The organism is Thermotoga caldifontis AZM44c09, from assembly GCF_000828655.1.
Taxonomy (GTDB): domain Bacteria; phylum Thermotogota; class Thermotogae; order Thermotogales; family DSM-5069; genus Pseudothermotoga_A; species Pseudothermotoga_A caldifontis.
The window spans coordinates 230,687-1,153,432 of the sequence record NZ_AP014509.1; the positions used below are offsets into that span (position 1 = coordinate 230,687).

A 922,746-nucleotide genomic window follows, 5' to 3' on the forward strand; every position below is an offset into this window, starting at 1 on the left:
TTGCCAGTAACTGGCAAGCACACATCTCTTTCCCCAAAAGAACGGCTAAAATCTTCAGCCTGGTTTCGTTTGAAAGAATGCGAAACAGCTCGTGAAGCTTCATATAAACACCTTCTTATATAACCAATCACTTATATACTACCAAAACACATAAACTGCATCCTTTGAATCGAGCAACGGGAAGAAGGCCTGCAGGTTAAATTTGGGACGAATGCCGCACTGTTCGGCTCGATCGGAAACTGTTCGATGTGCTGTCACATCGGGAAGATACCGAACGGTGTGACCAGATTCGGCAACATCGAAGCCAGGTACGTATCTACCAACTTCATCGACTGCAACACGTGCAAAACAGCGATGCTCACTTTCTTGCGCCCAGTTTGAAGTCCACTACCTCTGTGAAGCCGGCTCTCAACGCACAGGTTCTGAATCTCCAACACGAAACCAAGCAGACTCCGTGTTCAAAAATCGAGAACGGCGCGACGGCAGAAAGGCTTGCTTCAGCCTCCGGTTCGACGTCAACGATGGTATGCGCCCGGTTCGAACACTCTCACAGAGACGTCGCTTATAATACTTTAGTTCTGAACGTTGCAGCGCACGGGGGTGGTTCTGGTGTTCGACTTCGGAAGGCTTTACGGGCTTGAGGATGCGGAAACGTTTTCCATCTCGGCCGAGAATCCTACCGGGGAAAGAGACAGGGGAGCGCTCGAAATACCCGGCCCGGACAATCCTGCCAGGAGGCTCGGCAAAGGCTGGAAGGTTCGACCGTGCATCGATTTGAAGGCCAGACAGGAAACGCTACTCGCAGACATCGAAGGCCCAGGAATCATCACTTACATCTGGATCACCGTCACCGAGAAGGCCTACAGAACCTGCGTTTTGAGGATGTACTGGGACGATGAAACCAATCCCTCCGTGGAAGTTCCCCTGGGGGATTTTTTTGTCAACCCGTTCGGAATGAGGTTCGAGGTGAACTCTCTGCCGGTTTGTGTCAACCCAACGGGTGGGTTCAACTGCTACTGGCCCATGCCGTTCAGAAAGAGGGCGAGGATAACGATCGAGAACCAAACCGATCAGGACGTACCGCACTTCTTTTACCAGATCAGTTTCGTGAGAAAAAAGCTCGAAGAAGACGTGGCGTACTTCCATTCTCAGTGGCGAAGGAGCATGACGAGCAGAGAAAATCCCCAGCACGTGATACTCGATTCAGTCGAAGGAAAAGGTAAATACGTCGGAACCGTCGTGGCCTGGGAACAGCTCTCCAACGGCTGGTGGGGAGAAGGCGAAGTTAGATTCTTCATAGATGGCGAGCAAAACCCGAGCATATGCTACACGGGAACGGAGGATTACTTCGGGGGCGCATGGTGTTTCGGAAAGACCTATTCGACAGCTTTCACTGGATATCCACTGTGGCTGAAGAGTGAGGGACAGATACCGAAGCACGTGATGTACAGATGGCACATCGCCGATCCGATATTCTTCAAAAAGAGCTTGAAGGTCATCGTACAGGCGCTCGGCTGGTGGCCGGACGGGACCTATCAACCCTTGACGGACGACATCACGACGGTGGCTTACTGGTACCAGACGGAACCCCACGTGCTTTTTCCAAAGCTTCTGAACCTCGAAAAGAGATGGCCAAGGTGATGGGATCTTAGTCACCGAACAGTTGGAAAAGCTGTTAAAAGGTACGTAGATAAGTATCATGCCAGAAAATTACCACGAGAACCAAGCAGGTCCCAAAGATATGATGAGAGCATCGAAGGATTTTCTTTAAGGACATTCGACCCATTAGCTTTGAGAATTTTCACTCAAAATGGAAAAAATCTCTGCGGAGGTGTTCACTCTGAAAGTGTTCACATATCTTGGAGATCTCTACCATAAAAAAGAGATATTTCACGATGCCTTGAATGAAGTTCTGCTGAAAAACCTTGCTTTGCTTGATCTGGTGAAGGATCAAAACATCGATCTGGTTCTCCATGAAGAACCAGACCTCGTCGTCATCGGTAGATCGAACCTGAACGAGGACAACAGTCGCTGGCTGAATGAATTACAGGTGCAGGTGCTCACCGGGTACGTGAAGGACGGTGGGAAACTGTTCGTCTGGCACGCCGGCCTTGCGGGCTATCCACCCGATTACACGGAACTCGTCGGCGGCAGGTTCATATTCCACCCCCAAAGAGCGCTGGTCAAATACTTCAGTGCGGACGGTTCTTCGTTCGAGATCGTGGACGAACATTACTTTGTGGAGTTGAGGGGCAACGTTGAAATCTTCCTCTGGTCAGAATCGAACTGCGGTCGATCCACCGCAGGATGGAAGAAGCGCTTAGAAAGGGGCAAAATACTCGCGCTGACGCCCGCCCACGATGAAGAGGGTCTCAACGATGAGAGGTTCAGATCTTTGCTCGTGAAGAGTCTAAGATGGTTCGTCGAAGGATAGGAAAGCGCCGGGGGTGGACCTGGAACGATGAGAATTTCTCTCTCTATGAGACCCCCCACGGGTTCATGAGGAGCAGAGCTCAGGAATCGTCCTCGTCCTTCTTAGATTTCGATTTCTCTTCCTCGATGAACTTTTTGAACTGTTCGCCAGTGATGGGGACGATGGTGGCACCACAGCAGTCGCAGATGAGCTGGTCTCCACTGAGCGTCGCTGCCGAGTAGTAGATCTGTCCGCACTTTGGACAGCGGTAGTAAATAACCTTCACCCCCCGACGCGCTCGTACAAGAATTATACTAACATCTCTTTTGTTTGGATCAAAATGACATTTGAGCACTCGAATTCGTTATGAACAGCTGAAATTCGAAATTTTTCTGCGTGAACAAAGCCGCAACGTGGTTCGCAGATTCGAGTGGAAAATCTTTCAAAAACTTCCCGGGTTGAGATCCCACGCCGGACAGTTTTCAGAGCTTGACTTGTTCGAGACGCTTTTTTCGTTCGATCCTCAGGGGCACACCCGCCAGTTCGAACGCGACCTTCACGAGCAGCACGACGATCTCGGTCGCCGTCCTTGGAAAGAACCACACAGGTTTCACGTCGTTCAAAAGGCCCAGCGCGAAGTCTTCAAGGTTTTCAACGGGCTCGACGGCGCTCACACGTTTGACACGCGGGATGAACCTGGCGATACGGTACGCATCGAGCGTGTCTTTGGCGCACACGTGTCTCGCCACCGTCATGGACTTGCCACAGCCCAGATGGCCAACCTCGACGTTCACTCTGAAGTAAGCCATCGTGCCACCTCCGAAGCTGGGTTCTGCGTCGCTTGTTCGATCCAGCGGGCTGGGCAGTCGTCGAATCCTTCCTCAAAACGGATGTTTTGATCTTCTTTCTTTTCTTCTTGACTTTGCGGAGCTTTGTCCGTTCCAACTCCGTCCAGGACGAGCCCGCAGAGCTTCGCCGTCGATTCTTCACAGATTTTCTGTTCTTTCAGCAGCTTTCTCAGCTCTTTTTTGAACTTTGAAGGATCGATCCCGAACTCGTAGAGCTTCGCCGCGGCACAGAGGAGCAGAGCCACGCTGAGTTCTCTGTGGTTTTCACTCTTTTTCAGTCTCGATCTGATCTCATCGATGTTCACGCGGTACCACCTCCTCAACCGTTGCGATCGTAAAGGAGTCTGACCATCGTCACGTACAGCTCCATGGCAGTGACCGCGAGCCTGCTCGCCTGATCGAACGCCGCCCTGGCCTGGGTTACGATGCCGTAGAGCCTTTCTTCCAGCTGCTGCCTCTCCGGTTCGCGAACGCTGTTGACCATGGCGTCCAGCTCCTGCATGGACTCGTCGAACGTTTTGAAGGCCTTGTTCAGCGCTTCGTGGTAACTGCTGATGGATTTGAAGAAAGAGCCGGATCCTTCTTCTTTCCGCACGAGTTGCTTGTTGAGCAACTCTTTCAGAATGTTACCACCTCCCTGAAAAGCGTTGTTCTCCGTTTGAGCACGGTCCGGCGTGGGACCTCCCAAAGTTTCATGTACACTTTCCTGCAGACAGCGAGAAGGAGGAACTTTCGCACGGTGAAGAAAAAAGAGGGGTGAGAAGTTGAGAGGCTGTGGTGGATAACCACTCCCCCAGAGTGAATGTACACTTTCTTAAGCGGTCACAGTGGATCGTTCGCTCAGAACTGGATGTCCCTTTCGAGGATGATGTCTCTCTTCCTCGAGCTCGCCTCGTGGACGGCCTTTTCGATTATCTGCATCAATTCTCTGAAGTTTCCAGGATAATGGTAGCTTTCGAGCTTTTCCAGAGCCCTCAGGCTTATCTTCTCGACGCCTCTCTCTCTGGCTTCCGAGATCGAAAGACAGAAACTGATCAGCAGTCTCAGATCTTTCTTCCTCTCCCTCAGCGGTGGCAAATGTATCTTGTACCTGAAACGATGGTAGAGATCGGCACGGAACTTACCTTCTTCGATCATTCTTCTCAGATCCCTGTTCGTGGCAGCCACGATGATGGTCGGAGCGTAGAAGACCTCGTCGCTCCCGGCGGGCTGAACCAGCCATCTGTCGAGGTAGAGGAGCAGCTTCGCCTGAAGGTGAGCATCGATCTCTCCGATCTCGTCCAGAAACACCACTCCGCCGGCGAACGCCAAGATCTTTCCGAGCCTGTCTGTGGCGTCCGTGTAGGCACCTGCCCTCGTTCCGAAGAGTTCTGAATCCACTATGTCGCTCGCCATGTTGACCATGGAAAATCTGCAGAAGAAGTCTTCAAACCGTACTCCTCCATTCTGAACAGCTTCGTAGGCTGCTTTGGCGATCAACTCGGCGACTAAGGTTTTTCCAGTACCGGTCTCTCCTTCTATCAGCACGGAAGGGATCAATCCTTTCCCAGCAAAAGGTGCACCGAATTTGTTCCTTATCATCTCGTCCATGCTGTTCTTTCGTTTTTCTGACTCGCCCTCAGATCTTTCGGATGACTTCAACTTTTTGATCAGTTCGAGCCTGTCGTTGAGCTTTTTTGAAAGGTTCAGCTTCCCGTACGATTCCTTCACCTGGTTGCAGACGTACCTGATCTGGGATGCGACCTGCCTCATGGAAGGGTCGAGGAAGAGACTGATGAAGTTGTTCTCCTCGACGCTGGATTTCTTTGTGGAAGGTTTGAAGCCGTACTTCCAATCGACTCTTTTGTAGAAAAGCGATTCGTCGTGGATGGATTCCATCGCTATAGCCCTGATCGCTTCCTTGAGCGAAGCTTCGAACTTGCCTTTCTCTTCGTACTCGCTGAGGAAATTCTTTTTCACGAATATTCCCCAAACTTCGTGTTTGACGATGTTTCTCATTATATCGTCGTCGAGTTTGTCGTCTATGAAGAGAAACACCACGTCGAACTCGTCCAGAGACAGGTGCCCCACGTTGTCCGTGATCAGTATCCTTTTTCCTCCACCTTCTCCGAGGCTGGCGTAGCAGAGCTCCTCCTTCTCCAGTTTCTTCGGTATCACTTCGAGCAGGTTCTTCACTATCTGTTCGATACTTTCTTTCAGCACTTTGTCCCTGTCAACCTTCAAGATCACCCGAACCAACGGTGATTTTTGCGAGCAGTTCTCGCTCAAATCCACCCACCTCTCTCTGATGAACAGCGTATTTTCTGCAGATTTCTTTGAACAGAGAGGTTTCTCTGAGCGGTTTTTTGCTGGCGTACTCTTTCTTCCAGAGAATCAGTTCGTCTCTGAACTCCTGCCAGGCTCGTTCGGCCTTCTCTTGCAAGCTCTCTTTCTTCGATCTTCCAGCAGGAGTGAAGTGAGAGAGGGAAACGACGGTACCGTCTTCGAGTTCAAGGCCGAGCCACTTCAGGTCGGTCCTGGAGACCCTCTCCGAAACGACGATCTTGCCGAACAGTTCCCTGCTGTTCTGAACGGATTTGAGGCGCTCTGAGATCTCCTCCAGCACGTGGACCGCCGCGTGGTCACCCTTTTTCACAGTGGTTGTGAACAACTGCAAGCCCGCCTGTGTCTTCAAGATGTAACCGACCTTCCGGAGGTTTGATCTGAAACCCAACGTGTGCAGAGACACTTCGGATTTCTCGACCTGGTTCGCTCTGTAGTCTTCCTCGTCGTGTTCGCTGGTTTCGGAAACTTCCAGGAACGGATCTTCCATCGGCTCTGGGGCTGGTGTTATGCTCCTTCGTTTCTGCTTCTGGGCGAGTTTCTGTTTTTGCCTCTGCTCAGGTTTCTGTCTCTGCGCCATCGAGCTTACCCCCTTTCAGAGAACGAACGCGTCGAAGAAGAACGCCCTGGGATGTTTTTCAGAAAATCTCAACGAACCAGATTTCGAGAGCTGCGACTTGATCTTTTCCACCACTTCGTGACCGCGTTCGTAACTCATGCACGTGAGTGGTCCTCTGTCGAGCGAGATGGTTTCTCTGAAACTTTTCAACGGCCCGTAGAGCACCTCGAGCAGGGAGAACTGAACCGAGAGGTACTCGAAGATGCCTTTACTCTTACCTTTGAGGTTCAACATCTCGATGATCGTTTTCGCATCTTCGTCGTTCTCGTCAGGTTCCATCAACCTTTCGAGGAACTCGAGGAAATCTTTCGATTCGTTCGCCGATTTCACTATGTAGCTCCTGACTTTGGACATCCTGAACGGTTCACCGCTGCCGCCCGTGTGGAAGGTCTGCATGGAAAGTTGCGTTCCTCTCTCACCCGTGGAATGTGCGCAGGCCACTCCGATGTACTTGATCTTCAGCTCTTTGCCTGTGCTCGGGTCCAGACCGAACGATCTCTTCGTCACAGGTCCATTCACGGGAGAGTAGATCCTCACCCTCCTCGGTCTGTTCTTGATGTCCTCCAGATCCTCCTCGGTGAGGTATCTTCCGAGATCCACATCGTACCTCCACAGCAGAGCGTTCTTCAGAAGGTTGCGCTGAACGAGCTTGCTGACGAACTCTTCGCTGTATTCCAGCACGTTCTCTTCTCCTTCTTCCAAGACCACGTGGCCCGCCGCCTCCACCAGGAACCTCGTGAAGTCTCCCGCTTCGGCGACGTGGAGCTTCTTGTCCATGAGCGATTTTCTCGCCCTCTCGGAGATGTGTTTCAGGTAATCTTCGAGATCGACACCCTCGAGGAAGTTACCTTTCAATCTGAAAGAGCCGCACTCTATGTTTCTGTTGAGCTGTTCGTACTGCTCCTTGCTGCCCCTGCACTCAGTTTGCTTTATCTTCGCGAAACTTTCCGAATCTCGCTCTATTTCGAATATGCTCAGCGTGAGGTTGTTCTTCGTCGCAAGTTCGAGCGCCTTTCTGTAAACATCCAAAGCCCTGTCCCATTCACCGGCGAGTATCAACTCCTTGAAATGCTTCTGCGCTTCCTTCTTGTTCTTGAAGCCCATGAAGCTCATACCGTAAACTATGTCTTGATCGATGCTGAGTGCCAGATCTGCACTTCCGAAGATGAACGGGTTTTCTTTGAGGGTCATCCTCTTCAGCTCGTCTTCGTACTGGATCGTGGGATAGTACACCGCGACCGTGTCGCCGTCGAAGTCGGCGTTGTAACCTTTGCATGCGAGTATGGGGAAACCTATGGCCCATTCTTCCCAGAACTCGAATCTGAAGGCCTGTATGTTGTGCTTGTGCAGAGATGGCTGTCTGTTCACGAGGACGAACTTGAACTTCGCGAGCGCGTTGAGTTCCTCCACCGTCGCGTAGGGCTTTCTGAAGAAGACCCTTCCGAAATCTGCGGGCAGGAGTATTTTGTCCGGTTCGAGTTCTGGACACGGAACGATGACGGACCTTGCCGAGTTGAACAGCCTCCTTCCGACCATGACGCTCCTCACGTATCCTTCTTTCTTGAAGACGATCTTCTTTATTCTCATCATTTTTCCTTCCGCTTTTCTCCCGCGGAACAGTCCTTCGACGAACATCCTCTGTTCTTCGGTGAGTCCATCCCTGATTGTGGATCTTCCTTTTTCGAAAACGACCTGATCGTTGTTCACGCTGTATCGGACACCGTAAACTCTGCTCAGAATGTGGCTCAAAAATTCGTTCAGCTTCCCGGTGATTCGATCTTCAGCCGAACCTCTGTTGCACTCTTTGAAAAGTTCGAGCGTCCTGAACGCGTTGTGGTCCAGGAGGGTCCAGAACTCCATCTCACCCAACCTCTGCCCACCGTTCCTGCTCCTTCCCTTGAAAGGTTGGAAGGTGATCGGACTGGTTGATGCGTGCAGGCCTATCGCGTGGATCTTGTCCCCGACGCAGTGGTCGAGTCTGACCATGTACTGATAGCCCGCGACCGCACGGATCTGGCTGTCATCGAATTTGACCAGGAACCTACCCAGATCGTCGGCACCGAGCGATTTCAACTTTTCGAGGATCTCTCTGCGCTGTGGTTCGTCTATGGTTTCGGTGACATCGAAGCAGTCTCTGTACAGACCTTTCTTGATCAACAAACTTATCTGGGTTTCGAACAGCTGGCCGAGGTTCATCCTCGAAACGACGCTCAGCGGACTGAGCAAAACATCCGCAGTCGTCCATTCTCCGTCGATCAGAACCTTTGGCATCTCCTCGTCTGGCAATATCTTGCTGATCACGCCCTTGTTGCCGTGCCTTCCACTGATCTTGTCTCCAACCTTCAGCGGTTTTTCGACCTCGAGTTCGAACACCACGTTGAACTCGGTTTCGAAGTGTTTGAGATACTCGGAAAGGTAAGATTCTCTCTCGGATTCGTTCGAGTTGAGCATCTTCTCTTTGAACTCGGTTATCGATTCGAACTTCTGCGGGAACAAAACGTCCCTCGAAGGTTTTATCGAGAGGATCCTGGCTGTGTAGTAACCTTCGTATCTGTACTCTCTCTTTCTGAGTGTGAACTCTCCCACGTCCTTCACCTTGACTCTCGTCTCGAGGACCGCGAGCACGTCGGATCTGACGATCCTTTCACCTTCAGACTTTTTGATCGTCAGCATGGACTCTATCTCTTCCAGACTGCCCGTTTCCGCCTTGCTCGCCTTCCAAATGAAGGAGATCTGATCGCCCTGCACCGACAGATCTTCAGGCAGAACGCCCCTGACGTTTATTTCGTAAGGCTCCTTTACCTTCGCGAACATCCTCTTCGCGAAGCTCTCGCTGACGACTATCCCATCCTCGAAGTTGAGTCCTCTGTAGAGCATGTACACGACCAACGCGTTGATACCCATCTTCAAACTGTACGGAGTCTTCAGCACGGGCTCTTCCATGTTCTGAAGGGGGACGTACTGTTTCAAGTTCTTCGAACCCATGAGGATCCTGGCACCGTCGCTGTGTCTCAAGAAGGGTATCTGGAGCGTGGAGAGGCTGAACGTCGAGCCTCTCTTGATGGTCAGCTCGTGCAGATCGTAGGTCGCACCTTCGCACATGCACAAAAGGATGCCGATCTTTTCAGACTCGGGCGTTTCGAACAGATCCACCCTGCCGCGATGACTCTCGTGCGGCAGCCTGATGGTCTCGGCCACTTCCTCGTGCGGGTAGATGACCTTCTTTCTGAGGAAGTTGGCCTCCAGCTCGTTCAGAGGTTCGTACGGCTCGAAGACTTTGAACATGAAACCGGTCTTTTCTTCCTCGTCCTCGTCGGATCGATCGTCGGAGTGGTTTTTCGGAAACATAACTGCATACGATCGCTGGCAGCGGAAAAGGTAGTTCAGACGGGACAGTTCGTATTCGGTTTTCTCACCTTTTTTCTTCCTTTCAGCGTACCTTCTGAGCTCGTTCGCGACCGCCAGCTGGTAGGCTGGTACGATCTTCAGCACGTCGAGGTCCAGCTCTCTCGGTTTTCCTTCAAGGGTCATCGGCACTATCACGTATGGGGTGACGTACTTTTCGTTTCTGTAGATGTAGAGATTGTCTTCGTTGGGGAACATCAGGGGGAAAAGCTTTCCATCGAGTTCCACGAGCTGAGCGGTGCTTTCCAGGACGGAGATTCCGGTCGGCTTCAGATTCGGAAACTCGAGTTCTTCTTTGGCAATTTTACAGAGAAGGTCGAAGGCGTTTCTGACTATCGTCAAAGACAGTTCGAACCCGTCCACGACCACACCTCCCCACGGGCTTTACAGCTTCACCGGGATCGATTCGTGGAGCTTTGCACTTCTATTCTATACTTTACTTTACTTCGATCCAGACGGGTGCGGTCCTGCATCCTTTCAGCGTGAAGTTCTTCGCCTCACCCACACGCACCTGAGGCCGTTTTCGAACAGGAACTCATCAACGATCTCGTAACCCAGACTGGAGAGCTCTTTCTTGATCTGAGCGAAGGAGCGCAGGAGCCTGAAGGCCGGATAGAACCACACCGGATCGTTCTCGTCGGAAAGGTTCGGAAAGCGGTGGAAGATCAAAGCTTCCTCCGCGTCGGAAACGAGGCGTTTCAGTTCGAGCTGAGTTTCGACCCCATCGAGCACGATCCTTCTCTTCGCGTTCTGTGAAAGTTCTATCCCGAGGTCCTCGAAGACGCGCGCGAAATCTTCCAGTTCCTGCGTCTTTTCGACGTTGCTCCAGTTGGTTTCGAGCAGGACCTTTCTGAGGTGCGAATCTGTCACCCTGAAGGAGGGTTTGATGCCGAACTCTTTCTCGAGGTCCTTGTAAGCCTTTATCGACTCGTCGGCGGGGTAGGGCACGGCGTAGATGAGGCCGTTCTTCGCCTTCTTCCAGGCCCTGACTGGATGGATCACGCCGAGCGTGGAGAACTTCTCGGACACGTTGCCCACCCAGAGGATGGGATCGTTTTTGTCGAAGAAGTTCATCGTGAGGTTCGGATAGAGGCCGCTGTAGAAGAACCTTCCGAAGACGATGTCGGCGAGCCGTTCGTTCTCCTCGACAGCCTTCACGTGGTGCACGAAGGCCTTCTCTTTATCGAACTCGTTGTAGAACTTCGCGAGCCTGTAATTGTACATGGGGAACTTCGATGGATCTTTGATCTTGCTGAGGAGTTCGACGGCCTTCTTGGCATCGTCCGTGTGGACTGCAGACACGTAGAGTGCCACGTCGCTGTCAGAGATCAGATAGAGCTTCGAGACCTCGTTTCCGGCGTACTTTTTGAAATCTATCATGAACTCCTTCTGCGTGGCGTAGAATCTGTACAGTTCTTCGTAGACGCTCTCGATCGTGGGATCCAGTCTGGTCTTGAGATCTTCCACGATGGGCTTGACGAAGCGAGAAAGCTCGGCCACCAGCTGGATCGAATCTCTGTAGGATCTTATCGCCTCGAGGAATTTGGATTCTTTCAGCAGATGGTCCGCATGGAGCGCCTTCGCGATCCCCCTGATCAGGGTATCTTCGTCTTCCAGAAATCTCTCCACGAAGGCTTTCTTTTCACTTTCGGGAAGCACCGTGTAGACGAAGAGGAAACCTCCCACGCCGTTCTCACGGACCAGCTTCTCGAGCTGTCGCGCGCAGAGAAAATCGAGCAACATGTCCTCGCCCGTCTCGAGCCGTCTGAGCAGATAGTACGAGAACGGGGTGATCTGTTTCAGTACGATTTCCTCCACCTTCACGGGCAGACGCCTTTCAACGATCTTTTCATACAGCGGTTGTGCGTTCAGATGCAAATTCTTCTTCCTCGCGAATTCCAAAAACTTCTTCAAACCCGGCAGGGCTTTCTCGACATCCTTGCCGCTCGATCTGTTGAGAAGATATTGAAGCATGTCTTCACGTACGTCTTCGTCCTTTTCGAACCTTTCGAGCGCGATTCGGTTGAACCTTTCGTAGTCTTCGATTTCGATGGCGGCGATCATGGCCAGAACGTCGGCCAGCGGGATGTCCTTGAAGCTCATGATCGTCCAGCCGAACTTCTCCACGTTCGCCGAGGCGTGTTCCACAGCCTTTCTGAAGTCTTCGTAGTGCTTCAAGAGGGCCTGCCAGTCCTTCCTCTTGAAACTCGCGTGGATGAGGGAAAGGTAAGGGTCTGGATATTCAGGAACGGCCTGGAGCGCGCTCTTGGCGAGTTGCTCCGCAAGCTCGTTCAGGCCGGCGTTGAGAAGGTCTATTGAGAAGAGATAGAGAAATTCCAGACCTATCGCGGGGATGGAGGTGAGCTTCCTTATGAGCTGCAAAGCTTCCCAGCCGACCGAGGCGGCCTCGTGCGGCTTTCCACCGGTCTTCTCGGTCTTGTACAGCTGAACCAAGTAATAAAGCCTCTCCTGATCGTTCTTGCACTGTTGAAGGTGTTTTCTGATCAAACTGCCCGTTCTTTCGTACTTCTGCTTTTTGAGCTTTCTGGTCCAGATGTAGCCGTAGTGGTAGATCAGAAAGTTCGCGTTCACGACCTTGGGCTTGTAGATGGCCTGGTTGTGCACGATGTTCTGGTAGTACACCGTGCCGTTGCGGAAGATGCGGGGCGTGGAAGCGATCTCGGAGCGTTTGAAGTCCCAGTCGAGATAGCTCAGCGTGGGGAGATAGATCGTGTTCACGTCGGGTGGTAGGCTCTCCAAGAAACTTCTTATGTTCTTTCTAAAATCTTCGGACGCCTCTTCGTCGGCATCGAGTATCAGCACCCACTCGCAGGTGGGATACTTGAGAGAGTTGTTCCTCGCCTCTGAAAAGTCGTTCTTCCACGGGTGGAAGTAGAGCTTGTCGGTGTACTCTCTGACGATCTGGGGGGTTCTATCGGTCGAGCCCGTGTCGACGACCACGATCTCATCGACCACATCCTTGATGCTGTCCAGCGCACGTCTTATGTTGTGCTCCTCGTCCTTCACGATCATCGCCACAGAAAGGAGACATTTCCTCTGCAACGTCCACACCCCCAATCAATTCTTCTCAGTTTTCGTACTGTATTCCTTCAACACACCGTTCCTCATCATGTATAGTTTCTCACACACGCTGGCCAGCCAGTCGATGTCGTGCGAGACGATCACGAAGCTGGTCCGATCGGAGAACTCTTCCATCGCTTCGTTCAGCATCTTTCTGCCGTCTTCGTCGAGGTCCGCCGTGGGTTCGTCCAGCAGGACCAGCTTCGGCTCGAACACCAGGGCCCTCGCGAGGCACACGCGCCTGGCCTGCCCACCGGACAGCTGCCAGGGTCTGGCGTCGAGAAGCTTTTCAAGTTCGAACAGTTCGGCGATCTCAAGAACGCGTCGTCGAACTTCGTGTTTGGGGAACTTTCTCAACATCAGTGGATAGGCGATGTTTTCAAAAACGCTCCTTTTCAAAAGCACTGGATGCTGCGACACGTAGCTCACCGAGCGTCTGAACCTCTCCAGGCTGGCGTCGTTCACGTCTTCTCCCATAAAACGGAAGCTCTTCCATTCACCTTTCAGAAGGAAGGCAAGGTTCAGAAGGAAGGTGGTCTTGCCGCTTCCAGACGGACCGAAGATACCGACACGTTTTTCGTCCATCTCGAACCTTTCGATGTGCAGCAAGAACTTTCCATCGTAGCTGAACCTGAGCTCTTCAAGACTGTAGATCTTCATCGCTACACCTTCTTCGAGAGCAGATTCGCCGTAAAGTTCACAGTGAAAGCGATGGAGAGCAAGATCAAGCCCGCAAAGATCGCCTTTTCGAACTGGCCCGTGTTCGTGTACAGCACGATCGACGTGGTGAGCACGCGCGTCCTTCCAAGGATGTTGCCACCAACGATCATGACGGCCCCCACCTCGCCCGCGACCCTGCCGAACGCGGTGAGGATCGCAGAAAAAACACCCGAAAGAGATTCCCTCAGCACCGCGGCCATGAACTGGAATTTGTTCGCTCCGAGCGTTAAGAGCAGTAGCCTGATCTTTTCATCCACCCTTGCAAAGTGCGAATGACTGATCGTGACGATGATGGGCAGGGCTATGACGATCTGCGCGAGGATCATCGCAGTCGTGGTGAAGAGCAGATTCAAACCTCCCAGCGGCCCGCTCCTCGAAAGCAAGAGCCAGAGGAGCAAACCCACCAGGACCGGTGGGATACCCACGAGCGTTTGAAAAACGAGGATCAGGATGTTTTTGAAGCGAAACTTCGAAACGTCCAAAATCAGTGCGACAGGCACACCGATGAGCGCGGCGATGAACGTTGCGAAACAGTTCACGTAGACGGATCTGAGAGAAACTTCCACGAGCTCGCTCATTTTTTGAACACCCTGAAGGGTTTGATGCCACCAACGGTGTAGTTCTCTATGAACCTCAACGTTTCGTCTTCCAGCAGAAAGTTGAAGAATTTTTCTGCATCTTCGTGGTTCACTCTTTTTCCATTCTTCGGATTGACGAGTACGACGCTGTAGACGTTCTTCAAGATCTCATCATTCTCGTGGCAGATCTTCAGATCGAGTCTGTCTTTGAGCATTTCGAAGCTGGCCCTGTCTGTGAGACAGAACGCTTCAAGTTCGCTGGCGATCAAGAGCGTCTGCGACATGCCCACACCGGCGGCGTGGTACCATTTGCCTGAAGGAACGATGCCCAGACTGTGCCAGAGCTGTTGCTCTTTTTTGTGCGTGCCGGAACCGTCGGCTCTGGAGACGAAGGGCAGTTGGTTTTCGTAGATGTACTTCATGAAGGACAGGACGTTTTCGAAACTTCTCTGCTGCCACTTCTTCGGACCGACGATGACGAATTCACTGTACATGAAACTGACCCTCTTCAGACCGAAGCCTTCTTTCATGAACTGCTCTTCATCTTCTGGAGAATGCACTAAAAGCAGATCTGCCTCTCCTCTTTTTCCCATTTCCAGAGCCATGCCGCTGCCGACGGCTGCGAACACGACCTGAACGTTGTGTCTTTCTTCGAAGAGCCTTTTTAAAGCATCGAGCAGGCCCGTCTCGTAGAGGCTCGTGGTCGTGGCGACGATGAGCTGTCTTGAAAAGAGAAGGCTTCCGAGAAGGAGTAGAAGGATCGAAAGCTTCTTCATTCTGGGAGAACGAACACCACCCTGTCGTTCGGCTTCACCGTTCCGCCCTTCAGCACTCTCAGAAAGATGCCCTCCACGGGCATAACGCATTTTCCTACCATCTTGGCGATCGCACAGCGATCGTGGCATTCTTTCCCGATCTGTGTCACCTCGAGGATGGCATCGTTTATGTAAACCTTCGTTCCGAGTGGCAGTTTCCACACGTCCACACCGTCCACGGTGATGTTTTCGGCAAAATCACCGAAAGAAACGTCTAAGCCCCAGCTTCTCGCTTTGTCGATGCTGCTTTTCGAGAGCATCGAAACCTGTCTGTGCCAGTTACCCGCGTGCGCATCGTTCAGAACACCGTGGTCCTCAACCAAGATTATCTGCTTTTGAGGAACCTTCTTCACACCTTTCACTTTTGAAATGTTCACCGAGAGAACGACACCGACGAGCTCATTTCTTCCACTCACCGGACGCACCACCCGCTTTGTACAGAAGGCAGACCTCCTCGATGACCATGCCACGATCGACGGCCTTGCACATATCGTAAACTGTCAGGGCGGCGATGGACGCCGCGACGAGCGCCTCCATCTCGACACCCGTTTTTCCAACGCATTTGGCGATGGTTCTTATGGTCAGAATTCCCTTTTCGATGTCCGGTTCGAACTCCGCATCCACGTGAGAGAGGTTGATGTTGTGACACAGCGGGATGAGATCGGACGTTCTTTTCGCGGCCATGATCGCGGCGATCTTCGCAACCGTGAGCACGTCACCCTTTTTGACGTGGCCCGAAAGTATCGCTCCGAGCGTTTCGGGCTTCATTCGAACCTTCGCCTGAGCGATCGCAACCCTTTCTGTATCCTGCTTGTGGGAAACATCCACCATTCTCGCGTTACCGTGTTCGTCGAGATGAGAGAACTTCTCCATCCTTCAACCTCCAAGCTGTCTCATGGCGTTCAAGACCATCCCTTCGTTCATCACATGCTTCAAGGGCTTGCGCTCGATACCAACTTTCACTGCCTCTACGAGTTTTTCCTTGGAGCCTTCCATCAAAATCCGTCTGAGGTCTATGTGAAAGCTCGAACCGAGGCACGGATAGAGCTTCCCATCGCTGCTCAATCTTATCTTGTTGCACGTTTCACAAAAGTTCTTGCTCAGCGCGGCGATGATGCCAACGTAGTTGCCATCCTTCGTGACGTAGTAACTCGCTGGGCCGAAACCGAGTCTCACATCGATGGGTCTGAGGTCGAAGATCTGTAACCGTTCGAAGATCTCCTTCAACGGAACGGCCCTGTTGTCCTTTCCGATGGGCATCAGCTCTATGAACCTTATGGGCAGCCTCAACTTCGTCGCGAAACGGACCAGCTCGGGGATCTCATCGACGTTGTGCTCGCTCACGACGCAGTTCAACTTGACGTTCAGTTTTTCCTTCAAGGCGCTGTTCAAACCTTCCAGAACGTGGCTCAGGCTTGCCTTCGTGATCCTGTAAAAAGTTTCTTCGTCAAGGCTGTGCAGCGAGAGGTTGATGGACTGGACCCCGTGCATTTTGAACAACTTCGCGTAATCTTTCAACCTCGAACCGTTCGTGGTGATGAAGATATTGAACCGTTTTGAGAGCATTTCCACTATCTGGGGAAGGTCGGCTCTCAGCAACGGTTCTCCACCGGTGAGCCTGACGTTTCGAATGCCAAGTTCGGAGAAAATCTCAGAAAAGGTTCGAAGCTCGTCCAGCGTCAGAGTACTGACAGATGAGCTGTTCGAAGAACAGAAGAAACAATCGAAGTTGCATTCGGTTGTGATGGAGAGACGAAGATAGTCCACGTTCCTTCCGTGCAGATCCTTCATGCCAGAAAGATTATACAGCGAGGTTCGAAACACTCTTGAGAGTCGACATCAACGGCTTCAGGGAGTCCGATATTTCAGCTTTCAGCTTGGTAAAAAAGCAGGTTCGACCGTAGTGGAGATTTGTCAACATGTTTTGCACCTGGACTGTGAAGATGATAGACCGTGTACTAGCTTCGCCCTCTGCCGATAGCTTCATGCAGGCGTGGCTGAACGTTCCCAAGCCCCTGCAGGTTTGTTCCACGCCCAGCTTGACTATCAAAACAGAGTTGATGTCATGATGAACAGAAAATCCGCCGCATTCAGCGCAAGGTTGCCTCGTAGCGTTCACATAGATCACTTCCCTACCGGCACTCCAAGCCTTGCGGGGAAGAATTTGATAAAGAAACACCGACCAGCCGGCATCCAGCACAGACTTGCTCAGCTTGCCTTGTGCCAGACCGTTCACATTCAAGTTTTCCGCACACATCAAATCGTGCTCTCTGACCAATCTTGCTGCGAGTTTGAAATAAAATCTCTGCGCTGTCTCGCTACTTTGCGGACAAAGGCTGGCGGAGAAACTCGTCAGGAACTTCAGCAGCAAAGGTGACGACCATCCGTCTGCTTTACGGCTGATGCGAACTTGCTTGATGACAGATTGTTCGGGCAAGGGACGGTGCCAGACAACTTTGATCCTGCCAACGCTTTGAATGTAGAGTCGCAAGCGTTGTTTATTGTCAGGTTTGACCTATGCTCCGTCTGTGTAGGTGCATTTCAATGTTCTGTTTGGCCTGAGACGGTACTGGTAAACCAACCCACTTTTCTTCAACCTCTTTGCACTTTTCAGTTCGGCGACCTTTGAATCTTGGTTGAGCCTCCGTGTGGGAACGTTGAGTTGAGGCGGGGTCTGTGAGATAATGAGTCAGTAGCGGTAAAATAGCAGTTAGCGAGGGGGTGAAGCATGAACCAGTATTTCCTGAAAGTAAATGAAGGAACGCACTTCGTGAGTGAACCACCCGAAAACGGGATGAAGTATCTGGGATTCGAAAGGATCGTTCTTCTCACCGGGAACTACCACGTTTCGAACAGCGGGGATTTCGAAATCTTCCTCGTCGTGCTCGGTGGAAAGTGCACAGTGAAGGTGAGAGACAAAATCTTCGAGAACATCGGCGAAAGAAGGAACGTTTTTGCTGGCAAACCCTATGCAATCTACATACCGCCAAGAATGGATTTCTCAATCGAAGCACTCGGTTTCGGCTGTGAAGTGGCACTCGCCAAAGCGTTGGTTGGTGAAACTGCAAAGATCGAACCTTATCTGATAACTCCTTCCCAGGTGAACAGCGGCAAATGGGGCATTTCAAACTATTCGAGGACGTTCCACCAGATAGCCGTCGATGAAAAGCACCCCGCGGTGAAGCTCATGGTTGGAGAGACGTTCACACCTTCCGGAAACTGGTCCACCTATCCACCTCACAGGCACGAACGGCACAATCCACCGGAAGAAGTCTTCCTCGAAGAGGTCTACTATTACAGGGTGGACCATCCGAAAGGCTGGGGACTGGCAAGACATTACAGCGACGATGGAACGATAGATTTTGCCGGTGTCATCAAGGACAACACGCTGCACCTCATTCCGAAAGGCTATCACACCGCCGTCGCTGCCCCAGGTTTCACGGTGTACTATCTGTGGTTCCTGGCGGGAGAAGAGAGAATGCAGCTTCCTTACGTCGATCCAGACATGAGGTTCATCGACCAAGCGACGAAGATGATAAAGAACATCGAGGATAACCTCTCCCCGTGAGGTGAAGAAGATGAACGTGCTTGAGAGCTTTTCACTGAAGGGTAAAGTCGCCATCGTGACGGGGTCTTCGAGGGGTCTGGGCCAGGCGATGGCGATCGCGCTGGCAGAAGCGGGTGCGGACATCGTCGGGGTGAGTAGATCGAAAGAGCAGCAAGAAGAAACGAAGAAGGCCGTTGAATCTCTGAACAGGAAATATTTGGCCATCGAGCTGGATCTGAACCAGACTGAAAGGGTCACAGAGATCGTCGATATGGCTGTCGCTGAGTTCGGCACGGTCGACATACTGGTCAACAACGCCGGGATAATAAGACGCGCCCCAATCCTCGAGTACAGCGAGAAAGACTGGGACGAAGTGATGAACGTGAATCTGAAATCTGTCTTTCTTCTGTCACAGAGGTTCGCAAGGTATCTGATCGAGCACGAAAAGAGAGGAAAGATCATCAACGTGGCGTCTTTGCTCTCGTTTCAGGGTGGTATCTACACCGCAGCGTACACAGCTTCAAAACACGGTGTGCTCGGATTGACGAGAGTTTTTGCGAACGAACTGGCAAGGTACGGTATCAACGTGAACGCGATCGCGCCAGGCTACATGGTCACCGACAACACCGAAGCACTCAGAAAAGACGAAAAGAGGTACAACGAGATACTCTCCAGAATCCCCATGGGCAGGTGGGGATTGCCGGAAGATCTCAAGGGCGCGGTGGTGTTCTTGGCAAGCTCCGCTTCTGATTACGTAACGGGGTCTGTAATCTTCGTGGATGGAGGGTGGATGAGCAGATGAACGTGTTCGCACATCTCGATCAGGTAACTCCGAAGAAGGTCAAGGAAGGCATCGAGATGAGGGTGCTCGTGTGGGCTGGGAAGATGATGATGACGCACGTCACCTTCAAAAAGGGTAGCGTTGGAGACCTTCACAGTCATCCTCACGAGCAGATCAGCTACGTTGTGGAGGGAGAACTCATCTACAGAGTCGGAGAAGAGAAGTACCACATGAAGGCAGGTTCGGCCATCTACGTTCCGAGCAACGTGAAACACCAAGTCGAGGCCCTTACGGACGCGGTCCTTCTGGACATCTTCACGCCCATAAGGGAGGATTATCTACCCCAATCTGTGTGAGGAGGTGTTTGTATGAAGAGGTTGCTCGTGGTCTTACTGGTTTCGGCGATGTTCGCTGTGGGTCTGGCCGCACCGATCGTGCTCAAATCGGCGGACGTGCACCCTGATGGTTATCCAACGGTAGAGGCTGTCAAGATGATGGGCAGAATCATCGAGATCATGACCAACGGAAAGTACAGGATCGAAGTCTACACCGGCGGACAGCTCGGAGATGAGAAAGAAACGATCGAGCAGACGATCATGAACGCGATCCAGATGACACGCGTCTCCGTTGCCCCATTGCAGACGTTCTACGATCCCATTGGAGTCTTCGCGATGCCTTATCTGTTCAGAGACGAGGAACACTACTGGAAGGTTCTCGAAGGACCGATCGGTGAGGAACTGTTGAAAGGCGTTGAAAAGATCGGTCTCGTAGGCCTGTGCTACTACGATGCCGGTGCGAGGAGCTTTTACACAAGAAAGCCCGTGCAGAAACCAGAGGATCTGAAGGGAATGAAGATCAGGGTCCAGATGAACGAAGTCATGGTCGCGTTGATGCAAGCACTCGGTGCGACGGGTGTGCCCATGGCGTACGCCGAAGTCTACACGGCGCTGCAGACGGGTGTCGTGGACGGAGCTGAGAACAACCCGCCATCTTACTACACCGCTCGACACTTTGAAGTCGCACCCTATTACTGTCTCGATGAGCACACAAGAATTCCCGAAATCCTGCTGATCTCTAAAGCCTTCTGGGACAAGCTTACTCCAGAAGAAAAACTCATCTTCAAGACGGCTGCGATAGCTTCGGTGCAGTACGAAAAGTATTTGTGGAAGAAGATGGAAGAAGAGGCACTCGAAGCTGTACAGAAAGGTGGAGCCAAGATCTTCAAACCGGACATCAGCGCCTTCCAGAAACTCGCTCAGGCCGTTTACGACAAATTCCCACAGTACAAAGACCTGATCAAGAGGATTCAGGAAGTCAAATGAGAAGACCGGGCGCAGCTGCGCCCGGTTTTTCGAGGTGGACAGGATGAAGAGAGCGCTGGAGAAAGTTCTGAACTGGATCGAGAACGCCGTGGTGGGCTTTTCCATCGTGGGACTCATGTTCATGGTAACAATCGTTTTCTACCAGGTCGTGGCGAGGTATTTCTTCAACAGACCTCCGAAGTGGACTGAAGAGATCGCGCTGGTCACGATGATCTGGATCGCCATGCTTGGCGCGGGGATCGGCTTGAAGAACGATATACACATGCGCGTTGAGGTGTTTCTATCTGTGTTTCCGATCAAACTCCAGAGGATCGTTGAAATTGCGATCATGCTGCTCATAGGTTATTTCGGAATTCAGATGACGCGCTACACCACAATCATGGTACAGCGCCTTCCGAACAAACTGGCCGCGACGGGCATATCGGTGGCGTGGATGTATTTGCCGATAGCCGTGTGCGGTGTTCTCGTGGTTGCGTGCGCCGCCCTGAAAGTCATAAACCAGCTCATGATGTTGAAAGGTGAGGGAAAGCGATGAAAAAGCTTCTCGCCTACATCTTCGGTGCGTTCATGATCTTTCTTCTGGGTGTACTCCTCGCGTTCATGCTCAGACTCCCCATCACGCAGAACTTCTCACGGGAAGAAGCAGGAAGGATCGTACTCTTCAGTTCCTTCGTACTGCTGATGATGCTCAGAGTTCCCATAGCGTTCTGTCTGAGCATTCCTGCTTTCCTGACTGCGATCTATTTGAAACTTCCTGTCATGGTGATCTTCCAGAGGATGGGTGCAGGGATAAACGCCTTCTCTTTGATAGCCATTCCTTTCTTCATACTGGCTGGACAGATCATGGCGGAAGGCGGGATCGCGCAGAAGATAGTTGAATTTTCGAACATCCTCATAGGTAGGGTTCGCGGTGGGCTCGCGATGGTGAACATACTCGCGAGTATGTTCTTCGGCGGTGTGAGTGGTTCCTCCGTGGCCGATACATCCTCCATCGGAGCTTTCCTGATACCCATGATGGTCCAGCAAGGTTACGACAGGGACTTCTCCATCGCGGTTACCATCACTTCCTCCACACTGGGTATCGTCATTCCGCCCAGCCACAACATGATCATCTACTCGCTCGCGGCGGGCGGTGTCTCGATCGGTGCACTGTTCATGGCGGGTTACATCCCGGGCATCATGGTGGGCGTGGCACAGATGATCGTTGCGTACATCATCTCCAGGAAGAGGAACTATCCGGTGGCGGGCAAGGTGGGATTGAGAGAGGCACTCATCATAACCAGAGATTCCATACTGGGACTGCTGGTCGGTGTCATCATCATCGCAGGAATCATATTCGGTGTGTTCACCGCTACCGAAGCTTCGGTTGTGGCGGCTGTGTACGCTCTGATCATCACGATCTTCGTGTACAGAACCATGGACTTCAAGAAACTGTTGAGGACCTTACAGAACACAGCGGTGGTCATCGCGATGGTTATGTTCATCATAGCGAGCTCTTCTGCCTTCGGATACCTCCTGGCCTATCTGAAGGTGCCGGCGATAGTCGCGAGCACCCTGACGAGTATCACAACGAACAAATACGTGTTGCTGTTGCTCATCAACCTGATGCTCCTGTTCCTCGGCATGATCATGGACATGGCACCACTCATACTCATAACCACTCCCATCCTTCTTCCACTGGTCCGTTCGCTTGGAATGTCACCGATCCAGTTCGGAATCGTCATGATGATAAACCTCGGTATAGGCCTGTGCACGCCACCCGTCGGAACAACGCTGTTCGTCGGATGTGCGATCGGAAAGAGCACCATGGAGAGAGTAGCAAAGGCTTCGATACCGTTCTACATAGCGATGATCGCGATCCTTTTGTTGGTCACCTACGTGCCCTGGTTCACGATGTTCCTGGGAGGAAGGTTCGTCCGTTGAACCGCTCTTGAACTTCGGAATGCTTTGAAGGCTTTTACCCTTTGTGATAAAATTTTTTGTGAAAAGGCCAAATTTCAGAATTTTGGAAAGGTAATTTTGCTTGAGGGGGGGTGTTCTCATGAGGAAACTTCTCGCTGTGGGGTTACTCGTGCTGGTGAGTCTGGCTTTCGGTTTGATCAAAGCGGATCTGTGCGACAGGCCGATCGGATTCGCCGCGGTCAGTGCGCTCGGCCAGGATGGAACAACTGGCGGTTGTGGTGGAGAGATCGTTCTGGTGAAGAGTGCGGAAGAACTCGAAATGTGGGCGAACAAGGAAGGCAAGTACATCATAGTGGTCGATGGAATCATCGTGTTCGAGCCGAAGAGAGAGATCAACGTGACCTCTGACAAAACCATCGTGGGTATCAACAACGCGAAGATCATCGGTGGCGGTTTCGTGATCAAGAATGCGAAGAACGTCATCGTGAGGAACATTCACTTCGAAGGGTTCTACATGGAGGACGACCCGCAGGGAAAGATGTACGACTACGACTACATAAGCATCGAATCTTCACACCATGTGTGGATCGATCACTGCACGTTCGTGAACGGCAACGATGGGGCCGTCGACATAACGAGATACTCCAGCTATGTCACAGTATCCTGGTGCGTGTTCGTCGACCACGACAAGGTCTCGCTCGTTGGAAGCAGCGACAAGGAAGATCCAGTCAAAGCGAAGGAAGCCTACAAAGTGACTTACCACCACAACTACTTCAAGAACTGCATACAGAGAATGCCGAGGGTCAGGTTCGGTATGGTGCACGTGTTCAACAACTTCTACAGTGCCGGTTTCAGGTGCGGTGTGTCTGGCAACGTTGTGCCACAGTACGGCGTCGCTTCCACCTGTGAAGCGAGGGTGCACGTTGAAGCGAACAACTTCATGGGTTTTGGTGCCACGTTGATGGAAGGTGCGAACATCGCGTTCGTGCCCACCACAGTCAAGGCGGGTACGTCCCCGGAAGGGTACATATCGCTCGGCAAGGACAACGCGAAGAACGTCTTCACTTACTGCCACCCTGCTGAGGAGAAGCTCATTGAAGAAGGTAAACCCGTCTTCAACCCGGCAGACTTCTACGAATACACGCTGGATCTCGCCGAAAAGGTTCCAACGATCGTGGTGGAAGGTGCCGGTGCGGGCAAGCTGATCTTCGACATACCGATGAGCTGTCCGGCTTCCTGAGAAAGAATGGAAGAATTGATCAGAGAGATTCTGGACAACATTGCCAAACCTGAGATACCAGACAGAGAGTTCAATATCCTCGATTTCGGTGCGGTCGCCGACGGAAAAGGCGACTGCACCGATGCTTTCAAGAGAGCGATAGAGACAGCCGCGAGCGCTGGAGGCGGAAGGATCCTCGTTCCAGAAGGTACCTATCTGACAGGTCCCATACACCTCGAAAGCAACATCGAACTTCACCTCGAACACGCCACGCTCAAGTTCCACATCGATCCGAAGAGGTACCTTCCCGTGGTCCTGACCAGGTTCGAAGGCATGGAGTTGTACAACTACTCGCCCCTGATCTACGCGCACGGTAAGAAGAACGTAGCGATCACGGGTCGTGGCGTTCTCGACGGGCAGGCGAACGAGACGAACTGGTGGATCTGGAAAGGTAAAGAGGAATTCGGTTGGAAGGCGGGAATGCCCCACCAGGGACCAGACGTGGCGAAACTGACACAGATGGTGAAAAACAACATGGCTGTGGAAGAGAGGATCTTCGGTGAGGGTCATTTCCTCAGACCCAGCTTCGTTCAGTTCTATCGGTGCAAAAACGTGCTACTTGAAGGCTTCGAGCTGATCAATTCTCCCATGTGGTGCATCCACCCCGTGCTGTGCGAGAACGTGATCGTGAGGAACGTGAAGATCTCCAGCAGAGGCCCGAACAACGACGGAATAGACCCCGAGTCGTGCAGGTACGTGCTCATAGAGAACTGCTTCTTCGACACGGGTGACGACTCGATCGTCATAAAGTCCGGAAGGAACGAGGATGGAAGGCGCATCAACGTGCCGTGCGAGTACGTCCTGGCGAGGAACAACACGGTGTTCGGAGAGAAAAGCCACGGAGGTTTCGTGATAGGGAGCGAGATGTCGGGTGGGGCGAGAAAGCTCGTCGCGGCGAACAACCTCTTCGTGAACCTCGAGAGAGTTTTGAGGATAAAGTCGAACCCGAGGAGGGGCGGTTTCGTCGAGGACGTTTACTTCGTTAACAACGTCGCTGTGAACGTGTCCGAAGAGTTCATCGTGATCCACACAGATTACGACAACGAAACTGGCGATCATCCACCGCTGGTGAGAAACATCTTCGTGAAAAACCTCAAGGGAATCCGTGGAAAATACGGAGTCAGGATCAAAGGTCTGGAGAATTCGAAAATAACCGATATTCATCTGGAAGACTGCGTACTGGAAGACGTGGAATTCGCCGTTCAGGTTGAACATTGCGAAGTGAAGATCAGAAACAGCAGGATCGGAAAATACATTTTCTCAGACGCCACTTTAGATGGAAGAATGGAGGCACGTTGAAGGATCATTCCCACCTTCCACGATCTTCTCCCTGTGCGTCGAACTGGCAAGCACCTGTGTAAAATAACTTTCGGGAGGTGAAAGTGTGAAGAAGCTGGCCATTGTTTTGCTCGCTCTTTTGTTCTGCGTGGTTGGGCTCTCCGAGCAGGTTACGCTCCGAATGATTCAGGTGTTCACCAGCCCGCTCAGAACCAAAGTGCTTGAAGACATCATTTCGAAATTCGAGGCCCAGAATCCGGGCGTGAAGATCGAGCTCATTTCCCCACCTTACGAAACGGCCTATCAGAAGATCTATCTCATGGTGAGCGCGGAAGAACCGCTCGACATAGTTGAGGTTGGAGACTGGTCTTTGAGTGCGCTCGCGAGCATGGGAAAGTTGCTTTCGCTGGAACCTTACCTCGCAAAGTCCGAGCTGACGAAGTACCTCGTTCCCGGCGTTCTGGAAGCCGCGAGGACATACAAAGGGACTGCGTACCTCTTACCGAACGCGATCTACGTGAAGACGCTCTTCTACAGACCCGACGTGATCTCGAAGTACGGTATCACGCCACCCGCCAGGACGATGGATGAACTGCTCGAACACTGCCGACAGCTCACAAAACCAGAGATCGGTCAGTTTGGATTTGACTTCAGAGGCAAAGGCTATCCCACAGCGTTCATCGACATCGTGATGACCTCGTTCTTCGACGACATAGATCCCAACTGCATGTACCTCAAGAAGGATGGCAAACTCATCTTTGAAGATCCCAGGGCGCTCGAAGGCTTGAAGTTCTACATCGAGCTGTTCAAGACCGCACCGAAAGATTCCATCAACTGGGGTTTCGATGAACAGGTGAACGCGTTCGCTTCCGGTGTCACGCCTTACCTGTTCCAGGATCCAGACACGGTCGGCCTGCTCAACGAGATCATGAAGGAAGGAACTTACAAGACCGCACCGCTACCGATCGGAAGGGGTGGAAAGGCCTACCCGACGATAGGTTTCGCGGGCTGGGGCATAACGAGCTATTCGAAACATAAGGACCTGGCGTGGAGGTTCTTAGAGTTCTTCAACTCACCTGAGATCAACGCCTACTGGTGCAAAGATTACGGTGCTCTGCCCGTGGACATGAGAGTCTACGAGATCGATCCTTACTTCAAGAGCGAGACCTTCTACGGCTGGACGGCGATGTTCGAAGACGAAGCGCACTATCAGTTCACGAAGTATCCGCTGGACAACGAAGCCTGGAGCGAGTGGAACGAACTGCACGAAACCACCATGCAGCAGGTGCTTTTGGGCAAGATGAAACCGGAAGAAGCCCTGAAGATCTGGGCTGACTTCTGGAAGAAGGCAGGGCTCGGAAAGAAGTGAGAAAAAGGCTCTGGGTTTTGATGCTGGTTCCGACCTTCGCCCTCATCTTCTTCGTGAACCTTTACCCCCTCGTCCGCGGGGGGGTAATTTCATTTCAGCGGCTCACGGTGTTCAATTTGAACAATCCGAGGTTCGTCGGCTGGAGCAATTACAGAGCGATCATCACCGATCCTGGTTTTCCACGTTTGCTCTGGAACACGTTCGTCTGGATCGCCTGTTCCGTGGCGTTTCAGTTCCTGTTCGGTCTGATCCTGGCACTGCTCTTAGCGAAACCCTTCCCCGGTAGGGGACTGTACATGGGGTTGGTGTTCTATCCGTGGGCGCTCTCGGGTTTCGCCATAGGTCTGCTCTGGTCGTGGCTCTTGAACGGTCAGTTCGGCATCGTGAACGACATCCTCATGAGGCTCGGTTTGATAAAAGTGCCGATAGGCTTTCTCTCTGACGAAAGGTTCGCGATGTTTTCGGTGATCCTGGTGAACGTCTGGTACGGGATACCTTTCTTCGCCATCATGCTCCTTGCGGCGATCCAGTCGATCCCGAGCGAACTCTACGAAGCGGCGCAGATCGACGGCGCAGGTGTGTTCAGAAAGCTCTTTTACGTCACTCTGCCGTACATTCGCCCCACGATCTACAGTACGATCCTGCTGAGGATCATCTGGGTGATGAACTTTCCAGACATCATCTACGGCATGACGCGCGGTGGTCCGGCGGGAGCGACCAACATCCTTTCTGTGCACATGATAAACATCGTTTATTACAGGAACAACTTCGGCTTGGCATCGGCGCTCGGCATGATCATGACTGCCATCCTGATGGTCTTCGCGATCATTTATCTGGTGCTCCTCGAGCGGGGTGAGTTCGAGCTGTGAAGGAGAGAAGGCTGCAGGTCGTCCTCAGGATCGTCGGTCTTTCCATATTCCTCATCGTGGCCATCTTTCCACTGGTCTGGATATTCCTCACGTCGATAAAACCGGCCACGGAAGTCTACACCTTTCCGGTGAAGTATCTGCCTTCTAAGCCGACGTTCGAAGCGTACAGATACCTCTTCAGCTTCGCCAGGTTCAACGTGTACTTCAAGAACTCGTTCATCGTCGCGACAACTTCCGCAGGACTATCGACGCTCTTTTCCCTCGTGGCGGGTTACATTCTCACGCGCGAGCAATTCAGATTGAGGACGTTCTTGATCCTCCTTCTCTTCTTCGTGCAGATGCTGCCGACCTATCTGATCATGATACCCCAGTTCACGATGTTTTCGAAGCTCAAACTCACCAACACGCTCACCTCGGTGATCATCATCTACACAGGCTTTGGATCCGCGTTCGGCACGATCATGGCGCGAGCGTTCTTGAAGAACCTTCCGAGAACGATCGAGGAAGCCGCGATGATAGATGGCTGCAACAGGCTGCAGGTGCTCTTCAAGATCGTGGTTCCACTGCTTTTGCCAGGCGTTGGATCGATATTCAGCTTCTGCTTCGTCAACAGCTGGAACGAGGTCTTCACCGCGGTGCTGTTTCTGCACACGGACAGAAAGATGACCGTACCCGTCGCGCTGTATTCGTTCGTTTCCAAAGCGGGCATTCAATGGAACGTGATGGCCGCAGGCATCGTCGTGGCGCTTTTACCGACGATCGTGGTGTTCATGCTGGCACAGAAGTACATCGTCGAAGGTCTAACCCAGGGTGCGATCAAGGCGTGAACGTGTTATCATAAAGTGAGTGAAGCGAACAATCGGGGGTGGACGGATGAAACTGCTGTTCAAGAACGCGACGGTTTTTCCCATCACCTCTAAACCCTTCGTGGGCGACGTGCTCGTGGAGGATGGAAAGATCAGCAAAGTTGGTCAGATCAAGCCGACGCGATCCGTCGAAGTGATCGATCTTGAAGGCAAATTCCTGCTTCCCGGTTTCATCGACGCACACGCACACATCGGACTGTACCCTGAAGGTCTGGGATCAACGGAGAGTGAAGGCAACGAAACGACCGACCCTGTTACGCCGCACCTGCAGGCGATCGATGCGTTCTACCCGGAGGACGAATCCATCAAAAAGGCGCTCGCAGGAGGCGTCACGACAGCCTTCGTCGTCATGGGCAGTGGAAATCCCGTGGGAGGTATGGGGTTCATCGCGAAGTTCAAAGGAAAGACGGTCATGGACATGTGCCTCGTCAATCCCGCGGGGGTGAAGATGGCGCTCGGGGAGAATCCGAAGAGGGTCTATTCTGAAAAGAAAATGATGCCGACGACGAGAATGGGAACGGCGGCCGTGATAAGAACTTTCCTTCTCAAATCCCAAGATTACATGAAGAAGAAAGAACAGGCACTGAAGGAAGGAAAAGAGTTTTTGGAGAGAGATCCGAAGTACGAGGTTGGGGAAAAGCTCCTTAAACGCGAGCTTCCCGCGAGGATCCACGCTCACCGCATGGACGACATCGTCACCGCGATCAGACTGGCGGAGGAGTTCAACCTGAGGATCGTCCTGGAACACTGCACCGAGGGTTACAAGGTGGCAGACCTGCTGGCGAACAAGAAGATCCCCGTGGTTGCCGGTCCACTCATGACCTTCGCCACGAAGCTCGAGCTCAGGCACATGACGATGGAAGCTTTGAAAATTCTCACCGAAAAGAAGGTTTTGGTGGCGCTCATGTGCGACCATCCCGTGATACCACTGGAATTCGCTTCGGTGCAGGCAGCGGCCGCGATGCGCTACGGCATGAAAGAAGAAGAGCTTTTGAAGATGCTCACGATCAACCCCGCAAAGATACTGGGATTGGAAGAGAGGATCGGCTCGATAGAGGTCGGTAAGGACGCAGACTTGGTGGTCTGGTCCGGCCACCCATTCGACATGAAATCGATCGTGGAAAGGGTGTACATCGACGGTCAGCTTGTGTACAGCAAATGAAGAGGCGGCTCAGCCGCCTCTTTTCAACGCCTTCATTATCACGTCCAGTACCTTCAAACTCACTTCGTGATCTGGCAACGAGACTATGAGCGTTCTGTTCCTGATGCCCACCGTCGGTGAGGTGAGCATGCACTCTGGACTGTTCTCGGCGATGTACTCACAGATGTACGTTTCGAGTGCGTAGATCCTTCCGTCGATGATCCTCTTCACCGCTATGCTGGAAAATGCCTTGTTTTCGACGTCGACTCCTCCAAGAACGAGCACGAGCTTTGTGTCGTTTCGAGCAAATTCGAAGAGCAACTCTGTCAATCTGTCCACGTTCGCATCGCTCTTGACGTACTGTGCCTGGATCGATCTTTCCGAAAACCATGCTTTGATCTTCTCTTCGAACTGTTCAGAAGTGTCCACGAAGATGCATACAATCATACTGCTCCCTCATTTCCAAGGATCGTATTCGCCAGAAAGGAACTTGTCGATCCACTCGGCCGATTTCTTTCCGGCACCCATGGCTTCGATGACAGTTGCCGCACCAGTGACGATGTCCCCTCCGGCGAAGACCTTCCTCAGACTTGTCGCACCGGTGTTCTCGTCGGCGATGATGTAGCCGTACTTGTTCAATTTGAGACCGTCGAACTGACTGAGTAAGAACCTGTTGGCCTCGGTACCGATGGCCTCTATGACGGTATCGGCTTCGAGGATGAATCTACTGTCCTCTATGGGGATCGGGCGGCGCCGACCGGACTCGTCCGGCTCACCGAGCATCATCGAGATGCACTCGACTCCCACGAGTTCTCCCTTCTCGTTTCCGACGTATCTGATGGGTTGCGTGAGCCAGTAAAATTTTATACCTTCCTCCACGGCGTGGATGTATTCTTCTCGACGGGCGGGCATCTCCTCCTCCGTTCTTCGATACACCACGGTCACGCTCTCGGCACCGAGCCTGAGTGCGCTCCTCGCCGCGTCCATCGCGACGTTGCCTCCACCCACGACGATGACCTTTTTACCCCTGCGCACAGGCGTGTCGTACTCCGGGAACAGATAAGCCTTCATGAGATTGACACGCGTCAAGAACTCGTTGGCCGAATAGACGCCGTTGAGGTTCGTGCCCTCGATGCCCATGAACTTGGGTGTTCCAGCCCCAACACCTATGAAGATGGCGTCGTATTCTGCGAGCAGATCCTTCACCGGTATCGCTCGGCCGACAGGCATGTTCAGAAAGATCTGAACTGAAAGGGATTTGACGTAATTCACTTCCCTCTCGACGATGGACTTTGGAAGCCTGAACTCGGGTATTCCGTAAACCAGAACCCCACCAGCTTTGTGCAGAGTTTCGAAGATGTGCACCTCGTAGCCCCTTCTGGCAAGATCGGCCGCGACCGTCAAACCCGCCGGGCCCGAGCCCACGACGGCCACCTTTTTGTGCTTGGCGGGTGCGATTTCGATCTTAGTTTGAACTGCATGTTCGGCTTCCCAGTCCGCCACGAACCTTTCAAGCCTGCCTATGGCCACAGGTTCTGAATTTGGGATCTTGCCAACCACACACTTGGCCTCGCACTGAGTCTCCTGCGGGCACACCCTTCCACATATCGCGGGCAGGTTGTTGTACTGCTTCAGGATCTTCGCCGCCTCTTCGAAGTTCCTCTCTCTGACCTTCCTTATGAACGCGGGAATGTCTATTTCGACGGGACAGCCACTCACGCACGGTTTTGCGGGACACTGGAGGCACCTGTTCGCTTCCGCGACCGCTTCCTCCTCGCTATAACCGTAAGGCACCTCGAAGAAATTCCTGATCCTTTCCTTCGGGTCCTGTTCTCTCATGGGGGTTTTCTTCGGCGATGGTTTCACAGCCACGACAGATCACCCACTTCTTGAATGAAGAGCTTCAGGCTCTCTTCCTCTTCCTTTCTGTACTGAGCTAACCTCTTCAAAAGCTCATCCCAATCGACTCGATCTCCCTCGAACTCCGGCCCATCCACGCAGGCGAATCTGATCTTTCCGTCCACGCTCACCCTGCACGCACCACACATCCCAGTTCCATCCACCATGATGGGGTTCAGAGACACCCAGATCTTCACACCGTGTTCCTTCGCCTTCATGCTGCAGAACTTCATCATGATCGTTGGACCCACGGCCCAGACGATGTCTATCTTCTCTCTTTCGAACAGAAGCTGCATGCCGTCCGTGACGACACCCTTGATGCCGAAAGAACCATCGTCCGTCGTGATTATCAACTCATCAGCGAGCTTCGAAAACTCTTCGAGCATGATCACGTACTCTTTGCTCCTCCCACCGAGCACAACGTAGAGCTTGTTACCCTTAGCCTTGAGCGCTTCGGCGATGGGCAGCAGCGTGGCGATACCTACCCCGCCACCGACGAGCATGACGTTCCCGTAGAAATCTATCTCACTGGGCCTTCCCAACGGACCTGCCACATCCATGATCGAACTTCCCTCTTCGGCAAGGCAGAGCTCGTAGGTGCTCTTGCCCACGGCCCTGACCACGGCGCGGAAGCAATCTTCTTCTTTCCCTGCGATGGTTATGGGGATGCGCTCGGCCTTCTCGTGCAGTCTGATCACGACGAACTGTCCAGGCTGTGCGTATTTAACTATATGTTTATTTTCGATCAGAAAGTCGTACACGCCGGGCGCCAGACGACGCTTCCTTCGGATCACGTTCACGTTTCATCCCTCCATTAAATTTTCCGTACAATTCGTTTCATCACCCTGTAACGAGTTTGGATTAATATGTTCCTTTGGATAGCCCCCCTATCCCCCCTTGGATGGAACCAAAAAGGACAGAGGGTCTGCGCCAGCAGGCCCTCTGTCTGTTTTTATGTCCGTGTGGTGCTCACCAGATGGTCCCGCCGAGCCGTTCACCGCTTTTTGAATATCCGCTCTTAACGAATCTTGCGTGCTTTTGACCATGCTCGCGTCCGTGGAAAAGTTTCGCAGATTCACTTTCAAAGTACCGTGGCAATCCTCGATGCACGTGCCACAACGTTCACGGATCTTTCCCAACCGCACGGTGTTCGTCGGCAAAAGCATCTTCACGCCTCACAGATTCTCTCCAAACGTAATTATACGACCTTTGATGAGTTTTATCACTCCCGCTCATCCTGCGCGGTTTTCAAGACCGTTTTGCAGGAAAGTGTACACACCAACTTGAGCCACACCCCGTAACGCTACGACCGACCGCCATCGTTATTCTTCTAAACCGTTTGGGAAGGAGGTGAATCATGAAGCCGTACTGGACCTTGACAGCCGAGGAGAGAGAAGTTCTGAAACAGTTGAGCCCGAGACTTTCGAGGGGAACTTACTTTGAAGATCCTGCAAAGTTTGAGATCGAATCTGCCAAGAGTGCGACGGTGACCGTGCACACGATCCACGTCGATATTGAGAAAAAATTCTGCGCTTTCAACGGCATGATGCAGTTCGAAGCAGAAGATGATAAATCCATCGTGGTAGCCATCAGGGGCATGTGTGCGAACGGAAAGATGATGTACGTGATACCGTCGATACTCATAGAATTTGACGAGCTCTTCGAGAAACTTGATCCTGAGATGACGATGATCATCTATCCGAACGAACTTGAAGGTGAAATCTTCGTATCGAAAGGGGTGGGCTTTGTGGGTGGGTTCTTCAAGTCGCTCAGCATGTACGAAGAATCTCTCGGCAATGCGGCCAGGATGTTCCAGGCGATGTTGAAAGAGCTCGAGAATGTATCGAACCAGCTTCCGGAAGAAGAGAAAACCAGGTTCGAAGAAGAAATCCTGAACGTCGCAAACAACGCCCAGAACGCGTTTCATCAGATTTCAAAAGTCACGCTCAAGATGGCCCAGCTCTACACAAAGATCGTGGACGCACAGTGAGGCGGGAGCTGAAGTTCCCGCCTTTTTTGCTTTCGAAACGAACCTCGATCGAACCCCCTGACCATCTTTCCCAAGAAACTGCAACTTTCACAGACATTTGGGTCCATCACAGTTCTCCACGGAAGGCTCTGTCCAAGATCGCCTGTTCCAGGTGTTTGAGATCGATCTCGGTGACAGCCTACGTTTTTTTCACCGTGCGGATGTGATCGTACACGGTTTGCAAATGTCCCGTGCTATTCTTTAAAGGAAAGGTCAAAACTCTTCAAGCTTGATGGGGCGAGAGGGCAACGGACGAAATGATAAGGAATTCGTTACACTTTTCGAACCTTCGGCCGGAGTCATTTCGGTATGTAGAGTGAAAAATCCCTCTCGAGATTGTCCACCCTGGTATCCTTCCATATGACGACCTTCGTGGGATGCCTCGTGGTTCCCACACCGTAGACGAGGAAGTAAACCATTCCAGGCTTCCCTATAACGATGGAACAGTCCCGCGGGATCTTGATGGAGTACTGGGTCTGAACGCTCGGCTCTTTGAAGTAGTAGAACTTGTACGGAGCGAGGCCGGGTTTCAATTCCTTCGAGAAGTAAGTCTCGTTGCCCTTCCTGAAGGTCACCCAGACGTTCTCCTGTCCTATGACGAACAATCTTATGTAGCCCGTGGTGGGATCGTCCACGAGCTCTTCTATGATCCGCTCCAAATCGGTAGAGAAATTGGCAAGATAGTTCGCCGAAGTTATCAGTTTTTCGATGCTGGTCGATTTCAACAGATCTTCGAGTTTGGAAACGCGCGTCGACAAAGTATCTATCTTTCGCTGCAGATCCGCGATGGTTCTTTCGCTCTGCTTCTTCTGATTCAGATAGTAGAAGAAAGACACGATGGAGAGTGCAAAGCCACAGATGAAAATGCTGATCAACAAGAAAACGAAGAAGTCTGTGAGAAACTCCCTCTTTCTCCTTCCTCCACTTCCCGTTGTGACAGGCATCATCCACGCCCCCTCAAGTTTGAAGCTCCGTTCCGCTCTTCGCGATCGCAATAGCCTTCATGACCAGACCAACGTGGATCGATAAAAACAGCGTCGCTGAACCACCGTAGCTCACGAACGGCAGCGGCAGGCCCGTTACCGGTGCCAGTCCCATGCACATGCCCATGTTTATGAACACCTGGAGCGAAAAGGTCGCGAGTACTCCGGAACACAGGATTCTCCAGAACTCGTCCTTCGCGAATTTGATCGCCTTCACTATCCTCCAGCACAGAAGAAAGTAGAGAATGATCAAGAGGGATGTTCCCAGAAAACCGAACTCCTCCCCCACCACCGAGAATATGAAATCGGTGTGGTTCTTCGGGACGAACTTGAGTCTGGTCGCGGGTCCTTTGAGGAAACCTCTTCCCAGAATTCCACCAGAACCAACCGTGTGGATCGACTGGAGCATGTTGTACGCGCTCCCCTGAGCGTACCTTCCAGGGTTGAAGAACGACACGATCCTGTCCCTCTGATAATCCTTCAAGCCGAAGAAGAAGAGCAAAAGCACCATCAAGGATGTCACAAGCACGATCCTCATCAAGCTCTTGGTCTTCACCTGACTGACGAGCGCCATGGAGAACCAGATCCCACCCATCAGGAGCGCCGTTCCGAGATCTGGCTCTATCGCCACAAGACCGACACAGATCGTGGTCAAAAGGAAAGAGGTGTACAAATTCTTCTTGTTCGGCTGGGAGAGCAACGACGCGTTGAGTATCAGGAGGGCGAGTCTTGCGAACTCTGAAGGTTGAAAGTAACCGAATTTCAGATCGAACCAGCGTCGCGCCCCACCAGAGATCGTACCATAGAAGAGGACCAGAACGAGCGAAAACATCGAAGCAACGTAGAGCACCGTACCGGCGATCTTCAAATAGCGTTCCCTCACCAGAAGCATTGCAAACATCGCAGCGATGCCAAGAATATCCCAAACGATCTGCTTGCGGACGAAGTACAGACCGCTATCCCTCGTCGCACTGTACAGAGCCAGGAGGCCAAAGATCATCAAACAAACCACTATGATGGGAATGAACAGTTCAAAGCGCCTGTTCTCCCAGGGCATTCTTCAACCTCTCTTTCATTCTACAAAAGCTGCAGACTTTCTCCGTTGTCGGATAGCCACACACCGCACACTCACGCAGTTCTACGGGCTCTTTCTCTTCTTTGAAGAACTTCTGTGAGCCGGTGTAGAACCTCAGCTTGGTGCCCGGTTGCACCAGCTCTATCTCGTTCAGGACTTTCTTATAAAGCAGCGAGCTTGCCCCCTTCGAGAACGGGCATTTTTCCTCGGAGAAAGGAAGGTTGTTCAAAAGTGCATAAGCATAAGTTTCTTTCTCTGTGAGTAAAACCAAGGGTTTGATCTTCTTGGCGAATTTTGCATGAGTTTTCGGCAGCGTTGGGGATTGTCTGGTCAAATAGCCCTCCTGCCAGTTCAGAATGTTTCCGAGCAAAAAGGAAACCTCGTCGTCCAGGTTGTGCCCCGTCGCCACCACGTCGTAGCCGTTCTCAACGGCGAACTTGTTCATCAAATACCTTCTGACGTTACCACAGACCGAACAGGTCGGTCTCTTCAAAAGCTTCGCGATCCTGGGTATGTCCAGACCCAGCAGGTCTTCGTGCGCATCGTAAACGATGAACCTGCTGTTGATGCTCTCTGCCAGCTGCTGGAGCTCTTCGAGCCTCGGCCTACCCATGCCTGTATCGAGAAACAGGGCGTCGCATCTGTAGTTCAGCTTCACCAGTGCGTGCCACAGAGCGACGCTGTCCTTCCCACCCGAGACGGCGACGAGCACCCGTTCGTTCTTCTCTATCATCGAATACGTCTTTATCGCCTTCTGGACCCTTCCTAAGAAATACTCGTTGAAGTGTCCTTCGCAGTAAGCGGTGTTGTGCTGGGGTAAGTGTATGACGGCCGTCTGCGAGCATTTTCTGCACTTCACTCGGATATCCCTCCTTCCCGCACAGAAAGATTTTACAATAAGTGCGTTGTGAAAACCTCTGCACACTTGCGAATTATTTCACATAGCTGTCGTCGAAACTTTTCCCTGAAGTCACCTTCGGTTGCAGGAAGTGGCTTAGAATTAATCGTGAAAAAAATAACGATAAAGATTTCACGATATGGAGTGGTGCGATGCGGGTGAGGGTGTGCATGGGAAGTTCTTGTCATCTAAAGGGTTCGTACCGGATCGTCGAGAAACTCCTTCAACTGAAGGAGCAGGGGCTCAACCTGGACATTTCTGGTTCGCTGTGTTTTGGAAAGTGCTCCGAAGGGGTTTGCGTTGAGATAGACGGTCAGATCCACACGAACGTCACGGTGGAGAAGCTCGAACAGATTCTGGGAGTGAAAACATGCCACTGATCGTTTCGAACGAGGCGGACTGTCTTTACTGCTACAAGTGTTTGAGAAACTGTCCCGTAAAGGCGATCTCGTTCTGTGCGGGTAAGACCAACGTGCAGGAAGAAGAGTGTATCCACTGTGCCACGTGCGTTTCAATCTGTCCCCAGAAAGCGAAGGGTTACACGAAGAACATCGAGGAATTCAGAAAGCTTTGCGGTAAACCTTTCCTCGCTTCGATCGCACCTTCTTTCTTCGCCCACTACGACGAGCCTTACAGAATCGTATCGGTGTTGAAGTCTCTGGGTGCAGAGATCGTTCAGGAAACCGCACTCGGTGCAGAGATCGTCTCGAAGGAATATTCGAGGATCTTCCAGGAACGTGGAACCGTCATCACCACGGCGTGTCCCGTGGTGGTCGAGCTCGCGGAGAAGCACTATCCTTCTGTGCTACCTCACCTTGCAAACGTGGATTCTCCGATGGTCGCGCACGCGAAGCTTCTGAAGAAACTTCACGGTGAATTGCCTGTGCTGTTCCTCGGTCCGTGCGTCGCGAAAAAGGCTGAAGGAACCGTTGACGTCGTCCTGACCTTCGAAGAGCTCGACGCCTTCATCGAGGAAGAGAGAATAGATCCATCCCGTTTCGACGAGCAGTTCCCGGAAGGTCCGTATCCATCCAGGGCCAGGATGTATCCGGTTTCGAGCGGTATCAGCTACACGGTTCAGACGCAGTTCGATGCGCACATCGTCGTTGAGGGTGTGGAGAATCTCATCGAACTCTTCAAGAACTTCACGCCTTCTGAACGGAAAATCTTCATCGAAGCTTCGGCGTGCCACGGGGGATGCATCAATGGGCCCGCGATCAGAAAAGATCTCAGCCTCGTAGAAAAACGGTCTCGCATCGTTGAACACGCGAGGAGGATGTCTCAGCTCCAGCAATCTTCCTTCCAGGTTCAGTTGAACCTCGAGAGGGCTTTTGCTGCGAAGAAGGAAGAACACGAAATCGATGAGGCGAGGATCGAAGAAGTTTTGATCGAGATGGGAAAAGCGGATGAAAACAAGAGGTTGAACTGTGGAGCGTGTGGATACAACAGTTGCAGAGAGAAAGCGATCGCGGTGATCCTGGGCAAAGCAGAAAAAGAGATGTGCATCACCTACCTCGTCGACAAACTGAAGGCTGCGACGCACAAGGTTGTTGAAGAATCACCCAACGCGATCATCATGGTGAAAGACGGCAGAATAATTTACCGCAACAAGACCGCCCTGAACCTTCTGAGGAGCAATCACGAAGATTTGATCCTGAGGCTGAGAGAATCCTTCTTCAAAGGCCAGCCCGTTCAGATAGATTCACGCGTTTACTACGTTAAGTTCTTCATCCTTCCGGAAGAAAAGGCGGATGTGTACCTCCTTGTGGACATCACGAAAGAAAGAGAGCAGGAAGAGACACTCAGGCGGATCAAGAAAGAAACGCTCAGGAAAATGGAAGAGATGTTGGTCAAGCAGATGAGGGTGGTTCAGGAAGTGGCAGGACTGCTCGGTGAAACGGTCGCAGAGATAAAGGTCAGTTTCACCGAACTGAGGAAGACCCTGGAGGAATGAGGCATGCTCACGTGCCAGATAGATCATGCGAAGAAGAACAAATCTGGTGAAGAAATCTGCGGAGATTCTATATGTGTGAAGAAGAGTTCCGAAAGGGTCGTCGCCGCCGTCTCGGACGGTCTTGGCAGTGGCATCAAAGCGAGCATACTCTCGACGCTCACGGCAAAGATGGCTGCCACGATGCTCTTCCACGGTGTTCCGCTCGACGAGGTGGTCACGTCGATACTGAAAACGTTGCCCATCTGCAAAGTCAGGGGTATAAGTTACGCGAACTTCTGCTGCATGGTGTACGATGCGAAGGCCAACAAATGCACCGTGGTGGAGTACGAATTCCCCGTGGTCCTCTATCTGAGAGATGGACAGCCGATCGAACTCGAAAAAGAGGAACGAACCATAGAGGGAAGAAGGATCCTGCTGAGCAGGATCACACCGAAAGAGAACGACCTGCTCTTCGTGATGACCGACGGAGTTTCTCAGGCAGGAATGGGCACCACCGAGTTCCCACTCGGTTTCGGCGTGAAGAACATCTTGAGAGAGATCCAGTCGCTTCTGAAATACAAACTTTTGCCCACCGATATCGTGAACCACCTCGTGAAACTCGCGCAACATCTGGACAGAGAAACGAGGGGCGACGATGCTCTCGCAATGGTCGCATACTTCAGGCCCTTGCACGTGCTCAACATCTTCGTGGGGCCTCCAGAGGACAAGAGCAAGGACGAATCGATGGTCAAACGCTTTCTGAGCATGCCTGGAAAGAAGGTCATCTGCGGTGGCACCACGGCACAGATCTTCGAGCGCGTTCTCGGCAAGAAGGTGCAGATCGAGCTCGACACGATCTCTTTCGATTCTCCGCCTGTGGGAAAGCTCGAAGGTTTTGAGCTCGTCACCGAAGGCATCGTCACGCTCACCCACATATTCAGATACCTCGAAGGCCAGCAGAACACGCTCAGCCTCGCTCCGCAGATGCTTTTGAATCTCTTGCTCGAAGCCGACGAGATCAACTTCGTCGTGGGTAGAGCCATCAACCCGGCGCATCAGAATCCCCTGTTCAGCCACGATGTTTCGCTCAAGTTCAGGCTCGTTCATGACATCGCACGCATTCTGAGAGAGCGCGGAAAGATCGTGAACGTGGAGTACTGCTGAGGAGGTGAAGGCTTTGGAAAGAACATACGAAGCGGTTGAACAGATCTTGAGGAAGTACAACTACAGAAGAGAGAACCTTGTCAAGATCCTACTGGAAGTTCAGAAGCTTCACCGTTACCTTTCGAAAGACGTGATCCATTACGTCGCCGTCGCGTTGCAACTACCACCAGCCAAAGTGTACGGTGTGGCCACCTTCTACGCCCAGTTCTCGCTGAAGCCCAAGGGAGAATACACGATCCTGATCTGCGATGGAACAGCCTGCCATATGGAAGGTTCTACGAGTCTGATCAAGGCGATCGAGGAAGAGATAGGCATCAAACCGGGTGAGGTCACGAAAGATCTCAAGTTCAGTCTGGACTGTGTTGGATGTCTCGGAGCGTGTGCGCTCGCACCCGCGATGGTGATAAACGATGAGGTCTACGGCAACCTCACGCCGGAAAAGGTGAAAGAAATCCTTCGAAGCCTAAGGGGTGATGGCGATGCTCAGAAATCTAACTGAAGCTTACGAGTTCATAGAGAAGCAGAGAGAGATAAGAAACGCAAAGCTTCGCAATCTTTCAGTCTACATCTGCGTTGGTACTGGCTGTAGCGCGAAAGGGGCACAGAAGGTCTACAGGAAATTTCAGGAAGTGCTCGAGCGCGAAAAGCTCAACGTGAACGTCTTCAAAGTGGACGATGAGCACGACGGAATTCTGAGAAAAACTGGATGTTGTGGCCGGTGTTCTTCAGGTCCCCTCGTGGTCGTTCAACCTTACGGCTATTTCTACGCACACGTCGGTGTTGACGACGTCGAAAAGATCGTGGAACGCACCCTGAAGAGGGGAGAAATCGTCGAAGAATTGCTTCTGATCGATTTCGAAACGAACCAGCGTGTCAAATCGCTCCAGGATACCAAGCTTTACAAAAGGCAGAACTTCTACATCATGGAAGACATAGGCAAGAGCGAGTGCGACAGCATAGAGGACTACATGGGCAGGGGAGGGTACTCTTCTTTACTGAAGGTCCTTTCGAGCATGAAACCAGAAGAAGTGATCGAGACGATCAAAGCGTCCGGGCTGAGAGGCAGAGGCGGTGGGGGCTTCCCAACGGGGCTCAAGTGGGAGGCAACGAGAAAGAGTAAATCTGACGTGAAGTTCGTCGTGTGCAACGGTGACGAGGGCGATCCGGGCGCTTTCATGAACAGAACACTGCTCGAAAGAGATCCACACCTGGTCTTGGAAGGCATGATCATCGCGGCCTACGCTGTGGGGGCACAGAAAGGGTACGCGTACGTGCGCGCGGAATACCCCATAGCCATTCAGATGTTCCAGAAGGCCATCGAAGATGCAAGAAAGCTCGGCCTGCTGGGCGAGAACATCCTCGGGACGGGCTTCTCTTTCGATCTCGAGATAAAGGAAGGTGCGGGGGCTTTCGTCTGCGGTGAAGAAACCGCCCTGCTCGCATCGATCGAAGGAAAGCGCGGTATGCCGAGACCAAGACCACCGTACCCCGCGCAGGCAGGTCTGTGGGGATATCCCACGCTGATCAACAACGTGGAGACTTACGCGAACGTTCCGAGAATCATCAGGGACGGCGTTGAAAAGTACAGAAGGCTTGGAACGCCAGGCTCTCCCGGTACGAAGATGTTCTCCGTCACAGGTCCCGTGAAGATGACCGGCATCGTTGAGGTGCAGTTCGGAACGACGCTGAGACAGATCATATTCGACATCTGTGGTGGCCTTTCGAACAACGAAAAGATCAAGGCGGTTCAGATAGGAGGTCCTTCCGGGGCATGTCTGTCCGTGGAACATCTGGACATGCCGCTCGACTACGACACGCTCAAGTCCGTCGACGCGATGGTCGGTTCCGGTGGCATCGTGGTGATAAGTGAGAAAACCTGCATGGTTGAAGTCGCGAGGTTCTTTTTGGACTTCACCAAGAGAGAATCCTGCGGCAAGTGTGTGCCGTGCCGTGAAGGCACCGCCCAGGCTTACAGAATCCTCGAAAAGTTCGTCAACGCGAAGGCGAGCGAGGAAGATCTGAAGAATCTGGAGTTCCTCGCAAAACTCATCAAGACAGCCTCACTGTGTGGATTGGGCAAAACCGCACCCAACCCCATACTGAGCACCCTCAGATGGTTCAGGTCCGAATACGAAGCACACCTGCGCGGGATCTGTCCGAGCGGCTCGTGCACCGCTTTCAAGAAATACGTGATCGATGAAAAACTGTGCAAAGGTTGCGGCCTGTGCGCGCGCTCCTGTCCGAACGGCGCCATAAGTGGCGAGAGGGGAAAACCTTACGCGATAGACCCTGAAAAGTGCGTGAAGTGCGGACTGTGCGTTGAGAAGTGCAGATTCAAAGCCATCAAGGTCGCGTGACGGAGGTGATCAGAATGACGGTTTACGTGGACAACAGGCCGGTTGAGATAGATTCGAACGCGGAAAACCTGCTCGAGGCGCTCAGGAACGTCGGAATCGAGATACCGAATCTGTGCTACCTGTCAGAAACTTCCAGCTACGGCGCGTGCAGGATGTGCCTTGTGGAGGTCGATGGTCAGCTCGTCACCTCCTGCACGACGAAGCCGAGAGAGGGCATGCATATCAAAACGAACACACCAGAGATCCAGCAGTTGAGAAAAGGTATTCTCGAGCTCATACTCGCCAGCCACAACAGAGATTGCACCGTGTGTGAACGAAACGGCAGCTGCAAGCTGCAAAAGTACGCGGAAGACTTCGGGATCAGAAAGGTGCGTTTTGAAGAACTGCGAAAATTCCAGCACGTTGACGCCTCCGGTCCCATCGTGAGGGACTCGAGCAGGTGCATTCTGTGTGGAGACTGCGTGAGGATGTGCGAGGAAGTGCAGTCCGTCGGTGCGATAGATTTCGCGTACCGCGGCATAGAATCGCGCGTCACAACGGCCTTCGAAGCGAACCTCTCTGACACCGAGTGCGTCTACTGCGGTCAGTGCGTTTCCGTCTGTCCCACGGGCGCACTGTACGTGAGGAACGATACGGAAAAACTTTACGAAGCGCTGTCGAGCGGAAAGACCGTCATCGGCATGATCGCGCCCGCCGTGAGGGTGGCCATAGCGGAAGAATTCAAAATCGATAAAGATCCGTTCATCGCGGAGCGTTTGGTGAGCTTTCTCAAGCTGGTGGGATTCACGAAGGTCTTCGATGTGGCCTTCGGTGCCGACCTCGTGGCCTTCGAAGAGGCACACGAGCTCCTGGAACGCATCGAACGGAACGAGAAACTCCCGCTCTTCACCTCGTGCTGTCCCGCGTGGGTCAAGTACGTGGAACAGTTCTACCCAACGCTCACGAACAACCTGTCCAGCGTGAAATCTCCACAGCAAGCTCTTGGAACCATCGTGAAGAAGATCTACGCAAAGAAGATGAACCTCGATCCAGACAGGATCTATCTGGTGTCGTTCATGCCGTGCACAGCGAAGAAGTTCGAAGCCGAGCGAGAAGAACACAAGGGCATCGTCGATCTGGTGTTGACGAGTAGAGAACTGGCACAGCTCATCAAAGCGAGCCGAATCGATCTGAGCAAGCTCGAACCGCAGCCGTTCGATCGTCCCTACGGTGTCTCCTCACAGGGTGGACTCGATTTTGGAAAGAGCGGAGGGGTCCTTTCGAGCGTGATCAGTGTCATCAACGACGAAACAGGTGTCGAAAGGCAGGAGATTCTCGAGCTCGAAAAGGGAATAAGGCTCGCCGAAGTGAAGACGAAGGATGGAAGGACCATCAAAGGCTTGATAGTCTTCGGCCTATCGAGGGCGAGGAGGATCGTCAACGACATTCTCGAAGGTAGGCTCGACGTGGACGCAGTCGAGGTCATGGCGTGCAACTTCGGCTGTGTCGGTGGGGGAGGTCAGCCCTATCCGAACGACACGCAGGCGAGACAGAGCAGGGCGAAACAGTTGAAAGAGCTCGTCTCAGTGAAGAGTCTGATCTCGCCGTCCGAGAACTACCACATGAGAAAACTGTACGAAGAGGTCGAATCACTGCACGAACTGATCCACACGAGTTACAGGCCCAGGAAGCGCATCGTACATGAAGATGTCGAGGTGCTCCCTGCCGAGAACGGCGAGAAAGTCACAGTCAAAGTCTGCCTCGGAACTTCCTGCTACCTCAAAGGCTCGTACAGGCTACTCTCACAACTGATCGAGCTCGCGAAACGCAAAGACTATTCCAGCGTCGAGATAATGGGTACGTTCTGCCTGGAACATTGCGATCGTTCACCCAACGTGCTCGTGAATGATAAACTCGTGAGTGAGGCAGACCTCGAAAAGGTGGAAAGAGAAATTGAAAGACAGCTCAAGGAAAGAATTCGTGATGCTTCCCAGACCAACGTTTGAAAGATTGAAGCTGTACCACAGACTGCTCCTCGACGTGAAGGAGGAGTACATCTCCTCTGAAACGATGGCCAGAATGCTGAAACTCCAGCCTGAGCAAGTCAGGAAGGATCTGAGCTATCTCAGGACGACGGGAAAACCGAAGCTCGGTTACAGAGTCGAGGAGCTGAAGAAAGAACTGGACGAACTGTTCGCGGTCAAAAGAGAGACCGCGGTTGTGATAGTGGGGGCGGGCCGGCTCGGCTCCGCCCTCGCCAACTATCGAGGCTTCGCGAGGTATGGCATCGAGATCGTTGCGATCTTCGACAACGATCCGCAGAAGGTAGGCCAGTTCGTGTCTGACCTGGTCGTTCTGCCACTGAAGGATCTGAAACGCGTCGTGAAGAGGTTCAACGTTGAGATCGGTGTGATCTGCGTTCCCGAAGAATCCGCACAGGAGGTCGCGAACCTGCTCGTCGCGTGCGGTATCAAAGGCATCTGGAACTTCGCCCCGGTCCAGCTCGAGGTACCCGAGGACGTGGTCGTGGTGAACGAAGACATCACCCAGAGCCTGCTCACGCTGAAACATCTGCTCAATCTGAGACGTAGCAAAAGTTGATTGCGCGTGTTAAAACTTAACTGGGTGGACGTGTGTGGAACTGAACGTTCTGGGTACGAGCAAGGTGGCACTCGCCATCTGTCGAAGGCTCATCGAAAGATCCCACAGAGTCCGCTTCGTCGTATCGCGCTTTAGAGAGAAAGCCCAGCGCTTCGTCGAAGAACTGGGCACGGGTATCCCGACCGTTTATGAAGAAGTCGAAAGGCTCCTCGATGTGGTCTTCTTCGCCGTGCCGGATTCGGCCATCCTTCAAGTTTACGAGACGATCAAGAAAAAGATCCAACCTGGAGCTTGTCTGATACACTTCAGTGGCTTTCATTCCTCAAAGATCTTCAAAGATGCCGAAATTCTTGACTTCCACAGGGCGTCGATGCATCCGAACCTTTCTTTCGCTGATCCATCGGTCGCTTACAGCAAACTTCCAGACTGCATCTTCGGCGTTGAGGGAGACGAAGAGGGATTGAAAAAGGCGATAAAATTGGTTGAGGATATACCAAGCAGGTACGTTCTTCTGTCTGAGGATGGAAAGGCCATGTACCATCTCGCGGCGGTTCTTTGTTCGAACTTCGCGGTGGGACTCGCGGCACTCGCCGAGAAGATGTACGCAAAGAGTGGTATCAAAGATTCACGCGAGCTGATCAGCGTTCTCATGAACAGTGTGGCAGAGAACATCAGAATGAAAGGTGTGGCCGGTTCTTTGACAGGACCCGTTGCGAGGAAAGATTGGGAAGTGGTTCAGGAAGAAGGAAGACTGTTCAAGGAGACGTTCCCAGAGTTCGCCCAGCTCTACGATCAGATGGTCGAGCTCCTCGTGAGGATAAGGGAGGGAAACCTGTGAGCATGAACGTTCAGAAATTCATGTCTTTGAAAGGCAAGCAACCCATAGTGGTGATCACCGCCTACGATGCCCCGTTCGCCCGCATCGCGCACGAAGCCGGTGTCGACGCAATACTGGTTGGAGATTCTCTCGCGAACAACGTTCTTGGTTTTTCCGATACACTGCCCGCCACCATGGACGACATGATCAGGCACACGCAGGCCGTCAGGAGGGGTGCCCCGGACGCGTTCATAATCGGTGATATGCCTTTTCTCTCTTATCAATGCTCTTCAGACGAGGCGATCAGGAACGCGGGAAGGTTTTTGAAAGAAGGCGGTGCGAACGCGGTGAAGCTCGAAGGAGGTGCTGTTTTCGCACCCCTCATAAAGAGGATGGTCGAAAGTGGTATCCCCGTGATGGGGCATCTGGGCCTCACACCGCAATCTGTGAACGTTTTTGGCGGTTACAGGGTGCAGGGTAAAGACGAAAAAACCGCGAAGAAATTGCTCGAAGATGCGAAGGCACTCGAGGCGGCCGGGGTGTTCGCCATCGTTCTCGAGATGGTCGTGGAGGAGGTGGCGAAACAGATCACCGAGAGCGTGAGCGTACCAACGATCGGTATCGGTTCGGGCAGATACTGCGATGGACAGGTGCTCGTGCTGCACGACGTGCTCGGGTTGAACCCGGCCTTCCAGCCGAGGTTCGCAAAACGCTACGCGAATCTGCATGAGATCTCGCTGAAAGCGATCTCTCAGTACGCCGAAGAAGTGAGAAATAGAACGTTCCCCGCGGAAGGGAACGTGTTCAAACTGGGGGGAAGCTGAATGAAGATCCTCCACACGTCAGACTGGCACCTTGGACTGCAATCCTGGATCGGTTCCAAAGCCATCGACAGGCTCGAAGAGACCGAACGGGCGATTCACTTTCTCGTCGACCTTGCGGAAAAAGAGAAGGTCGACCTCGTGATCGTCGCAGGGGATGCGCTGCACAACAGGGTCAATCTGAGGATCGAAGCTCTGAACGTTCTGAGCGAAACCGTAGCGAAGTTCGCCTCGATCGCGCCCACCTTCGTGGTCTTCGGCAACCACGACTGGCAGGGGCTGAACCACTGGAAGACTTTCAATTTGAAGAACTTGTACATCGTGGAAAGGCCGGACACGGTTGAGCTTCAAGAAGCCGTTCTGTTCTTTTTACCGTACGTGGACTATCAGAGGCTTCTGGGGACAACGAGAGATCCCATCGCCGCGATGAGGGATTTTCTGGATTCCTATCTTGCCGATTTCAAAAGGTACGTCAAACCAGACAAGGCCAACGTTCTCGTTGCGCACGCCATGCTGGAAGGTTGCTTCGAATCCGAGAGGGAGAACAACATTCAGTACCAGCTCAAATCGAACAGCTTTCCCACGGATTTCGATTACGTGGCGCTCGGGCACGTGCACAATCAGATGCAGATCTCGCAGCAACCTGTCGGATGGTACTGTGGTTCGCCCATCGCTCTCGATTTCGGTGAGGAGAAAGATATAAAAGGCGCGTTGCTCGTTGAAATATCTCAAAGAACCATCGTTAAAGCGGTGAGGACGCCGCACGCAACCCTGAAGACCTTCGAGTACGAAGACTACAGCCTTTCGAACCTGAACAGGATAGAGTCCGATCTGGAAAACTTCTCTGGCTATGCACGCATACTGTTCAAATGTTCCCCTTCGAACGAGGTCAGGAAGCATCTGCTGGAACGGTACGAATCCGTCGTGAAGGTCGAATTCGAAACGGTGTGGGGGCAACAGGAATCGATCAGCGCACCGTCTGAGAGAAAGACTTTGATAGAGATGTACAGGGACTACGTCAAACAGAAGTATCCAGATTTCGAAGATGAAATGGTGAAGATCGTGGAAGAAATATTGAAGGAGGTCGAGCAAGCTGAGGCCACTCAGGATTGAGATCGAGAACTTTCTTGGTATAGAAAGCTGTGAGCTCGACTTCAAAGATGGCGTGTTCCTGATCGTCGGACAGAACGGGGCGGGGAAGTCTTCCCTGCTCGAGGCGATCGTTTTCTCACTCTACGGAGTCGGTGTTCGTTACGGAAAGAGGAGCCCCTTCGATTACGTTCGATCCGGAGCCGATCAGTGTACGGTGAAGTTTTCTTTCCTGAGGAAAGGGAAAAAGTACGAGGTGATCAGACGCATCAGGATGAGAGACAGGGTGAGCGAAGCGCTCCTCACCGTCAACGACAAGATCGTGGCCTCACAGCGTAGCCTGGTGGACGAAAAACTCAAAGAAGCCATGGAAACGAGTTACGAGAGCTTCATAAGCACCTTCCTGTTACCGCAGGGTATGGTCGCGAGCCTGCTCACCGCCACGCGTTCGAGGATCAACGAGGTGGTCTTCGACGTTCTGTTCGAAAAGAAGAAACTCACAAAGATCGTCGAAAAAGTCAGCGACGCGTTCAAGGATGCCCAGCACGAAAGGGACGAACTCCTGCGGAGGATCAACGATCTGAACAACGAGATAGAAAAGATCGAGTCTCACATCAGAGAGACTCCCCTCGAGACGCTGGAGAGAGAGATCAAAGTTCTGGAGAAAGAGCTGACACTGAAGGAAGAAAGGCTGAGGGAGATAGAGCAGGAGCTTCAGATACACCGGCAGATGGAAAGCTTCGAAAGGATGCTTCAGGCCAAGCTCGAAGAAAGACAGAACCTGCTCAGATCGATCGAAGAGGAAAAGAAGATATCCACCGCCAGATCGCTGGAATTGCCCTATCGGGAACTGCTCCACGCCTGTGAATCTCTCAACAGAGTCGAGAATGCCCTTGAAAGGCTCAGGGCGAGCCGAACGAAGATCCAGCAGGAAACACAGAGGTTGGAACAGGAGATCGAAAAGACCAGACTCGAACTGTACGAATGTGAGGGTACGGTTCAGAAAGTTCAAACACACATCGAGAAACTTTCGAAGATAGACGAGCAGAGCGAACCACTGGTGCAGAGCGTGTCCAGCTTGAAAGATCGCAAAATGATGTTCGAACAGCAACTGTCGAGCAAGAAACAGGAACTCGAGAAGGTGAGGAAAAGAATCGAAGAGAAAAAGAAAGAACACACCGAGCTCGAACGAAAGCTGGATTCGCTGATCGAACAGTTCGAAAAGATGAAGCCTTCGGCGATCGTCTGGATGGCGGACCAGATAGCACAGCAGCTGAACGATGGAGACAGATGCCCCGTCTGTGGGGGCATCTACAGCAAGAGGAAGGTGGAGGAACTCGAATACGACCTTGAAGGCTACAAGAAGCTGAAAGATTCGATCGACGAGACCAAAGAAAAAAAGGCTCAGCTTTTCGCTGAGCTACAGAACCTCTCGGAGGTCGCAGAAAAACTCGAAGGAGAGGTCAAATCACTTGAAAAAGAACTCGAAGCGATCTCGACAGAAGAAGGACGGATCGTCCAGGAACTCTTGCAGATGGGTTACTCACCGCAACTCAAAAAGAAACTCAGAGAATTCTCCGCTGAACTTCAGAAATTGCTGGAGAGAAAGTCCGTCTTGGCCTCACAACTTTCGAAGCTCGACGGCACGAAGCAGCAACTCCACAGCAGGTTGAAGGAACTCGACGAGGAACTCGAGAACCAGATGAAAGAGAGAGACGTGGCACTGGAGAAAAAACAGAGAATCGAAAAAGCATTCTTCCGGGCGCTCGAAGACATCAACATGGACTTTGAGACCTTCAAAAAGTACGTCGCGAAGGAACTGCCAAAATTCAGCGCTCAGGAGAGATTTTCGAAGATCGAAGCCGAGATAGAACAGCTGAAGGTTCAGATAGAACAGTTCAAAAGATCTCTGAAGACGAGCAAGGAAGAGTGCCAGAAGATGGCAGAATCGCTGCGGCAGGAATTGCAAAGGTTGAAGGGTGAAAGGGACGAGAAGATCAAGAAGAAAGCCATCGTCGAACAGTCCATAGAAAGGAGGAAACTCCTGCAGGCTCAGCTGAAAGAGCTGGAAGAGAAGTTCGAGCAGGCCCGTAAACTGTCCACCGTGTTGTCCTTAGTGAAGGACACGCTCGCCGCACGGGAATTTCAATCCTACGTTGCGGACCTCGTGCTGAGAAACATCGTGGAACGCACGAACCAGTTGCTGGATTTTCTGACCGACGGAAGGTTCTCACTCTCGATCGATGAGGACGGTTTCGTGGTGAGGGACGAGGGAGTGAAGAGGGATGCGAGCGGGCTTTCGGGGGGAGAGAAAACTCTCGTTTCGATCGCACTCGCGATGAGCATCGCTGAAGAGGCAACGGGTGAGATGGAAGCGTTCTTCATAGATGAAGGTTTTTCGAGTCTTGACAGTGACAACAAGACCAAGGTTGCAGACGCCCTGAAGAGGCTCGAGAAACTCAACAAAGTGATAGGTTTCGTCACGCATGAACCGCAGTTCGCCGAGTACTTCGAGCGGAAACTCCTGGTCGAGAAGGGTGGTAAGCTGCGATGGATATGAACGACGATGTCGAAAAACTGGTTGAGAGGATAATGACGGAAAAGGGTGTCGAAGCCATTCCCAACCTGATAAACCTGCTCACGGACGAGGACGAGAAGGTTAGAGAGATCGTTCTGCAGATCATTTACAGATTCGGTGATTCGGCGCGACCGATTCTGTTGCAGAAGTACAGAGAACATTTGAAGGCAGGTCAGCAGAACGACGTGGTACTGCTCTATCTTGTGGACATTCTCTCAGACCTGGGTGAAGCGAGTATAAAGAAGGATTTGATGAACCTGTTGTGCAGGTACGACGATGAAACTGCTCAGCTCGTCATATACGAAGCGATGTGCAAACTCGGAGACGGTGAGAGGATACTCGACGTGCTCTCTTACTATCTGCTCGAAGACGAGTACAGAGAGGAACTCGCAACCCAGGTGATCATGGCGCTGTCTCACGTTCCAACGTTCCGAACGGTGGAAGTGCTCGCGAAGGCGTACGAAGATGAACGGTTCACGGAAGACATAAGGAAAGACATCGTCCAGGCCATCGCCATGGTGACCATGAAAGATCCCGGGCTCTGGGAACACTTCGAGAAAGTGGCGAGTGAGGATCTGGTTTCGCAGGTGAAGAACTTCACGCGGTGACACAACAATCCTTAAAAAATATTGATTGAGCCGAGCTCGCGAGGACCGACGGGGTAGACCTATGGCCCGTTACGGTCTCACCTTCCAGGTTCGAACCCTCAGGCCGGCCTTGAGAGCGCTCTCCACTATGTAGATACGGAGAGGTATTTTGCAACAGAGTAACGATCGTGCGACGATGATGTTCAACTCGCGGAGACGAAATCACTCAATCCATCCGATCAGGATCGTGTGAAATTCACAAGCTTTTCGACTGCGTGGGCGACCTGGACCAGCAAGTCCTCCCTCCACCACTTCGTGACGAACTGCACTCCAGCTGGTAAACCATCAACACGACCGAACGGCAAATTCAGCGCGGGCAGGCCGGAGATGTTGAACTCGGCGGTGAAACGTGTGAGCCTTCTGGCCATTTCGACCGCACCCTCTCCTTGAATCGGAGGAGCGACGATGGGCACCGTCGGAAGGATCAAAAGGTCGTATTCTTTGAACAATTCTCTGAAGCTGTGCTTCACGATCGTTTGAACTCTCCTCGCCAGCGCGTAATCCGTTCCACTCACGGAGGCCCCCTCCATCAATCTCTGTCTGACGTCTTCTCCGAACAGCTCTGGATGCTCCCTCAACCTTTCTCTGTGGAATGCCGCCGCCTCCGCCTGCGTGATCAAACCGTTGGCCGCCGCGGCATCTTTCAACCATTCGAGGGGTCTCTCTTCCACGACGGCTCCGAGCTTTTCCAGCACGCGGGCCGCCTCGTCGACGATTTTCAGAATTCTCTCATCGGCTTTGGAAATGAATTCACCCACAGGCTTCAGAACCTTTATTCCCTCAGGAAACCTTTCAAAATCTGGTTCTCTGATGGGTGCTCTCAGCGAGAAGGGATCTCTCTCATCGTACCTGCAGATCACCTTCAGCACGGTCCAGGCATCCTCGACGCAGCTGGCTAAAGGTCCCACGTGGTCCAGGTGCCACGACAGCGGCAGAACACCCCTCACGCTCACCCTTCCGTAGGTGGGTTTCAACCCAACAACTCCGCACAGCGCCGCGGGAATGCGTATCGAACCGCCGGTGTCCGTTCCGAGGGCCGCCACGACCATGTCCGTGGCGACGGCAACCGCAGATCCACCGGAAGAACCACCGGAGATCCTGCTCGGATCGTGCGGGTTTCTGCACGGACCGAAGTGCGGGTTGTTGTTCGTCACACCGAGCGCGATCTCGTGGAGGTTCGTCTTTCCAACGATTATGGCACCGGCCTTCTTGAGCTGCTGCACCACGAACGCGTCTTCTTTCGCAACGTTGTCTTTGAAGAACAAGCTTCCCGCCGTGGTCTTCAGACTGGCAACGTCGATCAGGTCCTTAACGGCGATGGGTACTCCGTAGAGTGGGGGAAGGTCTTCTCTGTTCTTGAACGAGTTTTCCAGAAATTTTGCCGTTTTCATGGCACCTTCGTAGTCGAGACTTATGAAAGCTCCCAGGTGTTTCTGCGCCTCTATCTTTTTGAAACACTCCTCGACGAACTCTTTCGGTCTGAACTTTCTCTGAGCGTAGAGTCCGACCAGATCCTTTATTTTCATCTCGATCACCCCCGACTCAACTTCATCTTTGGACCTTCCTGAACGAACTTTCCCCTGAACGAAGGTTCGTTGAGCAACAGGTGGCTGTCCAGATCGTGAAAGTCGAACGCACCCGTACCGAGCGCGAACTGGACGCTCTGGTTGATCCCGAGGCTCGATTCAGCCATGCAACCGATCATCAGCTTCAAATTGGAAGCTTTCGCGAGTTCCACTATAGCCATGGCATCGCTCAGTCCACTCTTCATGAGCTTTATGTTGATGTAATCCACCGCCTCTTCCTTCATCAGTCTCAGCACGTCGTACTTTCGTTTTGCAGATTCGTCCGCCGCCACCGGGAACGGAGAGTGGAACCTGACGAACCTGAGACCCTCAACGTCGTACCAGACCACGGGCTGCTCGTAGACGGCTATGTCCACACCGCTGCGGTACACGACGTTCGCGAACTCGATCGCCTGCTTCGGTGTGTAACCCATGTTCGCATCGACTATGAACTTCGCCCCCTTAGCCACCTTTGCGATCTCGAGCATCGCTTCGATGTCTTCTTTGAGGTTTTCACCCACCTTGATCTTGATCGTTCTGAAACCTTCTTTGAAAATCTTTTCGGCGTCTTTCACCCTGTTTTCCAGGGTGTCTATGCCCACAGTCTTGTCGGTCTCGATCTCCTCCTTCGCCCCTCCAAGAAACTCCGCCACGGATACGTTCAGTTCCTCGCAGAGGGCATCGAGCGCGGCGAACTGTACGGCGGCTTTCAGACTCGGAGTTGCCAGAAGTCTGTCGGTGATTTCGAAGATCTTCGCGTAGTTGCGCACATCGAGACCCACCAGACTCTCTTTCAAAAAGTTCTCCATCGCCAAAAGCATTTCGACCCTTTCACCGTTGACCCTGAAGGATGGGGACGCCTCACCCTTTCCCACAGCACCGCTGTCCAGAAACAGTTCAACTTCGACGTTGCTCGCCTCAGAAGATACGCTTCCTGTGATGTGGAAGGGTTTGTGATAAACGTACTTTTTCAACGTCAGCCGAACATCCTTTATCTTTCCCATCGTTCAGACCTCCCAGCCTTCGAACCGCACCACGCTGATGTGAGTTTCCAGACCGATCTTCTTGCTGTGCGTTTCGGCTTCGCCGAGCTGGTTGTCCGTGGGGTCTTCCCTGTAGAACTTCGGTTCCGGTGTGAACTGTTTCATGAAATCATCGTTCGCGACCATCCTGAAGCCGTCCAGATTTCCAAAATAGAAGCTGCGCAGCTTCTCATCGTACCTCCTCGCGCCACCGAAGGAAGGATCGGCCGGAAGCCAGCCGTAAGGTTTGACGTAGAACAGCGCCCAATCGTGCGGTGAGACGAAGTACGGCGTGACGTACCAGCCAGATTGCCACCTCGCAGGAACATTCACGATCCTGCACATCGTTATGAACAGCAGAGCTTGAAAACCGCAATCACCCTTGAGGTTTTCAGCCACGTACTGTGATATGTTCTCGTAAGTTGCGTAGGGTTTGACGTAGCAGTATCTCACCCTGCTCGTGATCCAGTCGTAAATGCGCTTGGCCTTCAAATAAGGGTTCTTTTCGCCACCGACGATCTTGAGAGCCAGGTATCTGATGTAAGGTGTGAAGACTATGTGGGGAGGTTCTTCCCCAAGAAAATCGTCCACGTCGCACTCCTGAACCGCTGAAGGATCGACCCTGTTGATCCATTCGCGGACAGTGTATTCGAACTCGACGATGTACTCTCTGCTCGTGCCTTCGAAGAAGATGGTCCTTTGAGGAACATCGTTGTCGGCCAGAAAGTAGTTCTCTTCGCTCATGTACAGGAGCTTCACATCTTCGATCTGAAAGCCTTCCTTTGGAAAGGGCAGCCAGACTCTGAAATAGTCCTCTGGCGAATCCAGCGTCGCCTTCAACTTTATTCGTACCCTGTAAGTCTTCGGGGCCGAACCGTGGGCGAGCGCCTTTATCCTCTCCTCGATCAACTGTCTGTTCTTTTCCTCTTCGGGATCGGTCAGCATCCTGGACTTGTACTCCGGCCGGGCGAAGGCGATGTTCTGAACGAACCTTTCGAAGAATCTCCTTTTCTTGTTGACGAGGATGAAATCGACGCAACCTTCGTCTATGAGCCTGTAAAACTCATCGTAATCGAAATCCCGAATCATTTCCCGCGCCTTTTCCAGTGCCTCCGCTTCATCGTACGGATGCGCCGCGAGCAACCTCCTGATCCTGAACCTTTCGTATTCGAGACGTTGCCTCTGCACCTCGCTGATGCGCGTGTCCCTCAGCCACCTGTCGATCAGACTTATGGCGTTTTCCCAATCACCCATCTGCTCTGCACGCCGAACGTTCTCAGGCAAACCGCACATGAGGAACTCAAGCATGTCGAACACCCCCAGCGGCCGACAGGTTTCTCAGCTTTTCCAGGCTCTCAGGAATATCCTTTTCGAACCGGTTCAGGTCGTTTATTTCGAGCACGACGATGCCATCGAATTTCTCGCGGACCAGCTCGAAGAGTTCTTCGAAAGGTATTCTTCCACAACCTATGGGCAGATGCAGGTCCCCCACTCCGTAGAGGTAAGCGAACGGTGATGAAGCGACCGAGGGTTCGTAGTCTTCCTCAGGTCTGCCGAAGTTGTCGTGCACGTGGAGCTCGAAGGCGTGAGGAAGTCCAAGGGAGATCTGTCTCAGAAATTCCTTCTCGTTCCCTCTCAGCTTCAAGAACAGATGTCCCACGTCGATCAAGAGTCTCACGTTCGGATGGTTCACGGCCTGAACGATCTCGAGTGTCTGCTCGATCGTTTGCTTCGTGTTCTCCACAACGAGAGACACACACACTTTCTCGAGCTTGTCACAGAGTTTTTTGAGATTTTCTATCTCTCTCTTCTTTCTCTCGCCATCTTCATCGAACCAGCCACAGTGGTAAACCACGCTTTCTGCACCGACGGAGGAAGCAAAATCTATTGTGGCCGACAGGATCGAAAAATCTTCTTCTCTGCCCGACGAGAGATTCACCGGATCGGGACCGTGGACTGTGAACTTCAGATCGAAGCTTTTGAGGATCTGCTGGATGGGGTTTAGTCGCTTTGAAATTATCTTGCCATCGAGGATCACATCGAGACCCGCAGGGGGTATCTCTGCGTAATCGAACCCAAAACGCTGAAATTTCTCAAGTTCCGCTCTGAGAACCTCGTAAGAACCGGATAAACGTCTTGTGTCGATGTTTATGCCAAAACCTTTGACCAAAGTTGCCACCCACAGTTTTTCGCAATTTTTCGAAACTCTTCGTAACACATTGACACCTTTTGTAACTTTTGCTATAGTTATTATAGCCCTTTTCTGGACACAGAGAGCACTCCGATGGTGCTGGTGGCTGAATCTTTGCTCAGATCAAGAAATTCTTAAGGTTCTCAAATCTGGTTTCATCTTTCATACCCATTCTACTCCTGAAGGGGGGTTGCGTGTGAGAAGGTGGCTTCTGGTCGCACTGTTCTGCGTGACGGTTTTACTCTTCGCAGGCATCGAGGACAGCATCGTTCAGGTGGGTCGTGCGCTCGAGAAGAACGGCATCAACGAGGTACGTTACGCGGTCTGGGGTTCTGGAGATCCGAACAGCGTGCTGAGGGTTCTGGGTATCGTCGAGGCTGCGAGGCGCATCAACGAAATCTGGGCCAAAAACGGTATCAACGTGAAGGTCATGATCAGAGAGACCCGCTACGAGTTGGACTTCACACAGATGTATCAGGAATTCCTGAGCAAGCAGCCGCTCGGAACCGCGGGAGACTTCCTGGTGAACTCGTACGTCTACATAGCTCCGCTCGCCGAGGAAGGGTACCTGCTCGATTTGACACCTTATCTTGAAAAACACACAGAAATTCTGAACAATTTCTTCGCATCGCACATCGAGGTGGCCAAGTACAAGGGAAAAATCTATGGTTTGCCGCAGGACACAGAAGCCAGGCCGTTCTACATCAGAAAGGACATCGCGGCGAAGGTTGGACTCGATCTGCAGGGTCTCGACGAGAAGGTCTTGAAAGGTGAGTTCACCTGGTTCGATGTCTACGAATGGGCGAAGAAAGCTGTTCAAACTGGAGCTTCCGAATGGGGTTTGATACACAGAAGGGGTACTGCGCATCCTGATCTGATGCAGTTCATCCTCGCCTTCGGTAGCAAACTCTACGATCCGGTCGACGGAAAACTCGTGTTCGACAAAGAAGCCATATACAAGTGGTTGACGATCGAATGGACCTTCGCACGCGAAAAATTGTTGCCTTCCGACATGATGGCCTGGGACTGGGCCAAACAGGTGCATCCCGCGATCGTCGATGGAAAGACGCTCTTCGACATCGGCGGCACCTGGTACTGGACCGAGTGGCAAACCAAGGACTATTACACCGATCCAAAGACTGGGCAGATGAGGGGCCTGAAACCTGAAGAAGTCGAACAGTGGTTCTACTACACGTTGTTCCCGGCTGGAGAACCTGGAAAGAAACCTGTGACGTTGAGCCAGCCCTTCATGTGGATGGTCAGTTCGAAGGCTGGAGCACAGAACCCGAAGTACAGCGCCCTGAAATCCGTCTACGATGAGCTCGCGTTCCTGATCGTTGCGAAGGCTTCGGATCCAGATATAAACGCCATACACAGTATCATAAGTGCACATCTGCCGGTTGGAAAGCCTTCGGCCGAGCTTCTCGCCAGCAAAGAATGGCTCGATAAACTCTACAACCTCGAGGTCGATCTGGATCCGGGCGTGAAGGAAAAAATCGCAGGCATCGTCAAGGCGACAGTCAATCCGATCAACGCCGCGTTCCTCTCGAAGGTTTCGTACATGCTCGAGCACACCAACTTCCCGCCCGTACACCCGATGTACGCGAAGCTCGCCGCGATCTTCGCCGAAGTGGTTGACTACGTGCTCAGAGGTCAGATGGATCCTGCTAAAGCGATCGATTACGCGATCGGAAAAATCAACGCCGATCTCGATCTCAAAGCCGGTGTGAAGATCATCAACGATATTCCAAAGGATTGGAGATTCGGCGGAAAATGAAGGGAAAGTTTTCGAGAAAGTGGGAGCTGTGGGCCTTCCTGGCCCCAGCTCTCATCGTTGTCCTGCTGTTCTACGTTGTCCCGCTGATCCTGACGGTCTACACCAGCTTCACACCGCTGAGAAACTGGAACATACAGCGTTACGCGACGAGATTAGTGGGTCTTTACAATTACCAGAAACTGTTCCACGCGATCACGAACGATCCTTCGGTGAGGGCCGTCTTCCTCACTACGGCGGTTTTCGTTCTCTGCACGCTGACTGTGAACGTGCTTGGAGGTCTGATACTCGCCTTGCTCACCTTCTTCGTGGATAAGAAAACGAATTTTGTAGCGAGTACCGTATGGCTTCTGCCGAGAATGTCACCCATCGCTGTGTACGGACTGGTTTGGTACTACTTCTTCCACGGCAGCCGTGTTGGAACGTTGAATTCGATCTTTCTGAAGCTCGGTCTGATCGATCGGCCCATCGCCTGGGGTCAGGAATTCGTTCCGTACGGTCCCTGGAGCGTGATCGTGTTCGTCAACGGTCTGGTGGGTGTGAGCTTCGGGATGATCGTGCTCTCGTCGGCGATCAAAAGCATCCCAGGTGAGTTCGTCATCGCCGCGAGGGTGGATGGGGCTACAGACTGGCAGATCTGCAGGAAAGTTCTGATACCTCAGATAAAATGGCACATCATGTACGTCACGACCTGGCAACTTTTGAGCCTGCTCACCTCCTACGCACACACCTACCTTCTGGTGAGCTGGAGGCTGGTGAACAAATCTTACGGAACACCCTGGGCACTCTACGTGTACGATCTCGCTTTCACGGGTGTGTTCGACCAGGGACTGGCAGCTGCGGCGGGTACTCTGCTCGTGCTGGTCGGGGGACTGCTCGGTTTGATGACGCTGAGGATCCTTGGGTTTGGAAAACTCATGGTGGAACCGCGTGGTGATATCTGATGAGTCTGACCGACGTGGAAGTCAGAAGCAAGGGCAGGCAGATCCTTTACTCGACCGTTCTGATAGCCCTGTCTGTACCCGTTCTGATGGCCTTCTTCATGCTCATCCTTTCGAGCTTTGCGAACCAAATGGTGACGAACTTCGATTTCTCGAAGGTCACTTTCACGATGAGGAACTGGAAATTACTCTTCCAGGGCAGGATCGCTATCACGGGCGGATTGAGGGAAAACGTGTTCCTTTATTTGCTGAACACGGCCATCGTGGCGCTCGGTGTGGCGTCCGTCACAACCACAGTAGGGACACTTTCTGGTTACGCCATCTCCAGAATGAAGTTCGCAGGTAGAAGATTCATTCTGCTGACCATGCTCATGTTGCACGCGCTGCCTGGTTCCATCCTCATCGTGGGTGTTTACTTTCTTTACAGGCTCTGGATGCCGACGAATCTCAACGCGTTGAGATACTTTTCCTTCTTCTACGTGATAGTGGCACGCGCCGCGCTCGAAGTTCCGTTGTCGGTATGGCTCATGAAGGGCTTCTTCGATCTGCTACCCTGGGAGATCGAATGGTCCGCCCTCGTCGATGGAGCATCGAGGTTCAAGACCTGGGCGAAGATCATGATGCCTCTCATAAAACCCGGCGTGGTGGCCATACTGATCTTCGGATTCCTCGCCGGCTGGCAGGACATCATCTACGTGAGAACCTTTCTCATAGACAAGACGCTCGCGACTTTCATCGAATCCAACCTGGAAGCCGAGATGGCGTACATGCCGCTGCTGGCCGCCGCGGCAACGCTCTACCTCTTACCGACGATCTTTTTCTACATAAGTTCTCAACGGCTGCTGTTCAAGGTCTACGCTGGCGGTATCAGGAGGTGAAGGGCTTTGGCACGCATCGTGCTCGAAAACATCACCAAGAAGTTCGGTAAGGTGACCGCGCTCGATGGGGTGAACCTTCAAATAGAGGAAGGAGAGTTCGTCGTGCTGCTCGGTCCTTCGGGCAGCGGTAAAACCACGTTGATGTATCTGATCGCGGGTATCTACAAGCCCACCTCGGGTCGCATTCTGTTCAACGATGAGGACGTCACAAACCTGCCACCGAAGGAAAGAAACGTGGGACTGGTGTTTCAAAACTGGGCGCTCTATCCACACATGAAGGTTTTTGAGAACATAGCCTTTCCTTTGACCCTGAAAAAGCTCGACAGAAAAACGATCCAGGAAAGGGTCCTTCAAGTCGCCAGCATGCTGAGGATCGATTCGCTGCTCGACAGATACCCCTGGCAACTGAGTGGGGGTCAGCAACAGCGTGTGGCGATAGCGAGGGCACTGGTGAAGCAACCTCGAATTTTGCTCTTCGACGAGCCTTTGAGTAACCTCGACGCTCTGTTGAGGATCAGTGTGAGAACGGAATTGAAAAGGCTACAAAAGGATCTGAACATCACGTCTGTTTACGTGACGCACGATCAGGCGGAAGCTCTGGCCATTGCAGACAGGATCGCGGTGATAAACAACGGCAAGCTCGTCCAGGTTGGCACCCCCGACGAGATCTATTACAGTCCGAAGCACACCTTCGTCGCAAGTTTCGTTGGAAATCCACCCGCGAACCTTTTGAAGGTTGGGCACGATGGCAAGACGTTCCTGATGGAAGGCAGACCGATCGAAGCGCCGGCAATTTTGCTGGAGAAATTTTCAGGCAAGAAACTCATCGTCGGTTTCAGACCGGAAAAGGCGCTTCTGCTCGAGCGTGCGATACCGAACACCCTCTGCGTTGAGGTTCAGATTTACGAAGTGGAATCCATGGGTAGGGAACAGATCGTGACGGTCTCGATCGGGCAGACGATGGTGAAGGTTCTCAGACCTTCCGAAGAAAAGTTCCACATCGGTCAAAAACTTCATCTGTGCGTCGAGTTGAAAGATTTGATGCTCTTCGATTTCGATACCCACGAAGCGCTCAATTTGAGTTAATATAGAACCGTGCGGCCGATCGTAGGTATCACCTGCTCTATGGATGAGGAATCGATCAGGTTGAATACGAGCTATTTTCGGGCGATCGAGGAAGCCGGTGGTTTGCCCATCCTCGTACCAACTCTGCAAACGCCCGAAAGCCTTTCTCAGCTGAGCGAACTGCTGGACGGCATTCTTTTCTCCGGTGGTGTCGATATCGATCCGAAACACTACAACGAGGAGCCTCTGCCGAGCCTCGGACAGATAACGCCAGACAGGGACGAGCTGGAGATATCTCTCTGCAGGATCTTCTACGAGAAGAACAAACCGATCTTCGGTATCTGCAGGGGCGTTCAGCTGATCAACGTCGCGCTCGGCGGCACGCTCTATCAGGACATAAAGACGCAGCTGGGCAACGTGCTGAAACACCAGCAGGATGCCCCAGCTCACGCCCCAACACACAGAGTCTTCATCGAGAAAGACAGCATTCTGTTCTCCATCGTGAGAACGGAAATTCTGCCGGTGAACAGCTTCCACCACCAGGCCGTGAAGGATGTCGCACCGGTGCTGAGGATCACCGCACGCGCCAGCGATGGCGTCATCGAGGCGGTGGAGTCGAACGACGACAGGTTCGTCCTCGGGGTTCAGTGGCACCCTGAAAGGATGTTCAACCGTTACAGGGAACATTTCGAACTGTTCAGGCGCTTCGTGGAAGAGTGCGCGAAAAGGGGGAAAAGAGGATGAAGATTTACATCTCTGCCGATATGGAAGGCATCTCAGGGGTCGTGGGGTTGGGACACGTGTCGCCTGAAAACAGAGAGTACGAGAGGTTCAGAAAGCTCATGACGCGCGAGATCAACGCGGTCGTGGAAGCCGCCATCCAGTGTGGTGCGAAAGAAGTGGTTGTGAACGATTCACACAACACGATGGACAACATCCTGATCGAGGAACTTCACCCGAAAGCGGTCCTGATCAGCGGTAGTCCGAAACCCATGAGCATGATGGAGGGCATAGACGCAAGTTTCGATGCCGTGTTTTTCATCGGTTACCATGCGAGGGCGGGTAGTGCGCCAGCGATCATGGATCACACGTACACCGGAAGGGTATTCTCGGTGGAGGTCAACGGAAAGAAGATGAGCGAAGCCGGTTTGAACGCCAGGATCGCGGGTTGCTTCAACGTTCCTGTGGTTCTGGTGAGTGGGGACCAGCTCACCGTAGAGTGCGCGAAGCAAGAGCTGAACGATTTCGTTGGTGTAGTTGTCAAAGAAGCTGTGGGAAGGTATGCAGCGAAGATCTATCCGTTCGAAGTTGTGAAAGAAAAGCTCAGAGCAGGTGTCGAAGAGGCACTGAGCAAACTGGACAGGTTCAAACCTACGGTTGAAAAGGAACCCGTTGAGATCAAGCTCACCTTCTACAATTCGGCCTTCGCAGAGGCCGCGTCTCTGCTTCCAAACGTGGAACGGCTCGACGCCAGGACGGTGCGTTTCACAGCGCAGAGCTACCTCGAAGCGTACAGATTGCTCAGGGTTTGTCTTTCACTGTCTTCGCTGGTCAAATAGTTCCGTATACCTTTTGAAAAACTCTTCCAGAAACTTTTTTTGAAACTCCAACCTTTCGGCCAGAAGCGAAAGCCATCGTTTTCCAGCTTCCGTGATCGTGTATCTTCTCCTGGCGGGACCCGCTTCGGAGAAGTCCCACTCGGATTGAACCAGCCCCTCGGCCTCGAGCCGCATCAGCAATCTGTAGAGGTTTCCCATGGGGCCAACACCATCGAACTCGATACCGAGCTCGCTCAATTTCTTGGCGATCTCGTAACCATGGGATGGTTGATCCGCGATGAACAACAGCACGAGGGCCTCCAGAAGATGGCCCCCGTGACCTCTCCCACAACCGCGTCTCATCTCGATTCTTCCTTGGACGTTTCGCTCTCTTTCAGCGCTTCATCTACATATTTTATCTCTTCCTCGAGCCACTTTCTGTACTCGCGCAAAGATTCTTTGCGATGTCTGTGCCACGGACAGAACATCCAGCCAAAGCCATGTCCATGCCAACGCCAGCCATGCCTGTGCCTCAATCCCAACCCGTATGGGCCGTACATTCTTGTCACCTCCCACGGATATTATATATCACAAGCATATATATGTCAACACTCAAGATCGAACCGTCCGGAGGGGGTGTGCTAAAATATTGACGTCAAATTGTTTGGCGTCTAAGGAAAGGGCGATCGGATGAACGAAAGCATTTTGAAAAAGTTCTTCATGATCCAGAGGCTCCAGTTCAAGATCCTCCACAAAGAATTGGAAAAGCACGGTATCCACCCGGGTCAACCTCCCATGCTCATGATCGTTGCGAAGCATGAAGGCGTAACGCAGAAAAGAATCGCCGAGGAACTGAACGTGAAACCTGCGACGGTCGCGATCATGCTGAGAAGAATGGAAAGGGCAGGTTTGATACGCAGAGAACAGGATGAAAATGACAAAAGGCTCCAGAGGGTTTATTTGACAGAGAAAGGCAAACTGTACTGCGATTTTCTGAAGGAACATCTAAAGAGCGTGGAAACTGTAATCGTGAAGGGGTTCACCGATGCAGAAAAAAACCAGCTGGAAAGTTTCCTCCGCAGGATCATCGCCAACCTTGAGAACCGTTTGAGAGGTGAAGCGAATGATTGAGATCATGAAATATTTGAAACCGTACCTCTGGCTGGTGATCGTCACAATCTCGCTGGTGATAGTCGATTCTTACGTGACGCTGTATCTGCCAGACCTCATGTCTCAGATCGTGGACAGAGGCATTGCCAGAGGCAACGTCGATTACATATGGAAGGTTGGAGCAAAAATGCTCCTCGTCTCTTTAGTTCAGGTCGTCGCTATCGTTTTGATGAGCTTCGCATCGTCCAAATCGGCCACGTGTGCCAGCCGGGACATTCGAAACGATCTTTTCAAAAAGATTCAGAGCTTCTCCCTCGCTGAAATCGACAAGTTCAGTCCCGCGTCCTTGATCACACGAACCACGAACGATATAACCCAGGTGCAGCAGGCACTCATCATGATCCAGAGGATGGTCATAAGGGCCCCGATCATCGCCGTCGGGAGCATCGTCATGGCCATTTCGAAGGACGCAAAGCTCACGATGATACTCTTGATCTCCGTTCCCATAGCCTCACTCGCAATGTACCTCATATTCGCAAAAGTCATGCCTCTGTTCAAGAGCATGCAGAAAAAGATAGACCGTCTGAATCTCGTTTTGAGGGAGAGGATCACGGGCATCAGGGTGATAAGGGCGTTCAACAAAGAAGAATACGAAAAAGAAAGGTTCGAACAAGCGAACGTGGACCTCACCGAAACGGCGTTGAAGGTCAACAGGATCGGTGCCATCGTTTTTCCGATCATGACGATCATCATGAACTTCACGATCGTCGCCCTTATATGGTTCGGTGCCAAGCAGATAGACATGGGACAGCTCCAAGTCGGCACGATGATGGCTGTCATGCAGTACGTCATGCAGGTGCTCTTTTCTTTCATCATGATTTCGCTCATCTTCGTGTTTCTACCCCGTGCTTCGGTGTCTGCACAGAGGATCTTGGAAGTGCTGCGCACCGAGCCGTCCATAAGAGAACCGGAACAGGTGGAGGAACCTTCTGGAAACGGTGTGGTCCAGTTCGAGAACGTGACCTTCTACTACCCCGGCGCGAAAGAACCGGCACTCTCGAACGTATCGTTCACCGCGAAGAACGGTCAGATAACTGCCATCATTGGGAACACGGGCTCTGGAAAGACGACCATCCTCAATCTGATCATGAGGTTCTACGATGTGACCGAAGGTTCCGTGAAGATCGATGGGGTCGATGTGAGAAAGATTCCATTGGAGAAGCTCAGAAGGTTGATAGGTTACGCCCCACAGAAACCGATCATCTTTTCAGGCACGATCGCCGAGAACATAAGGTTCGGCAGAAATGAGCTAACAGACGAAGACATTCTCAGGGCCGCCGAGATCGCCCAGGTGACTGAGTTCACCCAAAAGTTGCCCGAAGGCCTCAACGCCCCCGTGGCGCAGGGTGGAACCAACCTGTCCGGAGGACAGAAACAGAGGATCTCGATCGCCCGCGCCATCGCAGGAAAACACAGAATCTATCTATTCGACGACACCTTTTCGGCGCTCGATTTCAGAACGGATGCCAAGATTCGCTCGAGGTTGATGAGAGAGCTGAAAGACGCAACGGTGATCATCGTCGCGCAGAGAGTCGCGACGATCATGCATGCAGATCAGATCATCGTTCTGAAGGATGGCAGGGTGGAAGGTGTAGGTAGACACGAACAGCTCATGAGAACGTGTCCCGTGTACAGTGACATCGTGCTGTCGCAGATCTCCGAAGAAGAAGCCGTGGTTGGAGGTGAGCACAATGGCAAGTGAAAGAAACGTCCAGACACATAACCTGCCGGTGAGAGGTCCCAGACCTGGGGGACCACCTTTGGCTGGACCTGTGGAAAAGGCGAAGGATTTCAGGGGTACGCTGAAAAGACTGCTCGCCTATCTGAGGCCGTACCTACCTGCCATCATCATCGTTCTGGCTCTGACGATCACCGCCACGGTTCTCACCATAATGGCTCCAAAGATTCTGGGCAGGGCAACCACCGAAATCTTTCGTGGAATCATGGCGAAGATGCTCAGACTTCCAAACGCGAAGATAGATTTCTCTTACGTGGCGAAGATCCTGATCCAGGTGAGCGTTCTTTACTCTGTGAGCGGTCTGCTGAGCTATCTACAGCAGTTCATCATGGCGGGCGTCTCCCAGAAGATCGTGAGGAAGATGAGGAAAGACGTTTCTGAGAAACTCTCGAGACTTCCCTTGAAATTCTACGATTCCCGAACCCACGGCGAGATCCTGAGCCGTGTCACAAACGATGTCGATCTGATCAGCAACACGCTCCAGCAGAGCCTTGTCCAGTTCGTTTCAGGCATCGTCTCCATCGTGGGTGTCACGGTCATGATGCTCACGATAAGCCCCATACTCACCGGTGTCACGGTCCTCACCTTGCCGCTCAGCATAATCGTGACCGTCATCATCGCGAAGCACTCTCAGAGGTTCTTCTCAAAGCAGCAGAAAGAACTCGGAGAACTGAGCGGGCACGCTGAAGAGGTCTATTCGGGCCACATCGTGGTCAAGGCTTACAACAGGGAACGTGATGTGATAGAAAGATTTGAAAACATCAACGAGAGACTCTGTGATGCGAGCCACAAGGCGCAGTTTCTGTCTGGCATGATCATGCCATTGATGCGCTTCATCGGTAATCTGGGCTACGTGATCGTCTCGGTGGTGGGCGGTATCCTCGTCACGAAGAGGGCTATAACGATTGGAGACGTTCAGGCTTTCATACAGTATTCTCAGCAGTTCACACAACCCATTGTGCAGATCTCCAACATAGCGAATTTGATCCAATCGACGATCGCCGCGGCGGAGAGGGTCTTCGAGATACTCGATGAGGAAGAAGAGAAGCCTGAAAAACCGAACGCGTTGAAAATCGAAAAAGTGAAAGGCGATGTCAAGTTCGAAAACGTTTACTTCAGTTACGTACCGGAGAAACCGCTCATCGAGGATCTGAACGTGGATGTCAAGAGCGGTCAGAGGATCGCCATAGTCGGTCCAACGGGAGCCGGGAAAACTACGCTCGTGAATTTGTTGATGAGATTCTACGAGGTACAGAAAGGTAGCATCAAGATCGACGGCATAGACATAAGAGACATCCACAAGAACAATCTGAGAAGATGCTTCGGCATGGTGCTTCAGGACACGTGGCTCTTCAACGGTACCATAAGGGAAAACATCGCGTACGGTAAGGAAAATGCGACCGAGGAAGAAATCGTAAGGGCCGCCAAAATGGCGCAGGCGCACCATTTCATCATGGCACTACCGGATGGGTACGATACTGTGATCAACGAAGAGGCGACGAACATATCCTACGGTGAAAAGCAACTCATAACCATCGCGAGGGCGTTCTTAGCCAACCCGGACATCCTCATCCTCGACGAAGCCACGAGCAACGTGGACACGCTGACCGAAACCTACATTCAGAAGGCCATGGACGATTTGATGAAAGGAAGGACCTGCTTCATCATCGCGCACAGGCTCTCGACGATAAAGAACGCCGATCTGATACTCGTCATGAACGAAGGAAAGATCATAGAGAAAGGTACTCACAAAGAGTTGCTCGCCAAGGGAGGCTTCTACGCAGAACTTTACAGAAGTCAGTTCCTGGGTGCGCTGGTCGAGGTTCAGTGATGCACCATCTCAACGGTTGTATCGGAGCGCCTGGTCGTCACGGGCGCTCCTTCGAATGTGTTATCGTCTCCACCCAAATCGCTACAAACCTTTGGAAATAACTCAATTACACCCATTCCGTGACAGCACGTTCCATTTTCTAAATTTATCTTCAACATGCTTGCTTTTTCTCTTCTTTGGATCATGAATCATCGATTGATTTGTATGAACGTTAATGTTATCGTTGAAACAGAAACTGTAGCCTCAATCTTCTCAAAGGAGGGGTGTCGAGTGAGAAAATGGCTTTCTGTGATCCTGTTCCTGGCATCGATCGTCACGGCGTTCTCGCAGGTTCAGTTACCCAGGAACGAAACGCTCTACACGGTGGGTTCCTTCGCGGTGGCAACGGCGTGGAACCTCTATTCACCTCAGCCCACCTGGGGAACGAACCAGTTTCTGTACGTGCCTCTGTACCTTTACGAACCCGGTAGAGACATCTGGTTTCCGATCCTGGCCGAAGGTTACCAGTTTCTGAGTGACAGGATCGTGCGCATCAAGATCAGAGATCAGGCATTCTGGAGCGACGGTGTTCCCATCACGGCCTGGGACGTGGAGTACACGTTCAACCTCACGAAGAAACTGGGAATAGGACCCGGCGCGGGTTGGGAAGATTACGTAGAATACGTGAAGGCTGTGGATGCGAAAACTGTTGAGTTCAAAGCCAGAGAAGACAACTTGAACTACTTCCAGTTCCTCTCCTACGCGTTCATGATCAGACCGGTTCCGAAACATGTGTATTCGAAACTCGAGGAGAAAGGGATCAACATCAGGGACTGGGTGAACGACGATCCAAAGTCTCAGGTTGTCTCTGGGCCGTACAGGCTGTTCCACTACGATCCCAGCATCATCGTCTACGAAAGGATCGAGAACTGGTGGGGTAAGGATGTGTTCGGCCTACCGAGACCAAAATATCTGGCGAACCCGATCTTCAAAGACAATCCAGCGGCGAGTCTGGCACTGGAACAGGGCAACATCGACTGGGCAGGACTGTTCATACCGAGCGTCTGGGAACTGTGGGAAAAGAAGAAACTGCCCATCGGAACCTGGTTCAAACAGAAGCCCTACTTCCTGCCTGCCGCTCTGATCCTTTTGTACGTGAACCAGACGAAGTACCCCTTGAACGATCCGAACGTCAAGCTGGCTATGGCCTACGCCATTCCGTACCAGGAAATGTTGGAGAAAGCCTTCTTCGGTTACTCCATCCAGGCTCATCCGTCCATGGTCATAGATCTGATCGAATCCAACAAGCAGTACATCAACTACGATTTGTGGAAGAAGGCCTTTGGAACGGCAGATGGAAGAATACCGACAGACCTCGCGAAAGCTAACAAGATACTCGACGAGGCTGGATTCAAGAAAGGCCGCGATGGTATCAGGATCGCACCTGATGGAACCAGACTCGGCCCCTACACCATCTCTGTCCCTTACGGTTGGACAGACTGGATGATGATGTGCGAAATGATCGCAAAGAACCTCAGAGAAATTGGTATCGATGTTGCTACGGAATTTCCTGACTTCTCTGTGTGGTGGGACAGGATGATCAAGGGAACCTTCGATATGCTGATCTGCTGGAGCGCCTGGTCTGGTTTCGATCACCCGTTCAACGTCTACAGATGGGTCATGGATTACAGGCTCACCGGACCTGTCGGAGAACCGTACCCTGCTGGCAACTGGCAGAGATACAAGAACGAGGAAGTCATAAAACTGCTCGATAAAGCCGTCTCCACGCTGAACATCGAGAAGATGAAGGAAGTTTACTTCAAGATTCAGGAAATCATCCATAAAGACTTCCCGAGCATTCCAATGTTCTACGGAACGGTCTGGTACGAATACTCAGAGAAATACTGGACCAACTGGCCGTCGGAGAAAAATCCGTACTGGTACAGGTGCTCACCGGGCGACGGCGAAGGCCCCCTGCCCGTTCTGTTCGGTATCTGTCTGAAAGCCGATCCAAAACCCGTTCCATCCTGGTTCGAGACTGTCGACAAAGGAGGTTACATGGTACCGACTTCGAAGATCATGGAAACACTCCAAAAGGTCACCAAGTGACCTTCAACCCCCCGCAGAGTCCGGGGGGTTTTCTTGCAACCTAAGGCCTTCTATGACGAAGGCCTATCTACTCTCGTTTTGACATGTAACGTGGAGATATCACAAGAAAACGTGAGATTAAGTTTGATTCGAGCCAGTGTTGCACAGTTAATCGTTTTTGAAGAGTAATATTTCGCTCTTTTGACGCAAGGTATGTCTTGTTGCGTGCGTCAAATATGTGGTAATTTTTCATAGCAGGAAAGATTCTTGCGCAAACTCTGAATGCGTCTTCGTGAAAAGTTAACGCAAGGTTAGAAATGACTCTCAGAAGGGGGTGAAGGTTCTATGAAGAAGTATCTTGTCCTCATCCTGTTGAGCTTGGTCCTCGCAAGCGCTCTGGCTCAGATATCGTTACCGAGAGAGGAAACAGTCTACGTGGCTGGCGCGATCTGGGGACCGGCAACGACGTGGAACTTGTACGCGGCTCAGTCGACGTGGGGTACGGACCAGTTTTTGTTCATACCAGCGTTCATCTACGATCTTGGAAAAGATGCGTGGCTACCCATGATCGCGGAGAGTTACCAGTTCGTTAACGACAAGACGCTGCGCATCAAGATCAGAGAGGAAGCAAAATGGAGCGATGGTACTCCCATCACGGCAGACGACTACGTCTACACGTTTGAACTCACCAAGAAGCTCGGCATAGGTCCCGGGACTGGATGGAACGACTACATCGAATATGTGAAGGCGATCGACAAGAAAGTGGTCGAGTTCAAAGCGAGGGAAGACAATCTGAACTACTTCCAGTTCCTGAGTTACGCACTCGGTACAGACCCGATGCCGAAACATGTCTACGAAAACCTCGAAAAGAAGGGTATCAACATCAGAGACTGGGTGAACGACAATCCGAAAGAACAGGTGGTCTCTGGTCCGTACAAACTCTTCTACTACGATCCGAACATCCTGGTGTACGAACGGATCGACAACTGGTGGGGCAAGGACATATTCGGATTGCCCAGGCCCAAGTACATCGCACACGTGATCTTCAAGGATAACCCGGCGGCGAGCCTCGCAGTTGAACAGGGTGAAGTTGACTGGGCAGGACTGTTCATACCCAGCGTCTGGGAACTGTGGGAAAAGAAGAAACTGCCCGTCGGAACTTGGTTCAAAGAAAAGCCTTACTATTTGCCAGACGGTGTTGGATTCCTCTACATCAACAACACGAAACCTGGTCTGAAAGATCCTGCCGTCAGGAAAGCGATGGCGTACGCCATACCGTACAGTGAAATGTTGAGGAAGGCTTACTTCGGTTACGGTAGCCAGGCACACCCATCGATGGTGATAGACCTGTTCGAACCGAACAAGCAGTACATCAACTACGATCTGTGGAAGAAGGCCTTTGGAACGGCAGATGGAAGAATACCGACAGACCTCGCGAAAGCCAACAAGATACTCGACGAGGCTGGATTCAAGAAAGGCCGCGATGGTATCAGGGTCGCACCCGACGGAACCAGACTCGGCCCCTACACCATCTCTGTCCCTTACGGCTGGACAGACTGGATGATGATGTGCGAAATGATCGCAAAGAACCTCAGAGAAATCGGTATCGACGTCGTTACGGAATTTCCAGATTATTCGGTCTGGGCTGACAGAATGACGAAAGGAACGTTCGACCTCATCATTTCCTGGAGCGTTGGACCTGGGTTCGATCATCCGTTCAACATCTACAGGTTCGTTCTCGACAAGAGATTGTCTGCACCCGTCGGCGAAGTGACATGGGCGGGAGACTGGGAAAGGTACGAGAACGACGAGATAATAAAGCTGCTCGACTCTGCGGTCTCCACGCTCGATCCTGAAGTGAGAAAGAACGCCTATTACAGGATCCAGGAGATCATTCTCAGAGACATGCCGAGCGTTCCAGCGTTCTACACCGCTCACTGGTACGAATACTCGGAGAAGTACTGGATCAACTGGCCTTCCGAGAACAATCCGTACTGGTTCAGACCTTCGCCGTGGCATGCCAACACCCTGCCAACGCTGTTCGGAATCTCTGCAAAGAACAACCCACAGCCCATTCCGAAATGGTTCGAAACCACAGACAAGGGAGGCTTCCTGATTCCGACCGCGAAGATCTTCGGTGACCTTCAGGCTTCAGCGAAGTGAGCCATCCCCCGGCCCTCACACGGGGCCGGGGTTGTTTTTAAAATCCGAAACCTGAAGAAGGAGAAGAGAACGCATGGCTTCCAGATCGATAGTGAAATACCTTGCAAGACGCTTCCTTTTCCTCCTGGTCACCTACATCGTTGCCACGACGATCGTTTTCATACTTCCAAGGGCGATTCCGGGTAATCCTCTGGCACAGATACTGTCGAACCTTTCGCGCGTCGCGCAGGCGAAGCCCGAGCTCATAAGGGCCGCCGAAAGGGCTCTGATGGAAGAGTTCGGACTGGGAAAACCCTGGTACGTACAGTACTTTGAATTCGTGAGCAAGGCGTTTCGAGGAAACCTTGGAACGTCCATAACCTTCTATCCGAGGAAGGTCGTGGACCTGGTCATACCCGTCATTCCCTGGACGCTGATGCTGCTGCTACCTGCAACGATCGTCGCGTGGATCCTGGGCAACAGCCTCGGTGCGCTGGCCGCGTACAGGAGAAACACCTGGGTGGACAAGCTGGTGCTCAACGGTTCACTCGTGGTGTCTCAGATTCCTTATTACTGGCTTGGAATGCTGTTCATATTCTTCTTCGGTGTGAGGCTGGGAATACTTCCAACCCAGGGTGCGTATCCACAGGGAATGATCCCGAACTGGAGCTGGACGTTCGTTCTGAGCGTTCTGAAGCATTACGTACTGCCGTTCTCCTCGATCGTGGTTTCGGCACTCGGAGGATGGGCCATCGGAATGCGGTTGATGGTCATCTACGAACTCGGAAGCGATTACGCCATGTTTGCAGAATACATTGGCATGAAGGACAAGAGGGTGTTCAACTACGTCTTCAGAAATTCTCTTTTGCCACAGATAACAGGACTCGCCTTGCAGCTGGGAGGCATACTCGGTGGTTCTCTGATCACGGAGATCGTGTTCAACTACCCCGGTACGGGGTATCTGTTGTTCAGAGCACTGACCACGCTGGATTATCCACTCATACAAGGCATCTTCGTGATACTGATCGCGTCCATCTATCTTGCCAACTTCCTGGTCGATTTCGTGTACGCCGTGATAGATCCACGCGTGAGAATCGGACAGGAGGAGTAAACATGCTCGCGACGATGATCAAACCGCTTCTCAAAAATAAAAGGTTCATCGCAGGGGCTTGCATCTTTCTCTTTTTCCTCTTGTTAGGATTGCTTGGACCAGTGATCTACAGAGTCGATCCAATGGAGATGACCTGGGACTACGAAAAACCACCTTCGGCCGCGCATCCACTCGGTACGGACACCTACGGCAGAGATATCCTGGCACAACTTCTCAACGGGATACGCTCTTCGCTCTACATAGGTTTTCTGGCGGCACTCATCTCCTTGGTGATCGGAACGATAGTGGGATCCCTCTCGGCGGTCAAGAGGGGCGTGATGGACGATCTTCTGATGGCCATAACGAACATAGTCCTGACGACGCCATCGATCTTGGTGGCGATCTTGATAGCGAGCTACTTCAGGGTCAGAAGCGTTGAGATGATCGCCCTGATACTCGGATTCTTCCAGTGGCCGTGGTTCGCAAGGGCCATAAGGGCACAGCTCATGAGCGTGATGTCGAGAGAATACGTTCAGCTCTCGGTGCTTGCGGGTTACTCAGATCTGAGATTGATAGTCGAAGATCTCATCCCAACCATAGCGACTTACGCGTTCATGGCCTTCGTTCTGTTCATAAACGGTGGAATACTGGGTGAAGCAGCGCTGAGCCTGATCGGCCTTGGACCGACCAAGGGGATCTCTCTGGGGATCATGCTCCAGTGGGCGGTGCTGATGGAAGCGGTCAGAAGAAGCCTGTGGTGGTGGTTCGTACCGCCCGGGGTGGCGATCGTCGCGATCACAGCTTCTTTGCTGATCATCAGCACGGCGATGGACGAAGTTTTCAATCCGAGGCTCAGGGAGGAATGAGCGTGAACACGTTGCTGCAGGCGCAGGATGTCAGAGCCTACTACAAGCTTGGAAAGATATTCGTCAAGGCGGTGGACGGAGTCTCCTTCGAGATCTTCGAAGACGAAGTCGTCGGAGTTGTCGGTGAATCTGGTTGCGGCAAATCAACGCTTTCGAACGTTCTGTTCATGAACATCAATCGTCCACTCACGCTGATCGGTGGCAAGATCTTTTTCAAATCCAACGGCCAAACCTGGGAGATGTCGGCCTTATCGAGAGAAGAGGTGAAGAAGAAACTGTGGGGCAAGGAGATCTCGATCATTCCACAGTCCGCCATGAACGCGCTCATGCCGACGATAAGGATAGAAACTTACATACAGCACCTCGCAGAATCGCATGGAATCTCTGAAAAGGAGTTGCTTGCGAAGGCGAAAGAGAGGTTCCAGGAAGTCGGACTCGACCTGAAGTGGCTGAAGAGATACCCTTTCGAGCTCAGCGGTGGCATGAAGCAGAGGGCCGTCATAGCCATCGCAACGCTTTTGAACCCGAAGTTACTCATCGCGGATGAACCAACCTCCGCGCTCGATGTCGTGAACCAGAAGGTGTTTCTCAAGGTGCTCATGAAGATGAAGCGACAGGGAATCATAAGGAGTATCTTCTTCATCACGCACGATATAGCCACCGTGAGACAGATCGCAGACAGGATGATGATCATGTACGCTGGAAAGATCGTCGAGATCTCTCCCATGAACAAAATCCTCGAAAAGCCTTTACACCCTTACAGTCAGGGCCTACTGAACTCGGTCCTCACACCGGAACCGGAAGTGAAAAAGAGAGGCATCGTGGTGATCCCGGGGGCACCACCGAACCTGGTGGATCCACCAACTGGATGCAGGTTTCATCCCAGATGTCCCTACGCGATGGATATCTGCGTGAAACAGGAACCTGCGCTCGTTGAAATCGAGCCGAACGTCAGAGTGGCCTGTTTTTTGTACACGGGGGAGAAAGCATGAGCAGACTGATCGTGAAGAATCTGACCAAGGTGTTCAACGTTGGGTTTTTCTCCAGAAAGCGGATCGAGGCAGTGAAGAACGTTTCTTTCGAGATAAAAGAAGGCGAGATCGTTTCGCTCGTGGGAGAGAGCGGTTCGGGTAAAACGACCACAGCGAAGATGATCTTGAGACTCGTTCCTCCAACTTCCGGTGAGATCCTCTTCGAAGGCAAAGATATCTGGAAGGGTCTGAACGGTAGAGAAGAACTTTTGGACTTTCGTCGCAAGGTGCACGCGGTCTTTCAGGATCCCTTCTCCAGCTACAATCCTTTCTATCCGATCGAGCGAACACTGTGGCAGGCCATAGAACTGATCGAGAAGAAACCGAGCAAGAAGGAAGGAATGAAGATCATCGAAGAGTCGCTCTTCAAGGTCGGCATCGATCCGAAAGACGTTCTGGGAAAATACCCGCACCAGGTGTCCGGTGGGCAGAAACAGCGCGTCATGATCGCCAGATGCTGGATATTGAAGCCTCTACTCATAGTTGCGGATGAGCCGACTTCCATGATCGACGCATCGTGCAGGGGAGGAATCATAAAACTCTTGCTGGAACTCAGAGAGGAGTACGGAACCTCTATCATCTTCATAACGCACGATCTGGGCCTGGCCTATTACGTCTCGGACAGGATCTTCGTCATGAAAGACGGCCGCATCGTGGAACAGGGGCACACCGAAAAGGTCGTGCTCGAGCCAGAACACGAGTACACGAAGACGCTCGTCGCCAGCATTCCAAAGCTCTACAGGAAACTGGAGGACATCTGAATGTCTCTCCGCGCACTGTTGACCGTACTGTGCTGGGCACTCGTTCTGGAGTTGTTCGTACTGGCTTACTATCTCTGGCGCGGAATCAGACCGTTCGAGTTCTATCTGAACTTCGTTCTTCTGATCGTGACGGCTTCATTGCTGGTGCTCTTAGTATCGAAAGAGAGAAGAAGGAGGCGAAAGGATGGATCCGAATGAAATCCTCTCCCAGCTCACACTCGAAGAGAAGGTGAAACTCGTCGTTGGGGTTGGTCTGCCGGGTCTTTTCGGAAACCCACACTCCAAGGTGGTCGGGGTCGCCGGTGAGACACACACAATCTCCAGACTCAACATTCCTTCCATCCGTCTGGCCGATGGACCTGCGGGCCTGAGGATCAATCCGGTGAGAGAGAACGATCCGCACACCTACCACGCCACGGCTTTCCCCATCGCCTCCATGCTGGCTTCCACCTGGAACAGGGAGATCGTGGAAGAAGTGGGAAGGGCGATGGGTGAGGAAGTCAGAGAGTACGGCGTGGACATACTCCTGGCACCCGCGATGAACATACACAGGAATCCGCTGTGTGGAAGGAACTTCGAGTACTATTCTGAAGATCCCGTCCTCTCGGGCGAGATGGCGGCCGCGTTCGTCAGAGGGGTTCAGTCTCAGGGTGTTGGAGCGTGTCTGAAACATTTCGCAGCCAACAACCAGGAGACCAACAGATTCACCGTGGACACCATCGTTTCCGAAAGGGCGTTGAGGGAGATATATCTGAAGGGTTTCGAGATCGCGGTGAAGAAATCCAGACCCTGGACCGTGATGAGCGCCTACAACAAACTCAACGGAAAGTACTGTTCCCAGAACGAATGGCTGCTGAAAAAAGTTTTGAAAAAGGAGTGGAAGTTCGAAGGCTTCGTCATGACGGACTGGTACGCGGGTGACGATCCCGTGGCCCAGCTCAAATCCGGCAACGACATGATAATGCCGGGGAAGGTTTACCAAGTGAACCCGCAGAGGAAAGACGAGATGGAAGAGATCCTGCAGGGCATAAGGGAAGGAAAATTGAGCGAAGAAGAGCTGGACGAATGTGTCAGGAACATTCTGAACGTTCTCGTGAAGTGTCCTTCCTTCAAAAACTACAGCTACTCCAACAGGCCGAACCTGGAAGCGCACGCCAAGATCGCTTACGAAGCGGGCGCGGAGGGTCTGGTGCTGCTGAAGAACGTTCGAGCTTTACCGCTGAACGAAAACGATAGGATCGCGATCTTCGGAACGGGGCAGATCGAGACCGTGAAGGGTGGAACGGGAAGTGGAGACACGCATCCGAGGTACACCGTTTCGATCCTCGAAGGTTTCAGAGAGAGAACGCTTCGAATCGACGAAGAGCTCGCAAAGACGTACGAAGACTACGTCAACACGATGCGTCAAAAGGAGGAATACAAACCGAGATTGGATCAGTGGGGAACGCAGATCAAGCCGAAACTGCCCGAGGATTTTCTGTCCGAAGAGGAGATCGAGAAACTGGCCGAAAGGAACGATGTCGCGATCGTCGTGATCAGCAGAATCTCGGGTGAAGGCTACGACAGAAAGCCCGTCAAAGGTGATTACTATCTTTCCGATGACGAACTGCGGCTCGTACGGCTCGTCTCCAAGATTTTCCACCGGCGTGGAAAGCGAGTGATCGCACTTCTGAACGTGGGAGGACCCATAGAAGTGGCGAGTTGGCGAGACGAAGTGGACGCGATGATGCTCGTCTGGCAGGCAGGTCAGGAAACCGGTCGCATCGTGGCCGACGCGATCGCTGGAAGGATCAATCCTTCAGGAAAGCTTCCAACGACCTTCCCCATGGACTACAGCGATGTACCTTCGTGGAGCTTCCCGGGCGAACCGAGACAAGATCCGAAGAGGGTGATCTACGAAGAGGACATCTACGTCGGTTACAGATACTACGACACCTTCGGAGTGGAACCTGCCTACGAGTTCGGCTTCGGACTTTCCTACACGAGATTCGATTATTCCGATCTGAGCGTTTCGGTCGAGAACGACACGCTGAAGGTGTCCTTCACGGTGAAGAACATCGGCGATCGGGCCGGAAAGGAGATCGCACAGATCTACGTGAAGGCGCCAAAAGGAAAGATCGACAAACCCTTCCAGGAGCTCAAGGCGTTCCACAAGACGAAGAACCTCTCACCGAATGAAGAGGAGAGAATAGTGCTCGAAATACCCGTCAGGGACCTGGCAAGCTTCGATGGTGAGAGATGGATCGTCGAAAATGGAGAGTACGAACTGCGTGTGGGTGCCTCTTCGAGAGACATTCGCCTGAAGGGTCAACTGTTTCTGAAGGAGAGAATTTACGAACTGTGACCAAACGGTGCGATCGTGTCCAGGATTCCCCCCTTGTGGGGGATTTTTCTTTGAGCTGTTCCTGAAAGGACAGGTCAAATTCAGTTAACTGAACCGTGATGAAACCACGTGTCTTCGAACCTGTAAAGACGATAGAATACATTTGAAAGCCTTCACGAGACGGAGGTGTGACTCGTGAGATTTTCGCAACTTTACGCACCGACGGTCAAGGAAGCCCCTGCGGACGCAGAGGTGGTGAGCCATGCGCTCCTTCACCGTGCGGGGTTCATCAGGAAGGCGGCCGCAGGGGTCTACACGTACTTACCGCTGGCGAAGAGGACTCTTTCCAAGATAGAGAAGATCATCAGAGAAGAGATGGACAGAATAGGGGCTCAGGAGATCACGATGCCGATCATTCATCCTGCCGAACTGTGGCAGATGACCGGACGCTGGGACGATTACGGTGAAGAGATGATGAAGTTGAAGGACAGGCACGGTAGAAGTTTCGCGCTCGGTCCCACGCACGAGGAGATGGTGACGTTCCTCGTCAAGGACGAGGTGCGTTCTTACAAACAGCTCCCTCTGTTCCTCTACCAGATAGGTCCCAAATACCGCGACGAGATCAGACCGAGGTTTGGATTGCTGCGCGCGAGAGAATTCATCATGAAGGACGGTTACAGCTTTCACGACAGCGAAGAATCTCTCGACGAAGCGTACAGAGCCTGCAGCAACGCGTACGGCAGGATCGCGGAGAGGATCGGTCTGAAATACATGGTCATAGAGGCTGCGAGTGGTGCGATCGGGGGCAGCCAATCGCACGAGTTCGTCAGTTTCGCGCAGGTTGGGGAAACGAACCTGCTCAAATGCGATGGCTGTGGCTACGCCTCGAGCGACGAGCAGGCACCGTACAGGGGAGAGTACGAAAAGATGGAAGAGGAAGAGAAACCGTTGCAGCTGGTCCACACACCGAACGTGCGTACGGTCCAGCAGGTGGCGGACTTTCTGTCCGTCGAACCGAAGAGGATCGTCAAATCGTTGCTGTTCGTCGGCAGGAACGGCTTCGTGATGGCGCTCGTACAGGGAGACAGGGAACTGAACGTGGAGAAGCTGAAGGTCTTCATGAAAGACCAATCTCTGAGGCTCGCCACTCCGGACGAGGTTCTGGAGAAGTTCAAAGTACCCATAGGCTTCATCGGGCCCATCGGTGTCGATGTACCCATCGTTGCAGACCACGGGGTGAAGTATCTGAAGAACGTGGTCGTTGGAGGCATGAAGGAAGATCACCATTACGTGAACGCGAACGTTGGAAGGGATTTCGTCCCGAATTACTACACCGATCTGGTACTCACCACCGAGAACGATCCATGCCCAGTCTGCGGTAAGCCGCTTCGAGCGATGAAGGGCATCGAGCTCGGGCACGTGTTCAAGCTCGGCACGAAGTATTCACAGTCCATGCAGGCTTACTACATGGACAGAGAGGGCAATTTGAAACCTTTCATCATGGGATGCTACGGCTGGGGCGTCTCGAGGACCATGGCCGCCGTCGTGGAACAGTTGAACGACGAAGACGGCATCATCTGGCCCAGATCCATCGCACCGTACGAGGTCATCGTGACGGTGGTCTCCACGAACGATGAGAGCCAGAGAAGGTTCGCCGAACAACTCTACAGGGAGATGAACGGCAAGGGCATCGAAGTGTTGCTGGACGACCGCGAAATTTCACCGGGTATGAAGTTCAAAGATGCTGACCTGATAGGCTTCCCCCTGAGGATCACGGTTGGAAAATCGTTGCAGGAAGGCTTCGTGGAACTGAAGCTGAGGAACGAAAAGACCCAGAACAAGGTTGAAGCGGAGGTTTCTAAAATCGTGCAGGTCGCGATGAAAATGCTGGATTCGTACGATCCACAGAGAGGTAGATGAGCGTGGGTCTGTTCGAGAGGTTGAAACAGGGGCTCGAAAAAACGAAGAAGGCTTTCTTCGAGGGAATAAAACAGCTTCTCAGGAGCGGAAGAATAGACGAAGAAACACTGGAAGAACTCGAAGAGATACTCATCGCTGCCGACGTTGGCCACGAAACGACGAGCTGGATCATCGAAAAACTCAAAGAACAGAGAGTGGAAGATCCTGTAAGCGCTTTGAAGGAGATACTGATCGAACTGCTCGAAGGCGACACATCGCTGAACCTGACAGGTTCACCGAGCGTGATAAGCGTCGTGGGTGTGAACGGTTCTGGAAAGACCACGACGGTTGCGAAACTCGCCGCACAGTTTCAGTCGATGGGCAAGAGCGTGGTGATGGCCGCTGCAGACACGTTCAGGGCCGCCGCGATCGAGCAACTCAGAGTGTGGGGAGAAAGGATCAACTGCACGGTGATCGCGCACACAGAAGGTTCAGATCCCGCGGCTGTGGCGTACGATGCGGTGAACCACGCGAAGTCGAAGGGCAAAGACATCGTGATCATCGACACGGCAGGAAGGCTCCACACAAAGAAGAACCTCATGGAAGAGCTCAGAAAGATCCACAGGGTCGTTGGAAAGCTCGTAGAAGGTGCACCACACGAAGTTCTACTCGTGATAGACGCGACGACGGGACAGAACGGCCTGATGCAGGCGCGCGTCTTCAAAGAAATGGTGAACGTGACCGGTCTTGTCATCACCAAGCTCGACGGAACCGCCAAGGGTGGTATCGCCCTGGCGATAAAACACCAGCTTTCTTTACCGATCAAATTCATCGGTGTTGGAGAAAGCGCTGAAGATCTGAGACCTTTCGATGCGCGACAGTTCGTCGAGGCGTTGTTCTCTTGAAAGCCACGGAGTATAATCCTTGCGGGCGTGTGGAGGATGGATTTTGCGGACGTTCTGGCGTAAGCGTTACGTCTGTCCGGTGTGCAAAGGAGAATTTGAAAGCGTAAGATTGTTCAGCGAGGCGATCAGGATCAGGAGTCGTGAGTCAGATTTGAAACCCGTCTACGAAGGTGTCAACGCGCTGATGTTTCAGCTGGTGAGCTGTCCAAACTGTTTGTACACATCGTTCGAAGACGATTTCGAGAAGTTAACAGCTTCTGAAGTCGAAGCGGTTGAGAAAGTGTCTGAACGTGTGAAACAGATCAAAATCGATCTGACTGAGAATAAGAGCGTTCGAGATGCGGCACTGCAGTACAACATCGCTGCGGGTATGTACGTGGCAAGGAGAAAGCTGTTTCGCGCCGCCGAATGCTTTCTGAAACTGGCCTGGCTGTACAGGGACGCTGATGCTTCGGATGAGGAAAGAAAAGCACTGGAACATGCGAAAGAACTCTTTTTGAAGAGTTACAGTGAGGAAGATTTGACGGAGGAACGCCAGATCGCTGCGCTCTTCTACCTCGGTGAGACTAGCAAGCGCCTGGGAGAAAAGAAGGAAGCGGTGCGCTGGTTCTCCGAACTGTTCAAAAGGTTCGGCAAGAGCGACTCGATCTATCTGAAACAGGCCAGACAGGAATGGCAGGAGGTCTCATTTGCGGGATGAAAATTATCAGGCTTACCGCGATATTTCTGTTGGTGATTCTGCTCTTTGCCTGCACACAGTACGACAGAGACATCCTCGAACAGATCAACAGAAAGCTCGACGACTTCGAGTACAGGCTCGCAGCACTCGAAAGGAGCGTTTACACGAACCAGAAGGCCGTTGAAAATCTTCAAAGCGACGTGAAGAAGATCTCCGACGAGCTTTCGACCGCGAAAAAACTCATCAGCGAGCAGAGGAGTATTCCAGCCGTTTCTCAGGAAGACGTGAACCAGATCCTGGCGCGCATCAACTCGCTCGAGATGCGTTTCAATCAACTGTCTGTGGCCCTGAACGTTTCCGACATAAGACAGTTGATATACAAAATCTCTGACCTGGAAACGGCACAGAAACAACAACAGATCGCTTACGAGCGTTTTGTCAGGAACACCGAGGAACTGCTGTCCCAGGTGAACGCGGAAGAAACGGCAAAGAGACTGAGCAAGCTCGAAAACAGCGTCACGTCGATATCGAACCAGATAGGCGAACTGCTCGAACTCTCCTCGAGACTGAGAGCACTTGAAAACGCGTTCGATGCACTTTCAATGAGCCCGCAGGCTACCATCGTCGATGTGACGGGTTTGGAAAGAGAGATCTTCCAGGTGAAGTCGAAGATGCAGGAGCTCGAAGTCGGTTTGAGACGTGAGATGGAAAGAAAGTTCGAAGAAATCTCTTCAAGACAGGCCCTGACCAGTCCAGCAGACCTGCAGCAGTACGTCGCGAACACCACGGCGCTCGTTCAACAACTCAACTTAGAGCTCGAGATGCTGCGCGGTGTGGTGAGGGAGTACGACAGAGAAAGGTTTCTCAGACTCGATCAGGATTACATCACTTACGTGGTGAAACCCAACGACACACTTTCGAGCATAATGAAAGCCTACGGGCTTGGTCAGGACAAACTCAGACTCATCGTGGAGCTCAACAACATCCAGGACCCAAACAAACTCCTCGTGGGCCAGAGAATAAAGATCCCCATAGAGGACAGGAGCAGGTTGTTCGCCTATCCTCTGGAAAAACCTCTCAGTTTAGAGGACGTGGTATCGACCTTCGGACGGCCCACAGGCACAGGTGTGACAACGGGCATAACGATCAGCCTGGAAAGAGGTTCTCGCGTGTTTTCAATCCTGCCTGGCAGGATCGTGAGCATAATGCAAACTGAAAGTGGTTATTACGTGCGCATCGATCACGGGAACGGAATACTCGCGGTTTATGGAAACCTTTCGACAATCAACGTCACCGCCAACAGCTGGGTGAGCAGAGGGCAGACTCTGGGAACTGTGGACGGTTTGTTCCATTTCGAGATATGGATAGATGGAGAGCCGAGGGATCCTCTGCGCATCCTGCTGAAGTATGTGGGAAAATTCGAAGCCACTTTCTATTCTGAATGGGACGATGGAAAGCTACCCGAACATCCAACCTTCCGTGTCACGACGCTCGGAACGATCCCCAGGGAGTGGAGAACTCTCGCCGCGGATCCATCGGTGATCCCCCTGGGAAGCGTGGTGTACATACCACAGTTCGCCGATAAACCGAACTTTGGGCTTTTCGTCGTTGAGGACACTGGACTGCTCATAAAGAACAACATCATCGACATCTACGTCAACAGTCCGCAACTGGCCCTACAGAACATGCGCAGCGAGGTGGACGTGTACCTCGTTGCGCCGAACACGAGGTGATTCTTCTGGCATTCACCATCAAGAGTGAGTACGCGTTCAGAATAATTCTCTCAATCGCAGGGTGTGAAAAACTGACCTCGCTCACGAACGTTTGCAAGGGTACAAAGGTGCCGAAGGAGTTCGCAGAAAAGATCGTGCTCCAGTTGAGGAAGGCGGGTATTCTGAAAGCCAAGAGAGGTAGAAGTGGAGGATACGAGCTCGCGAAGGATCCCTCCCAGATCACGGCCTACGACATCGTGGCCGCGGTTGACGATCTGGAAAAGATCACAAAATGCAGCCGGGAGCTGTGCAACCGCGCGGGTACGGAAATCTGCACGATCAAAACCCTGGTGTGGGACAGGGTGATGGATTGCATCAGGGAAACTCTCACGAGAGTAACGCTTCAAGAATTGCTTGGAACCTGTGGGAGGGAAAAGGTGTGAGAAAGGTTGTTCAAAACGTAGCGGACGACTTCTTCGAAATGCTCCAGTACGACAAGAACCAGTGGCCGAACTACTGGAAGATCCTCAGAGCCAGACACGAGCCACTGATAGACGAGTACGAAAAGGCGTTGAACCTGTCACAAGAATGGACAGTCACTCTCTTGAAGAACATGGAGAGACGCAACCTCGACAGATTGATGCAGCACTGGCACTCGATCTCTCACGAACAGAAGTATCACTGTTCGAAACTGATCACGGCCAAGCACGAGCTTTTCGAACTCAACCGCGAAGAGTTCACGATCGTGCTCACCGGCTTGCTCGGCGTAAAGGACTGGGTCGCGGTCAGAGGTAAGCGCGAGTGGGTGATAATGATCGATCTTCTCAGTCTCTGGAACAAGAATCTGCTGAATGAGCTTCCGTACGTGGCGTACCAGGCAGCTTTGAGTTTCAAGAGGAACGAAAGATACGGTGATTATCTCTCGAAAAAGGAACTGTTCCAGAAGCTTTCGAACGACATCGAAGAAGCCTTCAAGAAGGAAAGGATCGAAGAGGTCATGGAAAGCGTCTGCCGGATCCTTTATGAAAACGTTCCACACTACAACTGGGTTGGATTCTATCTGACCGACACGTCGAAACCCGACGAGCTCGTCCTGGGACCGTTCGTTGGTGAACCGACCGAGCACGTGAGGATTCCCTTCGGAAGGGGCATATGCGGACAGGCCGCTCAGCGAAAGACGACCTTCATAGTTGAAGATGTGTCCAAGGAGACGAACTATCTCTCCTGCAGCCCGAAGGTCCAGTCGGAGATCGTGGTACCCATACTCGTGAACGGACAGGTCTTCGGAGAGCTGGACATCGACAGTCACGTACTCAACAGCTTCGATGAAACCGATAAAGATTTTCTTGAAGATATCTGTAAAAAGATCTCACAGAGGGTGATGGTGAAAGGATGACAGTGAACGAACTTGTCAGAAAGGCTGCGAAGAAGCTCGAAACTCCCTTTCTGCTCATCGACCTCGACATCGTTGAAGACAACTACAGAAAGCTGGCAAACGCCATTCCAGGCTGCAAAATTTTCTACGCAGTGAAAGCCAACAGCCATCCGAGGATCATCGAAAGGCTCAGAGATCTTGGAAGCAACTTCGACGTAGCCTCCGTGGGTGAGATCAACAAACTGCTGAGCCTTCAGATCACGCCAGACAGGATGATCTTCGCCAATCCCATAAAGAGGGAAAGGGACATCGCTTACGCGTACGACATAGGATTGAACCTGTTCGTCGCAGATTCACCCATGGAGCTGGAAAAGATCGCCGAAAACGCTCCGGGCTCTCAGGTGGTCATCAGGGTTGCGGTTGAGAACAGGCACAGCGACTGGCCACTCTCGAGGAAGTTCGGTACCGACCCGCTGAGCGCGGTGCAGCTCATAGAACAGGCTGCCAGGCTCAGACTCCATCCTGTGGGTGTGAGCTTCCACGTCGGGTCGCAGAATTACGATCCCAAAAGCTGGTGGAACGCCATCGAGAGTGTGGCAAGAGTCTTCTACTGGGCTGAAAAGCTGTACGGGATCAACCTGCACGTGCTCGACATCGGTGGAGGCATGCCTGTGAAACATGTCAAGCCGATCCCGGACGTCGATGATATCGGTCGTACCGTCATGCAGGCTGTCAACGAGTTCCTGTACGGAGTGAACGATCTTCAGATCTTCGCCGAACCCGGTCGTTCCATGGTCGGCGACTCGGCCATACTGGTCACCAGGGTCCTGCTTAGGTGTCGGCGCGGGAGTGAAGAATGGGTCTACATAGACGCCGGAGTCTTCCACGGTCTGATGGAAACCATCGAGAACTTCCGCTACGAGATCGTCGTTGAAGGAAAAGAGAACGAACAGAAGATGCCCTTCGTTCTGGCAGGTCCCACGTGCGACAGCGTCGACAAGATCTACGACGATGCGATGCTCCCGTACAACGTTACGCTCGATGACATTCTGTACTTCATAAACGCGGGGGCATACACGGTTGAGTACGCCACGAACTTCAACGGGATCCCTGGCCCGCGCGTGTACTTCGTTCAGGATTTAGCTTCAACGATCTGAACGAACACCTCTCTCGCCCTCGGACCGTCGAATTCACAGAAGAATATGCGTTGCCAGGTACCGAGGGCGAGCTTTGCGTTCTCGATGGGGACAGTCACAGAAGAACCTATCAAGCTCGCCTTTATGTGAGCGTCGGAATTACCTTCCAGATGATGGTAGTTCGCGTTGGCGGGCACGATGTGTGACAGCCTCTCCACGATGTCCATCCGAACGGACCTGTCGGCACCCTCGTTGATGGTGATCCCCGCCGTGGTGTGTGGTACGAAAACGAAACAGACACCGGATTTCACACCTGACTCCGCCACGATCTGCTGGACCTGGTCCGTGATATCAACCATTTCGACTCTCTGCTTCGTTCTGAGAGAAAAGCCCTTCATGACAGCTTCACTCGAACATGACGTTCGTTATGATGACTATATAACCGTTGTGCTCCTCGAACTCGACCTTGACCCTCTCAGGGGAAACCTTGAACGTGTCGCTCACCCAGGTGACGATCTTTTCCTTTATCTTTTCAGAGTTCTCTTCGAACTCGCTCTTGGGAACTATTTCGGTCACAGAAACTGGTCTTCTCCTTTCGAGAATCGCTTCGAGTCTCTTGTAAGCTGTGTCTCTGCTCTTCTCACGCTTTTTCTTCCTGCTGAAGAGGCCGAAGAACCACATCACCATCAGCTCCTCTTTCGGCCGAAGAGATTTCTGAAGAAGGCAAGCAAACCTTTTTCCTGCACCTGCATCAGATCCTGATCCAGCGGTATGGTTTCCCCTTTGAGGCGTCTCGCGATGTTCTCGAAGACGCGCGTTATGCTCAGATCTCCGTTGAGTACAACGGGAATCCCTTTGTTCGTGGCGATTATGACGTCCTCGCAGTCAGGGATGACCCCGATGATCTCGAGCGCGAGCGTTGAGGCAACGTCCTGCTCGGTGAGCATCTCACCGGCCTTGACCATCTTCGGTTTGAACCTGTTCAACACGACCTTCATCGTTTTTTCATCGAATCCAAGGTTCTCCAACAGACCAACGACCCTGTCGGCATCCGAGAGCGCTGGAAGTTCCGGGGTGGTGACTATCAGAGCCATCTCGGCCGGTGCGACCGCGTTCCTGAAACCTCTCTCTATACCCGCTGGAGAATCGATGAGTATGTAATCGAACAGGGGGTGGAGGGCCTTCACGACCGCCTTCATATCCTCTGGTGAGACCATCTCTTTGGTTGCAACCTGGGACGTCGCCAGGAGGTACAAGTTGCGCTGCTGCTTGTGTTTCACCAGAGCCTCCTGGGCACTCACCTTACCGTTGACCACGTCGAGCAAGGTGTGAACGACCCTGTTCTCCAGTCCGAGCACCACATCCAGATTCTTCAGGCCGATGTCCGCATCTATCACGCACACCTTTTCACCGAGTTTTGCCAGAGTGCAACCGAGGTTGGCAGTCACGGTTGTTTTGCCGACTCCACCTTTTCCAGACGTAACGACGATGACTTTGGCCACGAACGTTCACCACCCTGAGGAACTTTTTCGCATACATTTTACCACAACGACAGACGAACTGTTGATACCTACTACATGTTGTGTGGTAGATTACGCACCACAACATATGTAAAGGTGGTAGATTTCGTCGAAATTTGGCCCTACAAGCCATTTTTCTGGTGGTAGATTTCTCCAAACTGTCATGGATAAAGGAATATCTCGACTTCATTGAAAAGTGGATAAACACAGTCAGAAATCGATCCTTCAGTTCTACCAAGCATTCAAAGAATTTACCACGCAAAGAATCTTGAGCTGAAGCCTATCTCGGTACTAATTTACCATTTTCTCCGAGAAATCTACCACGCAATTTACCACGCAACTTACCACCCTGTCACGCTTCAAATTCTCTCTTCTGTAGCGCATTTTCGTTTACGCAACGAGTTGCGTTACGGAATTTACCACCCCCTATTATTTACTACTACTACTAACTTAGAATTAGGATGGTAGAATCTTCTTAGGATAGAAGCGGTAAGATTTTCCAAAATCTGGGGGCGATCGAATGTTCGTGAGGAACTGGTTGAACGATGATTTTCCCTCCATCGGCGTGAAGGCGACGGTGCAGGAAGCTCTCAACCAGATGAGGAAATACAAAACCGACTATTGTGTGACCGTCGACGAAGAAGGAAGGTTCACCGGCTTCGTTTACAAAAACAGTATCGCGAACGCTGACCTTGGATCGTCCGTGGAAGATTACGTCGTGTTTCCCGACTTCTTCACCCACGAAGACAGTTACATAGAAGAAGCCGCGCTCACTTTCAGAGAATCCCAGGAACGCTGTTTGGCGGTCGTCGACTCGGACATGAAGGTGAAGGGTGTGATCACGCTCACCGAAGTGCTCGAAGCTTTCGTCGCCATAACTGCAATGGACGAACCGGGTGTTCGTATACTGCTCACGCTGCAGGATAAGCCTGGAGAATTGAAGAAGGTCCTTGACGTGTTCGCGCTGAACAACATCAACGTACTCGCGGTGAACACGGTCAAACGTGACGGTTTTCGAAGCGTTTCCATAAAGGTGGATGCTTCGGAGCCTAAACAGATAGAAAGACTTCTCAAGGAACTTGGAATCGAATTTCTGAAAGTTGTGAAGGAGGAAGGCTTCTGAAAGAATTGCTCCTGGCGGCGGTGCAGGGTGCGACAGAATTTCTGCCCGTTTCGAGCTCGGGCCACGTTCTTCTGTTCTCAAGATTCTTCCAAGTCGATGCGAACCTGCGGACAGTTGTGCTCCTGCACGCAGGAAGTTTGCTCGCGGTGGTCCTGTTCGTTCGCGGAGATATTTTGAGAGTTTTAAAAACATGGAGGATCCTTGTGAACCTCGCTGTTTCCACCGTCCCGGCGGCAGTTGTGGGCTTTCTCTTCGAAGAACACGTTGAGAGGGTGTTTGAAAATTCGACGTTTCTACCGCTGTTTTTCTCCATCACCGCGATGTTCTTGCTTCTGGCGTCGTTGAAAGAGGGAGACAGAAGCTTGGAATCGATGAACATCAAGCACGCGTTCCTGATAGGGCTCTTCCAAGCTGTTGCCGTTTTGCCGGGAGTTTCGAGAAGCGGAATGGTCTTATCCGCCGTCACACTGCTCGGCTACAGGAAGGAAGAAGCCGTGAGCTACACGTTCCTGATGGCGATACCTGTGCTCCTCGGTGCGAGTTTGCTGAAATTGAGGCAAGCGGACGTGGTGATGAGTCCGATTTTCGTGGTTTCTTTCGTCAGCAGTTTGATCGCGCTCGCTGTGTTGAAAAAGATAGTCACGATACGAAAATTGCGACTGTTCGCCGACTATTGTCTGGCGATCGCATTTTTGAGTTTTCTTCTGGGGTGATCCTCGGTGAAGTTCGAGGTTCTCGTACCTGGTGGAAGCATCAGATTTCCACCTTACGTGATGGCACCGTACTGTACCGTGGCGTTGCTGAGCGATGGGAAGAGACTCGTGCTCGTTGAACCTGGGGGATTTCCCAGCTGGGAGGCTCTGGAACGCGCGTTGAAAGAAAGGGGCATCAAACCACAGGACGTGACGGACCTCGTCGTGTCGCACGTGCACATGGACCACATTTTCTGCTCGATCTTTTTCACGAACGCTACGGTCCACGTCCACGAAAGATACAAGGACAAGAACTACGCGGCGTTCGGACCGATGAGTGGGCCTTTCTACAGCATGGTTCTGGAAAGGTGGAAGGAAGTTCATACACTGAAGGATGGGGACGTGCTCTTCGATTGTGTGCGAGTGTTTCACACGCCGTACCATTCTTCAGAACACATCTCTTTGCTGATAGAGACCGAGAACATGGGAAAGATCCTGATGCCCGGGGACATATGTTACAGCAGGATCGAGTACTTCGAATACATGAAAGGTTACAAGAAGGACGCAGCGGGAGAATTCATCACGAAGATGTCTAAGGAGTGCGATTGGATCGTTTTCAGTCACGATGTTCCCATGAAGGTTGGAGGTGCGTGAATGATAGAGGAGTTCATCGATTACAGGGCGAGGTTGAACAAACTGATACAGGAGAAGGGAAATCTCCACACGAAGCGGTTCATGAACCTCGACTCGCAGGTGTACGAAAAAGGCGCTCTGGATACGAAGACGAAGGAAATGCTCGGGCTCGTGGCTTCGATGGTGCTCAGGTGCAACGATTGCATCGCGTACCACATGATAAGGTTGTTCCAGCTTGGAACGAGCGATGAGGAATTCTTCGAGATCTTCAACGTGGCGCTGGTCGTCGGAGGTTCGATCGTGATTCCGCACCTCAGGAAGGCGGTCGAAATCCTGGAAGAGCTGAGGGAGCTCGAGAGGAATGGCAAGACTGTTTCTCTTTGATGGCACCGGTTTGGCCTTCAGGGCTTACTACGCGATCGATCAGTCACTGAGTACGAGCAGTGGCGTTCCGACGAATGCCACTTACGGCTTGATGCGCATGATGATCAAGTTCCTGAGGGAACACGTCAGGGAAGGGGACTATACAGGTTTCGCGATGGACAAAAAGACTAAGACCTACCGTCACGAGTTGCTGGCGGAGTACAAAGCTCAGAGACCATCCGCACCTGACGCGATGGTGCAGCAGTTGCCTTACATAAAGCGCGGGGTTGAAGCGCTCGGCGTGAAGGTGCTCGAATACGAAGGCTGTGAAGCGGACGATGTGATCGCAACGCTCGCAAAGAAGGGAGAAAGTCGTTTCGAAGAGATCTACATCGTGAGTGGAGACAAAGACGTGTTGCAGTTAGTGAGTGAAAAGATAAAGGTTTTCAGACCGATCAAGGGTATCTCGGAGCTCGAACTCTACGACGAACGAAAGGTCGTGGAAAAGTTTCAGGTGCCACCGAGGCGTATCGTCGATCTGCTGGCACTCGCGGGGGATGCCGTCGACAACGTTCCGGGAGTGTACGGCATAGGTGCAAAAACAGCCGTGGAGCTGATAAACAAGTACGGTAGTCTGGAAGAGATATACGACAAGATCGACAAGAACAGCAAGATAGGAAAATTACTCCTGCAGTACAGAGACGATGCGTTCAAGAGCAAGAAGCTCGTCACGCTCATGGTAGATCTGGAACTCGGTCTGGACTGGGAAGAACTCAGATACAGAGGGTTCAAGCAGGACGTGCTCGTTGAGTTTCTGAAGGAGCTCGAGTTTTCAAGCTTGATGAAAGAGCTCGGTCTGTACAGTCAGCAACCGGAGCAAACGCCCTACAAAACTGTCACGACAGAACAGGAGTTCGAACAGCTCCTGCAACGCATGCACAGCAGCCAGTACATCGTGATAGATACCGAAACAGATTCTTTGGTCCCACTCGACGCACATCTGGTGGGTGTATCGATCGCCCTGCCCGACAAGACCAGTTACTACATCCCTGTGGGACACAGGCGGGGACCCAACCTTTCCCTGGAAAAGGTTTTGAACGGTCTCAAACCCATTCTGGAGAACAGAGCCACCAGGATCGTCGGGCAGAATTTGAAGTACGATTACTCCGTCTTCATGGTGCACGGCATCAGACCGAACGTACCGGCGTTCGATACGATGATCGCGGCGTACCTGCTCAATCCCGACGAGAAGAGGTTCGGACTGGATGAACTGGCTTTGAAATTTCTCAACTACAAGATGATGAGCTTCGAAGAACTGGTGAAGAGTTCTTCTCCTCTGTTCAGTGCGGTGACTTTCGCGGATGTCGACGTGAAGGATGCAACGAGGTATTCCGCAGAAGATGCGGATGTGACGCGCAGGCTGTACGAACTTCTGAACATGAGGTTGCACGAACAGGGCTTGATGGAGGTTTTTGAAAAGATCGAACTGCCCCTGATCCCCATCCTCGCGGAGATGGAGCTCACAGGAGTGTACATGGACGTTTCTTATCTGAAAGATCTGTCTATGAAATACAGCGCCAAGATGGACGAAATATCGAAACAGATATTCGAACTGGCTGGCGAAGTGTTCAATCTGAACTCTCCAAAGCAGACTGCGTACGTGCTGTTCGAAAAGCTCAAGATCAAACCTAAGGGCAAAACACCCGGTGGCGAGCTTTCCACGAGGGCGGACGTTCTTGAAGACCTCGTCGATGAACATCCCATCGTGCCGTTGATACTCTCCTACAGGAAATATCAAAAATTGAAATCCACCTATCTGGACGTGCTTCCCAAACTCGTTCATCCGAAGACAGGCAGGATCCACACCAGTTTCCACCAAACCGGTACGGCAACTGGAAGACTGAGCAGTAGCGATCCAAACCTGCAGAATCTTCCGAGCAAACAGGAAGAAGGCAAAGAAATACGCAAAGCCATCGTGCCACAGGAGAAAGGATGGAAGATCCTGAGCGCCGATTATTCACAGATCGAGCTCAGAGTGCTCGCGCACATGAGCAACGACGAGAACCTCATCGAGGCGTTCATCAAGGACAAAGACGTTCACACGTTCACGGCTGCCCGCATCTTCGGGATCAAAGAAGAGGACGTCGGTCCACGTGAAAGGTCCATAGGTAAAATGGTGAACTTCTCCATCATATACGGTGTGACCGCCTACGGTCTCTCACAGCGCACGGGGCTCTCCTACAAGCAGGCCGAAGCTTTCATAAAGGAATACTTCGAACTGTACCCACAAGTCAGGGAATACCTCACGAAGACGATCTCCTTCGCCAAGACCCAGGGACACGTCAGAACGCTCTTCGGAAGGAAGCGCGAGGTACCCCAGCTCAGATCCTCCGATCCTTCGGTCCGGCAGGAAGGTGAAAGGATCGCCGTGAACACGCCCATACAGGGTACGGCGGCCGATATAATGAAGCTCGCGATGATCGCGGTCCACGATTTCATAAAACGGAACGATCTCAAGACGAAGATGATATTGCAGGTGCACGACGAACTCGTTTTCGAGGTGCCGAGCGAAGAGGCGGAGTTCGTTGCAGAGAAGGTAAAAGAGATCATGGAGGGAGTGGTAAAATTATCAGTACCGCTCAAAGTCGATGTGAAGCTCTCTGATCACTGGGAATGAGGAGGTATTTTGAATGGACGCACGCATCGTGAACGCGTTGATAGCTGCGGTTGTTGGTACGTTGAAGACTCTGTTGAACATCACACCGTCTGTGGGAAAGCCTGGAGTGTTGAAGGAGATCAAACCGAAGTATGACATGGTGACGGTCATAGGTTTCAGTGGTGGCACGGAAGGCAACCTGATATACTCTTTCAGTCCAGACACGGCTTTGAAGATCGTTTCGAAGATGATGAACCTGCAGTACGATAACCTTGACGAACTGGCCATGAGTGCGATCGGGGAACTGGGAAACATGATCGCCGGTGCGCTCGCCATGAACCTCGAAAAAGTTGGTTGCAGGATCATCATAAGCCCTCCGACGGTCGTGACCGGAAAGAATCTCAAACTCGCCGTGGAAGGGATCGCGATAAATCTCACGGCGGGCATCTTTGACACCGACGATGCGGAGATCATACTCGCCACGAAGGGTTCCATCAAGTACCAGCAATGATGCTGATCATTGTTCTTTCGTGCATCTTGGTGATTTTGCTCATATTCGCTCTACGTTCCTTTGGAAAGGTGTCGGTTGAGTTGAAGAAGAACTCGCTCTGGCTGATAGTCCTGTGTCTGGTTTTGCTCGCCATCTCTATACTGTTTCAGTTCCTGGGGGGATGAGGCGTGAAACAGTTGAAAGAGCTTTTTGATTTCAGGTCGAAACCACAGGAGCATCTGATGGCATATTGTGCCGCATTCTTCGTCGTTGCAAATTTCCTTGCGCTCATAGCTTCAGTACTGGTTGTCGCGACGTGGTCTGCTTTGGTCAACAGGTTCTTTGGAGTCACACAGGGTTTGGTGTTTCTGAGTGGTTTTGGATTGCTCCTGAGTTTTCTCAAGTGGCGTGGTCTGATACGTGAACTTCAGAAGCAACTGTCCGAGAGATTTCCGAATTACGCTTCATTGATTCTCGGCGGCGAGGAACTCTGGACGGTGCTCGCGCTCGCCATTTCTGTTGCCGGTCTGTTCCTAACGCTCGTGGTTCCGTTTGGATTTTTGGTCTTGCTCGTTGGTCTGTGTCTGTTCGAGCACCAGACGTTCTCGATGTTGGTTTCGCTCGAGGAAAAGGAACAGAAATTCTTTTCCGAAAAACATCTGGAAGTCTCGAAGTGTTTTTCGGGAACTTACGATACCACGTATCTGATCTACTCTCTCGTCACTTTGTATGGTCACAGTTTCGTGAAGATGCAAGAAAACTTCGAAGCGCTCGAATGTTATATCGAAGCCAGGGAGAAACTGCTCGGGAGGTGATCGCATGAACTACAGGTTCACTACACGGGGCTTCGAGGCAACGGCCGCGATGCAACAGTACCTTGAAAAGAGGCTGGAAAAGGTCGACAGGGTGATCAAAGACGAGGAACTCGTATCGGCGGAGATCAAGGCCGAGAAAGACGCCGTGAACTACGTGGTGAAGGCGAACATCAACCTCAGGGGGAACGTGATCGTCGTGCAGGAGAAGGATCCAGATTTTTATGCGGCGATAGACGCCCTGTGCGATGCACTCGAAAAGAAGGTCAAGAAGCTCAAATCGACCATCAGAGACAAACACAGAGAACCCAAGCATCTGGAAATACCGGCCATCGTTGAGGAAACGGAGGAGGATGTGGCCGAAACGAAAAGATTGCCACTGAACGTGATGCCTCTGGAAGAAGCGATCCTTCAGTTCAAGACGATGGACAGACAATTCTTCCTGTTCCGGAACAGTGAAACCAATGAGATCAATCTCTTACTCCTCAGGAAGGACGGCAAAATCAGCCTTTACGAATTCTTTGAGTGAGGTTTCACAGCGTGCCGGGTGTTCTGATCATAAACGTTCAAGAAGATCTCATCAGCGGTGCCATGCTCGAAGATGGAGAACTTCAGGAGGTCTTCAGCGAGGAGAACGAGACCATAGCTGGCAACATCTACGTTGGCGTTGTACAGAAAATCGTGCCCGGCCTGAACGCAGCCTTCGTTGACATAGGCGAGAGCAGGAATGGATTTTTAAGAGTCTCGGACGTCGGCAAAGTCTACGTTCAACAGGTGCTGGCAGGAAAACAGCTTCAGGAAGGTTCAAAGATTCTCGTTCAGGTCAAACATGACGCGGTGGGACAGAAAGGCCCGCAGCTTACGTGCAAGCTTTCACTCGTGGGACGGTACGTGGTTTATTTTCCACTGTCACGTGCGAGGGGTGTCTCCAAGAAGATAGCCGACCAACGGGAGAGGGAAAGGCTGAAATCGCTGTTTTCGAAGGTTCAGAAGAACGAAGGGATCGTCATAAGAACGGCCGCGGAAGGGATGCCCGTGGAGACTATAGAAGAAGAGTTGCAATCGCTGAGGCAGGAATGGCAGCAGTTGCTACTCAGCTTCAAAAAATCGAGAAAGGTGAAACTGCTCAGATGTGAACCGACAGCGATAGACTACATCCTCAGAGAACGTCTGAACAAGAACGTGGACGAAATTTATGTGAACGAAGAGAAGGTGTACGAGCGGGTCAAGCAGGAAGTCAAAAAGATCAGCAAGTCCATAGCGGTGCACTTCGTTGATGGAGACCTCTTCGAGCGGTTCAACATATATCAGCAGCTGAACCTTTTGCAGAGGCGCACGATAGATCTTCCCAGTGGAGGATATCTGGCGCTCGATACGACGGAAGCGATGACCGTGTTCGATGTCAACTCGGCGAGCTTCACCTCTGGTAAGAACCAGGCAGAATTGGCGTTCAACACGAACGTGGAAGCGGCCAAGGAGATAGCCAGACAGCTCAAGTTACGCAACATCGGTGGAATCGTCGTGATAGATTTCATCGGCATGCCTGTCAAAGAGTATTACGACAGGTTGTTCAAAAAGATCCGGGAGGCGTTCGAAAAGGATCCGGCACACGTCGAACTTCTTGGATTCACACGCCTTGGCCTGTTCGAGCTGACACGCAAAAGAAGAACCCCTTCGAGCGAACAGTTGCTCTTTTCACCGTGCCCCGTCTGTAAAGGTTCCGGTAGGGTTCTGTCTCCCACAGTCGTGCTCAAGAGACTGTCGAACGAACTGAGGAAGATGGATCTTTCCCAGTACGATGTGGTGAAGGTGAACCTGCACCAGCGATTCTCAGGCTACGCGGAGAAGATCAGGTCCATGATAGTTACGCACAAAGAAAAGATCAAGCTGACCTTCAACAATCCCGATCCGAACGAGTTCGAGATAACGCTGTCGAAGAAATCTTAACGGCTGTTACTCCTCAAGCTCGAGAACTGTGCGAGCCATGCACCCTGTGCCTGCATCCTCGATACGACTTCTTCCATCGCTGAGAACTTGCTCCAGAGGTAGGCTTCCCGTTTCTGTAAGCGTTCGAGCATGTTTTCAAGTTGTTTCGCCAGATTCCTCATCTGTTTTGTGATGGTTCCGCTGATGCCCGCGATACTGTCTATTCTTCCTCCGAACTTCGTCAGTTCTCTCAAATAAGACTGCACCTGCTGTGCAAAGCCGTTCGTGTCACCGAAGAAGGCCCAGACCTTCTCAGGACTCTCCGTGAGGACCGTTCTCAATCTGTCTTCGTCGAGCTCGAGTTTCCCCATCTTCATGTTTTGATAGCCGAAACTGCTCGTCCTTATGCCGATTTGCCACAGATAAGAAATGTCACCCTCTATACGCGTCGTTATGAAGCCTCTCAGTTTGAAAAAGATCTCGTTCAAAAGTGGATCTCTTTGAAGCACTCCCTGAAGCTTTTCTTCTTCAGAAAGCTCCTCTTCGTTCTTGCCCGTCACGGGCTTCTCATTGTACTTGTTGTAGATGTACTCCATGAGCTGGTTCCATCTGTCGACGAACTCTTTTATCTTCGAAACCACAGAGTCCGTATCGTTTTCGACGCTGAAGCTCACAGGAGTTTGAATCAACTCCTTCACCTTTATGGACAGGCCCATGTAAGTGAGTTCGCTCGTGGAGGAATAAAGATCGATCCAGTTCACACCGTCGCTGCTCAACTGAACGTGTGTCGTGCCACCGATGTTGAACTGACCAATGTCCAGGCCGAGCAACTGAAGAAGGTTGGTTCCGTTGTCTTCCAGCAGTATCGTGTTCGGACCGGTTTTGTTCGAAGTGATGATCAACCTGTCCGAGTTCGCATCGTATTCGGCCCTCACACCAGCTTCACTCGTGTTGATCGCATCTATCAGCTGTTTCAAAGTCATGTTCACGTTGAAGCTTATTTCTGTTCCGTTGATCTTCAACGTACCGCTCTCGATAGAAACGCCCCTGTAAGTCGAGATCTGTGAGAGGGTTTTATAAATCGAGACGGCACCGACGGGCGCCGTACTGCGAAGAACGTATTTTCCGTTTTCCTGAACGACGGGTGCATCGTTGAGGTTGAAGACGAAACCGAACGTACCGCTCTCTGTCCTGATCGCGAAAGCCTGTGCACTTTCCAAAACCAATCTTCCATCCTCGAATCTGACGTTACCAGACCCAAAGATGTCGTCGAGCTTATCGATGATGTCTGAGATCGTGTCACCCGTGGAGATGTTGACGGTGTGGACCGTCGCTCCGAGCTGGATCTTCAAAACCGAATCGGTTGGGTTGTACCTGTACGTCAGATCGCCGAACCTGGTGGAAAGGTCCACGTCGGGTCCTATGGTTCTTCCACTCACCATGGAGCTTCTGCTCGCGACGGACAGAACCTTGATTTGATAACTTCCAACGACGGCAGTGGCGGAAGCGTTTATGGAAATCTCCTCCGACTCGATAGAAACCTTCTTGGCCAGAAGCGTCGCCTGAAGTTTGAAGTTCGACAGGAAGGTCTCGAAACTTTCGAGTTTTTCTTCCAGTTGCTGGTATGCTTTCTGCTTCAAACCCAGGCTCTCGTATTTCTGGTACAGTCTTTCAGCGGGCCTGGCTTCGATCTGCATCAACGCATCGACTATGTCGGCCGTGTTCAACCCCGATGCCAAACCCCCGAACTGTATGTTCGACGATCTGTAGCGAAAGTTTATGCTCGAAGCGATCTTCGATATTGCATCCATCGTTCACACCTTCTCGTCGAAGAGAATGCCCATCAATTCTTGAAGGTTCTTTGCAATCTTCACGGCCACCTCTGGTGGGATCTGCCTGACGATCTCGCCAGTTTCTCTGTCCTTTATCTTGATGATTATCATGTTGAGCTCACGTTCTATCGTGAACTGGGCCTCAGTTTTGAAGAATCTGCTCAATTTTTCGAACGTTTTCCTGAGAGATTCCATCGTTTTTGAGAGATCAACGTTATCTTCTTCCTGCTTCCTGGAAGATTCTTCTACAGTCCTCTGAACGTTCAGTTGCAATTGCTTTAGGCTCCCGCTCTGAACTCTCTCCAGATCCATGTTGCGCCGGGGATCCATCCTCACAGGGTCGATGTTCATTGTTCAACACCCCTTCTCTACCTATATTATTGATCGACCGAGGTGTAAACTCCTTTAGCGTGGTGTAGAATTTGAGCGGTGAACATGAGAAGGCCTCTGGTGATCCTCTTACTCACGTTTGTGGTGAGCTGTTTTGCATACGTTGGTCTGAAGATCGCTCTGGCCTCAGACGAACAGAGCAAGAAGGTTCTGGACGATGTGGCCAGATCGATCCTTTTACTCGTTCCTGAGAACGTGCGTGTCGTTCTCGAAGCAGACCAGGTTAAGTTGACTGCGAACGAGCACATCGCAGTTGAAGAGGAATTCACGCTCAGTTTTTCCGTTACTTACGATGCGACGAAGAACAGCTATTACGCGAGCTGGGTGGAGTCTGGCAACGTGGTTTACAGCTGCAGCTACTCGCCGAAGGAAGAGAGGCCTTACCGGGACTTCGTAAGAGAGTGTGTGCACTATCCCTTAGAGAAGGCCGCACTCAGATTGTTGGTGAAGAACGCCTTTGGAAAATACCTGCGCATCACTTACCATCCTTCTGTGGACGAGTACAGCAGTTTCAGTCCAGACGGTAAATATTTTGCCTTCATAACCGACAGACTCGGTGGTAACAGGAACATAGCCCTGCTGGACTTGCAACAGGGAAGTCTCAGGATTTTGCCCGTTTATGGCAGCAGCGAGTACTTTCCGAGGTTCTCCCCAGACGGTACCAGACTCGCCTTTCAGGGATCGCTCCACGGTTTCTGGAACATCTACGTCATGCCCATCGAGGACCACGCGAAAAACATCGTCCTCATTTCTGCGGGCAACGCGCCGGCCTATTCGCCAGCCTGGTTCGACGCGAACACCCTTCTGTACGTGCAGGACACTGAGACCGGTAACGCCATGTATCGCGCCACACTCGCTCGGCGTCGCACCAAACTGAACATAGAAGGCTTCGACATGGTGTTCTCTCCCACCGTGTACGGTCAGACGATCTACTTCGTGGGACTGAAAGAAGCGAACTTTGGAATCTACGCACTCACGCCCGAAGGAAGTGTCGTCTGCATAGAGGATGGTTTCTACAACGAACACGATCCTGCGATCTCACCAGACGGAAGGTACTTGGCTTATTCCTGCAACTGTCTCGGGTACTACGCGATATGGGTCAAGGATCTGCAGACGGGCGAAAAATGGTGCCTCACAGAAGGATTGAAGCAAGACACATTCTATCCATCCTTCTCACCAGATGGACGACTCGTTGGTTTCAGCGCCAGCGAAGGTTTCTTCGAACCAGACATCTGGTTCGTGAGATTCTTCAAACCTTCAGATGCTCAAGAGAAATCTTCTCTTCCTTAGAGAGTATCTCTTCCGCGTTGAGTATGATCAAAAGTTCTTCTCCCAGTTTGGCTATTCCCAGTATGAAGTTCGCGCGTGTGCCCCCAACACCGGTTGGAGGTTGCTCTATCTGTTTGTCGCTCAGTGTGAGCACCTCGTGCACCTGATCGACCAGCAGGCCGACCTTTTTGTCCTTCATGTTGACGACAATGATCTTCGCGGAGCTCGATCTGCCCGTGCCTGGCATGGAAAACTTTTTCTTCAGGTTGATGATCGGGATCACGTTACCGCGCAGGTTCATGATGCCTTCGACGTAGTCGGCAGATTCTGGCAGTTTTACGATTTTTCCTACCTCCACTATGCTGTCTATGTTCATGATGTCGAGCGCGAACTTCTCCTCGCCGAGGGCGAAGCTGACGACCTTGAGTTCCATATTTTCACCTCTCTTCAACCTATGATGAGCAAAGTTTGCTGGGTCTCGACGTTGTCTCCTTCCTTCACGAGAACCTTGAGCACAGTGCCTTCGTGCTCGCTGATGATGTCGTTCTCCATCTTCATAGCCTCGAGGACCAGAAGTTTCTGACCGCGCTTCACTTGCTGACCTTCGCTCACGTGCACCTTGACGATGAGCCCGGACATGGGCGCTTTGACTTCAACGCCACCAGTTTTCGGTGCAACTTGCTCCCTACGTTGTTCCACCTTGACAGGCTCTGGTTTCGCAGCTTGTACTGGTAACTGTTGTGGTTTTTCGACTTGTTGTGGTTTTTCAACCGTTTGTTGAACGGATTGAACGATCGGAGAACCTCCGATCTCCTCAACCTCGACGATGTATTCTTTGTTGTTTATCACCACCCTGAACTTGCGCGCCATCCTCTCGCTCCTTTCCATCCGCTCTTTCTCCAACTCATCGTTCTCTCCTCAAGGGTGAAGACTCTTCCTTTTGGCTGTACTGTTGCCTTCTGCTCCGAGCTCATGTAGGCCATCAGCGCCCCGATTATGGCCGCCTCGATGGGTTCACTGGACTCTGGCTCCACCTTCTCTTCGGCCTTCACACTCGTTTCTGTTGCGGTGGTCGTGGTGTCGGAAACTTTGCGCTGTCTCGCCGTGAAGATCTTTCCCATTATCACGAAGATGGTGTACAGAATGACGAAAGTGAGAAAAACAGACCCCATGCCAACGACAAGAATTGTGGTGTTAGACACCGTCCTCACCTCACAGGGGGATATTACCGTGCTTCTTCTTGGGCAGAGATTGGACCTTCGTTCGGCAGATCTCCAGAGCCCTCGCGATCCACTCCCTCGTCTTGGCTGGTTCTATGATCGCATCTATGTATCCACGAGATGCCGCCACGTAGGGGTTTGCAAACGTGTCTCGATAGAGTTTTACCAGTTCCTTCCTCTTTTCCTCGGGGTTCGGTGCGCTCTCTATTTCCTTTCTGAAGATGATGTTTGCGGCCCCATCAGGCCCCATAACCGCGATTTCAGCCGTTGGCCATGCGGCGACCAGGTCTGCTCCGAGGTGCTTGCTGCCCATCGCGATGTACGCGCCCCCGTAAGCTTTTCTCAGTATAACGGTGATCTTCGGCACAGTTGCTTCGCTGTAAGCGAACAGAAGTTTTGCGCCGTGCCTTATGATACCGCCGTGTTCCTGCTGTACACCGGGTAGATAACCTGGGGTATCCACGAACGTTACGATGGGTATGTTGAAGCAATCGAGGAAGCGTATGAACCTGGCAGCTTTGTCGGAAGAATCTATGTCGAGCGAGCCTGCGAGCACCGAAGGCTGGTTCGCAACGATTCCCACGCTCATACCCGCGATCCTCGCAAAGCCCACGACGATGTTTCGAGCGAAATGCTTGTGCACTTCGAAGAAGCTACCCTCGTCTACGACCATCTCGATGACTTTCCGAACGTCGTAACTCTTCGTGGGCTCCACGGGTACAACGTCGTTGATCTCTTCGCTCATGGAAAGCGAATAGTCCCCGGGGATGTACTCGGGTTCCTCCAGATTGTTCTGCGGAATGTAAGAAAGGAGCTTTTTGATGATCTCGATGGCTTCCTGTTCGTTGGCCGCCAAAAAGTGGGCGTTTCCACTCTTGGAGTTGTGGACGTACGCACCGCCGAGATCTTCCTGGCTAATCTCTTCACCGGTGACGGCCTTGATAACGTTGGGACCGGTTATGAACATCTTGGCGGTCTTGTCGATCATCACAACGAAGTCCGTTATCGCGGGTGAGTACACCGCTCCTCCCGCGCACGGTCCGGCGATGAGCGTGATCTGGGGTATCACACCGGACGCGAGCGTGTTCCTGTAGAAGATTCCCCCATAACCGAACAGTGAATCGACACCTTCCTGAATCCTCGCTCCTCCCGAATCGTTGATACCGATCAGGGGAATGCCCAGCTCCATCGCCAAATCCATGAGTTTCATGATCTTCTTCGCGTGCATTTCGCCCAGAGATCCGCCCATCACGGTGAAGTCCTGCGAGAAGACCGCGACCATCCTTCCATTGATCTTTCCGATCCCCGTCACAACGCCGTCACACGGAAGCTCTTCCTTGTCCAGGCCGAACGCCGTGGCCCTGTGCTTGACGAATTTGTCTATCTCCACGAAGGATCCTTCGTCCAGCAGGAGTGAGAGCCTCTCCCTGGCCGTCAGTTTACCCTGTGCGTGTTGCTTTTCTATTCTTTCAGTTCCTCCACCGAGCTCAACTTTGTGTTCGAGTTCTCTGAGATTTCTGATCAATTCTTCCATGCCTATTCCCCCTCAATGGTGGCCTTCCACCAGTTCGACGAGGACTCCGCCGACCGACTTTGGATGCAGAAACAGCACGCGCGTTCCGCCTGCACCGGGTCTTGGAGCATCAGAAAGGGGCTGAAAACCCAACTTCTTGGCGAGCTCAACCGCTTCGTCTATCCCCGTCACGTTGAAGGCGATGTGGTGGATGCCCTCTCCCCTGCTCTCCAGAAACTTGTTGATCTCCGATTGTTCGTTGATGGGCTCCAAAAGCTCGATCTTGCTTTCTCCCACCTTCATCATGTAGACGCGTAGACCCCTTTCGGGAAGCTCTTCCGTGTGGACGTCCTTTAAACCGAGGAAATCGGTGTAGAACTTCAATCTTTCCGAAGCGTTTCTCACCGCGATTCCCACATGGTCTATCCTTTTAACCTGCATACACTCCGCCTCCCTCAAAATTTTGATGGGGCGAATGCCCCATCACGCAGCTTCTTCGCTTTTCTCCTCTTTCTTGCTTTCGTTCTTTCTGTTGTCGGTGACGTAGAAGCCGCTACCTTTGAACACCACGGCAACCCTGCCTACGGATCTTTTCATCCGCGTGCCACAGTCGCAAACGACGGAAGGATTTTCGTTCATGCCGTGGAAGACTCGTCTTTCTGAACCGCATTTCTCACACACGTACCTGTAGAACGGCATCTGCACCACCTCCTGATCGATTCGTTCGTGTATCTCTCGTATATTATGCTACCCAAACAATTTTGCCGAATGGTTAATACGTCTTAAATGAGGATCAAACCACGCTCGGCGTAAGCCTTCGCCAGGCAGAGCATCTGTCCCCAGCCGTAAGCACAGCCAAGAGCGATCGGTAGTTCCCTCTCACCGTCGATGAGAACAGAGTCCTCGACCTTCAACCAGGTTCCTTCGTTTCCGTCCGGCGTGAACGTCATCTTCACTCTCGATCTGAATCCGTCTTCGTACTCGTACCACCAGAACTCGAAAACTTTCAGTGGTTGTATGAACACCACAACGCCCCTGTCTTCGACCACCTCGTCTGCCGTGATCCTCTTCCATCGAAAGCGGATCTGCCCGCCTTCGAAGAGCTCCATGCTCATACCGTCCGTGAACCACGGGTCCCAACCGTTTGGACAGACAAAGATGTTCCACAACCTCTCCACCGGCACTCTGAAATGCTCCACGAAGTGCATCTTCACAGTTTGAAGCATATGCAGCACCAGAACAATTCTACTACGACGTTCTGATAAAATAAAAGTGTGCGAGGGGGATGAGTGAGTGAATTCAGAATTTCTCAAGCCTCACGTGGTTCTCGAACTCTGGTACCTCGTCGTACCCATAAGTGTCTTCGTCGTCCTGGCCGCGAAATATTTGGAGAACATCCTCATGCCGATGCTCGGTTTCCTGCTCGGTGGATTCTTCCTCAGCCCGTTGCTCATCGAATGGATGGGTAAGGTGGAATTTCTTAAAGGTTTGCAGGAAAAATTGATCGAGAACTCCACGCTGAACCTCATCTTCGTGGTTGTCCTCGGTGTTCTGTGCGGAGCCGTGCTGTACGGTCTGTACAAAATCTTCGTCTTTCTGGTGGGATTTCTCGCGGGCGGTGCGCTCGGTTACTTCATAACTCTGATCGTTGTTCGGGGAAGAGAACTCGGCACCGTGGGTCAGTTCGACCTCAACGTGCTCGTCCCGGTAGGGGTGGGGATCGTACTGGGACTGATCTGCGGGCTGATAGCGGTTAGAAAAAGTGCTCAGGTGCTGGCTGTCATATCTCTACTCGTTGCGAGTTATCTGCTGGCCTTCTCTGCCGTCGGCTGGCTGTACGTGTGGATCACGAAGAGTCCCAAACAGGAAGTGTCGAAACTGTTCGAGAGTCAACCGATCGTCTTTGCGCTGATCTTCGTCTGGCTGATCCTTCTCGTTCTCGGACTGTTTCTGAATTTTCGAAAGAGGGCCAGACAGGCCCCCGCAGAAAAGGAAACCGGCAAGCTCAATCACTGATCAAGAGTACCCGGAAGACGCCGAGCTCAACGAGTCTGTTCGCGATGTCTTCTTTTCTCGTGATGTGAACTTTGAAGACATCGGGTTTGTCGATGGGCGAATCGACGAACACGGCGTTCGGATCGTTCTTCAGAACGAAGTCGGCTTCCTCTGACGTTACCTTCAAGAGCTTTTTCTCACCCATGAAATCGTCCTTCTTCTTCGCGTACTGCGAGAAATCTTCCTTGATCTCCTGATAAACGTACCTCAGTACCTGGGTGAACACGTTGGCCGGAGCGTAACCTGGTAGGTACACCAGTGGCGTGGCCTCGCTGGTCAAAAACCATGTGGTCGGAACGCCACTGACATTGAAATAGTCGAACAACTGCGCGTAACTCATCGGCTGGCCGAAGATGTTCGTGATTTTCCTGGTGTCGTACATGGCCTCGACGAAGATGAAGTTCGCCATGATCAGCTGTTTCACAGTTCTGTCGGTGAGCGTTTCATTCTTGAGCTTCGCGCAGTACGGACAGGTTTGGGTCGTGAAAACGATCGCCAGCTTTTTCTGTTCGATCTTCGCCAGCTTCGCCGCAACGTCCACGTCGTTCAGAAGAACGTTCTGTGCGAGATTGAAAACGGCGACGAGTGTGAAAAGAATCACCGAGAACCTTTTCATGCGATCACTCCTCTCATACGAACGCCTTTCCCGTGAGAATGAGCAACCCGAGGACTAAAAGCAGAGCGCTCGTTGCGTACTTCAATACCCTTTCCCACAGAGGGGTTTTGAAGCTCACCTTGCTCAGGAGCTTCGATACAACCCCTCCGATCGTCAAGAAAGGTACAGAGATTCCGAGCGAGTAGATGAAGAGTAACAGCGCCCCTCTCAGGGCCGTTCCCCTGGTGGCAGCGATGGCGAGGATGGATGCGAGCACCGGGCTCGCACAGGGAATCCACACCAGCCCCACACCGAGCCCCAGACCGATACCCGAGAAGATTCCACCCGCTTTGAACCTGTTGAGCTTGATGGCTTTCGGCCTGAAGAGCTGTATTTGAAGCAGGAACAGAACCGACATGATGATGACAAGCGTGCCTGCGGCGTAACGGAGCAGGTTCTTATCGAAGAAACCACCGAGCGTTCCCGATAGGGCGCCCAAGCTCGCGAACGTGGCGGAAAGGCCCAAGAAAAAGCCGATGATCCTCAAAAATGCGGCCTTCTTATCGTAGAACAGCAGCGCGAGAAAAGATGGAAGCAGTGGTAAAGCACACGGGCTCAGAAAGGATATGAAACCGTGAGCTAAAGCCGTCCAGACATCCACTTGAGTGAGCGTGATCGCCATCACTATCTACCCTCCATTTTTAGACTTGTTTTGTCGGAAATATTTTACCACAGTTCTTTGTCCGCGCGTTGTACAATCTAGTTTGGAAAGCCATGAACGTACGGTAAACGGGGGATGATCGATGAAAAGGGTTTTTGCACTGCTGTATCTTCTCTTTACCACGCTTTTTTTCTGCGAGCAAGTGAGGTTCGTCAGCGGTGATTTCTACCCTCCGTTCATTTACAAAAACGAGCGGCAGCAAGTGGTGGGTATTTCGGTGGAGATACTGAAAGCGATAGAGAAGGTTTCGGATCTGAGGTTCGACATCGAATTGATGCCTTTCTCTGAAGCTTTGAAACTCGTGGAGACGGGGCACGCAGACATGATCAATCTGATCTTCAAAACGCCAGAAAGAGAGAAGATGTTTTTGTTCTCGAAACCCATCCTGAGGGTTCAGAGCTTAGTGTGGGTCAGGAAAGAGCTGAAAGTGAATGATTTCAAAGAGCTGAGCGCCTTCGTTGTGGGCGTCGTCGAAGGCGATGCGAACGAAGCCCTTTTGAGGCAAAAGAATCCTTCGGTCTTGGTCAAACGCTTCGAAAGTTTCCAGCAGCTGATCGAAGCTGTTGAAAACAGGGAAATAGATGCTTTCCTCATGGAAGATCTTACAGCGAGTTACTATCTCATAAAGCACGATCTTTACCATCTGTTCGAAAGTCTGCCACCGCTCTCTGTTGAATGGACGTACTTTGCCTTCGCCCGAACGAAACCGCAGCTCGTGGAAAAGTTCAACGCGGCCCTGGACCGCTTGCCGAAGCGAGAGATAGAGAGGATCATCAACCTCTTCGTCAAACCCAGATTTTTCGTTCCGGCCTGGTTGTGGTGGTTCATACTGACTGGCTCGGTGGGCACTTTCTCAATTGTCATGATTCTACTCCTCATCAACAAGCGTTTGGAGCGTCTGGTCGCTTTGCGCACAGACGAATTGAGGAAGAAGAACGAAGAACTTCAAGCTTCTTACGAAGAGATCGAGGCGATGAATCAAGAACTGCAGGCGACCAACCAGGAACTCGACGCCATGAACCAGGAACTCAGGGCGACCAACGAGGAACTCGAAGCGATGAACCAGGAATTGATGAACCTCAACAAGCAATTGGAGGAAAAGACAAAGCAGGCGGAACGTTTCCAGAAAGGTTTCCAGGACGTTCTCGATCTGGCGAGCAAATTGACCTTCGAAACGATTCAGGAAAAAGAGTTCCTGCTGTCGGTTTTGAGAACGTTCAAGGATTATTTGCCAGCTTCCAGGGTTGCTGGGGTCGTGCTCAGATCTGTCAGTGAACCTGGCAAGACGCTGGTGTGCCTCACGAACGAAAAAGATCCAGTGATTCAGAGGATCGACGAAAGCTTCGATTTCGCATCGGAATCTGCGCGTGTCGAAATTCTGAAAACTGTCGCACGGTTTTGTGATGAAAAAGCCCCATCTGGTGTTGAACTCGTACCGATCGCCTCTCAAGATAGTGTACACGGTGTTTTGCTCTATTTTTCTGGGGGTGTCAGCGCCGTTGAGAAACAGTACGTTGAGAAGTTCGCACTATTCGTCGCCACGCTGCTCTCTCTGAGAAGCTACATGAGAGAGCAGGGAATCTTCCAGAGAAGGCTTCTGAGCGTCGTCGTCAAGGCGCTTGAGTACTACGATTACTACACGAGGGGGCATTCTGAAAACGTCGCACGCTATGCGAGTTCGTTCGCAGAAAACCTTGGGCTCGACAAGAGCGTCATAAGACGTCTGTTCTGGGCGGGAATGGTACACGATGTGGGCAAGATCTTCGTGCCACAACAGGTTCTGAACAAGAACGGTTTCCTCTCGCCTGAAGAGTATGAGCTTGTGAAGATACATCCAGTCAAGAGCTTTGAGCTACTGAACGAGGCGGGATTGCAAGAGATCGCGAAGATCGCGAAATACCACCACGAGCGTTACGATGGCAAGGGTTATCCGGATGGTCTTGTGGGTGACGCGATACCGTTCGAATCGAGAATTCTGGCTGTGGTCGATGCCTTCGACGCCATGACGACCAACAGACCTTACAAGGAAGCCATGACGATCGAAGAGGCGATCGTGGAGATCGAACGTTGTAGTGGTTCTCAGTTCGATCCCCACCTTGCTGAAGTGTTCGTAAAGCTGTTGAAAGAAAAGCCGGAACTCTTCCTCAAGAAAGGGTAGGTGAGTTTCGTGAAGGCGATGCTGAGGGTACGCATGAGCGAGCACGACGCACATTACGCGGGAGGGTTGGTCGACGGCGCGAGGATACTGCAGCTCATGGGAGACGTTGCGACGGAGCTTTTGATCAGGCACGACGGCGACGAGGGTCTGTTGAGAGCTTACGAGAGTGTGGAGTTTCTCAAGCCCGTGTTCGCGGGAGATTTTCTCGAAGTGTACGGTGAAATCGTCGAAGTCGGTAACACCTCGCGAAAGATGAAGTTTGAAGTTTACAAGGTGATCACCAACGCGCAGATTCCAGAACACCCCTCAGCCTGCGACGTGCTCGATCCACCCTTGCTCGTCGCGAAAGCCATTGCCGTGTGTGTGGTTCCAAAAGATAGACAGAGGAGGTCGAAGTGATGGATAAGCTGATCATAACGGTTGCCGTCTGTGGGGCTGAAGTCACGAGGAAGGACACTCCTTACATCCCCATCACGCCCGAAGAGATCGCCCAGCAAACGTACGAAGCCTACTTAGCGGGTGCTTCCATAGTCCATCTGCACGTGAGGGACGAGAACGGCAATCCAACCCAGGATCCCGAGATTTTCAAGAGGACCGTTCGGTTGATAAGAAAGAAGTGTCCCGACATCATAGTCCAGGTTTCCACCGGCGGTGCCGTCTGGATGACTCCTGAGGAGAGGTTGCAATCTCTCGAAGCCGATCCGGATATGGCCACACTCACCACGGGGACCGTGAACTTCGGAAACGACGTGTTCTACAACAGCATGCCAATGATAGAGAAGTTCGCCTCCGTCATGAAGGGGAAAGGTATCATGCCTGAGTTCGAGTGCTTCGATCTCGGGCACATAAACAACGCCATGGTGCTCGTCAAGAAGGGGCTGGTTCAGGGGCATCTCCACTTCGATTTCGTGATGGGAGTTCCGGGAGGGATCGCCGCAAACGCGAGGAACCTCGTGACGATGGTGGACAGTCTTCCACCGGGCGCCACCTGGTCTGTGGCCGGTATAGGCAGACACGAGTTTCCCATGGCGGCGATGGCGATAGTCATGGGTGGCCACGTGAGGGTCGGTCTGGAAGACAACATTTACATAGAGAAAGGAGTGCTCGCCAAATCCAACGCCGAGCTCGTGGAGAAGGTCGTGAGGCTGGCTAAGGAACTCGGAAGACCCATCGCGACGGCTAAGGAAGCCAGAGAAATTCTGCAGCTCGGGGAGAGAAAGAGATGAGAGTTCTCATACTGGACTACGGATCACAGTACACACAGCTGATCGCGCGTGTTGTCAGGGAACTCGGTTACTACAGCCAGGTGGTTCAGCTGGACGAGGATGTGGACCCGTCCGACGTGGGGGCCCTCGTTCTCTCTGGAGGACCGGCCAGCGTGTACGAACCCGATGCGCCGAAACTTCCAGCCTGGTTCGGTGAGTACCGCGGTAAGGTGCTCGGTATCTGTTATGGAATGCAGCTGCTCGCGCACGAGCTCGGTGGAAAGGTGGAACGCGGTGAACTTGCGGAGTACGGAAGAACGGAGATAAAAATAGTTGAGGAAGATCCGATCTTCGAATCCGTTCCGAGAGAAACCACGGTCTGGATGAGCCACTCGGACGTGGTGAAAGTTCTGCCCGATGGTTTCAGAGCGACGGCTTATTCGAAAAACGGCATGATCGTTGCAGCCAGCGATTTTGAAAGGTTCTGGCTGTTGCAGTTTCATCCCGAGGTGCGTCACACTCAGCTTGGAAGGCAGATGCTGCAGAACTTTCTCAGCAAGATATGTGGGCTGAAGCCGAACTGGAATCTGGAGGATTTCATCACCCGGAAGGTGGAAGAGCTGAGAAGAGAGTTGAAGGACAAGAGGGTGATCGCGGCGCTCTCGGGTGGTGTCGACTCCTCCGTGGCGTGTGTTCTGGTACACAGAGCGGTTGGATCTAACTTGCGGTGCGTGTTCGTGGACCACGGTCTGCTGAGAAAGAACGAAGCGGAGGAAGTGATGAGGGTCTTCAAGAACATGCTCGGGCTCAACGTTGTGAAGATAGACGCAAAAGAGAGATTTTTGAGCAAACTCAAGGGTGTGGACGATCCGGAAAAGAAGAGGAAGATCATAGGCGAAGAGTTCATAAGGGTCTTCGAGCAGGAAGCGAAAAGTTACGGTGCGACCCACCTGGTTCAGGGCACGATCTATTCCGACGTGATCGAGAGCGCCAGGTCCGGTAAGAAAACTGCGGCGATAAAGAGCCATCACAACGTTGGAGGACTACCGGAAAGGATGGATCTGAAGATCGTCGAGCCTCTGCGAAACCTCTTCAAAGACGAGGTCAGGATCGTCGGAGAGATGCTCGGTATCCCTCGCGACGTGATCCACAGACAACCTTTTCCAGGCCCAGGGCTCGCGGTGCGCGTTGTGGGGCCCATCGATGAGGAAAAGCTGGACATACTCAGGGAGGCCGACAGCATACTCATAGAGACATTGAAAGAAACGGGCTGGTACGAGAAGGTCTGGCAGGCCTTCGCGGTGTTGCTGCCAGTAAGATCGGTCGGTGTCAGGGGTGACAGGAGGGCGTACGACTACGTGCTCGCGATAAGGTGTGTTGACAGCGTTGAGGGTATGACCGCTGACTGGTCGAAAATTCCACACGACGTGTTAGACTTGATATCGCGCAGGATCTTGAACAGCGTCAAAGGAGTAGGGAGGGTAGTGTACGACATCAGCTCCAAGCCACCAGCGACGATCGAGTGGGAATAGACTGAGTCTTTACCTTGCCTCTTTGATAAGGAATTTCAGCATTCTGAACTACGACATGTTGCTCCAGCTCAGGATGAGGGAGTTATCCATAGACCTGTTCTCCATAAGCCTGCTGTCGAGCATCAACAGCGCCGTTGGAAGCCTTGCAACACCTTTCTGGGGAGCGCTCAGCGACGAATCCAGAAGCAGAAAGAAAGTTCTCTCAGTGGCGATACTGATCGCTTTGATCGTTCTACCGGGTTACACCCTCGCGAGACGGGCCGTGCATTTTTTCCTGGTGGCGACGATCTTCACCTTTTTCTCGAGTGCGTTCGATCCCATCTCGATGGCAATATTCGTTGAATCTTCAAAGCTCGACAGCAGTGTCATCGTCAGCCTGGTGAACGCGGTGAACTCCTTCGGACTGGGTTTTGGAAGGATCGTGGTCTCACCCTTGTTGAGGTTCTTTTCCGTCACCCAGGTGATGCTGATACTGTTCTTCATCGCGTTGACGATGCTGTACTTCATCGAGAAATCCGTGGTAGTTCCACACCAGCGATACGAAGTTCAGCGGACGAACCTTCAGAGAATCTTCTCCGCGATAAGTTCGAAACACATTTTGAAGAAGAACAATCTCTGGGCGATGTATCTGGGCTCCTTCCTGAGACAGCTCGGCATAGGTGGCACCTTCGCGTTGATCGCCGTTTATTTGGTCGAAGAGATGAACTTGAGCAAATCCGTAACGATCCTTCTTTCTTCTGCGAATCCTTTCATGCAAATACCTTCGCACTTCCTTGCAGCCCTCTTGATGCGCAGAATCGCGAGCAAGTACGTCGCGGCCTTGGGTATGTTCGCCTCTGGTATCGGGGCGCTGCTGTTCGTTCCAGCAGATTCCAAACTGACCGTCCTCGTGGCCTACGCAGTCTCTGGCCTCGGATTCGGCACGTTCATCAACGGTGCGACGAAATTCGTTATAGAGAACGTGCCCGTGAACAGGAGAGCGGAGTTTCTCGGCCTGCTGACATCGGTCAGATCCTTCGGGAGCCTCTTCGGTCCCTTACTCGCCGGCTGGCTCGCGACTTTTTCGTTCAGGCTCGTGTTCATCACCATGGGTGCAGCGATGATCGCTGGATCGATCATAACTTTGAATTGCAAATGACTCGCGTTGCGATGAAATTGGAAATCGCCGATCGTACCGCACGAAAACAGAGGAGTGGCTGAGCCTGGATCAGCGCTGCTCTGGTTTTTCCTGCAATCTGAACAGATCGGTCCTCTCGGTGTTGGAGAGGAGAGCCTTCCTTCTGTGCGCGGCGTTGAGAGCCATCCTCTTGAGGATCGCCGGAAGGTCGCTTTTGGTTAGAATTTCCTCACCGATGATCTGTTCCAATTCTTTCGACAGTTTGTAACCGTTCTCCGTCTCGGGCTCGAAGCGAACGTGGTCCCAGTGGTTCCTCGTGATCGATGGGTTCACTCTGTTCAAAAGCTTCAGCGCGAATTCAACGAAAACATCGCCCGTTTCTTCCGGTCTCTTCACGGCGGACAATCTCTCACGATAAGCACTCTCGAGCTCTTTCTCGAACTTCACGAAGGAAAGGACCTTTTCACCCTTCTTCATGATCATCCCTCCTCAAGAGGATCGTTGAGAAAATACATCAAACCCATCACGAGCAGGGCCGCGGTCTCAAATCGGAAGATGGTTTCTCCCAGATTGAACAGCCTGTACTTGGAGCGCAGCGATTCCAGTTCCGATTCGGTGAAATCACCTTCCGGGCCCACGACGATGTTTCTGTACTGGGCCGCCTGTGTCAACGTCAGAGGCTCGCCGGACTGGTGGAGCACGAACGTCTTCGATGGTTCTACGGGTAGATCCAGATTGTCCAGGACCTGAAGCTCTGGAAATCTACACCTTGCGCACTGTTTCGCGGCGTTTCTGATCACGAGTTTTATCTTCTCCACCTTGTCGCTGTAGGATCTACCCCTGCTCGGTTTGTAGACCACGATCCTCGCTATTCCAACCTCGACCGCTTTTTCAACGAGCCACCTGAGCCTTTCCCAGTGCTGCGATGCCACGCACAGGGTCACTGGCAGTATTTTTTCTCTTCTCTCTTTAGACTCCATTATTCGCGCGATGGATTCGTTCTTCCCTATCTTCAGAATCTGGCAACGGTACAGCTTACCCTCTCCATCTGTGATGAATACCTCTCGCTCCTCCCGGATCCTGACGACCTTCAAATGTTGTGTTTCGTGCGCGTCCAGGACGATGAATTCACCGTTCGGTTTTCCGTAGAAGAGGTGGGGCAATCAGGGGATCACCTCGCAACCTAAGTACGGCTGCAACGCCTTCGGAACGTCTATCCTTCCGTCGGGCCTCTGGTAGTTTTCCACGATCGCCACCAGCGCCCTCCCGATCGCCACGCCCGAACCGTTCAGTGTGTGGACGTAATCGAGCTTTCCGTCTTTTCTTCTGTATCGGATGTTTCCCCTGCGTGCCTGAAAGTCGGTATCGTTGCTGCACGAGGAGATCTCTTTGTACGCGTTGTACGAGGGCAACCAGACTTCTATATCGTAGGTCTTCGCCGCGCCGAAACCCATGTCGCCGGTGCACAGCAGTACCACCCTGTAGGGTAACTCGAGCCTCCTGAGCACTTCCTCCGCATGCCTGACGAGCGTCTCCAGATCTTCGAAGGAACGCTCAGGTGTCGTCAGCCAGACGAGCTCGACCTTGTCGAACTGGTGCTGTCTTATCATGCCTCGCACGTCCTTACCGTAACTGCCCGCTTCCCTCCTGTAACAGGGTGTGTACGCTGTGTACAGCAAAGGAAGCTGCTTCTCTTCTAAAATCTCATCGGCCCTGAGGGCGACCAGGGGTACCTCCGCCGTTGGTATCAGGAACAGGTCGTCCGAATCTATCCTGTACGCCTCTTCTTCGAACTTCGGTAGCTGGCCCGTGATCGTCATCGTGCTCCGCTTGACGAGGTGTGGCACCCAGACTTCGGTGTAGCCGTGTTCTTTGGTGTGGAGATCGAGCATGAAGTTTATGAGTGCGCGCTCGAGCCTTGCGAATGCGGAGTACATCACGGTGAACCTCGAACCGGAGAGTTTGGCAGCCCTGTCGAAGTCCATCAGGCCCAGCTGGGGTCCCAGGTCCCAGTGTGCTTTGGGTTCGAAGTCGAACTTCCTCGGTTCTCCCCACCTTCTGACCTCGATGTTGTGCGTCTCGTCCGGCCCGATCGGTACGGATTCGTGCGGGATGTTCGGCACGTAGAGCATCAGTCTGTTCAGCTTCTCTTTCACTTCGTCGAGTTCTTTCTCGATCGCGTCGATGCGTTCACCTATCTTTTTTCCTTCTTCCATAAGCTGGTTCGCTTCCTGCTCATCGCCGCGGGCTTTGGCCTGGGCGACGCGTTTTGAGATGCTGTTCCTCTGAGCCCTCAGCTGGTTCACCTCGTTCGTGAGCGACCTCACCCTCGTATCCAGCGAGACGATCTCATCAACGATGGAAGGATCGTAGTTTCTGTTCTTCAGGGCGGTCCTCACCTTTTCAGCGTTTTCCCTAAACATGCGTATGTCCAGCAAGTTTCATCACTCCTCCACAACGAGTTCAACCCTGGCGTTCGTCGCGCTCATCTCATCGCCAGCGGTTTTGATCTCGACAGCGTCGGCCCACATTTTCAGATTCTTCTCGTGGTCCACAAGGACCACCGAACCCGTCAGCCTGATCAATCCGGAGTTTCTATCGTAAAACAGGGCGTTCGCGGATGCTTCGATCTTCCCTTTCACGACGCGAACTGGTGTGTCCGTCTGAAAAACGTTTTTGTCCAGATCGATCGACAATCTCTCGGTGTTGAGAAGGACGACGTCGGAGCTTCCTTTGTCGATTATCTTCGCCTGAACGTTGCCCACCAGCATACCCGTTTTGGTCTTCAGATCGTACTTCAAGTTCGTCGCCGTTGCCTCGCCGTTCTCGAATTCCACGAACGTTGAGGTCGCGTCGATCAACCTCCATTCGTTCAGCAGCTTCGTCACGAGCATGGATTGACAAAGAAGCTTCAGCTTGTCTTCCTCGACCTCAACCCTCACGTTTCCTTCGTAATAGGCTCTCTCCTTTTCGGGTTTGACGTAATTAGAAACGATGTGTACGGTTTTGGCGAACGTCGGGACCAGAAGGGTTAGCAACAAAACGATCGAGAGCGTTTTTCTCACGAAGCTTCACCTTCCCATAGAGAATATGAGTGCTATCAGTCCGATCGCGACACCCGCCGCCCCAACGATGTAGGCCGTGTTCAGGTTGGACTGGAGGGTTTTGTTCTTCAGCTCGAGTTCGTCGATCCTGCTCTTCAGCCTCGAAAGGTCCAGAGACGCGAGGTTTTCTTCGAGGACTTTCAAATCCTGCTCGAGCTTCGAAGCCCTCTCGACCAGACCCTGGATCTGGTTTCTGAGTTCCTCCACCTGCTGTTTCGAGGCGAAGTTCTCCAGCGCGATCAGTCTGTTCTGGAGATCTTGGATCTGCTGTCTCAATCTGTTGACCTCCTCGGCTCTGTCCGTGAGCTCCTTTTTCTGCAGGGCGAGTTCGTTCTGCAGGCTCTTCAACGTTACGCTGAGCTTGCTCTCGGAGGCGGATATCTTCTGATCGACGAGGCTCGAAAAGGCGTTGAATTCGTTCCTCGTGGAATCTTTGAAACTCGTCAACTCTGCGAACGTCTGATCCAGCCTTTTCGAAAGCGCATCGACGGAGGACTTCAGCGTGGAAAGCTGCTGGGATAGGCTCGAAATCTGGTCATTGATCTTAGTTTGCTCGCTCGAAAGTTTTTCCAGATCGTTCTGCTGCGCCTGAACCTGTTTGAACAGGTCTGAACTGAGTTTCTCTACGGAGTTCACCCTTTCAACCAGTGCGTCTATCCTGGCGAGTTGAGCTTCCTGGGCTTTGATGTAATCCACGATTTGCTTCTGCACCTGTGCGAAGAGTTCCTGAGAGAGCCTGTCGAGCTGGCTTTGAATGTTCACCGTGGCCGTTTCGAGCTCTCTCAATCTCTGGTCGTAGGTCTTGTAGGCTGATTCGATACCCAGCATCTTCGCGGAGACCTCTTTCTGAGACTCTGCGAGCGCTGAAAGTCTTTTGGAAAGCTCGTCCAGCTGGAAGTTCTTGATCGTTCTGTATATGTACTGTGCGATGTCGAACCTGGTGGTCAACAGGCCTCCTCTGAAGTTTCCGTTCTCGTCCAGTTCCATGATTCTGTTTTCGATCACGAACGACACGGGAACGTAGATGTCCAGAACGGGAGAAACATCCTTGATGTTCAGCTGGGCGAACAGAGAGCAACCGATCAATGCGAACAGAACGACCATCTTCCTCACTTCAATCACCTCCCACCGTGACGTTGATCGTTTTCCCTGGCTCAACGATCACTTCCTTTTCCCAGCCGACGGTGCTCACTTTCACAACAGAAGGTTTCACTGGATAGAATAACACAGGTGAAAGACCTGCAAATTCTGAATTCACATAGCATTCGACGACGCTGTCGCTGAAGATGCAGAGATAACCGAGATCTTCCGGGGAGAACGTGTACAGTTTGCCGGCGGAGAATTCGACCGTTCTCTCTCTTGCTTCGACCTTCACCGTGTGGAAACCTTCAGGCAGGTAGATCAAAGATGGCGGTCTGTAAGTTATGCCCTCGACAGTGTAGACGGTGCTTCTGTCGCCCAGAAGGAGGACGGTCGCCACATCGAACCTCACTTCGATTCGTTCGTCCCTTGAAAGGTCTACCAGACCCATCCACCTTTTCTCACCGAGCCTCGCCTCGATCAGATGGATCGACTGCGGCAGTTTCACGCTGGTCGGTCCGCGTCCAGCGCTCTTTCCGTCCACGAAGATCAAAGCCTCTTCTGGCGCAACGACATCGAGCCGAAAGAGTTTCGGTTCGAGTGGTACGTAAAGGTAGTTCTGTCCCTGCTTGAGTTCGACCGTGATCGATCTCTCTTCGTAACCTACAGCCTTGACGAGGATCGTCCTCTCACCGAGCGGAAGATCGGTGAAAACCGTGTTCTGAGGCTGCACTCGATCGTCTATCTGAACGATCGCGTGCGAGACGCTGGATTGAACGAGCAATCTGGCGCTCGGTGTGAGAGTGAATTCGAACTGTTGAGTTTCGTCGTCGGAAACTCTGATGTTCTGCACCAGGGAAAAGTGGTCCGGCGCCTGTAGTTTTATCTGGTAATCTCCGGCGGGCAGTTTCAAACTCTTCGGAGTTTCACCGACGAACTGGTTCTGGATCCACAGCTTCGCGGCGGGCTTCGAAACGATCTGGACCGTTGGGGTGTTCGACAGTTCAACCCGCAATTTTTTCTTCTCGTGGGCTTGAAGCGATACGGACCTTTTCGTTCTGCAGAAACCTTCTTTCTGGAGCGTTATCTCGTAGTTTCCAGGTTCGAGTTCCATTTCGAGAGGCGTTCGACCCACCAGAACTTTGTTGATCCAGACGGACGCGCCGTCCGGCACACTCTCGATCAGCAAGTTCGCAGAAGCCTGCAGCTGGACGAAGTAAGTCTTTTCTGGATCGCTCAAAAAGATAGACTTGGTCAGATAACCTGGTTTCACGAGCGTCAGCGTCGCTGGCAGGCTCACCTCGAACTGCGCGACGCCGTTTCTGTCCGTCACGGCGAGCAGGACAGAGCCCAGCCTCACTTCGACGTTCGGGACGTTCGTCACCAGCGTGACGGCGATGCAGAGTTGAGAAACCAGCAACAGCACCATCAAGAGCTTCTGCATTTTTCCATCTCTTTCCTCAAGACTTCGAGCAATCTCAGGAGTTCTTTCGAGCGTTCTTCCCCGATCCTTTCCAGAACCCTACCTATGAATTCCACCCGTCTTTCTATCACGTTCTCGATGATCCTTCGTCCTTCGTCCGTGACGGACAGCATGTACACTCTTTTGTCCGCTCCACGCCTTCTTTCGACATATCCAGCGTTCTCGAGCCTTTTTACGATTCCACTCAGCGTGCTCTTGGCTATGCCAAGGGACTGGCTCAGATCGACCATCTTCACAGGTCCTCTGAAGTAAAGTCTCTGCAACAGGTCGAACTGGGCGCTCGTGATGGAATATTCCTTCAGCACGAGCCTTCCCTCGACCTTCACGATGAAACAGATCTCCCTGAGGAGCTTTTCGATTTCCTTCTTCAAGCTTCCTCCCTCCCCTTGAGGTTCAGAGCCACGGTGATCTCGCCTTTCACATCTTTAAAAATCTCCAGTGCCTCGCTGACCTTTCCCCTGTACAGTTGCTGAAACATCTTCGTCATCTCCCGGGCGATGAAGATCTCGCAGTCTCCAAAGATTTCCAGTATGTCCTTCAGCGTTGCCTGCATCCTGATCGCCGCCTCGAAGAAGATGAGAACGAGTTTTTTTCCCTTCAATTCTCTCAAGAGTTTTCTCCTCTTCTTGCCGCGCGGCAGGAAACCCACGAACATGACGCGTGAGGTGTCGAAACCGCACAGCGCCATCGCACTCGTCAGGGCGCTGGGACCCGGCATGACGTCGAGCTCGATACCCTTCCTCCAGCACGCATCGACCAGGTAACCTCCAGGATCGGCGACACCCGGCATCCCTGAATCGGTGACCAGGCACACTTTCTTCCCCTCGCTGAGGAGCTTCAGGATCATCGGTATGCTCTTGGTCTGGTTGTGAACGCCGTAGGAAAGAAGCTGTTTGTTCTCGATCCTGTAGAACTTGAGCAACTTCAACGTCCTTCTGGTGTCCTCGGCGAGGATGACGTCCGCTTCTCGCAGCGCCTTGATGGCCCTTATCGTCATGTCGAGCATGTTGCCGATGGGAGTACCGACGATCGTCAATTTACCGGGCAACCGAACTGAACCTCCTTCTCGTAAATTCGATTCAGGAGCTCGAAGCTGAGTGTGAAACTTTCGGCTGGTCCGAACGACTCACAGAACGAATCGATCAAGCTCTTCTCGAGCTCTTCCAAGGTAACATCTTTCACTTCCTGAAGGCCGACGAACTTCTCTTTCAAACTGTCCGGATCCAGGTTCAGGCATCGTGCGTATTCTTCGACGTGGCTTTTCAGCAGTATCGAGCCGTGTTCGAGCACGAAGTCTCTGGTCCTCATCTGCGCGCTGCCAACGAGCTTTTTCCCATCGAGTGTTATTTCGTACATGCCTGGCGAATCGAAGCATGCGGGACTCTTCGCCGTCGTTCTCTTTCGAACTTCCATCTTCACATCGAATCCGAGCCTTCTCACCGCCAGAAAGATCCTCTCGCTCACGGTTCGATGGAACTCCTCAAGGTTCTTCGTAGCGAGTTCGTGCGAGGCTGGCACGACGAACGCGTACGTGAGTTCATCCTGGTGCAGCACGGCCCTGCCGCCCGTGGGTCTGACGACGCATTCTATGCCTTTCTGTCTCATGTAATCCACGTTCAGTTCGATCCGTTTCTGGTGTCTCCCGAGAGACAACGTCGGTCTTGCCCAGGTGTAAAGCCTGAGCAAAGGTTCTTTGACCGTCTCTGCGAGAACCACGTCCATCGCCATGTTCGTCTTTCCGGGAAAGTTCCACGTTCTCAGCAACAGCATACCTTCACCCTCACAGGGGACGTTTCAAAATCTTCTTCGTGTCCCTCGGATAGATTGGCTCGGTCGGTGCGAGCTTTCTGAATTTCAGAAGCGTTCTCTTCTCACCGCTCAGAAGTTCGTAATCAACGTTTTGTTCCAGGTGGACTCTCAACAGTTCCATCGCCCTTTTCGCTTGCTCTACCTCTTCCAACCAGTTTGGACCCTTGTAAAAGAGCAACGATCCTTCCACTTTGCAGAACGGCACGCAGAGTTCGAGCAAAATCCGTAAGGTTGCCACCGCGCGTGCGGTAACGTAGTCGAAGCTCTCTCTGTATCGATCGGCGAGGTTTTCCACCCTCGCACAGACCACTTCCACGTTCCTCAAGCCGAGTGCTTCTACAGTCCTCGAGAGCCAGGCAGTCTTCTTCTTCGACGAGTCGACCAGGACGGTCCTCGTCGGAAAAACTACCGATAGGATCACACCCGGTACCCCTCCACCGGTTCCGACGTCGAGCAGATCGCCCTCAATGCCCTCGATGGGCAAAAGAACGTCGGCAACGTGTTTGTGCACAGCCTCTTCAAAATCGTCGATCCCAGATAGGTTCATCGGTGCTTCGATCAGCGCGAGCAAGTAGCGTGCGATCAGCTCGATCTTGCGTTCGTTCAGTTCCAACCCGTAGGCCCTCAGGATCGCTGCGACCTTCTCGCAGTACTGCGAGATTTCCCGTTGCATCACGCACCGAGTTCACCCGGCGATGAAAGGGGGTGAACTACCTCCTTAAGACTATTGTACAGATTTTTCAGAACAGGCTGATCTGTTCCTTCTCCGGCAGGCCTTCGAGTTCGACGTACTTTCTGAAGATATCGAGGTGTGCTTTGTTCAGCTTCGTCCTCTTCAAGATGTCTTCGAGGGAGCTGAAGGGTTTATCGTTCCTCGCTTTGACTATGGATTCGGCGACGTTGTCCCCAAGGTTAGGAAGTTTGTTGAATGGGATCCTGAGCTTCTTTCCTTCTATGAGGAAGAGTTTCGCGTGCGATTTGTTTATGTTCGGAGGCAGGAAAGAAAAGCCACGCGCGAACATTTCCAGCATGACTTCGAGAGTTGTTTCTGCCGCCTTGTCGCGCACGTCTTTTTCGCTCAAGGTGGAGAGTTCTGCCAGTTTCTTCCTGACCAGCTCTGGCCCATACAACGCCGCGTCTATGTCGAACTCTTCTCCCTTCAGAGTGAAGAAGGCTGCGTAGAAGGCGAGAGGATGGTGAACCTTGAAGTACGCGATTCTGAACGCCATGCTCACGTAGGCGGCGGCGTGCGCCTTCGGGAAGAGGTACTTTATGCGTTTGCACGATTCTATGTACCACTCGGGCACACCCAGCTCGCGCATGAGTCTTTCGTCTTCCTCGCTCAAACCCTTACCCTTTCTCACGTTCTCCATGATCTTGAAAGCTTTGGATGCGTTCATACCCATTTTGATGAGGTAGTTCATGATGTCGTCCCTGCAGGCGATGACCTCGGACAGCGTGGCTTTGCCCTGTTCTATCCAGTCGCGTGCGTTGTTGAGCCAGACGTCCGTACCGTGGGAGAGCCCGGAGATCCTGACGAGGTCGGCGAAGCTCTTCGGTCTCGTTTCTGTGAGCATACCCCTGACGAACTGCGTTCCGAATTCGGGAATTCCCAGAGTCCCAACGTCGGTCCTGTTGTCCAGATCCTGGGGTTTGATGCCCAGCGGTTCGAGGCTCGAGAAGATCCTGAGCGTTTTCTCATCGTCCATGGGTACGTTCATCGGGTCTATACCTGTCAAGTCCTTCAGGATCTTGATGAAGGTGGGATCATCGTGACCGAGCGCGTCTATCTTGACGAGATCGTCGTGGATGGATTCGTAATCGAAGTGCGTCGTGAACACCTTGGCTTCCTTCGTGTTCGCAGGATACTGCACCGGTGTGAAATCGTACACCTCGAACTCTTTGGGTATGATCATGAGACCTCCGGGATGTTGTCCCGTGGTCCTCTTCACACCCGTGATCGCCGTTGCGAGTCGTTCCATCTCGGCCTTTCTCACTTTCCTTCCGAGCTTCTCTTCGAAGGCTTTCACGAAACCGTAGGCCGTCCGCGACGCTATGGTGTTTATCGTACCCGCCCTGTAGACGTAGTTCTTCCCGAACAGTTCTTCAACGAACCTGTGGGCCTCATCCTGGTACTCCCCCGAGAAGTTCAGATCTATGTCCGGGACCTTGTCTCCTTCGAAACCCATGAAGGTTTCGAAGGGTATGTCCTGACCGTTGCGCTCGAGTGGCTTACCGCACTTCGGACAGTTCTTCCTCGGCAGGTCGAAACCGGAGCCGTAGCGTCCGGATTCATCGAACTCTATGTAGTGACACTCTTTGCAGTAATAATGCGGTGGCAGCGGGTTGACTTCCGTTATGCCGAGCAGGTGCGCAACGAGCGAGGAGCCGACCGAACCGCGGGAACCCACCACGTAACCGTCCGAGAGGGACTTGTCGACCATCTTCTTCGCGATCAGATAGAGCACCGCGTAACCGTGGTTTATGATCGCGTTGAGCTCCTTGTCGATCCGCTTCTGAACAGGTTCTGGCAGTGGATCACCGTAGATTTCGATGGCTCTGCGCATCGTCAGATCCTTGATCTGCTCCTCCGCCCCTTCGATCTTCGGTGTGTGAAGCTTCTTCTCGAGCGGTACGATGAATTCGATGCTGTCCGCGATCTGGTTTGGGTACCTGACGACCACATCGTACGCCTTCGCTTCGTCCTCCAGTATCTCCAGAGCGGCCTGCATCATTTCTTCGGTGGTCCTCAGGTACGCGTTCGGTTGTTCCTGGATCGTTTCACTCTGGGGAGCCATGAGGACTTTTCTGACCTTTTCATCCTCCGGGTCTAAGAAGTGCACATCACCCGTCATCACGATGGGTATCTTGAGTTTTTCTCCTATCTCGTAGAGTTTTCTGTAGACCTGCTTGAGTTTTTCGCGTGACAGGCCGAGATCGTTGATCGTCGGCAGCAGGTCCAGCGGCATGATCTCTATGAAATCGTAGAAAGACGCGACCTCTTCGATCTCTTCTTCGTTCGCCCCGGACAGGATCTCCTGCACCAGTTCACCCGCCACGCACGCGCTTCCGATCAGAAGGCCTGCTCTCATCGTCTGGAGCTCGCTCTTCGGAATACGGGGCACGCTGTGGAAGTACTTCACGTGCGCGTCGGAGACGAGTCTGTAGAGGTTCTTCAAACCTTCCCTGTTCTGGACAAGGATGGTGGCGTGGAAGGGTTTGGACTGGGTGACGAGCGCTTCCTTGTGAGAAGATTCGATCTTTCTGAAGCTCACCATGCCTTTTTCTCTCAGGATCTTCAAAAGCTCCAGAAACACCTTCGCGGTGACCTTCGCATCTTCGAGCGCCCTGTGATGCTTGAAGGTACCTATTTTGAAATGAGAGACGAGTTTTTCCAAATTGTAACTCGACAGTCGGACCAGCCTCTTCGCCAACGCGAGTGTATCCACGACCGGCAAGGTCCACTGAACGCCACAGACTTTCTCAACGTAGTGCCTGAGGAATCTGTAATCGAAGTTCGCGTTGTGGGCGACGAGCACGCTGTTTTCACAGAATTTCAAAAACTCCTTGAGTACCTCCTCGATCGGCGGTTGATCCTGAAGCATCTCGTCGGTGATACCGGTGAACTGAACGGTGAAACTGTCGAGTTTCTCCTTCGGTCTGATCAATCTGTGAAATTCCTGAACGATCTCTCCGTCTTCGATGGCGACGGCACCGATCTCTATGATCTCGTTGAACATGGGGTGGAGTCCCGTAGTTTCCAGATCCACGACCACGTATCGCCTCGACTGGACATCGACGTCCTCACCGTTCAGTATGATGGGTTCCGCGTCGTTCACGATGTACGCTTCGATGCCGAAGATGGGCTTTATTCCATAATTTTTGCACGTTTCGAAGAACTGCGGTATGCCCTGCACCACGCCGTGGTCCGTGAGCGCGATCGCTTTCCAGCCCCATCTGGCAGCGGTCTTCACGTAGGCTTCTATGTCGAGAACGCTATCCAGATCGCTGAACTTGCTGTGCGCATGCAGTTCAACCCGTTTCTGTGGAGCTTCGTCCGTCCTGTCATGATTTTCAAGCCTTTCGAATTCATCGACGTAGAGTGTGGGTTCTCCACTCTCATCGAACTTGAGCGTTCCATCGAAGAGCACGCGGTCCTGTTCCTGCACCGTGGCGAGAAACTTGTCTATGTTGCTGTTCGTCAACACGCACATGAGCGAATCGAGTTTGTCTGTTATGTACACAAAGAGGATGCGTTTCTTGCCCTCTCTCAGCTCCGTTTTGAAGACGGTTCCTTCGACCTTGACCTTGCCAGGTTCCGCCGGTAAGTTCGATGGGGTGTGAAATTTCGATGTCTTTCGCTTTTTCTTCGGCTTTTCTTCAACCACAACGACGGGTTGTTCGACGATCTCCATGGGAGGCTGCACCACTTCTATCTCGATGGGCCTTTTCACACCCGTGAGCGCTTCTATCTTCTTGCTGACATCGCCCAGTTTTCCGTTGATCCTCTCTCTACCGAAGTCTCCGGTCACCTTCAGTACCACTCTATCTTGGAAAACGACGACATCGTGAACGTACGGAAAGCTACCGTTCAGCTCTTTTCTGAGTTTTTCAAGCTCTATGGTGGTCTCCGCGAACTGAAAAACAACGTGGGCACCGAATTCCTGAGAGAGTCTCTCACAGAGTGCCTGGTGGCGGGAGAACTGCTTGTCTACCCTGATGAGCAGGGTGTTGGTGATCGCGTCGAAAGTGACGTCGTGAACCGTACACGATTCTTCCAAACTCACTCCCAGCGATTCGGCTATCTGTTTCAGATCAGTTTTCGGGCTTTCAACGAACACTCTTTTCATGGCGAGAACCTCCGCTCGAACTCTCTCAGATGCGCGTGGCATATCGCTATCGCGAGCGCGTCGGCTGCGTCGTCCGGCCTCGGTTTTTCTTCGAGTCCCAGCAACAGCATGACCCACTTCTGAACGTCGGCCTTCGTCGCCTTCCCACTGCCGGTGACGGCCTTTTTGACCATCTGCGGTGTGTATTCAAAGATCGGAACGTCACACTCGACCACCGCGAGAAGCGATACGCCCCGCGCTTCTCCGACGGCGATCGCTGTGGTCACGTTTCTGTAGAAAAACAGCTGTTCCACGGCCACCTCATCCGGTGAATACTGTTCGACGATCTTTTTGATCTGATGGTAAAGGTTTTTCAACCTCAACTGGATAGGTTCATCTTTCTCTGTGATGATGACCCCGTGAGCAACGTGCTGCAACCTGTTCTTCGAAGCCTCGATGACGCCGTATCCGAACGTGCCAAAACCGGGGTCGAGTCCAAGTATTTTCAAAGGCAACACCCCAATCGGTGGGCAGTCATGATTATATTCACCGGTGTGGGGCCGTGGTTTGCCCGAAGATTAAAAGTTGAGGTATGATTCCAACAGATTTCTCACTTTTCTTCCTCGCCTATTTTCAGTATCGCGAGGAACGCTTCCTGGGGGATGCTCACCTGACCGATCTCTCTGAGCTTCTTCTTTCCTTCTTTCTGTTTCTCTAAAAGCTTCATCTTCCTGGTCACATCGCCGCCGTAACACTTGGCGAGCACGTCCTTCCTGAGCGCTTTGATGTCCGCCCTCGCGATGATGCGTCCCCCCGCTTTGGCCTGGATCGGTATCTCGAACTGATGCCTCGGAATGAGTTCCGCGAGTTTCTCCACGAGTTTCTTCGCGACCGCGTAGGCCTTGCTCTTGTGGACCAGTGTCGAGAGGGCGTCGACGGGTTCTCTGTTCACCAGGACCGTGATCTTAACGATTTCGGATTCTTCAAAACCGAGCATCTCGTAGTCCATGGATGCGTAACCTCTGCTCATCGCCTTGAGTTTGTCGAAGAAGTCCGTGATGATCTCTGAAAGCGGTGCTTTGAAATACATGATGATCCTGTTCTTTCCCGCATTCTCGGTGTGCTGGAGCGTGGCCCTCCGCTCGTTCTGCAGGTGCGTCATTATGTTACCCATGTAATCGGTGGGCGTGATGATGGAGAGTCGAACGTAGGGTTCGTAGACCTTCTCTATGAGTTCTTCGTCGGGAAACTTCGCCGGATCGTTGACGATCAGCGTCTGACCGTTTCTGAGCAGAACCTTGTACTCCACGTTGGGAGCCGTCATGATCACGCTCATTTCGAACTCGCGCTCGAGTCTTTCTCTCACCACGTCCATGTGCAGCAGTCCGAGAAAGCCACACCTGAATCCAAAACCGAGTGCGGGCGATGTGGTCGGTTCGAAGGTCAAAGCCCAATCGTTCAGTTTGAGCTTTTCGAGTGATTTTTTCAGCTCCTCGTAGTACTCGGGCAGACCCGGGAAGACGCTCGCGTAGACCATGGGTTTCACGTCGCGATAGCCGGGTAACGGTTCGGCTGCGGGCATCAGCGCGTTCGTTATCGTGTCACCGACCCTGGCTTCGGAAACCTCTTTTATACCCGCAATGACGTAACCGACCTCGCCGGGTCCCAGGCTGTCTGTCGGAACCATCGTTGGGGTGAAGACACCCACTTCCTCGACTTCGTAACGCCGGTTCGTCGACATGATCAGTATCTGGTCTTTCTTTTTCAGAACCCCATCGAAGATCCTCACGTACACGATGACTCCCCTGTACTTGTCGTACTTCGCGTCGAAGATCAGCGCCTTCAAAGGTTTGCTTGGATCTCCCTCCGGTGGCCTGACCCTCTCGATGATCGCTCTGAGGACCTGCTCGACACCTTCACCGGTCTTCGCACTCATTTTGAGCACTTCTTCCCTGGAGACTCCGAGCAGGTCCACCACCTGCTGCAGGCTTTCTTCAACGTTCGCGTTCGGAAGGTCTATCTTGTTGAGCACCGGCACTATATCCAGATCGTTCTCGATGGCCAGATAGCTGTGTGCCACGGTCTGCGCCTCTATTCCCTGCGAGGCATCCACTATGAGTACGGCTCCTTCGCACGCGGCCATACTCCTGCTCACTTCGTAGGAGAAGTCGACGTGGCCCGGCGTGTCTATGATGTTGATCTCGTAATCTTGACCGTCGTAGTTGTAGATCACCTTGACGGGTTGAGCCTTTATCGTGATCCCACGTTCCCTCTCGATGTCCATCTGGTCGAGGAACTGATCGTGCATCTTCCTTGGATCGACAGTCTTGGTTATTTCCAGGATCCTGTCGACGAAAGTGGTCTTTCCGTGGTCTATGTGGGCGATCGTGCAGATGTTCCTTATGAACTTCGTGTCCTTCAACCGGATCTACCCCCATCCAGGAGCCATTCGATCGGCATCGCTTCCGCCCTGGCCAGAAAACCTTCGACGGTTTCCGCGCAGAACAGAGCGTCGCACACGGCCTCGTAGACGCTTTCCACCGCAGCCCTGAAGAGTTCGTCGAACAGCTCTCTATCATCACTCACGTACCCTTTCTGCGTCGAGAACGCTATGCACACGTCCCCGCTGCCGTGATGACCCGGAGAACCCAGCATACCGAGAGCCAGGAAAGAATGCCTCGCAACCCTTTTCAGCTGTCTCGAATCGAGTGGAACGTCCGTTGCCAGAACGATCACGATCGAACCTTCGTTCTTTCTCACCACGCCCATTTTGACGTGCTCACACGCTCTCTTGTTGAGGATCGTGAGATCTTCGAAGTTACCAAAGTTCGCAAGAACCAGTGCCCCAAGCACGTGTCCATCCTTCAGTTTCCTCGAGGCGCTGCCGATCCCACCCTTGAACCCGAAGCAAACCATGCCGGTACCGGCACCGACGGATCCGAGTTCGAAGGCTTCGTTAGCTTTTTCGTAAGCTTCCACAACGTGAGACGGTTTCACCGCGGGATAGAGTATGTCGTTCAGCAAACCATCGTTGCACTCGCCGATGATCGGATTGAGCGTTCTGAACCTCTTCTTTTTAGCGGCGAGTTCGACCACACCCTGAAACGCATAACCGACGCTGAGCGTGTTCGTGAGCACGATGGGGGTTTCTATCTGTCCGAGCTCTTCTATCTGCATCAAGCCTGCCGATTTTCCAAAGCCGTTCAGAACGGCGCACGCCGCAGTAACAGGTTTTTCGAAGATCTTCTCACTCGGCACGATCACGGTCACACCGGTGCGAACGATGGTCGGTTCGTCCATGACGATACTGACGTGCCCTACGCGCACACCAGCCACATCGCTCAGAAGGTTCTTCTCTCCAGGCTCCAGTCTCCCGAAAGAGAGTCCATACTCTCTGAAGCGTGGACGCAAGGCCCTTCCTCCTTTGTGATATTATAAATTGGATTTTGGGAGGAAACCTTCGTGGAGAGTTTCTGCTACGAATCTGTCTTCGGTCCCATCTGTGTGAAGCTGGAAGAAGGGCGCGTGTGCGGCATAGAGCTCGGTGAAAGATGCGAAGGGACTGTGAAACCGGACCAAGTCGTCGTGAAACAGCTCGACGAATATTTCAAAGGTGTCAGGACCCGGCTGGATTTTCCCGTGAAGGTTAGTGGAACGGAATTCCAGCTCAGAGTCTGGCAGGCTTTGAGGGATGTTCCCTACGGTTCCACGATCAGTTACGGCGAACTTGCGAAGAGGCTCAATACCTCTCCGAGGGCCGTCGGCCAGGCACTCAAACGCAATCCGTTACCTCTGTATTTTCCCTGTCACAGGGTGGTTGGTAAGAGCTCTCTCGGGGGTTTCAGCGGCGGACTCGAATGGAAGAAGAATCTGCTCGCACTCGAGCGTGGTGAAAGATGCGCTGGAGACTCATAGGTTTTCTGTGTGGGTTTTTCCTCACGATCGTGGTACTTTCCTACTTCTACGTTCAGTTCACGAAGGATCTGCCATCGCCGGAGTCGCGCATACCGACGGGTCTATTGCTCATGTATTCGGACGGCACACCGATGTCTTTACCGCGGTCTTTCTGGGTCAGACTCGAGGACGTTCCTCCGTACTTTTTGAACGCCCTGCTGGTTTCTGAAGACAAACGCTTCTATTTCCATGTGGGCATCGATCCTCTCGGCATCGCGAGGGCCGTGGTGAGGAACATCAGCAGCATGTCGATCAGCGAGGGAGGCAGTACCATCACGCAGCAACTCGCACGGACCCTGTACCTTTCACCGAAAGTGAGCTGGCAGAGGAAGATCAGAGAGATGTTCATCGCACTCTGGCTCGAAAGGCACAGGACGAAGGAAGAAATCCTGCAGATGTACATAAACTCTGTGTACATGGGCAACGGGCTTTATGGATTCGCCAGCGCGTCGAGGTACTACTTTGGAAAAGATCTGAGCGAGATCAACCTGAACGAGGCGGCACTCTTGGTGGGCGTGCTTCGCTCACCCGAGAACTTCAACCCGCTCAGGGACTGGCAGATCGCGAAGCGCAAGGCGAAAACGGTGCTGGACGCCCTGCTCGAGGAACGTTACATAAGCGAGAGTGTTCATCGTCAGTCGCTGGAAGAGCTCGAGAGCATGAATTATTCAGGCAAGCCTGTGTTCAACATGGATGAAGAAGTGTTCTGGAGGGTGGTCAGAGAGCTCAAAGACATCGGTTACGGCCTGGACGAGCTGAGGCAGGGTTACAGGATATACACGACTCTGGACAGAAAGCTTTCGCAGGCCGCGCTGGGTCTGGCTCCAAACATCGTCGTCGAGGCGATAGACCCGATGTCCGGTGCGGTGCTGGTTTACAAAGGTGTCGGTCTGACCTATCCTGAAGGCAGGAGACTGCTCGGATCGGCGATCAAACCTCTGTATTACTATCTCGCCGTTCTGGAAGGCTGGTCAGTGGACAGCGAGCTGATCGATCTGCCGCTGAAGATCGGTGACTGGACTCCTGAGAACTTCGACAAGCGTTACCGAGGCGTCGTCACGATGAGGCAGGCGCTCATCGATTCTCTGAACGTACCTTCGGTGAATCTGTTCATGCAGCTCGGAAGAGAAAAGGTGATCGATTTTCTCAAGAACGAGTTGAAGATCGAAGGTTATTATCCGAACGATATGACGATCGCCCTCGGCACGCTCGAAACCGCACCGGAGGAAGTTTTGAAAGCATACGCGGCCATCTTCAACGGCGGTGCCGTTCTGAAACCGTACATCGTGCAGCACATCGAGGATCCCAACGGAAGAACAGTTTACGAAGCTTCTGTGAGGGTTATCAACGTTGTCATGGCCAGGAAACTCAGTCCCATGGAATCTTCGGCCGTCTTGCTCGATGTGATGCGTGAGGTCGTCGAGAGGGGAACCGGCGTGCGCGCACGGCAGAAGGTTCCCGTTGCTGGCAAGACGGGCACTTCTTCCAAAACGGCCTGGTTCGTCGGGGGTGATCAAACCTTCATCATGGCGGTGGCCGTGGACGGTGAAAACCTCACGGGGGGTGCCAACGCTGCCCCGATCTGGTCCCAACTCGTGTCCAACTACAACTACCGTGGCAGAATGCCGAATTGGATCGTGCAGTCTCGTCTGACAGTGAAAACCACCCTGCCATCGCTGACGCTCGACGTGGACAGGATCATGCGGTGGCTCGAGGAAGGTTATTTGAGTCTTGAAACGCTCGCTGAACTCGTTTCCAAACTGGATAGTTCAGCCATGCTCGATTTTCTGAGCAGTGTGAACGAACGATCTCCACAGCTCGCCAAACAGCTCTGGGAACTGATCAGAACGAAACGCACCTGGTGAACATTTTTGTCGAGAGAGAAACGTCGATGAAAACTGTCATGAGTAGAATGAGATCCGTGTGGCTACGAAGGTACGCGTTCACAGTTTTGTTTTTGATCGTCTGTGTGGTTTCAGGTGTGATCATCTACTTCAAGGCGCGCATAAACGCCAGTTATTTTGTCTTTCTGCCAGGATACAGTTCCAGGGCCGGTATAGAGCAGATAGACAACGAAGAGCTGAAGGCCTTTTTCAAGATCGTAAAGAAATTCAACGATGGATCTCAATTCGTGGTGCTCGCACACCATCCTGAAGGTTTTTTAGCAGCCCAGGCGCTGCTCAGACTCAACGAACTTCAGAACCAACTTTCCAACCTTCCCTGCGTGAAAAACGTGCTCAGCGTCCTCAACTACAGCTTCAGGAAACCTTACTTCGATGGTTCGAAACTCGACGAAGAGATCCTCACCGATCCCGAAGCGAGCTCCTTCATCTCGAAGGATGCAAGGTACGTGCTCTTGCACTGCACGCTGAGTCCAGGCTACAACGAGGACAAGGCTTTGAGTGAGATAGAGAAGGTTTTGAACGATTTTCAAGATCTGAACGCCCTCGCCTTCGGCCAGCTTGTGATAAACAAACACCTTTTCCGCGAGATCATCCATCAGATCTCCATCTATCCGGCCATCACTTTTCTGGTGATACTGCTCATCTTCTATCTGCAGACGAGATCTTTGAAGGCGAGCCTGGTTTCACTTTTGATACCAGTCGAAGCGAATCTGATCGTGTACGCTGTGGTCAGTTCGGCCGGTATCGAGCTCAACACGATGAGCGTCATGTGTGTGAGCTTCCTGCTCATCATCGGTTCGGCTTACGGGCTACACTTTTACAACGGCGTGGTGAGGTTCAAAGATCGGGTGAGACAAGAGATGTTCAGACCGATCTTCTTTTCCATGTTGACCACCTGCGTCGGCTTTCTCTCTTTCCTGTTCGTTGAGATAACAGCTTTCAAGCATCTTGGACTCATGGTCTCTTCGGGTCTCGCACTCGTGTTTCTCATCCTGTTCACCTCTGGCTACGAACTTCTGCGCGAAGAGAGAGCCGTCCAGCACCGAACGGTCCTGCTCGGGTTCGGAAATGAAAGGCTTGGACGCGTCCTGCTGATGGTTTCGTTGATCCTGGTTGTGGTGACGTTTTTATCTCTGTCACGGATAGAAGTCGGCATGGACCAGGCTTCTTATTTCTCCAAGGGCAGCGATGTCGGAAGAGCTCTGGACATCCTCACGAAGCAGTTTTCTTACAGAGAGCCTGTGTACATCATGGTCGAGAAAGAGAGCCTCTTCACGGCGAAAGATTCTCAGCTCATCTCAGAACTTCTGAACGAGCTGCGCCAGATTGAAGGTGTATCGTCGGTTCAGTTCCCCGTGAGCTATCCCGTACCGAGTCTGGTGCTGCTGTCACGTTTTCAGCCTGCGATACGTTACTTCGTGGCCGACGGCAAGACGGTCAGGATCGTCGTGAACATGACGGAGCAAGCTTACAGGAAGGCCGGAGAACTGAAGAACAGGATCACACAGGTGTTGAAGAATTATCCAGATTACCACTTCACCGTTGCGAGTGCGGCGTTCATCGTGGATCAGATCAATGCGAGCATCGTCACCAGTCAGGCTCAGAGCCTGTCTGTCTCTTTGCTGCTGATCTTTGGCTCGGTCCTGTTCGCGTTCAGAAACGTCCTTCTCTCCTTGCTGATCGTCGTTCCCGTTCTGCTCACCGCGATTCTGAACTTCTTTTTCATCGCGCTGCTGGGGCTGAGACTCGACGTGGCCACATCCATCGTTGCCAGCATCCTCGTGGGATTGGTGGTCGATTACTCGATCCACCTCGCACACGATATGAGAAGGACGAGGGACGTTTCTGCCTCCGTGAAGAACATCTCCATGCCGGTACTCGCCAACGGGCTGGGATTGATCGGAGGTTTCTGCGTCCTCAGCTTTTCGAAGCTTGCCCTGTTCAGAAACGTTTCGCTTTTGCTCATCCTCGGCATCGGTTTTGGACTCTCTTTCACGCTCCTCTCTCAGCCGATTCTGATAGAATGGTTCTTCAAGCGTACCACGAAGACTGAAAGAACTTCATGTGGTCACTGAGTAGATCCTGTGGACGAAGGATCCTTCGTAATTGTAGCTTTCAACTTTCTCCACGCGCCAGTTTTTCGGAAGGATCAGATCCAAGTTCACCTGTCTGTCCTCCAGGTTGACCACGTGGATTTTCAGTGTTCCGTCGCGCTCGAAACTGCTGACGATGAGAAAACCGTCGGATTCGATCGACCATGCCTGGTACGGTTTCACCAGTTCGATCAGTTCTTCCGCTTCGAACGGATGCGAGAAGGTATAGCAGTAGTTCAAATAGTTGAAGAACAGAAAGTTGGCCTTCTCCATCCTCTTTCTCCAGTTCGGATCGTTGAAGTACGCAGAGAAGTTAAGCAGGGAAAGTATCTGCTCGAGCATGAGCTGCTCTTCTGTTTTGACGCTCTGAACGAGCCTATCGTAGGTTTCTTTCCAGACGATCTTCTCGTTCCCGAAAGGTGAATAACCCAAGAAGATCTTCTTCCCACCAAAGTTTTTGATCTTCTCGAGCTCGGTTTCTTCGAATATGGGTGGTACCAGTAAGATTTCCACACCGTCGAAGTTGTCCCACACGACCCTGTAATCTATTCCGTGCCTGATCAGTTCGTGCTGCGCCGCGAAGAAGGGCAAATACGTTCTCTCCCAGTGGAACGTGAGCGAATCGTAAGGATGGAAGATCGCGATCTTGCCGGTCTTCTTTCCATAGCAGTCTTTCCAGACACCGTTTTCGCCTTTGAACCAGCTGTGGTAATCTGCGATCTGCTTCCGAACGTTTTCGAACTCGTCGGCCGTGAGGAGCGTCCATCGACCGTTGTGGAAATATTCGGTGCCTTTCAAAACCATGATCGAATCGTTGGCGTAGGCTTCTGCCATTCCCTGCAGATAGTTTCTGATGGGATAGACTGCGTCTGCACCTATGCCGAGCATGTAGGGTACCGAAGTGACTGGTTTCCCACTGGAGTGCGCGTGTGCGATCCTGTAGGTCATCGTGTTGAAAATCTGCAAGTTTTGAAACTTTCTCGGAAGCTGGTGGTTCTCTATCATGACCAGATCCTGCACCCTGAAGGCATCCCTCAAGTCCACACCCGCCATGACTGCGAGTTTGCTCAGACACGCTTCGAACGAATTCGAAGAGATGATCACGTTCGGATTGATCGATCTCGCAAGCTTTGAAAGTTGGCTCAAGGTGTCCCAAAGCACTCTTCTTCGCCAGATCAGATAAGCCCTCGACTCAACGTTCTCAGATAGGTACTCAGGGATGCCTTTGACTTTGAAGCCCAAACCTTCCGCGAACTCTCTGAACTGTCTCTGGCATCTGTCGCAGTAGCACGGTCTGAAACCGAACCACGAACCGAACACGTTGTCGAAGAAGACTCCGTCGGCCCCGGCTTCGACTATGCCCTTCACGATCTCAGCCAGATGTTGCCTCCACTCTCCGTCCGTGGGACAGGTCAGATACCGTCCCGAGTAGTAGTTGATCTTGTTTCCGTACTGATCCATCGCGTACCATCTCTTCGTCACGTGAGAACCATCGAAGACGACGTTCGAAAATTGCACGTATCCGAAGACTTTCAATCCTTCTTCGTGGTACTCTGAGACCGTGCGTTTGAAGTACTCGTGGTCTTCCTTCTCGATCTCGGGTGGAAAGCCCCAGTTGTACGTGCAGTAGGCCCAGTTGTAGCCCATCTGGTTCAACCGCCTCGCCCCGATCTTCAGGCCTCCTTCGATGTGCACCTTTTCATCGATCGCCGTGCCAGGAAACTTCACCCTGTTTATCCTGATCGTTCCAGGGCCCGCCCACATGTAAACTGGAAAGTGGTTCCACTTCTCTACCATTTCGACACCTCCGTTTCTCCTCGTTCGATCTGTGAGATCACGGCCGCAGCGTAACCGCTCCAGGCCTGATGCAGCGACCCTCTATGAAAGCACGGTGAGTAGTACTCGACCAGGTTCACCCAGCCCCTTTCGAGCGAGTATCTCCACCAGCTGAGCAGAGGATAGGTGTAATCCAGACCGAATCGGGCCTTCGCCAGCGCGTACGCACAGCTCAGATACGGCCAGCAACCCCCGTTGTGGTACCTGTAAGGAAACGCGCTCTTTCCAAACAGATGCGATCTCTTTCTGTAGTGGGGCCAGACAGTCATCACACCCCAGTCTCCGTAAGGCTGCTGGTGGTTGTTCCTCGTTTCCAGAAACTGCTCCATCTTCAAAAGAGAAGAGATGGCTCTTCGCTCGTCGGCAACATCGAAGACGATCGAAACCACCGTGTCCAGGCTGATGTGATCTTCAACGTAACTACCGATGAAATCGACGAAGTAACCCTTTCCATCGTCGAAGAGGACCCCGTTGAACCGCCTTCTTGCCCTCAGATAGTCCTCCTCGAAACGCTTCGCGGTCTCGTGCATGCCAGAAAGCGAGAGCAGTTTCGAAGCTTCCCTGAGTGCCGCGACGTGGAGCGCGGCATCGTAACTGACGTATCCGTTCCTGAACACGTTGTCGGCCCAGTCTTTGCAATCGAAGGGTTTCATGAAAAGGTCATCTCGAACGAACTTTTCAGCGTGTCTTAGGACCTTGACCACTTTGTCCAAGAGGGTATCAGAATCGACACGCTCTTTAAGGATCGAAACATCTTCAGTGACGTTCACGTACTTTGACAGCAACAGCACGAAGAGAAAGCCAGAATCGTGATGGTCACTCCACCAGTCGTTGTTGTACCTGACGTTCTCCATTATCGTACGGTTTTCTCTCCTTAGTTCCCTCAGCAAGGTCTTCTCTTCTTCCGTCAGGAACATGACGCCGCTGGGACAACCATCGTCGTGGACGGCGCTGGCCAGTGTCAGAATCTGATTCCTCACCAGATCGGTCCTCACACCGAGAACGCTCAGACAGGTCCAGAAAGAGTCTCTGAAGTAGGTTCTCGGCGGGAAAGAGTAGTTCACACCCGCGACGAAGGCGAAATTTTCCCCGAGATCTTTCCAGTTGCTGAGCGCCGTGTGGAGTGCGAAGAGGGCGAGACTCCTCACCGGCTCGTTCACATTTTCAGGAACGTGCCTTTTCAAAAACTCGTTGTAAGCGAGGTTCTCTTTCTGCTCATCGTGGCTTGATTTCTCGGTGGTGAAGCGAATCTTCAAATTTTTACCTTCTTCAGCTGTCAGTTCGAATTTGAACGATCTGTCGTTTTTTCTTTGAAAATTTTCGATCCTGCAGTTGAGTGTTTCGATCGTCACGAGCCCTGAGATGTTCATTTCAGAGCCGTTCACCGCGACGCTGAGCGGACTTCTGAAGCTGTAGGTTGCACCGAACGGAACTTTGAACTCCTTCTCTAAGGGGGCTTTGAATTCGATCGACAGTTTCTTCGTCCCCGCGATCTCCCACAGGATCGATCGACTGAAGGCTGAAGTGAAGATCTTCCAGCTCGCCCTTCCACTCTCGAACTCACATCCGTTCGGCCAGAGGGAGCATTTGGCTGGTCGTTGAAGTTCGATGTTGAGGAATTCGATCAAAAGGCCACTCTTTGAGGAGAACAACCGATGTGGCATTCCATCTTTCAGAATCATGGTCAGTTCCAGGTTTGACAGAACGTACTCTTTTGGAATTTCGTGCTCATAAACGATGGAATTGTTCAGGAAAGTGTACTTCAATCTTCATCCCTCACTTGATCGCACCCGTCGTGATGCCCTTGACGAAATATTTCTGCAGGGCGATGAAGACGATCAGAACCGGTACCATGGACAGAACCGTCATGGCCAGCAAGGGACCCCACTGCACGATGTGCTCGCCCGCGTACGTACCGAGCGCGAGCTGTATCGTGTAGAGCTTCGGTGAACCCACGACGATCAGTGGCCACAGAAAATCGTTCCATCGCCAGGTGAAAGACAGCACGGCAAGCGCGGCGACGAGTGGTTGCGATAGGGGCAGAACGATCCTGAAGAAGATTTGAAACTCGTTGGCACCGTCTATCCTCGCACTCTCTATAACGGAATCAGGTATCGCGGAGATCATGTACTTCTGCGCGAGAAAGATCCCCGTCGGTGTTGCCGCTGGTGGTATGATGAGTCCCCACAGTGTGTTTATCATGCCGAGCTTGGACAGTACCAGATAGATCGGCACCATGATGACCTGAAGTGGAATCATGAGCGTGGAGAGGATGAACGTAGAAACGTAGTTTTTGAATCTGAACTGGTACTTAGCCAGTGCGTACCCTCCCATCACGCTTATCAACACAGTCACGAGGGTGGCCGACAGAGAAACCACGAAAGAATTTCTGAAGAACAGGCCGAACTGAGTCCTGTGCAGCACTTGAACGAAGTTGGTGAGTGTGGGTTGGCTGATCAGCTTCGGAGGCCATGAGAACAGATCTTTTTCCTCTTTGAAGCTCGAAAAGATCGTCCAGACGATGGGTGAGATGTACAAAAAAGCGAAGAGATAAACTGAAACGTTCAGAACGATCAGCAGCGCCTTTTTCATACTTCTTCCTCCAGGATCTTGAACTGAAGTAACGATAGTGTCACCAGGATCGCGAACAGGATCACAGACATGGCTGAAGCCATGCCAAGCTTGCGTTCGAGGAACGCCGTGTAATAAATCTTCTGCGCAAGCACGGTGGTGGCCGTTCCAGGACCTCCCGCGGTGAACACGTAGATGATCTCGAAGCTTCTCATCGACATGATCGTGCTCAGAACGAGTACCAGTACAGCTGTGGGTCTGAGCAACGGGAAGATGATCTTCCAGAACCTCACCCATCGGCCTGCACCGTCTAAGGCGGCCGCTTCGTAAACTTCCGTCGGAATGGCTGTCAATGCCGAATTGAACATGACCATGAAATAACCTGCGACGTTCCAGACCGTGACCAGCACGACGCTCAGAAAGGCGAGCCTTCGATCCAGAAGCCAGGGAATCGGTGAAAGATTGTTCTTCAGAAGGAGTATATTGATCAAACCGGCATCGTAGTCGAGAAACCATTTCCAGGAAACGCCTATTATCGATGGAGATAGCAACCAGGGCCAGTAGAACAGCGCCCTCAGAAAAGCCCTGCCTTTGATGAGGTCAGAACTCGTTATCACCGCAAGGAACAGAGAGGTGAAGAACGCGAGTGGAACCACCATGGCAGAGTAAATGAAGGTCCTCAACAAGATCTTTGGAAAACCGCTTTCGGCGCCGAACAGGTAACGGAAATTCGAAAGGCCCACGAATTTTCCCGAGAACCTGAGCATGTCGTAGTCCGTGAAGGAGAAGTAGAAGCTGCTCAGGGCCGGTGTAACGACGAAGATCGTGAATATGACAAGGTTCGGTAACAGGAAAAACCAGGCGTAGTACTGTCTCTTCAAGTCCCATCTACTCCTTTGAAAGCCCGGGCGTGCTGCCCGGGCCCTTCTGAATCACTTTCCAGCGGCTTTTCTCAGTATCGCGGCCAGTTCTTTGAAGGCCTGCTCCGGTGTCTTCTCTTTCGCTATCGCGGCTTTGATGTGGTCGTTTATCACCGTTCTGTTGGCCTGAACGATCGCCGCGGTGTCGGGATCGTACCAGTCGGGCACCATACTACCGCGTGTCGATTCGGCCAGATCCTTCATAACGACGGCGTACACTTCACTGATCAACGGATCTTCGATCTTGACTTTGTCGGCCAGATCCTTGCGATCCGGTATGAGGTAGAGCTTGCCCGCGAACTCGGCCAGATTCTCCTCGTTCGTCAGGAAGAACGCCAGAGCGGCACCCTTCTCGGTGAACGGCACGATGTACTTTCCTCCGGTCATCACGGCGCGCTCACGTTTGTACGGCCACATGATCACGCCCCAGTCGAACTTCAACTGTTCTCTGAACTGTGCGAGCATCCAGGTTCCAGACACGTACATCGCTGCGAGTCCGTTCTGGAAGTATTTTGCAGGGGCATCACCCGTCAACCAGACGGCTTTGGGTATCAGATCTTCGTCGTGCAGTTTCACGAAGAACTCGAGCGCCTCGATGGATTCCTTCGAATCGATTATGATGTTCTTTCCTTCCCTGTCCCATATGCCTCCACCGAACACGTACAGCAAGTTCGAGAACCTGTAAGGACTGAAGTCGTAAACCAGCGCGTACCTCGCCGCACCGCTCTGCTTGATCTTCTTCATGGCTGCGTACCACTCGTCGATGGTCCACGGCCTGTCCTTGGGCGGTTCGATGCCAGCCTTTCTGAAGATCTCTTTGTTGTAGAAGATTGCGTGCGCGTCAGACGTGTAGGGGATACCAACGACCTTGTTGTACTTCTCGTAGAGCTTCTTGAAACCTGCTTTGTAGAAGGACACGTTTTCGAGCCATTCTTCGAACTTCATCCCTGTGTATTTCTCCACCAGCGGTTTCAGATCGATCGCGTAATCCACCCACGGGAGCAGATCCGTTTCTCTCGCCACGTCCGGTGGAGAGCCAGCCTTCGCCATCGCGGCAAGTTTGGGCTTGTACTCCAGATAGTAGGGCAGGTTCAGTATCACCACCTTTTCACCCGTTTGCTTCGTGAACCTTTCAGTCTGAGCCGTGATGAGGTCGAAATCAGGCCCATCGGTGAACCACATGAGCACGGTGTCTGCAAAGATCGATATCGCAGCGACTGCCAGAAGAACGACCAGCAACCTCTTCATACAAACACCTCCTCCCTGAAGATTCGAATCACAGTCCCATGAACCTCTGCTGAACGGCAAAAACGGCTCCAAGCGCAACGTCGAAATCTTCGATCAAGCCTTTGTGCAGATTCAGATTCTCGTGGAACTGGGATGGAAGGATTTGCTTCAAAGTTGGTATCATTATTTCGACGATGCGTTCGTAATGTTTGTGCCCGATCCTGCCCTTGATGACGATTTGTTGTGGATCGAAAAGCAGTATCGCGTTCGCAAGGGCCGCGGCGACGTGCCTCAGACCACTGATCAACAGGCACTCGAATTTCCCGTCGATTTGCACATCGAAGATGTCTTCGACGTTCACCTTCGCATCTTTCAGTCTGATCGTGATCGCGTGTCCAGAAAAACGTCTTGCCAGATGCCCGAAATCTTCGATTTCACAAAGCTCAGGCTCTGAACGATCCAGGTCTGTGACCATCCAGCCGAACTCCCCCGCCTTGCCGTAAAAGCCCTCATATATCTTCCCGTTCAGTAGAACTGCGGAGCCAAGACCGCTGTCTATGAAAACGAAGAGAACGTTCTGAGCGCCTTTTGCAGCACCCACGCGGTGTTCGGCCAGTGCGGCAGCCTTCACCCTGTTCACAACGATCACGTTCAGGTTCAACCTCTCTGTCAGAACGGATGCAAGATCGAAGTTCGTCAGACCGAGCGCTGGTGCGGTCCTCACCACACGACTCGTCGGATCCACCATCCCTGCTATGCCTATGCCCACACCGAGGATCTTCTCCTTCGGCAAACTGTTTTTTTCGAGCGAGCGTTCCACTCTCTCCTGGCACAGATCAATGAGTTGATCTTTCTGCAAACTGTCGATCTTCTCCTGCTCCGAGTGGACGATGCGACCTGACAGGTCTGTGACGATCAGTTCGAAGTAACGTTCTTCCAGTTCGATACCGACGCAGTACCAGGCATCGGGCACGAACTTCAGCGACACCTTTGGCCTACCGGCCGGCATCTTCCTCGTTCCAGATTCGACCACCAGGCCCATTTTGATCAACCTTGCCACGACGTTCGTCACCAGTGGTTTGCTGATGGAAAGCTTCCTGGCTATGTCGAGCCTGGAAATGCCGGGATTGTCTCTTATCAGTCTCAGTATCGTCGCTTCCAGTTCTGTGAGCAAAACGGCCCCTCCATTAGTTATCCCCCATTAACCAATATGATGATAAAACCACAGTAACGTTTTTGTCAAACGACGAACCAGGTCATCATCCCGTGAGAACTTTAAATAGCAGACAAAACCCGAGCTGTATTGACCACAAGCATCTAAATAGCCGTACGATTTAAGTTATCCACTGAAATCGATCTTTTGCTGGTTCGATGTTCAAACTGTTTAATCTTCCCAGTAGGTGAAACTGGTGTTCAACGTTCAAAAGTTTCTTCAACTGATGCAGCCGAAACGGTGGGTGAACTGAGATCTTATGCAGGAGTAAAGAGACATTCCGGCAATCCCATACTGACGAGAAAGGATGTGCCGTACCCTTCAGCGCTGGTCTTCAACCCCGGCGTGTGCAAATACGGTGGAAGATATGTCATGGTGTTTCGCAACGACTATGGATCTTTTGAGGAACAGAGAATCGAAGGTACCAACTTGGGACTTGCGTTCAGTGAAGATGGAATCGAATGGGAAGTCTCGTCCGAACCTTTGCCCATGTTCGTTGATGAACCGGACGCGATCAGGATCTACGATCCCAGGCTGGTGGTCTTGGAAGGAAAACTTCTCATGACCTTCGCACTCGACACGTTTCACGGTATCAGGGCGGGCATCGCGAGCACGGAAGATTTCAAGAACTTCGAATTGATACATCTTTCTACACCGGACAGCAGAAACATCGTACTCTTTCCAAGGAAAGTAAACGGTTACCACGTGAGACTCGAAAAACCGTTCCCCATGTACGGAAGGCTGGGAATGGAGAGGTTCGACATCTGGATCAGCTTTTCGCCGGATCTTCGGTTCTGGGGAGAGAGCAAACTGCTTTTGGCTGTGGAAGATGTGTCTTTTGCTAACTGCAAGGTGGGGCCTGGGGCGCCACCTATCGAAACGGACAAAGGCTGGCTGGTGATATTCCACGCGGTCGATGTCGATCCGTCAAGGGGCAAGAACGGCTGGGAAGACAAATGGACCAAGCGCTACAGCGCAGGTGTCATGCTTCTGGATCTGGAAGATCCGACGAAGGTGCTGGGCGTACACGAACAGTCCATCCTGGCACCTGAAACAGAATACGAAATCAGTGGAGGTTTCAGGAACAACGTCGTTTTTCCAATAAGAGCCGTCCTGGAAAATGAAGAAGTGAAGATCTATCACGACGCGGTGGACACGGCGATCTGCCTCGCGACGGCGAATGTGAACGAGCTGGTCGGGCTTTGTCTCAAAAATTCCTGAAGAACGTCCCTGACCCGGTGGTTCTTCAATCGAGATCTTCGGTGCGTTGATCCCCGGGTCCAGCAGGATCGATCGTGAACCGAAACGAACGCCGTTGTACAACCTTATCGTTCCCCGAGCAGGAGCTTTTTCAGATGTTCTTCTTCCTTCGCCATCTCCTGTGGTAATTCCTCTCCTTTTCTCTTCATCTCCAGGATCGTCTTCAACTTCTCGTGCACGGATTTCGTCAAAGGATACTTGAGCGCTGCGAACAGACTCAGCAACAACAATCCCACCGGGAGCAACGCGAAGAAGAATCTCAAAGCCATAATGAACGATTCACTCTGCGGTTGCTGAACGAGTTTTTTCACTCCATCGACGATCTCTTCCTTCGGTGGTATGTAACCCGCCAGGGCGATGATGTTAGATATCAAGAACAGTCCCACCGCGGAGCTGAGTTTCCTCATGAAGGTGAACAATCCTGAGTAGATTCCTTCTCGGCGCTGACTACTCCTGAGCTCGTCCGTATCCGGTATGTCCGCGAACATCGAGTAGATCATGACCACCACGGAGCTGGTTCCAACACCCACCACCGCTGCAAACAGATAGATGACGAACGTTGGGCTCGTCGGTAGTATCGCGAAGCTGAAGAGCATCGCAACGATCCATACCGTCAGGCCGAGTATGAAGGCGGTCTTCTTTCCAAATTTTTTCCCCAGCGCCGACCAGAATGGAATGAAGAGAATCTCAGAGATGAGCAGTGTCCCGAGGGTGAGGTTCGTGATCTGCCCCCTGTTCAGATAGTAGGTCATGTAGTACACTAAGATGCTCATGATGACGTCCATACTCAAAAAAGAGAACAGATACATCAAAAGGACTTGGACAAAGCTGCGGTTTTTGAACGGTTCGATGAAGTTTTCCCTGAAACTGAACTTCGTTTCCTTCCAGAATTCTGGCCTTTCTCTCGTGGCGGTGAAGACCAGTATGAAAGGCAGTGCGAAAAAGACTCCAAAGAAGGTGCCCATCACCGTGAAGCCTGTTCTGGGGGATGGGAAGCGTTTGACGATCTCCAGCGGCAGTATGGCGCACAGGACTGAAGAAAGCATCGAAAAGAACATCCTGAAAGAATTCAAAGAGATTCTCTCGCTGTAATCCATGGTCAGCTCGGGTGCGAGCGCGTTGTATGGAATCATGACCATCGTGATGATCGTGGCGAAGAAGATGTAACTGAAAAGTGCGTAATAAAAGCGCGATAACTCGCTGTGAAAATTGGGAACGTACCACATCAGGAAGAAGGAGAGGAAGATGAGAGGGATGCCTATCAAGAAATAAGGTCTGCGCCTGCCGAATCTGGTTCTGGTCTTGTCAGAGATGATGCCCATGATGGGGTCCGTGATGGCGTCCCAGATCTTGCTCACCATGATCACGGTTCCAGCCAGTGCCGGATTGATGCGCATCACATCCGTGAGGAAGTAGAGATAGTAGGTACCGATGATTATGAAGGCTCCTCCTCCGTAGAGATCCCCAATACCGTAACCGATCTTGGTTTTCAGACTCAGCCTTTCTTTCTCCACAAAACACACCCCCCACGAAGGAACGATTGTATCCGCGCGGTTTCACCTCACGTTGTCTGGATCGTACACCAGCACCGCAGAGCGGTGGGTGACGTAGAGCCCTTCGAAATTGCCAAAGTTGTAAGGTTGACCCACCAGCTTTCCTTCGACGACCAGCCGAACCGCCTCGATCAGGTCTTTGAGGTGCTGAACATCGAAAATTTTCGACTCGGTGAGATGACCGTGGTATATCTTCTCGAAGCCATCGGTCTGCAAAAGCTTCTCGAGACTCTCAAGATAAACCGCGAGGGATAGACAACCTGGAAGATGCATCCACGTGTGCCCCGCGCCGATCGCATCCCCGCTGAACAAAAGCTTGTTCTGTCTGTCTATCAGCACTACGGAGCCGGGTGTGTGACCGGGCACTTCGAAGACCTCCAGGCACCTCCCACCGAGATCGAAGACGTGCCCTTCCCTCACGTCCATGAACCTTTGCACTGGCACGTTCAGTTTGAACAGTTCTATTATGGAAAGGTCTCTGTGGTTGAGGTAAACCTTCTCGAACTGGTCTGCCTGCATGATGTGGTCCCAGTGTGCGTGGGTGATCACCACGGACAAAGGTTTCTTCGTGATCGATCTGACGAGAGCCTTCAGGTCCCCTTCACCCATGCCGGTATCGATGAGGAGCGCTTCACGTTCCCCTTCGACCAGGTACATACTGTCTTTCCTGTAATCAATGATGTGCCAAACACCTGGTTCAACCTGTGTGAAGGAATATTCGTCTTTCTTCATACTCTACCCCCCGATGATTGAGAGTCAGATTCGAACATCAACCGATGCGCTTCACGCTGTTGCGCACGACCAGCTCGACATCAACGATCGTTTCTTCCCGGTCCAGCCTGCCGAGAACACCCTGGAACGCGGTTCTACCGAGCTGGAACCTGTCTATCCTCACGGTGGTCAGAGGGGGTGAAACTATCGATGAAAAGACCAGATCGTCCACCCCAACGACGCTCATATCTTCCGGAACTCGAAGCCCTTGATCGTTCAGACACTTTATGGCCGCGTAGGCGAAGATGTCGTTGTAGCAGAACACCGCCGTTTCTCCACTCCACAGGTTCTTCAGGAAATCTTCGAACGTTCGGTAGGCATTTTCGAAACCCTCCGCAGAATTTATCACGCGGACCTGTGCCTCATCACCCGCGCCGTTCAGGAAGCCTTTCAACCTCATCTGAGATGTGAACTTGTGCGGCAGGGAGTTCAGCATCACGATCTTTCTGTGACCCATCTGCACCAGATGTTTTGCAGCCAGATAGCCTGCCTTGATGTCGTCCGGCCTGACGGAGAGCAAGCCCTCATGGTGTGAACCAACCAGGACCACGTTTATTCCAGTGTTTCGAACCCAGAGCAGAAAGTCCCAGTTCTGCTGCGTCGAGGTGATTATCAGACCATCGACACGCCGTTCGATCAACCTTATGAGTGCAACCTTCTCCCTCTCTGGATCGCGGTAGCTGTTGACCAGGATCGTTTCGTAACCTTCCGCGTACGCGACTTCCTCTATACCCCTCAACACGTCTGCGTAGAACGGGTTCGAATTGTCGACTATCACGACGCCTATGATCCTGGTCTGACGGTTCCTCAAAGAGAGCGCCGTCTTGTCCTTGTAATAACCTATCTTCTCGGCGATCTGCAGGATCTTCTGCTTCGCCTCCGCACTCACGTAGCCTCTTCCTCGCAGCGCCCTCGACACGGTGTTTATGGAATATCCACTGAGCGATGCGATGTCCTTGATCGTGGGTCTCTTCGCTTTCCTCATTTTTTCACCCGCTCAACACACGCTGTTTTCCGAATATGGAACCGTCTCAAGTAATTCTACACCGAGCCACCGGAACATCTCCACCAGGTGCTTCGCCCAGTGGCCTCGCACGACCGCGAAGTGGTGTTCCAGCCTGTGACACATCAGCGTGTTCACGAGGTCCAGAACTTGAAGTTTCCTGCCCGTATGGTCCTTCAGGTTGGAGAACCAGCCCCTGCTGCCGTCGAAGGAAGGTTTCACATCGCCGAGGAATTCGCCTTCGAAGACGAACGCTTTTGTTCCGTTCTCAGTCAATCTCAGAACGGTCGCGGGCATCGGATCAACCACCATCTCCGAAACCGGCGCCACCTCCAGCCAGCCTTTCTCAGGATCGTAAGGACCCGGATTGAAATGTTTCTTCATGAACAGGCGGTTCGAATAAGACTTCATACCAACACCGCAGTGCCAGAACAGCAGGCTCTCGTCTTTCAGATCCAGGCTCACAACGTCGAAGAGCATCGCTGGATGATTGCTGATGAGTTTCAAAACGAGCATGCTCAGGGCTCCAAGCACATCCCCTTCGCACGCCACGACGAAGCCTTCATCGTTGAGGTAACCCATCGAAGCGCACGGCACCATGGAAAGTTCGCTCCTGAACCTGGGCCAGCACAACAGTGCGATCGCTCCACACTTTTCAGTTTCACAGATTTCTCTGAGCGTTCTTATCAGAGATGCGGCTGGACCGAGCGTTCTTTCGGAGAGCGAATCGATGCTTTCATGCCTCCGTTTCAGGTCCGCAACGACATCTTCAACGTCTTTCTGTTTTTGCATGAGATCTTTCAGCGTCTCGAACGGTACTTCTTTGATGTGCACACCGAAGATCTCTCTGATCCTTTCCGCATCGTACGCCAGACTGTCGAATCCTGGCGCGTGACCTCCGATCTGAACGATCCTTTTATCTTTCAGATTCTTCAGGGCGCTCAGGGCCCTGATGGTCATGGAAAATCTCTCACGAAAAAGTTTTTCCTCCGCGTAACCGTAGAACCATTTGAATTTTTTGTGCGGGGCCGCGAGCTTCATCAAACTCGCGTTGAGATTCATTGCGCAGAAAGAGTTCTGCGGCAAGGGGCCTGAATCCGATTGCTCTGGGACGGACCACAGGCCTATGAATGCATCCGTCTGAGCCAGAGTTTGTACCAGATAACCAGATGCGAACGAAACGTTCAGAATCAGAAGAAAGTCCACAGCCTGGCTTTCGATCTCTTCTTTAGCTTTCTTCGCCTCGTTCACATCGCTCAGCAGTTTCGAATAAGAAAACAGTTCGAAGCCGAGCTCTTCTGAAAGCTCTTTCAAACCTTCCACGCACCTTCTGTAGACACTTTCCTTGTCGCCTCGAAAGTTCGGTTGCATCAGGCCAACAAGTCCGACCTTTACTTTCACCACTTCATCTCACTCCCCGCCCTGATGAAGAACGGTGGTCGACCGATCGGCGCTTCGACTTCGTGCACGCCACCGCGCAGCAGTTTACCGCTCCAGTAATGTATCCATTCGTCCTGCGGGAGATAGACCTGCCATCTATCCACGTTCGGTTTGAGCACGGGCGCCACAAGGATGTCCCTGCCGAGCAAAAATTCGTACTGTTCCGTCCAGCACCTCTCTTCGTGTGGATAGTGGAGAAACAGGGGCCTGAAGAGTGGCAATCCTTTTTGCTGGTATTCCTTCAGGCACGCGAGGAAATAATTCTTCAATTTCACATGAAGATCCGTCATCTCGACGAAGTGCCTTATCGTTTCTTCGTCAGAATCGAACTGCCAGTTCTCGTCCGGCCAGTTACCTTCGTGCGTCCTCATGACTGGTTCGAACACGCTCAGCTCGGTCCACCTCATGAACAGCTCTTTCGTTCTGACCGTCCTGATCATTTCTGGAACGTTTTTCGCGAGCGTGGTGTAACCGCCTATGTCGGAATGTATCTGAGAAACTCCGCACATGGAAAGCGACAGCTTTGCAGGTATCACGGAAGCTATACCATCGTCCACGGACCAGTTGACCAGCTGGTCTCCGTGCCAGTAGAGCGGGGTGAACCTGGAACTGTTCAGATAACCCGAGCGCATGAAGAAGACCAGATCGGATCTTCCGCTCTCTTTCACAGCTTCATAATTCAACCTCGCCCATTCCACGGGGAACCTGTTGTGGAACGTCTCCGCCGGCTCACCGCTGGACAGGACGGCGTCGGTGGGGAGGTATTCTCCGTAGTCTGCCATCCAGCCGGACAGACCTATTCCGATCATGTTCGATTTGATGATGCCTTTGAGCCACTCGAACGCTTCAGGGTTCGTCACATCGACGATCGCCGCCGGGAAGGTCGTCACAACGATGTGGTATTCCTGTCCGTTCGATCTTTTCACCAGATAGTTCTTCGCTGAAGCTTCCCTGTAAAGTGATCCTTCGAGTGCAAGAAAGGGATTGATGTAGCCCAGCGCCCTGATTCTTTGTGAGTGCAGATCCTCTATGGTTTTCGGCAGATTCGGATACAACTCTTCAGAGTAAACCCAGTTCCACATCAACTGTTTTCCAAAGCTCGTCACGCGTTTTCCTTCCCAGTCCTGGATCCACACGCCCGCCATCTTCAAACCGTTCTTTGACATCTTCTCGATCTTTTCGAGCATCGTTTTCGTTCCGCCCTGAATGCCGAGGATCGCACCATCCAGGACCCATTCTGGAAGGACGGGCTGTGTTCCCAGAAGCTCGCTCAACTTTCCAAAGAGGTCCGACCAGTCATCGCTTCTGTAAAGGATGATCTCGATCGGCATCTGCCAGACGCATATTTCAAAAACGTCCGGTTTTCTGAAATCGAACTCCATGTACGAAGAACCGTTCACGATGCAGAAATAGCCTTTCGAACTGACGAACACTGGCTGTGGATAGTAGGTCGTGTACCAATCTCCCCCGGCATCGTAAGCCCAGTCCGCGAACAGTGTGATCAGGTCCTTCCTGTTGCGTCCCACTCCCTGTTCCGAAACCCAGATGGGTAGTTTCCTGCCCCTGAGGTTGAAGTGAGAGTACTGCTCCCCACAGCCGTAGACGAACTCGTTCTCCGACGCGGGCAATCTGAACCAGAGCCTGTTGAAACCATCCTGGAGTGGTTCGAATCTCACGTGTAATTTTCCGTCTTTCTCTGTGAGACTCATTTTTATCGTTTCATCAAACAAAACAACGTTTTCGTTCACACTGAAACGTTTTGCAGGGTACTTGCAGAACAGTTCGTCTTCCATTCTGAAGTTCCCGTGCGACATCTGGTAAGTCGCCGTCCCGCGTCCGTAATGGATCAGGGGCCTTTCGAGAGTGTGTTCGAGGATCAAGTCTTTGTGCTTCACGCGAAAGCCGGCGCTCGAAGTCTCGATGTTCATCGCGTCACCTCCCGGTTTCGAACACGACCGTCTTCAGTTCTGTGAGCTCTTCTATTGCGAACCTCATGCCTTCCCTTCCTATGCCGCTGTCTTTGTAACCACCATAGGGCATGAAGTCCGCCCTATACCTGGTGCCCTCGTTGATCAGCACGCCTCCGAACTGCAACTTTCTGATGGCCTCGAACGCTTCGAACAGATCGGAGGTGAATATCGAAGCCTGAAGACCGTAACGGGTCGAGTTCGCTTCGTCTATGGCCTCCTGCAACGTTTCGAAGCTGTTCACGGCGACACCAGGTCCGAAGAGTTCCTCTCTCATGATCTTTGTCTTCCCGGGAACTTCGAGCAGGACCGTTGGCTCAACGAGCGTGTAGTTTCTTCGACCACCCGTTGCGAGTTTCGCGCCGGCCTGGATCGCTTCGTCGAACCACTCCACGATCCTCTGTGCGTTCTGCTCGTCTATCACGGGACCCATGTCCGTCGTTTCGAGTTTCGGATCACCGACCTTCAATTCTTTCACAGCCTTCAACAGAAGCTCCACGAACTCTGAAAAGACTTCCCTCTGAACGTAAACCCTCTGGACGGATATACATACCTGACCTGCGATGGAGTAACCTCCGGAAACCACGGCCTTAACAGCCTTTTGAAGGTCTGCACTCTTCGTGATTATGACGGGAGAGTTAGAACCAAGTTCCATCAGAATCTTCTTCAGTCCAGCGTTCTTCGCTATTTCCTCTCCAACGCCGACGCTCCCCGTGAAGCTCACAACACGGACCCTTCTGTCTCTGACCAGTTTCATTCCCACTCCACCACCCGGTCCGGTGAGAACACTAAGCGCCTGCGGCGGTAGCCCAGCTTCGAGCAACGTCTCACCCAAAAGGAGTGTGCTCAAAGGGGTTTTGGAAGCCGGCTTGACGATCACGGCGTTGCCTGCAGCGATGGCCGGACCGATCTTGTGAGCACACAGTGCCAGCGGTACGTTGAACGGTGTTATCGCCACGACGACGCCGGCCGGTTCTCTCACGAAGTAACCAGTTTTGTGTTCTGAACCCTTTAGCGAGTCGAAGGGGATGGTTTCTCCGTGTATCCTCTTCGCCTCTTCACTGCACAGTTCGAACAGTTCGGCCGTCCTCACCACTTCGGCTCGTGCTTCCTTAACTGTCTTTCCAACCTCCATAACGATCGTGTCAGTGAACTTTGCCTCGTTCTGACGGATCAAATCCGCCGTGCGCTTCAGAATCGTGGATCTTTCATAGGCGGAGAGATTGCGCATCAACTGTGCACCTTCTACGGCACTTTCCAGGGCTCGCTCGACGTCTTCCTCTTCGGCCACGGGTACCGTATCGACCACACTACCGTCGTAGGGGAAAAGGACCTCTATCTTTCTGTCCCTGTCGATCCACTTTCCTGCTACAAGCATCTTCATGCGCTTCACCCCGCTACGCACTCGGATAGAGCTTGGTCGGCACGAACTCTCTGTGGTTCAGGATTTCAGCCTTCACGAATCTGCCACACGCAGTTTCAACGACCCTGCTGAACAATCTTTCCGTAGCTTCGTCCAAGGAGATCTTGAGCCGAAGCAGATCGGAGACGTCCACATCGATGTGCTCGGACATGGACTGCGCCGTCTTCGGATTGGCGGTGATCTTTATGACGGGCACGATCGGATTGCCTATGGGATTGCCCTGGCCGGTCGGGAACAGATGGATCGCGGCCCCTGCGGCTGCGAAGAGCGTCACCGCCTCGGCTGCAGCCGAAGAAGTGTTCATGAAGTAAAGGCCTTTTGCTGGTGGTCTTTCTGCCGGCTCGAGCACGCCGTCCACCATCGCGTTCCCTATCTTCTGCAAGTTACCGAGAGCTTTTTCTTCTATTGTGCTCAACCCTCCAGCTATGTTTCCCTGCGTCGGCTGTGAACCGAGCAGGTCCACGCCCTGAGATTTCACAAGCTGCTGGTACTCGTCGAACATCCGGATGAATTTCTGTCTCTCCTGTTCGGACTTTATCCTCTGGATCAAGATGTGCTCCGCACCGGTAAGTTCCGTCGTTTCACCGAACAGCACCGTGCCACCCATCTCCAGAAACCTTTCCGTGAACCTGCCCACAACCCTGTTGGCACCCAGACCGGACGTCGTGTCGGACTCTCCACACTTCAAACTCACGATCAACTCTGACAGATCCACCGTTTCCCTCTTCAGGTTCGTTGCATCTTCCACGAACTTCACTGCCGTGCGCGCGGCTCTTTCGATCGTTCTGAGCTGTCCGAAACCTTCCACCCAAAAGGCTTCAACCCATTTTCCACTCTTCGCGATTTCTTCCGCCACCTTGCAAGTCCATTTCGGTTCTACCCCTATAACGACCACGGCTGCCACGTTCGGATTCAGGCCCGTCCCGATCAGAGTTTTGAAGAACAGTTCCAGATCCTTTCCGAACTGCAATCTACCGTAAGGATGTGGGATCGCGAGAGTGCCGTTCACAACTTTTTCAACCGCCTCGGCCACCGCGTTTGATATGTCATCTATGGGAAGTATCAGAACGTAGTTTCTCACACCGACTGAACCATCGGGTCGTCTGTAGGCCAGTATTTCTCTCTTCATTCCGATCACCCCCATCTCAAACTTCGAATGTTGTGTACGTGAACGTGCGCGCCCTTAGCGATGTTGTCAGTCGCCACGCCGATGATCTCGCCGTACTCGATGATTTTCTCACCCTTCTGGATGTCCCTCAGCGCAATCTTGTGGCCCAGGGGGATGTCCTGAACCGCGTCGAGCTCGTAACTGAACTGCCCATCGACGGTCTTTCCGGAAACGTGTTCATTCTTCTTGATGTCTCTGACCGCCACGCCCACATGATCGCCGTCTCTGTGTACCAAGAAATCCACCATTCAGGACCCTCCCTTCCTGTAAAGCTCGTTCCAGGCGTTACAGAAGATGTCCAGACCCATCTGCGTGTATGGATTTTCGAAACATCTCTTGTAGACTTCCCAGGATGCCGTGACGATGTCCGCACCGGCGAGGGCGGCGTCAACGATGTGCTTCGCAGATCTGATCGCAGCGACCAGGACTTTGGACGAGAAGTTGTAGTTTTTGATTATCTTCACGATCTTCGACACCAGCTCAGCGTCGAAATCGCCCCTCTCCTCTTTCCAGCCCACAAAAACGCTTATGTAATGGGCTCCGAGTCTCGCCGCCTGAAGTGCCTGGAACGGAGTGAAGATCAGCGTCATGTTCACTTTCACACCCTGTTTCGCCAAACGCGCGAGCGCCTCGAAGCCGGCCTCGGTGGCCGGCACCTTGATGACGAAGTTTGGACTGAGATATGCCAGGCGTCTGGCTTCTTCGACTATCTCGTCGGCGGTTTTGAGGTGGGGGTTCACCTCAAGGCTGACGCTTATATCGGTACCCTCAACGATCCTCTTGATTTCCTCTGCAAACCGTTCCACGGTCATGTTCGCGGCGAACAGATGTCTCGGATTCGTGGTGATCCCATCGATGTGCCATTTTTCGATGGCGTACTTTATCTCTTCCAGCTTCGCACTGTCCAGGAACAGTTTCATCCGCTCACCTCCATCAACCTTTCAGCCCTCCGCTCGATAGACCCCTTATGATGTATTTCTGAAATCCCAGCGTGATGGCGAACACGGGAATGAGCATGATCGTCGCACCTACAGAAAGCTGTCCCCACAATGGCGCGTATTGGCCCAGAAAGGCGTTCACAACGATAGGAGCGGTTTTTGATCTTGGCCCGCTCAAAACCAGAGCGTAGAGGAACTCGTTCCAGGACATCAGGAACGCGAAAACTGCTGCCACCACGATGCCGGGTGCTGCGAGCGGGAAGAATATCCTCCAGTAGATCGAAAAAGGTTTGCAACCGTCCACCCTTGCGGCTTCTTCGTACTCTTTTGGTATGCTCGCGAAGAAGGGTAAGAGGAGCGCTATCACGTAGGGTAGATTGAAGCTTGTGTGTGCCACTGCAAGTCCCATCACCGTGTCTTTCAGCCCAAGGTTTCTGAAAAGGATGTAGAAAGGAAGGGCAAGGGTGATCTGAGGAATCATTCTCAGCATCAGGATAAGAAATATCAAGAACGTGTTTATTCTGAAACGGAACCTTACCAGTCCAAAGGAAGCCATCGAACCGAAGAACACCGACACGGCCATGGAACTGGTCGCGACGATCAGCGAGTTCTTCAGCGCGAGACGAAAGTCTGAATTCTCAAACACTGCTCTGTAACTTTTCAACGTCGGTTTGAAGTAAAAAGGCCCCCTGGCCCAGATGTCTATGTCCCTTTTGAAGCTGTTCGTTATCACGACTCCTATCGGCACCAATTCGATGGCCACCAGGATCAGGCACAAAATCAGCCTCAGGGACTTTGCTTTTTTCACGACACTTCACCCCTGAAACTCACTCTGACCAGGTAGAACGAGAGTGCGAGAGAAACTGCCAGGAGGAAGACCGAAGCAGCCGAGGCGTAGGCCACCTTTCCGAATTCGAAGGCCTGCTTGTGGATGTACAGAGGAAGCAGGAGCGTCGCGTTCGCAGGTCCCCCATAGGTCATCACATACACTTCGGAGAAGATCCTCAGAGCGTCGATCATCCTCAAGAGCACCGCCATCGTCATCACCGGTCTCAAGAGCGGAAAGATGATGTGAAAGACCCGTTGCCAGAATTTCGCGCCGTCGATCTGTGCTGCTTCCAGATACTCGCTCGGAAGTGAAGACAGGCCGGCGTAGATGATCATGAACATGAACGGCCACATGCGCCAGATATCCTGCAGCACGACAGTCACGAAGGCGTATTTCGTGTCTGCGAGCCAGGCTTTCGGACCGAGAGAAATGGAGTTGAAAAAGCTCGCCAGAAGACCGTATCCAGGCTGCAGCATCAACCTCCAGGTCAATCCAGACACGACAGGCAGAATGAAGACAGGAAGCATGAGCAACGATCTGAGCAACCTACACAGGGGAAAATCTTTCAAGAAGAGAAGGGCCACCAGAAAACCAACAAACAGTTCGAGAGGGATCGCGAACGCCATGAAGCTCAGCTGAAGCTTCAGAGAATGCCAGAAAAGCTTGTCCGATACGACGTTAGAGTAGTTCGAGAAACCGACGAATTTCGGTGCGCGCAGATAGAGGAGTGTCCTGTCTGTGAAAGAGAGATACAGCGAGAAGATGACAGGATAGATCGAGACGGCGAAGATGACGATTAGGGCCGGAAAAACAAACAAGAAGAGAGGGCCGAGCCCCCTCTTCTTAATAGCCGTACTTCTTGAGAAGCTCATTGATCTCTCTCGCCATCCTGTCCACAGCTTCCTCGGGAGTCATCCGGTTGGAGATGGCGTTCAGCCAGTGCGTCCTTATGATGCTCGAAACCTCAGGATAGTGTTCGAATCTGGGCCTTTCCACCGCGTACTGCAACGATCTGTAAATGCCGGCGAACCACGGTCTGTCTTTGAGAAATTCTGGATCCTTGAGCAAGGATTCGCGTGCGGGTGTGAGACCCTTCGGTATGAGCTTCTTTCCCGTCTCGATGGACATCCACCAGTAGGCGAACTCCGCAGCTGCCTGCTTCTCCTTTGCGGCCTTCGGTATTGCGACGATCCAGGCACCCCTGATCGCGGCCTTCCCCGCGGGACCGGCCGGTGGCTCTGTGTACTCTATCTTGCCGTACACCAGAGACTTTTCAGGGTTTTCGAGATCCGGTATGAGTGCAGGCCAGTTGAACATGGAAAAGACCTTTCCGCTGGAGAAGGCAGCCATCCTCTCCGCGTGTCCCATATCAAGGGCGCCTTCCGGGGCATACTTGAGCAACTCTTTGTAGAAGTTGATCGCCTGTATGGCCTTGTCTTTGTCGAGGGCGACTTTGTAACCGGTCTCGTCAACCTGCAGGACCTTGGTGCCGAAACTTTCGAACATCCAAATGGCTTCGCAGGTCGCACCCTCGGTCGGTTTTGTGAACGGTGCCCAGCCGTATATGCCTTTCTTCGCCAGGAACTTCGACATGTCCAGCAGTTCGTTCAGCGTCTGAGGAACACGCATCTCGTAACCGTACTCTGCTTTGAACTCATCTTTGTACTTTTCGATGATGTCTTTCCTCGTCAGCCAGACGTAGATGTTCGCGTTCACCGGTAAGCCGAGGAACACACCTTTCCACTGACCTGCAGCGAAAGCCAGAGGCATGATGTCGTTCATGTCTGGCCTGGGGTAGACCCTCGTCTCGGGCCATTGATCGAACGGCAACAGTAGCGGTCCGACCATCGGGATGTTGGGTTCATCCACGGCCACCAGATCGTAATCTGCGCTCTGTGCCGTGATGCTCATCAGGGTTTTTTGAAGCAACGTTCCGCTCGGAACCAGTTCGAGGTTCACTTTGATGCCAGTTTGCTTTTCAAAATCGGGAAGTCCAGCCTTCAGAGCTTGGGTCAGAGCATCGTCCCACAGAAGCACGTTGATCGTGGTCTTGTACACTGCTGAGAGTGAGAGAACACTTACTAGCGCGAGGCAGAATACCAGCAACCTCTTCATACAACTCCCCCATGATGTGGTAACGTTACCACACATATTAGAACGCAGTTTCCATTTTTTGTCAAGATGAAACACCAAAAACAAAGGGCCCCATCACGGGGCCCTTCATCCTGTGTGGAACACCTTATTTATTTTTTACTTCAGAACCTTCCCGCACCACGTTCGCCAGCTCGATACAACCGTTCTACGATCTTTAAAGATTGGTACAGTGCCAACGTTTGTTTTCTCTCTTCACCAACAAGATAAACGTTTCTTGAGCTCATCACGTGTCCATCGATTTCCATGACGATGGGACATTCTATGACTTTCAACTCTTGATCCACTCACACTTCAGCTGTGACAGCATCGTAGAGCGTTTCCAATGGTTCAAGCCAAGCAAAGTACGAGCCAAACCACCACTTACCTCTGTGGCTTTCTGGGAACGTTCCCCACTTGTTAGATACGAAGGATTTCTTTGAGAGCGTGTAACGGTACACTGAATCGACTGTGTCAATAAGCATCATGCTTTCTCCGAGCGGTGGATCACCAGCGCGCCCACCATGTCGCCCGTGACGTTCACACAGGTTCTTCCCATGTCCAGGATCCTGTCGATACCAGCGATCAAGGCGATACCTTCCATGGGAAGACCCACAGACGTGAGCACCATCGTGAGCATGATCAAACCTGCGCCTGGTACACCGGCTGTACCTATGGACGCCAAGGTGGCCGTGAGCACGATCAAAAGCTGTTGCGAAAAGTTCAGCGATATTCCAAAAATCTGCGCGACGAACAGGGCACATATACCTTGATACAGCGCCGTGCCATCCATGTTTATCGTTGCACCGAGGGGCAAGACGAAACTGCTTATCGATTTTGGAACGTTCAGTTCTTTCTCGGTCACTTCCATCGTCACCGGTAGCGTTGCGGAACTGCTGCAGGTTGTGAAGGCGACCAGCATCGCCGGTGCAACCTTTCTGAAGAATTCACCCGGGCTCATCTTACCCAAACCCTTCACCAACAGTGAATAGACCAAGCCGGCGTGGATCGCGAGTCCTATGTAGAGTGCGATTATGAGTTTCAGCATCGGAAGGAGCGCCTTTGCACCGTGCGTTGCCACGACCGGAACGATCAGCGCGAACACGCCGATCGGCGCGTACCACATGATGATGCGAACGATCTTGTAGCTCACTTCAGCCAAGCCATCGAAGAAGTTGAGCAAAACCTTCGCTCTTTCTCCCACCAACGTGATGCCGATACCCACGAAGATCGCGAACACGATTATCTGGAGCATGTTCGCATCGACCATCGCCTTGATGGGGTTGGTGGGCACCAGGTTCAAAAGAACATCCACCAGTGAGGGCGGTTTGGCAGCAGTCACTTTCGCGTCGGACGGAAGCGTCAGACCTGAGCCGGGTTGCATCAGATTTCCCATGATCAATCCTATGGTGACAGCCAACGCTGTGGTCAGAAGATAGTACGCGATGGTTTTAGCTCCCAATCTGCCAAGCTTTCTGACGTTCTCAACGCTCGCCGTACCGACCACAAGAGAGGCGAGCACCAAGGGCACAATGATCATTCTGATGAGGTTTAAAAACAGATCTCCAAACGGTTTGATGTAGCTCTGTGCGAATTTTGGAAAAGGTTGAAGGATCAAGCCAACAACCACTCCGACCAGTAAACCCACCAAGATCCTTGAGGTTATACCTAACTTCATGCCGTCTATCCCTCCTTAAGTGAATTATAAAAAAATGGAGGGGGTGATCCCCTCCATCAGAAGACCAGTTATGCAAGATTAGAATTCGAAGATTTCGATGAAATTGTTGTCTCCATTGTAAACTGTTATCTTTCTGTGTTTGGTTTTCTGCATGGACACAGGCATTTCCAAATAAGCTGCATCTCCAAAGGCCATATACACATCGTAGGTGCCAGGCTCGATCCCAACGAAGGGTAGGAAGCCGGCATCGTCTGATTTTCCGTAATACACAGGCACAGTTTCGTTTTCTGGGTACATCGTTACGTAGACCTGCGGAGCTCCGAGCAATTCTCCTTCGATGTTCACATAGAACTTGAAATAAACATTTGCGCCTTTGTCAGACGGTAAGGGCTGTGTCAACGCCTTAAGCGCATTCACCCTGCCCCATCCGCTGTCATGGTCAAAACCGGGCGCCATGATGTCGTCCGCCGTCGCAGCAACATGTTTCCTGATCTGATAGACTGTGTAATCCACTCCTTCTTCGTCCAGTTTCTCAAGCAGCAAAGCCACCAAGCCAGAAACATGCGGGGTTGCCATGCTCGTTCCACCGTAGAAGGCGTACGGATTTTCACCGTCGAAGAATTCGTCAGTGTCCCATAATGGCACAGTGGAAAGGATCGTGTAATCACCAGGTGCAGCAACCGTGACCCACCTACCGCGTGTGGAGAAATGGGTGATACCATCGACCGCGGTGCTCGCAGCAACGTTTATAACTCCAGGATGACATGATGGGTAATGAATTTCATCTACATGGCCGTTACCAGCAGAAGCAACGACAACACCTCCAGACCAGATGACGTACGCGATTGTATGGGCCAACGTTATTGAATAGCCTTTTCCGCCCCAGCTGTTTGAAAACACCCTTGCACCGTTTTCTAACGCCCACAAAAACCCTTCTGCAACATAATCGTCGCCTATGTATCCATCTTCATCAAATATCACTATCGGCATGATCTTGGCGTTTGGAGCCACACCGACAACACCAATTCCATCCTTCTTTGCAGCTATTGTTCCAGCAACGTGAGTTCCATGAGCGCCACCGAAAGAACTGTCTGAATCTGGTGGCAAAGTTTCACCTGTCGAAGGTCTGTAGCCCTCGACAAGCTGGCCCTGTAAATCCGGATGAGTACCATCCACACCCGTATCTATCACCGCAACTATGATTCCTTCACCTGTGTAACCGAGTTCCCACGCTTCGGGCGCTTTCACTTTTCTTATACCCCAGAGCCATTTCCAGAACTCTTCTTCCTCTTCGACAGTGATCGCTTTTGTCTTCAATGTAGATTCGAGCAGGTCCTTGGCATTGTCGTTCTTGACAGGTTCTATCAGGTATCTTTTGTAGCTCGGTTCGACGTAACTTATCTTTTCTCTCAGATCAGCGTTCTTTTTGAGCTCCTCCATGATCTCTGTTCTGATCTGTGAGTAAGGCAAAGACGTTTTGAAACTTATCGCGTTGATCTCTTCAAGATCTGCCCTAACCGTTGCCGTGGGGTCTATCTTGCTGACAAGGTCTATGGCATCCTGTTTATTGGCTTTGTATCCAACTATGACGATGCCTTCCATGATCTCTGCGTCTTCATCGATGGGAACCACGATGTTTTCAATGTTCGAATTCGGCGACGTGTTCTGATTGATCATACAGCTTGAGAGTGCAAGAAGAAGGACAGCTAACACAAACATCAATATCTTTTTCATCTTCTTCCCCCCTTTCACTCACCAGTAGTGAACCTGTTGAAATGATCGGCGTCATTTACCCACCGGTCGAATTCACGATAATAGTCTATGGTTGCCGAGAACCATATTCCATCGTCTGTTTCATAATAAGCAACTGCTATGTCCAAGCCCCATTCGTAGGTTTTGAACTTTTCAAGTGGATCGAGCTGATAATCGTAACTGTAGTCTGGGTAGATTCTGATCCATGAACCAGAGGTTGGATCGAACGGCAGGCTCACCAGTTGTGGTCCCTCGGTGTAAGTGAAAGCATCGTAGAAGATATGTTGATCACTCACGGCCGTATCGTAAATCCAAGGACCGTAATAGACGAAGGTTATTTCTTCATCCGGTATTTCGTTTCCACCAATATGCGGTGTTGATGTCCAGTCTCTCCAGTCGACCGGTTTCCAGACGAACGTTGGTGTGCGGGACACGTTGGTCTCGTTGTCTGCAGGCGAAATCAATTTGACCTTGAACAGATCAAGCGGTACAACTTCAACAACGTTGCTGTTTTCTGATTCAGTTCCATCTACATAAACTGTTCTTACAGTGTAATAATACTTTTTGCCCGGTTCAAGATCAAAGCCTTTGTCAAATCTGAAGTAAGATGTGGTAAACGCTACCTTTTCCCAATTTTCACCATCGGTTGATCTGTAAATGTTGTACCCGGCTCTGTTAGTGCTTGGTGCATGCTCCCAGGCAAGTTGAACAAAGATGTTTGTTTCAGGTATGTTGTGTTCTGGCTTATAACCCTTAAGTTCTTCGATCATTTCTTTTGGCAGTTTTTCTTCAAGTATTTGTTTTATTGGACTTGGCAGGCTGTAGTATTCCACATCGGCATCACTTGTCCAACCAGCATACCAAAGTCCTGTAGGAGCATACCTTGCAGTAACTTCTGGTGGTGTTCTGTCGATTGTAAGATAAACAATTTTGTCAACTCTTGTATCGTTCGGTGTGTAAACAACCACATGCATCGGCACCGTGACATTGTCGAACCTCGTAAGAGACAACGTGGTTGTGAACTCATACGTGTCTAAAGCAATAGCATCTCTTGCAACAGCACTTGGTACGTAATCCAAACCAATGTACATCACATACATCACTTCAGAGCTTGTCACCTTAACTTTTACAGAGTCAAATGTCAATGTTGTGGCCTCTGGATCAGGTATAGGAGCACCTTGTGGGGTGAACAGTTCTACTGTAACATGTGGAACAACATCATAATCTGTCATGGCCCTTCTGGAAAGCGTTTCAATGGTCCTTAGAATGCTTGGATCGTAGTTTTGAACAACACTCGTGGCCCTTCCCTCACCGGTGATCTTGACATCGTATCTACCATCTGGCAGGTAAAATTTTGCATGCCCATTTTCGTCTGTTGTGGTTGAAATAACTACATCTGAATTTTGGAGAATATCAACGGTTGCCCCAACGGTTGCTTTTCCAGTTGTGAAATCAAGTACTTTCACTATTGAGAGGTTTTCACCCACCGTGAAGCTCCAGACAGGACTTTCCACAGAGTTTGTTCCATCAGAAACGACGACCTTCCAGTAATAAGTCTGTCCAGGTGTCAGATCATTGACGGTGTACTCCGGCCGGTGGGTTTCTCCAACTTTGTTCAGATTCGTAGGACTCGTTCCAAGGTAAAGCGCAAAAGTCAGAGCTTGATCATCAAGATCCTCGGCACTGGCTTTGAAAGTGACAGCTTTGGTGGAAGCAAGAACGGCAACGTGAGAACCGTCTTCAGGCTGGATCAGGGAGACTTCCGGCGGACGGTCGATCCGAGCAACGCATCCATAGAGTACTATGAGCAGGAGAACTGCAAAACTGAGGAACTGCTGGACGCCCTTCCACCTCATGGATACACCCCCTTAATAAGGTTGAGTTCAGCTCTCATTATAACACAACAGAATATATAATTGCAAGAGTTCGATTCTGTCCAATTCACCTAGATCGTGAAGCGTTGCACCAAGCGAAGTATTCCTGTGCCAGCACGCCCATCACGATGACGTCGTGGTACTCGCCCTTCAAATACCTCGCCTTTCTCAAGACGCCTTCTTTCACAAAACCACACTTTTCGTAAACGTGGATCGCGCGGGGATTGTAATCGTACACCCTCAGCTGAACGCGGTTCAGGTTGAGATATTCAAAGGCGTATTTGAGTGTGAGGCGTGTCGCTTCCGTCCCGAGACCCTGGTTCCAGAAATTTTTGTCGGTTATCGCGATACCGAACTCGGCGCACCTGTTCACCCAGTCGATGCTGTGCAAACCCGTCGTTCCAACCAGCTGGTTCGTCTCCAGCGGTACGACGGCGAAGACGATGTCTCTCTGGTTCGAATAGAGATTCCTGATCCACTCCTCTTCCCTGATCCTGTTCAAAGGAAAAACGCTCAAAAGATACTGTCTCACTTCTTCATCGTTGATGTTCAAAAGTCTGTCGAGGTCAGAGAGCTCGACTGGTCTCAGCATGATTTTTTCACCTTTCAGTATCACCATTCGCACCTCCTCGGCGTAGTTTTATGTACATTTTACCTTGGTTCTTGAAAACTTTAAAGGTATCTGGTAATATTGTCTCGGCTGGAAGGGAAAGGGGTATGCGACATGGCGAAGAGGTGTGAGATCTGCGGAAAGGGCCCTGTGGCTGGCAAGAACGTGAGCCATTCGAACAGGCACACACCGAGGATGTTCAGGCCGAACATCCAGAGGGTGAAGGTGGTACTCGAGGACGGCACGATCAGGACGATGAGGGTGTGTGCCAAGTGCCTGAAGGCAGGAAAAGTCAAGAAAGCAGCAACAGTCTGATCGCGCGGAGGAACCGCGCGATCTTGTTTTTTGCTAAAATGTAGTTGTGAGACTTGTAAAAGGACGGTGGGCGCTGTGGATCTGAAGGATTTCATCAGGGATATTCCCGACTTTCCCACGAAAGGGATCATCTTCAGGGACGTCACCCCGCTGCTGAGAAACCCTGCGGCCTTTCAAAAAGCGATCGACGAGATGACCAGGACCATCCAGGATATGAACTTCGATCTCATCGTTTCGCCAGAAGCGCGTGGTTTCATCTTCGGTGCGGCTCTCGCTTACAGGCTTGCTAAAGGTTTCGTACCGGTGAGGAAGCCGGGAAAGCTTCCGTACCAGACTGTTTCTGTCGAGTACAGCCTGGAGTACGGAACAGCACAGCTTCACATGCATTCGGACGCCGTACAGAAGAACCAGCGCGTGGTCATCGTCGACGATGTTCTGGCGACCGGAGGTACGGCCGCGGCGATAGTGGATCTGGTGAAAAGCGTCGGCGGCGAAGTGGCGGGAATGTGTTTTCTCATAGAGCTGAGTTATCTCAGTCCGCGTGAAAGGCTCAAAGGTTATGATGTGCGTTCAGTCCTGGTCTACTGAGGAGTGGTGTTCGTGCTCAAATTCGATTTCAGTTTCATGTTCGAGCCCAACGTGAAGGGTGGTATAAGCGAGGAAGAATTCTCGAAGCTCGAGCCGACGATGAGTCAGCTCGTTGAAGAAGTTGCGAGAGAAAGACCCGCGTTCGTGAAGGTTCTCTTCGACAGGAACCTGCTGGACAGCGTAGAGGATCTCAGGGAGTGGATATTGAACTTCGACAACTTCGTCGTGATAGGCATAGGTGGTTCCAGTCTCGGTGCGGCCGCTCTGGCTAATGCTTTGAAACCTTTCGACTGGAACTATCTTTCGAAGTCCGAAAGGGGAGGTTATCTGAGGATCTTCTTCCTTGAGAACGTCGATCCGGACTACACGGCGAGCGTTCTCGATAGAATAGATCTGAAAGCGACAATCTTCAACGTCGTTTCCAAGTCCGGTTCGACCGCAGAATGTCTGGCACACTACCAGATCGTTCGTGGCCTGCTCGAGGTCCGTGGATTGAAAGTCTCGGAACACGTGGTGTTCACCACGGATCCGAAGAAGGGCTTGCTCAGAAGGATAGCCGAAAGGGAAAAGATCGTCGTGCTGGACATACCACCAGAGCTCGGAGGCAGGTTCAGCGTTCTCTCACCCGTGGGGCTTCTTCCCGCGATGGCCATAGGCGTGGACATAAAAGCTTTAGTGGACGGGGCGAAGGATGCGTACACCAAGTGTGTCGTGCTCGATGTGTGGAAGAATCCTGCGGCGATGATGGCGGCGTGCCACTATCTGCACAAGATCAAGGGCAGGCGCATCAGCGTCATGATGCCTTATTCGAACAGGCTCTACACGCTCGCGGACTGGTTCAGACAGCTGTGGGCGGAAAGCCTCGGCAAGAAGTACTCGTTGAGCGGTGAGGTCGTTCACGAGGGACTCACACCGATAAAGGCACTCGGTGTGGTGGATCAACACTCTCAGCTGCAGCTCTACAACGAAGGACCAGACGATAAGACCATAACGTTTTTGGAAGTTGAGAAGTTCGACAGGAACGTTCTGATACCTTCCATCCACGACGATGAGGAGATCTCTTACCTCGGTGGAAAGAGACTCTCCGATCTGCTGAGGAGCGAACTTTTCGGAACGGAAAGATCGCTCGCCTTCAACGGCAGGCCGAGCATGCGCGTGATCTTTCCAGCGATCGATGCGTACAATCTCGGCCAGTTCTTCATGTACTACGAGTTCACAACGACGTTGATGGGAAAGCTTTTGAAGATCAACCCGTTCGATCAGCCTGGAGTCGAGCTCGGTAAGCAGATCACTTACTCTCTGATGGGCAGAAAAGGTTTCGAGAAGATGGAATTTCCAGAACCGGTGAGGAAGGTTGTGATCGAATGACGCAGAAGATCGTTGAAATATTCAAGCCAAAGAGTCTGTACCACGTGGACGAAGGTCCCCTGGGTGAGAACGTCTACGTTGTGGTCGTGAGCGACGGGATCGATCTGGAAAAGAAGTTCGTCGAGTTCTACGAACAGGTCGGAACGGAGCCTGCGCTGATCGTCGTGACCGAAGAAGAGTTCGAGCAGATCAGCTCGCTCCTCGGTAAGGGGGAGAAGATCCTCTGAGACTGGTCGTTGGTCTGACTGGAAAGATGGGCTGTGGAAAGAGCACCGTGGCGGGCATGTTCGAAGAGCTCGGAGCCAGGGTGATAGACGTTGACAGAATCGGTCACGAAGTTTTGAAAGACCGCTCAGTCAAAGAAGAATTGAAAAAGCTGTTCGGTGAGATCATCTTCAACGAAGATGAGATCGACAGGAAAAAACTCGCGAAGATCGTTTTTGAAGATGCCGAAAAGCTGAGTGCGTTAGAGAGGATAGTTCATCCCATCATCAGAGAGAAGGTTCGAAGGTTGGTCGAGGATTCAACCGGCGTGGTGGTTCTGGACGCGGCACTCTTGAGAAGAATAGGGCTGGACAAATTGTGCGATGTGATCGTAACGGTGAAATGCGACGAAGAAAAGATCGTTGAGAGGTTGAAGAAGAAAGGTTTCACAGAGGAAGAGATCAAAAGAAGGCTCGCCGCGCAGAGAGACGTCGTCGAAGAAGGTGTAGTGATCGAAAACAACTGTGATCTTGTCTCTCTGAGAAGAAAGGTGAGGGATATCTACAACCGTTTGCTTGGAGGAGGTGTTGGTGGATGAGGAAGTTTCTCGTGTTGCTGGCGGTGCTGCTGGCCGTCCTCACGATGGCAAAGGTCAAGGTCACGTTCTGGCACGCGATGGGTGGAGGACACGGTCAAACTTTGCAGGAGATAGTGAACTTCTTCAATCAACAGCATCCAGACATCGAAGTGGAAGCGATTTACATCGGAAACTACTCCGCACTGCAGCAGAAACTGCTCGCCGCGGCACAGGCTGGACAACTGCCCACGATATCGCAGGCTTACTCCAACTGGACCGCGAAGCTCATCTATTCTGGTATCGTGGAACCTCTGAACGCCTACATCAACGATCCAAAGATAGGCCTTTCCAAAGCGGAGTGGGAAGACGTCTGGGAACCGATGAGACTGAACTGCATGTGGGGCGACAAGATCTACGCCGTGCCGTTCAACAAAAGTATCTACGTCCTGTACGTGAACACCGACGCACTCGCACTGGCCGGATTGAAGATACCGGAAACGATCGGTGAACTGAAGAAAGCTGCGATACTTTTGACCGAAGATTTCAACAACGATGGTACCATCGATCAGTACGGTTTTGGTTTCAGATCCACCGTCGACCATTTCCAGGTGTTCTTGGCGCTCAACGGTGGTTCGATACTCAAGAAGGGCCCGGACGGCAAATGGATGGTGACCATCAACAGTCCAGAAGCGAAGGAAGTGCTGGAATTTCTGCTCAGCCTCAAGGACAAGTACGCGCTCGTGCAGGGTGGTTATCTGGACGGACCGTTCGGTGAGGGCAAAATAGCGATGTTCATCGAGACTGTGGCGAGCAAACCTTACGTGGATTCTGCTTCGAAGGGTAAACATGGCTGGACCTGGGCACCGGTACCGGTATGGAAGACGAGAAACGTTCAGTTCGCTGGAACGGACGTGATCATGTTCAGCACCGCGAAACCTGAAGAGAAGAGAGCTGCGTGGGAGTTCATGAAGTTCCTGATCTCTCCAGAGATCACCGCGTACTGGGCGGTGAAGACCGGATATCTGCCCGTGAGAAAGAGCGCGACCGAGACGGCGATCTGGAAGAAGTTCGTCGCGGAAGATCCTGCCGCAGGAGTGCCATTGGTCCAGCTCCCGCACGGTGTTTTCGATCCTCAGATCGGTGTCTGGGCTGAGATAAGAAACATCGTTGGGACGATGGTGAGCGACGTTCTCTACGGTAAGAAGACCGTGGAAGAAGGTCTGGCCTGGGCTGAGGCGGAGATCAAGAGGCAACTCGAAAAAGAGGGCATGTGAGAAGAAAGTTCAGGCGGGGGGCTTCAACCCCCGCTTTTGTCTCGGAGGGATGAGCGTGAGAGGAGATCCGTTCGGCAGACACAGGGTGATCGAACCGGCGGGGAAACTTCCACAACCTGCCTGGAGATTGGACAACGACACGGGCAAGCTTTACGACAACGAGATGCTGATCGACGTGATCAAGCTCAACGTGGATGCGGCGTCTTTCGCGCAAATAAAGAGCGAAGTGGGAGCGGACGAGCAGAAAGTCGCCGAAAAGATCATGCAGATCGTTCAGCAACGTGGCAAACTGCACAACCCGGTTACCGGTTCTGGAGGTATGCTCGTCGGCAGGGTGAAAGCGATCGGTAAAGATCTGAACGTTGATGTGAAGGTTGGAGACAAGATCGCCACCCTCGTTTCGTTGAGCCTCACACCTCTGAATTTGAAAAAGATAAAGAAGGTGCATTTGGATAAAGACCAGGTGGACGTCGAGGCCGAAGCCATACTGTTTGAAACCGGTGTTTTTGCACGCTTGCCGGAAGATATGCCCGAGTCTGTGGCGCTCGCGGTGCTCGACGTTGCCGGTGCTCCAATTCAAACTGCGAGGCTCGTCTCGCCTTCCGACCTCGTGCTCATCGTAGGTGCTGGTGGTAAATCTGGGGTGCTGTGCAGCTATGTGGCGAAGAAATACGCAGGTCCCACGGGTAGAGTCGTCGCACTGGTTCATTCTGAAAGGTCTGTCGAACAACTCAAGAAGCTCGGTTTCGTTGACGACGTCTTCGTATCGGACGCGCAGGATGCGGTTGCATCCTACGAAAAGTTCATCCAGATCACGAACGGAAGGCTCGCGGACGTCGTCATCAACGTGGTGAACGTGCCGGACACCGAGATGACCTCGATACTCTGCGCAAGAGAAAGGGGAAAGATCTACTTCTTCTCGATGGCGACGAGCTTCACCAAAGCCGCCCTCGGTGCCGAAGGTATTGGGAAGGATGTGGACATGATCATAGGCAACGGCTATGCGAAGCACCACGCCGAGTTCGCCCTTCAGATTTTGAGGGAGAACGAGAGGCTGTATCAGCACTTCCTTGAAAGGTACGGTGAAAAATGACACTGTTGGACAACTTCACGGTGCGTTACGTGAACAAGCGTGTCGAGAACGAAACGGTGAAACAGTTGATGTCCCTTCAGGGACCTTCTTTCAACTCTCCACACCTAGGCACCTTCAACGTGTGTCTCTACACCTATCAAGGTTCATCGCCGAGGATCTTGGTTTCTCTGGTGATGTTCGGCGAGGAGAGTTTGGAGAGTTTCACGAACGAAGGGATAGAATTTGGAAAGATCAAGCGAATGACCCAGTTCAGACTTTTCGATGGAAACAGCGAAGCTGCAGTGATCGATGCAACCTTAGTCGATGATGAATTCGTGATCCTTCAGATCGGGCCGCGCGATCTGATCTGTCTTGCGCCGTACGAGAAAATAAAATCTTTCAGCAGGGAGCAGCTGGCGAAGTTGCTGGTCGAAGAATACTTCAGAAGGTTCTACGATTACGAGGCGGAGTACAGCGTGCAGATTCAAGACAACTCAATCCTTGAACCGTAGTGTAAGCTCGTATATAATTTGTCTTGAGTCGCGGGGTGACCCATATGGAAAACTTCGTTTTTCACAACGAAACGAAGCTGATCTTCGGTAAGGGTACGATAGGCAAGATTGGTGAGGAGATCAAATCCGCGGGGTTCAAAAAGGTACTGATGCTCTGCGGTGGTGGATCTATAAAGAAGAACGGTGTGTACGACCAGGTCGTCGCTTCGCTGAAAAAGAACGGTGTCGAATGGGTCGAGGTTTGGGGCGTGAAACCGAACCCGGTGCTTTCAAAAGTTCACGAGGCCATCGAGGTCGCAAGGAAAGAGAAGGTCGAGGCGATCTTAGGTGTCGGCGGTGGGAGCGTCATAGATTCTTCCAAGGCTGTCGCGGCTGGTGTCCTGTACGAAGGTGACATCTGGGACGCTTTCATCGGCAAATACAAAGTTCAAAAGGCGCTTTCTGTCTTCGCCGTGCTGACGATATCGGCCACCGGCACGGAGATGAACGGAAACGCGGTGGTGACGAACGAGAAGACCTTAGAGAAATTCGCGGTCAGTTCCAAGGCCCTCTATCCCAAGGTTTCGATAATCGATCCTTCGGTCCAGGCGAGCCTCCCGATGGAACAGACAGTGTACGGAGCAGTGGACGCGATCGCGCACATCCTCGAATACTATTTCGACGGGTCCGATTCTCTCGCACAAAACGAACTGAGTGAAGGGCTCATCAGAACGATCATGACCTGCACGGAAGGGTTGTTGGAAGATCCGAACGATTATGAATCGCGTGCGAACTTCGCCTGGAGCGCCACGCTCGCGCTCAACGGTCTGACGGCCGCGGGAAGGCGCGGCGGAGACTGGGCGTGTCACAGGATCGAACATTCTCTCAGTGCCATCTACGACATAGCCCACGGTGCCGGACTCGCGATCGTTTTCCCAGCCTGGATGAGATACGTCTGGAGGGAAAAGCCCGAACAGTTCGTCAGGTTTTCGAAAAAGATCTTCTCGATCGAAGGTGATGGTGAGCAAGCCGTTTTGAAAGGTATCGAAGCGTTCAAGGGTTGGCTCAAAAAGGTCGGCGCTCCCGTATCGCTGAAGGATGTGAACATTCCGGCGCAAGATCTGGACAAAATAGTGGACAACGTTTTCAGAAGGGACATACCGTTCGGGACTCTGAAAAAACTTGGCAGGTCTGATGTGAGAAAAATCCTTGAAATTGCGTTAGAATGAAATGCGGAGGCGTGTCCGAACTGGCTAAGGAGCCGGTCTCGAAAACCGGTGGGCCGCGAGGCCCTTGTGGGTTCGAGTCCCACCGCCTCCGCCAGAAGAAGGTGGTTCTGTGATCGTTGTCGAGACGGTTTCCAGAATGAAGCAGATCTCCGAGTCGGAACGAGCCGCGGGCAAGAAGATCGGTTTCGTTCCAACGATGGGCTATCTCCACGAAGGCCACCTTTCGCTGGTTCGACGTTGCCGCCAGGAGAACGATGTGGTCGTCGTGAGTATATTCGTGAACCCGACGCAGTTCGGCCCGAACGAAGATTACGCGAGCTACCCGAGAGATCTCAATAGAGATCTTTCCATGCTCCAGGCCGAAAACGTCCATTACGTGTTCGTGCCGAGCGTGGAGGAGATGTACCCGCCAAACTATTCAACCTACGTGGTGGAGGAGAGTTTGTCGAAGTATCTGTGTGGTAAGTCCCGCCCGACACATTTCAGGGGCGTTTGTACCGTTGTGACGAAACTGTTCAACATCGTCAAGCCACACCGGGCTTACTTCGGTCAGAAGGATGCGCAGCAGTTCAGAATCATACGCAGAATGGTCAGAGATCTGAACATGGACGTGGAAGTCATAGAGTGCCCCATCGTCAGGGAACCAGATGGACTTGCGATGAGTTCAAGAAACGTCTATCTTGTTGGTGAAGAGAGAAAACAAGCGTTGGCCTTGTACCAATCTTTAAAGATCGCAGAACAGTTGTATCGAGCTGGCGAACGCAGTGCGGAAAGGATCAAAGAGAAGATGCTGGAACACTTCGCGAAGTTCAACCTCGTCAGAGTGGATTACGTCGAGATCGTGGACGAAGAGACGCTGCAACCTGTGGAACGTCTGGAAGGAAAAGTGCTCGTCGCCGTGGCGGCCTGGGTCGGAAAGGCCAGGCTGATTGACAACACGATACTCGGATGATCCTGGACGTTTTTGCCGTCTCGTTGGTTCTTTCTTTGATCTTCAAAAGGAGGATCTTCCATCTGCACCAGACGGACATCAGATTCGTCTATCTTTTCCCGCTACCTTTCGTTCTGCAGTTCCTGCCCATCGAAAATAGAGTTTTGATGATGGTCATCTCTTATTCTCTGTTACTGTTTCTCCTCGCATTCAACTGGAACATCCCCGGTTTCAAGTTCATCGTGATAGGCTCGATCCTGAACTTCGTCGCCATCTTGCTGAATGGAGGGAGGATGCCCGTCTACGGACCACTCGCAGCCGCGATGGGACTGAGAGCCAGCATCAAGCACGCGTTGCTGGAAAATTTCGAACCGATCCTGTTGATCGGCGACATCATACCTGCCTACACACCCTGGGGCAGGAAGTTCTTGATCAGCGTCGGTGACGTGCTGGTCTACATCGGCCTCATGGTCTTCATGCTCACCAGACCGAAAGGTTCATCTCTCGAACGTGCCCTCTGACCTGAGTTCCATTTTGAACCTGTATTTGTCCCCGCGATAGATCGAGCGGACGAACTCCACACATTTCCCGTTCGATGTGTACGTGTAGCGTTTTCTCAGAAGCGCACACGCGCCGGGCTGCAAACCGAGATGTTTCGCGTCCGAAGATGAAACGTGTGTCAGTTCCAGTTCTTCAAGCGCTCTGATAAGGGGTATCTTCAACTCGCTTCTGAGAAACTCGTACAGCGATTCTTTCGACATGTCCTTTTTCAAGATGCTCAGAATCCTGACGTCCACAGCGGGATTGAGGTATGCGGCTTCGATGGCTACAGGCTCGTCGTTGAGGAAGCGCACGCGCCTGAGCAACACGACCATCGCACCCTGTTCAAGGCCGAAGACCTGGCAGAGTTCGGGAGGTATTTCGACGAGCCTGTTTTCAAGAACGTGCGATCTGACGTTCAGGCCTTCTTCCTTCGCTTTGTCTGTGAAACCTTTGAGCACGTTCATGGATTCCTCTTCTTTCTTGCCGACGATGAACGTTCCTTTACCTTTGTGACGCGAGATGAGCCCTTCGGATTTCAACTCTTCCAGCGCGCGCCTTATGGTGAGCCTGCTCACCCCAAACGCCTTCACCAGCTCGATCTCCGGTGGGATCCTGTCGCCCGGCTTGTATTCACCCTCAGAAATCCTGCGCTTCAATTCCCTATAGACGCGATAATAGAGAGGAACAGGATATTCTTCCACGTTCATCCCCCCAGCATCGTGAGTGCCTTTCTCAAACTCGGCTCCACACTCAGTATTCTCTGGCACTCCTTCAGATCTTTCTTCGAAACTAAGTGCAACACCGCGAGCTTCACGTTGTAGTTGGTCTTCTCAAGGACGATTTTAGCAGTTTCTTCATCCACACCGGTCAGTTCTGTCACGATGTTTATGGCCCTCTTTCTGAGTTTCTCGTTGAGTACCAGGACATCGACCATGAGATTGTCGTACACTTTGCCGAGTTTTATCATCACTGCCGTGCTGAGCATGTTCAAAACCATCTTTTGTGCCGTACCGGCTTTCATACGTGTGCTGCCCGCGATCACTTCTGGCCCTGTGATGACACTCACAACGATGTCTACGAACTGTGCAAGTGGAGGGTTGTCCACGTTACAGATCAGCGCTGTTTTACAGCCTAGTTGTTTTGCATACACCAGTGCCCCCCTCACGTACGGTGTGCTGCCACTTGCGGTTATGCCTATGACGAGATCTTTCGCCTGCAACTTGTGGCTCATGAGATCTTTTTGCGCTTCGTCCACGAGATCTTCAACACCTTCGATGGATCTGCGCAGCGCCTCAAAACCACCCGCGATGATGGGCACGAAGATGCCTTCTTCAAGACCGTAAGTCGGTACGAGCTCCACGGCGTCCATGAACGCTATGCGACCGCTGGTGCCCGCGCCAACGTAAAAAATCCTTCCGCCAGAGTTCAGCGTCTCAACGCACACCTCAACGAGCTTCTCTATCTGTGGCAGCGCTTCGCGGACCGCCAGGGCGACTAAGGCATCTTCCTCGTTTATGATCCTCAAAATCTCAGCCACGCTCTTTTCGTCTATTCTCTGAGATTTTGGGTTCCTCATCTCCGTGATCGTTCTGTTCTCGTTCATCTGAACACCTCCACGGGCAGTTTGCCCACGGGCTTCAACTCACCGAGCATGACCTTCAGTAACGCTTCCTGTGAAACCATTTCGTAGCCGTAGGTGCACAGGCTCGAAGACTCTATCAAGCTGCAATCGTACGGATTTCTGAGCGCGACGAGCAGAACTCTTTTGAAGTTTTTGCGCACCTGGATCAAGAACTCCTTCTGCCAATTGGAAAGATGCGCGTTTTCGGTGAACACGACGCACTTCTCAGCCTTCGGAATTTCTAGCCCTTCTTCGAGAATGAAAAGTTTGCAAGCGAACCTCTTCGAGATCTCTTTCGCCACCCAGGGAACACCGATATCGGTTTCCTGAACCTGCACCGATCTGCTCAGTCTCACGGTGAAGACGTAATCGTCCTTATCCAGTTTGAGCGGTAACATGCCATCGCTGTCGCGTACGAGCGTGATCGAGCGCTCTGCGATCTGTCGCATGGTCTGTTCATGCTCTAGATCGAAACGGATCACTTCGGGCGGTTGCTTCACCGCGAACCTTTCCTTGAACTGTTTGATTCTTCTGAGCGATTCTTCAAGCCTCCTCTGCAAGAATGAATCCTGTTCGATCTTTTTGACAAGCACCTTCTTCGCCGCCATCTGCGCGTCGGGTTCGTGACAGACGGTCAGAACATCCATGCCCGCCATGAAGGATCTCACGACGGCTTCTTCCACCATCATGTTCTTGACGATGCCCCCCATCAAAAGATCGTCCGCGACCAGAACACCGTCGTAACCGAGCTTTTTTCTCAAAATCTCGCTCAATACTTCGTACGAAACGGTGGCAGGTTCTCTTCTGGTTTGAACCTTTGGAAGGTACACATGTGAAGGCATGATGCTGTCTATACCTTTTTTGATCAACGTCTTGAAGGGTACAAATTCCCAATTTTCGAGTTCTTCGAGACTTTTTTCAAGCGTCGGCATTTCGAGATGTGCGTCCAACGACACACTCCCTTTTCCAGGAAAATGCTTCGCACACGCCGCAACGCCTTCTTCTTTCAAACCCTCGTAGAAGCGCGTTGTGAACTTCGAGACGACTTCAGCTTTGTCGGAAAAGCTCCGCACACCTATGCCAGGATTGTTGGGATTGTCGTTGATGTCCACAACCGGTGCGAGGTTCCAGGTCACACCGACTGCTTTCATCTCTCGCGCCAACACCTTCGCGGCACGGTAGGCGTTCTCTGGATCGTTAGTGGCCGCTATCGCCATCGCGCCGGGTGACACAGCGAAACCATCTCTGAAGCGTGTCACGATGCCACCTTCCTGATCCACCGCGAAGATCACGTCCTCACCAACGATCGATCTGATCTGATTGACAAGGTCAAGCACCTGCGCTGGTCTCTCCACGTTCCGCGCGAAGAGGATCACGAAACCCGGTTTGACAAACCTCAGCGTGTTGAGCGTTTCCTGGTCGATCTCCTTGCCCCTGATACCTATCAAAAACAATTGGCCGACCAAACGATCAAGGTTCATTGGTTCCACCTCACTTTTTCATTATACACCCGGCGAACCTTTTGTTCTTACATTGACCTTTTAAATGGTATAAAATAAAGACAAGAAAGGGGGAGCCATGCGTGAACTTCCTCGTGCTCGTCAAGCAAGTCCCCGACACGGAAAAGGTGAAGATAGATCCAAATACAGGCACACTGGTTCGCGAAGGACTGGACATCACGATGAACCCCCTCGACGCACACGCGTTGGAACTCGCCGTCTCGCTGAAAGAAAAGTTCGGCGGGAGTGTGACGGTCCTGAGCATGGGACCAATGAACACCGTGGACGTTTTGAGGAACGCGATCGCTTTGGGTGCGGACCGCGCGATTCTGCTGAGCGATGTGGCTTTGGCTGGTTCGGACACGTGGGCCACGAGTCTTGCACTCGCCAGAACGATACAGAAACTGTCCATCCAATACGATCTACTGATCTGCGGTGAAAAATCGATTGACGGGGAAACGGGACAGGTGGGTATAGAACTCGCCACGCTTTTGAACCTGCCCGCGATCAGCTACGTGTCTGAACTGATCGAAATTGGGAGAGATTTCGTCCTCGTGCGACGTTCGGTCGAAGATGCCCACGAGATCTGGAAGGCACCGCTTCCTGTATGTCTGTGTGTGCTCAAGAGTGTCGCCGAACCGAGACTGCCCACGTTGAGCGGAAAGAAAAAGGCGATGGATGCGAAGATAGAAATCTACAACGTGAAAGACATCAAAATAGATCCTGAAGAGGTCGGCTTGAAAGGTTCTCCCACGCGCGTTGTGAAGGTGTTCAACACGAAAGTTTCTCGAAACTGCACCATCTATGAAGATAAAGATGTTCCTGAAGGGATCAACAGGCTCGCTGAACTGATCAGGCGCACTTTGGCAGGTGAGCCGGTATGATAGTCGTTCTGAACAACAGAGTAGATCGAAACAGCTTCGAGTTGCTTTCGAAGGCGAGAAAACTCGCGGATAAAGCTTTCATGAAGCTCGTGTTCCTGCTGATATCGAACTCGAAGAAGAACATCGAAGAACTCGTTCGTTTCGGGCCCGATGTGGTCATTCTGGCACTGCATGAAAGGTTCGAAAGGTTCTCGCTCGATCCCTTCCTCTCAACTTCGAAGAAGATCCTTGAAAAGTATTCTCCGTCCATAGTTTTGGCACCCGCCACGACCTTTGGAAGGACCCTGATGCCCGCCCTCGCGGCGAGTTTTCGCACGGGACTCACGGCGGACTGCACCGAACTGGACGTGGACGAAAAGGGAAACCTTCTTCAAACCAGACCCGCCATCGGGGGGAACGTGATGGCCACCATCGTCACTCCCTTCCATCGACCCCAGATGGCGACGGTCAGACCGGGCGTGTTCGAGATCGAAGAGCAGAAAAAGAGGAACACGATCTTCGTCGAAGAGCCGGTTGAAAATCCTGAGGATAGATGCCAGCTCGTCCGTGTCGAACCGAAGCAGGCCGGTGCGAAACTTGAGGAAGCGAAGATCATCGTTTCCGTGGGTAAGGGACTGCGTAAGAAGGAGAACGTGGAGCTGGCGTTCAGACTGGCAAGTTTAGTGAAAGGTGCCGTTGGTGCTTCGCGCGCCGTTGTGGATGCCAGGTGGCTCTCGCACGATCATCAGGTGGGTTTGAGCGGAAAGACGGTGAAACCGAAGATCTACATAGCGGCGGGCATATCCGGTGCTGTTCAGCACCTGGCAGGCATGCAGACTTCAGAGATCGTAGTCGCCATAAACAAAGACAGGCACGCCCCCATATTCAGAGTTGCCGACATCGGAATAGTTGCCGACGCGAGCTGGGCGCTGAGTGAGCTCATAAGAAGGCTGGAGCGTGATGATGATGGATCTCGTCGATGAACTAATGCGGCTTTTTGGAAGCGAGAACGTGAAGTTCGATCACGAAGAGATCGAAAAATACTCCCGCGACGAGACGAGTGGTGTTGAAGGCGAAATTCCCCTGGCGGTGGTGTTCCCCACCAGCACCGAGCAGGTGTCACAGCTGATGAGATGGGCAAACGAAAGAAGAGTGGCCGTCGTACCGCGCGGGGCAGGAACGGGCCTTTCCGGCGGTGCGATACCGACGAAGAATTCCGTAGTGGTTTCCTTAGAAAGGATGAACAGGATCATCGAGCTCGACGAAAGGAACATGACGATCGTTGTCGAACCGGGAGTCATCACGGGGGAAATCCAGAAGATCGCCGAGGAGCATGGCCTGTACTACGCAGGCGATCCTGCGAGCAGTGAGAGCTCTTCCATAGGTGGAAACGTCGCCGAAAACGCCGGAGGGGTGAAGGTCATAAAGTACGGCCCGACAGCTTTCCACGTGCTGGGCCTTGAGGTCGTTCTTCCTACGGGTGAAGTCGTTCACTTCGGTGGAAAGACGCTCAAGAACGTTACGGGCTACGACATGGTCAGACTGTTCGTTGGCAGTGAAGGCACGCTCGGTATCGTGACGAAGATCGTTCTCAGACTCGTACCCAGGCCGAAGTATGCCGCGGTTCTTTTGGTCCCGTTCGGCGGCATCGAGGATGCTCTACTGTGTGTTCCGAAGCTGCTTTCTCAGTCCGGTTTGCTCCCGGCCTCGATCGAGTTCATGGATAGGTATTCCAGCGAGATGGCTTCAAGGTTCCTGAATGAAAGCATACCCAATCCTGAAGCCGAATGCCACCTCATCTTCGAACTCGAATCGAGCGACAAACAGAATCTGGTGAAGGAATACATCGAGCTTGGAGAAACACTGATGCAGATGAACGCCACAGAAGTCTACATCGCAGATGACAGGACACAGAGAATGAAGATCTGGCGTTTCAGGAAAGCCATAGCTGAGGGTATCATCGCCTTCAGACCTGTACACTGCATGGAAGACGTTGTGGTTCCCACCGCGAACATGCCGAAGCTCATCGTATCAACTTACCAGATAGCGCAAAAACGTGGTCTTGAAGTTCTCAACTTCGGACACGTTGGAGATGGGAACGTCCACGTGACGTTCCTGAAACCGGAAAGAATGCAGAACGCCGTGTGGGAGCAAGCCCTGGAGGAAGCGCTCGAAGAGCTTTACAGGACCACCGTGCAGCTCGAAGGAAGCCTCACGGGCGAACACGGGGTGGGGTTGAAGCGGAAGAAGTATTTGAGGATGTTCCTCGGTGAGAAAGAGATAGAACTGATGAAACGTCTCAAGAGCCTCTTCGATCCGAACAACATCCTCAACCCTGGGAAGATTTTCCCGGATTGAAAAAAGAAAAAACGCAGAGTCTGCGTGAGAAAGATGAAGAATAAAAAACTTCAGCGCAGATTCCGACCAGATTTCACTGAAAACGCTGGCCAGATGGGTTTGACCAGCTCCGGGCTTTGCTGGTAGTCTCATTCTTGGTACTGAATCTGGTATTAGAAAGGTATACCAAAAGAAGGGGATACCGTGCGGAGAGATCTGGGTGATCTGAAAGAAAAGATCTATCTCGATCTCCGCGAGAAGATCCTCAGCGAAGAGATCAAACCTGGCGAATGGATCGTCGAGAGAAAGCTCACCGAGGTCTACGGTGTGAGCAGGACTCCCATAAGGGAAGTTCTGCGCATGCTCATGGAAGACGGCCTGATAGAGCTGAACGGCAAGAAGGGCTACACCGTTCGAAAGCTCACACTCGAAGACTTCGTGGAGATATACACGGCGAGGGAGGCGATCGAGGGCGCCGCGGCACGGCTGGCCTGCAGAAACCGGAACGAAGAACTGATCCAGAAGCTCCAGAAGCTCAAACAGGAGCTCGAGCTCGTCGATATCGACAGCGATCCAGCTAAGGGTGTTGCGCTCGGAAGACAGCTTCACGATCTGCTCATAGAGTACAGCGGGAACAGGATCTTGAAGAAGTTTTACGAAAAACTCAGATTGCTCACCAACATGACGCGGAACATCACCAAAAGGTCTGTAGACATAGAGAAGAAATCCAGAGACGAACACATCCAGATCATCGAAGCTGTTCTCAAAGGCGACGAGACTGAGGCAGAAGATTTGTTGAGAAAACATCTGCGTCGCACACTCTCGTCCGTGATCGAGACGTACTATTCCTCGATCATGAAACACGCTCGCGCATGAGGGGGTCAAAACATGGAAGTTCTGGTTCAAACCGTGACGGTGGGTTTTTCACAGATCTTTCAGCCGATCAATCTGCTCTTGTTGTTCGTCGGTGTTCTGTGGGGCATGATCTTCGGTGCGATCCCCGGGCTCACCGCAACCATGGGTGTGGCGCTGGCGATTCCGTTCACGTTCAGCATGAAACCCATCTCTGGTCTGGTCCTGCTCACCGGCATTTACATAGGTGGAGTGTCTGGGGGTTTCATTTCTGCCACGCTTTTGAACATGCCTGGTACGCCGTCCTCGATCACGACCTGTTTCGATGCTTATCCGATGAGCAAGCAAGGAAAATCGGGTCTAGCCCTCGCACTCGGACTGTTTTCTTCCTTTTTTGGTGGCATGCTCGGCGTGTTTTTTCTCGTATCTCTGGCTTCTATGATCGCTCGGGCGGCTCTGAAATTTGGTCCATTCGAGTACTTTTCACTCGCCGTAATGGCTTTCGTTGCGGTGAGCAGCATGCTCGGTGGAAACATTCTGAAGAATCTCATAGGCATCGCTTTGGGTTTGATTCTGAGCTGTATTGGTGCCGATCCGATCACGAGCATTCCAAGACTGACCTTCAGATTCACAGAACTTCAAAGTGGCATAGCCCTGCTACCGCTCCTGGTTGGATTGTTCTGCATTCCAGAGATCATCGCCGATATCGAATCTGAAGCAGAGCGTATCGTTCCGGAAGAATCACGGGGCATGAAATTGTTTGAAGTCTTTGAAGCGGCGAAGATACTCTTCAAACAGATCGGAAACGCGTTGAGATCTTTCGCGATAGGTTTCATCATCGGTGTTTTTCCAGGCATCGGTGGTGCTACGGCGAACATCATCTCCTACGGTGTCGCGAGATCGAGTTCTAAATATCCAGAAAAGTTCGGCACCGGTATACCGGATGGAATCATCGCGAGTGAGGTTTCGAACAACGCCTCGGTCGGTGGAGCGATGGTGCCACTGCTCGCACTGGGCATACCTGGAGATGCGGTCACGGCTATCCTGCTTGGAGGCTTCATGATTCACGGAATAAACCCAGGGCCACTGATGTTCAAATACAACCCCGATCTGGTCTTCGGTGTCTATGCGGCCCAATTCTGGGGTAACGTAGTGATGCTCTTGCTTGGAGTTTTACTCATGAAGTTCTATATCTACTCGTTGAGTTTCCCAAAGCATTACCTACTGCCGTTGATCACGGTGTGCGCGGCTGTGGGAGCCTTCGGACTGAACAACAGGATTTTCGACATCTGGGTGATGCTGATCTTCGGCGTGGTGGGTTATGTGCTCAAAAAGCTCGATTTTCCGGTACTTCCAATCATAATTGCCTTCGTACTCGGTCCCATAGCCGAATCCAACCTGAGACAGGGCTTAACGGCGAGTGCCGGATCCTTCGCACCCATTTTCACAAGGCCCTTGTCGCTCACACTCTTAATCCTCGCAGCCTTCCTGTTCGTTTTGGGGAGGGTACTTGTCAAGAAGGGTGAATCTTCAAAATGTTGAGGAGGTGTTTGCATGGGTAAGAGGTTCTTCGTGATGCTGTTAACACTCTTTGTGATCGTCAGTTTCGCGGCTTATCCGACTGGTCCCATCAAAGTGGTTGTTCCCTACGCCGCGGGCGGAGCGAGCGACGTGCAGGTGAGGATCATCGCAAAGTACGTCAAGCAGTTGTTCGGTTGGGACTTCGCCGTGGTGAACATCACCGGTGGTGGAGGTAGTACAGGTGCGAGAGAAGTTCTCAAAGCCAAACCAGATGGCTACACGGTTTTGTGGTACCATCAATCCATCTTCTCTAACTTCCACGTTGGAACGGCCGAGTTCAACTACTACGACTTCACGCCGGTATGCATCGCCACCAGGGGGAACCGTGTGGTGGTCACAAGACCCGATACACCCTGGAAGGATTTGAAAGATGCGATCGAGGATGCCAAGAAGAATCCAGGCAAGATCAGACTCGGGGCTGAAATCGGTGCGACCAGCCACTTCCAGGTGATACCGATGCAGATGGCCGCAAACAATGGGTTCATTCTGGCTGCGAGTTCCGGTGGTGACATGGACAGGATCACGAAGATCCTGGGTGGCCACATGGATCTCAGTCCAATCGCACTCTCTGCGGCCGTACCGTTCCTCAAATCCGGTGAACTGAAAGCGCTCGCAGTTCTCTCACCCGAGAGAGATCCGTTCTTGCCGGATGTACCGACCGCGAAGGAGCTCGGCTTGGAAGAACTCGTCTTCACCCAGGACCAGATGTTCTTCATGCCAAAAGGAACACCAGAGGAGATAGTGAAAACTTTTGCCAACGCGATCAAGCAAGTTATCCAGCTCAAAGAGTGCGTGGATGAACTGGCGGAGAAGGCCTTCGCTATTCCGATGTACATGGACGGCGAGGAGATGTTGAACTTCTTGAAGTGGGAAGATGAAAGGTTCGATCGGTTTGCGAAGGCTGCTGGCCTGAAGAAATGAGATCGTCTGCTGGGGGCTCGGCCCCCAGCTTTGTGGGGGTAATCGAGATGCGCTTTGGCAAGGATTTCTACTCTGGTCTGGTCTTTGCCGTGATCGCTGGGTGGATGATCTCGGAGAGTCAAAAGATAAGAAGGCTGAGGTTCGATGTTCTGGACAACGCTTTCTTCCCAACGATGGCTGCGGTCCTGTTATTGATCTTTTCAGCTGGGCTGATCGTGCAGGCGTTGCTCAGCAAAGAGAAATCTTCTCCTTTCAGAGTCAAGAAACCGGTCAGGATCGTTCTGTTCCTTGCCAGCTGCATAGCTTACGTCCTTTTGATGGAACCTGCAGGTTTTTTGCTATCGAGTATTCTGTTCGCCTTGGCCACTTGTTTGATCATATCCTGGCCGTTCAAAGCTAAAACGATCGTTTATTCTGCGATCTTTTCTGTTGCGACGAGCTACGTGATCTGGTACGTTTTCGAGAAACTGCTTCGATTGGTGCTTCCCTGAGGTGAGAAAATGACGATAAAGCTCGCTTACGACAAGGATAAACACCTCGAGATCGAAATACCAAATCGAAACCTTTTGTCCATCGCTCAGGCACGTTTCCCCCGTGCGGCTGTCGATCCTACAGCCGAGTTGAAGAGATCTCTTCTTAATCCGATCGGTTCGGCAAGGCTGAGCGAGATCGTCGATAGTCGAAGCAGGGTCGCCATCGTTGTGACGGACATGACGCGGTACGCCATGGATGAAATCGTGAGCGAACTTTTACTGGAAGAGCTCCACAGATCCGGTGTGAAAAAAGAGAACGTTTTCTTTTTGATCGCCCTCGGTACGCACAGACCTATGAGTCGTGAAGAGATCGAAGAAAAGCTCGGGAAAAGGATCGTCAGTGAGTACGCCGTGTACAACCACGATTGTCGAAACGATCTGGTCTATCTTGGAGAAAGTTCTGCAGGCTTTCCGATGAAAATCAACAAAAGGTTGATGGAAGCGGATGTGAAGATCACCGTTGGTGTGATCGAACCACATTTGTTCGCCGGCTACAGTGGTGGTGTGAAGACCATCTGCGTTGGTCTAGCCGGGATGGAGACCATAGGTGCCACGCACAGTTTGAGGGTGCTTTCAGATGCGAGGACCAGGCTCGGTGTCATAGAAAACAACATCTTCAGAGAGTTTTTGAACGAGATGGCTGAGAAGGTGAGGATCGATTTCACGGTCAACCTTGTGTTGAACGAGGAAAAACAGCTCGTTGCAGCGTTCTCGGGCCATCCCATAAAATCCTTCGAGACCGCTGTGAAATTCACAAGATCGTGCGTGGAGGTAAAGGTACCGGCGGTTGCGGACGTCGTGATCTCCTGCCCAGGTTATCCGAAGAGTGTGAATCTTTATCAGGCCACGCGCGCCGCGAACTCCGTGGTCCTTGGTCCCAAGCCAGTTGTGAAAAAGGGTGGGATCATTCTCATACCCGCACGGTGTGAAGACGGTCTTGGGGACGACAGTTACTACAGGTTCATGTCCAGTTTCGACAGCTTCGCCAGTTTCAGAGAGCACGTATTCACACACGGCTTTGGCGTCGGGGAGCACAAATCTTACGTTCTCGCGAGGATTTTGTCTCACGCTTCGATCGTTATGAGCGATTGTGAGATAGAAGACGATGTTTTGAGAAGGATCTTCCTTTCGAAGGTTTCCACGCTTCAACGAGCTGTGGATCGGATTTTGAGTGAGAATCCCAACGCGGAGTTCCTCGTGATACCGAACGGTGTGCACACGATACCCATACTGGAGGGATAAGAGATGAAGGTGATGATCGTTCAGCCAATCCATGAGAACGGTGTGAAAATGCTTCTGAACGCGGGTTTTGAGGTGATTCACGCGTCCAGTCCCGAACCGTCCGTCGTGGCGAGGGAGATCGTCGATTGTGACGGGGTCATCGTTAGAACAGCCCCTTTCACGGCCGAGATCATAAGAAGCGCTCCGAAACTCAAAGTCATCGCGAGGCACGGCGTGGGAGTGGACAACATCGACGTTGAAGAAGCTTCGAAACACGGAATTTACGTCGTCAACACCCCGAACGCGAACGCACTCTCCGTGGCCGAGGCAACGGTCGCTTTCATACTCGCTCTGGCGAAGAAGCTCAAGGAGATGGACGTGGCCACTCGAAAAGGAGAATTCAAAATAAGGGACCTGTTCTCGACTATGGACATCGACGGCAAGGTCCTCGGAATAATCGGGCTCGGCAGGATAGGTTCGCTCGTTGCGAAGAAATGCCAGGCGGCTTTCTCCATGAAGGTTCTCGCTTTCGATCCTTACATCGACCCAGCCAGGGCGTTTGAGCTCGGCGTCGAGCTCGTTTCACTCGAACGATTGCTGAAGGAATCTGATTTCGTCACGATTCATGTTCCCCTGACTCCAGAAACGAAAGGTATGATAGGTGAGGCACAGCTGCGTTTGATGAAACCGACGGCCTACATCATCAACATGTCGCGGGGCCCGATATGGGACGAGCTCGCCGTGTTGAAGGCCGTTGAGGAAGGATGGATCGCTGGGGCGGCCACGGACGTGTTCGTCGAAGAGCCTCCAAAGCCCGATCATCCTTTCTTCAAATGCGAGAAGATCCTGCTCACTCCGCACAACGCCGCACTGACGAAAGAGTGTGTCGTCCGCATGGCCGAAGGTGCCGCCCAGGGTGTGATAGAGGTTCTGACGGGTAAAAGGCCGAGCTTTCCGGTGAATATGGACCTGCTCAAGAAGTACGGAAAGATATGAGGGAGGGACATGAAGATGTCGTTCGTTCCGAAGGGAGTCATTCCGGCAGTCGTCACTCCGATGAACAAAGATGAGAGCATCAACGAATCGGCGTTCAGAAAGCTCTTAAACTACCTCGTTGACAACGGCGTTCACGGGGTTTTCATCATAGGAAGCCAAGGAGAATTCTATGCACTGACGAGAGAAGAAAAGATTAGGCTCATGGAAATAGCCGTGGAAGAAGTGAACGGTCGAGTCCCCGTCTATGCGGGTACAGGTGGCATAACCACGCGTGAGGTCATCGAACTCAACGATGCTGCAGAGAAGATCGGAGTCGATGCGGTTTCGATCATCACACCATACTACATCAGCCCCTCTCAGGAAGAACTGTACGAACATTACGTGAAGATCGCTAAGGCCACGAAGCTTCCTGTGCTGCTTTACAACAATCCCGGAAGGACAGGCGGTGTGAAGCTCGAACCAAGGACAGTGGAAAGGCTCGCGGAGATAGACAACATCGTCGGTATAAAGGACAGCAGCGGCGATTTGACCAACACCAGCGATTACATAAGGAGGACCAAAGGTAAGAACTTCCACGTGCTCGCGGGCAGAGACACGCTCATACTCGCGACGCTTCTGTACGGCGGAACCGGTTCGATCGCAGCCACGGCGAACGTCGCGCCGAAACTGGTTGCGAGCATATACGACTACTTCGTGAAGGGTGATCTCGAGAACGCAAAACGTGCCCAGGAAGAACTCACACCGCTGAGGCTCGCCTTCGAACTTGGAACGTTCCCGGTGGTCATCAAGGAAGCGTTGAACATGATCGGTATCGAGGCGGGTCCAGCGCGTGGACCAATAAGATCACTGAGCGAGGAGAAGAAGGCGGAACTGAGGAAAGTTCTTCAGAACATGAAACTTCTGTGAGGTGAAAAGGATGCTTCGGGAGAACAGAACGAAAAAGCTTTTGAAGGAAGGAAAACACGCGATAGGCATCATGGTGAGTGAGATAAGGACTCCCGGCATAGCCCAGATGCTGGCGACGGCGGGATTCGATTTCTTCGTGATCGACATGGAACATTCCCCATTCAGTCTCGAAACCGTTCAGGACATGGTGTGGGCCGCGAGGGCTGGGGGCATAACTCCCATCGTGAGGGTGCCCACCAGGTACGGCCATCACAACCTCTCGAGGCCTCTCGACAGTGGTGCGGAGGGTTTGCTCGTACCGCAGGTTCAGACGCGCGAAGAAGTCGAAGAGATAATCAGGGCGACCAAGTATTATCCTCTCGGCGAAAGGGGCATGGCGCTCAGGAGGACCCCCACAGGATTCGCCTCCTACAAGGGTGAGGAAGTGACTCGGTGGGCCAACGAGAACACGCTGATCATACTGCAGATAGAAAGCAAAAAAGCCATAGATCATCTTGAAGAGCTCATCATGCCCGGTGTCGACGCGTGCCTCATAGGACCCAACGATCTCTCTCAGAGTCTTGGCGTGCCTGGCGATACGAAACATCCTCTCGTACAGGAGTACGTAGAAAAGTTCGTGGAAAAGTGCTTGAAACTGAACGTTCCTTGTGGTATACATCTTCCTAGCCCGGAAGCTCTGCAGCCCTGGATCGAAAAGGGCATGAAGCTTCTGATGTGTTCGAGTGATATCAACTTGATCGTCGATAACGGCAAAAAGATCGTCGACACGTTGAAACAGATGACCCAAGGGAGGTGAACGAATGTATCCCTGGCACGACACGTTCCACATGGGACTGATACACTTCATGGCTTACCCCGGCGCGAAGAGCGAAGAAGAGATACTTTCAACGGTGAAAAGAGTGCTCGCCGATGAGTTCTTTCAGGCCATAGAGGTGAGTGCCCTCGTTGAGGAAGACACTTTGAAAAAGATCGGAAAGATGTGTGAGGTCGCCAGAGTCGAACTGCTCGTCGCGGCACAACCGCTGGTCCTCTCTAAGAAATTGAATCTGAACTCTCTCAACGAAGAAGAAAGAAAAGCCGCCGTACAGGAAATCAAAAAGGCGATCGACAAAGCCTACACGGCGAACGCGAAAGCGATAGCCTTTCTGAGTGGTAGGATGCCTGAAAGGGACAGGCTCGAGACGGCCAAAGAAAGGTTGATCGATTCTCTTTGTGAAATATGTTTCTACGCGAAAGAAAGATCGGCGCAGTACGGTTACACGCTGGCTGTGAACCTTGAGGTGTTCGATTACTCGATCGAGAAGAACGCGCTCGTAGGTCCCGCACCGATCGCCTTCGAGGTAGCATCGAGGGTCAGAGCTTTCCACGACAACTTCGGTTTAACGATCGATCTTTCGCACCAGCCACTCGTGTTCGAAGATTCGTTCTACACGCTCGGCTTGCTTTCACCCTTCGTGACGCACATCCACGTGGGCAACGCCGTGCTCGAACCGGGCCATCCAGCCTACGGAGACCAGCATCCAAGGTTTGGAATAAAGGGTGGAAAGAACGATGTGGATGAACTCGCCTATTTCTTGAAGGCGCTCTACAAGATCGGTTACTTCGATAAAAAAGTTGCCACAGAGAAACCAATCGTATCCTTCGAGGTCAAACCCTTGGCAGATGAAGATCCCGATCTTGTGGTTGCGAACGCGAAGAGAACTTTCTTGGCGGCCTATGCAAAATTTCTGAAGGAGGTTTGAGGAATGAAGAGGTTCAAAGTTTTCGTGACTCGCCAGATCCTTCCAGAGGGTTTGAACATGCTCAAAGAAAAGTTCGACGTCGAGGTCAGCGACTACGACGGGGTCATTCCGAGGGACGTGCTGTTGAAGAAGGTTAGAGGTGTCGATGCGTTGCTCTGTTTGCTCACCGACAACATAGACGCAGAGGTCATGGACGCAGCCGGGCCGAATCTGAAGATCATAGCGAATTACGCCGTCGGTTACAACAACATCGATGTTGAAGCGGCGACCAAGAGAGGCATCATGGTGACGAACACACCGGGAGTTTTGACCGAAACCACGGCGGATTTCGCCTGGGCACTCTTGATGGCCATAGCGCGCAGGGTCGTCGAGGCGGACAAGTTCGTGAGGGCTGGAAAGTTCCGCGGCTGGGAACCCATGCTCCTTCTCGGTAACGATGTCTACGGTGCGACGCTCGGTGTCGTTGGTTTCGGGCGTATAGGTCAGGCCGTGGCGCGCAGGGCACTCGGCTTCAACATGAGGGTGCTCTACTACGACAGCAAGAGGGTGCCGGAAGAGATCGAGAAAGAATTGAAAGCAACCTTCGTCGATCTTCCAACGCTCCTGAAAGAATCAGATTTCGTCACACTCCACGTTCCACTCACCAAGGAAACCTATCATTTGATAGGCGAAAAAGAACTCAAGATGATGAAAAAGGAAGCCTATCTCATCAACACCGCGAGAGGACCCGTCGTGGACGAAAAGGCGCTCGTGAAGGCTCTGAAGGAAGGCTGGATCAAAGGAGCTGCCTTGGACGTCTTCGAGAACGAACCTGAAATCGAGCCCGAACTGCTCACCTTGGACAACGTTGTGCTCGCACCACACATCGCGTCTGGTTCTTACGCGACCAGATCGAAGATGTCGATCATGGTTGCCGAAAACATCATCAAAGCCTTGAACGGAGAAGTACCACCCAACCTGGTCAATCCGGAAGTGCTTCAGAAGAGAAAGTGAGGGCTTTCGCCCTCACTTTTTTTACGAAGTGAGCTTTTTCATGGAGTTCACATGGAGCATTCTTGCCAGAACTATGAGGACAGCTATTCCGATGGGCAGCAGAACGAACGGGCTGATCTTGAAGATACCATACAGCAGATACATCACCAGCGCCACCACCGCGCAGACTATGGCGTATGGAAGCTGTGTGTTCACGTGGTCCATGTGGTCACAACCTGCGAAGATCGAAGACAGAACAGTCGTGTCGGAGATCGGAGAGCAGTGGTCACCGAAGATGGCACCTGCGAACACCGCTCCCGCCATCACCGTCGTTGATAGCCAGGGATCTTTTGTGATGTTGTACGCCACAGGTATCGCGATGGGTGTGAGGATCGCCATCGTGCCCCAGGAAGTTCCCGTCGAGAAAGAGATTAACATGCCTATCGAGAAGACGATCGCGGGCACCAGAGCGAACGAAACGTTCTCACCAACCAGAGAGACGACGTAGTCTGCAAGCTTCATATCCTTCGTCACAGTCCCGATCGACCATGCCATCACCAGTATTGCACACGCCAGGAGCATGAGTTTGAAGCCTTCGAGAAGCGTTCTCATCGCTTCCGCAACGTTCATCAACCTGAATCCGAGTGCTATCACGATTCCGACCAGAGACATCGCGAAAGCGCCCCAGAGCAACGCAGTCGCCGCATCGGCATTCCCAAGTTTTTCGATGAGCGTTTCACCGCCCGCCGATGCGCCCGTGTAGTAGAAACCGAATATGGTAACCCCCACGAGCGCCACTATGGGAAGAACGAAGGTCATTATCATGGGTTTCTTCTCGATGGGTTTTCCGAGCTCGAAGTCTATGTTCAACATGGGCATGGCACCGTCTCTGGAAGTTTTCCCCTCTCTTTCTGCCCTGATTTCCGCCTTCAGCATGGGACCGAAGTCCCAGCCGCTCAGAGCGATTATCCCGACGAAGAGGACGGTGAAGATGCAGTAGAAGTTGAACGGAATGCTCGCTATGAAAGCGGCCATGGGAGCGACGGTCGTTATTCCCGCCGCTGTCAGACCGTTCTGGATCATCGCGAGCTGGTACGCTATCCAGTCGGAGATGAAGAACGTGGCGACCGGCGCGGATGTGGAGTCGAGGATGTAAGAAAGCTTCTCCTTGGAGATCTTGCGCTGTTCGAAGATGTCCCTCATCACGTTTCCAACGATCGCCGAGTTGATGTAGTCGTTGAAGAACACGATCACACCCAGGAGCCACGCCCACACGTTGGCCGACCTTCTGGACTTTATCTTCACGCGCGCCCAGTCCGCCAGCGCCTTGCTACCACCCAGTCGCCAGATGAAGGCGATACCCGAACCCATGAGCAGGTTGAACAACAGAAGCTTCGCGTTCCATTCGTCCGCCATGGAGCCGATGATCTTCTCGAGTGAGTAAACCACGCCTGCGATGGGGTTGAAATTGTTCAAAAGTAATCCACCAGTGAAGATACCGAGAAACAGAGAGAGTACGACGTTCTTTGTTATGAAGCACAGGACGATGGCCACGAGCGGAGGAAGGATGGACCACGCAGTACCTTCCACGTTCATACCCCCCAACAAAGTTTGTGGTTGCTATTATTATAGCGTTGTGCTTCCGGACTCGTGAGTTGCAATATTCGAAAAGGAAAAGAACAATTTTTTGACCCTCCCGACCAGAGGGTATGAAATTTCTGCGTGGTACGCACAGTTGCTTCAAAAGCAAGTGCGTTCCTGCTTCGCGCACGAGACATCGCTGTGATGACTTTCTGTACTTGTGGACTGAGCTTGAAGGAAAATGAAAACGTTCAGCTCTTTCCGTACAGATGGCACGCCACGGTGTGACCGGGCGCCACTTCCATCAACACCGGTTCCACTTCGCTGCAGACAGGCATCGCGTAGGGACATCTGGTGACGAACCTGCATCCCTGTGGGGGATTCAGCGGACTCGGCACGTCTCCCTTGAGGATTATCTTCTTTCGTTTGAGCTTCGGATCAGGAACAGGAACGGCAGAGATGAGGGCTTTCGTGTAAGGATGGAGGGGATTCAGATAGAGTTCTTCACTGTCGGCAACTTCCACGAGCTTTCCAAGGTACATCACACCGATCCTGTGCGAGATGTATTTGACGACGTTCAAAGCGTGAGAGATGAAGAGGTAAGCCACGCCGAGTTTGGCCTGGAGGTTCTCCAGGAGTTTGAGTATCTGACTCTGTATGGAAACGTCCAGCGCAGAAACGGCTTCATCACAAACGATCAAATCGGGCTGCGTTGCGAGCGCTCGGGCGATGCAGATCCTCTGCCTCTGACCGCCGGAAAACTCGTGTGGATATCTGTTCATGTGTTCCGCGGAGAGTCCCACCATCTCGAGGAGTTCTTTCAATCTCAGTTCCACTTCTTTTCCCTTCGCGAGTTTGTGGTAAGCGATGGCTTCACCCACGATCTCTTTCACAGGAAGCCTGGGATTGAGAGAACTGAACGGGTCCTGAAAGACTATCTGCATCTTCGGTCGGAGCGATCTGAGCTGTTTCTGAGTCAGTTTCGTTATGTCCACACCATTGAACAGGATCTCACCGCTCGTCGGTGTTTCGAGCATGAGGACACATCTTCCGGTGGTCGTTTTTCCACAACCGCTCTCGCCGACCAGACCGAAGGTTTCTCCGCGCTTTATGTGAAAGCTTACCCCATCGACTGCCTTCACCACGGCAACCGTTCTTTGAAGTATGCCTGCTCTGACTGGAAAGTGCTTCACCAAGTTCCTCACTTCCAGCAGTACTTCGTTCATGCTTTCACTTCCTCCGGTTCGGACCCTCTCAGAAAGCACCTGACTCTCCTGTGTTCGTTCACATTTATCAACGCTGGAACCTTCTCTCTGCACAGGTCGAACGCGTAAGCGCAGCGTGGATGGAACCTGCAACCGGCCGGTAGGTCCATGGAGTTGGGAACGTTCCCTTCTATGGTGTAGAGTGGCTTTTTGCCGGGTTCGAGTTTGGGTATGGACCTCAAGAGTCCTTCGGTGTACGGATGGAGCGGTGATTCAAACAGATCGACGCAGGGAGCTTCTTCCACTATCTGGCCCGCGTACATCACGATGACCCTATCGCACATCTCGGCGATGACACCAAGATCGTGCGTTATCAACAACACGCTCATGCCGAAAGTTTTCTTCAGCTGAGCGATGAGATCGAGTATCTGAGCTTGAACCGTCACATCCAGCGCCGTGGTCGGTTCATCCGCGATCAAAAGTCTTGGATTGCACGCAAGCGCCATGGCTATCATGGCGCGCTGTCTCATACCGCCGGACATTTGGTGTGGATAATCGTTGTAGCGTTTCTCGGGATTGGGAATGCCCACGAGCCTGAGCAGCTCGATCGCTTTCTTTTTAGCCTCCTCTGAGCTCACGTTCTGGTGTGCTGTGATGGCTTCCGCGATCTGTTTTCCCACGGTGATGACGGGATTGAGCGATGTCATGGGTTCTTGAAAGATCATCGAGATCGCGTTCCCCCTGATCCTTCTCATTTCAGCCTCGGGAAGCTCGAGCAGGTTTTTCCCGTCGAAGAACACTTTGCCAGAAACGATTCTGGCCGGAGGAACCGGCAGGAGCCTCATTATCGCCAAGGAAGTCACAGACTTCCCACAGCCCGATTCCCCCACCATCCCCAGCACCTCTTCCGTTCCGACGGAAAAACTCACCCCATCCACGGCATGAACGATCCCGTCACTGGTGAAGAACTTGACGGTGAGATCTTCCACACGGAGCAGTTCTGCCATAGACATCACCTTTGAGGTATTATCCTTCTGGCTCCTATGTACTTTCTATCCAGATCCGCCGAATAGTCCGGATCGCTGGGATCGAAGCTGTTTATCGCAACACCCTTGCTACCCGAGTGTATGTACTTCATGTTTCCCATGTAGATACCGACGTGCGACGGCCCAGCCTTGTAGGTTTGGAAGAACACAAGATCGCCTGGTTTCAGTTCCTTCCTATCCTGCACGGGTTCACCCTGCTGGAACTGCATGTCCGCATCGCGTCTCAGGAAATAACCCGCCATTTTGAAGCAAAACTGTGTGAAGCCAGAGCAATCGAACCCGTAAGACGTGGTGCCCGCCCAGAGGTAGGGCAAGCCAAGATGTTGCTTCGCCAGTTCGATGATGTACTGGGCATCCTTCTTCGTGGCGAACACCTTGTCACGGCTTTCGAACAGTTCCGCATCCTTCGAAGCCACGAAGAATTCTCTACCATCGGGCAACTTCAAGATCAACCATTCGTCCTCCGCTTTGATGCACGGTAGAGTCGTTCCCTGCACGAGGTTCTCCCGCGTTCTTGCCTGTGGTTCCGGCGCCGTGTAAAGCTGTGCGAACCTGGCAACGATAAGTGCGAAAGGACCCGAAAGGTAATTTTTGAGTTCCTCATCGTTCATCGTCACGATCTTCGACCCATCGATCCATCCCAAGTACGAATCTTCCATCTGCACAAGGTACCAGTCTCCATCCTTCTTCAGAAGTTTCAGTATCTCTCCCATCCGCGCCTGTGTCACGGCGTTCTTCTGAAGGGTTCTTCCTGGTGCGTCCATCAGGTTCGCAACGACCACGTTCACCACCGCGTGTTTCTTCTCTCCAACAGACTCGTCCGGAAGGAGCTTTATTTTGTCCTCGAACGTGACGTTGAGCTCTTTCAGTCTTTCGACCAGAAGGGTTTTCAACTCTGCGTTCGAGACTTCTCCGAACAGGCTCAGCCTTCCACCTTCTGCCGCAACTTTGACATCGAACACCGTCTCCCTCGGCTCGACGTTGAATTCTCTTTTAAACAACTCGATCTGTTGCTTCACCGTCTCCAGCCCTTCCACGCTAACACCACTCCCAAAGAGCGATATGACGATCAGGATAGAGCAGATCAAAATCATCCTCTTCACCTTCATCGCTTCCCTTCATTGTTTCAGTCTCGGATCGAAGGCATCCCTGAGTCCGTCTCCGAGAAGGTTGAAGGCAAAAGTGGCCAGCATGAGCACCACACCGGGCCAGACCGCGTACCAGGGTTGGATTCGCAAATACGCGCTCGCAGACCTTATCATGTTGCCCCAGCTCGGTGTTGGTGGAAGGATGCCCAGTCCGAGGAACGAAAGACCGGCCTCCGCAAGGATCGCACCGGGTATGCCGAGCGACACCGAGACGATGATCGGACCCATGCAGTTCGGAAGAATGTGCTTAACGATGATGCGAAAGTCTGAAAGTCCCTGCGCTCTCGCGGCTTCGACGAATTCGGTTTCCTTCAGATATATGACCTGGCTCCTGACCAGTCGTGCCTTGCCCGCCCATCCGATCACCGAGAGCGCTATGAACATGTTCGTCAAACCCGGACCGAGTGCGAACATCATGCCTATGTAAAAGAGGAGCTCCGGAAACGCGAAGAGCATGTCCGCAACTCTCATCGTCACCATGTCGATAACCCCGCCGTAGTACCCTGCCAGAGAGCCGACGATGATCCCTATGGCCGTGGTGATGAGCTGGGTCATGACACCAACAGTCAACGAAATCCTCGCACCGTAGATCAACCTTGAAAGGATGTCCCTGCCGTACTCGTCGGAGCCGAGCAGGTACACACCGTTCTTGCAGATCCGCGAAGGTGAGCCCATGGGTTTCAAACGGTTTTGAAGATCGATCTTGTTCGGATCTGCGGGGGCAAGCAAAGGTGCGAATATGGCAACGAACGTGACGAAGATGACGAAGATCAGTCCGAACATCGCAGCCTTGTTCTTTCTCAACCTTCTGAAGGCGTCTGAGTACAATGAAGCGGCCTTCCTCTCAGCCACGAAAGATTACCTCCTACTTCAACCTGACCCTCGGGTTCAAAAAGGCGTAGGATATGTCCACGATCAAGTTTCCCAGAATGTAAACGATCGCCGTGAAAACCACCGTTCCCTGCACGAGTGGGAAATCGCGTTGAGACAGCGCCCAGACAGACAACCTTCCGAGTCCCGGTATTGCGAAAACAGTTTCGGTCAGGATCGAACCTGTCAGGAGCCCGCTCAGCTGCATTCCGAGGATCGTGACGACTGGTATCATCGCGTTCTTGAGTGCGTGTACGAAGATCACCCTCCTCTCCGCCAGACCTTTGGCCCGGGCGGTTCTTATGTAATCCTGTCTTATCACGTCCAGCAGGGCGCTTCTGGTGTAACGCGCGATCGAAGCGGCGAACCTCGTACCCAGAACGATCGCCGGCAAGATCATGTGTTTGAAACTGTAGTAACCAGATATCGGAAACCAGCCGAGCTTCAAACCGAAGATCAGTTGGGCCACGACTGCAACCCAGAACACCGGTGCGCTTATTCCGGCGAGCGCCAGGATCATCATGAACCGATCCAGGAAAGAGTACTGCTTCACGGCGGAGATGATGCCGGTAGTCACCCCGAGCGCTATCGCCACCAGGTACGAACTGAGGGCCAGCTTGAGCGTGGTCGGGAACGTGTCGGCGATCATCTTCGAAACGGGCAGATTGGTTTTGAACGATCTGCCAAGATCTCCCCTCAGGAGGTTGAACAGGAATCTGAGATACTGCACCACGAGAGGATCGTTCAACCCGAGCTGTTCTCTGATCTGCTGGATCGTTTCTGGATCCGCATACTTTCCAACCATTTCCAGAACCGGGTCCCCGGGCACAACGTTGAGCAGGATGAAGGTTATCAATGTTACACCCACAATGACCGGTATGGAATAGAGCAATCGGCGGACGATGTATTGAACCACTATCGTTTTCCCCCTGAAAGGGCGGGCGAGGGCCCGCCCGAAGGTTCACTCTTTGTAGGCGTAGAGGTATACCGTTATTCCCGTTGGGTGCGCGATTATACCGTGCACGTTCTTCTGAGTTGCGAGCAGGTATTTCAGGTGGAACAGCGGTATGACTGCCACGTCTTCTCTGATGATTTTGTATTCTATCTCTCTGTACATCTGCGCTCTCTTCTCAGGATCTACTTCAACCCTTGCCTTCTTGATCATTTCCTGAACCTCTTTGTTGTTGTAGCCTGAGGACATCTGGTTGTTCTCACCGAAGAACACGCCGATGTAGTTGTCTGGATCTGGAATGTCGGCCCACCAGTTACCGTAGTTCGCAGGTATTTTGCCCTCGCGCCTTGCCTGCCGGAACGCCGCACTTTCAACGGGTATGATCTCCAGGTCTATACCGACTTCCTTCGCCATCGCCTGGATTATGATGTTCGGTTGCGACAATGTATCTCCACCCCATTGCCAGGCCGTGACCTTTCCGATGTTTCCAAGCTGTGCAACCAGCTTTTTCGCTTCCTCGGGGTTGTAATCGTACGCGGGTCCCTGACCGAGCGGGTAGGAACCTGGAATACCGGGTGTGACGAAACTGGTGGCGACCGTCGCCCTGGGACCGAAGACTGCCTCTGCGAGTTCTTTCTTGTTGATCGCCATCGCCATGGCCTTTCTCAGGATCGGGTTGGACCATTTCGGATCGCTCATGTTCATGAGGAAGTAGTAGGTGTTCAGCGCTTCTTTTTCAATGATGTTGTACTTGCCGGAGGCTTTCAACCTCTCGTACTCGAGCACGGGTATCGTCACCAGATCGAGCGTTCCCGCTTCGAACTCCATCAACGCCGTGGTGGAGTCTGGGACTATTCTGAAGACTATCCCGTCTAAGTACGGAAGGCCCTGCTCGAAATAGTAGGGGTTCCTTTCGAAAACGATCTCGGTGTTGGGAACGTGTCTCTTCAGCCTGAACGGACCCGTACCAACCGGGTTGAGCCTCCAGTTGTCACCTGCGGCCTTGACGAGTTTTTCCGAATAGATGGACGCACCGGGCACCGCCAGGTGGTACAGGAACGGCGCGTAGGGTTCTTTCAGGATGATCTGGAATCTGTAGTCGTCGATCTTCTTGAAGCCTTCCAGGCTCGTCGATTGACCTTTCATGAATGCTTCCGCGCCGAGTATCGGCTCGAACAGCCACTTGCTCGCCCCGCGACCCTTGGGATTGAGCATCCTCTCGATCGTGAATTTCACATCGTCGCTGGTGAGTTCCGTCTTTCCATCGTGGAACTTGATACCCTTCTTCAGCTCGAACGTGTACACTCTGCCGTCTTCGGATATCTCCGGCATTTTCGCGAGCAATTCTGGTTCGAGTTCGAGCGTCTCACCCTTGTACCTCACCAAGGTGCTGAACAAAAGCCTCGCCATCGCGTAGGTCTGCAGCGTGGTGTCTTCCTGCGGGTCGAACGTCATTCTGTCGGTCGTGAAGTAATCGTGCAGCACGCCGCCTCTCTTCGGAGCCTGTGCGAAGAACGTTGCCACTGCGAAGATCAGCACCGCTACCAGAAGGACCTTTCTCATACGAACACCCCCTAAACTGAGTTGTGGGAAAACATCACAGCAGTTTGCAAATCAAATCCTCTTTCTCTCCGAACAGCAGATCGATCAAGGGTATCTCGAGCAACGTATAGCAACCAGGCTTCTGTTTGACACTCGCCCTGGCTGCGGCCACCATGACCTGTGCCGTCGCAGCCGGGTTGTTCACAGACATGTGGTACTCCATCTTCTGGTTACAGGCACCTGCGGATGTCCCCTTCCTTTCAATTTTCACACAGTGGCCCATGTCGATCAAGTCCTTCACGCTGTTCACCTGGTTTATGTAGACCTCATCGTGACAGAAGTAGGGATCTTCGGCGATCTTCTTCGCCACGTCTGCGAAATCGTAGCCTTCCTCCAGCTCGACGTAAACGAGCCTCGCGTGCACACCCATACCCTTCGGGCAGGTGATCGAAACGGCGTCCCTCACCCCTTCGATCCTCTTCACCGCTACCGTGTGACCCATGCTCATACCGGGTCCAAAGTTCGTCCAGGTGATTCCCCTTGGTGCGATGATCTGCATGATCGCCCTCACGAGCGAATCGGTCCCGGGGTCCCACCCCGCAGACACGATCGCCACGCAGTTGTTTTCTTTGGCTATCTCATCTAACTGTTTCTTCAACCTCAGGGCGCCTTCAGAACCGTGTATGTCGTACGCATCCACCGTGTTGATGCCTTTGAAAAGGAATTTCGACGCAACGTTCGGCACCGCCCGACTGTCGATCGCCAGAATCGCGACGTCTGGTTTCTCAAGCTGGTCGATGTCGCTCGTCACAGGCAGCTCGCTGAACTGACCAGCGATCTGAGCCACCCGTTCTGGCAACTCCACGATCCCCACAGGCTGCATATCTTCTGACTCTCTCACCGCTTGAAGAACGTACCTTCCGACGTTCCCCATGCCGACGATGGCCACCTTGATCTTTTGCATTTTCCCCCTCGCTTTCTACGAAACACATCGATGAACTCTACGAAACACAGGTTACCACATTTTAATACATAAAGTCAAGAAACAGACTTAACATACAAATCTTATAAGCTTTGAAGTAACCCTTTGCGTTTCTTTTCCAGATGGAGAGAATTCTTAACACGATCGTTACCTGCAAAAGCAAAGCATAACTTTGAGTGATGTTATAAAACAAGTAGAAACATATTTGAGCCCTTTGCACAGTCGCTCTGAGCGTAATTTTGCCAAATTTTTGTAACTGAGTTTCATACCAGGTAACTAGGAACGGTGGAGATTGCGGCTAAAGCGGCTAAAGATGAAACGTAGAGCCAAGAATCTGATATCTGATAAAGAGGAGGCGGAAACATGGCGGTTTGGATGGTTGTTTTGTTGTTCCTGGCGATTGTTTTTATCATTTATTCCACCGTTCGCTGGAAACTACATCCATTTCTCGCGTTGATTTTTGCTGCATTTTTATATGGGTTACTGTCTGGGATGAAGTTGGGCGACATAGTAAAATCCATCACGGATGGTTTTGGTGCAACTGTGAGTTCCATAGGTATAGTGATTACTGCGGGAACGATCATTGGTTTTTTTCTTGAAAGATCCGGTGGAGCATTTACAATGGCAGAGTCTGTGTTAAAACTGACAGGTAAGAGAAATGTACCGTTAGCTATGAGTATTATAGGATACATAGTTTCTATTCCTGTTTTCTGCGATTCTGGTTTCGTTATTCTAACCCCCCTCAACAAAGCTTTGACAAAACGTGCGAACCTTTCACTTGCAACAACTGGAATAGCACTGAGCCTGGGGCTTTACGCAACGCACACTATGGTTCCACCAACCCCGGGCCCAGTTGCCGCTGCAGGTGCCTTGGGTGCGGATTTGGGTCTCACAATATTGATGGGTTTGATAGTATCTGTTCCAGCGATAATCGTAGGGTGGTTGTTCTCAATAAAACTCGCTTCAAAAATATACATAGACCCCGAGCCGGAATTGACGGAGGAAGAGATCCATAAGAAGATGAAGGAAGCACCATCGGCGGCGAGTGCGTTTCTTCCAATTGTTCTTCCGATAATTCTTATTGTTTTAAAATCTATTTCCGACTTTCCGACGAAACCGTTTGGTCAGAGTCTGTTCCGCGATTTTGTTGGCTTCCTTGGTCATCCAGTAACGGCACTGATGATAGGGGTACTCGTTGCGTTTTTGCTGCCGAGGAAGCTCGACAGTGAGATATTCTCGATGACAGGCTGGGTTGGTCAAGCTGTACAACAGGCTGGCTTTATAATTCTTATTACTGCGGCTGGTGGCTCATTTGGCAGAGTTCTACAGAATTCTGGTATAGCGAACGTCATAGGTCAGTATCTTTCGACTGCGAACCTTGGAATGTGGCTACCTTTCATAATAGCTGCGGCAATCAAAACGGCTCAGGGTTCATCCACAGTGGCTATAATAACCACTTCATCCCTGTTGGCTCCTCTTATGGATTCTTTAGGGTTCACCTCTGCGATGGCAAAAGCTCTCGTCGTCGTAGCGATAGGAGCAGGCTCTATGGTCGTATCACACGCTAATGATAGCTATTTTTGGGTAGTCTCACAGCTTTCAAAGATGGATGTTAAAACAGGTTACAGGCTCCAAACTTTCGGCACACTAATCGAAGGTATTACAGCTGCGGTTGTAGTCTGGGTTTTGAGTCTTCTCCTGATATGATCAATCATATCATTTGGTAAACAGACCCCGAGGCGCTGACCTCGGGGTCTTTGCAAAATTTAAGGATATTGTTTTCCAGCGCAGGAGCGGCTCTACAGAGTGTATTCGGCTCGCAAGGAAAAAAGCCATGGGCGAATTACCTTGGTACCATACCATCTGTGGGCGAACAGAGAGGCAGGGCCCATGGTGGTCTGGCTGAACGTTGTTTGTTGAACCGTGCTCACAGGCGAAGATGTCACTCAGTGATAGTGGTCGGGCAAGAGAAATTAAAACTAATTGGCACTCGTTGACAAAAATTCGACTGTACAAGAACTATCCTTTGTGCAAGTTTAGGCGGGGTCTGTGCCCTCGCCTTCTCTCTCAGCAGAAAGCTCTGCTTCTTGGCTGTCTGCATACGGATGAGTGCTCTGTGAAACCATTTTGAGTAATTCATCGTAGACTGGTTTTGTTTCGAGAAATCCCGATGCTATGTAAGCGACGATTGATACAAGCAGTAGAGTCATGAAATGCCCGAATGACCCTACAAGCTCGGCGGTGAGCACAACACTGGTCAATGGAGCCCTCACAACGGCGGTGAGAAAACCTGCTATGCCTAAGATTGCGAAATTCGGCAGATAGAAAACATCAACAATCCCCACAGAAGTAATCGCCTGGTGATACAGCGAACCTATCATGGCACCGATCGCAACCATCGGTAAAAAGATCCCACCGGGTGCCCTTGAGCCGTAACTGATCAACGTAAAGAAAAACTTGCAGATGAGTAGAATCAAAATAGTCCTCAGAGAAAATAAACCGGCCGAAACACCATCTACCAGTTCGTGACCACCACCCAATACCTGTGGCAGACTCAACATGAAAAACCACGCCAGGGCTGTTGGAATCAAGATATGGAACCTCTTGATTTTCTTAAAGATGTCAACAAACCACAAAAGTGATCTCTCAAAAAGCCATCCTGATACCCCGAGAAGAGTTCCCAATAGCACAACCAATCCATAATACTTAACAGGCAAAACGCCTTCCAAATGAATGGAAAATACTGGACCTGTACCAAAAAACAATTTGGAAACGAGATCAGCACTGACCACCGCAACCGCACAATTCAAAGCATTTTGTAGAGAAAAACTTCTTTGAAGTTCTTCCACTGAAAAGGCAATCGCTGCCAAGGGTGCGTTGAAAGCTGCGGCAAGCCCGGCACAAGCACTAACTGTTATGAATTGCTCTCTTTGAGAATCGAGACCACCAAACTTGTTGTAGAACCAGTGTCCAACCGTCGAGCCGATATGTATGGACGGTCCCTCTCTCCCAAGCGAAAGACCATTGAAGATTGCCAGTATACCCCCGACGAATTTGCCAGTCAATACCTTCAGTGGATCGTAATCCATCTTCTTTGCGATCAAAGCCCTGACCTGTGGTATACCACTACCACTGATGAAAGGAAGCCTTCGAACAACAACCTCTAAGATGAGAGCAATGAATATTGACAGTATTACCCACAGGAGGAAGCTGTGATTCAGCGCCAGTAGCGTTCTAACGTTATCTACCTTGACTATGCAAAGTCTGTACAAAGCGACAATGACACCGGCGACAGATCCCATCAGAGCGCTTCGCAATAAGGCGTACAAAAAATTCGAACGCTGATCCACCTTTTCTCCCACCTGCAAATTCGTCTGGTTTCAATCAGCAGAGTAACATCCATTTTTTTCAGTGAATTGACAGTTTGGTAGAGCCAAAACAAAATCACTTGTCACAAAGGAGTACCTTGGAAGGTGCCACTTGGTTTTAAAAGAGAACTCGAGAGAGACTGGGCAGCAACGCAAATGGGTGAATCCGCCATGCAGTACTTTTTGAAGATCATACTTCCACTTTCAAGACCCATAATTGCCGGTGCTGCGATCATAAACTTCACCTACGCGTGGAACATGTACCTCTGGCCCATGATCGTGGCCATGGATGATAGGATGAAGACCGTGCAGGTGGCCATCAACATGATCATAAACGCGGAATCTTCGAACAACTGGGGAATCATAATGGCAGGAACAATGATCGCGCTCGCACCGACACTGCTCTTGTTCTTCTTCCTGCAGGATCTCTTCGTCAAATCGCTCACGAGCAGTGGAATAAAAGGTTGAAGCTTTCGAAGGTTGTCACCCGGCTGGTAAGATCCTGAGCGATCTATTCTTAAAACGAACGTTCCACGTTTCGATCGTTTTCATTCTTTCCAATTTGGACAAAAAGGCGTTCAAATGATAGAATAACCAGAAAGAAAGGATGAGTCAGGGGGCGATTTCTTGCAAAAGTCTGCCTTCTCAATCAATAGAAATGTTTTCATTTCTTCTTTCTTAATACTGTTCGTTCTGCTCATCGTTGCTGGTTTTCTGACACGCGTGCTTCCGACAGGAACCTTCGAGAGGCATACCATAGATGGGAAAACATTTGTCGACTTCAATTCCTATAGACCTCTTGAGACAAAGAGGTTGCCCATCTACAGGTGGTTCACGGCACCGATCGAGGTCCTGCTGAGCCCGGATGGACCGAGGATCGTGGCCCTCCTGTTGCTCTTACTCGTGGTCGGCGGTTCTTTCTCCATCCTTCACGAAACGTCCGTTCTGAACTACGCCGTTTTCTCTCTGATCGTTCGCTTCAAAAACAGGAAGAATCTTCTCATCGCGATGGTCACCTTGGTTTTCATGTTGTTCGGTTCCATGCTGGGTCTATTCGAGGAAGTTGTTCCATTCGTACCCATCGTGGTTCAGCTTTCTTTGCAGATGGGCTGGGGCGAATTTCTGGGCCTTGGAATGAGCATTCTGGCGGCAGGCTTTGGATTTTCTGCTGCCACGTTCAATCCCTTCACGGTATTGCTGGCGCAGAGCCTCGCAGGACTTCCCGCATTTTCGGGTTTGCTGTTCAGAATCTTGATTTTCGTAGCGATCTATTCGCTCTTGATTTTCTTCCTTCTGAGATATTCGAAGAAGTTCGGTAGGAACGCGAGTGTGAACGAACAGAACATCGAAACTGTCGACAGTACTACCAGGAGGGCTTTCAGAACGTTCGTGTTTTTCGTGATTTTGATGGTCGCAGTCATCCTTATAGCATTTTTCTTCACAGCGTTGCAGACTTATCTGGTCCCTGTGATCGCTCTGATCTATCTCTTGATGGGTTTCTTCTGTGGGCTTTCTGCGAAGGCTGGTTTTTTGAACGTTCTCAAAATCTTCTCCAGAGGCCTTTTGACCATCTTACCATCGACGCTGTTGATACTGCTCGCGGCGAGCATCAAGCATGTCGTTGAGCGAGGTATGGTCATGGACACGATCCTCCATCGAGCTGTCGGTCTGCTTGGAAGTGGACATATAAGAGTTGCACTGATGGTCTATCTCATCGTGCTGGTTTTGAATTTCTTCATCCCTTCCGCTTCGGCGAAGGCGTTTTTGTTGATGCCCCTGCTGGTTCCTATCGCCCAGCTCACGGGACTTTCCAGGCAAGTTCTGGTGCTGTCCTTCATCTTCGGAGATGGTTTCTCCAATATGATCTTTCCAACGAATCCCGTGCTCTTGATATCTCTATCGCTGGCGAGTTTCAGCTACTTTAAGTGGTTCAAAAAGACGATATCGCTGCAGATTCTCGTTTTTCTTGTGACTGTTATCTTTCTCATCGTGGCAGTTCTGATCGAGTACGGTCCTTTCTGAGGTGATGGGCATGGACAAAATTGAAAGGCTTTCGGAATCGATACGTTTTCGAACCGTTGCGGGGAAATGGGAGGAATTTCTGAAGTTCCACGAATTTCTTGAAAGGTCGTTCCCGCTGATCCATTCGAAACTGAAGGTTCACAGGATCAACCAGTACGCGCTACTCTACGAGTGGGACGTGGGTGCCGAGGAGTCACTGCTGTTTTTGGCTCACATGGATGTGGTACCTGCGGAGGAAGAAGGCTGGATCCATCCTCCTTTTTCTGGGAAAATTTCAGACGGTTATGTCTGGGGTCGTGGTGCTCTGGACGACAAGTCCAGTTTGATGGCACTCATGGAAGCTGTGGAGGGCTTGCTGGAAAGGAATTTCACGCCGAAGCACAATCTTCTGCTCGCGTTCGGCTTCGACGAAGAAACGAAAGGCTATATGGGTGCGCAGAAATTGGCGGAACATCTTGAAAACAGAAAGATCAGAATCAAGGCCATCCTCGACGAAGGTTCCGCCATCGTTGAGAGCGTTTTTCCCGGCGTGGACAAACCCCTGGCGCTGATTGGCATCGCGGAGAAAGGGTTTGCGAGTTTCGATTTAGTGGCGAAAGGCCCTGGTGGTCATTCTTCCGCTCCCTACAGAAACGCTCCCATTGAACGGATGGCTAAAGCGATAACGCGTATCTCGAAATACAGATCGAAACCGATCCTGATCGGTGCCGTGGAGGATTTTCTGAAAACGCTGGGCCATTTCACAACCTTTCCGTTGAGCGTTGTTCTGAAACATCCGCGATTTTTCCTACCTCTGATCGACCTTTTCTTTTCGAAGTTGCCGACAGCCAGCGCGATGCTCAGAACAACCATGTGTGTGACGATGCTGAACGCGGGTGTCGCCGACAACGTCATACCCGAACAGGTCACGGCAACGGTGAACTGCAGGATCGTTCCGGGTGAAACTGCGAAGGAAGTTTTCGAAAGGATAAGAAAGATCGTTGAGGATCTCGATGTAGAGGTTGTGAGAAGCGAAAAGTGGGAAGTTTCAGATCCTGTGGAACAATCAAACACCGAAACGGACTTTTACCAGAAACTCGTCGAAACGATGGAGAACGTCTTTCCCGATGCCGTGATTTCAACTTTTCTGACCATAGGTGGAACCGATTCGAGACATTACAAACATCTGTGCAAAGACATATACAGATTTTCTCCAATAAGGATGACGAAGCGGGACCTCGAGACCGTACACGGAAGGAACGAGAGGATATCCATTCAGGCTTACCAACACATGTGTGACTTCTACTCGGAGTTGATGCGAAAACTTTGATTCAGGCGGACTCCCTCACGATCAGTTCGACGTCCATGATCGTACGCTTCGGCTTTTTTCGTCTTCCGGTCATTCTCTGAAAAAGCATTTTGAACGCTTCAAAGCCAAGGCCGAACTTGTTTATCCTGATCGTCGTGAGAGAAGGTCTGTAGTACGAAGAGAGGGTCACATCGTCGTAACCCACCACGGCAACGTCCTGTGGCACTCTTTTGCCGAGTTCTTCGAGCGCCCTGATGGCTCCGAACGCGAACATGTCGTTATAGCAGAAGATGCCATCGAAAGGAAGTTTCTTCTCCACAGCTTTGAAAACGGCACGATAACCTGCTTCCATGTTGGGATCGGCAGTCACGATGATGTAATCTTCCGGAAGGAAAACCTTGGCCTCACGCAATGCTTTTCGGTATCCTTCCTCTCGCATCCTCGCGGCGGAATTTTCCGGTACGGAGTTTATAAACAGTATGTTCTTTCTGCCCTTTGAAAGCAGATGTTTCGTTGCCAAATATCCTCCCTTCACCTCATCGCTGTGTATCTCATCGAGCTGCAAGCCTTCAAAATGCCTTCCAACGATGACGACGGGCACGTTGATCGAGGCCAGTTTTTCCAGATCGCTCAAACCGTTTTCTGAGGGGGTTATCACGATGCCTTCGACCCTTCTTTCCAGAAGCGTCTGTATGGCCTCTCTCTGCTTTTTCGGATCGGTCCCAGTGTTCATGAGCAGCAACTGATAGTTTTGCTTCCTCGCCGCTGCTTCTATACCTTTCATCACTTCGGCGAAGAACAGATTCGTGATGTCTTCGAGTATGACACCGACGATCCTCGTCTGGCGGCTGCGCAATGCCGAAGCGGTCACGTTCTTTATGTAACCCAGTTCCTTTGCGATCTTCAATATCTTTTCGCGTGTCTCCTTGCTGATGTCCGGTTTGTTGTTCAGCACCCTCGAGACCGTGTTCACAGAAACGCCGGCTCTCTCGGCGATGTCTCTCATGGTGACGTATTTTCTCACGTGCATCACCTAAGCAATAATATAGCAAAATTGGATCATCGTGCCGATCGAGGAGTTTTCCGTATTCATGGTGGATGGACATCTTTCGAAACCAACAATTCGTCCGTCGTTAACTCTCCAAGTCTCACAGCAACGTTGCGAGAAGAGCGCGCCGTCGAGCGTCTCGCTTACAAACATGACAACGAATCTGAACGCGAACGTGTTACAGAAGCCCTACTCCCGCTGAAGAGTCTCAAACTGGAAAAAGATCATCGTCTGTGTGATTCATGAGCAACAGTTTGGAAAGAAAAGAGTAATATTCGAGTACTATTATGAAACGCTTAGAAACACTCAGTAAGTGGGGAGGTGTGTTTATGAATCTCAGAAGGGGGATTTTGCTTCTCGTCATCTTGGGAATTTTCTCAACACTCTTCGCAGAGGAGGGCATGTCCGTGCGTAGCGTAACTCTTGTTACAAAGGTTTTTCCAGACGTCGAGAGGGTCTTCGCCGTTGTCATCGAATATCCTGTCGAAATCGACGGTCAAAAGCTTTCACCGAATCAGTTCGTCGTGAGAGCGAAAAGTGGTGATACCTATTCTCCAAGAACGATCACAAAAGTCTACGCGAACAACACCGGTGAAGTTTCTTTCAGCGTCTTCAGAAACCGCGGAAAGTACGTGATCTTGGAACTCGACCCTTGGGATCCAAACGCAGGTACCTTTATTTATGGATCGCCTAATGTGCGTGCAAAACTGGACTACATCGTCTCGCAGCTCGTTCCGATCTTGGATGTGGACGGGAAAGAGGTTGAACCTTTTGTGTCGAAACAGACGGGTGAAAGGCATCTCATCATCGATGATTTTCTTGCCTTCACTTTCAAAGATGCAGAAAAGAATATTGAAATAGCTTACAGACTCTTCGTACCAAAAGATGTGGATGCTAACAAGAAATATCCACTGGTTGTCTTCCTGCACGGAGGAGGAGAGAGGGGAACGGACAACTACATACAGCTTGCATCGAACCGTGGGGCAGTTGTCTGGGCGGAGCCAAGACACCAGCAGGTTCATCCGTGCTTCGTCCTTGCACCGCAGTGCCCTCCGAACAGCTTCTGGTCCCTGGATACGATTCGTGTGGTGGTGAATCTCATAAAGAAACTCAAGAAGGAATACAACATAGACGAAAAGCGAATTTACGTCACCGGACTGTTCATGGGAGGAGCCGGAACCTGGACTGCCATCATGGAATTTCCTGAACTCTTCGCGGCGGCGATACCGATATGTGGAGGAGGAGACGTCAACAAAGTTGAAAGGATAAAGGACATACCTATCTGGGTCTTCCACGCGGAAGATGATCCCGTTGTTCCGGTGGCAAGCTCTCGAATTCTTGTCAAGAAGCTCGCAGAGATCGGTGGAAAGGTCAGATACACCGAATACGAGAAAGGATTCGTGCTGAGATACTTGAAACAACTTGGGTGGAGAACTGACAACCCTGGACTCGAAGACTGGGTACCTCATTCGTCTTGGCAACCCACCTACGATAATCAAGAAGTGATAGAATGGCTGTTCTCACAGAGTAAATAACTGTGAAAGTCATACTTTCAAGAGAGCCCCTCGCGGGCTCTCTTTTCGATTCTCAGAGGGTGAGAAGGATGTAACAAACAAACTCATGGGCTTTAAAAGCCGCAAAAAGTTTGGTGGAGAGCCGCGAACTGACGCAGACCACAGCGATCGTGGCGGATCGTTCGAGAGTTCAGATGAGATGACGATTGTTACTCGAGCAATGAGCGTGAATCAGAGTATTTCTCGGATCAAGCTCTCTGAAAGTTCGCAACGTTTCAACGTCGTGAGGATCTGTTTTTTGTGGTCATTTTCCCGAACGTACAGGAGCGATGCACAGGCGTAACCCCAGCCGATTATCTTACTGATCAAGGAGTTTTCCGTATTCATGGTGGATGGATCCTTCGAAAACAGCAATTTGTCTGTCGCCAGCTCTCCAAGTCCCCAGAGCAACGCAGCGAGGTTGACGTGCCTTTTTGTGTTGAATATCGTTATGGCGCTCAGCCAGTCTCCAGAAAAGTCGAGCACCCCGTAGATCTTATCGTTTTCGTTGATGCAGAAAAGTTCATCATCGTTGAAGTTTTCTGCATCCACCCAGACTATGTCTATGTCGTTTCCCTTCTTTTTTCCAAGCACCATCACCGGATAGAAGTTTCGACTCAGAAGTTCTTCACCTTCGAAGAGCTCCAGAAAAACGTACTGCGCATTCGGCTCGATCTGAGCCTGTACGTTTGCAACTTTCTGTGCCGACCAAGGTTCCAGTTTCACACAAACCTTCTTCAGAATGTTCCTTTCTGTTCGAACCAAGAGTTCGGCTTCCAGTTGCTTTAAGGTGTTGTTCACAGCGTAAATCTGAGCCCGGTACTCCTCAGCTTCGAGCAGTATCGATCTGTGATCGGGCACAACGCACACCACAGGTTGATTGATCGTCTTCATCAGATGGTGGAAGAACTTCGGAGATCTGTTGTAATCCAGCAGGCCGTTCGCCTCCCAGGCGATGTCGGAGAACTCGGTGATCACGTAACCACTTATCGTGGATTGTAAGCGTATCGCTTCAGCCTGATATTTCAATCCGAAGAACTGATGTAGCTGTGCTTGGTAGATCAGATCGTCCAGGTTGTGAAACTGTGCCATCTTCTCCATCGCCTTGGCAGGTTCAGAACCTTCAAAGCTTTTACCCATCACGGTGATGGGAAATTTCGACCAATCTTTTGTCCAGCCCTTCGGGTCCGAAAGTCCCCAGACGCCGAATTCCGAAACGAGCTTTGGAAGCTTGCGGGTGGGCCTTTCAAGGAAAGTTTCGTAGCTACCAATGGCGAAATCTTCGATTCTCTTTTTCCACTGCTCGTTGTGGTACGGAAAGGCGTTGTAGAAGTGGTAGTCATCGATGTCGGACACAACGTGGTAGTTCCATGGACAGGCGGAGTTGTCCACGTAGAGACGCGTTGGGTCTATGGATTTCGCTCTTTCGTAGAGACTCCTTATCCAGTTCTTCGTTTCTTCGGAGGCGTTCTTCGAAAGGTCTATCCCCCAGCTTTCGTTGATCAGGCTCAGAATCACGAAAGATGGATGGTTCACGTGGCGTTTCAGCACGTTTTCCAGAAGGTTCTCCAGATACTTTCTGCCATCTTCATCCAGTTCTCTCGCGTACGGAAGATCGATCCATACTAAGATCCCAAGCTCATCCGCGACTTCAAGGTAGTCCTGGTCGGGTACCTTCACGTGATACCTGAGCAGGTTGAGCCCCATCTCTTTGGCTTTGAGCATCTCGTGGAGGAGCTTTTCCCGCTCTGGAAGAATATAGTGCGTGTCGGGGTAGAAGTTCTGATCGAGCGCTCCGAAGATGTAGACAGGTTCCCCGTTGAGGAGTATTTTCCCATCTTCTGCTTCGACGTATCTGAGGCCGAACCTCACCTCCAGCTTTTCATTTGCAAATTCCACGATCAGTCTGTAGAGTCTCGGATTGGACAGATCCCAGAGCATGGGATTTTCGACTTCGAACGTGAATCTGTCGTGGTTGTAATTCCTTTGCCAGACTTCGCGTCCCAGAGGATCTATGAGAACGGCTTTGAATTCGTGTGGCTTTCCGTCTGAAAAATGAACTTCGCAGTCGACGGTCCTCAGATCTTTCCTCGGAAGCACCCTGATCGAATCTACATACGTTTCTTCAACGATCCAGAGCTCAACTTTCTGGACCATTCCACACGCGTTACCGTACCAGTCCTGCTTGCCCGCAACGATGTTGGATTGCTCTGAAAGATCGACGTCCGAAACGAATATCTTCAGACTGTCTTTCCCGTTGAACCTCAATTGGTCGGTGATGTCCACCTTGAACGCATCGTAGCCGCCCACGTGGTGTAACAGCTCAGAATCGTTCACGAAGATCACAGAATCGTAGTCGATCCCATGGAAATAGAGGAGTATTCTCTTCTTTTCGAATCCTCTCAGATCGAGCGTTTTTTTGTAGATGACATGATTGCATCGATCTTTCACCTTCTCCCAGGGCACCTCGTGTGGCAGGTTCACTTCACTGTAATGAATTCCATCCAGAGAGAAGCTCCAGCCCTCGTTCAGGTTCAACCTCAACTTCACCACCCCTCACCTGAGACTCAGCACCACTCCACGTGTCAAATACCTTTGCATGAAGACGTAAACCACGATCACAGGTAAGGAAGCTATGACGTTTGCCGCCATTATAGGTCCATAGCGTATGTTCACATCCGAGCCAGCGAGTGCCACCAAACCTACCGGTAACGTGTACATCTTGTCAGAAGTCATCACTATGAGTGGCCAGAAGAAGTCGTTCCAGATCCATGTGAAGTGTAGGACCGCCACGGTCACCACCGCGGGAAGCGACATGGGCAGGATCACCTTCAGCATGATGTCGAGTTCGCTCGCTCCATCCAGACGTGCGGCTTCTTCGTAATCCAAGGGTATCGCCTTCATGAATTGCGAGAGTATGAACACGGCCATCGAAGAAGGCAGGGCGGGGATGATTATGCCGAGCAGGTTGTTCACCAAACCGAACTTTCTGACCACCAGATACAGCGGTATCACGATCGCTGGGGTAGGTATCATGAAACCTGTCAGCGAGAGCAGATACAAAATCCTTCTTCCGGGGAATTCCATTCGACTCACCGCATAAGCCGCAGGAATGCAGATCACAAGGATGCCCACCGTTGCCCCCACGGACGAGATCAAGCTGTTCGTGAACCAGGCCCTCATTTTGGCTCTCTGAAGAACTATCTTGTAATTCTCCACGAACCATTGGCTCGGTATCCACTTGCCGGCGAGTATGTCCTTCTCGGTTTGAAAGTAAGCCAAGCTCATCCATATGAGTGGTACAAGATACAGCAAAGCGAGTGCGACCGCAAAGATCGTGAGTAGATACTTTTTGAGTCTCATTCATATCAGCTCCTCTTTGGCAGAGGTCATCATGAGACGGAGCTGTAAGTATGCGAACACGAGCATGACCAGGAAAAGCACGAAAGCCATGGCCTGCGCGTAGCCCATACGGAAGTATCGAAAGCCTTGTTCATACACGTACTGCATCAAGGTTCTGGTCCTACCGGCAGGCCCTCCACCGGTCATTATGTACACCTGACCGAAGATCTGTAACGATGCGATGATCTGTGTAACGAGTACCAGCACATGAACTCGCTTGAGGAGGGGAATCGTTATGTAGAACATTCTTTGGAAACCGTTCGCCCCATCCAACTCGGCTGCTTCGTAGTAAGAAGCAGGAATCTGCTGGAGACCCGCAAGGTAAAGTACAATACAAAAACCAATTGTCCACCAAACTGTGGTGATGACGATCGCCGGCATCGCCCACACTGGGTCTGCTAACCAGTTGATGGGTTGAAGCCCAACGGCTTTCATCATCCTTCCGATCAATCCAAAGTACGGGTTGTACAGCATTTGCCAGGTCAGACAAACCACGGATATGGTGAGTGTGTAAGGCAGATAAAAAGCGCTCCTGAGAAAACCTTTGAAACTGATCCTTGAATTTATCAACAAGGCTATGAGGAAGGAGAGTACCACGATTGGTGGCACCGTCAATATGACGAAATAGACTGTGTGCCACAGGCTCGACCAGAAAACTTTATCAGACATCATTCTTGTGAAATTTCCGAGGCCAATGTATTTCGGAGTTCCCAGAATGTCCCATTTGTAGAAGATCATCCTTATGGAGTTCACGAAAGGGATCAATCTGAAAACGAAGAGTAAGACACAGAAAGGTGCAAAAAGCAGGTATGCGAGCAGTGCATGTCTCCTTTTTCGATAAACCGCCATACTGTTTCACCTCACCCCAGGTCAGTAGAGAAAAGTAGAGAAAAAGGAGGGAGGAGATCCTCCCTCCCGTGAGCAGAAATGAGGCTTCAATCTTCCACGACCTGCTTGACGAAATCGATCAATTCCTTCGTTGCTGCCTCGGGTGTCATGTTCCCTAGAATCACTGCTTCTCCAATCTCCCACATCTTTTGTCTGACTTCAACCCATCCCTTCATGCTCGGTGCTGGAACCACCAAATTAGCGACATGTGCGTAGTCTTTTCTCATCGGTAATCCAAGGAACGCTTCCGAGTTCAGAACGTTCTTCAAAACTGGCAAATGACCGGCTTTCGCCCACTCTGCGGCATTTCTTGCGAACCACTCGATGAATTTCACCGCGGCTGCAATCTTCGCGGGATCGTCCTTCGGTTTCTTCGGAATCACCCAGGTGTGGCTGTCTGCCCAAGTGTAGGACTTGCTGCCAGGCAGAGCAGGTATGCTGGTCACACCGAACTCGAAATCTTTCAGAGTAGGATATACCGCCATCACCCAGACGCCGTTGAGATGGAACGGTGATTGGTTGTTCTGGAAGAGGGATTCGGCCGTATCATAGCTCATCGTTTTCATTATTCCGCTGGTGTAAAGGTTGCTGATGAATTCATAAGTCTTTTTCACCTTGTCGAACTCAAGCTTCAGGGTCTTCGTTTTTTCATCGTAAATCTGCCCACCGAGCTGTGTGTAATAAGCTATGAAGAGCCTCTCTCCCATCATGGCACCGATTTCGCTGCTGATTCCAACCTCAAGACCAAGTTTTTCTTTCGCCTGCTTCGCGTAACTCAGGAGTTCATCCCATGTCTTTGGCACCAGCACCTCGCCCTTTTCGCCCACCAAACCAGCTTGCCTCAGGAGCTTTTTATTGTAGTAAAGAACCAGTGGATGAGTATCGAAGGGTACTGCGTACAGTTTCCCTTCGTAGTGAGCCTTCGCTGCGATTTCGGGTACGTAATCTTGGAGTATCTCCTTCGACACGTACTTGTCGAGCGCGGTGAGCGCGCCTCTCGACGCAAAATCTGGTAGAACCGCGAGGTGCATGACAGACACATCCGGTGGATCTCCAGCCGAAATCGCTGTGATCAACTTGTTGTAGAGTTGACCCCATTCGACGATTTGCTCGACCACTTCGATGTCCGGATTTTCAGCGTTGAATTTCTTGATGAGTTCAGTGACCAGAAACCCTTCTCCGCCGCCAAAGAACGTCCATACCGTGATCGTAGTTTTTGCCGAGGCAAGGAGTACAAAGCTCAGCAAGAGAACGGCTACCAACAACCTTTTCATGCAATCACCCCCACTGATTGACTCATTGCTGTAATAACGATACCATGAACGTTCACATAAGTCAAAAGGCAAAAATCAATGAAAAAAGTAGCTATAACAAGCATACCGAAGATTCAAGTAAAAAAGTAACGCTAATGTGTCACGGTACTGAATTTTCTCCAGCAGGGCCCGTTCCTTAGATTTTTTGATCATTCAACCGTGAAGCCCTCCAGCCACACTTTCAATAGGCGCCCGATCAGCGTGTGACAAAGAACTCATTGTGGGAAAATTCGATATGTGCCACTCTTTAAGGATTCGGAGTGAGAAATCTTTCAACCTCGATTCTCTGATTGCAGACACCATGGCTCTGAAGGCTTCTATCGTCGTGATGCAAGGTATTCTGTTCTTGTGCACAGCGTTTCTGATTTTGTATCCGACGCTTCTTCGACTCTCAAACTTCAACGGTGCTTTGGCTTCCAGATCGAGCTGGGTATCTTCCTTACGTTCAGGCGATTGAGTGATGACCACCAGATCAACTTTATGTTGTTCTATCAAATCCACGACGTTTGGTCTCACCAAACTTTGGTACAACCGTGGCGGGAACGCCCACAGCGTTCAGGATTCTTGCTGTACCGTTGGTGGCGTAGATTTCGAATCCCAAATCGTAGAGACAAGAAACGAGTGGAACGATCTCTCGTTTGTCCTTGTCCCTGACGGTGCGAGGATTGCTTTTTTTGGAAACGAACTGCTGGCAGCTATCTGAGCCTTAGCAAACGCCTCGGCGAAAGTCCGACCGATTCCCATCACTTCGCCGGTAGATTTCATCTCCGGTCCGAGCAGAGCGTCCACGTTTGAAAACTTGTGGAACGGTATGACAACCTCTTTCACGGAATGGTACGCAGGCCACGGTGTTGGCAGCAGTTTGCCGGGAAAATCTTCCAGTTTCTCCAAACTTTCTTCCTCGTTCTGTATGGAAAGTAAGGTTTTAGGAGCTCGACGAGTTTCTTTCCCACGAGCACCTTCGCGGCGATCTTGGCCACCAATATTCCGATCGCCTTGCTCACGAATGGAAACGTTCTCGAGACTCTGGGATTCAGTTCGATCACGTGGATCTCTTCATTCTTGATGGCGAGCTGAAGTTTCTGTGTGTGAGGTGCATCTGGAATTCTTTCATCGTAGCGTTTCTGACAACCGTTGGAACTGTTTTTCTATGCTCGCTCACTGGTTTCGGCCTCGCCAAATACAGCTTCAAGGGCAGAACGCTCATTCTCCTCACGATACTGGCCACGATGATGATACCGTTCGAAGCCATAATGATTCCGCTGTATTTGATCGTCACAAGCTTGAAGATGCAGGACACCTATGCGGGATTGATCGTTCCGCTGTTGATGAACGCCTTCGGTGTGTTCATGATGAGGCAGTTCCTCGTCACGTTCCTCGATGAGCTCATAGACGCAGCGAGGATCGATGGCGTGAGTGAGCTTGGAATCTACTTCAGGATAATTCTTCCGAACAGCACACCAGCGCTCGCCACGCTCGGTGTTTTGACGTTCAGATCCCAGTGGGACAACCTCATATGGCCTCTCTTGATCGTCCAGAGTCCTGAAAAGTGTGCCATCCCTCTGTACATAATCCAGTTCGCCATGGAAAAGTACACCAACGAAGGAGCGATGATGGCAGCTGCCGTGATCGCCAGCATTCCCATGTTCGTTCTATTCCTCACCCTCACAAAGTACTTCGTCCCCGGCGCCGAGCTGTTCACAGCGAAGAAGGATTGAGCCGTCCCTTGGCGAATGGAGGGATCTCGAGTAGATCCGCATTTGTAGTGTGATAGGCTTTTTGTTCAACTTTTCAGCCAAATTTTTCTTTTTCATCGAGCAAAAATGCTATAATTTGCCCAACACGAACCTTTCAGGTTCGTGAAACCACTTCATGATCGCTTTCTCAGAGGAGGGTTGCGGATGACTGAGGTGAAAGGGCACAGCGTTTGGAGGTCGTACAGATTCCCCGTGGTCCTGTTGCTCTCCATCGTTATCGGTAGCGTTCTCGGCTTGATCCTGGGTAAAAGGGCCACCGTTCTACAACCACTCGGCGATGTTTTTCTGAACTTGATGTTCACCATCGTCGTACCCTTGGTCCTGGTCACCGTCACGAGCGCCGTTGCCAGCATGGCGAACTTGAGAAGGTTGGGTAAGATCCTCGGTACGATGCTCGCGGTGTTCATCATCACAGGATTGATAGCTGCTGTCATCACAACGATCGTCGTTGTGATCTATCCACCAGCCAAGGGGGTAAAGCTGGAACTTTCACAGGCTGAAGAGATTCAACTGTTGAAGACGGCTGACCAGATCGTGAGAGCGTTCACAGTGAACGATTTTCAGTCGCTACTTTCCAGAAGGAACATGATGCCCCTGATCGTCTTCTCGATCCTCCTCGGCTTGAGCATAAGCCTTTTGAAGGAGAAGGCTGAGCCGCTGGTTAAACTCTTGAATATCCTCTCAGAGGCGATGATCAAGATGATCTCCATCATCATGTACTACGCGCCGATCGGGTTGGGTGCGTACTTTGCCGCACTCGTTGGAGATTTCGGCCCACAGCTTCTGGGTGCTTACGGTAGGGCGATGCTGGTTTATTATCCACTTTCCATCGTATACTTTTTCATAGCGTTCGCTGCTTATTCCTACTTCGCCGCTGGTAAAGAGGGAACGAAGAAGTTCTTCAAGGCGATCTTCGAACCAGCCATCACTGCCCTCGCCACGCAGAGCAGTCTGGCCACGTTACCGGTGAACTTGAAAGCGGCGAAAAGACTCGGTGTACCGAAAGACATAAGGGAAATCGTTCTTCCCGTCGGTGCCACGATGCACATGGATGGTTCCTGCATCAGTGCCATACTCAAGATTTCTTTTCTCTTTGGCATATTCGGAATGCCTTTCAGTGGTATAGGAACGTTCGTGACGGCCTTCTTCGTTGCGGTGCTCAGTGGTGTTGTGATGTCAGGTGTTCCTGGTGGTGGACTCATTGGAGAGATGTTGATCGTTAGTCTGTACGGTTTTCCACCCGAAGCCTTCCCGATCATCGCGATGATAGGTTACTTGGTCGATCCTCCGGCAACCATGGTGAACGCCACGGGGGACACAGTTGCCGCGATGATGGTCACAAGGTTGCTCGAAGGAAAGGACTGGATGAAGAAGAAACTCACCGAAGCAGAAGCAGAGTGAACTGATCTGGGCGGACGACTGGCTGCATTTTTCATTCCTTGAGTTGTATAATCTTACCAACCAAGGGGGGATTAATATGAGGACCTCGGTCCTTTGCCTCATGTGCCTGGCTGGTCTGGTTTTTGCTCGGCAAATTTTTCTGTGCGAACATGAAATCTGGTGGCCGAGCGGACTCTGGAACGCGTTGTGGTGTTCCGTGACTGTGAAGGACGATGCAGGAGATTTCGTGAATGGATTGAAGGCTGAAGATTTTCAGATCGTTGAGAGAGCTTACGATGAAGCTGGAAGGTTCATCGCACAGAAGACGATCTCTCCACCTTTTGAAAGTTCTTCCTACACGTTCGGAGGCCCCGGCTTTTGGGAAAAATCGATCAACTCGGACAGACTCGACATAGCCTTCTTCATCGATGGCACCGGCTCTATGGAACCACACATCGAAAACATCAAAGAGCAGTTGCACGCCTTCCTCGATAGGCTGATCGAAGCGAACACGGACTTTCGAATGTTCGTGAGTTTGTACGAAACGGAGGGCGAACCGGAATGGCCCATTCCAAACTACCGGACGCGTTTCTTCGGGCCCATGATGGTCGATGAAATAAGAAGGGCCATCGACGAGATCGGCACCTGGGGTGAGTGGTGGAACCTCACCTGGGGTTATGACACGTTGCTCTGGTGTTTGAATCTAAATTGGAGAGACGATGCACGCAAGATCGTCGTGATCATAACCGACGTGTACACCGATTCGGTATACGGGCCAAACTGGTATTTCCGTTCGGGATGTGTGAGCAGTATGAGCGCTGCGGACATCGCGCTGAGGGAAAAGAACATTCAACTCTATTACTGTCAACCACTGGAAGATCGGATGGCGAAGGTTGAACTTGCAGAGTGCTACTCACCGAAGGTGAACGCCAAGGTGAAGGAAAACAACTTCGACGCGCTCGAAAGGATCAATCCCAGCGTGAAAAGGCTCGATTGGCCGTTCGATCAAAACCAGATAGAGTTGAAAGCCTTGCCTCTGGTGGATTCGAAATACTACCTCGCTTGGGTCAGCGACTGGACCGCTTATAGGTCCGTCAGCAAGATCGAGGTCGATGTTCTTTTGAAGGGTTCAAACGTCTCAACGCGCTTCGCATTCCAGCCTCAAGATGAAAACCTGCAGGCGTGGGTGAGAAACGTCAAGTTCTTCGTCCACGATGAAGCGGGCTGTCCTCTCGAAAAGGAAAACAACGTTTCGATGAAGCTCTACAAGACGATGGGTGAACTGGACCGCATCAGTGAAAGAATGCATGGCATGAACGACAGAAGCGGTGTGATAGATTTTGGAAGCGTCAGGGCTGGAAGGTATTACTACGTCATCGAAACGAACGCAGGGCTGGAATATCAGTACTACCAGCTACTCCAGAGGAGTTCTGGATTCGTCGAAATCACCAAGCACGGTGCAACCCCAACCCAGCTCGTTGCTGAGACGTACGCCCGAGACACGGAACTGTACAGAGCCAGAGGGCTCCTGGTGGAATTGAAAAAGCTGAAGATCAGTAATGAAAACATGTCGGAATTCTCGCTTCGAGCTGAAGCGTGGATCCAGCACGTCCAAGAAAAAGGTATCACGCTCCAAGAAATGGAAGCCTTGAAGAGGTTCAACGTTACATTGGGAGCGATGATAAACTGCGCAGGCTATGCGGACGCAGTTCAAGAGAACGCGACAGAGGATGTCGGCTTTGTCCTTCAGAAGGCCACGGCGATGGTGAGAAAGGCAGGAGAAATCATCGAGCTTCTGCAGTCAGGGAAGCACATCTTCGCGATTGCCTTCAACACTCTGATAGACATCATAACAATGAACTGGAGCGGCATCGCGGTGCGTGTGACAATAGAAGGATTGATAGATCGACTCGCAGATTATGTGAAAAATGAGCTCGTCAACGACATCATGAACCATGTCAAAGCCAAACTGCTCGAAGTCTTGAACGATCCGAGCATGATCGTGGATTATTTCGAAGAGCACGTTAGAAACTGGGTGAGACAGCGACTCGATCCGTCCCAGGTGTTCGACGTTGCTCACGATTTCATCAAGAATTCGGTCGTCACAAAAAGGTTCACCGTTTTTCTCGAGAAGCAACTGGAAGATCTTCTGTCGAATGCGATTAACTTTGTCGACACGCATGCCGGTGAATACTGGAACTATTACGAACGATCCATGAAGATGGAGGAAGATTTCGAGGAGATGAGAAAAGAACTGATGAGCGACCTCTACGACGTCTCTCACGACGCGCTGATCGATCAGTCGAACCTGGACGATTGGGAGAGTGTGCTGATCGTTTTTGGTGAAACGATACCTTTGATCGTCGAGTTCATAGATATTGTCGAACTGCGTTATCCAGAGCTCGCGGAAGTGAAAAAGGCTCTCAAAGGCCTCTACGACGTGTTTAATGCCATAGGAACGCTCACCAAGACCTACGAGATGGCCTTGAAAGTGAACCATCTGGACGAGCTGAAGGATCGGGTCGAAAGGATGCTGAGCTACACGTTCTGAGCTTTTCAATTCTCAAAGGTTCTCACGCTCGTTCAAACGAGTCGAAAAGAATTTCTTCCAATCCTTCCAGTGCTTGAAGGTCAAAACGATGAAATTACCAACGTAAAAGATGAGGATGTGACTCTCCTGGTTCAGTGCTCTGTACACCGCGTAAGGTAACAGTGCAACCAGGCCGAGAAACACTCTGAAGGCGTCTTCCTCGACCGTGGTTTTTCGCTTCAGAAGGCTGAAAAAAGTGAACACGGCACCCAGAATGGTCGGTGCTTCCCACTTGGTCAGCACGGACCAAGCACCGAACGTCGTTGCCACGGCCTTACCGCCTCTGAATCTGAGCATGGGTGAGAACGCGTGCCCCACCACACCCGCTAAGGCTGCCAGCGAGATCACGTACCTGTTGGTCAACGAGCCTGTGGCGATGAACAGAAAGAGTGGGAAAGTGCCCTTGAAGTAATCCAGTCCGAGGGCGATGGCTCCCCACTTCCATCCCTTGGCGCGCCAGAGGTTTGAAGAACCTGGATTTCCGTCTCTAACCTTTCTCAAATCCACGTTGTTCATCTTCGCAAGGATGTGAGAGTACATGACAGAACCAGAGAGGAACTGAAGCACTATGACGAGCGCTTCAAACACGGATCTTCCTTCCTTTCCACTCCACTTTCTTCACGAAGATCACCTTGTACAGCGACACAAAAAAGACGATCAGGAAGAACAAAAAATGTACAGGATAGAAGAGCGCGTCCCAGAAGGTGTAATCACCCGTTTTTCGGGATACGAGATAGATCTGCACCACGAACAGAGGATAATAAAAGATGTAATTCAGTGAGAAAACGTTGCCCATCGCCGAATAGAGTCCCACCATCCAGAGAAAGACCAGTAAAAACATAGGTCCAAGCGAACCAGCACCGAGCGCCATGTTCTTGGTGAAGCCTTCGAAGAGCTGTTTCAAACCTTCCGGATACATTCGGAACTTGATCGTCTGTCCTCCGAGGTAATTCTCGACAGCGTAGCCGTTCTGCAGGAACAGTTTACCAAGCTTTATGTCTTCCAGCACACCGTCTTTGAAAGCGGCGTGTCCGTTGACCGATTCGTACTTCTTTCTCTCAACCGCGATGACGGGTCCATATGCGCCCATGGGTTTGATCTTGAAGATGGAAAAGCTACCCATAGAGCCTATCACGATCATGTTGAAGGCCAGCGTGAGGTGTTCGTAGAACTTTTCAAACCTCTGATAAGGCCAGACGGAGACCAACCCATCGTGTTCGAGCACTGTAGCAACCAAGCTCTCGACGGTTTCCGGGGCTGGCTCCACGTCGGCATCCATGAAGATCAGAATCTCGCCGGAGCTGTTCAGATAACCATTCCAGCACGCCCAGCTTTTGCCCACCCAGCCTTCCGGCGGTTCGTTCGAAAGATCGACAAGCTTGACTTTCTCGAACTTCTGAACGATCTCTCTCGTGTTGTCCGTCGAATTGTCGTTCACGACGATGATCTCCAAATTCTCGTAAGTCTGCTTCTTCAAAGCCTTCACGATCTTTCCTATGTTCTCTTCTTCGTTTCTGGCAGGAACGATCAATGAAACAAGAGGGCTTCTTGCGGGAACCTTTCTTCGCAGAAACCTCATCTTTGAAAACAACATCCACCCAACGGTCCAGGATAGAATCAAAAATGCGTGCCTCAAAAAATTCGTAAGCAAGATTTTGAAACCCTCCCAAAGTGAAATGATGATCAAAAAGATTTTACCATAACAACGAGCTATAAACTTTCTTCGGTCAAGTTAATGAAAAATGGCTGAGATTGACGTGTGATGAATTGAGTTTTAAAATAAAAAGACAAGAGAGCGTGTTCTATGAAAAGAGCGTATTTGTTCGCAACCTTGATTTTTCTGTTTGTTCTCGCCACTCTGCTCGGGTTCAGACACTTCGAGGCAGAACGCAGAATCAAACTCGCAAAGCATTTGTACACCCGGGCGGTGGAAAATCTTGCCAGAAGTATCAGTTTGTCACATTTTCAGCGTGACAGATTGTTTCGTGCAGTGCTTGAGGAAGATTTCGAAACTGTGCAGGCTGAACTTGAAAGTCTGAAAAGAAATTATCCCATCGTCGAAGATGTGAAGATCGTGGATTCAGAGCCGGCAGATTTTGAGTTCTTCGATGTGTCTGCCTCGGGTACGAAGCTGTTGCTTCGCTTCAAAATCCACAACGACCAAGCCACAGATCACGTTCCAGGCAAGGTTGTCCTCGCGACTGTCGATGGCCCAGGGCTTGCCGAATCCTTGGCCATCGAATGCGTCGAGATAGTTCCCTCCGGTAAGGATTTCGTGTACGGATTGAAGTACAGATTCAGCAAATTTGTGCTGTTTTTTGAATTGCTCCCTGTCGCTTTCGCACTACCTGCTGTGGGAATGTTTGTAGCACTGTTCGCGTTCATGAGGAAACAGTTCGATGTGCAAAAGCGTCTCCTGGAAAGAGAGAGGACTTACAGGAATGTTCTGAGTGCGATCGTCGAGCTGAGCAAGATGATCCTGAGTGAAGAGAATCTCGAAGGCATGTATCAGACCATACTCGAGAAGGCGCTCGAAGTCATACCCAACGCGCAGGCAGGCAGTATCTTGGTGAAAAGGCAGAACAGCTACGTGTACGTTGCGGCGGTTGGCTACGATCTGAAAGAGCTTTCCAAAGTTGTTTTTCCTGCCGAGGCCGTTTTTCGCTGGGTGAAGGGTGCTTCTTCGATAAAGAGAAAGAGCGATGTGGTCTCTTATGAAAGGCGCATCGACGATGAAATGTTCAAAATTCTTCAGAAAGCTGGCAGGTTGGAAGAGATCATGTGCAGTCTGAACTTCGCCATAGAGGTGGAAGGTGAGATACTGGCACAGTTGAACCTGGACAACTTCGAAAGGGAAGATGCGTTCAACGAAGAGACGGTAGAGTTAGCCAACCTCTTTGCGAACCATCTCGGACTGCTGATTTCGAGGCTCAGATCCCAGGAAAAGATACTGCAACAGGAGCGAATGATGGAGTATCTTTCGAACCACGACGCTTTGACCGGACTCGCCAACAGAAGGCTGTTCCAGGATTACGGTGAAAAGATGATATCTCTCGCCAGGAGAGAACAAAAACCGGTCGCGGTGCTCTTCATAGACCTCAGCAAGTTCAAGATTGTGAACGATTCGTACGGTCACACTGTCGGTGATGAGGTTTTGAAGATCGTGGGTTCAAGGCTTGAAAGAGTCCTTCGCGAGAGTGATATAGTGGCGAGATTTGGAGGAGACGAGTTCGTCGCCCTGGTGTACGATTGTACTCCGTCCGACTTGAAGAAAATTGCGGAGAGGATCATCAGAGGCATCGAGGAACCGATCGAAATCGATGGAAAGACCTTCAAGATCTCGGCGGAGATCGGGGTGTCCGTCTATCCCACAGATGGCGAGAGTTTGGACGAACTGATCCGCCTCGCCGACGTTTCCATGTATGAAGCGAAGAGGAGAGGTGTCAAGGTCGTGTTCTACGAGGAACTGAAGAGGGAGACCAGCTGATGCGAGAATACAGATTGCATTTTTCGCGAGCCGAACCTCACGAAGCACAGGAATTCGCCGAACTGACGCTCATGAGCGGGGAAAGCTTCCTCGAAGCACTGTTTGGCCCGAAGGTGAAAGACGTCCTCAAAACGCTGTACGTGGAAACTTCGAATCTCTTCAGCCATGAGTGCTGTGTTTTTGCCAGATTGGAACGAAAGGTCGTCGGAATGATGCTCGGTTACGATCGTTCGTACGCGGTGAAGAACAGATTGAGAACTGGCAGATTGCTCCTCGAACAGCTCGGATTGTTGAAGTTGTTTCGCCTCATCAAGCTTGACAGGGCGCTTGGAAGACACGAAGAGGGAGAATTCTACCTCAGCAACTTCGCAGTCTACCCGCAGTACAGAGGCAAAGGTTTCGGGAAAGAGATGCTCGAGTATTGTTTCGATTGGGCCAAAAAATTGGGCTGTTCGACTGTGCGTCTTGACGTTGAAAAGAACAACGAGATCGCGATGAGACTGTATTCGAAGATGGGTTTCGAAGTCGAAAGAGAGTCGAAGATCAGGCTCGCGAATCGAACGTTCGAATTCGTCAGGATGTGCAGAACGATTTGAAAAGGTGGATGCTCTGAACCGTTAACCTGGTGAGCCACGATCTGTATTTTCACGTGAAACGAACCCGACACACCATCGTCTTCATGCCGTGCAGAATGAACGAGTAAGATCAAACGGTTTTTCAACGCGTGAAATGGAAGTGTATTTCGATGCCGTCATATCGACGAATCAGTGATGTTCAAACCTTTTCCCACGGTTCGATGGGACCTTCGACGATGTAAAAAACAGGATTCACGCGTATCTCGTCTGGAATCTCTGCACACACGTTTTTGTATCGCTCAGGGTCTCTGAGACTCAATTTCCTACACAGATGGTGAAATTCGTATTCAACCTGGCCGGTGGTGACGGGAATCATCCTCGTCAGGACGATGCTCGCATCGATCCTGGAAGTATCGAAGCTGTAGCCTCTCTTTCTGGCCTCTTCGAACACGAAATAGAGAAAGGAATTTATCGCTATTAGCGGTTCGCTGCAGTTTTTGAACCTGACAAGCTGTGGATGGTTCCTGTAACCCTTCGTTTTTCCCTCAAGCACCTTCTTCGCGAGCAATCCTTCCCGCCACACTGCGAGCAAACCTTTCACATCCAGATATTCAGGAGATATCGACCACAGCCTCACGAAAACCACCATCGATATTATAGAGTGAAGCGTTTAGATCTTAAACGTGACTAAGTTCTGGGACGCGCTCTGAAACTGGAAAAATTTCACTCTAAAATCAGGAAACCCTTTCTGATCTCACTTTTCGAAATTTTCCCCTCCCCCTCGGTCCGTATCTTACTTATGGGAGACGTCTTCCGAAGTTTTCACAGAGAGAAAGGTCCGTCGTAAGCGGGATAGGTCTAATCCTTCAGGATCCTGCCACGCTCTTCTGGTTCACTTTCAACGCTTCTGTGAATCACAGGTTCATCTATTAAGGAAGAATAATTCAGTTCGAACCTCTGAGCGATTGAGAAACTCTGCTGAAAAATAATCTGTTGCCCGTTCGAAGCTGGCCAACACAAGAATCCTTTCTCGAAGAATTTCATTAGGTCCATGCAACGTTTCGAAGTTCACAAGATCGATGAGACGGTACGAGCGAACAGTGAAAATCGAATCTGTGAAATGAATAGAATGAACATGGCAGAGAACATAGCAGAAGAACGGAGCCACAGAGCGGTTCGAACGAAGTGAACACAAAAAATCGAGAACGAATAAAGGAAAAAGCACGGAGATCAAAAAGAAAAAATCTGCCCGCACACGCGGGCTTTTTGTTTTTGTTCTTCACGCAGCACAGTAATCGTTCTTTAAAGGTTGGTTACTGACACTTGACTGAGATAGTCTCCAAGTTATATAATCAAAATGGAGAATATCTCCGGGAGGCATCGTCTTGAGACAGCTAAAGAGAGGAATAATCATAAGCTGTCAGCTGGAACCAGGTGATCCTATAGAAGATGTCTCATTCATTGTCAACATGGCCAAAGCGGCAGAATGGGCTGGGGCTGTTGCCATACGCACCAATGGGCCAGAGCACGTTAAAGCCGTGAAGGATTCCGTTTCTCTTCCGGTTATAGGTCTCGTCAAGGATAGAAACTACGTGACCTTCATTACTCCAACTTTTGAGCACGCAAAAAGTGTGATTGATGCTGGTGCCGATTTTGTAGCCATAGATTGCACAAGAAGGGAAAGGCCTGTGAGTCTGGCGAAATTTTTTGACCTCATGCGAAATCAATTTCCAGATGTTGCTATCATTGCGGATATAGCGGACGAGAAAGACGCGGAGCAGGTGTTTCCACTCAAACCAGATTATTTCGCTACGACACTCTGTGGCTACACAGACTACACATCCGATGTACTTCTACCGAACATCGCACTGGTTGGAAGGTTGGCGGCAAGGTTCGATATTCCAGTGATAGCTGAGGGAGGTTATTCCACACTCGAGCAGATAGATCTGGCGTTCCAGCTCGGTGCGCACGCTGTGGTCATAGGAACAGCCATCACCAGGCCTTGGCTTGTAATCAAGATGTTTGTGGATAAGGCGAAAACCATCATAAAGGGGAGGGATGAGGAATGAAGAGGTTTCTGGTGGCACTGGCATTGTTCTCAGCGCTCTTAGTTTTCGCAGCTACGAAAGTTTCCATGGTTTACTGGCCTGGTCCTGAAAGCGAAGCGATGCAGAAGGTTGTAGATTACTGGAACTCAACCACTGGAAAAAAACTAGGGATCGAGGTTGAGATTATCAATTTCAGTAGGGAGGGTTTCTGGGAGAAACAAGAAACCCTTCTGAATGCCCGATCATCTGCTGTAGACATCGTTTTCGTGGCGACCTACATAATCGGAAGACTCGCGCCCCATCTGGTCCCATTGGAAGGATTCAGCTTGGACCCGCAAGTTTTCATAGCTTCAGCCCTTGAAAGTATGTCTTTCGAAGGATTTCTGTACGGTCTACCTTTGGATGTCAGTAATCATTTCCTGTACTATCGAAAAGATCTTCTCGACAAACTCCTGACGGATACCTCCTGGAAGGCGAAGTACGAAGAGCTGAGTGAAAAATATCTTGGTGTAAGAATGTCGCCGAAGAAACCGGAAGAATGGAATTGGGATGATTACAAAGCAATGGCAATATTCTTCACAAAGAAATACAACCCGGAGTCACCTACAGAGTACGGGAATGTATTGCAGATGAAGAATCTCGTCTACAACATAATGATCTGGAACGATACGCTTTGGTCTATGGGTGGAACATGGTTCGATGAAAATGGAAACTTCAAAATCAACACTGAGCCGGCTAAGAAAGCGGCGGCACTTTACAAGGAATTGTTAGATCTTGGTACAGTTCCTCCAGGCGTCATGACATATGAATTTGGAGAAGCCAACGAAGCTTTTAAAACGGGGAAGGCTTTCATGATGATCCAATGGTCGGCGGCATACCATATCCTCACAGATAAGAAGGAATCACCTCTGGTGTTCGACAAAGTTGCGATTGGACCTATACCGGGCCCAAAACCTTCAACACATGTGCATTGCCTCGGTGTTGCACTCAGCAAATACAGTAAGAAAAAGGACGCAGCCTTAAAATTCCTATCGTTCTTGGCAAGTGAGGAAGCAATGAAGATGTACGCTGAGAATGGTGGAATACCTCCTGTTGAGCCTGTGCTACGGTCCCTCGGTGACAAGAGACCTGAATTTCCAGCAATCGCTGAGCACGTGAAAAAATACGGGTATGTGGAGAGTACTTCTGGTGAAACCATGGCGATTCTCGAAATCTTGTCCAACAAGTTAACTGCTTATTGGGCTGGACAACTCGAGCTTGAAAAGGCTCTTGAGGAGGCACAACGTGAGTGTGAAACTCTTTTGAGGAAGTGACGCCAGCTTTTCGGGCGAAACCCCGCGTGCGCCGCGGGGTTTCTTTGTATAAAACCGGGTGAGGTGGTGACGTATAGTTACGATGACTCGAAGGTTAGTGGGCTATTTATTCTTGCTCCCCCTCCTGGTGAGTGTCGTTGGCTTGACAGTTTATCTGGTTGTCTCCGCGATAAACATAAGTTTGAAGGAGGTCTACTTCGGTTTTTTAGAGAGCTCACCTTTCGTGGGATTCAAAAACTATGTTCAGGTGTTTCGATCTCCAGCTTTCTGGAATGCAATGCGATTCAGCTTGTTTTTTGGTTCGATCACAACTGTTCTTGAGCTATTTTTAGGCTTTTTGCTAGCCTATTTCTATTACAGCAAATTTCGTGGACTAAGATTGCCATTCACTCTCTTAATAACACCGATCCTTATGGCGCCTTCACTATTTGGTTTGATGAACAGGATACTATTGAACAATTTCATAGGGCTTATTCCTGGCTATATAAAGTTTTTCTTTGGTTTAGACCTAGACTTATTCGCTCCCAAGAATGTGTTCTGGACTCTTGTATTCGTTGATGCCCTTCAGTGGACTCCTTTCACTTTTCTCGTCATATACGCAGCCCTGATATCAATACCACCTCAATTAATCGAAGCAGCTAATATAGATGGTGCGAAACGTTTACACATAATCAACTACATTGTTATTCCATACGTAACTCCCGCACTCATTGTAAGTGGATTTCTGAGGTTCCTTGAGTCTTTCAGAGTATTCGACACAGTTTATGTTCTAACTGGCGGTGGTCCAGGTTCCTTGACAACCAGCATAAGTATCTACATCTACAGAGTTGGTTTCACGATGGGAAATCAGGGTCTTGCTAGCGCCGTTGGAATGACTTTGTTCGCATTCATGATGATACCAGCTTTCATTTTCAGCAAGCTAATGAAAAGAAGGTGGTAAAAATGACACACAGAAGAGTCGTGGACTGGGTAATTCTGATTATCATCCTGCTAATCTTCAATCTTCCTTTTGTAAATGTCGTTATGACATCACTCAAATCTAACGCGGTGATTTCTAAATCGCCACCTCCTATCCTTTTTAAGCCCACTATCGTTCATTACCGAGACATATTCACGAGTCCGACATTCTTGTTCTCAAAGTTCCTACTGAACAGTTTGATCATTGCTTTAGTTTCTGCAACATTAACAATCCTCATATGTCTGCCAGCAGCGTACTCGATCGTAAAAATCGGCATAGGTTCGAAAGTTCTGTTTTCATTCGTGACCAACCTTCGAGCCATCCCCTTGATAGTATTCGCATCCTCTGTCTACGTTCTTTTTAAACGGTTGAACCTTGTAGACACTAGAACGGGGATCATTATAATCCACATGCTGGTCAACGTTCCAATAGCACTAAGCCTTCTCAGCAGTTTCATGCAGGATGTACCAAAGGAAATAGAGGAATCAGCACGCTTAGATGGGGCGAGTGAACTACAGGTATTGTTTAGAATAGTCACACCTATGATATCTTCATCTGTTGCGGCCGTTTTTATACTGAGCTTCATATATTCTTGGAACGAATTTCTCTTCGCGTTGATCCTGAGTATAAAGAAGGCTACTACCCTCACCGTGGGAGCGAGTTTGTTCGTAACAGCTTGGGGTGTGCAGTGGGGAAGGATAGCTGCAGCAACAACATTGGCAGTAATACCACCCTTCGTTTTTGCTTTTTATGTCCAAAAATACTTGGTGGAAGCGTTCAGTGGGGGTCTGAAAGAATGATCATTGCGGCTGTGGATATGGGTGGGACATCAATCAAGGGTGCTCTGATTCGGGATGATAGAATGGGCGAAATGATCGTTAAACTAGTCTGCAGAAAAAATCCTTTAAAGTCCCTGATCGAATTCATCGATGAGTTAGTTTTTCAGGTCCATGATAATAGTTGTATTATTGACGCTATAGCTATAGCCAGCGCAGGAAGGATAGATTCAGAACGTGGAGTTGTACTGTACGCTTCGCCAAACATTCCAAACTGGACAGGCACTCCCTTAGCTAAGATTTTATCGGAGCGCTACAAGACGCCATGTTTTGTGCTCAACGACGCGAGAGCAGCTGCGCTCGGTGAGGCCAGGATCCGGAACGTCGACAACTTAGTGATGCTGACCATTGGTACAGGGTTAGGTGGAGGGATTATAGTAAACGGGAAATTGATTCATGGCGTGCACTATGAGGCTGGTGAAATAGGACACACGATTCTTAAACCGAACGGCAGAAGCTGTAACTGTGGCAAGAGAGGTTGTGCGGAACAGTATATATCCATGAGAGTACTACACAGGTACAGTGGTATAAAGGATAGAAGGCAGCTGCTGGAGATGTTCCAGAAGCAGGAAGAGAGAGTCATCAGGGCCGTCGAACGTATGTGTGAAGATCTGGCTGTGCTGGTTGATAAGCTCTTCTTGACGCTTGATCCAAGCCTCGTAGTCATTGGAGGGGGATTCTCTGAGCTTGGGCCGTATGCACTTGAGATACTCAGAAAAAAGGCGGAACCGTACGCGAGTAGATCCCTGTACAACACGTCACAAATAGAACTTTCAATGCTCAAGAACGAAGCGGGTATGATCGGTGCGGCAATTTATGCACAGGAGAAACTCTCCGGGGTGGTGAATTGTGATTGAAAATGTTGAAGCGCTCATAAGAGCCAATCATCACCGCTTCACCAAGAAAGAAACGGCACTTGCCAGGTACATTTTAGAGAACCCCGAAAAGGTTGTCTACATGACGATCACCGAGCTGACAGATGAGTTGAAATTGGGTCAGGGTACAATCATTAGGTTCTGCCAGAAGATAGGTTTTCCCGGTTTTCATGCGTTCAAGATTGCTTTGGCCAAGACCTTGGGCCAACAGGCTCATGAAGAAGTGAAGATGGAGAGCCTGATTCTCGAAGTAAAGCAGAGTCACATTCAAGCGATAGAGGAAACCTCGAAGCTCTTGGCTGCGAATGAAAACGTCGTGCGTTCCTGCGCGGAGAAAATAGCCACGTGCAGGAGATTGTATCTGCTCGGTGTTGGAGCATCGGGTGTGACGGCTCTGGACGCACTCTACAAGTTCATGCGAATTGGTGTTGATGTGAGATATACAAACGATCCTCACATGCTGGCAATGCTCTTGGCTGATTGCAACGAAAAAGACTGTGTACTCGCTTTCTCTCAAAGTGGTTCAACTGCCCTGGTTGTGGACCTGGCGGCTCTGGCGAAAAAAAACGGCGCCTGCGTTGTAGCGGTGACTGGTTACAGTAAGTCACCCTTGACGAAGTTTTCTGATTTCGTTTTACTGACCTCCATAAGAGAAAGTCCCTTCCAGAGTGGAGCGATACGGTCCAAAATAGCTCAGCTACACGTGCTTGAGGTGCTCTTTGAATACACGAAATCACTGCTCGGTTTAAAGGCGAACGAGGCAATAAAGAAAACCGCAAGCGCGGTGGAGAAATGGATATATTGATCCCCATTCATCAACAAGTTGGAACGTGAGAACCTAAAAACATCGAGTCCACTCAGATCAATCCTTCCTGCGCCCTCTTTAGAAGTACAGTCATGACATTCTTGATGTGTTCTTCCACGGCTTTTTCCGCCTTGGGGATGTCTCTCGCCTTTATGGCTTCGAAGATGGTTCTGTGTTCGGTACGTGACTGCCCCATCCTGCCCGGGTACGAAAGCGAAAGAATTCTCACTCTGTGAAGCTTCGCACTCAAAGATTCCATGATCTTGAGGAGTTCCTGGTTCCCTGAACCCTGCAGGATTTTTCTGTGAAACTGCGAATTGAGCGCTGTCAAACTTTCCAGATCGGAAGCTTCCACGGATCTGTCCATCCGCTCGATGATCGCTGCAAGATCGTTTATATCCCGCTCTGAGGCCTTTTCGATGAACAGCTTCACGGCCAGTTTTTCAAGGTACATCCTCAGATACAGTAGATCTTCTATTTCCTTAGCTTCCCATTTCTTCACCGTGAACCCTTTCCTCGGCTCGATTGAGACCAATCCTTCGGCTGCGAGGTGGTGCAGTGCTTCCCTGACTGGTGTGACACTGACACCGAGTTCTTTCGCCAGTGCATCGATCACGATCCTTTGACCGGGTGCGAATCGTCCCTTCATTATGAATTCTTTGATTTTACTGAGAACTTCTTCCTTCAAAGAAGCACGTTTTATGGCTTCCACCAAGAATCCCCCGCTCTGTCGTCAATTATATCGCGTGGCGTTTCTTCCTCATCGCTGCCGAGATGACAGGATAAACGAGCGACAAAACTGCCAGAATCAGCAGAGTCACCGATATGCCGGATTTGAAGAAGATGGAAAAATCTCCTCCAGAGATCATCAAAGATTGTCTGAAGGATTGCTCAAACTTTCTGCCCACGACACTGGCGAGTATCATGGGAGCAGTTGGAATTTCAAGCTTTCTCATTGCATAACCGAGAACACCGAACAGAATCAGCAGATAGAAATCCACGACGCTCAGGTTGATGGCGTAAACTCCTATGAAACACAGAGCCGTTATCAGAGGATAGAGTATCTTCGGCGGAACTGCCAGGATTCTCACAAGCAAACCAGCGAGTGGAAGGTTCATAATGGCGGCCACGAAGTTACCAACGAACAAACTCGCGACCACACCCCAACCGATCTCTGGATGGAACTCGAACAGGAGCGGCCCAGGTTGAAGACCGTAGATCATCAAAGCTCCAAGCATGATCGCAGCGGTTCCAGAACCTGGAATACCCAGCGTGAGTGTGGGAAGTATCGCACCGATGGAACAAGCGTTGTTCGCTGCTTCCGGTGCGGCCAGACCTTCTATTGCTCCTTTACCGAACCTTTCAGGTTCTTTCGAAAGCCTTTTTTCAACGTTGTACGACATGAGGGCCGCTATGGTACCACCAGCACCTGGCAGGATACCTATCAAGAAACCTATGGGTGTTGCCCTGAGCATCGGTACCAAGCTGCGTTTCCACTGCTCTTTGGTGATCCAGATTTTGCCGAACTTTTTCTTTATCGGCTGCAACATCTCTCCGCGGCCAATTTTTTCCAGATTTTTGAAAACTTCACCCAGACCGTAGATACCTATGATCACCACGACAAAATCTATCCCACCCTGCAGTTCAAGGTTGCCAAAGGTGAACCTGGAAACCCCAGATTGGGGGTCGAGTCCAACCATCGAGATCATCAAGCCGAGGGCCATGGAAAGAAGGCCTTTCAGAACCTTTCCTTCGGACATGGAAGCCGTTGCCGTGAGAGCGAGGACCATCAAGGCGAAGTACTCCGGTGGTCCGAACATGAGTGCGATCTTTGCGAGTGGCAGAGCCAATAAGACGAAAGCGATTGAAGATATCAAACCGCCTATGAAAGACGCTATCGCTGATATCGCCAGTGCTGCTTCTGCCTCTCCCTTCAGAGTCATCGGGTAACCATCGAAGCACGACGCCACAGCCGAACCATCACCTGGGATGTTCAGCAAAATCGAACTCCTTGAGCCCCCGAACATCGCACCATAGAAGATCGCACACATTGTTATCAAAGCAGTCTCTGGTTTCATGACGAATGTTAACGGCAAAAGTAAGGCTATGCCCGTGGCCGGTCCGAGACCCGGGAGCATACCGATGATGGTGCCCAAGAAGCATCCAAGTGTCAGCCAGAAAAAGTTGGATGGCAGGAAAACAACTTTGAATCCGTACATCAAATACTCCAACGTAGCCATGTGCAATCACCCCTACGGGAGGTTTATCAGGAAGACTTTCTCGAACAGATACCAGACCCCAACGGTGTAGATTATGGAAATGCTAAGGCTCATCAACCATTTTCTGGGTCCGTTCAGTAGAATCAAAAGGGCACTCAAGAAAATAAAAGAGGAAAGTAAAAATCCAAGCCTGTTGAACATCAACGCATAGGCCACACAAAGCGCGAGGGTCGCTAAAATTTGGTATGCACTTTTTCCGAGTTTTAAGGGTGCGTGTTCTTCATGACGCACTTTCAGACTCTGTAAAAGCATCAAGAAACCTATTATCGTCACGAGTAATCCAAGTCCGAGTGGAAAATAAACAGGTCCGAGAGGATTTCCAACAGGAGCTCTGGGCAAATTCCAGGCGGCGATCGTGTAAATAACTCCAAAAGCAAGCACCACGGCAGACAGGTATTTATCTTTCATGGAAAATCCCTCCAGAAACCCGCGGGGCAGTTACCCCGCGGGAATACTCATTCACCCTTGTACAGAGCGAGCTCTTTTAGCACCGCTTTGTATTCTTCGTTGACCTTCTCCAGATAGTTCAGGAACTCTTTGCCGGGCATGAACGCCTTGGTCCAGTTGTACTTTGCCACGTACCTTTCCCATTCCATCGTTTGTACCATCTTTGACAGTGTGTTTATCCAGTACTCCACTGCGTAGTCTGGCATCTCCGGTGGCCCGAACAAACCGCGCCAGTTCACAAATTCTGCGTCGATGCCTTCTTCCTTCAAGGTCGGTACGTTCGCGAGGATTCCAGAAACTCTTTGAGGGGCCGTGATGGCGAGAACCTTTATGGTACCCGTCTGGAATGCCGTTGTAACCTCGGCGAGACCGGTTGAAAGCACGTCGATGTGTCCTCCGAGCAGGGCGGCAAGGTGCTCACCCTCCTGGAACGACACGTAGGTTATGTCCTTGAGGTTCTGAACCCCGGCAGCCTTTGCGGCGATCAGGAACTGAATGTGATCCATAGAACCGAAGGCAGATATGCCACCCACCTTGACACTCTTTGGGTCCTTCTTCAGAGCTTCCATCACTTCGGTGATGCTGTTGAACTTGGACTTCTTCGAGACCGCGAAGGCACCGTAGTCGTGTATGAGCATCACCAGTGGAGTTAGATCTCTGAAAGAGTACTGCGTCTGGCCGGTCAAGTTGATCAGCAACAACGGAGGCGAGAAGACAATAATTGTGTAAGGATCACCTTTCTTGGTCTGCATGTGCGCCAGGCCCACTCCTCCGCCACCACCGGGCATGTTTGTGACAACGATCGGTTGAGTGACAAGACCTGTTTCCTTCAGAACCTGTGCTACGACCCTTATCGTCGTGTCCCATCCGCCTCCAGGTCCACCGGGCGCTATGAAGTTGAGAGGTCTGTCTGGATAAGCTGCGAAGAGTGACACGGCCAGGGCAGATAGAACGACCATCGTGAGAAGTTTCGCCTTCATTGGCCCACCTCCTTGAAGGTTTCTATCAGGTATGATATCATATAGGATGTCATATATTACATCATGTATTATACAGATTAAAGAACGCGGAGGTCAAGTTACAAGATTCATCTCGATTTTAAGGAGGGGAAGTCGAATGGCCGAGTGGAGAGCACGGGAAAGAGCACGTAAGTTGCGAGAATATCTCAACCGTGAGGGAAAGCTGACTCTGAGGGTTTGCGCTTACGACGCACTTTCAGCGCGTTTGATAGAGCTTTCGGGTTTCGAAGTGGTTGGAACGACAGGCTATGGTATATCCGCTTCGCTGATTGGCCAACCAGACATAGGGCTGGTGGGATACGCTGAAATGCTTGAAAGGGTCAGAACGATCGTCAACGCGACAGATCTTCCAGTCGATGCCGACATAGACACTGGCTACGGTAACGCGCTCAACGTTTACTGGACTGTGAAAAATTTCGCCAGGATAGGCGTTGCGGGTGTCAGGCTCGAGGATCAGGTCTGGCCGAAAAGATGTGGGCATATGGAAGGTAAAAGCATAGTATCTCTGGAGGAAATGGTCAGCAAAATAAAAGCGGCTGTGGATGCAAGAAACGAAGAAAATCCAGACCTCGTCATAGGAGCGAGAACCGACGCGAGGTCTGTCGCAGGTTTTGAAGAAGTTCTGCGTCGTGCGAAAGCTTATGCAGAGGCAGGTGCAGATTACATCTACGTGGAAGCACCACAATCCATCGAAGAAGTCAGAACACTGGTTCGCGAAGTTCCTAAACCCATATCTTTCAACATCATACCCGGTGGTAAGACCCCCCTATTTGACTTCGGCGAACTCGTCAAGGTCGGTGTGAGATACCTGTCCATACCGATGGTGTGTCTGTATCCAGCCACCAAAGCCATGATTGAAGCTCTGAAAGCGTTGAAAGAGGGAAACTTTCAGAAAGTCGTTGATCTGGGTGTCAGCTGGTCGGAATTCAACGAGATCGTTGGGTACAAAAGATGGAGAGAGCTGGAATCGAAGTACTCACATTGAAAAAGTCCGAACCATGCAGGGAGCTACGCTCCCTGTTTTTTACTTGTAGCCGACGTGGTGCCGATTTCCTGGACCATGTCAGATCGATTCGTACCCGTTTCACCGAGTAGGTGAGGATCAAAGAACGTTTGCACGTTCAAAATCCACTGAATGGTGAATCTGGCAAGGATACAGTACAAATTTGGCGGATGAATGGTTTCTCTCGACCACATAAAGAAGCCATTTCTTGAGACATGTGAAAGATCTCGGAACGAGCTTCCAGTATGGGGAAATGAAAACCTGGTGGAGAAGAATTCCGGCGCGATTTCGAGATACAGACAAAGACAACGAACATCATTTACACTCGGCATCTTCCACCTGTATCTTTCTGTGACTGTCTTTAGAGTCTTCCGTTGCGTGTCTGATCCCTTCCGGCGTAGTAAAAAAAGCTTCCTGGCAGTGGTTCACAGCGAAATCAATGAGTTTAACAAGTTACAACAACCGTGCGTGCATTCGTCTCCGATCGCCGTTTTTATAAACAAGGCCTGCGGGGCTCTTCTATCAGGAAACGGAATGTACTAAAACCTTCATTGCTCTCAAACCGATGAAGGGGTAAGAGTCACGAAAAGATTTGACTTGTTGACACTTTCAGGCCTGCTCATCTATAATCTTCACAAATACAGCCATGGGGGTGATGTGATGCGGAAGTTCCTGGTTGCCGTCCTGATTCTGGCCCTCGCAACGCTGTTCCTCGCTCAGATCAGTCTTCAGGAAGCAGCACCCGTGATCCAGAAGCTCGGCATTCTCAAAATTATCGACGATGCCCCGCTCACGTGGGACGAGTTCCACGACGCAGTGGCGAAGGCTTTCCCGGGTAAGGAAAACCTGGTCAAGTCAGGGTCTGAGCCTGTGCTCAGAAAAGATTTCATCGTGACGCTGGTCAAGGTGCTGGGCCTCGAAGGGGAAGCGGCGAAGTTCAAGGAAATCTGTACGCTCGCCAACGATGAGGACAAAGTTCCACCCGAAGCCGTCGGTGCATTCACGCTTGCCTTCAGGAGCGACAGGCAACTTTTGGATTATCGTTATGGGCATCTCCTTGAACCTTTCTCACCCATCACCAGGGCTGAGGCGGCAAGATCGTTCTATCAGGCGCTGTATCCTCCAAAACGTGGTGGAACGATCGTTACGGCAACCATTGCGAATCCGAAAGGGTTCAACACTCTGTTCACTTCCTCAGGATTGACGTGGACGCTCTGCAACATCATGGGAGATGGGTACACAGGAACAGACGACAACGGTTTCTACCATCCGAGGATGATAAAGAGATTGCCCAGCCTGGAAAACGGTTTGATCAAGATCCTGCCGGATGGATCGGTGGCGATCACCTTCGAGTTGAGGAAGGGCATGAAGTGGCACGACGGTCATCCCGTGACGGCGAGAGATGCGAAGTTCCAGTGGGAAGTGATGATCTCCGACGCGCCCGTCACTACGAACTATTTCGAGAAGCTGGTTCAGAAGGTGGAAATCATAGACGACTACACCTTCACCATCTATCTGCCCCACCCGGTGCCCGGTATGGAACTTGGTTCTTCGGTCTACGCTTACTACTACGGATGGTTCCAGTTGCCGGAACATCTGTTCAGGGAAGATTTTGAAAAGGCCAAGGCGACCGGGAACTGGGACGCGTTCGTGCAGAAGGTCATGTTCAACCCGGTCATGACTGGACCATACAAGTTCAAAGAATACGTCGAAGGTCAGTACATAGCACTCGAAGCGTTCGATGATTACTACATGGGCAGACCGAACATCGACCAGATCATCTTCAAGATCATCCCGGACAGCGACGTCATATTCGCTTCCACTCTCAAAGGCGAGATAGACTTTGGAAGGTACACGCTGGACCTGAAGCAGAGCTTGCAGTTACAGAAAGAAAGGGGCGACATCTTCAACGTTTACTTCACTCCGAACGTCGCGCTGTGGACTTTGGATCTGAACTTCAGAGATCCGAACGACGTCAGCAAACCGCACCCACTCTTCTCCGATATCAGAGTCAGGCAGGCCATTCTGTACGCGATAGATCGCCAGCAGTTGAACCAGGTGGTCTTCTTCGGTCTTGGCCAGATAATGGACACCTGGATCACGGAGATCCACATCATGAGGGACGCTTTGAAGGGAGACCACATAAAGAAATATCCATACGATCCGAAGAAGGCGGAACAGTTGCTGGCCGAAGCTGGATGGAAGAAGAACAAACAGGGCTGGCTCGAAAAGGACGGCAAGATCTTCGAGTTCACCCTCATATACGGTGCTGGAAGCAGCCAGGCGGAACTCATGGCACAGCTGATTCAGGGCATGCTCAAGAAAGTGGGTATCAACGTGAAGCTGGAAGCCAAACCGGCTCTGGTGATCTGGGAAGAGGCGCCCATGGGCAAGTTCGACGCCTGGTTGACAGGCTGGGGCTACGGCGTGAGCGACGAAGCTCTGAACTACTGGGGTTCGGACATGATACCGTCCGAGGAGAACAACTGGGGCGGAACCAACTACACGGGCTGGTCGAATCCCGAGAACGACGAGATACTCGCGCAGATGGCGAAGGAAGTATCTTACGAAAAGAGAGTGGAGCTTTACAAGAAACACTTCGCACTGTGGACGAACGATCTGCCGGTTCTGCCACTCATCTCCGATCCAACACCGCACTTCGCAAAGAAGTACATAAAGAGCTTCAACTCAACGTACGACAGCGGACTCGGCTGGATCATCTACAACTGGTACATAGACACCGAGGTCAGATGAAAGGTGGGGGGATCTTCCCCCCCGCCTTTTTAGAGGAGGATCGAAGATGGACTTTCAGAGCGTGGTTAAAGAAATTCCTGACTATAAAAGATTCTTCTACGTGGACGAATTAGACCAGAGAACGGACCAACTTGCAAAGAAATTCCCAGACGTCGTGGAAGTCACGGTGGCCGGATACTCACGGAAGAATCATCCCATAAAGTTGATAAAGATCAAGGGTGGATCGCGGAACGCGTTGCTCTTTGGTTGTCCACATCCCAACGAACCCATAGGTGCGATGATGCTGGACTTTCTCGCTGAGAAGCTCGCGAGCGATGAAAAATTCAGATCTCAGTTTGACTACACCTGGTACATCATAAAGGTGATCGATCCAGACGGGACGAAGTTGAACGAAGGGTGGTTTTCAAATCCAGAATCCATAAGGAGCTACGCACAGCATTTCTACAGACCTCCTGGATACCTGCAGGTCGAATGGACGTTCCCGGTGGATTACAAGACTTTGCACTTCCACAACCCGCTTCCGGAGACGCAGGTGTTGATGAAGATCATCGACGAAACCAGACCTTCCTTCATGTACTCTCTGCACAACGCGGGTTTCGGAGGCGTGTACTACTACATAAGCAAAGAGGCAGAACCACTGTACGAGATCTATCAGAAAATACCGTCCATGTTCGGCGTGCCACTCTCGCTCGGAGAACCGGAAGTTCCGTACGCGAAGACTCTTTCCAAGGCTGTTTACAAGCTGTTTCCCATCAGTGAGGAGTACGACTATCTCGAAAAGCATGCAAGTGTGGATCCTGCACAGATCATCAGAGCTGGTGCCAGTTCGGACGAGTACGCGAGCAGGGTCGCAAACACTTTTTCACTGGTGTGCGAGGTACCCTACTATTACGATCCCAGGATCGAAGACACATCGGAAGCAAACATGAGCAGGAGACAGGCCAAATTGATCGCGTGGGAGAGGTCCAAAGAGCATTACGAAAAGATCAAAGAGCCGTTCGAGTACTGTGCGAGCTTTGAGGAGGCCAAAAATTTCGCGTTCTACGAGACGCTGAAGAACTACGTGGAAACCATGCCGGCGCATTTAGAAGCGGAAAGACACTGGATCGAGACGGATCCGGAACTCGAGAGGAAGGCCACGGTCGCAGAGGTGTTTGACAATCTGTACGTGACTCAATTCTACCAGAGTCTGAGCTTAGGCATGCTCAAAAGGTTGATAGACGGTGTTCTGAGCCTGAGAGAGGATGAAAAGCTGAAAGAGTTGAAGCAAAAAGTGGAGGAAGCTTTCGAGGAGAAGATCGATTATCTGTACAAGAATTTGAATTACAGGGCAATCCCGATAAAGAATCTGGTCGCCATCCAGTTGCTTGCGGGCCTGCACACGGCCTGGTATCTCCAGGGAGGTTCCGAGTCTTGAAGAGGTATCTTCTGATAAGGTTTCTCGAGTTGATACCCATCTTCTTTCTGATCTCTCTCATCATCTTTCTCATCCTGAACGCCATGCCCGGTGATCCATTGCTGGCCATGAGGATGGAAAACCCGAGGGCCATGGCGCGTGATCCCGCCAGGATCGCCGAGTTGAGAAAATACTATCATCTGGACGATCCTCTCATAGTTCGCTACGCGGTGTGGCTCTGGAGTTTCCTCAGGGCCGATCTGGGGTACTCTTCGATGTACAAACAACCCGTGCTCGGGATAATACTGAAACGTCTTCCAAACACGCTGCTTTTGACGATAACGGCCTGGCTGATAGGCCTGTTTGTCGCTTTCCCCATAGGTATCTACTCGGCGGTGAAGAAATATTCTTTCTTCGATTATTTCTTCACCGTTCTGGCGTTCATCGGCATATCCATGCCGACCTTCTGGTTCGCGCTGATGGCCATAATCGTTTTCTCCGTGTGGCTGGGATGGTTCCCCGTGACGGGCGTTCAGACGTACGGTGTGAGCGGTTTCTGGAACGTTTTCTTCGACAGGCTTAAACATCTGGCCCTACCCGCGCTCGTGCTCGGATTGGTGCAGGTGGCCTACTGGGTCAGGTACATCAGGACTGCCCTGCTGGAAGTTCTGGACCAGGACTACATCAGGACTGCCTATTCGAAGGGAGCGGATGAAAGAAGGGTGATACTGAAACACGCCCTGAGGAACGCGCTTATCCCGATAATAACCATCATCGCACTGGACATACCCTATTTCTTCGGAGGTGCGTTGATCATCGAGACGATCTTCTCCTGGCCAGGTATGGGTAGGCTCATCTACGAGGCGGTGCTGGCGAGCGATTACAACCTGGCGATAAACTGTCTGATGTTTCTCGCCGTGATCACGCTGCTCTCGAACCTGCTCGCGGACATACTCTACGTGATCGTGGATCCGAGGATCAGACTGGGTGAAAAGGCGGTGTGAGACATGGTCCTGCCCATGAAAAAAGCTGTCGAACGACTCGAAGAAGAGAGTGTGCCGTTTCCCATAGGTACCTACTGGCAACTGGTGAGGAGAAAATTCCTGCAGCACAAACTGGCACTCTTCGGCCTCATCTCGCTCAGCTGTGTGGTCTTCCTGAGCGTGTTCGGCCCTCTCTTCACGTCGAGGGCGTACGATGAGATGGACCTTTTGAACAGGTTCAAGCCGCCTTTGACAGCAGGTTATTTGTTCGGTACGGACGAGCTCGGTAGAGACGTCTTGGTGCGCATCATGTACGGTGGAAGAGTCTCGTTGCTGGTGGGCTTCACTTCTTCCTTACTTTCCACCGCGATAGGACTCATTGTCGGATTAGTTTCGGGTTATCTCGGTGGCATCGTGGACAGGCTCTTGATGAGGTTTGTGGACGTGATGCTTTCAATACCGATGTTCCCGGTGCTTTTGATCCTGACGATGGTTTTCGGTTCCGGTATGAAGAACACCATCTTGGTCCTGACCGTGTTCGGCTGGATGGGAGTTTCTCGGCTCGTCAGGGGTGTGGTTCTGTCACTCAGAGAGAACGAGTACATAACGGCGGCCAGGGTGCTCGGAACGAGCAGGTTGAAAATACTCTTCAGGCACATCCTGCCGAACGTGATGCCCATCACCATCGTCTCGTTGACGCTGAACCTTTCTTACGCGATCCTTGCCGAATCTTCTCTCAGTTATCTGGGCCTCGGCATACAGCCCCCAACACCATCCTGGGGCAACATGTTGCAGCGCGCCATGAACTACATCTTGGCGACTGGCCTTGAAAAGGTTGTCCCCTGGTGGCTCGTGTTCTTTCCCGGCTTCATGATCTTCATAACCGTGCTGAGTGTGAACTTTCTGGGCGACGGGCTCAGAGATGCGCTGGATCCGAGGTTCGTGAGCGAATCATGAGGTGATCGAATGTTGCTGAAGGTCGAGAATCTCAAGATCGGTTTCAAAACGAACATGGGGAAGATCGTTCCGGTCGACGATGTCTCGTTCGAACTTTCGGAAGGAGAAACGCTCGGCATCGTTGGAGAATCTGGCTGTGGCAAAACGGTCACGGCGTACGCGATAACGAGACTTCTTCCGAGGAACGCTTTCGTTGGGGAAGAATCCCACATCTGGTTCAACGGTGTGGACCTTTTGAAACTTCCAAAGCAGGAACTGTACAGGATCAGAGGCAAAGAGATTTCGATGATCTTTCAAGAACCCATGACTTCGCTCAATCCTGTGTACACGATCGGCTGGCAGCTTTCAGAAGTTTACGAGCTCCACGAGAGGCTCCAGAAGGAAGAAATAACTGGCAGGGTCATCAAGATGCTGAAAGATGTGAAGATTCCAGAACCGGAGAGCAGGATCAAGCATTATCCTTACCAGCTTTCCGGAGGCATGCGACAGCGCGTGATGATCGCCATGGCTTTAGCGTGCAACCCGAAGCTGTTGATCGCAGACGAACCGACCACGGCGCTCGACGTGACCATACAGGCACAGATACTGAAACTCATGCTCGAGTTGAAGGAGAAGTATCGCACGGCCGTCATGCTCATAACGCACAATCTGGCGGTCGTCGCGGAGGTGTGCGACAGAGTGGTCGTTATGTATGCCGGCCAGGTGATAGAGACTGCGGACGTGTTCGAACTGTTCGAAAATCCTCTGCATCCGTACACGAAGGCTTTGCTGAGCTCGGTGCCCAGGATCGACTGGCAGGAGAGACGAAGGCTCGCTTCCATAGAAGGTACCGTGCCGCACCCGGCGAGGTATCCAAAAGGTTGCAGGTTCCATCCGAGGTGCAGCTTGAAGATGGATATCTGCAGCGAAAAAGAACCCGATCGGGTGGAAGTGAAGGCGAACCATCTGGTGAAATGCTGGCTGTACGCGGGCGGTGATCGAGAATGGAAGAACTCGTGAAACTCGCGAACGTGAGCAAATGGTTCGGGATCAAGAGAGGTTTCGGAAGGAAATCCTACTTGAAAGCGGTTGACAACGTTTCTTTCGAGGTGTTCAAAGGGGAAACCTTCGGTCTCGTGGGTGAGTCCGGCTGTGGAAAAACCACGCTCGGAAGGTTGATGGTCAGAGTCTACGAACCCACCAGTGGAAAGTTCTTCTACAACGATGCGGGAAAATGGGTGGATCTGTTCGCCCTGAAACCTGCAGAGTTTCAGCCCTTCAGAAAGAAGATCCAGATGATCTTTCAAGATCCGTACAGCTCCCTGAACCCCAGAATGACGGTGCTGCAGATAGTCACCGAGGGCCTGAACGATCCGAAACTGAGCCAGGCGGAAAAGAGGGATATGGCGATCGAGATGATGAAGAGCGTGGGTCTGAGACCGGAATATCTGTCCAGATACCCGCACGAGTTTTCCGGAGGTCAGAGGCAGCGCATAGGCATCGCGAGGGCGCTCATTCTCAAACCCGAGCTTTTGATATGTGACGAACCCGTGTCTGCGCTCGACGTGTCCGTGCAGGCGCAGGTGATAAACCTGCTCGTGTCTTTGAAACAGCAGTACGGATTGACCTACATCTTCATCGCGCACGATCTGGCGGTTGTGAAATACATTTCGGACCGCATCGCGGTGATGTACCTTGGTAGGATCGTCGAGCTGGCGAGGTCAGAAGAGTTGTTTTCGAACCCGCTGCATCCTTACACCAGGGCGTTGATCGCCTCTGTTCCCATCCCGAACCCGAGGCTCAGAAAACTCAGACAGGTTCAGCCCATCCAGGGAGAGATTTCCTCACCCATAGACCCACCGCAGGCGTGCCTCTTCGCCCCAAGATGCCCCTACGCTATGAAAATCTGTGCAGAAGGAACGCCACAGCTCAAAACCGTGGACGGTTCGCACCAGGTTGCGTGTTTTCTCTACTGAGTCATGGTTTTTGCAATCGGCCCATGAACAGGATCACACCGCTTTTCTTTTCGTAGATGAAGAACAGGAAGGGTTTATCGGCTCTGAATATCACAGGCATGCTCGGTCCCATCTTTATTCCGATGATCACCCCGGTGGCGGCCGCCGCTTCCGTACCCTCCTCGTTCACCTCCACGAACGCCTGGTGGATCACGTTCTGAATCTTCAGCATCTTGGTGCCGTCCATCTTGGAAAAATCGGCCGCGTTCGTGAACGCATCGACCATGCCCATCTCAGATAAAGTCTTCTTCAAGGAGAACCTCTGCATGACTTTGAACCTCGGCAGCATGACTTCGACGCGCCTGTTTCGAAGATTTCTGAGCCATCCTTGAAACTTTTCCAGGCTCAGATCTTTTTCAACTTCGCTCAGACGCACGCCCCTTTTTGGTAACACCACGATCATGGAAAGGTTGCCACCTGCGTAAGGAAGTTCGAGGATCTGCACCTTCTCATCTTCGAAGTAGTTGAAATCCGCGGTCAGTTTCATCATGTCCACTTCGACGGTTTTGTCTTCGCTCACGTAAAAGACATCTTTCTTCGTGGCCTGAGGATCGAACGGAACGACCCAGTTGCCTTTGAAATAGATCGCGTTCGTTATGATGAGCCTGGTGAGACTGTCCACATCGTTTTCGTTGATCATGTCTTTGATCTTTCCTTCTGTCTTCTGTTCGATCCAGTCGTTGATCCTTCGGACCGAGTTCTTCGGATCGTTCACAAAATCAACGCTGTTCACAGGTGCCCTGTAGTACTTTTCGGCGGCTGCAAGGAAGGATTCGAGCAGAGGATAACCTTCCTGCAGCCACAGCGCGTTGGCAATGGCCAGCTTGTAATCTTCCACGGGCTTGTTGAGTGAATCGATCAGGTTCGAGAAAGATTCGTGCAGACCTTCGTCTTCGAAGTGCAGCACTTTTCTCATCTGCAGGGCCGTGTTGCCGTCCGCTCCGAGGTAAGTCATCGCGAGCGCCGTGCTCAAACTGAACGGCGAAAAGAAGATGTTTTCGGAACTGCCTGCGAGGAATCTGTAAAGGTCTATTCCGAAGGCGTTGATGGACTCTGGCGCACTTTGAGCGATGCACAGACTGAAGGACAGGAATAACACCAGCAGGTACGCTCTTCTCACAACGACCCCTCCTTTGAGTTGCATTCTAAAACTCAGCGATTAGAAATCGATGAGAAAACGAATCCTTTGATGGTTTCACTCAGAATTTGTGGCTGATCGAACATGATCAGATGCCCCGCGTTCGGTATCATGACGAGTCTGGCGTTGATTTCAAACAGACACTTCGCCCCTTCGAGCGGTGTGATGTTGTCCTGTTCACCCCAGACGATGAGCGTTGGAACAGAGAGGTTTTTCAAATTTTCTCTGAGCTGTGCGGTGTCTTGGTTTTCAGCCAGATTGAAGACGATGTCTAAGGGTGTCTGGTAGACCAGATAGTAGTTCTTCAGGAAGTACTCCTCGCTGAAGCTTTCCTTGTTGACCAGCATGTCTTTGAAAGTTCTTTTTTGAAAATCGTAGTTCATGAAGATGAGCCTCAGAGCGATCTTCGTGAAGATGCTGCCGGGCACGCTGTTTCTTTCTGGAAGGCATATCGAACTGTCCAGAAGGATCAAACTTTTTACCTTCTCAGCTTCGTTCAGGGCCAGCCAGGTTGCGACCTCCGTTCCCATGGAATGTCCCAGCACGTGGTAGTGTTCCAGGCCCAGCCTTTCGGCGAGCCTCGCGACGATCCACGCCATGTACCTTCTCGACAAATTCTTTTCGATCTTCTTTTCGCTCAGGCCGAAACCAGGAAGATCGACCGCGATGAGCGTGAAATCGTCTTCGAGCAGATCGAAGAGCGGTTCGAAGTTCGTCGAGTTGCCCATGAAACCGTGGATGAGGATCAAAGTTTCTGGACCTTCGCCGAGTTTTTGATAAGCGATCTTCACACCATCGATCGTTTCGAAAAAGTAGCGCGAGCGGTCCAGAAACTTCGCACCCTCGTTCGCCCTCGCTGGATCGAGCGAAAGGAGAAAGAAGGAACCAAGAAAAACTAAGCTGAGCACCAACCCGGCTTTCATATAGTCATCTCCTTCGTCATGTAGACTGGGCCACTTTGAGATCCGTTCGAACAGTATCTCGGTCAATGCAAGTCTAAACTTTGGCCCAGAGTCGTGGTAATATAGTGTAAGAAAAGAAAGGATCGGAGGTGAGGTGGATGAAGAAAGCGCTCGTTTTGGTCATGGCGCTGGTTGCAACCTTGATCCTGGCACAAGCATTTTCGGATGTGCCCGTGAACCACTGGGCGTACGAAGCTGTGACGGAATTGGCGAAGCTTGGGATCATCTCGGGTATGCCGGATGGAACCTTCCAAGGTAACAACCCCATGACACGCTACCAGGTGGCCGTCGCACTGAAAAGGATGCTCGATTATCTCACAAAGCAGCTTGCTGCAGGGCCAGCAGATTTGCAGGCCGCGTTGAAGAGGATCTCGGCACTGGAAGATCTCGTCAGCACCGCGCTGAACAGAACACAGAAACAAGGGGAACAGATCGCGGCAACGGATCAGACGCTTCAGACCGTTCTGGCTGAGATTTCGAACCTGAAGTCCACGATCGTTGAAATATCCCAGGTGAGAAGGGACCTACCCACGATGATCGCCGCTTCCGAAAACAAGATGATGACGATGTACAACCAGCTCTCTTCGAAAGTGGCCGCGATCGAGAAGAGCGTTTCTGACTTGCAGGCGCAGATCTCCGCGCAGATCATGTCACAGTTGAAAGGCTCCATCGATTCGATCAACGCGAAGCTGAACGAATTCGATGGAAAGTTCAACAATCTCTCCTCGAGGGTCGATGGTCTGTCAAGATCCATCGACAGTACGAAGGCTGATCTGACAGCTCTGTCCAAGAGAGTTGACAGTCTGGAATCGAACCTGCAGGCACTTTCAACTTTGAAGAAGAGCTTCAGCGATCTCGAGGCCAGAGTCGCCGCCCTCGAAGCGAAGGTCGCCTCCGACGTGGATGGGCTCAGGAAGGCTCTCGATACTACGGCTCGCCAGCTCGATGCGAGACTGTCCCTGCTCGAAGGCCAGGTTGCATCTCTTGTGACGGACGTCGAGAAGTTGAAGAAAGATGTTGCAGACGCTGCGAGTGCCGCGAAGAAAGTGAGCGTGCTCGAAGGCAACGTTGGCACTCTCGCGGGTCAGATGACGAGCCTGAGTCAGAGAGTGGCGCAGAACGAGCAGAGCATAGCCAATCTGTCCAAGAAGATCGACTCCAAACCTTGGATGAGCGACATCGAGGCAGCGACGGTCGAGCAGGCGAAAAAGATCAACGACGCCTACAACATGGGCTTGATAGGTGTCATCGTCGGTGCGGCCGGTATAGTCGTTGGACTGCTCGGTATGTTCATGGGTGGAGGCAGCCAGTAATTTGAAGGCAGCTGTTCGACATGAAGGACCCCTCTTCGGGGTCCTTTTTCGTATCGTGAAGTCGAGCTCTCAGGTCGATGGTGTAGACTCTGAAAAGAGGGTTGAAAGAAGACTTTTGGGGTCTCGAGAGCGAGGAAAGGGGGTCTAAAGCATGTTCGTCAAGGATGTGATGACGACGAACGTGATCACGATCTCTCCGGAAACGACGTTTCAGGAAGCGATGGAGATCATCAGGAGCAGAGGTATCAGAAGGTTGCCGGTTGTCAAGAACGATAGGGTCGTTGGAATCGTTGCAGAGAAGGATCTGCTGAAGGCTTCACCTTCGCAGGCCACCACGCTGGATGTTTGGGAACTGACCACTCTGCTCGGTAAACTCACCGTCAAGCAGATCATGAAGAAGGACGTTGTCCACGTTCATCCGAACACGCCCATAGAAGAAGCGGCGAAGATCATGGCGGACAAAAAGATCGGTTCTCTCCTGGTGATGGAAGAAGAAAAGCTGGTCGGAATAATAACCGAAACCGACATATTCAAAGTGTTCATCAACATGCTCGGTGCGCGGGAGAAAGGTTACAGGTACGTCTTCAAGGTGAGAAACGTTCCTGGAATCCTCGCGAAGATTTTGAATTTGATGTCCCAGTGCGGTGGAGACATCATCGCCGTGAGCACTTACGAAAAATCGGAGGAAGAGTACAACGTGGTGATAAAGGTGAAACCATCTCTGAACAGGGAAAACTTCGAGCGAAAACTCCTGGAAGGTATTCCGAACGTTTCGATCATCGATGTGAGACAAGATTGAAGGGGGCTTCCGCCCCCCTCAATCACTGGATGGGCCTCAGAGTCACGCTCACGCTCACACTTCTTCTGTCCACGACCAGCGTGAGCACTTCCGCGTAGTAACCGCCCTTGAGCACCACGAGCTGGTAGGTTCCGTAGTCGAGATCGATCCTCAACGGCGTGATACCCTTCAGATAACCGTTTATGTACACCAGCGCGTTGGACGGCGTACTGTTGATGCTGACTGTGCCCGTTCTCTGGACAGGTTCGAGTGTGAGCCTCACGATCTTCGTCTCGTTCGGCATCACCTGAACTTCAGTTGAGGCGTCTTCGTAGTCTGGCAAGCTCGCAACGATTCTGTGAACCACGTTCGCGTCCACTTCGACCCTCAAGCCGAGAGAACCCGCTGTACCCACGAACCTTCCATCCACATAGACCGAAGCGTTCACCGGTGTGGTGTAGATCATCAGAACGCCTGTTCTGGGGATCGGTGGCAGTGTTATGTCCACTCTCTTGGTCTCACCGGAAGCGACGCTGACGGTCACAGTCGTGTCTTCGTAGCCATTCATCGTGGCGACGATCGTGTGTGTGCCGGGATCGACCTGCACGGAAAGACCCGTGCTGCGCGTCGTACCAACGTAGTTTCCATCAACGTAGATCGAAGCACCCACGGGGTTGGTGAAGATGTTGAGAGTGGCTTTCCTCGGAGGCAGAGTCAGCGTGATGCTCCTGCTCTCACCCGGATTGAGCGTCACAGTCATGGAAGTGTCTTCGTAGCCTGTCAATCTCGCCATGACGGTGTACGTACCTGGACTGAGCGACAGGGTCAATCCTGAAGACGGTGCGACACCTCTGTACTGGCCGTTGACGTAGATCGAGGCGCCCGCCGGGCTCGAGAAGATCCTCAGCGTTGCCTGCTCTGGATTGAGCACCAGGTTGACAGTCTTCGTCTCACCCGCCGAAACGGACACGCTCGTTTGAGCCGGTGCGTAGCCTGGCATCGTCGCGAGGATCGTGTGGGCGCCGGGCTGTACCTCAACCTGGATCGGGCTCACACCCACGAAGTTGCCGTCGACGAAGACCTGCGCACCAGCCGGTGTTGTTCTGATGTCCAGCATCGTTTTTCTCAAGAAGTTCGCGCTCACCACGACGGTCCTTCCGGCGGTGATGAAGAACGTTTCTGTGATCACCTGGTCCCGCCAGTAGAAGGTAGCGAAATGCTGACCTTCGTCCAGCTCGACGCGTGCCGGGGTCGTGCCGATGTATCTTCCGTCCACGTACACGTACGCACCGGTTGGGTTGGACTCAAGCTGCGCGACGCCTTTGCTCGGTGCGCGACCCACGTAGAAGTAGGTTATATCGCTCGCCCACTGGCCCGTGAGGTGTGGAAGGATCTGTTCCTGTACGTAGCGTTCCGGATCGGTCGTCAGCTGCGGGAAGGTTCCGGACGTTCCGAGATCTCTGAGCTGTTGAAAGAGCGGGATGTAGCTGGTGCTCGCGATGATCTGGATGAACTCTTTTCCCTCAGGTGGTGCGACTTTGAAGGAATATGCTGACGAGATGGGAAGCTTGTAGGTCACGTTCGGAGCGATGTAGTTGTTCGTATCGTACCTGTTCGGAAACAGGAGCACGATCTTTCCATCAGAACGGATGTCGTAAATGACCACGTAGCAGCTCTTGTTCGCCTTGAAGTAGATGTTCAGCGATTCACCGATCTGATAAACAGAACCTTCGGGTTTGTTGAGCCACACCTTAACTTCAAGATCGCTCGGTTTAGGTACTATGATGATGTTTTTCAGCTGCATATCTGCAAAGCTCAGGGCCGCAACGAGCAACGCCAGAAACACGATCCACGCCTTTTTCATTCACATCCCCCCTTTATATTCACGGAAGAATGACGCGTGAAGCTGTGATTACTCCATCTTCGATTTTGAAGAACGCGTAACCTTTCAACTGGCTGGCAGGTATGTTCTTGGGTACGTTCAGATTTTTCCAGTCTGTCTCAAGCTGAACGTTCGTCACCGTGTAAACACCGTTCTGATTTACAAACTGTACCAGGACATAACCTGAATCTGGTGTTATTACTGACTTTTCTTCACTTCCCACACCGATGACGAGGTCCCAGGTTGTACCGAGAAGGTCGTTGGGTACAAGTTTAAGTGTTAGATTTCCTTCCAGATTTGAAACGGGTTTGAGCCAGTTCAAAATCTGATTCTTTGTGTTGCTAAGTTCGGTATCGTTCGAGTAGCCACCAGCTATTTCGTTGTTCAGAAAGACAAGCATATCTGTTGAGCTCATTCCCACGATGCCTCGATTCGAGAACAGAGTCGTGCTGGGATAGTAGAGCATCACCAGATCGGTGCGATTAGCACTCCAGGATGCGAGGTTTTCTAAACGAGCATCCCTAACTACGCCAGCTTCTACAATGTTGAGTGGTATGCCGTACTTTGGAAGAACTACTATCGATCCACATGACGCAACGATCAGAATCAAAACTGCCGCGGCGAGGAAGAATAGAATCTTCGCCTTTCTCATCGAACCACCCCCAGGTTTTTAAAGGCGCCCGTGGGGCGCCTTTTTCAGTAAGTGAAACTGTAAACCAGTCTTGCACCTTTTCTGATGGCGAAGATCGCTACGAAGTCACCCTTCTTGATCCTTCCCACCACTTCGTTCCAGTCGCTGACGGATCTGATCGCGTATCTTTGGCCGTTGACGGCGATCTGGTCGATCACATCGCCAGTCTGAAGGGCGAGCGAACCTCTGTTCTGACGAACGATCACGCCTTCAACGCGTACCGGTATGGAGTATGTTTCCCTGTCCGAAGGTGTTATGTCGCCCACCACGATGCCGAGGAACTCTTTCGCCGCGACGGCTGACTGGACTTCCTCATCGCTCGAAGAGCCGAGCGTGACGATGAACTTGATCTCTTTACCGTTCCTGTTCACGACGATCTCCACCACGTCGCCCGGCACGTGACTGTGTATCAGCGAGACGAGTTCCGCGTCACTGCTCACATCCACACCGTCGAACTTGACGACCACGTCGTTGTCCTTCAAACCTGCCCTGTCGGCGGGAGAATTCTCCAGAACCTGCACGATCAGGGCACCTTTGTTCACCTTCAAACCGAGCGCCTTCGCGAGCTCGTCCGTCACCGTGGTCAGTCTGACTCCGAGGTACGCCTTCTGAGCCTTACCGGTCTGCACAAGCTGGTTTATGAACCTCTTCACGGTGTTTATGGGAATTGCAAAACCAAGGTTCACGGCTTCCTGAGGATTTATGATCGCCGTGTTGATGCCGATCACCTGACCGTGTATGTTCAGAAGTGGCCCACCGCTGTTTCCCGGGTTGATCGCCGCGTCTGTCTGGATCAGGTTAGTGTAGTAGCCGGAACCATCCGGTTTGGGAATCCTTCTACCCGTGGCGCTCACGACACCTATCGTCACGGTGTGCTGAAATCCGAGCGGATTTCCAATCGCTATGGCCCATTCGCCTATCTTCACCTTGTCCGAATCACCCAGTTCGAGGGTCGGAAACTCTTTCTCGGCCTTGATCTTCAGAACTGCTATGTCCAGTTCCGCATCGCCACCAACGTATTCAGCCTTGTAAGAAGAACCGTCCAGGAGAGTAACGGTGATCTCGGAAGCTCCGCTCACAACGTGTTCGTTGGTCAGGATGTAACCGGCCTTGTCGAAGATGAAGCCTGAGCCGATGCTCGTGGCCCTCTGTGTGCCGCCGAACGGGGAATAGCCGAACCAGCGTCTGAAGAAATCTTCGATGAAAGGATCGAAGTAAGGAGATCTCACGGTCTTCACAGCTTCGACCTTCACGACGGCCGGCGCACAGGCTTCCACGACGGCAACGATCGGACTCTGATAGTCCGGATTCACCAGTGCGAACATAGAAACTACTGCCACGAGCGCACCCAGCATCACGAAAACCTTTCTCATAACGACACCTCCTTGAGTCATGCTCTGGCTCCATCTTCTTTGACAACTTTATTTTCCCCCACGTTCATTAGAAAACGATTAAAGAACTCTTCGATAGCATTCTGGATCGCTTCGAAACCTTCGAGTTTCATGAACCTTTCTCTGAATTCCCTCGCGCCAGAAAAGCCGTGCGTGTAACCTGCCACGAACTGTCTCAGACTGTAGAACGATCTTTCTCCTTCCAGCTCTCTCAAAAGTTTTGCGTGGAGCAGGAACATGTCCCTGATCTCTTCAACACCCGGCGCTTTTCCATGAAAAAATTCGTGGAAGATCCAGGGTTTTCTGAGCGCACCCCTTGCGAGTATGGCGGCGCTGGCTTTGGAGATGTTCATCGCGTTTTGAACGTCTTCGACCGTGTACAGATCGCCAGAAATGGCCGCTGGAATGTTCCATCTGTCCAGCTTCAGGTCCCACTGGGCTTTGCCTGAATACATCTGAACCGCTGTTCTTCCGTGCACTTCGACCCCATCGGCACCGGCGAGGACGAGCGTTTCCATGATCTTTTCAAGCTCGTTCCTTTCAAAACCGATCCTGATCTTCACGGTGATCGGCTTGTCACAAACGTCCTTCATCGCCATGACGATGTCTCTGAGCCTTTCAAGATCTTTCAACAACGCGGCACCGCTGTTCTTCTTGACGACTTTCTTCACGGGACACGCTGCGTTCAGATCGATCCAGCTCGCCCTGTGCTGAACTTTCCTTGCGGCGAGGGCGAGTTTCTTGGGGTCTGAACCGTACAGCTGTACCGCGGTGTTCTCTTCCTCGAAAGGAAGCATCCTTTCGACAACTTCGAGATCTAAGAGCACGCTCTCGGCGCTGATCATTTCGGTGAAGAAGAACTGAGCACCCCACAGCCTGCAGACGGTTCTGAAGGCCCTGTCCGTCACACCGGCCATGGGTGCGAGGCCGAGTATACCCGGATAGCTAAACCTTCCCATAGTGGTTCACGACCGACTCTTCGATCTGTGCTACGACCATTCCTTTTATGCTCTTTCCCTGTCTGATCCTTTCCCTTATCTCGCTGGACGATATTTCGATCAGTGGGGCGTTGAGGAAGACGATCCTGTCGAAGAGTTCCCCGAGGACCTCCTTAGCCCTCTCCTGGTAGGGTTTGCCGCAGTAGCGTGGATAAACGACGAAGTGACATGAGCTCAAAAGATCTCTGTATCTGTGCCAGGTTTCTATGTACCTGAGCGCATCTTCTCCGACGATGAAGTACGGGACGCATCCGTGCTTCCCGGCGAAATGCTGGACCGTGTAGAGTGAATAGGAAACATCTCCACGCTGTTTTTCATAATCGCTCACCATGGTGTTTTTCAGTTCGAAGGTTTTGACGCACCATTCGAAGCGCAGCTCGAACGGGGCCACGTCGCCGGATCTGTGCGGGGGTCTGTACGCCGGTACGACGTAGAGCAGTTCGAGCTGTAACAGTTCGAGCGCGTACTGGGCCACAATCAGATGTCCCACGTGTGGGGGATTGAACGTTCCACCGAAGATGCCGATCCTACTCGTGGTATTCGAAGTCGTAATCTCCAATCCAGACGGTGTCCCCATCCTTCGCACCTGCCTGTTTCAATTTCTCGCTCAGACCGTTCCTCTCGAGCACGTCGAGGAACCTGATCAACGCGTCCCTGTGCTCGAGTGAATACCGCTTGAGCCAGGCTTCGATCTGTTCTCCTTTCACCACGAAACCTTCTTTCGTCTTGACGATCTCGAAATCGAACTTGAGTTCCAGTCTGGTCTTCACGGGTTTTGGTTTTTCGAAAGGAGGTGCGGGGAGCATCTTCAGCTTCAACTTGCTCTCACCGACGAACTGGGCGATCTTTTCTTTGAGCGTTTCGATGTTCTGCCTCGTCAGTGCGGACACCGCGATCGGATCTTTACCGGTGTGTTGTTTTAATCTCTCCAACCTTTTGTTCAGCTCCTCTTCGTCGAGCAGGTCTATCTTGTTCGCGACCAGGATCTGAGGTTTTTTCAAAAGTTCTGGACTGTACTTGTGCAGCTCTTCCATGATCGTGTCGTAGTCTTTCAAAAAGTCCCTGCCCTCGACGCAGGCTATGTCCACCACGTGCACGAGGACGCTGCATCTTTCTATGTGTCTCAAGAAGAGATTTCCAAGCCCACTTCCCCTGTGTGCACCTTCGATCAAACCTGGAATGTCTGCCAGGACGTATTCGATGTCCCTGCCGACTCTCACCACACCGAGGTTCGGGATCAGTGTGGTGAAAGGATAATCCGCGATCTTGGGCCTCGCGTTGCTCATGGCGGCTATCAAAGACGATTTTCCGACGTTGGGAAAGCCCACAAGGCCTGCATCGGCGAGCAGTTTGAGCTCGAGTTCGAGCCACCTCTCTTCGCCCTTCTCGCCCGACTCTGCGATCCTGGGAGCCCTGAGTGTGCTCGTGGCGAAGTGGACGTTACCCCTGCCACCCTTACCGCCACGCGCAACGCAGACCATCATACCGTGTCTGTCGAGGTCGGCGATGATCTCGCCCGTCTCCGCGTCCTTCACAATGGTACCCACGGGAACGTCTATGATCAGATCCTCACCGTTCTTGCCCGCCTGCTTCTTACCACGACCGTGCTGGCCATTCTCGGCAACGAACTTTTTCTGGTATTTGAACTTGAGCAACGTGGAGAGGCCCGCATCGGCGCGGAGGATGACGAAACCACCATCGCCCCCATCTCCGCCGTCCGGGCCACCTTTGGGCACGTACTTTTCCCTGCGGAAACTCACCGCACCGTTTCCACCATCTCCAGCCTTCACGAATATCTTCACTCTGTCAACAAAATCTTCCCTTTCCAAGCTCTCACCCACAGAATTAGACTAACACAGGTTCAAAAGCACCAGGCTTTCAAAGTCGAAGTGTCACCCTGCCAGTTTACCTTAGTGTGGTTCTGTTACGCGATGAAGAAAAATGGCGAAATTCTGAGAAAAGAAAAGCCTGGCTGCGGATTCGATATCCCATTGGGAATAAAGAATGAAAATTCAAGAAGGTCACCCTGTGTAGCCAACGACGGTGTTTGTCAACGATGTGGAAAACTGGTAGACTAAGTGTGAACGATTTGGGAAAACGATTGACCATCTTTGAAGAGGAGGATTTAGCGCTTGCCAACCCTTAGAGATGTGGCAAATTTGGCCAACGTTTCTGTCTCGACCGTCTCGAAGGTTCTCAACGGTAAAGGGCGCGTGAGTGAGGCGAAGAAAAAAGAAATTCTCAAAATCGCGAGAGAGCTCGGCTACACGCCCAACTATCATGCGCGCAACATGGCACGAAAGAGCAAGATACTCACCGTGGGGCTCATCGTGCCGGACATCATAAACCCGTTCTTTGCGAGGCTCACGCGCGGAGTTCAGAAGGCCTGTGGTGAGGACACGCTCGTCATACTGATGGATTCTTTCAGAAACTTGGAGAGAGAGGAAAAACTCATCAGGAATGCGAGGTTTTTCGGAATCGATGGGATCATCATTGGAAACTCGCGTGTCAGCGACGATCTGGTGGAAGAGATTTCCGATTACATCCCGGTGGTGGTTTTCGACAAGTTCTACGAGCTCGACAACGTTGTCTCGATCGTGCTGGACAACCGCTACGGTGCGTACATGGCGACGAAACACCTGATCGAAAACGGTTGCAGGAACATAGTCCATCTCGGTGGAACGCACGAACTGTACGTTTCTCTGGAGAGGGCGAAGGGCTACGAAGCGGCCATGAACGAGGCGGGTTTAAAAGCGTTCGTTGAACCGGTTGGGTACAACGAATCTGCTGGTTACGAAGGGATGAAGAGATTGCTCGAAGAGGGTGTTCAGATCGATGGTGTGTTCTGCATGAACGATCTCGTCGCGATAGGTGCTATGAGGGCGCTGAAGGAAAGAAATCTTAAGATTCCGAGCGACGTGGCGATCGTTGGATTCGACAACGATGAAGAGCTGTGTGAGATCATCGATCCACCTCTGAGTTCGGTTCATCAGCCTGTGGAGGAGATGGGTGAGGTCGCGGCGAAACTGCTCTTCGAACTGATCAAGGGAAATTCGAAGATAAAACGTTACGTGTTTTCCCCAAGGCTCGTGGTCAGACGCTCGAGCTTGAAGAAGGTGGATCTATGAAAAGGATACTGGTTGTCGCGGCGCACAGCGACGATCCCATCATAGGTGCTGGCGGAACGATGAGGGAACTTTCGCTGCGGCAGAACCGTGTCTGCGCACTGAGCGTTTGTGGAGATAGGATAGATGGTTACCTCGAAGCCATGAAATTGCTCGGAGCAGAGGCAGAAAAGTTCGGTTTTTCGTACGGTCAGATAGACGAGGTGGTTCTCTCGAAAGCGCTCAGAAAGTTCATGGAGAGTTTCGACCCAGACATAGTTTTCACACACTTCTACAGTGAGATCCTGTACGACCATGAGGTTGTTTCAAAGATCACCATCGATATTGCGAGAAGGTTCGAAAAGGAGATCTATCTGTTCGAGATTCCAGCTTCGAGTCTGGACTTTCAGTTCGACGTGGCGATCGATATATCAGGTTCCTACGAATTCAAAAAGAGGGCCATAGAGCTCATGAAGAACGCTTTCGATGAGGACGTCTACGAGAAGGAGATCATGCCATCGATCATCTTCCCGGCGGGCTTCAGGGGCATTCAAACCGGTTGCGCCTACGCAGAGGTGTTCAAACATTTAGGAAGCAGGTTCCCACTGTCTCCGCACAGAAAGAAGCTGATCGATCTGGAAAAACTCTGAGGGGGTGAGTGCGTGAAGAAGGTAAGAATCGGTATCGTGGGCGCGGGAAAGATATCTGAAGTGTTGCACATCCCAAACACGATCCTTTCCGAGTACGCACAGCTCGTGGCGATAGCAGACCCGAACGCGCAGAGGCTGGAACAATTCAAACGAAAGCTTGAAAATGTGAGGTTTTACGAGGATTATCGACAGATGCTCGAGAAGGAAGACATAGATGCTGTCATCGTGGCCACTCCGAACGCACTGCACGCGGAAGTTTCCATCGCCGCACTCGAGAAAGGGAAAAACGTGCTGGTGGAAAAACCCATGGCCACGAACTCGGGAGACGCTCTGAAGATGATCGAGGCTGCCAAGGAGAACAGGAAGGTTCTGATGGTCAACCACTCGCAGAGGTTCTTCCCGCACCATATCAAAGCAAAAGAGATCGTTCAATCCGGCGTGCTGGGGGAGATAAGACTCGTCAAGACCATGTTTGGACACGCCGGTCCGGAGAACTGGTCTCCGAGCGCAGCGTGGTTCTTCGACAAGAACGTTGCCATGTTTGGAGCCCTTGGCGATCTCGGCGTTCACAAGGTGGACCTGATCAGATACATCACCGGCCTGGACATCGTGGAGTGCACAGGATTCATCGCAACGCTCGAAAAACGGGCATCGGTGGAGGACGTAGCGAGTGCGGTTCTGAGACTTTCCAACTCAAGCCTGGCGACACTCGATTCGAACTGGATCACGAAAGGACTCGAGGAAAACTACTTCGTCGTTTACGGAGAGAAGGGCACGATGAAGGTGGGACAGACCGACCCGACGAAGATCGACATATATCTCGAAAAACCTTTCAGGATGCACGGTGAGATCGTTTTGAGACCGCTGTTCACCAACGAAGATCCTTACTGGAAGATGCCGGTCGTGGACCACTTCGCGAAGGTGTGCCTCGGTTTGGAAGAGCCCATCGTGAAGCCTGAAGATGGATACATCGCGGTCAAAGTGGTCGAGAGGATATTCGAATCTGCAAAGAGAGGGCAGGCAGTGAAGGTAGAATGAGCGCGATTCTTTCTGCGAGGAACATCTGCATGGACTTTTCGAACGTGAGAGTCCTGCACAACGTCGATGTCGACTTCGAGCCGGCTAGGATCTACGGTGTGGTCGGTGAGAACGGAGCCGGAAAATCGACACTCATGAGGATCCTTTCGGGTTTTTTGCAGCCGACCGAAGGAGAGATCTTCTTCGAAGGGAAAAAGGTCGAGCTGAATCCGCTCAAAGCCAAATCCCTCGGCATCGTGCTGATACCGCAGGAATTGAACCTGGTCGAAAGTCTGAGGGTGTACGAGAACATCTTCCTCAAAGACGAGTTGACGAGAAGTTTTCTGCTCGCAAAGAAACAGATGATAGAAGAAACCAAGCAGCTCATGCAGCAGCTCGGGCTCTCCATAGATCCCACAGTTTACGTGTCACAGCTTTCACCGGCACAGAAGCAGATGGTCGAGATCATCAAAGCCATATCCAAGAAGGTGAAGGTGCTGATCATGGACGAGCCAACCTCTTCGCTCACGGACGAGGAGGTGCTCAAGCTCTTCGAGATCGTGAAGAGCATGAAGCAGAAGGGAATAACGGTGATATTCATCTCGCACAGGCTCAAAGAGGTACGACAGATAGCTGAAGAACTGATCGTGTTGCGCGATGGAAGAAAGGTCTATCAGGGAGAGGTACAGGGCCTGAGTGAAAAACAGATAGCCGAACTCATGGTCGGTCGAAAGCTCGAAGAAATCTTTCCTGAAAAACCAGTTCCAGGTTCTGAGATCGTTCTGCAGGTGAAGGACCTCTCAACTCTGGATGGAAGAGTCAGGCAGGCGAGTTTCGAGCTCCGCAAGGGTGAGATACTCGGTTTCTACGGTCTCGTCGGTTCCGGCAGGACCGAGCTCATGGAAGCGCTCGTGGGAATCAGGAAGGTGAAGTCCGGTGAGGTGTATCTGTTTGGAAAAAAGGTGAAGATCGAAGATCCCCTGGAAGCGAAAAAGCTGGGGCTCGTTTACCTTCCTGAGGACAGAAAGAACGGCGGGATCATAGCCAGTCTGGAAGCGTTCAAGAACACAACGATGATGGCCTTGGAGAAATTCTCGAGGCTCTTCGTGCGTGTTCGAAGTGAACTCGATACTTTCAAAGGCTACGAAAAGAAGTTCGAGATCAAGGTGCGAAGTCCATGGCAGACCGTTGGGACGCTGAGTGGGGGCAACCAGCAGAAAGTCGTCATATCCAAACTCGTGGAAACGGGAGCAAAGATCTTTCTGTTCGATGAACCGACGCGCGGCGTGGATGTGAACGCGAGGCACCAGATTTACAAGATCATGCACCAGATGATAGAGGAACTTGGTTGCAGTTTCGTCGTGGTTTCTTCCGATCTACCAGAGATCATAGGGCTCTGTAACAGGGTCATGGTCATGCGCAACGGCCAGGTTGTGGCCGAGGTGGAAGGAGAAGACCTCAACGAGAAAGAACTCATCTATCACGCGACGGGTGTGAAGGAGGTCGGTGTGTATCAAACTTAAAGCCTTTCTCACCAAGTACATGATCGTGCTCGTGCTGATCGGGTTGATGATCTTCTCCGGCATCGTGACACCGGCGTTTCTCAAGCCGAGAAACATTCTGAACATCTTCTGGCAGACGTCCTACGTGGGAATCATAGCGATAGGCATCACCTTCGTGATGATCGCCGGCGGGATCGATCTTTCGGTTGGCTCGATGCTCGCGCTCCTCGGTGCCTTCGCCATAACGACGAGCAACAAGATAGGCGACAGCGTTGGAGCGACGGTGCTTTCGATCCTGCTCACCTACGGTCTTGGTGCTCTGCTCGGTCTTGGCATGGGCCTGTTGACGACGAAGGGAAAGATTCCCGCGTTCATCACCACGCTCGGCGGCATGGCGATATACAGATCCTTGGTGCTCAACTTCGCAAACGGTGGAGTGTACATGAGTTTTTCCCGCACCTTCTCCAGTTTCGGCATGAAGTTCATCGCGGGTCTACCTTTACCCATGATCGTGTTCATAGCCTACGCCGTTCTGGCGTACATCGTTCTGGACAAAACGAAATTTGGGAGGTACGTGTACGCAGTCGGTGCGAACGAAACCGCTGCGGTCTATTCGGCGATAAAGGTCGATGTGGTCAGAACGATCACGTACGTCATCAGTGGAGTTTCTGTCGCGACTTCGGCCATACTGCTCTCTTCGATGATGGCTTCCGTGAGCTCTTCGTCGACGGGATCTGGCTTCGAGCTGGACGCGATCGCGGCGGCCGTGATCGGTGGAACGAGTTTGAGCGGTGGAAAGGGTACGATCTTTGGAACGTTCTTCGGGGCGCTGATACTCGGTGTTGTCAACAACATGCTCGTGATGCTGAATGTGGCAGTGTACCTGCAAGGTATGGTCAAGGGTTTGATCATCATCGCTGCAGTGTTGCTGCAAAGTTTGAGAAGGTGATAGCCCCGTCGGGGGCGAGAAAGGGGAGGTGTTTGTATGAGGAAGTTCCTGCTCGTGTTGATGGTAGCCGTAGCTCTGGTGAGCTTCGCGGCGAAGTACAGGATCGGAGTCGCGATTCCAGCAGCGGATCACGGTTGGACTGGTGGCATGGTCTGGTGGGCACAGTACGCGATCAAGCAGTACCAGAACGATCCGAACGTGGAGTTCTACCTGGTCACTGCGAAAGAACCGAGCGAACAGATCGCTCAGGTTCAAGCGTTGCTCGCGCGCGGAATCGACGCACTGGTCATCAACCCGTACGAGTCCGCTCCACTCACACCCATCTGCGTCCAGGCGTTCAGACAGGGCGTTTATACCGTCATCGTTGACAGAGGCATCGTGTCTGAAGAGTACAACGTTTACATCGCTGGCGACAACTACATGTACGGTTACCTTGCAGGAAAGTACATCGCAGAGAAGCTCAAGGGCAAAGGTAACATCGTCGTCATAAGGGGCATCCCGTCAACGATCGATGATGAGAGGGTGAAAGCGTTCAAGGACGCAATCGCACCGTATCCAGATCTGAAGATCATCGCAGAACAGCCCGGTTACTGGTCCAGAGAGAAGGCGTTCGAAGTCATGCAAACGTTGCTCACCAAGTTCCCACAGATCGACGCGGTCTGGACGGGTGACGACGATATGCTCCACGGTGTCCTGATCGCACTCAGGCAGGCTGGCAGGGACAAGAACATCATCCTGGTCGGTGGTGCGTGCGAGAAGAACATAGTCAAGATGATCATGGATGGCCATCCGCTCATCGAGGTTGACTTCACCTACCCACCCAACATGATTGCCACAGCGATCAACCTTGCGGTCATGGCGCTCAAAGGCGAATCTTTGAACGGTTTCTACCAGAAGGGAATCCCGAGAAAGATCATACTCTCAACCGAGACTGTCACCAGGCAGAACGCGAAGGATTACTACTTCCCAGATTCGGTGTTCTGAAAAGTTGAGGCGGGCTCTCGCCCGCCTCTTCGTTGGAGGTGACTCGATGAAGATCGGTTTCCTGACGGTCGCGCTGGGCAACACGAAATTCGATGAAATCGTTGAGTGGGCCGCGAGCGCTGGTTTTGAGGCTTTAGAAGTTGCCGCCTGGCCTTTGGTGAACGAGAGGGACTTTTCTTCCACCACGATCGATGTTGATAAGTTCGACAGGAAAGAAGCAGAAAGGATCAAAGCGCTTCTGGAGAAACGTGGCCTGATCATCTCTTCTCTGGCTTATTACGACAACAACCTCGATGCGAATCCTGAGAAGAGGAGGGCTATAAACGAGCATCTCAAAAAAGTCATCGATGCGGCCAATCTGCTGGGCGTTGAGCTCGTCGGAACGTTCATAGGAAGAGACATAACCAAGAGTGTGGAAGAGAACCTGAAGGAGTTCGAAAAGGTTTTCAAACCGTTGATAGCCTACGCCGAGAGCAAGAACGTTAAGCTCATGATAGAGAACTGCCCCATGGTGGGCTGGCAGGCAGAAGAGAAGATAGGGAACATCTTCTATTCACCGGAGCTCTGGAGAGAAATATTCAGGATCACCCCAGATTCTTTTGGACTGAACCTCGATCCGTCACACCTGTACTGGCTCGGTGTGGATTATCTGAAGGTGGTGGAAGAGTTCGCCGACAGAATTTTCCACGTGCACGCGAAAGATGTTGAGATCAAGAGGAACATGCTCCATGAACAGAGCATCTTTGGACACTTTGGAACCAACGCGCACGGTAAGAGCTGGTGGATCTACCGCATGCCCGGCCTCGGCGAGATCGACTGGCCAAGCTTCCTGCTGAATTTGAAAAAGGTTGGGTACGATTTCGTCATCAGCATAGAGCACGAAGATCCCATCTGGGCGGGCAGTCTGGAGAAGGCGAAGAAAGGTTTGCTCATGGGATTGCAGTTCCTCAGAAAGCTCGTTTGAAAGTACCGTCAGGGATCGAGCCCTCCAGGCTGGAGGGCTTTTCTTATTGTAAAATGTTTGATGATGAACATGTTCTTCGCCGACAGGATGCTCGGAAAGCTTGCGAAGAAACTCAGGTTGCTTGGTTTCGATACGGCCTATGCCTCGCAGATGAGCGAGGAGGAAATACTTCAGCTGTGCAAAGAATCCGGTCGCATTCTGATCACGAGGGATCGAGATTTGCTGAAGAAGGCCGTCGAAAACGGTGTGCGGTGTTATTACGTCAGTTCGGATGACTGGCGAGAACAACTGGTGGAACTTTCGAAGAAGATCGATCTGAAGAACTCGAAGCGCATGAGCAGGTGCAGCCTGTGCAACGTTGAGCTGGTCGAAGCGAGCGAGGAACAGATAAAGGAAAAGGTCCCACTCTACGTTCAGCAAACGCAGAGAGAGTTTTACTCGTGTCCCGTGTGTGGCCGGGTGTACTGGGCCGGTTCACACGTGGAGCACGCTGAAGAACTTTTCAGGAGGCTGGGACTCTGAGGTTTTTCGAACTGGTGATGGAATTCTTCGAGCGCGGTTATGAAAGTCATGCGATGGACAAACTCGCATCCATATTCTGTGAAGAGACGCAGGCAGAAGCCTGTGATGTGTATCTTTTTGAAGATCACAGATCCAGGTTCAGATTGGTCGGTTCGACGCACAAACGAGAGAGCGTCGGTCAGGAGAAGTTGGGTAAGGATGAGATCGAAGGTTTGAAGGATAGTTTCTTGCTGGAATACAATGCGAAGACCATCGGTGCTGTGGTGTTGAAACAACCAAAAAAACTCGAAAATTTGCAGGGCTGGCTGGACGAACTTTCGAGGACACTCTGGGCTGCAGAGAAGATCGTATCTTTGCAGGAAGCGGTGAAAAAACATGAAATGCTCAGCGAACTGACCGATGTTTTCTACAGTTCCAGCGACACAGTCTCGCTGCTTAAAGGCACACTCGCGGTTATGAAGAAAGCCCTGAGCGCCGAAGCGGTTCTTTACTTTTCCAAGGCGGAGGAAGGTTACCTCTTCAAAGGCGCGGACGGTGTGGACAAGGATCAGCTGATATACGAAAAATTGCCGGCAAACCACAGTTTCGTGTCGAAAGTGGAAAAGTCCGATCAGGGTGTGGTGATGACGAAGATCCAGCTCGATTTTCTTGGTATCAAGGTCAAATCGGTTGTCGCCAGTCCTGCAAAGCTTGGAGGAAATGTTTTGGGTATCTTCATCGCCGTGAACAAGGTCGCTCCGGGTGGCTATCGTAGCAGGTACAGTTTCGAAGAAATGGACCTGTTGAGCTTGAGCGATATGGTGAAAAGGTACTGCCTTGCTTACACGCGCATGGAGTACCAGCTGGATCTCAAAGAACAGATAGAGCGTCTGACACTCAGCACGAAAGAGTACGAGAAATTGATCCAGCAACAGCAGGAGTACCTGAGGAAGATGGACCTGACACACAGTCTGAGCAACGCGATGAGGGCGAGCTACGACCTGGTGAACGTGTACAAGATCTTGCTTTTGGGGTTGACTTCGGGTAGAGGTTTCGCATTCAACAGGGCACTGTTGCTGATCAGAGACAGAAAGACCGAGACGCTCGTGGGAAAGATGTGGCTCGGCCCTGAAGAAGGAGAAGACATCGAGAAGATCTGGAAAGAGGCCGAGCGCCGTGCGATGATTTATGGAGATTTTGCCCAGTATCTGCGCGAGGAAGCTCTGATGCTGGATGCGAAGAACAGTTTGACCACGCGCATAGAGGGAAGAATGTTCTATTACAAGGACCATCCGATCCTTGAAAGGGTGGTGCTCCGTAAGAGGATAATCCATGTGACACCGTCGTTGATAGAAAGTTTTGGTCCATCAGTGCATGATCTTGTGAGCCTTCTCGGTGTTGATGAGTTCCTCGTGTTGCCGCTGGTCGGTCGCTGGGACACGATAGGTGTGGTGATACTCGACAACAAATTCACCAGGAAACCGATCAGCGAGATGGACGTGGAAGTGCTCAGGATAGTCACAGACAGTGCCGGACTCGCCATAGAGAACGTGATGAACTACGAAGAGCTGAGGAAGAAGACCGAAAGCCTCGAGAAACAGAAGAACGTGATAGATTACCTTCACAGGTTCACCGAAAACATTCTGCAGAACCTTTCGACGGGTGTCGCCGTGCTCGACAAAAACGGTCGCATCCTGCAATGCAACAGGAAGTTCTCTCACATCGTGGGATTACCCCAGGAACGGATCGTGGGAGAGCACTACACGGAGCTTGGACCCACCTTTCAGGATCTCTTCGAGGTCGCCATGACCATTCTGGAAAGGCGCGAGAACATCGAGCTGAACGAATACCGCATCGAAAGCACCCAGGGTGAAATCTTCCTCGACGTCAGGTACTCACCGCTTTGGGATCCAGCGAACGAATCCATCACGGGCGTCATCGTCACTCTGGAAGACGTCACGCAGAGGGTCAGGATGGAGCAGGAAAACAAAGAGAGAGAAAAGCTCGCCCTGCTCGGTGAGGTCGCGGCGCGGGTGGCGCACGAGTTGAGAAATCCCATCACGGTGATCGGGGGATTCATAAACAGGGCAAAGAAGAATCTGTCCAACCCCGGGACTGTCGAAAAGTATCTGGACGTCATATCGAAAGAGGTCGAGAACCTTGAAAGGATTGTGACGGAGATCTTGGAATTCAGCAAACCGAAATCGATCCTGGAGTTCACCGAATTCGACATCAACGAACTGATTCAAGAAGTTGTCTATCTCATGCAAGAAAAAGCGAGCAGAGCGAATGTTATAATAGAAACAAGACTTTCGAGCGCGGCAAAAGTCGTCGCAGACAGGACCAAATTGAAGAGGGTTCTCATCAACCTCGTTCAGAATGCCGTGGAGGCCTCGCCTCCCAACGGTAAGATAGTCATCAAGTCTTTCAAGGAAGCTGAGAAAGTCGTTGTGTCGGTCTTCAACACGGGTCAGCCTCTTTCGGAGAACGAACTGAAGAAGATCTTCACACCGTTCTACACGACCAAGACGCAAGGAACAGGCCTGGGATTACCGATTTGCAAGAAGATCATCGAAGATGAACACGGTGGCAGGATCTGGGCCGAACCGAAGAATGACGGCATGGAGTTTTTGTTCGAAATCCCTGTGAAGGGAGGAAACAAGAATGGCAAAAGCCAAGATCCTCGTTGTGGATGACGAGGAAAACATAAGGTTTCTGCTGAGCGAAGAACTCGCGGACGAAGGTTACGATGTGCAGACCGCCAAGGATGCGGAAGAGTGTCTGAAAAAGTTCGAGAAAGAATCCTTCGACCTGGTGATCTTGGACATCGAGATGCCGGGTAAGAATGGTATAGAAGTGGCGGGCGAGTTGAGGAAAAGGTTCCCCGGGCTGAAGATCGTCCTTCTGACGGCGTATTCACACTACAAGTACGACCTCTCTTCCTGGGCAGCCGACGCCTACGTGGTCAAGTCGGCGGATCTGACTGAACTGAAGCGAACGATCGAAGAGCTCTTGAAGATGTGAGGAGGTGTCGCTTTGGACTACAGAGAGACTCTGAATTTACCGAACACATCGTTCCCGATGCGGGCGAATTTGGTCGAAAAAGAACCGCAGATTCTCGAACGCTGGAAGAAACTCGACGTTTACAGATACATCCTGAAAACGAGGGAACATCGTCCCTTGTTCGTCCTGCACGACGGACCTCCCTACGCGAACGGAGCGATACACATAGGTACGGCGATGAACAAAATTCTGAAAGATATGGTGATCAGGTATAAAACCCTGAGGGGATTCCGTACACCGTACGTACCCGGTTGGGACACGCACGGTTTGCCGATCGAGCACCGCGTCACAACGATGCTGAAAGAAAAGGCAGAAAAGATGACGCCACAGGAGATCAGAAGAGAGTGCGAAAAATTCGCCAGAGAACAGATAGAGATCCAGAAGCGTCAGTTCCAGAGGCTCGGCGTGATAGGAGACTGGGACAACTACTACGCCACGCTCGAACCCGAGTACGAGTACAGGGTGTACACGGTGTTCAAAAAGTTCGTTGAGGACGGTTACGTCTACAGGGAGAAGAAACCGGTTCTGTGGTGCATCACGTGCAAAACTGCGCTGGCGCAGGCTGAGATAGAGTACCACGATCACGTCTCTCCTTCCATCTACGTCAAGCTCAAAATGAAGGATGCTGACGAATACATCGTCATCTGGACGACTACGCCGTGGACACTGCCAGCCAACACGGGAGTAGCCGTGCATCCGGAAGAAACCTACGTGAGGTTGAGGGTGAACGGTGAAGTCTGGATCGTGGCAGAAAGATTGCTGGAGCAGTTCGTGAAAGAGATCGGCCTGAAGGATTATTCCGTTTTAGAGAGATTCAGCGGTCGTTCGCTCGAGGGTAGAACCGCGATCAGTCCGCTGTCAAAGAGAGATTCGCGGATCATACTGGCCGACTTCGTCGATATGGAAACCGGAACGGGCTGTGTCCACGTGGCGCCAGGCCACGGTGAAGAGGACTACGAGTACGGTTACAAGTTGTACGGGCTGGACGTACTCTCGCCGGTGGACGAGAAAGGTCGTTTCACGAAGGAAGCTGGAAAGTACGAAGGTCTGAACGTGTTCGATGCCAACAAGATCATCATGGAAGATTTGAAAAACATGGGCGTGCTGGTTCACGCTTCGACGATAACGCATTCTTATCCGCACTGCTGGAGGTGCAAGAATCCCGTAATCTTTCGGGCGACCGAGCAGTGGTTCATCTCCATAGACAAGAACGATCTGAGAAAGAAGCTTTTGGAACAGATAGAAACGGTCGAATGGATCCCGGACTGGGGCAAGAACAGGATCAAGGCGATGATCGAGGAACGTCCAGACTGGTGCATCTCGAGACAGAGAGTGTGGGGCATTCCGATCCCAGCGTTCAGGTGCAGATCGTGCGGTCACGTGAACCTGGATGGAAAGATCATCGAACATTTTGCAAGCATCGTCAGACAGAGAGGCACCAACGCGTGGTTCGAATTAAGCGAAAGAGAGCTCTTGCCTCCTGGTTATAGCTGCAGAAACTGTGGCTCGGGCGAACTCGAAAAGACGTACGACACGCTGGACGTCTGGATAGATTCCGGTGCGTCTTTCGAGGCAGTGCTGAACTCGAGGCCTGAACTCACCTTCCCGGCGCACATGTACTTGGAAGGGAGTGACCAGCACAGGGGCTGGTTCAACTCTTCGCTGGTTCTCTCGGTCGTCAAGCACGGTCGGCCACCTTACAGAACCGTTCTCACGCACGGGTTCATCAAAGACGAAGAAGGGAAGAAGATGAGCAAGTCGCTCGGGAACGTGGTCGATCCGCTCGAGGTCTGCTCGAAGTACGGCGCCGACGTGTTGAGGCTCTGGCTCGCGAGCAGTGACTATTTCAACGACATACGCATAAGCTACAACATACTCATGCAGCAGGTGGAGGTGTACAAGAAGATAAGGAACACGATCAGGTACTTGCTCGGTAACCTGTACGACTTCACACCGAAAGACGCGGTGCCTTACGAAAAGCTTCTGCCGATCGACAGATGGGCGCTTGGAAGGCTTCAGCAGATCATCGCGACCGTCACGGAGGGCTACGAGAGCTACGAAATTTCGAAGGTCTACAACACCCTCGTCAAATACTGCTCGGTCGAACTGAGCGCGGTGTATCTGGACATCATCAAGGACCGACTCTACGTCGAAGGGAAAAACTCGCTCAAACGAAGGTCCGCCCAGACGGTGCTCAGAGAGATCCTCAAATCCCTTCTGATCATGCTCTCGCCGATTCTCACCTTCACCTGCGAAGAAGCCTATTCGCATCTGTGTCAGGAAGACAGAAAGTTTGAAACCATCCACGCCGAAAGCTGGCCCGAATACAGAAAAGAGTGGATCGATGAACGGCTCATGGATGATTTCGAGAAACTGTTCGAAGTCAGAGACGTCGCGTTGAAGTCGCTCGAGGAAGCCAGACAGGCCGATCTGATAGGTCATTCCTTAGATGCGAAACTCACCGTGAAAGTTGGCGACGATGGCTTGTTCCGCCTGCTCGAAAGCTACAGGGACATTCTCGAAGAGTTCTTCATAGTGTCTCAGGTTGAACTGGAGAGAGGCGATGAAAGAATACAGGTGTTCGTGAGCAAGGCAGAAGGACAGAAGTGTGAAAGATGCTGGAAGTATCATCCTCTGACCAATTCGGACGCTCGTTTCCCGAACGTTTGTCCAAGGTGTGTGGCGGTGCTCGAGGGTGAGCAAAAATGATTGACATCTACGCTTTAGTGTCTGAGGCCTTCGCGAAGGGGGCCTCGGACGTTCATCTGTCCGCAGGTGTTCCTCCGGTGTACAGGATCGACGGAACGCTCGTGATGCAGAAACAGTACCCACCCGTGGGAGCCAAGGATCTGCTCGACGCGGTTCATAAGCTGTTCGAACAGCTGAACGTCAAAAGCGATGGTAAGAGAGAGGTCGACTTCGCATTCACCGTTGAGAACAAAGCGAGGGTTAGAGGGAACTTCTACTACGAGAGACGAAACCCTGCGCTCGCGCTGAGGCTGATCACGAGCAGGATCAGGACCTTCAGCGAGTTGGGGTTGCCCGAAATACTGAAGGACTTCGTCAGCAGAGATTCGGGCTTGATACTCATAGCGGGTCCCACGGGAAGCGGCAAATCGACGACGCTGGCGGCGATGATAGATTACATCAACGAGAATTTTCCGTACCACATCATCACGATTGAGGATCCCATCGAATACGTTTTCACGAACAAAAAATCCATCATACACCAGAGAGAGCTCGGTCAGGACACGAACAGCTTCTACGATGGGCTGAAATACGCTCTGAGGCAGGACCCGGACGTCATACTGGTCGGTGAAATGAGGGACCTCGAGACCATGGCGCTCGCGCTCACCGCTGCAGAAACGGGCCATCTGGTTCTGAGCACGATACACACCAACAGCGCGGCGAGTGCGCCGGAAAGGATCATAGATGTGTTCCCCGCGCACCAGCAGAAACAGATAGCGATCCAGCTGGCGAACACGCTCGTTGCGGTCATATACCAGAGGTTGCTGAGACACGCTTCCGGTAAGGGTGTCGTGCCGGTGCTGGAGATACTCGTTGGAACGACGGCGGTCAAGAACCTCATAAGGGAGAACAAGCTCCACCAGATAGAGTCGATAATGCAGGCGAGCGCGAAGCAGGGTATGATCCTGTTCGACGAAGCGCTCCTCAGGGCTTACTTCGCAGGATTGATAGACAAAGCCCAGCTCTACGAGTACTGTCGCAACCCTGAAGAGATGAGGAGAAAAGTGGGATGAAGGAACTGGTGAAATCGCTCGTCGAGAAAGCGAGAGAAAGGCTTCAAAAACTCCAGATCGAGCTCGCGAGGACAAACATCGACGTCGAAGAGATGAAGAAGCTGTCCATAGAATACTCGAAATTGGAAGAGATCGTTCAGCTCTACGAAGAGCTGGAGGAACTGGAGAGCGACATCGAGTTCTGGCAACAGGCCGTTCAAGAAGATCCCTTGGCAGAAAGAGAGCTCACATCGAGCAGACTGGAGTACGAGAGGAAGCTCTCGCAGCTGATCTCACTTTTGCTTCCAAGCAAAGACTACGACAGCATCATCATGGAGATCAGGGCGGGTACCGGCGGGGAAGAAGCCGCGCTGTTCGCCGCGGATCTGTACAGGATGTACACGCGGTACGCGGAACGCAAGGGCTGGCAGGTTGAACTCGCGGACTTCCACGACACGGAGCTCGGAGGTTTCAAAGAGGTAGTACTCTTCGTGAGGGGAAAATCGGTCTACAAACATCTGAAGTGGGAGAGCGGTGTGCACAGAGTTCAGAGAGTTCCGATCACCGAATCTTCGGGCAGGATCCATACTTCCACCGCCACGGTGGCGATCCTGCCGGAAGTGAGCACCGTGGAGGTTCAGATAGATCCCAAAGATATCGAGATAGACACCTTCAAGGCGTCGGGACACGGTGGCCAGTACGTGAACAAGACCGAATCGGCGGTGAGGGTGATCCATATCCCGACGGGAATAGTCGTGAGCTGTCAGAGTGAAAGATCGCAGCACCAGAACAAAGAAAGAGCGCTCGCTATACTCAGGGCGAAGCTGTTCCAGTTGAAACAGGAAGAGCTGATGGAAGAACTCTCGAGGCAGAGGAAGAGTCAGATCAAGACCGCGGAGCGGAGCGAGAAGATAAGAACCTACAACTTTCCTCAAAACCGCGTGACCGACCACAGGATCGACTACACCAGCTACAGACTCAAGGAGATCATGGATGGCGATCTTGACGAGCTCGTATCCAAGTTGCTGGAGTTCGAACTCGCCGAGACGGCGAAACGCATTCTGAGCTGATCGTGGTTCAATCCACGGACAATCTGGAGAGTTTTGCCCCTTGAACAACGACTCGTGTTGGTCTATAATTTCAATTGCCTGGGGCCGTAGCTCAGCTGGGAGAGCGCTACCTTCGCAAGGTAGAAGTCGTGGGTTCGAATCCCATCGGCTCCACCAAACGGGGCAAGACGGCCCCGTTTTTTGTATCATCTCAGTGAGGTGATCCTCCATGCCGCTGGTACCCCCACACAACCTTGAGGCCGAAGAAGCTGTGATCGGAAGCATACTCATAGATCCCAGCGTAGTGAACGACGTGATGGAAGTTCTCAGAAGCAGCGATTTCTACTCGAAGAAGCACCAGGTCATATTCGCAGCCATGGAGAAGCTGTACGAGCGCGGCGATCCCATAGACGTGTTGTCGGTTTGCGAAGAGCTGAAAAGGTCAGGCCAGATGAAGTTCGTGGGTAGTGAACTGGATGTGGCGAGACTTGCGGAAGCCGTTCCGACGTCGGCGCACGTGATGCATTACGCAAAGATAGTGCTCGACAAGTCCATACTCAGGAGTCTGATAGAAGCTGGAAGGAACATCGTCGAGTCTGCGTACGAAGAACGGGAAGTCGACGAGATCCTGGACGAGGCTGAGAGGATCGTTTTCGATATAGCCGAATCCAGGGCCACGAAGACTTACGATCACATCGGCTCGATCATGCACGCGGTGTTCGAGAACCTTGAAGAACTCAGGCTGAAAAGCAGTGCAGCACCTGAGCCCGGGGCGGTAGTGAGCGGTCTGCCGACAGGCTTTCGTGTTCTGGACAGACAGACTTCCGGTTTTCACAAGTCCGATCTGATCATAATCGCCGCGAGGCCCTCGGTCGGTAAGACGGCGTTCGCTCTCACGATAGCGCGCAACATGGCGGTCAAGTTCAACCTGTCCGTGGGCATATTCAGCCTGGAAATGTCCAAGGAGCAGCTGGCGCAGAGGCTTTTGTGCAGCGAGTCGAGAGTCGATCTGCACAAGATCAGAACGGGTTATCTGAGCGATCAGGAATGGGAAAGATTGACCATAGGAGCTTCGAGACTTTACAAGGCGAACATCATCGTGGACGATGAACCTTCTCTCGATCCGAGAACCCTTCGTGCGAAGGCCCGGAGGATGAAGAGAGAATACAACATCGACGCCATATTCGTGGATTACCTGCAGCTGATGCACACGCGGGGTGGGAGTCACGAGAGCAGGCAGCAGGAGATATCGGAGATCTCGAGGTCTTTGAAATTGCTCGCCAGAGAACTCGACATAGCCGTGGTGGCGCTCTCACAGCTGTCGCGTGCCGTCGAGACACGCGAGGACAAAAGGCCGAGGTTGAGCGATCTGAGGGAATCCGGTGCGATAGAACAGGATGCGGACACGGTGCTGTTCATCTACCGTGAGGAATACTACAAAAAGAGCGAAAAGCTCCACGAACCGCACGAGGCGGAGATAATAATCGGAAAGCAGAGGAACGGACCCATCGGAACCGTGAAACTCATGTTCGAACCGCAGACGGCATCTTTCTACGAACTGGAAAGGATCGAGGTGGAATGAACGTCAGGGTGGGTGTAGGAACAGACAGACACGCCTTCAAGAAACCTGGAAAGACGGTTCTCGGCGGAGTCGTTGTGAGTGAAGAGTTTGGACTCGAGGGCCATTCGGACGCCGATGTGGTCTGCCACGCACTGATCGATGCGTTGCTCGGCGCGGCAGGGCTCGGGGACATCGGAGAATACTTCGATCAGAGTGAGCGATGGCGCAACGCTTCAAGTTTGATGATGTTGCGCCAGATACGTGATCTTGTCTCGAAGAAAGGCTGGAGCATAGTCAACGTCGATGTGACCGTCACCTGCGGTGTGTTGAAGCTGTCGCCTTTCAGAGAAAAGATGGTGGAAACGCTCTCCGACGCTCTGCAAATATCAAGAGAGAACACGAACGTGAAGTTCAAAACGGCCAACGGCTTGGGTTTCGAAGCGAGTGAAGGTGTTTCTGCGATCGCGGTCTGTTTGCTTTCAAGGGATCCTGCCAGTTGAGGGTCTTTCTCCTCTCAGTACCTGTTGTGCCAGATTGAGAATCCATTCCTCGTCGGAGAAGACGAGCACACCTGCCCTTTCGAAAGGATTGTTCACGGCGATCCTGTTTATGGAACGGTTCAGAAGAACGATCGCGCCTTCGAGTGCCTTCCTTCTGATCCTTTCTACCTCCTGAAGGTTCGTCGGTGGTTTCACGTTCAGACGGGGTAGTCTTCCAAAGACCTGACCGTCGAGCGTCACGAACACGACGTTGAACCCAAGTTCTCGCAGCTGGTTCGCCTTTTGCTCGTTCTCCACCAGGGCTGGGCTGCTCATTTTTCTGTTCAGCAGAGATCTGACCACATCCGCGTTCACGTTCCCCGTCGCGTTGATTATGGGAACGATTCCGGCGGAGATGAAACCTTCTATCATGTAGGAGAGCACCTGCGCGGTTATGAAGGGTGAGCGCGAGATCTTGTGCAGAGGGTCTGGATCGTTTTCAACGAGCACGCCCAAGGTTCCGAAAACGACGTACTCGAAACCGTAAGAGCGTGCGACCATTCCCGCGGCGTAGGCAACATCCCTCGCGATCTCGATGTTCTGGTTGCAGCCGAGCGCCAGCAAGGAAACGTCTTTCAGAATGCTCTGCAGAGGAACGTTGAGAACACAGTCTTTCTCGCACGTCGCGAGCTGGTTGCGGAGCTCAATCGATGAGGCCTCGAGCGAGCAGATCGAGAATAAAATTGCCAGGACCGCCCAGAAAGTTCTCCTCGACAACGACATCTGCCACCTCCTTCAAACCCTTCGTACCGTTCCGCACGGCCACTCCCAGTCCCACGCTCTGCAGCAGCGCCACATCGTTGTCGTTGTCACCGAAAGCGACGGCGTCGGAAAGATCGAAGCCGAGTTTTTCGGCGAGCACTCTCAGGGCACGACCCTTGTCCGTTTGCGATGGAACAAAATCGAGGTAGTTGCTGAACGATTTGAATATGAGCACATCGTTGAATCTCTCCCTGAGCTTTGGAACGATCGCATCGAGTCGTTCAGGCTCCGCTATGGCGAGCAGTTTCGTCGCGCCGTGTTCCGCTACCAGCTTTGCGAGGTCGTCCACGAACGTCAACTCGATCTGCGAATGTTCACTGTAAGATCTCGCGTACTCGTTGTCCTCTTCCACCACGAGCTTGTCGTCCACGTAGGCCTGTCTGTGGATCTTGAGATCTCTGAGCGTTTCAACGATCTCGGCGGCGCGCTTCGGTTCTATCCTCAGCTCCATGATCTTGCCGTGCTCCGGTGTCCACACGACGGAACCGTTGTAGGCGATGATGGGAAACTCCATGGAGAAGTAGCGCTTCAATAACTTTCTGACGGACGGTAACATCCTTCCACTCGCGAAGATGATCCTCTTGTTCTTTTCGATCAGCATGTTTATGGCCCTCAGATTCGAGGGGTGTATGTTGTGGGAATCGATGAGTATCGTCCCATCGAGGTCAAAAACGAACACCTTCAAGGCTCAGCTCCCTCCCGCCAGAGTGTTTCGAAGAGCTCTTCGTACTCACACACCAGTTCCCTGCGCCGGATGACCATCATCAGCTCCGCGTTCTTTTCGTAGGCGCTCTTCGTGACGTTCGCAGAGCCGCTGATGACCGTTCGCCCGTCGATTATAAACAATTTCGTGTGGAGTGTGAAGGGCTCAAAGACTCTCACCTGAACGCCAGATTCTGGAAGTTCTTTCAATTTGGAGTTGCTCAGAAACCATCGATCGACGAGCAGTCTGATCCTCACGTTCCTGCTGGACAAAATTTTCAACATGGACCAGACCTTCGGATGTGTCAGCGCGAACATGGCGACATCGAGGGTGCGTTTTGTCTTCGAAAGCTCTTTGAGAAGCAGATCTTCCAGATCGTAATTTTTCAGGATGAAACCATCGCGCTGCAGTTGAAAACGTTTCAGCTCCCCGTTCCAGAGAGATTCGAAAAAATCTGCCAGCACTGTTGCGATCTCGCGATCTTCGAAGTAAAGAACGTCGTTGATGGACTTCTTCAAGCTGTTTTCGGTGAAGTTCGCAGAACCAAGGATAACCTTCGCTTCATCGATGACGATGAATTTCAAATGCAGCAGGGAACTTTCCGCGTCCATCCTGGCCCTTGCCCCATCCGGAACGGTCCCCGTTTCGAAGAGTATCTTCACGTCAACGCCTCGTTTCGTCAGATCGTTCAGAGTCTGCAGGAACTTTCTCTCATCCAGAGAGTAGGTGCACACGTACAGCGTATGTGACGCCTGAGCCACGAGCTCGCAGAGCCAGTCCGTGGACGGCAAAGGAGTGAAGAAGAGTTCAACAGCGAACGATAAGCTCGCGAGAAAACATAGAAGGAGCGTTCTCATGCTCTATATTATAGCTGAGGTGAGAAACGTGCAGATTTTCCAGGTCAATGACACAATTCAGTGCGTCGTCACCGGCCCGATAGGAACGAACAGCTACATCATCTGGACGCATCCTGTGCTCGTGATCGATCCGGGATACGGAACAGGTTCGATCGTTCGGGAACCATGCGTCGTGTTGCTCACCCACGGCCATTTCGACCACGTGTGCGGACTGAAGGAGCTCGAATGCGAGAGGGTGTACGTTTCAGAGCCGGATTCGAAATGGCTTAAAGATCCTCACCTCAACCTTTCCGTGTACTTCGATGAGGATTTCGTGTTCGACTCGCAGGTGGAGCTTTTGAAGGAAGGATCCTTCGAGATCGCGGGACTGAAATTTCAAATCCATCTCACCCCGGGTCACACTCCAGGCTCCATGATGCTGAGAACAGATGGGGTCATCTTCAGCGGTGATACAATCTTTCTGGACAGCGTTGGCAGAACCGATCTTCCCGGTGGCGACGAGAAAACGATGCGAAGAACATTGAGACAGATCAGGGAACTCTTGAAGAATCTTGAACCGAACACGCTGTTGCTACCGGGCCACGGTGAGTTCGGGACTGTGGAAGAAGTCCTGAAACAGAACATCTTTCTCAGGGAGGAAGGGTCGTGAGGAAAATCTCTGTGGCGTTTTTGATCTTGGTCCTTCTCGGTGGATGCACCGTAAGGATCGCAGAAGTTCCACCACAGGTTTACTCGCTCGAGTCCGCGATGCAGGTGCTTCGAGGTAAATACAGGCTGATCCAGCTCGAAACCGTTTCCGGTTACGAAGACATCGAGCTGAAAGGCATGGTTGCAGTTTATGTTGATGCGGAAGGAACGATGTATTTGCTGTACGGCTTCAAAAATTTTGAAATTTCTTTGAGGAGCGTGTGGAAATCCATAGTGAAGAAGTACGGTGTCTGGAATCTGGGAGTTTACATCGATCTTCCCACGGTTGGTTATTACAGCACCAGCAAGAAAGGTAAGTACATCGTCACGTGGTGGAAAGATTCGTGGCTGTTCGTGGTCGAATCGAACCGCAATCCCAAACGTTTCGTTAATGACATCATGGATGCCTTTGCGAGGCTGGGAGGTATGCTGAGATGATCGTGCTCGGTCACAGGGGCTATTCGGCGCAGTATCCTGAGAACACCCTGATAGCCTTCAGAAAGGCGCTCGAACTCGGTGCGGACGGCGTCGAGCTCGATCTGAGGGGAACGAAGGATGGTAAGGTGGTCGTGATTCACGATGAAGATCTGAAGAGGCTCTGCGGTGCGGACGTCAAAGTTTCCGAGGTCAGTTTCGAGGAACTGAGGAATTACAGGGTGCAATCTGAAAGCATACCGAGCTTCGAAGAGGTGCTTTCCATACTGGGTCCGGACCATGTTTTGAACGCGGAGATAAAAGAAGCCCGCGTTGCCGAGAAGGCGCTCCAGCTCATCGACGAATTTGGACTGACCAGGAACACCGTCGTTTCATCCTTCGACCACCAGCTCATAGCATCCCTGATGAAGAAGAGGCCGGACGTGAAATTCGGTTTTCTCGTTGGCGAGGAGTTGAAGAACGATCCGATCGGCCTCATCGAAAGATTGCTGCAACACAAACCCTACTCGATGCACCTGCCACACCAGCTGTTCGACTATCCCATCGTTGCTGAAAAGATAGTGAAGCTCGTGAGGAACGCCGGATCGAAGATTTACGTTTGGACTTTGGACGATCCCGACAAATACGAACGCATCAAGCAACATCTCGACTGCGTCATAACGAACCAGGTTGAACTGTTCGTGAGGTTGAAGAAGGGCGCATGAACGAGAGAAAAAACATGTGTCGTCAATTGATCGACGAGCCACTGAAGCTGCACACGAGTTTCAAGATAGGCGGTCCGGCGAAGCTGTTCCTCGTTCCAGAAACAGTCGAGCAACTCGTGTGCGCTGTGAGATCGTTTCCAAGCGCAAAGCTTCTGGGCAAGGGCACCAACGTGCTCGCACCGGACGAAGGTGTCGACGTGGTGATAAGCACGCTGGGTCTGGACGGTTTCTACTTCGATGGGAATTTCCTGATCAGCGAAGCCGGTGCCTTGCTCAACAGACTGTGCGTTGAAGCGGCGCAGCGCGGACTTTCTGGACTCGAATTCGCTTACGGGATACCTGGCACGGTGGGCGGAGCGGTTTTCATGAACGCGGGCGCGTACGGAGGTCAGATGGCAGACGTGGTGGAATGGGTGGAGTACTTCGATGGAGAATCCGTGAAGATCTCGAACAGGGACGAACTCGAGTTTTCCTACAGAGACAGCGTTTTCAAGAGAAAAAACTGGGTGATACTGCGCGTCTGTTTGAGACTGGTCGAATCGGAGAGTGAAAAGGTCCGCTCGAAGATGGAAGAGATGATGAGAAGAAGGATGGAAACACAGCCTCTCGATGTGCCGAGTGCGGGCAGTTTCTTCAAACGGCCGCGGCCCGATTTCTACGTGGGAAAAGCCATAGAACAGCTCGGACTGAAAGGTTTCAGGGTGGGGGACGCCCAGGTTTCGGTCAAACACGCAGGTTTCATAGTCAACGTTGGTTCCGCCACAGCGAAGGACGTGCTCACGCTTGCGCAGATTGTGAAGAACATGGTTGAGAAGCACTTCAACGTGGTTCTCGAACCCGAAGTCGACATATGGTAGGTGCTGGGTGTGAAGATGCGTCTTGAGAAATTCTTTCTGGTTTTGCTCACCGTCTTTGCCCTCCTCTTTCTGTTGAGTTTTCAGGCGTTCGTATCGATGAGGACTCAGTTGAAGAGGAATGAAAGGATCATTGAAGCGTACAAACTGTACGTGAACGAAGATTACGACAGGTTCGAACAGTACGTCAAAGTACACGGTTTGAAAGAACTGGAAAGCTTGAACAGCACGTTGAAAGAGAAAGTCTTCGAGAAATATTACAGTCTGGGTGTTGTGAAACTGAACCTCGGAGATTTTTCAACCGCGTACGAGTATTTCAAGAAGGCTTTCGAACAGCTCCCGGAGGGCGATGAAAGGAGAGCCGAGCTCGTCTACCTCATGGGACAGAGTCTGGCGAAGGCTGGTCGCAGCTTGGAAGCCAAGCTTCAGCTGAACATGGTTTTGCAAATGCCAGATTCGCTGTACAGATCTCAGGCGATCAGGCTTCTGATAGATCTCTACAGACAAACGGGCGAGAAAGAGAAAGCGGACGAACTCGAAAAAACTTACAGGGAGGTCCTGAGGCGATGAAACAGCTCTTCGGAACCGATGGACTGAGAGGTATTTACGGGGACGATCTGACGGACGAGCTTGCCTACAAACTCGGCCTGGCGCTCGGAGAACTCTACGGTTCGTCCCTCTTCGTGATCGGACACGACACGAGGGAGTCCGCCGGGGCACTTCAACAGGCCCTGGTGAAAGGATTGTCGCGGAAGGGTGCGAAGGTGAAGCTCGCCGGCGTTCTACCAACCCCTGCGGTGGCGATGATCAGCAAACTCTTGGACTGTTTTGGAATCGTGATCTCTGCTTCTCACAATCCGTACCAGTACAACGGGATAAAGGTGCTCAGGTCTGGCTTCAAGCTCCCGGACGAGGAAGAGAGGAGGATCGAATCGCTCATGCAGAACGTCTCGGCAGGTGTGGAAGAAGGATCCGTTGAGACAGATCCGAGCCTTCGAGAGATCTATCTGAAAACGATCCTCGAATCCTTCAAGAAGCTCGATCTTTCCGGTCTCAGGGTGGCCGTGGATCTGGCGAACGGGGCAGCGATCACCACGACACCAGAGGTTCTGAAGGCCCTCGGTGCCAGCGTGACGTGCTTCTCGTACGAACCGGATGGAAAGAACATAAACGAAAACTGCGGTTCTCAGCATCCGCAGTTCCTCGCGGGGCAGATGGAAGGTTTCGACATCGGTGTGCTGCACGATGGCGATGCGGACAGATGCATTCTGCTCAGTCGAAAGGGTGAAGAGATCCACGGAGACAAGATCATGGGGGTTCTCGCGGTCCAGCTGAAGAGCGAAGGAAGACTCCGCAACGACACCGTCGTGGCGACAATAATGAGTAACAAAGCTTTAGAGGATTATTTACTCAACAGGGGTATAAAACTTGCGAGGGTGAAGGTGGGGGACAAGTACGTGCTCGAAGGCATGCTGCAGCTTGACGCAACGCTCGGTGGGGAAAGGTCGGGTCACATAATATTTCTGGACAGATCGACGACGGGAGACGGCCTCATAACGGCACTGGAGTTTTTGAGGTTGATGGTTCTGACCGGCAGAACGGCGGACGATCTTTCCAAAGAGGTGCAGGATTATCCTCAGGTCCTGATCAACGTACCCGTCACGAACAGATCCGTGGCTGAGCATCCTTTGTTGAAGAAAGAGCTGGAAAAATACGACGAGCGTTTCAGAATCGTTGTCAGGGCTTCCGGTACGGAGAGGCTGGTGCGCGTGATGGTCGAGGGGAAGGATGAAGCTGATGTCAGGAGGATCGCCGAGGAGCTGAGCGAACTGGTGCGCGAGCTGGATCGGGGGTGACAGAACAGATGCGGCTGGCGATCTGCGTGGGTTCTTCGAGTGTGTCCACCTTCACAGAACAGGGACCCGCGTGGATTCCACACAACGGTGACCCCATAGGTACCGTTGAGAGAATCCTTCAAGATTCACCCGAAGAACTCGAACTCGTCTTCACCGGAAGGAAACTGAGAAGGATCTTCAAAGCTCCGAACATCCCGGAGTCTCTCGCCGTGCAGTACGCGTACAGAAAGCTGAAAGAGAAGTACGGCCCGTGTGACGGCATCGTGAGCGCCGGTGGGGAAAACTTCGTGCTGTACCAGCTCGACTCTAACGGCGAGGTCAGCGCGATACACGTCGGCAGCAAGTGTGCCTCCGGTACCGGAGAGTTCTTTCTGCAACAGCTCAAGAGGATGGGACTGGATCTTTCGTCCATAGATTCGGTGAACGTGGATGGCTTTTACAGACTCTCTTCGCGGTGCACGGTTTTCTGCAAGAGTGACTGCACGCACGCGCTGAACAAAGGCATTCCCAAAGACCTCGTTCTCAGTGGACTCGGAAAGGTCATGGCGGACAAGATCTTGCAGCTTTCGAGCAACGCGAACGTGAAGAGGGTGCTTTTGATAGGTGGCACCACGAGGAACAAACTCATGCTGAGACATCTCGACGGTCGCATAGAGTTCGTCGTGCCCGAAGAGGCAACTTACTTCGAGGCTCTCGGTGCCTATCTGTGGTTGCTGGAAAATCCTTCTGGGAAGGTCAAGAAATACCACGTGATACCCAGAGAGATACCTTCCGCCTTTCTCAGACTGCCTCCCCTCTCGAACTATCTGTCCATGGTGGAGTTCAAGCACATGGAGAGGGGAAAGGCTGAGCCGAACGACGCGTGCGTACTCGGTGTGGATGTGGGTTCGACCACGACCAAGGCCGTGCTGGTGAGGATCAAGGACAAGAAGATACTCGCCAGCAGTTATCTCAGAACGCTCGGTGATCCCATAGGTGCCGCGAAGAAGTGTTACAGCGAAATTCTCTCACAGCTCGACGTGCCTGTGAAGATCGTCGCGGTGGGCGTGACGGGTTCCGGAAGGAAGATCGTGGGACTGCACGCACAGACCAAATCGATCCACAACGAGATCATGGCGCACGCGAAGGCTGCGGCGTATTTCGATCCCGAGGTCGACACGATCTTCGAGATCGGCGGTCAGGACGCCAAATACACCTATCTGAACGAAGGTGTACCCTACGACTACGCCATGAACGAGGCGTGTTCCGCAGGGACGGGGTCTTTCCTGGAAGAAGCGGCGCGAGAGTCTTTGAACATAGATTACAGACAGATCGCAGATTACGCCCTCAAGGCGAAAAACCCACCGAACTTCAGCGACCAGTGTGCGGCGTTCATAAACAGCGACATAAAGACCGCGATACAGGAAGGCATATCCGCCGAGGACATATGCGCTGGGTTGGTCTACTCTGTCTGCATGAACTATCTGAACAGGGTGAAGGGTAACAGGCCCGTCGGGAACAAGGTTTTCGCGCAGGGAGGTACCTGTTACAACAGGGCCGTACCGCTCGCGATGGCGGCACTCACGGGTAAGAAGATCGTCGTGCCACCGGAACCGGGTCTCATGGGCGCCTACGGGATCGCGCTCATGGCACTCGAAGACATGGAAAAGGGTGTGATAGAAAAAGGTTCTTACGATCTTCAGGAACTCGCGAACCGCGAGGTGAAGTATCTGAAACCTTTCGTCTGCACGGGTGGAAGGACCGGTTGCGACAGGAAGTGTACCATCAGCGTGATAGAGGTCAACGGCAAAAGGATACCCTACGGAGGGGCGTGCAACCGTTACGAAGCGTTCAGGGAACACAGTTTCGATGCCTCAGAGTACGATTTCGTCGCGAGAAGAGAGAAGATGGTTTTCGAACTGAAGCAAAACGGTGGCGGAAAGAAGGTCGGAGTGAGCAAATCCTTCGCGATGAACGTCTTCTTCCCATTCTTCTCGACACTTTTCATAAAGCTCGGCTTCGAGGTCGTCCTTCCGGACGAACCTGATGAAAGTGGGAAAGATCGCATGGGATCAGAGTTCTGTTTTCCCGTCGAGCTTTCCCACGGTTTCGTGCTGAACCTTTTGAAGAAAAACGTTGATTATGTCTTCATTCCGAGGATTCGAGGGGCCAGACCGGCCGGTTCAGAAAAGAACGGCGTCTACTGTCCTTTCGTTCAGAGCGAGGCAGACTGGCTGAGGGCCGATATCTCTGAACTCGAGAAGGTTCAGCTCCTTTCCTGCAGCATCGATTTCAACGATCCTGAAGAACTCGTCTTCGAAAACATCTTCCGGATGTTCAAACCCCTCGGCTTCGACAGAGAAAGGGTCAGAGCAGCTTTCGAAGAAGCGAAGAAAGCGCAGAGGACCTTCGAAGAGGGCGTGAAGAGGCTCGGTGAAGAATTTCTGAAGAAAGTAGAAGAAGCCGGTATGGGTATCGTCATCTTCGGGAGGGCGTACAACGCTTTCCAGTCCCACGCGAACCTCGGAGTTCCGAGGAAGATCGCCAGTTACGGCTATCCCGTGGCGAGTTTCGACGTTCTTCCGTTCGAACCGCTGCCCGGTTACGAGAGGATGTACTGGACCTGGGGAGAGATGATGCTGAAGGCCGCGAGGTACGTGAAAGACCATCCCAAGCTGTATCCTGTTTTCATAACGAATTTCAGCTGCGGCCCTGACTCGTTCATCCTCTCTTACTTCAAAGCGGTCATGGGTGAAAAACCGGCGCTCGTTCTGGAACTGGACAGCCACACCGCTGACGCCGGTCTGGAAACCCGTATAGAAGCGTTCTTGGACATCATCAAATGCAGGAGAGAAAAGAAAAAGCAACCCTCGCCTTCCAAACCTCTCGAAGTTCAGATCGACAAATCCGGCGTCTTCGTCCTCAAAGACGGCGAGAAGATTCCCTGGACCGACCCGAGAGTGAGACTCGTCTTCCCGACGATGGGCGCGTTCGGAGCCAGGTGCCTGGCGGCGGCGATCTCTCGCTTCGGGGTTCGAACGCACGTGTGCCCCGCTCCCGGGGAGATCGAGTTCAGACTGGGCAGGGGCAACTCTCTCTCCAAGGAATGCCTGCCTTTGCACCTGACGCTCGGCTCGCTCATAAGATACCTTCAGGAAAGGCCCGAAGGTGAGATCACCCTGTACTTCATGCCGACCACGTCGGGCCCGTGCAGGTTCGGCCAGTACAGCATTTACATGAAGTTGTGGCTCGAACAGAACGCGGTGAAGGATGTCGGCCTGGTCTCGCTGAACTCTGAGAACGCGTACGGAGGCCTGGGAGTAAGCTTCACCCTGCGTGCGTGGCTGGCCGTGCTGGTTTCGGATCTGTACTCCAACGTGGAGAAATCTCTCAGAGCCCTCATGAAAGACCAGACGCTTGTAGAATCCTTGATCGAGAAGCATCAGGAAATGATCCTGGAAAGTTTGAGGAAGGATTCTCTGTCTGGTTTCTTCACAACGGTGAAAAAGGTGTGTCAGGAGCTCGAATCTCTGAAACTGCACGAAGCGTACATGAAATCACCCAAGGTGATGATGACGGGAGAAATATACGTGCGCTGGGACGAATTCAGCAGGAAGAAGATGGAAGATCTGTTCGCGAGGGAAGGCATCGTGCTGCACATCTCACCGATACACGAATGGCTCTACTACACCTATTACATCTTCATCGAAAGATTGGTGAGCAAGGATTCGACGCGTTTCCAGAGGATGAAAAAGTGGCTGGAAATGCAGGTGCTCCGGTACTTCGAGTGGAGGATCAAGCGTTTGTTCGCGCGGACTGGCCTGTGCGACGCGCGCATGCTCGACGTCTCACACGTGGTGGAAACGGCAAAGCCTTATCTTTCACCGAACCTGACTGGGGAAGCCATTCTGACGATCGGAAGCACGCTCGCCGAGATAGGCGAATTCTACGACGGAGTGATAGCGGTCGGGCCGTTCGCGTGCATGCCGAGCCGCATAGCGGAATCCATACTCAAGAAGGCCATCGAAGATAAAAAGAGAAAACTTGGAAAGTCGTTGCCGTTCATCTCGATCGAGCTGGATGGTAATCCGTTCACGCCATCGATAGAGGCCAGGTTGGACGCGTTCATCGCCCAGATCAAACAGCTCAGGAAGGGAAGTGAAGCTCTTGCCGGTGATCTTTCTCGCCGGTGATGCGAGAGTTTTGAAGGACGAATACGTGGAAAATTTCTGTCAAAAAAGACGGCTCAAAAGGATCAAGGTGAACGCAGAGGAAAAGGATGGGGCGTTCAATCTGCTCTCGCAGGCAGGTCTTTTCTTCGACGAGGTGCTCCTGGACGTGGTCGATTTCGACGAATGGAAAAAGGACGATCAGAAAAAACTTTTGGAGATGGCCGAACCTTCAAGGATCAGCGTGATCGTCAGAACCGAAGAGGGTGTGAAGGCTAAGGAAGTCGTGCAGCTGTCGCTACCAAAACCGTGGGAACAGGAAAAGTGGATCGATTACGTTTCAGAAAGGCTCAGAAAGCACAAAATATCTGCTTCGCAGAAGATAGCTGAATTGATCTTCGAAAGGGTCGGACCGAACGACGAACTTTTAGAAAGAGAGATCGAAAAACTCGCCTGCGTGACGGATCGACCGACCGAAGAGACCATCCAGCAGGTGATTTCTCAATACGTCAGAAGCGACATAGACGAATTCTGTTTCAGAGTTTCGATGGGCGATTTCGAAAAGGCACACGTGCTGCTGGGATCGATCCTGAAAACCACCGAGCCCATCGTCGTGGTCGCGTCCCTCGCCAGACACTTCCTCGATCTCTACAAGATCGTGCTCTTCGTCGAGAAGAGAGAAAATTACCCCTGGCCCGTGATAAAAGAAGTCTCTGAAAAACTCGGTGTGGGACTCGGAAAGACGGCCAGGTTTCTGGGTTTCTCTTTCAAGGGTGCCGGCAAGTCCGTGAACCACGTGAGCCTGTACGACGCCGAAAAGCTGGAAAAGATCCTTGAAAGACTGTACTGGCTCGATCTCGCAGTGAAGAGCTCTCCCACTCCCAATTTAGCGATCCACAGTTTCCTCGATCAGGTTCGAAAGATCATGGGTGAAAAACCGTGAGGTTGATCTTCAGACAGACGAAGTTCAACCGTTACAGCGTCGTGGCGTTGCTGAGCGCGGTGGTGAGCAGACTCGACTCCGTCGAAATCGTCATCGCCAGAAGACTTGAGGACATCTTATCTTACCCCACCGACAGCTTCGTGGCGTACTCCTTCATGAGCTTCGACCTCGGACAGGTTCAGGAAGAAGTGAAGTTGCTCAAGTCGAAAGGTTACACTCTGCTGGCCGGTGGGCCCCACCCGACGGCGCGGCCTGAGGAATGCCTCGCGATGGGGTTCGATCACGTTTTCATCGGTGATGGGGAGGAGAACCTGATCGAGTTTTTGAAGGGCGAAAGGCGATCCATCTTCGATGGGGTGAGCAGGAGAGTCGATCTCAACGACTATCCTCCCTTCTGCGTGGAACTTTCACAGTTCATGCCGATCGAGATCACGAGGGGCTGCCCGTTCGGCTGTGCGTACTGTCAGACATCGTCGATCGCTGGAAAGATCGTTCGACACAGGAGCGTTGAACAGATCGTTCATTACTGCCAGCTCGGTCTGAAAAAGCACAAGTACGTCGCGAGATTCATAGCGCCGAACGCCTTCGGTTACGGCTCGAAGGATGGTGTTACACCGAACGTGGACGCCATAGAATCGTTGCTTTTCAATCTCCGGAAAATAGGCATGAGAGAGATCTACTTCGGAACCTTCCCCTCGGACGTGAGACCAGAATCTGTGAACGACGAGGTCCTGAGCGTGGTCAAAAAGTACGTGAACAACAGAAGCATTATCGTGGGCGCTCAGAGTGGCAGTGAAAGGGTCCTCAAAATTTTGAGAAGGAATCACAGCACAGAGGACGTTCTGAAGGCCGTGGACACGATAAAGCGTCACGGGTTCGTACCGCACGTGGACTTCATTTTCGGTTTTCCTTTCGAAACCCAAGAGGACCAGCACGAGACCCTGCAGTTCGTTGAGAAACTGGTTGAAATGGGTTGCAAGATACACGCACACAGCTTCTTGCCACTGCCCGGAACGAGTTTGGAAAGAGCGGGAAGCGCACGCTTGCCGCACTGGCTCAAAAAGAGGCTGTCTCAACTTTCCGCGCAGGGAAAGCTCGACGGGTACTGGCAGAAGCAGGAACACATGTCCTGGGAACTCCACTCGCAGACACGCTGATACGCTCATTTGTGTTATAGCTTTCGTGAAATTGTGTTAAAGTAACGAGGCGGAGACTGTGCTAAAATGTTCGCACGGAGGGAACTACGTTGCCTGAGAAGTTCTGTTCTTTCTGCGGAAGGCCCGCGAGTCAGGTTGGAAAGTTAATAGCTGGTCCGAGCGCATACATATGCGACGAGTGTGTCGAGCTCTTCCACGATCTTTTGACGACGGACAAGCGAGTGAAGAGAGAGCGCAGGAAGCCTCTCCCAAAACCGGCTGAGATAAAGGCCGAGCTCGACAAGTACGTGATCGGACAAGAGAGGGCCAAGAGGATCATCTCCGTGGCGGTCTACAACCACTACAAGAGGGTCTTCTACGGCGGCAGTTTCGACGACGTCGAGATGGAAAAGTCCAACATCATGATGATCGGGCCGACGGGAAGCGGGAAGACGTTGATCGCGCGCGTGCTGGCCAAGATACTGGACGTGCCGTTCGCCATAGCGGACGCCACACCGCTCACGGAAGCGGGTTACGTGGGAGAGGATGTGGAGAACGTCGTGCTCCGCTTGCTGGAAGTTGCCAACTTCGATATAGAGAGAGCCCAGTACGGGATCATCTACATAGATGAGATAGACAAGATCGCCAGGAAGTCTCCGAACCCGTCGATAACGAGAGACGTTTCGGGTGAAGGTGTGCAGCAAGGTTTGCTGAAGATCGTCGAGGGTACGATCGCGAACGTACCGCCTCAGGGTGGGAGGAAACATCCCTACCAGGAATTCATCAAGGTTGACACGACGAACATACTGTTCATCGTCGGTGGTGCCTTCGACGGGCTGGAGGAGATCATCAAGAGAAGGATCCAGAGTTCATCGATGGGCTTTGGGGCAGACGTGAAGAGCAAGAAACAGATGAGACTGGGTGAGATCCTCGCGCAGGTCACACCGGACGATTTAGTCCAGTACGGCATGATCCCCGAGTTCGTTGGTCGATTCCCCGTGATCGCGACGCTGGACGATCTCACGGAGGAGGATCTGGTCAGGATACTCAACGAACCGAAGAACGCCTTGATAAAGCAGTACAAAAAACTGTTCGAGCTCGACAACGTACAGCTCGAGATAGAACCGGACGCTCTGGTCGCGATCGCCAGAAAGGCGTTGAAGCGCGGAACGGGTGCTCGTGCCTTGAGAAGCGTCTTCGAAGAGGTCATGATGGATGCGATGTTCGAGTTACCTTCCTCGCACAACGTTGAGAAAGTGATCATCACCGCTGCGGCAGTTGAAGGCAAAGAGAAACCGAGGCTCGTGATGCGAGAGATCGCGTGATGAAAGTCCTTGGAATAGAAACTTCCTGCGACGAAACCTCGGTCGCGATAGTCGACGAAGAGAGAATACTCTCCAACGTCGTTTCGTCACAGGTGAAGGTCCACGAACCTTTCGGTGGTGTCGTTCCGGAGGTCGCAGCGAGGCACCATTTGAAGAACCTCCCGCAGATCTTCCGAAAAGCCGTCGAGGACGCGAGAATAGACTTGAGAGACGTAGACGTTGTTGCCGTCACGCACGGGCCAGGTCTCATCGGTGCGCTGATGGTCGGAGTCTCGTTCGCGAAAGGCTTGAGCCTCGCGCTCAAAAAACCGCTCGTCGGTGTGAACCACCTTCTGGGCCACGTCTACGCGGTCAAGTTGAACTTTCCACAGCTTGAACCACCTTACCTCGCCCTGCTCGTGAGTGGTGGACACACAGAACTACTTCTGTTCAAAGAGGATCCGACCCAGGCAGAAGTCGTTGGAAGAACCGTCGACGATGCGGCCGGTGAAGCCTTCGACAAGGTCGCACGCCTGCTCGGGCTCGGTTATCCCGGCGGACCTGCGATAGAGAGAGCGGCCAGGTCTGGAGATCCCCACAGGTATCACTTTCCAAGGGCGATGCTCGAAAGGGGCAATCTGAACTTCAGCTTTTCCGGTCTGAAGACGGCGGTTCTTTATCTGGTCAGAAGTGAACCGGATGCGAACAGATCGGACGTGGCGGCTTCTTTTCAGGAAGCCGTGGTGGACGTACTGGTCTGGAAGACGATGCACGCCGCAGAATTGATGGGAATGAAAAAAGTGCTTCTGGTCGGCGGCGTCGCGGCAAATTCACGGTTGAGAGAGAAGCTCGCAGAGGAATGCTCAAAGAGGAACCTGGAACTTTACGTTCCACCCGTGGAGCTGTGCATGGACAACGCAGCCATGATCGCGCGGGCAGGTTTGGACCTCGCGCGCAGGGGAAAGTTCTCTGACCTCAGCTTGAACGCTGTCCCGTACCTCTCTTTTTGAGCAGTTTCTGCCTCACCTTTGTCGCCTTCTCCGCAAGGATCAGCACGTGACCACTGTCGATGTAAATCGCGCTTCTTGCTTGTGCACCGTAGGTGAGGTTCACCATTTTGTTTGAAAAACTTGCAGTGTCCCTGAGCTGTTTCGCCATCGTGTTGTTCACCGGGACTACGGCTTTGATCCTGTCCGCGTTGACGAACACACCTTTCACGATCTGTACAAGCATGGTGCTCACATCCTCAGAACCAGTCTCTCATGGAGAAGATCATGGGTTCTCCCTGAGGGTTCAGAAGCTTGTGGTTCACGACCAGACCATTGTAGATCACGTGATCGCCGCTTTCGAGCTTACCGACCAGCTCGCATTCGAAGTAGGCTATCACACCTTCAACGATGGGCAGTTTGAGCTTCTCGCTCTCGAACCAGCGAACCTTGGAAAACTTGTCCACGTTCCTGCTCGAATAATAACCGAACAGTTCACCTATCTCTTTCTGTTTTTTGTCCAGGACCTGAACAGCGAACTTCTTGCTCTTCTCTATGACCTCCGCCGTTTTTCGTGTCGGTCCGAGCGCGACGGCCAGCATGGCGGGCTTGAAGGAAGATTGCATCAACCATGCTGCCGCGAGGCCAGCCTTCTCATCTTCAATGCAGCTCGAAACTATGTAAACCCCCTGAACCAAACAGTCGAACGCGCTCTTGAACATCGTCCCTCACCCCGTCATGCAAGCCTTCGAGAAAATTATACCCTCTTTTCACGAGAGAAACGATAATGTTCCCTCAGCTCTTCGTTGAACGGCAGGTTCAGTATCGCGTCGATGACCGCGACGACTTGCTCGTAAGATTTCGTCCTGGGATCTCTGAGGAGGATCTCTTCGAGCACTCTGACATCTCTTGAAAAGAACGCCTCCAGGTTCCACTCCATCCTCAGTATCCTGGGCCAGAGGTAGAACTTCTTGATCCTGTCGGTCAAATCGGGCTCGATCTTCTCCCTGTGTACACCGCTTTTGTCCACCCACACGGGCAGTTCCATGACGAGATCGTCCGGAAAGTCCTTCAGAGCCCCCTGGTTCTCGACGTTCAAGAAGAGTCTCACCCGTTTATCGTTCGCGATGGCGTTGATGAACGGAACGTGCTGTTCTCCGCTCATCCGACCCTTTCTGAAGATCTCGGGAAACTCTTCCGTCAGCTTCACGTTCTCGTGGAGCTGGACGCGTTGAGCGAGCTCTATCAGTCTCTTTCTCGCCATTCTGAGCATCTCATGAAGTTTCGGCCTCTCCACCTCGTTGTCTATTCCTCCAAATTCACCGAACCACTTTTTCTTCGTTTCAAGATCGTAGTGATACTTCCACGTTCCGTTGCGCACAGTATCGCCTATCGGAAGCATGCCGTAGAATCTGTACATGTCCATCGCGGCGGGAGACATCTGGATGTCCCACGGACTTCTCGATTTCCAGTTTGCAAGCTCTTTCTCTATCCATTCGTCCAGGAGTGGGTAAGCGTCCTTTCCTTTGTATCTGAACCTGTTCAACCAGATGCCGTGGTTCACCCCCGCCACCTGCCAGTCCACATCCTTCGGATCGAGCTTCAACCGCTCAAAGACTTCATAAACTCCAGCAACTCCGTGACAGAAACCGATGATCTTGGCCTTGCTGACCCTCTTGACCGCCTGAGTGATCTCGAAAACGGGATTCGCTGTTTGAAGCAGATAAGCGTCTGGAGCCAGTCTTTCCATTCTCCTTGCGATCTCGAGCGCCAGTTTCACATCGGGATACGATGCCAGAACGTAGCTGTACGTCGAGACCATGCTCAATTCCTGGCTGTCTATGCCCCTGTAATAACCGTACTTCTCTGCGAGCTCCGTGACGCTGTCCCACCTCTGAAATCCATCTTCGTGATACCTTTGATCGTAAGGGTACGCCGTGTTTATGATGAAATCGGCTCCTTCGATGGCTTCGTCGAGCTGTGAGGTTTTCACAATCTTCACCGGCGAGCCGAGTTCCTGAACGTACTTCTGGGCGAGCACGTGGGAAGCGTTCAATCTTTCTTCGTTGATGTCCATCAGGTAGATGAAGGTGTCTGATTTTGAGAGCTCTTCCGTCTGCGCCACGTCACCGATGATCTGCTGGGCGAACCTCACGCTTCCCGCACCTATCATCGCGATCTTCACGGTGATCACTCCTTTTGAAATCAGAAACGTTTCAGCTCGAAAGTTCTGTTCGTCAGATCGACATCGAGCCTGACGTTACCCATCTTCGTGTTGAAAGATTCGATACTGTAGGCCGGTTCTTCGTCGAAGATGTTGGACACTTTCACTTTTCCACCGAGCAGCTGGAGAGTGGTTTGCAGAATCTCGTTCGAAGAATCTTCGTAGAGTGAAAGATCGTCGCTCAAAATTATCATGTTGTCCAGAACGCCACAGGTGTACGCGTAGAGCTTTCTTTCGTTCTCACTCAGCTCGGTTTTCTGCGTTCTCAAGAGTAAACAATCTGGATCGTTCTGCCAGAGTCTTCTGTTCATGAAAGATCTCGTGATGGCGTTTCTGAGCGCCCATTTCGCCGCCGGAATGCCCCGATCCGCCAATCGCTCTCCCCAGTAAGGCGCGGTGTCCGGTCCTATCCTCATGCCATCGACGAGTCCGACCGCCGGAATGAGTGGAGAACCGCAACCCAGAACGAAGCCATCCTTCACAGCTTCGCGTACGATCTTCAAACCTTCCCTCAGGGCCTGGATCGGGCTGATGGATCTCTGTCTTTCTCCAGGAAGGGCTCCCGCGAAGAGAAAATCGATCTTGAAATAGGAGAAACCCATTCGGCGGAGCGAGCTGAACAGTTCGTACAGCCACTGTTTCACATCTTCCCTGCTCAGATCCAGCGCGTAGATGTTCTTCTTCCAGTTCCTGTAAGCGAGCTTCGGTTTTCCGTTTTCTTTCACCACCCAGTCTGGATGCCGCGCGAACAGCTTCGAAGTTTCAGAGACGCTGAACGGCGCGGTCCATATGCCTGGTTCAAAACCACTTTGAAGGATCGTTCTGGCCATCTCATCCAGGTTTGGAAAGCCATCCTTGCTGTCCAGCCAGTCGCCGATGTCCGCTTCGTAGCCATCGTCGATCTGGAAGATCTTTATGGGATATCTTTTCGCAAGGTCTAAATTCTTCAACACGTCCGGCCAGGTCAGATCCAGAAAATAGTGATACCAGCTGCACCATCCGACGAAGCGGTCTTTCTTGAACTGCGCGTTGTTTTCCTGCGCGACGAGTTCTGCGTACTCTGTTAACAGATCGTAGTCGTCAGAATTTTCTATGAAGACGAAGCTTTCGAGCGGGACGTAGTCTTCGAAATCTGTGTCGAAATATTCCAGGTACGCCACAAGCTCATTCTTCTCGAACGTGAAGAAAGGATGTGCGAACTTCGAAGTGAGGAAACCGTACAGTCTCCCGTGTCCCGCGACGAAGTAATCGCTTACGAGCCTGCTCGCGAGCAACTCGGGAACAGGAGACGCTGAGTACTGCCAGTCCCTGTCCGGGCTGATGGGCTGAAACTCTTCCGTATCGATCGGTTTGCACGGCCCCCAGGATTGCCAGTTGTTCACGAAGGCTTTCTTGAAAGATTCTGTTCTGAAGATCTCTATCCTTCCAACCTTTCCTTTGATCTTTCCTTTCAGCATCCAGCCGAAGCTGGTCTTCACAAGCTCTGCCTTCACACAGTACTCGTTCGTTTCTACCGTGAACTCCCCTTCTTTCAAACTCCTTCCCATCACCTGCATGGTTCTTCCCTCCTCAGTCCGAATCCGAATTCTCTTTCACGAACTCAACTATCTCCTGTACGTAACCGAAGGCGACGGCCACGTAAGTGTCTGCCGCCCCGTAATAGATGGCGATCCTGCCGGTCTTTCCGTCACACAGCGCGGCACACGGAAAGACCACGTTCGGTACGAAACCGCACACCTCGTACTCTTCCTCGGGCGTGAGCAGGTAGTACTTGCTCCTGTGCAGCACTTTCGACGGATCCTCGAGATCCAGCAGGGCGGCACCGAAGCTGTAGACGTACCCGTTGCACGTCAGTGTCACGCCGTGGTATATCAAAAGCCATCCTTCGCTCGTTTCTATGGGTGCTGGTCCGGCGCCGATCTTCAGATTCTCCCACCAGTTCTTGCTGCTCCTTCCCATCACCCATCTGTGGTTGCCCCAGTGGATCATGTCGAAGCTCTCGCTCAGGAAGATGTCTCCGAAGGGCGTATGGCCCATGTCACTGGGCCTGTTGAGCATGACGTACTTACCGTTGATCTTCCTCGGGAACAGCACACCGTTCCTGTTGCACGGAACGAAGGCGTTCGGCAGCCTGATGAAGTGTTTGAAATCCTTCGTCACGCCGACACCTATGGTTGGACCATGATCGTCGGTGCAGAAGGTTATGTAGTAACTGTCCTCTATCCTGACCACCCTCGGATCGTAGGCGTAGCCAACTGGAAACGGATTGCCGTATTGATCGAACCACTGGATGGGTTCTTCCTCTATCTGCCAGTTTATTCCGTCTTTGCTGTGTCCAACGTGCAGGAAGGGTCTGGTGTTTTTGTGGTCCACTCTGAACACGCCGACAAAACCGTTTGAAAACGGTACGACTGCAGAGTTGAAAACGCGCGCACCTTTCTTGATGGGATTCCGTTTCGTGATGGGATTCTTGCTGTAACGCCACAGCACCCCATCGTGGCCCTTCGGTCTGTCCTCCCACGGCATGTTGGAAAGTTCTTCACAGTAGATTTTCAAAACGGTCCCCCCTATCAATATCTGACTTTCAAAAGCTCGGCGGGCTGACCACCCAGATACCTATCGCCGTGACGTTCCCAACGTTTCTCCACCTGTGTGGCACAGTGGAAGGATAGGTTATGCTGTCACCTTCGTTCAGGACGACTTTCCTGTCCCCAAGAGTTATTTCGACACTGCCCTGAACGATGATACCGGATTCGATCCCTTCGTGCGCGTAAAAGGAGTCGCCACTGTCACAACCCGGTTCAAGATAAGATATGAACATTGAGTAAGCCTTGTTCTTCGTCGAGATGAGTTCGTACGTCAAACCAGGGCACACGATCACCTTGCGCCGTTCGTTTTTCCTCACCACACCTTTGAGCGCCTGCTCGCCTATCTCTTGTTCGACGAGCGAGATGATCGTCTCACCGAGGGCGGACAGGATTCTCTTGAGCGTGCTCAAAGATGGCGATACTTTTCCATGTTCTATCTGGCTGATCAGGCCGGGAGTGACACCCGCAAGCTTCGCGAGTTCCCTCACCGTCATGTGTTTGGCCTGCCTGAGGGTTCTTATCTTCTGACCTATGTTGTCGAGTTCACCATCCATTTCGTTCATCCCCCAGTCACGAGGTGAGTGAAGTCACCGTACAGTCTCACCAGTTTTTCGAACTCGGCTTCATCGTAAAACCTGATCTGCCTGCGGCCGAAGTATTTGGCAACCTCCACACAGAACCTCGCCGCAAGTTCAATATCGACCTCGTGCGATGCCCCGGTCGCACAGCCAGCCACAGGAACTTCAGTCGTTATGGCCACTCCAACGACCGGGACGTTAGGAACAACGGTGCAGGGCTGCATGATGCTGTTTATGTGATACACCCCGTTGTCGTAGGGCGTTATGTCCTGCATCGTTATCGGTAGCACGAAGGGCACAGTGCCACACACGTTTTCATAGATGTTCAACAGATCTTCCGACACCTTGAGTATATATCCCTTGACGACCGTTGGCGAAATCGCAAAGCCTCTCTTTTTCACAATTCTGTTGCCCTTCGTGGTATCGATGGAAAGAACCGCATCAACGTGTCTGTTGAGCATCAGCTGCAACACTTCTCTCACACCGATCGGTGAATCCATGAACGGTACTGGTTTGTGCTCTTTGGTTGGAGCGTTTGGGCAAACGTGCGTCGCCACGAACACCGTACCTGCAAGCTCTTCTCCTTTCTGCCTCATCTGTGCCAGTTTCAGCGCACACGCGAGCGCGGCAACAGCACCATCCGCATCGCTCACCAGTCCGATCATTTCTGGCCTGGCTCCCACTCCTCCCAGCTGGCCAACTATGCCCAGAACGGGCGCCGAGCCATCGTCACCGTGGATCGTTATTCTGACGACGTCTGTCTTGCCGCGGGGTGTTGTCACAGTTTCGAACTCGGCGTGCACGCCTTCAAAACCGTTGAAAAGCTCACAGACTCTTTGACCGTTCGCATTAGGATCATCCAGAACCTCGATCGCAGTCATTACCTGCGATAGCATGCTCACACCTCCGTGTAAAGATGGCATCTCACTTTTCGACCTCTGAAATCTATCAGCGGTGGTTTCTCACTGCATTTGCTGAAGGCAAAATCACACCTCGTTCTGAAGGGACACCCTTCAGGTGGGTTCAGTGGGCTGGGTATCTCACCTTTGAGAGAAAAATCCTTCAGCTTGTTTGCTTCGAGGGTCGGAATAGCGGCAACGAGGGCCTTGGTGTACGGATGCAATGGTTCCTCCAAGATTTTCTGCGTCTCTCCCATCTCCATGATTTGGCCAAGGTACATCACCATGGTTTGATCCGATATATGGTACGCAATTTTCAAATCGTGCGTGATGAGGATGTAAGTTAGCGAATACGACTGTTTGAGATCTATCAAAAGATTCAGTATTTGCGCCTGAACTGAAACGTCCAGTGCCGACGTGGGTTCGTCCAGGATGAGCAATTTCGGCTTCAAGACGAGACATCTTGCTATCGCCACTCTCTGCTTTTGTCCACCGCTCAGCTGGTGAGGATACTTCCATAGCACATCTTCAGTCAATCCCACAGCTCTGAGTGTTTCGTAAACGAGTTTCTTTCTCTCTTCTCTGTTGGCTACCCTGTGTATCCTCAGTCCTTCTTCTATACTGAACAAAATGGTTTTGCGCGGATCGAGAGAACTCTCTGGATCCTGGAAAACCATCTGTATCTGACCGGATCTTTTCAAAGGTGATCCCATGAAGTGTATCGAACCGGTTGTAGGTTTGTATATACCGCAGAGTATGCGAGCAATAGTAGATTTGCCGGACCCACTCTCACCAACGATGCTGAACACACTCTTTTCTTTCACAGTGAACGACACGTCCTGAACAGCTCTAAGAAACTTAACAGGCCTACCAAGAATATCAAATTCGATAGCGAACTCTTTTGAGAGATTTTCAACTCTCAGAATCATTCAGACCCCCGCTTTCTCGTACAGCCAGCATTTTACGAACCGTTCCTGCGTCCAAATTTCAGGGGGATCTTGTCGAGTGCAAATTTCAAGTCTTTTGTCACAGCGAGGATGAAACCGACACCCTGACGGTGGACTCAATGGGCTTGGGACATTGCCTTCAATGGAGTGTAGTTTCGATTCTCTCTTCTTCAAATCTGGAATGGAACTGATCAATCCCTGAGTGTAAGGATGAAGGGGAGCCGTGAAAAGCTTTCTCGTTGGTGATATCTCGCAAATTTTTCCAGCGTACATCACGATGACTTTGTCTGCTATCTGAGCTACCAGGCTTAAATCGTGGCTTATGAAAAGTATCGAAGTTTTCGAGCTGCATTTCAACTGCCTGAACAGTTGCATGATCTGTGCCTGTATCGTGACGTCCAACGCGGTGGTTGGCTCGTCAGCGATGAGCAGCTTTGGTTCACATAACATGGCCATCGCGATCATTGCCCTTTGCCTCATGCCACCACTGTATTCGAACGGATATCTCTCGAGCATTTCCTCTGCTTCGAAAATGCCCAGCTTTGTCATTGTTTCTATGACTTTCTTTCTTGCTTCTTCTTTGCTCATTTTGAAGTTTTCAATCAGCACTTCGCACAGTTGCTGGCCTATTTTCATGTTGGGGTTCAGGGAATTGAGAGGATTCTGAAACACCATGCTCATCTTTCTTCCTCGTGGATGATCTTCAGTGCTGGTTATATCGATTCCATCGAAAACGATTCTCCCGGTGGTAATTCTTGCATTTTTAGGTAGAAGCCCCATAATTGCCAAAGCTGTGACGCTCTTTCCAGAACCGCTCTCTCCAACAAGACCGACGCACTCACCTTCAAACACAGTGAAAGAAACGCCGTCGGGAACACGAAATCTTGCAAATCTGCTTTTGAATTCAATTGCGAGGTTCTCAACGAGAAGGAGGGACTTCAAAACTCCCTCCTCCTTTCTTGAAAGTACTGCTTCACTTCCTGGAGAAATCTTTCGTCCGTCATGAGATCATACACGGTGAAAGCGAGAGCCTTAGTGGCTCGTATCATGGCTCTGTAACCATACTGCGAGTTTGCTGCCTTCGCGAATTCTCTTGTGTGGGTGGGTATGGTCTTCTCACCCGTGATGTTTATGTATGCATGGATCGTTGGTACTACATGACTCACAGCACCTGTGTCTGTTGAGCCGACCCCTTGTTCGTACGTTCTTGGACTCACTCTTTCTCCAACCAATCTATAGTTCTCTTCGAGTTTTCTGGCTAATGGTACGTTCACGTACACTTCCGGCATTTCTTCAGCAAGGCTTATCCGTCCATCGCAACCAGTCATCCTTGCCGCGCTTAAAACAATCTCGCGGAACCTTTCTTCGAGCTCTTCAACCTGTTCCATCCTCAAGGCCCTGATCGCAAGTTCTGCACTGGTATACTCAGGGATCGTGTTGAAAGATTGACCACCATTTGTTATAATTCCGTGTATCCTGACCTTCTCTGGAAGCTGTTGCCTCCAGAGTCCTATCGCGTTGAACATAAGAATGAGAGCATCTAAAGCGTTCCTCCCACTCGCTGGATCTGCTGCTGCGTGTGCGGATTTTCCAAAAAACTCCACCACGTACCGGCGGATCGCGTAGGCTATATCAAAGCCAGTACTCATCGACGCGGGATGTATCATCATCGCAACGTCTACATCGTCGAAAATCCCGGCATTGATCAGTTGCTTTTTTCCCGCCCCTCTCTCCTCTGCCGGACAACCCACAACTACCACGCTACAAGGCAACTCACCCAGTGCCTTCTTGACAGCAACAGCAGCTCCACAACTCATAACGCCTATCATATTGTGCCCACATGCATGGCCTATCTCCGGGAGAGCGTCATATTCTGCGAGCAAGGCGATCCTTGGCCTTCCTCCTCCTGTTTCTGCCAGGAAAGCGGTCTTCAAACCCGCAATGTTCTTTTTGACCATGAAACCGTTTTGCTTCAGAAAATCGACGAGCAGCTTTGAAGATTCTTTCTCCTCATAAGAGAGCTCTGCAATTTTGAATATCTTTTTCGCCAGATCGATTAATTCTTCTTTCATTGAGTCCACAACCTGTGCGATCTTTTCCTTCATTTTTTCTCCCCCTCAGCTCTTCAGTCTTGGATCCAGAAGATCTCTCAAACCGTCACCAAGTACATTGAACCCAAGGCAGGTTAGTAAGATTGCGAATCCGGGAAATATTGCCATGTGTGGCGCTGTCTGCAAGTAGTTTCTGGCCTCCGCGAGCATGCTTCCCCACGAGGGCGTAGGAGGTTGAATACCTAAACCTAAAAAACTCAGTGTCGCTTCGCTTATTACCGCCCCGGAGAAGTTGAGGGAACTGTACACGATCAAAACTGGTACGATGTTGGGTATGACGTGGTGGAAAATGATCCACAAATGTGATGCTCCGAGTGCCCGTGCAGCCAGCACAAATTCTTCGCTTTTGATGTTTAAAACGGCGCTTCTGACAATTCTTGAAAAGCTCGGTACCATGACTATTCCTATCGCCAGCATCGCATTGAACAAACCCGCCCCAAGAACAGCCATCATAGCAATGGCCAACAGCACATAAGGGAAAGATAAGAGGGCATCCATGAACCTCATGAGAACGGCATCGAAAAGACCCCCGAAGTAACCTGCGATGATCCCCAGAACTGTTCCAACCAAAGCACCTATGCCTACCGCGATGACACCGACAATCAGTGAGATGCGACTACCGTATATGAGTCTCGAGAATATGTCCCTACCGTAGTCGTCGGTGCCCAGAATGTGTCCCCCTTCTCCAGGTTTCGCGAAAATGTACAAAAAATCCATCTCGTCGACTTCATGAGTCGCTATGAGTGGAGCAAAAACGGCGAGAAGAACATTCAGAACAACTATTGAAAGGCCGAACACGATCTGTTTGTTCATCCTCAAAGACCACCCCTGTAACTCTGCCTGATCTTGGGATTTATGAACGCATAAGCTATGTCTACAGCTAAATTCACAAAGATGTACATGATTGCCGTGAAGAGAACCTCACCTTGTACGAGCATATAGTCACGCCTGAAGATCCCATCAACCATGAGTTTTCCAAGTCCAGGGAGTGCAAACACTGTTTCTGTCAGAACAGCCCCCGCGAGCAGATTTCCCAGCTGCAAACCTATGACTGTTATGACGGGAACAAGAGCATTTCTCAGAGCATGTCTGTAGAGGATAAGACTCTTTCGGAGTCCTTTTGCGTAAGCGGTCCTTATGTAGTCCTGATTCAGTACCTCGAGCATGCTTGAGCGTGTGAAGCGAGCGATCGTTCCAGTGGAGAGAATTCCAAGTGCGAGTGATGGGAGAACGAAGTGACTCACGACATCCCAGAGCCCTTTGTTTGGATCACCGAGCCCAACAGCGGGAAGCCATCCGAGTTTGAGGGAGAAGATTATGATGAGGATCATCCCGAACCAGAAGATTGGTATAGAAAGCCCCATCAGAGCCAGAATAGTCACGAGTAGATCGACTAAGGAGTTGTGCTTTATCGCTGCCAAGACCCCAGCAGGTATACCTATGCTCACGGCGATTGTCAGGGCGCACAGACTCAGCATGATCGTGACGGGTAGTCTTTCCAGGATCAATGAGAGTACGCTCTGCCTGTAGATGAGTGATACCCCAAGATCACCCGTAATCACTCTCTTCACATAAACCAAGAACTGAATCAACAGAGGCTTGTCCAGGCCAAGCTCCCGTCTGAATCTGGCTATATCTTCAGCACGCGCCTGCGGACCCAGTAAGACCATCGCCGGATCGCCCGGGATAAGTTTCATCAAAAGAAAGGCCGTCAGAATGACGAAGAAGAGCGTGGGTATGATCTGAATGATTCTTTTGGAAATGTATTTCCCCATTCAACCACTCCAAAGAGAAAGGAGGCGCTTGCGCGCCTCCCATCACTTTTCGACCCACACGTTTGTGCCCGGTGCGTACAGTCTGATCATCATGTCAGGCGAGGGTTTGTAACCTCTTACCTTCTTGTTAACACCGTTCACCACCAGCTTGTGCCACAGGGGGAAGTAGTACAAATCTTTCATGATGAGTTCTTCTGCTTTTCTGTAGTATTCTACTCTCTTTTCCTGTTCCACACTGGATTCACCCAATTCTATCAATCTGTCAACCTCGGGATTGTTGTATCCACCACCGTTACCGTAGGTTCCTTTCCTCGAAGAATGGAACATGTAGAAAATGAAGAATTCAGGATCTGGATACCATGTCCACCCTATCGTGTAAGCATCTGCCTCGCCCTTCGACGTGACAGCAGTGAAAGTGCCCCATTCCAGTGACTGAACTTCGATTTCAAAACCCACTTTCTTCAACATCGACTGAATGATGACGGCAGCCTTTCTTCGGTTCGGATCCTCAGGCGTATAAATGGTCATCTTCACTGGTTTGCCGTCGTAGCCTGCCTCCTTAAGCAACTGTTTAGCCTTCTCTGGATCGTATCCTGTATAGAAAGATTTCACATCCGGATTGTACGCCCAGGATCCCGGTGGTATGGGGCCATAAGCCGCAACGCCTGTCCCATTGGGGAATATGACCTTGACAAGCTGTTCGATATCAATACCCCTGAAAAACGCTTCTCTGACTCTCTTATCCGTGGTAGGACCCTTCATAGAGTTCATGTAGACTGCGTAGACGTTGCAACCGCCAACCATCATTGCCTCGACGTTCGGATTAGACTTCAATTTTGGAATATCCTGATCGAGGACATCGCTGGTTATATCCACTTCTCCGCTGAGTAACGCCATCGTCAGGACAGACTTATCTGGTATGAACTTGTACACGATCTGCTTCAGATAGGGCTTTTCACCCCAGTAATCCTCGTTCCTTTCGAAGACCATGTGACTGTCTTTGACCCATTCCACCATTCTGAAAGGCCCAGTTCCCACAGGATGTAGTGTGAATTGGTCCTTCCAACCCTCGCACTCTTCTTTTGGTACAATGGCGGCTCCGATGTCGGTGAGTACTGTCAGAAATGGCGCGTACGGGTACTTGAGTACGATCTTCACAGTGTAGCGATCGATGACTTCCACGTGATCCACCATGTACAGCCTCACCATAGGTGAGATGGCTATTTCTCTATCGAAACTGTACTTCACGTCTTCTGCTGTGACCTCTCTACCGTCTTGGAACTTGCCTTTCTGGAAATGGACCCCTTTCCTTAGCTTGAAAGTCCATTCCTTGAGATCTGGACTGACTTCCCAAGACTCCGCAAGCAATGGATGAATTTGTTTGACTTCTGCGTCATAAGCCACGAGCGTTTCAAAGACATTTCTCATGACCTGTGCCGAGGCGAGATCCTGATACATTGCTGGATCCATCGTCGTCGGGTTCTGATCTGAACCTACGCGGATCACTGAGTCGTAGTTCGGTGCAGAAATCACGGTAGCGAAAAATGCCACTACGGCGACCAACACTGCCAGCCTTTTCACCGCATACACCCCCTTTTTAAGTTAGAAGGTTCCTCAAATAGTTTGCGAGTATTCTTCGCGCACTCACCACGAAACCGTTGGTTTTGCGCTTAAAAAACTCCTCGTGTTTCAGTGCGAAACCTATGCAATCGAGGTAAACCAGTTGTTCCTGTGACAGATCAACGCTTAATGTCGATTCTCGATATGGCGAAAAACTGGTACAATTCACTCTCTTGGCGATTTTCGCCCATCGTTTCAGAGCATTGGAGCACTGTTCTTTTTCTGGCACGATGACTGTGGCGCGATTCAGCTTTGGCATGGCAGAGAAGAAGGAGTCTACCACCTTATAGGGTAAAATGAAACGATCGCTATCGAATTCACCAGTGCAAAGAAAGACACATAGTCCCTCGCATTCTAGCTGAGAAAGTTTCTGAACGATCCAGCGATGGGAAATTCGAACGATGGATCCGTCGCGTTTTCTGCTCACAAGCACGTCGTTCTCATCACGGGGTTTATAGATTTCTTCTTCCACGTTTTCTATGAGACCTATTTCGTTGTAAGCCAGGTTTGTATTACCAACGATGTTCAGAAGTTCCGGTATCACGTCATCTCTCGGAGTCTCACCAATGGTTATGAAAGTTATAGGACCAATCAGGCAGGAACCCTCCTTTTTTGTTTAATTATAATAAACGCCGTATAGAAATGTCAATAGGGCTTCACGACAGATGGAGACTTAACACCCTACTGGAAGGACATGGGGTATCGGTCAGATTTCGAACACTCTGTGAGAGAAATCCTTCAGCAGGCACAGAGAATCGAGCAGATCGAGGATGGTGTATCTTTCTCTTATGGTGTTGGAGATCAGGATCAATTTCTCAATGAACTCAGGTTCATAACGTGCAAGCAGTTCATCGACCCGTACGGTCTTAAGGGCGTTTTCGACCTTCTCGGAAAATTGCTCGTGGGTGTGCTTTAAAGCTTCCCTCACCCGGCTCAATTGCACACGACCGGGCAGTTTTTTTCTTTCGTGAACACGCATGAATTTTCCAGCCTTTTCTTCGCCGAAAAATTCGGACAGAATGGAGAATCTTTCTTCGTTCGTGAGGCACTTCTCCTTCAATTTCAGTTCCTCGAAGATCACCCTGTACGCCTTCAGCGTGATGTACGTTCCCATCGCCACCGAAAGGCCGTGAAACATGGGAATTTCGTTTCTGTTTTCGTGGTACATCTCCAGAGAATGGGAGATCATGTGTTCCGCACCCGAAGCGGGTCTGGAATTGCCAACGATCGTGATGTTCAGACCGGAGACCAGAAGGGCCTTCATCAAGGAAAGGATCACGCTTCTGTCCCTGTTCAGTACTTTTTCTGAGTTCTCAAGAACATCGTTCAGCAGGTCTCTCAATTCTTCCCATGCGAACTCGCAGATGGGTTCTTCGGTTAGAAGGTTGCTCAGCATCCAGTCCAGTCTGGCGGTCACCTTCGCCGCGATGTCACCGACACCGGCCCTCAGCAAATCGAACGGAGCTTCGCTCACAACGTTCATGTCCACAACGACCTTCTGTGGAACAACAGCCTGCACAGTTGTTTTCTCATTCTTTATGAGTATCGCCGCTACGGAGGAGGTGTAGCCATCCACGGAAGGGGCCGTGGGAAAGCAGGAAAAATTTTTATTGGTCAGACGGGCCGCGTACTTCGCGATGTCTGTGAGACTGCCCGAGCCGATGGAGACGATATGATCTGTCAAAACTTGCGAAGCCACTTTCTCGATGTTTTCCATCGTGGCAAGAACTCTTCCTTCAGCTTCGAGCCTGATCGTTCTGCGTTCCGGTGTTTCGACCAGCTTAGCTGTGTTTTCGTCCACAACGTACGTGGCGTTTTCAAAAAACGCTTCGATGTTCCTGGTAGCGTTCTCTTCGAAAACGATTTCAATAGGCGGCACAGTGTGGGTTTTGCCACAGGTGCACTGGAATTGACCCTTCGCTTTCAGCATGCGATCACCACTCGAGTATATGCCATCTTTCGAACTGGAGGCAAGCACTTCTCTTCAACGAGACCGTCGCGCTGTTGAGAAAAATTCGCGTAACGGCGTATTCTGTGATAAAATGAATCGAGGAGGAAACGCTTTGAAACGCAAAGGCTTGACCCTGATCGAGCTCCTCATAACCCTCGCGGTCCTCTCAATTTTCACAGCCCTGGTCCTTCTGCTCATGAGCAATTACTTCGAAAAGACCGAGAAGAATATAAAACTTCTCGATGCCCTCAGAAGACTCAACGACGCCGGCGATAAAATGGTCGAGCTCCTCAACAGGGCTGCAGGTCCTGCCAACAGTGTGGAACTCGTCTCAGCCACAGAGGTGAGGTTCGACATCATCCTGGCCGGTCAGAAAATAAACGCGAGGGTGAAGGTTCTCAGCGAAACCGAGGTACAGTATTTCGAGGATGATAGAAGCGTGCTGATACCGATCGAAAACGTGCAGATCACGTTCCAATCTGGTAGTCAGAATCCCGAAACGGTGCTGCCGTTGAAGTTGATAGTCAAAACGCCGAATCCTTTCAATCCCTCGTCGCTCTTGAGTCTGGAGTACTCCATCTATCCACCAGGGGTGAGGTGAGATCACGAGATTGAGAAAGGCTTACGTGATGGTTCTGAGCATATTTTTGATCCTCATCTGTTCCCTTCTGGCGACCGCGATACTGATCCAGGTCGATACCACGAACAAAAAAGTTGGTATGTCCATCAGCAGGACGGTCGAACGTGCCGATGCTTTGAAGATCATCGCGACGGCCGCCGCCTACCTTCGCAGCAAGTACGGCGTGGTGTCGGGATTCTACCTGGCCGAGCACATGGACAGTCAGTCCGAATTCGAAAAGATAAAATCTGTGATCGTCAATTCCTCTGGACCAGTTGAGAAGGATATCTGGCAGGACCTGCTCGGTGAAGGGACGCTGGCTGGGATCCGCTTCACTTCTGTGAAGGACCTCTTGCGTCTCACGTCTGGCTTAGATTCTCCTTTAAAAAAGGCTCTGGTCGATAGCAACGCGAAAGGGTTGATAGAAAACAATCCGTCCAGGGTCAGAGTGTACGCCCTTTCTGAGGATGCCGACCGATCCTGGGTAATCCTGCTGTGCGTCAACGTTGGTTCTTCATGGACCTGGGCTCTGATAGAACCACAGGGGTTCTTCAACTACGCAATTTTCCTGCCAAACGGACTCCCCGTGGGAACCTATTACGGTGACGGTGAGGTCATAGACGGTCCTGCCTGGTTCGGTGATAGACAGGGTCAGGGCGGATTGGGTATAGGAGGCAATCAGGGGCCGAGGTTTTACGGAAGAACTTTCTACAGGATCTTGCACAACTACCTCAGAGGACAGGTGCAGGAAAGCGACGTTTTCGTTGGCGGAAGGAGTATTCTGACCCCAGAAGAAGTTGAGACGATGAGGAATGCGTATCAGGGGAAAGTTTACTGGGAAACACAGCTTTCAACGCTCAACAAGGTTGATATCATCGACGTCGTTACCGGTGCGGCTTCCATAACCAGCGATCCGGTTGGCTTGATCTTGACTTATTCGAAGCTCCCGGGTGTTGCGACAGAGGATCTGATCATCACGTCAGAGATCAGAAATCTGAACGGTCAGGACGTTCAAATCGTGAAGTTTTTCGGCCCAGATGGTTTCTTCAAAAGGGACAACAAACGCTACCAGGTGGAAATGGTGGTTCCTCATCCGGGTCCACCGAACGTTCCTGTCACGATATCTGTCAAAGAAGTTCTCCCAAACGGAACCGAGAACACTTACACGCAGCAGGTTCCACTCTTCAACGGTTTTCTTGGTCTGTTCTGTGATACGACCAACTCTTCGATCGCCATGGGCGTGAAAGATCAGTGGACTACGAACGTGTTCATGGGTGACTGGGCGATACTGGTGATGGGAAACAGGGGAAGGCAGGAAGAGCAGACCCCATGGGACTCTGTAAAGATCTACGGTGATGTCGAATATTACAGCGCGAGGAAGAGTTCAACGATGACGATCAACTACGCAGGAACCTCGTACGAGGTCTACATGGATCCGTTCTTCGCGGATGGAACCCCCATTCCGAACAACAGGAATGTGAAGGGATTCTTGAGGCTCACCAACGGTGCGACGACACCTGTCGAAATCGATGGAAAAACGTTCTGGGACACATGGTACAAAAAGATGGCTCAATCTTCAACGAAAGACCACATCAGCTTGATAACCACGGGAGACATCGAGATCCCATGGCACGAAGGTTACAAACTCGGTCAGGGAAAGATAAGGAACCTGCGTTTAGACATGAGTATCTTCACGATGTACTGGGACAGAAACAGGGCACCCGGCCAGGGTAACAGAGTGCTCGTGCCCACGCTGAAAGTGGATTATGGAAACTTTAAGGGCTTGAGTTACAGAATCATCTTCGGTTCTTTAGCTTCGGAAGCCGTGACGGCCACGTGGGATGGGACGAAGGGTCTGAAGGAATTCAACATTTTCGATAACAGGCTCTATTCTGCGAAGCGTGGGTTTTCACCGATGACGGGTGGGATCATCCTGGAAGGGCTGAGATTGAGATGAGGGGCTTTTCCGTGGTTGAACTGATCATAGGGATCGCGATGGTCTCCATAGCGATCGTCATACTGATTCTTTCGGTCAACCAAGCGATCCTCAGTTTTGCAAAATCCAGTGAGGCCCTGCAGGACTGGAGTGCATTTTTCTGCCAGGTCTCGCTGAACTTCTCCGGGAAAGAAACTGGCACTTTCGTCAACACACTCGACAAGGTCCTTGGTTACAGTGCGACGGGTCATTACGCTTTTTTCAAGTTCATCGACGTACGTTCCGTGGAAGGCGGATACGTGTACACACTCAAGGATCAAAGCTTTTGAATGACTTAACTCGCTTCTCGTTTTCATGAAGAAGCCAACTGGGTCGATCCTTCGCACGGCACACGAAAATTTCGAAGCACAGCTGATGTACTTTCATCGTCTTTTTTGTTGGTTATATAGTTTAATATCTTGACAGTTTAAAGATTTAACTATATCATATCCCTGGTGAGGCGTATGGAAGCGAGGAAGATCATTGAGTCGATAGTCGAACTGAGCCTGAGTTTTTCACGAACGATAAAGTTCCACCCTGAACTTGAAAGACTGCGGGCCGTGGAACTGTACACTTTGTTCTATCTGATCAGGCACGGGCCGTGCAAGATGAAGGACCTCGCGGAGGCACTCTCGATGACCAAGGCGAACGTGACGCACCTGATCGATTCTCTGGAAGAGAAAGGCTTCGTGAAGAGGACGAAGGACGAATCGGACAGGCGTGCCACGTTGCTCCGCGTCACCGAACACGGTGAGAAGGTCTACAACGAACTGCTGGACGAGTTATCCAAGCTGGTGGAAGAGGTCACGGCGAGGCTGAGTCAGGAAGATCTGAGCTTGATATCCAGAGGCTTCGAAAGGTTCGTCGCCTTGTTCGCGAACTCCAGGGGGTGAAATCATGATAGTGGTTACTGGGGCTACGGGGCATCTTGGAAACGTGCTCGTCAGAAGGTTGCTCCAGATGAACGAGAAGGTGCGTGTGCTGGTCGCTCCTTCCGAGGACGTCAAGCCCATAGAGGGATTGAACGTTGAGATCTTCAGGGCCGACGTGAGAGATTCAAAAGCCGTTGAAAGACTGTGTGAAGGTGCACAGACGGTTTTTCACCTCGCGGCGGTCATTTCCATCTTCGGAAAGAAGAGGCTGGTCTACGACGTGAACGTGAACGGAACGAAGAACATCGTTGAAGCTTGCTTGAAGAACAGCACGAGGCTCGTTTATGTGAGCTCGGTCCACGCCTTCGCCGAGCTTTCTAAGGGTTCGCTCATCGATGAATCTGTTCCGATAGATCCTTCAAGGGTCACAGGGTGCTACGCCAAATCCAAGGCCATCGCCACGAACCTGGTCCTCGATGCAGCAAAACGCGGTCTCGATGCGGTGGTGGTCTGTCCGACAGGCATAATAGGTCCGTACGATTGGCGCGTTTCAGAGATGGGAAACCTTTTCTTGTTGCACCTGAAAGGAAGGCTCAAGGTCGCCGTTGAAGGTGGCTTCGATTTTGTGGATGTCAGGGACGTGGTGGAGGCACTCGTGCTTGCCTGGAAGAAAGCGAAGAGCGGGGAAATCTTCATCGTTGGTGGCACGCACGTAACCGTGAAGGCGCTGATTCAGATGCTTCAGAAGATAGAACCAAAGCGATCGGTGAAGATTTTCCTTCCGATCTGGCTCGCCTACGTTGTTTCTGCCTTCACATCGCTTGGACACCTGTTCGGCAGGAAAGTCATCTTCACCCCTTACGCCGTTTACACTCTTAGCAGAAACTACGTTTACTCACACACGAAGGCTTCAAAAGAACTCGGTTACACCCCAAGACCCATCGAGGATTCTCTGAAAGACACCATAGAGTGGCTCAAATCGTCCTCGAGTACACAGAGTAAGACCATACCCCCATGGAAAGAGACGACCTTTCTATTTCTGCTTCAAACTCTTTCAAGGTGAAGATGTTGTTCCGACTTACCAGTACAAAAGAAAGAGCAGGAACAACTCTTCGTTTTTCTTTATTGAATCGATTGAATCGATAATGAAGCTCGCTCGTAGTCTTCCCAAAGCAAGAATTTTTTGAACATTGACTTGACTCTTTTCTTTCCCTTATCATACAATATTATCGCGGTTTTCAGCCTTCACTCAAATCGCTTTCGGTGACTTCAGATACCTGCAAAGCGTTACACGCAAGCAGAAAAATCACTTCGTAACGATCAGGACGTTTCCCACCGTTGTGGTACCAGGTTCGGTGAGCTGGAAGGAGTTCAAAAGTCCTATCGATGTTTCAAGTTTGAAGGAAGGATTGCTGTGCACCAGGTACACCTTCACGTACTTCTTTGGGAGGGGTGGGGAAGAGGAAGTCACCACGACCCTGAACAGAGGTGCGCTGAGGGAAAGGCTCACCTCGGCGAGCTTGGATTCGACCTTGGAAGTTTTTACGTAGAACGCTCCATCTTTGTAGTAGAAAACGATCTGGCTGGCTGAAGGTGTTATCTGCTCGAAGGATGTGTTCGTTGCCTCGGCGTTTCTTGCCAGCGCCAGTTCTTTTCTGAGTATCTCGAGCATCTTCCTCGCTTCCTCGAATGCCCTGAACTGTTCCTGAGTGAAATGTGCGTTTCTCATCGGAAGGTAGAACAGCGATGCCAGAATGGCGAAGATCACGCCCAAGACGATCAAAACGATCAAGAGTTCTACCAGTGTGAAGCCATCTTTCCGTTTGGAAAAAAGCTTCAGCATTCTACTGCCTCCAAGTGAAACGTTCACTGGGTTGAAGGTTCAAAAATGAACAGTGGCATGTTTCCAAACCGATTCTGGTCAGGTTTTACGATCCTGATCTGTACAGATGTTGCGAGGGGAGTTATGAGCAGAGTGGACGATTGTGTGGCAACACTCGCACTCGTATCACCGCAGAAATATCTCTCCAGTTGCTCGTTCGCTTCGAAGGTTTTTTTAGATTCGTACGCAACTTTGTTCATGCCTGCCAGAACGTTGCCCAACACTTCGAAAAGTGCGAGTGCAGCGATCGCTATGATGACCAGAGCTTCCACAACTTCGATGAGTGTGTAGGCAGACTTCATTGACCCCAGCTCCCGTAGCGAACGTACAAACCGTAATAGGGAGTGTTAGTGGTCGTGGTATCGAATTCAATGGATTCTATAGGCAACGGCTTTGGCACGACAAATTTAATATTGTTGTTAAAGTTCACGTTTCTCGCGACTATGGCACCTATTACGTTCGAAGTGTTTTTGATGCTCACATCTTTTTTGGGTGTGTATATGTACAATCCGCCTTCAGATACAGTGAGACCGTTCTTGAAGGAAATATCTTCTTCCCCATCGTTTATCTTCTCGTCAGTGTTCGAATAAATGAGCAAACGAGTATCTTTGTTCATCTTTATCGTTAAGTGATTCTTGACGTCGACTTCATCTCTCACGTAGATCATGACGACACCTGTGCCCTCGATTTTTATGGTAGTGTTGTTGCCAAGATCCAGTTTGGTCACGGCTATCGAGAGCAATCCAGTACTTGGGATCTTCAGGGTGAGGGTGGTGTTCGAGACAGACAGACCATCTTCCACAGAGCGACCGTTATAGTAAGTTTTCCCACCTTCTGAGATCGAGATCACGTTTCCTTGAAGTTGAACAGCAGGTTCTGGAAAGAAAGTGGGTGTCGCAGGCAGGGGAGGTTCAGTTGTGTTCACGCGTCTGCTGATTTCAGCGCGAACCGCCTCTACTGAAGTCGCAGTCACAGTACCCTTCACGGTGATGTTTTTGTCAAGACTACCTGCCAGGATCACGTCGCCCTCTATGGTAACCCGGTTCTTAGGCGATTCAACATTGCCAACGGCTAAAACGTCCCCTTCAATTACACCCCCCTGTTCCAGGATGAGATTTCCGCCCGTTGGATCGCCCATCAGGTACACGCTGCCCTTTATTGTCCCATGCTGACCGATGCGCAGGTCTCCCTTTCTCACTAATACATCACCGTCGATTGTAAGGTTGTTTTTTCCAAGAACCTTGCCATTGGCATCGATGGCGTATGGAAGAGTCAAATCACTTGCGAGTTGGATCAGGATCAGTGTCAGGGTGTAACTGTCCTCCACCCCGTCGAGGCTCGCTTTGCACTTTATCGTGTATTCCTCGGCAGATCGATCGATTTCACACTCCACAGTACCGCGAAACTCAGGCAAAGAGAGCTGGAAGGTCCCAGAATTGGCCAAATTGTCCACAAGATCACGCTTACCGTTCCTGAACCAGTCCTCACAGAGTTTGGCCAAACTGTAGGCGCCACTTCTGGCCACGTTCGAGACGAGAAACTTTTTCTGTTGCAACACGTAGTTGCTGGTCATCTGACCGTAAATGGCCAGCATGAGCAACACTGTCAGGGCCAGAAAAACCACCACTACGAGGCTCACAACAAGAACCGAACCACTCTTCATGTCTACATCAGTAATTAGTATAACACACTTTGCACAAAGTTAAAACGTGTACCGACGCAGAAATTTGTACAACACCAATTCAGTGACCTTCTCGTGTTTCACATCTTGCGTTCGAATTTCAAAGCTTTCAATCGGTTTTTGTCGTTTCTCTGACCACCTTCATGATGCGCTCGTGCAACTGGGACGCGTAATCTGGCTGGATCTTTTCGTATTCCTGTTCGAACAGAGGGGAAGAGATCAAAAAGTCTGCACTCGAGCGATTGATCGCCACTGGTATGTTGTAGACCGTGGCGAGCCTTATGAGGGCTTTTATGTCCACATCGTGTGCCATCGGCTCGAGCGGATCCCAGAAAAAGATCAGAATGTCTATCTCGCCCTCGGCGATCTTCGCACCTATCTGTTGATCTCCTCCGAGCGGACCACTCTTGAATTTGTGAACCTTCAGGCCCGTCTTTTCCTCGATCAACGTGCCTGTGGTACCCGTCGCATAGAGCTCGTGTCTGGACAGAGTACCCTTGTTGAACTCGACCCATTCGATGAGATCTTTCTTCATTCGATCGTGAGCGATCAGAGCGATTCTTTTTCTCTTCGAAAGCTTCACTCGTTCCAAATTCATCACCTCCTCACGTTTATTTTACGGAAGGAGCGTTAAAATCGGCTTGAGGTGAAAAGATTGAGCAGAACCAGAGCCGTGTTCTACTTGGTTGTGACCTCGGTGCTGTGGAGCCTTGGGGGGTTGCTGATCAAGCTCGTCGACTGGAACCCCATGGCAATCGCCGCAGGCCGTAGTGCCATATCCGCGTTGCTCATCCTCGCCTACGTGAGAAGGCCCAAGTTCAACTGGGGCACGGATCAGCTACTCGCAGCGTTTTTCTATTTTGGAACGGTCACGCTGTTCGTGACGGCGAACAAGCTGACCACCGCCGCCAACGCGATCTTACTTCAATACGGTGCGCCCGTGTACGTGGCCATCTTCGCACCGATAGTCCTGAAAGAAAAAACGAAGACGGCGGATTGGTTCGCCATAGGGTTTGCACTCTTCGGCATGGTGCTGTTCTTCTTCGATGAGCTCAGGATAGAGAACATGGTCGGTATCCTTGTGGCCATTGCGAGTGGGGTCTCCTTCGCGCTCTACATCATCTTCATGAGGAAACAGAAAGACGCTTCTCCGATAGAATCGACCCTTTTAGGAAACATCCTGACGGCGCTCGTGGGACTGCCTTTCATCTTCAGTCAGAGCTTCGAATTTCGAAACGTTGCGGGTGTACTGTTGCTCGGAACAGTGCAGCTCGGTTTTTCCTACATACTCTATTCCATCGCGATCAAGTACGTTGATGCGCTCGAAGCGATACTGATCCCGATCATAGAACCCATACTCAATCCCATCTGGGTCTATTTGGCCTACGGCGAAAGACCAGGAAAATGGGCGCTTCTCGGTGGAAGCATAGTGTTGCTGTCCGTGACGCTCAGATACTCGATACCTCTTCTGCTGAAAAACTTCAAATCGACAGGTGACCGCGGTGTGCGAAAAATTTTAAGAAAATAACCATGGTAGTTTAACTTCAGGATGTTAAGGTACTGGCAACGATTCGAGGGGGGAGCAGTTTGAGGTTGTTAGAAGTTCAGGGGTTGAAGAAATATTATGGAAACGTGAAGGCTGTGGACGGCATCTCTTTCTCACTCGAAGAGGGTCAGATTCTTGCGTTGCTGGGCCCCAACGGGGCGGGTAAGACCACCACCGTTGAGATCCTCGAAGGTCTGAGAAGGAAAGATGAAGGTCGGATCTTCTACTTTGGACGAGAAATAGAGGTGGTCGATGAGACCATCAAAAAGCAGATGGGAGTGCAGTTGCAGAAAGGAGCCTTCTTTGAAAACCTGACGGTGAGAGAAACGATAGAGCTCTTCGCCGGTCTCTACGGTGTGAAACTGAACAGATCTCGCACGAGAGAGATCGTGGAGATGGTCATGCTCGAAGAAAAGATGAACAGTCGTGTCAAAACACTCTCGGGTGGGCAGATGCAAAGACTGAGTTTCGCGGTAGCGATCGTGAACGATCCGAAGATCGTTTTCCTCGACGAACCTACGACGGGACTCGATCCTCAAGCGAGGAGGCACATCTGGGAACTGATCGCAGATTTGAAGCGTAAAGGCAAGGGCGTGTTGCTGACCACGCACTACATGGAAGAAGCCGAGCGACTCGCCGATCGCATCCTCATCATGGATCACGGAAAGATCATAGCCGAAGGGACTCTGGATCGGTTGGTGAACAGTCTCGATATGGAGGACTACGTAGAGTTCACGGTGGACAACGCCGATCTGTTCTTACAGCACATGGCGGAAGTGAAACGCGCGAATCACAACAGGCTCGTCTTGGCGACGAAGAATGTGGAAGAGAGCGTTCAAAAGATCTTCGCCGTGGCGAAGCGTCTGGATCTCAAGATAGACGATCTAATCGTTAGACGTCCGAACCTGGAAGACGTTTTCATCCACCTCACGGGCCGAAGCTTGAGAGACTGAGGTGAAAACATGTTGAAGCTGACGAAGGGCATCCTCCTCGACACACTCAGAGATTTCGAGGCCGTCTTCTGGCCACTCGTGTTCCCGATCATACTCTTCTTCATATTAGTTTCGGTCTTCGGAGGTATGGGGACTTCGAATCCGATTTGGTTCAAGCTTGGGATCTTCCAAAGGACACAGCTCGCTGGATTTGGAAAGATCCTCGAGAACGTGATCGAGCAGATCCAGCCGGACCCGTTTCACGTGGTGAAGTACGAGGATCTGTCACGGGCTCTGAAGGATCTTCAATCGGACAAGATACAGCTTCTGCTCGAAATTCCAGACAGTTTCAACGTGGACCTGACGAGGGCGATCCTCACATCGGGTCGGTCCAACGTTTCACTCAAGGTTCATTTTCTGTCTGGAAAGATGGAGTCCGAAACGGCAGCCACGATCTTGCAAACCATCCTGAGCACTTTGAACGTCGAGATCTTCAAAAGGGTCCGGCCCGGAAACTTCACAGAGGTCAACTTCCAGCTCAGCATTGTCAGTAAGCCGAACGCGCGCAGTTTTCACTACGCCACCTATTTGTTCCCCGGGATCTTGCTGATGGCCATCATGTCTTTTGGCTTTTTCCATTTGCCCCTGTGGCTCGTGTTCAACAGAACCTCTGGCTTGAACAAACGATTGTACGCATCTTCTGTCACACCCTTCGAGGGCCTGTTCTCACTCGTGCTTGCGCAGCTGATCGTCATGTCGATTTCGTGCCTTCTCATCTACACTTTTGGATATTTTGTTTACAACGTGAGCAGATCCATCTTCAGCTGGAACTTCATCTTCACGCTGTTGCTCTCGATGCTCGTTTCTCTGTCCATGGGTCTGTTGCTCGTGTGTTTCTTCCCGAAGCCCGCTTCGGCGGTGGTGAGCGGTCAAGTTCTCTATCAGATCATGATGTTCGTGGGTGGTCTGTATTTTCCGGTTCTCAGATACAACGTTCCATCTTTCTTGAAGTACTTCGCCTTGGCTCTGCCATCGACGCACCTTGCGGAGCTTCTTCGCGGCGCGCTCGGCCACTCGGTCTACAACTTGCCGATCTGGCAGATGTGGTCGATACCAATCCTCTGGTTGATCGCTTCCGTTGCGCTGTTCCTGATCAGGTTCAAGTGGGTGATGGGCTATGAATGAGATCGTTGGTATGACGAAACTGATCTTTCTCGATTCGATTCGAAATCGCGTAGAATTCTTCTTCACTGTGATGTTTCCGATCGTTTTTCTGATCATATTCGGTTTCGTCTTCGCTGGTTCATCTGAATCTGGTAAGTACACCGTGGGACTCGTTTCTGATCTCGAACAGATCGAGCGGGTGATAGAAAGTTCAGGTCCGTGGAAAGTTCAACGTTACGCATCGGTAGAACAGCTCGAGCAGGACATCAGGGATGGAAAGATCTCTGTAGGTGTGGTCCTCAAGGACACGCAATCGATCCTGTACGCCGAAGGTGACATCGAGCTGAGCCAGAGGGCGAAGATGCTCGCAGTTTCTTTGAAACCTGCGATCGAGTCTGTGATCAACGACGTGCCAGCGTACTTGGAGGTTGAGAGGATCGCTCAAAGCCCACTCCAAAAAGAGGTTGCTTCCTTGGAGCACATCCTGACCGGTGTGATGGCGATCTCGATCCTTTCGAATGGGATGTTTTCCATGGTGACCATCTTCAGCAGGTACAGAAAACAGGGCGCGTTGAAAAGACTCATCGCCACGGGCGTCAAGCTGAGAAGTTTTCTCATCGCGGTTTCCATCGTGAGACTGTCGCTCAGTTTCCTATCTCTGGCTTTCATCATCCTCCTGAGCAGGGTGATGTTCAACGCTCAGCTGGCCTTCAACTGGTTCATGCTGGTTCCGACCCTCATTTTTTCCACCTTCGGTATGATGGCTGTGGGCTTGCTGATCGCACTCGTTTTCAAACAGCCCAACGCCGCTTCGAACGTCGCCTCGCTTTTGAACACCTTCATGATGTTTTTCTCTGGAGTTTACTTCCCGCTGTCCTGGATGCCATCCTACTTCAGATGGATCGGCTACGTCCTTCCGGTGAAGTACGTGGCAGATCTGGTCCGTGCGAGTGCGAAGCTTCAGCTGATGAGTCCGTCACTCTTCTGGTCGGTCAACTTCGTCATGCTGTTGGCAGGACTGTGCTTGCTGTGGCTCTCTGGTAAACTCTTTTTGAGAGCCGAGTAGGAGGTGTTCACTTTGGACTGCGTCAACAGAGAGAAGAACCTCAAAAGGTGCAACTGTTCCTATCCGGGTTGTCCGCGCAAGGGTATCTGCTGCGAGTGTCTGGCGTACCACAGGAGCCACGGGGAACTTCCCGCGTGTTATTTCTCCAACGAAGCGGAAAGAACCTGGGATAGATCCATAGAGAATTTCTTGAGAACCAGAAAAGGTTGAACCCGAACCGCCGGTCGAGGAAAATCAACGAAGAAATGCGCAAGTTTGTGCACGCGTTGAAGCGTGCCTTTTGATGTTGTTGGTTTTGAACTTGGACCCGGTTTGTACGACCTGGCGGTATACAGCTGCAGACGCACGTGGTAAAATCACATCGAGGTGAAACTATGGTTGAAAAGTTGAACGATTTCTGGAAAGCCTGCTGCTACATCGCAGCCGGCATGATCTACCTCAAGGACAATCCACTGCTGAGAGTTCCCCTCAAACCCGAACACGTGAAAAACAGACTGCTCGGGCATTGGGGTGCTTCACCGGCCCTGAGCTTCGCGTACGTTCACGCCAACAGGGTTATAAAGAAATACAATCTGAACGCCATCTTCATCGCCGGACCGGGACACGGTGCACCCGGCGTGATAGCACCTGTGTATCTGGAAGGAACGTTGAGCGAGTATTATCCAGAGTTCACCCAGGACGAAGAGGGTATGAGAAAACTCTTCAAGTACTTTTCTTTCCCGGGTGGATTTGGCAGTCATTGCACGCCCGAATTACCAGGTTCGATACAGGAAGGTGGCGAACTCGGTTATTCACTCTCTCACGCTTACGGTGCGGTATTCGATAATCCAAAACTTGTAGCCATAACGGTTATCGGTGACGGCGAAGCGGAGACTGGACCTCTTGCGGCATCGTGGCATTCCAATAAATTTCTCAATCCAGCAAGAGATGGTGCGGTTCTGCCGATCTTATCTTTGAACGGCTACAAGATAAACAACCCGACGATCCTTGCTCGAATAGAAGAAAGCGAGCTGCTGAGTCTGTTCAAAGGCTACGGATACGATCCCATCATCGTGGACGGAACCGACGATCATCTCGAATCACATCAGAGAATGATGGAAGCGATGGATAAGTGTGTTGAAAGGATCATCGACATCTGGTCCCGCGCGAAGGAAAAGATCGAAAGGCCGATCCTGCCAATGATAATCCTGAGAACTCCGAAAGGATGGACCGCACCGAAGATCGTCAGAGACCATTACATCGAAGGGTACTGGAGGTCGCACCAGGTCCCACTCGCCGATGCCAAAGAGAACGCCGAGAGCTTGAAGATTCTGGAGCAGTGGCTGTTGAGTTACGAACCGGACAGACTCTTCGATCGGTCTGGAAGGTTGAGGGAAGATCTGCTCGAAGTCGTTCCACCGGACGAACTCAAGATGAGCAAGAACCCGAACGCGAACGGTGGACTCGTCAGGGTTCCGCTGAAACTGCCTCCTTTGAAGGAATTCTCTATCGATCCAGAACGACAGAGGTACCACGAAAACACCCGTCCACTGGGAGACTATCTCAGGAGAATCATGGATCTCAATTCGAACAATTTCAGAGTTTTCGGGCCGGACGAAACGAGATCGAACAGGCTCGATGCGACCTTCGCACACGGCAAAGCCTGGAACGCGAAGATCCTGCCTGTAGACAGTGATGAGGGCTATCTTTCGGCCTTCGGAAGGGTCATGGAGATCCTGTCTGAGCACACGGTAGAAGGCTGGCTCGAAGGTTATTTGCTCACCGGCAGACACGGCCTTCTGAACACTTACGAAGGCTTCGCACCCATCATCTCTTCGATGGTCAACCAGTTTGGAAAATGGATCGATATATCTTCAGATATTCCCTGGAGGATGCCGATCTCATCTTTGAACCTGCTGCTGACTTCCGTCGTGTGGCGACAGGACCACAACGGCTTCACGCACCAAGATCCCGGTTTCATCACTTCGATAGTCGACAAATGGCCCAACGTGGTGAGGGTCTACTTCCCACCCGACGCGAACACGCTCTTAGCGACGGTGTGGCACTGTTTACAGACGACGAACAGGATAAACATCATCGTCGCGGACAAACAGAAACATCCACAGTATCTGAGCATCGACGAGGCGATCAAGAACGTGATAAAGGGGATCGCGATCTGGGATTTTGCATCGAACCATCCTCAGGAAGAACCCGACGTTGTCGTCGCGAGCTGTGGGGACATCCCGACGAAAGAGGCCGTCGCGGCAGTGAAGATCCTGAAGGAGTTCTTCCCGGAACTCAGGATAAGGTTTGTGAACGTGATAAACCTCTTCACCCTCACGCCGAACACGGAACATCCCGACGGATTGACCGACAGAGAGTTCGATTCTTATTTCACCACGGACAAGCCGGTCATATTCAACTTCCACGGTTATCCCTGGCTCATACACAGACTCACCTACAGAAGGACGAACCACAGCAACATACACGTGCGAGGCTATCGGGAGAACAGAAAGTATGGAATAGATTCCACAGCGCTCTCACCGTTCTTGAAAGGAAGAGGTGGCATAACCACACCGATGCAGCTGGCGATCCTGAACCAGATCGACAGGTTCAGCATAGCGATAGACGTGATAGACAGGGTCGAACACATACGCCAGAAAGCCGGTTACGCGAGAGATCTGATAAGAAACGCCCAGATCGAAGCGCTCCAGTACGCTTACGAACACGGTGTGGACAAGCCGGAGCTTTGAGCCTTCCAGGTTGAGGGTGGGGGTTTCGTTTCGACTTGCTCGAGCGATACTGGCTGAAGTGTGGTTCGAAAGCGGTAAGATCGATTTGAATGGGCCAGGCAAGCGCGAAGTTTGCACTGGGTGGGGATCAATTGCCCAAATCGATTTCGTGAGGTTAATGCACTCCTCATGAAATCGAATCTATTTCTTTTGAGACTTGTTTTTGTACATCTCTAAATCTGCTTCTTTCAGAGCTTCTTCGATGCTTATCCCAAAGCCCTGTGACCACTGTGAAAAACCGTGGCTCACCGAGATTCTCAAACCGGGAAAATCTTCGAATTCGACGCTTGCAAGTTTGTTCTCAATTCTTTGGATGACCTGCTGAGCTTCTTGAATCTGCAAATCCACAAAGAACACCACGAACTCGTCCCCTCCGATCCTGAACGCGAGATCAGTCTTTCTTATCTCGGTGCGCAACACTTCAGCCAACGCCTTCAGCACCATATCGCCCACGTAGTGACCATAAGTATCGTTGATCATCTTGAAAGAATCTATGTCCAGAAAACATATCACGATGTTCGAAGTGCTTTTCTGTAGGTCTTCGAGGCACTGCATCAGAAATCTTCTGTTGAAGAGTTTGGTCAGCGGATCTATGAATACGTCGAGTTTGTATCTTTCGATATCCTCTCTTAAATTCCGATTGACAAGGTAGAGGGATGTCAACTGATCTCTGATCTGTTTTTTCATATCCTGAATGGATTCCTGCAACTTGGAGATTTCTTTGATGGATGCTTCGACAGCATGGTCACTACTCTCGGCAAACGGCGATCTCTGGAATTGTTCGATCTCTTGCAGAGTATCTTTGATCGGTTTTGAAATCCTTCTGAAAACACCGAGGCTGAGCCAGAAACTCAGGATCATACCCGCGGTGACGGCTGAGCTGAGAAGAACGATCAATGTCTTCTTCATGGATTCTGCTTCGGAAAAATCCAGGACCGTCAAAACCCTTAAGGTGAAAAAGGCGCTCTTACCGCTCCAGTCGATGCCCGTCTGGGTCGTTGGGATCCAGTTCTTGTAAATTTTGTATCGGGAACCTCCCAGATTTTGGATCACGAAATCGTTCTCTGCTTCCTGTTTGCTGAAGTATCGTTTCTCTTCATCGTCGAGGGGTGGGTAATTCCCAAACGGTGCAAAGGAAGCACCGTAAAGGGAGATTCGTTTTACGTATCTGCTGTTGTGAGTTAATTCTTCCACACTTTCCCACAGATCGGTCACGATCACCGGATCGAGCGCCAGACCGATTTCCAGTATCCACCCGCTGGACAATCTTCTGTATCCATAGATCCTCGGGAGGTTGGTCCTGTATTCGAAGCTCAGGCCTTCAATGAGAAACTGTCCTGGCTTCAGTGGCTCGAGCCTCGCCGTCCAATACCTTGGAACAGCGCTCGCAATATTTAAACCGAGGTCTGTAGCGTAATTCGTTCTTTCTATAACACCGCTGGGACTTATCAGGTACCAGTTCACACGTTCGATGTACTGCATCGACAGTGTTTCAAGCCTTTTTGCCAGTATTTCTGTTATCTGCTCGTCAGAAAGTTCTCCATAAGTTTCCAGTTCGCTTGCCAGGACGTTCAGAAGGTCCCTCACGATGGGATTGTAAGAAGCATCGAAAGCCTTGACCGTTCTCTGCCACTGGTCTATGTAAGAAGAAACGAAGGTGACGGTATCTTTGAAAAGCGGTTGAAAAACGTATTTGCGATAGAAATGATCAACCAGCAGGATCACAACCAAAATTGTGCCGACTACGATGAGTGTGGTCGTGAAAAACAGTCTTTCGAAAATGACTTTCAAAAAGGAAGGCTTATAATCTTTATTCCGGATTCTTATTCACCCGCCCTTATTATGTTATCATACCTTGTGTGAATTGACTCACTTTTCTCACGCGCTCGCAGAATTGCCAAAGAACACGGTTGCCGCTGATCGGGACTGCGTGTCAGCAAAAACACTAAAGCCTTCAACCACCCACTTGCAATCTTCCAAGAGTCTGTGGTATACTAAATATCGCTGGAAAGTCGGGGACGTGGTGCAGCCTGGTTTAGCATGCCGGTCTGTCACACCGGTGGTCGCGGGTTCAAATCCCGTCGTCCCCGCCAAAGGGAGGGCCTTGGAGCCCTCCTTTTGTGTTATAATTCTTTCGAGGTGGACGAGTGAAGCTGTTCCTTGGGAGACAGATCGTTCTGAGTGAATTCTTCAATGTGGATCTTGCAGTCTCCTGGGTGGAGCAACCGGTCAGCGGGGCAAACTTCTACCTTCTGGGAAGCGATAAAGGTTACATTCTACTTTCGAACTTCTCTGAGGAGACCAGCTACGGTTTGGGTTTCCACGTCCTTGAGCTTCCGCACGGACTTTTCGCCGTCGTGACCGGTTCCATGAACTGGAGATACGCAAAGAGGGCCGCGGAGCTCGGAGCAAATGCACTGTTCGTTTTTCAGGATTTGTCCAAGCCCGAAGAATTGTTGCTCGTCAAAACCATCTGCTGGGGTTCGAGCAGGGAGTTCAACATTCCGGTGGTGCTGCTGGCGAAACACGCAGGAGCAACTCACCTCTTCTTCTGCGTTCCAGGCCAGGGAATGGATCGATCGGGCATCCTCTTCGATGCGACTTCTTCGTGCATCGTGGAACTCGATGTGTCCCGAACCGATTCGGGCAAGTTCTTCATCGTTAAAAGCCTCGCAGGTTGATACGTCATGGATTTTCTCTTTACGAACCTCTGGAGACTTTTCAGAGACTTACCGCCTTCACGAAAACATCTCGGCCCTGATCACGTTGTACGCACCGCAGTTCTGCAGCTCGAGTACGACTCCAGTTTCAAAAACAGAAAGATCTTCACAGATTTTTTCATGTCCCTGCTTTCCAAGATCGCCAGCTTTTCTCCCGACGTGGTCGTGTTTCCCGCACTGACAGATTTGTTCTTTTTACGCGGCGTATGGTCTTTCCCCTTGCCTGGCAGATTCATAAAGAACAAGCTGAAGGTGCCGGAGACGGTCAGCAAACAGTGCGAACGGTTCATGCTGGAACTCTCACGGCGATTGAACTGCACCGTGGCTTTCGGTACGACACGCGGTTTAAAACTCTGCAGTGAGGGACGTTCACTCGGTGAGAAACGCACAAAAGTGAAAGATTATGTTCTGGCGCTCGTGCCGAAACGTTTACTTGTGAGCAGCGAGGCCTTGGCGAAACTGGTCGAGGAGGGCGTCAGGATCGTTGTGACGCCTACCAGCGGGACGAACATCTACAGCGAGTGGGACGATAAATACTACTTCTGGTCGCACGCGCAGATGGTTGGTTACTACTGTCTGAAGGCAACGCTCGTTGGAAAACTTCTTCAAAATCGCCTCAAAGATCGAGCCTGCGTTTCCGGACCCATTCCTATCACACAGAATCACGACGGTTACATCGTGAGGAACGAATCGCTGGAAGGAAACGCGGTCCTTCTGGCCGAACTGGACATGGAAAGGCTTGAAAAATTCCTTCTGGAGCAGAAGAGTAAGTTCAGTACAACGATTTTTTGAACGAGCAGATGTCTCAATTTATTTCAATTTATTTCACTCACCACCCATTTTCCGCTGACCAGTTTGACGCCGAGATAGACGAAAGGTGTGTCTATGAGCGCGATGATGAACTTGACGATGTACTGGGAGAATATCATGCGCAGCAGAACATCACCGGGTACGGTGTTGACAAACGCCACCACGATGAACAAGCACGTATCGATGAACTGAGAAACGATGGTGGAGAAATTGTTCCTCACCCACAAATGCTTTCCCTTCGTGAGCCTTTTCCACACGTGAAACGCCCAAACATCGTGAGTTTGGGAGGCTACGTAGGCGATCATGCTCGCAACAACGATCCTCGGTGTGGAGGAGAAAACCTTTATGAAGGCTTCGTTGTCTTTGAAAAAGCTCGCCGGTGGATAAACGACCACGATCCTGCTGTAGAGCATCAACAGAAGGGAAACGAAAAACCCGCTCCAGACGATCCTCTGAGCAATTTTCCTGCCGTAGACTTCGCTCACGATGTCGGTGATGGCGAAGGTCACAGGATAGCATATCACGGCCACAGGAACGATGAACGGTCCCAGATTGACCAGTTTCGATGCGGTCACGTTCGAAGCAACTATGGCAAATATGAAGATGCTCGTGAGCGTGATGAGTTTCTCATTCAACCTTTCTGTCATGACCCTCCAGGCCTCCCATCTGTGTCGTCACTTTGATACCACCGCGGATGTTGTAAATAACGGTCACCCTGAGCCTGTTGGTGTTGAGAAGTTTCTTGAGATCTTCGTAAATTCTTTTCGTGGCCTCTTCCTGGTAGATTCCGACGTTTCTGAAGCTGACAAAGTAGTACTTCAACGATTTCAGCTCGACGATCTTTCCACCGTCCGGATAGTACTCGATGATCACCTTTCCGATGTCGGGCAGCCCGGAGAACGGGCAGACGGCGGAGAATTCTTCCGTCTCGATCCTGATGTATTCATCCTTACCATCGAAATCGATGGTTTCAAGAAAATCCGTTCTTATAGCTTCGTGCCCTTCGAAGTGAAAAATCCTTCCTTCTGCCTTCGGCATGGGTCCACCTCCGATCAAGAATTCTATCCCACCATATCATACAGTCAAGTCACGAAGAAACGCAGTTCGACGAACTACCCGGGGCCATCTTAACACGTTCGTACCCAGAGTTGTGATATCATACTGGGGGAATCCGAATATTGTGATAACATTTTTGCAAGGGGGTGTCGGTATGAAGAGGTTGTTTTTCGTGATCCTCGCGGTCCTGGCATGCGTTGTGTTCGCGACCGAGTACGCCGTGGAAGACGAACTTTTGACACCGGATCCTTCACCCAAGATCGGGGGCACTTTGAGACTCGCTCTGGCCTCGACTCCGGAATCTTACCTGCTTTATGGAACACTCGATTCTTCGAGCTACAGCGTCATCATGGGCCCGATGTTCTCAACGATGGTGGAAATGCACCCGGTGACGAACGAGATCAGACCGGCTCTGGCGAAATCCTGGACCGTCTCGACGGATGGAAAAGAAGTCACCTTCAAGCTGCGTGAGGCGTACTGGTCGGACGGAACACCCATCACAGCAGACGATGTGGTCTTCACGTTCCAGTACTTCGTCATGAACAAGTACGCACGTGGCAACTCGATCGACAGGTTCACGATACCGGACGAACAAGGTGTCAACAGGATGATCGAGTGGGTCAAGCTGGACGACAAGACCGTCAAAGCGATCCTCCCATCACCGTACGGAGCGTTCTTCACGGTGCTCTCACACGTCTACATCTATCCGAAGCACAAGCTCGAACCTCTCATCGATAAGAACGATCTTGGCTCGGTCAACAGAGTCTGGCTGTCGAACACGGATCCGAAAGAAATCGTCGTGAACGGTCCGTTCAAGCCGGTTCAGCTCATCACGGATCAGAAACTCGTGCTCGAAAGAAACCCGTACTTCTGGAAAGTGGACAGATTCGGAAACAAGCTACCTTACTTCGACAGGGTGGAGTATCTGATCATCAGGGATGCCGAGATGCGTACTGCAAAGTTCATGGCAGGAGAGATAGACTTCATGGCGATCGCTTCGAGGGACTATCCCATGCTCAAAGAACAGGAACTCACGGGTAAAACGCCTTACGTCGTCTATGCCACTCAGCCGAACCAGCCAACACCAAGTCCGATACACATCTCCTTCAACTTCGATGTGGACGATCCTGATCTGAGAAGTCTGTTCATCAAGCTCGAGTTCAGAGAGGCCATGGAGTACGCGCTGAACAGACAGAGAATAATCGATGAAGTGTTCGCGGGCCTGGCGATACCGGATGCAGGTTTGATACTCCCATCCAACAAAGCCTTCTACAATCCCAAGGTAGAGCAGCTCCTCAGACCGTACGATCTGAAGAAAGCGAACGAGTTACTCGACAAGCTCGGCTTGACGAAGAGGGACAAAGAAGGCTACAGACTCTTCCCGAACGGCAAGCGTGTTGAGTTCAACTTGCTGGTTCAGAACTCACCGAAGGAGTATCAGGACGTCGCGCTCATATTCGCAGAAGATCTCAAGAAACTGGGAATAAAGGTTAACCTGCAGATCCTCGATTCTTCCTTAGTCGGTCAGATGTTCGGTGCCGGCAACTTCCAGGCTGGGATAAGGGCGTTCGGGAACCAGCCAGACTTGCAGCTGAGAAAGGCCATATGGCAACCCGGTACACAGCTTTACTACTGGCATTATTCGACGATGGACAAGACGAAGACACCACCACAACCAGTCCTTGAGAACATGCTCGATTGGGAAAAGAGAATATGGGAGCTGTTCGAAAAAGCACAGATAGAAATGGATCCGGCAAAGAGAAAGGCATACTACGACGAGGTTCAGGAACTGTACCACATCTATCTGCCGGTCATCTTCGTGTGCAAAGGTATGAACATCTGGGGCTTCAACAAGACGCTGGGTAACGCCGGTTTAACTGACGACAGTATGCTGCGCTTCACAGTCTGGACCAGCTACAGGAAATGAACCCTGGGCTCCCCACTCAGGGGAGCCCTTCATCAAAGGTGATTTGGAATGTGGAGTTTCATCGTTCGAAGGATTCTCATCATGATACCGATGATGTTTTTCGTTTCCATCATTTGTTTTGTGGTGACAGAACTTCAACCTGGAGATTTTCTTTCGCAATATCTGGAAAATCCCCGCATCTCACCTGAACAGATCGAATCGCTCAGAAGAGAGCTCGCTCTGGACAAACCCGCCTACCAGAGGTACTTCATGTGGATAAAGAACATCGTCACGAAAGGCGACTTCGGTTACTCTTTCTCTTACCAAAGACCCGTTGTCGAGCTGATATGGGAACGGCTCGGCTGGACGGTGGCCATCTCCATCCTGACGATAGGTTTTCAGTGGCTCTTTGCGACTCTGATGGGAATCTATTCTGCGTTGCATCCATACACACCGATCGATTACACGCTCACGGTCTTAGGCTTCGTGGGTCTTTCGATTCCAGAATTCTTTCTCGCCTTAGTGCTCGTCTATCTGGTGTTGAGAGTCGGGGGCACGGCGGTGGGTGGACTGTTTTCACCCCAGTTCATAGGAGCCCCCATGAGCTGGGCGAAATTTGTCGATCTGCTGAAACATCTGTGGCTTCCCATAGTGGTTGTGGGTGTGAGCGGTCTTGCAGGATTGATGAGGATCATGCGGAGCAACATGCTGGACGTGCTCGGTTCTCCGTTCGTGACGGCCCTGAGGGCCCGAGGGCTGGATGAGAAAACAGTCAGAAAGCACGTGATAAAGAACGCGCTGAACCCACTGGTGAGCATAGCGGGCATGGAGCTGCCCAACGTGTTCAGCGGAACGATCATCGCGTCCATAGTGCTGAACCTGCCAACGATAGGACCGTTCTTTTACAACGCCCTTTTGAACCACGATCAGTACCTGGTGATGGCCTTCCTGCTGTTCATAGCCTTGATAACACAGATCGGAAACCTGCTCGCAGACATCGCGCTGGCCCTGCTCGATCCGAGGATAAGGATCAGCTGAGGTGAGAAGATGAACACGTGGCAGAGAGTTTTCTACCAGTTCAGGAGGCACAGGCTTGGTCTGATAGGTTTCTGGATCCTCGTGGTGCTGTACACGCTCATCATTTTTGCAGACTTCATCTCGCCTTACAGCTTCACCGAGACGCACAGTCGATTCACCTACGCACCGCCAACGAAGATCAGGTTCTTCCACGAAGGAAAGTTCAGAGGTCCCTTCGTGTACGGTTTGAAAAGAACGAGAGATCCTGTGACGTTCAGGATGAAGTACGAGGAGGATAGATCGAAAATATATCCAATCAAGATGCTTGTAAAAGGAGAAGAGTACAAATTCTGGGGAATGTTCAAAACGAACGTTCATCTCTTCGGCATAGAAGCTGATGCGAACGAGATGATGTTGCTTTTATTCGGAGCCGACAGGTTCGGTAGGGACCTCTTCTCGAGAGTCCTTCACGGTGGTAGAGTGTCTCTCACCGTCGGACTGGTGGGCACGCTCATCAGCGTGATCATAGGCTCTGTGATCGGATCGATTTCAGGTTACTACGGAGGATGGGTGGATGTCCTCATCCAGAGGTTCATAGAGCTGCTCCGGTCTTTCCCGAGGATTCCCCTGTGGCTCGCGCTCTCCGTCATACTGCCTCCAAGCTGGCCGAGCACGTGGGTGTACTTCGGTATCGTGGTCGTGCTGTCACTCATCGGGTGGATGGGCGTGGCACGGGTTGTCAGAGGGATGGTACTGAGTCTGAGGGAAAAAGAGTTCATCCTCGCCGCAAAGGTGGCGGGCGTGTCGGATTTCAAGATAATCACGAGGCACTTGATACCTAACATCATGAGCTATCTCATGGTTGTCTCCACACTCTCGATACCCGGCATGATCCTCGGAGAGAGCGCGATAAGCTTTTTGGGACTGGGAATAAAGGAACCCATGACGAGCTGGGGATTGCTCTTGAACCAGGCTCAATCGCTCTCCGCGCTGTCCACGAGCCCCTGGCTCCTGATTCCTGGATTCTTCATAATGATCTCGGTGCTCGCCTTCAACTTCGTCGGTGATGCGTTGAGGGATGCCCTTGATCCTTACAGGACGGTTGAGAAAGTATGAGCCTGCTGAGAGTAGAGGACCTGAAAGTTTCCTTCAACACGCTGGACGGTCTCGTGAGAGCGGTCGATGGGGTTTCTTTCACGCTCGAAGAACAGGAAACACTCGCGATCGTTGGAGAATCTGGCTGTGGTAAAACCGTCACAGCGCTCACCATACTCAGACTTGTGAAGAGGGCGATCGTGAGCGGGAGTATCTGGTATCGTGATATCGAGCTGACGAAGTTGTCAGAAAGAGAGCTTGAGGAGATACGCGGTAAGAAGATATCCATGATCTTTCAAGAACCCATGTCTTCGTTCGACCCACTCTACACGATTGGAAAACAGATGATGGAGGTTGCCATGAAGCATCTGAAGGTGGACGAGCGGCGGGCGAAAAGTCTGTGCGTAGACATGTTGAAGAAAGTCCAGATACCTTCCGCAGAACAACGTTTCAACGAGTATCCCCACCAGATGAGCGGTGGGATGTTGCAGAGGATCATGATCGCGATGGCCTTACTCACCAACCCGGACATCGTTATAGCGGACGAGCCAACCACGGCGCTGGACGTCACGATACAGGCACAGGTGCTGAACCTGTTCAAAGAACTTCAGAGGCAGTACAGAACATCGGTGATCTTCATCACCCACGATCTCGGTGTCGTGGCTGAAGTTGCGGACAGGGTCCACGTTATGTACGCAGGAAAGATCGTTGAGAGGGCGAACGTTTTGAAACTCTTCGAACAACCTCTTCATCCGTACACCAAGGGTTTGCTCGAATCGAGGATCAGAAGAGAGTACAGAAATAAGAAACTTCCCTTCATCGAGGGCAACGTTCCTGCGGCGACGAACTGGCCGGCTGGTTGCAGGTTCCATCCGAGATGTCCGAAAGCTATGAAGATCTGCCGTGAACAGGAACCAACGGAAGTGCACGTGGACGGTTCGAGTGTCGCCTGCTGGCTGTACCGTGAAGGTGATGCACGGTGATAGTCTCGCTGAGAAAGGTCAAAAAATACTTTCCCGTGAGGGCCGGAGTCTTTTTGCAGATCGTCGGCTGGGTGAGGGCACTCGAGGAGCTGGACCTGGACATCGCGGAGAACGAGGTCGTCGGTGTGGTCGGAGAATCCGGTTGTGGCAAGACCACGCTTGGAAGGATCGTTGCCAGGATCCTTCAACCCACTTCCGGAACGATTGAATTTCAAGGAATCGATGTGACCAAGAAGGTTCCGAAAGACGTTGAAAGACTCTTTCGAAGGACAGTCCAGATGGTCTTTCAGGATCCTTTCAATTCGCTCGATCCGAGGATGACGATCCTGGACGTGGTGAAAGAACCCCTCGAGGCACACAGAATTTTCGAATCGAAGAGAGAGATGGAAGAGTACGTGACCGAGCTCCTAATCAGAGTGGGACTTCACAGAGAACATTTATCACGTTATCCGCACGAATTTTCTGGCGGACAGAGACAGAGGATAGCCATAGCCAGAGCCGTAGCGCTCAAACCGAAACTCATCGTCTGTGACGAGCCAACGTCTGCGCTGGACGTTTCCGTGCAGAGTCAGATCGTGAACTTGCTTCAGGAGTTGAGAGAGGAATACGGAATGTCTTATCTTTTCATATCGCACAATCTGGATCTCGTCTACCACATGAGCGATAGGTTGATCGTGATGTACCTCGGCAACGTCGTGGAAGAAGGAGACGCAGTCGAGGTGTTCGAAAACCCGCTGCATCCTTACACGAAAGCCCTCATGTCTGCCGTCCCGGATTGGGATCCAAGACAGAGAAAGCTCTCTCAGCTGAAACTTTACGGAGAACCCCCAAGCCCGGTGAATCCGCCAGAGGGGTGCGTTTTTTCAACGAGGTGCCATTACAGGTTCGAAAGGTGTGAAAGAGAAAGGCCGCAGCTCAAAGGTGATGAGAAGCATAGAGTCGCCTGTTTTTTGTACGAGAGGTGAGAAAATTGAGAGAAAAACTGTTCAGATCGATCGATCGGATCGTCGAGGAAGGCTTGAACAGGATCTATCCTGGAGCCACACTGTTGATCGCCTGGCCCGACGAGATCGTCTACGAGAAAGCTTACGGAACGCTGGATTTTGAAAGAAAAACGAACCTCGAAACGGTGTACGATCTCGCCAGCCTAACGAAGGTTGTCGCCACAACTACCGCCGTGATGAAGCTGTTCGCCGAAGGTTATCTCCACCTGCACGACAGGGTGGGAAGGTTCATAAACGTTGAAAAACCCAAAGGAGATATCACCATCCTGCAACTTCTGTCGCACACGTCCGGTATGCAACCGTACTCGGAACTGTGGAAGTACCTGAGGGGGAAAGAACTGCTCGAAGAGATTTTGAAGATACAACCCATCGAAGAGGCGGGGAAGAAGATCGTCTATTCGTGCCTGAACTTCATCACGCTCATGGCTGTAGTCGAGAGAATAACCGATCAACGCTTCGACGAGTTCGTTTATTCCATCTTCGAGCCGTTGCAGATGAAACACACGAGATTCTCACCTGGTCACGGCGAGAACATCGCCCCGACGTCGGAGAGGGAAGGTAAAAGGTTGGTGGGTCTTCCGGACGACGAACTCGCCTATTACCTCGGTGGTGTGAGCGGGAATGCGGGCCTGTTTTCGAACGTGAAAGACCTTTACAGATTCATGAGCGCGTTGCTGAAAGGCGAGATCGTTCCAAAGCCCGTGGTGAAACTGTTCACGCAGACCGTGATCGAAGCGAGCAATGGAAAGAGGCACCTCGGGTGGATGTGCCCGGCGAGCGGAACGAGCAGCGGTGATATGCTCACAGACAAGGCTTTCGGTCACAGTGGTTTCACCGGTACGACGATTTGGTGCCGCCAGGACGGTCTGTTCGTGATCTTCTTGACGAACAAAGGTTTCATAAAGAGGTTCGAAGAGGAGATCATGAGGATCAGGGCGTTGCTCCACAACGTCGTGTTTTCCAGCATCGAGGAGAAAAGATCTATTTTCGAGTGATGAAAAAAGCCCAAACGGGTGACGGAAAACCAAAACGTCAGGTGATGTCCTGCTGCTTTGTCTCAACTGCGAACAGGCTCACGATCACAGCTGCGAACATTGAAAGCAGAGCCAGCCAGAAGAAGATTTCCAGAAAAGAAGCGTTCCTCTGCAGCATGAAGCCGCCGTATTGAGGAGCCAGGATGCCCGCGATCCGTGCCACAACGCCCGCCATCCCGTTACCGGTCGCGCGCATCGTTGTGGGATAGATCTCCGGCGTGTACGCGTACACCAGACCCCACACGCCGAGCGTGAAGAAAGAGAGCAACAGCGCCACAGAAACCAGCTGAAACGTGCTGGAAACGAAAGCCCAGAGTATGGAGCTGACGGCCATACCGGCCAGATAGACCTGCAACGATCTCTTTCTACCTATCTTCTCGATGAAGTACGCTGCGGACAGATATCCCGGCAGTTGGGCGACCATCATGAAGAAAGTGAACCAGAGCGATCTGGTGACCGTGAGGCCGTGCTGCGCGAAGATCTTCGGAGCCCAGGAGAAGAGCACGTAATAGACGAAGCTGACGGTGAACCACACCGTCCAGATCATCAAAGTTTTCCGCGCCTGAGGTCCCTTCAGAATCTCAACAACTGTGACTTTCGCTTCGCGGAGCGGTTGGATCTCTTCTTCAATTTTTGTCTTCAGGATTTTCTCCAGAGAAGGTTTTCCACCCTTCTTGAACGCGAACCTGGGTGATTCTGGAAGTTTCAGCAACACCAGTACGAGCAGTGCGCCGCTCAGAAAGACCAGATACGATATTCTCCAAGAATAGGAAATCGTCAGCACCGAGACCAGTCCTATGGCGATGCTTCCTACCGCCCAGCTCGCCTCGAGCAGCACGAGGAAGGCACCTCTCAGAGACTTTCCCATGAACTCTGCGAGGTACGCGTTCACCGAAGGCATCAAGCCGCCGTAGCCGATCCCGGAAATCAACCTCAGAAGGAAGAAAGATCCAAAACCACGGGTCAAACCGAGCATAGCCGTTGGAAAGAATGTGAGGAAGAAGTACAGAAGGTTTGACAATCTTCTACCGAAAGCGTCGGACAAACTCCCCACACTCAGTGCGCCGAGGAGCATGCCAATGAACGTTGCGCTCAGCAGGTTCGCCGACTGAGCGATCGAAAGTTTCCATACCTGACTGATCGACGGAAGCGTGAACGAGAGTACCAGAACGCCCGCCGCATCGTACATCCACAGGATGGACGTCAGAAGAAGCATTTTCCTTTTGTATTCCATCGGAACGTACGTTTCGATGACATCGTCCAGACTCCGCATCGCACATCACCTGCGCTCATGTTCTTTGTTGTGTGCTGATCCATTTAATATTGTATCCATTAGTATTGCCACAGGCTAAAGAACATGTGTCCGGAAAAGGTTCTTAAAAGACCCAATCTTTTTGAAATCTCGCGCGAAGAACTTTTAAAGCTGCGTCGATCGCGGTGACAACTCTGCAAGCGTTGGTGGTTCGCGGGGCTGGAAGTTGAAACTCACCTCGAAACAGCTCGTAGTAAAGCCTGATGAAATCCATGAACCCGGAGAGTGGTAAGGTAAAATACTACCAGGGGCCCGAATAGTTTGGTCAACAAGCATCAAAGGAGGAGTGAATATGAAAAAAGCTGTTTGGATTATCGCGTTGGCCCTGTTGTTATTCGCCTGCGCAGAACCACAGGTACAAAAGCCGACGATCGAAAAACTTGCGAGTGATCTTGCGGTTGCTTTGGAAAATCTTATTACAAACCCAAGAGCGATCGACAACTACGTAAAGACTCTTGCCCCAGGTACTGATGTTGCTCAGTTAAAGGAAGAGTTCATTTCCAATCTGCGCAACACGATAAGCACGCTCGGCAAGAAAGTCCAATATCTCGGCATTTACGAGACTAAAGCCGCAACGGTCATTTATTCTTTCGACCTCGGCATGAAACCAGACGATGTGGAAAAGGTCTATCTTCTTCACCTTCTGCTGATAAACCCGGAAAGTCAGCAAAGAAGCAACTATACTGTACCGTTCTTAACGTTGAAGAACGAGCCTGACAAAATCTACATCGCGGTCGTCTTCAAGAGAGATAATACGGCTATCATCTATCCAAAACCCATTGTTTCTCAATGAGAGTGAGATTGTGGTTTGACTCTTCATGGTTGGGGCTTGAGTTTTTTCAGTGTTTTACTTCCAAAAAAGGACACCAGCCGAAGAAAATTTCCCAAGTTACAGCGAACTTGCGATGGCCTGAGCGTTGAGAACGGTCTTCATTTGACCCGTTGACCCGTGAAGACGAGGAGCGAATTCTTTGGAAAGCTTCCTTGACACGATGTTGTATACGGCACCAGAAAGCACTGCGAGGATCATCAGGAGCCTTCCAAGAAGACTCCCCACGACAAATTGGATCTGACAGGGCTACTTCCACAAAGCCGCAGGTGATAGGAAGATAGTGTGCGAAATCCGCCTTTTCTTTCAAAGAGAACACCTTTTCGGGTCGATCGACTCCTTGTGACAACCGAGAAGATCGAAGGTTACGAGATCACCGAGACGTTGGACCTTGTGATGGGCAACACCGTTCACTCAAAACACCTGAATAAAGACATTGCGGCTGCCTTCAAAACTCATACAGGCGGCGAAATAAAGTCATACACTGAACTCTTGATTGAAGCGAGGAACATAGCAATGCAAAGAATGATCGCAGAAGCCGAGAAACTCGCAGCCGATGCCACTCTCGGCGTTAGATTTGGTACCTCTTCGATCATGCAGTCTGTGGTTGAAGTTCTTGCCTATGGCACGGCAGAGAAACTCAAGAGGATCTAAACAGTTTCTTGCCGTCCCAAATGACTTCTTTGGGTCTTGCTACCAAGTTGTGGGCATATGTCATGGCCATATCCTTGACAAATCCGTCGAAAAACGTGTAAACTTGTTGTGGAAAATCTCAACTTCTGCCGGTATGGTGGAGAATGGGAGATGGCCATACCTCTTGATGGGGTATGGCCAATTTCTTTGAGTGGGGGTGTGTTCTGTGAAAAGGGGTATCTTCTGGGTCCTCCTGTCGCTGGTGCTGGTCTTCGTGGGTTCCCTCATCGCCTACCTGGTCCAGACGGATTTTGGAAGGGTTCAAGTCAAAGACGTGCGTTTCGTCAGCAGTGACGGTAAGATTTTGAGTGCGTTACTGTTCATTCCCAAGGGCGTTTCACCGGAAAAGCCCGCGCCGGCAGTCCTGACCATGCACGGTTACATCAACTCACGCGAGACTCAGAGCGGTTTCAACATCGAATTCGCGAGGCGCGGTTACGTGGTCTTCGCTATGGACATGGCCGGGCACGGCTATTCTGAACAGATCAAAGGTGGACTCGCCAATCCTGCGCGCGGTGCGGCCGATGGATTGCTGTACCTTGCGGGTCTGCCGTTCGTTGACAAGAACAACATCGCGGTCGAAGGTCATTCCATGGGTGGATGGTCCGTGCTCAGCGCGGCTGGGAAATATCCACAGCTCGTTCGAACCGTGATCCTCGTGGGGTCTTCCTCGGAAACCTACGGTGCCCCAAAGGTGACTGCGGAAACACCATTCAATTTCGCCGTTATATTCAGCAAGTACGACGAGTTCAGTCGATTGATGTGGGGTGTCGAAAAGGCTTCGGACATCGTTAAGACTCAAAAGCTGAAGGTCGCTTTCGGTACCGATGAAGATGTGATCCCGGGAAAACTTTACGGTTCGTTCGAGAACAAATCCGCGAGGAAATTGTACATACCGAACTGCACGCATCCGGGTGATCATCTCTCAACTGAAGCGATCGGATACGCCATCGAATTCTTGCAGGACTCTATAAGGCCACCGAAGTACATCGATCCGAAGAACCAGATATGGCCATGGAAAGAGTTCGGAACGCTGCTCGGTTTGATAGGTGGTATCATGTTCCTGCTCAGCTACGGTTACTGCATGTTGCAGACCGCTTATTTCTCGTCTCTGAGAAACCAGCCTGTCGATTTCCAGGTGAAGAACAAACTGGTGAACACGATCGCGTGGCTCGTGGGTTTCTTCCTGGTTACGGCGATCCCGGCGTTCACGTTCTTCAAATTCCAGCAACCTGGTGGGAAAACTCCGACTCCGAACGCGTTCTGGCCGCAGAGTTTGACGATCGGTTTCGCACGCTGGGCAACGTTCAACGCGCTGATCGCCATCGGTCTGTTCGTCGTCTGGCACTTCGTTTATCATCGCAGGATCGGTGGCAACCTGCTGACCTACGGTCTGGCAACGAATCCCGAAAAGCCGAGGTTCCGCTTGAAACAGTTGTGGAAAGCCTTCGCTCTGAGTGTCTGCACGGTCTTCGCAACGCACATAGTCCTGTCCATAGTCCAGTGGGCGTTCAAAGTGGATTTCCGCTGGTGGGTGATAGCGCTCAAGCCTATGAGTTTTGAAAGGTTCTGGATATTCATCAAATTCTTGCCGCCGTTTGCGCTGTTCGCGTTCGTGAACTCGCTGGTGCTGAACGGTCAGCTGAAGGCGAGAGCCTTCAAGAATGAGGTGACATCGACGGCCGTGTGGATGGTGTCTTCAGCGCTCGCGAACTGTCTCGGAATACTGATCCTCGTGCTGCTTCAGGTGGGTAAATTGTTTGCCACACAGACATTGTTCTTCCCAACACAGCCGTTGCTTGGAATCGTTGCATACCAGTTCGTCTTTCTAACCGCGGTTGCCGGGGCTGTGTCGGCGTTCTTCTACAGAAGAACTGGGAGCATCTACACCGGTGCGTTCGTGAACGCCCTGTTCGTCACCTGGTACATCGTGGCAGGACAGGCCATACAGTTTGCAGGATGATAAAAGGTGAATTAAAATTGGAATAGAAAGGGGGGATGCATATTGTTAAGGAGAGTTTTCCTGGCGCTGGCGCTGACGTGCTTTCTTATGAGTTTCGGACTTGGACAGCCCCAACAAACACTTGATGGCAACATTCTCCGCAACGGGGATTTCTCACAGAACATTCTGTACATAAGCGAATCGTATCCTGAGATTCCCACGGGGGACTTCGACACCAAAAGAACGTGGTTGTTCAGGACTGGAGATGGGGCACAGGCTGTTGGGGTCGTGGAGAACGGAGTTTTGAAAGTTTCCATCACCTACGGTGGACCGAATTCGTGGTCGGTGCAGGTGCTACAATCTCCAATCACGGTGGAGTATCTGGGAATCTACAGGGTGGAGTTCGAAGCCTGGGCGAGCAAGAGCAGAAGAATCGGAGTGAAGATCGGTGCGACCGCCTCAAGAGGATGGATACCCTACAACCCACCGCCGAGCGGACGGCCGGTGGATCAATCTGGAGGGTACGCCATCGATATCACCACCGAAAGGAGGACTTACAGTTTCGAGTTCACTATGAGGAACGAGACCGACATGAGGGCAAGGTTTGAATTTCAGCTTGGTCAGGATGACGGAACCGTGTACATAGACAACGTGAAGTTGATCAAAGTGGGACAGGCGGAACCACCCGCGCCACCACCGGCCCTCGGAGAGAAGTACTGGTACGAACTGGTGTGGGAGGAGAACTTCGACGGAGACACCATAAACGAGAGTGTGTGGAGTTTCGAAATCGGTAACGGTCACGCCCAGGGGATTCCGGGCTGGGGCAACGCCGAGCTGGAATATTACAAGAAGGAGAACGCTTACATAGAGAACGGAGTTCTGGTCATCGAAGCGAAGAAAGAGACCGCGCAGGATCAGTACGGAACGTACAACTACACTTCCGCGAGGATGAAAACGCAGGGAAAGTTCAGCGTGAAGTACGGAAGAATAGAGTTCAGAGCCAAACTTCCATGGGGTAAAGGCGTATGGCCGGCCCTCTGGATGCTCGGAGAGAACATAACAGAAGTGGGATGGCCCGCGTGCGGAGAAATCGATGTGATGGAATACCTTGGTCATGAAACGAACAAAGTCTACGGTACGATACATGGACCAGGTTATTCGGGAGCCGGTGGAAAAGGTGGAAGTTACACCCTTCCGACTGGTAATTTCACCGAAGACTTCCACATCTTCGCGGTCGAATGGGACCCTCTTGGGATCAAATGGTACGTGGACGGTGTGAAGTTCTTCCAGATAACCAGAACGGAGGTCCCCGGAGATTGGGTGTTCGATCATCCGTTCTTCATCATAATGAACGTCGCGGTTGGTGGTTACTGGCCCGGATATCCGGATGAGACCACGACCTTCCCGCAGAAGATGTACGTGGATTACATCAGAGTGTACAAAGGCGTGGGTATGGAGACCATCGACAACGGTAGCTTCGACTATCCGCTGACCAACGATCAGCAGAACTGGCCCGACGATTGGTTCCTGTGGTACGGTTCGCCGTACGGTATGGGAGGAAGAGCTTCGGTGAGCATCGAAACGGAAGGAAAGAACAGATTCGCCGTCGTAGAAGTGATGGACACAGGTTGGGAAAGCTGGCACGTGCAGTTCAACCAGTGGGTGGGTCTTTCCAAGGGAAAAACGTACAGGTTCACCTTCAAGGCCAGAGCGGAAAACCCGAGAGATATAAACGTGAAATTCCTGCACCCGACAAACTACACACTCTACGCGGTTCAGAACTACAATCTGACCACGGATTGGCAGAGCTTCGAACTCGTGTTCACGTTCAACGCGGACTATCCCGTGGCCAACCTCTCGATCGAGCTTGGAAAGACGAACAGTCCAAGGACTGGAAAGGTGTATTTTGACGATTTCGCTTTAGAAGAAGTCAGATGAGCTTTGAGGTCGCTGAAGATGAGGCCGGCGCCGTGGCGCCGGCTTTTTTATTTCAGGCCACGAATTTTCTCTTCAAGGATCCTGCACAGCCTTTCTTCTTCTTTCATCACGTCCAGACACGGTACGTTCAACTCCTGTTCTATGGTCCTTGAGAGTTCTGTCAGATCCATGTGATCGAGGACGAAACCTTCCATGCGTCTCGCTGGATAGTACGGATTGATCGTCACACAGATCAATTCCGGCCTTCTCAGCACGGCGATGTCGAGCTCGTCCAGCGAACGTTCAAGGTCTGCAAGATCTTCAGCGAGCAAAAGGTGCATGGGAGACTCTACCGAGATGCGTTCGTTTCGAAGAGACTTCATTTTGTCCTGACTGACCAGGCCTTCGATCACATTTCTGTCGTCTTCACTTAAGGGTAGTCTCAGGGCTTTCACGATGACTCTCGCTTCGGTGAGTAGAACATCGATGCTGGTGGATCTGGAAGCACCGAGTGCGAGGATGACGAACTCCACGTGCTGGAACGGTACGACACGGTTTATCGCCCCATCTACCAGGAAAATTTCTGTCTGTTCACTCTTCAAAACATCCTTGAGCATGAGGAGATCTTCGCTGTTGTTTGGACCGACGAGCACCACGGTGCCGGACTGTCTAACTTTGTAAAGGCAGATCGGTCCAAAGGCCGTTGTGATGTTGAGCTTTCTCAGCAGCTGCAGCTTCGCCGTTGAATGTTTCGCAGCTTGCTCGCTCGTGGCCACCACGGTCCCTTCTTCCACCACGACTTTGGGTTTTGGAAGGCCCGTGATGTGGTCGAGATCTTCGCCATCGAAACCGATGCTCGTGATGGCCAGAGACTTTCCAGCGAGACATTTCAGCAACGCGTTCACCGTGGTGGTTTTTCCCGTGTTCTTCGCGGTGCCCAGAACGCCGATGCTCAGCACTTTCTCACCGTACCTCTTCCTGCCCTACCTGGGTTCGCGCCTTCTTCGCGTGTTCCGAAAAGGCCTTCGTACATGGACGCCACGAAATCTTCCCTTTCCGCAACCTTCTTCAGCGTTTCGTATACACCTTCAACGATCCTTTCTGCGAACTCTTCTGCCTGTTTCGTCGGTTCTATCTTCGCCTGTCCGAAGAATCTGAAAGCTTCCGCGATCGCCCTGAGGGTGTCGATGCGCGCGCTCACCGTGATCGCACCACGCGCATAAGCCTCGTCGGTGGAAGCGATGGTTATGGCATCGAGCCCGAGGGAACTTGCGAGCGCGGCGTGCAGGGCCGTCGTCATGGCGGACTGAACCCTGTCCTCGGTGTGCGTCATGAAACCGATGGGCTCGCCTGGCCAGATCGGTGCGTCGATGATGCGTCTCAGTGCGATCACCTTTGCCGCGTTGTAATCGATGTAGTTGTCCTTCATGTAATCGTTGATCATCACGTCCGGTGAGTAACAGAACAAGGGCTTCAGAATGGGTTTCGCGTTCAATTTCACCCCGAGGTACGCCACCACGAGCATGCCAGCGAACGCCTTGTGTGCGGGTACGCCACCGAGCTCTTCGTTGGTCGGTATGTCGTAGGGAAGGTTGTATCTGGCCGCCAGCTTTATGGCGTACACTCCATCGACGGTGAGTCTCTCCGGATCGGTACCACCGTTCAGAGAACCGTAGACCATGTTTATTTTGGTCAGATCGGCCTTTGCATACGCTGCGAGCAGCACGGTTTCCGGTGTGTTCAGGCCCCTGTGCGCCCTGACACACCAGAGTGTGGAGTCGTTCAGCGCTGACTTTATGAGCTTCAGGTTCTCGAAGGTTATGATCGATCCATCTTCCTCGTGCGCCAGCAGACCTTCGAGTAAACCTTCGCACCTTGCACCCCAGGAAGGATCGAAGTGAAGAACCCCATCGGCACCCCACGCTTCGCTGACTTTTATGTGCATCGCATCCATGAAGGGACAGCCCGTTCCGTACTGAACGAAAACGAGAGGTCTATCGAGACTGTGGCGCAGAATTTTTTCATCGAATCTGGTTTCACGAACAAGCCGATCGAACTTTTTCTTCTCTTCCTCTGTTATGAGCCTCACTTTCCTTGGAAGCGTGTTCTTCTTGAAATAGGAGACAACCGTATCATCGCACAGTTTTAAATAGTCCTCCAGAAGATCTTCGCCCTGCAACATCTTCTCCCTCATCTTTGCCCGCTCGATGCCAGGGCTGGTCCTGTCTCTGGCCCAATCGATTATCTGATCCGTTATCTTCTCGAGCAGGTCTTTGAACGCGCTGTCGTGGACTCTGTACGAATAACCATGTGTTATGTCGCGTTTGGTTTTGACAATCCTGCTTTTCGATTCCTGTACTTCTCTCCCTTCGACGAAGGCGATGACTTCTTCCCAGTTCGTTCTGTCGCCGAAGCCTGCATCGTAACCCAGTTCTGCGGCGAGCTCTTTCGTGATCGCCTTACCACCAACCACGACCTTGCATTTCTTTCTCAAACCCGCCGCGTCCAGCATGTCTATGAACCTGGCCAGCAATTCGGCGGCACCGTAACCGACAGTCCTGCTCACCATGATAAAATCTGGATTTTCCTTCTGGCACAGCTCGACGACTTCTTCCATCTTCGTATCGGGTGGTAGCAGTATGGTTTGATGTCCTCTCTTCAAAAGTTCTCTGTTCAACATCTTCAACGCCACATCGTGAACAGGATCGAGTGGGAAGAGCACGAATTTCATTCTGTATCGCCTCCAGCGAGCCAGGCATACTTGTCACCAGGTCTGAACACATAAACGCGCAGGCGGATCCTGGCAGCGAAATTGTTGTGCTCGACGAACACCACATCGACGTCGTTGAACCCGAGGGATTTGAAGTACTGAACGGCGATGTTCTTCGCTTCTTCTTCGCTTTTGGCCAGCAACGTGGTTTCTACATCGAACGCGTCGATGATCCTGTCTATCATTAAACCCACCTCACTTTCGAGCGGGTTCATTCTTTCCACGCGTCTGGGAGGATGTAACCTTCAGCGACAACGCGCGCATCTCCCTGAAGATAAACGTTTCTGAACTCGTTGCCGTGCCGTTCAAAACCGACCTTCAGTTCCCCGCCCTTGACCTTCACGCTCACGGCTGGTTCGACCCTGCTCGTGAGGAAGGAAACGATGCTCGAGGCGATCGAACCTGTCCCGCAGGCGAGCGTTTCGTTCTCAACGCCACGTTCGTAGGTTCTGACGATTATTCTGGATTTTCCCACGATCTGGACGAAGTTCACGTTCGTTCCCTTCGGGAACACGTCCAAGGAATACCTTATCTTTCTTCCCCATCTCAAAAGGATTTCGTCCTCCATCGATTCGACGGCGTCTTTGAAGATCACCGTGTGTGGCACCCCGACCGTTCCGAAATGATACTCAACGGTTCCAAAGCTGAAATCTCGTTTCTGAAATAGTTCGAAGTCGTGCAGGCTGAGGTTTGGAAACTTGATGCGCACCTCTTCGCCCAGGATTTCCGCTTCGTGTATCCCGGAGATGGTTTCAAAACGCATGCGCTCACCAGCAACACCGATCAGATTCGCAAACCTCGCGATGCACCGGGCTCCGTTGCCACACATCTCCCCTTCAGAGCCATCGCTGTTGAAGTATCTCATTTTGAAGTCCACGGTTTCTGAAGGTTCGAGCAACATGAGCCCGTCCGCACCGATGGATTTACCCCGGCGGCACACCATGCGAACAAAATGGTTTATATCGAAATTTGCGAGCACGTTCTCTCTGTTGTCTATGACGATGAAATCGTTCCCCGCTCCGTTCATCTTGAAGAACCTTATCTTCACAGTCCAACCCCCAAGAAGGGGGCGCAAAAGCGCCCCCTCATGTTTCACATGAGGATCATCGCTACTATCGTGGCGGCCACGTAACCGAGGATCACTGGAACGAAGTTCTTCCTTGCGATCTCTTCAGGCTTCGTCTTGCAAACGGCCGCAACGGCGATCAAAGCCCAAGGAACGATCGTTCCTCCACCGCAGTTGACCGCCGTGAGTTGACCGAGCGCAGCCAGTACTGAGGTCTTCACCTTCGCCACGGGTGCCAGACCACCGGCGAGCGTTCCTACGAGAGGAAGACCTGAAAAGCCAGAACCATCAAGGCCCGTGATCGCTCCAATTATTGCCTGCATCGGAGCGACGGCATACTTGTTCAGAGGCACTTTCTGTGCGAGCGCGTTGGCCAGATCGAAGAGCAGAGGTCTTCCCGCATCACCGAAGATCTGTTTCGCAGCACCACTGCCCATGTAGAACATGGCAGCGATGATGAAAACAGGTGCGAAGATCTTGACACCGAACATGAAACCGTCCCTGAGGAAATCGACTCCGATCTCGAGGCCTTCTCCTTTGTACTGCAGGAGCGTGAACACGAACAGCAACATCGCCGCGGTACCACCGAGCAGAGCCGTCGCATCTCCTCCACGCAGTTTCAGCGCGAGCATCAGGACGATGTCGATCAAGAAGGCGAGGGCAACCACCGCTGCTTCCACCTTCGCGAACGTGCTGAACTCTTCACTTTTGGCTTTCATGACGCTTTCTCCAAAAAGCTCGATGTCCTTGCGCGGATCGTAGTTCTTGTTCGCCTTCATGGTCCAGAAGTATGCCAGCGGGATCGACACCACCGCGTAGACGATGATCAGAGGTACCATCGCGACCATGACTTCTCCAACGCCTATCCCCGCAGCCTTTGCAGTCAGTGTTGGTGCGCCCTGAATGACGAAGTCTGTAGTGAGGGACACACCGTAAGCGAACATCGCGATCGCCACACCGGCACCGACTGGAGAGAGACCAGCGCTGACGGCCACGGGAACGAGCAAGCTACCGATCAGTGCCACAGAAGGCGTGGGCCAGATGAACAGTGCCAGGATCGCCGTGATGATACCCACGAACCAGAACGCAGACCTCGGGCCCTTGATCGGTTTGCCGAGCGTTCTGATCAGCACAGCTGCCGCTCCACTCTTCTCCATCTGCTTCGAGAGCGCCACCATGAGCGAGATAACGACCACGATACCGAGCAGTTCCACACCTGCGACGACGATCGCGTTGAACACGGACTGGATGGCTCCGATGAACGATTTTGTGACCGCCCAGCCGATGAGCAGTGCTCCGAGCAGACAGATCAGTGGTGTGTCTTTTCGCAGAAACATGGTCACGAGTACCAGTACCATGAAGACGAGGTACAGCCAGTGAGCCAGCGTCAATTCCACCACGCGAACGCCACCCCCTCACACCAGTTTGGTGTTGAAGATGTTGCTCATATTGGCTTCACGCACCCTTTTCTTGATCTGTTCAATGTCGGTCGTGTAGAGACCTTTCTGGACCATGCGTTTGAAATAGATCGAACCTGAAAAGGTGTACTTGTACTGGCGGCCTTCCTCTTTTTTCATCTCTTCGATCACGTGGTTGACGAAGTCTCCGACCGCAAGTTCATCAGGATATCTGAGCAATTTCTCACCGACGGCTTTCCTCACCGCGTTGTGACCCGCCAGCGTACCGGTGACGATCGCCTCGGTGTGTCCCACCATCGCCCCGGCCTTTTCACCGGCACAGAACAGATTGTCAACCGGACCTATCGCCTGCAGTTCGGGCGTACAGTTGGCAAAACCGAAGTACCTCATAGAATTACCTTTCCCACCGGCGATGGGATCTTCGTAGCGGGCCTTTTCCATTCCGGGGATCTTTCGAAGCTGTTCGAGTGGGAAGAAAGGAGTCATCAGCTTCACGGGACCCGTATCGAGCAGAACCAAATTTTCTACGAATTCTGGCAGTGCGTACTGCTGACACGCCTTCATGCTCAAAAGCTTTTCTTCTTCTCTCACTTCCGGAGGCACTGGTACGAGCGCGCATCCTTTCTCTTCGAGCTCCTTCACGATACCCGGATCAATGGAGTCTTTGACGAGTTTACAAGACCCACTCATGGCACCAACGCTGCCGTTGGGCTGTTTACCAACCCACTCTTCCACTCCAACCTTCGTCGTGATGCTGACTCTCGGGCCGAAACTGTGGCACCTGAGAATGCACATGGCACAGCCGTTACCGTACTTCGTGCAGTTGGCCGGTACGGCAGAAGTGCCCGTTGCGTCGACGAACGTATCTCCATGGATCGGTTCATGCTTCTCGACCACAACACAAACGATCCTGTTGCCTTCCTTCGCCGCGTCTATGACGCGTGCGTTCGTGAGGATCTGAACACCGAGGTTTATGAGGTACTCTCGAACCGCTGGTTCGATCTTGTAGACGTTGTACAGACTCGCGTGCTTGTGGCCGGGAAATTCAACGTTCTTGTGGATGGCGCACCTGTCCATCACGCTGAAGATGTCCGCACCCATCTCCAGCATCTCTTCGGCAGCCGTGAATCTGCCGTTGTTTCTGAAAATGCCTCCAACCAAGCCTGTGCCGAGCAACATGTCCGTCCTTTCGATGAGGATGACCTCTGCTCCAGCTTTACGTGCGGCCGCGGCGGCCGCACAACCACCCCACCCTCCTCCGACCACGACTACCCTCGGTGCCCTCGCCATGGGACCACCCCATCACAGAACATTGGAATATTTAGCGACGATCTCTATGAGCTTGACGAGACCTCTGACCGCGAGTCTTGTTTTGTCTTCAATGATATCACCATTTTCATCCGTCGTGCCGAGTCCGAGTGAGATGAATATGTTTCCATCGTACGCGATCGTTTGAATGATGCCCATCGCATCGGTGCCGATCTGGAGTATGTTCGTGCCCGCGTACATGTCCTCGATCGGGAAGATCGGGAACGGTACACCCTTTTCCCAGCAATCGTCGTAGTTGATTTCCACGGCGCCCGAGTTGTAACTCTTGGAGATCTTGAAGATGTGTCTGATGCGGGCATCGAGGTTGGAGAACTCTTCCACGGTGATTTCGTAGAGTCTGTCGACGTTCCTTTTGAACTTGTCAGCCTTGTTCCTCAGGGCTTTCAGGGCGGCGATGGCCCCTGCGAGCGCTTCCTTGCCCGGGTCGAACGTCACGTACGCGGCCTTACCGTAGCTCGACGGCGTACCGTATCTGTCGCCGTGTGTACCCATCGCCCTCCTTATCTGCACCATGACTTCCTCTCTTCCGATGATCAAGCCACAGGTCGGAGCTCCCGCAGCTTTGTCCATGCTGTAGGTTATGACCCACGCGCCGATCTTTCTCGGATCAGTTCCGATGAAAGGCACACCCCAGGCGTTGTCCACGATGTACGGCACGTTGAACTCTTCTGCGAGCTCTCCGAGTCTTTTTTGCAGTATGGGTACGCCCTCTTCGTCTTTTTCTCCGTAGCCGTAACCGATTGTGTCGTATCCGAGCGATGAGAAACCGGCAAGCATTTCTATGTGCTGTTCCGCAACTTTTCTTATTCGCTTCGCCGTTTCCTCTGCCTTGACACCGCTCAGAAGGATCGCTGGATGGTACTTTATTCCGTGCACCGTGTAGCGTGCGCCAGCCATGGGAACTATGATGACGTCGACATTCTCAAGTCTCTTCCCGTAGAAACCCAGCTCGCCCGCAGTGCAGCCCCTGTCTGCAAATATGTCCTTGTACCGTGGCGGGAAGGGTCTGCCGTAGCCTCCATGGTGGTGAAGGTGTCTTTCGTAAGGTACGATGTAGCGGGTTCTGTAATTGTCACCCCTGCCTGTGAACGGTGGGGACACCAGCACGTCGAAGCTGAGCCACAGCGCCGCCTCACAGGTGCTGACCAAAAGTGCATCGTAATCGTCGCCGTAATAATCCTTGACGATGTCTCTGATCTCGTCGGCGAAGACTTTGTTCGGAATCACCTCGCGTGCCACGGCGCTGATCGCCTCGTCCACCTCTCTGGTCACGAGACCGTGGCAACCGGATATCGCGCCGGTGAGTCCGAACTTCCCTCTCCAGTCTTTGGGAATTCCTATCTCGTCCGCGGCCTTCTTAGCTTCTTCCAGAATCTTCGGCAGAGACTGTTTCAAATGCCTGTACAGATGATATCTGTACTTGAACATGCTCATCCCTCCTTGTAGAAAACGACACTCTCACCGATTTGAAGTCCCAGTTCTTCTCCACTCATCAACTGATCCGAGTAGATCACGATGTTCTCGTGGTTGGGCATGTGTGTCTCATCGAAACCGACGAGCGTTCCAAGGCGCCTGCCGTCGCTCAGCTCGACCTGATCCTTCGATACTACGACGCCTCCCTGGACGATCTCAATGAAAGCAACGTACGCGATGCGGTTCACCACTTTTCCGGGAGCCGCTTCTCTCTCGTCTGTCATGATCAGCTCGTGAATTTCTCCCACTTTCAACGCCCTCGAACGGGGCTCAATAATGTTGAGGTTCCTGTTTTCCAGCCTTCCTCTGAGAACGGCCACGATCCTGCCAACGACGGGTTGTTTCTTCGCGTACGGATCGAAATTCAACATTCCTGCAGAGTATGGTTCTTTCATGCTTTGGCCCCCTTGGCCGCTATGACCTCGATCTCGACGTGCGCGTTTCTGGGGAGCGCCGAGACTTCCACGAAAGATCTTGCAGGTTTGTGCGTGCTGAAGTATTCGCTGTAAACTTCGTTGATGGCGGAGAAATTCGAGATGTCGTCGGTGAACACCGTGACTTTGACAACGTTGCTCAGGTCACAGCCAGCCGCGGCCAGGATCGCCTTGATGTTTTCAAAAACTCTCCTGGTTTGATTCTTTATATCCCCATCGACGAGCTGTCCCGTTTCTGGATCGAGCGGTATCTGACCCGAGACGAACACGAAGCCGTTCGCTTTCACTGCCTGAGAGTAAGGTCCTATGGCCTTGGGGGCGGCATCGGTCTGGATGATTTTCACCGTCAGCACCTCCTTCAGATCATTATTGAGTCACCTTTTCTTCTCGCTTCTCTCAGATACGCGTACACCGTGAACTTGGAGTTTCCAAGTTCCTGAGCGAGCATTTCCACAGCACCTTTCAGCAGGAAGAATCCTTTCTCGTCGAGTTTCTTTATCACGGCGAGCTTCTCTTCCTTGCTGGCGAACCTGAGAGGCTTTCCTGTGAGACTCTTTACCTCCTGCATAGCTTCGGCGAGGAGTTCTTCAACCTTACTGGCGAACCTTTCTTCCTTAGCTCCGGTGATCTCTTCGAGGTTCTGAAACTTCAAATGCTGCTCCGCAAATTCCTTCACGATGAGCGCCTTGGTCGTGTCGTAGTTGATGCAGAGAAAACCAACGATTTCGCCGGCTTCGTCCCTTATGAACACGGTGGTCGAACGGAGTTTTTTCCCTTCCCTCGTCCGCGTCATGTAGTTCGCGACGTAATCCACGTTCCTGAACCTGGGCGATCTCAAGAGGTACAGTCCGAAGTCCGTGAGGGGAGAACCGACGCTTCTGCCCGTCACATGGCCGTTCTCTATGGCCACGACGGAATGCTCCGGATCGGAAACGTCGTGCAGTACCACTTCGTAATCCGGCCCCAGCGTTTCGGCGAGCGCTTTCACCATCGGAACGAACGCCTTGAGGATCGGGTGCAGCCTCTTCATCGCAACCCCTCCCGAGTATACAATGAATTGGTATATAGTACAACTTTTTGTTGGACGAGATACAACAAATTATTTGAAGCTCCAGCGAGATCTTTCACTATATTCAAACACGGTTCACCCAATTCTGTGAAAAATAACCCACAATCATCAAAAACCGTGTGAGATAATCTTGATTGGGAGGTGCCATGGTGCGCGCAGAACTTTACAGGTTCAAGTACGAATCACTCTGCAAAGCTATAAAACCAGTTCTGGAGAAAAAGGGTTTTGAGGTGTACATCGCGGAGGACGAAAAGCAGGTGCTGGAACACGTTGAAAGGCTCATACCTGCTGGATCAACCGTGAGTTCGGGTGGTTCCGTCACGCTCGTGGAAACAGGTGTTCTCGATCTGCTCAGGTCCGGCAAATACAACTTCCTCGACAGGTACAGCGCACCGGACAGGAGAGCCATCGAACTCGAAGCCTTCAAAGCGGATTACTATTTATGCAGTGCGAACGCCATCACCATGGATGGAGAACTCGTGTTCATGGATGGTGGGGGAAACAGGGTCGCGGCTGTAACGTACGGTCCGAAGAACGTCATCCTGATCGTCAGTGCCAACAAGATCGTGGAAGACCTGGACGCGGCGAGAGAGAGGATCAGATACATCGCTCCTATGAACGCAAAGAGATTGTCTCTCTCCACCCCGTGCGCGGTGACAGGCATCTGCCAGGATTGTGATTCTCCGCAGAGGATATGCAGACATTATCACATCGTTCACGATTCGAAAAATCAACCTGGAAGGATAAAGATCATTTTGACGATAAAGGAATTGGGTCTGTGAGTGATCAGGATGGATAAGAAATGGCTGGAGCTGCTCGAAAGGCTGGTCAACACCGATACAGGGTTCGACCTGGACAACTCTGCGAAGCTCGAAAGAACCCAGTTCGTGGCTGATATTTTGAAAGATTATGGTTTCCACGTTCATCGTGAGAGTGCCGCACACGTGGCTTTGAAAGGTAAACCACCTTATCTAACGCTCATAGGTCATCTCGATACGGTCTTCAAGGAAGGTGAGGCGAGTCGAAGACCGTTCACGTTGCAGGACAACGTTGCAAGAGGACCGGGCGTTGCGGACATGAAAGGTGGTGCCGTGTTGCTCGTCGCAGTGGTTGAAGAGGCGATGAGAAAGAATCTGGATGGTTTGTGCGTCGTTCTGAACGTCGACGAAGAGCTGGGTTCGAAGGAGAGCAGAGAGACGTTCGAAAAATACGCCAGGGAGAGTGTTTGCTGTCTTTCCTTCGAACCTGGAGGGATTCACAAAGAACTGGTCGCTTCGAGAAAGGGTATCGCGTCGCTCAACATCGAAGTGAAGGGTGTCAAAGGACACGCTTCGAGACTGGAAGAAGGAGCCAACGCGATCGTCGAAGCGTCTTACAAGGTCTGTGAACTCTATTCGCTCAACGGTCACATCGGTGGCCTGACCGTCAATCCAACGATCATGAACGGTGGTGAGAAATCGAACATAACACCCGATCTGTGCAGGATCTACTGCGATGTGAGATTCTCAAACATTGAGGAACTCAGAGAATTCGAAAAGAGGCTGGTCGAGATAGTTAGCGAGAATCGTATAGAACGGACCTCTTGTACTTACAGTCTCATCGAGAGAAGGCCTCCCATGCTGTTCATGGATGAGATGAAGTGCGCACTCGAAAAGGTTTTTCAAAACCTTGGCAAGCGTTTCGAGCTGGAACATTCCAGTGGAGGAGCAGATGGGGCCTTCTTCACCGCGTTCGGAGTGCCGACGCTGGATGGGCTTGGACTGTGCGGTGGAAGGTTCCATTCCGAAGAAGAATTCGCACTCATCGACAGTTTCGAAGACCGTGTGAGTTTGGCGGTTGAACTGCTCGAATACTTCGATCAGAGAAGGAGGTGAGAGAATGAAGTTTGTCGATACCACGCTCAGGGATGGTCATCAATCGCTCATCGCCACGCGCATGTCTACGAGCGACATGCTCCCCGCGCTCGAGGCGATGGACCAAGTGGGTTTCTATTCGCTCGAGATGTGGGGAGGCGCGACCTTCGATGTGGCGGTGAGGTTCCTCAACGAAGATCCCTGGGAGCGTTTGCGAAAGATCAGGGAGAAAATCAAAAACGCGAAGCTTCAGATGCTCCTCAGGGGTCAGAACCTGGTGGGTTACAGGCACTACGCGGACGACACGGTGAGACTCTTCGTGAGAAAGATGGCTGAAAACGGAATGGACATCGTCAGAGTCTTCGATGCGCTCAACGACGAACGCAACCTGATGGTGGCCATAGACGAAGCGAAGAAGTGCGGTATGCACGTACAAGGAGCCATTTCTTACACGGTGAGTCCCGTGCACACGCTCGAGTACTATCTGGACTACGCTGAAAAGCTCGTCGAACTCGGAGTGGATTCCATCTGTATAAAGGATATGGCGGGCTTGCTCAGCCCCAGGGACGCGTACAGGCTGGTGAAGGCACTCAAAGAAAGGTTCGCCCTGCCCGTGGACGTTCATTCGCACTGCACCTGCGGTCTCGCACCACTCAATTACCAGGCTGCCATCGATGCTGGTGCGGACATCATAGACACGGCACTTTCTCCTTTCGCACTCGGTACTTCCCAGCCACCGTTCGAACCCATCTACTATTCTTTGAGCAAAGAGGGCCTGCTCCCGCCACCGAAATGGGACCTGCTGGCCTTTTTGAACGAGCACTTCACGAAGGTGAGACAGAAATACGCACAGTACGATGTGAACATGACGAGTATAGATTTCCGTGTTCTTCAGGCCCAGGTGCCTGGAGGCATGTATTCGAACATGATAAAGCAGTTGCAGGAACAGAAGATGCTCCACAAACTCTCTCAGGTGCTCGAGGAAATACCGAGGGTGCAGAAAGATCTGGGTTATCCTCCGTTGGTCACACCAACCAGCCAGATCGTCGGTGTTCAGGCCGTGCTCAACGTGCTCACCGGGGAGAGGTACGCGAAGGTGACGCGCGAAGTGAGGGATTACGTGAAGGGTTTGTACGGAAGGCCTCCGGCACCGATCGATCCGGAGCTTGTTAAAAAGATCCTGGGTGACGAGAAGCCCATAGACGTGAGACCGGGAGAGATCATAGAACCTGAGGTCGAGAAGGCCAGACAGCAGATAGGATTGCTCGCGAGGAACGATGAAGACCTTCTGATCTACATCATCCTCGGTGAAGTCGGCAAGAAGTTCTTGCAGAAACGGTACTTCGATCAATTGAGGATCGACCTCGAGCTGGTTAAGGAGTTGGAAGCTCCCGTGCATCCAGTATGATCGTAGGTATCGGTGTCGACGTCGTCGATATTGAAAGGATCGATGAAAAGCTTTCGACGAGGATCCTTGGCGAATTCGAGCTGAGAGAGTTTGAATCCACCACCAACAAGAAACAGTTCTTAGCGTCGCGTTTCGCCGCGAAGGAAGCGTTTTTCAAGGCGCTCGGCACAGGCGTCAGGGATTTTTCCTTCAAGGACGTGGAAGTGGTACACGACAAGTTTGGAAAACCCGTGCTGCTTTTCCACAGAGATGTGCACTTCAATTTCGTGCATGTGAGTCTGTCTCACGATAGGGTCGCAATGGCGATGGTCGCGCTCGAGGAGAACGAAGGTCACATCTACATAGCGCTCGGTTCGAACCTGGGTGATAGGCTGAAGAACATCGAACGTGCCTGCCATCTGATGGAATCTTCGAACATAAAAATATTGAAAGCTTCACCCATTTATCTGACGAAACCGTACGGTTTTGTCGATCAGCCAGATTTTTTCAACTGCGTCGTGGAGGTTCAAACACGACTCAGCCCCTTCCAGTTGCTTGATACGCTTCTCGAGATAGAGAGAGCCATGGGCAGAGTCAGAGAAAGGAAATGGGGGCCGAGGACGATAGATCTGGACATCATCCTGTATGGAAATCTCGTTCTGAAAACAGAAAAGCTCACGATACCCCACTACGATTTGGTCAACAGACAGTTCGTGCTCAGACCACTTTTGGACATCGCCGATGTGGATCACCCACTCGAAGGAAAACTGAGCAGCTTCCTGAGAGAAGGTGAAGGATGTCAACTGATGACGAGATTCTGGCTCAGTTGATGGAAATCGAAGCCGAACTCGACAGAGCGCTGGAACAGGAAGATTTCGAACGCATGAACATGCTTTTAGAACAGCGCGAGATGCTGCTCAGGATGCTTTCGAAGATTCCAGAAGAACTCGCAAACAGGATAATCGAAGCTGACAACAGGAGGATGGAAAAACTGAAAGCCTTCATGGAAGCTATGAAGAATCAGGCGCTTCAAACTCGAATCTCGCAGAACGCTCTGAAAAGTTACTCTCCTCGGCAGAACGATCCGAGCTTCGACGAAAGAAAATGAAAGCGGGGCTTTCGCCCCGCTTTCTTCATGGATATATGCCTCTCAGTTTCACGGCCTTCGCCACTCTGTCGATCGCCACGATGTAGGCTGCCGTTCTGAAATCTGTGTTGTACTTTTCTTTCGTCTTCGCCACCTCGGCGAACGCGGCCCTCATCATCTTGGCGAGCTTGTTTCTCACGTCGTCCAGATCCCAGAAGAACGACTGCAGATCCTGCACCCACTCGAAGTAGGAAACGGTCACTCCACCCGCGTTGGCCAAAATGTCTGGGATGATCGTGACACCTTTCGAGCGCAGGATCCTGTCCGCTTCGGGTGTGACTGGTCCGTTCGCACCTTCCACGATGAGTTTGGCCTTGATTTTGTCTGCGTTCTGTTCGGTGATGGCGTTCTCCAGAGCGGCCGGGATGAGTATGTCCACGTCGAGTTCGAACAGTTCCTCATGCTTGATCCTCTGGGCTTTCGGGTAACCTTCGATGAGTCCCTTGTTGCTGTCTCTGTAAGCGATCAGATCGTTGATGTCCAGTCCTTTTGGATCGTAGTAAGCAGCCGAAACGTCGCTGACGGCGACGATCTTCGCACCGAAGTCTTCCTGGAGTACCTTCGCGGAGAACGAACCCACGTTACCGAAACCCTGCACCGCCACCGTGGCCTTAGAGATGTCCTTACCCAGCAGTTTGCAGGCCTCCGCTGTCACCACCGCAACGCCTCTACCCGTCGCTTCGTTTCTTCCGACTGAACCTCCCAGCTCCACGGGCTTACCCGTCACGACACCGAGTGCGGTGTAACCCACGTGCATACTGTAGGTGTCAAGGTACCACGCCATGACCTGCGGGTTCGTGTTCACATCCGGTGCTGGTATGTCCTTGTGTGGACCGACGAACTGTGATATCTCGAAGAAGAATCTTCGAGACAATCTTTCGAGTTCGCCCTTCGACAGTTTGGACGGGTCAACCTTCACACCGCCCTTGCCGCCACCGTACGGCAGGTTGAGCAACGAGCATTTCCACGTCATCCAGAAAGCGAGCGTTTGAACTTCGTCGAGCGTCACGTTCGGATGGTACCTTATACCACCCTTGGCTGGACCGAGCGCCGTGTTGTGCTGACATCTGTAACCGACGAACATTTCGACTCTGCCATCGTCCATGAGAACTGGAAATTCCACGATTATGGTGCGCTGAGGTCTTTCGAGGAATTTCTGAATGTTGGGATCCAGTTGCATGACACGGGCAGCGTTCCTGAAGACCTCAAGCGCCTGTTCATAAAGAGACCTTTCCATCGAAGGACCTCCCTTCACGTAGGGTGGATGGAGCTCATCGGGTCATTCGTGAATTAGTTCACAATTGAATTTTACCACCAACTCCAGGATAATGAAAGTCTCGCAAAACCAGACTTTTGCCTTTATTCGGTTTCTAAACGTAACGAAACGTGTCTTATCTTTCTAATCTCTTTGAAGCTCGAGTATGCACACGTATGCTCTATTTGTTACCGGATCATTCAACTCTTGACCAGAAGGCTTCAATGATGATAATCTAATATTACGGAGGTGGTACTGTGAGGAAGTTTCTGATCGTGGTGCTGGTTCTCACGGCGTTCTTGGTCTTCGCACAGGCGAAACTGACCATATGGTGCTCGGAAAAGCAGGTCGACATACTCCAGAGACTCGGCGAAGAATTCAAAGCGAAATACGGGGTCACGGTGGAAGTGCAGTACGTCAACTTTTCGGACATCAAGCCGAAGTTCTTGACGGCCGCGCCTGAAGGTCAGGGTGCGGACATCATCGTCGGTGCACACGACTGGGTTGGGGAACTCGTTGCCAACGGCTTGCTCGAACCGATTCCGAATTTCCAAGAGCTGTCGCAGTTCTTCTCGAGTGGTTTGAGCGCTTTCTCTTACGGTGGTAGGCTCTACGGTCTTCCGTACGCGCTCGAAGCCATCGCGCTGATCTACAACAAAGATTACGTGCCTGAGCCACCGAAGACCGTCGAGGAAATGATCAAGCTCGCGAAGCAGATCGATCAGGAATTCGCCGGTGAAGTGAGAGGGCTCATCTTTCCACCGACGACGTTCTATTACGTGGTACCGTTCATATTCGGTTACGGTGGATACGTCTTCAAAGACACGCCGACCGGGCTCGATGTCAAGGACATAGGGCTGGCGAACGAAGGGGCCATAAAAGCTGCCAGACTCCTCAAGCGTTTGGTGGACGAGAAGATCATAGATCCCGCGGACAACTACCAGATCATGGATTCGATGTTCAAAGAGGGCAAGGCTGCGATGATAATCAACGGACCGTGGGCGATCAAGGACTACAGGGATGCCGGCATCGATTACGGAGTCGCTCTGATACCTGAACCTGAACCGGGCGTTGTGGCCAGGCCGTTCGTCGGAGTGCAGGGCTTCATGGTCAACTCCAAGTCGCCGAACAAACTGCTGGCGATAGAGTTCCTGACCAACTTCATCGCCAAGAAAGACACCATGTACAGACTGTACCTCGCAGACCCAAGGCTTCCCGCGAGGAAGGACGTGCTGGAGCTCGTCAAGGATAATCCCGACGTGGTCGCGTTCACTCTGAGCGCGGGCAACGGCATACCCATGCCGAACGTGCCGCAGATGGGATTCGTCTGGGGTGCGATGGACGACGCCCTGAACCTTATAGTCAACGGTAAAGCCACTCCAGAGGAAGCCATGAAGAACGCCGTCGAAAGGATTAAAGCACAGATTCAATGAGATCTTGCCCGGGGCTCACGCCCCGGGTTTTTGGAGGCGGGCGTGTGATCGGACTGAAGAGGTTCTTGAGTCTTTGCTTCATCGGGCTTTTGAACGTCTTCTTTTTTTGGATCGCCTTTTTCCTCCTCAGCAACGCCTATTACGTGCTGGGTGCATTCTTTCTGGGGCTCGTTTTTTTGATCGATTTCTTCATCTTCAATCCGAAGGGTTATCCTTACAGGTACGTTGCCCCGGCGCTGGTTTTACTCACCATACTGGTCATCTATCCCATCTACTTCACCGTGAAGACCGCTTTCACCAACTACGGAACGGGACACTACATGTCCAAGGAAGAGGCGATCGAAAGATTGCTGTACGATCCGGTGTACACGTATCAGATCGAGGACGAAGCCGTCGAATACAAAGTCTTCCTCGCCTACGACGGTCTGACACCGATCTACGATGACTTCTTACTGCTGTTCAAGATAAATGGAGAAATCTTCATAGCGGAAAAACCCGTACCGGTGAAGAAAAAGGGAAGAGAAGTCCTTTTGAGTGAAGCTCAACTCTCAGCTGTTGAGGGTACAGATTATCAACTTGTTCCGAGGTCTGAGGAACTCTCAGAAATCAGGATGATCACTTCTGGAGAAAAAACCTACAGGGCCTTCTACTCGCCGCGCGAAGAATTTCTCAGACTGAACGCACCCGTGTTCAAAAGCCGCATCGCGCAGTTTTATCTTCAAAAAGCTGACTTCGTTCATCCAAGTGGGAACAAATACGCTCTGAGAATAGATCGAACGGGAGAGTGGAGTTTTCTCAGGATAGAAAGACTTTACAGGCTCGATCTGATTCAAATCATGGAAAACGACAGGCCGAAGACCAAGTTGGTCGTCGTGAACAACAGAACGAACAGGCCCTTGATCGAAAGAGAAGGATCTTTCTACGATGTGAACGAGAAAGGTGAAGAAATCTACCTGATCGGTTATATAGACTTCGTCGGCTGGAAGAACTTCGTGAGGGTCTTGCGAGATCCGAGGATCGCGGGGCCGTTCCTTAAGATCTTCGCCTGGACCTTCCTCTGGGCTCTGTTGAGTGTCGTGTTGTCTCTGGCTGTCGGTCTGCCTTTCGCTCTGGTCCTGAACGATCCGAAGTTGAAGGGGAGAAACATCTACAGAACTCTGCTCATCGTCCCGTGGGCGATACCTGTTTTCATATCGGCGCTCGTGTGGAGAAACGGACTCCTCAACGAAAGCTATGGAGTGATAAACAAGTTCCTCCTCCCAGCGCTCGGGCTTCCTGCGATAAAGTGGATGAACGATCCTTTCTGGGCGAGAGTAGGAGTTTTACTCGTCAACATCTGGCTCACCTATCCTTACATGATGACGATCTCACTCGGTGCGCTGCAGGGCATTCCTTACGAGCTGTACGAAGCCGCGATGATCGACGGGGCAGGAAAGATCAAACGCTTCTGGAACATAACCTTCCCGTTGCTCATGACGGTCATCGCACCACTTTTGGTGAGTAGTTTCGCTTTCAGCTTCAACAACTTCACGATCATCTATCTGATCACGGGTGGAGGTCCACCGATACCTGGTTCAACCACGCCCACGGGTTACACCGACATACTCATTTCGTACGTCTACAAACTCGCATTCCAGGCAGGAACGGGTCAGGACTTCGGCCTGGCAGCGGCCATATCGATCCTCATCTTCTTCCTCGTGGGTGGTATCAGCTACGTCAACTTCAGGTTCTCTGGCGTCTTCGAAGAGGTGGGAAGATGAAACTCCACGTGCACGTGATACTGATCATTCTCATCGTCGTCATCCTTTTTCCGACTGTGTGGGTAGTGACGACGTCCCTGAGAAGGGACGAAGCCGCCTTCTCAACGGAGCTGTTTTCGAGCAGACTCACGCTGCAGAATTACATCGATCTTCTCTTTCCCGAACAGAACGTGCCGGTCCTCGTAAGAGAACTTCAGAAGCTCGTTTCTCGGGTCGAACCGTACGACAAACTGAGCTTGCCACAGGCCCGGTGGAAAGCGGATGAACTGCTCAAGAAGTTGAGAAGGTACCTCGATGAATCCAACAGGAGGAACGAGCTCGCGAAGAATGCCTACAAAGATATTGTGAAGATCTTCGAGGAAGGTGCCGACCGTGTGAAACAGACAACGCTGAGCGATTTGAAGCGGGTCGAAGAAACCGTTGCTGAAAGACAGGATGAGTTGAAGATCGATGAGGATGAACTCGCGTTCGTCCTGTACGAAGTGCTGAGCAAAGAGAGATTCAATTCTCAGCTTGAAAAGACCCTGCGTTCCACAGTTGAAGAGCTGACGAGCGTCAGGATCGAAGATGAAGAGTCCTACTCGCTCGCTTTGGAAGCTTTGAAAAAAGCTTACGAGGAGCTTGGAGGATCGGCCCTGAAGGAGCTCGAAACGCTGACCGCTCAGCTGTCCTCACTCACAGCCGAGATAGATTCGATGAGAAGGTCCTTAGAACCTCTGCAAAGGTCTTTCGTCGAGGTTCAGATCCTTCTGAAGGGGGACGTTTTGACCGAGCTTCAATCGCTCAGCATTGCGATAGATGCCCTGACGAGGATGAAAGATTCGCTCGTGCGAACGACTGCAAAGAGCGTTTTTCCAGTGGACGACTCTGCTTTCCTGAAAAGCGTGAAAGATGTCAGCAGTCGTTTCGAGCTTCTCTCGACTGGGCTGGAAGGTTTCGAAGATCTCTCAGAAGTTGAGAAGGTTGCCCAAGCCCTCTCCAAGAAACTGCTCGCGCTCATTGAGGTGGAACCAGAACAGAAAAGTTTGAAGGTGTACGGGGACATGGTGAAGGCCTACGATGAGATCAGGCCAAGGTTGGAGAGACTGTGTGACGATATGGAGAATGTGCTCGATCGTTACACAGACTACGTTTTGAAGATCAGAGAAACGAACGAATTGTTGGCGCTGAAAGAATCTCAGTTGCAGCAGTTGAGACAAAGGATGGCTGATCTCCAGCAAAGAAAAGAATCGATCGGAGCTAAGCTCGCCGAGGAAAGGGCCTGGTTACAGCTTGAGATTTTCAAAGCTGAGCTTGCTGTGAGGACCTCCACGGTTGAAACGATCAAATCTTTATCCAGAACTGACCTTCTGCGCTATTCAGCTTTGATCACCTGGCTGAGGAACTTTTCAAACTCCTACGAACAGAGCGACAAAGTTAAGGAAAGTGTGAGGAAGGTTATCAACGACCTGAAGTGGATCGAAGACTACAGAACGTTCATTAGCAGGTTCGAGAACTATTCGAAGAACTACGATCAGACCATCGAAGAATTCGAGCATGTGCTGAGCGACTTTGAAAAGATCTACACCGATCTGCTGTCACTCTCCCACAGTGGTGTTTTCGTGAGTTCGGAGCACCTGTCGAGGTTGCTCGATTTGGTCAAACTCGACTTCGTGAACAAGGTCCGTGCGGATCTCGCCGTCGTCTCGCGCAAGAGTGGCGACTTGATGAAGCTTTCGCTCTTTCCGAACGCACAGAAACTCTACCGCGAGGTGGACAAACAGCTCTTCAGGATAGACCAGATCTGGAAAGAGAAAATGAAGCATTACTTTTCTCGCTGGGTGCTCAATTCCATCATCGTTTCAACCATCGTCGCCTTGATCACAACCTTCGTCTGTGCCACTGCGGCCTATCCTTTCAGCAGGATGCGCTTCGTGGGCAGAAGGTATGGTATTCTGAGTTTTCTCCTGATCCAGATGTTTCCCGGTGTGATATTCATGATCGCGATCTACAACCTGCTGAACTTCCTTGGAAAGTTCGTGCCGATGCTCGGTATCGATACGATAGGTGGTCTCGCTCTGGCCTATCTGACGAACATAGCCTACAACGCTTATTTGATCAAGGGCTTCTACGATCTGATACCCGCTTCCTTGGAGGAGGCTGCGATAGTTGACGGTGCGACCAAGTTCCAGAGCTTCTACATGATCGTGCTTCCGCTCGCAAGGCCCATACTCATCGTGGTCTTCCTGTTGACGTTCATCGGTACGTTCAACGAGTACGTGGTCGCGAGGATCGTGCTCCAGAACGTTCGAAACTACACCTACGCGCTGGGTTTGCAGTCTTTCGCCGTGGGTCCGTACGAGACAGAGTGGGGATTGTTCACCGCTGCAGCCCTGCTCGGAATGCTGCCCATGGTGATACTGTTTTTGGCCATGCAGAGGTATCTGGTTAGCGGGCTGACGAGAGGGGCGGTGAAGGAATGAAGGGCATCTGGAAGGTGGGTGTGATCGCTTTGATGCTTTCAAGTCTGATCTTTGCGTCTGAAAAACCTTTCATCCTTGGCGTGGACGTTTCTATGCTTTACGAGATCGAAAGGCTGGACGGACGCTTCTACGAAAACGGTGTCGAAAGAGATTGCCTCGAGATACTGAAAGATCACAACGTGAACTGGATCAGACTCAGGATCTGGAACGATCCGACCGACGAATCAGGAAATCCCCTGGGCGGTGGTAATTGCAACCACGAGAACATGGCCGAGCTGGCGATCCGGGCGAAGAGGCTCGGCATGAAGGTCCTGATCGATTTTCATTACAGCGACTGGTGGGCCGACCCGGGCAAACAGAACAAACCGAAGGCGTGGCGAGACCTTCACGGTGAAGAACTGAAAAATGCTCTGTACGACTACACGAAATTCGTGCTCGAGTACATGAAACAGAGAGGCATTCTCGTGGACATGGTGCAGGTGGGAAACGAACTGAACAACGGCTTCCTCTGGCCGGATGGTCAGATATCCGGTCCTGGGGGTTTCGACAGCTTTGCCGAGCTGCTTAAAAGCGCCATAAAGGCGGTTCGAGATTTCGATGCAAACATTCCCATCGTTGTACACCTGGCTGAGGGTGGGAACAATTCACTGTTCAGATGGTTCTTCGACGCACTCGTCGAGCGGAACGTCGATTTCGACATCATCGGGGTTTCGTACTATCCTTACTGGCACGGTACACTCGAGGAGCTGAGCCACAATCTGAACGATATCGCACGCCGCTACAACAAGGATGTGCTGATCGTCGAAACGGCGTACGCCTGGACGCTGCAGGATGCGGACGGTCATCCGAACATTTTCGGCGATGAGAATTTGCAGTGGACCGCAGGTTACGTGGCCAGCGTTCGGGGTCAGACGAGCTTTCTCAGGGACCTGATAAAGGTTTTAAAGCAAGTTCCTGACGGCAGGGGTTTGGGCTTGTTCTACTGGGAAGGCGCGTGGATTCCCGTGAAAGGTGCGGGCTGGAAAACGAACGAGGGCAATCCGTGGGAGAACCAGGCGCTGTTCGATTTTCAGGGAAGCGCGCTTGAAACTTTGAGTGTTTTCCGCAACTACGACGTTCTGCTCGAAGAACAGGCAGAACCTGTTCGAGCATACCCACTCGCTTTGAACGTGGTCGCAACCCAAGAGATCCAGCTTCCTGAAAGAGTTAAAGTACTGTTCTCGGACGATTCCATCAGATCGTTACCTGTGATCTGGCAGGTGAAACTTGAAGAATTGAAACAGGCTGGTGAACATCGCATCATGGGAAAGATCGTCGGTTTCGATACACCCGTTGAAGCCACAGTGATCGTTAAAGAGCCGACGAACCATCTTCTGAACTGGAGTTTCGAGACCGGCACTTTCGAACCGTGGCAGGTGGAAGGTGACAGACAGGCCGTCAAGGTTGTGCGTGCCAGCCCGCCACAGAACGCACACCATGGCGTCTATGCGGTGAACTACTGGCTGGATAAACCCTTCGAGTTCGAGATGTACCAGATCGTGCGCGATCTTGCCGAAGGAACGTACAGGCTGTCTGTGTGGATTCAGGGTAGTGGTGGAGACGATGTCGAGCTGTCGATCAGTGAACACGGAGGCGAAAAGGTTTCTGTCAGAATAGAGAACAGGGGATGGCTCCAGTGGAACCATCCCGTTGTACAGGTCCGAATCACGACGGGTACGGCCAGGATCAGTCTCCACGTGAGAGGTAAAGCCGGGAACTGGGGCTGGGTCGACGAATTCGAGTTGATCAGGGTGAAGTGATCTGGCGTTTCAAACTTTTCTTGAACGTACTGACCCCGGTGATGAGCCTGTCACTGTTGAAGATCTTCACGTTGATGGCGAGCAGTGCATCGGCTAAAATGAAATTGTACAGATTGCCGTAGATCACGATGGAGTAGTTATCGAAGATCACGTTTCTCATTGCGATCGTCGCGTGGGTGAAAGGAATGGCAAAAGTGACGATCCTCAGGGCCATTGGCATGGTGGAGAAGTCCTTGAACATGGTCAGCATCATGCTGAAGAGCGCGAGCGCCACCAGCGGGAAGGTCAAGACCTGAGCACTCTTGAAGTCTTTCGAGATCAGGCCCAGGAGCATGGCCATGCTTATACCGCACATCAAAGCGGAGAACACGGACAAACCAACGAGGACGTAATCTGTTATGTTCATGGTCGCATCGAGCGGGAAAGATGAGGGCATCTCGAAGGATTTCATGTAGAAACTGAAGCCGATCATGTAGATCGTCGCCATGATGAGCCCGGAGATCGTTGCCGCGAGTGTCTTCGCCATGAGTATGTAACTTCTGGGCACTGGCATCGTCAGGAGCGTCTCGAGCGTCTTGTTTTCTTTCTCGAGTCCCATCGATGAGATCACGGTCGTCCCTGACATGATGATCAGCATCATGATGACGACAGACACGATGATCCATCTGTTCGTGACGTAGCTCAAAAGTTGTGAAGTTGAAACTCCTTCCATGAGCTTGCCGAGATACATCGTGGCTTCTTCCTTGCTCACCGGATCGAGAACAAATGCGGGATTTTCCACACCGTACTGGGCGAGCAGTGTCGTGGTCAACTGTTTTTCTAAGGCGTTCAAAAAGGCGTTGAAGCTTTCGGATGGAACCGAATCCATTATGCCCAGCCCCATCAGGAGTGAGATCACCTTGATCTTCGCCTGCTGTTTCGATCTGAGCCTTTCAGTGAAATCCTTCTCCAGAACGAGTAGCGCGGCGCCCCTTTTTCTCTTCAACTCTTCGATCGCTTCTTCCATACTTTGACCTCTGTAAACCACGTTCGCATAAGCTTCGATGGCCCCTTCAACAGCTTTCGAGAATTCTCCTTCGTCTAGGTTCACGACGGCGACGATCGGTTTCTTTTTGATCTCTTCTGTGATGTTGCCGACGCTTTTACCTATCGAAGCGTAGATGACGGATATCGCAACGATCGAGATCAGGCTCGATACAGTTAGAATCTCCCTCAATTCCTTCTTCAGAAGGTTCAAGAACATCGCTGGACCACCTCCACGAACACTTCCTCGATGTTCGAAGCGGAGTATTTCTGCTTCAATTCCTCCGGCTTTCCCACTTCGACGATCTGCCCGCTGTTTATCAGCGCGATCCTGTCACAGAGCAACTCCACTTCGAGCATGTTGTGGGAAGACAAAAGGACAGTCCCTCCTTCTTTGGCAAAATCCCTTACGATGTTTCTCATCTCTCTTGCGTTCAGCACGTCGAGGCCAGAGGTGGGCTCATCGAGGATGGCGAGCTTCGGGTTCACCATCAGCGCACGAGCGATCAGAAGTCTTCGGGTCATGCCCTTGCTGTAAGTCGACACCTTCGAACGCAGCCTGTCGTCGAGACCCGCTATCTGAACGCCCCTATCCACCATCCTTCGGAACTCTTCTTCATTCTTGGCAAAGAAACGAGCAACGAATTTCAGATACTCCAGCCCCGTCAGTTCCCTGTACGCACCTGCGTCTTCCGGCAGGTAACTGATCAACTTCCGAACTTCGTGCGGTTCTTTCTGAACGTCGTGACCGAAGACCTTCACCGTACCTTCGTCGGGCTTCAGAAGAGTGGACACGATCCTGAGCGTGGTCGTTTTACCAGCCCCGTTCGGTCCAATGAGTCCGAAAATTTCCCCCTGCTCGATCTGGAAACTTATCCCCTTGAGTGCCTCTATGGGGCCGAACCTTTTCTTGAGTCCAGCGACTTCGAGAACCATTTCCACACCCCCTTGTGATTCATTATAGAATTTCTGCATGTTTCAAAGCAGAACAAAGTGTGAAAAGCTATGGACATTTTGGAGGGACGTAAAAAGACTCAAACATGATTGATGCGATTATAATTTGTAATGATACCAAAGGGGGCGATGACTTTGAGGAGCATCAGAGGCAAACTTTTGTTGTGGGCTTTACCAGTTTTAGTCGCATCTTTAACGTTTCTGATAGTCTTTTCGGCTTTCATCGTCCGCGACACCATCTATGCTGAGAGGAAACTGAAGCAGAAGCATGTCGTGGAAACGGCTTACTCTGTTGTTAACTACTATTACAACCTCGTGAGTGCCGGCATCATGAGTGAGCCCGAGGCAAAGGAAGCCGCGAAAAAAGCGGTGAGAGCTTTGAGATACGAAACTGTCGAATACTTCTGGATAAACGATGACACGCTTCCTTACCCCACGATGATCATGCATGCGACCAATCCGTCACTGGATGGCAAAGTCCTCAACGATCAGAAATACAACTGCGCCACTTTGATGGAAACTGTGAGTGGGAAGGTCACAAAAACCGATGGGAAGAAAAACTTGTTCCAGGCCATGGTTGAGGTTACCAACGCGGACAAGAATGGGGGTTTCGTTCAGTACCTCTGGCCGAAACCGAAACCTGATGGTACCCTTACAGAAGAGGCGTATCCAAAGCTGTCCTTCGTTAAAAAATTCCAGCCGTGGGGCTGGATCATAGGCAGCGGAGTGTACATAGATGACATCCAGAGTGCGTTCATGGCAAGATTGATGAGTCTTTCCATTGTTGGAATCATAAGTGTCGGCGCCGTCGTTGTCGTTATGTTTTTCTTCAGCAGGTCTATTTCCAAGCCCATCAAAGTTCTTGCAGGAAGGGCTCTCGAGTTTGGCAAAGGAGACCTCACGGTCAGGTTCGAAGCGAAAGGCAGAGACGAAGTTGCACAGATGGCCCAGGCACTCAACTAGATGGCAGACACTCTTAGAGAGTCCATGAAGATCATAAACGAATCTTCCACGCAGGTCAACGACTCTGCACAGAATCTTGCAAGCACTGCACAGGAACTGAGCGCCTCATCAGAAGAGCTTGCATCGCAGATGGAAGAAGTCAACAGATCTGCCCAGAACGCATCCGCTTCGATAGAAGAAGTCACAAGCGGCATAGAAGAAGTTGCAGCCAGTGCACAGAACGTATCCAAAGCTGCCCAGATGCTTTCTGAAAGATCCAGCCAGGTGAACGCTGCTGCGAAGGAAGGAGAGAAGGCCATAAAGAACATAGTGGAGATGATAAAACAAGCGAAAGACAAAGTGGAACAGACGGCCGTAGTGGTGAGCGAGCTGAGCCAGCAGGCCAAGAACATAGGTCAGATACTTCAGACGATCAACTCCATAGCAGAGCAGACGAACCTGTTGGCTTTGAACGCGGCGATAGAGGCAGCGAGGGCGGGAGAAGCAGGCAGAGGTTTTGCGGTGGTTGCGGACGAGATAAGGAAGCTTGCAGAAGAGAGCAAGAGAGCGACGGACCGGATAGGGCAGATACTGAGTCAGATAAGTCAGGGTGCGATGAAGGCGGATGGGGCGACGAAGGAAGTTGTGGGAGTGGTTGAAGGGATAAGCAAAGATGCAGAAGGGGTGGAGGGTCAGTTCAGGAAGATAGCGGAGCAGATAGACGGTATGGTGAGTCAGATAGAGAGCCTGGCGGCGAGTGCGGAAGAACAGAGTGCGGCGGCTGAAGAGATGAGCAGTGCGATGGACGCAGCGACGAAGTCGATCAGCACGATAGCACACCAGATAGAAGAGATGGCGAAGGCGGTGAAAGAGCAGGCGAACGCGAGTCAGAGTGTGAGCAGTCTGTCTGAAGAGCTGTCTTCGATCGCGGAGAGTTTGGTAGAACAGGTGAGAAAGTTTAAAATCTGAGTGGCGTTGAAAAAAACGAAAGGGGCGCAGATGCGCCCCTTCTTTTCATTGTTTGTACATCACCATCGCACACAGTGGAGGAACAATGAGCGAACCACTCACCTTGTAGAGCGTTTCACAACCTGCTCTTTCTCTGTCAACGACAACGTTCCATTCACCTTCAGGCAGTGTGATCTGCTTTTCAACGACATCACCGTTGTAGATCACGAGTATGTCCTTCCAATCATCTCCGTTCGCGTGGTCTTCGATCATGAACATCACGGTCTTCCTCGGAGATTCGAGGAATTTCAAATGCTTTCTTATCTCTTCGGCGGTCCTCATCCTGAAGGCGGGGTGTTCTTTTCTGAGCCTTATCAAACCCTTGTGGTACTCGAACACGTCGATGAATTCAGCTTTCCTTTGGTAATCGAGTGCGTTTATGGACAGAGGCGCGTTGTAAGAATTGTCGTTGAAGTTCTTCGTTCTGCAAAAGTCCTGACCCGCGTGCAGGAACGGGACTCCCTGGGACGTGAGCAGGATCGCTGCGGCCAGTTTCTGCGCCGATTTCAATTCTTCCTCGGTCCATTCGCGCCTGTCGGCCTTCGCCGCCAGGAAGTTCTTGTCCCAGAGCGTGTGGTTGTCGTGACATGCCACGTAGTTTATGGTCTGTTCAGGACTTTCTGCGAAGTCTACGATGATTCTGTTGTCGTAGTTGATGCTACCCACGACGCCACGTTTCACCAGGTTTTCTTTACCCAGTGCGCCCATGAGGAAGCCTTTCGCGGTCGCGTTGAACACCGAGCCCCTCAGCGCGTCCCTGAAGCTGTCGTTGAACGCCGCTATTCTGAGGTCCATGATCTGAGATTTGCCGAACCTGATCTTCGCACCCCATCCTCCCCACGGCTCGCCGTAGAGGATGACATTTGGATTCAGCTGTCTCAGCGTCTTTTCCACCAGCACCATGGTCTCTCTGTCTATGAGCCCCATCTGGTCGAAGCGGAATCCGTCGACGTGGTATTCTTTGACCCAGTGTGTGAGCACGTCGATGATGTAGCGTCTCATCATCAACCTCTCGGAGTTGGTAGTGTTGCCACAGCCCGTTTCGTCCAGGTAATCCCCACTCTTGGTTATTCTGTAATAGTAGTACGGCACCGCGGTGTCGAGAACCGAGCCTTCCCCAACAGCGTAGGTGTGAGGAAAGACCACATCTAAGATCACACCGATGTTGTTCCTGTGGAAGGCTTGAACCATCCTCTTGACTTCGTAGATCCTCGCATAGGGATCTTTTGGATTCAGGCTGTAACAGCCCTCTGGGACCATGTAGTGGTACGGATCGTAACCCCAGTTGTAGCGTCTTTCGAAGTCTCTGTTCTCTTCATCGCCGGTGTGGAAGTCGAGTATCGGAAGAATATGGACGTGCGTGACTCCGAGTTCCTTTATGTGATCGAGTCCCGTGGTGACACCGTTTGGACCTCTCGTACCTTCCTCGGTCAAACCGAGGTAAGAACATTTGTCTTTGACATTGCTCGTGACGGAGCCTGTCATATCGGCGACGTGGATCTCGTAGATGATCGCATCCACGTACGAATCGAGCTTGACAAAGCTGTCTTCTTCCCAGCCTTCCGGATTCGTTTTCGAAAGATCCACGATCGCTCCGAATTTTCCTTTCAGAGACAGCCCCTTCGCGTAGGGATCGACGCTTTCACGAACCTTCCCGTAGCTGTGGTACCGGTACCTGTAGAACCAGCCTTCCAGGTCCTGCTCCACCCTCGCGTACCAGACACCCTTTTCTCTGCGCTGCATCTCAACGATTTTCGATGGTTCTGTTTGTGTGTAGTCTTCATAGAGGAGCAGTTCCACACGTTTGCTCACGGGCGACCAGACGTAGAATTCGGTGTGTTCGGGTGTGTAGAAAGGTCCCAGCGGCCCATCGTAGTACAGCTGATCGAGCACTTCTATGGCAAAAACGCGACTCTCCTTGAATCCATCCACGCTGATGAACAGGTCTTTGCAGAGATCTTCTTCTTTCAAAGGTTCGGCGAGCCTGACTCTGAAGTGGTTTGTTCTCTTCAGATCCGTCGGGTCCGCTTTCTCGATGCCCTCGATCTCTTTCGCTTCACCGTCGACAGAGAAACTCACCTTCGTCGCATCCTTTTCCACGTCGATGGGATGCGTCGCGTAAGCCTCAACGGTGGAAAAGTCGATCAACCTTGCGAACAGGATCCTCGGGCTCGTGTCCGGTTTCGTTCTGAATATCTCCTCCACCCCCTGCATCAGCCACACTTCGGCGTAACCGTTTTCGATCTCTATGAACCTGTCCTTCGCCACATCCTTCATTTCCCATTCTCTCAGCCTGACGATTATACCAACCTTGGTTAAATCCATCGGCAAAACGATCGTTGCTTTCACGCCAAAATCGTCGCTGTCGTCGAATCTGTACGCCGAACCTTCCTGGGAGATGGGTTCAACGGGCCAGATCCACAGGTTCCAGCCTTCGTAGTTTCCATCGTAGCGGTGGTAGTGCACCACGATCGTCGTTTCTGCGAAGCAGAGCAGCGACACAAGCAACAACATCAACACGAGTGGAAGAATCCTTTTCACAGTACCACCCCCTATGTAATGCAATGGTTGAAGCTTTGTCGTGGTTTAAACCCTCAATTTTAGCAATTTTGTCAGCTTCTCCACGCTCTGGTTCAGCCCACCTGGCCTGTTCACCTCGAGCCACAGTTTTTTGTATTCTTCGACCACTTCAGCGAACTCGGCTTCGAACTTTTTCCATCTCGGTTCGTTGATCAGATCGATCCGACCGTATTTTTTCGCGATCAAAATCCACTCCATCGCGAGTTTGAGCATTTCGGCGTTGTTCAGGATCTGATCGATGACGAGCCTGTTCGATTGGTTCCGAAGGCTGAGAAGCTGATGGAAAATATTCTCGGTCTGCTCGAGATCCTTTTCGATGGTCCTGACATCTTCCTCGCTCAGTGCGTCGAGATTTTCCAGAAATCTCTCCGGGTGCATTAGCGCCACGAAATAGACGCTCGCGTTCGGTAGCCTGACGCTGAGATTTCTGTAGAAGCTACCCAGCGTGTAGAGTTTTTCTGACAATGGCTCACCTTCGAACACGTGAACGTCGGTTTCTCTCAGCAGTTCCGCCACACTCGGTTCCTTCGAACAGTTCCAGCCGAGTGCGGCGGCGTACACGATCGGAAGGATCGAAACTGGAAGATGCTGAGGATGACCGTTGTCACCCCAGTCGGTGAGCAGAACGCCCGACGCGCCGAACCTTTTGCCGTTGAGGATAGCGTTCTTTATGTTTCCCAGCGCGTTGTCGATCCTTCCAACGAACGAGTTCCAGCTCGATGTGCCTGGACAGACGTAGAAGCTGACGCCTTTGCTCGCGAACAGTTCACACTCGCTCTCGTACGGATGGTCTTCTTCATAACCCCACAGCAACGCGATCACATCGCGCGGCAGTTCCTCGATGAGTTCTGGATAGTTCTTTATGATGTCGCCCCAGAACATCATCGTTCTGCCGTGTCTCTTAACGATCCCGTACAGATCGAGGAGAAAACCGAGATAAACCTTTCCCTTGCCCAGCCTCTCGCACAACTCCTTAGAACGGCCCAAACCCAGATCGAAGGTCTCATCGGCTCCGACGTTCACTTTGGAACTCGAAAAGTGTGGCAGAAGTTCGTCCAAAAGCGATTCGATGAACTTCAGTGCCTCTGGCACCGCAGGTGATAGGGAGAAGGGACCCGACGGCGTGCCCCACGGAAAGACGAAGCCCTCGGGGCACTCGGCAAGGTGTCTGTACTCATCGTGTGATAGCCATTTCTCCAGATGGCCAAAACAGTTCTGGTTCGGCACCAGCTCGATGAAGTGCTCTTTACAGTACTCGTCGAGCTCCAGGACTTCTTCGTGCGTGAGAGGAGAATAATCCTTCCAGACCGCCTCGTGACCTTCGTAAGCGAAGGTGTGTTCCATATACAGCTGGAGCTGGTTGTACTTAAGCTCGGACAAAAGATCGACGAGTTTCTTCAGCGTTTCCATCTTGGGGACTCTGTCCCTACTGATGTCCAGCATGAACGCTCTGTTTTCGAAATCCGGTTCGTCCTCTATGACGACACACTCGAGGGGGTTTCGTTCTTTCAAAAGCTGTCTGAACGTCTGGAACGCGTAGAACAGTCCCTGGTTCGTCGCAGCAACGAAGCTGATTCTGGAAGGAGAAACGATCAACCTGTAGCCCTGAGGATGGTTGATCAGGTTGCTGTCGATCAGTAGTTCGAACGTCGAATCGCTCGGCGAATGTGAGACGATGCGATAATCCATCGATCTGTGAGACAGTTCATGCTTCAAAAGTCTTGCCGTTTGTAGTGATTCGATCCTGGAGAAGATCTTTCCTCTTTCAGGGAGCTCGAAAGTTCCTCCGAGTTCGATCGATCGCTTCACGCTCGGTATCACGGTCTCACTCCTTCACTCTCAGAATCGAGAAGTTTGAGCTGTTCCTTGACGCTTTTCAGATAGCTTCCATCCAGAGGATAGAATTTCAAAACCAGCAATCCGACGAGCGTCGCAACGATCGGAATGAGACTGCACAGCATCCTGAAACCTGTGAGTGCGCTCTGGGGTTGTGCTTCGATCGGGAGGTTCGCGTTGTAGCCACTCTTCGAGAGAACGAGTCCGACGATCACGGAGTTGACCGATATGCCAAGTCTGATGATCAGCGCGTTCATTCCGAAGAACATGCCTTCCCTTCTCCGCTTCGTCCTCAATTGATCCTCGTCGGCGATGTCGGCGATCATTATGTCGAGCACGATGAGTGCGGGTGCCAGCGCGAAGGCGAGTAAACATGCAAGAACGATGCCCTCGAAAAAGCTTTTGATGAACCAGAAACCACTCAAGAAGCTCGCCCAGAGTAGCATCGCTAAAGTGAGCGTTTTCTTCGCGCCTATCTTCGCGACGATCCTCTGCCACAGTGGGATCAGGAAAAACGCGACCACGAAGATCGTCGCCAGCATGATCGTTGTGCTCGCTTCGCTGAGTTTCAGAACGTACTTGGTGTAGAAAGGCAGTGACGTTAGAAGCATCGTGTAGGTGAGCTGAAGCAGGAAGGATGCCGTGACGTACGTGAGGAACGATCTGTTCAGCAGTGTGAACCTGATCGCCTCTGAGAGTTTCAAACTCTCTGTCTGGGAGTACTTCGGATTCTCCCTGATTCCCAGAAGGGAAAGGAACATACACACACCGCCGATCAGGGCGAAGAGTATTCCCATACCGCCCCACCCCATCTTCGATGCCAGAAACGGTGGAACCGCTATGCCGAGCAACAATCCAGGTATGGCGAGGACCTGCCTCAGCGCCGACACCCTCGCCCTCTCTTCGAGCGTTCGGTACATCTCTGGAAAGAGCGCCGTCCAGTTCAGTATGACGATCGTGAAGAACGTGTCGAACAGGAAGATGAGAACGGCGTAGTAGAGCACCAGGGCGAGAGGCCTCGAAGAACTGAAAGGTGGATTCCAGAAAAGTGCGAAGCTGAGGGCGAACGGAGCAGAGAAGAACATGATGTACGGTCTTCTTCTGCCCCACCTGGTTCTCGTTCTGTCCGATACGTATCCGAAAAGAGGATCGTTCAACGCGTTCCAGATTCCGTAAAGTACCATCACGATGCTGATCCATGCAGGATTGGCCTTGAGCACGTCCACATAATAAAAAATCGCGAACGTGGAGACCGCGTTGGACAGCAGGGCAGAACTGAACGATCCAAGGCTGTAGAGAAAGTCCTTCATCCTGAGCATCCCTCCGTCTAAGATTCTACAATCGTGCGCACTGAAAAGGTCGGCTTCGTTCGTGCTATCATGTTTTTGGTGATGTGATGCCAAAGTCGAAAATGTTTATCCTGCTCGCCCTCTTTACTACGTTCATTCTGATTCTGACCAGCTGTGGGGTGCCGGTGCCACCGAACTTCTCTGCGACCGTTTACGGGAAAGTCTCCGCGTACGTCGGGGACGTCACTCGACTGAAAAGCTTCCCGGCGTCTTTCTTCATCAGAAGATCGAATGCACCGAAGTTCATCGAAAAACAATTCGTGGTCGGATGCAGAACAGAGGTGAGTACAACGGTTCGCCATTCGATCGAAAAATTCGGCACCGTTCTTGACGAGCTTTCCGTGGGAGACGAAACTTACTTCCTGGTTCGAACAGATTCTGAAGTACCACAGATCCGCGAAGAACTGTCGAAAATTCCGGGCTTTCTGAGCGTGGAACCGAACCGGGTTGTAACTGTTTCTGCCATATTCCCAAACGATTCGTACTTCGTTCAACAGTGGAACCTGTCTCTGATCAACCTCCCTTACGCGTGGACCATAACGACCGGTAGCGACATCGTCACGATCGCCGTCATCGACTCGGGCGTCGATCTTTCACACGAAGACCTCGCGGGGATCTTCGTTCCTGGTTACGACTTTGTTCGCAACGATTCGTTTCCAGACGACGAGAACGGTCATGGGACACACGTCACGGGCATCATCGCGGCCTTGACGAACAACTCGAAGGGTGTTGCGGGTGTCGCCTGGGGTCAGAGAGTCAAGATCATGCCGCTGAAAGTCATGGATGAAACAGGAACGGGCACCGTCTTCAATTTTGCGAAAGCACTCGTTTATGCGGTGGATCACGGTGCGAAGATCATCAACGTCTCTCTCGGTGCGAGCCAGCCTTCTTCTGTTGAATACAGCGCTGTGAAGTACGCTTATGAGAACGATGTGATCATGGTTTGCGCTGCGGGGAACGATGGAAGCTACGGCGTAGACTATCCTGCGGCCTATCCCGAAACGATCGCGGTTGGAGCGGTGACCATCGACGCTGTGAGAGCGAGTTATTCCGATTACGGTCCAGAACTCGACGTCGTCGCTCCCGGTGGGGATGAACAAAGTGAAGTTTTGAGCACTTTCCTGGGGAACACTTATGCTTATTCGGCCGGGACCTCCATGGCCACACCCCACGTCACGGGCCTTGTGGCGCTGATGGTCTCTCAGGGCATCGTCGGGGTTGAGAACGTGAGAAACGTGCTGAGACGAACTGCTGTGGATCTTGGTCCTGCGGGGTACGACATAGTATACGGTGAGGGTCTGGTGGATGCCTACGCGGCGCTGACATGGCAGGATGGATGGGAACCTCTCGTTGTGTTCGGTGTGGATGAGAACGGCAATGTGGACAGCTACACCGTGGCAGACGGACTTGGACGATTTCAGCTCACGGTCCGAAAGCCGAGGGTGAAAATCTACGCGTGGATGGACTTCGACGGTGACGATGCGATGGGCGTTGGAGATCTTTACGGCTATTACGGCTACGTGGGAGGAGATCCGAGGACTGGCTCACCGATCGTTCTGAGCCTTGAAATGAACGAAATGCGTGAAATCAATTTCAACATCGCTCCGATCGTGGATACGACTCACAGACCTGTTCTGAGTGCGAAAGATGCCCAGACCCTGAGCGATTACAAAAAGGACGTCATAGAGCAACATTATCGCTCGTTGAGAAAATGAAGGAGGTAGAATGTGAAGGAATACCTTCTTCTGACAGGCGAAGAAGTATCCAGGCTGGACAGAGAGAAGACGGTTTTCGTCTCCGTGATATCTCCCATAGAAACTCACGGAAGCCACCTTCCTCTGGGGACGGACGTGTTCATCGCCCGGAGGGTGATGGAAGAAACCTGCCGGTCGCTCGAAAGAGACCACGAAGTTGTGAAGCTGTTCGAACTTCCTTTAGGCAGCGACGCACAGCCCGTCTTTGGCTCAATCAGTTTGAGCTATGGAACGTTCAAGAGGATCATCTACGAGACCGGAACCCAGCTCGCGAAGATGAACTTCAAATACTGGATCGTTTTTGACAACCACGGTGGTCCGAGGCACCAGCTCGCACTCGCAGAAGCTTCAACGAAGCTCAAAAGAAAATACGGTTTCAACCTCGTCGTACCGTTCCTGCACATCTTTCAGGACATGCTGAACGATTCAGCAGATATTGGTATCGCCCCTGGCATGAACGGTGATGCGAGCGATCTGCACGCCGGTACCAACGAAACTTCGCTGATGCTCTGTGTCGATCCCCAACAGGTGAGAACGACGGATTTACCGAGGTACTTTCCCAGAAAGAAGAGTACCCTCGGAAAACTTTTAAGGTTTCTCCGTGCAGAGAGTCTGGCGGTCACAATCGATTGGATCAGCGATCCAGAGAATCCTCACTATCTTGGTGATCCTTCGCTGGCGGATCCTGAAAGAGGAAGGAAGATGATCGAATACCACGTGAGAAGATCTCTGGAGCTGTTCGAAAAGGCCAAACGTGGTTCTTACCGACCACCAGAGTTGTTCAATCCAGTCGTGAGAACGTTGCTCAGACTGGTCAAATGAAAAAGCGAAAGGCCCCGTTTCGGGGCCTCACTTCTACCTTCTCACCTTTTACTATTTTATTCTCCGTCTCACGGCTCGGCGGTTTTGCTCGAGCTCGTTGTTCGACTGAAAATTCGATACCGTCAAAGTTCACATTTTCTCAGGGAGCGCTTTTTTCAAATTTCAAAAAGGATCCGACGATTTGGACTTCACCCAACGTTCTGGGCCACCGTGCACACGACGGTTTCTTTCAAGGAGCGCTCCCCATACATTAGATACGGAGGAAAACTTTGACTTTCGGTAACGGGATGGAATCAGGACGAGGATACGCATTTTATCTGGTTCAGTTCAGGTTTTTTCGGCTGCCACTCTTTGTAACTCGTGCGCCGTTGCGATGCCGCCGACGATGATGTTCAGATAGTACGTGAAGAAGCGCCACACCAAGAGCGCGGCGACCGTCTTAGGGCCGAACAGATACTTGAAAAAGAGCGTGTAGACTCCTTCGGATGCACCCGTTGCACCTGGAGTTGGAACGAAAGAGGCAATCAAGAAGACGACAAGTTGCGTCACGATGACATCGAGGTACGGGACGTGGACATCCAGAGATCTTCCCACGAAGTACGTTATGGAGATCTTTGCCCAGACTTCGAGGAAAGCTATGAAAAATGCCACAACCATGACCAGAGGACTCTTCGCGGACTGTTTCATGCAATCGTGGAACAATCTGGTTTGTTCGAGCAATCTTTGCTGAAAGAGTTCTTTCCTCTTCACGATCTTCATCGAGACGAGGAATCTTGATATCTTTGAAACCGTTTTCTCGGCCAGCGTTCTGTTCAGACCGAAGAGCAGGATCAAAAAGAGTACGAAACCGTTCAGCGCAAAACCGAAGAATGCGAGCAGGGCGAGGTTGGAAATCCTCTTCGCAAACAGAGAATACGCTCTGGCAAGTCCGAGCACGCTCGCACAGGTCACGACGATCTGATAGAAGAGAAACCTCGACATGAGCATCGCCGTGGCTTGTCCATACTCGACTCCGCGCTTTCCGAGAAAGGCTATCTGCATGGGTTGACCGCCGGTCGAGAACGGCGTTATCGCGGAGAAAAACCTGCCCACGAGCGTGTTTTTGAAAAGATAGATGAGCGAGACATTCGTTTTATACGAGCGCGCGAACATCCACACAGTGAGAGTTTCTGCGGACCAGTCAAAGAACGCGATCAAAAGCGTGACAAGGATCCATTTGAGAGTGATTTTCTTCAGCGCGTTCATCGTGGCTTTGATGTCCGTAATACCCGCGATCAACAGGACTAAAACCAGGCTGATCAGAACGATCAGGAGTGCCTTCGCTAAATTACTTGCCTTTGCCACGGTTCTTCAACACTTCCTCGTAAACGAGTTTGAGATTCTGTCCAATGATGGTCAGATCCCTTTCGAGAGCGACCTTTCTGGCGTTTTGGCCGAGTCTTTTTGCTAAATCTCTATCTTCAACGAGTTCCTTTATAAATTTCTCGAAATCTTCGTTGCTTTTTCCCTTCAAACAGCTCACACCATCCTGAAGCCAGTCTCTGTAAACAGGTATGTCCCTCAGAACGATAGCACATTCGCACGATAAAGCTTCAAGCACCGCTATGCCTTCGTTCTCTTCGTAAGACGGGAAGAAAAAGACATCGGCTGCAGAATAGGCGCCGACCAGTTCATCCTGTGACATGAATCCAGGAAAGACCACGTTTGGTGGGGGATTTTTCAGAATCTGTCTCACATCCCTCGGAAGCAAAGATGCTATGTTCTTGGAGCCTATCCATATGAAGTGATAATCCTTCAACTTTTTTGCGACTTCGACGAAATCGTGAATCCCTTTCCTTTTGAACGGCAGTGCCACGCACAGAACAACTGGTCCGGTCAGATTGAACTTGTCTCTGAAATTCTTCGCCTTCTCTTCGTCCCTTTTGAAGAAATTGGTGTCAACACCGTTCGAAATCACTCTCCCCGGCACGGTCACCCCGTAACTCCTCACGACGCTCTCCGTGTACGGTGTTGGGAAGAGCAAAAAGTCAGCTTTCGAGTAGAGTCGACGCAGGCTGTAGCGTGCGTACTTGGAGTACACGTTGCTGAAGATGAAGCTCTGTCTTATATCTTCGGCCGTGGTGTGAACGTGCCAGACGATCGGAATGTCTCTCGATCGACAGCTGCTCGCCACGAACCTCGCACCCGGTCCGATCGTGTTGATGTGCGCCAGGTCGTACTCGTCGTCTACGCTGAGTGTGAAATCCACCTGCACCCTTTTCAGCGCCTCCATTTGATGCTTCAGAGCGACACCGATCCCGGATCTGGATAGTACCCTCTTTGCCTCAGCGTAGAGCAGAACCTTCATGCTTACCTCCCCTTGAAATACTTCAGGACAAATGGTACAATTCTTGTTGCGAGGTTGGGTGCGTAGCTCAGAGGGAGAGCGCTTCCCTCACGAGGAAGAGGCCGCAGGTTCGATTCCTGCCGCACCCACCATTTTATCCTACCTTCACCAGTTTCAACCTCTCACCGTACATTCTCTCCATCTTCTGGATCAGCTCTCTGAACCTGTCCATATTCTTTACCACAAGCTCGGCATCTTCTCTCGCTCTGAGGAGTAACTGTCTATCTCTCGCCAGATCGGCCACCTTCAGATCTGGCAGGCCATGCTGTCTCAGACCGAGTATTTCTCCAGGTCCCCTGATCTGCATGTCGTACTCAGCAACTTCGAAGCCGTTCTTCGTGTTTGCAAAATATCTGAGTCTTTCTAAGGCCTCCTCATCGACGTTGCCGACCACCAGAAAGCAGTAGCCCTGTCTGCTGCCCCTGCCGATCCTCCCGCGCAGCTGGTGCAGCTGCGCCAGGCCGAACCTCTCTGGATTTTCTATGACCATCACGGTCGCGTTCGGAATGTCTATACCCACTTCTATGACGGTTGTGGAAACTAATATGTCGAAGTCACCGCGGGCGAACTGTTCCATCACGGCATCCTTTTCCTGCTGACTCATCCTTCCGTGCAACAGACCAACTCTCAAATCTTTGAAAACTTCCCGGGACAGTTTCTCGTACATCTGTGTCGCTGCCTTCACCTGCAGCTTGTCCGATTCCTCGATGAGTGGGTACACTATGAACGCCTGACCGCCTTCAGCAACCTCTTTCCTGACGAATTCGAAAACTTGGTCGATCTTCGTCACGCTCACCAGGATCGTTTTCACATCTTTTCTTCCAGGTGGCATCTCGTCAATGATCGTCAAATCGAGGTCACCATAAACGGCCAGTGCGAGCGTTCTCGGTATGGGTGTTGCGGTCATGACGAGCGTGTCCACCGCCGCACCCTTGCTGATCAGTGCCTCTCTCTGTCTGACACCGAACCGGTGTTGCTCATCTATGATCACGAGTCCCAAATTGTTGAATTCAACGTCTTCCTGGATGAGCGCGTGCGTACCTATGACAACCGCGATCTGTCCGGATTTGAGAAATCTCTTGATCTTGTCCTTTTCAGACCTGCTCGTGTCACCCAGCAGTAGGGCCGTCTTGATTCCGAGGTTTTCGAAGGCTGGAGCCATCCTCCTGTAATGCTGCGTTGCGAGTATAGAGGTTGGTGCCATCACGGCTGCCTGAAAGCCCGCTTCGAAGTTATCCACTATGGCGAGCTGCGCCACGACCGTTTTTCCGCAGCCCACATCGCCCTGGAGCAACCTGCTCATGGGACGTGGCGAACGCATGTCTTCCCTTATTTCTTCATGGGCCCTCTTCTGAGCGTTGGTCAATTCGAAAGGAAGGCTTTTCAGAAACTCCTGTGCCAGCTTCCCTTCGATCTTTTTTGCTATGCCCCCTATGGATTCGAGCGTGTGTCTGGAGAGCAACATGGCCAGCTGCAGATACAACAGTTCTTCGTAGGCGAGTCTTTCTCTGGATTTTTCGAGCTGGTGCATCGTCTTTGGAAAATGCATCCCGTACAGTGCCGTGGCGAGGTCTATCAACTTTCTTTTCTGAATGAATTCGGCGGGCAGTTCATCCTGAACTCCCACAACGCAATGTATGTTCTGCCTCACAAGTTTTCGAAACTCTTTCTGGCTTATACCTTCGGTCAGGGGATAGATCGGGAGTATCTCGAGGACGTTGGAGTTTTCAACCGGTTCCACTTCGGGATTGACGATCTCCAGGCCGCCAAAGGTGCCTTTCTTCACCGTGCCGGTGACGAAGACCTCTCTGCCCTTCAACGTTTGGAGTTGCTTATAAATGAATTCCTGGTTGAACCATTTGAGGAGTAGATGGTGTATGCCGTCCGCGAGCACCGCGGCCACGATCTTCATGGTTGGAAGTTCTTTGATCTCCACGTTCGTTATCTTTCCCTTCGTGGTGACCTTCTCACCGATCAGAACGTCTTTGATCGGAAGCACTCTGCGTCGATCTTCATAGTCACGCGGGAAGTACGTCACGAGGTCCTTCAACGTGTTTATCCCGAGCTTTTGCAAGATCTTTTCCCTTTTCGGCCCCACACCGCGCGCGTACTTTATCTCGAGCGACAGCTGCTTGGCCTGCGATGGATCGGGCCTGGAAAAGAAATGCCACGATCTGTACCTTTCGATCATGCCCAACGCGTGGTTCAAGCGTTTGAGAGCACGTTCCTTCGGAAGTTCCACGATCGGTTCAAGGTAGTTCATCAGCTGTTCCAATCTTTCACGTGCGTCCGGATCCTCGAGAAGAGGATCTTGGAGGAACTCCTTGCTTCGATGGATCCAGTCAGAGATCTGCTGGAAGGAGGCCTGGCTGTCGAGAACTTTGAGAACGAGTTCTTCGAGTTGGTCGAAGAACTCCTCAACGAGAATGGGTCTCGCCGATGAAAATTCTTGTCTGGCCTTCATAGACCACACCAATTCTCGCCCTGATCAGCTGGTCGAGGCAGATGAGGAGGATCGAAACGATCAGAGCCACCATTATGCTGGCAACGATCATGAATCCCTTTCTCATGTGTCGTTCTTCAGATACCCTATGAAGGGAAGATTCCTGTACTTTTCGTCGTAGTCTAAACCATAACCGATCAAAAAGACGTCCTGCACCTTGAATCCGACGAAGTCTATCGGGATGCCGTGCTGGTACTTCTCTTTTTCGATCAGTGTGGCCACTTTGAGGTCCGCCGGCTTGTACTTCCTCAGATAGTTCAGGATGTACCTGAGCGTGTTGCCTGTGTCGACGATGTCTTCGACAACGAGCACGTACTTTCCCTGAAGTGGCTCGTCCACCCAGGATTTGACCCTTATCCTTCCAGTGGACTCGGTTCCCGCGTAGCTCGATACGTGCACGAAAGAGTAATTGACGTTCATGTTCAAATTCAGCACGAGCTCGCTGAAAAAGTGGATCGAGCCCTTCAACACGCAAATAGCGTGCAGGGTATCCGTCTTGTCTTTGTAGTAGTTTTCGATCTCTCTGGCAAGCTGTTTGATGCGCTCTTTGATGGTCTTCTCCTCGAGCAGGACTTCTACAGTCACGTGCTGCCTCCTTTCAGATGGTAGGAACATACACTGCTGCTCGCTGAGATTTTACATCTTCCGTCAGTTCGAACGAACTTTCGGACAGTCTTTTAACGTTCGTGAAGAACTTGAGAAAATCCTCCACAGGACTGAGATCGAACTTGATGTACTTCGTCCTGTAATGCATGGGAACGACGACGTTCGGTTGAAGCTGTTCCACGATCTTTTTCGCTTCTTCTGGGCCCACCGTGAACGTACCGCCGACAGGGATCAAAAGGACGTTCGGTTGACCGATCTGTTGAACCTGCTGCTGATCGAGTACATGACCGAGGTCTCCAAGGTGCACTATTTTCCAGTCTGGAAATTCGAACACGAACACGATGTTCGTACCTCTTCTGGTACCCCCGGCCTCGTCGTGGAAGGTTTTCACACCCCTGATCTTGAGATTCTTGAAGCTGTACTCACCTGGTTCTTTGATCAGCTGGAATTCTCCTCTGAGCAGCCGATGCGCGTTGTGATCGAAATGCTGATGGCTTTCGGTGACGATGTCGGGAGAAACGTTTGGAACCCTGTAGCCAACGGAACTGTCGAAAGGATCCGTCAGGATGCTGATGCCACCGTGCTGGATGAGAAAACACGCATGCCCATACCACGTGAGTTTCATATCCAATCCCCCTGTGAGAAATTATAGCAAGCTGTCGAGGATCCTTTGCGGTGAGACCCAACCGCGAGGTTATTTGTCAGTCACAGGTAACGAGTGCTATACAGTTTGCAAACATAGAAATTATCGTATATATAATGCCTATGAAAAGGCACATTTGAAAACATACAAAATCATCGACTCCCCCTTGACAAGCCGTTGACACCTCAATATAATGAAGGTGGAAATGTTCCGGGAGGTGAAAGAAATGAGCGACAGGGAATTCGTTGTGGGTATCGACCTGGGTACCACGAACTCTGTGATAGCCTGGATGAAACCAGACGGTTCCATAGAAGTCATACCAAACGCTGAAGGTAGCAGGTTGACACCCTCCATAGTCGCGTTCACAAAAACGGGTGAAATACTCGTCGGAGAACCTGCAAAGAGGCAGATGATCCTCAACGCCGAGAGGACCATCAAATCCATCAAGCGCAAGATGGGTTCGGACTACAAAGTCAGAATAGACGACAAAGAATACACACCTCAACAGATCAGCGCGTTCATCCTGATGAAGATGAAGAAGGACGCAGAACAGTACCTCGGTGGCAGGATCAGGAAAGCGGTCATCACCTGTCCTGCGTACTTCAACGATGCCCAGAGACAGGCAACCAAAGAAGCTGGCCAGATAGCTGGCTTCGAGGTGTTGAGGATCATCAACGAGCCCACTGCTGCCGCACTCGCGTACGGACTCGACAAGAAAAAGGAGCAGAAAGTGCTGGTGTACGACCTCGGTGGTGGAACGTTCGACGTTTCGATCCTCGAGATCAGCGAAGGCGTTATACAGGTCATAGCCACGAGTGGTAACAACCACCTCGGTGGAGACGATTTCGACCAGAGGATCATCGACTGGCTCGCTGAAGAATTCAAGAAACAGCACGGCATAGACCTGAGAGAGGACAAGCAAGCGCTGCAGAGGCTCAGGGATGCAGCGGAAAAAGCGAAGATCGAGCTATCGACGAAGCTCGAGACCGACATCAGTCTGCCGTACATCGCGGCAACGAGTTCCGGACCGTTGCATCTGGAAGCCAAACTGACCAGATCGCTGTACGAATCTTTGGTGAAGGATCTCGTCGAGATGACGAGGGGTCCAATCGAAAGGGCCCTGAGCGATGCGAAACTCTCACCGAGAGACATAGACGAGATCATACTCGTCGGTGGAATGACCAGGACCCCGATGGTTCAGAGGTTCATCTACGAAATCTTTGGAAAAGAACCGAACAAGAGCGTCAACCCGGACGAAGCGGTTGCGATCGGTGCCGCGATACAGGCAGCCATACTCGCAGGCAGCGCCAAGGATAAGGACATCGTACTGGTGGACGTCACACCGCTCACGCTCGGAATAGAAGTGAAAGGCGGACTCATGGAACCGATCATACCGCGCAACACGACCATACCCGTGAGAAAGAGCAAGATCTTCACGACAGCTGAAGATTACCAGACGGAGGTCGAGATCAGAGTCTATCAAGGCGAACGTGCGATGGCGAGAGACAACATATTCCTTGGTAGCTTCAGGCTCGTGGACATACCACCGGCACCGAGGGGAGTGCCGCAGATAGAAGTGACGTTCGACATAGACAGCGACGGAATCGTTCACGTCTCGGCGAAGGACCTGGCAACCAACAAGGAACAGTCCATGGTCGTGACCGGCAGACACAAACTCAGAGAAGACGAGATCAGAAAGATGATCGAAGAAGCTCAGAAGTACGAAGAGCAGGACAAAAGAAAACGTGAAGAAGTCGAACTCAAGAACAGAGCAGACGATCTCGCTTACCACGTGAACAAGATGCTGAAAGAACACGGCGACAAGCTTCCGCAGGATCTGAAGGTCAGACTGGAAAACCTCGTCAGAGACCTTAGGGATGCCATCAACCGTGACGACATAGCCAGAGTCAAGTTGCTCTTCGACAATCTCCAGCGCGAGAGCATGAAGATAGGCCAGTACCTGTACGAGAGTGTACGCAAACAAGAACCTGGTGCACAATGAAAAATCGAATAAAAAACCCGACCCGTGAAAGGAGGGATGTGTATGTTGCTCGAAAGACGCGAAGACTTCTTCAGACCATTCAGAGAACTGCAGAGGGAGATCGACAGACTCTTCGAAGACTTCTTCACTCCGAGCATCAGAAGGAGGTCTGAAGCCTTCAGCTTCACACCGGACATCGACGTGTACGAGACCGACAAGGAACTAGTCATCGAGGCTGAAGTTCCAGGAATGGACAAGAAAGACATCACCGTGAAGATCGAGGACAACGTGCTCAGGATCTCCGGTGAGAAGAAGCTCGAGCGCGAGCACAAGGACAGGAACTACAGAGTCTACGAAAGGTCTTACGGCAAATTCGAAAGGTGCCTTGCCTTGCCCGACTACGTAGACACAGAAAAGATCAAAGCAAAATACGAAAACGGAGTTCTCACCATCACGATCCCGAAACGTGAGGAAGTGAAGGCGAAGGTTGTCGACGTGAAGATCGAGTGAAACACAGAGGGGCGGGCAACCGCCCCTCAATTTTCGAAGGAGGTGAAACACGATGATCGATTTCAAAGACTACACAGAGAGCGCACAGAGAGTGCTCGGAGCGGTCCAGGATATACTGAACCGCTACGGTCAGAACCAGATGTCCTCTGAACACATACTTCTGGCCATACTCGAGGACGGCGATAACGCCGCTGTCGATATCTTGAGAAAGATAGGTGTTAACATAGATGTTCTCAGGGATGAGACGTCTTCCTTCGTGAGTAAGTACGGCATGAGATCGTACAATCCTCACAGCCAAGTTGGGCAGATCTACCTTACACCCGATGCGAGGCATGTGCTCGAAGAGGCGAAACGCGAAGCCAGAAGGATGGGAGACGAGAAGGTCGGAACCGATCATTTGTTGCTCGGAATGATCCTTTCTCCCGGTTCGATGACTTACAGGTTGCTGACCCGCTACGGTGTCACTCCGGACAAGGTGTACGAAGCGATAAGGGATCTGAGAACGAGCGGTAAGACCGCAGAGGATGAAAATGTGGATATTCTCTTCAAGTTCACCGAAGATCTGACACGCATGGCAAAGGATGGGAAGCTTCTGCCGGTGATAGGCAGAGAGAAAGAAATACAGCGTGTCATTCAGATACTCGGCAGAAAGTTCAAGAACAATCCCGTCCTCATAGGCGATCCAGGCGTCGGTAAGACTGCCATAGTCGAGGGCCTGGCGCAGAAGATCGTGAAGGGTGAAGTGCCAGACTTTCTGAAAAACAAGAAAATCCTCAAGCTGGACATGGGAAGGATCATCGCGGGAACGAAGTTCCGCGGCGAGTTCGAAGAGAGGATGAAGAAACTGATAGACGCTCTCAAGAGAAACGCTTACCAGTACATCCTCTTCATCGACGAGCTTCACACCGTCGTTGGAGCTGGAGCGGCCGAGGGTGCGGTGGATGCCGCGAACCTGCTCAAACCTGAACTGGCACGCGGAGAGATGCAGGTCATCGGGGCAACCACGATCAACGAATACAGAAAGTACATCGAAAAAGACAAAGCCCTCGCGCGAAGGTTCCAACCCGTGATGGTGCCTGAACCCAGCGTTGAGGAGACCATAGAGATCCTCAAGGGAGTCAGAAAAGAGTTCGAGAAGCACCACGGGGTGACCATAACAGATGAGGCACTCGTGGCTGCGGCGAAGTTGAGCGCCCGGTACATCACCGACAGATTCCTGCCGGACAAAGCGATCGACCTCATAGACGAAGCCGCCGCCACGAAGAGGCTCTCAGGCGAGAAAATCGTCGATGAGAACGACATAGCGAAGATCGTTGAGCAGTGGACGAACATACCGGTTTCGAAGATGCTGGAATCCGAACGTGAGAAGCTCATGCGCCTCGAAGAACTGCTCCATCAAAGGGTGGTCGATCAGGAGGATGCGGTCTCGACGATCGCCAGGACGATAAGAAAGGCTCGCGCTGGTTTGAAGGATCCGAGAAGACCCGCCGGAGTGTTCCTGTTCTTGGGTCCGACGGGTGTTGGTAAGACCGAGCTCGCCAAAGCGCTCGCCTGGGTACTGTTCGGAACCGAAGACGCACTGATCAGGATAGACATGAGCGAGTACACGGAGAAACATTCGGTTAGCAGGTTGATCGGTGCGCCTCCAGGATACGTCGGTTACGAAGAAGGCGGTCAGCTGACTGAAGCGGTGCGCAGGAGGCCTTACAGCGTCATCCTGCTCGATGAGATAGAAAAGGCGCATCCAGAAGTTTTCAACGTGCTACTGCAGGTCTTCGACGACGGGAGGCTCACCGACGGTAAGGGTAACACCGTGGATTTCAGGAACACGATCATAATCATGACGAGCAACATCGCAAGCCAGCAGATACTCGATGCACTCGAAGAGGGCATAACCGACTTGACGCCGCTGGTGGAAGAAGAGATGAGGAGATACTTCAAACCGGAGTTCATAAACAGGATAGATGCGGCCATAATATTCAAACCGCTCACGTTCGAGCACATGAAGAAGATAGTCGAACTGCAGTTGAAGAGACTGGAAGAAAGACTCAAAGAACAGAAGAGAAATGTCATTTTCACCGAGGCAGCGAAGGAATACCTAGCGAACAGGGGTTATCTACCCGCCATGGGTGCGAGGCCGTTGAGGAGGGTCATAGAGAGCGAGGTGGAAACAGTCCTGGCAGACAAGATCATCTCGGGAGAGTTCAAAGAGGGAGAAACGATCACGGTCGATGCGGACGAGTTCGGCTTGATCTTCAAAAAGTGAGGGGCTCAGTGCCCCTCATTTTTTATCCTATCTGCTTCACCGAAGCTCTCTCGATGAAGTGAGCCTTCAGGACCGTCCTGCTGGGTTTCGAACCGTTCTGGAGAATGTCCATCATCATCGTTGCCGCGATCAAACCCATCTGTTCTGGTTCCTGCGCAACGCACGTGATGGGAGGATCGAATATCTCGTTCCAGTACGAATCGTCGAACGAGACGATGGAAATGTCTTCCGGCACCTTCACGTTCAGTTCTTTGATGGCCTTCATCACACCGAGCATCATGAGATTGTTGGATACGAGCAAGGCTGTCGGGCGATCTCTGAGCTGGAAAAACTTCTTGGCTGCCTGGTACGCACCCTCCTGGGTGGAACGGCCGTCCAGGATCCATTCTTCTTTCACAAGAATCCCCAATTCGTCGCAGGTTTTGAGCACACCTGAAAGCCTCATTTTGCCCGTGTAAGACCGCGATCTGAGGGTGATGATCCCGAGGCTCCTGTGTCCTTTCCCGTACAGATAGCGTACAAGCTCTGCGACTCCTCCCTCGTTGTCCGTTATCACGTAGCTGGCCTCCAGGCCGGGAATGATCCTGTCGAAAAAGACTAAGGGAATCTGCATGTCCAGAATCTTTTTGTAAGTTGATCTGTTACCTCCAGAGTCGGTGGGTGCCGAAAGGATGCCGGCAACTCTCTGGCTCAAGAGTGTTCTCAGATTGTCCTCTTCTTTTTCTACGTTTTCATCCGTTGAGCACAGGAGTACGTGGTATCCAAGAGGATAGAAGATTCTCTCCATGCCGTGCAGAATTTGCGCGAAGAATGGGTTGGAAATGTCTGGTATCAGGACACCGATGATCTTGGTCTTGCCCTTCCTGAGACCCACCGCGGCGAGGTCCGGTGAGTAACCTTTCATTTTCGCAAACTCCAGAATTTTTTTGCGCAGTTCCTCGCTGACACCAGGCTTTCCGTTGATCGCTCTCGATACCGTGGAAACGTTGACCCCAAGTTCCCTCGCGATATCCTTCAGAGTGATCTTCAAGCTCCTTCACCCCATACGTTTGCGTTCAGAATAATTCTACATCAAGTTACGTGAAAGCCCCAACCTTCCTCAGGCAAAAGCAATGCAAACGCCGGCTGATTGAGTCAAGGTTCGACCCGAAACAGGTGGTTGGATTCTCAGTTTGAAAAGAGTGGAGCGATTATTGTTCTCTGTGAGCGGAAAGCATGAGATTTGCTATCGTTATCAACAACTCTTTCCAGGAATGTACTGGATATCTGCGTCCGCCAAAGGTGTATGCAACGATCGATTTGCCAGTGTAGGTTTCTGAAGATGCGCGAGAAATTTGTTTCGATGGTGGTTGCTTCTGCGGTGATGCTCCAACGGTGGAAAATGCTCTCTCTTTCTGATAAACCTGCATCAGAAATTGCTTTGTCGTTTCGATGTCTGGTTTGTAACCGCACATCTTTTCCACAGTGTCAGCCAGTAGATCAACCAAGAGTTCATCTGGTTCCGTGATCATCTTTTCCCACGCCCTGGGTAGTGTCCTTTCAATCAGCTGTTGCCTTTCTTTGCTCTTGTATATTCTCTCGGCGTATTCTACCGCCTTACCAGATATCACACTATCCTTTGATGGAAATGTCTCGAACTTCTCCGCGATGTCCTTGCTCTCTTGATCGGATATCTCAATGGTGTAAAATTTCCTTTGTTCCCAGCTTCCTTCACGAAGAGGCAGATAGAACCACCAGCTGATACCGTTCGTTAAGACCGCCAATTTGACGACTTCTTGAAACGAGTAATTCAGGAGTTGTTCCTGATGTTTCTCCAAATCCTCACCGATCTTTTTCACCTCGAGAAACACTTTGATTTTACCGTTGTGCTTAAGGGCAAAATCTACTTTCTTGCTTCCAACGGAATACTCTGGGTGAACCTCATCTACGTTGAACGGATCCCAGCCCAGCACTTTTAAAACCCTGAGAACCACAGCTTGCTTGGTGACCGCTTCGTCAAAAGTGTGAAGCTGCTTATTCCTCTTAAGGTCATCCACCAACCTGAGCAACTCTTCATTCACTCGCCGATGTGCAAATAATAGACGAATCGTTCGATGAACTCGCTCAAACATCGACTTCAAACGTGGTCACATGCAGAGTGAAAGTTGTGCGATTTGCACACATGTGAACAATGTGATCGCAGTTGATGGAAAAACTTCAGTGTTCGACTCTCAAGGAAACGTTGTTAATGAATGTGCATCACACATTGTTTTGGATACCGTTGCGAGAGATACGTGCGGCAGTTTCTTGAATTGAGAAGGCATTAAACAATCTCTTCCTTGTTCGTAAGACACCGAGAAGTTCGCACGGTCGTCTTCGCCACTTTTGGAATACGAGCTGTGATCGTCCTGCCATTGGAGTCAACTTTCCTTCGAAAAGCATCTTCACTTTCAACCGGCAAACCTGAACTTTCAAACGCTGAACGCACTTCAGATTCCTCGTTTTGTCGTAGTGTGACCAGCTTTGCTGTTTCTTTCAATCCAAAGGTCTGCAACGGAGAAGAACCACAGCGAAAAAGCGTGTGAGTGCCGCTGCTTGTTTCAATTTTTACCATACGTTAATTAGAGATTTTATTAGAGAAACTGCGAAAACGCGAGCCAGAATAAGATTTTAACAGTTAGACCCGGTCCATCAACGTGTTCCAAGCTAATTGACGCTCCAAGCGGTTTCTTCGGAGATGAATTTAATTGTTAAGTTCACTATAATAAAATTGCTTGAAGGAACGAATACTGTATTTTCACCGAGTGACAGGGGGGGATGTTTGTGAGAAGGTTGTTTGTCGTCCTGCTCGTTCTGGTAGCAGTGGTGACGAGTCTCGCCTGGACCGCCTATGCAACGCCGCAAGACTACGAAAGGGTTACGGGCAAGAAGATCACTTCCTACAAAGAATCGCCGATGCTCGCTGAGCTCGTCAAGCAGGGAAAGTTGCCACCCGTTGAGCAAAGGCTTCCTGAAGAACCACTCGTGATCGTACCCGAAGAGGAAATCGGCCAGTTCGGTGGGACCTGGCGAAGGGCATGGAAGGGCCTGGCAGACAGGTGGGGTTTGTACAGGTTGATCGCAGCCCACTTCGTCTTCTGGGACAAAGAAGGTGGAGAGTTCCTGCCAGGCATAGCCAAGAAATGGGACATACTTGAGAACGGCAGGATCTACATTTTCTACCTGAGAAAAGGCATGAAATGGTCTGACGGCCATCCTTTCACGGCAGACGATGTCGTCTTTTTCGTGGAGAAAATCGTTGGTAACAACGATCTCACTCCTTCCAAGCCGGCGTGGTACAGAATCGGTGGACAAACTGTGAAGGTCTCCAAGATCGACGATTACACGGTGAAATTCGAGTTCGCTCAGCCGTATCCGTTGTTCATGATGGAACTGGCCAGAGGTACTTTCTGCGCTCCGAAACATTACCTGTCGAAGTTCCATCCGGATTTCACACCCATGGAAGAGATACAGAAGATGATGGTTCCAGGCACACACAACACGTGGGTTGATCTCTTCAACGATAAGAACGACTTTCTCAAGAATCCCGAGCTTCCAACCATCTTGACGTGGAAACCTGTGAACGATCCTTCCGGACAGTTCTTCGTACTGGAGAGAAATCCTTACTTCTGGGCAGTGGATGTGGAAGGAAATCAGCTTCCTTACATCGATTACATCAGGAACGAGTACATAACCGACAACGAGGTGATCCTGCTCAAAGCGATTGCCGGAGAATTGGATTTCCAGTGGAGACACATAGGCTTGCTCGGAGCAGGTTTGGCGAACTATCCGTTGTTGAAGGAAAACGAAAAGAAAGGCGATTACAGGGTCCTGCTCTGGTCGAACGCGAACGGATCGGTGAGTCAGCTCATGTTGAACGTTTCGGATCCACAGGATCCTGAACTCGGTAAAATCTTCAACGATGTCAGATTCAGAAGGGCTCTTTCGCTTGGTATCAACAGGGAAGAGATCAACGAGATTTTCTACAACGGCCTTGCTGAGCCAAGGCAAGCGTCGTTCGTCAGCGGTTCGGCTTACTTCGATCCGGAATGGGAAAGAGCGTACGCAGAGTACGATCCAGACAGAGCAAACAAGTTGCTCGATGAGATGGGATTGAAATGGGATTCCAAGCACGAGTACCGGTTGCTACCAGATGGCAGGCCGCTCAGGTTCACGATACAGGTCGTTGGACAACCACACGTCGACATCTGGACGATGGTGAAGGAGCAATGGAAAAAGATAGGCGTTTGGGTTGAAATCGAAAACCTCGAACGCTCCCTGTACGAAAGCAGACTGAGTGCGCACTACTTCGATGCACAGGTCTGGTTGCTCGACAGAGCAGCTCAACCACTCGCCGATCCGATGATGATCATCCCGGGTGGGTCTCAGTATGCCACGTCCTGGTACGTGGGCTGGATGGATTGGATCAACGCCTACTTGAAAGGTGAAACGCCTCCGGAAAACGCCAAGGAACCACCTGCCGAGGTGAAGAGGTTGATCGAGGTTTGGGAACAGATCAAGACCTGCACGGATCCACAGAGGATCAAAGAGCTCATGAAAGAGGTCACGAGGATACACAGAGAGAATCTTTGGATGATAGGAACTGTTGGAGAAGATCCATCTCCACTCGTCGTGAAGAACAATTTCAGGAACGTCCCAGAAAAGCTCGTTGCAGAAACTCCTTTCTTCACACCGCTCAACGCCATGCCGATGCAGTTCTTCATCAAGCAGAAGTGAACTGAGAAAGATCGAACCCCGCCTTCGGGCGGGGTTTTTTATGACGATCCGCAACGTTTTGGGTTAAACCCAATCAGAACGCGTTTTCGTCCCGTTTTGCCGGCAAGGATTCGATATTTCCACGTTTCTCTTTGTAGCTTTTGATTTTTCATTTTTCCCATGCTTGACTTCAAAGTTCGGAAACGACTATACTATGTTTTGGTCACGCAAACGAATGCGTTGCGTTGCATCTAAGGAGGCGTTAACATGAAGAGAAAAGTGGGACTCTTGACCTTTTCAGATGGGCGAGACTATGTGAGCAAAGAACTCGTGGAGATAAACAAAAAATTTGAACAAGCCGTTGTGGAGGCTCTACAGTCAACCAACGAAATCGAAGTCATCAGGGCGGACAGGATCGTCGACAGACCTTCAGTGGCGAAGCAGGAAGCTTTGAAGCTGAGAGACAGAGGGGCTCAGATGACCATCTTTCACTACGCAGTTTGGGCATTTCCACACTTCAGTGTCATCGCGAGCAAGTTTGCCCCGGGGCCGTTTCTGCTCTTCGGTAACGTCAATCCAAAGTATCCCGGCATGGTCGGTATGCTGGCCGCGGCTGGCGCGCTGGAGCAGGATGGCACGCCCACGTACAGAGTCTGGGGCGATCCAAAGGATCCAAAAGTGTTGAAAAGACTCATCAGCTTCATAAGGGCTGCGACGGCGAAGAACATGCTGAAGGGTCAGCGCTACGGATTGTTCGGTGGCCGTTCTATGGGTATGTACACGGCCGTGCCGAACGTTGACCTGTGGAACAAGCTTTTCGGCATCGACGTCGAGCACATCGACCAGCTCGAGATAATCGAAAAGAGCAAGAAGGTCCCAGATCCAGACGCGAAACGCGCCAGAGAATGGCTCGAAAAACACGCCAAGAAGATCCACTACGATGGGAAACAGCTCACACCGGAAAAATTGGAGTTGCAGATCAAGAGTTACTACGCACTCAAAAGGATGGCTGAAGATTTCGAACTGGACTTCATCGGTGTCAAGGCTCAACCTGAACTCACCGAGCACTTTGTGACCATGGACGTGGCCGAAGCCTTCCTGAACGATCCGTACGACTGGGACGGTCCAAAGGAACCTTTGGTCTGCGCGACGGAAGCAGACTCTGATGGGGCGTTGACGATGCAGATCTTCAAGCTCGTCTCGAACCAGCCGGTGCTGTTCGCGGACGTCAGGCACTACGATGCTGAAGATGATTTCTTCGATCTGTGCAATTCCGGCCAGCACGCAACGTTCTTCGCCGCCAGATCGTACGATCCGCTGGTCAACCTTGCCAAGGTTGAGTTCTATCCGGAAAGCTTTTATTTCCCGGCGGGAGGAGCTTCGGTGCGCCACATCGCAGCGCCCGGTGAAGTCACCCTCGCTCGATTGACGAGGAGAGACGGCCGCTACGTGATGAGGATCATCAAGGGAGAATTTCTGGATTTTGGCGAGGAGAAGAACGAGGAAAAAGCTCGCGCCACGCAGATCGAATGGCCACACGCCTTCGCGAGATTGAAGGTTTCAGTCGGGGAATTCTTGTCGAACTACAGTTCGAACCACATACACGGTGTGTACGGGGACTATGTGGAGGAACTCGTGCATTTCTGCAAGCTCGCCGGTATAGATTTCGTCGTTTACGCGTGAGACACTTTTCTCAAGGGGAGGGGTTTTCATGAGAAAACAGCTCTTGTTGTCGATGCTGCTTGTCGCTCTCGTGGCCTTCTCGGCGCCGAAATACGTGCTCAGGTTCAACACGGTCGCCGCTCCGACGCAACCACAGGTTCTGGCGATGCAGAAGTTTGCCGAGATAGTCGAAGAACTCAGCGGTGGAAACATCAAGGTCGAAGTATACCATTCCGGCCAGCTCGGCGATCAGAAGACATCTCTGCTCGCAGTGATGCGTGGAGATTTGGAAATGGCTGGGGATGGTGCGCCATCATGGTTCGCCGATCTCGGTGCGATGCCTGAGTTTGGAGTCTTCGAAGCAGCGTACGTGTTCAAGGATCTGGACCACATGTACAGGGTCATGACGAGCAAGATGGTTCAGGAGATGTTCGACAAGCTCGCCCAGAAGACGGGGCTCCGGGTGCTCGACGTGTGGTACCTCGGCACGAGACAGCTCAATCTGGTCGAGAAGGTCGGACCGGTGAGAAGGCCGGAGGACCTGAAGGGTGTGAAGCTGAGAATGCCGAACAACAAGACGTTCCTCGACATGGGACGTGCCCTCGGTGCCACACCCACACCCATGGCCTTCGGAGAGGTCTACATGGCTCTGAAAACTGGCACGATCGATGGACAGGACAACCCGTTGCCCACGGATCTCTCCGCCAAGTTCGTTGAGGTCACCAAGTACATAGTTCTTACGGATCACCAGATCGGTATGATCTGTCCTGTGATCAATGAAAAGTTGTGGCAGAGCATGCCCGAAGAGTACAGAGTTTACATCAAGAAAGCGATGGAAGTTGCCAGGAATTTCATGAACTACACGGTGCTCGAGCAGGAAGCCAAACTGCTCAAACTCTTTGTCGATCAGTACAAGATGGAGATCATAGTACCGGACAAGGCGGCGTTCATGGAGAACGCCAAGAAGTTCTACAGCCAGCCCGAATTCGACAAACTCTGGGGCCCTGGCATGTACGAGAAGATCCAGAACATGTGATTCTGGCCGCTGGGCATTCGCCCAGCGGTTCTTTGAGGTGACATCATGAAGGTGCTCAGAAAGATCAAAGACATCGTTCAGATACATCTACCTTCGGTGTGTGTTTTCGTTCTGTTTCTGAGCATGTTCGCACAGGTTCTTCTGCGCTACGTTTTCCGACATCCTTCACCGGAAGCGTTTGAGATCTCATCTTATTCCTTCGTCTGGAGTGTTCTGTTAGGGGCTGCCCTGGCGAACAGGTACAGAAACCACATAAAATTCGACGTACTGTACAACAGGTTTCCAAGAAAAGTTCAACTCGTCATAGACATATTCTTCGATGCATTCTTCAGTCTTTTGCTGATCATCTCGTTGAAGCCCATCGTTTCGCAGGTGCTGTGGTACAGGATCATAAGTTCCGAAGTGCTCGGTATTCCTTGGGCGTATTTGACACTCTGTCTTCCCATAGCGATGGTGCTCATCGTCATCGATAACTGTCGTTTCATTTATCTCAATCTGAGAGAACTTCTCTTCAAAAAACCTTACAAACTGGAGGAGAGGCCGTGGCGCTGACACTTTTTCTCGTCATTTTTGCTGGTACTTTCGCGCTGGGCTATCCGATCGCCTTCGATATGCTGGCCGGGGGCATCGTTTATCTGCTGGTCAAAGGTCTGAGCCTTGCGAACGTGCTGGACATGATGACGATTGGATTTGCCAACCAGACGACGCTCATAGCCGTTCCTCTGTTCATTCTGGCTGCCAACATCATGAACGACACGGACATAACTCAAAGGCTTTTCGACTTCGTAAGGAAAGCTTTCGGCAGGTTCAGAGGCTCCTTAGGTTACGCAAACATAGCTGCGAGTGTGATATTCGCCGGCATGACGGGCTCACAGCTCGCCGACGTTGCTGGTCTTGGAAAAATAGAGATCAAAGCCATGATGGATGCCGGTTACGATGGTCCATTCACCTGCGCGGTCACGGCAGCTTCTGCGACCATAGGCCCCATCATTCCACCGAGCATTCCCATGGTGCTTTATTCTATGATTTCGGGTGCTTCGCTTGGTTATCTCTTCCTGGGTGGTATCATTCCAGGGCTCTTACTCGCAGCGCTGGAGATGGTTTTGGTCTACATCCTTTCACGTGCCAGGAACTATCCTGTGGAAGGTAAAGTGCCGGCAATAGAACTTGCAAAGTCCTTTCTGATGGCGTTACCAGCGATGTTCGCTCCCGTAGTGCTGCTGCTGGGCATGTACACAGGTGTGTTCACCGCGACGGAAGCTGCCGCCATCGTGGTTGCGTACTCTATAATTGTCAGCGTTCTGATCTATCGTACGCTGGGCTGGAAAAAGCTCTACAGGATACTGATCAAGAGCGCAGAAGATATAGGTTATGTGAGCATCATGGTCGCGGCAGCTCAGCTGGTGAGCTATGTGGTCACGAGAGAAAGGCTGGCGATCAAGCTCACAGAAACTCTTGTGAACGCAGGTTTAGCATCAAGACCGCTGTTGCTTCTTGCTGTCATAAACGTTCTCTATTACATTCTTGGCATGTTCGTAGACGCTTCGGTTACGATCCTCGTGGTCATTCCGCTGCTACTTCCCGTCGTGCAAGCGGCTGGAATAGATCTGGTCCATTTCGGTGTGATGAGCGTGTTCAACATCATGATCGGTCTCGATACACCACCTTACGCGCAGACTGCGTTCATCACGAGCGCGATCAGTGGAACACCTGTCAAGGATGTTTTCAAAGAGATGCTGAAGTACTGGATACCCGTCGAAGTTCTCGCTCTGATAATAATAACCTACTTTCCAGACACCGTTCTGTTCTTGCCAAGATTACTCGGCTATGGGAAGTGATTTGGAGTGAGGGACTTCAAAAGATTTGGTCGAATACTCGTTCCCATGATTACACCTTTCAGCAGGAACGATCAGTCAGTCGACTATGGAACCGCCAGAAAGGTCGCGAGGTATCTGAAGGAGCACAATTTGTGTGATTCCATAATTGTTGCGGGTACCACGGGTGAATTCCATTCGCTGACGAAGGAAGAACGTATCAGGCTGTTCGAAGAGATAAAAGATGAAATGGGCAACGAATTACCCTTGATCGCGGGAGTGGGCGCCGTCTCCACGAAAGAAGTTCTCGAGTATGTGAGAGAAGCAGAAAAGCTCGGCTACGACGCCGTGATGGTGGTGGCACCTTACTACTGCAGGCCCGAACAGGATGGTATCTTTGAGCATTATGCAACGATCGCTGAGAACACGCATCTTCCCGTCATGGTGTACAACATACCACTGTTCACGGGTGTGAATATCGCGCCGGAAACGCTCGCCAGACTCGCCGCTTTTGAGAACATCTTTTCTATAAAAGACGAGGCAGCGTTGAATCCTTTGCAGGCGACAGATTACATGCTGGCAACTGAAGGGAAGCTGGCGGTTTATTCTGGTGACGACACGATGGTTCTTCAGGTCCTGCTTCAAGGTGGGGTCGGCGTTGTGAGTGGAGGTTCACACGTCGTCGGTGATCTGATGAGAAAATCGATCGATGCTTTTCTTGCAGGTGATATAGAAACGGCGAGAAGTGTTTTTGTTGAAATGTACGAATTCTTCAAAGCACTCAGAATTAGGGTGAATCCAACACCGCTCGTGAAGGCTGCGTTCGAGCTCGTCTCGGGCTTTCCAGTGTCCACACCGAGGCTTCCCTTGAAACCGGCCACCGAGCGGGAACTAGAGAGTCTCAAGAAAGCGTTGAAGAAACTTGGAAAGCTGTGAAGGAGGAAGAGTGTATGAAACGCCTTTATGGGGTGACGGTGGCGGCGCTCACACCGATGAGCGAGGATGGATCGAAAGTGGATCACGGAATGATCAAGGAATACGTGGACTTTCTCGTGGGCAAAGGTGTGAACGGCATATTTGCACTCGGCACCACGGGTGAAGGTTTGTTGCTGAGCATCGAAGAGAGGAAAAAGGCGCTCGAAAGTTTCGTTAAGGCTGTCGATGGTCGTGTGAACTTGATAGCACACTGTGGCGCGCTCAGGATCGAAGAAGTGAAAGAGCTTCTTTTGCATGCAAAATTTTCTGGTGCCGATGGCGCAGCGATCGTTTCACCTTTCTATTACAGATACAGGCAGGAAGAACTGGTGGAGTTTTTCCTGAAATGTACGGAAGATATCTATGACTTTCCCATATATCTCTACAACATTCCCGCACTGACCGGTAACTGGATCACAACGGAAGTTGCGAAAGAAGTACACTCACAAAGACCGAACGTCGTTGGGATAAAGGACAGCTCACAGGATCTCTTGCACGTGCTTTCGCTGATCAACGACACGCCCGAAAGTTTCGACGTGGTTGTCGGCTCCGATAGGGCCTTTCTGACAGTCCTCCAAATGGGTGCGAAGGGTTGTGTTTCGGGCCCAGGGGCGGTCTTTCCAGAGTTTTTCGTGGAACTGTACAGACAGTTCCGAAGCGGTCAGATAGATCTCGCGAAACAGACTCAAAGAAAACTCACGAAGGTCTCGCTCGCAGTCCTGGACGGCTCAAGCATCCCGGTGCTGAAGATGGTTCTGAACTGGCGCGGGATAAAGGTTGGTGGCTGTCGTGCACCGTTGCAGTTACCATCAAACGACCAGGCTCAGCAACTGAGACAGCGTCTGGAAAAAGTTCTGAACGAAGTTGGACTCAGCCTGTGAAATCTCGCTTCATCTTCGCGCAGGTATTTTGAACACCCATTCTGAATAGAAGTCTTCCACGATCGTTCTGTGACCCACGCCCGCCGGGATCAGCAGAATGTCTCCTTCGGCCAGCTGTATTTCCTGTAGTATCTTCATCTCGTTGCTCCTCAGCTCACCCGGCGAGATCTCTTCGATGTTACCCACCAGTTCGCCGAACTGAACCTTCGCTTTGCCTGCGAGGACCACGAAAAGGTCGTGCCAGTCTCTGTGCACCTCTGCCTTGCCGTACGAAGGGGCGTTGAACTGTATCTTTCTTGCCTGCAACCCTTCGATCAGAGCTGTTAATTTCTCCGCCGAGCTCATCTTGATGGGTTCCATATTTTCACCTCCAGATCTGAAGCAATTCTATCATTATGATAGAATTCGATTGAAACCATGCAGGGGGTGATCGATTTGAAGGGAAGAAGCTGGCTGTTCCTGTGTCTCGTCACGATAGTTTCTGTATTGCTCAGCGCGTGTGCTTTCAATCTCTTCGCCAATTTCGAATTGAGAGATCTCTTAACACGAGGAAGTGTTGAGCAAAGGCTCCAGGCGGCATCGAACGCGCTCTCTGGCTCTAATTACGATGCTGCGATCGCGTTGGCTGGCTCGGTGCTGAACGAACTGCTCGGGCTCGATCTGACGAACGAACAGCTCGAAAGATTGCTCGATTCGACTTCAACGGTCTACGAAATGGCCCAGGCGCTCGAAGATGCAACACCCACGGATGAACTGATCGATGCGCTCAAAATTTTGGTGGAAGCTGTTGCACGAAAGACGAACAAGGATGTGACGAGCCTCGCGGAAGAAATCTTCGAGGTTCTCCAGGAGCTGGGTGTGGATCTTGGACCTTCGAAATCTGTTTCGAAGCAGAACACAGAGTTCTGGGATGTGCTCGAAGCTCATGCCGGAACGCTCATCTCACTGCTTGCGAACACGTTCAACGCCAGACACGTTCTGAAGTTGCTCACCAGCGGTTATTACTTCATCGCGAAGAACTCAACTGAAAAAGATCTTCCGGCAGCGCTGTGCGTCTTCTACGACACTGGCTACATGTTCAACCTGTTGATCGACGTTGACGACGATGGTGACATCACGGACGAACAGTTCGTGAAAGATGTGATAACTGATCCAGCATCGATCGTGGAGTTTTCTCAACGGGCTGAGAGTGGTCTGTACAACGATCTTGAAGATTGCAAAGAGTTCGTGTGGGCCTACGATGTTTTGAAAGAGATGCTGGATGTTCTATCCATCGAGGCGACCTTCACGACGCTCGATGCAACGAGTCTCTCGCAGAAAGAAACTATCTACGAAGTTTTCACACTACTGTTTGGAGAGTGATGAGAGATGAGAAGAGTTTTCTTATGGATCTTTGTCATGATCGCTCTGATCGCTTTCTCCTACCAGTGGGAAACGTTTCCAGGTTTCTTCAAACCTTTGAGGAACCTGGCGATGGGTGGAACGTACGTGACGAGCGCACAAGGTGTGGAATCGCTGATGCTCAACCCGGCGCTCTTTGAACCAAAAGGTGTGATCAGTTTGGACTTGCATCTTTCCAACAACGTTGCAACGATCGCACCGAAGCTTTTCGAACTGCTGAAGAATCCAGAAAGCATAAGCCAGCTTGCCACAGATACTCAGTTCCTCAGCGCGGTCCAGGGTGTTCACACGTACGGTGTGAACGTCTACGGCGGTTACGGTTCGAGAATCGTGTGGGCTAACGTGGGTGGTCTTGGAGGATTTCAATCCGAGCTGTTTTGGAACCTTTCACTCATGAATCTGAACGAGGTCGAACTCGGTGCCTGGGCGGCTTACTTCGGCGTGATCGGTGGATCGCTGAACGTTACGAAGGATCTGAAGGTTGGAGTTTCCGTCGGTGGTGGTATGGCGGGAACGATCGTACCTGCCACGGGAACGACCTATCCGGCGAAAGTCGATATGATGGACGAAAATTCGTTGAAATCCGTGCTTCCAGATGTTTCGAAACTTTTCAGCTACATCAACACGCCGTTCTTCGTTTTCAACGCCGGAGCTGTTTACACCTGGAACGATCTTTCTGTGGGGGTGGCTTTCCATTACAACTCGAACAACGTGCTCGAAGGCACGTCTTCGCAGATCCTGTCGGCTGGGGTTTCGTACGATCTGAAGATCTTAAAGATCGTGTTCGAGCTGGAAGACCTTCTGAACCAGGAAAAATCGTTCTACAGGAAGACCAATCTCGGACTTCAATCCGATTTCGGTTTCCTCAAACTCTACGGAGGCCTGCACGCAGGCTGGCTCACGGGCGGTATGGAACTGGATGTGCCCTTCTTCAACGTCCTCTTCAGCGCGCACGTTGTTGAGTTTTCACCCAGCGCAGGATTGATGGGAGAGCCGAAGTACAGTCTGAGTTTCCGGGCAAGATTCTGAAAGAAGAGGGGCCAAACGGCCCCTTTTTTCAATCGAGTTTTTCGAGCAAAGCTCTGTAAGCTCTGTAGGTCTCGAACAGATCGGCTTTCGAGACCAGCTCGAACGGGGAATGCATCCCGAGCAGTGCCGGACCCATGTCGAGCACGCACGCGCCTTTTTCCGCAAGGAATTTCGCCACCGTTCCGCCGCCACCACGATCCACTTTCCCGAGCGTTGCGACCTGCCAGGCGATCTTTTCCTCGTTCAGAACTTTCCTCACTCTGGCAACGAATTCCGCGTGCGCTTCACTCGCGCCGGATTTTCCCCTGCTCCCGGTGTATCTGACCAGTCCCACACCGTAACCGAGTTTGGCCGCGTTCTGCACATCGTGAACGTCTTTGAACATGGGATCCACACCCGGACAAACGTCCGCCGAGATCACGTTGCTCTTGGAGAAGAGTTCATCCATCGCCAGTGCGGTGTCGTCACACCCTTGCAGCTTCAGAATCTTTTTGAAGAATAGGACGTAGAAGCTGGCTTTCGCCGCAGCGTTGCCTTCACTTCCGATCTCTTCTCTGTCGAAGAGTATCACACCGCAGGATCGCTTCGGTTCTTTCACGTCGAGCAGGGCCCTGACGGCCGTGTAGGCACAAACACGATCGTCGTGACCGTAGGCACCGAGCAAGCTCTCGTCCAGTCCAACGCTTCGGGCTTTGAGGGCAGGGACCAGCTGAAATTCCGCACTCACGAAGTCTTCTTCTTCGATGTTGTAACGCTCCTTGAGAATCTTCAGCACGTACATCTTCACTGCTTCTTTTTCCTGTCCCGCCAGGGGAATCGTTCCGAGGACCACAGAGAGCTTTTCCGCGTCGAACTTCTGGCTCACCGGTGCGTCCTCTCTGTCAAGGTGTGGTAGAAGATCCGGTATGACGAACACAGGATCTTCACCGCACTGACCCAGATGGATTTCGACTTTCTCTCCACTGGTCTTAACCACAAAACCGTGCAACTCTAAAGGCAGACTGAACCACTGATACTTTTTCACTCCACCGTAGTAATGCGTGCGCGCGAGTGCAACGTTCTCTTCTTCGAAGATCGGCTGAGGCTTCAGATCCAGCCTGGGTGAATCTATGTGTGCCACCACGAGATTCAAGCCGTCTTGGAGTTTTCCTACAAGCTTCACCGCCACGAGCGATTTTCCCCTGTTCGTAAGATAGACTTTGTCCTGCGTTCCGTCGAACTGTTCAAGGCTCACGAATCCAGCTTCTTTCAGCATCTTTTCAACCTCGTTGATCACCATGCGCTCTGTCCTGGCTGTGTTCATGAAATCTGCGTACTGTCTCGCGAACTGTTCGATCTGAGTCCTGTCCCTCATGTGCCAGACGTTCTTGATGTTGAATTTCAACACGTTTCCACCTCCCGTTCTTTGTGACATTAAAATTGTACAACATGGTAAAATCTTCCTGGGAGGAAACATCGTGAGGATTAACGATGTTACTGGTGTGTGGTTGGTACGTTATCTGCAACAGCTCTCGAACCAGCAGTCCGGCCTGATCAACCAGCTTTCGCGCGCCACTGTTCCGTTCAACCAGGATGTGTCTTCGTCCGCGATCGCGGAAAAACTCAGATCGCAGATAGGTGGTTATCAGCGTGCGATGTACGAATCGCACAACGCCATAGGCATGCTGTCCACGGCCGAGGCAGGTCTCGGTTCGATACAGTCTACCCTGAACAGGCTGAGAGAGCTCGCTGTTCAAGCTTCCAGTGGCACACTCAGCCCTTCTGAGAGATCGGCTTTGCAGGAAGAATACTCGCAGCTTCTGCAGCAGATAAATTCCGTTTCGCAGAACCTCAGTTACAACAACATCAGAGTTCTGGCGGGCGAAGTTAACAACTTCGTCGTTCAAACAGGACCGAACGAAGGACAGAGGCTCACCATCAACATACCTGCCACGGACGTGGAGAGGCTGGGTCTCTCCAACACGAACGTTGCAAGCGTTGAGAACGCTCAGAACGCACTCAGAACGATCGATCTTGCAACGGAAACTGTTTCCAGAACGCGTTCTTACATCGGAGCCACGACGAACAGATTGATCTCCGCCATCAACGAGATGAGTGGAACCACGATCAATCTCGTCTCGAGCGTCAGCAGGTTGACGGACACGGACTTCGCCAGAAGCGTCATGGAATTTTACAGAGTGCAGCTCCTGCAACAATCGTCCCTGATAAACCTGATCCATTCGAACTTGTCCCGACAGAACATTCTGAGAATCTTACAATGAGGTGATGAAATTTGATTAGAGAGGCGTTCAGGGAAAGGATCAAGACTTTGAAAAGGCTCATCGAGGATGAGCACGCTGAGGCGTTGCTCATCTCCCGCTGTGACAACTTCGCCTGGGCCACGTTCGGCGCGAGGAACTACGTGACGATCAACAGCGAGGTGGGAAGTGTCCATTTTCTGATCGTGGAAGACTCCGTCTACATCCTCTCGGACAACATCGAGAGGAAGAGGATCGAACAAGAGGAACTTAACGAGGACATCGCGGGCGAGGTCGAATTCGCCGAGTACATGTGGTCGAAGGGACTCTGGGATGTGCTCAAGTCTTTCGTTCAGGGGAAAAGACTGCTGTCGGACACTGGCTGGTTCGATTCTAAGAACGTCTCCGACAAACTGAAACAGTTGAGATTGGTGCTGACCGAACCAGAGATCGAGACCTACAGATGGATCGGTAAAAACTGTGATGAAATCTTTTCCAGTGTGATGCCGAAGTTCTCTCCAGAAATGACGGAGTGGGAGGTTCAATCGCATATCACACGGGCGTTCGTTGAACGGGGCATCGAACCGGTGCTCGTGTTGGTGTTCGGCGAAGAGAGCGCCCAACTGTACAGGCACAACCTTCCGAGGAACGTGAAGGTTGGAAAAAAGCTCTTCGTGAGCGTGTGCGTCAGAAAGAAAGGTCTGATCCTTTCTTCGACGAGATCCGTTCTGTTCACTCGAAGCGAGGCCTGGATCAAGCAGCACAGAGACAACTGTTACGTGGAGGCCGTCGCGCTGGCGAATTCGAGACCTGGCAAGAAGCTGAACGAAGTCTTTGAAGAAGTCAAGAAGGCTTACGCTTCGGTGAACAGGCCGCACGAGTGGTTCTTACACCATCAGGGTGGGCTTGCAGGTTACAACGCGAGAGAAATCGTCGCCAACGAGGAAACCGATTACACGCTCAGGAGCGGGAACGTCGTGGCGTGGAATCCGACCATAACGGGTACCAAATCGGAAGACACGTTCCTGATCCTCGAAGACGGCCTGGAATGCTTCTCTTATCCTGAAACAAGTGAATGGCCCGGTATCGAACTGCAGGCTGGTTCGATAACTTTGAGAAGACCGGACATCGTTCTGCTTTGAGGTGGTAGGGGATGTCTTCTTTCATATTCGAACTTTTCTGGATGATTTTCATCCTCAGCATGTTCATTCCCTTCTTGCGTGCCTACAGCCAGAGGGCCGCAAGGGAAACGTTGATAAGACAGCTGGAGGAGAAACGCAAGAGCAGGGTCATAACGCTTATCCACAGGCAGGAATCGGTGAGTTTCTTCGGACTCACTTTTGGAAGGTACATAACTATAGAAGATTCGGAGGAAATCCTGAGAGCGATACAGCTCACACCCCCGGACATGCCGATCGATCTGATCGTACACACCCCGGGTGGCCTCGTACTCGCAGCGGAGCAGATAGCTCGCGCGCTGATAAAACACAAAGGTAAGGTGACGGTGTTCGTTCCGCACTACGCCATGTCCGGTGGAACGATGATAGCCCTGGCCGCAGACGAGATAGTGATGGATCCGAACGCGGTTCTGGGGCCACTCGATCCGCAGCTTGGTGGTTACCCCGCCCCTTCGATACTGAGCGTGCTCGAGAAGAAAGATATCAACCAGGTCGATGATCAGACCCTCATCCTTGCGGACATGGCCAGGAAAGCCCTGGACCAGGTCAAGGATTTCGTCACCTGCCTTTTGAAAGAAAAGGTTGGAGAGGAGAAAGCGAAAGAACTCGCGGAGACCCTTTGCAGTGGTAAATGGACGCACGATTATCCCATCACCGTAGATATGCTCAAGCAGATGGGTCTGCCAGTTTCTGAGAACATGCCACAGGAAGTGTACGAGCTCATGAACCTCTACAGGCAGACAGAACAGAGAAGACCTTCCGTTCAGTACATACCAGTTCCTTACAAGAGCAGTGAGAAAAGTACCAGCGGAGAAGTGTTCAGAAAGAATTCCTGATTCACGTGAAGGATCGATGAGAAGGCCGGCACATCGCCGGCTTTTTCATTTTCCGGTCTTGCTCGCTTTTGCTCTTTTTACTGATCGACTTTGATCAATACTTGATCAGTGTATGATCATTGTTGCTTCTTTCTGATCTCATTCTCTTAAAGAACATAATCATATCTTGACAAATCCTGTTCACCATGGGTATAATTTTGTGTGGAGTAGAAAAAGATTGGGGGAAATCATGGGCACGTTATGAACAAGATCGATCGAATCCAGCGAATCATCGATATAGTCCGAACGGAAGGTAACGCAACGATCAAATATCTGGCACGCTTGTTAAACGTGTCTGAAGCTACTGTGAGGAGAGACCTTCAAGCTATTTGCTCATCAGATACAGTACCGGTCAAACGAATAAAAGGTGGTATTCTCTACTCACTTGAGAAGCTCGGATATGAACCCATGTTTGATCTCAAGGTAACTCGCATGGTTGAAGCAAAAAAGAGAATTGCCAGAACTGCAGTTAAACTTCTCGAAGATGGGGACACTCTAGCACTGGACTCAGGAACAACGATTTATTACTTCGCCCGTTTACTTGGTACCAAGAGAGGTCTCAAGGTTATCTCAACTGATCTGAAAGTTGCCGAAGAGCTTGCTAAATCTCCGCACATCCAGACAATAATAGTTTGTGGAGAGGTAAGGCCAGGGTACTTCAGCATAGGCGGAATCGAGGCTGTGAAATTTCTCTCTTTGTTCCATGTTGATAAGGTTTTCATATCAACTGATGCTTGGACTCTTGAAGGAACGTTCAATTCTTCGTCTTTTGAAGCCGAGGTAAAGCGTACTCTACTGAAACTGGCTTCAAAGAAGTATCTTTTAGCAGATCACACGAAATTCGGAAAGAAAGCTTTCATAAAGGTTTCAGATATAAATGTGTTTGACGCTATAATCACAGATCAGAACCCACCACCAGATGTTCTTGAAGAGCTAAAAAGCATGGGTGTTAACGTTATCTGTGCCAAGGATGAGACTGTTGATGAGCACTTTTCAAAGGAAAGCGATATTCAGCGGGGTCAGCGCGATCCCGCACAATGAGGGGGGAGTTGTATGAGAAAAAGCTTGTTAACCGTTGTTCTGGTTGTGGCACTGGTCATGTTTCTGATCACAACAGGCCTCGCCGCTCCAAAGAAGAATATCACGATCGCAGTAGTTGTGAAGTCAGTTGCCTTCAACTGGTTCCAGAGAATGGAGGTAGGTATCAAGCAATTTGCCAAGGACTACGGTGTGACAGCATTCATGCAGGGGCCTCCGGTAGCTGATTCAGCTCAGCAGATTGCGATCATCGAGCAATTGATAGCACAGGGTGTGGATGCAATTGTCATAGTGCCTTATGGGGTTAAGGAGCACGAAATGGTTCAGAAAGAAGCTATGGAAAAGGGGATCATCGTCGTAACGCATGAAGCAGCTAGGACCGCTTACGCCCATTTTGATCTTGAAGCCTTTGTCAATGAAGAATATGGTGAGGAAATGATGCGACAGCTTGCTAAGAGGATGAATTATGAAGGTGAGTACGTCCAATTTGTAGGTTCTTACACCAACGACTCACACAATCAATGGATGGATGCAGCTCGCGCTTATCAAGAGGCTAATTATCCCAATATGAAGTGCATTGGGAAATTTGAGACTCGAGAGGATCAAGCAGTTGGTTACAATATCATGAAAGACCTGCTCAAGAGGTATCCGAACATTAAAGGTGTGCTTGGCTCGGCGGCTGGTGACGTGGTGGCAGCCGGGCGAGCAATCCAGGAAGCCGGTTTAGCTGACAAGATAGCTGTAGTCGGAACAAGCATTGTGTCCTATGCGGGTGAATTGCTCAAGACTGGGGCCGTCGATCTCGCAATGTGCTGGGATCCAGCTCTCGCAGGATATGCAGCCTGTGTTGTAGCTTACAAATTGTTAATTGGCGAAAAGATTGAAGAAGGTATGAACCTTGGTGTTCCTGGGTACGAAAGCATCAAGATCGTCAAGAACGAGCACGGTGTACCTGTGATTTACGGTAAAGGCTGGATATTTATCGACGCTTCGAACATGGATCAGTATAATTTCTGATCCTCACTGTGGGGGCCCGCTTCGTACCAAAGGCGGGTCCCTTTGATATTCAAAAGGCAAGGAGGATATAACCTGTGTCGTCAGCTCTTGTTCGTGTTGAACACATCAGTAAAAGGTTTGGGGGTATACAGGCCTTAAATGATGTCTCCTTTGATGTAAACCATGGCGAAGTGATAGGACTTATCGGTGAAAACGGATCCGGCAAGTCGACAATGATAAAAATTCTCACGGGAGTTTACAAACCAGATTCTGGCGATATATACATTGATGGGCGACGCTACAAAAGCCTTGAACCAATACAGGCCATACGCGAAGGTATACACGTTATACACCAGGATTTTTCCCTTTTTCCAAATCTTACAGTTGCCGAAAACATCGCTCTCTCGAGTTTGATACACGAATCCAAAAAAATTATCAACTGGAGAGACATCTACAAGATTGCTGAAGAAAATCTCCGTAAGATAAATCCTTCTATCCCACTCGATGTAGAGCTTGGAGCGCTTTCAGCGTCTGAGCGACAGGTAGTTGCTATCGCACGTACTTTAGTTCACGGGGCACGCTTCATCATTATGGATGAACCTACAACAGCTCTGACCAGAAAAGAGGTAGAAGCGCTCTTTGAAATAATTCGTCGATTGAAACAGGAAGGCATCTCTGTTCTCTTCGTGAGTCACAAACTCTATGAGATAAAAGAGATCGCCGACAGGGTGATCGTTTTCAGGGATGGCAGAAAAGTTTTTGATGAACCGATAAATAACGTTGACATAAGAACCATGGAGTACTATATGACCGGCAGGAAACTCGATGAGCTGGAAGTGCCCAAACTGAACGTTGGCAAAGGAAAGACTCTACTCTCTGTGAGAAATCTTTCCTTACCGCCCTATTTTCTTAATGTCTCATTTGATCTCGCTGAAGGCGAGGTGCTTGGAATAACCGGTTTGATAGGTTCCGGTCAGAGAGAGCTCGTTCTTTCTCTATTCGGATTCATAAGGCCGCAATCCGGAAAGATTTACATAGGTGGTCAGGAAGTTTCAATCAAAACAATTCAGGATGCGGTCAATCTTGGTGTTGGATATGTACCTGAGGATCGCATCAACGAGGGTTTGTTCATGGGTCATCCCATAACACTCAATATTTGTTCCACAATTATAGACAGCATCAGATCCAGAATTGGCTTCATTAAATATCGAAAAATGAAAAACATTGCCAATAGTTACGTACTTGATCTCAAGATCAGAACACCTTCTGTTGAAGTGCCTGTGGAAACTCTGTCGGGTGGAAACCAACAACGCGTCGTGATCGCAAGGTGGCTTGTAAAGCAACCGAGAATCTTGATTCTGAACGGCCCAACAGTTGGGATCGACGTTGGTTCTAAGCTGGATATTCATATTCTCATAAGAACATTGGCAGACAAGCAGAGGATGGGTATCATCATCGTTTCTGACGACATTCCTGAACTGTTAAGGGTATGCGATCGAATCTTGCTTATGAAGAGAGGTAGACTAGCTGCACAGTATCAACGAGACGAGATTTCCGAAGATGAACTTTATGGACAGATGATAAAAGAGGAATCCCCGACGGGAGGTTCAGCACAGTGAGAACTAGGAAAGCGATACCGCGTGAACTGACACTCGTGTTCTTACTCGCCGTCTTGTGTACAACAATTGGGCTTTTTAGCCACGCTTTCATCTCGTTTGCAACGCTTTTTGAGATCATTCGTGGCTCTATCGCTTTCGTGATCATGTCTTTGGGGATATTACCGATCTTGATAGCCGGTGAATTCGATCTCTCTTTTGCGGCTGTTGGCGCGTTCAGCGCGTTCGCTACTCACCACTTACTTTTGAAGGCTGGTTACGTGGGAGGAATCAGCCTCTACCTGCTGATCGCGTCAGCCTTAGGTCTGGGTGCTGGCTTACTCATTGGTTTGATCGCCTCGCGGTTTGACTTGAGGATTTTCCCAATTTCGCTTGGCTTCTGGTTGTTCTGGTATGGATTCAACTTGTACGTTATCAGTCCTGTCATAAATTTCAATCTTCCTGAAGGGCTCGTTGGTTATTATGCCCGTTATTTAATAACCGTTCGTGATCCTGTCATTGGAGTTTCTGGTCTGCATCAGGCGAGTCTGTACATGATCGTTTTCGCAGTTTTAATGTGGCTCTTTCTGAAGTATACAATTGTGGGTAGGTCACTGTACGCAATAGGAGGAAATCGAGAAATCGCCATCAGATCGGGGATAAATGTGAATCGCGTTCTCACAATCGCGCTGATGATCAACGGTGCTTTTGCCGGAATGGCGGCAGTTATTCAAAGTGCGTTCTATAGGTATTTCACTCCGATACTGTTCAGAGGGCAAGAACTGTCTGTCATAGTCGGAGTTATCCTTGGAGGCGCATCTGTCAAGGGCGGTAGAGGCTCCGTCCTTGGTGCAATTCTCGGAGTCTTCTTCATCCAGGTCGCAACACGGGGCCTTGTATATCTTGGGGTCAAAGGTGAGTTTCAGCAGTTGGCTCTCGGCATCATTCTGATATTGTTTTTTGTCATCAGTTCAATCAGAGGAATGCCACCTAAAAGGGAACGGAGAACACAGGAATGAGGGTGGGGTAATAGAGTATGAAAGACGAGAAATCGAAAGGTGTGTCGAATGCCATTAGATCAAAGGGATTTTGGTCTATCTTTACGAAGTTCAGTCATGACATCATGTTACTTGTAGCTCTAGTGGGTTCAATGATTGTTTTCGAGCTGGTGACGGGGCGCTTCCTGAACTCGCGAAACATTAATGTCATACTCACGCAGTGCGCGGAAATTGGTTTGATGGGACTTGGCATGGGACTGACAATAATGATGGGAGGAATAGACCTTTCCGTCAATGATAGCGCGAATCTGTCTGCGCTTGTTGGGGCGCTATTCCTGATAAATTTCAGGCAGAGCTTTGGTTCAGAGATCGCATTCGTCGTTCTAGCCATTCTCATATCGGTTGGCGTAGGTACCCTTTGTGGGATACTGAACGGTCTCATGATCGCTTATCTAAGGGTAACTCCCATTCTTGCAACTCTGGGAACCCTGACTTTATTCAGGGGAATTTCGGCTGCTGTCACAGGCGGTAAAAGGATCGCAGGATTTCCACGTTCGATAACTGCAGTTGGGAGAGGTAGTACCTTCGGTGTCCCTAATCCTTTCTGGATTTTCGTTATATCGGCTGTTGTCTTATACATTGTTGTTTATCATACGTCTCTTGGATACAAAATGCGTCTCGTTGGTACGAACGCAATAGCTGCGAGATTTTCCGCGCTCAAGGACAGGTTTGCGATTTTCCTAGCCTATGTGATAAGCGGTATCCTTGCCAGCTTAGCTGGGATAATAATCATGGGCCGAACAGGTTCCGTAGCTTACGAGTATGGTACACAGACTTACATACTGTTGGCCCGAGCCATCGGTAGCTTAGCGGCAGTTGAACCGGGTTTTGCTAGTATACCGAGCTTAGTGCTTTCTACAATTGTTTTGCAAGTGCTCTCGAGCGGGTTCTATACTATGATGATGACTTCTTCACGTGCAGCATTTTTTAAAGATATGTTCTGGGGTGTTTTTCTCATCGGAGTGTTAGTTTTCGAACGTGTGTTAAGATCCATCAGAAAGCCAAGGCTTGCACTTGGTGGGAGGTGAAACATCATGGACCAGCGCTGGGAAAAGCTTGGAGATATCCTCGTCCATTATTCAACTGAAATCTCATCCGGCGAGAATGTTTTGATCCTTATGTGGGAAATCGATTCATTTCCTCTGGCACAGGCAATTTACAAATCGGCGGTCGAGTCTGGAGCGAACGTGCAGGTACTTTTTCTATCGGAAACCTTTAATCGACTCCTCTTGAAGTACGGCAGAGATCAACAAATAGATTGGTTACCTGACCTCGAGCGATACGGTATGGACTGGGCCGACGTGTGTATTGAGTTGCGTGCCGCATCTAATCCTAGCCTTTTCTGGGACATCCCAGATGAGAAAGTTGTGAAACTCAGAAAGACAAGGGGTGAGATCTCAACTTTAAGGTGGCAAAACACAAGGTGGTGCTTGTTACGTCTTCCCACACCTGCGCTGGCGCAGCAGGCAGGTCTGGATGAAAATACACTGATAGATATGTTCTTCAATGCGTGTTTTCTTGATTGGCCGAGTCTCGCGGAGAAATGGAGAGAGTGGGCTTCAATTTTGAATCGAGGAAAATTTATAAGGGTTCGGGCAAAGGACACCGATTTGAGTTTCTCAATTGAAGGAAGAAGCTGGAGTGTGGATGATGCCCATATCAACATGCCAGGCGGTGAAATATCGACAGCGCCTGTCGAAAGTTCTGTGAATGGTTATATCTATTTTGACACGCCGACTGTTTTTGCAGGCAAGTTGATGCAGGGAGTTTATTTGGTATGGCGCGATGGCGAACTGGTTGAAGCAAAAGCGTCTACCAATGAAGATTTCCTCAAAGGGCTTGTCAAAACAGATGAGGGCGCCAGTAAGATAGGAGAATTCGCGATAGGTACCAACCCCAAACTTTACCATTTCTGCCATGATCTGCTTCTTGATGAAAAGATCTACGGAACGATCCACATCGCCCTAGGTAGAGCCTACCCAAAAGTGGGAGGTACGAATCGTTCAGTGATCCACTGGGACATCGTCAAGGACCTGCGTCAACAAGGGGAAATATACTTGGATGGGGAACTGATCTTCAAGAACGGAGAGATTTTGCTCTGAGGGGTGGAGAGTTAGCCATGCCATGCAACAGCTATGTACTCGGCGTTGATATTGGTACCTTTTCTTCGAAAGGGGTCTTGGTCAAGTTGGACGGCACAGTAGTCGCAAGCCACTCAGTGCCTCATGATGTGAAAATTCCAAGACTTGGTTTTGCTGAACATGACGCAGAAAGAGACTGGTGGGGTGATTTCGTAAAGATAACAAGGGCACTTTTGGAGAAAAGTCAGGTGGATCCGGGCCGAATACTCGGAGTCGCAACGAGTGGTATAGGTCCCTGTGTCTTGCCTGTCGATAAAGAAGGACACCCTCTGAGACCCGCAATATTGTACGGTATAGATACTAGGGCCTTCGCAGAGATAGAAATCCTGATGAAAATGCTGGGTCAGGAGAGGCTTCTTGAAGGTAGTGGGAGAAAGGAACTCACCTCACAGGCCGCAGCGCCAAAAATACTATGGATAAGGCGCAATGAGCCTGATATCTTCAGTAAGACTCGTTGGTTCTTTACGTGCCACTCTTATTTGATATTCAAACTGACCAAAAGAGCGGTCATAGACATATACTCTGCTGCCGGCTACGCACCGATGTTTAATATTTTTAAGTGCCAGTGGGACCCAGAGATCGTTCAGATGATGGCTTCGCAGGAAGTTTTACCAGATCTCGCCTGGAGTTATGAGGTTGTGGGTCGCGTGACACGGGACGCTTCGCACGAGACAGGGCTCCTAGAAGGCACTCCTGTTGTAGCTGGCACCACAGACGCTGCTGCCGAAGCTCTCAGCGTTGGTTTGAATGCAGTAGGTGACATGATGTTGATGGTTGGGAGCAGTGTTTTCTTCATTCTCCGAACACCGGTTCTGATGAAATCGGAGAGATTCTGGGTATCCAATTTCGTTGTACCCGATTTCTATACAATCCTAGGTGGCATGTCGACGGCAGGGAGTATCACCACTTGGTTTCGCGACAATTTCGGTGAACTCGAACTAGAAAGGCAGAAAACCACTGGTGAAGACGCTTTCGAACAGCTCGCAAAGCTGGCGCTGAAATCATCAGTGGGAGCTAAGGGGCTGACGGTGTTGCCTTACTTCTCCGGTGAGAGGACTCCATTTTTTGATCCAACCGCGAAAGGTGTTATTTTCGGCTTGACACTGGCTCATAAGAAAGGTGACATTTACAGAGCGATACTTGAAAGTGTCGCTTTCGGTATTAAACACAACATGGACGAGCTGATTGAGGAAGGGGCTGTTCCAGAAAGGATAATACTTGCAGGAGGGATTCTCAAAAACGAGCTGTGGACCAAAATCATAGCAGACGTGTGCCAGCGTGAGTTTGAAGTACCGTGTCAGACTATTGGTGCAAGCTTTGGAGATGCATTCCTCGTTGCACTTGGTGTAGGTCATTTCAAAAATATTTCCGACGTAAAGGAATGGGCGAAGATCAAGGGGGTCGTCAAGCCAACGACCGATGAGCGAGAAATAAAGATTTATGAGATCAAATATCAGTTATTTAGGCAACTTTATGAGCAAACAAAAGAGCTCATGAAAAAAGTCCACACCTTGCAGGAGATGCTGACAATATCAGATTGAGTGTAGTCTTAAGGAGGTTGATTGAATTGTCGAGCTGGCTGAGAGAACTGTTTGGAGTTGATAAGCCAATTATAGGTATGTGCCATCTTCCGCCATTACCTGGTGATCCGTTCTACAGTGGTGAAAGCCTCGACGACATACTTGAGCGGGTCAGAACAGATTTACAAGCTCTACAAAAAGGAGGTGTTGATGGAGTATTGTTCTCCAACGAATTCAGCATGCCCTATGTGACACGGGTTGCCACTGTTACAGTTGCCTGCATGGCACGGATAATAGGTCAACTTCGCAAAGAGATTCGTATTCCTTTCGGTGTTGACGTGCTATGGGATCCGTACGCAACGCTCGATCTGGCAGCGGCAACCGAAGCGTTGTTCGTTAGGGAAGTTTTTTCGGGCGTCTACGCAAGTGATTTTGGTTTGTGGAGTATAAACTTTGGAGAAGTTGCGCGGCACAGAAAATTACTGGGTCTAGAAAAACTGAAACTTATTTTCAATGTGGTGCCCGAGAGCGCGAAGTACCTAGCCGAAAGAGACATAACTGATGTGGTAAAGACAACCGTTTTCAATCACAAACCGGATGCGATATGTGTCTCTGGACGGACGGCAGGTATACCGACGGATGAAAGCATTCTTAAGCGTGCGAAGGACGCCGCAGGACAGATACCAGTTTTCGCAAACACCGGTGTGTCTGTTCACAATGTGGAGACTGTGCTATCGATAGCTGACGGGGCCATCGTTGGAACTTTCTTCAAGCGTGATGGCAAATTTGAAAATCCGGTGGATGAGGAGCGAGTCAAAGCTTTTATAGACAAAGTGAAAACAATCAGGAAAGGCATTTGAGAGGAATCTTCAAGGCCCCGGGTAGAGAAAACAATTGTTCTCCGGTTGAGTACGCGCTCTTGCGCTATGTTGAAAAATTCGATTAACAAGGCGGGGGTTTTTGTCTAGTTAGTGAAAAAGCAGTATGGACAATACTCGTTCAATGTGAACAAAATGTCCAACAAAGTTTTTCATACCACTTTCGTTTTCCCACTTTCCACTCGTTCTTTCCAACGTGATCGAGAAAGTACTCTTGGGAATTCTGAAGAAAGTCCACAGTCCTAGCATTATGAATGTAGTGATGAAAAAGTATCTGAAAATCAAGATCAAAGTAAGGCTGAAAGCATCGTTGTATTTATTTCTTGTGAGGAGAACTAGTAGATGCTCTTATAGCTGATGCGGACACAGCAAAAATGATGTGCGTTACGTCTGTAAAAGAATAAGAATGCGGGATTGACCTCCTGCCAATTTCATGAAAGGAATGAGATTCTTCGTACGGTGTGCTCAGCTTGCAAGTCTTAACAACACTGGGTTGGCCAAAGTTTCTACTTTTTGTCCTTGTAGGGCTAGAAATGGTTTCTTCGAAATGTTGAATGCATCATTCATCTCTGCTCCGCAGTCTTTGAAAGCGTATGGACCCTAGAGAGCCATTTGATCTGTGCTCTGTTCCAGCGTACATGCGGCGAAGTTGCTAATTTCAGGATCGATTCCAAGGCTCTTGTTGAATGTTTCAAGCATTATTTGCTGCGTTTTCTCAAAGATAAGTATACGGGTGCTGAAGACAGTTTACATGGGGGGTGAGGAATTTTTGTTGTGCGATCCAAATTTGAAAGATCAAATCAAAACCTTCCGATAGGCTTCCATAGTGTGGAAGAAATCGTGAAATGCAAGATAAAACTTTCGAACAGCGTGAACAGGGCCTGATCAATTCATAAAGCGAGCACGACCAACCTCTTCGCATTCAGATCGTACGGCGTGGGATCCAGCAAGCCGTAGAGGTTGATATTTCTGAAGCCGCACATCTGCAGCATCATCTTCAATTCTTGTCCACTGTAGATGTAATGCTCCAGGCTGTACACTTTGTAACTTCCAGCTTTGAGTAGGATCCACTCGTTCTTCATTCGCGCCATTCCATCTTCAAAGTTGTGTCTTTCTATGAGCATTTGCTCGCCTTGCTGGCTCACGATCGAATCTTTATAGTTTCTCAACAACATAGTTTCTCAACAACGCTTCCTTCGAAACCATTTCCATGAGCAATTTACCATTGCTTTTCAAACTCTCCTTGATGTTCCTCAGCACTCTCAAGTTATCCTCCTGATCCTTGAAATAACCAAAAGAGGTGAACATGTTGATCACAAGATCGAAGTAACCTGGTCTAACGAAATCTCTCATGTCGGTGCGAACGAATTCCACATTGTCGAGGTGCCCGCAGAGTTGCTTTGGTCAAAAGGAACTCCGAGGAATCAACTGCGGTTACGTTGAAACCGGGTCTGGCGAGTTCATAGGTGTGCCTTCCCGGGCCACAGCAAAGATCAATGACGTTACCTTCACGTACCTTGGTCAGATCTATGATTTTTTCAACTTCCTGCTTCGCTGACAGAAACCGTCCAGGAGGAAACAGCCAGTCATACATGTCTTTCCAGAAACCCTCAACGGCGAACCATTCCATCCCAATGCCCCCTTTCTTGGTTGAAAGGAGTATAACACACTGTTCTCGATTTCTTGAACGGTTCGAATTTTCACTGCTCGTTGAACTGTGATGTTCCTCGAGTTCGACACGCTATCACAAGCGATGCAAGGTTGTGGAATACGAGGTGAAGCGATGTCAAACCGTCGCGATCCCGTCCTTTCTGCTTGACAACGTTTCGAAACGCTGATACAATAGGTGCCAAATAACTTCTACAGGGAGGTGAGGTGTGAGTGCGTAGGTTTGTGGCGTTGTTTCTGGCTCTTCTCTGTGTGGTTGGACTCTCGGCGAAGTACGGAGGAACGCTGAGATTTCTCATCGGAGTTGACGTCACCACATTGCTACCTGGAAACATTCCTGATTCCATCAGCACGATCGTGGGAATGCACATCTTCGAAGGGCTCGTCGATATCGATGAGAACCTCAAAATCATTCCCGCTCTCGCCGAGAGATGGGAAATCCTTGACGGTGGTACCGCCTACGTGTTTCATCTTCGTAAGAACGTGAAGTTTCACGACGGAGCAGATTTCAACGCCTACGCTGTGAAGAAAAACTTTGACTATCTCTTCTCTGCCAATCTCAGAAACGTCGGAGTCTACAAAAGCATCATCAAAGAAGTTCAGGTTATCGATGATTACACGGTGAAATTCGTGCTCTTCCGGCCCAACTCTTCGTTCCTCTACAGACTGGCCCAGTCCACCGGTTGGATCGTCTCACCTCAAGCCATCGACAAATTCGGGAACGATCCCGCAGCGATGTCGAAAAATCCTGTCGGCACAGGTCCGTTCATGTTCAAAGAATGGAAGGCAGGAGAGAGCGTCGAACTCGTGAAAAATCCCAACTACTGGCGTGAAGGTTTACCCTACCTTGACAGGATCATCTTCCGAGTCGTCGCGGAGGATGTCTCACGCGTCAACCAGGTCAGGGCAGGCGATGCGGATCTGATGTACAATCCACCACCCGCTCTCTTCGCTGCACTCGAGCAGGACAAATCGCTGCAGGTCAAGGTAATACCCACCGTCAGGACGATATTCATAGGCTTGAACACTTCGAAGCCTCCTCTGAACGATGTGAGGGTCAGGCAGGCTCTCAACTACGCGGTCGACAAAGAAAAGCTCTGCAGAGTCCTCATGAGGGGCCTTGCAAAACCATCCGATTCACCACTCTCAAGCATGACCTACGGTTACTCCCCCACGGGAGGTTATCCGTACAATCCGGACAAAGCGAAGCAGCTGCTCAAGGAAGCTGGTTATGAGAATCTGAAACTCGAACTCATTACACCGAAGGGCAGATACTTGAACGACTACGAAACCGCGGTGGCCATTCAAGGTATGCTCAAGGAAGTGGGTGTGACACTGGACGTCAAGCCCATGGAGTGGGGCGCTTACGTGAGCAAGATACTGTCAAGAAAGCCAGAAGATTGGGATTATCAGATGTTCTTGCTCGGCTGGGCCCCAGGGACCGCGGAGGTCCATCAGGTGTTGTTCCCCCTGTTCCACTCTTCGAACCGCATGGATAGTCCCAACGCGACGATGCCGTACAACAATTACTTCTACAGCAATCCTAAGGTGGATGAGCTCATAGAAAAGATCGCGGTGGAGATAAACGAGAAAAAACTGCTGGAATACTCTGCGGAAGCTCAGAAGCTCATCGTTCAGGATGCCCCGTGGATCTTCCTCTACGAAATGAACATCGCCGCAGTGATGCGCAAAGAAGTGCAGGGTGTGAAGATCTATCCCACCGAGCGAGTCAGTCTGGCAGAAGCCTGGATCGATCGCTGATACCGAGGGTGGCGCTCGCCACCCTCATCGAAGGAAGGTGATCTGCCTTGCTCAGATTCATCGTCAGAAGACTTCTGCTCCTCATACCAGTGGTTATAGGTGTCTCCATAGTTTCTTTTTCGATCATGCACATGATACCGGGCGATCCAGCACGTATCATCGCGGGTGAAGGCGCGACGGCCGAAGACATCATGTCGATCAGGATAAAGTACGGTCTCGACAGACCTTTGATCGAGCAATACTTCAGGTTCATGAAAGGGGTGCTCACGAACGATCTGAGATCGATTCGAACGGAACGTCCAATATTGAGTGAGATACTTCCGAGATTTGCCAACACGGCACAGCTCGCGTTCGTGAGCATAATCATTTCTTCCGTGATCGGTGTCACGCTCGGTATCGTGTCCGCCGTGAAGAGAAACAGCTGGGTGGATACTTTTTCGATGGTTTTCTCGCTTGTAGGAGTTTCGATGCCCATATTCTGGCTCGGTATTCTCCTGATCATCCTCTTTGCTGTGACGCTGAGATGGCTTCCTTCGGGCGGGAAAGGGGGCGTGGAACATCTGATCTTGCCGGCGATCACACTCGGGCTCGCCACATCGGCGATCATAGCCCGCATGACGAGAGCGAGTGTGCTCGAGGTGTTGAACCAGGATTATGTTCGAACCGTGGTGGCGTTCGGATTACCCAAGAGGAAGATCATATACAAGTACGTTCTGAGGAATGCGCTCATACCTGTGGTGACGGTGATAGGGCTTCAGTTCGGTTATCTTCTCGGTGGTGCGGTGCTCACCGAAAGCGTGTTCGGCTGGCCGGGCCTTGGAAGGTTCGTGGTCGATTCCATCTTCAGTAGAGATTACATAGCGGTTCAGGTTGGAATCATGCTGATCGCAACGACATTTGTGCTCGTGAACCTTGCTGTGGACCTGGTTTACGCGTTCATAGATCCAAGGTTGAGGCGAGGTTGATGCGCATGAAGAGGAGAACATCCACCCTGATCATACTGAAGCGCATGGCGAGGAACAAGGGCGCGATCTTTGGTCTGTTCGTTGTCTTTCTCGTTGTTTTCATGGCGATCTTTGCGCCCATCGTTGCACCGCACGATCCTTACAAGCAAGACCTTCTGGTGAGTCTGGAACCACCATCTTTGAAACATCCTTTCGGTACGGACGTGTTCGGCAGAGACGTTTTGAGCAGGGTCATATACGGTGCGAGAACATCGCTTTCGATCTCTTCGCTCGCGGTTCTCATAGCCTTCGTGCTCGGTGCCATCGTCGGCACCATCGCAGGGTACTTCGGCGGTGTGCTGGATGAAATCTTGATGAGGATCCTCGACGTACTCATGGCGTTCCCAGACATACTCCTGGCGATCGCGATAGTTGCCGCGCTTGGTCCTGGAAAGATCAACCTCGTCGTTGCGATCGCCATATACTCTTTCCCGCAGTTCGCAAGGGTCATGCGTGCATCGGCGCTGACGATAAAAAACCTCGAGTACATCGAAGCGGCGAGAGCCGTAGGTGAATCGAACCTTTCGATAATGGTCAGATACGTTCTTCCCAACGCCCTGGCACCGTTGCTGGTTCAGGCAACGCTGAGGATGGCGACCGCCGTGCTCACCATCTCGGGCCTGAGTTTCCTCGGACTTGGAGTGAAACCGCCAGAAGCGGAATGGGGCACCGACCTTGCGATGGCAAGGGTTTACCTTGAGATAGCACCCCATCTGGGCATTTTCCCGGGACTGGCTCTGTTCCTGACTGTGCTCGGATTCAACCTCTTCGGTGATGGTTTGAACGATGCACTGAACCCTCGCTTGAAGGACAGGTGATGGGAATGAGGGAAATTCTGAGGATAGAGAATTTGAGACTCTATTTCGACACCGAGGAAGGAACGGTGAAGGCGCTGGAGGATGTGAATCTGACCGTGAACGAAGGAGAAATCGTTGGTGTGGTTGGCGAGACCGGAAGTGGCAAGTCCATAACTGCGATGAGCATACTCAAGCTCGTACCAACACCACCGGCGAGGTTGCTTTCTGGAAAGATATGGTTCGAGAAAGAAGAGATAAGTTCTTTCGATGAGGAGAGGATGAGGGAAATTCGCGGCAAGAAGATCGCCATGATCTTTCAAGAACCGATGACCTCGCTCAATCCCACCTTCACCGTTGGAGAGCAGCTGTGCGATGTGCTCATGACGCACGAGAAACTCGAAAAGAAAAAGGCGATCGAGAAGATACTTGAGGTGTTCAAGCTGGTGAGGATGCAAGATCCAGAAGCACTCCTGAACAAGTATCCACACCAGCTTTCGGGCGGAATGAGGCAGCGTGTGATGATCGCCATGGCACTGCTGTGCAATCCCAAATTGCTCATTGCGGACGAGGCGACCACCGCGCTCGACGTCACGATTCAGGCGCAGATCCTTGGCCTGATCAAGAGGATGAACGAACAGCTTAAATTGAGTGTCCTGATCATCACTCACAACTTCGGTATCGTCGCACAGATCTGTGACAGGGTCGCGGTGATGTACGCCGGTTACGTGGTGGAGATCGCTGATATAAAGGAGATATTCACACGTCCCATGCATCCATACACGCGGGGCCTGCTGAGCGCGATACCACCTGTGGGGAAAAAGGTGGAAAGGTTGAGAATCATAGAAGGGAGCGTGCCGAACCTCATCGATCCACCGACCGGCTGTCGTTTTCATCCCAGGTGCGAAAGGTTCATACAGGGTGTCTGCGACGTGGAGGCACCGAAGCTTGCAGGTGAAAGGCATTTGGTGGCGTGTTTCAATCCCTACAACGGTGGTGGTAACAGATGAAGGTTTTGAGGGTTGAAAGGCTCGTCAAGGACTTTTCCATCAAACTTGGGTTTTTCGGTGGCAGGCACTCGATAAGACCCATCAACGATGTTTCTTTCGAAATAGAAGAGGGCGAAACGCTCGGAGTTGTGGGAGAATCGGGCTGCGGAAAGACCACGCTCGGACGAACCGTGATAAGGTTGTACGAACCGAGCGGCGGGAAGATCTACTTCAACGACGTGGACATCACACACCTGAAGGAAAAAGAATTGAGACCACTCAGGAGGAACATGCAGATCGTTTTTCAGGATCCATTCTCTTCCCTCAATCCAAGAATGACTGTGTACGACATCCTCTCAAGGCCTCTGCGCATACACAGAATCGTACCGAGATCCGAGGAGAGGGACCTGATCGTCTCGACCCTTGAAAGTGTCGGACTCAAATCTGAGCATCTCGGGAGGTTTCCGCACGAATTTTCCGGGGGACAGAGACAGAGGATCGCCATAGCGAGGGCGATAATAACCAGACCGAAGTTCATCGTGCTGGACGAACCAACGAGTGCACTCGACGTTTCTGTTCAGGCACAAATCGCGAACCTGCTGAAGGAACTCAAAGAGAAGTTGAAGCTGACTTACCTCTTCATCTCACACGATCTCTCCATCATCCAGTTCTTGAGCGACAGGATCGCCGTGATGTACTTGGGCCAGATCGTCGAGATGGGGAGGACGGATTCCGTGATCGAAGATACGCTTCATCCTTACACAAAACTTCTGTTCAGTTCCATCCCCATCCCGGATCCGGAAAAGAGAATGAAGTTTTTGATCGATGTGAGCGAAGTTCCTTCGCTGGCCAACATCAACAGGGGCTGTCCCTTCTTCGACAGGTGCCCTTCAAGGTTGACGGAGTGTAAGGAATTCAGACCGAAACTGGTGAGCGTGAAGGAAGGTCATTCCGTGGCATGTTTCCTGTACCACAAAGAGGTCCACGGATGAGCGGCGTGAGCCGCTCTTCATCAACAAAAAATGGTGCCACGGACCCACCTTCGACAAGCCCAAACCGAGGCATAACTGAGCTTCCAGCTCCAGCCAGGCACCCCTGCGGCACACGGTGCTACCGCTTATGGCTGCTTCCTTCCGGACCTGACCAGGTTCACGGCGCACCGTTGCACAGGACCCGGCCTTCATCGCCTTCCGCTCAGCCTGTGTCTCGACATGGACCGCCTCCGGTGGGAATTCGGCCTCGCGTACGGCGGATTTCGAGTACAGGGGACCGCCAGCCCCCCGCCTACCGTGGCACCGAGTAGTATTATACATCAAGCATCGTGATTTAGAGTGGTATAATGAAATCAATCGAGGGGGGTGAAGGTTGTGAAACAGGCTGGTTTGCTGGCAGGTTTGGGACTGTTGTTCTCTTACCTTCTCGCCATGATACCCGCTGCGGGATGGGTTTTCGCGATCGTCGGAGTGGTGCTTTTCCTGGTTGGAGTCCATAAGATCTCACAGTTGACGGGGCAGAGAGAGATCTTCAACCTCTTTTTACTGCCCGTGATCCTCGGATTCGTGGGCATGGTGATGGGTTCTGTCATGGTGGTAGGAACCGTGATGGGTGGCATGATGAGGGGTGGAAGATTTGGCTTCTCCGCCCTCGGAGCCACCGCGATCATCCTTCTGGTTCTATCCATCGTGTTTTTGATCATCAGCTTGATGTCCTACATCAAGGCGTACAGGCTGCTCGCTGCGGTCACGAATATGAGCATATTCAACACCGTGGCGAACCTTTACAAGTGGGGTGCGATCCTTCTCATCGTCTTCGGTATCGGTGCGATACTGATGTTCGCGGGTGTCATAGTGGCCATGGTGGGGTTCTTCTCCATGGAAGAAAAACCTGTGGCGCAGTAGCGATTGATTCAGCTTTGTTTCAGAAAAATGGTCTCCTTCCAAGATCAGAGTTTGAGTGCCCTCATGTAGCCCATCGATGTGGCGTACTGGATCGATCTGGTCCAGCCACTGCAATCGCCTATCACGTGCAGATGTTCAACGACATCGTTGCAGAATTTGTTCGAGTAGAATTTGACTTCCACCGCGTAGAGTAAATTGTCAAAGTACGCAACACCCTTGATGACGCGATCCAGGTTCTCTATGAAATCAACGAGTGATTCTCTTATTTTCGATGGGAAGACCAGGTTCGCGTCTCCCAGTATGAAACTGTTCTCGTCGAGTGTTGGGTACACCCTTCCGAGGCGCTTGGTCCTTCTGTACTCTTTGAAGTCTCCGTAGGTTTGAAGGATGACCTTTTCCTTATCACCGGCGAGTATGTTCGCGAGCTTTGCAAGATTTTTTCCATACCCTGTCGGATCTTTGAAGGGTTCGGTGAACCTCGTGGTGACCAGAACGGCGAAGTTCGTGTTCTGAGTCTTGTGGTAGGTGTCGGAATAGCCGTTCACCGTCGTGAAATCTTCATACTTTTCCAGCGTCACCTTTCCTGCCGGGTTTTGACAGAAGAGCCTGCACACGTATCCAGTTCTTGTTTTGTAGCGTACCTTCACTTCGTACATGTCGAAGAAATCTTCCATCACGTGGTTGGGAAGCTCGTACCTGACACCTATATCCACGTAATAGTTTTCCTTCACGAGCTGGGGGTACTTCGCCTTGAGGCGGTCCATCAATCTGTGACCGCTCCTTCCGACGGCGATCACGAGTTCGTCGAATTCGAACTCACCTCTGCTCGTGATGATCCTGTGCTTCGAACCGAGTTCGACATCCTCAACGGTGGTGTCGAAGAGAAAATGCACGTTCTTGAAGGAAGAGAAGCGTTGAAACAGGTTGTTGTTCGTTTCCCTGAGCACGTCGGTGCCCAGATGGAAAAAGTAAGCCTTGATCGGTTCAAAACCGTGATCGTAGAACTTCCTGTAAGTTTCTTCGTCCGCGAACGATTCCCCGAACTCGATCCTCCTGCTATCCTTCTCGAAGGATTTCAAATACTCTATCGGATCGGTCCTGTCTTGGGTGGGCCTGTAACCGGAGTGGTTCAAATACAGCTCGACGATTCTGTACTGAACGTCCAGCGGTACATCCAGTTCACCGCCCATGCTCCTGCTGATGAAGATCTTCCCATCCATGCGCACGCCGGAAATGGTGTTGTGTGCGTGATCTTTCCCCTTTTCGAACACGAATATTTCGTAATCTTGGATCTTCTTCGACTCGATCAGTCCCTCCAGAAAACCGATCGCAGCCGCTCCAAAACCCACGATTCCGAGCTTCTTCACGATTCGGATCCCTCCACCGTGAGCCTGTGAAATTTCTCCAGTACAAGTGTACCTTAAGAAGGGAGAAGTCAAAATGCAAGCGGTCGGGCTGGGAAACGAAAAAACCTGGCCGCCAGCTTTCTGAGAAGGCTTTCGCTGAGATACCGACCAGGCCTGTCAAATGTTGCTCGAGAAACGCTAAGTTTCGTCGGTTTTCACGCTTCAGAACCTGTAAGTGCCGCTCGCGAGCGTCCAGGATTTTTCCCAGAAGGTGTACTCAACGCTTGGAATGTTGTCGCACAGATTTTTGAGCCAGCCGGACATCTGCACACCGCCAGAAGCGGTCAGCCCACCCGTTACGGAGTAACCAACCTGATTCTGTGTTCCCACCGAGGCCGACGTTTGTCCATTGATCCACGGAGTGAGCCTCAAGAATGGACCTGCGACGTAGTAAACGTAGGCAGCCAGCGTGAACGGTAATTTACCGGTTGCTTCAGCACCGATGTTTGCGTTCGCTTCGAAGTGCACTCCAGAGTAATTTGCAGAGTAACTCACGTTCTTGCTCCAGCCGTTCTGGTAGGTCACTCTGACTGAGGTGTTGAGTGTGTAAGTGGTCCAGATCTTGAAGCCGATCGAACCGTATATCTTTGCAGTCGCTTCAGCGTCCAGTTCGGCCACCAGTTGTAACACCACGGGCACACAGCTCACCCAGAAAGTCACGGTGCTCGTCCTCTTGAACAGATCATCCTTGGTCCACGATTTTTCGATACTTCCACCTGACGAAACTTCCAGCGACGGTGTGATAGACGGGCTGAGCGAAATGAGTGTTTCGAACTTGTCGAGCCTGTAGCTCCAGCTGAACCAGCCTGTCTTCACCCAGTGGTGGTTCCATGTCAGGGTGGCACTGAACTTCAACGTGACCGTGATCTTCGGTGTGACCGACAGAGTCTGGTAGGTGAAGGTGCACGAGAACAGCTCACCCGATGAAACACTGAAACTCCACGTATCGGAGAAATCGTCAGCGATCTTGTGTGGTACAGGTTTTGAAAGTTTTTCCGGTACCATCTCTTTGTTGGTGAAATGTATCGCGAAGGCTGTGTAGTCTCTCAGAGAATCGAGGACTTTGATGCTCGATTCCTTGTCGAGCAGGTTCTTCGGTGCCCCGCCGTTCGTAACTATGGTTTCCTTCAGGACAACCCCGCGCTCTGTACTTTCAAGTTGAGCCTTGTACGTCGTCCCACCGCCCATATCGACGTACCACGAACGAGGTTCTCCTTTGGTGAAGAACGTGTTTGCGAGTTTGAACTCGGAACCCTTTGGCAGGATGATTTCGACCTTCCGCTCTGTAACGAGCGTGTTCTTTTCAGATTGGAGAAACATCGATTCGAAGAACTTCCCATCGATCTCGTTTTCGAAGTACTTCGGCATCAACTTTTCAGCCATTTTTTCGTTTTCAAAACCTTTCCTGATGATCTGAAACGCTCCATCCACATACCTGACGATGCCGGGAACTTTCATCTTGATCGTCATCGTGATGCCCTTGGAATCTTCCGTGACACTGACATCGTTGAGACTGAACGTCGGAGTCGTACCGTAGAGAAAATAGTAATGTTTGCTGAGTTCCAGAACGAAGTTTTCGAATGCTGCTTTGTTCTGGCGAATGTTGTCGTAATGTTTCACGTAGACTTTGTAAAGATCGGATTGAGGTACGAACTCCGTTCTGGTGATGATCGCAGAACCGTCCGGAAGGACTTCGATGGTTTCATTGATCGATCTCGTGAACTGCGACGCTAAGAAGGTTATGGCCAGTATCAAAAACAATGCCACGAGAAGTTTCTTGTACATCCCTATCCCCCCTGGAGAATGTCGGTTGTCTAAATCATAGTACGCGGAGAATTAGAAAACGATTAGAGCCGCGAAGGGTCATGATGATAAGACAGCTTTTCGCAAAACTTTCGCAACCGAAGTTGTCTAAACTTTACTTGAGCAGCCTTCGGGGGTGATGATGCGTTGAAAGAGTTTTACAGACTCAGTGTGGAAGAAGTGTGTCGCGAGCTCGGTGTGGATCCTCAGAAAGGCCTTTCCAGTGAAGAGGCTAAGAAGAGGTTGGAGCAGTACGGACCAAACGAGCTCGCCGAGAGAAAGAGGCGAACAGTCCTTCAGATGTTTCTCTCGCAGTTCACGGACTTTCTCATCATCATTCTCCTCGCCGCGGCGGGTATATCCATCGTTGTTGGAGAAGCGGTGGATGCCATACTGATCATGATCATCGTCGTTCTGAACGCCACGCTCAGTACTATACAGGAAGCCAAAGCCGAAAAATCTTTGCAGTTGCTCAAGAAGATGGCCGCACCGAGTGCGCGTGTTTTGAGAGACGGCATCGTTCAGACGGTTCCTTCTCGCGAGATCGTACCCGGGGATGTGGTCATCCTTGAAGCGGGAAACTACGTTCCTGCCGACGGCAGGTTGATCGAATCGGTGAACCTCTCCGTCAGTGAAGCCGCACTTACAGGAGAATCTCAGCCTGTGGAGAAGTCCACCGAGGCCATAGACGAACCAAACCTGCCCATAGGTGATCGAACGAACATGGTCTATTCCGGCACGATCGTGAGCAGAGGCCGTGGCAGAGCCATCGTGACGGCCACTGGGAACGAGACTGAGATCGGAAAGATCGCAAAGATGTTAACGGAGATGGAGGAGGAAGAGACGCCGCTTCAAAAGAATCTCGAAAAGCTTGGAAAACAGATAGGCCTGATCGTTCTGATCATATGTGCGATCGTGTTCGCAGTTGGAATACTCGAAGGGAATCCCATTCTGGAAATGTTCCTCACAGCGGTGAGTCTCGCGGTTGCGGCGGTGCCGGAAGGTCTGCCGGCGGTCGTGACGATCGTGCTCGCCTTAGGCATGTACAACATGGTCAAAAGACATGTGATCATCAGAAGGCTGCAGGCTGTTGAGGCACTCGGTTCAGTCAACGTGATCTGTTCAGACAAGACGGGCACGCTCACCAAGAACGAGATGACGGTGGTGAGGTATTACCTTCATCCGGAGAACTGGCTGAAACACGAACCGTCCAACCAGATTCCCGACGCTTTGAAAGAAGCGCTCATGGGCGCCGCACTGTGTAACGATGCCTTCGTGGCGTTCAAAGACAGTACGAAGGCAACTTCCGGTGATCCGACCGAGATCGCGCTGGCTCTCGCCGCGTGGGACTTCGGGTTGAGGAAGCCGGAACTGGAAGAAAGAATGCCGCGCGTTCACGAAATACCGTTCGATTCGGATAGAAAAATGATGACGACCGTTCACAGGAAAGAAAACACCTTCGTCTCGTACACGAAAGGCGCCCCCGATGTTGTGCTTTCGAGATGCTCCAGGTACGTTTCGCCTTCAGGAGAGCTACGAAAGATGACGGAAAAAGACAGAGAACAGATCCTGCAGACCAACCAGCAGATGGCGCAGGACGGTTTACGTGTACTCGCTGTGGCTTACAAAAACGTTGAAGAAGGTCGATACGAAAACCTCGAACAGGACATGATCTTTCTCGCGCTGATAGGCATGATCGATCCTCCAAGGCCCGAAGTGAGAGACGCGCTCGAAAAGTGTAAGACCGCAGGTATAAAGGTCATCATGATCACGGGTGATCACAAAGCGACCGCACAGACCATAGCGAGGGAAATCGGCATACTCGATTCGGCCGGCAAGACGCTCACCGGAAGCGAGCTCATAGAGATGGACGTCGACGACCTGGCCGAAGTGGTTGAGGACGTCAAGGTCTATGCGAGAGTTTCCCCAAGCGACAAATTGAAGATCGTTGAGGCGCTCAAGAAGAAGGGTAAGATCGTGGCCATGACGGGCGATGGTGTCAACGATGCGCCGGCACTGAAGAGGGCGGACATAGGCGTGGCGATGGGCATCACCGGCACCGATGTTTCAAAAGATGCCGCGGACATGGTGTTGACGGACGACAACTTCGCGAGCATCGTGGCTGCCGTGGAAGAAGGCAGGAAGATCTTCGACAACATAAGAAAGGTCGTTTGTTATCTGCTTTCCTGCAACATCAGCGAGGTCGCGACCATATTCATCTCGATCCTGCTCCGATTACCACTGCCTCTGATACCGGTGCAGATACTCTGGATGAACCTGGTCACGGATGGACTTCCCGCACTCGCGCTGGGTGTCGAGCCGGCAGAACCTGATGTGATGACGAGACCTCCAAGGGATCCGAAGGAAGGCATCATGAGCAGAGACGTGATAAAAAAGATTTTCATCGGTGGACTTCTGCTCTCTGTTTTGACCCTCTTCGTGTACGGCTGGGCACTGATGGAACACGACGAAATAAGGCTTCTCAGAACGATGGTTTTCTTCACTCTGTGCACGGGTCAGATGTTCCACGCCTTCAACTCCAAATCTCTGAAGCACTCTCTGTTCAGAGTGGGTATAGGGAACAACCCGCGCCTGATCCTGGCGAACGTCGTGTCCTTCCTGCTGCTGCTCGCGGTGATATACGTTCCAGGCTTGCAGAACGTCTTCGGCACCACCACCCTCGCGGGGCACCAGCTTCTGGTGAGCCTGATCGCAGCGTTCATGATCGTTCCCCTGTTCGAACTCGTCAAGTGGTTCGATAGGAGAAAAGCTTAAAAAGATCGCCCGGTCGAAAGACCGGGTTTTTTTATGATCCTCGAGGATAATCCGGATCGTTCGTAGAAATAGTTAATCGGTGAAGGCATGAAAGGAATTCTGACGGTCTTGCTACTGCTGTTCACAGTTTTCACCTTCACTAACGATCTGTTCTTTGGGGCGATAGAGAAATTCGCCAGGGAGAATTTTGGGCCAGAGGCCACGATCGTTTCGCTTCAGGTCAAAAGTTCACCGGGTGAATTCGATGGAGTCGAGTTGATCTCGCACAGCCGTTCCAGAAGCCTGTTCAGTTTTCTCTTCAAAGCCTTCAAAGAAAAAAAGTTCTGTGGTTATGCACGAATTCAGGCCGAGATCGCGGTTTTCAGGGAAGTGATCGTCGCGGCAAGAACGATCAAGTCTGGTGAACTACTGAACGAGGAGGATGTGCAGTTACAGAGGGTGAACCTGCTGGATCTGAACGTGGAACACTGTTCGGAGTTGAGTCAAGTTGTCGGGAAAATCGCGCGCAGGATGTTCAGAAAGGATGAAGCGATCGATGCGAGGTATCTGTTGAGACCGCCGGACGTCAGGGCTGGCCAGTTACTCACCGCGGTGGTTCAGATCGGTTCGGTCTTTGCGACCGCACAGGTGCGCGCGATGAAGGATGCCTACGTTGGTGAGAGAATTCAGGTGAGGAACGTTTCCAGTGGTGCGTTGATAGAAGGTCTGCTGCAGAGAGATCTGACAGTTCTGGTGATCGGAGGTTGATAGTATGAGGAAGACTTTTCTGCTCGCACTCGTCATGTTTGCAGGCATTCTGTGTGCCACCTCGCTGTGGAACAGTTCGAGCAACCCTCAGTTCAGATACATCATCTCAGACAGAAAAGCGAGCCGTGTTGGTGACATCGTCACGATCGTGGTGCGCGAAAACCCACAGTTCAGCACCTCGACGAGTACAGAATCCTTGGAGAAGGCCCTCATGAATCTGCTCACGGGCACCGTGAAGAACATCACCAACTTCGATTTATCGAAGTTCATACCCATAAACAACAACACGAACGTCGACAAGAGTACGAAGACGAGCACGAACGTTATCATGACCATGTCGGCCGTGGTGGTGGCGATAGAGAATGGAAATCTGGTCATCGAAGGGAGCCGGCAGCTCAAGGTGGGTAACCAGCTCAGCGAGGTGATCATCAGAGGAACGGTGAGACCGGACGACATCGCCGCGAACAACACGGTGGATTCTTCCAAGATCGCCAACTGCCAGATATGGGTCAACGGTCAGCTCGTCTTCAGGCAGAAACCTGACGAACAGTCGTGGCTCGATCTGTTCCTCTCCACGATCGCCCGGTTCCTGCTGTGAGGTGGTCTGTGTGAAGAAAATGCTGTTCTTGATGATGATAGTTTTAACTGTCGCGATTTTCGCATCGGCGCGGATCAAAGACATCGCTAAGTTCAGAGGCGTCAGGGACAACCAGCTCTTCGGTATAGGTATCGTCGTGGGGTTGAACGGCACGGGAGATTCTGGCAAGATAAATTCCACCGTGCTGAGCAACATCGCAAAAACGCTCGGAGTGACGATGAATCCGGAGGATTTGAAAACGAGAAACAGCGCCATGGTGATGGTCGTGGCGGACATCCCTCCATTCTTCAAAGAAGGTATGAGGCTCGACGTGGTCGTCGCATCCATAGGCGATGCGAAGTCCCTCGAAGGTGGCATCCTGCTCCAGACACCGCTGTTCGGTGCGGACGGTAATGTGTACGCGGTGGCGCAGGGCAGTGTGAGCACGGGCGGAGCGGAGGTGAAGGTCTCGGCGAACCTGCAATCCAAGTACAAGGTTGTCGGCTTCATTCCGGCGGGTGCCATAGTCGAACGGGAGATACCTTTCGAGTTCGCCCAGTCCAGCACGGTGACGCTTTTGTTGAACCGGCCAGATTTCACAACCGCGGCGAGGGTCGCGCAGGCGATAAACACCACCTTCGACAGGAAGATCGCCAAAGCGATCGATGCTTCCACCATAAAGATAGATGTGCCTTCAGCGTTTGAAGACGATGTGATATCTTTCTTAGCGCTCGTGGAGGAGATCGAGGTTTCCGTCGATGCGCCAGCAAAGGTTGTTGTCAACGAGAAAACGGGGACCATCGTGTTCGGTGGTAACGTGAAGGTGCTCGATTTCACGTTGTCCTACGGAGTTTTCAACGTGACGATCAGGAATGGAAAGCTGGCCGAAAACGGGACGGAAGCCACGGTTGGTGCACTCGTTTCAGCTCTGAAGAGTCTCGGTGCCACACCACAGGACATCATCGCGATACTGCAATCCATGCACAAGGCTGGCGTGCTGCTCGCAGACTTGGTGGTGATGTGAATGGTTGGACCAGTTCCTTCGATCGGCAAAAGTTCAGACAAACTTTGGAACGCGTGTGCAGATTTCACCGCGACGATCTTTTACGATGTGCTCAAGAGGATGTACCAGTCGATTCCAAAATCCAGCCTGTTCAGGCGAACACTCGCAGAGGACTGGTTCATGAACATGACCCTCTACGAGTATTCGAGGATGGCCACGAGGCAGGAACTCTCTTCTCTCACGAACCTGATTTACGAGGCGCTGGCAAAGAAAGCGTACAAGAACAATCTTTCAATGTGAGGTGATCGTATGAACATCGAAGTGGTTCAGGTGAACATACCGGAAGGTGCGAACGTGATTCTGGGTCACTCACACTTCATCAAAACGGTGGAAGATCTGTACGAGGTTGTGGTGACGACGAATCCGAACATGAAATTCGGACTCGCGTTCAACGAGGCGAGCGGACCTTGCCTGGTCAGGTACGAAGGCAACGATCAGGAACTCATCGATGTCGCGATCGATAATGCAAAAAGGATCGGAGCGGGACATTTGTTCGTGCTGGTCATCAAGAACGGTTATCCCATCAACATCCTCAACCAGATCAAAAACGTTCAGGAAGTGTGCAGGATCTTCGCCGCCACTGCGAACCCGCTTCAGGTGCTCGTGGTGCAGACCGATCAGGGAAGGGCCGTCATAGGTGTCGTGGACGGTTACGCGGTGAAAGGTGTCGAGACGGACAAAGATAGAGAATGGAGGCACAACTTCCTGAGACAGATCACGAAGTACAAGAAGTGAAGCGATGTGAGCGGCATCTTCAACCCGCCCGCGGGGCGGGTTTTATTTTTGTGACCCTCAACTCATATATCTTGATAATGAATTCGATGATATGAGATATATTCATATATAGGGTCAATATTTACTAAAGACACTTGACAAAAATTGAGGGACATGATAAACTTTTTCTCGGAGGTGAGAACATGTTGGAGTACTTGCTCGCAAAGATCAGGCACGAAGAACTCCTCAAAGAGGCAGAGAAGGAAAGGTTGATAAGGGAAGCTCAGAAGCAGTTCAAAGTCCTGCATGGTTCCAACGTTCAACAGGGTCAGGCGAGCGAAAAGAAAAAAGAAACGCTCAGGGTCTGAGTTCGCGGAACACACCTTGCAGACGTCGCGGCCAGAGTCTTATAATCTTTTTGTATGGTGCGACAACGTTTGACTTCGGTCTCGATAGAATTCTTCGCTTACGCATCACTCGCATGCATGACTCTGTTGAGCCAATATTTCGTTCGCATCGGTCTGTCTCCGTCCATCGTTGGTTTGCTCATGGCCTTACCTTCCATCAACGCGTTGTGGGCAAACCAGCTTTATTTTTTTCTGGCCTACAAACTGGGTGTGAAGAAAGTGGTTCTCTACTTCTCCCTTCTGGGAATCGCTTCCGTATGGTCTCTCTTTGCCTCCAGAACCGTGGCTCTCATCTTCACTTTCAGTTTTCTTTTGATGTTTTCGCAGGGCGCACTGGTTCCGCTTCTGGAATCTTCCTTGGTGGAGTTCGCGAGTCAATCGAACTTCGCCTACGGTAAAATAAGGCTCTTCGGCACACTCGGTTACGCCTTCGCTTCTTTCGTGATAGCCAGGCTGGTCAGCAGGGGTTTCAGCTCGTTGTTCGTGCTCTACTCACTTCTGTTCTTCTTGATAGGCTTCGCGGTGCAGACGAGTGAGCTTGGGGTGCGATTCCACCGCAGACCTTCCGTGCGAGCGGTCGATAAAAGATTCTTTCTGCTTTTCACGGTTGTGACTGCTTCTGTAGGTTTCAACCTGTTCAACAGCGTTTTCTTGCCTGTCCTTGTTGAATCGAAGCGTTTCCGGCCAGAGAGCGTCGGTCTGAGCCTCGCGCTCATGGCGATGAGCGAGATTCCCTTTTTATTGCTCGCCGAGCGGATCGTCAAAAAATTTGGAAGTCTCAGACTGCTTCTCAGTGCGTTCTTCGTCGTGGGACTCAGGTTGGTTTTGACTCCTTTAGCAGTTAACGAGGCTCAGCTGATACTCATCCAGCTCCTGCACGGCTGGACTTACATAGTGATCTACTATTCGGTGCTGTTCTTGATGAGGCGGATGCTTTCGGGTCACGTTCTGGAAGGTACGCAGATAGTTTTCTGGATGTCCCTTCAGGGTGTGGGGCCGCTGCTGGGTTCGAGTGTCGGAGGAGTGGTTGTGGAGCACCTCGGAACGAAGGCAACGTATCTGACCTTTGGCTTCATCGCCATCTCTCTCGTGTTGGTGGGTTGGTTCATCGAGAAAAACTGTTTTGAAGGGGAGTGAGGACCTTGGAACAGTTCGTGCGAAAGCTCAAGGGTATGATGAAGCTTCCAGATTTCGATTCGCTCGGTAAAGTGATGTGTGTACAACCGCATCCGGACGATGCCGACATTTCCATGGGTGGCACGGTCGCCAAACTCTCGAAAAAAGGTGTCAGGGTCTACTACGTAACGGTGACGGACGGCTCGGCGGGGACGCTCGACGAATCGCTGATGGGTGAAAGACTTGCTCAGATCAGAAAAAAGGAACAAGAAAAGGCTGCGGAAATACTGGGTGTGCACGAACTGATCTGGCTCGGTTTCGAAGACCTTGGAGATTATTCTGTCGAACAGGTGCGCGTGAAACTGGTTGAAGTTTTGAGAAAAGTTGAACCAGACGTGGTCTTCACGGTCGATCCCTTCACACCTTACGAGGTGCACCCGGATCACATCAAGTGCGGCATGTCCACTTCGCAGGCGGTGAGTCTGTACAGACTGCCGAAATTACTTCCAGGCACTTCGAAGCACGCAGTGGCTGCGATTTCCTTCTTCAACACGGCGTTTCCGAACACTTTTTATCCCATCGATCAGGAACATCTGAACAAGAAGTTCCAGGCCATTTCACAGCACAAAAGTCAGTTCGATGAGAAATCTCTGCAGACTTTGTTCTTCTATCTGACCGAGAAGAGCAAGGCGTACTCACCGGTGGAGGGTCAGCTGGTAGAACCTTTCAAAACTCTCCCGCCTGTAGCACTCCATGTGATCAGCGAGGCGTACAGGCTTTGAACTTTTCGAGCGTTCTTCAGTCCATAGAGATGGAGTATAATAGATAACTGCTGGGGGCGAACGGGTTCGACGGGTGTGAGATCCCCCAGGAAGCGAGCCGAGGTCTCCACCTCCTCGTAAAAAAGGTGGAACAAAAAAGAAGTGCCAACTACGAAATGGCTCTCGCTGCCTAATAGAGAATAGGCAGCCGTCCCCCGCGAGGTCTGACCGGTGCCCGCGGACGGGGCGTGACCCAGCCGGTCCACCGCTGGAAGGTTTGCCCCGACCTTTCGGCGGGTTTCACAGGGGCTGTGACTTGCGAAGGCCTGCCTGTGGGCTTTTGCAAGTCGAGAACTGAACACAGGCTGCGCTCGGAGAAGCCTGGGGGTGCTCACATTCGGACGGGGGTTCGATTCCCCCCGCCTCCACCAGAATCATTTCTTTCTCCACCTCGCTACGTAGATCGCCCCGCAGTTTCCGGCTTTCACACCCGCGAGGTTGGCTTCTTCGTAAGGTGGAGAGGCGTTTGGGGAGAGGAAAACTGCCTCCGCTTCGGATTCACACGGTCCAAGCAGTTCGATGAGATCTTCCTTTGTGTAAAATCGAGCGTGAGACCAGGGTTTGACACCTCTGTCTGCGAGCTTGCGATACAGCGCCACCCATGAGGATAAGCCGTTCAGAATGCCGACCACCAGGGCTCCATTTCGTTTCAGAACCCTCAGCGATTCGTTCAGAACTTTTTGGGGATCCTGAACGAACTCGAGCGTTGTGAAGATGAGGACAACATCGAAGCTATCATCGTGCAGGGGTAGTTCTTCACCCTCAGCACAGATCCACCGGGCCGAAGGTACGTTCCTCCTTCCGATTTCGAACATGGTTTTGGACGGTTCTACAGCGACCATGACCGGATAGTTCAATCTTCTCAACCACCAACCAGTTCCAGCGCCGATTTCGAGGAGTCTTTCGCCCGCGGGAAGTAGTTTCTTCAACGCTTTCTCTTCTTCCTTTATCACGAAGGAACCTAAGGGAGTTTCGTACCAGCTTTCGTAGTCCTGGGCGATTTCAGCGAAAACATCTTTGAAGCTCATTCGTACCTGAGCGCCTCCACCGGATCGAGTTTTGACGCCCTCACGGCCGGCCAGACACCGAAGAACAGACCCACAAGGATGGAGACGGAAACGGCTATGAGGACCACACCTGGTGTCACGGCGGTTTGTACCGAGCCGATGCTCGCTATGAGCTTGGATAGGCCAAAACCCGCTGCAATGCCCAGCAGTCCCGCAACGGAAGTGAGCACGATCGACTCGAGCAGGAACTGGAGCAAAATGTGCCTTCGACTGGCTCCGATGGCTTTCCGAATGCCAATCTCTCTGGTTCTCTCTGTGACCGTAACGAGCATTATGTTCATTATGCCTATGCCACCCACGAGTAGCGAGATGCCAGCGATGCTACCCAGCATGAAGCTCAACATGGCCATCGTCTGGTTCACAGTCTCCAGGAGCGCGTCCTGGCTCACTATCCTGTATCTCTGTTCGTCTTTGAACTTCTCGAACAGAACGGAATCTATCTCCGCGACCGCCTGGTTCGCCAGGTTTTCTGAGACGGCCTGGGCGACTATCATCGAGACGTTTCTCCTTCTGAAGAGCCTGTTCTCGGCGGACGAGAAGGGCACTATGATCGATCTGTCTGGATTGAGGAACAGGAGGTTTCCACTTTTCTCGAGCACACCTACGATGGTGTAGGTCTGTCTGATGGAACCGCTCGTGATCCTCACAGTCTGTCCCAGAGCGTTGCCGTCAGGGAAAAGTTCGTCTGCGACTTCTTTCCCTATGACTGCCACACGACGTCTTTCATCCGAGCTGTCAAAGAATTCTCCCTGGGCGAGTTTGACGTTTAACATGTCGAACAACACCGCTCTCGCAGCTAAAACAGTTGCCATGCTGTTCTGTCGTTCGTACTGAACGATGAAGTTTCCCTGCTGGATTGGCGTCACGTACCTGACGGAAGGACAGAGCTGGGCTATCCTGTCAGCATCTTCCTTTTCGAGAGTTTCTGTGAGTGCCGTGGCGACGCGTCCACCTCCACCCCTCGTGAACCCGGCCGTGACGAGTATGAGGTTCGAACCTATGGACGTCAAAGACTGCCTGATGCTCCTGCTCGTACCCTCGGCGACCGAAACGACGCCTATGACGGCCGCCACACCTATGATGATCCCTATCATGGACAGGGCGGTACGCAGTTTGTTGTGCGCGATGGAACGAAAGGCCTCTTTCAGCATTTCAAGCATGCGCGTTCACCTCTTCGGCCACGATCTTGCCGTCGCGCATGCGAATTATCCTGTCTCCCCGGCTGGCAACTTCAGGATCGTGTGTGACTATGACCACGGTCTGGCCCCTCTCGTTCAATTCGGAGAAGATCTTCAATATTTCTTCTCCACTCTTCGAATCCAGGTTCCCGGTCGGTTCATCCGCGAGCAGTACGACGGGATCGTTCGCGAGCGCCCTCGCTATGGCGACCCTCTGCATCTGGCCTCCGGACAGCTGTGTCGGTCTGTGGTGCAATCTGTCTCCGAGTCCGACCAGTTCGAGCAGCTCTTTAGCCTTCTTGCGCCTCAGTGACTTCGGAACACCCGCGTAGATCATTGGCAGTTCAACGTTCTCGAGGGCGGTCAAACGGGAGAGCAGGTTGAACTGTTGAAAGACGAACCCGATCATTTTGTTCCTCACTTTCGCGAGCTGTGCATCGCTCAGTTTTGATACGGGCGTCGAAGCGATGTATATCTCGCCCTCGGTGGGTTTATCGAGACAGCCCATCAGATGGAGCAGGGTGGTCTTGCCGCTCCCAGACGGTCCCATCACGATCAGGAACTCCCCTTCTTCAACCGTCAGGCTCACACCGTCCAGCGCCCTGACCTCGGTTTCACCCATCCTGTATATCTTCCTGACGTTCTCGACCCTTATGATCTCGGCCACGGAGTTCACCTCACGGTCTGAAGAAAACGGTGGGAGGAACGTTCTGTGTCCGGTTGGTCGTCGTTCTGCCGGTCACGAGCACGACCTCACCTTTCTGGAGGCCTTCCACAACTTCGTAGAAGTTGCTCGTTCTCACGCCCAGAACGATCTCTCTTTCCTCCGTCGTACCATCAGATTTCTTGACGGTGACATAGGCCTTTCCAGAAGAAAATTTGACGGCGTTGGCTGGCACAGCCAGCACGTTCTCCTTGCTCATCGTGATGATGTTGACTTCACAGGAAAGTCCGGGAATGATCTTGGAGTTTTGAGTTTGTTGAGTTTGAGAGGTACGTTGCTGCTGCCTCTGAGGTATCTGTTGGCCTGTGGTGAACTGTGTTCTCAATTGCTGTAATCTCTGCTGCAGCTGTGCTCTTTCTTCTTCGCTCATCTGGCTGAGTCTGCTACCGAGCTGTGGAACATTCACGTTCATCAGATCGAGTTCGATGGGAACAACCACGATTCCCTGCGAGGTTTCTGCCACGCTCGATATGTAGGTCACCCTCGCGCTGACATTCAAACCTTCTATCGCGCCGAAACTGACCGTTGCGGTTTGTCCCAGAGCGATCTTCGGATAATCGACTTCATCCACGGAAGCCGAGACGTAAAGCTTTTCCAGGTTCACAACCCTGCCGACGATCTTTCCGGAACTGACCAGATCGCCTTCCTTGATGTCGATCGAAGTGATCACACCGTTTATTGGACTGACGATTTTGCAGTTTTCGAGGTCCCTCTTCGCCAGTTCGAGTTCTATCTCACGCTGCTGGATCAAAAGCTTTGAGCCAGAATTCTTCGCCGTCTCATAGTTCTGAAGGGCCTTTATGTACGCGAGCCTGTATTCAGCGTCGTCCAGTTCGACTATCACATCCCCAGCCTTGACGCTGTCACCTTTGGACACGTACACTCTTTTAACTATGCCGGACACGAACGGTTTGATGTCTGCGTACTCTCTCGCCTGGACGGTGCCAGAGACCGTTACAGTATCGGTCAAGTTCGTTTTCGAAACCACATACTCGCTCACCTCAACTGTGCTCGTCTGTGCCGTGTTCCTGTTGCAGGATACGAACATGAAAGAAACTAAGAGGATCAGAACGATCCAGCGTACTCTGCGCACGCTCAAGCACCTCCCAAAAGCTCAATCAGGTCGAACCCCAGAACCGTCAAAAGGTTCACCTTGCTCATCAGCAGGTCGAACTCCGTCTTGAAGAGCTCGAGTTCAGCTTCTTCGACGTCGAGCAATGCCGATTCGAGATCCTGCTCTGAGACGAACTCTCTCTTTCTGTTCAACCTATCCAGATTCATTTTCTTCAGTTCCAGATCGAGCCCACTGACCTGTTTCGAAATCTCCGCGATCCTCATCGAAGCGTACGCATCCTTCACCGCTTTCTCTAAACTTCGCAGTTTTTCTTCGTAGCTGACGCTCTGCAGGTTGAACCTGCTCTGGGTTGTTCTGTAAGCGTGTGATCTTTCACCCCTGTCGATTAGATCATAGCTGAACGAAAAACCGAGCGATACGGAGTAACCCTCTTCCTTCAGTTTCAGTCCCGCGCTCAGGGTCGGGTTCGGTAGCCAGGTCTGGTAAGACCTTTCGCTCTGTTTCTTGGCGATCTGAAGAGCGATGTAAGAAGCCTGAGCGTCGTACCGCGATTTGACGGTTTCAAGTGCCTCCTGTTCGTCCGGAAGCTCAGATGTGAGCCGGCGCAGCTGGTTCATCATCGTATCCAGAACGGTCTGTGGATAGTCTTTCGATACGCCTGATCTGGTCTGCCTGATCTTTTCAAGTTGCAGAACGAGGTTCTGCAGTTGTTTTTGAGTGCTGATTATATCTTCATAAGCGACGCTCCCGGCCTCGTAAGCTTTTCTCAATTCTTCCATCTGCTCGTTCAGGAGCTGGAGCCTTTTCGAGGTGATTTCGAGCTTCTTCGCGTAATAGTAGCTGTTGAAAACGTCGTTTGCGGTGTTCACAAAGACGTTGTTCTTCGCAGACAGAAGTTTCCAGCTCGTGTCGAAGAGATTCTTCTGCTTTTCGAGCTGGTCCAGATCGAAGTTTGAAAACAAACTCCTGGAAACGGAGAACGTCCAGCCAGAATCGCTCCATTCTTCTTTCGACGAGGAATACGTCCAGCTGTTCGAGATGGAGAAGTTGAACCCCGCGACGTTCGAAAAGGTTATCGAGAGCGGTACGTTCACAGTGTAAGTCAAATCGCTGTCGGAAATCGATGCACTGACAGTGAATTTATCCAACCCAACGTAAGGTATCAATATGTTTTTGTCTTTCCGAACCTGAAAAACTGCTTCTTCGTAAGAGAGCTTTGCAGAAAGGTAGTTCACATCGTTCTGCAGATTCTTCTGAACCTCGTCCAGAAAGGAAGCCAGTACGAGACCTGGCAGTAACAACAGCAGAAGGACCTTTTTGATCACGGTCCATCACTCTCCAAGGATCGTCGAGAGGACCTTGGAGAAATCGAGTTCCGCGTCGATGTACACATTGCACACGTTCTTCAAAAGAGATTTCAACTGCGAGAGGAACGTTCTTCTTGCGTTCGTGTAGGAGAGCTTCGCGTTCAGCACGTCCCGTTCAGACGCCACACCTGCGGAGAAATTCTTTTGAACGGTGTCGAGCTGCAGTTTCGCGACCTCGATCTTTTCCATCTGTGCCTGGATCGATTTGATGGCGTTTCGAACGGTCTGGACCTGGTTTTCGTAGGATTTTCTCAGCGACAGCAGATACGCCTGAACGTCGGCCTGGGCTTTCTTCAGATTCCTTTCGTACTGATTCTTCGTGTACTGCGACGGGTTCACCAAACCTTCGAGGTCCATCTGTGCGATCTGAACGTTCAGCCTGGCCATGGCGAGCGTGAGCGATCTGTCCATGAGTTCATCGACTGTGGGCAGAGAGAAGTTCAGGTTCAGCTTCGCCGGTTCCTTCACTTCGAACTTTTCTCCCACGAGCACCTGAAGATCTCGTTTCGCCTGTTCCACTGATAGTTTCGCGGTATCGACATCCTTTTCCGCTTCTATCAGTGTGGCGCTCGCGTTCTTGACGTCCTGGAGCGTGCCAACACCTCTGTCGTAAAGGTCTTTCTTTTCTTTGTAATCGATCTGTGCGATCTGCAGATTCAGCTGGGCTATTTCGAGCGCCAGCTGTGAGTCGAGCACACCAAAATAAGTGTCAAGAAAGTCGCTCACGAAACTCTTCAGGGATTCTCTGTATGTGTTGTCGGCCCTCATTTTCGAAAGCTGGGCTGAAAGTTCCTGCCTCTTGTTCCTCGCTTCCAGCAACGCCTTCTGGTAATCGTCCTCCGCCTGTTCGCGGTCCAGCGTGAGTTTCAAATACGCCGGACTGTTGCTCTTGGCGCTTTCCAAAGCATCGATAATGCCTGCGAACATCGAACAAACGAACACCACGAGCATTACAACAACGGCGCGCTTCATCTGCACCCCTCCTGGTTCAGTGACTGTCTACGAGTATTCTAAGCATCTGATTTGAAAAGAGATGGATCTTTAATGAATCTCTAAGGAATCATCCTGCACCGATTCTGCTTCCTCCCGCGCCGGAACCCACGCCTCCTCCTTTGAAACCACCCGAGGAAGACGAGGAGGCTTTCGAAACGGTTTGCGCTGCGGTTCTGATCGTTGCTGGTATCGTATCGAGCATCGCGGGTTGTACAACGACAGCGCTCGCCACCCGTGATTCACCTGGAGGATTCAACTTTTTGAAATTTTCGGCCACAGCTTTGGCGATCCCAAGCGCCGCAGCGTAGACGATGTATTCGTCCCAGATGGCCACCGACGCGGGTGGATAAGAAGAGAGCGCAGAGAAATCGAGCAGGAACTTCTCAAAATTCTTCCACCTCAAGTAGTAGAGGAGGCCTTCCTTCGTCCATCGTGAAAAGACATCCTTCTTCATCGACAGGACTGTTATCCCTGCGGAGATGCAGAGAAACATGCACATGCGAACGTAGTCAAAGAGCGTTCTGAACGCGGGATCGAGTCTGCTCGTGAGGATCAGGACAAGGATCGGAACGAAGAGAGCGAAGAATGCCGCGAAAGACTTCGCAATCCTGTTTCCCTTTTCGTCCATGAGGTTTCTTTCCTTTATTTCGTTGAAGACTGATTGCTGCCACTTTCTGTAACTTGCCAGGAATTTTCTCGCATTCGGTTCTCTCTGAACGGCCTTCTTGAAGGCGTCGAAATCCAGTTTTCCATCGTGGATGAACCCATCGAAGATCTTCAGCAGTGGATCGTCAGAGTTCGTAGCGAAGCTGACTCCCACGATTTGTCCATTCTGAGAAGTTATGAACTCTGCCCTCTTTTCCTTCACCGCGTTGAGCAGAAGGGCGTTCAAACCGTCCTCGTCCGGAAGGGAGCACAACCGTTTCACAACACCGTTCACGACGTCGGGAGGATCGCTGTAAGGTATCTCCCTCTCGTACTCGGCGTCGTACGTTACTGAAAATTCCGTACCGAATTTTTTGTAGAGATAGAAGGGGAAGAAAACCACGAACAACGTGTAAGTTGCGGTCAGTGCGAGACCGAACGCGTTCTTCAACGTGTAATCGCGCTCGTACTTCAAAATTTCCTGCAGGGAGACGTCCTGGTATCTAACATCCTGGATCGAACTCAGTTTTGGAAAGACGTATCTGCCCTCAACGAAGCTGTTCGGAGGAACGTTCCTGAAGGTGAACTCCTCGATCCTGCCGTCTTTAGAACTCACCCGAAGACCCCAGGGATGGTGATAAACCCTCGGCTCACCGAACTCTGGGGGAAAAACCATCCTCACGTTGAGTTTCTTCACGGTTGTCGGAGCTTCTCCAAGATACTTTATGAACAGCTGGGTGAAGTCCTTTCCGTGAATCAGCAAATTCTTAACAGTGTAGCTGAGCTTCAGCTGAACGGTGAGTCCACCAGGCGGTGTTTGAACGTACTCTTCCATAGAACGGCTGAACTGGAACAGGAGGTTGACACTGCTTTGACTGATCCTGTTCAGCCGAACCCCACCCATCAGGGGTGGACCTTGGATCAGCTCGTAGCGAAAGTCTTCTATTGAGACGCCTTCGGGCATGTCCAGGGCCCAGGTGACGTAGCGGAAGGGCTTTTTGAATTTCATCGTGAAGACTTCCGTGACATCCGCGGTTCCGTCCGACCGCATGAGCAGTGTGTAGTCCATCTGTTCAAGTTCGAAGAGATCTGTTTGGGGAAGACTCGTGAAGAAGATCAAGATGGAGAACAGAACCGCCCCAAGGATGAATGGCAGGATTCTCCTCATGTCAACTCAACTCCTGAAGCATCCGTTTCGCATCTTCGTAGCTCAGTTTCCCTTCCGCAACCAATCTGAGGATCCTTTTCTCGATCTCTTCCACTCTTTCTTTTTTGCCCATCACCTTCACGAGCACATCGCCCGAGACGGTCGAAACCACGATCCTCATCCTGCCGTCTCCGAAAACGTACTCGTTCCCGCGCCTGCTGTAGCCCACGTTGGACGAAAGATCACCGCCCGCACTTTTCAAAATGATTCTCAGACTTGGAAGGCCCACCACGTTCAGGATGGTGTCTCCGCTCACCGTGTTGATCAACCAGTCGTACTCTTTACATTCGAGCCTGTCGACGTTCACATCCCCGCTCGCGCTGGTGATGACGAGCTTTTCCATATCAGCGTTCGATAGTTCAACATCACCAGAGATCGTTTTGATCTCGACACTTCGAGCTTTACAATCGTTGATCTTTATCTCGCCCGAAACGGTCTTCAAAGTTCCGTGCTCAAATTCGACGGACGAAACCTCCACATCACCGGAGATGGAGTTGATCTGTATTGATCTCAATTCCTTAGGAACGTGCAGTTCGAAGTCTTCGGAGGAACCTGAACCGAAACTGATCAAACCGAACAGGCTCTTTTCGTACTCCTTCGCATTTATCGTGAGCACGTCGTTTTCAACGCGAACGTCTGGCATTTCTTCTTCAAAAAAGAGTACGAAAGAATCGTCACGGCTCTTCGTGATTTTAAAGTTATTGCTGGCCAATCTGACACGCACTTCGTTCACACGTTTCTCTATGAAGATGGATTTCCTCTCCACCGTTCTTCCCTCCTAAAGACCCATGAACATGACGATCACCCAGATCACAACGATTTCACCAGCTATGAAGATGAGTATAGGTACGATGTTGCCGAGGAACAGAAGGAAAATGTACAAAACCACAAAGAAAGAGTAAGTCAGAGCGATCGATTTCACCTTTATCTGTAGCAGCTTGTAACCTATGTAAGCCAGCAACAGTGCCCCAACGATGGCGCTGAGGACCTTAAAAAACAGCACCTTCACACACCTTCCTTGAGTTTCCTGATCCTTTCGAGCGCTTCCTGGGCGGATATTTCTCCCTTTTCAAGGCTTTCAAGGATCTCGTTCACCTGCTTCTCCTGCTGCACCTCTTCGGCTTCGTAGCCGAGTGTCTTGACGATCGCTTCGAGTCTGGATCTGGCGGTTGGATAGGAAATACCGAGTTCCTTCTGTACCTCGCTGAGATTCCCTCGAGCCTTTATGAAGATCCTCAGAAAGCTCAGTTGCTCGGGTGAGAGCCTGAAGAACTCCTCGAGCTCAAACTTGCCCCTGATCGTTGTTCCGCAGGAGGGACACGTGAGTTCGGTTATGATGAGCTGGTTGTCACACACAGGACACCTCGAGATCACCCGCGCCATTGAAATCACCTCTTCCATTTTGTTCAAACTCAACTAAAAATATCTTAGCTATGAATTCAAATTTTGTCAAGTACACGTCGATTTAACATCGAAGACGTTCCGACTGCCAAAGCAGTTGATAGAATCCTTGAGGAGGGGATCGGAGAGTGTACAGGAGGGTGCTCATAAAACTGAGTGGAGAGGTCATGTGCGGTGAAGGTGCCAGGGGTTTCGATAGAGAAAACATCGAATTCCTTGTCAAGCAGCTGTCGCAAGTTATAGAGTACGGCGTGAACGTGGGCATCGTCATAGGTGCGGGCAACATATTCCGAGGCGAAGAGCTCGTGGATCTGCCGCATTCGCTCGCCGATCAGATAGGTATGCTCGGCACGGTGATCAACGCACTGTATCTCAAAGGTGCCCTGCAGAAGGTGGGTATAAAGAGCGTCGTGGTGTCTCAGATCAGCTCTTTACCGTCCATAAGGCCCATTCACTACGACGATATAAACCTTTACTTCGATGCTGGTTACGTGGTCATTTTCGCGGGTGGCACGAGCAACCCGTTCTTCACGACGGACACCGCCGCGGCGTTGAGGGCCGTGGAGATGGGTGCGGAACTTCTGATCAAAGCGACCAAGGTCGATGGAGTGTACGACAGCGACCCGAGGAAGAACAAAAATGCAAGGAAATTTGAGAGGTTATCTTACCAGGATGCGATAAAATTAGGCTTGAAGGTCATGGACACGGAAGCGTTCTCGATCTGCGGCAGGTACAAGCTACCCATAGTCGTGTTGAACTTCTTTGAGGAAGGTGCGCTGTTGAAGGCCGTGAAGGGGGAACCAGTTGGTAGCTATATCTCACCCGAATGAGGAGGTGGACGAATGTACAACGAGATCATCGATATCAGAGCACGCGAGGTCCTCGACTCGAGGGGCAATCCAACGGTCGAGGTCGAAGTTTATCTGGAAGATGGCACGATGGCCTCTGCGATCGTTCCGTCTGGTGCTTCGACGGGGAAGTTTGAAGCGCTCGAGTTGAGGGACAAGGACAAGAGGTATCAGGGAAAGGGCGTTCTCAAGGCTGTGAAGAACGTTAACGAAGTCATCGCACCGAAGATCATAGGAATGAACGTGTACGATCAGGTGGCGATCGACAACGCGCTGATCGAACTGGATGGGACGGAGAACAAATCCAAGCTCGGTGCCAACGCGATCCTCGGAGTCTCTATGGCCGTGGCGAGGGCCGCCGCAGAAAGTCTTTACCTGCCACTCTACAGATACCTTGGAGGTCCCAACGCGAAGGTTTTACCCGTTCCTTTCATGAACGTCATCAACGGAGGAAAACATGCGGACAACAACCTGGATATCCAGGAGTTCATGATCGTGCCGGCAGGCTTCGACAAGTTTTCCGAGGCGCTGCGCTGTGGCGCCGAAGTGTTCCACACGCTCAAGAAGATCCTCCACGACGCTGGTCACGTCACGTCCGTGGGTGATGAGGGCGGATTCGCACCCAACCTTTCTTCCAACGAAGAAGCCATCAAGGTGCTCATCGAGGCGATCGAAAAGGCAGGTTACGAACCCGGTAAGGACGTCTTCATAGCGCTCGATTGTGCGGCTTCTTCTTTCTACGACGGCGAGAAGAAGAGGTATCTCATCGACGGTTCCGAGAAGACTTCCGAAGAGTTGCTGGATTACTACAGAAAACTCGTTGAGAAATATCCGATCATAAGCATCGAAGATCCGTTCGACGAAGAAGACTGGGACGCGTTCGTCAAGCTGACGGCCCAGATAGGCGAGAAGGTTCAAATCGTCGGTGATGATCTCTACGTGACGAACATAAAGAGACTGCAGAAAGGAGTTCAGCTGAGGGCCACGAACTCGATACTCATCAAGCTCAACCAGATAGGTACGGTCACGGAGACGCTGGACGTCATAGAATTCGCAAAGCAGAATCACATGACGTGTATCGTGTCGCACAGGTCCGGTGAGACTGAGGATACATTCATCGCAGACCTTGCAGTTGGCACGAACAGTGGTATGATAAAAACTGGCTCACTGTCCCGGAGCGAAAGGATCGCCAAGTACAACAGGTTGCTCAGAATAGAAGAAGAGCTCGGCGTAATGGCCCAGTACAGAGGTGTGGGATCCTTCTACAGCATCAAGAGGTGAACTGAACAAGAAAGGCGGAGAAACGGCGCGGCTGCACGCCGCGCTTTTTGATCGACGGAGGAACAGAACGTGAACGAGAGGAGTAAGCAGTTTTCAAGAGCGGCCTGGATCGGTGTCTGGGCGAATGGAATACTCTCCGCTGCAAAAGTGATGGCTGGACTGCTGTTCAACAGTTCGGCCGTACTGGCAGACGGCATCGACACAGGCACGGACGTGTTCACCTCCTTAGTGACACTGGTTTCTGCAAAGATATCCAGCAAGCCACCGGACAAAACGCATCCTTACGGTCACGAAAGGGCCGAAGCCATAGCGGCGAAGGTGGTTTCGTTCGTGGTGTTCTACGCCGGAGTGAGCCTGCTGATCAATTCCATCAGGCGAATAGTCCTGCTCGAACATGCGGAGATCCAGGGCGTGATACCGCTGTTTGTGACGGTCGTTTCGATGGGCGTGAAAACCTGGCTGTTTCTGTACAAGTACAGCGTCGGAAAAAAGTTGAACAGTTCGGCGCTCATCGCAGACGCGCTGAACATGAGAAACGATATCCTGATCTCGAGCACGGTCCTCTTCGGTGTGATCCTGAACAAGTTCGGGATCTGGTGGATGGACAGCGTTGCGGCGCTCGTGGTTTCTATCATGATCGTCAGGACGGCGTTCAGCATCTTCCGTGAGACGAGTTACGAACTCATGGACGGCATGCAGGATCTGGAGATCTACGAACAGATTTTCGAAGCGGTCAGATCGGTGGAGAACGTGAAAAACCCGCACAAAGTTCGGGTGAGGCAGGTAGGTTACAAGTACTTCGTTGACATAGACATCGAGGTTGACCCGAATCTCACCGTCCAGAGAGGTCACGAGCTCGCCACACGGGTCAAAGAAGCCATAATCGCTAAAAACGATAGGATCGCGGATGTTTTGGTGCACGTTGAACCTGCCGGCAACATCGAGCAGGAACCGTTCGGCCTGGACCAGGAGAAACTGAATTCCAGCAGGTGAAATCACTCAGTTTCGACGAGAACGGCGAGTTTTTCGACGAGCGAGTCCATCAGCTGGATGTAATCGCCCACGTCCCAACCCATCAGGTCGATGGTCACAGGTTGTAAATTCAACTGCTCCGCCAGTTTCAGAGCGGCTGCACTCTCTACGTGTTCGTCCACGAACAGATGCTTCACGAGCCCTTTCTTCACCAGGTTCGTCAGTTCTGCCAGTTTCTTGGTGGTCAAGCCCACTTCGTGACCCGTTTCCAGAGCGAAAATCTCCCCGAGGTTGAAACGCTTTGCCAAGTGTGTGAGGGCGGGATGAACCTCAACTATGATTCTGTTCTTCACAGGCGCCAGTTTTTCTTTCCACAGCCAGAGTCTCTCCAGCAAACGTTTCGAGAAATCCACCCAGTTGGCTTCAAGCTTCTCAGCGAGGTTCGGTTCGAGGCGTGAAAGCGACAGCATCAGCATGTGCGAAAAAACGAGCACGTTCACAGGATCGAGCCACAGGTGTTCGTCTTCTTCGAAATCTTTCTCGAACACGTCTTCGCTGAACATCAGAACCTTGTCTTTGAACATCGACTGAACCTTGTTCGCCCACTGCTCGAAGCCAACCAAGACTATCAGATCGGCCCGGTTCAAAAGTTCCAAATCGCTGGTTTTGAGCTGGTAGAGATGCGGGTTACTGTTTTTGCCCATGATGCACAAAACGTTGTGTCCCTCGGGCAGGATCTCTTTCACGATGAGTTCCAGCGGTCTGATCGAAACCGCAACCGTTACGGATAGAACGAGCGTGGAAAGGAGTAAAAGGGGTAAGATCGTCCAGCGCACGTTTGTGCCTCCGATCAAAAAGAGGGGGATCTTCCCCCTCTGGTGGAGCCGATGGGACTTGAACCCACGACCTCTACCGTGCCATGGTAGCGCTCTCCCAAACTGAGCTACGGCCCCACGCACAATTTATTATACCCCATGCTACAGAAGTTGGCAACAGGTTCCATGAAGTGCCAGGAGAGAAACTTTTCTTCAGAAATAGTGCTCCGCTGCGTGAACTGCGGCGATCGCTCCGTCCGCAACGGCTGTGATGATCTGTCTCACGTTCTTCCTCCGAACGTCTCCGATCGCGTAGATGCGCGGCACGCTCGTCTCCATCCACTCGTTCGTTATCACGTAACCGTTTTCGTCGAGCTCGACTAAGCCCTTCACTAAATCAGAATTCGGAACCGAACCGATGGCCACGAAGGCTCCATCGATTTTCAACTCACCCAACTCGCCAGTCTTGACGTTCCTCACGACGATCTTCTCGAGTTTCTTATCACCGACGAACCGGTCCACGACGGTATCGAAGAGAAACCTTATGTTCGGCCTTGCGAAAGCTTTATCCTGAAGGATCTTGACGGCTCTGAGTTTGTCCCTCCTGTGGATCACGGTAACGGTGCGTGCGATTTTCGACAAATATATGGCGTCGTTGATCGCCGTGTCGCCGCCCCCAACTACTGCCACGTCCTTGTCTTTGAAGAAGTATCCGTCGCAGGTGGCACAGTACGAAACACCCTTTCCCGTCAGTTCCAGTTCGCCTGGCACGTTCAATTTCTTTGGATCCGTGCCGGTAGCGAGCATCAGCACACCCGCCTCGATGGTTCTTCCATCGTCGAGCACAACGGCACGGGTATCACGGTCCACCACGATCTTCGTCACGGAAGCGTTCAAAAACTCTGTTCCCAGCGATTCAGCGTGCTCTTTCATTCTCTTGGCGAGCTCGGACCCTTCGATGTTTGGAAAGCCGAGGTAGTTGTCTATGTACGTTGTGAGGTTCAGCTGGCCACCTTCGAGCACTTTCTCCACTATCAGAACACTCAATCCGGCCCTGCGAGCGTAAACCGCAGCGCCGAGCGCTGCAGGCCCACCACCTATGGTCAACACATCGTATCTGTCTTTGACCTCTCCTGAGCTGAGTTCGAAAAACATTTCAGATCTTCCTCACTGCTTTCATGAGTTCCTGAACGAACATGTGCTCAGGATAAGCACCTATGAACTCGTGGACATCGTTTATCACGGTGTGTGGAACCGAAGAGACACCGTACTTCATGCTGAGTTCGGGAAATTCGTTCGCTTCGATCATCTCAGCCACGATGTTTCTGTTGACCAGAGCCGCACTGTGTGCCATGAGCACGGCCTTTGGACAGTACGGACAGGTCGGCGTGACGAAGACTCTGATCCTCACGGGAACGTTTATCGATCTGATCTGGTTGATCTGTTGTTCGTTGAAGAAAACGGGTTTGTTGCTGGAGACAGCTATGATGTCCTGAATGAGTGTTGAAAATTCGTGTCCCGACGGGATGCCGTAGAAGCGTATGCCGGTCTCCTGGCCATTCGAATCCAGGAGGATTATGGCCGGCGTCATTTCCACTCTGTAACTCTTCGCCAGCTCCGGTTCCTTTTTGACGTGGTGACTGCTCAACTGGATCTTCCCATCTATGGCGGAGAGTTCCTCCAGAACCTGCTTCGTCAGGTCACAGTACTCACACTCGCTCGGATCGTCGACGAAGATCAGTACCTTCACCGGGTCTTTCAGTTGTTCCTCGAACGTTTTCTTCAGATATTTCGTGTCCCTCTCACTCAACAGTGGCATAATTGTTTCCCTCCCATCGATGTTTCTTCTGAGAAAATTCTACCAAAATAGTCGGAATTTAGTACTTTCGATCGAGTAAAAAAGATGTTACACCAAGGCACAGCAAAAACAGTCCCAGCCAGAAACTCTGATTTCTTGGGATGTTCATCTCGCGCAGCACGAAGCTGGTGGTCAGCAAGCCCCAGCAGAGCAGGAGCGAGGCGATGTTCTTCCTGATCGCGCGTTTGAAAAGATAGTTGAGGGCGTATTCGCTCTTGGTATGACCTGCGGAGAGGAAAAATATCCTAAGCCTCTTGTCTTCGCTCTCCAGCAGCGTGGACAGCCTGCCGGCGTGGAAAAAGAAAGAAACGGCCAGGAAGATGAGGAGGTCCCGAGCCCTGTAAACTTCGAAGGAGCTCGTGTAAAGCAGAAGAAGGCCGAGCGTGGTGAGCGTGTTCATGAACGCGAACGGAGAAAGGTTTATGTTTGCAAAACTCACGAAACCTATCCACGCCAGCAAGCCAGCAACGATCAATCCGGTGGCGGAGAGGAATAAACCAAGGAGAACCTCGTTCAACATTTCAGCGCTTCTCTCCTTCTTCTGGTTCTTTCTTCAGAGCCTCCACTATACCTGCCAAGCTCGACACGATCGCCGTGGCTTCGATCGGGAGGAATATCTTCGTCGCTTTACCGTTGGCGATCTCCTTCAGTGCCTCGAGATATCTTATCGCTATCAGATCGCTGGTTGGCGCACCTTCGTGTATCGCTTTAAAGACGTTCAGTATGGCCTGGGCCTGACCTTCCGCTTCGGCTATAAGTTTGTAACGGTTCGCCTCAGCAACTCTCTTTATCGCCTCTGCCTCACCCTCTGCCCTCAGTATCGCTGCGTTTCTCTCGCCTTCGGCCTTCAAAATCTCCGCCTGCTTGATACCTTCTGCTTCGAGGATCGCGGCCCTCTTGGTTCTTTCCGCCTTCATCTGTTTGCTCATCGCTTCGGTGATGTCCTTCGGTGGATCGATCTTCTTGATCTCCACCCTCGTGATTCGAACGCCCCACTTGTCCGTCGCGTCGTCCAGAACGGTCCTCAGTTTCGCGTTGATCTTTTCCCTGGAAGTGAGCGTCTGGTCCAGCTCGAGTTCACCTATCACGTTCCTCAGGTTGGTCTGTGCGAGTTTCAGAGTGGCGAACTGGAAGTTGTTGACGTTGTAGACCACCTTGTACGCGTCGGTTACCTCGTAGTAGATCACGGCGTCAACCGTCACCACGACGTTGTCCTTCGTTATGACCTCCTGCGGCGGAACGTCTATGACCATTTCCCTGAGGTCGACCTTGATCATCCTGTCGAAGAACGGTATGATGAAGTGAAGACCAGGTCCAACTTCCCTGTGGAACTTTCCAAGTCGTTCGATGAGACCTCTCTGGAAAGGCCGCACCACTTTGATTCCGGTCGCAGCGATTATGAACAGCAGAACGATCAGCACTGCAAGGGCTATCATCATGCTTCACCACCCCTTTCGATTTTTCGCACCACCACGTGGGCACCTTCCACTTTCAGGATCGTCACTTTTTGACCTTCTTCGATCGTCGTGTCGTCCGATTCGGAGTAAGCCCGCCAGATCTCACCGTTCACCTTGACGAGGCCTTTACCCTGTCTGTTGTCGATGGTTTCCACGACTATCGCTTCTTTTCCTATTATCTCATCGATGTGGATTTTTCTTGCTTCAGATTTTACGAGCCTCTTGGCCAGAGGCCTTGTGAGAAGAACGAGGGCTGCGGAGACCCCCATGAAGGTGACCAGCTGCACTATCGTTCCAGATAGAAAGCTCACACCAGCTGCCGCAAAGGCCCCGAGGGCGAACCAGAAAAAGAAAAATGTTGGTGTGAGGATCTCGGCGACCACCAGGACAACCCCGAGGATGAGCCAGAACACGTAAGGTTCCATCTTATCACCTCCTCACATCGTGAACAGTTCGTTCGGATCAACGTAATAAACCTCGAACGGTTCGTTTGAGAGGTTTTTCAGATATTTCTCTATCTTCCCCGAATAACGGGTCGATATGTGGTAGAGAACGAGCTTCTTAACCTTTGCCTCCCTGGCTATGGAGAGAACTTCATCCAGAGATGCGTGCGCGTTCATTTTCCTGTCTTCCCTCTTCAGAAATGTACATTCGTGCAGGAGAATTTCCGTTTCGAAGGCGTCTTCGGGATCTATTCCGTAAGTGTCTCCAGAAATGGTGAGAACTTTCTTCTCGTAAGATTCCGTGATGCCATCTTGGCCAAGTTCCTTAGAAAGTCGGGCGATCTCGTCTTTCGACAAGTTCTTGTACTCTTCCTTCAACCTTCTTCGAACTTCGATCACGTTGTATCCGAGACTTTGATCGTACTGCGTGTGCCTGACTCTGAAGGGGACCACGTACCTGATAAAGCTTCCGGCCTGTCTGAGGAAGATCTTCTGTCCCACAGTTACAGGGACGAAGCTCAATTCAAACCTCAGATCGCCGTTGACCTTCAGGATGAATTGCAACCACTCCTCGACCGCCGTGTTTCCTTTCGGGTAGTATATGATGAGGGGTTTCTCTCTATCACCCATGGAGTTGTTTCTGGAGTTTATTATCGTCCACAACCCGGATATGTGATCGACGTGACCGTGTGTCAGGAAGATGTACTTTATGGCGTAGATTCTGTTCCCCATAGTCAAAGAAACGCCTTCACCGGCGTCGAACAAGATCCTCTCTGGCGCGTAATAGATCCATGTCGAATAGAGAGCCTTGGAATATATCTCGAGTATCAGGCTTGTTCACTCCCTCTGCTGGCGACGACCTCAACTTTCACCGTGCCTCTGACGCCTCCAGGAAGCCTCAACTTGACGTCGTACAACCCGACTTCCTTGATAGGTTTTTCGATTTCGATCCACTTCTTATCGATCTCGGTTCCCGCACTTTCACTCAGCAACTCCGCTATGGCCACGCCTGTGAGCGCCCCGAAGAGCTTACCACCGGCTCCAGCCTTGACCTCGATCCTGTGAACCTTCCTCTGAAGCTGTCTCAGGATCTCTTCACTCTTTTTTCGAAGCAGATCCTCTTTATGTTCTTTCATCGCCTTTTCGTTTTCCAACCTTTTGATCTCACCTTCCGTGGCCGGTTTGGCAAGGCCTTTGGGTATCAAATAGTTCCTCGCGTACCCATCGCTCACTTCCTTGATCTCGTTGGCTTTCCCAATGTTGGGAACATCCTTGAGGAGTATGACCTTCACGCTTTCTCCCCCTTCCTCAAGTTCATTATACATGGTGCGTCGAATCACGTTCATGGAACAGTTCTTTCGTTTCAACCCCACAAAGTGCAGTTCACCACGATCCACACTTTTCTGGTTATACTCTCTGTGGGTGAGAACATGGAATACGACGTGTATCTGAGGATAGACAGTGAGGACGTTCACAAGCTGAGCTACATCCTCGAGGTTGAGGACAACCTCTTGAACATGAGAAAGTACCAGAACGGGCTTCTGAGGATACTCGTCCCTGCCGATCTGCTCGACGATCTGTTGAACCTTCTTCAGAGTGTGAAGGATTGTGTGAAGTTCGAGCTGGTGGACGTGAGGCTGAACCGTGGGGTTATTTGATTTTCTCAAACCCGACGAGTTCGTGGACGATGTGAAGAGTTTGCAGATCGACAGATACCTTTCCATGGGGAAGGACGTGTTCGTCTTTGACTTTGACAACACGCTCGGTTTCTGGCGGACCGCTGAGGTGAGAGAAGATTTCAAGCCTGTGCTGGAATATCTGAAATCTAAATCGGTTCAGGTCTTCATCGTGTCGAACGGTCGGCCGAGAAAGTTGAAGGATCTGGATGGATTCAACGTTGTCTGGCGAGCGGGCAAGCCTTTTTCGAGGAAACTGAAGAAAATTTTCGAAGGTTTCAAACCATCCCGCGTGGTGCTCGTGGGCGATCAGATCTTCACCGATGTGATGACCGGAAAAAGGCTGGGTTTCTACACTGTGAAGGTGAAACCACTCTCTAAGAGAGAATTCTTCGGCACCAGGATGCTGAGAGTTTTCGAAAAGATTCTCCTCATGTGCTGGAAGGGAAGATGAGCGATGAAGTGTAAAGGATGCGGTGCAGAGCTTCAACACGAGGACGAAACTCTTCCCGGTTACATACCTAAGGACGTGTTCGAAAGAAGAACGCTCTCCGGTGAAGAAATTCTCTGCCAGCGTTGTTTCAGGGCGAGACACTACGGAAAATTGATGCCTGTAAGGTTCGAAGAGTTCTCGAACCAGCTGCGAGACGTGGCCAGGTCTGTGGATGTGGTCGTGTGGGTTCTCGATATCACCGATTTCGAAGGCAGTTACGATCCACAGGTTGCAGGGATCCTTTCCGGGGTGAAAAAGATCCTCGTTGTCAACAAGATAGATTTGCTCCCGAGGGCCGTCACCGTGCGGGAGATAGAAGAATGGGTTCGGAAACAGATCAACGAGCATCCTTTCGATGTGATTCTCACCAGCGTCACGGGGCATTACGGGATCGGAAGGTTGAAAGAAAAGATTCTCAAGTTTCGACGAGTGCTCTTCGTCGGTGTGACCAACGTCGGAAAATCTTCGCTCTTCAAAGAACTCACCGGGATGGATGTGAGCATCACACCTTTTCCCGGAACAACTCTGGGATTCATACAGGCGAAGATATCCGACACCGTTCTTTTCGATTCGCCTGGCGTAACCACCGGTCGCAGGCTGATAGATCTGCTCAGTCCGGAGAGCCAGAAAAAGCTCACACCAACGGATCATTTGAGCAGATTCACCTTCAAGCCTGACCGAGACGACGTGATCTTCCTCGGAGGGGTGTGCCGGCTGGATTTCGACTTTGAAACGGAGCTGCGGCCCATCTTCCAGATCTTTGCGAGCGAGGCAGTGAAGTTCCATCAAACGAACAAGAACAAGGCTGAAGATCTCTGGAAAAGACAGTATGGAAAACTCCTCACTCCGCCTTTCGACCCAGAGGAATTGCCGCTGGAGAATTTGAAATTCCGGGAAGAGAGGTTCACGCTGAACGTTGGTGAGGAACTTGCGATAGCGGGTCTGGGATGGTTGAGCGTCCGCCGCGGACCGTTTGAAATTTGTTTGAAAACGATCGATGGTATAAATATAAGAAAGAGAGAAGCACTGGTGAACCCTGCGAGAAAGGAGAGACGAGCATGAAGAAAAAAGAACCTGGAATTGTGGTTGGCGTGAGTAACAGGCACGTGCACCTCTCGAGGGAAGATCTGGATGTTCTCTTCGGCAAGGGTTACGAGCTCAAGCCCATCAAAGATCTGGGACAGCCAGGCCAGTTCGCCGCCGACGAAAAAGTCATAATCGTTGGTCCCAAAGGAGCGATAGAAGGCGTCAGGGTACTTGGACCGGTGAGGAAGGAAACGCAGATCGAGATTTCCCGAACCGACGCCTTCAAACTTGGGCTCAACCCACCCGTCAGAGACTCGGGCGACATCGAGAACTCTCCGGGCATCGTGATTGTGGGACCGAAGGGTACGGTGGTGAAGGATAAAGGCGTCATCCTCGCAAAGAGGCACATCCACATGCATCCGAAGGACGCGGCACATTACGGCGTCAAGGACAAAGACTTGGTGAAAGTTCTGTGTGAAAAAGAAGGTCGTAGACTCATCTTCGACGATGTTCTGATAAGGGTCAGTGAAAAGTTCGCACTCGAATTCCATGTGGACACGGACGAGGCCAACGCGGCGTTGCTGAACAGCGGTGATCTGGTGTGGATAATAGAAGAATAGTCGTTGTGTACCAGGGAAGAACTTTCGAATTCGAAAAGCCGATGACGGTGAAACAACTGCTGAGTGAATTGCGGTTGAATCCGCTCGAACACCTCGTTCAGGTGGATGGAAAACTCTACACGGAGGACAGGACCATAAGGTGTGGATCGCAGGTCGTGATCCACAGGGTGACTTCTGCAGGCTGAGGGGGCTGCGGCATGATCGAACCAGAAGTGCTGAACTTGAAGGATGAAGTGGTTGAGCTGCGCAGAACGTTCCACATGTATCCGGAGATCGAGTTCGACCTGCACAGAACATCCCAGATCGTGGCAGATTATCTTGAATCGCTGGGATTGGAAGTGAAACGCAACGTTGCCAAAACGGGTGTCGTCGCCTTGTTGCGAGGTGCGAAGCCTGGCAAGACGATCATGCTGAGGGCGGACATGGACGCGCTCCCGCTTCAGGAACTCAACGACGTACCTTACAGATCTAAAATAGACGGCGCGATGCACGCGTGCGGACACGATGGACACACTGCGATGCTGCTTGTGGCTGCGAAGGTGCTATCGCGCAGAAGAAAGCAGCTGTGTGGAAACGTGAAGTTCGTCTTTCAACCCTCCGAGGAGCGTTTTCCTCCCGGTGGGGCGCTGCCCATGATCGAAGAAGGAGTGCTCGAGGATCCGAAAGTCGACATGGCGTTTGGGATCCATCTGTGGAACGCCTTACCGGTGGGAACGGTTGGGGTGCGTGCGGGGGCGTTGCTCGCTGCGGCAGACGAGTTCAGGATAGTCCTCAAAGGTAAAGGTGGGCACGGTGCTTATCCACACGTGTGTAAAGATCCTGTGATCACGGCGAGCGAACTTGTACTGGCGTTGCAGACTCTGGTGAGCAGGAACGTTGATCCTCTCGAGAGTGCGGTCGTCACCGTTGGAAAGGTTCAGGCGGGCACGGCGTTCAACATAATTCCCGAAACGGCCGTGCTCGAAGGTACGGTCAGAACGTTGAACGAGCGCGTGCGTGAGACGATCAAACAGAGGATTAGACAACTCGTTGCCGGCATCTGCACCGCCTACCAGATGGATTTCGAGCTCGATTACAAGGACGGTACCGCGGTGCTGATGAACGATCCAGAACTGACGGAGCTTGTTCGCAGAGTGGCGGAAAGAGTCGTCGGAAAAGACAGAGTCGTCGAGGTTCCACCGTCCATGGGTGGAGAAGACATGTCGTTCTTTTTGCAGAAAGTCCCTGGAGTGTTTTACCTGGTGGGGTCAGCCAACGCTGAGAAGGGACTGGACAAACCGCACCATTCACCTTACTACGACATAGATGAAGATTCTCTGCTCGTGGGTGTGCAGATGCACGTGAGCCTGGTAACGGCGCTTTTGGGAGAAACATGTTGATCGTTCTTGTAAAAATAATCGAAGCGTTCGTTTTACCGCCCGGTTTGTTCGTCAGCGCACCTTTCGTACTCGGCCTTCTGTGGATGAAGAGTTCAAAGAAGAAGGCTTTGCTGTTGCTGTTTTTTTCTCTTCTGAGTTACCTGCTGACCACCAGCGTGGGCACTTTCCTGTTCGTCAGGCCGCTGGAAAAAAGTTTTCAACCGCAGACTTTTGAGAACTGTGATGCGGTGATCGTGCTCGGTGGAGGGATCTTCAAAACTCCCGATGGTTACGAACTGCGTCCACACGCGTTCAAAAGGCTCGTGGAAGCGATCCAAATTGCGAAAAAGTACGACGCCGTGCTCGTAGTTTCCGGCGGCATGCTGCCGGGCTCCTTCGGTGTACCCGAAGCTTCGATCATGGCGGAACTGGCACGGAAGTTTGGATTGCCCAGCGAGAAAATACTTCTGGACGTTCAAAGCAGGAACACTTTCGAGAACGCACGGAACGTCACCGAGATCGTGAGACGGATGAATCTGAAACGGCCAATCCTTGTCACATCCGCCGTGCATATGAAGAGGGCCGTCGTGAGTTTCAAAATGTTCAACTTGGAAGTTCAACCGCATCCTGTGGATTATCTATGCGATTATGGACCGCTCAGCTGGATCGATTTCGTCCCGACGAGAGAATCGCTCGAAGCGAACATGCTGGGCCTTCACGAAATCGTGGGGTTGCTCTGGTACAAGCTCAGAAGATGAATCACCTCACGAGCGCCCCGAACCGTGAAGCGAGCTTGTGAAGAACTTCATCGTTTGGCGTTTCGATGCCAGGCAAAGATTTCAGAGTTTTCTGGGCTCTGAAACGCTGCAGATACCACGTACTGCCTTCCACGATCCTGCCGATGAACGCAAGGTCGTCCTCATCCATCAAGCCCGGAACGTACGTGGTTCTGACTTCGTGTGGAACGGCATACTTTTTCAAGATGCTGAGGGTTTGGAGAACTTTTTCGAACATGTCCCGGGCGGTATCGTGGTCCAGGCCTGTGACTGAGTGGAAGTTTCCGACGCTGGCTTTGAAATCCAACGCCACGTAGTCCAGAAGGCCTTCTCTGAGAAGCTGTTCGACCAATTCTGGATTGCTCCCGTTCGTATCGAGTTTCACAAGGTAGCTTTCCTTCTTGAGAGTGCGAACGAAATCTAAAAGCTCTTCGTGTATTGTCGGTTCTCCACCTGTTATCACCACGCGGTTTGTGATGGTCCTTCTGTGTATCTCTTCGAGGATCTCGCCTTCCGTCGCTTTCTCCACCCGCCCCAGCACCAGCTCCGGGTTGTGGCAGTAGGGGCAACGAAAGTTGCAACCCACTGTGAAAACAACGATCGAGATCGATTTTGGATAGTCCAGCAGGCTTGTGAGAACCGTTCGTGCGAACATCAGACTCTCACGGTCTTCCTCAACCTGAATTCCTCCTGCTTTCCCGAGTTCCAGCTCTTGACAGGCCTGTAATAACCGACGACCCGGGAATAAACCTCTACGGGTTTGCCGCAGAACGGGCAGCTTTTCTGTTCTCCACGCAGGTATCCGTGGTCCTGACACACACTGAAGGTGGGTGTCAGAGTCAGGTAAGGCAACCTGTAGCGGGTGAACACGGATCTCAGAAGCTGCGGAACGGTTCCTGCCTCTATCGATTCACCAAGGTAGATGTGTAGCACCGTTCCACCGGTGTAAAGAGATTGCAGCTCGTCCTGATGCTCGAGCACGTAGAAAAGGTCGTACCCGCCGTCGACGGGAAGCTGGGTCGAATTCGTGTAGAACGGTTCGTTCACCCCACTCGTGTAGATATCCGGGAAAGTTTTCCTGTCTATCTTCGCGAACCTGTAACTCACGCTCTCGGCCGGAGTGGCTTCCAGGTTGTAGAGGTTGTTCGTCTCCTTCTGGAACTGTAAAAGTTTTTCTCTCATGAACTGGAGAACCTTTATCGCGAATCGTCTGCCTTCTTCGGTATCTATCCCCACCCCTAAGAAGTTCATGCAAGCTTCGTGCATGCCAACCAGACCTATCGTTGAAAAGTGGTTCGACCAGTAACTGCCCGTCGTTTCGTGGACATCGGAAAGGTAGAAACGCGAATATGGATAGAGTCCTTTCTCCGTGAGATCTTCAAGAACACGCCTCTTGATCTCCAGACTGTCCTTAGCGAGCTCCATCAACTTAGAGAGTCTTTCGAAAAATTCGGCCTCGTTCGCAGACAGATAACCGATCCTCGGCACGTTTATCGTAACTACGCCTATGCTCCCCGTGAGGGGATTGGCACCGAACAGACCCCCACCTTTCTTCGATAGCTCGCCTCTCTGGATCAGGAACTGTGAGAGTCTTTGTCTCACCGATGTGTTGTCCAGACGCAATCGGCAACACATGCTTCTGACATCCGAAGGATCCATGTCGCTGTTGATGAAGTTGGAAAAATAGGGTACTCCGTACTTTGCCGTGAGTTCCCACAAAGGATGGAACCTGTCCGAATCCCAGGGGAAGTCCCTGGTGATGGCGTAAGTCGGGATCGGGAAAGTGAAGATCCTCCCGTGGGCGTCCCCTTCGATCATCACTTCCCAGAACGCCCTGTTGAGCATATCCATCTCGTTCTGAAATTCGGCGTAAGTGTGGCTCTGACGTTCGCCAGCAACGATGACCTTCTGCTGCTTCATGTGTTCTGGAACGACCAGATCGAAGCTCAGGTTCGTGAAAGGAGTCTGAAAGCCCGTCCTGGTCGGCACGTTCAGGTTGAAGATGAACTCCTGGATCGCCTGTTTCACTTCTTCGTACGTCAGTCCATCGTGTGCGATGAAAGGAGCGAGCAGGGTGTCGAAATTCGAAAAGGCTATCGCACCAGCGGCTTCTCCCTGAAGCGTGAACATGAAGTTCACGATCTGACCCAGGGCACTTCGGAAATGCCTCGGCGGCTTGCTGGATATTTTTCCCTGCACACCCGTGAAACCCTTGAGGAGTAAGTCTTCCAGACTCCAGCCTACGCAATAGACGGACAGAGAACCGAGGTCGTGGATGTGCATGTCCCCTCTGACGTGTGCAGAAGCGATTTCTTCGGGATAGATCTCTTCGAGCCAGTATCTCGCGATGACCGAAGAATAGAGATAGTAGTTAAGCCCCTGAAGCGAGTAGGACATGTTGGAATTCTCGTAAACCCTCCAATCAGTTCTGTTGAGATAATCTTTCACCAGATCTCTGATCATACTGACACCTCCCACGCAGGATCCGGCACGAACAGTATACCCAATATGTAGTATTCCTGTCAAGAAGAACACTATATATGGTATATCATTCACGCAAGTGTGATCTCTCTTTGACAGTTTTCCTGAAGATCGGTACGTTACCTGGCACAGATCCCGGTGTGCCTGGTAAAATCGCCATAGGAGAGTGAGAGAGTGAAGCTGGAGAATATTCTACCAAAGGAAATCGTCGAAAAGTTGAAAGAGCAGGCAAGATCCGGTGGACCATACATACAGGAACTTTCGGAAAAGATGAAGGAGACCGTTGAGCTTGTTGGAAAGGTCACGAGCAAAAAACTCCAAGAATCCAAGGATGGCAAGAAGTTCCTCCTCATAACACTCGCAGACAGAACCGGGAGCATACGTGCGGTAGACTGGTACAACGCGGAGGAGAACGATGTGCGCCTCACCGAGGGAGACGTCGTCCTCGCGAAAGGGCGTGTCGTGTTCTTCGAGGGGCACCTGCAGCTGAACATCGAGAAAGAGAAGGATGCTCTGACGATCCTCACTGAGGACCAGTACGATTACGAGAGGTTCGTCGAAGTAACCAAAAAGAACATCGAGCTGCTGTACCAAAAACTCGTCGAGTTCATAAACGATATCCGTGACAGGGAGATAAGGACCTTACTTGAATCGCTCTTCGTGCGTGACAAAGAGTTCGTTTCCAGTTTCGTTCAGGTACCTGCGGGCGTCAACGTACATCACGCTTACGTTGGCGGGTTACTGGAACACACCGTTGACGTTGCCACCCTGTGCCGGAAGGTGAGCGACGTTTATGATTTTCTGAACAGGGACGTGCTCATCGCGGGTGCAATACTGCACGACATAGGCAAGGTTAAAGAATACAGAATAACGAAGAAAGGCCTTGAGGTGACGACAGAGGGAGAGCTCAAAGGTCACATAGCACTCGGTCTGGAAATACTCCAGCAGAAAGCCAGCGGAGTGAACATTTCCAGACCGAAGCTTCTGCAGCTGGAGCACATAATCCTCTCTCACCACGGAGAATACGAGTTCGGTTCTCCCGTCCTGCCAAAGACTGTGGAAGCTTACGTGGTGCACTCGCTCGAAAACATGGATTCGAAGTTGTCCAGGTTCAGGATCATAAACGAAAAACAGAAGAATGGAGACAAAGCCTGGAGCGATTTCGACAAACACCTGGGAAGACGTATCTGGCTGGGAAGGTGGAAAGATGAAGATTAAATTCGGTACGAGTGGCTGGAGGGCCATCATCAGTGACGAATTCACGTTCAAGAATGTGCGCATCGTGTCGCAGGCCATCGCCGAGTATTTGAAACGAGTCGGCGGCAAAAGGGTGATCGTCGCGCGTGACACACGTTTCATGACCGAACGTTACGCCCGACTGGTCGCGGAGGTGCTCACGGCCAACGGCCTGAAGGTACTGATGCCGGAAAATCCCACACCCACGCCGGTGGTCTCTTTCACGATACGCCACCACAGGCTCGACGGAGGAATAAACATCACCGCGTCTCACAACCCACCGGAGTACTGCGGGATCAAATTCAACCCAGCGGACGGTTCACCGGCCCCACCCGAGGTCACCCAGCAGATCGAATCGATCATCGCATCGCTCGATGAGAGTAAGGTTTCGACCATGTCCCTCGTGGAAGCCAACAGCAGAGATCTGCTCGAGATTTTCGATCCCAAACCGACTTACATGGATGCACTCGCCAGGATCGTTGATTTCGAGGCGATCAGGAAAGCCAATTTGAAAGTCATCGTCGATCTCATGTACGGTACCGCGATGGGGTATCTGGACGAACTGTGTTCGAGGCTGTGCAAAGAGGTGGAAGTCTTCCATAACTATAGAGACCCGTATTTCGGAGGCAACAGGCCGGAGCCCGATGAAGAGAGGCTCGCCCTGCTCGCGAACAGGGTGAAGACGAAAGGCTGGGACGCCGTACTCGCCGTGGACGGCGATGCGGACAGGTTTGGCATCGTTGACGATGAAGGTAAATACATCAAAGCCAACGAGGTCATCGCTTTGCTGGCACACCATCTTTACAAGAACAAGAACATGAAAGGACCTGTCGCCAGGACCGTTGCCACTTCTCACGCGGTGGACGAAGTCGCAAAGGCGTTCAAGTCCAACGTCGTTGAAACACCTGTGGGGTTCAAATTCTTGGCGTCCGTACTTTTGAACGAGAAGGCTGTGATCGCCGGAGAAGAGAGCGGAGGACTCTCTGTTGCGAACCATGTTCCCGAGAAAGATGGGATTCTGGCTTGCCTCTTGATTTTAGAAATGATCGCTTACGAAGGTAAACCTCTCTCCCAGATCAGAAAAGAGTTCAGACAGAACTACGGAACCTTCCACAACACCCGTGTGGATTTCGAGCTGTCCAGCGACGAAGAAAAGAGGAAGTTGTTTGAGAGATTCGAGAACCTGGAGCGGTACGTAGCAGACCTCAAGGTTGTTTCCAGTGACAGGATCGATGGGCTCAGGTACTTCTTCGATAAAATTGGTAGCTGGTTACTGGTGAGAGCTTCCGGAACGGAACCGGTGGTGAGGGTGTATTTCGAGGCGAGGGACGAGGGCACTTTCCAGAAGCTGAACATGCTCGTCAGAAAGATCAGCAGGTGAAAACATGGCGAAAAAGGTCATAATCGTTGAATCCCCAGCGAAGGCAAAAACCATAAAAGAGATCCTCGGTGGAGAGTACGAAGTAATATCTTCCAGAGGGCACGTGCGTGACCTTCCCGAGAAAGAGTTCGGTGTCGACATCGAAAACTTCGAGCCAACTTTTCAGATCATAGACGGAAAAGAGAAAGTTGTGGAAGAAATCATCGAAAGGACGAAGAACAAAGAAGTCTACCTCGCTTCCGACATGGACCGGGAAGGTGAGGCGATCGCCTGGCACCTCGCAAACATACTCAACATTCTGAACAAAAAGAACAGGATCGTGTTCAGCGAGATCACCCCGCAGACGATAAGGTCTGCCGTCAAGTCTCCAAGATTCATAGACATGAAGAAGGTCCACGCGCAACTTGCCCGCCGTATCCTCGATCGCATCGTTGGTTACAAAGTCAGCCCGCTGCTGTGGAAGCTTCTCAGGACCAGTTCCAGCGCGGGAAGAGTCCAGTCTGCAGCGCTAAAGCTCGTCTGTGAGCGTGAAGTTCAGCGTCACAGGTTCGTCCCGAAACGTTTCTGGAAGGTGCAGGGATACATAGGTTCTTTGAGGTTCTATCTGACCCACGTGGATGGGAAAAAGATAGAAATGCAACAGGTGGATGAAGCTCTCGCCCGGCAGATACAACGCGAAGTCAAAGAACTGAAGCTCGTGCAGAAAAAGGTCAGAACCGTTGAGAAAAAGCCTCCCTTGCCTTTCATAACGAGCACCCTTCAACAAGAAGCGGCCAACAGATTCGGTTTTTCCGTGGCAAAAACGATGCAGCTCGCCCAGATGCTCTACGAAGGTGTGGAGACGCCCGAGGGCCACAGAGCCTTCATAACGTACATGAGAACCGATTCAACACGCATTTCCGAGTACGCGAGAGATCAGGCTGAGAAATTCATCAAGAAGAATTTCGGGGAGCGTTACCTCGGTGAATTCAGGACGGAGCAGAGGAAGCCAAACGTCCAGGACGCACACGAGGCGATCAGGCCCGTCGACGTCGAACTCACACCGGAAAAGGCCCAGAAACTTCTGGATAAAGATCTCCTGAAGCTGTACAGGCTCATTTGGGAAAGGTTCGTCGCCTCACAGATGGCTCCAGCAGTTTACGAGGAAACGATCTACATGTTCGAATCTGGCAGGTACGGCTTTGAAGCGAAGATGGAGAGAAGGATCTTCGAAGGCTTCGAAGCGGTCATGAACAGAAAGGAAGAACACGTAGAACCCCTCGAAGGAGAAACCTTCAAGGTGACCAAGTGGAACATCGAACAGGACGAAACGAAGCCCCCAGCCAGGTATACAGAATCTTCGATGGTCAGGGCACTGGAAGCGAGGGGCATCGGGAGGCCGAGCACGTACGCGACGATCATCTCCACATTGCTCGAACGAAAGTACGTCGTGAAGAAGTCGAAGGAGCTGGTTCCAACTGTTTTGGGATTCGTCGTCAACCATTACATGGAGCAGAGATTTCCGAAAATAGTGGACCTCGACTTCACTGCGAGGATGGAGGAAGCGCTCGATGCTATCGAAAGGGGTGAAAAGGATTACAAGCAGGTGTTGAACGAATTCTACGAGGAGTTCTCCGAGCAGTTCACGAAGGCTGAAAGAGAGTGGCTCTCCATAGATATCCAGACGAACGTTGACTGTGAGTGTGGCCGGAAGTTCTCACTGAGGGTTGGACGTTTCGGACTGTACTTGTCGTGTCCTTCGTGCGGGAAAACGTCTTCCGTCGAGCTGGAAAGTCCAGCAGTGATGGACGGAAACGTGATGTATTTCACCGATCAGGAGGAAAGCAGAAGCTACACGTGTCCGAACTGTGGAGGAGAACTGAAAAGAACCAGCGGCAAGTACGGCGCTTACTACCACTGTCCCAAATGTGGTAAGAACTACAAAGACTTTGCGAGGGGCAGCTGTCCAAAATGCGGTTCTGCGGTCGAGAAAAAGGTGAGTAAGAACAAAAAGAGCTTTTTCAAATGTACCAATCCAGACTGCGATTACGTGAGCTGGCTCGAACCTTCACAAGAGTCGTGCCCAGATTGCGGTGAAAGGTTACATTACAGAAAAATCCGCTCCTCAGAAAGGTTGTACTGTCAGAAGTGCAGAAAGACGTTTCAAAAACCTGGGGAGGGAGCAGAAAGTTGAAGATCGCAGTCCTGATGGGTGGTGTATCCAGAGAGCGAGAGATCTCTCTGAGGAGCGGTGAGAACGTTGTTAAAGCCCTGAGAAAGCTCGGTCATGAGGTGACTCCGATAGACGTTGGAGAGAACTTTCTTCAAGTGCTACCCACGCTGAAAGGGTTCGATCTGGTCTTCATAGCGCTCCATGGTAAGTTCGGTGAAGACGGCACAGTTCAGGCTCTCCTCGACTGGCTTGGGGTGCCTTACACCGGCTCGGGGGTGCTGGCGAGCGCTCTGTGCTTCGACAAGTTGATGACCTACAGGGTCGTGGAAAAGTTCGTTCCGGTTCCGGATTACGTCGTCGTCGACAGGCCCACGAGGGAATCTCCCTTCGGTTTTCCTTGCGTGGTGAAGCCCCGCAAGGAGGGTTCGAGTATAGGCGTGCACATATGCGACGGTCCAGAGGAACTCGAAGAGAGTTTGAAAACGGAACTGGAGCTCTATGGTGAGATGATCCTGCAACGATACATAAATGGTAGAGAGCTCACGGTATCTGTGATAGAAATGGATGGTGAACTGAGAATACTTCCGATACTCGAGTTGAGGCCGAAGCGCAGGTTCTACGACTACATAGCCAAGTACACGCCGAACATGACAGAGTTCATCCTTCCCGCCCCACTGACGGAGGAGGAGTACAGAGCGGTCTGTGATTCCTGTTTGAAGGCCTTCAGGGCGTGTGAGTGCAGAGGTTTTGCAAGGATAGACGGAATCCTGAAGGACGGCACGTTCTACTTTCTGGAGATCAACACGATACCCGGTATGACGGATCTGAGTGACATGCCAGCGTCTGCACGTGCGGCGGGAATGAGTTTTGAAGACCTGATCGACGTGATAGTGAAGACGGTGAAGAGATGAGAGCGACTGTGGAACTACCACTGCTCTCTTTCTGGCTGAGGTTCTGCGATAAACTGATTGGATCGTCCGAATACAGTTTCGGAAACGTCTATTTTTCTTACCAGGAAGGCCTCGTCGTACGCGCAACCGATGGCTGTCTGCACGGTTGGATGAGGGTGGGAAGCTGTGAACCGTTCGAAGGTGAAATCGCCATACCGCTGAGGCTGTTGAAGGGTTTCCTGGTCGGTGAGAGTGGTGAATTTCTAAACTTGGTACTGACGGAAGATGAAATCGTGCTCAGTTCCGCAAGCGAAGCTCTGAGGATCAGGCTCGCGGCGAGGAGGGATAAACAGGTCCCGGTTGAGCACGAAACCGTGGCCCGGTCAAACGTGGCCAGCTTCAACCGCGCGCTGGACTTCGTGACGTCACCGCTCGAAGAAGGAGATTTCGCCCTTTTCGGTACGTTTCAGAAAGAGTTGTTGCTCTTTGCCTCCACACGCACACTACTCTGTCTCACTCAGTTAAAGGGAGAGACCGTCAAAGAATTCGTTTTTTCTTTTCCTTACATGAGCGCGAGGCACATCGTGAAGGCTCTCGAAATTTACGGCAAAGACACCCAGCTGAACTTCGGTTTGGGTGAGGCACTTTTGCTGAGAACGGGCGATTTCACGCTGCAGCTGTGTGGAGAACAGGCTTCTTTCGATCTTAGGATAGGAAACTTTCTTGTGAGAAGGGAAAGCTATGTGCTTCCGAAAAACTTTCAAAGGTTCGTTTCCAAGGCGGCATGGCTCATGCCGAGGGAGAGTGTCCTCACGGTTGAGTGCGTTAAGAACACCCTGAGGTTTTTCGGGGGCTACGGCACGGTGGCGTACAGGGCGATTCTGCCGTTCGAATGTCCTTTGAGGTTCGAGGTCGAATTCTCCCCACACAAGTTGAGGTCTGCGCTCGCACGGATGGGCAGCAAACTCTTTCTGAGCGCTGGAGATGGGTTCGTCAAGATAGAGGACAGTTCATCCAGAACGGTGGTGTTGAAGAAGCGATGAGCGATGGTGTGTGGAAACGCACGTTGAAAGTTTTTTGGGTTTTCCTGAAGGTCTCCTCGCTGACGCTCGGCGGAGGTTACGCGATGGTTCCCGTGATACAGTGGGAAGTTGAAAGGCTGGGCTGGATGAAAAAAGAAGAATTCCTCGTCCTGTTGTCTGCCGCACAGAGCATGCCGGGACCGATCGCGTTCAACACCGCCGTCCTTGCAGGCAAGAGGGTGGCAGGTGTACTCGGGGCCATCCTGGCTGGCGTTGCGATCGCACTGCCTCCGTTCTTCGCGATCGTGGCCGTTGCCAGCGCACTCAAGCCTTTTTTGAACAACACGTACGTCAGAGCTTTTTTGCTCGGTGTCTACGCGGCAGTTGTGGGTCTGGTCTTCAACGTACTTCTCGGTCTGCTCAAAAGACAGAGATGGGGAGTTCTGAAAGTTGTGGTAGTTACTCTTGGAGTGGTGCTGCTCATGGTCAGTAAAAACTTGCTGTACGCGGTCTTCGTCGTGAGCATCGTTGTACTCTATCTGTGGGAGTGAGGTTGTGAGTCTGTTCAGGTTGGCTCTCATCTTCCTGAAGATCGGTTTTCTTTCTTTCGGTGGTGGTTGGGCGGTTGTTGGCGTACTGAAAAAAGAACTCATATCCGTGGGGATCCTCTCTGCGGAAGAGTTCACCGAAATGGTATCGATAGCCCAAATAACGCCTGGGCCGATCGCGCTCAATCTGGCCACTTACGTAGGTTACAAGTATTTCGGTTTCTTGGGTGCATTGCTGAACACGTTCTTCTTTCTGCTCGCCCCATCGCTCACCATCGTCGCTGTTTTCACGATTGGAAAGAAAACGAAGCTGGACTCTGCCAGGTTGTCTCGAGCACTGATGGCGTTCGCAACGATCATGGTGATCGTTACGTTGCTCTCACTCTCGAGTTCCAGGCTCACCGATGTGCGTTTCTTTCTCATCGCAGCGCTCGTCTTCTTCGCGCTGAACAGGTTCAAGGTCCATCCGCTCGTTTTGATGTTCGTAGGGGGCTTTCTGGGCGTTCTTCTGTACACTAATCTGTGAATCGAACGTTGGCGATTCTTCTGCGCTGTGCCGCGGAAACTATTTGTTTCACGCGCTGTACTAGTCCTGGATCTTCGTTCGAAAGGTCCTCGTTCATTTCGAACTTCATCAGTATTCGATCGAGTTCTTCGTAGTTCAAACCCAGGATGAACTCATCCGTCAGCCCGGGTATGAGGTCTGGTGTGGGTGGCCTCTCCACGATCTTTCGTGGCACGCCGATCAACTTTGCGAGCTCCATAACCTGTGTTTTGTAAAGGTGTGCTATGGGTTCGAAGTCGGCAGCACTGTCACCCCACTTGACGTACAGACCCGTCTTCAGTTCGGTTTTGTTCACGCAACCTGCAACTGCGTAACCTCTTCTTTCTGCTTCGAAGTAGAGAAGGCACATTCGGATCCTGTGTTTTATTCTGTAGTAGGCGAGACCTTTTTTGAAAAACGCGTTACCGGCATCCAGAAGATCGTCCAGGTAGGGATCTCTTGAAAGTGTCCTCCATTTGTTCTTCACGTAGTTTTCCTGAATTCTTCTCGGAAAGATGAAGGCGGGAGGAAACATCCTGTAAATTCCCACCTTCCTGAGCAACGGTGTGATTGAAAAGATACGATGTGGAACGCCGAATTCTTCGCAGAGTTCGACGGCCAGTCGCGTGCTGGTTCTCGAAGAGTCGCGGTCTGGTAGTATCAATCCGAAAACGCGCTGAGCCCCGAGGGCTTTCGCACACAGGACTGTCACGACGGCGGAATCCACTCCACCGCTGACACCCACGACGACACCGTGATAGTTGTTGGTTTCAACGAACCTTCTGATGAATCCCTGTATCTCCTCAGAGACTGTCAGCGGATCGAAAGACATCTTTCAACTCCTCCCAGTTCCAGTTGGTGTTTGAGTTCTTACTGACTGCTAACTTTGCGAGTTCGTCGGCCCTCTGGTTGCACGGGTCTTTCGAGTGTGCTTCGATCTTTTCGAAATCGATGCGAACACCTTTTTTCTGTGCGAGTTTCACACTCTGCACGTAGATCGTGGTGAGTGATGTTTTCGCACTGTACTCGCCGCTGGCCCACTTCTGGAGGTTCTCAAAGTCATGTTTGATGATGAGATGCCTTGCACCCTTTCGGAGGGCATAATCGATCGTGAAGAGCACGGCGAGAACCTCTCCCGCCACGTTCCTCATTGTGGCAAGATCTGGTTTGTCTGTCCAGAAATAAAACTCGTGCAGGCCTTCGTCGTCACACAGCACGATCGCCGAACCGCAGACACCGTCCCTGTAACTTCCATCGACACACGCGAAGATCGTACGTTCAGGCATTTTCGGACATCGCCAGGATTCACCCTTCAGGTACGCGAGCGCATCTTCTTTCGACGCAAAAGAGCGATATTCGGCGTTTGGATAACCTTCAACCTGTTGTTTTGCAATCTCCCAGTTCTCGTATACACCCGGCACTCTACCACGTTTCACGGCGTAGTACTTGCGCACACGGATCACTTCCAAAAAGACCTTTTCGAAAGTCTGAAAGACGAATAGCTCGTGAGTGCAACGATCGAAAGGATTGCGATCAGTTTTGGAAGGTCGGTGTGCTCCTTCGTGAAAGGTTCTATCTTGAAGATGGAAGCCACGACCAGGCCGAACGTGAAGCTTCTGGTCTGGCTCGGAAATGTCTTGGTGAACCAGTCCATGATGATCGACATCAGGGCTATACCGAGGATCACACCAATTCCAAACGGAACAACGATTGAAAGATTCAGTTTCGCCACGCCTTCAATCACGGGACTGTAAGCACCGAGGATCAGGAGCACCAGAGAACCGCTGATACCAGGAAGAACCATCGCACATGCTGCAACGACGCCCGCCAGGAACAGGAAAGTCTGAGAAAGTTGCACCGCGCGAGACATCAACTCAACGGCAATCATCAACGTCGCACCGATCGTGAAGTGAATGACTTTGAATTTTCCAATCTCTTTGAACAATCCTGGTAACGAGCCCAGAATGAAGCCGAAGAAAACGGCATAGGCCACCGCGGGATAAACTTCGAGCAGTTTTTTCATACCGATGGAACCGACGAATATCGCTGTGACGATCCCCAGGCCAACGGTTGCGATGAAAAAGATTTGTTCTCTCGTGAATCTGAACTTCATGAGGTTCGAAACCGCTCCGATCAGCTTTTCATAGATACCGAGTATGACAGCCATCGTAGCACCGCTCACACCGGGAATCAGGTTTGCGAGTCCTATCAAAAAGCCTCTGAGGATGTTCAGCATCAAAGGTCCTCCTGTTCACTCATGTACGACAGGATCGTTTTTTCAATCTCGAGGAAGGAAGGACTGAAAAAATTCAGTTTTGTGCTGAGTTCCATCCGATGAACGAATTTCGCGGGCCGGCCGTGCATCACGTAGATGCGCTTTGCCAGGCTCAGTGCTTCCCTTATGTCGTGTGTCACCAGGATGTAGCTGATTTTCACGTTTTCCAGCAACGACGAGATGTCCTGTATCAATTTTGTCTTCGTGGGAGTATCCAGGCTTCTGAAAGGCTCGTCGAGCAATAAAAGGTCCGGTTCCACGACGAGAGCACGTGCTATGTTCAACCTCTGTCTCATACCACCGCTCAGCTGACCTGGTTTATAATGTTCAAAACCCATGAGCTTCACCTGTTTGAGTACCTGCAGTATCTTATCACGATCTTCACACACGAATTCGAGGTTCCTGTAAGCGTCACACCAGGGGATCAGTCGATCTTCCTGGAAGACGAAACCTACGCGCGCATAATGTCTTCTTATTGCTCCGCTGTCAGGTTGTTCCAGGCCGGCGATGATTCTGAGCAGGGTTGTTTTGCCACAACCCGACGGTCCAACGATCGCGACTGCGTCGGATTCAAAAATCTGTAGATCTATTCCACCAAGTACGGGAAGCTTTCCGTAACTTTTGAAGATCCCTTCAAGTTCAAGAATGCACTTCAAAAGGTTTCCTCTCCCAGATCAACGTGAACAGACCTTCCAGGATCAGTCCAAAGATGACGGCCACGAACGTGTAGGAAAATACATCGACCGTGTTGACGTAGAACTTGGCCTGCATGATCTGCACCCCGAGTCCCGTTTCACCTATGAGGTATTCTGCCACGATCGCCACCTTCCACATGTTACCGATGCTCAACTTTAGAGAAGAAAGCAAGAACGGCCACACGGAACCCATGTAGATGACCTTGAACACTTTCATTTTCGGCACGGTGTATATCCTGGCCATCTCCAGAAGTTTCTTGTCTACGATCCTTACACCTTCGCAGACGTTGAACGTCACGATGGGAAGAAGTGAGATGAAGACTATGAAAACCACACCGCGCCATCCTATACCCCAGGCGAGGATCACGGTTGAAAGCCACGAAACGATCGGGACAGACCTGATCACCATGTTCAGCGGCTGAAGCAGAAGGTAGATCTTATCGGATATGCCCATGAGAAATCCAAGCGCTGTGCCCGCGACGAGGGCCAGACCCATGCCGAAGAAGGCCCTGAGGAAGGTGAGACCAACGGGTCTGAGCAATTTGCCCTCGATCAAAAGCCAATAGGATCGGGCCAACACTTTCAGTGGCCCTGGAAAAATGAGGTCGGACGAGACGAGCTTTGATGCAACGAACCAGATGCAGAAGAGAAGGGCTACTCCCAGCAGGGAGAATTTAAAACGTGAAGAACTTCTCATCTGGCAACGTGGGCATCGCGTCGGGATCCACCTGCTGTGTGACGGTCAGATAGCGTATCACTTCGTCCATCGCTTCGCTCGCTGGCGTGTACTCGTACAGCGTTCTTGCGAGGGATTCTTCGATGATCTCAGCCGGCATGCCACCCAGGTAATTGACGGACAGTTGCGCCGCTTCACGTTTGTTCTCCATAGAGTATCTGAGAGAATTTTCTATCGCTTTCAGAACGGCTCGAAGTGTTGTTTCGTCCAGATTCTTCACCACGAACACACCGGTTATGGGTATTCTGGCAGGAAGGTTGGTGTACTTCGACCAGAGAATCTGTAGATCCTGTGCGATGCGTGCCTGCGCCCGTTTCACTGCAAGCGTGGCATAAGGTTCGGGAAGCACAGCGATTTTGACCTTTCCGGCGCTCATGAGCGAAACTATTTCAGCGGGAGCGGCATATCTGATTTTGACATCGGTGTCTGGCTTCAGCCCAGCTTGTTCGAGAAAGTATCTGATCAGCACATCACCCGTCTGCCCCTTACCCTGAGGCGTGTAGACTTCCTGACCTGACAACATTTTCAAATCTGTGAGATCGAAATCTCTCGTGACGATGTAGAAGCCACTCCAGAGGGTCACCGCGGCGAGCCTTACGTCTATTCCCTTGGCGTACAGGGAGGCTCCGATCGATACAGGCAGAACGATCAGATCGACGTTTTTCGACGCGATCTGTGAGCTCACCTGATCGAGCGTTCTCCAGAAATCGATCTTGAGTTCCACATCGCTGTCCACTCTCTTCTCGAGTAGTCCAACGAAAGCAACCACCGTCGGGCCGACGGGTACGAGCACATTCACCGCCATGCCGACAGAGACTGCGATTAAGAGCAAAAGCGAAAGGTACTTTCTCATGGTTTCACCCCTTCAAAAAGAGGCGAGGAACACACCTCGCCTCTTTCATTTCTTAGTACTTTCCTGTCAGATCTGGGCGGCTTGCGATACCTTCTTTCTGGATCTATCGACGTAGGTCGTGTGGAGCAGTTCGTGCGAAACGTGACTGAGAGGATGTTCTAAGAACTCTTCGTAGAGCTTCTTTATAGACGGGTTCTCGTGGGATTTTCTCAGCACGCTTCTTTCATCGATCGTGTAAATGGCTTCCATGCGTTTGATCAACACGTCTTTGTCCAGGCTCTTTGGCTGACCTCCGCCACCGATGCATCCACCCGGGCAAGCCATGATCTCGACGAAGTCGTAGTAAACTTCTCCTCTCGTTATCTTGTCGAGCAGCCTCCTGACGTTTGCTCCACCGTGGGCAACCGCCACTTTGAGTTGCTTACCATCGAAATCGATCGTGGCTTCCTTTATGCCTTCCAGGCCACGCACGTTGGTGAACTCTATCCTGGGCAGTGGTTTACCCAATCCAAGCTCGTACGCCGTTCTGAGGGCGGCCTCCATCACGCCACCGGTGGCACCGAATATGGCCGCAGCACCAGTGGATTCACCGAGGGGATCGTCGTAGTTTTCCTCTGGCAAGGAAGCGTATGGGATCTTTCTCATCTTTATCAATCTTCCGAGCTCGCGCGTCGTCAAGACAACGTCCACCGCCGGCACGCCGTTGACCATGTGCTGTGGTCTTGTGATGTCATCTTTCTTCGCGGTGCACGGCATTATGGATACAACGAAGATCTTCTCGGGTGGTACGTTTATCTTCTTGGCGAAATAAGACTTGATGACGGCACCGAGCATCTGGTGTGGTGACTTCGCGCTTGAGAGGTTCTTCAAAAACTGTGGGTACAGCTTTTCAGCCAGATTGATCCACGCTGGGCAGCACGAGGTGAACATGGGGAACGGCCCGCCTTTCTTGAGCCTTTCGAGGAACTCCGATCCTTCCTCCATGATGGTCAAATCTGCCGCGAAGTTGGTGTCGAACACGTAGTCGAAACCGAGTCGTCTCAGTGCCGCGACCATTTTTCCGGTTGAAATGCTGCCCACTTCCATACCGAATTCTTCACCCAGCGCCACGCGTGTTGCTGGAGCCGTCTGAACCACGAGGACTTTGTCGTGCTTTTCAAGTTCTTCGAGTACTCTCCTTATATTCACGTTCTCCGTGATGGCTCCGACAGGACAGAACGCAGAACACTGACCGCAACCTATGCAATCCGTTTCGTAGAGCGGCATCTCAAAAGCTGTCTGGGGTAGTGTTTCGTAACCTCTATCGACCATCGAGTAGATATCCATTCCTTGAAGCTCCGAGCACGCCCTGACGCATCTACCGCAAACAACGCATTTCTCCAGGTCCCTCACGACGGCTGGTGAACTCAGATCTTTTGGAACGGCTCTAACCTCGCTCGGAAAGATGTCTTGAACGTCGTAAAGGTAAATCAAATCCTGGAACTCACATCTGCCGTTCACGTCGCACGTCATACAATCTTTTGGATGGCGGGACAGCAGCAGCGCGAGGTTGAACTTAACGGCGTTCGTCACGCGTGAGGTGTTCGTTTTGATCTTCATTCCATCCTGAACCTTTGTTACGCAAGCTGGCTGCAGGTTCCTGGCGCCCTCGACTTCTATCACACACACCCGGCAGGCTCCCGTCGGTTCGAGACGCGGATGATTGCACAGCGTTGGAACGTACACACCGGCTCGGTTGCACGCTTCGAGGACCGTCACGTCCGCCGGTACTTCGTAGCTTTTCCCGTTGATTTCGATCCTCACACTGGCCACCATCAACCCTCCCCTTCTGCGGAGTGAACACCTTCCAAGTTCATTTTATCACAAAGGTTCAAGCGGTGACCTTCTTCAAATGTTGCTTGGCGAGTTCGACGTAGGATTCGAATGCTGCCGGGTCGTTGACGGCCAGTTCGGAGAGCATCTTTCTGTTGATGCTCACGTTCGCCAGCCTCAAACCGTGGATCAGTTCGCTGTATTTCAATCCGTACTTCCTCGCGGCGATGTTTATTCTCGTGATCCAGATCCTTCTGAAGTCTCTCTTCTTTATCTTCCTGCCAGCGAAAGAATACCATTTCGCCCTGACGTAGTGCTGTTTCGCCAGTTTGTATCTCCTGCTGATGGCACCTCTGAATCCCTTGACGGCTTTCAGAATTTTCCTTCTTTTCTTCTTGGCGTGTAACGCCCTCTTGACTCTCATGGTTCAACCTCCTTCCTCAGACACCGAGCAGTCTCTTGATTCTCTTGGCATCGCCTTTGTGCAGAACGTCCTTCTTCCTCAGCTCACGCAGAGTGGACCTTCTCCTTTTTCCTGTGGTGTGCCTCGTTCGCGCGTGGTTGAAAAGGATCTTCCCATTCTTTGTGACACGAAACCTCTTTGCGGCTGTCTTGCTGGTTTTCATTTTGTTCTTGGCCATAACTTCAACCTCCTTCACCCTTCCTTAGGCTTGATCTGCATCCACATGTCTCTACCTTCGAGCTTGGGTTCCACTTCGACAACGCCTATGTCGCTGACGTCCTGAGCGATTCTCTTCAGGATCTCCTCGCCTTTCTCCGTAAAAGCGATCTCCCTACCCCGGAACATCACGGTCACCTTGACCTTGTTGCCCTCTTCGAGGAAACGTCTGATGTGCTTGAGCTTGGTCAAATAATCGTGTTCGTCGATCTTGACTCTGAATTTCATTTGCTTGATTTCCTGAACCTTTTGCTTTTTCTTGGCTTCCTTCTGTTTCTTCGCGAGCTGGTACATGTACTTGCCGAAGTCCATGATCTTCGCGACGGGTGGATCACTGTTGGGAGAAACCAAGACCAAATCGAGCCCTTCTCTCCTCGCGAGTTCCAAAGCTTTGTAAGTTGGCATGATGCCTAACTGCTTTCCATCCTGTCCAACTACTCTGACCTTTGGCACCCTTATTTGTTCGTTTTTCAGGAAAGTCTGTTCTTTTTCGATAATCTCTACCTCCTTAAACAAAAAGGCGGGCAAAGCCCGCCTCCCTGATTTCTTTCAGGTACCGCTCTGAACCCCTTCGACCGAGTCTCGGGGTGGGAAGCAAGGCTTCCGCTTCTGCATCTGGTGGGCCGTGCAGGATTCGAACCTGCGACCCCCTGATTAAGAGTCAGGTGCTCTACCTGCTGAGCTAACGGCCCACACTATGGTGCCCCTGGGAGGAATCGAACCTCCATTTGCGGATTAGGAATCCGCCGTTCTATCCATTGAACTACAGGGGCTTTGTACCTTTAAGTATCCTACCATGCACTCAACGAAAAATCAAGTGGTTAGAACTCGCTTCTAAGACTCTGTTTTTCCCATCAGTCCGGACAGGATGAACGATTCGATCGACTGTACAGCGGAACCCGACGATGCCGTAGCCACGAGGGCCTCGGTGATCAGTCTGGCTGTGGTTTGTGAGTCCAGCTCCGGGTTGATCAGCTCACTCTTCTTGCCCTCCTCTATGAGCTGCGCCACTCTGTTGAGGAAAGCATCGTAACGCCTTTTGAGCCTCTTCCAGACGTCTCCTTCTCCAGATTCGTCCATCACGCTCGCTCGTTCTTTTTCTATCACCTTCGATAGAACCTTCCTGCTCGTCACGAAATCTATGTAGGCCCTCAGGAACATCTTGATTTTTCTAACGTAGTAGCTCTCGCCCTCGACTTCTCTGAAGATGTGGTTCTCGAGTTCTTCCAGCGCCCTGTTCCAGACTTCTTCGAAGAGCACCTCTTTGCTCGGAAAATAGTAGTATATGAGGGCTTTTCGCACGCCAGCGCGCTGGGCGATCTCTTCCATGCTCACGCCATCGAAACCCTTTTCAGAGAAAGCCGCTTTCGCCGCCTCCAGAATTTTCTCTCTGGCGCTGGACAAGTTCTTCACTCTCCATTTTTACTTCAGAGTTTTGTCAACGGCCAGGGCTTCTTCTCTGTTCATGTAGCGCTTCATTCTCGTCTCGTAGTTGTAGATTCCCCTGTTGACAGGATAGCGATCGACGTAGCCATGCTCGTACCAGAGCTTATCGGCGTAAACTTTCCATTCTTCGGCGAGCTTGTCTATCTCCGGGGCCAGCTCTTCAACGACGCGTTCGGAACCTTCGTGCTGTGGGATCGCATTGAAGTGCTTGACCATCGCCCTGTAGACCTTCGGATTGTCGATGATCGGACACGGTCTGAACAGGTTGTTGGAATACGGAACCATGCGCTTGTAAGCTTCGAAGAACGGTGATTTGAGTATCTCTATCAACGATTTTTCCCTTATGCTGTCCACGGCGTACTGCTGGAACACGCAGGGCTCAACGTAACCTTTCGCATTCACGTGGAAGTACTTCGCACCGGCGGCGAGACAGCCGTGAGTCAGGAAGCCGTGGTTCCAGAAGTCCGCAACGAAAGCGAATCTACCACTGAGTCTGACCTCGTCGGTCTTGAAGAACCTTTCGTACCTCTGTTGCGGCGTTGGTACCAAGTCCATGGATGCGTTCATGCCGACGGGCATGTACTGGAAGACCCAGGCGTACACTACCTGCTGTTCCTCGAGGAACTGCCAGAATTCGTCTTTCATCAACGTGTCGTGGTTCATCCTCGTTGCCGTTATCGAAGCACCGAACGGTACCCCGTATCTTCTCAGCCTTTCCCACGCTTCGAGCACACTCTTGAAGACTCCTCTACCCCTTCTCCAGTCCGTATCGAGTTCGAACCCTTCCACGGATATCGCGGGCGTGGCGTTGCCGAGCTCAGACAGTTTCTTGGCGACTTCTTCTGTTATGAGTGTGCCGTTCGTGTAGATCAGGAAGTAGTTGTCGTTGAACTCTTCGAGTATCTCCATCAGGTGTGGCCAGTAGAAAGGTTCGCCTCCGGTGATGACCCAGAAATACAGTCCGAGTTCGTTTCCTTCCCTTATAACTTTGCTCACTTCTTCTTTCGTGAGCTCGTACTTTCTTCCGTAGAGTCCCGCATAACAACCGACGCAGTTCAAATTGCACGCGTAAGTTGGACTTATGACACCGAGTTTCGGTAAAACGACTTTGTACTCGTGCATCTTCTGTTGTCTTATGGGTTCACCGAGCGCGAACTCGTTGATGATCAGGTTGTTGATGATCTTTTCAACGCACTTGGGACTGGAGCGTCTGAACACCTTGACCCAGCTGGTGATCATGGGGTGTTTGTCCTTGGCCATGAGCGCGAGTTTCTTCAAGCCACTCTTGGAAGGTTCCTTCGTCAAGGCGCTGAGGGTTGAAAACAGTCTGTACAGACCCTCTTCGTCCGTGTTGCGCAGCACAGAAGCGACGAGCTTTCCAGCCTGATGGTATATGAAACCTTTCACTCCTCCAACAGTTGCCATGTCGATACCTCCTTTACCGACCGGTCAGTAAAATGCTAACAACACTGGTTTTCTTTTGCCTTACTTATTTGTAACACTCTCCTGACACGACAGCGATTTCATCTTTTCGACGACGAGCCGTGTGGCGCGTACATCGTCTTCGTTGTATTTCAGAACCGTGTCGAGCAGGGAAGGTTCCTTAGTCACGAGCCACAGTTGAAAGTACTTGCACGCGCGCCAACCGTCTAATTTCGTTCTCCATTCAAAATTCCAGTATCGGGCCACGCTCTTGAGGGAATAGCTGAACAGTGGAAGCGCGACGTGGCTCGACAGGATCTGGTAAACATCCACGAAACGTTTCTTCATCTGATGGTACTTTTTCTCTAAGCCGTAGGTTTCCGCGAGCTGCCTGAAATGTGCTGGTTCGTACGCGCAGTAGTGATAGATGGGCCCGTTCTCTGAAAGAAGAAAATCGAGGACTCGGTTGAAAACCACACCTTCCTGATCTTTGTCCTCGCACAGGAACGGTATGTACTCGTCTTTCTTGAGGATTCCGAAGAGGTAATCGTATCCTGCTGTAACGTGGGACTCTATGTCGAGAAACAATCCCTCGGGGAAAGAGGGCAGCGGTTGAAGAAGGATCGGACGTCTTTCGAGCAACGCCTGCGCTTTCTTTTTCAGTTTTTCCAGCATTTCCTTTGAAAAATCCTTCAGTTTCTGGACCTGAACCAGATCCTGCAAATCTTCGATCCCTTCTCTGAGTAGCCTCAGTCTCGTTCGTTCGTTCAGACCGTGGATTGCGATCAGATCCTTTTTCTGGATCAAAGCCTCGCTGCACTCCACCACGTAGGGGCAGGTCTTGCACAGTGACGAAGGTTTCGGATCGTAAAGTTCATCGCGAGTCGTGGTGATGAGTTCGAGCAGAGACATCAATCTTGGAAGATAGTTCCGCCAGTCGAGATCAACTTCGAAGTATGGAGACGTGACGGTCACACCCGTCACGGGAAAACCACGCTGGGAAAAGATGTAGGCATGATAGGCTGCTTCGATCGCGTATTTTTGCTTGAAATTTTTTGCATCCTTTTTCAGAACCAAACGCCAGCCATCCTTTTCCGGTACCGCAAGGTCTGGATCCGCCACGAACCTTTTCCCAAAGATTTCAGCTTCGAGCACTGGTTTTTCGACGCTGAAACCGAGCCTGAGCAGCTGTGAGGAGTCTGGGATCTGCTCAGACTCATCCATCACGTTCCTTTCTAACTGGAATCTCCTGGGACACATCAGAAACTGTTCAAGATCGTCGTACCAGATGGGTTCATTCATACTCCGTCCACCACTCGGTGTGTACCACTTTCAGTTTTTGTTCAACGAATCGTTCGATCTTCCTGAAAGATTCCTGCCAGTAAGTATCGTCCGAAGCGGGTTCCAAGAGATCCTCCACCTGCGAAAAGAGTTCTTCGTTTTTCTTAGACGACCGCATGGGCCGTCTGGCTTGTAGAGCCCTCGCGGCGCACATGAGTTCGATGGAAAGCAGGGTTTCGACGTTTTTGAGAACCTTCATGAGCTTCAGACACGCGTTCATGCCCATGCTCACGTGATCCTCCTGGAAACCGCTCGTCGGAATGGTGTCGACCGAGGCAGGGTGCGACAGGACCTTGTTTTCGTTGCAGAGTGCGGCGGCGGTGTACTGCCATATCATGAACCCGGAATTGACGCCGGCTTCTCCGAAGGCGAGGAAAGGGGGTAAGCCCTCGTTAAGTTTTGGGTTGAGGAGCCTGTCTATCCTGCGTTCGACCATGTTTCCAAGGTCTGTCAAGGCTATGCACAGGAAATCCGCCGCGAGAGCGAGGGGCTCTCCATGGAAGTTACCCTGCGAGATCAGTCTGTCTCCGTAGACGATCGGGTTGTCCGTCACAGAGTTTATCTCATCCTCAACGACCTTCTTCGCGAAAAACAGTACGTCGAGAACCGCTCCGTGAACCTGTGGTATGCAGCGAAGCGAGTAGGGATCCTGAACTCTGGGACAATCTACATGTGAAGCTCTGAGCTCGCTGCCTTCGAACCTTTCTCGCAAAAGTCTGGCCACGATGCCCTGGCCACGGTGCCTTCTGGTTTTTGCCACAGCTTCGTCGTAAGCATCCGGAGAGGCAAAAAGTACATCTGCGCTGAGCGCGGCAACTTCCGTCGAGAATCGCAGTAGGTTGAGGGCGTCGTTTATGACCAACGCCAGACAGGCCGACATCGCCTGGGTACCGTTCACCAGGCTGAGTCCTTCTTTCTCCAACAGCTGGATAGGTTCGAAGTTGAACAGATGCAAAACTTCCCTGGTCGGTCTTGGTACGCCGTTGATGAGCACCTCCCCTTCTCCTATGAGCACGAGCGCGATGTGTGCCAAAGGCGCAAGATCGCCGCTTGCGCCCACGGATCCCTTCGATGGTACGTAGGGTACGATCGATTTGTTCAGAAGCTCGCACAGCTTTTCGACGACGATGGGTCTCACTCCAGAATGACCGAGTGCCAGCGTGTGAGCCCTCGTCAGTATGATCGCACGGACCACGTCTTCTGCCAGAGCTTCCCCCACCCCACAGGCGTGAGACAGGAGTATGTTTCTCTGTAATGAGAGCAACCTCTCTTTGGGTATCTTAACGGTGGCGAACGCCCCGAACCCGGTGTTCACACCGTACACAGGCTTTTCCGAACCAACGATCCTTTCAACGAGACATCTTGAAGCCTTCATTCTTTCGATTGTTGACGGGGCCAGCAACACCTGTTCGTTGTATCTCGCGACTTTAACGAGTTCCCTCACATCGAGATCGTGCTCACCCAAAAGCAAGATGCCATCACCCCAACAGGAAATTTATCACACGACGAGTGAAAGACAAAAATTTGTATTCCTTGTGATATCATTATTCGTGAAAAAGCACACTGGAGAGGGGTGTGCGAGTTTGGACAGGATCGCCGAACTCGAGGAACTCATCGATAAGCTTTTAGAAGATTACAAACGCTTGAAGGAGGAGAACGAGCAGCTCTGGAGCCAGATGAACGAGGTGCTCAGCAAGCTCGAACGGGTGGAAAATGAAAAGAGAGAGTTGGAAAAGCTGGTGGAGACCTACAGGAACACGATGAATTCGCTGGTGGAAAAGCTTCAGAAAATGATAAGTATGGCGGGGAATTGATTGCCATGAAAAGGACTCTGACGCTCAAGCTGGGTGAGAAATCTTACGAGTTGTTGACGGACGCGTCTGAAGAAGCTGTGCTCGCGGTGGTCAACAGGATACAGAATCAGTTTGCCCAGATCAGAAATGATTCCCCGGATGCCAGTCTGGACGAGATTTTGGTAGTGATGCTCGCAAACTCGGTTTTGAACGAGATACGTTACGAAGAAACTATCTCGAGAATAACCAACAGGCTCAAGAATTTTGTACCCCACAAGAGGTGATTCTCCCTGAAGGTAGGGCTTTTCGACTCGGGGTTGGGTGGCCTCACAGTTCTATTGCGGCTCGCCGAGCACGGAATAGGTTCGGAGTACGTGTATCTCGCCGATACGGGCCGGGCACCCTTCGGTACGAAGAAGATCGAGGAGATCAGGGACATCGCGCTGGACTGTGTCAGTTTTCTGTTCAAGAGGGGTGCGGATGTGGTGATCTCAGCGTGCAACACGGCCCAAGCCGCTTTGATGGTTTCCAACGCTCAACCTCGGGAGAACTTTTTTGGCATCCTCGATTTCGATTTACCGACTGGTTTGAGAAGAGTGGGTGTGCTGGCGACCGTGACGACAGTGAAGAGCGGTATCTACTATAAAAAGTTGAGCGATGCGGGTGTTGAGGTGATCCAGCGTCCGTGTCAGGAACTGGTCACGGCGATCGAATCTTTCGCCCCGGATACCGAGATCGAACGCATCGTGAGCGAGGCCGTGTTTCCTTTTCGCAAGGAAGGAGTTGACGCGATAATTCTTGGTTGCACACATTTCCCGCTGGTCAAGCACGTTTTTGAGAAATTTTGCGATGGAATCTCGGTGCTCGACCCGGCTGAACTTCTGGCTGAAAAGCTCAAAGAGATCTTTCCTGAAAGCACCGATCGCGCAGTGCGCGTCACCTTCTGTGTCACGTCTGACGCGAAAACTTTCTGTGAGAAGCTGAAGCGGTACTTTTCGCATCTTCCTTACACGGTCGAGGAATTTTCATGGGGTGAAGTAAAAGAGTGAAGCGAATAGTCGTAGTATCTGGCCTTTCCGGTGCTGGCAAAAGTACAGCGATAAGAGTCCTCGAAGATCTCGATTTTTTCTGCATAGACAACCTTCCCCCATCGTTGCTGAACGACTTCATAACCGTCGTCATGAATTCGTCTATAGACAAAGTCGCCCTCGTGCTCGATGTGAGGAGCGCCCAGTTCGGAGATCTGACGAGCGCGGTGATGAAGTTGTTGCGAACCTACGAGGGCTCTGTCACGGTGCTTTTTCTGGAAGCTTCGAAGGAGGAACTGATCAGAAGGTTCTCCGTGACTCGCAGAAAGCATCCTTTGGAAGGGAAGATGAGTTTATCCGAAGCCATAGATGCGGAAAGGAAAATGCTCGAAGAGATAAGGAACGTATCGCTGATCATAGACACCACAGACATGGACATACAAACGCTCCGTGAGCGTGTCAGCAGCCTGCTGGCCTTCGAAAGGACATTCCTCATAAGACTGAGGAGCTTCGGTTTCAAGTACGGTTTACCCACCGACACGGATTTTCTGCTCGATACTCGGTTCATGCCCAATCCTTACTATCGAGCGGAACTCGCTCCGCTGGATGGTCGTGATGAGAGGATCAGAGATTTCTTCCAGTCCCAGGAATGCGTATCCGAGTACATAGATCACGCTGTGAACCTGATCCGGATCGCGGCCAGACAGTATGAGAAAGTTGGTAGAGCCAGCATGACTGTGTCTGTAGGTTGCACTGGCGGTAGGCACAGGTCCGTTTACGTTGTCGAACAGATAGCGGAGAAACTTTCAGGCGAGTTCAAGGTTGAGGTTGAACATCGGGATGTGAACAAATGAAAGTGGTGGCCATAGGCGGTGGAACAGGCCTTTCGACCATCTTGAAGGGTTTGAAAAATAAAGGGATCCAACTCACCGCAGTGGTTGCCGTCACGGATGAGGGAGGCAGCTCCGGGAAAATCAGACAAGAGCTCAACGTGCCTCCACCCGGTGATGTGAGGAACAACATCATCGCCTTGGCGAAATCTGAAAGTTTGATGAGCAAACTCTTCTCTTACAGGTTCACCACGAACGGCACCCTTTCGGAGCACAGCGTTGGCAACATAATCCTTGCGGCCCTCACGATGATGACTGGAAGTTTCGCCAAGGCTGTGCGGTACGCTTCCGACATACTCGCTATCGAAGGAAAGGTGCTACCAGTGTGTGAGGAACTCATAAGACTGGTGGCGACATACAGCGATGGTTCCGTTGTTGTCGGAGAAACCGAGATAGCTAAAAAAGTTGACGCGAGGATCGTTTCTGTACACCTTGACAAAAAAGCGCGTGCCCTTGAAGAGGTGATACAGGAAATCTCTGAGGCGAACGCGATCGTGCTCGGTCCAGGTAGCCTCTACACGAGCGTTATCACCAACCTTCTGGTTGAGGGCGTCACCGAGGCTGTACGCAGCAACGAGAGGGCGAAAAAGATCTACATAGCGAACATCATGACGCAACCTGGTGAGACCATCGGTTACAGCCTGGAAGATCATGTGCTGGAGGTGGAACGGTACTTGGGGACCGAGCTGGATCACATCATCGCCAACAGAGCGACACCATCGCAGGATGTGCTGGAATCGTACGCGAAACAGCGTTCAGAACCGGTGTTACCACGCGGCCCTGTGGACAAAAGGTACCATTTCTATGACCTTCTGAAAGTCACTTACGACGCGAACGATCCCAGGCCGAAGGCGCGGCACGACCCGGACAAAACCGCCAGGGTCGTGATAGATTTGCTCAGGGGTGGTCCCTGAATGAAGAATGCGGGTAACTTTTCCGAATTCGTTCGAAACGAACTCTGCTCTCTGAACGTTGAAGATCAGATGTTTGCGATGAGTGAAGCGTACGGCTTTGTCAAGGCGAGGGGTTCTTTGAACATTTCACGTTCCGGAACAGAGCTTCTACTCAGATTTCCGAACATTCAAACTGCGCGCAGGTTCCTGAAGCTGTTGAAGGCTCTTTCAATAGGAGATTACCGAATGGTCGTTCTCTCCAGCAAAGGGTTGTGGCCGGCCAGGGGAGCGGAAATCAGGCTCGAAATGAGCTTCCTGGAAAAAATCGGTGTGAGAGAATCTCTGTGGGAAAACATGGTTGAACGGAACGATCCCGCGATGTTTGGAGCCTTCTTGAGGGGATTTTACCTGGGTTGTGGTTCTATTCTGAATCCCACGCGTACGTATCACTGGGAACTCACCTACCACGATGGGAAATTTCTGGAAGAGATAGCTGACGTTCTGAGCCATACCTTCGGTTTAGAACCAAAGATCAGACGTATCAGACACACCTATCGACTCTTGTTGAGAAGAGCACAGGACGTTGTGGAAGTCCTGCACCTGATCGGCGCCGTGGAGGCTGCCAGCTATATCGAGGAACTCGTTCAGCAACGTTCCATCGCGGCTGATGTTAACAGAAGTATGAATTTCATTTCTGCGAATGCTGATAGAATAGGTGAGAGTACGATAGAACAGTTGAAAGCCATAAGGATCATAGAGGAAACTGTAGGTATAGATTCGCTGGATGAGGAGCTGAAACAGCTCGCAAAGTTGAGGCTGGAAAATGAAGATCTGAGCCTGAGGGAACTCGGCGAGCTCATGACACCGAAGATGAGCAAATCGATGGTTTACTCAAGGATGAAAAAGATCATGAATATAGCTAAAAATCTGGATCGGGAGCGAGTACAATGAAATGTCCGTACTGCGGACATCCCGACAGCAGGGTTCTCGACTCGAGACCTACCCTGGATGGTACGGCAATAAGACGCAGAAGGGAATGTTTGGAATGCGGCGCTCGCTTTACAACGTACGAGCGTTATGAGCTTCTTCCGATCATCGTTGTTAAAAAGGATGGAAGAAGGGAGACCTTTGATAGGAACAAAGTTTTGAACGGGGTTCTGAAAGCGTGCGAGAAGAGGCCCGTACCATACGAAACGCTGGAGAAACTCGTGGAGGAAGTCGAGCTCACGATACAGAAGATGGGTTATACGGAAGTTCCTTCTAAGGTGATCGGTGAGCTGGTCATGCAGAAGCTCAAGAACATAGATCAAGTCGCGTACGTGAGGTTTGCGTCGGTTTACAAAGATTTCAGGGAAATAGACCAATTTCTGGAAATCGTGAAAGAACTGAAAAAGAGCGAGGAGGGAAAAGCATGAAAAAGAACGTGATCAAGCTCACTAAGGAAGGTTACGAAGCGCTCAAGCAGGAGTTGGAGAGTCTGAGACATAAGCTCATGTACGAAATCTCTCAGCGTATAAAGGAAGCGAGAGAGCTCGGTGATCTTGCTGAAAACGCAGAGTACGATGAGGCGAAAAACGAGCAAGGCAGGATCAGTGGCAGAATCGCTGAGCTGGAAGAGATCCTGAACAACGCTGAGATCATAGAATCAACGGAGTCGGATGTTGTCTCCATCGGCTCCTGGGTGGTGATCAAGAACCTCAACACGGGTGAAGAGAGGACGATAAGGCTCGTCAACCCACAGGAATCGGACATCTTTTCGAACAAGGTGAGCGTAGATTCGCCCGTGGGCAGGGTGCTCTTGGGCAAAAGGATCGGCGAGGTAGTTCGTTTGAAAACACCGGCAGGACAGGTGAGATACGAAATAATAGGTATAAGGACGGAATGAGGTGATCGTGTGGCTCACGAGATCCGCAATCAGAAACTGCAGAAAATAAGTGAAGTAAGGAAAATAGGGATCAATCCCTATCCTTACAGGTTCGAAAAAACTCACTCGAGCGGCCAGATACGGGAAAAGTTCGGACATTTGAATCCATCAGAGGTTCTTGAAAACGAAAAAATCGCCACCGCGGGCCGCATAATGACCATCAGACTGCACGGAAAATCCTGTTTCTTCACCATTAAGGATTTCGATGGGAGGATCCAGGCCTACATCAAGCAGGATGCGGTCGGTGAAGCCGCCTACGAATTTTTCAAAAAGTACATCGACGCTGGTGACATCATCGGAATCAAGGGTTTCCCGTTCAAGAGCAGGACCGGTGAGCTGACGATATTCGTCGAGGAGTTTCAACTTTTGAGCAAGGCTGTGAGACCCCTTCCGGAGAAATGGCACGGGCTTAAGGATAAAGAGCTGGCGTACAGGCAGAGGTACGTCGATATGATCGCGAACGACAGCACCATAGAAAGGTTCAAGATCAGATACAGAGCCATAGCCTTCATCAGACAGTTCCTCACGGAGAGAGGATTCGTGGAAGTCGAAACGCCCATCTTGAACTTCATACCCGGCGGTGGAAGTGCGAAACCCTTCGTAACGAGGCTGGAAGCACTCGATTGTGATGTTTATCTCAGAATCGCTCCGGAGCTTCACTTGAAACGTTACATAGTCGGCGGTTTCGAGAAGGTTTTCGAGATAGGAAAGAACTTCAGGAACGAGGGAATATCCTATAAGCACAGTCCAGAGTTCACATCGATCGAGATATATCAGGCCTATGCCGATTACAGCGATATGATGGAACTCACCGAGCAGATGGTTTCGAGTCTTGTCCATCACCTTTTTGGCACCTACAGGATCCGTTACCAGGGTGTTGAACTCGATTTCACACCACCGTGGAGACGCATAAGAATGCACGAGTTCATCAAAGAAAAACTTGGGGTGGACATTCTTGAGGACAGTGATGAGCAGCTGTACTCTTACTTGAAGGAAAGGGGTGTCGAACCAGAGCTCAAGGTCAGGGGCAAGATGATCGAGAAGCTGTGGGACCTCGTCGAAGATCAGATCGTTCAGCCGACCTTCCTGATGGACCACCCGGTCGAGATATCACCACTGGCGAAGAGACACAGGCAAGATCCCAGACTCACTGAGAGGTTTGAGCCCATCGTTTGTGGTATGGAGCTCGGTAACGCTTTCAGCGAATTGAACGATCCTCAAGAGCAACTGGAACGTTTCTTAGCGCAGGCGAAGCTCCTCGAAGCCGGTGATAAGGAAGCACACCGATTGGACTGGGATTTCGTGAGGGCGCTGGAGTACGGCATGCCTCCGACGGGTGGTTTGGGTATAGGCATAGATAGGCTCATCATGCTTCTGACGGATTCACCCTCAATAAGGGACGTTATCGCGTTCCCACTCGTCAGCCAGCGTTTGGATGAAGCCTTGGATGAAGAAGAAGGGAGTGCTGGGTCATGAGGGAATGGTTCAAGAAGTGGCAGAACGTCATTGTCTGGATCATTGCGGCTTCGTTCATCGCGGGAATCGCTTGGTGGTCGGTCGCAGAGTACATATCCGCGAGGTCCAGAAGCAGCGAAGCTGAAGTGGAAGCGGTAGGATACGTGGTCGTCGGTGGGCAGATACCGAAAGATTCCTGGAGCAGGGTTTCAAGGATCGAACTAGAATCGGAGTATTCAAACTTCCTTGCGAACTATGGAGTGGGGAGTTTTGATCCATTGTTCGAAGAGCCCCCACAGAAGGCCAATTTGCTGAAGGAAATGTTGAAGGAACGTGCCATTTTACTGTACGCGAAAGAAAACAAGCTCTTGCCGGCGAAGAAGGAGATCGAGGCCAAGCTCGAAGAATATGTGAACGAAATAAAGAAAAATGAAGCGTTCGCGCAGTACGTCAAACAGCGTTTCGGTTCGGTTGAGACTTACGTGGACAAGATGTTGAAGCCGTCGGTAGAAAAACAGATGATCCTCGACAAGGTGAAGAACAAAGTGGCAGATATCAGCGAAGATGAAATGAAGAAGTACTTCGAGGAACACTTCGAGGATATCAGGAACAGGTACGACTCGGCCAACCTTGACGTGGCATGGTTTGAGAAAGAAGAAGATGCGAAAAAGTTCGTCTCGATGCTGTCGAACTTGACGTTCGACCAGGCTGCGAGTCAGATGAACCTTGAAACGACGCCTTTGAACAACTTTAAGAGGGGTATCTTTGATAAAGAAATCGATGAAAAGCTGTTCTCCGCAACTCCGAACAGCGTCGTCGGTCCCTTCAAGCTGTCCGATCTCTGGCTCGTGGTACGGGTGAAAGATGTTACGACCATTAAAGATTTTGCGAGCTTTGCGCTCAGCGAGTTTTACGAAACAGAGCGATCCACCCTTCAGAACGAAGCGATGGAGAAATGGTACGAAGAATACGTGAAAAACAAGAGCATCGAGCTTCGCATAGTCGACGAGGTTTTGTCCTACTGGGACAGGATCAGCGAAGCTGCCAGTCAATCCGAGCTGGTGGAACTCGAAAAGGAGCTTGCAAAGAAGATCTTTCTCGAAGATGGAAGTGTGTCTCCCGAAGCACCAGATACACTCAAGAGCGCCTACGTTGTGCTCGCTGAGAAGATGGAGGATTTGGGTGACGTGGAAGAAAATCTCAAGGGCAAGAAGCAAGCCCTGGTACGTTACCTTTATGAACAGTACCCATCGTTGCTGCAGGTGGCCAGAAGGATGTACGAGATCGATAGAAAAGATCCCCAGATCAAATACAATTACTTCACGCAGCTCTATTCGGCCATCAAACCTTACATCTCGATCGTGGGTGCTCAGACGTTGCTTCAAAGCATACTCGAAATAGAAGCTGGACTGGCTTCAATAGTTCTGGATACATCCGTGGCGACGGAACTGCGCACCAGCGCCTGTTACAATCTTTACGATTTGTCAAAGGAGCTAAAGGACGCAACGTCTGCCAAGTTCTATCTCGATCAGCTCCAGAGACTCAACCCCAACTACATAGACTTTGAGGCGGCGATGAAAGAGCTCGAAGAAATGTCACAGAGCTCTTCACAGCAAAAATGAAAGTGGGCCTTCGGGCCCACTTTTTGGCTGGGGCGGGAGGATTCGAACCTCCGAATGTCGGATCCAAAGTCCGATGCCTTACCAGCTTGGCGACGCCCCAACGTTCACCGTGATATAATTCTATCACTGATCGCGAAGTCATTCAAGTGTGGGGTGATCCGCCTTGAGGCTTTTCACCCTCAAGATACTGGACACGAACGAGGAGATCCAAATTCCAGCCGGGGAGAAACTCTTGGAACACGCGAAGCGATGTTGGAAATACCACGATACACCTATAGTGGCCGCGAGGCTTGACAACACGATCGTCGAGCTCACGAGGCCTCTGGATAGGGGTGGCACGGTTGAATTCATAGACCTTCGCTGCCTGGATGGTCTGAGGATATACCAGCGCGGGGTGCTCTTCGTGCTGAACATGGCACTGAAGGAACTCTATCCCGGATGTCAGCTGTGGGTGTTGCACTCTCTTGGTAACGCGCTCTACTGTGAACTCAGGTGCGATGGGAAGGTTCAACCACTTTCCGAAGAAGAAATTCAAAGAGTGAAGGCCAGAATGAATCAGATCGTGGCGCACGATCTTCCCTTCGAGAAAAACGAGTATTACAAGGATGAAGCGTTCAAGATCTTCATTCAACAGGGTGACGAAGACAGGATCAGGCTTTTCAGGTTCAGAAAGAAGAAATCGATAAAGTTGTACAGATGCGGTGATCACTACGATTATTATTACGGTTACATGCCACCGAGCACGGGGGTACTGAAATGGTTCGATCTGGTGAAGGAGAACGACGGTTTTCTGCTTATCTTGCCAGATCAAAAAGATCCTTTGAACGTCAACCCACCGAAACCGCTGGTCAAGCTCTCTTCGGTCTTTCACGAGTACGCCAGGTGGCTCGATGTGATAGGCATCAGAACGGTGGCGGATCTGAACGAGATCATTTCCAAGGGTGAACGTGAAGTTGCTGAGCTGATGATCATAAACGAAGCACTGCACGAGAAAGTGATCTCTCAGATCGCCGAACAGTTTGCGAACAGCAAGGCGAGGTTGATACTGATAGCCGGCCCTTCTTCGTCGGGGAAGACCACGTTCGCCAAGAGGCTTCTGGTCCAGTTGCGCGTCCATGGATTCAAACCCCTCGTCGTGTCACTCGATGATTACTTCGTGGACAGAGAGCTGACTCCAAGGGATGAGCAAGGCAATTACGATTTCGAAGCCTTGGAAGCGATAGATTTGAAACTGTTCAACGAACATCTTTCGATGCTCATCGAGGGAAAAGAAGTGGAGCTACCGAAGTTCGATTTCAAACTTGGCAAACGCATCTGGACGGGACAGAAGATAAAGCTGGACAAAAACCAGCCGATAGTGGTCGAAGGAATCCATGGGTTGAACGAGAAACTCACCGAGAGCATCGATAGGTCGATGAAGTTCAAAATTTACGTCAGTGCTCTGACGCAGCTGAATTTGGATCCACACAACAGAATAACCACCACGGACACACGTCTTCTGAGGAGGATCATAAGAGATTACAAGTTCAGAGGTCACAGTGCCTTAGACACGCTCAAGATGTGGCCGAGTGTGAGGAGAGGCGAAGAAAGGTACATCTTTCCTTTCCAGGAAGAAGCCGATGTGATGTTCAACTCCGCCATCGTCTACGAATGGGCTGTTCTCAAAGTCTTCGCCGAACAATTGCTCGTTCAGGTGCCACCGGAGGAGCGAGAATACACCGAAGCGCTGAGACTGATGAAGTTGCTGGATTATTTCTTACCCATCACGAACTTGGAGGACATCCCCAGGACTTCCATACTGAGGGAATTCATCGGAAGGAGTGCGTTCAAGTATTGAAAGCCAGATTCACCGTGATTTTTTCTCTGCTCTTTCTACACGTTTTTGCTGTTCAAGTATTCTTCGGAGATCAGCCGATCCTCAATCTGCCCGAGGGTAAGTTGCTGGAATGGGATAAATTCGTAGGACTCGTGGAACGCTACTTCGAACTCATGGGTTTTGAACCTCCTGTGGTTGGGAACGTTGGGAATTTCAACTACATCGTCTGGAACGGGCACACGGTCGGTTTTGACTCGTTTTCGAAGTTCATCAGTTTGGATGGGGTGAGTAAACGCAGCGAAGGCGTCGATCTGATCGAGACATTGAAGATCTTCGGATTACCGTTCGTGATGGGAGAGGAAAAATTGATTTTACCAAACATGTGGATTTACGAAATTCAAAAGGTTCAGGATGTCATCGAAGTTCACTACGGGGGAGAAGAAAGGTTGAAGGTATCGCAGGACGTGGAAAGCATACTTTTCAACAGTGATGGGTACGTTTTCTACAATAACAGGTTGTACCCACCGGGTCAGACGGTGGCCAGATTTGCACGCGATCAAGGTGAGTCGATCAAGCAACAGATCAGCTTCAAAGGGCTCATTCGTCTCGTTATCGGAAAGGAATTTTCCGTTTCCAGAGTGCGCATCTTAGAGCTGAGTGACAAGTCGACAACCATCAACGCTGACGAACTCGTACTTTTCTATGCTCGGGGGGACAACAGGGTCATAATTCGACCGTACGTACCGGAGTATGACGGCGTCGACTGGCCCACTTACGCTGAGGTTAGAAAATTGGCAGGAATGCTCTGCGAGAGATTTTCTCTGAAACTCGAAATCTGTCCCCTGATCGTCTTACCACCTCAGACTATGACGATGTTGGTTCTTCTGGAAGACGAAACGAAGCTTCCCGACTTGGAGAAGTTCCTGGAGGAACTTTTGCGATGAGGAAAATAGCGATCCTCATCCTGTTGGGATTGTCAGTTACGTTACTGGCGAGACAGCTGGTGCTGTTCTATCTCAACGATGAACTCAAACCTGTTCGCGTCGAAGAGAATGTTGATGAAAACTCAGATCTGGTGAAATCCATCTTCGACAGGCTGGCCAGTCCGCCGAGAGGCCTGAAGAGTTTTGTCCCGAACGATGCCCTCAGGGCTTATTTCTTCGTGGAGCAGCGTTTGATCGTGGATCTGAAGAGTTCTGCTGTCAGTATCTTCGATTTCACACAGGAACGGTACTTCGTGCATCAGGTTCTGAGAACCATTTTTGAGAACTTTCCAGGTATAGAAGCTGTCTATTTCTTGCTGGACGGTTCCAGGCGCGATGTGCTCAGCAGGATGGTAGATATCAGGTTCGGTTTTGCGAGACATTTCTGGACTCGCTGGCCTGTGGAAGGTGAATGATCGTGAACTCTGTTCGACTCGGTGACAGAGTCTTGGCGGTGTTCGAAGATGGACGTTCTTTTCTTTTCACGGTTCAGGAAGGGAAACTTCAGACACATCATGGCGTGATAGACTTACCTTCGCTCGTGGGGAAAAGTTATGGAAGTGTTTGTGAAACCCATACAGGAAAACGTTTCTACGTCATGAAGCCACGTTTCGTCGATGAAATCTACAAGATGAAACGACAGACGCAGATAGTTTATCCAAAGGATATGGGCTTCGTCCTGCTCATGCTCGATGTTCAGGAAGGAAAAACCGTCATCGATGCCGGTGTGGGTAGCGGGGCCATGTGTGCCGCACTGGCTCGAGCGGTGGGCACCACTGGAAAAGTGTATGCTTATGAAAGGAGAGAAGAGTTCAAAAGGCTCGCGGAAGAGAATCTGAAGAAGTGGGGATTGATGGACAGGGTGGAGATCAAGTTGAAGGATATCTCTGAAGGTTTTGACGAAACGGTCGATGCGATCTTCTTGGACGTTCCAGATCCGTGGAACTACGTTCGTCAATGTTACGAAGCTTTGAATGGTTCTGGGAACTTCGCGATCGTGTGCCCAACAACTAACCAGGTTCAGCGGGTGCTCGAAGAGCTTTCGAAGTTTCCCTTCCTGAACGTTGAGGTCTGGGAGAGTCTTTTCAGACAGTACAAGCCTGTTGCGGAGAGACTCAGGCCTTTCGACAGGATGGTCGCGCACACGGCTTACATGGTGTTTGCCAGGAAAGCGATGGATTGGAGGGATTAACATGAGGAAAAACGTTTTTGTCGTCGTAGTGATCGGTGTTGTCGTCCTGCTGACGAGCTGGCTTTTGAGTGGCGCGGTGAGCCCGAAGGATGTAGACAAGGCGTTGACGCCTTTCTACCAGACGCTCTCCTACATCCTGAACGCGTACTATGAAAGGGACAACATCGATCTCAACAAGCTCATCGACTCTGCTATCGACGGTTTGGTGAAAGGTCTTGGAGACGATTTTTCTTACTACGAGGGACCGGAAGAGGTTGAGGAAAAGCAGATAGAAATGGAAGGCGAATACGGTGGACTGGGCATAGAGGTGACTTACGACAGCGAGTACAAGGCGGTGAAAGTCATAGCACCCATGTACGGAACACCCGCGTGGCGTGCCGGTCTGAAACCTGGAGATAGGATCGTCTCCATAGACGACCAGCCCGTGAGCGAGATGCAGTACATGGAGGCGGTTAGAAAGCTGAGAGGCCAGCCCGGCACGACGGTGAAGATAAAAGTTCTGAGAGAGGGTGTACAGGAGCTCTTGACGTTCGAGATCACCAGGGAGGTCATACAGATCATACCTGTGAAACATGCCTACATCGAGACTCAGAAGGGACGGATCGGTTACATCATGATCACCCGCTTTGGCGCAAAAACTTCCCAGGAAATGGCTTCGGCGCTGAATGAGATTTTCCAGAAGGGTGTTCGAGGTATCGTACTGGATCTCAGGAACAATCCGGGAGGTTATCTCAACAGTGCGATAGACGTCGCGAGTTACTTCATCGACAAGGGAATAATCGTGAAGACGAGGAACGCTTACGGCGTCGAAGAAGTGTACGAATCGAAGGGAAACAATTACCCCAACGTCCCAGTGGTGATCCTGGTTAACAGGGGGTCTGCATCCGCATCCGAAATCCTCACGGGGGCCCTGAAAGATCACAACGTGGCAAAGATCGTCGGTCAAAGAACGTTTGGAAAAGGTTCGGTTCAGACGGGATTCCCCCTGGCCAACGGAGGAACACTCTATCTGACAACGGCAAGGTACATGACACCTTCTGGTAAAGATATCCACAGGATAGGAATCGAGCCAGACGTCCTGGTTCAGGAGGAAAGTGAAAAACCAAGAGAAGCTCTCGTGTACGACTACACGAAAAAGATCGTTGAGGTCAACTTGGAAGATCCATTCATCGCTAAGGGTCTGGAAGTTCTGCTGGGGCTGATCCAATGACGCCCTTCGGTTTTGCCACGATCTGTTTTTCGTTCTGTCTGATCGTGGCGTTGTTTTTTCAGTTCCAGGCAGGGGCAGGCAAGGAGATCTTTGAAGTACAACCTTTCCCAAAGGTAGTGCTGATTTCGCCCATTCAGCAGTTTCTGATGACGCTGAGACAGAGAATGAATCTGATGATGGAAGTCAGGCAACTTCCCGCTGGAAGTTTTTCTGCCAGTTCGGGCGGGGCCGCAATGACTGTGAGGCTCGATCGAATTTCGGATTACATGTCTCTTCTTGCGAAAGAAGGAAAACCCTTTGAAAACAGGATCGAGGTAAACGTGGCGGGCTCGAAGAAGCTGGTGCGTGCAGCGTTCCAGAAAGAAGGATTGCGGGTGGTCTATTCGGCCACGATATACTTCGGTTCTGAAGGGCAAGTGCTCACAAGTCATTTGGACGTTGCGAGGATTTTGAACCAGGTTTTGAACGGAGAACCGCAGTACGTGAACGTCAAAAGTAGCGGTGAAGAATACGTTGAATCTTTGAAGATGCTCGCACAGAGGTACGGCGTAGAGGTGCGCACGACGGAATGAAAGTCCTGAAAGCACTTTTCGTGAGAGATGCTTTCATCAAAATTCGGGAACCGTGGTCCTTCTTGGCTGCGTTCGTGGTCTTCAACGTGGTTGTTGTTGCCTTCTGGAAACACGTGCAGCTCACGTTCGTGGGGAGTAACCCTTTGGAGGTCTGTGCAGAGCTCAACGTGGCCTTTTTAGTTTATATGTTTCTACTCTGTGGTTTGACAATTTTGCGCTCCGGGAGTCGGAAAGTATTCTCAATTCCGGCACAGTTCTTTCCTTACGTTCTCACACCAATTTATGCGGTCATACTCACGTGGCTCAGACTTCCGAAGGCTCTGTCTTTCGCGATTGCATTCCTCCATTCGATCCTCCTGTCCAGTGAACATGACATCTTGGTTCTGTCAGTGAGGATCGCCGCTTATGGCGCTCTACTGACGGTGGTGAGGCACTGGATATGATGGGGCTCGTCACGAAGCACCCCAAAGCTGTCGTGATCGTGTTCTTGCTCTCCACCGTGATCTTTGGCCTTTTTGGTTTCACGAGGCTCTCGATAAATTCAGATCTAACGAATCTGGCGGACAAATTCGACGAGGCTTACAAGGAGCAGATAGATTTCCTCGCAGAAAAGCTTTCTTCGAACACCCTGATAGTGCTCGCCTACACTGATGGAAACGTCGAGAAAACGAAGAGAGCCATCGAATTGCTGAAGGAACGATTCGAAGAGAGTGGATACATAGCAGAAACACTGAAGATGGACAATCCTGAGTTGTTCGTGAAGTACGGCTTTCTCGGCTTCGACACGGAGATGTTCCGGCAGGTGGGGAACCTTCAGGATCTTGGTAAAGGTGGTTTCCTGGATTTCGTTTACTGGAGAAAGGTATTCACGACTCTATCCATGCTTTCTGATTTTGCCGAAGCGTACACCAGAAGAAAGGGTATAGAACAGTACGTGCTGGTCTCTCCAGATCAGAAAATAATGCTCATCAACTTCACGCTGAATCAGAATCTGGGCGATGTTGGATCTATCAGCCGGGCCGTTGGTGAACTTCGCAGCATAGCGAGGCAGATCACTAAAGCCACGGGAACGAAATTTGTGTTCACCGGAACCCCAGCAGGCGTGTACGAGTCGAACAGGCAGGTGCAGAAAGATTTCACTATCACGTCCGTGGTGTCGTTGACTGGTATCACTCTGCTCGTTTATCTGGGTTATGGAAGCTGGGGTGTTCTTCTGTGCTTGTTCGTTTCCATGATAATTGGCATGTGTTTGACCTTGGGTCTGGCAGGATTAATCGTCGGTGAAATCAACATAGTGACTTCTTTCGTGAACGCGATGGTGCTCGGGCTCGGAATAGACTACGGTATACACATGATGTCGCGAATAGCAGAACATGCGAAGGAGCTGGAAATCGAACAGAGCATTCGGGAAACTTTTTCCGAACTGACCAAGCCGAGTCTGGCGGCCCTTTTGACGACCATCGGCGCGTTCAGTTCGATGTATCTTGGATTGTCCAGACCCTTCGTTCAGATGGCCACCTTTTCCATCCTGGGGATGATCTGCTTTTATCTAACGATGATGTTCTTTTTACCTTCCCTCGTACTTGTGTTCAAAGTCCAGCCTTCAGAGAAAGAGAAACTTGGATTTCTGAAAAAACTGTTCCTGGCTGGAAAGTCCAGAAAGTTCGCCATAGTTGTTTCTATCATCTTCGTCGGCTTGATCCCTCTTGGAATTTTGAACCTGAAGGAGTACTGGTACACTCCTTCGGGACTGGTTTCCAAAAACGCAGAATCCGCCATCGCTTTCGCAGAGTTGAAGAGGAGCTTTCAGAGGGTTGGATTCGGGGAAGTGTGCGTAGTAGCAGAGGATCTCGAAGAGCTGAAGAGAATCGATGAACTGCTGAGAAAATCGAACCTCTTCATTCCTCCACTGTCTGTGCTGAGCTTGATGGAGTTCTCCAAGTTCAACCCCAGCGGTGGCACGCTCGACCTATATGCGAGCCTCAGTGAAACCGTTAACAATCCGTTTCTTGTGGCCCTTTTCAAAAGGATCGAGATGTATCCTCAAATACTCGATATGTTGAGGTTGTTGAAGAGTTCGAAGGATCTGAACGATATCCTGAACGAACTCAAAAAGGACGTGCCGCTTTTCTTCTACGAAAGGAACGGTCGCACGATGTACGTTCTGTACACCGACACGGTGAAAGATCTGTACAAGGGCAACCATTTGAAAACTGTTCACAACTTTCTCGTGGCGAACGGCGTCAAATTCTTTGGAACACCCGCGATGCTTTACATGATCATGGAAGACATGAGAAAGAGCATGTACAAGCTGACCTTTCTGACCATTTTCGGTGTGCTTGTGATGCTTCTGCTGAGCATCAGATCGATTAAAGGAAGCTTGCTGATATCACTGGGAGTCCTGTCATCAATAGTGATCACTTTCGGTGCCGGAACGATCTTCGGCATTCATGCGACCTTCATGACTCTACTGTCGGTACCCCTGTTACTGGGGCTCGGGGTTGATGGTTTGATCCACATGAGACACGCTATTTTGAGACGGGATGAATCTCATACGTACAGGACCTTCAAGTCCGTGTTTCTGTCGAGCGCAACCACGATAGTGGCCTTCGGGAGCTTCTCGGCTGCCCAAGGTGAACTGTTGAGGGAGTTCGGCATACTCATGAGCATAGGATTCGTCGTCTGTTTCTTGATCACCGCACTTCTGAGTTTTCATGTTTTCGGGGGTGAAGTCCGTGAAAATAGCGATGTTCACTGAAACCTATGTGCCTCAGAAGAACGGTGTGGCAATCTCGGTCTTCCTATACAAAAGGGCGCTGGAGCAGCGCGGGCATCAGGTGTACGTGGTCACAACAGTTGGCAACAGCAATGACGAGATTCTCGTGCTGAAGAGCACCCAGTTCAAGTACGAGTCCAACCACGTGATTCCGGTGGATGGTCGTTTGCTCCCCGTTTTCGATTTTGTACGTTCCAAGAACGTGGAAATCGTTCACAGCCATGCTCCGTTCGCCCTCGGATTGAGGGCTTTGGCGGTACAGAAATATCTGAAGCTCCCGCACGTTCATACGTACCATACCCTTCTGGTGGAGTACAGACATTACATTCCAAAACCCCTGACGCCTTCCAGAAAGAGCGTGGCAGAGTTTTCAGCCTGGTTCTGCAACATGGTCAACAGGATCGTCGCACCGACCGAAAACATCAAGCGAGAACTCGAAAGTTACGGTGTCGTGAGACCCATTCACGTTATACCGACGGGCATAGATGTGGACTCTTTCGATAGACCTCCGCTTATCGATGTCCGCAAAGAGCACGGAATATCGTCAAAAACCAGACTGTTGCTTTATGTTGGGAGAATGGCGAAGGAAAAGAACGTGTCTTTCTTGCTGCGTGTGCTTGCACACCTGCTGCAGAAAAAGCACGATGTGCACCTTCTGCTCGTCGGTGATGGACCCGAGAGGAACCAGCTCGAGGAAGAAGCGAAGCAGCTCGGAATCGAGGATAGAGTGACCTTCACAGGTGCCTTACCGAGAGAACGGCTCGTCGATTATTACCAGCAGGCCGACGTGTTCGTTTTCGCTTCCATGACCGAGACGCAGGGATTGGTGGTGCTCGAATCTCTTGCTGCAGGAACCCCTGTCGTGGCCGTGGCGAAGATGGGGGTTGCGAACGTTTTGAGAGATAAGGAAGGTGCGTTGTTGCTGGAAGAACCAGTGCTGGAGGAGTTCGTTGAAAAAGTGGAGATGTTGCTTTCCGATCCAAAACTCTACGACGAGATGAGATCGAGAGGTAGAATCTACGTGAGACAGCACTGGTCGATAGATAAGACCGTTCAGGAACTCGAAAGGGTGTACGAAATGGGAGTCGAAGAGGGGCCAATCGAGGTGGAGTACTACACCAGCGTATGGATCGAGATCATGGTGGAGAAGATGAAGCAAATTTCGAACAAGATCTTCACCGCAGGAGGTGGCAGGCGTGTTACCTTTGCACCTTTTTCTCGGACACGTGGTCGCTGACCATGCGTTCACCAACAATGCGAAGATAAGGACCTACAGGGGTTCAAAGCTTCTTGGGCACATCATCTGGTCGCTTTTCGCAATCTTAGCCTTCACGTTCGACACCTTTCTGCGCTCAAGACTGGGCACAGTGCTGTTGATAGCGTTTTTCACCGTTCACGCGTTGCTGGACATCGTCAGGGTGAAGGTCTATCCAAAGGGTAACCTCCTCAACCTGGTGGAACTCGTCGGCCTGGCCTCGGCGTTCGTCTTCAACATCGTGGGTGTAAGGTTGCTGAAAGGTTCATACCTGTCGAACGAGTTCGTTCTGTATCTGCTCGGCATGTCGGTTGTGTCAACTGGTGTAACGTATTTCTTCAGAAATTTCTATCCGAAAGACGAGTTCATGTCTGACATAGAAGGCATCTCGGAGAGATTGGCAGTTTTCATATTCTTACTCGCATCGAAACCATTGTTCGTATTTCTCTCCCTCTTGATAGCACTCTTCTACCGGCTGATCTTCGTGAAAAGGTTTGACCACACTTGGTGGATCAGTCCTGTCAGTGGTTTACTGATCAGCTTCGCCTGGAGGCTGATGCTCTACGGATGATCGGTGAAAACATCGTAAGGGTTCCGATCATAGGTTCAACGAACGACTTTCTGAAAGAAAACTGGCGAACGTTTCCCCATGGCACAGTTGTGGTGGCCGATGTACAGACTGCGGGTCGAGGCAGGTTCAACAGGTTGTGGCATTCACCGGAAGGTGGTCTGTGGTTTTCGATACTTTTCAAACCCAGGAAGCGTGTCCGACCGAACTTCTACACGAAGTTGTGTGCCGTTTCGATCGTCAGAGCGTTGAAGCGTACGAAAATCGATGCGAAACTCAAGTGGCCGAACGATGTTTACGTGGATGGGAAAAAGCTGGCAGGAATACTCACAGAAACCGTCTTCGAAGAAGAACAGATCAGGGCCGTCATCGTTGGTATCGGCCTGAACGTGAACAACGAGATTCCACAGGAACTGGAAAAGAAAGCCACCAGTTTGAAGATCCTGACAGGAGAGGAATTCGAAAAGCTGTCCATTATGACGTCAATCCTGAAACAGATCAACAAAGCGCTGAAGGTTTACTCGAAAAAACCAGAGGCGCTCACGCGGGTTTGGAAGAACATGTTGATCCAGAAAGAAGGGCAGATGATCGTTTTCAAGACCGCTAACGGCGTGCTGAGAGGCAAGCTTCTGAAAATAAATGAAGAAAGTCTAACGCTGAGTACCGAAAACGGTCCTGTGGAACTATCATCGCTCGAGTTAATGGACGAATGAAGATACTCGTTCGCGCACCTGCTTCGATTTGAACGGCGCATGTGTCTTGCAGCATGCCGAATCGACTTCGTTTCCAAATTCAACTTGACTGAGTGAACTTCGTGACCCGGCGCTGTTTGAAATTGGATGAGTCCATCGGGAATACTTCTGAAACATCGCGTGTCGTTCTCTAAGGAACTCAGCTGTCTGCCGGATCCGCATAATCAATGTGGTCCTTTTTTGTTTCGTTCAAAAGTTTGGGTTTACCCTGCTGATCGACGAGCAGTTCCACTTCCTTGAAAGGAAAGATTATCTTTATCTTGTCACCGATTTTCACTTCATAAGAGGGTTTAACAATCCTTCCATTCACAGAAACTTTTCCGCTCTCTATCATCCTCTGAGCGACCGTTCTCCTCTTGATCATCCCGGTCTGTTTGAGGTACTTGTCTATTCTCACACTCATCACCCATTCGTAGTATACTTTTTCAAGAGGTGAACTGAGTGCCTTACTTCCAATACACGGCTCTAACCCCCGATGGGAGAAGAATAAAAGGGACGGTTCAAGCCAACAGCGAGTCTCAGGCCGCCGATCTCATCAGAAGAAGGAACTACGTCGTGTTGAAGCTTCAGCCTGTCGCTTCGAAAAGAGATTTCGTTTTGTTCGGCGTCCATCTGAACGAGCTCGTGGTGTTCTGTCGCCAGCTGGCGACGATGGTGAGCGCCGGTGTGAGGCTCAAGGACGCTTTGTCCATTCTGTCAAGACAGGACGTGTTCTCGTCGCGTTTCAGGAGGATCATCACCAACCTGGTACTATCACTCGAAATGGGTATGTCCTTCTCGGAAGCTTTGAGGAACGAGAAGGTGTTCGATTCCATATTCATCAACCTCGTTTCGTCGGGTGAAGAAGGTGGCGTACTCGACAGAGCTCTGGAAAAGGCTGCGGACTTTTACGAATCTTCGAAAAAGCTCCAGGACGAGGTCAAATCCGCCATGGCTTACCCAACCTTCGTTCTACTGTTCGCGATAGGAGTGATATTCCTTATAACGTTTTACATCTTGCCAAGGTTGATTTCAGTCTTCGGAAGCATACCAACCAGTGGAATCGTCAGATTTCTCATGAACGCGAACAGGTATCTCTCTGAGCACTGGCTCTCCGTTTTGATCACAGTGGTTTTGGTCGTCGTTGGGATCGTCATCTTCTCGAGGACCAGGTACGTCAGTTACGTGAAGGAATGGCTCGCAACGCTGTTTCCTCCACTCGCCAAGCTTCGCAACATGATGGCGGTAGAGCGTTTCTGCAGGATTTTGGGGACGCTGACTGGTAGTGGCGTTCTTCTGACGAGGGCTGTCGAAATGGCTGCTGCCGCATCGAACAGTCCCAGGCTGATCAGGTTGAGCAAGCGCATAAGCGAAAGGGTACGTGAAGGTGCAAGTCTTAGACAGGCGATGCTCGAAAGCGGAGTCTTTCCGCAACTGGTTTACGAGATGGTGGGAACGGGTGAAGAGACGGGAAAGCTCGAGGAAGTGTTGCTCAAGGTGGCGGACTTCTACGAAGATCAGATAAGAACGGGTGTGAAAAGGTTGGTTTCTTTAGTCGAACCGATGCTGATCGCGGGCGTTGGAGGATTCATAGCGTTCATGGCATTGACCATGTATTCAACGATCTTCCAGCTACAGCAAACCATAGGCAGGTGATCTTCAACGTTAGTCGAGATCGTTGTCAAACTGCTGGTTCTGGTCTCGTTTGCCGTGGGGATCTTTTCGTGTTTGCCCGTCCTGGACAGGGTCATGAGTTACGTTGAGCCGCTCTATCTGAAATGTCTGGTTTATTCGGCGTTGCGTTACGTGAACGGTGTTAATCCATCTGGGAGCGTGACGATAAGCGTGATCAACGATGAAATAAGGCTGAGGTGTGTTCCTTCGGATAAAGGCAGAAAAGTTGTCACGGTCACTCTCGTTCCAAAAGGATCGGTCAGGATCGTGACCGATGGTGGGCCGATAACGTTATCACCTGTTGCTGTCATGAGAGCGGGAAGTATTCTGAGTGACGAGTGGACTGTCAGCTTTCCACCTGTGGTTTTGAGGATGAACATCAAGAGGTGATGTTGTGCAGATATTTCACAAGATGATAACCGCGATCGATGTGGGAAAAAGCTGGATAAGTGGGGCGAGGGCGAGAAAGTTCAGAGGTATCATCTCGAAACCAGTCTTCGCGAGCGTCAGAAACGAGGGGAACGTTGTGGAACATCTGAAGACGCTGAAAGAGAAACTGAGACCAGACGTGGAGGACATAGTCGTAACGAACTTTCCGGTGGAGGAAGTGCTCTTCAACACCTTAGAGATTCCCAAGGAATTGAGGAAATCGGAGCTCAGAACGTACATAACCGCTGAGATGTCGAGGATTCTGAACCTTTCTTCATCGGAAATAGCACTCGATTTTGTGAGAAATCCCATCGGAAAAGCGCTCGTGATGGTGACGAAGACTCGTCGCCTCAACGAATGGATAAGCAACATCACTGCCGCGGGCTTTCCGCTGCCAGACGTGGTGATACCCGACGTCTTCAAGTATCTGCAACTGTTGAAAATACCTGGGCCTGAGGCGTGCGTGCTGGTGCTCCTGACGCGCGATTACAGTGTGGTCGCCGTGTGCGTATCTGGCTCACCGCTGGGCATCAGGACGTTCTCTTATTCTCTGGATGAGACCATCTCGATAGTCAGTGAAGAGACGGGTCTCAACGAGACGGAGATAGTTCAGGAGCTATCCAAGCAAGAATCCAGCAACGCGAAGAACGTTTTCGAATCCATAACGGTTGACTTGCCCTACTCTGTGGAGAGGGAGATCATATTCCTGCTCAGCTCAGCCCTGCCAGGATCGTCCATAAGGGATGTTGCGAAATTCTACATCTTCTGTGATCCTTTAGGGTTTACACCCCATTATGTGAAACTCTTCGAAGCAGTTGAAACCATGCAGGGAAAGATCCAGCCATTAAGCTTGAGCATCGATGCGAAAGACTTGCCTGCGGGAACGATCGGTCTTCTGGTGCGTGGAGGTGAAGAATTTGGAAAGAATAAACTTGTTCAGATATAAAAGACCCGTTTTGAAGTTTTCTTCCTTCTTGATCCTGATGCTCGCGTTGCTCGCGCCAGTTCTCGCCATGCGGTTCACTTTGGATTTTTACAAGCGCTCCGTTATCGACTCTATTTACATCAGTCATGGAAAGATCGCCGAGAAATACAGAATCAGTCGTACCACATCTCTAACTACCATCATCGCGACGCTGGATTCTATCAACAACCAGCTCGTTCAGACCAGTAAACGTCTGCAAGCGCAGATAGACGTTCTGGAAAATCACATCAAAAACTTCAACGACAGAATGCAGCCACTGCACAGGATTTTGGAGACGTTGCAGAAGACCGATCAGAACTGGATCGTCCTGAAACAGCTGATCTTCGGTGACTCTGTGAGGATCGATCTGTACGAACTCTACGATCCAGCCATAATCAGAACGGCCGATCGGTTAGAAAAAGCCCTGTTAGAGCTGGGATACAAGGTGAACAAGAGTGAGGAGTACGACGTTCTCATGCAATTTCTTGGCAGAAGGATTTCCAGCGTTTCTGTGGAAGGAAGGAGATAACTATGCCAAGAAGGTTGGCCATCCTGCTGGCCTTGCTCATCGCGTTAGGTTCTGCGCTCTATTTAGACGTGTACGAGTATTTCAGATCCAGGGTTCTCGTCCTCAAACTCGAAAATTCTTTCATAAAGCTCGAAGAATACGACAGAAACGTGGAGCAGAAGAGAGAGTATCTGGCAAAACTTGAAAAAACCGTTCAACCTCGTATGACACTGAAAGAGCTCGAAAATCTTACGAAAACTTCGAATCTGTCGTTTTCACCACAGAAGGACGGAACTTATCTCGTTGAGGGAACCTGCAGAGCCGATCAGCTGGTGAATCTGCTGAACGAGTTGCTGAAGAGTGCGAACTTGACCGTTCAGCTGCTCCAGATAGAAGCAAAGGAGCTCGTGCCCGTGGTCACAGATCAAGCGCAGAGATACGCGAACTTGAGTGTGAAGATGATCTTAAAGGGTGTGATGCTGCAATGAACAAGCGCCTAATAGTCTTACTTCTGGTTCTCGTTGCAGTTTGGTCTGTGGCCATCTACATGCTGTTCTTCTATCGAAAATCACCCGCAGCTGCTCCTGCAGCACGTGCTGGTGAAGCTGTCATCCAGCCTTTGATCAAGAGGTTGAACGATCCAGATATCGAGAGGTTCAGAACGCTCGTTGAGACGTCGAAGCCAATTGAGAACATCTTCGAACCTTACGTGTTGAAGCTCGACAGAGAGCGACTGATGCGTCAGGCGCTCTCAGAACTGGAAGTGCTGCCCAGTTACAAATTCAAAGGTTACTTCGTGGGCGGGAACGAAAACTTTGTGATGTTTTCGAACGGTATTGCAATACCTGTTGGATCGATCCTTGAGAATAGATACCTGATAGTCCACGTGGTGAGCTTCGCTGCGGTAGTTATGGACCTGTCCACGGGGAACCTTTTGGTTGTAAAGTGAGGAGGGGGACAATGAGGAAGACCGTTTTCCTGCTGGTTCTAATTGCGAGCATGATCAGCTTCGCAGCTTCTCTGATCACGATCTCTCCAACCTTCAGCACCGCGGGTGTCACATTAACGATGCAGTTCGATACGGACATAAGCGAGAAGAACGTGTATCTGGAGAAAAACGCCTCGGGGTCTCTGATTTCGATTTATCTGCGGGACGTGAGACCCGTTTCGGATTCTTTCTTCCTGCCCATCGCCTATGGACCTGTTGAATCTCTGAGGGTCATCAACACACGCCAGGGCAGTCTCGTCCTGGTCCAGCTGCTCGTTCCGAGGGAACCTGAGACAATCCTCACTGGAAGAACGCTGAAACTCTTTGTTCCATCTTCTCAGAAAAGGCTGAGCCTCGCGCTGGTGGATGGAGATGTGGAAACGGCGGTGAAGTATCTGTGTGAGGAGCTGAAATTGAACGTTGTGCTGTCAGACAGAGTGAAAACCCAGAAACTCTCGTTGAAACTGGATGACGTGCTGCCAGAAGACGCACTGAGAAATGTCCTCGTCACCGTGAGAGTGAACAATGAACCGCTCGCTTACAGTTACATGCCCGACGGAACGCTTCACGTGGGCACGCGCAGCGATATCGCCGCACGTTTCCAAAAGTTCTGGGGAGTCTTCGAGGTGAAAGATGAGAGCTTAGTTCAGAAGATCGAGTCTTTGCTATCGCCGAACGTTGTCATGAGCTATCTTGCGAACAGGTCGGTGCTGTTCGTCTATGGAGACGTCCAGGAACAGGAAATAATAGCCAAAATCCTTTCACTGACACCACAGGTGGAGACCAGAGAGTTTTCTTGTCCAGGTTTCATAGAAGAGACAAAGAAACTGCTGGACGCGTTGAAGGGTCTTTACAGCTTCGAATATCATTTGCTCGAAGGTCTGGACAGGTTCGTTCTGAAAGCCGACCCACAGACTTTAGACAGGGTGTTCATTTATCTGAGAGAGCTCGAAAGGATTGTCAGATCGAGACAGGTTCAGCAAGAAGTTCAGCAACCTGAGGTAGTTCCAGAAACGGTCAACGAGAGAATTCGAGTCATTTACCCGAAGGAAGCGATCGAAATTCTTAAGAGGTTCAATGTGGGAATCGAGGAGATGCCCTTCGGCGAGATCGTGATGAGTGGTGAGAAAGAAAGGATAGAACTCGTGAAGGGAGTTCTGAGAGACCTTGGATTTTTCGATTCCCAGCAGATGAGGAGGTTCGTTGTACCAAAGACTCACTCTGAAAAAGTCTTGAACGCACTGACGCAGATCCTCGCCATACCGAGTTCGCGGATCGTGATTTCCGAAGATGGTAGCAACATCAACATCGTTCTGTTGGCACCGGAAAGGGTTCAGGAAACCGCTGAAGATCTCATAAGAGGTTTGATGATGTTCTTGACGTCTTCGAGACTCTCAGAGGTGTTCTTCCTCAGAGACAGGGAAACGACCCAGCAGGTCTCGGCGATCCTGAACCAGGTGTACGGAATAGAAACGAGCGGCGTTGAGAACGTGCTGAAAGTTGTTGGTACGAAGGATGAGATAGAAAAAGCCAGGAAGTTCATAGATATGTTCGTGAGGGAGAAACACACCAGGGCCCTTCCACTCGCGATAGATCAGGAACTGTTCGCCGAGCTCAAGACACTCGTTGAGTCCATGTTCGATGTTAAGCTGGAGGCGAATCTGAGGTCGCTCGGCCTGTTACTGATGACTTCTGAAGACAGAGACCAGCTTGAATCCGCGGCACGGGAGATCGAATCTGTCGTGAAAATGTTGCCCGAAAAGCCCTCCGAGACGTACGAGCTGGTCCCTGCGATCGAGAACGTTGACTTCAACGATCTGAAGCTCTTACTGTCCGAGATCTACAGGGTGAGGATCGAAAGAACTCAGTTCTTCTACCTGCTGGTTGGACAGAAGCAAGCCCTGGACGGAGCCAAACAGCTTCTGGAAAGGATCAGAAGCTTGGTCGGTAAACCTGCCGAGATCACGTACAGGCTCGTGAAGGTCAGGGAGGATATCTCAATTGAAGCTCTGACCCGTGCCATCGGCAGTGTTGCAAAGGTCGAAGCCATCAGTATCGAAAACCTTCTCCTGCTGAAGGGTGAGGAGTTACAGATTTCGAAGGCACTCGAACTGATGAAGCTCATCGAAGAGAACGTGCCCGTCAAGGTTGAAGAACCGAAAAAAGTGACCGTGGTGGTCAGGCAACTCGTACCGGAGTTCCCGGCGAGCGAGTTCAGGGTGTACCTCGAGAAGATAGGTCTGAAGGTTGATTTCGAAGCTTTCACGTCTCTGAACGTAGTGGTCATTTCGGGTGAAGAAGGGACGGTTAACAGAGCAGTTGAAGAGTACGAAAGGTTCGCCGGAACGATCCTGAAACAGCTGCAGGCGCGTGCAGAGGAGGAAAAGAAAAAGCAGGAAAAACCTTTGAAGGTGCAGAAGGTGTCTGAAAACACCGTTTCAATAGATTGCGACGGAATCCCGCTCAAGGATGTTGTGGAGGCTGTATCGCGGGAACTCGGGATTTCGTTGATCTTTGTGACCTTCCCGCAGGAGACCGTCACGATGAAGGTTTCTTCCATGAGCTGGGAACAGTTCAAGGATGTCGTACAGAAAAACTACGGCTACAGCTTCGTCGAATCAGAAGGTGTAACCGTTCTGCTGAAACCTGTTCCTACACCCGACACGACCGTGGAGCAGAAGTTCATCTACAGAGTCTCCCACAACCTCGATCGGATCAAATCCGTGGTGGAATTTTACGGGGGAAAGGTGTACGTGGACGATCTGAACGATTTGATCATCTTGACGAACATCAGTGCTGAAGCCAAGCGAGAAGTGGAAAAACTCATAGATGAGTTGTCCAAGCCTTTGAAGCAGGTGGAGATAGAGGCACAGTTCATCGACAGGGCTCTGACGGACGAGCTCACCAGAAGGGCTAACCTCAACTTGACCATGCCACCTGCGACGATCGACGTCGGTAGCTCAGGCAGTTTGAACCTTTCGACTTCGGTGATCGACCTGGTGGATTACAGGAATCTGCTGAGCATACTTGGAGGGGCCCAGTTGACTTTGAACGCCGAGGCGCAGAAGTCCAACAGCACGACGGAGTTGCTGGCGAGTCCAAGAATGGTCACCGTGAGTGGCAAGGAAGCCAAGATATTGATAGGTGAGCGTGTACCGTTCGTTGCCGGTATCGACGAAAACGGTCGGATCATAATCGATTACATGGACGTCGGTATTCAGCTGAGGATCACACCAGTGGTGCGCAACGACGGTAGCATACAGCTGAAGGTTTACACCGAGGTCAGCGAAGTCAAAGAACGGGCACTCTCAGGCATGAACACCTACGGTAAGATCACGAGGCAGGCTGAAACAGAGGTGATCCTGAAGAACAACCAGACTCTGGTGATAGGTGGCCTGGTCCAGGATAAGTCTGTCAAAACTGTGGCGAAGGTCCCGGTGCTCGGTGAACTTCCTTTCATAGGTCAGATTTTCAGATCCGTGACCGACAGAAAAGACAAAACGGAACTGCTCATCTTCATCACCGCGCGGGTGATCGAGCCGTGAGGAGGAGTCCTGTTGTCTCTGGCAGTTTTTACCCTGCATCGGTCAGGGAATTGACGAAGCTCATCGAAATCTGTTTCACCTCGGAGCTGGGTCCAGGAGAGCTACCCAAGAAGCCAGAAAAACTTCTTGAAAGGTGTGTCGGGTTGATAGTCCCACACGCCGGGTACATCTACAGTGGTCCCGTGGCGGCGCACGGTTATTTGGAGGCGGCGAAGTTTGGCAATCCGAAACTGGTCGTACTGCTTGGCCCAAACCACACAGGGTACGGTGCCCGGATTGGCGTCTGGAGCGAGGGTAGCTGGCTCACACCGCTCGGTGAGGTTCGTGTTTGCAGTCAGGCGGCCGAGCTGTTCCTGAGCAACTGTAAGGAGGCTTCGGCGGACGTCCGAAGCCACATGGCCGAACATTCTCTCGAGGTCCAGTTGCCCTTCCTTCAGTACGTTTTCAAAGACTTCGAGATACTCCCAATAACGATGTTTCCCGTCGGGCTGACTGTGTGCAGATCGGTCGCGAACGCTCTGGATCAGTTGCTGAGAGATCATCCTTCAACTCTCGTCATAGCTTCCAGCGATTTCAACCACTACGAGGATGATCGAACCACCAGGTGGAAGGACCAGCTCGCGATAGATGAAATATTGAAGAAAGATCCCGAAGGTCTGTACCAGGTGGTGGCCAGAGAGAGGATCACGATGTGCGGCCTATCGCCTGTGGCGAGTTTGCTTTACATGCAGAGCTTTTCGAAGGTGAGATTGTTGAAGCACGCGACGAGCGGTGACACGTCGGGCGACAGGTCCCACGTCGTGGGATACGCAAGTTTCATCTTCGAATGAACTTGAAGAGTTGATGGGCCTCTTCCACTTTCAGAACCAGACAAAGCGAAAGATAGACGATCGCGCCGATCATGACCAGTGCTACGGTGAAGAGCCTTGACGGACTCACGTGGTCCAGTACCATGAGCACAGACCCCATCACGAAGGATGAGAGCAGCACCTTTTGAAAGTGCTTGACATCGAAATCTGGTCGGATCTTGAACAGTAAATATGCCATTCCGATGACACCAGAAAGGGCCGTGGCCAGTGCGATGCCTGCGGTTTTGAATGTCAGGCCGAGCACGAAGTCCAGTACCGCGTTGGACGCAAAAGAGATCACTGTGGCCTTGAACGGAAGTTTCATGTCTTTCTTTGCGTGGCACGTCCTTGAAAGAAGAGCCATCATTGAGTAGAAAGGAAGTCCTAACGAATAGAAGAGCAAAGCCGTGGCAGTCTTGATCGCATCCGAATGTGTGAAAGCGCCGTGCTGGTATACGAGAACTATCAGCCTTTCGCTGAGCACTATCAAACCGACTGTGGATGGAATACTCAAAAAGAAGGTAGTTCTCATCGCATCTTTCAAATGTTGCCGTCCACTTTCTCCCTCACCGCTCATGAGGGGCAAAATCACCGTCGAGATCGCCACACCGAAAACTCCAAACGGTAGCTGGTAAAACCTGTTCGCGTACTGCAATATTGAAACGCTTCCCGGGCCAACCAGCGCGGCGACGTTCACATCGATGAGAACGTTGAACTCAGAAACCGTCATGGCGAGGAGGGCGGGGAAGAACAGTTTGAAAAAATCACGAACGCCAGCGAAGGTCGGTCTGTAGGAAAATCCTGCCTTCCTCGCTCCAGGTATCAGGCTCAAAAACATCGCCGCACCGCCGAGGGTGAAACCAAGGGTCGGTCCCACGATGCGTGGACTGAAGAATTCGCATGAGATCACCCCGAGTATGATGCCCAGATTCATGAACATCGGAGAGAGTGCGGGGAAGAAGAATCGCTCGCTCGTGTTCTGTATGGCGTAAAGTACGGCCCAGAGGAATATGAAAACGATGAAAGGCATGCTTATGCGCGCGAGCTCGGCGGCCAGCAGCTTCGTTTCCATGTTCGCACCGCTCGCAAGGAGTGCGGGCACGAACTGTGGAAAGATCTCCACAAAGATCGTCAAACCAATGGTCACTATGCCAAGGCTCGTTACGACGGCCGATGCGAACTCGTTTTTGTCTGGCTTTTCTTTGTAGAGCGGTATGAAAGCTGAGGTCATGGCGCCTTCTGCGAAGGCTCTTCTCAAAAGGAAAGGAAAGGCAATGGCGATGGAGTAGGCATCGAACTCAACGCCAACGCCGAACCTGTTCGCAAGAAAAACGTCCCTCAGCAGACCTGTGACCCTGGAGATCAGCGTTGCCAAAGCGAACAGACTACCGTATTTCAGAACTTTGGTCATGGCATTTTCTTTCTATAGGCTTCTATTCCCAGATTCAGAATTCTGACCGCATCTCTCAGCTTCTCGCAGTCCAGAACATAGGCGATCCTCATCTCGTTGACGCCGGCACCCGGAGTTATGTAGAACCCGTCCAGTGGTGCCACCATGGTGGTTTTGCCATCCACTTCGAACTCGGTGAGCATGAACTTGACGAAGTTCTCCGTGTTGTCGATAGGAAGCTTGGCAGCTATGTAGAAGGCCCCGTTGGGTTTTTTGAACACCGCACCTTCTATTTTCGAGAGCTCCTCGTACACTACATCCCGCCTCGCCTGGTACTCGAGTCTTATCTGCTGGAAATAGTTCTCATCCAGCGTCAGCAGTCCTATCGTACCGTACTGAGACATCATCGATGGGCAGAGGCGTGCCTGGGCGAACTTCATCGCTGCCGCGTAGAGGTCTTTGTTCTTCGTCACGAACGTTCCAATCCTCGCACCACACGCACTGTATCTCTTCGAAATGCTGTCAACAACGATGATCCTGTTTGAAATCTCTTCAAAGGTCAGCATTGAGATGGCTCTGTAGCCGTCAAAGACGAACTCTCTGTAAACTTCATCAGAAATGATGAACAGATCTTTCTCTACCGCAACGTCTGCGATGGTCCTCAGCTGCTGCTCATCGTACACCGCACCCGTAGGGTTGGAAGGGTTTGAGAAGATGATCGCCTTCGTTTTCGGCCCGATCACTTCAAGGAATTTCTCTTTTTTCGGTACCGCATAGCCATCTTCAGGGTAGGTCCGCACCGGCACGAGTTTTATACCGAGCTGGCTGGCGAAACCGGCGTAGTTCGCGTAGAACGGTTCGAGCACGACGATCTCATCTTCAGGGTCTGCGACCACCGACATGGCGAAGATCACAGCTTCACTTCCGCCGTTGGTGACTATTATGTGTGAAGGACTGACTTGGATACCGAACCTCTCATAGTAACGTGCGAAGGCCTCTCTCAGCTCCAGCAAGCCGGCCGAGTGTGTGTAAGCTACCACCGAGGGTCTGTACTTCTCGGCGTACTCAAAATACACCTTAGGTGTGGGTATGTCGGGCTGGCCTATGTTCAGATAGTAGATCTTCTTTCCTTTTCTCGCTGCTTCTTCGGCGTAGGGTATGAGTCTCCTTATAGGGCTCGCCGGGGCTTCAACGGCACGCTGTGAAAGTTGCATATCAGTATCGCCTCCTGACTTCGGTTATGATGAACTTCAGATACCTTGTTTCTGGAACTTCGAGCAAGAAAGGATGATCGAAACCCTGACCACCCCTGTAAAGAACGTTCAGCAGAACTTTTGTATCCTTCGCTGCGTCGCTCAGCAACGATTCAAATTCCATTTCCGACAGAACCTGGGTGCAGGAAGCCGTGGCGAGGACGCCGGGTTTTCTTAGAATCTTCATCGCTCTGAGGTTTATCTCCTTGTGGCCACGTATCGCAGAATCTTTCGAAGCGGAAGTTTTGGCAAAAGAGGGCGGATCCAGAACGACGAGGTCGAACTGTTCAGAACGGGAGTTTTCCCTCAACCAGTCGAAGGCGTTCGCCTGAACGATCCGGTAATTCGTGAATCCGTTCAGATTCAAAAGCTTTTCTGCGATGGACAAACTCCGCTCCGAATAATCGACCAGAGCAACGGTTCGTGCACCGGCTTTCAGAAGGTGCAACGCGAAGTTTCCCGTGTAGCAGAAAATGTCTGCACACTCTCTATCCTTCGCGAACGCCGAGCAGATGTAGCTGTTGTAGAGATGATCTAAGAAAGCTCCCGTCTTCTGACCCCTCAAATCCGCCGCCAGCAACAGTCCGTCGTGTTCGAAATAGATGATGTCGGGTCCTTTACCGAGGAGCCAGCCACAGTTTTCCTGTAAACCTTCCTTTGCCCTTGCTGGGGCATCCGACTTTTCGTACACGCCGATGGGATTCACGTACTTCACCAGTTTCTGAACGATCAAATCTTTCAGCCTTTCCATGCCGAGCGTGTTGATCTGTATCACGAGATAATCTGCGTACTTGTCCACCACCAATCCCGGTAGTCCATCGGCTTCACCGTTCACGAGACGATGAGCTTGTCCTGAGATGAGTGCATTCTTTCGTCTTTCAATCGCCTCCGCGATTCTCCTGTCTATGATCTGTTCGATTGAAAGCGGTTGCAGAGACAGCAATCTAACTGTGATCTTTGACTTCGTGTTGATGTAACCAACTCCATAGAATTTTCCATCGGAGAGATGCACGTTGACCACGTCTCCATCTTCGAACTCTCCTTCAAATTTCGCTATTTCGTTCCGGAATATCCACGGATGGAAATCCCTGTGATTGTTCTTCAGAAAGACGCGTGCTTTAATGGATCTTCACCCTCTCGTAGAGATACCTGATCAATTCTTCGGTGAAGTTGCCGCGTGTCCACTGGAGGTGTGGAGCGTTCTTAGCCCTTTTTGTCCAGACCTCGAGCTCCTCTTCGTTTATTTCAACTCGCACGTTGAACCCCACCAGCTTCAGGAAGTTGGAGACACCCCCGAGAATCGAATTCACAAACTCAACCTTTTCCGGCACCTCCATCGAAGCCTGCTCAACGACCACGTCCAGGAAAGCGGCGGTCGCTTCACCGTGCCTGATGTTCTTGAAAGTCGTCAGAGGATAACCGAGCGCATGCGCGACGGTCGTGCTGGTCTGACTGATCACCATTCCTGCGAGGCACGACGCCAGGAGCATGTTCTCACGTGCGCGCAGGTTTTCGGGTTCTCTCAGAACTATCGGCAGGTTCTCCGCGATGAGTTCGATAGACTTTTTCGCGTAGAGATCAGAAATGGGGGTCGCTCTTTTTGAAAGAAAACCTTCAACCGCATGGCACAGCGCATCCAGGCCAGTGGACCTCGTCAGAGGTTCGCTCAACTTCAGCGTGTAGCGGGCATCGAGAAACGCGAGCTTTGGGAATGTCAGAACAGGATGTGAAAATCCCCTTTTGAAACCTGCATCGTCTGTCAGCACCGAGTACTGAGTCACCTCGCTCCCCGTTCCCGCGGTGGTCGGAATGGCAACGATCGGCAAGGTTTCGCTGTATTTCGACGGATCGTAGAGGTCTTCCACCTTCAGTGAAGGGTTCTTCAACAGCACCGCGACAGCCTTTGCTGTGTCCATCGGACTGCCACCACCGAGACCTACAACGAAATCGAAAGATTCCTGCGCAAACTCGGAAACGATGGTTCTCACAAGGTTGAAGGTTGGATTTTCTTCAACGTCATCGAAGAGCACCATTTCAACGCCAATCTCGCTGAACACTTTCATCAGATCATCGAGCGAGCCGTTCTCCTTTGAAGATCTCTTACCGGTCAAAACGAGCGCCCTTTTACCGAGCGACTTCAACGCATCCTTTCCCTGCTCGATACACCGCTCACCGAAGTAGATTCTCGTGGGCATGAAATACTGCCACATCCTTTCACCTCCTCAACCGAACAACGTGGCTTGCTTGTACTTCTGGGTCAGTTCGTGTGCCAGTCGCGTTGGTTCTGGCAATCGGTGATTCACACAGCAACGCAACGTCAACTTCAGGGCAGACAGCACGTCACACTTGTGACCGGGCGATACAAACAGGGGCTTGTTGCCAACCTTGGTCCTCACGACAACGCCGATCACCTCGTTCTTGTCGTAAAGAAAGGTGTAAGAACCCTGAACGTTCGGAGGTTCGATGAAACTGCCGTAGAGGTGGGATTTCGCGATGCCAACCGTGGGCAGGTCTATGAACAGTCCCATATGCGACGCAATGCCGAGTTTTCTCGGGTGTGCGATGCCCTGACCGTCGAACATGACCACGTCGGGTAAAACGTTCAGTTGCTGCCATGCCTTCAAGAACACTGGTCCTTCTCTGAAAGCCAGTAAACCTGGCACGTACGGAAATGTCACTTTCTCGTGAGCAACGACCTGCTCGATCACGCGCATGGTCGTGATGTCCAGGACCACGATCGCTGCGACACCACTTTCCTTGTCCGGAAAAGCAAGATCGACACCGGCGACGTACCGTATGTCTTCCAGTGGCGTCAATTTTATCAAAGATCTGAGTTGCTTCTGAATCTCAACGGCTTCTTCCGCCGTGACATCCCACGAGTGAAGGTTTCTGTAATTCATATTCACCTCACCACTACCAGGGCGTCTATGGGAAATCTGGGATAAATCCTGTTCTTCGATAACCTATCGATCAGATCGAAGTACGTTTTCAAAGCATTTGGATCGGAATTCACAGAAATGAAAGTGAACTTCCTGTCTGGATAAACGTTGCTCAAAAGCTTTTCCAGGCTTTCTTTCATGCCCGCGTTCAGTACGAGAACGCTGTTTTCTGTGAAAGATAAGCCCAGGTCCTCCCAGACGATGAGGCTCGGCTCGACTCCGACCTCGTTCCAAAGGTTCATCTGTTTCTCCAGAAAGCCCCTCGTCTTGTCGACGGTGGCGTTCATCAAAATGATGCGTGGTGTGCTCGTTGCTTGCTGGACTTTCATTTCCTTCAAGGCTTGCTTGTAAGTCTGCAGTTTTTTCTCGTCGAGGATCACGTCACCCTTTTCGTTGATCGCGTATGGAAAAGACAAGAACTCGACGGAAAATCCCTTCCTCAGTCTGGAAAACAGATACACCAGTTCACCCGTGGAAACTCTCAGGTCGATGTTCTTCTGAAGGTTGTTGAAGATGGACAACAACTTTTGAAAGCTCACGTGCCTGGCATTTTCCAACAATTTCATCAACACTTCCTTCTGTCTCTCTATCCTCGCCAGGTCACCCATCGCATCCTTCCTGTACCTTATGTAAGCGAGCAGTTCGTCGCCTCTCATCTGATACACACCCGGTTGGAAGTCTATGTAAAGTTTCTGCACGCTGTCAGAGTACTTCATGGGCTCTTTCACGTGTATTTCAACGGGTCCAAGTTCATCGCCGAGGTATTTGAACGCCGCGTAATCCACGATCACCGCTCCGTTGAAATCGATGTCCAAGAGCTTGGACAGGGTTTGTTTCAAACCTGGAATCCGGGACCTCGCATAAATTGCGTTTATCTTGCTGTTCCCTACGAGCAGATCTCGCGGAACGTTGCTGATCAGAATTTTCCTCTGTTCGTGATCCACGAGCGCGATCATGATCACATCTGCCCGGCGCGTGCCTTGGATCGCCGCATCCACACCCACGACCAGCAACGAATAGGGATTGACCTGTGGTTTTCTGTAAAGGAAGAATTGAAACAGCCAGCCTGAGAACAGCACCAAGAACAGTACGACAAGAAGAATGACTGTCAGAGTTACGATCGATAAGACCTTTGCAAGCTTCACCTTCGAAGGCTTCCTCCATCGTTCATTTTATCACACACCGTCTTGATGGATGCCGAGTCTCCGTCGTATTTCTTCCGTGTCGAGAGGTAAGTCGATTTGCTTGAACCTCGAGGTCCGGCCATTCACTATTCTCACATCGGATTTGCTCAGGGAAAATTTTTCAGCGAGCAATTCACGAACCGCCTCGTTGGCCTTCCCTTCAACTGCGGGGGCGGTGACGCTCACCTTCAAGGTTCCATCTGCCATGAGCTCTATCGATTCACTCTTTGCGCCAGGTTTGACCTTCACGAGGATCCTCACCAGCTTGATCACACCCCTCAACCATCGTGTACAATGTGGTTTGGGAGCAGGCTTGATGAAGGTTCTGTTCGAAACAATCATCGCGATCTGTCTGAGCTTTCTGTTCATCATTTTAATCAGGAAACGTAAAGCCAAGCTGAAGAATATCGAAAACATCGTTTTTGAGAAGTTCAGCAAGAACGGTTGGACGCAGAAGCTGTCTTCCAGCCAGAACGGTGCCAGATACGTGCTGTTCGTTCGCGGGAATAAAGCGGCTGTTGTTGTCTTCGTTCGGAATTTCAACTTTGAGGTGTTCAAGCGCACCGTGATCCTGGCGCTTTTGAACCGTGCAGGACACATAGAAGTCTACCACTCGACGATCACCCACCATGTGCGAAAGGCTGTGGACTTCTTCAACAAAAATAGAAGGCTTCACAAAATGAAAATGATCGCCGTCCGGAAAGGGATCACATGATGTTGCAGCTCTTCGTTTTCGTTTCGCTCACACTGTTCTTTTTGATGGTTCTGATCAAACGGAAGAAACCGGGAAAAAAGATTCGCACAGGATTTGTTCAGAACGGTCAGCAGTTCGAAGCTTATCTGTGCGAAATCTTCAGGAGGGCAGGCTACAGAGTCCGTCCTACCAAGCTCTCGCACGATTTCGGTGCCGATCTTTTGATCGAGAGCAGCGGAAAACTCGTGGTACTTCAAGCCAAGTATTGCAACAAACCGATCGATACCGGCGCGGTTGAGGAGGCCGTCGTTGCGGGGACAATATACGGGACAGGGTTCGTTGGCATCGTGACGAACAACGAGATACCGGAGCGGGTCAAAGAGTTTGCGAGGCAGTTCGAAGGTAAGACGTTCGTGAGGAAGATTTACCTCATCGACGGTCCGGCTCTGGAGAGGCTGAGGAGGAAGGAAAGGATCGTTTGAGGGAGGAGAAAACATGCGTGACTTCAAGCAGATAGCACTCTGGAGGAACGTGAGTGAAAAAGAGTGGCGTGACTGGAGATGGCAGCTGGCAAACAGGATAATGACGTTGGAACAGCTCGAACAGGTGATCAACCTGACGGACCAGGAACGTGAAGGTATAAAGCATTCACTGAAGTTTTTGAGAATGGCCATAACACCCTACTATGCGAGCCTCATGGATCCGGACGATCCCAACTGTCCGATAAGAAAACAAGCGGTACCCACGTCCAAGGAACTGCACATAAGCGATGGTGAAATGGTGGACCCATTGCACGAAGATGTCGACTCCCCCGTGAAAGGACTGACCCACCGTTACCCGGACAGGGTGTTGTTTCTGGTTACGGACCAGTGTGCGATGTACTGCAGGCACTGTACCCGCAGGAGGTTTGCGGGGGAAACCGACGCCCCGCTCGATCGAAAATACATCGATGCAGCCATAGATTACATAAAACAGAACAGAAAGGTGCGGGACGTGCTGATCTCCGGGGGAGACCCGCTGACTCTGTCTGACGAGAGGCTGGAGGAGATCATCTCGAGGCTCCGCGAGATAGAACACGTGGAGATCATACGTATTGGTACGCGCGCGCCTGTGGTTCTCCCCATGAGGATCACGGAATCTCTGGTGAACATGTTGAAGAAGTACCACCCGATATGGTTGAACACGCACTTCAACCATCCAAAAGAGTTCACAGAAGACTCGAAAAAAGCCCTCGCGATGCTTGCGGACGCAGGAATACCTTTGGGTAACCAGACGGTGCTGTTGAGGGGTGTCAACGACTGCCCAAGGATCATGAAACAACTCGTGCATGAACTCGTCAAGAACCGTGTCAGGCCTTACTACATATACCAGTGCGATCTGTCCAGAGGGCTTTCACACTTCAGAACCAGCGTCGCGAAGGGTATAGAGATCATAGAATACCTGCGGGGTCACACCTCAGGGTTCGCCGTGCCGACGTACGTGATCGATGCGCCTGGTGGGGGAGGAAAGATACCGGTTGGTCCGCAGTATCTGATATCCATGGGTGAGGGCAAGGTGGTTCTGAGGAACTACGAAGGTGGCATCTTCGTCTATCAGGAGCCGAAAGACTACAGGAGCAACTGCGAACCTGATGAAGAAGTTGAAGGAGTGGCTTCGTTGCTCTCTGGGAAAGATAAATATCTGCTCCCACAGCAACTCGAAAGGGCCAGGAGGATCAGAGAGTGGAAGGAAAAGAGATCGTCTACATCGTAGGTACCAAGAAGGGTGCCGGCAAGACCACGGTGCTGAACAGGATACTGAGAGATTGCGAAGGTTGTTGCGTCACGAGCGTGGGTATGGACGGCGAAGAGAAAGACAGTTTGACGGGTGAACCCAAACCTCGGGTGAGGGTCAACACGGCGCAGTTCGTTCTCACAGGCGAAAGGTTCCTCGATCTTTCGAGGTTCGAAGTTCTGGAGGTTTTCTCTTACAATCCGATCGCGGGTTACGAAACACTCGCCCGGCCGCTGATCGAAACGGACGTCATTGTGGCAGGAACGAGCGGTTCCACGATCAGGCAGCTCTCACAGAATTTTCATTTTGCCCGGATCATCGTCGATGGGGCTTTGGACAGACTCGTTCACGCGGGAGTCGTGGATGGAGCGAAGATCTTCCTGGTGGTTCACGGTGAAGGCGCCGATAGCCTGAGGATCCTCAGGAAGGTTCTTTTCGCCTCGAAGTTGGCCAAGCCACCCAGCGAAGTTGAGATTATCGTGAAAGATCTGGAGGGTGTGTGGGCCATAACGAAATCCGGTCAACTTGTGAAGATTTCAGATTCCTGTCTGACGCTCAGACAAACGAACTACGATGAGTTTGAGTGGCTCTACGTTTCAGGTATCGTCACAACGTCGGTGCTGAGGTTGAGGGACAAATTGAACCTGTGTCTGAACAATCCTCTGGCCGTTGCAGAAGTGCCGGACAGTTTTGATAACATATATACTGTGAACAAAGTTGCGCTCGAAAAGGTTTTCATCAATTCATCCTCTCAACGTGGTTTGTCAACGACTTTGCGAAGGCTCTTGAAGGATTCATCCATCGAGATCGAGGATGTACTCACTCTCGATTGAGGAGGTGTGATCGTGGCGAGGATAGCTGTGGACACGCAGGAGCTGGTGAACAAAATATCTGTGGTTTCGAAGGTGGTTCCTTCCAAAGCGATAAAACCGATCCTCGGTTGCGTCCTGTTCGATCTGAACGAGGACGGGGTATACCTTCTGGCTTCGGATCTTGAGACAGGCGTCAAGGCGAGACTGAACTGTGAGTACGAAGGTTTCGGAAGGTTCGCTGTGGATGGGAAAGTTCTCTACGAGGTCGTGAAAACGTTGCCGTCGGACGTTGGAGCTAACCTCGAGATCACCCCCACGAGTCTTTCCATCGAGTGCGGCAGGAGCAAGTTCAAGCTGTCTGTTGTGGATCCGAGCGATTTTCCAGAAGTGTCCCTATCCGAGTCCAGCGTGAGTTTTGAGATCGAAGCGGGCGTTCTTCACAGCATGATCGATAGGGTCATCTTTTGTGCCGCCACCGACGAATTCATGAGAAACCTCAACGGGATCTACTGGGAACTTGGCAACGGTTTTCTCAGGCTGGTGGCGTCGGACGGTTTCAGGCTCGCCCTGGCAGAAGAAAGACTTGACATACAGACTGAGGAAGGCTTAGGTTTCCTGCTGTCCCTCAAGAGTATGAAGGAGCTCATGAACGTTGCACAGAGCTGTGAGGGGAAGAGCCTGAGAGTTGAATACGACGGAAAGAGGATCGGCATCCTGGCGACGGATGTGGAAACTTTGATGAGGATCGTCGAAGTGGAATTTCCCGATTACAAGAGGGTTCTACCGAAGGCGTTCAAGACGAAAGTCGTGGCATCGACCAACGACCTCGTGGAAGCTCTCAGAAGAACGATGGTGATAGCCAAACGCGGCAGCGAATCCATAAGGGTTGAAGTGATGGAGAACACGCTCGTTTTGAGCAGCAGAAGTCCGGACTTTGGCGAGGTGAGTGAGGAATTAGAGGTGAAAAAGGAAGGCGAAGACGTGATCGCGGCTTTCAACCCAAAGTTCCTCATCGAAGCGTTGAGGCGTATAGAAACAGAGGAAGTGGAGTTGAACTTCATAGACAGCACCAGCCCGCTGCAGATCAACCCGCTCGAGGTTGAAGGATATCTCTACGTCGTGATGCCGATAAGGATCGTGTGAGAAAGATGGAGTTGATTTTCGAACGTGTAACGAAGAAGTTTTCAGACACCGTGGCCATCAAAGATGTGAGCTTCGACGTTCGAGCATCCTGTATAGCCTTTGTTGGTGGAAACGCTGCGGGTAAATCCACACTGCTCAAGCTGATCGCCACCGTTCTCAAACCTGACGAAGGCAGAATCGTGATAAACGGTATCGATGCTGTGAAGCGACCCGGATTGATAAGAAAAAATCTGTCGTACGTGCCCGAAGAACCTGCCCTCGTGGAGACGTTGACGGCGCGTGAGAATCTCGCACTGTTCAGCAGGATCAAGGGAAGCAAATGTGATCATAGATTGATCCAACTGCTGCAGTTAGAAATCAACGGTAGAAAACTCGTCAGGAAACTGTCCAAGGGAACGCGCAGGAAACTATCTCTCTGCATGGCTCTACTTGGAGAACCAAAAATCTTGGTGCTGGATGAACCCACGAACGGGCTGGACGAGGAAGCGAAGCGGATTTTCTGGAAAGAACTGGCTGAACTGAAAGAAGAAGGCGTGGCGCTGGTCATCGCCACGCACGATGTTGAAGAGGTGCAAACGCTGGCAGATGTCATAGTCAACCTGGACAGAGGCAGGGTTGTGAGCATCCAGCGTGTGAATTCAGCTGCCAGCCACGTCCAACTCCGATACGATCACTGATGGTCCATACCAGTTGACGGAAACTACGTCGCTGTCGGCGCCCACCATTTCGATTCTCTGGAGTAGTTCGAGGAAATTGCCAGAAATTGTGAACTGTTCGACGGGCTCAACGATCTCACCGCCCGCCACTCTGTAACCGTTGGCGCCCAGAGAAAATTCCCCGGATACCGGTCTGACACCCGAGTGCAGCCCATCGAGCGCGATGACTATCAAACCCTCGTTCAGGTGCTTGACCAAACCTTCGTAATCGAGAGAACCTGCGGGCAGAACCACGTTCAGAGGCACACACCTCTGGCCGAACACGTTTCCGGTGGGCATCACGTTGTCCTTCCTGGCCGACTTTATGGAATGAAAGAAGGTGGTGAGCACGCCGCGATCGATGAACGTCTTCCTCGACGTTGCCACACCTTCATTGTCGAAAGAACGTTTCAGTGGAAGCTTTTCGAAAAACGGATCTTCCACCAAATTCAACACTTCTGCGCCGATCCTCTGACCCAGTTTTCCCTTCAGTGGGGAAAGGCCTTTCTGCACGGCTTCGGCGGAGAAGATGGATGAGAACGCGAAGAAAAGCTGCGCGAAGACATCCCGACGTAGCAAAATTCTGTACTTCCCACTCTTCACGTTTTGGGCGCCGAGCTGTGAAACTGCTTCAGAGGCTGCCTCCTCTGCGACCCTGTCGACGTCGATCTCGCTCGGCTGCGAACCGTATCTGGAGCGAAAGCCCCTCTTAGGTTTTTTCCCATCGGAGGCCACCAGATAGACGAAGGCTGCACCGTAACCGAAGCTTTCTTCCAGCTCCAGACCCTTCGTGTTGAACAGAAGAATTTCAGAGTTCTGATGGCCATAACCGCTCATGATGACGTTCTGAATCCTTTTGTCGTACGATAACGATTTTTCTTCCATTCTTTTCGCCAGTTCTATCTTCTCCCTGACCGACATTCTTTCGAAAGGATCGTCGTAGCTGAAAGGTTCACGTTCTGGAGGTTCGTGCCAGACATCGTCCTCATCGAGGGTGTCCGTGATCATGAAGTTCTCGTAAGCGCTCTCGACGAGGAATTTTGCGGAAGTTTCGTCCATGATCTCCGTGGTCGCGAAGCAGGATTTCTTGTTCTTCACAGCTTTCAACGTGACCTTTCTTGAGGAAGCGTCTGTGTAGTTCTCGATCTTTCCCTTGCTGACAACGACCTCGAATTCTTTCTGGCTGGAGATGAGCACTTCGCAATCGTCGAATCCCTTCTTCTTTGCCAGGGAAAAAACGGTTTCGGCGAACTGTTTCTCTCTCATCTCTTTCGCCCCCCAACGATCAGCTCCTTCACGCGGATCGTAGGTTGTCCGACGTCTGCAGGTACAGAACCGGATATGGAACCGCACATGCCTTGACCCCTCGCGAGGTCGTTCCCGACCATGTCTATGTTGTTTATCACTTCGATACCTTTACCTATCAGTGTCGCACCGCGTACGGGCTTGGTGATCCTGCCTTTTTCGATCAGGTAACCTTCCATGACGGCGAAGTTGAACTCGCCCGTGGCAGGATGCACCGAGCCGCCTCCCATGCGCTTGGCGTAGAGTCCGTAATCCGTGGCGGAGATGATCTCTTCCGGCAGATACTTACCTGGCATTATGAAGGTGTTGCTCATTCTGGATGTCGGTATGAACTTGTAACTTTCCCTGCGTCCACAGCCGTTGGGCTTCATGTTCATCTTCTTCGCGTGGAACCTGTCAACCAGATAGTTTTTCAGCACACCGTTTTCGATCAACACGTTGCGCTGGGTTGGAGTTCCCTCATCGTCGATGTTGCTCGAACCCCACGCGTTCGGTATCGTCCCGTCGTCCACGGCCGTGACGCAGTCCGCGGCGACTTTCTGACCGAGTTTGTTCGCGAAAACCGAGGCACCCTTCGCGACGGATGTCGCTTCCAGGGCATGCCCGCACGCTTCGTGGAAGATGACACCTCCAAATTCGTTCGCTATCACCACGGGCATCTTGCCGGCCGGTGCGTGCTCGGCTCGAACCATTCTGTCCGCTATCCTCGCGGCCTCCGCACCTATGTCTTTCGGGTCGTGAAGGTTGAAAAACTCAAGTCCCATGGAAGCACCAGGTCCGTAGAAGCCCGATTCCTGCTCTCCATCCTTCGATGCGACTGCGGTGACCATCAGCCTCGTCTTGATACGTCTATCGCTCGCCATGGTCCCTTCAGAGTTCGCGATGAAGACTCTCTGATCGTAATCCCAGTACCGGACCACGACCTGTGAGATGAGGTTCGAATAGTTCTTCGCTCCTTCGTACGCGAGTTTCATGATCTTCGCTTTGTCCATTTTCGAAACTTCCAGAGGGTGCAGAACGATGATGTGAGAATTCTTCACGTCTAAATTCGTGAGGTTCATCGGTTTGAACTGCGCAGGCTGTGTTTCCAGCACTTCGATCAACCTGTCCACCATGGCGAAAAGTTGCTTCTCCGATGGATCGTTCGTGTAAGCGTAGACCTGCTGATCTTCCTTGAACAATCTCAAGCCGAGCCCGAAGTCTCTCTCGCTGCTCGCAGAGTCGATCCTTCCGTCGATCAGGGTTATCCTCGTGTCGAACCTGTCCTCCACGAAGATCTCGACGAAATCTGCACCCTTACTGAGACCGTAATTGATGATTTTCTCCACGAGACTGGCTTCGAGCAAACCGATCACCCCTAAAACAGATTCTACCATTTTAAGTTCGCATCCCGTACTTGTTTCGTCTTATACTCTTGGGGGTGAGAGTTTTGGAGCTGGTCGCGCTCTGCACGTCCGGGCTGGAAGGAGCAGTTTGTAAAGAGCTGAAAGATATGAACTTCAAGATTTTGAAAGTGACCGCGGGTCACATACACTTCGCCGGTGAGCTTTCTGACGTCGCGAAGCTCAATCTGATGTTGCGCAGCGCGGAGCGCGTGCTGATAAAGATGGCCGAGTTTGAAGCAAAGACCTTCGACGAACTCTTCGAAGGAACCTTCAGCGCCGACTGGCAGGACCTGGTCCACGATCGGGCCACGCTGATCGTTGAGAAGGTGAAAGTGCGTAACTCCAAGCTCTCAGCAACCGGAGCGATCGCTTCGGTGGTCAAAAAGGCCGTCTATGAAAAAATTGAATCCAAGAACGAACCGGACGGAACCGTCTATCCCCTGTACGCGTACCTGAAGAACGACATCGTGAGCGTGTTTCTGGACACCACAGGGTCACGCGCGCTGAGCAAACGGGGCTACAGATTGAAAACTTCGATCGCTCCCTTGAGAGAGACGATAGCGGCTGGCTTGATCATCGTGAGCGGTTGGAACACTCAGAGACTGCTGGTCGATCCTTTCTGTGGCAGCGGAACGATCTGCATAGAGGCCGCGCGGATGGCACTGGGTATCCTCAACGATGGGAGGGAGTTCGCGTTCCAGAGTTGGCCGATCTTCAAAGATGTGAGGATGGAAAAGGTAGATACCAAGAAGCGGGAGAATCGACTCGTTTCGCTCGGTTTCGACAAAGATCCATCGATGGTATCGATTGCCCGTGAGAACGCACTGAGGGCGGGTGTGAACGATTCTGTCAGATTCTTAAACAAGGCTTTCGAAGAGCTGGAAAGCTTCAAAAATGTTCATGTGGTGACTAATCCCCCGTACGGGCTCAGGATCAAAAACGTTGACGAAGATTTTCACTCACACCTTGCGAGGTTGTTCGACATTTTCGAAGACTCGACCGTCTGCTTCCTGAGTCCAGCAGCGGATCTGGAACGTGTTTTCAAGCGGAAGGCATCGAAGAAGATCAAGTTTCAAAACAGCGGTGTGTGGACCTACTTTTATATCTTCGAATCCTGATGTGAAACAGAAAGGGCCCCACGCGGGGCCCCGACATGTTCACGCCATCTTTTCTTCTTCCGCTGCGCGTGGAGTTTCTTCGATCTGAATGTTCGCGAATATCTCCAGACCCGTACCGGATGGTATGAGCTGGCCCACGATCACGTTTTCTTTCAATCCTTTCAGGTAATCGATCCTACCTTCGATCGCGGCTTCCGTTAGTACCTGTGGCGTTTGCTGGAACGAGGCCGCGCTGAGCCATCCTTCCTGTTCCAGCGATGCTTTGGTGATTCTCAGCAGCCTCCTTCTGTACTTCATGGGCTCTTTGGGTGCGATCTGGTAGGTCGTGGGTCTGCCTTCCTCCATCACAACGATCTCTTTCACGCCTGCGGCGACAGCTTTTTCAACGATCTCTTCTGTGACTTCTGCACCCTCTGGAGCTATTTCCTCAACCTCGTCTTTGAGCTTCGCCACGATCTTCTTGGCGAGAATTTTTCCAACCACGGCGTTTCTGTTGCTCTGCACGTGTGCGTTCGCTTTCAGTATTTCGTCGTTTATTCGTCTCGCTTCGGCTAACGTCAGCAGCTCACCGGGCAGATAATCCGTATCTCCAGGATCGATGACTTCCACCCTGCTGAGCATCTGCCTGATGATTATTTCGAAGTGTTTGTTGTGTATCTCCACACCCTGTTCGTGGTAAACTTTTTGCGTTTCCGTGAGCAGGTACATCGCCGTGGCTTCAACACCGAGCGTGTCCATGAGTTTTCTGAGTTTTACGGCTCCAGTGGTGAGCATCTGACCGGGCAGCACTTTCTGACCTCTGCTCACATTCTCTTTCACCTTTTCAGGGACCTCGTACTCGTGTATCTCACCGGAGAGGTCTTCGACGTAAATCTTCTTCTTTCCATCGACTTCCTTTATGTCCTTCACCCAGCCAGAGACAGTGCAGAACACTCCTTCTGGCTCCTTGAGCTTCTTTCTCGCTTCGAAGAGTTCTTCAGCCCTCGGCAGACCCTGTGTTATGTCGGCCGCCGTCGCGATACCACCGGTGTGGAAGGTTCTCATGGTGAGCTGTGTTCCAGGTTCTCCTATGGATTGCGCCGCGATTATTCCCACAGCCTCACCGACGTTGACCACTTTGTGGTTCGACAAGTCCATGCCGTAGCACATCGCACAAACACCGTGTTCAGCTTCGCAGGTCAGCGGCGATCTCACGTAGATGTTCGGCCTTACTTTGACGGAACTGACACCGTTCTGTTCGAGCACCATCGCCGTCACTTCATCGATCTCTTCCTGGAACACGAGCAACTGCTTCTCACCTTTCTTGTCCATGACCGTTTCCTGAGCGATCGTTCCGACGACGGGATAGACCTTTATCTTGATCTGTTTCTTACCCGCGTTGCGAGCGTTTCTAACCAGGTCCCAGGTGACCTCACTTCCGGCCTCGTAAACAGAACCATCCTCGAGCCTGATTTCTTCATCCGTAATCGCGTATGCAGATGGTAACTGCAGGCTCTGCAGATCCAGGACCTGTTCAACGCAAACGGGAACAGAAACGACGTATTCTGAGAGGAACTTCGCATCATCGTCGGACAACATCGTGTTTCTGACGTACTCGCGGCCCGTATTCGGATTCTTCACGACTTCTCCTGTGAGCGGATCGATGACGTCCCTTGCGAGAATTCTACCGAACAGGAAATCCTTCAACTCCTGCACAGTCAAGGTACCACTTATGAGTTTCATCGCTTTGATACCGTTTTCTGTACCGCAGTCGGTCATCGTTATGAACACGCCCTGAGCCACGTCGACGAGCCTCCTGGTGAGGTATCCTGCCGAAGATGTCCTGAGTGCGGTGTCAGCGGCTCCTTTTCTTGCACCGTGCGTCGAGATGAAGAACTCGAGTGAACTCAAACCTTCGCGGAAGTTCGAGATTATGGGTATTTCGATCGTTTTTCCTGACGGGTCTGCCATGAGGCCCCTCATGCCTGCGAGTTGCTTGACCTGGTCTATGTTACCCCTCGCACCGGACTTGACCATCATGAACACGGGGTTGAACGGATTCTCACCGAGCGCTTCATAAGTGACCTTCTGCACTTCCTTTGTCGCGTCTGTCCATATCTTTATGATCTCCTTGTACCTTTCTTCATAGGTGAGGAACCCTTCCAAGTACTCTTGTTCGACCTTTTCAACCTTGCTCAGGGCATCTCTTATGATCTCGTCCTTCTTCGGTGACACAACCAGGTCTTTGAGCGAGATCGTGAGTCCAGAAACGGTCGCGTAGTGGAAACCGAGATCTTTTATGTCGTCGAGCAGATCTGCCGTCGTTTCCATGCCGTGCCGCTTGAAGGTTTCGTATATGAGCTCTTTGATCTCGTTCTTGCCGAACGTCTTGGAGTAGTCCCTCAGATCTTCCGGAACGATCTCGTTGAATATGATGCGCCCAACGGTGGTTTTGACTATTCTTTCTTCACCGTTCTGTTTGACTCTGGCCATCACGGGTGTGTGCAATCCGACCCAGCCCAGCGAATGGGCCAAGATGGCCTCTTCAGGCGAGCTGAACCTGAACTTGATCCTGTCGATGCTCATAGAGTCGTAGTCTCTGTTCACTGCGGTGAGATAGTAGATACCGACTATGATATCCTTTCCCGGCATAGAGATGGGCTGCCCGTGCGCGGGAGATATGATGTTGTACCTCGACAGCATCAGATAACGAGCCTCTGCCTGTGCGGCGGCCGAAAGAGGTACGTGCACTGCCATCTGGTCTCCGTCGAAGTCAGCGTTGAAGGGTGGACAGACCAGAGGATGCAACTGTATCGCGTTGCCTTCTATCAGCTTCGGTTCGAAGGCCTGTATCGACATTCTGTGCAGTGTCGGAGCGCGGTTGAGGAGCACGGTTTGCCCTTTGATGACTTCCTCCAGAACGTCCCATGCTTCAGGCATCTCGCGTTCTATGATGGCTTTCTTCAGTTTTCTGGCGGTCCTGCTGCTTTCTCCACTATCTTCAAGCAGCTTCGCGAGCACGAACGGTTTGAAGAGCTCCAGAGCCATCTTCTTCGGCAAACCGCACTGGTGGATCTTCAGCTCCGGACCGACCACTATGACGGCCCTTCCGGAATAATCTACGCGCTTACCCAGCAAGTTCCTCCTGAAGCGACCCTTCTTGCCCTTCACGAGATCTGTTAGGGATTTCAGGGGCCTGCCGTTTCTGTCGGTGACGGGTCTGCCGATCCTACCGTTGTATATCAGACTGTCAACGGCTTCCTGGAGCATCCTCATCTCGTTTCTGATCATGACTTCAGGTGCGTTCAGTTCCAGGAACCTCTTCAACCTGTTGTTCCTGTTTATAACCCTCCTGTAGAGATCGTTCAGGTCAGTCGTTGCGAACCTGCCTCCGTCGATCTGGATCATGGGTCTCAGTTCAGGAGGTATCACCGGGAGTGCTTCCAGAACCATCCATTCAGGTCTCGTACCGGATTTGATGAGACTCTTGACGATCTTCAACCTTCTCAACAGCTTCAGAGCCCTACCACTGCTCTTTGGAAGCTCTGCGAGCTCGGCCTCTATCTGCGCTCTCAGTTTTTCGAGATCTATCATTTCGAGCAGTTTCTTCACGGCAGCGGCCCCGTAATGTGCTTCGATCTTGCCAGGATAGAGCTCTTTGTAAGCCTCGTATTCATTCTCCGTTATGATGGAACCTACCGTCAACCCGGTTTCCTTGGCGAGTTCTTCGTCTATCCTGGTGATGGCGAGGATAGGTCTATCGTTCTCAACTTCCGTTTCCACGGTGAACTGATCGGGATAGTATTCTTGGAAGATCCTGTACTCACTCAGAGACAGATGTTCATCTTCAAAAAGGAACCTGTCCGCGAGGTAGTCGCCAGCCTTCACCTTGTCACCATCGTTGACGTATGCGAGAGCGCCCTCGAATATGGGATACTTCTTCTCTGCCGCAACCTGTTCGATGTAGACAGATCCCGAGGACAGAACTTCGTAAGAACCGTCCTCGAGAGGTCTGACGTTCAGTTCTTTTCCAAACACGACCCGTCCTGAGGCAGGACTCTTTACGGCCTGAATCACTCCTGCGGTCCAGATCTGGTCTCCAGCTTTGACCTTCGCCCCATTCTTAACGGTGAGTCGGCAGCAGTAGGGGATGGAAAGCGTCAACGGTTGTTCTTTGCTCGTCGCGTGTGGTTTCAAAGTCAGGCTGGAAGTCAACTCATCGATCTCGACAGTTCCATCGAACGGAGCGTAGAACGCTGGTATCTGTTTTTCGGCGACCAGGATGTCGTTCTCGGATACCTCCTGGTTGTTCTTAACCAGAAGGATCATCCCGGGGAAGAGCTGCACCTGCGATTTGACAACGTTCCTGACGGTGATCCAGGTTATGGTCCTTCCAGTGTTGGAACGCTCGTTCTTCACGCTCACTTCACCGTCTATTTCGGATATGACCGGGGTCTTCGGGTTCTTAACTATGACCGCCTGTTCGGCTTCGAAGTCCAGAACTTTCTTGTATATGTTGTACTCCGTTTCGTATATTATGTCGCCTTCGGCGAACTGCGTCTTCTTCGAATTGGTAACGATGTAAGCCTTCTCTATGATGCGCCTGCTTCCGTAGTAGATGATGTTTTCAAGGTCCCGTGTCGGTATGTTCAGCAGAGTGGACAGAATGCTCGGTGTACTCTTCAGATACCATATGTGAACTACCGGTGCGGCGAGCTCTATGTGCCCCATCCTCTTCCTTCTGGATTCTTTCGATTCCACTCTCACGCCGCACCTCTCGCAGACCGTTCCTTCATATTTCTTGCCTTTGTACTTTCCGCAGGCGCACTCATAATCTTTCGTGGGTCCAAATATCTTTTCACAGAAGAGCCCATCGCGTTCAGGTTTGAAGGTTCTGTAGTTTATGGTTTCTGGCTTTTTGACTTCCCCGCTCGACCAGCTCCTGATCGTATCGGGGGAAGCCACACCTATCTTCACTGCGGCTATCTTCCTTTTGAAGGTGGAAATGGCCATCCTTCTTCCCTCCTCGGCGCTCACATCAGAACCTGTCGATGTCGATCTCGTTACCGTTTTCATCGTAGACTCTCACATCGAGCGCCAATCCTCTGAGTTCCTTTATCAAAACTCTGAAGCTTTCGGGTATTCCAGGTTCTGGTATGTTCTTACCCTTGAGGATCGCTTTGTAGACTTCGTTTCGACCCCTGATGTCGTCGGATTTTATCGTGAGCATTTCGTTCAGCGTGTGGGCGGCACCGTGCGCCTCCAGTGCCCAGACTTCCATCTCCCCGAACCTCTGTCCACCGAACTGGGCCTTTCCTCCCAGAGGTTGCTGGTGAATGAGCGAGTACGGACCTGTCGATCTGGCGTGGATCTTGTCGCGGGCTATGTGAATGAGCTTCATCATGTAGATGTATCCAACGACCACAGGTTCTGCAAATGGTTCACCCGTTCTACCGTCCCTCAGCAGAACTTTACCGGAAGGATTGTTTTCATCGTCGCCTTCTTCCAGTCCCACAGCTTTGCGCTCTTTGTACAGCCAGGGCAGGATATCGTCTTCCTTCGCTCCATCGAACACGGGTGTGGCGAACCAGCTGTTCGTCAGCTTTGCGAGCCATCCCAGGTGCGTTTCCAGGATCTGACCGACGTTCATCCTCGATGGCACTCCGAGGGGGCTAAGCACGATCTGTACCGGCGTTCCGTCCGGTAGGAACGGCATGTCTTCTCGCGGCAGGATCTTCGAAACGACACCCTTGTTTCCATGCCTACCCGCGAGCTTGTCTCCGACTTCAAGGGTCTTCTTGCACGCTATGTACACTTTCACCAGTTTGTTCACACCAGGACCGAGTTCCGCAACATCTTCTTTGTCGAACACCTGGACGTCGATGACCCTGCCTTCCGTTCCGTGAGGTAACCTCAACGAGGTGTCCTTAACGTCCTTTCCTCTTTCACCGAAGACGGACTGTATGATCTTTTCCTCCGGTGTCGTTTCTCCTTCTCCCTTCGGCGTGACTTTTCCAACGAGTATGTCCTGTGGCCCGACGTACGCTCCGATCCTGACTATCCCGTTCTCGTCAAGGTTCCTCAGAGACTCCTTGGGGACGTTCGGAATGTCTGCCGTGATCTCCTCCGGTCCGAGGCGTGTGTCACGTGCCTGGGTTTCATAAACTTCTATATGAACGGAGGTAAACACATCTTCCTCGAGCAACTCTTCGCTGACCAGGATGGCGTCTTCAAAGTTGTAACCTTCCCAGGACATGAACGCGACCAGAACGTTGCGTCCAAGCGCGAGCTCACCCATGTCTGTTGCCGGCCCGTCGGCTATGACCTCACCCTTTTTAACCCGATCGCCGACGTTCACAATGGGTCTCTGGTTTATGACCGTGTCCTGGTTCGTTCTGACGAACTTCATCAGCCTGTATTCATCAAGCACTGGCGCACCGTTCTTGTACAGGGGATTACCTTTCTCGTCGGTCCTGTGTATGACGATCCTTCTCGCATCAACTTTCTTCACGATGCCATCATGTTTGGCGGTGACCAGGTAACCAGAATACAGAGCCGCTTCGTGTTCCATACCGGTGGCGACGAACGGTGCCTCAGGTTTCAGCAAAGGCACAGCCTGTCTCTGCATGTTCGAACCCATGAGCGCCCTGTTCGCGTCGTCGTGCTCCAAGAAGGGTATGAGAGAAGTCGAAACGGAAACGATCTGCTTCGTGGATACGTCCATGAACTGGACCTTTTCTTTCTCAACGTAGAGGATCTTCTGCATGTACCTGGCAGGAACCCTGTCTTCAATGATGTTTCCGTTTTCATCGACCTTGACCGTGCACGGGGCGATGTAATAGTGTTCTTCCTCGTCGGCCGTCAGATAGACTATTTCGTCGGTGACCTTACCCTTTTTCACTCGCCTGTAGGGGGTTATCAAGAAACCGAACTCATCGACCGTTGCGTAGACGGCCAGTGAAGTGATGAGACCTATGTTCGCTCCTTCGGGTGTTTCGATCGGGCACATTCTTCCGTAGTGGGAATGATGGACGTCGCGGACCTCGAACCTCGCCCTCTCCCTCTTCAAACCGCCGGGTCCCACAGCGGTCAGCCTTCTTTTGTGCGTCAGTTCGGCGAGTGGGTTCACCTGTTCCATGAACTGCGAAAGAGGACTGGTGGCGAAAAACTGATTGATACCCGCGATGATCGTTTTTATGTTGATCAAGCTCTGCACGGAAATCTTGTCCAGCGAGTTGTAAAGGGTGAGCCTCTCCTGGATGAGGCGCTGCGCCTTCGAGAAAGCCCTTTCGAATTCAAGCTTGACGAGTTCCCCAACCGTTCTCACTCTCTTGTTACCAAGGTGGTCCTTGGTGTCCATTATCTCCGGATTTTTGCTCACTTCCAGCAGGTATCTCGTGGCCAGAACTATGTCCAGCGGCGTGAGAACGAGATCGGTTGGATTGTATTCCATCTGTTCAGCTTCAGCTTCGCTCATCTTCTTGACCTGGACCAGGTATTTTCGGTACGCTTGCTGGAGCTTGCGATTTATCTTGTAACGTCCAACCTGAGAGAGTTCGAACCTCTCCGGGGTGAAGTAAAGGCTGTTGAGGTAAGCCTTCGCGGCGTTCACCCTTGGGATTTCACCGGGTTTGAGTTTCCTGTAGATTTCCACGTACGCTTTGTTGGAATCCACTTCTCCGTAAGTACTGTTGAGTTTTTCCAGCGTTTTCTGTGCCGCCGGGTGTGCTCTGACAATGGTTGTGATCTTGGATTCTAAGATAGCCTTGGCGGCGTGTTCCGTGAGTACTCCGCCGCGTTCGACGACCTTTTCACCGTTGATGCTCACATCTTCGAGTACGATCGAACCAACGGCTTTCATCATCGTGTATTCGTCGTCTGCATCGATCTGTTCGGGGAAAAGATCGAGTATGTCCAGATCGTTCTCAAAACCGAGAGCCTTGAGCAACAGAAACAGGTTGATTCTCCTTTTTCTGTCTATTCGCGCGTAGAACATATCGTCCGCCGTGTTGTAGAGGATTTCGAGCCAGGCACCCCTCACAGGCAGGAAGTGGGCAACGTACACGGGGGCCGCAGCCTGAGTCTTGGGTATCTCATCGACGAAGTATACACCGGGTGCCCTCACGAGCTGGTTGACAACCACACGTTCCGCGCCGTTGATGATGAAAGTCCCGTTGTCCGTCATGTACGGGATGGAACCCAGGAACGCTTCCTCTTCTCTCATCTCTCCAGTGTTGACATCCACAATTCTGACGGTCGCGTATATCGGTACCTGATAAGTCAATCCCTTCTGCTTGCATTCTTCTATCGTGGCGTTTGGTTCTCCAACCCGTGTTGAAACGAACTCGAGTATGAAACCTTTCTCTCCTTTTCTCAGATCGCCTTTATGGGGTTGTGACACTATCGGGGAGAACTTTTTCAGTATGTCCATCAAACCCTTTTCCAGAAATTCTCTGTAGGATTCGAGCTGGATGGCTATCAGGTTCGGGACCTTCAGGGCATCAACAGTGCGGCCGAACGTTAACCGTTCGCGTTTGCCGTACACGACTGTTCGCATTTTATCACCTCGTCAGATCAACGGAGTGGAAACGCAGGGAAATGAACGAAGCCCGGGACGCAGGCACGCCTAATTATCATAGCATAAAACAACCTATACCAGCTCTGCTGGTATAGGTTTGATACAATCTTTTTGCAATTGAGAAAATTCGTTCACATCACTTCAAAATGACCTCTGCACCGGCTTCTTCGAGCTTCTTCTTGATCTCCTCAGCTTCGTTCTTCGGAACACCGCTCTTGACCACCGCGTCGGGGCTACCAGCTTTTTCGACGAGGTCCTTCGCCTCTTTCAGACCGAGTCCGGTGATTTCCCTTACGACCTTTATCACGTTGATCTTGTTGGCACCGTGGCTCTTCAAAATGACGTCGAACTCAGTCTTTTCCTCGGCGGCAGCTGCTTGGGCTGCTGGTGCCGCTCCAGCCGCTGGTGCCGCAACGGCTGCCACCGCAACGGGTGCCGCCGCGGTCACACCGAACTTTTCTTCCAACGCCTTAACCAGCTGTGCCAACTCCGCCACTGTGAGTTTTTCAATCGCCTCTACGATCTGTTCCACTGTCATCCTCAAACACCTCCAGCGCTTTCAGATTTCTTTTTCTCTTCAATCGCATTGAGAACGTACACAAGTTTTCTCAGTATGCCGTTCAGCGCGAACACCATACCGTAAATTGGACCTTGGAGTCTGCCGACGACCATCGCGTACAGCTCTTTCTTGGTGGGCAGATTGGCCAGTTCCGCCACCTGATCGCCGCTGAACGGTTGACGCTCGAGAAAACCACCTTTGAAGAAGTTCTCGAGCTTCTTTTCTTTTGCGAAATTCACAAGAAGTTTTAGTGCGTCTACGGGATCACCGTTCAGCAAGTAGAAAACTGCTGTCGGTCCTTTCAGGAATTTCTCGTACTGAGCCTCATCGTATTTTGCCGCAGCCAGGGCTATTGAAGCAAGGGAGTTTTTGACAACGGTCAGCTTGGCATCTTTTCCGAATTTCGAGTTGATCCTCCTGCGCAACTCCCTGAGCGTCGCGACGTCGAGACCGAAGAAGTTCACGAACACGAACAGGTTTGCCTTCGGAAACACTTCTTTCAGGTTCTCCAGAATCTGCCGCTTCTTCTCCTTCGTTATCAACTGCTGCACCTCCTTTCAACAAAAAGGGTCTCTTGTCACAAGAGACCCCCGCTCAACCAAAGCGCTCGCTTCCGATTCGCCTCGGTAGGCGGGGATGACCCCTTTAAGGATGTACCTACTTTCTTCGGCGATCCAGCGATTTTCCTTTTCAGATCGATTGTTCAGATTTTTGCAGCTTCCAGCTCAGAAAGGTTGAGCTTCACACCAACTCCCATCGTTGACGTAATTACGGCCTTTCTGATGAACTGACCCTTGATGCCCGCAGGTCTCATGGCTGATATCTGTTTATAAGCTGAGATGAGGTTCTCCTTGAGCTTTTGAGAATCGAAAGAACACTTACCGATGGGAAGATGTATCGAGCCTGTCTTGTCGCTCCTGACTTCGATCCTTCCCATTTTGAACTCCTTCACCGCAGCTGCAATGTCGTCGGTGACCGTGTTCGATTTTGGAGATGGCATCAAACCACGAGGTCCGAGGATTTTACCGAGCTTTCCAACCGATTTCATCATGTCCGGCGTTGCGATGGCCACGTCGAAATCCGTGAAACCTTCGTTGAGAATCTTTTCAACCAGTTCGTCTCCTCCTACGATATCTGCACCGGCCTTTTTGGCTTCTTCGGCCTTTTCACCTTTGGCGAACACCAACACTCTCACCGTTCTTCCAGTTCCGTGCGGTAAAACCACCGTCCCTCGAACTTGCTGTTCGGGTCGTTTTGGATCTATGTTCGTCGCAAGGTGGAGCTCAACCGTTTCGTCGAATTTCGCCGTTGCGTTCTTCTTAACGAGCTCGATGGCTTCATCGATGCTGTAGAATTTCGTTCTGTCCACCCTTTGTCTTATTTCAAGGTACCTCTTGGAGTGTCTCGGCATAAAGCCTCCTCCTTTTCTTCATCAGTCGACTATTTCGATACCCATGCTCTTCGCCGTACCTTCGATGATCTTTATGGCGGCCTGCAGATCGTTCGCTGTCAGGTCTGGCATTTTGATCTTCGCGATCTCTTCGATCTGCTTTCTCGTAACTTTTCCTACGATCTTCCTCTTTGGTTCACCCGATCCGGACTCGATGTTTGCCGCCTTTTTGAGCAGGAATGATGCGGGTGGTGTTTTCACAACGAAGCTGAAGGAACGATCCTCATAGACCGTCACTATGACTGGCAGAATCATACCAGCTTTGTCTGCCGTTTCCGCGTTGAACCTCTTGCAGAACTCCATTATGTTAACGCCACGCTGACCGAGCGCAGGCCCAACTGGTGGAGCAGGTGTGGCCTTACCTGCTGGTAACTGCAACCTCACCTGTGCTACGACTTTCTTAGCCATTCACGTTTCCCTCCTCTGTGGTTGCTGGGAACGACTCCCTCCCACGTTTTCATTGGATTTTCTCCACCTCAGAGACCCTCACCGTCACCGGTGTTTCCCTACCGAAGATGGTGACGGCCACCCTGAGTTCCTGTTTCATAGGATCTATTTCCTTCACGACTCCGGCGAAGTCTTCGAACGGGCCGGAGGTGATCTTCACCACGTCTCCGACCTTTATGTCCATCTCGATGCGCACGGGCTTTACTTTTTCTTCAAACGATTCGATACCCGCAAGCCTCAGGATCGCTCTCGCTTCACGTTGCTTCAACTCAAGCGGTTGGCCACCGGATGCAACGAAATCTATTATCCCCGGAACGGTTCTGGCGAACTGCCAGGTGTCGTCGTTCATCATCATTTCAACGAATATGTAGCCTGGAAACATTCTCTTCTTTTGGGTTTTGGCTATTCTTATTTCTTTGCGTGTTCCCAGGTCCACCACTTCTACCCGTCCATTTATGCTGGAGTATATTTTCCTACCTTCGGCGAGCAGTTCCCCATTCCTGACCTGCTTGCCCTTGTAAATCTTGTTCGCGTCGAAGAGCTCGTAAGGGATGTGGTAAACATCTATCTCTCCGTTTTCGCGTTGAACTTCCACACGTTTGACACGCTCGTTCTCGACTACTTTACCATCGATCTCGCATATGTATTCGGCATCTTGCGTCAACGGCATTCCTTGTCTGATGCGTGCACCAACTTTGATACCACTCACGAGTTTCGAACTTTCGGGTACGACGTACGTTTTGGAATATTTCTTGTCGATGGTCTCTACGGTTACCTTCCTGTAGTTCTTCACAGACACAACGGTCCCGCTGTGCCTGGCGTGAATCGCGGGTTCCTCCGCGAGAAGATCGCTCTTTTTGACGTCCGAGCCGGTTTTCACGTACAATTTCGCGTTCGGAGAAACCGAAAACCTCTTCAAAGATTTGCCGGTTGCATCTATTATGGTTTCCTCGGGAATGACGATACGGCCAAAGAACCTCTCATAACCGGTGGATTTGATCTTGGTTTCCAAGTTCTCCTTTGCGCTTTCTTCCTGACCTGCTATAGTCCTGAGTATGTACCATCTTTTTCTCATTCACATCACCCGATACCGAGTGCGCGCAGGATCGCCCTCACCCCGCCGGACAGAGCGAGGTCCAGCAGAAAGAAATAGATACCCATCACCGCAAGGATCAATATGACAACGGAAGTTGAGACCAAAAGTTCCTGCCGATTCGGCCAGTGGGTCTTCTTCGCTTCTCCCCACACTTCCCGAAAGAACTTTCTGAGTTTTTCCACAGAGTATCCCTCCAGCTGGCACAAAAAATTGGCAGGGCCGGCAGGACTCGAACCTGCAACCGCCGATTTTGGAGACCGGCGCTCTACCCAGTTGAGCTACGGCCCTGCGCTCATTTGGTTTCGACGTGCTCCGTATGCTTGTTGCAGTTCGGACAGTACTTTCTGAGACTCAGTTTTGTTTTCTTGGTGTTGTTCTTGTCGGTGTAGTAGTTTTTATGACCACACACGGAACACTTCAAGGCTATTTTAACTCTCATTCCTTACACCTCTTTCGTTGAAAGATGCTGGTGGTGAGGGGAGGATTCGAACCTCCGAAGGCAATCCGCCAGCGGATTTACAGTCCGCCCCCTTAGGCCACTCGGGCACCTCACCACCTCGCGGGCTGGAGCCAGCGAAGGGACTCGAACCCCCAACCTGCTGATTACAAGTCAGCCGCTCTGCCGGTTGAGCTACGCTGGCCCGTGGCCCTGAAAATTATATGCAAAATAACACCGAGTTGTCAATGATCGACCGCAATGATTAAAATACTACAAACCCTTACCTTTTGCTATTAAGTATTCGTTAGCTCAAAGTTGCGATTCATTTCAAGAAGGACTCCAACTCTCCCACGACGAAATCCAGATTCAGCCTTTTCAACGTTTCGATGGTCGGAACACCCCGCTCGTCCCAGCCACGGATTCTGTAATACTCGCTCAGGAGTTGATCGTACTGCTCTGGGTCCAGATGCTGACCGTCCACACCGTCTTGGAACCAACGTTTCGGTGGGTAATCCATCTTTCGATCCCAGTTTCCCTTGAATTCCCTCACCCAGTAAGACCTTATCAAGCTGTAAACTCTGTCTGCGGCCAAGAAGATGTCATCAAGGGTGTAGTTCTTACCAACGATGCTGCTCAGTATCTTTGCATACCATTCCAGATCGAGCCCGAGTTCGACCCACGGCAGTCTGCAAGCTGTGAGCATCTCGAACATACCGCCCCTGATTCTCTGCTGCTCCACGACTTTCTTCGCCTTTTCCGGAGAGTAATCCACCACGTATTCCTTGCCCGTCGACTCCTCCATGGGTGTCGAACCGATCTCCCACGCTATGACCCACGCTTCCTTGTGGTGCGCGCCGATGGCGCAGGTTCCATACGCGAGAGCCATCGCCGGATATATGTAGCAGTTGTAGGCGGAAACTTCCAGACCTTTCACGTGCATCGCGATGTCTTCAAGACCGAGTTGTTCGGAGGCTTTCTTGACCCCCTCAGCCAGCAGTTTACCCACTTCATCCTGCTTGAACACGATCCTTTTCGTGAGTTCTACCGCTCCCTCGTAATCTCCAAATTTTGGACAATCCTTAAGCACGCCACGTTCGGCCGCTTCCATGGCGAATCCTAAAACGGCTCCGAGAGAGATGGTGTCGACGCCGTATTCGTCTGCCAGCCTGTTGATGTGTGCCACCCTGTTCAGGAAAGCTATCCCGGTGTTCGGACCCAGCATTCCGACGTTCTCGTAGTCCAGTTCGCTCTCTTTTCCTTCGATGTCCAGCACGACGTTTCCACAGATCATGTTGCAGTTGGGACAACCTCTCCTTGAGACTTTCATGGCCTCCATCGCGTAGCCATCGACAGTCCTGGCGTACTCGAACCTGACCTGCGAGAAGTTCCTCGTTGGAAGTGCCCTGTTTTTGTTTGCCCATTCAACGGTGGCCATGGTTCCCTGACGTATCCAAAAGTTGTACGCCGGCAGGGTGGGAATCAACTTGAACACTTCACGGGTGTATTTTTCGAAGTTCTCTCTGTCTTTAACCTCGACATCCTTCGTGCCTCGAACGACTATCGCCTTCAGTTTCTTGCTTCCCATCACCGCACCAATGCCGGGTCTTCCACCCGCCCTTCCTTCCTGAGATATCACTACCGCATACTTCACCTGGTTTTCTCCTGCGGGTCCGATGCTCAAAACACCCACGTTACCGTGAACCTGTTTCAACCTCTTTTCCGTTTCGAAGGTGGACAACCCCCAGAGGCCCTCCGCACTCATTATGTGCACTTCATCATCGTCCACGTAAAGGTACACAGGCTTGTCAGAAGCACCCTCTACGATGATGGCCATGTAACCTGCCTTTCTCAGGTGCACCGACACCATGGTTCCGATGTTACCATCGCCGTAACCACCCGTGAGAGGACTCTTCGCCGCCAGGACGAGTTTTCCTCCGCTCGGCGTTCTGAGCCCGTTGAACGGTCCTGCGGCAACTATCAACTTGTTGTCCGGAGAAAGGGGATCCACGTTTTTGACCTCATCCCAGAGGATCTTGGCTGCCAGACCGCGTCCACCTATGAACCAATCGAGAACTTTTTCATCGATGGGTTCCTTCGTGATTTTCTTCGTCGTGAGATTGACCCGTAGTATCATGGAATCCAACCCCCTTGTTAACTTTTTCGCGTGATTATTCTACCACACGGTCGCTTATAATCTGTGCAGTGGAGGTGGCACGTTGTACCTACAGGATGTGATAGCAAAACTCAACGAATACTGGGCTTCGCTCGGCTGCATGATCGATCAACCCTACGATCTCGAAGTCGGTGCGGGTACGTTCCACCCATCGACGTTTTTCGGCTGCCTGAGAGAAGGAGAATGGAAGGTCGCGTTCGTTCAACCGAGTCGCCGGCCCACGGATGGAAGGTACGGAGAAAATCCGAACAGGTTACAGAGGTACTTTCAATACCAGGTCATCATCAAACCCTCCCCAGAGAACGCGCAGAAGGTTTATCTAGATTCCTTAGCGGCGCTGGGTATCGATCTCAAAAAGCACGATGTTCGCTTCATTGAGGATAACTGGGAATCACCGACGCTCGGCGCCTGGGGTGTTGGGTGGGAAGTATGGCTCGATGGCATGGAGATCACACAGTTCACTTACTTCCAGCAAATAGGTGGTATAAGTTTGAAGTCGATCCCCCTCGAGATCACCTACGGTCTGGAAAGGATCGCGATGTACCTGCAGGGCAAGAGCAACATCTTCGAAGTCATGTGGAACGAGAAAATATCCTACGGAGAACTTTACAGGGAGAACGAGAGACAGTTCTCGGAGTACAATTTCGAGTCTGCAGATGTGGAAAAGCTCTTCACGCTGTACGAAATTTTCTCCTCTGAGTTCGAATCGCAGATAAGATCGGGTCGGTACCTGGTCGCCTACGATTACATGGCGAAGTGCTCACACATCTTCAACCTGCTGGATGCGAGGAACGCGTTCAGCGTTACACAAAGGCAAGAGTTCATAAGGTCGATACGATCGATGGCCAGGCGCTGTGCAGAGGCTTTCAGAGGAGGGAACTGAATGGAAAACTGGGTCTTGTTCGAACTCGGTGTCGAAGAACTGCCCGCGAGTGAGATGGACTCGATAAAGCAACAGCTGAGCGAGCTCGTTCCAAATCTGCTCAACGAGGCCCGTGTAGGCTTTGGTTCGTACGAGGTGTTCGTGACGAACCGAAGGATCGCCGTGCGTTTGCAAAACGTTGCGGATAGACAGCAGGATATGGTGATAGAAAAACGTGGACCATCGGAAACAGTTGCGTTCTTGAATGGTCAGCCGACGAAGGCACTCCTTGGGTTTCTATCGTCGAATGGAGCCAGTTTGGAAGACGTCTTCGTGAAAGATGGGTACGTACACGTAAGGAAGTTCGTTGAAGGTAAGCACATACGGCAGATAATTCCCGAGGTGCTCGTTAAGCTCGTGGCTGGGTTGAAATTCACCAAACCGATGTGCTGGGGAAATGGAAACTTTGAATTCGTCAGACCTGCCAAATGGGTTCTTGCGTTGCTGAACAACGAGCCGATCCCCTTAGAAGTTTTCGGCAAGAGATCCGATAAGCGCACCATGTCTCACCCTTATTTAGAGAAGTGGATCGATGTCGAGCATCCAAAGGATTACGTTGAGTTGTTGAGAGAGAACCTGGTGCTCGTCGAAGAGAGTGAGAGGAAAAAATCGATCGAAAGACAGCTGGCTGAGATAGAAAAGGAATTCGCACTCGTTTGTGAAAGAGACCCTGCTCTCATCGAAAAGGTTTGCAAGATCACGGAATGGCCGGAGGCCATCGTCGGAAAATTCAGCGAGAAATATCTGCAGTTACCTCAAGAGCTGATAACAGTCACTGTGAAGCACCATTTGAGCGCTTTCTCAACGAGCAGAGACGGTAAACTCACCTGCTACTTCGTCGCTTTCATCGACAGGCCGAAAAACGATTCTCACATCATCGTGAAAGGTTACGAGAACGTGGTGAACGCGAGGCTTGAAGACGCCCGTTACTACTTCGATATAGATAGAAAGTACAGACTCGAAGATTTCAACGATAAGCTGAAGCAGATAGTCTTTCAAAAAGAGCTCGGAACGCTGTACGACAAGGTGCTTCGCATCAAGTCCTTGGTCCGTTACCTCGTCGAGAAGCTGTCTAAACGTTCCATCCTCGACAAGGCTCTGCGTGCCGCTGAGCTGAGCAAAGCTGACACGGCGACGCATGTCGTGTACGAATTTCCGGAGCTGCAGGGTGTCATCGGAAGGATCTACGCGGAGTTGGATGGCGAGGACAGATCCGTTGCGTTCGCCCTGCAGGACCAGTACTCGCAGGAACCTGAGAGCGAACTCGGTGCACTGATCGGTGTGTGCGATAGGGTAGATACCATCGTGGGCAACATCGCGATAGGTAATCTGCCCAGTGGGTCGAAGGATCCCTACGGTTTGAGGACCAAAGCTGACACGATCTACTGGTCGATCGTTCGTTTCGGGTGGGACATCGATCTTTCAGAACTGCTGCTCGAGGCGGCGAGACATCTGAATGTGGAGTTCGATGAAGACAAATTGTTCGAATTCATGAAATCGCGCTTCTACGCCTTTCTCATATCTCAAGACTTACCGTTCGACATCGCGCGCTCCGTGAACCATCTCTGGTCCAGACCTCTGCGCGGTCATCTGTCTGCCAGATCTCTCATGAAGGCGTGCCAAAGTGAGGATTTCAACAACGTCGCCATAGGTTTTGAAAGGGTGCACAACATCACAAAGAATCACGACAATAAGCACTTCGACGGTGCCCTTTTCGAAGAACAGGCAGAGATAGACCTGTTGAACCAGTTCGTATCCGTAAAGCCGAGAGTGATAGAAAGTATATCGAAACTCGACTACGACGAAGCGATCAGATACCTATCCTCTCTGAAACCCTACATAGACAGGTACTTCGACGAAGTGTTCGTCATGGTCGATCGTGAGGACATCAGGCGCAACAGGCTCGGTTTCCTCAAGAATATCGACGAACTGTTCATGCTCGTTGGCGATCTGACACACCTTGTGAGAAGAGATTGAATTTCATTCCTGAGAGGAAGACGTCCAGTAGTTAGGTGCCTCCCGCGTGATTATTATGTCGTGAGGGTGACTTTCTCTCAAACCTGCAAGAGTTACCCTCACGAATTTTGCTTTCTTCCTCAGTTCGTCGAGATTCCGAGCGCCGACGTAACCCATCCCGGATTTCAAACCACCAACGAGCTGGTGCACGACGTCTTTCACGGTTCCTTTGTAGGGCACCATGCCTTCGACACCTTCGGGCACCAACTTCGCGTTTCCGCTCTGAAAGTACCTGTCCGCACTACCCTTTCTCATGGCCGACTCGCTGCCCATACCACGGTAAGCTTTGTATTTGCGTCCCTGGTACAGGATCGTTTCTCCCGGTGCCTCTTCGGTTCCAGCGAATATGCTGCCGATCATGACCGAATCGGCACCGGCGGCCAACGCCTTGACGATGTCTCCAGAGTATCTGATGCCTCCATCGGCTATCAGTGTCACCCCGAGTTCCCTTGCCACCCTCGCGCACTCCACGATCGCTGTGAACTGTGGAACGCCCACGCCCGCCACGACGCGCGTGGTGCAGATCGAACCTGGCCCCACTCCCACTTTCACTCCATCGGCGCCGGCTTCGACAAGAGCTTTGACAGCTTCAGCGGTGGCAACGTTTCCCGCAACCAAGGGCAGGTTTGGAAAGTTCTGCTTTATCTTCTTCACGGTTTCAATGACTTTCTTCGAATGACCGTGTGCCGTATCGACGACTATGAAATCGACCTGCGCATCTTTCAAGGCCTGAACCCTCGCAAGCACATCGTCGCCCGTTCCAACGGCTGCACCAACGATGAGTCTACCTTTGCTGTCGCGCGCCGCGTTGGGATGTTCGATCACACTCATGATGTCTTTGATCGTTATGAGTCCCACCAGTCTGTCTCCGTCATCCACGAGGGGAAGTTTTTCGATCCTGTATCTGTGGAGTATCTGTTTGGCTTCTTCCAGACTGACGTTTGGCTTTGCAACGATGAGTTTGGATCGAGGAGTCATGAGCAACTTAACGGGTTTGGAAAGATCGGTTTCGAACCTGATGTCCCTGTTCGTTATGAGGCCCAGGAGTTTCATGTGTTCATCCACGACTGGCAGGCCACCTATCTTGTACGTGGACATCAGCCTCAAAGCCTGTTCCACGCTTTCCTCCGGACCCACCGTGATCGGATCGTAAATGACCCCATTCTCGGCTCTCTTGACGATGCTGACCTGGTGCGCCTGTTCCTCTATGGACATATTTCTGTGTATGACACCCACGCCACCCTCACGGGCCAGCGCCTTGGCGAGTGCCGCTTCGGTCACGGTGTCCATGGCCGCGCTGATCAGTGGAATGTTGATCCACACGTCTTTGACGAGTCTGGTCCTCACGTCGACCTCGGATGGCAACACGTCGCTGTACTGAGGAACCAGAAGAACATCATCGAACGTGAGAGCTTCTTCGTATCTCAAGGGAATACCTCCTTCTGGTATTATGTTTTTTAGGATTATAACACCTCATCTGGAAAGAAGGGGTGAAAGTTTGAAGGCGATCTTTGTGAAAATCTTCGGCCACGTTCAGGGGGTAGGTTTCAGACACTTCACTTACAAGATAGCGAAAAGATTGAGCATAAAAGGTTATGTGAGAAACGCTGAGGACGGTACGGTGGAAATCCACGCGGAAGGGGATGAGAAAAATCTAGAACAGTTTCTAATCCAGGTGAGCAGAGGACCGGTCATGGCCGTTGTGATCGATATTCGTGTCGAGGAGACATCAGTTCAAGGATATGAAGATTTCGAAATAGTCTATTGAGGTGACGGCATGTTCATAAGCTTTGAAGGCATCGATGGGAGTGGCAAGGGTACTCAGGTTAGCTTGTTCATGGATTATCTCAGCAAAAAGGGAGTAGATTTCGTTTACGTGAGAGAACCTGGCAGTACTCCGCTTGGGGAACAGATCAGAAACATCTTGCTGTTTTCACAGGAGATCACTCCGAAGGCAGAGCTACTGATGTTTCTCGCAAGCCGGGCCCAGATGGTAGAAAGAGTTGTGAAACCTGCTCTCGCGCTCGAAAAACTGGTCATCGCCGATAGGTTCATTGATTCGAGCGTTGCATACCAAGGTTTTGCCAGGGGTCTGGGAGTCGAGTTGGTCAAGAAGTTGAACGATTTTGCAACGGGTGGTTTGAAACCGGATCTGACCTTTTACATAGACGTTCCTGTGGAGGTGGCCATGGCACGGAAAAAGCACCTGGACAGGATCGAGACCGAGGGTGAGGAATTTCTCATGAAGGTGAGACAAGCGTATCTGAACCTGGTGAAAGAGGAGCCGAAGAGGTTCGTCCTCATAGATGGCAACGCAGACCAGCTGACTGTGCACAGAAAGATCGTCGAAGAATTCGAAAAGAGGAGGAAAGGATGACGTGTTCTTTGGCATGTTCATGATGGAATTGAAGAGAACTCTGAAAAATCCTTACTCCTTGGCGCTGGTACTGGCTGTGCCATTGATCATAACCGTTACTGCCGTCGTGCTGTTTTCGAGCCTCGGGTTTCTGCACACTAAGATAGGCATACTCAACCTGGATACGGATCCTTTGTCCCGCTTCACGGTCGGCATAGTGATGTCGATGTTCAAGGGTGGTAACATCAGTTACGTGGGGGAAGATTACGATCAGAAATTGCTCAACGGTGAACTGCAAGCGGTGGTCGTGATCCCAAAAGATTTCTCCAAGAAGCTCTACGCCGCCGAGCAAACCGAACTGATCTTCATACCCAGCCCGGTGGACCTGCAGTTATCCACGGTCATCTACAGAACCTTCCGTTCCATGTTCGAAGATCTCAATGGAAGCCCTTTCTTCGATCCCAAAGTCATCAGATACCTGTTCACCTCTCCGGGGTATCCCGCACCGAAGCTCTCGGCGTTCGAAAAAGAGAGCGTTCTGAGCTTTAGCTCCATGCTCGTTCCGATAGTCGTCTTCCTCTCGACGGCGTGCGTCTTGTTCTCGATCGCCGCGAGTTCGTTCCAGCAGGACGAGCAATCGCGGTTGACAGAATTGTTCATTTCGATGGGTGTGGGCAAGCTGAGCTACGCACTGTCGAAAATGGCCGCTTACACGACGGTGGGTTTGCTCGTTTCGTTCTCATCTCTCCTGATAATTTCGCTTTCCGGCGCGATCTCTGTAACACCAATGATTTTGACCCTCCTGCTTTTGAATGCCCTGTTCCACGCGTGCGTTGGCTTGATCGTGTCCTCCCTGTCTCCAAATGTACAGGTTTCATCGATGCTGAGCGTGGGCCTGACACTCGTCAGCTTCTACTTCAGTGGCACCGTCGTGCCACTTTCAGCTATGCCGTCAAAGTTGCAGCTCATCGCGCGGAATTATCCTCTCTTCTTGGTGAGCTACGTTCTGAGAAAGCAACAGCTCTTTTTGCTCAATTCGGCAAACGATATAGAAAAGATCTTGCTGTATGTTTTCGTCACGTTCACCACATACCTAATGCTCGGTTCAATGAAGTTGAGGAGGAGATGAGATGAGGAAGGTCCTGATAGTGTCAGATACACACGGTTCTTTCACGAGCTGGCAGAGATTGAAATCCTTGGTGGGGCAGGTTGATGAGCTTTACCACCTTGGAGACGTGCTCTATCACGGCCCAAGAAATCCGATACCAGAAGGATACGATCCCGCAAGGCTCGCCGAGGCCTTGAGGAACGAGAATCTCTTTCTGGTTCGGGGAAACTGCGACGCAGACGTTGATCTGCTCGTGCTTGGAATATCGGAAGCACCAAAGATTCTGACTGTGAGTTTCGGTAGAATCAGTTTCGTGATGAGTCACGGCGAACTCTTTGAAAGCGACGAGCAGATGTTGAACGTCCTTGAAAAACACAACGCGCAAGTTCTCTTCTACGGTCATACACACGTTCCAAGGTTCGAATGGCTGGGTTCGAAGCTGATCGTAAATCCGGGCAGTCTCTCTTTACCAAAATCACAATCCGAACCAGGCTTCGTGCTGATCCACGCAGAAGAAACCGTTGAGATCACCCTGATCTCTCTGAGTGGAAAGATCGTTAAGGAGGTCTCACTGTGAACGATCTGGCAAGTTTGATACGTTCTTCCTTCGCGAGAATATCCATGATCGAGCATCACGAAGAGATCGTTCCGGAGGACGTGAGATTCGGTCCTTCTTCGTGGATCGTTGAGAGTGGAGAGACGGTCGCGTGTGAAGAACTCAGCGGGGTCGTTTTTGTGGACAGCAGGAGAAGGAGGTTCGCATCCATAGAGGTCGAGGGTTACGTACTGTTGATCTCTCAAATCGTCACCGGTGCAGTGCTCTTGGAAAACGATCGCTGTAAACCCCTTTTCTCTTCGGAAGAACCTCCCGTAGTGAAACTCGTGCTGGGCGTTCCTGATCCCATAGCGGCGCTCTGGGAATTGAGTAAAGGCGAGCAAGTAACGATAGGAAACTTGATATGCGATGTGGCCGTAGGGCCGACGGCTGAGGACGCCACAGATTCCTACATGCAGGATGTGGAAAGAGAAACGGTGGAACGTTACGTTGAAGATTACCTCGTCGTGAAAGATGGGGTCATAAACTTTCAGAGTCCCACCTTCAAACCTGGACGCGGCCCGCTCGGGTTGGTCAAAAACATACACATACCTTACGTGGATCCGGAAAAGTTCAAAGCGTTCGGTTTGATGAAGAAAGGTCAGCGATCCAGATGCATCGCCACGGAACTCGGAAAAGGTAGCGAACTGCTCAAAGTGATGAGCTATTTGAAACTTTCGAACGTCCCGGGATTGCGGGGTCTAGTTAGAATAGAAACGGTGGTTCACAAGGACGAGCTGAGCGCTATGAAGGAAGAGATGTTCAAACTCTTCGAGGCCATCTCTAACACGCTGACTAAAGTGAGCGACGATACCGGACTGATTCCGAGAACGCCCGAAGACACCCTTCCCGTCGTGTTTTTAGAGAAGTATCTGGACCGCTACTTCTACAATGAAACCTACGTCAAATGCGCCCTCTTGGAGGCGATCAGAAGCTGAACGCGATGACTCTTCAAGCTGATGAAAAGGCCCCGAGCGGGGCCTACCTTTCCTCTGGGGTGCGGTGTTGCTTTTACTCTTCACCCACCTGCATCCTTACAAACCTCGTGACTCTGATGTTCTCCCTGATTTTCGCGATCGCTTCATCGATGATCTGTTTAACGGTCTTCGTGTCATCGAATATGTACTTTTGGTCGTACAGACAAACCTCTTCGAAAAACTTTTCGAGTTTTCCCTGGACGATCTTCTCGATCACCTGCTGCGGCTTGTTGGAATCCTTCAGCTGTGCCAGGTATATTTCTTTTTCCTTCTCGATTACCTCCTGTGGAACGTCCTCTCTCGATACGTATTTTGGATTCATCGCGGCCACCTGTTTCGCAAGGTTGTAAGCGAGTTCTTTGAACTCCGGCAGGCGAGCCACGAAGTCAGTCTCACAACCGAGTTCGAGCAGAACGCCTATCTTGTCGTTGAAGTGAACGTACGCGGTGACGATGCCTTCCTTCGTGGCACGGGACGCCTTCTTCTGAGCGACTGCCATGCCCCGTTTCCTCAGTATCTCAACAGCCTTTTCAAAGTCGCCGTTCGCTTCGCTCAGTGCGGTCTTGCATTCCATCACTCCTGCACCGGTCATTTCTCTCAATTTCTTCACCATTTCTGCGCTGATTTCCATCGTCCGAAACCTCCTCAGATCAGATTTATTGAAACAAGCCGTGCGATATTATAGCACACCTTTACCATACATTTCCGTGAGAGTTTTCAGTACGTTGGCAGGAACCCACTTGCTGACGTCTCCACCCATGGAAGCCACTTCTCTGACCAGACTGGACGAGAGGAAAGAATATTTCTCATCGGTCATCAGAAACACAGTTTCCAGTTCTGACCACAGATGTTTGTTCGCGATGGCCATTTCTAACTCGTACTGGAAGTCCGTCACTGCACGCAAACCACGAACGATGATCTTTATGTTTCTGCTCTTGGCGTATTCGACGAGCAGCCCGTCATGGTTGTCCACATGAACGCGTGGCTCGTTCTCGAACAGTTCCCTGATCAGCTCGAGTCTCTTTTCCAACGGCAACAGCGGCTTTTTCTTAGGGTTCACCATGACAACGACCCACAGTTCGTCGAATATCTTCAGTGCCCTCTGGATCACGTCCAGATGGCCGTAAGTGATCGGATCGAACGAGCCGGGGTACATGGCCTTCACGTTCTCAACCTCCACACGAGACTTGAAAGATTTGCATCGTCTCCAGCGCTATCGCGGAGAGCTTGTTTCCATAAACGCATCCTGTGTCCAGTCCCACCTTGTCCTTCAAGATCAAAACATCCTGAAAAGGCGTATGGCCGAAGAAGATCCTGTAGCCAGGCAAGGGGTTCTCACTGTATATGAACTCGTATCTTATCCAGAGCATGTCGAATTCACTCTGCTCTTCCAGCGGCACGTTTGGCCTAACGCCCGCATGAACGAACACGTCGTTCCCCTGAACGTAGTAGATCGAGGTTGACTTCAGGAACTCTACGTGATCCTTCGGGATCTTGTCCACACCGCTGTAACTTCTGAGCGTGGCGCCCGCGCCGTTCATGAGCCACAGATCGAGGTTCGTTCCATTAAGAACATAGTCGAGCATCATCTGCTCGTGGTTGCCTCTTATGAAAACACAGTCGTAACTCTCAGAAAGCTTCAGCAGTGTCTCGACGACACCTTTGCTGTCCGGTCCTCTGTCCACGTAGTCACCCAGGAAGATGAGTCTTGAATCCCTGGTCAGAGGTATCTTGCTGAGTAGCTCCGTGAGGCAGTCCAGACATCCGTGCACATCACCTATCACGAACGTCAATGACGCCACCCCTCAGCACGATGTACAGGGTGAACCCAATCAATATCGACAGAGCACTGATGAACTGGGCCAGCCTGATCGACCCGACGTACATGCTGTCCAATCTGAACCTTTCGATGCAGATCCGTCCCAGCGAATAAAAGCACAGATAGAGTGAAAAGACCTCACCGAAGTTCTTTCTGTGGTGTTTCAGATACCGTGTCAGCAGAAGGAACACGAAGAAGTCCCACAGGGATTCGTACAGGAACGTGGGATGAAAGTAATCGTACTGTTTGTATTCAAACGGTCTCATCCTGAGAGGAACGTACATCTTCCAAGGAAGGTTCGTGGGCTCTCCAAAGGCTTCGTAATTGAAGAAATTTCCCCACCTTCCGATCGCCTGTCCCAGCGGTAAATAGGCAGCGCCAAGGTCCAGTGCCTGTAACGGCTTGAAGGTGACGTTTTTCTTCAGGAAGGAATACAGAAGAAAGACCGCTATTCCTGCCAGCACCGCTCCCTGTATGGAAAGACCACCGTGCCAGATTTTCACAATCTCGGCGGGATTTTTTGAATAGAATTTCCAGTTCGAAAGCACGTACAGGGTTCTCGCACCGACTATTCCGAACACGACTGAGTAGAAGACGAGCTCATCCACCTGTTCGGGATCGACATTCTCTTGCTTGGCTTGTCTTCGTGCCAGCGAGTAAGAGAGGAGCACGCCGGTGAGGATGAACAGCGAATAGAATCGAAGCTCAAAATTACCGATCCTGATCAGATACTGTGGGAGGATCAATTTGCCCCGAAAAACGAGTGCAACGAAGATGGCGAGCAAAATTAACAGCAAGAACGGTAGAACTTTTTTCATGGTCATTTCCCCAGCAGGGTTTTCTCTATCATGCTTATCTGATTCTTGATCTTGTGGGCGGACCTGTAATCCTCTTTCTTCAACGCTTCTTCTAACCTGTGCCTCAGAATGTAAAGGTGCCTCATGATGACTTCTTTTTGCTCCGCATGGCCCGAGCTTTCTTTTCCGAACAGCTTTCCAAGCACCCCGACGGGGACGATGGAAAAAACCAGATCCCTCGGTGATAGCTGGTCGGCGAGGAGTTCACCGAGGTTTGAGTCCTGCACCACGCGCGTGTACCCCGCGATGTATTTCAAGTTTTTGCGATCGAAAGGATCCGCTTCCTTCAACGTTTTCCTCAGACAACCAGCGCACAGGTGAACCTCTTTTGGTACACCGTCAGACAGAAACCTGTACGTTCTAACGTTGACATCAGTTTTGCACACATCGCAATTCACACGATCACCTCTACCGAATTGAACAGGGACATAGCCTTTTGGACACCGTCTGTAAGGATCGTTTTGACGGCTTCCACGGCGACATCGAGCACCTTGTCCAACACCGATCGTTCTTCCTCTGAGAAGTCGCTCAGGACGAATTCTGCAAGGTCCACGCCCTCTGGTTTTGGGCCTATCCCGATCCGCAATCTCACGAACTCGTTCGTTCCCAGTGCTTCGATTATGGATTTCAAACCGTTATGCCCGCCAGCACTGCCCTTCTGCCTGATCCTCATCTTTCCGAGTGGAAGATCAACGTCGTCGTACACAACAATTATATCATCGGCCGAAAGGCTGTATCTCTCCATCAAAGACTTCACGGCCTGCCCACTGACGTTCATGTAGGTCAGGGGCTTCACCAGGAAACAGCCGCCGCATTCCGCCAGTTCGTAATTCGATTCACGCACGAAATTGGAACTGCAACCAGTTTTTTGAACGAATTTCTCCAGAAACATAAAACCCACGTTATGCCTGTTTGAGGCATAACGTGGTCCCGGGTTGCCCAAACCTATTATGTACCGCACACTCATTCTTTTTCTTCTTCAGTTTCCTCTGCCTTCTTTCCTTTCTTTATGACCTCAGGTTCGGTCTCAGCAGGAGCGGCAGCCACTTCCGTGACTTCCAATCCTTTCGGGACGATGATCGTCACCAGCGCTTCTTCAGCTGGGAGCAGCACCTTCATTCCCTTTGGAAGCTGCAGATCGCGTACGTGGTATGACTGTCCCAGATCGAGCTTTGTGACATCTATTTCGATGTGTTCGAGCAACACGTTCGGCAGGGTTTCGACGGGTAGTTCTGTGTGTATTATTTCCATTATGCCTCCCTTTTCCACTCCAATGGGTTTTCCGACCACGCGTATGGGTATTTCGATCCTCATCGTGTGACCCATGGCAGGTCTGTAGAAATCGATATGGACGATTTCGTCCGTTACTTTGTCGATCTGAACTTTCTTGACGAACACTTCTATTTCCTGCTCTCCTGTGTCCGTTTTGATCTTCAGTGCGATCGGCTTGGCCTCAGAGAACGCGTGAACGAATTTCTCAACCTCCTGTTTCTTGAGCTTGATGGCTACAGGTTCCATCTCTGGACCGTAGACGATCCCAGGGATCATACCCTGCTTTCTGAGCCTTCTTACGGGCCTCTTACCTCGTTCCGTTCTGATCTCAGCCGTAAGCATTCCAACACCTCCTCGTCATTTGAACAGGATACTCACCGACAGGTTCTTTCTGATCCGCATGATCGCTTCTCCCAAGAGGTTCGCTATGCTCACGACATGGAACTTGCTTGGGAGACTCTTGTGGTACACCGTATCGGTTATGTAGACTTCGTCTATCTGACTGTTTTGAATCTTTTCCACGGCGTTACCCGAAAGAACACCGTGTGTTGCACAGGCAAGTATACGCTCTGCTCCGGCATTTTTCAAGGCCTGTGCCCCTTGAATCATGGTTCCACCGGTGTCGATTATATCGTCGAACATCAAGGCGATCTTTCCCTTGACGTCTCCTATTATGTTGACGATTTCCGCAACGTTGTCTGCCGGTCGACGCTTGTCTAAGATCGCCAGAGGTACCTGAAGCTTTTCTGCGAGTTTGCTGGCGCGCCTCACCGCTCCAACGTCTGGTGAAACAACTACGATCTCGTTCTTGACGTTTCCGTATCTCTTCGTGATCTCTTCTATGAAGACCGGGAAGCTGTAGAGGTTGTCGAGCGGTATATCGAAGAAGCCCTGTATCTGCTCGGCGTGGAGGTCTATCGTCAAAACGCGCGTGGCACCCGCCACAGTTATGATGTTCGCCACGAGTTTTGCAGTGATCGGATCTCTACCTTTGGCTTTTCTGTCCTGTCGCGCGTAGCCGAAGTACGGTATGACAACGGCGATGCTGTTCGCAGACGCACGTTTGAACGCATCCACCATCACCAGCAGTTCCATGATGTTCTCGTTGACCGGTGGTGAGAAAGACTGAAGGACGAACACGTCGTGTCCCCTGACAGTTTCGTTTATCCGCACGTTTATCTCGCCGTCGGAAAACCTCGATACCTGACAGTCTCCAAGTCTCAGGCCCAGATACTCCGCAACTTTCTGCGCGAGGGGAAGGTTGGAGTTTCCTGCGAAAAACTTCAGATCGTTACGTTGAAAAGGCATCTCCCGACTCCTCCCTTTTTTTGATGACCCATCCGAGCTTGTTCGTCTGCCTGCAACGTGCGATGGCCAGGCTCCATTCCGGTACATCCTCGTCTATCACAGAACCTGCCGCAACGACGGCCCCTCTCCCAATCCTCACAGGGGCGATCAAAGAGCTGTTACTCCCTATGAAGGCTTCATCCTCGATGAACGTTGGATTCTTCTTTTTGCCATCGAAGTTGCACGTTATGGTTCCTGCACCGATGTTCACGTTCTCACCGATCGTTGCATCTCCAAGGTAAGCGAGATGCTGTGCCTTCGTGTGAGAACCTATCTTTGAATTCTTGACTTCGACGAAGTTGCCGATCTTGACGTTCGATCTGAGTACGGTACCTTCCCTCAATCGTGCGTATGGTCCTACGGACACGTCGTCTTCGATCGTTGCACCAACACAGTCCGAACTGATTATACGCACTCTGTTACCCACGATGCAGTTCTCTATCCTCGTCATAGGGCCTATAACGCACTGCTCACCTATCTTGGTTTTGCCGATCAGGAAAGTCATAGGATAAAGCGTGGTATCGGGACCGACTTCCACGTCCGCATCCACGTACGTGGTTTCCGGATCCAAAACTGTGACACCGTTGAGCATGAGTTCTTCGAGGATTTCCCTCTGCTTGATCTTTTGAACGAACGCCAGCTGCACCTTGTCGTTCACTCCAACGAATTGTTTCCAGTCGCGAACCTGATGTATTCCCACTCTGTTCATCAGAGCCACCGCGTCGGTTAGATAGTACTCTTTCTTGAAGTTGTCGGGCCTTATTTTCGGTAAGGCTTCGAGCAAGCTGCTTCCTCTGAAAACGTAGACGCCGGTGTTGATCTCTTGTATCGACTTTTCCTCGTCAGTCGCGTCGGATTCTTCCACGATCCTCACGAACCTTCCTGCTGGGTCCCTAAGTATTCTTCCATAACCGGTGGGGTCCGTCATCAGTGTTGAGACAATTGTCACATCATTTTCATCAGTTTTGTGTCGATCTAAAACTTCCTTCAAAGTCTCAACCTTTATCAATGGCATATCACCGTAGAGGATCATCAGATCGTCGTTTGGATCTATGAAGTCCTGGGCGCACATCACCGCGTGTGCGGTGCCGAGTTGTTCACTCTGGACACGAACCTCAACGTCGGAAGGAAGAACCTGCCTCACTTGCTCGGCAGCGTGTCCCAGCACAACACAGACGTGTCCACCCAATTTCTTTGCAGTTTCGAGAACCCACAACAGCATCGCTCTGCCGCACACCGGGTGTAGAACTTTTGGCAGTTTCGATTTCATCCTCACTCCCTTACCCGCAGCCAGGATCATTGTACGCATGCTTTCGCCCCCTCACCAGATTTTCGGTGGGTTAACGAAGATACGCCAGCCGACCTTTCCCGTTTTGATCAGGACCTCGTTGATCTTGGACAGACTTCTCATAACATCGTTCGTCTTGATCAAAAAATGGTGCCTGAATTTGCCCGATCTTTTGAATATCGGATGTTCTACAGGTCCCAGCACGGTCTCACCCTCGAGCGAATCAACACAGTATTTTGCGATCTCCCATCCCGTCTGGGGGAGATCGCTTTCGAGTACCACCTGGATCAGATCGCAGAACGGAGGATAGTTCACCTCCTGTCTCTTCTTGAGCTCTTCCACGTAGAACTTCTCGACTTCCTGCTCGAAAACATCTTTCAGGAACGTATCCTGCGGATGGAACGTCTGGATCAAGATCCTGGCTGAATTGAAGTAGTTACGGATCTTTCTGAACAGATGAAACATCCTGAGCCTGGTGTTGTAGTCGGGCTGGTTCAGCAAGCCGTCATAATCGAGGATGGATATCAAACCGACCCTGCTCGTGTCGAAGCCATGGACGACAAGCTTGCTGCCTATGAGAACGTCGATTTCTCCAGCTTGAAGCTTGGCAAACTGTTCCTGAACTTCGAACGGTTCAAACTCTTCCGATTCCACCCTCACGATCCTCGCGTTTGGAAAATGGTACTTCATCAGTTTTTCGATCCTCTCTGTGCCAACACCCTTGGGATAGAGCGCCCTGGCACCACAGTTTGGACACTCAACCTGAGCCTTTTGTGTGTATCCGCACTGATGGCATTTGAAGACGTTTTCCGACCTGTGGAAACTGAGCGTGACATCGCAGTTGGGGCACATCAGCACGTAGTTGCACGCGAAACACACCACGTAAGGTGCGAATCCCTTTCTCCGCACGAGCATCACGATCGAACGACCTTCACGCATCGTTTCTTCAACGTTTTTGATGAGTTCTTCAGAAAGGATGGACTTGCTGTGCCTGACGTCCACGATATCGACGCTCGATTCACGCGGCTGAGTCGGGATCCTGAACCAGTTGAAACGCTCTCTTCTGTGAAAATCGGTGAGCCTCGGTTCGCACGAGGCCAGAACGAGTGGAATGTTTCTCAGTTTCGCTCTCGTTTCGATCAGTTCGATCGCGTCGTACACGGGATCTTCGAACTGGTAGTACGCATCCTCGTCACTTTCCTCAACGACGATCAAACCAAGGTTCTTCACCGGTAGAAACGCCGCGATTCTCGTGCCAACGACCAGCTGGACCGCGCCACTCACCGCATCCAGCCAGACTTTTGCCCTCTGAGACTTCGACATACGTGCGTGATAGACGTTCACGTTCACATCGAGGAATCTCCTTATGAAACCTGCGGTCACGTAGGCGAGGGACGAAAACGGGACTAAGAAGAGCACCGCCTTGCCCTCGTCGATGACACTCGCGATCAGTTCGATCATCCTGCGAACGCGGGCCTCCATCGTGTGACCTGTCAGGATGAGGTCGGTTCGTGGCAGCGCTTCCTCTGGTTTTCTACATTCACGCGAGCCTTCCACGTTCGGCGGTAGGAACTGTGTCAACTCGATGAGACCTTTCTGCTGCATGTGCTTGAGCTTCTTGGGGTTGATACCGAAAGATTCGACCAGTTGCTCCACAGTCGCGTAGTTGTTGGTCAACAGATAACCGATCACGTCGTACTCAGTTTCATCGCCAGCGTGTGACAACGCTCTGAGTCCACCTTTAACGACCACATACCATTTCGAGAAGCGAGGTTTCGGCATCTTGCGGCCAAAACACTTCTTCAATCGAACGTAACCTCTGTTCAAATAACCTTTGAGAGTTTTGTGACCGTACCTTTCCAAAAATTCCTCCAGTGGGAGCGACTCGAAGCCGAGCATGGGTGTGAGCGATTCCACAATCGTTTCCGCATATTCATCTATGAAGGATGGGAAGGCTATATCGAAGAGCAAACCTGGTGGTGAAAAGAATTTCTCCGAAATGGTTCTGATCGCCTCAACGTCGGCCTGGTCCAGGAAACTCGCCCGATCGAGTCTTTGAGCGATCTCCTTGAGGCTGTGATCGGTGGGTCGGTCTGAAGTTCGAACAACGTAACCAATTGTCTTTCTTCCATGGAAGTCGACGAGTACCCGTTCTCCAACTTCGAGTGGTTCGTGACTCGTATAAGAGTAAAGGCAGCGGAGCGGAACTTTTGAGATCGCCAGATCGTACACCATGTGGCTCAGGATTGAGCGCCCCGTACCCAGATCGTCTTGTTACCGTCGGTGATCGCTCTTATCTCTTGGGGGATGCTTATATCACGGCTTTTGATGATCTCTACGATGAGATCCACGGGGATGGATGTGTCGATCCATATTTCAGAAACATCCGCACGGTCTTTTTCCCTCAGAGCTATTTGCATCAAGCTCTTTTCTATCGCTCGTGCATATTTCTCGAGGTCCATCTTCACTCCTCCAGATGTACTATGTAGACGGCGTCTTCTCCGTCACATTCTTTCAAACACACGTTTATCCTCTCACGAGTCTTGGAGGTCGGTAGATTCTTACCAACGAAGTCCGCCCTTATGGGTAGTTCCCTATGGCCCCTATCGACCAGGACGGCCAGTTGGACCGCCCTCGGTCTGCCACGCTTCGAAACGGCATCGAGCGCGGCCCGCACAGTTCTTCCTGTGAACAGGACGTCGTCCACGAGTACCACTATTTTGTCGCGCAGGTCGAAGGGTATTTCGCTCAGGTCCTCATCGGTTCTCTTGTCATCGTCTCTGAAAGGCCTGACATCGAGTTTTCCGACGGGCACGTCCTTCCCTTCTATGGACCTGAGAAAGACTGCGAGGCGCTGAGCAAGGTACGCTCCTCTCGTCAGGATACCGAGCAAAGCAACATTTTCTAATCCGCGATTTCTCTCGAGGATTTCGTGTGCGATCCTCAGCAGAGATCTTTTTATGTCTTCCTCGCTCAGTACCTTTATCCGTTTCACCATTTCACGCCTATACGGAAATCGATCTGATAATCGTAGCTGAGTTCTTTGAAGAGGTCAGGACTGTCCTTCTTTGAAAATGGGTAGAAGACGGAAATTTGGACGTTCAAATTCCCGATCTGGAAAGATCCCCCAGCGTCGACGGCCAGGACAGAATCGTTCTGTGAAGAGTAGAAGATTGGTATCGTCACATAGAGGCTCAGCGGTTCCAGATCCAGCTGTGCGCTCGGAGAAATTGTCCACAGCTCGTTGAAGCCGTACATGACATCCAGCGCGAATTTCATCTGATCGTAATCGAGACAGAGACCAGCCCCCACACTCGCCTGGTTGGTGAGCTGAGGATCGGAAGACCATATTCTGAAGTTCTTCAGAGTTAGGCCGTAGCCCAGCGGCCCACTTTCGGCGAATTTTCCCTTCGCTCCCAGATCGAGGACGAGCGAAGTATTCACAACTGCGTTCTTCACGATCCTTTCGATTCCGAAGTTCACGCCCAACGAAGTGATGCCAGCTCTACCTGCAACACCGTAAAGGAAGGACATCCTCTCCTGGTTGAAATCACTGAATTCCGCTGATATCGAGAGAACCCCAGCCAGTGTGTCGAGATGGGGCTCCACAAGGGCGAAGGTGAAAGATCTAACGTTGCGATCGATCGATATTCTCAGCGTATTGGATAAGAGAATCTGTCTCACTTCATTTTCAACGATACCGGCCGGGTTAGTCCTGAAGGCCCACGCACCCGAAGAAGTTGCCGATCGACCATCACCAGAGAAATCAACGATGTCGGCGAAGGCTATCGTGCCCAGAAGCAAGAACACCAGCAGCATTTTCCCCACGTTCCTCATAAACTTCGGCCACCTCCTTTCTCATCTCCTCGAGTCTACCATCCATTATAGATTTTCTCACACGTTCCATGAACCTGAACATGAAGTGCAGGTTGTGGTAAGTCAAGAGCATCCCTGCGAGTGTCTCTCCTCTGTTGAACAGATGGTGCACGTAAGATCTGGTGTAACTTTTACAAACCAGGCAGTCGCAGCGGGAATCTATGGGTGAAAGATCCTTTCTGTACCGGGACGATTTTATGTTGATTCTCCCTTCAGAGGTCAGGGCTGCTCCATGACGTGCCAACCGTGTCGGATAGACACTGTCGAACATGTCTACTCCGAGTGATACCAGCTCGATGATCGTTCTTGGAGATCCTCCACCCATGAAGTACCTGGGTTTATCTTCTGGCAGTTCCGATATCGTTGCGTGTGCAAGCTGGAGAGTCATCTCGAAAGGTTCTCCCAGACTCAGACCTCCTATGGCAAAACCATCGAAATCCATTTGAGAAAGATGCCTCGCACTTGCCCTCCTGAGGTCTTCGAACGCCCCACCCTGAGCGATCGCAAAAAGCAACTGTCCTTCCCTGACACCGTGCCTGAGACATCTCTTCGCCCATGCGTGGGTCCTCTTCGTCGCTTCCAGAGCTTCCGTATAACTGGCATCTATGGCGGGGCAGTGATCGAGGACCATCACGATGTCTGAACCGAGAATCGTCTGAATGTCCATCGACAGTTCGGGTGTCAGGAACAGTTTCGAACCGTCGTACGGGGAGACGAAGGTCACACCGTCATCGGAGACCTTTCTGAAGTTCTTCAAACTGAACATTTGGAATCCTCCACTGTCCGTGAGGATTCCTCCGTCCCACGACATGAACCTGTGCAGGCCTCCGTGCAGTTCTATCACGTCCAGGCCGGGTCTCACGGCCACATGGTAAGCGTTCGCCAGAATTATGGTTGCCCCGATCTTTTTCAGCTCATCGCTCCTCATGAGCTTCACGTTTGCATTCGTACCGACAGGCATAAAAATCGGAGTTTCGAACGTTCCGTGTGAAGTTTTTATTCTCCCAAGTCTCGCTGCACCGTTCTGATAAACCACCTCAAACCTCGATTCCCGCGCGTTGCTTGGCGCTCTCCCTGACATCTCTCAAAGCTCCCTCCACTTCGCCCGTGAACGTTCTGAGCTCATGTTTCATGTTTTCAACGAAGGCCTCATCCTTTATCGATTTCAGGTTTATCAAGACGTTCGCCTTCGCAGCCTGGAACGCCCCGTAGGCGAGTTCTGCTGCACTCACTGCGTCCGATATGGCGTTGACGTTTCCCCATTTGGCGACCACCTGGGCAGTTTTAACGACATCTCTACAGTATCTGCAGATTTCGTAAGGCACCCGTGCGGCATGTTTCAACGCTTCCTGTATGCACTTCTTCCTTTTCTCTTTCTCCTCTTCCGTCTCCTTAGGCATTTTATAAGCGTTCATGACCTCGTCGAAAGCTTTCGCGTCCGCATCAGACAGTTCTAACAGTGCGTGCCTGATCTCCTCCATCTCCTCGGTCACGCGTTCCATCTCTGCGTGCCAGTCTGCGTAATCCTGTCTGCTCAACGTCAACTGGGCCACCATCTCGTTCAGGGCGGCAGCCAAACACGCCACGATGGCGCTCACGGCTCCCCCACCGGGCGTCGGACTCTTGTCGGCCACTCTCTCCACGAAATCTCTGATCTGCATCTTTTCAAAACTCATCTTGAACCCCCCTCTTTCACTATGTTAACACCAGAGCTGGTTCCGATCCTGCAGGCGCCGGCGAGCAACATTTGCACCGCCTGCTGGTAAGTTCTTATACCACCGGATGCCTTGACACCGAGCTCTGGAACGCACCACTTCATGAGGTGAACATCTTCTACCGTCGCTCCAGCTGGGCCAAACCCGGTGGACGTTTTGACGAACTGGGCGCCCGCAAGTTTCGCGATGACACAGGCCGCGATCTTTTCTTCCTGCGTCAGATAACACGTCTCGATGATGACCTTCACGGGCTTTCCCTGACTCGCTTCGACGACGGATCTGATATCCTCGTAAACGTACTTGTAGTCCTTCGATTTGATCATGGGAATACTCAACACCATGTCGAGCTCATCGGCACCGAGTTCGACCAGTTCCTCCGCTTCCCTCGCTTTGCAGCGCTGGGTGTTCGTGCCCAGCGGGAATCCCACAACGCTGACCACTTTCACGTTCGAACCCTTGAGCCGTTCCACCGCCCGCCTGACGTACACGGGACTGACACATACACCGAAAAATCCGTACTCAACAGCTTCATCGCAGAGCCTATCTATCTCTTCCTCCGTGGCTGTAGGCCTCAAAAGCGTGTGCTCTATCGCGGAGCTAACTTCCTGAACATTGACGCTCCTCTGCGGTAACTCGAAACGGTAGTGTTTCTGATACTCAACCACTTTTTCCTCTATTTTTTCTTCGATGCTGCTCAATTTTTCACCCCCCTCACAAACCGAGCTCTTCTTTGATTTCTTTCATGGCATTGAGTGATATGTCGAAGAACTCATCCAATGAAAGTCCCATCTCTTCACATTTCATCATCTGTTCTCTGCTTGCTCCCTTGGCGAAAAGTTTCTCTTTGAACCTTCGTTTCAGAAAATCGACGTCGACAACCGACAAAGATTTTTCAGGATTGATGAGCGCAGCTGCAACTATGAAACCGGATGTCGGGTCAGCGGCGTAGATGGCTTTTTCCATCAAAGTCTCTCGTTCTTTCTTTTCACAGTGGGCGAGTATCGCGTCCAGAACTTGCTTTGGAACGTCGTAAGACTGAAGAATTTCGACAGTCTTGAACCCGTGCAAGTCAGGTTTATCCTTCGTGTATTCGTAGTCCAGATCGTGGAGCAAACCTGCAAGACCCCAGAGCTCTTCGTCCTGGCCGAACCTTCGTGCTAAAGCTTTCATGATCGCTTCCACTGCCAGACAGTGCTTCACCAGATTTTTCGTTTTCACATGCTCGTTCAACAAATTCAAAGCCGCTTGCCTGTCAAGCATTCGTCCAGCCCTCCCAAAAGCACGTATTCTTACAGTGCCTCTCGCCGAAGTAAAGCCTGAGATACTCCGGATCTTTGAAGAACAACCGCACGTCGGAAGAAGATAGCGTCCTGAGCAAGCCTTCCAGTTCTTCCTCCTTGGAAACGATCTTGAAATCCTTCGGAAATCTGCGCGGCTCGATCACGTTCCTTATCAGTGGTGGTTTATTTTCCCGGTTCACCTCAACGTAGAATATCTCACCAACACTGTTGAGCAGTGCTCTCATGTGTTCAAAACTCTTCGCCGGATCGTTCCTCAGGTTTACACTCGCGAGGACTAATCTGGCCATGGGATCTCTCGTGGTGATCTGCTCGAGCAAGGTTTGATTCACTTCTTCACCCTTGATGAATTTCAAAGCTTCGTTGTATATGAGCAATCTCGAACAATGAGGGAAAAGCTTCGTTACCCTGCCAGCACTCATTGCAGAAACGTACTGTGCACAGGCGAAATTTCTTTTTTCTAGCACGGCTGCCACTTTCGAAAGTTTTTCTTCCGCTTCCACGAGTGCTGAAACTATCAGAAGCATGGACTTGTAGCCATCTTTCGAGACGCAGCTGGCGAACGTCGAAGAGTCGATCTGGCCATCTCTGTAGGCTTCAAGCACCAGCTGGGCGTACGGGTCCCTGGACAGATCGACGTAGACTTGAAACAACTTGGCGGCTTCGATGAACTTTCCAAAGGCCAAAAAAACTTCTGCAGCAGTTATGTAGGTGAGCGCGTGGGCTGGGTAATTCTTCAGCAGCTGAATCGTGTCCTTTATGACGTCTGGGTTCATCGAATACAGCTCACTCAGGACCCTCAACGATTCGAGGTGAACGGAACTGCGCCCGAGCGTTTCGAGCTTTTCTTTCCTCAGGAGCTTGATCAAGTTCACCAGCACACTCCTGTGTTCCTCGTCTCTCACCGTGTGAAGTCTTTTCTGCAGAGATCTTTGAACAAGATCATCAGAAACGCCGTAAGCGAAGTGGTTCAGATCGTGAACAGACCAGATTTTTTCCACGGGCAGATCTATCTCGGGTTCGAGCTCTATCTTCAACTGCTCGGGCTGTTTCTTCACTTCGGTGCGGCGCTCTCGCAGAATGCCTTTTTTCTTGAGTTCCTTCTCCATCTCTTCCTTCAAACGCAAAAGGTTCAGGATCCTTTCGTCCTGTTCCTGCACGGTTCTTCACTCCAGTCTTGTTCTTTCATCGCCAATTTTATCACAGCTAAATCAGTTTTCGTTGATCTTTCCCGCTGCCCTGAAACTGTAATAGCCGTTTCTGCCAATTATGACGTGATCCACAAGCTTTATACCCAGGATGCGTCCGGCTTCAACCATGCTCAGCGTGATCGTCTCATCGTCTCTGCTGGGAGAAGGATCACCGGATGGATGGTTGTGCACGAGGATCAGGGCGTTGGCGTTCGCGCGCACAGCGAGTCGAAAAACGTCTCTCGGGTGCAGGAGCGTCTGGTTGTTCGTACCGACGGTTACATCGCTGTAAGTGATCAGGGAGAGTTTACTATCGAGGAGCAAAACGCGCGCGATTTCCTTGTCATACAATCTCATGTCGTGGCAGAACTCGAATATGGCCGTGGGGCTGGTCAAAACCGTCCGTGGTTTTGCGAGCTCCGTGTAGAGGCGCTTTCCAAGTTCCAATGCAGCCTTGACACTCGCCGCTTTCGCCAATCCCACACCGTCTATGGCAGCGATTTCTTCGAGCGACGCGTTCGACAGGGCTCTCAACGAACCATCGAACCTGTGGATGATTTCCTGTGCCAGTTCGTACACGCTCTTGCCCTTTTTGCCAGTTCTCAGAATTATGGCGAGAAGCTCTTCGATCGACAGACTTTCGGGGCCTGCGACTTTCATTCTCTCACGTGGTTTCAACACGCCAGATCCCCCTCGAATACAGATAGTTCCATACCTCGTAAACTGGTAGGCCGATGACGACGTACGGATCACCGACCACGCGTTCAACGAAGACCGCTCCGATGTCCTGAAGCCCGTAAGAACCAGCTTTGTCCAGTGAGTATCTCGAGGAGTAGAAAAAAACGAAATCCGAGGGAACATCCCTGAACTTGACACTCGCGGACTTCAGGTTCAGCCACGTCTCATGTTGACTCACTATTGCCACTGCAGTGTGTACTCGATGCCACCGACCCATGAGCTTGAAGAGCTGTTCACGCGCTTCGAGTTCGTTCGATGGCTTGCCCAGTATTTCACCGTCCAGGTCGACCACCGTGTCGGCGGCGATAACCAGGGCGTCCCTGTTGCTTTCAAAAACGCTCACGGCTTTGAGCAGCGCGAGCTTTTCGGCTGTTTCCTGAGGCGTAGAGAAGTGTGGCTCGTCAACCTTCGGTGCGATGATTTCGAATCTTTCTAGTATCATGCTCATTATCTGCGCTCTCCTGGGCGACGCTGAAGCCAAAATTATCCTTCGCACGTCTCACCACTCTCTCTGCCAGATAAGCGTTGAGGATCGCTCCGGGTACACCGAGAAAAAGCATTTGCGGGAGTATGAGCAGGAAAGACCAGCTTCTTATGCTCATGGCGCCAACGAGCGCCTGTGCCACGTTGTTGGCAACACTTCCGAGAACGCTGATGCCGACCAGCCCGAATATAGAACTCCTGTAAGCGATGTATTCACCCGTTGCGGCTGCTACGGAACCTGCCACGGACATGAGAGACACGATGCTGAAGAGCCTTCCTGTGATTAGAGAACCAACGACGCTCTTCAGAAGGCTCACAGCTAAAACTGTCTTGAAGTCATACAGCATCACCGCGATCAGAACGACCAGATTCGATAAACCCCAGCGACCGTAAGGCAACGGGAACGGCACGAACGTTTCAAGAAAATAGATGACACTTCCAAGAGAGGCGAGAGAAGAAATTAGAGCCAGCCTTCGAACGTTCACCAGGTCATCACGTCCACACCCTCGTTGGAAACCTTTCTGAACTTTATGAGCACTCTGTTGGGTACGCAGATGATCACACCGCCAGGTCCCACACGCCCTGTCTTCTCACAGATTTTCAGAGGGCAGTCGGCGTTTTCAACGTGGACCTTTTGACCGTCGAAGACCACTTTCATCAAGTATTTGTCGCCATCGTGGAGTTCGTACGATCCGGCCACTCTGATCTGCATGGACAGTTTTCCACCGACGAAGACTTCAACGGTTTGCCCTTTCTGAGATTTCCCCCAGTAAAGGCCGAGAAAAACTACCATTAGTGAGATGATGAGAAAAAGATCGCGTTTCTTGAAGAGCTCATCGCGACTGTTCATAGACGACCATCGCTGGTGAGCGTCTTATCGAACCATCGTCCGTGACCATGAGAACGTTTCCTCCAAACTTTGGGAACTCGAGTACCACGTATTCCCAGTCCGTTCCCATGACGAACCCGGCCGTTGAAAGGGCATCCGCCGTTACCGCGTTGTCCGCAACCACGGTGACCGAGATGGCCCCTCTGGCGGGAAAACCAGTCTTGGGATCGAGTATGTGATGGTAACGAACCCCTCCGACTTCGAAGTATCTTTCGTAATCGCCTGAAGTTGCAACCGCGCCCGAGGTCAAATACAGATACGCTATGGCTGCGTCACTCTGCCTGGGATTCCTCACACCCACTACCCAGGGCCTGGACCCAAACTTCGGACCGAGTATCCTGATATCCCCACCGGCTTCGACGAAGCCCGTGCAGTCCTTATCGACTTCTTTTGCCACCTGGTACGCCCGGTCCAGGGCATAACCTTTCGCTATTCCACCAAGGTCCAGCTTTGCTCCATTCAGGAGTCGCACCCTTCTTCTTTGAAAATCCAGTTCTAATTTGTCTGTTCCAATGTGCTTGAGAGCTTCTTCTATCTCTTTGAGCGAAGGAACTCTGCTTGGAGGTGCTTCCGCTATCTTATCGAAACCCCAGAGGCGGATCAGTTCACCTAAGGTTGGATCGAAAGCGCCGTTGGTGAGCTTGCTGAAGCGGACGGCTGCATCGAGTAGGGCGAAAGTTTCCTCATCGATATCGACCCAATCGTTCGAGGCGTTGATCCTGCTGATCACGCTCGCCGGATCGTTGGGATTGAACTTCTTGTAAATTCTATCGAGTTCGTTGAATATGACCTGGGCCAGAACTTTGGAACCTTTTCTGGAAGAGACCACGATTCTGCAGTAGGTCCCGAGCGTGAAACCGGTCAGTTCGTAATAGTTCGGGGGCGCTTTCAGAAAAGACGTTAAAAAAATGATCAGCACAACGGAGACGAGAGAAACGGCAACCAACAGGATCTTCCTATCGAGCTTCAAAAGATTCTTACTATCTTTCTGCCGCACTTGCTACACCTTCCCTCCGCGTCGAGTCCAACAATCTGCACCTCGTAACCTCTACGCGCGATCGATAACGTTCCGCAGTCCGGGCACACCGTTTTCTCGTATTCGGGATCCCAGAGGTTCCCGATGTAGACGAAGTCGAGATACTTCCTGGCGAGGTTGTAGGCTTCGATCAAGAACGCTGGCGACGTTGCCGGAGCGTTGTACTTGTAAGATGGATAGTATCTGGAAAGATGCAAAGGTATCGACCTGTCGAGACTTGCTATCCAGCGGAACTCTTCTTCGAGAAGTTTCAGATCGTCGTTCAGCTGTGGCACGATCAACGTCGTGATCTCGACGTGCACGTTGGCTTTAACGCACGTCTCTATCGTGTTCAGCACCGTTTTGAGGTCTCCGCCAAGTCTCGCGTAGGTACGTTCGTCGAAGGCTTTGAGATCGATGTTCATAGCGTGAATAGATTGAAGCAGAAGTTTCAAAGGTTCTTTTTCGATCATACCGTTCGTTACGAGCACGTTGTAGAGACCCTCTTTCGTCGCAACCCTCGACGTGTCGAGGACGAACTCGTACCAGATGAACGGCTCGTTGTACGTGTACGCTATACCACGAGATCCCCTGCTCTGCGCGATCGAGACCAGCTGTTGCGGCGAGACGCGCTTCGTGGGTGCAACCTGCTGCGAGATCTCCCAGTTCTGGCAAAAGAAACACTTCATGTTGCAACCGAACGTTCCCACAGAGAGTATGTACTCCGAGGGATTGAAATGGAACAGCGGTTTTTTCTCGATCGGATCCAGAGCGATGGAGGTTATTTCGCCGTAATTCAGCGTCTCCATCACTCCACTCTGGTTGCGCCGGGCAAGGCAAAGACCAACCTGTCCATCTTCGAGCACGCAGTGATGGGGGCAGAGTTCGCATTTGATTCTGTTTTCATCCAAGGTGGAAAAGTAAAGTGCCATCCTCTGCACGAAATCACCTCTCAGTGGTACCGCTCGACTGTGAACCTGTACACGTCAAAACGTTCCCGCTCTGAAATTCCGGCCTTTCTGAGTGCTATTCGGAGCTGTTCTTCAACGCTGTCCACACCGGGCAAATCGGGCAGTAACAACCCTCTCCTGTAACCACTGACGACGATCACGCCGTACCTTTTCGGATCGAGTTGACTGGTGTCTGCCACTTTCTCAGGCTCGCTGAGTATGTCCACTGTGACTTCGATATCGTCCAGTTCCTCTGGCGTCACCGGTTCAAATCGAGGATCCTGTGTCGCGGCGGCGATCGCGTTGTCTCTGATCTCGAGCGCCAGGTTCGATCTGGTTGGCATGAAAGTCCCGATGCATCCTCTCAAAGATCCATCCAGGAGATGCAGGCTGACGAAAGCCCCCGCCCTGCGATTCAACAATTCTTCCGGGGCGCCGTCTTTGATCGGATCAACCATCCTTCCATCCAGAATGTAGCTTTCGATACTCTTGATCGCCCACTTCACGAACGGATGATGACCCTTCATCTTCCTTCACCTTCTTCCAGAGTTCGTAAACCTTTGAGATCGGAACCGGTTCTTCATCAAAACAGAAAACGTGGTGGACCTTCTTCCATTTCGTGAAAGCTTCGCATAAATTCCGCGCCAGCGTTTGCAGGTGCTGTCTTTCTCGTTCGTCGATATCCAAGCAGTTGAGAAATTCTCTGAGATCGATCCTGCTTTCTTTCACCTGACTGCCTGGAACCAACAAAGAACAACCTTCATCTTCGTCGATCGATTCGAGGAACGATGGAAGCTTCGATAGTAAGTTTCTCAAACCGATAGGCAACAGAACCTTCACCGTGTTGCAGTGTCTCATCTCCTTTGACAGGGTCAAAAGGTGAGAGAGAAATCTTGCGACTGTTGAAGTTCCCATGGCCTTTCCTGCCAGACTCGAGTCTGCCGAAGGAACGTAAGCCACCTGAAAGCCCGTCGAACAAACACCGTAAGAGAGTTGCAAAAGCCCATCGTTCCCGATGAATAAAACCTTTCTTGCACGAAGCTTGTGGAGAACATCGATGGTTTCTTTCAGAGTTTGACGCGAAGAAATGTTTTGTGAGAAAACGGCACGTTCGTCGATCTCTGCCAGGTTCAATCCCTCACGTTTCAGTCCTTCGAGCAACACTTCAACGCCTGGGCAGACCCCATGAACGAGAACTGCGAGCATTCACGTTGCCCTGAGATAAATTATAGAACAGGAACCAGGTATTTCGGCGTGGAGTTACAGGAAAGTGCGCTCGTGGATCAGAGGCATGAGCCAGAGAAAAAAACGTGGCAACCCACAATCGCGTTCAACCGTAAGGACCGAACACGAGATTTCCACATGGACTTTTCACGATGTGGACAAAAACAAAAGGCGGGATAAACCCGCCTTTTCTACCAAGATCGCAGTTCACACAACTTGTGGGATCGGTTTCTTCTCTTCTGCCAGAATCTCTGAAAAATGCTGTGAGGCCTCTGGTTTCATTTTCTTGATGAGATTCGTCAGAACCTTCTGAGGTCCGACTTCCACGAAGCCGTGAACACCCATAGACACCATCCTGTCTACCGACTGGTACCATTTCACCGGACCGCTTATCTGCGCGAGGATGTTTTCTTTGATTTCTTCAGGGTCCGTCGTTTCCTTAGCAGTGCTGTTCATGACGATCGGCCATCTTGGCCTCCGGAACTTGACTCCCCTGAGTTCCTTCGCCATCTTTTCGCGCGCGGATTCGAGCAACGGTGTATGGAACGGCCCACTCACTTTCAGCTCTATCACCCGTTTCGCAACAGCTCTCAACTTCTCTGATGCCTTTCTCACCGCTTCCATTGAACCGCTGATCACGACCTGGTCCGGTGCGTTGTAGTTCGCGATCCACACCCCTTCTATGTCCGCGATGGTTTCCTCGACTTTCGATGCGTCCGCTCCGATCACGGCGGCCATACCGCCCAGTCCCGGTGGAACGGCCTGCGAGATGTACTCGCCTCTCTTTCTCACGAGATACAGACCGAGCTCGAAGTCATAAACGTCCGCGGCTGCGAGCGCGGTGTACTCACCAAGGCTGTGACCTGCCACAACGTTGGGCACGACACCGTTTCGGACCAGCTCGTCGAAGGCTATGTAACTTGCAAGATATATCGCCGGTTGAGCGTTCTCCGTTATTTTGAGGATTTCCTCTTCCGCATTCATCAGCTGGTACATGTCTATGCCCAGCACTTCCTTCGCCCGTTCGAAGAAGTATCGAGCCCTTGGATAAGACATGAAATCTCTTCCCATGCCGGAATATTGTGAGCCCTGACCGGGAAAGACAAAGGCTAACACACTTCCACCTCCCTGCAGATTTTTTGTACCGTTTCATGAAACTCTTTCATGATCCTCTCGATCAACTCTTTCACGGTGGGTATGTCTTCTATGAGACCGACCACCTGACCTGCCATGAAGGAACCAGCATCGAGATCTCCGTCGATCACGGCTTTTCTCAAACTCCCGACGAGTATGGATTCCGCCTCTTCTGGACTCTTCACTTCGAGTTCGAGGACCTGTCTCGCGAACGGCGTTTTGATCACGCGTGCGGGATGACCGAGTTTTGCACCTGTCACCACCGTGTCCCTTATCGACGCGTTGAGGATCTTCTTCTTGTAGTTCTCGTGTACCTCAGCTTCGACGGTGGCGAGAAACCTCGTTCCCATCTGGACACCCTCAGCCCCGAGTGCGAATGCGGCTGCCATACCGCGACCGTCTGCGATGCCTCCGGCGGCGATCACGGGTATGTTCACAGACCTTGCGACCTTGTTGACCAGCACGATCGTGGTGACCTCTCCTATGTGTCCACCAGATTCCATACCCTCGGCCACGACGGCGTCGGCACCAGCCCTTTCGACGAGTTTCGCCAGCGAATCGGAAGCGACCACGACGATAACCTTGATGTCCCGGTCCTTCAACTTCGGAATGTACTTGACTGGATTGCCTGCGCCGAACGAAACCACGGGCACGTTCTCTTGAACGATGACGTCCAGAAGTTCCTCAACGTAAGGAGAAGCGAGCATCACGTTCACGCCAAAAGGCCTATCGGTGAGTTTTCTGATCTGCTCGATCGCTTCCTTCAGCTGCTGTGCCCTCATCGCACCGGAGCCAATCATTCCCAGGCCGCCCGCGTTCGATACGGCCGCGGCGAGCTTGGCTGTCCCGGCCCAGGCCATGCCACCCATGATGATGGGATGATCGATGCCGAAAAGTTCAGTCACCCTGTTCTTCACGTCTCTTCACTCCCAACAGAAGTTCGGCGCTCGCGACGAGCCTTTCGTCCACAGTCGCCCTTGCTCTCACTTTCACCACGTTGAGTTTGCTCTCGACGATTTCTACCTCGTAACGTAGAACGTCCCCAGGCCTGACGGGCGACTTGAACCGCGCGTTATCTATGCCCAGGAACAAGGGAACCACTTTTTCTCCAGGTTTCAGGAGCAACAGCCCCGCCGCCTGGGCCATGCCTTCGATGATCAGAACACCGGGATAGATGGGATACTCCGGAAAATGTCCCAGAAAGACGATCTCCGAGATCGTAACGTTCTTGATCGCCACGATTTTCTTCCCATCTTTCTCCAAAACTCTGTCCACGAGCAGTATGGGAAATCTGTGTGGTAGGATTTGAAGTATTTCATCCACGTTCATGGCTCGTACCTCCCGATGACGATCGACACGTTGTGGCCCCCGAAGCCGAAAGAATTTTTGACGAAGTTATCGATCGTGACTTTGATCGGTTCTTTGCCAACGACGTTTATGTTCACCTCTGGATCTTTCTCGTCCAGATTTGGCATCGCATGGAGAAAGCCTTCCTGCATCTGCAGAATTCCGATCACCGTTTCGGCGGCTGCCGCCGCCCCGAGCAGGTGCCCCATCAAGGCCTTGCCGCTGTTCACCAGTACGTTCTTTCCAAAAATCCTCTCGATCGCCTTGGCTTCCGCAACATCTCCAGCAGGTGTGCTCGTCGCATGGCAACTCACATACTGGATGTCTTCGGGAGACAGTTTTGCATCTTCCAAAGCCATCCTCATGGCCTTTTCCGCGCCACGTCCCTCCGGGTCTGGAGCACTCATATGGTAAGCATCGTCGTTCATACCGAACCCTTTGACTTCAGCTATGATTTCTGCATTCCTCTGAAGCGCGATTTCTTCGGCTTCGAGGATGAGTATGGCACCGCCCTCGCCCATCACGAAACCGTCACGCTGAACATCGAAAGGTCTGGAAGCCTTCTTCGGTTCGTCGTTCCTTGTTGAGAGTGCTCGCATGCTCGCAAAACCTGCTATCGGCAGCGGGGCTATCGTGGCCTCCGAACCACCAACGATGGCCACGTCAGCGTATCCGTGTCTGATCAACAAGGTACCCAACGCGATCGCGTGTCCAGAAGCTGCACAGGCACTCACCGGTGCGAAGTTAACCCCTTTCAGACCGTACTCTATCGAGATGATCCCCGAGGCCATGTTGATCAACAACATGGGTATCAGGAAGGGACTGACCTTGGAGGCACCCTCCGCGAGGAACTTGTTGTTCTCCGTGTCGAGGGTGATGAAACCGCCCATGCCCGAGGCCACGAGCACCGCTGTTCTCTCGGAGAAGGTTGAAAGATCTATCTTCGCCTGTTCGAGCGCCTCTTTGAAGGCGACGAGGGCGAAATGAACGAACCTGTCAGTCCTCCGCGCGAGCTTTCTGTCTATGTATTTCTCAACATCGAAATTCTTCACCTCAGCCGCTATCCTGACGGGAAGCTTGCTGGCATCGAAACTGCTGATACGATCGATGGCAACGGTAGAACGTTCCAGATTGGCGAGGACCTCTTCTTTTCCAATTCCGATCGGACTGACTATACCCATTCCCGTGATGACTACTCGTCTCATGCGATCACTCCTTTCGAATAGATGCTACGTGGATTATATGAAGTGAAAGAAAGGGCCGTCAAAGCGGCCCTTTTAGAAGAAAAAAATTTAAATTTTGTATTTTAACTCGATAGCATATGCTTTCTGCCCTTTACCACCGGATTGGACAGAAAATCAATTCATGAGCGAGCACTTCTGGTTCTAAATCGGGTTAAATACAATTCTTCTCAGAAATGTGGTCGGTCGGAGAGTGCGATTCTGTGGGCGATCACGGCGCCAGCGGTCCGTCAGTTTACACTGGATTCTTTTTTTCTTCACAATCGGTACACATCAACCTGCCCAGTTTCTGGATCCACGAAAACGGCGCTCGGCTTTTCGGCCAGGTATCCACTACCATCGCCTGGATTGACCAGAACGGTCCTGCCCTGCTTTCGTACATCGAGTTTGTGCGTGTGCCCGTAGAAAATGAAATCGTACTGCTGAGAAATTAGGAGGGCTTCCAACGCGAACGGTTCGTGCATCATGACGATCTTCTTTCCATCGACTACCAGCTCGATGGGTCCTTTGACGATCCTTCCCGAAGCTCTTTGGGCCAGAAGCAGTACTTCTCCATCGTTGTTACCGAAGACTGCGTGGAATTCTGCTTCGATCTTCAACAATCTGTTCAGCGCGAAAGGTGATACTACATCACCACAGTGGAACACGTGTGTCACGTTTCGACGTCTCGCCTCTTCAACGAATCTTTCGATGCTGTTCAAGTTGTCGTGCGTGTCAGAGAGGATCAACCACATCGTTTCACCCCCAGAACACTTCAATCGGCAAACAGTGCCACTGCATTCTGTGAAAGAACGGCCGACAGAATCTGAGTGGCTGAGAGGGTCTCTGGATCGATCGAGTAGATTTCCAGCTTGTTAGTATACAGTATGTACAACAGGTTTCCAACCATCTTGACGGCTTTGGGGAATGTCGAGCTCAGCCTGATGAGACCTGCTTTTCCGATCCTACCTAAGTAGACTCCACTGTTGTAAACTCCGATGCAGAATAGATCGCTCGAAGCGTCCAGACATCTAACGTCGCCGTTCACAGGATAGCTGGTCTCTGGAAGCAAAGTTGAAGCGTTCATTGTGTAAGAATCGAGCGTGTATGTGCCGTTGTTCTCGCAAAGCACGAACACGAACTGTCCTCGCGTGAAAACCCTTGCCGGATTTTCTATTCTCTGAACGAGGAGTACTCGAAAAGTCTCAGGATCGATCACGTGGAGGTCTTGGTTACTCAGAGCGACCACGTAACGGTCCGCATCTATCGTGGTCGTGTTTATCGATAAGGTTTTGATCCGGTTCAAATCCAAATACGGCAATTTCTTGAGCGTGCCAGATGAATATAAGAACAGACATTCATCGTTCATACTGAAATTCTGGCTGAAGAGAAGAGTGTTGTGCTTGAAGCTGGATAATGTTCTCAAATCGTTTGCGTTCAGCTGAAACAAGGAACCGGAAGTGAGAACGTACAGATCATTTCCCACGGCCCTCAGCGCTTTGATTTCCTCCGAAACCGAACTGGAAGCAACGGAGGTTATCGATGACTGACCCATCCTGAATCGGGCTATCGTGTTGTCTGCGAAAGCGATGAAAATCCTCTGCGTGTCCCTGACGATCCTGAAAGGCTCGGAAAAACCACTGTGCCTTCCATCTTCACTCACGACATTGAAAACATAACAGTATTCAACGTTTTCTACCACATCTCGATCGAGGAACGAAGTGGAACTTCCTTCGTAAACTTTGACCCAGTAATCTTGTTCCAGCCTGTATATTTCGTATATGGAAGCTCTTTCCACTGGCAACCAGGAAATCAGGATTCCTTCGTCGGTGTTCGTGAGTGTGGCTGTGGAAACTGTCTGAGGACTCTCTATGCTTATTAAAAGCTCGACGTTCCCAAATTCGTCTATTCTGAACGAATACTCGTTCATCCTGCCAGGTTGAAGTTCCAGCCCAATCGACGCGTTTTCAGGCCATACCAGCATTTCTGTTCCCGACTGATCGTACAGAGTGAGCCTGGCATTCCACACCGCGCTCGCGAGGTTGTGAAACTCGAAGGTCGCTTTGCCGCTCTGAAGATTTCGTGTTTCGTTCATGAAACTCTGTGAGGACCATACGCTCAGTTCCACACTGCCTGCTTGAGTAGACGCGACTGAGACGTTTATCTTTAGATCCGCGGAGTTCAGAGTCATGGGCACGCTGACTGTGCTCTGTTTCCCCGCAACGACTTCCGCCCGTGTTTGACCGATGTAAATCGCGTAGCCCTGGTCGTCTCTGAGCTCGACGTAGACGTCCCAGACGCCTTTCTCGATCGATTGAAAGACGACGCCGTCCTGGTTCACCAAGTTCACATCTTTGGAGAGAGTCCTCATACCCTTGCTGAGTACGATGAGCGCCGAGGTCGGCATGCTGCTCGGGATCGCCTTGGTGAAAACGAATTTCACGACGAGAGAGCCCGTTTCGTCACAGACAGGAACGCAGGAGATGAGGAGCAGCAAAGATGAAAAGCACAGGAGCAGAAGTTTTCTGTTCAACCTATCCACCTCCTGAGGCAGTCTGAGCAAGATTCTATCATCGCTGATGCTTGTCTGAGCTTCTTTGCGTTCGATGACTCGTTCATAAGCACATTCTTGGCGCGATCTTCATCTGAGAAGAAAGCCAGAATAGAAGGCGATGCGGAAAGGGACACTTTCTCAAAAACCTCGGAGGTGGGGTTGATAATAATCATTAAGGATAACAAAAGTCTCCGGCACCGAAGGGGTAGACCTATGCCAATTACGGTTTCGTACTGGTTCCTTTCATCCGAGCGCGCTCTCCACAAAATAGATACGGACAGGATCGATTAACGAAAAGTAATTTCACTGTGAACAAGGAATTCACCACAGATTGTCCAGCCAATCGAGCCATCCGGTATGCTTGGCGAAAGAGAGCTGAGAATACATATCGTAGTAGTTTTCGAGTTCATTCTTATCCATAGGTAAGAACACACTGAGATAGATTTTGAGGTCAGTGACTTCTGGAATCCGTGCCGATTGGAACTCACTCAGGGCTTGATCCCATCCAAATTGTCCCAGAACTTCACCAAGGTCGCACAGACGAGGTCTATCGCTGTAAACAGTCGCACGGATCTGGATCGCAGGAGTTCCATTCGTCATGGTGGCCAGAACGCTCACAGCTCTGCCCAGCTGGTCTGAACGCCAGCCGTTCAGTGCATCTTCGTAATCGGTGCCACTGTAAGTTTGCCTCCAGTACCCAATTACCTTCCTGCAAAAATCTTCAGGTTCAACATGTGAAACCTCACTGAGAAATTTGTAGTTCCACCCCGAAGCTGGTATCAAACTTGGAGCAGCGATGAAGTAGTCGGCGAGATCTTTCAGTTCGTAAAGAACTTCCACTGAACCCATCAAACACGCATCGAAGCCCAGCACGTCCCACCGGAGATTTTCCAGGGCTTCTTTCAGTTCCAAAATTTTCAAAAATTCCCTGCTTTCGTCATCGTAGGAAATACCCTTGACTCTGTACGGATCGGTGTCGTCCCACGCCGTCCCATGGTTCCAGAGAACGAGCGCCTTCCTCCTCGCGGCGTACGCGTGGTATTTTTCGACGAAACGTGAAAGACTATCCTTAGATCCACTGTTGACATCGTTCGCGAACGATTCCACCTTGACGAACCTTCCATCGGTTGAAAGTGCGTAGACTCCATCGTTCAGATTCCCACTCTGATCCACAAACGCTATGACCGCAACGTCTTTCGCTGCCATCTGCATTTCTACAAGATCGCCACTCACGTAGTTTGAGAGGTTGTTGTCCGCACCGAACCAGCAGAGAACAAGCCAGGAGGCCTCTTGCACGTTGAGAAGGATTTCTTCCGTGACTTCTTTGTAGCTCACCTTCAGTTTGTAAAGACCTGCGTTGAGAAACAAAGGTACTCTCGCATACCCAGACTCGTCCGTCGTGAAGGTCAAACCGTTCACGTTCACATCGACACCCTTCAAAGGAACTCCGAGCCAATCAACGACGCCGATCTTCAGCTCAAACGGCCTACCGGCGTACAACTTGTCCGGCAGAATGACTGTGATGTTGGAGCCGGCCAGATTCACGCACGATACTGAAAGAAACATCGAAAAGGCGACGAAACAGAAAAGGATGAACCTTTTCACAGCTCCATGAACCTGTGCGCCTGCGCGAACAGACCGAACGTGCCACCGGTGTGAACGAACAGAACTTTTTGACCTCTCCTGCTCGTCTGAAGCATGCCTCTGAACGCCTTGGATGTGTAGACCGGATCGAGCACGATTCCTTCTGTTGATGCCGTTATCTTTATGCATTCAACGTCGGCCTCGGTTGGCACAGCGTACGCCGGGCCACTGAAATCATCCGTGATTTTGATATCTTCAGGCTTCACGTTCACTCTTATTCCGTATTCGGCGAGTTCATCGACGATCTTCAACACCTTCTCCACGAAATATTTTGCTTCCCTTTTGGTCACGTTGATCCCTATGACGGGCGTTTCGTATCCGAGGAATCTCAGACCTGCGAGCAAACCGGCATAGGTACCACCGCTGCCTACGGCGCAGTAGATGGCGTCGATCTGTGAAAGGTCGATCTGATTCGTCATCTCTGCCACGGCCCAGACGTAACCGAGCGCCCCCAGCGCGTTCGATCCTCCTTCCGGTATGATGTAAACCTTTCGACCCTGGGACTCGTACTTTTCTTTGTACTCTTCAAAAACCTCGTCGATCTTCGCGTACTGTTGTTGAGAAACGAAAACGATCTCAGCACCGAGCAGTTTGTCGATCAAAAGATTTCCGTTAACTGCTTCTTTGAAGTATTTCCACTCGGCCTCATCACTCGCAAAGAAACTCCTGATTCTCCTTGAGAGGTTGTTGTTCTGTTCCGGCTGGCTCTCTCTCAGGAACAGAACCGGTTTCAAACCGAGCTTGACACACAGATGAGCGGTCGCGCGTGCGTGGTTGGATTGTTCCCCGCCGCAGGTGAACACCGTATCACATCTGTTTCGTACTGCGTCGGCCAGGAGGAACTCGAGTTTGCGAATCTTGTTGCCTGAGGATATGAACTCTGTGAGATCGTCCCTTTTAACGAATATCTCACGTTCATAACGCCTGCTGAGCCTCGGCAGAATTTCAATCGGTGTAGGGAGTCTGGCGAACGATAACTTCATTCTTTCACCCCCATCGCTTTTTCGAGAGCGTTCAGGAACTCCTCCATACTGATGTTCGCTTTCACCGAGCCACGTTTTTTGCCGCCACCGCCCGGCGCGTTCAAAACCAATTTCAGCTTCGAAACGATCTGTGCGCAGTCCAGTGTTTCTGAACTCAGAACGAATTCTTCCTCGACTTTACAAACCATGAGGTCTGCATTGTGACTTTTCAACAACGCTTTTGCCACACCATCGAACCCCTCGTAAAAACTGACCCTGTAACCGGAAATCTCTCTGCCCGGCAAGCTGTTCTTGATGGCTTCCGCGTGTTCCTGTGACAGTCTCTCGAGTTGAGAAGAGAGGAATTTGACCTTCTCTATCAGAGATTCGACCCTGGTCCCGAGGTCTTCCAGAGAACAGGTGAGGGCCTTTTGAAGAGCTTTCGTTACGAAGATGCACTTTTGAAAGTGTTTGAGAGCCCTTGCACCTGCGACGAAGTAGACCCTCGTCAAAGTGCCCTTCACTTTCTCCCAGTCGATGATCTTGATGATCCCAATTTGACCAGTATTTTGGACGTGAAACCCTCCACAGGCGGCTGTATCGAAGTCCCCAATTTTAACGATCCTGACGTTCTGTCCAACCTTTTCACTTATAGATTTTCTCAGATTCATTCGCTCGGCTTCATCCTTGTCAACGATGAGGATTTCTACGTTCAGATGGCTTCTGACGATTTTGTTTGCCAGATCTTCCACATCTTCTATGGTCCTTTCGGTGAGAATCGGTGAGTCGATATCTATCGTTGATGATTCTTCACCCATATGGAAGCTCAAAGTTTGTGCCTGCGCTATTTTCAAGAATGCTGCCGAAAGGATGTGCTGTGCGGAATGCTGCACCGCGATATCTTCGCGCCGGGTCAAATCGATCTGGAAATCGTACTCTCCGATCTCGATGGGTCTGTCTATCTTGTGGTGAATTTCGCCACCACTTTCTTTCACAAAGAGCACCCTTGCGGGTCCTATAGTACCGCGATCGCCCAGTTGACCGCCTTTACCGTCTGGATAGAAAGGGCTTTCATCGCTCACGGCAAAAAAATCTTTGCCTTCTTCATACAGTCTCTTAATTTTGATCACACGCTCTCACCCCATCGGTAATATTAGAATCGTGCTCGGGAGGAAACGTCGTGGTCGTCTTTTCAATCATCTTTTCATTAGCTTTGATAATGGTGGTACAGCGGTTGGCCAAAATCTTGCTCTTATCTATGATATCAGGTTTTGGCTTTTTCGTATTCATGAACGGTGCTGTGAGAACTGCACCAATCAAATTGTTGTTTGCTGCTCTTCAGGATAGATCTTTTCTAACGCTCGTTCCAGCCATCTTTTTCATATATTTCCTTGGCGAGATCATGGAAACATCTGGGGACGCTGAAAAAATGGCGCAATCTGTACAGAAATTGTTTCATGGTTCAAGGGGCGCTGTGGTCTTCATTCCGTCCGCGATTGGTCTCATGCCGATGCCAGCAGGTGCTATGTTCACAGCTCCGTTGGTGGATTACATCGGGAAAGATATGTCCAGTCTGGAAAAGCTGATGGTCAACTACTGGTTCCGGCACTGTCTGGAGTTCTTCTGGCCAGTCTATCCCGCGATGTACCTGCTCGCTGGATTGACTTCCATGAAGGTGGGAGTGATTTCCTTAAAGCTCTTCCCACTCTTCCTGGTGTCATTTCTCTTTGGCTGGCTGTACCTGAACGGTTTGAAACTGCCAAAATTCAACAGGCTCAGTCGATCGGAGTGGAAGCAACTCTGGCCTTTAATTTTGGTCCTTTCCGTTGGACTGATGATACTTCTCTTCAAAATGGAAGGCTGGCTCGCACTACTTCTGGTGAGTTCGTTGTACGCGATAGTCAGACACGAACATGTTCTGGAAGCTGTGAAGCGCACCCTGAAAAGGCTCGATGTTGTACCCGTGCTTCTGATCGTGTTCATGTTCAAACATGCTATGGTAGACTTCGGACTGGGTGAACGTGCAAGCCAGGAGCTCACAGGGTTCGGACTCAGTTCAAAGCTCGTCGCAATCGTTTTGCCCTTGCTCTCTGGTATGTCGACAGGCATAACGCATGCGGCGGTGGGCATATCGTACCCTGTGGTTGTGGGTATGGGCGGCGAAGAAATCGGACTTCTGATTTATGTGTTCTCCGTTCTTGGAGTGTTGCTCTCACCGGTACATCTGTGCCTGGTTTTGACGCTGAAATACTTCAGGGTAGATTTATCGAAAACCATTCTGAGGATGTTACCGTTGGTTCTCTTGACTGGCCTGGTGGGATATCTTCTCTACGGATGAGGTGAAGCGCATGGCTAAGTTCATCGGGAAACTTTTCCCCCCCGAGTCACCTTTGAAGCTGCTGTACGATCACGCGAAGTTAGTCGAAAAAGCTACGGAACAGATCACGGTGGCACTGGAAAAGTTTTTCCGCAACGAACCCCTGGATGAATTAGTTCAGATGGTCGACCAGCTCGAAGACGAAGCGGACGAGATAAAGATCAGGATCAGAGAGGTGTATTCGAGGTTGAAGTTTGTCTACTTCGACAGGGTTGATCTGTTGCTGATACTTCACGACCAGGATGCCGTGATCGACGCCGTGGATGACTTTGTGAAACTGCTCTTTATATACAGGTTCGATAAGCCTCTGCAGAAAGAATTGATGGATATGCTTTTCGACCTCGCCGAGAAGGTTCAGGATGCGGTCAAGTTCATGGTGGAGTCCGTTCGGGAGCTGTCTAAACTCGTCGAATCCGCTTTTTCACCAGTGGTTGCCAGCGAGGAGAACATGCTCGCACAGAGGGTCGAGTCCGATGAAAGTGGAACGGACAGATTGTCACTCGCCCTCGCCAAGAAGATCTTCTCGCTCAAAAACGTGCTCCATCCGGTGGACATCATGTACCTTGAAAAGATCACGCGGTTGCTGACCCGAGCCGCGGACCGTGCGGAGAACGTCGCCGAAAGGATTAGAATGATCGCCAGGAGCTGAGGAGTGATCGAAGTGATAGCGTTCATAGCGTTCGTCATAGGCTTCATCATGGCCTTATCCATAGGTGCGAACGACGTGGCGAATTCCATGTCCACGGCGGTAGGCGCACGAGCGATAACTGCCAGGCAAGCGGTGATGATTGCAGCGGTTCTCGAGTTCTTGGGTGCCGTGATGTTCGGGTCGCATGTGGCGACAACGATAACGAAAGGTATCGTGAAAGTTGAATTCATGAACGATCCAAAAGTGGTCCTCGCGGGTGCGCTGGCTGCTCTGCTCGGTTCCTCAGTGTGGATCTTGCTGGCGACCGTCTGGGGTATGCCCGTATCAACCACACATTCGATCGTTGGAGGTATGGCGGGTTTTGGAATAGCGAGTGCGGGTCTTCATGCGGTCAACTGGGAGAGAATGATCAGCATCGTTATCAGCTGGGTTCTGTCACCTATCGCCGGTTGGTTGCTGGCTTATGTGCTTTTTAAGATCATATCTCACACGATCCTCAGAAGGGTCCATCCCGCAAGTGCCATGAAGAAAGCGATACCAGTGATTGTTTTCGCCACATTTTTCATAGTGTGTTTGCTGTTCGGTCTCAAAACTCTGAAAGTATCGTTCGACAGGAGCTTGACTTGGTCTGTAATCATAGCGAGTATCGCAAGCGTATTCGGAGTGGTTCTGTTGCACAGGCTCAAATCGAATTCAGATGAATACGAATACGTCGAGTCAGTTTTCAAAAGATTGCAGATCATGACGAGCTGTTACGTGAGCTTTTCTCATGGTGCTAACGATGTGGCCAACGCAGTTGGTCCACTCGCTCTGGTTTACTGGATCATATCTCATGGAAACGTGGCCCAGAAAGTTCACGTACCACTCTGGTTGCTTGCGTTCGGTGGTCTCGGTATCTCCGTAGGAGCGCTCTCACTCGGCCAGCAGGTTATGAAAACAGTTGGAGAGGAAATCACCCAACTGAACAATTCTCGAGGATTTTGTATCGATTTCAGTACCGCTTCGACCGTGTTGCTCGCTTCTGTGCTTGGCCTACCTGTTTCCACCACTCACGTTGTGGTAGGTTCCGTGGTCGGTGTCGGCATGGCACGCGGTCTGGAACTCGTCAACGTTGGGGTTTTGAAGAACATCCTGATCTCGTGGTTTGCGACCGTCCCAGTGAGTGCCCTTGCTTCGGCTGGATTTTACTTTCTCATCGTCCGTTTCATTTGAAATGTCTCTTCACTCTCAGTGCTTGGATTAACCCAGCCGAGCCGAGTATTATCATCAAAGTCCTCGATAGGTTGAACTTCAATTGCAGCTTCGATAGATCGTTCAGCAAGGTCAAAGCTCCGACGATGAAGAACAGAACGCCTCCCACCATGGCGTGTGCGTATATCCTATGAGGATCGTTTCTCGACTCCAGCAAACCGAAAAGATAGACGAGCGAGAAGATGAACACACAAATGGCGAGCATAGCCTCGCTTTTGAACATGTAAAAGGACAGCAAGACCGCCACCAAATGTTCGATCAAGAGTAGTAGCTTCACAGCAGCACACCTCCTATCGTTTTCACAACCAGGGCCATGAGATAAGCAGCGAAGAAACTGTAAATCACCGCGATGATGACGTACTTCGTGCCGATTTCCGACCTGATCGTTGCGAGCGTTGCGAGGCACGGAACATACGCCATAACGAACACGATGAAACTGTAAGCTGTCAGAGGATCGAACAGATGTGACATTCGTTCCACCAGCGTTCCTGGCTCTGCACCCAAGATCATCCCGAACGTTGAGACTATGATTTCTTTCGCCGCCACACCGAAGAACAAAGCAGTTGAAGCGCGCCAGTCGAAGTTCAGCGGTTTCAGGACGTACGAGATCGCTCTACCTATTTGTGCCGCGAACGAGTTCGTCACATCGTGGGGGTCCGGAAAATACATCGTGGCCCACAGAACGATCGATGCCACGAATATGATGGTACCTGCTTTGACGAGGAAGTGTTTGCCCCTCAGCCACGTGTAGAGAGCCAAATTCTTCAGTGTAGGTAATCTGTACCTCGGAAGTTCCAGGACGAAAAAGCCACGCTGACCTTTGAATATGATCCTGTTAAGTACGAGCGAGCTCATCATCGCCATGAATATACTCAAAAGATAGATTGAAAAAACGACCGAGCCCTGGTTTCGGGGAAAGAAGATCGAAGCTATCAAAAGGTACACGGGTAGTCTGGCGCTGCAAGATATGAACGGTACTGAGAGAACCGTCACGATCCTTTCCCTCGTATCGTATATGCCCCTCGTGGAGAGCACGGCAGGTACGGAGCAACCGAAACCGAGAAGGAAGGACATGAAGGATCTCCCTGAAAGTTTTAGAGTGTACATGATTCTGTCCATAACGAAAGCTGCTCGCGGTAGATATCCTGAATCTTCCATTACGCCGAGTAAGAAAAACAGCGCGAAGATGTTTGGAACGAAGGTGAGGACAGAACCAACGCCAGCTATGATTCCATCTGCCAGCATGGACGAGACGATGTTCTCACCGAGACGTGTTTTGATTGTTTCAGCGAGGTAGGTGAAAAACCCATCAAGCAGGTCACTCAGCGGCTGAACAGTTTCGAAAGCGAAGTTGAACGCCAGATACATGATGGCCAAAAAGATGGGTATTCCGATGAACTTGTGAGTCATGACGTGGTCTATCGCTTCGCTCAAGGAAAGTCGTTTCGACGTGGCAGCAACGGATTCTTTAATAATGAGACGTATGTGTTCATACCTCTCTTTGCTTATCTGAGTTTTCAAACTTCCGGGTGGTATGGTCAGTTCAGCTAACCTCTGGACAGTCTCCGGATCTCCTTCAAGATACTTTATCGCGAACCATCGCGAAGCAGATTCGCCGATCTGGGCCTCTATGATGCTTTTCAATTGTTGTATAGCTGCCTCAATCTCGCCACTGAAACTGAACAGAATCCTCTTCGATTCAGTGGAAGCAGTCGCGACAATCACGTCCAGCAGCTCATGGATGCCTTCTCCAGTCACGGCGCTCGTCAGCACGACGGGGACCTTCAAATGTTTAGAGAGCTCTTGCCTGTCTATGTTTATTCCACTCTTTCTGGCCTCGTCTATTGCGTTCACGACCAGAACGGCCTTCACTTCGAGTTCTATCACTTCCAGAAGCAAGTAAAGTCCCTGTTCAAGAGAGAGAGCATCGGCAACGACCGCAACCACATCAGGAGTGTTGTAAAGCAGAAAATTCCGTGCGATCCTTTCGTCCATGGAAACGGAAAGCAGACTGTACGTACCGGGCAGATCCGTCACGATCAGTTGGTGTCCTTTCCAATTTCTCACACCTTCTTTTATCTCCACCGTCACGCCGGGCCAGTTAGCGACGTACTGCCTCATACCGGTGAGAACATTGAAGAGGCTGGTCTTTCCGACGTTGGGATTGCCGCAGAGGGCAACACGAATTGTCAAGCTTCATCCCTCCTGACGAGGATTCTCCTGGCCATACCGCTTCCTATCTTGAAAACGCCTTTTTCTGTTTTTACGAGACCTTTTGACAGAACACTGACAATCTTGCCGGGCTCGATTCCCATCATCCTGAGTTTCGTCTGGAAATGCAAGCCCCCAAACAAGTGAATGATTTTCCAGGTTCCTTCGGTCACATCGGAAAGCAGTTCTATCCCGTTTTCCAGAGTCACCGTGATTCGCTTCGCTTCGTCGTTCCGCAAAGTAATCATCTTGCCCATGACCAGGTAAGTCCTTGGATCACCCAAGGGGGCGGACATGATGACCTTGATCTTGCTACCGGGCACGAAACCGATCGAAAGCAACCTGTTGCCAACCGAATCGTTGGGAACAGAAATAATCGTTGCCTCGAACCCTACGGGCACGTCCGAGAGCGACACGTCCTTCACCCCTTTCTTGTTGAGATTCATTCTCAATAATGATGATAACACCACCCCAACAGGACTTCAAGGGATTTTCTTGCCGGTAAACAGGTAAAATAAGAAACCGGAGGCCAGGTGATGGACCTTCGAAGGAAGGCGGAACTTGCCCCAAGAAAACCTGGTGTCTACATCTTCTACGGCGTGGGACGTGAATACCTTTACATAGGTAAAGCTAAGGATTTGCGCCGCAGGTTGATGACTTATTTTTCCAATTCCGCTCACACCAGAAACACAAAAGTGAAGGCCTTGTTGGAGGAAGCTGTTGATCTGGACTATTTGGTGGTTTCGAGCGAAAAAGAAGCCTTGCTGCTCGAGGCCAGTTTGATCTTTCAGCACAAACCAAAGTACAATGTGATGCTCAAAGAAAGCGAATACTATCCCTACGTTGAGATAACGAAAGATGACTTCCCGCTGGTGAGGATAGTCAGGAAAAGAACGGTCGAGGGAGAGTACTACGGACCTTACACGAACATCACGTTGTTGAGAAACCTTTTAGACTATCTGCAGCAGGTATACCAGTTCAGAACGTGCGAAAGGGATTTGACGAAGGTCAGAAAACCTTGTGTTGAACATCAGCTGCACAGGTGTCTGGCACCGTGCTCCCACCAGGTGGACCCGGAAACTTACATCCGTGAGAGTATTGAGCCTTTGCGAAGATTTCTGAAAGGTGAAACACAGGAAACGTACAGGATGCTGGAAGAGAAGATGAAAAAACACGCGGCCATGCTGGATTTTGAGACGGCTGCCAAATACAGAGATCTTCTGTTCAACCTGCAGCATCTTTTGGAAGGTCAGGGTGTGGTGCTCGAGCCCTGGCGTAACTTAGATGTTGTGGCTAACAGCGGTAAGTGCTACGTGGTACTGCGTGTCAGGGGAGGAAACATCGTTGCCAAACTCGACTATACGCTCGATTCAGCAAAAATCGAGGACTTTCTCTTCCACTATTACATAGTGAACAAGAACGAACTGCCGAAACTTGTTCTGACGAAAAAGCCAATCAAGCTCGACATCGACGCTGAAATAAGACCCCCTGTGGACGAGGTAGAATTTGAGCTGATGAGAAAAGCGAGAGAAAATGCCATCATGAGCGCCCAGAAACTGGGGCTCAATCTTGGTGCACTCGAGCAGTTGAGGGATTTGCTCAAACTTTCAACCGTTCCAACCTTAGTCGAGGGATTCGATGTGGCACATTTGCAGGGACAACTCACCGTGGCTTCTGTTGTTGTGTTCAGGGATGGTTTTCCTGTAAAGTCACTCTACAGACATTACAGAATCTCCAACGTCTTCAACGATGATCTGGAGGCTCTCAAGAGCGTGATCAAGCGCAGGTATTCCAAGTACCCAGTGCCCGACCTGATCTTCGTAGACGGTGGTGTCGGTCAGGTTCGAGCTGTGGCGGACGCTCTGAAGGAAATTGGGCGAGAATGCGCCGTGGTTGGTTTGGCTAAATCTCGAGAGATCGTTTGTACTGTTGATGGGGAAATTCCCTTTCCCACGGATCACCCTGTGGTACGCTTGCTCGTTGCGATCAGAGATGAGGCACACAGATTCGCTAACATCTTTCACAGAAGATTGCGAGATCGGCAGTTGCTCGAATCTATCATAGAGACGATACCCATGATAGGACCAAAAAGGAGAAAGAAGTTGATGGAAAGGTTCTCGAGTGTTGAGCAAATCAAAGAAGCGTCCCTGGACGAACTCACAAAGATTCTTGGAAGTGCAAAGCTGGCAAAGTTACTCGTCTCAAGGATATGATTGGGGTGATGTCGGTGAAATCCATACTCTATTTGGCGACCCTCGTGGGTATACTTTGGTGCAGTCTCGGACTTTTGATGCTCGTAGGTTATTCACTCCTGAGCCATTTTTCACCGTTCTTGAACGATTTTCTCAATGTTTCTGTGAAAACTTCGAAGTGGTTCTTGGCGTTCGCACTGTTTTTCACAGTTTCTGGTCTTTGTACCTCTCTCTACGCCTTGGCGAGAGCGAACAGAGACAATTACATGGTTTTTCTTTCTTTCGCATTTTCCTCAAACGCATCTTCTATAGCCGTTCAGATCTACAGGATGGTCGCTAATGGGATCGGCTGGTGGGCCGCAGACCTTCTCGGGACTCACAGCGAAGTCAGTTTGGTGAAGTGGCTGTCGATCTTTTTGCTGCTGTTGTCCCTGATTCTCTTGTCGTTTCAATTCAGCTTGATAAGGATGGAGAGGCGTGCGCCATGAGAGTACTTGGGATCATCGTCGAGTACAATCCTTTCCATAACGGTCATCTGTATCACTTGACGCTGGCAAAGGAACTCGTAAAGCCAGATTATGTCGTGGCTGTGATGAGTGGCAATTTCTGTCAGAGAGGAGAACCAGCCATCATAGATAAGTTTGCTCGAACCGAAATCGCCCTGCTGAACGGAGTAGACTTGGTTCTCGAACTTCCTTTTGTTTACGCAGTTCAAGACGCGGGTGGCTTCGCGCGCGGTGCGGTGTGGTCGTTGCACAACACGAACGTGGTGACGGACATCGTTTTTGGTAGCGAATCGGCTGACTTATCCTTTCTTCAGAAGATCGCCGAGGTGATGGTAAAACAACCAGACCCATTCCCTACGTTGATGAGAGAAGAACTGAAGAAAGGGCATTCTTTCCCGAACGCGAGAAAGTACGCTTTGATGAGGTACTTCGACCTGACCAAGGAGATGGATCCGAAACAGGTTCTGAGAATAGAAAAATCGAACGACATACTCGGTGTGGAATACATCAGATCGTTGATGATTCTGGGCAGCCAAATAAAACCACACGTAATAAAGAGGGTTGGTGCGGAAGACAGAGACGAACGATTCCAGGGCAAGTTTTCGAGTGCGACGGCGATAAGAAAGTGCATATCGAACGGAGACTGGGAAAAAGTGGCCAAGGCATTGCCCGTGAATAGCCTCAGGGTCGTCTCGCGCGAACTGAACGAAGGTAGAGGGCCCGTTCTCCTACAGCATATGGAAACTCTGATTCTCTCAAAGTTGAGGCTTATGGATAGAGCCCAACTTCAAAGGCTTCACGGCTTCGATGAAGGACTGGACAAACGTTTCATCGATTGTGCATCGAAGGCAACGAGCTTAGAAGATTTCTTTGCGTGCGTTAAGAGCAGGCGCTTCACGTTGAGTAAGATCCGAAGGCTGTGCCTTTATGCTCTGTTCGATGTTACGAGCGATTTTGTGGAGAAGTCTAACACGTTTGGCCCACAGTATCTGAGGGTGTTGGGTTTTTCTGCGAAGGGCAGAGAACTCCTATCGAAGATGAAACGCGTTTCTCGTGTACCGATCATCTCGCTGTGCTCTCTGTACAGAAAAGTTTTGGATCAATCGATGAAAAAGCCTGAGCGGTTCCAGATCCATCCTGAGTTGTTCGAACAGCAACTGTTGTACGATATCAGGGCGACGTCGATATACTCTCTTTTGTTCCCAAAGCAATCCGAGCGGATAGGTGACAAGGATTTCAAAGTTCCACCGATCATGATCACTTAGGAGGAGAGAATTCGTGGGATTCGTACACGTTTACACTGGGAACGGTAAAGGTAAGACGAGCGCGGCTCTCGGCTTGGCCCTGAGAGCTCTTGGTCATGGGATGAGGGTGTACATCGCTCAGTTTCTGAAAGGGATGGACTACGGAGAGTTGCACTCTTTGAAGCGTTTCGAGAACGTTACTTTGGAAAGGTTTGGTAGGCCGAAGTTCATCCATGGAAAACCGGACGAAGAAGATGTGAGACTCGCGATGGAGGGTTTGAAGAGATGCCGAGAGGTCGTGAGTAGTGGTGAGTACGACATCGTTATAATGGATGAAGCGAACATCGCGGTGTTTCTTGGTTTGTTCAGCGTTCAAGATTTGCTCGAAGTGGTTTCCAAACGACATGAAAGGACAGAAGTGATCATCACTGGAAGGTACGCACCTGAAGAGTTGATCAATGTGGCGGATTTGGTAACCGAAATGGTTGAGATAAAACATTATTATTCCAAGGGAGTCCAAGCGAGGAAAGGTATCGAGTACTGAACTGTTCGTTAAAGATAATTTCAAAGCGTTGTTGTATTATCCGTTGCTTTGGGTAGTATAATGTGTTTCGCGAGTGTTCTTCGCTCAATTGACAGAACAGGTTTTTTGTAATAAAATGACGAGTCGGTGTGTCGTTGAAGGGAGGTTTTCGATGCCGACTATAAATCAGTTGATCCGATTCGGCCGCGAGAGGAAGGTAGAAAAGTCAAAAGCACCAGCTTTGATGGGTAACCCGCAGAAACGCGGTGTCTGTATACGTGTTACCACGATGACGCCGAAGAAACCCAACTCTGCTCTGAGAAAGATCGCGAGGGTGAGACTGTCCAACGGCGTTGAGGTAACGGCGTACATACCAGGCATCGGTCACAACTTGCAGGAGCACTCCGTCGTTCTCGTGAGAGGCGGAAGGGTTAAAGACCTTCCTGGAATAAGGTACAAGATCATAAGGGGCGCCTTAGACGCGGCAGGTGTTGAAAACAGAAGACAATCCAGAAGTAAGTACGGTGCTAAAAGGCCCAAGAAGTGACGGTTGGAGGTTGGTAACGTGAGAAGAAGACGAGCAGAAGTCAGAAAGATTCCGCCAGATCCTGTTTACAACGATGTGTTGGTCGCAAAACTGATCAACAAGATCATGTGGGATGGTAAGAAGACCGTCGCCCAGAAGATCGTGTACAAGGCCTTCGATTACATAAGGGAAAAAACGGGTAAGGATCCACTTGAAGTCTTTCAAAAGGCTGTCGACAACGTCAGACCAGTGCTTGAGGTTCGCCCCAGACGCGTCGGAGGTGCGACCTACCAGGTTCCAATCGAGGTTCAGGAGCCAAGGAGGACGTCTCTGGCTCTGCGCTGGATAGTCGCTGCAGCACGTGCAAAGAAGGGAAGACCGATGTACATCAAGCTTGCTGAGGAATTGATAGCTTCATACCAAGGGACAGGAGCCGCTGTCAAGAAGAAGGAAGATGTGCACAAGATGGCGGAGGCGAACAGAGCGTTTGCCCATCTGCGGTGGTGAAAGGAAAGCCCATGCTGGAGATTCAGGCGTTGTATGTCCCTCTCGAGAAACTCCGTAACATAGGAATAATGGCCCACATAGACGCCGGTAAGACGACGACGTCTGAACGCATTCTGTACTACACCGGCCGCAAGCACGTGCTTGGTAGTGTGGATGAAGGAACCGCGACCCTCGACTGGATGGAGCAGGAGAAGGAGAGGGGCATAACGATACAGGCGGCGGCAACAACGTGTTTCTGGAAAGGTTACAGGATAAACCTGATTGATACGCCCGGGCATGTGGATTTCACTATAGAGGTTGAACGCTCCCTGATGGTTCTCGACGGTGCCATAGCCATCTTCGATGCAACCGCTGGCGTGGAACCGCAGAGTGAAACTGTCTGGCGGCAGGCAAACAAATACGGAGTTCCGAGAATAGCGTTCATGAACAAGATGGATAAAATAGGTGCCGACTTCGATATGGCTGTCAAAAGTTTGATCGAGAAGCTCCACGCCAAACCACTTCCAATACAGATGCCGATCGGTTCTGAAAAAGAATTCGTTGGGGTCATAGATCTTCTGAGGATGAAAGCTATATACTGGATCAGCGAAGATGGGTCCCAGTACGTGGAAGAAGACATTCCAGGGTACCTTCTGGGTGAAGCTGAAGACAGGCGTGAAGAGATGCTCTCAACGCTCGCCGAAGAGGACGAAGAGATTCTGAACCTTTATCTTGAAGATGAGGAAATACCCATCGAGAAACTGAAAGCAACGATCAGAAGATTGACCATCGCAAACAAGATAGTGCCCGTACTCTGCGGAGCGGCTGCAAGAAACAAGGGGATCCAGCCTCTCCTGGATGCCGTGGTGGATTACCTTCCATCGCCTCTGGACTTACCACCATTGAAAGCCCAGACTGTAGACGGAGAAGAAGTAGAAATAGTACCATCGGAAGAAGCAGGCTTTACGGCGTTGGCTTTCAAGATCCAGGTTGATCCCTACGTTGGCAAATTGACTTATCTACGCGTCTATTCTGGAAGGCTTGAAAAAGGATCGTACGTGTACAATTCAACCAAGAATGTGAAAGAGCGCGTTTCAAGGTTGATGTTCATGCATGCGGACAAGAGGGAAGAAGTGGAGTTTGCGAGACCTGGTGACATAGTCGCTGTGATTGGACTGAAAAGCACGACAACAGGGGATACACTTTGTGACGAGAGTCGTCCGATACTCATAGAGAGGTTCAACTTTCCTGAACCCGTCATATCCGTCGCGATTGAGGCAGCTACCAAGGAAGAAGAAGAAAAAATGGTCCGCGCAGTCACAGCACTGAGCGAAGAAGATCCGACGTTGAAGGTCAGGGTTGACAACGAAACAGGTCAGATTATACTTTCTGGCATGGGTGAGTTACACCTGGAGATCGTGACTGACAGGTTGAAGAGAGAATTCAACGTGAACGTGAGAGTTGGCAAACCCCAGGTTTCTTACAGAGAGACTATCACCAGAGCCGGAATTGGTGAGGGCAAGTACATAAGACAGACGGGTGGTAGAGGGCAGTACGGACATGTCGTGGTCAGGTTCGAGCCCATTCCGTACGAAGCTGGTAAACATTTCGAATTCGTCAACAACATAGTTGGTGGTACAATACCGAAAGAGTACATACCAGCGATAGAACAGGGCATACGCGAAGCCATGGAAATGGGTTATGTGGCCGGTTATCCAATGATCGGAGTAAGGGCCATACTCATTGATGGCTCGTATCATGAAGTAGACTCTTCGGAAATCGCTTTCAAAGTTGCGGCGAGTCTCGCCTTCAAGAATGCCATGAAAGAATGTGAACCTGTCTTGCTGGAACCGGTCATGCGCTTGGAAATAATCACACCCGAAGAGTATCTGGGTTCCATCATAGCCGATTTGAGTTCTCGTAGAGCCAGCGTACACGGTCTCGAGACGAGAGGCAACACCAAGATCATAAAGGCAACGGCACCGATGTCCGAACTGTTCGGCTACGCGACAGTTTTGAGATCCCTGAGTCAGGGTAGGGCGGTCTACACTGCTCAATTTTCACACTACGAGAAGATACCAGATAGGATCCTCGAGAAGCTTTTGAAGGCTGTTTAAAGGTGAAGGAGGGAGTTTGAATGGCTAAGGAAAAATTTGTGAGAACCAAGCCACACGTCAACGTCGGTACCATAGGCCATATTGACCACGGTAAAACCACACTCACAGCAGCGATCACTAAGTATTTGTCTTTCAAGGGTCTGGCAACCTATGTGCCGTACGACCAGATCGATAAGGCGCCTGAAGAAAAGGCCAGAGGAATAACGATCAACATCACTCACGTGGAATACCAGACGGAAAAGAGGCACTATGCACATATCGATTGTCCCGGACACGCTGACTACATAAAGAACATGATCACCGGTGCCGCACAGATGGATGGAGCCATCCTCGTCGTTGCCGCGACGGATGGACCCATGCCACAGACACGTGAACACGTCCTGTTGGCAAGGCAAGTGAACGTGCCTTACATGGTGGTCTTCTTGAACAAAGTCGACGCTGTCGATGATCCTGAACTGATCGATCTCGTCGAAATGGAGGTCAGAGAACTGCTGACCAAGTACGAGTTCCCTGGCGATGAGGTTCCAGTCATCAGAGGTTCCGCTCTGAAAGCACTCGAAGCCAACGATCCAAACGATCCGGCTTACAAAGCCATACAGGAACTGCTCGATGCCTTGGACAACTACATTCCCGAGCCCGTCCGCGAGGTCGACAAGCCGTTCTTGATGGCAATAGAGGACGTTTTCTCCATCACTGGAAGAGGTACAGTTGTCACTGGAAGAATCGAGCGCGGACGTATCAGGCCTGGTGACGAAGTGGAAATCATTGGTATGAGCTACGAAATAAAGAAGACGGTTGTGACGAGCGTTGAAATGTTCAGAAAAGAACTCGAAGAAGGAATCGCAGGAGACAACGTTGGATGCTTGTTGAGGGGTATTGACAAGGACGAAGTAGAACGCGGGCAGGTTCTTGCGGCTCCTGGTACAATAACGCCTCATACAACGTTCAAAGCAAACGTGTACGTTTTGAAGAAAGAAGAAGGTGGAAGGCACACACCGTTCATGAAGGGTTACAGACCACAGTTCTACATTAGGACAGCGGATGTCACGGGTGAGATCGTCGAGCTTGGCAACAACGCGGAAATGGTCATGCCCGGTGACAACGCGATTTTGACGATAAAACTGATCTACCCGGTCGCGATTGAAAAAGGTATGCGCTTCGCTATAAGAGAAGGCGGTAAAACAGTTGGAGCAGGTGTTGTCGCAGAGATCATAGAGTGATCCTGAGTGGGGGCTCAGCCCCCACCTTTTGAGCGAAGAGGAGGGAACGAGACTCATGCCAGGACAGAAGATCAGAATAAAGCTGAAAGCATATGATCACGAAATTCTCGACGAATCTGCAAAGAAAATCGTGGAGGTTGCGAAGTCCACGAATGCGAAAATATCTGGTCCTATACCGTTACCAACGGAAAGAACCCTTTATGTTGTTCTTAGGTCTCCACACAAGCACAAGGACTCGCGTGAGCAGTTTGAAAAAAGGGTTCACAAGCGACTGATAGACATAATAGAACCGTCTCCGAAGACGATTGACGCCCTGATGAAGATAAACCTTCCAGCAGGTGTCGATGTAGAGATCAAACTCTGAACCTTTGGAGGTGCTGAAGCATGAAGATGATCATAGGGAGAAAAATTGGAATGACTCAGCTGTTCAAAGATAACGAAGTCGTTCCTGTGACCGTCATAAAGGCAGGTCCATGCTATGTCGTGCAGAAGAAAACCCCTCAATTGGATGGTTATTGCGCGATACAACTGGGGTTCGAGGAAGTGAAGAAAGTCAACAAACCTCTCGAAGGACATTTCAAAAAGGCCAACTTGAAACCATTGCGAATCCTCAAAGAGATGAGACTCGAAAGTGAAGAGGAACTCAACAAGTACGAAATCGGACAAGTGATAAAAGTTGACATATTCCAACCCGGAGAACTGGTCGATGTGATCGGTTGGACCAAAGGTAGAGGCTTTGCGGGTGCTGTGAAGAGATGGGGATTCGCAGGAGGTCCGAAGACTCACGGATCGAAATTTCACAGGGAGTTAGGTTCATTGGGACAGCACACCGAACCGGCGAAAATTTTCAAAGGCAAAAAGATGCCGGGAAGGTACGGTAACGAAAGGGTGACCATCCATAACCTTGAAGTTGTGAAACTCGATGTTGAAAACAACCTCATAGCGGTCAAGGGCTCTGTTCCAGGAGCGAGGGGTGGCTTGGTGCTCATCAGGAGTCCCAAGAAGACCCGAAAATGAAGCTGAGGAGGAATCAGATTTATGGCCATCGTTGATTTGTACAACATGAAAGGACAGAAGATCGGTGTTCAGGAGTTAAAAGATGAGATATTCAATATCGAACCGCACCTCGACGTTATGTGGCGTTACATCGATTATCAGTTGTCCAGAAGGCGCGCGGGAACTGCTTCAACCAAGACTCGCGCGGAGGTCAGCGGAGGCGGGAGGAAACCTTGGCCCCAGAAGCACACGGGTAGAGCAAGACATGGATCCATCAGATCCCCTATTTGGAGGCACGGTGGAATCGCGCACGGTCCGAAGCCACGTGACTGGAGTAAAAAGTTGCCGAAAAAAATGAAGAGGTTGGCTATAAAATCGGCACTTTCCCAGCGCTTCAGGGAAGGTAATCTCATCGTTGTGGATGATATAAAGTTCGACGAACCCAAGACTAAGAACATGCGACAACTGCTCAGTGATCTCCAGCTTACGGGAAAGAAGGTTCTGTTCGTTTTGCCATGGAAGAAGCCGGAGTATGAGAATGTGAAACTTGCCTGTCGAAATCTTGAAGATGTGAAGGCGATCATTGCTGACAATACAGGTGCTTCTCAGAAGGGTGAGGTCAGAATAGACGGTCTGAACGTTTACGATATCATCAACCACGAGAAACTCGTCCTGACAAGAGACGTGGTAATGAAGATCGAGGAGGTGCTCAAATGAATCAGCAGAAGCTCACACCCTATGATGTGATCATCCGCCCCATAGTAACAGAGAAAACCACGTCTGCGAGGGAAGACAGAAAATACGTCTTCGAGGTCAATCTCCTGGCGAACAAGAATCAGGTGAAGGATGCCGTCGAGAAGTTGTTCAACGTCAAAGTTGAAAAGGTCAACATTCTGCTTGTAAAACCGAAACCGAAACGCCGAGGCCTGTTCGAAGGCAGAACACGGCAGTGGAAGAAAGCCATCGTCACCTTGAAAGAAGGCCACACTATCAAAGAACTAGAGGTTCAACAATGAGAGGTGAATTTCTATGGGTCTAAAGAAATTCAAGCCGATCACGCCAGGTCGAAGATTCATGGTTATACCGGACTTCGCCGAAATAACGAAGGAAGAACCTGAGAAATCTTTGCTCGTACCCATCAAGAAAACAGGAGGCCGCAACCATCATGGTCACACGACGGTGAGGTTCCGCGGGGGAGGTCACAAAAGAAGGTACAGGATCATCGACTTCAAGCGTGATAAGATAGGTATCCCTGCGAGAGTTGTAGCCATCGAATACGATCCTAACAGAACCGCGAGGATCGCTTTGTTGCAGTACGCTGATGGAGAAAAAAGATACATCCTCGCACCGAATGGCTTGCAGGTTGGGGACACTGTGATGTCTGGTCCCGATGCAGAAATAAAGGTTGGGAATGCTTTGCCGCTGGAAAAGATCCCACTCGGAACGATGATACACAACGTTGAGATCAGGCCGGGTTCAGGTGGAAAGATCGCGCGTTCTGCAGGTGTCGCATGCCAGTTGATGGCCAAAGAAGGCGAGTATGCTCTACTCAGAATGCCTTCCGGAGAACTTCGAAAGATTCACATAAAGTGTTATGCCACGATCGGTGTCGTTGGTAACGAAGACCACAAAAACGAAGTGGATGGTAAAGCTGGTAGAGTGCGCTGGAAAGGTAGAAGGCCACACGTCAGAGGCATGGTCATGAACCCTGTAGACCACCCGATGGGTGGAGGTGAAGGTAGAGGTAAGGGTCAGCACCCCGTGACACCGTGGGGAGTGCCGTGCAAAGGATACAAGACCAGAAGAGGCAGAAGGCCATCGGACAGATTCATCGTTCGCAGACGCAACGAAGTCTGAAGGAGGTGTTCGTGTGTCTCGATCTAAGAAGAAGGGTCCTTACGTTGATCCAAAGCTTTTGAAAAAGATCAGGATGCTGAATGAAACAGGGGAGAAAAAGATCATAAAGACTTGGAGCAGGGCTTCCACGATCGTTCCGGAAATGGTCGGCCACACGATAGCCGTTCACAATGGCTTGAAACACATCCCGATATACATTACAGAGAACATGGTCGGTCACAGACTGGGTGAGTTCGCACTCACGAGAAGGTTCGGAGGCCACGCTGATAAGAAGGCAGCTTCCAAGGGCCAGGTTAAGTGAGGAGGGAACAACGCATGAATACTCAGAGTCAGATCAGAAGGCCAAAAAGATCTGTCCAGCACAGACAGAAACAGGAAAGCGAAACGAAAGAAGCACGTGCTGTTGCCCGCTACGTTAGACTGTCGCCCAGAAAGGCCCGGTGTGTTGTGAACGCTATCAGAGGCAAGAGTGTGGATGAAGCGTTCCAGATTCTACAGATGTCTCCAAAAAAAGCCGCACGCATTGTCGAAAAGGTCCTGGCGTCAGCTGTGGCCAACGCTGAGAACAATGCGAAACTCAGCAGAGAAAGTCTCTACGTTTCGCATTGCGTCGTTGACGATGGCCCAAGGATGAAGAGGATCTGGATACGTGGTAGAGGAAGAGCGGATATAATACAGAGGCGAATGTGCCATATCACTGTAGTAGTGAAGAGCAAAGACTGATATCTGGAGAGGTGATACGGTGGGTCAGAAAGCACATCCAAGAGGATTCAGACTGGGGATGACTTCAGAATGGCAAGCAAGATGGTTCAACGAGAAGAACTATGCGTTGTGGCTTAAAGAGGACGAAGAAATACGCAAGCTGATCAAGGCAACTTACAATCAAGCCGGCATAAGCGAAGTTTTCATAGAGAGGCCTGACAACGAGACTGTGACCGTGATTATTAAGACCGCAAGGCCTGGCGTCATAATAGGAAAGAAGGGTGCCGAGATCGGCAAATTGAGGGAAGAGCTGGAAAAGAAGTTGAACAGACGCGTAATTGTGAATGTGGAAGAAATAAAAACGCCCGAGCTTGATGCACAGCTTGTCGCTGAAAGTATCGCAACAAGGATAGAGAAAAGAGCTTCGCACAAGCGTGCGATGAAGAGGGCCATTTCGGACGCCATCAGAAAAGGCGCTTTGGGAATAAAAACGATGGTTTCGGGGCGCTTAGCTGGGGCAGAGATCGCAAGGCGTGAGTGGTACCTCAGAGGAAGGTTGCCTCTCCAAAAGATTAAAGCAATCATAGATTATGGAACGGCGAGGGCCGAGACGAAATACGGTACGATCGGCGTCAAAGTCTGGATTTACAAGGGTGATGCACAGATTTGAAACAGGGAGGGAAAGAAGATGTTGATGCCCAAAAGGGTCAAATACAGAAAGCAACAACGAGGCCGGCTCAAAGGTGATGCGAAAGGCGGAACAACTGTCGCTTTTGGTGAATGGGGTTTGAAGGCACTCGCTCCTTCGTGGCTCACTGCTCAGCAGATAGAGGCTGGCAGGATCGCAATCATGAGGGTTTTGAAAAAAGGTGGAAAACTCTGGATCAGAGTTTTCCCGGACAAGCCTTACACGAAAAAACCAGCCGAGTCCAGGATGGGTAAAGGAAAAGGTAACGTTGAAGGCTGGGTTTGCCCGGTCAAGCCTGGAAAAATCATATACGAGATCGCCGGTGTGGATGAGCAAACGGCCAGGGAAGCCCTCGAATACGCTGCGTCCAAGTTACCGATACCTACCAAGATAGTTTCCAGGACCTCCTTCGGGGGTGAAGCAGTATGAAAGTGGCAGAAATCAGAAACTACAGCGACGAAGAATTGAAAAAGCTCTTGGAAGAAAAGAAGAGGCAGCTCATGGAGTTGAGATTTCAGCACGCGATGGGCCAGCTGAGAAACACTTCTCTAATTGAAGAGACCAAAAGAGACATAGCGAGGATCAAGACAATACTCCGTGAACGAGAGCTCGGAATAAGGAGGTAATGAACGATGCCGAGAAAACGTTTGATAGGTGTTGTGGTCAGTGACAAGATGGATAAAACCGTGGTTGTGAAGGTTACAAGGAGATTCGAACACCCCGTTTATAAGAAGCACATCGAGCGCTCGAAGAAGTACCATGCCCATGATGAGCGCAACGAATGCAAAGTCGGCGATGTTGTACTCATAGAGGAAACGCGACCGTTGAGTAAGACGAAAAGATGGAGAGTTGTTGAGATACTCCAGCGAGCGTTTCAAGTTGAAAAAATGCCCGAGATTGAGGAGAGTGATCAGGCATGATCCAGACGGAAAGTTATCTCAACGTCGCGGACAACTCGGGTGCAAAAGTTTTGAGGGTCATAAGGGTCCTCGGAGGTCATCACAAGAAATACGGAACGGTGGGTGACATCGTTGTGTGTTCTGTCAGGGATGTCGTACCAAACACTGGCATCAAAAAAGGTGAAATCGTCAAAGCGGTGATAGTCCGAACAAAGAGGCCCATAAGGAGACCGGATGGAAGTTATATAAGGTTTGATGACAATGCAGCGGTTCTGCTCGACAAGTTCAATGAACCCAGAGGGACACGTGTCTTCGGGCCGGTAGCCAGAGAGATTCGTGAGAAGGGTTACATGAAGATCATATCTCTGGCACCAGAGGTCCTCTGAGAGGTGAAAAGAAGATGCGAATAAAACGAGATGATCTGGTTCAAGTCATTTCAGGTAAGGACAAGGGTAAGAGAGGAAAAGTTCTCAAAGTGATACCGAAAGAGAACAAGGTCATAGTCCAGGGAGTCAACATAGTTAAAAAGCATCAGAGGCCAATACCCCAGCTGAGGGAAGGAGGCATCATAGAAAGGGAAGCACCAATTTATGCTTGCAAGGTCATGGTTGTGTGTCCGAACTGTGACAGACCAACGCGCGTCGGCATGAAATTCCTGGAGGACGGAACAAAGGTTAGATTCTGCAAAAAATGTGGCGAGATCATCGATAAGGTGTGAGGAGGAATCCAAAAATGGCACAGTATGTACCTTTGAAAGAAAAATATGAAAAGGAAGTAGTTCCCATACTGATGAAAGAGTTTGGATACAAAAACATTCACCAGGTTCCAAGATTAGAAAAGATCGTTATAAACATGGGCATCGGTGAGGGTGCTCGAAACTCTGATCTGCTTATGAAACACATGAACGAGTTGGCGGCCATCACCGGTCAGAAGCCCGTTATTACAAAAGCCAAGAAGAGCATCTCGAACTTCAAAATAAGAAAGGGTATGAACATAGGGCTCAAGGTAACGCTTCGTGGTTTGAGAATGTGGAACTTTCTTTACAAACTTGCCAACATAGCCCTGCCGAAAGTCAGGGACTTTCGAGGGTTGAACCCTGATTCTTTCGACGGTAGGGGTAACTACAGTTTCGGCTTGAGCGAACAATTCGTTTTCCCTGAAATAACACCTGACCAGGCGACGAGAGTTCAGGGTATGGACATCACTATAGTCACGACGGCCAAGACCGACAGGGAAGCGAAAAGGCTTTTAGAACTGCTTGGACTGCCTTTCAGAAAGTGAGGAGGAGATAAGGATGCCAAGAAAAGGATTGATAGAAAGATGGAAGAAACCGAAGAAATTCAAAGTTCGCGAATACACAAGGTGCGTCATGTGCGGAAGGGCCAAGTCTGTTTACAGGGAATTCGGTCTGTGCAGAGTCTGCTTCAGGAAGATGGCGCTGGAAGGTAAGCTCCCGGGTGTCAGGAAGGCAAGTTGGTGAAGAGGAGGGAGAACGATGTGGAGTGATCCGATAGCCGATATGCTCACGCGAATCAGAAACGCGAACATTGTATTCAAGGAGTACGTTGATGTGCCAGCTTCGAATTTGAAGCGCGCGATCTGTGAGATACTGAAGCGTGAAGGCTTCATCCAAGATTACAAGTACATCGAAGATGGTAAACAGGGCATCCTGAGAATACACATGAAGTACAAGGGTCTTCGGAAAAACCGTGAAAGAGTGATCCACGGGATTGTGAGGGTCTCGAAACCCGGAAGGAGAATTTACGTTACGAAGGACGAGTTGCCAAAGGTCAAAAATGGGCTCGGCATAGCGATACTAACGACTTCGAAAGGTGTCATGACCGACAAGGAAGCCAGGGAACTCGGAGTCGGTGGAGAAGTCATCGCCTACATCTGGTGAGGAGGTGAAGACCATGTCCAAGCTCGCAAAGAAACCGATATCGATACCAGCCGGTGTCAACGTTCAGTTAGAAGCGGACACGATAACAGTTAAAGGACCCAAGGGAACGTTATCACAGAAGTTATCCCCATACGTGAAGGTTGAAATAGAAGACGGCAAGATCTGGGTTAGACAGAACGAGGAGAAATTGGTGAGGAGATCTTTCAGAAGAGTTTTGAAAATGTTCCAGGGTACCTACTGGTCGTTGATAAGGAACATGATCGTTGGTGTGACGAGCGGCTTCGAAAAGCAACTCGAAATCATAGGGGTTGGTTACAGGGCACAGGCACAGGGAAACAAATTGACTTTGCAGGTTGGTTACACGCATCCGGTCGTCCTTGAGGCACCGGCAGGTGTGAGTGTTGAGACACCATCGCCGAACCTCATCGTTGTAAGGGGAGCAGACAAACAGAAAGTTGGTCAATTCGCCGCGACGATCAGATCTTACAGGGAAGTCAATGTCTACACAGGTAAGGGTATCAAGTACAAAGATGAAGTGGTGAGGAGAAAAGAAGGTAAGAAAGCATAAAGGGGGCATTTGACGTGATAAAGAGAGAGGATCGAAACCTGAAGAGGATCAGAAGGCATCTCAGAATCAGAAAAAAGATCAAGGGTACACCAGAGAGGCCTCGTTTGGCCGTCTTCAGAAGTGAAAAGCACATCTATGCGCAAATAATTGACGATACGAAAGGTCACACACTCGTCGCAGCTTCCACACTGGACAAAGAACTCCGTGGGAAGCTCGTAAAGACTTACAACGTTGAAGCAGCAAAAGAAGTGGGAAGACTGATAGCTCAGCGCGCACTGAGCTTGGGTATCAAAAAGGTCGTCTTCGATCGTGGTGGTTTCAAATACCACGGCAGGATCAAAGCACTGGCCGATGCGGCAAGGGAAGCGGGATTGGAATTCTGAGGAGGTGTGAAGAATGGTGGATGAAATACTGGAAGAAGAAATTATAAAGAAAGAATCCGAGGAGTTTGAGGAGCGTATCATTGAGATAAGAAGAACAGCTAAGGTCACAAAAGGTGGAAAAACTCTCAGCTTCAGGGTTCTGGCTGTAGTAGGAAACAGAAAAGGTAAAGTGGGCATCGGGATAGGAAAAGCGCGAGAAGTGCCAGATGCCATGAGAAAAGCGTTGAGTGCAGCTCGTTCGTCCTTGATCGATGTTCCGATCTACAGAGGTACGATACCGCACGAGGTCACCGCAAAACAGGATGCATCTGTTGTTTTGCTCAAACCTGCCGCACCAGGTACGGGAATCATAGCTGGGTCAGTTGTGAGAGCCGTTGTCGAGCTCGCGGGCATTCAGAACGTGCTCACCAAGGCACTGGGTTCAACGAATCCAGTGAATCTGGCATTGGCCACCATAAAGGCCTTGAAGAGTCTCGTTCCGCCAGACAAAGCTGCAAAATTGAGAGATCTGAGTGTGAGTCAGGTCATTTATGGTGCGAAGAAGGGGGCTTGAGCTGTGGTGAAGCTCGTCGTGGAACTCATCAAGAGTCCAATTGGTTACAAGTACGATCAGAGAGCAACGCTGAAGGCACTCGGACTGAGGAAACTGCACGACAGGGTGGTTAAACCAAAGACACCACAGATACTCGGTATGCTCGAGAAAGTTAGACACTTAGTTAAAGTTGAAGAGATTTCGGAGGAGGAATGAAACATGGCGTTGAGACTCGAAGATCTCAAGCCCACACCCGGTTCGGTGAAAAAACCCAAGAGGGTTGGTAGAGGCATAGGTTCTGGTCACGGCAAGACGTCTGGTAGGGGTCACAAAGGTCAAAAGGCCAGGGGCACAGGAAAGGTTCATCCGTGGCATGAAGGTGGACAGACACCTTTGCACAGAAGGCTGCCGAAAGTTGGGTTCAAGAGTTTCGTCCACAAGGACTATGCCGTAGTGAACTTGAGAACGCTCGAAGAAAAGTTCGAAGCCAACGAAGAAGTTACACCGGAAAAGCTGATCCAGCTCGGTGTGGTGAAAAAGCTGAAAGACGGTGTGAAAATCCTGGGAGACGGTGAACTGACGAAACCCCTGATTGTGAAAGCCCACGCATTCAGTGAGAGCGCGAAAAAGGCTATAGAAGCGGTCGGGGGAAGGGCAGAGGTGATCTAATGTGTGGAAAGCCCTTCGGAATGCGTTCAAGATACCCGAGCTACGCGACAGAATAGTTTTCACCATCCTGATCCTGATCGTCTTCAGACTCGGTGTCTATATTCCAGTACCTGGCATCAACATTCAGGCGTGGGCAGAAGCGTTCAAACGCTTCGCAGGGACCGCAGGGGGTATCATCAGTTTCTACGATGTGTTCACCGGTGGAGCTTTGGAGAATTTTTCGATCTTCGCGATGAGTGTTACTCCGTACATAAATGCCTCCATAGTTTTGCAGTTGCTCTCTTCTGTCATAACCAAGTTGCGTGATATGTTGAGAGAGGGCGAGGAAGGTAGAAAGAAATTTGCCAAGTACACGCGCAACTTGACGATCGCGCTTGGTGCGTTCCAGTCTTTCGTCGTCTCGTTCAGCTTGGTGAGACAGAGCCCCGACATAGTTGCTTACGGCCTCAATCCCATGGTGTTCGTGTTGATCTCCACCATTTCGATGCTGGCCGGTACCATGTTCCTTCTCTGGTTGGGAGATAGAATCACGGAGAAGGGCATAGGCAACGGTATTTCGGTTTTGATCTTTGCTGGGATCGTTGCCAGATATCCCAGCTACTTCGGAAGGGTCTTGCTCGGGAATTTGAACCTGTTCGGTTGGATCTTTCTGATCGCAATAGCTGTCATAACGGTTGCGGGTATCATATACGTTCAGCAGGCGGAGCGAAGGATCACGATACAGTACGCGACGCGTGTCGTTGGAAGACGCATCTACGGTGGCGCTTCCACTTATATTCCGATCAAGGTGAACCAGGGTGGTGTGATACCGATAATATTCGCCAGTGCCATAGTGATGATCCCGGCAGCGATCGCTGAGATGACGGGCGTTCAGTGGCTTCGAACCATCTTTTCCGCAGGCAACGCCCTGTACATAATACTTTACGGTCTGTTGGTGTTCTTTTTCACATACTTTTACAGTGTTGTTGTCTTCGATCCGCACGAAGTGTCCGAAAATGTGAGAAAATATGGTGGATTCATACCCGGTATTCGGCCGGGAAAGCCCACAGAGGAATACATCCAGCGCGTTTTGAACAGAGTCACGTTCTTAGGGGCTGTGTTCCTGGTAGTTATAGCGTTGCTGCCACATTTTGTCGAAGCGGTCACCAGAGTCAACATCGTCATTGGTGGCACGTCTACGCTGATAGCAGTCGGTGTCGCACTCGATGTGGTGCAGCAAATGGAAGCCCACATGATCATGAGGCATTACGAAGGGTTCGTCAAGAAAGGGTTGAAATGAATGAGGATCGTTCTGCTCGGTGCGCCCGGAGCTGGGAAAGGTACACTGGCAAAGGATTTGGTCAAACTAATAGGTGTACCTCACATTTCAACAGGCGATATGTTCAGGGAAGCCGTTGCGTCTGGGTCAGAGTTGGGTAAGCGAGTCGAGCAAATCATGAAGTCGGGTGCACTCGTGCCGGACGAAATAGTGAACGAACTGGTGAAGGAAAGGATATCCAAAGCCGATTGCAGGAATGGTTTCATATTCGACGGATATCCACGTACAGTCCAGCAGGCACATGCCTTCGACGAGATGCTGAAAGAAATGGGTCAGAAAATCGACGCAGTAATCTACTTGAAAGTGAGTGAAGATGTCGCGGTCAGGAGATTGACGAGCAGAAGGATTTGCCCCAAGTGCGGCAAAATTTATAACTTGTTGTCGATGCCTCCGAAGAACGACGAGACCTGTGACGACTGTGGTATCAAGTTGATCCAGCGCGACGACGATAGAGAGGATGTTGTCAGAAACAGGTTCAAAGTTTACAGCAGCCTGACGGCTCCTTTGATCGATTACTACAGGAGCAAAAACGTTCTGATAGAGGTCGATGCTGAAGAAGACCATCGAATCGTCGTCGAAAAGGTCATGAAACTGCTCGGAAAGGTGAGAACTTGATCAGGATCAAATCGCCGCAGGAGATCGAAAGAATGAGAGTTGCGTGCAGAGCTGTAGCATTAGTCCTCGATGAGATCGAAAAAATCGTTGTGGAAGGTGCTACGGCAGCTGATGTGGAGGACTTTGTGAATAAGGCGTTCAGGGAACTCAAGGTCAAGCCGGCTTTCAAAGGTTACAGGGGATACAAGTACGCAACTTGTGTGTCGATCAACGAGGAGATCTTGCACGGAGCACCTTTGAAGAAGAAAGTTTTTAAACGGGGAGACGTAGTTTCTGTGGACGTTGGAGCAATCTACGAAGGTTATTACGGTGACGGCGCGAAGACCTACTGTGTTGGCGAGGTTGACGAGATTGCGAGAAAGTTGGTGGATACAACGAAACAGGCTTTAGAAAAGGCCATCTCTTTCGCGAGGAAGGGTTACAGAGTTGGCGATATATCTTACGCAATCCAAAGCGTTGTGGAAGCTGCAGGTTTCAACGTCATAAGGGACTACGTAGGACATGGAGTTGGGAAACAGTTGCACGAAGAACCCGAGGTGCCGAACTACGGCAAACCTGGCACGGGGATCGCGCTCGTTCCCGGGATGACTTTAGCGATAGAAGTGATGGCGTGTGAGGGAGACTACAAAACAGTTCTGCTCGACGATGGTTGGACTGTGGTCATGGCCGACGGAAAAAGGAGCGCGCACTTCGAACACACAGTGCTCGTACGAGAAGATGGGGCAGAAGTTTTGACAAGCAGCAAGGGGTGATACGATGCCTAAGGAAGATGTCATCAAAATGGAGGGTACCATCGTTGAGGCTCGCAGGAACGCGACTTTCCTCGTTGAACTGGACAACGGTCACAAAGTTCTGGCCCAGATCTCCGGGAGAATGAGAAAAAACTTCATCAAACTCCTGCCCGGAGACAGGGTTGTTGTGGAGCTCTCCATATACGATTTGACCAAGGGCAGGATAGTTTACAGAAAGAAACTCGATAAAAAATCTGATGTAGATGAAGAAGAGGAAGAAAGGAGTTGATCAGCCGTGAAAGTCAGATCTTCCGTTAAGAAAAGATGTGAGTACTGTCAAATCGTGAGGAGAAAGGGAAGAGTGTTGGTGATCTGCAAAGCGAACCCGAAACACAACCAGAAACAGGGTTGAGGAGGGAAACGAATGGCGCGCATCATGGGAGTTGAGTTGCCCGCGAACAAGAAATGCTTCGTTGCTCTGACGTACATATATGGCATTGGCAAGACACGAGCGCTGGAAATACTCAAAAATACAGGAATCGACATGAACAAGCGTGTGAAGGACCTCACCGATGAAGAGGTCAACAAGATAACGAAGTACATCCAAGACCACTTCAAAGTCGAAGGAGAACTGAGAGCCGAGGTGAACAGAAATATCAAGCGACTTATAGACATAGGTTGCTACAGGGGAGTGCGACACAAACTCGGCTTACCAGTTCGCGGGCAGAGCACACGTCACAACGCAAGAACGAGGAAAGGCCCGAGACCGAGCAGGATCAAAACTAAAAAGAAGAAAGAACAAACCATCTGACGTCTTAGGAGGGATACACCGTGGCGAGAAGATCAGAGAGCAAGAAAAAGAGAAAGGTTCTCATCGATCGTGCGATCGTTCATATAAAATCTACGTTCAACAACACGATCGTCACGCTGACCGATCAGGATGGTGCAGTACTCACCTGGGCAAGCGGTGGAACGGTCGGTTTCGATGGAACCAGGAAAGGTACTCCATACGCCGCACAGCTTGCAGCGGACAAAGTGGCGAAAGAAGCCCTGAGGATGGGCATCAAAAGGGTCGATGTACTTGTGAAAGGACCCGGACCGGGTCGTGAAGCGGCGATAAGGACGTTACAGGCTGCCGGTTTGGAAGTAGACACCATAAAGGATGTCACCCCGATCCCCTTCAACGGTTGCAGGCCGAAGAAGAAGAGGAGAGTGTAAGAGGAGGGAAATTGGATGGCCAGATACACTGGACCTGTTTGCCGTCTCTGCAGACGAGAGGGTATGAAGCTGTACCTGAAAGGTGAAAGGTGCTTCACGGAAAAGTGCGCGTTCGATCGCAGGCCTTACGCCCCCGGCGAGCATGGCAGGAACAGGGGTAAGATGTCGCAGTACGCGTTCCAGCTCAGATCGAAGCAAGTGATGAAGAGAATCTATGGGATCCTGGAACGACAGTTCAGAAGATATTTCGATCGAGCCCTCAGGATGCCTGGCGACACTCGAGAGAACTTAGTTAGACTGGTAGAATCGAGACTGGACAACGTTGTCTTCAGAATGGGTTTCGCCATAAACAGGAGACAGGCAAGACAACTCGTCAGTCACGGGCATTTCCTCGTGAACGGTAAAAAGGTGAACATACCGTCTTACCTGCTCAAGCCAGGAGACGTTATCGAAGTCAAGGAATCGAGTAAATCCCTCGATGTCATAAAGAGATCCGTTGAGCTCGCCAAGGGTAGAACGATAGTACCGTGGATACAGGTAGATTTCGAAGCGTACCGTGGCGTTTTCGAAAGGGCACCGAAGCTCGAAGAACTCACCGATCTGCCTGTGGATGTCCAAGCGATCGTAGAGCTTTACTCGAGGTGATGTGAATGGAGTTCATGATACCGAAAAGATTGAAAGTGGAAGAAGAACGATCGGAAGCGGACTGTTATTACGCAAGATATGTTTTTTCGCCGCTTGAGAAAGGTTACGGCATCACGATCGGCAATGCGTTGAGGAGGGTGCTCCTGTCCTCCATACCTTCCGTCGCCATCGTGGGTTTGAGATTCATAAAGCCCGAGAGATATCACGAGTTCGATACGCTTCCTGGTGTCAAGGAAGATATCCTGGAGATCATTCTGAACTTGAAGAAAGTTCAGTTAAGAGCAGAGATACCGGTCAAAGAAAGGATCAAAGTTATTGTCGAGAAGAGAGGGCCTGGATTGTTGCTGGCGGGCGATATAAAGACACCTGCAGGTATCGAGGTGGTGAACCCCACCTTGAAAATAGCCACACTCGACGAAGAAGCAGATTTGATGTTCGAACTTTACATTCAGGCTGGAAAAGGTTTCGTGCCAGCTCAAGAGATAGAAGAACACCCGGAGATCGGTTCAATACCCATTGACGGCGTGTTCTCACCTGTACTCAAGGTGAACTTCAGGGTTGAAAGCGCCAGGGTTGCCAAGCGCACAGATTACGACAAGCTCGTGCTGGAAGTGTGGACGAAAAAATCGATCTTCCCGCATGAAGCACTGAAACGGGCCATCGATACACTCATGAATCATTTCAGGGTCATCGATGAAAGCCTGCCAGCGACGATGGCTCCTCTGTCGGCGGAGTTCGTGACGGTGACATCGCAGGATGAAACGCCGGCAGAACAGGTTCCACACGCTGAGGAAGAATCTATCTACTCGAAGAAGATAGACGAGCTCGAACTCTCCATAAGATCGTTGAACTGTCTCAGAAGAGACAAGATTGAGACCATAGGCGATCTTTTGAAGCGAACGGAAGAGGATCTTCTCAAAATCAAGAATTTTGGGCCGAAATCTCTCGAAGAGGTTAAACAGAAACTGTACGAGAAGTTCGGTTTGACGCTCAGGAAGGGAGGATGAGCCTGTGAGACACAGAATGGTTAAAACCAAGATTGGTTCGTACGGAAGCCACAGTCGCGCTTTGATAAAGAACCAGCTCAGGGAGCTTGTTGAGCATAGAAGCATCGTGACCACGGTATCGAAGGCCAAAGTTGTCAAACGCTTTTTCGACAAATTGATGACCAAGGCTGTCAAAGCAGCGAAAAGTAACGATAAGGCTGAAAGCGTCGCCTTGAGGAGACAGATCAACTGGTATTTGTGTGATAGAAGACTGACCAACAAGTTGGTCGATGAGATCGCCAAAGATCTGGTTGACAGAAATAGTGGATTCTGCAGGATCGTAAGGATCGGCCAAAGGAGAGGCGATGGGGCCGAAATGGTCCTCCTTCAAATTGTTGAGAAGAGTAAAGATTGAGGCCTCTCCCTGCCTGGGGGAGGCTTCCCTCTCTTGCCACGGGGCTCAAAGTTTTGATAAAATATTCTCAGTGAGTGAGCTACCGCCAATTCGCCTTCCGTGATCAGTATTGCCACGTCTTCTCGAAGAAGTATTGATCCACCTACGCGTATCTGGAGGTGTTTCGGTCGATGAATAACGAACAGGAAAAGAACGAACCAATCACCGTGAAAATTAACGATCTGGAGCAGATGACGATCAAACAGTTGTATGAACTCGCAAAACAGTACGACATTCCTCGCTACACGAGCATGAGAAAGAGAGACATCATATTCGCCATCCTTGAGGCGCAGGCGAAATCGCACGGCTTGATCTTCGGGGAAGGCGTGCTCGAGATCTTACCCGAAGGGTACGGTTTTTTGAGGAGCAGTGACAACCTGCTCCCGAGTGCCAACGATATCTACATCTCTCAGTCGCAGATAAAGAAATTCAACCTGAACACCGGCGACATCATATCCGGTGTGATAAGGCCTCCGAAAGAAGGCGAGCGTTATTTCGCGATGATCAAGATCGAGGCCGTCAATTACAAGTCGCCTGAGCTCAGCAACGAGAGAGTCAACTTCGAGAACCTTACCCCGGACTATCCGAGAAAGCGCTTCATTCTCGAGACGAGTCGCGATATACTTTCAACTCGTCTCATAGATCTTTTCGCGCCCATGGGGAAAGGGCAGAGAGGTCTCATCGTCGCACCTCCCAAGGCCGGAAAGACAACGTTACTGAAAGAGATCGCCAACGGTATTGCGGTGAACCATCCAGACACGATAAGGATAGTCCTGTTGATCGATGAAAGGCCGGAAGAAGTGACAGACATCAAAGAGTCTGTGAACGCCAAGGTGATTGCCGCGCCTTTCGATATGGCCCCGGACAAGCAAATCAAGGTCGCCGAACTGACACTCGAAATGGCGAAAAGGCTTGTGGAGTACGGTCACGATGTTGTTATCCTGCTGGACAGTTTGACCAGGTTGGCACGCGTTTACAACATACAGGTTCCTCCCAGCGGCAAGCTTCTGAGCGGTGGCGTTGATCCCGCTGCCCTGTACAAGCCGAAGCATTTCTTCGGAGCCGCAAGGAACACGCGCGAAGGGGGTAGTTTGACGATAATAGCCACCGCGTTGATAGAGACAGGATCCAAGATGGATGAGGTCATATTCGAGGAGTTCAAAGGTACTGGTAACATGGAACTTGTCTTATCGAGGCAGCTCGCCAACAAACGTATCTTCCCCGCGATAAATCTCCAGCTTTCTGGGACCAGGAAAGAGGAACTCCTCCTGGATGAGAGCACGCTCAAGAAGGTCTGGATACTCAGAAGGATGCTTTCTAACATGACCGAAGAAGAAGGTCTAACGCTGATATTGAAGAAGTTGCAAGAAACGGAAAGTAACGAAGACTTCCTCGCACTCATAGATCAGCAGAAAGTGAAATACTGAAAGATGGGAGGTTGTAGCATTGAACGTCATAGGTGTTGATCTGGGCGGAACCAACTATGCAGTTGGTCTCGTTGACGAGAACGGAAAGATTCTGGCGAGGGTTGAAGGAGAGACCAGGGTGCATGAAGGGCCAGATGCGGTTGTCAGAAGGATATCGGACTCGATTCTGAGTTTGGGCAAGGCTGGTTCTGTTCTTGCTGTGGGTATTGGGTCTCCTGGTAGCATCGACCATCACACAGGTACGGTCAGATTTTCACCCAACTTTCCTGGCTGGATAGATTTTCCGCTCGCCAGGAGGATCGAGGAGTTGACTTCTCTGAAAGTCTTTGTTGAGAACGACGCCAACGCGTACGCTCTCGGTGAAAGGACTTTCGGAGTTGCGAAAGGACTGGAACACGTGGTGTGCCTCACGTTGGGCACCGGTATAGGTGGTGGTGTGATAACACACGGGGTTCTGCTCAGGGGGAGCACAGGCATCGGAGCAGAGCTCGGTCACATGAACGTGATGCCCAACGGACCAAAGTGTGGTTGTGGTGCCCGTGGATGTCTTGAAGCACTGGCGTCAGCGACGGCCATAAGAAATTTTGTGAGAGAAGGTTATGAAAGGCACAGGGATTCTTCCCTGTTTCGAGATAAAACACCGGATCTGGTCACCCCGAAGGATGTGTTTGACCACGCGAGGATGGGTGATCAGTTCGCGCTTGAGATCTTCAACATCGTTGTCGATGCTCTCTCAGCAGCAATCGGAAGTTTGATAAACATTTTCAACCCACAGCTCGTCGTGCTCGGCGGAGGTATGGCGAACGCCGGGGAGTTCTTGCTGGCACCCATCGAAGAACGTGTGAAGAATTACGTGCTTCCAACGATGTTTGGCAGTTATCGAATCGCGCTGAGCCAGCTTGGGAAGGATGCGGGTATACTCGGAGCAGCCTCGATCGTTTATGAGAGGCTGGGTGGAAGATGAAATTGCTGCTGGTCAGCGATACGCACGTTCCGACTTATCTGAAGTCCTTGCCAAACGATTTGATCGAGCTTGCGAGGCAAGTAGATGCCGTGATTGGTCTTGGAGACTACGTCGATCTCAACACGGTGCTCGAGCTGAAATCAGCCGCTCGCAGTTTCTATGGAGTGCACGGAAACATGGACGATGTGGACGTGAAGGATACCTTGCCACAGCTTCTCACGGTGCACCTGGCTGGATTCAACATAGGCCTGTGCCACGGCTGGGGCCCACCCTATCAATTGAGGGAGAGAATTTTGAAACTGTTCGAGGAAAAACCTCACGTGATCTTCTACGGTCATACGCACTTTCCCGACGATTCTCTTCTCGAGAATGTGAGATTCATCAATCCTGGAAGTTTCGGTGAGAATGGCAGTTTTGCGGTTGTTGAAATATGCGATTCGCATCTGAAAGTCAGCTTCGAGAGACTGCCGATCGTCTGATACACGACATAAGGCTCACCGTCGATAGAGACGTTGTCGTTGCCTTCTCAGGTGGTGAAGACAGTAGCCTTGCAGCTTTCCTCTGCAAGGTCGCGCTTGGACCCGAACGTGTGGTCCTCGCCACGGTGGACTGGGGTCCGTTCACCTACGGTGTGATCAGAGAAAAAGTCGTCGAGTCTGCGGCGCGACTCGGTCTTTCACACGTTTATTTGAACGGTGTTGAGAAACAGAGACAGATATGGAAGCACGGTCCGAATTGCAACGCGTGTACAAGGTCTGCGAAGCTGCTCACGGTTCGAAAAAGCTTTCCCGACAGGATCGTGGTGACCGGATCGAACCAATCCGACAGCTGGGGTAAGTTAGGCTTGAAGCTGTACGAGAGTTTCTATTCACCGCTGAAAGACCTGACAAAAGATCAGATCAGGCAGCTGATAGATTTTTTTCACATCGAACCTGTGAAAGTTGGAGAGTCCTCCGTTCGCGAAGGTTGTAAACTGAAGCATCTGATGAAGATGTTGATCAACCCCGCTTATCACGGAAGGGCTGTTGCAGAAGCGAACGACATTCTCATCCAGTTCGTTCGAGAGAGAGCCAGGAACGTTACACTCGCCAACGTGAAGATCATCGGACCGCTCTCGAGAAACGTTGCCTTGGTCAACGTGAAACCTCACCTGAACGACGATGAGAAGTCCGAACTTTTATCGAGACTGAAGAGCGTCGATGTCATCGAAGAGATCCACATACTCGAGAGACCCGTGAGACTCAAGGTGCTGGTGAATCCAGGTTTGTACAACGATCCAAAATCCTTGGAGGATGTGTTTGAGGGATTCATAAAAAGGGATTTTGCCGTTCCTGTCAGCGTTGTCTGGATCAAAGCGAAAAACAATCGCTTGAGGACCTTCCAAGTGGTGGATTTCGAGTATGAGTGAACTTGGTGAACTTCTGAAAAAACATCCTGAAAGGCCCACCCTGTTGATAGTTCCCAGTGAAAAGGAAGCATCGCACCTCGCATCCGTTCTGAATGCCCGATATTTCCCTGGCCCCGACGTTTTCCCGTTCGAGGACGTACCGGTTTCTTTTCTCGTTCGAAAAGGTCGTATCGAAACGCTCTGGTCGCTCCTGAACGCGGAATGCGAACTGATCGTGGCGAGTTTGTATTCTGCGACTCGTTTCACGATGCCTCCAGACCTTTTGAGGAACTTTTCAAGGAAGTTCAAACGTGACGATGAGTTCGTCGATGCACATCACTTGATAGATCTTGGGTACGAGAGAGCCTACTTGGTTCGTTCGGGTGGAGAGTTCTCTGTTAGGGGTGATATCGTCGATGTGTTCGCACCACTTTACGAAAAACCGGTGAGGGTAGAACTCTTCGGGAACAGGATCGAAGACATCCGCCTCTTCGACGTGGTCAGTCAGACGTCGACCGTGAAATTGGATGAGTTCGTTCTCTTACCCGCACGTGAGTACGTCTGTGAAGAACACGACTTTGACACGATCGTCGCCAGAGTGAGTGAACGAGCCACGATATTCGATTACGCTGCTTTTGATGTACTCATCCTGGATGTCGATAGATGCTTTGAAGAATTCGTGAAATTGGAAAAGCAGATCAGGGAGTTTCTCTCAGACGAGCAGTACGAAGAGTACAGAAATTACTCGGGGTTGAGCCTTGTTGAGATACAGCAGAAACTTCGTCAAGCGAAGGAGGTGGAACTGGACCTTCAGAGCCTCGAGTTCGTCGAGAGAAAGAGCAGCATACAGCAGGTTCCGGTAATCGACGAAGACGAGCTCAGCGTGGGAGATCTTGTGGTACACGAGAAATACGGGATAGGTATCTTCGAGGCCGTGAAACCTGTTACGAACGCACTCGGCACGAAAGAATACATCGTGATCAAATACGAAGATGCGACCATCTATGTGCCTGCAGAAAGGCTCGATAAGATTCACAAGTACATAGGCGATCCGAACGTAAAGATCGACCGTATCCACGCCGGAACCTGGAAAAGAAGGCTTGACAAGGTCAAAGAAGATCTGAGGAAGAAGATATTCGAGCTGGTGGACATATACATGAAGAGGCAGCAGGTCAGAGGTTTGAGTCTTCCCGGAGATGCGGAGATGGAACAGAAATTTGCCGAGACGTTCCCATACGTTGAAACTCACGATCAATCCGTAGCCATTGAGGAAGTCCTCGAGGATCTCGCCAGCGATCAACCCATGGATAGGCTGCTGTGCGGTGATGCCGGTTATGGGAAAACGGAGGTGGCCCTCAGGGCTGCGTTCAGGTGCGTTGTGAGTGGAAAACAGGTCGCGATCCTTGTACCCACAACGGTGCTTGCCAGACAGCATTACAGAGTTTTCAGACAAAGAATGGAACCGTTCGGTGTATCGGTTGCGCTTCTGGACAGATCGATTTCGAAATCGGAGCGAGCCAGAATAATCGAGGACCTGAGGAACGGAAAGATCGATGTCGTTATAGGTACCAGCGCCTTGCTGTCGAACAGCGTGAAGTTTTCTGATCTCGGCTTGGTGATCATCGATGAAGAGCAGAACTTCGGTGTGGAACAGAAGGAGAAGTTCAAGAAGATCAGACTCAACGTGAACGTTTTGTCGATGAGTGCCACGCCGATACCCAGAACCCTGCACATGGCACTGAACGGGATGAAGGACATGAGCGTTCTGACCACGCCGCCTTTTGGAAGACTTCCAGTTGTAACTTATGTGGCACACTACGACGATAGGCTCGTCAGAGGTGCGATACTGAGGGAGATAAACAGGGGAGGTCAGGTGATATACGTACACAACCGTGTGGAGGATTTGCAAGAGGTCTACAGAAAAGTTTGTGAACTCGTACCTGAAGCGCGCGTCGTCATGGCGCACGGTCAGATGCCCATGAAAAGGCTGACGGAGGCTGTGAGGAGTTTCTACGAGCATACGGCCGACGTGATCGTGTGCACGTCGATAATGCAGAACGGAATAGACGTGCCATCGGCGAACACGATCATCGTGGACGACGCGCATCGCTACGGTTTGGCCCAGCTCTACCAGCTGAGAGGAAGGGTTGGAAGGAGTGACAAGAGAGCGTTCGCGTATTTCCTCTTCGATTCCAATCTCAGTCCTTCCGCTTTGAAGAGACTCCAGGTCATAAAAGAGTTTTCAGGTCCTGGAAGCGGCTTGAAGATAGCACTGAAGGATATGGAGATAAGAGGTATAGGAACCATCTTCGGCCTGGAACAGCATGGGAACGTGAACGCGATCGGGTTGAACATGTATTTGCAGATACTCAACGAAGAGTTGAAACATACGATGCATCCAGAAACCGAGGAACACGTGGACGTTGAGATCGAAGGTGTGCCGGGTTCTTTCTACATACCTGACGATTTCATTGAGGACGAGATAGAAAGGCTCAGGACTTACCGCAGGCTCGCTTCCTGCAGGTCCGTGAAAGAGATAGACGAATTGAAACTCGAATTGAGGGACCGTTTTGGAAAACTTCCCGAGCAGGTGGAACAGCTGATCGATCTTTTCAAAATCAGACTGATGGCGATCCAGAAGAACGTCAGGAAAATCGTCTTCGATGAAACGACCTTGAAGATCTTCTCCGATTCCGATTCGTTGAAGTTGCCTGGAAGGTTCGTCTACAACGAGAAGGAAAAAGTCTATCTGTATTACAACGTTCCTCCAGAAAAATGTCTCACACTGCTCAAAAAGGTTTTTCTAAGAGATTGACAGAAAAACGTAGGAATCATCAACGAGCAGCACGATCAGGTCTTTCTTCGAACCTTTCACATCTTCCTTCAGTTCGATCGTGAGTTCTCTATCAAGCACGATCATGCGCTTGGCAGAATCGACAGGAACATTCCTGTAGAAGCCGATGAACTTGAAGGAACCAGCTTTCCTCTGAGAGAGGAACGCTCTGATGATCTGTAGAACGCGCCTCTTCTGCTCTTCGTTCATGCTCTCGGGCTTGAAACGGATCGTTCTGAGCAGAGGAACGTTTCTGCTACGAACATTGACTCTGAAAGAAGTTTCGCCGATCTGGAGCTGGAATCTGGGCTGGATCTTCTCCACTTTCGCACCCAACTTCAACTGGCACGAGTGTATCGCGTTGGGGACCTTTTCGAACCGAACATCTTCCATGAGAGGATCGATCTTTCCGAGCGTTTGGTCCTTCACCTTCACCCACGATGCTTCGATCGAATGGGCCAAAACCTTCACAGACGTGTGCAGAGGAACATCCTTCAGCTGGCATTCCAGCTTCTCACTCGAAATCCTTGGTTGTATCGCTGTTTCTCCTTTCACAACGATATCTGTATATGTCAGAGAAAGCGTGGAAGTATGGATCTTTATGAAGCCCAGTTCGAGCTTCAAAGTTTCGAGAATTTGCCTCAGGAACGACATACGAACTCGAGGGCCTTCGACAGCCTCTGGAATGGTTCCATCACGTCGAATTCTTCCACGATCTTTTTCAGCTTTTCGATCTTATCCTGCGTGAAGTTCGATTTGGATACGAACTTCAGAGTCTCATTCTGCAGAGGTATCACGCATTCGTTGGGTTCCGAGTTCTGGCTCTGCTCCAGTTTCGATGTGCCGTAGGACGAAACGTAGTAGACCTGATCGGAAGCTTCCACGAGCGAGATGTTATCTGTCAGAAAGACTTCTGGCTTCTGTTCCACACTTTTCAGAAGGCTCTTCGCGATGATCTCGACCGTCAGGTAAAGTTCAAGAGATTTGCCGTACAGAATCTTTTGAAGGGGAGTTGGTGAGACTGGTTCTGTGTATTTGAACTCTTGGGGAATCCCGAGCTCATCCACTACCAGTACCGCGCCAACGTACTTTTCGTCTATCTTTTTCGCGCTTATGTAACCTACCTTCACAGTCTCACGTCCAGTATGGTCCCTTTGCTCTCTTCACGAACTTCTTCTCGTGCTGGCGTGCCGCGGCGGGAAGAAGGTCTGTAGAAAGCGGAAGAGCTTCTTTCCTCCGTGGAGGAACCAACGTTCTTTTGTTCCACACCTTCACGCGGGGTAACGGTACGCGAATGCTGTACAGATCTTTGGATCATCTGCGCATTGACCAGCTGGGCCAGCGCCGTCTGAACGTTCGCTTGCTGAGAGACGCTGGTTGAAACATCGATGCCCCTCACGATCATCGTTTGTAAATCAATCGGGTTTACCATCGTCTTCCCCCAGCACGTACTTTTTTATCTTGATCAAAGCGCTGGAGAGTATTTGAGAAACTCTGGACTCACTCACTCCAAGAATAAGACCTATCTCCTTGAGGGAAAGTTCTTGTTCGAATCGCAGCGATAGGACGAGTTGCTCACGTTGCGGTAACTGTTTGATAGCCTCTGTCACCTGCTCGAGCAATATCTGTTTGTAAGCATCCTGCAACGGCTCCGAATCGGCTGCGACGTCTGGACTGTAAGAATCGTACGTGTCGTACAGGTACTCATCCAGCCTCAGGAACTGTTTTCTTACCATCTCGTTCTTGGCACGGATCACTTCCTCGTTACTCAAGTTTGTGTAGAGACTGATCTCCTCAACCGTTGGATGCCTTCCAAGCTTCGATTCGAGCTCGTAGATCGCTTTCTCGACTTCTTTTATGTTCCTTCTCAAACTCCTTGGCATCCAATCTATGTTTCTCAAATAATCGTACATCGCACCCTTGATCCTCTTGATGAGGAAGGTCCTCAGATTGACACCCCTTCTCGGATCGTACCTGCGAATGGCTGAGATGAGCGCGAGCACACCTTCCTGAATCAGGTCTTCCACTTCGACGTTTTTCGGTAGATGTTGTACGAGATCGCTCGCGATTCTTTTCACCGTCGGCAGCAATTCTTTTATGATTTGTTCTTCATCTACCTCGTACATACCGCACCGCCCTCACTCATATCTCCAAGACCTGTATCGTTTCTCCGCCCCCCACTTTCCTCACCAGCAGCTTTCCGGTCTCTATGTTGTACTCTATGCTCCTGGCCCTGTTTCCCCCGACATCTTCCGCCCTGAGCGGTATCTGATGGTACTTCAACCAGTACTTCACTGCCTCCACGTTCCTGGCACCCACGTTCATCCCGGAGCTTTCGAACATCGAAGCCCCACCGGCTATCTTGGCCTCAAGCCTCGATTTCGAAGCTCCGAGTGAGACGAGTTCCTCGATGAGCGTTGCAACGGCTGTGTCCGCGTATTTGCCTGGCATCTGAACGTTCTTCCCCCCACTGTCGGGAAGCATCACGTGCGCCATTCCACCAACCTTGGCAACAGGATCTCTCATGCACACGCCCACGCACGAACCGAGTCCGAGCGTGATGATCACGGCTGGATTCCGTTCAACTGCCAGTTCGCCTATTCCTATCACAACCTTCTTGCTCATCTGAGTCCCACCTTCTTGAAGATCGTTTCCAGACTGTTCTCCCCGGGGATCAGCAACATGTAAGAACTTATGCTCTGCATGCCTTCAATGCTCAGCTCGGTTTCAACGTATATTGCACTGTCTTCGTACGAAGCGGTGGGGAGCACAGCTTCGGATATGATCGCCGCGAGCATGTCGACTGAAAGGTCGGGGGGTAACGGGTCTAAGTACAGTCCTGTGAACTCCGCCAACGCCGTTATGTAGGAACCACACATTATGTTCCCGATCTCTTTCAGGGCAGATCTGGACAGTTCATCAAGTTGTGTGATGTCTTCACACGGAGAACCTAAAAGGTCCTGAAGGATCCTCTTCGCAGCCAATCTATTGAGCACGAGCACGACATCGAAGACGACGTCTCCACGGACCGACATCCTAACGCCAACCACGAGGTCTTCAGGTTCCGGGAAGATGAAGGTTATTCTCGATATCGGGATGACCTCAGCCTTCGGAACCGTGATTTCCACCTTCTTGTTCGTCAGCTGCGACAGCGCCGTGGCCGCGTTGCCTGTTCCGATGTTGCCGATTTCTTTGAGCAAGTCGAGTTCTCTCTCTGAGAGTACCATTCTACACCTCCTCTCTCGTCTTGCGCAATTTGATCTCCTGCTGGAACACGTACGATACTAAAGCCCTTTCGAGTGCTGGCGGGACATCCAAGAACTGTACCCCGTACTCGTGAAGACCTGTATTTTCGTTGAATCCCGCGTATCGAACGATCTGCGCCTTTTGGCTTGCGAGTTTTATATCTCCCAGATCGAGATCCACGTGGATGATCTGTCCGACCTTCAAGAGTTTCGACGTGCACATCAGCATCCCACCGGCGCTGAAATCTCTGGTGAGGAAAGAGTATCTGTTTCCCTCTTCCTCAATCAAAAAACTTCCACTGAGGACCAGCGGGATGCGGACGTACCTCCTTCTCTGCACGCGATCGACCTGTTCTGGCAACGTGACGTACATAACCAACAAATTCGATTCACTGTCTCTTCCATAGTCGAGGACGCGGCTGCTGAAGGCGTACACGACTTTGTCCGCGATGGCCGTGATCCTTATGAACTCCTGTCTCGGCAGGGGAACGAACCTGCCTTGATAACTGGGCATCGCGATCTTGAGAACCCCTCTATCAAAGTACGTATCGTGTATCGAGCTTTTCATTTTCAGGATCTCACCTTTCTTGGTTTCAAACTCTATCACGAGGGGCATGCCTGGTTTCAGGGCGTCTCTTGCGCTGACCTTGACGACGTATTCTGCCATCCCTTCTCATCCCATGCCGAAAAGGATTTTGATTCTCTCAATGAATGAGAGCCTCTTCGCGACCACTTTGTTCGTTATCTTGTCAGCGATTCCGTGGATGGCCAAAGACGGCTGGCACGTTTTCCTGAAAATCACGAAGGGTATCTGTCTCGAAACGCTGTCTTTCACCGCGGGCTCGAACTTCATGACGTGCGTCGAATCGAAACTCACGCCGATGAACCTGTTCACAACGGAGCTGAATTTCTCGATAGCTTTTCTCCCTTCTTTCAAATCCTTCACCATGTTCATCACGACGTGGAAGGTCACCGGTTCGAGACCCTTCAGAACGAGTATCTTGACGAAGGTGTACGCGTTCACCAGCGCCGTTGGTTCGGCGGCCGTCAGGACCAGAACGTGGTCGCTGTTCAGGTAGAACCTCTCCAGTTGTTCGTTGAAACCCGGCGGGAAGTCGAAAACGATGTAGTCGTAATCTTCTCCGATCTTTCTCAACTCGTTCATAACCCTGCCTTTGTCCTCAACGTTGAAAGTGATCAGATCATCGACATCCATACCACTGCTTATGAGCTCGACCCCGTAGGGAGTCTTGAAGATGACCTCGTTCATGTCCACTTTCTTCTTAAGAAAATCTTTCAGCGTGAACTTTGGTGTTACACCCATGAGTATCTCTGCGTTGGCGAAGCCCGCATCCGCGTCGAACAACAGGACCCTGTAGCCCCGTTCTTGAAGGACTATCGATAGATTGACGGCAACCACCGTCTTACCTACGCCACCCTTACCGCTGGCGACACTGATGATCCTTGCCCCTGAGTTGTAAAGTCCCTCAGCTTGATTGGGCAATTCTCAACACCTCTTTCGATAGTAGGTAAGCTATATCCTTCGCGTTGGCTTCGACGATGTCTTCAGGTACCCTTTGACCGTTGGTGATGAAGGCGAGCGGTATTCCACCCAGAAGTGATGCGTTGATCAGATGTCCAAACGTGCGGGTCTCGTCCATTTTCGTCAGGATCAGATGTGTATGCCTGGCTGCCTGAAACCTCTCGAGCACGTCCTTGAGATCTGAAAACCTCGAATTCATACTGATCACCAGAAAAGCCAGATCCGGCTGTATCACGTCGAACAGAGCTTTGAGTTCGCTCATCTGCATATCGTTGTTCTGACTCCTCCCGGCCGTGTCGATCAGGACCACATCGAAGGATCTCATCGCATCGAGTTCTATCTTCGCTTCCTTCGGTGTGTAAGCTATTCTCATGGGGATGTCCATGATCGTCGCATACGTTTTCAGCTGGTCTGTAGCAGCGATCCTGTACGTGTCGAGCGTGAGTATGGCCACCTGCTTTTTCTCGACGATTTTCAGCCTCGCGGCAAGCTTGGCGAGTGTCGTGGTTTTACCGACACCCGTCGGACCGGTGAACAGGACCGCACCTTCCAGGTTGGGTACCTCGGTCTTCATGAAGGCCGCAAGGTGTTCCGCCAGACGTTGCCTCAAGGAGTCGTCCAGATTTACATCACCGTAGCTTATCCTCAAATACTCGATGATCTTGCTCGCAACCGTTTGCTCTATTTCCTGAGCCTGCATACCTTTCAAGAGTTTTTGAAGGTTCTGTGGCAGATCGTTCATTCTCTGCATGCCGAGCATCTGTTTCATTTCCTGAATCATCTGTTTGAGCTCTCTGAGTTCTTCCTCCTGACGTTTTTCCCTGTTCTTGACGAGTAATTCCTGAAGCCTGTAAACCTCACTGCTTTCTTTTCTCTCCTGGTCTTTGTCTTCGCAGACCGCTGTGACTTCGAGATACCTTTTTGCGCCTATTCCCAGAAAACCTCCTTTCCTGACGCTACGGGTACTCAATATGATGGCGTCCTCACCAAGATCTTTCTTTATCTGCTCAAGGGCTTCCTTTATGTCTTTCACAACGTACTTTTTCATTTTCACAGCCTCACCACACCCTCAACTTGAAGAACTCTGTCCTCGGGCACTTCTTCGTAGGCGATGACTGGCACACTGGGTAAGAATTTTCTCACAAGCTGTGCAAAGTAAGGTCTTATCGCCCCTGAACAGACTACGAGGGGCGAGAAGCCCTTCTTCATGAGCGTTTCAAGCTGCTTTGAAAGGTTTTCCATGATTTCTCTCAGTATCTGTGGGTTCAGCACGATCTTTCTTTCTCCGGCAACGTCCTGCAACGATTCGAGTAACCTCTTTTCAAGTTCTCCGTCGAGTCCCACACCGTGCAGTTTACCGTCCTCGCTGAGCAGTGATTGGCATATCTGTCTCTTCAAAGCTCTCCTCACCTGTTCGGTGAGGTACACTAAGTCCGTAGATTTTTCCCCGTACTCCAGCAACACCTCGAATATGAGAGGTAGATTTCTTATACTCACGCCTTCGCTGAGCAGTCTCTGCAGGATCTTCTTCACGTCGCCCGCTTTCAATACTGACGGTATCAAGTCGTTTACGAGCTGGGGGAATTTTTCTCTCAGACCGTCGATGAGCATGTTGAACTCTCTGGATCCCAGCAGGTCTGCGGCGTTTTTCTTTAGAGTCTCCGTCAGATGTGTTATGAAGACGGTTGGCGGGTCGACCACCGTGTAACCGAGCCTGACCGCTTCTTCCTTACGGGACGGGTCTATCCAGAACGCCTGCAATCCGAAGGCAGGCTCTTTCACGGCGATTCCGGGAATTTTCTCGGTCGCGGTTCCTGGATTGATCGCCAGCAACCTGTTGGGTATCAACTCGTAACGCGCGACTTCCGCTCCCCTAATCCTTATGAGATATTCGTTCGGTTTCAGAAGCACGCTGTCTCGCACCCTGATCGGTGATACAACCAGGCCGAGATCGTAGGCGAGCTGTTTTCTCACCATGGCGATTCTCTCGAGGAGATCTCCTCCCTGTGATGGATCGGCGAGGGGGATCAATCCGTACCCTATTTCGACTTCGACAGTATCACTCTGAATCACTTCGGCTATTTCCTGTGGGGTGGTCAAAATCGGCTTTGACGGTGCAGGAGCAGCGGCCGCAGCGGCGGGAGCGGCAGCAGGCGCAACGCGCCTGGGGGCGGCTCTGAAAGAATAGTAAGCCAAGGCGAGAAAGACAGCGCCTATGATGGAAGCGGTGATCGGCAACGGTGTGGCCAAGCCGAGAAACAGCAGTATGAAGCCGGTTATCATGATGACTTTTCGCTCGCTGGAAAGTTCTCGCACGAGGTCCTGGCCGAGGTTCTCCTTGGCGGCCGCTCTGGAGACTAAAATACCTGTTGCTGTTGAAACCAGCAGGGCCGGGATCTGTGTCACAAGGCCGTCTCCAACGGTCAGGAGTGCGTAAACTTGCGCGGCCCTACCAAGGCTCAAATTGTGCTTCAACACACCGATCAGTATGCCTCCGATTATGTTGACCAGGACTATTATGATACTCGCTATGGCGTCACCCCTCACGAATTTGGACGCACCGTCCATAGCCCCATAGAAATCTGCCTCTCGCCTTATGAGCTCTCTCCTTCTGCGTGCCTCCTCCTCTGTGATCAAACCCGCGTTCAGATCGGCATCAACGCTCATCTGCTTGCCAGGCATCGCATCCAGTGTGAACCTCGCCGCAACTTCGGCTATGCGTTCGGCACCGCGAGTTATAACGATGAACTGTATGATGACGAGTATCAGGAATATGATCAATCCGACGATGTAGTCGCCCCGAACAACGAACTCCCCGAAGGTTCTTATGACCCTACCTCCAAACTTTTCTCCTTCGAGCAGGATCAACCGTGTTGAGGCAACGTTCAGCGCGAGGCGAAACAGAGTGATTATGAGCAGAAGTGTCGGGAAGGAGGACATGTCGAGCGCGTGCTTCACGTACATCGAAGACAGTAGAACGATCATCGACAGCGCGATATTGAGTAGCTGGAAAAAATCCAGCGCGAAGTCTGGTATAGGGATTATCATCAGAAGAACGATCGCCACAACTGCAACGGCTACGAAAACATCCAAATGTTTCACGTTTTCGCTCCCTTAACATCAAATTATATCAAGTTATCTCAGCGAGTAGACGTATGCGAGGATCTCTGCCACGGCTCTGTAAAGACTCGGAGGGATCTGCTCCCCCACCTCGCAGCTTCTGAAAAGCTCCCAAGCGACCTGGGGGTTTCTAACGATGGGGACACCACTCTTAGTGGCTATCTCGACGATCTTTTTTGCAACTTCATCGGCTCCTTTTGCGATCACTTCCGGTGCTTCCATATTTTCAGAATCGTACTGCAGAGCGACGGCGACGTGCGTCGGGTTCGTGATCACAACGTCTGCTTCGGGAACCTTCTGTAGCATCCTGCTCCTCGCGAGTCTTATCATGATCTCACGTTGACGTCTCTTCACTTCTGGGTTACCTTCAACTTCCTTGAACTCTTCCTTCAATTCCTGCCTGGTCATGCGCAGACTCTTTTCAAATTCCCACCTCTGGAAAAGATAGTCAACCAGCGCCAGAGCCAGCATCGCTATGGCACAGCGCAGCATCAACGTGCCAACGAGGTCTGCGAGGTACCAGACCGAAGCGTGCGGTTCGACATCGGAAAGCTGGGGCAATTCGCTGTAACGCTGCTTGATCAAGCTGTACGACACGTAGCCCACGATGGCAAGTTTGACGGCCGCCTTGAAAAGTTCAAAGAGATTTCTTAAAGAGAACATTCTTTTCAAGCCCTCGATCGGGTTGATCCTGTTCAGGTCAAACTTCAACGGTTTGAAAGAGAACAAGAACTTCGTCTGCAGGGCACCTGCGATAATGCTTACCAGCGCCACGATGGACATCAGAAGGATCAGAAGAACGAGGGGATCTCTAAAGAGATGGAATACAAAACTCGATAACGTTTCTCCGTCCATGGTTTCGAGTGAGAAGAAAGGCACGGACGCGTTCATCAATGTTCTGCTGAGCTGCGGCAGAAGGAGTTTCAAAGCGATGGTCGCGGCGAGAAAACTTAGTGCCATGTTCAACTCACGCGATACTGCTACCTGACCTTCCTCTCTCGCCTTTCTTCTGCGCCTCGGGGTGGGTTTCTCGGTCCTGTCCGGATCGGCAAAAAGTTGCAGATCGATGTTCATCGGCTCATGAAAAACTCTATGAAATTGATCGTTTTCTCTGCCAACTGGGCGCTCATCTCTGCCCATATACCTATCATTCCCACCATCAAGAGCATACCAACGAGTACCTTCAAAGGCAAGCCCACCATGAACACGTTCATCTGAGGAATCAATCGGGACAGAATGCCCAGCGCTACTGAAACGATCAGCATGAATCCGATCAGGGGCATACCGAACTTGAACGCGACTACGAAGCTCTCAGAAATTTTGTTGATGATGGCGTCCAGAAAGTTCAATCCTTCCAGAGAATCCGTGAGTGAAAAGTGCTTGAACGAATCGACGATCGCTTGATAAACGAGCAAATGTCCCTTTATCGTGACGAAGACAAACAGACCGATCGTGTACAGCAGTTCCCCATGCAGTGGTACTTCTTCACGCTGCGGGTCGAACACGGAAGACATGGCGTACCCCATCTGTGTACCGAAAACCTCTCCAGCCAGGCTCAGGCCGGAAAGTGGTAGCAGCGCCAGAAATCCCACCACCAGACCGTAGAGGTAATTGTTGAGCATCGCGAGCACGAGCGATAGAACCGGAACGTCTAAAGGAACTACCTGTTGCAGCGCTGGTACCACCAGCCAGCTCAAGAATACGGCAAGAAGCGCCTTCACCTGCACAGGTAGAAACCAGTCTCCAAAGAAAGGCGCAACCGTGAACATCCCGGCTATCCTGGTCAGAGCCAGCGCCCAGACGAGGAATTTCTCCTGAACGAATTCGTACAGGTTCAGATCATATCATCCCCATGAATCTTTCCATGACTTCCTGTGTGTATTCGACGAGCTTTTGAAGCATCCACGAACCGAGCAACATGATGGTGAGGAAGGTCAGAATGATCTTTGGGGCAAAGGTCAGCGTTTGTTCGTGTATCTGTGTGGCTGCTTGTAGCACACCGATGATCAAACCTGCGATCAGGCTCACCAGCAAGGGTGGAGTTATCAAGATCAGTATGAGCTCGATACCTTCTTTGACCACATCGACAAAAACGTCTATCGTCAAGAGAATCACCTCGCAAAGCTTCTGATCAGACCGGCAACCAGCAGGTCCCAACCGTTCACGGCAACGAACAACAGAACTTTGAACGGTAGAGAGATCAGCACGGGTGGGATCATGATCATACCCATCGAAAGAAGTACGCTCGCAACGACCATATCTATCACGATGAAGGGTATGTAGAGCAGAATACCCATCTTGAAACCGATCTCCAGTTCACCCAGCACGAAGGCGGGTATGATCACAGTGTTTGGAGCTTCCTCTATTCGGTCCAGTTTCAGACCAACGTTGGAAGCGAGCAAGAAAACGTTGTCTTCGTTGTGATGATTCTTCAGTTCGTTGATCATGAACTGTCTCACACGGTTCATCGTTCGGTCGAACATTTCTTGATAACCTATTTTGCCGTTCAGGTACGGCGTGAGGGCGTTGTTGTAGATGTCGTTCCACACCGGTTGCATTATGAAGAAGGTCAGGAACAGGGCAAGACCGATGAGTACCTGGTTGGGTGGAGTTTGTCTGGTACCGAGCGCGTTTCTCAGAAACGAAAAGACGACGATGATGCGTGTGAAGGAGGTGAACAGAACGAGTATGCTCGGAGCGAGTGTGAGAACAGTCAGTATGAGGAGTATCTCAAGTGTGACGACCAGATCGCGCTGGTTCTGCGGGGGGGAAACTCTTATACTTATCGATGGAAAGGGCACTTCCTCCTGTGCGTAAGAGAGGCTCGCGAGTAGGAATAAGAGCAAGATCAACCATTTCTTCATTCTCTATCTTCCCTGTCACGCTGTTGCATTCTTGAAAGCTTTTTGAAAAAGACCTTCGAAAAAGACTCTTTCGCCTCTATGCGGCTGATTTCTTGCTCTGATAGTTTCTTCAGCACGCTGCAACTGGAATGCGAAACCAGAAGATAGTAATACTCGTCCAGTACTCTGACCAAAACTATAGATGTATTCCTGTCGATGTAGTGTCTCTGGAGCACTTGAACGTCCTTTGAAAAAGCGAAAGGAACGCGTCTTCTCACAAGGATGTACATCACATAAAGCAAACCGATCAGAATGCCTAAGGCAAGAAGGAATTGAAGTACCAGCTTGCTTATCTTCCCACACCCTCAACTCAGTTTTTGTAAGGCTTCGATCACCCTACTGTGCTGGAAGGGCTTCACGATGAAGTCTTTTGCCCCGGCCTGGATCGCCTCGATGACCATCGCCTGTTGACCCATGGCGCTGCACACGATGATCTTTGCGTTCGGGTCGAATTCTCTAATCTTCTTGATCGCAGTGATACCGTCCATTTCAGGCATCGTTATGTCCATGGTGACAACGTCGGGTTTCAACTCTTTGTACTTTTCAACCGCTTCAACACCGTTGGCCGCTTCTCCAACGACCTCGTAGCCAGCTTTCGTGATTATGTCTTTCAAAAGCATCCTCATGAAAGCAGCATCATCTACTATGAGCACTCTCTTTGCCATTCCGTTAACCTCCCCGCACTCTTTAAGAAGACATTGTCAATTCTTCGAGAATCTTTCCCAGGTTGAGGTGAACTATCAACTGCTCCCCTCTCTTGATGATCCCCTTGGACTTTTCACCAAAGCTCTCGAACCTGTGGATCTTTTCTACATCTTCACTTTTCACTCTCATCACACCTCTGACTCTTTCGACCAGGAATCCCGTCTCGATGTCTTCGTAGTTCACCACAACGATTTTTCCCTGTGAGCCGTTTTCAAGGGTCAAACCGAGTGTGGAAGCGAGGTCTATGACCGGTACGATCCGTCCCCTCAGGTTCATGACTCCGAGAACGTTCTTCTTAGCACGCGGAACGGGTGTTATATCCGTTTTCTCTATCACAATGCTTACGTGTTCCACGTCGAACGCCATCTCTTGACCGCCAACACTGAAAACGAAGACCTCGAATTCCGAAAGGTCAGCCATGCTTTCCCTCCTCAGACGATGTTTGATACATCGAGTATCAAGGCTATGCTTCCGTCACCGAGTATGGCACCTCCACTGAATATTCTCACGTCGTTGAAGATCTTTCCGAGAGACTTTATCACGATGTCTTCCTGGCCTATCAGCGAATCGACAACGAGGCCATATTTTCTGTTTCCAACGCGCACGATCACCGTGTTGTAATAAGGTTCTTCCCTGTGACCATCGAGGCCGAAGATTTCCCACAACTTGACCAGGGGGATTATCTCGCCACGTATGACCGTGACGAGTTTGTTCTGCAGTTTCTGCACCTTGTCCAACGGAACGTTGAGGGTGCTGTCTATGTTCGCGATTGGAATGGCATAAACGTAGTTGTTGACCGTGACGAGCAGCGCCTGAATTATCGCCAGTGTCAGCGGTAATCTTATGGTCACTGTCGTTCCTCTATCTTTGACACTCTCTATCTTCACTGTCCCGTTCAAAGACTCGACGACACTCCTCACTACATCCATTCCCACGCCCCTGCCAGAGAGCTCGGTAGCTTGAGACTTCGTCGAGAACCCTGGCAGGAAAAGGAATTCGTAGACTTTTTCATCTGGCAGACTCTCCGCTTGGGCTTCACTTATCAAACCCTTTTCTATCGCTTTTCTGAGCACGGCTGCTCTGTCGATCCCTCTTCCGTCATCCTTCACTTCGATGACCACGTTGTTGCCCTCATGGCGCGCCGACAAAATCACCGTGCCCACAGGAGGTTTACCTTTCGCGATACGTTCTTCTTTGGTTTCTATCCCGTGATCTATCGCGTTCCGCAGCAAATGTACGAGCGGTTCACCGATGTCTTCAACGAAGGTTCTGTCAAGTTCAGTATCTTCTCCTTCGATGATGAAGTTTATCTCCTTGGAAAGTTGCTTCGCCAGATCGCGAACCATTCGAGGGAATCTGTTGAAAACGAAGGCTATTGGAACCATCCTGATCTTCATGACCACGTTCTGCAGATCCAAGGTGATTCGGTTCAACTGTGAGAGGCTCTCGTCCACTTCTTTTATGTTGTACTTCCTGAGCGTGTCCGAGATCCGGCTTCTCGCTATAACCAGTTCACCCATCAGGTTCATCAGTGTATCCAGCTTATCGATGTCCACACGAACCGTTTGAACGAGCCTTCTTCTTTGGGACACCTTTTGTTCCGGTTCTTTTTCCCCGACAGTCTCAAGCCGTGTGGGTATTTCCCGTTTTTCTTCTTCAGTTTTTGTTTCTTGCGCTTTCATCAGCGGCACCACTGTCACTCTGTCAATTTCTGATATAGAAATTATCGTCTTGTGCAAGGCTTCAGCGTCCTGCTTGCTGATCACCACGAGCTCGACTTCTCTGTCGAATTTTTCCTGCTCTATGTCTTCCACCGGTGGAACGCTGCTCAGGATCTGTCCACCCGAGTCTTCTATGGCTTTGAATACCATGTACATCCTGACAGCTTTCATGAGCGTTCCTTCCGCAAGCGTAACTTTCAATCTGAACGCGTTGTAACCTTCCTTCGATGCTTCTTCTATGACTTTCTTCACCGAGTCGTTCAGAACTTGAGATTCTTTCTTTTCTTCAGCAGGCAGTGTTTTCTCTTCAGACTTTACAACTTTTTCCTCCGGTACAACCTCGAACGAATTCATCAAGTTTTTCAAATCTTCTTCGTTCACCTGATCGCTACCACTCGATGCGATGCTGTTCACCATTTTATCCACCGTGTCGACACCCGCAAACAATCTGTCGAGCAGTTCTGAAGTCAGTCTGACTTTCCTGGACCTCACTTTGTCCAAAAGCTGCTCCATCTTGTGGCACAGCTTCGACATGTTCTCAAAACCCATGGTACCGGCCATGCCCTTCAACGTGTGCAAGGCCCTGAACGTTTCATTTATGGTTTCCTCATCTTCGGGATTCTTCTCGAGTTTCAGCAAGGAATCGTTGAGACTTTGAACGTATTCTCTACTTTCATCGATGAAAATGCTGAGATATTGTTCGTTCATACGGATTCCTCCTGGTTTTCTTTATCAAACTATATCATACCACGCACGCGGATCAACAATAAAAACAGTGCGTGCGTCGCGACCCTGGCTCTGAAGATGTTTCTTTCTTGAGGGTAAAAGATTTTTTCGACGGTGTCTTTTTGACCGTCCGTGACGCAAAAATATGCTGTTCCGACGGGCTTCTCCTCGCTTCCGCCGGTTGGCCCCGCAATGCCAGAGACTGCGACCGCCAGATCGCTGTTTGTGAGTTTCTTAACACCGTGTGCCATTTCCACAACGCACCGTTCACTGACTGCCCCGAATCGTTCGATCGTTTCTTCAGGAACGTTAAGCGTTTTGATCTTTACTGAGTTGTCGTACGCCACGATTCCACCGACGAAAACTTGCGAAGCTCCGGGCACGGAAACCATCTTCGAGCAAACCAGACCACCGGTGCACGATTCTGCAACCGAGAAAGTCAGCTTCCTACTCTTCAGTTCTTCGAACAGCGCTTTCTCTACGCTGGTCTCACCATAACCTATGAAATTCAGCCGGAACTTCTCCACGAGTTTCTGTGAAAGCTTCTGTGCCTCGTCGAAACAATCCAAAGGTGCGGTGAGCCTTATCCACACGCCCTCACCGAAGGACGCCTGCGTAGCGATCTTCACGCAACTTTTCACCGCGGCATCCGTCATGAACTGATCCAGAACCGATTCCGGAACACCAAAAAACAGCATCTTTATGGTTTTGAAATCCTGTTCTGTCTTCAACTGCTCGAGGACACTGTCCAGCATTGGCCTCATTTCCTGAGGTGGGCCAGGCAGGAGCACGATCTTTTTCCCTTCGAATTCGATCAACTGGCCGGGAGCGGTACCCACGGGGTTGGGAATGATCTGGGCGCCCTGGATCACGAGGGCCTGTCGTTCCAGGTTTTTTGGCAAGGCACTGTAATAGCGGGAAACTTTTTCATAGATCTTCCTTTTGACCTGTTCGTCCACAATCAGCTGGCGTGACAACGAACTGGCAATCGCTTCCCGTGTTCTGTCATCCTCCGTTGGCCCCAGGCCCCCGCTCACTACTATGACGTCGCAACTTTTCAGCAGACGTTGTATTTCTTCTTTGATTGAGTCTTCCTCGTCATCGACACTGATCACTTTTTTGACCGTGTAGCCGTTCTCTACGAGTTTTTGGCAGATGTACTGAGCGTTGGTGTTGAGGATGATGCCTTCGACGATCTCGCTACCTATGGTCAGCACCGCCGCCGTTTTCAAACGATCCCCTCCGAATAAGGATTATACCTTTCTTTTCCTCACCGTGTTCAGCAGTGGTGGCACCAACAGCACGGAAAGTATCAACACGAACAGGACCAGCGAGATGGGACGGGTCAAGAATGGAAGAAAGTTTCCTTTGGTCTTGATCAAACCAACCCTCAGGTTGTCCTCGATCGTCCTGCCAAGGATCAACCCCAGAATCATCGGTGCAAGTGGTACTCTCAGTTTCTCGAATACATAACCTATCAGTCCGAAAACGAACATCACGTAAACATCGAACACACTGTTTCTCAATGCGTAAGAGCCTACGATGCAGAAAATCGTCACCGCGGTCATCACGAGACCTGCTTTGAGCCTCACAAACAGTGAAAACGCCTTTATTCCGAGCCAGCCTACTGGGATCAGCAGTATCTGTACCAGGATAGCAACTGTGAACAACTGTGTCACGAGATCTCTGGATTGCGTGAAGATCATGGGACCGGGTCTTAGACCATACATGAGCATCGCACCAAGTACGATCGCGGTGATCGAGTCTCCAGGTAAGCCGAACACCAGAGCAGGAATCCACGTTCCACCGATTGCAGCGTTGTTCGCACTCGTGGGTGCGATAACTCCTCGTACACTTCCTGTGCCCAGCTCTTCGTCTTTCGAGATGTTTTTCTCCACACCGTACGACACCCACGCCGCCACGTCCGCGCCAGCCCCAGGGAGGGCGCCTATGAAAGTTCCTATCAGCGCGCCACGTATGAGGGTAAACTTGTACTTCCAGATGTATCTGAACGCTTCTCTCAGGTCCGTCTTTGTTGTTTCTCGAACAGCTGAAAGTTGAAGCTGACTCCTTTCAGTTACTTTCTTGAAGACTTCAGATAATCCAAACAGACCTATCATCGCGGGTATGAAGCTCACACCGTCCATCAGATCCGTGACACCGAAAGTGAACCTCGGGTAACCCGTCGTCACGTCTATGCCGATCGTTGAAATGAGCAAACCGAGCGTGGCGGACATCAATCCTTTGATCATGTTGCCTTTACTCAGAACCGCTGCCATGCTTAGGCCGAAGATTCCAAGCCAAAAGTATTCAAAATGAGTGAACTTCAGGGCGAATTTTGCGAGCGGTGGAGAAACTGTTATGAGTATCAGAACACCTATCAAACCTCCGAGTGCAGAGCAGAAAAGGTCTAATGTGAGGGCGAGCGAAGCCTTTCCCTTCTTGTTCAGCTCGAATCCATCGAGTACTGCTGCACCGGATGCGGGAGTGCCTGGGATCCTCAGAAATGTGGCAGGGATATCACCAGCGAAGATCGCTGTGAACGAAACCCCCAGAACCATTGCGAGCCCCGCTATGGGTTTCATGTAGTAAGTGAGAGGAATTATCAGAGCGACAGCCATCGTTGCTGTCAGGCCGGGAACGGCGCCCACAAAGACTCCAAAAAACATTGACAGCAAGAGAGGAAAAAGAACATCGGGTTTCAGAACAGAAACAAGTTGCATGTTTTCACCTCAATCCTGTGAACAATATTCCTTCAGGCAGAGGGATCTTGAACAGAACGCGGAAGATTAAGTGAACAGTCAAGGCAGCCGCCAGTGAAAAGATCAAAGCTTCGTACCACCTCGACTTCAGAATAACCAATGAGAGGAAGGATAGCACGCTCAGAGCGAGGAAGGTTCCCACGAAATTGGCAAAGGGAAAGAAAAACAGAACCACCGTGCAGAACCACAAGATGTTCAGCAGACTCTTTGTATCGATTGCATGTTTCTCTTTCTTGGGCTCCTTCCTGCGCAAGAAGTATTCGACAAAAAAATATACGGCGAAGCACAGAAGGATGATTGCAAGAACTCGGGGAAAGAAGCTTGGGCCAGGTAACCGAGTTTGCCTGACCACGAAATGTGGGAACTTCCGACTGTAAAGTAGAACAAAGATTGAAATGAAAGCCAGCACGCAACCCAGTATGAAATCGTAAAATGTCATAGCGATCTACCCCTCAGGAGAAGCGATGGCCCCGAAGGGCCATCGCGGTCATTTTTGCAGGTATCCTCCGAGTTCCAGAACTCTCTTCCAGGCCTGATCCTGTTGCTTGACAAATTCGTAGAATTCTTGACCTCTCCTGATCTTAATACCAAAACCGTTCGTTTGCATGAAGTTCTTGAAAGACTCACTGTTCGCTATCTCGATGATGGCATCTTCCAGGATCTTCTTGATCTCACTCGGCGTTCCTTTCGGCACAGCGATTCCACGCCATGTACCAGCACTCCAGTTTATACCAAGTTCTTTGAGCGTTGGCACATCTGGAAACAGAGGATGACGTTCATCAGCCATCACTGCGAGCGCCCGAGCCTGACCACTCTGAATCTGCGAAACGGCCTCAGCTATGGAGCACGTCACTACATGAACGTGTCCTCCAAGAAGCTCAACCAGACCCTGCGCGGCACCCGTTGTTGGGACCCACGTGACGGCATCTGGTGAGATCCCGGCTGCATCTAACATACCAATCCTGGCAAGATCCCATATACCACCGGCTGCGGTTCCGGAGAACAGATATTTACCGGGATTCGCCTTGATGTCGTTCAGCAGATCTTGCAGCGTTTTCCAGGGTGCATCCGCTTTCACGATCACACCTGCGGGATCCTCGTTGACCTGCGCAATGTAGTCGAACGCTTCGAATGTCAGGTCAGTCAATCCCATCCAGTGCATCGTAGCAATCTCCAGGGTAACGAGTGTGAGGGTATAACCATCGGGAGCAGCGTAAGCACCGGCGGCGTGCCCGACAGCTCCTCCACCTCCAGTTTTGTTGACCACCGTGAAAGGTTGTCCGAATTTCTTTGATAACTCATCTGCGAGAAACCTGGCGAGCCTGTCGGTACCTCCACCAGCACCCCACGGACAGATGATCGTTACCGGTTTTCTGGGATAGTTCACTGCAAAGACGACAAACAGAACCGACACCAACAGCACCAACGTCAGCAACTTTTTCACCACACTCACCTCCCGCTCATTTCTCTTCTTGCCTCTCTAATGAGTTCAACAAAGCGTTTTGCCCTTTCTCTGATTTCGTCTTTGCTTCCTTTCGTCAGTCCTCCACCCACTCCGACTGCCGCGGCACCAGCCTTGATCCACTCTTTGACGTTTTCGAGTTCGATGCCACCCGTGGGCAGGAGCTTCGCCTGTGGCAGTGGTCCGTGTATCGCTTTGATGTACCCGGGACCAACTGCGGAAGCTGGAAACAGCTTGATCAGCTCGCAACCAACTTCCAGAGCTTTAACAATTTCTGTTGGTGTGAAAGCGCCCGGGATGTAAGGTACGCGATGCTTGTTGCAGAGCAGGGCTGTTTCCTCTGAAAGGTTTGGAGCGACGATGTACCTCGCGCCGGCTTCGATCGCGATCTTTGCGGTGTATGGATCCAGAACTGTACCTGCACCGAGTAAGATTTCGTCGCCGAGTTCCTTCGATAGCTGGCTGATGACTTCAACGGCCCTCGGTACGCTGAACGTTACCTCGATGGCGACGATACCACCGTCTTTGCAGGCTCTACACACCTCGATCGCTCTCTGTGGGCTTTCCACTCTGATGACGGCGACGATCCCGGTTTCGATGATTTTCTCAACAATACTGTTCATACCGTACCCTCCCTTCCGAAGCGTTCAAAACTATTATAGATCCGGCCTTTAAGAAACGGCAAATAGATTAATCAAGAGTAAAGAAATGGGTGTTGCCGTCTCTACGAGTTTCAAACCTTCAGGAAACTGGAAGTATAATTCGGTACGGAGGTGCCTCATCTGCTGTACGCACTGGTCGGCTACGGAATAAGCAACAGAACGCTCTGCAAGTTGTTGAAACGCATGGGCTATGAAGTTTTCGTGAGCGAGACGAGGATTTTGAGTGAGGAAGAAAAGCGTGAACTTTGCGAGATGAACGTGGCGTACGAGGAGAATGGTAACACGGAAAGAATGTTGAGCGCAGAATGGATCGTGGTCAGTCCATCTGTCAGGCCCGACCATCCGATCGTTTCGAAAGCACAGGAAAAGGTCGTCACGGATCTGGATGTGGTGTTGAATTTCCGAAAACCAGCGTTCACTGTAGCGATCACCGGTACGAATGGAAAGACAACCACCTGCAGCATGCTGGCGCACGTGTTGAACAAGCTCGGCAAGAAAGCCACCGTCGCGGGCAACATCGGTAATCCTATCGCGAACGTCTTCGACCAGCAGCTCGATTATCTCATCCTCGAGATCAGCAGTTTTCAGTTGTTTTGGTCAAAAAGCCTGCCTGTAGATGTGGGGATCATTTTGAACATAGAACCGAATCATCTCGACTGGCACCCAAGTTTCGATCATTACGTTCAGAGTAAGCTCAAAATGTTCACGTTCGCTGAGAAAAAGTTCATCGGGGAAGCTTATCTGAAGTTTGTCAAAGATGAGCGGAACGTACACGTCATTTCTGCCGTTCATCCTCTGGACAAAGATAAAGTGATCTTCCGTGGCCGAACTTATCCTCTTAAAAATGACCACGTCATGACCTACCAGAATTTGCAGAACCTCTCTGCCGTGCTCACGGTCATGGATTTTCTCGGGTTTGAACCGAACGAAGTGCTGCGGGCGCTCGAAGATTTTGATCTTCCACCGCACAGAATGCAGCTTGTCGCTGTGATAAATGGCGTGCAATTCGTCAACGATTCAAAATCGACGAGCGCAGCTGCGACGATCGCCGCACTGGGAAACTACGAAGATGGCAAGGTCATACTGATCCTCACCGGAAGGGGCAAGAACGAAAGTTACGATGTGCTCGTTGAAAAGATCAAAAGAAAGGCGAAGCACGTGTTGTTGTTCGGTGAGATTGCACCACTCATGAGTTCACTTTTGAAGACATCGGGTGTACCATGTTCAATCGTGAGCAACATGGAAGAAGCAGTGATTGAAGCTTTCCGAATAGCCAGCCGAGGAGATGTAGTTTTGCTGAGTCCCGCTGCGGCGAGCTTTGATCTGTACAGAAACTATGAAGAACGTGGAGAACATTTCGTTCGGGTGGTACAATCTCTTAAGGAGGGCATTTAGTGCCAAGTCATGCGTTGGCACTTTTGATCATAACGGCTGTTTTGATCGCGGTGGGGTTGGTTGTCATCTCGAGCCTGGAAGTGTCGGCAAAAATGAATCTTTACGGTGGTGTTGCTCGTGAAATCTTTCGTTCGCACGTAACGAAGCTCGTCGTGGGAGTGGTGTTGCTTGTCATCACGAGCTTCGTTGATTACAGATACCACGAGAAATACGCCTGGTTTTACTACGTGCTTGCGATCTTCCTTCTTGTGTTACCCTACGCGTTCCCACCTGTGGCAGGTTCTCGACGCTGGATCCTTCTGGGGAACTTCAGTTTTCAACCTTCTGAATTTGCCAAGTTTGCGTTGATCGTCTGCTGTGGTGCTTACATAAAGAAACATCAGGATCGGATGCGGAGCTTTGTTGATGGCTTTTTGAAGCCTTTTTTGATGGCGATCCCAGTACTGATACTTGTATTTCTTGAGCCGGATCTGAGCAGTTGCATAGTCATAATGCTCGTCGTGATGTTGATGCTCTACTCTCACGGTACCAGGTTGATTTATGTTCTTTCAACGCTGGCTTCGCTCGGGTTTCTTTTCATTGCCGCACAAAAGTTTGGCATTCTCCTGAAGGGTTATCAGATTTCGAGGTTGAAAGCGTTTTTCACAGGAGACCTACCTGATCAAGTCATGCAAGCTGTGCGTGCACTCAAAGAAGGTGGTCTGGTCGGTAAAGGTGTCGGACTCGGCGAAGTGAAGCTCTCTGTGCCGGCTGTTGTTACGGACTTTGTGTTTGCAGCGATAGGTGAAGAACTTGGATTGGTGGGCATAATCGCTGTGGTTCTGCTCTTCTTTTTGCTGGTATGGACGATGCTCAAGCTGGTCGAATCTTCCAGAGATGTGTTCGTGACTTCTTTCGTCTCGGGATTGTCTTTGCTCATAATGGTTCAGGTCCTGGTGAACCTCGGTGTCGTGGCCGGAATGTTTCCAGTCACGGGTGTGACACTACCCTTCATCAGTTACGGTGGAAGCTCTATGGCGGTGATGATGGCGAGTCTTGGAGTTGTGGTCAACATGGCAACCAGTGGGAGTGAAATCGGATGAAGATCTTGGTTGCCGGTGGTGTCACGGGTGGGCATCTTTATCCCGCTCTGGCGATTTTAGAGGAGCTTTCCAAACACACAGAATTGGATGTCGTATACTTCTGTACGTTGACGGGTATCGAAAATAGAATCATCCCTCGAGAACATCCGGAGTATAAGCTCGTGAAGCTGGACGTCTCCGGTTTGGAAAGACCGCTGTTCAATCCGTCCAACGTAAAGAGGGTATTGAAAATCATCAAGAGTAAGAGTATTATTGCATCGGAAGTGAACGGGTCAAATTGCTGTCTTGTGACCGGCGGTTATGTGTCGTACCCGGTCGGTTCTGTTTGCGGAAAGAGAAGAGTACCTCTCTACATTCAGGAACAGAACGTCGTACCAGGAATAGCGAACAGGGCACTCAGCAGATACGCGAGCAAAATATTCGTTGGTTTCGAAGAGACGATCGCTGGCTTTCCCAGGTCTGTGAGAAACAGGATAGTTGTCACTGGCAATCCAATAAGGATCTCAAGTGTGGGACAGAGCCCTTTCGGGGAAGGCTACGTGCTCGTTCTCGGGGGAAGCAGGGGGAGCGATTTCATCAACGCAGTCATGGAGAAGATATACCAGGAGGAGAAACAGTTGAAGTTCGTTCACAGTACGGGCGATCCTGCCTGGACGCAGAGACTTTCAGTTTTCGAAAACGTGCTCGCCGTCGATTACATTTACGACATGGCTTCTGCATGGCGCGGGGCAGTTGCTGCTGTGTGCCGGGCAGGAGCTCTAACGGTGAGCGAATTACTCCACTACGGTGTTCCAGCAGTTCTCATACCCTGGGAAGGAGCGGCTGAAGGTCATCAGGTGCGGAACGCAGAGTACGTTGTGAGGATCAACCGTGGCGTGATCGTTAGAGAAAACGAAGCGAATCCCAGAACAATCATGAAAGCGATCAGGGATGTTCTCGATCTGGGTAAAGTGGCCGAGCGTGAGACGAACCCGGCGAGTACGATAGCGAAAATCATTCTGGAGGAATGCGTATGAGAATCCATTTTGTTGGAATCGGTGGTGTGGGGATGAGTTCTTTGGCCATCCACTGCCACCTTGTGGGTCATGACGTGTATGGTTCAGATATACACAGGAATGAACACATAGAAATCCTTCAGAAGCTGGGTGTGAAGGTCTTTTTGGGACACAGTCGTGAGAACTGGCTCGATCCCGACCTGCTGGTTCACACTCCAGCTGTCAGTTCGAACAATCCAGAACTTTTGAGGGCACGTGAGGAAAAGGTCCGAATCATCACGCGCTTTGATCTACTGAAACAGCTCGTGGAGGGTTCCGTTCAGTTCGCGGTCACCGGCTCGGATGGGAAAACGACTACGACGGCCATGCTCGCACACGTTCTCAAGGCGCTCGGGAAGGACCCAACGGTGTTTCTTGGAGGCATCAACCCGTCGCTCGAATTCGGAAACTACAGGAAAGGGAATGGTCCGTACGTTTATGAACTCGATGAGAGTCAGCCGAGTTTTTCTTCTTTTCACCCGACACACCTCATCATCACCAACGCGAGGAAAGACCATCTGGAAAACTTTCACAGCGACGAATCGTATTATCTGTCGTGTTTCGAAGCCTTGGCACGCTCTGCCCAGAACGTTGTCACCTTTCAACATGACCAGCTGACCTCGCATCTGGGTCACCACACGTTCGGTCTCGATGAAGGAACCTGCACCCTGCTCGACAGAAGGGCTGAACGTTTTGAACAGGTTGCTCGAATCGAGCTGGATGGAAAGGTTTACACCATGAGGCTCAGGGTGCCTGGTCTTCACAACGTTCTGAATGCGATGGCGGTCGTGACCTTGCTCTGGGCCGCTGGCATCGATCCTTTGGATACGATCCAGGCTCTTTCAAGTTTCGTCGGTACGTACAGAAGGTTCACCGTTACGGCCATAGATGAATCGAGGAACATATACGTGGTGGACGATTATGCACACACTCCGGACGAAATCGCGTGGTTGATCAGGACGTCCCGTGAAGTGTTTGCCGGCTTGAGACAGGTGATGATATTCCAGCCACACCGATACACAAGGCTTGCCAGGGAGGACGGAAATTTCGCCAAGGCTTTGATGGAGGCCGATGAGATATACGTTGCAGAGGTGTACAGTGCTTTTGAGCAAGCTCTGCCAAACGTTTCCGCACGGATGATCGTGGATGGCCTGAAAAATTACGGCAAAGACGCGAAGTACTTCTCATCGATCGAGGAGTTGTTGAAACAAATAAAACCCGCACCGAACACGGTGTACCTCTTCGTCGGTGCGGGCGACATAATAGACTATTCTCGAAAGTTCGTCAGGGAAATCGCTTCAACCCAGTGATCTCGGATCCAGCGCGTCTCTGAGCGCGTCCCCAACGAAGTTGAACGCGAGGACCGTTATGAAGATGAACACACCCGGTATGAGCAGCCACGGGGCTTTCGTTATCACGTACACATCCTGCGCTTGTGCGAGCATTAACCCCCATGAGGCCTGTGGTTCTCTTATACCCAGTCCCAGGAAGCTCAGACCAGCTTCGCCAAGTATGTATCCAGGGATTCTCAGTGTTGCGTTGACGATCAGATAAGTCGTCGTGTTCGGTAGCACGTGTCTCGTGAGGACCTTCCAGTTCGACAAACCTATCGCCACGGCCGCTTCGACGAATTCCCTTTCTCTTATAGAGAGCACCAGACCTCTGATGACGCGTGACGTTCCAGCCCAGCCTATGAACGAGAGTATGAAAACGATGAGGATGTAGATCTGCGTGGAGGGCAGATCGAGCGGCAGCACGGCTCTGAGCATGATCATCAGGTAGAAGCCCGGGATCGACATGATGATCTCGGCAAATCTCATGAAGGCTTCATCCACCCATCCGCCGTAATAACCGGATATGCCTCCAAAAACGAGTGCGAAGGCGATCGTTATGGCAACACCTATCAGACCTATGGATAGAGAGATCCTCGAAGCGAAGACTATCCTCGAGAAAACGTCCCTTCCGAACAGATCGGCTCCCATTATGTAAAGCTTCACAAATTGATTGTTGTCGTAGTTGTCCACGCCGAAGAGGTGCAGTCTGGAAGGCACCAACCAGAGGAACTTTCCCGTCCAGCTCTTTACGAACCATTTGACAGGATAAATCTTGTAATCGTAATCCAGCACCTTACCCTTCACCATTTCGAACTTTCCATCGCGCTTGACTATGATACTGTCGAGCTGTTCCGTTACCGCAACGGCTTCGATGTCGTACTCGCTTGTCAGGCCGAACCTGTCTTTGTAAGCCTTGAAGAACATTTCCTGAGCCACAGCGGAAGTTGTTTCGAAGCGAGACACACCTTTGTTCAGAACGTCCTCGTTGTATTTGAACAGGAAATAGTCAGTCGTTGCGGGGCTCTTCTTGACGTCGTACCATTGACCGTTCACCTTGATGCTTTCTGTCCTGTTGACGGAGAATCTGAAGGATTCGACTCCGTCCTTCCCGAGTTCGTACGTGACAACCGTACCGTCTGCTTTCTGAACCACGAGCCTTCTTGGGAACAACATTTCTCTGTACGTTCTTTCATAAGTGATCTTGTCCACGTAGCTCATCGATGGAAGAACGTACGGCTTGACTCTCTGGCCCTTGTAAGTTCTGTAAATCTTCGTCGGGGGAGAGTAAGTGTGCCTCAAAGATTGCTCGATGGGATTGTAGGGAGACAGAAAATCTGCGAAGAGAGCCATGAGGTACAGGATTATCAGTACCACAAGGCCAGCGATACCAAGTCTATGCTTGAGGAACGCCCTCCAGATGAGCTGACCCCTGCTGAGGTACTTTTCTTCGAAATCAACCGTTTTGTTGTTGTTGTTCAACCTATTATTGTTCTGAGCCACCGTCGCTACCTCCTCAAGTCAGACGGACCCTGGGATCCACAAGCGCCAGGAGTATGTCAGCCACAAGGTTACCGATCACAAGAAGGACGGCGCTGATCAGTCCACTCGTTATGACGAGATAGAGGTCTTTCTGTATCAGAGCCTGATATATTAGCCTGCCCATACCCGGCCAGGCGAATATGTTCTCTATGAACAACGATCCTCCAAGGATACCGGAGATGCTGAAACCGAGGAACGTGATCATCGGATTGATCGCGTTTCTCATCGCGTGTTTGAATACCACTATCCTCTCAGGCATCCCTTTGGCGCGGGCGAAAGTCACGTAGTCTTCGTTCAAAACATCCAGCAGAGACCCTCGCATGTATCTCATCAAGCTCGCCATCGAACCGAGCGTCAGAGCAGTTGCAGGCAGAGTCATGTGCCAGAGGAGATCTTTGAACTTCTGCCATGCTGTCATGGTGTTGTGATCGATCGAGATCATCCCACCGATGGGGAACCACCCCGTACGGGCTGCAAGGTACAGCAAAAGGAGTCCCAGGAAGAAAGACGGAACCGCGATGAAGCTGAACGCGAACACGGTGAGTATCTTGTCCGTAAGCGAATACTTTTTCAAAGCGGAAAACGTTCCCAGCGCTATTCCCAAAATCCATGAACCGGCGAGTGAAGTCAACGACAGTGAGAGTGTTGCCGCCACACGCTCCCAGATGAGCTTGGAAACCGGCCTTCTGTAATAGAAGGAATAACCAAAATTACCTCTGATCGCACCGGAAAGCCACTTGAAGTACCTCACCAGTGGATGCTGGTCCAGCCCCAGCTCTTTTTTCATCGCTTCGAGCGTTTCTTTCGACATGGATGGATCGAGCTTGTACTGATCGAGAAAGTCACCCGGAGCAGCCTCCATGATCATGAACACGAGAAAAGAGATGACGATCAGTTCGGGTATGGCTATGACCAATCTCCTCGCGATGTACTTCAGCACAGAGTATCACCTCATCGGGAAAGGGGGGCAGGCGCCCCCCAGAGTTCACTTCTTCCAGTAGATCCAAGGCAGCGTCCAGAGCATTCCACCGAAAGCGGTCGGTTCGATGATGTTCAGGTCAGCCTTGTGTGCGTACAGGTACAGCTGCTGCACGGTGTAGATGAGAGGCAGATGCTCGGAGACGAGTTCCTGGAATCTCGAGAACATCTCGTAGACTTTCTTCTGATCGAGTACTTTGACGTTTTCGGCGAATATTCTGTCGATTTCGAGTTCCCAATCGGGTGCTTCGTAGATCTCAGGCTTGATCTGTTTTCCTGGTGCTGCGTCCGGATGGAAGTTCCAGAAGTGGAGTGTTCCTTTCTGAGCCCAAACGTTCCTTCCACCCTGTGGTTCGTCCGAACCGGTCAACCCTATCACGACCGCTTCCCAGTCGGTGGTGTTGAGCATCTTGTTCACGAGCAGGTTGAAGTCCAGCGGGACGAACGTGACCTTGATGCCCAGCTTTGCGAGCTCATCTCTGATGATGTTGCACATACCTTCGCGGACCGTGTTACCGGCGTTGGTGGACAGAATGAACTCAACCTTGTTGCCCTGTGCGTCTATCAAGTTGCCGTCTTTGTCCCAGCTGAATCCTCCGAGTTGCAGCATCATGCGTGCGTAATCCAGATCGTACGGATATTTTCTCAAAGCATCGTCGTTGTAGAACGGTGAGAGCACAGAGACAGGACCCCACTGTGCAACTCCAAGGCCTGCAAGGAGCGTGTCGATCATCGCTTCTTTGTCCATTGCGTACGCTACAGCCTTTCTGAAGTATTCGTTCCTGAACCATGACCTCTTCACAGGATCGTCGTGGTTCCAGTTGAACGTGATGAACGTGGTTCCATAGGTGGGGCCACCCGTTCCAACGACCCAGTTCTTCTTTTTGGCTTTGGCTTTGATCTCTGGATAGAACTGTGCGGTCACGCCGTAGATGTCGATCTCGCCGTTTTCGAACGCGAGCTTGATCGCGTTGAGATCTGGCAGAATCTTGAAGACGAACTCGTCGAGGTAAGGCAGCTGGTTGCCTTTCGCGTCTTTCTTCCAGTAGTATGGGTTCCTCACAGCCCTGATGTACTGGTCCGGTACGTACTCTACCGGTATGAACGGTCCAAGACCAACCAGCTCTTTGTTGTTGATGGCTTCCACGGTCCATTTTTCGCGGAACGTGCCATCCTTGACCCACTGCTCGGCGATGTGTTTCGGCCAGATGTAGAGTCCGCCTATGTACCTGACGGCCAGGCGGAACGGCTCTTCGTAGATCACTCTGACGGTGTAATCGTCGATCTTTTCAGCCCTCGGGAGCCTTCCTTGCGAATCCTTGATGACGTCCTGAGTGCTGCTGGGAATGTTAGGATTGCAGTAAACGTCGTTCACTGTGAACACGAAATCGTCGGCAGTGAATGGATGTCCATCCGACCACCTGATGCCTTCCCTCAGCCAGAAGGTGACGATCATCTTGCCTTCGTCTGTGAGCTCAACTTCGCAGCGCTTGGCGATGGCCGGATGAAGCCTTGCGTAGTTGTCGAGTTCCACCAGTGTTCCACCGTATCCCATGAACAGTGCGATGACATCGGTCGAGCTGGTTTCTTTCGCAACGGTGTAGTTCATCGTTCTTGGACCACTCAGTGTCGCAACTACGATCCTACCTCCATACTTTCCGGCGGCGTCTGAACCAAGGTACGGTGTTTTTTCATCGAACCAGACGTACTTCTCTGCTGCGAAGATCGCCACGGCTGCAAGCAGTACCGCAACAAGTAAGAACCTCTTCACACTTACACCCCCTCACTTCACCAGGTGGCATGCCACCCAGTGGTTATTTGAGACCTGTATCAGTTGAGGATATTCTTTTTCACAGATTTCGACCTTGAAAGGACACCTCGGGTTGAAGAAGCAACCGCTCGGTCTGTTTATGGGACTCGGTACACCCCCGGTCAGGATGATCCTCTTTCTGGCCCTCTCAACTTTTGGATCGGGTACCGGCGTGGCTGAGAGCAGTGCTTTACTGTAAGGATGGAGGGGCTGTGAGAATATCTCTTCCGAATCACCCATCTCCACTATCCTGCCAAGATACATTATAGCAACTCTATGACTTATGAACCTCACCAGGCCAAGGTTGTGTGATATGAACAAATAGCTGAAATGGAATCTCTCCTGAAAATCCAGGAACATGTTTATGATCTGAGCCTGCACGGAAACATCGAGAGAAGAGGTGGGTTCATCCAACACGAGGAATTCTGGTTGTATCGCTATGGCACGCGCTATGGCTATTCTTTGGCGCTGTCCGCCGCTGAACTGGTGCGGATATCTGTCCAGATGGAACGTTTTCAAGCCGACCATTTCCATCAATTCTTTCGCTTTCTCGTAAGCTTCCTGCTTCGTCTTCACGACTCCATGGAAGAGCATCGGTTCGGTGACGATCTGACCAACTGTCATTCTGGGATTCAGTGAGCTCATGGGATCTTGAAAGACGATCTGCATTCTCCTTCTGAAGGGCAGCAGTTCTCTGTAGCTGAGTTTCGAGATGTCTGTTCCGTCGAAGAAGATCTGTCCTTCGGTCGGATCGATCAGTCTCAGTATGGTGCGGCCCACCGTGGTCTTACCGCATCCAGATTCACCCACCAGGGCAAAGGTTTCGCCTTTTTTGATTTCAAAATCTACACTGTCCACCGCTTTGACATGAGCCACCGTTCTTTTTATGAAGAAGCCCTGTTTTATCGGGAAATACTTCTTCAACCCGACGACTTTAATGAGTACGCTGTTCTCAGCCACGTCACACACCACCCTCGACAGGATTGAAGCATCTCACGCGATGACCGGGTGACACTTCGATCATGTCTGGGATCCGCTTGGAACATTCGTCGATCGATCTCGGACAGCGTGGCAGGAAAGGACAGACTTTGGGTATATCTATCATGCGCGGTGGTTGACCGGGTATCGGTTCGAGCCTTTCGATCTTCTTATCGACCCTTGGGATGCTTCTCAGCAACATGTTCGTGTAAGGATGTACCGGATTGTAGAAGATGTCCTCGGCAGACCCTTCTTCCATCTGTTTTCCACCGTACATGACGATGATGCGGTGCGCCATCGAAGCGATCACGCCGAGGTCGTGTGTGATGAAGATCATGGCCATTTTTAGAGTCTCCTGCAGCTGTCTCATGAGCTCGAGTATCTGGGCCTGTATGGTGACGTCGAGAGCGGTGGTTGGTTCGTCCGCTATGAGTATGCTCGGATTGCAACTGAGTGCTATGGCGATGACGACGCGCTGCCTCATTCCACCGCTGAACTCGAACGGATAAGCCTTCATTCTCTTTTCGGGTTCTGGTATCTGAACGAGTCTGAGCATTTCGACGGCTCTTTTGTAAGCTTCTTCCCTGGAGACCTTTTGATGCTGCATGATCGTTTCCATCAGCTGATCGCCGATGGTGAACAGAGGGTTCAAAGAGGTCATGGGATCCTGGAAAACCATGCTGATTTCTTTACCGCGTATGTTGTACATCTCTTTCTCGTCGAGCTTGAGTATGTCCTGCCCTTTGTAAATGACCTGCCCGCTCACTATCTTTCCCGGGGGTTTTATCAGACGCATGATCGATTTGACCGTGACGCTCTTACCAGAACCAGTTTCACCGACTATGCCGAGCACTTCTTGGGGTCTGAGCTCGAAGCTGACGTCGTCAACTGCGGCAACGATGCCTTCCTCCATGTAGAAGTATGTCGACAGATTTTTGACGGTCAGAATGCTGTCCACTCAGCTCCCTCCCGTTTTTTCGAAGAAAACCTGTTCAGCCCTGGGATCGTAAGTGAATATCTTTTGTCCATCGAAAGTTGCTTCAATCGGTGCGAGTAAAAAGCCGTTTTCAAAATAATCGTTACGCTGACTCAAAATAGATTCTATCATACCAGCCAGCGCATCATCGCCTGCGACCCTCAGTTCAATCTTATGAGTTGAGTCCTGAAAGGCAACTTCGTACGATTTGCTCAGAAATCCTGCAGATGAAGACTTTATGCTCGCCCCAGGAAAGTGAAGCAGGATCAACTCTTCGATCCTCTTGTTGATTCTCTCTTCCCATTCGAGGTGATAGACCATACCTTTGTAAACGACTTGATTCATTCTAACGACCAGATCCGCTTCCCGTGGCTCGGAGAATTCGTACGCTACGCGTCGTTCTTCAAGAATTTTGACCACCACGCTTTTCAAAGGTTCTTCACAGAACAGCTTCAACCTTTGCGTAGAGGTACGAAAGATCACGAGTGCTATGGTAAGAAAGGTCAAAATGACGATTAGAAAGACCTTACCTCTCACCGTCGCTCATACCCTGTACCTCGAGAAGACCTGCCTCAGCTCTTCAAAGACGCTCGTGAGTTCCTGCAAGCTGTTCGACAGGTTTTGAACACGTTCAGACTGTTCCGCAACTCCCTTCGAGAGTTTATCGATATCACTCGAAACTCTGTCAATTTCTTTCACAATCCTCTCGATCGCAGCGTTGATTTCTTCAACCGCCGCGTTCTGTTCCTGACTCACCGCGGCAAGCTCACTCGACATCGTGGCAACTCTTTCTATGTCTTCAACCATACCCGCGATGGTCCTCAAACTTTCACCGATCAGGGCGCTGCTCTCGCTCGTTCTCTTAACGATCTCCTCTTCCTGCTCGAGCATCGTCTGCACCTGTGATCTGATGCTCACTAAAAAGTCTTCTATCTGCTTTGTAGAGGTCCTGCTCTGTTCGGCGAGCTTCCTCACTTCTTCAGCGACCACCGCGAAACCTCTACCTGCTTCTCCAGCCCTCGCGGCCTCGATGGCTGCGTTGAGCGCCAGAAGGTTCGTCTGTTCTGCGATAGAGTAAATTGTACCTATCACTTCTTCGATCTTTCCAGTGAAACTGGCAAGTTCCTGTATGGACCGCCTCACGGAGTGTTGCTGCTGAACCATGGATTCCACAGATTCGATCAGCTTGTTCACAACTTGTTCAACGGCTTTCGATGATTTTCTGAGTTTTTCGAAACTTTCAGACAGTACAAGTGCGTTCTTGGACGTCTGCTCGCTCCCCGAGGCGATCTCCCTCGCACCCATGTCCACTTGATGAACCAGTTGATTGACGTTGCTGACGATCCTGCTCACTTCTTCCGAAATCGCTCTTGCCTCTTCAGACGCGGTTCTCGCTGCAGATGAATCTTTTTCTATTTGTTCACTCAGCAGGTTCATTCTTTCCTCTATCTTTTTGGTGTTCATTATACTGTCTTTCAAGCTCTTCGTCAAGATCGAAAAGGCGTTCGAAAGCTGAGTGATTTCAGCTCCAGCACGCTTGAGCTGTACAGACTGGGAGAGATCACCCTCAGCGACTCTTTGAGCCACGTTTGAAAGGTTCACGATCGGCTGGGTGATAGATCTGGCGAAAAAGATGGCCACGATGACCGCGACTATGGAAACGATGGCCGCCACGCTCGCGTTCATCACGATCGTGTTCTGAAAGACGGCTTCAATCTCTTTCCTTGGAATCGTCAAGCAGAGCGACCAGCCAACGCTGGGAACGTTCGTGATCGCGGCGAGCTTTCTCTCAGACTGGAAGGTGTAATTCACGGTTGTTGTTTCTCTGTTCGCGATCTTTTCCTCGATGATCCTCAGATTCTCGTCCACCTCTCTCAATTTCTTCCCCAGTAGATCCGCGTTCGGGTGTGACAGGACGACAGATTCTCCGTCCACCATGAACGCGTAGCCCTCTTTGCCGTGCTTTATGTTGAGAACGATCTCGTCCAATTCCTTCTGTGGCATGAAGGCAGCGTAGACACCGACGATCTCCTGCGAGTAACTGATCACCGGCACGGAAAAGACGTAGCCCCTCTGGCCCCTGAAAGTCACACTTTGTAAGTAAAGGTTCCCTTTCATCGTTTCTTCGAAAAACTTTTGCTTCGATAAATCCAAATCAGGTTGAACGTCCAGCGTGAACGTTTTTCCATCCGCGCTGATGAGTATTTGCCCTGTGAAACCAAGTTTCTGAAGGTTCTCAGTGTAGGAACGCAGACTCATGTCTATCATGTTCGTGTCGAAGAACAAAAAGAGATTTTCCAGATTCGGGGCTATACCTTGAAGCGTGATGAACCTTTCTTTGAACCAGTTGTCCAGTCTGATCGCTTCCTTTTCCACCTTTTGAAGCATCTCTCCTTCAGCGTAACCGAGGAGCTTTTCTCTGATCATGAGCAGGTTCGTCACCGTAACCGTCAGAACGCCCGCGATCAGAAACACCACCACGAGCAGAACTATGCTGAGTTTCAGCGACATACCTTCACCTCCTCAAGCCCTGGCGATGCAGTAGGCGACGATTTTCTGTGCGCCCGCCTCAAGTAACAGTCTCGCACATTCGTTCATGGTGGCACCCGTGGTGTACACATCGTCTATCAGGGCTATCACGCCTTCTGGCTTTCCCTTCAGTCTGAAAGCACCACGAACGCTCTCTTTCCTCTGCTGTCTCGTTAAGCCTCTCTTCGTCGATGAGGCTGTCGATTCGATCAGGGAAGCGCACTCTAAGTGGATAGATCTGCCGACAATCTTCGCAATCGTTCCCATGGTGTCGTACCCTCTCTCTTCGAGAGCCCTGAAACTGGAGGGAACCCAGGTCAGACGGTCGCAGGGGATTTTGTACCTCTCCATCGTAGCTATCAACATCTTCGCGAGGATTCTGCGCAGTCTCCAGTGGCCTTCGTTCTTGTAGGCTAAGATGGCCTTCCTCAGTTTCGAATCGTACCTACCGTAGAAATGAACCTCGCACCATTTCGTTTTTTCAACCAGTGGTATCGGCCCCTGCAAAAGTTCGTGTTCGCACTCGTCACAGATGACGGAGAACGGTGCTATCGCTCTGCCACACAGAACACAACTGTTTGGAAAGATCGTTCCGAGTAACAGCTCGAGACTCTTCCTCATATCCAATTCCTTTTGAGTTGTTCGGGATCGACCGCGAACAGATCGCACAGGACTCTGATCACGCTCTCGTCGTACTTCTGACAGGTCAGAAAGGCTTTGACACACAGTAACCTACGTTTCTGAAGTTCGACGTCACCGCATCTGTCTATGGATTCTATCACTGCGTCGTAATCTTCCGGATCGCACAGCGTCACAACGTTCCTGTAGTTCTTCGCGGCCGCCCTCAACAGTGCAACACCACCGACGTCTATACTCTTCAGTATTCTTTCTTCATCGAGGCTGTCGTCGAGCTGGAAGGGCCTCAGATTGACCGCAACGAGGTCGAAAGGCTCGATGTTCATTTCTTTCAAAAGTCGAAGATAGTCTTCTTCGAACAAATTCATCAGGACCGCGGCGAATATCTTCGGATGGATCGTTTTCACGTTTCCCTGAAGCATTTCTGAAAAGCCTGTTATCTCACTGATTTCTTTGGCGTTCACTCCGCACGAGCGGAGGTACGCAGCCGTGCCGGAAGTCGCGAAGATCTCAACTTTCCGCTCACTCAAAGCCTTCGCGAATTCGGCGACCCTTCTCTTGTCCCAGACACTGATCAACGCCCTCTTGATGTTCACTGGTGCATCGCCTCCATCAACGTCTAAGGTAAATTCTACAATAAAAAAAGCGGGGACAGGCCCCGCTGTTTGGAATTTGGAAGAGGTTCAGTCTTTCTTTTCCGGGATCAGGAGGTTGGCGATGATCCCAACCATCGCCGCGAGACTGAGACCCTTGAATTCGACGTGTCCAACCTTCAGTGTGGCTCCACCGATACCGACGGTGAGAATCAGGGAGGCTACGAGGAGATTCTTTGGCTTCGAGAAGTCCACCTGTGCGTTGATCAAGGTCCTTATACCCACCGAGGCGATCATTCCGAACAGGATCAAACTGATGCCGCCTATGACAGGGGTTGGAATCGTGCGGAGAACTGCTCCAAATTTGGATAGAAAAGCTACCAGCATCGCCAAGAAGGCCGCACCCCTCAACACTCTCGGATCATAAACCCCCGTGAGCGCGAGTACACCGGTGTTTTCACTGTAAGTCGTGTTTGCAGGACCACCGAGCAAGCCTGCCAGCGAGGTGGCGAGTCCGTCACCGATCAAAGTCCTGTGAAGCCCAGGTTTTTCGAAAAAGTTCCTGCCAACAACGGCTCCATTCGTTGTGATATCACCGATGTGTTCCATCACTGTTGCGATCGATACGGGAGCTATCGTTGCTATGGCCGACCAGCTGAACTTTGGAAGCATGAACTTTGGCACACTCAACCAGCTGCTCTGCTGGATGGGTGAAAGATCGACCAGGCCCAGTGGCAGGGATACAGCGTAACCAGCGAGCACACCGAACAGCACAGGTATCATGCTCCAGAAGCCTTTCAGCAGGACGGAGGTGAGTATGACCGTGACGACGACCACCATCGCCACAAACCAGTTCTGGCTCGCCATCTGGATCGCCACGGGACTGAGGGTTAAGCCTATGACGACGATCATGGGACCGGTCACGACGGGTGGAAACAGCCTGTTAACTTTCTCGATGCCCACCAGCCACACCAGCAATGCGAAGAGCAAGTAGACTAAACCGGCAGCGAATATTCCACCGGTGGCGTAAGCCAGATCATTCATTTGTTCCTTCACCATGATCACAGGTGCGATGAAGGCGAAGCTTGAACCGAGGAACACTGGAACGATACCACCTGTAATGGTATGAAACAGCAGCGTTCCAGCACCCGCCGTGAAGAGTGCGACGAGCGGATCAAGACCGGTCAACAATGGGACGAGTACCGTTGCGCCGAACATGGCTACGAAATGCTGGAGGGAGAGTAAGAAAAACTTGACGCCACGCACTTGCTGGTGGGCCACAGTGAGGGAAGTGTCAACCATGATCTGACCTCCTTTTTGCCCTCGCTGGGGCAAATTAAAGGACCTTCGTGGAGAGTTTATCACCTTTACACAGCTCATGTCAAGTGATCTTACTCGCACGATCCTGAGGGAAGCTGTTGAAGCACCATCAGATTTCTAATGGATTTCTAATGTGTTCACTGTAGGATGTTCGACGAAAAACTTCAAGGGGGGAACAGGGATGATGAAAAAGGTTTATTCAGTGGTGGTTTTGAGCTTCGCGGTATTGTTCTACGCACAGATCACGATCATCGACGACGGCTGGGTCAGATTGAGTGTACTCGACAACAAGTTCGCTCAGTATCCATACCCAACAGACTTCGTCATCGAAATCCTGGCGCTCGATCGCAGTATGCCCGTGGAGGTTTCCTATCTGATGATGGATGGTAGTGGAACACCCGGGCAGCCTTCCACCAACTTCGTCATGAAAGGTTCGAACTTCAATCCTCCCTGGGATGGCAGCTGCTTCTTCAAAACCGAAGTTGGTGGCTGGGCTCAAGCTGAATTTGCCGCGAATCCAAAGTATTTACCTTTACCGCACTATCGGACCTGCCTGCTCTTACTCGCCAGATATGAGAACATCTACGCTGTGTTTCTGAGGGAAAACGACGGACAGGTTGGATACACGCTTCTGAAAGGTGGTTCGTTCAGCAGCTTTGAGATTCCTAAGGTTGCGAGGATCGAGCTTCAGGTCAACGAGTTCGTGGTCACTTCGCTGGGCCAGCCGGTTGAGGTGGGTATGTGGGTTGAAGGCAGATACACCCACGACGAAGTCGGTGGCTGGGCCGCTCCAAGTTACGCTGCGAAGACGAAGAGGTACAGAGTCCCGCACTACGAAATGTTCATGATGATGCTGGGTCGCTACGACAAACTCGCACTGATCATCGGAAAAGAGAACGATGGACGGCTCGGTGTGATCGTGTTCCCAAAATCTACGAGCTGGTCAAACCCGATCGAGGTGCCTGGATTCTGCAGGACCGTGGCCCGGGGAACTCGACTCACCGTTGCGGCCCTGTCAGACAGCCCCGTGGAAATCACCCACTTCGCGTTCGACAACACGTGCTGGCAGTGGGAAGTTGGGGGATGGGCATTGCCCGAATACGCACCGAAGCAGCAAACTTTCACGCTGAAACACTACACACCGGGTTTGATCGTGGTCAACAGGTACCAGACCATGGACCTGTTTGGCTACAACGAGAACGACGGTCAAACGGGAGTCATACAGATCAAATGATCGTTCCTTCAGAGTACCACAGTCTCGGAAAATTTGCTCACTGAGGAACTGATCGAGTGTGTTCGATGAGCTTGATCAGTTCCTCTACGATCTTTTCTCGCGGAACGGTCTTTACGATCGTTCCGGATTTGAATATGACTGCTCCATTTTTAGTACCAGCAACACCTACATCGGCGTGTCTTCCCTCACCGATTCCGTTGACCACACAGCCCATCACTGCGACTGTGAGATCTGTTTTTTCCACGATGGGTTCGATCGATCTGGCGATCTGTTCCACATCTATTTCACACCTGGCACACGTGGGACACGCGATCACCTGGCCGAACTTTCTCAGACCGATCGAGGCGAGGATCTTCCGTGCCACGATCACTTCTTTGATCGGATCCCCCGCGATGGAAACTCTTATCGTGTTACCTATTCCTTTGAGCAACAGGTGCCCTATAGCGATGGCAGACTTTATGATCGCCGTTTCACCGACCCCAGCCTCGGTCAGTCCGATGTGCAAGGGATAATCCACTTTCGAGGCAACGTACTCGTTGGCTTTGATGGTTTCAAGAACGTCCGTACTCTTGACCGAGACAACGATGTCGTAGAAGCCGAACTTCTCGAGCAGCCGCACTTCGTAGAGTGCCGACTCGGCCAGTGCCGTGATCCGATCGTACTTCTGTTCGAAATCTTTCCTCAACGAGCCACTGTTCGCCCCGACCCTGATCGGCACCGAATACTCTCTCGCCACCTCGACGAGTTCCTTCACTTTCCAGTCCTGACCTATGTTGCCAGGATTTATTCGAACCTTGTCTGCCCCATTCTTGATCGCTTCTATAGCGAGACGATGATCGTAATGAACGTCCGCCACGATCGGAACGTTCAGATCGAGAACTTCCTTGATCTTCCTTATGGCTCTTGCACTTTCAAAGTCTGCCACGGCGACCCTCACTATCTCACAACCCGCGGCGGCCAGTTCCCTGATCTGTCGGACGGTCGCATCCACATCGACGGTTTTCGTGTTCGTCATGGACTGGATCGAAACTGGATAGCCTTGCCCAATGAAGACGTTACCCACACGCACGATCCTGCTCATCGCCCGATCAACCTTCCTATGTCACTGAAGGTAACGAAGATCATCAGTGCTACGAGCAACAGAAAGCCTATGAAGTGTATCAGATTTTCCACTTCTGGCCTGACCTTCCTCCTGCTCACCAGTTCGATGAGGGAAAACACGATCCTTCCACCGTCCAGCGCCGGGAGTGGCAACAGGTTGAATATGCCAAGGCTCATCGTGATCAGTGCAACGAGTGTCAGCACCGGTTCTAAACCCACCTTCGCTGTCTCGCCGATGAACGCCACCAGTCCCACCGGTCCCACGATTCCACCCGTTTCTGTGCCACGTAGCATTCCGAGAAGCGATCTGTACATCGTGATCAAAACGTTGTTGCACCTGTCCACGGCAACGGCTATCGTCTCGAGCGGATCTTTTGGTCTGAGGTTGGCCGTTTTCGATTCGAACACGCCCGGCGTTTCCAGAAGGTTTTTGACCAGCGCTGTGGGGACCTTCAACTGGACCTGTTGACCATCCCTGAGCAGACCGACGGTCACTTCGCTCCCAAAGCCCCGGCTGGCCCAGACGATCAGATCACCCTGAGTTTCTATGTAAGCACCGCCATCCTGCGCCAGTGCGAGCTGATAGATCCTCGAGAGATCGACGTTGTTGTTCACCGTGACGTTTTCGACCCGAAAGAGCACGTCCCCTTTCCTGAAAGGTTCGAAGTCTTTTCTGAGAACGTTCGACACCGTGGCAAAGTAAAAACCGAGTGCGTACTTGGCCGGTTCGTACTGGTACTGCTTGAGCAGACCCTTCACGGTACCGTTCGTTGTTTCAACCGATACGTAACTTTCCAAAAGACTGTTGAGCTGCGCAGGGCTCAAAGATCTCCCCGATACGTTTTCTATTCTCGCTCCGATCTGAAATTCTCCGTCCACATCTCTCAGCAGAATGAAGTGCGATTCTTCAAACATCTTCGGTACTGCCCTTATGTTCAACTTTTCATCGTTTCTGAGGACAGTTAACTCCACCGGAAGCCCTCTTCTTATGATCTGACTCACGGTGTAGTTGTCATAAACCCTTCTGCCGTTGATTTTCAGTATCACATCCCCATCCCTGAGCCCCGCTTCGTAAGCGGGTTTTCCGGGCTCGACGTAAGCTACCGTCACTGCCGGTACACCCCACAGAGTAACGATGAATAAGAACAGTACATAACCTGCGAGTATCGAAAAAACAGGTCCTGCGAGGAAGATCAGAAGCCTCTGCCATGCGGGCTTCGAGTAGAGACTGCCAGCTTCTCCTGTCGCCTCGGTGGGATCCTCGCCGGCGAGCCGGACGTACCCACCGAGAGGGAACACGTTTATTCTGAAAGTCGTTCTCTTGAACTTCTTCTGGTAGATCTTTGGACCGTACCCGATCGCGAATTCCAGCACGTCCACTTTGAAGAACCTTGCAAACGCGAAGTGTCCCAGTTCGTGCACGACGACCACGGCCATGAATATGATCAAAAAGTACACGACAGCCATTCGATCACCTCTTCTGCAATCCTTCTACTCGCTTCATCCACGTCCTTCAGATCTGATAGATCCCTCACGTTGCCTTCTACCTTCTCGATCACCCTTTCGATGATCTTCGCGATGTCCGTGAATTTGATCCGACCTTCGAGAAACGCGTCCACGCACACCTCGTCGGCCGCGTTGTAAGCGGTCCTTTTAGCGTAGTCTTTCTCGATTTCGTAAGCGAGATAAAAAGCAGGATATCGGTTTCTATCGACCTGCTCGAACTTCAACTGCGTTTGCCGCAGATCTGGCCAACTTTCCTGCTGGTAAAGTCTTTCTGGGTATGTTAATCCGTAGGCGATCGGAACTCTCATGTCTGGAAAACCGAGGTGCATTTTGATCGTTCCGTCCCTCAGGAACACCGCCGCATGGACCAGACCCTCTCTGTGGATCAGCACCTCTATCTGACTCGCCCCGAGCTGGAAGAGTTCACAGGCTTCGAGCACTTCAAAACCTTTGTTGACCATCGTCGCGGAATCGACCGTTATCCTCTTACCCATCTTCCACACCGGATGTTTCAGCACGTCTGACGGTTTTGCACGATCGAGTTCCTCCAGTTTCCAGTCTCTCAGAGCGCCGCCGGATGATGTCAAAAGAACCTTCTCGATGGAAGGTTCGTAGAGCTGCATCACGGCGCTGTGTTCGCTGTCGAGTGGTATGAGCTCGCAGGAAGTTTTTTCTTTCGTCTGCCTGACGAGCCAGCCACCACACACGAGTGCTTCTTTGCTCGCCAGCAAAACTCTCCTTGAGGTTTCCAGGGCTTTCAGAGTGATGGGGAGACTCACGAAGCCCGGGATGCAAACCAATGTCACATCAGGTTTTTCTCGTTCAAGAAAGCTCTCGAGTTCCTCGTAACCTTCGGCCGTGCATATCAGCTTTGGAACGTTGTATTTCTTCGCGAGTTTTTGGGCCGATTCCACGTTCGTGTGGTACGTTCCTGCAATTATCCGAAAATTTTTGATCTTGTCGATCACCTCGAGCGCCTGGGTGCCTATCGATCCCGTCATGCCCACGATCACGATGGTTCTTTCAGCCATCTGAAGTAGGCCACCTTTCCACGTTCAACGGCTATTCTAACCTTCGATGAGACTGCGACGTTGCTGATCCCGTAAGGATGATCGCACGGCATGTTCTTTCGAGTGATCTCGTATTTGAAGCCTCTCAGCGTTACACCCTCCGCGTCTCCTGCGATCGGGACTATGGACCATTTCTCGTTCACGTTTGCCTCCAGTTCGGCTTCGCTCGAAACCACACCGACGATCAACTGCTCGCTCTTAGCTGTGATCTGGACGTCGAAAGAGCCCATCAGATACATCAGTGCGAGCAGCATGTCCAGTCTGTCTCCCATCCAGCAGAATATGTCTACGGATTCGGCCCCTCTTTCGACGGCCTTCCTCAGTGCGAGTTCGGTGTCTATCTCGTCTTTCTCCTTCGGAAACAGAAACACCTCGCACCCCAGACTCTTCAATTTGTCCAGATCTGATTCTTCCAAAGAGTCTCCATCTCCGACGAACATGTCGGGCACCACACCCGCACTCAAAAGCCTTTTCGCCCCACCATCCACCGCGATGATCAGATCGTACTCTGCAAGATCTACGCTTCCAAGGTCTTCACAATCGCCGTTTAAGAACATCGCCACTTTCACGGGACAGTCCTCCCAGCAGGTTTCTGTACTTGTTCACCGTGCGTCTGCTCACCTCGATACCACGTTCCCGAAGCAAGATTCTCAGCTTTTCATCACTCGCACGAGGGTTTTCCTTCAAGAGTTCGTACAGCAACGGCAGAAAGAACTTCACCTCGATGTTTCTGCCAAAAAAGGTGTGCATGGGAAAAATTCCAGAGGGCGTTTTCACGTACTTCTGCGAAACGGCCTTTGAGACGGTTGAAACGTGCAATCCCAATTCTTCCGCGGCATCGACAAACTTCGTCTTGTTTGGATAAACTGATCTACCCAGCAGGAAATCCACGTTCTTCCTGACGATCATGTTTCCAAGGCAGAACATGATCTCTTTTCTGTGTTGAAGGAGTTCGTTGATGTACAGAAAGATTTTCTCCTGCCTCTTATCACTACCACCCGAAGAGACCGCGAGCTCTTTGACGTGCACCGATAGATCTTCTCGGATCACCACATCGGGTTGCACGTAAGTAGCACTTCTTCCAAAACCAGAAACCGATCCTTCGAACAATCCTTCAGGACCAACGTCCTTGATGGCTTCAAGCAGTTTCTCAAGTTCTTCCAAACTGATGGAGAACTTCTCACAGATTTCCTTCTCGTCTACCAGCAGATTTCCACGCTCGTCCAGGTTGTAGACGATGTACTCTGCCACCGGCTCCTGCCGTTCGTCGAGACGGAGCAACGCGATGGCGTCCATGAGCTCTTCCTGAAGAGACTTTTCTCCCGACAGTAGTCTTTCGACGAGTGGTGATTCACTTTCCGTATCTTCCAGATCGAGGCTGATGTATGGGAAAAAGTCCTGCAAGAACTGCGCGAGCTGTCCGACCGGAAGTTCGACGAACTTGAAAAAGAGCTCCTTGCTCGAAAAATCCCTTGTGAGGTCGAGTTTTAGCTTCATCGCTCATTCCCCAACGTTACTATACACTCTGCGTCACAGTATGAACATGGCGTCGCCGAAAGAATAGAACCTGTAACGTTGTTTCACCGCTTCCTGGTACGCGTTCATGATGAGCTGATGTCCTGCGAAGGCACAGACCAGCATCAACAGAGTTGAACGTGGCAAATGAAAGTTCGTGATGAGTGCGTCCACGATCTTGAATTCGAACGGCGGATAGATGAACAGGTCGGTCTCGCCTTCGGTCAGGTTGGTCCTCGCAAAACTTTCGAGTGTTCGTACCACGGTCGTGCCCACCGCGATGATTCTGTGTCCCTGCGATTTGGCCTGTCTTATGATTTCAACAACCTTAGGAGGTATCGAATACCTTTCGGCGTGCATCCTGTGCTGTTCTATGTTCTCAACCTTCACCGGTCTGAAGGTCCCAATACCCACGTGCAGTGTCAACTCGACCGTTTGCACGCCCATCGAGCGGATCTTTTCGAGCAAAGTTTCCGTGAAGTGAAAACCGGCAGTGGGAGCCGCTATCGAACCTGCCACCTTCGCGTAAACGGTCTGGTACCTTTCGAGTGGTATCTTCGTCTTAACGTACGGTGGAATCGGTGCTTCGCCGACCTTCAGCAGCTCTTCGTCGTCCACGTTGAACTCGATCAACCGCATGCCTTCTTCACATCTGTCCAGACATTTCGCCACGATACCGCTGCTCAAATGTGCGAGCACGCCTGGTTTGAACTTCCTGGCCGGTCTCACCAGGCACTTCCAGGTTTTTTCGCCGACTCTTTGAACCAGCAGAATCTCGATCTGTTTTTCGTCGATGTGACCGAACAACCTTGCCGGGATCACCTTGCTGTTGTTCAGCACCAGCACGTCGCCCGGCTTCAAATACTCCACGATGTCGCGGAAGATCCGGTGCTCTATCGACCCGGTGTCTCTACGAACTACCATCAGTCTCGAACTGTCCCTCGGTTCTACGGGAACCTGAGCGATCAACTCTTCCGGCAGATAGTAATCGAAATCCGAGAGCTTCACTGGAAGAACCTCCCCAGATCTATTCTGTCGATCTTGCTGTTCCACTCCTCGAACCTGTCGTTGCTCACCACGATCGCGTTCTTTTCAAGTGCTATGGACAGTATGAGTTCGTCCGCAGGAGAGTGGAAGTACGTTCTTTCTGCGTAGAACCACTCACTGTCTTCGTTGAAGATGTATCTGATGTTCCTGTCGAAGACCAGATAATAAGGATAATAGAACTCCTCAAAACTCGCAAGTCGCTCAAGCACGAAATCTATGTCGCTGAGTTTTCCCCTCAACCTCGCGATGTTGCTTCCATCGAGAACCACCGGTCGAACGATCTTTCTAACCAGCACTGCCCTGACGTAGGGATGGCACCTCAACTTCGAAAGGATCTCACGCCTCGAGATCTCGTCGAGTTCCCTGAAGAGTTCGGCGAGCACTTCCACATCACCGATGTGCGTCACTCGAACCGAGTTGATCTGTTCGATGAGCCATTCGATACCCTCACCGCCACCCTTCATCACCGCCGCCTGAAGCTCGAGGAAATCTTCCAGTTTTGAATCCAGAAGTAGCTGTCTCGCTTTTTTCACGAAAGTTTCGACGGCTGTATCTTCGATGAGCTGGATCAGTTCGTCCGATGGCGGAGGATACCTCTTCGGATTCAACCAGAAGAACGGTTCGAGCCCAGCAATCTCGGGCAAGTTGGTCGACCTTGAAAATCGCTTCAACCTTTCGATCAATGTGCCCCTACCGTAAACGAGCTGGCGGAGAGAGAGCAACGTATGGTGGCAAGGCTGAGCGGATCTGATTTGACCCAGCGAATTCTGAATGAAAAGAATGCCGGCTCCTTCATCGGTTTCGAGCCGTCGCAAGTACTGAACCTGGTTCTGTCTTCTGGTCTGCAGAATCTTCAGCCTCGTCAAAAAAGCTGGATCATACACGTCGAATCGCACGTTTCCTCACCTTTTGAATCACGAACAGAGCAACGTAACCCACCGCGATCGAGAAGATGGACCTGTACAGAGAAACCATCAGAGGAGTTTTTATGTGACAGAACGTGTTGAAGGTCGAGACGAGCGCGATGCTCGCAAGAATTTCGAAGACGAAGGACCATTTGAATTCTGGGAAAACCAGCCAGAAGGCGAAGGCGGGATAACCCACGATCTCCTTGAACCTCGGTCTCACCCAGAGCAGGCCTTCCAGCACATCGCGGAGCTGTCTTTCAAAGTAAGCAACGAAAGCGGTGTTACCGGAGCGGGAAATGTAGTAAAATCCTGCAAGTATCAGCAGAACCAGCCCAAACGGCCAATACTTCTTCAGCCATCTCCATTCTTTGATGACGTTCTTCAAGAGCACGAAAGCCGGCAACAGCGAAAGAGAGAGCTTCACACCCCTGTACAGGCTCAGATCGTTCGCGTGCCAGAAATCACAAAGTGCAGCGTTCGTGAGTAGCCCGAGTAGCAGGTAAAGCAGGGGTAAGAACTTCTTCTTTTCGTGAGAGTACAGAAGGATCGTCGCGAGTATCGACACGATCGACACGGCCAAAGATTGGTTCCAGAACCAGAGCGGTGCCGATACGATTCCAAGCAAGGGTTTTCGGGAGAACACCAGAAGGACTAAACACAGGAAGGCCAACCAGCGAAACTGAAAAGCTCCGCTGTTCGGTGAGGGAACGTCTTTGGGCTTTCCAAACTCACGTTCTATCCTTCCAAGAATTTTTTTCACATCGATTCCTTCAAGTGGCTGGATCCAGATCATGTCGATGCTGCGCTCCAGGATAGCCCTTCTGAGCCTGTAATAGATCATCGAATCGGTCAGTTGCATCTTTTCGACTTCTTCCTGCCGAATCGTGTGTATCCTGAAGAACTTTTCGGGTTGCTCTCTCAACGAAACCACTCTTCTCACGAATTCGGTACTTTCGTTGAACTCGAGCATGCCGATCCAGACCTTGTGAAGATCGGCCTGTTCCGCGTAAATTTTCGGATCGTACGCGCTGAAATCTCCTCTGAACGTGACGTACAGCATGTAGTTTTCTATGGGTTCACCCGGATCTATCACGTACACGATCTGACCAGATGGAAGCAGTATCCTATCTTCATCGATCGAAACGCCGACGGTGTAGGCCATATCTTTTCTGTCGCTCACGAGCCGACTCGGTACGAAGATGGCGAGACACAGTAAAGCTGAGATGACAAAGATCAGCTCAGCGGCCCTTTTCAATGCGGAGAGTTTTTTCATTCACCTTCACCTCGTAGCTGGCTGAATCGAATATCTGCCACTTCAAGTAGGGTGAGAGGAATTTGAAACCACCAACGCTGATGGTTCTTTCCTCAGTGAACACCAGAAAGTCCTGCATTCTTTCTAATACGAGTACCCTGTAGGTTACGTTCCCGAAAGCGTCCCGTGCCTCGCCGATCAGAGTGTTCCGGGCTGATTCCAGCTTCAGCACAGCGCTGCGTTCCACCGGCAATCTTTCCCCATTCAGATACAGGAACGTCTCGTACGGTGAAGCGTCTTCCACCTGCAGCTGTACGTGACACATGGAATCGATCAGTTTTGTATTCATGACGAGCTCTGGGGGCGTTGAGTCTTTCACAGTCAGATCGTGAACGATCAGTTCGTTACTGAGTTGTTCGAGCGCTACGTATCTGCCGGGGTAGGAAAAAGAACCAGTTGACAACAATCCGGAGAGAAACTTCAACGTTTTTTCGTTTCTTGAACCCAGTTCTATCTGGGCTTGTTCAAAACGCACCGTCTGCTCTGGAAAATCAAGCTTCAGCTCGGTCGTACTACCGGATGAAACGATCTCGACACTGTGCGTTCCTGGTGGCAACGCCATGCACAGATCCTTCCTCTGAACGCCGTTGTGAACGAACGTCAATTGAACAGGTTCGCCCTCAAAGATCGCCATGACGACCCCGCCGAGACCTGGAAAGTACGAAACGGCGAGCTGGTAGGAGATTTCTTCCTTCAGACTGTATTCTCCCGGACCTGCAACGGGAGGGACTTTCTCGAAGAAGTGGCTGAGGAAAAGTTCGATCTTTCTTTTTTCGACAGGTTCAAGAACTTTGATCCTGTCTGGGTAAATTTCTATGGGGTATCTGTCGACGGTCAGACTGATCGTTCGACCCGATCTGACAGAGTTGAAGAGCAGTCCGAAGACTTCTTCGGGTACCACTATGTCTGCGTTCTTTGTTCCTAAAGTGAGGCCCTTCCTGCTCACGAGGAGCGGTACGTTCGGCAAGGGGATGTAATCGACGATCAAACGAACCGGTTCGTACACGTCAATGAATTCGTCCGTCAAGCACATGTTCGAAGGGCACGACACCTTGAACTGCACCCGCTGACCATCCAGGAACAGATGAGCCGTCATGTCGTAAGTGTTGATGAGCAACTCCGCCGCCAGACAATGAAGCGGTAAGATGAGAAGAATCAAAATCCATTTCATGCTCTCAACCTTTCGAGCACTTCTTCGAGCTCTTCAGGTAGGGGAGCCTTCAGATTCAACCTTTCCGGCTTGGCTGGATGCATGAAACTTATTCTGAGGCAGTGCAAAAACTGTCTTCTCAATCCGAAGTTATCGCGGAAATAGCGATTGGCAGTTCTATCTCCATAAACTGTATCCCCGACAACGGGATTTCCCAGCGCCGCGAAGTGTTTCCTGATCTGGTGCGTTCTTCCCGTGTGGAGGATCACACGAACGAGGGTGGCCCGATCGAAGTTCTCCAGGACGATGTATTCGGTGACGGCTTCGAGCCCATCGATGGGAAGATCGATCTTTCCATGCCCGCGGAGCTGTCCCGCCACGAGGGCGAGATATTCTTTATCGACGAGCCTTTCTCTGAACATGTGACTGAGTATCCTCGCCGTCCTGGAATTCTTAGCGACCACGAGGACTCCGGAAGTGTCCCTGTCCAGACGGTGCACCAGATGGGGTGTGAAACCTTTCTGTTTGCCGTAGAACATGAGACCGTGAATGAGCGTGGTGCCGACGGTTCTGTCTCCAGGATGCAGCGCGATACCGGCTTTTTTGTTCAGAGCGAGCACGTCTTCATCTTCGTATATGATGTCCAGCTTGAGGGGCACAGGTTTAACCACCGTGACCTGGCGGGAATATTTGGACAGATCTTCGTCCACTTCGACCGTGTCACCAGGTTCGAGTTCGTAGGCGGGATCTTTAACGGTTCTTTCGTTCACGCTCACCTTTCCCGTTCTGAGAAGCTTGTATATTTCGGACAACGGGACGTTCTTCAACTGTTTTCTGAGGAATTTGTCGAGCCTGGTGTAGGCGCTTTCTTTGTCAACGAAAAGCTGCAAGGGCTTATCGCCCCCTGTATTTCATGTATTCCTTTATTTTCCTCTGGATCTCTCTTTCCTTTATTTCTTCACGCTTGTCATATTTCTTCTTACCTTTTGCGAGCGCTATCTCGACCTTCGCGATACCCTTGTCGTTGAAGTAGAGTTTCGTGGGTATCAGCGTGAAACCACCCGTGCTCAGTTTTCCGGCGAGCCTTTTTATTTCGCGCTTGTGAAGCAACAGCTTCCTTGGCCTTTCAGGGTCGTGGTTGAAGTGGCTCGCGTGCCTGTACGGGCTGATGTGCAGGTTCAACAAATAGACTTCCCCATCCTTGATGCGGCAAAAAGAATCTTTGAAGGAAACGTTCCTCTCCCTCAAAGATTTCACTTCCGTACCTTTCAGTTCTATACCCGCTTCGAAGGTCTCAAGAATTTCATAATCTCTCGCCTTCTTGTTCACGGCTATCAGTTCCACACCGAAACCTCCTCACAGCTGCACTCCTTCGATGTGCTCGATACCCTTCTCGGTCACTTCGATCACGTCGATACGCAGCGCTTTGAAGCTGGTCCTGCACTTCATCAAGTATTCGTTGATCGCCAGTTCCATCTTTTTGACTTTCTCTAAATCGACACGCGTTCGAGGAAAATACTCGCTCTTACCGCTCTTAACTTCAACAAAAACGAGGTACTCACCGTACCTCGCTATTATGTCTATCTCTCCAAAACGTGTCCTGTAGTTTCGATCGATGATTCTGTAGCCTTTCTTCTTCAAATACCTCGCGGCGTTCTCCTCAGCTTCCTTCCAGTTCAAGCGTGTATTCCAGGCACGACGATGTGCCCGTCTCTCCTTTTTGGAAAGTTCGATCTTATCGCCTCAACGTCCTCGAAAAGTTTGACTTCGTCCGCCCTGAGCTCTGCGTTCGATTCGATCGGCGTGTACATGGGCTCGACCTGACTCACATCCACCTCGTTCAGCAGCTCCATGTAGGCGAGTATTTCTTTCATATCTTTCTCGATCGATCTGCGCTGTTCTTCAGTCAGCTGCAGCCTCGCAAGGTTTTCAAGGTGTCGTATCAGATCCTCGTCTATCTTGATCAATCAGCCTTACCCCCTTCAGCGAGTCGACGCTGGCACCCGAAGCCTTCAAATTCTCCTCCACGATCCTTTTGTATATCTCCGTCCTGTATATTTTAACATGCTTCGGTGCGGAGATACCTATTTTGACCTCAGAGCCTTCTATCTTGAGTACCACCACCTCGATCTCGTCACCGATGATGAAACTCTCACCAGCTTTTCTGGAGAAGACGAGCACGAGAATCACTCCTTCTGTGTTCTCTTCAAAATCTCGTTGCTCCTGCTGATTTCTTCATCGATTCTGTGTTTCAGTTTGTACTCGCTTCCCTCGAGGAGTACCTGCTTGCCGAGGTTCAGCTTCCTGTTTATCACGATCGGTGCGAAGAGGTTCACCGTCGCTTCCTGAGGAGCACCGGCAGGTATCGTCACCACGACCCACACTTCTATCTCATCAGGATCTTCGATCTTCAATTCCATCCTGTCGGCCTCGCTCAGCTCGAAAGAATAATCCACCCTGACGAGCCACGGACTCACGATTGGTAACGCCACGTTGGCATCTTCGAGCGAAACGAGCCAGCGGAAAGGCTTCGTTTCTGGCAACTCGACTATGGTGAACTTGCGCAGATGTTCGAAACCGGGTATGCCTTTTTCGAACAGCAATATCTTCGATTCACTCACTTCCACTTCTCCGACCTTCGTTTCGCACAACATCCTCTCACCTCTAAGAGATGTAGTCAACGAGCGTGCTCCTTAGAAGATTCGCGGCCGATTTCAACGCCGCGTTCAGCACCGCCTGTTTCATCGAAAGTTTTGTCACCGCTTCACTGATGTCCACGTCCCGCTCTTTTGAGATGTGTTCCGTCATGAAACTGTTCAAATCCGTGATCCTGTTAGCGGCGGCTTCAACGACCCTCTGTACGGCTCCGACCTTCGCGAGGTTCTCCGATACGGACTTTTCAAGATAGTTCACACCTGCGAGTGCCACCTCGCTGATGAACCTCTGATCGTTTCTCTCGAGCGCTTTGATGGACATCTCTATCAATTCGAAGACGCTCTGGTTGCCCTCCGTGACGAACAGATCCTTGACACTGATGCCGTATTCCAGAGGATAACCGAGTACCACCGTGGTTCTGCCCTTCAGAGCCTCCGGTTTCACCGTTATCTTCCCATCTTCGCTCACCGGAGGTTCACTGCCGGCGAGACCTGCGAAGATGTAGTCTGAACCAACCTGCGTGTTTGCAATCTGGATCAGCTGCTGTTTGATCTGTTCCACCTCTCGGGCGATGGCGTTTCTTTGATCAGCTGTGAGCGTTCCGTTCGCGGCCTGAACGAGGAGTTCCCTCAATCTCTGGTAAAGCTCGCTGACCTGCTGGATCGCTGTATCGTAACCTTTCACCACGCTCTGCACGTAGTTGACGTTGCGTTCGTACTGTTGAAGCTCCCGCAACCTGCTGTCCAAGTTCGAAGATCTGGTGGCCAGCACGGCATCGTCGCTGGGATACCTCACCTTCGTCCCGGAAGAGATCTGATCGTGCAACTTCGCGATTTCTCCGATCGTCCTCTGAATGTTGTACAGAACCCTGTCGCTGGTCATCCTGTCCGTCACTCTCATGCTATCACCTGCCCACCACTCCGAGCTTGTCTATCACCCTGCCGATCATTTCGTCCACCGCCGTGATCACGCGTGCCGCCGCGGCGAACGCGTGCTGGTATTTGATCATGTTCGCCATCTCCTCATCGAGCGAAACTCCTTTGACACGTTCACGCTCCTGATCTATTTCCAGTTTGAGAGTCTCGCTGTTGTCTCTCATCTTCTGAGCCGTCTCCGATTCCACACCGAGCTCTGCGATGACTCCTCCGAAGTACTCGAAGAAGCTTTCTTTTCCATCTGAGAGCAACTTCGCGTACCTGGCATCCCGTAAGTACCTGATGATGTCCACGTTGTTCGAACCAACAGGCTGGAAAGACAGAGCGTTCCAGTTGTCGTTGAATAAAGCCTTCCCACCGTCGATTGCGAGCACCTCGGCGTTGGCTTTCAGTGCGCTCGAAACGTCCCAGCTCGGAACGAAATAGAAAGGCTCGGTACGTTCCCTCTTGTTGATCGTGAACAGTTCGCTCACGTTCAGTCTCACACGCAGGCTGCTGAAATCATCGCTCCGCGATATGAGCGTGTATTCTTCGTTCCAGTCCGCACTGAAGCTCGTTGGATCACCGTCTGTGTCGACGAAGCCCAGTGCTTCGAAGAGTCCCTTCGGACCTGTGATGTTGAAGCTTCTCAAATCGAACTCGAAGCTTCTTCCCGCGCGCAGAACGAACTCGTTCTTTGGAGTGAGATCGGCGATCACACCCGTACCGGCCTGGTTGATCTTCTCCACCAAGGTTTCCAGCGTGTCCACGGTGGGATCTATGTGTATCGGCGTGTTACCTATGTACAGTTGATAACCCGTCGATGGGTCGAAGTTCAACGAGCCTCTGAAGATGTTTTCGAGGGTCGCCGACGGCTTGAGAACATCGAACGTTTTGTTCTCTGCTTTCACCCGTGTCAGAAAGCCGAGCTCGTCCTCGATCTGCACCCTGCTCCAGTCGAACTCCAAATCCTTCATCGGAACGAGCACGAGCGTGTCGTTCAGAAGCAACGCCTTTATGTTGGTGAGCTGAGAGTTTACCTGGTCTCTTATCGTTTCGAGCGTCGTACCTGGACCGATCGAGAGATTCAACGTTTCTCTGACCTTCGATCCATCGCTCAGAGTCTCATTGAACGTGAGCGTGTACGTGCCTTCAGACAGTTTGGAAAGATCGCTGAAGGTCACGAACGTTCTTTGCTGTGTTTCGAAGCCAAGGGTCTTCAAAACGTTCGAGTTCGCATCGATGATCAGCGTTTCGTTCAGATTCACATCGCTCTCGAAATACAATCTGTACGCGGAAGAAGACGGCGTCGACTGGTGTGTTCCCACGTTCAACCTCAGCCAGCTTGGCCAACCCATGCCGAGCAGATCGTCCACCGTCGTTCCAGCGGAGACATCGAGTTGGTCCAGGGAATTTCCGTCGAAGAAGTACAACCTGCCGGCCTGTGTGAGTACGGTGCTTCTTATCTCGTCTTCGCTTCGATTGTTCATGCCGGTGGCGGCGTAGATCGGTCCGGCCAGCATTCTTCTGCTTCCAGCGATCCTGAAAATTGCAGGATCGTTGGTCTCCAAAGCAGGATTCAGAGTGAAGAAATTCAAGTTCGTCGTCTTTCCAGCGGCGTCGAAACCAGAACGGTGTATGAGGTTGAGTTTGTCTGTCAAGTTGAGTGCGAATTCGTCCAGATAGAGCATGTACTTGACGATTATAGAATCTCTCAGATCTATGAGCGCTTTCACTTTCCCGTCGAGCAGGTTCACCTTCGTCAGACCCACGAACAGTTCGTAGAATCCTTTGCCGTAAGGTCGCTCCAAGGCCCTGACAGGATTCTGCACCGATCCAGACAGCACGATCTGATCGCCGAACATCAATATCGTCTGGCCGTCCTCCGTTTCCCTGTAGCTTATGTTTCCATAACTTGCAAGCTCATCCAGTATTCTGTCCCTTTCGTCGAGCAGATCGTTCGGTGTGGTCTTCAGAGCGATGGCGATGCGCACCTGCTCGTTTATCTGCCTCAGCCTGGAAACCAGCTGGTTTATCTTGTCCGCAAGGAGGAGGATCTCTTTGTTTATATCCTCACGCAACTGTTCGAGTCTGCCGTAGAGATCTTTTATCCCGTTGACAAGCTCTTCGGCACGCGACACGATCTGTCTCTTCGCGGCGACGTTCAGCGGGTCAGTCATGACCTCTTCGAAGGAAAGTGCGAACGCATCGTACAGGTTCCTTATGCCGCTGTTTCCTGGCTCTGCGAGCAGTTGTTCGAAGAAGTGCAGGTTCGAAAAAACGCTGTTCCAGTAGCTGTACCTGCCCGAGACCTGCCGGAACTGGAGGTCCAGAAACATGTCCCTCACGCGTTCTATGTTCTTCACCTGTGAACCTGTCCCGAGCATGAGAGGGATCGATGGTTGTGTCAACGTCGTGAGTGGTATCGGCGGGGTTGGTTCGATCACGGGACGCTGGCGCGAATAGCCATCGGTGTTGGCGTTGGCTATGTTGTGGCCAACGACGTTCATCGCCAGTTTGTGCGTATAAACACCGAGCAAAGCGGTGTTCAGAGTTCCAAACAGGCTCAGATTGGCCATTCCATCACCTGCTTAATTTTTCTTTCGAGGTTCGTTCCTCTCCTAAGCTCTTATCGGCAGAAAAGGCTGGTCTTCAACCTTCGGCCTTGAAATTTCTTTGTTGCTGTGTTCCGAGGCGGGCCTTCGAATCGTAGGTGGGGAAGGAAGATGGGCTTAAAAGTTTTCTCAAGAAGTCGAAATAGGCCTGGTGGAACTCCGATAGACTGCGAAGCCTGTCGATCCTGTGTGAGAGGTCTTTGAGGCGATCGACGACTCTGAACAGCGCTTGCATCAAGGAAGGATCCTGTTGGCAGAAGTCAAAAAAACTGAGGCTCTCGTTCAGTCCCTTCTCTCTCTTGACTTTCTCGAAAAGGTTACGGCGCTCTTCTTCGAGCCTGTAAAACTGCTCGAGGAGATCTTCCAGTCGAACGAGCACTTCTTCGATCTGAGAGGTGTCTCTGTTCAGAAAGGAAGCTTCGCACAGCCCGAGCTGGCGATCAATTTCCAGCAAAAAACTATCCTCTTCTTCGAGGATCGAGAGAAGCTGTTCCATTCCTTCTACAACTGCCTCATTATGTGCTTGGCAATTCTTTCAGGGTCGATCGTGTAGATGCCCTGCTCTATCGCCGCTCTCAGTTGCTCGACGAGCTTCTCGCGCACCTCCGGAGATTCCTTCGCCTCTCTGAGCAGTTCTGAAATGTTCAGTTTTTCTCCTACACTGAGGGATTCGCCCTCAGTGCGGGGCTTTCTTTCCGTTTTTTCGGCCGGAACAGGCTGATGGATCTGAAAGGGCCTTCCCACACCGTTGATCTCCTGCACGTTCTCCCCTCTCCTTTGTATAATCGTCCATGTGAGAAAAAACTTTACACGCGAGTGGTGAATCGCTTGAACGGCTTCGGTAAGTACGTTCACAGAGACTCTGTGGTACATAGGATGAATCCGGTGCTCAAGATCGTGTATCTTGTCGTCGTTCTGTCTTTGGGCTTCGTTTCGGGTTCAACTTTTTATTTTATCACATCGTTCGCGAGCGTGTTCATTCTGATGCTTTTATCCAGGATCGGACTGAAGGTCTATCTGCTCGATCTGCTCAAGCTCAAGTGGTTTCTGATCACGATTTTCCTCATCCAGATTCTGCCGTTGACGAGAACGAGATTTTCTATTCTTCTGCTCCGTTCGTTGAGTTCGACCTACGTGGTGGCTCTGAGCGTGCTGGTGACTTTTCTGATCTTCAGAACCACGACCAGCATCACTATCGCGAAGGCTTTCGAGGTCATACTCAAATGTTTGGGCATGAAAAAACTCGCCCGGAGAGTTTCGCTGCTCCTAACGCTCTCTCTCATCCAAATACCGATCCTTTTCGAACAGATGGAAAAAATAAGAACAGCGCAGACGCTGCGAGGTCAAACGTGGAAGACGAAGAATCCTCTGAAGGCTCTGAAATCTCTGGAATCTTTAATTGTGCCGCTGCTCTTCTTCACTTTGAGACGGACCGAATCGATCTCTATATCCCTACAGATGAGAAAGTACGATGTTCACAACCGCCCAACGCTGTACAAACCTCTGAACTTTTCACGCTGTGACTTGCTGTTGATCCTTTTGATAATTTCACTGTTTCTCTCACTTGCCAGATAGATCTTCGTTTTCAGAAGCATGAAACACAAACGCACCACTCTCAGATGCCTTTCAATTCTGCACAAAGCTCGCTTAATCATTATGTAATAGTGAAGCAACATTCAGGGGGAAACCCCCCTATCTTGAAGAACAAATATCTGAAACGCACAAAATTCTCATTGTGAGTTAGAAGAGACTAATGCTTGTGAAAAAAGCTTGTATGAGCTTGCATCGTTGTGTGATGATTCACTCTTGGAGAAGATCCATTCACTTTGTGAAAAGTCACAAAGCGACACCTTCAAATGTTACACACACCCTCGAAAAACGGCACTTTTTGGGGAAACCTCCGATAGCCGAAAAACCCCGGGGGTTTTCCGAAAGATGGTGAATGGAAGATAATGCTGAATGTGAGTGCATCTTCGTGCAGTTTGTGGTTCTTTCAACCAGCACTTAGACGATTGCACCCCGATTCCGTTGTGGTACAATCTGAGTGAACAGTATGGGGTTTCAATCGAACCTTAGAGGGATGGAAACTCCAGCTGGGGCGAAAATAACTTTCAGGAAATTTACGGTTTCAATCGAACCTTAGAGGGATGGAAACCATGATTGCTGCCCTAACGGACTGGTGCGCTCTGTTCGTTTCAATCGAACCTTAGAGGGATGGAAACGGATTATTCATTGAAAGCACTTCTCAAGTTAGACAAATGTTTCAATCGAACCTTAGAGGGATGGAAACTTGCCCTGTCGTCGATAAACCGATCCGCCTACGAGAAGTTTCAATCGAACCTTAGAGGGATGGAAACCGATTTTTTGGGTTGTGTTGTTCATATTCTTGTAACTGTTTCAATCGAACCTTAGAGGGATGGAAACACACCCTCTTCGTATGATGCTCTCTGAATACTCGAAAGTTTCAATCGAACCTTAGAGGGATGGAAACTCTGCTGATATCGCCTCTATATGAGCATCCTGAATCTGTTTCAATCGAACCTTAGAGGGATGGAAACAATCAAAGGTTTATTCCACATTTGCGCGGCAAACTTTGCGTTTCAATCGAACCTTAGAGGGATGGAAACTCGTTCTAGTTCTTGGAGCAACGCTTTCACCTCCTTGTTTCAATCGAACCTTAGAGGGATGGAAACGGGATTGATGGAGCTACGGACCCGAGCGGCGGATATTGTTTCAATCGAACCTTAGAGGGATGGAAACACTTTTGAGCGATCTCTAGCAACAACCAAAGTTCTTGGTTTCAATCGAACCTTAGAGGGATGGAAACGAATTAGCCACAATTCTTCTAAGTCTTGCTTTCTTGGGTTTCAATCGAACCTTAGAGGGATGGAAACACGCTGTTTTGATCCCCTGTACGATACCGGAGAGTCGTTTCAATCGAACCTTAGAGGGATGGAAACAGCTGGAGTCATTCAAGGAATCTGGCGGGATCGAGTGTTTCAATCGAACCTTAGAGGGATGGAAACGTGGGTAAGTCTACAAAGAAGATCTCATCAAATCGTGTTTCAATCGAACCTTAGAGGGATGGAAACGGTTACACACCGCAAAGGTTCGTGGTTGAAGATTCAGTTTCAATCGAACCTTAGAGGGATGGAAACAGATGTGGACGGTGGAAGAAATCGCACAGATAGCCAAGTTTCAATCGAACCTTAGAGGGATGGAAACCTGCCGAGCTGATCGAGCAGTGCACTCTGCTCAACATGTTTCAATCGAACCTTAGAGGGATGGAAACAGTCCTCGAGGTGGTAGTCGAACTTGAGGCCCAGTTTTGTTTCAATCGAACCTTAGAGGGATGGAAACTCCATAAAGACGTGTGGCAAAAAGAGCAAGAGCCTCGTTTCAATCGAACCTTAGAGGGATGGAAACTCACAAAATTCACCTCCTTTCTGTCCGCCCGCTACAAGGTTTCAATCGAACCTTAGAGGGATGGAAACCTCAAGCGGTCAATACTCTGCCGCTATGCACGTACAAGTTTCAATCGAACCTTAGAGGGATGGAAACGCCCTCGAGTTGGAAACTGATCGTAAGGCCTAACAATTGTTTCAATCGAACCTTAGAGGGATGGAAACACAGGCTGCTGGACTCGCTCAAGCAGCGCGGTACAACGTTTCAATCGAACCTTAGAGGGATGGAAACGGCTCCATCTGTGACAGCACTAATGTTATTAATTTGCGTTTCAATCGAACCTTAGAGGGATGGCGACAGATCCTGTAAACGTGTAAGTAAGAACCGTCTTGTCAGTTTCAATCGAACCTTAGAGGGATGGAAACACTTTGACTTCTTGGTCACCAGGCGCCGATGCCCTTTGTTTCAATCGAACCTTAGAGGGATGGAAACCTCTCCCCTATTCACTTCTACTTCCCTACCGATTACCGTTTCAATCGAACCTTAGAGGGATGGAAACTCGGTTCCTTAATGTAGAAACGTATTCGTGTTCCTTCGGTTTCGATCGAACCTTAGAGGGATGGAAGCACTTTTTCGCTTTCCGGACTCCTTCTCCCAAAATAGACGTTTCAATCGAACCTGACAAAAAACTTCGCCCCATGGAGGCGGATTTATTCTCCCTCGGTTGGTCCAGCCTGAGAAAAGCTGTGAAGTGATATCCCCTCGACTCATATGAAGAGCAGAGTTTCACCGCTTGTCTCCGCTCCACCTGCCCGCTTGGTGAATCCTGAGTGATAGAATTCGGTTGGGAGGTGCTACGATGAAGAAGTTTGCTCTGCTGGTGATGGTTCTTCTGTCGCTCGTTTTGTTCGCCAAGCCTGCGCGCGTTGCTTACGTCATTAACGGTTCGCTCGGGGATCAATCGTTCTACGATTCTGGATACGCAGGTATCAAGCAAATCGAACAGGACTTCAAGGTTCAGACGAGGGTCATCGAATGCAACTTCGATCCTTCGCTGTACTATCCGAGTCTGATCACAGCTGCACAGTGGGCAGACGTCATATTCGTCATATCGTACGGTTTCGAGGAAGAACTGAAGCAGGTCGCTATGAAGTTTCCGAACAAGGTATGGGTCAACATCGACACTGTGGTCCAAGATGAAAAAGGGATCATTTCGAGTGTGGATTACCGTGAGGAAGAGGGTGCGTTCCTGGCAGGTGTCGTCGCCGCGCTGGTCACAACGATGACGGATTTGCCGGGAATCAACCCGCAGAAGATCATCGGTGCGGTTGGTGGAGACGACGACATAGTCATAAGGTCTTTCGTCTACGGCTACGAGCAGGGTGCGAAGTACATCGATCCGGAGGTTCAGGTGAAGGTGATCTATGTGGGCACCTGGGACGATCCTGCAAAGGGTAAGCAGGCCGCGCTGCAGCTTTACGCGGAAGGTGCCGATGTCGTGTTCCAGATAGCGGCGCTCACAGGATTCGGAGTCCTGCAGGCTGCCAAAGAGGTTGGCAAGTACGCCATAGGTGTGGACAGCAACCAGAATCCGCTGGTTCCTGGACACGTTATAACGAGCGATTTGAAAGAGGTCGGTAAAACGATCTACACGATCTTCAAGTGGATCCTGGACGGAACGTTCGAGAAAGGAAAAGTTTACAGCTTCGGTGTGAAGGAAGGCATGGTGGGACTCGCGATCGACGAGTACACCAGAAAGATTCTGCCCGAGAACGTCGTTCAAAAGATCATCGATATACAGAACAAGGTTGCCAGCGGTGAAATACAGGTACAACCGTACAGGCCTTGAGGTGAGATTCTGCTCGTAGAAATGATCGACATATGCAAGGTTTATCCACCAAACGTGGTGGCTTTAAAGCATGTCGATTTTTCGCTGGTACGCGGCGAGGTGCACGCCCTGGTCGGGGAGAACGGTGCTGGAAAATCAACGTTGATGAAGATCCTTTCCGGAATGGTGAGGCCTTCGCACGGTGAGATACGCGTCAACGGTAGAAGAGTGCAGATAAGCAATCCTGTCGTTGCCGCGCGTTTGGGAATAGGCATGGTGCACCAGGAACTGGCGCTGGTGGGATCTCTGAAAGCATACGAGAACGTGGTGCTCGGTTCCGAGCCGTCACGCTTCGGTTTCCTCAAACCGGAGCTTTCTTTGCAGATCGTGAAAGGGCTGGCGGAAAAGTTCGGTTTGAAGGTGGATGTGGCCGAGACCACTCAGGAACTTTCGATCGCGGGACGTCAAAAGATAGAGATACTCAAGCAGCTGTACAGGAACGTGGACATTCTGATTCTGGATGAACCCACGGCTTCTCTCACGCCTCAAGAAACCGAAGAACTCTTCGAGGAGATAGCCAACCTCAAAAGGCAGGGAAAAACCATAGTGTTCGTTGCCCACAAGCTCGACGAGGTCCTGAAGATCTCCGACAGGATCACCGTGCTGAGGAAAGGAGAAAAGATCGCCACGTTCGAAAACGATGGGACCATCACCGCCGCACAACTCGCAGAAATGATGGTTGGTAGGAAAGTCGAACTGGTTTCCACAAAGACTTTCCGTGAACGATCTCACCCTGTGTTGGTCATGAACGAACTTTCATTGTTCAGCAAGACTGGTGGGAAGAAGTTGCTGGATGAAATAAGCATCGTCGTGCACGCGGGAGAGATCGTAGGTATCGCGGGCGTGGAAGGAAACGGACAGAAGGAATTGATCGAAGTTCTGATCGGATTGAGGAAGGCAACGTCGGGCAGGATAGAGATTTCAGGTAAGGACGTGACGGACGCTTCTGTAAGAGAGAGAAGGTCTCTCCTGGCGTACGTGCCGCAGGATAGAAAAAATGTCGGTCTGGCGTTGAAGGCCACCGTGCTGGAAAATCTGATAATGACCCACCACATGGGTCCTCCTCTGAAGAAAAAATGGCTCCTCGACAACTCTTCGGCGAAAAATTTGGCCGCCCGGTTGATAGAGGACTTTAACATCGTCTGCAGAAATTCATCCGAGAGGGTCCAGAACCTTTCGGGTGGTAATCAGCAGAAGGTGATCATCGCCAGGGAGATCTCTTTGAACAGGGACCTGATCGTGCTCGATCAGCCAACCAGAGGTCTGGACGTGGCCTCGACCCGTTACGTGAGGGACCAGATCCTCGTGCTCAGAAACACCGGTAAGGCCGTGTTGTTGATAAGCTCGGACCTCGATGAACTCATGGATCTTTCCGACAGACTGTACGTCATACGCTCGGGGCGCATCGTGGCGGAGCTCGATCCCCGCACCGTCGATAAAACTGTCGTTGGTTACCACATGCTGGGGGTAAGTGCGTGAACACGGTGAGGTCTGTTCTTCAAACGGCGGTCGCGATATCGCTCGCTTTTCTGGTCGCCGCGCTTTTCATTCTCTTGCAGCGTAGCTCTCCTTTCGAAGTTTACATGGCACTCTACGAATACGGCTTAGGTTCATGGTTCTCGTTCACCAACACTCTGAACGCGTCTTTCCCACTGATCCTCACGGGACTCTCCGCCTCGATCGCCTTCTCGTCCGGTGTGGTGAACCTTGGTCAGCACGGTCAGTTCCTCTGGGGTGCGCTCGTGGCCGCGGTGGCTGGTGTCTATTTGAAGATGCCCGGCTGGTTTGGAACGGCATTTCTCGCTGTACTCGGTGGTCTTGTCGGTGCGGGATGGGCGGCGCTCGCCGCTTTCTTCAAAAGAAAATACAGGATGGACGAGTTCATCTCGACACTGATGCTCAACTTTCTGGCAGAGTACATGACTCTTTATCTCGCAACTTATCCTTTTCTGGACCCGAAGGCTTACGTGCCTTCGACAAGGATGATCAGGCGTGAATACTTCCTTGCAAGTTTTTTCGACGTGAATTTAGCCTTCTTCGTGGCAGTTTTCATGGTGTTCCTGAGCTGGTGGTTCTTGTGGAAGACCTGGCGCGGTTACGAAGCGCGCATGATGGGTTACAACAAGCTCTTCGCCACCGTCGGCGGGTGCGATGTGGAAACCGACACGAGCCTGATTCTGATCCTTACAGGTTTCCTGTCCGGCTTGGGGGGTGCCTTGCTCATACTCGGCGGCACTCAGCACAGGTTCATGAAAGGCATAGGTGCGAACTTCGGATGGGACGGTGTGATGATCGCGATAATGGCGCAGAACAGCGTGGTTCAAACGCTCTTCTACGCTCTCTTCATCGGTTTCTTGAAGAACGGCGCGGTGGGTATGGAATTCGAAACTTCGGTGCCGTCGGAGTTCGTCATGTTTCTGCAGGCCATAATCGTTTTGACACTCGTTGGGGCACGCTCCGGTTTCGCCAGTCTCAGTGACTGGTTGAGGGCCAGAAGCGAGCTTCGGAGGTTGATGAAATAACCATGGTTCCTGTGCTGACACAACTTTTACACGCGGCGCTCAGCAGTGCCACACCGATCGCCTTGGCTGCTTTCGGCGGTATGTTCAGCTTCCATGCGAACGTTTTCAACATTGCCATGGAAGGCATGATGCTGATGGGGGCTTACTACGCGGTCTACGGTGCGTACAGGTTCGGTCACTGGGCTTACGGTGTGCTCTTCGCGTTGCTGAGCGGTCTCGTGCTGGCCATGATATTTTCTCTGTTCGCTATAGTTTTGAAGGTCGATGAATTCATCACCGGTATAGGCATCAACATGCTCGCGCTGGGATGGACGACTTACTCTCTGAGGGCCACGTTCAAAGTCAAGGGTGCGTTCATCTCTCAGGCGATACCACCTGTGCCGAAGCTCAGGTTGTTCTTGATCGAGAAGATCCCGTTCCTCGGAGAGGTTTTGTCTCTGCATCCTTTTCCCGTCTTTGTCGCGATGATACTGACTTTCGTCTTTCATCTGATTCTCTATCGAACCGCGTTCGGATTGCGTTTGAGGGCTGCGGGAGAAGAGCCTGTCGCCGTCGCTTCGGTCGGTCTGAGCGTCAGATTGCTGAAATTCTGGAGTGCCGTTCTGTGTGGCATCCTTTCGTCCTTTGCAGGAGTCTACCTGTCGCTGGGTTACGTGACGCTGTTTTCGGAAAACATGTCGAACGGTCGAGGCTGGATATCCCTCGCGATCATAATATTAGTTCGCGGTAAGCCTGTCCCGATCATGTTGATGTCCATAGTCTTTGGGATTTTGGAGAACCTCGGTCTCTTGTTACAGAGATACGCTGTGCCACCACAATTCACGGCGATGTTGCCTTACATCGCCACGCTGTTCGTCCTTTACAGCTACGCGAGGAGGTCGAGTTCGACATGAAAGCCTGGCAGTACGAGTACGAATTGAGAAAGAGCGCCAGGATCGATCTGAACTGGCGATCGCAGTGGGAATCGATCAAAAATCATGAAATCTTTTCTGACGATCTGGTATCGATGTTCTGGTCGAGCAGAGTTCCAGGTTCCGGTGCACCGGAGTGCCTCGTGGCTGGCGCCATACAGTCAGTTGAGAACATGGGCAGGGACGTGTCGAGGGCGGAAAAGCTCTTCGAAGAAGGCCTGGAGATTTTCAACAGGAAGGATTTTCAAAATCTCAAGGTGGTGACGGCGCTGATCTTCGACGAGCTGGATCGATCACCCATTATGAAGAATCATCCTTATCATTCCTTCGAAAGGCCTCTGGGTTGGAGGAGAATATCTGATCAGATTTCGAAAGAAAGTTTTCAGCTCGATCCTGAGGATCTGTACGAATCGGTGCTGGGGGGATGGTTGGGGCAGATCAGCGGTGCGAGCATGGGCACCAGGTTCGAAGGGTTCTTCGGGGAAGAACTCGAATTCGTTCAGAGGCAGGACCTTCCACGTTATGTGGAAGAAGAGGGTGGCTACAACGACGATATCGTGTACGAAATCGTGGCGATGGAGGCACTCAAAAACTCGCAGAGGATTTCTTCCAGACTTATCGGTCTGTCCTGGTTGAAACACATCCCGTTCGGCTGGAGCGCCGAATACGTCGCGCTTGAAAACCTCAAGAGAGGTATCCTTCCGCCCCGTTCGGGCAGCTTCAGAAATCCTTTCCAGGAATGGATCGGGGCACAGATGAGATGCATGCTTTACGGATTGATCTTTCCCGGTAGGCCATTCGAAGCGGCGCGGCTGGCCCACATGGACTCCGTCGTGTCACACAGCGGCAACGGCGTCTACGGAGGGATGCACAGCGCCGTTCTCACGTCTCTCGCTTTCGTGCTGAAAGATCCAAGGAAGATCGTTTTGAAATCCTTGGATTACGTTCCACCACGGAGCGAGTTTGCCCACGTTTTGAAAAGAACGATCGACTGGTGCAGCAGTTGCAGTTCGTGGAGACAGGTCAGAAAGCTCGTGGAGGAGGAGTTCAAGAACTACAACTGGATACACCTTTATCCAAACGCGTGCTGCGTCACGACGGCGCTCTGGTTCGGCGAAGGCGATTTCGACAAAACCATGGAGATCGTCTTGAAGATGGGTTTCGACGTCGATTGCAACGCAGGAGAGGTGGGAACCGTTCTCGGTGTTCTGCTGACCGCCCGTTCCATCCCGTCCGACTGGTTGAGACCTTTGAAAGGAGCTGTGAAAACGTACATGAAGGGTTTCGAGCGGATCTCGATAGAACACCTCGCTCGACTCAGCCTCGAACTTTCCAAGAGGTTCTCGTGAGCCGTATAGGTTCACTCTTGACATTCCTCGGGGATGATGCTTTATAATATCGTGACTCGAGATCGACGGGAGGGAGACAGCAGTGAACAAAGAGGAACTTCTGGAAAGGATCAAAGAAATAATTGCCGACAAACTGGGTGTCGATATCGACGAGGTCACTGACGACGCCGATCTCATCGATGATCTGGATGCGGATTCGCTCGACCTTGTGGACCTCGCAATGGCGATCGAGGACGAGTTCGGTGTGACGATAGCCGATGAGGAGCTGGAGAAGATCCGTACCGTGAGGGACATATTCAGGGAACTCTACGAAAAGATAAGGTTGGCTGAAGAGGAAGAGGAGAACGAGGAGGAAGAATGAACGTCGCTGGTGCAAGCCAGCGACGTTTTTATTTTCCAATCTTTATCAAGAGTGCGTCACCTTCGATGGATTCATCGACCGCGATCAACGTTTCAAAGGCTTTTGTCTTGTATCCTCCCACCAGCCCGTCTTTCAAAAACACGACGATCCAGAAACCCACCAAGTGAGTGCGGCCCGAGACACGATAGACAGTGAAGTGATCGCATTCGAACTTTTCGAAGTTTCTGTGCAGCAACGCTTCGAGTTGGAAATCTTTCACGGCTTTCAGTGCTTTCTCAAGGTGCGTTTCTCTCTTTCTGCCCCAATCGTCGATTCTGTAAGTCAGATCTGATGTTTGTTGAATCTCAACGACCAGACTGCCCGGACCGAGCGTGTGTATCAGGCCCGCCGGAACGAAGAAAAGATCTCCAGGATTCATGTCTATGTAAGTCAGATGCTCTCTTATCTGTGAAGGATTCGAACAGTCCTTCAAGACTGTGCCGTTCAAAACTACTGCGACCTTCCCGGTTTCAACGAAGTACCAGCACTCCGTCTTACCCCAGGGTTCGTTCTCCACATTCCTGGCAAGCTCGTCGTCCGGATGCACCTGGATCGATAACCATTGCGCGGGAGAGACGAGTTTGATCAGCAGGGGAAACCGTGGAAGATCCACACCGAGCTCTTTGAGAAATTTTCTCAGGTTCGTGTTCGATTCACCGATCACGTTCGTCACGAACGGCTCAAGATCGGACAGGAGCCACACTTCACCCACGAACGGTTCCGTCTCGACGCCGAAGAGTTCGTTCAACCTCGGGCTTCCCCACACCATGGGCCTGAACCGAGGTTCAAGCTTCACTAACATCGGAGTAACCTCCGACCCTTATCTGATCGTTCTCTATCACCAGCAACACTTTCTGCAAGGGTTTGTCGTTGTAATATCTTTTATCGAAAATGCAGATTTCCACACCCGGATGCATCATTTTTCTCGCCACTATTTTCGCAGACGTGTATTTTTGTTTCATCCTCTGCTGGATTTCCTCGAGCTCTTTTTCCGCCGTTTCTATGTTGCTTCTCAGATTGATCATGCTCTGACCGACTTTCCTGAACAACTCTATCTTGTCTGGTGGGAGCTTACCCTGGTTTCTGTCCATGATCTCTTTGAGTGTTTTGTAAACGTTGACGAGCTTGTTCAGATTCTCTCTGTCGAGCTCGATCTGGGCTTTCAGCACTTTCATTCTTTCCCTTTCTTCTGGTTCCATACCTACTTCTATGTAGGTCCTCACACCGAGCTCTGAACCGATCTCTTCCGCCTCAACGTAATAACCGGCCGAGATCGTTCCACCGACTATGACGCCTTTATCACCCTTAGCGATCACCTTTTCTCCCGCCTTGATCTGCGAATTCGTTATGGGGCCGTCCACAACGACTCCTTTTCCAGCCTCCACCACGGCGTTCTCTATGAATTTCGCACGCACCTCTTCCTTCGCCTTGACCAAACCCTTTTCTCTACCCTTTATTCCCAGAGCCGTGATGCTTCCCTCGAAGGAAACCACTGTAGCCGCTTCTATGACGCCACCCACATGCACGTCAGCCTTCGCTCTGACCGTAAAACCTGGCTTCACATCACCTTTTATCTGAACTTCGCCCGGAAAATCTATGTTCCCGGTTGAGTAATCCACATCACCCTGTACGTTCAGCACTTCGTTCACGTCTATCGTTCCATCCGCCGTCGCGACCAGGATACCGTCCACGGCTGCGACGATTTTCCTACCATCTTCTACGAGCCTCACGTTCTTCCCAAGCTTGAGTTGCGGAGGTTTGCCCGGCTTTGGTTTGAGGACTCTGCCGAGTACGTTGCGTCCCTCTTCCCCTTCACTCGGTGGAACGATTTCTGCCACGATCTGACCGGCTTTGACGATCGTTCTCATGCGTCTTGGAAGTTCTCTCAGATCTATTCTTCCTTTATCGCTGGATGACTGTTCGTCGGTTTGTTGTGGCCTCACAATAACGACCTGTCCATCGTTGCCATCGATGGGTTTCTTACCGACGGCAACGAGCACGGGTCTATCGAAGATCTTCGATTTCAAAATGTTCTCGATCGCATCCTCCAGGATACCGTAAACGACACCGTGCGCCTTCAGTTGTGAGAGGAGATCATCTTTGCTTATCTCCTCGTTCTGATCGGCAGAAACGATCATGTGAGCCTCCATGGCATCCTGTGAAACTTTCACCTGAACCTTCATCGGCCCTATCCCTCTCTCCACCCCGAAGCGGTCAACAATTTGTTCAGATCGTTCAGGGACCTTTCGGCCGCTTTTATTCTGTCTTTGCTGTCTTTCAGCAAGCCGTAGTTTGCGTACATGGGTTGAAGGTGATCTGTCACACCGTTACAGACATAGTCGAAGAGCGATCCCATCATCGTCGTTTTCGGAAGTTCGATCAGGTTTTGACCCTTCAGGTACCTGTAAACGTTCAGAGCCACGTACAAACCGCTCGCCGCCGACTCCAAATATCCTTCGACCCCCGTTATCTGGCCCGCAAAGAAGATCTTCTCGTTCCCCCTGAGCCTGAAGTAACGATCCAGGACTTTTCGCGAGTTGATGTAGAAGTTTCTGTGCATCACACCGTATCTCAGTATTTCGGCGTTCTCGAGGCCCGGGATCAGTCTTATGACCCTTTTCTGTTCGGGCCATTTCAACCTCGTCTGGAAACCCACTATATTGTACATCGTACCTTCGACGTTTTCCTTTCTGAGCTGCACGACCGCGTACGGTTGCTTTCCCGTTCTGGGGTCGATCAATCCCACAGGTCTCAGCGGACCGAAGAGGAGGGACATTTTGCCGGTTCTTGCGATCTCTTCTATGGGTTTGCAACGTTCGAATAGCAGAGAGCTGTCGAAGCCTTCCATGGGGACAACCTCAGCGCTCACGAGTGCTTCGTAGAATCTGTCGTATTCTTCTTCGTTCATGGGACAATTGATGTAATCTTTCGTCCCAACATTGTAGCGATCACCGAAGAAAACTTTGGAATAATCTATGCTTTCGGCTGAAATTATCGGTGCGACCGCATCGAAGAAATAGAGTGCACCGGAAAGCTTCTCGGTCAACCACCTTGCGAGCGGTTCGCTCGTCGCGGGACCAGTTGCGATCACCCACACATCCTCATCATTTTCGATCCTGTTGACTTCCTCAATCACCAACTGTACTCCACTTTTGAGGACCTCTTCGGTTATCCTAAAAGAGAAACGTTCACGATCAACAGCCAACGCCTTGCCAGCTGGTACACGGCATTCTTTCGCGATCCTCACGATCAGAGACCCGAACAGTTCCATTTCCAGCTTGAGTAATCCGGAGGCGTTCTGAACGTCCTCCGACTTGAGCGAGTTGCTGCAGACAAGTTCAGCGAAAAATCCCGTTCTGTGAACGGGTGTCATCTTGTACGGACGCATCTCGTGGAGAACGACCTCGATCCCTCGTATGGCGAGTTGATAGGCGACTTCTGAACCTGCGAGTCCCGCACCGACAACGTGAACCTTCAAGGCAGCCTACCTCTCAACTTCTTCTTGAGTATCAACAGATTCCCTCTGCACACGTTGAGAAATTGAACGGAGTCGAAGACTTTGTGGATTATGTAGAGGCCGAATCCTCCCTCACGTTCCGGATCCGGTGGCTTTGGTTGCAAGGATCTGGGATCGACGTGTTCACCGTAGTCTCTGATGAAGATTTCGACTTCTCCTTCGTTCCAGAAGATGGACAGTTTGATGGTCTTGTCGCGTTCGTTCTTGTAAGTGTGCCTTATGACGTTGGTCAGAGCCTCGTTGACGGCTATCTCGAGGTCCCAGACATCTTCTTCCGGAACCGCGTGCTGCATGAGAAAACTCTTCACGATCCCGCGCGCCACTTTGGTGTTCAGAGGGTTGGAGCTGAACGTGGCAATGAACCAGTCCTTCATGGTTTTCCACCCTTTCCCTTCTGTGCCAGGGCTGAGGCCAGGACGTGGCATTCCAGGCCGACGTCGAACCGCAGCAAGTACTTTTCTTCGAGACGTTTCTGGAGCAAGAACGCGTCGTTCAGAGAAGTGTTCAACCGATTCGCGAAATCTTGCAAGTTAGAGGAGAGAAGTCTCTGCCTGACGATTTCCACATCTCGATCGTCTATTTCCACACTCAAATCGTACTCGAACAATCTTTCGTAGAAGTGTGTGCCTTCACCCACAACGTACCTCTGTACCACGAGTGCCTGTCGAACCGCTTCTCGCGGGTCCTCGCACGGACCAGACACGCTCAATCTCGCCCTGTTCACCGTTGGCAACAGGTCTGTTGAGAAGACGTACAGATCGTGTTCCCCAACGTTGAGGATCGTGATCGCCAGCGAGCTGAGTTTCTCTCTGTACACGTATCGGTGCGCGAAATCTTCAGCGGACAGCAACCCCACGAGCCTTCTACCTCGCCAGGGTTCGATCCGTGCAGAGAGTCTCTCGACGGTCTCTGGCCAGCGCCTTTCGTTCAACAGCAACTGGTTGACGTAGCAACGAACGGTCTCGGTGAGTGGTTCGCCTTTCGTAACACCGAGAACCAGTTTTCCGGCGATGGTCTCCAGAGGGATGAGATCGATGTCGAAGCCGTGTATGCGCACAGAGACAACTGTGCCTGACTGAAGCACCAGCTGTGCGTAGTTCATCAGTTCTTTGCCCAGACCGAGGTCGTCCCTGAGTATCTTTTCAGCGCTGACTATGACGCAACGCATCTTTTTCCATCCTCTCCTGCAACGACTTCAGACAGCCACAGTAGTTCTGCCTGTACAGTCCAAGCTCCCTGCTCAACTGAACGCTCCTGAGAAAACCGTTTCTTTTCTTGAAATCACTCGGCATGTACGAAACCCCGAATCGCTTGGCCGTTTCGTCGCCGAGGAAATTTATAAGCTTGGCGTCCTTCTTGGGACTCGTCGTCAGAGTTGTGGCGAAGGTTTTGAAAGCTTTATCTCGCGCGAACTGGGCGGTGACCATCAGGCGGTGTCTCATACACTCTACACACCTTCTCGACTTTTCACCGAGATGGAGAAAATCGGAGACGGATCTGAACCACTCTTCTTTGCCTTCTCTCACCACGATGAGTTTCAGATCCCACGATTCGCACAGCTTCACAACGGCCTGAAGGCGTCTTTCGTACTCTTCTTCGGGCTCGATGTTCGGATTGTAAAAGAACAGGACGGGCTCGATGCCCGTTTCTCTCAAACGTTCCACCGCCACGGTCGCATCGGGAGCACAGCACACGTGAAGCAGCATCAGAATCTCCTCTCACTGTCGAGGAGGATGGTGACTGGTCCATCGTTGATCGATTCGACTTCCATGTGTGCACCGAACACACCCTTTTCGACTTTTCTCAACTGCTGCCTCATCTTTTCTATGAAAAGTTCGTACATCCTTTCTCCAAGTTCAGCGGGTGCCGCTTCGTCGAAAGAAGGTCGCCTCCCACGTCTGCAGTCACCGTACAGTGTGAACTGCGATATCACGAGCAACTCACCATCGACCTGCAACAGGCTCAGGTTCATCTTGCCGTTTTCGTCTTCAAAGATTCTCAGATTCGCGATCTTTTCACACATCCAGTCCACATCCTTTTCCGTGTCGTTCTTACCCACACCCAGATAAACCAGCAATCCTCTATCGATGCGTCCCACCAGTTTCCCATCCACCGTCACGCTCGCTCTGTGGACCCTCTGGACGACCGCTCTCAAGCGCTCTTCCCCCTTTCGACGCGCACGACCGCAGGGTTGTTTTCCAGCACCTTCTTAGCTTCTTCAAGTTGCTTCGCGTCGCTCACCATCACGGTCAGGGAAGCGATCGAGTAGTTCCACTTCGTTGAAACCAGCTCGGCCCTGACCACGCTCGCACCTTTGTTTTCGAGTGATTGAACTAGTTTGCCGATCTCGGTCTTGTCTCTGAACTCCACCCTGAGGTTGGTCTGGTAGCGTCCCTCGATCCTTCCATTCCAGTGGGCGCTGAACACCTTTTCCGGATCCACGTTCTGCACGTTCCTGCAGTTCGATGTGTGAACCGTGATGCCTCTTCTGCTCACCACGCCCACGATTTCGTCTCCAGGAACCGGACCACAACATTTGGCAAGGTGGATCTCTATGTTCTTCAGACCATCGATTTCGACGCCCGCATTGGCACTCAGTTTGTGTTTGGAACGTTTCGAAACTTTCTGCCCGTCTGTTGCCAGGGGGCTGAGGATCTTCACGAGTTCTTTTGGACCTATGGTACCTTCGCCGATCCTGCTGAAGAACTCTGTTTCGTCTATCCCCTGAGACTGAAGGTATTTTTTCATCTCCGGTGTCTTCATGATCTCTTCGATGGGTTTTGAGAACTGTTTGCTCACTTTCCTCAGGACGTCCTTGCCTCTCTCGACCAGCTCGTTCTGCAGCTGTTCTCTGAAAAATTTTCTGATCTTGGCTTTTGTGCGTGGTGATCTGGCGTATTTCAGCCAGTCGAGGCTGGGTCTGCCCGACTTGTTCACGATGATCTCAACGATGTCACCGTTTTTGAGTTCGTAGTCTATTGGAACGATGCGACCGTTCACCTTCGCTCCGGCAAACTTGTGCCCGATTTCCGTGTGCACGGCGTAAGCGAAATCGATCGGTGTCGCCCCGCGTGGCAGGTGCTTGACTTCACCTTTCGGAGTGAAGACGAACACTTCGTCGATTTCGAGTTCCTTTTTGAGTTCTTCGAGCCCTGCAAGGTTCTTCGTGAGTTCCTTCTTCCACTCGAGCAGCTGTGTGACCCACTTCTGCATGGTCTTAACGTTGATGCCTTCCTTGTATATCCAGTGGGCTATGAGACCGTACTCGGCTTCTGCGTGCATCTCCCAGTCTCTTATCTGCACTTCCAAAGGTTCTCCGTAGCCAGTTATCACCGTCGTGTGTAAAGATCTGTAACCGTTCGATTTGGGCGCTGCGATGTAGTCTTTGAACCTTCCAGGAAGTGGCTTCCAAAGGTTGTGCACGATACCGAGAACGCTGTAGCACGTGACCACATCCTTCACGATCGCCCTGATTCCGAACAAATCGTAGATCTCACCGAATTCCTTGCCCTTCTGGTTCAGCTTCTGCCAGATACTGTAGTAGTGCTTGAATCTGCCTTCAACGTGGGCTTCGATACCGTTTTGCTGTAGGACTTCTTTGAGCGTTTGCACGTACTCGTTTATTCTCTGCTCTCTCTCTTTCTTCTTCTCCGCGACGAGCATCTTGATCCTGTTGTATTCGTTTCTGTTGAGCGTTTTGAACGCGAGATCTTCGAGTTCCCATTTGATCGTGTATATACCAAGCTTGTGGGCTATAGGGGCATAGATTTCGAGTGTTTCTTTTGCCTTGTAAATCTTCTTCTGTTCGTCCTTGACAAAATCTATCGTTCTCATGTTGTGGAGCCTGTCCGCGAGTTTCACCACTATAACTCTTATGTCCTCCGCCATCGCGAATAACATCTTCTGGATCGTTTCGAGTTTTAAGGCCGAGTCTGCCGAATCTACAGGCGCATTGATTCTGCTGACCTTCGTGACGCCATCCACAATTCGTGCGATCTGTTTACCGAACATTTGCTCTATATCTTCCAGCTTGACTCGTCCCTGACTGTCTTCGACCGCATCGTGCAACATCGCCGCTATCACCGTTTCGATGTCCACGTTCATTGCCGCGAGGATCTTGCACACCTCAACGGGATGGTTCACGAAAGGCTCTTCGGATTCTCTGAACATTCCCTCGTGCGCGAACAGGGCCAACTCGTACGCTTTGGCCAGCTTCTTCTTATCTTCCTCTGAAAAATTTCTCGCCGAAAGCTTCAGTATTTCTGAAACGATCCTGATCGCCTCATCCATCCTCTTCGCTTCCCACTTTGCGTCCCTTGTTCCTCAAGCAGTTGATGAGGGCGGCTATATCCGAAGGTGTCACACCCGATATCCTGCTCGCTTGCAGTATGGTCTTGGGCCTCTCCCGCGACAGCTTCTCGCGCGCTTCGTAGGAGAGGTTGATCACTTTGGAGTAGTCGAGGTCTTCGGGAATTTTTATCTCGTCGAGGTCTCTCAGCATCTGCACTTCCTGGATCATCTTCTCGATGTAATCTTCGTATTTCGCCGACAGCTCGACTTGTTCGATCAGTTCTTTGTCTTCCATCGGAGAAGGATCCAAAAGTTTTATGCTCTCGTAGCTGACGTCCTGTCTTTTCATCAGGTTGAACAGCGATGTGGGCTGACGCAGCGGTTGTGTTCCAGATCGGACGAGTAAATCGTTCACTCGATCCGTTGGGGTGACGATGAGCTGCTTCAATCTTTTGACTTGTTCCTCGATGTTTTGTTTCAATCTTACCACTTTTTCGTAGAACCATTTCGGCACCAGGCCCACTTTGTATCCTTTCTCGACCAATCTCAAATGGGCGTTGTCGTGTCGCAACAACAGTCTGAATTCGGCCCTCGACGTCAGCAGTCTGTACGGTTCATCGACCCCTCTCGTTACCAGATCGTCTATCATGACGCCTATGTACGCTTCAGATCTGTCTATGTAGATCGGTTCCTCGCCCCTGAGTTTCTGAACGGCGTTCATACCTGCGACTATTCCCTGACCCGCGGCTTCTTCGTAACCGCTGGTACCGTTGATCTGACCCGCGAAGAACAGACCTTCAACGATCTTGCTCTCCAGCGTGTGGTAAAGCTGAGTTGGATCTATGTAATCGTACTCGATCGCGTAGGCAGGCCTAACGATGTGCGCATTTTCAAGACCTTCGATGCTTCTGATCATCTCTATCTGTGCTTCGTAAGGCAGGCTCGTGCTCAGCCCGTTCAAATAATACTCGTCGGTGTTCCTACCTTCGGGCTCCACGAAGATCTGGTGAGATGTCTTTTCTGGGAACTTCACCACCTTGTCTTCTATCGAAGGACAGTACCTTGGACCTTTTCCAGAGATGAGTTTGATCTCGCCGTACAGCGGTGAGAAGGCGAGGTTGGCCTGGATGATCTTCTTCGTCCTCTCGTTCGTGTAGGTCAGCCAGCAGGGATAATCCTTCGGAAGTATCCTCGGTTCGCTGAAGTAAGAGAAGCAGAGTGGCTCATCCGCGGTATCCTGACGCTTCATCTTCGTGAAATCTATCGTTTTACCGAGAACGCGTGCGGGCGTGCCGGTTTTGAACCTTCCCGTCTTGAAACCGAGCCTCATCAGGGCTTCGGACAGACCCTTGGCGGGAAAGTCACCCAACCTTCCAGCTTCGAAAGTTTGTCGACCTATGAAGATCTTCCCGTTGAGGAAGGTTCCCGTGGTTATGATCGCGGCACGCGTTTCGTAGATGGTTCCAAGCTTGTCAACGACCGCCTTGATGCGGCCGTTTTCAACGATGAGGTCGCACACTTCCGCCTGTCTCAAAAACAAATTTTGCGTCTGTTCGAGCGCCTGCTTCATCGTCTGGCTGTAAGCAACTTTGTCTATCTGCGCGCGCAACGCCCTCACCGAGGCTCCCTTGCTCGTGTTGAGCATTCTCACGTTTATCATCGTCTTGTCCGTTGTCTTTGCCATCTCACCGCCGAGAGCGTCCACTTCGCGAACGACGATACCTTTCGCGGGGCCACCGATGGCCGGGTTGCACGAGGCCCACGCGACCCTATCGAGGTTGGATGTTATGAGGAGGGTTTTGAAGCCACTCCTGGCCGTCGCGAGCGCCGCTTCCACTCCCGCGTGACCCGCTCCCACGACGACCACGTCGTACGATTCTCTCACGTTCTCACCTCGAATTTGTTCGGTATTCAATTTTAACACGCTCTCGCGTCGATCTCCGAAACAGGTCTGCAACGATAATCGTGGTAGAATTTTGTCACGGCGAGAGGTGATGAGTTTGCGCATCCTGCTCACCAACGACGATGGTGTGACGTCCGTCGGTCTTCTGACGCTCGCGGAGGTTCTCTCTAAAAAACACGAGGTCCTCGTCGTGGCGCCGGAGTCTGAACAGAGTGCCACGGGCCACGCCATAACGGTGAGGATGCCGATCTGGGTGAAGCGCGTGAAGGTCTTCGAACACATACCGGTGTACGCGACGACGGGTACCCCTGCGGACTGCGTCAAGCTCGGGGTGGAAGTGATAGGTGAGAGGAACATAGACCTCGTTGTCAGTGGCATAAACGTCGGCTACAATCTCGGAACGGACATCGTCTATTCTGGGACCGTATCCGGTGCGATAGAAGGGGCACTGCTCGGGATAGCCTCACTCGCTTTGTCCGCACCGGCAAACGAAGATTTCGATTACAAAAGGGCTGCGGAGTTCACCATGGAATTCATTGAGGAATTCGATTTTTCGTTGCTCGAGAGGTTCACCGCGTTAAATTTGAACTTCCCCGCGGGAGAGATAAAGGGATGGAAAGTGGCCAGACAGAGTGCGAGGAGGTACGCGGACAGGTTCGAAGCGCGTGTGGACCCAATGGGCAACACGTACTACTGGATGTACGGTGATGTCATAGAAGACGATGAGAGACCCGATTGTGACTACGTCATCGTGAGGGATGGTTACGTCGCCGTTACCCCCATCACGGTCTTCATGACGCACGAGCGTTTGCTCGAAAGGTTGAAGGAGGTAAATGAGCGTGAGAAGGATAAGGTTGCTGGGGGATCCGGTGCTCAGAAAGAAGGCTAAGGAAGTTTCTCAGATAGATGAGTACGTTCTGAGTCTCATCAAGGACATGTTCGAAGTCATGTACGCGGAAGACGGGGTTGGTCTGGCTGCCCCACAGGTTGGGGTGTCTCTCAGGATCATAGTGATGGACGATGGAAAACCGAGAACCATGATAAATCCGCAGATCGTCTACAGAAGCGAAGAGAAGATAGTCGGTGAGGAAGGTTGCTTGAGCGTTCCTGAAATTTTCGAGAACGTGGAACGCAGCAAGGAAGTGATCGTCAAATACAAGGATGAGAACGGCATCGAGCACGAGGAAAAGTTCACCGATTACAGCGCTCGGATCGTTCAGCACGAATATGACCATCTCGACGGAATACTGTTCATCGATCTCATACCACCCGAAAGAAGGGCGGCGATCCGTGGAAAGTTGCTCGAGATCGTCAAACGTTTGGTTCATCAAAGGTGAGTTCGGTGAGAATTCTCTTTCTTGGAACACCACATTTCGCCGCGAAGCATCTCGAAGCTCTGCTGAAAAACGGTTTGGAAGTTGTGGCTGTCGTGACACAGCCTGATAAGCCGTGTGGTCGGGGTTTGAAACCGGCTCCGAGTCCCGTGAAAGTGCTCGCACGTTCGGCAAACATACCCGTTTACGAACAGCTCAAACAGGTTCCGTTCGACACTCTGAAGATCGATGTTTGCATCGTTGTGGCTTACGGGAAGCTGATTTCGAAGAAATACCTCGACGTGTTGCCGTTCTACAACGTTCATCCATCACTCTTACCCAGATACAGAGGCGCCGCTCCCATACAGCGTGCCATAGAAAATGGGGAGAAAATCACAGGTGTGACGATCTTCAAATTGACCGAGCAACTCGATGCAGGTCCCATCGCCATGCAGGAACGTGTGGAGATAGGGGAGTTCGAAACGTTCGACGAGGTGGAAGCGAAACTGTTGAACCTTGGGTGCAGAATGCTGGTCGAATTTCTACAAGATCCTTTCTCGTATCCGCTCGCACCGCAGGACGAGTCGCTGGCGAGTTATGCACCGAAGATCGAAGAAAAAGATCTGTTTGTGGATTTTACCCAGCCTGCCAGCAAGGTTAAGGACAAAATAAGGGCTTACGACTCGAAGCCTGGCGCGAGGGCGTTTTTGAACGGTTGTTGTGTTAAGATCTTTGGGGCCAAGGCGCTCGAGCCTGGCTCAGAAGAAGCGGGAAAGATCGTCCGCATAGACAAAAACGGAGCCCACATAGCGGCTTCTTCAGGTTTTGTTGTCGTTTCGCACATCCAGTTTCCCGGAAAAAAGAAAATGACGTTCCTTGAAGCTCTCAACGGCAGGTTACTGAAGGTGAGTGATAAATTCAACGCCTGAAGACACGGAGAGGGACGGGTGGCCGCGGGTTCAACACCCGAGGAAAGTCCGGACTCCACAGGGCAGGGTGCTGGGTAATACCCAGGAGGAGCGATCCTCGGAAAGGGCCACAGAAACTTCAAACCGCCCGAAAAGGGCAAGGGTGAAAAGGTGAGGTAAGAGCTCACCAGTGCTGGGGTGACCCAGCAGCTCGGTAACCCCCACCTGGAGCAAGGCCGAACAGGGGTGGGTGGCCCGCCCATAACCCCGGGTAGGCCGCTCGAGGAGGGTGGAAACGCTCTCCCCAGATAGATGGCCACCCTCGACAGAATCCGGCTTACAGTCCCTCTCCGTGATTTTGATTCTGGAGGTGGTGTCGGTCTTGAAGAGGTTCATGGCGGTGGTGTCTTACGATGGCACGAACTTCTTCGGCTTTCAAACACAACCCAACGTCAGAACGGTTCAGGGCGTGATCGAGGCTGCCCTGGAAAGGATCTTCAAAATTAGAACCACGGTCTTAGTTTCTGGAAGGACCGACACGGGGGTACACGCGACAGGTCAGGTGGTGGTCTTCGACAGCCCGATCGACATAGATGAGACGAGTATGAAAAACGCGCTGAACGCGAACCTGCCAAACGACGTCTACGTGAGGAAAGTGATCGAGGTCGATAAGGATTTCCATCCACGTTTCGAAGCGAAAAGACGGATATATCATTACTTCATTTACAACGCGACCGAACCAAACCTGTTCATAAGGAATTACGCCTGGTGGTTTCCGTACAAACTGGATGTAAAAAAGATGCGCGAGGCTGCGAGGTATCTCGAAGGGGAACATGATTTCAAAAGTTTTGTGAAAGCAGAAGACAACGAGAGTACCGTGAGGACCATATACAGGATCAGAATACTTCGCTTGAGGAACAAGCTCATTTTGATCCGTGTCGAGGGTCGTTCCTTCGCACGCAGGATGGTTAGGAACATCGTAGGTGCTCTCGTGAAGGTGGGGACGGGACAATGGGAACCGGAGAAACTGGAAGAAATCCTCGAAGCGAAGGACAGATCGCTCGCACCTGCTACCGCGCCTGCACATGGCTTGTACTTCTACTCTGTGGAATTCTGATCGCGTTCGAAGTTGACAAAATCGACGTGTTCGGTACTCAACTCTACGTCGTGCAGGAAAAAGGCGTTCTCTATTACATTGGTGAGACGCCTCCCGCGACCGAGGACATACTTTTGGTGGAAAAATGGATGAGTCTTCCAACCGTTAGCCTGTTGTACGACGGACCCAGCGAGATGGAACGAGTCGTTAAAAAGTGTTTGAACGAAGCGGGTGTCCTTGCGGGCACCGGTGATCTTCTCTACGTGAGACTGAGAAAACAACTCGATCTTTGTTACATCAGGTTGATGTACAGAGACGTGGAATGGGACAACTCCGACTCGCTCTGGAAAGAAGAAGAACTCGAGAAGAATCTGTGTGAAAAGTTGAAGGAGCTGTTCTCCCCGTACGTGCCCGAACGACCGGAGGCGGGTTATTCAGTCCTGTGGGTCGGTCGAATCATCGTTGAAAGGCGAGAAAACCAGACTGTTCCCGTGAAGATTGAAATTCCTGAAAAGATCGTGTCGATCACTGTAAACGGTGAAGAGAGACTCGTTCCAGAAGGTTTTTACAATCTCTACGGCAAGATCGTGTACGTGGACGAAGACGTCTCTCTCTCGAACACCGCGTTCTTTGAGGGGGCCCAGATGGTTTTCAAAACTCCGGACGGTTACGTCGTTTACAGAGGTGGAACGCTGCTCTTTCCAGACGGGAGGAAGGTCGTTTCCAAAGAACCCTTCGATGTCGTGGACGACTCTCCGGTTCCCTGGCGTGTCAACGTCAGGGCAGAAGGTTCCAGTTTCGTCACGACGGTCCTGGGACGTTTCGAGAACATGCTCGTGCTCTCGTGTGGAATGATATGCCCGCAGGATTTCTCGTGGTTCCTGCGCGTGAGTGGTCCAATCATCGAATGGGCCCGAAGCGAGCAGAGATTGTACGTGCTCGACATAGCGGGCTACGTCAGAGCCATCGACCTGAAAACGCGCCGCACACTCTGGGAAAGACTGATTCCAGGTGCGTGGGGTATAGCGGTCCAAGGCAATGAGATCTACGTTGGTTCGGGAGAAAAACTTTTGAGACTAAGCGAGCGAGGAGAGTTGGTAGAGGAGAGAAGCTGCAAAGATTTCGGTGCTTCTTCAAGGGGTATAATTGCTTTGACAGAAACCGATGGCGTGTTCGTCAGGGGACAAGGCGTGAGCGTGCTGCTCAGAGGTTCCACTGCTACGGTCTACACCGACCAAACTTTCGAGTTCAATGGCATCAAGAGCGTTCGCCTGTTCGACTGGGGCACAGTGCTCATCGGTGAAACTGGATGTTGGGTGGTAGAAAAGCGTTGAGGCTGGACGCACTGTTACTGAAAAAGGGTCTTGCAAGGAGTCGTTCGCAGGCAGCCGATCTGATCAGGCTCGGCAGGGTTCTTGTCAACGGTTCGCTGTGCACGAAACCGGGCAAGTTCTTTGATGAAAGCGCCGAAGTTTTCATCCTTCAAGAACGGTTCTTCGTGGGCAGGGGTGGCGAAAAACTTGAGAGCGCGTGGAAGGCTTTCAACCTGGATTTCTCAAACAAGACGGTCTGTGACATCGGAGCCTCGACGGGCGGCTTCACGCATTTTGCTCTGATGAAAGGTGCGGCTAAAGTTTACGCCGTGGACGTTGGAGAAAACCAGTTGCACGAGTCTTTGAGAAAAGACCCACGAGTCGTCGTTATAGAGAGGTTCAACGCGCGTTATTTGACGGAGGAAGTCCTCGGAGAGAAGGTCGATATCGTTCTGTGCGATGTTTCTTTCATCTCGATCAGGCTCATACTGCCAGCCATCGACAGGATCCTCAAACCGGACGGTGAAGCTGTAGTACTCGTTAAGCCACAGTTCGAGGTTGGCAGGAACGTGAAGCAGACCGAATCAACCCACGTTCAGGCATTGACGAACGTGATTCGCTGTGCCGAGCAGAACGGCCTGTATCCTGCTGGCCTGATCGACTGCGAAGTGCGGGGAGGAAAAGGGCAGATAGAGTACTTCCTTCACTTGAAGGGGTACAGTGAGAACGAATTCAGTATCGAAACAGTCTCAAAGATTGTGGAGAAAGCCTGGGACAAATCGCGGGGCAGGGGTAAAGCATGAGAAAGTTGCATCTGTTGTTCTTGATCTTTCTGTGCACGATCATCTTCGCCGATGTGACCAGTTTCGTACCGAAAGACTACGATTTCTTCGTGTTGCTCAAGGGAAATTCGCTTTACTACAGCAGGCTGAGCAGTGTTCCTCTGTTTCGTTTCATACTGAAGGACGATAGGGTCGCCCTCGAGAGTCTCTTCGTTTCCCTGCTCGAAAACACGTGCAACAGCCTTGGCATTCCGGTGAACTCCGTGTACGAAGCGCTTGAAAACGATATACTTTTCGCCTCTAAGGGTACGGAGTTCTCGCTGGATCAGTTCTTCTCGCTCGATTTGAACTACTATTTTCAGGTCCTTCGCAACATAGGCAGTAATTCCATAGTGGTTTTGAAAACCTCGAAGCCGGAACAGTTGCTTCGACTCATGGCGAAGCTGATGGATTTGAAGATGACCCGGAGCGAAGGAGTGTGGATCCTTCATGACACGGACGTCGCGATCTTCGCCGCCGCACACGAAGGCTATCTTGTGATATCCGGGAGCAGGACTGCCCTCTTGAAGGCTGTAGATGCCTACGATGTGGAAGGTTTGCAACTGAAGAACGAAGAGGCGGCAGTGAAAGAGCTGCTGAACCAGTCGGCCTGGCTGTACGGCTTCTTCAAGAAGGATACGTTGAAAATCAAAGGGCCGTTCGTTTCGACGAACAACCCTGAGACCGATTACGTAACGATTTTAGGCGTTCCCAGCGGCGAGTCATTGAAGATAGAAGTGCGCCAACAGTTGCGTTCAAATTCGAATATGGAAAAGTACGTCTCCTCTGCTACGCCGATGCTGGGCATGCCTTTCGTTGGAAATTTCGTCTTTTCTGCCACTGCGGCCGGTCCGATGGATCTTGCGGAATCTCTTTCGCAGTGGTTTCAGGGTGCCCAAGATGAAGTGAAGAAGATTTACGACATCGTTTCGCAGATACTCAGGGTGAGCACGGGTCGCGTCTACGTTACAGGTGATCTGTTCGGTGAATCGATCCGTTTGGTCGTGATTTTCGAGCTGTCGAAAGATCTCGATATGTCGTTTCTCACCAGGTACGGTGCGAGATCCTTCGGAAACGAAATCAGATTGCCGATACTCAACGGCTTCGTCAGCTTTTTCCAGTCAGACAGGCGACTGATCATGACGAACCTGACGAAGGAGGAATACGATCGATTGGCCAGCAGGAAAAAGCTCAGGGACGACGTTGCTTATCAATACATCTCCCGCAACTATGCCAATCGTGACATATTGAGATTGTTCATCGATCTTGGTTCATTACTGAAGCAAATGCTCGGCATCAACGCAACCGGTAGGTTCTTTCTAACCCAGCAATTCGAAGGTCAAGCTCTGGTTTACAGAATGGAGGTCATGTGAGAGATGTTTCCATTCATTGACAGGAACAAGATGCTTTTGAAGCGCTATAGAAAGATGGTTGAAAAGGTCAGGCAGAAGGAGCAGCCACTGCACAGGGCAACGAACTCGGAGCTGAGAAAGCTCGCACTCGAACTGAAAGCGAACGGTTACGACGAGTCTTTGATCTACGACGCTTTTGCTCTGGCGAGGGTCATCGCAAAACGTGTGCTCGGAATGTATCCATTCGACGAGCAGTTGATGGGTGCCTTCGTGCTCCACGAAGGTAAAGTGGCCGAGATGAAAACTGGCGAAGGTAAAACGCTCGTCGCCACGATGCCTCTGTACTTCAACTCCCTGAGTGGAAAGAACGTACATCTCGTCACTGTGAACGATTACCTCGCGCGACGTGACGCGCTCTGGATGGGACCACTTTACTTGTTCCTTGGACTGCGTGTGGGAGTGATAAACCAGCTCGGGAAATCTTACGAGGTGGTCTGGAAGAACCAGCAGCTTTTTGAAGCCGCGATCGAGGAAAATCTCTCCGTTTGGCCCGAAAACTTCGATGGCGAATTTCTGAAAGACTCGATGAAAGATCCTCGTGCTGTTCAGGCGTTCGAGGTTCAGCTCGTAGAGATCTCGAGGAAACAGGCTTATGAGTGTGACATCACCTATGGCACGAACAACGAATTCGGTTTTGACTATCTTAGAGACAATCTCGTGTACGATCTGAACGATAAGGTGCAGAGGGGTCATCACTACGCCATCGTCGATGAAGTGGACAGCATACTCATCGACGAGGCGCGAACGCCACTCATCATATCTGGACCATCGAAGACTGGGGCTTCCGTTTACAAACAGTTCGCCTCCATAGCGAAGAAATTCATCAAAGACGTGGACTTCACAGTCGATGAAAAGATCAGAACAGTGGTTCTGACTGAAAAGGGCATAGAGAAAGCTGAAAAGCTCATAGGTGTGGAGAATCTGTACAACCCGGCGAACGCGAACCAGCTCTACCACCTTTTGAACGCCCTGAAGGCGCTGCACCTTTACAAGAGGGACGTCGATTACGTGGTGATGAACGGCGAAGTCATCATCGTGGATGAGTTCACGGGTAGGCTCCTGTTCGGAAGGCGTTACAGCGGGGGCCTGCACCAGGCGATAGAGGCAAAGGAAGGAGTGCCCATAAAAGAAGAATCGATCACCTACGCGACGATAACCTTCCAGAACTATTTCAGGATGTACGAAAAGCTCGCAGGGATGACCGGAACGGCGAAGACGGAAGAAGAAGAGTTCAAGCAGATCTACGGTATGGAGGTTGTGGTGATCCCAACCCACAAACCGATGATAAGGGTCGATCACGATGACGTGATCTACAGAACTCAGGCCGAGAAGTACGCGGCGATAATCAACGACATCGTCGAGCGTCACAAGAAGGGCCAGCCTGTCCTCGTCGGAACGACTTCCATAGAAAAGAGCGAACTGCTCAGCAGCATGTTGAAGAAACTTGGCATACCGCACCAGGTACTCAACGCAAAATACCACGAAAAAGAGGCCGAGATCATAGCGAAAGCAGGGGAAAGGGGTGCTGTCACTATCGCCACGAACATGGCCGGCCGCGGTACAGACATAAAGCTGGGTGAAGGCGTTGCCGAACTCGGCGGCCTCTACGTCATCGGTACGGAGAGGCACGAGAGCCGGCGCATCGATAACCAGTTGAGGGGCCGTTCCGGCCGGCAGGGTGATCCGGGTGAGTCGAGGTTCTATCTGTCTCTCGAAGACGATCTTCTTAGGATCTTTGGAGCTGAACAGCTCGAAAAGGTCATGAACGTGCTCAAGATAAAGCCAGGTGAACCGATAGAGCACCCGTTGCTCACACGGCTCGTCGAGATGGTCCAGAAGAAAGTCGAGGGGATCAACTTCTCCATAAGAAAACACCTCATGGAGATGGACACGGTACTCGACGCGCAGAGAAATCACGTTTACTCCTTGAGGGACTGGATCTTAGAAGGAAAAAGCATGGAAGAACACATCTACAGATTTATTGAAGATTTCGTTGAAAGAAGGATCGAGAGTTTCTGCAACGGGAAAGAGTGGGACCTCGAGGGATTGAAAAATTCGCTGCTGGTTCTGCCCAAGGGTATAATCAACCTTGACGGAATCAATTTCGATACGGCCAGCCAGTTGAAGCAGTACCTGCTCGAGCAGCTCAGGAAGGCGTACTCAACCAAAAAACAGGAGATAGGCGAGGAGTACGATAGATTCCTCAGATTTTTGGTCTTACGTGTGGTCGACGACAACTGGCGACAGTATCTGGAAGAAGTCGAACGAGTCAAAGAAGCGGTCAATCTGAGGGCATACGGTCAGAGAGATCCCATCATCGAGTTCAAGAAAGAAACCTACGCCATGTTCGATGAGATGATGGCGCGCGTGACCGACACGGTGATCAGTCTCATGTTCAGAGTGGTGAAGGTGGACGAAGAAAAGGCTCAGCGTGAAGCAAAAAGAGATCTGGCCAACCTCAGGCTCGTTCATGAAGAGTTCAACATCGTCAACAGAGCCGAGCGAAGAAAATTGCAAAGGGACGAAAAGGCAAAAAAGAGGTTCAAAATAAAGAGGTGAGAGCATGATCGCGTACGAAACGAAGGTCAAGATAGACGAGTTGAGAGACAAGTTCGAAGGACTTTCGAAGATCGTGGAACCCGAAAGGTTGAAGGAAGAGCTCGAGGAACTCGAGCGGGAACTTTCAAACAACGATGTCTGGAAAGATCCCAAAAAGGCCGCGGAAATATCTAAAAAGATGCGCCACATCAAGGACCTCCTCTTGGACTTTGAAAAGATCAGGAAAGCCTTTGAAGACATCGAGGTCGGTATTGAACTCGCCGAAGAGGACAGTGAGATAGCACAGCACGTTGAGCAGATCGTCTCTGAGCTGCAAAAGGATATAAAACGTCTTGAACTCGAACTCGTTCTGAACGATCCGCTGGATATCAACAACGCCTATCTTTCCGTACATCCCGGCGCCGGTGGTACGGAATCGCACGACTGGGCCCAGATGCTGCTGAGGATGTACATGAGGTGGGCTGAGAAAAAGGGCTTCGATGTAGAACTGCTCGATTTTCAGCCGGGCGAAGAGGCCGGAGTGAAGAGTGCGACGATCCTGATCAAAGGCGAGTACGCTTACGGCTTGCTGAAATACGAGCGGGGTGTCCACAGGCTCGTGAGGATATCTCCTTTCGATGCGTCGCACAGGCGCCATACGTCCTTCGCCTCGGTGAACGTCATCCCTGAAATAGAGGATGACATAGAGATCGAAATAAGACCGGAAGATTTGAAGATAGAGACTTTCAGGGCATCCGGACACGGTGGTCAGTACGTGAACAAAACCGATTCTGCGGTCAGAATAACACACATTCCAACGGGTATCGTCGTGAGCTGTCAGAGTGAAAGGTCGCAGCATCAGAACAAAGCCACCGCTCTGAAAATGCTCAAGGCAAGGCTGTATCAACTGGAGCTGGCAAAGAGGAGAGAACAGCTCGAGGAGATCCAGGGAGAACTCAAAGACATCGCCTGGGGAAACCAGATAAGGTCTTACGTGTTGCACCCGTACAAGATGGTGAAAGACCACAGAACGGAAGTTGAGGTTGGGAACGCCGACGCCGTGCTCGATGGGGAGCTCGATCCGTTCATAGAAGCAGAGCTTCTATACTTCGCAAAGAAGTGAGAGCCTGTACTCGGTTCTCGAGAAAAACTCAGGTTTTTCACTATCTCATCTGCCACCAAACGCTGCAACGTCTGAAAAGAAGACGATTTTCAGAGATCTCTTCTTGGCAAAATACATCGCCACGTTCGCCAGCCTGATCAACTGATCGAGCTCCTGAGCGTCTGTCGGATAGAGGGCAATTCCTACACTGACGCCCACATTGACTTTCATATCTTCTACACGGATCGGCTCCTCCACCGTTTGAACGATCCTTTCCGCTATCGTGAGGGCTCTTTCTTTGTCGCAGTCGTAGATCAGCGCGACGAATTCGTCTCCGCCGAACCTCGCCAGAAGATCGCTCTGCCTGAGAACTTGACTCAACCTCGAACCGATCAACGTGAGTGCGCGATCTCCCAGTCCGTGTCCGTGTTCGTCGTTGATATTTTTGAAATGGTTCAAATCCATGAACAGCAGTGCTATGCTCTTGCTCTCCCTCTTCGCCAGCGAGAGCATCTTTTCGCCGTACTCTTCAAAGGCTCTTCTGTTCAAAAGATTCGTTAAAGGATCTCGGCTCGAAAGGTGTTCCAGAACCTTTTGCTGCTCGAGTAACCTTTCTTCCTGCTTCATCCTGGCGAACACCATGGCGAGATAGTTGGCGAAGAGCCGGGCGAGTTCCAGACTTTTTTCGTCGAAGGCATCTTCCCTCTCGAAGTTCTCGAGGTTGAAGGCCATGATGGTCTCACCTTCGACGATCACCGGTACCGTCAAACTGCATTTTATCTCCTCGATCCTCCCGTACTCCTTGAGCTTTTGAAAGGTCTGAGCGTCCAGCTTTCTTTTGTTGAGTTCATTCACATCTCTGGAATTCTTTATTGGTTTTTCAAACCAGTCCGCTTGATCGGCGAATTCGATCTGTTTGAGCCCTTCAAGGTCGTACCCTACAGCCGCTACGTAGATCCACTTTCCGTTCCGTTTGACCTCGACCGAACCGGCCTGGGCGTTGGGTACAACCTCGATGGCCTTTTGAAGGATCAGCTGGTACAGTCTGTCTGCCTTCTCACCTTTCAAGAAAGACTCGGTTATCTCCAGCATCGCTTCACTGAACTTTCTAAGTCTTGACTCATGTTCCAACCTTTGCCAGAGCGTGATCATCCACAACAGCAGGAAAGTAGCAACACCAGCTGTGGCGGAGAGAATGAAAGCTCTGAGGTTCAAGGCGGAGCAGTTGCTTCTGTATTTGAGACCGAAAACGAATTCTTCTCCTTCGGGCGAAATGTACAGCTGTGCTTCACCCATGTCTTCGAGAAAGTCCTGAGCATTGACAACAACCCGTACAGCCCTGTCCTTCACGAATTCGCTCAGGTCGTCGTTGAAGACCTTGAAATCTATCAGCAATTTTTCACCGTGCGAACTGATTTTGAACAGGTCGAGCTCATCCACGCTGAGATCGAGCACTGTTGCTTCTTCCACAAAATCGAAATGTTTCTTCAAATCTTCAAGCCAGATCCGTGCTTCGTCCAATCTGTTTTCTTTCAGAAGTTCGTACATTGTGGTCCATTGAAAATACCCCACACTGATGGATTCGGCGTAGCGCTCAGCGTACCTTGCGTACAGTTTCTTTACGTTTTCTACGTACCATCGAAACTGAATCTTGTTGATGTTATAAACACCCACCAGCACCGTCAAGGACACGAGCGCTGAGATCAGAATGAACCGAACGAATCTGCCCATGGCATCTCACCGCGTCGACTGAACGTAAAAGTATTATAATACGAAAGTACGACGCTACGAATAGCTGCTCACAAGCTGAGTGTTCTGCTGGTTCTCTGAAACATCTGAAGCAGGCGAAGTTTCTCTCAGATCAGGATCGTACACCACATCGTTTCGGCACGATCGTACGCAACAGCTTTTAATCTCAATGGAACGTTCAGTTCAAAGTTGGGGCACGACAAAAAACCCGGCGTGCGCCGGGTTGTACCTGGTGGCCAGGGGCGGAATCGAACCGCCGACACCTGGATTTTCAGTCCAGTGCTCTACCAACTGAGCTACCTGGCCGCTTTCTTTGGTGGGTGCGGCAGGACTCGAACCTACGACCTTCTGCTCGTAAGGCAGACGCTCTCCCTCTGAGCTACGCACCCACCGCTACTTCATAAATATACCACAAAGATTCGCATTTGAGAAGACCCTCGATCAGGGAACAATCCTGGTACCCGTTCGACCTGAGAGCGCTTCTTTGAGTTTCTTCATATCCGTTATCAAACAGGTTTTCCCAGTCGTCGTGACGAAATCGATGGCTGCTTCTATCTTTGGTCCCATGCTGCCCGATGGGAAGTGACCTTCCTTCAAATATCTGTTGGCTTCTTCCACCGTGAGTCGATCGAGGTAGACCTGGTTCGGCTTACCGTAGTTCAGTGCGACTTTTTCCACGCCCGTGAGGATTATCAACTCGTCGGCATCTATTTCTATCGCCAGAAGCGCGCTGGCCCTGTCTTTATCTATCACGGCCTCTACGCCCTTCAATCTGCCATCTTCGTTTATGACGGGTATTCCACCACCGCCAGCGGCAACGACTATCACGTCATTTTTCAAAAGCAGCTTTATCACTTCTTTTTCGACGATGTCTAACGGTTTCGGTGACGGAACAACCCTTCTCCAGCCGCGTCCAGCGTCCTCTTTCATGATCCAGCCTTTCTCCGCCATGAGCTTCTTCGCTTCTTCCTCGCTGTAAAAAGGTCCGACGGGTTTTGAAGGCTTCTTGAAAGCCTCATCGTTTTTGTCGACGATTATCTGAGTGATGAGTGCGGCGACTTCTCTGCGCAGGTTCCTTTTCGAAAGCTGGTTTCGAAGCGATTGAACGATCATGTAACCCAGGCTTCCCTGCGTCTGCGCGTCGTTCACATCGATGGGGAAGGGGGGTATGATGTCCTTCGCCATCTCCTGCTGGATCAGAATGTTACCTACCTGTGGCCCGTTACCGTGTGTGATCACGATGTCGTACTCATCCAGCATGTCAACGAGGTACCCCATCGCCTCTTCGACAGCACTGAACATGTTCTCAGCTGTGGGTTTTTCTCCAGGCCTGTTCACCGCGTTTCCACCGATCGCCACGACTGCGAGCTTCTTCATCTTCTTCCCCTCCTGAGAACAAACGGAGGGACTTTCGTCCCTCCGCAGGTTTAAAGAGCGATACGATGGTTCACATTTTGATGTACGGTAGCAGGGCCATGTGCCTCGCGCGCTTTATGGCGACTTTGATCATCCTCTGATGCTTCGCGCAGTTTCCTGTGACGCGCTTTGGTATGATCTTGGCCTTTTCGTTCAGATAATCACTTAGGAGTCTGATGTCTTTGTAGTCGACGTACTCGATCCCCATCTCGCACAATTTACACCTTTTGATTTTCTTCTTCCTTCTCCTCTTCTGCTGGTCCACAGAGACACCTCCTCAGAACGGTGGTTCGTCCGGATTTTGACCGTAGGAATCTCTTTCAGAACCTATGATATCGTCAAAATCTGTAATCGGCTCATCCACTGGTTTCTCAAATTCTTCCGGTTTCTCAAACTCCTCGATGCTTTCTTCCACCGCTGCCTTCTTTTCCATGAACCTGATGTCCCGCGCCCAGATCTCGGGTGTGGTTACGTTGGTTCCATCGCGGGACTGCCATTTGTTTATCCTCAGTTCTCCTTCAACTAAGACGAGTTGACCTTTCTTGAGGTACAGTCTGGCGAAGTCGGCGAGCCTGTTGAACGCGACTATTCTTATAAAATCTGCCGTCTTCTGACCGTCTACGGACTTCACGGGCCTATCGACTGCGAGCACGAACGAGGTGACCGCAGCTCCCGTGGTCGTCATGCGTACTTCTGGATCCCTTGCGAGTCGACCCACCAGGATCACTCTGTTGTAATACGCCACTTTGAATTACTCCTTCTGCTCCACTTCGCTGACTTGTGCGGCTTTTTTCTCTTTTTTCTCGAGATCTTCCCTTCTGAAGGTCTGCCAGCGAATGATCTGTGGCGTGACACGGTAAAACTCTTCGAGCGAGTTCACCTTAGCAGGGTCCGCCGTGAAGATCACAACGGTGTAGTCACCTTCGGTCTGGTGCGCGATGGGGTATGCGAGTTTTCTCAAGCCCCATCTGTTCACGTCTCTGATCTGCCCGTTCAAGCGCTCTGTGATGACACCTTTGACCTTTTCGACGAGTTCTTCGCGTTCCTGCTCGCTCAATCGTGGATCGATGATGAACATCGTCTCGTAGATCCGCATTCACTTACCTCCTCCCTCGGCCTTTTTGGTCTTGCCTGACGGCAAGACGGGAGTGTTCCCACCATAATTTACCACACATCTCCCACGGCTGGACATTATACACGAAGATATGTTAAATGCTCATGAAGCTTTGGAGTACCTGGTGCTCTTTTGAGATGCCACGTTCCCGTACGGAAACAACCAGGCCTGATCGTGGCTGTTGCTTGTTTGTTGAAAAAAAGAAAACGAATCATACGCCGAACGAAAAATCGTTTACGTTGAAAAGGGTGATAATGTGGTTGAAGAAAAATTCGGAGGTGGTTCGTACGAAAGTTGGGTTAGCCTACAACGTTCAGCGTGGTGTGAGGCCGGATGTGGAGGACTGGGAGGCAGAGTACGACTCGATGGAAGTCGTGATGGACATCAAGCAATCCATCGAGAGTGGAGGACACGAGGTCGTTTTGATGGAGGCCATCCCTGAGAAGTTCATTCCGACGCTGCTGACCGAAAAGGTTGATATCGTCTACAACTTTGCGGAAGGTACGTTCGGTAGAGCCAGAGAAGCCCAGGTCCCAGCAATACTCAGCTTCTACGGAATACCTTACACTGGTTCGGACGCCACCACGCTCGCCGTGTGCCTCGACAAGGCGCTGACAAAACAGGTGCTCCTCAGCAAAGACATACGCACACCCAGATTCCAGGTGATACGATCGCTCGATGAAAAGTTGAGAAAGAACATGAGGTTTCCACTCATTCTGAAACTGAACGCTGAAGGTTCTTCGAAGGGTATTTCCGATACCGGACTGGTTCACGATATGGTTGAGTACAGGAGGGAACTTGAAAGGCTGTTTGAGACGTACAACGAACCCGTACTCGTCGAAGAGTACATAAGAGGTAGGGAATTCACCATCGGGGTGCTTCAGGAAGGAAACAAGTACAAAGTTTTGCCCATCATGGAGATCCACTTCAAGCACGGAAAAGAGTTTTACAGCTACAAAGTCAAGAAGAATTCGGATTACTACGTGGACTACACCTGCCCGGCGAAGATAGATCCCGCCCTCGAAAGGAAGCTCACGAACATGGCCATCAAGATATGCAAGAGTCTCGACATAAAAGACGTTGCAAGGATAGATCTGAGAGTTTCCCAAGAAGATGGGAATCCTTACTTCCTCGAGATCAACCCGCTTCCTGGCATGGTGCGAGGCTTCTCCGATCTGCCCAGGATCGCCGAGACAGCCGGTTACACGTACGAAGAGCTCGTGCTCCACATACTCGAAAACGCGATGCAGCGGTACGGACTCAAGACGCCCATCCACGCGTGATGGGGGTGGAAGATTTGGAATTAAGCAACGTGAAGAAGATAGCGATCGTAGGAGCAAGCGAGGATAGAAGAAAATACGGCAACAAGATAGTTCGAGATCTCCTGTCGAAAGGTTTTGAAGTGTACCCAATCAACCCGCGATCTGAGGTGGTAGAAGGCATAAAGTGCTACAGGGACGTTGAAGAGCTTCCGAAAGACATCGATCTGATAGTGTTCGTTGTACCCCCTGAGATCGGGATCCAGGTCGCGGAGAAAGCGATAAGGATGGGGTTCAAGCGTCTCTGGTTTCAACCCGGTGCTGGTTCTAAGCAGATAGAGGATCTCGTGAAAAACAACGGTGTGGAATATTCGATAGGGCGCTGCATAATGATTGAAACGAGCTATCGAAGCTTCTGATGGGAGGCTTTTGTACCGGACGGTGCACCGTTCGACTTCAAACCGTTACCGTTTTGTAATGCCTTATCTCCGTATCTAATAAGTGGAGCGCTCCAGAAGACGGTTTGACCCATCAGGCGGTAGGGTCTTAGCTTGGCCTTTGCCTGGTGCGTTGTCTTTCTGGTTGCGCTCCTTCTCGAGTCGAAAAGATAAAAAAATAAGGATTAAGAGTACCAGCACCGAGTGATTGAGGAGTGTCGCGCGGAGATAGAATCTCCTGTTCGTTCAAAAAGCGAATCAGAATTTTCCGGATCAGGAACGCTGAATATGGAAAGGTTGAGCCCCAGAGATGGGGCTTTTTTATTTTTGATTTTGCCACGTGGCGTCTGGTATAATTTTGGTGTGCCAAATCTGTGTGGGGAGGTAAGAGTATGAAAGGCCGTGTGCTGGTGGCACTCCTTGTTTTACTCACTGTGGTTTCTCTCTTTGCCGAGAAGTTCCCGAGCAAACCCATCACCTACGTCATCTGTTTCGCACCCGGCGGAGAGTCAGACATAACAGCGCGTCTGCAACAGCCTTATCTGGAGAAGATCCTGGGAGTTCCGATCGTCATAACGTACAAAGAGGGCGGTGGAGGAGCTGTAGGCTGGACCGAACTCGTCAGCCGTGCCAAACCTGATGGTTACACGATCTACGGCACAAACTTGCCTCATACGATTCTTCAGCCGTTACAGGGTGGTGTTGGGTACAAGACCGAACAGATAAACAACATCTATTTCTTCCAGTCCACTCCGTGTGTACTCGCTGTCAGTGCCGACAGTCCAATAAAAACGTTCCAGGATTTTGTCGAGTACGCCAAGAAGAAAGGTATCGTTACCCTGGGCGGGAGCGGTCAACCGTCTGCAAACAGTTTTGCAACCGTGAGGCTCGCCAAACTCACGGGTTTGAACATCACATACGTTCCGTTCTCGGGTTCCGGCACGGCTGTGCCGGCACTCCTTGGAGGACACGTTGATGGTTTGATGACCTACACGACCATGGCAGTGCAATACAAAGATAAAATGAGAGTCATCGCGGTGGCCACCGAAGAGAGAATCCCGCTCTTTCCAGATGTGCCGACGTTCAGAGAACTTGGAATCGATCTGGTTGAGAAGGCGTACAGGGGAATCGCCGTGCCTCCAGGAACCTCTGAAGATGTCAAAAGGATGCTTGAAGAAGCTTTCAGGCAGGTCAACAACAATCCAGAATTCGTAGCCAAGATGCAGGAGATGGGATTCGTCATAGAGAATTACGACGAGGCAGCGGCGGCCAAGCTCGTCGCGGAATTGATACCTTACTACAAGCAACTCTGGGAAGAGACCCAGGGCAAATGAAGATTCCCTCCCGCACCCGTGTTGGGTGCGGGTTTTTTGAAAGGGGGAAAAGTTCTTGGCTGGCCTTCAATATCTTGCCTACGGTTTTGCACACTTTTTTGTCTTCAAGACCGTTCTGTTGATGCTGGGTGGGGTATGCGTAGGCTTGGTTATTGGAGCTCTTCCAGGTTTGAGTGCTACGATGGGTGTGGCGCTGTTTCTTCCCGTCACTTACTGGCTTTCCCCGTCTGAGAGTCTGGTGTTCTTGGGATCTCTCTACATGGCAGCGATCTACGGTGGTTCTTTCTCGGCGATTCTGTTGAGAACTCCAGGAACTCCTTCCAACATAGGAACAACGTTCGACGGCTATCCCATGGCCAAACAGGGTAGAGGCTGGGAAGCTATCCTGACTGCAACTTTTTCTTCTCTGTATGGTGGATTGTTCGGTTTGATCATGTTTCTCATCTTTGCTCCCATGCTCGCGCGGGTCGCATTGAAATTCGGCCCTCCCGAATACTTCTGGCTCGGTATATTCGGTCTGACGGTGATATCTTCACTCTCGCGAGGGAACACTCTGAAGGGCTTCATAGGCGGTTTGATCGGAGTTCTGTTGAGCACCGTAGGCGTCGCGCCCGTCGGAGGGAACGTGCGCTTCACCTTCAACATCCCCGAACTCATCGGTGGAGTTGGGTTGATACCAGCGCTGGTGGGACTGTTCTGTATACCTGAAGTCATCGACATGGTCCTGAACAGATCAAAAAAGCAGCTGTACCAGGAAGCGAGGGTACAGGAAGGAATGATCTGGAAAACGTTCGTCAGCGTCATGAAGAAGCAGGTGGATCTGTTGAGAGCCTCAATTATTGGTTTCATCATAGGCGTGTTGCCGGGCGCTGGTGGTAACATCGCGAACCTGGTGGCTTACAGTGAGGCTGTCAGGGCTTCGAAACATCCAGAGAAGTTTGGAACGGGTATCCCTGAAGGTGTGATAGCCACGGAGACCTCGAACAACGCGGTGGTTGGAGGAGGTTTTGTTCCACTCATGACGCTCGGTGTTCCTGGTACACCCGTGGACGCGATTCTCTATGGGGCTTTACTCATGCAAGGTCTAAGACCTGGTGCAGAGCTTTTCACAAGAAGAGCCGATGTGGTCTACACCTTCATAGCTGGAGTCATTGTGGCAACTTTCGTTATGGTCCCGATTGGTCTGGCTTTCGGTAGAGCGATGGCGAAGTTCATCACCAAAATTCCGCTGAGCTTGCTTGCCCCCACGGTACTCTTCCTGACGATGGTGGGTTCTTACTGCGTGAGTAACAATATATCTGATGTGTACATGATGCTAATACTCGGAGTGTTAGGTTTCGTTTTGAGAAAACTCGGTTTCGAAGCTGGGCCCATAACGTTGGGTTTGATACTTGGTCCCATCATCGAAACGGGACTCGTTCAGGGACTGCTGATAGGAAGAAAGTTCGCGCGACCTTGGTTGATCTTCTTCGCCAGGCCTTTGTGCTGGGTGTTCATAGTACTTTCCGTGTTCTTTTTGTTCTGGCCTGTCATTATGAAAAAGCGCATGATCGTCTCCGGTGGTGATCAGAGATGATGGTCGATGTCGCAACCGCCACGGTGATTTTGATTCTGAGCGTGGTTCTTTTCAACCAGACAAGGAATTACAATTACCTGTCCGCCGTGTTCCCACGCTTTGTTCTGGGACTGTTGATGATCCTCTCCATCGTTCTGCTCATCAGGGCGATATTGCTGTTCAGGAAACGTGAGCGGGCCGAGTCGAGTTTCATTCCCTTGAAGGATCTCTTCTATGTTGCTCTCACGATCGTTCTGAGCCTTTTGTGGATTTATGTGATGGATTGGGTACTCGGTTTTCTGCTGGGCAGCATCGTTTTTGGCATCGTGATTTTTGCGATCCTGGCTGGGAGGAGTTTGAAGCTGAGAGAATTCTTGCTGTTCTCCCTCGGCTATTCGGGGATCGTTTTCATCTTCTGGTACTCGCTCGGGAAGCTTCTGCGTGTGCCACTACCCAGAGGACTCTTCTAACGGAGGTGTAGAAAATGGATCAAAACAGGAACGTGGAAGAACTTCTGAAGAAGGCCCAAAAGCCGTCCGAAGAGGCTTTGAAATTGCATTCCTTTTACAAAGGCAAGATTCAAACGGCACCAAAGGTGCCTGTCAGATCGTACGATGATTTCGCGATCTGGTATACCCCAGGAGTGGCGAGGGTGTGTCAAGAGATCGTGAAGGATCCTTCGAAGGTTTACGAGTACACGAACAAAGAGAACACCATCGCTATTGTCACCGACGGAACGAGGATTCTGGGACTTGGAGACATCGGGCCTGAGGCAGGTTTGCCCGTCATGGAGGGCAAAGCGTTGCTCTTCAAATACCTCGGTGGTGTAGACGCCATACCTCTGTGCGTCGGTACGAAAAACATCGATGAGATCGTTCAGTTCTGCAAATGGTTGTCACCGAGCATATCAGGGATAAATCTGGAAGACGTCGAAAAGCCCAAATGTTTCGAGTTGCTCGAAAGACTTCAGGAAGAACTCTCCATCCCGGTGTTCCACGACGACCAACAAGGGACTGCGACGATCACCCTTGCAGGACTGATCAACGCGCTGAGGATCGTTGGAAAGAAGATGAACGAAGTGAGGATCACTCTTATAGGTGCGGGTAGTGCGAACTACGCGTTCGCAAGGCTTCTGGAAAAGATGGGCGTGGATCTGGGTAACGTGATCGTCGTTGATTCGAAGGGAATAATAACGAAGGATCGAGCGCAACAGCTCGATCCCACCACGAGCCGTATGTGGATCAAAACCAACGCGCGCAACGTCACCGGGGGGATAGAAGAATCACTGGTAGGAGCAGATGTCTGTATCGCTTATTCAAAGAGCGGTCCCGGTGTGATCAAGCCCGAATGGGTGAAGAAGATGAACAGAGATGCGATCGTCTTCGCCGGGGCGAATCCTGTGCCCGAGATCTGGCCGTGGGAGGCGAAAGAGGCGGGAGCCAGGATCGTTGCGACGGGTCGCAGCGATTTTCCCAACCAGGTGAACAACTCACTCGGGTTCCCCGCGATCTTCAGAGGTGTGCTGGACGTGCGCGCCACGAAGGTAACCGATGAGATGTGCATCGCTGCGGCTCAGGCGATAGCCGATTTTGCTTACAGGAAAGGTATCCATGAGGAATACATCGTGCCCACGATGGAGGAAGAGGAAGTTTACGTCGAAGAAGCCTTCGCGGTGGCCAAAAAAGCGATCGAACAGGGTGTGGCGAGGAACCCACTCCCAGACGATGAACTGCTCAGAAAGATAAGGGAAAGGATCGACATGGGCAGGCAGATGGAAAAGGTATTGGTTCGCTCGGGATTGGTAAAACTCCCGTGAGGTGATCTACGATGGACGCCATAGCCTTTTCGAAGAGGGACAACGTCGCCACGGCGATAAAGGATCTGAAGAAGGGGCAGACAGTGACGGTGATGCTTGGAGAAGAAAAGATCGTCGTTGAACTTTTGGAGGACGTACCGTTCGGTCACAAATTCGCACTGGTCGATATCCCGCAAAGCACCCAGATCTTTAAGTACGGTGAACCGATAGGTATCGCGACCAGGGATATAAGGAAGGGCGAGTACGTCCACGTACACAACGTGGCGGGGCAACGCGGTGTGAGGGGGCATCGATCGTGAAAGTGAAGGGTTTTCTGAGACCGGATGGAAAAGTCGGATTTCGAAACCACTTTCTCGTGATTCCAACGGTGATCTGCGCGACGAGAACCGCGGAGGAAATTGCGAGCAATTTTCCAAACGTGGTTTATCTTCACAACCAGCACGGCTGTAACCACATGAAAGACGATGAGAGGAAAGTGGTCAACGTTTTGAAAGGAATGGCCCTGAACCCAAACGTGGCGGGTGTTCTGTTCGTGGGGCTGGGTTGTGAAACGGTCCCCACAAGGCAGATCTTTGAGTCGGTACGTGAATCCGGTAAGCCTGCCGAGTGTTTGATCATACAAGAGGAAGGTGGCACACTCAGAACGATCGAGAAGGGCGTAAGGACGTTGCAGAAGATGATGGAAGAGTACGAGACCAAGCAGGTGGAAGTCGATCTTTCCGCAGTGACGGTTGCCATCGAATGTGGTGGGTCAGACACGACGTCCGGCATCGCTTCGAATCCGGTGGTCGGGTACGTGGCGGACAAGCTCGTTGATATGGGAGCGACCGTGGTGTTTTCAGAGACAACCGAGATCATCGGCGCCGAGCACATACTCGCCAGACGCGCCGTCAACGAGGAAGTGGCGAAGAAGTTACTCGAACTGGTGAGCAGGTGTGAGAAGAATGCACTCGCAGGTGGTGAAGACATACGCGGTGTTAACCCAACGCCTGGGAACATTCGTGGTGGGTTGACAACGCTGGAAGAAAAATCTCTTGGAGCCATCTACAAAGCTGGTACGAGACCGATCAAAGGTGTACTCGAATACGCTGAATCTATCCCTGCTGGTGGGTTGTATTTCATGGACAGTCCCGGCCACGACGTTGAATCTGTCACAGGCATGGTAGCTGGAGGGGCACAGATCGTGTTCTTCACAACGGGCCGTGGTACACCGACTGGCTGTCCGATCGCCCCGGTGATAAAGATCACTGCGAACGCGAGGACCTACAGTAAAATGAGTGACAATATAGATGTGGACGTGAGCGAAGTGCTCGAAGGAAAGCTCACCATACAGCAGGCTGGGGAAAGATTGTTCGCGAAGTTGATCGAGGTGCTGAACGGCAAGCTCACAAAGAGCGAGATGCTTAAGCACCATGAGTTCGGAATTTACCTGACTCAACCGACTCTGTGATGTGATCGGTCCGCGCGCACGAATGGGGTGTTACAAGATGAAAGTTTCTCTGAAGTACGGTGCAAAGCAGTTACAGATCGAGGTTCCAGACCATACGGAAATACTCTCACCAAGAAGCGAACTTCCCAAAGTTGAAGACCCTTCCGGTGAGATTCTTAGGGCCCTCGAAAATCCCATCGGCAGTCCCACCCTGAGCGAGATCGTTCGTCAGGTCAAGCCCAAAAGGATCGCGATACTGGTCAGTGATCTCACCAGACCGAGTCCTTCGCACATCATAGTTCCGCCGATCCTCGAAGAGCTCAAAAGGTCGAGTATGAGGTCCGATCAGATAAGGATCGTTTTTGGCCTCGGCTTTCACAGGAAGATGAGCGAAGACGAGATGAGGAAAGCCGTTGGAAATGAAGTTTTTGAACAGTACGAATGCCTGAACCATGACGTAAACGAGTGTAGCTACATAGGTGAAACGAGTCGGGGTACGCCTGTGGAAGTCTTCAAACCCGTGCTGGAATCTGATCTCATCATCGCGACGGGGAACCTCGAACTGCACTGGTTCGTTGGTTACAGCGGCGGCTATAAGGCGCTCTTGCCGGGTGTGTGCAGCAAGAGGAGCATCGAGAAGAATCACTCACTCATGTTGTTGGAAGATGCCGTGGCTGGAAACGTGAACAGTCCCGTGAGACTTGACATAGAAGAGGCTGGAGCCATGACGAACGTGAAATTCATCGTGAACGTCGTTCTGAACAGCAAGAAAGAGATCGTGAAAGCCGTGGCAGGACATCCGATAGCCGCTCACCGTGAAGGCGTCAAATACATAGACCAGATGTACAAGGTGCCCATCAGAAAGAAATACGACGTGGTGATCGCATCATGCGGTGGATTCCCGAAAGACATAAACCTTTACCAGGCACAAAAAGGGCTGGACAACGCGTCACACGCGGTGAAAGAGCATGGAACCATCGTGTTGATCGCTGAGTGCAGGGAAGGTTTTGGTGAAAAAACTTTCGAAGAATGGATGAAGAAGGCCGCAAATCCTGATGAACCGTTGCAATGGATAAAAACGAACTTCGTGCTGGGTGGTCACAAAGCTGTTGGATTCTGCAAGGTTCTCAAAAAGGCCAGCATTTTCCTTTGCTCGAACATGGAAGAAGAGGTTGTGAAGGAAATATTCATGACACCTTTCAGTGACCCACAGCGAGCGATAGACGCAGCGATCGCGAGGTACGGAAGGTCTGCAGACGTTCTGCTCATGCCTTACGCGAACTCCACGTTACCCGTCATCGTATAAGCCTCACTTCGGCAGCGTGAGGACGAACTTGTTCAGTCTTCCTTCGCACACGTAATGGACCTGGGCCCTGTGCAGATCGGCTATGGCTTTGACCACGGCCAGACCCAGGCCCAGTCCTTCGTTCTTCGCGTTGCTCGCTCTGAAAAACTTGAGAAAGATTTTGTCACGGTCCTGTTCTGGAATGGGTTCACCGTAGTTGCACACTTCGATACGCACACGGTCCTTCTCTTCTTCAACGTGCAGTATCACCGGTTTTTCAGGGTCGGAGTATTTGCACGCGTTGTCCAGCAGATTCGCCAGAGCGTGCACAAGAAGCGGGCCGACGCACCTGACCTTTATTTCTAGAACTGGGTCGATGACGATCTCTTTGTTGTATCTGTGGATTACCTGATCTATGCTTTCCAGTATCAGACTGGACAGATCCTCTTCTTCGAAACTCTTAGTCGTCGTATGCTGTGCCCTCGCGATGAGAAGAAGTTGCGAGGTTATCTCAACCATTCTGTCGATGTTGCGCTTGACTTTTTCTATCTCAATCCTCACGGTATCTTGAAGGTCTTCTTTCAGGAGCACTTCGAGCACGCTCTTGGCACTGGCAAGTGGATTTCTCAGCTGGTGCGATATCGTCGTTGCGAAGTCTCTGAGCTCTTCCATGGTCCTGTCGAGTCGGTCTATGGCCTCGTTCAACTGAGTTTGCAGTATCTTGGCTTCTTCGCTTGTGGGTTCTATCTGAATTCTTTTCTGCGCACCTCGGGAAACGAGCTGCATCTGCTCGCCGATCATCTCGATCGGTCTTGTGAGCTTGCGGGTGAGCCTTCGACCGAAGAACAGCACGACAAAGATGAAAGGTACCAAGATCGCTGTCAGGATCATCGAGAGTGAAGCCAGCAGTGTGAGATGGTCCTTCAGATTGCGAGTGACCACAACGTCGAAGTCTGCCGTGGTCAATTTCAAATAGCGATTGGAACGTACCGTGTGGAAACCATCGACCTTTGGTACTTCGAAGTCGTCCGGCAGGTTGTAACTCGCTATCGTTTTTCCTTCTTCTGTGATGTAGAAGGCGTAGTTCTTTTTGCCGAATATCGCAACGGGTTGTCCTTCGGGTTTTTCGAGGAATCTCAGCAAATCGTTCGTGAAAACTAACATTTCCTGGTCAATTCTTTTCATCGTGAGGCTGTGGAACAAAAAGACGAGCACCGCGGACATGACGATCATGGAAACGACGAATATGGAAAGGTAATACTTCTCTATGGCATGCCTCAGCGTTGGCACGCTCACGCCTCCACCTTGAGCCTGTAACCGATGCCTGGAACAGTTTCGAGGTATCTGTCATATCCGAAGGGCTTCAGCTTACTCCTCAAATAGAGCACGTAAACGTCGACGACGTTGCTCCTGGTTTCCTTTTCGTTACCCCAGACGCGTTCGAGGATCTCCTCCCGACTGAAAACGATGTTGGGATCGCGCATGAAAAGTTCCAGAAGGTCGAACTCTCTCCTGCTCAACTTCAGCTCTACACCTTTGATCGCGACTTTTCGAGTTTTCGAGTTCAGTTCCATCTCTTTGAACTTCAGAACTTCGCCCCTGAGAAGATGACTCCGTCTGATCAAGCTCTGAACGCGCGCGAGCAACTCCCTGAAATCGAACGGCTTGGTCAGATAGTCGTCGGCACCGTTTCTCAAACCTGTTATCTTGTCGTCCACCGAATCGAGTGCGGTCAGCATCAGCACGGGAGTGTGGATGTTGCTGTCTCTCAACGTTCTCACGAACTCGAAACCATCCACGCCAGGCAGCAGCACATCGAGAACGATGCAATCGTAACTCTCAGTCAACGCCATGTCGAGCCCCGTATCGCCATCGAACGCCAGTTCAACGGAATAACCTTCTTTTTCGAGCCCTCTTCTTATGGAATTCGCCAGATCTTCGTTGTCCTCAACGATGAGAATCTTCACTAACTTCCCCCCGTTATTGTTGCCTTTTCAGCATCTCCTGCAGGACTTTCTTGAAAACTTCTTTTGTCGGCTCAATTTTCAAAATTGCCGGGGTCTTCATGCTCACTGTGGCGAGGTTTCTGTTGTTTCCGACTACCCAGCTGTCCGTCTGATAAACACCGAACAGCACGTTTTTTCCTATGGACATGACGGCAAGCGATATCGCTTCCCTCAAGCCCACTGCGTAGGCGAAGAATCTGGTCTCGAGTGGTTTTTTCCAGAGTATTTTCGCTTCTTCTACTGAGATTCCATATTCGTGATTGAATGTGAGAACGACCCAGACGATCCTCTTGTCCACCTGGGCTAAGTAAGCCGCGACGACGTCTTTCTCGTTCGTCAAGTTGATCGCATCGAGGATGGTGAGTTTCAACTGCGAGAAGTTCACCGTTTCGTACAGTTGTGAGTTGAGTACCACCTTCTCCAAAAGGTTTTCACCGAAAATGAAGATCGAAAGCAACAGCGGGCAGATCAAAAGGATTCTCCTCATTCCATCACCAAAACATCTTATCAGCTCGTGGATTAGAAAACCATTAGAACGATCCTCGATCCTATTCTACCCCATATGGTTAGCTGTGGTGTATAATAAAAGAGGAACCGAAAAGTGAATAGTTTCACCTGGGGAGCTCCTAATCCGGGGCTGAGAGGAGGACGGAAGTCCTCGACCCATTGAACCTGATCCGGGTAATGCCGGCGCAGGGAGAGTGAAATATCTCAACCCGTCGGCGACGGGTTTTTGTTTTGGGAGGTGTTGCCATGATGACATGTTCGATCAGGTTTTTACCGTTGAAGGCTCAGAGCAAGGACGAGATCTACAAACTCGTGGACGAAGCGATCAACGTCATTGCCAGCAGCGGTTTGAAGTATCTCGTGGGACCTTCAGAAACGACGGTGGAAGGAGAATTTTCCCAGCTCCTCAACCTCATCGAAGAGATCCACAGGAAGATGACGCCGCTGTGTGAACGGTACGTTCTCGAAGTTGTCTTCGATTGTGCAAGGAACGGTGTGAGCATCGATGAAAAGATCCAGAAGTATCGTTGAGATCGTTTCTGTGGCCATCGTCGTGCTGCTGTGGCAGTTCGTTCCCGTGCCCACGTACCTTTTGCCGAAACCGTCGCAGATCCTGACCGAACTCATCAGAGGTAAGGATATCATCCTGAGGCACACCTTCGTCACGCTTTATGAAGCAATACTTGGTTATGCACTCGCGCTGGTTCTGGGTGTTGCGATCGCATCGGTCATGTTCCTTCTCAGGAACGTTGCCAGGGCCCTTCTTCCCATCATCGTGTTCACCCAGACTATTCCCATCACGGTCGTTGCACCGATCGTAGCCATCTGGTTCGGCTTCGGAATCGGTACGAAAATCGGAACGGTGGCGTTCCTGTGCTTCTTCCCCATCGTGATGAACACCTACGAGGGCTTCAAAACTGTGGACAGAGAGAAACTGGAGTTTCTCAAAGCGCACGGTGCGAAATGGCATCACAAACTCAGATACCTCTATCTGCCCCACACGGTGCCTTACACGCTCGCGGGTATGAAGGTCGCCATCACTTACTCTCTGACCGCCGCGGTCATCGCCGAGTGGATGGGGGCTCAGGCCGGGCTCGGCATCTACATCATAAGGGCGCTGAATTCGTTCAGAGTGGATAGAGTCTTCACCGCGGTCTTCATCATCGTCATGTTCACACTCGCGCTTTTCTACACGCTTCAGTTCCTTCAAAGAAAACTCTTCCCGTGGGCTACAAGGCTTGAGGGAGGTGGTTGAAGTGAGAAAGTTCTGGCTTGCTCTCATCCTGTTCTGCACACTCGCCTTTGCTCAGCAGGTCGTTGTCGTGCTGGACTGGTATCCCAACACTAACCACACGGGTCTCTACGTGGCGCTCGAGAAAGGCTTCTTTGCGGAGGAAGGATTGAGCGTGTCCATAGTTGAACCGGCGAAGATGAGCGCCGAACAGATGGTGGCGAGCGGCAACGCACACTTCGGTGTGAGCTTTCAGGAGTTCGTCACCTACGCCCGCGCCGAGGGCCTTCCTGTGGTCTCCATCGCCGCGGTGATCCAGCACAACACGAGTGGATTCACCTGGCTCAAAGCTTCAGGCATCTCCTCACCAAAAGATTGGGAAGGAAAGACGTACGGTGCGTGGGGTACGGAGATCGAGGAAGCCATGCTGAGAACGATCGCCAGAAAGTACGGTGTCGACTGGTCGAAGATCAAGATGCAGACTGTTGGACAGCTCGACTTCGTGACGGGTTTGAGGCAGAGAGTCTTCGACTTTCAGTGGGTCTTCTATGGCTGGGAAGTGATAGCAGCGAAACTCGCGGGACTGGATGTGGAATTTTTAGCCTTGAAAGACATAGACGAAGTTTTCGATTACTACACGCCCGTCCTCATCACCAGCGAGAAGTTGATCCAGCAATCGCCCGAGCTGGTGAGAAAGTTTTTGAGAGCGGTGAGCAGGGGTTACGCTTACGCGAAAAACAACCCTGAAGAGTCCGCAAGGATACTGCTCAAGTACGCACCGGAGCTGGATGAGAAACTGGTCATCGAGTCTCAGAAATATCTGTCTACGAAGTACTGGGAAGATTCACCGAAGTGGGGCTGGCAGGATGAAAAAGTGTGGAGGAGGTTCTACGAGTGGATGAGAGAAAACAACCTGGTGCCAGAGATTCAGATAGAAAAAGCGTTCACGAACGAATTTTTGCCCTGAAGGTGAAAGATCTCAGAGTATCGTACGATGAACTTCTGGTCATAGACGGTGTGGATCTGCAGGTCGAGTACGGCGAGACTGTGGCCGTGCTCGGCCCTTCTGGATGCGGTAAAACTACCTTGCTGAAGGCCCTTTTGAATCTCGTACCCTACAGTGGTGAAGTGGTTCTGAACGTCGACAAGGTTGGTTACATGCCCCAGCGCGACACGCTGTTCGAATGGATGAACTGCCTCGACAACGTTGCCCTGCCACTTTTTCTGAACGGTACGAACAGGCAGCAGGCCAGAAGAATGGCGATGGAATATTTGAAAAAAGTCCAGCTCGAGGAGTGGGCCCTGAGATCGGTTCACGAGCTTTCAGGTGGTATGAGGCAAAGAGTTTCACTCGCGCGCGCACTGGTCACGGGGGCGAAGTTCTTGCTGATGGATGAACCTTTCAGCTCCGTCGACGCCCAGACGCGGAGAAGTCTGCAGCTGCTTTTTTCCGACCTGGTGGTTAGAGAGGGTATCACCGTGCTGCTGGTGACGCACAGCGTGGAAGAAGCCGTCTTTCTCGCAGACAGAGTCGTGTTGCTCTCTCAAAGGCCCGCGAAGGTAAGGAAGATCTTCAATGTGGAACTGAAAAAACCGAGGACCATAGAGGTCCTCGCCGATCCTTTCTATCAGGAGTTGGTTTCACGCATCTACCAGGAGATTTTCTCAAGCCCGGTTCGATCTTCCCAAAAACAGCTCTAAAAGCATCGGGACGACGAACAGTGTGAAGAGTGTCGTCACGCTCAGGCCGAACACGATCGTCCACGCGATGGGCGATTCGAGTTCCGATCCTTCGGCTCTGCTCAGAGCGACTGGTATCAGTGCGAGGATCGTGGTGAGGCTGGTCATCAAGATGGGTCTGAGCCTGAGCGAAGCCGCTTCTGTCAGAATGGATCTGAACGATGCTTCTTTAGAGCTTCTCATTCTCTGGAGTACGAAGCTCGCCATGACGATCGCGTTGTTCACAACGGTGCCAACGAGCGTCAGAGTCCCAACGAGCACGGGTAAGTTCAATTCGTAATTGAAGATGAGCATCACGAGAGCCAGCGCGATCAGAACCACTGGGACGGATGTGAATATGACCAGAGGAACTGTGAGGGATTCAAACTGCGCCGCCAAGAGCATGTAGACGAGTATCGCGGCGACCACGATGATCGTTCTGAACTCTGAGAAAAGCGTGTCCATCGAATTCTTCTGTCCTGAAAGCTCGTGATCGACCTTCAATCCCAGTTCGCTCACAGTTTCTTCCACGATCTTCGTCAATCTCGAAACGGGCAAATCCGTCTTCGTCACGTCGACGTAGACCACGCGTTCGCCGTCCAGGTGTGAGATGGACATCAAAGTCTCTCTCTTTCCAACGTTCGCTACCAGCTCGAGTGGCACGTGTTGACCCATAGTGCTTTTGAACGTTACGTTCTCTACATCTTGAACTGTTCTGATCTGCGATGTTGTGACGTAAACTGGCAGGTTACCTTCCTGAGTCGAAACGACGCCGATGGCCTGTCCCACGGTACGTCTCTGAAATTCCATCAGTATCTGACCTGGCAGCAAGCTGGAAAAGATCGACCTGTTTCGATCTATCTGCACCAGCATCGTTTCCAGAGTGGCTTTGCCACGGATTGCGATCTGTCCAACGTTTTTCTGTTTCAGCGCCTCACTCAATCTCTCGGCTTCGCTCAGCAAGTCGTTGATATCTTTCCCTTTGAGCACGACGGTCAAAGGATATCCGAACAACTCAGACATGATGTCGGATTCACCAACGCTCAGAGTGGCATCTTCAAGTTCCAGTTTCGAAAGTTCTTCCAGCAACAGCTGCTTGTTCTTCACGTATTCGGACCTTTTACCTCTGAACCAGACGTACAGTGTGGCTTTGTCCTCACTCGCTCCTCCAACGATCTGTGACAGTTCACTCGTCACACCCACTTCGCAATAGACGCTCTCGATGCCGAACTTCTCCTTTTTGTCCAGAATGAACTTCTCCAATCTGGAAGCGGTCTGAGATGTTTTCTCGTAACCGGCCTGTTCTTTCATCTTCAGCGTGATCGTGAGCGTGTTCGACTCGAACTTGGGGGTGAAACTTCTGGGTTTGTTCAACACGATGAAGACGCTGATGATCAGCGAGAGAAGGACAATCGCGAGCACGAGATATTTCTTATCGAGCGATTTTTCCAGAGCTTTTCTGTAACTGTCTCTGAACCTTTCATAGACTCCGATCCTTTTCGACATTATCCATCTGGAACCTGCGGGTACGAGCACACTGGCCACCGCGAGCGAGGCTCCGAGCGAGAGAGAAAGCGTGGCGGCGAAGTACTTGAACATCGTGGCAGCGAAGCTCTCCGTGAAGAGGAGCGGTACGAAGACTATAACTGTCGTTGCGGTTGAAGCGAAGATCGCACCGAAAACTTCCCTCGTTCCCACGGCGGCGGCATCCAGATAGTCGAGTCCTTCACTCTTGTGTCTGAAGATGTTTTCGAACACCACGATCGCGTTGTCGACGAGCATGCCCACCGCCATCGTGAGACCACCGAGCGTCAAAAGATCGAAGTTCAATCTGAAGAAATACATGAGCACGATGGCAACGACGAGCGAAACGGGAATACTGAAAGACACTATCATCGTGCTGAAGACGTTCGGCACGAACAGTGCGACCACTAACGATGCACACAGCAAACCTAAAAGAAGGTTCTTCAGCAGGTTGTCCACGGCCCTCTGCGTGTAGAGAGATTGATCGATCAAGGGTGTGTAGCTGATACCGAGTTCCTTCAGAAGCTTCTTGACCTGTCTCACACTCTCCACGGTGTTCGCACCGGATCTTTTCCTGATCGCCACAACGTTCGTCGCACGCCCGTTGACCCTGACCAATCCCCTGACCTCTTCCTCAACGATCTCGATCGAAGCGACCTGCCCCAGCCTGATCGGCACCAAAAGTTTTGGAAGCTGGCCGTTCATGAGTCCCTGGTAGGTGAGTCCCCTGAATCCAACGACTGCGTTCTTCAGATCATCCAAACTTTTGAAACGTGCGTCCACCGTGATGGGATAAACGTTACCGTTCTCGTCTTTCACCTGACCCATGGGATAGATCGCGTTGCCTGAAAGGAACATCTCCATGAGTGAGAGATCCAGGCCGAACTGTTCCACTTTCTCTGGATCGAGCCTCACGACAACACGTTTGTTCGGTCTACCGAGAACTTCGACCCCCGCCACGTCTGGCAGTCTCTTTATCCGATCGATGAAACTGTCGACATCGTGTTCCGTCGAGAACACGAACACGGGCAGCAGCGAGGGATCGAACTCCACAACGGAAGGTTTCACTCCTTCTGGAAGGTTCGCCTGCGCGAGGCTCAGATACCTTTCGAGCCGGGACGAGGCGGAGAGCACATCCACGCCCCACTCGTACTCTATGAGGATGAAGGATAGACCGGGTTGAGAAACGGAAGTGAACCTCTTCACACCAGGAACTGTGGCGATGATGCGTTCCAGCGGTTCGGTGACGAGCTGTTCGACTTCTTCGGTGCCCGCACCCATGTACGTGGCGAAAACGGCAGCGTAGGGATATTCGATGTTCGGAATCAGTTCGAGTTGAAGCTTTCGGAGGGCTATCACACCGAGAGAAGCGATGGCAACGAGGAGCATGAACACCGCAACAGGTCTTCTTGCAGCCTGCCTTGCCACGTTCATTTTTGATGTTCACCTCCGAACTCTATTTCAACCTCCCACCGCACATCTCCACGATCATCCTCGCCCACAGCTCGTTCAGATCGATCAGCTTCACCCTCTCACTGCACGCAACCACGGGAAGCTCGGTGCACGCCAAAAGTACGTACCCATCGAGGTGTGGTTCAACCTCTTCGAGCCAGATCCGTTTTGCCTGTTGCAGCTTTCCAGCCTTCACTGAATAGATCACGTTCATCACGGAATCCTGCACGGAAGGATCTGGAACCTTCAGATCGAACCCTAATTCTTTCGCTGCCCTCTGGTACACTCCGCTCGCGATCAGCCCCTTGGTCCCCGTGAGCCATGCGCCTTTGATTCCAATCTCCATCAATTTCTCCAGCGCCAGCTTTGGAAGGTTCAGGATCGGGATGTCGACCTGCGCCTGGACCTTCTCCAGGAAGGCGTGCGCGGTGTTGCACACGAAGAGTGCGAAGTCCGCACCGGCTTTCTGCAGCCTTCTGACCGAGTCGACCAGATAGGGCGTGGGATCTTCCCCGTTGTGCAGCAGTGAGGTGGTCCTGTCCGGGACCTGGGTGTTGAAGTCGACGATCATGCGTATGTGGTCCTGATCCTTCTCCGCGTAGGTTGATTCGACGACTTTCTTCAAAAAATCAACCGTTGAGAGTGAGCCCATCCCGCCGACGATGCCTGCGACCTTTTTCATCTGTACACCCCCGGTGTACACACGCTCAGCGTTAGACCTTCGATCTCGAGCACGATCTCTGCGTAGTACGCGACGTGTCTGTTCGCAGGTGGTTCGACCGAAATCGAGTATACACCTTCTTCTGGTAGAACAGGAAATCTGAGCCAGAGGGATTTTCTGAAGTCGGTCGTGTCAGAAACGGCCCTGTGCAGATAGACCTGCCGGATCGCGGGATCCTGTTTCACAACGATCTTTCCATCAGAAATTTCGAAATCAACCCTCGGAAGGGCGTTCTTCAATGCAAGCTTGAAGAAAGAAGAAGCGTTGTCGACGACGTACGGAATGTTCTTTATGCCGTGTGGATTGTTCGGCACGTACAGAAGATAATTCTGTCCGGGAAGGTCGAAGAAGTACAGCATGCTCGAATAGATGGTCCAGTACTCGTCGTTCGTGGCGTTCACGATGTACTTTGGCATTCTCAGCTGGTCCTTGTAGCTGTAAGGGTCGACCATCTTCAAAAGCTTCTGCCCGATCTCCGTGTGGACGTACCGTGGCAGATCCCTTTCGACGTACGGCGAGATGCTCTTGCTGTAATCACCGTACATCTGCAGTTGCTGCGCGAGCTGTTTCGCGAAGTTGAGGTTGTCGAACACGATCGGTGCTATGGCGAAGACCCTCTCGTCCACAACGGCCGTCAGCCAGGTGGTCCATCCCCGCTTCGACGCACCGGTCAGCAAGAATCTCTCGACGTTCAACATTTCCTGAACCATGTCCATCGCGGCAACTGCCGATGTGGTCATGGGGAAGAGTAGAGGCCAGGTTGGATCGTTCGTCTCGGCGTACTGAACGAAGGTGTGTGCTATGAGATCGTCTTCTCTGAGCCCGAAGATGGGCTGGTTCGGCACGTCGCCGAGCACCACGAAGGGCGCACCGAATTTTTCTGCGATCCACAGATAATCTTCGACTTCCTGAGTCCTGGTCGGATCGAAGTCCCCGGTGATGTACAGCACGGCGACATTTTCGAATTCGACCGTGGGAGGCACCACTATCAAGACATCGTGCTTCCATTCGAACTCGCGCCACGTTTGGCTCTTCAAAAGCACATGAATGAGCTTGAAACCACTCTCTGTGGTTTTTTCTGACACGATACTGTAATCTACTTCCTTATGTGTGCGAACATAATCGAACAATTCCTGGCACATAGCGATCGATGTCAGTACCACAAGTAACAACACAAAGATTTTTTTCATACAATCACCCCCAGCACGATTATACAGCTGCCATGGTTACAGAAGGGTTCAAAACGATGGTGGAACGATCGGGAAAGATTTTCACATCTTGAAAGAGAACATCGTCGCCACGGCGGCGGGCAAAAACTGCTCGAAGCTCTGTTCCGTCGCGAGGTACGTCAGCGTGATCGCGACGTCATCGAACACGGCGTGCGCCTGGAGCGCCTTGAGAACAGTTCCAGATTGGGCGAAGGTGAAGATTCTCCAGAAAAACTCGTTCCCCTCGACCAGATTCTGCCCGGAGGACAGCGATCGATAGCCGTTCAGTTTTTCGAGGGTGTTCTTCTCTACAAACTCTGCGTACTCGGTGACTTTCATTCTCCTTGGAAGTTTTTCCTGAACGATCTGGATGTACCCTGCTTTTTTATCCTGCAGCGCTACGAACGAACCGATCTCCCCTTCTTCGCTCTGTGCGGGTTCGAACGGTTGATGAACGTTCATTCTGTAGCCGTATTTCTCGCTCACGTAGTTGAACCACACAGGTCCCTTCAGACTGCACACCGTCAACAACGCAGGTACCAGATACCTGTGAAATTCTTCTTCGGGTGCGAAGTAGCTCAGCACGTACGCCTTGCCGCTGCGGAGGAAGATCAACTGAAAAGATTGAACGACTCTGTCTGTTTCTATGGAGAACCATCTGAAGAGGCAGTTCAGATTCGCAATTCTCATCGCGCCGAAGCTTCTTTCTTTCATGAAATCTTGCCTGGTCGCGAGGAACACCTGCTCCAGCGTGATGGTGGGAGCGATTTCGAACGAAACGATCTGGATCGTGCTCGAAGCACCGGCAACTCTGAACAGACCGATCTCACCTGGTCTCATCGGCTGAACGGCGTAAAAAGGTTCGTACACACTCAGTGCCAGATCCATCGCGGGAGAAATGTAAAGCGTCTGTGCGAAGAGAGCTGTCACCATAAAGGCAGAGAAAAGTGCAATCTGTTTCGTTGAAATCACCCCCACGAGTTAAGTTTAGCACTTTCTGTGCTGAAGCCGAATGAAACTTCTTTTTTGGAACTATCTCTTTACGGAACGAAGAGTTTGCATTTTTTGATGGGGCGTTGTATGATAAAATAAAAGCGCAGGCGGAGGTGAAGGTGTATGAAGAAACTCAGAGGTATGTCGAGAGGTTTCACACTGATTGAACTTTTGATCGTTCTGGCAGTGATCGCAGCGTTGCTGTCGATTGTGACACCGACGGCGTGGAATGCTGTCAGGCGAGCGAACGCAGCACGTGTGGCTGCCACGATGAGGAACATAAAAACCGCTGTTGAGAGCTACGTATATGTCGAAAGAAAAGACCCCACCGAACTCAATAATAATATCCAGAAACTGGTGGACACTGGCTATCTCAGCTCTAGTCCTACAGACTTCAACCTTACAGTTGTAAGTCAAAGCTGGGATCAAACAGGTACCGCGACAGTTACGATAAGTTATACAGGTAGCCTTGATCTTGATGATGTACAAAAGTTTCTCCCAGAGGCTACTAAAAGCTCAGACAATAAGCCAGCGCTTGTTTTTAAGGTCTTCAAGTACTGGTGACACTCTCCTAAAATTTGATCTAAGCCAGCCCTTGTGGCTGGCTCAGTTTTTCAGTTCCTTTATTCGGTTTCCATCTCCAAGTATCGCTACCCTGGGGCCGGCGTATTCATCTTCGTTGAACAGACCGAAGCTCATGATGATGATCTTATCTCCAACTTCCACCAACCTTGCGGCGGCTCCATTCAAAGCTATCACACCGCTGTTCGGTTTTCCTTTTATCACGTAGGTTTCGAACCTCGCACCGTTGTTCACATCCGCCACCAAGACGAGTTCGTTCTCTTTCAGATCCACCGCTTTCATGAGCTCTTCATCTATTTCTATACTTCCTTCGTACTCCAAGTTCTTTTCTGTCACCGTGGCCATGTGGAGCTTCGATTTCAACATGAACCGCATCATCGTGAACACCTCCAATCTCAAATTATAATGTTGCTGGGTGGGAGCATGAACGCGTTTCTGGCAGCCGCGACGAGCGTGGCGTTGGTGCTTTCCGGTGGGGGCGCGCGTGGGGCTTATCAGATAGGTGTATGGAAAGCGTTACGTGAGCTGAACATAGACATCGTTGCCGTTTACGGAACCTCCGTGGGAGCGATCAACGGTGCTCTCATCGCCTACGGTGATTACGACTTCGCCGAAAGGGCCTGGCTCGAGGTGGACTTCGAAGATGTGATGAACGTTCCTGAAGAGATGAAAAAGATCCTGACAGGAGGACTTTTCGAGGTCAACATCTTTAAAGCCTTTGAGGTCGCGAGGGATTTGATCCAGAGTGGAGGTATAGACATCGGTCCGTTGAGGGAAAAATTGAAAACCCTGCTGCCGGAAGATAGGATAAGGAATTCGAAAGTTCACTACGGCCTCGTGACTTACTGCATCAGCGATTTGAAACCCTACACGCTCTACATAGAAGATATCCCTGAAGGCCTGCTCGCCGACTACATACTCTCCAGCGCCAACTTTCCTCTGTTCAAAAGAGAGGAGATCTCTGGAAAGCTCTTCATCGACGGTGGTATCTACAGCAACGTCCCGGTGCGCATGGCGGTTGAGAAAGGCTGGGAGAACATACTCGTTGTGGACATAGGCACGATCGGGCTGACGGACATACTGGATTATCTGAGAGTTTTCCGTGATCGGAACCGCATCGGATACATCAGGCCGAGGGAACATTTCGGGAACGTGATGAACTTCGACAGAGAAGTGATCAGGAAATACTTCATCGAAGGCTATCTCGACACGCTCGCCTATTTTGGAAAACTGCACGGTGAATACTACTACCTTTCGAGCGACGAGGACGTTTTGAAGCAGATGTATACGAAGCTCAGCGTCGAAGAGAGAGACATCGCGGCAGCCTTGCTCGGCATCAAAGTTCCCACCCATCTGCCCGCAGAGCAACAGTACGAATCTTTCATACTTCCCCGTCTGAGGCTCGAGGCTCTGGCGTTCTTCGAAGATTCCAAGAAGGTGTCCCTCAGATTGCTCGAAAATCTGGCGAAGATTTTGAAAGTAGAGAGGCTGAGAATTTACACCCCATTCGAACTCCTGGAGGCCATTGTCCACAGCGCTGAGCCGGAAGATCTTTTGAGCAGACTGGCAGTGCAGGTGAGATACCGGAAGGTTCTGGACTTCGTACTGCTTCTGTATAAGAGCTACACGAAGAAGCCGATACAATGGGAAAAATGATACACGAATCGTGGCGATTTAAAAAATCTTTTGCACCTGTCTTTGACGTTCTATTTCGGGTCTGACGTTCCGATTTTCAAACGGCGGATTCCTCGAACAGCGTGCCCGTGCCGCTTTCCCGCTTGACGAGTTTGTAGGCCAGCTTCGCCACCGCACCCGCGGTGTGCACTTTCAAATCCTTCTTTTCTTCTTCACAGAATTTGTCTATGTCCTCCAGGCGTTTCTTCACCGCTTCGGGGTCTGCCTTCAGAATATTCTTGACCGTGGCGCTGGAGGTACCCAGATACTGCGCTATGAACTCGTCGCTCTTCGCGTACTCCTGTTTCAGGACAACGGCGATGCACGCACGCGCGAGCGATGCCAGCCAGGTCAGGTTCCTGTGCTGGGCGAGTTTGTTGAGACCCCCGAGCAACTCGATCGATTTGAACAGGACCTTCGTGGCCATCTGTTCGATCTGTTTTTCTAAATCTGCAGGTTTTGGTTCTAAGATCATGCTTCTCACCTCCCACCGAGCGGATTGGTGATCCTCACGAGACCTGTTTCCGTGATTTCCATGATGTAGGTCCGGGTATCGTGACCCGAAAGCCTGCATCCATCGATTCTGAAGAGTCTAACGATGTCTCCAACCGGTTTTCCATATACTTTTGACTTGTAAGGACTGTCCACAAGTTCCTTCGCAAGAACGAAACAACCGTCCACAATGTGGCTCACCGCGTATCCTCCAGCGGCCTCGGCGGTGAGTTCTTCGTGTCCGCTTCGCTTTTGTGAAACGAACAATGCTGTCTGGTACCATTTCTTCATGAAGTTGAACAATCGGCGCACGATCGTGCGTGCGGCAACTTCTCTGTTCTCATAAAGTCCGGTGACGGAATCTATGACCACGAACCTCACCTTGTATTCCTTTATAACGTGCGCGAGCGTTGTGAGCAGATCTGGGATGTTCTCCCTCAAGGTCGCGTGGGAAGCCGCATCGATCAAGATTATGTTCTTCTCGATCTTACCAGGATCGTAACCCATCGCGGCGGCGCGTACCTCAAGCCCCCTCGCCACGAAAACTGCTGGGGATTCAACTGTTATGAACGCCACCCTTTCACCACGCACCGCCTGGGCAACTGCAAACTGTTCTACGAGGAGCGATTTTCCAGTGTCCGAAACCCCTGTGACGTTGATGACGGCGTAAGCCGGAATTCCCCCGAGCGGTTTCTTGACAGGCTTCCCGTCCTTAACCTCCACCGTGAAGAACAGCTCGTCCAGACCTTCGACCCCAGTTGGAATACCGACGATCTTTGGACTCTGTTTCACCGCTTCGTCCATCACGATGATGCTTTCTTCAACTATCCTTGGTTCGGCCTGGGATTCGTAGCCTTCGTACCGTTCCATCGTTCACACTCCTAAAATTTAATTTTACCAATAAAAAAAGCGCCGGCTTGGAGCCGGCGCCTTCCTGGGGGTGGGGACTCACTTGATGTATTCTTCGAGCGCGTCGATGAACTCTTCGTCCAGGAACGCTGGTCCTCTGAATCCGTCAAACTTCCAGCCAAACCTCGGATCACCGTATTTCACGATCCTTCTGAGTCTGTAAGTTTGCATCAGCTGTTGTAGCTGTTCAACCCTGATGGTTTGTTCGAGCCTTTCACGCAGCTGCTGCATGATCTCCGCACGTTTTTGATTGAGTTCTCTGACCTTGTTCCTGAACTCGTAGACTGTCATGTTCTTGGACTGATCGTAAAGATCTTTGTATTCCTTTTCGAGTGCTTCGAGCTTTGCCTTGGCTTCCTCGATCGCGTCGAGCATCTGCTGGGCCTGCTCCTTGGTGAGGTTCATGTCTTTGAACATCTCTTCGTAAGTGAGTTGCTGTCTCGCTTGGTATCTCGGTGCCGGTGCTACTGGCTCCTTCCAAGCCGGAGCGAACCTCTGCATCTGCGGAGCAGGTACGAACCTATTCACCTGTGGAACGTTTCCGAACCTTCCTGCTGCAAAACTCACCGCTGCTGCCAAAATCACCAGTGCCACTGTCAGTGCTAAGAACCTTTTCACCTCAACCACCTCCTGTGGTTTTTTCGTTTCCATTTCTATTGTCCTCCCATGAAAGATTTTTGTTCTGGTTTTTAAGAAAACTCTAATTTTTCATCCTGAACAGGTTCGCCCTTAGAATCTTTTTCGGGAGGGTGCACGCGTGGATGGGCAGCAGGTTCTCGACACGGTGAGGTTCATCAGTCAGTTCCACAGGGCGAGGGGTAGTGATGAGTACAGCCTTTTGGAGGAGAGATTGAAGGAGCTCTTGATCTCTTGGGGGATAGAGGAGAGCCAGATCGAGGTGTTCGAATATCCCACAGGTGGCATCAAATACGGTAACTTCGATTCGACGATGGTGTGGAACATCAGAGATGCGGAACTGTGGCTCGAAAATCCTCGGACTTTCCTCAGCAGTTTCAGATCCTGCAAAACTTCGGTGCTGTTCGGGAGTAATCCGACCGGTGGCTGGAAAACCTTAGAGCTCGTCGATGAAAGTTACACAGGGGATCTGTCGGACAAAGCCGTGCTCGTGCAGATGAACCCGTCGAAGGCGTTCAAGCAGTTCGTCGAGGAACGCAACGCAAAATGTTTGCTCGTTTACTTCATGAGGGCTCAGGATGAATCGATCGGTAGAACGCCGAACCAGATGCCAGATACGACGAACTATCTCGCATTGCCACACACGCTGAAGGCCAGTCAGCACGGAGCCTTCGGTTTTTCTCTCACTTACAGACAGTACCAGTTTTTGAAGAACTTTGCGAACAAAGGTTTCAAGGTGAGACTCTTCGTGGACAGCGAGCTGAAGGTCGGTACGATGAAGGTTCTCAGGATACGCTTTACTGGTTCTCTTAACAAGAAGATCGGTATCGTGGCGCATCTGTGTCATCCGAGTCCGGGTGCGAACGACAACGCCTCCGGTGCCGCGCTGGCCCTGCACCTCTGCAGAGAGCTCAGGGAAAAATCTCTAACGTTCGGGGTGGACGTGGTACTGTTGCCAGAGTTCTACGGCAGTATTCCGTACGCAGCCCAGCACAACGATTACGAGTTCGTGATCAATTTAGACATGGTTGGAGAGGACCAGCAGAAAACAGGTTCGACCCTGCTGCTTCACGAAACACCACCGCTTCTGAACACGTTCTACGATGAGCTTTTGTACGATTCGATGCTGTTGTTCGCACCGTCGAGCTCCGATTCCTTCACCAGGAGGTTCTACCGCAGCACGTTCAAATCCGGTTCGGACCACTCGGTCTTCGAAAATTACTCTGTGCCTTCTCCCTTCCTCGGTCAATGGCCAGACAGGTACTACCACACGAGCGACGACACACCGGACAAGTGCGATCCAACGATGTTCGAATGGGTTGGAAAAGCGGTTCTGAGAACTTTAGAACTGGCGCACGCAGTGCCAGAGTACGTAATCGAACACGCCTACGGAAGATTGAACGGTTTCCTGAAAAAGGTGGATGGAAAGTTTGGCGCCGACATCGTTGCGAACGTGGTGAAAAGGGCTCACGGTGAGAGAATTGAACCCTTGAAGGCGAAAGTTCGCATAACTCCGTCGACCGAAGGGCCACTGGGTTACGAGTGGTTCGACAAAGCGGGGGAGCTCTCGGAGAAGAGAGAGATCGTGAACCTTGGAGAACTGATACAGCTCTGTGCACGGTACCTTCGGGACTACGACGCGACGATAACCTTCGCCTCGACTTATTTGAACGTAGACGCAAAGACGACTCAGGATGTGATCGACGTACTTCTGAAGAACGACTTTTTGAAGCGTGTCAGCTGACGATTTTCAGCCCGAGAGATCTGGCTTTGTTGACCACTTTCACGAGCTCTTCACGAGCGATGCGCCTGCCCAGCTCGGGATATTCCCGTGCCCTGTAGGCGGGGTAGTACTGCGCCATGATGTTCACGGGAATGTCTGTGGAGACGGATGCGATCAGTTCGAGCACCCTTTCGCTTGAAGATACATCGTTCGGCATGACTAAATGTCTCACGAAGACGCCGCGAACGGCTATTCCGTTTTCTATCCTGAGCGGTCCAACCTGCCTGTACATTTCTTCGAGCGCGCTTCTGGCGACGCTGGTGTAATTCGACACTCGCGAATATTTGAATGCTTTCTCGTCGTCTCCGTACTTGAAATCGGGCATGTATATGTCCACGATGCCGTCGAGAAGTCTCAGTGTCTCGACGGACTCATAGCCACCACAGTTGTACACGATGGGAATCTTCAAGCCCTCTTTCCAGGCTTTAGACAAAGCTTCGACGATCATGGGAACCTGGTGCGTCGGGCTCACCAAATTGATGTTGTGACAGCCCATCCTCTGGAGCCTGAGCATGATCTTTGAGAGATCTTCAACGTCTATTTCTTCCCCCACACCCATCTGGCTTATCTCCCAGTTCTGACAGAAGACGCAGTTGAGGTTGCAGTTGGTGAAGAATATCGTTCCAGACCCGCCAAGCCCCACAAGAAAGCTTTCCTCACCGAAGTGCGGTCCGAAACTCGAAACGAGAGGCCTGGCGTTCGTCTTACAGGCACCGTTCTTCGAAACGGACCTGTTCACACCACAGCTTCTCGGACAAAGGTTGCAGTTCTGCAGAATCCTGTAAAGTTTTTCTATCCTCTCCTTCAGTTCGGCTTCACTCAACCTCATTTCTTCTCTTCGAGTTCTACCCTCCTGAGCAGCTCGAGCTGTTTTCGAAGTTCTCTGACGCCCATACTCCTGAGGACGAACCTGCACACGGCGTACTCGAAAGGTAGCCACGTGACGTGGCCAGACGGTATGATGTAACGTTTTGGTCTTCCGAGCGCTTCCCACAGGAGCTTTCTGCTCCTCTTGGGCAAGGCCCTATCGAAGAGCGCCTCGACGAAGATTATCCTGTCTCTCTTCACGAATTTGGCGTAGGCGAGCGGATCGAGCTTCAAGTAGGGATGAATGTCCGAACGTTGCATCTGCTCCACGGTTTCGAACTGCGATAGTTTCCTGATATCTTCGTCGAACATCTTCAAAAAGCTCTCCTTCTGCCCAACACCGTACGGAGCTTCCCTGAGGAGCTTTTCGTTCCTTCTGAAGAAGGCCAGCGTAGGAGAGTACCACAGCAACGTGGCCATCTCACCGCCCACGGTCATCAGGATCGTTCTTTCGAAATCGTCGCTCACCGCGTTGAGCAACACCGCGACCATGCCCCCAAGGCAGAAGCCGAACAGGTGAGTTTTTGCAAGCCAGAGACCTTCTTGCTTCATCCAGTCTACGACGCTCAGCACGTCGACGACGGATTGTTCCCAGAACCTTACGGCGCGCTCAACGTTCGTATCGAAGAAATCTTTTCCACTGGTAGAACCGTGCGCAACGCGCGTGAAGTTGCCCGGCAGTATGGGCATCAGCACGCGAACGCCCGCGTTGGCAAGGTGAGTCGCCATCCAGAGCAAGAACGGCACGTTCGTCGAACCGAGGCCGTGCAGGACGAAGAGATTTCCCAGCACGTTCTCCTTCGGTTCAAACAGGAAAGTTTCAACGATCTCCGTACCCTTCACAGGCCTTTCGTACAGCGTGTGGAATTTCAGCAGGGCCGCTCTGAACTTTTTCGCTTTGAATATGTAGCCCAGCGTGAACTCTATGGGCTTCTTTCGATATTCAAAGGATACGTTCAACCTGACCACCTTCTGAGAGAAATTCTACCGTTTTCTCCAGAATTCGTCTGGTTTCGTCGTCTCTCAGGACGAATTCAAAACCGTGGTCGGCTTTGTGGTGCGTCAACAAAACAACACGACAACCGAGCCGTTTGAGCTTCCTGTACATTTTGACTGACGACTGGTACGGAACGACGGAATCCTTCTTACCGTGGACCAGCAGGACCGGTGGCATGAGTTCGTGTACAACGTTGATGGGAGAATATTTTTGAAGCACGTCACTCGATATGAGGGGAAATCTTTTCAGCGTGGCGATCAGCGCGATCCTGGCGAACAGCGAGGACGATTCGAGGATGTCTTTCAGATCGCACGGAGCGTAGTAAGCAACCACATTTTTGACAGACCTGTACATCCTCGCCGCGGTGAGCAGTGCCAGATGTCCCCCGGCAGACAGTCCCATGAGCGAAATGGGTAGGTCGGCAAGGTTTAGCTTCGATCTGTTTTCGTCGAGAAAAACGATCGCTCGACTCAGTTCCTCGATCAGCTGGTCTATCTTGGCTCTGTACCCGCGAGAATAGTCGATCGTCGCGACGATGAATCCCTTCGAAACGAGGAACCTGTACCAAGAAAGGTTGTTGGGTTGTCTTCTATAGCCACTTATCCAGCCACCACCGTGGGCGAAGAGAACGATCCCTCTCGGTTCGGTGCGGGGATAGAACACATCGATCCAGAGGTTCTTCATGTACTGGAAGGTTTTCACCCGTGACCAGGGTTTCTTCTCGATTTCGAACGGCAACTTTCCAAACACCGCCCGGCGAATGTACGGAAGGTTGAACAGCGCGACGACGATGAGAAACAACATGAAACTCAAAGAGGCGCTTATCAGAAGCAGCGCCAGTTTGAGCAGAATCTTTACACGGTTCAGAAGTTTCTCTTTTCCTTTCACATCCTGCCTCCTGAAAGACAGCAACGTTGAACTTCGAAGTGCGATCGTTGTGGATCTTGCTCGTTGCTAAGGTCGATCACAACCACGTGCAGTTTTTCATCTCAAGCTTTCACACGACGTTTTCATCTCTTTCGGAAATCCACCAGTTCGGCCACGTAGCCCTGATCCGGCAACTCGAATTTGAGTATCAGATCTATTTCCTTTGACGCCACCCAGCTGAAGAGTTTTTGATCGTTCGAATAGAAACTGAAGCGCCTTCCTGTGTACTTGCCCACTTTTTCGTCCTTCTCGTAGACGATCTTCATACCATAGAAGTTCAGCGTCGATGGTCTGTCCAGATCCACCATCTGCAAAAACTGCAAAAAAGCTGGATTGTACGCGTAGCTCAGCATCGTGTAGATGTACGGTAAAGCGAAGGCCTCGTAATCGAACTCGTCCTCAACGGTGAACTTGACGCTGTAGGTGACTTCGTAACCTCCCTGCTTTAACTTGTCGAACTGCAGCAACACGGTGGCCGTTCTTTCGTCTACGGAGACTCTGTAGGTGATGGATTGGTAGTTCAGGAAGTTCACCTGCGTTTCGTAAGCTAAAGCAACAACGGTGAGTAGCAGTGCTGAAAGCACCACAAATTTCTTCATGCCTATCGCCCCCTCGGTAGTGTAGTCCATCACATTTTACCACGCCGCGATCGCACAACGGTAGAAAAAAAAATAATAAAGCAATATGATCGTTAAAAAGTTTGATGGTTCGGAGGTGAAAGGTTTTCCATGCAATATGATTTGAAAGCATTTTTTACCGGTAAAACACAATTTTAATTGTTAACAGAGCTCTGTGCAAAACATATAATCTTGAAAGATCAAAACTTGAATAAAACTTTGCACTTCGATCGAAGGAGGCATGCAAAATGAAATCTCTGAGAGCCAAGATGCTACTGTTGATACTGCTACCTGTGGTTGCAGGTCTGATCGTGGCAGGATTGGTGAGCTATTTGCTCAGCAACTCTACGGTCACAGACTACGTAGAAGAAAGCAGCTCCGAGATAGCCAGTAAAGCTTCAGGCATCGTGGACGAATGGCTCTACGGAGTGATCAAGGAAGTAGAGTGGCTTGCGGGAACTAACGCCGTCATGAACGCTCTCAAGTCGGGCGACTGGAAAGATCTGATGGAGAACTATCTACCACCACGCTTGAAAAATAAACCGTACATCGAAATGGCGTTCATAGCGTATCCGGACGGTAGCGCTCCGACGACGGCTGGAAGTGTCGCTAACGTCGCGGACAGAGAATACTTCAACAAGATCATGAAGCAGAATTACTCTGTGGTTGTCAGCGATGCGCTCGTGTCAAAGGCCACCGGGAAGAACATCTTCGTGATCGCCACCGTGGTGAAGGACAGTTCGGGAAAAACCCTGGGTTTGTTCGGTGCCACTGTGCTGCTCGATACGATAAGCAAGATCGCATCCGGGATCAAGGTTGGTAAGAGTGGTTACGGCTGGGTGATCGATTCGAAGGGGCAGATCGTGGCGCACCCGAATTCAGATTATTTGATGAAACTGAACGTTCTGGACGCCTCGAAACAAGGTTTCAAAGGTCTCGAAGACGTTGCCAAGAAAGCCCTCGCCAAGGAATCTGGATTTGGAAAGATCACCAACCCCAAAGGCGAAATTGAGTACGTTTTCTACGCACCGCTGCATTATGCGGAGGGTTGGTCTTTCCTCGTGAGCGTGCCAGAAAAGCAGATCCTTTCGACGGTCAAAGGTTTGACGATTCCAATAATCATCATCTTCATCGTTCTTGCGGCGATCATGGCGGCTTTAATACTGTACACGAGTACCTCGATTTCCAAACCCATCAAGACTCTTGCGGGAAGGGCGCTCGAGTTTGGCAAAGGAGACCTCACGGTCAGGTTCGAAGCGAAAGGCAGAGACGAAGTTGCACAGATGGCCCAGGCACTCAACCAGATGGCAGACACCTTGAGAGAGTCTGTGAAGATCATAAACGAATCTTCCACGCAGGTCCACGATTCTGCACAGAATCTTGCAAGCACTGCACAGGAACTGAGCGCCTCATCAGAAGAGCTTGCATCGCAGATGGAAGAAGTCAACAGATCTGTCCAGAACGCGTCCGCTTCGATAGAAGAAGTCACAAGCGGCATAGAAGAAGTTGCAGCCAGTGCACAGAACGTATCCAAAGCTGCCCAGATGCTTTCTGAAAGATCCAGCCAGGTGAACGCTGCTGCGAAGGAAGGAGAGAAGGCCATAAAGAACATAGTGGAGATGATAAGACAAGCGAAAGACAAAGTGGAACAGACGGCCGTAGTGGTGAGCGAGCTGAGCCAGCAGGCCAAGAACATAGGTCAGATACTTCAGACGATCAACTCGATAGCAGAGCAGACGAACCTTTTGGCGTTGAACGCGGCGATAGAGGCAGCGAGGGCGGGAGAAGCAGGCAGAGGTTTTGCGGTGGTTGCGGACGAGATAAGGAAGCTTGCAGAAGAGAGCAAGAGAGCGACGGACCGGATAGGACAGATACTGAGTCAGATAAGTCAGGGTGCGATGAAGGCGGATGGGGCGACGAAAGAAGTTGTGGGAGTGGTTGAGGGGATAAGCAAAGATGCAGAAGGGGTGGAGGGTCAGTTCAGGAAGATAGCGGAGCAGATAGACGGTATGGTGAGTCAGATAGAGAGCCTGGCGGCGAGTGCAGAGGAACAGAGTGCGGCGGCTGAAGAGATGAGCAGTGCGATGGACACAGCGACGAAGTCGATCAGCACGATAGCACACCAGATAGAAGAAATGACGAAGGCGGTGAAAGAGCAGGCGAACGCGAGCCAGGGTGTGAGCAGTCTGTCTGAAGAGATGTCTTCGATCGCGGAGAGTTTGGTAGAGCAGGTGAGAAAGTTCAAAATCTGAGAACACTCTGGAAAGAAGATGGGCCCCTTCGGGCCCATTTTTCTTCACCAAGCTGTTGACCGCAACGGTTCACATACCCAGATACGCCTTCTTCACCAGATCGCTCTCGAGTAGCTCTTTCCCTGTACCGTGTGCGACGATCCTTCCTGTCTGGAGCACGTAACCTCTGCTGGCTATCTCCAGGGCTTCCTGAACCTTCTGTTCCACCAGGAGTACCGCGACGCTTTTTTTCATCCGGCCAAGTTTGAAGCAGGGAAGAAACAGAGCATGTCGTGACGAGTCATCAACACTTCATTTGAGAATGGCAGAATAGGATTGAAGGGAGCGAGGAACGGTGAGCAAATGGACTTCAGTACTGACATGCGTTTTGCTTTTCTGGATCGTCGTCGTTTTCTATTTCGGTACCAGAAACGCGATCGTTTCTTCTAAGCAAGCTCGCTGGGCCTACACCGTTTTGAAAAAGATCGACCAGATGCTGGACTTTTCACAGACGGAGCTTTTCACGAAGATCAGGAATGGCTTGAACAGGCTCTGGTTCGGCAACAAGAAGATGCCATCGATCGAGCTCGTTCGGAAATCTGCACATTTTGGTCTGTACATGATACTCGGGATCGTGGCTTTTTGGTTCGCGCTGGTGTATTCTCGAAGCTTGTTGATCGCAACGCTCATGGGTGTTTCGCTGGCTGCGCTCGTGGCAAGTCTGGACGAATATTTTCAACAGTTCAGAGGGAGAGGCGCTTCACTCAACGATGTCGTGATCGACATCTCAGGTGCACTGACAGGAACGATCCTCTGCTTGGTCGTCTTCGGTGTTGTGAAATCGCTAAGGACATTGTCGAAGAGAAGGATGGAATCGATCAACGGAAAAATCTAAGATGGAGACCGATCAGAACGTTCGTCGCTTCAGCATGAACGATCATCGAGTTTTGATGTTCTGTGATAGCAACGACGGGAGCAACAGCAAACTGTACATCGCAGCGAGCAACATACCAACGAATATGAGCGTTGCTATGTGCACGTGAACCTTCATGGGTGAAAGGAACAACACAGAGAATCCCAGAGCAACGCCGAACGCGTTAGCAACGATGGGTTTTCGTGTGAGCATGTAGGCTTCCACCACGGATTTGTGTTTCAGATACGCACAACCGAAGTGTATCGCATAATCGATACCCGCACCGAGCACTATGTTCATGAGGCATGCGCTGATGGCGTTCAGAGGAATTCTGAACAATCCCATCGCCCCGTAGAGACTCAACAGCGTCATCGCGATGGGTAAACACGCGACGAGGCCGAGTTTGAAATTTCTGAGCGTGAAACCCATCATGAGCGCGATGGCAAGCAGCGCAAAAACTAAACTGGTACGCAGATTCTCTATGACGAATTCGTTCATTTCCATGTACTTGAAGTCTTCACCAGAGAGTTTGATCGACTTTATCGAACCTTCAGCGAGAGAAGACGCGATCGTTTCGATCCGCCTGTACGTTTTACTATCGACACGCTTTGGAAAGGCCAGCATGAGTGCGGAATTGTTCTTCCGGTCAAAAAGGATGCCTTCAGGCAGGATCGCCAGAACGAGATTTCTGAGAGGTTGTGGTAGCAGCTCGTACAGATCCAGCAGTGAGAAAGTCCTTTCGCAGTGATCCTTCAGACTGTCTCTCACCATCTTCAGCGATTCGAGGCCTTCTCGACTCTGCACGTCCACGTTGAGATCGATCTTCAAGAATATGGGAACCTTTATGCCCGCAATCGCTTCGATTACCCTGGCACCTTTCATGACCTTGGAGCCGGATCTGAAGAAAATCAACGAATGGAACTCTGCCTCCACCCTTCCAGCGAAGGTGCAGAAGAAGATGAATAGACCAAGAAAGATGAGGATGTTCATCCACCTGTTCCTCAACGTTCCACTGATCGTGGTCGTTCGTGGCGATCTTCTGATGTCCAGCAAAGTGACTGTGGGTGGTAGAAAAACGAATGTAGTCGCTCCTGCCGTCGCAACACCGAGTGCACCGCTGAAGCCCAGTTCTCTCATCACAGGCGAGCTCGTCAGACCGAGGCTCAAAAACCCTACAACCGTTGTTAGGACCGTCATCAGTAAAGCGAAGAAGGTTTCACGGAAAGAGATGTAGGCCCTTTCGAACCTGTTGGGGTCTGTCAAGCTCAAGTACCTGTTGACGTAGTGCAGCGCTGCGGAGCTCCCCATTATCAGCGTGATGAAGGGCATCAGGACGTTTTCCATCGTCACGGGTTTGTCGATCGCGGCGTAGAAGCCGAGCAGATAAACCGTGGCGAGTACGCTCGGAAGGAACGCGAGTACCGCAGCCCAGAAGTTCTTCAGAGTGAAGTAGAACACGAAAAACATGATCAGCAACGCTACCGGGGTAAGATAGGAAAGGATCATCTTCACGTAATCCATGGCCATCGCACCGATGTAGGATATTCCAAAGACCAAACCGCCTTTCGGTGCGATGGTTTTGTAGATCCTTCGGGAAGTATCTTCAGGACTCTTCGAGATGAACACAACCAGCAGTGCGTAATCTTTTCCCTCAAACTGGCCGATCAGTCTCAACCTCTGAGCCAGTGCGGTGTTGTTGGCCATGGTGAGTGGAAATTCGAACGGATTGATCACCATCAGAACTCCGTCGAGGTTTCGAAGGTTCTGAACCGTGTCGAGAACTTCTTCACGGGTTCTGTAAGGTACGGCGACGATGGCCACGTCCCTGAGATAAAAGGTTCTCGATATTTCTCTTTCCGCAGCGACGTATCGCGATTCTCTGGAAACCTGTGACTTGAAATAAGCCCTCACCTTCAGCTTCGGAAGTTGTGAGGCTGAAAGAATACCCAGAATGAGCATCAAACTCAGCGCGAGCCAGGGTTTCTTTATCCAGGCCATGCACCTTTCTCCTGATACAATTCTAACTGTGAAAGGAGGTTTCAAAGCCGTGAGACTAATAGACACACACGCGCACCTTCATTTTCACCAGTTCGAGAAGGATCTGGATCAGATCATCAAGAAGCTCGATTCGCACAAATTCGCCTTCGTCGTCAACGTGGGTATAGATGTTGAAGACTCGAAAAAAGCCATAGCCTTGAGTGAAAAATACGAAAAACTCTATTGCTCCATAGGGATCCATCCCCACGAAGCTTCGGGTGCTCCGGAAGATTTCCTTCACACTTTCGAGGAATTGCTGAAAAACGAAAAGGTCGTCGCGATCGGAGAGTGTGGTCTGGATTATTACAGGATGCTTTCTCCGAAAGAGTTACAGCGCGAGGTCTTCGAGAAGCAGTTGAAGTTCGCAAAAGATGTGGACATGCCTGTAATAGTTCACATCAGGGACGCTTACGATGAAGCTTACGAAATTCTCAGCAAGGTTGGACTGCCAACGAGCGGTGGTGTCGTACATGCCTTCTCCGCTGATGAGGAATGGGCGTTGAAGTTCGTTGAACTCGGCATGTATATAGGTATCGGTGGTCCGGTCACCTATCCGAACAACCACACGCTCAGACGCGTTGTGAGGGTGGTGGGAATCGAAAACATCCTGATTGAGACCGACTGTCCTTACCTGGCTCCGCAACCAGTGAGGGGCAGGAGGAACGAACCGATCTACGTGAGGTTTGTCGTTGAAGAAATAGCGAAGATTTTGGACATGGACATAGAAGACGCGGTGGAGACCATCGTGAAGAACGCGGAAGAACTCTTCAAGCCTTGACTTTCTCAACGTGTCTGCGATACCATCTCATCGCCGGTATCGCGCTGATCAGACTCGCTGTGAAGATGAGTGAAGATGTTAAAAACACCCACCTGTGGCCGAGCTTCCCTGCGATCTGAGTTGAAAGCACAGGTATGAAAGTTCTGCTCAAGATGTTGAGTCCCTGGAAGAAACCTTCCCACCTGCCGAGCTCCCTCGGTGAAAGGCTCATCTTTATGTGCTCCTTGGCTGGAAACCACAGTATGTACCCAAGACCCATGACCGTGTGCGAAATGAAAAACACGTACACGTTCGGCACGAACCAGGCGACGAACACGAGGATGATCAAAACAGAACTAACGACGAGATTCCTGACCGAACTGGAATTGAGCCTTTTCTTCCACAGGTACGACACAACCACAGAGATCGAAAAGATCATCTCGAACAGGAAGGGGGAAGAGCTGTCCAACTTGAAGTGGTCCATGAGGTAATAAGAGATGATCAGAAAGCTCGAGAAGCTGAACGACAGATACGCCAGGTACTGATGGAGCATCATGGAAATGAACGCCCCATTCGTGTTTCCAGCGAGAACGTGACTTTCGTGCAGGCTCGAACCAGTTTCAACGTGTGCCAGCACCTTCACTAAAGAGAATGCGTAGAACAGATTCGCAACGAATATGGAACCGAAGATGAAGGTGAGGAATCTCAGATCTTTCATCTGTCTCGCCAGAACGAAGACGAGTAGGAAGTAAACCACGGCCTTGGTGAACTCGGTGACCAAGAATTGCATCGAATAGATCTCTTCGCGCTGCTTCGGTGAGAACAGTGCCCTTTCGTACATGACCTGGCAAGGATAGAAAACGTCCGTGACACCGAGCAAGAGTTGAGCGACCACGAACGCGTAGACATTCCTCGTGAAGATGAAGGACAAACTCCCTATGGCGAAGAAAGTTCTTGCGATCGCGTAACCGTAGTTCACGCTGATCGTCTCGAACTTCTTTCCCAAGAAGTACGTGAGGATGGCCTGAAAAACGTAAACAGCACTGAAGAGCCATCCGATATCTTCTATCGAGATGTTGAGCAATCTTCCAAGAGTTGGAGCGGCAATGATAGCTGAAAAAGAAAAACCGCTCAGAGAATAAAAGAGCAGATACCGTTTCACCTGCTTTGGCAAGTTCTTCCACATGAGCCTCGCCCGTTTCATCGTTAATTCAAGAGTAAACAAATCTACACTTGAAATGGGATGAGCCTTTGATAGAATAATTAGCGAAAACAATTCGCTCCGGCGTAGCTCAACCGGCAGAGCGGGTGGCTGTTAACCACTAGGTTGCAGGTTCGAGTCCTGCCGCCGGAGCCAGGGTTGAAATCGGTTTTTCAATCTTGCTGATGGCGGGTCGAACGCGACCCGCACTTTTGTTTTCAAGACGTACGGGCATGAAAAACCGCTCCGTACGGAGCGGTCCTACTTTTCATTCTGGCGCCCCCAAGGGGATTCGAACCCCTGCTTCTGGCTTGAAAGGCCAGTGTCCTAGGCCGCTAGACGATGGGGGCAACCAAGGTTATCTTACAACAACTCTTTCAAATGGTCAAGTGTCGTTTTTAGAAAAGGCGGCAACCGCCGCCTGGTCGGGGCGACTGGACTTGAACCAGCGACCTCTTGCGCCCCATGCAAGCGCGCTAGCCAACCTGCGCCACGCCCCGCATTATCCATTCTACCACGATCCTCTTTTTTGTGCAAGCGGTTTTGACTTTCTGACAGTTGTCAAGGTCCTCCGTGTGTGGTATCATTTTTATTGGCTCAGGGGGTAGTTCAGTTGGCCAGAACGCCGGAATCGGGGTCCGGAGGTCGAGGGTTCAAGTCCCTCCCCCCTGACCATTTTTTAAGCGTTCGCACATCGATCTGAGTGCCGCTTCCACGCCTTCGTAGGGATCTTCCAGATCTGCGAGCGAAAGATACTTCTGCAGAGTCCTCCTCGCAAGATTTTCTGCGTGGTGCTTCATCCTCTGCCTTCTCAGTTCTTTCAGCTTCCCAGTTTCTACGAGTTTCTCCCAGAGCGTTGTTATTTTGTTCACCAGTTCTTCGATTCCATGCGCGTTCAGAGCGGAGGTCTTCACCACGCTCGAAACGTCCCGACCAGCGAACGTGAGGAAACTCACCAATTGGTCATACAGAGAATCGCTTCCCACCAGATCCGCTTTGTTCACCACGTATATGTCTGCGATCTCCATGATGCCGGCCTTCAGAAGCTGCATCTCGTCCCCGAAACCCGGTGACAGGACCAGCACCACCACATCGGCCACGTACCGCACTTCGACCTCGGCCTGCCCAACTCCCACGGTTTCCACCAGAACGTAATCGAAACCGACAGATTCGAGCAACTCCACAACATCGTAGATGCTTTCGTTCAAACCACCCAAGGCTCCGCGTGACGCCATACTGCGTATGAAAACACCGTCGTCCAGAAAATGTTTCTTCATTCTTACCCTGTCACCCAGAAAAGCTCCTTGGCTGAACGGACTCGAAGGATCAACTGCGACGACTGCGACCGTTTTTCCTGAGGATCTGAGTTTTGCGATCACTTGATCTATCAGCGTGCTTTTACCGACTCCGGGGCTACCCGTGAAACCGATCACCGGGGCCGTTCTTCTGGGCAGACTGGTCAATATTTCCCTCGCCTTCTCGGGCGTGTTCTCCAGCAAGGTTATGAGTCTGGCGATGTTTTTATGATCCATTTGCGCTCGTCACTCCTTCCAGAACTTCTTTGACCTCCTGAACGATTTTCGACAGCGGTGTTCCGGGTCCGAACACACGACACACACCTATCTCGAGCAGCTTTGGCACATCGTCCGGAGGGATGATGCCACCGACGAAGACCGGTACATGTCCTATGCCTTCTTTTTTCATCAGATCGATGACTTTCTTCGACAGTTGCAGATGCGCCCCTGACAGGATCGAAAGTCCTATCAGATCGACGTCTTCCTGAATGGCAGTTTTCACGATCTGTTCGGGCGTTTGCCTCAAACCTGTGTATATGACCTCAAAACCTGCATCGCGCAGGGCGTGAGCCACCACCTTTGCCCCGCGGTCGTGCCCATCCAGGCCGGGTTTTGCGATCAATATCCTGTATTTCTTCATTCAGATCACCCCCTCAGATCGCGGTACTCTCGGTGTATTCGCCGTAGACTTCTCTCAGCACATCGCTTATCTCACCGAGTGTCGCGTAGCATTTCACCGCTTCGAACACGTATGGAACGATGTTTCTACCTTCCTGTGCGGCCTGCTTCAACTCTTTCAAGGCGTTCGCCACAGCCTTGTTATCTCGTTCTCTCTTCAACCGCCTCAGCGCTTCTTTCTGTTTCTCCTCGAGTGTGGGGTCAACTTTCAGGATGTTCTCTATGGGTTTTTCTTCACTGACCTGGAACGCGTTCACACCAACGACGATCTGTTCACCTTTCTCTATGGCGAGCTGTTGTTCGTACGCGCTCTTGTGGATCTCCTTCTGAACGTAACCGAGCTCTATCGCGCGGACCATGCCACCCAGAGAGTCGATCTTTTCCAGATATTCCCAGACTTTCTCTTCGATCTGGTTCGTCAGCGCCTCGATCGCGAAAGAACCTGCCAGAGGATCGACGATGTCCGCAACACCGGACTCGTACGCGATGATCTGCTGGGTTCTCAGGGCAACCTGAACGGACTGTTCCGTCGGGAGGCCGAGCGCTTCATCGTACGAATTGGTGTGCAAAGACTGAGTGCCTCCGAGTACCGCGGCGAGCGCCTGTATCGCCACACGAACGATGTTGTTCAGCGGTTGCTGCGCAGTGAGGGTGGAACCGGCTGTCTGAGTGTGGAACCTCAGCCTCAGCGCTTCCGGGTTGCTGACGTTGAAACGTTCCTTCATGATCTTTGCCCAGATGCGCCTTGCGGCTCTGAACTTCGCGATTTCCTCCAGGAAGTTGTTGTGCGCGGCAAAGAAGAAAGAGAGCTGTCTTCCAAACACGTTCGGGTCCAGCCCCGCCTTGATGGCCGCTTCCACGTACGCGATCGCATCACCGAACGTGAACGCGAGCTCCTGAACGGCGTTGGCGCCCGCTTCCCTTATGTGGTAACCGCTGATGCTTATCGTGTTCCACTTGGGCATGTGCTTGGCGCAGAATTCGAAGATGTCTGTGACTATCTTCATCGATGGTTCGGGTGGGAATATGTAAGTACCCCTGGCGATGTATTCTTTCAGGATGTCGTTCTGTATCGTGCCCCTGAGCTCCTCGAGTTTCGCACCCTGTTTCTGCGCCGTCACGGCGTACATGCTCAGCAGTATGACAGCGGTGGAGTTTATGGTCATCGACGTGCTCACATCTTTCAATGGAATTCCATCGAAGAGGATTTCTATGTCCCGCAGAGAATCAACCGCGACTCCCACGCGCCCGACTTCACCTTCGGCCAGGGGATGGTCGGAGTCGTAACCGATCTGCGTTGGCAGATCGAACGCCACGGAGAGACCCGTCTGACCCTGCTGGAGCAGGTACTTGAAACGCCTGTTGGTTTCTTCAGCGGTACCGAAGCCGGCGTACTGTCTCATCGTCCACAGTCTGCCACGGTACATCGTTCTCTGGACTCCGCGCGTGTAGGGATACTCTCCGGGCATGTTGAGATCTCTCAGATAATCCATTTCTGCCACATCGAGAGGAGTGTAGCATCTCTTGAACTCGTAGCCGGAGCTCGACAGGAACTTTTCCTTTCTCTCAGGGAACTTCTTCAGATCGTTCTCCAACTGTGCCTGCCACTGCTGGAAAGCTTCCTCGATTCTTTTGAGTTGTTCTTTATCGTACATCCTTCGCCACCCCCGTCTTCAAAAGTTTTACCAATGTGAACGAACAACAACCTTTGAAATCTGGTTGAACTCTGAACACTGGTTTCACCATCACGCGCACGAAATCTCTCACTGATTCCTGCAAGAGTCGTCTGTATTCACCACGAGGTTGCATGCAACCGAGTGCGACGAGATCGAATTTTTCAGACGCATATTCGAATATTTTCCTCACCTCAGACAGATCTGGTGGTGAGGCATTGGAGAATCTGGTATTCTGCGTCGGGACGAACACGTTCAGAACGACGGCGTTGAAAAATCCTGACAGCGTTTCCAGTGCGTCGTACTCGTGCGTGATGCGACCTTCGTGGATTCCGACCGTCACGTGTGGGATCGCCGGAACGTTGGTCTGTACGATGGCGTTCAAAAGTTGCAGCGGTGGGACAGAAAACCCGTAGACTTCCCGCATGATCTTCGAATCGGCGAAGAAGTCGAAGCTCACGACGTCCGCCAGACCTTCGAGTTCTCTCAAAGGTGAAAGTGGAAAACCGACGTGAAAGTTGTAAGAAAGGCCGTATCTTCTTTTGAGTTCCCACAGTGTGTGCAGATGTTCTCTGAACGGTACGAGCAGATCCTTTTCCAGCCCACCACTTATGAGAAAACTTTTGTATCCTTCCTGAGCGAACTTTTCCATCTCCTGCAAAGTTTTCATGTGGAGAAGGTAGTGTCCACCGCAGTGTGCACAGTTCATTTTACACGTATGGTTGGTCAGAGAAACGGGGATCGTCCCGCTCGGATCGACGAAGATCAAACCGATCACCAAAACAAATCATACCATCTTGTCCCGCACTTCGTGGTATGATTCGAGAAGGTAGAGGGTGAGGAGGGATCGCATGAAGGTCTATATATCTGTTGACATGGAAGGGCTCGCGGGCATCGCGACGTGGGGGGAAGTCGATACCAGCAAGAGGGAAGCTTCCGAGGTGTTGTACGAACATTTGACAGCGTTGCTGCAGGGTTTGTTCTCCGCAAAGGTTCACGTCGAACATGTGCTGATCTCTGACGCACACGGTTCGGGCACGGCCATACCCTACAGGATATGTGAAGACTTCGACAGGGTCAGTTTGGTGCACGGTCCGATCAGGAAAGATTACATGATGAGCGGGTTGGATTCATCGTACGACAGGGTCATCTTCCTCGGATACCATGCGGGCATCGGTACGAAGCACGGCATCATGGACCACACCTATTCGAGTTCTCTGATACACAACATCTGGATCAACAATAAGAGGATGAACGAAGCGCTCATAAACGCAGCCTTTGCGGCCCATCATGGGGTACCTGTTTGCCTCGTTGTGGGAGACGAAGCGCTCGGTGAAGAACTGAAGAACGAGTTCAACGGTAGATGGCTCTTCGTGTCCACCAAGACGGGGCTGGGGCGTTACGCGGCGATCATGAAACCGAAGAAGCAGCTGTTTGAAGAGATCAAGAGTGCGGCGGCGCAAGCCCTCGAGATTCCCAGAAACGAACTGCCGCTCTTCAAATTCGAAAGGCCCGTGGAGTTGAAGATAGAGCTGAAAGATACAGTGTACGCAGACCTCGCCGAGCTGATACCAGGCGTGGAGAGGATCGATGGTCGCACGGTGAGGTTCGTTCACGACGATTACTCCGTGGTCTTCAATGCCATCATGGCCATAGTTTATGTGGCGATGGCTGCGAGGGACTGGAGGTCGTGAGCCATGATCAGATCTCTTCGCGAGCTACTCGAAAAGGCGAAACAGGCTGGCAGGAAGAATCTCGTCGTTGTTGGTGCTGAAGATGCAGAAGCCGTGGAAGCTACACTGATGGCGAAAAAGGAGGGACTGGTGGGGCGAATCTTTCTCGTTGGAAATGCTCAGAAATTGAAAAGTTATGAGAACCTCAGCGATGTTGAGGTTGTGGACGGCTCCGACGAGGTGGACGCGAGCGAGAAAGGAGTGAAGCTCGTTTCTTCGAAGAAAGCAGACGTTCTGGTCAAAGGACTCGTGAAAACTTCGGTCCTTCTCAAAGCTGTCTTGAACAAGGAATGGGGTCTCAGGGGTTCAGGCCTTCTGACGCACATCGTGGCGGTGGAAGTTCCCGCCCTCGACAGGGTTGTGTTCATATCTGATGGGGGCATCGTCATAAGACCGTCGCTGGAAGAAAAGGTGAAACTTATTAACAACGCGGTTGAGGTGATGCGCAAGCTCGGTTACGAAACGCCGAAGGTTGCCTTGATATGTGCCGTTGAGACGGTGAATCCGGCCATGTCTGAGACTATGGAAGCAGCCATCCTCGCGAAGATGAACCAGCGCGGTGAGATCAAGAACTGCATAGTGGACGGACCGCTGGGGCTGGACAACGCTCTGGACTCGAGGGCGGCTGAGGTCAAGGGTGTGAAGAGTCCTGTCGCGGGATGCGCGGATCTTCTGATCGTACCAGACATCCATTCTGGTAACTTTCTTGGGAAATCGGCGATTTACTTCGCGGGTGGTAAGATCGCCGGGATGGTCATCGGTTCGAAGGCACCCATAGTGCTCGTTTCGAGGGCCGACACTGCGGAAAGCAAGTTGCTTTCGATAGCCATGGCGTGTGCCACGAGTGGAGGAATGGGTGAATGATAAAGATACTTCTACCAGCGAACGTCCTCGGCAGTGTTGAACTGTCATCCACCAAGGAAAAGCTGTTCATCGATGTCTACAACGATGGCGACTACGAAAAAAAGTTGCTTGAGGAATTCTGGGACATCGTGATGGGCCCCAGGAAGTTTGACAGCTTTACCACGATCTTCGTGAGTTCCACCGATGCCGTGGCGTTGGCCATCAGGTACCTCGAGAGCAGGATAGAGCTGGAAGAGATGAAAAAACGGCACGAAGTGCTCTACAGTTACGCGGAACTGCAGGGACCCACCTGTCATCAGACTCTGAGAGAACTTCAAAAACTCAAATACAGTCCCGAACAGATGATCGTTCTGGTTGCTGAAAAGGGAGTGCACCTGCTCGCGTATTTAGAGTACCTTTCGGCTGGTAGGTACTCTCAGGTTGAGGAAACCGTTTTTGAAGTGCACCTGGACGGGAAAATCAAAAGGGTCCTTTTCAGTGAACATCCACTGGAAGGTTTTTACAACTTCTGCATCCCACCCTTGAGGGAAAGGAAGAACGATATACCTTACATGGTGGACTGGATACTCTCTTCGATACATCAGAAACATAAATACCTGCCTGTGAACTTTCCCAGTGAGGAGATCATGGACCTGTTTCTGAAATACGACTGGCCGGGAAACACGGAAGAACTCATCAAGGTGGTTCACATGTGCTCCGCAGGTCTCGACGTGGTAAGTTATTTCGTCAGCTCGCTCCCGAACGTGGAGAAGGAAGAAGTCAGGTTGGTTGACTACGTGAAAAAGATCGTTGAGACCGTCGAGAAGAGAACCATAAAGACCATGCTCGAAAAGTACAAGTGGAATCGCAAGAAAGTTGCGTCGGTTCTTGGCTTAAACTACAAGACTTTGTGTTACAAGATCAAGAAGTACGGTATCACGAGACACTGAGGACACGCAGCCCCGCGGGGCTGCGCCCTCACGCTCCAAGCTTTTTCGAGATCTCCCTGGCGGTGTTCTTGACCTCTTCAGCGATCTTCGGAATGTTTTCCTCGTTCAAAGAACTGGACGCGGCGGTGACGCTGATCGCACCGATGACTTTGCCCGTGTAATCGAAGATGGGTGCTCCGACACACTTGACTCCGTATTCGTTCTCCTCGTTGTCCACCGCGTAGCCTCTTTCTCTGACCAGGGATAGCTCTTGTTTGAGTCTTTCCGGATCGGTGATCGTGTTCGACGTGCACCTGATCAGCTGGGTGTGCTTGAGGTATTCTTCGAGTTCTTCTTCGCTCAGGAATGCCAGGATGGCTTTGCCGAAAGCGGTGGAGTACAGTCTCATCTTCATGCCGATCCTGGAAATCGTGGGGATCGTTCTGGCGCTCTCCACTTTGTCTATGTATACACCCTCAAAACCGTCTCTCAGTGCGAAATGAACGGTCATGTTCGTCTTTTCCATCAGTTCGACGAGTAGCGGGTGAGCTATTTCACGAACTTCTATGTTCCTGAGCACCATGCTGCCGAGTTCGGCCAGCTTGTACGAAGCGAAGTAACGGTGCGTGTAAGGATCTTTGAACACGTAACCACATTTCAGGAGCGTTTCAAGGTGTTTGAAAGCGGCGGGAGCCGTGATGTGCAAGAAATCGGCCACGTCGCGAACTCTCACGCCGCTCTTCCTCGAGACGACGAACTCAAGGATTTTCAGCGCTCTCTCCACCGAATAGATGGCCATCCTATTTTCACCTCACAACCCTGCCGCTTCCAGCACCTTTCATCAGGCTCTTCACTTCCTCGACGCTCACCTCGTTGAAATCTCCCATGATCGTGTGCTTGAGACAAGAAGCAGCGACGGCGAATTCCAGCATCTCCTGTGGTTTCATACCCGCAAGGCAACCGTAGATGATACCCGCCGCGAAAGAATCTCCGGCACCCACTCTGTCCACGATGTGTACAGTGTACTGTCTGGCACTGTAGAAATCATCTCCATCGAGCAGTACGCCCGACCAGCCGTTCAAATTCGCAACCACACTTTCGCGCAGACTGATCGCGACTTTCTTGAAGCCGAACCGTTCCTTCAACCTGCGACATACCTGTTCGTATCCCTTCAAACTCAGCTTACCCTCGACTACGTTGCTCTCATCAGCCTTGATGCCGAAGACTTTCTCTGCGTCCTCTTCGTTCGCGAACAGGACATCGACGTGCTTGACCAGCTCGGACATCACCGTTCGAGCCTTTTCTTCGCTCCAGAGTTTTGCCCTGTAATTCAGATCGCACGAAACGGTTATACCTTTTTCCTTGGCTTTCCTGAGGGCATCGAGGCAGGCTCGAACCAAGTTTTCTCCAAGGGCGGGGGTTATACCTGTGAAGTGGAACCAGTTAGCCTTGTCGAAGATTCTGTCCCAGTCGTATTCTTCCGGTTTGGAGAGGGCGAAGGCCGAGTTCGCCCTGTCGTAGATGACCTTGGAAGGTCTCTGTGAATATCCCGTCTCGAGAAAGTATATTCCCAACCTGCCTTCTCCGAATATGATGTGTGATGTGTCCACACCGTACTGTTTCAGATGGCGCACAACGGCGATTCCAAATTCGTTCTTCGGAAGCTTCGTGACGAAGGACGCTTCCACGCCGAAGTTCGCGAGCGATACAGCCACGTTGGCCTCGGCTCCCGCGTATGTAACGTCGAAGGTCCTGGCCTGAACGAACCTCAAAAAGTTTGGGGTTGCGAGCCTCATCATGATCTCACCGAACGTCACCACTCTCGACATGGACGCACCTCCATAACTGATAGTTAATATGGAAAATCTTTGGTCAACACCGTAACAGATTCTATCACATGGTTCCAGTTGTTTTGGACTGGAAATCGACTGAGGTAAAATGAAATTGGGAGGTAAGATGAATTGAAGGTAGGAGTACTGCTGAGTGGTGGTGTGGACAGCGCGGTTGCGCTGTACAGTCTGCTCGAAGCCGGTCACGAAGTGATCGCCTACCACATCAAAACTGTGCCGGACGAGTTCTATCTCTCTCGACAGATAAAGCACAAGGTGTGCTGTTCACCAGCCGACACTTTCGATGCACAGTTGATAGCTAAACATTTCAATGTTCCTTTCAAGGTTCTTCACATTGAGGAGTTCTTTCGCCGAAATATAATCGACTATTACCTGAGCGAGTACAGGAATGGAAGAACACCGAATCCATGTTATCTGTGCAACAGGCTGGTGAAGTTCGGACTCGTGATGGACCTGATTTTGAAGGACGGCGCCGATATGGTGGCGAGTGGGCATTATGCCAGGATCGTGGATGGAAAGCTCTACAGGGCGATCGACAGAGAGAAAGATCAGTCTTACTTTCTCGCTTCGATAGAGAGGGAAAGGCTTTCGAGGATAGTCTTTCCGAACGGTGATAAAACCAAAATGCAGGTGAGAGAGATCGCTTCCAGAGTGAAGATCCACGTTCATTCGAAAGAAGAATCCCAGGATCTGTGCTTCATACCCGACGGTGATCAGGAACGTTTCTTCAAAGAGCATGGAATAGAATTCGACGAAGGTCCCATCTACGATTCTTCCGGTAAGGAACTGGGCAAACATAAGGGTTTGATCCACTACACGATCGGGCAGAGAAAGCTTGGAATTTCCTTAGGTTCAAGAATGTACGTGATACGCATCGATGCGAAGAACAACGCAATAATCGTTGGAAAAGAAGAGGAAGTCTACCGGGACAGGTTCACGGTGACACACTTCAACCCTCTGGTGGATCTACCTGAGAGGTTCACAGCATCGGTGAAGGTGAGAAAGAACAGCGATGAAGTTGCGTGTTCGGTCAGCCAGAAAGATGGAGTGGTCGAGGTGAAGGCGGAAGAGCCCATTTTCGCCGTCACGCCAGGTCAGGTGGCGGTTTTCTACGATGGTGATCTCGTGCTCGGTGGCGGCATTATCGAAGAAGTTTTGTGATAAAATCTAAAGTTAAGAACACAAAAAGGAAGTGATGGTTTGCTTCCCCTGTACGATACGATACCAAGCAGGAGAAAACCTTATGTCGTTTACGCACTCGTAGGTCTCAACGTGGTGGTGTTCTTCTACCAGCTGTCGCTCTCCAGAATCGAACTCATCCAGTTCATGTACAACTTCGGTCTCGTACCGGCCAGATTCACTTCGGACCGGTGGAATACTATATGGCAGATTCGCACCGGCTTGAGCCTGTACTCCAACAAATGGCTCACTCTCCTGACACACATGTTCCTGCACGGTGGCTGGTCACACTTGATCGGGAACATGTGGTTTCTGGGATTGTTTGGGGACAACGTTGAGGACACGTTCGGGCATTTCAGGTTCCTGCTTTTCTATCTTTCCGGGGGTATACTCGCCAGCCTGGCACACTTTTCGCTGAACTTGAGCTCTCAGGTGCCGATGGTCGGAGCATCGGGTGCGATATCGGCGGTGATGGGTGCCTACTTCGTGCTGTTTCCATATTCTCGCATCGTTTCGATCGTTCCGTTTTTCTTCTTTTTTATGCCTGCCCTCATCGCCGTCCCGGCGTTCACGTACCTGTTTTTCTGGTTCATTTTCCAGGTTCTCAGCGGATTGTTCGACAGCCCCACTGGTTCCGGTGTGGCGTACTGGGCACACATCGGTGGCTTCGTCGTGGGTATGATATACGGTTACGTCTACCGCGTTCGGAGGAGAAGATACTACTGGTGAGGAGGTTCGCCATGTTTCAGAAGATGACGATCGAAGATTGTCTCGAAATCGAGAGGGACAATCTGGTGAAAGAATCTCTGCAGAGGATAGAAGAGATCGACCACGTTCTGAGAAGTTTCATCACGGTACTGAAAGCAGAACAGATCCAGCTCAAAGATGGTCCGTTCAGAGGGATCCCCGTGGCGGTGAAGGACAACATCGTCACGAAAGGTGTGAGGACCACGTGCGCTTCCAGGATTCTCGAAAACTACGTACCTCCCTACGATGCGACTGTCGTGAGGAGGCTCAAAGAAGCCGGGTTCGCTATCGTCGGGAAGACCAACCTGGACGAGTTCGCGATGGGTTCGAGTACGGAACGTTCCGCCTTCTTTGTGACGCGTAACCCGTGGGACCTTTCCTGCGTGCCCGGTGGTAGCAGTGGAGGTTCAGCGGCGGCAGTCGCGAGCGGTGAGGTGGTGGCGGCGCTCGGCAGCGACACGGGTGGTTCCGTGAGGCAACCTGCGGCGTTCTGTGGCATCGTGGGTTTCAAACCTACCTACGGACTGGTCTCCAGGTACGGGCTGGTGGCGTTCGCCTCTTCGCTGGATCAGATAGGCCCGATGACCAAGAACGTTCGCGATGCCGCCATCCTGATGCAGATCATACATGGAAGAGATCCCATGGATTCGACGACCGTGGATGTGAAGATGGACTTTCTTTCACACATAGAAGAGGGGATAGAGAACTTCCGTTTCGCCGTTCCAGAAGAAGTTTACGAGTACGAGGGTCTGGACAGCGAGGTCGCAGAGAGGTTCGAAGAGTGTATAAGGCTCATCGAGAAACTCGGTGGGAGAGTGAGAAAGGTAAGAATTCCCACGTTGAAGTACGCTGTGGCAACGTACTACGTGATCGCCCCGGCCGAGGCGAGTTCGAACCTCGCGAGGTACGACGGGGTGAAGTACGGATTGAGAGTCGAGAAAACGGGATTGAAGGAAACTTACTCCACAACGAGGACTGTAGGATTTGGCGAAGAGGTCAGAAGGAGAATCGTGCTCGGCACGTTCACCCTGAGCGCGACTTACTACGAAGCCTATTTCAACAGGGCACAGAAGGTTCGAAAGCTCATCGCTAAGGATCTCAACACCACGTTCGATGAGTTCGACGCGATCCTGACACCCACATCCCCGATACCCGCTTTCAAGATCGGTTCCATCACCGATCCGCTCGCTTACTACTTGATGGACGTGTTCACAACGTTTGCGAATCTGGCGGGTGTACCTGCGCTGAGCCTGCCTTTCGGTTTTGCCCGGGGACTGCCAGTTGGAATTCAGATAGTTGGCAAGAGGTTCGACGATCCAAAAGTCTTGAGGATCGGCAGAGCGATCGAGAAGTCTTCCCCGTACAACGAGAACGGACGTTTCCCCATGCCGGTGGTGAGAGTATGAGGTTCAGGACAGTTATCGGTTTGGAGATACACGTTCAGCTTTCGACCAGGACGAAGGCGTTCTGCAGTTGTCCCGCGGACGTGTTCGATCTGCCTCCGAACACGGCTGTTTGTCCGGTGTGTACGGGACAGCCCGGGGCCCTACCCGTGGTGAACGAACAGATGGTGGATTACGCGATAAAGCTGGCACTGGCGCTCAACTGTCGGGTGAACGAGTATTCGAGGTTCGACCGGAAGAACTACTTCTATCCGGATTTACCGAAGGGTTACCAGATAAGCCAGTATTTCTACCCACTCGCGGTGGGGGGCTATATGGACATAGATGTGGACGGAACGACGAAACGCGTGAGAATAAGGAGGTTGCATCTGGAGGAGGACGCGGGCAAGCTCGTGCACGAGGGTGATTCGATAACTCAGGCGAGGTATTCTTTGGTGGACATGAACAGGTGCGGAGTGCCCCTCGTGGAGATAGTCACCGAACCCGATCTGTCTTCGCCGAAAGAGGCCCGCATCTTCACCGAGAAGCTGCGATCCATACTGAGGTATTTGAAGATCAGCAGCGGTGATATGGAAAAGGGTGCTCTGAGGTGCGATGCCAACATCTCTGTCGTGGATCTGGAAAGGAACGTTTCGAGCAACAGGGTCGAGGTCAAAAACATGAACTCGTTCAGGTTCATTGAAAAGGCGCTGGAGTACGAAGAGCAGAGGATCATGGAAGCGCTCATGAGAGGTGAAAACGTTGAGAAAGAGACACGTGGCTGGGATCTGGCGACGAAGACCACCGTGTCGATGAGAGGAAAGGAAGAAGAGAGCGATTATCGCTATTTCCCGGAGCCAGACATCCCCCCGATCGTTGTGAGCAAAGAGAGGATCGAGAGACTGAGGTCGTCCCTGCCGGAATTGCCTGACGAGAAAAAGTTGCGTTTCGTGCAGGTTTATGGCCTTCCCGAGTACGACGCATCCGTACTCACGATGGACGAATTCGTCGCGGACTTTTTCGAATCGTGCGTGAAGTTGACCGGCAAACCCAAGGAGACCAGCAACTGGATCATGACCGAGATGCTGAGGGAGATGAAGGAGCTCGAGAACGAAGAACTGAAGATAAAACCTGAGCACATAGCGGAACTCATAAAGATGGTGGATCAGGGAGAGATCTCCATAAAGACGGCAAAGGAGATCTTCCCCGAGGTGTTCCGAACCGGTAAGATGCCCAGCCAGATCGTCGAGGAGAGAGGATTAAAACAATTGAGCGACGAAAGCGTCATTTTCGACATCGCGAAGAAGGTCATAGACGAAAATCCACAGGTGGTGAGTCAATACAGATCTGGAAAGAAAAGCGTGCTTTCCTTCTTTGTTGGACAGGTGATGAAGCAAACCAGGGGAACTGCGAACCCGAAACTCGTGAACGAAGTGTTGAGGAGGTTGCTCGAAGAGTGAGACTGAAACTTTCGATACTGCTGATTTTTCTGGGCTCGATCCTCTTAGGAGTGGAGATGCTCTACGTCGATGGCCTGACACATTTCATCGATGTCGGTAACTTCCTGATCAGGGTCTCGGAAAACGATCTTCAGTTTGGAGCGATCTACCAGCATCAGAAGACTATCGTACGAAGGATAGGATTTTTGAGGATAAAAGAAGGAGAGGCGCAATTGAAAGCGGGTTTCACCGTGGGGAAGAACTGGTCTGCGATCGTCTCCTTCGACGTCGAACGTTACGGTCTGACCCCGGCGAACTACAGGTTGCTCTTCTGTCTCTCACCGGATGGATCTTACGCTTTCATAGACGCGACGCAAAAACTTTTCCTCGGAAACTACGCGGTGAACATTTCTTCGTTCGATGTCTTTGGGCCTGTAACGATGGGGATGAGCAGGGTATATCTGAAGGTACAGAACCAAGAGATCGGCTTCTACGCGCTCGATCGTGGTGTTTTCGCAGGTTTTTACCCTTTAACGAGAGGACAAACGGGTGACGAAGGGCTCTTCATGGGTGTGGGATGGTACGAGGGATTTTCAGGCGCACTGGCAGCGAAGTTCAGGGTTCCGCTTGGAAAGTCTTCGCTGTTCTTTGACCTCGTTCTGGCGCTCGGACAGGAAAAGGCATCGGTCGGTATCAGGGGTGAATGGATTGGCGAAAGATTCAAGTTCGACACGTGTTTCATCGATGGAAAGTTTGTCTTCAGGGTTAGTTTCTGATGAAGTGGGTCTGTACGTGCACGTTCCTTTCTGCAAAAGCAGATGCAGCTATTGTGATTTTGTTTCTTACACAGACTTTTCGCTTGTGGATGAATACTTCAAAACCCTCTGGAGAGAGATCGAACTGTGGGCCAGGTTGTTGCCGAAAGTTTATGTTGGAAGCATGTACTTCGGAGGGGGCAGTCCGAGCGACGTTCCTTTCGAACTGCTCGAGAAAACGGTTGGTCTCATCGCGAAGCGTTTCCATCTGAAAAGCGATATCGAATTCACGGTCGAAGTCAACCCGAACTGCGGCTTTCCAGTTGAAAAATTGAAACTGCTCGGCGTGAACAGGGTGAGTATCGGATTGCAGGCGGCCGACGATTCGGTGCTTCACCGTGTCAGAAGGAGACATACAGTGAGTGATTTCTTCAGAGTTTTCGAAGTGGCAAAGAGTTTCGCCAGAGTGAACGTGGATTTCATCGTTGGTTTGCCTGATGAGAGCGATCGAACCATAGATGAAGATGTCCGTGTGGTTGAAAGGCTGAAACCTGACCACGTTTCCATCTACCTGCTGGAGACTCACGAACCAAGTTTGAACCAATCGCCCTGTGAGGAAGTCGAAGGTCGATACGAACGATTCGTCGAATCCGTACAGTCGATTGGTTATCTTAGATACGAGATCTCCAATTTCGCCCTGAACGGAAACTTCTGCAGGCACAATTTGAAATACTGGCGGAACGAAGATTACATCGGTTTGGGAATAGCTGCAGGCGGGCATCTGGGCAGGATCAGGTACGTCAACACCTCGAAGATTGGCGAGTACGCTTCACGGATCTGGAAGGGAGAGTTCGCGTTCGAGTATTTTTCTGAGAACGACGAGCTTCAGGAATTGAAGGAGAGTCTCTTCATGGGTTTGAGACTGCGGGAAGGGGTGAGCGTCGAACGATTGAGAAGTCTCTATCCAGCGTTCGATCCTGAGGTTCTCTTTTCAGACCTCCTGGGTGAACTGTTGCGGCTCGAAGGAGGATTTCTCAGGCTCACCGAAAAGGGTTTCGATCTATCGGCTCGGGTGCTCGCCGATGTTATAGATCGTATTTCTTCGACAGCCGTTGGGAGGTGATCGGGATGGTCTTTGTGGAGAGTTTACAGAAGTACAACCTTCATTATCCTGCCAACGTTGCGCTGGTGTGCAGCATGTACGAGGAAAGGATCAACGTGATGGCTGCCGCATGGCATACACAGCTTTCTCACGATCCACCTCTCTATGGGGTCTCGATCTCGCCGAAGAGGTTGACGCACGATCTGATTCTGTCTTCGAAAGAGTTCACCGTGAACTTCATAAGGTACGATCAGAGCAGGCTGGCCGCCTTCGTCGGTAAGACTTCTGGTAGGGACATAGATAAGCTGAACGTCTTTGAAATAAACCTCACCAACGCAAGAAAGGTCAAAGTACCGGTGTTGGGCGATTGCTATGCGGCGTACGAGTGTAAGCTCGTCGATTTCAGGCGCACGGGTGATCACACCTTCTTCATAGGTCAGATCGTCGGAGTTCACTACGATCCGAACGCTTTCGGACAGATTCTGACCGTTCAACCAACGCTGTATCTCGGTTCGGACCATTACGTGACGGTCGATTTCTCCACCAAACGAGTTCACGATGAAAAACAGGTGAAGGATTATCTGTCAAGGTGGGTGCAGGGAGGATGACGAAGTTCCTGTCTGTGGTATCGGAGCTCATGTCCAAAGACAACGTCCTCGTTCTGGGCCACGTGATGCCGGATGGAGACGATATAAGCAGCGTGGCGTGCCTCGCCGAGGGATTGCGACGGCTCGGAAAAACTGCGAGAGCCGGCATAGACGACCAGATCGCCTGGTATTACAAGCTCTTTTTCGCCGTTGATAAGATAGAGCCTTTCGAACAATTGCAGAATTTCAATCCAGATCTGATAGTCGTTGTGGATTGCTCTTCACCGGACAGGGTTGGGAGGTTTCAAGATCTTTTGAAAAGAGCAAAGCTGGTAGTGATAGACCACCACGAAACGAATTCACTGTTCGGAGACCTCAATCTGGTCGATGTTTCCAGCGCCTCAACGGCTCAGATAGTTTATAATATAAACAAAGCCATGGGGGTAAGTTACGATCCACCGCTCGCAACGACCAACTTGCTCGGCATCATGACGGATACAGGTTTCTTCAAGTATTCCAACACCGATGGGAACGTCCTCAGGGCCGCGGCGGAACTCGTCGAGCTTGGTGCACAACCGTACTTCGTCGCATCGACCATCCTTGAGAACAGAACGCTCGAACAGTTCAAGCTTCTGGAGCGAATGATCGAGCACATGAAGGTGGAAGATCGATTAGTTTATTCCTGGTTGAGCTATGAAGATTACCTATCGCTGGGTTGTACGGAGGACGACAGTAGTGGCTTCGTATCGGAACTCAGATCCATGAAGGATATAGAGGTTGCGATTCTCTTCACCGAATTTCCCAAGGGTGAAGTTCACGTGAGTTTCAGATCTAAGCACTGGTTGAACGTGAGCAAGATCGCCGCCGCTCTCGGTGGTGGGGGTCACGCACGAGCGGCAGGTTGTTCTTACAAGAACGTCGAGCTGGATAAGGTGATCGACGAGGTACTCGGACTGACTCGTGAAGCTCTTGCGGGGGGAATTCATGAGACTGGTTAGGCTCTTGAGGCAGACTTACAGTGGGGATGAATTTCTGATCCTCGAACAGGATACTTACAAGAGGCTGAAGGTTGTGCTCAAAGAGGCGGTAGGCGATAAAACAGAAGAGCTTGCAGATTTTCTCACGAAGCTGTCGCGTATGAAGCATCCCGCGATTGCACCGATCGAGGGTTTCGATTTCCGTTCCGAAACACCTCAGATTTTCTTCGCCTACTACGGTGGGGAAGATATCGATTTTCATGACCCACAAGAGGCCGAGCGGTTCGCCAGGTTCTTACTGAACCTGTTGAGAGAGCTCATACACCACGGAATAGTGATTCCAATCATCAGTCTGCAGGATTTTTTGAAAAAGGACGAAGATTTTTACATGATCGCCCCGTGTTGGCGCAATCCCAGAAAATTTCCCAAACAGGGAGTTTTCATCGCACCGGAATTTGTAAGATATGCTGAATCTTCCGTTGCTTCGACTGCCTACGTGTTTGGCAAGTTGATTCTCTCGCTTTCGAAAGATGAATCCATAAGGGATGCAGTGGGTAAGTTCACACAAGAAGAGCCATCGGAAAGAAAATTACACTTCGTGTTCACGGCGAACTCTTTGGGTGGACTGTCGGGACGTGTCAGGGTCAGACCCGTGGTTCTGGCGCGTCGTGAGGAAGCGGAGATCCTGAACCTGATTAAGAATCTCAAACCTAAGCTCAACACGATTCTGATCTACGGACCTCAGAGGAGTGGGAAGACCACCCTGTTGGGTCTGCTCGTCGACGATTTTCGTCGCATGAACATGCCCGCCGTCTGGGTGACGAGCGTCGAAACACTCGTGATGGATCTGGTTCAGCTGCTGGACAACGAAACTTACTCGAACTTGGATGAGACAACCAAGAATAACATATCGAGACTCGTGTCGGCCGAAGAGCTTTCTTCCGACGAAGTGATTCTGACCGTTGCAAAGTTGCTGAGTAAGATGCGGCCCATCGTCTTCCTGGTTGATGATGCCCACGAAATGAGTACGAGTGTGAAGATGTTGCTTAAACAGCTCAGTGAATACGTTTATCCTCAGGGTCACATTCTGCTTCTGAGTTCCATAAGGGACGAAACGGACATACGCGTCGATTTCAGGGTACAAGTCAATCCTTTGAGTTTCGAAGAAACGTTGAAGTTGGTCAGCCAGTCGCTGGCGAGCGACGAGAAAAATATCCCACAGGAATTCGCTCGATGGCTGTACACCGTCACTCAAGGTTTGGCAGGAAAGATCACACAGGTGCTGAAGGTCTTGGCAAAGGAAAACAAGCTGAGTGTTTCAGAAGACCGTCTGCACGTGGATGAAACCTTTCTCACGAGCAACCTCAACGATGTGCTCGAGCTATCGGTGGAAAAGTACAGATCGACGAAGGCGGCTTTTCTCAGTCTGTGCGGAGAGAAATTCTCTCCCGTGGAAATTCAAGCCCTCTGCGAAGCGATCGATCTGGAGAAAGAAGAACTGGACCGTTCTCTGCGAAATCTGATGAACGACGGTCTGGTTTACTTCGAAAACGAAAGGTTCAGATTCACTCTACCCGAGCTCTGGCGAACGTTGTACGAGAGCGTTGAGCGATCGGTCCGCGACAGGATACACAGTTCCTTAGCTTTGAAAGCTCCAAGCTATGAAAAGAGAGCCTGGCACCTCAGGATGCTGGGCAAAGCCGTGTCCGCCGCGGCGATGTATCTGAGGGCTGCCAGGAAAGAGATCCACTCTTACGGAGACATTTCCGCCGCGCTGGACTACATTAACAAAGCTCAGGAAATTTTGAAAGACAGAATCAGTTACGCACTGGTCAGTCTGAAGTTCAAAGCGCTCGGTATCAAGGGTGAGCCGAAGGGTTTGAAGCGATTCAGTGAGGAACTTGGAACTGTAGAAAAATTCTCGTTCTTCCGTTACGCCGCGCTCGTGGCGGCGGGCGAAGTGAACGAAGCCATGAAGCTCGAACAGGAAATAGATTTCAAAGGGAAAACGCCTTACTCCGAGCTGCTCAAGCTCAGCTACAAGGTTCGCAGAATGCTCAGGGCAGGTCAGAAGATCGATCAGGAAACCATCAGAAAATTGTCGTTTCTGGTTGCACAGCTGTCGAATTTGCCTCTGCACAACAGATTGAAGGCCAGCGCGCTGACGCTGATCGCCCGTGCACGAGGCGTTGAATCGATCCAGGCACTCGAGCTTCTGAACACGGCGAAGTTGCTCGCCGAAGAAGGGCGGTTCTACGATGTGCTCGCGGAAACGCTCCTACTCCTTGGCACCCGCCTGACTGCCGCCCCTGAAGCTCAGAGGCTCTTCGAGCAGGTGGTGGAGATCGCGAACAGGATCGGTTCTCACGATCTCATGATGGTTGCACTGAGCAACATGATGTGGACGAATCTGTACAGAGGAGAAACGGAAAAGATGTTCGCAGTGATACACCAGCTCAGAGAACTTTCAAAAATGGTTGATAATGGTGCAACGGAGGCCTACACGTACTTCGTGGAAGCCCAGTATCACACGTACAACAAACAGCTCGAAGAAGCTCTGGAGGATCTTGAAAAAGAAAGATCCATAGAGAAACAGCTTGGGATAGAAGAACGCGGGTTGAGGGCGAAGGTTGCTGCCTACGCTCTGAACGGACGCTTGGAGGAAGCGAGGAAGCTGCTGAAAGAAAACATCGATAATCCAGCTTTGAACAATCCAACGTTTGTCGAGTTCAGAGATCTGATACTCGCTGAGAGTGACGAGGATCTGTTGAAAGCCTGGAGAAGGTTCGTGAATAAGGATCATCCGTATTGGATGCAGGAAGCCTGCCAGGCGTTCGGTGCGAGGATTGCTCCGCTCGACAGGGATTCGTTCTTCAGATTCGCTGAAAGGCTGGAGAGATCTGACATAAAAGACGGAACGTTCCTCTCGCTTGCCCAGGTGCTTGAAGGCATGGCTTTAGCTTACAAAGCCCTCGGAGAAGAGTTGAAGGCTTTGAACTACGCGGAAAGGGCCGTCACGATCTACAGAACCCACGGATTTGATTCTGCAGCCGGCTGGCTCGAGCAAAAGGTGGGCATGACCTCGGCGATAAGCAGGTTCGTGCGCTTGTTTGATACCGCAAGGATAGACGAAGGAGACGTAAGATCGATGATGAAGGAGTTGAGGTCGCTGCTGAAGAGTTTCATCGATGCGCACGCCGTGGCACAGTACGCACTCGACACGCTCAAAGTTGCCGATTTTCAGGAAGATTTGAAGTCGATACTCGATTTTTTGCTCTCGAGGATGATGAACATCCTGCCCATCAACTCGGCGGCGCTGATGTTGGTGGATGGTTCAGGAAAGATCGTCGAATTTTCCGGCTTCAACGTGAGAGACATCCCGAACAAACTGATATCATCGTACGAACCATTCGAGGTTTACCACGTGGTCCAGCTCGAGCACAGTTACAAATTACACATGTACTTGGCGAACAAGTCCCTGTTCGTGAACAGGGCACAGGGTGAAAATCTGATGAAGATCGTTCTGAACCTTCAAGAGGTTGCGGAATACATTCTGAGGGACGCGATTTCCTACAAACGCAGCATCACAGATCCTCTGACGGGCCTCTACACCAGGTGGTACTTCCTCCACAGGCTACGCGAGGAGTTCGAAAGGGTCAAGAGGTACGGCAGTAGCTTTTCCGTCGTCATGGCGGACATAGACGATTTCAAGAGGATAAACGACACCTATGGCCACAAGATCGGTGATGAAGTGCTCAAGTTCATCGCCTCTTTGATGAGGAGTCACACCCGTTCGACGGACATACTGGGTCGTTACGGCGGAGAGGAATTCATAATGATATTGCCGAACACGGATAAAGAAAGTGCCGCGTTGGTTTGTGAAAAGATACTGCGCAACATGTCATCCATGAATCCGTTCGATTTCAAGGTAACCATGAGTTTCGGTGTGGCTGGTTATCCGGAGGACGATGTGTTTGAACCGGACGAACTCATCGTTCTGGCGGACAAAGCCATGTACACATCTAAGGAAAGGGGTAAGGCCTGTGTCACCATCTACAGATGAACTCAGAGGGTTGATTCTTTCTCTCTTCAAAGCCGACAGCAAGTACACCTTGAAAGCGATTTACAAGGCGCTCAAGGTGAAATCGAAAGCTGATAAACGCGCTGTAAGGGACGTTGTAAAGCAGCTTTTGGAGGAAGGTTTGCTCATTAGGGATGGAAAAGGTTATTACCACTCTGCAGAATCAAGCAACCTCATCTCTGGAACGATCGAATTTTCAAGGAGAGGAAGCATAGCGTTCGTCACCACCGAGGATGGAAAAGAGATCGCGGTACCGATCGAGTTTGCCTCGAGTGCGATACACGGTGACAGGGTACTGGTTGAAATCGTTGGCCGATGGCGAAACCTGCCGATGGGAAAAGTTGTACGCGTTCTGAAACGTGGCAAAGAGAGAATCGTGGGCGTTCTCGAACTGAGAAGGACCTTCGCTTTCATCGTTCCAGACGATCCGAAGATCGTCTACGATTTCTACGTTCCTGTCGAGTGCATAGGTGGCGCGAGACCTGGCCAACGTGTCGTCGCCAAGATCATCAAATGGCCGAAGAGGGGAAGAAATCCCGAGGCGTGTGTGGAAACTGTTTTGGGGAACGTGGACGATCCCAGAACGGATATACCTGCCGTGATGGCGAAGTACGACCTTTCGGACAGGTTCCCCGACGAAGTGCTCGAGGAGTTGGAACAGTTACCGGACGATGTGACGGAAAGAGACGTCGAGGGCAGGATTGATCTGAGAGATGAGATCATCTTCACGATAGACGGTGAAGATGCGAAGGATTTCGACGATGCGGTGTCGATAAAGAAACTTCCCAAAGGAAGGTACATGCTCGGTGTTCACATCGCCGACGTGTCTCATTACGTGAAGGAAGGCTCGGCGCTCGACAGAGAAGCCTTTCGCAGAGGAACGAGCGTTTATCTTCTAGATACAGTTGTGCCCATGTTGCCTTTCAAGCTTTCGAACAATCTGTGCAGCCTGATGGAAGGAAAGGATCGCCTCACCTTCACCGTAGAGATGATCATCGACAGCGAAGGACGGTTGCTGGATTTCAGCATTTCGCCGAGCGTCATAAACAGCAAGAAGAGACTGACCTACACGATCGTGAACAGACTGCTTGGGGGCGACGAATCGGTTGAGCGTGCTCTGGGAAGGGAGATTTCGAATGCCCTGAGAACGATGCACGAACTTTCCATGATCCTGAGACAGGCCCGGAAGGCTCGTGGCGCGATAACCGACATAGAAGGTGGAGAAGTTGAAGTTGTGATGAACGAAAAGGGTGAGGTTTTGGACATCGTGCCCAGGAAGAGGGGACCGGGAGAGATATTGATCGAAGAATTCATGATAAGGGCCAACGAAACGGTGGCGGAGATTTTCCACAACGCTGGTCTTCCTTTCGTTTACAGAGTTCACGAAGAACCGGATCCGGATACGATACTGCAGTTGAAAGAATACGTGGAAGCGCTCGGTGTGAAGCTGAAGTTTCCAAAGACGATCCATCCGAGCGTCCTTCAGAAAGTGCTCGAGCTGGTCAGAGATCACCCGCTGCGCTCCAGCGTGGAGAAACTGATGGTCAGATCCATGAAGCGTGCCATGTATTCACCAACCAACATCGGACACTTCGGATTGGCATCGTACGCGTACACGCATTTCACTTCTCCGATCAGAAGGTATCCAGATCTGGTTGTCCACCGTTTGTTGAAGCTCTATTTGAGACAGGGTAACCGGTTCACTGAAAAACAGATCGAAGTCTATTCGGAGCTTTTACCGAAGATCGCCGAGCACTGCAGCAAGCGTGAGAGAATCGCGGATGAAGCCGAATGGGACCTGTTAGCGATGAAGAAGGTGGAGTACATAAGCAAACACATGGACGAGATCTTTGAAGCTGTCGTCACGAACGTCACACGCTTCGGTCTGTTCGTCGAGATACCTGAAAAACTGATCTCGGGCCTGGTGCACGTATCCACACTCGACGATTACTACATCTACGACGAAAGGAAGAACATACTCGTGGGAGAAAGAACTGGTAAGGTCTTCAAGATAGGCGACATGCTCAGAGTGAGAGTTTTGAGGGCGGACAAGATCACCGGGGAGATAGATTTTGAAGTGGTGGAGGAGAAAAAGAATGTGGATAAAGGAGATTCAAGGAACTGAAGGTCATGTGGTCGTTGTGCACGGCCTCGGTGAACATGCGAAGCGTTATCAGTGGCTCGTCGAGTTGCTCTCACCCAGATACGGTCTCACCCTGTTCGACCTGCCTGGTCACGGAGAAAGCGAGGGGAAACGTGGCCATGCAGCTTTTTCACAGATATTCAGGATCATTGACGAATTGATTTCAAAACATCCTGACAGTTTTCTCATGGGTCACAGCCTCGGTGGCTTGATCGCCATCAGGTACGCGGAACTGAGGAACAACATCAAAGGCTTGATAGTCACTTCGCCCGCGCTTCACCTTCCAAACAGTAACTTTGCTCTGAGAGCGATCGCTTCGGTGTTTTCTTTACTGGCACCTGGCCTGAGCTTCGACAACAGCATAGATCCGAACGATCTTTCCACAAATCCAGATGCGGTACAGAGATACGTGTCTGATCCGCTCGTGCACAGAAAAATCTCTGCAAAACTCGCCGCCGATCTTTTTAAACACAGCAGGCTGGCGATAGAAGAGGCTCACAGAATAAACGTACCATGTTTCGTTGCGGTGGGTAGTGAAGACAGAGTGACCCTTCCGAGTGGAGCCAAGGAATTCTTCGAGAGATTGAAGGTTGAAGACAGAGTTCTGAAGGTCTACGAGGGTGCGTACCACGAACTGTTCGAAGATACAAAAAACGCCGAGAAGTTCAAGATGGACCTTTTGAACTGGATCGATTCACATCGCTGAGTCTCATTCGCCACCCATACCTTCCGTGCTTTCCATCAGAACGTAAACCTTCGTTGAAGAAGGCAGGTATGCTAAAGGATTCACGGTTTCTCCTTTGTTCAGAGCTTCAATTTCAAAGTGCAGATGTGGCCCAGTACTCACTCCAGTGCTGCCAACGCGCCCTATCAACGTGCCTCTCTCAACCCTCTGACCGACGTACACGGTGATTTTCGACAGGTGTGCGTATCTGAAAATTTCTCTTGAGCCTTTCACTTCCACCAGTAGGCCGTAACCAGGTTTTTCACCTGCGAAGATGACGGTACCTGGTGCCGAGGCAAAAACCGGAGTACCCTCCGGTGCCGCGATGTCTATGCCGGAATGGAAGGACATCTGCTTGGTTATCGGATGTCTTCTCCAGCCATAAGGAGAAGAGATCACACCGTAAGTGGGCCAGATGTAGCCTTTCTCCGTGTTGAACGCCTTACCTATCGATTTGACGGGGACGAAGATCTTTTGACCCACGACGATGTTGTCAGAGGTCAGATCGTTTGCTGCCTTCAGATCGGCCACGGATGTGAAGAACGATTTCGCTATGGAATAGAGCGTATCACCTTTCTTTACGGTGTATATCAATCCTTCTGGTTGCGGTATCACCAATCTCTGACCGGGAGAAAGTCTGAGTGGATTCACATTGTTCCAATCCAGGATGGTTGAAGGAGAGACTTTGAACTTTCGGGCGATGTCGTAGAGCGTATCACCTTGCTGCACAACGTAAGTTACAGTCAGATACCCCCCAACAGCGACGGCAAAGAGTGATATCAACAGCAAAAAACAAAGAGTTCTTCGCACACCCATCTCCCCTCTGTTTTTTTACTCTCATATTATAGCAATTGACTGGGTTTCAAACCAACTCGATCAGTTTTTCGGCTATCTTGTCAGCCGGTAGAACGTAATCGGCGTATCCTTCCTCGACAACCGCTTTCGGCATGCCGTAGACAACGCACGTGGACTCATGTTCGGCTATGACCTTTCCACCGTAATACTTTACCATGAACGCTCCTTTGGTTCCATCTCTACCCATACCTGTCAGTATCACTGCAATGGTGTTAGCTTTGTAGATCTCCGCAACTTTCATCAGTGTGAAATCCACAGCCGGCCTGACGTTGTTGATCTTTTCGGACTTGTCAAGGAACACCTGCACGTTTGAGTTGACCGTGCGAATACCCATGTGAAAATCACCCGGCGCGACGTAAACCGTACCTTTCTTAACGATTTCACCGTCCTCTGCTTCCTTGACCGCCAATTTGGATATCGAATTGAGTCTCGTCGCGAGAGACTTGGTGAACACGGGTGGCATGTGCTGCACCAAGAATACAGGAGCTGGAAAGTTCTCCGGCAGGGCTGGTATTATCAGATCGAGCGATCTTGGCCCACCCGTTGAAGCGCCGATGACCACCGCTTTGTTGCCAAGAAAGGTTTTCTTCGGTGCCGTCAGGGCAGGTTTTGCGATCTGCCTTGCGAAGAGATTCTTAGGATCGACGAGCATCGCGTTCCTTATCTTTGTCAGCAAGGCGTCTGCAACTTCACGGAACGTCAGCGAGGTCGAACCCGAAGGTTTGGTTAGAAAATCCACGGCACCTAAAGTCAACGCGGTAATCGTTATGTCGGCGCCCTCTTCAGTTAAACTGCTGACCATGATGACTCTGACAGGGTATTTCTGCGCGATTCTTTTCAGCACCTCTATTCCATTCATCTTCGGCATCTCGACGTCCAGCGTGACGACGTCTGGTTTCTTCTCTTCTATGACCTGAAGCGCCTCGAGGCCGTCTTTGGCAACACCGACCACCTGCATGTCAGGTTGAGAATCGATGATGTCCTTCAAGACCATTCTCATGAAGGCAGAATCATCAACAACAACGACTCTTATCTTTTGCGCCATAGGCTCGAAAACCTCCATATCAACGATGCGACAGGGAAGATCAAGACGAAGATCAACGCGATGAGTTTTCCAACCGAATGGTCCCAGTTGAACAGGGCTCTTCCCAGGACTATCACACCCACCACCACTGCAAAGAGAGAATACCACAGGACGATGCCGGCTGCCACATCCTTCACAAACTTGATGGTTGGATTCGGCCTCGTTTCGTACAGATCCATGATCGATTCGACGAGCGTGTTGAGCAGCTCCATACCGATGACCGAGAAAACCGCAAAGATGATCCAGAGCAGTTCGCTGGTTGTGAGTTTCAAGGTGTATGCGAGCACCATGACTGCGGAACCAATCACGAAGTGTATCCTCAAGTTCCGTTCTCTTTCGATCGCCTCGATGAACCCTTCGACCGCGTGGAGAAACGATGATAGCACTTCACTCAAAACCGAGGGTTCTGATTCTCTGTTCTGATCTGATCCTGTACTCTTTCGTGGTAGATTCGTATCCATACCGGATCGCCTCGATGTTCATCTTAACGTACCTTTCAGAAACGCTCTCTTCAACGGCTTTGAGCAGCGATTCGATGTTCACCAGTCGTGTCGCCTTGACCAGCACCCCGAGGCCTATCATGTTCGCCACGATCGGAGTTTTGAATTTCTCTATGGCCATCCTTTCGAGTGGAAGCGCGATCACTTTCTTCGTCAGAGTGAGGATCTTCTGAGGTATGTTCTGCAGAAAGGTGTAGTCGAGCAACACGATACCGTTAACTCTGAGGAGTTTGTAGTAAGCCTTGACGACGTCAGGATGCATAAGATACATCACATCGAACTGGGTTGCTTCAGGGAAATCTATCCATTCATCGTCTATCAGCACATCGCAGTGGCTTATACCGCCACGCACCTGTGCACCGTAGAGCTGCGTCTGGACGACGTACTTGCCATCGAGCACGGCAGCCTGTGCGAGTATTCTTCCGGCAAGAACGCTTCCCTGTCCACCGCTGCCAGCGATTCTCACCGCGATGGGTTCAGATAGCGCCATAGTTTCACTCCTTTCTCGCGGTTTCGATGATCTTTTTGTACCTGTCCAGGAGAGTCGGTCTCTCTTCCACGTGAAATTCTCCGATGACTATCTTGTCTTTGAGTTCTTCCTGGCTCATATTTTTTGCTCTTTCCAGCGTGACGGAGTTCTTCTTGAAGTATTCGATCATCTGTGCCGCATCTCCGATTTTGTTGTAGCGGCCATAATAGGTGTGACAGTTCGTCACGGCCTCCACGACCGCGGTCCCGCGATGGCTCAGTGCGCGCTTTATGTACTGTACCAGCAGTGGATAATGGTACACCGTTGCCCTCGCCACGTAGGTAGCACCGGCAGCGATGGCCATTTTCACGGTGTCGAACGGTAGTTCTGTGTTCCCGAACGGGGTTGTGGACGCGATTTTCTCAACGGGTGTTGTGGGCGAAACCTGTCCACCCGTCATTCCATAGATCATGTTGTTGAAGACGATGATCGTCAGGTCTATGTTCCTCCTGCAGGCGTGGATGAAGTGATTGCCCCCGATCGCGAGGATGTCTCCATCTCCTCCGAGTACAACGACGTGAAAATCGGGCTTTGCGAGCTTCACACCGGTTGCGAACGCTATCGCCCTTCCGTGCAGCGTGTGCAGTGTGTTGAAGTCTATGTAACCGGTTGCGCGCGAAGAACACCCTATTCCGGAAACCGCAGCTATTCTGTCTTTACTCAATCCCAGCTCGTGGACCGCCTGAAGAAACGCTTTGAGCACGATACCGTTACCACAGCCCGGACACCATATGGTCGGCCACCTTTCGCTCCTCAAATACTCCTGCAGAGCCTCAACCTTCAACTGGTTCACCTCCAATCACTCTGTCAACAGCGATCCCACAGGTGCTGAAAAAGTAATCCGTCAAAGGATCGGGATAATCCTGCTCGTACACAACCCTCACGATACCCGCGTTGATGATCAAACGCGCGCACACAGAACATGGTTTCGTCGTTACGTAGATCGTGGCACCCCGGGTGGATATTCCAAACTTCGCCGCCTGCATGAGAGCGTTCTGCTCTGCGTGCAGGCCGAAACAGATCTCCTGATTTTTTCCCGAAGCTATCGACAGTGCGTCTCGTATACAACCGATGGAATCACAATGTGGGAAGCCTGACGGTGGCTGGTTGTATCCTGTCGCCAAGATTCTGTTCTCTCGCACGATGAGTGCGCCAACCTTCCTGTGCAGGCAGGTGGAACGCTCGCTCACCATCCGGCTGATGCGCATGAAGTAAACGTCCCAGGACACTCTGTTGTCGTGGGATTTTGAGAAGTTCAAGCTTTTAAGGTACTCTTCCAGTCGGGTCGTGAGATCCTGTTTCATACCATTTAGAATAATACACCTTGTGGACTTCCAGAAAAAATTTGAACCCATGTTTCTCTGTCTCGGTCAATCATGTGCGCTGAACATGATAAACGTCAAAACGGGTCAAGTATTCAGGACAGTCAGGGAGGTTGCTCTTCACTGAGTCTAGGTAAATGGAAAAGTTGCAAACATTTCTTAAAGATGTTCTCACATCACTTCCTGTCGGATGGTTTTATAATGACTACGTAACTTGACCGAGTGTGATTATAATACTTAACAGGTAAGAGAAGCAGCTTATTATGCATACCGGGGTGTTACCATGAACATCGGTGAAAAGATCAGAAGGCTGAGGATGTCCAGAGGCTTGACGCAGGAAGAACTCGCGGTGCGAACCGATCTTTCAAGGAGTTTCATATCGCAGCTGGAGAGCAACAAAACGTCGTTGTCTCTGGACACGCTCGAAAAAATACTCAGGGCGCTGGGGACAGATCTGAAATCGTTCTTTTCCGACCAGGATGAGGAGAAGATCGTGTTCAAGAAAGAAGATAGGGTTCCACTTTACGATCAACCGGAGGGTGTTGCCGCCTATCTGTTGATGAGTGATGTGGAGACGAAAAAGGTGGATCCTGTGCTCGTCGTGCTTGGACCTGGGGCCCAAACAGAAGAAGAAGGTTACCACGAAGGAGACGAGTTCGGTTACGTTCTGCAGGGCAAAGTGGATCTCTGGTTGGACGGTGTAAGGTACAGGCTCTCACAGGGAGATTGCTTCTATTACAAGGCTGACAAGAAACACATGCTCAAGAATCCGAGCAAGAAGAAGGAGGCTGTGGTCCTCTGGATCGAAATAGACTGAAGGGGAGGGATTAGAAATGGAGAAAAGCCTGGGTAGGCACCTGATCGCAGAATTTTATGAATGTGATCCTCGCGCAATCGACGACGTGGAATACGTCGAAGAAAAGATGAAGAACGCCGCGCTGATCGCTGGCGCGACGATCGTTGGTAGTTCGTTCCACCGGTTCCTCCCCTACGGAGTGAGCGGTGTGGTGGTTATCAGCGAGTCTCACCTGACGATCCACACGTGGCCAGAGTATGGTTATGCAGCGATCGATCTGTTCACGTGCGGCGATGACACAGACCCATGGAAGGCGTTCGAGTACCTGAAGCAGGTGTTCAAGGCGAAGAGGACCCAGGTATTCGAGCATCGCAGAGGAGATTACAGGATGATCGGCATACCTTTCGAAGCCTCACACAAGGCCGTCAAAGGAGGAGTAAAACATGAATGAAAAGCTGCTCGCCGGCAAGCATCTGTGGTACTTCGAGTACTACACCGGTGGTGACGTCGGACTTTTCATGAAAATCTCACGGGTAGTTCACTCTGAGCAAACACCGATCCAGAGGATAGACATCTTCGACAACCCGACGCTGGGCAGGGTGTTCGCTCTGGATGGCATCACGATGACCACAGACAGAGACGAATTCATGTACCACGAGATGCTCGCACACGTGCCCATGTTCACCCATCCGTGCCCGAAAGATGTGCTCATCATAGGCGGAGGGGACGGGGGCACGTTGAGGGAAGTTTTGAGGCATCCAGAGGTCGAACATGTGGTGCTGTGCGAGATCGACAGGCGAGTGGTGGAGGTTTCCAAGCAGTATCTGAAGACCGGAGAAGCGTTCAACAGCGATAAGGTAGAGCTCGTCTTCGAGAACGGTGCGGAATACATCAAGAAAGTGAAGAATCAATTCGATGTCATCATAATCGATTCGACCGACCCGACAGCGGGTGAGGGTGGCCATCTGTTCACTCAGGAATTTTACAAAGCATGCTTCGAGGCGCTGAAAGATGGAGGAATCATGAACGCAGAGGGAGAAAACGCCCTTTACGATTTCAGCTGGACGAAGATAGCGTACAGAAGGATCAAGAATGTTTTTCCAGTCGTCAGGGCGTACGCAGGTTTCATGACGACGTATCCGTCGGGTTTCTGGCTGTACATCTTCGCGTCGAAAGGACTGGATCCGATAAAGGACTACAGGTTCGAGGCTGCGAAGGCCATGTCGGAGGAACTGAAGTACTACAACGAAGAGTTGCACAAAGCGTGTTTCGTACTTCCGAACTTCGTCAGAAGGGCGTTAGAGGGAAGCCTGTGAAGAACAGAACAACGCTCGAATGGTTGTTGACGTGCCCCGACCCAGAGGGAATTGAGGAGTTCCTTCTGGGTCTTAATTTTTTGAATTTTGCGATCGAACTGGCAGAAGGAGGTTCCGTGCTCCGAGTCTACACCTTTGATGAAGACACGATCAGAAAGCTTCAGGAACGGTTCGGCTGTGAGTTGCTACAGAAAAGACCTACCCGGGAACGCGATTGGTTCGTTTACTTAAAACTCAAACCTTTCGAGATCGTCCCGGGGGTCTGGATAGATCCAACTCACAGGTTCAAGAAGGACGCGGTAGTGATCAAGATGAGACCCAGTGCCGCCTTCGGCACGGGAGACCATCCCACGACCAAGCTGGTGGCGCGTGTGATGTACAACTATCTGAAGAGCAAAGACCGTGTGCTCGATGTCGGTTGTGGTACTGGGATCCTCTCCATCATCGCTAAGAAGCTCGGTGCGAAAAAGGTCGTTGCCGTCGACAACGATCCGATCGCGATAGAAATAGCCCGGCGTTTTTCCCGACTCAACCGTGTCCAGATAGAGGTCAAGCTGTCCGATCTGCTTGAAAACGTCTCAGGAACGTTCGACGTCGTGGTTGCGAATTTGACGAGCAATTTGGTAATATCACTTTTAGGACAGATCGACAGGGTGATTCACCGTAGATCGACGATCATCGTGTCCGGTATTCCCAGCACCGATGCCGAAAGGATAAAGACCGTGGCCCAGGAGAACTTCCAGATCCTGGAGGAGGTTGAACTGGAAAATTGGAAAGCGTTCGCCATGAAGAAGTTTTGATCCTTGAAAAGCAGTTGAAAAGGAAACCACTCGGTGTAAAGAGGATAGTGCTCAACTGTGAGCACGGTTTTCCTGTGGTCATAGAGAACACGTGCGAGATCAACGGAAAACCGTTTCCAACGCTTTTCTGGCTGGTGTGTCCAAGACTCTGTAGAGAAATATCGCGTCTGGAAGCGGTCGGCTGGATCGATAGATTCGAAGCGCTCATTCGTGAAGATCCGGAGTTCGAGAAAGCATACATCGAAGCGCACGCTCAGGTGAGGAAACTGAGAGACATGAACATAGAAGATGAGAACCTGAGAAAAATTCTTTCCCGGCTCGGTACGGGTGGTATACGTAACCTGAAGAGTGTCAAGTGTCTGCATCTGCACGTTGCAGACTATCTCGCCGGCATAAAGAATCCCGTTGGGGAAAGAGTTTTCAAAATGATAGATCAACCCTTCTGTCGCAGTGACAGAATCATCTGTCGTGAACTTCGTTCGTAGCACGCTGGTCAAAATAGGAGGAAGAGGATGCGCGACGAAGAACTCATCGAGGGATTGAGACGCGGTGATGAGAAAGCCTTTAGGATTCTCTACAGAGAGTACGCGGGAAAGATCGGGTCCATAGCGAGATCTTACCTGGGTTCCGATGACGTCGACGATGTGGTACAGGATGTGATGTTGAGAATCTTTAAAAGTATAAGGAAGTTCAAGGGAGACTCAAAGCTTTCAACGTGGATATACAGGATAACCGTCAACGTGTGTAAGGATTATCTGGCGAAGTACAAAAGAAGGAGCGAAATTCTGACAGACTTTGCGGAAGACGAGGAACATCCGACCCAGCATCCTGTTTCAGAGATCGATACGGAAGAATCGGTTGTGGGCGAACTGGAGTACGAGAGGATCGTCAACGCGCTCGAGAAACTATCACCTGAAGATAGATTGCTCATCAAATTGCGTGACGTGGACGGTTTGAGTTACGAGGAAATAAGCAGGATCGTCTCAAAACCGATCGGAAGTGTCAAAAGCAGTCTACACTACGCGAGGAAGAGATTGAAGAAGTTGCTGGAGGAGGCTCACAATGAGTGAGGAAAAGTTCAACGGTTTTCTTGACGGTGAGCTCGACGAGAAGGACCTCGATGAAGTAACGAAACGTGAAGTAGAAATGTACTCCGAAGCTTTGAAGGTCTTCCGAATGAGATGTGACTACAGGCCGAGTGCGAAACTCGAAGAAAAAATCATGAGGAGATTCGTCAGACCACGTAGAATACTGTGGGAGCTCGCAATCGGTGTCGCTGCCGCTGCAGCTGTGTTCTACGTCGTCTTCAACGTGCCGCCGAAACGGAACGTCGAGCCGCTGGTGCAGGAAGCTAAAGTCGTATCCGAACTCTTCGATTATTTGAGCTTGGTCAAGCTGGTCGGGGATGGATTTTGAAAGTTCGGGAGAGTAAGCCTGGATGAAGAGAACGCTGTTCTCGATTTTTGTAGTTGTTGTCGCGAGCTTTGCCCTCGCACAGTCTTTTATAGAGTTGTATCTGAACTCGTCCTATTTTGGCAGGAGGATTGTGGTCGAAAAGGGGCCCACGAACAAGAGCCGGATCGAGATGGTCTACAGATGGCCCAACGATAAGATCGTTCATGTCCTTGATCCTGTGTTCCTCGTCTGGGCGAAGCACTCTGAATTGTTCATCATGGGACAGCCGAACAACTATCGGAATTCCCCACTGGAGATACTCGATCTGGAGGATCTTTTCATCAGGCAGCTGAAAGAGCGGGGGATAACGAAACTGGAGAAGCTGGGTAACAAGTACAAAGTCACCGTGGAATCGCCGTCTGGTCTGTTCACCGCGTTCATCAGTGAAACGGGACTGCCGGAGAAAATCATCAGGGTTTTCAACAACGTAACAACGGAGCTGACCTACGAACACGTCGAGCCCCTGAAGGAAACCTTTGAACAGGTGGCGCAGCGCTACGGAATCAAATCTGCCGAGCAAACCATCAACCTCCCGAGCGAAATAAAGTTGATCCTGGGCAGTGTGAACTGGTACACGGTGTCGAGGTTGAACGTCGGAGAAGAACAGGTTCTCATGATCATCGCGAACCACAAGTCGGGTTCCGTCATAAAAATGGTCTGTTCCACCAGGGAAGTGACCGTCAACACGGAGCAGAACGAGCAGCTGCTCAGGATCAGGGGTGAAAATTATTACCTCTACGTCATAGCGCAGGATCAGTCAGTCCTGGAACAGGTGAAGGAACTCCTCACCAAGGAGAGATGAATCGATCGAGGATGCGCGCACTGATAATCGATGGTTACGTGGATGAACCTGCCGCACTGGGTGTGCCCCCATACGTTAGCCACTACGTTCGATACGCCGCAGGTATTTTAACGATGAAAAACTTTTCAGTTGACTATCTCACGATAGATCAACTGCGCGGTTTCACTGACCTTGAGATGTTGAAAGGTTACGAACTCGTTCTCATCGTTGGTGGCGTCGCTGTACCCGGAAAATACGTTGGTGGCGAGCCGATCAAGCCGTTCGAAGTCGAAAAGATCTTCAAAAGTTTGCCTCCTTCCTGTTTGCGTTTGCTGGCAGGACCTTACGCCCGCTTCCAAGCAGTCCGAGGCGGAACGTTCGCGACAACAAAGGTTCTGGGTGCCGATGCGTGTCTCGGACCAGACCTGGCGGTGGAACTGTACAATTTTCTGTTCAACGCTGAGCGACAGAAAAACGACTGGAGCCTGGTGAGGCAGGCGAGTGTGCTCGGCGCCGGTGTTATCAAGCAGCATCCGCGTTATCCTAACATCATCTGCGAGGTAGAGCTTTCCAGAGGTTGTGAGAGACGAACGCACTGCTCTTTCTGCATCGAACCCGTGTTCTATCCGAAGTTCACTTCCAGGCCTGTTGAAGATGTGGTCGAAGAAGTGGCAGAACTCTACAGGCAGGGCTGCAGGGCCTTCAGGTTCGGTCGATCGGCCAACGTTCTGGCGTACTGTTCTGAGAGGAATGCGGGCAGACCTGTTCCAGAGGTGTTCGAAGAGTTGTATCAAGGCGTAAGGAGCAGTTGTCCCGAACTGGAAGTCCTTCACCACGACAACGCGAACCCGATGTACATCGTACAGTACGAGAAAGAGTGCCGCAGAATACTTGAAACGATGGTCAAATACAACACACCTGCCGACGTGCTGTCTTTCGGTGTGGAGAGCTTCGACGTCAACGTGCTGAGAAAAAACAACATAGCGAACGAACCAGAAAAAATCCTGAGGGCGATCGAGATCGTCAACGAGATAGGTGCCACGAGGGTCGATGGCGTTCCGAAGCTGTTGCCCGGGCTGAATTTGCTCTACGGTTTGATCGGCGAAACAGAGCAGACTTACGAAGAGAACCTGAAATGGCTCAGAAAGATTCTCGAACGGGGGCTGCTCGTGAGGAGGATAAACATCAGGCAGGTGATCGTCGAACCCGGAACACCGCTGTGGCGTTACGCGCAGATCAAGAAGCTGAAGGGGCCCGATCCAAGGCTTTACAAAGTTTACAAAGAGATCGTCCGGCGCGAGATAGACGTTCCCATGTTCAGACGGGTCGTTCCAGAAGGCAGCGTGCTCAGAAAGGTTTATCCTGAGTATCGTGAAGGCAGAATCACCTTCGCTCGCCAGCTGGGTACGTACCCCTTCCTGGTGGGCGTCGTTGGAAAGATAGAGAATCCAGTGGACGTGGTCATCGTGGACCACGGCCCGAGGTCTCTCACGGCACTGAAGTACCCTGTGAATCTGAACACGGCGAGTCACGATGAACTCAAGCATCTGCCCGGGATCGGTGAGAAGAGGGCGAGCAGGATAATCCTTTCCCGTCCGATCCGAAGTTACGAGCATCTCAAAGAGATCCTGGAAGATGAACTAATCTTCGAGAGACTCCGGCGGATCGGTGTCGTGTTATGATGGGATTCTGAGGAGGGGACGGATCTTGAAATACGAAAGGATCAAAGGCACACAGGATGTGTTCGGCGAAGAGGTGAACTACTGGTACTTCATCGAGGAGAACGCTCGCATGGTTGCGAACCTTTATGGGTACGAGGAGATAAGGACCCCCATAATAGAGCCCACCGAACTCTTCGTGAGGAGCGTCGGAGAAGAAACAGACATCGTTCAGAAGGAGATGTACACGTTCACGGACAAGGGTGGTCGAAGCATCACGCTCAGACCCGAAGGCACGGCACCCACGGTTCGTGCGTTCATAGAGAATTCTCTGATCAACGAGGGACTGCCCCAGAGATTCTTCTACATAGGCCCGATGTTCCGTTACGAGAGACCCCAGGCGGGGCGCTTGAGACAGTTCCACCAGTTCGGTGTTGAACTCATCGGTTCAGCGCATCCGTCTGCAGATGTAGAAGTTCTGCTTGTTGCAAAACACTTCCTTGACAGGATTGGCGTTCGTGACTATGTGGTGCATTTGAATTCGATCGGCTGTCCCAGGTGCAGACCCACGTACAGACAGAAGCTGAAAGAGTACTACGAGTCGCATTTCGACCAGCTTTGTGACGATTGCAAACGTCGCCTGAACACGAACGTGCTCAGGCTGCTCGACTGCAAGATCGATGCAGCTCTTGCCGAGGGAGCACCGAAATCGTTCGAGTTCCTCTGTGATGATTGTCGCGCGCACTACGAGGAGTTGAAACAGAGGCTCATCGATCTGAAGTTCGAATTCGTCGAGGATGGAACGCTCGTCAGGGGGTTGGACTATTACACGAGGACCGTCTTTGAAGTGAGGCACAGAGAACTCGGTGCCCAGAACACGATCCTGGCTGGGGGAAGGTACGACGGCCTGTTCGAAGAACTCGGGGGACAATCCACACCTGCGCTCGGTTTTGCCAGTGGTATAGAGAGGCTCATCCTCACGTTGAAGAACCAGGGTGTACAGGTTGCTCGGAAGGAAAAGTGCTCTGTGTACATCGCAACCTTGGGATTGAAAGCTTCGATCGAGGGGTTCAGGATCGCCGAAGAGCTGAGGAAAAAGGGTGTGTCGGTCGTCACGGATGTCAACGATAGAAAGCTCAACGCCCAGTTGAAGCACGCGAACAAACTGGGTGCCAAACTGGCTGTGATTCTCGGTGAAGACGAGCTGGCAAGATCGATCGCCCACGTGAAACTGCTCGAGAACTTCACTCAGGTGGAAGTCAGCCTCGATGTGGTGGTTGAATACGTGATCGAGTTGCTTCGTTCCCGCACCTGAGACCCGGATTCACCTCACGTTGAAAAAACGATAGCCCCACGGTGGGGCCAATTTTTGCGGGCATCAGAAGCTTATCTTGTTGATGTAAAGAGGAAACTTTTCGCAGAGCTGTTTGACCTGCATCTGGACCTCGGTCTGAACCGCATCCGGTATCGTGCCTTCCTCGTCCGTTATGCTCGAAAGGACCCTGTATATGAGGCGTGCTATCTGTTTCATCTCGGCTTCTTTCATCCCCCTCGTGGTGACTGCCGGTGTGCCGATGCGTATACCGCTTGCCACGAAGGGTGGGCGCGTTTCGTTTGGAATGGTGTTCTTGTTCACAGTTATTCCACAGCTTTCAAGAGCCTTTTCTGCGGCCTTTCCCGTCACGTTCAGTGGAGTCAGATCGACCAGCATGAGGTGTGTATCCGTACCGTTTGAAACGATCCTCAAACCGAGTCTTGACAACTCCTCAGCGAGCGCTTTTGCGTTCGCCACGATCTGTTTCTGGTATTCCACGAACCCGGGACTGAGCGCTTCTTTGAAACACACGGCCTTCGCCGCGATCACGTGCATGAGAGGCCCGCCCTGAGTTCCGGGAAAGACCCACTTGTTGATCTGCTTGTAAAGCTCTGCGTCGTTCGTCAGTATCAGCCCTCCCCTCGGACCTCTGAGTGTTTTGTGCGTGGTGGAAGTCACGATGTGTGCGTATTCTGCAGGATTTGGGTACAATCCTGCCGCCACTAGACCTGCGAAGTGTGCCATGTCGACTATCAGGTAAGCCCCCACCTCGTCCGCGATCTCACGGAACTTCTTGAAATCTATGATCCGCGAATACGCGCTTCCGCCGGCCACGATGATCTTTGGCTTGTACTCGAGCGCGAGTTTCCTGACCGCATCGTAGTCTATCATTTCTGTTTTGGGATCCACTCCGTACTGAACCACCCTGAAGAATTTCCCGGAAAAGTTGACGTTCGCACCGTGCGTCAAATGCCCTCCGTGTGACAGGCTCATGCCCATCAGCACGTCTCCGGGTTCTGCCACGGCGAGGTAAGCGGCCATGTTCGCCTGAGAGCCAGAGTGAGGTTGAACGTTGGCGTACTTGACTTTGAACAGCTGTTTGGCCCTCTCTCTGGCGAGCTCTTCTGCTTTGTCGACCCATTCGCAGCCTCCGTAATAGCGCTTTCCAGGGTAACCTTCCGCGTACTTGTTCGTGAGCACGCTGCCCATGGCTTCCATCACGGCCGGTGAGACGAAGTTTTCGGACGCGATCAATTCCAAGCCGTATTCCTGTCTCTTCAATTCGTTCACGATCACTTCGTATATTTCAGGATCGACGAGCCTAACGTGTTCCCACATCTTTCATACCTCCTTCAGAAAAGAATACGTTGAACCTTCGCGTGTATCGCGCACTTCGACTCCGAGGTTCTTCAATCTATCCCTTATCGAGTCGGCAAGATCGTAAAGTTTTCGTTCCCGCAGTTCTTTGCGCACGTCTAAGATCAGTCGCACGAACGGATCCAGCTCTGTTTCCTCAGACTGCGCCCCGGCTTCGAACAAGCCAAGCACGGGACAGAATTCTCTCCGCAACAAATGGTAAGCTTTCAGCGCTTTCTCCTCGTTCGCCTCGCTCATGAACTTGTTCAATTCTCCTACGAGCTCGAATATCTGTGCCACAGCCTTCGGAGTGTTGAAATCGTCGTCCAGCGCTTCGATGAACCTCTGTCTCTGCTCGCTCATCCACGCGTCGCTTCTGGGTACGGGAATGCTGGAAAACCTCGATTCAAAATTCCTGAAACTTTCCGCGATCCTTCTGGCGGCCTTCGCGCTCGCTTCGAGTGCCTCGACGGAGAAATCTATGGGGCTCCTGTAATGTTTCGACAGAAAGTAGAGTTTCAACCCGTCCGCTCCGAACTTTTTCAGGGCTTCCCTCAGGATGAATATGTTGCCTAAGGATTTGCTCATCTTGTCACCGGAAACACGAACCAGAGCGTTGTGGAGCCAGTAGCGAACGAACGGTTTTCCCGTCAAGGCTTCACTCTGAGCCTTCTCGTTTTCGTGGTGCGGAAAGATGAGGTCCTCTCCACCCGCGTGGATGTCGAGTGTGGAACCGAGAAGTTTTGTGGACATGATGGTGCACTCTATGTGCCAGCCAGGTCTTCCCTTACCCCATGGGCTGTCCCAGGAAGGTTCGCCGGGTTTCGCCGCCTTCCAGAGTGCAAAGTCCAGAGGGAACCTTTTCTTCTCACTCACCTCGACGCGCGCGCCGGCGATCATTTCGTCCAAGCTCCTGTGTGAAAGTTCCCCGTATCTGGGAAAGCTTTTCACATCGAAATACACATCCCCGTCCACAACGTACGCGTGTCCTTTCCTTATCAACTGCTCTATGGAGTTCACGATCTCCGGAACGAAGTCGGACGTCTTCGGAGCAAAGTTCGGAGCTCTGACACCGAGCGCGCTCGCGTCCCTCCAGTACTCCTGTATGAAGGTCTCCGCCACGTCTTTGAAATCGACGTTCCATTCATTTGCGCGGTTTATGATCTTGTCATCGATGTCCGTGAAGTTTTGAACCATGATCACCCGATAGCCTCTGTATTCGAAATACCTCCTGAGTGCGTCGAAGACGATCATGGGCCTCGCATTACCCACGTGTATGAGTCCGTAGACTGTGGGCCCGCACACGTACATTCGCACAACGTTGGGTTCGAGAGTTTCGAACTTTTCAAGGCGGCCACTCAACGTGTTTTTCAAGAACATCATTCTACCCCCAGTGCCTTCTTGATTCTCAGCGCCGTTTCGGCCGGTCCGAGCAGAGTAACGATGTCCACCAGCTCGGGTCCTTCACTCTTACCTGTAAGGGCCTTTCTCAAATTCATGTAGAAATCCTTTGCGTTCAGCTTCGACGTTTTCACCACTTCGCGGAACACGTTGACCAGCTGCTCCTTAGTTAACTCGTTCTCCTGCTGCAACCTTGAGGCACATTCCAGCAGACCTTTCCGTACGGGCTCATCCACTTGCAGAGAGACGTTGGGCCTGACGAAGAAGAAGTCAGCCAAGTCTGTGATCTCTTCGAGGGAATGCATGCGATCTCTGACGCACAGGAAAACGTGCGTCAGCCACTCTTTGTTTCTGTAAGACCATCCTCTCGATTCGATGTACGGAATGAGTGTTTCCACGATTTTCTCAGGTTCTACCTTTCTTATGTAGTACCCGTTCATCCATCTGAGTTTGCCGGGGTCGAATATGGCTGGGTTCTTGCTCACACGGTCAAGGGAGAATTTCCTGATCATTTCCTCCACGGACATGATTTCTTGAGCATCGGGTGGGGACCAACCCAGGAGCGCAAGATAATTCACCAGCGCTTCCGGTAAGTACCCTCGGGCTCTGAACTCTTCCACGGACGTGGCACCGTGCCGTTTGCTGAGTTTCTTACCGTCTGGCCCGAGGATCATCGACACGTGTCCTATCTGTGGCGGTTCGACTCCAAACGCTTCGTAGATGGCGAGTTGCTTGACCGTGTTCGGCAGATGGTCGTCTCCCCTTATCACGTGCGTGATCCTCATGAGCATGTCGTCAACGACGCACGCGAAGTTGTAGGTGGGCATGCCGTTGCTCCGTAACAGGGCGAAATCACCCACCGAACCTTCGCCGAACACGACCTGGCCTTTTATCAGATCGTTATGGACGATCGTTTTCCTCGGCATCGAGAAGTAGATGGCTGGTTGCAGGCCTCTCTCTTCGTACTCTCTCATCCTCTCTCTTGTGGCGAACTGTTCGAACATCTCTCTGGTGTAGTGGGGCGGCAGGTTTTTGCTCAGCAGTTCCTCTCTGAGTTTCTCTATCTCTTCGGGATACGCATAAACTTTGTACGCCTTGTCCTCCCTGACCAGCTTTTCAGCGTACTCTCTGTAGATGTGGAGTCTCTCGCTCTGTCTGTACGGACCGTACGGTCCACCCACGTCGGGACCTTCGTCCCAGTGAATGCCGAGCCAGCGGAGTGACTCCATCAGTTTCTCTTCGAAAATGCGTTCCGAGCGGGCTATGTCCGTGTCTTCGATCCTCAGAACAAAGACGCCGTTGAAATGCCTCGCGAACAGGTAGTTGAAAAGCGCCGTTCGTGCTCCACCAACGTGCAAAAAACCTGTAGGGCTCGGTGCGAACCTGACTCTCACCATGCTTCTTCCTCCTACTTCTCAACAGTTCTTTTGACGAAGTACCAGAGGTACAGATCGAACTTACCCAACGTTTCACCGAAAACCTCAGCTTCTTGCTTCAACAGAGATTCTAACCGCAGATACCTCTGTTTCGTGAGGCTCGATGGCAACGAATCTATCAAGCCATACTCGAGCATGAGTGAGAGCACGTGCCTGTCGAGTATGGCCAGTTCCTCGATTCCCACATTCCTCAGAAAATGACTCGCCTCTTTGTATCCTATTCCAACCACATTCTTCACGAGCCATTCGCGCGCCTGCATTGCATCCAAAGAAAGCAGAGGCCTCAGCCTGCCCAGGACCCATCTGTTCCTCACTATGTAAGATGCACGGGCTTTCGGGTAACGATGGTGCAGTTTGGTCAGCATCTCTGTCAGCTCTTCTTCGCTCATAGTGATGAAACCGTCTCCGATCAGTTCCTGAGCTTTCATGCCTCCGCTCGCACTCCAGTTGGCTGTGAGTATGCAGAAGCACAGCTCGCTGTAAAGCTGCTCTTCGCTTCCGTTCTCACCAAGTTCTTTGAACTGTTTGAAGCGTTCCTCAACGAGCGGTTTGGCCTCCTGTCTGATCGATTCCACAGCCTGAGCGAGTCTTATCGCAACACACCTCCAGCTTTCATTATAGAACATCTCTGATCAGATTCTCGTGCACACCGTCGCACAGCTGTCGTACATGGTGGATAGAGTTAAGAGTAGTGGTCCCAGCCTTTTGGATCGATACACTTCGTGTCGGGCAAGTTTACATTTCAATGCGGCGAGCGTTTGATAGGCTCGGGATGGATGAAGGTGTTATAATTTTTCAGGAGGTTGTAGAATGACGATAAGTCAGATTGCAGAGATGCTCAGAAGTAAAGGCTTGAAAGTTACACCACAGAGGGTTGAGATCATAAGATTTCTGCAGACGCACAGAACCCATCCAACGGCACAGCAGATATACGAGCACGTCCTGCGCAAAGTTGGTAGCGTTTCTTTCACAACGATCTACAACACCGTTCGTGTGCTCGAACAGATGGGTGAGGTGAGGAAGATACCGATCAGCGACACAACGACCGTGTACGACGTCAACACTTCGGATCACGGTCATTTCGTTTGTGAGGTCTGTGGAAACATCTACGACATACCTTACGAAGCTTCGTTCCGCGTCCCGGGTGAAGTCAGAAGGACTGAACTCATTGTCTACGGTGTTTGCGAAAAATGTTCATCCCAGTGAGTTCAGAGAGTCCGCTTGACTTCCCTGAGCTGGTAGAATTCCAGTTCGTCTCCTTCCTGGAAGTCTGATCTATTCTTGAACTTTATACCACATTCCTGTGGTGCCTCAACTTGACTGACATCTTCCTTGAAGTGTTTGAGGCTCTCTATTTCGTCTGTGAACAGCAAAACACCGTTTCTGTACACCCGGACTTTGCTATCGCGCGTGACTTTTCCTTCGAGCATCTGAACGCCCGCAACCTTACCCACTTTCTTTATATCGAAGACCTTCTTGATCTCACCTCGGCCAACGAGTTCCTCAACGATCTGCGGTTTCAACATGCCTTCCATCGCAAGTTTGAGGCTCTCGATCAGATCGTATATGACTTCGTAGGTCTTCACCTGAACGCCTTCCGCCTCGGCCGCCTTCCTCGCCTGTGACTCTACTTTCACTCTGAATCCAAGGACGATACCATCACAGGTGGAAGCGAGCATGATGTCACTCTCAGTAACCGGACCCACGGCCGCGTGAACGACGCTCACCTTTATCTCATCTGACTTCAACGATTCAACAGCACTCTGAACTGCGCTCAAGGAACCTAAGGTGTCCGCCTTCAGAATCAAATTGAGCTCCTTTTTCTCCTTCTCTTCCATCATTTTCAAGAGTTCTTCCAGGGTCATTCTCCTTCTGGTGCGTCTCTCTTTCTCGACACGCGCTTTGATCTCTTCGCTCACCTGGCGGGCTGTTTCAAGGTCTTCCACGCTGTAAATCGTGTAACGCAGATCTGGCAATTCCTCGAATCCAACGATCATCACTGGTTGGGAAGGTTCAGCACTCTTGATGTGCTTACCCTTGTCATCGATCAGGGCTCGGACCTTCGCGTATATGGGGCCTGAGATCACGTAGTCACCAATTTTCAGAATTCCGTCTTTTACGATCACGTTTGCAACTGGTCCCAGTCCACGCTCAACCTTCGATTCTATGACGACGCACCTTGCGGGTCCTTTTGGATAGCACTTTATTTCCTTCATTTCCGCTAAGAGCAGTATCATTTCCAGCAGCTCATCGATGCCCTGCCCGGTTCTCGCAGATATGGGGACGACGATCGTATCGCCACCCCAATCCTCTGGAACAAGGTTCAATTTTGATACGAGCTGTTGCTTCGTCGCTTCGACGTTTGCGTTTGGCTTGTCTATCTTGTTTATCGCCACTATGACGGGCACGTTCGCTGCCTTCGCGTGGTTGTAAGCCTCGATGGTTTGAGGCATGACACCGTCGTCCGCCGCGACCACGAGCACGACTATGTCCGTCGCCTGAGCACCCCTGGCCCTCATCTCTGTGAACAGTTCGTGACCAGGCGTGTCAATGAAGGTTATTTTCTTGCCGTTGTAACTGACCTGGTACGCGCCTATTGACTGGGTTATTCCTCCGGCTTCTTGCTCGGCTATGCGAGTTTTCCTTATTCTGTCCAGAAGCGTTGTCTTGCCGTGGTCCACGTGTCCCATGACCGTTACGACGGGCGGTCTCGGAACGAGTTCATTCGCGTGCTTGGTGTACAGCTCTTCGAAGTATTTCTCTATCTGCTGGAGTTTGCTGATGGACATTTCTGCTTGCTCCGTTTTCTCCTCCCGCTGTATCTTCAGTTTATAACCGTACATCTTCGCGATTTCTCTTGCTGTTTTTTCGTCCAGTTTCTGGTTGGGTTTGAGCGCCACACCTTTCATGAACATGTCCTGAATCACTTTGTTCAAAGGCACGCCTATCTTCAACGCGAGAGTGTTCAGCTGGAGCTCTTCCTCCTTCAGGGCAACTTCTTCTCTGACCTCTTCCTCTATCTCCTCTTCCTTTTTCGCCTTCGCAACGGGTTTGGATTTTTCCACATCTTCCTCTTCGAAAAGTTCGAGTAAGAGCTTGACCGTCTCTTCATCTATGTAACTCATGTGGTTCTTCACATCGAGTCCGAGCTCCTCGAGCTCCTGGAGGAGGTCCTTGGCAGACATATTCAGCTTCTTCGCGAGTTCATAGACTCTCAACCTCGGCACTCGTATCACCCCTTTAAGCCTTATATATTTTACAGCACGGCGGTGGAGAACGTATCTTCTTCAGAGTATCGTAATCAAGGACGCACCTGTTCAAAATGTGGGTGTCGCGGTCCTGCTGGGAACGCCCCGGATAGGATCATTTTTCAGTGTGCTTTCGTCGAAACAGTTCCACTGTGGTATAAAATGGTAGGACATAGTGACAGAGGAGGTTCGATGTGAATGTCAATTTTTGCGCAGGATTTCTCCGAGCAACCCAAGGCAGTGAGAGAACTACTCACGTTCGCCGAGGAGATCAAAAGAAAAGCGGCCATCCTTCAACCGAAAAGTGTTCTCGTACTGGGCATGGGAGCTTCTTATTACGCGGGACTGTACGCTACAGTCTACGCGAACACCATGGGAATGAACTGTAGATGTGAGGAGCTTTCCGAAGTCGTCTGGTACTGGAGTGAGAATTCTTTCGATCTTTACGACACGATCGTTCTGGTGTCACAATCCGGTGAAACCGCGGAACTGAAGAAGCTCGTTGAAAAGTATCCGAGGATTCGAAAAAAATCTGTCCTCGTGACCAACAATCCCAACAGTTCCGCGGCGAAGGTTCTTGGCGAAGATAGAGTGTTTTTGATCCACGCCGGTCAGGAGAGGGCCATGGGCTCTACCAAAACGTTCGTGAACAGCATTGTAACGCTGTTGCTCATACTTTCTCAGTGGGCAGGAAAGCCTTTGAATCCTGATGGACTGGACGATCATCTTGAAAGTGCACTCGCAGTTGACATCCATGACTACGTTGAGAGTGTCGCGGCGAACGGACAGCTCGTTCTGGTGGGACGTGGTTTCTCCGTACCGATACTCCGCATGGCGCAGCTCACCCTGGCGGAAGTTGCCAGGTTCAATTGCTCGTGGTACAGCGGAGGAGGTTTTCGCCACGGTGCGATGGAGTTGATGGTTGGAGGAATCGTTTCGACGTTCATCCATGTTGAGGGAAAAACGTCCCAGATCATGGCAAGGTTCGCCCGGGAACTGTCCCGCTTCGATGGGTTGTGGCTGATAAGCAACGTTGAAACGATTGTACCGCGGTGCGTTCGCCTCAAGGAGGGACTGACCGAGGAACTGGCACCGATTCCCGCGATCGTTGTTTTCCAGAGGCTCGCCGATGAACTGGCTCGAAGGAGAGGTTATCCGAGTGGAGTTGGCATGATCGCGACCAAAGTCACGAGCGAGGAATGAGGGTTTTTCCGTGCGCCAGGTCTTTGAGCTTCTGTACCGTTGCTGCGTCCATGCCTGCCTTCCACCAGTAAGGTAAGACCGTGTTGTTCAGTAGCAGAGGATCAACGTCTGATGGCAACACTCCTGAACGTGTCAGCTCGATCCAGTCTCTCGTACCAGGAATGGGCGTGTACTCGTTCAGGGAAACCGAGATGGACGCTTTCTTGCAGACTTCTATCGCGGTCATCACATCCTGCACTGTTTGGCCGGGCATGTTGACCATAATGTAGGCTTGAATCTCGTCCGCTGTGAAACCTGCATTTTTCAGCAGTTCTGCCGCTCTCAAAATGTCTTCGTCGTACACTTTCCCACCGGTCCTGATCTGCAACGGACCGGAGGTTTCGTATCCGAGTTTGATGGTGACGAAATTCGCTCGCTTCAACAGCTGGGCAAGTTCTTCGTCTATCAACCTCGCGTGTATTCCGTTGGGGAGGTGGTAGTTAACTCCAAGATCCAGTTCGATGAGCTCTCTCAGCAGTGGTTTGAAGTGATTCTCTTTGTCTATGAGGGCGGCATCGTCGAAGAACACGACGTCTTTCACGTTGAACATGCGAACGTACTTCTGTACCATTTCGACGATCCTGTGAACACTTCTGTGTATCCATTTGCCGTACAATTTTGGGGTCAGACAGTAACTGCAGTTGTACACGCATCCGAGTGACGTGAAGAAAACGAGATAACCCACCCTCTGGTACAGTTCGTACGCTGGATCGAACCTTTCGAACCAATCGTTGAGATCGGTGTTGAAACTTCCATCGAACAGCTCGAAGAGCAATTCGTTCAGTTTCGAGACGTCTTCGGTGTATATCACGTCGGCTCCACTGTGAAGCTTCGCGTGGTCCGGATAGATACGCGCGTACGTTCCGCCGAGGACTACCGGTACATTCGGGAACATGCCTTTGATGATCTCTATCGTCTGGCGCACACCGGGCCACCAGTAGGTCATGGAGGACGTCACGAAAAACGCGTCTGGATTTTCGATCTGTTTCAGTTTGTGTACGAAAAACTCTTCGGGTGCCCCGTAGCGCTTGTACTTCCTTGGAACAAAGGACAGTTCAGGCGGTTTCGAAACTTCCACGGTGTGGAACTTTCCTGTGCCGTATCGCTTGTCGGGCTTCGGCTTGACGAACCTGGCAAGATCCGGATCGTGTCTGTTCAGAAGGTCTATGAGGACAACGTCGAACCCGTAACTCAGGAGTACGGCTCCAACGTAGAGCAACCCGACAGGTTTGAGCCAGAAATCGTACGCGGCAAAATCGCAGATCCAGGGATTGATCAGAACGATCTTCTTTTTTCTTGCCAGAACTTGAACATCCCCTTCAGCGTTAGATCTGGATCCAACACGTCGTGCTCCACGAGCTTCTCCAGAACCTTACTCTGGCCACCCGTGAGAAACACCACGAACGGTTCTTTGTAGTAAGCCTTTATCTCTTTCACCAAACCGTTCAGGGCATTCGCGGTGCCTTTCACAACACCAATTCTAATGTTTTCTGAGGTGTCCTTTCCCACGCAGTTCGTGGGTGCGTACAGATCGACCTGGGGCAGTTTCGCGGTTTTCTCGAACAAGCTGTGGGCTGCGGTCATGAGACCGGGCATGATCACTCCACCTTCGTAGTTACCATCTTTCACCACATCTATGGTGATCGCTGTTCCTGCATCTATCACCAGCGAGTTGGGATGTTCACGCACGACCGCGAAGACGTTTGCCACTCTGTCGGCACCTATCTCCGAGGGATTTTTCACGTTCCATTTCACTGTGGATGCGCTGGTTGCATCCACCCACGTGCATTCCACCCTGAAATATTTCTCCACGAGCCTCTGAAAGACGTAGTTCAACGAAGGCACGACCGAGGCGATCACGGCACCCTGAAACTGTGGGATAACTCCGAGCTGTTTTTCGAGCAGAACCGATACCATCGCGAAGAGCTCGTCTTCTGTCTGGGATCTCTGTGTGGAAAACCTCCACTTGTGAAAGGTTGCACCATCCTCGGTGATACCTGCCACCGTCTGGGTGTTCCCTATGTCGAAGAGAATGAGCATCGCTCCACCTCCAACGGTTATATAATAAACGAAGGAGGTGCTTCGAATCCATCCCTCCGTGCTCATCAACGCCGTTTGCGTGTTTGCGGGTTCTTCCATAGGAATGGCACTGGGTAAGGCCGTTTCCGAGAGGTTCAAGAAAATCCTCTTTCAAGCTGTCGGGTTGACGACGATCGGTGTCGGTATCAAAATGACGCTGGACACCTCGAGCTTCATAATTGTTCTACTCTCGCTGGCCTTCGGGGCGATCCTTGGTGAAATGATAGACATCGAGGAAAAGCTTTCAAGGGTCGGCAGGTTTTCGAAAGATTCAACGAGGTTTGCAAAGGGTTTCGTCGCTGCCACGACCCTGTTCCTCGTGGGCCCCATGACGATCGTCGGCTCCATAAGGGCAGGTCTTTTGAACGACGGCACACTGATCTACGTGAAGTCTGTTCTGGATTTCATCTCCTCCATCGTACTGGCTTCGCTGTATGGCATCGGAGTGTTCGTTACAGGTGTGGTTGTGCTGGTCGTACAGGGGAGCATGGTTCTGCTGGCTTCTCAGCTCTCGTTCCTGACGCAGCAAAGTTATCTTGCGAATTTCACGGGCGTGGGCGGGCTGATAGTCTTCGCCATCGGCCTCAGGCTCCTCGAACTGAGGGATATAAAGGTGGGCAACCTTTTGCCCGCACTGGTTCTTTCTCCATTCATAGATTTCATAGCAAGATTTTTCAAATGAGAGGAGAGTACGAATGAAGAAGTGGGAAGAGGCCTTCTTGCACATAAGTATCATAGTTATCGCACTTCTGGCCAACAGGAGTATCACTTACGAATTCAGTGTTCCAAAGTATGCGTTCGCCGCTTTGTTCGCACTGATCATGGCATTTTTGCTCGTGTTCGAATGGGCTAAGAAGGGAAAGTTCGAACTCACAGTTTATCTTTCGTTCGCGAACGTTCTGTGGCTCGTTTTTGCCGGCTTCGCCTTACTCTCAACAGTTTACGTGCTTCGCAACAACCCTTATTATTTCAGATACTCCATCGATATAGCGCTGTACACGCTCCTGACGGCCTTCATGGCACTGTACTTTTCGAACAGGGTCAGCGACAAGAGAACGGTGACGAGGCTTCTCCTCACGTTTCTGGCTTCGGGTATGGTCATAGCGATAGACAGTCTGCTCAATTTCTACACCGGAACGAGCATATTCTTTGGCAGGATCGGTGTGTCTTTCGACAGGACCACGATAAGGGCGAGTGTTGGTAACGTCATCTTCGTGACGAACTATTTGGGAATGCTGCTGCCGGTGAGCCTTTATTTCATGTTGTCCGACGATTACGGATGGGAGAACGCGAAGAAGAAAGAATACGTGATGGTGAAGGTATTCTCTCTGATTTATTTCCTTCTGTCACTGGTCGTGATCACGGTGGGACAGACGAGGTCTGAGTACATCGCACTGGCGATCATGCTCTCCCTCTTCTCTGGTTTTTACCTCATCTATCGCAAGGGAAAAGAGAAACAAGCAACTTTCCTCTCAGAGCAACTCAAGCGTTTCAACAGAATCATCTTCGTCCTGCTCGTTGTGCTATCGATCGCTGTGTTGGTCGTGTACAACACGAAGAATCCTTTGACCGGTGAGGGGCAAATTTCATTGGTCGAGAGGTTTGCCCCGCAAATTTTCGCATCGAACGCGGAAGAACGATTGCTTGCCTGGCTTTCTTCGATAGAACAGTGGAAAGAAAGCAAGCTGATCGGTACAGGTATAGGCACCTATCAGATCCTCGCAATAGAAGAGCTCGCCAAGGTGATGGAGAAGCATCCGCGCTTTCTCTACGTGTGGAACAATTTCAAGCGCACGCACAACGATTACTTCCAGGTGCTCGGTGAGATGGGAATTCTTGGTTTCAGTACGGTAGTGATCCTCGCAGTTCTTTTGGGTCTGTACGCCCTGAACAGGTTCAGAAAATTGCAAAGATTAGATGATTTTCTTTTGTTCCTTTCGATGAGCGTTGGATTTGTCGGCTTCATGATTCAAAGTTTCTTCAGCTTTCCTGCCCACCTGTTGCCCAACTCTTTGCTCGCCATATTCTATGCATCTGTCGCGACGGGAGTTTATTTCAATTCCGATGAGAGCAGCTTCCTTTCTTGGAAAGTGACGCTCCGGGGTTTGAAACTCTCACTGGCACTCGTGATCGTGATGTTCACCGTGATCTCAACGACGTATTTGAAATGGAACTATTTCGTGTCCGAAGTTTACTTCAAGAGTGGAAGCAGTTCCTACAATCTGATTGCGAGCTTAGACGTCGAGAAGAGTACACTGGAACAGCTCGAGAAGGACATAATGGCCAGGCTGAGAGAGCTTGAAGATCTGTCTGGCCAGTTCGTGAGTCTGAGACCTGAGAATTTCAAGATCGAAAACCTCGACCCTGTGGAGGTTGAGAAAAGAAGGATAAACCAGATCGTTTCGATAAGGAAGAGTCTTGAAAGTGACCTCGAAAAGGTGAGAAACAGGCTGAGCCAAGTTCAGCAGTTACAGTCGCAGCACTTGAAGCTGGCAAAGGAGAACCTCTTGAAATCTGTCTCGATGAACCACACTTACGGCAAATCTCACTTCTACCTGGCCTCGCTGTGCTTGAGGGGGGACAGGGTCAGCCTGCTGTCGAACGCGCTGCGCCAGGGGAAAACCTCTGTCCTCACACAGAACTTCGACGATTATCAGAGGGTCATAGCACCACAGTTCAAAAGCTCGGATCTACTCTTCTTGATGGAACTGAAGAAGCTTTACCCAGACTCGGTCAGCGAAGACACACTGGCGAACATGCAAGTCTTGCTGGACTCCTGTGCGCTGTTCAAGACATCGTTGCTGAGTTTCAACGAGAGAAACACGTACAAAGCCCTCGCATCGAGGTATGCGATCCTCGCGAGCGCTGTGAGACAGCTCACGCAACAGCTGAGCTATTTGCAGCAAAATGAAGAGGCCAGAACTTTTCTGAACAGGCTCGACGAGCTGTACGTGAGGTACAGGAATGAGTTCGTCCACTGGGCCATGGGAACGGTGTACCGTCTGCCTGGTTCCTGGAGCAGATATCCAGAGTGGAAAAATCCTGACACCGTGAGAGCCGCGCGGGGAGAGGACATCTACAGACTGCTGGCAGTTCAAATGTTGAGCATCGAACCTCTCGTCAGTGATGTAACGATCGACTTTCTTTCAAACCTTGCGCATAGAGAGGTCTGGGCGTGCGAAGCCATGGCGGCGAAAGGTGTGTGGGCCGTTCCCGATGGGGTGGCACCAGTTCTGCTGGCTTCGATCCTGGCTCTGAGAGAGCAAGATCCTGCTCGTGCCGAGCAACTCTTGAAGACGATGAAAGAAGAATACAAATCAAGTTACGATCGCATAACGAACGAACTTCAACGTTTGGACCTTAAAGTCGAGATAGAAAAATACCTTTCGGCGGTGTCGAGTGCGATCACACAGGTTTTAACGAAGGAAGACGTTCCGGTTGTGAGGGTACAGGCGATACAATCGATCGTCAAGGGTCTTGCGAACCAGATTGAGGATCAGCTCAGATCGGCAAACTGGAAGTCGGTCATAAGCGACGAACTGACGGCACTGAGAAATGGAGATGCCACTAAGGTACACAGTCTGATCTCGAACCTACCGGGTGCTCTGCTCAACGAACTGCAGAGACTCATCGCTGGTACGGTGAAAGACCAGAGCAGATTGAATAGAATCTTTCAGGAGATAACGGCGGTGCTGAACGACGTACCATTTAACCTGAAGCTCTGGGAGAGATATTCAAGATTCGTGGCGTTTTACAGCGTTCTTGAGGAGGTGAGCCAATGAGATGGAGATCGACGACGATACTCGTTGTCTCGAGGAACGGTAAGACTGTCATGGCCGGAGACGGTCAGGTGACGTACGGCAACACGGTGCTCAAGCACGGGGCGAAGAAGATAAGGAAGATCGCGGACGGTCAGGTTCTCGCCGGCTTTGCAGGTTCAGTGGCCGATGCCATGGCACTCTTCGATCGGTTCGAGTCGAAACTGAGAGAGTGGGGGAACAATCTGATCAAAGCGGCCGTTGAACTGGCGAAGGACTGGAGGACCGATAGAGTTCTGAGAAGGCTGGAGGCGCTCCTGCTTGTGGCGGACAAGAACAACGTGCTTATAATATCTGGTACGGGGGAAGTCGTTCAACCCGATGACAACGTTGCGGCCATAGGGTCCGGTGCGCCTTACGCACTTGCGGCGGCGCGAGCGCTGATCCGAAACACCGATCTCGACGCGAGGACCATAGCTGAAAAGGCGATGCAGATCGCGAGCGAGATTTGCATATACACCAACAGCAACATAACGATAGAAGAACTGTAGAGGAGTGGGATGAAATGACCAATTTCGATGAACTGACGCCGAAGCAGATAGTCGCCGAACTCGACAAGTACATAGTGGGCCAGTATCAGGCCAAGCGGGCCGTTGCGATAGCCATAAGGAATCGCATAAGACGTCAGAAATTGCCAGAGAGATGGCAGAAGGAAGTGTTGCCCAAGAACATTCTCATGATAGGACCAACGGGTGTCGGAAAAACGGAAATTGCGAGGAGACTGGCACAGTTGTCCGGTTCGCCCTTTCTCAAGGTTGAGGCGACCAGGTTCACCGAGATAGGATACGTTGGTAAGAACGTTGAGTCCATGATAAGGGACCTCGTTGAAATAAGTGTGAACATGGTCAAAAAAGAAATGATGGAGCAAGTCAAAGAAAAGGCCGAAGCCATGGTGGAGGAACGCATCCTGGACGCACTCGTGCCGGACAGCAAGAAGCCCCAATCTTTGGGACTGATGGGACTTTTCGGCATGCAGCAACAGCCACAGCCGAGCATCGAAGAAAGGAGGTTGATCAAGCAGAAGCGGGAAGAGATGAGACAGAGACTCAGGAGCGGAGAACTCGAAAACGAAGTGATCGAAATCGAAATCGAAAAAGAGGCGACGCCATTCATGGGAATCGTGGGATCAGCGGAACTGGAAGATCTTGGAATAGATCTGGGTAACATGCTCGGCAGCATCCTGCCGAAGACGAAACAGAAAAGGAGGCTCACGGTTTCCGAAGCGCGCAAGGTGCTGCTACCTATCGAAGCTGAAAAGCTCATCGATACCGACAAAGCTGTTCAGGAAGCGCTCGACAGGGCGCAAAACAGGGGTATCATATTCATAGACGAGCTCGACAAAATAGCGATCAAATCTTCGGGTGTGGGTCCTGACGTCTCCAGACAGGGTGTTCAGAGAGACCTCCTGCCCATCGTCGAAGGAACGACGGTCATGACCAAGTACGGACCGGTCAGGACGGATTACATACTCTTCATAGGTTCCGGCGCTTTCCACATGAGCAAGCCGTCCGACCTGATACCGGAGCTCCAGGGAAGATTCCCGATCAGGGTTGAACTTTCGCCGCTGAGTCAGAAGGATTTCGTGAGAATACTCACCGAGCCGGAAAATGCGATCACGAAACAGTATCAGGCTTTGCTCGCGACCGAAGGGGTCGAACTGATCTTCACCGAGGACGGTGTCGAAGAGATCGCCAGGATCGCTTACGAACTCAACCAGAGGCTCGAGAACATAGGCGCTCGAAGATTGTACACGGTTGTGGAGAAGGTCCTCGAAGATGTGTCCTTTGAAGCTCCAGACATACCGGAAAAGAGGATCGTCATCGATGCGAAGTATGTGAGAGACAAGATCGGAGCCATAGCATCGGACGAAGATCTGAGTTCCTACATACTGTGAGGGGGTTCGTGTGAAAAGCAAGGTCCGCGAGGCGATACTGGCTTACCTGTTCCTCGTGCCATCGTTCTTGATCCTGGGCACCTTCGTCTTCTGGCCCGTCGGTTTTTCGTTCGTTCTGAGCTTCTTCAGGTGGGACTTCAAGAACATGAGAAGTCCCGTCTTCGCTGGGCTCGAAAATTACAGAGAGATCTTCAGGTTCTTCCCTGCGATGGAACACAGTTTTACGGAGGCTCTCCTCTGGACGCTCTTTCTCATCTTCGTTTCTGTAGCTTTCGTCGTCTCTATCTACGGTATCGCTTTTAAGAAAAGAATTTCGTGGATTCTTTTGATATCGACCGTCCTGCTGTATTTCAGTGATTTGTCCTTGCTCCGGACCCTTCTTCTGTTCGTTTGCCTTTCCCTTTTTACCATCCTCGTCTTGAGGACACGAAAAGATCTGTCTCGGCACGTTGCAGGAATGGTTGCGATCATCACAGCTTTACTCGTACTGATGTTCGCTCTCGACAGACGCTTCTACACCGTCATCGATTTCTTGCTCGAAGGACGTGACAGGAACCTTTTCGTGAAAGCGATGTTCAACACACTCTACTACGTGGTGCTCAGTGTGCCCATCACCATAGGCCTCGCTCTGGGCATCGCGTTGCTTTTGAATTCCAACGTGAAATTTCGTGCCTTTTTCAGAACCGCATACTTCGTTCCTTTCGTCACTTCTGTGGTCGCGATATCGCTGGTGTGGCGCTGGATCTTCGATGACGCTTATGGTTTGCTGAACTATTTTCTGTCGTTTTTCAACGTTCAAAAGATTGCATGGCTCAAAGACGAGCGCTGGACCATCCCCACGGTGGCCATCGTGTCCATCTGGAGGACGGTCGGATACGACGCCGTGATCTTTCTGGCTGGCTTGCAAAATATAGATCGCTCTTATTATGAAGCGGCCGATGTCGACGGTGCGAACAGCAGGCAGAAGTTCTTTTACATAACGTGGCCGTTACTCAGTCCCACGACTTTCTTCCTGCTGATCGTTTCGTTGATAAATGCGTTCAAGGTCTTCACCGAGGTGTACGTGCTCTACAGTGGCTTACCTGGACCGTACAACAACAGTGGACTGACGATGGTTTACTACGTCTTCGACAGGTTCTACGTGCAGCAGAGAATGGGTATAGCGTGTGCGGCCGCGTACATCCTGTTCGCCATAATCTTAGTTTTCACCCTGATCCAGTTCAGGGTTGGCAGAAGCGTCGTGGAGTACGTGTCATGAGGTGAAAAGAATGCGTCGTCTTCTCGGCAATTTCTTGGTTTACACGTTGCTCTCGATAGGGGCCGTGGTCATGCTGATGCCGTTCGCGTGGATGGTGTCCACTTCGTTCAAGACGCGCAGTGAGGTGGAGCGCTGGCCTCCCATCTGGACGAGCAAAAACTTTTCAAGAACGTGGCATCTGAAGACGAGTGTGTCACGTGGTTCTGTGGGAGGGCTCGACTGGAAAGGCTTAACCTTGAGGGAAGCGCTCGTGCTCGTTCAACGCGAAGCCGAGCAAAACGTGTTGAGAATCCTGATAGATGATGATCCGGTCTACAGGGGCACGCTGACGGTTTCCTTTCCACCGAACGCGAAATTGCTCAGTGGACGGCTGGATGCTGCCAGTTTCGAAAAATTCTTGGAAGAGCTGAGAGAACTGACAACACAAAAAGATGTGCTGCAGCTCATCGATGAAACCAGCGATGCGGAAACGTTCTTCAGCAGGTTCTTTGCCATGTACCTGCACGGTACGAACGCCTTGCTGGACCGGAGAAACTACGTTGAACTCGTTGAAAACGCTGCGAACTCTTCCCTGCAACAGATAGAGGTTCTGTCGCGCTACACGACGAGGGTTCCTGAGGAGTACAGGGATGAATTTTCCAGATTCATGGAGTCCGTGAGAAAGGCGTGCACGGATGTCGTGAGTTATGTGACGATCTTCAAGAAGGGTAGAACATCCATACTCGATTCGAACGAGGTGAAAAATCTTACTCACGTGTTGAAAGATTGGATCGCCCAGCTCGATACCGACAAGCTGAGCGAAGCTCTCAGGGACAATCCGGTGATTCGATTGTACGAACAGAGGGTACTCGCTTCAACTAAGAACGTTCTGAACGTGCTCGAAACGTATTCTTTCGTGAACGATTACTTTCAGTCGGTCCAGACACAACCCGTTGGCTCAGCCATCGTGAAATTCAGGTTCATGAACGAAAAGGAGAGGAAGAATGAATTGTTGGTCATGCTCGATCGATTGAACATACCGGACGAGTTAAAGAAGATCGCTGTTGAGGAACTGAACTATTCTCTCAATGGCCTTGCCGAAAGGGTTGAAAAGAGAGTCGATGAGAAACTTTACTCAGAACTCGAGACGCAACATCTTGACAACGTGAGGCTCTACGTGCAACAGATGAAACAGTTAACCTCGCAGCTTTTGAACTTGCTGAATCCGAGAAATGTGCGAATCAAATATTTTGAAGATCTTGACCAGCTCAAAACTTGGTTGCAGTCGGAAGGTAGTTCTGCAGCGTGGGTGATTCTGGGCAAGATCGAGCAACTCTCTTCCTTCCTCGAAGAAGACGAATTTTTCAAAATACTGCTCAAAGTCTCCGACGAAGTAGAGAGCGTGAGCCAGATAAGATCTGCCCTGGCCAGGGTTCAGAGCTTGATGAAAATCGTTCAGGCTCCCGATTTCGTTAAAGAAGTTAGGCTCAAGCAGAACCAGACGATCGAGTTCGTTCTTGACGATGTTCATCCGGTGTATCTCGAAGACGAACGGTACGCCGTGCGCGTCGACTATTCTTCCCGCGAAGTCCTGGGCAACATTTTCCATAACTACGTTGCTGCCTGGAAGAGCGCACCGTTCGGTATTTACTACGTGAACACCGTCTTGGTGTCAACAGTGACGACCATCGCGGAAGTGGTTCTGTGCGCCATGGCTGCGTACGCGTTCGCGCTGATGAATTTTCCAGGGAAGAACCTGATCTTCGGTTTGTTCTTGAGCACGATGATGATCCCCGGGGAAGTTCTACTCGTACCGAACTTCATAACCATCTCCAAGCTGGGCTGGATCGACACGTATTACGCGCTCATAATACCCTGGATCGTCAGCGTCTTCGCGATCTTCCTGTTGAGACAGCACTTCCTCACGCTCCCAAGAGAACTCCAGGACGCGGCCAAGATAGATGGTTGTTCTCACTGGAGGTTCCTCTGGACCGTTGTCGTTCCTCTGTCGAAACCAGCGATCGTAACTTCAGCTCTACTGAAGTTCGTGGGTAGCTGGAACGCGTTTCTGTGGGTCCTCATCGTGACGAACAAAGACAGATTCAGGACCTTGCCGGTGGGTCTTCAGACCTTCAGCACGGACGTTGGAACCGTCTACAACATGCTCATGGCTGCCGCGACGTTCTCGATCCTGCCGATATTGATCCTGTTCCTGTTCACCCAGCGCTACTTCGTTCAGGGTATCGCCAGGACGGGTCTGAAGTGAGGCGATAGAAGTGAGAGCCCGAAGGCGGCAGAAGAACTATCTTCGGTACGTGGTACTGGCGTCGCTCTTCGTGATCGCGTTTCTGTGGTTGGGAGCTTACGTTCATTTCGTTACCGAGTTGAAGAAGAACGTAGAACTCAGAGCGACGGAAAAGCAACTCTCGTCACAGGTGGAAGAGTTACTCGAAGAAGTGGAAAGGTTGAGGAGGAAGGTTAGATGATCTTCGTGACCACCTCGCACAAGCCGACGAAGGAGCAGGTGCTCAGGGCACTGATGCTTTCACAGGAGCTGAATCTACCTTACATTTCTCGAAGGAAATGTCCCAACCTGCTGGAAGCGGTTGGAGACGATTACTGTTACGTCGTCGAAATTGACAGAATCGTTGTGAAATACAAGGGAGGTTCGCTGTTTTTTCACCCGTCCACGGCGAAAGTGAGGATGAGGAACGTCAAAAAGGGATTGAAGGATCACCTCATCGAGTGTCTCCAGCTGCAGGGAGACGAACTCATCTTAGACACGACGTTTGGTCTCGGTGCTGAGGCGATACTCATGGCTGGTTTTCTGAAAGAAGGTAAGGTCGTTGGACTGGAAGCCTCAACACCGATATACATAGTTGTCAGGGAAGGCTTGAAGAGTTACAGGGACAAAGAAGACTGGGTGAACGTCGCAATGAAAAAGATCGAGATCATCCACATCGATTTCAGAAGGTATCTATCCCAGTGCCCCGATGGTTCGTTCGATATCGTGTACTGCGACCCGATGTTCGAAAATCCTGTCTATGAATCCTCTTCCATGAACCCTCTGAGACCGTTCGCCGTCTATGATAGTGTGACTGAAGGGGACGTAAGAGAAATGCTGCGCGTGGCCAGAAAAAGGGTGGTTCTGAAGGCGCACGCGTTCGACTCGATGTTCGAGAGGATCAAGGTGGACAGGATAACTGGCAGCAGGAAGAGCCAGGTTCTGTACGGAGTGATCGAGAAGAGATGATAATACTCGCCGGGCCAACCGGTGTCGGCAAAACGGATCTGGCCATCGAAGTTGCGGTCCGACTCGGTGCAGAAATAGTTTCCGTTGACTCCAGGCAGATCTACAAACACATGGACATCGGCACAGCCAAGCCTACCCTTCAACAGAGGCAAGTTGTACCGCACCATCTGATAGACATAGTCTATCCCGATGAGTACTACAGCGTGTACAATTTCAGAACGGATGCCGTCAGGGCGATCGAAGAGATCAAAAAGAAAGGCCGACTCCCCCTTCTGGTTGGGGGAACAGGCCTTTATATAGACTCTCTCGTGAGAGGTATATTCGAAGGGGCACCGCGGGACGAATCCATCAGACAAAATTTGCTGGAAAAGGAACTGAAAGAACCGGGTTCTTTGAGAAAAATGCTCGAAAAGATCGATCCCGAAGCGGCGAGCAAGATTCATGTGAACGACTTGAAGCGCACGATCAGAGCGCTCGAAGTCTGGCTTCAAACCGGACGCACGATTTCAGAACTTCAGCGAAACGCGAAGCCCGCTGGAAATTTCAGGATAGTGATTCTGACGAGAGATCGCGGAGAACTTTATGATAGAATCAACTTGAGGGTTGAAAAGATGATAAAAGATGGGCTCATAGACGAGGTTAAGTCCCTGCTGGAGATGGGGTACTCGAAGGATTTGAACGCTTTCAAGACCATAGGTTATCAGGAGGTCATTGAGTATCTGGAGGGCCGGGAGAGTTTTGAAAGAACAGTGGAGAAGATCAAGCGTAATACCAGACATTTTGCGAGGAGACAGCTCATATGGTTCAGAAAGTATCGAGATTCGATCTGGCTCGATGCGAACGATGAAAGCGTCCTCGAGAAGATTGTCAAGATTGTGGAGGAGGACGCACAAAAGAATCTGTGATATCGCTGGGGGGTCTGGAGGATGGCAGAAAAATTCAATCTTCAGGACAGGTTTCTGAACACCCTGCGCACGAACAAGATCGAGGTCAAGGTGTACCTGGTGAACGGATTTCAAACCAAAGGGATCATTCGTTCCTTCGACAGTTACACGATCCTTCTCGAGAACGAGAATCAGCAGAGTCTCATTTACAAGCACGCCATAAGCACTATAATGCCCACTTCGTTCGTCAAACTCGTGAAGACCGAACAGAAGGAAAAGGAGGAAGCCCAGCAGAGTCAATCAGATGGGTCGGACGATTGAAGCCACAGCGTTGAAGAAGGTCCTGGTACTGACAATAGAGAGTGAAGAAACTTCCTGCGAAGAGTTGGCAGGCCTTTTGGCAAATCTCGATGCAGAGGTTGTCGAAGTGGTCAGGCAGCGGCGCGAGTATCCTGACTCGCGCTTTTATCTTGGTCGTGGAAAAGTAGAATCCCTGGTGGGGAAGATCGCTGAGCTGGGTATCGATTACGTTGTGGTGGATGATGAGATCAGTCCACTCCAGGCGAAAAACCTTGAGAACACCCTCAAGGTGCCCGTCAAGGATAGAACCCAGGTGATTCTGGACGTCTTCGCTCGCCACGCGACGACTAAGGAAGGAAAGCTTCAGGTCGAGCTCGCACAGTTGCAATACGAGTTGCCGAGGTTGGTGGGAGAAGGTAGAAGCCTTTCGAGGCTCGGTGGAGGCGTTGGAACGAGAGGACCGGGTGAACCGAAGCTGGAAGAGAGAAGAAGACAGATACGCGAAAGGATAAACATGCTGAGAAAAGAACTGAACGAACTGAAGAAAGACAGGGATCAGCAGCGAAAGCTCCGTTCAGACAGCGAACTTGCAACAGTGTCCATCGTTGGCTACACGAACGCCGGGAAATCGTGTTTGCTCGCCGCCCTGTCTTCAGATCCTTCCATAACCGTCAGTTCAAAGCTGTTCAGCACGCTGGCACCTGTGGTGAGGCGTGTAAAGTTGCCGGACGGGCGTGTCGCGCTCTTCAAAGATACCGTGGGCTTCATCAGGAAGGTGCCGCATACCATCGTAGAGGCTTTCAAATCAACCCTGGAGGAAATCTGCTATTCTGATGTTATAATCTTGCTCGTCGATGCTACAGATCCCGAATACGCAGAAAAAATAAGAGTCGCCGAAGAGGTTCTCAGTGAGCTCCATGCTGACGCGATCCCACGCCTTCTGGTCTTCAACAAAATCGATCTGCTCACTGAAGAGAAAATCGAGCTTCTGTCGGACGTGTATCCATCTGCGATGTTCGTGAGCGCTCTGAAAAGAATAGGGATCGACGCGCTTCTCAACGAGGTCTGCCGAATGCTGGAAAAAAGCGAAGTTGAAGAAGAATTCTTCGTTGGGCTGGATCACCTGCACACACTGGAGAAATTCCGCGAGAAGGTAGCGATCAAAAAGAGCGTTTTCACCGACGAAGGATTGATCGTCAGAGTGAAGGCTCGTGAGAGCGTTCTGAAAAAGCTGGCAATATTACTCAACGGAGGGATGAAGACGTGCGAAAGTTGACATCGTGGTTGCTGATTCTCTCGTCGGCTCTGCTACTGGCCTCGTTCGTCTCGCCAGTCGGTGGCCAGCTGGTCATTACGTCGAGCTTTGGGGAATTCAGAGGAACAGGAAACAGAGGACCACACTTTCACATGGGCAGCGATTTTTCGACGCAGATGCGCTCCGGTGTCCCAATACTCGCGGCTGCGGATGGCTGGCTGGTAAGGATCGAAATCGATGAGGATGATATCTACGGGAACGTCGTTGTGTTGCAGCACGAGAATGGTTTCAGGACACTGTACGCCCATCTGAGTGGCTTCGCCGAGCAGATCAAAGACGTGGTGAACAGCGTTGTGAGCGAGTTCGGAAAGAGAAGGATCGTGGTGGAATTCCCGGAAAGAAGCATATGGTTCAAGGCTGGAGAGGCCATTGGTTATTCGGGCCAGACGGGTGAGGCGGCGCAACCTCACTGCCATTTCGAGATCAGGAACAGCGATGAAACAATCTGTTATAACCCTTCAGATATGTTGAGCGTACCGAAGCCCGCAGATGCCAGATTCACGGTGAGAGGGCTCATCATAGACGGTGAAAGGTTCGATTACGTTGAAAACAGGGTTTACAGGTTTCGGGGTCCCTGGCCAAAGATCGCGGTCGATGCCGTCACGAGCGTGGGAAGGAATGTCATAGGACTCAGATCACTGAAGTTGTACTTCGACAAGGATCTGGTGTATCATATTGATCTCGGTGAAATACGTCTGGACGAGTTCAACAACGTATGGGCTGTGTACACAGAGAATTCTGTCGCCGATGGGTACAGATACAGCGCCTATTACAAGCTTTATCCGGACAGAGTCAGCAGCGTCGTAAAGTTCAACAAATTTCCAGAGCTCGGGCAGCTACCTTCGAGGACGAATGTCAGTATAGTGTGCGAAGACGTGTGGGGAAACGAGTATGAGCTGAAATTCGTTCTGGAAAGAAGGTAGAAACGATGTGGTTCTTCAAGCGCAAGAAGGCGAAGAACCTCGCGGTTGATCCCTTTTACAGAGAAGGCAACACTCTGGTGGCGTACTTCAAGTGCACGAAGTGCGGCGAATACTTCCGCAGCCATTTGCGCATGGGTTACGATTTCATAAATGATTACGACAATCCATCCACGCCGTACAGACTTGATAAAATCTACGTTGGCTCGAAGTGTCCCAACAAGTTACACTTGACCGCTGCGTTCAGCTCGAGTTACAGGGTCAGGTCGTTCAGTCTCGAGGGTGGAGAATTCGTAACAAGAGAAGAATATGAACAGCACACAAAGGAGGCGGAGAAATGAAGAGACTGTTCACCAGTGAGAGCGTGACGGAAGGTCACCCCGACAAGCTGGCAGACCAAATATCGGACGCGATCCTGGATGCCATTCTGGAACAGGATCCCAACGCGAGAGTGGCCGTTGAGACACTCGTGACCACTGGTCTGGCTGTCGTTGCGGGAGAAGTCACGACCGAAGCCTACGTTGATATACAAGATATCGTTCGCCGAACGATCCTCGATATCGGTTACACCAGGGCGAAGTACGGTTTCGACGGAGAAACGTGCGGTGTACTGACGTCGATTCACAATCAGTCCCCAGACATAGCCATAGGAGTGAACAGAGCTCTGGAAGCGAGGGAAAAGAACCATCTCGACGACGAGTACGACAAGATCGGAGCAGGAGATCAGGGCATGATGTTCGGATACGCTACCAACGAAACGCCCGAATATATGCCCTTACCGATAATGCTCGCCCACAAACTCGCGATGAGACTCGCAGAGGTTCGTAAGAAGAAGATCGTACCGTTCCTCAGACCTGACGGAAAGACTCAGGTCACGATCGAATACGACGAGAACTGGAAACCAGTGAGGGTCGATACGATCTTGATCTCTGCCCAGCACGAACCGGATGTGACGATCCAAGAGCTCAGGGAAGCTTTGATAGAGCACGTCATAAAGCCCACCATTCCTGAGCAGTACTGGTCGAACGACGTGAAGATCCTTGTGAACCCAACCGGCAGGTTCGTGCTCGGAGGACCTTCGGCGGATACGGGTCTCACCGGTCGCAAGATCATAGTGGACACCTACGGCGGATGGGTGCCCCACGGAGGCGGAGCGTTCAGCGGGAAAGACCCAACCAAGGTGGACAGATCAGCCCATTACATGGCTCGCTATGTCGCAAAGAACGTTGTCGCTGCGGGTCTCGCAGACCGCTTCATGATACAGGTTGCGTACGCCATAGGCAAGGCCAGGCCCGTTTCTTTGATGATAGAAACCTTCGGAACCGCCAAGGTCGATGAGGAGAAGTTGAAGAAAGCCATAATCGAGCTGTTCGATTTCCGACCGCTGGCGATCATTGAGAGGTTGAACCTGAGACGCCCCATTTACAGGAAGACCGCGGCCTACGGACACTTCGGCAGGAACGATCCTGATTTCACCTGGGAAAGGCTCGATGCCGTTGATGAGCTCAGGAGATACTTCAACATGTGAAGGAGGGAGGAGCCTTGGCAAAAAAGGTCAACAAATCTGCTTTGAAGCGCGTCAGACAATCCGAGGAAAGAAGGTTGAGGAACAAATCTTACAAGACAAGAATGAAGAATGCTGTGAAGGCCGTGATGGAAGCCATCAAGGCGGGCGAGGACAGAGATAAAATCATGCAGCTTGTGAGAGAAGCAATCTCTGCTATAGATAAAGCTGCATCCAAGGGCGCCATTCACAAGAATCAAGCCGCTCGAAGAAAGTCCCGCCTCATGAATTTTGTCAACAAGAGTCTCCAAACGGTTCAAGGTTGAAAAGTCCGAAAAACTTAAGGGGTTTTTGCTCGTTTGTTCCAGCACCTGTAAGATCGGGTGCTGGTTTTGCTTTGATGATAGAATTTTAATTGGTGAAACGTACGTGAGAGACCTCGTGCTGTTTCTAATATTTATAGCTGTGCTGTTTTCTGGGCCAATCGTAGTTGGATCGACCTACTCGGTGTGGGTAGCCACGCTGTGGTACGTTGCGCTTCTATCCCTGAGTTTGATGCTGATGAAACTGGAGCATCTTGGTTTTCTCTTCACTTACAGACGCGGTCTCATTCTGAGAAGCGTGCTGTATTTGCTGTTGCTCTACGGTCTACTCGCTCTGATTGGTCTGCTCTTTCCGCAGCAATACGAAACGGTTCAAAAGCTGAGCCTGGATCCCATGATGGTGGTGTTACTCGTGGCGCTCGCCCCACTCGCCGAAGAAGTAGCGTTTCGAGGTTACACGCAGTCAATTTTCAAGAGGAAGCTCGGCACGAACGGAGCCATAATAGTCACATCGTTGTTGTTTTCTCTGTTTCACCCGATCTCCGTGTTTCCACAGGTGTTCGTAACATCGTTGTTGCTCGGAACGATAAAGGAAGTTCACGGATCGTTAGTACCTTGTGTTTTAGTTCACTGTCTAAATAATGTGGTGGCACTCGTGGTCTCACTGTGAAACGAGAAAGGAGTGATTCGAATGTTTGATAAATTTTCAGAAAGTTCCGCGAGATTGATCGTTGAAGCACAGAAGGAAGCCATAGAGATGGGACACTCGTACGTCGGAACCGAACACATACTGCTCGCGATACTGAAGCAGGATTCTCCGCTGAGCGAATCGCTCAGTGAAATGGGTGTCACTTACGCACGTGCCAAGAATGAGATCATATCGATGGTCGGAATGGGTATGCGAGGTTACTCCAGCTCTCCTCAGATGACGCCGAGAGCCAAACGTGTCATCGAGCTCGCTTACGAGGAAGCGAAGTATCTTGGTAGCGATAAGATACAGCCTGAGCACATACTCCTGGGGATCATCAGAGAGGGAGAAGGAATCGCCGTTCACGTGCTCAGGAAGATGGGTGTGGACCTCGGGACACTCAGGAGGATCGTGGTCGAAAACTCTCAGCAGCGTGAATCGGATTACGACGTCGACAGGACTTCCGACAATCCTTCGGTCAGGCACCTGGAAGGTTTTGGAATAGACCTCACGGCGCTCGCTATGAAGAACCAGCTCGATCCTGTCATAGGAAGGGAAGAAGAAATAGAGCGTGTGATGCAGGTGCTGGTTCGAAGAAAGAAGAACAATCCTGTACTCATCGGCGAACCGGGCATCGGTAAAACTGCGATCGTGGAAGGGTTGGCGCAGAGGATCGTCGCTGGAGAGGTTCCCGAACCGCTCAAACACAAAACGATATTCTCTCTCGACGTTGCAGCCCTCGTGGCTGGCACGAAATACAGGGGCGAATTCGAGAAGAGGATGAAGAAACTGCTGCAGGTGGTCAGTCGTGATCCGAACATCATTCTGTTCATAGATGAAATCCACACGATAGTCGGCGCCGGTTCGGCTGAGGGTGCGGTCGATGCGGCGAACATACTCAAACCTGCTCTCGCGAGAGGTGAGATCAAGTGCATCGGAGCGACGACTCCGGACGAGTACAGAAAGTACATCGAAAAGGATGCCGCTTTAGAAAGGCGCTTCCAGAAGATCTACATAAGAGAACCGAGCGCTGAGGAAACCCTCGAAATTCTCAAAGGTTTGAGGCACAAGTACGAGTCCCATCACAGGGTAAAATACACCGATTCCGCGCTCGAAGCGGCCGTGTACCTTTCGAAACGGTACATCACGGATCATTTCCTGCCGGACAAGGCCATCGATGTGATAGATGAAGCTGGCGCGAGGGCACGTTTAAAGAGTTTTGTTCTGCCACCAGAGATTCAGCTTTTGAAAGCACAACTGGAACAGATCAAGAACGACAAGGAACTCGCCGTGCTCAATCAGGATTACGAAAAGGCTGCCGAGCTGAAGGAGCAGGAGAGGACCATTTCGGCCCAGCTGAACGAGAAATATCAGCAGTGGAGAAAATCTGTCGAATCATCGATAATAACCGTCGACGTCGATCAGATCGCTGAGGTCGTGTCGAGCTGGACAGGCATACCACTGATGAAGATTGAAGAGAGCGAGAGCGAGAAACTGTTGAACCTTGAAAAGGCGTTGCACCAGCGCATCGTCGGTCAGGATGAGGCTATAAAGGCTATAGCCAGGGCGATAAGGCGCGCACGCAGCGGTTTGAAGGACCCGAGGCGCCCCATAGGTGTGTTCCTGTTCCTCGGTCCGACCGGTGTGGGTAAAACGGAATTGACGAAGGTGCTGGCAGCGTACCTGTTCGGTGACGAAAAGGCCTTGATCAGGTTCGACATGAGCGAGTACATGGAACGCTTCTCGGTCTCCAGATTGATCGGAGCACCTCCAGGCTACGTCGGTTACGAAGAGGGTGGAACGCTCACGGAAAAAGTCAGGCGCAGACCGTTCTCGGTCATACTGTTCGACGAGATCGAGAAAGCGCATCCAGACGTGTTCAACATCTTGCTCCAGATCATGGACGACGGCCGGCTGACGGATTCCCAGGGTCGAGAAGTTGATTTCAAGAACACGATCATAGTGATGACGAGCAACATTGGAGGAACGCTGATAAACAAGTCCAAGAGGACGCTGGGCTTCGTCTCACAGGAAGACGCGCAACGCGACTACGAAGAGATGAAGGCACTCGTTCTCGACGAAGTCAAGAAGACCTTCAGGCCAGAATTTCTCAACAGGATAGACGAGATCGTTGTGTTCCATCCGCTGACGAAGGAGGATGTGTCCAAGATCATCGACATACTCCTGTCGGACCTGCGTGAGAGACTGAAATCCAAGAACCTGGACATCGTTCTGACCAAATCGGCACGGGAGTTCCTGATCGAGAAAGGATTCGACCCTGTTTACGGTGCGAGACCTTTGAAGCGAGCGATCCAGCAGTACCTGGAAGATCCGCTCGCTGAGGAGATACTCAGGGGCAAGTTCGATCCCGGTGACGTGATCGTTTGTGCACGCGGCAGAGACGGATTGAGATTCACGAAGAAACGGCAAACCAAAGCAGGAGTCCTGCAGGGATGAAAAAGGGCGGTTACTTCGTCTGTGAAAGCTGCGGCTACGAATCGGTGAAATGGTTTGGAAGATGTCCAAGTTGTGGCGCATGGAACACGGCACGAGAGGTCGTGATCTCACAGAATGAACGGAGGAAAGATGTGCCACAACCTGCCGTACTCAAATCGCTGAAAAAAGAACAGAAACACGAAAGGATCCAGACCGGTTTTTCCGAACTCGACGAAGCGCTGAACGGGGGTCTGATGGCAGGTCAGGTGGTCTTGCTCGGTGGGGAGCCAGGCGTCGGCAAAAGTAGCCTGGCTCTCCAAATTTGTGGCCATCTTGCGAAGAGGTTCAAAGTTTTGTACATCACGGCAGAAGAATCACCTGAGCAGGTCGCTTACAGATCGGAAAGGTTTGGGTTTCAATCGGAAGACAACATCGTTGTTTTGAGTGAGAACGATCCTGAGCAGGTTTTGAACGTTCTGGACAGTTCTTACAAATTCCTCGTCGTGGACTCGCTTCAAGCCATGTATTCGGAGCGGCTGGGCTCCTATCCAGGTAGCGTCGCCCAGGTCCGTACGGCCGCTTCCCTGATCACGGAACGCTGTAAAGTTCTGTCGATCCCGGCCCTGCTCATCGCGCACATAACGAAGACTGGAGAGATAGCGGGCCCAAAGATGGTGGAACATTTGGTCGACACGGTGATCTACTTCGAAGGAGAAACGAACACAGATTTCAGGGTCATCAGGATCGTCAAGAACAGGTTCGGTCCTTCGGGTGAAATGTGCATCTTCGAGATGACCGAGTCTGGCCTGAAACAGATCGATGAATCGCTCTTGATAGATGTGGAAGAACCACCGGCTGGAAACTGTCTGAGCTGCGTGATCGAAGGTTCAAAGCCTCTTGTTGTACAGTTGCAGGCACTCGTTTCGAAAACCAGATCGGTCTCACCCAGGCGCGTGAGCAACGGTTACGATCTGACCAGGTTGTTGATGCTGATCGCCATCCTCGAACGACAGGCACATCTTCCACTGGAGAGTCGAGACGTGTACGTGAACGTCATGGGAGGGTTGAAGATAACCGACACGGCGGCCGATCTTGCCGTTGCCTGCGCCATAGTTTCTTCTCTGACGGAGATCTCACTCGGCAGGACTGCCGCGTTCGGTGAGGTCAGTCTGGATGGTAGGATAAGGCCTGTTCACAGGATCAGGAACCGGCTGGATGCCCTGAACAAGATCGAACTGGACAGGATACTTCTGCCGAACGCTTCTGAGGCGGGCGAAAGGTGCTGTGTCTCTTTGAGAGACGTTAGATCCTTGATGAACGTTCTGGGAGTGAGGAAGGTTGATAGCGACTGAACTTCTCAACAAAATAGCTCTGCTGTCTCCTGGAACCAGGCTCAGAAAAGCGTTGGACGATATAAGGGCGGCGAACCTTGGAGCGCTCATACTTTTCGTGGACGATCTGTCGAAACACAGGAGCATCATTCAGGGTGGATTCGAGGTGAACTGCAGTTTCACGCCTGAAAGGTTGTACGAGCTCGCCAAAATGGATGGTGCGATAGTGGTTTCCGAAGATGTATCGAGGATCCTTCTGGCGAACGCGCACCTGGTGCCTGACCCAACGATTCCCACAACGGAGACGGGCACCCGCCACAGAACGGCCGAGAGAGTCGCGAAACAGACAAACTGCATGGTCGTCGCGATATCGAAGCGCAGGAACGTTGTGACCGTTTACTACGGGCCCTACAAGTACGCGTTGAGTGACGCCAGGTTACTCATGGCGAGAGTTTCTCAGGCCCTGAACGCGATGGAAAGGTATCGGACCAGCCTGGACAGGCTGCTGTCTTCCATTGATTCCGCAGAGCTACAAGCTGGCGTTTCCATCCACGATGTTGCTAGAGCGATTGAAAAAGCCGTAGCGATGCTGAAGATCTATGAAGAAGTGTATCCGTACATGGTCGAGCTCGGTGAAGAAGCCAGTTTGATCTGGGCCCAATTCAGCGAGTTGCTCACAGACGTTGAGGAGACAGTGATCCTGCTGGTGATGGATTACAGCACGGTGGAGCTGGATCCAGACCAAGCCAAGGAAACGATTGAAAGGCTGAAGCAGGACAAGAACCTCACCGAGATGAAAATCATCAAGGAACTCGGGCTTAACGTTCAGACAAGCGCACAGGCTGGAGAAATCCTGGTTCATCCAAAAGGTTACAGATTTTTGAAAGGCGTGGTGAGAATACCCCTGAACGTGTCGCAGAACCTCGTGAAAACGTTCAAGAATCTCAGGAACCTGAGAGAAGCAGACGTGGAGGTACTGAAGTCTGTGGATGGGATCGGAGAAAAAAGGGCGTTGGCAATCGCGTCGAGTCTTGGTATGATAAAAGGAAGGGAAGGAACCAGAGGCGAGAAAAGGACAGGATAGAAAAAGGAGGAGTGCGAGATGAAGAGAACCTACCAACCGAATCGGAGGAAGAGGAAAAAAACGCACGGCTTTCTCGTGAGGTCTCGGACTGCCTCCGGAAGGAAAGTGCTCGCCCGCAGAAGGGCGAAAGGCAGATGGAGACTGGCGGTTTGAATCTTTACTCTTTCCCCCGCCAAGAAAGGCTCAGGCTGAAGCGAGATTTCGACAGGGTTTTCCGAGAGGGATTGTCGTTGCAAAGCGATTTTTTCACGGTAATATACCTGAAGAACGGCTTGGATTTCAACAGAATAGCGATCGTTGTGAGAAAAAAACTTGGCAAAGCCCACGACAGGAACAGGATAAAGCGCTGGATCAGGGAAAGCTACAGGCAGATGAAACCGGAACTTCCCAGAGGTTACGATATCGTGGTGATCCCGCGGAAAACCCTGTCCGAAATTCTCGACAGAATCGATTATCACGTGATAAGAAACGAACTTGGAGAGCTGTTGAAGAGGATCGGCGCATGAGAAAGCTCGTAGTGAGCTGTATAAGGTTCTATCAAAAGTACATCTCTCCGCTGAAACCTCCCACGTGCAGGTTCACTCCGACCTGCTCGACTTATGCTATTGAAGCGATCGAGAAATTTGGAGTGATCAAAGGATTAATCCTTGCCGGCTGGCGAATACTCAGGTGTAACCCTTTGAGTGCAGGTGGAGAAGATCCGGTACCGGACAAATTCACACTGAGGAGGAGATCGACTTGAAGAAGCTTCTCATCGCCTTGATTCTGACCTTTGCTCTTTCTGTCACGTTCTCCCAGAACGAGATAAAAGTTACGTACCTGCCGGGTGGGATAAAGGTTCAGACCCGTTTCGCAGAGTACGAGTTCGATCAGAACGGAAACCTTGCGAACGTGTATCTCACGGTGGAGCGAAGAGTTCACGTCTTCGAGAGGGACAATGACGGTTTTGACCTCTTGAGCGAGGATGGTACTGCCCTCATTGCTGCTGCTGAGGCACAACTCTTCGGCCAGCAGACTGGTACGAACGTGTACAGAGGTGATCTTGTCCTCACCTATGACTATGGTGATGTGAAAAGAAGCTACGTGTTTCGAAACGTTCCAGAGTACGTCATCGAGGTGAAGATAGAGACCAAAAGGCCCCTGATCGTTCACTTACCGCGTGTCTGGTTCGCCGACAACGACAGAACGGTTAAAGATTACTTCATATCTCTCGCCCCGAAGACAAGAACGCTGAGTTTGGTGAAGACAAACTCGCAGAAGATCGTTTCTAACACCGTCCGAATCGAGACTGATACCACCCTGATCTTCCACATGGGACCGTACAAGAGGGTGTTCCTCAGCAAACTCTTTCCTGAGGATTACGATGAGCTCGTTGCTGTCATCAAAACCATCCCGGGTTCTTCTGTGTGGTACGACCCAGTTTTTTATCCGCTCGTGTGGTTCTTCTGGTGGCTGTTCCGGCTCACGAAGAACTTCGGCTGGGCGATCATCCTGTTCACTGTCGTTGTGAGGTTTGCACTTTACCCACTTTACCATGCTCAGACCAAGTCGATGATAAAGATGCGCAAGTTACAGCCGAAGATAGAAATGATACGCAAGAAGTACAAGGACCCAGCCAAACAACAGGAAGAACTTCTGAAGGCGTACAGAGAAGAAGGGGTGAACCCCGCGAGCGGTTGTCTCATGCTCGTCGTACAGCTTCCGATATTCTTCCTGCTCTACGCCGTCATACGTTATTTCCAGGAGGAAATAGCGTTCAACGGCCGATTCCTGATCTGGCCCGATCTGTCTAAGGGAGGGTTCTCGGCCAACGCGATCTTCATATTGATCACGATCGTGGCGAGTTACTACAACACGCTCATCACGAGTCAGGATACCAGATCGGCCTGGCAGGGGATCATCATGTCTGTGGCGTTCACGTTGCTGTTCGTGGGACTGCCGAGCGGTCTGTTCCTTTACTTCACAACCAACACCGTGATTCAGTTCCTCGTGACTTATTACATATACAAGCGTTACAAGATCAAAGGAATAAGTACGCGCGAACTTCTTGGTTTGCGACCCAAGGGGTGAGCAGGGGTGAAAACGGTTAAAATCAGTGCGCCAACGGTTGAAGAAGCCTTGCGGAAGGCGATAGAGTGTTACGATCTTCGAGAAGGCGAGTACGAGTACACCGTGATAGAAAAAGGGTCGAAGGGACTGTTCGGTCTGTTCGCTAAGAACGCGGAGATAGAGATCAGCTTCAAGGCCGATTACTTCGTTCGGAAGCTCCAAGAGTTTCTCACGAACATCCTGAGCGTCTGTGGGAACGTGAACGTTAAGGTGTCCTGTTCGAACAGAAGGTTTCTGGTCGAGCTCGAGGGAGAGGACATCGGCAAGCTCATAGGCAAACACGGTAAGACCCTCGCGGCACTTCAACACATCGCAATGATCTATTTGAACAGGATGAGCGATACCAAGCTTCTGGTTTCGATAGACGCAGGCGAGTACAAGAAGAAGCGAAAGAAGAACCTGGAAAATGTTATCAAACAGGCGATACAGCGGGTGAAACTCACCAAGGGAAAAGTGGTACTCGATCCCATGTTCGCGTTCGAGCGCAGGATAGTCCACGAGATGGTGAAACAACACAGGAACTTGAAAAGTTACTCGATCGGTGTTGAGCCGTATCGAAAAGTGGTCATCGAGTACAGTTCTAACGGAAAAGACGAAGATTCACAGAGCGATTAAGCTTTCTTCCAGGCATCCAGGGCCGCGTTTGCGGCAGCAGCCAAAACGTCTCGTTCTAACTCCGCGCTTCCGATGATGCTCTTTTCTTTTTCGTGCGAAAGCCTGGTGACGTGGCAGACGACGAAGTCTTTACCGGCCAGGTTTATGATCCTCACATCGTCGACCGAGAAAACGTCGCTGGACAGATCCTCCACGGCTTTCAGAACCGCTGAGGCCGCTATTCTCAATTTCTGCAGACTCGTCTTCGGCCCTTCGGCGGTACCTTCATACACTTCGTCGTCGTGCCTGATGAGGACCGTGACTTTCAAATTCTTTCCAGCTTCTTCCGCTTTGAGCGATTCAAGTCTGTAATCATCGATTTGCTGGTATTCCTGATTCAGCTGAGCCACACTCACGATTTTCCTATCGATCCTCAAACCCGTGGATGCGAGGATCGCTGTTTCCACATCTCGAACGATCTGTTTGGGGTTCTTCGCGGAATCTGCGACCACGTGGATCTCCCTTATGCCTTCACTGTCTGCAACCACCCTGGCGGCGATGATTCCGGCGATCTGTGTGATTATGCTCTCAAGTTTCTTTGGATCCACCGACACCAGTTTCCCCCCACATTTCTAATTTTAGCATAAGACTTTTATGTCAGTCTGCCGAAAATGTGTTTTAAGCTCCTTGGAACAACACCACGCCCTCTTATGCTATAATATCGCCAAACAATCCCGCAAACTCTTCCATGGAGGTGGTGTTGTGCGTAGGTACGTTTCACTCGTTGTATTGTTGATTTCCGCCGCACTCATCTTTGCCGCTGAGATCACGGAAGTCAGGATCGGTGCAGGTTGGGAGATGACTGGTCCCATCGCAGGGTTCGGGCAGATGTCCTGGGACGGTGTGAAACTGGCGATGAAGCTCAGGCCGACCGTGAAGATTCAGGGCAAGGAAATACCTGTCAACGTCATTCTGCTCGACAACAAGGGTGACAAAGCCGAAGCCGCGAACGTTGCGAGAAGGCTCATCGATGTCGAGAAGGTATGCGTGATACTCGGCCCCTGCACCAGCTCGTGTGCGCTCGCAGCAGGTGCCATAGCCGAGCAGAAACAGGTGCCCCTGGTGACCAACACCGCAACGAACCCTCTGGTGACACAGAACAGACGTTTCATTTTCAGAGCATGCTTCGTTGACACACTCCAGGGGGAGCTTCTCGCCAAATTCGCGTGGGAAAATCTGAAAGCTCGTAACGTCGCCATCATGGTCGATGTCGCCCAGGATTACGTCGTGGGTCTGGCGAACTACTTCAAACGCGCGTTTGCAAAGTACGGTGGTAAATTCTTTGAAGCTTACTACAACACGGGAGATCAGGACTTCTCAGCCCAGCTCACCTACGTTCTCTCCAGAAATCCAGATCTCATATTCATGCCTGGCTATTACGCTGAAATCGCGCTCATGTGCAAGCAGGCCAGGGAACTCGGTTTCACGGGTAACTTCCTCGCGGGTGATGGGGCGGACGCGCCAGAACTCTTACAGATTGGAGGTAAATTCGTCGAAGGTTTGTGCTACACCACGTACTTCCACCAGGATGCCGATCTTTCTCCAAAGACGAAGCCGTTCGTGGAAGCCTACGTGAAGGAGTATGGAAGAAGACCAGACGCTTTTGGAGCACTCGCGTTCGATGCATACAACCTGGTGCTCGATGCGATAGAGAGGGCACAGTCTGTGGACCCAGTGGCGATAAGAGACGCGCTGGCAGCCACCCAGAACTTTGAAGGTGTCGCCGGTACGATCAGCTACCCACCCGATTCCGGTGATCCCATCAAACCGGCGGTCATAATCCAGATAAGGAATGGAAAACCGGAACTGCTCACTGTGGTGAGACCGTAAAGGTGAGCCCCCCACATGGGGGGCTTTCAGCTTGAGGGGGTGGCAGGTTGAGACTGACGGACTTTTTCCAGCACCTTGTCAACGCTCTGTCACTCGGAGGAATCTACGCGCTCATCGCCATCGGTTACACGATGGTGTATGGAATTCTCAGGCTCATCAACTTCGCACACGGTGACATATTCACTTACGGAATTTATTTCGCCTTCTACGGTGTTTCACTTTTTCTCCTTCCCTGGTGGGTCGCGTTCATTCTTTCTATCTTTCTTACAGCATTTCTGGGAGCACTCGTGGAAAGAATAGCTTACAGGCCTTTGAGAGACGCCCCGAGGATCTCCGCGCTCATAACGGCCATAGGTGTGTCTTTCTTCTTGCAGAACTTTGCCACGGTCGTTTTTGGGGGCCGGGCAAAATCTTTCAACCCACAGACAGGAATGTATCCGACCTTCTTTCTGAACGTTTTGAACATAGCAGGTGTGAAACTGAGGGTTCTTTCTCTGATCACACTTGGCACAATCGCTGTGTCTTTGTTGGTCCTCGTGTGGATCGTCTACAGAACGAAAGTTGGTATGGCGATGAGGGCGATATCGAAAGACATACCGACCACACGCCTGATGGGTGTGAACGCTGACAGAATCATAACCTTCACCTTCATGATAGGTTCTGCTTTGGCCGCCGTGGGAGGACTTCTCTGGGCCATGACCTACCCGCAGGTTTATCCTTTCACCGGTGTGATACCGGGTTTGAAGGCCTTCATCGCAGCCGTGGTGGGGGGCATAGGGAGCATTCAGGGAGCGATGGTCGGTGGCTTCGTGCTCGGTATCAGTGAGATCATGATCGTTGCTTTCCTCCCCTCCATAGCAGGGTACAGGGACGCGATCGCTTACGCCATCCTCCTCTTCGTGTTGCTCGTGAGACCGAGCGGTATATTTGGAGTGGAAGTTTCCGAAAAGGTGTGATAGCGTATGGAAGTGAGGCTGTCAGTGAGAACCAAGATCGTTCTGACTTTGATTCTGATCTTCGCCATCGGCGCGTTGCTCGTGCTGGCGAACCACAAAGCGAGCGACTACGTGGTTCTGATTTTGAATTTGATGGCGATCAACATCATCTTTGCCGTGTCGCTCAACCTCATCAACGGGATCACGGGTATATTCTCCCTCGGCCACGCCGGTTTCATCGCCATCGGTGCTTACACCTCGGTGCTTCTGACTTTGCCCGTCCAGCAGAAAGAGATGAGCTATCTCATAAAGCCTGTCATTCCTCCGTTCGACAGGATCCAGTTGCCGTTCTTACCGTCTGTTCTGATCGCGGGTCTGGCTGCCGCAGCGTTCGGATACGTCGTTGCCGCGCCGTCTCTCAGATTGATTGGAGATTACCTCGCGATAGCGACTTTAGGCCTGGGTGAGACCATACGCATCATCGCGAACAACGCCTGGTCCATCACCAACGGTGCACTCGGTCTGAAAGGAATTCCACAGTACACCAACCTTTACTGGTCCTGGGCATGGGCTCTGGTGACGGTGTGTTTCATTGTGAGCCTCGTGAAGAGTTCGTACGGAAGGGCGTTGAAAGCGATCAGGGAGGATGTCATCGCTGCGAAGGCGATGGGTATAAACGTTTTCTCACATCAAGTCATGAGTTTTGTCGTGGGCTCGTTTTTTGCGGGTGTTGGGGGTGCGCTGTGGGCACATTTGATAACGACCATAGACCCAAAATCCTTCACCTTCACCAAAACGTTCGAGATACTCATCATGGTCGTCCTCGGTGGGCTCGGGAGCATAAGTGGTTCGATCATCGGTGCGGCCATCTACACCGTGGGGCTGGAATTCCTCCGAATTCTGGAAAGCCCGTTCAAGATCTGGTTCATCAAGTTTCCAGGGATACCGGGTATGAGGATGGTAGTGCTCGCGGTCATATTGATAGTGCTCATGCTCTTCTGGCAGAGAGGCATCATGGGTAGAAGCGAGCTCAGCTGGGAGATGTTCTTTTCGCTGTTCTCGAGATTGAAGCGAGGTGGCAGAAAATGAGCGGAGTCATACTCGAACTCAAGAACGTCACGAAACGTTTTGGCGGTTTGACGGCCGTCGACAGGTTCACCGGATACGTTAAGAATGGGGAACTGCTCGGTCTCATAGGACCGAACGGGGCGGGAAAAACCACACTGTTCAATCTGATCACCGGTATGTACGAACCGGATGAAGGTGAGATCCTCTTTTCAGGTCACAGGTTGAATGGATTAAAACCCCATCAGGTGACGCGACTCGGTATAGCCAGGACCTTTCAGAATATAAGGTTGTTCTCCGATATGAGTGTTCTCGAGAACGTCATGGTGGCGCAGCATTGCAAGCTCCGCAGCACGCTTTCGATGTTCGGTTTCGTCTTCAAGACCCCGTCCGCCCTCAAGTTTGAGAGACAGGTCAGGATGCGGTCCGAAAAGCTTTTGGAAAAGGTGGGTTTGTTACACCTCGCCAGCGAAAAAGCGAGCGCCCTTCCTTACGGTTTGCAACGTAAACTGGAAATAGCGCGGGCACTCGCCACGGAACCGAAACTCCTTTTGCTCGACGAACCTGCGGCGGGTATGAACCCACAGGAAACGTCCGAGCTGATGGTGTTCATAAAGACGATAAGGGACGAGTTCAACCTCAGCATAATCGTGATAGAGCACGACATGAAGGTCATCATGGGTATATGTGAGAGGATCTACGTCATGGATTACGGCAAACTCATCGCGGAAGGGACGCCGAAAGAGATACAGTCAAACCCCTTGGTCATCAAGGCGTACCTGGGCGAGGAGGTGCTCGTATGAACGATGTGGTCCTGTCTGTCGAAAACCTCCACGTTCATTACGGAAACATCCATGCGGTGAAGGGCATCTCCTTGCACGTGAAAAAGGGTCAGATCGTGACGCTCATCGGTGCCAATGGAGCCGGTAAGAGTACGACGTTGAAGGCCATCATGAACTTAGTGAAGAAGAGTTCGGGCAAGGTGATCTTCAACGGAAACGATATAACGAAACTTCCCACGCACGAAATAGTGCTGGCGGGAATAAGTCTGGTTCCGGAAGGACGACGGATCTTCCCAAACCTTACCGTCTACGAAAATCTCATGATGGCTGCCTATTCACGGAAGAACAAAGACGAGATCGAGAAGGATCTGGAATTTGTCTTCTCTCTGTTTCCGAGGTTGAAGGAACGACTGAAACAGCCAGGTGGTACGCTGTCCGGCGGGGAGCAACAGATGCTCGCGCTCGCGAGAGGCTTGATGAGCCGTCCAAAACTCCTCATGCTCGATGAACCTTCGCTCGGTCTGGCGCCGCTGCTCGTCAAAGAAGTGTTCGACGTTATAAAAAAGATACGGGAAGAGGGTGTCACGGTTCTGTTGATCGAACAGAACGCACTGGGCGCACTGAAGATCGCAGATTACGGATACGTGCTCGAAACGGGTCGCATTGTTCTCGAAGATGAGGCTGTGAAACTTTTGAACAACGAAGGGGTCAAGAAAGCTTACCTGGGCATCGCATGAGGAGGCGATCTCATGCCCCACAGAAAGAGCATAGCTGTGAAGATGTTTCTCCTCCTGCTGCCGATCATCGCTGGACTTCTCATCGTTGGAAACGTGCTCTCCTACTTCAGAATCAAAACGACCGTGAACCAGCTGAGCGGGTCGAACCTGGAGGACTTGGCCCGTTCTTACGCGCTCATACTGTCTTCGAAAGTGGGATCATACAGGAACGCGGCGATCTCTCTCGCCAACACGCCGATGCTGCGTCCCGCGCTGAAGCTCGCTTTGCAGATGGCGGGCAGAGTCATCACGAACGTTCTCGGCACAGAGAAGGAAAAACTGCCCAGCGAAGTGCTCAAATGTTTTGTGGTGTTTCCGGAAGGAAGTTTCTTCACCGAGGCAATGGAAGGTGAGGAAATATTTGTCTCGCGAGAACTCGTTGAGTGTGTGACAGACCAGACGAAGATCGTGGTGAAAAAGATAGACGTTTTACACTCCGAACCTGTCGTGTTGTTTTCTGCTCCGATAGTGGAAGGCGGAAAGGTTCTCGCAGCCGCTGGTGTGGCCGTCGAACTATCGTGGCTGGACAGAGCGATCGCAGATTTACCTTCGAAGAACCTCAACATTGTGTTGACCGATCCGCAGGGTTCGATCCTCTCGCACAGCAGTCAACCCGAATTGAGATTCACCGCACTGTCGAAACTTGGCTTGCAGGCGTCAAAAAAGCTGAGCAAGCAGAGGTCCGTCTCTGAAGATGTGTATCTGTTGAGCACGGACGTACCGAACACAGACTGGCAGTTGCATCTCGTCGCACCCGCCGCGCTGATAGACGCGCCCGCGAACTCGCTCAGATTGTTCGTGCTCGTCACAGTCTCACTGGTCCTCGCAGTCTCTTCATTGATCGTGTGGTTGATTGCCAGTCGTCTCAGTTCTCGGGTGAGACAGTTGCTGCCGGTCTTTGAGGCTCTGAAAGGCGGTGATCTGACGAGGCACAGTCCCCACCTCGGGGAGGACGAAATTGGAAAACTGTCGCAGCATCTGAACGATGTGATCAGAAGCTTGAAAGAACTGGTGAATGTTTCAAAGGACTCCGCCGAACTGGTTTCTCAGACGGCGGAACAAGTTCGTGACTTCAGCGCCCGTGAGAAGGATCAGATCCAGCACCTGCAACGGATATTCAACGCCGTGGGGTCGAACATAAAGAACGTGGCAGCCACCTTCGAGGAAGTGAACGCATCGATGGAGGAACTCGGTGCTTCCGTGAGGGATCTGGCTGAGAAAGCGGGTCAGTTGCTGGAAGATGCGACGCGCATGAAACAGAGTATATCGGATGGCAACGAATTGATAGTCGATGTGTCGAGGCAGGTTCAGACCGCTTTCGAACTGTCCTCGAGAGCACAGGCCGACATAGACGAGCTGAAAGCTATTTCTGAAAGGATAGGGCAAATAACGGAGGTTATAAGCAACATCTCTGAGCAAACGAATCTGCTGGCACTGAACGCGTCCATCGAAGCGGCCAGAGCCGGTGAGGCGGGAAGAGGTTTCGCCGTTGTGGCCGAGGAGATCAGAAAACTCGCCAGCCAGACGAAAGGTTCTGTGCAACAGATCAATGAACTGCTCGCGAACACGAACAGGACCATCCTCACCGTGGTTCAGTCGGTTTCATCGCTGCGTCAAGCGGTGTTGCACGTCCACAACAGGCAGAAGGAACTTTCAGATCTTTTAGAGCAGATCTGGCACAAACTGCAGAGGACCGTCGAGACCTTCCAGCTCGTGGCCGAAACGATCCGCCAGCACGGGGTTTCCGCCGAAGAGGTTTCACGCGCTTCGAACAACGCGTTCGAAGCCGTTGCGAGAATAAGCGAGGAAGCATCGAAAACGCAGGAGCTGGTGGACGAACGTCAAAAAGCCGTGCAACATCTGGAAAGAGCGGTGGAAGAACTGATAAAATCTATTTTGCAACTCAGACAAAAACTTGACTCTTTCGTGACGGGGTGATGGGTATGAAGAAGATCAAGATCGTTCTGGACAGCACTTCCGATGTACCCAGAGGTTGGATTGAAAAGTTCGACCTTGCGGTGATCCCTCTGCACGTGACGTGGCCGGACGGTAGTCAGGAAGACGATACCAGGGATCTGAAAGAGATTCAAGACTTTTACGAACGTATATCCAAAGCGAAAGATCTTCCTAAGAGTTCTCAACCCTCCGTGGGTGAGTTTCTCGATCTTTACAGGAAGTTGAAAAACGAAGGCTACGAGGAGATCATCGTCATGACGATCTCCACAGCATTGTCTGGAACTTACGATTCTGCCCTGCAGGCTGCAAAACAGTTCGATCTACCCGTGCAGGTGATAGACACCAAACTCGCCTCCGCGGCGATGCCGTTGCCTGCCAGGAGGGCGAGAGAACTCGAAAAGGAAGGTAAAACGACGGAAGAAATCGTGAAGATCATCGAGGATGATCTGAAGAAAGGCCGGTACAAGGCGATCTTCTATGTTTCGAATTTCGATTTTCTCGTGAAAGGAGGCAGGGTGACGAAGCTTCAGGGATTCTTCGGCACCTTGCTGAACATACACGTCGGCGTTTTCATAAACGAAGAAGGTAAACTGATCCCGTTCGAGAAGGCACGTGGACAGAAGAGGGCTCAGGAGATGCTCATCAAAAAAGCCCTGAGCATGGTACCGGCCGGCAAGAAGGTTCGCTTGCTCATGGTGGATGCGAACGAGCGTGAGAGCGCCAAAACGCTGCTGGAGATGCTCAAGCAACATTACGAGGTGCTCGATGCCGAGTTCACAGAAATGGGTAAGGTCATCACCACGCACGTTGGTCCCGGCACGGCGGGTTTCGGTATGGAGGTCATCGAATGAAACTCGCCGCGTTTCTTTTTGTCGCGGCGCTCGTGCTGATCGTTCTGCTGGCTTGGATGGAACTCGGTAGACCCTTTTTGCTCGTTCTGGACGATGGGAAAACGAACTTTCTACAGGGTGTGGAGAGCTACTTGAAGGACCACAACCTTCGCTACGACGTCGTGACGGTGAGGATAGACGTGGACCAAGCAGAACTCGAATCCGTCCTGAGAAAGTACCAGAACAGTTACGCGGTTGGGCCGAGATTGAGTTCGGAAGCTCAGCGTCTGATCCCTCTGCTCGAAAAGTTCAAAATCTTTGCAATAGCGCCACTCGTCACTTCTTACCGTGTCGTGGGGAAAAGTTCGTATCTGATGACACTCTCCCCCACGGACGAGGAACAGGGCAGGCAGATCGCAGAGAAATTGAGAGTTGAAGGATGCCAGAGGGTTCTTCTCGTCGCAGACAAGTTGAATCCTGTTCACAGCGAAACGATCGAAGAGAGCTTGAAAAGGTACCTATCTGTGGAACATTTCGAGACTCGCCAAATCGAGTCCATAGACGAGCTCCTTGACGAAGATTTCGACCGTTACGATGGCCTCGTGTTTGCGCTCGATGGGCGGAAGGCTGGAATCGTAGCCCAGCTGGCTCGAAAGAAAGGTTTCTCCGGAACGCTTTTAGGTAGCGATTACGCGTTCACCGACGATTTAATCATGGCGGGCGGTCCGGCCGTTGAGGGAATGATCCTGTGCTGCCTCTTCGATTATGAAACCATGTTGCGTTCAGGGATATCTGATATGCAGGTGGCCGGATCGTACGATGCGACCATGATCATCGCAGATCTGAAGCGCAACAGAGTATCCCAGCACGAAGCGGCCAGTTATCTCAGAGGAAGAACTTTCGAAGGGGTCACGGGACGGTTCTCCGTGAACTTCGATCTTTCCGCATCGAGAAATCTAACGTTTGTGAGGGTGACGGATGGAAGATTTGAAATCGAAAGGTGAAGCGATGAGCCTGAAACAGATGATGATCCGTTTCAAAAGGTACGGCGGATTGCTGGTCTTCATATTGATCGCCAGCTTCCTTATTGGTCTTTACCCCTTAACAAGGCAGATAAATTCGTACTACTCGAAAAGCTATATGAGGCTTCTGAAGAGTTTCCTCGATGAAGTGACCAGGGATGCCGTCGAATCCGGTCAGCCATCCTTCGGCATGGTTGTCAGACGGTTGAGCGAAGGGCTCGTCGATCTCGCGACGGGTGTCGATCTATCCGGCCTTCTCAGTTACGAAAAGTTACCCTCGATCGTGCCAGAACCGCGCGGTCTTTTCGTGAACGGTAACAGCACCAAGATCCTGATCGATGGTGGCTCGCACATCCTGCTGATCGAAATACCTGTGTCGCTGCTCGACAGGATGCTCTCGGCCGAAATGGCTTACGTTTTCTTGATGGCATCGGATGGAACGATAGTGGCCTGTAACAATCTGAACTTTCAGGGAATGAGGATCAGCACAAGAAAAGGCTTCGTCAGGATGAACGGTACAACGGGTTTTGTCGAATCAGAACCTCTGGAGCATTTGAGCGGTTTCGTTGCCTCCTTCATTCCCCTCAGAACCTATTTCACGATCCTTCTTCCTTATCTGCTGGTGGCGATAGCGGCTCTGTGCGGTGCCGCTGTCTGGCTGAGCCTCGCCTACAGTTTCGAGAATCGACTCGTCGTGGGTGTGAACATGGTTCTGGACAACATCAACCAGAGTCTGACGAAACTTGACAAAACGGACGAAGTTTTCTACGTCCCTCTGGAAACCAGGATCGCCGAGTTGAACCAGTTGCAGGCGGGGATCCAGAAGCTCATCGAAGCCCAGAAAGCTTCCTGGCACGAGCTTCACGCCATGATGCAGAGTTTGCAGGACACCGTGAACGAACTTGAAGAGACTCAGAGAACTCTGCAGGAAAGGAACACACAGATCATCGCCACGCTTGCCGAGGCTATAGAAATCAAAGATGCGAACACACTCGGTCATTCGGACCGCGTCGTGACGCTGGCACTGGAACTCGCGAAGGAAATCGGGTTGAAGGATCCCGCGGATCTGGAAGCGATAAAGTTCGGAGCGTTGCTCCACGACATCGGCAAGATAGGTATACCCGAGTACATCCTCAACAAGCCTGGCAGGTTGACCAGACAGGAATATGAGGTCATGAAATTGCACCCAATCTACGGTGAGAAGATCATCAGAAAGATATCTGGCTGGGATCTGGTCGCCGACATAGTGAGACACCACCATGAAAACTTCGACGGCACCGGTTATCCGGATGGGTTGAAGGGCAGTCAGATCAGTTTGAGGACGCAGATAGTCAGCATCGTGGATGTTTTCTGCGCCCTGATCGAAGAGAGGCCGTACAGACCCGCGATGAGCCTGGAAGAAGCTTTGAAATTGATGCAAACGGAGATGGTGAGCACCAAGTTCGATCCAGAGCTCTTCGAGGCGTTCAAGAGGGTACTCGAAAAGTTCCCACGCATCTGCATCGCTGGTTCGTGAGTTCCTGCCGCAGTAATCTGAATCCGCAACCGCTTACGGTGTTTTGAGATTTTGAAGCTTGAGCTTGCTATAATTTTTCTGGGTGATTCCATGATCGCGATCGTTGGGGTCCTGCCGGACGAGGTGAACCCTCTTTTGGACGCATTGTCACCGAGGTTACAGGTATCAGAGATTTTGAGAAGGCCCCTGTTCCGTGGTCTGATCGGTGAGAACGAGGTCGTGATCACGAGTGGCTGTATCGGGAAGGTGGAAACGGCCTGCCTCGTTCAGGCTGTGCTCGACAGATTCAAACCCGACTGTGTCCTGCTTGTTGGTGCTGCAGGCGCACTCCGGCAGGATATCCTCTTCGGAACCGTGGTCGCCGGTACTGGATACGTAGAGTACGATTTTTCGCCGAGGATAAACGTTGACTCTCTGATCAATCCGGCTCAGGATGTCTTTTCTCCCCTGCTGGAATTGAGCAACGTTGTTTGTGGCATCATCGCCTCTGGCGACAGCTTCATCTCTTCCGAAGCCACGGTTAAGAAAATCCAGGAGACAACGGGCGCCATATGTGTGGACATGGATTCGGCAGCCGCGGCAAAGGTTTGCGTCGAGAACGAAAAGCCATTTCTGTCTTTGAAGGTCATTGTCGATTTTGCGGGTTCGAAGGCCATCGAGCAGTACATAGAGAACCATCCAAAGTACGCATCGATCCCCGCGCGCTTGCTTGTCGAGGTGCTCGGCAGAGTGGTCCTGGTCTGAGGTGATGGGTATGTCACAGGTCCCTGAGGAAGTGAGAAAGAGGGTCGAACAGCTCCGCGAAGAGATAGAGTACCACAACTACAGGTACTACGTCCTCGCTCAACCTGTGATCACCGACGAAGAGTACGATAAGCTCATGCGAGAATTGATCGAGCTGGAAAGGCAGTACCCAGAGCTCGTCACCCCAGATTCCCCCACCCAGCGAATAGGGGAAAAGGTTCTCGACGAATTCCGCAGCGTGCCCCACACCGAGCCGATGCTGAGCCTCGACAACACTTACAGTGAAGAGGAAATAAGAGAGTTCGATGAGAGGGTTAAAAGGTTGCTCGACAGGAAAGAGGTTGTTTACGTCGCCGAGCTCAAGATAGATGGGGTCTCCGTATCGCTCAGGTACGTGGATGGAAGGTTCGTGCAGGGGTTGAGCAGGGGAGACGGCACGAGGGGCGATGACATAAGTGAGAACCTGAAGAGGGTCAGGAGCATCCCTCTCAGGTTGAGAAAACCTGTGACGGTCGAGGTGCGCGGGGAAGTTTACATGCCCACCGAGGTGTTCGAAAAGTTGAACGAAGAGAGGCAGAAACGTGGAGAACCCCTTTTCGCGAACCCCAGGAACGCAGCCGCAGGAACTCTCAGGCAGCTCGACACAAAGATCACCGCCGAGCGGCACCTCGACAGTTTCATATACTACGTTCTGAAACCTGAGCAGTACGGGCTCAAAACGCAGTGGGATGCGTTGAACTGGCTGAAAGAGCTGGGTTTCAAAGTGAACCCACATTCGAGACTGTGCAACAGTGTCGATGAGGTGATAGATTACTGGAAAGAGTGGACGCAGAAAAAGCGCGAGCTCGGCTACTGGGTGGACGGAGTCGTGGTCAAGGTGAACGATTTCGAACTCCAGCGCGCCCTCGGAACCACGGCGAAGGCGCCGAGGTGGGCCATCGCGTTCAAGTTTCCTTCCGAACATGCACGAACGAAGATCGTCAATGTGACGGTTCAGGTGGGTAGAACCGGTACGCTGACACCCGTTGCGGAACTGGAACCTGTCCAGCTCGCCGGAACGATCGTGAAACGGGCGAGTTTGCACAACTTCGATTACATAAGGGAAAAAGACATCCGAATAGGCGACTGGGTCTACATAGAAAAAGCCGGTGGCATAATCCCGCAGGTGGTTTCTGTGATCGAGTCACTGAGAACCGGAAACGAAACTCCGGTGGAACCACCAGCTCAGTGTCCAGTCTGCGGGGGGAAGGTCGGAAAAGTTGAGATCGGCGAGGTCGCGTTGAAGTGTTTGAATCCCCACTGCCCTGCAAAACTCAAGAGATCTCTCGAAACGCTGGCCTCGAGGAACGCACTGGACATAAATGGTCTCGGTGAGAAACTCATCGATAAGCTCGTCGATTCAGGACTCGTGAAGGACATAGCGGACCTGTTCTACCTGACACCGTTCGAACTGTCGCAGCTCGGACCTGGAATCGGTCAGAAGACGATCGCGAACCTCTTGAACGAGATCGACAAAGCCAAAAAAGCCCCACTCCACAGGTGGATAACGGCGCTGGGAATACCGCTCGTGGGTGAAAAAACCGCTTACGTACTCGCACAGAATTTCAGGAGCTTGAAGAAGCTTGCCCAGGCCAGTGTGGATCAGCTCACCCAGATACCGGGTATCGGCGAAGAGATAGCCCGGAGCGTCGTGGAGTATTTCAGAAACGAAAAGACGAAGGAGATACTCGAAAAGCTCGAAAAAGCCGGCGTCAGGCTCGAAGAAGCAGCGTCAGTCGAGGTATCGGACGTCCTCAAGGGCTTGACGTTCGCCGTCACAGGGTCTCTGAAGAACTTCACGAGAAACGAGATCGAAGAGTTCATCGTCGCACACGGTGGAAAAGTCACAGACAGCGTGTCCAAGAAGACGGATTACCTCATCGTTGGGGAAAACCCGGGCTCCAAGCTTTTGAAAGCACAGCAGCTTGGAGTGAAGATCCTCTCCGAGGAAGAATTCCTGCAGAAATTCAACCTCAAAAAACCCAAGCAAGAAAGGTTATTCTGAAACCTTTCAGATCGATCAGCGCGGACGGCAGACTCGGTACCCAGGCGATGCTGAAACTGTAACCGAGACGGATCTGAGCCTTGATAGGAGATTCGAACTTCAATCTGACGAATGGTTCGAGCAGTACTCCCATCGAATCGGCGCTGAACGGTGGAACAACGAAGACCCAGTCACCGCTCGTGATGTCTTGGTAAAAACCGAAGATCGTTTTCTGCGCGGAGAGTCCCAAGTCTATCCAGTTGAGCACACCGCTTTCAAAATCCAAAGCGAAATCCAGATTTCCCCTCTCCACGAACCGCGCGTTTTCCTGAGTGGCGCTGCGCATGGAAAGCATCACACCGGTGTAAAGGGAAAATTCTGGGAAATCAGTTCCAACCTTGGCACTGGCGAACCCCGACTGGGAGAAGAGATCTACACCCGTGTCGATTTTGAATTTGATGTTCTCATAAACGGGAAGACTCGCGTTCAGACCACTGTACCTGTAGCCGAGATAAAGTTCAAGTCCATCTGAAGGGAAATGAACTGCGAACCCATCCCGTGTGTCTACGGACAAATAAACAGCGAAGATCGCGAGTGAAAAGAACAGCATCAGCACCGAGAAGAATTTTCTCATGTTCGATCACTCCCACAGCACCAGCATTCTGTAGAAGAGCTGTGCGTAGATCCTCGCAAGCGTCAGCAAATCTTCCAGCGCGATCCTCTCGTCCGGCTGGTGCTCTGTTCCTTCCCTACCTGGTAGTAACGGCCCGAACGCGACACCACAGGGAACGGCGCGCGCGTAAGTTCCTCCTCCCATCGTCAAGAGTGTGGCTGGCTGGCCCGTCATCTCGGTGTACACTTCACTCAAGATCCTGATCAGTTCACTGTCGGGAGAGACGAAGAGTGGAAGTAAATGGTGTTCCCCCTCAACTTTCAAAGGTTTCAACGCTTCTTTGATCTGTTTCGCCATCATGGCTTCGGAATAGTAAATGGGATACCTTATGTTGATCGTCGCCTCTATCTTTTCATCGTTCATACGCACGGTGCCGAGGTTCACGGTCAGATCTCCCACGATGCAGTCTCTTCCCGCAATCCTGAGGGAATAGCCATCCGTCTGGTAACCTATTTTGCTCGCGAGTGTGCGCACGAAGATTTTCACATCTTCGTTGATATCGATATCTTTGAGAAAATCTATCAGTGCCGCGATGGCGTTGATACCTTTCTCAGGCGTTGATCCGTGCGCGGATTTGCCGAAGGTGCGAACGATGAGCCTGTCGTTCTCGATGGACCATTCGATGCGCGCACCGTTCTTCGCGCGGAAGTTCTTCAGTTTCTCCAGCAACTCGTCGCTCACCGGTGAAAGCTCTGCCGTCGCGCTCTGTGGCACCACGTTCGCCGCATCGCCACCTTCCAGTCTTGTGATCTTCACTCTTCCCGGAGCAGAGAGGTTCCTCTCCGCCGTGATCCTGTAAGTTATGATGCCTTTCTCGGCATATATGATCGGAAACGACGCGTCTGGGGTGACGGCGTAGATGGGTTTTTCCTCTTTTTGGAAGTAGTGTTTCACACATTCCCAGCCCGACTCTTCATCGGTTCCCAAAATGATCCTCGCCCTGTTTTTGATGGGAACGTTCGCTTCCTTGACCGCCTTGAGCGCGTAGATCACCGCGACGGTGGGCCCTTTGTTGTCCGCCGCACCGCGCCCCCACAGATAGCCATCCTTGATGATCCCGCCGTAAGGATCCACACTCCAGCCTTCCCCTTCCGGTACCACATCCAGGTGTCCGAGGACGGCGAAGAGTTTTCCAGAATCACCGTACTCTATGTGACCAGCGTAACCATCGACGTTCTTGACACGAAATCCAAGTTTTTCACCCAGTTTCAGCGCGTATTCCAGCGCCTGTGCCACACCCTCACCGAACGGTTTGCCGGGGACCGGATCAGACTGAACGGATCTGATCTTCACTAAGTTGGCAGCTTCCCTGAACATTTCTTCCTTCAGAGAAAGCACAATTCTGTCGATCGTTTCGTTCATCGCACGCACCTCCAGAAAAGATGATACCAGTTAACCTAAAAGAACATCAAGCATGGTCATGAGACTGAATCCAACCAGCAACCAGTACGTCGTGAGCCGTTCTTCACCTTTGAGATGCGTTTCTGGGATGACCTCGTCGCTTATCACGAAGACCATGGCTCCAGCCGCGAGCGCGAGCAAATAGGGCAACAGGCTCCTCGCGAAGCTTATCAAGAGTACCCCAACGAGGCCTCCGAAAGCTTCGACCAAGCCTGTGAAAAGCGTGATGGAGAAGATGGACTTCTTTCTGTAGTTCGCACTCATGAGAGAGGCTGCCACGGCGGCACCTTCAGGGATGTTCTGAAGGCCTATCGCGATCGCGATCGTCAGCGCGTGAGGTGTGAACCCGCCGACACCGACGGCCATACCTTCGGGAAGGTTGTGGATGGTTATCGCGATGATGAAAAGCCAGATCGTCTTCAAACGTTTCGCATCGAAGCCTTCATGTCCCTTGGTGAAGTGCTCGTGTGGCAGTATCTTATCCATCACGTCGACGAGTACTCCACCCAGAATGAAACCGATCACGAAGCGCACGATACCGCCGGACTCTATGGAGGGCACGACGAGACTGAAAGCACTCGCCGCGAGCATCACACCCGCAGCGAAACCTAAGAACGCGTCGATCAACTTCTGAGAAGCGGTCTTGTTGAACAGCAAAAATGGTATCGCGCCGAGTGCGGTGCTGACCCCGGCGACGCTGCTGTAAATCAGTCCGCGCCAGAAACCCGTCATTCTACCTTCGTGATGGCCTTCTTGACGGCTTCGATGGGTGCGTTGATGCACGTGAAGTTCTTGTCGTGAAATTCCATCTCATCCCTGACGTGCTCTTCGTTGAGAAGCTTCACATCGTTTATGTGTTTTCCATCCACCAGTCTGCAAACTGCCTCGGAAGCGGCGATCACCCTCGGGCAACCCACGGCCTTGAAGGCGACGTCCTTCACGATGTAATTCTCGATCTTCAGAAATATGCGGACCCTGTCGCCGTGCTCGGGATACACGACCTCGGCCGTGTGGGTGTACTCTATGTCCTTGCAGTATCTTGGGTACATGAAAAGTTGCTTGAACTTTTCGGAATACATCGAATCCTCCCCTCAGGACATGCTTCGTAGCCTGCTGATCTCTCTCTGCAAGACCTCCAAGAAATAATCTATCTCATCTTCACTGTTATCGTAACCCAGGCTGATCCTGATCGCTCCATCGACGATCCAGTCCTCGAGTCCCATCGCCTCCAGCACGTGAGATCTGCCTTTACCATGGTGTGAAGCGCACGCAGAGGCCGTGGAGACAGATATTCCACACATGTCCAGTGCGGTCGCGAGAGATTCTCCATGGATCCCTTTGAAGGACACGTTGATGTGCGAGAAAATCGTGTTGGAACCGTTTATGTGATGATCTGGAATGGAATCGATCGCATCGATGATCTTCTCTTTGAGCCTTTTCATCTTTTCAGACCACGCTTCATAATTCTTCTCTATGAGCTCGAGTGCCACAGCCATGCCGTGCGCACCTGGCACGTTCTCTGTACCACTTCTCAAACCTCTTTCGTGCCCGCCACCGTACATGATGGGTTCGATCTTGATACTTCTGGACACGTAGAGGAAACCACATCCTTTGGGCGCATAGAACTTGTGTCCGGACGCGGACAGCATGTCAACGAGTCTGGCATCGATCCTGATCTTCCCGATCGCCTGAACCGCGTCGCTGTGGAGCACTATTCCATGTTCACGCGCTATCTTTGAGATTTCGTCGATGGGTTGAATGACGCCCGTTTCGTTGTTGACCCACATGATCGATGCGAGGACCGTGTTCTTGCGTATCGCCTTTCGAAAATCGTCCGGCGTCACGTAGCCTTCCTCAGTTGGCTTCAGGTAGGTTACTTCGTAGCCTTCCTTCTCGAGCTGTTTAGCCACTTCGAGCACTGCGGGATGTTCGATCTGCGTGGTGATGATGTGTCCACCGTTCGGAAAGTTAGCCCTCAAAAACCCGCGTATCGCGATGTTGTCGGACTCAGTTCCACCCGAGGTGAAATAGATCTCGTCCGGCTCAACGTTCAGATGCTTCGCTATCTTTGTCCTCGCTTCTTCGTAGAATCTCCTGGCTTCGTACCCATGAGAGTGCGTGCTGGAGGCGTTTCCATAAAACTGTGTGAAGAGCTTCATCACTTCCTGGGCAACCTCGTCGAACACGCGCGTCGTCGCGGCGTGATCGAGATAGACCCTCATGACTGCTCACTTCCTGACAAACGATTCTTCGTACGCGCTGATGGCCTTCCTGAGCGTGTCTATCGCTAAATTGCTGCAGTGATACTTCACAGGTGGCAATCCTCCGAGCCTCTCAACGATGTCTTTCCACGTGATCTTCTTGGCTTCCTCTAAGGTGAGGCCCTTAACAACTTCCGTCATCATGGACGCGGTGGCGATGTTAGCGGCACAGCCGTAAGATTCGAACTTTATGTCTACGATCCTGTTGTCCTCTATCTTCAGATACACTGTCATCATGTCTCCACAGGCGACACTACCTTCCGTGGCTTCAGCGTCTGGATTTTCTATGCGTCCAAGGTTCCTCGGATTTTTAAAATGATCCAGAACGAGTTCTGTGTATTTCAGCATGCCTCATCACCTCCCGGCTTTGAGAGGGCTGATGCTCCTCAACCACTGGACGACCTTCTTCAACTTCTCGATCGCGTAGTCGAGTTCCTCTTTGCTCGTGAACCTGCTGAAGGTGAAGCGGATCGAACCGTGAGCACGCTCGTGATCGCCACCTATGGCCAGGATCGCGTAGTTGGGCTCGAGCGATTCCGAAGCGCAGGCCGAGCCGGTGGCAACTTCCACGCCTTCAAGGCTCAGTCCCAGGCTGATCGCCTCGCCCTCGATGAAGGAGAAGCTGAAGTTCACGTTGTACGGCGTTCTCTTCTCTCCCCTTGGTCCGTTCAGGATCACGTGATCGATCTCGTTTTCAACCCTTTCGATGAAATATTCCTGAAGCTCTCTCAGTTTCCTGTACGATTCTTCCATCTGCTCGAACGCGAGTTCCGCCGCTTTCTTCATGCCCATGATCGCGGGCACGTTCTCTCCACCGGGCCTGCGTTTGTCGAAGGATTCCGCACCGTACATGATCGGTTCTATCTTCACACCCTTTCGAACGTACAGAAAGCCGACACCCTTGGGACCGTGAAACTTGTGGCCACTGACGCTCATCAGGTCCAGCTTCAACTTTTGAACATCGATCGGCATCTTGGCGTACATCTCCGCGGCGTCGGTGTGGAAGTAGATCCTGTGGTCCTGCTTAGAAAGGATCTCTCCGATTTCTTCCAGCGGCATGATGGATCCCACGAAGTGTCCGACCGCTATGACGCTCACCAGTATCGTGGTTGGTCTTATCGCTTTTTCAAACTCGTCGAGCTTCAGGATTCCTTCGCTGTCCACCGGTACTATCGTCACTTCGAAACCTTCTTTTTTCAAAGCCTCCGCGATGCTCATCACAGAGCCGTGTTCGAGCGCAGATATGATGATGTGATTGCCCTTCTTTCTGCTCGCCCGTGCAACACCGAGCAAGGCGAGGTTGTTGGCTTCGGTGGCACCGGAGGTGAAGACGATCTCTTCACCCGACGACGCGTTGATAGTTTTCGCAAAGAATTCTCTCGCCTCGGTGAGTTCGTCGTAGATCTCCTGCGCAGATTCGTACAGACCGTCCGGCCTGGCGAACTTCTCGAGCATGTATTCGTTGATCTTTTGGACCACTTCCGGCAGAACCTTCGTGGTTCTGCAGTTATCGAGAAAAACTTTCATTTTCTCCCTCCTTTTCAGAGCCTTTTGACCACCCCGAGGATGATCCGCGCGATCTTCTTACCGGTTTCTTCCGCAACCCTGAGCACCTCTTCAGCTGTGAGAGGTTTCAGATCCTCGGGCACCGCACGATCCGTGATCGCGGAGATGCCGAGTACCTTCATACCTGCGTGTTTGGCGACGATGACTTCAGGCACCGTAGACATACCGACTGCGTCCGCGCCGAGCCTTCTGAACATGCGCAGTTCGGCTGCCGTTTCGAAATTCGGTCCGGCCACGGCCACGTAGACACCCTCGTAGACTTCTATCTTCTCTTCCTCGGCCACTTCCTTGGCCAGGGCTATGAGTTTTCTATCGTAAGGCTCACTCATGTCGGGGAACCTCGGTCCCCACTCGTCCACGTTCTTTCCTCTGAGCGGGTTGTCACCCATGAAGTTTATGTGATCGACTATGATCATCGGCCTGCCAACTTCGAAGAGGGGGTTCAATCCTCCCGCCGCGTTCGTCAAAAAGAGGTACTTCACTCCGAGAAGCTGCATCACGCGGATCGGGAACGTCACGTCCTGCATCGAGTGTCCCTCGTAGTAATGGAACCTTCCGTTCATCAGGACGGCATCCTTTCCTGAAAGTTTTCCAAAGATGAGCTCACCCTTGTGCCCCGGTGCCGTGGCGACGGGAAAACCAGGAATGTCTGCGTATTTGATAACCTGAGGGGATTCGATGACTTCTGCTATCTTCCCGAGCCCCGAGCCGAGCACGATACCGATCGTTGGTGAAACGGAAATCCTTTCCTTGAGAAACTCCACGGCTTTCTTTACCCTTTCCACGTAATCCATCCTCTACACCCCCATCAATCCAGAAGTCCTTTTATGATGAGCTCCGTTGCCTCATCCTCACTCAGACCTTTGCTCATGAGTGTCTCGAGCTGCTTCGCGTTCACCCTGCCTATGGAAGCTTCGTGCGTGAGCTCCGCTCTGTCACTGAAGACTTTCAGTATCGGTACGGTGCTCACTTCCACGCCAGAGCCCTTGGTGATCTCCTCACACCGTACGTGCCCCTTGGAATAGTCTCCCCTACCGTAAGCTTCGTTCACCACGCGCGCCCTCGCCCTGTCCAGGGCAACGACAGTCGTGCTCACCATGCCGCGAGATTCGACGCCGACGAGATCGATCTTTTCGTGGATGTCCACCACATCGTCGCCACTCGCACGCACGCGTGCCGACACGTCTGCAACGGCTCGATCCTTGAGTTCCACGGAAAAGTCCAGTCTCATTTTTCCAACGCGTGTTCTCGTGAGCGCGAACCTGTTGACGTAAAGCCCGTTCTGTTCGACAATTACCCTCGAAACTGTGATCAGGTTAACTGTGCCCGCATCCGAATGGTAATGTTCATCCGAATACGACATCTTCGCGTTCTTCCCGACCGTTACGTTCATGAGTGCATCGTGTGTGAACTCCTCAGTCCATGGAAAGACGCAGTGGGCCACGAAGTGCGCCTCGGCGTCGTCCTGGACCGTGATGTCGAAGATCACCCTCTGGTATCCTTTGCGTTCCAGATAACCCGTGCACACGTGGATCGGGAACGCCAGCTTTGTCCCTCTCTTTATGATCATCTTCGCGTGCACACCGTTCTCGATGGTTTTCGGCACGAGTTCCACTCCTGGAACGTTGTTCAGTCCCACCACTCTGTCACCGCTTATGATTATCGAGGCGATCCTTTTGTCCAGAAACTTCGAAACATCACCGCCGACCTTCTCGTACGCCTTGACGAGCGCTTCGAACTCGGTCCTTCTATCGATATCGACTTGCATACCATCACTTCCTCACAGGTATGTTGGTGTGGTCGCACACGTCACAGAAATTCTTGTAGTATTTTGCGACCTTCTCAGGCGAGCCACTGTAAATGATCTTTCCGTCACACAGAACGTGTGCGATATTCGCTACAGACATCATCTCTTCACGGTGCGTGATCATTATCAGAGAACCACCCTGCTCGACGATCCTCCGGGCTACGTTTTTTATCATGTCCAGTGAGAGCACGTCTATGCCAGAATCTGGCTCGTCCAGGATGGCGTACCTTGGCCTGAGCAAGAGTATCGAAGCCAGTTCGACGCGCTTCCTCTCTCCACCGCTCAGCAGTTCGTCGACCATCCTGTTCAGATAGAGATTCGCAGACAGACCCACAAGATGCAAAACCTCTTCGAGCTCGGCCTGTGTGAGCTTCAACTTTCCACCCAGGGTGAGGTACTGTCTCACCGTCAGGCCACGGAACCTGACCGGTTCCTGCCACATCAAATGTATTCCCAGCTTCGCCCTTTCCGTCACACCGAGATCGGTGATGTCTCTATCGTCGAGGAGGACCTTTCCCTCCGTCGGTCTGTAGCCCTCCAGGCCCATGATCAGGTACGCGAGGGAAGACTTGCCGGCCCCGTTGGGTCCCAGAATGATGTGGATTTCTCGATCGTTGAAGGTCAGGTCGATGTTTTTGAGGATGAGCTTCGAATCCCTTGCCAGACTCACGTTCTGTAGTCGGAGCATTCTTCACACCCCATTAAAATTTTAATCTCCAGCCTTTACAATATATTGGACCTTTTAAGTCGGTATTGTTGCCTTCAGTCCAGATAGATGTGTGGGCCTTCCTGTCTGAAATCGCCCCTGAAGGTTTTCTCGTCCAGGGAAAGGTGCGCGTCCAGATCGTGGTAGATGAAGGCGCCCGTTCCAGCAGCGAAGTGAACGCTCTGGTTTATCCCAAGACTGCTCTCGCCCATACAGCCTATCATGAGCTGAACGCCCGCCGACTGTGCCAGATGAACTATGGCGAGCGCGTCGCTGATACCAGATTTCATCAGCTTGATGTTTATCATGTCCACAGCTTCCTCCTTGATCAATCTCAACGCGTCGTATTTGGTGAACACCGATTCGTCCGCGGCCACGGGATAAGGACTGTGGAAGCGAACGAGCTTCAAACCTTCCACGTTGTACCTGTTCACCGGTTGCTCGTACACAACGACGTCCACTTTTTCGGAATAGAGTGCCCGGGCGAACTCGATCGCATCCTTCGGGCTGAACGCCTGATTCGCATCCACAATGAACACTGCCTCAGGTGCGATCTTCCTGGATTCCACGACTCTCTGAACGTCTTCTTCGAAGTTCCTGCCGACCTTTATCTTGATCGTTCTGAAGCCTTCTTCGTAAATCCTCTTCACCTTTCTGAGCGTGCTCTCCAGGTCCATTATGCCCACCGTCAGATCGGTCTCGATGTGGTTCTTGGCACCGCCGAAGAACTGGTAAGGCCTGATCCCGATCCTTTTACAGAAAGCGTCGATTATCGCGAATTCCACCGCTGCCCTGATCGCAGGCGTCGCTCTCAGCTGCTGGAGTCGTGAGAAGAGCTTCCCGTAGCTTTCCACGTGTTCTCCAACGACCATCTCCTGCACAGTTTTTTCGGCCTGCATCATGATCTCCACCGTCTCGCCTGAGATCACGAAGAGTGTTGAGGCCTCCCCAAGTCCGACCGTTCCATCTTCGAGTTCCAGCCGTACTTCGATGTTTTCCTGATCCTCGTGCGTGCCCAGCGAGATAGTGAAAGGCTCGAAGTATCTGTAGTAAGTCTTTTCAAACTTCACAGATTTGATTCGCACACCATCGCCTCCATTCTTTCAAGGATTTTCTGTATCTGCTCCTCATCGAAGGGATTAAAAACCGGATAAAGTGCATGTTTGAAATTTTCATCCAGGCACGAGATGCCCAGTATTTTCGTGTTCACGAACTTCTGAATCAATTCGATCTCTGCATCAAGGTCCGGTTTCATGTCGATGTGCTCGAAGTACTCGAAGCGTTTTCTTTTTGGATCGTGCACGAGCACGCTCATCTGGGGCATCGAACCGTAAATCAAGCCGAGCGTTACCTGCCCGTACGCTGGATGCCTCAGCGCACCCTGACCCTCGATGAAGATGAAACGTCTGCCTTCAGATTCGAGTTTCAAAATCAGTCTTTCAACCACACCGGGTATGAAATCCGCAGGCAAAGCATCGATGGCGACACCCTCGTCCGCTCCGAGCATGATACCCGTCTGACCGGTGGCGAGGAACGCGGCCGGCAGGCCCTTTTTCAGCGCAAGCTCGTAGAGCTGAACTGCGGTAGTTCTCTTGCCCGTCGCACAATCTGTCCCGAGGACCGCTATCCTCACGGTTTCACTCTTGAAGATGTCTCCTCGAAAGATCGAAAGTTCCCCTCTGTAATGTCGCACATCGATGATCCTCACGTTCTTTTCGTTCGCGGCAGACTTGAATGGTTCGGTTTCGCTCAGCTTCGTGTGCAGGCCTGAAACTACATCCATGCCCAGATGGATCGCATCGAGCACGTGCTTTCTCATGATGGGCGGAAGGTGACCTCCAACGCTCGCGATACCGATCACGAGAACCCTCGCACCGAGTCTCTGTGCGTCTTCCATGCTGTCCACGACGGGAACGTCGTACCGAACAGGTCTGATGAAGTCCGAGGCCTTCTTTCCAGCGTGCTCTGCCACAACGCAGACCGGTACGAGGACTCTGCTGTGCCTGAGAAGTCCATGGGCAGTCTTGGCGAGTGTGGTCTCGAATTGCCCCCACGCGAGCACGGCGGCGGGAGTACCAGGTTCAAAGAAATCAGTTATCCTCATCGGGTCACCCCTTCGTGAGTTCTACAATAGAATCATATCAGAACCGATAAATGATTTTGGAGGAGGAAGCGTGGAAGGTTTCGTGATTGAAACGTTCGGAAAATTCGCCAAACTGCGCACCGAGAAAGGTGACATCGTCGTCAAGGTGAAGGGACAGCCCCCGGAAGTGGGCAAGTTCGTTCGCATAAGCGATCAGCCGGTGCTGGAAAAGTTCTACCTCGCAGAAAAAGTCTTACAGCTGGAAGGTGACTCACCACCACTTTCCGCACTCGAACCGATTCTGAGGGTGATCGGGAAGGCCAGGTTCGATGAAGACGTAGTTTTTCTTTCCCGGACCGCTCAGGCTGTGGAAGCCAGAATCGGCAAGCTCGATAGAAATTTCTACCGTTCGCTCGCGAAGTACTACGAAACGGCCGAAGATGAAACTTTTGGACTCTGGCTCTTCACCCTCTCCAATCCTTACATCTTCCAAAGCCTGCCAGAAAGAGAGGCCCCCGTTCACGTCTACATCGACAGATCCCGGCACACCTTCAGGATAGACTTCGTGAAGGATTCAAGATTAGCGGTGATAGAAGGAAAGGTCTGGCAGGATCAGCTCGTGCTGTCCTTTTCACAGATGTTTCCAACAGACAGGATGGAAGAATTGAGGGAAAGGCTTTCCAGGCATTTTTCACTCGTGAGGTTCATTCTGGGAGCTGGTATCGATGGACTGTACGCGTGAACTGGCGGTGGCTCTCGGCTACGATCCGGACAGGTTCGATGCCCCTTTCGTCATAGCGAAAGGGAAAGGTGAGATAGCGAGGAAGATCATCGAGGAGGCAAAGAAGCACAACGTACCGATCGTCCGTTCGCCGGAGCTTGTCAGAAAACTCTACGAGCTCGAAGTCCTTCAACAGATACCCGAAGAACTTTTCGTGGCCGTTGCCGAGATTTTAGTCTTCGTTCGAAACCTATGAGCCGGCCTTCCTTTTTTCGAGCAGCTGTTTCAGATCCTGCAGTTTTTGCGCAGTTTCACGCAGTATCCGTTCGTTGTGCTCGAGCCTGTTCACCAGCTTCGAAAGCTGGTTTTTCAGTTTCGTGTTTCTTATGCTCTTTTCGTCGAACCTGTGCGTGTTGATGATGTCCTCTATGGCCTTTGTGATCCTTTCTTCGGATTGGTCCCTCCGCCTCCAGCTCAAACCGATCAGGAAGAGAACGATCGCCAGCCCGATGACCAGATAACTCTGCAGTCGGGAATCTCTGTAAGGTATTCCTACAAAAATTCTGAAGCCGAACCGCTGACTCGTTCTTTGCTTGAAGAGATACACCCTGCCTTCGTACTTCACCAATGACCCGCTCGACAGATCTGGAAGGACCAGCTCTACGTTTTTCCCAACCATGGACTTCTTCGAAGCGTCCAGCACCGTGTTGGATGGATCGCACACGTAGTACTCGAACCCTTCGGGGTTGAGGTTCAGCGTGAAAGTGGCAGTTTTCACATCGTTGCCTCTCCTCACCGCCACGACGATCCGTTTCAATTCTTTATCGAAACCCACGTACCCACCGAGCTTTTTCGCTATCTCGGCGTAACGATCGAGGTTCGGCGAATCTGCTTTTTCCAGTGCCTGTTCTGCGAGACTCTCTACGTGGAGTTCCAGCCACCTCAGACAGGCTTCGACGTACTGTTCCTGCAGCCTTTTCAGCTCGATGCCCCAATCGTGGAATCGGAAGATCAACACGGCGAAGGCGACGAACAGGAATGCGAGGAGCAGTGAACGGATCAATCTTCCAGCCATTTCCCCATCACCAGCAGGTCGAAGTATTGACCGTCCATGCAGATCGCCTTCTTCTTCCTCCCCTCGATTTCGAAACCAAACTTTTTGTAGAGCCTTATGGCCCTCTCGTTGTGTTCCATGACTTCGAGCTGGATCTTTTTGAAACCCTTCTGTTTGGCGATCCGCAGCGCCTCACTGATCAGCGCGCTGCCGATACCCTTCCCCCAGTAAGGTTTCCTCACGCTGATACCCAGCTCCGCCTTGTGAAGGATTTTCCTCCTCGAGCTTCCGGCGAGCGTTATCATTCCAACGATCTCTCCCTGGTACTCCGCAACTAAGAAAATGCGTCGATCGTCCGTGAGGTAGATGCTTATGTAGCGACGCGCCTCGAAGACGTCCTCAACCTCATCCGGGTAAGTGAGCAGGAACGGAGATTCACTCGTCACGGCCTTCTTGAAGGCTACGAGCTGCGGTGCGTCCGAGAGCCTGACCCACCTGATCGTTACACCTTCCACTCAATCCCTCCCGAAGAACCTGTCCAGGTCCTTGAAACTCATCGAGAACATCAACGGCCTTCCGTGCGGACAGGTGCTGTGACCTTCGTTTATGGTTCTCTTCGCCAGTTCGATCATCTCGGCTTCGCTCAATCTGTCTCTGGTCCGGACGGACCTCTTGCAGGCATGGTCAGCCAGAATCTTCTTGACGGTTTCCCTCATTCCCTGAAGATCGATGAGCTTCAGTTCATCGATGCTGTCTCTGAGGAATTCCTCCACTTCGCTCAGTTCCATCCACTTTGGTATCTGTTTAACAGCGAGTTCCTGTCCGTTCGCTTCCAGCTCGAATCCAAGGTCTCTCAAAACCTGAGAAGACGCGAGCATCGCTGAGTCAGATTCTTTCATTTTGATTCTCATCTCCACCAGTAACGTCTTACCCTTTCTTTCTGAAAGCGAGTTCATGATCTGTTCGAAGACGATTCGCTCGTGGGCAGCGTGGAAGTCTAAGATCAAAAGATCTTCCTTTCTTTCGAACAGTACGTACCTCCCCCTCACGACTCCCACGACCCTGAACGGCTCCTCTTCCAGCAGTTTTTCCTCGATTTGCCCGGGCCGTTCGACGCGTGGAGCAGGTCTGTAGAACTCGACAGGCTCAGCAACGCGCACTTTTTCGTGAACATGCACCTGCCTCACGATGGGTCTGGAGAGGAACCCTTTCAGGCTGTCCCTGACGAATCTGAAAACATCCTCTTCGTTGATGAACCTGATCTCGAGCTTCTGCGGATGCACGTTCACATCGATCTCTTTTGGACTTATCGACAGGTTCAGCACCGCGAACGGATGTTTCCCCTTCTCCAGCACATCCGAAAAGGCCGCATAGACAGCGTTCGTGAGGAGCTGGTTCGTCACGAACCTGTCGTTCACAAAACAGACGATCGTGCCTCTACTCTGAACGGGGCTCAAACTCAAACAGCCTTTCAGCTTCATGTTCCCGTGCTCGGACTCGAAGATTCTCAGATTCTGTGCTGGAATGTCAGGAAAGATCGCCTTGATTCTTTCAAGAAGGTCGGACGGAGGTAGATCGTAGCGGAGCTGCTGTTCTCTGACGAGCACGAAGTGCACGTTCAGCTTCGAAAGACAGAATTTTTCAAACATCTCCGTCGCCATTCGGGACTCTATCGCTGCCGATTTCAGAAACTTTCTTCTCGCCGGGACGTTGAAGAAAAGATCCCTCACGATCACGATCGTGCCCACATCCGCATGTACGGGCCTGCTGTAAACCAGATTGCCAGCCACGACCTCTATCTCGTGACCAATGGGAGAAGAAGCGGTGCGGGATATCACTTTCATCTTGGAGACGGAACTTATCGAGTGCAGGGCTTCTCCACGAAAACCGAAAGACGAGAGATCGGACAGATCGGAAAAACTGCTGATCTTACTCGTCGTGTGTGGAAGAAAGCAAACCTTTAAATCTTCCTCATCCATGCCTTCACCGTCGTCTCTCACCTTGACTTCGCTCTTTCCACCGTTCAACAGTTCGACAACGATCTTCTTCGCTCCAGCATCGAGCGCATTTTCGATCAGTTCTTTAACGACCGAATGAACACCGGTCACGACCTCACCGGCAGCGATCTTGGAAACGACAGAATCGTCTAACCGTTTTATCTTCATTCCTTCACCTCTAAGTTTATATAATAAGCCAAGACGAAAGGGGGATGGTTGAGTGAGCCAGCGAGTCAGGTCGGCGATGGCGTTCATCGTTCTCATGGGTTTCGTCAGCCTGTTCTCCGACATAGTGTACGAAGGTGCGCGCGGTGTGGCGGGACCTTTCTTGCTCGAACTCGGTGCGAGTGCCGCGGTGGTCGCATTCACCGCTGGTTTTGGGGAACTCGTGGGTTACGTACTGAGACTGTTCAGTGGTTATCTCGCCGACAGAACGAAGCGACCATGGTTGTTCACTCTGGTGGGTTACAGCTTCAACCTCTTCGCGATCCCGCTGCTCGCGTTCGTGTGGGACTGGAGGATAGCGATGTTGCTGATGATCCTCGAACGAACCGGAAAAGCCATAAGGAAACCCGCCAGGGACAGCATGGTTTCCTACGCCGCCAAGCAAGTGGGTCCCGGGTTCGGTTTCGGAATCGAAGAGGCGCTCGACCAGATAGGTGCCGTGAGTGGGCCTCTGATACTCTCGCTGATCTTGAGTTTCAAGTCGGGTGAATTGCTCGAACGTTACCATTTCGGCTTTTCGATCCTGTGGATACCTGCCAGCATTTCCATGATCCTGCTCATCGTCGGCAGGTTTCTCTTCCCGAGGCCCATCGAGTTTGAAAAGGAACCCACAGGCAGGTCCCAGCAGTCTTCCAGGCTCGGTTTCGAAGCTGTGCTCTATCTCGTCGCGGTTGGCCTGCTGGCGGCAGGTTTCGTGGACTTTCCATTGATGTCCTACCACATGGCCAAACAGGAACTCTTCGTCAGTGCCGTCGTGCCACTGCTCTACTCCGTCGCTATGGGCGTCGATGCCGCATCGGCGATCTTCTTCGGAAGACTTTACGATAGGCTCGGCATAACGGCACTCATAGCCTCCACGGCGGTTGGATCGCTCGCAGCCCCACTGACGTTCCTCGCAAAGGGAAAGTTGTGGGTAGTCCTTGGTGTGAGCCTCTGGGGGATCAGCATGGGAGCTCAGGAATCGGTGATGAAGGCGGTCATCGCGAAGATCATCCCTCCGGAGAAGAGAGGGTTCGCTTACGGTCTTCTGAATTCTGTCTTTGGTGTTTCCTGGTTCGCGGGCAGTTTCGCCATGGGACTTCTGTATCAGAGCTCTCTCGGCTTGATGGTATCGCTGTCTCTGTTACTTCAGCTTGGGAGCGTTGCGGTCATGTACGTGCTCAAAGCCCGCGCGGCGGTTTGACGATGTACCAGAGAAGTTTGGCAACATCTCTGGGCACGTTCTTCTTCTGGCGTGGTGATTGAAGGTATCTGTACAGCCATTCGAGTTTGAGATCCTGAAAGATCTTCGGGGCTCTCCTTTTGTAACCCGAGATCACGTCGAACGAGCCGCCCACGCCCATCGCGAAAATTGCAGGGACTTTCTGAAAGTGTTTGTGTATCCATGTTTCCTGTTTTGGAACACCCATGCCGACGAACAACAGATCGGCTCTGGAAGATGAAATGAGTTCTATCGGGCCGTCTCCGTTGAAATAACCGTGGTGGTAACCGGCTATTATGCTGCCGTAAGTTTTTTCCAGATTCTTCGCCGCCTTTTCGACGACCTCCGGTTTGCTTCCCAGTAGAAAAACCTTCAGTTTCTCTTTCGCTGCGACCTCGCAGAGACGGAGCATCATGTCTATGCCCGTGACGCGTTCGGACGTTTTCCTGTGGAACCTTTTTATCGCGAGGATCACGCCGAACCCATCAGGAAGGATGAGGTCAGCGCTGCGAACGACCTTTCTGTACTCCGGACTCTCTATCGTTGTGACGACGATGGTGGCGTTCGCGGTGACGACGAAAGTTTTCTTCCTCTGGAGGACCCTGTCTCTGATCTCCGAGAACATTTCGTCAAAGGTCCCTACGCTCACTGGCAGGCCGAAGATTTCTACCTTTTCCAAGGGGAAACCTCCAAACAAAATTTAAGGCCGGTGTACCCGGCCTCCTGGTGCCGAGGGCGGGACTTGAACCCGCACGGGTGGAAACCCACATGATCCTGAGTCATGCGCGTCTGCCATTTCCGCCACCTCGGCACGCTGCCGTAAATAATATTACCACATACCGCCGGCCAGTTCAAGAGTCTTCAGCCAGGTCATGGATACAGAACTGGTACAGAAATGAAATGATCGTGTCATTGATATGGTGTTCTATATTACTATAACAATATGATACGGAGGTGACAGGATGTCTCTCATCCTTCAATCCAGGCTCGTAAGAATGGCTTTGATACTGGCAGCGCTCGGGGTTCTCGGCTGGTTGACGCCTTTCGCCCCACTCAAATTCATGGTTGCGCTCGCATCGGTTGTGATCCTCGCTATTTCTATGAAAGTGTACATCAGGCGCGTTGCAGGACTCACAGTACTTTCGATCGTCTTATTCCTCGTGCCCATGACGGTGAACCTTTATTCGAAGGTCATTCTCGGTGCGCTCGAAAGCCTGAGCATCTGGCCGTACGTGTCGATCGGCGCAGAGCGTGAACCGAACGAGACACTAACGCTGCAATCCAACGTATCGATCGCGATCCATGGGAGTGTGGAAGTGACACTGGTCGGGGGAAAATCCGTTGAGCTTCCAGCGGAGCTGAAGGTAAAAACTGAGAAAGACCGACTGGAAATCTCGGGCGGTGAGAGCTCTCGAAAGTACATCATGAAGATCGGTACGGATGGGCTCAGAACGCTCTTCATCGATGCTTCCTCGATCTCGCTGAAAGGTGAAGGGTCCATGGACGAGCTTCAGATCGAAGGTACAGCGATAAACGTGGTTGCGAGCGTTCAAAGCAAAAAGTTGTTCATCAAGGGAACAGGTGTCAACGTGGACTCGATCCTTTCCGGTGAGAGTTTACGCATCGATGGAACGGGATTGAACCTGAAAGGTACGCTCTCGTTCGATCAGGTAAAGATCGATGGAACGGGCATATCGATGAAACTGGAATTGAGTGATTGTGAGCAGGTGTTCATCGATGGTACGGGCATCAACGGTGAAGTGAAGGTGGCTGGTACGAGAGACACCAAACTGGTGCTGAGCGGAACGGGTGGAACTGTGAAGCTGCAGAACACGATAGGAGACAGGTTGAACGTGCAGAGTTCGAACGTTAAGGTGACGAGTGAGTGGTGAACATGCTGAGAAAGGTCGACAAGCACAGCGGTATTCCGGCGTATCTTCAGATAGTCAATCAAATAAAGGCCGAGATCCTGCTCGGCAATCTGAAGGCTGGTCAGCAGCTTCCAACCGTCCGGGAACTCGAAACGATCTTCGACGTGAACATAAACACGATTCTGAAGGCCTTTGACAGGTTGAAAATGGAAGGCTACCTGGTGGCTGAACAGGGGGTTGGATATTTCGTGGCGAAGGAACTGAACGTCGATGCCGAGATCGTCTCGGCGATCAGGGAACTGGTTTCCAAAATGAAGTCCAGACAGTTCGACCTGTACACAACCCTGGTCCTCATCGAGGAGGTGTGGAGGAATGAGAGAATTTGATGTCTATGTGAAGAAACAGCTTCTCGAGAAATTTCCCAGCATGGTGTTCTTCTTCGTCGTCACGATGATACCGAACTACGGCGCGAAGGTCTTCGGTAGCTTCTTTTTGATACTCTTTTCACTGGCGAGCGACGTGAGACAGAAACGACTGGACCTTCTGCTCTATCTTCCACTCACGCGCAAACAGATATTCTGGTTCGAATACCTGTTTCTTTCTCTTCTAATCTCTGTTTCGTTCTTTGTCGGACTCCCCTTCGCGGAAAGAAACGTCGGAGCTTTCTTGATACTGCTCAGGTCTCTGATCTTCCTGTGGGCTTATCTGGGCGTTGTTCTGTCGGCCGTGAGCGTCGGATTCGATCCTTTCGGTGCGGCGTTTCTGTTTTTACTCTTCGATCTCGTCATGAGCTCGATAGGTTCAACGAAGCTGTCCGTCAGTTTCAACCCGTACAGATTCGTCAGCCCCCTGAGGCAGGAAAGCATTCTGGCATCTTTCATCTTCGCTATCGGCTTGACCTGCGTTTCTTACAGACTCTTCACGACGAGGGGTGGAGAAAGATGATCCGTGTGGAACATCTGAGAAAGAACTTTTCCGGCAAGCAGGTTCTGAGCGATGTGTCTTTTTCTGTGGAACCGAACAGTATCCTTGCACTCGTTGGTCCGAACGGGGCGGGAAAGACCACGACGGTCCGGTGCGTGACGGGCGTTTTGAAACCGGATGGGGGTTCAATAACTCTGTTCGATGCGAAGTTCGATCGCGTCGATTCGCACATCGTCAAGCAAAGGATCGCGGTGGTTCCAGAAGAGAGGACCGTTTTCAGAAACTTCACTGGCTCGGACTACGCACAGCTGTGGTCGAGTCTTTATCCCGGCTGGGATGAATCGACCTTTTCAAACTTCGTCGCCCGTTACGGGTTCGATCTCTCCCAGAAGGTTGAATCCTACTCCATAGGCATGAAAACGCTGTTTCTGGTCGGCCTGTGCATCTGCAGTCAGGCAGACTTGCTCATACTCGATGAGCCAACCCAGCATCTGGATCCCACCGTGAGACTGGAGGTCATGTCTCTGCTGAAAGGATATGTGGACGATAGAAGATCGGCCATAGTGTGTTCACACGAAATCTTCGAACTCGAAGAGTACGCCACGCACCTGGCAATCATGAAAGAGGGAAGGATCATCTACGCAGATTCCATCGACGCAGCCAAGGAGAAACACAGACTGATCGAAAGGGGAGAAACCTTTGAAAAAGGTGAGATCGTAGGTCTGGTGGGACAGGCGGTGCTGGTTAGAACGGATGCCGACATCGGCAGGTTTCCAAAGCTCAGCGAGATCGTGGTTGGCTATCTGGCAGGCAAATCCGAACGCAAACTCGCACTGAAATGAAAGCGGGCCTGACGGCCCGCCTCACTCATTCTCTCAGCAGGATCAGATACAGGACGAAGAGCACCGCAAGGATCCAGGTGAACCAGTGTACCTGTTTCGCTTTTCCCGAAAGCGCCTTGACGATCGGATACGTCACTATTCCCAGCGCTATACCGTTCGCGATCGAGTACGTCAGTGGCATCATGAGCAACGTTATGAAAGCGGGGATCGCTTCGGTGATATCGTCCCAGTCAACCTTTTTCAGACTCTTCATCATCAGCACACCCACGAATATCAATGCGGGAGCCGTTGCCGCAGCGGGTACCGTCATCGCTAAGGGTGAGAAGAACAGCATCAGCAACATCAAAACAGCGACCGTGACCGCCGTCAAACCCGTTCTGCCGCCCTCCGCTATACCCGCGCTGCTCTCGATGTAGGTCGTGACTGTGGAAGTTCCGAAGATGGCTCCAACGGATGTTCCAACTGCGTCGGCCAGGTAGGCCCTCGAAGCTCTGGGGAACTCTCCGTTCTTCGTGAACCCAGTGGATTCTGCGAGTCCCGTCAAAGTTCCGACCGTATCGAAAAAGTCCACAAAGAAGAAGGTGAAGACCACCATCCAGAACGTCGCGCTGCCGAGTGCCTGCAGGTTGAAGTCCATCTTCATGAACGTCGGTGCCACGCTCGGAATCTTCCCCACGATGCCGTGATACTTCGTCACACCGAACACTGGTAATGCCCCTATCACGGTGCTGGCAAGAATGCCTATCATGATCGCACCTGGTATTTTCATTGCGAACAGCGCGGCAATGATGAAGAAGCCTATGATCGCTACCAGAACGTTCGGATCACTCAGATGGCCGAGGCTGACGAACGTTGCAGGATCGCTCACCACGATACCCGCACTCTTCAAGCCTATGAACGCGATGAACAAACCTATACCGGCCCCGGTCGCAAGCTTGACCGATGCAGGTATCGCCCTCACGACAAAGCTCCTGGCACCGGTCACAGTCAGGATTATGAAAATGATTCCTTCGACGAACACTGCCGCGAGTGCCACTCTCCAGTCGATGCCCATTTTGAGACAGACTGTGAAGGCGAAATACGCGTTCAGACCCATACCCGGAGCGAGTGCGAACGGATAGTTGGCGTACAGGCCCATGATCATCGTGGCTATGAAGCTTCCCATGATGGTGGCGACCATGAAAGCACCGAAGAACTGAGCGTAGAGGCTGCTGTCAGCGCTTGCTCCGGGGATCACGTTGATGAGGATCGAGGGGTTCACGAACACGATGTAGGCCATCGTCAGGAAGGTGGTGATACCAGCGATGATCTCACGACGAACAGTCGTACCATGCTCTTTCAAGCGAAAGAGCTTCTCCATGCGCTCTCCCTCCCACAGGTGGAAGTGAAAAACAAAAGACGGAAAAATCATAACCGCCACAGCTTAAAAGTTTTTGACGCGGAGGTTGAAAGAGAAAAACGACCAGCAGAAAAAGAAAAAGGCCCCTTTTTCGGGGCCTCAAGTTCGTCAGATTGTATGGAACCGATCTGGCTCGTATTTTCCTGAAAAGTTCATCGAGGTTCTAAATCTCATCGATGGGTCGCACGAAATTTCCTGTAGTAGTTCGGCGTTCGAAGTTTTGCACACCAGCTTTTGTCCTTCCAGGTCGCAATTTCTCATTTTGCAGACTTGCGATCCTTTGTCTTTATCATCGTTTGATCCTCGGTTCTCATCGATTCGATCCCGCAATCCAGCCAGTTCGGTCGACTTAGACCGAGGGCCAGTTACGAGCCGAACTCGCCAGGCAGATACTTTTCCTCAGGAGATCTCCCATACTATATATACGGAACCTGGGTATTTCCTTTTGGAAACAGAACTGTGAATTTTCATGAGTTCGAGCGAAACCAGGCAGCCGGGCGTGGGAATGGAATCCGATCAGTTCAGGACGCACCTTGAAAGCTTCACACACCGTAGGAAGGATCGCCACTTGCACGATCTCATCTTCCAGGGAAAACTTGACACCACCTGCTCCGTGTGCTAATATGATTAACGGCGTTGCGGGGTGGAGCAGCCAGGCAGCTCGTTGGGCTCATAACCCAAAGGTCGCAGGTTCAAATCCTGCCCCCGCTACCAGATTCGTCCAAGCCGGGCTCTGTGGCCCGGCTTTTGTTTTTGCGTACAGTCCGGTCGACAAGGCTGGCTCTTTGTTTTTCCATTGAGTCAAGGAGAAGCTGGAAGGTGTTTAACGCAAAAGGTGCCACATTCTTTGTATAGACTTCGTTCGTTGTAAGAGAGATAATGCTACGCACGGTAAACAAGCACAGGTTTGTGTCGAAAGAAGGAATGCTGACACGACTTGGAAAGAGATGTGGGAACATATTCAAGGAAATTTTCGAAGGCGCACGAACGGTGCTCGAGACGTGGCTTACTACTTCCAGAGCAGGGAAGAAAATTCCGATCGATGAAAATCAGCGGCTAAACTCGTTGAGTACTTTTCCCTTTGGTGGAAGAAAACTTTGGGATCAAAACACTTCTGCTATACGTGATGGGTGAACAATCGTTCGAAGTTTTCTGGAAAGCCGAAGTGTCAGCCGCGGTTTTTTTATTTTGACATTTGGTATTACAATGCATAGTAGGAGGTGTGAATATCCAGGTCTGGCTTGGGATTATCCCTCTTTTCATTATCGGCTCTGTTATTCTCATCTCCACATGTTCATATAAGCTCCGTGGTAATTTGTCTGATTTCAACCTTTTGGTGCGCCTTGAAAACCTCACGTATCGCTATAGGTAGTATAATATGAAAACCTCACACGGAGGTGAAAGTGTGAGAGAGCAGGAAGGAGAAGAAAAGAAACTTCAGAATCAGGAATTCGACACTGATATCTCACCTGAGTGGCAAAAGAAATTTCCTATCCGGGGACTTCTGATAGTCATTCTCATCCTTTTGTGTTCTGGTTCTCTTGTAACCAGCCTGTTAACTGTGTTCTTATTAAACCAGTTTCTTAGTAACGCTCAGATATTCTTCAAGCCATCAGCTCATAGTTCAATTATTCCTCGCCTCATCGAAGAAGCAGAAACCAGATTGTCCGAGAAAGACTATGAAACTGCTCATCTCATGATTCTAAACGCGTTAATACACTCTCTTAACAATTCTGAGCTTTTCGAGGAATACGAACGAATCCTCAACCTGGTCACCTCAAACGTTGAGAGTCCCCAAACCGTGCTCTGGATTTTGAACACTGGAGAAACTCTTATTATAAAAGCAATGTTTGAGAAGGATCCAGTACATTTCTCGAGCATCTATCAGATTTTGAAATTTATAAGAGACAAAAGATCGGAGTATCTCGAGAATCTAGTAGGGTACATCTGGAAACTCGAAAAAGGTGGAGAAATTGAACGGGTGAATCTCCTCACGAGGAGCTGCATGGACATTTTTGCATCTTCCAAAAAACTAGCAGAAAGCCTTATAGATTTATTCGTAAAAAGACTGGAGCATCTTTCGGAGTCAGAGGATCCTTTGCTTGGCCAAGCATATGATACTCTGGAGATAGCATTATCTCTTGAGGAAAAGCTTGCCTCAAGCATGATCGAGATTACCTCAATTAAAGAGAAAGTCAGCAGGATAAATGAACTAGTTGGTTACATTGAAAAGAGAGAACTAGAGAGAGAAAAAGCTTCGTTACTAGCCTCACCTGATATATGGAAATACAAAGATGAATCTGAGGAGGTATTATCAGCAAAGGTCCAGACTTTTGTAACAAAAGTCCAGGTGCTACTCAATAATCCTCTTATGGATGACAGTGAGAAAGAAAAAATTTACCAGACCATGTACAAAATTCAGAAGGACTATCAAACCATACTTGAGGAGAAGAAAGCTAAGAGTTTGAAATACTACAATCAATGGGCACTGGAGATCTTAAAAAAGTATAATCCTAACTGGAAAACATCACAAATAGTTGAATATGGAAGAGAATTGGGAAAGATTGATAGAAAGTACTTGTTTACGGAGGTTGATATGTACTATAACTACCTGCTCTCCAAAATCATTGAAAAACTCAAGGAAAAGGAGGACATCACTAAATTCGTAGACAACATGTTTCAGCAACACAAGCATTCACCATAGAGGAGGTGAAAAGTTATGAGGAAGACGTTTACCATTATTGTCTTCTTGATATCGAAACTTTCGTTCGGACTTTCTGGAATAGAACATACATATATGTCGAGAATGATCACAGATGTTTTGAAAGTTCCTGCCAAATATGAACAGTTGTTCGATTTTCATAGAGCCATAGATACTGTTCCAGGTTGCAGCGCACCCGGAGGATGGTTTCACAGAGAACAATGGGGACACGATGTGAGTAGTCTCGAGAGGCTACTGTTTGACAACAGATTCGATCTTTCTCCTTCCCAAAAGAAGATAGCGTGGGCTGTTCATATCCTTGAAGATTCAAATACCAAAATGGGAGTGTCACCTGAGTCGGTAATAAAAGCGAGAAGGATCCTAGCGGGGGAATATTTCAAGCTCTCTACTCTTAGAACTATAGAGTACACTGGAATGTTAAGTTTCTTTGATTTTATATATCAAGTAGCTGTGTTGGGTTCCAATGTAAAGACTGCTACAATAAGCACTTTGAAAAAATACGGCTTAACAGTTGGTGTTTCAATTAGTGTGAATTTCATCGCATCAAAAATCTATCCGTACGTATACTCTCAGTCTTCCAAATTTATGTCGTTTCTACCCTCAGGATTATTAGGGCCCCTTGTCTACTTGACAGTGGATATTGCTTTGAGGAGCATAGCGAGCGGATCTTTTCTGAAAGCGCTCCTTTCCCCGCAAACTCTTGCGAGCGCTTTCTTTACAGCATTGCTTTTTGTTCCCTATGGTCAAATCATAGCCCCAGTAGTTACAGCAGTCATTTGGATGTTCGATCTGTTCAAAACCGATAGTATCCAGGTTTTCAATGATACTTTTGACAAAAAGTACAACGAGTATCTTTTGAAACAAGCTGAAATGAGTGTGAGATAGATGAGAATTCCTCAGAAACCTGTCCAGGAACGATTTCAACCTATTTACGAGTATCGATGGAGCTTTTGCAAGTAGATTGGTTAGTTCACCACGTGCTATCCCATTCTTCGATTACGCTACACGCTTACCGGCTTCTTCGCTCCGTAATGGTTCCAAGAAAATACGATCTACTTCATCTTGAAACCTAACAGATCTATTGGTTCTATCTTTTTGCGCCATCGAAACTTGTTGGTTGTGAAGTTCCACGGTCTCCCTCTCAAGAACGAATCGTTCTTCCGTGAAACTCTCAAAGTTTCATTCCACCCTGCACAGAGTTTATTTGTACCCGTAAATCGCTGTCACTATTCCTCCAAAGTGTTCGTTCAGAGTTTCAATGATGCTTTAAATTCTCGCTCCCACCTCCTGAAAAGTGGGAGCCTCACTCCTCTCTTCATGTACGGCTTACGAGTATAAATCCAGAAAGCACATCCCATTTATGAGATTGGGAATAGAGTCAAGCGTTGTACTTGCCCCCACTGTTTTCGTCTGACAACTTTTTTCAATCGCAGTTTACCTTACTTATTCCATCACCGAACAGCCAGGTATGTACAGCGACAATGTGATCTTCGTGCGTTGCCTGTTAATCGGTGCGTGCTCATTAAAGCACCTGAATCCTTTTAAGCCACGCTTCGATATCCTTTTTGAGATCTTTCTTCCCACCCCCGTAGACGACGAAAGGCTGAAGTATCTCTGAGTTGGGACAGAGCCTTTTCAGATCTTCCAGCATGTTCTGTATGCCCCCACCACCGTGTGAAAAGAAAGGTGCGATCTTTTTATTGGACAGATCGTGCTGGGACAGGAAGGTGATGATGGGCACCGCGAGAGTGCCCCACCAGTTGGGTGAGCCCAGGAACAAGAGCTGGTACTTTCCGACATCGATCCTCGTTTTTATGGGCCGTCTGTAACCGGATCTGATCTCTTTTTTCGCTTCTTCAACCGTTTGTCTGTACGAACTTGGGTAAGCCTGTTCGGGTTCGAGCTCAACGATGTCACAACCGAGCAGTTCTTTGATGATCTGTGCGATCTTTCGCGTGTTACCGGACCAGCTGTAATAAACGATCAGTTTGTCCAGAAGGTCCACCTCCTCTCATCGCTTCGAGTGTTTCATGCTCCCAGCTCGCTGTGAACTTTCTCCATCAGTGATGGAATTTCAAGACCCTGTGGACACTTGCTGAGGCACTCACCACACTTTGTGCAGAAAGATGCCGCTATTTTCTGGCTCTGGAACCATCTGTAGATACCCTTTCCACCCTCGAAGTCTTCAAACATGATCGTTTCGTTGTAGACTCTGAAATTGCCAGGAATGTCCACCCCGTTCGGACACGGCATGCAGTAACCGCATTCTGTGCAGTTTATCACCGCGTAGGATTCCAGAGTTCTTTTCACCTCTTGGATCAGTTGAAGTTCATTTTCTGACAGATTTCCAACCGTCAGACGCTGTGCGATCTCGACGTTTTGGCGAACCTGTTCGAACGTGCTCATCCCGCTGAGGATGACTGTGACCTCTGGGAGATTTGCGAGCCATCTGAGGGCCCATTCGACGTCTGACCATCGCTGTGGATGTCTGTTCAAGATTTTTCTCGCTTTGTCCGGCAGTTTTGCCAGCTTGCCACCTTTGAGCGGTTCCATGATCACCACCGGTAGACCCTTCGATGCTGCGTATTTGAGTCCTCTGAGCCCCGCCTGGTAATCAACGTCCATGTAGTTCAGCTGAATCTGGCAGAAATCCCAGCCGTCATAACCGTCCACGATCTCTTTGAACACGGGATACTTATCGTGGAAGGAGAAACCAGCGAACCTGATTTTTCCCTGCGCTTTGGCTCGTTCGAAAAATTCGTAAAACTTCAACGATTTTATCTTCTCCCACCTTTGCCTGTTCAACGCGTGCATGAGGTACATGTCTATGTGGTCGGTTTGCAGTTTGTTCAACTGTTCATCGAGGTATCTGTCGAAATCTTCGGGCTTTTCCACCTGCCAGACTGGAGATTTTGTCGCGAGGAAAACTTTCTGTCTGTATCCATCCTTCAAAGCCTTCCCAACGACTATCTCACTCTTACCGCGGTGGTAAGGGTACGCGGTGTCGACGTAGTTGACACCGTTGTCGATCACGTAGCGGATCATTCTTATGGCTTCCTGCTCGTCGATCTGTGACTCGTCGTTGTTGAGCACAGGAAGTCTCATCGCACCGAAACCCAGAATCGAGCACTTGACTCCCGTTTTTCCAAAATCTCTGTACTGCACAAACATCCCTCCCTGCAAGGGTTTCATCTCGCACGTTTGATGACATAGAATTTCCAGTAGTTCTTGAGAAAGATCAGAAAGGGTAACGCTATGAGAATACCACCAAAGCTGAATAAATCTGCAAAGAGCAGGATCGTCAACAGGATTATAAACCAGTGGATTCTCAACGCACCGCTCTGAATTCTTGGAGCGAGGAACCACATTTCAAGCTGGTTGGCTGCCACGAGGATGACGGTACCGATCAGGAGCCCCAGCGGTCCGAAAGTCGTAAAGGAGAGCATCAGCAAAGGTATTGCAGATATTACTACGCCCAGGTAAGGGACAAAATCGGTTATGAAAGCGAGAACCCCGAGGAAGAACGCACTCGGGATTTTAAAGAAGAAAGCTCCAAAACCGATGAAGAGACCCACAAACATGGCGACAAGCACCTGACCGCCCACGAACCTTTCGAACTCCCTGTAAGTGATGCGCAAAAAGTTCTTACCATCCTGTGGGTCGTCGGGAAAAAGGTAAGAAACTCCTTCTTTGACCAGTTTCTTCAATGACGACACTATGAAGGATGTCACGATCACGAGCACCGCTGCTGTGATGAAGGAAGGAACGTAGCTGACGACGCGGTTCAAAAAACCTGCCGCACTCTGTGCAAAAGATGCGCTTAGACTGCTCAGCAAGGCTGAGACCCACGAAGGCATTTTGAGAGAGCCAATCTGCGTGACTGCCCTCTCTATCTGAGAGATCACTTTTCGAGCCTCTCTCAGCACCACGGGAAAGAAGTTGACTGCTGAATAGGCGATCAGCATGAAAATCACCACATTTGAAATCGTCCGTGAAAGCCAGCGAGGTCTCTTCACCACGATCGCGATGAATTTCGTGAGGTGGTCAACGATGATGGATAGATAGAGACCAACGATGAGTGCTGTCACGATGAACGGAGAAAGTTTCGCGACGACGAGAAAAATCACCAGATACATCAACGCAAAATGTTTGTTCTTCATGCACCTCAACCTCGGAAAATTACGCCATATTCGAAGAAAAACCCCCTCCACGGGGAGGGGCTTCAAAATCACATGCTCACAGAACGGATTCTGCGGCTATGGTGAGTGGATAGGTCGTCGGCGCGGATGTGAGCAGTGGGTGTGTTCCTATCTGCATCGTGAACAGATCGTTCGCCGTCACGCCTTTCTGGATTCCCAGGCTCAGTATGTTGACGATCTCTCCAATGCTTTTGCCACCGCACACCTGTGCGCCGAGCAGGATCTTGCTGTCCTGGGAGAATATGAGTTTCACGATGAGTTTGCTCGTGTCCGCGAACTTGGCAGGATGCCTGTCGAAGGATTCGGCTTTTCCAACCACGATCTCGAATCCTTCCTCCCGCGCGGTCCTCTCGGTTATACCGACGGAACCGAACGCTCTGCTACCGATAACGGTGGAGTACGCGTTCAGCGAACCTTTGTTCGTTCTGATCACCTTGAGGCCGTAAAGGTTGGATGCGGCGATCCTGGCGTCGAACACGGCCGCAGAGGCGAGCATGAGCCTGGAAGGTTTGCCGGTCAAAAAATCTCTGTGCTGGACACAATCGCCAGCCGCGAAGACGTCCACTTTCGATGTTCTCATGTATTCATCGGTCTCTATGAAGCCGTACTCTGTGATCTTCAAACTAAGCTTCCGCGCCAGGTCGCTGTTGGGTTTGTAACCGGTCGCGATTATGACGGCGTCCGCAGCGATCCTTTCACCGTTGTCGAGCGTCACGCCCTGCACGACTTTGGAACCGAAGATTTCAACGACCTTCGTGCTCGTGTACACCTTCACGTTTTCTGCCTCGATCTCCTTGCGTGCCAGCTCTCCGAAGTCGGGATCGAAAGAAACTGGCAGCAGGCAATCCATCATTTCAACGATCGCCACGTTCTTTCCAGAGCGTTTCAGCTCGTCTGCCACCTCAACTCCGATGAATCCTCCACCAATGATGACCACGTTTTTGCTGTTCTTCGTCTTTTCCAGTACCGTTCTCAGATAGTTGGCATCTTTCGAGACCGTGAACACGTTCTCGAGTTCCACACCGGGTATCTTTGGAACTGCGGGAACCGATCCAGTTGCGAGGATCAGTTTATCGTATTCGATTTCTGTTCCGTTTCCTGTGAAAATCTTTTTCTGGCTCACGTCACCGTCCACCACTTCGTCGATCAGCAGGTCTATTCCGGCCTTCTGGAACCTTTCCTCCACACCCATGTAGTTACTTTCCACACCGTTCAGCGTGTGGAAAACGTACGGAATTCCACACGGAACAAGCTCTTTCTGTATTTTCTTCACGACGAGTATCTTCTTGTCCTTGTAAAATTTCTTCGCGGTGAAGGCCGCAACCAGACCCGCAGGCCCTCCTCCAACGACCACGACGTCGTACCTCATGGGATCACCTCCGGCGAAGTTTTCAAAGTTACAATACAATTCTACATCGAAACTGGTCGAAATTCCAACTCGTATGGTCTGAATTTTTCTTTCAAAACAAAAGGGCGGGACCGCTGAGCCTCGCCCGGTACATCAAAGATGTGAATCACTCAGTCGAAACGATCACTGTGAAGGAGAAGGACTTTTCATTTCCGGCGAAATCTCTCAGCAGGATCTGAACCTGCGAATTGTTCAGAACGTCGATCTCTGCTGAAACGCTGTAGGTCGCACCGCTCTGAGTCCTGTTCCAGCTCGTGCCTGAATGAATCTTGTTTCCGTCAACGTACACCGCCGACTTGTCCCAGTCGATGTTTTCTTCCACCACGGTGAATTTGAGAACCTTGCTACCGGCGCTCTGTAGAGTCACGCTCGTTCCGTCTTCAGTGACAGAGATGTTGTCTATCTCAACGTTCGATATCTGTGGTTGTGTCCTGTCCAGAACGATCAGGATCGTCTTTTCACTGCTGTGACCGGCACGATCGATTGCGGTCAACTTTATCGTGTTCGAACCGTCGTTCAAGCCGACGTTGATGGTTCCGCTGATTGGACCGTCGGTGATCCTCGGCGCTCCGTTCACGTACACTGCCACCCCTGCGAAATTGGCATCGACCACGTTCCACGTCACTGTGGCCGACGTTTCTCTGGTGTAGTAAGTACCATTCACAAGCTGTAGATTAACACATTTGAACTCCACAATCCTCGGGGCGAGTGTATCAACATAAATTTGCTTGGTCAACTCTCCCCTGTTGCCAGCTTTGTCGTAAGCTTCGAATTTGAACGTGCAAGTGTCCTCATCACGGGATGGCGGCCTGTAAGACCAGCTCACGTTCGTTGCAGGTTGGTTTATGCTGAACTCTCTCTGGAACATATCGTTGACGTAGATCGCCAACGTTGCGACGCTCGTCAAGTTGTCGGATACGTTCAGATCAAACCTGACGCCAGTCTCGGAAGCTATTTCTGTAGGCTCCATACGGACACTGATCACGGGGGCAGACGTGTCGTGGTACAGTGTGCCGGAATAGTTCGCCGAGTTTCCGACCGTATCTCTCACGTACAGGGAGAAGCTCGCGAAGCTGTTGGCTGCCAGACCGTGGTCGAAGATGAACGTTCCGGGCTGTGGTCGGATCAGCCTGCCACCGAGTTCGAGGATCGCTTCGGCCACTCCGAATTCTTCTCTTATGGTCAGTTCCACCGTCGGCTGGTTCGTGTACACCTTTCCGCTGTCGCTCAGCAGGATGGGTGCCGTGTTGTCGAAGACGACGTCGGCAAAACATCGAACGTCGGTCAGCTGCGACGCGTTGTTCGCCCAATCGTACACCTTCAGGGCTATTCTGTGTGCTCCATCTGTGTGATTCGCGGTGTTCAGAGCGAAGATGTACTTCTGGCTGCCGTCCTGAACGGGTGACGACAGCGTGAGCTTTCTCACGCCATCGATGTACAGCTCGATCTTCTGAACATCGTGTGGCACGTCCGTGTTCTCAACGATTGCCTCGACCGGCAGGATAGATCTGTAAATTCGCTTTCCATCGAACGTTGGCGCATCTGGCAGTTCTATCCTCACGACCGGTTGGGTCTTGTTGTCTATCACCACGGACAGCTCACCCGTACCGGTCGCACCGCTCGTGGTCGTGGCCTTCGCCACGAGCCTCGCGATGCCATCGGTGTACGTCAGCAAGGGTACGTTCTCGAACGTCCAGCTGTTCGTCGCCAGATCGGACTTTTCCCCGATCTTCACAGAATTTCCTGACGCATCGATCAACCACAGCTCGACGCGGTGGATCGGTTCGGTGTTGTCAAGGAAGCTCACCCTGACATCCGTCACGCTCCTGACGATCTTTCTTCCTTCCGGGCCTATCCCGTAGTACTTACCTTCAGGTATGTCTACGCTCACGATGGGTGGTGTCAGGTCCTCAACCTCGATGTTCTGCTGCGCGATCAACGTGGAATTGTTGAACACGTCGAGTGCCTCGAGATTCACGTAGTACTCTCCTACGCGCGTAGGTGTGAACATCGGCACATCTTGGTTGCTTATGAAGATTTCTTTCACCAGATTTCCGGAAGTGTATTCGAACAGTTTCTTGACGATCTCGCTGTAATTTTTCTCGTTGGCCTCCTTGTCAACGACGATGACTCTGACTTCTTTCAATCCGGTATCGTCGCTCACTTTGAACTGCGTGTTGTTGTTCAGACTGCCACGGATCTGTACCAGCACGGGCGCGTTCATGTCGTACACTTGGGAGGATGGATAGATCTGGAAGGTTCTCAGGCCCTCGCTGCCGGGCTTATTTTCTTCATACGCGTAGATCGTGAAGTTCAGCCTCGTTTCGTTGTTGTCCAGATCTCTCACAACGATTCTGAACTGATTTTCAAATGGATTCAGACCTGTGATGGTGGTGTTCAGCTGTGACGAGCTGGACGTCGCGATGTCTTTATAAACGTCGTAATCTTTTCTCTGCAGCCTTATGCTGGCGACCTTTCTGTTGTCCTCGGCATACACAGTCACGTTAGCTGTCACGGTACCTGTGCTGGACGTGACGAGATCATAAACACCACCGTCGATGATGTCTTTCCCATCGAGTTTTGCGGTGGTTATCCTGGGTGGCTCGCTATCGATGACCGCAATGAAGCTCGTACCCCTGCCCTCTTCACCTTTGTCCGTTCTGGCTACGAAATCGATCGTGTAGTTTCCGGGCTCACTGAAGGTAGTTTTCGGGATCGTTGTTTCGTAGATGTTGTACGTCGAGGTGGTAGCCGATGGTGTGGGAATTCTGTATTCTTCACTTCTGTTGGCATAGCTGATCACGAACTTCGCATCTTTAGTCAGATAAACGCTCGTCCGCACCCTCACTTTAAGCTCGTAACCGCACTGGTGCAGCTGGCCCGGCAGCGGTTGTTCGAAAACAACGCCGAGATCCAGTATGTTCACAGTGGCGCTCGCGGACCCGGACAGGTTCACGTTGTTTTTGTAGTAGAAGTCGACCCTGTACTCTCCCGGTTGCTTCACCCTCCAGTTCGCGCTGAAGCTGTACACGGGTCCGCTTCCAGATGGTGCCACCGCTATCGTCTCGTCCACGGGTCCTTTCACATCGAAGTAAGCCTGCACTGGCTCGTTCGTGTCGATCACCTGTGCGTTGAGAGAAAGGCTCATGTTCGGAGCGAACGGAGTCCTGAATCCATCCTCTGGTTGTAGAATTCGTACGATCGGTCTTTCCGTCGTGACAAAGACGCTGCCGGTGGCCTCAGCAGTGAACCCTTCCACGTCGACGACGACCACTGTGATTTCGTGTTCGCCGAGCACCGTAGCGAGCCATTCCCACTCGAAAACGTTGACTTTGGGAGGAACAGAGTCCCTCTTGACGCCATCCACAAAGAAATCGCATCTGCTCAATCCAAGATCATCCTCGGCCACGATCTTGAAGCGCACGCGTTCTCCCTGAGCGAGAGTCGAAGGTGCGTAGGAAAATTCCTTTATCCTCGGGGCTTTGACGATGTACGCTTCATCGACCGGGAACTGACCTTTCTGTGTGGAACTGTTGTTTCGCGTGTCGTAAGCGGTTACAAAAACTTCGTAAATCCCTTTTTTGGTGAAGGTTTCGGTCAGCGTGAAAACGCCGCCACCTATCGGTGAGGCTTTCAAGGGACCTTTCGATTCGGGACCGGAGAACGTCATCTCGACACGATCGACCTGCACGTTGTCGGTCACGAACACGTAGAACGTGTATGCCTGGTTGATCGGCACGCCGTAAGGTGGTGTGAAATAGATCGTCGGTGGTTCTTTATCCTCAACCCCTACGTTGATCGTGTAGTAAGCTTCACTCCATTCGCTGGCATCATCGATCGCGACGGCCCTTATCCTGTGTATGCCTTTCACCGCAGTCCATTCGTGTTCGTACGGGGGCTGGTTGAACGTCCTCACGGGAACGTTATCTATATAAAGGATCACCTGCTTCACCGCGGAATCATCGCTGGCCTGGATGGTTATTTTGACTTTCTCGTTCTCTATGGGCGCAGGTTTGTCTACCTGAATGGACACGGAGGGTGGAAGGTTCAAGCCGATCTCTATGGTTCCCGTTCTGCTCGTGTGGTTGTTCCTCGAGTCGTAAGCGGTCACTGTGAAGGTGTATGGGTTCGTGGTTCCCACGTTACGGGTCAGATTCCACGTCACGCTCGTCGATGGCTCGCTCGGAACGAACTGGACTTCTCTTCCATCGTTGAAAACGATGCGTGCGACACCGCTCACATCGCTCGCCACGATTGTTATGCTCACGACACTGCCTGGTCTGACCTTTTTCGGAAGATCCGGGAAGCTTATCTCTGGTCCGGTCGTGTCACCCGCGATCGAAACGTTCAGAGTCAGCCTGGCCGTGTTCGAATTTCCCTCGTTGTCGACGGCGTAAGCTTCCAGTGTGTACGTACCGGCCTGTGCCTGAAAGGTGTGCCTGTTGTTCACGAGCTGCACCTCTTTGTTGTTCACCCTGAGACCGACACGCATGATGCCGCTCTCTCTGTCCTCGGCGTTCACAAAAACCGTCACAGTTTCGCCAGGCAGGGGGCTGGTTGGCGATGTGACGATCGTGACACCCGGTGCGGTCAGATCGACGGTTCTGAACTGACCTATCACCCTGCTGGAGACGTTGCCGGCCCGGTCGTGGACCACCACGCGGAGCGTGAACGATCCGTACGGGGCCGGGAAGGAGATCTGGCCAGGCTGAGAGGTTCTGTAGATGAGCCTGTCGTTGGCGTAAATTTCCACTCTATCGATACCGCTCTCATCGGAGGCAGAAACGTTCAGAACGAAACTTTCGTTGGCCACGTTCGCCAGTTTCAGAACCGAAACGTCGAGTTTGGGTGGATTTTTGTCGAGCATAGCACAAGAAACGAGTGTCAGCAATGTGAGAACGAGGATCAACCTGATGAACTTCATCATCTCACCTCGAGCAAGAACGACAGGTTCTGGAGTGTGTTTTCGTAGATGTCGCTCACACCTGTCGGGATCAGGTAGAACCTGCCGTTCGTCAGAGAAATCGCTCCAACGTAGTCAGCTCGCTTCAGATCGTCCGAAACGCTTTCCTGAACGAGTACAACCTGACCAACAGGGTTGATCGCCGGGAACGGACTCGAAGAGATGAGAACCATGATCGTGTTGTTCCGTTTGACAGCCGTGTCATCGCTGATCGACATCCTCACACCGTAATAACCCGGAGAGATGACGGTGTACGCATCGGTCCTGAGCCGCGCGTCTCCTATCACGAAGCTGTCGATTCTCGGTGGACGATCGTCTTGAACGTCGATCTGAATCGCATCGAGCCCGACCCTGCCGTCTTCCGTCTCGATCATAACGCTCAGGACGTGCCTGCCAGAGGAGGCGATCCAGTAGTATTTGTCGGCCCTCCCATCGGACACCACGTTCCCGTCGACACTGAAGACGATCCTTTTGACGTTGTATTCGTTCGTGGAGGCTTGGAGTTCGACGAGTTCGCCCGGGCTCGGATTCGTGGAGCTGATCTTCAACTCGACGCTCGCCGGCCCGGTTCCCACCGCGAAAACAGTTCCAGCGATGCTCAACTTGTTTCTCCCATCCATCACACTCACCACGACAGAATGTAGATTCGGCGCGTTGAACTCACCCAGACTGACAGGGATCTCTATGGAACGCGTTTTTGAAAATTCTTTTTTGAACTTCTCGACACCGTCCAGCTCCACAATCACCGAGCGTAGCTCCGTGTCGTCTCTCGCCTTCACGTTGAGCACAACGTTCTCACCGACCGAGAAAACGTTCTTGACGAACGACAGTTCCAGCGTAGGCTCGCTGTTATCAACCGAGTAGATTGTAATGACCGTGGAAGTCGAAGCCCTCGCGAAATCGCTGCTCGAAATGACCGCATTGATTGGATATTCACCCTGAGAGAGCCTCGGCAGTTCTATCACTATGGGTTGAACTGTGGTCTGAACCGACCTGGTTTCGTTGCCCACAGTGACTGCTGTCTTAACGATCCTGCTCTCTTTCTCCTCAACTTCGATGGAAAGATAGCTGGTCGAATCCTCTTCTGGAAAACCTGGAACAACGCGCAAAGATTTTATGATCGGAGGAGTGTTGTCCAGAACGTTCACCACGTGCTGAGTTCTTCCTTCCTGACCGAAGATGTTCCTCACGTATCCTTCCACAATGTAACTTTTTGCTTCGGTCGGAAACCAGGCGTACTGCAGAGGAACCGTGTCACTGCTGCACACCGTCACACCGTCTATCGAGATGCTCGTCAGCGTCACGCCTATATTCAAAGGACTGGTTAAAACGATGGTCACGGTGCTGTATGGTGTCGGTGTGGGAGGATCGACGGCCAATGTCACAGCGAGATCGCTGCTCGGCTTTTGACAGCTGTTTACAAGCAAAACGATCGCGACAAAGATTGGCAGAAGTATGTGTAGCCTTTTCAAACTATCATCCTCCGCTATATATTTCATCGCTCAGCACAGCGTTCCCTTTAGGAAATTGTAGCAGTCACGTGTTCAGGAAGAAACTCACCCTGGAACATGCATGTTGGTTTTGAAGCCGTCGGATCGAGTCTAATCGTTTTCTAATCGATCGCGGACCATAATCTACTTAACTGAGCCCACATCCGGGGGGATACGGCATGAAAGAAAGATTCAGTTCGATGGTCTGGTTTCTGCTGGTTTTCTGCTTGTTCTCACCTTCGTGTTTTCTGGCAAGGCAGTCGAGCTGGCAGAGAACGTTCGGTGGTCCCGGCATCGATTACGCCCGAGACGTCGTTGTGGACGAGGACGGTAGTTTCCTGATCGTCGGTGGTACATCCTCGTACGGTGCGGGTAAGTTCGACGTGCTCCTGTTGAAGGTGAACCAGAACGGTGAAGTCATTTTCTACGCTACGTTCGGCGGTCGTGAGGATGACTGGGCAGTGTCGATCGCAAAAACGAGTGATGGTTTCATAATCGCAGGTTCAACGAGATCCTTCGGTGCGGGTGGCAGTGACATCTACGTCGTGAAGGTCGATAAGAAAGGCAACAGGATCTGGGAGAAGACTTTTGGTGGTACCGGGGATGAATTCGCGTACGCAGTTGTGGCTGTGGAAAATGGGTTCATCGTGGCTGGGAGCACGAAGTCGATACCTGGAAAGGATCGTCAGGCTTATCTGATCAGACTGGATTCACAGGGCAACGTGCTCTGGCAGAAAGACTACGGTGGTGAGAAGGAAGAATCGTTTTTCTCGATAACACCAACTTCCGATGGTTTTCTCGCTGTGGGTCAATCGGGCACGCCAGGGCACATAGACAGCTCGGGTGAATGGGTTGCGGAATACGACGCTTACGTTGTGAAGATGGACAGAAACGGTCAGATCCTGAGAGAAGAGTTCCCGGGAGGACCCTACGAGGACGGACTGTACAGGGTCGTGCGAACAAAAGATGGTGGTTACATCGCCGTTGGCTGGAGCGAATCGGCGAACGTGATCCGGGGCTACTACGTTGTGAAGTTTTCGAAGGATGCCAGCGTCCTGTGGAAGAAGGTTATCGAAACACCCATGCCGCACACCGGCAGAGCCATCGTTGAAACTTCCAACGGTTATTTCATCGTTGGCTCAGGGATACCTCTCGATTCTCCGGTGGACGACGTGTTCCTCGTGAAGATCGACTCGAAAGGCGAGCTGGTCGAGGTGAAAAGATACGGCGGAGACAGGCTCGACACAGCCTTCTCTGCTCAGGCTGTGAAAGATGGATTCGTGATAGTTGGAGACACGGCTTCGTTCGGCACCGGCACCGACGTCTACATCCTTAAGACCGACATGAACGGAGACGTTTCTCAATGAACTGAAACAACTGGACCGAACTGAACCTGCACGAAAGCGTTTCTGCTTCGATTCGCTGGACTATAATCACACTGGGTGATCGGTGTGAGGATGATCTTCCTTGGAACTTCGGCCGCGGTGGCCAGTGCGGAAAGGGACAACACCGCGATCCTGTGCGACGATGTCCTCATCGATTGTCCCGGAAACGTTTTTGGCAAGATGCTCAAAGCTGGTTACGATCCGTTGAAGCTTCAAGCCGTCATCATCACACACCGGCACGTGGATCACTCTTACGGTTTGCCTTCCCTTCTGGAAATGCTCAGACTTTCTGGAAAGAAAGAGACACTCAGGCTGTACATCAACGAAGATTTCTATTTCGAAGCGAAACAGATTTTGAACGCGTACGGGCTCTTCAGAGAAGATTTCCCCGTGGAAGTCGTGTCCATCAGAGGTTCGGATGCGTTTTTCATAGACGGTCTCAAGATAGAGACATTCCACGTGAGGCATTCTGTTCCGAACTTCGGTCTGAAGATTTCAGATTCGAAGGCCGTAGTTGTGTACAGCAGTGACACGGAGCCTTGCGAAGAAGTCATAGAGCGGGCGAGAAATGCGGATGTGCTCATCCACGAAGCCACCTGCGCCGAATTCGTTACGGGAAGGAAAGAAGGGCACAGCTGTGTCGAAGACGCTGCAAGGATCGCTAAAGAAGCCAGGGTGAAGGTTCTCTGTCTGGTCCACCTCGGGTCGGAGCTGGAAAACCGTATCGACGAATTGAAGCAAAAAGCTGAGGGAATTTTCGATGGCAGAGTCGTAATCCCGCAGGATTTAGACCGGCTCGTGGTTTGAACCATGGTGAAGTTCTCAAGACTGTTGCTGCTCGGTTTTGGGTTTTTCGGGATCAACACGATCTGGCCCCTGTACAACGCGTACGTTCCAATATTCCTGAAATCGTTTGGCCTCTCTTCCTTCGTAGTGGGCGTGTACATGACGATCGACAACATCTTCGCCCTCGTCCTCTCACCCTACGTGGGTGCGTTGAGCGACCAGACGGTGACGAGACTGGGTAAAAGGAAACCTTACATACTGATCGGGGCACCGATGGCATCGGTGTTTTTCCTGCTCGTACCGATCTTCTGGTTGAGACACGATTTTCTCGCGATAACTTTCAGCATCGTAATGATGAATCTGTCGACGGCACTGTTCAGATCTCCCCTGATCGCCCTCATGCCCGACATAACACCCGCGGAGTACAGGAGCCAGGCGAACGGGATCATCAACTTCATGGGCGGTCTGGGAGCGATGCTGGCCTATCTGGCCGGAAGGTTCCTGTACGAGATCTCACCGACTGGACCGTTCTTCGCCGGATCGATCCTGCTCGTGGTTTCGAATCTCCTCGTGGTTCTCTTCATAAAAGAACCCCTTCTTTCGAAGACGAAGGGTAGACCATCGATCGCAGAGATCTTCAAAAGAAGTCACAGAGAACTGCTCGAGAATTTGAAGGAACTGATCGTGTCGAAAGAGAAAAGTCTCTTCTTCATGCTCCTGTCGATCTTCCTATGGTTCACAGGTTTCAACGCGCTGGAAACGTTTTTCACAAGTTATGCGAAGTTCTATCTGGATTTACCGGAACACATCGCCACCGGTATGCTCGGCGTGCTCTCGCTGGCCTTCATGCTCTTTTCCGTTCCGGCCGGATACATCGGTGCGAAGTTCGGTAGAAGAAGATCCATCGTCCTCGGTCTTTCCACCACGGCCGTGTGCCTGCTCACAGGAACCGTGCTGGCTTCCCAGATCAAGGGTGAGGCCATCGTCAAGCCTTTCTTGGTTTTGTTCGTGATCGGCGGGACTGGGTGGGCACTGACGAACGTCAATTCGCTACCCATCGTTCTGGACATGGCACCGAAGGATAAGCTCGGTGGTTACACCGGACTGTACTATTTTTCCTCGATGCTCGCGAACATAGTCTCTCCACCGCTGACGGGTTTGGCGATGGACCTGCTCGGCTACAGAATACTCTTCGTGTTCGCGGCGAGTTTTGTGATAGTTTCCTCGATCACCGTGAGCTTCGTCAAGCGCGGAGTCAGCGCGGAGAAAGTCTGAAAAGTGACAGTCCAGAAGGCCGCTTTGCGTACCTGAGGACGATGTCGAGCAGTCTCAGATTTATTTGTTCACCCCGTTCCATCTCGAAAAGATCTCTCGGCTCGCCACTGATGTCCACACCGACCACTGTGAAGTTTTCACACAAAAATTCGACCGCTTCGAAGAGTTCATCCAGCGTCATCGTACCCTGGTCCCAGCCGAGTTTCAGAAAACGATCCGAGAGGACGTCTTTGTCTATGCTCAGATAGATCGGATGTTCAAAATGCCTCGGCAGCTGATCCATCTTTCTTACGATGTGGACCGCCTCGAGATTTTCCAGTCTCTTCGCCTTTCTGATCCAGTTGTCACACGTGATCAGTGGAGAGGTTTTTTTCATGTCGTCTCTGTGATTGTCGAGGACGACGAGTTCGAAGTTCGTATCGATTTGAGTAAGGAAGATGTAGGAAAAATGATGGTACGCGGAATCGCCAAGAAAGCTAATGAAGGCTCGGCACTTCATGTTCTCAGCCACACGTTCCAGCGTGGACTCGTCGCACATGTACTTGACCGACTTGAGATGCCTCAGATCTATGTGAGTCGCCTTCTGGAGGAGCTCGGGTTGGAAGAAGTAGACCCCTTCAAAATCGAGCAGAACCACGTCCCCGCGCGGCATGGTGGGATATCCCCCTCTGGACAGATCCCTCAATTTGATTTATACTACGTTTTGGTCCAGGACGGACGGGCAAAAATCGACGGCTTGACTTGTCGAAACTTGTGGTATAATAAACAGTGTGTGGCCCCATAGGATAACGGCTAGTCCATCGGATTCTCAGTCCGAAGGTCGGGGTTCGACTCCCCGTGGGGCTACCAACACGATGGCCCCGGTGTGATCCGGGGCCTTTCATTTTCTCCTTCCTCTCTGAGAGGTCACTCAATCGAAAGAGTGAAAAATCAATTGTTTCGCATCGCCGATCGATACTGAACAATGCGCATCTGCGCTAAGCTGTTCAACCAGAGCGTCAGTCACTTTTGAAGAGGATTGACAGCTTTTCGGCAACGAAGCAGACTTTTCTTGTCTTCAAGCCGTCGACTTCGAATTTCTACAGTTTCATTTATTCAGGGTATGTTTTCCAGAGAGCTCTTTCATGCTATCAGCCGCTGCGAGAAATTTCCACTTCGCCCGATTCACGGCGGTGTTTCTGGCGCGTCTGGACAACAAAAAAACCCGGCCACACGGCCGGGTTTGATTTTCATCACAGTGTTCACTGTCTGAGAACTTCGTCCCACGTCGTGACGGGCCACGTGGTTTTGAAGAGTTCTTCCACGGCGGGAGCTGCCAGTTCTCTGATCGCCTTCAAAGCCGCTTCGTCCAGCTGTATGACCTTCATGCCCTTTTCCTGCAAAAACTTGATGATGTCTCCTTCGCTCGCTTTGAGCTTTTCGGTCGCCCAGGTGCACACTTCGTCCATGACGCGGTGCACCAGCTGTCTTTCTTCGGGGGTCAATCTCTCGTAGGCGGTTCTGTTCATCATGATCCAGCCAACACCGCACTGGTGGTTGGTTATGATGAGGTAAGACTGCACTTCGTAGAGCTTGAACGAAGATATCTGTGTCACATCGCCCTCAGAAGCTTCCGCTCTACCTTCCTTCAAAGCTTGATAGAGCTCGGGCAGAGGAACCGGTACCGCCTTGGTTCCGATCGCTTCCCAGATTTTGACCCAGGTGGGCACAACCGGAAGCCTCAGTTTCAAATCCTTGATGTCCTCTGGGCCACGTATCGGCTTGTTCGCGGTCATCTGTCTGTAGCCACGGTAGACCGTACCAAGACAAACCATGTTGCCTTTCTCTTCGATTATCGCCCTGGCTTTTTCGCCGATCGGTCCGTTCCAGACCCTCAGGAAGTGCTCGTAATCTTTGATGACGAACGGAGCGTTGACGAAGAAATATTCGGGTGCAAAGACTTCCACGGGTCGACCACCTGTGAACTGCAGATCGACGATCCCTTTCGCGCACAGGTTGTTCGCCTCTTCTTCCGACACCGCGCCGATCTGGAGTTCCACAACGATCGTCCCGTTCGTCGCAGCCTCGATCTTTTCTTTGAACTTCTTCATGGCCTCTGCGAGAATGTGACCTTCCTGGAACGGTGTGGTCGCCTTCAAAACGATCTGGAATCCGAACAGTGCGGTGACGATCAGCGCGAGTGAAAGAACTAAGAATTTCCTCACAAACACCACCCCCTATCGGTGAAATTGCCCTTCGATACACCTCTCACGTCATTGAATGAGAACCTTCTTTCCCAGCTCCGCAGAAACGTAAGCTGCGTACATCACCAGCATGGTGTCTTTTGCGAGATCGAAACCGCTCAAAACCGTTCTGTCCTCCAGCACAGCCATGGCAAAATCTTTCATTTCCTGTGGATAACCCCTCGTCCAGAATTCATCGGGTGATGGGAACGTGTAACCTGCCTTCGTTTCGAGTTTCTCACTGATGTATTCGTCACCCCAGACGGTTTCGTTCGGAGCGAAGGCCACCATCGCGCTGTTCGGTGTGATGTTGGCCACGATCATGCCCTTTGAACCGTAAAGCTCGAGCCTGTTCTTCACACCACCCAGGCTCACGTCCGTTGAGAAAACGGTGGCTCTCGAACCGTCTTCGAACTCCAAGATCACTATCGACCAGTCTTCAACGTCGTACCACGAACTCACAACGTAGCACGGTTCGTTCTCCAGACTCTTCATTTTCGTGAGGTTTGCAACGCTGGCCAGCACCGATACAGGTTTGATGGGTTTTCCGTCTCTCGCGTATCCTTCATAGTGTTTCATGTGGATCACGGTGGCTATGGGGTGCGAACCCAAACGCATCAGGCTGCCGCCACCTGAAGTTCTCCACCTGCGAGAGTACGTTGCCTGAGAACCTGAATGACTGCATTCAGCCCGGAGTTCGAAGACCACCATGTTCGAGGCTTTGAGCATCCTTTTCATCTTCTCTACTGCAGGTGCGTACACCCAGTTCTCCGCGTACATGAACTTGACGTTTGCGGTCTTCAGTTTCTGTTCTAAGAGCGTCACTTTTTCCTTCACTTTGTCGTACATGTGTGTTTTTGGGATACTGCCGACTTCTTCAACGTCAGGTTTGTCTTCTCCAAAGTAACCTGTGAGGGGCTTTTCGCAGATCACGTGTTTTCGATTTTCAGCCGCGCAGAGTATCACATCGTCGTGAAGGTTCGTGGGAGTGCAGACATCCACAACGTCGATTTCCGGGCTGGAACAGAGCTGTTCGAAGTTGTCGAACACGTGGGGGATCCCATACTCTTTCGCGAACCTTTCGGCGTTCTCTTTGTGTCCAGCACAAACGCCCACCACGTCGACGAGCTGATAGTTTTCTTTGAACGCCGCCATGTGAATCTTCGCTATGAAACCGGCACCAACGATACCAACCCTTACCTTCTTCACGTGCACAACCCCCTCACAGAACGAGCATGTCGGGTTTGATGAACGAGACACCTTCCACTTCGAGTTTCAAGATCGGGAAAACGAAAGGTTTCGTGATCATGATGGGACCTTTTTCGGTGACGATGAAACCGTCCTCCGACTTCGTACCGCTGATCGTCGGATTCCAGCAGAAAGCCTGGTTCCTTCTTACTGTTTGCTGGCAGTCCGGTGTGACCCTTATGTCGCGCGCGTAATAACCCATCGGACCACCCTGATGGTGCCGTTTCCATTCATCGTGGTAACCTCTTTTCTCGTACTCTTCGATCGCTGCGAGCACAGGCACGTTCATCTTTTCTCCGATCTTCGTCTTCGCTATCATCAAACATTCGATTTCAACGTTTTCTCTGTACTGTTTCAGCAAATGCTTCGGTGGTTCTCCGAAATGAACCATCCTGGTGACGGTCGTGATCAATCCTTTGTACCTCGCGTTGACGGAGACCATCACGAGCCGTTCTACTTTTTTCATGGTGGGGATGGGGTGTCTGTACAGTTTTGCTCTTTCGTCGGCTGCGACCATGAAACCTGTCGGATCGATCCTGTACTTCCAGAGTTCCGCGCTGATCCGTCCTGCTATTTCGGCCTCCACATCGCCGGGCCTTGTGAACAGAAGGACGCTCTCCAGGGCCCTGGAAAGTTTTTCTCCAAGGTACAGATAGCGTTCTATCTCAGCGTCTGTCAGTTCGTATCTGAGCTCGTTGAACTCCGATTCGACGTACACCAGGCCAGGTACAGGAGTGTCACAACCGACCTTTTCACCGGCGATCTTTTTAACGATCTCCAGCTCCTTGTTTTCATACCATTCGTAGGAAACGATCTCAAAGCCCAGTTCGCCCACTTCTTCGTCCTTCATTCTCGGCGCCTCGATCGCGTTGGCGATCAGATAGCAGTTGTCTCTGGTTACGAGCACCGAACACACACCCATCTCGGTGGCTATACCCACCATGTTCAATCCGCCGGCCGTGATCCAGGAAAAGTTAGGCTGCTTTTTGATGAGCATCGCGACTAAGCCTTTTCTGTCGAGGAACTCTCTGACACGGTTCAGTTTGATCCGCACTTCTTCGTTTCTGGTCATGATCTCGCGGCCTCCTTTTTCGAGGATCTGTAGGCTCCAAGCAAGGAAAGGGTCACTGAAACGAAGGCAGCCAGAAGCAAAGTCAGAGAAATTGGTCTTCTGAACAGGATCGTCCAGTCGTTCTTCGCGATGAGCAGGGTCCTGTTCAGGTTCTGTTCCGCCATGGGTCCGAGGATCAAGCCCAGCACCAGTGGTGGCATCGGAAAACCTGCCTTTCTCATCAAATAACCCAGAACGCCAAAGCACAGCGCAACTGCCACATCGTACACGCTGTTTCTGAGCGAGAATGAACCTATAATGCACAATGCAAGGACGATCGGCATGAGTACTTCATCTTTGATCTTCAGAATGTTCGGGGCGAGTATCGAGGAAACGAAACCCACCGCGAGCATCATGAACTGAATGATGAACCATCCCGCGAAGAACGAGTAAACCACCCTGGGCTGCTGGGTGAACAACAGTGGGCCGGGGCGGATTCCGATCAGTACGAACGCACCCAGCATCACCGCGGTGACGGCATCCCCGGGGACACCAAGGGATAGTGTTGGTACCATCGCTCCACCCGTCACGGCATTGTTGGCAGTTTCACAGACGGCCACACCTTCGAGTGCACCCTGACCGAATTTTTCTTTGTTCTTCGACCATCTCTTCAGCTCGTTGTATGCCAGGAAGGTTGCGATCGTACCACCTGTGCCTGGTAGAACACCTATCAGAGTACCGATGATGATTCCAACGATGATGGGAACGACCAGGCTCTTCATTTCTTCCCAGCTGAGCAACAGTTGACCCAGAGAAGTGGTGGTCTGAACTGGTGGGGTTCTTTTCTCAAGTTTGTCCAGAACCTCCGAGACGGCAAAAACACCGATCATGACAGGTAGAAAATCGAAACCGTTGGCGAGGGCATCTATTCCAAGTGTTAGGCGCTGAGAGCCGGTCACGTTGTCGATGCCTATAAGGGACAGAAGCAAGCCTATGAGCCCAGCGATCAAACCTTTGATCAAATCCTTTCCAGAAACGCTCGCAATGATGGTGAGTCCGAAGACAGCCAGCGCGAAGTATTCGGGTGGCCCAAACTTGAGGGCGAATTTGGCAAGTAAAGGAGCCAGAAACACCATACAGATACCACTCACAAGGCCGCCGAAGAATGAGCCGATCAGTGCTGCAGAAATGGCTTTGCCCGCTTTGCCCTGCTGTGCGAGTGGATAGCCATCGATGACTGTGGCGGCCGCTGAAGGTGTGCCGGGAGTTCTCAGAAGGATTGCGGAGATGGAACCGCCGAACATCGAAGCGCAGTACATGCCGGTCAGCATGAGCAGAGCTGTCTCGGGCTTCATGTAGTAGGTGAACGGCAAGAGCAGAATTATACCCATTGAGGACGTCACGCCCGGCAGTGCACCCACCACTATGCCGCTCGCGACACCGATCAGCATGATCAACAAGTTGGAAGGCATCAGAGCTGTTTTAAGTCCCTCCAGCCAGTAACTGATCATTCGATTCGCACCTCACAGTGAGAACCTTGGCAAAGGTATTTTGAATATGATCGTGAAGACATAGTAGATCGCGATCGAAGTGACCACGCTCAGAACCGCGTTCAGCAGGATCTTCTTTGAGCCAAACACGTACATCGCGAAGAACAGGAGTGGCCCTGTTGTGAGGATGAATCCAAGTTTCTTGAAGAGATAGACGTACAGAACGAATGAGACGGTGAGGCCGACGAGACTGAAGACGAAACTGGAATCGATTCGAGAACGTGCGGCGCGTTCTTTTTTCGACAGCAACGCGCGCACTATCAAAAGCACACCGCAGATGATCAAACATACCGTGACGAGCCTCGGAAAACCGGCCGAACCAAGCCCGATCCTCGGTTTTCTCATCCCGATGGTGCTCAAGAGAAAGATCAGACCTACGAGCGACACGATTGCGCCAGAGAGTACGTCACTTCTCTTCGACATGGCACATCACCTGAAGCCCCGCCCCGAAGGGCGGGGAACGTGATCATTTACCGTACTTTTCGCCGACCTTCTTGATCTTCATCAGATTCTCCCAGAAGGCGTTTTGTTCTCGAACGAATCTTGTAAATGTTACTGTATCCATGTAGTGGAGCACGTTTCCCATTTCCTTCGCTTTCGCTATGAACTCAGGGTCGTTCATGCATTTGTAGAAGATGTCGTGGAGCGCCCGAACGATTTCAGGTGGTGTTCCTCTCTGTACGGCCACACCTCTCCACATACCCAGCGTGAAATCGTAGCCAAGTTCTCTGGCGGTCGGAACGTCCGGGAACACGCTGAGCCTCTGTGTGCCCAGTACCGCCAGACACCTCAGCTGGCCGGCCTGAACCTGTGGCACACCTTCCGGGGCGGCAGCCATCACAGCGTCGATGTGACCTGCTACGAGATCTGCGATCGCCGGAGCTCCACCGTTGTAAGGCACGTGAATGAACCTCACACCCACGAAGTCTTCGAACGCGAGTGCAACCAAATGGTTCCCACCACCGGCACCACCGTTACCCATCGTGACCGTTTCGGGGTTTTTCCTGGCGGCGTTCAGAAGATCTTCGAGCGTTTTGTAAGGCGAGTTGGCGTTGACCAGGATGTAACTTGGATCGTTGACGATGTTGATCACAGGCACGAAATCGTCCACAGTGAACTTCACTTCGCTCCAGTGGATCTTCGTTATGATCGGTGTGGCCAGCGACAGCAAAGTGTAGCCGTCAGCAGGGGCTTTCAGGAACTCCATCGTTCCGGTCACTGCACCCGCGCCGGGAATGTTGTTGACCACGAGTGGCTGGCCGTTGGCGTACTTTGGAAAAACGGATGCGATGGCTCGGAACAGTAGATCTGTAGCACCACCAGCCGACCAAGGTACGATGATCGTGACAGGTCTGGTTGGAAAGTTCACCTGTGCGAGCGCAAGGACACCGATGAGAAGCAATGCGAGCAGTGCCTTTGTCCTCATGAATACACCTCCCCACGTTTTGGAAATATTTTTTTCAACGGACTCTCATCACATTCAAAACAAAGAAGGAGCTTATTTTACTGATTTTGTCAGATCCAAACTGACGTTAGGGGTCCGGTAGCTGTATCGTACTTGTCAAAAAAATTTTATCTCCAACGGCACAGATTTGTGCACACCTCAAGTTTGCAAAACGGTTGCTTGTAGTTTACGCAAAAATGAAGATGGCTGGGTGCGGTGCATTAGATCTATTTGGTTCTGTAGAGCCTGTCGCCCGCGTCCCCCAGACCCGGCAGTATGTAACCGTGCTCGTTGAGCTGTCGATCCAGAGCCGCGGCGTATATGTTGACGTCTGGATGGTGACTCTCGAGCGCCTGTACCCCTTCGGGTGCCGCGATCAAACAGACCAGGATTATGTTCTTTGCACCGTGCTGTTTCAGCACGTTCACCGCGTGTATCGCAGAAAAGCCTGTCGCCAGCATGGGATCGAGCAAGAACGCAACACTCTTTTCCTCTATCTTTGGAAGTTTGCAGTAGTACTGCACCGGCCTCAAGGTCTCTGGATCTCTGTACACACCTATGTGACCTACAGAAGCGTTCGGCATGAGCTCCAAAATGCTGTCCGCCATTCCCAGTCCTGCACGCAGTATGGGTACGACGACCATCTTTTTGTCTTCGATGGCGTAACCTTTCGTTTTCTCAAGTGGTGTCTCGACTTCTACCTCCACCGTTTCGACGTTGCGCGTCGCCTCATAAGCCAGAAGGAAGGTTATTTCCCTCAACAGTTCTCTGAACTCCTTTGGACCCGTGGCCTTGTTCCTCATGATGGTCAACTTGTGCTTTATGAGCGGATGATCCACAACGTTGAACATGGTCTGAACCTCCCCGGCGAGCAAAATAAAAGGGAGCGTTCAGCTCCCCTGTACAGGACCAAAGTCCTTCAACGGCCATATCCGCAAAATTGGTCTTCCTATCACGTGATCCTTCGGCACGAAGCCGAAGTACCTGCTGTCGAAACTATCGTTCGTGTTGTCACCCATGAAGAAATAGAATCCCTTGGGTACTTCGACCTCGACGCCTTCTGGTGTTTTTCTGATGTACTTGCTCAGATCTATGTCCTTGTAGATCTCCGAAAACGTTTTATCGAAAGCGGCACCGAGTGGGACAGGATACATGCCTCCGACTACAGAGAACACCAGGTTGGCAGCTTCGATGTTCGTCTGCGCCAAGCGCTGCAGAAATTGCCTGTACGAAGTTGGATTGTTCCTCAGCTTACTCGCTTCAAAAAACCAGTTCAAAAGCTCCGGGTATTTGAAAACACCTTCGGGTGTATAAACTATGTCCTTGAGTTTTTCGTTCAGCTTTCCATTGACGTACAAATGGTACTTGCCGTCTTCTGACAGTTTGATCTGCAGAACGTCTCCCTCTTTGCCGACCAGACGCTTGACGTACTTCACCCTGCCTCTGAACTTGGCCGGTGCGAACAGGTCCATGAACTTGTCGAAAGGCCTGAGCATCGTCAGGGCACGCTCGTCCACGAACGGAGCCCAGAACACGACTATGTCGCCTACCTGGGGTTCCCTAACGGTGTAGGTTATCTTCTCGATGAACAATCTGTCTCCCACGTTTATTGTTGGAATCATGGAGCCTGTCGGTACCAGCATCGTCTCAAAAACGTACAGCCTGATGATCGTTGCTGCGACGATCGCGTAGGCCAGGGACTTCAACCAGTCGAGTGCGTACTTTTTCACTTTTTCCTTGTTGATCGTGACGCCTCCTATTCCTTCTTCTTTCTTCGACTTAACCTGCTTCTCTTTCACGAGCGTCACTCTCTTTTTTCTTTCAGCTTGATCTTCCCTTTCACATCGCGCAGATAGTAAAGTTTCGCCCTTCTTGTTTCCGCTTTCTTAACGACTTCGAGCTTCTCGATGATCGGTGAGTGGTACGGGAAGGTTCTCTCGACTCCTATTCCACCGCTGGCAATCTTGCGCACCGTGAATGTCTTGCTCAGTCCAGAACCTCTGATCTTGATAACGATTCCTTCGAAGATCTGCGTCCTTTCCTTACCGGATTCCACGACCTTGACATGGACTCTGACCGTGTCGCCGGGTCTGAACTCGGGGAGCTCTCTGTACTGGTCTTTCTCGATCAGTCTTACGAGATTGTCCATGCTCACAGTTCATACCTCCTCTCCTATCAACCTGTCTATGATTATTGCGGCAGCCGCTCTGACCGAAAGGTGATTGTAATCAGAGTTAGCGCGGACTGGTTCGAGAACGTAGTCGCACATGTCCAGGATTTCCTGCGGCATGCCCCAGCTCGTTCCGAAAAGTATGAGCACGGGTCTGTCGGTTTCTCTGATGATCCTTGCCCCTTCTTCGTAACTTATCGATCTTGGTCTTTTCTTCGCGGAAGTGAAGAAAAGCAACGGTTTTTTGCCCGTCTCCTGTTTTATTGTATCGATCACGTCCTCCAGGTAAGACTTCAGTTCGACCAGTTGTAAAGCTTCTGTTCTGCTTATGTTGTACTCTTTCCCGGATCCTTCGACCCAGTAATCTAAAACGGCTCTCACGACTGCCTGCTGTGCGGGCAGATTCGTCACAACGTAGTATTTTTTGATCCCATAACTCCGTGCGGTCCTCGCGATGTCGTGAATGTCGAGGTTCGTCACCGCGCTGGAGACAATCTTACCATCTTTTCCCAGAACCGGATAATGGATCAGAGCTATTCTCACGTCGTTCAACACATTTCACCAACTCCTGTATCAGATGAATGAGGGCTTTCTTCTCTTCCGTTGAAAACTCCCTCGCCAGGAAGAGATCCGGCCTCCTCAACGCGGTGAGTTTGATACTCTCGGCGGTCCTCCAGAGTTCTACCATTTCATGGTTTCCACTCAACAGCACTTCTGGGACCCGCATACCTCTGTACTCGGCGGGTCTGGTGTAGTGTGGATAATCGAGCAGGTCGTTGTAAAAAGAATCTCTCTTCACGGATTCTTCCTCGACGACTCCTGGAACGAACCTGCTCACCGCGTCGCAGATCACCATCGCCGCGAGTTCTCCACCGCTGAGCACGTAATCACCGATGGATACTTCCAGATCGACCAAACTCTTCACTCTCTCGTCGACACCTTCGTACCTGCCACAGATTATCAAAAGATTCTCCTTCTTCGAAAGCTCCATCGCGAGCCTGTTGTTCAGTGTGACTCCCTGTGGCGATGTGAGGATCGTGTACAGATCGCCGAACTGCTGCTTACAGTGATCATACAGCTCGAAGATGGGCTCCGGTTTCATGACCATGCCCGGACCGCCACCGTAAGGATAGTCGTCCACGGTCCTGTGACGGTCGTGCGCGAAATCTCGAATGTTCATTATGCGTATGTCGATCTTGCCTTCTTCAACGGCTTGAGCGATCACTCCGTATTCCTTCACGACCCGTACGAAGTCTGGGAAGATCGTGGCGATGATGATCCTCATCACATCCACTCCGGAAGTTTTACGACCAGTCTTTTCTGCGGTTCGAACTGTACGATGCATTCTCTGATCATTGGAACGAGGACCTCTCCGCCTTTTCCTTTCACCACTGCCACGTCGTTCGAACCCGTCTCGATGATGTCAACCACCTTGCCGATCATCTCACCGCGCTCGTCGTACACGTCCACGTTCAACAGCTGGTAGAAGTAGTATTCGTTCGCTTTGAGCTTGGGTAGATCTTCGATCCTTACCGCGAGCTGTAAACCCACGATCTTTTTCGCCGTTTCAACGTTGTCTATGCCTGCGATCTTCAAAAGATACTCTTTACCGACTTTCCTGATCCTCTGCACGGTGACTCTGTAAATGCCGTTTCGAGACTCATCCTTTATGAAGACCTGTTTCAGGTTGGCGAAGACCTCTCCCACGTTGGTCGTGGGAAAAACCTTGACGTTTCCGAACAAACCGTGAGTCCGCGTGATCTTACCGATCACGATGTACTCGCTCACCTTACCACCCGCAGGGTGAAGTCCTCCGCATCGAACAGGGCCGAGAAGAGGACCTTCAAAGATTTTATGGTCCTTCCATCCTTTCCTATGACCTGGCCGACGTCCTCATCGTTCACCACGATCTCGAACACTTTGCCGTCGTTTTCGTCGAACTCGACCACGACAACGTCTTCAGGGTGTTTCACGATACCTTTGACTATGTACTCAAGCATTTGTTTCATCTGTGGTTTCTCTCTTGCCATACTTGATCTCGTGCACTTTCTTGAGCACGCCCGCCTTACTGAGTATGTCTCTCGCCGTGTCGCTGGGTTGGGCACCTTTCAGTATCCATTCGACTGCCCTCTCAACGTTGACCTTTATTTCGGCAGGGTTGCGCAGGGGATTGTAGAAACCCAGCGACTCGATGTAGGCTCCGTCACGTTTCTTTCTGGAGTCAACAACGACGATTCTGTAGAACGGCATATTCCTTTTTCCCATTCTCGTGAGCCTGATCCTTACCACACCAACACCTCCTCAAAGCCCGAAAGGCAGTTTCAGCTTCCCATGTTTGAGCCTTTGCATGAGTTCCTTCATCTGCTCGTAAGACTTCAAAAGTTTGTTCACATCCTGAACCGTCGTACCGCTACCTTTTGCGATCCTCAACTTCCTGCTCGCGTTCAAAATCCTCGGATTTCTCCTCTCTTCAGGTGTCATCGAATTGATGATCGCCTCGATCTTTTTCAGTTCTTTCTCGCCCGCATCGACGTCCACCTTGGGTGCCCCAGGCAGCATCTCGATCAGGGAGCTCAGCGGGCCCAGTTTCTTCAGTTCTCTCAGCTGCTCGCGGAAATCTTCCAGCGTGAACTGCGCCTGGAGCATCTTCTTCGCTGCCGCTTCCATCTTTTCTCTGTCGAGCTCTCTCTCAGCCTTTTCGATGAGGCTGAGGACATCGCCCATGCCCAGAATTCTGCCCGCGACTCTGTCCGGATAGAAAGGCTCAAGTGCGTCGAGCTTTTCCCCAACACCTATGAACTTGACGGGCTTTCCGGTGACGTAACTTATCGATAGAATCACACCGCCACGGGCGTCGCCGTCCAGTTTCGTCACGATGAAGCCTGTCAGGGAGAGTCGCCTGTCGAACTCGAGGGCGGAATTCACCGCGTCCTGTCCCACCATCGCGTCGACGACCATGAGTATCTCGTCCGGATTGGTTAAGGACTTTATGTCTTCAAGTTCTTTCATCATTTCATCATCGATGTGGAGCCTTCCCGCTGTATCGAGCACCAGAACGTTGCAGTGAAGTTCCTGAGAAGCCTTCAGGGCACCTTTGACTATCTCGAGAGCGTTTTTTCTGTCCCCGGAGAACACCGGGATGTTCAGACTCTTACCGATCTTCTCGAGCTGGTCGATCGCGGCGGGTCTGTAAGTGTCGGCAGCGACGAGCAGAGGATTTCTGCCCTGTTTCCTCAAATAGAGTGCCAGCTTACCGGCCGTCGTGGTCTTTCCGCTACCCTGGAGTCCCACCAGCATGATCACGGCGGGCTGGTGCTTCAGTTGCAGCGGAACGTTGAAACGGCCCATGATGTTGATCAGCTCGTCTCTGACGATCTTTATGAACTGCTGGTCCGGCGTGAGACTCTTCAGTACTTCTTCTCCGAGCGCTTTCTGCTTGACGTTTTCAATGAAGTCTCTGACCACTTTGTAATTGACGTCCGCTTCCAGCAGGGACAGTTTGACCTGCCGAACGGCCTCGCTTATGTTCTTTTCGGTCAGTCTTCCTTGGCCCGTTATCGCTCTGAAGATCTTCGACAGTTTTTCCTGAAGGTTTTCGAACATGAACAACACCTCTTCTCATGATACGCCATATCCTGGTTCAGATCAATTAACTGAAGGGCGATGTTCGCAACGAATCTGCCGCATCTATGTTACAACCATTGAACGATAAATGTGTGGTTTAACTTAATCCACATGATTTGGAAACCGTAATGTCAGATACCGCCCCGCGGTTCTTCAACAAAACGTCAATTCGATGTGCGGTGTTGTTTAACGAAATTGATGTATAAATGGTTCGCATGGCGAAATATTCGAATCCGTTCCGGGCGTTGAGGAACAAGAACTACTTTCTTTTCTGGTTACCACAGAGCATCTCTTTGATCGGCACCTGGATCGACACGACGCTCAGGGGCTGGGTTGCCGTCAACCTCTTTTCCGAGAACAGAGCCGCCGGGTTCATCGGTTTGATAGCCTTCCTCAAAGGGCTCCCAACGGTCGTTCTCTCTCCCGCGTGTGGCGTGATCATAGACTGGTTTGGGCCGAAGAACGTTCTCCTGTTCACCCAGATCGCCGACGCGTTGAACGCCACGCTCATGGCTTACTTGGTGCACAGAGGCGTTCTGAACGCAGTCCAGTTACTCGTACTGAGTGTGGCGATGGGGATCTCTCAGGCCTTCTATCTGCCTTCGCGTAACACCTTCATCGGATCCATCGTGTCGAAGGAGCTCTTGTCGAACGCGCTTGCCCTCCACGCGATGATATTCAATTTCGCGAGAATGATAGGACCTTCGATAGCGGGATTCGTTGTTGAGTACAGAGGTATGGGCTTCGGGTTCATCGTCAACGCGTTGACATTCGTACCCCTGATAGTCACTCTGCTGTTCATCAAGGTGGAGAAACCAGCCGTTCGAAAGACGGAGAGAAAGTTCTTCGCGGATTTGAAAATGGGTGTCCAGTACGTCATGTCCAGCAAGGTTCTGCTCATCACGTTCCTCTCTTCCACAGTTTACGCCGTGTTCGGTATGCCTTACAGCATGCTCATGCAGGCCTTTGCGAAGAGTGCCGTGAAAACAGGTCTCGTCGGTTACGGATTGATCATGGGTTCGATGGGACTCGGAGCACTCGTGGGTGCAACGTTCGCAGGCTCTCTCGAGGCTGAGACGGTGCTCAAGTTCAGAGAAGAATATCTGATATTCGCCATAGGGCTGAGCACTCTGGTCTCTTTCGTTTATCCACCCGCTGCGTACGTGATGTCCTTTTTCAACGGTGCGGCACAGACGATCTTCTTCAACACGGCGAACACGAGAACTCAGTACCTGTCGCCCCAGCACATGCGTGGTAGAACGATGTCTCTCTACGCGCTGATAAACAACGGTGGTTCTCCCGTGGGCACTTTCCTGTTTGGACTTCTGGGAAACGCCATAGGAATAAGGAACACTTACGGTGTGCTCGCCTTCGCGATGATCGCCTACTTTATGGCCAGGAGAACTGTCAGATCGCTCCAGCTGGATCTGGAAAGTCTTTCTCAGGTGAGATAACTGATGCCACTGACCACAACCGTTGCGAGCAGGATGTATCTGAGCCAGGTGACACCCTTCTTCACCGCGAATTTAGCACCGAACTGTGCTCCTATCATGCTACCGAAGCCCAAAACCAAACCGGCCAGTGGTTGAACCTTCCCGTTCAAAAGGAAAACTAAAAGAGAAAACGGTGTGTAGAGCAAAACGATGAAAACCTTCAAGGCGTTGTTCCTCACAAGGTCCAGTCCTAAGAGCACGGCCGTGAAGAACACGAAGAAGAATCCCACACCAGCCTGAATGAATCCACCGTAAAAGCCTATACCGAAGAACGCGAGAACGATGAGCGGAACGTTCAGCCTTTCCTTCTTCTGACCTGACCACATCGAGGGCTTCAAAACTATGAAGATGGCCATCACGAGGAGCAACACACCCACGATCTTCTTCAGAAGAGACAGGGGAATGTTGACCACCACGTAGCTTCCAAGGATCGAACCGACCGTGGCGGGAATCGCGCACAGCAGAGACAGTTTCACGGGCAAAACTTTATCCTTGTAAAAGCTCCTCACAGCGGCTATGTTCTGCATCAGAATGGCGATCCTGTTCGTACCGTTCGCGACACCGAGGTCCATGCCCAGCAAGGTGAGCAACGGCAACGTTATCAAGCTGCCACCGCCGCCCACAACGTTCAGAAAGCCTGACGCTATACCCGAAAGGAAGACGAGAAAGTAAAGCAAGGCGGAATCACCTCACCGATTTTCCAAAATGAGAAACGTCAAAAGGTCTATGAGATTGACCAGATCGGTGATGGAAATGTACTCAGCGGGCGTGTGCAGATATCTCACCGCGAGGGTCACAGGAACCATTTTCGCACCGAATTCCATGGCGACCGATCCATCGGTGCCCCCACCCGTTACTCCCACCTGCACGGGGATGTTGTTTTTCTCAGCTACCTGAAGCACATGTTTCATCAAATCGAAGCTCGCGAACGCGCTGTTATCAAGCATTCTGAGGACCGGTCCTTTTCCCGGTGCGACATCCCCAGTCAGTGCTGAACAGCACGCGAACGAATCGATAGCGTAACAGACGTCCACTTTGTGATTCGCCACAAACGCTTTCGCGCCTTTGAGTCCTATCTCCTCCTGGACTGTCCAGACGAAGTAAACTCTCTTTCTGAGCTTCTCGTTCTTTACCCTGTTCAAAACTTCGAGCATGGCTAAGCAGCCGAACCTGTCATCGATCGATCTCATGGAGAAAAATTCGCGATTCAGAACGCTCGCATGTTTCTTGAACACGGCGTAGTCCAACACTTTAACTCCCAGCGCTTCGGCTTCCTGCTTGCTCTTGCAGCCTATATCTATTCTCAAATTCTCCGTCGCCTGTTGACCTGACAGGTGTGGCGGTGTGATGCCGATCACGCCTTCCAGGATGCCCGATTCGGTCACGATCTGCAGGTGAGAACCAGCGAGGATCTTGTCATCGAATCCGCCTATCTTTCTGAAGTTCAAAGTGCCGTCGCTGTTCACACCGGTTATCACCAGGCCAATCTCGTCCATGTGTGCCATCAGCGCGATCGTTTCATCGCCTTCACCGATCTCAACGATCAGGTTGCCAACGTTGTCCACCCGGTAAGGAACATCCAGTTTCTCGATCAGATGTTGGCGGACCAGTTCTTCTCTGCCGGACACTCCGGGGATCGAACAGAGCTCGATCAAACTCTCCACCATCTTCTCCACGTTCTTCACCTCGGAAGAGATTGTAGCAAAATGTTCGCAGTAATAACTATTCGATTTCCTGGAACAATTGTTTCACTCTGTCGAACAACCTTTTAGAAAAAATCGCGAGCAGTACGGCACAACCGAACGGCACACCGTAGAAGATCAAAAACGCAACATTCTGGACCCCGACGATTTCAACGAGTGCTGATCGCACGGACGTTTGAAACGGCAGAAGGCAGATTAGAGACAACAGGAGGACGATCCCTTGGATTGTCAGAACTCTCGTGGAGGTCAGTACGCGTGATGGATTGGATGGATCCGACCTGAACGGTTGTTTCAGATAGAACAGCATCCCCAAGGTTGAAGAGAAAAGAAATACCGTTAACATGACAGGAACGAGCAGAAAGATTGTGGAGGGTAAAGAGAACCAGAACTTGAAAAACACCAGCATCGCCGAGAACAGTGCCAGGTAGATGGAAGACGGAACGATCAATTTCGGCAAAAGAAGGTTCGACTCCTTCACGGGAAGCAGAACCGGCAGGGGCCACACGGAAAGTTCCTGCTTCGTGAGCATCGCCGAATTGTAGGCAACGTAGGAACCGCTGAGCGTTGTGAAGAGCATCATGGCGGGCACGAAGTTTCTGAAAGAAACTCCGAACAGAACGCCGAAAGCAACCGGATAAAGAAGCGTGAACAGACTTTGTTCGTTTCTCGCCAGAATCTTCAAATCCTTCCAGAACACTTTACCCGCGCCGAACCAGATCCTTCTTGAGGACCTGAAGGAAACTTTCTGTTCGAAACTCAACTTTTCAGCCACCGGCACCGAGAGTAAAAAGACTGTGGGGCAGACGATCAGCATGATCAAAAGGTAGAAGGGTTCGTTCAGCGCCCTCACGGGCCAGGCGAAAATGTTCAATGGATGCATGAACTTGGTCAGCGCGTGTGAAAGAAATGAGGTGTCTTGATTGACCAAGTTTCGCGCGTAGTTCGGGAGGAATTGCATAGCGAGGAAGAAGAGGACGATCGTGACTATCAAGCCCGCCGTACTGATCCTTCTCGCCTGAGACCTTTCCAGGAAAAGACCGAACACGCACGAGAGAAGAAAAGACAGAGAAAGCATGAGAAAAACGAACAAGATTGCGACCAGAAAACCGTAGAAGAGGTTTCCTCCGGACGCGACGACATAGGCAGGAAACACGAACAAATACATCACCACGGTGAGAGGTTGCAGTGCGAGCGTTAGAACCATCTGGTAAGCGACGATGGCCCATCTTTCGATCGGGAAGGTCAGCAGAAACTGTATCTCCTCGTTCCGCGCGAAAGAGTTTATCAAGCTCGGTACGAAAGAGATCAGAAAGAGAAGACCGCTCAGGATCGACCACTGCACCATCAACAACGTTGAGAGTGTGTAAGTGGAAATTCTGACGGCAGACAGAACTTTGAACAGCTCGAAGAACAAAGACCCCAGAGGAAAACCGATGATGAAAGACGAAACGACCAACGCCACAAAACCGAACGAGCGCCGGGTTCCTCCACCTCTTCGACTGTAACGTGCACCCAGGCCGTACTTGAGTAACACCAGAAGCTGTCTCATACCACATCACAGTTCCTTCACGATCTGCAGTATGTCCTCTTCCGTTGCGGTAAGACGCAGGAACACGTCTTCCAGGCTTGCCACATTGTCTCTTACAAGCTTCCTCAGTTCATCCATCGTACCTTCGGCGATCAAAGAGCCTTTATCTATGATACCGATGCGAGAACACATCTTCTCGGCTATCTCCAGCACGTGTGTGGTCATGAAAATGGTGCAGCCCTCCGACGCATACTTTGCGAGTAACAGCTTCAGAATCTTTGCGGACCTGGCGTCCAGACCAACGGTCGGTTCGTCCAGAAAGATCACCCTCGGTTTTCGCACCAAGACACTGACCAGCATCAACTTCTGTTTCATTCCGTGGGACATATCGGCGATGAACTTGTCCAGATAATCTATCCCGAATGCCGAGCAAAGTTCTTCTATTCTCTCGCGCATCGATTTTTTGTCCAAGCCGAAGATCTCGATCACGAAGTTCAAAAACTCGTAACCCCGCAGGCTCGAATACATCCTTGGTTCGTCTGGGACGACTCCGATGGACCTTTTGATCTCTATTTCAGCTTTCTGCATGTCCATACCGAGCACGCGAATGGAACCGGAGGAAGGTTTGAGCGTTCCGGTCAGCAATCTGATCGTCGTGGTCTTTCCCGCACCGTTCGGACCGAGAAAGCCGTAGATTTCACCCTGAAAGACTTTCAGGTTCAGATTGTCCACGGCACGGACCTTTCCGAAGTTCTTCACCAGATCCCTGGTCTCTATGACGATGTTCCCCATCGTTTTTCCTCCTACAGCCTTTCCGCAGCCAGACTCGCGAGTGGGGACCTCACGCCTCGCTTCAGTGTCACGTGTGCCACCAGCGGGTTTCCTATCAGTCTCGAAGCTGCGTAGACGAGACCGTTGCTGTCTTTGTCCAGATAAGGCGTATCGATCTGGTAAGGGTCTCCCGTCAGCACGATCTTCGTGTTGTTTCCAACCCTTGTGAGGATCGTTTTCACTTCGTGTGGCGTCAGGTTCTGTGCTTCATCTATGATCACGAACTGGTTCGGGATGGTTCTTCCCCTTATGAAACTGAGTGCCTCTATCTCCATGATGCCCTTCTTCAAAAACTCTTTCAGACTCATTCCCACACGATCGAACAGAAATTCCAGATTGTCCATGATTGGTTGCATCCACGGCTCGAGTTTCTCTTCCAGCGAGCCTGGGAGATAGCCCACATCCTTTCCCATAGGAATCAGCGGGCGGGCAACGATGATGCGGCGGTACCTCTTCTGGTTCACGGTCTTTTCTAAGGCGCAGGCGAGTGCGATCAGTGTTTTCCCTGTACCCGCTGAGCCGACCATCGTCACCAGAGCGATGCTGTCATCCATCATGGCGTCCATCGCGTAGAGCTGTTCTTCGTTCAGAGGTTGTATACCCCAGACCGTGCTGGAAAGGTCCAGAGACAGTCTTGTCGCCCTTCCTTCCTTCACCTTGAAGTATCCGGTTGGGCTTTTGAGGTATTCGTTCTCACGGAAATTGTTGACAGTCTGACCTTCAGAAACGTTCTCTTCAACCATCCTGTATCCGTCCGGAAGCAGGGCAAGGTTGGATCTGTCCGTCAGATAATCCTGCGCTTGGATGTTGAGTGCGGATGCCTTCACCCTCAAGCTGATATCCTTCGTCACTAAGATCGTGGGAATGGAACTGGTTCTTTTGATCCGTACGACGTACGCCAGGATCCAGTTGTCTATGTACTTCGATTTGAAGTACTCGACGAAGTCTTCCCTCAGGTTGGTCAGACTCATGACTGTGAGCGTTCCACCGTTTTTCAGCTTCACGCCTTTCGAGAGATCGCCCATCTGCCTGAGTGCGTCGAGTTCTCTGACCACGTGTCTTGCGGATCTACCGATCGAATCGTTTCGACGTTTGAGTGAGTCGAGTTCCTCCAGCACCGGCAGAGGTATGATAACGTTGTTGTCCTCGAAGTTGTAGATACTCTCAGGGTCGTGGATGAGAACGTTCGTGTCCAGCACGTAATTCTTCACCATTCCTCACCACTCCACGTTCTGACAAATTCAGTGACGTCCACGTTCAGTTCTCGAACCATCCTCAGGAAAATCTTTGCGGTGATGATCGCATCGTCGAGGGCCCGGTGTGTTGGAGCGGGTAGATCGTAACGTTTCGCCAGCCACGACAGGGTCTTCTTCTCCTTGAACAACAGCTCGGCCAGCTCGTAGGTGTCCAGAAAACGCACCGTGGGCAGAAACGCACCCACTTCCTTGGCTGTGAAATCGAGGAAAGTCAGATCGAACTTCGCACGATGGAAGACCATGATGGCTCTGGTCATGTAGCTGCGAATCTTTTCGAAAACCTGACCCATGCTCGGTGCATTCTGAAGCTCTTCGTTTCCAATACCGTGGACTTTCTCGATCATCGCCGGAACTCGTATGTGTGGGTTCACGAGTGAGTGGTAGATGCCCCTGTAGATGATCTTTCCTTTGTAAATGGGTACGATGGCGACCTCTACGATGCGGTCGCCTGCCATTGGATCCGTTCCTGTGGTTTCAGTGTCCATGGCACAAAAGACGTGTTCCGAGGGTTTCAGTTTCAAATCACTCGCTCCTTGATGTGAACGTCGAGCTGCGGGAAGGGTATAGTGATACCGTTCGATTCGAGTTCCCTCTTTATCCTCTGAGCCAGCGAGTTAACGGCGTCGAAGTAGTTTTGCCGCTGCACCCAGAAGAGCACATTGAAGTCTATCGATGAAGCGCCAAAACCATTGAACACGATCACGTTGGCCAGCTCAGGTGATTTCTCGACGAGTGGTTCCTCGTCGAGGCACTTTTTGAGCACTTCCAGAACCTTGGCGAGATCGCTTCCGTAAGACACAGAGACCTTCAGTTCGAACCTCCTGACGTTCGTTGGCCAGTAATGTATGAGTCTCTGACTCCACACCTGCTTGTTGGGAATGAAGACCCGCTTTCCGTCGAAGGTGCGCAGCACCGTGTGGTTATAGTTTATCACCTCGACGGTTCCGCTTATACCGTCTATCTCGACGACGTCTCCCTCGAGAAGTTTTCCGGTGAAGATCACGAGCAGGCCGCACATGAAATTTGAAAGTGGTTCCTGAACCGCGAAACCCACGGCAATTCCACCTATCCCGAGCGCAGTCAGGTAGGGAACCAAGTTGACGCGCCAGATGTCCAGTACGACCATCAGGGCGATAACGAGGATGATCGTGAGGAGGACCGTTCGAAGCGTGTTCTTCATACGCATCTCCTTGCCAAGTTTTCGTGTTACTCTCAGTATTCCTCCATAGATGAGCCTGTAGACGATGTAGGCAACGACCAGGGTTATTCCTGTTTTTATCAGCTGGATCAGCACGTCCATCCTCACTACCTCCCGCACCAAAGTCATAATAACACACCGTTTTCGAGTATAATCACGTTGGTGATGGAGGTGAACAGCGTGAAGATAGTGGAGTCTGCTCCAAACTTCAGCGAAGGAAGAAGGGAAGAAGTCGTTCGAGAGATAATCGCTCAGGCAGAGGGTATTAAAGACGTCTGGATTTTAGATTGGTCGATGGATGCGGATCACAACAGATCCGTAGTGACGCTGGTCGGTGCGCCAGAACCGCTCCTCGAGGCCCTGTTCAGGATGACGAAGAAAGCCGCAGAAATCATCGATATGAGAGTGCATAAAGGAGAGCACCCGAGGATGGGGGCAACGGACGTCATCCCGCTGGTGCCCGTCATGAACGTCACGATGGAGGAATGTGTTGAGCTTTCGAAGAAGCTCGGTAAGAGAATTGGGGAAGAGCTGAAGATACCTGTGTTTTTGTACGAAAGGTCCGCGACGGCTCCGCACAGAGAGAATCTTGCGGACATCAGGAAGGGTGAGTTCGAAGGCTTCTTTGAAAAGATAAAAGATCCCATGTGGAAGCCAGACTTTGGTCCGGATGAGGTGCATCCAACGGCGGGTGTGACCGCTGTGGGAGCGAGGGAGTTTCTGATAGCCTTCAACGTGAACCTTGGGACGACGAGAATAGAGGTTGCAGAGAAGATAGCAAAGGCTGTGAGGCACATAAGCGGTGGCTACAGATACGTCAAGGCGATCGCCGTTGATCTGAAAGAGAAGGGTATGGTGCAGGTATCCATGAACATGACGAACTACAAGAAGAGTCCTCTCTTCAGAGTTTTCGAGACGATAAAGCGCGAAGCAGAGAGATACGGCGTGCCAGTCGTCGGTACGGAGATCATCGGCATGGTGCCACTACAAGCGATGCTGGACGTCGCGCAATTTTATCTGCAGCTCGATGATTTCAATGCGAACAGGATCATAGAGACCAAGATCATCGAGATCCTCGCGAACAAGTTGAAAGAGGTGGGTCAATGATACAGCTCGTCGTTGGTGCGAAGAAGCTCTGTACACCGATCGGAAACAAACCAAGATCCGGACAGGACATGTCCAGACTCGAGGTCTTCAACAACGTCTATGTTTCAATCGAAGACGGCATCATAGTCGATATTTCCACGTCGAAGCCGAGGGATTTCGTCAGATTCCTCGAAGCGGACCTCGTCGTGCCGGGCTTTGTGGACTGTCACACACACATTCCCTTCTACGGTTTCAGGGAGAACGACTTTCTCAAGCGTGTCGGTGGGGCAACGTATTTGCAGCTCCACAGCTCTGGTGGTGGATTGTTCGAGACTGTGGAGAAGGTCAGAAAAGCTTCGGAGCGTGAACTCGTCAGGTTCAACCTGAAGTTTCTGAGAGAATTTCTGAAAAAAGGTGTCACCACTTTGGAGTGCAAGAGCGGTTACGGGCTCGATAGAGAGAGCGAGCTGAAGCAGTTGAGAATCATCCGTGCGCTTTCGAGAGTGGTTCCACAGGATATCGTCGCCACTTTTCTCGGAGCACACGCGGTTCCAAAGGATGTGGATGAAGCGGAGTACATCAATCAGCTGATAGACATGCTCGATGAGGTCAGAGATTACACAGAATACGTGGACATATTCTGCGAAGTTGGAGCGTTCAGCGTCGAATCGGCGAGGACGTTTCTCAGCAAAGCGGCGGAGAAAGGTTTCAGGTTGCGCGTTCATGCTGACGAGATTTCCAACATCGGGGCGAGCAAGCTCGCGGCCGAGCTGAAGGCCGTTTCCGCAGACCATCTCATAAAAGTTGACGAAGAAGCGATCGACATGCTATCGAGATCGGGCACCATCGCGGTGTTGATGCCCGCGACGAGCTTTCATTTGAACGAGGCCTACGCACCTGCACGTGCGCTCATAGATTCGAACGTTCTTGTGGCGATCGCGAGTGATTTCAACCCTGGCTCGAGTCCAACGCTTGAACCTTCGTTCGTCATGCATCTGGCTGTGAGGCATTTGAAGATGACACCGGAAGAGGTGCTGACCGGTTTCACGTTGAATGCGGCCTGTGTACTGAACCTGGCTGACAGGCTTGGCACGATCGAAGTTGGCAAGCAGGCGGATCTGCTCCTCTACGACGATGCAGATCTTTTGACGCTACCCTACCTGGTCGGTTTGAGACCCAGAGTGGTCATCAAGAGGGGTCAGGTGTTTGAAAATTGACGTTTGGGTCCTGGGAAAGATGAAGAACTTTGCGAAAATCGCTGAAGAATACATGAAGATGCTCTCCCGATTCGTGGACATCGATCTGCTGGAGCTCGGTCACGAGAGCATCGAGGACGAATCTCTGCTGAGAAAAGATGCCATGAAGGTTCTGAAAATGCTTCGCGACGACGATTACCTCGTGCTTCTCGACGAACACGGTACGAGCTACGACTCGATCTCTTTCGCCAACCATCTTTCTGAGCTTTTGTGTAAGAGAAACAGGATCGTCTATCTGGTGGGCGGGCCCATGGGCGTTGATGAGAGTGTGAAGGCGAGGGCGAACGAAAGACTTTCTCTTTCCAGGATGACGCTGACGCATAGACTGGCGGTTGTGGTGCTTTTAGAACAACTGTTCAGAAGCTTTAAAATCCTGAACAACGAGAGGTATCATTACTGAACTGGAGGTGAGTAACTGGTGGAAGACCCGTACAGTAGTTTCTTGCAACTGCTCGTAATGATCTTGCTTTTGGCGCTTTCGGCAGTTTTCTCCGCATCGGAAACGGCGCTCACGTCGTTGAGCAGGCTGAAACTGATCAAGAAAAACGAGCAGGAATCGATCCATCGAGTGAACAGAATGCTCACAGCGGTTCTGATCATGAACAATTTCGTGAACCTCATGCTCTCGTCGGTGGCAACGTTGCTCTTCGTGAGACTGTTCAGAAACTTCAACGAGGGACTCGTCGCGGTGATCGGAACGATTTTCGTCACCTTCGTTGTGCTCGTCGTGGGTGAAATATCACCGAAGATTTACGCCAGGGAGTACGCAGAACAGGTTTATCAGCGGGTGGATGCGCTGTTGCGCTTGCTGGATCGGCTTCTGTCTCCTTTGATCAGTCCGTTGCTGCGCATCAGCAACCTTGTGGTCCAACTGATGGGTGGAAAGGCCATGGAGGATGCGCCTTTCATAACGAGCGAGGACATAATCAACGCGGTGAATGTGGGGACAGAGGGTGGTACGATCGGTAAGCAGGAAGGCATGATCGTGGAGCAGACCTTCAAGATGAGCGAGACTGACATAAAGGAGATCATGACACCCAGGGTGGATGTCGTGGCCATAAACGAAAACGCAACGGTAGAGGAATTCTTCAAACTCGTGAACGAGGAAGGTTACTCTCGAATCCCCGTTTTCAGGGAAGACATCGACGACATAGTGGGTATCTGCTACGTCAAGGACGCCGTCACCCTGGTGGAACAGCTGGGCTGGGACGTGGCGAGGAACAAAAAGGTTTCCGAGATCATGAGAGAACCCATTTTCGTTCCCGATACCATGAAAGTCAGCACGCTGTTGAAGATATTCAAGGAGAAAAAGATGCACATGGCGATCGTGGTGGACGAGTTCGGTGGCACCGCTGGTATAGTGACCCTGGAAGACATCCTCGAGGAGCTCGTCGGTGAGATCATGGACGAATACGACTACGACGAGACCAGCAACATCAGGAAGGTTTCGGAAAACAGTTACATGGTGAAGGGTACGACGCCCCTGAACGATATCGAAAGAGAGCTCGACGTTGAGTTCCCGCCCACCGAGCACGAAACACTCGCTGGCTATCTGCTTGAACAGTTCCAGAGGATTCCGAGCGTGGGGGAAGAACTGGATGTGAATGGTTTTCACTTCAAGATCGTTGCGGCAACGAAGAGTAAGATAGACAGAGTCCTGATGACAATAAAAAGGAGAGAAGCGGATGAGCGAAAAGGAACTGATCGAAAAGGCGATTGAAGCCATGCGAAGGGCGTATGCACCCTATTCCAACTTCAAGGTTGGTGCAGCTTTACTGACGAAGTCGGGAAAGGTTTTCGTCGGGTGCAACGTTGAGAACGCGTCCTTTGGACTGTCCGTGTGCGCCGAGAGGGTGGCAATGTTCACCGCGGTGGCCGCCGGTGAAACACAGTTTGAGAAACTCGTTGTCGTTGCGAACGCGAGTTCTCCTGTGAGTCCGTGCGGGGCGTGCAGACAGGTGATGAGCGAGTTTGGAGATTTTGAAGTGATACTGGCGAACACGAACGGTGACACCGTGAAGACGAGAGTTTCGGAACTTCTACCGTACGCGTTCAAACTCAGGGAGGGATGAATTTGAAATCCGGTTTCGTAACAGTCGTCGGAAGGCCGAACGTGGGTAAGTCGAGTCTGATAAACAGTTTCATGGGAAGGAAGGTCCTCATCGTCACAAAAAAGCCACAGACCACACGCAACCGTATACGTTGTGTCTATACAGACGCAGAACATCAGATAATCTTCATCGACACACCGGGCATCCACAAACCTCTGCACAGACTGGGACATTTCATGGTGGAAGCTGCCGTGCAGGCGATGAAAGGGGTAGATCTGATACTCTTCGTCGTGGATGCCACGAAAGGTTTTGGAGAACCTGAAGAGCAAATAATAGGCCTGTTGAGGGCATCCAAGAATAGAAGCTTTCTGGTGATCAACAAGATAGACCTTGCAGAGGACTACGAGCATCTGGCAGAGCTGGGCCGTCAGAAGTACGATTTCGAAAAGACCTTCTTCACCAGCGTCGTTAAGAATGAGGGCGTGCAGGAACTGTTCGAAGCCATAAAGGCCGCCATGCCGGAAGGACCCATGTACTTTCCACCGGACACCGTGACCGATCGTCCGTTGTCTTTCCAGTTCGCCGAGATCATAAGAGAGAAGGTGCTCCTGCTCACCAGAGACGAAGTGCCACACTGCGTTGCGGTGATCGTGGATGAGATAACAGAGCGCGATAACGGAGTGTTGTACGTCGCCGCGACCATCTACGTCGAGAGGGATTCGCAGAAGGGAATACTCATCGGCAAAGATGGCAGGATGATAAAACAGATCGGCACGCTCTCCAGGATCGAAATGGAACAGCTGGTCGGAAAGAAGATCTATCTCGATCTGCACGTGAAGGTCAAGAAGAACTGGAGGGACAAAGATTTCATAATACTGAACGAGGTAGGCATGAAAGACGATCTCCAGTGAGGTGAACGGCTTGCCCACACTTTACGTGAACCTCTCCAAAATCGCCACGAACACGCGTCGTCTGATCGAACTCCTTTCCGGCCAGGGTATAGAGCTCGTGGCCGTCACGAAGGTGACTCTGGGTGATCCGAACATCGCCAGAGTGTTGCGTGAATCGGGCGTTCGAACCATAGCCGATTCGAGGATCCAGAACATCGAACGGATGAAATCCGACGGAATAAATGGACCGTTCATGATGTTGAGGATTCCGCAGGTGAGCGAACTCGGTAGGATTGTCGATCTGTGTGAGTACGTTCTCGTTTCAGAACTGGAAGTGGTGGAGAAGATTGAGCAGCTCTGTCGGGAGAAGAAGCGAAGGGTGAAGCTGATCTACATGGTGGACGTTGGAGATCTGAGAGAAGGTGTATGGTACGAGTACGCGGTGGAAGAGATCGCGCAGGCCGTCAGGATCTGTGACTGGGCCGAGGTTTGTGGTGTCGGGACGAACCTCGGATGTTACGGTGGCGTTTTACCGAGCGAAGAGAACATGCGCACGTTGCTCAGCATAAGAGACCGTGTTGAAAAAATAGTCCGCAGACCCTTACCGATCGTTTCTGGCGGAAACACGTCTGCGCTCAAACTGATAGAAGAAGGAAGACTCCCCGAGGGTGTGAACCAGTTCAGAGTGGGAGAAGCCATATATCTCGGCACGGACGTGACGAACAACAGGGAGATCGAATGGCTGGAGAAGGATGCTTTCATTCTCGAAGCCGAAGTGATCGAAGTGAAGACCAAACCGTCCGTTCCGGTTGGTGAAACAGGGTTCGACGCTTTCGGAAGGCGTCCCGTGTTCGTGGACAGGGGCTGGCGAAAGCGTGCGATCTTAGCGCTCGGAGAGCAGGACACCGTGCCGAATCATCTGAAACCCCTCGATGGGGGAGCCGTCGTGATCCACGCATCGAGCGACCACACGATCTTGGACATCACCGACGTGGAAAGGCCCATCCGTGTCGGCGACACGGTGCGTTTCAGGTTGAGTTATGCGGCCCTCTTGAGGGCGATGAACTGTCCGCATGTGGAGAAAGTCTACGTCTGAAGGGGGAAAGAGTGATGGCGTTCCTGGATGAGAACTATCTCCTCAGCTGTGAGACGGCGAGACAGCTTTATCAACTGGTGAAGGATCTTCCCATCGTCGATGCGCACAACCACAGCGACGCCAGAGAGATCGTCGAGAACAAAGGATGGAACGACATATGGGAAGTCGAAGCCGCCACCGATCACTACGTCTGGGAACTGATGAGGAGGAGAGGGGTCCCGGAAGAAAAGATCACGGGAAAAGCGAGCAACTATGAAAAATGGCTGGCGCTCGCCGAGGTGTTTCCGAAGTTCGTCGGCAATCCGACCTACGAATGGATACACCTGGATTTGAGAAGGCGTTTTTCTATCAACGAAATCATCTCCAAAGAGACGGCGCAGATCATCTGGAACAAGGCGAAGGAAAAGTTGCAGAGCGATGACATGAAGCCTCAGAGACTCTTGAGGGACATGAACGTTGAGATCATGTGCACGACGAACGATCCGGCGGAAGATTTGCGTTATCATGAACTCGCACGCGAGAGGGTCGAAGGTATAAAGATACTGCCAACCTGGAGGCCGGACAGGTTTTGCAAGGTTCATTCACCCGACTTCAAAAAGTTTGTCTCCCAGCTCGAGGAACGCACGAACGTTTCGATCACTGACCTTTCCACTTTCTTGGATGCTCTGAAGAAGACGCACGATCGTTTTGCCGGGCTCGGTTGCGTTTGCAGCGATCATGCACTCCTCGAGCCGATCGTTCACAGGGTCGGCGAGGGTGAGGCATCGAGGATTTTCGAGAAGGCTCTTAAAGAACCTGTGTCCTACGAAGAGCATCTGAAGTTTCAGTCCTACATGATGTACAAGTTCGCCGAGATGAACAGCGAAAAAGACTGGGCCATGCAACTTCACATAGGCGCGATGAGGGATTACAGGATCAAGTTGTTCGAGAGGCTTGGACCCGACAGTGGTGGAGACATCATAGCGGGGTTCGTCGACGTGGCGAGAGGCATGAAGGATTTCTTCAACGATTTCGATGGAAAGATCAGAATCGTTCTGTACTGCATGGACACGAGCTATCTGCCGGTGATGGCCACCATTGCCAGGGCCTTCGAAAACGTCTTCCTCGGCGCACCGTGGTGGTTCAACGACAGTCCCTTCGGCATGAGGTGGCACCTCGAATACATAGCGTCGGTGGACCTTCTGAGCAACTTCGTCGGTATGGTCACCGACTCGAGAAAACTCATGTCCTACGGATCGAGGACCGAGATGTTCAGGAGGGTCCTCTGCGACGTGGTTGGCACGATGGTGGAGCGCGGACAGATTCCCTTGGGTGAGGCCATCGAACTCTGCCGTGAGCTGAGTTATTCGAGGCCGAAGGAATTCTTCTTTGGGAGATGAGCGAATGCAGTTCAGCGAGAAGGACAAGAAAAAAATTGAAGCGAAACTGAACGAGGGTTACAATCTCGTCGAAATCGTGGTGAAGAACAGAAACCGCTTCGCTATATTCGAGAAAAATGAGAACTACATCGCGGTGAAGCTTTCGAAATTACCCAGGCAAGAAGAAAAGTCCGACGAGGAGTAGCCGGTGAGAGAAAGAGTGACCGTTGATTTCCTCATCGTTCCACGTACTCGGAAGGCATACACAGGATCTTTCCGATCCTCAGATCGAACAGCCTGGACGAGTTCGCCGGCTTCAACACCACGGCCGTGTCTAAACCTTTGCTCGAACCGCCGCACGCGACCACCCACTCGTCGCACCTGACAAGCCCAGCGTCGGCGGCCATCAGCGCGATCTCCACACACACCTTGAAACCCTGACCGATCAAACGGAGCGCATCGGCGACGATCTCGGCTGCGTGTACGCCTCCGTACTGTCTTCTGAACGCTCTCTCCACACTCGAAAGCGCGTGCGTTGCAGTGTGTACGGTGTGACCTTCTTCCGTCAGTCGTTTTCTCAATTCCGCAGGAAACTCATCGAAGTTCGGTTCTTTGAAGCCCACGTGGTGTGTCACGACGATGAGCCTGATCCCCTCTGGAACCATTTCCAGGGCTTTCTGGGCGCTGTAACCTCGTGACGACGCTATGAGCAACTTTTTTGAATCCGTCTTCAACGCCTCTTCGATCGCGATTCTCAATGTTGATTCTGTGTTCTCTTCGCCGGCCGTCCTGAACAGCACCATCGTCCTTACCTCCCTGCTATAATAGTACCAAATGCGAACCAACTGGAGGTGGACTCGTTGGAGAAGATAAAGCTGGACGATCTCACCAGGTTCAGGTTCATTTCCAATCTCGCACTCTCTCCAGACGCCACGAAACTCGCCTTCGTCGTCCACGGGATGAACCTTCAGGACAACGGCTACGATTCCTGCATCTGGCTGTACGATGTCGAGTCGAGGAGGCTGTTCCAGCTGGCCTCGTCGAACCGTGACAGCTCTCCCGTCTGGCTGAACGATTCGCAGCTTCTTTTCGTTTCCTGGAGGGACGAGAAAGATCAGAAGAGAAAAGAGAACGGAGAACCACTCACCGTGTTCTACACGATCGACGTGGCGGGTGGAGAAGCGAAACGAGCCTTCGAGTTGCCTTTCTTCATCAAGCAGGTCAAAAAGCTGAACGATGACACGATCATCTTCACCGCTGTGTACGATCACAGGTTGAAAGATTTCTGGCTGCTGTCGAAGGAAGAGAAAGAAAAAGCGTTGAAGGCACTGAAGGACGAAAAAGATTACGAGGTTCTGGACGAGATACCCTTCTGGTCGAACGGCTCTGGTTTCACGAACAAAAGAAGGATCAGGCTCTACAGTTACAATCTCAGAAGCCAGCAGATCGTACCGATCAGCGACGAATTTTCGAACATCGAATACTTCTCTGAAGGCAGGAATGGAAACTTGATCCTTTACATCGCCAACCGTTTCGAGCACGTTATGAGACGAAGCAACGATCTTTACCTTTACGATGCCGAAAAGCACCGTTCGCTCCTGCTCACACACGCCGAAAGGTTCAGATACGTCTTTGCCGAATTCATGAGCGAAAAAATCGTCTTCGCCGGGAGCGACATGGAACGCTACGGCATCAACGAAAATCCAAAGTTCTATATGCTCGATCCTTCCAGCAGAGAGGTACAGTTGCTCACACCGGATTTCGACGCGAGCCTTTACAACAGCGTCAACAGCGATTGCAGGTACGGTTCCAACAGAACCTTCAAGGTGGACGGGGAACGACTCTACTTCGTGAGCACTCGATGGCACGATGCGCAGCTGTACAGGATGGATCCTTCTGGACGGATAGAACAGCTCACCTTCGGCAAGGGTTCCGTCGATGGCTTCGACGTTGTTTGTGGAAAAATTTTCTTCGTCGGGTTGAGGAACATGAAGCTTCAGGAAGTGTATCAGCTCGCGGAAGGTGAAGAGAGGCAGATCAGCGGGTTCAACGAGTGGGTGCAGAGAGAGCGGTTCGTTTCGAAACCTGAAAGGTTCACTTTCAACGCGGACGATGGCACGACGATCGAGGGCTGGGTCATGAAACCTTTCGGCTTCGAGCCCGGGAAGAAATATCCCACGATCTTGCAGATCCACGGAGGACCAAAGACCGTCTATGGGGAAGTGTTCTTCCACGAGATGCAGCTGCTCACGAGCGAGGGGTACGTCGTGCTTTACTGCAATCCCCGTGGGAGCGATGGCAGGGGGAACGATTTTGCGGACATTCGGGGCAAGTACGGAACGATCGACTACGAAGACATCATGCGGTTTGTCGATGAGTCGCTGAAGCGATTCGATTTCATCGACGAAAACCGTCTCGGTGTCACGGGCGGTTCTTACGGTGGCTTCATGACGAACTGGATCATCGGTCACACGGATAGGTTCAAAGCCGCCGTCTCTCAGAGGAGCATCGCGAACTGGATCAGCAAGTTCGGGACCACGAACATAGGTTACTTCTTCGTGGAGGATCAGCATCTGGCAACACCGTGGAGCGATTTCGAAAAACTGTGGTGGCACTCACCCATGAGGTACGCCGACAGGGTGAAGACGCCGACCCTCTTCATCCATTCCGAGGAGGACTACAGATGCTGGCTCGTCGAGGGCATTCAGATGTTCACATCGCTGAAGTACCACGGCGTTGAAACAAAACTCGTGATGTTCAGGGGAGAGAACCACGAACTGAGCAGGAGCGGAAAACCCTTGCACAGACTCAGAAGGCTGAGAGAGATCCTCGACTGGTTCGAAAAGCATTTGAAATGAGGGGCCGAAGGCCCCTCGTTCGTTCACTGGATGTTGATGTCGCCAAGATTGACATCTTTGTCCTTTACAGTCACGGTCAGCGTTGTCGCCGGAGTGAGTTCGAAGATGTACTCAGGATCCTGCGCTGACTGCCAGTTTGTGTATATCTTCAGTTCGTAGTCACTGGGCTGCACCTTGCACAGTTTGAACTCACCGGCCTGCCAGTGGGCCGATGCTTTGTGCGTCAGCGTCACCGCGGTCGGACTCGGCTGACGCGTTTCGAACAGCGCGACCAGTGCGTGAGCAAGGCCTTGATCATTCTGCACGACTCGACCCGTGATGTCGTACAGTTGGCCGTACCGCACGTGGATGACCGGAGTCATGTGGTATTGGACCGGGTTGTTTCCATGCTCTGAACTCGTCGCAGAGCCTGTGACCTTGATCGACCTTGAAAGGTCGAAGTCCAGGACGATGGAAGTGCCCGCCGTCACGTGGAAGCCCTGCAGGTTGTACTTCAACGAACCGGAGCTGATCCGCAGAGGATAGTCGGTCCCGCTCACGGTGATCGTGGCGCTCGAGATCTCGAAACGCAGCTGGCCGTAGGTTCCTTCCGGCACAGACCCGACGTACAGTTCCTGACCGACGAGGTCCAGTAGGTTCACCGTTGTTGCCTCGTCGCTGACGACCACCGTGGCATCTTCGCTGAGCAAAAGTATGCGATCGATCGTCACGAGGATGCGTTCAACATTTTCGATGGGCAAAACCGCGTCGGTGAGGTACACTTTGACGCTCGGCTGTGACCAGCTCAGAAGCGCACACGAGGCGAGCACGAGGGCTATCGTGATACCCACCAGAACGAGCAGCGTCTTTCTCATACCCTCACCTCCACACCCAGTCAGGAAACAGAGCAATTATAAACCTTCCAGCTCTTCTGGATACGGTCTCAGGTATCGCTGGTTCAGCAGGTACTCAACGTTGAATTTCTCTGCGTAGAGCATGAAAGTCCGTCTGACCTTGGTCAGACTCGCCGAACCAGACGAGAAATCGTTCAGAAGTTTCACGAGTTTTCTCTTTTCCTTTTCATCGACTCTGTCTTTGAAGTATCCGTAGATGTGCTGGAGCACGTTGAAATGTTTCCCGCGCGTCGGCTGGACGGACAGGGCCGAACGGAACAGATCTTTGTACTGCGAGAATATTTCTGAGAGTTCCGCACCTTTCAAATTAGAGACCAGCTTTCCGAGCTTTTTCAACAGCGATGGACTGTGCGCCATGAGCAGGTATTTGTACCTCTCGTGGAGTTTCAACAGCTCCGTCTTAGAACCAGTCTCGATGGCTTCTCTGAGTTCTGCGCTGGCGAAGATCCTGCACAAAAAGTGCTCTCTGCGCCAGAAATGTTTCAATCCGGATTCGTCTGTGAACGCAACCTGCGGGAACTTCTCCATCGCCACTTCTGCGAAGATTCCCGAAGTCTTCACCACGGATCTTTTGCTTTCGCAAAGTCTGTATGCGATCGCGTCCCGCAGTGCGCAGGAAGGAGACTTTCCCTTCAGCACGAAACCGTCCACCTTATCCAGCGCGTCGAGGAAATCCACACTGAATTTCAGCAGTGCTTCGGTGAGGTCTCTGTCCGTTTCTTTCTGCACGGCTCTCTTCTTCTCGTCGAAAACGATCACTATGGGATCCCTGGGCACAGGTAAACCGATACCCACTTCGGGACAGACTCTGATCACGTCAACGAGTCGGGCAAGCTTTTCGCAGAATTCGTCTTTGATCCGCTTGCCGTTGTATCTGACCGGTTCAGAAACCAAACACGCGGAGAAGACCACCTTCGGTTTTGAAAATGCTTGAGCCATTCTCTATCCACCCAGCACGCCCTTCACGAAGTTCATCACGATACCGGAAAAGAGTGGCACCGACACGTTGTCGTTGATGGCCAGCGGTAAAGCTTCACAGATCGTGGCTGCGATCGCTCCGGACAACCCGGCCAGAAACGGTACGAGGTTCAGAACGTGGAGCACGTACGCCGTATAGACGCAGAGCACAAAGTGCGCCAGCGTGCCTTCAACCGTCTTGTGAAAGAGTTTCGTCCTGCCGAAGCTCATCCCGACGATCTTCGCTGCCAGATCTCCCAGGATCATGAAGGAACACGCCGCGACGGCAACGTTTTTATCGAAGAAGAGGTAGCTCAGCGTCACACCGAGCAGGAACAGAGTCATCGAGGATAGACGCTTCCTTTCACTCTCTTTGAACATCTTGAATTTGAACCTGTCGTGGAAGAATTCGCCCGTTTTCCTGTGAGAGAGCCTCACCAGATCGAGCATTAGAAAGACTCCGAGCAGGACGACCAAGAGGAGCATGAAAGAGCCTTTCTGCAGCTGCGAACCCAGTAAGAGCAGCAGGAAGGCGGCGGGCCTGATGATCACACGCCACGGCCTTATGTTCTCGTGAAAGACGATCAACTTCCAGTTGATGATGTTATACAAATTGATCGTGAGAAGAACGAAAATCGGAACGACGATGAGATAGGAACGGTCCGGCAACCTGAGCATCACGAGGAACGCGAGTGAGGGGAGCACGAAGAGTCCCACCACATCTCCTTTCCTGGACACCAAGAACAGAACGATCACGAGCAGTACCAGCACGGAAAGATCGGACAACAGTATTTTCAATGGGATCTTCAACCATTCAGTCCAGAGAAAATAGAGCAGTATTCCAACGGTCGTGGCCGCACCGCGGCCGCCTCTGAACTGGAGGTAGAAGGGGAAGATGTGACCTGCGACCGCGCTCATCGCGGAGGTGAAACAGATCGGTTCCGAAAATCCTATAAGAGAGGTCAGCTTGAACGCAAGGATTCCTTTTGAGACATCGTACAGTGCCGTGAACACGGCGGGCCACAGGCCGACGTTCCTGAAGACGTTCGTTGTCCCCGCGTGTTTGGTACCGATCTGACGTATATCGATTCCCATCACGAGCTTCGTTATGAAATACGCAGGTAAAAAACTCCCCAGCAGATAACCCAGCAGGACCGCAACGAGCAACTGCATGAAGGATCTCTCCTGTTAATATTCTAATTCATTAAAAGTCTTCACACACGCATTTAAAGGTCAGCTTATTATAATTCACTTGGAAAACCTTTCGAGGGGGGTGTGTCCTGTGAGGAAGCTCTTCCTGGTGATCCTGCTGACGGTTGTCTTTGGAGTGGTCATGGCCTCGTACGTGAAGAACGTCATCTACTTCATCGGGGACGGCATGGGATTCAACCACGTTTACTTGGCAAGCGTTCTGGAAGGCAGACCGCTCAACATGATGAAGGCCCAGCACGTGGGAATCGTCAAGACCTTCTCTGCGAACACGTGGGTCACCGATTCTGCAGCCGCGGGAACGGCCCTGGCGAGTGGCTTCAAGACCAACAACGGCATGATCGGCATGCTTCCGAACGGTGAAAGCGTGCCGTCAATCGCGGAAGTGCTGAAATCCTACGGAGTGAAGGTCGGTATCGTGGTGACGTGCAGGGTCACCCATGCCACACCGGCGGCGTTCTACGGGCACGTTCCAGACAGGGACATGGAAAACGAGCTCGCTGAGCAGTTGATCGAGAGCGGTTTCGATGTGGTCATGGGCGGAGGCATGAGACATTTCATTCCCGCATCGATGAAAGGCAGCAGCAGGAAAGATGAAAAGGACCTCATAGCGCTGGCGAAAGAACGTGGTTACACGGTCATCACAAAGAAGAGCGAGATGGCGCAGGTCCAGTCTGGAAAACTTCTGGCACTCTTCGCTTCGAGCCATCTGGCTCCGGCGAGTGAGAGGACCGGGGAACAACCGATGCTCTACGAGATGGTGGAGAAGGCGCTCGAACTGCTGTCGAAGGATGGTGAACCCTTCTTCCTGATGGTGGAGGGATCCCAGATCGACTGGGAGGCACACGGAAACGATCCTTACGGAGTGTGGAAAGAAGTCGTCGAATTCGATAGAGCTGTCGGTGTCGCGCTCGAATTCGCGAAGAAAAATCCAGACACACTGATCATCGTCACCGCCGACCACGAGACCGGAGGCCTTTCCACTTCGACGGGAACGTACATGCTCGAGGTTGAAAAGCTCAGGAAATTCAAGGCCAACACGGACTGGTTCCTGGCGAGGTACAACGTTGAAGAGAAAGAAAAGTTCATCGCGGGCGTTAAGGAGTTCTACGACATAGAGATGAGCGAGGAGGAGTACCAGCAGCTTTTGAACATAAAGAGAACGGCGAAAACTCCGTACGATTTGCCCAACGCCTTTGGACGTTATGTAAGCTCGAAAGCGCTGCTGGGCTGGACGACTTTCGATCACACGGGTGATCCGGTCCCGTTGTTCGCCTTCGGACCCGGCGCTGAGCACTTCACCGGTTGGCTGGACAACACAGACGTTCCAAGGATCATCGCCCGGTTGATGGGTTATCCTCTCACGTATCCGATCCAGAAAGAACCCATCGTTACAGGTCCCGTGCTCTACTGAAAGCGTGCCAGAAAATGTCGGGTGGGCTCTTGCCCACCCTTTTGTTAACTCATACAGAAAGAGAGAGCAAGTTGACGATAGAATGTGAAATCAGGCAAGATGAGATTCTCAACGGCAAGAATGGCACACGGTCGTCCTCAGTTGTGATTCCTCCGGCTTGACAGAAGATGTTTCCGTATGGCTAATTTTGGGTGGGATCGTGCCGGTAACGTTACCGGCACAAAACTGAGGGGGGTGTTCTCATGAGGAAGCTACTCGTCCTCGTCCTGTCTGTGATGGTGCTCTTAGTCTTCGCAAAAGAACGCATCGTCATCAACAGCTACATGTCAGACCCGGCTCCGAGGAAGGCGCTGGCAGAACTGGTGGAGATGTTCCAGCAGAAGTATCCCGAATACGAAGTTGTGGTGAACACCTTCGCGCACGAAGACTTCAAAGTCTTGCTGAGAACATGGCTCGCTTCGCCCAAAGGCACGGCGGACGTCGTCACCTGGTTCGCGGGCGAAAGGATGCGTTACTTCGCCGAGATGGGCCTCATCGTCCCGGTAGAGGAAGTCTTCGAAGGGAGCAAATGGGAAGACTACTTCCCCGAAGCGTTCAAGAGCACCTGCTCGTACAAAGACAAGATTTACTTCATTCCACAGAGCTGGTACTGGTGGGGTGTCTACTACAGAAAATCCGTGTTCGAAAAGCTCGGGATCAAGGAACCGAAGACTTGGGATGAATTTCTGCAGGTGTGTGAAACACTGAAGCGAAACGGCATCGTGCCGATCACCATCGGTACCAAGTTCCCGTGGACCGCTGCCGGATGGTTCGACATATTGAACCTCAGGATCAACGGGCTCGATTACCACATCGCACTGACCGCAGGAGAGGTTCCGTACACCGATCCAAAGCTCATGAAGGTGTTCGAATACTGGAGACAGTTCATCGACAGAGGATACCTGCTCCCCAACCACACGGCTTACGAGTGGCAAGAAGCTGCGACTTTCCTGTTCAGGGGTCAGGCTGGCATGTACTACATGGGACAGTTCATCAAGGACGTGGCTCCGGCCGAGGTTAAGGACGATCTCGATTTCTTCAGGTTCCCGATCATCGATCCGAACGTCGCCCTCTACGAAGAAACACCCATCGACGGATTCATGATTCCGGCGAACGCTCCGAACAAGAAGGGTGCCATAGTGTTCTTGAGGTTCATCGCTTCGAAGGAAGCTCAGGAGAAATTCGCGAAGGATCTCGGAAGGCTCGCAGCCAACGTTGAGGTGGCCCCGCCCGACGAACACGCGAGGAAAGGGCTCGACATGATCCTCGCGTCCGCCGGTGTGGCTCAGTTCTACGACAGGGACACCAACCCGGAGATGGCCGAAGTCGGTATGAACGCGTTCATCGAGTTCATGCAGAATCCAAACAGGATAGGTGACATTCTGAAGAGACTGGAAGCCGAGAGAAAGAGGATATACGGTAAGTGAATCCGTCCCACGGGCGCCCCGCCCGTGGGTTTTGGGGTGATCTAATGAAGAAGAGGCTGACACCCTATCTCTTCCTCGCAGGGCCCTTAGCCCTCTATTTCATCTGGGTCATATACCCCATCTTTCGTACCATCGTGGCGAGTTTCACGCGCTGGGACGGTATGACGAAGCCGAGGTTCGTCGGCTGGGAGAACTTCGTCAGGCTCTTCAACGATCGTTACTTCATCCTTTCTCTGCTGAACAACTTCAAATGGATGATCGGTTTCGTCATACTCTCGATCCCACTCGGGCTTCTCTTCGCGATGCTCATGGACCAGAAGTATCCGGGCCACAGGATCTACAAATCTCTCGTATATCTGCCGATGGCGCTGTCGTTCGTCGTGATAGGTCAGATATGGTCCTGGGTGCTCGAACCGGCTGGAGGCATCGTCAACACCTTTTTTCGATGGATCGGGCTGGAAAGTCTGGCGAAACCGTGGTTGAGCGATCCGAAGATAGTCACTTACTCGTTGATCTGGGCCGCACTCTGGAGACAGATCCCCTACGCGATGGTTCTCTTTCTGGCAGGTTTGCAGAGCGTCGATAAGGAACACGTTGAGGCGGCCATAGTCGATGGTGCGAACGCGTTTCAGAGGTTCTGGTACGTGATACTCCCCGAACTGAGACCCGCCATGGTGATAGCCATCACGGTCAACATCATCGATTCGCTCAGGGCGTTCGACATCGTGTTCGTCATGACCAGGGGTGGTCCATACTATTCTTCGAGCGTCATGGCGAACTACATGTACATACAGGCGTTCCACAACTACAGGATGGGTTACGGTGCAGCCATAGCGGTGATACAGTTCCTCATAACTTTCGGTTTCATCCTCGTCTACGTGCTGAACGTGCTCAAGAGGGAGGAAAGGATATGAGAAAGACTCTCAAAGCCGTTTTCTTCTACGTGTTCTGTACGCTCATCGTGGTACTCTGGATGGTCCCGTTGGTGGTGGCGTTCTTCACCGCCTTCAAAACGATGGACGAGATCTTCATGCTCAGAAACTTCTGGGCTCCTCCAAAAACCTGGACTTTCGAGAATTTCAAGATCGCCTGGACTGAAGGCCGCATGGCGCGTTACTTCGTGAACACCGCCATTGTAACTGCAGCTTCTGTCGCTGGCACGCTGTTCCTTTCGAGCCTGAGCGCGTTCGCACTCGCCTGGTACGAGTTCAAACTGCGTTCACTCATTCTGATGATCTTCGTTTCGGGCATGCTGATACCTTTCCAGATGCTGCTCATTCCGGTCTACAGATTTTCCGTCGTGACGGGTCTGTACGACACGTTGATCGGAGTGATACTGTTCCATATTGCCTTTCAGCTGGGTTTTTGCACATTCTTTTTGCGGAACTTCATGGTGACGATACCAACCAGCCTCTTCGATGCCGCGAGGATCGATGGTGCGAGCGCTTTCAGGATATATTCGAAGATCATCATGCCGCTGGTGAAACCTGCCGTTGCTGCCCTCAGCATCCTCGAGTTCACCTGGATATGGAACGATTATCTCTGGTCTCTGATACTGCTCCAGAGTGACGCCAAGAAGACCGTCACGATAGGTCTCACCACCCTGCAGGGCCAATGGATCAGCAGCTGGAACATCATAGCCGCTGGGGCGTTGCTCGCCGCCACAGTTCCTGTTATAGTTTTTCTGATCTTCCAGCGATACTTCATCCAGGGTCTGACTCTGGGTAGCGTTAAAGGATGAGGAGGGGTTGGATGCAGATCTACGGTGCAGACTACTATCCGGAGCACTGGGAGGAATCCGAGTGGGAACGGCACGTGAAGATCATGAAGGAGATCGGTGTCGAATGGGTGCGGGTTGGCGAGTTCGCCTGGTCCGTCGTCGAACCTGAGGAAGGCCGGTACGATTTTTCGAAACTTGAAAGAGCAATGAAGGTTTTGAAAGACAACGGGATCAAGATCATCGTTGGAACGCCGACCGCGGCTCCCCCACTGTGGCTGACGAAGAAGCACCCGGAAGTCCTGCCTGTGGATAAATTCGGTAGGCAGAAAGGTCCAGGAAGCAGGAGACATTACTGTCCCGCGAACGAGACCTACCGCGAGTATTCGAAAAGGATCGTTGAAAAATACGCCGAACATTTCTCCCAGTACGCGGACATGTGGCAGATAGACAACGAGTTCGGTTGCCACGACACGACCCTGTGCTACTGTGAGTCGACGAGGAAGGCGTTCATCGAGTGGTTGAAGAAAAAATACGGTTCCATAGACGAGCTGAACTACCGGTGGGGAAACAAGTTCTGGAGCCAGACGGTAATGGACTGGGACGAGATAGTCCTGCCGGTGAACACCCCTGCGTTCGAAAATCCCCACCTGATGCTCGATTTCTTCAGATTCTCGAGCGATCTGTACATAGACTACATGAACATGCAGAGCGAGATCGTTCGAAGGTACTCGGACAAACCGATCACCCACAACCTCATGGTGGATTTCTTCGACATCGATTACAGAAAACTTTCCGAGCATCTGGATCTCGTCAGCTGGGACAACTACGTTCCGACGAAGGTTTACGAGCCTCTCAGACAGGCGGCGAATCACGACTTGATGAGATCGTTGAAGAAGAAGCCTTTCCTCGTGATGGAACAACAACCGGGAAGGGTCAACTGGAAGATCGTCAACGAACAGTATCCCGATGGGTTCGTGAAGCTCTGGATCAAACAGGCTCACCTGCACGGGGCTCTCGGAGTACTCGTGTTCAGGTTCGACCAGATCCGGTGGGGTGCCGAACAGTACCACGGGGCACTGCTGGACTACGCAGGTAGAAAGACAGATAGGTGTTCAGAATTTGCCCAGGCTAAGATTGAGACCGAAGGCATCGTTGAACCGGAAAGGGAAGTGGCCATTTACTTTTCTTACGAAAACGCATGGATCCACAGGATAAACCATCTGAATCGGAATTTCAACTACTGGGAAGCGATCATGCAGATCTACAGGGCAGTTCGACGGCTCGGCTACAACGTGGACTTCGTGTTCGAAAACGATGACATCGATCCTTACAAGCTGTTGATCGTGCCGTACGCGATGTACCTGCCGGAGAGTTTCATCGAGAAAGTCAAAGCCTTCCGCGGGGATGTTCTGATCACGTGCATGAGTTCCATCAAAGACGAATACAACTGGCTGCGGAAAGAATTTCCACACGGTCTTCAGGAATTTCTTGGCATAGAGATCGTGGACTTCGCCGGTGCCGATCGGCTGGATGTGAACGTTCTTGGATTGAACCTCTGTGGGACTCTGTGGTGTGATAAAATTTCTGTCAAAGATGCGGAAGTCCTGGGGTCTTTCAGGGCAGGCCCGTTCGTCGGTTTACCGTGTGTGACGAAGCATCAGAACGCTTACTATGTGGCGACAGTCTTCGATGAATTTTTCTACACTTTACTGCTCGGAAGAATCCTGCCAGCGAAATTCGTCGGTGATGAGATCGATTCTGTGCAGCTTTCGGACAAGCTGGTTCTTCTGAACGTCAGTGATCGCGAGGGCGTGGTCTGGACGGGTAAAGGAAAAATCAACTTGAAACCGTTCGAAAGGCGGGAGGTTTGAACCTTGGCCAAACGCTTCATCACGATAAGAGATATAGCCGAAGAAGCTGGTGTCTCCGTGAACACGGTTTCAAGGGCTTTGAACAACAAACCCGACGTGAGTGCGGAAACGAGAAGGAAGGTTCTCGAGATCGCGAGGAAACTTGGATACATAAGGAATTCCGATGCCGTACTCTTCAGGAAAGGCACCACAAAAACCATAGGCGTGGTGTTTGAAGACAGTTCCAACCCATTCTATGCGGAAGTGTTCAAAGGAATCGAGACGAGTGCACGCAAGTACGGTTATCAGGTGATACTGATGAACACAGAGAGAGATTACATAAACGAGCTGCAGGCGGTCGAAACGCTCCTGCAAAAGCGTGTCGATGGCATCATCATCTCCCCCACCCAGTTCGACAGCAAGGACATAGAAAAGCTCGTCAAGCTCAACTATCCATTCGTCATCCTTGGAGTGCACTTCGAGGGTGCCAAACTCGATGAAGTCTACTCGAACGATGCCAAGGGTGGTTATCTGGCAACCAGGCACCTGCTGGAAAGAGGCAGAAGAAAGATCCTGATGCTCAACGGTTTCATGTACAAGTCCGTGGCACGCATGAGGTACGAAGGTTACGTGAGGGCCATGTCCGAGTACGGTTTGCAACCCTACATGATGGTCGAGATCGAGGAAGGCTACGAATCTGCCTTCAACAAGATCATGGAACTGAAAGACACCGAATTCGACGCTCTGTTCTGCTTCAACGATGTCTTCGCCATCGCTGCCCTTAAGGCTCTGAGACTGCTCAAAAGGAGGGTGCCCGAAGATGTGGCGGTCGTTGGTTACGACGACATCTCCTACGCCGAGTTCGTTCAGCCCTCACTCACGACGGTTAGAATTGACAAATTCCTTGAGGGTGTCGTGGCCTTCGAAATGCTCTACGAGAGACTTTCGAATCTTCGAACCGATCCAAAACAGGTGGTTCTCGATGTAGAATTGATCGTGAGAGAAAGCACGTGACTAACTCATTTCTCAGCAGAACTACGGGCAAGGAAGAAGTTCATGAGAGATCGACCTGAGGATGCGAGGTGTTCTGAGCTGTGCTTTTCTTTTTGGTCCTGCTGTTCTTTGCGGGTTTCTTTCTTGGACGTTTTTTGAAGACGGACTGGATCAGAAAGTACAGGGTGCTCATCGTTTTGACCTTCCTTCTCCTCTTTGCACTGGGTGTGGAGATAGGTTCGAACGAAGATGTGGTTGTGAAACTTGAGAGTATCCTATCTTCAGCCTTCCTGATTTCCACCTTCGCGGTGCTGGGAAGTTTCGTCTTCGCGGTGATCTTAGAGAAGGTGTTGAGAAAATGATGGCACTCTTTTTGTTGAGTTCCGTGGTGGTCGGCGTGCTGGTGGGGAGGTTCACCGGCTTCAGGCTTCCAGATTGGTCAGTCAACGTGGTTCTCTACGTCATCATCTTCTTAGTGGGCGTGGACCTGAGCAAGGAAAAGCTCCGTTTCGATGTGGCTCTCAAAGTCTTGCTCACCGTTGTCGGAACGGTACTTGGAACTTACTCGGGGGCGCTGATCTTTTCGTTATTTTCTTCCCTGAAAATTTCTGAGATCCTGGCTGTCGCATCTGGGTTCGGTTGGTACAGTCTGTCGGCCGTCATCGTGTCGAACGTTCACAGTGCACAGCTCGGTGCGATCGCGTTCTTTTCCAACGTGTTGAGAGAGCTGTACGCGATAGTTCTGACCCCAGTCCTTTCGAAGTACTCGAGAAACGCCGTGGTTTCGATCGCAGGCGCAACATCGATGGACACACTGCTTGGCCCCATAAGCCACTACACAGACAGAGAAACTTCCTTGCTGGCGTTCGCGCACGGTTTCATCGTGACGATGCTCGTACCTGTCATGGTCAATTTGTTCCTCGTGTTTTCACGCTGAGAAAATAAAAAGCCCCGCGTTCGCGGGGCTTGCGGTTCGGCTCAGTTTCTTGGAAAGACTATGAACTTGATGGCGGTCCTTGTCTCCTTGTCGATCTCGACATCGGTGAAGGCAGGAATGCTTACCAGGTCGATCCCACTCGGTGCCAGGTAGCCCCTTGCGATGGCGATTGCCTTGACTGCCTGGTTCACAGCACCAGCACCGATCGCCTGAAGTTCCGCCCTCCCGTGCTCTCTGATCATACCTGCGAGCGCTCCAGCCACCTTGTTCGGATTCGAGGTTGATGCTACCTTCAGTACTTCCATCACTTCTACCTCCTTTTCAACAACCCATTTAACCAGCGTTGTATTCAGCAATGTTTTTTCACCGAGGGGCGCACTGGCGCGCCTGGCAGGACTTGAACCCGCAACCATCGGATCCGAAGTCCGACGCTCTATCCATTGAGCTACAGGCGCGCTCCTCTGGGGTGACCAGCGGGACTTGAACCCGCGACCACCTGATCCACAGTCAGGCGCTCTACCGTGCTGAGCTATGGTCACCACATCTGGCGCGCCCGGCGGGAGTCGAACCCACAACCCTCGGATTAGAAGTCCGATGCTCTATCCTGTTGAGCTACGGGCGCTGGAGCGGGCGACGGGATTCGAACCCGCAACCCTCGGCTTGGAAGGCCGATGCTCTACCGTTGAGCTACACCCGCCTTTACCACCATGTATTTTACTACGAGATTCAGAAAAATCAAGGTCCTTTGCACAGGTTTCAAAAGCCACACATCGGATGCGTTTCGATCCACCCGCCGGATTGAAGATCTCCGTGTTTCATCACTTCTGTGACCGAGATGTCTTCTATGAAGGTCAGTTCGTCTATAGTTTTTCCAGCCAGAACGCGGCACGCTTCACTCATTGATGGTGGTCCCTGAGCACCGTTTCCCCTTGATCTGTGAAGGTCTCTGATGTATAATAATCGAGGCAACATGTGCGAGCCAGCGTAGCTCAGCAGGCAGAGCGGCGCACTCGTAATGCGCAGGTCGGGGGTTCGAATCCCTTCGCTGGCTCCACTTTTTATTTTGGGTGGTGCGAAGGATTTTCGACCCTCTCGAATTCAAAGTCCTCAGATTCATCCAGACGCACGGTTTGCTTTCCAAAGGTGAGAGTGTCCTCGTAGCGCTGTCTGGTGGGATCGATTCGGTCAGCCTCCTTCATGTGCTTTTGCAGCTCCGCGATACGCTCGATCTACGCGTCTGCGCGGCCCATCTCAACCACATGCTCAGGACTACCGCGGACAGGGACGAAAATTTTGTACGGGAACTCTGTGAGAAATTGGGTGTGGAACTGTACGTCGAAAGGATGGATGTGGCCAGGTTCTGTAAGGAAAACAAACTCGGTATTGAAGAAGGCGCGAGGAAGTTGCGGTACCAGTTCCTCGAGGATGCTAAGGAAAAGCTCAAATGCGATGTGATAGCGCTCGCTCATAATTTGAACGATCTTGTTGAAACCATGCTGCACAGGATCGCGCGTGGTACGGGGCTCCTCGGTCTGGTTGCGATGAAGCCGAAGCTTGGAGACAAGATAAGGCCGTTCATCTACACTCCAAGGTCAGAGATAGAAGAGTATGCGAACAGAAAGAATCTATCCTTCGTTGAGGACGAAACCAATTACGATCTCAGATACACCAGAAACTACATCCGGCACGCGGTGATTCCCACCCTCAAACGGATCAATCCATCGCTTGAAAACGCGTTGTTACAGCTGCACATTTCGAGCTCTCTTTTGGAAGGCCATGTTGAACGTTTGATGCACAGAGAAAGAGTGATCAAACTCGGGCACAGAACCGTATTCTCATCGAAGGGTTTGGACGAATTCGAACTGGTGGAAGTGCTGAGAAGGTGCGTTCAGGAATTCGGTGTTCAGCTCGAATTCAGGCACGTTCAGCAGCTCCTCAAACACGCGAACGATTCTTCCTGGAAGATCAAACTGGCTGAAGGCTTGTGGCTCGAAAAAGGCTTCGACCTTCTGTGCGTGTACAGAGAGCGCAGAGTGGTTGAGCGTCTGAAGATCGAAAAGCCGGGGCTCTACGATTTCAACGGCTGGATCTTCAGTCTCAGCGATCGCGTTGAGAGCGATCAGTACTCGTTCGTTGAACCACCGATCCTTCTGAGAATTAGAAGACCGGGTGATCGGATCGGTTCGAAGAAGTTGAAGGATCTCATGATCGATGCGCGCATCCCGAGTTTTCTGCGTGACGAGATGCCCGTGGTTCAGGAGGGTGATATAATTCTCTGGGTACCGTACGTGTACGGTGGCAAAAAATTGAATGAAAGACTAAAAAACCATGATTTTCTCGTTCTCAATCTGTTGGAAGACCCACTGCGCGCTATACTTGAATTGAGAAAGGAGGAAGGATGACTTGAACGGAAACAAGCCGAATTACATTTCGCTCATCTTCGCAGCACTCATCATACTGTCTATATTCTGGCTCGTCCGTTCGTTCTACAGTCCTTCAACCAGCGCGTCAAAGATGAGTTTCAGCGATTTCATACAGATAGTCGAAACGGATCCAGGTCGCATCGCCGAAGTTGTGGTCAGGGACGATGGAACCATAAGGGTCATTTCGAAACGCGGCGAGTACTACGAAATCTACGCTCCTTGGTTCTCTCAGGATACCCAGACCATAAGAATGTTGAGCGAAAAAGGCATACGCGTGACCGGCGAAAAAGGTCTGAGCAGTTCTTTCTGGATCAACGTCATCGGTAACGTGATCTTCATAGCCTTCCTGCTGTTCATGTTCTTTTTCATGATGAGGACCATCTCCGGTCGCAACAGTCAGGCCTTCACGTTCACACGCAGCAGGGCCCAGATGGTCAGACCGGGTCAGCAACGCGTCACTTTCAACGATGTGGCCGGTGTGGACGAAGCGGTGGAAGAACTGAGAGAAACGGTGCTGTTTTTGAAAGATCCAGGCCGGTTCGCACGCATAGGTGCACGGATGCCGAAAGGGATACTCCTTGTGGGTCCTCCCGGTACCGGCAAAACTCTGCTCGCGAGGGCCGTCGCCGGGGAAGCGAACGTGCCGTTCTTCCACATAAGTGGTTCTGATTTCGTCGAGCTGTTCGTTGGTGTGGGTGCGGCACGCGTCAGGGATCTGTTCGCGCAGGCCAAGGCGAACGCACCCTGTATCGTGTTCATAGACGAGATCGACGCGGTTGGAAGGCACAGGGGAGCAGGACTTGGAGGCGGACACGACGAGCGCGAGCAGACGCTGAACCAGCTTTTAGTGGAGATGGATGGGTTCGATGTCAACCAGGGCATCGTGGTGATGGCGGCAACGAACAGACCCGATATTTTGGATCCTGCGTTGCTCAGGCCTGGCAGGTTCGATAAGAAAGTGGTCCTGGATGTGCCAGATGTGAAAGGGAGAGAGGCGATCCTCAGGATACACACCAGGAACAAACCCATCGCCGAGGACGTGGATCTGAAGGTTCTGGCACAGCGCACCACTGGATTCGTCGGAGCGGACCTGGAGAATCTGGTGAACGAGGCGGCTTTGCTCGCCGCGAGGGCTGGTAGGGACAAAATAACGATGGCCGACTTCGAGGAGGCGATCGACAGGGTCATAGCTGGGCCTGCGAGGAAGTCCCGAGTGATCAGCCCGAGGGAGAAGAGGATCGTGGCCTACCACGAGGTCGGGCACGCCATCGTTTCTACTCTTCTACCGAACGCCGACCCTGTTCACAGAATCTCCATAATACCTCGAGGTTACCGCGCGCTCGGTTACACGCTGCAGTTGCCAGCCGAAGATAGGTACATCGTTACGAAGAACGAACTCCTCGACCAGATAACGGCCCTCCTCGGTGGACGCGCCGCGGAGGAAATCGTCTTCGGTGAGATCTCTACGGGTGCCGCGTCGGACATTGAGAGAGCCACTGAACTTGCGCGAAAGATGGTCTGCCAGCTTGGGATGAGCGAACGGTTGGGACCACTCGTGTGGGGTAAGACTGAGCAGGAGATCTTCCTCGGCAAAGAGCTCACGAGGCTCAGGAACTACAGTGAAGAAGTTGCAAGCGAAATAGACGAAGAAGTCAAACGGATCGTGACCGAATGCTACGAGAGGGCGAAGCGGTTACTGTTGGAACACAGGAGACAGCTCGACGAGCTGGCCGAACTTTTGCTCGAAAGGGAAGTCATAGAAGGTGAAGAACTGAGGAAAGTCTTGAAGAAAGAATTGGGCGGGGAAGTGGTGAACGGTGAAAAACTTGGAACAGTTGCTCGGGACGAACAGAACAGTTGAGCTCACCATAGACGAAGCCCTGGCTTGGCGCGAGGACCGAGAGATGGAATTGCTCGAGCTCGCCAGCACGTCTGGACTCTGCGCCCAGATCTTCCACATCGGCTACGATTTGATACAACCGTTTCTGGATGAGACTGAAGTCTCGGTTGTGATCGAAGCGAACGTCAGGCATCTGGCTCCAGTGAAGGTTGGACAGACCGTCGCGGTGGGAGTAAAAATCATCGGAATAGCTGAGAACAAGATCAAACTCCGTGGGGTCGTGATGAAGGGTGAAACGAAGATTCTCGAGATCGAATTCGTGAGGGCAGTTGTATCGAGGAACTATCTCAGGAGGGCTGCCCTTGAGAAGACCACGTGATTCGAAGGATTTGAAGGAACAGAGCATCGTTGCACACCTCAGAGCCGGTGAGAAATATATTGAAGAGGTCAACATGAAGGGCGACGTGATGGTCGCCCTTATTTATCCAAACACGTACGACCTTGCAGTTTCCAGCCTCGGGTTCAACCTCGCGTGGAAACGCCTCAACCAAGTCAGACGGCTTCGCTGCGAGCGGTTCGTTTACGACGAGAGTTTCGAAAGGTTCTACTCGCTCGACAGTCAAACGCCATTGGACCAGTTCAAGGTCTGGGCATTCTCGCTTCACTTCGAGAACGATGTTCTCAACGTTGTAAAACTCCTCCTGAAGAAAGCTGTACCGCTGAAAAATCTGGATCGATCCGATCTGCATCCCGTTGTTCTGTTTGGAGGAGCACTCACGTACGTCGATTTGCCCCTGATCCGCAAGATCGCCGATGTGATACTCCATGGCGACATCGAACCGATGCTGCCCCACCTCGAAGAAGCGTTCCAGAGCACCGACAGGTCATCACTTCTACACGCCTTCGCGAAACTTCCTTTTGCCAGCGTGCCGGCACTGGGTAAAGGGTACGAGGGAATCTCCCAGTGCCATGGACTCGACCTCCATGTCCCTGTTTCTCCGCTGATCTCTTCACGCGGTGACTTCGCGGGTAGACTTCTGGTTGAGATAGAGAGGGGCTGCATTCACAGATGTGCCTACTGCATGATGGGCAAATTGAAGAAGCCCGCCAGGTTCTTGAGCTTGGAAAAGGTATCTGACGTTTTGCGCAGACACAATTCTGTGGGGCTGATCGCCTCGAACGTGACCGATTATCCCTGGCTGGGAGAACTCATCGATCTGCTCGAACGTTCCAGCGTATCGGTTTCCGTTTCGTCGCTCAGACTGGACCGACTGAGCGAGAGGTTCTTGAATTTTTTGAGAAGGCACCAGAACAGCTTCACCGTCGCTCTGGAAAGTGCGAGTGAGAGGTTGAGGAACGTTCTGAAGAAAGACCTGTCTGATGCACAGATCGAAAAGGCCCTGCTCATGGCAAGGAAGGCTGGTTTCGAAGAGATCAAGGTCTATTTCATGTTCGGTTTCGACGAGGAAACCGACCACGATCTGAGAGCGATCGGCGATGTGGCCAGACACATTCTTGAACTTGGATTCAGAACGGTCAAGTTCTCAATAAATCCGTTCGTACCCAAACGCGGCACCGAGATGGGGGAACGCCAGATGCAGGATGAAAGAACTTTGAAAGAAAAGATGAAGATCATCTCCTCATCGTTACCCAAAGACGTGAAAGCCACGTTCGAGAGTCTGAAGCAGAGCAAGATCCAGTACATCATAAACAGCATGGGTGAAGACTGCGCCGAGGAGTTCTTAACACGCGTTCAGCAGTTCAGCGAGGGCAAAATCGACAAAATCGTGTTCGAAGTGGCAACTTTTTGAATTTGTTCAGGCGTATAATCCAATGTGAAAACCGATTCACCAGACAGGGGGAAGAACGTTGAGGAGAGATCCGAAACGCTCGGATGGGAAGAAAACCTTCTCCGACTTGCTCGGCTCGGCCTTGGAACTTTTCGCAGTGCACGGTTATCACGCCGTCTCTGTTCCCATGATTTCTAAGAAGGCAGGTGTGAAGCCTCCAACCTTCTACCAGTATTTCAACAGCAAAGAGAGCATTCACGAAAGGTTGATCCAGGAAGCGTTCAACCTCTTTGTGGGCAGCATGAGTACCATCAACGATGAAAATCCCAGATCACTCGTTGAAACTTTCATAAGGGCGTACGCCGCGTTCTTTTCAAACCACTTTCAGCATTTCCGCATCCTCCACGAAGCCGTCTATCTGAAGAGGAACCTCAAAAGAAAACTCGATCAAGTTCTGAGGACCAGAGTTGTGGAAAAACTCCTGCCGAACATCGAAGAGAAAGAAAAAAGGGTGGCCACTTGGTTCGTCACAGGTCCGATCAGATTCGCGTGCATATTCAGATCTCTTGTGGGAGAGCGGACGATCGAAGAAACGATGGTGGAAGACTTCGTTGAGCTCATCACCAGCGGCATCGATCCGGACGATCACGTTTTAGACAGCCGTGTTTTCAATGTGGATGTGAAACCTCTCACCGTTGAAACCAGTTCAACCAAAGCACGCTTGCTTCAGGCTGCCGAAAGGCTCTTCGGAAAGTACGGATATCGGAACACGATGGTGAGTGACATCACAAAATTGGCGAACGTTGCGGCTGGCACTTTCTACGTGTACTTTCAGAGTAAGGAATCCATACTCGAAGAGCTCGTGATGTCCACGAACAGGAACCTGAGGCTCACCATCGCGAGTGCGATAAAAGGTTTCACCGACAGGCGTGACGCCGAGATAGCGGGTTACAACGCGTTCCTGAAGTTCTTCCTGAACCATCCCAGCATGTATTCGGTTGTCAGGCAGGCTGAGTTTTTCAACTCCAGCATCTCGCGGATGTACTACGAGAAAATCTTCAACAGTTACCTTTCACCCCTGAACAAGGCGATCGAACTGAACATGATCAGACCCCTCAGAGCCACAAATCTTGCGGTTGCGCTCATGGGCATTGGCCATTTCATGGGAGAAGACCTCGTCGTCTACAGCAAGACGTCCCCGTCCCAGATCAACGATTATCTCTTCCTCCTCGCGCGCTACCTCTTCAAGGGCTTAGGGTCAGAGAAAGCGAGAACGAGCAACAGCGTGCAATAAAGAGTGCAAGAAAGATACACGCACACAGTTTCCTCTCACGCTCGGTAAACTTCAAGCTGTGACGTTTAACACTCTATTTCAGATATTGCGTTTAGATTTCCAAAGGTGTTATGATATGTGGTGAATCATGTATCAGATTGACTGCTGGTTCACCTTACAGGAGGGAAAACATGCAGGATCACGTGGGTATAGCCGGGATGGGAACGTACCTTCCGAAACGGTATTTGAGTGCGAAAGAACTGGCTTCCTTGATCGGTATAGACGAAAAAGTTATCGTAGAAAAGTTCGGAATCAAAGGCAAGTATGTTCCAGCGGAGGATGACACTACGAGCCATATGGGCATCATGGCCGCAAGGGAGGCGATCAAAAACGCGCGAATCGATCCGGAGGAAATCGATGTTGTTATCTGGAACGGCGCGCAGCACAAAGATTATCCGTGCTGGCTCGCCTGTACTAAGGTTGCCCATGAAATCGGTGCGAAGCGCGCCTGGGCTTTCGACATGGAAGCGATGTGCGGTTCGATGATTGTGGGACTTCAAGTGGCGAGGTCCATCATGCTGAGTGAGAGGAACGTGAACACGGTTTTGCTGGTGAGCGGTTATCGAAACGTCGATCTGGTGAATCATTCGTACAAACCAACCTCCTTCATGTTCGACATAGGTGCCAGCGGAGCGGCCGTGGTCCTCAGGAAGAATCTGGGTCAGAACGTCCTTCTGGGCGTCTCGAGCATCGTTGACGGATCTTTCGCGGAAGACTGTATCGTACCGGTCGGAGGCACCAAAAAGTGGCCGATGAAGCCTGAAGATCTCGACGAGTATTATTTTCATCTCGTGGATCCTGAATCATTCAAAGAGAGATTGAACAGCGTCACGTTGAAAAACTTCTATTCGGTAATAGACGACGCTCTGATGAAGAGCGGCTTTTCCCGCAAAGACATATCGTACCTCGCCATACTCCATTTCAAGAGATCGGCACACCTCGAGGTGCTGGCTGAACTCGGTCTGAGGGAGGATCAGTCTTTCTACCTCGAAGATTACGGTCACATGGGACAGAACGATCAGATCTTTTCGTTGCAGGAAGGTTTGAAACGCGGAAGGATCAAAGATGGAGACGTGATCGTCCTGGTGGGAGCGGGCGTGGGCTGGACGTGGAACGCGGCGGTGCTGAGATGGGGAAAGATGAGGCAGCCCATCATGTGGTGAGGGGGAACGAACATGGACTGGCGAGAAGTTTACAGGAGGAAACTGGTCGACATCGACAGAGTGCTGGACCTCGTTCGGAGCAATCAGACGATAGTCGTCGGAATGACACCGATGGAACCCAAAGTCTTTCTGCGAAACCTTCACAGGGTCGCAGACAGGGTTGAGAACGTAACTGTGTTCACCTGTCTCAACATGGAGGAATATCCATTCTACATGAGTGAGAGATACAGCAAAAGTTTTCAGAACGCATCCTGGTACTTCGGTGCCTCGAACAGACTGGCTGTGAAGAACAACTACGGAACGGTCAGCTACGTTCCGAACAACCTCCATCAGGCAGCAACGAACCTTCTGGACAGCAGGGATGTCGATCTCTTCGTGGGCGTCGCTTCGCCCATGGACAAAAACGGTTTTCTCACACTGTCAGCATCGGTTGTCTACGAAAAGGATGTGATGGAGAAGGCTAAAAAGGTAGTGCTCGAGGTCAACAGTAAGGCACCGAGAACACATGGAGATACCCAGGTTCACATCAGCGAGGTAGACTACGTGATCGAAGTCGATTACGACTTGCCGGAGGCTGAACTCGTTGAGCCAACGGACATTGAATCGAAGATTGCGCATCATGTCAGTGAATTGATCGAAGATGGTTCCACTATCCAGATAGGCATCGGCGGGATACCAAACGCCGTTGCCAAATTGCTTTCCAGCAAAAGGGATCTTGGTGTTCACACGGAGATGTTCACCGAGTCCATGATAGACCTCTTCGAAATGGGGGTGATAACGAACAGAAAGAAGAGTTTGTGGAAAGGCAAGTTCGTCTGTGCGTTCGCTTTCGGCACGAAGAGGCTCTACAACTTCGTGGACGACAATCCTTCGGTGATGTTCCTGCGTGGAAGGTACGTGAACGATCCGTACGTGATCGCACAGAACGAAAAGATGGTGAGCATCAACACGGCGCTCATGGTGGATCTGACAGGAAACGTCTGCTCCGAAGCTTTAGGCACACAGCACTACAGCGGGACCGGCGGACAGCTCGATACCCACAGAGGAGCGGTGAAGAGTAAAAACGGTAAAGGTATCATCGCTTTGAGATCGACCGCGAAGAACGGCAGCGTTTCAACGATCGTGCCGCTCTTGCCGCAGGGTTCTCCCATCACCGTTCCCAGGCAAGAGCTGGACTACGTTGTCACCGAATGGGGCATCGCGCACGTCAGGGGAAAAACCGTGAGGGAAAGAACCTTAGAACTCATCTCCATCGCTCATCCAGATTTCAGGGAAATGCTGCGGTTCGAAGCCAAAAAACTGGGTTTAATCTGATCGAAGGGGTGATATTATGAAAAAGATCGTGGTCTCACTGCTGATCCTCTTCGCAGTCTTGAGTTTTGCACGAACCATCAAAATCGGTGCCGTTCTGCCGCTATCCGACATAACGGGAAGGCAAGCCGCGAACGCTATGAAGCTGGCGGTGAAAGAAGTCAACGAGGCAGGCGGTGTGCTCGGCATGCAACTGGAACTGTTCATCGTCGACGATGAGATGAAGCCAGAGAAGGGAGCTGCTGCGATCGACAGGCTCGCCACGGTAGAAAAAGTCGATTTCTTCGTCGGAGGCATGTCCAGCAGCGTGCATCTCGCGCAGATACCCATACTGAAAAAGTACCAGAAGATAACAGTTTGGATAGGTGCCGCGTCCTACAGGTGCGAGGAAGCGATAGGGCCAGACGCAGATTGGTACTTTCATCTGCATCCATGGGATTATCTGCAGGGTGAAAGCTACGCGCACGGCTGGCGGGCGATCACAGAAAAGTATCCTCAAGTGAAGATCGAAAAGATCTTCCTGGCTTACGAAGAAGGCGCCTTCGGAACGAGCTCGTTCAAATCGTACCAGGACGAGTTCGAACTCGCGAAGAAGGGAACGGGAGTTTGGACCGGCTTGATGAAGGACCTCAAGGGTGCTTCCTTCAAGAGTGCGGCGCTCGGAGGAGGAGACTACAGGGCGGTCCTTCTTCAGGCGAAACAGTACAATCCTGACCTGTTCATCTGGGCCGGTTACGATGCCGACGCGATACCCATTCTCGTTCAGGCCAAAGAGATAGGTTTCGCGCCAAAACTGTTCGTCGGAGCGCCTCCGGGATGGCCGGCAGATTTTGGTAAGAACCCGCTCTCTCACGGTGTCATTCTGTACGGCATGTGGGCACCGGCTTTGAAAGATGTCAGTCCTGTCGCAAAACACTTCTGGGATGCGTACGTCAAGGAGTTCAACGAAGAACCGGCAACGTACTTCGCCCCGCTCGGATACACCAACATAATGTTCCTCGTCGAGGGCATCAAGAAAGCTGGTTCGCTCGACAGAGAAGCCATCATCAAAGCATTGAGGGAGATCGAGTACGATTCGCCGGTTGGAGGAGTCCTCAAGATCTCACCGAGCAGGATCATCAAGAACCAAGGTTTCAGGGCCCAGAAGATCTTGCAGTGGCAGAACGGCGTACAGCACGTGATCTGGCCTTTCGAGTATCAGACGGCGGAATTGATCTATCCTTTCCCTGGCTGGGAAGGTAGATAATTCGTATGGCTGGGCCCCGTGCCCAGCCGTTATCGAGTTCGAAAGAGGTGGAAGGGTGTGGACAAGAAAACGATCGGCTACATAGTTTTAGTTGTTGTGCTTCTCCTCGTTGCGTTGTTGAGACCGTACGCTTTTTTCTACGGCTTGCAGAGGGGCAGTCTCTACGGTTTGGTCGCTTTACCCCTGGCGCTCATACTCGGCATCGTTGGGCTCTTGAACTTAGCCCATGGTGAATTTTTGACGCTGTCACTTTACCTCACTTACGTTCTTTTCGACAAGTTTGGAGTGGACCCAGCTGCTTCTTCTCTGTTAACGTTTCCCATCCTCTTTGCTTTCGGGCTGCTCGTGTACAAACTTGTCATAGAGAGGTCTTTGAAATTCCACCATCTCAACCTTCTGCTCTTAACGTTCGGCGTCTCCATAGTCATGGTCGAATCGTTCAACATCCTGTGGACCTCCAGACCCAGGAACATATACACACCTTACGCGACGACATCGATCAGAGTTTTTGGCATCCACGTGGGCGCGTACGAGTTCGTATACACACTCTTGGCGTTCCTCGTGCTGGTAGGATTGCTCGTTTTCTTGAAGAAGACACGGTTGGGTCAGGCAGCTTACGCTGTTGGACAGAACCCGAAAGGTGCAGCCCTGGTGGGTATCAACGTTAAACTGGTGTACGCGTTCGTGTTCGGTCTTTCGGCGGCACTGGTGGCACTCGCAGGATCATTCCTGTCTGTGAGGAGTTCCATCTTCCCGCACGTCGGGGGACCATTCACGATGAAATCTTTCAGCTTGACGGCGATGGCGGGCCTGGGGAATCTCTTCGGTATAGTGCTTGCCGGTATTGTGCTCGCGATCGCTGAGGAAGTCGTGAAATCCATACCGGGTTACGCGGGCTGGGCAGACCTGGTGTTCTTCGCTGTGCTAATAATCGCGATCGTCGTAAGGGCTTTTGGGAGGAGAGAAGGATGAGAATGAGATACATCTTTATACCGGCGATATGCGTGCTGTGCTTTGTGCTGCCCTTTTTCATCGACGCCTATCTCGTGCACGTGCTCACCTCGATCATGATCTTCCTATCCTTGGCGTTGAGCTGGGACATGATGCTGCGCACGGGCCAGCTTTCTTTTGGAATAGCCGGTTTCTTTGGCCTTGGTGCCTACGCTTCGATCATAGCTGTTGACGATTTTTCCGTTCATCCGATGCTGAGCATCCTTGTTGCCGCAGTCTTTGCAGCCCTCGTGGCCTTCGCCCTCGGATGGATAGTACTGAGGCTCAGGGAGATCTACTTCGCCATAACGACACTCGCGCTTTCGAGCGTTTTCATGATCTTTGCGAGGAACCTGAGCGATCTCACCGGTGGTTCTGCGGGAAAGGTACTATACGAATCGATTTTTGGTGGAGATCCCATCAGAACTTACTGGCTCGTCCTTTCGGTGACACTCGCAGTGATCCTGCTATCGGAAATTTTTCAGAGAAGCAGGATTCGCTTCGCGATCAACTCCATAAGGGACGATGAAATCTCGGCGAAGTGTTCTGGTGTGAACATTTTCAAATATCTCCTGTTCGCCTTCGTGCTCACATCGGCCATTCAGGGTGCGGTTGGTGCACTTTACGCTCAACAGTACGCGTTCGTGGAACCAGAAAGCACTTTCTCCGCGAACTTTCTGTTGCTCCCGATGTCGATGGCGCTGGTTGGTGGTATCTATTCGACCATCGGCCCAATCATAGGTGCCCTCGCCCTCGGGCTGGCCTCAGAATACCTCAAGTTGCTCATGCCCTACGGGCATTTGATCATCTACGGTTTGATCCTCATCGTGACGATACTGTTTTTACCGAGAGGCGTCTACGGAACCATCACCGACAGAATGGTGAAGAAAAGGTAGGAGGTCCGATGCCGTGCTTTTGAGAACGCAGCGATTGACAAAGAGTTTCGGAGGTTTAGTGGCTGTCAAGCAGGTAGATCTTCAGATCGAATCGGGTGAGATACTGGGCATCATAGGCCCAAACGGGGCAGGCAAAACCACGCTGACAAATCTCATATCGGGTGTCTTCTATCCGAACGAGGGGCGTATCTATTTCGAAGAGAAGGACATCACCTTCATACCAGCCCACCTGCGGGCACGCATGGGCATAGCGAGAACCTTTCAGCTCGTGCGGCCGTTGAGGGATTTCACCGCTTTCGAAAACGTTATGGTTTCCTGCTTGTTTGCGAAAGGCGATTCTTTGCGGCAGGCGCGTGAGTCAGCGAGGAAGATATGTGACATGGTGGGTCTTGAAAATCCCGATAGACGTCTGGACAGGCTCACTGTGTTCGAGCTGAAAAAACTTGAAATTGCGAGGGCGCTCGGTTGTCAACCCAAGTTATTGATTCTCGACGAGGTCATGGCTGGCCTAAACTTCGAAGAGATGCAGAGTGTGGTAGCTCTGGTGAAATCTCTGAGGGAGAGACAGATAACGATCTGTGTGATCGAACACGTGATGAGCGTGATAAGTCAGCTCACGGATCGGGTGGTGGTCCTCGACAGAGGCGAGGTCATCGCTGAGGGTCCCTACGAGAAAGTGGCTCACGATCCAAAAGTCATCAGCGCCTATCTCGGGGAGGAAGCGTGATGTTGAAGATAGAAGGTCTGAACGCCGCTTACGGGAGGATACGGGTTCTCTGGGACGTTTTTCTCGAGGTGAACGAAAAGGAGGCTGTTGGACTGTTCGGTCCCAACGGGGCCGGTAAAACTACCCTCGTGAACTGTGTTGTTGGACTTCTGAGGCCGATGTCCGGGAGGATCATCTTTCAGGGAAGGGATATAACTGGCATGGAAACGCACGAAATCGTCAAACTTGGAATCTCTCTGGTACCGCAGGAGCGTGAACTTTTTCCCGGAATGACGGTTGAGGAAAATCTGAGGGCTGGGGCGAACTACATTCCGCATGCGCGTGCGAGGATGAACGAAGCCTTCGATCTGGTGTTCACACTGTTTCCGATCTTGAAGGAGAGGTCCAGACAGAAAGTTGGCACGATGAGTGGTGGACAACAGAGAATGGTTGCCGTTGCGAGGGCTTTGATGTCATTTCCAAAGCTGTTGATACTCGACGAACCTTCCGTTGGTCTACAGCCTTCCATCGTGTCGGAACTGTTTTCGAAATTGCGTGAGATAAAAGATTATGGGGTTTCGATCCTTCTCATAGAACAGAACGTCAAACAGGGTTTAAAGGTTGTTGAGAGAGGCTACGTTCTTGAAAACGGTAGAATAGTGTTGCAGGACTCTTCTGTCAATTTGATGAATCACGGTCATGTTAAGAAAGCCTATCTCGGTCTGTAGAAAGGAGTGGTATGAATGAGGCTGGAAGGGAAAGTGTGCATCATCACGGGTGCGGCGAGCGGGATTGGCAGAGCGGCAAGCTTGCTGTTCGCCAAAGAGGGAGCAACTGTCTGCGCGTGTGACGTGTCCGAACAGGCGTTGAACAAACTCGTCGAGGATGCGAAAGGTCTTCCCGGTTCCATCGATCCCTACGTGCTCGACGTGACGAACAGGGAGCAGGTCTTCAAAACCGTGGAGCAGATCGCGACGAAGTACGGGAAGATCGATGTTCTCGTGAACAACGCGGGAATAACCAGAGACGCTCTGCTCGTCAAGATGACCGAAGAAGAATGGGACGCGGTGATCAACGTCAATCTGAAAGGCGTTTTCAACATGACACAGGCGGTCGCACCGTACATGATCAAGGCTCAGAAAGGTTCGATCATCAACACTTCTTCCGTCGTGGGCATCTATGGAAACATCGGTCAGACCAACTACGCTGCTACAAAGGGTGGAGTCATAGCCATGACGAAGACATGGGCGAAGGAGCTCGCGCGCAAAGGCGCGCAGATAAGGGTGAACGCGGTCGCACCTGGATTCATAAGAACGCCCATGACAGAGAAGGTTCCCGAAAAGGTCATCGAAGCCGTGCTGAGCAGAACTCCGCTGGGGCGCATGGGTGAACCCGAAGAAGTGGCGTACGTCTATCTGTTCCTGGCGAGCGATGAATCGTCCTTCGTCACGGGTCAGGTGATAGGTGTCGACGGGGGTCTAACGTTCTGAAAACTCTCTCGAGGGGGGATGTGCGGTGAAGAAGGCGCTCGTTGCGTTAATGTTGCTGACCGCGCTCTTTGTCTTCGCAGAAGTGGGTGTCTATCCAGACAAGATCGTCGTTGGAACGTTCCAGGCTCTCTCCGGACCGTACGCCGTGATAGGTCAGGAGATGTCCAAGGGCTTGCTCGCCTACTTCAACTGGGTCAACAAGAACGGCGGAGTTTACGGCAGGAAGATCGAACTCATCATAGCGGACGATCAGCTCAATCCGACCAAGACCGTCGTTGAGGTCAAGAGGCTCGTCGAGTCTGACAAAGTCTTCGCGATCGTTGGAGGTCTCGGCACCTACGGCTGTCTCGCCGTCATGGACTATCTGGAACAGAACAAGGTACCATTCGTCTACCAGGGTGCCGGTACGAGTTTGCTGGTGGTCCCACCGAAGAGGTACATCTTTGGAGTTCAGCCGGACTACACGCTCGAAGGGCAATTGATCGCGAAGTTCCTCGTCGAGAACCTGAAAAAGAAGAAGATCGGAGTAATCTACATGGCCAACGACGTGGGTAAAGAAGGTCTGGCCGCGGTGAAGATGAGGCTTGAAAAGTACGGTATGAAGCCCGCCTTAGAAATCGCTTACAACCCACTTGAAACCGACTACAGTGCCTTGGCGATAGACGTTCTGAACGTTTCACCCGATGCCATCGTGATATACGGTTTCATCACAGACACCGTCAGGTGGATCAAAACACTCAGAGATTATGGAATAGGCGCCGACATCGTCACAACCTACGCCAACGCCGATCCGAGTTTCATAAACCTTGCCGGTAAGTACGCCGAAGGTGTGTACCTGACCGGATGGGTCCCGCTGCCGACGCCGGACCGACCGGAGTTCGTCAGGGACTATCAGAGGGCGGTCGCGATATTCCAAGAGAGCTATCCGAACCAGATCATGTCTTCTTATGCGGTTGCTGGTTTCATAGCCGCCGAGGTGTTCGTCGCCGGCCTGGTGAAAGCGGGCCCAGACCTGACGAGGGAAAAGCTTGTTGAAACGCTCGAAACCTTCAAGAACTGGAACGGCATCCTGGCCAAGGACATCACCTGGGGTCCAGGGCTCAGAAGGGGTAAATCGACGATGTACTTCATGAAGATCGAAAACGGTGTCTTCACACCGGTCACAGATCTGATAGGACTCGACTGAGGAGGGGTTTGCCCCTCCTCTTCGTTCTGGGGGAGTAGAACTTGGCGCTGTTGAAGATAGAATCGCTCACGGTTCGCTTCGGTGGCCTCGTGGCAGTGGACAGCTTTTCAATGATCGTTCAAAAAGGAACGATTCATTCCCTCATCGGACCCAACGGGGCTGGAAAGACGACAGTTTTCAACGCGATAACTCGCGCCGTGAAGGTTCATTCTGGAAGTATTGAACTCGACGGTGTCGAGCTGACGCGTGTTCCACCGCATCGGATCGTTTCAATGGGTGTTGCGAGGACCTTCCAGAACGTCGCCGTGTTCAAGTACCTCACCGTGCTGGACAACCTTTACCTTGGATACCACCACAGGATCGAGGGAGGATTGCTGAACGATCTGGTCTTTACGAAACGCAGGCTCGTTCAAAGTTACGAGATGTACAGAGAAGCTTTAGAAATTGCGGATTTTCTCAATCTGAAGAGTCGATTGCTGAGCTATGCGGGTACCATACCTTACTTCCATCAAAAACTGGTAGAGATAGGCCGCGCTTTGATGGCGAAACCCAAACTGTTGCTTCTGGACGAACCTGCCGCCGGACTCAACGAAGTGGAGACGGATCAGCTCGTGAACATCATAAGGCGCATCAGGGATGAGCTGGGGATCACCGTTCTACTCATCGAGCATGACATGCGTGTGGTGATGGATATTTCTGACATGGTGACCGTGATGGATTTCGGAAAGAAGATCTCTGAGGGTCTTCCACAAGAGGTTCAAAAAGATCCAAAGGTGATAAGCGCTTATCTGGGAGAGATCCAGAGTGCTTGAGGTCAGGAACGTGACCGTCACGTATGGTCCTGTGGTCGCCGTGAAGAATGTTTCTCTGAGGGTGGAGAAGAACTCCATCGTGGCGATCCTCGGAGCGAACGGCTCGGGGAAAACGTCCCTGCTCCATGCGATCGTTGGATTGAACAAGATCGCTTCGGGCGAAATACTCTTCGATGGCGAACGTATCGACAGATTCGAGGCGCACGAGGTCGTCAAGCGTGGTCTGGTTCTCTGTCCCGATAACAGGATGGTCTTTCAAAAGATGACCGTGCTGGAAAACTTACTTGCCGGTGCCTATCTCAGAAAGGAAGATCTGTCTCAAGATCTTGATTTCGTCTTCAACCTGTTTCCAAGACTCAGGGAACGTTTGAAGCAGAAGGCAGGAACCCTTTCGGGAGGAGAACGGCAGATGCTCGCCATCGCCAGGGCGCTGATGGCGAAACCGAAACTATTCATGCTCGACGAACCATCCACGGGGCTCGCACCGAATCTGGTGAGCGAGATCATGAAGGCGATAAAGCAGATAAACGAGCTCGGCATAACGATCCTTCTGGTCGAACAGAGTGCCTACGCAGCCCTGAGGATCGCCCATTACGCTTACGTGCTCCAAACCGGCAGACTGGTCATGGAAGGACCCTCTGAACAGCTCATCAAGGACAGTTCGGTGATTCAAAGCTATCTGGGGGGAAGATGAGTGCTTCTGAACAGGATCGTTCTTGGATTGTCGAGTGGAAGCTTCTATTCGCTCGCGGCGATCGGTATCGTGCTCATCTTCAAGGTGACAGGCTTGATGAACTTCGCGTACGGGAACATGGCCATGTTCATGGCGTACGTCACGTACACGCTGGTTTCGTTGGGGCTCGGTCCCTGGCCCGCACTCGCCGTTGTGATAGCCGTCAGCATGCTCTTCGGTTACGTTGTGGAACGTTTCACCCTGAGGCCTCTGCGGAAGCTTTCGCACGGTTCCATGCTCATAGTCACCTTCGGACTGCTCATGATCTTAGAAGGACTCGCGACGCAGATATGGGGCACGCAGTACAAATCGTTGCCAGAACTGATAACTGGCAGACCCTTCATCTTGAGGGGTAACTTCGGCATAGTCGTGTTCAGAAGGCAGGATTTGCTTTTGTTCGCAGTCCTCGCCATCGTTTCACTGACGATTTTTCTTCTGTACAGGTTCACCAAGATAGGCATCGCGATGCGAGCCGTCTCGGAGAACGAGAAAGCGGCCCAGCTCATGGGCATCAATCCGAACAGGGTGATCAGTTATTCATGGATGGTTGGAACTGCCATCGGAACACTGGTAGCCGTGCTCGGTGCTCCGAGAACTTACGTTGCTCCGACGATGATGATCTACTACCAGCTGCAGGGCTTCACCGCGGCCGTTCTGGGCGGTTTCGACAGTCTGTTGGGAGCCGTGTGCGGAGGGCTCGCACTGGGCGTGATAGAGAATCTGATCGGTGGTTACATAAGCAACGAGCTGAAGACGACGCTCTCTCTGGCGATCATCGTGGTCATACTCTTGATCAGACCTCAGGGTATGTTCGGCAGTGAAGAGATCAGGAGAGTGTGAAACCATGAAATGGTTACTGCTCGTTGTCCTTTTTGCGTTGCCGTTCTTGCCAAGGATCAGTGGCTTCGTGTTGACCTTGTTGAACCTGACGCTGATCTATTCCATAGCGGCGATGGGTCTGAATTTGATCATGGGCTATGCCGGACAGATCTCGATAGGTCATGCGGCTTTCATGAGCGTTGGTGCCTACACTTCTGCGATCCTCGTGCAACGTTTCTCCGTACCCATTCCTTTCTCGATCCTCACCGCCGTAGTCCTCGGAGCGATCTTCGGCATGGTTTTAGGTTTCCCTGCGTTGAGATTGAAGGGCTTTTACCTGGCGATAGTGACGATGGGATTCGTCGTGGCGATCGAGCAGCTCTTCGGCGCCTGGGAGAAGTTCACCGGCGGGCACATCGGAATGAGAAACATCAGGCTCTTCGGGAGCGACACGGTGAGTTACTATGTCAACCTCTTGATCCTTCTGGCCTGTTTCTATCTGTTCCGGCTCATCGTCACAGGGAAAACGGGGAGGGCGCTCGCGGCGATCAGGGAAAACGAATTGGTCGCTCGCATCTTCGGTGTCAACCTGACCTATCACAAAGTCGTAGCGTTCAGTGTGGGCTCCGCGTTCGCGGCGCTCGCCGGGGCGCTCTACGCACACACGATAGGTTACATAGCCCCGAGCCTCTTTGGTCTTTCCAAATCCCTGGATCTGCTCGCGATGGTGGTGATCGGTGGCTTAGCCTTAGAGATCGGACCGTTTTTTGGTGCGGCGCTGTACACCGTACTTCCCTTCCTTTTCAGCAGGAGTGGTTTTTCGCTCTCCATAATCTTCGGTTCGATACTCATCATCACCGTTCTGTTCATGCCGCGCGGTATCGCCTATTATGCGATGAACTTCTGGTTGATGTGGGGAGAATTGCCCATCGTGTGGCTCAAGAGAAGGCTTGGCAAACCAGCTGGCAAGTTCGTTGAAACGTCGCTTGGGCGAATACACTACGTGGAAGCTGGTGAAGGAAGACCGTTGATATGCATCCACGGGAACTTCGGTTCGCTGAGATGGTTCGAACCCATTCTGGGGAAAATTCAGAATTTCAAAACCATCGCGCTGGACCTGCCGAACTTCGGTTTCTCCGACAGGAACACCCCGAGCATCGAGGCCTACACCAAGGCTGTGGAAGCATTCATTGAAAAGCTCAATTTGAAAGATGTGGTTGTTCTCGCGCACTCTCTCGGTGGGGCAGTCGGTATGAAGCTGGCTCTCGAAAGGCCAGATCTCGTCAAAGCTTTGATCTTAGTCGATCCTTGTCCGATCGACGGCTTACCCACACCGACTGAGAACCTTGCCTATCTGGAGTTCTACAAGAGGAACAGATCGATCCTGAGAAGGTCTCTCTACGGTCTGTTGAAGATCGTGAAAGATAGAAAGTTCGTTGAACAGCTGGTCGACGACGCTTTGAGGATGAATCCGGATGCGGTGTACGCGCACGCGGAGGAACTGGCAAAGTTCAACCTTACAGACCGTGTGGACAATTACCGTGTGAAAACGTTAGTCGTGTGGGGAGACATGGATCCGCTGCTCACGCGCGAACAGATGGAGAAAACAGCGAAGTGTTTGAACGCCGAGTTCGTTGTGTTCAACAACCTGGGGCACACTCCGTTCGTCGAAGCGCCGGTCGTCTTTCTGGAAAGAGTTGAAAGCTTTTTGAAGGGGGTGTGAATCGATGAAGTACGCCAGGATAATCTCTTCGGGCAGGTACGTGCCAGGCAAGATCATGACGAACCAGGAATTCGAGCGGCTGGTTCACGTCACGATCGATCCTTACTTCACCGAGCAGATCGGCATCAACCACAGACACCTTTCCAGTGAGGAAGAGACACCAACGTTCATGGCGGCTGAAGCTGCGAAGAGGGCGCTCGAAAGGATCAACATGAAACCGGAACAGATCGATCTGATCATCGTCGGCACAGACACCCCGGAGGCCATTTCGCCACCGGACGCCGCGAGGGTTCAGTACCTGATCGGCGCGCACAGGGCCGAACCGTTGGCGTTCAACGTCAACGCTTCCTGCGCCAACGGAGCGTTGTTGCTGGACATCGCGTCGCGTTACATCGCATTGGGGGATTACAGGAACGTGCTGGTGATAGGTGTGTACGCCATGACCAAATTCCTGAGCTGGAAATATTCGTGGGAGGCGCTTTTCTCGGACGGAGCGGGCGCACTGATCCTCACCGCCGCGGACGAGCCGGGATATCTGGGAAGCGTTGCGCGGTGTGATGGTAGCTGGTGGTACAACTGGGGCATATACATGGGCGCCGGCACGATGAACCTCAACGGTTTCGAGAGAGGTTTACACAAGCTCGACCTGCGCGCGGCGTACCCGGCCACCGTGAACGAAGAAGGCTGGCCGATGCTTCTGAACCGTCTCATGCAGAAGTGCAATTTCACGAGAGAAGACATCGGCATGATCTTCTTCACCCAGGTGAGGAAGAAGACCATACAGAAGGTCATGGAAACGATGGGTCTGCCAGAAGAGAAGGCGCACATGATCATGCACAAGTATGGTTATACAGGCTCCGCGTGCGTCTACATGGCTTACGATGATGCGTACGATGAGGGAAAGCTCGAAGGATTGCGGGGAAAAGTCATCATATTCCTGACCTCTGGAGTGGGTTATCAGCAGGTCGCGGTGGCGTTCAGAATGTGAGGTGGAAGCAATGTTCAGGACCTCTGACGGTGTCGAGATCGATTACGAATTCCACCCGGGCCAGGGGGACGTGGTCGTTCTCTTAAACGGAATCTTCATGAACATGAGAAGCTGGGATTTTCTCTCGAGGGACCTCAGGGATCGTTACTCGCTGCTGTTGCACAATTTCAGATGCCAGTGGTCTTCATCCAACGGGGCGTGTTCCTTCGAAAGGCACGTTCGGGATCTGAAAGAGCTCTGCGACTCTTTGAAGATAGACCGTTTCCACCTGGTCGGTACCTCGTACGGTGCGGAGGTCGGGATGCTCTTCGCGGCAGAACATCCTGAAATGGTCAAGAGCCTCGTGGTCATAACGGCCACGGCGCGAGTGACTCCCCACATACGTAACTGTGCGTTGCGCTGGAGAGCGGGGGCTGAGACGAAAGATCCCACGAAATTCGTGATCAGCTGGTTGAACGATGTCTACAGCGAAAGTTTCCTGGACTCACACCCAGAACTTCTGAATTCCATCGTTTCACGGATGGAGGATTTCAACTTTGAAGGCACCGTGATGTTGCTCGATTCTTTTCTCCAAATGGAGCGTTCGCCGATTTTGGAAGAACTCGGAAAGATAGAGTGTCCCACGCTCGTAGTGTACGCTGAACACGACAGAATCAAACCACCGCGCTTTTCACACGAAATCGCCGCGCACATCAAAAACTCCGTTCTCGTCTGCGTACCGGATTCAGGCCACGCGGTGGTGGTAGAAAAACCGAGAACGATCTCTTACTTAGTCAGGGCGCATCTGAATTCATTCGCTTGAGACCGTCGAAACGAGCCAGGCGAGGTAATCTCTGTCCACCTTCTTTGCCTCGATGCAGATGATCGCAGGTGTACTGTATGGATGAAGCTTTTTCAGAGCTTCGAAGACCTCGTCTTCTCTGGTCTCATCGGTTTTCAATATCGCCGCCCACTCCTGATCTTCCACCATTTTCCCTTCCCACCAGTAACCGGATTGAATCTGAAAGGCGTTGAAGCACGCGATCTTCCTTTCCTCGAGCAACTGTTTGCACACCCTCATACAATCTTCCCTGTTAGGAAAAGTGGTGTAGATCAGAACCATGCGAACACCTCCAGTTACGATGTTACTATGAGAACGGTCGTCGAATTCGTCACTTGAATTCATCGGGTTCCCATGATAGAATAAAAACGGTGTGGTAGAGATCTGGAGAAAGCCACATCCCGCTTGGGGTGTGGCTTTTTATTTTGGAGGGATGAACTTGCGCATCGCGGTGATAGGTGCGGGTGTCGTGGGTTCTCTGATCGCGAGGGAACTGTGCAAGTACGATGTGGAAGTACTGCTCATAGAGAAAAATCTGGACGTCGGCTGGGGCGTCACGAAGGCCAATTCCGCGATCCTTCACGCCGGTTACGACGATCCCGTGGGCAGCGTGAGGTCGAAGTTCTGCAGCGCGGGAAATTCGATGTATACAGAGCTGTCACGGGAACTGGATTTCGAAATCAAAAGGACAGGTTCCTACGTCCTCGCGTTCAACGATGAGGAGATCGCCGTTCTGCACAAACTTCTCAAACAAGGCGAAAAGAACAACGTTCCAGGTCTCGAACTGCACGATCGCGACACGATCCTGTCGAAAGAGCCGAGGGTCAATCCGGAGGTGAAGATGGGGCTCTGGGCTCCGACGGCGGGCATAACCGAGCCCTGGATGGTCGCGATAGCCGCCGTGGAGAACGCACTCGAGAACGGTTTGAAGCTTTTCCTGAACGAAGAGGTCGTCGATTTCGAAAGGCAGAACGGGAGGATCGTTGAGATCGTCACGAACAGGGCGAAGCACCGGGTGGACGTCGTCATCAACGCCGCGGGATTGTTCGCCGACGAACTCGCAAAACGCGCAGGTACCGAGTTCGTGCCTCTGCACCCGAGGAAGGGCGAGTACATTCTGCTCGATAAAAAACTTGGTAGCACTGTCAGTTCCATCATTTTCCCCACGCCAACAGAGAAATCGAAAGGAATCCTCGTCTTACCCACCATAGATGGCGGTCTTCTTTTAGGTCCCACCGCAGAAGACCTACCGAGCGACAGGAAGCACGATCTTTCGACGACGAGTCAGGGTCTCGAAGCGGTGAAGGGATTCGTTCTGAAACTCGTTCCGGGGATCGACTTTTCGATGGTGGTGAAAACCTTCGCGGGCTTAAGACCTGAAAGTCCCCAGAAGGACTTCTTCATACGCGCGAGCGATTCTGTGAGAAACTTCGTCAACGTCATGGCGATGAGATCGCCCGGTCTGACCGCCGCTCCCGCGATAGCAAAATACGTCGTCGAGGAGATCTTGCAGCAGCAACTCGGATTGAAATTATCCCTCAAGAGTGATTTCAATCCGCTGCGGAAGGGCATCAAGAAATACGCCGAACTGAGCGTTGAGGAATGGCAGAAGGCCGTGAAGGAAAATCCCGCGGCGGGAAGGATGGTCTGTTTCTGCAACGAGGTGACCGAGGCGGAGATAATCGAGGCGATCAGGCGAGGTGCCAGAACGCTGGACGGTGTGAAGTTCAGGACGCGGGCCATGTTCGGTCGCTGTCAGGGTGGTTTCTGCATGAGCAGGATTCTGAAAATCCTGGAGAGACAGCTCGGTCTGGACGCGTCGAAGATCGTTCTCAAATCTCCCAACAGCTGGATCGTCGACGGGAAGGTGAGAGAATGAAGACCGACGTGCTCGTCATAGGTGCCGGGGCTGCCGGAATGGCGGCGGCGATCGCGGCGGCGAAAAACGGATTGAAGGTGATCGTTGCGGAGAGGGACGAGGTCACCGGCGGCATCCTGAACCAGTGCATCCACAACGGTTTCGGCCTTCACTATTTCAAAGAGGAGCTGACAGGCCCGGAATACGCAGAGAGGTTTCGCGAAAGGCTCAGTGAGTATACCGATGCGATACAGGTTCTGACCGACTGCCACGTGCTGAAACTGAACAGAGACAAAAAGGCTCTGCTCGTTTCACCGAGGGGCGTGTTCGAACTCGAAACGAAAGTCGTGATATACGCAGCCGGAGCCCGAGAAAGGCCTTTCGGTTCGCTGATGATACCTGGCGATAGGCCTTCCGGCATATTCACCGCCGGTGTGGCCCAGAGGTTGATGAACATAGACAACAGAAAGATAGGGAACAGGGCGCTCATCGTCGGTTCGGGTGACATCGGCATGATCATGGCGAGAAGGTTGACCCTGGAAGGAACGGAAGTGGTGGGGGTGGTTGAAAGGCTGCCTTACCCTGGAGGATTGCTCAGGAACGTGATACAGTGCCTGAAGGATTTCGATATACCTTTGTATCTGTCGAGCACGGTGGTGGAAGTCAGGGGAAAGGAGAGGCTCGAAGAGGTTGTTGTCGCCAACGTAGACGAACATTTCAAACCCATACCAGGCACGGAGAAGATCTTCAAAGTCGACACGCTCGTTCTTTCGGTAGGCCTCATACCACAGGTTGAGATGCTGGATGGCCTCGTATCGCTCGATGCAAGGACCAGGGGGATCGCCTGCTCCAGTACAGGTCAATCCTCCTGCGAGTGGATCTTCGCGGCCGGTAACTGCACCGCGATCTTCGATCTCGTCGATTACGTGACCAGGGAAGGCGAGCGCGCCGGTGAGTACGCCTCACGCTACGTTGTGGGAGAACGCTTCACTCGAAACGTTCCGATCGTTCCGGGAGAGAACGTCATGCTCACCTTTCCGAACTCTTACAGCGACGTCGACGATCTGACTCTGTACGTCAGGTGCAGAAAGCCCATGGAAAAGGCCGTGCTCAAAGTCGGAAGTTTCGAAAGAGTGTTCGAAGATCTGATTCCGAGCGAAATGATCGTTGTGAGAGTCCCCAAACAGAAGCTGATGGGACTCGACAGGATCGAAGTGACGCTTGCGGAGGTGTGAGCATGGAGAAACTCGTCTGCGTGCTGTGCCCGATGGGCTGTAAGATAAAGTACGAGGCCGTTGACGGAAAGATCGTATCGGTCGAAGGCAACCGCTGTCCGAGAGGCATCGCGTATCTGGAAGACGAACTGAAGGAGCCAAAGAGGATCGTACCGACAAGCGTTAAAGTCCTCAACGGCGAAATGCCACTGGTGTCTGTGAAGACATCCAAACCCATTCCAAAAAGGTTGATTCCACAGTTCATGGATCTGATCAAAAAGGTTGAAGTCCAAGCTCCCGTGAATGTGGGAGACGTGATTGTGAGGAACGTCCTCAACAGCGGTGCAGACGTGGTCGCAACTCGGAGCGTCAAGAGGATCGGCTCAGCTTAGCTTCAAATTCCACAGGCTCTCTTCACTCGTCGAGACGGCGATCGCACCTTTCCTGAGCGCTTCGAGTACCTGCTGTGCGGTCTTGACGAGTCCTCCGGTTATAACGGGTATACCGGTTTCCTGAAGGATCTGCTGGATCAGGTCAGGTATCAATCCTGGAAGGACCTCTATGTATTCTGGCCTGTGCGTTTTCACCTGCGAGATGCCGGTGGCCAGCGATTGGGAATCGAGGAGGAAGACCCTCTGAATGGGTATCAGTCCCACCTTCTTCGCAACGTCTATGAGGTTTCCTTTCGTGGTTATCACGCCGTCCGCCCCCACCTCAACCTTGAGATATTCGACCGCGCTCTCGTCTTTACCGAGTCCTTTCACCAGATCCAGATGTACGAAGACCTTCTTTCCGTGCTGGTGAAAGAATTCGACGACACGCTTCAGTTCGAGCAGATCCCCGTAGAGGAGAAAGACCGAGGTCGCCAGACTCTCAGCCGCACGGTGCAGTTTTTCACCGCTCCTCAGAGCCGGCACTATGGGGTAAGCGAAGTACTTCTCATTTTTCATACCTTCAACCATCCCTTCGCACGGTCCACAGCTCTCTTCCAGCCTCTGTACAGTTCCTCTCTTCGTTCCTCATCCATGCTGGGAACGAACCTCCTGTCGAGCTGCCATTGAGATTCGATCTGACTCAACCCTTCCCAGTAACCCACAGCCAGACCGGCAAGATACGCCGCGCCGAGTGCCGTGGTCTCGTTGACTTTTGGTCTTTCCACAGGCACGTTCAGGATGTCCGCCTGAAACTGCATCAGGAAGTTGTTCTTCGAAGCTCCTCCATCGACTCGTAGCGTCTTCAACCGGGTATTGCATTCTTCACACATCGCTTCAACGACGTCCCTCGTCTGGTACGCGATCGATTCTAAAACGGCCCTGACTATGTGTTCTTTCCTTGCACCACGCGTCAGGCCGAACATGGCACCCCTCGCGTACATGTCCCAGTGTGGTGCGCCCAGGCCGACGAAGGCGGGAACGAAATAGACACCCGCAGAATCGGGAACACTGAGTGCGAGCTGTTCGGTTTCCGCGGCGCTCTCGATCATTCTCACTTCGTCCCTGAGCCACTGTATGGCCGCTCCCGCGATGAAAACGCTGCCTTCCAGTGCGTAGGAAACTTCGTCTCCCACTCTCCATGCAACGGTTGTGAGCAAACCGGAACGAGAGAACACAGGCTTGCTGCCAATGTTCATGAGTATGAAGCATCCTGTGCCGTAAGTGTTCTTCATTGTACCGGGACGCACGCACATCTGTCCGAACAGGGCCGCCTGCTGATCTCCTATATCCGCCGCGATGGGTATCTCCACCCCAAAGATCTCTTTTTCCGTAACACCGTAAACGTAACTTGACGGGAACACTTCGGGCAGCACGGAACGCGGCACACCGAACATGTCCAGAAGCTCTTCATCCCAGCGAAGGTCGTTTATGTTGAACAGCATCGTTCTCGAAGCGTTGGAAACGTCTGTGGCGTGCACTTTGCCACCTGTGAGGTTCCATACGAGCCAGCTGTCGACCGTGCCGAAGGCGATCTCTCCCCTTTTCGCCTTCTCCATCACGCCCGGCACGTTCTTCAAGATCCACTGAATCTTCGTCGCGGAGAAATACGCATCCACGACCAAACCTGTTTTACGTCTTATCACATCCGTCAGACCCTGCGCCTTGATCTCGTCGCACATACCGGCCGTTCTTCTGCACTGCCAGACGATCGCGTTGTAAACGGGTTTACCGGTTCTTTTGTCCCACACGATCGTCGTTTCTCTCTGGTTCGTGATACCGATCGCCGCTATCTGTTGAGGCTCGATGTTCAGGTTGCGCAGGAGTTTTTTCGCCACGCTCAGCTGGGATTCCAGGATGTCGTATGGATCGTGTTCAACCCAGCCCGGTTTGGGATAGATCTGAGGGAATTCCTGGTTCACCATTCCGAGCATGTTGCCCTGCGAGTCGAACAGTATGGCTCGCGAGCTGGTTGTACCCTGATCGAGCGCGAGAACGTAACGTTCCTTCATCACGGCACACCCCCAGCAAAGAAAATCAAAAAAGACCACACCCCATTCGGGACGTGGCCTTCTCCTTTTCTCCTCCACGCGAGATTATTTTACAACAATTGGGCCATGTTTTTGAACAACTCTTCTGTGCAATGCCGAACGTTACTTTTGAAGCCGAGAAACATTAACCTGTACTACGCGAGGTTGGTTTCGAGGGATCTGTATAATAGAAACGGAGTTGTGGAGATTCTTCACCGACAGGGAGTGCTGTTGATGGGTTGGATAGTGGGTAAGAAAGAGCTTGAAATCGTGAACCTGGTTGGCGAACACCTCGAGAAAATAGGAGAAACGTTGCTGAGCCTGAAGAACCTTCTCGATGCTTATTTGTCGGCTCATACGGAGCACATCGACCAGCTGGCCGAGGAAGTGCGAAAGTACGAGCATGAAGCAGACATCGTGAGGAGAAAGGTCGAGCGGATCATGTACGGGGGCGCATTCTTACCAAACTTCAGGGGCGATTTGCTCGGAATCATCGAAGCTGCAGACAAGGTTGCCAACAAAGCCGAGTACGTCGCCGATGTGCTCGAGATCGAAAAACCGTACGTTCCATACCCGTTGCACGCAGAATTGAGGGCTTTACTCGGTGTGTCCATCGAAGCGTTCGAAGCGCTCAAAGAAGCTATAAAATATCTGTTCGAGGATTTGAACCGGGTCGCCGAGTTCATTGAGAAAACGGAGACGAAGGAACACGAAGTGGACGGGATAGAGAGAAGCTTGCTCAGAAAAATATTTGCCATAACCGATATTTCCCACGGTCAGAAGATGCACCTGAAGGACCTGGTCAGAAGCATTGCAGACATCGCGGACAGGGCCGAAGATTGTTCGGACAGAGTTCAGATCGTATCGCTCAAAAGGAGGGTGTAGATGGCCGCCACAGGAGAAGCGTTCGAAAGATTGGTCCAGATCATGGAGACACTGCGTTCTGAGAAAGGTTGCGAGTGGGACCGCAGTCAGACCCACGAATCTCTGAAGCCTTATTTGATCGAAGAAGCTTACGAGCTGCTCGATGCCATCGACGAAAAAAACGATGAAAAAATAGCAGAAGAACTCGGAGATGTGCTGCTCCAGGTGGTCTTCCACTCGCAGATCGCTAAAGAAAGAGGCGCGTTCGACATCCTGAAGGTCCTTCAGATCCTCAACGAGAAGCTCATCAGGAGGCACCCTCACGTTTTCGGTGACAGTCCAGGTTATTCCTACGAACAGTGGGAGAGGATCAAGGCACAGGAGAAGGGATCGAAGAAATCTTCCGCCATAGGAGGATTGAACAAGGCGTTGCCTGCTCTCAGCCTCGCGAGGAGGATTCAGGAGAACGCGGCCGCGGTTGGATTCGACTGGCCGGACGTGTCAGGGGCTCTGGAAAAGGTGAAAGAGGAGATAAAGGAACTGGAAGAAGCTATGAAAGATGGGAATTCGAAATCTGTGGAAGAAGAACTCGGTGATCTGCTGTTCGCGGTTGTCAACGTTGCGAGGTTTTCGAACGTCGATCCCGAAGTGGCGCTGCGCAGATCCATCGAGAAGTTTGTCAGCAGGTTCGCCATGGTCGAGCACTTTGCAAAAGAGCGAGGGCTCGAGTTGCGGAGAATGACTCTGGAACAGCTCGATGCCCTGTGGGAAGAGGCGAAAGGAGGAGAATGAGGTGAAAAAGTTTCTGATCGTCGTTGTGGTGCTGTTCGCACTGACTCTTCTGGCACAACAGGCAACGATCGTCGCCGAAGTCAACGGTAGGCCCGTCACACAGGAAGAACTCGACAGGGAAGCCAATCTCAACAGGCTTCTGCTCCAGCTTCAATCCATAGACGAGAGGTTCTACCAGGTTCTCACCGGAACACCGGAAGGATTGGCACTGCTTCAGCGTTACAAGAGAGAGGTGCTCAACAATCTGATCGACCAGATCCTGATCGTCCAGATCGGTGAGAAGATGGGCATCGTGGTCCCGAAGGAAACGATCGAGAGTCTCGTTTCCAACGAACTCAACAAGACCCTTTCTCAGTACAACATGACCGAGACCGATCTGGATTGGTACCTGAAGAACGCGAACCTTGGCGATCTTGAAAGCTTCAAAAACAGACTCAGGTGGATCTTCACGGTCCAGCAGACTCTGGAACAGATCTACCAGAAGGTGACGGAAGGTGTCGCTGTCAGCGATGAAGATGTGAAGCAGTTCTACGAAGAGAACAAGGAGCACTTTTCGGTGGAAGAGTCCGCCAGGCTCTTGAGGATCATCGTTGAGACCAAGGAACAGGCCGACAAAGTTCTGGAAAGGCTCAGGGCGGGCGAAGATTTCTCGAAGGTTGCCAGTGAGGTCTCCATCGATCCTTTAACGAAGGACAAGGCGGGAGACCTTGGCTGGGTTGAGCGCTACAGCGGTTTGATAAACCAGGAAGTTGAGGAAAAAATCTTTGCGAGCCCGGCGGGTGCGATCGTCGGACCGATGCAGACCAGTGGTGGCTGGGAGATCTACCGTGTTCTGGAGAAGCGACCGAAGGGTTACCAGCCGCTCGAGGAAGTTGCCGCGGATATAAGAAACTATTTGTCGCAGTCCAAGGCGAACGAACTGTGGCAGAAATGGATCCAGGAAGAATTCCTTAAATTCAAGCAGTCGAGCGACATCAAAGTTTACCTGCTCACGGAACCTCAACCCGAGGGAGGATCGCAGCAGCAATGACGTTGAAAACGATAACGATGCACTGGACAGGGAATTCCCTCATCCTTGTCGATCAAAGAAAGCTCCCACACGTGGTCGAGAACGTGGTGTGTGAGACTTACCAGCAGGTCGCTCAGGCGATAAAGGATATGGTCGTGCGCGGCGCCCCAGCGATAGGCGCCGCGGCGGCCTTCGGTTACGTGCTCGGTGCGAAGCAGTTCTCGCACCTGAAGGGTGAGGATCTGTTGAAGGCCATGCAGCAGGTGCACGATACGATCGCTCGAACGAGGCCGACGGCCGTGAACCTCTTCTGGGCGCTCAGAAGGATGCACGAAAAATTCCTGACGAACCACGATGGAGACTTCGTGAACGTTCTCGAGCAGGAAGCGATGAAAATAGCCCAGGAAGACATAGAAACCAACAGGGCGATAGGCAGACACGGTCAAGCCCTTCTCAGAGATGGAGACACGGTTTTGACTCACTGCAACGCCGGAGCACTGGCGACGGTGGATTACGGTACAGCACTCGGTGTCATACGCGCCGCGATCGAAAATGGGAAAAGACTGAAAGTCTACGTTGACGAGACGAGGCCCTACCTTCAGGGTGCGAGGCTCACCGCGTGGGAACTCGTCCAGCTCGGTGTGGAAACGATCCTCATCTGTGACAACATGGCGGGCTGGGTCATGAAGCAGGGAAAGGTCAACGCCGTGATAGTGGGTGCGGACAGGATCGCCGCCAACGGTGACGTCGCCAATAAAATCGGAACCTACACGTTAGCGGTGCTCGCGAACAGACACGGTGTGCCTTTCTACGTCGCCGCACCGACTTCGACCATAGACCCGAACGTGAAGGACGGTTCACAGATCCCCATCGAAGAACGCGCACACACCGAGGTGACACACGTTGGAAACGTGAGGATCGCTGCCGAGGGAGTGAAGGTCTACAACCCCGCTTTCGATGTGACGGAGCACGAACTTGTGACCGCGATAATCACCGAAAGGGGAGTTGTCAGACCGCCGTACGATGTCAATCTGAGGAAGATAATGGGGGTTGAAGTTTGAGGATAGATCCTCTGGAGGATGGCAACATTAAAAGTCCTCAGGTGAAGGGCAAGAAGCTTTCGAAAAGCAAGCTTTCCACCCGCGCCAGTCAGGAGACTGGCTTTCTCGATGTGCTGGAAAAGGTCGAAGAAGACACGTACAACCAGCTCTTAGAGAAGGCCATCAAAGACGTCGTCGAAGCGGGCAACGAGCTCGTTCGATCACCGACTCACGAGAACTTCAAAAAATACCGCGAGAGCGTGAAACATTTTTTGAAGCTCGTCGAGAAGAAGCTCTACAGGATCGAAAAGACTGTGAGTGTGGATCTGCACGTCGTGGCGAACCAGGTAGATGAGAAACTGAACGAGATCGCCAGCACCCTGTTGCAGCTCGAAAGTGGAGCGATAAAATTGGCGGCGAAGGTCGAGGAGATTTACGGCTTACTCATAAACATCTACAGGTGAGGACTGTGGAAAAGATCTTTGAACGTCTCAAAGATTTCCTCAAGAGATCCATTGGCAGTTCGGTGTGCGTCAGATCGCGCGACGAAAGTCTGTTGAAGCGCGTTGACGGTGTTGTTGCGGGCATCACGAAAGAGTACCTGATCTTCACGGAACCCTCGATAGACGAAGTGAGACAAGCGGAGGAATTCCTCTACACGGCTTCTGCTGACAGCGTGAAAATCGTCGTTCTGCACAGGTTCGAACGTTCTTCCATGGAAGCGATCAACGCCTTTTTGAAAACGCTCGAAGAACCCCCATCTCACAGTCTGATAATCCTCTCCTCCCTCAAATTCCGCGACCTGCCCCAGACGGTTCGTAGCAGGGTCAAGGTGTTCGATCTTTTCGTTCCAAAAGACTTTTACGAAGAACTCAGGAAGAAGGTTTCGGTGGAACCGGAGCTGGTGCTCAGGCTCTGCGAACTCGACTTCGACGTGGCCGAGCATGTGGACAGATCGAACGCCACTCTGCAGCCCGTTCGCTTCGAACCTTCTTCTTTTCTCTCACTCTTCAAAGGAGAAACTCTGAAACCAGAAGAGAAGGTTCAGGCGTTGCTCGCGCTGAACGATCTGTACTCTCGTTTCGAGAAGGGCGAGATAGACGATCGAAGTTTCGTGGAGCTTTACATGGCGCTGGTCGAGCAAGCCAGAAAGGTCGATCTGGCGAGGATGCTGGTTCAG

The 922,746-nt window shown here is 51.4% G+C and carries 913 protein-coding genes, 25 tRNA genes, 3 other RNA genes, 1 pseudogene, 1 CRISPR repeat array and 1 riboswitch (2 of these 944 only partly in view); of the genes and pseudogenes, 501 read left to right on the top strand and 441 right to left on the bottom strand.

All coding sequences use genetic code 11. From position 1 onward, the window contains the following. On the bottom strand, nt 1-103 hold the start of the coding sequence (locus TSP01S_RS01140) for an ArsR/SmtB family transcription factor (RefSeq protein WP_041075747.1). The gene continues 224 nt to the left of window position 1, outside the view; the window shows 103 of its 327 coding nt (coding positions 1-103); its start codon is at nt 101-103; the stop codon falls past the left edge of the window. Nucleotides 104-609: 506 nt separating this feature from the next. Here TSP01S_RS01140 and TSP01S_RS01145 point away from each other — a divergent pair. Together TSP01S_RS01145 and TSP01S_RS01150 are read left to right on the top strand one after the other, a co-directional pair. Further along, complete coding sequence (locus TSP01S_RS01145; protein ID WP_197538904.1) at nt 610-1,641, top strand: glycoside hydrolase family 172 protein; 1,032 nt, start codon at nt 610-612, stop codon at nt 1,639-1,641. Between the two features lie 259 nt (nt 1,642-1,900). After that, on the top strand, nt 1,901-2,434 hold the full coding sequence (locus TSP01S_RS01150; RefSeq protein WP_231848579.1) for a ThuA domain-containing protein: 534 nt from the start codon (nt 1,901-1,903) through the stop codon (nt 2,432-2,434). Between the two features lie 79 nt (nt 2,435-2,513). Here the strand turns inward: TSP01S_RS01150 and TSP01S_RS01155 are convergent, their stop codons facing one another. From TSP01S_RS01155 to TSP01S_RS10020, 16 genes and pseudogenes are all read right to left on the bottom strand, one after another. Beyond that, nucleotides 2,514-2,699: a hypothetical protein gene (locus TSP01S_RS01155; protein ID WP_041075751.1), complete on the bottom strand. Its 186-nt coding sequence runs from the start codon at nt 2,697-2,699 to the stop codon at nt 2,514-2,516. A 196-nt stretch (nt 2,700-2,895) separates the two neighbouring features. After that, the gene (locus TSP01S_RS01160) at nt 2,896-3,222 is read right to left on the bottom strand and encodes a hypothetical protein (RefSeq protein WP_041075753.1); all 327 of its coding nucleotides are present in this window, start codon (nt 3,220-3,222) and stop codon (nt 2,896-2,898) included. Then, nucleotides 3,204-3,566, bottom strand: coding sequence for a hypothetical protein (locus TSP01S_RS01165; protein WP_041075756.1), 363 nt, complete (start codon nt 3,564-3,566; stop codon nt 3,204-3,206). Before TSP01S_RS01165 ends, TSP01S_RS01160 begins: the two co-directional genes overlap by 19 nt. 14 nt (nt 3,567-3,580) lie before the next feature. Next, entirely contained in the window at nt 3,581-3,949 is a 369-nt protein-coding gene (locus TSP01S_RS01170) for a hypothetical protein (RefSeq protein WP_041075758.1), read from the bottom strand. A 152-nt stretch (nt 3,950-4,101) separates the two neighbouring features. Beyond that, entirely contained in the window at nt 4,102-5,484 is a 1,383-nt protein-coding gene (locus TSP01S_RS10015; RefSeq protein WP_144380603.1) for a sigma-54-dependent transcriptional regulator, read from the bottom strand. Continuing rightward, a complete protein-coding gene (locus TSP01S_RS01180; protein WP_041075760.1) occupies nt 5,474-6,163 on the bottom strand; it encodes a hypothetical protein in 690 nt (229 codons plus the stop codon). Before TSP01S_RS01180 ends, TSP01S_RS10015 begins: the two co-directional genes overlap by 11 nt. Nucleotides 6,164-6,178: 15 nt before the next feature. Further along, on the bottom strand, nt 6,179-8,062 hold the full coding sequence (locus TSP01S_RS10450; protein WP_456243150.1) for a hypothetical protein: 1,884 nt from the start codon (nt 8,060-8,062) through the stop codon (nt 6,179-6,181). 36 nt (nt 8,063-8,098) lie between these two features. Next, nucleotides 8,099-9,805 (bottom strand): annotated as a pseudogene (locus TSP01S_RS10455) (hypothetical protein); the annotation flags it as partial. A 279-nt stretch (nt 9,806-10,084) separates the two neighbouring features. Continuing rightward, nucleotides 10,085-12,670: a glycosyltransferase family 2 protein gene (locus tag TSP01S_RS01190; protein WP_231848580.1), complete on the bottom strand. Its 2,586-nt coding sequence runs from the start codon at nt 12,668-12,670 to the stop codon at nt 10,085-10,087. A 15-nt stretch (nt 12,671-12,685) separates the two neighbouring features. Further along, nucleotides 12,686-13,348: an energy-coupling factor ABC transporter ATP-binding protein gene (locus TSP01S_RS01195; protein ID WP_041075764.1), complete on the bottom strand. Its 663-nt coding sequence runs from the start codon at nt 13,346-13,348 to the stop codon at nt 12,686-12,688. 2 nt (nt 13,349-13,350) lie between these two features. Next, a complete protein-coding gene (locus tag TSP01S_RS01200) occupies nt 13,351-13,986 on the bottom strand; it encodes an ABC transporter permease (RefSeq protein WP_041075766.1) in 636 nt (211 codons plus the stop codon). Further along, nucleotides 13,983-14,762 carry a substrate-binding domain-containing protein gene (locus tag TSP01S_RS01205; RefSeq protein ID WP_052463439.1) on the bottom strand — a complete coding sequence of 260 codons (780 nt, stop codon included), beginning with the start codon at nt 14,760-14,762 and terminating at the stop codon, nt 13,983-13,985. Before TSP01S_RS01205 ends, TSP01S_RS01200 begins: the two co-directional genes overlap by 4 nt. Further along, on the bottom strand, nt 14,759-15,217 hold the full coding sequence (locus TSP01S_RS01210) for an MOSC domain-containing protein (RefSeq protein ID WP_041075768.1): 459 nt from the start codon (nt 15,215-15,217) through the stop codon (nt 14,759-14,761). Before TSP01S_RS01210 ends, TSP01S_RS01205 begins: the two co-directional genes overlap by 4 nt. Beyond that, on the bottom strand, nt 15,201-15,674 hold the full coding sequence (gene moaC / locus TSP01S_RS01215; RefSeq protein ID WP_041075770.1) for a cyclic pyranopterin monophosphate synthase MoaC: 474 nt from the start codon (nt 15,672-15,674) through the stop codon (nt 15,201-15,203). The genes TSP01S_RS01210 and moaC overlap by 17 nt, the downstream gene beginning before the upstream one ends. Nucleotides 15,675-15,677: 3 nt before the next feature. Continuing rightward, nucleotides 15,678-16,592, bottom strand: a complete 915-nt coding sequence (locus TSP01S_RS01220; RefSeq protein ID WP_041075772.1) for a GTP 3',8-cyclase MoaA — start codon at nt 16,590-16,592, stop codon at nt 15,678-15,680. Nucleotides 16,593-16,602: 10 nt separating this feature from the next. Further along, nucleotides 16,603-17,172, bottom strand: coding sequence for a transposase (locus TSP01S_RS10020; RefSeq protein WP_052463440.1), 570 nt, complete (start codon nt 17,170-17,172; stop codon nt 16,603-16,605). A 357-nt stretch (nt 17,173-17,529) separates the two neighbouring features. Here TSP01S_RS10020 and iolB point away from each other — a divergent pair, with 357 nt between their 5' ends. The 12 genes from iolB to TSP01S_RS01285 all read left to right on the top strand — a co-directional run bounded on the left by iolB (nt 17,530) and on the right by TSP01S_RS01285 (nt 29,176). Then, nucleotides 17,530-18,369: a 5-deoxy-glucuronate isomerase gene (iolB, locus tag TSP01S_RS01230; protein ID WP_041075774.1), complete on the top strand. Its 840-nt coding sequence runs from the start codon at nt 17,530-17,532 to the stop codon at nt 18,367-18,369. A 10-nt stretch (nt 18,370-18,379) separates the two neighbouring features. Next, nucleotides 18,380-19,150: a 2-dehydro-3-deoxy-D-gluconate 5-dehydrogenase KduD gene (gene kduD, locus TSP01S_RS01235; RefSeq protein WP_041075776.1), complete on the top strand. Its 771-nt coding sequence runs from the start codon at nt 18,380-18,382 to the stop codon at nt 19,148-19,150. After that, the gene (locus TSP01S_RS01240; protein WP_041075778.1) at nt 19,147-19,485 is read left to right on the top strand and encodes a cupin domain-containing protein; all 339 of its coding nucleotides are present in this window, start codon (nt 19,147-19,149) and stop codon (nt 19,483-19,485) included. Before kduD ends, TSP01S_RS01240 begins: the two co-directional genes overlap by 4 nt. Before the next feature lie 12 nt (nt 19,486-19,497). After that, a complete protein-coding gene (locus TSP01S_RS01245) occupies nt 19,498-20,451 on the top strand; it encodes a TRAP transporter substrate-binding protein (protein WP_041075780.1) in 954 nt (317 codons plus the stop codon). A gap of 43 nt (nt 20,452-20,494) precedes the next feature. Then, nucleotides 20,495-20,986 (top strand): TRAP transporter small permease, encoded by a 492-nt coding sequence (locus TSP01S_RS01250; RefSeq protein ID WP_041075782.1) that lies wholly within the window; start codon nt 20,495-20,497, stop codon nt 20,984-20,986. Continuing rightward, on the top strand, nt 20,983-22,374 hold the full coding sequence (locus TSP01S_RS01255) for a TRAP transporter large permease (protein WP_082021619.1): 1,392 nt from the start codon (nt 20,983-20,985) through the stop codon (nt 22,372-22,374). The genes TSP01S_RS01250 and TSP01S_RS01255 overlap by 4 nt, the downstream gene beginning before the upstream one ends. Before the next feature lie 118 nt (nt 22,375-22,492). Next, complete coding sequence (locus tag TSP01S_RS01260; protein WP_041075784.1) at nt 22,493-23,593, top strand: pectate lyase family protein; 1,101 nt, start codon at nt 22,493-22,495, stop codon at nt 23,591-23,593. A gap of 6 nt (nt 23,594-23,599) precedes the next feature. Further along, nucleotides 23,600-24,931, top strand: a complete 1,332-nt coding sequence (locus TSP01S_RS01265) for a glycoside hydrolase family 28 protein (RefSeq protein WP_052463441.1) — start codon at nt 23,600-23,602, stop codon at nt 24,929-24,931. Nucleotides 24,932-25,016: 85 nt separating this feature from the next. Further along, entirely contained in the window at nt 25,017-26,279 is a 1,263-nt protein-coding gene (locus TSP01S_RS01270; protein ID WP_052463442.1) for an ABC transporter substrate-binding protein, read from the top strand. Continuing rightward, entirely contained in the window at nt 26,276-27,148 is an 873-nt protein-coding gene (locus TSP01S_RS01275) for a carbohydrate ABC transporter permease (protein ID WP_041075786.1), read from the top strand. Before TSP01S_RS01270 ends, TSP01S_RS01275 begins: the two co-directional genes overlap by 4 nt. Further along, nucleotides 27,145-27,975, top strand: a complete 831-nt coding sequence (locus tag TSP01S_RS01280; RefSeq protein ID WP_041075788.1) for a carbohydrate ABC transporter permease — start codon at nt 27,145-27,147, stop codon at nt 27,973-27,975. Before TSP01S_RS01275 ends, TSP01S_RS01280 begins: the two co-directional genes overlap by 4 nt. Before the next feature lie 46 nt (nt 27,976-28,021). Beyond that, nucleotides 28,022-29,176 (top strand): amidohydrolase, encoded by a 1,155-nt coding sequence (locus TSP01S_RS01285; RefSeq protein WP_041075790.1) that lies wholly within the window; start codon nt 28,022-28,024, stop codon nt 29,174-29,176. Between the two features lie 9 nt (nt 29,177-29,185). Here the strand turns inward: TSP01S_RS01285 and TSP01S_RS01290 are convergent, their stop codons facing one another. Genes TSP01S_RS01290 through TSP01S_RS01300 form a run of 3 tightly spaced genes read right to left on the bottom strand, consistent with a single transcriptional unit; the run spans nt 29,186 to nt 31,854 of the window. Beyond that, nucleotides 29,186-29,602, bottom strand: coding sequence for a molybdopterin-binding domain-containing protein (locus TSP01S_RS01290; RefSeq protein ID WP_041075792.1), 417 nt, complete (start codon nt 29,600-29,602; stop codon nt 29,186-29,188). Nucleotides 29,603-29,611: 9 nt separating this feature from the next. Continuing rightward, nucleotides 29,612-30,994: an NADPH-dependent glutamate synthase gene (gene gltA / locus TSP01S_RS01295; RefSeq protein ID WP_082021708.1), complete on the bottom strand. Its 1,383-nt coding sequence runs from the start codon at nt 30,992-30,994 to the stop codon at nt 29,612-29,614. 23 nt (nt 30,995-31,017) lie between these two features. Beyond that, nucleotides 31,018-31,854: a sulfide/dihydroorotate dehydrogenase-like FAD/NAD-binding protein gene (locus TSP01S_RS01300; RefSeq protein WP_041075795.1), complete on the bottom strand. Its 837-nt coding sequence runs from the start codon at nt 31,852-31,854 to the stop codon at nt 31,018-31,020. 557 nt (nt 31,855-32,411) lie between these two features. Here TSP01S_RS01300 and TSP01S_RS01310 point away from each other — a divergent pair. Continuing rightward, nucleotides 32,412-33,044 (top strand): hypothetical protein, encoded by a 633-nt coding sequence (locus TSP01S_RS01310; RefSeq protein ID WP_041075798.1) that lies wholly within the window; start codon nt 32,412-32,414, stop codon nt 33,042-33,044. Between the two features lie 338 nt (nt 33,045-33,382). On the opposite strand, the gene TSP01S_RS01315 is transcribed toward TSP01S_RS01310, so the two are convergent. From TSP01S_RS01315 to TSP01S_RS01325, 3 genes are read right to left on the bottom strand one after another with little or no spacing between them, the layout of a single operon-like run. Then, nucleotides 33,383-34,027, bottom strand: a complete 645-nt coding sequence (locus tag TSP01S_RS01315; RefSeq protein ID WP_041078290.1) for a hypothetical protein — start codon at nt 34,025-34,027, stop codon at nt 33,383-33,385. A gap of 13 nt (nt 34,028-34,040) precedes the next feature. Then, nucleotides 34,041-35,123: a rod shape-determining protein RodA gene (gene rodA / locus TSP01S_RS01320; RefSeq protein WP_041075800.1), complete on the bottom strand. Its 1,083-nt coding sequence runs from the start codon at nt 35,121-35,123 to the stop codon at nt 34,041-34,043. Further along, nucleotides 35,098-36,000 carry a TIGR00269 family protein gene (locus tag TSP01S_RS01325; RefSeq protein ID WP_041075802.1) on the bottom strand — a complete coding sequence of 301 codons (903 nt, stop codon included), beginning with the start codon at nt 35,998-36,000 and terminating at the stop codon, nt 35,098-35,100. Before TSP01S_RS01325 ends, rodA begins: the two co-directional genes overlap by 26 nt. A 191-nt stretch (nt 36,001-36,191) precedes the next feature. Between TSP01S_RS01325 and TSP01S_RS01330 the strand changes: the two genes are divergently transcribed. From TSP01S_RS01330 to TSP01S_RS01385, 12 genes are read left to right on the top strand one after another with little or no spacing between them, the layout of a single operon-like run. Beyond that, nucleotides 36,192-36,419 carry an NAD(P)H-dependent oxidoreductase subunit E gene (locus tag TSP01S_RS01330; protein WP_041075805.1) on the top strand — a complete coding sequence of 76 codons (228 nt, stop codon included), beginning with the start codon at nt 36,192-36,194 and terminating at the stop codon, nt 36,417-36,419. Continuing rightward, on the top strand, nt 36,410-37,993 hold the full coding sequence (locus tag TSP01S_RS01335; protein ID WP_041075807.1) for a [Fe-Fe] hydrogenase large subunit C-terminal domain-containing protein: 1,584 nt from the start codon (nt 36,410-36,412) through the stop codon (nt 37,991-37,993). Before TSP01S_RS01330 ends, TSP01S_RS01335 begins: the two co-directional genes overlap by 10 nt. A gap of 3 nt (nt 37,994-37,996) precedes the next feature. Further along, complete coding sequence (locus TSP01S_RS01340; RefSeq protein WP_041075809.1) at nt 37,997-39,136, top strand: SpoIIE family protein phosphatase; 1,140 nt, start codon at nt 37,997-37,999, stop codon at nt 39,134-39,136. A gap of 13 nt (nt 39,137-39,149) precedes the next feature. Beyond that, nucleotides 39,150-39,635 (top strand): NADH-quinone oxidoreductase subunit NuoE, encoded by a 486-nt coding sequence (gene nuoE, locus TSP01S_RS01345; RefSeq protein WP_041075811.1) that lies wholly within the window; start codon nt 39,150-39,152, stop codon nt 39,633-39,635. Beyond that, on the top strand, nt 39,616-41,493 hold the full coding sequence (locus TSP01S_RS01350) for an NADH-ubiquinone oxidoreductase-F iron-sulfur binding region domain-containing protein (protein ID WP_041075813.1): 1,878 nt from the start codon (nt 39,616-39,618) through the stop codon (nt 41,491-41,493). Before nuoE ends, TSP01S_RS01350 begins: the two co-directional genes overlap by 20 nt. A 14-nt stretch (nt 41,494-41,507) precedes the next feature. Continuing rightward, the gene (locus TSP01S_RS01355) at nt 41,508-43,478 is read left to right on the top strand and encodes a [Fe-Fe] hydrogenase large subunit C-terminal domain-containing protein (protein ID WP_041075815.1); all 1,971 of its coding nucleotides are present in this window, start codon (nt 41,508-41,510) and stop codon (nt 43,476-43,478) included. Beyond that, nucleotides 43,456-44,073, top strand: coding sequence for a redox-sensing transcriptional repressor Rex (locus tag TSP01S_RS01360; RefSeq protein ID WP_041078292.1), 618 nt, complete (start codon nt 43,456-43,458; stop codon nt 44,071-44,073). The genes TSP01S_RS01355 and TSP01S_RS01360 overlap by 23 nt, the downstream gene beginning before the upstream one ends. A 34-nt stretch (nt 44,074-44,107) precedes the next feature. Continuing rightward, nucleotides 44,108-44,911: a Rossmann-like and DUF2520 domain-containing protein gene (locus TSP01S_RS01365; RefSeq protein ID WP_052463443.1), complete on the top strand. Its 804-nt coding sequence runs from the start codon at nt 44,108-44,110 to the stop codon at nt 44,909-44,911. A gap of 2 nt (nt 44,912-44,913) precedes the next feature. Continuing rightward, nucleotides 44,914-45,714, top strand: a complete 801-nt coding sequence (gene panB / locus TSP01S_RS01370; protein WP_041075817.1) for a 3-methyl-2-oxobutanoate hydroxymethyltransferase — start codon at nt 44,914-44,916, stop codon at nt 45,712-45,714. Beyond that, on the top strand, nt 45,715-46,824 hold the full coding sequence (locus TSP01S_RS01375) for a metallophosphoesterase family protein (RefSeq protein WP_041075819.1): 1,110 nt from the start codon (nt 45,715-45,717) through the stop codon (nt 46,822-46,824). A 52-nt stretch (nt 46,825-46,876) separates the two neighbouring features. Next, a complete protein-coding gene (locus tag TSP01S_RS01380; RefSeq protein WP_041075821.1) occupies nt 46,877-49,360 on the top strand; it encodes an AAA family ATPase in 2,484 nt (827 codons plus the stop codon). Beyond that, the gene (locus TSP01S_RS01385) at nt 49,351-49,986 is read left to right on the top strand and encodes a HEAT repeat domain-containing protein (protein ID WP_052463444.1); all 636 of its coding nucleotides are present in this window, start codon (nt 49,351-49,353) and stop codon (nt 49,984-49,986) included. The genes TSP01S_RS01380 and TSP01S_RS01385 overlap by 10 nt, the downstream gene beginning before the upstream one ends. Before the next feature lie 218 nt (nt 49,987-50,204). Here the strand turns inward: TSP01S_RS01385 and TSP01S_RS01390 are convergent, their stop codons facing one another. The 4 genes from TSP01S_RS01390 to TSP01S_RS01405 are packed head-to-tail and all read right to left on the bottom strand — an operon-like array spanning nt 50,205 to nt 54,782. Next, nucleotides 50,205-51,551: an Asp-tRNA(Asn)/Glu-tRNA(Gln) amidotransferase GatCAB subunit A gene (locus tag TSP01S_RS01390; RefSeq protein ID WP_041075823.1), complete on the bottom strand. Its 1,347-nt coding sequence runs from the start codon at nt 51,549-51,551 to the stop codon at nt 50,205-50,207. A 5-nt stretch (nt 51,552-51,556) separates the two neighbouring features. After that, nucleotides 51,557-52,594 carry an L-Ala-D/L-Glu epimerase gene (locus TSP01S_RS01395; RefSeq protein ID WP_041075825.1) on the bottom strand — a complete coding sequence of 346 codons (1,038 nt, stop codon included), beginning with the start codon at nt 52,592-52,594 and terminating at the stop codon, nt 51,557-51,559. Between the two features lie 3 nt (nt 52,595-52,597). Further along, nucleotides 52,598-53,920 carry a transglutaminase-like domain-containing protein gene (locus TSP01S_RS01400; RefSeq protein WP_041075827.1) on the bottom strand — a complete coding sequence of 441 codons (1,323 nt, stop codon included), beginning with the start codon at nt 53,918-53,920 and terminating at the stop codon, nt 52,598-52,600. Next, nucleotides 53,913-54,782 (bottom strand): sugar phosphate isomerase/epimerase family protein, encoded by an 870-nt coding sequence (locus TSP01S_RS01405; protein WP_041078296.1) that lies wholly within the window; start codon nt 54,780-54,782, stop codon nt 53,913-53,915. The genes TSP01S_RS01400 and TSP01S_RS01405 overlap by 8 nt, the downstream gene beginning before the upstream one ends. 217 nt (nt 54,783-54,999) lie before the next feature. Here TSP01S_RS01405 and TSP01S_RS01410 point away from each other — a divergent pair, with 217 nt between their 5' ends. Genes TSP01S_RS01410 through TSP01S_RS01435 form a run of 6 tightly spaced genes read left to right on the top strand, consistent with a single transcriptional unit; the run spans nt 55,000 to nt 61,020 of the window. Then, nucleotides 55,000-56,580: an ABC transporter substrate-binding protein gene (locus TSP01S_RS01410; protein ID WP_041075829.1), complete on the top strand. Its 1,581-nt coding sequence runs from the start codon at nt 55,000-55,002 to the stop codon at nt 56,578-56,580. Continuing rightward, complete coding sequence (locus TSP01S_RS01415; protein ID WP_041075832.1) at nt 56,577-57,521, top strand: carbohydrate ABC transporter permease; 945 nt, start codon at nt 56,577-56,579, stop codon at nt 57,519-57,521. The genes TSP01S_RS01410 and TSP01S_RS01415 overlap by 4 nt, the downstream gene beginning before the upstream one ends. Next, nucleotides 57,521-58,396, top strand: coding sequence for a carbohydrate ABC transporter permease (locus TSP01S_RS01420; protein ID WP_171816792.1), 876 nt, complete (start codon nt 57,521-57,523; stop codon nt 58,394-58,396). Before TSP01S_RS01415 ends, TSP01S_RS01420 begins: the two co-directional genes overlap by 1 nt. A 6-nt stretch (nt 58,397-58,402) precedes the next feature. Beyond that, complete coding sequence (locus TSP01S_RS01425) at nt 58,403-59,482, top strand: ABC transporter ATP-binding protein (RefSeq protein ID WP_041075834.1); 1,080 nt, start codon at nt 58,403-58,405, stop codon at nt 59,480-59,482. A 9-nt stretch (nt 59,483-59,491) separates the two neighbouring features. Next, the gene (locus tag TSP01S_RS01430; RefSeq protein ID WP_041075835.1) at nt 59,492-60,205 is read left to right on the top strand and encodes a gamma-glutamyl-gamma-aminobutyrate hydrolase family protein; all 714 of its coding nucleotides are present in this window, start codon (nt 59,492-59,494) and stop codon (nt 60,203-60,205) included. Then, a complete protein-coding gene (locus tag TSP01S_RS01435; RefSeq protein ID WP_041075837.1) occupies nt 60,202-61,020 on the top strand; it encodes a M55 family metallopeptidase in 819 nt (272 codons plus the stop codon). The genes TSP01S_RS01430 and TSP01S_RS01435 overlap by 4 nt, the downstream gene beginning before the upstream one ends. Here TSP01S_RS01435 and TSP01S_RS01440 read toward each other — a convergent pair. Together TSP01S_RS01440 and TSP01S_RS01445 are read right to left on the bottom strand one after the other, a co-directional pair. Then, nucleotides 60,997-61,362: a PadR family transcriptional regulator gene (locus TSP01S_RS01440; RefSeq protein WP_041075839.1), complete on the bottom strand. Its 366-nt coding sequence runs from the start codon at nt 61,360-61,362 to the stop codon at nt 60,997-60,999. The genes TSP01S_RS01435 and TSP01S_RS01440 overlap by 24 nt on opposite strands. Beyond that, on the bottom strand, nt 61,359-61,559 hold the full coding sequence (locus tag TSP01S_RS01445) for a DUF5320 domain-containing protein (protein ID WP_041075841.1): 201 nt from the start codon (nt 61,557-61,559) through the stop codon (nt 61,359-61,361). Before TSP01S_RS01445 ends, TSP01S_RS01440 begins: the two co-directional genes overlap by 4 nt. Nucleotides 61,560-61,689: 130 nt before the next feature. On the opposite strand from TSP01S_RS01445, the gene TSP01S_RS01450 reads away from it, so the two are divergent. The 18 genes from TSP01S_RS01450 (at nt 61,690) to TSP01S_RS01535 (ending at nt 83,745) form a co-directional block, all read left to right on the top strand. Next, entirely contained in the window at nt 61,690-62,130 is a 441-nt protein-coding gene (locus tag TSP01S_RS01450; protein ID WP_041075843.1) for a MarR family winged helix-turn-helix transcriptional regulator, read from the top strand. Beyond that, nucleotides 62,123-63,871, top strand: a complete 1,749-nt coding sequence (locus tag TSP01S_RS01455; RefSeq protein ID WP_041075845.1) for an ABC transporter ATP-binding protein — start codon at nt 62,123-62,125, stop codon at nt 63,869-63,871. Before TSP01S_RS01450 ends, TSP01S_RS01455 begins: the two co-directional genes overlap by 8 nt. After that, entirely contained in the window at nt 63,861-65,738 is a 1,878-nt protein-coding gene (locus tag TSP01S_RS01460) for an ABC transporter ATP-binding protein (RefSeq protein ID WP_041075846.1), read from the top strand. The genes TSP01S_RS01455 and TSP01S_RS01460 overlap by 11 nt, the downstream gene beginning before the upstream one ends. Before the next feature lie 270 nt (nt 65,739-66,008). After that, the gene (locus TSP01S_RS01465) at nt 66,009-67,826 is read left to right on the top strand and encodes an ABC transporter substrate-binding protein (protein ID WP_041075848.1); all 1,818 of its coding nucleotides are present in this window, start codon (nt 66,009-66,011) and stop codon (nt 67,824-67,826) included. Between the two features lie 324 nt (nt 67,827-68,150). Beyond that, on the top strand, nt 68,151-69,968 hold the full coding sequence (locus TSP01S_RS01470; protein WP_041075850.1) for an ABC transporter substrate-binding protein: 1,818 nt from the start codon (nt 68,151-68,153) through the stop codon (nt 69,966-69,968). Between the two features lie 73 nt (nt 69,969-70,041). After that, entirely contained in the window at nt 70,042-71,058 is a 1,017-nt protein-coding gene (locus tag TSP01S_RS01475) for an ABC transporter permease (protein WP_041075852.1), read from the top strand. 2 nt (nt 71,059-71,060) lie between these two features. Then, nucleotides 71,061-71,903 (top strand): ABC transporter permease, encoded by an 843-nt coding sequence (locus tag TSP01S_RS01480; protein WP_041075854.1) that lies wholly within the window; start codon nt 71,061-71,063, stop codon nt 71,901-71,903. A 2-nt stretch (nt 71,904-71,905) separates the two neighbouring features. Beyond that, a complete protein-coding gene (locus tag TSP01S_RS01485; RefSeq protein ID WP_231848581.1) occupies nt 71,906-72,895 on the top strand; it encodes an ABC transporter ATP-binding protein in 990 nt (329 codons plus the stop codon). Continuing rightward, on the top strand, nt 72,892-73,695 hold the full coding sequence (locus TSP01S_RS01490) for an ABC transporter ATP-binding protein (RefSeq protein WP_041075858.1): 804 nt from the start codon (nt 72,892-72,894) through the stop codon (nt 73,693-73,695). Before TSP01S_RS01485 ends, TSP01S_RS01490 begins: the two co-directional genes overlap by 4 nt. Further along, entirely contained in the window at nt 73,696-73,893 is a 198-nt protein-coding gene (locus TSP01S_RS01495; protein ID WP_041075860.1) for a TM0026 family membrane protein, read from the top strand. Beyond that, complete coding sequence (locus tag TSP01S_RS01500; protein ID WP_041075862.1) at nt 73,880-76,039, top strand: beta-glucosidase; 2,160 nt, start codon at nt 73,880-73,882, stop codon at nt 76,037-76,039. Before TSP01S_RS01495 ends, TSP01S_RS01500 begins: the two co-directional genes overlap by 14 nt. A gap of 174 nt (nt 76,040-76,213) precedes the next feature. After that, on the top strand, nt 76,214-77,938 hold the full coding sequence (locus TSP01S_RS01505; protein ID WP_041075864.1) for a proline--tRNA ligase: 1,725 nt from the start codon (nt 76,214-76,216) through the stop codon (nt 77,936-77,938). 2 nt (nt 77,939-77,940) lie between these two features. After that, nucleotides 77,941-78,822, top strand: a complete 882-nt coding sequence (gene ftsY / locus TSP01S_RS01510; RefSeq protein WP_041075866.1) for a signal recognition particle-docking protein FtsY — start codon at nt 77,941-77,943, stop codon at nt 78,820-78,822. A gap of 43 nt (nt 78,823-78,865) precedes the next feature. Next, a complete protein-coding gene (locus TSP01S_RS01515) occupies nt 78,866-79,522 on the top strand; it encodes a DUF2225 domain-containing protein (RefSeq protein WP_041075868.1) in 657 nt (218 codons plus the stop codon). After that, nucleotides 79,519-81,234, top strand: a complete 1,716-nt coding sequence (locus TSP01S_RS01520) for a peptidoglycan DD-metalloendopeptidase family protein (RefSeq protein ID WP_041075870.1) — start codon at nt 79,519-79,521, stop codon at nt 81,232-81,234. Before TSP01S_RS01515 ends, TSP01S_RS01520 begins: the two co-directional genes overlap by 4 nt. Beyond that, nucleotides 81,231-81,656 carry an RrF2 family transcriptional regulator gene (locus TSP01S_RS01525; RefSeq protein ID WP_052463446.1) on the top strand — a complete coding sequence of 142 codons (426 nt, stop codon included), beginning with the start codon at nt 81,231-81,233 and terminating at the stop codon, nt 81,654-81,656. The genes TSP01S_RS01520 and TSP01S_RS01525 overlap by 4 nt, the downstream gene beginning before the upstream one ends. Next, nucleotides 81,653-82,609: a GAF domain-containing protein gene (locus TSP01S_RS01530; protein WP_041075872.1), complete on the top strand. Its 957-nt coding sequence runs from the start codon at nt 81,653-81,655 to the stop codon at nt 82,607-82,609. Before TSP01S_RS01525 ends, TSP01S_RS01530 begins: the two co-directional genes overlap by 4 nt. Continuing rightward, nucleotides 82,606-83,745: a type III PLP-dependent enzyme gene (locus tag TSP01S_RS01535; RefSeq protein WP_041075874.1), complete on the top strand. Its 1,140-nt coding sequence runs from the start codon at nt 82,606-82,608 to the stop codon at nt 83,743-83,745. Before TSP01S_RS01530 ends, TSP01S_RS01535 begins: the two co-directional genes overlap by 4 nt. On the opposite strand, the gene TSP01S_RS01540 is transcribed toward TSP01S_RS01535, so the two are convergent. From TSP01S_RS01540 to minD, 3 genes are read right to left on the bottom strand one after another with little or no spacing between them, the layout of a single operon-like run. After that, a complete protein-coding gene (locus TSP01S_RS01540; RefSeq protein ID WP_041075876.1) occupies nt 83,721-84,122 on the bottom strand; it encodes a secondary thiamine-phosphate synthase enzyme YjbQ in 402 nt (133 codons plus the stop codon). The two genes, TSP01S_RS01535 and TSP01S_RS01540, sit on opposite strands and share 25 nt — an antisense overlap. A 7-nt stretch (nt 84,123-84,129) precedes the next feature. Further along, complete coding sequence (locus TSP01S_RS01545) at nt 84,130-84,405, bottom strand: hypothetical protein (RefSeq protein ID WP_041078302.1); 276 nt, start codon at nt 84,403-84,405, stop codon at nt 84,130-84,132. 5 nt (nt 84,406-84,410) lie between these two features. Then, nucleotides 84,411-85,226, bottom strand: coding sequence for a septum site-determining protein MinD (minD, locus tag TSP01S_RS01550; RefSeq protein ID WP_041075877.1), 816 nt, complete (start codon nt 85,224-85,226; stop codon nt 84,411-84,413). Nucleotides 85,227-85,764: 538 nt separating this feature from the next. On the opposite strand from minD, the gene TSP01S_RS01555 reads away from it, so the two are divergent. The 10 genes from TSP01S_RS01555 to TSP01S_RS01595 are packed head-to-tail and all read left to right on the top strand — an operon-like array spanning nt 85,765 to nt 93,960. Further along, entirely contained in the window at nt 85,765-86,367 is a 603-nt protein-coding gene (locus TSP01S_RS01555; protein ID WP_041075879.1) for a CBS domain-containing protein, read from the top strand. Nucleotides 86,368-86,372: 5 nt separating this feature from the next. Next, nucleotides 86,373-87,080 (top strand): undecaprenyl-diphosphate phosphatase, encoded by a 708-nt coding sequence (locus tag TSP01S_RS01560; RefSeq protein WP_052463447.1) that lies wholly within the window; start codon nt 86,373-86,375, stop codon nt 87,078-87,080. A 6-nt stretch (nt 87,081-87,086) separates the two neighbouring features. Continuing rightward, nucleotides 87,087-87,713, top strand: a complete 627-nt coding sequence (locus TSP01S_RS01565; protein ID WP_041075883.1) for an MBL fold metallo-hydrolase — start codon at nt 87,087-87,089, stop codon at nt 87,711-87,713. Further along, nucleotides 87,714-88,076, top strand: coding sequence for a carboxymuconolactone decarboxylase family protein (locus TSP01S_RS01570; RefSeq protein ID WP_041075885.1), 363 nt, complete (start codon nt 87,714-87,716; stop codon nt 88,074-88,076). Further along, nucleotides 88,054-90,732: a DNA polymerase I gene (polA, locus tag TSP01S_RS01575; protein ID WP_041075887.1), complete on the top strand. Its 2,679-nt coding sequence runs from the start codon at nt 88,054-88,056 to the stop codon at nt 90,730-90,732. The genes TSP01S_RS01570 and polA overlap by 23 nt, the downstream gene beginning before the upstream one ends. A gap of 13 nt (nt 90,733-90,745) precedes the next feature. Next, nucleotides 90,746-91,222: a chemotaxis protein CheX gene (locus TSP01S_RS01580; protein WP_041075889.1), complete on the top strand. Its 477-nt coding sequence runs from the start codon at nt 90,746-90,748 to the stop codon at nt 91,220-91,222. Next, a complete protein-coding gene (locus TSP01S_RS10280) occupies nt 91,219-91,386 on the top strand; it encodes a hypothetical protein (RefSeq protein WP_171816793.1) in 168 nt (55 codons plus the stop codon). Before TSP01S_RS01580 ends, TSP01S_RS10280 begins: the two co-directional genes overlap by 4 nt. A gap of 3 nt (nt 91,387-91,389) precedes the next feature. After that, nucleotides 91,390-92,016, top strand: a complete 627-nt coding sequence (locus TSP01S_RS01585) for a hypothetical protein (protein ID WP_041075891.1) — start codon at nt 91,390-91,392, stop codon at nt 92,014-92,016. 4 nt (nt 92,017-92,020) lie between these two features. After that, nucleotides 92,021-92,542: a ribosome hibernation-promoting factor, HPF/YfiA family gene (hpf, locus tag TSP01S_RS01590; protein ID WP_041075893.1), complete on the top strand. Its 522-nt coding sequence runs from the start codon at nt 92,021-92,023 to the stop codon at nt 92,540-92,542. Nucleotides 92,543-92,553: 11 nt separating this feature from the next. Continuing rightward, the gene (locus tag TSP01S_RS01595; protein ID WP_144380605.1) at nt 92,554-93,960 is read left to right on the top strand and encodes an Rne/Rng family ribonuclease; all 1,407 of its coding nucleotides are present in this window, start codon (nt 92,554-92,556) and stop codon (nt 93,958-93,960) included. Here the strand turns inward: TSP01S_RS01595 and fliD are convergent. After that, nucleotides 93,957-95,750 (bottom strand): flagellar filament capping protein FliD, encoded by a 1,794-nt coding sequence (gene fliD / locus TSP01S_RS01600; protein WP_041075895.1) that lies wholly within the window; start codon nt 95,748-95,750, stop codon nt 93,957-93,959. The two genes, TSP01S_RS01595 and fliD, sit on opposite strands and share 4 nt — an antisense overlap. A 3-nt stretch (nt 95,751-95,753) precedes the next feature. After that, nucleotides 95,754-96,122, bottom strand: coding sequence for a flagellar protein FlaG (locus tag TSP01S_RS01605; protein WP_041075897.1), 369 nt, complete (start codon nt 96,120-96,122; stop codon nt 95,754-95,756). Nucleotides 96,123-96,206: 84 nt separating this feature from the next. Between TSP01S_RS01605 and TSP01S_RS01610 the strand changes: the two genes are divergently transcribed. Further along, a complete protein-coding gene (locus TSP01S_RS01610) occupies nt 96,207-97,451 on the top strand; it encodes a TolB family protein (RefSeq protein WP_041078305.1) in 1,245 nt (414 codons plus the stop codon). Here the strand turns inward: TSP01S_RS01610 and TSP01S_RS01615 are convergent. The 7 genes from TSP01S_RS01615 to TSP01S_RS01645 form a co-directional block, all read right to left on the bottom strand. After that, nucleotides 97,411-97,863: a chemotaxis protein CheW gene (locus tag TSP01S_RS01615; protein ID WP_041075899.1), complete on the bottom strand. Its 453-nt coding sequence runs from the start codon at nt 97,861-97,863 to the stop codon at nt 97,411-97,413. The genes TSP01S_RS01610 and TSP01S_RS01615 overlap by 41 nt on opposite strands. Nucleotides 97,864-97,877: 14 nt before the next feature. Continuing rightward, nucleotides 97,878-98,300 carry a biotin/lipoyl-containing protein gene (locus TSP01S_RS01620; protein WP_041075901.1) on the bottom strand — a complete coding sequence of 141 codons (423 nt, stop codon included), beginning with the start codon at nt 98,298-98,300 and terminating at the stop codon, nt 97,878-97,880. After that, nucleotides 98,276-98,632: an OadG family protein gene (locus TSP01S_RS01625; protein ID WP_041075903.1), complete on the bottom strand. Its 357-nt coding sequence runs from the start codon at nt 98,630-98,632 to the stop codon at nt 98,276-98,278. The genes TSP01S_RS01620 and TSP01S_RS01625 overlap by 25 nt, the downstream gene beginning before the upstream one ends. Before the next feature lie 10 nt (nt 98,633-98,642). After that, nucleotides 98,643-100,184, bottom strand: coding sequence for an acyl-CoA carboxylase subunit beta (locus TSP01S_RS01630; RefSeq protein ID WP_041075905.1), 1,542 nt, complete (start codon nt 100,182-100,184; stop codon nt 98,643-98,645). Nucleotides 100,185-100,196: 12 nt separating this feature from the next. Continuing rightward, complete coding sequence (gene mce, locus TSP01S_RS01635) at nt 100,197-100,604, bottom strand: methylmalonyl-CoA epimerase (RefSeq protein ID WP_041075907.1); 408 nt, start codon at nt 100,602-100,604, stop codon at nt 100,197-100,199. 42 nt (nt 100,605-100,646) lie between these two features. Next, a complete protein-coding gene (locus tag TSP01S_RS01640) occupies nt 100,647-100,862 on the bottom strand; it encodes an FmdB family zinc ribbon protein (protein ID WP_041075909.1) in 216 nt (71 codons plus the stop codon). Nucleotides 100,863-100,945: 83 nt separating this feature from the next. Further along, nucleotides 100,946-101,389: an SRPBCC family protein gene (locus TSP01S_RS01645; protein ID WP_041075911.1), complete on the bottom strand. Its 444-nt coding sequence runs from the start codon at nt 101,387-101,389 to the stop codon at nt 100,946-100,948. Nucleotides 101,390-101,456: 67 nt separating this feature from the next. Here TSP01S_RS01645 and TSP01S_RS01650 point away from each other — a divergent pair, with 67 nt between their 5' ends. Then, nucleotides 101,457-102,179 carry a hypothetical protein gene (locus tag TSP01S_RS01650; protein WP_041075912.1) on the top strand — a complete coding sequence of 241 codons (723 nt, stop codon included), beginning with the start codon at nt 101,457-101,459 and terminating at the stop codon, nt 102,177-102,179. Here TSP01S_RS01650 and TSP01S_RS01655 read toward each other — a convergent pair. Then, nucleotides 102,169-102,834 (bottom strand): thioredoxin family protein, encoded by a 666-nt coding sequence (locus tag TSP01S_RS01655; RefSeq protein ID WP_041075914.1) that lies wholly within the window; start codon nt 102,832-102,834, stop codon nt 102,169-102,171. The two genes, TSP01S_RS01650 and TSP01S_RS01655, sit on opposite strands and share 11 nt — an antisense overlap. 13 nt (nt 102,835-102,847) lie before the next feature. Continuing rightward, nucleotides 102,848-103,495, bottom strand: coding sequence for a cytochrome c biogenesis CcdA family protein (locus tag TSP01S_RS01660; RefSeq protein ID WP_041078306.1), 648 nt, complete (start codon nt 103,493-103,495; stop codon nt 102,848-102,850). Between the two features lie 121 nt (nt 103,496-103,616). Between TSP01S_RS01660 and TSP01S_RS10025 the strand changes: the two genes are divergently transcribed. Genes TSP01S_RS10025 through TSP01S_RS01685 form a run of 5 tightly spaced genes read left to right on the top strand, consistent with a single transcriptional unit; the run spans nt 103,617 to nt 109,567 of the window. After that, nucleotides 103,617-105,692 carry an HD domain-containing phosphohydrolase gene (locus TSP01S_RS10025; RefSeq protein ID WP_052463448.1) on the top strand — a complete coding sequence of 692 codons (2,076 nt, stop codon included), beginning with the start codon at nt 103,617-103,619 and terminating at the stop codon, nt 105,690-105,692. Between the two features lie 18 nt (nt 105,693-105,710). Continuing rightward, complete coding sequence (gene kal / locus TSP01S_RS01670; RefSeq protein WP_231848617.1) at nt 105,711-106,091, top strand: 3-aminobutyryl-CoA ammonia lyase; 381 nt, start codon at nt 105,711-105,713, stop codon at nt 106,089-106,091. Continuing rightward, a complete protein-coding gene (gene kce, locus TSP01S_RS01675) occupies nt 106,091-106,918 on the top strand; it encodes a 3-keto-5-aminohexanoate cleavage enzyme (RefSeq protein WP_041078308.1) in 828 nt (275 codons plus the stop codon). The genes kal and kce overlap by 1 nt, the downstream gene beginning before the upstream one ends. After that, nucleotides 106,915-108,429: a glutamine-hydrolyzing GMP synthase gene (guaA, locus tag TSP01S_RS01680; RefSeq protein WP_041075918.1), complete on the top strand. Its 1,515-nt coding sequence runs from the start codon at nt 106,915-106,917 to the stop codon at nt 108,427-108,429. Before kce ends, guaA begins: the two co-directional genes overlap by 4 nt. Before the next feature lie 22 nt (nt 108,430-108,451). Further along, the gene (locus TSP01S_RS01685; protein WP_041075920.1) at nt 108,452-109,567 is read left to right on the top strand and encodes an MFS transporter; all 1,116 of its coding nucleotides are present in this window, start codon (nt 108,452-108,454) and stop codon (nt 109,565-109,567) included. Between the two features lie 69 nt (nt 109,568-109,636). Here TSP01S_RS01685 and TSP01S_RS01690 read toward each other — a convergent pair whose 3' ends face one another. The 14 genes from TSP01S_RS01690 to TSP01S_RS01755 all read right to left on the bottom strand — a co-directional run bounded on the left by TSP01S_RS01690 (nt 109,637) and on the right by TSP01S_RS01755 (nt 125,262). Next, nucleotides 109,637-110,023, bottom strand: a complete 387-nt coding sequence (locus TSP01S_RS01690) for a hypothetical protein (protein WP_041075922.1) — start codon at nt 110,021-110,023, stop codon at nt 109,637-109,639. Nucleotides 110,024-110,025: 2 nt separating this feature from the next. Next, a complete protein-coding gene (locus TSP01S_RS01695) occupies nt 110,026-110,709 on the bottom strand; it encodes a 16S rRNA (uracil(1498)-N(3))-methyltransferase (protein ID WP_041075924.1) in 684 nt (227 codons plus the stop codon). Next, the gene (serS, locus tag TSP01S_RS01700) at nt 110,710-111,984 is read right to left on the bottom strand and encodes a serine--tRNA ligase (protein ID WP_041075926.1); all 1,275 of its coding nucleotides are present in this window, start codon (nt 111,982-111,984) and stop codon (nt 110,710-110,712) included. Between the two features lie 6 nt (nt 111,985-111,990). Next, a complete protein-coding gene (lptC, locus tag TSP01S_RS01705; protein WP_041075928.1) occupies nt 111,991-112,611 on the bottom strand; it encodes an LPS export ABC transporter periplasmic protein LptC in 621 nt (206 codons plus the stop codon). Between the two features lie 6 nt (nt 112,612-112,617). After that, nucleotides 112,618-113,763 (bottom strand): coiled-coil domain-containing protein, encoded by a 1,146-nt coding sequence (locus TSP01S_RS01710; RefSeq protein WP_041075930.1) that lies wholly within the window; start codon nt 113,761-113,763, stop codon nt 112,618-112,620. A 1-nt stretch (nt 113,764) separates the two neighbouring features. After that, entirely contained in the window at nt 113,765-115,174 is a 1,410-nt protein-coding gene (locus tag TSP01S_RS01715) for a PEGA domain-containing protein (protein ID WP_041075932.1), read from the bottom strand. After that, on the bottom strand, nt 115,159-115,584 hold the full coding sequence (locus TSP01S_RS01720) for a MarR family winged helix-turn-helix transcriptional regulator (protein ID WP_041075934.1): 426 nt from the start codon (nt 115,582-115,584) through the stop codon (nt 115,159-115,161). The genes TSP01S_RS01715 and TSP01S_RS01720 overlap by 16 nt, the downstream gene beginning before the upstream one ends. After that, the gene (gene rsmI, locus TSP01S_RS01725) at nt 115,581-116,219 is read right to left on the bottom strand and encodes a 16S rRNA (cytidine(1402)-2'-O)-methyltransferase (protein WP_052463602.1); all 639 of its coding nucleotides are present in this window, start codon (nt 116,217-116,219) and stop codon (nt 115,581-115,583) included. The genes TSP01S_RS01720 and rsmI overlap by 4 nt, the downstream gene beginning before the upstream one ends. Before the next feature lie 26 nt (nt 116,220-116,245). Then, nucleotides 116,246-116,983 carry a lipoate--protein ligase family protein gene (locus tag TSP01S_RS01730; protein WP_041075938.1) on the bottom strand — a complete coding sequence of 246 codons (738 nt, stop codon included), beginning with the start codon at nt 116,981-116,983 and terminating at the stop codon, nt 116,246-116,248. Between the two features lie 10 nt (nt 116,984-116,993). Next, nucleotides 116,994-117,695, bottom strand: coding sequence for a 16S rRNA (guanine(527)-N(7))-methyltransferase RsmG (gene rsmG / locus TSP01S_RS01735; RefSeq protein WP_052463603.1), 702 nt, complete (start codon nt 117,693-117,695; stop codon nt 116,994-116,996). Between the two features lie 67 nt (nt 117,696-117,762). After that, entirely contained in the window at nt 117,763-121,872 is a 4,110-nt protein-coding gene (locus TSP01S_RS01740; RefSeq protein ID WP_041075940.1) for a PolC-type DNA polymerase III, read from the bottom strand. Further along, the gene (ruvC, locus tag TSP01S_RS01745; RefSeq protein ID WP_041075942.1) at nt 121,869-122,360 is read right to left on the bottom strand and encodes a crossover junction endodeoxyribonuclease RuvC; all 492 of its coding nucleotides are present in this window, start codon (nt 122,358-122,360) and stop codon (nt 121,869-121,871) included. Before ruvC ends, TSP01S_RS01740 begins: the two co-directional genes overlap by 4 nt. 101 nt (nt 122,361-122,461) lie before the next feature. Then, a complete protein-coding gene (gene lepA / locus TSP01S_RS01750) occupies nt 122,462-124,273 on the bottom strand; it encodes a translation elongation factor 4 (RefSeq protein WP_041075943.1) in 1,812 nt (603 codons plus the stop codon). After that, nucleotides 124,270-125,262 carry a P1 family peptidase gene (locus tag TSP01S_RS01755; RefSeq protein WP_041075945.1) on the bottom strand — a complete coding sequence of 331 codons (993 nt, stop codon included), beginning with the start codon at nt 125,260-125,262 and terminating at the stop codon, nt 124,270-124,272. The genes lepA and TSP01S_RS01755 overlap by 4 nt, the downstream gene beginning before the upstream one ends. 51 nt (nt 125,263-125,313) lie before the next feature. On the opposite strand from TSP01S_RS01755, the gene TSP01S_RS01760 reads away from it, so the two are divergent. The 3 genes from TSP01S_RS01760 to TSP01S_RS01770 are packed head-to-tail and all read left to right on the top strand — an operon-like array spanning nt 125,314 to nt 129,784. Beyond that, nucleotides 125,314-125,766: a methylated-DNA--[protein]-cysteine S-methyltransferase gene (locus tag TSP01S_RS01760; protein WP_041075948.1), complete on the top strand. Its 453-nt coding sequence runs from the start codon at nt 125,314-125,316 to the stop codon at nt 125,764-125,766. Beyond that, nucleotides 125,748-127,670, top strand: a complete 1,923-nt coding sequence (locus TSP01S_RS01765; protein WP_041075950.1) for a transglycosylase domain-containing protein — start codon at nt 125,748-125,750, stop codon at nt 127,668-127,670. The genes TSP01S_RS01760 and TSP01S_RS01765 overlap by 19 nt, the downstream gene beginning before the upstream one ends. A 26-nt stretch (nt 127,671-127,696) precedes the next feature. Then, nucleotides 127,697-129,784 (top strand): efflux RND transporter permease subunit, encoded by a 2,088-nt coding sequence (locus tag TSP01S_RS01770; RefSeq protein ID WP_231848582.1) that lies wholly within the window; start codon nt 127,697-127,699, stop codon nt 129,782-129,784. Here the strand turns inward: TSP01S_RS01770 and TSP01S_RS01775 are convergent. Genes TSP01S_RS01775 through TSP01S_RS01800 form a run of 6 tightly spaced genes read right to left on the bottom strand, consistent with a single transcriptional unit; the run spans nt 129,770 to nt 137,530 of the window. Beyond that, the gene (locus TSP01S_RS01775) at nt 129,770-131,599 is read right to left on the bottom strand and encodes a hypothetical protein (RefSeq protein WP_041075952.1); all 1,830 of its coding nucleotides are present in this window, start codon (nt 131,597-131,599) and stop codon (nt 129,770-129,772) included. The genes TSP01S_RS01770 and TSP01S_RS01775 overlap by 15 nt on opposite strands. Continuing rightward, nucleotides 131,593-133,404: an amylo-alpha-1,6-glucosidase gene (locus tag TSP01S_RS01780; protein WP_041075954.1), complete on the bottom strand. Its 1,812-nt coding sequence runs from the start codon at nt 133,402-133,404 to the stop codon at nt 131,593-131,595. Before TSP01S_RS01780 ends, TSP01S_RS01775 begins: the two co-directional genes overlap by 7 nt. A 10-nt stretch (nt 133,405-133,414) precedes the next feature. Further along, nucleotides 133,415-134,230, bottom strand: coding sequence for a carbohydrate ABC transporter permease (locus TSP01S_RS01785; RefSeq protein ID WP_041075956.1), 816 nt, complete (start codon nt 134,228-134,230; stop codon nt 133,415-133,417). Then, nucleotides 134,227-135,090: a carbohydrate ABC transporter permease gene (locus TSP01S_RS01790; RefSeq protein ID WP_041075958.1), complete on the bottom strand. Its 864-nt coding sequence runs from the start codon at nt 135,088-135,090 to the stop codon at nt 134,227-134,229. Before TSP01S_RS01790 ends, TSP01S_RS01785 begins: the two co-directional genes overlap by 4 nt. 51 nt (nt 135,091-135,141) lie before the next feature. Beyond that, a complete protein-coding gene (locus tag TSP01S_RS01795) occupies nt 135,142-136,377 on the bottom strand; it encodes an ABC transporter substrate-binding protein (RefSeq protein WP_041075960.1) in 1,236 nt (411 codons plus the stop codon). Between the two features lie 28 nt (nt 136,378-136,405). Next, nucleotides 136,406-137,530 carry an ROK family transcriptional regulator gene (locus TSP01S_RS01800; protein WP_041075962.1) on the bottom strand — a complete coding sequence of 375 codons (1,125 nt, stop codon included), beginning with the start codon at nt 137,528-137,530 and terminating at the stop codon, nt 136,406-136,408. 279 nt (nt 137,531-137,809) lie between these two features. Between TSP01S_RS01800 and TSP01S_RS01805 the strand changes: the two genes are divergently transcribed. Beyond that, the gene (locus TSP01S_RS01805; RefSeq protein WP_041075964.1) at nt 137,810-138,790 is read left to right on the top strand and encodes a glycoside hydrolase family 130 protein; all 981 of its coding nucleotides are present in this window, start codon (nt 137,810-137,812) and stop codon (nt 138,788-138,790) included. 104 nt (nt 138,791-138,894) lie between these two features. On the opposite strand, the gene TSP01S_RS01810 is transcribed toward TSP01S_RS01805, so the two are convergent. The 17 genes from TSP01S_RS01810 to TSP01S_RS01895 all read right to left on the bottom strand — a co-directional run bounded on the left by TSP01S_RS01810 (nt 138,895) and on the right by TSP01S_RS01895 (nt 157,971). Next, nucleotides 138,895-140,343 carry an MFS transporter gene (locus TSP01S_RS01810; RefSeq protein ID WP_041075966.1) on the bottom strand — a complete coding sequence of 483 codons (1,449 nt, stop codon included), beginning with the start codon at nt 140,341-140,343 and terminating at the stop codon, nt 138,895-138,897. A 42-nt stretch (nt 140,344-140,385) separates the two neighbouring features. Continuing rightward, complete coding sequence (locus tag TSP01S_RS01815) at nt 140,386-141,114, bottom strand: MBL fold metallo-hydrolase (RefSeq protein WP_041075968.1); 729 nt, start codon at nt 141,112-141,114, stop codon at nt 140,386-140,388. Between the two features lie 37 nt (nt 141,115-141,151). Further along, entirely contained in the window at nt 141,152-142,138 is a 987-nt protein-coding gene (locus tag TSP01S_RS01820) for a LacI family DNA-binding transcriptional regulator (RefSeq protein WP_041075970.1), read from the bottom strand. A gap of 12 nt (nt 142,139-142,150) precedes the next feature. Beyond that, nucleotides 142,151-143,560 (bottom strand): hypothetical protein, encoded by a 1,410-nt coding sequence (locus TSP01S_RS01825; RefSeq protein ID WP_041075972.1) that lies wholly within the window; start codon nt 143,558-143,560, stop codon nt 142,151-142,153. After that, entirely contained in the window at nt 143,554-145,524 is a 1,971-nt protein-coding gene (locus tag TSP01S_RS01830; RefSeq protein WP_041075974.1) for an alpha-glucosidase, read from the bottom strand. The genes TSP01S_RS01825 and TSP01S_RS01830 overlap by 7 nt, the downstream gene beginning before the upstream one ends. Nucleotides 145,525-145,528: 4 nt before the next feature. Then, nucleotides 145,529-146,947 carry an aldehyde dehydrogenase family protein gene (locus TSP01S_RS01835; RefSeq protein WP_041075976.1) on the bottom strand — a complete coding sequence of 473 codons (1,419 nt, stop codon included), beginning with the start codon at nt 146,945-146,947 and terminating at the stop codon, nt 145,529-145,531. Nucleotides 146,948-146,960: 13 nt separating this feature from the next. Then, nucleotides 146,961-148,115: a UxaA family hydrolase gene (locus TSP01S_RS01840; RefSeq protein ID WP_041075978.1), complete on the bottom strand. Its 1,155-nt coding sequence runs from the start codon at nt 148,113-148,115 to the stop codon at nt 146,961-146,963. Nucleotides 148,116-148,120: 5 nt separating this feature from the next. Beyond that, the gene (locus TSP01S_RS01845; protein ID WP_041075980.1) at nt 148,121-148,402 is read right to left on the bottom strand and encodes a UxaA family hydrolase; all 282 of its coding nucleotides are present in this window, start codon (nt 148,400-148,402) and stop codon (nt 148,121-148,123) included. Further along, nucleotides 148,403-149,074: a transaldolase family protein gene (locus tag TSP01S_RS01850; RefSeq protein WP_041075982.1), complete on the bottom strand. Its 672-nt coding sequence runs from the start codon at nt 149,072-149,074 to the stop codon at nt 148,403-148,405. 13 nt (nt 149,075-149,087) lie between these two features. Continuing rightward, on the bottom strand, nt 149,088-149,900 hold the full coding sequence (locus TSP01S_RS01855) for a carbohydrate ABC transporter permease (RefSeq protein WP_052463449.1): 813 nt from the start codon (nt 149,898-149,900) through the stop codon (nt 149,088-149,090). After that, nucleotides 149,897-150,739, bottom strand: coding sequence for a carbohydrate ABC transporter permease (locus TSP01S_RS01860; protein ID WP_231848583.1), 843 nt, complete (start codon nt 150,737-150,739; stop codon nt 149,897-149,899). The genes TSP01S_RS01855 and TSP01S_RS01860 overlap by 4 nt, the downstream gene beginning before the upstream one ends. Before the next feature lie 25 nt (nt 150,740-150,764). Then, on the bottom strand, nt 150,765-152,036 hold the full coding sequence (locus tag TSP01S_RS01865) for an extracellular solute-binding protein (RefSeq protein WP_041075986.1): 1,272 nt from the start codon (nt 152,034-152,036) through the stop codon (nt 150,765-150,767). 140 nt (nt 152,037-152,176) lie between these two features. Then, complete coding sequence (locus TSP01S_RS01870) at nt 152,177-152,347, bottom strand: pantoate--beta-alanine ligase (RefSeq protein ID WP_408033230.1); 171 nt, start codon at nt 152,345-152,347, stop codon at nt 152,177-152,179. A gap of 188 nt (nt 152,348-152,535) precedes the next feature. Beyond that, entirely contained in the window at nt 152,536-153,729 is a 1,194-nt protein-coding gene (locus tag TSP01S_RS01880; RefSeq protein ID WP_041075992.1) for a dicarboxylate/amino acid:cation symporter, read from the bottom strand. Between the two features lie 78 nt (nt 153,730-153,807). Further along, entirely contained in the window at nt 153,808-155,463 is a 1,656-nt protein-coding gene (locus tag TSP01S_RS01885) for a S8 family serine peptidase (RefSeq protein ID WP_052463450.1), read from the bottom strand. Nucleotides 155,464-155,477: 14 nt separating this feature from the next. Further along, entirely contained in the window at nt 155,478-157,337 is a 1,860-nt protein-coding gene (locus TSP01S_RS01890; RefSeq protein WP_041075994.1) for a carboxypeptidase regulatory-like domain-containing protein, read from the bottom strand. Nucleotides 157,338-157,422: 85 nt separating this feature from the next. Next, nucleotides 157,423-157,971, bottom strand: coding sequence for a GNAT family N-acetyltransferase (locus TSP01S_RS01895; protein WP_052463605.1), 549 nt, complete (start codon nt 157,969-157,971; stop codon nt 157,423-157,425). A gap of 108 nt (nt 157,972-158,079) precedes the next feature. Here TSP01S_RS01895 and rpmB point away from each other — a divergent pair, with 108 nt between their 5' ends. From rpmB to TSP01S_RS01955, 12 genes are all read left to right on the top strand, one after another. Then, nucleotides 158,080-158,280 (top strand): 50S ribosomal protein L28, encoded by a 201-nt coding sequence (gene rpmB, locus TSP01S_RS01900; RefSeq protein WP_041075998.1) that lies wholly within the window; start codon nt 158,080-158,082, stop codon nt 158,278-158,280. Between the two features lie 75 nt (nt 158,281-158,355). After that, nucleotides 158,356-158,868, top strand: a complete 513-nt coding sequence (locus TSP01S_RS01905) for an adenine phosphoribosyltransferase (protein WP_041076000.1) — start codon at nt 158,356-158,358, stop codon at nt 158,866-158,868. A gap of 12 nt (nt 158,869-158,880) precedes the next feature. Continuing rightward, a complete protein-coding gene (locus TSP01S_RS01910; protein WP_144380606.1) occupies nt 158,881-160,236 on the top strand; it encodes a glucose-6-phosphate isomerase in 1,356 nt (451 codons plus the stop codon). Beyond that, a complete protein-coding gene (locus TSP01S_RS01915) occupies nt 160,233-160,463 on the top strand; it encodes a hypothetical protein (protein WP_041076001.1) in 231 nt (76 codons plus the stop codon). The genes TSP01S_RS01910 and TSP01S_RS01915 overlap by 4 nt, the downstream gene beginning before the upstream one ends. Before the next feature lie 14 nt (nt 160,464-160,477). Then, nucleotides 160,478-161,038: a dephospho-CoA kinase gene (gene coaE / locus TSP01S_RS01920; protein WP_269450324.1), complete on the top strand. Its 561-nt coding sequence runs from the start codon at nt 160,478-160,480 to the stop codon at nt 161,036-161,038. After that, entirely contained in the window at nt 161,035-162,291 is a 1,257-nt protein-coding gene (locus tag TSP01S_RS01925; protein WP_041076005.1) for an ABC transporter substrate-binding protein, read from the top strand. Before coaE ends, TSP01S_RS01925 begins: the two co-directional genes overlap by 4 nt. A gap of 49 nt (nt 162,292-162,340) precedes the next feature. Then, a complete protein-coding gene (gene kdd, locus TSP01S_RS01930) occupies nt 162,341-163,384 on the top strand; it encodes an L-erythro-3,5-diaminohexanoate dehydrogenase (protein WP_041076007.1) in 1,044 nt (347 codons plus the stop codon). Further along, a complete protein-coding gene (locus tag TSP01S_RS01935; protein WP_041076008.1) occupies nt 163,381-163,875 on the top strand; it encodes a hypothetical protein in 495 nt (164 codons plus the stop codon). The genes kdd and TSP01S_RS01935 overlap by 4 nt, the downstream gene beginning before the upstream one ends. A 44-nt stretch (nt 163,876-163,919) precedes the next feature. Next, nucleotides 163,920-165,083 (top strand): iron-containing alcohol dehydrogenase, encoded by a 1,164-nt coding sequence (locus tag TSP01S_RS01940; RefSeq protein WP_041076010.1) that lies wholly within the window; start codon nt 163,920-163,922, stop codon nt 165,081-165,083. A 5-nt stretch (nt 165,084-165,088) separates the two neighbouring features. Next, nucleotides 165,089-165,177, top strand: a tRNA-Ser gene (locus TSP01S_RS01945). Nucleotides 165,178-165,219: 42 nt separating this feature from the next. Continuing rightward, nucleotides 165,220-166,035 carry a pantoate--beta-alanine ligase gene (gene panC / locus TSP01S_RS01950; RefSeq protein WP_408033235.1) on the top strand — a complete coding sequence of 272 codons (816 nt, stop codon included), beginning with the start codon at nt 165,220-165,222 and terminating at the stop codon, nt 166,033-166,035. Further along, complete coding sequence (locus tag TSP01S_RS01955) at nt 166,032-166,535, top strand: DUF5317 domain-containing protein (RefSeq protein WP_041076014.1); 504 nt, start codon at nt 166,032-166,034, stop codon at nt 166,533-166,535. Before panC ends, TSP01S_RS01955 begins: the two co-directional genes overlap by 4 nt. Here the strand turns inward: TSP01S_RS01955 and TSP01S_RS01960 are convergent. Genes TSP01S_RS01960 through nagZ form a run of 3 tightly spaced genes read right to left on the bottom strand, consistent with a single transcriptional unit; the run spans nt 166,512 to nt 169,659 of the window. Next, nucleotides 166,512-167,264: a GntR family transcriptional regulator gene (locus TSP01S_RS01960; RefSeq protein WP_041076015.1), complete on the bottom strand. Its 753-nt coding sequence runs from the start codon at nt 167,262-167,264 to the stop codon at nt 166,512-166,514. The two genes, TSP01S_RS01955 and TSP01S_RS01960, sit on opposite strands and share 24 nt — an antisense overlap. Beyond that, nucleotides 167,261-168,160, bottom strand: coding sequence for an N-acetylmuramic acid 6-phosphate etherase (gene murQ / locus TSP01S_RS01965; protein ID WP_041076017.1), 900 nt, complete (start codon nt 168,158-168,160; stop codon nt 167,261-167,263). The genes TSP01S_RS01960 and murQ overlap by 4 nt, the downstream gene beginning before the upstream one ends. Further along, entirely contained in the window at nt 168,157-169,659 is a 1,503-nt protein-coding gene (nagZ, locus tag TSP01S_RS01970; protein WP_041076019.1) for a beta-N-acetylhexosaminidase, read from the bottom strand. The genes murQ and nagZ overlap by 4 nt, the downstream gene beginning before the upstream one ends. A 101-nt stretch (nt 169,660-169,760) precedes the next feature. On the opposite strand from nagZ, the gene TSP01S_RS01975 reads away from it, so the two are divergent. From TSP01S_RS01975 to gyaR, 13 genes are all read left to right on the top strand, one after another. Continuing rightward, nucleotides 169,761-170,561 (top strand): electron transfer flavoprotein subunit beta/FixA family protein, encoded by an 801-nt coding sequence (locus TSP01S_RS01975; RefSeq protein ID WP_041076021.1) that lies wholly within the window; start codon nt 169,761-169,763, stop codon nt 170,559-170,561. Next, entirely contained in the window at nt 170,558-171,523 is a 966-nt protein-coding gene (locus TSP01S_RS01980; protein ID WP_041076023.1) for an electron transfer flavoprotein subunit alpha/FixB family protein, read from the top strand. The genes TSP01S_RS01975 and TSP01S_RS01980 overlap by 4 nt, the downstream gene beginning before the upstream one ends. Beyond that, nucleotides 171,501-172,898, top strand: coding sequence for an FAD-binding oxidoreductase (locus tag TSP01S_RS01985; protein WP_231848618.1), 1,398 nt, complete (start codon nt 171,501-171,503; stop codon nt 172,896-172,898). The genes TSP01S_RS01980 and TSP01S_RS01985 overlap by 23 nt, the downstream gene beginning before the upstream one ends. Nucleotides 172,899-173,081: 183 nt before the next feature. Further along, entirely contained in the window at nt 173,082-173,753 is a 672-nt protein-coding gene (locus tag TSP01S_RS01990; protein ID WP_041076027.1) for a GntR family transcriptional regulator, read from the top strand. A gap of 12 nt (nt 173,754-173,765) precedes the next feature. Further along, a complete protein-coding gene (locus TSP01S_RS01995) occupies nt 173,766-175,271 on the top strand; it encodes a tripartite tricarboxylate transporter permease (protein WP_052463452.1) in 1,506 nt (501 codons plus the stop codon). 12 nt (nt 175,272-175,283) lie between these two features. Further along, nucleotides 175,284-176,231 (top strand): tripartite tricarboxylate transporter substrate binding protein, encoded by a 948-nt coding sequence (locus tag TSP01S_RS02000; protein ID WP_041076029.1) that lies wholly within the window; start codon nt 175,284-175,286, stop codon nt 176,229-176,231. A gap of 47 nt (nt 176,232-176,278) precedes the next feature. Continuing rightward, the gene (locus TSP01S_RS02005) at nt 176,279-176,722 is read left to right on the top strand and encodes a tripartite tricarboxylate transporter TctB family protein (protein WP_041076031.1); all 444 of its coding nucleotides are present in this window, start codon (nt 176,279-176,281) and stop codon (nt 176,720-176,722) included. A 9-nt stretch (nt 176,723-176,731) separates the two neighbouring features. Then, on the top strand, nt 176,732-178,006 hold the full coding sequence (locus TSP01S_RS02010) for a nickel-dependent lactate racemase family protein (RefSeq protein WP_041076033.1): 1,275 nt from the start codon (nt 176,732-176,734) through the stop codon (nt 178,004-178,006). A gap of 3 nt (nt 178,007-178,009) precedes the next feature. Further along, nucleotides 178,010-178,981, top strand: coding sequence for a hydroxyacid dehydrogenase (locus tag TSP01S_RS02015; RefSeq protein ID WP_041076035.1), 972 nt, complete (start codon nt 178,010-178,012; stop codon nt 178,979-178,981). A gap of 9 nt (nt 178,982-178,990) precedes the next feature. Then, a complete protein-coding gene (gene dapA / locus TSP01S_RS02020; protein WP_041076037.1) occupies nt 178,991-179,887 on the top strand; it encodes a 4-hydroxy-tetrahydrodipicolinate synthase in 897 nt (298 codons plus the stop codon). Nucleotides 179,888-179,897: 10 nt separating this feature from the next. Next, the gene (locus TSP01S_RS02025) at nt 179,898-180,683 is read left to right on the top strand and encodes an HpcH/HpaI aldolase family protein (protein ID WP_052463453.1); all 786 of its coding nucleotides are present in this window, start codon (nt 179,898-179,900) and stop codon (nt 180,681-180,683) included. Between the two features lie 4 nt (nt 180,684-180,687). Further along, nucleotides 180,688-181,629, top strand: a complete 942-nt coding sequence (locus tag TSP01S_RS02030; protein WP_041076039.1) for a TIM barrel protein — start codon at nt 180,688-180,690, stop codon at nt 181,627-181,629. Nucleotides 181,630-181,632: 3 nt separating this feature from the next. Further along, on the top strand, nt 181,633-182,622 hold the full coding sequence (gene gyaR, locus TSP01S_RS02035; protein ID WP_041076041.1) for a glyoxylate reductase: 990 nt from the start codon (nt 181,633-181,635) through the stop codon (nt 182,620-182,622). Nucleotides 182,623-182,643: 21 nt separating this feature from the next. Here gyaR and TSP01S_RS02040 read toward each other — a convergent pair whose 3' ends face one another. The 8 genes from TSP01S_RS02040 to TSP01S_RS02075 all read right to left on the bottom strand — a co-directional run bounded on the left by TSP01S_RS02040 (nt 182,644) and on the right by TSP01S_RS02075 (nt 191,909). Further along, nucleotides 182,644-184,197, bottom strand: a complete 1,554-nt coding sequence (locus tag TSP01S_RS02040) for a Na+/H+ antiporter NhaC family protein (protein ID WP_041076043.1) — start codon at nt 184,195-184,197, stop codon at nt 182,644-182,646. 236 nt (nt 184,198-184,433) lie between these two features. Next, a complete protein-coding gene (locus tag TSP01S_RS02045) occupies nt 184,434-185,408 on the bottom strand; it encodes an ABC transporter ATP-binding protein (RefSeq protein ID WP_041076045.1) in 975 nt (324 codons plus the stop codon). Further along, nucleotides 185,405-186,394: an ABC transporter ATP-binding protein gene (locus tag TSP01S_RS02050; protein ID WP_144380608.1), complete on the bottom strand. Its 990-nt coding sequence runs from the start codon at nt 186,392-186,394 to the stop codon at nt 185,405-185,407. The genes TSP01S_RS02045 and TSP01S_RS02050 overlap by 4 nt, the downstream gene beginning before the upstream one ends. A gap of 5 nt (nt 186,395-186,399) precedes the next feature. Further along, nucleotides 186,400-187,542 carry a C40 family peptidase gene (locus TSP01S_RS02055; protein ID WP_041076049.1) on the bottom strand — a complete coding sequence of 381 codons (1,143 nt, stop codon included), beginning with the start codon at nt 187,540-187,542 and terminating at the stop codon, nt 186,400-186,402. A gap of 9 nt (nt 187,543-187,551) precedes the next feature. Continuing rightward, complete coding sequence (locus tag TSP01S_RS02060; protein WP_041076051.1) at nt 187,552-188,433, bottom strand: ABC transporter permease; 882 nt, start codon at nt 188,431-188,433, stop codon at nt 187,552-187,554. Between the two features lie 13 nt (nt 188,434-188,446). Beyond that, nucleotides 188,447-189,367 carry an ABC transporter permease gene (locus TSP01S_RS02065; protein WP_041076053.1) on the bottom strand — a complete coding sequence of 307 codons (921 nt, stop codon included), beginning with the start codon at nt 189,365-189,367 and terminating at the stop codon, nt 188,447-188,449. Between the two features lie 45 nt (nt 189,368-189,412). Next, nucleotides 189,413-190,966 carry an ABC transporter substrate-binding protein gene (locus TSP01S_RS02070; protein WP_041076055.1) on the bottom strand — a complete coding sequence of 518 codons (1,554 nt, stop codon included), beginning with the start codon at nt 190,964-190,966 and terminating at the stop codon, nt 189,413-189,415. Nucleotides 190,967-191,000: 34 nt separating this feature from the next. Continuing rightward, nucleotides 191,001-191,909 carry a diaminopimelate dehydrogenase gene (locus TSP01S_RS02075; protein WP_041076057.1) on the bottom strand — a complete coding sequence of 303 codons (909 nt, stop codon included), beginning with the start codon at nt 191,907-191,909 and terminating at the stop codon, nt 191,001-191,003. Nucleotides 191,910-192,290: 381 nt separating this feature from the next. On the opposite strand from TSP01S_RS02075, the gene TSP01S_RS02080 reads away from it, so the two are divergent. Beyond that, entirely contained in the window at nt 192,291-193,634 is a 1,344-nt protein-coding gene (locus tag TSP01S_RS02080) for a GntP family permease (protein ID WP_041076059.1), read from the top strand. A 99-nt stretch (nt 193,635-193,733) separates the two neighbouring features. Continuing rightward, a complete protein-coding gene (locus TSP01S_RS10415) occupies nt 193,734-193,847 on the top strand; it encodes a hypothetical protein (protein ID WP_408033231.1) in 114 nt (37 codons plus the stop codon). Nucleotides 193,848-193,963: 116 nt separating this feature from the next. Here TSP01S_RS10415 and TSP01S_RS02085 read toward each other — a convergent pair whose 3' ends face one another. Beyond that, nucleotides 193,964-195,229, bottom strand: a complete 1,266-nt coding sequence (locus tag TSP01S_RS02085) for a ClC family H(+)/Cl(-) exchange transporter (protein ID WP_231848585.1) — start codon at nt 195,227-195,229, stop codon at nt 193,964-193,966. A 171-nt stretch (nt 195,230-195,400) separates the two neighbouring features. On the opposite strand from TSP01S_RS02085, the gene TSP01S_RS02090 reads away from it, so the two are divergent. From TSP01S_RS02090 to TSP01S_RS02100, 3 genes are all read left to right on the top strand, one after another. After that, nucleotides 195,401-195,763: an ABC transporter permease subunit gene (locus TSP01S_RS02090; RefSeq protein ID WP_231848586.1), complete on the top strand. Its 363-nt coding sequence runs from the start codon at nt 195,401-195,403 to the stop codon at nt 195,761-195,763. 159 nt (nt 195,764-195,922) lie between these two features. Further along, entirely contained in the window at nt 195,923-197,317 is a 1,395-nt protein-coding gene (locus tag TSP01S_RS02095; RefSeq protein WP_041076061.1) for a YfcC family protein, read from the top strand. Nucleotides 197,318-197,327: 10 nt separating this feature from the next. Then, entirely contained in the window at nt 197,328-198,626 is a 1,299-nt protein-coding gene (locus tag TSP01S_RS02100) for a M20/M25/M40 family metallo-hydrolase (protein ID WP_041076063.1), read from the top strand. A 1-nt stretch (nt 198,627) separates the two neighbouring features. Here the strand turns inward: TSP01S_RS02100 and TSP01S_RS02105 are convergent, their stop codons facing one another. Continuing rightward, nucleotides 198,628-199,635 (bottom strand): LacI family DNA-binding transcriptional regulator, encoded by a 1,008-nt coding sequence (locus TSP01S_RS02105; protein WP_041076065.1) that lies wholly within the window; start codon nt 199,633-199,635, stop codon nt 198,628-198,630. A gap of 347 nt (nt 199,636-199,982) precedes the next feature. Between TSP01S_RS02105 and TSP01S_RS02110 the strand changes: the two genes are divergently transcribed. Further along, entirely contained in the window at nt 199,983-201,188 is a 1,206-nt protein-coding gene (locus TSP01S_RS02110; protein ID WP_231848587.1) for a carboxylesterase family protein, read from the top strand. A 210-nt stretch (nt 201,189-201,398) separates the two neighbouring features. Here TSP01S_RS02110 and TSP01S_RS02115 read toward each other — a convergent pair whose 3' ends face one another. The 7 genes from TSP01S_RS02115 to TSP01S_RS10385 form a co-directional block, all read right to left on the bottom strand. Then, nucleotides 201,399-203,756, bottom strand: coding sequence for a glycoside hydrolase family 2 protein (locus TSP01S_RS02115; protein ID WP_171816794.1), 2,358 nt, complete (start codon nt 203,754-203,756; stop codon nt 201,399-201,401). Between the two features lie 6 nt (nt 203,757-203,762). After that, on the bottom strand, nt 203,763-204,569 hold the full coding sequence (locus tag TSP01S_RS02120) for a carbohydrate ABC transporter permease (protein WP_041076069.1): 807 nt from the start codon (nt 204,567-204,569) through the stop codon (nt 203,763-203,765). Continuing rightward, nucleotides 204,570-205,457 (bottom strand): carbohydrate ABC transporter permease, encoded by an 888-nt coding sequence (locus tag TSP01S_RS02125; protein WP_041076071.1) that lies wholly within the window; start codon nt 205,455-205,457, stop codon nt 204,570-204,572. It lies immediately after the preceding gene. Nucleotides 205,458-205,543: 86 nt separating this feature from the next. Then, nucleotides 205,544-206,770 (bottom strand): ABC transporter substrate-binding protein, encoded by a 1,227-nt coding sequence (locus TSP01S_RS02130; RefSeq protein WP_041076073.1) that lies wholly within the window; start codon nt 206,768-206,770, stop codon nt 205,544-205,546. A 192-nt stretch (nt 206,771-206,962) separates the two neighbouring features. Beyond that, on the bottom strand, nt 206,963-207,310 hold the full coding sequence (locus TSP01S_RS10375; RefSeq protein WP_231848642.1) for a hypothetical protein: 348 nt from the start codon (nt 207,308-207,310) through the stop codon (nt 206,963-206,965). Further along, the gene (locus TSP01S_RS10380) at nt 207,288-207,410 is read right to left on the bottom strand and encodes a hypothetical protein (protein WP_231848588.1); all 123 of its coding nucleotides are present in this window, start codon (nt 207,408-207,410) and stop codon (nt 207,288-207,290) included. Before TSP01S_RS10380 ends, TSP01S_RS10375 begins: the two co-directional genes overlap by 23 nt. A 223-nt stretch (nt 207,411-207,633) precedes the next feature. Then, nucleotides 207,634-207,855: an ATP-binding protein gene (locus TSP01S_RS10385; protein ID WP_052463456.1), complete on the bottom strand. Its 222-nt coding sequence runs from the start codon at nt 207,853-207,855 to the stop codon at nt 207,634-207,636. Between the two features lie 42 nt (nt 207,856-207,897). Between TSP01S_RS10385 and TSP01S_RS02140 the strand changes: the two genes are divergently transcribed. The 3 genes from TSP01S_RS02140 to TSP01S_RS02150 all read left to right on the top strand — a co-directional run bounded on the left by TSP01S_RS02140 (nt 207,898) and on the right by TSP01S_RS02150 (nt 212,497). Next, nucleotides 207,898-208,527: a carbohydrate ABC transporter permease gene (locus TSP01S_RS02140; RefSeq protein WP_231848589.1), complete on the top strand. Its 630-nt coding sequence runs from the start codon at nt 207,898-207,900 to the stop codon at nt 208,525-208,527. Between the two features lie 183 nt (nt 208,528-208,710). Further along, a complete protein-coding gene (locus TSP01S_RS02145) occupies nt 208,711-209,967 on the top strand; it encodes a dicarboxylate/amino acid:cation symporter (protein WP_041076075.1) in 1,257 nt (418 codons plus the stop codon). Nucleotides 209,968-210,043: 76 nt separating this feature from the next. Next, nucleotides 210,044-212,497, top strand: coding sequence for a vWA domain-containing protein (locus TSP01S_RS02150; RefSeq protein ID WP_052463457.1), 2,454 nt, complete (start codon nt 210,044-210,046; stop codon nt 212,495-212,497). 12 nt (nt 212,498-212,509) lie between these two features. Here TSP01S_RS02150 and TSP01S_RS02155 read toward each other — a convergent pair whose 3' ends face one another. Together TSP01S_RS02155 and TSP01S_RS02160 are read right to left on the bottom strand one after the other, a co-directional pair. Next, nucleotides 212,510-213,124, bottom strand: coding sequence for a glycerol-3-phosphate acyltransferase (locus TSP01S_RS02155; RefSeq protein WP_041076077.1), 615 nt, complete (start codon nt 213,122-213,124; stop codon nt 212,510-212,512). Next, nucleotides 213,117-214,115, bottom strand: coding sequence for a glycosyltransferase (locus tag TSP01S_RS02160; RefSeq protein WP_231848590.1), 999 nt, complete (start codon nt 214,113-214,115; stop codon nt 213,117-213,119). The genes TSP01S_RS02155 and TSP01S_RS02160 overlap by 8 nt, the downstream gene beginning before the upstream one ends. 225 nt (nt 214,116-214,340) lie before the next feature. Here TSP01S_RS02160 and TSP01S_RS02165 point away from each other — a divergent pair, with 225 nt between their 5' ends. Continuing rightward, nucleotides 214,341-216,023 (top strand): sensor domain-containing diguanylate cyclase, encoded by a 1,683-nt coding sequence (locus tag TSP01S_RS02165; protein WP_041076079.1) that lies wholly within the window; start codon nt 214,341-214,343, stop codon nt 216,021-216,023. Further along, complete coding sequence (locus TSP01S_RS02170; protein ID WP_041076080.1) at nt 216,023-216,619, top strand: GNAT family N-acetyltransferase; 597 nt, start codon at nt 216,023-216,025, stop codon at nt 216,617-216,619. The genes TSP01S_RS02165 and TSP01S_RS02170 overlap by 1 nt, the downstream gene beginning before the upstream one ends. Nucleotides 216,620-216,797: 178 nt before the next feature. On the opposite strand, the gene TSP01S_RS02175 is transcribed toward TSP01S_RS02170, so the two are convergent. Beyond that, complete coding sequence (locus tag TSP01S_RS02175) at nt 216,798-217,235, bottom strand: pyrimidine dimer DNA glycosylase/endonuclease V (protein WP_041076082.1); 438 nt, start codon at nt 217,233-217,235, stop codon at nt 216,798-216,800. A 748-nt stretch (nt 217,236-217,983) separates the two neighbouring features. Here TSP01S_RS02175 and TSP01S_RS02185 point away from each other — a divergent pair. The 6 genes from TSP01S_RS02185 (at nt 217,984) to TSP01S_RS02210 (ending at nt 223,433) form a co-directional block, all read left to right on the top strand. Then, entirely contained in the window at nt 217,984-218,667 is a 684-nt protein-coding gene (locus TSP01S_RS02185; RefSeq protein WP_041076086.1) for an N-acetylmannosamine-6-phosphate 2-epimerase, read from the top strand. Then, complete coding sequence (locus tag TSP01S_RS02190) at nt 218,664-219,959, top strand: ABC transporter substrate-binding protein (RefSeq protein ID WP_041076088.1); 1,296 nt, start codon at nt 218,664-218,666, stop codon at nt 219,957-219,959. The genes TSP01S_RS02185 and TSP01S_RS02190 overlap by 4 nt, the downstream gene beginning before the upstream one ends. Before the next feature lie 142 nt (nt 219,960-220,101). Beyond that, nucleotides 220,102-220,899, top strand: a complete 798-nt coding sequence (locus TSP01S_RS02195) for a carbohydrate ABC transporter permease (RefSeq protein WP_171816795.1) — start codon at nt 220,102-220,104, stop codon at nt 220,897-220,899. A gap of 2 nt (nt 220,900-220,901) precedes the next feature. Continuing rightward, on the top strand, nt 220,902-221,717 hold the full coding sequence (locus TSP01S_RS02200; protein ID WP_041076090.1) for a carbohydrate ABC transporter permease: 816 nt from the start codon (nt 220,902-220,904) through the stop codon (nt 221,715-221,717). After that, complete coding sequence (locus tag TSP01S_RS02205) at nt 221,714-222,610, top strand: ROK family protein (protein WP_041076092.1); 897 nt, start codon at nt 221,714-221,716, stop codon at nt 222,608-222,610. The genes TSP01S_RS02200 and TSP01S_RS02205 overlap by 4 nt, the downstream gene beginning before the upstream one ends. Next, complete coding sequence (locus TSP01S_RS02210; RefSeq protein ID WP_041076094.1) at nt 222,603-223,433, top strand: MurR/RpiR family transcriptional regulator; 831 nt, start codon at nt 222,603-222,605, stop codon at nt 223,431-223,433. The genes TSP01S_RS02205 and TSP01S_RS02210 overlap by 8 nt, the downstream gene beginning before the upstream one ends. Nucleotides 223,434-223,485: 52 nt before the next feature. Here the strand turns inward: TSP01S_RS02210 and TSP01S_RS02215 are convergent, their stop codons facing one another. From TSP01S_RS02215 to TSP01S_RS02230, 4 genes are read right to left on the bottom strand one after another with little or no spacing between them, the layout of a single operon-like run. Continuing rightward, nucleotides 223,486-224,145, bottom strand: coding sequence for a GntR family transcriptional regulator (locus TSP01S_RS02215; protein ID WP_144380610.1), 660 nt, complete (start codon nt 224,143-224,145; stop codon nt 223,486-223,488). Nucleotides 224,146-224,170: 25 nt separating this feature from the next. Further along, complete coding sequence (locus TSP01S_RS02220; RefSeq protein WP_041076098.1) at nt 224,171-225,673, bottom strand: tripartite tricarboxylate transporter permease; 1,503 nt, start codon at nt 225,671-225,673, stop codon at nt 224,171-224,173. A 12-nt stretch (nt 225,674-225,685) separates the two neighbouring features. Further along, nucleotides 225,686-226,120: a tripartite tricarboxylate transporter TctB family protein gene (locus TSP01S_RS02225; RefSeq protein WP_041076099.1), complete on the bottom strand. Its 435-nt coding sequence runs from the start codon at nt 226,118-226,120 to the stop codon at nt 225,686-225,688. A 47-nt stretch (nt 226,121-226,167) separates the two neighbouring features. Then, nucleotides 226,168-227,139 (bottom strand): tripartite tricarboxylate transporter substrate binding protein, encoded by a 972-nt coding sequence (locus TSP01S_RS02230; RefSeq protein ID WP_041076101.1) that lies wholly within the window; start codon nt 227,137-227,139, stop codon nt 226,168-226,170. A 172-nt stretch (nt 227,140-227,311) separates the two neighbouring features. On the opposite strand from TSP01S_RS02230, the gene TSP01S_RS02235 reads away from it, so the two are divergent. The 7 genes from TSP01S_RS02235 (at nt 227,312) to TSP01S_RS02265 (ending at nt 236,226) form a co-directional block, all read left to right on the top strand. Next, nucleotides 227,312-228,163 (top strand): isocitrate lyase/PEP mutase family protein, encoded by an 852-nt coding sequence (locus TSP01S_RS02235; protein WP_231848591.1) that lies wholly within the window; start codon nt 227,312-227,314, stop codon nt 228,161-228,163. 678 nt (nt 228,164-228,841) lie between these two features. Then, on the top strand, nt 228,842-230,935 hold the full coding sequence (locus tag TSP01S_RS02240; protein WP_041076105.1) for a peptide ABC transporter substrate-binding protein: 2,094 nt from the start codon (nt 228,842-228,844) through the stop codon (nt 230,933-230,935). Between the two features lie 46 nt (nt 230,936-230,981). Then, on the top strand, nt 230,982-232,352 hold the full coding sequence (locus tag TSP01S_RS02245) for a M14 family zinc carboxypeptidase (RefSeq protein ID WP_041076107.1): 1,371 nt from the start codon (nt 230,982-230,984) through the stop codon (nt 232,350-232,352). Then, nucleotides 232,349-233,335, top strand: coding sequence for an ABC transporter permease (locus TSP01S_RS02250; RefSeq protein ID WP_041076108.1), 987 nt, complete (start codon nt 232,349-232,351; stop codon nt 233,333-233,335). The genes TSP01S_RS02245 and TSP01S_RS02250 overlap by 4 nt, the downstream gene beginning before the upstream one ends. A gap of 3 nt (nt 233,336-233,338) precedes the next feature. Next, complete coding sequence (locus TSP01S_RS02255) at nt 233,339-234,271, top strand: ABC transporter permease (protein ID WP_041076110.1); 933 nt, start codon at nt 233,339-233,341, stop codon at nt 234,269-234,271. A 9-nt stretch (nt 234,272-234,280) separates the two neighbouring features. Beyond that, nucleotides 234,281-235,270, top strand: coding sequence for an ABC transporter ATP-binding protein (locus tag TSP01S_RS02260; RefSeq protein WP_041076112.1), 990 nt, complete (start codon nt 234,281-234,283; stop codon nt 235,268-235,270). Further along, a complete protein-coding gene (locus tag TSP01S_RS02265; protein ID WP_041076114.1) occupies nt 235,255-236,226 on the top strand; it encodes an ABC transporter ATP-binding protein in 972 nt (323 codons plus the stop codon). Before TSP01S_RS02260 ends, TSP01S_RS02265 begins: the two co-directional genes overlap by 16 nt. 1 nt (nt 236,227) lies before the next feature. Here the strand turns inward: TSP01S_RS02265 and TSP01S_RS02270 are convergent, their stop codons facing one another. Further along, complete coding sequence (locus TSP01S_RS02270) at nt 236,228-237,385, bottom strand: serpin family protein (protein ID WP_052463460.1); 1,158 nt, start codon at nt 237,383-237,385, stop codon at nt 236,228-236,230. 32 nt (nt 237,386-237,417) lie between these two features. Beyond that, nucleotides 237,418-238,326, bottom strand: a complete 909-nt coding sequence (locus tag TSP01S_RS02275) for an alpha/beta fold hydrolase (RefSeq protein WP_041076118.1) — start codon at nt 238,324-238,326, stop codon at nt 237,418-237,420. A 137-nt stretch (nt 238,327-238,463) separates the two neighbouring features. Between TSP01S_RS02275 and TSP01S_RS02280 the strand changes: the two genes are divergently transcribed. Beyond that, nucleotides 238,464-239,678, top strand: a complete 1,215-nt coding sequence (locus TSP01S_RS02280; RefSeq protein ID WP_041076120.1) for an S-layer homology domain-containing protein — start codon at nt 238,464-238,466, stop codon at nt 239,676-239,678. A 151-nt stretch (nt 239,679-239,829) separates the two neighbouring features. Next, nucleotides 239,830-240,477 (top strand): CBS domain-containing protein, encoded by a 648-nt coding sequence (locus tag TSP01S_RS02285; RefSeq protein WP_041076122.1) that lies wholly within the window; start codon nt 239,830-239,832, stop codon nt 240,475-240,477. A 22-nt stretch (nt 240,478-240,499) separates the two neighbouring features. On the opposite strand, the gene TSP01S_RS10145 is transcribed toward TSP01S_RS02285, so the two are convergent. The 6 genes from TSP01S_RS10145 to obgE are packed head-to-tail and all read right to left on the bottom strand — an operon-like array spanning nt 240,500 to nt 247,247. Beyond that, nucleotides 240,500-242,320: a PEGA domain-containing protein gene (locus tag TSP01S_RS10145; protein ID WP_070098353.1), complete on the bottom strand. Its 1,821-nt coding sequence runs from the start codon at nt 242,318-242,320 to the stop codon at nt 240,500-240,502. Between the two features lie 19 nt (nt 242,321-242,339). After that, nucleotides 242,340-242,990, bottom strand: a complete 651-nt coding sequence (locus TSP01S_RS02295; RefSeq protein WP_041076123.1) for a hypothetical protein — start codon at nt 242,988-242,990, stop codon at nt 242,340-242,342. 44 nt (nt 242,991-243,034) lie between these two features. Beyond that, nucleotides 243,035-244,402 (bottom strand): Do family serine endopeptidase, encoded by a 1,368-nt coding sequence (locus TSP01S_RS02300; protein WP_041076125.1) that lies wholly within the window; start codon nt 244,400-244,402, stop codon nt 243,035-243,037. A 17-nt stretch (nt 244,403-244,419) separates the two neighbouring features. Then, nucleotides 244,420-245,379 carry a tRNA dihydrouridine synthase gene (locus TSP01S_RS02305; protein WP_041076127.1) on the bottom strand — a complete coding sequence of 320 codons (960 nt, stop codon included), beginning with the start codon at nt 245,377-245,379 and terminating at the stop codon, nt 244,420-244,422. Next, the gene (gene nadD, locus TSP01S_RS02310; protein WP_052463461.1) at nt 245,366-245,995 is read right to left on the bottom strand and encodes a nicotinate (nicotinamide) nucleotide adenylyltransferase; all 630 of its coding nucleotides are present in this window, start codon (nt 245,993-245,995) and stop codon (nt 245,366-245,368) included. The genes TSP01S_RS02305 and nadD overlap by 14 nt, the downstream gene beginning before the upstream one ends. Beyond that, on the bottom strand, nt 245,946-247,247 hold the full coding sequence (obgE, locus tag TSP01S_RS02315) for a GTPase ObgE (protein ID WP_041076129.1): 1,302 nt from the start codon (nt 247,245-247,247) through the stop codon (nt 245,946-245,948). Before obgE ends, nadD begins: the two co-directional genes overlap by 50 nt. A 303-nt stretch (nt 247,248-247,550) precedes the next feature. Between obgE and TSP01S_RS02320 the strand changes: the two genes are divergently transcribed. From TSP01S_RS02320 to ispF, 16 genes are all read left to right on the top strand, one after another. Continuing rightward, on the top strand, nt 247,551-248,546 hold the full coding sequence (locus tag TSP01S_RS02320; RefSeq protein WP_082021626.1) for a LacI family DNA-binding transcriptional regulator: 996 nt from the start codon (nt 247,551-247,553) through the stop codon (nt 248,544-248,546). Further along, on the top strand, nt 248,543-249,172 hold the full coding sequence (locus TSP01S_RS02325; RefSeq protein ID WP_041076132.1) for a PIG-L deacetylase family protein: 630 nt from the start codon (nt 248,543-248,545) through the stop codon (nt 249,170-249,172). The genes TSP01S_RS02320 and TSP01S_RS02325 overlap by 4 nt, the downstream gene beginning before the upstream one ends. 12 nt (nt 249,173-249,184) lie before the next feature. After that, a complete protein-coding gene (locus TSP01S_RS02330; protein ID WP_041076134.1) occupies nt 249,185-250,210 on the top strand; it encodes a Gfo/Idh/MocA family protein in 1,026 nt (341 codons plus the stop codon). After that, complete coding sequence (locus TSP01S_RS02335; protein ID WP_041076136.1) at nt 250,207-251,712, top strand: sugar ABC transporter ATP-binding protein; 1,506 nt, start codon at nt 250,207-250,209, stop codon at nt 251,710-251,712. Before TSP01S_RS02330 ends, TSP01S_RS02335 begins: the two co-directional genes overlap by 4 nt. Beyond that, complete coding sequence (locus TSP01S_RS02340) at nt 251,696-252,640, top strand: ABC transporter permease (RefSeq protein ID WP_197538906.1); 945 nt, start codon at nt 251,696-251,698, stop codon at nt 252,638-252,640. The genes TSP01S_RS02335 and TSP01S_RS02340 overlap by 17 nt, the downstream gene beginning before the upstream one ends. A 36-nt stretch (nt 252,641-252,676) precedes the next feature. Next, nucleotides 252,677-253,624, top strand: coding sequence for a substrate-binding domain-containing protein (locus TSP01S_RS02345; RefSeq protein ID WP_041076138.1), 948 nt, complete (start codon nt 252,677-252,679; stop codon nt 253,622-253,624). 46 nt (nt 253,625-253,670) lie between these two features. Further along, a complete protein-coding gene (locus tag TSP01S_RS02350) occupies nt 253,671-254,588 on the top strand; it encodes a sugar phosphate isomerase/epimerase family protein (protein ID WP_041076140.1) in 918 nt (305 codons plus the stop codon). Between the two features lie 63 nt (nt 254,589-254,651). Further along, nucleotides 254,652-255,110 carry a Mut7-C RNAse domain-containing protein gene (locus TSP01S_RS02355; protein ID WP_041078333.1) on the top strand — a complete coding sequence of 153 codons (459 nt, stop codon included), beginning with the start codon at nt 254,652-254,654 and terminating at the stop codon, nt 255,108-255,110. A 17-nt stretch (nt 255,111-255,127) separates the two neighbouring features. Further along, nucleotides 255,128-257,785: a GAF domain-containing sensor histidine kinase gene (locus TSP01S_RS02360; protein ID WP_041076142.1), complete on the top strand. Its 2,658-nt coding sequence runs from the start codon at nt 255,128-255,130 to the stop codon at nt 257,783-257,785. Beyond that, nucleotides 257,754-258,113: a response regulator gene (locus tag TSP01S_RS02365; RefSeq protein ID WP_041076144.1), complete on the top strand. Its 360-nt coding sequence runs from the start codon at nt 257,754-257,756 to the stop codon at nt 258,111-258,113. The genes TSP01S_RS02360 and TSP01S_RS02365 overlap by 32 nt, the downstream gene beginning before the upstream one ends. 12 nt (nt 258,114-258,125) lie before the next feature. Further along, on the top strand, nt 258,126-260,861 hold the full coding sequence (gene ileS / locus TSP01S_RS02370; protein WP_041076146.1) for an isoleucine--tRNA ligase: 2,736 nt from the start codon (nt 258,126-258,128) through the stop codon (nt 260,859-260,861). After that, entirely contained in the window at nt 260,858-261,913 is a 1,056-nt protein-coding gene (locus TSP01S_RS02375) for a type IV pilus twitching motility protein PilT (RefSeq protein WP_041076148.1), read from the top strand. Before ileS ends, TSP01S_RS02375 begins: the two co-directional genes overlap by 4 nt. After that, nucleotides 261,910-262,962 carry a peptide chain release factor 1 gene (prfA, locus tag TSP01S_RS02380; RefSeq protein ID WP_052463462.1) on the top strand — a complete coding sequence of 351 codons (1,053 nt, stop codon included), beginning with the start codon at nt 261,910-261,912 and terminating at the stop codon, nt 262,960-262,962. Before TSP01S_RS02375 ends, prfA begins: the two co-directional genes overlap by 4 nt. Before the next feature lie 80 nt (nt 262,963-263,042). Next, nucleotides 263,043-263,118: transfer RNA gene (locus TSP01S_RS02385), tRNA-Ala, on the top strand. Between the two features lie 52 nt (nt 263,119-263,170). Continuing rightward, on the top strand, nt 263,171-264,523 hold the full coding sequence (dnaB, locus tag TSP01S_RS02390) for a replicative DNA helicase (protein ID WP_041076150.1): 1,353 nt from the start codon (nt 263,171-263,173) through the stop codon (nt 264,521-264,523). Continuing rightward, nucleotides 264,520-265,002 (top strand): 2-C-methyl-D-erythritol 2,4-cyclodiphosphate synthase, encoded by a 483-nt coding sequence (gene ispF, locus TSP01S_RS02395; protein ID WP_041076152.1) that lies wholly within the window; start codon nt 264,520-264,522, stop codon nt 265,000-265,002. Before dnaB ends, ispF begins: the two co-directional genes overlap by 4 nt. On the opposite strand, the gene TSP01S_RS02400 is transcribed toward ispF, so the two are convergent. The 3 genes from TSP01S_RS02400 to TSP01S_RS02410 are packed head-to-tail and all read right to left on the bottom strand — an operon-like array spanning nt 264,982 to nt 267,363. Beyond that, a complete protein-coding gene (locus TSP01S_RS02400) occupies nt 264,982-265,764 on the bottom strand; it encodes a hypothetical protein (protein ID WP_041076154.1) in 783 nt (260 codons plus the stop codon). The two genes, ispF and TSP01S_RS02400, sit on opposite strands and share 21 nt — an antisense overlap. Then, the gene (locus TSP01S_RS02405; RefSeq protein WP_231848619.1) at nt 265,685-266,482 is read right to left on the bottom strand and encodes a Cof-type HAD-IIB family hydrolase; all 798 of its coding nucleotides are present in this window, start codon (nt 266,480-266,482) and stop codon (nt 265,685-265,687) included. The genes TSP01S_RS02400 and TSP01S_RS02405 overlap by 80 nt, the downstream gene beginning before the upstream one ends. A 2-nt stretch (nt 266,483-266,484) precedes the next feature. Further along, nucleotides 266,485-267,363 carry a phospholipase D-like domain-containing protein gene (locus TSP01S_RS02410; protein ID WP_041076158.1) on the bottom strand — a complete coding sequence of 293 codons (879 nt, stop codon included), beginning with the start codon at nt 267,361-267,363 and terminating at the stop codon, nt 266,485-266,487. Between TSP01S_RS02410 and TSP01S_RS02415 the strand changes: the two genes are divergently transcribed. The 11 genes from TSP01S_RS02415 (at nt 267,362) to tsaD (ending at nt 280,440) form a co-directional block, all read left to right on the top strand. Further along, nucleotides 267,362-268,012, top strand: coding sequence for an MBL fold metallo-hydrolase (locus TSP01S_RS02415; RefSeq protein WP_231848592.1), 651 nt, complete (start codon nt 267,362-267,364; stop codon nt 268,010-268,012). The genes TSP01S_RS02410 and TSP01S_RS02415 overlap by 2 nt on opposite strands. Further along, on the top strand, nt 268,009-268,488 hold the full coding sequence (locus TSP01S_RS02420; protein WP_041076160.1) for a DUF3242 domain-containing protein: 480 nt from the start codon (nt 268,009-268,011) through the stop codon (nt 268,486-268,488). The genes TSP01S_RS02415 and TSP01S_RS02420 overlap by 4 nt, the downstream gene beginning before the upstream one ends. Next, nucleotides 268,485-269,189, top strand: coding sequence for a glycerophosphodiester phosphodiesterase family protein (locus tag TSP01S_RS02425; protein WP_041076162.1), 705 nt, complete (start codon nt 268,485-268,487; stop codon nt 269,187-269,189). Before TSP01S_RS02420 ends, TSP01S_RS02425 begins: the two co-directional genes overlap by 4 nt. Further along, complete coding sequence (gene murB, locus TSP01S_RS02430; protein ID WP_041076164.1) at nt 269,186-270,046, top strand: UDP-N-acetylmuramate dehydrogenase; 861 nt, start codon at nt 269,186-269,188, stop codon at nt 270,044-270,046. Before TSP01S_RS02425 ends, murB begins: the two co-directional genes overlap by 4 nt. A gap of 9 nt (nt 270,047-270,055) precedes the next feature. Next, a complete protein-coding gene (locus TSP01S_RS10040) occupies nt 270,056-270,613 on the top strand; it encodes a tetratricopeptide repeat protein (protein ID WP_052463463.1) in 558 nt (185 codons plus the stop codon). Next, nucleotides 270,610-271,899, top strand: coding sequence for a phosphoglucosamine mutase (locus TSP01S_RS02440; RefSeq protein ID WP_041076166.1), 1,290 nt, complete (start codon nt 270,610-270,612; stop codon nt 271,897-271,899). The genes TSP01S_RS10040 and TSP01S_RS02440 overlap by 4 nt, the downstream gene beginning before the upstream one ends. A gap of 8 nt (nt 271,900-271,907) precedes the next feature. Continuing rightward, nucleotides 271,908-276,071, top strand: coding sequence for an acyl-CoA dehydratase activase (locus TSP01S_RS02445; RefSeq protein WP_041076168.1), 4,164 nt, complete (start codon nt 271,908-271,910; stop codon nt 276,069-276,071). Continuing rightward, a complete protein-coding gene (gene holA, locus TSP01S_RS02450; RefSeq protein ID WP_408033236.1) occupies nt 276,052-276,990 on the top strand; it encodes a DNA polymerase III subunit delta in 939 nt (312 codons plus the stop codon). Before TSP01S_RS02445 ends, holA begins: the two co-directional genes overlap by 20 nt. Continuing rightward, a complete protein-coding gene (locus TSP01S_RS02455) occupies nt 276,987-278,147 on the top strand; it encodes a TIGR04013 family B12-binding domain/radical SAM domain-containing protein (protein WP_041076172.1) in 1,161 nt (386 codons plus the stop codon). Before holA ends, TSP01S_RS02455 begins: the two co-directional genes overlap by 4 nt. An 89-nt stretch (nt 278,148-278,236) precedes the next feature. Further along, nucleotides 278,237-279,451, top strand: coding sequence for an ATP-dependent Clp protease ATP-binding subunit ClpX (gene clpX / locus TSP01S_RS02460; protein ID WP_041076174.1), 1,215 nt, complete (start codon nt 278,237-278,239; stop codon nt 279,449-279,451). Further along, nucleotides 279,451-280,440 carry a tRNA (adenosine(37)-N6)-threonylcarbamoyltransferase complex transferase subunit TsaD gene (tsaD, locus tag TSP01S_RS02465; protein ID WP_041076176.1) on the top strand — a complete coding sequence of 330 codons (990 nt, stop codon included), beginning with the start codon at nt 279,451-279,453 and terminating at the stop codon, nt 280,438-280,440. The genes clpX and tsaD overlap by 1 nt, the downstream gene beginning before the upstream one ends. Here the strand turns inward: tsaD and TSP01S_RS02470 are convergent. The 15 genes from TSP01S_RS02470 to TSP01S_RS02540 all read right to left on the bottom strand — a co-directional run bounded on the left by TSP01S_RS02470 (nt 280,406) and on the right by TSP01S_RS02540 (nt 295,088). Next, complete coding sequence (locus tag TSP01S_RS02470; protein WP_041076178.1) at nt 280,406-280,663, bottom strand: DUF370 domain-containing protein; 258 nt, start codon at nt 280,661-280,663, stop codon at nt 280,406-280,408. The two genes, tsaD and TSP01S_RS02470, sit on opposite strands and share 35 nt — an antisense overlap. Nucleotides 280,664-280,676: 13 nt before the next feature. Continuing rightward, nucleotides 280,677-281,138: a flavin reductase family protein gene (locus tag TSP01S_RS02475; RefSeq protein WP_052463464.1), complete on the bottom strand. Its 462-nt coding sequence runs from the start codon at nt 281,136-281,138 to the stop codon at nt 280,677-280,679. A 35-nt stretch (nt 281,139-281,173) separates the two neighbouring features. After that, entirely contained in the window at nt 281,174-282,601 is a 1,428-nt protein-coding gene (gene aglA / locus TSP01S_RS02480) for an alpha-glucosidase AglA (RefSeq protein ID WP_041076180.1), read from the bottom strand. Nucleotides 282,602-282,621: 20 nt separating this feature from the next. Beyond that, nucleotides 282,622-284,196 (bottom strand): glycoside hydrolase family 36 protein, encoded by a 1,575-nt coding sequence (locus TSP01S_RS02485; RefSeq protein ID WP_041076182.1) that lies wholly within the window; start codon nt 284,194-284,196, stop codon nt 282,622-282,624. A gap of 13 nt (nt 284,197-284,209) precedes the next feature. Next, the gene (locus tag TSP01S_RS02490; protein ID WP_193789247.1) at nt 284,210-285,166 is read right to left on the bottom strand and encodes a glycoside hydrolase family 130 protein; all 957 of its coding nucleotides are present in this window, start codon (nt 285,164-285,166) and stop codon (nt 284,210-284,212) included. A gap of 58 nt (nt 285,167-285,224) precedes the next feature. Continuing rightward, nucleotides 285,225-285,782, bottom strand: a complete 558-nt coding sequence (locus TSP01S_RS02495; RefSeq protein ID WP_041078339.1) for a cupin domain-containing protein — start codon at nt 285,780-285,782, stop codon at nt 285,225-285,227. Between the two features lie 5 nt (nt 285,783-285,787). Then, entirely contained in the window at nt 285,788-286,702 is a 915-nt protein-coding gene (locus tag TSP01S_RS02500) for a DUF1177 domain-containing protein (protein WP_041076186.1), read from the bottom strand. 2 nt (nt 286,703-286,704) lie between these two features. Further along, nucleotides 286,705-287,634 carry an ABC transporter ATP-binding protein gene (locus tag TSP01S_RS02505; RefSeq protein ID WP_041076188.1) on the bottom strand — a complete coding sequence of 310 codons (930 nt, stop codon included), beginning with the start codon at nt 287,632-287,634 and terminating at the stop codon, nt 286,705-286,707. Further along, nucleotides 287,635-288,594, bottom strand: coding sequence for an ABC transporter ATP-binding protein (locus TSP01S_RS02510; protein ID WP_041076190.1), 960 nt, complete (start codon nt 288,592-288,594; stop codon nt 287,635-287,637). Further along, nucleotides 288,591-289,757, bottom strand: a complete 1,167-nt coding sequence (locus TSP01S_RS02515; RefSeq protein ID WP_041076192.1) for a M20 family metallopeptidase — start codon at nt 289,755-289,757, stop codon at nt 288,591-288,593. Before TSP01S_RS02515 ends, TSP01S_RS02510 begins: the two co-directional genes overlap by 4 nt. Before the next feature lie 12 nt (nt 289,758-289,769). Continuing rightward, the gene (locus TSP01S_RS02520; protein WP_082021627.1) at nt 289,770-290,576 is read right to left on the bottom strand and encodes an ABC transporter permease; all 807 of its coding nucleotides are present in this window, start codon (nt 290,574-290,576) and stop codon (nt 289,770-289,772) included. Between the two features lie 2 nt (nt 290,577-290,578). Further along, the gene (locus tag TSP01S_RS02525; protein WP_041076196.1) at nt 290,579-291,538 is read right to left on the bottom strand and encodes an ABC transporter permease; all 960 of its coding nucleotides are present in this window, start codon (nt 291,536-291,538) and stop codon (nt 290,579-290,581) included. Nucleotides 291,539-291,580: 42 nt separating this feature from the next. Next, nucleotides 291,581-293,119 carry an ABC transporter substrate-binding protein gene (locus TSP01S_RS02530; RefSeq protein ID WP_041076198.1) on the bottom strand — a complete coding sequence of 513 codons (1,539 nt, stop codon included), beginning with the start codon at nt 293,117-293,119 and terminating at the stop codon, nt 291,581-291,583. A gap of 16 nt (nt 293,120-293,135) precedes the next feature. Continuing rightward, entirely contained in the window at nt 293,136-293,753 is a 618-nt protein-coding gene (locus TSP01S_RS10420; protein WP_082021628.1) for an AroM family protein, read from the bottom strand. A 111-nt stretch (nt 293,754-293,864) separates the two neighbouring features. Beyond that, complete coding sequence (locus TSP01S_RS02540) at nt 293,865-295,088, bottom strand: iron-containing alcohol dehydrogenase (RefSeq protein WP_041076201.1); 1,224 nt, start codon at nt 295,086-295,088, stop codon at nt 293,865-293,867. 133 nt (nt 295,089-295,221) lie between these two features. On the opposite strand from TSP01S_RS02540, the gene TSP01S_RS02545 reads away from it, so the two are divergent. The 5 genes from TSP01S_RS02545 to TSP01S_RS02565 all read left to right on the top strand — a co-directional run bounded on the left by TSP01S_RS02545 (nt 295,222) and on the right by TSP01S_RS02565 (nt 299,638). Next, nucleotides 295,222-295,710, top strand: coding sequence for a prepilin-type N-terminal cleavage/methylation domain-containing protein (locus TSP01S_RS02545; RefSeq protein ID WP_041076203.1), 489 nt, complete (start codon nt 295,222-295,224; stop codon nt 295,708-295,710). A gap of 10 nt (nt 295,711-295,720) precedes the next feature. Then, nucleotides 295,721-297,685 carry a hypothetical protein gene (locus TSP01S_RS02550; RefSeq protein WP_231848593.1) on the top strand — a complete coding sequence of 655 codons (1,965 nt, stop codon included), beginning with the start codon at nt 295,721-295,723 and terminating at the stop codon, nt 297,683-297,685. An 11-nt stretch (nt 297,686-297,696) separates the two neighbouring features. Next, the gene (locus TSP01S_RS02555) at nt 297,697-297,993 is read left to right on the top strand and encodes a hypothetical protein (protein ID WP_144380612.1); all 297 of its coding nucleotides are present in this window, start codon (nt 297,697-297,699) and stop codon (nt 297,991-297,993) included. A 174-nt stretch (nt 297,994-298,167) separates the two neighbouring features. After that, nucleotides 298,168-298,596 (top strand): MarR family winged helix-turn-helix transcriptional regulator, encoded by a 429-nt coding sequence (locus TSP01S_RS02560; protein WP_041076207.1) that lies wholly within the window; start codon nt 298,168-298,170, stop codon nt 298,594-298,596. Nucleotides 298,597-298,600: 4 nt separating this feature from the next. Then, nucleotides 298,601-299,638 carry an NAD-dependent epimerase/dehydratase family protein gene (locus tag TSP01S_RS02565; RefSeq protein WP_052463466.1) on the top strand — a complete coding sequence of 346 codons (1,038 nt, stop codon included), beginning with the start codon at nt 298,601-298,603 and terminating at the stop codon, nt 299,636-299,638. Between the two features lie 243 nt (nt 299,639-299,881). Here TSP01S_RS02565 and TSP01S_RS02570 read toward each other — a convergent pair whose 3' ends face one another. The 4 genes from TSP01S_RS02570 to TSP01S_RS02585 form a co-directional block, all read right to left on the bottom strand. After that, nucleotides 299,882-300,418 (bottom strand): PulJ/GspJ family protein, encoded by a 537-nt coding sequence (locus TSP01S_RS02570; RefSeq protein ID WP_041076209.1) that lies wholly within the window; start codon nt 300,416-300,418, stop codon nt 299,882-299,884. 23 nt (nt 300,419-300,441) lie between these two features. Next, nucleotides 300,442-300,759, bottom strand: coding sequence for a type II secretion system protein (locus TSP01S_RS02575; protein WP_041076211.1), 318 nt, complete (start codon nt 300,757-300,759; stop codon nt 300,442-300,444). Then, nucleotides 300,756-302,120, bottom strand: a complete 1,365-nt coding sequence (locus TSP01S_RS02580) for a DUF7305 domain-containing protein (protein ID WP_041076213.1) — start codon at nt 302,118-302,120, stop codon at nt 300,756-300,758. Before TSP01S_RS02580 ends, TSP01S_RS02575 begins: the two co-directional genes overlap by 4 nt. A gap of 127 nt (nt 302,121-302,247) precedes the next feature. Beyond that, the gene (locus TSP01S_RS02585) at nt 302,248-302,736 is read right to left on the bottom strand and encodes a methylglyoxal synthase (RefSeq protein WP_041076215.1); all 489 of its coding nucleotides are present in this window, start codon (nt 302,734-302,736) and stop codon (nt 302,248-302,250) included. A gap of 57 nt (nt 302,737-302,793) precedes the next feature. On the opposite strand from TSP01S_RS02585, the gene TSP01S_RS02590 reads away from it, so the two are divergent. The 6 genes from TSP01S_RS02590 (at nt 302,794) to TSP01S_RS02615 (ending at nt 309,578) form a co-directional block, all read left to right on the top strand. Further along, nucleotides 302,794-303,666 (top strand): DMT family transporter, encoded by an 873-nt coding sequence (locus TSP01S_RS02590; RefSeq protein WP_052463467.1) that lies wholly within the window; start codon nt 302,794-302,796, stop codon nt 303,664-303,666. 59 nt (nt 303,667-303,725) lie between these two features. Further along, nucleotides 303,726-304,637 carry an ABC transporter ATP-binding protein gene (locus TSP01S_RS02595; RefSeq protein ID WP_052463468.1) on the top strand — a complete coding sequence of 304 codons (912 nt, stop codon included), beginning with the start codon at nt 303,726-303,728 and terminating at the stop codon, nt 304,635-304,637. Between the two features lie 9 nt (nt 304,638-304,646). Then, complete coding sequence (locus TSP01S_RS02600; RefSeq protein ID WP_041076218.1) at nt 304,647-305,801, top strand: ABC transporter permease; 1,155 nt, start codon at nt 304,647-304,649, stop codon at nt 305,799-305,801. Next, nucleotides 305,794-306,846 carry an ABC transporter permease gene (locus TSP01S_RS02605; protein ID WP_041076220.1) on the top strand — a complete coding sequence of 351 codons (1,053 nt, stop codon included), beginning with the start codon at nt 305,794-305,796 and terminating at the stop codon, nt 306,844-306,846. Before TSP01S_RS02600 ends, TSP01S_RS02605 begins: the two co-directional genes overlap by 8 nt. 12 nt (nt 306,847-306,858) lie before the next feature. Then, nucleotides 306,859-307,056, top strand: coding sequence for a DUF6485 family protein (locus tag TSP01S_RS02610; protein ID WP_041076222.1), 198 nt, complete (start codon nt 306,859-306,861; stop codon nt 307,054-307,056). 137 nt (nt 307,057-307,193) lie between these two features. Beyond that, nucleotides 307,194-309,578 carry a phosphoketolase family protein gene (locus TSP01S_RS02615; RefSeq protein WP_269450321.1) on the top strand — a complete coding sequence of 795 codons (2,385 nt, stop codon included), beginning with the start codon at nt 307,194-307,196 and terminating at the stop codon, nt 309,576-309,578. A gap of 180 nt (nt 309,579-309,758) precedes the next feature. Here the strand turns inward: TSP01S_RS02615 and TSP01S_RS02620 are convergent, their stop codons facing one another. Beyond that, on the bottom strand, nt 309,759-311,408 hold the full coding sequence (locus TSP01S_RS02620) for a GGDEF domain-containing protein (RefSeq protein ID WP_041076226.1): 1,650 nt from the start codon (nt 311,406-311,408) through the stop codon (nt 309,759-309,761). A gap of 223 nt (nt 311,409-311,631) precedes the next feature. On the opposite strand from TSP01S_RS02620, the gene TSP01S_RS02625 reads away from it, so the two are divergent. The 3 genes from TSP01S_RS02625 to TSP01S_RS02635 all read left to right on the top strand — a co-directional run bounded on the left by TSP01S_RS02625 (nt 311,632) and on the right by TSP01S_RS02635 (nt 313,129). Continuing rightward, nucleotides 311,632-311,710: transfer RNA gene (locus TSP01S_RS02625), tRNA-Asp, on the top strand. Nucleotides 311,711-311,764: 54 nt separating this feature from the next. Continuing rightward, nucleotides 311,765-312,298: a hypothetical protein gene (locus TSP01S_RS02630; RefSeq protein WP_041076228.1), complete on the top strand. Its 534-nt coding sequence runs from the start codon at nt 311,765-311,767 to the stop codon at nt 312,296-312,298. Nucleotides 312,299-312,304: 6 nt separating this feature from the next. After that, a complete protein-coding gene (locus TSP01S_RS02635; RefSeq protein WP_041076230.1) occupies nt 312,305-313,129 on the top strand; it encodes a hypothetical protein in 825 nt (274 codons plus the stop codon). Nucleotides 313,130-313,152: 23 nt separating this feature from the next. Here TSP01S_RS02635 and TSP01S_RS02640 read toward each other — a convergent pair whose 3' ends face one another. Continuing rightward, nucleotides 313,153-313,794, bottom strand: a complete 642-nt coding sequence (locus TSP01S_RS02640) for a queuosine precursor transporter (RefSeq protein ID WP_041076232.1) — start codon at nt 313,792-313,794, stop codon at nt 313,153-313,155. Continuing rightward, nucleotides 313,775-314,185 (bottom strand): preQ(1) synthase, encoded by a 411-nt coding sequence (gene queF, locus TSP01S_RS02645; RefSeq protein WP_041076234.1) that lies wholly within the window; start codon nt 314,183-314,185, stop codon nt 313,775-313,777. The genes TSP01S_RS02640 and queF overlap by 20 nt, the downstream gene beginning before the upstream one ends. A gap of 172 nt (nt 314,186-314,357) precedes the next feature. Here queF and TSP01S_RS02650 point away from each other — a divergent pair, with 172 nt between their 5' ends. Genes TSP01S_RS02650 through TSP01S_RS02675 form a run of 6 tightly spaced genes read left to right on the top strand, consistent with a single transcriptional unit; the run spans nt 314,358 to nt 321,203 of the window. Further along, complete coding sequence (locus TSP01S_RS02650) at nt 314,358-316,130, top strand: ABC transporter substrate-binding protein (protein WP_041076236.1); 1,773 nt, start codon at nt 314,358-314,360, stop codon at nt 316,128-316,130. 48 nt (nt 316,131-316,178) lie between these two features. Further along, a complete protein-coding gene (locus TSP01S_RS02655; protein ID WP_041076238.1) occupies nt 316,179-317,147 on the top strand; it encodes an ABC transporter permease in 969 nt (322 codons plus the stop codon). A gap of 9 nt (nt 317,148-317,156) precedes the next feature. After that, a complete protein-coding gene (locus TSP01S_RS02660) occupies nt 317,157-318,242 on the top strand; it encodes an ABC transporter permease (RefSeq protein WP_041076240.1) in 1,086 nt (361 codons plus the stop codon). After that, complete coding sequence (locus TSP01S_RS02665) at nt 318,239-319,204, top strand: ABC transporter ATP-binding protein (RefSeq protein ID WP_041076242.1); 966 nt, start codon at nt 318,239-318,241, stop codon at nt 319,202-319,204. The genes TSP01S_RS02660 and TSP01S_RS02665 overlap by 4 nt, the downstream gene beginning before the upstream one ends. Beyond that, nucleotides 319,201-320,169, top strand: coding sequence for an ABC transporter ATP-binding protein (locus TSP01S_RS02670; RefSeq protein ID WP_041076244.1), 969 nt, complete (start codon nt 319,201-319,203; stop codon nt 320,167-320,169). The genes TSP01S_RS02665 and TSP01S_RS02670 overlap by 4 nt, the downstream gene beginning before the upstream one ends. A gap of 5 nt (nt 320,170-320,174) precedes the next feature. After that, a complete protein-coding gene (locus TSP01S_RS02675) occupies nt 320,175-321,203 on the top strand; it encodes a serine hydrolase domain-containing protein (protein ID WP_408033232.1) in 1,029 nt (342 codons plus the stop codon). 37 nt (nt 321,204-321,240) lie between these two features. On the opposite strand, the gene TSP01S_RS02680 is transcribed toward TSP01S_RS02675, so the two are convergent. Further along, nucleotides 321,241-322,515, bottom strand: a complete 1,275-nt coding sequence (locus TSP01S_RS02680) for an MFS transporter (RefSeq protein ID WP_041076246.1) — start codon at nt 322,513-322,515, stop codon at nt 321,241-321,243. A gap of 331 nt (nt 322,516-322,846) precedes the next feature. Between TSP01S_RS02680 and TSP01S_RS02685 the strand changes: the two genes are divergently transcribed. From TSP01S_RS02685 to TSP01S_RS02700, 4 genes are all read left to right on the top strand, one after another. Beyond that, nucleotides 322,847-323,347: a hypothetical protein gene (locus tag TSP01S_RS02685; RefSeq protein WP_041076248.1), complete on the top strand. Its 501-nt coding sequence runs from the start codon at nt 322,847-322,849 to the stop codon at nt 323,345-323,347. Nucleotides 323,348-323,668: 321 nt separating this feature from the next. Beyond that, nucleotides 323,669-324,037 carry a YbjQ family protein gene (locus tag TSP01S_RS02690; RefSeq protein WP_052463469.1) on the top strand — a complete coding sequence of 123 codons (369 nt, stop codon included), beginning with the start codon at nt 323,669-323,671 and terminating at the stop codon, nt 324,035-324,037. Between the two features lie 205 nt (nt 324,038-324,242). Next, the gene (locus TSP01S_RS02695) at nt 324,243-326,039 is read left to right on the top strand and encodes an alpha/beta hydrolase family protein (protein WP_041076250.1); all 1,797 of its coding nucleotides are present in this window, start codon (nt 324,243-324,245) and stop codon (nt 326,037-326,039) included. A 42-nt stretch (nt 326,040-326,081) separates the two neighbouring features. Continuing rightward, on the top strand, nt 326,082-327,956 hold the full coding sequence (locus TSP01S_RS02700) for a family 16 glycosylhydrolase (protein WP_041076252.1): 1,875 nt from the start codon (nt 326,082-326,084) through the stop codon (nt 327,954-327,956). Between the two features lie 47 nt (nt 327,957-328,003). Here the strand turns inward: TSP01S_RS02700 and TSP01S_RS02705 are convergent, their stop codons facing one another. The 10 genes from TSP01S_RS02705 to TSP01S_RS02750 are packed head-to-tail and all read right to left on the bottom strand — an operon-like array spanning nt 328,004 to nt 337,455. Continuing rightward, on the bottom strand, nt 328,004-328,894 hold the full coding sequence (locus tag TSP01S_RS02705; RefSeq protein WP_041076254.1) for a hypothetical protein: 891 nt from the start codon (nt 328,892-328,894) through the stop codon (nt 328,004-328,006). Beyond that, a complete protein-coding gene (locus tag TSP01S_RS02710; RefSeq protein WP_041076256.1) occupies nt 328,888-330,666 on the bottom strand; it encodes a cobalamin B12-binding domain-containing protein in 1,779 nt (592 codons plus the stop codon). Before TSP01S_RS02710 ends, TSP01S_RS02705 begins: the two co-directional genes overlap by 7 nt. After that, nucleotides 330,663-330,890 carry a hypothetical protein gene (locus TSP01S_RS02715; RefSeq protein WP_041076258.1) on the bottom strand — a complete coding sequence of 76 codons (228 nt, stop codon included), beginning with the start codon at nt 330,888-330,890 and terminating at the stop codon, nt 330,663-330,665. The genes TSP01S_RS02710 and TSP01S_RS02715 overlap by 4 nt, the downstream gene beginning before the upstream one ends. 26 nt (nt 330,891-330,916) lie before the next feature. Continuing rightward, nucleotides 330,917-331,753: a diaminopimelate epimerase gene (gene dapF / locus TSP01S_RS02720; protein WP_231848594.1), complete on the bottom strand. Its 837-nt coding sequence runs from the start codon at nt 331,751-331,753 to the stop codon at nt 330,917-330,919. A 44-nt stretch (nt 331,754-331,797) separates the two neighbouring features. Then, nucleotides 331,798-333,171 (bottom strand): transporter permease, encoded by a 1,374-nt coding sequence (locus TSP01S_RS02725; protein WP_052463470.1) that lies wholly within the window; start codon nt 333,169-333,171, stop codon nt 331,798-331,800. Between the two features lie 15 nt (nt 333,172-333,186). Then, entirely contained in the window at nt 333,187-334,479 is a 1,293-nt protein-coding gene (locus TSP01S_RS02730) for an FAD-dependent oxidoreductase (RefSeq protein ID WP_041076260.1), read from the bottom strand. A gap of 12 nt (nt 334,480-334,491) precedes the next feature. Continuing rightward, nucleotides 334,492-335,946 carry a hypothetical protein gene (locus TSP01S_RS02735; RefSeq protein WP_197538907.1) on the bottom strand — a complete coding sequence of 485 codons (1,455 nt, stop codon included), beginning with the start codon at nt 335,944-335,946 and terminating at the stop codon, nt 334,492-334,494. 2 nt (nt 335,947-335,948) lie between these two features. Continuing rightward, nucleotides 335,949-336,386: a DUF6917 domain-containing protein gene (locus tag TSP01S_RS02740; RefSeq protein ID WP_052463471.1), complete on the bottom strand. Its 438-nt coding sequence runs from the start codon at nt 336,384-336,386 to the stop codon at nt 335,949-335,951. Then, entirely contained in the window at nt 336,383-336,769 is a 387-nt protein-coding gene (locus TSP01S_RS02745) for a RidA family protein (protein ID WP_041076264.1), read from the bottom strand. Before TSP01S_RS02745 ends, TSP01S_RS02740 begins: the two co-directional genes overlap by 4 nt. A gap of 14 nt (nt 336,770-336,783) precedes the next feature. Beyond that, nucleotides 336,784-337,455, bottom strand: coding sequence for a helix-turn-helix transcriptional regulator (locus TSP01S_RS02750; protein WP_041076266.1), 672 nt, complete (start codon nt 337,453-337,455; stop codon nt 336,784-336,786). Nucleotides 337,456-337,643: 188 nt separating this feature from the next. Between TSP01S_RS02750 and TSP01S_RS02755 the strand changes: the two genes are divergently transcribed. The 5 genes from TSP01S_RS02755 to TSP01S_RS02775 are packed head-to-tail and all read left to right on the top strand — an operon-like array spanning nt 337,644 to nt 341,842. Continuing rightward, a complete protein-coding gene (locus TSP01S_RS02755; protein ID WP_144380615.1) occupies nt 337,644-338,276 on the top strand; it encodes a lactate utilization protein in 633 nt (210 codons plus the stop codon). Between the two features lie 9 nt (nt 338,277-338,285). Further along, entirely contained in the window at nt 338,286-339,368 is a 1,083-nt protein-coding gene (locus TSP01S_RS02760) for a M20/M25/M40 family metallo-hydrolase (RefSeq protein ID WP_041078352.1), read from the top strand. 4 nt (nt 339,369-339,372) lie between these two features. Beyond that, on the top strand, nt 339,373-340,755 hold the full coding sequence (locus TSP01S_RS02765) for a pyruvate carboxylase subunit B (RefSeq protein ID WP_041076270.1): 1,383 nt from the start codon (nt 339,373-339,375) through the stop codon (nt 340,753-340,755). Then, nucleotides 340,752-341,564, top strand: a complete 813-nt coding sequence (gene folK, locus TSP01S_RS02770) for a 2-amino-4-hydroxy-6-hydroxymethyldihydropteridine diphosphokinase (protein ID WP_041076272.1) — start codon at nt 340,752-340,754, stop codon at nt 341,562-341,564. The genes TSP01S_RS02765 and folK overlap by 4 nt, the downstream gene beginning before the upstream one ends. Further along, nucleotides 341,531-341,842, top strand: a complete 312-nt coding sequence (locus TSP01S_RS02775; RefSeq protein WP_052463472.1) for a hypothetical protein — start codon at nt 341,531-341,533, stop codon at nt 341,840-341,842. Before folK ends, TSP01S_RS02775 begins: the two co-directional genes overlap by 34 nt. Nucleotides 341,843-341,867: 25 nt before the next feature. Here the strand turns inward: TSP01S_RS02775 and TSP01S_RS02780 are convergent, their stop codons facing one another. After that, nucleotides 341,868-343,118 carry a Glu/Leu/Phe/Val family dehydrogenase gene (locus tag TSP01S_RS02780; protein ID WP_041076275.1) on the bottom strand — a complete coding sequence of 417 codons (1,251 nt, stop codon included), beginning with the start codon at nt 343,116-343,118 and terminating at the stop codon, nt 341,868-341,870. Between the two features lie 275 nt (nt 343,119-343,393). On the opposite strand from TSP01S_RS02780, the gene malE reads away from it, so the two are divergent. The 4 genes from malE to TSP01S_RS02800 are packed head-to-tail and all read left to right on the top strand — an operon-like array spanning nt 343,394 to nt 350,590. Beyond that, nucleotides 343,394-344,569 carry a maltose/maltodextrin ABC transporter substrate-binding protein MalE gene (gene malE, locus TSP01S_RS02785; RefSeq protein WP_041076277.1) on the top strand — a complete coding sequence of 392 codons (1,176 nt, stop codon included), beginning with the start codon at nt 343,394-343,396 and terminating at the stop codon, nt 344,567-344,569. Nucleotides 344,570-344,613: 44 nt separating this feature from the next. Further along, nucleotides 344,614-346,329 carry an ABC transporter permease subunit gene (locus tag TSP01S_RS02790; protein WP_052463473.1) on the top strand — a complete coding sequence of 572 codons (1,716 nt, stop codon included), beginning with the start codon at nt 344,614-344,616 and terminating at the stop codon, nt 346,327-346,329. Next, nucleotides 346,326-348,791, top strand: a complete 2,466-nt coding sequence (locus tag TSP01S_RS02795; RefSeq protein WP_041076279.1) for an ABC transporter permease subunit — start codon at nt 346,326-346,328, stop codon at nt 348,789-348,791. Before TSP01S_RS02790 ends, TSP01S_RS02795 begins: the two co-directional genes overlap by 4 nt. Next, entirely contained in the window at nt 348,788-350,590 is a 1,803-nt protein-coding gene (locus TSP01S_RS02800; RefSeq protein WP_041076281.1) for a glycosyl hydrolase 53 family protein, read from the top strand. The genes TSP01S_RS02795 and TSP01S_RS02800 overlap by 4 nt, the downstream gene beginning before the upstream one ends. Here TSP01S_RS02800 and TSP01S_RS02805 read toward each other — a convergent pair. Both TSP01S_RS02805 and TSP01S_RS02810 read right to left on the bottom strand, forming a co-directional pair. Then, nucleotides 350,577-351,833: an ABC transporter permease gene (locus tag TSP01S_RS02805; protein ID WP_041076283.1), complete on the bottom strand. Its 1,257-nt coding sequence runs from the start codon at nt 351,831-351,833 to the stop codon at nt 350,577-350,579. The two genes, TSP01S_RS02800 and TSP01S_RS02805, sit on opposite strands and share 14 nt — an antisense overlap. After that, nucleotides 351,824-352,549, bottom strand: a complete 726-nt coding sequence (locus tag TSP01S_RS02810) for an ABC transporter ATP-binding protein (protein ID WP_041076285.1) — start codon at nt 352,547-352,549, stop codon at nt 351,824-351,826. The genes TSP01S_RS02805 and TSP01S_RS02810 overlap by 10 nt, the downstream gene beginning before the upstream one ends. Nucleotides 352,550-352,702: 153 nt before the next feature. Between TSP01S_RS02810 and TSP01S_RS10330 the strand changes: the two genes are divergently transcribed. Both TSP01S_RS10330 and TSP01S_RS10255 read left to right on the top strand, forming a co-directional pair. After that, nucleotides 352,703-353,530, top strand: coding sequence for a cache domain-containing protein (locus tag TSP01S_RS10330; RefSeq protein ID WP_052463474.1), 828 nt, complete (start codon nt 352,703-352,705; stop codon nt 353,528-353,530). 24 nt (nt 353,531-353,554) lie between these two features. Next, a complete protein-coding gene (locus tag TSP01S_RS10255; protein ID WP_052463475.1) occupies nt 353,555-354,478 on the top strand; it encodes a methyl-accepting chemotaxis protein in 924 nt (307 codons plus the stop codon). A 45-nt stretch (nt 354,479-354,523) separates the two neighbouring features. Here TSP01S_RS10255 and pulA read toward each other — a convergent pair whose 3' ends face one another. From pulA to TSP01S_RS02835, 3 genes are all read right to left on the bottom strand, one after another. After that, nucleotides 354,524-357,031 (bottom strand): type I pullulanase, encoded by a 2,508-nt coding sequence (pulA, locus tag TSP01S_RS02825; RefSeq protein ID WP_408033237.1) that lies wholly within the window; start codon nt 357,029-357,031, stop codon nt 354,524-354,526. A 72-nt stretch (nt 357,032-357,103) separates the two neighbouring features. Beyond that, nucleotides 357,104-358,918, bottom strand: a complete 1,815-nt coding sequence (locus tag TSP01S_RS02830; protein ID WP_041076289.1) for a beta-N-acetylhexosaminidase — start codon at nt 358,916-358,918, stop codon at nt 357,104-357,106. Continuing rightward, entirely contained in the window at nt 358,915-360,243 is a 1,329-nt protein-coding gene (locus TSP01S_RS02835; protein ID WP_171816796.1) for an MFS transporter, read from the bottom strand. Before TSP01S_RS02835 ends, TSP01S_RS02830 begins: the two co-directional genes overlap by 4 nt. 86 nt (nt 360,244-360,329) lie before the next feature. On the opposite strand from TSP01S_RS02835, the gene TSP01S_RS02840 reads away from it, so the two are divergent. Both TSP01S_RS02840 and TSP01S_RS02845 read left to right on the top strand, forming a co-directional pair. Further along, a complete protein-coding gene (locus tag TSP01S_RS02840) occupies nt 360,330-361,997 on the top strand; it encodes a S8 family peptidase (protein WP_082021633.1) in 1,668 nt (555 codons plus the stop codon). 12 nt (nt 361,998-362,009) lie between these two features. Further along, nucleotides 362,010-362,858, top strand: a complete 849-nt coding sequence (locus tag TSP01S_RS02845) for a creatininase family protein (protein ID WP_041076291.1) — start codon at nt 362,010-362,012, stop codon at nt 362,856-362,858. A 327-nt stretch (nt 362,859-363,185) separates the two neighbouring features. Here TSP01S_RS02845 and TSP01S_RS02850 read toward each other — a convergent pair whose 3' ends face one another. Together TSP01S_RS02850 and TSP01S_RS02855 are read right to left on the bottom strand one after the other, a co-directional pair. Further along, nucleotides 363,186-364,202: a lysylphosphatidylglycerol synthase transmembrane domain-containing protein gene (locus TSP01S_RS02850; protein WP_041076293.1), complete on the bottom strand. Its 1,017-nt coding sequence runs from the start codon at nt 364,200-364,202 to the stop codon at nt 363,186-363,188. After that, nucleotides 364,186-365,205: a glycosyltransferase family 4 protein gene (locus TSP01S_RS02855; RefSeq protein WP_041076295.1), complete on the bottom strand. Its 1,020-nt coding sequence runs from the start codon at nt 365,203-365,205 to the stop codon at nt 364,186-364,188. Before TSP01S_RS02855 ends, TSP01S_RS02850 begins: the two co-directional genes overlap by 17 nt. Before the next feature lie 56 nt (nt 365,206-365,261). Between TSP01S_RS02855 and TSP01S_RS02860 the strand changes: the two genes are divergently transcribed. After that, a tRNA-Val gene (locus TSP01S_RS02860) sits at nt 365,262-365,336 on the top strand. A gap of 2 nt (nt 365,337-365,338) precedes the next feature. Here the strand turns inward: TSP01S_RS02860 and recG are convergent. Genes recG through TSP01S_RS02875 form a run of 4 tightly spaced genes read right to left on the bottom strand, consistent with a single transcriptional unit; the run spans nt 365,339 to nt 368,978 of the window. Further along, nucleotides 365,339-367,708 (bottom strand): ATP-dependent DNA helicase RecG, encoded by a 2,370-nt coding sequence (recG, locus tag TSP01S_RS02865; protein WP_041076297.1) that lies wholly within the window; start codon nt 367,706-367,708, stop codon nt 365,339-365,341. Continuing rightward, a complete protein-coding gene (locus TSP01S_RS10285) occupies nt 367,662-367,814 on the bottom strand; it encodes a hypothetical protein (protein WP_171816797.1) in 153 nt (50 codons plus the stop codon). The genes recG and TSP01S_RS10285 overlap by 47 nt, the downstream gene beginning before the upstream one ends. Next, a complete protein-coding gene (hpt, locus tag TSP01S_RS02870; protein WP_041076299.1) occupies nt 367,811-368,332 on the bottom strand; it encodes a hypoxanthine phosphoribosyltransferase in 522 nt (173 codons plus the stop codon). The genes TSP01S_RS10285 and hpt overlap by 4 nt, the downstream gene beginning before the upstream one ends. Nucleotides 368,333-368,345: 13 nt before the next feature. Continuing rightward, complete coding sequence (locus TSP01S_RS02875) at nt 368,346-368,978, bottom strand: MBL fold metallo-hydrolase (RefSeq protein ID WP_041076301.1); 633 nt, start codon at nt 368,976-368,978, stop codon at nt 368,346-368,348. A gap of 244 nt (nt 368,979-369,222) precedes the next feature. Here TSP01S_RS02875 and dnaK point away from each other — a divergent pair, with 244 nt between their 5' ends. The 3 genes from dnaK to TSP01S_RS02890 are packed head-to-tail and all read left to right on the top strand — an operon-like array spanning nt 369,223 to nt 373,753. Continuing rightward, nucleotides 369,223-370,998: a molecular chaperone DnaK gene (gene dnaK, locus TSP01S_RS02880; RefSeq protein ID WP_041076303.1), complete on the top strand. Its 1,776-nt coding sequence runs from the start codon at nt 369,223-369,225 to the stop codon at nt 370,996-370,998. Nucleotides 370,999-371,040: 42 nt separating this feature from the next. Continuing rightward, entirely contained in the window at nt 371,041-371,487 is a 447-nt protein-coding gene (locus TSP01S_RS02885; protein WP_041076305.1) for an Hsp20/alpha crystallin family protein, read from the top strand. Between the two features lie 52 nt (nt 371,488-371,539). Next, nucleotides 371,540-373,753 (top strand): ATP-dependent Clp protease ATP-binding subunit, encoded by a 2,214-nt coding sequence (locus tag TSP01S_RS02890; RefSeq protein ID WP_041076307.1) that lies wholly within the window; start codon nt 371,540-371,542, stop codon nt 373,751-373,753. A 22-nt stretch (nt 373,754-373,775) separates the two neighbouring features. On the opposite strand, the gene TSP01S_RS02895 is transcribed toward TSP01S_RS02890, so the two are convergent. Next, nucleotides 373,776-374,783, bottom strand: coding sequence for a LacI family DNA-binding transcriptional regulator (locus TSP01S_RS02895; RefSeq protein ID WP_041076309.1), 1,008 nt, complete (start codon nt 374,781-374,783; stop codon nt 373,776-373,778). Nucleotides 374,784-374,943: 160 nt separating this feature from the next. After that, entirely contained in the window at nt 374,944-375,801 is an 858-nt protein-coding gene (locus TSP01S_RS02900; protein ID WP_197538908.1) for a type I restriction endonuclease, read from the bottom strand. A gap of 754 nt (nt 375,802-376,555) precedes the next feature. Here TSP01S_RS02900 and TSP01S_RS02905 point away from each other — a divergent pair. The 7 genes from TSP01S_RS02905 (at nt 376,556) to TSP01S_RS02935 (ending at nt 384,855) form a co-directional block, all read left to right on the top strand. Beyond that, nucleotides 376,556-378,508: an ABC transporter substrate-binding protein gene (locus TSP01S_RS02905; RefSeq protein WP_041076311.1), complete on the top strand. Its 1,953-nt coding sequence runs from the start codon at nt 376,556-376,558 to the stop codon at nt 378,506-378,508. A 246-nt stretch (nt 378,509-378,754) separates the two neighbouring features. After that, nucleotides 378,755-380,170: an L-fucose/L-arabinose isomerase family protein gene (locus tag TSP01S_RS02910; RefSeq protein WP_041076313.1), complete on the top strand. Its 1,416-nt coding sequence runs from the start codon at nt 378,755-378,757 to the stop codon at nt 380,168-380,170. Between the two features lie 28 nt (nt 380,171-380,198). Continuing rightward, nucleotides 380,199-381,185 carry a sialic acid TRAP transporter substrate-binding protein SiaP gene (locus TSP01S_RS02915; protein WP_041076315.1) on the top strand — a complete coding sequence of 329 codons (987 nt, stop codon included), beginning with the start codon at nt 380,199-380,201 and terminating at the stop codon, nt 381,183-381,185. A gap of 45 nt (nt 381,186-381,230) precedes the next feature. Beyond that, the gene (locus tag TSP01S_RS02920) at nt 381,231-381,737 is read left to right on the top strand and encodes a TRAP transporter small permease (protein WP_041076317.1); all 507 of its coding nucleotides are present in this window, start codon (nt 381,231-381,233) and stop codon (nt 381,735-381,737) included. Continuing rightward, a complete protein-coding gene (locus TSP01S_RS02925; protein ID WP_041076319.1) occupies nt 381,728-383,023 on the top strand; it encodes a TRAP transporter large permease in 1,296 nt (431 codons plus the stop codon). Before TSP01S_RS02920 ends, TSP01S_RS02925 begins: the two co-directional genes overlap by 10 nt. A gap of 6 nt (nt 383,024-383,029) precedes the next feature. Beyond that, complete coding sequence (dapA, locus tag TSP01S_RS02930) at nt 383,030-383,935, top strand: 4-hydroxy-tetrahydrodipicolinate synthase (RefSeq protein ID WP_041076321.1); 906 nt, start codon at nt 383,030-383,032, stop codon at nt 383,933-383,935. Between the two features lie 14 nt (nt 383,936-383,949). After that, nucleotides 383,950-384,855 (top strand): dihydrodipicolinate synthase family protein, encoded by a 906-nt coding sequence (locus tag TSP01S_RS02935; RefSeq protein ID WP_041076323.1) that lies wholly within the window; start codon nt 383,950-383,952, stop codon nt 384,853-384,855. A 9-nt stretch (nt 384,856-384,864) separates the two neighbouring features. Here the strand turns inward: TSP01S_RS02935 and TSP01S_RS02940 are convergent, their stop codons facing one another. After that, nucleotides 384,865-385,215 carry a JmjC domain-containing protein gene (locus TSP01S_RS02940; protein WP_052463479.1) on the bottom strand — a complete coding sequence of 117 codons (351 nt, stop codon included), beginning with the start codon at nt 385,213-385,215 and terminating at the stop codon, nt 384,865-384,867. Nucleotides 385,216-385,290: 75 nt separating this feature from the next. Between TSP01S_RS02940 and TSP01S_RS02945 the strand changes: the two genes are divergently transcribed. After that, the gene (locus TSP01S_RS02945) at nt 385,291-386,217 is read left to right on the top strand and encodes a hypothetical protein (protein ID WP_041076325.1); all 927 of its coding nucleotides are present in this window, start codon (nt 385,291-385,293) and stop codon (nt 386,215-386,217) included. Nucleotides 386,218-386,223: 6 nt separating this feature from the next. Next, nucleotides 386,224-387,285 (top strand): hypothetical protein, encoded by a 1,062-nt coding sequence (locus TSP01S_RS02950; RefSeq protein ID WP_041076326.1) that lies wholly within the window; start codon nt 386,224-386,226, stop codon nt 387,283-387,285. 28 nt (nt 387,286-387,313) lie between these two features. Here TSP01S_RS02950 and TSP01S_RS02955 read toward each other — a convergent pair whose 3' ends face one another. Further along, nucleotides 387,314-388,669, bottom strand: coding sequence for an aminopeptidase (locus tag TSP01S_RS02955; RefSeq protein WP_041078362.1), 1,356 nt, complete (start codon nt 388,667-388,669; stop codon nt 387,314-387,316). A 73-nt stretch (nt 388,670-388,742) separates the two neighbouring features. Between TSP01S_RS02955 and TSP01S_RS02960 the strand changes: the two genes are divergently transcribed. The 11 genes from TSP01S_RS02960 to TSP01S_RS03010 all read left to right on the top strand — a co-directional run bounded on the left by TSP01S_RS02960 (nt 388,743) and on the right by TSP01S_RS03010 (nt 400,783). Continuing rightward, nucleotides 388,743-389,546, top strand: coding sequence for a flagellin N-terminal helical domain-containing protein (locus TSP01S_RS02960; RefSeq protein ID WP_041076328.1), 804 nt, complete (start codon nt 388,743-388,745; stop codon nt 389,544-389,546). An 11-nt stretch (nt 389,547-389,557) separates the two neighbouring features. Continuing rightward, on the top strand, nt 389,558-390,664 hold the full coding sequence (locus TSP01S_RS02965; RefSeq protein ID WP_041076330.1) for a M24 family metallopeptidase: 1,107 nt from the start codon (nt 389,558-389,560) through the stop codon (nt 390,662-390,664). 11 nt (nt 390,665-390,675) lie between these two features. Then, on the top strand, nt 390,676-391,536 hold the full coding sequence (locus tag TSP01S_RS02970; RefSeq protein ID WP_041076332.1) for an SDH family Clp fold serine proteinase: 861 nt from the start codon (nt 390,676-390,678) through the stop codon (nt 391,534-391,536). A 240-nt stretch (nt 391,537-391,776) separates the two neighbouring features. Beyond that, complete coding sequence (locus TSP01S_RS02975; protein ID WP_070098354.1) at nt 391,777-392,616, top strand: DeoR/GlpR family DNA-binding transcription regulator; 840 nt, start codon at nt 391,777-391,779, stop codon at nt 392,614-392,616. A 12-nt stretch (nt 392,617-392,628) separates the two neighbouring features. Continuing rightward, nucleotides 392,629-393,630 (top strand): autoinducer 2 ABC transporter substrate-binding protein, encoded by a 1,002-nt coding sequence (locus TSP01S_RS02980; RefSeq protein WP_041076334.1) that lies wholly within the window; start codon nt 392,629-392,631, stop codon nt 393,628-393,630. 74 nt (nt 393,631-393,704) lie between these two features. Then, nucleotides 393,705-395,228: a sugar ABC transporter ATP-binding protein gene (locus tag TSP01S_RS02985; RefSeq protein WP_041076336.1), complete on the top strand. Its 1,524-nt coding sequence runs from the start codon at nt 393,705-393,707 to the stop codon at nt 395,226-395,228. Further along, nucleotides 395,225-396,223, top strand: coding sequence for an ABC transporter permease (locus TSP01S_RS02990; RefSeq protein ID WP_041076338.1), 999 nt, complete (start codon nt 395,225-395,227; stop codon nt 396,221-396,223). Before TSP01S_RS02985 ends, TSP01S_RS02990 begins: the two co-directional genes overlap by 4 nt. A gap of 17 nt (nt 396,224-396,240) precedes the next feature. Next, nucleotides 396,241-397,290 carry an ABC transporter permease gene (locus TSP01S_RS02995; RefSeq protein WP_041076340.1) on the top strand — a complete coding sequence of 350 codons (1,050 nt, stop codon included), beginning with the start codon at nt 396,241-396,243 and terminating at the stop codon, nt 397,288-397,290. A 6-nt stretch (nt 397,291-397,296) separates the two neighbouring features. Beyond that, nucleotides 397,297-398,364 carry an aminopeptidase gene (locus tag TSP01S_RS03000; protein WP_041076342.1) on the top strand — a complete coding sequence of 356 codons (1,068 nt, stop codon included), beginning with the start codon at nt 397,297-397,299 and terminating at the stop codon, nt 398,362-398,364. Between the two features lie 17 nt (nt 398,365-398,381). Then, a complete protein-coding gene (locus tag TSP01S_RS03005) occupies nt 398,382-399,944 on the top strand; it encodes an FGGY-family carbohydrate kinase (RefSeq protein ID WP_041076344.1) in 1,563 nt (520 codons plus the stop codon). A 26-nt stretch (nt 399,945-399,970) separates the two neighbouring features. After that, on the top strand, nt 399,971-400,783 hold the full coding sequence (locus TSP01S_RS03010) for a BtpA/SgcQ family protein (protein WP_041076346.1): 813 nt from the start codon (nt 399,971-399,973) through the stop codon (nt 400,781-400,783). A gap of 908 nt (nt 400,784-401,691) precedes the next feature. On the opposite strand, the gene TSP01S_RS03015 is transcribed toward TSP01S_RS03010, so the two are convergent. The 3 genes from TSP01S_RS03015 to TSP01S_RS10425 are packed head-to-tail and all read right to left on the bottom strand — an operon-like array spanning nt 401,692 to nt 402,431. After that, a complete protein-coding gene (locus TSP01S_RS03015) occupies nt 401,692-401,973 on the bottom strand; it encodes a hypothetical protein (RefSeq protein WP_144380620.1) in 282 nt (93 codons plus the stop codon). Continuing rightward, nucleotides 401,957-402,154 (bottom strand): class I SAM-dependent methyltransferase, encoded by a 198-nt coding sequence (locus tag TSP01S_RS03020; protein ID WP_041076350.1) that lies wholly within the window; start codon nt 402,152-402,154, stop codon nt 401,957-401,959. Before TSP01S_RS03020 ends, TSP01S_RS03015 begins: the two co-directional genes overlap by 17 nt. Further along, the gene (locus tag TSP01S_RS10425; RefSeq protein ID WP_041076352.1) at nt 402,138-402,431 is read right to left on the bottom strand and encodes a class I SAM-dependent methyltransferase; all 294 of its coding nucleotides are present in this window, start codon (nt 402,429-402,431) and stop codon (nt 402,138-402,140) included. The genes TSP01S_RS03020 and TSP01S_RS10425 overlap by 17 nt, the downstream gene beginning before the upstream one ends. 251 nt (nt 402,432-402,682) lie before the next feature. Between TSP01S_RS10425 and TSP01S_RS03030 the strand changes: the two genes are divergently transcribed. The 5 genes from TSP01S_RS03030 to TSP01S_RS03050 are packed head-to-tail and all read left to right on the top strand — an operon-like array spanning nt 402,683 to nt 408,009. Then, on the top strand, nt 402,683-404,230 hold the full coding sequence (locus tag TSP01S_RS03030; RefSeq protein ID WP_041076354.1) for a glutathione ABC transporter substrate-binding protein: 1,548 nt from the start codon (nt 402,683-402,685) through the stop codon (nt 404,228-404,230). A 47-nt stretch (nt 404,231-404,277) separates the two neighbouring features. After that, the gene (locus tag TSP01S_RS03035) at nt 404,278-405,195 is read left to right on the top strand and encodes an ABC transporter permease (protein ID WP_041076356.1); all 918 of its coding nucleotides are present in this window, start codon (nt 404,278-404,280) and stop codon (nt 405,193-405,195) included. Nucleotides 405,196-405,200: 5 nt separating this feature from the next. Beyond that, entirely contained in the window at nt 405,201-406,052 is an 852-nt protein-coding gene (locus TSP01S_RS03040; protein ID WP_197538909.1) for an ABC transporter permease, read from the top strand. A 5-nt stretch (nt 406,053-406,057) separates the two neighbouring features. Beyond that, nucleotides 406,058-407,038 (top strand): ABC transporter ATP-binding protein, encoded by a 981-nt coding sequence (locus TSP01S_RS03045; RefSeq protein ID WP_144380673.1) that lies wholly within the window; start codon nt 406,058-406,060, stop codon nt 407,036-407,038. After that, a complete protein-coding gene (locus TSP01S_RS03050; protein ID WP_041076362.1) occupies nt 407,035-408,009 on the top strand; it encodes an ABC transporter ATP-binding protein in 975 nt (324 codons plus the stop codon). Before TSP01S_RS03045 ends, TSP01S_RS03050 begins: the two co-directional genes overlap by 4 nt. A gap of 36 nt (nt 408,010-408,045) precedes the next feature. Here TSP01S_RS03050 and ffs read toward each other — a convergent pair. Further along, an RNA gene (gene ffs / locus TSP01S_RS10150) (signal recognition particle sRNA large type) lies at nt 408,046-408,310 on the bottom strand. Nucleotides 408,311-408,384: 74 nt separating this feature from the next. Between ffs and TSP01S_RS03055 the strand changes: the two genes are divergently transcribed. After that, entirely contained in the window at nt 408,385-408,915 is a 531-nt protein-coding gene (locus TSP01S_RS03055) for a DUF996 domain-containing protein (RefSeq protein ID WP_041076364.1), read from the top strand. Between the two features lie 44 nt (nt 408,916-408,959). On the opposite strand, the gene TSP01S_RS03060 is transcribed toward TSP01S_RS03055, so the two are convergent. Together TSP01S_RS03060 and TSP01S_RS03065 are read right to left on the bottom strand one after the other, a co-directional pair. Further along, entirely contained in the window at nt 408,960-410,285 is a 1,326-nt protein-coding gene (locus tag TSP01S_RS03060) for an FAD-dependent protein (RefSeq protein WP_041078366.1), read from the bottom strand. 198 nt (nt 410,286-410,483) lie between these two features. Further along, nucleotides 410,484-412,106 carry a hypothetical protein gene (locus tag TSP01S_RS03065; protein ID WP_041076366.1) on the bottom strand — a complete coding sequence of 541 codons (1,623 nt, stop codon included), beginning with the start codon at nt 412,104-412,106 and terminating at the stop codon, nt 410,484-410,486. 165 nt (nt 412,107-412,271) lie between these two features. On the opposite strand from TSP01S_RS03065, the gene TSP01S_RS03070 reads away from it, so the two are divergent. From TSP01S_RS03070 to ssrA, 10 genes are all read left to right on the top strand, one after another. Next, nucleotides 412,272-414,899, top strand: coding sequence for a calcium-transporting P-type ATPase, PMR1-type (locus TSP01S_RS03070; RefSeq protein ID WP_041076368.1), 2,628 nt, complete (start codon nt 412,272-412,274; stop codon nt 414,897-414,899). Between the two features lie 87 nt (nt 414,900-414,986). Then, a complete protein-coding gene (gene flgA, locus TSP01S_RS03075) occupies nt 414,987-415,646 on the top strand; it encodes a flagellar basal body P-ring formation chaperone FlgA (protein ID WP_041076370.1) in 660 nt (219 codons plus the stop codon). A gap of 4 nt (nt 415,647-415,650) precedes the next feature. Beyond that, complete coding sequence (locus TSP01S_RS03080; RefSeq protein ID WP_041076372.1) at nt 415,651-416,244, top strand: flagellar basal body L-ring protein FlgH; 594 nt, start codon at nt 415,651-415,653, stop codon at nt 416,242-416,244. Between the two features lie 19 nt (nt 416,245-416,263). Continuing rightward, nucleotides 416,264-417,247: a flagellar basal body P-ring protein FlgI gene (locus TSP01S_RS03085; RefSeq protein ID WP_041078368.1), complete on the top strand. Its 984-nt coding sequence runs from the start codon at nt 416,264-416,266 to the stop codon at nt 417,245-417,247. Then, nucleotides 417,248-417,526, top strand: coding sequence for a hypothetical protein (locus tag TSP01S_RS03090; RefSeq protein ID WP_052463480.1), 279 nt, complete (start codon nt 417,248-417,250; stop codon nt 417,524-417,526). It begins immediately after the preceding gene. A gap of 9 nt (nt 417,527-417,535) precedes the next feature. After that, nucleotides 417,536-418,021, top strand: coding sequence for an adenosine-specific kinase (locus TSP01S_RS03095; RefSeq protein WP_041076374.1), 486 nt, complete (start codon nt 417,536-417,538; stop codon nt 418,019-418,021). Between the two features lie 182 nt (nt 418,022-418,203). After that, nucleotides 418,204-418,368, top strand: a complete 165-nt coding sequence (locus tag TSP01S_RS10290) for a hypothetical protein (RefSeq protein ID WP_171816799.1) — start codon at nt 418,204-418,206, stop codon at nt 418,366-418,368. 54 nt (nt 418,369-418,422) lie between these two features. Continuing rightward, nucleotides 418,423-419,544, top strand: coding sequence for an MFS transporter (locus TSP01S_RS03100; protein ID WP_082021634.1), 1,122 nt, complete (start codon nt 418,423-418,425; stop codon nt 419,542-419,544). Between the two features lie 5 nt (nt 419,545-419,549). Continuing rightward, nucleotides 419,550-420,305 (top strand): PIG-L deacetylase family protein, encoded by a 756-nt coding sequence (locus TSP01S_RS03105; protein WP_231848596.1) that lies wholly within the window; start codon nt 419,550-419,552, stop codon nt 420,303-420,305. Nucleotides 420,306-420,357: 52 nt separating this feature from the next. After that, nucleotides 420,358-420,715: a transfer-messenger RNA gene (gene ssrA / locus TSP01S_RS10155) on the top strand. A gap of 3 nt (nt 420,716-420,718) precedes the next feature. Here ssrA and TSP01S_RS03110 read toward each other — a convergent pair. The 10 genes from TSP01S_RS03110 to TSP01S_RS03155 all read right to left on the bottom strand — a co-directional run bounded on the left by TSP01S_RS03110 (nt 420,719) and on the right by TSP01S_RS03155 (nt 429,983). Further along, nucleotides 420,719-421,372, bottom strand: coding sequence for a class I SAM-dependent methyltransferase (locus TSP01S_RS03110; protein ID WP_041076377.1), 654 nt, complete (start codon nt 421,370-421,372; stop codon nt 420,719-420,721). Further along, nucleotides 421,369-422,571, bottom strand: a complete 1,203-nt coding sequence (locus tag TSP01S_RS03115; RefSeq protein WP_041076379.1) for an ABC transporter permease — start codon at nt 422,569-422,571, stop codon at nt 421,369-421,371. The genes TSP01S_RS03110 and TSP01S_RS03115 overlap by 4 nt, the downstream gene beginning before the upstream one ends. Continuing rightward, nucleotides 422,564-423,256 carry an ABC transporter ATP-binding protein gene (locus tag TSP01S_RS03120; protein ID WP_041076381.1) on the bottom strand — a complete coding sequence of 231 codons (693 nt, stop codon included), beginning with the start codon at nt 423,254-423,256 and terminating at the stop codon, nt 422,564-422,566. The genes TSP01S_RS03115 and TSP01S_RS03120 overlap by 8 nt, the downstream gene beginning before the upstream one ends. Nucleotides 423,257-423,266: 10 nt before the next feature. Next, nucleotides 423,267-424,406: an efflux RND transporter periplasmic adaptor subunit gene (locus TSP01S_RS03125; protein ID WP_041076383.1), complete on the bottom strand. Its 1,140-nt coding sequence runs from the start codon at nt 424,404-424,406 to the stop codon at nt 423,267-423,269. Nucleotides 424,407-424,408: 2 nt separating this feature from the next. Further along, a complete protein-coding gene (locus tag TSP01S_RS03130; RefSeq protein WP_041076385.1) occupies nt 424,409-425,713 on the bottom strand; it encodes a TolC family protein in 1,305 nt (434 codons plus the stop codon). A gap of 6 nt (nt 425,714-425,719) precedes the next feature. After that, nucleotides 425,720-426,727 (bottom strand): TolC family protein, encoded by a 1,008-nt coding sequence (locus tag TSP01S_RS03135; RefSeq protein ID WP_041076387.1) that lies wholly within the window; start codon nt 426,725-426,727, stop codon nt 425,720-425,722. Between the two features lie 88 nt (nt 426,728-426,815). Beyond that, nucleotides 426,816-428,561, bottom strand: coding sequence for a DUF2207 domain-containing protein (locus TSP01S_RS03140; protein ID WP_041076389.1), 1,746 nt, complete (start codon nt 428,559-428,561; stop codon nt 426,816-426,818). Nucleotide 428,562: 1 nt separating this feature from the next. Further along, nucleotides 428,563-429,366: a DUF4097 family beta strand repeat-containing protein gene (locus TSP01S_RS03145; protein WP_041076390.1), complete on the bottom strand. Its 804-nt coding sequence runs from the start codon at nt 429,364-429,366 to the stop codon at nt 428,563-428,565. Between the two features lie 12 nt (nt 429,367-429,378). Next, entirely contained in the window at nt 429,379-429,603 is a 225-nt protein-coding gene (locus TSP01S_RS03150; RefSeq protein ID WP_231848597.1) for a hypothetical protein, read from the bottom strand. A gap of 2 nt (nt 429,604-429,605) precedes the next feature. Beyond that, nucleotides 429,606-429,983, bottom strand: coding sequence for a DUF2089 domain-containing protein (locus tag TSP01S_RS03155; protein WP_041076392.1), 378 nt, complete (start codon nt 429,981-429,983; stop codon nt 429,606-429,608). A gap of 146 nt (nt 429,984-430,129) precedes the next feature. Between TSP01S_RS03155 and pyrH the strand changes: the two genes are divergently transcribed. The 3 genes from pyrH to TSP01S_RS03170 all read left to right on the top strand — a co-directional run bounded on the left by pyrH (nt 430,130) and on the right by TSP01S_RS03170 (nt 433,123). Next, nucleotides 430,130-430,831 (top strand): UMP kinase, encoded by a 702-nt coding sequence (pyrH, locus tag TSP01S_RS03160; protein ID WP_041076394.1) that lies wholly within the window; start codon nt 430,130-430,132, stop codon nt 430,829-430,831. A 12-nt stretch (nt 430,832-430,843) separates the two neighbouring features. Then, entirely contained in the window at nt 430,844-432,130 is a 1,287-nt protein-coding gene (gene eno, locus TSP01S_RS03165; protein WP_041076396.1) for a phosphopyruvate hydratase, read from the top strand. A gap of 69 nt (nt 432,131-432,199) precedes the next feature. Beyond that, complete coding sequence (locus tag TSP01S_RS03170) at nt 432,200-433,123, top strand: cation diffusion facilitator family transporter (protein ID WP_041076398.1); 924 nt, start codon at nt 432,200-432,202, stop codon at nt 433,121-433,123. Between the two features lie 2 nt (nt 433,124-433,125). Here the strand turns inward: TSP01S_RS03170 and TSP01S_RS10160 are convergent, their stop codons facing one another. From TSP01S_RS10160 to rplI, 9 genes are all read right to left on the bottom strand, one after another. Then, entirely contained in the window at nt 433,126-433,938 is an 813-nt protein-coding gene (locus tag TSP01S_RS10160; protein ID WP_171816800.1) for a metal ABC transporter substrate-binding protein, read from the bottom strand. Nucleotides 433,939-433,978: 40 nt separating this feature from the next. Continuing rightward, nucleotides 433,979-434,055 (bottom strand) — tRNA-Ala (locus tag TSP01S_RS03180). Nucleotides 434,056-434,130: 75 nt separating this feature from the next. After that, nucleotides 434,131-435,072 carry a thioredoxin-disulfide reductase gene (gene trxB / locus TSP01S_RS03185; protein WP_041076402.1) on the bottom strand — a complete coding sequence of 314 codons (942 nt, stop codon included), beginning with the start codon at nt 435,070-435,072 and terminating at the stop codon, nt 434,131-434,133. A 1-nt stretch (nt 435,073) separates the two neighbouring features. Further along, nucleotides 435,074-435,736: a protein disulfide oxidoreductase gene (pdo, locus tag TSP01S_RS03190; RefSeq protein WP_041076404.1), complete on the bottom strand. Its 663-nt coding sequence runs from the start codon at nt 435,734-435,736 to the stop codon at nt 435,074-435,076. A gap of 58 nt (nt 435,737-435,794) precedes the next feature. Next, nucleotides 435,795-436,292 (bottom strand): hypothetical protein, encoded by a 498-nt coding sequence (locus TSP01S_RS03195; RefSeq protein ID WP_144380623.1) that lies wholly within the window; start codon nt 436,290-436,292, stop codon nt 435,795-435,797. 4 nt (nt 436,293-436,296) lie between these two features. Further along, nucleotides 436,297-437,214, bottom strand: a complete 918-nt coding sequence (locus TSP01S_RS03200; RefSeq protein ID WP_041076408.1) for an SPFH domain-containing protein — start codon at nt 437,212-437,214, stop codon at nt 436,297-436,299. Next, nucleotides 437,211-437,657: an NfeD family protein gene (locus tag TSP01S_RS03205; RefSeq protein WP_041076410.1), complete on the bottom strand. Its 447-nt coding sequence runs from the start codon at nt 437,655-437,657 to the stop codon at nt 437,211-437,213. The genes TSP01S_RS03200 and TSP01S_RS03205 overlap by 4 nt, the downstream gene beginning before the upstream one ends. A 12-nt stretch (nt 437,658-437,669) precedes the next feature. Next, nucleotides 437,670-438,506, bottom strand: a complete 837-nt coding sequence (locus TSP01S_RS03210) for an MBL fold metallo-hydrolase (RefSeq protein WP_041076412.1) — start codon at nt 438,504-438,506, stop codon at nt 437,670-437,672. Next, entirely contained in the window at nt 438,503-438,967 is a 465-nt protein-coding gene (rplI, locus tag TSP01S_RS03215) for a 50S ribosomal protein L9 (protein WP_041076414.1), read from the bottom strand. Before rplI ends, TSP01S_RS03210 begins: the two co-directional genes overlap by 4 nt. 138 nt (nt 438,968-439,105) lie before the next feature. Between rplI and TSP01S_RS03220 the strand changes: the two genes are divergently transcribed. Genes TSP01S_RS03220 through TSP01S_RS03250 form a run of 7 tightly spaced genes read left to right on the top strand, consistent with a single transcriptional unit; the run spans nt 439,106 to nt 443,606 of the window. Further along, nucleotides 439,106-439,333, top strand: coding sequence for a DUF4911 domain-containing protein (locus TSP01S_RS03220; RefSeq protein ID WP_041076415.1), 228 nt, complete (start codon nt 439,106-439,108; stop codon nt 439,331-439,333). After that, nucleotides 439,320-439,805 (top strand): YqeG family HAD IIIA-type phosphatase, encoded by a 486-nt coding sequence (locus TSP01S_RS03225; RefSeq protein WP_052463481.1) that lies wholly within the window; start codon nt 439,320-439,322, stop codon nt 439,803-439,805. Before TSP01S_RS03220 ends, TSP01S_RS03225 begins: the two co-directional genes overlap by 14 nt. Before the next feature lie 3 nt (nt 439,806-439,808). Beyond that, nucleotides 439,809-440,906 (top strand): ribosome biogenesis GTPase YqeH, encoded by a 1,098-nt coding sequence (gene yqeH, locus TSP01S_RS03230; RefSeq protein ID WP_041076416.1) that lies wholly within the window; start codon nt 439,809-439,811, stop codon nt 440,904-440,906. Then, nucleotides 440,903-441,490 carry a phosphate propanoyltransferase gene (pduL, locus tag TSP01S_RS03235; RefSeq protein ID WP_041076418.1) on the top strand — a complete coding sequence of 196 codons (588 nt, stop codon included), beginning with the start codon at nt 440,903-440,905 and terminating at the stop codon, nt 441,488-441,490. The genes yqeH and pduL overlap by 4 nt, the downstream gene beginning before the upstream one ends. After that, complete coding sequence (locus TSP01S_RS03240) at nt 441,472-441,675, top strand: ubiquitin family protein (RefSeq protein ID WP_041076419.1); 204 nt, start codon at nt 441,472-441,474, stop codon at nt 441,673-441,675. Before pduL ends, TSP01S_RS03240 begins: the two co-directional genes overlap by 19 nt. A gap of 12 nt (nt 441,676-441,687) precedes the next feature. Then, nucleotides 441,688-442,869: a M20 metallopeptidase family protein gene (locus TSP01S_RS03245; RefSeq protein ID WP_041076423.1), complete on the top strand. Its 1,182-nt coding sequence runs from the start codon at nt 441,688-441,690 to the stop codon at nt 442,867-442,869. After that, the gene (locus tag TSP01S_RS03250; RefSeq protein WP_171816801.1) at nt 442,866-443,606 is read left to right on the top strand and encodes a YdcF family protein; all 741 of its coding nucleotides are present in this window, start codon (nt 442,866-442,868) and stop codon (nt 443,604-443,606) included. Before TSP01S_RS03245 ends, TSP01S_RS03250 begins: the two co-directional genes overlap by 4 nt. Before the next feature lies 1 nt (nt 443,607). On the opposite strand, the gene TSP01S_RS03255 is transcribed toward TSP01S_RS03250, so the two are convergent. Both TSP01S_RS03255 and TSP01S_RS03260 read right to left on the bottom strand, forming a co-directional pair. Beyond that, nucleotides 443,608-444,279, bottom strand: a complete 672-nt coding sequence (locus TSP01S_RS03255) for an anaerobic ribonucleoside-triphosphate reductase activating protein (protein WP_041076427.1) — start codon at nt 444,277-444,279, stop codon at nt 443,608-443,610. Further along, entirely contained in the window at nt 444,279-446,087 is a 1,809-nt protein-coding gene (locus TSP01S_RS03260) for a ribonucleoside triphosphate reductase (RefSeq protein WP_052463482.1), read from the bottom strand. Before TSP01S_RS03260 ends, TSP01S_RS03255 begins: the two co-directional genes overlap by 1 nt. Before the next feature lie 192 nt (nt 446,088-446,279). On the opposite strand from TSP01S_RS03260, the gene TSP01S_RS03265 reads away from it, so the two are divergent. Genes TSP01S_RS03265 through TSP01S_RS03295 form a run of 7 tightly spaced genes read left to right on the top strand, consistent with a single transcriptional unit; the run spans nt 446,280 to nt 453,860 of the window. Then, nucleotides 446,280-447,323, top strand: coding sequence for a 3'-5' exoribonuclease YhaM family protein (locus tag TSP01S_RS03265; RefSeq protein ID WP_041076429.1), 1,044 nt, complete (start codon nt 446,280-446,282; stop codon nt 447,321-447,323). Next, nucleotides 447,313-448,722, top strand: a complete 1,410-nt coding sequence (locus TSP01S_RS03270) for a phosphoglucomutase/phosphomannomutase family protein (protein ID WP_041076431.1) — start codon at nt 447,313-447,315, stop codon at nt 448,720-448,722. Before TSP01S_RS03265 ends, TSP01S_RS03270 begins: the two co-directional genes overlap by 11 nt. Before the next feature lie 4 nt (nt 448,723-448,726). Further along, nucleotides 448,727-450,895, top strand: coding sequence for a type I DNA topoisomerase (topA, locus tag TSP01S_RS03275; RefSeq protein ID WP_041076433.1), 2,169 nt, complete (start codon nt 448,727-448,729; stop codon nt 450,893-450,895). Next, nucleotides 450,892-451,785, top strand: coding sequence for a D-alanine--D-alanine ligase (locus tag TSP01S_RS03280; protein WP_041076435.1), 894 nt, complete (start codon nt 450,892-450,894; stop codon nt 451,783-451,785). Before topA ends, TSP01S_RS03280 begins: the two co-directional genes overlap by 4 nt. Further along, complete coding sequence (locus tag TSP01S_RS03285; RefSeq protein ID WP_041076436.1) at nt 451,782-452,807, top strand: hypothetical protein; 1,026 nt, start codon at nt 451,782-451,784, stop codon at nt 452,805-452,807. The genes TSP01S_RS03280 and TSP01S_RS03285 overlap by 4 nt, the downstream gene beginning before the upstream one ends. A 23-nt stretch (nt 452,808-452,830) precedes the next feature. Beyond that, complete coding sequence (locus TSP01S_RS03290; RefSeq protein WP_231848598.1) at nt 452,831-453,337, top strand: chromate transporter; 507 nt, start codon at nt 452,831-452,833, stop codon at nt 453,335-453,337. 4 nt (nt 453,338-453,341) lie between these two features. Further along, a complete protein-coding gene (locus TSP01S_RS03295; RefSeq protein ID WP_231848599.1) occupies nt 453,342-453,860 on the top strand; it encodes a chromate transporter in 519 nt (172 codons plus the stop codon). On the opposite strand, the gene nadE is transcribed toward TSP01S_RS03295, so the two are convergent. The 16 genes from nadE to hutH all read right to left on the bottom strand — a co-directional run bounded on the left by nadE (nt 453,850) and on the right by hutH (nt 466,608). Next, a complete protein-coding gene (nadE, locus tag TSP01S_RS03300) occupies nt 453,850-454,710 on the bottom strand; it encodes an NAD(+) synthase (RefSeq protein ID WP_041076439.1) in 861 nt (286 codons plus the stop codon). The genes TSP01S_RS03295 and nadE overlap by 11 nt on opposite strands. Next, nucleotides 454,682-455,332, bottom strand: a complete 651-nt coding sequence (locus TSP01S_RS03305) for a ribonuclease H1 domain-containing protein (RefSeq protein WP_041076441.1) — start codon at nt 455,330-455,332, stop codon at nt 454,682-454,684. Before TSP01S_RS03305 ends, nadE begins: the two co-directional genes overlap by 29 nt. Before the next feature lie 5 nt (nt 455,333-455,337). Beyond that, the gene (locus TSP01S_RS03310; protein ID WP_041076443.1) at nt 455,338-456,114 is read right to left on the bottom strand and encodes a DUF368 domain-containing protein; all 777 of its coding nucleotides are present in this window, start codon (nt 456,112-456,114) and stop codon (nt 455,338-455,340) included. Next, entirely contained in the window at nt 456,114-456,809 is a 696-nt protein-coding gene (locus TSP01S_RS03315) for an ABC transporter ATP-binding protein (RefSeq protein ID WP_041076445.1), read from the bottom strand. Before TSP01S_RS03315 ends, TSP01S_RS03310 begins: the two co-directional genes overlap by 1 nt. Continuing rightward, entirely contained in the window at nt 456,793-457,428 is a 636-nt protein-coding gene (locus TSP01S_RS03320; protein WP_231848600.1) for an ABC transporter permease, read from the bottom strand. Before TSP01S_RS03320 ends, TSP01S_RS03315 begins: the two co-directional genes overlap by 17 nt. A gap of 94 nt (nt 457,429-457,522) precedes the next feature. Next, the gene (locus tag TSP01S_RS03325; protein ID WP_041076449.1) at nt 457,523-458,437 is read right to left on the bottom strand and encodes an ABC transporter substrate-binding protein; all 915 of its coding nucleotides are present in this window, start codon (nt 458,435-458,437) and stop codon (nt 457,523-457,525) included. A 66-nt stretch (nt 458,438-458,503) separates the two neighbouring features. Then, nucleotides 458,504-460,252 carry an NADH-dependent [FeFe] hydrogenase, group A6 gene (locus TSP01S_RS03330; protein ID WP_041076451.1) on the bottom strand — a complete coding sequence of 583 codons (1,749 nt, stop codon included), beginning with the start codon at nt 460,250-460,252 and terminating at the stop codon, nt 458,504-458,506. Between the two features lie 55 nt (nt 460,253-460,307). Then, the gene (gene rplT / locus TSP01S_RS03335) at nt 460,308-460,673 is read right to left on the bottom strand and encodes a 50S ribosomal protein L20 (protein WP_041076453.1); all 366 of its coding nucleotides are present in this window, start codon (nt 460,671-460,673) and stop codon (nt 460,308-460,310) included. A 16-nt stretch (nt 460,674-460,689) separates the two neighbouring features. Continuing rightward, nucleotides 460,690-460,890: a 50S ribosomal protein L35 gene (gene rpmI, locus TSP01S_RS03340; protein WP_041076455.1), complete on the bottom strand. Its 201-nt coding sequence runs from the start codon at nt 460,888-460,890 to the stop codon at nt 460,690-460,692. Nucleotides 460,891-460,904: 14 nt separating this feature from the next. Then, on the bottom strand, nt 460,905-461,456 hold the full coding sequence (gene infC / locus TSP01S_RS03345; RefSeq protein WP_082021637.1) for a translation initiation factor IF-3: 552 nt from the start codon (nt 461,454-461,456) through the stop codon (nt 460,905-460,907). Nucleotides 461,457-461,544: 88 nt separating this feature from the next. Continuing rightward, nucleotides 461,545-461,620, bottom strand: a tRNA-Lys gene (locus TSP01S_RS03350). A 6-nt stretch (nt 461,621-461,626) separates the two neighbouring features. Further along, nucleotides 461,627-461,701 (bottom strand) — tRNA-Arg (locus TSP01S_RS03355). A gap of 61 nt (nt 461,702-461,762) precedes the next feature. Next, on the bottom strand, nt 461,763-462,332 hold the full coding sequence (locus TSP01S_RS03360; protein WP_041076457.1) for a TetR/AcrR family transcriptional regulator: 570 nt from the start codon (nt 462,330-462,332) through the stop codon (nt 461,763-461,765). An 18-nt stretch (nt 462,333-462,350) separates the two neighbouring features. After that, nucleotides 462,351-463,799 (bottom strand): radical SAM protein, encoded by a 1,449-nt coding sequence (locus tag TSP01S_RS03365; protein ID WP_041076459.1) that lies wholly within the window; start codon nt 463,797-463,799, stop codon nt 462,351-462,353. 60 nt (nt 463,800-463,859) lie between these two features. Next, a complete protein-coding gene (locus TSP01S_RS03370) occupies nt 463,860-465,098 on the bottom strand; it encodes a TM0106 family RecB-like putative nuclease (protein WP_041076461.1) in 1,239 nt (412 codons plus the stop codon). Further along, entirely contained in the window at nt 465,091-466,608 is a 1,518-nt protein-coding gene (hutH, locus tag TSP01S_RS03375; RefSeq protein ID WP_144380624.1) for a histidine ammonia-lyase, read from the bottom strand. Before hutH ends, TSP01S_RS03370 begins: the two co-directional genes overlap by 8 nt. A gap of 112 nt (nt 466,609-466,720) precedes the next feature. Between hutH and TSP01S_RS03380 the strand changes: the two genes are divergently transcribed. From TSP01S_RS03380 to TSP01S_RS03425, 10 genes are read left to right on the top strand one after another with little or no spacing between them, the layout of a single operon-like run. Then, a complete protein-coding gene (locus TSP01S_RS03380) occupies nt 466,721-466,951 on the top strand; it encodes a hypothetical protein (RefSeq protein WP_041076465.1) in 231 nt (76 codons plus the stop codon). A 5-nt stretch (nt 466,952-466,956) separates the two neighbouring features. Continuing rightward, nucleotides 466,957-467,214 (top strand): cell division protein ZapA, encoded by a 258-nt coding sequence (gene zapA, locus TSP01S_RS03385; protein WP_041076467.1) that lies wholly within the window; start codon nt 466,957-466,959, stop codon nt 467,212-467,214. Between the two features lie 54 nt (nt 467,215-467,268). Beyond that, nucleotides 467,269-467,979, top strand: coding sequence for a glutamate racemase (locus TSP01S_RS03390; protein WP_231848601.1), 711 nt, complete (start codon nt 467,269-467,271; stop codon nt 467,977-467,979). Further along, entirely contained in the window at nt 467,976-468,812 is an 837-nt protein-coding gene (gene rapZ, locus TSP01S_RS03395) for an RNase adapter RapZ (protein WP_041076470.1), read from the top strand. Before TSP01S_RS03390 ends, rapZ begins: the two co-directional genes overlap by 4 nt. Then, entirely contained in the window at nt 468,809-469,762 is a 954-nt protein-coding gene (locus tag TSP01S_RS03400; protein ID WP_041076472.1) for a gluconeogenesis factor YvcK family protein, read from the top strand. The genes rapZ and TSP01S_RS03400 overlap by 4 nt, the downstream gene beginning before the upstream one ends. Beyond that, a complete protein-coding gene (gene whiA, locus TSP01S_RS03405) occupies nt 469,763-470,692 on the top strand; it encodes a DNA-binding protein WhiA (protein ID WP_041076474.1) in 930 nt (309 codons plus the stop codon). After that, entirely contained in the window at nt 470,689-471,156 is a 468-nt protein-coding gene (nrdR, locus tag TSP01S_RS03410) for a transcriptional regulator NrdR (RefSeq protein ID WP_041076475.1), read from the top strand. Before whiA ends, nrdR begins: the two co-directional genes overlap by 4 nt. Beyond that, entirely contained in the window at nt 471,153-471,626 is a 474-nt protein-coding gene (gene greA, locus TSP01S_RS03415; RefSeq protein WP_041076477.1) for a transcription elongation factor GreA, read from the top strand. The genes nrdR and greA overlap by 4 nt, the downstream gene beginning before the upstream one ends. A 9-nt stretch (nt 471,627-471,635) precedes the next feature. Beyond that, nucleotides 471,636-473,141 (top strand): lysine--tRNA ligase, encoded by a 1,506-nt coding sequence (lysS, locus tag TSP01S_RS03420; protein WP_041076479.1) that lies wholly within the window; start codon nt 471,636-471,638, stop codon nt 473,139-473,141. Further along, nucleotides 473,138-474,742 (top strand): peptidyl-prolyl cis-trans isomerase, encoded by a 1,605-nt coding sequence (locus tag TSP01S_RS03425; protein WP_041076481.1) that lies wholly within the window; start codon nt 473,138-473,140, stop codon nt 474,740-474,742. Before lysS ends, TSP01S_RS03425 begins: the two co-directional genes overlap by 4 nt. A gap of 24 nt (nt 474,743-474,766) precedes the next feature. On the opposite strand, the gene TSP01S_RS03430 is transcribed toward TSP01S_RS03425, so the two are convergent. Further along, a tRNA-Gln gene (locus TSP01S_RS03430) sits at nt 474,767-474,842 on the bottom strand. A gap of 63 nt (nt 474,843-474,905) precedes the next feature. On the opposite strand from TSP01S_RS03430, the gene TSP01S_RS03435 reads away from it, so the two are divergent. The 11 genes from TSP01S_RS03435 to TSP01S_RS03485 are packed head-to-tail and all read left to right on the top strand — an operon-like array spanning nt 474,906 to nt 485,827. After that, nucleotides 474,906-476,579 (top strand): uridine kinase family protein, encoded by a 1,674-nt coding sequence (locus TSP01S_RS03435; RefSeq protein WP_041076483.1) that lies wholly within the window; start codon nt 474,906-474,908, stop codon nt 476,577-476,579. Next, nucleotides 476,576-477,502: a DUF4941 domain-containing protein gene (locus TSP01S_RS03440; protein WP_041076485.1), complete on the top strand. Its 927-nt coding sequence runs from the start codon at nt 476,576-476,578 to the stop codon at nt 477,500-477,502. The genes TSP01S_RS03435 and TSP01S_RS03440 overlap by 4 nt, the downstream gene beginning before the upstream one ends. Continuing rightward, nucleotides 477,499-477,957, top strand: a complete 459-nt coding sequence (locus TSP01S_RS03445) for a GerMN domain-containing protein (RefSeq protein WP_041076487.1) — start codon at nt 477,499-477,501, stop codon at nt 477,955-477,957. Before TSP01S_RS03440 ends, TSP01S_RS03445 begins: the two co-directional genes overlap by 4 nt. Next, a complete protein-coding gene (locus TSP01S_RS03450; protein ID WP_041078393.1) occupies nt 477,957-478,733 on the top strand; it encodes a tRNA (adenine-N1)-methyltransferase in 777 nt (258 codons plus the stop codon). The genes TSP01S_RS03445 and TSP01S_RS03450 overlap by 1 nt, the downstream gene beginning before the upstream one ends. 1 nt (nt 478,734) lies before the next feature. Next, nucleotides 478,735-479,943, top strand: a complete 1,209-nt coding sequence (locus TSP01S_RS03455; RefSeq protein WP_041076489.1) for a S41 family peptidase — start codon at nt 478,735-478,737, stop codon at nt 479,941-479,943. Then, nucleotides 479,940-480,515: a hypothetical protein gene (locus TSP01S_RS03460; protein ID WP_041076491.1), complete on the top strand. Its 576-nt coding sequence runs from the start codon at nt 479,940-479,942 to the stop codon at nt 480,513-480,515. Before TSP01S_RS03455 ends, TSP01S_RS03460 begins: the two co-directional genes overlap by 4 nt. After that, the gene (locus TSP01S_RS03465) at nt 480,512-480,958 is read left to right on the top strand and encodes a hypothetical protein (RefSeq protein WP_041076494.1); all 447 of its coding nucleotides are present in this window, start codon (nt 480,512-480,514) and stop codon (nt 480,956-480,958) included. The genes TSP01S_RS03460 and TSP01S_RS03465 overlap by 4 nt, the downstream gene beginning before the upstream one ends. Then, a complete protein-coding gene (locus TSP01S_RS03470; RefSeq protein ID WP_052463483.1) occupies nt 480,955-483,273 on the top strand; it encodes an efflux RND transporter permease subunit in 2,319 nt (772 codons plus the stop codon). Before TSP01S_RS03465 ends, TSP01S_RS03470 begins: the two co-directional genes overlap by 4 nt. Further along, a complete protein-coding gene (locus TSP01S_RS03475) occupies nt 483,251-484,528 on the top strand; it encodes a glycosyltransferase family 4 protein (protein WP_041076498.1) in 1,278 nt (425 codons plus the stop codon). The genes TSP01S_RS03470 and TSP01S_RS03475 overlap by 23 nt, the downstream gene beginning before the upstream one ends. Then, nucleotides 484,488-485,117: a hypothetical protein gene (locus tag TSP01S_RS03480; RefSeq protein ID WP_041076500.1), complete on the top strand. Its 630-nt coding sequence runs from the start codon at nt 484,488-484,490 to the stop codon at nt 485,115-485,117. Before TSP01S_RS03475 ends, TSP01S_RS03480 begins: the two co-directional genes overlap by 41 nt. Then, nucleotides 485,114-485,827: a biotin--[acetyl-CoA-carboxylase] ligase gene (locus TSP01S_RS03485; protein ID WP_041076501.1), complete on the top strand. Its 714-nt coding sequence runs from the start codon at nt 485,114-485,116 to the stop codon at nt 485,825-485,827. The genes TSP01S_RS03480 and TSP01S_RS03485 overlap by 4 nt, the downstream gene beginning before the upstream one ends. Nucleotides 485,828-486,005: 178 nt before the next feature. On the opposite strand, the gene TSP01S_RS03490 is transcribed toward TSP01S_RS03485, so the two are convergent. Then, nucleotides 486,006-486,263 (bottom strand): S4 domain-containing protein, encoded by a 258-nt coding sequence (locus TSP01S_RS03490; RefSeq protein ID WP_041076503.1) that lies wholly within the window; start codon nt 486,261-486,263, stop codon nt 486,006-486,008. A 44-nt stretch (nt 486,264-486,307) separates the two neighbouring features. On the opposite strand from TSP01S_RS03490, the gene TSP01S_RS03495 reads away from it, so the two are divergent. The 8 genes from TSP01S_RS03495 (at nt 486,308) to amrB (ending at nt 494,783) form a co-directional block, all read left to right on the top strand. Then, nucleotides 486,308-487,501, top strand: coding sequence for a type II secretion system F family protein (locus TSP01S_RS03495; RefSeq protein WP_041076505.1), 1,194 nt, complete (start codon nt 486,308-486,310; stop codon nt 487,499-487,501). 72 nt (nt 487,502-487,573) lie between these two features. Then, nucleotides 487,574-487,909, top strand: coding sequence for a hypothetical protein (locus TSP01S_RS03500; RefSeq protein ID WP_041076507.1), 336 nt, complete (start codon nt 487,574-487,576; stop codon nt 487,907-487,909). Nucleotides 487,910-487,913: 4 nt separating this feature from the next. Then, nucleotides 487,914-488,894: a type IV pilus biogenesis protein PilM gene (locus tag TSP01S_RS03505; protein ID WP_041076509.1), complete on the top strand. Its 981-nt coding sequence runs from the start codon at nt 487,914-487,916 to the stop codon at nt 488,892-488,894. Further along, the gene (locus TSP01S_RS03510) at nt 488,866-489,441 is read left to right on the top strand and encodes a hypothetical protein (protein WP_041076512.1); all 576 of its coding nucleotides are present in this window, start codon (nt 488,866-488,868) and stop codon (nt 489,439-489,441) included. The genes TSP01S_RS03505 and TSP01S_RS03510 overlap by 29 nt, the downstream gene beginning before the upstream one ends. 2 nt (nt 489,442-489,443) lie before the next feature. Continuing rightward, nucleotides 489,444-489,908, top strand: coding sequence for a hypothetical protein (locus TSP01S_RS03515; protein ID WP_041076514.1), 465 nt, complete (start codon nt 489,444-489,446; stop codon nt 489,906-489,908). After that, nucleotides 489,905-490,369, top strand: coding sequence for a hypothetical protein (locus TSP01S_RS03520; protein WP_041076516.1), 465 nt, complete (start codon nt 489,905-489,907; stop codon nt 490,367-490,369). Before TSP01S_RS03515 ends, TSP01S_RS03520 begins: the two co-directional genes overlap by 4 nt. Before the next feature lie 11 nt (nt 490,370-490,380). Next, nucleotides 490,381-493,953, top strand: a complete 3,573-nt coding sequence (locus TSP01S_RS03525; RefSeq protein WP_041076518.1) for a type II secretion system protein GspD — start codon at nt 490,381-490,383, stop codon at nt 493,951-493,953. Continuing rightward, on the top strand, nt 493,950-494,783 hold the full coding sequence (gene amrB, locus TSP01S_RS03530; RefSeq protein WP_041076521.1) for an AmmeMemoRadiSam system protein B: 834 nt from the start codon (nt 493,950-493,952) through the stop codon (nt 494,781-494,783). The genes TSP01S_RS03525 and amrB overlap by 4 nt, the downstream gene beginning before the upstream one ends. On the opposite strand, the gene murJ is transcribed toward amrB, so the two are convergent. From murJ to TSP01S_RS03565, 7 genes are read right to left on the bottom strand one after another with little or no spacing between them, the layout of a single operon-like run. Then, entirely contained in the window at nt 494,770-496,212 is a 1,443-nt protein-coding gene (gene murJ, locus TSP01S_RS03535) for a murein biosynthesis integral membrane protein MurJ (RefSeq protein WP_041076523.1), read from the bottom strand. The two genes, amrB and murJ, sit on opposite strands and share 14 nt — an antisense overlap. Then, the gene (locus tag TSP01S_RS03540; protein ID WP_041076525.1) at nt 496,209-497,405 is read right to left on the bottom strand and encodes a pyridoxal phosphate-dependent aminotransferase; all 1,197 of its coding nucleotides are present in this window, start codon (nt 497,403-497,405) and stop codon (nt 496,209-496,211) included. Before TSP01S_RS03540 ends, murJ begins: the two co-directional genes overlap by 4 nt. 1 nt (nt 497,406) lies before the next feature. Then, complete coding sequence (locus tag TSP01S_RS03545; RefSeq protein ID WP_041076527.1) at nt 497,407-498,567, bottom strand: class I SAM-dependent rRNA methyltransferase; 1,161 nt, start codon at nt 498,565-498,567, stop codon at nt 497,407-497,409. Then, nucleotides 498,563-499,654 (bottom strand): iron-containing alcohol dehydrogenase family protein, encoded by a 1,092-nt coding sequence (locus TSP01S_RS03550; protein ID WP_041076529.1) that lies wholly within the window; start codon nt 499,652-499,654, stop codon nt 498,563-498,565. Before TSP01S_RS03550 ends, TSP01S_RS03545 begins: the two co-directional genes overlap by 5 nt. Before the next feature lie 12 nt (nt 499,655-499,666). Next, nucleotides 499,667-500,344, bottom strand: a complete 678-nt coding sequence (nfi, locus tag TSP01S_RS03555) for an endonuclease V (RefSeq protein WP_041076531.1) — start codon at nt 500,342-500,344, stop codon at nt 499,667-499,669. Between the two features lie 2 nt (nt 500,345-500,346). Next, nucleotides 500,347-501,528, bottom strand: coding sequence for an LCP family protein (locus TSP01S_RS03560; protein ID WP_041076533.1), 1,182 nt, complete (start codon nt 501,526-501,528; stop codon nt 500,347-500,349). A 30-nt stretch (nt 501,529-501,558) separates the two neighbouring features. Beyond that, on the bottom strand, nt 501,559-501,840 hold the full coding sequence (locus TSP01S_RS03565) for a DUF167 domain-containing protein (RefSeq protein WP_197538910.1): 282 nt from the start codon (nt 501,838-501,840) through the stop codon (nt 501,559-501,561). Between the two features lie 43 nt (nt 501,841-501,883). On the opposite strand from TSP01S_RS03565, the gene TSP01S_RS03570 reads away from it, so the two are divergent. The 6 genes from TSP01S_RS03570 to TSP01S_RS03595 are packed head-to-tail and all read left to right on the top strand — an operon-like array spanning nt 501,884 to nt 506,666. Beyond that, entirely contained in the window at nt 501,884-502,282 is a 399-nt protein-coding gene (locus TSP01S_RS03570; RefSeq protein WP_041076535.1) for a hypothetical protein, read from the top strand. Continuing rightward, nucleotides 502,282-502,743, top strand: a complete 462-nt coding sequence (locus TSP01S_RS03575; protein ID WP_171816802.1) for a restriction endonuclease — start codon at nt 502,282-502,284, stop codon at nt 502,741-502,743. Before TSP01S_RS03570 ends, TSP01S_RS03575 begins: the two co-directional genes overlap by 1 nt. A gap of 13 nt (nt 502,744-502,756) precedes the next feature. Beyond that, nucleotides 502,757-504,013, top strand: a complete 1,257-nt coding sequence (gene kamA, locus TSP01S_RS03580) for a lysine 2,3-aminomutase (RefSeq protein ID WP_041076536.1) — start codon at nt 502,757-502,759, stop codon at nt 504,011-504,013. Beyond that, entirely contained in the window at nt 503,983-504,867 is an 885-nt protein-coding gene (locus TSP01S_RS03585; RefSeq protein ID WP_041076538.1) for a hypothetical protein, read from the top strand. The genes kamA and TSP01S_RS03585 overlap by 31 nt, the downstream gene beginning before the upstream one ends. Nucleotides 504,868-504,879: 12 nt before the next feature. Continuing rightward, nucleotides 504,880-505,989, top strand: a complete 1,110-nt coding sequence (gene dnaN / locus TSP01S_RS03590) for a DNA polymerase III subunit beta (RefSeq protein ID WP_041076540.1) — start codon at nt 504,880-504,882, stop codon at nt 505,987-505,989. A 5-nt stretch (nt 505,990-505,994) separates the two neighbouring features. Continuing rightward, the gene (locus TSP01S_RS03595) at nt 505,995-506,666 is read left to right on the top strand and encodes an ABC transporter ATP-binding protein (RefSeq protein ID WP_144380626.1); all 672 of its coding nucleotides are present in this window, start codon (nt 505,995-505,997) and stop codon (nt 506,664-506,666) included. Here TSP01S_RS03595 and TSP01S_RS03600 read toward each other — a convergent pair. Together TSP01S_RS03600 and TSP01S_RS03605 are read right to left on the bottom strand one after the other, a co-directional pair. Next, a complete protein-coding gene (locus TSP01S_RS03600; RefSeq protein WP_041076542.1) occupies nt 506,628-507,950 on the bottom strand; it encodes a TldD/PmbA family protein in 1,323 nt (440 codons plus the stop codon). The two genes, TSP01S_RS03595 and TSP01S_RS03600, sit on opposite strands and share 39 nt — an antisense overlap. After that, nucleotides 507,947-509,335: a TldD/PmbA family protein gene (locus tag TSP01S_RS03605; protein WP_041076544.1), complete on the bottom strand. Its 1,389-nt coding sequence runs from the start codon at nt 509,333-509,335 to the stop codon at nt 507,947-507,949. The genes TSP01S_RS03600 and TSP01S_RS03605 overlap by 4 nt, the downstream gene beginning before the upstream one ends. Nucleotides 509,336-509,418: 83 nt before the next feature. Between TSP01S_RS03605 and TSP01S_RS03610 the strand changes: the two genes are divergently transcribed. After that, on the top strand, nt 509,419-510,492 hold the full coding sequence (locus TSP01S_RS03610; protein ID WP_041076545.1) for a THUMP domain-containing class I SAM-dependent RNA methyltransferase: 1,074 nt from the start codon (nt 509,419-509,421) through the stop codon (nt 510,490-510,492). Nucleotides 510,493-510,531: 39 nt separating this feature from the next. Here TSP01S_RS03610 and TSP01S_RS03615 read toward each other — a convergent pair whose 3' ends face one another. The 13 genes from TSP01S_RS03615 to TSP01S_RS03675 all read right to left on the bottom strand — a co-directional run bounded on the left by TSP01S_RS03615 (nt 510,532) and on the right by TSP01S_RS03675 (nt 525,174). Further along, nucleotides 510,532-515,484 (bottom strand): DNA-directed RNA polymerase subunit beta', encoded by a 4,953-nt coding sequence (locus TSP01S_RS03615; RefSeq protein WP_041076547.1) that lies wholly within the window; start codon nt 515,482-515,484, stop codon nt 510,532-510,534. A 25-nt stretch (nt 515,485-515,509) separates the two neighbouring features. Beyond that, nucleotides 515,510-519,028 carry a DNA-directed RNA polymerase subunit beta gene (gene rpoB / locus TSP01S_RS03620; protein ID WP_041076549.1) on the bottom strand — a complete coding sequence of 1,173 codons (3,519 nt, stop codon included), beginning with the start codon at nt 519,026-519,028 and terminating at the stop codon, nt 515,510-515,512. 157 nt (nt 519,029-519,185) lie between these two features. Continuing rightward, the gene (gene rplL / locus TSP01S_RS03625) at nt 519,186-519,587 is read right to left on the bottom strand and encodes a 50S ribosomal protein L7/L12 (protein ID WP_041076551.1); all 402 of its coding nucleotides are present in this window, start codon (nt 519,585-519,587) and stop codon (nt 519,186-519,188) included. 2 nt (nt 519,588-519,589) lie between these two features. Further along, nucleotides 519,590-520,150 carry a 50S ribosomal protein L10 gene (rplJ, locus tag TSP01S_RS03630; RefSeq protein WP_041076553.1) on the bottom strand — a complete coding sequence of 187 codons (561 nt, stop codon included), beginning with the start codon at nt 520,148-520,150 and terminating at the stop codon, nt 519,590-519,592. A 161-nt stretch (nt 520,151-520,311) separates the two neighbouring features. Further along, on the bottom strand, nt 520,312-521,019 hold the full coding sequence (gene rplA, locus TSP01S_RS03635; RefSeq protein WP_041076555.1) for a 50S ribosomal protein L1: 708 nt from the start codon (nt 521,017-521,019) through the stop codon (nt 520,312-520,314). A 21-nt stretch (nt 521,020-521,040) separates the two neighbouring features. After that, the gene (rplK, locus tag TSP01S_RS03640) at nt 521,041-521,466 is read right to left on the bottom strand and encodes a 50S ribosomal protein L11 (RefSeq protein WP_041076557.1); all 426 of its coding nucleotides are present in this window, start codon (nt 521,464-521,466) and stop codon (nt 521,041-521,043) included. A 49-nt stretch (nt 521,467-521,515) separates the two neighbouring features. Beyond that, entirely contained in the window at nt 521,516-522,580 is a 1,065-nt protein-coding gene (nusG, locus tag TSP01S_RS03645; protein ID WP_041076559.1) for a transcription termination/antitermination protein NusG, read from the bottom strand. A 5-nt stretch (nt 522,581-522,585) separates the two neighbouring features. Next, nucleotides 522,586-522,783 carry a preprotein translocase subunit SecE gene (gene secE, locus TSP01S_RS03650; RefSeq protein ID WP_041078401.1) on the bottom strand — a complete coding sequence of 66 codons (198 nt, stop codon included), beginning with the start codon at nt 522,781-522,783 and terminating at the stop codon, nt 522,586-522,588. A 29-nt stretch (nt 522,784-522,812) separates the two neighbouring features. Further along, a tRNA-Trp gene (locus TSP01S_RS03655) sits at nt 522,813-522,889 on the bottom strand. Between the two features lie 4 nt (nt 522,890-522,893). Next, nucleotides 522,894-523,040, bottom strand: coding sequence for a 50S ribosomal protein L33 (gene rpmG, locus TSP01S_RS03660; RefSeq protein ID WP_041076561.1), 147 nt, complete (start codon nt 523,038-523,040; stop codon nt 522,894-522,896). Nucleotides 523,041-523,068: 28 nt separating this feature from the next. Then, a tRNA-Tyr gene (locus TSP01S_RS03665) sits at nt 523,069-523,155 on the bottom strand. A gap of 11 nt (nt 523,156-523,166) precedes the next feature. Then, nucleotides 523,167-523,242: transfer RNA gene (locus tag TSP01S_RS03670), tRNA-Thr, on the bottom strand. A gap of 120 nt (nt 523,243-523,362) precedes the next feature. After that, complete coding sequence (locus TSP01S_RS03675) at nt 523,363-525,174, bottom strand: aldehyde ferredoxin oxidoreductase family protein (RefSeq protein WP_041076563.1); 1,812 nt, start codon at nt 525,172-525,174, stop codon at nt 523,363-523,365. Between the two features lie 82 nt (nt 525,175-525,256). Here TSP01S_RS03675 and TSP01S_RS03680 point away from each other — a divergent pair, with 82 nt between their 5' ends. Both TSP01S_RS03680 and glyS read left to right on the top strand, forming a co-directional pair. Next, nucleotides 525,257-526,096, top strand: coding sequence for a glycine--tRNA ligase subunit alpha (locus TSP01S_RS03680; RefSeq protein WP_041076565.1), 840 nt, complete (start codon nt 525,257-525,259; stop codon nt 526,094-526,096). Further along, nucleotides 526,097-528,112: a glycine--tRNA ligase subunit beta gene (gene glyS / locus TSP01S_RS03685; RefSeq protein ID WP_041076567.1), complete on the top strand. Its 2,016-nt coding sequence runs from the start codon at nt 526,097-526,099 to the stop codon at nt 528,110-528,112. It begins immediately after the preceding gene. Between the two features lie 3 nt (nt 528,113-528,115). Here glyS and guaB read toward each other — a convergent pair whose 3' ends face one another. Beyond that, the gene (gene guaB, locus TSP01S_RS03690) at nt 528,116-529,579 is read right to left on the bottom strand and encodes an IMP dehydrogenase (protein WP_041076569.1); all 1,464 of its coding nucleotides are present in this window, start codon (nt 529,577-529,579) and stop codon (nt 528,116-528,118) included. 70 nt (nt 529,580-529,649) lie between these two features. On the opposite strand from guaB, the gene TSP01S_RS03695 reads away from it, so the two are divergent. The 5 genes from TSP01S_RS03695 to TSP01S_RS03715 are packed head-to-tail and all read left to right on the top strand — an operon-like array spanning nt 529,650 to nt 533,148. Continuing rightward, nucleotides 529,650-529,919 carry an acylphosphatase gene (locus TSP01S_RS03695; protein WP_041076571.1) on the top strand — a complete coding sequence of 90 codons (270 nt, stop codon included), beginning with the start codon at nt 529,650-529,652 and terminating at the stop codon, nt 529,917-529,919. A gap of 9 nt (nt 529,920-529,928) precedes the next feature. Further along, nucleotides 529,929-530,528 (top strand): dTMP kinase, encoded by a 600-nt coding sequence (gene tmk, locus TSP01S_RS03700; RefSeq protein WP_041076573.1) that lies wholly within the window; start codon nt 529,929-529,931, stop codon nt 530,526-530,528. Between the two features lies 1 nt (nt 530,529). Beyond that, complete coding sequence (locus TSP01S_RS03705) at nt 530,530-531,636, top strand: ABC transporter permease (RefSeq protein WP_041076575.1); 1,107 nt, start codon at nt 530,530-530,532, stop codon at nt 531,634-531,636. 1 nt (nt 531,637) lies between these two features. Then, a complete protein-coding gene (gene yfcE / locus TSP01S_RS03710) occupies nt 531,638-532,192 on the top strand; it encodes a phosphodiesterase (protein WP_041076577.1) in 555 nt (184 codons plus the stop codon). Then, nucleotides 532,189-533,148 (top strand): hypothetical protein, encoded by a 960-nt coding sequence (locus TSP01S_RS03715; protein ID WP_041076578.1) that lies wholly within the window; start codon nt 532,189-532,191, stop codon nt 533,146-533,148. The genes yfcE and TSP01S_RS03715 overlap by 4 nt, the downstream gene beginning before the upstream one ends. 73 nt (nt 533,149-533,221) lie before the next feature. Here the strand turns inward: TSP01S_RS03715 and tsf are convergent, their stop codons facing one another. The 35 genes from tsf to TSP01S_RS03890 form a co-directional block, all read right to left on the bottom strand. After that, on the bottom strand, nt 533,222-533,818 hold the full coding sequence (gene tsf, locus TSP01S_RS03720; protein WP_041076580.1) for a translation elongation factor Ts: 597 nt from the start codon (nt 533,816-533,818) through the stop codon (nt 533,222-533,224). A gap of 48 nt (nt 533,819-533,866) precedes the next feature. Then, on the bottom strand, nt 533,867-534,352 hold the full coding sequence (coaD, locus tag TSP01S_RS03725; protein ID WP_041076582.1) for a pantetheine-phosphate adenylyltransferase: 486 nt from the start codon (nt 534,350-534,352) through the stop codon (nt 533,867-533,869). A 4-nt stretch (nt 534,353-534,356) separates the two neighbouring features. Further along, on the bottom strand, nt 534,357-534,989 hold the full coding sequence (locus TSP01S_RS03730; protein WP_408033233.1) for a metallophosphoesterase family protein: 633 nt from the start codon (nt 534,987-534,989) through the stop codon (nt 534,357-534,359). Continuing rightward, the gene (gene lgt / locus TSP01S_RS03735) at nt 534,961-535,824 is read right to left on the bottom strand and encodes a prolipoprotein diacylglyceryl transferase (RefSeq protein ID WP_041076586.1); all 864 of its coding nucleotides are present in this window, start codon (nt 535,822-535,824) and stop codon (nt 534,961-534,963) included. Before lgt ends, TSP01S_RS03730 begins: the two co-directional genes overlap by 29 nt. Before the next feature lie 2 nt (nt 535,825-535,826). Further along, the gene (locus TSP01S_RS03740) at nt 535,827-536,261 is read right to left on the bottom strand and encodes a hypothetical protein (RefSeq protein ID WP_041076588.1); all 435 of its coding nucleotides are present in this window, start codon (nt 536,259-536,261) and stop codon (nt 535,827-535,829) included. Next, entirely contained in the window at nt 536,258-536,830 is a 573-nt protein-coding gene (gene pth, locus TSP01S_RS03745; protein WP_041076590.1) for an aminoacyl-tRNA hydrolase, read from the bottom strand. Before pth ends, TSP01S_RS03740 begins: the two co-directional genes overlap by 4 nt. Next, a complete protein-coding gene (locus TSP01S_RS03750) occupies nt 536,827-537,477 on the bottom strand; it encodes a 50S ribosomal protein L25 (protein WP_041076592.1) in 651 nt (216 codons plus the stop codon). Before TSP01S_RS03750 ends, pth begins: the two co-directional genes overlap by 4 nt. A gap of 15 nt (nt 537,478-537,492) precedes the next feature. Continuing rightward, nucleotides 537,493-538,443 carry a ribose-phosphate pyrophosphokinase gene (locus TSP01S_RS03755; protein ID WP_041076594.1) on the bottom strand — a complete coding sequence of 317 codons (951 nt, stop codon included), beginning with the start codon at nt 538,441-538,443 and terminating at the stop codon, nt 537,493-537,495. After that, nucleotides 538,427-539,791 carry a bifunctional UDP-N-acetylglucosamine diphosphorylase/glucosamine-1-phosphate N-acetyltransferase GlmU gene (glmU, locus tag TSP01S_RS03760; RefSeq protein ID WP_041076596.1) on the bottom strand — a complete coding sequence of 455 codons (1,365 nt, stop codon included), beginning with the start codon at nt 539,789-539,791 and terminating at the stop codon, nt 538,427-538,429. Before glmU ends, TSP01S_RS03755 begins: the two co-directional genes overlap by 17 nt. A 12-nt stretch (nt 539,792-539,803) precedes the next feature. Then, nucleotides 539,804-542,005: a replication restart helicase PriA gene (gene priA, locus TSP01S_RS03765; RefSeq protein ID WP_041076598.1), complete on the bottom strand. Its 2,202-nt coding sequence runs from the start codon at nt 542,003-542,005 to the stop codon at nt 539,804-539,806. Nucleotides 542,006-542,010: 5 nt separating this feature from the next. Further along, entirely contained in the window at nt 542,011-542,232 is a 222-nt protein-coding gene (locus TSP01S_RS03770; protein WP_041076600.1) for a hypothetical protein, read from the bottom strand. 2 nt (nt 542,233-542,234) lie between these two features. Next, nucleotides 542,235-542,768, bottom strand: a complete 534-nt coding sequence (gene pyrR, locus TSP01S_RS03775; protein WP_041076602.1) for a bifunctional pyr operon transcriptional regulator/uracil phosphoribosyltransferase PyrR — start codon at nt 542,766-542,768, stop codon at nt 542,235-542,237. After that, the gene (locus TSP01S_RS03780) at nt 542,762-543,589 is read right to left on the bottom strand and encodes a hypothetical protein (RefSeq protein ID WP_052463620.1); all 828 of its coding nucleotides are present in this window, start codon (nt 543,587-543,589) and stop codon (nt 542,762-542,764) included. Before TSP01S_RS03780 ends, pyrR begins: the two co-directional genes overlap by 7 nt. Continuing rightward, complete coding sequence (gene tgt, locus TSP01S_RS03785) at nt 543,537-544,727, bottom strand: tRNA guanosine(34) transglycosylase Tgt (RefSeq protein ID WP_052463486.1); 1,191 nt, start codon at nt 544,725-544,727, stop codon at nt 543,537-543,539. Before tgt ends, TSP01S_RS03780 begins: the two co-directional genes overlap by 53 nt. Beyond that, nucleotides 544,684-545,322 (bottom strand): cyclodeaminase/cyclohydrolase family protein, encoded by a 639-nt coding sequence (locus TSP01S_RS03790; protein ID WP_041076604.1) that lies wholly within the window; start codon nt 545,320-545,322, stop codon nt 544,684-544,686. The genes tgt and TSP01S_RS03790 overlap by 44 nt, the downstream gene beginning before the upstream one ends. Beyond that, nucleotides 545,319-546,059, bottom strand: coding sequence for a deoxyribose-phosphate aldolase (gene deoC, locus TSP01S_RS03795; protein WP_082021639.1), 741 nt, complete (start codon nt 546,057-546,059; stop codon nt 545,319-545,321). The genes TSP01S_RS03790 and deoC overlap by 4 nt, the downstream gene beginning before the upstream one ends. Nucleotides 546,060-546,072: 13 nt before the next feature. Continuing rightward, a complete protein-coding gene (locus TSP01S_RS03800) occupies nt 546,073-546,621 on the bottom strand; it encodes an HDIG domain-containing metalloprotein (protein WP_041076606.1) in 549 nt (182 codons plus the stop codon). Then, nucleotides 546,614-547,819, bottom strand: a complete 1,206-nt coding sequence (locus tag TSP01S_RS03805) for a hypothetical protein (RefSeq protein WP_041076608.1) — start codon at nt 547,817-547,819, stop codon at nt 546,614-546,616. The genes TSP01S_RS03800 and TSP01S_RS03805 overlap by 8 nt, the downstream gene beginning before the upstream one ends. A 51-nt stretch (nt 547,820-547,870) precedes the next feature. Beyond that, a complete protein-coding gene (radC, locus tag TSP01S_RS03810) occupies nt 547,871-548,548 on the bottom strand; it encodes a RadC family protein (protein ID WP_171816827.1) in 678 nt (225 codons plus the stop codon). Then, the gene (locus TSP01S_RS03815) at nt 548,514-549,035 is read right to left on the bottom strand and encodes a Maf family protein (RefSeq protein WP_052463487.1); all 522 of its coding nucleotides are present in this window, start codon (nt 549,033-549,035) and stop codon (nt 548,514-548,516) included. Before TSP01S_RS03815 ends, radC begins: the two co-directional genes overlap by 35 nt. Continuing rightward, nucleotides 548,989-549,555 (bottom strand): Gx transporter family protein, encoded by a 567-nt coding sequence (locus tag TSP01S_RS03820; protein WP_052463488.1) that lies wholly within the window; start codon nt 549,553-549,555, stop codon nt 548,989-548,991. Before TSP01S_RS03820 ends, TSP01S_RS03815 begins: the two co-directional genes overlap by 47 nt. Beyond that, the gene (locus TSP01S_RS03825; RefSeq protein WP_041076612.1) at nt 549,552-549,920 is read right to left on the bottom strand and encodes a NusG domain II-containing protein; all 369 of its coding nucleotides are present in this window, start codon (nt 549,918-549,920) and stop codon (nt 549,552-549,554) included. Before TSP01S_RS03825 ends, TSP01S_RS03820 begins: the two co-directional genes overlap by 4 nt. Continuing rightward, a complete protein-coding gene (locus tag TSP01S_RS03830) occupies nt 549,904-550,956 on the bottom strand; it encodes an FAD:protein FMN transferase (protein WP_052463489.1) in 1,053 nt (350 codons plus the stop codon). Before TSP01S_RS03830 ends, TSP01S_RS03825 begins: the two co-directional genes overlap by 17 nt. After that, nucleotides 550,926-551,915, bottom strand: coding sequence for an AmmeMemoRadiSam system radical SAM enzyme (amrS, locus tag TSP01S_RS03835; RefSeq protein WP_041076616.1), 990 nt, complete (start codon nt 551,913-551,915; stop codon nt 550,926-550,928). The genes TSP01S_RS03830 and amrS overlap by 31 nt, the downstream gene beginning before the upstream one ends. Nucleotides 551,916-551,926: 11 nt before the next feature. Then, nucleotides 551,927-552,451, bottom strand: coding sequence for an AmmeMemoRadiSam system protein A (amrA, locus tag TSP01S_RS03840; RefSeq protein ID WP_041076618.1), 525 nt, complete (start codon nt 552,449-552,451; stop codon nt 551,927-551,929). Further along, nucleotides 552,375-553,130 (bottom strand): hypothetical protein, encoded by a 756-nt coding sequence (locus TSP01S_RS03845; protein WP_041076619.1) that lies wholly within the window; start codon nt 553,128-553,130, stop codon nt 552,375-552,377. The genes amrA and TSP01S_RS03845 overlap by 77 nt, the downstream gene beginning before the upstream one ends. A gap of 225 nt (nt 553,131-553,355) precedes the next feature. Further along, nucleotides 553,356-554,264, bottom strand: a complete 909-nt coding sequence (gene fabD / locus TSP01S_RS03850; RefSeq protein ID WP_041076621.1) for an ACP S-malonyltransferase — start codon at nt 554,262-554,264, stop codon at nt 553,356-553,358. Then, nucleotides 554,258-555,151 carry a nitronate monooxygenase gene (locus TSP01S_RS03855; protein WP_052463621.1) on the bottom strand — a complete coding sequence of 298 codons (894 nt, stop codon included), beginning with the start codon at nt 555,149-555,151 and terminating at the stop codon, nt 554,258-554,260. Before TSP01S_RS03855 ends, fabD begins: the two co-directional genes overlap by 7 nt. Nucleotides 555,152-555,179: 28 nt before the next feature. Further along, entirely contained in the window at nt 555,180-555,611 is a 432-nt protein-coding gene (gene fabZ / locus TSP01S_RS03860; protein ID WP_041076625.1) for a 3-hydroxyacyl-ACP dehydratase FabZ, read from the bottom strand. Further along, entirely contained in the window at nt 555,608-556,834 is a 1,227-nt protein-coding gene (fabF, locus tag TSP01S_RS03865) for a beta-ketoacyl-ACP synthase II (RefSeq protein WP_041076627.1), read from the bottom strand. Before fabF ends, fabZ begins: the two co-directional genes overlap by 4 nt. Nucleotides 556,835-557,127: 293 nt before the next feature. Next, nucleotides 557,128-557,604 (bottom strand): metallophosphoesterase, encoded by a 477-nt coding sequence (locus TSP01S_RS03870; RefSeq protein WP_041076629.1) that lies wholly within the window; start codon nt 557,602-557,604, stop codon nt 557,128-557,130. A gap of 20 nt (nt 557,605-557,624) precedes the next feature. Continuing rightward, the gene (locus TSP01S_RS03875) at nt 557,625-559,382 is read right to left on the bottom strand and encodes a fibronectin type III domain-containing protein (RefSeq protein WP_041076631.1); all 1,758 of its coding nucleotides are present in this window, start codon (nt 559,380-559,382) and stop codon (nt 557,625-557,627) included. A gap of 342 nt (nt 559,383-559,724) precedes the next feature. Next, complete coding sequence (locus TSP01S_RS03880; protein WP_041076633.1) at nt 559,725-561,008, bottom strand: clostripain-related cysteine peptidase; 1,284 nt, start codon at nt 561,006-561,008, stop codon at nt 559,725-559,727. Continuing rightward, nucleotides 561,005-562,030, bottom strand: a complete 1,026-nt coding sequence (locus TSP01S_RS03885) for a D-cysteine desulfhydrase family protein (RefSeq protein WP_041076635.1) — start codon at nt 562,028-562,030, stop codon at nt 561,005-561,007. Before TSP01S_RS03885 ends, TSP01S_RS03880 begins: the two co-directional genes overlap by 4 nt. Next, a complete protein-coding gene (locus TSP01S_RS03890; protein WP_041076638.1) occupies nt 562,027-563,139 on the bottom strand; it encodes an alanyl-tRNA editing protein in 1,113 nt (370 codons plus the stop codon). The genes TSP01S_RS03885 and TSP01S_RS03890 overlap by 4 nt, the downstream gene beginning before the upstream one ends. Before the next feature lie 50 nt (nt 563,140-563,189). Here TSP01S_RS03890 and TSP01S_RS03895 point away from each other — a divergent pair, with 50 nt between their 5' ends. From TSP01S_RS03895 to TSP01S_RS03905, 3 genes are read left to right on the top strand one after another with little or no spacing between them, the layout of a single operon-like run. Next, complete coding sequence (locus tag TSP01S_RS03895) at nt 563,190-564,347, top strand: DUF401 family protein (protein ID WP_041076640.1); 1,158 nt, start codon at nt 563,190-563,192, stop codon at nt 564,345-564,347. A 10-nt stretch (nt 564,348-564,357) separates the two neighbouring features. Then, nucleotides 564,358-565,035, top strand: coding sequence for a DUF47 domain-containing protein (locus TSP01S_RS03900; RefSeq protein WP_041076642.1), 678 nt, complete (start codon nt 564,358-564,360; stop codon nt 565,033-565,035). Nucleotides 565,036-565,047: 12 nt separating this feature from the next. Continuing rightward, on the top strand, nt 565,048-566,247 hold the full coding sequence (locus TSP01S_RS03905; RefSeq protein ID WP_041078410.1) for an inorganic phosphate transporter: 1,200 nt from the start codon (nt 565,048-565,050) through the stop codon (nt 566,245-566,247). On the opposite strand, the gene TSP01S_RS03910 is transcribed toward TSP01S_RS03905, so the two are convergent. The 3 genes from TSP01S_RS03910 to TSP01S_RS03920 are packed head-to-tail and all read right to left on the bottom strand — an operon-like array spanning nt 566,240 to nt 568,943. After that, on the bottom strand, nt 566,240-566,563 hold the full coding sequence (locus TSP01S_RS03910) for a hypothetical protein (protein WP_041076644.1): 324 nt from the start codon (nt 566,561-566,563) through the stop codon (nt 566,240-566,242). The two genes, TSP01S_RS03905 and TSP01S_RS03910, sit on opposite strands and share 8 nt — an antisense overlap. Continuing rightward, nucleotides 566,560-568,479 carry a ferrous iron transport protein B gene (gene feoB, locus TSP01S_RS03915; RefSeq protein ID WP_041076646.1) on the bottom strand — a complete coding sequence of 640 codons (1,920 nt, stop codon included), beginning with the start codon at nt 568,477-568,479 and terminating at the stop codon, nt 566,560-566,562. Before feoB ends, TSP01S_RS03910 begins: the two co-directional genes overlap by 4 nt. Next, a complete protein-coding gene (locus tag TSP01S_RS03920; RefSeq protein WP_052463490.1) occupies nt 568,476-568,943 on the bottom strand; it encodes a FeoA family protein in 468 nt (155 codons plus the stop codon). The genes feoB and TSP01S_RS03920 overlap by 4 nt, the downstream gene beginning before the upstream one ends. Before the next feature lie 90 nt (nt 568,944-569,033). Between TSP01S_RS03920 and uvrC the strand changes: the two genes are divergently transcribed. From uvrC to TSP01S_RS04140, 44 genes are all read left to right on the top strand, one after another. Then, a complete protein-coding gene (uvrC, locus tag TSP01S_RS03925; protein WP_041076649.1) occupies nt 569,034-570,710 on the top strand; it encodes an excinuclease ABC subunit UvrC in 1,677 nt (558 codons plus the stop codon). A 14-nt stretch (nt 570,711-570,724) separates the two neighbouring features. Then, nucleotides 570,725-571,177 carry a hypothetical protein gene (locus tag TSP01S_RS03930; RefSeq protein WP_041076651.1) on the top strand — a complete coding sequence of 151 codons (453 nt, stop codon included), beginning with the start codon at nt 570,725-570,727 and terminating at the stop codon, nt 571,175-571,177. Next, nucleotides 571,174-572,460, top strand: a complete 1,287-nt coding sequence (locus TSP01S_RS03935) for a nucleotidyltransferase (RefSeq protein ID WP_041076653.1) — start codon at nt 571,174-571,176, stop codon at nt 572,458-572,460. Before TSP01S_RS03930 ends, TSP01S_RS03935 begins: the two co-directional genes overlap by 4 nt. A 13-nt stretch (nt 572,461-572,473) precedes the next feature. Beyond that, the gene (cobO, locus tag TSP01S_RS03940; RefSeq protein WP_041076655.1) at nt 572,474-572,983 is read left to right on the top strand and encodes a cob(I)yrinic acid a,c-diamide adenosyltransferase; all 510 of its coding nucleotides are present in this window, start codon (nt 572,474-572,476) and stop codon (nt 572,981-572,983) included. Between the two features lie 151 nt (nt 572,984-573,134). After that, nucleotides 573,135-573,509: a 30S ribosomal protein S12 gene (gene rpsL / locus TSP01S_RS03945; RefSeq protein ID WP_041076657.1), complete on the top strand. Its 375-nt coding sequence runs from the start codon at nt 573,135-573,137 to the stop codon at nt 573,507-573,509. An 18-nt stretch (nt 573,510-573,527) separates the two neighbouring features. Further along, on the top strand, nt 573,528-573,995 hold the full coding sequence (gene rpsG / locus TSP01S_RS03950; RefSeq protein WP_041078414.1) for a 30S ribosomal protein S7: 468 nt from the start codon (nt 573,528-573,530) through the stop codon (nt 573,993-573,995). 11 nt (nt 573,996-574,006) lie between these two features. Beyond that, nucleotides 574,007-576,091 (top strand): elongation factor G, encoded by a 2,085-nt coding sequence (gene fusA, locus TSP01S_RS03955; protein ID WP_041078416.1) that lies wholly within the window; start codon nt 574,007-574,009, stop codon nt 576,089-576,091. A 20-nt stretch (nt 576,092-576,111) separates the two neighbouring features. Next, complete coding sequence (tuf, locus tag TSP01S_RS03960; protein WP_041076658.1) at nt 576,112-577,311, top strand: elongation factor Tu; 1,200 nt, start codon at nt 576,112-576,114, stop codon at nt 577,309-577,311. Between the two features lie 55 nt (nt 577,312-577,366). Further along, nucleotides 577,367-577,675 carry a 30S ribosomal protein S10 gene (rpsJ, locus tag TSP01S_RS03965; RefSeq protein ID WP_041078418.1) on the top strand — a complete coding sequence of 103 codons (309 nt, stop codon included), beginning with the start codon at nt 577,367-577,369 and terminating at the stop codon, nt 577,673-577,675. A gap of 20 nt (nt 577,676-577,695) precedes the next feature. Further along, the gene (gene rplC, locus TSP01S_RS03970; RefSeq protein WP_041076660.1) at nt 577,696-578,328 is read left to right on the top strand and encodes a 50S ribosomal protein L3; all 633 of its coding nucleotides are present in this window, start codon (nt 577,696-577,698) and stop codon (nt 578,326-578,328) included. Between the two features lie 21 nt (nt 578,329-578,349). Continuing rightward, on the top strand, nt 578,350-579,024 hold the full coding sequence (rplD, locus tag TSP01S_RS03975) for a 50S ribosomal protein L4 (RefSeq protein WP_041076662.1): 675 nt from the start codon (nt 578,350-578,352) through the stop codon (nt 579,022-579,024). Then, a complete protein-coding gene (rplW, locus tag TSP01S_RS03980; RefSeq protein ID WP_041076665.1) occupies nt 579,021-579,323 on the top strand; it encodes a 50S ribosomal protein L23 in 303 nt (100 codons plus the stop codon). Before rplD ends, rplW begins: the two co-directional genes overlap by 4 nt. A gap of 13 nt (nt 579,324-579,336) precedes the next feature. After that, nucleotides 579,337-580,164 carry a 50S ribosomal protein L2 gene (gene rplB, locus TSP01S_RS03985; protein ID WP_041076667.1) on the top strand — a complete coding sequence of 276 codons (828 nt, stop codon included), beginning with the start codon at nt 579,337-579,339 and terminating at the stop codon, nt 580,162-580,164. A gap of 13 nt (nt 580,165-580,177) precedes the next feature. Further along, nucleotides 580,178-580,465 carry a 30S ribosomal protein S19 gene (gene rpsS / locus TSP01S_RS03990; protein WP_031503245.1) on the top strand — a complete coding sequence of 96 codons (288 nt, stop codon included), beginning with the start codon at nt 580,178-580,180 and terminating at the stop codon, nt 580,463-580,465. A gap of 14 nt (nt 580,466-580,479) precedes the next feature. Further along, the gene (gene rplV, locus TSP01S_RS03995; protein WP_041076672.1) at nt 580,480-580,887 is read left to right on the top strand and encodes a 50S ribosomal protein L22; all 408 of its coding nucleotides are present in this window, start codon (nt 580,480-580,482) and stop codon (nt 580,885-580,887) included. Nucleotides 580,888-580,906: 19 nt separating this feature from the next. After that, complete coding sequence (gene rpsC / locus TSP01S_RS04000; RefSeq protein ID WP_041076675.1) at nt 580,907-581,536, top strand: 30S ribosomal protein S3; 630 nt, start codon at nt 580,907-580,909, stop codon at nt 581,534-581,536. A gap of 18 nt (nt 581,537-581,554) precedes the next feature. Continuing rightward, nucleotides 581,555-581,983, top strand: coding sequence for a 50S ribosomal protein L16 (gene rplP / locus TSP01S_RS04005; protein WP_041076676.1), 429 nt, complete (start codon nt 581,555-581,557; stop codon nt 581,981-581,983). Beyond that, nucleotides 581,980-582,180, top strand: coding sequence for a 50S ribosomal protein L29 (gene rpmC, locus TSP01S_RS04010; RefSeq protein WP_041076679.1), 201 nt, complete (start codon nt 581,980-581,982; stop codon nt 582,178-582,180). The genes rplP and rpmC overlap by 4 nt, the downstream gene beginning before the upstream one ends. 6 nt (nt 582,181-582,186) lie before the next feature. After that, nucleotides 582,187-582,474, top strand: coding sequence for a 30S ribosomal protein S17 (rpsQ, locus tag TSP01S_RS04015; protein ID WP_041076681.1), 288 nt, complete (start codon nt 582,187-582,189; stop codon nt 582,472-582,474). After that, entirely contained in the window at nt 582,471-582,839 is a 369-nt protein-coding gene (gene rplN / locus TSP01S_RS04020) for a 50S ribosomal protein L14 (protein ID WP_041076683.1), read from the top strand. Before rpsQ ends, rplN begins: the two co-directional genes overlap by 4 nt. A gap of 14 nt (nt 582,840-582,853) precedes the next feature. Beyond that, nucleotides 582,854-583,171, top strand: coding sequence for a 50S ribosomal protein L24 (gene rplX / locus TSP01S_RS04025; RefSeq protein WP_041076685.1), 318 nt, complete (start codon nt 582,854-582,856; stop codon nt 583,169-583,171). A 14-nt stretch (nt 583,172-583,185) separates the two neighbouring features. Further along, complete coding sequence (gene rplE / locus TSP01S_RS04030) at nt 583,186-583,734, top strand: 50S ribosomal protein L5 (protein ID WP_041076687.1); 549 nt, start codon at nt 583,186-583,188, stop codon at nt 583,732-583,734. A 13-nt stretch (nt 583,735-583,747) separates the two neighbouring features. After that, entirely contained in the window at nt 583,748-583,933 is a 186-nt protein-coding gene (locus TSP01S_RS04035; RefSeq protein ID WP_041076688.1) for a type Z 30S ribosomal protein S14, read from the top strand. A 15-nt stretch (nt 583,934-583,948) separates the two neighbouring features. Beyond that, nucleotides 583,949-584,353: a 30S ribosomal protein S8 gene (rpsH, locus tag TSP01S_RS04040; protein WP_041076690.1), complete on the top strand. Its 405-nt coding sequence runs from the start codon at nt 583,949-583,951 to the stop codon at nt 584,351-584,353. A gap of 13 nt (nt 584,354-584,366) precedes the next feature. Further along, nucleotides 584,367-584,921, top strand: a complete 555-nt coding sequence (gene rplF / locus TSP01S_RS04045) for a 50S ribosomal protein L6 (RefSeq protein WP_041076692.1) — start codon at nt 584,367-584,369, stop codon at nt 584,919-584,921. A 14-nt stretch (nt 584,922-584,935) separates the two neighbouring features. Next, nucleotides 584,936-585,304 carry a 50S ribosomal protein L18 gene (gene rplR / locus TSP01S_RS04050; protein ID WP_041076694.1) on the top strand — a complete coding sequence of 123 codons (369 nt, stop codon included), beginning with the start codon at nt 584,936-584,938 and terminating at the stop codon, nt 585,302-585,304. A gap of 13 nt (nt 585,305-585,317) precedes the next feature. Continuing rightward, entirely contained in the window at nt 585,318-585,857 is a 540-nt protein-coding gene (gene rpsE / locus TSP01S_RS04055; RefSeq protein ID WP_052463491.1) for a 30S ribosomal protein S5, read from the top strand. 3 nt (nt 585,858-585,860) lie between these two features. Beyond that, on the top strand, nt 585,861-586,052 hold the full coding sequence (gene rpmD, locus TSP01S_RS04060) for a 50S ribosomal protein L30 (RefSeq protein ID WP_041076696.1): 192 nt from the start codon (nt 585,861-585,863) through the stop codon (nt 586,050-586,052). Nucleotides 586,053-586,061: 9 nt separating this feature from the next. After that, entirely contained in the window at nt 586,062-586,505 is a 444-nt protein-coding gene (gene rplO, locus TSP01S_RS04065; RefSeq protein ID WP_041078421.1) for a 50S ribosomal protein L15, read from the top strand. A 1-nt stretch (nt 586,506) separates the two neighbouring features. Further along, nucleotides 586,507-587,784: a preprotein translocase subunit SecY gene (gene secY, locus TSP01S_RS04070; protein WP_041076699.1), complete on the top strand. Its 1,278-nt coding sequence runs from the start codon at nt 586,507-586,509 to the stop codon at nt 587,782-587,784. Further along, nucleotides 587,785-588,438: an adenylate kinase gene (locus TSP01S_RS04075; RefSeq protein WP_041076701.1), complete on the top strand. Its 654-nt coding sequence runs from the start codon at nt 587,785-587,787 to the stop codon at nt 588,436-588,438. Further along, a complete protein-coding gene (gene map, locus TSP01S_RS04080; protein ID WP_041076703.1) occupies nt 588,435-589,190 on the top strand; it encodes a type I methionyl aminopeptidase in 756 nt (251 codons plus the stop codon). The genes TSP01S_RS04075 and map overlap by 4 nt, the downstream gene beginning before the upstream one ends. A gap of 4 nt (nt 589,191-589,194) precedes the next feature. Then, nucleotides 589,195-589,458: a translation initiation factor IF-1 gene (gene infA, locus TSP01S_RS04085; protein WP_041076704.1), complete on the top strand. Its 264-nt coding sequence runs from the start codon at nt 589,195-589,197 to the stop codon at nt 589,456-589,458. Between the two features lie 6 nt (nt 589,459-589,464). Further along, a complete protein-coding gene (gene rpmJ / locus TSP01S_RS04090) occupies nt 589,465-589,581 on the top strand; it encodes a 50S ribosomal protein L36 (RefSeq protein WP_041076706.1) in 117 nt (38 codons plus the stop codon). Between the two features lie 12 nt (nt 589,582-589,593). Next, on the top strand, nt 589,594-589,980 hold the full coding sequence (gene rpsM / locus TSP01S_RS04095) for a 30S ribosomal protein S13 (RefSeq protein WP_041076708.1): 387 nt from the start codon (nt 589,594-589,596) through the stop codon (nt 589,978-589,980). Between the two features lie 20 nt (nt 589,981-590,000). Next, nucleotides 590,001-590,387 (top strand): 30S ribosomal protein S11, encoded by a 387-nt coding sequence (gene rpsK, locus TSP01S_RS04100; RefSeq protein ID WP_041076710.1) that lies wholly within the window; start codon nt 590,001-590,003, stop codon nt 590,385-590,387. A 15-nt stretch (nt 590,388-590,402) separates the two neighbouring features. Next, a complete protein-coding gene (gene rpsD, locus TSP01S_RS04105; protein ID WP_041076712.1) occupies nt 590,403-591,032 on the top strand; it encodes a 30S ribosomal protein S4 in 630 nt (209 codons plus the stop codon). Nucleotides 591,033-591,037: 5 nt separating this feature from the next. Continuing rightward, nucleotides 591,038-592,039, top strand: a complete 1,002-nt coding sequence (locus TSP01S_RS04110; protein WP_041076713.1) for a DNA-directed RNA polymerase subunit alpha — start codon at nt 591,038-591,040, stop codon at nt 592,037-592,039. Nucleotides 592,040-592,043: 4 nt separating this feature from the next. Beyond that, nucleotides 592,044-592,433 (top strand): 50S ribosomal protein L17, encoded by a 390-nt coding sequence (gene rplQ, locus TSP01S_RS04115; protein WP_041076715.1) that lies wholly within the window; start codon nt 592,044-592,046, stop codon nt 592,431-592,433. Between the two features lie 170 nt (nt 592,434-592,603). Continuing rightward, a complete protein-coding gene (gene rho, locus TSP01S_RS04120; RefSeq protein WP_041076717.1) occupies nt 592,604-593,899 on the top strand; it encodes a transcription termination factor Rho in 1,296 nt (431 codons plus the stop codon). 19 nt (nt 593,900-593,918) lie between these two features. Then, the gene (locus tag TSP01S_RS04125; protein ID WP_041076719.1) at nt 593,919-594,863 is read left to right on the top strand and encodes an ROK family glucokinase; all 945 of its coding nucleotides are present in this window, start codon (nt 593,919-593,921) and stop codon (nt 594,861-594,863) included. Continuing rightward, nucleotides 594,860-595,342: a metallophosphoesterase family protein gene (locus tag TSP01S_RS04130; protein ID WP_041076721.1), complete on the top strand. Its 483-nt coding sequence runs from the start codon at nt 594,860-594,862 to the stop codon at nt 595,340-595,342. Before TSP01S_RS04125 ends, TSP01S_RS04130 begins: the two co-directional genes overlap by 4 nt. Further along, the gene (locus TSP01S_RS04135; protein ID WP_052463492.1) at nt 595,294-596,271 is read left to right on the top strand and encodes an adenine nucleotide alpha-hydrolase family protein; all 978 of its coding nucleotides are present in this window, start codon (nt 595,294-595,296) and stop codon (nt 596,269-596,271) included. The genes TSP01S_RS04130 and TSP01S_RS04135 overlap by 49 nt, the downstream gene beginning before the upstream one ends. Next, entirely contained in the window at nt 596,264-599,065 is a 2,802-nt protein-coding gene (locus tag TSP01S_RS04140; RefSeq protein WP_052463493.1) for a helicase-related protein, read from the top strand. Before TSP01S_RS04135 ends, TSP01S_RS04140 begins: the two co-directional genes overlap by 8 nt. On the opposite strand, the gene TSP01S_RS04145 is transcribed toward TSP01S_RS04140, so the two are convergent. The 23 genes from TSP01S_RS04145 to TSP01S_RS04255 form a co-directional block, all read right to left on the bottom strand. Continuing rightward, nucleotides 599,054-599,737, bottom strand: a complete 684-nt coding sequence (locus TSP01S_RS04145) for a hypothetical protein (RefSeq protein ID WP_041076723.1) — start codon at nt 599,735-599,737, stop codon at nt 599,054-599,056. The genes TSP01S_RS04140 and TSP01S_RS04145 overlap by 12 nt on opposite strands. Further along, nucleotides 599,725-600,213 carry a hypothetical protein gene (locus TSP01S_RS04150; RefSeq protein WP_041076725.1) on the bottom strand — a complete coding sequence of 163 codons (489 nt, stop codon included), beginning with the start codon at nt 600,211-600,213 and terminating at the stop codon, nt 599,725-599,727. Before TSP01S_RS04150 ends, TSP01S_RS04145 begins: the two co-directional genes overlap by 13 nt. Continuing rightward, nucleotides 600,210-600,515, bottom strand: coding sequence for a hypothetical protein (locus TSP01S_RS04155; protein WP_041076727.1), 306 nt, complete (start codon nt 600,513-600,515; stop codon nt 600,210-600,212). Before TSP01S_RS04155 ends, TSP01S_RS04150 begins: the two co-directional genes overlap by 4 nt. After that, nucleotides 600,499-601,209: a FliA/WhiG family RNA polymerase sigma factor gene (locus TSP01S_RS04160; protein ID WP_041076729.1), complete on the bottom strand. Its 711-nt coding sequence runs from the start codon at nt 601,207-601,209 to the stop codon at nt 600,499-600,501. The genes TSP01S_RS04155 and TSP01S_RS04160 overlap by 17 nt, the downstream gene beginning before the upstream one ends. 16 nt (nt 601,210-601,225) lie before the next feature. Further along, nucleotides 601,226-601,708 (bottom strand): chemoreceptor glutamine deamidase/glutamate methylesterase CheD, encoded by a 483-nt coding sequence (cheD, locus tag TSP01S_RS04165; RefSeq protein ID WP_041076731.1) that lies wholly within the window; start codon nt 601,706-601,708, stop codon nt 601,226-601,228. Further along, nucleotides 601,705-602,310, bottom strand: coding sequence for a CheY-P phosphatase CheC (gene cheC, locus TSP01S_RS04170; RefSeq protein ID WP_041076734.1), 606 nt, complete (start codon nt 602,308-602,310; stop codon nt 601,705-601,707). Before cheC ends, cheD begins: the two co-directional genes overlap by 4 nt. 1 nt (nt 602,311) lies before the next feature. Continuing rightward, nucleotides 602,312-602,995 (bottom strand): flagellar brake protein, encoded by a 684-nt coding sequence (locus tag TSP01S_RS04175; protein ID WP_041076736.1) that lies wholly within the window; start codon nt 602,993-602,995, stop codon nt 602,312-602,314. Nucleotides 602,996-603,001: 6 nt separating this feature from the next. Continuing rightward, nucleotides 603,002-603,832 carry a MinD/ParA family protein gene (locus tag TSP01S_RS04180; RefSeq protein ID WP_041076738.1) on the bottom strand — a complete coding sequence of 277 codons (831 nt, stop codon included), beginning with the start codon at nt 603,830-603,832 and terminating at the stop codon, nt 603,002-603,004. Further along, a complete protein-coding gene (flhF, locus tag TSP01S_RS04185; RefSeq protein ID WP_041076740.1) occupies nt 603,816-604,925 on the bottom strand; it encodes a flagellar biosynthesis protein FlhF in 1,110 nt (369 codons plus the stop codon). Before flhF ends, TSP01S_RS04180 begins: the two co-directional genes overlap by 17 nt. Next, nucleotides 604,922-606,973, bottom strand: coding sequence for a flagellar biosynthesis protein FlhA (gene flhA, locus TSP01S_RS04190; protein ID WP_041076742.1), 2,052 nt, complete (start codon nt 606,971-606,973; stop codon nt 604,922-604,924). The genes flhF and flhA overlap by 4 nt, the downstream gene beginning before the upstream one ends. Before the next feature lie 33 nt (nt 606,974-607,006). Beyond that, the gene (gene flhB, locus TSP01S_RS04195) at nt 607,007-608,065 is read right to left on the bottom strand and encodes a flagellar biosynthesis protein FlhB (protein ID WP_231848602.1); all 1,059 of its coding nucleotides are present in this window, start codon (nt 608,063-608,065) and stop codon (nt 607,007-607,009) included. Then, nucleotides 608,062-608,760: a flagellar biosynthetic protein FliR gene (gene fliR / locus TSP01S_RS04200; RefSeq protein ID WP_231848603.1), complete on the bottom strand. Its 699-nt coding sequence runs from the start codon at nt 608,758-608,760 to the stop codon at nt 608,062-608,064. The genes flhB and fliR overlap by 4 nt, the downstream gene beginning before the upstream one ends. A 70-nt stretch (nt 608,761-608,830) precedes the next feature. After that, on the bottom strand, nt 608,831-609,097 hold the full coding sequence (fliQ, locus tag TSP01S_RS04205) for a flagellar biosynthesis protein FliQ (protein WP_041076748.1): 267 nt from the start codon (nt 609,095-609,097) through the stop codon (nt 608,831-608,833). Nucleotides 609,098-609,102: 5 nt separating this feature from the next. After that, complete coding sequence (gene fliP / locus TSP01S_RS04210) at nt 609,103-609,855, bottom strand: flagellar type III secretion system pore protein FliP (RefSeq protein WP_041076750.1); 753 nt, start codon at nt 609,853-609,855, stop codon at nt 609,103-609,105. Continuing rightward, on the bottom strand, nt 609,852-610,112 hold the full coding sequence (locus TSP01S_RS04215; RefSeq protein ID WP_231848604.1) for a flagellar biosynthetic protein FliO: 261 nt from the start codon (nt 610,110-610,112) through the stop codon (nt 609,852-609,854). The genes fliP and TSP01S_RS04215 overlap by 4 nt, the downstream gene beginning before the upstream one ends. A gap of 87 nt (nt 610,113-610,199) precedes the next feature. Further along, nucleotides 610,200-610,559: a chemotaxis protein CheY gene (gene cheY, locus TSP01S_RS04220; RefSeq protein WP_041076754.1), complete on the bottom strand. Its 360-nt coding sequence runs from the start codon at nt 610,557-610,559 to the stop codon at nt 610,200-610,202. A 22-nt stretch (nt 610,560-610,581) separates the two neighbouring features. Next, nucleotides 610,582-611,019: a chemotaxis protein CheW gene (locus TSP01S_RS04225; protein WP_041076756.1), complete on the bottom strand. Its 438-nt coding sequence runs from the start codon at nt 611,017-611,019 to the stop codon at nt 610,582-610,584. A gap of 11 nt (nt 611,020-611,030) precedes the next feature. After that, nucleotides 611,031-613,028: a chemotaxis protein CheA gene (locus TSP01S_RS04230; RefSeq protein ID WP_041076758.1), complete on the bottom strand. Its 1,998-nt coding sequence runs from the start codon at nt 613,026-613,028 to the stop codon at nt 611,031-611,033. A 29-nt stretch (nt 613,029-613,057) separates the two neighbouring features. Beyond that, on the bottom strand, nt 613,058-614,278 hold the full coding sequence (locus TSP01S_RS04235) for a CinA family nicotinamide mononucleotide deamidase-related protein (RefSeq protein WP_041076760.1): 1,221 nt from the start codon (nt 614,276-614,278) through the stop codon (nt 613,058-613,060). Nucleotides 614,279-614,299: 21 nt separating this feature from the next. Next, a complete protein-coding gene (locus tag TSP01S_RS04240) occupies nt 614,300-615,769 on the bottom strand; it encodes a tripartite tricarboxylate transporter permease (protein WP_041076762.1) in 1,470 nt (489 codons plus the stop codon). Between the two features lie 4 nt (nt 615,770-615,773). Then, a complete protein-coding gene (locus TSP01S_RS10430) occupies nt 615,774-616,247 on the bottom strand; it encodes a tripartite tricarboxylate transporter TctB family protein (protein WP_041076764.1) in 474 nt (157 codons plus the stop codon). A 48-nt stretch (nt 616,248-616,295) separates the two neighbouring features. After that, nucleotides 616,296-617,252 (bottom strand): tripartite tricarboxylate transporter substrate binding protein, encoded by a 957-nt coding sequence (locus TSP01S_RS04250; protein ID WP_052463625.1) that lies wholly within the window; start codon nt 617,250-617,252, stop codon nt 616,296-616,298. 5 nt (nt 617,253-617,257) lie between these two features. After that, nucleotides 617,258-617,893: a bifunctional 4-hydroxy-2-oxoglutarate aldolase/2-dehydro-3-deoxy-phosphogluconate aldolase gene (locus TSP01S_RS04255; RefSeq protein WP_041076767.1), complete on the bottom strand. Its 636-nt coding sequence runs from the start codon at nt 617,891-617,893 to the stop codon at nt 617,258-617,260. Between the two features lie 150 nt (nt 617,894-618,043). Here TSP01S_RS04255 and murD point away from each other — a divergent pair, with 150 nt between their 5' ends. The 4 genes from murD to murC are packed head-to-tail and all read left to right on the top strand — an operon-like array spanning nt 618,044 to nt 622,753. Next, the gene (murD, locus tag TSP01S_RS04260) at nt 618,044-619,327 is read left to right on the top strand and encodes a UDP-N-acetylmuramoyl-L-alanine--D-glutamate ligase (protein ID WP_231848605.1); all 1,284 of its coding nucleotides are present in this window, start codon (nt 618,044-618,046) and stop codon (nt 619,325-619,327) included. After that, nucleotides 619,327-620,409 (top strand): FtsW/RodA/SpoVE family cell cycle protein, encoded by a 1,083-nt coding sequence (locus tag TSP01S_RS04265; protein WP_052463495.1) that lies wholly within the window; start codon nt 619,327-619,329, stop codon nt 620,407-620,409. The genes murD and TSP01S_RS04265 overlap by 1 nt, the downstream gene beginning before the upstream one ends. Further along, nucleotides 620,406-621,425, top strand: coding sequence for a UDP-N-acetylglucosamine--N-acetylmuramyl-(pentapeptide) pyrophosphoryl-undecaprenol N-acetylglucosamine transferase (locus tag TSP01S_RS04270; protein ID WP_041076769.1), 1,020 nt, complete (start codon nt 620,406-620,408; stop codon nt 621,423-621,425). The genes TSP01S_RS04265 and TSP01S_RS04270 overlap by 4 nt, the downstream gene beginning before the upstream one ends. Further along, nucleotides 621,422-622,753: a UDP-N-acetylmuramate--L-alanine ligase gene (murC, locus tag TSP01S_RS04275; protein ID WP_041076770.1), complete on the top strand. Its 1,332-nt coding sequence runs from the start codon at nt 621,422-621,424 to the stop codon at nt 622,751-622,753. The genes TSP01S_RS04270 and murC overlap by 4 nt, the downstream gene beginning before the upstream one ends. Here murC and TSP01S_RS04280 read toward each other — a convergent pair. The 10 genes from TSP01S_RS04280 to TSP01S_RS04325 form a co-directional block, all read right to left on the bottom strand. Beyond that, on the bottom strand, nt 622,742-624,277 hold the full coding sequence (locus TSP01S_RS04280) for an ABC transporter permease (protein WP_052463496.1): 1,536 nt from the start codon (nt 624,275-624,277) through the stop codon (nt 622,742-622,744). The genes murC and TSP01S_RS04280 overlap by 12 nt on opposite strands. Nucleotides 624,278-624,290: 13 nt before the next feature. Beyond that, complete coding sequence (locus tag TSP01S_RS04285) at nt 624,291-625,256, bottom strand: ABC transporter permease (protein WP_041076772.1); 966 nt, start codon at nt 625,254-625,256, stop codon at nt 624,291-624,293. 45 nt (nt 625,257-625,301) lie between these two features. After that, the gene (locus TSP01S_RS04290) at nt 625,302-627,065 is read right to left on the bottom strand and encodes an ABC transporter substrate-binding protein (protein WP_041076774.1); all 1,764 of its coding nucleotides are present in this window, start codon (nt 627,063-627,065) and stop codon (nt 625,302-625,304) included. Nucleotides 627,066-627,077: 12 nt separating this feature from the next. Beyond that, a complete protein-coding gene (locus TSP01S_RS04295; RefSeq protein ID WP_041076776.1) occupies nt 627,078-628,064 on the bottom strand; it encodes an ABC transporter ATP-binding protein in 987 nt (328 codons plus the stop codon). A 1-nt stretch (nt 628,065) separates the two neighbouring features. Then, nucleotides 628,066-629,040: an ABC transporter ATP-binding protein gene (locus tag TSP01S_RS04300; protein ID WP_041076778.1), complete on the bottom strand. Its 975-nt coding sequence runs from the start codon at nt 629,038-629,040 to the stop codon at nt 628,066-628,068. Next, a complete protein-coding gene (locus tag TSP01S_RS04305; RefSeq protein ID WP_041076780.1) occupies nt 629,041-629,595 on the bottom strand; it encodes a hypothetical protein in 555 nt (184 codons plus the stop codon). Nucleotides 629,596-629,601: 6 nt separating this feature from the next. Next, a complete protein-coding gene (locus TSP01S_RS04310) occupies nt 629,602-631,569 on the bottom strand; it encodes a methyl-accepting chemotaxis protein (protein ID WP_041076782.1) in 1,968 nt (655 codons plus the stop codon). A gap of 12 nt (nt 631,570-631,581) precedes the next feature. Further along, the gene (locus tag TSP01S_RS04315) at nt 631,582-632,208 is read right to left on the bottom strand and encodes a ComF family protein (RefSeq protein ID WP_041076783.1); all 627 of its coding nucleotides are present in this window, start codon (nt 632,206-632,208) and stop codon (nt 631,582-631,584) included. Continuing rightward, complete coding sequence (locus TSP01S_RS04320; protein WP_041076785.1) at nt 632,205-632,819, bottom strand: IMP cyclohydrolase; 615 nt, start codon at nt 632,817-632,819, stop codon at nt 632,205-632,207. Before TSP01S_RS04320 ends, TSP01S_RS04315 begins: the two co-directional genes overlap by 4 nt. Before the next feature lie 87 nt (nt 632,820-632,906). Then, a complete protein-coding gene (locus TSP01S_RS04325; RefSeq protein ID WP_041076787.1) occupies nt 632,907-634,118 on the bottom strand; it encodes a uracil-xanthine permease family protein in 1,212 nt (403 codons plus the stop codon). 199 nt (nt 634,119-634,317) lie between these two features. On the opposite strand from TSP01S_RS04325, the gene TSP01S_RS04330 reads away from it, so the two are divergent. Continuing rightward, nucleotides 634,318-635,370, top strand: coding sequence for a hypothetical protein (locus TSP01S_RS04330; RefSeq protein ID WP_052463497.1), 1,053 nt, complete (start codon nt 634,318-634,320; stop codon nt 635,368-635,370). Between the two features lie 37 nt (nt 635,371-635,407). Here TSP01S_RS04330 and ispG read toward each other — a convergent pair whose 3' ends face one another. From ispG to flgM, 19 genes are all read right to left on the bottom strand, one after another. Then, nucleotides 635,408-636,451, bottom strand: a complete 1,044-nt coding sequence (gene ispG, locus TSP01S_RS04335; RefSeq protein WP_041076789.1) for a flavodoxin-dependent (E)-4-hydroxy-3-methylbut-2-enyl-diphosphate synthase — start codon at nt 636,449-636,451, stop codon at nt 635,408-635,410. After that, nucleotides 636,448-637,938 (bottom strand): M50 family metallopeptidase, encoded by a 1,491-nt coding sequence (locus tag TSP01S_RS04340; RefSeq protein ID WP_041076791.1) that lies wholly within the window; start codon nt 637,936-637,938, stop codon nt 636,448-636,450. Before TSP01S_RS04340 ends, ispG begins: the two co-directional genes overlap by 4 nt. Further along, the gene (locus TSP01S_RS04345; protein WP_041076793.1) at nt 637,917-639,008 is read right to left on the bottom strand and encodes a 1-deoxy-D-xylulose-5-phosphate reductoisomerase; all 1,092 of its coding nucleotides are present in this window, start codon (nt 639,006-639,008) and stop codon (nt 637,917-637,919) included. Before TSP01S_RS04345 ends, TSP01S_RS04340 begins: the two co-directional genes overlap by 22 nt. Further along, complete coding sequence (locus tag TSP01S_RS04350) at nt 638,987-639,616, bottom strand: thiamine diphosphokinase (protein ID WP_231848606.1); 630 nt, start codon at nt 639,614-639,616, stop codon at nt 638,987-638,989. The genes TSP01S_RS04345 and TSP01S_RS04350 overlap by 22 nt, the downstream gene beginning before the upstream one ends. Further along, a complete protein-coding gene (locus tag TSP01S_RS10045) occupies nt 639,582-640,544 on the bottom strand; it encodes an RNA polymerase factor sigma-54 (RefSeq protein WP_052463498.1) in 963 nt (320 codons plus the stop codon). Before TSP01S_RS10045 ends, TSP01S_RS04350 begins: the two co-directional genes overlap by 35 nt. Nucleotides 640,545-640,577: 33 nt before the next feature. Then, nucleotides 640,578-641,570 carry a tRNA preQ1(34) S-adenosylmethionine ribosyltransferase-isomerase QueA gene (gene queA / locus TSP01S_RS04360; RefSeq protein WP_041076795.1) on the bottom strand — a complete coding sequence of 331 codons (993 nt, stop codon included), beginning with the start codon at nt 641,568-641,570 and terminating at the stop codon, nt 640,578-640,580. Next, on the bottom strand, nt 641,567-642,505 hold the full coding sequence (locus TSP01S_RS04365) for a hypothetical protein (protein WP_041076797.1): 939 nt from the start codon (nt 642,503-642,505) through the stop codon (nt 641,567-641,569). The genes queA and TSP01S_RS04365 overlap by 4 nt, the downstream gene beginning before the upstream one ends. After that, a complete protein-coding gene (locus TSP01S_RS04370; RefSeq protein WP_041076799.1) occupies nt 642,486-643,790 on the bottom strand; it encodes a DUF5693 family protein in 1,305 nt (434 codons plus the stop codon). Before TSP01S_RS04370 ends, TSP01S_RS04365 begins: the two co-directional genes overlap by 20 nt. Beyond that, nucleotides 643,756-645,000, bottom strand: coding sequence for a hypothetical protein (locus tag TSP01S_RS04375; RefSeq protein ID WP_041076801.1), 1,245 nt, complete (start codon nt 644,998-645,000; stop codon nt 643,756-643,758). Before TSP01S_RS04375 ends, TSP01S_RS04370 begins: the two co-directional genes overlap by 35 nt. After that, nucleotides 644,997-645,869 (bottom strand): RluA family pseudouridine synthase, encoded by an 873-nt coding sequence (locus tag TSP01S_RS04380; protein WP_041076803.1) that lies wholly within the window; start codon nt 645,867-645,869, stop codon nt 644,997-644,999. The genes TSP01S_RS04375 and TSP01S_RS04380 overlap by 4 nt, the downstream gene beginning before the upstream one ends. A gap of 4 nt (nt 645,870-645,873) precedes the next feature. Then, nucleotides 645,874-646,323 carry an SsrA-binding protein SmpB gene (gene smpB / locus TSP01S_RS04385; RefSeq protein WP_041076805.1) on the bottom strand — a complete coding sequence of 150 codons (450 nt, stop codon included), beginning with the start codon at nt 646,321-646,323 and terminating at the stop codon, nt 645,874-645,876. A 12-nt stretch (nt 646,324-646,335) separates the two neighbouring features. Continuing rightward, the gene (locus TSP01S_RS04390; protein ID WP_041076807.1) at nt 646,336-646,659 is read right to left on the bottom strand and encodes a YraN family protein; all 324 of its coding nucleotides are present in this window, start codon (nt 646,657-646,659) and stop codon (nt 646,336-646,338) included. Next, on the bottom strand, nt 646,656-646,946 hold the full coding sequence (gatC, locus tag TSP01S_RS04395; protein ID WP_041076810.1) for an Asp-tRNA(Asn)/Glu-tRNA(Gln) amidotransferase subunit GatC: 291 nt from the start codon (nt 646,944-646,946) through the stop codon (nt 646,656-646,658). Before gatC ends, TSP01S_RS04390 begins: the two co-directional genes overlap by 4 nt. Next, a complete protein-coding gene (gene csrA / locus TSP01S_RS04400) occupies nt 646,909-647,160 on the bottom strand; it encodes a carbon storage regulator CsrA (protein WP_041078438.1) in 252 nt (83 codons plus the stop codon). Before csrA ends, gatC begins: the two co-directional genes overlap by 38 nt. A gap of 5 nt (nt 647,161-647,165) precedes the next feature. Further along, complete coding sequence (fliW, locus tag TSP01S_RS04405; RefSeq protein WP_041076812.1) at nt 647,166-647,633, bottom strand: flagellar assembly protein FliW; 468 nt, start codon at nt 647,631-647,633, stop codon at nt 647,166-647,168. 10 nt (nt 647,634-647,643) lie between these two features. Beyond that, the gene (gene flgL / locus TSP01S_RS04410) at nt 647,644-648,534 is read right to left on the bottom strand and encodes a flagellar hook-associated protein FlgL (RefSeq protein ID WP_041076814.1); all 891 of its coding nucleotides are present in this window, start codon (nt 648,532-648,534) and stop codon (nt 647,644-647,646) included. Nucleotides 648,535-648,538: 4 nt separating this feature from the next. After that, nucleotides 648,539-651,127 carry a flagellar hook-associated protein FlgK gene (gene flgK / locus TSP01S_RS04415; protein ID WP_041076816.1) on the bottom strand — a complete coding sequence of 863 codons (2,589 nt, stop codon included), beginning with the start codon at nt 651,125-651,127 and terminating at the stop codon, nt 648,539-648,541. 73 nt (nt 651,128-651,200) lie between these two features. After that, nucleotides 651,201-651,659 carry a flagellar export chaperone FlgN gene (flgN, locus tag TSP01S_RS04420; RefSeq protein WP_041076818.1) on the bottom strand — a complete coding sequence of 153 codons (459 nt, stop codon included), beginning with the start codon at nt 651,657-651,659 and terminating at the stop codon, nt 651,201-651,203. Between the two features lie 5 nt (nt 651,660-651,664). Further along, a complete protein-coding gene (flgM, locus tag TSP01S_RS04425) occupies nt 651,665-651,925 on the bottom strand; it encodes a flagellar biosynthesis anti-sigma factor FlgM (RefSeq protein ID WP_041076820.1) in 261 nt (86 codons plus the stop codon). Between flgM and TSP01S_RS04430 the strand changes: the two genes are divergently transcribed. From TSP01S_RS04430 to acpP, 7 genes are all read left to right on the top strand, one after another. Then, nucleotides 651,884-652,738: an energy-coupling factor transporter transmembrane component T family protein gene (locus TSP01S_RS04430; RefSeq protein ID WP_082021641.1), complete on the top strand. Its 855-nt coding sequence runs from the start codon at nt 651,884-651,886 to the stop codon at nt 652,736-652,738. The two genes, flgM and TSP01S_RS04430, sit on opposite strands and share 42 nt — an antisense overlap. Nucleotides 652,739-653,221: 483 nt before the next feature. After that, a CRISPR array of direct repeats spans nt 653,222-655,195; the repeat unit is 30 nt; unit sequence GTTTCAATCGAACCTTAGAGGGATGGAAAC. A gap of 232 nt (nt 655,196-655,427) precedes the next feature. Continuing rightward, nucleotides 655,428-656,417 (top strand): BMP family ABC transporter substrate-binding protein, encoded by a 990-nt coding sequence (locus TSP01S_RS04435; RefSeq protein ID WP_041076824.1) that lies wholly within the window; start codon nt 655,428-655,430, stop codon nt 656,415-656,417. A 21-nt stretch (nt 656,418-656,438) separates the two neighbouring features. After that, entirely contained in the window at nt 656,439-657,935 is a 1,497-nt protein-coding gene (locus TSP01S_RS04440; protein WP_041076826.1) for an ABC transporter ATP-binding protein, read from the top strand. After that, a complete protein-coding gene (locus TSP01S_RS04445; RefSeq protein WP_041076828.1) occupies nt 657,932-658,978 on the top strand; it encodes an ABC transporter permease in 1,047 nt (348 codons plus the stop codon). The genes TSP01S_RS04440 and TSP01S_RS04445 overlap by 4 nt, the downstream gene beginning before the upstream one ends. A gap of 2 nt (nt 658,979-658,980) precedes the next feature. Beyond that, on the top strand, nt 658,981-659,871 hold the full coding sequence (locus TSP01S_RS04450; protein WP_041076830.1) for an ABC transporter permease: 891 nt from the start codon (nt 658,981-658,983) through the stop codon (nt 659,869-659,871). Beyond that, nucleotides 659,868-661,238: an ADP-ribosylglycohydrolase family protein gene (locus TSP01S_RS04455; protein WP_041076831.1), complete on the top strand. Its 1,371-nt coding sequence runs from the start codon at nt 659,868-659,870 to the stop codon at nt 661,236-661,238. Before TSP01S_RS04450 ends, TSP01S_RS04455 begins: the two co-directional genes overlap by 4 nt. Nucleotides 661,239-661,320: 82 nt before the next feature. Then, entirely contained in the window at nt 661,321-661,599 is a 279-nt protein-coding gene (gene acpP / locus TSP01S_RS04460) for an acyl carrier protein (RefSeq protein ID WP_041076834.1), read from the top strand. A 28-nt stretch (nt 661,600-661,627) separates the two neighbouring features. Here acpP and TSP01S_RS04465 read toward each other — a convergent pair whose 3' ends face one another. The 9 genes from TSP01S_RS04465 to mnmG are packed head-to-tail and all read right to left on the bottom strand — an operon-like array spanning nt 661,628 to nt 671,345. Next, nucleotides 661,628-662,440: a type I phosphomannose isomerase catalytic subunit gene (locus TSP01S_RS04465; protein WP_041076836.1), complete on the bottom strand. Its 813-nt coding sequence runs from the start codon at nt 662,438-662,440 to the stop codon at nt 661,628-661,630. Beyond that, the gene (locus TSP01S_RS04470; RefSeq protein ID WP_041076838.1) at nt 662,424-663,821 is read right to left on the bottom strand and encodes a DUF342 domain-containing protein; all 1,398 of its coding nucleotides are present in this window, start codon (nt 663,819-663,821) and stop codon (nt 662,424-662,426) included. Before TSP01S_RS04470 ends, TSP01S_RS04465 begins: the two co-directional genes overlap by 17 nt. 5 nt (nt 663,822-663,826) lie before the next feature. Next, nucleotides 663,827-665,116: a methylenetetrahydrofolate--tRNA-(uracil(54)-C(5))-methyltransferase (FADH(2)-oxidizing) TrmFO gene (gene trmFO, locus TSP01S_RS04475; RefSeq protein WP_041076840.1), complete on the bottom strand. Its 1,290-nt coding sequence runs from the start codon at nt 665,114-665,116 to the stop codon at nt 663,827-663,829. Next, on the bottom strand, nt 665,113-665,529 hold the full coding sequence (locus tag TSP01S_RS04480; protein ID WP_052463499.1) for an ATP-binding protein: 417 nt from the start codon (nt 665,527-665,529) through the stop codon (nt 665,113-665,115). The genes trmFO and TSP01S_RS04480 overlap by 4 nt, the downstream gene beginning before the upstream one ends. Continuing rightward, nucleotides 665,526-666,323: a DUF4940 domain-containing protein gene (locus TSP01S_RS04485; protein WP_041076841.1), complete on the bottom strand. Its 798-nt coding sequence runs from the start codon at nt 666,321-666,323 to the stop codon at nt 665,526-665,528. Before TSP01S_RS04485 ends, TSP01S_RS04480 begins: the two co-directional genes overlap by 4 nt. Beyond that, complete coding sequence (locus tag TSP01S_RS04490) at nt 666,298-666,861, bottom strand: epoxyqueuosine reductase QueH (RefSeq protein WP_041076843.1); 564 nt, start codon at nt 666,859-666,861, stop codon at nt 666,298-666,300. The genes TSP01S_RS04485 and TSP01S_RS04490 overlap by 26 nt, the downstream gene beginning before the upstream one ends. Then, nucleotides 666,861-667,310, bottom strand: a complete 450-nt coding sequence (gene dtd, locus TSP01S_RS04495) for a D-aminoacyl-tRNA deacylase (protein ID WP_041076845.1) — start codon at nt 667,308-667,310, stop codon at nt 666,861-666,863. The genes TSP01S_RS04490 and dtd overlap by 1 nt, the downstream gene beginning before the upstream one ends. Continuing rightward, entirely contained in the window at nt 667,307-669,445 is a 2,139-nt protein-coding gene (locus tag TSP01S_RS04500) for a RelA/SpoT family protein (RefSeq protein ID WP_041076847.1), read from the bottom strand. The genes dtd and TSP01S_RS04500 overlap by 4 nt, the downstream gene beginning before the upstream one ends. Next, nucleotides 669,438-671,345, bottom strand: coding sequence for a tRNA uridine-5-carboxymethylaminomethyl(34) synthesis enzyme MnmG (gene mnmG, locus TSP01S_RS04505; RefSeq protein ID WP_041078442.1), 1,908 nt, complete (start codon nt 671,343-671,345; stop codon nt 669,438-669,440). The genes TSP01S_RS04500 and mnmG overlap by 8 nt, the downstream gene beginning before the upstream one ends. A 100-nt stretch (nt 671,346-671,445) precedes the next feature. On the opposite strand from mnmG, the gene surE reads away from it, so the two are divergent. From surE to prfB, 10 genes are all read left to right on the top strand, one after another. Beyond that, complete coding sequence (gene surE, locus TSP01S_RS04510; RefSeq protein ID WP_041076849.1) at nt 671,446-672,237, top strand: 5'/3'-nucleotidase SurE; 792 nt, start codon at nt 671,446-671,448, stop codon at nt 672,235-672,237. Next, nucleotides 672,188-672,685, top strand: coding sequence for a peptide deformylase (def, locus tag TSP01S_RS04515; RefSeq protein ID WP_197538911.1), 498 nt, complete (start codon nt 672,188-672,190; stop codon nt 672,683-672,685). Before surE ends, def begins: the two co-directional genes overlap by 50 nt. Nucleotides 672,686-672,690: 5 nt before the next feature. Then, nucleotides 672,691-673,590: a methionyl-tRNA formyltransferase gene (fmt, locus tag TSP01S_RS04520; RefSeq protein ID WP_041076853.1), complete on the top strand. Its 900-nt coding sequence runs from the start codon at nt 672,691-672,693 to the stop codon at nt 673,588-673,590. Between the two features lie 6 nt (nt 673,591-673,596). Further along, nucleotides 673,597-673,925, top strand: an RNA gene (gene rnpB / locus TSP01S_RS10125) — RNase P RNA component class A. Between the two features lie 26 nt (nt 673,926-673,951). Next, complete coding sequence (truA, locus tag TSP01S_RS04525; protein ID WP_041076855.1) at nt 673,952-674,686, top strand: tRNA pseudouridine(38-40) synthase TruA; 735 nt, start codon at nt 673,952-673,954, stop codon at nt 674,684-674,686. After that, complete coding sequence (locus TSP01S_RS04530) at nt 674,581-675,999, top strand: hypothetical protein (RefSeq protein WP_144380630.1); 1,419 nt, start codon at nt 674,581-674,583, stop codon at nt 675,997-675,999. The genes truA and TSP01S_RS04530 overlap by 106 nt, the downstream gene beginning before the upstream one ends. Next, complete coding sequence (locus TSP01S_RS04535; protein WP_041076859.1) at nt 675,975-676,781, top strand: TlyA family RNA methyltransferase; 807 nt, start codon at nt 675,975-675,977, stop codon at nt 676,779-676,781. Before TSP01S_RS04530 ends, TSP01S_RS04535 begins: the two co-directional genes overlap by 25 nt. Beyond that, the gene (locus TSP01S_RS04540) at nt 676,778-678,172 is read left to right on the top strand and encodes a hypothetical protein (RefSeq protein ID WP_041076861.1); all 1,395 of its coding nucleotides are present in this window, start codon (nt 676,778-676,780) and stop codon (nt 678,170-678,172) included. The genes TSP01S_RS04535 and TSP01S_RS04540 overlap by 4 nt, the downstream gene beginning before the upstream one ends. Before the next feature lie 3 nt (nt 678,173-678,175). After that, nucleotides 678,176-680,770 (top strand): preprotein translocase subunit SecA, encoded by a 2,595-nt coding sequence (gene secA / locus TSP01S_RS04545; RefSeq protein WP_041076863.1) that lies wholly within the window; start codon nt 678,176-678,178, stop codon nt 680,768-680,770. A gap of 4 nt (nt 680,771-680,774) precedes the next feature. Further along, nucleotides 680,775-681,872 (top strand): peptide chain release factor 2, encoded by a 1,098-nt coding sequence (prfB, locus tag TSP01S_RS04550; protein ID WP_041076865.1) that lies wholly within the window; start codon nt 680,775-680,777, stop codon nt 681,870-681,872. Between the two features lie 45 nt (nt 681,873-681,917). On the opposite strand, the gene TSP01S_RS04555 is transcribed toward prfB, so the two are convergent. The 7 genes from TSP01S_RS04555 to rpsF form a co-directional block, all read right to left on the bottom strand. Then, nucleotides 681,918-683,582, bottom strand: coding sequence for a sensor domain-containing diguanylate cyclase (locus TSP01S_RS04555; protein ID WP_041076867.1), 1,665 nt, complete (start codon nt 683,580-683,582; stop codon nt 681,918-681,920). A gap of 248 nt (nt 683,583-683,830) precedes the next feature. Then, nucleotides 683,831-683,906 (bottom strand) — tRNA-Phe (locus tag TSP01S_RS04560). 8 nt (nt 683,907-683,914) lie between these two features. Then, nucleotides 683,915-683,989 (bottom strand) — tRNA-Val (locus TSP01S_RS04565). A 52-nt stretch (nt 683,990-684,041) separates the two neighbouring features. Then, on the bottom strand, nt 684,042-684,977 hold the full coding sequence (gene arcC / locus TSP01S_RS04570; RefSeq protein WP_041076869.1) for a carbamate kinase: 936 nt from the start codon (nt 684,975-684,977) through the stop codon (nt 684,042-684,044). A gap of 70 nt (nt 684,978-685,047) precedes the next feature. Further along, a complete protein-coding gene (gene rpsR / locus TSP01S_RS04575; protein ID WP_041076870.1) occupies nt 685,048-685,281 on the bottom strand; it encodes a 30S ribosomal protein S18 in 234 nt (77 codons plus the stop codon). A gap of 12 nt (nt 685,282-685,293) precedes the next feature. After that, nucleotides 685,294-685,761 (bottom strand): single-stranded DNA-binding protein, encoded by a 468-nt coding sequence (locus TSP01S_RS04580; RefSeq protein WP_041076872.1) that lies wholly within the window; start codon nt 685,759-685,761, stop codon nt 685,294-685,296. Nucleotides 685,762-685,767: 6 nt separating this feature from the next. Next, nucleotides 685,768-686,112 (bottom strand): 30S ribosomal protein S6, encoded by a 345-nt coding sequence (gene rpsF / locus TSP01S_RS04585; RefSeq protein ID WP_041076874.1) that lies wholly within the window; start codon nt 686,110-686,112, stop codon nt 685,768-685,770. A gap of 278 nt (nt 686,113-686,390) precedes the next feature. On the opposite strand from rpsF, the gene TSP01S_RS04590 reads away from it, so the two are divergent. The 9 genes from TSP01S_RS04590 (at nt 686,391) to TSP01S_RS04630 (ending at nt 695,266) form a co-directional block, all read left to right on the top strand. Then, entirely contained in the window at nt 686,391-687,413 is a 1,023-nt protein-coding gene (locus tag TSP01S_RS04590; protein ID WP_041078444.1) for a D-alanine--D-alanine ligase family protein, read from the top strand. 14 nt (nt 687,414-687,427) lie between these two features. After that, entirely contained in the window at nt 687,428-687,808 is a 381-nt protein-coding gene (locus tag TSP01S_RS04595) for a CoA-binding protein (RefSeq protein WP_231848608.1), read from the top strand. A gap of 410 nt (nt 687,809-688,218) precedes the next feature. Then, nucleotides 688,219-689,160 (top strand): tripartite tricarboxylate transporter substrate binding protein, encoded by a 942-nt coding sequence (locus TSP01S_RS04600; RefSeq protein ID WP_041076878.1) that lies wholly within the window; start codon nt 688,219-688,221, stop codon nt 689,158-689,160. 55 nt (nt 689,161-689,215) lie between these two features. After that, entirely contained in the window at nt 689,216-690,736 is a 1,521-nt protein-coding gene (locus TSP01S_RS04605) for a tripartite tricarboxylate transporter permease (RefSeq protein ID WP_041076880.1), read from the top strand. Further along, entirely contained in the window at nt 690,733-691,185 is a 453-nt protein-coding gene (locus TSP01S_RS04610; protein WP_041076882.1) for a tripartite tricarboxylate transporter TctB family protein, read from the top strand. Before TSP01S_RS04605 ends, TSP01S_RS04610 begins: the two co-directional genes overlap by 4 nt. A 14-nt stretch (nt 691,186-691,199) precedes the next feature. Continuing rightward, a complete protein-coding gene (locus TSP01S_RS04615; RefSeq protein WP_041076884.1) occupies nt 691,200-692,531 on the top strand; it encodes an NAD(P)-dependent malic enzyme in 1,332 nt (443 codons plus the stop codon). Nucleotides 692,532-692,542: 11 nt separating this feature from the next. Further along, nucleotides 692,543-692,830, top strand: a complete 288-nt coding sequence (locus TSP01S_RS04620; protein WP_041076886.1) for a UxaA family hydrolase — start codon at nt 692,543-692,545, stop codon at nt 692,828-692,830. Next, entirely contained in the window at nt 692,827-693,981 is a 1,155-nt protein-coding gene (locus tag TSP01S_RS04625; RefSeq protein WP_041076888.1) for a UxaA family hydrolase, read from the top strand. The genes TSP01S_RS04620 and TSP01S_RS04625 overlap by 4 nt, the downstream gene beginning before the upstream one ends. A 37-nt stretch (nt 693,982-694,018) precedes the next feature. After that, entirely contained in the window at nt 694,019-695,266 is a 1,248-nt protein-coding gene (locus tag TSP01S_RS04630) for a nickel-dependent lactate racemase family protein (RefSeq protein ID WP_197538912.1), read from the top strand. A 3-nt stretch (nt 695,267-695,269) separates the two neighbouring features. Here the strand turns inward: TSP01S_RS04630 and TSP01S_RS04635 are convergent, their stop codons facing one another. From TSP01S_RS04635 to TSP01S_RS04645, 3 genes are read right to left on the bottom strand one after another with little or no spacing between them, the layout of a single operon-like run. After that, complete coding sequence (locus TSP01S_RS04635; protein WP_144380631.1) at nt 695,270-696,535, bottom strand: HAMP domain-containing sensor histidine kinase; 1,266 nt, start codon at nt 696,533-696,535, stop codon at nt 695,270-695,272. A gap of 2 nt (nt 696,536-696,537) precedes the next feature. Beyond that, entirely contained in the window at nt 696,538-697,212 is a 675-nt protein-coding gene (locus tag TSP01S_RS04640) for a response regulator transcription factor (RefSeq protein ID WP_041076894.1), read from the bottom strand. 13 nt (nt 697,213-697,225) lie between these two features. Further along, entirely contained in the window at nt 697,226-697,738 is a 513-nt protein-coding gene (locus TSP01S_RS04645; RefSeq protein WP_144380632.1) for a hypothetical protein, read from the bottom strand. Nucleotides 697,739-697,857: 119 nt separating this feature from the next. Then, nucleotides 697,858-697,968, top strand: a riboswitch (TPP riboswitch). 36 nt (nt 697,969-698,004) lie between these two features. On the opposite strand from TSP01S_RS04645, the gene TSP01S_RS04650 reads away from it, so the two are divergent. Genes TSP01S_RS04650 through TSP01S_RS04665 form a run of 4 tightly spaced genes read left to right on the top strand, consistent with a single transcriptional unit; the run spans nt 698,005 to nt 700,690 of the window. Then, nucleotides 698,005-698,289, top strand: a complete 285-nt coding sequence (locus tag TSP01S_RS04650) for a thiamine-binding protein (protein ID WP_041076898.1) — start codon at nt 698,005-698,007, stop codon at nt 698,287-698,289. Continuing rightward, the gene (locus TSP01S_RS04655) at nt 698,264-699,013 is read left to right on the top strand and encodes an ABC transporter permease (RefSeq protein ID WP_041076900.1); all 750 of its coding nucleotides are present in this window, start codon (nt 698,264-698,266) and stop codon (nt 699,011-699,013) included. The genes TSP01S_RS04650 and TSP01S_RS04655 overlap by 26 nt, the downstream gene beginning before the upstream one ends. A gap of 1 nt (nt 699,014) precedes the next feature. Then, nucleotides 699,015-699,956, top strand: a complete 942-nt coding sequence (locus tag TSP01S_RS04660) for an ABC transporter substrate-binding protein (protein ID WP_041076901.1) — start codon at nt 699,015-699,017, stop codon at nt 699,954-699,956. Further along, complete coding sequence (locus TSP01S_RS04665) at nt 699,884-700,690, top strand: ABC transporter ATP-binding protein (protein WP_171816804.1); 807 nt, start codon at nt 699,884-699,886, stop codon at nt 700,688-700,690. The genes TSP01S_RS04660 and TSP01S_RS04665 overlap by 73 nt, the downstream gene beginning before the upstream one ends. On the opposite strand, the gene TSP01S_RS04670 is transcribed toward TSP01S_RS04665, so the two are convergent. The 4 genes from TSP01S_RS04670 to TSP01S_RS04685 all read right to left on the bottom strand — a co-directional run bounded on the left by TSP01S_RS04670 (nt 700,655) and on the right by TSP01S_RS04685 (nt 706,543). Next, nucleotides 700,655-703,666, bottom strand: coding sequence for an efflux RND transporter permease subunit (locus tag TSP01S_RS04670; RefSeq protein WP_041076903.1), 3,012 nt, complete (start codon nt 703,664-703,666; stop codon nt 700,655-700,657). The two genes, TSP01S_RS04665 and TSP01S_RS04670, sit on opposite strands and share 36 nt — an antisense overlap. 22 nt (nt 703,667-703,688) lie before the next feature. Continuing rightward, nucleotides 703,689-704,366 (bottom strand): cysteate racemase, encoded by a 678-nt coding sequence (gene cuyB / locus TSP01S_RS04675; protein WP_041076905.1) that lies wholly within the window; start codon nt 704,364-704,366, stop codon nt 703,689-703,691. After that, nucleotides 704,363-705,595 (bottom strand): PhoPQ-activated protein PqaA family protein, encoded by a 1,233-nt coding sequence (locus TSP01S_RS04680; RefSeq protein WP_041076906.1) that lies wholly within the window; start codon nt 705,593-705,595, stop codon nt 704,363-704,365. The genes cuyB and TSP01S_RS04680 overlap by 4 nt, the downstream gene beginning before the upstream one ends. Before the next feature lie 81 nt (nt 705,596-705,676). Beyond that, on the bottom strand, nt 705,677-706,543 hold the full coding sequence (locus TSP01S_RS04685; protein WP_231848609.1) for a hypothetical protein: 867 nt from the start codon (nt 706,541-706,543) through the stop codon (nt 705,677-705,679). Between the two features lie 186 nt (nt 706,544-706,729). Here TSP01S_RS04685 and TSP01S_RS04690 point away from each other — a divergent pair, with 186 nt between their 5' ends. After that, nucleotides 706,730-707,170 (top strand): type II secretion system protein, encoded by a 441-nt coding sequence (locus TSP01S_RS04690; protein WP_231848610.1) that lies wholly within the window; start codon nt 706,730-706,732, stop codon nt 707,168-707,170. Between the two features lie 42 nt (nt 707,171-707,212). Here the strand turns inward: TSP01S_RS04690 and panD are convergent, their stop codons facing one another. After that, nucleotides 707,213-707,566, bottom strand: a complete 354-nt coding sequence (gene panD, locus TSP01S_RS04695) for an aspartate 1-decarboxylase (protein WP_041076910.1) — start codon at nt 707,564-707,566, stop codon at nt 707,213-707,215. A 45-nt stretch (nt 707,567-707,611) separates the two neighbouring features. Between panD and TSP01S_RS04700 the strand changes: the two genes are divergently transcribed. Then, nucleotides 707,612-708,844 (top strand): patatin-like phospholipase family protein, encoded by a 1,233-nt coding sequence (locus TSP01S_RS04700; RefSeq protein WP_041076912.1) that lies wholly within the window; start codon nt 707,612-707,614, stop codon nt 708,842-708,844. Nucleotides 708,845-708,920: 76 nt separating this feature from the next. Here TSP01S_RS04700 and TSP01S_RS04705 read toward each other — a convergent pair whose 3' ends face one another. The 3 genes from TSP01S_RS04705 to TSP01S_RS04715 all read right to left on the bottom strand — a co-directional run bounded on the left by TSP01S_RS04705 (nt 708,921) and on the right by TSP01S_RS04715 (nt 710,881). Next, nucleotides 708,921-709,337 (bottom strand): hypothetical protein, encoded by a 417-nt coding sequence (locus TSP01S_RS04705; RefSeq protein WP_052463503.1) that lies wholly within the window; start codon nt 709,335-709,337, stop codon nt 708,921-708,923. 5 nt (nt 709,338-709,342) lie between these two features. Next, nucleotides 709,343-710,224, bottom strand: coding sequence for a KaiC domain-containing protein (locus TSP01S_RS04710; RefSeq protein WP_041076914.1), 882 nt, complete (start codon nt 710,222-710,224; stop codon nt 709,343-709,345). A gap of 78 nt (nt 710,225-710,302) precedes the next feature. Next, nucleotides 710,303-710,881, bottom strand: coding sequence for a coiled-coil domain-containing protein (locus TSP01S_RS04715; RefSeq protein WP_144380634.1), 579 nt, complete (start codon nt 710,879-710,881; stop codon nt 710,303-710,305). 139 nt (nt 710,882-711,020) lie between these two features. Here TSP01S_RS04715 and TSP01S_RS10050 point away from each other — a divergent pair, with 139 nt between their 5' ends. After that, entirely contained in the window at nt 711,021-712,643 is a 1,623-nt protein-coding gene (locus TSP01S_RS10050; protein WP_052463504.1) for a DUF4910 domain-containing protein, read from the top strand. Here the strand turns inward: TSP01S_RS10050 and TSP01S_RS04725 are convergent. From TSP01S_RS04725 to TSP01S_RS04740, 4 genes are all read right to left on the bottom strand, one after another. Then, on the bottom strand, nt 712,636-713,511 hold the full coding sequence (locus TSP01S_RS04725) for a radical SAM protein (protein ID WP_041076916.1): 876 nt from the start codon (nt 713,509-713,511) through the stop codon (nt 712,636-712,638). The two genes, TSP01S_RS10050 and TSP01S_RS04725, sit on opposite strands and share 8 nt — an antisense overlap. Further along, the gene (locus tag TSP01S_RS04730; protein WP_052463505.1) at nt 713,508-714,509 is read right to left on the bottom strand and encodes an alpha/beta hydrolase; all 1,002 of its coding nucleotides are present in this window, start codon (nt 714,507-714,509) and stop codon (nt 713,508-713,510) included. Before TSP01S_RS04730 ends, TSP01S_RS04725 begins: the two co-directional genes overlap by 4 nt. Beyond that, nucleotides 714,493-715,434, bottom strand: coding sequence for an alpha/beta hydrolase family protein (locus TSP01S_RS04735; RefSeq protein WP_231848611.1), 942 nt, complete (start codon nt 715,432-715,434; stop codon nt 714,493-714,495). The genes TSP01S_RS04730 and TSP01S_RS04735 overlap by 17 nt, the downstream gene beginning before the upstream one ends. Before the next feature lie 122 nt (nt 715,435-715,556). Continuing rightward, complete coding sequence (locus TSP01S_RS04740) at nt 715,557-716,072, bottom strand: hypothetical protein (protein WP_041076919.1); 516 nt, start codon at nt 716,070-716,072, stop codon at nt 715,557-715,559. Between the two features lie 266 nt (nt 716,073-716,338). On the opposite strand from TSP01S_RS04740, the gene TSP01S_RS04745 reads away from it, so the two are divergent. Then, nucleotides 716,339-718,342 (top strand): methyl-accepting chemotaxis protein, encoded by a 2,004-nt coding sequence (locus TSP01S_RS04745; RefSeq protein ID WP_041076921.1) that lies wholly within the window; start codon nt 716,339-716,341, stop codon nt 718,340-718,342. A 69-nt stretch (nt 718,343-718,411) separates the two neighbouring features. Here TSP01S_RS04745 and TSP01S_RS10225 read toward each other — a convergent pair whose 3' ends face one another. Next, nucleotides 718,412-718,576, bottom strand: coding sequence for an ATP-binding cassette domain-containing protein (locus TSP01S_RS10225; protein ID WP_197538913.1), 165 nt, complete (start codon nt 718,574-718,576; stop codon nt 718,412-718,414). Nucleotides 718,577-718,676: 100 nt separating this feature from the next. On the opposite strand from TSP01S_RS10225, the gene TSP01S_RS04755 reads away from it, so the two are divergent. After that, the gene (locus TSP01S_RS04755) at nt 718,677-719,216 is read left to right on the top strand and encodes a VanZ family protein (RefSeq protein ID WP_041076923.1); all 540 of its coding nucleotides are present in this window, start codon (nt 718,677-718,679) and stop codon (nt 719,214-719,216) included. A 42-nt stretch (nt 719,217-719,258) separates the two neighbouring features. Here TSP01S_RS04755 and TSP01S_RS04760 read toward each other — a convergent pair whose 3' ends face one another. Then, nucleotides 719,259-721,232, bottom strand: coding sequence for an efflux RND transporter permease subunit (locus tag TSP01S_RS04760; protein WP_041076925.1), 1,974 nt, complete (start codon nt 721,230-721,232; stop codon nt 719,259-719,261). 49 nt (nt 721,233-721,281) lie between these two features. Here TSP01S_RS04760 and TSP01S_RS04765 point away from each other — a divergent pair, with 49 nt between their 5' ends. Next, on the top strand, nt 721,282-722,049 hold the full coding sequence (locus TSP01S_RS04765) for a TatD family hydrolase (protein ID WP_041076927.1): 768 nt from the start codon (nt 721,282-721,284) through the stop codon (nt 722,047-722,049). Here the strand turns inward: TSP01S_RS04765 and TSP01S_RS04770 are convergent. Further along, nucleotides 722,039-723,214: an MFS transporter gene (locus TSP01S_RS04770; protein WP_231848612.1), complete on the bottom strand. Its 1,176-nt coding sequence runs from the start codon at nt 723,212-723,214 to the stop codon at nt 722,039-722,041. The genes TSP01S_RS04765 and TSP01S_RS04770 overlap by 11 nt on opposite strands. Nucleotides 723,215-723,309: 95 nt before the next feature. Here TSP01S_RS04770 and TSP01S_RS04775 point away from each other — a divergent pair. Further along, a tRNA-Asn gene (locus tag TSP01S_RS04775) sits at nt 723,310-723,385 on the top strand. A gap of 118 nt (nt 723,386-723,503) precedes the next feature. Here the strand turns inward: TSP01S_RS04775 and TSP01S_RS04780 are convergent. Continuing rightward, nucleotides 723,504-723,579, bottom strand: a tRNA-Glu gene (locus TSP01S_RS04780). Nucleotides 723,580-723,651: 72 nt separating this feature from the next. Further along, nucleotides 723,652-723,729: transfer RNA gene (locus tag TSP01S_RS04785), tRNA-Pro, on the bottom strand. Between the two features lie 98 nt (nt 723,730-723,827). On the opposite strand from TSP01S_RS04785, the gene TSP01S_RS04790 reads away from it, so the two are divergent. Beyond that, nucleotides 723,828-723,904: transfer RNA gene (locus TSP01S_RS04790), tRNA-Pro, on the top strand. Here the strand turns inward: TSP01S_RS04790 and meaB are convergent. Genes meaB through TSP01S_RS04805 form a run of 4 tightly spaced genes read right to left on the bottom strand, consistent with a single transcriptional unit; the run spans nt 723,883 to nt 727,653 of the window. Next, nucleotides 723,883-724,761: a methylmalonyl Co-A mutase-associated GTPase MeaB gene (gene meaB / locus TSP01S_RS10165; RefSeq protein WP_082021645.1), complete on the bottom strand. Its 879-nt coding sequence runs from the start codon at nt 724,759-724,761 to the stop codon at nt 723,883-723,885. The two genes, TSP01S_RS04790 and meaB, sit on opposite strands and share 22 nt — an antisense overlap. After that, nucleotides 724,751-725,164, bottom strand: a complete 414-nt coding sequence (locus tag TSP01S_RS04795; RefSeq protein WP_041076931.1) for a cobalamin B12-binding domain-containing protein — start codon at nt 725,162-725,164, stop codon at nt 724,751-724,753. Before TSP01S_RS04795 ends, meaB begins: the two co-directional genes overlap by 11 nt. 13 nt (nt 725,165-725,177) lie before the next feature. Next, a complete protein-coding gene (locus TSP01S_RS04800; protein ID WP_041076933.1) occupies nt 725,178-726,857 on the bottom strand; it encodes an acyl-CoA mutase large subunit family protein in 1,680 nt (559 codons plus the stop codon). Beyond that, nucleotides 726,847-727,653 carry a radical SAM protein gene (locus TSP01S_RS04805; protein ID WP_231848613.1) on the bottom strand — a complete coding sequence of 269 codons (807 nt, stop codon included), beginning with the start codon at nt 727,651-727,653 and terminating at the stop codon, nt 726,847-726,849. Before TSP01S_RS04805 ends, TSP01S_RS04800 begins: the two co-directional genes overlap by 11 nt. Before the next feature lie 73 nt (nt 727,654-727,726). On the opposite strand from TSP01S_RS04805, the gene TSP01S_RS04810 reads away from it, so the two are divergent. From TSP01S_RS04810 to TSP01S_RS04820, 3 genes are read left to right on the top strand one after another with little or no spacing between them, the layout of a single operon-like run. Next, nucleotides 727,727-728,569, top strand: coding sequence for a M55 family metallopeptidase (locus TSP01S_RS04810; protein WP_041076935.1), 843 nt, complete (start codon nt 727,727-727,729; stop codon nt 728,567-728,569). Between the two features lie 3 nt (nt 728,570-728,572). Continuing rightward, nucleotides 728,573-729,472, top strand: coding sequence for a bifunctional enoyl-CoA hydratase/phosphate acetyltransferase (locus TSP01S_RS04815; protein ID WP_041076937.1), 900 nt, complete (start codon nt 728,573-728,575; stop codon nt 729,470-729,472). Beyond that, nucleotides 729,469-730,401: a helix-turn-helix domain-containing protein gene (locus tag TSP01S_RS04820; protein WP_041076939.1), complete on the top strand. Its 933-nt coding sequence runs from the start codon at nt 729,469-729,471 to the stop codon at nt 730,399-730,401. The genes TSP01S_RS04815 and TSP01S_RS04820 overlap by 4 nt, the downstream gene beginning before the upstream one ends. Before the next feature lie 28 nt (nt 730,402-730,429). On the opposite strand, the gene TSP01S_RS04825 is transcribed toward TSP01S_RS04820, so the two are convergent. Continuing rightward, a complete protein-coding gene (locus tag TSP01S_RS04825) occupies nt 730,430-731,179 on the bottom strand; it encodes an IclR family transcriptional regulator (protein ID WP_052463507.1) in 750 nt (249 codons plus the stop codon). Between the two features lie 7 nt (nt 731,180-731,186). Then, the gene (locus tag TSP01S_RS04830; RefSeq protein ID WP_041076941.1) at nt 731,187-732,209 is read right to left on the bottom strand and encodes a sugar kinase; all 1,023 of its coding nucleotides are present in this window, start codon (nt 732,207-732,209) and stop codon (nt 731,187-731,189) included. A gap of 132 nt (nt 732,210-732,341) precedes the next feature. Between TSP01S_RS04830 and mnmA the strand changes: the two genes are divergently transcribed. From mnmA to TSP01S_RS04885, 11 genes are read left to right on the top strand one after another with little or no spacing between them, the layout of a single operon-like run. Beyond that, complete coding sequence (gene mnmA, locus TSP01S_RS04835; protein WP_041076944.1) at nt 732,342-733,391, top strand: tRNA 2-thiouridine(34) synthase MnmA; 1,050 nt, start codon at nt 732,342-732,344, stop codon at nt 733,389-733,391. 39 nt (nt 733,392-733,430) lie between these two features. Beyond that, the gene (locus tag TSP01S_RS04840) at nt 733,431-734,138 is read left to right on the top strand and encodes a rhomboid family intramembrane serine protease (RefSeq protein WP_041076945.1); all 708 of its coding nucleotides are present in this window, start codon (nt 733,431-733,433) and stop codon (nt 734,136-734,138) included. Nucleotides 734,139-734,149: 11 nt separating this feature from the next. Continuing rightward, a complete protein-coding gene (gene gatA / locus TSP01S_RS04845) occupies nt 734,150-735,562 on the top strand; it encodes an Asp-tRNA(Asn)/Glu-tRNA(Gln) amidotransferase subunit GatA (protein WP_041078459.1) in 1,413 nt (470 codons plus the stop codon). Then, on the top strand, nt 735,559-736,998 hold the full coding sequence (gene gatB, locus TSP01S_RS04850) for an Asp-tRNA(Asn)/Glu-tRNA(Gln) amidotransferase subunit GatB (RefSeq protein WP_041076947.1): 1,440 nt from the start codon (nt 735,559-735,561) through the stop codon (nt 736,996-736,998). Before gatA ends, gatB begins: the two co-directional genes overlap by 4 nt. After that, nucleotides 736,995-737,753, top strand: a complete 759-nt coding sequence (locus TSP01S_RS04855; protein ID WP_041076949.1) for a hypothetical protein — start codon at nt 736,995-736,997, stop codon at nt 737,751-737,753. Before gatB ends, TSP01S_RS04855 begins: the two co-directional genes overlap by 4 nt. Before the next feature lie 4 nt (nt 737,754-737,757). Beyond that, nucleotides 737,758-738,855 carry a coproporphyrinogen-III oxidase family protein gene (locus TSP01S_RS04860; RefSeq protein WP_231848614.1) on the top strand — a complete coding sequence of 366 codons (1,098 nt, stop codon included), beginning with the start codon at nt 737,758-737,760 and terminating at the stop codon, nt 738,853-738,855. A gap of 5 nt (nt 738,856-738,860) precedes the next feature. After that, nucleotides 738,861-739,442, top strand: coding sequence for a flavin reductase family protein (locus TSP01S_RS04865; RefSeq protein ID WP_041076951.1), 582 nt, complete (start codon nt 738,861-738,863; stop codon nt 739,440-739,442). Continuing rightward, nucleotides 739,439-740,419: a DHH family phosphoesterase gene (locus TSP01S_RS04870; protein ID WP_052463508.1), complete on the top strand. Its 981-nt coding sequence runs from the start codon at nt 739,439-739,441 to the stop codon at nt 740,417-740,419. The genes TSP01S_RS04865 and TSP01S_RS04870 overlap by 4 nt, the downstream gene beginning before the upstream one ends. Continuing rightward, nucleotides 740,406-744,461 carry a diguanylate cyclase gene (locus tag TSP01S_RS04875; protein WP_041076953.1) on the top strand — a complete coding sequence of 1,352 codons (4,056 nt, stop codon included), beginning with the start codon at nt 740,406-740,408 and terminating at the stop codon, nt 744,459-744,461. The genes TSP01S_RS04870 and TSP01S_RS04875 overlap by 14 nt, the downstream gene beginning before the upstream one ends. A 10-nt stretch (nt 744,462-744,471) precedes the next feature. After that, the gene (gene rnr, locus TSP01S_RS04880) at nt 744,472-746,604 is read left to right on the top strand and encodes a ribonuclease R (protein ID WP_331708174.1); all 2,133 of its coding nucleotides are present in this window, start codon (nt 744,472-744,474) and stop codon (nt 746,602-746,604) included. Beyond that, entirely contained in the window at nt 746,576-747,328 is a 753-nt protein-coding gene (locus tag TSP01S_RS04885; RefSeq protein WP_041076955.1) for an alpha/beta hydrolase, read from the top strand. Before rnr ends, TSP01S_RS04885 begins: the two co-directional genes overlap by 29 nt. Before the next feature lie 3 nt (nt 747,329-747,331). On the opposite strand, the gene TSP01S_RS04890 is transcribed toward TSP01S_RS04885, so the two are convergent. From TSP01S_RS04890 to TSP01S_RS04915, 6 genes are read right to left on the bottom strand one after another with little or no spacing between them, the layout of a single operon-like run. After that, nucleotides 747,332-748,156: a LysM peptidoglycan-binding domain-containing protein gene (locus tag TSP01S_RS04890; protein WP_408033234.1), complete on the bottom strand. Its 825-nt coding sequence runs from the start codon at nt 748,154-748,156 to the stop codon at nt 747,332-747,334. A 52-nt stretch (nt 748,157-748,208) separates the two neighbouring features. Further along, nucleotides 748,209-749,246 carry a protein-glutamate methylesterase/protein-glutamine glutaminase gene (locus TSP01S_RS04895; protein ID WP_041076959.1) on the bottom strand — a complete coding sequence of 346 codons (1,038 nt, stop codon included), beginning with the start codon at nt 749,244-749,246 and terminating at the stop codon, nt 748,209-748,211. Continuing rightward, entirely contained in the window at nt 749,231-749,746 is a 516-nt protein-coding gene (locus tag TSP01S_RS04900) for a diacylglycerol kinase family protein (protein WP_082021647.1), read from the bottom strand. Before TSP01S_RS04900 ends, TSP01S_RS04895 begins: the two co-directional genes overlap by 16 nt. Then, the gene (locus TSP01S_RS04905) at nt 749,673-750,275 is read right to left on the bottom strand and encodes a 2-oxoacid:acceptor oxidoreductase family protein (RefSeq protein WP_041076963.1); all 603 of its coding nucleotides are present in this window, start codon (nt 750,273-750,275) and stop codon (nt 749,673-749,675) included. Before TSP01S_RS04905 ends, TSP01S_RS04900 begins: the two co-directional genes overlap by 74 nt. 4 nt (nt 750,276-750,279) lie before the next feature. Next, nucleotides 750,280-751,098 carry a 2-oxoacid:ferredoxin oxidoreductase subunit beta gene (locus tag TSP01S_RS04910; RefSeq protein ID WP_041076965.1) on the bottom strand — a complete coding sequence of 273 codons (819 nt, stop codon included), beginning with the start codon at nt 751,096-751,098 and terminating at the stop codon, nt 750,280-750,282. After that, a complete protein-coding gene (locus TSP01S_RS04915; RefSeq protein ID WP_041076967.1) occupies nt 751,088-751,618 on the bottom strand; it encodes a deoxycytidylate deaminase in 531 nt (176 codons plus the stop codon). The genes TSP01S_RS04910 and TSP01S_RS04915 overlap by 11 nt, the downstream gene beginning before the upstream one ends. Before the next feature lie 301 nt (nt 751,619-751,919). On the opposite strand from TSP01S_RS04915, the gene TSP01S_RS04920 reads away from it, so the two are divergent. Genes TSP01S_RS04920 through hisS form a run of 10 tightly spaced genes read left to right on the top strand, consistent with a single transcriptional unit; the run spans nt 751,920 to nt 759,757 of the window. After that, the gene (locus TSP01S_RS04920) at nt 751,920-752,453 is read left to right on the top strand and encodes a cupin domain-containing protein (protein ID WP_041076969.1); all 534 of its coding nucleotides are present in this window, start codon (nt 751,920-751,922) and stop codon (nt 752,451-752,453) included. Between the two features lie 16 nt (nt 752,454-752,469). After that, nucleotides 752,470-752,883, top strand: coding sequence for an adenosylmethionine decarboxylase (gene speD / locus TSP01S_RS04925; protein WP_041076971.1), 414 nt, complete (start codon nt 752,470-752,472; stop codon nt 752,881-752,883). Further along, nucleotides 752,876-753,748 (top strand): polyamine aminopropyltransferase, encoded by an 873-nt coding sequence (gene speE, locus TSP01S_RS04930; RefSeq protein WP_041076973.1) that lies wholly within the window; start codon nt 752,876-752,878, stop codon nt 753,746-753,748. The genes speD and speE overlap by 8 nt, the downstream gene beginning before the upstream one ends. Beyond that, the gene (locus TSP01S_RS04935) at nt 753,745-754,548 is read left to right on the top strand and encodes a 50S ribosomal protein L11 methyltransferase (protein WP_052463510.1); all 804 of its coding nucleotides are present in this window, start codon (nt 753,745-753,747) and stop codon (nt 754,546-754,548) included. Before speE ends, TSP01S_RS04935 begins: the two co-directional genes overlap by 4 nt. Next, nucleotides 754,518-755,033: a DUF501 domain-containing protein gene (locus tag TSP01S_RS04940; protein WP_041076975.1), complete on the top strand. Its 516-nt coding sequence runs from the start codon at nt 754,518-754,520 to the stop codon at nt 755,031-755,033. Before TSP01S_RS04935 ends, TSP01S_RS04940 begins: the two co-directional genes overlap by 31 nt. 27 nt (nt 755,034-755,060) lie before the next feature. Next, the gene (locus TSP01S_RS04945; protein ID WP_041076977.1) at nt 755,061-755,618 is read left to right on the top strand and encodes an RNA polymerase sigma factor; all 558 of its coding nucleotides are present in this window, start codon (nt 755,061-755,063) and stop codon (nt 755,616-755,618) included. Continuing rightward, on the top strand, nt 755,611-755,964 hold the full coding sequence (locus TSP01S_RS04950) for a hypothetical protein (protein ID WP_041076979.1): 354 nt from the start codon (nt 755,611-755,613) through the stop codon (nt 755,962-755,964). Before TSP01S_RS04945 ends, TSP01S_RS04950 begins: the two co-directional genes overlap by 8 nt. A 22-nt stretch (nt 755,965-755,986) precedes the next feature. After that, nucleotides 755,987-756,805 carry a hypothetical protein gene (locus TSP01S_RS04955; RefSeq protein ID WP_041076980.1) on the top strand — a complete coding sequence of 273 codons (819 nt, stop codon included), beginning with the start codon at nt 755,987-755,989 and terminating at the stop codon, nt 756,803-756,805. Nucleotides 756,806-756,816: 11 nt separating this feature from the next. Next, nucleotides 756,817-758,466: a radical SAM protein gene (locus tag TSP01S_RS04960; protein WP_041078469.1), complete on the top strand. Its 1,650-nt coding sequence runs from the start codon at nt 756,817-756,819 to the stop codon at nt 758,464-758,466. A 25-nt stretch (nt 758,467-758,491) separates the two neighbouring features. Next, a complete protein-coding gene (gene hisS / locus TSP01S_RS04965; RefSeq protein ID WP_041076982.1) occupies nt 758,492-759,757 on the top strand; it encodes a histidine--tRNA ligase in 1,266 nt (421 codons plus the stop codon). 63 nt (nt 759,758-759,820) lie between these two features. Here hisS and glyA read toward each other — a convergent pair whose 3' ends face one another. Genes glyA through TSP01S_RS04985 form a run of 4 tightly spaced genes read right to left on the bottom strand, consistent with a single transcriptional unit; the run spans nt 759,821 to nt 764,576 of the window. Further along, nucleotides 759,821-761,095, bottom strand: a complete 1,275-nt coding sequence (glyA, locus tag TSP01S_RS04970) for a serine hydroxymethyltransferase (RefSeq protein ID WP_041076984.1) — start codon at nt 761,093-761,095, stop codon at nt 759,821-759,823. A gap of 3 nt (nt 761,096-761,098) precedes the next feature. Then, nucleotides 761,099-762,493 carry a cysteine--tRNA ligase gene (gene cysS, locus TSP01S_RS04975; protein WP_041076986.1) on the bottom strand — a complete coding sequence of 465 codons (1,395 nt, stop codon included), beginning with the start codon at nt 762,491-762,493 and terminating at the stop codon, nt 761,099-761,101. Further along, a complete protein-coding gene (gene gltX, locus TSP01S_RS04980; protein ID WP_041076988.1) occupies nt 762,493-763,911 on the bottom strand; it encodes a glutamate--tRNA ligase in 1,419 nt (472 codons plus the stop codon). Before gltX ends, cysS begins: the two co-directional genes overlap by 1 nt. Before the next feature lie 11 nt (nt 763,912-763,922). Then, the gene (locus TSP01S_RS04985; RefSeq protein ID WP_052463511.1) at nt 763,923-764,576 is read right to left on the bottom strand and encodes an N-glycosylase/DNA lyase; all 654 of its coding nucleotides are present in this window, start codon (nt 764,574-764,576) and stop codon (nt 763,923-763,925) included. 184 nt (nt 764,577-764,760) lie between these two features. Between TSP01S_RS04985 and TSP01S_RS04990 the strand changes: the two genes are divergently transcribed. After that, nucleotides 764,761-765,156 (top strand): Fur family transcriptional regulator, encoded by a 396-nt coding sequence (locus TSP01S_RS04990; protein WP_041076990.1) that lies wholly within the window; start codon nt 764,761-764,763, stop codon nt 765,154-765,156. Nucleotides 765,157-765,158: 2 nt separating this feature from the next. On the opposite strand, the gene infB is transcribed toward TSP01S_RS04990, so the two are convergent. Then, nucleotides 765,159-767,177, bottom strand: coding sequence for a translation initiation factor IF-2 (infB, locus tag TSP01S_RS04995; RefSeq protein WP_041076992.1), 2,019 nt, complete (start codon nt 767,175-767,177; stop codon nt 765,159-765,161). A gap of 219 nt (nt 767,178-767,396) precedes the next feature. On the opposite strand from infB, the gene TSP01S_RS05000 reads away from it, so the two are divergent. Further along, nucleotides 767,397-768,401 (top strand): SIS domain-containing protein, encoded by a 1,005-nt coding sequence (locus TSP01S_RS05000; RefSeq protein WP_041076994.1) that lies wholly within the window; start codon nt 767,397-767,399, stop codon nt 768,399-768,401. On the opposite strand, the gene TSP01S_RS05005 is transcribed toward TSP01S_RS05000, so the two are convergent. Next, nucleotides 768,385-769,743: a B12-binding domain-containing radical SAM protein gene (locus TSP01S_RS05005; RefSeq protein ID WP_041076996.1), complete on the bottom strand. Its 1,359-nt coding sequence runs from the start codon at nt 769,741-769,743 to the stop codon at nt 768,385-768,387. The two genes, TSP01S_RS05000 and TSP01S_RS05005, sit on opposite strands and share 17 nt — an antisense overlap. Continuing rightward, on the bottom strand, nt 769,716-770,480 hold the full coding sequence (locus tag TSP01S_RS05010; RefSeq protein ID WP_041076998.1) for a type III pantothenate kinase: 765 nt from the start codon (nt 770,478-770,480) through the stop codon (nt 769,716-769,718). The genes TSP01S_RS05005 and TSP01S_RS05010 overlap by 28 nt, the downstream gene beginning before the upstream one ends. Nucleotides 770,481-770,517: 37 nt before the next feature. On the opposite strand from TSP01S_RS05010, the gene TSP01S_RS05015 reads away from it, so the two are divergent. The 24 genes from TSP01S_RS05015 (at nt 770,518) to jag (ending at nt 794,230) form a co-directional block, all read left to right on the top strand. Next, nucleotides 770,518-771,201 carry a DUF554 domain-containing protein gene (locus tag TSP01S_RS05015; protein ID WP_231848616.1) on the top strand — a complete coding sequence of 228 codons (684 nt, stop codon included), beginning with the start codon at nt 770,518-770,520 and terminating at the stop codon, nt 771,199-771,201. A gap of 13 nt (nt 771,202-771,214) precedes the next feature. Then, the gene (locus TSP01S_RS05020) at nt 771,215-774,301 is read left to right on the top strand and encodes an O-antigen ligase family protein (protein WP_052463512.1); all 3,087 of its coding nucleotides are present in this window, start codon (nt 771,215-771,217) and stop codon (nt 774,299-774,301) included. Then, nucleotides 774,298-774,828, top strand: a complete 531-nt coding sequence (gene hslV, locus TSP01S_RS05025) for an ATP-dependent protease subunit HslV (protein ID WP_041077000.1) — start codon at nt 774,298-774,300, stop codon at nt 774,826-774,828. Before TSP01S_RS05020 ends, hslV begins: the two co-directional genes overlap by 4 nt. A gap of 14 nt (nt 774,829-774,842) precedes the next feature. Continuing rightward, on the top strand, nt 774,843-776,231 hold the full coding sequence (gene hslU, locus TSP01S_RS05030) for an ATP-dependent protease ATPase subunit HslU (RefSeq protein ID WP_041077002.1): 1,389 nt from the start codon (nt 774,843-774,845) through the stop codon (nt 776,229-776,231). 10 nt (nt 776,232-776,241) lie between these two features. Next, nucleotides 776,242-777,489 carry a carbohydrate ABC transporter permease gene (locus TSP01S_RS05035; RefSeq protein WP_041077004.1) on the top strand — a complete coding sequence of 416 codons (1,248 nt, stop codon included), beginning with the start codon at nt 776,242-776,244 and terminating at the stop codon, nt 777,487-777,489. 10 nt (nt 777,490-777,499) lie between these two features. Next, the gene (locus tag TSP01S_RS10295) at nt 777,500-779,734 is read left to right on the top strand and encodes a carbohydrate ABC transporter permease (protein ID WP_041077006.1); all 2,235 of its coding nucleotides are present in this window, start codon (nt 777,500-777,502) and stop codon (nt 779,732-779,734) included. A 10-nt stretch (nt 779,735-779,744) separates the two neighbouring features. After that, nucleotides 779,745-779,954: a hypothetical protein gene (locus tag TSP01S_RS05045; protein WP_041077008.1), complete on the top strand. Its 210-nt coding sequence runs from the start codon at nt 779,745-779,747 to the stop codon at nt 779,952-779,954. Beyond that, complete coding sequence (locus tag TSP01S_RS05050) at nt 779,951-780,721, top strand: class I SAM-dependent methyltransferase (RefSeq protein WP_041077009.1); 771 nt, start codon at nt 779,951-779,953, stop codon at nt 780,719-780,721. Before TSP01S_RS05045 ends, TSP01S_RS05050 begins: the two co-directional genes overlap by 4 nt. Continuing rightward, nucleotides 780,718-781,626, top strand: coding sequence for a tRNA (adenosine(37)-N6)-dimethylallyltransferase MiaA (miaA, locus tag TSP01S_RS05055; RefSeq protein WP_041077013.1), 909 nt, complete (start codon nt 780,718-780,720; stop codon nt 781,624-781,626). The genes TSP01S_RS05050 and miaA overlap by 4 nt, the downstream gene beginning before the upstream one ends. 21 nt (nt 781,627-781,647) lie before the next feature. Continuing rightward, on the top strand, nt 781,648-781,926 hold the full coding sequence (gene hfq / locus TSP01S_RS05060; RefSeq protein WP_041077015.1) for an RNA chaperone Hfq: 279 nt from the start codon (nt 781,648-781,650) through the stop codon (nt 781,924-781,926). Continuing rightward, nucleotides 781,910-783,181 (top strand): GTPase HflX, encoded by a 1,272-nt coding sequence (gene hflX / locus TSP01S_RS05065; RefSeq protein WP_041077017.1) that lies wholly within the window; start codon nt 781,910-781,912, stop codon nt 783,179-783,181. Before hfq ends, hflX begins: the two co-directional genes overlap by 17 nt. Next, nucleotides 783,169-784,143 (top strand): M23 family metallopeptidase, encoded by a 975-nt coding sequence (locus tag TSP01S_RS05070; RefSeq protein ID WP_041077019.1) that lies wholly within the window; start codon nt 783,169-783,171, stop codon nt 784,141-784,143. Before hflX ends, TSP01S_RS05070 begins: the two co-directional genes overlap by 13 nt. Nucleotides 784,144-784,148: 5 nt before the next feature. Continuing rightward, complete coding sequence (locus TSP01S_RS05075; RefSeq protein ID WP_041077021.1) at nt 784,149-784,481, top strand: hypothetical protein; 333 nt, start codon at nt 784,149-784,151, stop codon at nt 784,479-784,481. After that, complete coding sequence (gene metK, locus TSP01S_RS05080; RefSeq protein ID WP_041077023.1) at nt 784,478-785,668, top strand: methionine adenosyltransferase; 1,191 nt, start codon at nt 784,478-784,480, stop codon at nt 785,666-785,668. The genes TSP01S_RS05075 and metK overlap by 4 nt, the downstream gene beginning before the upstream one ends. 14 nt (nt 785,669-785,682) lie before the next feature. Next, on the top strand, nt 785,683-785,970 hold the full coding sequence (gene rpsT, locus TSP01S_RS05085; RefSeq protein WP_041078473.1) for a 30S ribosomal protein S20: 288 nt from the start codon (nt 785,683-785,685) through the stop codon (nt 785,968-785,970). Nucleotides 785,971-786,073: 103 nt separating this feature from the next. Further along, nucleotides 786,074-786,637 (top strand): CPBP family intramembrane glutamic endopeptidase, encoded by a 564-nt coding sequence (locus tag TSP01S_RS10065; protein ID WP_052463513.1) that lies wholly within the window; start codon nt 786,074-786,076, stop codon nt 786,635-786,637. Between the two features lie 21 nt (nt 786,638-786,658). Further along, nucleotides 786,659-789,112, top strand: a complete 2,454-nt coding sequence (locus TSP01S_RS05095) for an ATP-dependent Clp protease ATP-binding subunit (protein WP_041077025.1) — start codon at nt 786,659-786,661, stop codon at nt 789,110-789,112. Then, entirely contained in the window at nt 789,109-790,443 is a 1,335-nt protein-coding gene (radA, locus tag TSP01S_RS05100; RefSeq protein ID WP_041077027.1) for a DNA repair protein RadA, read from the top strand. Before TSP01S_RS05095 ends, radA begins: the two co-directional genes overlap by 4 nt. Next, nucleotides 790,430-791,506 (top strand): DNA integrity scanning diadenylate cyclase DisA, encoded by a 1,077-nt coding sequence (disA, locus tag TSP01S_RS05105; RefSeq protein WP_041077029.1) that lies wholly within the window; start codon nt 790,430-790,432, stop codon nt 791,504-791,506. Before radA ends, disA begins: the two co-directional genes overlap by 14 nt. 18 nt (nt 791,507-791,524) lie before the next feature. Continuing rightward, the gene (gene rpmH / locus TSP01S_RS05110; protein ID WP_041077031.1) at nt 791,525-791,659 is read left to right on the top strand and encodes a 50S ribosomal protein L34; all 135 of its coding nucleotides are present in this window, start codon (nt 791,525-791,527) and stop codon (nt 791,657-791,659) included. Further along, complete coding sequence (gene rnpA / locus TSP01S_RS05115) at nt 791,641-792,012, top strand: ribonuclease P protein component (RefSeq protein ID WP_041077033.1); 372 nt, start codon at nt 791,641-791,643, stop codon at nt 792,010-792,012. The genes rpmH and rnpA overlap by 19 nt, the downstream gene beginning before the upstream one ends. Beyond that, nucleotides 792,009-792,248, top strand: a complete 240-nt coding sequence (gene yidD, locus TSP01S_RS05120) for a membrane protein insertion efficiency factor YidD (RefSeq protein ID WP_041077036.1) — start codon at nt 792,009-792,011, stop codon at nt 792,246-792,248. The genes rnpA and yidD overlap by 4 nt, the downstream gene beginning before the upstream one ends. Beyond that, nucleotides 792,239-793,576, top strand: a complete 1,338-nt coding sequence (yidC, locus tag TSP01S_RS05125; RefSeq protein WP_041077038.1) for a membrane protein insertase YidC — start codon at nt 792,239-792,241, stop codon at nt 793,574-793,576. Before yidD ends, yidC begins: the two co-directional genes overlap by 10 nt. A 6-nt stretch (nt 793,577-793,582) precedes the next feature. Next, on the top strand, nt 793,583-794,230 hold the full coding sequence (gene jag / locus TSP01S_RS05130; protein ID WP_041077040.1) for an RNA-binding cell elongation regulator Jag/EloR: 648 nt from the start codon (nt 793,583-793,585) through the stop codon (nt 794,228-794,230). Here jag and TSP01S_RS05135 read toward each other — a convergent pair. Continuing rightward, the gene (locus TSP01S_RS05135; protein ID WP_231848518.1) at nt 794,227-794,823 is read right to left on the bottom strand and encodes a hypothetical protein; all 597 of its coding nucleotides are present in this window, start codon (nt 794,821-794,823) and stop codon (nt 794,227-794,229) included. The two genes, jag and TSP01S_RS05135, sit on opposite strands and share 4 nt — an antisense overlap. Nucleotides 794,824-794,971: 148 nt before the next feature. Between TSP01S_RS05135 and TSP01S_RS05140 the strand changes: the two genes are divergently transcribed. The 11 genes from TSP01S_RS05140 to ligA are packed head-to-tail and all read left to right on the top strand — an operon-like array spanning nt 794,972 to nt 807,769. After that, nucleotides 794,972-796,099, top strand: coding sequence for an ABC transporter substrate-binding protein (locus tag TSP01S_RS05140; protein ID WP_041077042.1), 1,128 nt, complete (start codon nt 794,972-794,974; stop codon nt 796,097-796,099). 53 nt (nt 796,100-796,152) lie between these two features. Beyond that, a complete protein-coding gene (locus tag TSP01S_RS05145; RefSeq protein ID WP_197538917.1) occupies nt 796,153-797,055 on the top strand; it encodes a branched-chain amino acid ABC transporter permease in 903 nt (300 codons plus the stop codon). 6 nt (nt 797,056-797,061) lie between these two features. Continuing rightward, nucleotides 797,062-798,123, top strand: coding sequence for a branched-chain amino acid ABC transporter permease (locus tag TSP01S_RS05150; RefSeq protein WP_041077045.1), 1,062 nt, complete (start codon nt 797,062-797,064; stop codon nt 798,121-798,123). Continuing rightward, nucleotides 798,120-798,902, top strand: coding sequence for an ABC transporter ATP-binding protein (locus TSP01S_RS05155; protein ID WP_041077047.1), 783 nt, complete (start codon nt 798,120-798,122; stop codon nt 798,900-798,902). Before TSP01S_RS05150 ends, TSP01S_RS05155 begins: the two co-directional genes overlap by 4 nt. Continuing rightward, complete coding sequence (locus TSP01S_RS05160; RefSeq protein WP_041077049.1) at nt 798,899-799,618, top strand: ABC transporter ATP-binding protein; 720 nt, start codon at nt 798,899-798,901, stop codon at nt 799,616-799,618. The genes TSP01S_RS05155 and TSP01S_RS05160 overlap by 4 nt, the downstream gene beginning before the upstream one ends. Before the next feature lie 12 nt (nt 799,619-799,630). Further along, the gene (locus tag TSP01S_RS05165) at nt 799,631-801,595 is read left to right on the top strand and encodes a methyl-accepting chemotaxis protein (protein WP_041077051.1); all 1,965 of its coding nucleotides are present in this window, start codon (nt 799,631-799,633) and stop codon (nt 801,593-801,595) included. A gap of 5 nt (nt 801,596-801,600) precedes the next feature. After that, complete coding sequence (locus tag TSP01S_RS05170) at nt 801,601-802,464, top strand: DegV family protein (RefSeq protein ID WP_041077054.1); 864 nt, start codon at nt 801,601-801,603, stop codon at nt 802,462-802,464. Next, nucleotides 802,461-803,447, top strand: a complete 987-nt coding sequence (locus tag TSP01S_RS05175) for an ABC transporter substrate-binding protein (protein ID WP_041077056.1) — start codon at nt 802,461-802,463, stop codon at nt 803,445-803,447. The genes TSP01S_RS05170 and TSP01S_RS05175 overlap by 4 nt, the downstream gene beginning before the upstream one ends. Next, entirely contained in the window at nt 803,422-804,981 is a 1,560-nt protein-coding gene (locus TSP01S_RS05180; RefSeq protein WP_231848519.1) for an HD-GYP domain-containing protein, read from the top strand. The genes TSP01S_RS05175 and TSP01S_RS05180 overlap by 26 nt, the downstream gene beginning before the upstream one ends. A 51-nt stretch (nt 804,982-805,032) precedes the next feature. Then, on the top strand, nt 805,033-805,725 hold the full coding sequence (locus TSP01S_RS05185) for a 5'-methylthioadenosine/S-adenosylhomocysteine nucleosidase (RefSeq protein ID WP_231848520.1): 693 nt from the start codon (nt 805,033-805,035) through the stop codon (nt 805,723-805,725). Between the two features lie 10 nt (nt 805,726-805,735). After that, nucleotides 805,736-807,769, top strand: a complete 2,034-nt coding sequence (gene ligA / locus TSP01S_RS05190; RefSeq protein WP_408033228.1) for an NAD-dependent DNA ligase LigA — start codon at nt 805,736-805,738, stop codon at nt 807,767-807,769. Here ligA and TSP01S_RS05195 read toward each other — a convergent pair. From TSP01S_RS05195 to TSP01S_RS05250, 12 genes are all read right to left on the bottom strand, one after another. Continuing rightward, nucleotides 807,738-808,382: a hypothetical protein gene (locus tag TSP01S_RS05195; RefSeq protein ID WP_041077060.1), complete on the bottom strand. Its 645-nt coding sequence runs from the start codon at nt 808,380-808,382 to the stop codon at nt 807,738-807,740. The genes ligA and TSP01S_RS05195 overlap by 32 nt on opposite strands. Before the next feature lie 6 nt (nt 808,383-808,388). Beyond that, nucleotides 808,389-809,783 (bottom strand): dipeptidase PepV, encoded by a 1,395-nt coding sequence (gene pepV, locus TSP01S_RS05200; RefSeq protein WP_041077062.1) that lies wholly within the window; start codon nt 809,781-809,783, stop codon nt 808,389-808,391. Between the two features lie 30 nt (nt 809,784-809,813). Then, nucleotides 809,814-810,554, bottom strand: a complete 741-nt coding sequence (locus TSP01S_RS05205) for a ZIP family metal transporter (protein ID WP_041077064.1) — start codon at nt 810,552-810,554, stop codon at nt 809,814-809,816. Then, on the bottom strand, nt 810,551-810,901 hold the full coding sequence (locus tag TSP01S_RS05210; RefSeq protein ID WP_041077066.1) for an iron-sulfur cluster assembly scaffold protein: 351 nt from the start codon (nt 810,899-810,901) through the stop codon (nt 810,551-810,553). The genes TSP01S_RS05205 and TSP01S_RS05210 overlap by 4 nt, the downstream gene beginning before the upstream one ends. 12 nt (nt 810,902-810,913) lie before the next feature. Next, complete coding sequence (locus TSP01S_RS05215; protein ID WP_041077068.1) at nt 810,914-812,044, bottom strand: cysteine desulfurase family protein; 1,131 nt, start codon at nt 812,042-812,044, stop codon at nt 810,914-810,916. A 6-nt stretch (nt 812,045-812,050) separates the two neighbouring features. Next, complete coding sequence (locus tag TSP01S_RS05220; RefSeq protein WP_041077070.1) at nt 812,051-812,431, bottom strand: iron-sulfur cluster assembly scaffold protein NifU; 381 nt, start codon at nt 812,429-812,431, stop codon at nt 812,051-812,053. Nucleotides 812,432-812,437: 6 nt separating this feature from the next. Continuing rightward, a complete protein-coding gene (locus TSP01S_RS05225; RefSeq protein WP_041077072.1) occupies nt 812,438-813,610 on the bottom strand; it encodes a cysteine desulfurase family protein in 1,173 nt (390 codons plus the stop codon). Nucleotides 813,611-813,624: 14 nt separating this feature from the next. Then, entirely contained in the window at nt 813,625-814,443 is an 819-nt protein-coding gene (locus TSP01S_RS05230; protein ID WP_041077074.1) for a purine-nucleoside phosphorylase, read from the bottom strand. 14 nt (nt 814,444-814,457) lie between these two features. Then, a complete protein-coding gene (locus TSP01S_RS05235; protein WP_041077076.1) occupies nt 814,458-815,417 on the bottom strand; it encodes a SufB/SufD family protein in 960 nt (319 codons plus the stop codon). Between the two features lie 4 nt (nt 815,418-815,421). Beyond that, nucleotides 815,422-816,144: an ABC transporter ATP-binding protein gene (locus TSP01S_RS05240; protein WP_041077078.1), complete on the bottom strand. Its 723-nt coding sequence runs from the start codon at nt 816,142-816,144 to the stop codon at nt 815,422-815,424. Nucleotides 816,145-816,218: 74 nt separating this feature from the next. Beyond that, the gene (locus TSP01S_RS05245; protein WP_041077080.1) at nt 816,219-817,247 is read right to left on the bottom strand and encodes an L-Ala-D/L-Glu epimerase; all 1,029 of its coding nucleotides are present in this window, start codon (nt 817,245-817,247) and stop codon (nt 816,219-816,221) included. After that, nucleotides 817,229-818,266 (bottom strand): DUF1611 domain-containing protein, encoded by a 1,038-nt coding sequence (locus tag TSP01S_RS05250; protein WP_041077082.1) that lies wholly within the window; start codon nt 818,264-818,266, stop codon nt 817,229-817,231. The genes TSP01S_RS05245 and TSP01S_RS05250 overlap by 19 nt, the downstream gene beginning before the upstream one ends. A 70-nt stretch (nt 818,267-818,336) precedes the next feature. On the opposite strand from TSP01S_RS05250, the gene TSP01S_RS05255 reads away from it, so the two are divergent. After that, nucleotides 818,337-818,987, top strand: a complete 651-nt coding sequence (locus TSP01S_RS05255) for a hypothetical protein (protein ID WP_041077084.1) — start codon at nt 818,337-818,339, stop codon at nt 818,985-818,987. Beyond that, nucleotides 818,971-819,222 (top strand): EscU/YscU/HrcU family type III secretion system export apparatus switch protein, encoded by a 252-nt coding sequence (locus tag TSP01S_RS05260; protein ID WP_041077086.1) that lies wholly within the window; start codon nt 818,971-818,973, stop codon nt 819,220-819,222. The genes TSP01S_RS05255 and TSP01S_RS05260 overlap by 17 nt, the downstream gene beginning before the upstream one ends. On the opposite strand, the gene TSP01S_RS05265 is transcribed toward TSP01S_RS05260, so the two are convergent. Genes TSP01S_RS05265 through mutL form a run of 3 tightly spaced genes read right to left on the bottom strand, consistent with a single transcriptional unit; the run spans nt 819,217 to nt 822,185 of the window. Next, nucleotides 819,217-820,041: a hypothetical protein gene (locus TSP01S_RS05265; protein ID WP_041077088.1), complete on the bottom strand. Its 825-nt coding sequence runs from the start codon at nt 820,039-820,041 to the stop codon at nt 819,217-819,219. The genes TSP01S_RS05260 and TSP01S_RS05265 overlap by 6 nt on opposite strands. Then, the gene (locus tag TSP01S_RS05270; RefSeq protein ID WP_041077090.1) at nt 820,026-820,535 is read right to left on the bottom strand and encodes a GNAT family N-acetyltransferase; all 510 of its coding nucleotides are present in this window, start codon (nt 820,533-820,535) and stop codon (nt 820,026-820,028) included. Before TSP01S_RS05270 ends, TSP01S_RS05265 begins: the two co-directional genes overlap by 16 nt. Beyond that, entirely contained in the window at nt 820,536-822,185 is a 1,650-nt protein-coding gene (gene mutL / locus TSP01S_RS05275) for a DNA mismatch repair endonuclease MutL (protein ID WP_041077092.1), read from the bottom strand. Between the two features lie 52 nt (nt 822,186-822,237). Here mutL and TSP01S_RS05280 point away from each other — a divergent pair, with 52 nt between their 5' ends. Then, the gene (locus tag TSP01S_RS05280; protein WP_041077094.1) at nt 822,238-823,425 is read left to right on the top strand and encodes an MFS transporter; all 1,188 of its coding nucleotides are present in this window, start codon (nt 822,238-822,240) and stop codon (nt 823,423-823,425) included. Here the strand turns inward: TSP01S_RS05280 and TSP01S_RS05285 are convergent. Together TSP01S_RS05285 and TSP01S_RS05290 are read right to left on the bottom strand one after the other, a co-directional pair. Next, nucleotides 823,403-824,122: a WecB/TagA/CpsF family glycosyltransferase gene (locus TSP01S_RS05285; RefSeq protein WP_041077095.1), complete on the bottom strand. Its 720-nt coding sequence runs from the start codon at nt 824,120-824,122 to the stop codon at nt 823,403-823,405. The genes TSP01S_RS05280 and TSP01S_RS05285 overlap by 23 nt on opposite strands. A 45-nt stretch (nt 824,123-824,167) precedes the next feature. After that, nucleotides 824,168-824,254 (bottom strand) — tRNA-Leu (locus tag TSP01S_RS05290). 151 nt (nt 824,255-824,405) lie between these two features. Between TSP01S_RS05290 and TSP01S_RS05295 the strand changes: the two genes are divergently transcribed. Genes TSP01S_RS05295 through TSP01S_RS05310 form a run of 4 tightly spaced genes read left to right on the top strand, consistent with a single transcriptional unit; the run spans nt 824,406 to nt 827,080 of the window. Beyond that, nucleotides 824,406-825,335 carry a hypothetical protein gene (locus TSP01S_RS05295; RefSeq protein ID WP_041077097.1) on the top strand — a complete coding sequence of 310 codons (930 nt, stop codon included), beginning with the start codon at nt 824,406-824,408 and terminating at the stop codon, nt 825,333-825,335. A gap of 2 nt (nt 825,336-825,337) precedes the next feature. Beyond that, nucleotides 825,338-825,700, top strand: a complete 363-nt coding sequence (locus TSP01S_RS05300; RefSeq protein WP_041078483.1) for a GntR family transcriptional regulator — start codon at nt 825,338-825,340, stop codon at nt 825,698-825,700. After that, a complete protein-coding gene (locus tag TSP01S_RS05305; protein WP_041077098.1) occupies nt 825,687-826,259 on the top strand; it encodes a hypothetical protein in 573 nt (190 codons plus the stop codon). Before TSP01S_RS05300 ends, TSP01S_RS05305 begins: the two co-directional genes overlap by 14 nt. Next, a complete protein-coding gene (locus TSP01S_RS05310; protein ID WP_041077101.1) occupies nt 826,256-827,080 on the top strand; it encodes an ABC transporter ATP-binding protein in 825 nt (274 codons plus the stop codon). The genes TSP01S_RS05305 and TSP01S_RS05310 overlap by 4 nt, the downstream gene beginning before the upstream one ends. A 25-nt stretch (nt 827,081-827,105) precedes the next feature. Here the strand turns inward: TSP01S_RS05310 and TSP01S_RS05315 are convergent, their stop codons facing one another. Further along, nucleotides 827,106-828,440: an NCS2 family permease gene (locus tag TSP01S_RS05315; protein WP_041077102.1), complete on the bottom strand. Its 1,335-nt coding sequence runs from the start codon at nt 828,438-828,440 to the stop codon at nt 827,106-827,108. Nucleotides 828,441-829,116: 676 nt separating this feature from the next. Between TSP01S_RS05315 and TSP01S_RS05325 the strand changes: the two genes are divergently transcribed. The 3 genes from TSP01S_RS05325 to TSP01S_RS05340 all read left to right on the top strand — a co-directional run bounded on the left by TSP01S_RS05325 (nt 829,117) and on the right by TSP01S_RS05340 (nt 832,086). Continuing rightward, a tRNA-Met gene (locus tag TSP01S_RS05325) sits at nt 829,117-829,193 on the top strand. Between the two features lie 691 nt (nt 829,194-829,884). Continuing rightward, a complete protein-coding gene (locus TSP01S_RS05335) occupies nt 829,885-831,183 on the top strand; it encodes a hypothetical protein (protein ID WP_041077108.1) in 1,299 nt (432 codons plus the stop codon). Nucleotides 831,184-831,198: 15 nt separating this feature from the next. Next, a complete protein-coding gene (locus tag TSP01S_RS05340) occupies nt 831,199-832,086 on the top strand; it encodes a hypothetical protein (protein WP_041077110.1) in 888 nt (295 codons plus the stop codon). A 637-nt stretch (nt 832,087-832,723) separates the two neighbouring features. On the opposite strand, the gene TSP01S_RS05345 is transcribed toward TSP01S_RS05340, so the two are convergent. The 6 genes from TSP01S_RS05345 to TSP01S_RS05370 all read right to left on the bottom strand — a co-directional run bounded on the left by TSP01S_RS05345 (nt 832,724) and on the right by TSP01S_RS05370 (nt 843,243). Further along, nucleotides 832,724-833,206, bottom strand: coding sequence for a flavodoxin family protein (locus tag TSP01S_RS05345; RefSeq protein ID WP_231848521.1), 483 nt, complete (start codon nt 833,204-833,206; stop codon nt 832,724-832,726). Between the two features lie 23 nt (nt 833,207-833,229). Continuing rightward, the gene (locus TSP01S_RS05350) at nt 833,230-834,366 is read right to left on the bottom strand and encodes an aldo/keto reductase (protein WP_041077112.1); all 1,137 of its coding nucleotides are present in this window, start codon (nt 834,364-834,366) and stop codon (nt 833,230-833,232) included. Between the two features lie 23 nt (nt 834,367-834,389). Next, nucleotides 834,390-835,361: an AI-2E family transporter gene (locus TSP01S_RS05355; RefSeq protein WP_041077114.1), complete on the bottom strand. Its 972-nt coding sequence runs from the start codon at nt 835,359-835,361 to the stop codon at nt 834,390-834,392. Nucleotides 835,362-835,437: 76 nt separating this feature from the next. Next, a complete protein-coding gene (locus TSP01S_RS05360) occupies nt 835,438-836,769 on the bottom strand; it encodes an FAD-dependent oxidoreductase (RefSeq protein ID WP_041077116.1) in 1,332 nt (443 codons plus the stop codon). Nucleotides 836,770-836,914: 145 nt separating this feature from the next. Beyond that, on the bottom strand, nt 836,915-841,732 hold the full coding sequence (locus TSP01S_RS05365; RefSeq protein WP_041077118.1) for an Ig-like domain-containing protein: 4,818 nt from the start codon (nt 841,730-841,732) through the stop codon (nt 836,915-836,917). Then, on the bottom strand, nt 841,732-843,243 hold the full coding sequence (locus tag TSP01S_RS05370) for a hypothetical protein (protein WP_041077120.1): 1,512 nt from the start codon (nt 843,241-843,243) through the stop codon (nt 841,732-841,734). The genes TSP01S_RS05365 and TSP01S_RS05370 overlap by 1 nt, the downstream gene beginning before the upstream one ends. 197 nt (nt 843,244-843,440) lie before the next feature. On the opposite strand from TSP01S_RS05370, the gene TSP01S_RS05375 reads away from it, so the two are divergent. From TSP01S_RS05375 to TSP01S_RS05385, 3 genes are all read left to right on the top strand, one after another. After that, nucleotides 843,441-844,628, top strand: a complete 1,188-nt coding sequence (locus TSP01S_RS05375) for a hypothetical protein (protein ID WP_041077122.1) — start codon at nt 843,441-843,443, stop codon at nt 844,626-844,628. A gap of 90 nt (nt 844,629-844,718) precedes the next feature. Continuing rightward, nucleotides 844,719-845,453 carry an MBL fold metallo-hydrolase gene (locus TSP01S_RS05380; protein ID WP_231848623.1) on the top strand — a complete coding sequence of 245 codons (735 nt, stop codon included), beginning with the start codon at nt 844,719-844,721 and terminating at the stop codon, nt 845,451-845,453. A gap of 3 nt (nt 845,454-845,456) precedes the next feature. Next, a complete protein-coding gene (locus TSP01S_RS05385; RefSeq protein ID WP_041077124.1) occupies nt 845,457-846,707 on the top strand; it encodes an MFS transporter in 1,251 nt (416 codons plus the stop codon). On the opposite strand, the gene TSP01S_RS05390 is transcribed toward TSP01S_RS05385, so the two are convergent. After that, complete coding sequence (locus tag TSP01S_RS05390; protein ID WP_041077125.1) at nt 846,688-847,359, bottom strand: hypothetical protein; 672 nt, start codon at nt 847,357-847,359, stop codon at nt 846,688-846,690. The genes TSP01S_RS05385 and TSP01S_RS05390 overlap by 20 nt on opposite strands. A gap of 122 nt (nt 847,360-847,481) precedes the next feature. On the opposite strand from TSP01S_RS05390, the gene TSP01S_RS05395 reads away from it, so the two are divergent. Then, nucleotides 847,482-847,556: transfer RNA gene (locus TSP01S_RS05395), tRNA-Glu, on the top strand. Nucleotides 847,557-847,948: 392 nt separating this feature from the next. Here TSP01S_RS05395 and TSP01S_RS05400 read toward each other — a convergent pair. The 15 genes from TSP01S_RS05400 to ffh all read right to left on the bottom strand — a co-directional run bounded on the left by TSP01S_RS05400 (nt 847,949) and on the right by ffh (nt 859,995). Continuing rightward, entirely contained in the window at nt 847,949-848,911 is a 963-nt protein-coding gene (locus TSP01S_RS05400; RefSeq protein WP_041077127.1) for a TRAP transporter substrate-binding protein, read from the bottom strand. 48 nt (nt 848,912-848,959) lie between these two features. Beyond that, on the bottom strand, nt 848,960-850,138 hold the full coding sequence (locus TSP01S_RS05405) for a Gfo/Idh/MocA family protein (RefSeq protein WP_041077129.1): 1,179 nt from the start codon (nt 850,136-850,138) through the stop codon (nt 848,960-848,962). A gap of 13 nt (nt 850,139-850,151) precedes the next feature. Next, nucleotides 850,152-851,249 carry a M24 family metallopeptidase gene (locus tag TSP01S_RS05410; RefSeq protein ID WP_041077131.1) on the bottom strand — a complete coding sequence of 366 codons (1,098 nt, stop codon included), beginning with the start codon at nt 851,247-851,249 and terminating at the stop codon, nt 850,152-850,154. After that, the gene (locus tag TSP01S_RS05415; RefSeq protein WP_041077133.1) at nt 851,246-852,739 is read right to left on the bottom strand and encodes a tripartite tricarboxylate transporter permease; all 1,494 of its coding nucleotides are present in this window, start codon (nt 852,737-852,739) and stop codon (nt 851,246-851,248) included. The genes TSP01S_RS05410 and TSP01S_RS05415 overlap by 4 nt, the downstream gene beginning before the upstream one ends. A 12-nt stretch (nt 852,740-852,751) precedes the next feature. Continuing rightward, entirely contained in the window at nt 852,752-853,201 is a 450-nt protein-coding gene (locus TSP01S_RS05420) for a tripartite tricarboxylate transporter TctB family protein (RefSeq protein ID WP_041077135.1), read from the bottom strand. Between the two features lie 43 nt (nt 853,202-853,244). Next, a complete protein-coding gene (locus TSP01S_RS05425; protein ID WP_041077137.1) occupies nt 853,245-854,204 on the bottom strand; it encodes a tripartite tricarboxylate transporter substrate binding protein in 960 nt (319 codons plus the stop codon). A gap of 245 nt (nt 854,205-854,449) precedes the next feature. Next, entirely contained in the window at nt 854,450-855,073 is a 624-nt protein-coding gene (upp, locus tag TSP01S_RS05430) for a uracil phosphoribosyltransferase (RefSeq protein WP_041077138.1), read from the bottom strand. 39 nt (nt 855,074-855,112) lie between these two features. Then, complete coding sequence (gene lepB / locus TSP01S_RS05435) at nt 855,113-855,967, bottom strand: signal peptidase I (RefSeq protein WP_052463633.1); 855 nt, start codon at nt 855,965-855,967, stop codon at nt 855,113-855,115. A 59-nt stretch (nt 855,968-856,026) separates the two neighbouring features. Further along, the gene (gene rplS / locus TSP01S_RS05440; protein ID WP_144380637.1) at nt 856,027-856,371 is read right to left on the bottom strand and encodes a 50S ribosomal protein L19; all 345 of its coding nucleotides are present in this window, start codon (nt 856,369-856,371) and stop codon (nt 856,027-856,029) included. Between the two features lie 9 nt (nt 856,372-856,380). Next, a complete protein-coding gene (locus TSP01S_RS05445; protein ID WP_041077140.1) occupies nt 856,381-856,947 on the bottom strand; it encodes an RNA methyltransferase in 567 nt (188 codons plus the stop codon). Then, on the bottom strand, nt 856,889-857,677 hold the full coding sequence (trmD, locus tag TSP01S_RS05450) for a tRNA (guanosine(37)-N1)-methyltransferase TrmD (protein WP_052463515.1): 789 nt from the start codon (nt 857,675-857,677) through the stop codon (nt 856,889-856,891). Before trmD ends, TSP01S_RS05445 begins: the two co-directional genes overlap by 59 nt. Continuing rightward, nucleotides 857,677-858,180 carry a ribosome maturation factor RimM gene (gene rimM, locus TSP01S_RS05455; protein ID WP_041077141.1) on the bottom strand — a complete coding sequence of 168 codons (504 nt, stop codon included), beginning with the start codon at nt 858,178-858,180 and terminating at the stop codon, nt 857,677-857,679. The genes trmD and rimM overlap by 1 nt, the downstream gene beginning before the upstream one ends. Continuing rightward, complete coding sequence (locus TSP01S_RS05460; RefSeq protein ID WP_041077142.1) at nt 858,177-858,401, bottom strand: KH domain-containing protein; 225 nt, start codon at nt 858,399-858,401, stop codon at nt 858,177-858,179. The genes rimM and TSP01S_RS05460 overlap by 4 nt, the downstream gene beginning before the upstream one ends. Continuing rightward, nucleotides 858,385-858,681: a 30S ribosomal protein S16 gene (gene rpsP / locus TSP01S_RS05465; protein ID WP_041077143.1), complete on the bottom strand. Its 297-nt coding sequence runs from the start codon at nt 858,679-858,681 to the stop codon at nt 858,385-858,387. The genes TSP01S_RS05460 and rpsP overlap by 17 nt, the downstream gene beginning before the upstream one ends. 12 nt (nt 858,682-858,693) lie before the next feature. After that, nucleotides 858,694-859,995, bottom strand: coding sequence for a signal recognition particle protein (ffh, locus tag TSP01S_RS05470; RefSeq protein WP_041077144.1), 1,302 nt, complete (start codon nt 859,993-859,995; stop codon nt 858,694-858,696). A gap of 236 nt (nt 859,996-860,231) precedes the next feature. Here ffh and TSP01S_RS05475 point away from each other — a divergent pair, with 236 nt between their 5' ends. After that, a complete protein-coding gene (locus TSP01S_RS05475) occupies nt 860,232-861,470 on the top strand; it encodes an MFS transporter (protein WP_041077145.1) in 1,239 nt (412 codons plus the stop codon). Here TSP01S_RS05475 and TSP01S_RS05480 read toward each other — a convergent pair. The 7 genes from TSP01S_RS05480 to TSP01S_RS05510 are packed head-to-tail and all read right to left on the bottom strand — an operon-like array spanning nt 861,458 to nt 868,127. Beyond that, complete coding sequence (locus tag TSP01S_RS05480) at nt 861,458-862,186, bottom strand: sulfite exporter TauE/SafE family protein (protein ID WP_041077146.1); 729 nt, start codon at nt 862,184-862,186, stop codon at nt 861,458-861,460. The genes TSP01S_RS05475 and TSP01S_RS05480 overlap by 13 nt on opposite strands. Nucleotides 862,187-862,198: 12 nt before the next feature. After that, the gene (locus TSP01S_RS05485; protein ID WP_041078493.1) at nt 862,199-863,176 is read right to left on the bottom strand and encodes a M42 family metallopeptidase; all 978 of its coding nucleotides are present in this window, start codon (nt 863,174-863,176) and stop codon (nt 862,199-862,201) included. A gap of 55 nt (nt 863,177-863,231) precedes the next feature. Beyond that, complete coding sequence (locus TSP01S_RS05490) at nt 863,232-864,761, bottom strand: hypothetical protein (RefSeq protein WP_041077147.1); 1,530 nt, start codon at nt 864,759-864,761, stop codon at nt 863,232-863,234. Between the two features lie 6 nt (nt 864,762-864,767). After that, nucleotides 864,768-865,532, bottom strand: a complete 765-nt coding sequence (locus tag TSP01S_RS05495) for an ABC transporter ATP-binding protein (RefSeq protein ID WP_041077148.1) — start codon at nt 865,530-865,532, stop codon at nt 864,768-864,770. Nucleotides 865,533-865,543: 11 nt separating this feature from the next. Continuing rightward, a complete protein-coding gene (locus tag TSP01S_RS05500) occupies nt 865,544-866,785 on the bottom strand; it encodes a PhoH family protein (RefSeq protein ID WP_041077149.1) in 1,242 nt (413 codons plus the stop codon). Then, nucleotides 866,779-867,348 (bottom strand): 3'-5' exonuclease, encoded by a 570-nt coding sequence (locus tag TSP01S_RS05505; RefSeq protein WP_231848523.1) that lies wholly within the window; start codon nt 867,346-867,348, stop codon nt 866,779-866,781. The genes TSP01S_RS05500 and TSP01S_RS05505 overlap by 7 nt, the downstream gene beginning before the upstream one ends. Beyond that, nucleotides 867,345-868,127 carry a mechanosensitive ion channel family protein gene (locus tag TSP01S_RS05510; RefSeq protein ID WP_231848524.1) on the bottom strand — a complete coding sequence of 261 codons (783 nt, stop codon included), beginning with the start codon at nt 868,125-868,127 and terminating at the stop codon, nt 867,345-867,347. Before TSP01S_RS05510 ends, TSP01S_RS05505 begins: the two co-directional genes overlap by 4 nt. A 78-nt stretch (nt 868,128-868,205) precedes the next feature. Here TSP01S_RS05510 and ftcD point away from each other — a divergent pair, with 78 nt between their 5' ends. From ftcD to TSP01S_RS05555, 9 genes are read left to right on the top strand one after another with little or no spacing between them, the layout of a single operon-like run. Beyond that, nucleotides 868,206-869,132 (top strand): glutamate formimidoyltransferase, encoded by a 927-nt coding sequence (ftcD, locus tag TSP01S_RS05515; RefSeq protein ID WP_041077150.1) that lies wholly within the window; start codon nt 868,206-868,208, stop codon nt 869,130-869,132. Further along, nucleotides 869,129-870,328 carry an imidazolonepropionase gene (gene hutI / locus TSP01S_RS05520; RefSeq protein WP_041077151.1) on the top strand — a complete coding sequence of 400 codons (1,200 nt, stop codon included), beginning with the start codon at nt 869,129-869,131 and terminating at the stop codon, nt 870,326-870,328. The genes ftcD and hutI overlap by 4 nt, the downstream gene beginning before the upstream one ends. Then, nucleotides 870,318-870,767 (top strand): 23S rRNA (pseudouridine(1915)-N(3))-methyltransferase RlmH, encoded by a 450-nt coding sequence (locus tag TSP01S_RS05525; protein ID WP_041077152.1) that lies wholly within the window; start codon nt 870,318-870,320, stop codon nt 870,765-870,767. The genes hutI and TSP01S_RS05525 overlap by 11 nt, the downstream gene beginning before the upstream one ends. Nucleotides 870,768-870,785: 18 nt before the next feature. Continuing rightward, a complete protein-coding gene (locus TSP01S_RS05530; protein WP_041077153.1) occupies nt 870,786-872,087 on the top strand; it encodes a hemolysin family protein in 1,302 nt (433 codons plus the stop codon). Continuing rightward, on the top strand, nt 872,053-872,439 hold the full coding sequence (locus tag TSP01S_RS05535) for a cytidine deaminase (RefSeq protein ID WP_041077154.1): 387 nt from the start codon (nt 872,053-872,055) through the stop codon (nt 872,437-872,439). Before TSP01S_RS05530 ends, TSP01S_RS05535 begins: the two co-directional genes overlap by 35 nt. Before the next feature lie 2 nt (nt 872,440-872,441). Next, nucleotides 872,442-873,329, top strand: a complete 888-nt coding sequence (gene era / locus TSP01S_RS05540) for a GTPase Era (protein ID WP_144380638.1) — start codon at nt 872,442-872,444, stop codon at nt 873,327-873,329. Nucleotides 873,330-873,339: 10 nt separating this feature from the next. Next, complete coding sequence (locus tag TSP01S_RS05545) at nt 873,340-874,404, top strand: alanine/ornithine racemase family PLP-dependent enzyme (protein WP_041077156.1); 1,065 nt, start codon at nt 873,340-873,342, stop codon at nt 874,402-874,404. Between the two features lie 14 nt (nt 874,405-874,418). After that, nucleotides 874,419-875,783 (top strand): glucuronate isomerase, encoded by a 1,365-nt coding sequence (uxaC, locus tag TSP01S_RS05550; protein ID WP_041078499.1) that lies wholly within the window; start codon nt 874,419-874,421, stop codon nt 875,781-875,783. Nucleotides 875,784-875,787: 4 nt separating this feature from the next. Further along, nucleotides 875,788-875,967, top strand: a complete 180-nt coding sequence (locus TSP01S_RS05555; protein ID WP_041077157.1) for a hypothetical protein — start codon at nt 875,788-875,790, stop codon at nt 875,965-875,967. Nucleotides 875,968-875,998: 31 nt separating this feature from the next. On the opposite strand, the gene TSP01S_RS05560 is transcribed toward TSP01S_RS05555, so the two are convergent. Next, complete coding sequence (locus tag TSP01S_RS05560; protein WP_041077158.1) at nt 875,999-876,565, bottom strand: pyruvate kinase alpha/beta domain-containing protein; 567 nt, start codon at nt 876,563-876,565, stop codon at nt 875,999-876,001. A 48-nt stretch (nt 876,566-876,613) separates the two neighbouring features. On the opposite strand from TSP01S_RS05560, the gene TSP01S_RS05565 reads away from it, so the two are divergent. Beyond that, nucleotides 876,614-878,620 (top strand): S9 family peptidase, encoded by a 2,007-nt coding sequence (locus TSP01S_RS05565; RefSeq protein WP_331708037.1) that lies wholly within the window; start codon nt 876,614-876,616, stop codon nt 878,618-878,620. A 23-nt stretch (nt 878,621-878,643) separates the two neighbouring features. On the opposite strand, the gene TSP01S_RS05570 is transcribed toward TSP01S_RS05565, so the two are convergent. Genes TSP01S_RS05570 through TSP01S_RS10070 form a run of 3 tightly spaced genes read right to left on the bottom strand, consistent with a single transcriptional unit; the run spans nt 878,644 to nt 881,643 of the window. Continuing rightward, a complete protein-coding gene (locus TSP01S_RS05570) occupies nt 878,644-879,474 on the bottom strand; it encodes a DUF4382 domain-containing protein (RefSeq protein WP_041077160.1) in 831 nt (276 codons plus the stop codon). Nucleotides 879,475-879,510: 36 nt separating this feature from the next. Then, nucleotides 879,511-880,452, bottom strand: a complete 942-nt coding sequence (locus TSP01S_RS05575; protein ID WP_041077161.1) for a YbgA family protein — start codon at nt 880,450-880,452, stop codon at nt 879,511-879,513. A gap of 3 nt (nt 880,453-880,455) precedes the next feature. Next, nucleotides 880,456-881,643 carry a glycerol-3-phosphate acyltransferase gene (locus TSP01S_RS10070; protein WP_052463516.1) on the bottom strand — a complete coding sequence of 396 codons (1,188 nt, stop codon included), beginning with the start codon at nt 881,641-881,643 and terminating at the stop codon, nt 880,456-880,458. Nucleotides 881,644-881,752: 109 nt separating this feature from the next. Here TSP01S_RS10070 and TSP01S_RS05585 point away from each other — a divergent pair, with 109 nt between their 5' ends. The 8 genes from TSP01S_RS05585 (at nt 881,753) to TSP01S_RS05620 (ending at nt 890,059) form a co-directional block, all read left to right on the top strand. Then, complete coding sequence (locus tag TSP01S_RS05585) at nt 881,753-883,093, top strand: alkaline phosphatase (RefSeq protein WP_041077162.1); 1,341 nt, start codon at nt 881,753-881,755, stop codon at nt 883,091-883,093. A 242-nt stretch (nt 883,094-883,335) separates the two neighbouring features. Beyond that, the gene (locus TSP01S_RS05590) at nt 883,336-884,559 is read left to right on the top strand and encodes an ABC transporter substrate-binding protein (protein ID WP_041077163.1); all 1,224 of its coding nucleotides are present in this window, start codon (nt 883,336-883,338) and stop codon (nt 884,557-884,559) included. A 44-nt stretch (nt 884,560-884,603) separates the two neighbouring features. Then, nucleotides 884,604-885,473, top strand: a complete 870-nt coding sequence (locus TSP01S_RS05595) for a carbohydrate ABC transporter permease (RefSeq protein ID WP_041077164.1) — start codon at nt 884,604-884,606, stop codon at nt 885,471-885,473. Continuing rightward, nucleotides 885,470-886,300 (top strand): carbohydrate ABC transporter permease, encoded by an 831-nt coding sequence (locus TSP01S_RS05600; RefSeq protein WP_041077165.1) that lies wholly within the window; start codon nt 885,470-885,472, stop codon nt 886,298-886,300. Before TSP01S_RS05595 ends, TSP01S_RS05600 begins: the two co-directional genes overlap by 4 nt. Before the next feature lie 11 nt (nt 886,301-886,311). Beyond that, nucleotides 886,312-888,150 (top strand): beta-galactosidase, encoded by a 1,839-nt coding sequence (locus tag TSP01S_RS05605; RefSeq protein WP_052463517.1) that lies wholly within the window; start codon nt 886,312-886,314, stop codon nt 888,148-888,150. Between the two features lie 3 nt (nt 888,151-888,153). Next, the gene (locus TSP01S_RS05610; protein ID WP_041077166.1) at nt 888,154-889,143 is read left to right on the top strand and encodes a LacI family DNA-binding transcriptional regulator; all 990 of its coding nucleotides are present in this window, start codon (nt 888,154-888,156) and stop codon (nt 889,141-889,143) included. Nucleotides 889,144-889,223: 80 nt separating this feature from the next. Continuing rightward, nucleotides 889,224-889,484, top strand: a complete 261-nt coding sequence (locus tag TSP01S_RS05615; protein ID WP_041077167.1) for a LysO family transporter — start codon at nt 889,224-889,226, stop codon at nt 889,482-889,484. Next, nucleotides 889,481-890,059 (top strand): lysine exporter LysO family protein, encoded by a 579-nt coding sequence (locus TSP01S_RS05620; protein WP_041077168.1) that lies wholly within the window; start codon nt 889,481-889,483, stop codon nt 890,057-890,059. The genes TSP01S_RS05615 and TSP01S_RS05620 overlap by 4 nt, the downstream gene beginning before the upstream one ends. 41 nt (nt 890,060-890,100) lie before the next feature. Here the strand turns inward: TSP01S_RS05620 and TSP01S_RS05625 are convergent, their stop codons facing one another. From TSP01S_RS05625 to TSP01S_RS10300, 6 genes are all read right to left on the bottom strand, one after another. Next, complete coding sequence (locus TSP01S_RS05625) at nt 890,101-890,364, bottom strand: stage V sporulation protein S (protein ID WP_041078505.1); 264 nt, start codon at nt 890,362-890,364, stop codon at nt 890,101-890,103. A gap of 74 nt (nt 890,365-890,438) precedes the next feature. Further along, nucleotides 890,439-890,514, bottom strand: a tRNA-Arg gene (locus TSP01S_RS05630). Between the two features lie 7 nt (nt 890,515-890,521). Continuing rightward, nucleotides 890,522-890,598: transfer RNA gene (locus TSP01S_RS05635), tRNA-His, on the bottom strand. A 6-nt stretch (nt 890,599-890,604) separates the two neighbouring features. After that, a tRNA-Arg gene (locus TSP01S_RS05640) sits at nt 890,605-890,681 on the bottom strand. Continuing rightward, nucleotides 890,682-890,756 (bottom strand) — tRNA-Gly (locus tag TSP01S_RS05645). 59 nt (nt 890,757-890,815) lie between these two features. Further along, nucleotides 890,816-890,959 (bottom strand): hypothetical protein, encoded by a 144-nt coding sequence (locus TSP01S_RS10300; protein ID WP_171816805.1) that lies wholly within the window; start codon nt 890,957-890,959, stop codon nt 890,816-890,818. A gap of 78 nt (nt 890,960-891,037) precedes the next feature. Here TSP01S_RS10300 and TSP01S_RS05650 point away from each other — a divergent pair. The 21 genes from TSP01S_RS05650 to TSP01S_RS05750 all read left to right on the top strand — a co-directional run bounded on the left by TSP01S_RS05650 (nt 891,038) and on the right by TSP01S_RS05750 (nt 912,310). Beyond that, nucleotides 891,038-891,113, top strand: a tRNA-Thr gene (locus tag TSP01S_RS05650). A gap of 16 nt (nt 891,114-891,129) precedes the next feature. Next, the gene (tilS, locus tag TSP01S_RS05655) at nt 891,130-892,461 is read left to right on the top strand and encodes a tRNA lysidine(34) synthetase TilS (protein WP_231848525.1); all 1,332 of its coding nucleotides are present in this window, start codon (nt 891,130-891,132) and stop codon (nt 892,459-892,461) included. Nucleotide 892,462: 1 nt separating this feature from the next. Then, a complete protein-coding gene (ftsH, locus tag TSP01S_RS05660) occupies nt 892,463-894,343 on the top strand; it encodes an ATP-dependent zinc metalloprotease FtsH (RefSeq protein ID WP_041077169.1) in 1,881 nt (626 codons plus the stop codon). After that, the gene (locus TSP01S_RS05665) at nt 894,300-894,701 is read left to right on the top strand and encodes a thioesterase family protein (protein ID WP_041077170.1); all 402 of its coding nucleotides are present in this window, start codon (nt 894,300-894,302) and stop codon (nt 894,699-894,701) included. The genes ftsH and TSP01S_RS05665 overlap by 44 nt, the downstream gene beginning before the upstream one ends. Then, nucleotides 894,685-896,133: a B12-binding domain-containing radical SAM protein gene (locus tag TSP01S_RS05670; RefSeq protein WP_041077171.1), complete on the top strand. Its 1,449-nt coding sequence runs from the start codon at nt 894,685-894,687 to the stop codon at nt 896,131-896,133. The genes TSP01S_RS05665 and TSP01S_RS05670 overlap by 17 nt, the downstream gene beginning before the upstream one ends. 58 nt (nt 896,134-896,191) lie before the next feature. Continuing rightward, nucleotides 896,192-897,406 carry a TetR/AcrR family transcriptional regulator gene (locus TSP01S_RS10075; protein WP_052463518.1) on the top strand — a complete coding sequence of 405 codons (1,215 nt, stop codon included), beginning with the start codon at nt 896,192-896,194 and terminating at the stop codon, nt 897,404-897,406. Nucleotides 897,407-897,576: 170 nt separating this feature from the next. Continuing rightward, complete coding sequence (locus tag TSP01S_RS05680; protein WP_041078509.1) at nt 897,577-898,608, top strand: 3-oxoacyl-ACP synthase; 1,032 nt, start codon at nt 897,577-897,579, stop codon at nt 898,606-898,608. Nucleotides 898,609-898,620: 12 nt separating this feature from the next. Next, complete coding sequence (locus TSP01S_RS05685; RefSeq protein WP_041077172.1) at nt 898,621-899,922, top strand: acetyl-CoA hydrolase/transferase family protein; 1,302 nt, start codon at nt 898,621-898,623, stop codon at nt 899,920-899,922. A 16-nt stretch (nt 899,923-899,938) separates the two neighbouring features. Next, entirely contained in the window at nt 899,939-901,165 is a 1,227-nt protein-coding gene (locus TSP01S_RS05690) for an ABC transporter substrate-binding protein (protein WP_041077173.1), read from the top strand. Between the two features lie 57 nt (nt 901,166-901,222). Next, complete coding sequence (locus TSP01S_RS05695) at nt 901,223-902,137, top strand: branched-chain amino acid ABC transporter permease (protein WP_041077174.1); 915 nt, start codon at nt 901,223-901,225, stop codon at nt 902,135-902,137. Continuing rightward, a complete protein-coding gene (locus TSP01S_RS05700) occupies nt 902,134-903,051 on the top strand; it encodes a branched-chain amino acid ABC transporter permease (RefSeq protein ID WP_041077175.1) in 918 nt (305 codons plus the stop codon). The genes TSP01S_RS05695 and TSP01S_RS05700 overlap by 4 nt, the downstream gene beginning before the upstream one ends. A gap of 13 nt (nt 903,052-903,064) precedes the next feature. Continuing rightward, on the top strand, nt 903,065-903,778 hold the full coding sequence (locus TSP01S_RS05705) for an ABC transporter ATP-binding protein (protein ID WP_041077176.1): 714 nt from the start codon (nt 903,065-903,067) through the stop codon (nt 903,776-903,778). Next, nucleotides 903,778-904,485: an ABC transporter ATP-binding protein gene (locus TSP01S_RS05710; RefSeq protein ID WP_041077177.1), complete on the top strand. Its 708-nt coding sequence runs from the start codon at nt 903,778-903,780 to the stop codon at nt 904,483-904,485. The genes TSP01S_RS05705 and TSP01S_RS05710 overlap by 1 nt, the downstream gene beginning before the upstream one ends. A 15-nt stretch (nt 904,486-904,500) precedes the next feature. Continuing rightward, nucleotides 904,501-905,247, top strand: a complete 747-nt coding sequence (gene fabG, locus TSP01S_RS05715) for a 3-oxoacyl-[acyl-carrier-protein] reductase (protein ID WP_041077178.1) — start codon at nt 904,501-904,503, stop codon at nt 905,245-905,247. Nucleotides 905,248-905,272: 25 nt separating this feature from the next. Next, a complete protein-coding gene (locus tag TSP01S_RS05720; RefSeq protein ID WP_041077179.1) occupies nt 905,273-906,433 on the top strand; it encodes an ABC transporter substrate-binding protein in 1,161 nt (386 codons plus the stop codon). A 41-nt stretch (nt 906,434-906,474) separates the two neighbouring features. Next, complete coding sequence (locus TSP01S_RS05725) at nt 906,475-907,245, top strand: ABC transporter ATP-binding protein (protein ID WP_041077180.1); 771 nt, start codon at nt 906,475-906,477, stop codon at nt 907,243-907,245. Next, nucleotides 907,238-907,939: an ABC transporter ATP-binding protein gene (locus TSP01S_RS05730; protein ID WP_041077181.1), complete on the top strand. Its 702-nt coding sequence runs from the start codon at nt 907,238-907,240 to the stop codon at nt 907,937-907,939. Before TSP01S_RS05725 ends, TSP01S_RS05730 begins: the two co-directional genes overlap by 8 nt. After that, complete coding sequence (locus TSP01S_RS05735) at nt 907,940-908,818, top strand: branched-chain amino acid ABC transporter permease (RefSeq protein WP_041077182.1); 879 nt, start codon at nt 907,940-907,942, stop codon at nt 908,816-908,818. A gap of 4 nt (nt 908,819-908,822) precedes the next feature. After that, entirely contained in the window at nt 908,823-910,520 is a 1,698-nt protein-coding gene (locus TSP01S_RS05740; RefSeq protein WP_041077183.1) for an alpha/beta fold hydrolase, read from the top strand. Nucleotides 910,521-910,524: 4 nt separating this feature from the next. Continuing rightward, nucleotides 910,525-911,508: a 3-oxoacyl-ACP synthase III family protein gene (locus tag TSP01S_RS05745; protein WP_041077184.1), complete on the top strand. Its 984-nt coding sequence runs from the start codon at nt 910,525-910,527 to the stop codon at nt 911,506-911,508. Between the two features lie 10 nt (nt 911,509-911,518). Continuing rightward, on the top strand, nt 911,519-912,310 hold the full coding sequence (locus TSP01S_RS05750; RefSeq protein ID WP_041077185.1) for an alpha/beta fold hydrolase: 792 nt from the start codon (nt 911,519-911,521) through the stop codon (nt 912,308-912,310). Here the strand turns inward: TSP01S_RS05750 and cutA are convergent. After that, nucleotides 912,299-912,610 (bottom strand): divalent-cation tolerance protein CutA, encoded by a 312-nt coding sequence (cutA, locus tag TSP01S_RS05755; protein ID WP_041077186.1) that lies wholly within the window; start codon nt 912,608-912,610, stop codon nt 912,299-912,301. The two genes, TSP01S_RS05750 and cutA, sit on opposite strands and share 12 nt — an antisense overlap. 157 nt (nt 912,611-912,767) lie before the next feature. Between cutA and TSP01S_RS05760 the strand changes: the two genes are divergently transcribed. Genes TSP01S_RS05760 through TSP01S_RS05770 form a run of 3 tightly spaced genes read left to right on the top strand, consistent with a single transcriptional unit; the run spans nt 912,768 to nt 915,792 of the window. Next, nucleotides 912,768-914,207 (top strand): NAD(P)/FAD-dependent oxidoreductase, encoded by a 1,440-nt coding sequence (locus TSP01S_RS05760; protein ID WP_041078511.1) that lies wholly within the window; start codon nt 912,768-912,770, stop codon nt 914,205-914,207. After that, entirely contained in the window at nt 914,204-915,421 is a 1,218-nt protein-coding gene (locus tag TSP01S_RS05765) for an NAD(P)/FAD-dependent oxidoreductase (RefSeq protein ID WP_041077187.1), read from the top strand. Before TSP01S_RS05760 ends, TSP01S_RS05765 begins: the two co-directional genes overlap by 4 nt. A gap of 2 nt (nt 915,422-915,423) precedes the next feature. Continuing rightward, nucleotides 915,424-915,792, top strand: coding sequence for a DUF1667 domain-containing protein (locus tag TSP01S_RS05770; RefSeq protein WP_041077188.1), 369 nt, complete (start codon nt 915,424-915,426; stop codon nt 915,790-915,792). Here the strand turns inward: TSP01S_RS05770 and TSP01S_RS05775 are convergent. After that, the gene (locus tag TSP01S_RS05775) at nt 915,784-916,350 is read right to left on the bottom strand and encodes a glycerol-3-phosphate responsive antiterminator (protein ID WP_041078513.1); all 567 of its coding nucleotides are present in this window, start codon (nt 916,348-916,350) and stop codon (nt 915,784-915,786) included. The two genes, TSP01S_RS05770 and TSP01S_RS05775, sit on opposite strands and share 9 nt — an antisense overlap. After that, entirely contained in the window at nt 916,347-917,843 is a 1,497-nt protein-coding gene (gene glpK, locus TSP01S_RS05780) for a glycerol kinase GlpK (protein ID WP_041077189.1), read from the bottom strand. Before glpK ends, TSP01S_RS05775 begins: the two co-directional genes overlap by 4 nt. Nucleotides 917,844-918,095: 252 nt before the next feature. On the opposite strand from glpK, the gene TSP01S_RS05785 reads away from it, so the two are divergent. The 6 genes in view from TSP01S_RS05785 to TSP01S_RS05810 are tightly spaced (at most 5 nt apart) and all read left to right on the top strand, a layout consistent with a single transcriptional unit that may run on beyond the window. Next, nucleotides 918,096-918,746 (top strand): TIGR00153 family protein, encoded by a 651-nt coding sequence (locus TSP01S_RS05785; RefSeq protein ID WP_041077190.1) that lies wholly within the window; start codon nt 918,096-918,098, stop codon nt 918,744-918,746. Next, nucleotides 918,747-919,517, top strand: coding sequence for a nucleoside triphosphate pyrophosphohydrolase (mazG, locus tag TSP01S_RS05790; RefSeq protein ID WP_041077191.1), 771 nt, complete (start codon nt 918,747-918,749; stop codon nt 919,515-919,517). A 1-nt stretch (nt 919,518) separates the two neighbouring features. After that, the gene (locus TSP01S_RS05795) at nt 919,519-920,547 is read left to right on the top strand and encodes a peptidyl-prolyl cis-trans isomerase (protein ID WP_041077192.1); all 1,029 of its coding nucleotides are present in this window, start codon (nt 919,519-919,521) and stop codon (nt 920,545-920,547) included. Further along, nucleotides 920,544-921,587 (top strand): S-methyl-5-thioribose-1-phosphate isomerase, encoded by a 1,044-nt coding sequence (mtnA, locus tag TSP01S_RS05800; protein WP_041077193.1) that lies wholly within the window; start codon nt 920,544-920,546, stop codon nt 921,585-921,587. The genes TSP01S_RS05795 and mtnA overlap by 4 nt, the downstream gene beginning before the upstream one ends. After that, nucleotides 921,584-922,030: a YaaR family protein gene (locus TSP01S_RS05805; RefSeq protein ID WP_041077194.1), complete on the top strand. Its 447-nt coding sequence runs from the start codon at nt 921,584-921,586 to the stop codon at nt 922,028-922,030. Before mtnA ends, TSP01S_RS05805 begins: the two co-directional genes overlap by 4 nt. 5 nt (nt 922,031-922,035) lie before the next feature. Then, nucleotides 922,036-922,746, top strand: partial view of a hypothetical protein gene (locus TSP01S_RS05810; RefSeq protein WP_041077195.1) — the 5' portion only. It continues 162 nt past the right edge of the window; only the first 711 of its 873 coding nucleotides appear in the window; it begins with the start codon at nt 922,036-922,038; the stop codon falls past the right edge of the window.

Bases quoted from the DNA above. Each gene is read 5' to 3' on its own strand.
- TSP01S_RS01160 (WP_041075753.1), bottom strand. From the start codon at position 3,222: ATGGCTTACTTCAGAGTGAACGTCGAGGTTGGCCATCTGGGCTGTGGC.
- TSP01S_RS01180 (WP_041075760.1), bottom strand. From the start codon at position 6,163: ATGGCGCAGAGACAGAAACCTGAGCAGAGGCAAAAACAGAAACTCGCC.
- TSP01S_RS10450 (WP_456243150.1), bottom strand. From the start codon at position 8,062: ATGGAGTTCTGGACCCTCCTGGACCACAACGCGTTCAGGACGCTCGAA.
- TSP01S_RS01195 (WP_041075764.1), bottom strand. From the start codon at position 13,348: ATGAAGATCTACAGTCTTGAAGAGCTCAGGTTCAGCTACGATGGAAAG.
- TSP01S_RS01200 (WP_041075766.1), bottom strand. From the start codon at position 13,986: ATGAGCGAGCTCGTGGAAGTTTCTCTCAGATCCGTCTACGTGAACTGT.
- TSP01S_RS01205 (WP_052463439.1), bottom strand. From the start codon at position 14,762: ATGAAGAAGCTTTCGATCCTTCTACTCCTTCTCGGAAGCCTTCTCTTT.
- moaC (WP_041075770.1), bottom strand. From the start codon at position 15,674: ATGGAGAAGTTCTCTCATCTCGACGAACACGGTAACGCGAGAATGGTG.
- TSP01S_RS01220 (WP_041075772.1), bottom strand. From the start codon at position 16,592: ATGAAGGATCTGCACGGAAGGAACGTGGACTATCTTCGTCTCTCCATC.
- iolB (WP_041075774.1), top strand. From the start codon at position 17,530: ATGAACCAGTATTTCCTGAAAGTAAATGAAGGAACGCACTTCGTGAGT.
- kduD (WP_041075776.1), top strand. From the start codon at position 18,380: ATGAACGTGCTTGAGAGCTTTTCACTGAAGGGTAAAGTCGCCATCGTG.
- TSP01S_RS01240 (WP_041075778.1), top strand. From the start codon at position 19,147: ATGAACGTGTTCGCACATCTCGATCAGGTAACTCCGAAGAAGGTCAAG.
- TSP01S_RS01245 (WP_041075780.1), top strand. From the start codon at position 19,498: ATGAAGAGGTTGCTCGTGGTCTTACTGGTTTCGGCGATGTTCGCTGTG.
- TSP01S_RS01250 (WP_041075782.1), top strand. From the start codon at position 20,495: ATGAAGAGAGCGCTGGAGAAAGTTCTGAACTGGATCGAGAACGCCGTG.
- TSP01S_RS01255 (WP_082021619.1), top strand. From the start codon at position 20,983: ATGAAAAAGCTTCTCGCCTACATCTTCGGTGCGTTCATGATCTTTCTT.
- TSP01S_RS01260 (WP_041075784.1), top strand. From the start codon at position 22,493: ATGAGGAAACTTCTCGCTGTGGGGTTACTCGTGCTGGTGAGTCTGGCT.
- TSP01S_RS01265 (WP_052463441.1), top strand. From the start codon at position 23,600: ATGGAAGAATTGATCAGAGAGATTCTGGACAACATTGCCAAACCTGAG.
- TSP01S_RS01285 (WP_041075790.1), top strand. From the start codon at position 28,022: ATGAAACTGCTGTTCAAGAACGCGACGGTTTTTCCCATCACCTCTAAA.
- TSP01S_RS01290 (WP_041075792.1), bottom strand. From the start codon at position 29,602: ATGATTGTATGCATCTTCGTGGACACTTCTGAACAGTTCGAAGAGAAG.
- gltA (WP_082021708.1), bottom strand. From the start codon at position 30,994: ATGAGAGAACAGGACCCGAAGGAAAGGATCAGGAATTTCTTCGAGGTG.
- TSP01S_RS01310 (WP_041075798.1), top strand. From the start codon at position 32,412: ATGAAGCCGTACTGGACCTTGACAGCCGAGGAGAGAGAAGTTCTGAAA.
- TSP01S_RS01315 (WP_041078290.1), bottom strand. From the start codon at position 34,027: ATGCCTGTCACAACGGGAAGTGGAGGAAGGAGAAAGAGGGAGTTTCTC.
- rodA (WP_041075800.1), bottom strand. From the start codon at position 35,123: ATGCCCTGGGAGAACAGGCGCTTTGAACTGTTCATTCCCATCATAGTG.
- TSP01S_RS01330 (WP_041075805.1), top strand. From the start codon at position 36,192: ATGCGGGTGAGGGTGTGCATGGGAAGTTCTTGTCATCTAAAGGGTTCG.
- TSP01S_RS01335 (WP_041075807.1), top strand. From the start codon at position 36,410: ATGCCACTGATCGTTTCGAACGAGGCGGACTGTCTTTACTGCTACAAG.
- TSP01S_RS01340 (WP_041075809.1), top strand. From the start codon at position 37,997: ATGCTCACGTGCCAGATAGATCATGCGAAGAAGAACAAATCTGGTGAA.
- TSP01S_RS01350 (WP_041075813.1), top strand. From the start codon at position 39,616: ATGCTCAGAAATCTAACTGAAGCTTACGAGTTCATAGAGAAGCAGAGA.
- TSP01S_RS01355 (WP_041075815.1), top strand. From the start codon at position 41,508: ATGACGGTTTACGTGGACAACAGGCCGGTTGAGATAGATTCGAACGCG.
- TSP01S_RS01360 (WP_041078292.1), top strand. From the start codon at position 43,456: ATGCTTCCCAGACCAACGTTTGAAAGATTGAAGCTGTACCACAGACTG.
- panB (WP_041075817.1), top strand. From the start codon at position 44,914: ATGAACGTTCAGAAATTCATGTCTTTGAAAGGCAAGCAACCCATAGTG.
- TSP01S_RS01375 (WP_041075819.1), top strand. From the start codon at position 45,715: ATGAAGATCCTCCACACGTCAGACTGGCACCTTGGACTGCAATCCTGG.
- TSP01S_RS01385 (WP_052463444.1), top strand. From the start codon at position 49,351: ATGGATATGAACGACGATGTCGAAAAACTGGTTGAGAGGATAATGACG.
- TSP01S_RS01390 (WP_041075823.1), bottom strand. From the start codon at position 51,551: ATGAAAATAAAGGATCTGGTCGGACTCTACGCTCAGAGAAAGTTCAGA.
- TSP01S_RS01395 (WP_041075825.1), bottom strand. From the start codon at position 52,594: ATGGGAAAGATAAAGGATGTTCGGCTGACGTTGAAAAAGTACGTTTAT.
- TSP01S_RS01400 (WP_041075827.1), bottom strand. From the start codon at position 53,920: ATGCTTGAGTTCCTCATGTGCGGTTTGCCTGAGAACGTTCGGCGTGCA.
- TSP01S_RS01415 (WP_041075832.1), top strand. From the start codon at position 56,577: ATGAAGGGAAAGTTTTCGAGAAAGTGGGAGCTGTGGGCCTTCCTGGCC.
- TSP01S_RS01420 (WP_171816792.1), top strand. From the start codon at position 57,521: ATGAGTCTGACCGACGTGGAAGTCAGAAGCAAGGGCAGGCAGATCCTT.
- TSP01S_RS01435 (WP_041075837.1), top strand. From the start codon at position 60,202: ATGAAGATTTACATCTCTGCCGATATGGAAGGCATCTCAGGGGTCGTG.
- TSP01S_RS01440 (WP_041075839.1), bottom strand. From the start codon at position 61,362: ATGAGACGCGGTTGTGGGAGAGGTCACGGGGGCCATCTTCTGGAGGCC.
- TSP01S_RS01445 (WP_041075841.1), bottom strand. From the start codon at position 61,559: ATGTACGGCCCATACGGGTTGGGATTGAGGCACAGGCATGGCTGGCGT.
- TSP01S_RS01450 (WP_041075843.1), top strand. From the start codon at position 61,690: ATGAACGAAAGCATTTTGAAAAAGTTCTTCATGATCCAGAGGCTCCAG.
- TSP01S_RS01455 (WP_041075845.1), top strand. From the start codon at position 62,123: ATGATTGAGATCATGAAATATTTGAAACCGTACCTCTGGCTGGTGATC.
- TSP01S_RS01460 (WP_041075846.1), top strand. From the start codon at position 63,861: ATGGCAAGTGAAAGAAACGTCCAGACACATAACCTGCCGGTGAGAGGT.
- TSP01S_RS01470 (WP_041075850.1), top strand. From the start codon at position 68,151: ATGAAGAAGTATCTTGTCCTCATCCTGTTGAGCTTGGTCCTCGCAAGC.
- TSP01S_RS01475 (WP_041075852.1), top strand. From the start codon at position 70,042: ATGGCTTCCAGATCGATAGTGAAATACCTTGCAAGACGCTTCCTTTTC.
- TSP01S_RS01480 (WP_041075854.1), top strand. From the start codon at position 71,061: ATGCTCGCGACGATGATCAAACCGCTTCTCAAAAATAAAAGGTTCATC.
- TSP01S_RS01490 (WP_041075858.1), top strand. From the start codon at position 72,892: ATGAGCAGACTGATCGTGAAGAATCTGACCAAGGTGTTCAACGTTGGG.
- TSP01S_RS01495 (WP_041075860.1), top strand. From the start codon at position 73,696: ATGTCTCTCCGCGCACTGTTGACCGTACTGTGCTGGGCACTCGTTCTG.
- TSP01S_RS01500 (WP_041075862.1), top strand. From the start codon at position 73,880: ATGGATCCGAATGAAATCCTCTCCCAGCTCACACTCGAAGAGAAGGTG.
- TSP01S_RS01520 (WP_041075870.1), top strand. From the start codon at position 79,519: ATGAAAATTATCAGGCTTACCGCGATATTTCTGTTGGTGATTCTGCTC.
- TSP01S_RS01535 (WP_041075874.1), top strand. From the start codon at position 82,606: ATGACAGTGAACGAACTTGTCAGAAAGGCTGCGAAGAAGCTCGAAACT.
- TSP01S_RS01540 (WP_041075876.1), bottom strand. From the start codon at position 84,122: ATGAAGGGCTTTTCTCTCAGAACGAAGCAGAGAGTCGAAATGGTTGAT.
- TSP01S_RS01545 (WP_041078302.1), bottom strand. From the start codon at position 84,405: ATGTGGTTCTTCGGCCTCTTCAGCAGGAAGAAAAAGCGTGAGAAGAGC.
- TSP01S_RS01555 (WP_041075879.1), top strand. From the start codon at position 85,765: ATGTTCGTGAGGAACTGGTTGAACGATGATTTTCCCTCCATCGGCGTG.
- TSP01S_RS01570 (WP_041075885.1), top strand. From the start codon at position 87,714: ATGATAGAGGAGTTCATCGATTACAGGGCGAGGTTGAACAAACTGATA.
- polA (WP_041075887.1), top strand. From the start codon at position 88,054: ATGGCAAGACTGTTTCTCTTTGATGGCACCGGTTTGGCCTTCAGGGCT.
- TSP01S_RS01580 (WP_041075889.1), top strand. From the start codon at position 90,746: ATGGACGCACGCATCGTGAACGCGTTGATAGCTGCGGTTGTTGGTACG.
- TSP01S_RS10280 (WP_171816793.1), top strand. From the start codon at position 91,219: ATGATGCTGATCATTGTTCTTTCGTGCATCTTGGTGATTTTGCTCATA.
- hpf (WP_041075893.1), top strand. From the start codon at position 92,021: ATGAACTACAGGTTCACTACACGGGGCTTCGAGGCAACGGCCGCGATG.
- fliD (WP_041075895.1), bottom strand. From the start codon at position 95,750: ATGGATGCAATATCGAAGATCGCTTCGAGCATAAACTTTCGCTACAGA.
- TSP01S_RS01605 (WP_041075897.1), bottom strand. From the start codon at position 96,122: ATGAACATCGACCCTGTGAGGATGGATCCCCGGCGCAACATGGATCTG.
- TSP01S_RS01610 (WP_041078305.1), top strand. From the start codon at position 96,207: ATGAGAAGGCCTCTGGTGATCCTCTTACTCACGTTTGTGGTGAGCTGT.
- TSP01S_RS01615 (WP_041075899.1), bottom strand. From the start codon at position 97,863: ATGGAACTCAAGGTCGTCAGCTTCGCCCTCGGCGAGGAGAAGTTCGCG.
- TSP01S_RS01620 (WP_041075901.1), bottom strand. From the start codon at position 98,300: ATGGCGCGCAAGTTCAGGGTGGTGATAAACAACAAAGAATACATCGTC.
- TSP01S_RS01630 (WP_041075905.1), bottom strand. From the start codon at position 100,184: ATGGAAGAATTGATCAGAAATCTCAGAGAACTCGAACACAAAGTTGAG.
- mce (WP_041075907.1), bottom strand. From the start codon at position 100,604: ATGCAGGTTAAAAGGATAGACCATGTGGGAATCGCGGTGAGAAACGCT.
- TSP01S_RS01640 (WP_041075909.1), bottom strand. From the start codon at position 100,862: ATGCCGTTCTACAGGTACGTGTGTGAGAAATGCGGTTCAGAAAGACGA.
- TSP01S_RS01645 (WP_041075911.1), bottom strand. From the start codon at position 101,389: ATGCTTCAAACTGTGAAGATGCACTTCGTGGAGCATTTCAGAGTGCCG.
- TSP01S_RS01655 (WP_041075914.1), bottom strand. From the start codon at position 102,834: ATGAAAAGGTTCTCGGTGATTCTTTTCACACTCGTCGCCGTTTTCAAT.
- TSP01S_RS01660 (WP_041078306.1), bottom strand. From the start codon at position 103,495: ATGGCGATCACGCTCACTCAAGTGGATGTCTGGACGGCTTTAGCTCAC.
- TSP01S_RS10025 (WP_052463448.1), top strand. From the start codon at position 103,617: ATGAAAAGGGTTTTTGCACTGCTGTATCTTCTCTTTACCACGCTTTTT.
- kal (WP_231848617.1), top strand. From the start codon at position 105,711: ATGCTGAGGGTACGCATGAGCGAGCACGACGCACATTACGCGGGAGGG.
- kce (WP_041078308.1), top strand. From the start codon at position 106,091: ATGGATAAGCTGATCATAACGGTTGCCGTCTGTGGGGCTGAAGTCACG.
- guaA (WP_041075918.1), top strand. From the start codon at position 106,915: ATGAGAGTTCTCATACTGGACTACGGATCACAGTACACACAGCTGATC.
- TSP01S_RS01690 (WP_041075922.1), bottom strand. From the start codon at position 110,023: ATGAAGAAGGGTGAAAAGGTCCTTTCCTTCGTGAAGTTCGAGAAAGAG.
- TSP01S_RS01715 (WP_041075932.1), bottom strand. From the start codon at position 115,174: ATGCAGAAGCTCTTGATGGTGCTGTTGCTGGTTTCTCAACTCTGCATC.
- rsmI (WP_052463602.1), bottom strand. From the start codon at position 116,219: ATGCTCGACATGACGATAAGGGCCATCAAGGCGCTGCGAGAAGCGGAC.
- TSP01S_RS01730 (WP_041075938.1), bottom strand. From the start codon at position 116,983: ATGCTGTTGCTGAGAACGTGGAACTTTCCCGGAAAGACGAACATGGCG.
- rsmG (WP_052463603.1), bottom strand. From the start codon at position 117,695: ATGCAACGGGAAATCTCGCAGTACTGCGAGAAGGTCGCAGCGATCCTG.
- TSP01S_RS01740 (WP_041075940.1), bottom strand. From the start codon at position 121,872: ATGAAAAGAGTGTTCGTTGAAAGCCCGAAAACTGATCTGAAACAGATA.
- TSP01S_RS01765 (WP_041075950.1), top strand. From the start codon at position 125,748: ATGCGCTGGAGACTCATAGGTTTTCTGTGTGGGTTTTTCCTCACGATC.
- TSP01S_RS01770 (WP_231848582.1), top strand. From the start codon at position 127,697: ATGAAAACTGTCATGAGTAGAATGAGATCCGTGTGGCTACGAAGGTAC.
- TSP01S_RS01775 (WP_041075952.1), bottom strand. From the start codon at position 131,599: ATGGTAGAGAAGTGGAACCACTTTCCAGTTTACATGTGGGCGGGCCCT.
- TSP01S_RS01785 (WP_041075956.1), bottom strand. From the start codon at position 134,230: ATGAAAAAGGCGCTGCTGATCGTTCTGAACGTTTCAGTTTATCTCTTC.
- TSP01S_RS01795 (WP_041075960.1), bottom strand. From the start codon at position 136,377: ATGAAGAGGTTGCTGGTCGTTCTTCTGGCAGTCGCTGCGATATCGATC.
- TSP01S_RS01815 (WP_041075968.1), bottom strand. From the start codon at position 141,114: ATGAAGAAAGACGAATATTCCTTCACACAGGTTGAACCAGGTGTTTGG.
- TSP01S_RS01820 (WP_041075970.1), bottom strand. From the start codon at position 142,138: ATGAGGAAAGCGAAGAGACCCACGATCAAGGACATCGCATCGCTCAGT.
- TSP01S_RS01830 (WP_041075974.1), bottom strand. From the start codon at position 145,524: ATGAACATCGAGACTTCGAGCGCCGGCTTTCGCGTGAAGCACAAAGAC.
- TSP01S_RS01835 (WP_041075976.1), bottom strand. From the start codon at position 146,947: ATGAAGATGCTTGTAGCAGGAAAGTGGATCGACAGGGACAGAAAGATA.
- TSP01S_RS01840 (WP_041075978.1), bottom strand. From the start codon at position 148,115: ATGAAGAGAGAAATACTGGCCTACAGACGACCCGATGGTTCAGTCGGT.
- TSP01S_RS01845 (WP_041075980.1), bottom strand. From the start codon at position 148,402: ATGGTGGATTTCTTGGTACACAGAGACGGCGATCATGTGGGCGTGGCG.
- TSP01S_RS01850 (WP_041075982.1), bottom strand. From the start codon at position 149,074: ATGAAACTGTTCCTGGACAGTGCGAAGCTGGAAGAGATAAAGTACGCC.
- TSP01S_RS01865 (WP_041075986.1), bottom strand. From the start codon at position 152,036: ATGAAGAGGTTGCTGGTATTCTGCCTCGCGCTAGTAAGTGTTCTCTCA.
- TSP01S_RS01880 (WP_041075992.1), bottom strand. From the start codon at position 153,729: ATGAAGTTAGGTATAACCTCAAGGATCTTGGTGGGTTTACTGGTCGGA.
- TSP01S_RS01885 (WP_052463450.1), bottom strand. From the start codon at position 155,463: ATGAAAAAGATATTGATGTTTGTGTTAGCTGTCCTTCTTCTTGCACTC.
- TSP01S_RS01890 (WP_041075994.1), bottom strand. From the start codon at position 157,337: ATGAGGTGGAAGGGCGTCCAGCAGTTCCTCAGTTTTGCAGTTCTCCTG.
- rpmB (WP_041075998.1), top strand. From the start codon at position 158,080: ATGGCGAAGAGGTGTGAGATCTGCGGAAAGGGCCCTGTGGCTGGCAAG.
- TSP01S_RS01915 (WP_041076001.1), top strand. From the start codon at position 160,233: ATGACGCAGAAGATCGTTGAAATATTCAAGCCAAAGAGTCTGTACCAC.
- TSP01S_RS01925 (WP_041076005.1), top strand. From the start codon at position 161,035: ATGAGGAAGTTTCTCGTGTTGCTGGCGGTGCTGCTGGCCGTCCTCACG.
- kdd (WP_041076007.1), top strand. From the start codon at position 162,341: ATGAGCGTGAGAGGAGATCCGTTCGGCAGACACAGGGTGATCGAACCG.
- TSP01S_RS01935 (WP_041076008.1), top strand. From the start codon at position 163,381: ATGACACTGTTGGACAACTTCACGGTGCGTTACGTGAACAAGCGTGTC.
- TSP01S_RS01940 (WP_041076010.1), top strand. From the start codon at position 163,920: ATGGAAAACTTCGTTTTTCACAACGAAACGAAGCTGATCTTCGGTAAG.
- panC (WP_408033235.1), top strand. From the start codon at position 165,220: ATGAAGCAGATCTCCGAGTCGGAACGAGCCGCGGGCAAGAAGATCGGT.
- TSP01S_RS01955 (WP_041076014.1), top strand. From the start codon at position 166,032: ATGATCCTGGACGTTTTTGCCGTCTCGTTGGTTCTTTCTTTGATCTTC.
- TSP01S_RS01960 (WP_041076015.1), bottom strand. From the start codon at position 167,264: ATGAACGTGGAAGAATATCCTGTTCCTCTCTATTATCGCGTCTATAGG.
- murQ (WP_041076017.1), bottom strand. From the start codon at position 168,160: ATGAACGAGAACAGAACGATCACGGAGATGAGGAACCCAAAATCTCAG.
- nagZ (WP_041076019.1), bottom strand. From the start codon at position 169,659: ATGAACCTTGATCGTTTGGTCGGCCAATTGTTTTTGATAGGTATCAGG.
- TSP01S_RS01980 (WP_041076023.1), top strand. From the start codon at position 170,558: ATGATAGTCGTTCTGAACAACAGAGTAGATCGAAACAGCTTCGAGTTG.
- TSP01S_RS01985 (WP_231848618.1), top strand. From the start codon at position 171,501: ATGATGATGGATCTCGTCGATGAACTAATGCGGCTTTTTGGAAGCGAG.
- TSP01S_RS01995 (WP_052463452.1), top strand. From the start codon at position 173,766: ATGGAAGTTCTGGTTCAAACCGTGACGGTGGGTTTTTCACAGATCTTT.
- TSP01S_RS02000 (WP_041076029.1), top strand. From the start codon at position 175,284: ATGGGTAAGAGGTTCTTCGTGATGCTGTTAACACTCTTTGTGATCGTC.
- TSP01S_RS02005 (WP_041076031.1), top strand. From the start codon at position 176,279: ATGCGCTTTGGCAAGGATTTCTACTCTGGTCTGGTCTTTGCCGTGATC.
- TSP01S_RS02010 (WP_041076033.1), top strand. From the start codon at position 176,732: ATGACGATAAAGCTCGCTTACGACAAGGATAAACACCTCGAGATCGAA.
- TSP01S_RS02015 (WP_041076035.1), top strand. From the start codon at position 178,010: ATGAAGGTGATGATCGTTCAGCCAATCCATGAGAACGGTGTGAAAATG.
- dapA (WP_041076037.1), top strand. From the start codon at position 178,991: ATGAAGATGTCGTTCGTTCCGAAGGGAGTCATTCCGGCAGTCGTCACT.
- TSP01S_RS02025 (WP_052463453.1), top strand. From the start codon at position 179,898: ATGCTTCGGGAGAACAGAACGAAAAAGCTTTTGAAGGAAGGAAAACAC.
- TSP01S_RS02030 (WP_041076039.1), top strand. From the start codon at position 180,688: ATGTATCCCTGGCACGACACGTTCCACATGGGACTGATACACTTCATG.
- gyaR (WP_041076041.1), top strand. From the start codon at position 181,633: ATGAAGAGGTTCAAAGTTTTCGTGACTCGCCAGATCCTTCCAGAGGGT.
- TSP01S_RS02040 (WP_041076043.1), bottom strand. From the start codon at position 184,197: ATGAACGTGGAAGGTACTGCGTGGTCCATCCTTCCTCCGCTCGTGGCC.
- TSP01S_RS02045 (WP_041076045.1), bottom strand. From the start codon at position 185,408: ATGAACGAAGTACTGCTGGAAGTGAGGAACTTGGTGAAGCACTTTCCA.
- TSP01S_RS02050 (WP_144380608.1), bottom strand. From the start codon at position 186,394: ATGGCAGAACTGCTCCGTGTGGAAGATCTCACCGTCAAGTTCTTCACC.
- TSP01S_RS02055 (WP_041076049.1), bottom strand. From the start codon at position 187,542: ATGAAGGTGAAGAGGATGATTTTGATCTGCTCTATCCTGATCGTCATA.
- TSP01S_RS02070 (WP_041076055.1), bottom strand. From the start codon at position 190,966: ATGAGAAAGGTCCTTCTGGTAGCGGTGCTGATCTTCGCAGTGGCAACG.
- TSP01S_RS02075 (WP_041076057.1), bottom strand. From the start codon at position 191,909: ATGCAAAAGATCAAGGTGGCCATCGTCGGCATGGGGAACGTCGGAAGG.
- TSP01S_RS02080 (WP_041076059.1), top strand. From the start codon at position 192,291: ATGGCGGTTTGGATGGTTGTTTTGTTGTTCCTGGCGATTGTTTTTATC.
- TSP01S_RS02085 (WP_231848585.1), bottom strand. From the start codon at position 195,229: ATGGGATCTGTCGCCGGTGTCATTGTCGCTTTGTACAGACTTTGCATA.
- TSP01S_RS02100 (WP_041076063.1), top strand. From the start codon at position 197,328: ATGGACAAAATTGAAAGGCTTTCGGAATCGATACGTTTTCGAACCGTT.
- TSP01S_RS02105 (WP_041076065.1), bottom strand. From the start codon at position 199,635: ATGCACGTGAGAAAATACGTCACCATGAGAGACATCGCCGAGAGAGCC.
- TSP01S_RS02110 (WP_231848587.1), top strand. From the start codon at position 199,983: ATGAATCTCAGAAGGGGGATTTTGCTTCTCGTCATCTTGGGAATTTTC.
- TSP01S_RS02120 (WP_041076069.1), bottom strand. From the start codon at position 204,569: ATGAGACTCAAAAAGTATCTACTCACGATCTTTGCGGTCGCACTCGCT.
- TSP01S_RS02125 (WP_041076071.1), bottom strand. From the start codon at position 205,457: ATGGCGGTTTATCGAAAAAGGAGACATGCACTGCTCGCATACCTGCTT.
- TSP01S_RS02130 (WP_041076073.1), bottom strand. From the start codon at position 206,770: ATGAAAAGGTTGTTGGTAGCCGTTCTCTTGCTGAGCTTTGTACTCCTT.
- TSP01S_RS02145 (WP_041076075.1), top strand. From the start codon at position 208,711: ATGACTGAGGTGAAAGGGCACAGCGTTTGGAGGTCGTACAGATTCCCC.
- TSP01S_RS02150 (WP_052463457.1), top strand. From the start codon at position 210,044: ATGAGGACCTCGGTCCTTTGCCTCATGTGCCTGGCTGGTCTGGTTTTT.
- TSP01S_RS02160 (WP_231848590.1), bottom strand. From the start codon at position 214,115: ATGAGGTTTCTGCGAAGAAAGGTTCCCGCAAGAAGCCCTCTTGTTTCA.
- TSP01S_RS02165 (WP_041076079.1), top strand. From the start codon at position 214,341: ATGAAAAGAGCGTATTTGTTCGCAACCTTGATTTTTCTGTTTGTTCTC.
- TSP01S_RS02170 (WP_041076080.1), top strand. From the start codon at position 216,023: ATGCGAGAATACAGATTGCATTTTTCGCGAGCCGAACCTCACGAAGCA.
- TSP01S_RS02190 (WP_041076088.1), top strand. From the start codon at position 218,664: ATGAAGAGGTTTCTGGTGGCACTGGCATTGTTCTCAGCGCTCTTAGTT.
- TSP01S_RS02200 (WP_041076090.1), top strand. From the start codon at position 220,902: ATGACACACAGAAGAGTCGTGGACTGGGTAATTCTGATTATCATCCTG.
- TSP01S_RS02205 (WP_041076092.1), top strand. From the start codon at position 221,714: ATGATCATTGCGGCTGTGGATATGGGTGGGACATCAATCAAGGGTGCT.
- TSP01S_RS02220 (WP_041076098.1), bottom strand. From the start codon at position 225,673: ATGGCTACGTTGGAGTATTTGATGTACGGATTCAAAGTTGTTTTCCTG.
- TSP01S_RS02225 (WP_041076099.1), bottom strand. From the start codon at position 226,120: ATGAAAGATAAATACCTGTCTGCCGTGGTGCTTGCTTTTGGAGTTATT.
- TSP01S_RS02230 (WP_041076101.1), bottom strand. From the start codon at position 227,139: ATGAAGGCGAAACTTCTCACGATGGTCGTTCTATCTGCCCTGGCCGTG.
- TSP01S_RS02240 (WP_041076105.1), top strand. From the start codon at position 228,842: ATGCGGAAGTTCCTGGTTGCCGTCCTGATTCTGGCCCTCGCAACGCTG.
- TSP01S_RS02245 (WP_041076107.1), top strand. From the start codon at position 230,982: ATGGACTTTCAGAGCGTGGTTAAAGAAATTCCTGACTATAAAAGATTC.
- TSP01S_RS02255 (WP_041076110.1), top strand. From the start codon at position 233,339: ATGGTCCTGCCCATGAAAAAAGCTGTCGAACGACTCGAAGAAGAGAGT.
- TSP01S_RS02260 (WP_041076112.1), top strand. From the start codon at position 234,281: ATGTTGCTGAAGGTCGAGAATCTCAAGATCGGTTTCAAAACGAACATG.
- TSP01S_RS02265 (WP_041076114.1), top strand. From the start codon at position 235,255: ATGGAAGAACTCGTGAAACTCGCGAACGTGAGCAAATGGTTCGGGATC.
- TSP01S_RS02275 (WP_041076118.1), bottom strand. From the start codon at position 238,326: ATGAAAGCCGGGTTGGTGCTCAGCTTAGTTTTTCTTGGTTCCTTCTTT.
- TSP01S_RS02280 (WP_041076120.1), top strand. From the start codon at position 238,464: ATGAAGAAAGCGCTCGTTTTGGTCATGGCGCTGGTTGCAACCTTGATC.
- TSP01S_RS02285 (WP_041076122.1), top strand. From the start codon at position 239,830: ATGTTCGTCAAGGATGTGATGACGACGAACGTGATCACGATCTCTCCG.
- TSP01S_RS10145 (WP_070098353.1), bottom strand. From the start codon at position 242,320: ATGAAAAAGGCGTGGATCGTGTTTCTGGCGTTGCTCGTTGCGGCCCTG.
- TSP01S_RS02295 (WP_041076123.1), bottom strand. From the start codon at position 242,990: ATGAGAAAGGCGAAGATTCTATTCTTCCTCGCCGCGGCAGTTTTGATT.
- TSP01S_RS02300 (WP_041076125.1), bottom strand. From the start codon at position 244,402: ATGAGAAAGGTTTTCGTGATGCTGGGTGCGCTCGTGGCAGTAGTTTCT.
- TSP01S_RS02305 (WP_041076127.1), bottom strand. From the start codon at position 245,379: ATGGGAAGGTTTAGCTATCCGGGTATACTCGGCCTCGCACCCATGGCC.
- nadD (WP_052463461.1), bottom strand. From the start codon at position 245,995: ATGGGGACACCGTCTGGATTGGAGATTACGACTTCGAATACCACGAGT.
- TSP01S_RS02325 (WP_041076132.1), top strand. From the start codon at position 248,543: ATGAAAAGGATACTGGTTGTCGCGGCGCACAGCGACGATCCCATCATA.
- TSP01S_RS02335 (WP_041076136.1), top strand. From the start codon at position 250,207: ATGAGCGCGATTCTTTCTGCGAGGAACATCTGCATGGACTTTTCGAAC.
- TSP01S_RS02345 (WP_041076138.1), top strand. From the start codon at position 252,677: ATGAGGAAGTTCCTGCTCGTGTTGATGGTAGCCGTAGCTCTGGTGAGC.
- TSP01S_RS02350 (WP_041076140.1), top strand. From the start codon at position 253,671: ATGAAGATCGGTTTCCTGACGGTCGCGCTGGGCAACACGAAATTCGAT.
- TSP01S_RS02355 (WP_041078333.1), top strand. From the start codon at position 254,652: ATGAACATGTTCTTCGCCGACAGGATGCTCGGAAAGCTTGCGAAGAAA.
- TSP01S_RS02360 (WP_041076142.1), top strand. From the start codon at position 255,128: ATGGAATTCTTCGAGCGCGGTTATGAAAGTCATGCGATGGACAAACTC.
- TSP01S_RS02365 (WP_041076144.1), top strand. From the start codon at position 257,754: ATGGCAAAAGCCAAGATCCTCGTTGTGGATGACGAGGAAAACATAAGG.
- TSP01S_RS02375 (WP_041076148.1), top strand. From the start codon at position 260,858: ATGATTGACATCTACGCTTTAGTGTCTGAGGCCTTCGCGAAGGGGGCC.
- prfA (WP_052463462.1), top strand. From the start codon at position 261,910: ATGAAGGAACTGGTGAAATCGCTCGTCGAGAAAGCGAGAGAAAGGCTT.
- dnaB (WP_041076150.1), top strand. From the start codon at position 263,171: ATGCCGCTGGTACCCCCACACAACCTTGAGGCCGAAGAAGCTGTGATC.
- ispF (WP_041076152.1), top strand. From the start codon at position 264,520: ATGAACGTCAGGGTGGGTGTAGGAACAGACAGACACGCCTTCAAGAAA.
- TSP01S_RS02400 (WP_041076154.1), bottom strand. From the start codon at position 265,764: ATGTCGTTGTCGAGGAGAACTTTCTGGGCGGTCCTGGCAATTTTATTC.
- TSP01S_RS02415 (WP_231848592.1), top strand. From the start codon at position 267,362: ATGCTCTATATTATAGCTGAGGTGAGAAACGTGCAGATTTTCCAGGTC.
- TSP01S_RS02410 (WP_041076158.1), bottom strand. From the start codon at position 267,363: ATGAGAACGCTCCTTCTATGTTTTCTCGCGAGCTTATCGTTCGCTGTT.
- TSP01S_RS02425 (WP_041076162.1), top strand. From the start codon at position 268,485: ATGATCGTGCTCGGTCACAGGGGCTATTCGGCGCAGTATCCTGAGAAC.
- murB (WP_041076164.1), top strand. From the start codon at position 269,186: ATGAACGAGAGAAAAAACATGTGTCGTCAATTGATCGACGAGCCACTG.
- TSP01S_RS02440 (WP_041076166.1), top strand. From the start codon at position 270,610: ATGAAACAGCTCTTCGGAACCGATGGACTGAGAGGTATTTACGGGGAC.
- TSP01S_RS02445 (WP_041076168.1), top strand. From the start codon at position 271,908: ATGCGGCTGGCGATCTGCGTGGGTTCTTCGAGTGTGTCCACCTTCACA.
- tsaD (WP_041076176.1), top strand. From the start codon at position 279,451: ATGAAAGTCCTTGGAATAGAAACTTCCTGCGACGAAACCTCGGTCGCG.
- TSP01S_RS02470 (WP_041076178.1), bottom strand. From the start codon at position 280,663: ATGCTTGTACAGATCGTGAAAGGTGTGTTCGTCAACGCGGACAGGATC.
- TSP01S_RS02475 (WP_052463464.1), bottom strand. From the start codon at position 281,138: ATGTTCAAGAGCGCGTTCGACTGTTTGGTTCAGGGGGTTTACATAGTT.
- TSP01S_RS02485 (WP_041076182.1), bottom strand. From the start codon at position 284,196: ATGCAGGTGATGGGAAGGAGTTTGAAAGAAGGGGAGTTCACGGTAGAA.
- TSP01S_RS02490 (WP_193789247.1), bottom strand. From the start codon at position 285,166: ATGCCGTGGGAGGACAGACCGAAGGGCCACGATGGGGTGCTGTGGCGT.
- TSP01S_RS02495 (WP_041078339.1), bottom strand. From the start codon at position 285,782: ATGGATGGTGAACTCGACAACATAGGTCAGAAGATAAGAACCCTCAGG.
- TSP01S_RS02500 (WP_041076186.1), bottom strand. From the start codon at position 286,702: ATGCTATCGCAGGTAATGACTGCGATCGAGGTTCTGGATGATCCTAAT.
- TSP01S_RS02505 (WP_041076188.1), bottom strand. From the start codon at position 287,634: ATGATTCTGAGAGTTGAAAATCTCTCAAAAGAGTTCGCTATCGAATTT.
- TSP01S_RS02515 (WP_041076192.1), bottom strand. From the start codon at position 289,757: ATGAAGGAAAAGATCGCACAGGTTGTGGACTCAATGAAAGAAGAATTA.
- TSP01S_RS02520 (WP_082021627.1), bottom strand. From the start codon at position 290,576: ATGAACAAACAGATCGTGTTCGGCCTTTCAATAGTTGTTCTGAATGTT.
- TSP01S_RS02525 (WP_041076196.1), bottom strand. From the start codon at position 291,538: ATGGGGAAATACATTTCCAAAAGAATCATTCAGATCATACCCACGCTC.
- TSP01S_RS02540 (WP_041076201.1), bottom strand. From the start codon at position 295,088: ATGCTGAAAGCGAAGGGTCAATTCCAGTGCACCTGTGGCAAAACCCAC.
- TSP01S_RS02560 (WP_041076207.1), top strand. From the start codon at position 298,168: ATGGAAGCGAGGAAGATCATTGAGTCGATAGTCGAACTGAGCCTGAGT.
- TSP01S_RS02565 (WP_052463466.1), top strand. From the start codon at position 298,601: ATGATAGTGGTTACTGGGGCTACGGGGCATCTTGGAAACGTGCTCGTC.
- TSP01S_RS02570 (WP_041076209.1), bottom strand. From the start codon at position 300,418: ATGCTGAAGCTTTTTTCCAAACGGAAAGATGGCTTCACACTGGTAGAA.
- TSP01S_RS02575 (WP_041076211.1), bottom strand. From the start codon at position 300,759: ATGAAGTCTGCCTACACACTCATCGAAGTTGTGGAAGCTCTGGTCATC.
- TSP01S_RS02580 (WP_041076213.1), bottom strand. From the start codon at position 302,120: ATGAAGAGTGGTTCGGTTCTTGTTGTGAGCCTCGTAGTGGTGGTTTTT.
- TSP01S_RS02585 (WP_041076215.1), bottom strand. From the start codon at position 302,736: ATGAATTTGGAACGAGTGAAGCTTTCGAAGAGAAAAAGAATCGCTCTG.
- TSP01S_RS02600 (WP_041076218.1), top strand. From the start codon at position 304,647: ATGTTGAAGCTGACGAAGGGCATCCTCCTCGACACACTCAGAGATTTC.
- TSP01S_RS02605 (WP_041076220.1), top strand. From the start codon at position 305,794: ATGAATGAGATCGTTGGTATGACGAAACTGATCTTTCTCGATTCGATT.
- TSP01S_RS02635 (WP_041076230.1), top strand. From the start codon at position 312,305: ATGGATTTTCTCTTTACGAACCTCTGGAGACTTTTCAGAGACTTACCG.
- TSP01S_RS02640 (WP_041076232.1), bottom strand. From the start codon at position 313,794: ATGACAGAAAGGTTGAATGAGAAACTCATCACGCTCACGAGCATCTTC.
- queF (WP_041076234.1), bottom strand. From the start codon at position 314,185: ATGCCGAAGGCAGAAGGAAGGATTTTTCACTTCGAAGGGCACGAAGCT.
- TSP01S_RS02650 (WP_041076236.1), top strand. From the start codon at position 314,358: ATGAAGAGGTTGTTTTTCGTGATCCTCGCGGTCCTGGCATGCGTTGTG.
- TSP01S_RS02655 (WP_041076238.1), top strand. From the start codon at position 316,179: ATGTGGAGTTTCATCGTTCGAAGGATTCTCATCATGATACCGATGATG.
- TSP01S_RS02660 (WP_041076240.1), top strand. From the start codon at position 317,157: ATGAACACGTGGCAGAGAGTTTTCTACCAGTTCAGGAGGCACAGGCTT.
- TSP01S_RS02665 (WP_041076242.1), top strand. From the start codon at position 318,239: ATGAGCCTGCTGAGAGTAGAGGACCTGAAAGTTTCCTTCAACACGCTG.
- TSP01S_RS02680 (WP_041076246.1), bottom strand. From the start codon at position 322,515: ATGCGGAGTCTGGACGATGTCATCGAAACGTACGTTCCGATGGAATAC.
- TSP01S_RS02685 (WP_041076248.1), top strand. From the start codon at position 322,847: ATGAAAAAAGCTGTTTGGATTATCGCGTTGGCCCTGTTGTTATTCGCC.
- TSP01S_RS02710 (WP_041076256.1), bottom strand. From the start codon at position 330,666: ATGAAATTCGTGCTCTTCCCACTCGATCCTGTTCACGATGTGGCGTTG.
- TSP01S_RS02715 (WP_041076258.1), bottom strand. From the start codon at position 330,890: ATGATAGACAGGATCATCGACGCGTTCGATGTAGAAACCACGTTGCTG.
- TSP01S_RS02730 (WP_041076260.1), bottom strand. From the start codon at position 334,479: ATGGCGAGGGCACCGAGGGTAGTCGTGGTCGGAGGAGGGTGGGGTGGT.
- TSP01S_RS02735 (WP_197538907.1), bottom strand. From the start codon at position 335,946: ATGTTCAAGTACAGATATCATCTGTACAGGCATTTGAAACAGTCTCTG.
- TSP01S_RS02740 (WP_052463471.1), bottom strand. From the start codon at position 336,386: ATGAAAGAACCATACTCTGCAGGAATGTTGAATTTCGATCCGTACGCG.
- TSP01S_RS02750 (WP_041076266.1), bottom strand. From the start codon at position 337,455: ATGAAGAGGCTGCACCCGATCCTCAAGGCGTTCGTTCCGATGGTGAAA.
- TSP01S_RS02760 (WP_041078352.1), top strand. From the start codon at position 338,286: ATGGATAAGAAATGGCTGGAGCTGCTCGAAAGGCTGGTCAACACCGAT.
- TSP01S_RS02765 (WP_041076270.1), top strand. From the start codon at position 339,373: ATGAAGTTTGTCGATACCACGCTCAGGGATGGTCATCAATCGCTCATC.
- folK (WP_041076272.1), top strand. From the start codon at position 340,752: ATGATCGTAGGTATCGGTGTCGACGTCGTCGATATTGAAAGGATCGAT.
- TSP01S_RS02775 (WP_052463472.1), top strand. From the start codon at position 341,531: ATGTCAACTGATGACGAGATTCTGGCTCAGTTGATGGAAATCGAAGCC.
- TSP01S_RS02780 (WP_041076275.1), bottom strand. From the start codon at position 343,118: ATGGAAAGGTCTCTTTATGAACAGGCGCTTGAGGTCTTCAGGAACGCT.
- TSP01S_RS02795 (WP_041076279.1), top strand. From the start codon at position 346,326: ATGAAACTCCACGTGCACGTGATACTGATCATTCTCATCGTCGTCATC.
- TSP01S_RS02800 (WP_041076281.1), top strand. From the start codon at position 348,788: ATGAAGGGCATCTGGAAGGTGGGTGTGATCGCTTTGATGCTTTCAAGT.
- TSP01S_RS02805 (WP_041076283.1), bottom strand. From the start codon at position 351,833: ATGTTCTTGAACCTTCTGAAGAAGGAATTGAGGGAGATTCTAACTGTA.
- TSP01S_RS02810 (WP_041076285.1), bottom strand. From the start codon at position 352,549: ATGGTTCTCGAAGTCGCTGGACTCAAGAAAAGGTTCGGCCCCATAGAG.
- TSP01S_RS10255 (WP_052463475.1), top strand. From the start codon at position 353,555: ATGAAGATCATAAACGAATCTTCCACGCAGGTCAACGACTCTGCACAG.
- pulA (WP_408033237.1), bottom strand. From the start codon at position 357,031: ATGTTGTTGCTTGTGTCGCTGCTCTGCTTCGCAGAAACGACGATCGTG.
- TSP01S_RS02835 (WP_171816796.1), bottom strand. From the start codon at position 360,243: ATGAAGGACTTTCTCTACAGCCTTGGATCGTTCAGTTCTGCCCTGCTG.
- TSP01S_RS02840 (WP_082021633.1), top strand. From the start codon at position 360,330: ATGCCAAAGTCGAAAATGTTTATCCTGCTCGCCCTCTTTACTACGTTC.
- TSP01S_RS02855 (WP_041076295.1), bottom strand. From the start codon at position 365,205: ATGAAGGTTCTGCTCTACGCTGAGGCAAAGAGGGTACTATCCAGATCC.
- recG (WP_041076297.1), bottom strand. From the start codon at position 367,708: ATGAAGGCCAGACAAGAATTTTCATCGGCGAGACCCATTCTCGTTGAG.
- TSP01S_RS10285 (WP_171816797.1), bottom strand. From the start codon at position 367,814: ATGAGAAAGGGATTCATGATCGTTGCCAGCATAATGGTGGCTCTGATC.
- TSP01S_RS02875 (WP_041076301.1), bottom strand. From the start codon at position 368,978: ATGAAACTCACGTGGTATGGGCATGCGTGTTTTCTCATCCAGCACGGT.
- dnaK (WP_041076303.1), top strand. From the start codon at position 369,223: ATGAGCGACAGGGAATTCGTTGTGGGTATCGACCTGGGTACCACGAAC.
- TSP01S_RS02885 (WP_041076305.1), top strand. From the start codon at position 371,041: ATGTTGCTCGAAAGACGCGAAGACTTCTTCAGACCATTCAGAGAACTG.
- TSP01S_RS02890 (WP_041076307.1), top strand. From the start codon at position 371,540: ATGATCGATTTCAAAGACTACACAGAGAGCGCACAGAGAGTGCTCGGA.
- TSP01S_RS02910 (WP_041076313.1), top strand. From the start codon at position 378,755: ATGAAGAGAAAAGTGGGACTCTTGACCTTTTCAGATGGGCGAGACTAT.
- TSP01S_RS02915 (WP_041076315.1), top strand. From the start codon at position 380,199: ATGAGAAAACAGCTCTTGTTGTCGATGCTGCTTGTCGCTCTCGTGGCC.
- TSP01S_RS02920 (WP_041076317.1), top strand. From the start codon at position 381,231: ATGAAGGTGCTCAGAAAGATCAAAGACATCGTTCAGATACATCTACCT.
- TSP01S_RS02935 (WP_041076323.1), top strand. From the start codon at position 383,950: ATGAAACGCCTTTATGGGGTGACGGTGGCGGCGCTCACACCGATGAGC.
- TSP01S_RS02940 (WP_052463479.1), bottom strand. From the start codon at position 385,215: ATGGAACCCATCAAGATGAGCTCGGCGGAGAAATTAACAGCTCTGATC.
- TSP01S_RS02950 (WP_041076326.1), top strand. From the start codon at position 386,224: ATGAGAAGAGTTTTCTTATGGATCTTTGTCATGATCGCTCTGATCGCT.
- TSP01S_RS02970 (WP_041076332.1), top strand. From the start codon at position 390,676: ATGTCTTCTTTCATATTCGAACTTTTCTGGATGATTTTCATCCTCAGC.
- TSP01S_RS02975 (WP_070098354.1), top strand. From the start codon at position 391,777: ATGAACAAGATCGATCGAATCCAGCGAATCATCGATATAGTCCGAACG.
- TSP01S_RS02980 (WP_041076334.1), top strand. From the start codon at position 392,629: ATGAGAAAAAGCTTGTTAACCGTTGTTCTGGTTGTGGCACTGGTCATG.
- TSP01S_RS02995 (WP_041076340.1), top strand. From the start codon at position 396,241: ATGAAAGACGAGAAATCGAAAGGTGTGTCGAATGCCATTAGATCAAAG.
- TSP01S_RS03000 (WP_041076342.1), top strand. From the start codon at position 397,297: ATGGACCAGCGCTGGGAAAAGCTTGGAGATATCCTCGTCCATTATTCA.
- TSP01S_RS03005 (WP_041076344.1), top strand. From the start codon at position 398,382: ATGCCATGCAACAGCTATGTACTCGGCGTTGATATTGGTACCTTTTCT.
- TSP01S_RS03020 (WP_041076350.1), bottom strand. From the start codon at position 402,154: ATGAGAGATTTCGTTAGACCAGGTTACTTCGATCTTGTGATCAACATG.
- TSP01S_RS10425 (WP_041076352.1), bottom strand. From the start codon at position 402,431: ATGGAATGGTTCGCCGTTGAGGGTTTCTGGAAAGACATGTATGACTGG.
- TSP01S_RS03040 (WP_197538909.1), top strand. From the start codon at position 405,201: ATGAAGAGGAGAACATCCACCCTGATCATACTGAAGCGCATGGCGAGG.
- TSP01S_RS03045 (WP_144380673.1), top strand. From the start codon at position 406,058: ATGAGGGAAATTCTGAGGATAGAGAATTTGAGACTCTATTTCGACACC.
- TSP01S_RS03050 (WP_041076362.1), top strand. From the start codon at position 407,035: ATGAAGGTTTTGAGGGTTGAAAGGCTCGTCAAGGACTTTTCCATCAAA.
- TSP01S_RS03065 (WP_041076366.1), bottom strand. From the start codon at position 412,106: ATGTACAAGAAACTTCTCGTGGCATTGTTTTTGATACTGGCCATAACC.
- flgA (WP_041076370.1), top strand. From the start codon at position 414,987: ATGAAAGGAATTCTGACGGTCTTGCTACTGCTGTTCACAGTTTTCACC.
- TSP01S_RS03080 (WP_041076372.1), top strand. From the start codon at position 415,651: ATGAGGAAGACTTTTCTGCTCGCACTCGTCATGTTTGCAGGCATTCTG.
- TSP01S_RS03085 (WP_041078368.1), top strand. From the start codon at position 416,264: ATGCTGTTCTTGATGATGATAGTTTTAACTGTCGCGATTTTCGCATCG.
- TSP01S_RS03090 (WP_052463480.1), top strand. From the start codon at position 417,248: ATGGTTGGACCAGTTCCTTCGATCGGCAAAAGTTCAGACAAACTTTGG.
- TSP01S_RS03095 (WP_041076374.1), top strand. From the start codon at position 417,536: ATGAACATCGAAGTGGTTCAGGTGAACATACCGGAAGGTGCGAACGTG.
- TSP01S_RS10290 (WP_171816799.1), top strand. From the start codon at position 418,204: ATGTTGGAGTACTTGCTCGCAAAGATCAGGCACGAAGAACTCCTCAAA.
- TSP01S_RS03100 (WP_082021634.1), top strand. From the start codon at position 418,423: ATGGTGCGACAACGTTTGACTTCGGTCTCGATAGAATTCTTCGCTTAC.
- TSP01S_RS03110 (WP_041076377.1), bottom strand. From the start codon at position 421,372: ATGAGCTTCAAAGATGTTTTCGCTGAAATCGCCCAGGACTACGAAAGC.
- TSP01S_RS03115 (WP_041076379.1), bottom strand. From the start codon at position 422,571: ATGCTTGAAATGCTGAAAGAGGCCTTTCGTTCCATCGCGCACAACAAA.
- TSP01S_RS03135 (WP_041076387.1), bottom strand. From the start codon at position 426,727: ATGAAGCGCGCCGTTGTTGTAATGCTCGTGGTGTTCGTTTGTTCGATG.
- TSP01S_RS03140 (WP_041076389.1), bottom strand. From the start codon at position 428,561: ATGAGGAGAATCCTGCCATTCATCCTTGGGGCGGTTCTGTTCTCCATC.
- TSP01S_RS03155 (WP_041076392.1), bottom strand. From the start codon at position 429,983: ATGGCGCGGGTGATCTCGAGGTGTCCTGTGTGTGACAACCAGCTCATC.
- eno (WP_041076396.1), top strand. From the start codon at position 430,844: ATGTACAACGAGATCATCGATATCAGAGCACGCGAGGTCCTCGACTCG.
- trxB (WP_041076402.1), bottom strand. From the start codon at position 435,072: ATGTTTTTCGAACTCAGCTCAGGAGAGGTCAAAGACAGATACGATGTG.
- pdo (WP_041076404.1), bottom strand. From the start codon at position 435,736: ATGCCACTGTTGAGTGAGAGGGACACGAAATATCTGAAGAAAACGTTC.
- TSP01S_RS03200 (WP_041076408.1), bottom strand. From the start codon at position 437,214: ATGATGATAGCCCTTGCAGTGCTGATCGTTCTGCTGTTCATAATCGCT.
- TSP01S_RS03205 (WP_041076410.1), bottom strand. From the start codon at position 437,657: ATGGAACCTTACGTGTTCTGGCTCATCCTCGGGGTTGTCCTGGTGGTC.
- TSP01S_RS03220 (WP_041076415.1), top strand. From the start codon at position 439,106: ATGGAATACGACGTGTATCTGAGGATAGACAGTGAGGACGTTCACAAG.
- yqeH (WP_041076416.1), top strand. From the start codon at position 439,809: ATGAAGTGTAAAGGATGCGGTGCAGAGCTTCAACACGAGGACGAAACT.
- pduL (WP_041076418.1), top strand. From the start codon at position 440,903: ATGAAGAAAAAAGAACCTGGAATTGTGGTTGGCGTGAGTAACAGGCAC.
- TSP01S_RS03245 (WP_041076423.1), top strand. From the start codon at position 441,688: ATGATCGAACCAGAAGTGCTGAACTTGAAGGATGAAGTGGTTGAGCTG.
- TSP01S_RS03255 (WP_041076427.1), bottom strand. From the start codon at position 444,279: ATGTTCGCACGAACGGTTCTCACAAGCCTGCTGGACTATCCAAAATCG.
- TSP01S_RS03260 (WP_052463482.1), bottom strand. From the start codon at position 446,087: ATGATCAGAGATCTGGTGAAAGATTATCTCAACAGAACTGATTGGAGG.
- TSP01S_RS03270 (WP_041076431.1), top strand. From the start codon at position 447,313: ATGAAGATTAAATTCGGTACGAGTGGCTGGAGGGCCATCATCAGTGAC.
- topA (WP_041076433.1), top strand. From the start codon at position 448,727: ATGGCGAAAAAGGTCATAATCGTTGAATCCCCAGCGAAGGCAAAAACC.
- TSP01S_RS03285 (WP_041076436.1), top strand. From the start codon at position 451,782: ATGAGAGCGACTGTGGAACTACCACTGCTCTCTTTCTGGCTGAGGTTC.
- nadE (WP_041076439.1), bottom strand. From the start codon at position 454,710: ATGTCTTTCGATCCGCTGACAGTCTCTGAGGAGATACAGGGATTCATC.
- TSP01S_RS03310 (WP_041076443.1), bottom strand. From the start codon at position 456,114: ATGCTGAACATCCTCAGAGGCTTTTTGATAGGACTCGCAAACCTGATT.
- TSP01S_RS03325 (WP_041076449.1), bottom strand. From the start codon at position 458,437: ATGAGAAAGTACCTTTCGCTTTTGCTCTTAATCGCAGTCTCTGTCGGC.
- TSP01S_RS03330 (WP_041076451.1), bottom strand. From the start codon at position 460,252: ATGGTGGCCAGTGTGAGGATCGAAATCAACGGGAAAAGCTACGAAGTA.
- rplT (WP_041076453.1), bottom strand. From the start codon at position 460,673: ATGAGAGTCAAGAGGGCGTTACACGCCAAGAAGAAAAGAAGGAAAATT.
- rpmI (WP_041076455.1), bottom strand. From the start codon at position 460,890: ATGGCCAAGAACAAAATGAAAACCAGCAAGACAGCCGCAAAGAGGTTT.
- TSP01S_RS03365 (WP_041076459.1), bottom strand. From the start codon at position 463,799: ATGGCAACTGTTGGAGGAGTGAAAGGTTTCATATACCATCAGGCTGGA.
- TSP01S_RS03370 (WP_041076461.1), bottom strand. From the start codon at position 465,098: ATGAATGAACCCATCTGGTACGACGATCTTGAACAGTTTCTGATGTGT.
- zapA (WP_041076467.1), top strand. From the start codon at position 466,957: ATGAAAAGGACTCTGACGCTCAAGCTGGGTGAGAAATCTTACGAGTTG.
- TSP01S_RS03400 (WP_041076472.1), top strand. From the start codon at position 468,809: ATGAAAGTGGTGGCCATAGGCGGTGGAACAGGCCTTTCGACCATCTTG.
- whiA (WP_041076474.1), top strand. From the start codon at position 469,763: ATGAAGAATGCGGGTAACTTTTCCGAATTCGTTCGAAACGAACTCTGC.
- nrdR (WP_041076475.1), top strand. From the start codon at position 470,689: ATGAAATGTCCGTACTGCGGACATCCCGACAGCAGGGTTCTCGACTCG.
- greA (WP_041076477.1), top strand. From the start codon at position 471,153: ATGAAAAAGAACGTGATCAAGCTCACTAAGGAAGGTTACGAAGCGCTC.
- TSP01S_RS03425 (WP_041076481.1), top strand. From the start codon at position 473,138: ATGAGGGAATGGTTCAAGAAGTGGCAGAACGTCATTGTCTGGATCATT.
- TSP01S_RS03445 (WP_041076487.1), top strand. From the start codon at position 477,499: ATGAGGAAAATAGCGATCCTCATCCTGTTGGGATTGTCAGTTACGTTA.
- TSP01S_RS03455 (WP_041076489.1), top strand. From the start codon at position 478,735: ATGAGGAAAAACGTTTTTGTCGTCGTAGTGATCGGTGTTGTCGTCCTG.
- TSP01S_RS03460 (WP_041076491.1), top strand. From the start codon at position 479,940: ATGACGCCCTTCGGTTTTGCCACGATCTGTTTTTCGTTCTGTCTGATC.
- TSP01S_RS03465 (WP_041076494.1), top strand. From the start codon at position 480,512: ATGAAAGTCCTGAAAGCACTTTTCGTGAGAGATGCTTTCATCAAAATT.
- TSP01S_RS03470 (WP_052463483.1), top strand. From the start codon at position 480,955: ATGATGGGGCTCGTCACGAAGCACCCCAAAGCTGTCGTGATCGTGTTC.
- TSP01S_RS03485 (WP_041076501.1), top strand. From the start codon at position 485,114: ATGATCGGTGAAAACATCGTAAGGGTTCCGATCATAGGTTCAACGAAC.
- TSP01S_RS03515 (WP_041076514.1), top strand. From the start codon at position 489,444: ATGCCAAGAAGGTTGGCCATCCTGCTGGCCTTGCTCATCGCGTTAGGT.
- TSP01S_RS03520 (WP_041076516.1), top strand. From the start codon at position 489,905: ATGAACAAGCGCCTAATAGTCTTACTTCTGGTTCTCGTTGCAGTTTGG.
- TSP01S_RS03525 (WP_041076518.1), top strand. From the start codon at position 490,381: ATGAGGAAGACCGTTTTCCTGCTGGTTCTAATTGCGAGCATGATCAGC.
- murJ (WP_041076523.1), bottom strand. From the start codon at position 496,212: ATGACCAAAGTTCTGAAATACGGTAGTCTGTTCGCTTTGGCAACGCTG.
- TSP01S_RS03540 (WP_041076525.1), bottom strand. From the start codon at position 497,405: ATGCAACTTTCACAGCGTGCCGTTGAAGCCCCGGCGAGCCCTATAAGG.
- TSP01S_RS03550 (WP_041076529.1), bottom strand. From the start codon at position 499,654: ATGTGGCAGTATTTCATGCCCACGAGAATCTACTTCGGTGAGCGGTGT.
- nfi (WP_041076531.1), bottom strand. From the start codon at position 500,344: ATGAATTACAGAAACCTTCACTCGTGGGATGTCACGGCGGAAGAAGCC.
- TSP01S_RS03570 (WP_041076535.1), top strand. From the start codon at position 501,884: ATGAAGGTTCTGTTCGAAACAATCATCGCGATCTGTCTGAGCTTTCTG.
- TSP01S_RS03575 (WP_171816802.1), top strand. From the start codon at position 502,282: ATGTTGCAGCTCTTCGTTTTCGTTTCGCTCACACTGTTCTTTTTGATG.
- kamA (WP_041076536.1), top strand. From the start codon at position 502,757: ATGCGTGACTTCAAGCAGATAGCACTCTGGAGGAACGTGAGTGAAAAA.
- TSP01S_RS03595 (WP_144380626.1), top strand. From the start codon at position 505,995: ATGGAGTTGATTTTCGAACGTGTAACGAAGAAGTTTTCAGACACCGTG.
- TSP01S_RS03600 (WP_041076542.1), bottom strand. From the start codon at position 507,950: ATGAGAGAGAAACAGTTCGCCGAAACCGTTTTTTCCCTGGCAAAGAAG.
- TSP01S_RS03615 (WP_041076547.1), bottom strand. From the start codon at position 515,484: ATGGCCATTTCCACCTTCAAAAGGAAGATAGCCGCAGTGAAGATAGGT.
- rpoB (WP_041076549.1), bottom strand. From the start codon at position 519,028: ATGCGAACAGTCGTGTACGGCAAACGCGAACGGTTAACGTTCGGCCGC.
- rplL (WP_041076551.1), bottom strand. From the start codon at position 519,587: ATGACAGTGGAACAGATCGTAGAGGCGATTGAAAAACTCACAGTGGCG.
- rplA (WP_041076555.1), bottom strand. From the start codon at position 521,019: ATGCCGAGACACTCCAAGAGGTACCTTGAAATAAGACAAAGGGTGGAC.
- rplK (WP_041076557.1), bottom strand. From the start codon at position 521,466: ATGGCTAAGAAAGTCGTAGCACAGGTGAGGTTGCAGTTACCAGCAGGT.
- nusG (WP_041076559.1), bottom strand. From the start codon at position 522,580: ATGAGAAAAAGATGGTACATACTCAGGACTATAGCAGGTCAGGAAGAA.
- rpmG (WP_041076561.1), bottom strand. From the start codon at position 523,040: ATGAGAGTTAAAATAGCCTTGAAGTGTTCCGTGTGTGGTCATAAAAAC.
- TSP01S_RS03675 (WP_041076563.1), bottom strand. From the start codon at position 525,174: ATGATACTACGGGTCAATCTCACGACGAAGAAAATCACGAAGGAACCC.
- glyS (WP_041076567.1), top strand. From the start codon at position 526,097: ATGGAAAACTGGGTCTTGTTCGAACTCGGTGTCGAAGAACTGCCCGCG.
- tmk (WP_041076573.1), top strand. From the start codon at position 529,929: ATGTTCATAAGCTTTGAAGGCATCGATGGGAGTGGCAAGGGTACTCAG.
- yfcE (WP_041076577.1), top strand. From the start codon at position 531,638: ATGAGGAAGGTCCTGATAGTGTCAGATACACACGGTTCTTTCACGAGC.
- tsf (WP_041076580.1), bottom strand. From the start codon at position 533,818: ATGGAAATCAGCGCAGAAATGGTGAAGAAATTGAGAGAAATGACCGGT.
- lgt (WP_041076586.1), bottom strand. From the start codon at position 535,824: ATGAAAAAAGTTCTACCGTTCTTGCTGTTAATTTTGCTCGCCATCTTC.
- pth (WP_041076590.1), bottom strand. From the start codon at position 536,830: ATGAGTGTGCGGTACATAATAGGTTTGGGCAACCCGGGACCACGTTAT.
- TSP01S_RS03750 (WP_041076592.1), bottom strand. From the start codon at position 537,477: ATGCTTACGGCTGAGATCAGAACGGAACGAGGTAAGAGGCCCGTAAGA.
- TSP01S_RS03755 (WP_041076594.1), bottom strand. From the start codon at position 538,443: ATGCCTTTTCAACGTAACGATCTGAAGTTTTTCGCAGGAAACTCCAAC.
- glmU (WP_041076596.1), bottom strand. From the start codon at position 539,791: ATGCGTACAATGATCCTGGCTGCGGGTAAGGGAGTGAGGATGAAATCG.
- priA (WP_041076598.1), bottom strand. From the start codon at position 542,005: ATGGTGTACGATCTGGCGATCTCAAAAGTTCCGCTCCGCTGCCTTTAC.
- TSP01S_RS03770 (WP_041076600.1), bottom strand. From the start codon at position 542,232: ATGGACCTCGAGAAATATGCACGAGCGATAGAAAAGAGCTTGATGCAA.
- pyrR (WP_041076602.1), bottom strand. From the start codon at position 542,768: ATGGTGAAACGGATAAAGGTACTGAGCGAGGAAGACATAAAAAGATCT.
- TSP01S_RS03780 (WP_052463620.1), bottom strand. From the start codon at position 543,589: ATGCTGCTGGTGTTCTTGCTTCTGGGCACGATAGCCTTCGCCGACATC.
- tgt (WP_052463486.1), bottom strand. From the start codon at position 544,727: ATGTCAGGGAGAGCGCCAAGCAACGCGCGGGAATCGAGGTTTGAGGTG.
- TSP01S_RS03790 (WP_041076604.1), bottom strand. From the start codon at position 545,322: ATGAGTTTTGAAAAGATGCAGATCAGAGATTTCGTGGAGAGAGTGGCC.
- TSP01S_RS03800 (WP_041076606.1), bottom strand. From the start codon at position 546,621: ATGCTTGACAGGCAAGCGGCTTTGAATTTGTTGAACGAGCATGTGAAA.
- TSP01S_RS03815 (WP_052463487.1), bottom strand. From the start codon at position 549,035: ATGAGCATGATACTAGAAAGATTCGAAATCATCGCACCGAAGGTTGAC.
- TSP01S_RS03825 (WP_041076612.1), bottom strand. From the start codon at position 549,920: ATGAACAGTCGCGATGAGCTCTTCAAGAAACGCGATCTTTTTCTCATC.
- amrA (WP_041076618.1), bottom strand. From the start codon at position 552,451: ATGAAGGGTCATCATCCGTTCGTGAAGTGGGCGATCAAGAGTATCGAA.
- TSP01S_RS03845 (WP_041076619.1), bottom strand. From the start codon at position 553,130: ATGCTCGCAGTTCTCGTTCATGGGGTCTGCCCAGGCGTTGAAGTGTTG.
- TSP01S_RS03855 (WP_052463621.1), bottom strand. From the start codon at position 555,151: ATGGGTGGCATGGCCTGGGCCGGGACAGCCAAGCTCGCCGCGGCCGTA.
- fabZ (WP_041076625.1), bottom strand. From the start codon at position 555,611: ATGAACGTGGATGAAATACTTCAAATCCTACCACACAGATTTCCCATA.
- fabF (WP_041076627.1), bottom strand. From the start codon at position 556,834: ATGAGACGAGTAGTCATCACGGGAATGGGTATAGTCAGTCCGATCGGA.
- TSP01S_RS03870 (WP_041076629.1), bottom strand. From the start codon at position 557,604: ATGTGGTTGATCCTCTCTGACACGCACGACAACTTGAACAGCATCGAA.
- TSP01S_RS03885 (WP_041076635.1), bottom strand. From the start codon at position 562,030: ATGAAGTTATCGTTCGCCAGACTCCCTACACCGATTGAAATTCTGCCG.
- TSP01S_RS03900 (WP_041076642.1), top strand. From the start codon at position 564,358: ATGGCTAAGTTCATCGGGAAACTTTTCCCCCCCGAGTCACCTTTGAAG.
- TSP01S_RS03920 (WP_052463490.1), bottom strand. From the start codon at position 568,943: ATGAATCTCAACAAGAAAGGGGTGAAGGACGTGTCGCTCTCGGACGTG.
- uvrC (WP_041076649.1), top strand. From the start codon at position 569,034: ATGGACCTTCGAAGGAAGGCGGAACTTGCCCCAAGAAAACCTGGTGTC.
- TSP01S_RS03935 (WP_041076653.1), top strand. From the start codon at position 571,174: ATGAGAGTACTTGGGATCATCGTCGAGTACAATCCTTTCCATAACGGT.
- rpsL (WP_041076657.1), top strand. From the start codon at position 573,135: ATGCCGACTATAAATCAGTTGATCCGATTCGGCCGCGAGAGGAAGGTA.
- fusA (WP_041078416.1), top strand. From the start codon at position 574,007: ATGCTGGAGATTCAGGCGTTGTATGTCCCTCTCGAGAAACTCCGTAAC.
- tuf (WP_041076658.1), top strand. From the start codon at position 576,112: ATGGCTAAGGAAAAATTTGTGAGAACCAAGCCACACGTCAACGTCGGT.
- rpsJ (WP_041078418.1), top strand. From the start codon at position 577,367: ATGCCAGGACAGAAGATCAGAATAAAGCTGAAAGCATATGATCACGAA.
- rplC (WP_041076660.1), top strand. From the start codon at position 577,696: ATGAAGATGATCATAGGGAGAAAAATTGGAATGACTCAGCTGTTCAAA.
- rplD (WP_041076662.1), top strand. From the start codon at position 578,350: ATGGCCATCGTTGATTTGTACAACATGAAAGGACAGAAGATCGGTGTT.
- rplW (WP_041076665.1), top strand. From the start codon at position 579,021: ATGAATCAGCAGAAGCTCACACCCTATGATGTGATCATCCGCCCCATA.
- rplB (WP_041076667.1), top strand. From the start codon at position 579,337: ATGGGTCTAAAGAAATTCAAGCCGATCACGCCAGGTCGAAGATTCATG.
- rplV (WP_041076672.1), top strand. From the start codon at position 580,480: ATGAATACTCAGAGTCAGATCAGAAGGCCAAAAAGATCTGTCCAGCAC.
- rplP (WP_041076676.1), top strand. From the start codon at position 581,555: ATGTTGATGCCCAAAAGGGTCAAATACAGAAAGCAACAACGAGGCCGG.
- rpmC (WP_041076679.1), top strand. From the start codon at position 581,980: ATGAAAGTGGCAGAAATCAGAAACTACAGCGACGAAGAATTGAAAAAG.
- rpsQ (WP_041076681.1), top strand. From the start codon at position 582,187: ATGCCGAGAAAACGTTTGATAGGTGTTGTGGTCAGTGACAAGATGGAT.
- rplN (WP_041076683.1), top strand. From the start codon at position 582,471: ATGATCCAGACGGAAAGTTATCTCAACGTCGCGGACAACTCGGGTGCA.
- rplX (WP_041076685.1), top strand. From the start codon at position 582,854: ATGCGAATAAAACGAGATGATCTGGTTCAAGTCATTTCAGGTAAGGAC.
- rplE (WP_041076687.1), top strand. From the start codon at position 583,186: ATGGCACAGTATGTACCTTTGAAAGAAAAATATGAAAAGGAAGTAGTT.
- TSP01S_RS04035 (WP_041076688.1), top strand. From the start codon at position 583,748: ATGCCAAGAAAAGGATTGATAGAAAGATGGAAGAAACCGAAGAAATTC.
- rpsH (WP_041076690.1), top strand. From the start codon at position 583,949: ATGTGGAGTGATCCGATAGCCGATATGCTCACGCGAATCAGAAACGCG.
- rplF (WP_041076692.1), top strand. From the start codon at position 584,367: ATGTCCAAGCTCGCAAAGAAACCGATATCGATACCAGCCGGTGTCAAC.
- rpsE (WP_052463491.1), top strand. From the start codon at position 585,318: ATGGTGGATGAAATACTGGAAGAAGAAATTATAAAGAAAGAATCCGAG.
- TSP01S_RS04075 (WP_041076701.1), top strand. From the start codon at position 587,785: ATGAGGATCGTTCTGCTCGGTGCGCCCGGAGCTGGGAAAGGTACACTG.
- infA (WP_041076704.1), top strand. From the start codon at position 589,195: ATGCCTAAGGAAGATGTCATCAAAATGGAGGGTACCATCGTTGAGGCT.
- rpsM (WP_041076708.1), top strand. From the start codon at position 589,594: ATGGCGCGCATCATGGGAGTTGAGTTGCCCGCGAACAAGAAATGCTTC.
- rpsD (WP_041076712.1), top strand. From the start codon at position 590,403: ATGGCCAGATACACTGGACCTGTTTGCCGTCTCTGCAGACGAGAGGGT.
- TSP01S_RS04110 (WP_041076713.1), top strand. From the start codon at position 591,038: ATGGAGTTCATGATACCGAAAAGATTGAAAGTGGAAGAAGAACGATCG.
- rho (WP_041076717.1), top strand. From the start codon at position 592,604: ATGAATAACGAACAGGAAAAGAACGAACCAATCACCGTGAAAATTAAC.
- TSP01S_RS04130 (WP_041076721.1), top strand. From the start codon at position 594,860: ATGAAATTGCTGCTGGTCAGCGATACGCACGTTCCGACTTATCTGAAG.
- TSP01S_RS04135 (WP_052463492.1), top strand. From the start codon at position 595,294: ATGCGATTCGCATCTGAAAGTCAGCTTCGAGAGACTGCCGATCGTCTG.
- TSP01S_RS04140 (WP_052463493.1), top strand. From the start codon at position 596,264: ATGAGTGAACTTGGTGAACTTCTGAAAAAACATCCTGAAAGGCCCACC.
- TSP01S_RS04145 (WP_041076723.1), bottom strand. From the start codon at position 599,737: ATGTCGTTCCTGAGGCAAATTCTCGAAACTTTGAAGCTCGAACTGGGC.
- TSP01S_RS04155 (WP_041076727.1), bottom strand. From the start codon at position 600,515: ATGGTAAACCCGATTGATTTACAAACGATGATCGTGAGGGGCATCGAT.
- TSP01S_RS04160 (WP_041076729.1), bottom strand. From the start codon at position 601,209: ATGTACGAGGTAGATGAAGAACAAATCATAAAAGAATTGCTGCCGACG.
- cheD (WP_041076731.1), bottom strand. From the start codon at position 601,708: ATGAGCAAGAAGGTTGTGATAGGAATAGGCGAACTGGCAGTTGAACGG.
- cheC (WP_041076734.1), bottom strand. From the start codon at position 602,310: ATGGTACTCTCAGAGAGAGAACTCGACTTGCTCAAAGAAATCGGCAAC.
- TSP01S_RS04175 (WP_041076736.1), bottom strand. From the start codon at position 602,995: ATGGCAGAATACGTCGTCAAGGTCAGCGCAAGAGACGCCCTGAAACCA.
- flhB (WP_231848602.1), bottom strand. From the start codon at position 608,065: ATGAACATCGATCTGCAACTTTTTGCCGATCCGGACAGGACCGAGAAA.
- fliR (WP_231848603.1), bottom strand. From the start codon at position 608,760: ATGTTCACGGTTGCGCCTTTCTTTGGAGACTGGTTTCTACCTGTGCAG.
- fliP (WP_041076750.1), bottom strand. From the start codon at position 609,855: ATGAAGAAATGGTTGATCTTGCTCTTATTCCTACTCGCGAGCCTCTCT.
- cheY (WP_041076754.1), bottom strand. From the start codon at position 610,559: ATGGCAAAGAGAGTGCTCATAGTAGATGATGCTGCTTTCATGAGGATG.
- TSP01S_RS04225 (WP_041076756.1), bottom strand. From the start codon at position 611,019: ATGGCTGACCTTTCGGAATTCGAGGTCTTCGTTTTCAGTGTTGGCGGT.
- TSP01S_RS04230 (WP_041076758.1), bottom strand. From the start codon at position 613,028: ATGAACGAACAATATCTCAGCATTTTCATCGATGAAAGTAGAGAATAC.
- TSP01S_RS04240 (WP_041076762.1), bottom strand. From the start codon at position 615,769: ATGCAACTTGTTTCTGTTCTGAAACCCGATGTTCTTTTTCCTCTCTTG.
- TSP01S_RS10430 (WP_041076764.1), bottom strand. From the start codon at position 616,247: ATGACATTTTACGATTTCATACTGGGTTGCGTGCTGGCTTTCATTTCA.
- TSP01S_RS04255 (WP_041076767.1), bottom strand. From the start codon at position 617,893: ATGAACAGTATTGTTGAGAAAATCATCGAAACCGGGATCGTCGCCGTC.
- TSP01S_RS04270 (WP_041076769.1), top strand. From the start codon at position 620,406: ATGAAGATCTTGGTTGCCGGTGGTGTCACGGGTGGGCATCTTTATCCC.
- murC (WP_041076770.1), top strand. From the start codon at position 621,422: ATGAGAATCCATTTTGTTGGAATCGGTGGTGTGGGGATGAGTTCTTTG.
- TSP01S_RS04310 (WP_041076782.1), bottom strand. From the start codon at position 631,569: ATGTCGCTGAAACTCAGCATAGTTCTGCTCGTGGTGGTGTTTCTGATC.
- TSP01S_RS04315 (WP_041076783.1), bottom strand. From the start codon at position 632,208: ATGAGGAAGAGTCTCGAGCTGTTACTCGGAACGATCTTTCCAAACAGT.
- TSP01S_RS04325 (WP_041076787.1), bottom strand. From the start codon at position 634,118: ATGGTTGACACTTCCCTCACTGTGGCCCACCAGCAAGTGCGTGGCGTC.
- TSP01S_RS04330 (WP_052463497.1), top strand. From the start codon at position 634,318: ATGATGAAAAAGGTTTATTCAGTGGTGGTTTTGAGCTTCGCGGTATTG.
- ispG (WP_041076789.1), bottom strand. From the start codon at position 636,451: ATGAGCAGGATCGTGCGTGTGGGTAACGTCTTCATTGGGCAAGGCTAT.
- TSP01S_RS04340 (WP_041076791.1), bottom strand. From the start codon at position 637,938: ATGGCTGTCGTGTACTTTTTGATCATATTCATGGCCGTGGTCGTCGTG.
- TSP01S_RS04345 (WP_041076793.1), bottom strand. From the start codon at position 639,008: ATGGCTGAAAGAACCATCGTGATCGTGGGCATGACGGGATCGATAGGC.
- TSP01S_RS10045 (WP_052463498.1), bottom strand. From the start codon at position 640,544: ATGAAGCTAAAACTCGACCTCACAAGGGATTTTTCGAGCAAGGAGCTC.
- TSP01S_RS04370 (WP_041076799.1), bottom strand. From the start codon at position 643,790: ATGAAAAAACTCTCCGCATTGAAAAGGGCCGCTGAGCTGATCTTTGTC.
- TSP01S_RS04375 (WP_041076801.1), bottom strand. From the start codon at position 645,000: ATGAAATGGATTTTGATTCTTCTCATCTTACCGCTTCATTGTCTGGCG.
- fliW (WP_041076812.1), bottom strand. From the start codon at position 647,633: ATGTTGTGCGAAACGAAGGTCGGAGAAGTGGAAGTGAGTGAATCGAAG.
- flgL (WP_041076814.1), bottom strand. From the start codon at position 648,534: ATGAGAGTGACGGACAGGATGACCAGCGACAGGGTTCTGTACAACATT.
- flgK (WP_041076816.1), bottom strand. From the start codon at position 651,127: ATGGCCAATCTGAGCCTGTTTGGAACTCTGAACACCGCTTTGCTCGGT.
- flgN (WP_041076818.1), bottom strand. From the start codon at position 651,659: ATGGAACAGCTTCTCTCGATCCTCGAAGAAGAGGATAGTTTTTTGCTG.
- TSP01S_RS04430 (WP_082021641.1), top strand. From the start codon at position 651,884: ATGGATCTGAAAGGGCCTTCCCACACCGTTGATCTCCTGCACGTTCTC.
- TSP01S_RS04435 (WP_041076824.1), top strand. From the start codon at position 655,428: ATGAAGAAGTTTGCTCTGCTGGTGATGGTTCTTCTGTCGCTCGTTTTG.
- TSP01S_RS04440 (WP_041076826.1), top strand. From the start codon at position 656,439: ATGATCGACATATGCAAGGTTTATCCACCAAACGTGGTGGCTTTAAAG.
- TSP01S_RS04450 (WP_041076830.1), top strand. From the start codon at position 658,981: ATGGTTCCTGTGCTGACACAACTTTTACACGCGGCGCTCAGCAGTGCC.
- TSP01S_RS04455 (WP_041076831.1), top strand. From the start codon at position 659,868: ATGAAAGCCTGGCAGTACGAGTACGAATTGAGAAAGAGCGCCAGGATC.
- TSP01S_RS04465 (WP_041076836.1), bottom strand. From the start codon at position 662,440: ATGTTAGTGAAGCTTGAACCTCGGTTCAGGCCCATGGTGTGGGGAAGC.
- TSP01S_RS04470 (WP_041076838.1), bottom strand. From the start codon at position 663,821: ATGAAGGTTCAGGTGAAAGTTTCACAGGATGCCATGGAGGCTCACATG.
- TSP01S_RS04480 (WP_052463499.1), bottom strand. From the start codon at position 665,529: ATGAAGGACTGGTTCATTGCCACGTTCAGCTCCAACCCTCTGAACACC.
- TSP01S_RS04485 (WP_041076841.1), bottom strand. From the start codon at position 666,323: ATGCGTTGCGTCATAGTCAGCGCTGAAAAGATACTCAGGGACGACCTC.
- TSP01S_RS04490 (WP_041076843.1), bottom strand. From the start codon at position 666,861: ATGCTGCTTCACGTGTGCTGTGCTCCCGATGCGACCGTGGCGGTGGAA.
- TSP01S_RS04500 (WP_041076847.1), bottom strand. From the start codon at position 669,445: ATGGATGAGGCGATCAGGATCGTTTCAGAAATACTGAAGCTTTCGGCG.
- TSP01S_RS04530 (WP_144380630.1), top strand. From the start codon at position 674,581: ATGGGAACCGGAGAAACTGGAAGAAATCCTCGAAGCGAAGGACAGATC.
- TSP01S_RS04535 (WP_041076859.1), top strand. From the start codon at position 675,975: ATGTTGGGTGGTAGAAAAGCGTTGAGGCTGGACGCACTGTTACTGAAA.
- TSP01S_RS04540 (WP_041076861.1), top strand. From the start codon at position 676,778: ATGAGAAAGTTGCATCTGTTGTTCTTGATCTTTCTGTGCACGATCATC.
- secA (WP_041076863.1), top strand. From the start codon at position 678,176: ATGTTTCCATTCATTGACAGGAACAAGATGCTTTTGAAGCGCTATAGA.
- prfB (WP_041076865.1), top strand. From the start codon at position 680,775: ATGATCGCGTACGAAACGAAGGTCAAGATAGACGAGTTGAGAGACAAG.
- TSP01S_RS04555 (WP_041076867.1), bottom strand. From the start codon at position 683,582: ATGGGCAGATTCGTTCGGTTCATTCTGATCTCAGCGCTCGTGTCCTTG.
- arcC (WP_041076869.1), bottom strand. From the start codon at position 684,977: ATGAAGAAGCTCGCAGTCGTGGCGATCGGTGGAAACGCGGTGAACAGG.
- rpsF (WP_041076874.1), bottom strand. From the start codon at position 686,112: ATGCGGATCTACGAGACGATGTTCATCATCGATCCACGATTGAGCGAG.
- TSP01S_RS04600 (WP_041076878.1), top strand. From the start codon at position 688,219: ATGAAAGGCCGTGTGCTGGTGGCACTCCTTGTTTTACTCACTGTGGTT.
- TSP01S_RS04610 (WP_041076882.1), top strand. From the start codon at position 690,733: ATGATGGTCGATGTCGCAACCGCCACGGTGATTTTGATTCTGAGCGTG.
- TSP01S_RS04615 (WP_041076884.1), top strand. From the start codon at position 691,200: ATGGATCAAAACAGGAACGTGGAAGAACTTCTGAAGAAGGCCCAAAAG.
- TSP01S_RS04620 (WP_041076886.1), top strand. From the start codon at position 692,543: ATGGACGCCATAGCCTTTTCGAAGAGGGACAACGTCGCCACGGCGATA.
- TSP01S_RS04630 (WP_197538912.1), top strand. From the start codon at position 694,019: ATGAAAGTTTCTCTGAAGTACGGTGCAAAGCAGTTACAGATCGAGGTT.
- TSP01S_RS04645 (WP_144380632.1), bottom strand. From the start codon at position 697,738: ATGAGGAGAATCCTTTTGATCTGCCCGCTGTTGCTTTCGATCTTCATT.
- TSP01S_RS04650 (WP_041076898.1), top strand. From the start codon at position 698,005: ATGATGACATGTTCGATCAGGTTTTTACCGTTGAAGGCTCAGAGCAAG.
- TSP01S_RS04655 (WP_041076900.1), top strand. From the start codon at position 698,264: ATGAAAAGATCCAGAAGTATCGTTGAGATCGTTTCTGTGGCCATCGTC.
- TSP01S_RS04670 (WP_041076903.1), bottom strand. From the start codon at position 703,666: ATGAACGTGGCAAGGCAGGCTGCAAGAAGACCTGTTGCGGTGTTCATG.
- cuyB (WP_041076905.1), bottom strand. From the start codon at position 704,366: ATGAAAAAGGTCGCAGGCATCGTCGGCGGGATGGGCTCACTCTCAACG.
- TSP01S_RS04680 (WP_041076906.1), bottom strand. From the start codon at position 705,595: ATGAAAAAAATCTTTGTGTTGTTACTTGTGGTACTGACATCGATCGCT.
- TSP01S_RS04690 (WP_231848610.1), top strand. From the start codon at position 706,730: ATGAAGAAACTCAGAGGTATGTCGAGAGGTTTCACACTGATTGAACTT.
- panD (WP_041076910.1), bottom strand. From the start codon at position 707,566: ATGATGCGGTTCATGTTGAAATCGAAGCTCCACATGGCCACGGTGACA.
- TSP01S_RS04700 (WP_041076912.1), top strand. From the start codon at position 707,612: ATGAACGCGTTTCTGGCAGCCGCGACGAGCGTGGCGTTGGTGCTTTCC.
- TSP01S_RS04705 (WP_052463503.1), bottom strand. From the start codon at position 709,337: ATGATCTTAGAACCAAAACCTGCAGATTTAGAAAAACAGATCGAACAG.
- TSP01S_RS04710 (WP_041076914.1), bottom strand. From the start codon at position 710,224: ATGGAACGGTACGAAGGCTACGAATCCCAGGCCGAACCAAGGATAGTT.
- TSP01S_RS04725 (WP_041076916.1), bottom strand. From the start codon at position 713,511: ATGAGGTTGAGTGAAGCCGAACTGAAGGAGAGGATAGAAAAACTTTAC.
- TSP01S_RS04740 (WP_041076919.1), bottom strand. From the start codon at position 716,072: ATGAAGAAATTTGTGGTGCTTTCAGCACTGCTACTCACCGTTGTTGCT.
- TSP01S_RS04745 (WP_041076921.1), top strand. From the start codon at position 716,339: ATGAAATCTCTGAGAGCCAAGATGCTACTGTTGATACTGCTACCTGTG.
- TSP01S_RS10225 (WP_197538913.1), bottom strand. From the start codon at position 718,576: ATGAAAAAAAGCGTCGCGGTACTCCTGGTGGAACAGAAGGTTCAGGAA.
- TSP01S_RS04760 (WP_041076925.1), bottom strand. From the start codon at position 721,232: ATGGCCTGGATAAAGAAACCCTGGCTCGCGCTGAGTTTGATGCTCATT.
- TSP01S_RS04770 (WP_231848612.1), bottom strand. From the start codon at position 723,214: ATGTGGAAGAACTTGCCAAAGCAGGTGAAACGGTATCTGCTCTTTTAT.
- meaB (WP_082021645.1), bottom strand. From the start codon at position 724,761: ATGGATCATAAAAACATCGCCAGACTCATAACCTTGCTGGAGAACACG.
- TSP01S_RS04795 (WP_041076931.1), bottom strand. From the start codon at position 725,164: ATGAAGAAATACAGGATATTGATCGCAAAACCCGGCCTGGATGGGCAC.
- TSP01S_RS04800 (WP_041076933.1), bottom strand. From the start codon at position 726,857: ATGTACGATAAAGAACAACTCAAAAGAATCGAGGAAGCTTTCCAGCAG.
- TSP01S_RS04810 (WP_041076935.1), top strand. From the start codon at position 727,727: ATGAAGGTCTATATATCTGTTGACATGGAAGGGCTCGCGGGCATCGCG.
- TSP01S_RS04815 (WP_041076937.1), top strand. From the start codon at position 728,573: ATGATCAGATCTCTTCGCGAGCTACTCGAAAAGGCGAAACAGGCTGGC.
- TSP01S_RS04820 (WP_041076939.1), top strand. From the start codon at position 729,469: ATGATAAAGATACTTCTACCAGCGAACGTCCTCGGCAGTGTTGAACTG.
- TSP01S_RS04825 (WP_052463507.1), bottom strand. From the start codon at position 731,179: ATGGCCATCTATTCGGTGGAGAGAGCGCTGAAAATCCTTGAGTTCGTC.
- TSP01S_RS04830 (WP_041076941.1), bottom strand. From the start codon at position 732,209: ATGTCGAGAGTGGTGACGTTCGGTGAGATCATGATGAGGCTCGCAACC.
- gatA (WP_041078459.1), top strand. From the start codon at position 734,150: ATGTTTCAGAAGATGACGATCGAAGATTGTCTCGAAATCGAGAGGGAC.
- gatB (WP_041076947.1), top strand. From the start codon at position 735,559: ATGAGGTTCAGGACAGTTATCGGTTTGGAGATACACGTTCAGCTTTCG.
- TSP01S_RS04865 (WP_041076951.1), top strand. From the start codon at position 738,861: ATGGTCTTTGTGGAGAGTTTACAGAAGTACAACCTTCATTATCCTGCC.
- TSP01S_RS04870 (WP_052463508.1), top strand. From the start codon at position 739,439: ATGACGAAGTTCCTGTCTGTGGTATCGGAGCTCATGTCCAAAGACAAC.
- TSP01S_RS04875 (WP_041076953.1), top strand. From the start codon at position 740,406: ATGAGACTGGTTAGGCTCTTGAGGCAGACTTACAGTGGGGATGAATTT.
- TSP01S_RS04885 (WP_041076955.1), top strand. From the start codon at position 746,576: ATGTGGATAAAGGAGATTCAAGGAACTGAAGGTCATGTGGTCGTTGTG.
- TSP01S_RS04895 (WP_041076959.1), bottom strand. From the start codon at position 749,246: ATGGCGCAAAAGATAAGAGTCGTTGTTGTTGATGATTCTGCCTTCATG.
- TSP01S_RS04900 (WP_082021647.1), bottom strand. From the start codon at position 749,746: ATGGATACGAATCTACCACGAAAGAGTACAGGATCAGATCAGAACAGA.
- TSP01S_RS04905 (WP_041076963.1), bottom strand. From the start codon at position 750,275: ATGGCGCTATCTGAACCCATCGCGGTGAGAATCGCTGGCAGCGGTGGA.
- TSP01S_RS04915 (WP_041076967.1), bottom strand. From the start codon at position 751,618: ATGAAACAGGATCTCACGACCCGACTGGAAGAGTACCTTAAAAGCTTG.
- TSP01S_RS04920 (WP_041076969.1), top strand. From the start codon at position 751,920: ATGAACATCGGTGAAAAGATCAGAAGGCTGAGGATGTCCAGAGGCTTG.
- speD (WP_041076971.1), top strand. From the start codon at position 752,470: ATGGAGAAAAGCCTGGGTAGGCACCTGATCGCAGAATTTTATGAATGT.
- speE (WP_041076973.1), top strand. From the start codon at position 752,876: ATGAATGAAAAGCTGCTCGCCGGCAAGCATCTGTGGTACTTCGAGTAC.
- TSP01S_RS04945 (WP_041076977.1), top strand. From the start codon at position 755,061: ATGCGCGACGAAGAACTCATCGAGGGATTGAGACGCGGTGATGAGAAA.
- TSP01S_RS04950 (WP_041076979.1), top strand. From the start codon at position 755,611: ATGAGTGAGGAAAAGTTCAACGGTTTTCTTGACGGTGAGCTCGACGAG.
- TSP01S_RS04955 (WP_041076980.1), top strand. From the start codon at position 755,987: ATGAAGAGAACGCTGTTCTCGATTTTTGTAGTTGTTGTCGCGAGCTTT.
- TSP01S_RS04960 (WP_041078469.1), top strand. From the start codon at position 756,817: ATGCGCGCACTGATAATCGATGGTTACGTGGATGAACCTGCCGCACTG.
- glyA (WP_041076984.1), bottom strand. From the start codon at position 761,095: ATGTGGGAACACGTTAGGCTCGTCGATCCTGAAATATACGAAGTGATC.
- cysS (WP_041076986.1), bottom strand. From the start codon at position 762,493: ATGTTCTTGAAAAACACGTTGAGTGGCCGCCTTGAAAAGTTCGAAACT.
- gltX (WP_041076988.1), bottom strand. From the start codon at position 763,911: ATGGTGAGAGTCAGGTTCGCACCGAGCCCTACAGGTTTTTTGCACGTT.
- TSP01S_RS04985 (WP_052463511.1), bottom strand. From the start codon at position 764,576: ATGTTCTATAATGAAAGCTGGAGGTGTGTTGCGATAAGACTCGCTCAG.
- TSP01S_RS04990 (WP_041076990.1), top strand. From the start codon at position 764,761: ATGACGATAAGTCAGATTGCAGAGATGCTCAGAAGTAAAGGCTTGAAA.
- TSP01S_RS05000 (WP_041076994.1), top strand. From the start codon at position 767,397: ATGTCAATTTTTGCGCAGGATTTCTCCGAGCAACCCAAGGCAGTGAGA.
- TSP01S_RS05010 (WP_041076998.1), bottom strand. From the start codon at position 770,480: ATGCTCATTCTCTTCGACATAGGGAACACCCAGACGGTGGCAGGTATC.
- TSP01S_RS05020 (WP_052463512.1), top strand. From the start codon at position 771,215: ATGAAGAAGTGGGAAGAGGCCTTCTTGCACATAAGTATCATAGTTATC.
- hslV (WP_041077000.1), top strand. From the start codon at position 774,298: ATGAGATGGAGATCGACGACGATACTCGTTGTCTCGAGGAACGGTAAG.
- hslU (WP_041077002.1), top strand. From the start codon at position 774,843: ATGACCAATTTCGATGAACTGACGCCGAAGCAGATAGTCGCCGAACTC.
- TSP01S_RS10295 (WP_041077006.1), top strand. From the start codon at position 777,500: ATGCGTCGTCTTCTCGGCAATTTCTTGGTTTACACGTTGCTCTCGATA.
- TSP01S_RS05050 (WP_041077009.1), top strand. From the start codon at position 779,951: ATGATCTTCGTGACCACCTCGCACAAGCCGACGAAGGAGCAGGTGCTC.
- miaA (WP_041077013.1), top strand. From the start codon at position 780,718: ATGATAATACTCGCCGGGCCAACCGGTGTCGGCAAAACGGATCTGGCC.
- hfq (WP_041077015.1), top strand. From the start codon at position 781,648: ATGGCAGAAAAATTCAATCTTCAGGACAGGTTTCTGAACACCCTGCGC.
- hflX (WP_041077017.1), top strand. From the start codon at position 781,910: ATGGGTCGGACGATTGAAGCCACAGCGTTGAAGAAGGTCCTGGTACTG.
- TSP01S_RS05075 (WP_041077021.1), top strand. From the start codon at position 784,149: ATGTGGTTCTTCAAGCGCAAGAAGGCGAAGAACCTCGCGGTTGATCCC.
- metK (WP_041077023.1), top strand. From the start codon at position 784,478: ATGAAGAGACTGTTCACCAGTGAGAGCGTGACGGAAGGTCACCCCGAC.
- TSP01S_RS05095 (WP_041077025.1), top strand. From the start codon at position 786,659: ATGTTTGATAAATTTTCAGAAAGTTCCGCGAGATTGATCGTTGAAGCA.
- radA (WP_041077027.1), top strand. From the start codon at position 789,109: ATGAAAAAGGGCGGTTACTTCGTCTGTGAAAGCTGCGGCTACGAATCG.
- rpmH (WP_041077031.1), top strand. From the start codon at position 791,525: ATGAAGAGAACCTACCAACCGAATCGGAGGAAGAGGAAAAAAACGCAC.
- rnpA (WP_041077033.1), top strand. From the start codon at position 791,641: ATGGAGACTGGCGGTTTGAATCTTTACTCTTTCCCCCGCCAAGAAAGG.
- yidD (WP_041077036.1), top strand. From the start codon at position 792,009: ATGAGAAAGCTCGTAGTGAGCTGTATAAGGTTCTATCAAAAGTACATC.
- TSP01S_RS05150 (WP_041077045.1), top strand. From the start codon at position 797,062: ATGGAAGTGAGGCTGTCAGTGAGAACCAAGATCGTTCTGACTTTGATT.
- TSP01S_RS05155 (WP_041077047.1), top strand. From the start codon at position 798,120: ATGAGCGGAGTCATACTCGAACTCAAGAACGTCACGAAACGTTTTGGC.
- TSP01S_RS05160 (WP_041077049.1), top strand. From the start codon at position 798,899: ATGAACGATGTGGTCCTGTCTGTCGAAAACCTCCACGTTCATTACGGA.
- TSP01S_RS05165 (WP_041077051.1), top strand. From the start codon at position 799,631: ATGCCCCACAGAAAGAGCATAGCTGTGAAGATGTTTCTCCTCCTGCTG.
- TSP01S_RS05170 (WP_041077054.1), top strand. From the start codon at position 801,601: ATGAAGAAGATCAAGATCGTTCTGGACAGCACTTCCGATGTACCCAGA.
- TSP01S_RS05175 (WP_041077056.1), top strand. From the start codon at position 802,461: ATGAAACTCGCCGCGTTTCTTTTTGTCGCGGCGCTCGTGCTGATCGTT.
- TSP01S_RS05180 (WP_231848519.1), top strand. From the start codon at position 803,422: ATGGAAGATTTGAAATCGAAAGGTGAAGCGATGAGCCTGAAACAGATG.
- ligA (WP_408033228.1), top strand. From the start codon at position 805,736: ATGTCACAGGTCCCTGAGGAAGTGAGAAAGAGGGTCGAACAGCTCCGC.
- TSP01S_RS05195 (WP_041077060.1), bottom strand. From the start codon at position 808,382: ATGAGAAAATTCTTCTCGGTGCTGATGCTGTTCTTTTCACTCGCGATC.
- pepV (WP_041077062.1), bottom strand. From the start codon at position 809,783: ATGAACGAAACGATCGACAGAATTGTGCTTTCTCTGAAGGAAGAAATG.
- TSP01S_RS05205 (WP_041077064.1), bottom strand. From the start codon at position 810,554: ATGACGGGTTTCTGGCGCGGACTGATTTACAGCAGCGTCGCCGGGGTC.
- TSP01S_RS05210 (WP_041077066.1), bottom strand. From the start codon at position 810,901: ATGTATTCCGAAAAGTTCAAGCAACTTTTCATGTACCCAAGATACTGC.
- TSP01S_RS05215 (WP_041077068.1), bottom strand. From the start codon at position 812,044: ATGAGGGTCTATCTCGATCACGCCGCGACGACGCGCGTGTTCGACGAG.
- TSP01S_RS05220 (WP_041077070.1), bottom strand. From the start codon at position 812,431: ATGCTGAAATACACAGAACTCGTTCTGGATCATTTTAAAAATCCGAGG.
- TSP01S_RS05225 (WP_041077072.1), bottom strand. From the start codon at position 813,610: ATGAAAGTTTTTCTCGATAACTGCAGAACCACGAAGGTTCTGCCGGAA.
- TSP01S_RS05230 (WP_041077074.1), bottom strand. From the start codon at position 814,443: ATGGATTACGTGGAAAGGGTAAAGAAAGCCGTGGAGTTTCTCAAGGAA.
- TSP01S_RS05235 (WP_041077076.1), bottom strand. From the start codon at position 815,417: ATGCAAGTCGATATCGATAGAAGGACCGAGTTCGAAGCGCTCGTCAAG.
- TSP01S_RS05240 (WP_041077078.1), bottom strand. From the start codon at position 816,144: ATGCTCCGACTACAGAACGTGAGTCTGGCAAGGGATTCGAAGCTCATC.
- TSP01S_RS05250 (WP_041077082.1), bottom strand. From the start codon at position 818,266: ATGAGGATAACTGATTTCTTTGAACCTGGTACTCCCGCCGCCGTGCTC.
- TSP01S_RS05260 (WP_041077086.1), top strand. From the start codon at position 818,971: ATGGACTGTACGCGTGAACTGGCGGTGGCTCTCGGCTACGATCCGGAC.
- TSP01S_RS05265 (WP_041077088.1), bottom strand. From the start codon at position 820,041: ATGGCTGGAAGATTGATCCGTTCACTGCTCCTCGCATTCCTGTTCGTC.
- mutL (WP_041077092.1), bottom strand. From the start codon at position 822,185: ATGAAGATAAAACGGTTAGACGATTCTGTCGTTTCCAAGATCGCTGCC.
- TSP01S_RS05295 (WP_041077097.1), top strand. From the start codon at position 824,406: ATGTCTCTCATCCTTCAATCCAGGCTCGTAAGAATGGCTTTGATACTG.
- TSP01S_RS05300 (WP_041078483.1), top strand. From the start codon at position 825,338: ATGCTGAGAAAGGTCGACAAGCACAGCGGTATTCCGGCGTATCTTCAG.
- TSP01S_RS05305 (WP_041077098.1), top strand. From the start codon at position 825,687: ATGAGAGAATTTGATGTCTATGTGAAGAAACAGCTTCTCGAGAAATTT.
- TSP01S_RS05310 (WP_041077101.1), top strand. From the start codon at position 826,256: ATGATCCGTGTGGAACATCTGAGAAAGAACTTTTCCGGCAAGCAGGTT.
- TSP01S_RS05315 (WP_041077102.1), bottom strand. From the start codon at position 828,440: ATGGAGAAGCTCTTTCGCTTGAAAGAGCATGGTACGACTGTTCGTCGT.
- TSP01S_RS05340 (WP_041077110.1), top strand. From the start codon at position 831,199: ATGAGGAAGACGTTTACCATTATTGTCTTCTTGATATCGAAACTTTCG.
- TSP01S_RS05355 (WP_041077114.1), bottom strand. From the start codon at position 835,361: ATGAAGAACAAACATTTTGCGTTGATGTATCTGGTGATTTTTCTCGTC.
- TSP01S_RS05360 (WP_041077116.1), bottom strand. From the start codon at position 836,769: ATGAGGTACGACGTCGTGGTCGTTGGAGGAGGGCCTGCGGGTCTGGTT.
- TSP01S_RS05365 (WP_041077118.1), bottom strand. From the start codon at position 841,732: ATGAAGTTCATCAGGTTGATCCTCGTTCTCACATTGCTGACACTCGTT.
- TSP01S_RS05375 (WP_041077122.1), top strand. From the start codon at position 843,441: ATGAAAGAAAGATTCAGTTCGATGGTCTGGTTTCTGCTGGTTTTCTGC.
- TSP01S_RS05380 (WP_231848623.1), top strand. From the start codon at position 844,719: ATGATCTTCCTTGGAACTTCGGCCGCGGTGGCCAGTGCGGAAAGGGAC.
- TSP01S_RS05385 (WP_041077124.1), top strand. From the start codon at position 845,457: ATGGTGAAGTTCTCAAGACTGTTGCTGCTCGGTTTTGGGTTTTTCGGG.
- TSP01S_RS05390 (WP_041077125.1), bottom strand. From the start codon at position 847,359: ATGCCGCGCGGGGACGTGGTTCTGCTCGATTTTGAAGGGGTCTACTTC.
- TSP01S_RS05410 (WP_041077131.1), bottom strand. From the start codon at position 851,249: ATGACCAGAAACGAAGAAGTGCGGATCAAACTGAACCGTGTCAGAGAG.
- TSP01S_RS05415 (WP_041077133.1), bottom strand. From the start codon at position 852,739: ATGATCAGTTACTGGCTGGAGGGACTTAAAACAGCTCTGATGCCTTCC.
- TSP01S_RS05420 (WP_041077135.1), bottom strand. From the start codon at position 853,201: ATGTCGAAGAGAAGTGACGTACTCTCTGGCGCAATCGTGTCGCTCGTA.
- TSP01S_RS05425 (WP_041077137.1), bottom strand. From the start codon at position 854,204: ATGAGGACAAAGGCACTGCTCGCATTGCTTCTCATCGGTGTCCTTGCG.
- upp (WP_041077138.1), bottom strand. From the start codon at position 855,073: ATGTTCAACGTTGTGGATCATCCGCTCATAAAGCACAAGTTGACCATC.
- rplS (WP_144380637.1), bottom strand. From the start codon at position 856,371: ATGGACAATCTCGTAAGACTGATCGAGAAAGACCAGTACAGAGAGCTC.
- trmD (WP_052463515.1), bottom strand. From the start codon at position 857,677: ATGAGGATCATCATCGCCACGATCTTCCCAGACTTCGTACGGGTCGTG.
- TSP01S_RS05460 (WP_041077142.1), bottom strand. From the start codon at position 858,401: ATGAAACAAATGCTTGAGTACATAGTCAAAGGTATCGTGAAACACCCT.
- ffh (WP_041077144.1), bottom strand. From the start codon at position 859,995: ATGTTCGAAAACCTTCAGGAAAAACTGTCGAAGATCTTCAGAGCGATA.
- TSP01S_RS05475 (WP_041077145.1), top strand. From the start codon at position 860,232: ATGGCGAAATATTCGAATCCGTTCCGGGCGTTGAGGAACAAGAACTAC.
- TSP01S_RS05485 (WP_041078493.1), bottom strand. From the start codon at position 863,176: ATGGTGGAGAGTTTGATCGAGCTCTGTTCGATCCCCGGAGTGTCCGGC.
- TSP01S_RS05490 (WP_041077147.1), bottom strand. From the start codon at position 864,761: ATGAGACAGCTTCTGGTGTTACTCAAGTACGGCCTGGGTGCACGTTAC.
- TSP01S_RS05495 (WP_041077148.1), bottom strand. From the start codon at position 865,532: ATGGGGAACATCGTCATAGAGACCAGGGATCTGGTGAAGAACTTCGGA.
- TSP01S_RS05500 (WP_041077149.1), bottom strand. From the start codon at position 866,785: ATGGTGAAGAATTACGTGCTGGACACGAACGTTCTCATCCACGACCCT.
- TSP01S_RS05510 (WP_231848524.1), bottom strand. From the start codon at position 868,127: ATGGACGTGCTGATCCAGCTGATAAAAACAGGAATAACCCTGGTCGTT.
- hutI (WP_041077151.1), top strand. From the start codon at position 869,129: ATGATACAGCTCGTCGTTGGTGCGAAGAAGCTCTGTACACCGATCGGA.
- TSP01S_RS05535 (WP_041077154.1), top strand. From the start codon at position 872,053: ATGAGCGAAAAGGAACTGATCGAAAAGGCGATTGAAGCCATGCGAAGG.
- uxaC (WP_041078499.1), top strand. From the start codon at position 874,419: ATGGCGTTCCTGGATGAGAACTATCTCCTCAGCTGTGAGACGGCGAGA.
- TSP01S_RS05555 (WP_041077157.1), top strand. From the start codon at position 875,788: ATGCAGTTCAGCGAGAAGGACAAGAAAAAAATTGAAGCGAAACTGAAC.
- TSP01S_RS05560 (WP_041077158.1), bottom strand. From the start codon at position 876,565: ATGGTGCTGTTCAGGACGGCCGGCGAAGAGAACACAGAATCAACATTG.
- TSP01S_RS05570 (WP_041077160.1), bottom strand. From the start codon at position 879,474: ATGAGAAAGACGCTGCTCGTTCTGGTGGGTATCACGATAGCCCTCGTG.
- TSP01S_RS05575 (WP_041077161.1), bottom strand. From the start codon at position 880,452: ATGGCTCAAGCATTTTCAAAACCGAAGGTGGTCTTCTCCGCGTGTTTG.
- TSP01S_RS10070 (WP_052463516.1), bottom strand. From the start codon at position 881,643: ATGCAGTTGCTCGTTGCGGTCCTGCTGGGTTATCTGCTGGGGAGTTTT.
- TSP01S_RS05590 (WP_041077163.1), top strand. From the start codon at position 883,336: ATGAGGAAGCTACTCGTCCTCGTCCTGTCTGTGATGGTGCTCTTAGTC.
- TSP01S_RS05595 (WP_041077164.1), top strand. From the start codon at position 884,604: ATGAAGAAGAGGCTGACACCCTATCTCTTCCTCGCAGGGCCCTTAGCC.
- TSP01S_RS05600 (WP_041077165.1), top strand. From the start codon at position 885,470: ATGAGAAAGACTCTCAAAGCCGTTTTCTTCTACGTGTTCTGTACGCTC.
- TSP01S_RS05605 (WP_052463517.1), top strand. From the start codon at position 886,312: ATGCAGATCTACGGTGCAGACTACTATCCGGAGCACTGGGAGGAATCC.
- TSP01S_RS05620 (WP_041077168.1), top strand. From the start codon at position 889,481: ATGATGGCACTCTTTTTGTTGAGTTCCGTGGTGGTCGGCGTGCTGGTG.
- TSP01S_RS05625 (WP_041078505.1), bottom strand. From the start codon at position 890,364: ATGGAAGTACTGAAGGTAGCATCAACCTCGAATCCGAACAAGGTGGCT.
- TSP01S_RS10300 (WP_171816805.1), bottom strand. From the start codon at position 890,959: ATGAGTGAAGCGTGCCGCGTTCTGGCTGGAAAAACTATAGACGAACTG.
- TSP01S_RS05680 (WP_041078509.1), top strand. From the start codon at position 897,577: ATGCAGGATCACGTGGGTATAGCCGGGATGGGAACGTACCTTCCGAAA.
- TSP01S_RS05685 (WP_041077172.1), top strand. From the start codon at position 898,621: ATGGACTGGCGAGAAGTTTACAGGAGGAAACTGGTCGACATCGACAGA.
- TSP01S_RS05690 (WP_041077173.1), top strand. From the start codon at position 899,939: ATGAAAAAGATCGTGGTCTCACTGCTGATCCTCTTCGCAGTCTTGAGT.
- TSP01S_RS05700 (WP_041077175.1), top strand. From the start codon at position 902,134: ATGAGAATGAGATACATCTTTATACCGGCGATATGCGTGCTGTGCTTT.
- TSP01S_RS05710 (WP_041077177.1), top strand. From the start codon at position 903,778: ATGTTGAAGATAGAAGGTCTGAACGCCGCTTACGGGAGGATACGGGTT.
- fabG (WP_041077178.1), top strand. From the start codon at position 904,501: ATGAGGCTGGAAGGGAAAGTGTGCATCATCACGGGTGCGGCGAGCGGG.
- TSP01S_RS05740 (WP_041077183.1), top strand. From the start codon at position 908,823: ATGAAATGGTTACTGCTCGTTGTCCTTTTTGCGTTGCCGTTCTTGCCA.
- TSP01S_RS05745 (WP_041077184.1), top strand. From the start codon at position 910,525: ATGAAGTACGCCAGGATAATCTCTTCGGGCAGGTACGTGCCAGGCAAG.
- TSP01S_RS05750 (WP_041077185.1), top strand. From the start codon at position 911,519: ATGTTCAGGACCTCTGACGGTGTCGAGATCGATTACGAATTCCACCCG.
- cutA (WP_041077186.1), bottom strand. From the start codon at position 912,610: ATGGTTCTGATCTACACCACTTTTCCTAACAGGGAAGATTGTATGAGG.
- TSP01S_RS05765 (WP_041077187.1), top strand. From the start codon at position 914,204: ATGAAGACCGACGTGCTCGTCATAGGTGCCGGGGCTGCCGGAATGGCG.
- TSP01S_RS05770 (WP_041077188.1), top strand. From the start codon at position 915,424: ATGGAGAAACTCGTCTGCGTGCTGTGCCCGATGGGCTGTAAGATAAAG.
- TSP01S_RS05775 (WP_041078513.1), bottom strand. From the start codon at position 916,350: ATGAAAAATGAGAAGTACTTCGCTTACCCCATAGTGCCGGCTCTGAGG.
- glpK (WP_041077189.1), bottom strand. From the start codon at position 917,843: ATGAAGGAACGTTACGTTCTCGCGCTCGATCAGGGTACAACCAGCTCG.
- TSP01S_RS05785 (WP_041077190.1), top strand. From the start codon at position 918,096: ATGGGTTGGATAGTGGGTAAGAAAGAGCTTGAAATCGTGAACCTGGTT.
- mazG (WP_041077191.1), top strand. From the start codon at position 918,747: ATGGCCGCCACAGGAGAAGCGTTCGAAAGATTGGTCCAGATCATGGAG.
- mtnA (WP_041077193.1), top strand. From the start codon at position 920,544: ATGACGTTGAAAACGATAACGATGCACTGGACAGGGAATTCCCTCATC.